The organism is Oceanobacillus sp. FSL W7-1309 (assembly GCF_038002145.1).
Taxonomy (GTDB): domain Bacteria; phylum Bacillota; class Bacilli; order Bacillales; family Amphibacillaceae; genus Oceanobacillus; species Oceanobacillus profundus.
Window position 1 is genome coordinate 806901 of the sequence record NZ_JBBOBX010000001.1, and the last position, 922746, is coordinate 1729646.

849 protein-coding genes, 22 tRNA genes, 9 rRNA genes, 1 other RNA gene, 13 pseudogenes, 8 riboswitches and 3 other annotated features (1 of these 905 cut by a window edge) are annotated in these 922746 nt (G+C 38.8%); of the genes and pseudogenes, 426 read left to right on the top strand and 468 right to left on the bottom strand.

Annotated elements, in window-relative coordinates:
• Window positions 1–380: 380 nt before the first annotated feature.
• The 23 genes from spoIID to NST46_RS03745 all read right to left on the bottom strand — a co-directional run bounded on the left by spoIID (window position 381) and on the right by NST46_RS03745 (window position 24728).
• The gene (spoIID, locus tag NST46_RS03635; protein WP_240033702.1) at window positions 381–1580 is read right to left on the bottom strand and encodes a stage II sporulation protein D; all 1200 of its coding nucleotides are present in this window, start codon (window positions 1578–1580) and stop codon (window positions 381–383) included.
• 181 nt (window positions 1581–1761) lie between these two features.
• The gene (locus NST46_RS03640; protein ID WP_095307855.1) at window positions 1762–2778 is read right to left on the bottom strand and encodes an ABC transporter ATP-binding protein; all 1017 of its coding nucleotides are present in this window, start codon (window positions 2776–2778) and stop codon (window positions 1762–1764) included.
• Between the two features lies 1 nt (window position 2779).
• Window positions 2780–3727 (bottom strand): C40 family peptidase, encoded by a 948-nt coding sequence (locus NST46_RS03645; protein WP_341136795.1) that lies wholly within the window; start codon window positions 3725–3727, stop codon window positions 2780–2782.
• Window positions 3728–3901: 174 nt separating this feature from the next.
• A complete protein-coding gene (locus NST46_RS03650; RefSeq protein ID WP_251660257.1) occupies window positions 3902–5002 on the bottom strand; it encodes a dipeptide epimerase in 1101 nt (366 codons plus the stop codon).
• A gap of 35 nt (window positions 5003–5037) precedes the next feature.
• Window positions 5038–5955, bottom strand: a complete 918-nt coding sequence (locus tag NST46_RS03655) for a S66 peptidase family protein (protein WP_341136796.1) — start codon at window positions 5953–5955, stop codon at window positions 5038–5040.
• A gap of 190 nt (window positions 5956–6145) precedes the next feature.
• Window positions 6146–7810, bottom strand: coding sequence for a peptide ABC transporter substrate-binding protein (locus NST46_RS03660; protein ID WP_303448349.1), 1665 nt, complete (start codon window positions 7808–7810; stop codon window positions 6146–6148).
• 119 nt (window positions 7811–7929) lie between these two features.
• Window positions 7930–8931 carry an ABC transporter ATP-binding protein gene (locus NST46_RS03665; protein WP_118888511.1) on the bottom strand — a complete coding sequence of 334 codons (1002 nt, stop codon included), beginning with the start codon at window positions 8929–8931 and terminating at the stop codon, window positions 7930–7932.
• An 8-nt stretch (window positions 8932–8939) separates the two neighbouring features.
• Window positions 8940–9896, bottom strand: a complete 957-nt coding sequence (locus NST46_RS03670; protein ID WP_095307849.1) for an ABC transporter permease — start codon at window positions 9894–9896, stop codon at window positions 8940–8942.
• A gap of 1 nt (window position 9897) precedes the next feature.
• On the bottom strand, window positions 9898–10830 hold the full coding sequence (locus tag NST46_RS03675; RefSeq protein ID WP_095307848.1) for an ABC transporter permease: 933 nt from the start codon (window positions 10828–10830) through the stop codon (window positions 9898–9900).
• A 93-nt stretch (window positions 10831–10923) separates the two neighbouring features.
• Window positions 10924–11748 (bottom strand): M55 family metallopeptidase, encoded by an 825-nt coding sequence (locus NST46_RS03680; protein ID WP_341136797.1) that lies wholly within the window; start codon window positions 11746–11748, stop codon window positions 10924–10926.
• Between the two features lie 261 nt (window positions 11749–12009).
• On the bottom strand, window positions 12010–13335 hold the full coding sequence (gene murA, locus NST46_RS03685) for a UDP-N-acetylglucosamine 1-carboxyvinyltransferase (RefSeq protein WP_095307846.1): 1326 nt from the start codon (window positions 13333–13335) through the stop codon (window positions 12010–12012).
• Window positions 13336–13370: 35 nt separating this feature from the next.
• A complete protein-coding gene (locus NST46_RS03690) occupies window positions 13371–14084 on the bottom strand; it encodes a YwmB family TATA-box binding protein (protein WP_341136798.1) in 714 nt (237 codons plus the stop codon).
• Between the two features lie 191 nt (window positions 14085–14275).
• The gene (locus tag NST46_RS03695; protein WP_095307844.1) at window positions 14276–14506 is read right to left on the bottom strand and encodes a DUF1146 family protein; all 231 of its coding nucleotides are present in this window, start codon (window positions 14504–14506) and stop codon (window positions 14276–14278) included.
• Window positions 14507–14827: 321 nt separating this feature from the next.
• On the bottom strand, window positions 14828–15223 hold the full coding sequence (locus tag NST46_RS03700; RefSeq protein ID WP_095307843.1) for a F0F1 ATP synthase subunit epsilon: 396 nt from the start codon (window positions 15221–15223) through the stop codon (window positions 14828–14830).
• Between the two features lie 98 nt (window positions 15224–15321).
• Window positions 15322–16713 carry a F0F1 ATP synthase subunit beta gene (gene atpD, locus NST46_RS03705; RefSeq protein ID WP_095307842.1) on the bottom strand — a complete coding sequence of 464 codons (1392 nt, stop codon included), beginning with the start codon at window positions 16711–16713 and terminating at the stop codon, window positions 15322–15324.
• A 40-nt stretch (window positions 16714–16753) separates the two neighbouring features.
• Window positions 16754–17614, bottom strand: coding sequence for an ATP synthase F1 subunit gamma (atpG, locus tag NST46_RS03710; protein WP_095307841.1), 861 nt, complete (start codon window positions 17612–17614; stop codon window positions 16754–16756).
• Window positions 17615–17752: 138 nt separating this feature from the next.
• Entirely contained in the window at window positions 17753–19264 is a 1512-nt protein-coding gene (gene atpA / locus NST46_RS03715) for a F0F1 ATP synthase subunit alpha (RefSeq protein WP_095307840.1), read from the bottom strand.
• A 116-nt stretch (window positions 19265–19380) separates the two neighbouring features.
• Window positions 19381–19923, bottom strand: a complete 543-nt coding sequence (locus NST46_RS03720; protein ID WP_095307839.1) for a F0F1 ATP synthase subunit delta — start codon at window positions 19921–19923, stop codon at window positions 19381–19383.
• Window positions 19920–20447 carry a F0F1 ATP synthase subunit B gene (atpF, locus tag NST46_RS03725; RefSeq protein WP_341136799.1) on the bottom strand — a complete coding sequence of 176 codons (528 nt, stop codon included), beginning with the start codon at window positions 20445–20447 and terminating at the stop codon, window positions 19920–19922. Before atpF ends, NST46_RS03720 begins: the two co-directional genes overlap by 4 nt.
• Before the next feature lie 149 nt (window positions 20448–20596).
• Window positions 20597–20809, bottom strand: coding sequence for a F0F1 ATP synthase subunit C (atpE, locus tag NST46_RS03730; RefSeq protein ID WP_010648360.1), 213 nt, complete (start codon window positions 20807–20809; stop codon window positions 20597–20599).
• A gap of 43 nt (window positions 20810–20852) precedes the next feature.
• Window positions 20853–21575, bottom strand: a complete 723-nt coding sequence (atpB, locus tag NST46_RS03735) for a F0F1 ATP synthase subunit A (protein ID WP_095307836.1) — start codon at window positions 21573–21575, stop codon at window positions 20853–20855.
• Between the two features lie 62 nt (window positions 21576–21637).
• On the bottom strand, window positions 21638–22027 hold the full coding sequence (locus NST46_RS03740; protein ID WP_095307835.1) for an ATP synthase subunit I: 390 nt from the start codon (window positions 22025–22027) through the stop codon (window positions 21638–21640).
• A gap of 538 nt (window positions 22028–22565) precedes the next feature.
• A complete protein-coding gene (locus NST46_RS03745; protein WP_341136800.1) occupies window positions 22566–24728 on the bottom strand; it encodes a S8 family serine peptidase in 2163 nt (720 codons plus the stop codon).
• An 872-nt stretch (window positions 24729–25600) separates the two neighbouring features.
• Between NST46_RS03745 and ribE the strand changes: the two genes are divergently transcribed.
• The 3 genes and pseudogenes from ribE (at window position 25601) to ribH (ending at window position 27371) form a co-directional block, all read left to right on the top strand.
• The gene (gene ribE / locus NST46_RS03750) at window positions 25601–26251 is read left to right on the top strand and encodes a riboflavin synthase (protein ID WP_251660254.1); all 651 of its coding nucleotides are present in this window, start codon (window positions 25601–25603) and stop codon (window positions 26249–26251) included.
• An 11-nt stretch (window positions 26252–26262) separates the two neighbouring features.
• Window positions 26263–26874 (top strand): annotated as a pseudogene (gene ribB, locus NST46_RS03755) (3,4-dihydroxy-2-butanone-4-phosphate synthase); the annotation flags it as partial.
• A gap of 26 nt (window positions 26875–26900) precedes the next feature.
• Window positions 26901–27371, top strand: a complete 471-nt coding sequence (gene ribH, locus NST46_RS03760) for a 6,7-dimethyl-8-ribityllumazine synthase (RefSeq protein ID WP_095307831.1) — start codon at window positions 26901–26903, stop codon at window positions 27369–27371.
• Between the two features lie 71 nt (window positions 27372–27442).
• Here ribH and upp read toward each other — a convergent pair whose 3' ends face one another.
• The 11 genes from upp to prfA all read right to left on the bottom strand — a co-directional run bounded on the left by upp (window position 27443) and on the right by prfA (window position 37574).
• Window positions 27443–28072 carry a uracil phosphoribosyltransferase gene (gene upp / locus NST46_RS03765; RefSeq protein WP_095307830.1) on the bottom strand — a complete coding sequence of 210 codons (630 nt, stop codon included), beginning with the start codon at window positions 28070–28072 and terminating at the stop codon, window positions 27443–27445.
• Between the two features lie 137 nt (window positions 28073–28209).
• Window positions 28210–29454 carry a serine hydroxymethyltransferase gene (glyA, locus tag NST46_RS03770; protein WP_095307829.1) on the bottom strand — a complete coding sequence of 415 codons (1245 nt, stop codon included), beginning with the start codon at window positions 29452–29454 and terminating at the stop codon, window positions 28210–28212.
• Between the two features lie 231 nt (window positions 29455–29685).
• Window positions 29686–30255, bottom strand: a complete 570-nt coding sequence (locus NST46_RS03775) for a TIGR01440 family protein (RefSeq protein ID WP_095307828.1) — start codon at window positions 30253–30255, stop codon at window positions 29686–29688.
• Between the two features lie 126 nt (window positions 30256–30381).
• Window positions 30382–31674, bottom strand: coding sequence for a methyl-accepting chemotaxis protein (locus NST46_RS03780; protein WP_095307827.1), 1293 nt, complete (start codon window positions 31672–31674; stop codon window positions 30382–30384).
• A gap of 18 nt (window positions 31675–31692) precedes the next feature.
• Complete coding sequence (locus tag NST46_RS03785) at window positions 31693–32295, bottom strand: low molecular weight protein arginine phosphatase (RefSeq protein WP_095307826.1); 603 nt, start codon at window positions 32293–32295, stop codon at window positions 31693–31695.
• Window positions 32296–32570: 275 nt separating this feature from the next.
• The gene (locus tag NST46_RS03790) at window positions 32571–33119 is read right to left on the bottom strand and encodes a manganese efflux pump MntP (RefSeq protein WP_095307825.1); all 549 of its coding nucleotides are present in this window, start codon (window positions 33117–33119) and stop codon (window positions 32571–32573) included.
• A gap of 138 nt (window positions 33120–33257) precedes the next feature.
• Window positions 33258–34283 carry an L-threonylcarbamoyladenylate synthase gene (locus NST46_RS03795; RefSeq protein WP_095307824.1) on the bottom strand — a complete coding sequence of 342 codons (1026 nt, stop codon included), beginning with the start codon at window positions 34281–34283 and terminating at the stop codon, window positions 33258–33260.
• A gap of 183 nt (window positions 34284–34466) precedes the next feature.
• On the bottom strand, window positions 34467–34925 hold the full coding sequence (locus NST46_RS03800) for a hypothetical protein (protein WP_303448360.1): 459 nt from the start codon (window positions 34923–34925) through the stop codon (window positions 34467–34469).
• A gap of 21 nt (window positions 34926–34946) precedes the next feature.
• Window positions 34947–35552 (bottom strand): stage II sporulation protein R, encoded by a 606-nt coding sequence (gene spoIIR, locus NST46_RS03805; RefSeq protein ID WP_095307822.1) that lies wholly within the window; start codon window positions 35550–35552, stop codon window positions 34947–34949.
• An 86-nt stretch (window positions 35553–35638) separates the two neighbouring features.
• A complete protein-coding gene (gene prmC / locus NST46_RS03810) occupies window positions 35639–36502 on the bottom strand; it encodes a peptide chain release factor N(5)-glutamine methyltransferase (protein WP_251660276.1) in 864 nt (287 codons plus the stop codon).
• A 1-nt stretch (window position 36503) separates the two neighbouring features.
• Window positions 36504–37574, bottom strand: a complete 1071-nt coding sequence (gene prfA, locus NST46_RS03815) for a peptide chain release factor 1 (RefSeq protein WP_095307820.1) — start codon at window positions 37572–37574, stop codon at window positions 36504–36506.
• A 291-nt stretch (window positions 37575–37865) separates the two neighbouring features.
• On the opposite strand from prfA, the gene NST46_RS03820 reads away from it, so the two are divergent.
• Window positions 37866–38615, top strand: a complete 750-nt coding sequence (locus NST46_RS03820; RefSeq protein WP_341136801.1) for a FixH family protein — start codon at window positions 37866–37868, stop codon at window positions 38613–38615.
• 201 nt (window positions 38616–38816) lie between these two features.
• Here NST46_RS03820 and NST46_RS03825 read toward each other — a convergent pair whose 3' ends face one another.
• From NST46_RS03825 to NST46_RS03920, 20 genes are all read right to left on the bottom strand, one after another.
• Window positions 38817–39437 carry a thymidine kinase gene (locus tag NST46_RS03825; protein ID WP_095307818.1) on the bottom strand — a complete coding sequence of 207 codons (621 nt, stop codon included), beginning with the start codon at window positions 39435–39437 and terminating at the stop codon, window positions 38817–38819.
• Window positions 39438–39920: 483 nt separating this feature from the next.
• Entirely contained in the window at window positions 39921–40166 is a 246-nt protein-coding gene (locus NST46_RS03830) for a type B 50S ribosomal protein L31 (RefSeq protein WP_095307817.1), read from the bottom strand.
• A 220-nt stretch (window positions 40167–40386) separates the two neighbouring features.
• Window positions 40387–41667, bottom strand: coding sequence for a transcription termination factor Rho (gene rho / locus NST46_RS03835; RefSeq protein ID WP_095307816.1), 1281 nt, complete (start codon window positions 41665–41667; stop codon window positions 40387–40389).
• Window positions 41668–42174: 507 nt separating this feature from the next.
• A complete protein-coding gene (gene glpX, locus NST46_RS03840) occupies window positions 42175–43143 on the bottom strand; it encodes a class II fructose-bisphosphatase (RefSeq protein ID WP_303448363.1) in 969 nt (322 codons plus the stop codon).
• A gap of 134 nt (window positions 43144–43277) precedes the next feature.
• Window positions 43278–44564: a UDP-N-acetylglucosamine 1-carboxyvinyltransferase gene (locus tag NST46_RS03845; protein WP_341136802.1), complete on the bottom strand. Its 1287-nt coding sequence runs from the start codon at window positions 44562–44564 to the stop codon at window positions 43278–43280.
• 364 nt (window positions 44565–44928) lie between these two features.
• Window positions 44929–45567 carry a fructose-6-phosphate aldolase gene (gene fsa / locus NST46_RS03850; RefSeq protein ID WP_095307811.1) on the bottom strand — a complete coding sequence of 213 codons (639 nt, stop codon included), beginning with the start codon at window positions 45565–45567 and terminating at the stop codon, window positions 44929–44931.
• Window positions 45568–45659: 92 nt separating this feature from the next.
• Window positions 45660–46514 carry a class II fructose-1,6-bisphosphate aldolase gene (gene fba, locus NST46_RS03855; protein WP_095307807.1) on the bottom strand — a complete coding sequence of 285 codons (855 nt, stop codon included), beginning with the start codon at window positions 46512–46514 and terminating at the stop codon, window positions 45660–45662.
• A 131-nt stretch (window positions 46515–46645) separates the two neighbouring features.
• Window positions 46646–47005, bottom strand: coding sequence for a response regulator (locus tag NST46_RS03860; RefSeq protein WP_095307805.1), 360 nt, complete (start codon window positions 47003–47005; stop codon window positions 46646–46648).
• Between the two features lie 720 nt (window positions 47006–47725).
• On the bottom strand, window positions 47726–49339 hold the full coding sequence (locus NST46_RS03865; RefSeq protein WP_341136803.1) for a CTP synthase: 1614 nt from the start codon (window positions 49337–49339) through the stop codon (window positions 47726–47728).
• A 228-nt stretch (window positions 49340–49567) separates the two neighbouring features.
• Window positions 49568–50047: a DNA-directed RNA polymerase subunit delta gene (gene rpoE, locus NST46_RS03870; protein ID WP_251660242.1), complete on the bottom strand. Its 480-nt coding sequence runs from the start codon at window positions 50045–50047 to the stop codon at window positions 49568–49570.
• Window positions 50048–50482: 435 nt separating this feature from the next.
• On the bottom strand, window positions 50483–53725 hold the full coding sequence (gene icmF, locus NST46_RS03875) for a fused isobutyryl-CoA mutase/GTPase IcmF (protein WP_341136804.1): 3243 nt from the start codon (window positions 53723–53725) through the stop codon (window positions 50483–50485).
• Window positions 53726–53746: 21 nt separating this feature from the next.
• Window positions 53747–54367 (bottom strand): TetR/AcrR family transcriptional regulator, encoded by a 621-nt coding sequence (locus NST46_RS03880; RefSeq protein ID WP_095307797.1) that lies wholly within the window; start codon window positions 54365–54367, stop codon window positions 53747–53749.
• A gap of 81 nt (window positions 54368–54448) precedes the next feature.
• A complete protein-coding gene (locus NST46_RS03885) occupies window positions 54449–55588 on the bottom strand; it encodes an acyl-CoA dehydrogenase (RefSeq protein WP_095307795.1) in 1140 nt (379 codons plus the stop codon).
• Window positions 55589–55601: 13 nt separating this feature from the next.
• The gene (locus NST46_RS03890) at window positions 55602–56738 is read right to left on the bottom strand and encodes an acyl-CoA dehydrogenase (RefSeq protein WP_095307793.1); all 1137 of its coding nucleotides are present in this window, start codon (window positions 56736–56738) and stop codon (window positions 55602–55604) included.
• 31 nt (window positions 56739–56769) lie between these two features.
• The gene (locus NST46_RS03895; RefSeq protein WP_095307791.1) at window positions 56770–57621 is read right to left on the bottom strand and encodes a 3-hydroxybutyryl-CoA dehydrogenase; all 852 of its coding nucleotides are present in this window, start codon (window positions 57619–57621) and stop codon (window positions 56770–56772) included.
• Between the two features lie 21 nt (window positions 57622–57642).
• Window positions 57643–58830, bottom strand: coding sequence for an acetyl-CoA C-acetyltransferase (locus NST46_RS03900; RefSeq protein ID WP_095307790.1), 1188 nt, complete (start codon window positions 58828–58830; stop codon window positions 57643–57645).
• 108 nt (window positions 58831–58938) lie between these two features.
• On the bottom strand, window positions 58939–61041 hold the full coding sequence (locus NST46_RS03905; RefSeq protein WP_118888493.1) for a (Fe-S)-binding protein: 2103 nt from the start codon (window positions 61039–61041) through the stop codon (window positions 58939–58941).
• Window positions 61042–61365: 324 nt separating this feature from the next.
• Entirely contained in the window at window positions 61366–62655 is a 1290-nt protein-coding gene (locus NST46_RS03910) for a GntP family permease (RefSeq protein WP_118888492.1), read from the bottom strand.
• Between the two features lie 274 nt (window positions 62656–62929).
• Window positions 62930–64438 carry a CoA-acylating methylmalonate-semialdehyde dehydrogenase gene (locus NST46_RS03915; RefSeq protein ID WP_118888491.1) on the bottom strand — a complete coding sequence of 503 codons (1509 nt, stop codon included), beginning with the start codon at window positions 64436–64438 and terminating at the stop codon, window positions 62930–62932.
• A 28-nt stretch (window positions 64439–64466) separates the two neighbouring features.
• A complete protein-coding gene (locus NST46_RS03920) occupies window positions 64467–65363 on the bottom strand; it encodes an NAD(P)-dependent oxidoreductase (protein WP_303448369.1) in 897 nt (298 codons plus the stop codon).
• 287 nt (window positions 65364–65650) lie between these two features.
• Here NST46_RS03920 and NST46_RS03925 point away from each other — a divergent pair, with 287 nt between their 5' ends.
• Window positions 65651–66256, top strand: a complete 606-nt coding sequence (locus NST46_RS03925; RefSeq protein WP_340002416.1) for a TetR/AcrR family transcriptional regulator — start codon at window positions 65651–65653, stop codon at window positions 66254–66256.
• A 101-nt stretch (window positions 66257–66357) separates the two neighbouring features.
• Here the strand turns inward: NST46_RS03925 and argS are convergent, their stop codons facing one another.
• Both argS and NST46_RS03935 read right to left on the bottom strand, forming a co-directional pair.
• Window positions 66358–68028, bottom strand: coding sequence for an arginine--tRNA ligase (gene argS, locus NST46_RS03930; protein WP_095307781.1), 1671 nt, complete (start codon window positions 68026–68028; stop codon window positions 66358–66360).
• Complete coding sequence (locus NST46_RS03935) at window positions 68025–68465, bottom strand: DUF1934 domain-containing protein (RefSeq protein WP_095307779.1); 441 nt, start codon at window positions 68463–68465, stop codon at window positions 68025–68027. The genes argS and NST46_RS03935 overlap by 4 nt, the downstream gene beginning before the upstream one ends.
• Window positions 68466–68648: 183 nt before the next feature.
• On the opposite strand from NST46_RS03935, the gene NST46_RS03940 reads away from it, so the two are divergent.
• Entirely contained in the window at window positions 68649–70661 is a 2013-nt protein-coding gene (locus NST46_RS03940; protein WP_340002418.1) for a transglycosylase domain-containing protein, read from the top strand.
• A 289-nt stretch (window positions 70662–70950) separates the two neighbouring features.
• On the opposite strand, the gene NST46_RS03945 is transcribed toward NST46_RS03940, so the two are convergent.
• The 3 genes from NST46_RS03945 to NST46_RS03955 form a co-directional block, all read right to left on the bottom strand.
• A complete protein-coding gene (locus NST46_RS03945; RefSeq protein WP_095307773.1) occupies window positions 70951–71472 on the bottom strand; it encodes a YwhD family protein in 522 nt (173 codons plus the stop codon).
• 62 nt (window positions 71473–71534) lie between these two features.
• The gene (locus tag NST46_RS03950; protein WP_095307771.1) at window positions 71535–72038 is read right to left on the bottom strand and encodes a YwgA family protein; all 504 of its coding nucleotides are present in this window, start codon (window positions 72036–72038) and stop codon (window positions 71535–71537) included.
• Window positions 72028–73347 carry an HD domain-containing protein gene (locus NST46_RS03955; RefSeq protein ID WP_095307769.1) on the bottom strand — a complete coding sequence of 440 codons (1320 nt, stop codon included), beginning with the start codon at window positions 73345–73347 and terminating at the stop codon, window positions 72028–72030. The genes NST46_RS03950 and NST46_RS03955 overlap by 11 nt, the downstream gene beginning before the upstream one ends.
• A gap of 96 nt (window positions 73348–73443) precedes the next feature.
• Here NST46_RS03955 and NST46_RS03960 point away from each other — a divergent pair, with 96 nt between their 5' ends.
• Entirely contained in the window at window positions 73444–74325 is an 882-nt protein-coding gene (locus NST46_RS03960) for a lipoate--protein ligase family protein (protein WP_095307767.1), read from the top strand.
• Between the two features lie 32 nt (window positions 74326–74357).
• Here NST46_RS03960 and pta read toward each other — a convergent pair whose 3' ends face one another.
• Complete coding sequence (gene pta, locus NST46_RS03965) at window positions 74358–75332, bottom strand: phosphate acetyltransferase (protein WP_340002419.1); 975 nt, start codon at window positions 75330–75332, stop codon at window positions 74358–74360.
• A 222-nt stretch (window positions 75333–75554) separates the two neighbouring features.
• On the opposite strand from pta, the gene hemQ reads away from it, so the two are divergent.
• The 4 genes from hemQ (at window position 75555) to NST46_RS03985 (ending at window position 78064) form a co-directional block, all read left to right on the top strand.
• Window positions 75555–76304, top strand: coding sequence for a hydrogen peroxide-dependent heme synthase (hemQ, locus tag NST46_RS03970; RefSeq protein ID WP_095307763.1), 750 nt, complete (start codon window positions 75555–75557; stop codon window positions 76302–76304).
• 253 nt (window positions 76305–76557) lie between these two features.
• Window positions 76558–76983, top strand: coding sequence for a cell wall hydrolase (locus NST46_RS03975; protein ID WP_095307761.1), 426 nt, complete (start codon window positions 76558–76560; stop codon window positions 76981–76983).
• A 156-nt stretch (window positions 76984–77139) separates the two neighbouring features.
• Entirely contained in the window at window positions 77140–77610 is a 471-nt protein-coding gene (gene gerQ / locus NST46_RS03980; RefSeq protein ID WP_095307759.1) for a spore coat protein GerQ, read from the top strand.
• 232 nt (window positions 77611–77842) lie between these two features.
• Window positions 77843–78064 (top strand): hypothetical protein, encoded by a 222-nt coding sequence (locus tag NST46_RS03985; RefSeq protein WP_339316034.1) that lies wholly within the window; start codon window positions 77843–77845, stop codon window positions 78062–78064.
• Here NST46_RS03985 and NST46_RS03990 read toward each other — a convergent pair.
• From NST46_RS03990 to NST46_RS04010, 5 genes are all read right to left on the bottom strand, one after another.
• Window positions 78059–78430, bottom strand: coding sequence for a DUF423 domain-containing protein (locus tag NST46_RS03990; RefSeq protein WP_095307755.1), 372 nt, complete (start codon window positions 78428–78430; stop codon window positions 78059–78061). The two genes, NST46_RS03985 and NST46_RS03990, sit on opposite strands and share 6 nt — an antisense overlap.
• A 22-nt stretch (window positions 78431–78452) precedes the next feature.
• Window positions 78453–78755 (bottom strand): YwdI family protein, encoded by a 303-nt coding sequence (locus NST46_RS03995; protein WP_095307753.1) that lies wholly within the window; start codon window positions 78753–78755, stop codon window positions 78453–78455.
• Window positions 78756–79261: 506 nt separating this feature from the next.
• On the bottom strand, window positions 79262–79432 hold the full coding sequence (locus tag NST46_RS04000) for a hypothetical protein (RefSeq protein WP_168927270.1): 171 nt from the start codon (window positions 79430–79432) through the stop codon (window positions 79262–79264).
• Window positions 79433–79898: 466 nt separating this feature from the next.
• Window positions 79899–80201 (bottom strand): phasin family protein, encoded by a 303-nt coding sequence (locus tag NST46_RS04005; protein ID WP_095307751.1) that lies wholly within the window; start codon window positions 80199–80201, stop codon window positions 79899–79901.
• 112 nt (window positions 80202–80313) lie between these two features.
• Window positions 80314–81975 (bottom strand): ABC1 kinase family protein, encoded by a 1662-nt coding sequence (locus NST46_RS04010; RefSeq protein ID WP_341136805.1) that lies wholly within the window; start codon window positions 81973–81975, stop codon window positions 80314–80316.
• 452 nt (window positions 81976–82427) lie between these two features.
• Here NST46_RS04010 and NST46_RS04015 point away from each other — a divergent pair, with 452 nt between their 5' ends.
• Window positions 82428–83771 carry a YjiH family protein gene (locus NST46_RS04015; RefSeq protein WP_341136806.1) on the top strand — a complete coding sequence of 448 codons (1344 nt, stop codon included), beginning with the start codon at window positions 82428–82430 and terminating at the stop codon, window positions 83769–83771.
• 122 nt (window positions 83772–83893) lie between these two features.
• Here NST46_RS04015 and NST46_RS04020 read toward each other — a convergent pair whose 3' ends face one another.
• Complete coding sequence (locus NST46_RS04020; RefSeq protein ID WP_095307837.1) at window positions 83894–84916, bottom strand: acyltransferase family protein; 1023 nt, start codon at window positions 84914–84916, stop codon at window positions 83894–83896.
• 362 nt (window positions 84917–85278) lie between these two features.
• Window positions 85279–85719, bottom strand: coding sequence for an OsmC family protein (locus NST46_RS04025; protein WP_095307747.1), 441 nt, complete (start codon window positions 85717–85719; stop codon window positions 85279–85281).
• A gap of 190 nt (window positions 85720–85909) precedes the next feature.
• Here NST46_RS04025 and NST46_RS04030 point away from each other — a divergent pair, with 190 nt between their 5' ends.
• Window positions 85910–86893: a DUF4003 family protein gene (locus tag NST46_RS04030; protein ID WP_095307746.1), complete on the top strand. Its 984-nt coding sequence runs from the start codon at window positions 85910–85912 to the stop codon at window positions 86891–86893.
• 472 nt (window positions 86894–87365) lie between these two features.
• Here the strand turns inward: NST46_RS04030 and NST46_RS04035 are convergent, their stop codons facing one another.
• Both NST46_RS04035 and NST46_RS04040 read right to left on the bottom strand, forming a co-directional pair.
• Window positions 87366–88163: a TerC family protein gene (locus tag NST46_RS04035; RefSeq protein ID WP_095307745.1), complete on the bottom strand. Its 798-nt coding sequence runs from the start codon at window positions 88161–88163 to the stop codon at window positions 87366–87368.
• A gap of 435 nt (window positions 88164–88598) precedes the next feature.
• Window positions 88599–90341 carry a phospho-sugar mutase gene (locus tag NST46_RS04040; RefSeq protein ID WP_095307744.1) on the bottom strand — a complete coding sequence of 581 codons (1743 nt, stop codon included), beginning with the start codon at window positions 90339–90341 and terminating at the stop codon, window positions 88599–88601.
• 309 nt (window positions 90342–90650) lie between these two features.
• Between NST46_RS04040 and NST46_RS04045 the strand changes: the two genes are divergently transcribed.
• Complete coding sequence (locus tag NST46_RS04045) at window positions 90651–90833, top strand: SE1832 family protein (RefSeq protein WP_095307743.1); 183 nt, start codon at window positions 90651–90653, stop codon at window positions 90831–90833.
• Between the two features lie 55 nt (window positions 90834–90888).
• Here the strand turns inward: NST46_RS04045 and NST46_RS04050 are convergent, their stop codons facing one another.
• Complete coding sequence (locus tag NST46_RS04050) at window positions 90889–92739, bottom strand: cation:proton antiporter (protein ID WP_095307741.1); 1851 nt, start codon at window positions 92737–92739, stop codon at window positions 90889–90891.
• Window positions 92740–93100: 361 nt separating this feature from the next.
• On the opposite strand from NST46_RS04050, the gene brnQ (NST46_RS04055) reads away from it, so the two are divergent.
• Window positions 93101–94384, top strand: a complete 1284-nt coding sequence (gene brnQ / locus NST46_RS04055; RefSeq protein ID WP_341136807.1) for a branched-chain amino acid transport system II carrier protein — start codon at window positions 93101–93103, stop codon at window positions 94382–94384.
• Window positions 94385–94682: 298 nt separating this feature from the next.
• Window positions 94683–96833: a DNA helicase RecQ gene (recQ, locus tag NST46_RS04060; RefSeq protein ID WP_095307738.1), complete on the top strand. Its 2151-nt coding sequence runs from the start codon at window positions 94683–94685 to the stop codon at window positions 96831–96833.
• A 267-nt stretch (window positions 96834–97100) separates the two neighbouring features.
• On the opposite strand, the gene NST46_RS04065 is transcribed toward recQ, so the two are convergent.
• Complete coding sequence (locus NST46_RS04065) at window positions 97101–98345, bottom strand: aminopeptidase (protein ID WP_095307736.1); 1245 nt, start codon at window positions 98343–98345, stop codon at window positions 97101–97103.
• A gap of 308 nt (window positions 98346–98653) precedes the next feature.
• Here NST46_RS04065 and NST46_RS04070 point away from each other — a divergent pair, with 308 nt between their 5' ends.
• Entirely contained in the window at window positions 98654–98995 is a 342-nt protein-coding gene (locus NST46_RS04070) for a winged helix-turn-helix transcriptional regulator (protein ID WP_095307735.1), read from the top strand.
• Window positions 98996–99052: 57 nt separating this feature from the next.
• Here the strand turns inward: NST46_RS04070 and NST46_RS04075 are convergent, their stop codons facing one another.
• The 3 genes from NST46_RS04075 to megL all read right to left on the bottom strand — a co-directional run bounded on the left by NST46_RS04075 (window position 99053) and on the right by megL (window position 102952).
• Entirely contained in the window at window positions 99053–99565 is a 513-nt protein-coding gene (locus tag NST46_RS04075; RefSeq protein WP_095307733.1) for an acyl-CoA thioesterase, read from the bottom strand.
• A gap of 60 nt (window positions 99566–99625) precedes the next feature.
• Window positions 99626–101065: a cardiolipin synthase gene (cls, locus tag NST46_RS04080; RefSeq protein ID WP_095307732.1), complete on the bottom strand. Its 1440-nt coding sequence runs from the start codon at window positions 101063–101065 to the stop codon at window positions 99626–99628.
• A gap of 696 nt (window positions 101066–101761) precedes the next feature.
• On the bottom strand, window positions 101762–102952 hold the full coding sequence (megL, locus tag NST46_RS04085; protein WP_095307731.1) for a methionine gamma-lyase: 1191 nt from the start codon (window positions 102950–102952) through the stop codon (window positions 101762–101764).
• Between the two features lie 183 nt (window positions 102953–103135).
• On the opposite strand from megL, the gene rarD reads away from it, so the two are divergent.
• The 4 genes from rarD to NST46_RS04105 all read left to right on the top strand — a co-directional run bounded on the left by rarD (window position 103136) and on the right by NST46_RS04105 (window position 108487).
• Window positions 103136–104041, top strand: coding sequence for an EamA family transporter RarD (gene rarD / locus NST46_RS04090; protein WP_095307730.1), 906 nt, complete (start codon window positions 103136–103138; stop codon window positions 104039–104041).
• 131 nt (window positions 104042–104172) lie between these two features.
• A riboswitch (SAM riboswitch) is annotated at window positions 104173–104285 on the top strand.
• Window positions 104286–104693: 408 nt separating this feature from the next.
• Window positions 104694–106391 carry an O-acetylhomoserine aminocarboxypropyltransferase/cysteine synthase family protein gene (locus NST46_RS04095; protein WP_095307725.1) on the top strand — a complete coding sequence of 566 codons (1698 nt, stop codon included), beginning with the start codon at window positions 104694–104696 and terminating at the stop codon, window positions 106389–106391.
• 633 nt (window positions 106392–107024) lie between these two features.
• Entirely contained in the window at window positions 107025–107840 is an 816-nt protein-coding gene (locus NST46_RS04100) for an SGNH/GDSL hydrolase family protein (protein WP_341136808.1), read from the top strand.
• A gap of 11 nt (window positions 107841–107851) precedes the next feature.
• Window positions 107852–108487, top strand: coding sequence for a YpmS family protein (locus tag NST46_RS04105; protein ID WP_095307723.1), 636 nt, complete (start codon window positions 107852–107854; stop codon window positions 108485–108487).
• A gap of 155 nt (window positions 108488–108642) precedes the next feature.
• Here NST46_RS04105 and NST46_RS04110 read toward each other — a convergent pair whose 3' ends face one another.
• Window positions 108643–109263, bottom strand: a complete 621-nt coding sequence (locus NST46_RS04110) for a hypothetical protein (RefSeq protein ID WP_095307722.1) — start codon at window positions 109261–109263, stop codon at window positions 108643–108645.
• Window positions 109264–109752: 489 nt separating this feature from the next.
• On the opposite strand from NST46_RS04110, the gene NST46_RS04115 reads away from it, so the two are divergent.
• Window positions 109753–111372, top strand: coding sequence for an ABC-F family ATP-binding cassette domain-containing protein (locus NST46_RS04115; protein ID WP_095307721.1), 1620 nt, complete (start codon window positions 109753–109755; stop codon window positions 111370–111372).
• Between the two features lie 76 nt (window positions 111373–111448).
• Here NST46_RS04115 and NST46_RS04120 read toward each other — a convergent pair whose 3' ends face one another.
• Both NST46_RS04120 and NST46_RS04125 read right to left on the bottom strand, forming a co-directional pair.
• Window positions 111449–112396 carry an NAD-dependent epimerase/dehydratase family protein gene (locus tag NST46_RS04120; protein WP_095307720.1) on the bottom strand — a complete coding sequence of 316 codons (948 nt, stop codon included), beginning with the start codon at window positions 112394–112396 and terminating at the stop codon, window positions 111449–111451.
• Between the two features lie 27 nt (window positions 112397–112423).
• A complete protein-coding gene (locus NST46_RS04125; protein ID WP_095307718.1) occupies window positions 112424–113614 on the bottom strand; it encodes a glycine C-acetyltransferase in 1191 nt (396 codons plus the stop codon).
• A gap of 200 nt (window positions 113615–113814) precedes the next feature.
• Between NST46_RS04125 and NST46_RS04130 the strand changes: the two genes are divergently transcribed.
• Window positions 113815–113946 carry a hypothetical protein gene (locus tag NST46_RS04130; protein WP_262366376.1) on the top strand — a complete coding sequence of 44 codons (132 nt, stop codon included), beginning with the start codon at window positions 113815–113817 and terminating at the stop codon, window positions 113944–113946.
• Window positions 113947–114085: 139 nt separating this feature from the next.
• On the opposite strand, the gene NST46_RS04135 is transcribed toward NST46_RS04130, so the two are convergent.
• Both NST46_RS04135 and NST46_RS04140 read right to left on the bottom strand, forming a co-directional pair.
• A complete protein-coding gene (locus tag NST46_RS04135) occupies window positions 114086–114889 on the bottom strand; it encodes a LysM peptidoglycan-binding domain-containing protein (protein WP_251660202.1) in 804 nt (267 codons plus the stop codon).
• A gap of 252 nt (window positions 114890–115141) precedes the next feature.
• Window positions 115142–116029: a DUF1002 domain-containing protein gene (locus NST46_RS04140; RefSeq protein WP_095307716.1), complete on the bottom strand. Its 888-nt coding sequence runs from the start codon at window positions 116027–116029 to the stop codon at window positions 115142–115144.
• 342 nt (window positions 116030–116371) lie between these two features.
• Between NST46_RS04140 and NST46_RS04145 the strand changes: the two genes are divergently transcribed.
• A complete protein-coding gene (locus tag NST46_RS04145) occupies window positions 116372–117571 on the top strand; it encodes an MFS transporter (protein WP_095307727.1) in 1200 nt (399 codons plus the stop codon).
• A gap of 122 nt (window positions 117572–117693) precedes the next feature.
• The gene (locus NST46_RS04150) at window positions 117694–117939 is read left to right on the top strand and encodes a DUF1450 domain-containing protein (RefSeq protein ID WP_095307715.1); all 246 of its coding nucleotides are present in this window, start codon (window positions 117694–117696) and stop codon (window positions 117937–117939) included.
• A 57-nt stretch (window positions 117940–117996) separates the two neighbouring features.
• Here the strand turns inward: NST46_RS04150 and NST46_RS04155 are convergent, their stop codons facing one another.
• The 9 genes from NST46_RS04155 to NST46_RS04195 form a co-directional block, all read right to left on the bottom strand.
• Window positions 117997–119172 carry an iron-containing alcohol dehydrogenase gene (locus NST46_RS04155; protein WP_095307714.1) on the bottom strand — a complete coding sequence of 392 codons (1176 nt, stop codon included), beginning with the start codon at window positions 119170–119172 and terminating at the stop codon, window positions 117997–117999.
• A 17-nt stretch (window positions 119173–119189) separates the two neighbouring features.
• The gene (locus NST46_RS04160; protein ID WP_251660199.1) at window positions 119190–119567 is read right to left on the bottom strand and encodes a RidA family protein; all 378 of its coding nucleotides are present in this window, start codon (window positions 119565–119567) and stop codon (window positions 119190–119192) included.
• Window positions 119568–119642: 75 nt separating this feature from the next.
• A complete protein-coding gene (locus NST46_RS04165) occupies window positions 119643–120269 on the bottom strand; it encodes a lysozyme family protein (protein WP_095307711.1) in 627 nt (208 codons plus the stop codon).
• Between the two features lie 3 nt (window positions 120270–120272).
• Window positions 120273–120707 carry a hypothetical protein gene (locus tag NST46_RS04170; RefSeq protein ID WP_118888473.1) on the bottom strand — a complete coding sequence of 145 codons (435 nt, stop codon included), beginning with the start codon at window positions 120705–120707 and terminating at the stop codon, window positions 120273–120275.
• Between the two features lie 14 nt (window positions 120708–120721).
• The gene (locus NST46_RS04175; protein WP_340002439.1) at window positions 120722–122062 is read right to left on the bottom strand and encodes an MATE family efflux transporter; all 1341 of its coding nucleotides are present in this window, start codon (window positions 122060–122062) and stop codon (window positions 120722–120724) included.
• Window positions 122063–122176: 114 nt separating this feature from the next.
• On the bottom strand, window positions 122177–124192 hold the full coding sequence (locus NST46_RS04180; protein WP_095307708.1) for a TRAP transporter permease: 2016 nt from the start codon (window positions 124190–124192) through the stop codon (window positions 122177–122179).
• Window positions 124185–124718, bottom strand: a complete 534-nt coding sequence (locus NST46_RS04185) for a DUF1850 domain-containing protein (protein ID WP_341136809.1) — start codon at window positions 124716–124718, stop codon at window positions 124185–124187. Before NST46_RS04185 ends, NST46_RS04180 begins: the two co-directional genes overlap by 8 nt.
• A gap of 138 nt (window positions 124719–124856) precedes the next feature.
• Window positions 124857–125804 (bottom strand): TAXI family TRAP transporter solute-binding subunit, encoded by a 948-nt coding sequence (locus tag NST46_RS04190; protein ID WP_340002441.1) that lies wholly within the window; start codon window positions 125802–125804, stop codon window positions 124857–124859.
• A gap of 218 nt (window positions 125805–126022) precedes the next feature.
• The gene (locus NST46_RS04195) at window positions 126023–127081 is read right to left on the bottom strand and encodes an NAD(P)H-dependent flavin oxidoreductase (RefSeq protein ID WP_095307705.1); all 1059 of its coding nucleotides are present in this window, start codon (window positions 127079–127081) and stop codon (window positions 126023–126025) included.
• A 465-nt stretch (window positions 127082–127546) separates the two neighbouring features.
• On the opposite strand from NST46_RS04195, the gene nikC reads away from it, so the two are divergent.
• The 4 genes from nikC (at window position 127547) to NST46_RS04215 (ending at window position 131522) form a co-directional block, all read left to right on the top strand.
• Complete coding sequence (gene nikC, locus NST46_RS04200) at window positions 127547–128449, top strand: nickel transporter permease (protein WP_095307703.1); 903 nt, start codon at window positions 127547–127549, stop codon at window positions 128447–128449.
• A gap of 16 nt (window positions 128450–128465) precedes the next feature.
• Complete coding sequence (locus tag NST46_RS04205; protein ID WP_095307702.1) at window positions 128466–129422, top strand: ABC transporter permease; 957 nt, start codon at window positions 128466–128468, stop codon at window positions 129420–129422.
• A 62-nt stretch (window positions 129423–129484) separates the two neighbouring features.
• A complete protein-coding gene (locus tag NST46_RS04210) occupies window positions 129485–130537 on the top strand; it encodes an ABC transporter ATP-binding protein (RefSeq protein ID WP_095307701.1) in 1053 nt (350 codons plus the stop codon).
• On the top strand, window positions 130503–131522 hold the full coding sequence (locus tag NST46_RS04215; protein ID WP_095307700.1) for an ABC transporter ATP-binding protein: 1020 nt from the start codon (window positions 130503–130505) through the stop codon (window positions 131520–131522). Before NST46_RS04210 ends, NST46_RS04215 begins: the two co-directional genes overlap by 35 nt.
• A 179-nt stretch (window positions 131523–131701) precedes the next feature.
• Here NST46_RS04215 and NST46_RS04220 read toward each other — a convergent pair whose 3' ends face one another.
• Entirely contained in the window at window positions 131702–133315 is a 1614-nt protein-coding gene (locus NST46_RS04220; protein WP_095307699.1) for a glutathione ABC transporter substrate-binding protein, read from the bottom strand.
• A 406-nt stretch (window positions 133316–133721) separates the two neighbouring features.
• On the opposite strand from NST46_RS04220, the gene NST46_RS04225 reads away from it, so the two are divergent.
• Window positions 133722–134531 carry a serine hydrolase gene (locus tag NST46_RS04225; RefSeq protein WP_118888470.1) on the top strand — a complete coding sequence of 270 codons (810 nt, stop codon included), beginning with the start codon at window positions 133722–133724 and terminating at the stop codon, window positions 134529–134531.
• Window positions 134532–134548: 17 nt separating this feature from the next.
• The gene (locus NST46_RS04230; RefSeq protein ID WP_095307696.1) at window positions 134549–135829 is read left to right on the top strand and encodes a hypothetical protein; all 1281 of its coding nucleotides are present in this window, start codon (window positions 134549–134551) and stop codon (window positions 135827–135829) included.
• 41 nt (window positions 135830–135870) lie between these two features.
• Here the strand turns inward: NST46_RS04230 and NST46_RS04235 are convergent, their stop codons facing one another.
• The 7 genes from NST46_RS04235 to NST46_RS04265 all read right to left on the bottom strand — a co-directional run bounded on the left by NST46_RS04235 (window position 135871) and on the right by NST46_RS04265 (window position 143594).
• Entirely contained in the window at window positions 135871–136185 is a 315-nt protein-coding gene (locus tag NST46_RS04235) for a hypothetical protein (protein WP_095307695.1), read from the bottom strand.
• Window positions 136186–136320: 135 nt separating this feature from the next.
• Window positions 136321–139500 (bottom strand): DEAD/DEAH box helicase, encoded by a 3180-nt coding sequence (locus NST46_RS04240; RefSeq protein WP_341136810.1) that lies wholly within the window; start codon window positions 139498–139500, stop codon window positions 136321–136323.
• A 191-nt stretch (window positions 139501–139691) separates the two neighbouring features.
• The gene (locus tag NST46_RS04245) at window positions 139692–140879 is read right to left on the bottom strand and encodes an MFS transporter (protein ID WP_095307693.1); all 1188 of its coding nucleotides are present in this window, start codon (window positions 140877–140879) and stop codon (window positions 139692–139694) included.
• A 316-nt stretch (window positions 140880–141195) separates the two neighbouring features.
• Window positions 141196–141510 (bottom strand): DMT family transporter, encoded by a 315-nt coding sequence (locus NST46_RS04250; protein WP_341136811.1) that lies wholly within the window; start codon window positions 141508–141510, stop codon window positions 141196–141198.
• Window positions 141510–141851: a DMT family transporter gene (locus NST46_RS04255; protein WP_095307726.1), complete on the bottom strand. Its 342-nt coding sequence runs from the start codon at window positions 141849–141851 to the stop codon at window positions 141510–141512. The genes NST46_RS04250 and NST46_RS04255 overlap by 1 nt, the downstream gene beginning before the upstream one ends.
• 134 nt (window positions 141852–141985) lie before the next feature.
• Window positions 141986–142083, bottom strand: a riboswitch (guanidine-I (ykkC/yxkD leader).
• Window positions 142084–142137: 54 nt separating this feature from the next.
• Window positions 142138–142752, bottom strand: coding sequence for a superoxide dismutase family protein (locus NST46_RS04260; RefSeq protein WP_095307691.1), 615 nt, complete (start codon window positions 142750–142752; stop codon window positions 142138–142140).
• Window positions 142753–143075: 323 nt separating this feature from the next.
• Window positions 143076–143594 (bottom strand): DoxX family protein, encoded by a 519-nt coding sequence (locus NST46_RS04265; RefSeq protein ID WP_095307690.1) that lies wholly within the window; start codon window positions 143592–143594, stop codon window positions 143076–143078.
• 350 nt (window positions 143595–143944) lie between these two features.
• Between NST46_RS04265 and NST46_RS04270 the strand changes: the two genes are divergently transcribed.
• The 9 genes from NST46_RS04270 (at window position 143945) to NST46_RS04310 (ending at window position 152450) form a co-directional block, all read left to right on the top strand.
• Complete coding sequence (locus NST46_RS04270) at window positions 143945–144664, top strand: hypothetical protein (RefSeq protein WP_341136812.1); 720 nt, start codon at window positions 143945–143947, stop codon at window positions 144662–144664.
• Window positions 144665–144694: 30 nt separating this feature from the next.
• Window positions 144695–145087, top strand: coding sequence for a GntR family transcriptional regulator (locus NST46_RS04275; RefSeq protein WP_095307687.1), 393 nt, complete (start codon window positions 144695–144697; stop codon window positions 145085–145087).
• Between the two features lie 3 nt (window positions 145088–145090).
• Window positions 145091–145948 carry an ATP-binding cassette domain-containing protein gene (locus NST46_RS04280; RefSeq protein WP_095307686.1) on the top strand — a complete coding sequence of 286 codons (858 nt, stop codon included), beginning with the start codon at window positions 145091–145093 and terminating at the stop codon, window positions 145946–145948.
• Between the two features lie 15 nt (window positions 145949–145963).
• A complete protein-coding gene (locus tag NST46_RS04285) occupies window positions 145964–146881 on the top strand; it encodes a M23 family metallopeptidase (RefSeq protein ID WP_341136813.1) in 918 nt (305 codons plus the stop codon).
• A gap of 2 nt (window positions 146882–146883) precedes the next feature.
• Window positions 146884–147816, top strand: coding sequence for an ABC transporter ATP-binding protein (locus tag NST46_RS04290; protein WP_303448392.1), 933 nt, complete (start codon window positions 146884–146886; stop codon window positions 147814–147816).
• Window positions 147809–149056: an ABC transporter permease gene (locus NST46_RS04295; RefSeq protein ID WP_303448393.1), complete on the top strand. Its 1248-nt coding sequence runs from the start codon at window positions 147809–147811 to the stop codon at window positions 149054–149056. Before NST46_RS04290 ends, NST46_RS04295 begins: the two co-directional genes overlap by 8 nt.
• A gap of 134 nt (window positions 149057–149190) precedes the next feature.
• Entirely contained in the window at window positions 149191–150078 is an 888-nt protein-coding gene (locus NST46_RS04300) for a DMT family transporter (protein WP_095307681.1), read from the top strand.
• Between the two features lie 442 nt (window positions 150079–150520).
• A complete protein-coding gene (locus tag NST46_RS04305) occupies window positions 150521–151063 on the top strand; it encodes a flavodoxin family protein (protein WP_095307680.1) in 543 nt (180 codons plus the stop codon).
• Between the two features lie 265 nt (window positions 151064–151328).
• A complete protein-coding gene (locus tag NST46_RS04310) occupies window positions 151329–152450 on the top strand; it encodes an N-acetylmuramoyl-L-alanine amidase (RefSeq protein ID WP_095307679.1) in 1122 nt (373 codons plus the stop codon).
• A 108-nt stretch (window positions 152451–152558) separates the two neighbouring features.
• Here NST46_RS04310 and NST46_RS04315 read toward each other — a convergent pair whose 3' ends face one another.
• The 11 genes from NST46_RS04315 to NST46_RS04365 form a co-directional block, all read right to left on the bottom strand.
• On the bottom strand, window positions 152559–152708 hold the full coding sequence (locus NST46_RS04315) for a hypothetical protein (protein WP_251660192.1): 150 nt from the start codon (window positions 152706–152708) through the stop codon (window positions 152559–152561).
• Window positions 152709–152713: 5 nt separating this feature from the next.
• Window positions 152714–153982, bottom strand: coding sequence for a helix-turn-helix domain-containing protein (locus tag NST46_RS04320; protein WP_340002448.1), 1269 nt, complete (start codon window positions 153980–153982; stop codon window positions 152714–152716).
• A gap of 261 nt (window positions 153983–154243) precedes the next feature.
• Window positions 154244–155152, bottom strand: coding sequence for a PhzF family phenazine biosynthesis isomerase (locus tag NST46_RS04325; protein WP_340002449.1), 909 nt, complete (start codon window positions 155150–155152; stop codon window positions 154244–154246).
• Window positions 155153–155218: 66 nt separating this feature from the next.
• Window positions 155219–157018, bottom strand: a complete 1800-nt coding sequence (locus NST46_RS04330) for a M3 family oligoendopeptidase (RefSeq protein WP_340002450.1) — start codon at window positions 157016–157018, stop codon at window positions 155219–155221.
• 98 nt (window positions 157019–157116) lie between these two features.
• On the bottom strand, window positions 157117–157371 hold the full coding sequence (locus tag NST46_RS04335; protein WP_340002451.1) for a hypothetical protein: 255 nt from the start codon (window positions 157369–157371) through the stop codon (window positions 157117–157119).
• 200 nt (window positions 157372–157571) lie between these two features.
• Window positions 157572–158120: a short-chain dehydrogenase gene (locus NST46_RS04340; RefSeq protein ID WP_340002452.1), complete on the bottom strand. Its 549-nt coding sequence runs from the start codon at window positions 158118–158120 to the stop codon at window positions 157572–157574.
• 27 nt (window positions 158121–158147) lie between these two features.
• Entirely contained in the window at window positions 158148–158651 is a 504-nt protein-coding gene (locus NST46_RS04345) for a GNAT family N-acetyltransferase (RefSeq protein WP_341136814.1), read from the bottom strand.
• 457 nt (window positions 158652–159108) lie between these two features.
• On the bottom strand, window positions 159109–159546 hold the full coding sequence (locus NST46_RS04350; RefSeq protein WP_095307671.1) for a general stress protein: 438 nt from the start codon (window positions 159544–159546) through the stop codon (window positions 159109–159111).
• A gap of 124 nt (window positions 159547–159670) precedes the next feature.
• On the bottom strand, window positions 159671–160729 hold the full coding sequence (locus NST46_RS04355; protein WP_095307670.1) for a MerR family transcriptional regulator: 1059 nt from the start codon (window positions 160727–160729) through the stop codon (window positions 159671–159673).
• Window positions 160730–160991: 262 nt separating this feature from the next.
• Entirely contained in the window at window positions 160992–162452 is a 1461-nt protein-coding gene (locus NST46_RS04360; protein ID WP_340002454.1) for an aldehyde dehydrogenase family protein, read from the bottom strand.
• A 15-nt stretch (window positions 162453–162467) separates the two neighbouring features.
• The gene (locus NST46_RS04365) at window positions 162468–163328 is read right to left on the bottom strand and encodes a methyl-accepting chemotaxis protein (RefSeq protein ID WP_118888459.1); all 861 of its coding nucleotides are present in this window, start codon (window positions 163326–163328) and stop codon (window positions 162468–162470) included.
• Window positions 163329–163613: 285 nt separating this feature from the next.
• On the opposite strand from NST46_RS04365, the gene NST46_RS04370 reads away from it, so the two are divergent.
• Window positions 163614–164879 carry a hypothetical protein gene (locus tag NST46_RS04370; protein WP_341136815.1) on the top strand — a complete coding sequence of 422 codons (1266 nt, stop codon included), beginning with the start codon at window positions 163614–163616 and terminating at the stop codon, window positions 164877–164879.
• 74 nt (window positions 164880–164953) lie between these two features.
• Here the strand turns inward: NST46_RS04370 and NST46_RS04375 are convergent, their stop codons facing one another.
• From NST46_RS04375 to NST46_RS04390, 4 genes are all read right to left on the bottom strand, one after another.
• Window positions 164954–165997, bottom strand: a complete 1044-nt coding sequence (locus tag NST46_RS04375; RefSeq protein WP_341136816.1) for a ribonucleotide-diphosphate reductase subunit beta — start codon at window positions 165995–165997, stop codon at window positions 164954–164956.
• Window positions 165978–166412 (bottom strand): flavodoxin, encoded by a 435-nt coding sequence (locus tag NST46_RS04380; RefSeq protein ID WP_341136817.1) that lies wholly within the window; start codon window positions 166410–166412, stop codon window positions 165978–165980. The genes NST46_RS04375 and NST46_RS04380 overlap by 20 nt, the downstream gene beginning before the upstream one ends.
• On the bottom strand, window positions 166409–168643 hold the full coding sequence (locus NST46_RS04385; RefSeq protein ID WP_095307662.1) for a ribonucleoside-diphosphate reductase subunit alpha: 2235 nt from the start codon (window positions 168641–168643) through the stop codon (window positions 166409–166411). Before NST46_RS04385 ends, NST46_RS04380 begins: the two co-directional genes overlap by 4 nt.
• A 345-nt stretch (window positions 168644–168988) precedes the next feature.
• Window positions 168989–169894, bottom strand: a complete 906-nt coding sequence (locus tag NST46_RS04390; protein WP_340002456.1) for a LysR family transcriptional regulator — start codon at window positions 169892–169894, stop codon at window positions 168989–168991.
• Window positions 169895–170045: 151 nt separating this feature from the next.
• On the opposite strand from NST46_RS04390, the gene gdhA reads away from it, so the two are divergent.
• Window positions 170046–171434, top strand: a complete 1389-nt coding sequence (gdhA, locus tag NST46_RS04395) for an NADP-specific glutamate dehydrogenase (RefSeq protein WP_341136818.1) — start codon at window positions 170046–170048, stop codon at window positions 171432–171434.
• 517 nt (window positions 171435–171951) lie between these two features.
• Here the strand turns inward: gdhA and NST46_RS04400 are convergent.
• From NST46_RS04400 to NST46_RS04435, 8 genes are all read right to left on the bottom strand, one after another.
• A complete protein-coding gene (locus NST46_RS04400) occupies window positions 171952–172746 on the bottom strand; it encodes an ABC transporter ATP-binding protein (protein WP_095307653.1) in 795 nt (264 codons plus the stop codon).
• On the bottom strand, window positions 172739–173719 hold the full coding sequence (locus tag NST46_RS04405; protein WP_303448409.1) for an ABC transporter permease: 981 nt from the start codon (window positions 173717–173719) through the stop codon (window positions 172739–172741). The genes NST46_RS04400 and NST46_RS04405 overlap by 8 nt, the downstream gene beginning before the upstream one ends.
• A 127-nt stretch (window positions 173720–173846) precedes the next feature.
• On the bottom strand, window positions 173847–174836 hold the full coding sequence (locus tag NST46_RS04410; RefSeq protein ID WP_095307649.1) for an ABC transporter substrate-binding protein: 990 nt from the start codon (window positions 174834–174836) through the stop codon (window positions 173847–173849).
• Between the two features lie 575 nt (window positions 174837–175411).
• The gene (locus tag NST46_RS04415; protein ID WP_341136819.1) at window positions 175412–175690 is read right to left on the bottom strand and encodes a hypothetical protein; all 279 of its coding nucleotides are present in this window, start codon (window positions 175688–175690) and stop codon (window positions 175412–175414) included.
• Window positions 175691–175693: 3 nt separating this feature from the next.
• On the bottom strand, window positions 175694–176491 hold the full coding sequence (locus NST46_RS04420; protein ID WP_341136820.1) for a hypothetical protein: 798 nt from the start codon (window positions 176489–176491) through the stop codon (window positions 175694–175696).
• On the bottom strand, window positions 176484–177017 hold the full coding sequence (locus tag NST46_RS04425) for an RNA polymerase sigma factor (RefSeq protein ID WP_118888452.1): 534 nt from the start codon (window positions 177015–177017) through the stop codon (window positions 176484–176486). The genes NST46_RS04420 and NST46_RS04425 overlap by 8 nt, the downstream gene beginning before the upstream one ends.
• Window positions 177018–177147: 130 nt before the next feature.
• Window positions 177148–177669, bottom strand: coding sequence for a hypothetical protein (locus tag NST46_RS04430; protein WP_340002462.1), 522 nt, complete (start codon window positions 177667–177669; stop codon window positions 177148–177150).
• Between the two features lie 13 nt (window positions 177670–177682).
• A complete protein-coding gene (locus tag NST46_RS04435; RefSeq protein ID WP_095307643.1) occupies window positions 177683–178852 on the bottom strand; it encodes a ParM/StbA family protein in 1170 nt (389 codons plus the stop codon).
• 502 nt (window positions 178853–179354) lie between these two features.
• Between NST46_RS04435 and NST46_RS04440 the strand changes: the two genes are divergently transcribed.
• The gene (locus tag NST46_RS04440; RefSeq protein WP_340002463.1) at window positions 179355–180629 is read left to right on the top strand and encodes a GGDEF domain-containing protein; all 1275 of its coding nucleotides are present in this window, start codon (window positions 179355–179357) and stop codon (window positions 180627–180629) included.
• Window positions 180630–180668: 39 nt separating this feature from the next.
• Here the strand turns inward: NST46_RS04440 and rlmN are convergent, their stop codons facing one another.
• From rlmN to gltB, 3 genes are all read right to left on the bottom strand, one after another.
• Window positions 180669–181736, bottom strand: a complete 1068-nt coding sequence (rlmN, locus tag NST46_RS04445; protein ID WP_095314144.1) for a 23S rRNA (adenine(2503)-C(2))-methyltransferase RlmN — start codon at window positions 181734–181736, stop codon at window positions 180669–180671.
• A gap of 260 nt (window positions 181737–181996) precedes the next feature.
• Window positions 181997–183481 carry a glutamate synthase subunit beta gene (locus tag NST46_RS04450; protein ID WP_095314142.1) on the bottom strand — a complete coding sequence of 495 codons (1485 nt, stop codon included), beginning with the start codon at window positions 183479–183481 and terminating at the stop codon, window positions 181997–181999.
• 46 nt (window positions 183482–183527) lie between these two features.
• The gene (gene gltB / locus NST46_RS04455; protein WP_341137317.1) at window positions 183528–188132 is read right to left on the bottom strand and encodes a glutamate synthase large subunit; all 4605 of its coding nucleotides are present in this window, start codon (window positions 188130–188132) and stop codon (window positions 183528–183530) included.
• A 646-nt stretch (window positions 188133–188778) separates the two neighbouring features.
• Here gltB and NST46_RS04460 point away from each other — a divergent pair.
• Together NST46_RS04460 and NST46_RS04465 are read left to right on the top strand one after the other, a co-directional pair.
• On the top strand, window positions 188779–189804 hold the full coding sequence (locus NST46_RS04460) for a YecA family protein (protein WP_341136821.1): 1026 nt from the start codon (window positions 188779–188781) through the stop codon (window positions 189802–189804).
• A gap of 223 nt (window positions 189805–190027) precedes the next feature.
• The gene (locus tag NST46_RS04465) at window positions 190028–191047 is read left to right on the top strand and encodes an LLM class flavin-dependent oxidoreductase (protein WP_285844948.1); all 1020 of its coding nucleotides are present in this window, start codon (window positions 190028–190030) and stop codon (window positions 191045–191047) included.
• A gap of 62 nt (window positions 191048–191109) precedes the next feature.
• Here NST46_RS04465 and NST46_RS04470 read toward each other — a convergent pair whose 3' ends face one another.
• The 9 genes from NST46_RS04470 to NST46_RS04510 all read right to left on the bottom strand — a co-directional run bounded on the left by NST46_RS04470 (window position 191110) and on the right by NST46_RS04510 (window position 198647).
• Window positions 191110–191898, bottom strand: coding sequence for an ion transporter (locus NST46_RS04470; protein ID WP_095314137.1), 789 nt, complete (start codon window positions 191896–191898; stop codon window positions 191110–191112).
• 32 nt (window positions 191899–191930) lie between these two features.
• Entirely contained in the window at window positions 191931–192569 is a 639-nt protein-coding gene (locus tag NST46_RS04475; protein ID WP_095314135.1) for a pentapeptide repeat-containing protein, read from the bottom strand.
• A 266-nt stretch (window positions 192570–192835) separates the two neighbouring features.
• The gene (locus NST46_RS04480; protein WP_095314133.1) at window positions 192836–193219 is read right to left on the bottom strand and encodes a Na+/H+ antiporter subunit G; all 384 of its coding nucleotides are present in this window, start codon (window positions 193217–193219) and stop codon (window positions 192836–192838) included.
• Entirely contained in the window at window positions 193197–193481 is a 285-nt protein-coding gene (locus NST46_RS04485; protein WP_095314131.1) for a Na(+)/H(+) antiporter subunit F1, read from the bottom strand. Before NST46_RS04485 ends, NST46_RS04480 begins: the two co-directional genes overlap by 23 nt.
• Window positions 193481–193963, bottom strand: coding sequence for a Na+/H+ antiporter subunit E (locus NST46_RS04490; RefSeq protein ID WP_095314129.1), 483 nt, complete (start codon window positions 193961–193963; stop codon window positions 193481–193483). Before NST46_RS04490 ends, NST46_RS04485 begins: the two co-directional genes overlap by 1 nt.
• A gap of 47 nt (window positions 193964–194010) precedes the next feature.
• Window positions 194011–195489 (bottom strand): Na+/H+ antiporter subunit D, encoded by a 1479-nt coding sequence (locus NST46_RS04495; RefSeq protein ID WP_095314128.1) that lies wholly within the window; start codon window positions 195487–195489, stop codon window positions 194011–194013.
• Window positions 195482–195823 carry a Na(+)/H(+) antiporter subunit C gene (locus NST46_RS04500; RefSeq protein ID WP_095314126.1) on the bottom strand — a complete coding sequence of 114 codons (342 nt, stop codon included), beginning with the start codon at window positions 195821–195823 and terminating at the stop codon, window positions 195482–195484. The genes NST46_RS04495 and NST46_RS04500 overlap by 8 nt, the downstream gene beginning before the upstream one ends.
• Window positions 195824–195826: 3 nt before the next feature.
• Window positions 195827–196249 carry a Na(+)/H(+) antiporter subunit B gene (locus NST46_RS04505; RefSeq protein WP_095314124.1) on the bottom strand — a complete coding sequence of 141 codons (423 nt, stop codon included), beginning with the start codon at window positions 196247–196249 and terminating at the stop codon, window positions 195827–195829.
• Window positions 196239–198647, bottom strand: coding sequence for a Na+/H+ antiporter subunit A (locus NST46_RS04510; RefSeq protein WP_341136822.1), 2409 nt, complete (start codon window positions 198645–198647; stop codon window positions 196239–196241). The genes NST46_RS04505 and NST46_RS04510 overlap by 11 nt, the downstream gene beginning before the upstream one ends.
• Before the next feature lie 766 nt (window positions 198648–199413).
• On the opposite strand from NST46_RS04510, the gene NST46_RS04515 reads away from it, so the two are divergent.
• On the top strand, window positions 199414–200094 hold the full coding sequence (locus NST46_RS04515) for a histidine kinase (RefSeq protein WP_095314120.1): 681 nt from the start codon (window positions 199414–199416) through the stop codon (window positions 200092–200094).
• Window positions 200095–200253: 159 nt separating this feature from the next.
• Here the strand turns inward: NST46_RS04515 and NST46_RS04520 are convergent, their stop codons facing one another.
• The 5 genes from NST46_RS04520 to NST46_RS04540 form a co-directional block, all read right to left on the bottom strand.
• Window positions 200254–201045 carry a carbon-nitrogen family hydrolase gene (locus tag NST46_RS04520; protein ID WP_095314118.1) on the bottom strand — a complete coding sequence of 264 codons (792 nt, stop codon included), beginning with the start codon at window positions 201043–201045 and terminating at the stop codon, window positions 200254–200256.
• 23 nt (window positions 201046–201068) lie between these two features.
• Window positions 201069–201668, bottom strand: coding sequence for a response regulator transcription factor (locus NST46_RS04525; protein WP_095314116.1), 600 nt, complete (start codon window positions 201666–201668; stop codon window positions 201069–201071).
• Entirely contained in the window at window positions 201665–202801 is a 1137-nt protein-coding gene (locus NST46_RS04530; RefSeq protein ID WP_095314114.1) for a sensor histidine kinase, read from the bottom strand. Before NST46_RS04530 ends, NST46_RS04525 begins: the two co-directional genes overlap by 4 nt.
• A 90-nt stretch (window positions 202802–202891) precedes the next feature.
• Window positions 202892–203941, bottom strand: coding sequence for a fatty acid desaturase (locus tag NST46_RS04535; RefSeq protein ID WP_118888446.1), 1050 nt, complete (start codon window positions 203939–203941; stop codon window positions 202892–202894).
• A 474-nt stretch (window positions 203942–204415) separates the two neighbouring features.
• Window positions 204416–205099 (bottom strand): phosphoribosylaminoimidazolesuccinocarboxamide synthase, encoded by a 684-nt coding sequence (locus NST46_RS04540; RefSeq protein ID WP_095314108.1) that lies wholly within the window; start codon window positions 205097–205099, stop codon window positions 204416–204418.
• Between the two features lie 287 nt (window positions 205100–205386).
• Here NST46_RS04540 and NST46_RS04545 point away from each other — a divergent pair, with 287 nt between their 5' ends.
• Complete coding sequence (locus tag NST46_RS04545) at window positions 205387–206019, top strand: NUDIX hydrolase (RefSeq protein ID WP_303446896.1); 633 nt, start codon at window positions 205387–205389, stop codon at window positions 206017–206019.
• A 76-nt stretch (window positions 206020–206095) separates the two neighbouring features.
• Here NST46_RS04545 and NST46_RS04550 read toward each other — a convergent pair whose 3' ends face one another.
• The 5 genes from NST46_RS04550 to NST46_RS04570 form a co-directional block, all read right to left on the bottom strand.
• Window positions 206096–206668, bottom strand: a complete 573-nt coding sequence (locus NST46_RS04550) for a hypothetical protein (protein ID WP_303446898.1) — start codon at window positions 206666–206668, stop codon at window positions 206096–206098.
• A 41-nt stretch (window positions 206669–206709) separates the two neighbouring features.
• Window positions 206710–207621: a phosphotransferase gene (locus NST46_RS04555; protein WP_303446899.1), complete on the bottom strand. Its 912-nt coding sequence runs from the start codon at window positions 207619–207621 to the stop codon at window positions 206710–206712.
• A 202-nt stretch (window positions 207622–207823) separates the two neighbouring features.
• Window positions 207824–209014, bottom strand: coding sequence for an MFS transporter (locus NST46_RS04560; protein WP_340002466.1), 1191 nt, complete (start codon window positions 209012–209014; stop codon window positions 207824–207826).
• Window positions 209015–209044: 30 nt separating this feature from the next.
• Window positions 209045–210091, bottom strand: coding sequence for an ArsR/SmtB family transcription factor (locus NST46_RS04565; RefSeq protein WP_340002467.1), 1047 nt, complete (start codon window positions 210089–210091; stop codon window positions 209045–209047).
• A gap of 328 nt (window positions 210092–210419) precedes the next feature.
• Window positions 210420–212348 carry an ATP-dependent DNA helicase gene (locus NST46_RS04570; protein ID WP_340002468.1) on the bottom strand — a complete coding sequence of 643 codons (1929 nt, stop codon included), beginning with the start codon at window positions 212346–212348 and terminating at the stop codon, window positions 210420–210422.
• A gap of 263 nt (window positions 212349–212611) precedes the next feature.
• On the opposite strand from NST46_RS04570, the gene NST46_RS04575 reads away from it, so the two are divergent.
• Window positions 212612–213841 (top strand): MFS transporter, encoded by a 1230-nt coding sequence (locus NST46_RS04575; protein ID WP_118888439.1) that lies wholly within the window; start codon window positions 212612–212614, stop codon window positions 213839–213841.
• Window positions 213842–213983: 142 nt separating this feature from the next.
• On the opposite strand, the gene NST46_RS04580 is transcribed toward NST46_RS04575, so the two are convergent.
• The 3 genes from NST46_RS04580 to NST46_RS04590 all read right to left on the bottom strand — a co-directional run bounded on the left by NST46_RS04580 (window position 213984) and on the right by NST46_RS04590 (window position 216775).
• Complete coding sequence (locus NST46_RS04580; RefSeq protein WP_340002469.1) at window positions 213984–215498, bottom strand: acetyl-CoA hydrolase/transferase family protein; 1515 nt, start codon at window positions 215496–215498, stop codon at window positions 213984–213986.
• 131 nt (window positions 215499–215629) lie between these two features.
• The gene (locus NST46_RS04585; protein ID WP_095314091.1) at window positions 215630–216274 is read right to left on the bottom strand and encodes a LytTR family DNA-binding domain-containing protein; all 645 of its coding nucleotides are present in this window, start codon (window positions 216272–216274) and stop codon (window positions 215630–215632) included.
• A 21-nt stretch (window positions 216275–216295) separates the two neighbouring features.
• Window positions 216296–216775 carry a PaaI family thioesterase gene (locus NST46_RS04590; protein WP_118888436.1) on the bottom strand — a complete coding sequence of 160 codons (480 nt, stop codon included), beginning with the start codon at window positions 216773–216775 and terminating at the stop codon, window positions 216296–216298.
• Between the two features lie 164 nt (window positions 216776–216939).
• On the opposite strand from NST46_RS04590, the gene NST46_RS04595 reads away from it, so the two are divergent.
• Window positions 216940–218001 (top strand): NAD(P)/FAD-dependent oxidoreductase, encoded by a 1062-nt coding sequence (locus NST46_RS04595; protein ID WP_303446905.1) that lies wholly within the window; start codon window positions 216940–216942, stop codon window positions 217999–218001.
• A 356-nt stretch (window positions 218002–218357) separates the two neighbouring features.
• Here the strand turns inward: NST46_RS04595 and NST46_RS04600 are convergent, their stop codons facing one another.
• A complete protein-coding gene (locus NST46_RS04600) occupies window positions 218358–219395 on the bottom strand; it encodes a lactonase family protein (RefSeq protein WP_445321720.1) in 1038 nt (345 codons plus the stop codon).
• A gap of 454 nt (window positions 219396–219849) precedes the next feature.
• On the opposite strand from NST46_RS04600, the gene NST46_RS04605 reads away from it, so the two are divergent.
• Both NST46_RS04605 and NST46_RS04610 read left to right on the top strand, forming a co-directional pair.
• Window positions 219850–220101: a hypothetical protein gene (locus tag NST46_RS04605; RefSeq protein ID WP_341136823.1), complete on the top strand. Its 252-nt coding sequence runs from the start codon at window positions 219850–219852 to the stop codon at window positions 220099–220101.
• 102 nt (window positions 220102–220203) lie between these two features.
• Window positions 220204–220680 carry a GNAT family N-acetyltransferase gene (locus tag NST46_RS04610; RefSeq protein WP_341136824.1) on the top strand — a complete coding sequence of 159 codons (477 nt, stop codon included), beginning with the start codon at window positions 220204–220206 and terminating at the stop codon, window positions 220678–220680.
• A gap of 132 nt (window positions 220681–220812) precedes the next feature.
• Here the strand turns inward: NST46_RS04610 and NST46_RS04615 are convergent, their stop codons facing one another.
• The 3 genes from NST46_RS04615 to NST46_RS04625 all read right to left on the bottom strand — a co-directional run bounded on the left by NST46_RS04615 (window position 220813) and on the right by NST46_RS04625 (window position 224870).
• The gene (locus tag NST46_RS04615) at window positions 220813–221679 is read right to left on the bottom strand and encodes a Cof-type HAD-IIB family hydrolase (RefSeq protein WP_340002472.1); all 867 of its coding nucleotides are present in this window, start codon (window positions 221677–221679) and stop codon (window positions 220813–220815) included.
• Window positions 221680–222228: 549 nt separating this feature from the next.
• The gene (gene argH, locus NST46_RS04620; RefSeq protein ID WP_340002473.1) at window positions 222229–223617 is read right to left on the bottom strand and encodes an argininosuccinate lyase; all 1389 of its coding nucleotides are present in this window, start codon (window positions 223615–223617) and stop codon (window positions 222229–222231) included.
• Window positions 223614–224870 (bottom strand): argininosuccinate synthase, encoded by a 1257-nt coding sequence (locus NST46_RS04625; RefSeq protein WP_251660052.1) that lies wholly within the window; start codon window positions 224868–224870, stop codon window positions 223614–223616. Before NST46_RS04625 ends, argH begins: the two co-directional genes overlap by 4 nt.
• 323 nt (window positions 224871–225193) lie before the next feature.
• Between NST46_RS04625 and NST46_RS04630 the strand changes: the two genes are divergently transcribed.
• A complete protein-coding gene (locus NST46_RS04630; protein WP_118888428.1) occupies window positions 225194–225649 on the top strand; it encodes a GNAT family N-acetyltransferase in 456 nt (151 codons plus the stop codon).
• Window positions 225650–225832: 183 nt separating this feature from the next.
• Here NST46_RS04630 and NST46_RS04635 read toward each other — a convergent pair whose 3' ends face one another.
• From NST46_RS04635 to NST46_RS04670, 8 genes are all read right to left on the bottom strand, one after another.
• Complete coding sequence (locus NST46_RS04635; RefSeq protein ID WP_445254487.1) at window positions 225833–228481, bottom strand: cation-translocating P-type ATPase; 2649 nt, start codon at window positions 228479–228481, stop codon at window positions 225833–225835.
• 251 nt (window positions 228482–228732) lie between these two features.
• Window positions 228733–228871, bottom strand: a riboswitch (yybP-ykoY riboswitch).
• Window positions 228872–228927: 56 nt separating this feature from the next.
• Window positions 228928–229581, bottom strand: a complete 654-nt coding sequence (locus tag NST46_RS04640) for an SDR family oxidoreductase (protein ID WP_118888426.1) — start codon at window positions 229579–229581, stop codon at window positions 228928–228930.
• A gap of 85 nt (window positions 229582–229666) precedes the next feature.
• A complete protein-coding gene (locus tag NST46_RS04645; protein ID WP_118888425.1) occupies window positions 229667–230356 on the bottom strand; it encodes an LrgB family protein in 690 nt (229 codons plus the stop codon).
• Window positions 230349–230720: a CidA/LrgA family protein gene (locus NST46_RS04650; RefSeq protein WP_316246649.1), complete on the bottom strand. Its 372-nt coding sequence runs from the start codon at window positions 230718–230720 to the stop codon at window positions 230349–230351. The genes NST46_RS04645 and NST46_RS04650 overlap by 8 nt, the downstream gene beginning before the upstream one ends.
• 247 nt (window positions 230721–230967) lie before the next feature.
• Window positions 230968–232236, bottom strand: a complete 1269-nt coding sequence (locus tag NST46_RS04655) for a cytosine deaminase (RefSeq protein WP_341136825.1) — start codon at window positions 232234–232236, stop codon at window positions 230968–230970.
• Window positions 232226–233503, bottom strand: coding sequence for a cytosine permease (gene codB, locus NST46_RS04660; protein ID WP_251660059.1), 1278 nt, complete (start codon window positions 233501–233503; stop codon window positions 232226–232228). Before codB ends, NST46_RS04655 begins: the two co-directional genes overlap by 11 nt.
• 308 nt (window positions 233504–233811) lie before the next feature.
• Window positions 233812–234258 carry an SgcJ/EcaC family oxidoreductase gene (locus tag NST46_RS04665; RefSeq protein WP_340002479.1) on the bottom strand — a complete coding sequence of 149 codons (447 nt, stop codon included), beginning with the start codon at window positions 234256–234258 and terminating at the stop codon, window positions 233812–233814.
• Window positions 234259–234364: 106 nt separating this feature from the next.
• On the bottom strand, window positions 234365–234922 hold the full coding sequence (locus NST46_RS04670) for a TetR/AcrR family transcriptional regulator (RefSeq protein ID WP_341136826.1): 558 nt from the start codon (window positions 234920–234922) through the stop codon (window positions 234365–234367).
• 169 nt (window positions 234923–235091) lie between these two features.
• Here NST46_RS04670 and NST46_RS04675 point away from each other — a divergent pair, with 169 nt between their 5' ends.
• The 3 genes from NST46_RS04675 (at window position 235092) to NST46_RS04685 (ending at window position 236990) form a co-directional block, all read left to right on the top strand.
• The gene (locus NST46_RS04675; protein ID WP_095314054.1) at window positions 235092–235652 is read left to right on the top strand and encodes an NADPH-dependent FMN reductase; all 561 of its coding nucleotides are present in this window, start codon (window positions 235092–235094) and stop codon (window positions 235650–235652) included.
• A gap of 104 nt (window positions 235653–235756) precedes the next feature.
• Window positions 235757–236668, top strand: coding sequence for a DsbA family protein (locus NST46_RS04680; RefSeq protein WP_187393122.1), 912 nt, complete (start codon window positions 235757–235759; stop codon window positions 236666–236668).
• A gap of 16 nt (window positions 236669–236684) precedes the next feature.
• Window positions 236685–236990, top strand: coding sequence for a monooxygenase (locus NST46_RS04685; protein ID WP_118888419.1), 306 nt, complete (start codon window positions 236685–236687; stop codon window positions 236988–236990).
• Between the two features lie 148 nt (window positions 236991–237138).
• Here NST46_RS04685 and NST46_RS04690 read toward each other — a convergent pair whose 3' ends face one another.
• The 27 genes from NST46_RS04690 to NST46_RS04820 form a co-directional block, all read right to left on the bottom strand.
• The gene (locus tag NST46_RS04690) at window positions 237139–237645 is read right to left on the bottom strand and encodes a LysM peptidoglycan-binding domain-containing protein (RefSeq protein ID WP_251660061.1); all 507 of its coding nucleotides are present in this window, start codon (window positions 237643–237645) and stop codon (window positions 237139–237141) included.
• A 308-nt stretch (window positions 237646–237953) separates the two neighbouring features.
• Complete coding sequence (locus tag NST46_RS04695) at window positions 237954–238430, bottom strand: thioesterase family protein (protein WP_340002481.1); 477 nt, start codon at window positions 238428–238430, stop codon at window positions 237954–237956.
• Between the two features lie 34 nt (window positions 238431–238464).
• Complete coding sequence (locus NST46_RS04700) at window positions 238465–239433, bottom strand: 3-hydroxyacyl-CoA dehydrogenase NAD-binding domain-containing protein (protein WP_118888418.1); 969 nt, start codon at window positions 239431–239433, stop codon at window positions 238465–238467.
• 4 nt (window positions 239434–239437) lie between these two features.
• Entirely contained in the window at window positions 239438–240331 is an 894-nt protein-coding gene (locus NST46_RS04705; RefSeq protein WP_118888417.1) for a BKACE family enzyme, read from the bottom strand.
• A complete protein-coding gene (locus NST46_RS04710) occupies window positions 240328–240879 on the bottom strand; it encodes a GbsR/MarR family transcriptional regulator (RefSeq protein WP_118888416.1) in 552 nt (183 codons plus the stop codon). The genes NST46_RS04705 and NST46_RS04710 overlap by 4 nt, the downstream gene beginning before the upstream one ends.
• Before the next feature lie 138 nt (window positions 240880–241017).
• Window positions 241018–242700, bottom strand: coding sequence for a CocE/NonD family hydrolase (locus NST46_RS04715; RefSeq protein ID WP_240033697.1), 1683 nt, complete (start codon window positions 242698–242700; stop codon window positions 241018–241020).
• Window positions 242701–242751: 51 nt separating this feature from the next.
• Window positions 242752–243414, bottom strand: coding sequence for an ABC transporter permease (locus NST46_RS04720; protein ID WP_095314042.1), 663 nt, complete (start codon window positions 243412–243414; stop codon window positions 242752–242754).
• Window position 243415: 1 nt separating this feature from the next.
• Window positions 243416–244345: an osmoprotectant ABC transporter substrate-binding protein gene (locus NST46_RS04725; RefSeq protein WP_419776291.1), complete on the bottom strand. Its 930-nt coding sequence runs from the start codon at window positions 244343–244345 to the stop codon at window positions 243416–243418.
• Between the two features lie 17 nt (window positions 244346–244362).
• Complete coding sequence (locus NST46_RS04730) at window positions 244363–245007, bottom strand: ABC transporter permease (RefSeq protein WP_303446923.1); 645 nt, start codon at window positions 245005–245007, stop codon at window positions 244363–244365.
• Between the two features lie 13 nt (window positions 245008–245020).
• Window positions 245021–246175, bottom strand: coding sequence for a betaine/proline/choline family ABC transporter ATP-binding protein (locus NST46_RS04735; protein ID WP_118888414.1), 1155 nt, complete (start codon window positions 246173–246175; stop codon window positions 245021–245023).
• Between the two features lie 317 nt (window positions 246176–246492).
• Window positions 246493–247329, bottom strand: coding sequence for a phosphate ABC transporter ATP-binding protein PstB (gene pstB / locus NST46_RS04740; protein WP_341136827.1), 837 nt, complete (start codon window positions 247327–247329; stop codon window positions 246493–246495).
• Between the two features lie 55 nt (window positions 247330–247384).
• Window positions 247385–248269 carry a phosphate ABC transporter permease PstA gene (gene pstA, locus NST46_RS04745; RefSeq protein WP_095314032.1) on the bottom strand — a complete coding sequence of 295 codons (885 nt, stop codon included), beginning with the start codon at window positions 248267–248269 and terminating at the stop codon, window positions 247385–247387.
• A 2-nt stretch (window positions 248270–248271) separates the two neighbouring features.
• Window positions 248272–249228 (bottom strand): phosphate ABC transporter permease subunit PstC, encoded by a 957-nt coding sequence (gene pstC, locus NST46_RS04750; RefSeq protein WP_095314030.1) that lies wholly within the window; start codon window positions 249226–249228, stop codon window positions 248272–248274.
• A 137-nt stretch (window positions 249229–249365) separates the two neighbouring features.
• Window positions 249366–250355: a PstS family phosphate ABC transporter substrate-binding protein gene (locus NST46_RS04755; protein ID WP_095314029.1), complete on the bottom strand. Its 990-nt coding sequence runs from the start codon at window positions 250353–250355 to the stop codon at window positions 249366–249368.
• 285 nt (window positions 250356–250640) lie between these two features.
• Window positions 250641–250787: a hypothetical protein gene (locus NST46_RS04760; RefSeq protein ID WP_168927269.1), complete on the bottom strand. Its 147-nt coding sequence runs from the start codon at window positions 250785–250787 to the stop codon at window positions 250641–250643.
• 163 nt (window positions 250788–250950) lie between these two features.
• Complete coding sequence (locus tag NST46_RS04765; RefSeq protein ID WP_340002487.1) at window positions 250951–251853, bottom strand: fumarylacetoacetate hydrolase family protein; 903 nt, start codon at window positions 251851–251853, stop codon at window positions 250951–250953.
• Between the two features lie 21 nt (window positions 251854–251874).
• Window positions 251875–253080, bottom strand: a complete 1206-nt coding sequence (locus NST46_RS04770; RefSeq protein ID WP_303446928.1) for a hydroxyacid-oxoacid transhydrogenase — start codon at window positions 253078–253080, stop codon at window positions 251875–251877.
• Between the two features lie 18 nt (window positions 253081–253098).
• Window positions 253099–254535 (bottom strand): aldehyde dehydrogenase family protein, encoded by a 1437-nt coding sequence (locus tag NST46_RS04775; RefSeq protein WP_341136828.1) that lies wholly within the window; start codon window positions 254533–254535, stop codon window positions 253099–253101.
• Window positions 254536–254547: 12 nt separating this feature from the next.
• On the bottom strand, window positions 254548–255810 hold the full coding sequence (locus NST46_RS04780; RefSeq protein WP_340002489.1) for a lactate racemase domain-containing protein: 1263 nt from the start codon (window positions 255808–255810) through the stop codon (window positions 254548–254550).
• A 23-nt stretch (window positions 255811–255833) separates the two neighbouring features.
• Entirely contained in the window at window positions 255834–256769 is a 936-nt protein-coding gene (locus tag NST46_RS04785) for a dihydrodipicolinate synthase family protein (protein WP_303446931.1), read from the bottom strand.
• A 26-nt stretch (window positions 256770–256795) separates the two neighbouring features.
• A complete protein-coding gene (locus NST46_RS04790) occupies window positions 256796–258082 on the bottom strand; it encodes a TRAP transporter large permease (protein WP_303446932.1) in 1287 nt (428 codons plus the stop codon).
• Window positions 258079–258576: a TRAP transporter small permease gene (locus NST46_RS04795; protein WP_303446934.1), complete on the bottom strand. Its 498-nt coding sequence runs from the start codon at window positions 258574–258576 to the stop codon at window positions 258079–258081. Before NST46_RS04795 ends, NST46_RS04790 begins: the two co-directional genes overlap by 4 nt.
• A gap of 105 nt (window positions 258577–258681) precedes the next feature.
• On the bottom strand, window positions 258682–259698 hold the full coding sequence (locus NST46_RS04800; protein ID WP_303446935.1) for a TRAP transporter substrate-binding protein: 1017 nt from the start codon (window positions 259696–259698) through the stop codon (window positions 258682–258684).
• Window positions 259699–259743: 45 nt separating this feature from the next.
• Window positions 259744–260718, bottom strand: coding sequence for a C-terminal binding protein (locus NST46_RS04805; protein WP_303446936.1), 975 nt, complete (start codon window positions 260716–260718; stop codon window positions 259744–259746).
• A gap of 52 nt (window positions 260719–260770) precedes the next feature.
• A complete protein-coding gene (gene dmpG / locus NST46_RS04810) occupies window positions 260771–261778 on the bottom strand; it encodes a 4-hydroxy-2-oxovalerate aldolase (RefSeq protein WP_303446937.1) in 1008 nt (335 codons plus the stop codon).
• Window positions 261778–262680, bottom strand: a complete 903-nt coding sequence (locus NST46_RS04815) for an acetaldehyde dehydrogenase (acetylating) (RefSeq protein ID WP_303446938.1) — start codon at window positions 262678–262680, stop codon at window positions 261778–261780. The genes dmpG and NST46_RS04815 overlap by 1 nt, the downstream gene beginning before the upstream one ends.
• Window positions 262677–263345 (bottom strand): GntR family transcriptional regulator, encoded by a 669-nt coding sequence (locus NST46_RS04820; RefSeq protein WP_303446939.1) that lies wholly within the window; start codon window positions 263343–263345, stop codon window positions 262677–262679. The genes NST46_RS04815 and NST46_RS04820 overlap by 4 nt, the downstream gene beginning before the upstream one ends.
• Before the next feature lie 332 nt (window positions 263346–263677).
• Here NST46_RS04820 and NST46_RS04825 point away from each other — a divergent pair, with 332 nt between their 5' ends.
• The 3 genes from NST46_RS04825 to NST46_RS04835 all read left to right on the top strand — a co-directional run bounded on the left by NST46_RS04825 (window position 263678) and on the right by NST46_RS04835 (window position 266709).
• Window positions 263678–264475 carry an N-acetylmuramoyl-L-alanine amidase gene (locus NST46_RS04825; RefSeq protein ID WP_095310616.1) on the top strand — a complete coding sequence of 266 codons (798 nt, stop codon included), beginning with the start codon at window positions 263678–263680 and terminating at the stop codon, window positions 264473–264475.
• Between the two features lie 90 nt (window positions 264476–264565).
• A riboswitch (SAM riboswitch) is annotated at window positions 264566–264685 on the top strand.
• Between the two features lie 85 nt (window positions 264686–264770).
• Window positions 264771–265871, top strand: a complete 1101-nt coding sequence (locus NST46_RS04830) for an iron-containing alcohol dehydrogenase family protein (RefSeq protein WP_303446940.1) — start codon at window positions 264771–264773, stop codon at window positions 265869–265871.
• A gap of 25 nt (window positions 265872–265896) precedes the next feature.
• Window positions 265897–266709, top strand: coding sequence for a MetQ/NlpA family ABC transporter substrate-binding protein (locus NST46_RS04835; protein WP_095310612.1), 813 nt, complete (start codon window positions 265897–265899; stop codon window positions 266707–266709).
• Window positions 266710–266886: 177 nt separating this feature from the next.
• Here the strand turns inward: NST46_RS04835 and NST46_RS04840 are convergent, their stop codons facing one another.
• The 3 genes from NST46_RS04840 to NST46_RS04850 form a co-directional block, all read right to left on the bottom strand.
• Window positions 266887–267309, bottom strand: a complete 423-nt coding sequence (locus NST46_RS04840; protein ID WP_303446941.1) for a pyridoxamine 5'-phosphate oxidase family protein — start codon at window positions 267307–267309, stop codon at window positions 266887–266889.
• A gap of 70 nt (window positions 267310–267379) precedes the next feature.
• Window positions 267380–269656 carry an ATP-dependent DNA helicase gene (locus tag NST46_RS04845; protein ID WP_095310610.1) on the bottom strand — a complete coding sequence of 759 codons (2277 nt, stop codon included), beginning with the start codon at window positions 269654–269656 and terminating at the stop codon, window positions 267380–267382.
• A gap of 149 nt (window positions 269657–269805) precedes the next feature.
• A complete protein-coding gene (locus tag NST46_RS04850) occupies window positions 269806–271299 on the bottom strand; it encodes a peptide MFS transporter (RefSeq protein ID WP_341136829.1) in 1494 nt (497 codons plus the stop codon).
• Window positions 271300–271565: 266 nt separating this feature from the next.
• Between NST46_RS04850 and NST46_RS04855 the strand changes: the two genes are divergently transcribed.
• The 3 genes from NST46_RS04855 to NST46_RS04865 all read left to right on the top strand — a co-directional run bounded on the left by NST46_RS04855 (window position 271566) and on the right by NST46_RS04865 (window position 273789).
• Window positions 271566–272219 (top strand): lysoplasmalogenase, encoded by a 654-nt coding sequence (locus NST46_RS04855; protein ID WP_251660067.1) that lies wholly within the window; start codon window positions 271566–271568, stop codon window positions 272217–272219.
• A gap of 48 nt (window positions 272220–272267) precedes the next feature.
• Window positions 272268–272546 (top strand): hypothetical protein, encoded by a 279-nt coding sequence (locus tag NST46_RS04860; protein ID WP_095310603.1) that lies wholly within the window; start codon window positions 272268–272270, stop codon window positions 272544–272546.
• Between the two features lie 193 nt (window positions 272547–272739).
• On the top strand, window positions 272740–273789 hold the full coding sequence (locus NST46_RS04865) for a 2,3-butanediol dehydrogenase (protein ID WP_095310601.1): 1050 nt from the start codon (window positions 272740–272742) through the stop codon (window positions 273787–273789).
• Between the two features lie 88 nt (window positions 273790–273877).
• Here NST46_RS04865 and NST46_RS04870 read toward each other — a convergent pair whose 3' ends face one another.
• The 9 genes from NST46_RS04870 to NST46_RS04910 all read right to left on the bottom strand — a co-directional run bounded on the left by NST46_RS04870 (window position 273878) and on the right by NST46_RS04910 (window position 280648).
• The gene (locus NST46_RS04870; RefSeq protein ID WP_251660068.1) at window positions 273878–274246 is read right to left on the bottom strand and encodes a hypothetical protein; all 369 of its coding nucleotides are present in this window, start codon (window positions 274244–274246) and stop codon (window positions 273878–273880) included.
• Window positions 274247–274271: 25 nt separating this feature from the next.
• Window positions 274272–274787, bottom strand: a complete 516-nt coding sequence (locus NST46_RS04875) for an acyl-CoA thioesterase (protein ID WP_251660070.1) — start codon at window positions 274785–274787, stop codon at window positions 274272–274274.
• Between the two features lie 194 nt (window positions 274788–274981).
• Window positions 274982–275866, bottom strand: a complete 885-nt coding sequence (locus NST46_RS04880; protein ID WP_168927268.1) for a LysR family transcriptional regulator — start codon at window positions 275864–275866, stop codon at window positions 274982–274984.
• Between the two features lie 361 nt (window positions 275867–276227).
• The gene (locus NST46_RS04885; protein ID WP_095310594.1) at window positions 276228–276851 is read right to left on the bottom strand and encodes an NADPH-dependent FMN reductase; all 624 of its coding nucleotides are present in this window, start codon (window positions 276849–276851) and stop codon (window positions 276228–276230) included.
• A gap of 193 nt (window positions 276852–277044) precedes the next feature.
• Window positions 277045–277605 carry an NADPH-dependent FMN reductase gene (locus NST46_RS04890; RefSeq protein WP_095310592.1) on the bottom strand — a complete coding sequence of 187 codons (561 nt, stop codon included), beginning with the start codon at window positions 277603–277605 and terminating at the stop codon, window positions 277045–277047.
• A 211-nt stretch (window positions 277606–277816) separates the two neighbouring features.
• Entirely contained in the window at window positions 277817–278383 is a 567-nt protein-coding gene (locus NST46_RS04895) for an NADPH-dependent FMN reductase (protein WP_095310590.1), read from the bottom strand.
• A gap of 273 nt (window positions 278384–278656) precedes the next feature.
• On the bottom strand, window positions 278657–279739 hold the full coding sequence (ytvI, locus tag NST46_RS04900) for a sporulation integral membrane protein YtvI (RefSeq protein WP_240033696.1): 1083 nt from the start codon (window positions 279737–279739) through the stop codon (window positions 278657–278659).
• 47 nt (window positions 279740–279786) lie between these two features.
• A complete protein-coding gene (locus NST46_RS04905) occupies window positions 279787–280170 on the bottom strand; it encodes an OsmC family protein (RefSeq protein WP_095310588.1) in 384 nt (127 codons plus the stop codon).
• Between the two features lie 151 nt (window positions 280171–280321).
• Window positions 280322–280648 (bottom strand): MGMT family protein, encoded by a 327-nt coding sequence (locus NST46_RS04910; protein ID WP_341136830.1) that lies wholly within the window; start codon window positions 280646–280648, stop codon window positions 280322–280324.
• 259 nt (window positions 280649–280907) lie between these two features.
• Between NST46_RS04910 and NST46_RS04915 the strand changes: the two genes are divergently transcribed.
• Entirely contained in the window at window positions 280908–281099 is a 192-nt protein-coding gene (locus NST46_RS04915; protein ID WP_095310584.1) for an H-type small acid-soluble spore protein, read from the top strand.
• Window positions 281100–281142: 43 nt separating this feature from the next.
• On the opposite strand, the gene alr is transcribed toward NST46_RS04915, so the two are convergent.
• Window positions 281143–282279 carry an alanine racemase gene (gene alr / locus NST46_RS04920; protein ID WP_340002495.1) on the bottom strand — a complete coding sequence of 379 codons (1137 nt, stop codon included), beginning with the start codon at window positions 282277–282279 and terminating at the stop codon, window positions 281143–281145.
• A 267-nt stretch (window positions 282280–282546) separates the two neighbouring features.
• Here alr and NST46_RS04925 point away from each other — a divergent pair, with 267 nt between their 5' ends.
• Window positions 282547–283614, top strand: coding sequence for a YkvI family membrane protein (locus NST46_RS04925; RefSeq protein WP_095310580.1), 1068 nt, complete (start codon window positions 282547–282549; stop codon window positions 283612–283614).
• Between the two features lie 98 nt (window positions 283615–283712).
• Here the strand turns inward: NST46_RS04925 and NST46_RS04930 are convergent, their stop codons facing one another.
• The 5 genes from NST46_RS04930 to NST46_RS04950 form a co-directional block, all read right to left on the bottom strand.
• Window positions 283713–284621 (bottom strand): sensor histidine kinase, encoded by a 909-nt coding sequence (locus NST46_RS04930; protein ID WP_340003243.1) that lies wholly within the window; start codon window positions 284619–284621, stop codon window positions 283713–283715.
• A gap of 19 nt (window positions 284622–284640) precedes the next feature.
• Window positions 284641–285312, bottom strand: coding sequence for a response regulator transcription factor (locus tag NST46_RS04935; protein ID WP_095310576.1), 672 nt, complete (start codon window positions 285310–285312; stop codon window positions 284641–284643).
• Window positions 285313–285435: 123 nt separating this feature from the next.
• Complete coding sequence (locus NST46_RS04940; protein WP_095310574.1) at window positions 285436–286215, bottom strand: ABC transporter permease; 780 nt, start codon at window positions 286213–286215, stop codon at window positions 285436–285438.
• Window positions 286208–287125: an ATP-binding cassette domain-containing protein gene (locus NST46_RS04945; RefSeq protein ID WP_303446946.1), complete on the bottom strand. Its 918-nt coding sequence runs from the start codon at window positions 287123–287125 to the stop codon at window positions 286208–286210. Before NST46_RS04945 ends, NST46_RS04940 begins: the two co-directional genes overlap by 8 nt.
• A 153-nt stretch (window positions 287126–287278) precedes the next feature.
• A complete protein-coding gene (locus NST46_RS04950; RefSeq protein WP_341136831.1) occupies window positions 287279–288748 on the bottom strand; it encodes a hypothetical protein in 1470 nt (489 codons plus the stop codon).
• Between the two features lie 247 nt (window positions 288749–288995).
• Here NST46_RS04950 and NST46_RS04955 point away from each other — a divergent pair, with 247 nt between their 5' ends.
• Window positions 288996–289406 carry a GNAT family N-acetyltransferase gene (locus NST46_RS04955; RefSeq protein ID WP_341136832.1) on the top strand — a complete coding sequence of 137 codons (411 nt, stop codon included), beginning with the start codon at window positions 288996–288998 and terminating at the stop codon, window positions 289404–289406.
• A gap of 180 nt (window positions 289407–289586) precedes the next feature.
• On the opposite strand, the gene NST46_RS04960 is transcribed toward NST46_RS04955, so the two are convergent.
• From NST46_RS04960 to NST46_RS04970, 3 genes are read right to left on the bottom strand one after another with little or no spacing between them, the layout of a single operon-like run.
• Complete coding sequence (locus NST46_RS04960) at window positions 289587–289874, bottom strand: hypothetical protein (RefSeq protein WP_095310567.1); 288 nt, start codon at window positions 289872–289874, stop codon at window positions 289587–289589.
• A gap of 31 nt (window positions 289875–289905) precedes the next feature.
• A complete protein-coding gene (locus NST46_RS04965) occupies window positions 289906–290316 on the bottom strand; it encodes a Spx/MgsR family RNA polymerase-binding regulatory protein (protein ID WP_095310565.1) in 411 nt (136 codons plus the stop codon).
• Window positions 290317–290375: 59 nt separating this feature from the next.
• Entirely contained in the window at window positions 290376–290990 is a 615-nt protein-coding gene (locus NST46_RS04970) for a TetR/AcrR family transcriptional regulator (RefSeq protein ID WP_095310562.1), read from the bottom strand.
• Between the two features lie 419 nt (window positions 290991–291409).
• On the opposite strand from NST46_RS04970, the gene NST46_RS04975 reads away from it, so the two are divergent.
• Genes NST46_RS04975 through NST46_RS04990 form a run of 4 tightly spaced genes read left to right on the top strand, consistent with a single transcriptional unit; the run spans window position 291410 to window position 295196 of the window.
• The gene (locus NST46_RS04975) at window positions 291410–292519 is read left to right on the top strand and encodes an ABC transporter ATP-binding protein (protein ID WP_095310559.1); all 1110 of its coding nucleotides are present in this window, start codon (window positions 291410–291412) and stop codon (window positions 292517–292519) included.
• Complete coding sequence (locus tag NST46_RS04980; RefSeq protein ID WP_340002498.1) at window positions 292509–293312, top strand: ABC transporter permease; 804 nt, start codon at window positions 292509–292511, stop codon at window positions 293310–293312. Before NST46_RS04975 ends, NST46_RS04980 begins: the two co-directional genes overlap by 11 nt.
• A gap of 1 nt (window position 293313) precedes the next feature.
• Window positions 293314–294123 (top strand): ABC transporter permease, encoded by an 810-nt coding sequence (locus NST46_RS04985; protein WP_095310555.1) that lies wholly within the window; start codon window positions 293314–293316, stop codon window positions 294121–294123.
• Window positions 294120–295196 (top strand): ABC transporter substrate-binding protein, encoded by a 1077-nt coding sequence (locus NST46_RS04990; protein ID WP_095310553.1) that lies wholly within the window; start codon window positions 294120–294122, stop codon window positions 295194–295196. The genes NST46_RS04985 and NST46_RS04990 overlap by 4 nt, the downstream gene beginning before the upstream one ends.
• 447 nt (window positions 295197–295643) lie before the next feature.
• Here NST46_RS04990 and htpG read toward each other — a convergent pair whose 3' ends face one another.
• Window positions 295644–297521, bottom strand: a complete 1878-nt coding sequence (gene htpG / locus NST46_RS04995; protein WP_341136833.1) for a molecular chaperone HtpG — start codon at window positions 297519–297521, stop codon at window positions 295644–295646.
• Window positions 297522–297673: 152 nt separating this feature from the next.
• Here htpG and NST46_RS05000 point away from each other — a divergent pair, with 152 nt between their 5' ends.
• Window positions 297674–298387, top strand: a complete 714-nt coding sequence (locus tag NST46_RS05000; protein WP_341136834.1) for an NAD-dependent protein deacylase — start codon at window positions 297674–297676, stop codon at window positions 298385–298387.
• A 63-nt stretch (window positions 298388–298450) separates the two neighbouring features.
• Here the strand turns inward: NST46_RS05000 and NST46_RS05005 are convergent, their stop codons facing one another.
• On the bottom strand, window positions 298451–299068 hold the full coding sequence (locus NST46_RS05005; protein WP_303446956.1) for a YpjP family protein: 618 nt from the start codon (window positions 299066–299068) through the stop codon (window positions 298451–298453).
• A gap of 194 nt (window positions 299069–299262) precedes the next feature.
• On the opposite strand from NST46_RS05005, the gene NST46_RS05010 reads away from it, so the two are divergent.
• The 5 genes and pseudogenes from NST46_RS05010 (at window position 299263) to NST46_RS05030 (ending at window position 302305) form a co-directional block, all read left to right on the top strand.
• Window positions 299263–299448, top strand: a complete 186-nt coding sequence (locus tag NST46_RS05010; RefSeq protein WP_445321731.1) for a GyrI-like domain-containing protein — start codon at window positions 299263–299265, stop codon at window positions 299446–299448.
• 532 nt (window positions 299449–299980) lie between these two features.
• A pseudogene (locus NST46_RS05015) lies at window positions 299981–300385 on the top strand (VOC family protein); the annotation flags it as partial.
• Between the two features lie 18 nt (window positions 300386–300403).
• Complete coding sequence (locus NST46_RS05020; RefSeq protein WP_251660179.1) at window positions 300404–300766, top strand: VOC family protein; 363 nt, start codon at window positions 300404–300406, stop codon at window positions 300764–300766.
• A 42-nt stretch (window positions 300767–300808) separates the two neighbouring features.
• Window positions 300809–301849 carry a S66 family peptidase gene (locus NST46_RS05025; protein WP_341136835.1) on the top strand — a complete coding sequence of 347 codons (1041 nt, stop codon included), beginning with the start codon at window positions 300809–300811 and terminating at the stop codon, window positions 301847–301849.
• 12 nt (window positions 301850–301861) lie between these two features.
• Entirely contained in the window at window positions 301862–302305 is a 444-nt protein-coding gene (locus NST46_RS05030) for a VOC family protein (RefSeq protein ID WP_095310530.1), read from the top strand.
• Window positions 302306–302386: 81 nt separating this feature from the next.
• On the opposite strand, the gene NST46_RS05035 is transcribed toward NST46_RS05030, so the two are convergent.
• From NST46_RS05035 to NST46_RS05100, 14 genes are all read right to left on the bottom strand, one after another.
• The gene (locus NST46_RS05035) at window positions 302387–302593 is read right to left on the bottom strand and encodes a hypothetical protein (RefSeq protein WP_341136836.1); all 207 of its coding nucleotides are present in this window, start codon (window positions 302591–302593) and stop codon (window positions 302387–302389) included.
• 77 nt (window positions 302594–302670) lie between these two features.
• The gene (locus NST46_RS05040) at window positions 302671–303543 is read right to left on the bottom strand and encodes an ABC transporter permease subunit (protein WP_095310528.1); all 873 of its coding nucleotides are present in this window, start codon (window positions 303541–303543) and stop codon (window positions 302671–302673) included.
• Window positions 303543–304328 carry a PhnE/PtxC family ABC transporter permease gene (locus NST46_RS05045; RefSeq protein ID WP_341136837.1) on the bottom strand — a complete coding sequence of 262 codons (786 nt, stop codon included), beginning with the start codon at window positions 304326–304328 and terminating at the stop codon, window positions 303543–303545. Before NST46_RS05045 ends, NST46_RS05040 begins: the two co-directional genes overlap by 1 nt.
• Window positions 304329–304341: 13 nt before the next feature.
• Window positions 304342–305106 carry a phosphonate ABC transporter ATP-binding protein gene (phnC, locus tag NST46_RS05050; RefSeq protein ID WP_095310525.1) on the bottom strand — a complete coding sequence of 255 codons (765 nt, stop codon included), beginning with the start codon at window positions 305104–305106 and terminating at the stop codon, window positions 304342–304344.
• A gap of 84 nt (window positions 305107–305190) precedes the next feature.
• Window positions 305191–306231 carry a PhnD/SsuA/transferrin family substrate-binding protein gene (locus NST46_RS05055; RefSeq protein ID WP_095310523.1) on the bottom strand — a complete coding sequence of 347 codons (1041 nt, stop codon included), beginning with the start codon at window positions 306229–306231 and terminating at the stop codon, window positions 305191–305193.
• Window positions 306232–306400: 169 nt separating this feature from the next.
• The gene (locus NST46_RS05060; RefSeq protein WP_303446960.1) at window positions 306401–307207 is read right to left on the bottom strand and encodes a PHP domain-containing protein; all 807 of its coding nucleotides are present in this window, start codon (window positions 307205–307207) and stop codon (window positions 306401–306403) included.
• Window positions 307197–307916 (bottom strand): phosphonate C-P lyase system protein PhnL, encoded by a 720-nt coding sequence (phnL, locus tag NST46_RS05065; protein WP_303446961.1) that lies wholly within the window; start codon window positions 307914–307916, stop codon window positions 307197–307199. The genes NST46_RS05060 and phnL overlap by 11 nt, the downstream gene beginning before the upstream one ends.
• 16 nt (window positions 307917–307932) lie before the next feature.
• On the bottom strand, window positions 307933–309117 hold the full coding sequence (phnM, locus tag NST46_RS05070; RefSeq protein WP_095310518.1) for a phosphonate metabolism protein PhnM: 1185 nt from the start codon (window positions 309115–309117) through the stop codon (window positions 307933–307935).
• Window positions 309118–309174: 57 nt separating this feature from the next.
• On the bottom strand, window positions 309175–310011 hold the full coding sequence (locus tag NST46_RS05075; RefSeq protein WP_341136838.1) for an ATP-binding cassette domain-containing protein: 837 nt from the start codon (window positions 310009–310011) through the stop codon (window positions 309175–309177).
• Entirely contained in the window at window positions 310004–310870 is an 867-nt protein-coding gene (locus NST46_RS05080) for an alpha-D-ribose 1-methylphosphonate 5-phosphate C-P-lyase PhnJ (protein WP_095310514.1), read from the bottom strand. The genes NST46_RS05075 and NST46_RS05080 overlap by 8 nt, the downstream gene beginning before the upstream one ends.
• Complete coding sequence (locus tag NST46_RS05085) at window positions 310860–311975, bottom strand: carbon-phosphorus lyase complex subunit PhnI (RefSeq protein ID WP_341136839.1); 1116 nt, start codon at window positions 311973–311975, stop codon at window positions 310860–310862. The genes NST46_RS05080 and NST46_RS05085 overlap by 11 nt, the downstream gene beginning before the upstream one ends.
• A complete protein-coding gene (gene phnH, locus NST46_RS05090; protein ID WP_341136840.1) occupies window positions 311976–312575 on the bottom strand; it encodes a phosphonate C-P lyase system protein PhnH in 600 nt (199 codons plus the stop codon).
• Between the two features lie 339 nt (window positions 312576–312914).
• Window positions 312915–313337 (bottom strand): phosphonate C-P lyase system protein PhnG, encoded by a 423-nt coding sequence (phnG, locus tag NST46_RS05095; protein ID WP_341136841.1) that lies wholly within the window; start codon window positions 313335–313337, stop codon window positions 312915–312917.
• Window positions 313338–313472: 135 nt separating this feature from the next.
• Complete coding sequence (locus tag NST46_RS05100) at window positions 313473–314216, bottom strand: GntR family transcriptional regulator (RefSeq protein ID WP_341136842.1); 744 nt, start codon at window positions 314214–314216, stop codon at window positions 313473–313475.
• A 154-nt stretch (window positions 314217–314370) separates the two neighbouring features.
• Between NST46_RS05100 and NST46_RS05105 the strand changes: the two genes are divergently transcribed.
• Together NST46_RS05105 and NST46_RS05110 are read left to right on the top strand one after the other, a co-directional pair.
• Window positions 314371–314706: a L,D-transpeptidase gene (locus tag NST46_RS05105; protein ID WP_118888370.1), complete on the top strand. Its 336-nt coding sequence runs from the start codon at window positions 314371–314373 to the stop codon at window positions 314704–314706.
• A gap of 305 nt (window positions 314707–315011) precedes the next feature.
• A complete protein-coding gene (locus NST46_RS05110) occupies window positions 315012–315209 on the top strand; it encodes a hypothetical protein (protein ID WP_095310504.1) in 198 nt (65 codons plus the stop codon).
• A 311-nt stretch (window positions 315210–315520) separates the two neighbouring features.
• Here NST46_RS05110 and NST46_RS05115 read toward each other — a convergent pair whose 3' ends face one another.
• Complete coding sequence (locus NST46_RS05115; RefSeq protein ID WP_118888369.1) at window positions 315521–316570, bottom strand: NAD(P)/FAD-dependent oxidoreductase; 1050 nt, start codon at window positions 316568–316570, stop codon at window positions 315521–315523.
• A 243-nt stretch (window positions 316571–316813) separates the two neighbouring features.
• Between NST46_RS05115 and NST46_RS05120 the strand changes: the two genes are divergently transcribed.
• The 6 genes from NST46_RS05120 (at window position 316814) to NST46_RS05145 (ending at window position 322885) form a co-directional block, all read left to right on the top strand.
• Window positions 316814–317614 (top strand): ABC transporter ATP-binding protein, encoded by an 801-nt coding sequence (locus tag NST46_RS05120; RefSeq protein WP_095310500.1) that lies wholly within the window; start codon window positions 316814–316816, stop codon window positions 317612–317614.
• Window positions 317611–318519 carry an iron-hydroxamate ABC transporter substrate-binding protein gene (locus tag NST46_RS05125; RefSeq protein WP_303446968.1) on the top strand — a complete coding sequence of 303 codons (909 nt, stop codon included), beginning with the start codon at window positions 317611–317613 and terminating at the stop codon, window positions 318517–318519. Before NST46_RS05120 ends, NST46_RS05125 begins: the two co-directional genes overlap by 4 nt.
• A 25-nt stretch (window positions 318520–318544) precedes the next feature.
• A complete protein-coding gene (locus NST46_RS05130) occupies window positions 318545–319555 on the top strand; it encodes a FecCD family ABC transporter permease (protein WP_118888367.1) in 1011 nt (336 codons plus the stop codon).
• The gene (locus tag NST46_RS05135) at window positions 319552–320559 is read left to right on the top strand and encodes a FecCD family ABC transporter permease (protein ID WP_118888366.1); all 1008 of its coding nucleotides are present in this window, start codon (window positions 319552–319554) and stop codon (window positions 320557–320559) included. The genes NST46_RS05130 and NST46_RS05135 overlap by 4 nt, the downstream gene beginning before the upstream one ends.
• 237 nt (window positions 320560–320796) lie before the next feature.
• Entirely contained in the window at window positions 320797–321990 is a 1194-nt protein-coding gene (locus NST46_RS05140; RefSeq protein ID WP_095310493.1) for an MFS transporter, read from the top strand.
• Between the two features lie 175 nt (window positions 321991–322165).
• Window positions 322166–322885 (top strand): YebC/PmpR family DNA-binding transcriptional regulator, encoded by a 720-nt coding sequence (locus NST46_RS05145; protein WP_341136843.1) that lies wholly within the window; start codon window positions 322166–322168, stop codon window positions 322883–322885.
• Window positions 322886–322949: 64 nt separating this feature from the next.
• Here the strand turns inward: NST46_RS05145 and NST46_RS05150 are convergent, their stop codons facing one another.
• The 3 genes from NST46_RS05150 to NST46_RS05160 form a co-directional block, all read right to left on the bottom strand.
• Window positions 322950–323237, bottom strand: a complete 288-nt coding sequence (locus tag NST46_RS05150) for an RNA polymerase alpha subunit C-terminal domain-containing protein (RefSeq protein ID WP_095310489.1) — start codon at window positions 323235–323237, stop codon at window positions 322950–322952.
• Between the two features lie 76 nt (window positions 323238–323313).
• Entirely contained in the window at window positions 323314–324030 is a 717-nt protein-coding gene (locus NST46_RS05155; protein ID WP_341136844.1) for an AAA family ATPase, read from the bottom strand.
• A gap of 25 nt (window positions 324031–324055) precedes the next feature.
• A complete protein-coding gene (locus NST46_RS05160) occupies window positions 324056–324535 on the bottom strand; it encodes a GNAT family N-acetyltransferase (RefSeq protein WP_118888362.1) in 480 nt (159 codons plus the stop codon).
• A gap of 199 nt (window positions 324536–324734) precedes the next feature.
• Here NST46_RS05160 and NST46_RS05165 point away from each other — a divergent pair, with 199 nt between their 5' ends.
• The 5 genes from NST46_RS05165 (at window position 324735) to NST46_RS05185 (ending at window position 327911) form a co-directional block, all read left to right on the top strand.
• Entirely contained in the window at window positions 324735–324959 is a 225-nt protein-coding gene (locus NST46_RS05165) for a DUF1659 domain-containing protein (protein WP_118888361.1), read from the top strand.
• A gap of 36 nt (window positions 324960–324995) precedes the next feature.
• Complete coding sequence (locus NST46_RS05170; RefSeq protein WP_118888360.1) at window positions 324996–325214, top strand: DUF2922 domain-containing protein; 219 nt, start codon at window positions 324996–324998, stop codon at window positions 325212–325214.
• A 74-nt stretch (window positions 325215–325288) separates the two neighbouring features.
• Window positions 325289–325453, top strand: a complete 165-nt coding sequence (locus tag NST46_RS05175; RefSeq protein WP_095310480.1) for a YvrJ family protein — start codon at window positions 325289–325291, stop codon at window positions 325451–325453.
• Between the two features lie 212 nt (window positions 325454–325665).
• On the top strand, window positions 325666–327018 hold the full coding sequence (gene brnQ / locus NST46_RS05180) for a branched-chain amino acid transport system II carrier protein (RefSeq protein ID WP_095310478.1): 1353 nt from the start codon (window positions 325666–325668) through the stop codon (window positions 327016–327018).
• 248 nt (window positions 327019–327266) lie between these two features.
• Window positions 327267–327911, top strand: a complete 645-nt coding sequence (locus tag NST46_RS05185) for a hypothetical protein (RefSeq protein WP_341136845.1) — start codon at window positions 327267–327269, stop codon at window positions 327909–327911.
• Window positions 327912–327972: 61 nt separating this feature from the next.
• Here NST46_RS05185 and NST46_RS05190 read toward each other — a convergent pair whose 3' ends face one another.
• Both NST46_RS05190 and ggt (NST46_RS05195) read right to left on the bottom strand, forming a co-directional pair.
• Complete coding sequence (locus NST46_RS05190) at window positions 327973–329583, bottom strand: L-lactate permease (RefSeq protein WP_303446975.1); 1611 nt, start codon at window positions 329581–329583, stop codon at window positions 327973–327975.
• Window positions 329584–329616: 33 nt separating this feature from the next.
• On the bottom strand, window positions 329617–331266 hold the full coding sequence (gene ggt, locus NST46_RS05195; RefSeq protein WP_341136846.1) for a gamma-glutamyltransferase: 1650 nt from the start codon (window positions 331264–331266) through the stop codon (window positions 329617–329619).
• A gap of 520 nt (window positions 331267–331786) precedes the next feature.
• Between ggt (NST46_RS05195) and NST46_RS05200 the strand changes: the two genes are divergently transcribed.
• The 5 genes from NST46_RS05200 to NST46_RS05220 all read left to right on the top strand — a co-directional run bounded on the left by NST46_RS05200 (window position 331787) and on the right by NST46_RS05220 (window position 336773).
• On the top strand, window positions 331787–334147 hold the full coding sequence (locus tag NST46_RS05200; RefSeq protein WP_341136847.1) for a polyprenyl synthetase family protein: 2361 nt from the start codon (window positions 331787–331789) through the stop codon (window positions 334145–334147).
• 105 nt (window positions 334148–334252) lie between these two features.
• Window positions 334253–335104, top strand: a complete 852-nt coding sequence (locus NST46_RS05205) for a GNAT family N-acetyltransferase (RefSeq protein WP_341136848.1) — start codon at window positions 334253–334255, stop codon at window positions 335102–335104.
• A 66-nt stretch (window positions 335105–335170) separates the two neighbouring features.
• Window positions 335171–335770 carry a class I SAM-dependent methyltransferase gene (locus NST46_RS05210; protein WP_341136849.1) on the top strand — a complete coding sequence of 200 codons (600 nt, stop codon included), beginning with the start codon at window positions 335171–335173 and terminating at the stop codon, window positions 335768–335770.
• Window positions 335771–335776: 6 nt separating this feature from the next.
• Window positions 335777–336316 (top strand): helicase, encoded by a 540-nt coding sequence (locus NST46_RS05215; RefSeq protein WP_341136850.1) that lies wholly within the window; start codon window positions 335777–335779, stop codon window positions 336314–336316.
• 244 nt (window positions 336317–336560) lie between these two features.
• Entirely contained in the window at window positions 336561–336773 is a 213-nt protein-coding gene (locus NST46_RS05220) for a hypothetical protein (protein WP_095310462.1), read from the top strand.
• A 178-nt stretch (window positions 336774–336951) separates the two neighbouring features.
• Here NST46_RS05220 and NST46_RS05225 read toward each other — a convergent pair whose 3' ends face one another.
• A complete protein-coding gene (locus NST46_RS05225; RefSeq protein WP_095310460.1) occupies window positions 336952–337686 on the bottom strand; it encodes a YqcI/YcgG family protein in 735 nt (244 codons plus the stop codon).
• A gap of 181 nt (window positions 337687–337867) precedes the next feature.
• On the opposite strand from NST46_RS05225, the gene NST46_RS05230 reads away from it, so the two are divergent.
• The 4 genes from NST46_RS05230 (at window position 337868) to NST46_RS05245 (ending at window position 342364) form a co-directional block, all read left to right on the top strand.
• Window positions 337868–338563, top strand: coding sequence for a response regulator transcription factor (locus tag NST46_RS05230; protein WP_341136851.1), 696 nt, complete (start codon window positions 337868–337870; stop codon window positions 338561–338563).
• Window positions 338556–339560: a sensor histidine kinase gene (locus NST46_RS05235; protein WP_118888353.1), complete on the top strand. Its 1005-nt coding sequence runs from the start codon at window positions 338556–338558 to the stop codon at window positions 339558–339560. Before NST46_RS05230 ends, NST46_RS05235 begins: the two co-directional genes overlap by 8 nt.
• A gap of 100 nt (window positions 339561–339660) precedes the next feature.
• Complete coding sequence (locus tag NST46_RS05240; protein ID WP_095310454.1) at window positions 339661–340422, top strand: ABC transporter ATP-binding protein; 762 nt, start codon at window positions 339661–339663, stop codon at window positions 340420–340422.
• On the top strand, window positions 340412–342364 hold the full coding sequence (locus NST46_RS05245) for an ABC transporter permease (protein WP_341136852.1): 1953 nt from the start codon (window positions 340412–340414) through the stop codon (window positions 342362–342364). The genes NST46_RS05240 and NST46_RS05245 overlap by 11 nt, the downstream gene beginning before the upstream one ends.
• A 337-nt stretch (window positions 342365–342701) precedes the next feature.
• Here the strand turns inward: NST46_RS05245 and NST46_RS05250 are convergent, their stop codons facing one another.
• A complete protein-coding gene (locus NST46_RS05250) occupies window positions 342702–342956 on the bottom strand; it encodes a YesK family protein (RefSeq protein ID WP_095310450.1) in 255 nt (84 codons plus the stop codon).
• 38 nt (window positions 342957–342994) lie between these two features.
• A complete protein-coding gene (locus tag NST46_RS05255; RefSeq protein WP_341137319.1) occupies window positions 342995–343540 on the bottom strand; it encodes a hypothetical protein in 546 nt (181 codons plus the stop codon).
• A gap of 228 nt (window positions 343541–343768) precedes the next feature.
• On the opposite strand from NST46_RS05255, the gene NST46_RS05260 reads away from it, so the two are divergent.
• From NST46_RS05260 to NST46_RS05285, 6 genes are all read left to right on the top strand, one after another.
• The gene (locus tag NST46_RS05260; RefSeq protein ID WP_095310445.1) at window positions 343769–344578 is read left to right on the top strand and encodes a YitT family protein; all 810 of its coding nucleotides are present in this window, start codon (window positions 343769–343771) and stop codon (window positions 344576–344578) included.
• Between the two features lie 420 nt (window positions 344579–344998).
• Entirely contained in the window at window positions 344999–346750 is a 1752-nt protein-coding gene (locus NST46_RS05265) for a sensor histidine kinase (RefSeq protein WP_251660119.1), read from the top strand.
• Entirely contained in the window at window positions 346738–347469 is a 732-nt protein-coding gene (locus NST46_RS05270; RefSeq protein WP_251660121.1) for a LytR/AlgR family response regulator transcription factor, read from the top strand. The genes NST46_RS05265 and NST46_RS05270 overlap by 13 nt, the downstream gene beginning before the upstream one ends.
• A gap of 133 nt (window positions 347470–347602) precedes the next feature.
• Window positions 347603–349054 carry a carbon starvation CstA family protein gene (locus NST46_RS05275; protein ID WP_095310439.1) on the top strand — a complete coding sequence of 484 codons (1452 nt, stop codon included), beginning with the start codon at window positions 347603–347605 and terminating at the stop codon, window positions 349052–349054.
• A gap of 121 nt (window positions 349055–349175) precedes the next feature.
• Window positions 349176–349622 (top strand): hypothetical protein, encoded by a 447-nt coding sequence (locus NST46_RS05280; RefSeq protein WP_095310437.1) that lies wholly within the window; start codon window positions 349176–349178, stop codon window positions 349620–349622.
• Window positions 349610–349897, top strand: a complete 288-nt coding sequence (locus tag NST46_RS05285; protein ID WP_095310420.1) for a YxcD family protein — start codon at window positions 349610–349612, stop codon at window positions 349895–349897. Before NST46_RS05280 ends, NST46_RS05285 begins: the two co-directional genes overlap by 13 nt.
• Window positions 349898–350003: 106 nt before the next feature.
• Here the strand turns inward: NST46_RS05285 and NST46_RS05290 are convergent, their stop codons facing one another.
• Window positions 350004–350711: an N-acetylmuramoyl-L-alanine amidase gene (locus tag NST46_RS05290; protein WP_341136853.1), complete on the bottom strand. Its 708-nt coding sequence runs from the start codon at window positions 350709–350711 to the stop codon at window positions 350004–350006.
• A 317-nt stretch (window positions 350712–351028) separates the two neighbouring features.
• On the opposite strand from NST46_RS05290, the gene NST46_RS05295 reads away from it, so the two are divergent.
• The 3 genes from NST46_RS05295 to NST46_RS05305 all read left to right on the top strand — a co-directional run bounded on the left by NST46_RS05295 (window position 351029) and on the right by NST46_RS05305 (window position 353762).
• Window positions 351029–352429, top strand: a complete 1401-nt coding sequence (locus NST46_RS05295) for a purine-cytosine permease family protein (protein WP_095310418.1) — start codon at window positions 351029–351031, stop codon at window positions 352427–352429.
• Window positions 352430–352710: 281 nt separating this feature from the next.
• On the top strand, window positions 352711–353253 hold the full coding sequence (locus NST46_RS05300; protein WP_341136854.1) for a PadR family transcriptional regulator: 543 nt from the start codon (window positions 352711–352713) through the stop codon (window positions 353251–353253).
• Between the two features lie 14 nt (window positions 353254–353267).
• Complete coding sequence (locus tag NST46_RS05305) at window positions 353268–353762, top strand: DUF4188 domain-containing protein (protein ID WP_303446988.1); 495 nt, start codon at window positions 353268–353270, stop codon at window positions 353760–353762.
• Window positions 353763–353811: 49 nt separating this feature from the next.
• Here the strand turns inward: NST46_RS05305 and dacB are convergent, their stop codons facing one another.
• Window positions 353812–355347 (bottom strand): D-alanyl-D-alanine carboxypeptidase/D-alanyl-D-alanine endopeptidase, encoded by a 1536-nt coding sequence (dacB, locus tag NST46_RS05310; protein WP_341137320.1) that lies wholly within the window; start codon window positions 355345–355347, stop codon window positions 353812–353814.
• 486 nt (window positions 355348–355833) lie between these two features.
• On the opposite strand from dacB, the gene NST46_RS05315 reads away from it, so the two are divergent.
• The gene (locus tag NST46_RS05315) at window positions 355834–356490 is read left to right on the top strand and encodes a TerC family protein (RefSeq protein WP_095310410.1); all 657 of its coding nucleotides are present in this window, start codon (window positions 355834–355836) and stop codon (window positions 356488–356490) included.
• A gap of 74 nt (window positions 356491–356564) precedes the next feature.
• On the opposite strand, the gene hprK is transcribed toward NST46_RS05315, so the two are convergent.
• The 6 genes from hprK to NST46_RS05345 form a co-directional block, all read right to left on the bottom strand.
• Window positions 356565–357488, bottom strand: a complete 924-nt coding sequence (hprK, locus tag NST46_RS05320; protein ID WP_095310407.1) for an HPr(Ser) kinase/phosphatase — start codon at window positions 357486–357488, stop codon at window positions 356565–356567.
• Window positions 357489–357673: 185 nt separating this feature from the next.
• Entirely contained in the window at window positions 357674–357988 is a 315-nt protein-coding gene (locus NST46_RS05325; RefSeq protein ID WP_095310405.1) for a DMT family transporter, read from the bottom strand.
• Entirely contained in the window at window positions 357988–358335 is a 348-nt protein-coding gene (locus NST46_RS05330; protein ID WP_341136855.1) for a DMT family transporter, read from the bottom strand. Before NST46_RS05330 ends, NST46_RS05325 begins: the two co-directional genes overlap by 1 nt.
• A gap of 72 nt (window positions 358336–358407) precedes the next feature.
• Window positions 358408–358986 carry a TetR family transcriptional regulator gene (locus tag NST46_RS05335; RefSeq protein WP_341136856.1) on the bottom strand — a complete coding sequence of 193 codons (579 nt, stop codon included), beginning with the start codon at window positions 358984–358986 and terminating at the stop codon, window positions 358408–358410.
• 587 nt (window positions 358987–359573) lie between these two features.
• Entirely contained in the window at window positions 359574–360794 is a 1221-nt protein-coding gene (locus NST46_RS05340) for a hemolysin family protein (RefSeq protein ID WP_095310399.1), read from the bottom strand.
• A 404-nt stretch (window positions 360795–361198) separates the two neighbouring features.
• The gene (locus tag NST46_RS05345; RefSeq protein ID WP_303446992.1) at window positions 361199–361423 is read right to left on the bottom strand and encodes a dihydrofolate reductase family protein; all 225 of its coding nucleotides are present in this window, start codon (window positions 361421–361423) and stop codon (window positions 361199–361201) included.
• A 279-nt stretch (window positions 361424–361702) separates the two neighbouring features.
• Here NST46_RS05345 and NST46_RS05350 point away from each other — a divergent pair, with 279 nt between their 5' ends.
• Window positions 361703–362473, top strand: a complete 771-nt coding sequence (locus NST46_RS05350) for a hypothetical protein (RefSeq protein WP_341136857.1) — start codon at window positions 361703–361705, stop codon at window positions 362471–362473.
• Between the two features lie 801 nt (window positions 362474–363274).
• Here the strand turns inward: NST46_RS05350 and NST46_RS05355 are convergent.
• Window positions 363275–366484, bottom strand: a complete 3210-nt coding sequence (locus tag NST46_RS05355; RefSeq protein WP_341136858.1) for a DEAD/DEAH box helicase — start codon at window positions 366482–366484, stop codon at window positions 363275–363277.
• 324 nt (window positions 366485–366808) lie between these two features.
• Here NST46_RS05355 and ahpC point away from each other — a divergent pair, with 324 nt between their 5' ends.
• Both ahpC and ahpF read left to right on the top strand, forming a co-directional pair.
• Complete coding sequence (gene ahpC / locus NST46_RS05360) at window positions 366809–367378, top strand: alkyl hydroperoxide reductase subunit C (RefSeq protein WP_095310391.1); 570 nt, start codon at window positions 366809–366811, stop codon at window positions 367376–367378.
• A gap of 86 nt (window positions 367379–367464) precedes the next feature.
• Window positions 367465–368994, top strand: a complete 1530-nt coding sequence (gene ahpF / locus NST46_RS05365) for an alkyl hydroperoxide reductase subunit F (protein WP_303446997.1) — start codon at window positions 367465–367467, stop codon at window positions 368992–368994.
• A gap of 214 nt (window positions 368995–369208) precedes the next feature.
• Here the strand turns inward: ahpF and NST46_RS05370 are convergent, their stop codons facing one another.
• Both NST46_RS05370 and NST46_RS05375 read right to left on the bottom strand, forming a co-directional pair.
• Window positions 369209–370006 (bottom strand): HAD family hydrolase, encoded by a 798-nt coding sequence (locus NST46_RS05370; RefSeq protein ID WP_340002525.1) that lies wholly within the window; start codon window positions 370004–370006, stop codon window positions 369209–369211.
• Window positions 370007–370138: 132 nt separating this feature from the next.
• Window positions 370139–371473: a 6-phospho-beta-glucosidase gene (locus NST46_RS05375; RefSeq protein ID WP_251660138.1), complete on the bottom strand. Its 1335-nt coding sequence runs from the start codon at window positions 371471–371473 to the stop codon at window positions 370139–370141.
• 220 nt (window positions 371474–371693) lie between these two features.
• On the opposite strand from NST46_RS05375, the gene NST46_RS05380 reads away from it, so the two are divergent.
• The gene (locus NST46_RS05380; RefSeq protein WP_340002527.1) at window positions 371694–372419 is read left to right on the top strand and encodes a MurR/RpiR family transcriptional regulator; all 726 of its coding nucleotides are present in this window, start codon (window positions 371694–371696) and stop codon (window positions 372417–372419) included.
• 50 nt (window positions 372420–372469) lie between these two features.
• On the opposite strand, the gene NST46_RS05385 is transcribed toward NST46_RS05380, so the two are convergent.
• The 8 genes from NST46_RS05385 to NST46_RS05420 form a co-directional block, all read right to left on the bottom strand.
• Complete coding sequence (locus NST46_RS05385) at window positions 372470–372694, bottom strand: hexameric tyrosine-coordinated heme protein (RefSeq protein WP_095310383.1); 225 nt, start codon at window positions 372692–372694, stop codon at window positions 372470–372472.
• A gap of 128 nt (window positions 372695–372822) precedes the next feature.
• The gene (locus NST46_RS05390; protein ID WP_445321721.1) at window positions 372823–374250 is read right to left on the bottom strand and encodes a 6-phospho-beta-glucosidase; all 1428 of its coding nucleotides are present in this window, start codon (window positions 374248–374250) and stop codon (window positions 372823–372825) included.
• Window positions 374251–374430: 180 nt separating this feature from the next.
• Window positions 374431–375861, bottom strand: a complete 1431-nt coding sequence (locus NST46_RS05395) for a glycoside hydrolase family 1 protein (protein WP_341136860.1) — start codon at window positions 375859–375861, stop codon at window positions 374431–374433.
• Between the two features lie 99 nt (window positions 375862–375960).
• Complete coding sequence (locus NST46_RS05400; protein ID WP_340003246.1) at window positions 375961–377880, bottom strand: beta-glucoside-specific PTS transporter subunit IIABC; 1920 nt, start codon at window positions 377878–377880, stop codon at window positions 375961–375963.
• Window positions 377881–378105: 225 nt separating this feature from the next.
• The gene (licT, locus tag NST46_RS05405; protein ID WP_341136861.1) at window positions 378106–378963 is read right to left on the bottom strand and encodes a BglG family transcription antiterminator LicT; all 858 of its coding nucleotides are present in this window, start codon (window positions 378961–378963) and stop codon (window positions 378106–378108) included.
• A 357-nt stretch (window positions 378964–379320) separates the two neighbouring features.
• The gene (locus tag NST46_RS05410) at window positions 379321–379476 is read right to left on the bottom strand and encodes a hypothetical protein (RefSeq protein ID WP_168927265.1); all 156 of its coding nucleotides are present in this window, start codon (window positions 379474–379476) and stop codon (window positions 379321–379323) included.
• 121 nt (window positions 379477–379597) lie between these two features.
• Window positions 379598–380353 (bottom strand): hypothetical protein, encoded by a 756-nt coding sequence (locus NST46_RS05415; RefSeq protein WP_303447005.1) that lies wholly within the window; start codon window positions 380351–380353, stop codon window positions 379598–379600.
• Between the two features lie 107 nt (window positions 380354–380460).
• A complete protein-coding gene (locus NST46_RS05420; protein WP_303447006.1) occupies window positions 380461–380967 on the bottom strand; it encodes a type 1 glutamine amidotransferase domain-containing protein in 507 nt (168 codons plus the stop codon).
• Between the two features lie 250 nt (window positions 380968–381217).
• Between NST46_RS05420 and NST46_RS05425 the strand changes: the two genes are divergently transcribed.
• Window positions 381218–381484: a SunI/YnzG family protein gene (locus tag NST46_RS05425; RefSeq protein WP_340002532.1), complete on the top strand. Its 267-nt coding sequence runs from the start codon at window positions 381218–381220 to the stop codon at window positions 381482–381484.
• Window positions 381485–381716: 232 nt separating this feature from the next.
• On the opposite strand, the gene NST46_RS21850 is transcribed toward NST46_RS05425, so the two are convergent.
• The 12 genes from NST46_RS21850 to NST46_RS05480 all read right to left on the bottom strand — a co-directional run bounded on the left by NST46_RS21850 (window position 381717) and on the right by NST46_RS05480 (window position 394621).
• Window positions 381717–381797: a putative holin-like toxin gene (locus tag NST46_RS21850; RefSeq protein WP_392391091.1), complete on the bottom strand. Its 81-nt coding sequence runs from the start codon at window positions 381795–381797 to the stop codon at window positions 381717–381719.
• A 160-nt stretch (window positions 381798–381957) separates the two neighbouring features.
• A complete protein-coding gene (locus NST46_RS05430; protein ID WP_340002533.1) occupies window positions 381958–382998 on the bottom strand; it encodes an ABC transporter ATP-binding protein in 1041 nt (346 codons plus the stop codon).
• Window positions 382995–384677 (bottom strand): ABC transporter permease, encoded by a 1683-nt coding sequence (locus NST46_RS05435; RefSeq protein WP_303447009.1) that lies wholly within the window; start codon window positions 384675–384677, stop codon window positions 382995–382997. The genes NST46_RS05430 and NST46_RS05435 overlap by 4 nt, the downstream gene beginning before the upstream one ends.
• Window positions 384678–384753: 76 nt before the next feature.
• Window positions 384754–385782, bottom strand: coding sequence for an ABC transporter substrate-binding protein (locus tag NST46_RS05440; protein WP_251660185.1), 1029 nt, complete (start codon window positions 385780–385782; stop codon window positions 384754–384756).
• A gap of 2 nt (window positions 385783–385784) precedes the next feature.
• On the bottom strand, window positions 385785–386594 hold the full coding sequence (gene surE, locus NST46_RS05445; protein WP_095310371.1) for a 5'/3'-nucleotidase SurE: 810 nt from the start codon (window positions 386592–386594) through the stop codon (window positions 385785–385787).
• Complete coding sequence (locus NST46_RS05450) at window positions 386567–387358, bottom strand: sugar phosphate isomerase/epimerase family protein (RefSeq protein ID WP_118888327.1); 792 nt, start codon at window positions 387356–387358, stop codon at window positions 386567–386569. The genes surE and NST46_RS05450 overlap by 28 nt, the downstream gene beginning before the upstream one ends.
• Complete coding sequence (locus NST46_RS05455) at window positions 387355–388185, bottom strand: PHP domain-containing protein (protein ID WP_341136862.1); 831 nt, start codon at window positions 388183–388185, stop codon at window positions 387355–387357. The genes NST46_RS05450 and NST46_RS05455 overlap by 4 nt, the downstream gene beginning before the upstream one ends.
• Before the next feature lie 661 nt (window positions 388186–388846).
• Window positions 388847–390028 (bottom strand): GTP-binding protein, encoded by a 1182-nt coding sequence (locus tag NST46_RS05460; protein ID WP_341136863.1) that lies wholly within the window; start codon window positions 390026–390028, stop codon window positions 388847–388849.
• Window positions 390029–390059: 31 nt separating this feature from the next.
• Complete coding sequence (gene dcd / locus NST46_RS05465) at window positions 390060–390608, bottom strand: dCTP deaminase (RefSeq protein WP_341137321.1); 549 nt, start codon at window positions 390606–390608, stop codon at window positions 390060–390062.
• 20 nt (window positions 390609–390628) lie between these two features.
• Entirely contained in the window at window positions 390629–391831 is a 1203-nt protein-coding gene (locus NST46_RS05470) for a GTP-binding protein (protein ID WP_341136864.1), read from the bottom strand.
• 17 nt (window positions 391832–391848) lie between these two features.
• Entirely contained in the window at window positions 391849–393516 is a 1668-nt protein-coding gene (locus NST46_RS05475) for a nucleoside recognition domain-containing protein (RefSeq protein ID WP_341136865.1), read from the bottom strand.
• Window positions 393506–394621, bottom strand: a complete 1116-nt coding sequence (locus NST46_RS05480) for an NAD(P)/FAD-dependent oxidoreductase (RefSeq protein WP_341136866.1) — start codon at window positions 394619–394621, stop codon at window positions 393506–393508. The genes NST46_RS05475 and NST46_RS05480 overlap by 11 nt, the downstream gene beginning before the upstream one ends.
• A gap of 531 nt (window positions 394622–395152) precedes the next feature.
• Between NST46_RS05480 and NST46_RS05485 the strand changes: the two genes are divergently transcribed.
• Genes NST46_RS05485 through NST46_RS05495 form a run of 3 tightly spaced genes read left to right on the top strand, consistent with a single transcriptional unit; the run spans window position 395153 to window position 397786 of the window.
• A complete protein-coding gene (locus NST46_RS05485; protein WP_095310354.1) occupies window positions 395153–396208 on the top strand; it encodes an ABC transporter substrate-binding protein in 1056 nt (351 codons plus the stop codon).
• A gap of 9 nt (window positions 396209–396217) precedes the next feature.
• Window positions 396218–396985, top strand: coding sequence for an ABC transporter ATP-binding protein (locus NST46_RS05490; protein WP_303447014.1), 768 nt, complete (start codon window positions 396218–396220; stop codon window positions 396983–396985).
• A gap of 6 nt (window positions 396986–396991) precedes the next feature.
• Window positions 396992–397786: an ABC transporter permease gene (locus tag NST46_RS05495; RefSeq protein ID WP_095310351.1), complete on the top strand. Its 795-nt coding sequence runs from the start codon at window positions 396992–396994 to the stop codon at window positions 397784–397786.
• A gap of 306 nt (window positions 397787–398092) precedes the next feature.
• On the opposite strand, the gene NST46_RS05500 is transcribed toward NST46_RS05495, so the two are convergent.
• The 3 genes from NST46_RS05500 to NST46_RS05510 all read right to left on the bottom strand — a co-directional run bounded on the left by NST46_RS05500 (window position 398093) and on the right by NST46_RS05510 (window position 400304).
• Window positions 398093–399007 carry a hypothetical protein gene (locus tag NST46_RS05500; RefSeq protein ID WP_341136867.1) on the bottom strand — a complete coding sequence of 305 codons (915 nt, stop codon included), beginning with the start codon at window positions 399005–399007 and terminating at the stop codon, window positions 398093–398095.
• Window positions 399008–399399: 392 nt separating this feature from the next.
• Window positions 399400–399675 carry an acylphosphatase gene (locus NST46_RS05505; RefSeq protein ID WP_095310349.1) on the bottom strand — a complete coding sequence of 92 codons (276 nt, stop codon included), beginning with the start codon at window positions 399673–399675 and terminating at the stop codon, window positions 399400–399402.
• Between the two features lie 59 nt (window positions 399676–399734).
• Window positions 399735–400304: a TetR/AcrR family transcriptional regulator gene (locus tag NST46_RS05510; protein WP_341136868.1), complete on the bottom strand. Its 570-nt coding sequence runs from the start codon at window positions 400302–400304 to the stop codon at window positions 399735–399737.
• Window positions 400305–400451: 147 nt separating this feature from the next.
• On the opposite strand from NST46_RS05510, the gene NST46_RS05515 reads away from it, so the two are divergent.
• From NST46_RS05515 to NST46_RS05525, 3 genes are all read left to right on the top strand, one after another.
• Window positions 400452–402527 carry an efflux RND transporter permease subunit gene (locus NST46_RS05515; RefSeq protein WP_303447016.1) on the top strand — a complete coding sequence of 692 codons (2076 nt, stop codon included), beginning with the start codon at window positions 400452–400454 and terminating at the stop codon, window positions 402525–402527.
• Entirely contained in the window at window positions 402511–404340 is a 1830-nt protein-coding gene (locus tag NST46_RS05520) for a YhgE/Pip domain-containing protein (RefSeq protein WP_341136869.1), read from the top strand. Before NST46_RS05515 ends, NST46_RS05520 begins: the two co-directional genes overlap by 17 nt.
• A 154-nt stretch (window positions 404341–404494) precedes the next feature.
• Complete coding sequence (locus NST46_RS05525; RefSeq protein WP_341136870.1) at window positions 404495–405481, top strand: diaminopimelate dehydrogenase; 987 nt, start codon at window positions 404495–404497, stop codon at window positions 405479–405481.
• A gap of 356 nt (window positions 405482–405837) precedes the next feature.
• On the opposite strand, the gene NST46_RS05530 is transcribed toward NST46_RS05525, so the two are convergent.
• The 15 genes from NST46_RS05530 to NST46_RS05600 form a co-directional block, all read right to left on the bottom strand.
• Window positions 405838–406794, bottom strand: a complete 957-nt coding sequence (locus NST46_RS05530) for a carbohydrate kinase family protein (RefSeq protein WP_341136871.1) — start codon at window positions 406792–406794, stop codon at window positions 405838–405840.
• Between the two features lie 23 nt (window positions 406795–406817).
• On the bottom strand, window positions 406818–407312 hold the full coding sequence (locus NST46_RS05535; protein ID WP_118888315.1) for a PTS sugar transporter subunit IIA: 495 nt from the start codon (window positions 407310–407312) through the stop codon (window positions 406818–406820).
• A 15-nt stretch (window positions 407313–407327) separates the two neighbouring features.
• Window positions 407328–408791 (bottom strand): glycoside hydrolase family 32 protein, encoded by a 1464-nt coding sequence (locus NST46_RS05540; protein ID WP_340002544.1) that lies wholly within the window; start codon window positions 408789–408791, stop codon window positions 407328–407330.
• Window positions 408792–408803: 12 nt separating this feature from the next.
• Window positions 408804–410204, bottom strand: coding sequence for a sucrose-specific PTS transporter subunit IIBC (locus NST46_RS05545; protein WP_340002545.1), 1401 nt, complete (start codon window positions 410202–410204; stop codon window positions 408804–408806).
• A 139-nt stretch (window positions 410205–410343) separates the two neighbouring features.
• Window positions 410344–411327, bottom strand: a complete 984-nt coding sequence (locus NST46_RS05550; RefSeq protein WP_118888312.1) for a LacI family DNA-binding transcriptional regulator — start codon at window positions 411325–411327, stop codon at window positions 410344–410346.
• Window positions 411328–411485: 158 nt separating this feature from the next.
• A complete protein-coding gene (locus tag NST46_RS05555) occupies window positions 411486–412466 on the bottom strand; it encodes a hypothetical protein (protein ID WP_118888311.1) in 981 nt (326 codons plus the stop codon).
• A gap of 127 nt (window positions 412467–412593) precedes the next feature.
• Entirely contained in the window at window positions 412594–413700 is a 1107-nt protein-coding gene (locus tag NST46_RS05560; protein ID WP_147379881.1) for a GntG family PLP-dependent aldolase, read from the bottom strand.
• The gene (locus NST46_RS05565; RefSeq protein ID WP_095310337.1) at window positions 413697–415217 is read right to left on the bottom strand and encodes a tripartite tricarboxylate transporter permease; all 1521 of its coding nucleotides are present in this window, start codon (window positions 415215–415217) and stop codon (window positions 413697–413699) included. The genes NST46_RS05560 and NST46_RS05565 overlap by 4 nt, the downstream gene beginning before the upstream one ends.
• A gap of 15 nt (window positions 415218–415232) precedes the next feature.
• On the bottom strand, window positions 415233–415682 hold the full coding sequence (locus tag NST46_RS05570) for a tripartite tricarboxylate transporter TctB family protein (RefSeq protein WP_118888309.1): 450 nt from the start codon (window positions 415680–415682) through the stop codon (window positions 415233–415235).
• 293 nt (window positions 415683–415975) lie between these two features.
• On the bottom strand, window positions 415976–416968 hold the full coding sequence (locus tag NST46_RS05575; protein WP_118888308.1) for a tripartite tricarboxylate transporter substrate binding protein: 993 nt from the start codon (window positions 416966–416968) through the stop codon (window positions 415976–415978).
• A gap of 461 nt (window positions 416969–417429) precedes the next feature.
• Window positions 417430–418119, bottom strand: coding sequence for a response regulator (locus NST46_RS05580; RefSeq protein WP_118888307.1), 690 nt, complete (start codon window positions 418117–418119; stop codon window positions 417430–417432).
• A 30-nt stretch (window positions 418120–418149) separates the two neighbouring features.
• Window positions 418150–419736, bottom strand: a complete 1587-nt coding sequence (locus NST46_RS05585; protein ID WP_095310329.1) for an ATP-binding protein — start codon at window positions 419734–419736, stop codon at window positions 418150–418152.
• 239 nt (window positions 419737–419975) lie between these two features.
• On the bottom strand, window positions 419976–422699 hold the full coding sequence (gene acnA, locus NST46_RS05590; protein ID WP_445321722.1) for an aconitate hydratase AcnA: 2724 nt from the start codon (window positions 422697–422699) through the stop codon (window positions 419976–419978).
• 25 nt (window positions 422700–422724) lie between these two features.
• Entirely contained in the window at window positions 422725–423864 is a 1140-nt protein-coding gene (locus tag NST46_RS05595; protein WP_341136872.1) for a PrpF domain-containing protein, read from the bottom strand.
• A gap of 165 nt (window positions 423865–424029) precedes the next feature.
• The gene (locus tag NST46_RS05600) at window positions 424030–424923 is read right to left on the bottom strand and encodes a LysR family transcriptional regulator (RefSeq protein WP_095310328.1); all 894 of its coding nucleotides are present in this window, start codon (window positions 424921–424923) and stop codon (window positions 424030–424032) included.
• A gap of 197 nt (window positions 424924–425120) precedes the next feature.
• Here NST46_RS05600 and NST46_RS05605 point away from each other — a divergent pair.
• The 3 genes and pseudogenes from NST46_RS05605 (at window position 425121) to NST46_RS05615 (ending at window position 427731) form a co-directional block, all read left to right on the top strand.
• Window positions 425121–425676 (top strand): annotated as a pseudogene (locus NST46_RS05605) (RraA family protein).
• Between the two features lie 309 nt (window positions 425677–425985).
• Window positions 425986–426717, top strand: coding sequence for a LysM peptidoglycan-binding domain-containing protein (locus NST46_RS05610; RefSeq protein ID WP_339315867.1), 732 nt, complete (start codon window positions 425986–425988; stop codon window positions 426715–426717).
• Window positions 426718–426897: 180 nt separating this feature from the next.
• Entirely contained in the window at window positions 426898–427731 is an 834-nt protein-coding gene (locus tag NST46_RS05615) for a metallophosphoesterase family protein (protein WP_095310325.1), read from the top strand.
• A 122-nt stretch (window positions 427732–427853) separates the two neighbouring features.
• On the opposite strand, the gene NST46_RS05620 is transcribed toward NST46_RS05615, so the two are convergent.
• The 11 genes from NST46_RS05620 to NST46_RS05670 all read right to left on the bottom strand — a co-directional run bounded on the left by NST46_RS05620 (window position 427854) and on the right by NST46_RS05670 (window position 439961).
• A complete protein-coding gene (locus NST46_RS05620) occupies window positions 427854–428687 on the bottom strand; it encodes a carbohydrate ABC transporter permease (protein WP_095310324.1) in 834 nt (277 codons plus the stop codon).
• Between the two features lie 6 nt (window positions 428688–428693).
• Window positions 428694–429563, bottom strand: coding sequence for a carbohydrate ABC transporter permease (locus NST46_RS05625; protein WP_095310323.1), 870 nt, complete (start codon window positions 429561–429563; stop codon window positions 428694–428696).
• A complete protein-coding gene (locus NST46_RS05630) occupies window positions 429560–430651 on the bottom strand; it encodes an ABC transporter ATP-binding protein (RefSeq protein WP_095310322.1) in 1092 nt (363 codons plus the stop codon). The genes NST46_RS05625 and NST46_RS05630 overlap by 4 nt, the downstream gene beginning before the upstream one ends.
• Window positions 430652–430724: 73 nt before the next feature.
• Window positions 430725–432029, bottom strand: a complete 1305-nt coding sequence (locus tag NST46_RS05635) for an ABC transporter substrate-binding protein (RefSeq protein WP_095310321.1) — start codon at window positions 432027–432029, stop codon at window positions 430725–430727.
• 501 nt (window positions 432030–432530) lie between these two features.
• Window positions 432531–433358 carry an HAD-IIA family hydrolase gene (locus NST46_RS05640; protein WP_341136873.1) on the bottom strand — a complete coding sequence of 276 codons (828 nt, stop codon included), beginning with the start codon at window positions 433356–433358 and terminating at the stop codon, window positions 432531–432533.
• Between the two features lie 328 nt (window positions 433359–433686).
• A complete protein-coding gene (locus NST46_RS05645) occupies window positions 433687–434277 on the bottom strand; it encodes a glycerol-3-phosphate responsive antiterminator (protein ID WP_118888300.1) in 591 nt (196 codons plus the stop codon).
• Window positions 434270–436891: a YfhO family protein gene (locus NST46_RS05650; protein ID WP_341136874.1), complete on the bottom strand. Its 2622-nt coding sequence runs from the start codon at window positions 436889–436891 to the stop codon at window positions 434270–434272. Before NST46_RS05650 ends, NST46_RS05645 begins: the two co-directional genes overlap by 8 nt.
• Complete coding sequence (locus NST46_RS05655) at window positions 436891–437253, bottom strand: GtrA family protein (RefSeq protein ID WP_341136875.1); 363 nt, start codon at window positions 437251–437253, stop codon at window positions 436891–436893. The genes NST46_RS05650 and NST46_RS05655 overlap by 1 nt, the downstream gene beginning before the upstream one ends.
• Window positions 437250–438269, bottom strand: a complete 1020-nt coding sequence (locus tag NST46_RS05660; protein ID WP_341136876.1) for a glycosyltransferase family 2 protein — start codon at window positions 438267–438269, stop codon at window positions 437250–437252. Before NST46_RS05660 ends, NST46_RS05655 begins: the two co-directional genes overlap by 4 nt.
• A 295-nt stretch (window positions 438270–438564) precedes the next feature.
• Window positions 438565–439293, bottom strand: coding sequence for a DUF4386 domain-containing protein (locus NST46_RS05665; RefSeq protein WP_095310315.1), 729 nt, complete (start codon window positions 439291–439293; stop codon window positions 438565–438567).
• A gap of 62 nt (window positions 439294–439355) precedes the next feature.
• Window positions 439356–439961: a Crp/Fnr family transcriptional regulator gene (locus tag NST46_RS05670; protein WP_341136877.1), complete on the bottom strand. Its 606-nt coding sequence runs from the start codon at window positions 439959–439961 to the stop codon at window positions 439356–439358.
• A gap of 248 nt (window positions 439962–440209) precedes the next feature.
• On the opposite strand from NST46_RS05670, the gene NST46_RS05675 reads away from it, so the two are divergent.
• The gene (locus NST46_RS05675) at window positions 440210–440704 is read left to right on the top strand and encodes a hypothetical protein (protein WP_341136878.1); all 495 of its coding nucleotides are present in this window, start codon (window positions 440210–440212) and stop codon (window positions 440702–440704) included.
• A 174-nt stretch (window positions 440705–440878) separates the two neighbouring features.
• Here NST46_RS05675 and NST46_RS05680 read toward each other — a convergent pair whose 3' ends face one another.
• The 10 genes from NST46_RS05680 to NST46_RS05725 all read right to left on the bottom strand — a co-directional run bounded on the left by NST46_RS05680 (window position 440879) and on the right by NST46_RS05725 (window position 452097).
• On the bottom strand, window positions 440879–442240 hold the full coding sequence (locus NST46_RS05680) for a cyclic 2,3-diphosphoglycerate synthase (RefSeq protein WP_341136879.1): 1362 nt from the start codon (window positions 442238–442240) through the stop codon (window positions 440879–440881).
• A 354-nt stretch (window positions 442241–442594) separates the two neighbouring features.
• Window positions 442595–444082 (bottom strand): tripartite tricarboxylate transporter permease, encoded by a 1488-nt coding sequence (locus NST46_RS05685; RefSeq protein ID WP_339315853.1) that lies wholly within the window; start codon window positions 444080–444082, stop codon window positions 442595–442597.
• Between the two features lie 14 nt (window positions 444083–444096).
• Window positions 444097–444555, bottom strand: a complete 459-nt coding sequence (locus tag NST46_RS05690) for a tripartite tricarboxylate transporter TctB family protein (RefSeq protein WP_341136880.1) — start codon at window positions 444553–444555, stop codon at window positions 444097–444099.
• A 192-nt stretch (window positions 444556–444747) separates the two neighbouring features.
• On the bottom strand, window positions 444748–445755 hold the full coding sequence (locus NST46_RS05695; RefSeq protein ID WP_341136881.1) for a tripartite tricarboxylate transporter substrate binding protein: 1008 nt from the start codon (window positions 445753–445755) through the stop codon (window positions 444748–444750).
• Window positions 445756–445822: 67 nt separating this feature from the next.
• Entirely contained in the window at window positions 445823–446443 is a 621-nt protein-coding gene (locus NST46_RS05700) for an RraA family protein (protein ID WP_341136882.1), read from the bottom strand.
• Window positions 446440–447312, bottom strand: a complete 873-nt coding sequence (locus NST46_RS05705; RefSeq protein ID WP_341136883.1) for a LysR family transcriptional regulator — start codon at window positions 447310–447312, stop codon at window positions 446440–446442. The genes NST46_RS05700 and NST46_RS05705 overlap by 4 nt, the downstream gene beginning before the upstream one ends.
• 29 nt (window positions 447313–447341) lie before the next feature.
• Window positions 447342–450038, bottom strand: a complete 2697-nt coding sequence (gene acnA, locus NST46_RS05710; RefSeq protein ID WP_251659914.1) for an aconitate hydratase AcnA — start codon at window positions 450036–450038, stop codon at window positions 447342–447344.
• A gap of 157 nt (window positions 450039–450195) precedes the next feature.
• Window positions 450196–451068 (bottom strand): LysR family transcriptional regulator, encoded by an 873-nt coding sequence (locus NST46_RS05715; RefSeq protein ID WP_341136884.1) that lies wholly within the window; start codon window positions 451066–451068, stop codon window positions 450196–450198.
• Between the two features lie 172 nt (window positions 451069–451240).
• Window positions 451241–451384: a DUF1657 domain-containing protein gene (locus tag NST46_RS05720; RefSeq protein ID WP_341136885.1), complete on the bottom strand. Its 144-nt coding sequence runs from the start codon at window positions 451382–451384 to the stop codon at window positions 451241–451243.
• A gap of 14 nt (window positions 451385–451398) precedes the next feature.
• On the bottom strand, window positions 451399–452097 hold the full coding sequence (locus NST46_RS05725) for a DUF421 domain-containing protein (protein WP_341136886.1): 699 nt from the start codon (window positions 452095–452097) through the stop codon (window positions 451399–451401).
• 95 nt (window positions 452098–452192) lie between these two features.
• Between NST46_RS05725 and NST46_RS05730 the strand changes: the two genes are divergently transcribed.
• A complete protein-coding gene (locus NST46_RS05730) occupies window positions 452193–452531 on the top strand; it encodes a DUF4363 family protein (protein ID WP_158586181.1) in 339 nt (112 codons plus the stop codon).
• Window positions 452532–452671: 140 nt separating this feature from the next.
• Here NST46_RS05730 and NST46_RS05735 read toward each other — a convergent pair whose 3' ends face one another.
• On the bottom strand, window positions 452672–453910 hold the full coding sequence (locus NST46_RS05735; RefSeq protein WP_251661683.1) for an IS256 family transposase: 1239 nt from the start codon (window positions 453908–453910) through the stop codon (window positions 452672–452674).
• A gap of 262 nt (window positions 453911–454172) precedes the next feature.
• On the opposite strand from NST46_RS05735, the gene cax reads away from it, so the two are divergent.
• A complete protein-coding gene (gene cax, locus NST46_RS05740) occupies window positions 454173–455270 on the top strand; it encodes a calcium/proton exchanger (RefSeq protein ID WP_118888286.1) in 1098 nt (365 codons plus the stop codon).
• Between the two features lie 108 nt (window positions 455271–455378).
• On the opposite strand, the gene NST46_RS05745 is transcribed toward cax, so the two are convergent.
• From NST46_RS05745 to NST46_RS05755, 3 genes are read right to left on the bottom strand one after another with little or no spacing between them, the layout of a single operon-like run.
• Window positions 455379–455894 carry an RNA polymerase sigma factor gene (locus NST46_RS05745; protein ID WP_095310298.1) on the bottom strand — a complete coding sequence of 172 codons (516 nt, stop codon included), beginning with the start codon at window positions 455892–455894 and terminating at the stop codon, window positions 455379–455381.
• Between the two features lie 25 nt (window positions 455895–455919).
• On the bottom strand, window positions 455920–457686 hold the full coding sequence (locus NST46_RS05750; RefSeq protein WP_303447045.1) for a sensor histidine kinase: 1767 nt from the start codon (window positions 457684–457686) through the stop codon (window positions 455920–455922).
• The gene (locus NST46_RS05755; RefSeq protein WP_251659905.1) at window positions 457683–458402 is read right to left on the bottom strand and encodes a response regulator transcription factor; all 720 of its coding nucleotides are present in this window, start codon (window positions 458400–458402) and stop codon (window positions 457683–457685) included. The genes NST46_RS05750 and NST46_RS05755 overlap by 4 nt, the downstream gene beginning before the upstream one ends.
• A gap of 152 nt (window positions 458403–458554) precedes the next feature.
• On the opposite strand from NST46_RS05755, the gene NST46_RS05760 reads away from it, so the two are divergent.
• From NST46_RS05760 to NST46_RS05780, 5 genes are all read left to right on the top strand, one after another.
• Complete coding sequence (locus NST46_RS05760; RefSeq protein ID WP_303447047.1) at window positions 458555–459733, top strand: DUF418 domain-containing protein; 1179 nt, start codon at window positions 458555–458557, stop codon at window positions 459731–459733.
• Between the two features lie 350 nt (window positions 459734–460083).
• Window positions 460084–461091 carry a TRAP transporter substrate-binding protein gene (locus NST46_RS05765; protein ID WP_095310291.1) on the top strand — a complete coding sequence of 336 codons (1008 nt, stop codon included), beginning with the start codon at window positions 460084–460086 and terminating at the stop codon, window positions 461089–461091.
• On the top strand, window positions 461084–461569 hold the full coding sequence (locus NST46_RS05770; RefSeq protein ID WP_118888282.1) for a TRAP transporter small permease: 486 nt from the start codon (window positions 461084–461086) through the stop codon (window positions 461567–461569). The genes NST46_RS05765 and NST46_RS05770 overlap by 8 nt, the downstream gene beginning before the upstream one ends.
• Entirely contained in the window at window positions 461569–462864 is a 1296-nt protein-coding gene (locus NST46_RS05775) for a TRAP transporter large permease (RefSeq protein WP_118888281.1), read from the top strand. Before NST46_RS05770 ends, NST46_RS05775 begins: the two co-directional genes overlap by 1 nt.
• Before the next feature lie 319 nt (window positions 462865–463183).
• Window positions 463184–463507: a nucleoside triphosphate pyrophosphohydrolase gene (locus tag NST46_RS05780; RefSeq protein ID WP_095310284.1), complete on the top strand. Its 324-nt coding sequence runs from the start codon at window positions 463184–463186 to the stop codon at window positions 463505–463507.
• A gap of 47 nt (window positions 463508–463554) precedes the next feature.
• Here NST46_RS05780 and NST46_RS05785 read toward each other — a convergent pair whose 3' ends face one another.
• The gene (locus NST46_RS05785; protein ID WP_118888280.1) at window positions 463555–464205 is read right to left on the bottom strand and encodes a YdeI/OmpD-associated family protein; all 651 of its coding nucleotides are present in this window, start codon (window positions 464203–464205) and stop codon (window positions 463555–463557) included.
• A 194-nt stretch (window positions 464206–464399) separates the two neighbouring features.
• On the opposite strand from NST46_RS05785, the gene NST46_RS05790 reads away from it, so the two are divergent.
• Window positions 464400–464771 (top strand): VOC family protein, encoded by a 372-nt coding sequence (locus tag NST46_RS05790; protein ID WP_118888279.1) that lies wholly within the window; start codon window positions 464400–464402, stop codon window positions 464769–464771.
• An 82-nt stretch (window positions 464772–464853) separates the two neighbouring features.
• Here the strand turns inward: NST46_RS05790 and NST46_RS05795 are convergent, their stop codons facing one another.
• Window positions 464854–465249, bottom strand: coding sequence for a VOC family protein (locus tag NST46_RS05795; RefSeq protein ID WP_095310280.1), 396 nt, complete (start codon window positions 465247–465249; stop codon window positions 464854–464856).
• A gap of 226 nt (window positions 465250–465475) precedes the next feature.
• Window positions 465476–465862 (bottom strand): PepSY domain-containing protein, encoded by a 387-nt coding sequence (locus NST46_RS05800; RefSeq protein ID WP_118888278.1) that lies wholly within the window; start codon window positions 465860–465862, stop codon window positions 465476–465478.
• Window positions 465863–466371: 509 nt separating this feature from the next.
• On the opposite strand from NST46_RS05800, the gene NST46_RS05805 reads away from it, so the two are divergent.
• Window positions 466372–467022, top strand: a complete 651-nt coding sequence (locus NST46_RS05805; RefSeq protein WP_095310276.1) for a FusB/FusC family EF-G-binding protein — start codon at window positions 466372–466374, stop codon at window positions 467020–467022.
• A gap of 68 nt (window positions 467023–467090) precedes the next feature.
• Here the strand turns inward: NST46_RS05805 and NST46_RS05810 are convergent, their stop codons facing one another.
• Together NST46_RS05810 and NST46_RS05815 are read right to left on the bottom strand one after the other, a co-directional pair.
• Entirely contained in the window at window positions 467091–467633 is a 543-nt protein-coding gene (locus NST46_RS05810) for a GNAT family N-acetyltransferase (protein WP_095310331.1), read from the bottom strand.
• Between the two features lie 118 nt (window positions 467634–467751).
• Window positions 467752–468396, bottom strand: a complete 645-nt coding sequence (locus tag NST46_RS05815) for a DUF421 domain-containing protein (protein WP_341136887.1) — start codon at window positions 468394–468396, stop codon at window positions 467752–467754.
• Between the two features lie 257 nt (window positions 468397–468653).
• Between NST46_RS05815 and NST46_RS05820 the strand changes: the two genes are divergently transcribed.
• The 5 genes from NST46_RS05820 to NST46_RS05840 all read left to right on the top strand — a co-directional run bounded on the left by NST46_RS05820 (window position 468654) and on the right by NST46_RS05840 (window position 473834).
• Window positions 468654–469628, top strand: a complete 975-nt coding sequence (locus NST46_RS05820) for a LacI family DNA-binding transcriptional regulator (RefSeq protein ID WP_095310274.1) — start codon at window positions 468654–468656, stop codon at window positions 469626–469628.
• A 15-nt stretch (window positions 469629–469643) separates the two neighbouring features.
• Window positions 469644–470555, top strand: coding sequence for a ribokinase (gene rbsK / locus NST46_RS05825; RefSeq protein ID WP_095310272.1), 912 nt, complete (start codon window positions 469644–469646; stop codon window positions 470553–470555).
• Entirely contained in the window at window positions 470548–471468 is a 921-nt protein-coding gene (rihC, locus tag NST46_RS05830) for a ribonucleoside hydrolase RihC (protein ID WP_095310270.1), read from the top strand. The genes rbsK and rihC overlap by 8 nt, the downstream gene beginning before the upstream one ends.
• A gap of 32 nt (window positions 471469–471500) precedes the next feature.
• Window positions 471501–472922, top strand: coding sequence for a C4-dicarboxylate transporter DcuC (gene dcuC, locus NST46_RS05835; protein WP_095310268.1), 1422 nt, complete (start codon window positions 471501–471503; stop codon window positions 472920–472922).
• Between the two features lie 345 nt (window positions 472923–473267).
• Entirely contained in the window at window positions 473268–473834 is a 567-nt protein-coding gene (locus tag NST46_RS05840; protein WP_118888276.1) for a CBO0543 family protein, read from the top strand.
• 107 nt (window positions 473835–473941) lie between these two features.
• Here NST46_RS05840 and NST46_RS05845 read toward each other — a convergent pair whose 3' ends face one another.
• Window positions 473942–474583: a response regulator gene (locus NST46_RS05845; protein WP_251659893.1), complete on the bottom strand. Its 642-nt coding sequence runs from the start codon at window positions 474581–474583 to the stop codon at window positions 473942–473944.
• Entirely contained in the window at window positions 474584–475411 is an 828-nt protein-coding gene (locus NST46_RS05850) for a sensor histidine kinase (RefSeq protein ID WP_095310264.1), read from the bottom strand.
• A gap of 193 nt (window positions 475412–475604) precedes the next feature.
• Here NST46_RS05850 and NST46_RS05855 point away from each other — a divergent pair, with 193 nt between their 5' ends.
• The 3 genes from NST46_RS05855 (at window position 475605) to NST46_RS05865 (ending at window position 478198) form a co-directional block, all read left to right on the top strand.
• Window positions 475605–476189, top strand: a complete 585-nt coding sequence (locus NST46_RS05855; protein WP_158586180.1) for a copper resistance protein CopC — start codon at window positions 475605–475607, stop codon at window positions 476187–476189.
• A gap of 3 nt (window positions 476190–476192) precedes the next feature.
• Window positions 476193–477284 (top strand): copper resistance D family protein, encoded by a 1092-nt coding sequence (locus tag NST46_RS05860; RefSeq protein ID WP_095310260.1) that lies wholly within the window; start codon window positions 476193–476195, stop codon window positions 477282–477284.
• 143 nt (window positions 477285–477427) lie between these two features.
• Window positions 477428–478198 carry an SDR family NAD(P)-dependent oxidoreductase gene (locus NST46_RS05865; protein ID WP_303447059.1) on the top strand — a complete coding sequence of 257 codons (771 nt, stop codon included), beginning with the start codon at window positions 477428–477430 and terminating at the stop codon, window positions 478196–478198.
• Window positions 478199–478358: 160 nt separating this feature from the next.
• Here NST46_RS05865 and NST46_RS05870 read toward each other — a convergent pair whose 3' ends face one another.
• Together NST46_RS05870 and NST46_RS05875 are read right to left on the bottom strand one after the other, a co-directional pair.
• Window positions 478359–479492, bottom strand: coding sequence for a zinc-dependent alcohol dehydrogenase (locus tag NST46_RS05870; protein ID WP_341136888.1), 1134 nt, complete (start codon window positions 479490–479492; stop codon window positions 478359–478361).
• A gap of 508 nt (window positions 479493–480000) precedes the next feature.
• Complete coding sequence (locus NST46_RS05875; RefSeq protein ID WP_251659889.1) at window positions 480001–480420, bottom strand: hypothetical protein; 420 nt, start codon at window positions 480418–480420, stop codon at window positions 480001–480003.
• A 220-nt stretch (window positions 480421–480640) separates the two neighbouring features.
• Between NST46_RS05875 and NST46_RS05880 the strand changes: the two genes are divergently transcribed.
• Window positions 480641–481207: a LemA family protein gene (locus tag NST46_RS05880; protein ID WP_095310255.1), complete on the top strand. Its 567-nt coding sequence runs from the start codon at window positions 480641–480643 to the stop codon at window positions 481205–481207.
• A 4-nt stretch (window positions 481208–481211) separates the two neighbouring features.
• Window positions 481212–482222, top strand: a complete 1011-nt coding sequence (locus NST46_RS05885; RefSeq protein ID WP_341136889.1) for a DUF3137 domain-containing protein — start codon at window positions 481212–481214, stop codon at window positions 482220–482222.
• 245 nt (window positions 482223–482467) lie between these two features.
• Here the strand turns inward: NST46_RS05885 and NST46_RS05890 are convergent, their stop codons facing one another.
• From NST46_RS05890 to NST46_RS05925, 8 genes are all read right to left on the bottom strand, one after another.
• Complete coding sequence (locus NST46_RS05890; RefSeq protein WP_118888272.1) at window positions 482468–482983, bottom strand: LysM peptidoglycan-binding domain-containing protein; 516 nt, start codon at window positions 482981–482983, stop codon at window positions 482468–482470.
• A gap of 733 nt (window positions 482984–483716) precedes the next feature.
• The gene (locus tag NST46_RS05895; RefSeq protein WP_341136890.1) at window positions 483717–484250 is read right to left on the bottom strand and encodes a GNAT family N-acetyltransferase; all 534 of its coding nucleotides are present in this window, start codon (window positions 484248–484250) and stop codon (window positions 483717–483719) included.
• Window positions 484251–484256: 6 nt separating this feature from the next.
• The gene (locus tag NST46_RS05900) at window positions 484257–486158 is read right to left on the bottom strand and encodes an endonuclease MutS2 (protein ID WP_341136891.1); all 1902 of its coding nucleotides are present in this window, start codon (window positions 486156–486158) and stop codon (window positions 484257–484259) included.
• A 466-nt stretch (window positions 486159–486624) separates the two neighbouring features.
• Window positions 486625–487356 (bottom strand): ABC transporter permease, encoded by a 732-nt coding sequence (locus NST46_RS05905; RefSeq protein ID WP_341136892.1) that lies wholly within the window; start codon window positions 487354–487356, stop codon window positions 486625–486627.
• Window positions 487356–488288, bottom strand: a complete 933-nt coding sequence (locus NST46_RS05910) for an ABC transporter ATP-binding protein (protein WP_341136893.1) — start codon at window positions 488286–488288, stop codon at window positions 487356–487358. Before NST46_RS05910 ends, NST46_RS05905 begins: the two co-directional genes overlap by 1 nt.
• Window positions 488278–489030, bottom strand: coding sequence for a MerR family transcriptional regulator (locus NST46_RS05915; RefSeq protein WP_341136894.1), 753 nt, complete (start codon window positions 489028–489030; stop codon window positions 488278–488280). Before NST46_RS05915 ends, NST46_RS05910 begins: the two co-directional genes overlap by 11 nt.
• A gap of 200 nt (window positions 489031–489230) precedes the next feature.
• The gene (locus tag NST46_RS05920; RefSeq protein ID WP_341136895.1) at window positions 489231–491354 is read right to left on the bottom strand and encodes a glycoside hydrolase family 3 protein; all 2124 of its coding nucleotides are present in this window, start codon (window positions 491352–491354) and stop codon (window positions 489231–489233) included.
• A gap of 99 nt (window positions 491355–491453) precedes the next feature.
• Window positions 491454–493016 carry a glucose PTS transporter subunit IIA gene (locus tag NST46_RS05925; RefSeq protein ID WP_341136896.1) on the bottom strand — a complete coding sequence of 521 codons (1563 nt, stop codon included), beginning with the start codon at window positions 493014–493016 and terminating at the stop codon, window positions 491454–491456.
• A 250-nt stretch (window positions 493017–493266) separates the two neighbouring features.
• Between NST46_RS05925 and NST46_RS05930 the strand changes: the two genes are divergently transcribed.
• Window positions 493267–494466: an AraC family transcriptional regulator gene (locus NST46_RS05930; RefSeq protein ID WP_341136897.1), complete on the top strand. Its 1200-nt coding sequence runs from the start codon at window positions 493267–493269 to the stop codon at window positions 494464–494466.
• Window positions 494467–494702: 236 nt separating this feature from the next.
• Here the strand turns inward: NST46_RS05930 and NST46_RS05935 are convergent, their stop codons facing one another.
• From NST46_RS05935 to NST46_RS05950, 4 genes are all read right to left on the bottom strand, one after another.
• Window positions 494703–496379: a UvrD-helicase domain-containing protein gene (locus NST46_RS05935; protein ID WP_341136898.1), complete on the bottom strand. Its 1677-nt coding sequence runs from the start codon at window positions 496377–496379 to the stop codon at window positions 494703–494705.
• Window positions 496354–498879, bottom strand: coding sequence for a hypothetical protein (locus NST46_RS05940; RefSeq protein ID WP_341136899.1), 2526 nt, complete (start codon window positions 498877–498879; stop codon window positions 496354–496356). Before NST46_RS05940 ends, NST46_RS05935 begins: the two co-directional genes overlap by 26 nt.
• Window positions 498848–501190, bottom strand: coding sequence for a UvrD-helicase domain-containing protein (locus tag NST46_RS05945; protein WP_341136900.1), 2343 nt, complete (start codon window positions 501188–501190; stop codon window positions 498848–498850). Before NST46_RS05945 ends, NST46_RS05940 begins: the two co-directional genes overlap by 32 nt.
• Window positions 501191–501464: 274 nt before the next feature.
• Window positions 501465–501647, bottom strand: coding sequence for a hypothetical protein (locus NST46_RS05950; RefSeq protein WP_341136901.1), 183 nt, complete (start codon window positions 501645–501647; stop codon window positions 501465–501467).
• 230 nt (window positions 501648–501877) lie between these two features.
• Window positions 501878–501981, bottom strand: a riboswitch (SAM riboswitch).
• A 424-nt stretch (window positions 501982–502405) separates the two neighbouring features.
• On the opposite strand from NST46_RS05950, the gene NST46_RS05955 reads away from it, so the two are divergent.
• Together NST46_RS05955 and NST46_RS05960 are read left to right on the top strand one after the other, a co-directional pair.
• Window positions 502406–505504, top strand: coding sequence for a UvrD-helicase domain-containing protein (locus NST46_RS05955; protein WP_341136902.1), 3099 nt, complete (start codon window positions 502406–502408; stop codon window positions 505502–505504).
• A gap of 11 nt (window positions 505505–505515) precedes the next feature.
• Window positions 505516–508182: a hypothetical protein gene (locus NST46_RS05960; RefSeq protein ID WP_341136903.1), complete on the top strand. Its 2667-nt coding sequence runs from the start codon at window positions 505516–505518 to the stop codon at window positions 508180–508182.
• A gap of 639 nt (window positions 508183–508821) precedes the next feature.
• Here the strand turns inward: NST46_RS05960 and dcm are convergent.
• The gene (dcm, locus tag NST46_RS05965) at window positions 508822–510078 is read right to left on the bottom strand and encodes a DNA (cytosine-5-)-methyltransferase (RefSeq protein WP_341136904.1); all 1257 of its coding nucleotides are present in this window, start codon (window positions 510076–510078) and stop codon (window positions 508822–508824) included.
• 219 nt (window positions 510079–510297) lie between these two features.
• On the bottom strand, window positions 510298–510720 hold the full coding sequence (locus NST46_RS05970; protein WP_341136905.1) for an abortive infection family protein: 423 nt from the start codon (window positions 510718–510720) through the stop codon (window positions 510298–510300).
• 250 nt (window positions 510721–510970) lie between these two features.
• Between NST46_RS05970 and NST46_RS05975 the strand changes: the two genes are divergently transcribed.
• Entirely contained in the window at window positions 510971–512086 is a 1116-nt protein-coding gene (locus NST46_RS05975) for an IS4 family transposase (RefSeq protein ID WP_341136906.1), read from the top strand.
• A 129-nt stretch (window positions 512087–512215) separates the two neighbouring features.
• Here the strand turns inward: NST46_RS05975 and NST46_RS05980 are convergent, their stop codons facing one another.
• Window positions 512216–512518, bottom strand: coding sequence for a hypothetical protein (locus NST46_RS05980; protein ID WP_341136907.1), 303 nt, complete (start codon window positions 512516–512518; stop codon window positions 512216–512218).
• 578 nt (window positions 512519–513096) lie between these two features.
• On the opposite strand from NST46_RS05980, the gene NST46_RS05985 reads away from it, so the two are divergent.
• Both NST46_RS05985 and NST46_RS05990 read left to right on the top strand, forming a co-directional pair.
• A complete protein-coding gene (locus tag NST46_RS05985) occupies window positions 513097–514572 on the top strand; it encodes a MutH/Sau3AI family endonuclease (RefSeq protein WP_341136908.1) in 1476 nt (491 codons plus the stop codon).
• Window positions 514573–515011: 439 nt separating this feature from the next.
• A complete protein-coding gene (locus tag NST46_RS05990) occupies window positions 515012–515251 on the top strand; it encodes a hypothetical protein (protein WP_341136909.1) in 240 nt (79 codons plus the stop codon).
• Window positions 515252–515893: 642 nt separating this feature from the next.
• Here the strand turns inward: NST46_RS05990 and phnX are convergent.
• The 7 genes from phnX to NST46_RS06025 form a co-directional block, all read right to left on the bottom strand.
• Window positions 515894–516688 (bottom strand): phosphonoacetaldehyde hydrolase, encoded by a 795-nt coding sequence (phnX, locus tag NST46_RS05995; protein WP_341136910.1) that lies wholly within the window; start codon window positions 516686–516688, stop codon window positions 515894–515896.
• A complete protein-coding gene (locus tag NST46_RS06000) occupies window positions 516685–517779 on the bottom strand; it encodes a 2-aminoethylphosphonate--pyruvate transaminase (protein ID WP_341136911.1) in 1095 nt (364 codons plus the stop codon). Before NST46_RS06000 ends, phnX begins: the two co-directional genes overlap by 4 nt.
• Before the next feature lie 28 nt (window positions 517780–517807).
• Window positions 517808–518650 (bottom strand): ABC transporter permease subunit, encoded by an 843-nt coding sequence (locus NST46_RS06005; protein WP_303447079.1) that lies wholly within the window; start codon window positions 518648–518650, stop codon window positions 517808–517810.
• A complete protein-coding gene (locus tag NST46_RS06010) occupies window positions 518650–519435 on the bottom strand; it encodes a PhnE/PtxC family ABC transporter permease (protein ID WP_341136912.1) in 786 nt (261 codons plus the stop codon). Before NST46_RS06010 ends, NST46_RS06005 begins: the two co-directional genes overlap by 1 nt.
• Window positions 519436–519447: 12 nt before the next feature.
• Complete coding sequence (phnC, locus tag NST46_RS06015; RefSeq protein WP_341136913.1) at window positions 519448–520212, bottom strand: phosphonate ABC transporter ATP-binding protein; 765 nt, start codon at window positions 520210–520212, stop codon at window positions 519448–519450.
• An 82-nt stretch (window positions 520213–520294) separates the two neighbouring features.
• On the bottom strand, window positions 520295–521326 hold the full coding sequence (locus NST46_RS06020; protein WP_341136914.1) for a PhnD/SsuA/transferrin family substrate-binding protein: 1032 nt from the start codon (window positions 521324–521326) through the stop codon (window positions 520295–520297).
• Between the two features lie 18 nt (window positions 521327–521344).
• Window positions 521345–522478, bottom strand: coding sequence for a phosphonoacetaldehyde reductase (locus NST46_RS06025; RefSeq protein ID WP_341136915.1), 1134 nt, complete (start codon window positions 522476–522478; stop codon window positions 521345–521347).
• 236 nt (window positions 522479–522714) lie between these two features.
• On the opposite strand from NST46_RS06025, the gene NST46_RS06030 reads away from it, so the two are divergent.
• A complete protein-coding gene (locus tag NST46_RS06030) occupies window positions 522715–523488 on the top strand; it encodes a DeoR/GlpR family DNA-binding transcription regulator (RefSeq protein WP_341136916.1) in 774 nt (257 codons plus the stop codon).
• 137 nt (window positions 523489–523625) lie between these two features.
• Here NST46_RS06030 and NST46_RS06035 read toward each other — a convergent pair whose 3' ends face one another.
• From NST46_RS06035 to NST46_RS06130, 20 genes are all read right to left on the bottom strand, one after another.
• Window positions 523626–523952 (bottom strand): hypothetical protein, encoded by a 327-nt coding sequence (locus tag NST46_RS06035; protein WP_341136917.1) that lies wholly within the window; start codon window positions 523950–523952, stop codon window positions 523626–523628.
• A 17-nt stretch (window positions 523953–523969) separates the two neighbouring features.
• Window positions 523970–525568 (bottom strand): FUSC family protein, encoded by a 1599-nt coding sequence (locus NST46_RS06040; RefSeq protein ID WP_341136918.1) that lies wholly within the window; start codon window positions 525566–525568, stop codon window positions 523970–523972.
• Window positions 525569–525883: 315 nt separating this feature from the next.
• The gene (locus NST46_RS06045; RefSeq protein WP_095310194.1) at window positions 525884–527320 is read right to left on the bottom strand and encodes a glycoside hydrolase family 1 protein; all 1437 of its coding nucleotides are present in this window, start codon (window positions 527318–527320) and stop codon (window positions 525884–525886) included.
• A 52-nt stretch (window positions 527321–527372) separates the two neighbouring features.
• Window positions 527373–528305: an ROK family protein gene (locus NST46_RS06050; RefSeq protein WP_251659832.1), complete on the bottom strand. Its 933-nt coding sequence runs from the start codon at window positions 528303–528305 to the stop codon at window positions 527373–527375.
• A gap of 73 nt (window positions 528306–528378) precedes the next feature.
• Window positions 528379–529404 (bottom strand): LacI family DNA-binding transcriptional regulator, encoded by a 1026-nt coding sequence (locus tag NST46_RS06055; RefSeq protein ID WP_341136919.1) that lies wholly within the window; start codon window positions 529402–529404, stop codon window positions 528379–528381.
• Between the two features lie 91 nt (window positions 529405–529495).
• Window positions 529496–530347 carry a carbohydrate ABC transporter permease gene (locus tag NST46_RS06060; RefSeq protein WP_095310187.1) on the bottom strand — a complete coding sequence of 284 codons (852 nt, stop codon included), beginning with the start codon at window positions 530345–530347 and terminating at the stop codon, window positions 529496–529498.
• The gene (locus NST46_RS06065) at window positions 530344–531297 is read right to left on the bottom strand and encodes a carbohydrate ABC transporter permease (protein WP_340002590.1); all 954 of its coding nucleotides are present in this window, start codon (window positions 531295–531297) and stop codon (window positions 530344–530346) included. The genes NST46_RS06060 and NST46_RS06065 overlap by 4 nt, the downstream gene beginning before the upstream one ends.
• A 181-nt stretch (window positions 531298–531478) precedes the next feature.
• Window positions 531479–532774 (bottom strand): ABC transporter substrate-binding protein, encoded by a 1296-nt coding sequence (locus tag NST46_RS06070; protein WP_341136920.1) that lies wholly within the window; start codon window positions 532772–532774, stop codon window positions 531479–531481.
• A gap of 460 nt (window positions 532775–533234) precedes the next feature.
• On the bottom strand, window positions 533235–534203 hold the full coding sequence (locus tag NST46_RS06075; protein WP_341136921.1) for a sugar phosphate isomerase/epimerase family protein: 969 nt from the start codon (window positions 534201–534203) through the stop codon (window positions 533235–533237).
• Window positions 534204–534295: 92 nt separating this feature from the next.
• Complete coding sequence (locus NST46_RS06080; protein WP_341136922.1) at window positions 534296–535336, bottom strand: Gfo/Idh/MocA family protein; 1041 nt, start codon at window positions 535334–535336, stop codon at window positions 534296–534298.
• A gap of 122 nt (window positions 535337–535458) precedes the next feature.
• Complete coding sequence (locus NST46_RS06085; protein WP_341136923.1) at window positions 535459–536175, bottom strand: ThuA domain-containing protein; 717 nt, start codon at window positions 536173–536175, stop codon at window positions 535459–535461.
• 48 nt (window positions 536176–536223) lie between these two features.
• Complete coding sequence (locus NST46_RS06090) at window positions 536224–537306, bottom strand: Gfo/Idh/MocA family protein (protein WP_341136924.1); 1083 nt, start codon at window positions 537304–537306, stop codon at window positions 536224–536226.
• Between the two features lie 26 nt (window positions 537307–537332).
• Entirely contained in the window at window positions 537333–538154 is an 822-nt protein-coding gene (locus NST46_RS06095) for a carbohydrate ABC transporter permease (RefSeq protein ID WP_095310172.1), read from the bottom strand.
• A gap of 12 nt (window positions 538155–538166) precedes the next feature.
• The gene (locus NST46_RS06100) at window positions 538167–539498 is read right to left on the bottom strand and encodes a carbohydrate ABC transporter permease (protein WP_341136925.1); all 1332 of its coding nucleotides are present in this window, start codon (window positions 539496–539498) and stop codon (window positions 538167–538169) included.
• 256 nt (window positions 539499–539754) lie between these two features.
• Window positions 539755–541086, bottom strand: a complete 1332-nt coding sequence (locus tag NST46_RS06105; RefSeq protein ID WP_445321723.1) for an ABC transporter substrate-binding protein — start codon at window positions 541084–541086, stop codon at window positions 539755–539757.
• 152 nt (window positions 541087–541238) lie between these two features.
• The gene (locus NST46_RS06110) at window positions 541239–541991 is read right to left on the bottom strand and encodes an SDR family oxidoreductase (protein ID WP_095310167.1); all 753 of its coding nucleotides are present in this window, start codon (window positions 541989–541991) and stop codon (window positions 541239–541241) included.
• A gap of 15 nt (window positions 541992–542006) precedes the next feature.
• Window positions 542007–542990, bottom strand: a complete 984-nt coding sequence (locus NST46_RS06115) for a LacI family DNA-binding transcriptional regulator (RefSeq protein WP_118889365.1) — start codon at window positions 542988–542990, stop codon at window positions 542007–542009.
• A 323-nt stretch (window positions 542991–543313) separates the two neighbouring features.
• Window positions 543314–544885: a BCCT family transporter gene (locus tag NST46_RS06120; RefSeq protein WP_251659815.1), complete on the bottom strand. Its 1572-nt coding sequence runs from the start codon at window positions 544883–544885 to the stop codon at window positions 543314–543316.
• 122 nt (window positions 544886–545007) lie between these two features.
• Window positions 545008–545505 (bottom strand): LURP-one-related/scramblase family protein, encoded by a 498-nt coding sequence (locus NST46_RS06125; protein WP_095310161.1) that lies wholly within the window; start codon window positions 545503–545505, stop codon window positions 545008–545010.
• Window positions 545506–545622: 117 nt separating this feature from the next.
• Entirely contained in the window at window positions 545623–546954 is a 1332-nt protein-coding gene (locus NST46_RS06130; RefSeq protein WP_341136926.1) for an outer membrane protein assembly factor BamB family protein, read from the bottom strand.
• A 285-nt stretch (window positions 546955–547239) separates the two neighbouring features.
• On the opposite strand from NST46_RS06130, the gene NST46_RS06135 reads away from it, so the two are divergent.
• Window positions 547240–548364, top strand: a complete 1125-nt coding sequence (locus tag NST46_RS06135) for an NADH-dependent flavin oxidoreductase (RefSeq protein ID WP_341136927.1) — start codon at window positions 547240–547242, stop codon at window positions 548362–548364.
• A 107-nt stretch (window positions 548365–548471) separates the two neighbouring features.
• Here the strand turns inward: NST46_RS06135 and NST46_RS06140 are convergent, their stop codons facing one another.
• Genes NST46_RS06140 through NST46_RS06155 form a run of 4 tightly spaced genes read right to left on the bottom strand, consistent with a single transcriptional unit; the run spans window position 548472 to window position 551465 of the window.
• Window positions 548472–549071 (bottom strand): histidine phosphatase family protein, encoded by a 600-nt coding sequence (locus NST46_RS06140; protein ID WP_341136928.1) that lies wholly within the window; start codon window positions 549069–549071, stop codon window positions 548472–548474.
• Window positions 549072–549084: 13 nt separating this feature from the next.
• Window positions 549085–549879 carry a phosphonate ABC transporter, permease protein PhnE gene (gene phnE, locus NST46_RS06145; protein ID WP_095310153.1) on the bottom strand — a complete coding sequence of 265 codons (795 nt, stop codon included), beginning with the start codon at window positions 549877–549879 and terminating at the stop codon, window positions 549085–549087.
• Window positions 549869–550633 carry a phosphonate ABC transporter ATP-binding protein gene (gene phnC / locus NST46_RS06150; RefSeq protein ID WP_095310151.1) on the bottom strand — a complete coding sequence of 255 codons (765 nt, stop codon included), beginning with the start codon at window positions 550631–550633 and terminating at the stop codon, window positions 549869–549871. The genes phnE and phnC (NST46_RS06150) overlap by 11 nt, the downstream gene beginning before the upstream one ends.
• Before the next feature lie 13 nt (window positions 550634–550646).
• The gene (locus NST46_RS06155) at window positions 550647–551465 is read right to left on the bottom strand and encodes a phosphate/phosphite/phosphonate ABC transporter substrate-binding protein (protein WP_341136929.1); all 819 of its coding nucleotides are present in this window, start codon (window positions 551463–551465) and stop codon (window positions 550647–550649) included.
• A gap of 194 nt (window positions 551466–551659) precedes the next feature.
• On the opposite strand from NST46_RS06155, the gene NST46_RS06160 reads away from it, so the two are divergent.
• From NST46_RS06160 to NST46_RS06180, 5 genes and pseudogenes are all read left to right on the top strand, one after another.
• A complete protein-coding gene (locus tag NST46_RS06160) occupies window positions 551660–552571 on the top strand; it encodes a LysR family transcriptional regulator (protein ID WP_095310148.1) in 912 nt (303 codons plus the stop codon).
• A gap of 151 nt (window positions 552572–552722) precedes the next feature.
• Window positions 552723–552986 carry a hypothetical protein gene (locus NST46_RS06165; RefSeq protein ID WP_095310146.1) on the top strand — a complete coding sequence of 88 codons (264 nt, stop codon included), beginning with the start codon at window positions 552723–552725 and terminating at the stop codon, window positions 552984–552986.
• 149 nt (window positions 552987–553135) lie between these two features.
• Window positions 553136–553585 carry a DinB family protein gene (locus NST46_RS06170; protein WP_095310144.1) on the top strand — a complete coding sequence of 150 codons (450 nt, stop codon included), beginning with the start codon at window positions 553136–553138 and terminating at the stop codon, window positions 553583–553585.
• A gap of 115 nt (window positions 553586–553700) precedes the next feature.
• The gene (locus NST46_RS06175) at window positions 553701–553889 is read left to right on the top strand and encodes a hypothetical protein (RefSeq protein ID WP_095310142.1); all 189 of its coding nucleotides are present in this window, start codon (window positions 553701–553703) and stop codon (window positions 553887–553889) included.
• A 120-nt stretch (window positions 553890–554009) separates the two neighbouring features.
• Window positions 554010–554358 (top strand): annotated as a pseudogene (locus NST46_RS06180) (VOC family protein).
• Between the two features lie 171 nt (window positions 554359–554529).
• Here the strand turns inward: NST46_RS06180 and hpaB are convergent.
• Window positions 554530–555972: a 4-hydroxyphenylacetate 3-monooxygenase, oxygenase component gene (gene hpaB, locus NST46_RS06185; protein WP_251659799.1), complete on the bottom strand. Its 1443-nt coding sequence runs from the start codon at window positions 555970–555972 to the stop codon at window positions 554530–554532.
• A 240-nt stretch (window positions 555973–556212) separates the two neighbouring features.
• On the opposite strand from hpaB, the gene NST46_RS06190 reads away from it, so the two are divergent.
• From NST46_RS06190 to NST46_RS06205, 4 genes are all read left to right on the top strand, one after another.
• Complete coding sequence (locus tag NST46_RS06190; RefSeq protein WP_303447158.1) at window positions 556213–556686, top strand: DinB family protein; 474 nt, start codon at window positions 556213–556215, stop codon at window positions 556684–556686.
• Between the two features lie 25 nt (window positions 556687–556711).
• Window positions 556712–557032, top strand: coding sequence for a hypothetical protein (locus NST46_RS06195; protein WP_095310135.1), 321 nt, complete (start codon window positions 556712–556714; stop codon window positions 557030–557032).
• Between the two features lie 113 nt (window positions 557033–557145).
• Window positions 557146–557985: a GNAT family N-acetyltransferase gene (locus NST46_RS06200; RefSeq protein WP_341136930.1), complete on the top strand. Its 840-nt coding sequence runs from the start codon at window positions 557146–557148 to the stop codon at window positions 557983–557985.
• A gap of 12 nt (window positions 557986–557997) precedes the next feature.
• On the top strand, window positions 557998–558675 hold the full coding sequence (locus NST46_RS06205; protein ID WP_341136931.1) for a DNA alkylation repair protein: 678 nt from the start codon (window positions 557998–558000) through the stop codon (window positions 558673–558675).
• A gap of 255 nt (window positions 558676–558930) precedes the next feature.
• On the opposite strand, the gene NST46_RS06210 is transcribed toward NST46_RS06205, so the two are convergent.
• The 3 genes from NST46_RS06210 to NST46_RS06220 form a co-directional block, all read right to left on the bottom strand.
• The gene (locus tag NST46_RS06210) at window positions 558931–559212 is read right to left on the bottom strand and encodes a hypothetical protein (RefSeq protein WP_095310129.1); all 282 of its coding nucleotides are present in this window, start codon (window positions 559210–559212) and stop codon (window positions 558931–558933) included.
• Window positions 559213–559217: 5 nt separating this feature from the next.
• Window positions 559218–559877 carry a hypothetical protein gene (locus tag NST46_RS06215; RefSeq protein ID WP_341136932.1) on the bottom strand — a complete coding sequence of 220 codons (660 nt, stop codon included), beginning with the start codon at window positions 559875–559877 and terminating at the stop codon, window positions 559218–559220.
• Between the two features lie 140 nt (window positions 559878–560017).
• Window positions 560018–560419, bottom strand: coding sequence for a MarR family winged helix-turn-helix transcriptional regulator (locus tag NST46_RS06220; RefSeq protein WP_118889348.1), 402 nt, complete (start codon window positions 560417–560419; stop codon window positions 560018–560020).
• 245 nt (window positions 560420–560664) lie between these two features.
• Between NST46_RS06220 and NST46_RS06225 the strand changes: the two genes are divergently transcribed.
• From NST46_RS06225 to NST46_RS06240, 4 genes are all read left to right on the top strand, one after another.
• Entirely contained in the window at window positions 560665–560940 is a 276-nt protein-coding gene (locus NST46_RS06225; RefSeq protein ID WP_341137324.1) for an ArsR/SmtB family transcription factor, read from the top strand.
• A gap of 177 nt (window positions 560941–561117) precedes the next feature.
• Window positions 561118–561501, top strand: a complete 384-nt coding sequence (locus NST46_RS06230; RefSeq protein WP_341136933.1) for a VOC family protein — start codon at window positions 561118–561120, stop codon at window positions 561499–561501.
• A 203-nt stretch (window positions 561502–561704) separates the two neighbouring features.
• Window positions 561705–561845, top strand: coding sequence for a hypothetical protein (locus NST46_RS06235; RefSeq protein ID WP_341136934.1), 141 nt, complete (start codon window positions 561705–561707; stop codon window positions 561843–561845).
• A gap of 53 nt (window positions 561846–561898) precedes the next feature.
• Entirely contained in the window at window positions 561899–562345 is a 447-nt protein-coding gene (locus NST46_RS06240) for a GNAT family N-acetyltransferase (RefSeq protein ID WP_251659793.1), read from the top strand.
• Window positions 562346–562732: 387 nt separating this feature from the next.
• On the opposite strand, the gene NST46_RS06245 is transcribed toward NST46_RS06240, so the two are convergent.
• Window positions 562733–563581 (bottom strand): MBL fold metallo-hydrolase, encoded by an 849-nt coding sequence (locus tag NST46_RS06245; protein ID WP_251659791.1) that lies wholly within the window; start codon window positions 563579–563581, stop codon window positions 562733–562735.
• 535 nt (window positions 563582–564116) lie between these two features.
• Between NST46_RS06245 and NST46_RS06250 the strand changes: the two genes are divergently transcribed.
• Entirely contained in the window at window positions 564117–564587 is a 471-nt protein-coding gene (locus tag NST46_RS06250; protein WP_251659789.1) for a GNAT family N-acetyltransferase, read from the top strand.
• Window positions 564588–564916: 329 nt separating this feature from the next.
• The gene (locus NST46_RS06255; RefSeq protein WP_341136935.1) at window positions 564917–565777 is read left to right on the top strand and encodes a polysaccharide deacetylase family protein; all 861 of its coding nucleotides are present in this window, start codon (window positions 564917–564919) and stop codon (window positions 565775–565777) included.
• A gap of 48 nt (window positions 565778–565825) precedes the next feature.
• Here the strand turns inward: NST46_RS06255 and NST46_RS06260 are convergent, their stop codons facing one another.
• The 3 genes from NST46_RS06260 to NST46_RS06270 all read right to left on the bottom strand — a co-directional run bounded on the left by NST46_RS06260 (window position 565826) and on the right by NST46_RS06270 (window position 567814).
• Entirely contained in the window at window positions 565826–566245 is a 420-nt protein-coding gene (locus NST46_RS06260; protein WP_118889345.1) for a MarR family winged helix-turn-helix transcriptional regulator, read from the bottom strand.
• A gap of 71 nt (window positions 566246–566316) precedes the next feature.
• On the bottom strand, window positions 566317–567051 hold the full coding sequence (locus tag NST46_RS06265; protein ID WP_095310116.1) for an SDR family NAD(P)-dependent oxidoreductase: 735 nt from the start codon (window positions 567049–567051) through the stop codon (window positions 566317–566319).
• 13 nt (window positions 567052–567064) lie between these two features.
• On the bottom strand, window positions 567065–567814 hold the full coding sequence (locus NST46_RS06270; protein ID WP_095310114.1) for an SDR family NAD(P)-dependent oxidoreductase: 750 nt from the start codon (window positions 567812–567814) through the stop codon (window positions 567065–567067).
• Window positions 567815–568070: 256 nt separating this feature from the next.
• Between NST46_RS06270 and NST46_RS06275 the strand changes: the two genes are divergently transcribed.
• Window positions 568071–569045: an aromatic acid exporter family protein gene (locus tag NST46_RS06275; protein ID WP_095310112.1), complete on the top strand. Its 975-nt coding sequence runs from the start codon at window positions 568071–568073 to the stop codon at window positions 569043–569045.
• A 282-nt stretch (window positions 569046–569327) separates the two neighbouring features.
• On the opposite strand, the gene NST46_RS06280 is transcribed toward NST46_RS06275, so the two are convergent.
• The 5 genes from NST46_RS06280 to NST46_RS06300 all read right to left on the bottom strand — a co-directional run bounded on the left by NST46_RS06280 (window position 569328) and on the right by NST46_RS06300 (window position 576847).
• Window positions 569328–570578 carry a lactate racemase domain-containing protein gene (locus NST46_RS06280; RefSeq protein WP_303447113.1) on the bottom strand — a complete coding sequence of 417 codons (1251 nt, stop codon included), beginning with the start codon at window positions 570576–570578 and terminating at the stop codon, window positions 569328–569330.
• Between the two features lie 140 nt (window positions 570579–570718).
• Window positions 570719–571717: a 4-hydroxythreonine-4-phosphate dehydrogenase PdxA gene (pdxA, locus tag NST46_RS06285; RefSeq protein WP_095310108.1), complete on the bottom strand. Its 999-nt coding sequence runs from the start codon at window positions 571715–571717 to the stop codon at window positions 570719–570721.
• A gap of 85 nt (window positions 571718–571802) precedes the next feature.
• Window positions 571803–573122 carry a four-carbon acid sugar kinase family protein gene (locus NST46_RS06290; protein ID WP_341136936.1) on the bottom strand — a complete coding sequence of 440 codons (1320 nt, stop codon included), beginning with the start codon at window positions 573120–573122 and terminating at the stop codon, window positions 571803–571805.
• A 247-nt stretch (window positions 573123–573369) separates the two neighbouring features.
• Window positions 573370–575142 carry a sigma-54-dependent Fis family transcriptional regulator gene (locus NST46_RS06295; RefSeq protein WP_251659781.1) on the bottom strand — a complete coding sequence of 591 codons (1773 nt, stop codon included), beginning with the start codon at window positions 575140–575142 and terminating at the stop codon, window positions 573370–573372.
• Between the two features lie 358 nt (window positions 575143–575500).
• Entirely contained in the window at window positions 575501–576847 is a 1347-nt protein-coding gene (locus tag NST46_RS06300; RefSeq protein ID WP_095310102.1) for a gluconate:H+ symporter, read from the bottom strand.
• A 625-nt stretch (window positions 576848–577472) separates the two neighbouring features.
• On the opposite strand from NST46_RS06300, the gene NST46_RS06305 reads away from it, so the two are divergent.
• The gene (locus NST46_RS06305) at window positions 577473–577613 is read left to right on the top strand and encodes a hypothetical protein (protein ID WP_251659779.1); all 141 of its coding nucleotides are present in this window, start codon (window positions 577473–577475) and stop codon (window positions 577611–577613) included.
• A gap of 213 nt (window positions 577614–577826) precedes the next feature.
• Here the strand turns inward: NST46_RS06305 and NST46_RS21855 are convergent.
• The 13 genes and pseudogenes from NST46_RS21855 to NST46_RS06380 all read right to left on the bottom strand — a co-directional run bounded on the left by NST46_RS21855 (window position 577827) and on the right by NST46_RS06380 (window position 592849).
• A pseudogene (locus tag NST46_RS21855) lies at window positions 577827–578603 on the bottom strand (SDR family oxidoreductase).
• A gap of 317 nt (window positions 578604–578920) precedes the next feature.
• Complete coding sequence (locus NST46_RS06325; RefSeq protein ID WP_158586240.1) at window positions 578921–579079, bottom strand: hypothetical protein; 159 nt, start codon at window positions 579077–579079, stop codon at window positions 578921–578923.
• Window positions 579080–579181: 102 nt separating this feature from the next.
• Entirely contained in the window at window positions 579182–580627 is a 1446-nt protein-coding gene (locus NST46_RS06330) for a carbon starvation CstA family protein (protein WP_341136939.1), read from the bottom strand.
• A gap of 310 nt (window positions 580628–580937) precedes the next feature.
• Window positions 580938–581822, bottom strand: a complete 885-nt coding sequence (locus NST46_RS06335) for a VOC family protein (protein ID WP_341136940.1) — start codon at window positions 581820–581822, stop codon at window positions 580938–580940.
• A gap of 88 nt (window positions 581823–581910) precedes the next feature.
• A complete protein-coding gene (locus NST46_RS06340; protein ID WP_341136941.1) occupies window positions 581911–582351 on the bottom strand; it encodes an SRPBCC family protein in 441 nt (146 codons plus the stop codon).
• Between the two features lie 204 nt (window positions 582352–582555).
• Window positions 582556–583422 (bottom strand): fructosamine kinase family protein, encoded by an 867-nt coding sequence (locus NST46_RS06345; RefSeq protein ID WP_341136942.1) that lies wholly within the window; start codon window positions 583420–583422, stop codon window positions 582556–582558.
• A 318-nt stretch (window positions 583423–583740) separates the two neighbouring features.
• Entirely contained in the window at window positions 583741–584559 is an 819-nt protein-coding gene (locus NST46_RS06350) for a right-handed parallel beta-helix repeat-containing protein (RefSeq protein WP_445321732.1), read from the bottom strand.
• Window positions 584560–584905: 346 nt separating this feature from the next.
• Window positions 584906–587509, bottom strand: coding sequence for a class III lanthionine synthetase LanKC (lanKC, locus tag NST46_RS06355; RefSeq protein WP_341136944.1), 2604 nt, complete (start codon window positions 587507–587509; stop codon window positions 584906–584908).
• Between the two features lie 49 nt (window positions 587510–587558).
• Window positions 587559–588392 carry a class I SAM-dependent methyltransferase gene (locus NST46_RS06360; RefSeq protein WP_341136945.1) on the bottom strand — a complete coding sequence of 278 codons (834 nt, stop codon included), beginning with the start codon at window positions 588390–588392 and terminating at the stop codon, window positions 587559–587561.
• A 190-nt stretch (window positions 588393–588582) separates the two neighbouring features.
• Window positions 588583–588699: a class III lanthipeptide gene (locus NST46_RS06365; protein ID WP_341136946.1), complete on the bottom strand. Its 117-nt coding sequence runs from the start codon at window positions 588697–588699 to the stop codon at window positions 588583–588585.
• A 379-nt stretch (window positions 588700–589078) separates the two neighbouring features.
• Window positions 589079–589693 carry a response regulator transcription factor gene (locus NST46_RS06370; RefSeq protein ID WP_341136947.1) on the bottom strand — a complete coding sequence of 205 codons (615 nt, stop codon included), beginning with the start codon at window positions 589691–589693 and terminating at the stop codon, window positions 589079–589081.
• 4 nt (window positions 589694–589697) lie between these two features.
• Entirely contained in the window at window positions 589698–591713 is a 2016-nt protein-coding gene (locus NST46_RS06375; protein ID WP_341136948.1) for a sensor histidine kinase, read from the bottom strand.
• Window positions 591714–591943: 230 nt separating this feature from the next.
• Window positions 591944–592849, bottom strand: a complete 906-nt coding sequence (locus tag NST46_RS06380) for a polyprenyl synthetase family protein (protein ID WP_341136949.1) — start codon at window positions 592847–592849, stop codon at window positions 591944–591946.
• 182 nt (window positions 592850–593031) lie between these two features.
• On the opposite strand from NST46_RS06380, the gene NST46_RS06385 reads away from it, so the two are divergent.
• A complete protein-coding gene (locus tag NST46_RS06385) occupies window positions 593032–594765 on the top strand; it encodes an ABC transporter ATP-binding protein (RefSeq protein ID WP_341136950.1) in 1734 nt (577 codons plus the stop codon).
• Between the two features lie 465 nt (window positions 594766–595230).
• Here NST46_RS06385 and NST46_RS06390 read toward each other — a convergent pair whose 3' ends face one another.
• The 4 genes from NST46_RS06390 to NST46_RS06405 all read right to left on the bottom strand — a co-directional run bounded on the left by NST46_RS06390 (window position 595231) and on the right by NST46_RS06405 (window position 597873).
• Complete coding sequence (locus tag NST46_RS06390; RefSeq protein WP_341136951.1) at window positions 595231–596019, bottom strand: helix-turn-helix domain-containing protein; 789 nt, start codon at window positions 596017–596019, stop codon at window positions 595231–595233.
• A 165-nt stretch (window positions 596020–596184) separates the two neighbouring features.
• Window positions 596185–596784 (bottom strand): ABC-2 transporter permease, encoded by a 600-nt coding sequence (locus NST46_RS06395; protein ID WP_341136952.1) that lies wholly within the window; start codon window positions 596782–596784, stop codon window positions 596185–596187.
• Between the two features lie 13 nt (window positions 596785–596797).
• Complete coding sequence (locus tag NST46_RS06400; RefSeq protein ID WP_341136953.1) at window positions 596798–597670, bottom strand: ABC transporter ATP-binding protein; 873 nt, start codon at window positions 597668–597670, stop codon at window positions 596798–596800.
• Between the two features lie 17 nt (window positions 597671–597687).
• A complete protein-coding gene (locus tag NST46_RS06405; RefSeq protein WP_341136954.1) occupies window positions 597688–597873 on the bottom strand; it encodes a hypothetical protein in 186 nt (61 codons plus the stop codon).
• 566 nt (window positions 597874–598439) lie between these two features.
• On the opposite strand from NST46_RS06405, the gene yfmF reads away from it, so the two are divergent.
• Complete coding sequence (yfmF, locus tag NST46_RS06410; protein WP_341136955.1) at window positions 598440–599717, top strand: EF-P 5-aminopentanol modification-associated protein YfmF; 1278 nt, start codon at window positions 598440–598442, stop codon at window positions 599715–599717.
• Window positions 599718–599720: 3 nt separating this feature from the next.
• A complete protein-coding gene (yfmH, locus tag NST46_RS06415) occupies window positions 599721–601004 on the top strand; it encodes an EF-P 5-aminopentanol modification-associated protein YfmH (RefSeq protein WP_341136956.1) in 1284 nt (427 codons plus the stop codon).
• Window positions 601005–601117: 113 nt separating this feature from the next.
• Here yfmH and NST46_RS06420 read toward each other — a convergent pair whose 3' ends face one another.
• Window positions 601118–602707, bottom strand: a complete 1590-nt coding sequence (locus NST46_RS06420; RefSeq protein WP_341136957.1) for an ABC transporter permease — start codon at window positions 602705–602707, stop codon at window positions 601118–601120.
• On the bottom strand, window positions 602694–603626 hold the full coding sequence (locus NST46_RS06425; protein ID WP_341136958.1) for an ABC transporter ATP-binding protein: 933 nt from the start codon (window positions 603624–603626) through the stop codon (window positions 602694–602696). Before NST46_RS06425 ends, NST46_RS06420 begins: the two co-directional genes overlap by 14 nt.
• Before the next feature lie 435 nt (window positions 603627–604061).
• Here NST46_RS06425 and NST46_RS06430 point away from each other — a divergent pair.
• Window positions 604062–605053: pseudogene (locus NST46_RS06430) on the top strand (IS3 family transposase); the annotation flags it as partial.
• A gap of 208 nt (window positions 605054–605261) precedes the next feature.
• On the opposite strand, the gene NST46_RS06435 reads toward NST46_RS06430, so the two are convergent.
• On the bottom strand, window positions 605262–605921 hold the full coding sequence (locus NST46_RS06435) for a hypothetical protein (RefSeq protein WP_341136959.1): 660 nt from the start codon (window positions 605919–605921) through the stop codon (window positions 605262–605264).
• A 446-nt stretch (window positions 605922–606367) separates the two neighbouring features.
• On the opposite strand from NST46_RS06435, the gene NST46_RS06440 reads away from it, so the two are divergent.
• A complete protein-coding gene (locus NST46_RS06440; protein WP_341136960.1) occupies window positions 606368–607231 on the top strand; it encodes an AraC family transcriptional regulator in 864 nt (287 codons plus the stop codon).
• Between the two features lie 52 nt (window positions 607232–607283).
• Complete coding sequence (locus NST46_RS06445) at window positions 607284–607661, top strand: VOC family protein (RefSeq protein ID WP_341136961.1); 378 nt, start codon at window positions 607284–607286, stop codon at window positions 607659–607661.
• Window positions 607662–607768: 107 nt separating this feature from the next.
• On the opposite strand, the gene rlmH is transcribed toward NST46_RS06445, so the two are convergent.
• Complete coding sequence (rlmH, locus tag NST46_RS06450) at window positions 607769–608248, bottom strand: 23S rRNA (pseudouridine(1915)-N(3))-methyltransferase RlmH (RefSeq protein ID WP_341136962.1); 480 nt, start codon at window positions 608246–608248, stop codon at window positions 607769–607771.
• A gap of 235 nt (window positions 608249–608483) precedes the next feature.
• Here rlmH and NST46_RS06455 point away from each other — a divergent pair, with 235 nt between their 5' ends.
• Complete coding sequence (locus NST46_RS06455) at window positions 608484–608636, top strand: aspartyl-phosphate phosphatase Spo0E family protein (protein WP_095314193.1); 153 nt, start codon at window positions 608484–608486, stop codon at window positions 608634–608636.
• Window positions 608637–608692: 56 nt separating this feature from the next.
• Here the strand turns inward: NST46_RS06455 and NST46_RS06460 are convergent, their stop codons facing one another.
• On the bottom strand, window positions 608693–609859 hold the full coding sequence (locus tag NST46_RS06460) for a TraB/GumN family protein (RefSeq protein ID WP_118889333.1): 1167 nt from the start codon (window positions 609857–609859) through the stop codon (window positions 608693–608695).
• 188 nt (window positions 609860–610047) lie between these two features.
• Between NST46_RS06460 and NST46_RS06465 the strand changes: the two genes are divergently transcribed.
• A complete protein-coding gene (locus tag NST46_RS06465; RefSeq protein ID WP_341136963.1) occupies window positions 610048–610605 on the top strand; it encodes a GNAT family N-acetyltransferase in 558 nt (185 codons plus the stop codon).
• A gap of 139 nt (window positions 610606–610744) precedes the next feature.
• On the opposite strand, the gene NST46_RS06470 is transcribed toward NST46_RS06465, so the two are convergent.
• Entirely contained in the window at window positions 610745–611080 is a 336-nt protein-coding gene (locus NST46_RS06470; protein ID WP_095314196.1) for a YqzG/YhdC family protein, read from the bottom strand.
• Between the two features lie 75 nt (window positions 611081–611155).
• Here NST46_RS06470 and NST46_RS06475 point away from each other — a divergent pair, with 75 nt between their 5' ends.
• Together NST46_RS06475 and NST46_RS06480 are read left to right on the top strand one after the other, a co-directional pair.
• Complete coding sequence (locus NST46_RS06475) at window positions 611156–611719, top strand: histidine phosphatase family protein (protein ID WP_341136964.1); 564 nt, start codon at window positions 611156–611158, stop codon at window positions 611717–611719.
• Window positions 611720–611845: 126 nt separating this feature from the next.
• Window positions 611846–612211, top strand: coding sequence for a YybH family protein (locus NST46_RS06480; RefSeq protein WP_095314202.1), 366 nt, complete (start codon window positions 611846–611848; stop codon window positions 612209–612211).
• A gap of 152 nt (window positions 612212–612363) precedes the next feature.
• Here the strand turns inward: NST46_RS06480 and NST46_RS06485 are convergent, their stop codons facing one another.
• From NST46_RS06485 to NST46_RS06540, 13 genes and pseudogenes are all read right to left on the bottom strand, one after another.
• Window positions 612364–612804, bottom strand: coding sequence for a VOC family protein (locus NST46_RS06485; RefSeq protein WP_341136965.1), 441 nt, complete (start codon window positions 612802–612804; stop codon window positions 612364–612366).
• A 246-nt stretch (window positions 612805–613050) separates the two neighbouring features.
• On the bottom strand, window positions 613051–613311 hold the full coding sequence (locus tag NST46_RS21860) for an FIMAH domain-containing protein (protein ID WP_379602085.1): 261 nt from the start codon (window positions 613309–613311) through the stop codon (window positions 613051–613053).
• 3 nt (window positions 613312–613314) lie between these two features.
• Window positions 613315–614574, bottom strand: a pseudogene (locus NST46_RS06490) (exo-beta-N-acetylmuramidase NamZ family protein); the annotation flags it as partial.
• A 173-nt stretch (window positions 614575–614747) separates the two neighbouring features.
• Window positions 614748–617393 carry a gamma-glutamyltransferase gene (gene ggt / locus NST46_RS06495; protein WP_445321733.1) on the bottom strand — a complete coding sequence of 882 codons (2646 nt, stop codon included), beginning with the start codon at window positions 617391–617393 and terminating at the stop codon, window positions 614748–614750.
• Between the two features lie 259 nt (window positions 617394–617652).
• Window positions 617653–619137 (bottom strand): serine hydrolase domain-containing protein, encoded by a 1485-nt coding sequence (locus tag NST46_RS06500; RefSeq protein ID WP_303447134.1) that lies wholly within the window; start codon window positions 619135–619137, stop codon window positions 617653–617655.
• Window positions 619138–619172: 35 nt separating this feature from the next.
• Entirely contained in the window at window positions 619173–619760 is a 588-nt protein-coding gene (locus NST46_RS06505; protein ID WP_095314208.1) for a CalY family protein, read from the bottom strand.
• Between the two features lie 30 nt (window positions 619761–619790).
• Window positions 619791–620354: a signal peptidase I SipW gene (gene sipW, locus NST46_RS06510; RefSeq protein ID WP_303447135.1), complete on the bottom strand. Its 564-nt coding sequence runs from the start codon at window positions 620352–620354 to the stop codon at window positions 619791–619793.
• A 21-nt stretch (window positions 620355–620375) separates the two neighbouring features.
• Complete coding sequence (locus NST46_RS06515; RefSeq protein WP_341136967.1) at window positions 620376–620819, bottom strand: hypothetical protein; 444 nt, start codon at window positions 620817–620819, stop codon at window positions 620376–620378.
• Between the two features lie 37 nt (window positions 620820–620856).
• Complete coding sequence (locus NST46_RS06520) at window positions 620857–622890, bottom strand: glycoside hydrolase family 3 protein (protein WP_251659737.1); 2034 nt, start codon at window positions 622888–622890, stop codon at window positions 620857–620859.
• A gap of 514 nt (window positions 622891–623404) precedes the next feature.
• Window positions 623405–624247, bottom strand: a complete 843-nt coding sequence (locus NST46_RS06525; RefSeq protein WP_095314213.1) for a carbohydrate ABC transporter permease — start codon at window positions 624245–624247, stop codon at window positions 623405–623407.
• A 68-nt stretch (window positions 624248–624315) separates the two neighbouring features.
• A complete protein-coding gene (locus NST46_RS06530) occupies window positions 624316–625209 on the bottom strand; it encodes a carbohydrate ABC transporter permease (protein WP_341136968.1) in 894 nt (297 codons plus the stop codon).
• An 84-nt stretch (window positions 625210–625293) separates the two neighbouring features.
• Window positions 625294–626622, bottom strand: a complete 1329-nt coding sequence (locus NST46_RS06535; RefSeq protein ID WP_445321734.1) for an ABC transporter substrate-binding protein — start codon at window positions 626620–626622, stop codon at window positions 625294–625296.
• 812 nt (window positions 626623–627434) lie between these two features.
• Entirely contained in the window at window positions 627435–627938 is a 504-nt protein-coding gene (locus NST46_RS06540) for a hypothetical protein (RefSeq protein WP_095314215.1), read from the bottom strand.
• A gap of 325 nt (window positions 627939–628263) precedes the next feature.
• On the opposite strand from NST46_RS06540, the gene NST46_RS06545 reads away from it, so the two are divergent.
• Together NST46_RS06545 and NST46_RS06550 are read left to right on the top strand one after the other, a co-directional pair.
• A complete protein-coding gene (locus NST46_RS06545; RefSeq protein ID WP_341136969.1) occupies window positions 628264–628815 on the top strand; it encodes a TetR/AcrR family transcriptional regulator in 552 nt (183 codons plus the stop codon).
• Between the two features lie 2 nt (window positions 628816–628817).
• Window positions 628818–629195, top strand: a complete 378-nt coding sequence (locus tag NST46_RS06550) for a DMT family transporter (protein ID WP_341136970.1) — start codon at window positions 628818–628820, stop codon at window positions 629193–629195.
• Between the two features lie 461 nt (window positions 629196–629656).
• On the opposite strand, the gene NST46_RS06555 is transcribed toward NST46_RS06550, so the two are convergent.
• Both NST46_RS06555 and NST46_RS06560 read right to left on the bottom strand, forming a co-directional pair.
• The gene (locus tag NST46_RS06555) at window positions 629657–630193 is read right to left on the bottom strand and encodes a DUF5412 family protein (protein WP_341136971.1); all 537 of its coding nucleotides are present in this window, start codon (window positions 630191–630193) and stop codon (window positions 629657–629659) included.
• Window positions 630194–630408: 215 nt separating this feature from the next.
• Window positions 630409–632124, bottom strand: a complete 1716-nt coding sequence (locus tag NST46_RS06560; protein WP_251659733.1) for an ABC transporter ATP-binding protein — start codon at window positions 632122–632124, stop codon at window positions 630409–630411.
• Window positions 632125–632493: 369 nt separating this feature from the next.
• On the opposite strand from NST46_RS06560, the gene NST46_RS06565 reads away from it, so the two are divergent.
• Window positions 632494–632853, top strand: a complete 360-nt coding sequence (locus NST46_RS06565; RefSeq protein ID WP_316246655.1) for a DoxX family protein — start codon at window positions 632494–632496, stop codon at window positions 632851–632853.
• Window positions 632854–633261: 408 nt separating this feature from the next.
• Here the strand turns inward: NST46_RS06565 and NST46_RS06570 are convergent, their stop codons facing one another.
• The 8 genes from NST46_RS06570 to NST46_RS06605 all read right to left on the bottom strand — a co-directional run bounded on the left by NST46_RS06570 (window position 633262) and on the right by NST46_RS06605 (window position 643522).
• Entirely contained in the window at window positions 633262–634464 is a 1203-nt protein-coding gene (locus NST46_RS06570) for a S1C family serine protease (RefSeq protein WP_340002636.1), read from the bottom strand.
• A gap of 251 nt (window positions 634465–634715) precedes the next feature.
• Window positions 634716–635501 carry an MBL fold metallo-hydrolase gene (locus NST46_RS06575; RefSeq protein ID WP_095314224.1) on the bottom strand — a complete coding sequence of 262 codons (786 nt, stop codon included), beginning with the start codon at window positions 635499–635501 and terminating at the stop codon, window positions 634716–634718.
• Window positions 635498–636427 (bottom strand): two-component system regulatory protein YycI, encoded by a 930-nt coding sequence (locus NST46_RS06580; RefSeq protein ID WP_095314225.1) that lies wholly within the window; start codon window positions 636425–636427, stop codon window positions 635498–635500. Before NST46_RS06580 ends, NST46_RS06575 begins: the two co-directional genes overlap by 4 nt.
• Window positions 636428–636429: 2 nt before the next feature.
• Window positions 636430–637761: a YycH family regulatory protein gene (locus NST46_RS06585; protein WP_251659728.1), complete on the bottom strand. Its 1332-nt coding sequence runs from the start codon at window positions 637759–637761 to the stop codon at window positions 636430–636432.
• On the bottom strand, window positions 637758–639587 hold the full coding sequence (walK, locus tag NST46_RS06590; RefSeq protein ID WP_095314228.1) for a cell wall metabolism sensor histidine kinase WalK: 1830 nt from the start codon (window positions 639585–639587) through the stop codon (window positions 637758–637760). Before walK ends, NST46_RS06585 begins: the two co-directional genes overlap by 4 nt.
• A gap of 5 nt (window positions 639588–639592) precedes the next feature.
• The gene (gene yycF / locus NST46_RS06595; RefSeq protein WP_095314230.1) at window positions 639593–640294 is read right to left on the bottom strand and encodes a response regulator YycF; all 702 of its coding nucleotides are present in this window, start codon (window positions 640292–640294) and stop codon (window positions 639593–639595) included.
• 141 nt (window positions 640295–640435) lie between these two features.
• Window positions 640436–641932 (bottom strand): M23 family metallopeptidase, encoded by a 1497-nt coding sequence (locus NST46_RS06600; RefSeq protein ID WP_340002637.1) that lies wholly within the window; start codon window positions 641930–641932, stop codon window positions 640436–640438.
• A 300-nt stretch (window positions 641933–642232) separates the two neighbouring features.
• Complete coding sequence (locus NST46_RS06605) at window positions 642233–643522, bottom strand: adenylosuccinate synthase (RefSeq protein WP_118889314.1); 1290 nt, start codon at window positions 643520–643522, stop codon at window positions 642233–642235.
• Between the two features lie 219 nt (window positions 643523–643741).
• Here NST46_RS06605 and cdaS point away from each other — a divergent pair, with 219 nt between their 5' ends.
• Window positions 643742–644365 carry a sporulation-specific diadenylate cyclase CdaS gene (cdaS, locus tag NST46_RS06610; protein ID WP_340002638.1) on the top strand — a complete coding sequence of 208 codons (624 nt, stop codon included), beginning with the start codon at window positions 643742–643744 and terminating at the stop codon, window positions 644363–644365.
• Between the two features lie 169 nt (window positions 644366–644534).
• On the opposite strand, the gene dnaB is transcribed toward cdaS, so the two are convergent.
• From dnaB to NST46_RS06630, 4 genes are all read right to left on the bottom strand, one after another.
• Entirely contained in the window at window positions 644535–645908 is a 1374-nt protein-coding gene (gene dnaB / locus NST46_RS06615; RefSeq protein ID WP_095314238.1) for a replicative DNA helicase, read from the bottom strand.
• Between the two features lie 116 nt (window positions 645909–646024).
• Window positions 646025–646471 carry a 50S ribosomal protein L9 gene (gene rplI / locus NST46_RS06620; protein ID WP_095314239.1) on the bottom strand — a complete coding sequence of 149 codons (447 nt, stop codon included), beginning with the start codon at window positions 646469–646471 and terminating at the stop codon, window positions 646025–646027.
• Complete coding sequence (locus NST46_RS06625) at window positions 646468–648444, bottom strand: DHH family phosphoesterase (RefSeq protein ID WP_340002639.1); 1977 nt, start codon at window positions 648442–648444, stop codon at window positions 646468–646470. Before NST46_RS06625 ends, rplI begins: the two co-directional genes overlap by 4 nt.
• A gap of 31 nt (window positions 648445–648475) precedes the next feature.
• A complete protein-coding gene (locus NST46_RS06630; protein WP_095314242.1) occupies window positions 648476–649420 on the bottom strand; it encodes a YybS family protein in 945 nt (314 codons plus the stop codon).
• 298 nt (window positions 649421–649718) lie between these two features.
• On the opposite strand from NST46_RS06630, the gene NST46_RS06635 reads away from it, so the two are divergent.
• Window positions 649719–650201 (top strand): DUF1189 family protein, encoded by a 483-nt coding sequence (locus tag NST46_RS06635; protein WP_095314244.1) that lies wholly within the window; start codon window positions 649719–649721, stop codon window positions 650199–650201.
• 49 nt (window positions 650202–650250) lie between these two features.
• On the opposite strand, the pseudogene rpsR (NST46_RS06640) reads toward NST46_RS06635, so the two are convergent.
• The 9 genes and pseudogenes from rpsR (NST46_RS06640) to NST46_RS06680 all read right to left on the bottom strand — a co-directional run.
• Window positions 650251–650349: pseudogene (rpsR, locus tag NST46_RS06640) on the bottom strand (30S ribosomal protein S18); the annotation flags it as partial.
• A gap of 375 nt (window positions 650350–650724) precedes the next feature.
• Window positions 650725–651132 carry a hypothetical protein gene (locus tag NST46_RS06645; RefSeq protein ID WP_340002640.1) on the bottom strand — a complete coding sequence of 136 codons (408 nt, stop codon included), beginning with the start codon at window positions 651130–651132 and terminating at the stop codon, window positions 650725–650727.
• A 443-nt stretch (window positions 651133–651575) separates the two neighbouring features.
• Complete coding sequence (rpsR, locus tag NST46_RS06650) at window positions 651576–651806, bottom strand: 30S ribosomal protein S18 (protein ID WP_095314025.1); 231 nt, start codon at window positions 651804–651806, stop codon at window positions 651576–651578.
• Between the two features lie 35 nt (window positions 651807–651841).
• Entirely contained in the window at window positions 651842–652354 is a 513-nt protein-coding gene (gene ssb / locus NST46_RS06655; protein WP_095314023.1) for a single-stranded DNA-binding protein, read from the bottom strand.
• Window positions 652355–652369: 15 nt separating this feature from the next.
• Window positions 652370–652657, bottom strand: coding sequence for a 30S ribosomal protein S6 (gene rpsF, locus NST46_RS06660; protein ID WP_095314021.1), 288 nt, complete (start codon window positions 652655–652657; stop codon window positions 652370–652372).
• Window positions 652658–652839: 182 nt separating this feature from the next.
• Window positions 652840–653940 carry a redox-regulated ATPase YchF gene (gene ychF, locus NST46_RS06665; protein WP_095314020.1) on the bottom strand — a complete coding sequence of 367 codons (1101 nt, stop codon included), beginning with the start codon at window positions 653938–653940 and terminating at the stop codon, window positions 652840–652842.
• Between the two features lie 261 nt (window positions 653941–654201).
• On the bottom strand, window positions 654202–654396 hold the full coding sequence (locus NST46_RS06670; protein WP_095314018.1) for a DUF951 domain-containing protein: 195 nt from the start codon (window positions 654394–654396) through the stop codon (window positions 654202–654204).
• 38 nt (window positions 654397–654434) lie between these two features.
• Complete coding sequence (locus NST46_RS06675; protein ID WP_340002641.1) at window positions 654435–655334, bottom strand: mechanosensitive ion channel family protein; 900 nt, start codon at window positions 655332–655334, stop codon at window positions 654435–654437.
• A gap of 19 nt (window positions 655335–655353) precedes the next feature.
• Window positions 655354–656376, bottom strand: a complete 1023-nt coding sequence (locus NST46_RS06680) for a YkvI family membrane protein (RefSeq protein ID WP_095314014.1) — start codon at window positions 656374–656376, stop codon at window positions 655354–655356.
• A 91-nt stretch (window positions 656377–656467) separates the two neighbouring features.
• On the opposite strand from NST46_RS06680, the gene yyaC reads away from it, so the two are divergent.
• Complete coding sequence (yyaC, locus tag NST46_RS06685; protein WP_095314012.1) at window positions 656468–657091, top strand: spore protease YyaC; 624 nt, start codon at window positions 656468–656470, stop codon at window positions 657089–657091.
• 157 nt (window positions 657092–657248) lie between these two features.
• Here the strand turns inward: yyaC and NST46_RS06690 are convergent, their stop codons facing one another.
• The 13 genes from NST46_RS06690 to rpmH form a co-directional block, all read right to left on the bottom strand.
• A complete protein-coding gene (locus tag NST46_RS06690) occupies window positions 657249–657953 on the bottom strand; it encodes a DUF554 domain-containing protein (RefSeq protein WP_118889309.1) in 705 nt (234 codons plus the stop codon).
• A gap of 238 nt (window positions 657954–658191) precedes the next feature.
• Window positions 658192–659031 carry a ParB/RepB/Spo0J family partition protein gene (locus NST46_RS06695; protein WP_118889308.1) on the bottom strand — a complete coding sequence of 280 codons (840 nt, stop codon included), beginning with the start codon at window positions 659029–659031 and terminating at the stop codon, window positions 658192–658194.
• Window positions 659012–659785, bottom strand: coding sequence for a ParA family protein (locus NST46_RS06700; RefSeq protein ID WP_118889307.1), 774 nt, complete (start codon window positions 659783–659785; stop codon window positions 659012–659014). The genes NST46_RS06695 and NST46_RS06700 overlap by 20 nt, the downstream gene beginning before the upstream one ends.
• Before the next feature lie 186 nt (window positions 659786–659971).
• Window positions 659972–660829, bottom strand: coding sequence for a nucleoid occlusion protein (gene noc, locus NST46_RS06705; RefSeq protein ID WP_118889306.1), 858 nt, complete (start codon window positions 660827–660829; stop codon window positions 659972–659974).
• 707 nt (window positions 660830–661536) lie between these two features.
• Window positions 661537–662253 (bottom strand): 16S rRNA (guanine(527)-N(7))-methyltransferase RsmG, encoded by a 717-nt coding sequence (gene rsmG / locus NST46_RS06710; RefSeq protein ID WP_095314004.1) that lies wholly within the window; start codon window positions 662251–662253, stop codon window positions 661537–661539.
• A gap of 75 nt (window positions 662254–662328) precedes the next feature.
• Entirely contained in the window at window positions 662329–664215 is a 1887-nt protein-coding gene (gene mnmG, locus NST46_RS06715) for a tRNA uridine-5-carboxymethylaminomethyl(34) synthesis enzyme MnmG (protein WP_251659716.1), read from the bottom strand.
• A gap of 46 nt (window positions 664216–664261) precedes the next feature.
• Entirely contained in the window at window positions 664262–665638 is a 1377-nt protein-coding gene (mnmE, locus tag NST46_RS06720) for a tRNA uridine-5-carboxymethylaminomethyl(34) synthesis GTPase MnmE (protein WP_095314000.1), read from the bottom strand.
• 238 nt (window positions 665639–665876) lie between these two features.
• On the bottom strand, window positions 665877–666500 hold the full coding sequence (locus NST46_RS06725; RefSeq protein ID WP_341136972.1) for a hypothetical protein: 624 nt from the start codon (window positions 666498–666500) through the stop codon (window positions 665877–665879).
• A 31-nt stretch (window positions 666501–666531) separates the two neighbouring features.
• Window positions 666532–667401: a DUF7587 domain-containing protein gene (locus NST46_RS06730; RefSeq protein ID WP_095313996.1), complete on the bottom strand. Its 870-nt coding sequence runs from the start codon at window positions 667399–667401 to the stop codon at window positions 666532–666534.
• Window positions 667402–667756: 355 nt separating this feature from the next.
• A complete protein-coding gene (gene jag, locus NST46_RS06735; protein ID WP_095313995.1) occupies window positions 667757–668371 on the bottom strand; it encodes an RNA-binding cell elongation regulator Jag/EloR in 615 nt (204 codons plus the stop codon).
• A 14-nt stretch (window positions 668372–668385) separates the two neighbouring features.
• Window positions 668386–669102, bottom strand: a complete 717-nt coding sequence (gene yidC / locus NST46_RS06740; RefSeq protein WP_379602079.1) for a membrane protein insertase YidC — start codon at window positions 669100–669102, stop codon at window positions 668386–668388.
• Between the two features lie 132 nt (window positions 669103–669234).
• On the bottom strand, window positions 669235–669576 hold the full coding sequence (gene rnpA, locus NST46_RS06745; protein ID WP_095313992.1) for a ribonuclease P protein component: 342 nt from the start codon (window positions 669574–669576) through the stop codon (window positions 669235–669237).
• Window positions 669577–669787: 211 nt separating this feature from the next.
• Window positions 669788–669922, bottom strand: coding sequence for a 50S ribosomal protein L34 (rpmH, locus tag NST46_RS06750; RefSeq protein ID WP_011067894.1), 135 nt, complete (start codon window positions 669920–669922; stop codon window positions 669788–669790).
• Window positions 669923–670865: 943 nt separating this feature from the next.
• Here rpmH and dnaA point away from each other — a divergent pair.
• From dnaA to NST46_RS06790, 8 genes are all read left to right on the top strand, one after another.
• Window positions 670866–672209: a chromosomal replication initiator protein DnaA gene (gene dnaA / locus NST46_RS06755; protein ID WP_095313991.1), complete on the top strand. Its 1344-nt coding sequence runs from the start codon at window positions 670866–670868 to the stop codon at window positions 672207–672209.
• Between the two features lie 290 nt (window positions 672210–672499).
• Window positions 672500–673636 (top strand): DNA polymerase III subunit beta, encoded by a 1137-nt coding sequence (dnaN, locus tag NST46_RS06760; RefSeq protein WP_251659713.1) that lies wholly within the window; start codon window positions 672500–672502, stop codon window positions 673634–673636.
• A 568-nt stretch (window positions 673637–674204) separates the two neighbouring features.
• Window positions 674205–674420 carry a S4 domain-containing protein YaaA gene (yaaA, locus tag NST46_RS06765; RefSeq protein ID WP_095313987.1) on the top strand — a complete coding sequence of 72 codons (216 nt, stop codon included), beginning with the start codon at window positions 674205–674207 and terminating at the stop codon, window positions 674418–674420.
• Between the two features lie 108 nt (window positions 674421–674528).
• Window positions 674529–675641 (top strand): DNA replication/repair protein RecF, encoded by a 1113-nt coding sequence (recF, locus tag NST46_RS06770; RefSeq protein ID WP_095313985.1) that lies wholly within the window; start codon window positions 674529–674531, stop codon window positions 675639–675641.
• A 28-nt stretch (window positions 675642–675669) separates the two neighbouring features.
• Window positions 675670–675951 carry an extracellular matrix regulator RemB gene (remB, locus tag NST46_RS06775; RefSeq protein WP_095313983.1) on the top strand — a complete coding sequence of 94 codons (282 nt, stop codon included), beginning with the start codon at window positions 675670–675672 and terminating at the stop codon, window positions 675949–675951.
• Window positions 675952–676206: 255 nt separating this feature from the next.
• Window positions 676207–678132, top strand: coding sequence for a DNA topoisomerase (ATP-hydrolyzing) subunit B (gyrB, locus tag NST46_RS06780; protein WP_095313981.1), 1926 nt, complete (start codon window positions 676207–676209; stop codon window positions 678130–678132).
• Window positions 678133–678502: 370 nt separating this feature from the next.
• On the top strand, window positions 678503–681016 hold the full coding sequence (gyrA, locus tag NST46_RS06785) for a DNA gyrase subunit A (RefSeq protein WP_340002647.1): 2514 nt from the start codon (window positions 678503–678505) through the stop codon (window positions 681014–681016).
• Window positions 681017–681224: 208 nt separating this feature from the next.
• Window positions 681225–682331, top strand: a complete 1107-nt coding sequence (locus NST46_RS06790) for an HD-GYP domain-containing protein (protein WP_341136973.1) — start codon at window positions 681225–681227, stop codon at window positions 682329–682331.
• 27 nt (window positions 682332–682358) lie between these two features.
• Here NST46_RS06790 and NST46_RS06795 read toward each other — a convergent pair whose 3' ends face one another.
• Entirely contained in the window at window positions 682359–683318 is a 960-nt protein-coding gene (locus NST46_RS06795; protein WP_095313977.1) for a YaaC family protein, read from the bottom strand.
• Between the two features lie 361 nt (window positions 683319–683679).
• Here NST46_RS06795 and guaB point away from each other — a divergent pair, with 361 nt between their 5' ends.
• From guaB to NST46_RS06815, 4 genes are all read left to right on the top strand, one after another.
• Window positions 683680–685152, top strand: coding sequence for an IMP dehydrogenase (gene guaB / locus NST46_RS06800; RefSeq protein ID WP_341136974.1), 1473 nt, complete (start codon window positions 683680–683682; stop codon window positions 685150–685152).
• Between the two features lie 171 nt (window positions 685153–685323).
• Window positions 685324–686658, top strand: coding sequence for a serine hydrolase (locus NST46_RS06805; protein WP_341136975.1), 1335 nt, complete (start codon window positions 685324–685326; stop codon window positions 686656–686658).
• 85 nt (window positions 686659–686743) lie between these two features.
• Window positions 686744–686968: a binding site (T-box leader), on the top strand.
• A gap of 70 nt (window positions 686969–687038) precedes the next feature.
• Window positions 687039–688313, top strand: coding sequence for a serine--tRNA ligase (gene serS, locus NST46_RS06810; protein WP_095313972.1), 1275 nt, complete (start codon window positions 687039–687041; stop codon window positions 688311–688313).
• 252 nt (window positions 688314–688565) lie between these two features.
• A tRNA-Ser gene (locus tag NST46_RS06815) sits at window positions 688566–688658 on the top strand.
• Between the two features lie 65 nt (window positions 688659–688723).
• Here NST46_RS06815 and NST46_RS06820 read toward each other — a convergent pair.
• Window positions 688724–689458 carry a GTP pyrophosphokinase gene (locus tag NST46_RS06820; RefSeq protein ID WP_341136976.1) on the bottom strand — a complete coding sequence of 245 codons (735 nt, stop codon included), beginning with the start codon at window positions 689456–689458 and terminating at the stop codon, window positions 688724–688726.
• A gap of 363 nt (window positions 689459–689821) precedes the next feature.
• On the opposite strand from NST46_RS06820, the gene proC reads away from it, so the two are divergent.
• Window positions 689822–690634, top strand: coding sequence for a pyrroline-5-carboxylate reductase (gene proC, locus NST46_RS06825; protein WP_095313969.1), 813 nt, complete (start codon window positions 689822–689824; stop codon window positions 690632–690634).
• Window positions 690635–690648: 14 nt separating this feature from the next.
• Window positions 690649–690933, top strand: coding sequence for a TIGR04104 family putative zinc finger protein (locus tag NST46_RS06830; protein WP_118889303.1), 285 nt, complete (start codon window positions 690649–690651; stop codon window positions 690931–690933).
• Between the two features lie 33 nt (window positions 690934–690966).
• Here NST46_RS06830 and NST46_RS06835 read toward each other — a convergent pair whose 3' ends face one another.
• Together NST46_RS06835 and NST46_RS06840 are read right to left on the bottom strand one after the other, a co-directional pair.
• A complete protein-coding gene (locus NST46_RS06835) occupies window positions 690967–691650 on the bottom strand; it encodes a deoxynucleoside kinase (RefSeq protein WP_095313965.1) in 684 nt (227 codons plus the stop codon).
• 19 nt (window positions 691651–691669) lie between these two features.
• A complete protein-coding gene (locus NST46_RS06840; protein ID WP_095313963.1) occupies window positions 691670–692305 on the bottom strand; it encodes a deoxynucleoside kinase in 636 nt (211 codons plus the stop codon).
• 141 nt (window positions 692306–692446) lie between these two features.
• Here NST46_RS06840 and NST46_RS06845 point away from each other — a divergent pair.
• The 4 genes from NST46_RS06845 to NST46_RS06860 all read left to right on the top strand — a co-directional run bounded on the left by NST46_RS06845 (window position 692447) and on the right by NST46_RS06860 (window position 696436).
• A tRNA-Arg gene (locus NST46_RS06845) sits at window positions 692447–692522 on the top strand.
• Window positions 692523–692624: 102 nt separating this feature from the next.
• On the top strand, window positions 692625–693851 hold the full coding sequence (locus NST46_RS06850) for a dicarboxylate/amino acid:cation symporter (protein ID WP_341136977.1): 1227 nt from the start codon (window positions 692625–692627) through the stop codon (window positions 693849–693851).
• A gap of 244 nt (window positions 693852–694095) precedes the next feature.
• The gene (gene acsA, locus NST46_RS06855; RefSeq protein ID WP_341136978.1) at window positions 694096–695808 is read left to right on the top strand and encodes an acetate--CoA ligase; all 1713 of its coding nucleotides are present in this window, start codon (window positions 694096–694098) and stop codon (window positions 695806–695808) included.
• Between the two features lie 91 nt (window positions 695809–695899).
• Complete coding sequence (locus tag NST46_RS06860) at window positions 695900–696436, top strand: hypothetical protein (protein ID WP_118889302.1); 537 nt, start codon at window positions 695900–695902, stop codon at window positions 696434–696436.
• Between the two features lie 75 nt (window positions 696437–696511).
• On the opposite strand, the gene hmpA is transcribed toward NST46_RS06860, so the two are convergent.
• Window positions 696512–697741, bottom strand: a complete 1230-nt coding sequence (gene hmpA / locus NST46_RS06865) for an NO-inducible flavohemoprotein (protein WP_341136979.1) — start codon at window positions 697739–697741, stop codon at window positions 696512–696514.
• A gap of 140 nt (window positions 697742–697881) precedes the next feature.
• On the opposite strand from hmpA, the gene NST46_RS06870 reads away from it, so the two are divergent.
• Entirely contained in the window at window positions 697882–698322 is a 441-nt protein-coding gene (locus NST46_RS06870; protein ID WP_341136980.1) for an Rrf2 family transcriptional regulator, read from the top strand.
• Between the two features lie 63 nt (window positions 698323–698385).
• Window positions 698386–698901, top strand: coding sequence for a type 1 glutamine amidotransferase domain-containing protein (locus tag NST46_RS06875; protein ID WP_341136981.1), 516 nt, complete (start codon window positions 698386–698388; stop codon window positions 698899–698901).
• 141 nt (window positions 698902–699042) lie between these two features.
• On the opposite strand, the gene NST46_RS06880 is transcribed toward NST46_RS06875, so the two are convergent.
• Together NST46_RS06880 and NST46_RS06885 are read right to left on the bottom strand one after the other, a co-directional pair.
• Window positions 699043–700329, bottom strand: coding sequence for a glycoside hydrolase family 18 protein (locus NST46_RS06880; RefSeq protein WP_341136982.1), 1287 nt, complete (start codon window positions 700327–700329; stop codon window positions 699043–699045).
• A 64-nt stretch (window positions 700330–700393) separates the two neighbouring features.
• Window positions 700394–700927: an isochorismatase family cysteine hydrolase gene (locus NST46_RS06885; RefSeq protein ID WP_095313949.1), complete on the bottom strand. Its 534-nt coding sequence runs from the start codon at window positions 700925–700927 to the stop codon at window positions 700394–700396.
• A gap of 88 nt (window positions 700928–701015) precedes the next feature.
• On the opposite strand from NST46_RS06885, the gene tadA reads away from it, so the two are divergent.
• The 19 genes from tadA to rsmI all read left to right on the top strand — a co-directional run bounded on the left by tadA (window position 701016) and on the right by rsmI (window position 714904).
• On the top strand, window positions 701016–701474 hold the full coding sequence (gene tadA, locus NST46_RS06890; RefSeq protein WP_303450009.1) for a tRNA adenosine(34) deaminase TadA: 459 nt from the start codon (window positions 701016–701018) through the stop codon (window positions 701472–701474).
• 66 nt (window positions 701475–701540) lie between these two features.
• Window positions 701541–701806, top strand: an RNA gene (gene ffs / locus NST46_RS06895) — signal recognition particle sRNA large type.
• A 185-nt stretch (window positions 701807–701991) separates the two neighbouring features.
• A riboswitch (TPP riboswitch) is annotated at window positions 701992–702094 on the top strand.
• Window positions 702095–702293: 199 nt separating this feature from the next.
• Window positions 702294–702983 carry a thiaminase II gene (gene tenA, locus NST46_RS06900; protein ID WP_341136983.1) on the top strand — a complete coding sequence of 230 codons (690 nt, stop codon included), beginning with the start codon at window positions 702294–702296 and terminating at the stop codon, window positions 702981–702983.
• 202 nt (window positions 702984–703185) lie between these two features.
• The gene (gene dnaX, locus NST46_RS06905) at window positions 703186–704868 is read left to right on the top strand and encodes a DNA polymerase III subunit gamma/tau (RefSeq protein ID WP_118889301.1); all 1683 of its coding nucleotides are present in this window, start codon (window positions 703186–703188) and stop codon (window positions 704866–704868) included.
• 286 nt (window positions 704869–705154) lie between these two features.
• The gene (locus NST46_RS06910) at window positions 705155–705469 is read left to right on the top strand and encodes a YbaB/EbfC family nucleoid-associated protein (RefSeq protein ID WP_095313943.1); all 315 of its coding nucleotides are present in this window, start codon (window positions 705155–705157) and stop codon (window positions 705467–705469) included.
• 98 nt (window positions 705470–705567) lie between these two features.
• The gene (gene recR / locus NST46_RS06915; RefSeq protein ID WP_095313941.1) at window positions 705568–706164 is read left to right on the top strand and encodes a recombination mediator RecR; all 597 of its coding nucleotides are present in this window, start codon (window positions 705568–705570) and stop codon (window positions 706162–706164) included.
• A gap of 16 nt (window positions 706165–706180) precedes the next feature.
• A complete protein-coding gene (locus NST46_RS06920; RefSeq protein WP_095313940.1) occupies window positions 706181–706396 on the top strand; it encodes a YaaL family protein in 216 nt (71 codons plus the stop codon).
• Between the two features lie 376 nt (window positions 706397–706772).
• Window positions 706773–707036: a pro-sigmaK processing inhibitor BofA family protein gene (locus NST46_RS06925; RefSeq protein WP_095313938.1), complete on the top strand. Its 264-nt coding sequence runs from the start codon at window positions 706773–706775 to the stop codon at window positions 707034–707036.
• A 95-nt stretch (window positions 707037–707131) separates the two neighbouring features.
• Window positions 707132–707329: a sigma factor G inhibitor Gin gene (locus NST46_RS06930; protein ID WP_095313936.1), complete on the top strand. Its 198-nt coding sequence runs from the start codon at window positions 707132–707134 to the stop codon at window positions 707327–707329.
• Window positions 707330–707560: 231 nt separating this feature from the next.
• On the top strand, window positions 707561–708985 hold the full coding sequence (locus NST46_RS06935) for an aminotransferase class I/II-fold pyridoxal phosphate-dependent enzyme (RefSeq protein ID WP_341136984.1): 1425 nt from the start codon (window positions 707561–707563) through the stop codon (window positions 708983–708985).
• Between the two features lie 15 nt (window positions 708986–709000).
• Window positions 709001–709627, top strand: a complete 627-nt coding sequence (gene tmk / locus NST46_RS06940; protein WP_341136985.1) for a dTMP kinase — start codon at window positions 709001–709003, stop codon at window positions 709625–709627.
• Between the two features lie 15 nt (window positions 709628–709642).
• Window positions 709643–709972: a cyclic-di-AMP receptor gene (locus NST46_RS06945; RefSeq protein WP_095313931.1), complete on the top strand. Its 330-nt coding sequence runs from the start codon at window positions 709643–709645 to the stop codon at window positions 709970–709972.
• A 38-nt stretch (window positions 709973–710010) separates the two neighbouring features.
• Window positions 710011–710445, top strand: a complete 435-nt coding sequence (locus NST46_RS06950) for a YaaR family protein (RefSeq protein WP_095313930.1) — start codon at window positions 710011–710013, stop codon at window positions 710443–710445.
• A 177-nt stretch (window positions 710446–710622) separates the two neighbouring features.
• Window positions 710623–711612, top strand: coding sequence for a DNA polymerase III subunit delta' (gene holB / locus NST46_RS06955; RefSeq protein WP_095313928.1), 990 nt, complete (start codon window positions 710623–710625; stop codon window positions 711610–711612).
• 6 nt (window positions 711613–711618) lie between these two features.
• Window positions 711619–712443, top strand: a complete 825-nt coding sequence (locus NST46_RS06960; protein WP_095313927.1) for a PSP1 domain-containing protein — start codon at window positions 711619–711621, stop codon at window positions 712441–712443.
• Window positions 712444–712457: 14 nt separating this feature from the next.
• Window positions 712458–712805, top strand: a complete 348-nt coding sequence (gene yabA / locus NST46_RS06965; RefSeq protein ID WP_095313925.1) for a DNA replication initiation control protein YabA — start codon at window positions 712458–712460, stop codon at window positions 712803–712805.
• 222 nt (window positions 712806–713027) lie between these two features.
• On the top strand, window positions 713028–713771 hold the full coding sequence (locus NST46_RS06970; RefSeq protein ID WP_118889295.1) for a tRNA1(Val) (adenine(37)-N6)-methyltransferase: 744 nt from the start codon (window positions 713028–713030) through the stop codon (window positions 713769–713771).
• Window positions 713761–714051 carry a GIY-YIG nuclease family protein gene (locus NST46_RS06975; protein ID WP_095313922.1) on the top strand — a complete coding sequence of 97 codons (291 nt, stop codon included), beginning with the start codon at window positions 713761–713763 and terminating at the stop codon, window positions 714049–714051. Before NST46_RS06970 ends, NST46_RS06975 begins: the two co-directional genes overlap by 11 nt.
• On the top strand, window positions 714029–714904 hold the full coding sequence (gene rsmI / locus NST46_RS06980) for a 16S rRNA (cytidine(1402)-2'-O)-methyltransferase (protein ID WP_341136986.1): 876 nt from the start codon (window positions 714029–714031) through the stop codon (window positions 714902–714904). The genes NST46_RS06975 and rsmI overlap by 23 nt, the downstream gene beginning before the upstream one ends.
• A gap of 157 nt (window positions 714905–715061) precedes the next feature.
• On the opposite strand, the gene NST46_RS06985 is transcribed toward rsmI, so the two are convergent.
• Window positions 715062–715337: an AbrB/MazE/SpoVT family DNA-binding domain-containing protein gene (locus NST46_RS06985; RefSeq protein ID WP_095313918.1), complete on the bottom strand. Its 276-nt coding sequence runs from the start codon at window positions 715335–715337 to the stop codon at window positions 715062–715064.
• A gap of 410 nt (window positions 715338–715747) precedes the next feature.
• Between NST46_RS06985 and metG the strand changes: the two genes are divergently transcribed.
• The 26 genes from metG to NST46_RS07115 all read left to right on the top strand — a co-directional run bounded on the left by metG (window position 715748) and on the right by NST46_RS07115 (window position 740891).
• On the top strand, window positions 715748–717766 hold the full coding sequence (gene metG, locus NST46_RS06990; protein ID WP_341136987.1) for a methionine--tRNA ligase: 2019 nt from the start codon (window positions 715748–715750) through the stop codon (window positions 717764–717766).
• A gap of 216 nt (window positions 717767–717982) precedes the next feature.
• Window positions 717983–718750 (top strand): TatD family hydrolase, encoded by a 768-nt coding sequence (locus tag NST46_RS06995; protein ID WP_118889294.1) that lies wholly within the window; start codon window positions 717983–717985, stop codon window positions 718748–718750.
• 258 nt (window positions 718751–719008) lie between these two features.
• The gene (locus NST46_RS07000; RefSeq protein ID WP_340002658.1) at window positions 719009–720226 is read left to right on the top strand and encodes a ubiquitin-like domain-containing protein; all 1218 of its coding nucleotides are present in this window, start codon (window positions 719009–719011) and stop codon (window positions 720224–720226) included.
• A gap of 219 nt (window positions 720227–720445) precedes the next feature.
• Entirely contained in the window at window positions 720446–721012 is a 567-nt protein-coding gene (gene rnmV, locus NST46_RS07005) for a ribonuclease M5 (RefSeq protein WP_095313912.1), read from the top strand.
• The gene (gene rsmA, locus NST46_RS07010; protein WP_118889292.1) at window positions 721005–721880 is read left to right on the top strand and encodes a 16S rRNA (adenine(1518)-N(6)/adenine(1519)-N(6))-dimethyltransferase RsmA; all 876 of its coding nucleotides are present in this window, start codon (window positions 721005–721007) and stop codon (window positions 721878–721880) included. The genes rnmV and rsmA overlap by 8 nt, the downstream gene beginning before the upstream one ends.
• Before the next feature lie 256 nt (window positions 721881–722136).
• Entirely contained in the window at window positions 722137–723009 is an 873-nt protein-coding gene (gene yabG, locus NST46_RS07015) for a sporulation peptidase YabG (protein WP_118889291.1), read from the top strand.
• Window positions 723010–723382: 373 nt separating this feature from the next.
• Entirely contained in the window at window positions 723383–723649 is a 267-nt protein-coding gene (gene veg / locus NST46_RS07020; RefSeq protein WP_095313908.1) for a biofilm formation stimulator Veg, read from the top strand.
• Between the two features lie 239 nt (window positions 723650–723888).
• Window positions 723889–724068, top strand: a complete 180-nt coding sequence (locus tag NST46_RS07025; protein WP_095314433.1) for a small, acid-soluble spore protein, alpha/beta type — start codon at window positions 723889–723891, stop codon at window positions 724066–724068.
• Window positions 724069–724258: 190 nt separating this feature from the next.
• Window positions 724259–725113 carry a 4-(cytidine 5'-diphospho)-2-C-methyl-D-erythritol kinase gene (gene ispE / locus NST46_RS07030; RefSeq protein ID WP_118889290.1) on the top strand — a complete coding sequence of 285 codons (855 nt, stop codon included), beginning with the start codon at window positions 724259–724261 and terminating at the stop codon, window positions 725111–725113.
• Window positions 725114–725178: 65 nt separating this feature from the next.
• Window positions 725179–726009, top strand: coding sequence for a pur operon repressor (purR, locus tag NST46_RS07035; protein WP_118889289.1), 831 nt, complete (start codon window positions 725179–725181; stop codon window positions 726007–726009).
• 160 nt (window positions 726010–726169) lie between these two features.
• Window positions 726170–726460, top strand: a complete 291-nt coding sequence (gene spoVG / locus NST46_RS07040; RefSeq protein ID WP_010648994.1) for a septation regulator SpoVG — start codon at window positions 726170–726172, stop codon at window positions 726458–726460.
• Window positions 726461–726782: 322 nt separating this feature from the next.
• A complete protein-coding gene (gene glmU, locus NST46_RS07045; RefSeq protein ID WP_118889288.1) occupies window positions 726783–728162 on the top strand; it encodes a bifunctional UDP-N-acetylglucosamine diphosphorylase/glucosamine-1-phosphate N-acetyltransferase GlmU in 1380 nt (459 codons plus the stop codon).
• Window positions 728163–728177: 15 nt separating this feature from the next.
• Window positions 728178–729131 (top strand): ribose-phosphate diphosphokinase, encoded by a 954-nt coding sequence (locus NST46_RS07050; RefSeq protein ID WP_095314427.1) that lies wholly within the window; start codon window positions 728178–728180, stop codon window positions 729129–729131.
• 191 nt (window positions 729132–729322) lie between these two features.
• Window positions 729323–729958 (top strand): 50S ribosomal protein L25/general stress protein Ctc, encoded by a 636-nt coding sequence (locus NST46_RS07055; RefSeq protein WP_095314425.1) that lies wholly within the window; start codon window positions 729323–729325, stop codon window positions 729956–729958.
• A gap of 154 nt (window positions 729959–730112) precedes the next feature.
• Complete coding sequence (pth, locus tag NST46_RS07060) at window positions 730113–730676, top strand: aminoacyl-tRNA hydrolase (RefSeq protein ID WP_095314423.1); 564 nt, start codon at window positions 730113–730115, stop codon at window positions 730674–730676.
• A gap of 172 nt (window positions 730677–730848) precedes the next feature.
• The gene (locus tag NST46_RS07065; RefSeq protein WP_118889286.1) at window positions 730849–731079 is read left to right on the top strand and encodes an anti-sigma-F factor Fin family protein; all 231 of its coding nucleotides are present in this window, start codon (window positions 730849–730851) and stop codon (window positions 731077–731079) included.
• 78 nt (window positions 731080–731157) lie between these two features.
• Window positions 731158–734682, top strand: a complete 3525-nt coding sequence (gene mfd, locus NST46_RS07070) for a transcription-repair coupling factor (RefSeq protein ID WP_251659697.1) — start codon at window positions 731158–731160, stop codon at window positions 734680–734682.
• A gap of 382 nt (window positions 734683–735064) precedes the next feature.
• Complete coding sequence (gene spoVT, locus NST46_RS07075) at window positions 735065–735598, top strand: stage V sporulation protein T (protein ID WP_095314419.1); 534 nt, start codon at window positions 735065–735067, stop codon at window positions 735596–735598.
• Window positions 735599–735640: 42 nt separating this feature from the next.
• Window positions 735641–735763, top strand: coding sequence for a hypothetical protein (locus NST46_RS07080; RefSeq protein WP_341136988.1), 123 nt, complete (start codon window positions 735641–735643; stop codon window positions 735761–735763).
• A 30-nt stretch (window positions 735764–735793) separates the two neighbouring features.
• On the top strand, window positions 735794–737386 hold the full coding sequence (locus NST46_RS07085) for a putative polysaccharide biosynthesis protein (RefSeq protein ID WP_118889284.1): 1593 nt from the start codon (window positions 735794–735796) through the stop codon (window positions 737384–737386).
• A complete protein-coding gene (gene mazG / locus NST46_RS07090) occupies window positions 737379–738827 on the top strand; it encodes a nucleoside triphosphate pyrophosphohydrolase (protein ID WP_341136989.1) in 1449 nt (482 codons plus the stop codon). Before NST46_RS07085 ends, mazG begins: the two co-directional genes overlap by 8 nt.
• A gap of 5 nt (window positions 738828–738832) precedes the next feature.
• Window positions 738833–739087: an RNA-binding S4 domain-containing protein gene (locus tag NST46_RS07095; RefSeq protein WP_095314414.1), complete on the top strand. Its 255-nt coding sequence runs from the start codon at window positions 738833–738835 to the stop codon at window positions 739085–739087.
• 58 nt (window positions 739088–739145) lie between these two features.
• Window positions 739146–739448: a sporulation protein YabP gene (yabP, locus tag NST46_RS07100; RefSeq protein WP_095314412.1), complete on the top strand. Its 303-nt coding sequence runs from the start codon at window positions 739146–739148 to the stop codon at window positions 739446–739448.
• Window positions 739445–740053, top strand: a complete 609-nt coding sequence (gene yabQ, locus NST46_RS07105) for a spore cortex biosynthesis protein YabQ (protein WP_251659692.1) — start codon at window positions 739445–739447, stop codon at window positions 740051–740053. Before yabP ends, yabQ begins: the two co-directional genes overlap by 4 nt.
• Window positions 740054–740057: 4 nt before the next feature.
• Window positions 740058–740438, top strand: coding sequence for an FtsB family cell division protein (locus tag NST46_RS07110; RefSeq protein WP_251659690.1), 381 nt, complete (start codon window positions 740058–740060; stop codon window positions 740436–740438).
• Window positions 740439–740507: 69 nt separating this feature from the next.
• Window positions 740508–740891, top strand: coding sequence for a S1 domain-containing RNA-binding protein (locus tag NST46_RS07115; RefSeq protein ID WP_095314408.1), 384 nt, complete (start codon window positions 740508–740510; stop codon window positions 740889–740891).
• A 589-nt stretch (window positions 740892–741480) separates the two neighbouring features.
• On the opposite strand, the gene NST46_RS07120 is transcribed toward NST46_RS07115, so the two are convergent.
• Window positions 741481–741554, bottom strand: a tRNA-Met gene (locus tag NST46_RS07120).
• A 384-nt stretch (window positions 741555–741938) separates the two neighbouring features.
• On the opposite strand from NST46_RS07120, the gene spoIIE reads away from it, so the two are divergent.
• From spoIIE to NST46_RS07630, 101 genes are all read left to right on the top strand, one after another.
• Window positions 741939–744395: a stage II sporulation protein E gene (spoIIE, locus tag NST46_RS07125; protein ID WP_341136990.1), complete on the top strand. Its 2457-nt coding sequence runs from the start codon at window positions 741939–741941 to the stop codon at window positions 744393–744395.
• A 203-nt stretch (window positions 744396–744598) separates the two neighbouring features.
• Complete coding sequence (locus tag NST46_RS07130) at window positions 744599–745339, top strand: VWA domain-containing protein (protein ID WP_095314404.1); 741 nt, start codon at window positions 744599–744601, stop codon at window positions 745337–745339.
• The gene (locus NST46_RS07135) at window positions 745302–746237 is read left to right on the top strand and encodes a protein kinase domain-containing protein (protein ID WP_095314402.1); all 936 of its coding nucleotides are present in this window, start codon (window positions 745302–745304) and stop codon (window positions 746235–746237) included. The genes NST46_RS07130 and NST46_RS07135 overlap by 38 nt, the downstream gene beginning before the upstream one ends.
• A gap of 112 nt (window positions 746238–746349) precedes the next feature.
• Window positions 746350–747768 (top strand): tRNA lysidine(34) synthetase TilS, encoded by a 1419-nt coding sequence (gene tilS, locus NST46_RS07140; protein ID WP_341136991.1) that lies wholly within the window; start codon window positions 746350–746352, stop codon window positions 747766–747768.
• A 252-nt stretch (window positions 747769–748020) separates the two neighbouring features.
• Complete coding sequence (gene hpt / locus NST46_RS07145) at window positions 748021–748560, top strand: hypoxanthine phosphoribosyltransferase (RefSeq protein ID WP_118889389.1); 540 nt, start codon at window positions 748021–748023, stop codon at window positions 748558–748560.
• Between the two features lie 142 nt (window positions 748561–748702).
• Window positions 748703–750697 (top strand): ATP-dependent zinc metalloprotease FtsH, encoded by a 1995-nt coding sequence (ftsH, locus tag NST46_RS07150; RefSeq protein WP_095314400.1) that lies wholly within the window; start codon window positions 748703–748705, stop codon window positions 750695–750697.
• Between the two features lie 188 nt (window positions 750698–750885).
• Window positions 750886–751662 carry a type III pantothenate kinase gene (locus tag NST46_RS07155; protein ID WP_095314398.1) on the top strand — a complete coding sequence of 259 codons (777 nt, stop codon included), beginning with the start codon at window positions 750886–750888 and terminating at the stop codon, window positions 751660–751662.
• A gap of 32 nt (window positions 751663–751694) precedes the next feature.
• The gene (hslO, locus tag NST46_RS07160; RefSeq protein ID WP_341136992.1) at window positions 751695–752561 is read left to right on the top strand and encodes an Hsp33 family molecular chaperone HslO; all 867 of its coding nucleotides are present in this window, start codon (window positions 751695–751697) and stop codon (window positions 752559–752561) included.
• Between the two features lie 19 nt (window positions 752562–752580).
• Window positions 752581–753489 carry a peptidylprolyl isomerase gene (locus tag NST46_RS07165; RefSeq protein WP_095314396.1) on the top strand — a complete coding sequence of 303 codons (909 nt, stop codon included), beginning with the start codon at window positions 752581–752583 and terminating at the stop codon, window positions 753487–753489.
• Window positions 753490–753632: 143 nt separating this feature from the next.
• Window positions 753633–754562, top strand: a complete 930-nt coding sequence (gene cysK / locus NST46_RS07170; protein ID WP_095314394.1) for a cysteine synthase A — start codon at window positions 753633–753635, stop codon at window positions 754560–754562.
• Window positions 754563–754916: 354 nt separating this feature from the next.
• Complete coding sequence (gene folP, locus NST46_RS07175) at window positions 754917–755747, top strand: dihydropteroate synthase (protein WP_341136993.1); 831 nt, start codon at window positions 754917–754919, stop codon at window positions 755745–755747.
• Window positions 755740–756105 carry a dihydroneopterin aldolase gene (folB, locus tag NST46_RS07180; protein ID WP_251659682.1) on the top strand — a complete coding sequence of 122 codons (366 nt, stop codon included), beginning with the start codon at window positions 755740–755742 and terminating at the stop codon, window positions 756103–756105. Before folP ends, folB begins: the two co-directional genes overlap by 8 nt.
• On the top strand, window positions 756102–756614 hold the full coding sequence (gene folK, locus NST46_RS07185) for a 2-amino-4-hydroxy-6-hydroxymethyldihydropteridine diphosphokinase (RefSeq protein WP_303450105.1): 513 nt from the start codon (window positions 756102–756104) through the stop codon (window positions 756612–756614). Before folB ends, folK begins: the two co-directional genes overlap by 4 nt.
• Window positions 756584–756805 (top strand): helix-turn-helix domain-containing protein, encoded by a 222-nt coding sequence (locus tag NST46_RS07190; protein ID WP_095314387.1) that lies wholly within the window; start codon window positions 756584–756586, stop codon window positions 756803–756805. The genes folK and NST46_RS07190 overlap by 31 nt, the downstream gene beginning before the upstream one ends.
• Window positions 756806–757140: 335 nt before the next feature.
• Entirely contained in the window at window positions 757141–758622 is a 1482-nt protein-coding gene (gene lysS, locus NST46_RS07195) for a lysine--tRNA ligase (RefSeq protein ID WP_095314385.1), read from the top strand.
• A 224-nt stretch (window positions 758623–758846) separates the two neighbouring features.
• Window positions 758847–759080 carry a hypothetical protein gene (locus NST46_RS07200; RefSeq protein WP_341136994.1) on the top strand — a complete coding sequence of 78 codons (234 nt, stop codon included), beginning with the start codon at window positions 758847–758849 and terminating at the stop codon, window positions 759078–759080.
• 44 nt (window positions 759081–759124) lie between these two features.
• Window positions 759125–760686: ribosomal RNA gene (locus NST46_RS07205) — 16S ribosomal RNA — on the top strand.
• A gap of 180 nt (window positions 760687–760866) precedes the next feature.
• A 23S ribosomal RNA gene (locus tag NST46_RS07210) occupies window positions 760867–763785 on the top strand.
• A gap of 118 nt (window positions 763786–763903) precedes the next feature.
• Window positions 763904–764019, top strand: a 5S ribosomal RNA gene (gene rrf / locus NST46_RS07215).
• Window positions 764020–764030: 11 nt separating this feature from the next.
• A tRNA-Val gene (locus tag NST46_RS07220) sits at window positions 764031–764106 on the top strand.
• 3 nt (window positions 764107–764109) lie between these two features.
• Window positions 764110–764185, top strand: a tRNA-Thr gene (locus NST46_RS07225).
• A gap of 49 nt (window positions 764186–764234) precedes the next feature.
• A tRNA-Lys gene (locus NST46_RS07230) sits at window positions 764235–764310 on the top strand.
• Window positions 764311–764313: 3 nt separating this feature from the next.
• A tRNA-Leu gene (locus NST46_RS07235) sits at window positions 764314–764398 on the top strand.
• Window positions 764399–764420: 22 nt separating this feature from the next.
• A tRNA-Gly gene (locus NST46_RS07240) sits at window positions 764421–764495 on the top strand.
• Window positions 764496–764502: 7 nt separating this feature from the next.
• Window positions 764503–764591: transfer RNA gene (locus NST46_RS07245), tRNA-Leu, on the top strand.
• 3 nt (window positions 764592–764594) lie between these two features.
• Window positions 764595–764671, top strand: a tRNA-Arg gene (locus NST46_RS07250).
• 3 nt (window positions 764672–764674) lie between these two features.
• Window positions 764675–764751: transfer RNA gene (locus tag NST46_RS07255), tRNA-Pro, on the top strand.
• Window positions 764752–764763: 12 nt separating this feature from the next.
• Window positions 764764–764839: transfer RNA gene (locus tag NST46_RS07260), tRNA-Ala, on the top strand.
• A 229-nt stretch (window positions 764840–765068) separates the two neighbouring features.
• A 16S ribosomal RNA gene (locus NST46_RS07265) occupies window positions 765069–766630 on the top strand.
• Window positions 766631–766810: 180 nt separating this feature from the next.
• Window positions 766811–769729: ribosomal RNA gene (locus NST46_RS07270) — 23S ribosomal RNA — on the top strand.
• Window positions 769730–769847: 118 nt separating this feature from the next.
• Window positions 769848–769963: ribosomal RNA gene (gene rrf / locus NST46_RS07275) — 5S ribosomal RNA — on the top strand.
• The 16S, 23S and 5S rRNA genes sit together here with 9 tRNA genes alongside, the layout of an rRNA operon.
• A 712-nt stretch (window positions 769964–770675) precedes the next feature.
• Entirely contained in the window at window positions 770676–771377 is a 702-nt protein-coding gene (locus NST46_RS07280) for an MgtC/SapB family protein (RefSeq protein ID WP_240033832.1), read from the top strand.
• 190 nt (window positions 771378–771567) lie between these two features.
• Window positions 771568–772035 (top strand): CtsR family transcriptional regulator, encoded by a 468-nt coding sequence (locus tag NST46_RS07285; protein WP_095313606.1) that lies wholly within the window; start codon window positions 771568–771570, stop codon window positions 772033–772035.
• A gap of 56 nt (window positions 772036–772091) precedes the next feature.
• Window positions 772092–772640 carry a UvrB/UvrC motif-containing protein gene (locus tag NST46_RS07290; protein WP_251661003.1) on the top strand — a complete coding sequence of 183 codons (549 nt, stop codon included), beginning with the start codon at window positions 772092–772094 and terminating at the stop codon, window positions 772638–772640.
• Window positions 772637–773701: a protein arginine kinase gene (locus NST46_RS07295; protein WP_095313602.1), complete on the top strand. Its 1065-nt coding sequence runs from the start codon at window positions 772637–772639 to the stop codon at window positions 773699–773701. The genes NST46_RS07290 and NST46_RS07295 overlap by 4 nt, the downstream gene beginning before the upstream one ends.
• A gap of 13 nt (window positions 773702–773714) precedes the next feature.
• Window positions 773715–776144, top strand: coding sequence for an ATP-dependent protease ATP-binding subunit ClpC (gene clpC / locus NST46_RS07300; protein ID WP_095313600.1), 2430 nt, complete (start codon window positions 773715–773717; stop codon window positions 776142–776144).
• A 348-nt stretch (window positions 776145–776492) separates the two neighbouring features.
• Entirely contained in the window at window positions 776493–777860 is a 1368-nt protein-coding gene (gene radA / locus NST46_RS07305; RefSeq protein WP_118890037.1) for a DNA repair protein RadA, read from the top strand.
• A gap of 131 nt (window positions 777861–777991) precedes the next feature.
• Complete coding sequence (locus NST46_RS07310; RefSeq protein WP_095313611.1) at window positions 777992–779083, top strand: PIN/TRAM domain-containing protein; 1092 nt, start codon at window positions 777992–777994, stop codon at window positions 779081–779083.
• Window positions 779084–779363: 280 nt separating this feature from the next.
• On the top strand, window positions 779364–780833 hold the full coding sequence (gene gltX / locus NST46_RS07315; RefSeq protein ID WP_095313596.1) for a glutamate--tRNA ligase: 1470 nt from the start codon (window positions 779364–779366) through the stop codon (window positions 780831–780833).
• 42 nt (window positions 780834–780875) lie between these two features.
• Window positions 780876–781102 (top strand) — a binding site (T-box leader).
• A 190-nt stretch (window positions 781103–781292) separates the two neighbouring features.
• Window positions 781293–781958: a serine O-acetyltransferase gene (gene cysE / locus NST46_RS07320; RefSeq protein ID WP_095313594.1), complete on the top strand. Its 666-nt coding sequence runs from the start codon at window positions 781293–781295 to the stop codon at window positions 781956–781958.
• On the top strand, window positions 781948–783348 hold the full coding sequence (cysS, locus tag NST46_RS07325) for a cysteine--tRNA ligase (RefSeq protein ID WP_118890038.1): 1401 nt from the start codon (window positions 781948–781950) through the stop codon (window positions 783346–783348). Before cysE ends, cysS begins: the two co-directional genes overlap by 11 nt.
• A 2-nt stretch (window positions 783349–783350) precedes the next feature.
• Window positions 783351–783752 (top strand): Mini-ribonuclease 3, encoded by a 402-nt coding sequence (locus NST46_RS07330; protein ID WP_118890039.1) that lies wholly within the window; start codon window positions 783351–783353, stop codon window positions 783750–783752.
• Window position 783753: 1 nt separating this feature from the next.
• The gene (gene rlmB / locus NST46_RS07335; RefSeq protein ID WP_118890040.1) at window positions 783754–784500 is read left to right on the top strand and encodes a 23S rRNA (guanosine(2251)-2'-O)-methyltransferase RlmB; all 747 of its coding nucleotides are present in this window, start codon (window positions 783754–783756) and stop codon (window positions 784498–784500) included.
• Window positions 784501–785010 carry an NYN domain-containing protein gene (locus NST46_RS07340; RefSeq protein ID WP_095313586.1) on the top strand — a complete coding sequence of 170 codons (510 nt, stop codon included), beginning with the start codon at window positions 784501–784503 and terminating at the stop codon, window positions 785008–785010. It begins immediately after the preceding gene.
• Between the two features lie 233 nt (window positions 785011–785243).
• Window positions 785244–785891 (top strand): RNA polymerase sporulation sigma factor SigH, encoded by a 648-nt coding sequence (sigH, locus tag NST46_RS07345; protein WP_095313584.1) that lies wholly within the window; start codon window positions 785244–785246, stop codon window positions 785889–785891.
• 166 nt (window positions 785892–786057) lie between these two features.
• Complete coding sequence (gene rpmG, locus NST46_RS07350; RefSeq protein ID WP_118890041.1) at window positions 786058–786207, top strand: 50S ribosomal protein L33; 150 nt, start codon at window positions 786058–786060, stop codon at window positions 786205–786207.
• Window positions 786208–786244: 37 nt separating this feature from the next.
• Window positions 786245–786412: a preprotein translocase subunit SecE gene (gene secE / locus NST46_RS07355; RefSeq protein ID WP_095313580.1), complete on the top strand. Its 168-nt coding sequence runs from the start codon at window positions 786245–786247 to the stop codon at window positions 786410–786412.
• 413 nt (window positions 786413–786825) lie between these two features.
• A complete protein-coding gene (nusG, locus tag NST46_RS07360) occupies window positions 786826–787362 on the top strand; it encodes a transcription termination/antitermination protein NusG (protein ID WP_095313578.1) in 537 nt (178 codons plus the stop codon).
• Between the two features lie 172 nt (window positions 787363–787534).
• A complete protein-coding gene (rplK, locus tag NST46_RS07365; RefSeq protein WP_144029223.1) occupies window positions 787535–787960 on the top strand; it encodes a 50S ribosomal protein L11 in 426 nt (141 codons plus the stop codon).
• 242 nt (window positions 787961–788202) lie between these two features.
• Entirely contained in the window at window positions 788203–788895 is a 693-nt protein-coding gene (gene rplA / locus NST46_RS07370; protein ID WP_095313576.1) for a 50S ribosomal protein L1, read from the top strand.
• A gap of 50 nt (window positions 788896–788945) precedes the next feature.
• Window positions 788946–789097 (top strand) — a sequence feature (ribosomal protein L10 leader region).
• 45 nt (window positions 789098–789142) lie between these two features.
• Complete coding sequence (gene rplJ / locus NST46_RS07375) at window positions 789143–789643, top strand: 50S ribosomal protein L10 (RefSeq protein ID WP_095313574.1); 501 nt, start codon at window positions 789143–789145, stop codon at window positions 789641–789643.
• Window positions 789644–789698: 55 nt separating this feature from the next.
• Entirely contained in the window at window positions 789699–790061 is a 363-nt protein-coding gene (rplL, locus tag NST46_RS07380; protein ID WP_118890042.1) for a 50S ribosomal protein L7/L12, read from the top strand.
• 415 nt (window positions 790062–790476) lie between these two features.
• Complete coding sequence (locus tag NST46_RS07385) at window positions 790477–791079, top strand: class I SAM-dependent methyltransferase (protein WP_251661000.1); 603 nt, start codon at window positions 790477–790479, stop codon at window positions 791077–791079.
• A gap of 531 nt (window positions 791080–791610) precedes the next feature.
• On the top strand, window positions 791611–795147 hold the full coding sequence (gene rpoB, locus NST46_RS07390) for a DNA-directed RNA polymerase subunit beta (RefSeq protein WP_118890044.1): 3537 nt from the start codon (window positions 791611–791613) through the stop codon (window positions 795145–795147).
• Window positions 795148–795269: 122 nt separating this feature from the next.
• Window positions 795270–798878: a DNA-directed RNA polymerase subunit beta' gene (gene rpoC, locus NST46_RS07395; RefSeq protein WP_341136995.1), complete on the top strand. Its 3609-nt coding sequence runs from the start codon at window positions 795270–795272 to the stop codon at window positions 798876–798878.
• A 186-nt stretch (window positions 798879–799064) separates the two neighbouring features.
• Window positions 799065–799316, top strand: a complete 252-nt coding sequence (locus NST46_RS07400) for a 50S ribosomal protein L7ae-like protein (protein ID WP_095313566.1) — start codon at window positions 799065–799067, stop codon at window positions 799314–799316.
• Between the two features lie 144 nt (window positions 799317–799460).
• Window positions 799461–799880 carry a 30S ribosomal protein S12 gene (rpsL, locus tag NST46_RS07405; RefSeq protein ID WP_095313564.1) on the top strand — a complete coding sequence of 140 codons (420 nt, stop codon included), beginning with the start codon at window positions 799461–799463 and terminating at the stop codon, window positions 799878–799880.
• A 38-nt stretch (window positions 799881–799918) separates the two neighbouring features.
• Complete coding sequence (gene rpsG / locus NST46_RS07410; protein ID WP_095313562.1) at window positions 799919–800389, top strand: 30S ribosomal protein S7; 471 nt, start codon at window positions 799919–799921, stop codon at window positions 800387–800389.
• Between the two features lie 42 nt (window positions 800390–800431).
• The gene (gene fusA, locus NST46_RS07415) at window positions 800432–802510 is read left to right on the top strand and encodes an elongation factor G (RefSeq protein ID WP_118890045.1); all 2079 of its coding nucleotides are present in this window, start codon (window positions 800432–800434) and stop codon (window positions 802508–802510) included.
• A gap of 129 nt (window positions 802511–802639) precedes the next feature.
• Entirely contained in the window at window positions 802640–803827 is a 1188-nt protein-coding gene (tuf, locus tag NST46_RS07420) for an elongation factor Tu (RefSeq protein ID WP_095313559.1), read from the top strand.
• Window positions 803828–804632: 805 nt separating this feature from the next.
• Window positions 804633–804941 (top strand): 30S ribosomal protein S10, encoded by a 309-nt coding sequence (gene rpsJ / locus NST46_RS07425; RefSeq protein ID WP_095313553.1) that lies wholly within the window; start codon window positions 804633–804635, stop codon window positions 804939–804941.
• A gap of 29 nt (window positions 804942–804970) precedes the next feature.
• Complete coding sequence (gene rplC / locus NST46_RS07430; protein ID WP_095313552.1) at window positions 804971–805603, top strand: 50S ribosomal protein L3; 633 nt, start codon at window positions 804971–804973, stop codon at window positions 805601–805603.
• Window positions 805604–805629: 26 nt separating this feature from the next.
• Window positions 805630–806253, top strand: a complete 624-nt coding sequence (rplD, locus tag NST46_RS07435; RefSeq protein WP_095313550.1) for a 50S ribosomal protein L4 — start codon at window positions 805630–805632, stop codon at window positions 806251–806253.
• A complete protein-coding gene (gene rplW / locus NST46_RS07440; RefSeq protein WP_095313549.1) occupies window positions 806253–806540 on the top strand; it encodes a 50S ribosomal protein L23 in 288 nt (95 codons plus the stop codon). The genes rplD and rplW overlap by 1 nt, the downstream gene beginning before the upstream one ends.
• 29 nt (window positions 806541–806569) lie before the next feature.
• A complete protein-coding gene (rplB, locus tag NST46_RS07445) occupies window positions 806570–807400 on the top strand; it encodes a 50S ribosomal protein L2 (RefSeq protein ID WP_095313547.1) in 831 nt (276 codons plus the stop codon).
• Between the two features lie 57 nt (window positions 807401–807457).
• Entirely contained in the window at window positions 807458–807736 is a 279-nt protein-coding gene (gene rpsS, locus NST46_RS07450; protein ID WP_095313546.1) for a 30S ribosomal protein S19, read from the top strand.
• Window positions 807737–807757: 21 nt separating this feature from the next.
• On the top strand, window positions 807758–808099 hold the full coding sequence (rplV, locus tag NST46_RS07455; protein ID WP_095313544.1) for a 50S ribosomal protein L22: 342 nt from the start codon (window positions 807758–807760) through the stop codon (window positions 808097–808099).
• Between the two features lie 3 nt (window positions 808100–808102).
• Complete coding sequence (gene rpsC / locus NST46_RS07460; RefSeq protein ID WP_095313542.1) at window positions 808103–808741, top strand: 30S ribosomal protein S3; 639 nt, start codon at window positions 808103–808105, stop codon at window positions 808739–808741.
• Between the two features lie 22 nt (window positions 808742–808763).
• Entirely contained in the window at window positions 808764–809198 is a 435-nt protein-coding gene (rplP, locus tag NST46_RS07465) for a 50S ribosomal protein L16 (RefSeq protein ID WP_026680240.1), read from the top strand.
• Window positions 809188–809388, top strand: a complete 201-nt coding sequence (rpmC, locus tag NST46_RS07470) for a 50S ribosomal protein L29 (RefSeq protein ID WP_087975050.1) — start codon at window positions 809188–809190, stop codon at window positions 809386–809388. Before rplP ends, rpmC begins: the two co-directional genes overlap by 11 nt.
• A gap of 25 nt (window positions 809389–809413) precedes the next feature.
• Window positions 809414–809677, top strand: a complete 264-nt coding sequence (gene rpsQ, locus NST46_RS07475; RefSeq protein ID WP_095313540.1) for a 30S ribosomal protein S17 — start codon at window positions 809414–809416, stop codon at window positions 809675–809677.
• A 43-nt stretch (window positions 809678–809720) separates the two neighbouring features.
• Window positions 809721–810089, top strand: a complete 369-nt coding sequence (gene rplN / locus NST46_RS07480; RefSeq protein ID WP_095313539.1) for a 50S ribosomal protein L14 — start codon at window positions 809721–809723, stop codon at window positions 810087–810089.
• A 222-nt stretch (window positions 810090–810311) separates the two neighbouring features.
• Entirely contained in the window at window positions 810312–810623 is a 312-nt protein-coding gene (gene rplX / locus NST46_RS07485) for a 50S ribosomal protein L24 (RefSeq protein ID WP_095313537.1), read from the top strand.
• Between the two features lie 25 nt (window positions 810624–810648).
• Window positions 810649–811188: a 50S ribosomal protein L5 gene (rplE, locus tag NST46_RS07490; protein ID WP_095313535.1), complete on the top strand. Its 540-nt coding sequence runs from the start codon at window positions 810649–810651 to the stop codon at window positions 811186–811188.
• Window positions 811189–811215: 27 nt separating this feature from the next.
• Entirely contained in the window at window positions 811216–811401 is a 186-nt protein-coding gene (gene rpsN, locus NST46_RS07495) for a 30S ribosomal protein S14 (RefSeq protein ID WP_011064535.1), read from the top strand.
• Between the two features lie 29 nt (window positions 811402–811430).
• The gene (gene rpsH, locus NST46_RS07500) at window positions 811431–811829 is read left to right on the top strand and encodes a 30S ribosomal protein S8 (protein WP_095313533.1); all 399 of its coding nucleotides are present in this window, start codon (window positions 811431–811433) and stop codon (window positions 811827–811829) included.
• 30 nt (window positions 811830–811859) lie between these two features.
• Window positions 811860–812396: a 50S ribosomal protein L6 gene (rplF, locus tag NST46_RS07505; RefSeq protein WP_095313531.1), complete on the top strand. Its 537-nt coding sequence runs from the start codon at window positions 811860–811862 to the stop codon at window positions 812394–812396.
• Window positions 812397–812433: 37 nt separating this feature from the next.
• Window positions 812434–812796, top strand: coding sequence for a 50S ribosomal protein L18 (gene rplR / locus NST46_RS07510; RefSeq protein ID WP_095313530.1), 363 nt, complete (start codon window positions 812434–812436; stop codon window positions 812794–812796).
• A 23-nt stretch (window positions 812797–812819) separates the two neighbouring features.
• Window positions 812820–813323 (top strand): 30S ribosomal protein S5, encoded by a 504-nt coding sequence (gene rpsE, locus NST46_RS07515; protein WP_095313528.1) that lies wholly within the window; start codon window positions 812820–812822, stop codon window positions 813321–813323.
• A gap of 13 nt (window positions 813324–813336) precedes the next feature.
• Window positions 813337–813519: a 50S ribosomal protein L30 gene (rpmD, locus tag NST46_RS07520; protein WP_095313526.1), complete on the top strand. Its 183-nt coding sequence runs from the start codon at window positions 813337–813339 to the stop codon at window positions 813517–813519.
• Window positions 813520–813550: 31 nt separating this feature from the next.
• Window positions 813551–813991 (top strand): 50S ribosomal protein L15, encoded by a 441-nt coding sequence (rplO, locus tag NST46_RS07525; RefSeq protein ID WP_095313524.1) that lies wholly within the window; start codon window positions 813551–813553, stop codon window positions 813989–813991.
• A complete protein-coding gene (gene secY / locus NST46_RS07530) occupies window positions 813991–815283 on the top strand; it encodes a preprotein translocase subunit SecY (protein ID WP_095313523.1) in 1293 nt (430 codons plus the stop codon). Before rplO ends, secY begins: the two co-directional genes overlap by 1 nt.
• Before the next feature lie 33 nt (window positions 815284–815316).
• The gene (locus NST46_RS07535; RefSeq protein ID WP_095313521.1) at window positions 815317–815961 is read left to right on the top strand and encodes an adenylate kinase; all 645 of its coding nucleotides are present in this window, start codon (window positions 815317–815319) and stop codon (window positions 815959–815961) included.
• A 216-nt stretch (window positions 815962–816177) separates the two neighbouring features.
• Complete coding sequence (locus NST46_RS07540; RefSeq protein ID WP_379600929.1) at window positions 816178–816468, top strand: RNA-binding protein; 291 nt, start codon at window positions 816178–816180, stop codon at window positions 816466–816468.
• Window positions 816455–816673, top strand: coding sequence for a translation initiation factor IF-1 (gene infA / locus NST46_RS07545; RefSeq protein WP_010095735.1), 219 nt, complete (start codon window positions 816455–816457; stop codon window positions 816671–816673). Before NST46_RS07540 ends, infA begins: the two co-directional genes overlap by 14 nt.
• A 31-nt stretch (window positions 816674–816704) precedes the next feature.
• Window positions 816705–816818: a 50S ribosomal protein L36 gene (rpmJ, locus tag NST46_RS07550; protein ID WP_010095733.1), complete on the top strand. Its 114-nt coding sequence runs from the start codon at window positions 816705–816707 to the stop codon at window positions 816816–816818.
• A gap of 21 nt (window positions 816819–816839) precedes the next feature.
• A complete protein-coding gene (gene rpsM / locus NST46_RS07555; RefSeq protein WP_095313517.1) occupies window positions 816840–817205 on the top strand; it encodes a 30S ribosomal protein S13 in 366 nt (121 codons plus the stop codon).
• A gap of 21 nt (window positions 817206–817226) precedes the next feature.
• Window positions 817227–817616, top strand: a complete 390-nt coding sequence (gene rpsK, locus NST46_RS07560; protein ID WP_095313515.1) for a 30S ribosomal protein S11 — start codon at window positions 817227–817229, stop codon at window positions 817614–817616.
• 201 nt (window positions 817617–817817) lie between these two features.
• Window positions 817818–818762 carry a DNA-directed RNA polymerase subunit alpha gene (locus tag NST46_RS07565; RefSeq protein WP_341136996.1) on the top strand — a complete coding sequence of 315 codons (945 nt, stop codon included), beginning with the start codon at window positions 817818–817820 and terminating at the stop codon, window positions 818760–818762.
• A 45-nt stretch (window positions 818763–818807) separates the two neighbouring features.
• Window positions 818808–819161, top strand: coding sequence for a 50S ribosomal protein L17 (rplQ, locus tag NST46_RS07570; protein WP_095313508.1), 354 nt, complete (start codon window positions 818808–818810; stop codon window positions 819159–819161).
• Window positions 819162–819575: 414 nt separating this feature from the next.
• Window positions 819576–820415 carry an energy-coupling factor ABC transporter ATP-binding protein gene (locus tag NST46_RS07575; protein WP_095313506.1) on the top strand — a complete coding sequence of 280 codons (840 nt, stop codon included), beginning with the start codon at window positions 819576–819578 and terminating at the stop codon, window positions 820413–820415.
• Window positions 820391–821260, top strand: coding sequence for an energy-coupling factor ABC transporter ATP-binding protein (locus NST46_RS07580; protein ID WP_095313505.1), 870 nt, complete (start codon window positions 820391–820393; stop codon window positions 821258–821260). The genes NST46_RS07575 and NST46_RS07580 overlap by 25 nt, the downstream gene beginning before the upstream one ends.
• Window positions 821257–822060, top strand: a complete 804-nt coding sequence (locus tag NST46_RS07585) for an energy-coupling factor transporter transmembrane component T family protein (RefSeq protein ID WP_118890049.1) — start codon at window positions 821257–821259, stop codon at window positions 822058–822060. The genes NST46_RS07580 and NST46_RS07585 overlap by 4 nt, the downstream gene beginning before the upstream one ends.
• Before the next feature lie 17 nt (window positions 822061–822077).
• The gene (gene truA / locus NST46_RS07590) at window positions 822078–822824 is read left to right on the top strand and encodes a tRNA pseudouridine(38-40) synthase TruA (protein ID WP_341136997.1); all 747 of its coding nucleotides are present in this window, start codon (window positions 822078–822080) and stop codon (window positions 822822–822824) included.
• A gap of 195 nt (window positions 822825–823019) precedes the next feature.
• Complete coding sequence (gene rplM, locus NST46_RS07595) at window positions 823020–823457, top strand: 50S ribosomal protein L13 (RefSeq protein WP_095313500.1); 438 nt, start codon at window positions 823020–823022, stop codon at window positions 823455–823457.
• Window positions 823458–823477: 20 nt separating this feature from the next.
• Window positions 823478–823870 (top strand): 30S ribosomal protein S9, encoded by a 393-nt coding sequence (gene rpsI, locus NST46_RS07600; RefSeq protein WP_095313499.1) that lies wholly within the window; start codon window positions 823478–823480, stop codon window positions 823868–823870.
• Window positions 823871–824614: 744 nt separating this feature from the next.
• A complete protein-coding gene (locus tag NST46_RS07610; protein ID WP_341136998.1) occupies window positions 824615–825889 on the top strand; it encodes an IS110 family transposase in 1275 nt (424 codons plus the stop codon).
• Between the two features lie 279 nt (window positions 825890–826168).
• Entirely contained in the window at window positions 826169–826624 is a 456-nt protein-coding gene (locus tag NST46_RS07615) for a hypothetical protein (protein WP_341136999.1), read from the top strand.
• A gap of 9 nt (window positions 826625–826633) precedes the next feature.
• The gene (locus tag NST46_RS07620; RefSeq protein ID WP_341137000.1) at window positions 826634–827098 is read left to right on the top strand and encodes a hypothetical protein; all 465 of its coding nucleotides are present in this window, start codon (window positions 826634–826636) and stop codon (window positions 827096–827098) included.
• A 179-nt stretch (window positions 827099–827277) separates the two neighbouring features.
• Window positions 827278–828378 (top strand): CamS family sex pheromone protein, encoded by a 1101-nt coding sequence (locus NST46_RS07625; protein ID WP_341137001.1) that lies wholly within the window; start codon window positions 827278–827280, stop codon window positions 828376–828378.
• Window positions 828379–828746: 368 nt separating this feature from the next.
• On the top strand, window positions 828747–828968 hold the full coding sequence (locus NST46_RS07630) for a hypothetical protein (RefSeq protein WP_341137002.1): 222 nt from the start codon (window positions 828747–828749) through the stop codon (window positions 828966–828968).
• Window positions 828969–829096: 128 nt separating this feature from the next.
• Here the strand turns inward: NST46_RS07630 and NST46_RS07635 are convergent, their stop codons facing one another.
• On the bottom strand, window positions 829097–829771 hold the full coding sequence (locus tag NST46_RS07635; protein ID WP_095313556.1) for a DUF421 domain-containing protein: 675 nt from the start codon (window positions 829769–829771) through the stop codon (window positions 829097–829099).
• Between the two features lie 176 nt (window positions 829772–829947).
• On the opposite strand from NST46_RS07635, the gene NST46_RS07640 reads away from it, so the two are divergent.
• The 7 genes from NST46_RS07640 to NST46_RS07670 all read left to right on the top strand — a co-directional run bounded on the left by NST46_RS07640 (window position 829948) and on the right by NST46_RS07670 (window position 836092).
• The gene (locus NST46_RS07640) at window positions 829948–830382 is read left to right on the top strand and encodes a helix-turn-helix domain-containing protein (RefSeq protein ID WP_095313492.1); all 435 of its coding nucleotides are present in this window, start codon (window positions 829948–829950) and stop codon (window positions 830380–830382) included.
• On the top strand, window positions 830379–831107 hold the full coding sequence (locus NST46_RS07645; protein WP_251660976.1) for an ABC transporter ATP-binding protein: 729 nt from the start codon (window positions 830379–830381) through the stop codon (window positions 831105–831107). The genes NST46_RS07640 and NST46_RS07645 overlap by 4 nt, the downstream gene beginning before the upstream one ends.
• On the top strand, window positions 831104–831835 hold the full coding sequence (locus NST46_RS07650; RefSeq protein WP_303449575.1) for an ABC transporter permease: 732 nt from the start codon (window positions 831104–831106) through the stop codon (window positions 831833–831835). Before NST46_RS07645 ends, NST46_RS07650 begins: the two co-directional genes overlap by 4 nt.
• 316 nt (window positions 831836–832151) lie before the next feature.
• Window positions 832152–833216, top strand: coding sequence for an iron-siderophore ABC transporter substrate-binding protein (locus NST46_RS07655; protein WP_303449573.1), 1065 nt, complete (start codon window positions 832152–832154; stop codon window positions 833214–833216).
• Entirely contained in the window at window positions 833206–834249 is a 1044-nt protein-coding gene (locus tag NST46_RS07660; protein ID WP_303449571.1) for a FecCD family ABC transporter permease, read from the top strand. The genes NST46_RS07655 and NST46_RS07660 overlap by 11 nt, the downstream gene beginning before the upstream one ends.
• Window positions 834246–835277: a FecCD family ABC transporter permease gene (locus tag NST46_RS07665; RefSeq protein ID WP_303449569.1), complete on the top strand. Its 1032-nt coding sequence runs from the start codon at window positions 834246–834248 to the stop codon at window positions 835275–835277. The genes NST46_RS07660 and NST46_RS07665 overlap by 4 nt, the downstream gene beginning before the upstream one ends.
• Window positions 835277–836092, top strand: a complete 816-nt coding sequence (locus tag NST46_RS07670; protein ID WP_303449567.1) for an ABC transporter ATP-binding protein — start codon at window positions 835277–835279, stop codon at window positions 836090–836092. The genes NST46_RS07665 and NST46_RS07670 overlap by 1 nt, the downstream gene beginning before the upstream one ends.
• A gap of 165 nt (window positions 836093–836257) precedes the next feature.
• On the opposite strand, the gene NST46_RS07675 is transcribed toward NST46_RS07670, so the two are convergent.
• Complete coding sequence (locus NST46_RS07675; protein WP_095313479.1) at window positions 836258–837193, bottom strand: aldo/keto reductase; 936 nt, start codon at window positions 837191–837193, stop codon at window positions 836258–836260.
• Window positions 837194–837475: 282 nt separating this feature from the next.
• On the opposite strand from NST46_RS07675, the gene NST46_RS07680 reads away from it, so the two are divergent.
• From NST46_RS07680 to gndA, 11 genes are all read left to right on the top strand, one after another.
• Entirely contained in the window at window positions 837476–838174 is a 699-nt protein-coding gene (locus tag NST46_RS07680; protein WP_303449564.1) for a response regulator transcription factor, read from the top strand.
• Window positions 838174–839151: a sensor histidine kinase gene (locus NST46_RS07685; RefSeq protein ID WP_303449562.1), complete on the top strand. Its 978-nt coding sequence runs from the start codon at window positions 838174–838176 to the stop codon at window positions 839149–839151. Before NST46_RS07680 ends, NST46_RS07685 begins: the two co-directional genes overlap by 1 nt.
• Before the next feature lie 107 nt (window positions 839152–839258).
• Window positions 839259–840029 carry an ABC transporter ATP-binding protein gene (locus NST46_RS07690; protein ID WP_251660961.1) on the top strand — a complete coding sequence of 257 codons (771 nt, stop codon included), beginning with the start codon at window positions 839259–839261 and terminating at the stop codon, window positions 840027–840029.
• Window positions 839998–841902 (top strand): ABC transporter permease, encoded by a 1905-nt coding sequence (locus NST46_RS07695; RefSeq protein ID WP_340002672.1) that lies wholly within the window; start codon window positions 839998–840000, stop codon window positions 841900–841902. Before NST46_RS07690 ends, NST46_RS07695 begins: the two co-directional genes overlap by 32 nt.
• 518 nt (window positions 841903–842420) lie before the next feature.
• The gene (locus tag NST46_RS07700; RefSeq protein WP_158586290.1) at window positions 842421–843224 is read left to right on the top strand and encodes a helix-turn-helix transcriptional regulator; all 804 of its coding nucleotides are present in this window, start codon (window positions 842421–842423) and stop codon (window positions 843222–843224) included.
• A 39-nt stretch (window positions 843225–843263) separates the two neighbouring features.
• Entirely contained in the window at window positions 843264–844223 is a 960-nt protein-coding gene (locus NST46_RS07705; protein ID WP_341137003.1) for an ABC transporter substrate-binding protein, read from the top strand.
• Between the two features lie 29 nt (window positions 844224–844252).
• Window positions 844253–845260: a FecCD family ABC transporter permease gene (locus tag NST46_RS07710; protein ID WP_095313468.1), complete on the top strand. Its 1008-nt coding sequence runs from the start codon at window positions 844253–844255 to the stop codon at window positions 845258–845260.
• Window positions 845253–846284, top strand: a complete 1032-nt coding sequence (locus NST46_RS07715; RefSeq protein ID WP_303449554.1) for a FecCD family ABC transporter permease — start codon at window positions 845253–845255, stop codon at window positions 846282–846284. Before NST46_RS07710 ends, NST46_RS07715 begins: the two co-directional genes overlap by 8 nt.
• Window positions 846285–846314: 30 nt before the next feature.
• The gene (locus tag NST46_RS07720) at window positions 846315–847076 is read left to right on the top strand and encodes an alpha/beta hydrolase (protein WP_341137004.1); all 762 of its coding nucleotides are present in this window, start codon (window positions 846315–846317) and stop codon (window positions 847074–847076) included.
• A gap of 145 nt (window positions 847077–847221) precedes the next feature.
• A complete protein-coding gene (gene sspO / locus NST46_RS07725) occupies window positions 847222–847374 on the top strand; it encodes a small acid-soluble spore protein O (RefSeq protein WP_095313463.1) in 153 nt (50 codons plus the stop codon).
• A 499-nt stretch (window positions 847375–847873) separates the two neighbouring features.
• Entirely contained in the window at window positions 847874–849283 is a 1410-nt protein-coding gene (gene gndA, locus NST46_RS07730) for an NADP-dependent phosphogluconate dehydrogenase (protein ID WP_095313461.1), read from the top strand.
• A gap of 354 nt (window positions 849284–849637) precedes the next feature.
• On the opposite strand, the gene NST46_RS07735 is transcribed toward gndA, so the two are convergent.
• Window positions 849638–850804: an ROK family transcriptional regulator gene (locus tag NST46_RS07735; RefSeq protein WP_118890058.1), complete on the bottom strand. Its 1167-nt coding sequence runs from the start codon at window positions 850802–850804 to the stop codon at window positions 849638–849640.
• A 193-nt stretch (window positions 850805–850997) separates the two neighbouring features.
• Here NST46_RS07735 and NST46_RS07740 point away from each other — a divergent pair, with 193 nt between their 5' ends.
• The 17 genes from NST46_RS07740 (at window position 850998) to uxaC (ending at window position 869999) form a co-directional block, all read left to right on the top strand.
• Window positions 850998–851900: a LarC family nickel insertion protein gene (locus tag NST46_RS07740; RefSeq protein ID WP_341137005.1), complete on the top strand. Its 903-nt coding sequence runs from the start codon at window positions 850998–851000 to the stop codon at window positions 851898–851900.
• 21 nt (window positions 851901–851921) lie between these two features.
• On the top strand, window positions 851922–852332 hold the full coding sequence (gene mgsA / locus NST46_RS07745; RefSeq protein WP_095313456.1) for a methylglyoxal synthase: 411 nt from the start codon (window positions 851922–851924) through the stop codon (window positions 852330–852332).
• 292 nt (window positions 852333–852624) lie between these two features.
• Window positions 852625–853884 (top strand): lactate racemase domain-containing protein, encoded by a 1260-nt coding sequence (locus NST46_RS07750; RefSeq protein WP_341137006.1) that lies wholly within the window; start codon window positions 852625–852627, stop codon window positions 853882–853884.
• A 23-nt stretch (window positions 853885–853907) separates the two neighbouring features.
• A complete protein-coding gene (locus NST46_RS07755) occupies window positions 853908–854678 on the top strand; it encodes an SDR family oxidoreductase (RefSeq protein WP_095313452.1) in 771 nt (256 codons plus the stop codon).
• Window positions 854679–854745: 67 nt separating this feature from the next.
• Window positions 854746–856224: a gluconokinase gene (locus NST46_RS07760; RefSeq protein ID WP_341137007.1), complete on the top strand. Its 1479-nt coding sequence runs from the start codon at window positions 854746–854748 to the stop codon at window positions 856222–856224.
• 66 nt (window positions 856225–856290) lie between these two features.
• A complete protein-coding gene (gene larB / locus NST46_RS07765) occupies window positions 856291–857037 on the top strand; it encodes a nickel pincer cofactor biosynthesis protein LarB (protein ID WP_341137008.1) in 747 nt (248 codons plus the stop codon).
• 21 nt (window positions 857038–857058) lie between these two features.
• Complete coding sequence (gene larC / locus NST46_RS07770) at window positions 857059–857535, top strand: nickel insertion protein (RefSeq protein WP_095313446.1); 477 nt, start codon at window positions 857059–857061, stop codon at window positions 857533–857535.
• A gap of 337 nt (window positions 857536–857872) precedes the next feature.
• Window positions 857873–858892 carry a zinc-binding alcohol dehydrogenase family protein gene (locus NST46_RS07775; protein WP_341137009.1) on the top strand — a complete coding sequence of 340 codons (1020 nt, stop codon included), beginning with the start codon at window positions 857873–857875 and terminating at the stop codon, window positions 858890–858892.
• Between the two features lie 525 nt (window positions 858893–859417).
• Window positions 859418–860764: a gluconate:H+ symporter gene (locus NST46_RS07780; protein WP_340002680.1), complete on the top strand. Its 1347-nt coding sequence runs from the start codon at window positions 859418–859420 to the stop codon at window positions 860762–860764.
• Between the two features lie 292 nt (window positions 860765–861056).
• Window positions 861057–861869 (top strand): AraC family transcriptional regulator, encoded by an 813-nt coding sequence (locus tag NST46_RS07785; RefSeq protein WP_251660939.1) that lies wholly within the window; start codon window positions 861057–861059, stop codon window positions 861867–861869.
• Between the two features lie 199 nt (window positions 861870–862068).
• Window positions 862069–863232, top strand: coding sequence for a Gfo/Idh/MocA family protein (locus NST46_RS07790; RefSeq protein ID WP_095313435.1), 1164 nt, complete (start codon window positions 862069–862071; stop codon window positions 863230–863232).
• A gap of 9 nt (window positions 863233–863241) precedes the next feature.
• Window positions 863242–864426: a dihydrodipicolinate synthase family protein gene (locus NST46_RS07795; RefSeq protein ID WP_340002681.1), complete on the top strand. Its 1185-nt coding sequence runs from the start codon at window positions 863242–863244 to the stop codon at window positions 864424–864426.
• Window positions 864427–864446: 20 nt separating this feature from the next.
• The gene (locus NST46_RS07800; protein WP_340002682.1) at window positions 864447–865271 is read left to right on the top strand and encodes a sugar phosphate isomerase/epimerase family protein; all 825 of its coding nucleotides are present in this window, start codon (window positions 864447–864449) and stop codon (window positions 865269–865271) included.
• A 181-nt stretch (window positions 865272–865452) separates the two neighbouring features.
• Window positions 865453–866469 (top strand): TRAP transporter substrate-binding protein, encoded by a 1017-nt coding sequence (locus NST46_RS07805; protein ID WP_095313429.1) that lies wholly within the window; start codon window positions 865453–865455, stop codon window positions 866467–866469.
• Between the two features lie 55 nt (window positions 866470–866524).
• Entirely contained in the window at window positions 866525–867046 is a 522-nt protein-coding gene (locus NST46_RS07810) for a TRAP transporter small permease (RefSeq protein WP_251660937.1), read from the top strand.
• Window positions 867043–868299 (top strand): TRAP transporter large permease, encoded by a 1257-nt coding sequence (locus NST46_RS07815; protein WP_340002683.1) that lies wholly within the window; start codon window positions 867043–867045, stop codon window positions 868297–868299. The genes NST46_RS07810 and NST46_RS07815 overlap by 4 nt, the downstream gene beginning before the upstream one ends.
• 299 nt (window positions 868300–868598) lie before the next feature.
• Window positions 868599–869999: a glucuronate isomerase gene (gene uxaC / locus NST46_RS07820; protein WP_341137010.1), complete on the top strand. Its 1401-nt coding sequence runs from the start codon at window positions 868599–868601 to the stop codon at window positions 869997–869999.
• Between the two features lie 182 nt (window positions 870000–870181).
• On the opposite strand, the gene NST46_RS07825 is transcribed toward uxaC, so the two are convergent.
• Window positions 870182–870430: an FIMAH domain-containing protein gene (locus NST46_RS07825; protein WP_340002685.1), complete on the bottom strand. Its 249-nt coding sequence runs from the start codon at window positions 870428–870430 to the stop codon at window positions 870182–870184.
• A gap of 229 nt (window positions 870431–870659) precedes the next feature.
• On the opposite strand from NST46_RS07825, the gene NST46_RS07830 reads away from it, so the two are divergent.
• The 13 genes and pseudogenes from NST46_RS07830 to NST46_RS07890 all read left to right on the top strand — a co-directional run bounded on the left by NST46_RS07830 (window position 870660) and on the right by NST46_RS07890 (window position 886398).
• Entirely contained in the window at window positions 870660–872024 is a 1365-nt protein-coding gene (locus NST46_RS07830) for a hypothetical protein (protein ID WP_251660934.1), read from the top strand.
• A 266-nt stretch (window positions 872025–872290) separates the two neighbouring features.
• A pseudogene (locus NST46_RS07835) lies at window positions 872291–872527 on the top strand (TRAP transporter large permease subunit); the annotation flags it as partial.
• A gap of 265 nt (window positions 872528–872792) precedes the next feature.
• Entirely contained in the window at window positions 872793–873653 is an 861-nt protein-coding gene (locus tag NST46_RS07840; protein ID WP_341137011.1) for a helix-turn-helix transcriptional regulator, read from the top strand.
• Window positions 873653–874813 (top strand): Gfo/Idh/MocA family protein, encoded by a 1161-nt coding sequence (locus NST46_RS07845; RefSeq protein ID WP_187393175.1) that lies wholly within the window; start codon window positions 873653–873655, stop codon window positions 874811–874813. The genes NST46_RS07840 and NST46_RS07845 overlap by 1 nt, the downstream gene beginning before the upstream one ends.
• 86 nt (window positions 874814–874899) lie before the next feature.
• Window positions 874900–875910 (top strand): Gfo/Idh/MocA family protein, encoded by a 1011-nt coding sequence (locus tag NST46_RS07850; RefSeq protein WP_095313414.1) that lies wholly within the window; start codon window positions 874900–874902, stop codon window positions 875908–875910.
• Window positions 875907–876767, top strand: coding sequence for a sugar phosphate isomerase/epimerase family protein (locus NST46_RS07855; protein ID WP_340002687.1), 861 nt, complete (start codon window positions 875907–875909; stop codon window positions 876765–876767). Before NST46_RS07850 ends, NST46_RS07855 begins: the two co-directional genes overlap by 4 nt.
• A 67-nt stretch (window positions 876768–876834) precedes the next feature.
• Window positions 876835–877911 (top strand): Gfo/Idh/MocA family protein, encoded by a 1077-nt coding sequence (locus tag NST46_RS07860; protein WP_340002689.1) that lies wholly within the window; start codon window positions 876835–876837, stop codon window positions 877909–877911.
• A gap of 566 nt (window positions 877912–878477) precedes the next feature.
• Window positions 878478–879956 (top strand): MFS transporter, encoded by a 1479-nt coding sequence (locus tag NST46_RS07865; RefSeq protein WP_341137012.1) that lies wholly within the window; start codon window positions 878478–878480, stop codon window positions 879954–879956.
• A gap of 588 nt (window positions 879957–880544) precedes the next feature.
• On the top strand, window positions 880545–881963 hold the full coding sequence (locus NST46_RS07870) for an MFS transporter (RefSeq protein WP_095313405.1): 1419 nt from the start codon (window positions 880545–880547) through the stop codon (window positions 881961–881963).
• 266 nt (window positions 881964–882229) lie between these two features.
• Window positions 882230–883399: a GNAT family N-acetyltransferase gene (locus NST46_RS07875; protein WP_341137013.1), complete on the top strand. Its 1170-nt coding sequence runs from the start codon at window positions 882230–882232 to the stop codon at window positions 883397–883399.
• Between the two features lie 509 nt (window positions 883400–883908).
• The gene (locus tag NST46_RS07880; protein WP_303449500.1) at window positions 883909–884583 is read left to right on the top strand and encodes a hypothetical protein; all 675 of its coding nucleotides are present in this window, start codon (window positions 883909–883911) and stop codon (window positions 884581–884583) included.
• A complete protein-coding gene (locus tag NST46_RS07885; RefSeq protein ID WP_341137014.1) occupies window positions 884583–885806 on the top strand; it encodes an efflux RND transporter periplasmic adaptor subunit in 1224 nt (407 codons plus the stop codon). Before NST46_RS07880 ends, NST46_RS07885 begins: the two co-directional genes overlap by 1 nt.
• Window positions 885807–885843: 37 nt before the next feature.
• Window positions 885844–886398, top strand: coding sequence for a hypothetical protein (locus NST46_RS07890; RefSeq protein ID WP_303449496.1), 555 nt, complete (start codon window positions 885844–885846; stop codon window positions 886396–886398).
• A 36-nt stretch (window positions 886399–886434) separates the two neighbouring features.
• On the opposite strand, the gene NST46_RS07895 is transcribed toward NST46_RS07890, so the two are convergent.
• The gene (locus tag NST46_RS07895) at window positions 886435–887286 is read right to left on the bottom strand and encodes a YihY/virulence factor BrkB family protein (RefSeq protein ID WP_341137015.1); all 852 of its coding nucleotides are present in this window, start codon (window positions 887284–887286) and stop codon (window positions 886435–886437) included.
• Window positions 887287–887427: 141 nt separating this feature from the next.
• Between NST46_RS07895 and NST46_RS07900 the strand changes: the two genes are divergently transcribed.
• Genes NST46_RS07900 through NST46_RS07910 form a run of 3 tightly spaced genes read left to right on the top strand, consistent with a single transcriptional unit; the run spans window position 887428 to window position 888574 of the window.
• The gene (locus NST46_RS07900; RefSeq protein ID WP_095313392.1) at window positions 887428–887910 is read left to right on the top strand and encodes a DUF948 domain-containing protein; all 483 of its coding nucleotides are present in this window, start codon (window positions 887428–887430) and stop codon (window positions 887908–887910) included.
• On the top strand, window positions 887907–888341 hold the full coding sequence (locus NST46_RS07905) for a DUF948 domain-containing protein (protein ID WP_095313390.1): 435 nt from the start codon (window positions 887907–887909) through the stop codon (window positions 888339–888341). The genes NST46_RS07900 and NST46_RS07905 overlap by 4 nt, the downstream gene beginning before the upstream one ends.
• A 5-nt stretch (window positions 888342–888346) precedes the next feature.
• Entirely contained in the window at window positions 888347–888574 is a 228-nt protein-coding gene (locus NST46_RS07910) for a hypothetical protein (protein WP_095313388.1), read from the top strand.
• An 80-nt stretch (window positions 888575–888654) separates the two neighbouring features.
• Here the strand turns inward: NST46_RS07910 and NST46_RS07915 are convergent, their stop codons facing one another.
• Entirely contained in the window at window positions 888655–889071 is a 417-nt protein-coding gene (locus NST46_RS07915) for a DUF948 domain-containing protein (protein WP_095313386.1), read from the bottom strand.
• A gap of 214 nt (window positions 889072–889285) precedes the next feature.
• On the opposite strand from NST46_RS07915, the gene cwlD reads away from it, so the two are divergent.
• Both cwlD and NST46_RS07925 read left to right on the top strand, forming a co-directional pair.
• Complete coding sequence (cwlD, locus tag NST46_RS07920; RefSeq protein WP_341137016.1) at window positions 889286–890008, top strand: N-acetylmuramoyl-L-alanine amidase CwlD; 723 nt, start codon at window positions 889286–889288, stop codon at window positions 890006–890008.
• Between the two features lie 393 nt (window positions 890009–890401).
• Window positions 890402–891463: an Mrp/NBP35 family ATP-binding protein gene (locus NST46_RS07925; RefSeq protein WP_095313382.1), complete on the top strand. Its 1062-nt coding sequence runs from the start codon at window positions 890402–890404 to the stop codon at window positions 891461–891463.
• A 68-nt stretch (window positions 891464–891531) separates the two neighbouring features.
• Here the strand turns inward: NST46_RS07925 and gerD are convergent, their stop codons facing one another.
• Window positions 891532–892185, bottom strand: coding sequence for a spore germination lipoprotein GerD (gene gerD / locus NST46_RS07930; RefSeq protein WP_095313381.1), 654 nt, complete (start codon window positions 892183–892185; stop codon window positions 891532–891534).
• 179 nt (window positions 892186–892364) lie between these two features.
• On the opposite strand from gerD, the gene NST46_RS07935 reads away from it, so the two are divergent.
• Complete coding sequence (locus tag NST46_RS07935) at window positions 892365–893021, top strand: KinB-signaling pathway activation protein (RefSeq protein WP_095313379.1); 657 nt, start codon at window positions 892365–892367, stop codon at window positions 893019–893021.
• A gap of 47 nt (window positions 893022–893068) precedes the next feature.
• Here NST46_RS07935 and pdaB read toward each other — a convergent pair whose 3' ends face one another.
• Window positions 893069–893827, bottom strand: a complete 759-nt coding sequence (pdaB, locus tag NST46_RS07940; RefSeq protein WP_251660908.1) for a polysaccharide deacetylase family sporulation protein PdaB — start codon at window positions 893825–893827, stop codon at window positions 893069–893071.
• Window positions 893828–893991: 164 nt separating this feature from the next.
• Here pdaB and NST46_RS07945 point away from each other — a divergent pair, with 164 nt between their 5' ends.
• The 10 genes and pseudogenes from NST46_RS07945 to NST46_RS07990 form a co-directional block, all read left to right on the top strand.
• Entirely contained in the window at window positions 893992–894153 is a 162-nt protein-coding gene (locus NST46_RS07945; RefSeq protein ID WP_341137017.1) for a hypothetical protein, read from the top strand.
• A gap of 180 nt (window positions 894154–894333) precedes the next feature.
• Window positions 894334–894555 carry a hypothetical protein gene (locus tag NST46_RS07950; RefSeq protein WP_095313377.1) on the top strand — a complete coding sequence of 74 codons (222 nt, stop codon included), beginning with the start codon at window positions 894334–894336 and terminating at the stop codon, window positions 894553–894555.
• A gap of 429 nt (window positions 894556–894984) precedes the next feature.
• Window positions 894985–896546, top strand: a 16S ribosomal RNA gene (locus NST46_RS07955).
• Window positions 896547–896633: 87 nt separating this feature from the next.
• A tRNA-Ile gene (locus tag NST46_RS07960) sits at window positions 896634–896710 on the top strand.
• 22 nt (window positions 896711–896732) lie between these two features.
• Window positions 896733–896805: transfer RNA gene (locus NST46_RS07965), tRNA-Ala, on the top strand.
• A gap of 140 nt (window positions 896806–896945) precedes the next feature.
• Window positions 896946–899864, top strand: a 23S ribosomal RNA gene (locus NST46_RS07970).
• A 74-nt stretch (window positions 899865–899938) separates the two neighbouring features.
• A 5S ribosomal RNA gene (gene rrf / locus NST46_RS07975) occupies window positions 899939–900054 on the top strand.
• 38 nt (window positions 900055–900092) lie between these two features.
• Window positions 900093–900167, top strand: a tRNA-Asn gene (locus NST46_RS07980).
• 3 nt (window positions 900168–900170) lie between these two features.
• Window positions 900171–900243 (top strand) — tRNA-Thr (locus tag NST46_RS07985).
• Window positions 900244–900313: 70 nt separating this feature from the next.
• A pseudogene (locus NST46_RS07990) lies at window positions 900314–900538 on the top strand (catalase); the annotation flags it as partial.
• On the opposite strand, the pseudogene NST46_RS07995 reads toward NST46_RS07990, so the two are convergent.
• Window positions 900532–900759, bottom strand: a pseudogene (locus NST46_RS07995) (catalase); the annotation flags it as partial. The pseudogenes NST46_RS07990 and NST46_RS07995 sit on opposite strands and share 7 nt — an antisense overlap.
• Before the next feature lie 499 nt (window positions 900760–901258).
• On the opposite strand from NST46_RS07995, the gene NST46_RS08000 reads away from it, so the two are divergent.
• The gene (locus NST46_RS08000) at window positions 901259–901393 is read left to right on the top strand and encodes a hypothetical protein (RefSeq protein WP_341137018.1); all 135 of its coding nucleotides are present in this window, start codon (window positions 901259–901261) and stop codon (window positions 901391–901393) included.
• Window positions 901353–903425, top strand: a complete 2073-nt coding sequence (locus NST46_RS08005) for a methyl-accepting chemotaxis protein (protein ID WP_251661663.1) — start codon at window positions 901353–901355, stop codon at window positions 903423–903425. The genes NST46_RS08000 and NST46_RS08005 overlap by 41 nt, the downstream gene beginning before the upstream one ends.
• Window positions 903426–903610: 185 nt before the next feature.
• On the opposite strand, the gene NST46_RS08010 is transcribed toward NST46_RS08005, so the two are convergent.
• Window positions 903611–904228, bottom strand: coding sequence for a TetR/AcrR family transcriptional regulator (locus NST46_RS08010; RefSeq protein WP_341137326.1), 618 nt, complete (start codon window positions 904226–904228; stop codon window positions 903611–903613).
• Window positions 904229–904364: 136 nt separating this feature from the next.
• Between NST46_RS08010 and NST46_RS08015 the strand changes: the two genes are divergently transcribed.
• The 5 genes and pseudogenes from NST46_RS08015 to NST46_RS08035 all read left to right on the top strand — a co-directional run.
• Window positions 904365–906614: an MMPL family transporter gene (locus NST46_RS08015; RefSeq protein WP_445321724.1), complete on the top strand. Its 2250-nt coding sequence runs from the start codon at window positions 904365–904367 to the stop codon at window positions 906612–906614.
• Window positions 906615–906936: 322 nt separating this feature from the next.
• Window positions 906937–908499, top strand: coding sequence for a glutathione ABC transporter substrate-binding protein (locus NST46_RS08020; RefSeq protein WP_341137020.1), 1563 nt, complete (start codon window positions 906937–906939; stop codon window positions 908497–908499).
• A 76-nt stretch (window positions 908500–908575) separates the two neighbouring features.
• Window positions 908576–908683: riboswitch (SAM riboswitch) on the top strand.
• A 114-nt stretch (window positions 908684–908797) separates the two neighbouring features.
• A complete protein-coding gene (locus NST46_RS08025) occupies window positions 908798–910423 on the top strand; it encodes a sodium:solute symporter family protein (protein WP_251661667.1) in 1626 nt (541 codons plus the stop codon).
• Between the two features lie 456 nt (window positions 910424–910879).
• Window positions 910880–911086, top strand: a pseudogene (locus tag NST46_RS08030) (flagellin N-terminal helical domain-containing protein); the annotation flags it as partial.
• A gap of 282 nt (window positions 911087–911368) precedes the next feature.
• Window positions 911369–912007: pseudogene (locus tag NST46_RS08035) on the top strand (flagellin); the annotation flags it as partial.
• Window positions 912008–912526: 519 nt separating this feature from the next.
• Here NST46_RS08035 and NST46_RS08040 read toward each other — a convergent pair.
• Window positions 912527–915022 (bottom strand): YheC/YheD family protein, encoded by a 2496-nt coding sequence (locus NST46_RS08040; protein WP_341137021.1) that lies wholly within the window; start codon window positions 915020–915022, stop codon window positions 912527–912529.
• Window positions 915023–915354: 332 nt separating this feature from the next.
• Window positions 915355–915455: riboswitch (purine riboswitch) on the top strand.
• Between the two features lie 89 nt (window positions 915456–915544).
• Between NST46_RS08040 and NST46_RS08045 the strand changes: the two genes are divergently transcribed.
• Window positions 915545–916840, top strand: a complete 1296-nt coding sequence (locus NST46_RS08045; protein ID WP_341137022.1) for an NCS2 family permease — start codon at window positions 915545–915547, stop codon at window positions 916838–916840.
• 48 nt (window positions 916841–916888) lie between these two features.
• On the opposite strand, the gene NST46_RS08050 is transcribed toward NST46_RS08045, so the two are convergent.
• From NST46_RS08050 to fabI, 5 genes are all read right to left on the bottom strand, one after another.
• The gene (locus tag NST46_RS08050; protein WP_095312957.1) at window positions 916889–917815 is read right to left on the bottom strand and encodes an EamA family transporter; all 927 of its coding nucleotides are present in this window, start codon (window positions 917813–917815) and stop codon (window positions 916889–916891) included.
• Window positions 917816–918080: 265 nt separating this feature from the next.
• Window positions 918081–918470, bottom strand: a complete 390-nt coding sequence (locus NST46_RS08055) for an RDD family protein (protein ID WP_095312960.1) — start codon at window positions 918468–918470, stop codon at window positions 918081–918083.
• Window positions 918471–918596: 126 nt separating this feature from the next.
• Window positions 918597–919001 (bottom strand): cytidine deaminase, encoded by a 405-nt coding sequence (locus tag NST46_RS08060; RefSeq protein WP_095312962.1) that lies wholly within the window; start codon window positions 918999–919001, stop codon window positions 918597–918599.
• A 287-nt stretch (window positions 919002–919288) separates the two neighbouring features.
• Complete coding sequence (locus NST46_RS08065; protein WP_341137023.1) at window positions 919289–919999, bottom strand: YwaF family protein; 711 nt, start codon at window positions 919997–919999, stop codon at window positions 919289–919291.
• Window positions 920000–920198: 199 nt separating this feature from the next.
• On the bottom strand, window positions 920199–920975 hold the full coding sequence (gene fabI / locus NST46_RS08070) for an enoyl-ACP reductase FabI (protein ID WP_118890154.1): 777 nt from the start codon (window positions 920973–920975) through the stop codon (window positions 920199–920201).
• Window positions 920976–921282: 307 nt separating this feature from the next.
• Here fabI and NST46_RS08075 point away from each other — a divergent pair.
• The 7 genes from NST46_RS08075 to NST46_RS08105 all read left to right on the top strand — a co-directional run.
• Window positions 921283–921357, top strand: a tRNA-Glu gene (locus NST46_RS08075).
• 4 nt (window positions 921358–921361) lie between these two features.
• A tRNA-Val gene (locus tag NST46_RS08080) sits at window positions 921362–921437 on the top strand.
• 3 nt (window positions 921438–921440) lie between these two features.
• Window positions 921441–921516, top strand: a tRNA-Thr gene (locus tag NST46_RS08085).
• Between the two features lie 37 nt (window positions 921517–921553).
• Window positions 921554–921638 (top strand) — tRNA-Tyr (locus tag NST46_RS08090).
• A gap of 10 nt (window positions 921639–921648) precedes the next feature.
• A tRNA-Gln gene (locus NST46_RS08095) sits at window positions 921649–921723 on the top strand.
• 219 nt (window positions 921724–921942) lie between these two features.
• Window positions 921943–922015: transfer RNA gene (locus NST46_RS08100), tRNA-Lys, on the top strand.
• A 276-nt stretch (window positions 922016–922291) separates the two neighbouring features.
• Window positions 922292–922746, top strand: the start of a protein-coding gene (locus NST46_RS08105) for a hydroxymethylglutaryl-CoA reductase, degradative (RefSeq protein WP_341137024.1). The gene runs 835 nt beyond the window's last position; only the first 455 of its 1290 coding nucleotides appear in the window; its start codon is at window positions 922292–922294; its stop codon lies beyond the right edge, outside the window.

Consider the following 922746-nt stretch of genomic DNA (forward strand, 5'->3'; position numbering starts at 1 on the left):
TCATTCGGTAACTCATAGGAGGGATGAGTTACCCAAAAGTGTAAATGCATGCTCATTCGGTAACTCATAAGAAGGATGAGCGACCCAAAAGTGTAAATGCATGTTCATTCGGTAACTCATAAGAAGGATGAGTTACCCAATAATGTAAATGCATGCTCATTCGGTAACTCATAGGAGGGATGAGTTACCCAATAATGTAAATGCATGCTCATTCGGTAACTCATAAGAAGGATGAGCGACCCAAAAGTGTAAATGCATGCTCATTCGATTGTAAGAATATCTGAACCCCAGTATATGTTCAACTGATCAAGGTGAACGCTCATAGAATTTTTTAGATACAGAATCAAACATTTCATTTACCTCACAATAAAAACCCTCGTCTATTTCGAGACGAGGGTTGGTGCTGTTTCATTTATTGTACTAATATCAACATCCTGATAATAATGTTGGACGATTTCTTCATAGGTCTTGCCTTCTTTAGCCATTCCATCTGCCCCGTATTGGCTCATTCCAACACCATGACCAAAGCCTTCTGTTGTAAAAATAAGATGACCGTTGTTTTGCGTTACCGTAAAGTCACTCGATTTAAGGTCAAGTCCTTCTCTAACTTCCCTGCCTGTAAACTTATTATCTTCAATTACAATGTTACTGACCCGCCCACTTTCCGTTCGTTCCATTTCGATATATAAAGGAGCCCCCTCTGGAAGGTCAATTGCAAGTGCTTCTTCCACTTGTGCAATTGTATATGTTTCTCGACCAAGGTATTCTGGTGAATCAAGGTCCCACGGACTCTCAACGCTTCTTAAGTAGGAAACCTCATTTTCCCAATATTCCTCAGAGTTTTCTGTATACCCATTGCTCGTAGAAAAAAAAGCTGCATTGATTGGTGCATCATTATAAGTTAAAATCTGGCCCTCTGTTTCCTGAACCGCTCGTTTTATTTTGTTCATATTATCAGCGTATTTTTTACCCCATAATTGCTTCAGCTCTTGCTCATTTTTAAAAACTTGATGATTCACCGTATCGGTTACGTCATAGTTACCTTCTGCATTACCATGTAATAGATGATTAACTGTAAATGTTCGGGCAGCGAGAGCCTGTGCTTTTAATGCCTCTAATTCAAATGTAGCTGGCATCTCTGAAGCAACAACTCCAGCTACATAATCTTCCAGTGGCAGATCCTCCACTGTATCTTTCGCCTGTCGCATTACTGCTACAGAAATTGGTGATTGATCTAATTCCACCGTTGCTTCTGTTTCTTTCTCCTGTGTCGCAATAGATTCCTGCTTTCCGTCACCAAACATCGCTACGATAACCGCAGGGATAACAAGTATGAATAACAATAGCCCGGATAATACAATCGCAGTAGGGATCTTCCATGTCGATTGGTTCCGATTATCGAAATACCGTGTTTTTCGATTTTTTAAAGGAATAATTTTTTTGAGTGGTGCTGGTTGTGTTTTCGTATACTCCAATTTCCGTTGCTGTTTTTTCATTATTTGCTTTTCCAAGGACGATTTCTTTTTTTTCAAGGATTTTGTTACAGAATTGGAATAATATGTGTGTTTTCTTTTGTTCACAGCTCTCCCCCTTTGCAATTATTAAAGTAGAGTTCTATTCTAGTTGCTCTACTAGTGCTTGTTCTAAAAGGAAAATAAAAGTAATTCCCCTTTTTCTGAGCAGCCTCTACTAATAAATCTATACACTGCAAAGCTAAAATAGACCTTTAATTTTATAATGCTGGAGAAAGCTATGAATGGATTAATGAACAGGTAACGTTTCGGGTTTAACTTTAATGGATTTTTTATGATCGATTGTCTCATCATACAAATGACAGGCTACGAAGTGCTCCTGTTCTATCTCCTGCCATACTGGTTTCACTTGTGAGCATACTTCCATTGCCGCTGGACAGCGCGTTCTGAAGACACACCCACTTGGTGGATTGGTCGGGCTCGGTAGCTCGCCTTCTAAAATGATGCGTTCCCGTTTCTCTTCAATATCAGGGTCTGGAATTGGAATAGCTGACAGCAATGCTTGTGTATATGGATGGAGCGGTTTTTCATAGAGCTGATTGCTTTCTGTCAGCTCTACCATATTTCCTAAATACATAACTCCAATGCGGTCTGAAAACTGCTTTACCATCGACAGGTCATGAGCAATAAATAAAAAGGTAAGCCCCTTTTCCAGCTGAAGCTCCTTTAACAAATTGACTACTTGTGCTTGAACAGATACATCTAAAGCGGAAATCGGTTCATCTGCAATAATAAAATCCGGGTTTAGTGCCAAGGCACGTGCAATTCCGATTCGTTGACGTTGTCCCCCACTAAATTCATGTGGATAGCGGTTGGCATGATCCCGATTCAAACCAACCTCTTCTAATAGCTGGTACACTCGCTCCAATTGCGCTTTTTTGTTTTTGTATAGTCCATGAACCTCCATTGGCTCTGAGATCACTTCCCTTACCGTCGACCTTGGATTTAAAGATGCATAAGGATCCTGAAAAATCATCTGCATTCTCCGGTAAAATTGAAATCGCTCTTTTTCAGATAATGCATGGACATTCTCATTATCAAAAATAACGTCTCCAGCTGTTTTATTATATAGACCAAGGATTGTACGGCCAATTGTCGATTTTCCGCAGCCAGATTCCCCAACTAAGCCAAAGGTTTCTCCTTTATTTACATGAAAGCTCACATCATTTACAGCCTGCAGCATTGTACCTTTACCCATGTCAAAATATTTTTTAAGGTTTTTGACTTCCAATATTTTTTCTTTCATGTTAATTGCTCTCCTTCCAGTAACGTCTTGCCGCACATAGTTCTTTTTCATATTTTGTTCCAGCCAGGGTAATGATTTCAATTCCTTTGCCTGTTTGTGGAGAGTGCAGCATCTTACCATGTCCATAATAGATACCGACATGATGCAGTCTTCCCTTTCCTTCTTCATAAGCAAAAAACAGTAAGTCACCAGCCTGTAATTGATTATATTTAACTGGTACACCCGCATTTGCCTGATCTCCGGCATCACGCGCTATTTGATAGCCATTCGCCTTATAAGCGGTATATGCCAGACCTGAGCAATCATAGCCGAAGGAACTCATCCCTCCCCAGAAATAATCAAGTGTTTGGAACGGTTCGACCGCTTTAACAATATCATCACCATTTCCTTTAGCGATTCCATTGTCTGATGGAAAAATATGTAGTGCTTCTGTAGGCAAAACTAAAATCCCGTGTGGCGTTATCACTTTTGTTCGTACATTATCCATTGATTTAACAGGCAGCATTGTCATATAGCTAAGCTTCATTACTTTTGTTCCAGCGTCTGATTCAAGCCAAGCTTTATCTTGTTTTACAGCTGCCATATGCTCAGTAAGCCACTCATTTTTTGATACTTTTTTCAATTGCCTAAATGGTATCCAGCCTGGGTAGCCACGTTCATCTTTATGTGACGGCTGTGAGGGGATAACCACATGAGCCCACTCTTCTTTAACTGCTGTAATTTGTACAGGCTCTCCGTATAAAGCCTGCGTTTGCACACGGTCTTCATTACAAAGCGCAAGGCTATCCTCATAGGACAGTTGATTGATCCATTCGTCGATATCTGTAGGGTTTGATATACCTGTCTCATCGATATCTCTCGCAGATTGCGGTTCTGTCCAGACAGTAGCTACTTGAACAGCAATAACCCACATTTCATCAGAAAATTGTTCAAACGTTTGATTAACCATAAGTAAACTCCTTTCTTTTTGAAGAATGGCACAAGCGAACAATTGTGGGTGGGTATTCCCTGCGTGGTTGCTCGGCCCTTTTCTCATGCTTCGTTCTCTCTGTCACGAGACGAGGTCACGTTTCTTCCATTTATAATAGCTATCACCATAGTGGATGTTTATCTGCACGCGATATTACACGTTTTCTACAAGAAATTTTTCATCAATCGCTTGGATCCCAAGACCTATTGCATTTCCCAATATGATTTGGTTATTTTTATAGCTGATTCCTCCAATTGCAATGTCACTTACTAACATTAGAGGAGCATCTAAGTCATAGCGTGTTACGTTAGGATGGCTTGCCGCGAAATGTGCTGCTGCTGTAATACCAACTTTTGTTTCAATCATGCTTCCGACCATGCATTCTACTCCATAAGCCTCAGCAAGTGTAGCAATTTTGATGGCTTGATGGATTCCCCCCGACTTCATCAATTTAATATTGATTAAATCTGCTGCCCCCATTTCGAGAACACGTTTTGCGTCATCCACTGAGAATACACTTTCATCCGCCATAATTAACGTATCTGTATTTTCCGTCACATATTTCAATCCTTCTAAATCACGTGCGATAACTGGCTGTTCAATTAAGTCAATTCCTAGCCCGAGTTCCTCCATGTGTCTAATTGCTCGAACAGCTTCTTTTGCTTGCCAGCCTTGGTTTGCATCTAGACGAATTTGGATGCCTGAACCAATTTCATTTCGAATCGTTTGAATTCGCTTAATATCTGTTGCAATTTGATCTTTGCCTACTTTAATTTTTAAAATGGAAAATCCATTTTGACTATATTTTTTTGCATCCCGAGCCATTTCCTCTGGCGTGTTCACGCTCACCGTATAGTCTGTTTCAATCGATTCTTGAACGCCTCCAATAAATTGATAGAGTGGAAGTTTTGCCTGCTTTGCGATACAGTCATAAAGTGCCATATCCATTGCGGCCTTTGCACTCGTATTACGTAACACACTGTTTTCTATTTTCCGAAAAATTATTTCTCGCATTTGAAGGGGGTTGTCGATGAGTAATGGTTTAAAAATAGAATGTATCGCATAATCAATACTTGCTAGACTCTCACCTGTGATAACATGTGTTGGTGGTGCTTCTCCCCAACCGACAATCCCATCTGCACAAGTTACTTTCACAATAATCGTCTCAGCGACTGTTACGGTGCGTAACGCCGTTTTAAAAGGTGTATGTAATGGAATTGCTCCTCGGTATGTTTCGATTGATTTTATTTGCAATTCGCTCGCCTCCACTTCGTTCTGTTAATCGAAGCTTATTTCACTCCTGGTTCGATTCGTAACCGTTTTTCGATTGTTGAAAGTTTAGCCCATACTCCTAGTGGTACAGAAAAATGAGGGAAACAGTGTCCAATCTTAAATCCACTCATTACAGGTCCATGAAAATCTGAAAAATAATCTGTAAATACTTCATCCAGTGTCAGGGACGAGTTAACCTTCGAATTCACCTCCGAAAAATCTCCGAGCACTATACCATGCGCACCACAAAGCTTGCCAGCTAGCCTTAATTGATTCAGCATCCCATCAATACGATATGGCTCTTCGCCAATATCCTCTAATAGCAAAAGCTTGCCTGTTGTCTCCACTTCATACGGGGTACCAAGTGTACTGACGAGTAAAGACAGATTTCCTCCGACCAGCTGCCCAACCGTTTCTCCGGCTGTATAAACCTTAAGCGGCGAAATAACCTCTGAATAATCTAATTGTGTTGGGGTAAATAATTGCCTGAACAGCTGTGCTGAAAATTGATCAAAATCGCTTTTTCCAATATCCGATGCAAGCATTGGACCATGAAAAGTGATGAGCCCTGTTTGTTGATGAATCGCTGTATGTAAATACGTAATATCGCTATACCCCCAGATTATTTTGGGGTTTTGCCTAATCAATTCATAATCAATGCAATCTGCTAGCCTACCAGTTCCGTAGCCACCGCGCGCAAAAATAATTGCCTTTACTTCCGGATCTATAATCATGTCGTGCAAATCGCTAAGTCGTTCTTCATCTGTTCCAGCTAAAAACCCTCGTGTTTGCTTAATATTTCTTCCTAGCTTTACACGAAGACCCATCTCGTTAAAAAATGCAATTGCTCGTTGTAACTTTTCCTGATCTGGAGGTCCTGCAGGTGCAGTAACACCAATTGTATCGCCCTTTTGGAGCCGTATTGGATGAATCATTGAATCCCACCTTTCATTATGTATACGTACTATTTGAAACGAAACATACTATATACTTATATGAAAATGGGAGAGACCCACATACAATGTAAGTGAGTCACCTTCCCCGCATCTAGATTCAGCGCTAAAGCTGCAGTGAGAATTATCTCACCTCCGTACGCCACTAGCCGATCGCTTACGCTATTATTCCTTAATTTTTATCTGCATATTTCAAATCAAAGTATCCTACTGGATGACGAAGGATTCCTTCTACCCCGTCCGCTTGTAATACAACCGTATTGTAATAACGAAGCGGCACTGCAATCATTTCCTCGGCAAGCAGTCTTTCTGCCTCATATAGGTATTCGTAGCGTTTTTCTTCATCTGTTTCTGATTTACCATTCGCAATCAATTCATCATATTCGGCATTAGACCAGCCTGTTCGGTTCATATAGGAGTCCGTAATAAAGCTTTCCAGGAAGTTAACCGGGTCACTGTAATCATTGATAAAGGAACTACGTGAGAATTGCAGCTCCAGGTTTTGCTGTGCTTCGGCAAATACGTTCCACTCTTGGTTTTCTAATGTCACATCAATACCAAGATTATCGCTAAGCATACCTTGAACGGTTTCTGCTACTGCTTTATTCAAATCAGTTGTGTTATACGATAATACAATTGGCGGGAGCTCTTCATAGCCCTCCTCTGCCATACCTTCCTCTAATAACTGTGTTGCTAAATCTGGGTCAAATGTTACAAGATCACCATTTTCTTCACGGAAGTCCCCACCAGAAGGTGTAGTGAATCCTGGTGAAACAAATCCATATGCAGGGTCAACACCAGTTTTCACAACATAGTCAGCAATATCCTGTCTGTTGATCGCATAGGCAATTGCTTGCCTAATTTTCTTGTTTTGGAATGGCTCTTCAGTAATATTAAAACGGAAGAATTCTAGACCCCCATAGTTTCCAATATATACATTGTCCCCATCAATTAATTGATCCGATAGCTCTGGTGGAATGGTCGCAGTATCCAATTCACCCGTTTCAAACATTTGATATTGCGTATTTGTATCATTGACCATTGCAAAATGAACCTTATCTAATTTTACTGCTTCTGCATCCCAATATTCTGGGTTTTTAGCAAATACCATTTCTGTACCGTGTGTCCATGACTCCAGCATGAACGGACCATTCGCTACAAATGTATCTGCTTCTGCATGCCAGCTTGGGTTTTCTTCAGCGACCCGATGATTGATCGGGAAAAACGCTGGGTTTGTTAATAGGTCAAGGAAGAACCCAGTCGGTGCTTCAAGTACAACTTCTAATGTCTTTTCATCAGCTGCAGTTACAGCAACATCGTCTGCACTACCCTCACCTGTGTTAAATGCTTCTCCACCTTTAATAAAGTAACCAAGAAATGCTGCAGATGAAGCATTCTCCGGATCAAGCATATACTTCCACGCATATACAAAGTCTTCGGCTACAACTGGATCACCATTCGACCAGTTCGCATCCTCTCTTAGATGGAACGTATACGTTAGCCCGTCCTCAGAAATATCCCATGATTCTGCAACACCTTCTGCCGCTACAGATTCCTCGTTCAGCCTTGTTAAGCCTTCCATCAGATTGTTTAATGGATCCCATGAAACTGCATCAAAGCCTATAGACGGATCTAATGACGAAGGCTCTACACCATTATTCAAACGAAGAATTTTCTCACCCGGATTCTCTTCTACTGCCTCAGCATCATTTGAATCTGTTTCTGTTTCTCCTGTATCACTCTCTTCTGGTTCTTGTCCTGCATCTTCATTTGCAGTACATGCTGCTAAGACGACAACTGTTGTCAATGCAAGCAAAAATAATAGTAACCTCTTCATGCCTTTTCCCCCTTTTTATAATAGTGATTTGGACTGCATGGACTTTCGTTTCATCCATAACAGCCCCTTCCAGCTCCACAACGCTAAAGCCCTATCGAGTCTTCCGAAGCACTTGCGAGTTAGAGCCTTACTGCAGTTAATAGCTGTTTAGCCCGTTCATCCTGTAGCCAGCAGTTTACATGATGTGATTCTGATAGCTCCTTACTCGCGGGATAAACTTTATCACACACCTCCATCGCAAATGGACACCTGGCAGTGAATGGACACCCTGCAGGAGGTGAGAATAAATCTGGTGGTGTTCCATCGATTGGAGTAAGCTTTTCTCCTTTTAAGTCGAGACGTGGAACAGAATTCAATAAACCTCGTGTATAAGGATGCTGTGGCTTGTAGAAAATTTCCCGCTTCGTTCCCGTTTCAATGATCTTACCGGCATACATTACTGCGATTCGATCTGCAATCTTTGCGACAACACCAAGATCATGTGTTATTAAAATAATCGATACACCTGTTGCAATTTGAATTTTTTCAAAAAGCTCGAGAATTTGTGCTTGAATTGTTACATCAAGTGCGGTAGTTGGTTCATCTGCAATGAGAAGATCCGGCTCGCAAATTAACGCAATTGCAATTACAATTCGCTGGCGCATTCCACCGCTAAATTGATGCGGATACTGCTTTAGGCGTTCTTCTGGATTCGAGATACCTACAAGATCCATCATCTCAATAGCTTTCCTCTTTGCTTCGTTACTCGATACTCCGTGATGCGCAATCACTCCTTCCATTAGCTGTGTGCCAATGGTTAAGGTTGGATTAAGTGCGGTCATAGGATCTTGAAATATCATAGAAATATCCACACCGCGAATAGAACGCATTTGTTTTTCCGAGTATTTAACAAGATTCTTTCCTTTAAATTTAATTGAACCATCTGTAATCTTCCCCGGCGGGTTTGGGATCAAGCGCATGATTGCATTAGATGTAACACTTTTCCCACAGCCTGACTCACCTACAATTGCCAGTGTTTCTCCTTTATTCAAATGAAAATCAACTCCGCGGACGGCTTTTACGGTTCCACCATAAGTAGTAAACGTCACGTGGAGGTTATTAACTTCTAAAATTTTTCCCATGGTGTCCCCTACTTTCTTAATTTCGGATCAAGTGCATCCTGCAATCCATCCCCTAGTACATTAAAGGCAAACATCGTAAAGGATATAAAAAATGCCGGGAAGAACAATGTCCACCAGTTACCAGAAAGAATAGCTCCTAATGAGTCGTTTGCCATTACCCCCCAGCTTGCAAATGGAGACTGAATCCCAAGTCCAATAAAACTTAAAAATGCTTCCGCAAAGATCGCTGAAGGGACTGTTAATGTCATCTGTACGATAATCGGCCCCATCGTATTTGGTAATAAATTTTTCCGAATGATTCTTGAAGACTTCGTACCGAATGATTTGGAAGCGAGAACAAATTCATAATTCTTGATTTGCAGAACCTGCCCTCGCACAATTCGGGCCATCCCGACCCATCCGGTTACCGTAAGTGCAATAATAATTGTCGAGAGACTCGGGCCTAATACGACGAGTAGTAATATGACGACTAATAAATACGGTAATCCATATAAAATTTCAATGATGCGCATCATGACATTATCTGTACGTCCGCCTTTATAGCCAGAAATACCTCCCCAAATAATGCCAATGGTGACATCGATGAGGGCAGCCATTAATCCAACGAACAAGGAGATTCGTGCACCATACCATGTTCTAGTAAAAACGTCTCTTCCAGCATTATCCGTCCCAAACCAGTGCTCTGCAGAAGGTGGCTGATACTGGTTTGGCAGATCTTGTTGATTGACCTCATAAGGTGATAGTATTGGGCCAAATATAGCCATTACTGCCAGCAATATTAAAAATAAAAGTCCCAACATTGCAAGTTTATTCTTCAGTAGTCGTCTCCATGCATCCTTCCAGTAGGATAGCGATGGTCTAGCAACAACCTCCGCGGCACCTTCATCTTTTTCTTTCCACTTAAACCATTCATCCGGGACTTGAGAAGGAGAGTGTGCTGACTTTACTTCATTCACAGACTTCATATTACTCCCCTCCCTTTCGATGGAACTTAATGCGTGGATCTAATATTCCATAAGCGATATCCACAAGGAACAGCATGATGATTAAAAATGCACTATAAAATACAGTTGTCCCCATAATTACGGGATAATCACGTTGGTTAATACTTTCAACGAAATACTTACCCATCCCTGGTATGGCAAAAATCTGTTCAATAACAAAGGTTCCAGTTAAAATTCCTGCCAGCAGAGTTCCCATGATTGTTACAACCGGCATTAACGCATTACGAAGTGCGTGTTTAAATACGATTTTCCAAGGAGACAATCCTTTTGCCTTTGCCATTTTTATGTAATCCTGAGTTAACACTTCCAACATTGTCGAACGGGTAAGTCTAGCAATAATTGCCATCGGCCCCGTTGCAAGTGCAGCAATTGGCAGAATCATATGCGCTGGGCTTGACCAAGTTGCAGTAGGTAACAATTCCCACGTTACAGCTATCTGTTGAATAAGTAACGTTGCTAAAATAAAGTTTGGTATGGATATACCGAGAACAGCAATCCCCATCGCTAAATAATCAATCACACCATTATGTCGTAAAGCAGCAAGGATTCCTAAAATAATCCCAGAGATAACAGCAACAATAATGGTTAAAATTCCAAGCTCAAATGAGATCGGAAACCCTCTAGCCAATAAATCATTAACCGATTGATTTGGCTGTTTTATGGATGGCCCAAAATCAAACGTCACGATCGACTTTAAGTAAAGCAAATATTGAATGGGATAAGGCTCATCTAAATTATAATGTGCTTCTAAATTAGCCCGAATTGTTTCATTTGATGATTGATCACTATTAAATGGTGAGCCTGGTATACTGACCATTAAAATAAAGGTTAATGTAATAATTACCCACAAAGTTACGAGCATTATTAGGAATCGTTTTAATATGTATTTCAGCACGACCTAGCACCCCCGTATGATTCTTTTTTCATGCTGCATCATCTATTCAATTATCGTTTCTTAGTTAACCGAACAAAATACAGCGCTTACATTTTATGAAAACTTTGACTGTAAAGCGAGCTCAATCATGACCAGCATTGCTTGATAGGCTTCCAGAATATCATCTGCTTTGAAACCTACAATTGTTGTACCGGGTTCAATCCATGTTTTGGGCATTAAATTTGCCCATTCAGCCTGTCCGTAGTTATTAAATTCAATACGAAGTAATGGCTTCTCTGGTGGCACTAGGGCTTTTACTTGGTTACGGTTCTTTAGTGCCTCATTTACCTTTACTTTTAAAAGTGCCTCTGCTTTTTTTGGTGTCATGCTTTTGACAGCGGATCTTGAAATGGTTTCTTTAACTGCGACAGTGGTTACATTGGGGTTAAGCTCCTTCGCCTCCTTTACTGCTTGATCATCACCAGATACAAATAAAAGCGGGATACCGTAATAGCCAGCAACATAGGCATTGAGCCCCATTTCTCCAATTGCATGATCATTGATGAAAATATTCCGTACAGCATGAATCATGGAATGGGATAACACACCAAACTGACTAGCGCGAGCATGATAGCCTATAAACATTGCTCCATCATATGTATCATCTAAACCTTGTACCATTGAAAAAGGCTTTGCATCACCCGTAATTAGCGATGCTTCGGGATGAAGCTCATCAATAAGTATATTGTTCATTTTTGAATGACTATCATTGACCAGCACTTCTTTACAACCATATGTAAACGCCGTCTCAACAACTTTATTTACTTCTTTGGTCATTACTTTTCGTGAACGTTCGTAATTATGCTCGCTTGGAGTTAGGAAAGTATAATCAGGTATACCTGTAATCCCTTCCATGTCAACAGATAGGTATAATTTCATATCTTCTTCTCCTTGCTATGAATTTTATTATTTGTTTTTTCTCAATTTTAACACACCGTTAACAAAAAGAGAAGTTTGAATTTTCCGTTCTATAACTTTTATATATACCCGAGAATGAATATTTCAGTTATCGTTCTACTGCGCACGCAAAAAAACAGGCGTATCATTCGATTACACCTGTTTTCCCTTAAATTACTATAAAATTGCTTATTAGTCATTAGACAAACTTCATACATATATAAATATTATTACACGTATCGTTTAAAATTCAGCTGCTATTTTTGCATTTGATAAATCAAGTACAGGTTGTACAGATTCTTTAGTTTCATCAATACGCTCTATATCTGCACCTAATGCTGCCAATTTTCCAACGATATCTACATAGCCTCTATCCAAATGTTTTAGCTCTGTTACACGTGTATGGCCATTTCCAACTAAACCAGCTAAAATTAGAGCTGCTGCTGCACGAAGATCTGTTGCAGCTACCTCTGCACCTTGAAGATCAGACAATCCTTCAATAATTACGCTGCGTCCTTCAATCTTCATATTTGCATTCATCCGTCTAAATTCTTCTACATGCATAAAACGGTTTTCAAAAACGGTCTCCGTAATGACACTTGTGCCTTTTGCACGAAGCATCAATGCCATCATTTGTGACTGCATGTCTGTTGGGAACCCTGGATGTGGCAATGTTTTAATATCTGTAGCTTTTAAATCATCAGATCCAATAACGCGAATCCCTTCATCTTCTTCCATAACTTTTACATTCATTTCTTCCAATTTGGAAATAACGGAACGTAAATGTTCACTTTCTGCATTTTCGATTAAAACATTTCCACCAGTAATTGCAGCTGCAACCATGAATGTACCTGCTTCAATACGATCAGGAATAATGGAATGTTCTACTCCACATAGCTTTTCCACACCATGAATACGAATTGTTTCCGTACCAGCACCAACAATTCGTGCACCCATTTTATTCAAGTAATTTGCCAAATCTACAATTTCTGGCTCTTTTGCACAGTTTTCAAGGACTGTTTTGCCTTCTGCGAGGGCAGCTGCCATCATAATGTTCTCAGTTGCTCCAACACTTGGCATATCTAAATAAATCTTTGCACCTTGAAGACGGCCGTCTACTTTTGCTTCTACAAAGCCATTACCAACATGAATCTCGGCCCCCATAGCTTCAAAGCCCTTTAAATGTAAATCAATTGGTCTTGAACCAATCGCACATCCACCTGGCATTGCAACTTTCGCGTGTCCATAACGGGCCAATAATGGTCCCAAAACAAGTACAGAAGCACGCATTTTTCGTACATATTCAAATGGTGCTTCTGTTTCCAAACGCTTTGAAGCATCCACATATACCGTGTTGCTCTCAGCATCAAAATCAACATCGGCATTCATATTTCTTAAAACTTCATTAATTGTATATACGTCAGCTAAAACGGGGACTTCTTTAATAACGCTTTTTCCTTCACTAGCAATCAGACTTGCTGCTATCACAGGAAGTACTGCATTTTTAGCACCTTCAACGCGAACAGCGCCACTCAGTTTCTGTCCACCTCTTACGATGATTTTCTCCATGTTTATAAATCTCCTTCAGATCCAATTTCACTATATTAATATTCATGTATTAGGATAGGTGTTCCTATCGTATATTTCAGTTCTTCTTTTTCGTTCGTTGCTATAGCTAATTGTAAGTTCAACGGGGCATCATCAATGATGAAATTTTCTTTCCATAAGTCTGTATACCCGTATACAATTTTTTTATGTGTTGAATTTTTTACTGTGTCGAATTGTGTCTTAATATGTCGTAAATCAAAATAACTTATGATTTCCTCTACAAGAACATCAGACTCCATTATACCACTAAAATCTGTAGTCAGACAAGCAAATGTTTTTGACGTTTCTGTTAAATATTTCTCCACTATCTCACGCTTTTTGGAAAGGTAATTTCCCTCAATTTCCCCGTTCCATTTCGTGCCTTCTATTATTACAATGATTTCTGATTTAATCGTAGTGTCCTTGGGAATAACAATTGTATAGGATACTTGCAAAGCATTGTGTTTAGCGTCTTCCCTAAGCAAATATTTTATAGCATTTCCATCTTCGCTTCTAGTGACAAAACTACCATTTTTCATTTTATCTAATTGCCGTTCTGCTTGTTCTGCTGTTACACTCTCTTTCATTGTAACCTGCCAGCTTTCAATTGGAATCCCATTGCTTATTGTAAAGTTTGCTAAATCAATCATTTCGTCAGATTCCATCCCGTGGACTACTGGTTTAGCAGTGATTAATAAAAATAGCACTAATAAAATTGATAGTTTTCTCATAATAAAATCCCCCTGTATTAAACGAATAGCATTAGTTTAGACAGAGAGACTACATCGCATACCTTACAAATAACGACAAGTTTTTGACCAAATATCTTAGTTTGCACACATCTGATAATGGATTAATACCCTTATAAAAAGATTATCATGCAACGAACTTCATACACAATCTTGAAAGAGATATAAACGCATTAGAAAAGATAGATTAGATCGCTAGACCATCTTAAAATATCAAGGAGAAATTGACTTACTCCAGTTCCAATTACAATTGCAAGGAACAGTAGAAAGATTCTTCCTTCCGTTGTTCTTCCCTTCTTAATTATTGGTTCAAAATTCATTGCTAGAATGATTCGCCATGAAATATAAATGAAGAGCAGATGTGAAATGATACTAAATAAAGCCATTTGTCCAATTGAAAACATATTGACCACCTTTGTTTAGTTGCTAATTGTTACATTGCCATGATTAAAAAGAAATGTCAATGCTTTTATACGCTCAATTACTATATCATTTTTTGGAGATAATTCAGTTATTCCGATGCTTTATCCCGCCATTTCCCGGGAAATATCGACAGGAGTGAATGGAAATAATGGAATGGATTTTGTATCGGGCATTAGTAAGTGCAGCGTGACCTGTTTACTTATCTGCGCTGTAAAATAGAGGATTGGATACCGTGTTTCTTTGGAATCGTTCACACGTAAAAAATCTCTTACAACATTTCGTTATAAGAGATTCTCATACATTTAACTGCCTACATTTAGGCGATTGGTTGCGCGTTTGAGTGCTAATTCAGCCCGTATTTTATCGATATTATCGGCTTTTGCTTGAAGACGACGTTCCGCACGTTCTTTCGCTTCCTTTGCGCGTTGTACATCAATTTCTGCAGCTTTTTCAGCAGATTGAGCAAGAATCGTCACTTTATCTGGTTGGACCTCCATAAATCCACCATTTACCGCTAAATGTTTCGTCTCTGATCCTGTCTTGAGACGAACAGCGCTGATTTGTAATGGAGCTACAAGAGGTATGTGTCCAGGTAAGATACCGATTTCTCCAGTTTCTGCCTTACAGACAACCATATCAAAACTACCCTCTAAAACCGGACCACTAGGAGTAACAACACTCACTTCCAGTGTTTTCAATGTAACCCCTCCTAAGACTTGGTAGAAGAAAGCTATGATAATTCATCAGAGTTTCTTCAGAAATATCATTTCTACAGTATTCTCCTACCTATTATCTATTATTCCATGCCTTTTGCTTTTTCAAGTACTTCTTCAATACGTCCCACAAGACGGAATGCATCCTCTGGTAGGTGATCATACTTACCTTCTAAGATCTCACTGAATCCAGCTACAGTTTCTTTAACAGGCACATAAGAACCTTTTTGTCCTGTAAATTGTTCTGCAACGTGGAAGTTTTGAGAAAGGAAGAATTGGATACGACGTGCTCTTGAAACGACTAATTTATCTTCATCGCCAAGCTCATCCATACCTAGAATCGCAATAATATCCTGCAGCTCACGATAACGCTGTAGTGTTTGTTGTACTTCTGTTGCTACGCGATAATGCTCTTCCCCAACAATCTCTGGATCTAGTGCACGTGAAGTAGATGCTAAAGGATCCACAGCAGGGTATATACCTTGTTCAGATAGACCACGGTCTAGGTTTGTCGTTGCATCCAAGTGTGCAAACGTTGTTGCCGGAGCCGGATCCGTGTAGTCATCGGCAGGTACATAGATCGCCTGAATCGATGTTACGGAACCTTTATCTGTTGATGTAATACGTTCTTGCAATTGTCCCATTTCCGTTGCTAGTGTTGGTTGGTAACCAACAGCAGATGGCATACGTCCAAGTAGTGCTGAAACCTCAGATCCTGCCTGTGTGAAACGGAAGATGTTATCAATGAATAGCAATACATCTTGTCCTTGCTCATCACGGAAGTATTCAGCCATCGTAAGACCTGTTAATGCTACACGCATACGTGCACCAGGTGGTTCGTTCATTTGTCCGAATACCATCGCTGTTTTAGCAATAACACCAGAGTCTTTCATTTCATAGTAGAGGTCATTTCCTTCACGAGTACGCTCTCCAACTCCTGCGAATACAGAAATACCACCATGTTCTTGAGCAATGTTATTAATTAATTCCTGGATTAAAACGGTTTTACCTACACCAGCACCACCAAATAGACCAATTTTTCCACCTTTAATATATGGAGCTAATAAGTCTACTACTTTGATACCTGTTTCTAGAATTTCAGTTTCTGTAGACAAGTTTTCAAACTTAGGTGCTTCACGGTGAATTGGGTCTAAGCGTAATCCGTCTGCTAACGGTTCATCCAAGTCAATTTTTTCACCTAAAACATTAAATACACGTCCTAATGTTACATCTCCTACTGGAACGGAAATAGGTCTTCCAAGGTTTTCTACTGTTGCGCCACGTTTAACACCGTCAGTTGATGACATTGCAATTGTGCGAACACTGTTATCTCCTAAATGAAGAGCTACTTCTAATGTAAGATCTGTATTTTCATCTTGGACAACTAAAGCGTTATATATTTCTGGGAGTGTGCCGTCTTCAAATCTAACGTCAACGACCGGTCCCATTACTTGTGTAACGTGTCCTTTACTCATCGCTTTCCCTCCTAACTTACTTAAAGCCTGTTAAAGAAGCTTATTCAAGCGCTGCTACTCCACCACTGATTTCTGTGATTTCCTGTGTAATCGCCGCTTGACGTGCACGGTTATATGTCAATGATAAGTCATCAATAAGGTCACCAGCATTATCTGTTGCACTTCTCATTGCAGTCATACTTGCCGCATGTTCACTTGCTTTTCCATCCAATAAAGCACCGAATATTAAGCTTTCGGCATACTGTGGTAAAAGAACTTCCAGAATTTGTTCTTGATCCGGATCATATTCATAATCATTGTTAATGGCAGAGTGTGCGTCCAAATTCTCGATTGGCAACAATTTTTTTGCAGTCACCTTTTGAGAGATTGCACTAACATAATGATTGTAAATAATGTTAAGTTCATCAATTTCTCCGTCACTATACATTTGCACTGTCTCAGAAGCTAATTCTTTGATGTCTGCGAATGTAGGGTGGTCTGCCATTCCAAGAATACTATTTGACATGGGCAGATCACGTTTCTTACAGAAGTCGTATCCTTTGCGCCCTACAGCAATGACTGTATATTCGTCTTTACTTTCATGACGCTTTTCAATTGTTTGAACCAAGTTTCGCAGTATATTACTGTTATAAGCACCAACCAATCCACGGTCAGAGGTTATAACTAAATAGGCTGTTTTTTTCACTTCACGTTTAATCAACATCGGATGAGATACATCTGTATTGCTATTAGCGATACTAGCTACAACTTCCTGTAGTTTATCTGCGTAAGGAACGAACCCTTTTGCATTCTGCTCTGCTTTACTCATTTTTGAAGCGGATACCATTTGCATTGCACCAGTAATTTTCTTTGTTTTCTTTGTTGAATCTATTCGAGCTTTTAAATCTCTAAGTGATGCCAAGCTTTTTCACCACACTTTCCTGACAGAGGTTGAGCCGGAAAAGGCTGTGTCATGTCAACTCTTTCCGGTCCATTATTCTCTTTTCGAAATCTATTGACAAAGGGAAACACTTTTTCAGGTGTTTGTACCTTCGTTTACTTAATTTGTCGTTGGTAAGAATGTTTTCTTGAATGCTTCAATAGCAGATTTCATATCGCTATCATCTGGCAAGTTACCTGTTTCACGGATGGTAGTCAATAATTCATTGCGATTGCTTTCAAGCCATACATTCATTTCACTTTCGAAACGAAGTACATCTTCTACTGAAATATCATCTAAGAATCCTCTTGTTAGTGCATAAAGAATCATTACTTGTTTCTCAACAACCATTGGCTTATGCAAACCTTGCTTCAGAACTTCTACCGTTCTTTGTCCACGATTTAATTTAGCCTGTGTTGATTTATCCAGATCTGATCCAAATTGTGAGAAGGCTTCTAGCTCACGGAATGACGCAAGATCAAGACGTAATGTACCAGCAACTTTCTTCATTGCTTTAATTTGTGCTGACCCACCAACACGGGATACAGATAAACCGGCGTTAATTGCTGGTCTTACACCCGAGAAGAACAAGTCAGATTGCAAGAAAATTTGTCCATCTGTAATTGAAATTACGTTCGTTGGAATGTATGCAGCGATGTCGCCTGCCTGCGTCTCAACGAATGGTAATGCAGTTAAAGAACCGCCACCACGTGCATCACTTAATTTAGCAGCACGCTCTAGTAAACGTGAATGCAAGTAGAATACATCCCCTGGGAATGCTTCACGACCCGGAGGACGACGAAGCAGCAAGGAAAGCTCACGGTATGCTACTGCTTGTTTTGACAAGTCATCATATACAACAAGTACGTGCTTCCCGTTGTACATAAATTCTTCACCCATTGCTACACCTGCATATGGAGCAAGGTATAATAATGGTGCAGGATCAGAAGCTCCTGCTGTTACAACGATTGTGTAATCTAATGCGCCGTACTTACGGAACGTTTCTACAGTATTTCGAACAGTCGATTCCTTTTGTCCAATTGCAACATAAATACAAATCATATCTTGGTCGCTTTGGTTCAAAATGGTATCAACGGCTACTGTTGTTTTTCCTGTCTGACGGTCACCAATGATAAGCTCACGTTGTCCACGACCGATTGGCACCAATGCATCAATCGCTTTGATTCCCGTTTGCAATGGCTCATCAACTGATTTACGATCCATTACTCCTGGAGCCTGCGCTTCAATTGGACGGGTTTTAGAAGTTTCAAGTGTACCTTTCCCATCAATTGGCTGTCCTAGTGGGTTTACAACACGTCCCAATAATTCTTCTCCAACTGGTACTTGCATGATACGTCCTGTTCGACGAACTTCATCGCCTTCTTTAATCCCTGTGTAAGGCCCTAGAATAACGATACCAACGTTGCTTTCTTCTAAGTTTTGCGCTAGTCCCATAACACCGTTTGAGAATTCAAGCAACTCTCCAGCCATTGCGTTATCAAGTCCGTGTGCACGTGCAATCCCGTCCCCGATTTCAATAACTGTTCCAACGTCACTAACTTCGATATCTGTATCGAAATTTTCAATTTGCTGTTTAATTAGTGTACTGATTTCTTCAGCATTTATGCTCATACCATTTCACCCCTATCATCTTTGTTCATAATAAGCATGTATAAAATTCAATTCCATGTTAGAAGACCATGTCAAGTATGTATGCTTAACTTTGGTCTGTACGTTGCCTGTTCACATTAATTAGTAGAAACAATGCGTTTTGAAATACGATCTAATTTTCCACTAATTGTTCCATCATAGATTGTGTTTCCAACGCGAATTTTAATTCCACCAATAATGGAAGGATCTACAATGTTTTTCAAATTGATTGCAGTTTTACCGATTCGTTTTGCGAATGTTTGCTGCAACTCAGTTTTTTCAACATCTGTTAATTCACGTACAGAATAAACCGTTGCATCCGCGATACCCTTAGCATCATTCACTAATTGAATGAAACTTACGATAATGTTGGAAAGAGCTTTAATGCGTCGGCGTTCAACAAGCAGTTTGATTGTATTGATAATATCTGCTTGTATACCTTGAAACACTTTCGTAATCAGTTGTTTCTTTTCCACATTATCAATTTTGGGATGCATTAAGAAAGTTTCCAATTGTTTATTTTTGTTAAATACTTCTTGAACGACTCTGAATTCCTTCACGAGTTGATCCAGTGTATTCTTTTCAAGTCCGAGTTGGTAAAGAGCGTCTGCATAACGTTTAGCTACAACAACTTCACTCATCGCTCTTCTCCTACCTCTTTAATGTAATCATTGATCAATTTCTCTTGATCTTGTGCACTTATTTCCTTTTCAATCACTTTACTTGCAATAAGTACGGATAAGGATGCAACTTTATCTTGAAGTGCTTGTAATGCTTTTTCCTTCTCATTTTGAATATCAGCTTGAGCTGCTAGGATTAAGCGGTCTGCCTCTTTACGTGCAGCTTCAACAATATCCTGTTCTTGCTTTGCTCCAGCTGCCTTTGCGTCCTCAATTAATTTTTGAGCTTCTTCTCTTACTTGGTTTAGCTGTGCCGCAGCATCCTTTGAAGCTTTTTCAGCCTCAAGACGACTTTTTTCTGCTGCTTCAATTTCTCCAGCTACATACTCCTCACGCTCTTGCATTTTGTTCATGAGGGGTCCCCAAGCGAATTTTTTTAGTAATGCTAGCAATATGATAAAGAAGGCTAATTGTACGAGCATGTCTCCTACCCTTAATCCTCCAACACTAGCTCCAATTGTCATAAAGTCAATGTATGAATGCACTGATTTCACTCCTTTCAATGTGACTTCACATCTATTTACCTATAGTGATTCATTTTATTTTCATATCACCTGAAAGTTACATAAAGGAATGGCGAAGATTCTATGGTAACGAACTTCGCCATTATGTTTTAAATAAAATACAAATACAATTACATGAAGATAGCCATAAATGCGATAACTGCTGCGATGATTGGAATCGCCTCAACAAGTGCTACCCCGATAAACATCGTACCTTGCAATGCACCTCTAAGTTCTGGTTGACGTGCGATTCCCTCTACTGTTTTACTAACGATCATTCCGTTACCAAGACCTGCACCTAGTGCTGCCAGGCCGATTGCGATTGCTGCTGCTAATGCTTCCATTGAAAATTTCCTCCTTTTATTTAAACCTAATATTATTTTTTATTTAATGGTCACTGCTCACTTTGTGAGACATATACACCATTGTTAACATAACAAATACATAAGATTGAATTGCACCTATAAACACACTAAAGCCCATCCATGCCAGCATTGGTATTGCTGCTCCTAATGCTCCCAAGAAGCCTGACATTGCCATACCTACAAGTAAGGTTAATAATACTTCCCCTGCATAAATGTTACCAAATAGACGAAGACCTAATGTTAATGTGTTAGTAAACTCCTCTATAATTTTAAATGGCAGCATTAAAGGTACTGGGCTGACATACCCTTTGAAATATGCTTTTGTTCCTTGTGTTTTAATGCCATAGAAATGGGTTAATACGATAACCATAGCGGATAGTGTTAATGTTAATGTTGCATCTGCGGTTGGTGATTTCCACCATAAGTCATGACCGACCACTCCGACAGTCGCTACACCTACTAGGTTACTAACAAGGATGTAAAAAATCAGCGTTAATCCTAATGGAAGAAACACCTTCCCTGTTTTCCAGTCCATTGTGTCACTAATAATTCCTTTTACAAATTCAACTACCCATTCCATAAAGTTTTGCATCCCGGTTGGCTTCATCTGCAGTTTGCGACTTGCCCACACACAGAAAACAAACACAATTAGCGATACAACTGCAATCATGAGGACATTGGACATGTTAAAGTCGAGCCAGGAAATCCCAAAGACGTCATTAACTATTGGAGCTGTATGATCCAAAATTCTCCCCCCTTTACACTACATACTTATAAATCCGTTCATACTATGCCTGTTAAACTAGTTTACTTAATATGTTTTCTTTGAAAAATGAATCGAAAAGCAACATCAATTCCTATTATGATGTATGAAGATACAAGACCAAAAACTAGGGCAATAATATGAAAGGTTTCATTAAATCGAAGTGCGATCAAAACGGAAAGCATTGTTGCAGCAAGCCTTGAGAATGTTCCCAATCCTCCGCGTACCTTTCCAGTTTCAATAACCGCTTTTCCCAGTGCTTTTGTTTTATGCTGCAGTAACCATAAATTGTAGAAGCTTACAGCGCTTCCTAACAATAAACCGTTAAAAATTCGAGGATACGATGAGAACCCTGCACCAATTACGATAATTGCAAGAAGAAAGAGCATCCATTTACGCTGCCTCGTTACCATCAAATCATATTCAGACATCATGTACTCTACTCTCCTAAACAATCAAACGATATTGTGGATGTTCTCATTACAAAATAAAGGCTGAAAAAACACGTGCATCCGCTTCCAAACATAATTGTTTACTATTAAACGGTTGTTATTTTCAGTCATTATTTTAAAATATTGGTCCTGTTTCACAGCCAAAAACACGGAAATGCTTATGTAACAGAAGTTGCTTTAAGGGAAATTAAGTCTGCCATTTTTCATGTCGAATGATACTAAAAATCGTCGTATCAGCTAACAAGATAGTTGCAGTTTATATAAAAATACACCTTCCCCCACAGTTAGCAAGTTTACAACAGCTTGACCACCATTGTCAATTAGGACACTAAGATAAATTGCAATTTTTAAACCATCGATAAAATACTGTCGTTGAAACAATATGTGACATTTTCTTATCTATAAATTTACAATTAAGTGACCCAACTTTCATTATAAATGAAAGTTGGGTCGTGTAATGTGACATCTTTGTGAACTCACTTGATTTATTTGAGTTTTTTTGTCTCTTGTGAACAATGAATTATTCTATATATACAATAGATGGACTGCTTTCATATGTTCCGTCCTTGAGAAATACAGTTACTACCGCTAAATAATAACCTGTATCACCAGCATCTTTTTTACTTATTTCACCTTGATGTTCTCCTGTTTTTACATTTTCCATTTCTAATAGTCGTCTCTTGAATACAAGACTTTCAGGATCGTATAGGTCAACTTCTACCCGTCTCGCAGGTTCTGTTAGATATATCCGATATTCATATGCTTCTTCAGAGAGAGTTTTCATCGCAAACTCAAATCCTGCTGTTTTGGGTTGATTCGCAGCTTGGTTCACAAAAATATATGGTAAGTTGTATTGGTTATCTTGAGATCTCAGTGTGATCCAGCCTTGATGTACACCTTGATCCATTCGAGCTGCTGTTATACTAAGTTCAATTGGGATTGTCTTTTTCTGATTGGCTTCGATCCTAAATGACATTGGCAGCTTCCAATTAACACCATTCTGTTGCTTTGGATAATCAAAGGTAAATGTCTGTGCAACATCTGCCATGTTCTCAATTGTTAATGAAAATTCACTTGTTTCTCTATACCCATTTATTTGTCCAAAGTTGAGTTGTGGATTGTGAATGATTGTTGTCGATTCAATTGCTTTTTCCGGTTGGATTTCTCCCGTTCCTTGAATCGTGGGAGCTAAAACATTACCTTCACCGATTACATGCGCGGTTGTTTTAAGTGCTCCGAAGATTTGCTGGGTCGACCAATCTGGGTGCGCCTCTTTGATTAATGCAATAGCACCAGTAACATGCGGTGCAGCCATACTAGTGCCATCAAGTGGCTCATAACCTCCTGGAACAGTGCTCATAATATTCGTCCCTGGTGCAACTACGTCTGGCTTGATATTCCAATTAACTGTAACTGGTCCTCTTGAGCTAAATGGAGCTATTGTTCGTTCTTCATATTCGTATGCAGTTTCCAAATAAATACTTTCCCCTTCATTCTGCTCTTTCAGCCATACACCATCTTCCATGGCTATCGATACGACTGGTATATTTATTGGATCTTCTTTATTTTGAACAGAACCTCGAAACATTCCTTTCTCTTTATTATAGATTACAACAGCTACTGCCCCTTTTTCTTCAGCACGTTTTGCCATTTCATAGAACGGTGTTTCTCCACGTTTTATAAATGCGATACGCCCATTCAACTTTCCATTCTCTTCTGCCATATCAGCAATTGGATAGTCTTTTGTCAAATTCCACGGAGAAGAACCTACCATTTCAGTAAGCGGGATTGTACGATCAGCCATCGGTTCATAGAGTAGAGGGGTTTCTGTTGGTGCAGTTGATGCACCGACTGATAAAGCTTTGTCTGCAGTTGCTGGTGATCCTACAGTCCAATCTTGTGGACCGCTATTACCATTTGCTATAACTACCGCTACACCTAGTTCTGTAGCTCTGTTAACTGCTACACTCGTTGGAAAGTCAGGAACATTAACGTTATTCCCAAGCGATAAATTGATAATATCTACCCCATCTTCAATCGCCTTCTCCATTGCAGCTATTACTTGCACAGATGTTCCTGCCCCCCCAGGACCAAGCGCTCGATATGCGTAAATTTCTGCATCTGGAGCGACTCCTTTCAATTCTCCGTCGGCCGCAATAATCCCTGCAACATGAGTACCGTGTGATGTCGGTATACCTTGTTCTGGAATTGTCTCCATTGGGTCTTCATCAAGGTCAACAAGGTCATATCCCCCACTATAATTTTTTTGCAAATCTGGATGGCTGTGGTCAATCCCAGTATCTATAACCCCAACCTTTACACCTACACCGGTAAATGAAGTCGTATTTAGATCAGATGGGATTACCCCATTACCCTTTTCACGATTTCCATCCCAAGGAAGTGCTTTATATTGCTGTACCGAGTGAATACGTTGAACAAAAGGCAGCGATTCTATCTTCTGCAGATTTGCAGGAGCTCCCTGGATTGCAATGCCATTAAACAATTGGTGATAAACTGCAATAACCTCGATAAATGGATGATATGTTTCCAAATACTCTTTATGTATCTCTGGATCCCCTTCTACTTCGATGATGATCGATTCCATTTCTTTTTCCGCATGAAGTTCTTGAGGGTATGGAATAAATAGAAGTAGAAGCAATAAAAAGGTGCTAAAAATTCTCATAGGCGCCCACTCCCTTTTTTTTAGCAATAGCTTTTGAAATAAATTACGTTCTTATACATTCGTTTCGATTACACCGGATTTTTCTACCTTGCTTTTTCAGAAGAACTAATGGTATACTATTTTTTAGAAAACTTGGAATTCACCATGCCTTTGGATGAATACCTTGGTTGCACTTATGCAGCTAGGGAAGTTTTCCATCAAAATTCAATACGCATATTCCTTCGGGGTCGGGTGAAATTCCCAACCGACGGTGATGAAGCATAGCTTCTAAGTCCGTGACCCGTGCGGTTTTTATAAGATTATAAGATAGTTGATCAAAAAAGAGGATAAAAAGGACCGAGAATTTCCAGGCGGCGTAGCCCCCGTACCCTCACGTATGCAATTAATACGTGAGGAACGGGCTTGCACAACATGTGATGACTTCGACGTTCGACACAGGACGTGTTGGTAGTTAGTTGAAGGCCCCCTGTTCTCAAAATGTCATTTTTACCGGAAATTTTTGAACTACCTTTAACCTATAAACCGAGCGGTGGATCTGGTGCAAAACCAGAACCGACAGTTAAAGTCTGGATGGGAGAAGGAATTTTAGGTAGGCACGCTATTTGTAATGCTTTAGGCGAGTGCTGTTATTTGTATACTTTTTGTACAATTAACAGGATGCGATTTTGTTGTATTACATTATTTTTTCCATCGCTTACTATTAAAATTCTAATCACAAGCCTCTGAGGAAACTCAGGGGCTTTTTTCATTTCCTGCAGCTCCAGCGGCAAAGGACTGGCGAAACTTGCTAGCCTCCATACATCGCTGACCGAGCGCTGCCCCTTTTGTTGTTTACAAAGGATGCGATCTCTTTATGAAAGGAAGTGAGTTATATGTTTACAGGTTTAATCGAGGAAAAAGGTGTTGTAAAGAAAATGCTGAAGATTTCCAATCAGGCTGTCCAAATGACTATAGGATCCAGCAAGGTAATTGAGGACGTTTCTATTGGTGACAGTATTGCTGTTAATGGCATTTGCCTTACAGTGACAAGTTATAGTTCCAATAGCTTCCAAGTGGATGCTATGCCAGAAACGATAAAATCCACCTCTTTGCAAGCTTTAAAAACTGGTTCTGAGGTAAATCTAGAACGAGCAATGGCAGCAAATGGAAGGTTTGGCGGGCACTTTGTATCTGGCCATGTTGATGGTACAGGTCAAATTGTCCAGGTGTACCGAAAAGAAAATGCTATTTATTACGACATCGAAATATCTGAATCTCTTATTCCATTTTTAATGCATAAAGGTTCCATTACAGTTGATGGAATCAGTTTGACGCTTTTCCAAGTAAATCAGAATCGATTCACTATTTCCCTTATTCCCCACACCGCCTCCGAAACAATTCTTGGCGAAAAAGGCAAAGGGGATATCGTGAATATCGAGTGTGACATGCTAGCGAAGTATGTACGAAATATGCTCGATAATCAATATAAGAAGCACGGTGAAGAAATCAACCAAGATTTTCTTGAACAAAACGGATTCATATAGGAGGAATATTCATAATGCATACTATTGAAGAGGCAATTGCTGATTTGAAACTTGGAAAACCAATTATTGTTGTTGATGACGAAGATCGGGAAAATGAAGGTGACCTTGTTGCTTTATCTGAAAAAGCGACACCTGAATTGATTAATTTTATGATTACACATGGGAAAGGTCTCGTATGTGTTTCTCTTCCAGCAGAGCACGTGGAGAATATCGGACTATCACCGATGGTCAATCAGAATACGGATCCATATGGTACTGCTTTTACAGTATCTGTTGACCACAAAGATACTACTACTGGAATTAGTGCAGCAGAAAGAGCGAACACCATTCTGGCTTTAACAGATCCTCACGCACATATTCGTGATTTCAAACAGCCAGGTCATATGTTTCCGCTTATCGCAAAGGAAGGCGGCGTGTTAACTCGCCCTGGTCATACAGAAGCAGCTGTTGATTTAGCACTTCTAAGTGGTGCCTTCCCATCAGGTGTCATCTGTGAAATCATTAAAGATGACGGTACAATGGCACGACTAGCAGACCTTGAAATTATGGCTGGGAAATTTGACTTAAAAGTCATCTCAATAGCAGATTTAATTACCTATCGTAAAACAAATAATACAATGATTATTCATTCATAAAGGAGACAGAAAAAATGGGAAAAACATATGAAGGAAATGTAGTTGGTACAGATTTAAAAATCGGGATTGTAGTTGCCCGATTTAACGAATTTATTACGTCTAAATTATTGGATGGTGCACGTGATGCTCTGAAAAGACATGGTGTTGCTGAAGATAACATTGATATTGCATGGGTCCCAGGTGCGTTTGAGATTCCCTTAATTGCTCAGAAAATGGCAGCTCTTAATAAATATGATGCTATTATCACGTTAGGAACGGTAATTCGCGGCTCTACTCCACATTTTGATTATGTGTGTAATGAAGTAGCGAAAGGTGTTGCGAATGTATCGTTTCAAACGAGCAAGCCAATTATATTTGGCGTCCTGACAACTGAATCAATTGAACAGGCAATTGAACGTGCTGGGACAAAGGCTGGAAATAAAGGTGCTGAATCAGCTATTTCCGCTATTGAAATGGCGAATATGGTAAAACTGCTAGAAAATTAATTCAAAAACGGAGAGTGCAAGTTAAAGTTGCATTCTCCGTTTGTTGTCTATTTATTACACTGTAGCAGTACTTATTTTGTACCGAATAAACGGTCCCCAGCATCTCCAAGTCCAGGGACAATGTAGCCATGGTCGTCCAATTTCTCATCCATAGCCGCTAAATAAATGTCAACGTCTGGGTGATCTCTCTTAATGACCTCAACGCCCTCTGGTGCAGCAATTATACACATGAGACGAATGTTTTTTGCACCACGCTTCTTCAATGAATGGATGGCATCATTTGCTGATCCACCAGTTGCCAGCATCGGGTCAATTACAATCAGCTCACGCTCATTAATATCCGAAGGTAATTTAATATAGTATTCAACAGGCTTTAATGTTTCTGGATCACGGTATAGACCAACATGTCCAACTTTTGCTGCCGGAATAAGCTTACGTACGCCATCAACCATCCCGATTCCAGCACGAAGAATTGGAACAAGTCCTATTTTCTTTCCTGCCAATGTTTTCGATTTGGCAATAGTTACGGGTGTCTCCACTTCTACTTCCTGTAACGGCAGGTCTCTTGTAATTTCAAAAGCCATTAGCATCGCAACTTCATCAACAAGTTCGCGGAATTCTTTTGTTCCTGTGTTCTTATCTCTTATGTACGTTAATTTATGTTGAATTAACGGATGATCAAATACAAAAACATTTCCCATTGTAGATCACTCCTTCAGAATTAGTTATATCCCTAAAATTGTACTGAAAAACAAGCGAGCTTTCAAGTTTAGTTTTATTCTTGTTATAAAAACGTAACAAAGGATACTCCGAAAACCGGAATATCCTCGTCTACTACTTATGCATATTGTGTATATAATGGAAATTTCTCTGTTAAAGCAGCCACTCGTTTTGCAGCCTCTTCTAATACTGCTTCATCTTCATAATTTTTTAATGTCAATGAAATAATGGCAGCAATTTCTTTCATCTCTTCTTCACCAAAACCTCTCGATGTGACAGCAGCGGTACCAATACGGACTCCGCTTGTTACAAATGGACTCTCCGTATCAAATGGAATTGTATTTTTATTTGTTGTAATGCCAATATCATCTAGAGCCTTTTCAGCAACTTTTCCAGTCAGGTTAAGTGGTGTTACATCCAATAAGAGCAAATGATTATCTGTTCCGCCTGAAACGATGCGAATTCCTTCTTCAGTCAATGCTTCACCAAGAACTTTTGCATTGTTAATAATGTTATTCGCATATTCTTTAAATTCATCGGATAATGCTTCCTTAAAGGATACCGCTTTTGCTGCGATAATATGCATCAATGGTCCACCTTGGATACCCGGGAAGATAGATTTATCGATTTGCTTCGCATATTCTTCTTTACATAAAATCATTCCACCACGCGGTCCACGCAATGTTTTATGTGTTGTAGTCGTAACAAAGTCAGCATATGGAACAGGATTTTGATGAAGTCCAGCAGCTACAAGGCCCGCAATATGTGCCATATCCACCATTAGATAAGCATCTACCTCGTCAGCGATTTCACGGAATTTCGCAAAATCAATATGACGTGAATATGCACTTGCACCAGCTACAATTAACTTCGGCTTTACTTCTTTTGCTTTTGCTAAAACAGCATCATAATCTATTTTTTCGGTTTCTTTATCGACACCATAGTCAACGAAATTGTAAAGCTTTCCACTGAAGTTTACAGGACTTCCATGTGTCAAATGTCCACCATGATTCAAATTCATTCCAAGTACTGTATCACCAGGCTCTAAAATAGAGAAATACACACCCATATTCGCCTGTGCACCAGAATGAGGCTGAACATTAACATGATCCGCACCGAAAAGCTCTTTTGCACGGTCACGAGCTAAATCTTCTGCAACGTCAACATACTCACAACCACCATAATATCGTTTATTTGGATACCCTTCCGCATATTTATTCGTTAACACAGAGCCCATTGCTTCCATTACAGCTTCAGACACGAAGTTTTCAGATGCGATCAGTTCGATCTTATCCTGCTGACGCTTTTTCTCCGCTTGAATTGCTTCATATATTTCTACATCTGCTTGTTTAACATGTTCCATAAGTAAAGCCTCCTATGTATAAGAATATTTTAAAGCTATATAAAAGTTGTTCAAAAAGTCCGGTAAAAATGACACGTTGAGAGCAGGGGACCTTCAACTAACTACCGACACGTCCTGTGTCGAACGTCGAAGTCACCACATTCTGTGGAAGCTCGTTGGCTTGAACTTCTTGGTCCTTTTTATCCTCCTTTTAAACTATATTATAAGGAGATAGATTCTCCCATTAATAACTTATTTGCAGCTATCATTCAATCTTGTATTCTCATAATTTGCTCGGTGACCACCAATTAGTTTTGGACGAGTTCTTGCGGCAGTAATACGCGCATTCCCAATGAATTTCTCGTTAAATCGAAGTGGAACAGCTACATGCTTTAAATGCATCCCAATCATCGTTTCTCCAATATCTATTCCCGCATGCGCGTGTACTGTTTCAACCACAACTGGATCTTCCATATGCTTATATGCATATGAAGCCATCGATCCACCAGCTGCAGGAATTGGGATAACGGAAACTTCTTCCAACTGATAGGCAGTGGCAGCTTCTCTTTCAACTACAAGTGCTCGATTCAAATGCTCACAGCATTGAAATACAAGACGAATGCCAGTCTGTTGCTGTAATACTTGTAACGCTTTAAAAATAACTGCTGCAATCTGTTCGCTTCCAGATGTTCCAATATGCTTACCGGCAACTTCACTTGTAGAGCATCCAACTACAAATAATTCATCACGTCGCAAATAACCCGTTTTCATCCATTGCACAACAATTGAGGTCATATCTTGCTGTATATTTTCATATGCCATTTATTCTTCACCTTCCATTGATTTATGTCAAGCATCAAAGGACCCAAGTTTACGTCCTAAAAATGTACACCTAATTCTAATTGTACAAAGAATAGCACCGTATGACCATTGTTAAGCGAATAGATGTTAGAAAACCTTAAATTGGTTAATTTGCTTGTTTAAACTTTGAGCTTGCTCTTCCATCTTTTGAGCTAGCTGGTCTACTTGTTCCATCGTGGAAACTTGCTCCTGAATAGCGGCATTCACTTCCTCTGTTCCTGCAGATGTTTCCTCAGCGATCGCAGCAACCTCTTGTGACTGCCTTACCGTATCCTGAATCGATTCTAATTGCTTATCGACAAGACTTGTAATCATATCAATTTCCGATGCCACATCATTTACCGAACCAGACATTTGCTCAATTGTTCTGTTCGTGCCTTCTCCATTTTCTGCTTCTTTTTTTGCGTACATAACATTATCGTTTATTTTTCTTACTACTAAATTCACATCTTCTTGAATCGCTTCTATCAAACTAGAAATGCGCTGTACTGCTTGAGCACTTTGATCAGCTAACTTGCGGATTTCCTCGGCAACAACAGCAAATCCCCTTCCATGCTCCCCGGCACGTGCTGCTTCAATGGATGCATTCAATGCTAACAGATTCGTTTGTTCTGCGATTTCACCAACCATTGTGATAATCGATTCAACTTGTATCGCATTTTGCTTTAAGTGATCAACGTCTTTTAAAGAAAGTTCTTGATCTTGTGCTAATTTTTGAATACCTTTTACGAGCTGGTTCACGACAATTTTACTTTCATTGAGTGTCTCAAGCATTGCACTTGATTTAACTTTCGATTGTTCTGCTTTTTCCTGCACTTTTTTGGCTAGCTCAGTAGCAACTTCTACAGCCTCTGCCGTATTCTGGATTGCTTCTGAGGAATTTTCCGCACCTTTGGAAATTTCATAGACCGAAGTACCTATAGCAGCGGAATGCTGTGCCGCTGAATGAGATGCTTCTTTCATCTGAATAACAGTCTCATTCGTACTTTCAAAATGCTTATCAATGTTATGTACCATTGCGTTTAGGTTATTTAGCATAGTATCGACAGCTATGGAAAGATCACGAATTTCATCATGTGACTTCGGAATATGTACTTCTTGATTTAAGTTTCCTTTCGCCGCTTCGGACGCAACCTTCTCTAAACTTTCCATCGGCTTTGTAATTACTCGCGCTGCAAAGAATGCCAGAATACCAGACCAAATAACTCCAAGCAGCAAAATAATAATCGTATACCACTCGATTGTAATAGACCAATAGGCTTGTACATAATCATATAATACATAAATGAATAGCGCACTAAATGTATATGTTATAATGGCCAATATGGTCGTAAAGATTACGAGTTTCAAACGCAAACTAAACTTATAGCTTTTCTCCATGCCGTTCTCCTCCGACTACTACTGTATTTTTTTAATCAGCAGGTCAATATATTTTTCTAGTTCTTTCAACGTCTCCCGATAAATTTCCAAGCTTCCACCAAATGGGTCAGAAATATCATACGTGATCAAATTCGCTTCAAGCCCCCGAATCATTGCCAATTCATGCCTTAGATACTCCTGAAGTTGTTGCTGAAGCTCTATTCTGTCCATTTCACCCTTATTTTGTTGGATAAATAGGGCACGTTTTACTTCTAGATCTGCATACGCCTTTTGCAATTCCTGCCATACTTGTTTATCGGCTTCTGAAACATATTCTTTTAGCGTATAAAAATTATTCTGATAATCGGGAAAGTCAATAATCAAAGATTGTTTGTGCCCGGTAGTCATTGTTAACACAACGTCCGCCCAAGCAAGTAATTCTTTCGTCACTGGTTGTGATTTGTGTTCGCACTGGATTCCACGTTCTTGCAAGGATTGAATCGCAAACCCATTGGCATGTAGATTGTTGCTCGCAAAAACCCCAGCGGATTGCGTGCTTGCTTCGGGCATTTTTTCCTTTAATAAAGCTTCCGCCATTGGACTTCTGCACGTATTTCCAGTACAGACAAATAATATATTCATGAAACGCCCTCCATCTTGGAACTCTACGACAAATATACCATATTTCCAATTAACTTGTTAGATAAAATAATTTACTTTTCCTTTCGAATTAAAGCTCTTCATTAGAATACTGGGTATTCGTTAAAAGGATTCTTACCAAAGCGTTCTTACCCTACTTAAGAGCCCTTAACTATTAACTTTAGAGCACAAGCTTCCTGAGTGAATGGCTTAGTTGTACTTATCCAAGTAAGATTGTTTGTCAAAAAAAGACTCCAGCACCCAGCCGGAATCTCCTATTAGCTAAATAACATATATAATCCAAAACAACATAAGATACTGCCACCAAGTAGTTCGCTGTATACACCAAGATAGCTCTGTACTTTTCTGCCAAGCAGCATTCCGAGACACGCAAGAAAAGCACTACTAATGCCAAATAGGATTAAAGTTAGAATTACATGAACACCTGATAACCCAAGACCCAGTCCTACAGTAAAGCTATCTAAACTAACCGTAAATGCGATTAAAAGCAGACTTAGCCCAATTGGACGCATTCTCTTCTGCACCTCATGGCTAAATGCGGAGAAAAACATTTGCGCACCTATACCAAACAATAAAGCACCACTTGCTAGAGTTGTTAAATTTCCAATTTGTTCTGAAATCACTTTTCCAAGCATTATTCCGAAAAACGGCATGATGATATGGAAAACACCGATGGTCATGCTAACAAGAGCGATTCGTTTTAAACGTAATTTTACGAGACCTATCCCAAGGCTAATCGAAAATGCATCCATACCAAGCGCAATGGAAACAACGAGTAATGATGCGATTTCACCAGAAAAAAACATTCACAAATCCCCCTTGGACATGCTTGTTAACTATATGCATGTCCAACAGAAGATATGAATGTCTTTCACTAAAATTCCTGTTCTATATGAAGGTTTATTAGGTTAGAACTATGGTTACCAACGAGCTTTAGACTACATCTAACGTATGATTTCACTAGCTGCTTTCTTCAGGCGATTCATAACCGCTTGGCCGATTCCTTCTTCGGAAAATGCCTCACAAATAATAACATCTGCATCCCCTTGTTTAAAAGCTCGCAGACCATCATACAAGTTAGATGCAATCTCATGTAAATTTGCTCCCAGGTTGCGAATTTCTACGCGGTGCAGTTGCCTTGCTATTTGCTCACTAGCTAATACTCCAACCCGATTCCCTTTTATTTGCTGCTCATCAATCGTTGCTTGCATTCGTGCTGCCGTACCAGCTACAAGCAATAAAGGTACCTCTGGTGAATAATGCTTGTATTTCATCCCTGGCGATTTCGGCTTTTCCTTTTCATTTGCAAGACCAGGATCGATCATAACAGTCCCCACAACCGCTTCGAGCTGCTGTTTCGTCACTCCGCCAGGACGTAAAATAATGGGAATATCCTGTGTGCAATCAATTACTGTCGATTCCAAACCCACACCGGTTGGTCCACCATCTATTAACCCAGCAATTTTCCCTTGAAGATCTTCCCACACGTGTTCAGCGTTTGTCGGACTTGGCTTACCAGAGAGATTGGCACTTGGTGCTGCCACTGGTATGTCAGCTAACTGTAAAAGCTGCTGTGCTACTGGGTGATCAGGTATCCGAACTCCGACTGTAGATAACCCCGCAGTAACATTTTCCGCACATGCTCCATTACTCGGAAGAACAAATGTAAGTGGACCAGGAGTAAATGCATCGATTAGTTTTTCAGCGTAAGTCGGTAAGTTATCCACAAGTCGTCTCAATTGTTCCACAGTTGCGACATGTGCAATTAATGGATTATCTTGCGGACGTCCTTTCGCCTTGAAAATTTCCGCAACAGCTGCTTCATTGGTTGCATCAGCCCCTAATCCATAAACTGTTTCTGTAGGAAACGCAACGGTATTACCTTCTTTTATTAGTGTAGCAGCTTCAGCAATAGACTGCTTATTATAGCTTTCATCATTTTGTATATTCCAGCGTTTTGTTTCTATCATTTTGCTACCTCATTTCTTAATTCTATTCTAGAGGATTGAGGCACATAACGCAAAATGTGGATAACGTAAATTTGGAAGTGACACTTATGCACATCCAAATGAATGTTACCCACAAATACACATACTTATAAACATTTTCCCAACACATTATTCACAAGAGACTGTGGATAATGTGTATAATCATTAAGAAACATTATATGCCCACCAACTTCCACCTTTTACAGGATATTTTTCCTCTGATAGACTTTGAGTTTGCGGATAAAACTGCAGGGCCTCTAACAGCAAGTCTACTACAGGCTGATGGCTATGAACATAAACACTTTTTGCATTACGATCCTTTGCAAGTACTAAGATGGCCTCCAATAAAAACGGGAGCTTTCCAGCTTCTGATTGCGTAATATACAGCTGCTTCAGCCAGTAAATGCCTTCTTCTACTTGGTCTAGAATAAAACATCCTTCAATTGCATTATTCAATTCAACCACATAACCATTTTCAAATACCCTATTTTTATTCACATCTGGATTCTTGTTAAAAAATGCTTCCAATTGTTCATAGGACACGTCTCTCGCAAGAATGAGTTTCAATAGTCTCACCTCTACAAATAAATTTTTAATAGAATTATGATTTACCTTTTCTTCCATTCTATGCATTTACTAGAGAGACTATGACCAGCCAAACCATTCAAATAAGAAAAATTTAATTTCCGTTTCTTCTTCTTCAACCTCTTCCTCTACTACGGTATCTGCGTCTGCTGCCTCCGCTACCGTTGTGCCTCCTGAAAAGTCGAGAAAGCAGAGAGGCGGGAATAATACACACCACCAGTTTGAGCCGTTTCCTTCTCCTAACGTTATTAAAATTGCTTCGTATTCACCAGCTGGATATAAAAAGGAACCGTAAAGCTTCGCTGGAAATGTTATATTTTTTCCATATTCGACACTGTAATCATTCTCTGTTCCTTGTTCATCAATTGTGCTTTTCACTATTTGTTCCAATTCAGGAATACGAGATTCAATTAATGCACGCGCTTCATCGATATCCGTAATGTGCTGTACCCATTCTGTGACCACTTCATTAACACGGTCGCGGACTTCAAGTTTTAGCGCTTGGTCTTGCTCATTATCACTATTTGCAAGTATTCGCAAACGAATTGCTTCATCTGGAATTACTTGATAATCTTCTTCATTCTTTAGTTCCTTGCTTACTCCATTTAATGGCAACGAAAAATATAATACAAAACATATAAGTACAAAAAATACTAGCTTTTTCATTTCGTAATTCTCCTCTCCAACTCCTTAATTGCAAGTATGGACAGGTCAAAATGATTTTAAACTAGTATTCTAGCAAATTCTTATATTTATTTTATCTTTGCTGAGACAATCCGATTCTTGCCATTAATATCCTGAATTGTATTAATGGTGCTTTCTGAAAAGGTTTCTTGAATAAGTGCATAAACTGCTTCACTTTGTTCATACCCAATTTCAAACGCTAATTGTGCTGGTCTTTTTGTAGCCTGTGGTGCCTGAGCAATTATTTTTTGATAAGCGGCTAGTCCATCGGCATCAGCAAACAGCGCTAGTTCCGGGTCAAAATTTTTCACTGTATCCGATAGCTCAGGAGCTTCTGATTTTGCAATATACGGTGGATTGGACACTAAGATGTCTACCTGGATGTCTTTTTCAATTGCAGGCTGTAAAAAATCCCCTTGCAGAAAATGAACATCTGCTCCTAGCTGCTTGGCATTTTGTTCAGCAACTTCTAACGCGTTTTTTGAAATATCTGTAGCGTACACAATCGAATTCGGTATTTCTAATGCTAGTGTAATTGCGATAATGCCACTTCCTGTACCAATATCAATAATCGTCAGTGGGTCTCCCCCCGATGTGTCAGTAGATTGAATAATATGCTGAACGAGCTCTTCTGTCTCTGGTCTTGGAATTAGTACATGTTCATTCACGATAAATTCTCTGCCATAGAATATTTCATGGCCTATTAAATGCTGGACAGGGATACCAGTTTTTGCATGTTTTTCAACAGCTGCTTTGAATTTATCCACAATCTCAATTGGAACAGGATCTCGCATCAGCATGTAAAATTGCTGCCGATCTACTCCTAAATAATATTGTAAAAGTATCTCTGCAACTCTAGATTCACGGTGATGTTTTTCTAAAAAAAGAGAAGCCCAGCGCAGGACTTCGAATTGTTTTTGTTCGTGTGTCATCTTATTCACCAATTTGTTCTAGTTTTTTAGTTTGTTCTTCCATTACAAGTGCATCGATGAATTCGTCTAACTTTCCTTGCATGATTTGATCAAGTTTTTGGATCGTCAAACCGATACGGTGGTCTGTTACACGGTTTTGCGGGAAATTGTACGTACGAATACGCTCAGAACGATCTCCTGTTCCAACTGCGGATTTTCTGTTTTCATCATATTCTGCTTGTGCTTCTTGTTGGAATTTATCATAAACACGGGCGCGAAGCACTTTCATCGCTTTTTCTTTATTCTTAATTTGCGATTTTTCATCTTGAATGGAAACAACAATACCTGTCGGCTCATGCGTCAATCGAACAGCAGACATTGTTGTGTTTACACTTTGTCCACCAGGTCCACTGGATGCAAATGTATCAACACGAATATCTTTTTCATGAATCTCAACCTCTACTTCTTCAGCCTCTGGAAGTACAGCAACAGTCGCGGTAGATGTATGAATTCGACCTCCAGATTCCGTCTCTGGTACCCGCTGCACCCGATGTGCTCCATTTTCATATTTCAGCTTGGAATAAACATCGTTCCCATTTATCATAAAGATTATTTCTTTATAACCACCGACACCAGTAGAGCTCGCTTCCATTACTTCAATTTTCCAGCCTTGGCTCTCTGCATAACGAGAATACATCCGATATAAATCTCCAGCAAATAACGCAGCTTCATCCCCGCCTGCTGCACCTCGAATTTCCATAAATACGTTTTTATCATCGTTTGGATCTTTTGGCAGGAGGAGGATTTTCATTTTACCCTCTAAATCTGCTTTTGATTCACTTAGCTCATCAATTTCCATTTTTACCATTTCATACATTTCTTCATCCAATTTATCATCAAGCATTACCTTGGCATCTTGGAGTTGGGACGTCACATCTTTATATTCACGATAAGCTTGAACAACATCTTCTAGACCTGATTGTTCCTTGGAATACTCACGCAACTTATTTGTATCACTAATAATATCCGGATCACTTAGCATCTCATTCAATTTATTATAACGATCTTCTAATGTTTGTAAACGATCTAACATTCACGTACACCTCTTTCTGATTAACAGTCTAATTATATTATAACCATGGAACATGGTCAATTAGTGGCGGGTGGTTTTCAGACGTGATAGAGGTACTCGGGCATTGGGTGGTGTCTTATTTGCGGGAATGGTGTCTTAAGCGGCAGGCATGGCGTCTTATTTGCGGGAATGGTGTCGTGTATTCTTAATTTGTTCACAGTTTTGTTTGTTGACGCTGCAGTTAAACCTTGGTAGATTGTTGTTAGAAGTTGAATTTTTTATAAAACTAATAAAAATGGGGCTGGATAATTAATGATTCCAAAGTATTTAAAAGTAGGCTTTTGGCTTGTTTGTATTTTTACATTAATAGCTTGTGGATCAAATAATCAAGTGGATGAAGGTGACGGAGAACTACTATCATTAGATGTTGAATTTGAATTGCCAGAGCAGGCAGAAGTTGGAGAAACAGTTGAATTAAAAGCTACTGTTACATATGGTAATGAAATGGTTACCGACGCTGATGAAGTCGTATTTGAACATTGGTTAACAGGAAATGAAGATGACAGTACAATGTTGGAGTCAACCAATCATGAGGACGGTACATATACAGCAAAAGTAACATTTGAAGAAGATGGTGTTTATGAAATCTATGCCCATACAACAGCACGAGATTTGCACACGATGCCGAAGAAGTCCATTACTGTAGGTGATGGACAAGCAGAATCAAACAATGTTTCTGAACATGAACACAATCATCATGCAGAAGGTTTTGTCATCCATTTAATGGAGCTAAATGAAGTTAAGCTTGCCGAGGAAGTGGATTTTGTTGTCCATTTACAAATGGATGAAGTACCCTTCGAGAATGCTACTGTTCGCTATGAAATATGGAACACGGAAAATGAAGACGAAAGAAAGTGGATTGACGCATCTGAAACGAAGGCAGGGGAATACACAGGTGCACATACGTTTGATGAAGCCGGAGCATATACAATTAACATTCATGTCAAAGATGATGAGAATTTGCATGAGCATCAAGACTTTACTTTTGAAGTAGTTAAATAACAAAAGATTATGATTGAGAGCTGACCGTAATACGATCAGCTCTTTTTTTATGTTCCTTATGGGTAACATGATGTTATTTTTAGCAGCCCTTGCACTCTGGAGCAACAAGCCTTTAGGTGAATGACTTAGATGCACTTATGCAGTTAGAAACGTTTTAATCTATCTGCCCAAACAAAAAGCACCCATTTGGGCGCTCTCGTTTTACTTTATTGCATTTTCTAGGTTCCGATTAAAATTTCTTTTGGGCTTCTTTGGAACCTCATGGTGATGGCGGCATCTTGGCTCATACGATTCAGATGCACCAACAAGAATAATTGGATCATCGTAGGATGCAGGACTGCCGTCAATCAAACGTTGAGTACGGCTTGCTGGTGAGCCACACACAGGACAAATGGCGTTTAGCTTTGTTACAGATTCACTTAATGCCATGAGCTTGGGAACTGGACCGAATGGTTCACCACGGAAATCTGTATCCAGACCCGCAGTAATCACCCGAATTCCACGGTTTGCAAGCTCTTCGACTATTTCTATAACATTTGAATCGAAAAATTGTACTTCATCAATCCCAACAATGTCAACATGGTCATCAATATGTTCTAGAATCTCTACAGAATTATGGATCGGACGAGCAATGGTTGAAGAGCCGTTATGGGAAACGACAGCTGTATCATCGTAGCGATTGTCTATTGCTGGTTTGAATACACGGACGGTTAGATTGGCATATGTCGCTCTGCGAACACGACGGATTAATTCCTCTGATTTACCAGAGAACATACTGCCACATATGACTTCAACCCAACCACTTTGCTTCATTACATACATGCAGGAGAACTCCTCTCATAACGTTGGCTAATCTTTATGTACAGTGTATAGTTTACCACTATATTCGATAAGACTAACCCTTTTTTCGGATAATATTAGAAAGTTTGGCATTTGTTAAAGGGATGCTTACGAAAGCGCTCTTTGCTTTTTTTGAAGACCTTATACTTTGAAGCGCAAGCCATTGGACAGATGCCTTCGTTGCACTTATACATAAAGGACCGTTCGATGCGTTCCCTTCTGCAAAGTAAAAAAACAGGCAAAATAGAGACATTTTGCCTGTCCTTTTAAAAGCTAAAACAAATTACTTCAGCCCTTTTACGTCTAACTTAAAGTCGCATTAAGCATGCTACGACTTTTATTTCAATCCAGCTTCAAGCGCTAGCGACTCGAGACATAACCCATAAACACTCCGAGCACCAAAATTCAGGAGCTCTAAAGTTTCTGACCTATGCTTTTCGTCGCTGAACAAGCTCTTTCAGCTTTTTACTTCATATTATATTTCTTCTTGAATCGATCTACACGTCCGCCTACTTTATCAGCTTTTTGCTTACCTGTGTAGAATGGATGTGAATCTGAGCTGATCTCAACTTTGATTAATGGGTATGTGTTACCATCTTCCCACTCGATTGTCTCGTTAGATTCTTTTGTTGAACCACTCAAGAATTTGTAATCTGAACTTGTATCAAGAAAGACTACTTTTTTGTATTCTGGATGAATATCCTTTTTCATGTCTTCCACTCCTTTTTGCCCTGAGACCTGAGGAAACAGAGTTATTGTAAGAGCCGTCATAGGCATAATGCCTTTTCTAAACTCACATAGAAAGATTATAACAGTATGAAGGAATGATTGCAATAGAGGTTATTCAAAAAATCCGGTAAAATGACACATCGAATTTCTCCCTTAGCCCTTCAAACTTTCTTCCTGAATACATACTAAACGGATAACGTATTTATTTCGTCATGCCTTTTCTTTTCATTTCCTCATCCATTAATTGCAGAAATTCTTCGTTGCTCTTTGATGCTTTTAAGCGTTTTAGGAAGCGTTCAAGGAAGTCATGTGAATCTTGCATTGTTTTGCGGATTGCCCACATTTTATCAAGATGCCCTTTGTTAACAAGCAACTCTTCTTTACGCGTACCAGAACGTAAAATATCAATTGCAGGGAAAATTCTGCGTTCTGCTAATTGTCGATCAAGATGCAGTTCCATATTACCTGTCCCTTTAAACTCTTCATAAATAACATCATCCATACGAGAACCTGTATCAACTAAAGCTGTTGCTAAAATGGTGAAGCTACCGCCCTCTTCAATGTTACGTGCGGCACCAAAGAACCGTTTCGGACGATGGAAAGCAGCCGGATCTATACCACCTGAAAGTGTACGTCCACTAGGTGGGATAACAAGGTTATATGCTCGCGCCAGTCTCGTAATACTATCCATCAAAACGATAACATCACGCTTATGCTCAACAAGTCGCATTGCACGTTCTAATACTAGTTCAGATACTTTAATATGACTTTCTGGAACTTCATCAAATGTGGAGCTAACAACATCTACATCTGGATCTACAGAGCGTTCGATATCGGTAACCTCTTCTGGTCGCTCATCCACCAATAAAATAATAAGTTTTGCTTCTGGATGATTCTTCGAAATACTATTTGCGATTTCTTTGATCAGCATCGTTTTCCCAGCTTTTGGCGGTGCAACAATTAATCCACGCTGTCCAAAACCTACTGGAGTCATGAGATCCATAATTCTCGTTGATAGTTTGTTCGTTATCGTTTCCAGCTTGATTACACGATTCGGATAAAGTGCTGTCAATGCTGGAAAATGCACTCGCTCCTTCGATGAATCTGGATCTTCACCATTAACTGCATCTACATGCAATAAGCCATAATAACGTTCATTTTCCTTCGGAGGACGTACCTTACCAGAAACTTTATCACCATTTCTCAGATCAAAACGGCGAATTTGTGATGCGGATATATAAATATCTTCTGCACTCGGGGAATAATTGATCGGTCGTAAAAACCCAAATCCTTCTGAAGGAATAATCTCCAAAACACCATCCATAAACAGAAATCCATCTTTTTCTGCCTGTGCTTTCAAAATAGCAAAAATAAGTTCTTTTTTGGTTAATTTCGCATAATAAGATACTTTAAATTCTTTTGCTAAAGCATAAATTTCTTTTAATGTCATCGTTTCTAAATTAGAAATTGTTAATGCTTCCATTCAATCACCACGCCTATTCCTATACATCTTCTCTTAGAGAGATTTATTTTACTACGTTTACACTAATGTTGCGAAAAAGCTCTTCTACAACAGTAATGAACTAATATAAATTCGTAATTTCAATGATTCCACTTTTTATTGGTAGGATCGTCCTTGAAGAAATGCAGAGTTTAACAGAAGCTTTAGTAGAAGTCTATCGATTAAGTTTCTCCGTTGGTAATCTTATCTGGTATAAGTTAACGTATAAATAGATTAGCCAAGTTATGCCTGTATTAAACATATATTATATTACTCTTTTAATCACTAATATTCAATATCATTTTTAAGAAAATAGACATAATCAAGTACATCTTTTGTTTCCCTTGTAAAACTTTCCTTTTTCATAGCTTTATATAGTGGTAGAAAAGGAAGCCAAATCTGGCTTCCTTTTTTCATTTTGCTTTAGCTGGAGGTGGGCTTTCATTCAAAATCGAGTTAAAAAATCAAAACTACTTGCTGAAAATTAATTCAAGAATTAATTACCATGTTCGGTTTCTTTTGCAGACTATGCTCACCATCAATAAAACGCACAGTGCCACTTTTGGCTCGCATAACCAGAGATTGTGTGGTAGCTTTAGATCCTTTAAATTGGACACCTTTTAGTAGTTCTCCATCTGTAACCCCTGTAGCTGCAAAAATAGCATCATCGCCACTACAGAAATCATTCATGCAAAATACTCTATTTAAGTCGCTTATCCCCATTTCTACACAACGCTCAATCTCATCATCATTTGAAGGTACAAGTTTTCCTTGCAACTCCCCTCCTAAACATTTAAGTGCTACTGCTGCTAATACGCCCTCTGGTGCTCCACCCGATCCGAGCAGAATATCAACACCGGTATTCTCAAATGCCGTATTAATCGCAGCAGCAACATCTCCAGCAGGTATGAGTTTAATTCTTGCACCGGATTCACGAATTTCCTGAATTAATTTTGCATGACGCGGGCGGTCAAGCACGGTTGCAACAACGTCTTCTATATCTTTATTTTTTGCTCTTGCAACTGCTTGTAGATTATCCATCGTTGGTGCATTGATATCAATCATGCCTATTGCTTCGGGACCAACCGCAATTTTATTCATGTACATATCTGGTGCATGCAACAATGTTCCTTTATCAGCTATCGCAATAACAGAGAGTGCGTTCCAGGAGCCTTGTGCAACAATATCCGTTCCTTCAAGGGGATCAACAGCAACATCGACTCCAGGCCCATCACCGGTTCCCAGCTTTTCACCAATATACAGCATCGGAGCCTCGTCCATTTCTCCTTCGCCAATTACTACTGTTCCTTGCATTGGAATTGTATCAAACACAGTACGCATTGCCATTGTTGCTGCATCATCAGCTTCAGCTTTAACGCCTCTCCCCATCCAACGTGCTGACTTTAATGCCGCAGCTTCTGTGACGCGAACTAACTCCATCGATAAACTTCTTTCCATGATTTCCATCTCCTTTTAGAGGTGCATTTTTTACATATACTCATCCCAAAAGCATATCTATAAAATGTGGAAATCGTTTTCGTTCCTGTGTGAGTTTACGTATCACATTAATTAACCAGTTTTAGCACAGTCCATTAGGAATTCTGAAAGGAAGCAATTTCTTTTTGCGTCATGTCTTTTCTCCAGATGTTAGCTCCAAGGCTTGTTAATTTATCTGTTATTTTTTCATAACCTCTATCAATGTGGTCGACACCTGTAATTTCTGTAATTCCATTAGCTGCCAAACCAGCAATGATCAGGGCAGCACCAGCCCGCAAATCGGATGCCTTTACTTTTGCTCCCTGTAGCTGTGTAGGTCCAGAGACGATTACAGATCCACCTTCTACTTTAATAAGAGCATTCATCCGTCTTAATTCGTCAATATGCTTTAAACGCGCAGAATAAATCGTATCAGTAATAACACCCGTACCTGTTACTTGAGTTAATAGCGATGTAAATGGCTGTTGAAGATCTGTCGGGAAGCCAGGATACACGAGTGTTTTGATATCAACGCTTTTCAGTGGCTTTCGATTAGCGATATACAGCTGTTCATCGCTCTCCTCAACCGTTACACCCATTTCGCGTAATTTTGCGATAAGCGATTCTATATGCTGGGAAATGACATTATCGATAACCACTTCTTTCCCTTGTGCTGCAGCTGCAATCGCATACGTCCCAGCTTCAATTCTGTCTGGAATGATTGTATGTTTACAGCCGTGAAGTGATGGTACACCTTCAATCCGAATAACATCAGTTCCTACACCTTTGATTTTCGCTCCCATATTCGTTAACAAGGTTGCAACATCAATGATTTCCGGCTCTTTTGCTGCATTCTCAATAATTGTTTTTCCTTTTGCTTTAACAGCAGCTAACATAATATTAATCGTTGCGCCGACACTTACCACATCCAAATAAATTCTGGCACCTCTCAACTCTTTGGCGCGCAGGTAAATTGCGCCTTGTTCATTGGTAACTTCGGCTCCAAGCGCTTCAAAGCCTTTAATATGTTGATCGATAGGACGTGGACCTAGATAGCAGCCACCAGGAAGCCCAATAACAGCTTTATTGAATTTCCCTAGCATCGCTCCCATAAAATAATAAGAAGCACGTAACTTCTTTACTTTGCCATTCGGTAAGGGCATTGCAATCATCTTTTCAGGTTGAATCGTTACATCCTGACCTTTCCAAGAAACACTTCCTCCGATTTCCTCCAAAAGGTCTCCAAGTGTATAGACATCAGAGATTTCCGGAAGGCCTTCAAGTGTCACAGTGGAATCTGCTAGAATGGATGCAGGCAGTAGTGCAACTGCACTGTTCTTTGCCCCACTAATTCGAACTTTGCCATTTAGTTCATGGCCACCTTCAATTAACAATTTTTGCATTTGAATACCTCGTTCCTGAGAGGTTGTCCAAAAAGTATTTGAACACACTTCATTTCGATTAATTATTGTTACACAAAATCAGGAATTTCCTGTTCTATGTATTTCCGCTTGCACGAAATATCTATAGATTATATCGTAAATTCCGAGCGAAACGAATTTATCGTTCTATTGAATGCATATCAATATTATCATTTTCATTTTTTCCAATTTCATGCAATTATTTTTATTTATTTTGGAATTATAATGTTTAAACACTGTGGATAACTTAGTTGCCGAAACAGCCGCGTCCACGAAGCGCTAAAGCTGTAGCGCAGACTTCGCCCCAGAGGCGCAGTCCGCACATCGCTAACAAGATGCTTCTGTTTTAGTTCTTATTCCAATCAGCTAAGAATTTCTCAATTCCTTGATCTGTTAGTGGATGCTTTACAAGACTAGACAATACATTATAGGGAATTGTTGCAATATGCGCTCCATGTATTGCGGCATCTGTTACATGTAATGGATGGCGAATAGATGCAGCGATAATTTCGGTACTGATATTGTGGCGTTCGAAGATTTCAGCAATGCTTGCAATTAAGGTCATTCCATCATGACCGATGTCATCCAAACGACCAAGGAATGGGGAAACGTATGTTGCACCAGCACGTGCGGCAAGCAATGCTTGATTTGCATTGAAAATTAACGTAACATTGGTCTTAATGTTTAAATCGCTAAACGTTTTAACCGCTTTCAGCCCCTCTAAAGTCATTGGAACTTTTACCGTTATATTTGGTGCAATTGCAGCAAGCTCTTTCCCTTCCTCAATCATACCTTCAGCATCTTCAGAAATGACTTCTGCACTTACAGATCCCGACACCTCAGCTGTAATCTCACGCAAGCGTTCATGAAAGGAGACTCCTTCTTTTGCAACAAGGCTTGGGTTCGTTGTAACACCAGCTAAAATTCCAAGTTCATTCGCATTACGAATTTCTTCAATGTTTGCTGTATCGATAAAAAACTTCATCTATTCCACACTCCCCATTATCTTCTATAGACTGGTAGGCTGAACCCGAAGGAACAGCCTGTCCAATTTAATGTATAGCTTAGATTGCTTTATTACGCTTGTTGTGATGAACCAAATTCACGCATTTTACCTTTAACCGTTTCTTTAATTGCTTCTGTACCTGGTCCAAGATATTTACGTGGGTCATATAATTCAGGCTTAGCGTTTAACACATTGCGAACAGCTTCTGCTTGAGCCATTTGGTTCTCTGTATTTACATTAATTTTTGCTGTTCCAAGTGAGATAGCCTTTTGAATGTCTTTTGTAGGGATACCAGTTCCACCATGTAATACCAATGGTACTTGAACAAGGTTTAGGATTTCTTCCATTTCAGTAAAGCCAAGATTTGGCTCTCCTTGATATGGACCATGAACAGAACCTAATGCTGGTGCTAAGCAATCTACTCCAGCTTCAGAAACGAGTTGTTTACACTCATCTTTGTCCGCATATTGAATTCCGCCGATAACACCATCTTCTTCTCCACCAACTGTACCAACCTCAGCTTCAACAGATACACCGTGAATATGAGCAAGCTCTACAACTTGTTTTGTAATGGCAACATTTTCTTCAATTGGTGAATGAGAAGCATCAATCATGACAGAAGTAAATCCAGCATGAATCGCTTCAGCACATTTTTGGAAGCTTGAACCATGGTCTAAATGGATTGCAACAGGCACAGTAGTACCATAGGATTCCATTAATGATTTAACCATTGCAACAACAACATTAAATCCTCCCATATATTTTCCAGCACCTTCAGAAACACCAAGTATCACTGGTGACTTTTCTTCTTCTGCTGCTTGTAGGATTGCTTGGATGTACTCCAAGTTGTTGATATTAAACTGACCTACTGCATAACCATTTTTTTTACCCTTTTCAAGCATTTCCTTCATAGATACTAATGGCATTAAAATATCCTCCTTAAATTATATTACCTAAACAACATTATTTACTTTCGTACATTATAAGAATACCAACTACCGTCTTCTCACGCAACAAGTAATACTTGTAGGCAAGTGTATAACTCTAATTAATCCGCTTACATAATTATTTCCCTTACATTGGCACATAAATCCATTACATTAAAAGGTTTTGCAATCGTATACCTTACTATTCTCCTTGTTTCCATTTCCCCAATAATACTCTCTGCCATTCCACTCATAACAATTACGGGAGTTTTTATTTCTTCATTTTCTAATTGGTTCAATACTTCACTCCCGTCGATGATTGGTAACTTGTAATCCAAAATAATTAAATCAAATGACGCTTGGTGGATTTTATCCAATGCTTCTTTCCCTGTAGAAGCTAAAGTCACCCGATGACCTTCACTCGTTAAAATATCAGTTAAGAGCAAACGGATACCTGGCTGATCATCAACTACTAATATCTCCTTTGGCATCTCCTCTAATCCCCCTAATAACAAATATCTCTACTATAATATGAATTCTATACAATCGCTCTTTCCCCTTTTGTCCTCTCTACATATTCAGTTTGTTTATAACAATTAACTACATGCAATATTTAATAATTTACCTATAAGAAAAAATTAGCTATACATTGTTTTCATTTACAATTTCAAGAATTATTTATTGTGATAAATGAGGTTTAAGAATAATAGAAGTACAAGCACGAATGCAATTGGATTTTTAGCTATCACCGAATTTTCTACGACTAGTCAAAAGATGAATCAAAACAGCACGTATGGCTAATCGGGGTGGAGGATAAGGAAATTCAAAAAATGGGTTACGAAATTGGAAATGCGCATGAATGCGCATTTTTCAGATACTCTCCTATAAATGATAAGAAGATAGCAATATTGACACGTCCCCGCTATCAAAATAGCAGTCTTCACATTGTCTATTTAGTTGTCTGGTTTAAACATACAAGTTAACTTTATCCGTGCTGTTTTTCATATTTTTTATCGTTAAAATATCCAATGATAGTTTATCATTTCCAATTTACTCTATAAAAAGTACTCATAATCTCAATTCAACAAAAGATGGTTAAATCCTCTTTTTTTAGAAAAAAACAATCAAATCTGTTAACAAAGATTTCTAAACGTAAGAAAAACCCCAAAAGTTAACTTTTGGGGTGAAACAGCATTAAGTTGAAAAGGGGTTTAATTTTTTCTATTGCTCTGTTCCACAGAAGCTCCAATAAAGCCTTTAAATAAGCCTTGTGCTCTCGTTGGACGAGAAGTAAACTCTGGATGGAATTGGCATGCAACAAACCATGGATGATTGTCAATCTCAATTGTTTCCACTAATCTTCCATCAGGACTTGTACCAGAGAAGATAAAGCCATGCTCTTCCATTTGCTCGCGATAATCATTATTAAACTCATAACGATGACGATGACGTTCTTCAATCATATCGGCACCATCATACGCTGCTTTTGTTTTCGTACCATCTTTAAGCTTACAAGGGTAAGATCCAAGACGTAATGTTCCACCTAAATCAGAAACGTTCTTCTGCTCAGGAAGCAAGTCAATGATTGGATAGGCTGTATTTGGATCAATTTCTGCTGAGTGTGCCCCTTCTAGACCAACAACATTTCGAGCGAATTCTACAGAAGCTAATTGCATTCCTAAACAAATACCAAAGAAAGGAATATTATTTTCACGCGCATAACGAATTGCTTCAATTTTTCCATCGATACCACGATCGCCAAATCCACCTGGCACAATAATACCATCTACATGGGAAAGTTCTGAGTGAATCGCAGCTCTATCCAGCTCTTCGGAATTAATCCAATGTACTTTAATATCTGCATCAAAGTCATAACCTGCATGTTTCAATGACTCAACTACAGAAATATATGCATCTGGAAGTTCTACATATTTACCTACAAGTCCAATATCAATTTTTTTCGAAAGGTTTCTAACTTTGGATACCAACTTTTTCCACTCTTTCATGTCAGCTACTCCACAATCAAGACCAAAATGATCACACGTTAACTGATCCAGATTCTGTTCTTGAAGTGCAATTGGTACTTGATAAAGTGTATCTGCATCACGCATTTCAATTACAGCTTTTTCGTTGATATCACAGAATAACGCAATTTTCTTTTTCATTTCAACGCTGATTGGTAATTCTGTACGCAAGACAATCGCGTCTGGCTGTATACCTAAAGAACGTAATTCTTTGACACTATGCTGGGTAGGTTTTGTCTTCATTTCTCCAGCAGCTTTAATGTATGGCACAAGGGTACAGTGGATATACATTACGCTGTTTCGTCCTACATCGCTTTTAATTTGGCGAATCGCCTCAAGAAATGGCAGTGACTCGATATCACCAACAGTTCCGCCAATTTCTGTAATAACAACATCAGCTTCTGTCGCTTCACCTGCTCGATATACCTGATCTTTAATTTCGTTTGTAATGTGAGGTATAACTTGAACCGTACCACCAAGATAATCACCGCGACGTTCTTTGCGAATAACACTAGAATATACCTTACCAGTAGTAATGTTGCTGAATTTATTTAGGTTAATGTCTGTAAAACGCTCATAGTGCCCAAGGTCAAGATCTGTTTCCGCTCCATCATTCGTTACAAAAACCTCACCATGCTGATATGGACTCATTGTACCTGGGTCCACGTTTATATATGGATCAAACTTTTGGATAGTCACCTTTAATCCACGATTTTTAAGCAAACGACCAAGTGAAGCAGCTGTAATTCCCTTCCCTAGCGAGGATACAACTCCACCAGTTACAAAAATATATTTAGTCACGATTCATCCTTCTTTCCTTTTCTTGTTCTGTAATTAGTATTCCTAAAAATAATGTAAAAAACTTGGCATTCAACAAACTTCCTGAGTAAATGCCTTTAATTTCTTATCTGCAAAAATAAGAAAGGCGTTTCCCCAATTGTATCTAGGGAAACGCCTTGATTATTAGATTCAAAGAGCCCAATTAAGATTGTACTCATAGTCCTAAAAAAAGTCAAGGAACCTTTTTAACTATTTTTCTTCGTCCAATTCGTCTTCATCAACAATAAGTTCCTCGTCGTCAATTTCCTCATCAAAATCTTCTTCAAAGTCATCATCGTCCTCAAAGTCATCAACTATTTCCTCAATATCTGCATCTGTGATATCAAGTTCTTCGTCAATCTCTTCTACTTCTTCATCAGTCTTCTTCTTCACACGTTTCTTTTTCGGTACTTCCGTTAGCTCTTCTTGCGCCTGTTCCACTGGGTACCATCTTTTTAATCCCCACATACTGGAACCAAGTGTTAAGAAACGGCCATCAACGTTCATGTCCGTATAGAATTGAGCAATATTATTCTCCTTCTCGCTAGCAGAGAAACCTTTCATTTCAGCAATTTTATCAAAAATATCTCTGAAATTGAGGGCTTTCTTTTCATCAAATAGAATTTTACTTGCTAATTCAATCATTGACATTTCTTGTAATTCTTCGTGGCTATACTTGTCTAAGCTCACGGCAATGCACTCCCTTTGCTAAAAATATTGAAGGCTATGAGCCTAATTTATAATCATCATTTTATTGTACTAATATACCATTTTTCTTTCACAATAAACATACATTACATTATAAACAATTTTATATAGAATATGCTAGAACGAAAGCATAAAAAGTTGAGAAAATATATTATTCCCTCAACTTTTTATGTTTTTTCATGCCGTTTCTATAGGATTTGGTGTTATATGAGAATAGATATAGAGTGCGAACTAACTTCTCGGCTGTCTTTACAAGTATGTGCACTAATAGCCGTCCGGGAGGCTTCGGGCCGATACTTTCCGCAGTCATGGCACTCTGATCACCTGGAATGGTTAGAGCATCGCTTATAACAATTATGCTGGAAAATAGTATAAGAATGCTTATTAGATGTCCTAATCATTCAAGCGTTTTTATTATTACATGTTCCTGCGATATTGTCCGCCAACCTCATAAAGAGCGGTGGTAATTTGTCCGAGGCTTGCTGCTTTTACTGTCTCCAGAAGCTCTGCAAATATATTCCCGCCAGATGCAGCTACTTGCTTTAAGCTCGTTAGTGCTTCTTCTACTTCGGCTTTATGAACTTCCTGAAATTTCCTTAATTCCGTAATTTGATGCTCCTTTTCTTCTTTGGAAGCACGCGCTAATTCCATGGAATCGATTTGTTCATCGGTTGGTGGGTTCGGATTGATATATGTGTTTACACCAATAATCGGCAGTTCTCCAGAATGCTTTTTCCCTTCATAATAGAGTGACTCTTCTTGAATCTTACCACGCTGATATTGGCGCTCCATTGCACCAAGCACCCCACCGCGATCATTCATTTTTTCAAATTCCTGCAGTACAGCCTCCTCTACTAGATCCGTTAACTCATCCACAATAAACGAACCTTGTAAGGAATTTTCATTTTTTGTAAGACCGAATTCCTTATTGATAATCATTTGAATGGCCATCGCCCGCCTTACGGATTCCTCTGTTGGTGTCGTAATTGCCTCATCGTATGCATTCGTGTGAAGTGAATTCGTATTATCCTGAATCGCAAGTAATGCCTGTAATGTTGTACGAATATCATTAAAATCAATTTCTTGCGCGTGAAGGGAACGTCCAGATGTTTGCACATGGTATTTCAGCTTTTGGCTGCGTTCATTGGCACCGTATTTGTCGCGCATTGTAATTGCCCAAATTCGGCGGGCTACTCGGCCAATTACCGTGTATTCTGGATCAAGACCATTTGAGAAAAAGAACGACAGATTTTGTGCAAACTTATTAACATCCATTCCTCTGCTCAAATAATATTCTACATACGTAAACCCATTAGCAAGCGTAAAGGCTAGCTGTGTAATCGGATTGGCACCAGCCTCTGCAATATGATAGCCGGAAATGGAAACAGAGTAATAATTGCGTACATTGTTTTCAATAAAATATTCCTGAATATCTCCCATCATGCGTAATGCAAACTCCGTTGAAAATATACATGTGTTTTGTCCTTGATCTTCTTTTAAAATATCTGCTTGAACAGTTCCGCGAATGACAGAGATTGTATCTGATTTGAGCTTCTTGTATTCTTTCTCTGTAGGCTTTCGTCCATTATTCTCGGTAAATTTTTCTACCTGCTGATCAATCGCTGTATTAAAATACATCGCTAGAATAATTGGAGCCGGGCCATTTATTGTCATGGAAACGGACGTAAGCGGGTCTGTTAAGTCAAAGCCAGCGTATAGCTTTTTCATATCTTCTAACGTGCAAATATTAACACCGCTTTCTCCGACCTTCCCATAGATATCTGGTCTTTCCGCAGGGTCTTCTCCATATAATGTGACCGAGTCGAAGGCGGTGGAAAGCCTTTTTGCTTCATCATTTTTTGATAAATAATGAAAGCGTCGATTCGTTCTTTCTGGAGTTCCTTCGCCAGCAAATTGACGAGTCGGATCTTCCCCTGTTCGTTTAAATGGAAACACACCAGCAGTAAACGGGAATGAACCAGGTACGTTTTCCTTTCGCAGCCAGGTGAGCCGCTCTCCCCAATCCTCATATTTTGGAAACGCAACTTTAGGTATTTTAAGACCGGATAGTGATTCGGTTGTGATGTCCATTTTAATTTCTTTATCCCGAACTTTAAAGGTCATTGTATCGCCCTGGTAGCTTTCCTTTAGTGCTTCCCAACTCTCAAGCATTTTCTTCAGCTGAGGATCGAGTTGTTCTTTATATTGATCAATCGTTTGATCAATGGCTTCCTTAACAGGTGCATCTTCCATAACTTCCTTCGTTCCTTCAAGCTGATAAAGCTTCCTGGCAATGTCACTATGTTTTTTTGTATGCTGGTGGTAATTGCGTATATAGGTTGCAATTTCGAGCAGGTAATATCTGCGGTCATTGGAAATAATGCGATTTTGTTTCTCAGAAATAACGTTTCGGTCAAAATCAATTTTTTCATCCCAATGGTATTTATCACTTAGTGTATCAATTAGTGCAGCAAATAACGCATTTGTTCCTGCATCATTAAACTGACTTGCAATCGTTCCAAAAACTGGAAATGCTGTTTTATCCTGATGGAAGAGCATTCGGCTTCGTTCATATTGCTTTCTCACTTGATTGAGTGCGTCTTCGGAACCCTTTTGTTCAAATTTATTAATTACAATGAAATCTGCATAATCAATCATGTCTATTTTTTCAAGCTGTGTTGGTGCACCAAATTCTGCTGTCATCACATACATCGACAGGTCGGTAATATCAGTAATTGCTGCATCACCTTGGCCAATACCACTTGTTTCTACAATAATGAAATCAAATCCAGATCTTCGTACGACATCAATCACATCCTGAATTGCTTTTGACAGCTCCGTTCTTGAATCACGCGTTGCCAATGAACGCATATAGACGCGGTCATTAGAAATTGCATTCATGCGGATTCGGTCACCAAGTAGTGCTCCGCCCGTTTTTTTCTTCGTTGGATCGATAGAAATAATCGCTATTTTTTTATCTGGAATTTCATTCATAAAACGGCGTATCAATTCATCTGTTAAGGAACTTTTCCCTGCTCCACCTGTTCCAGTGATTCCGAGTACAGGTATGGTGCTGTCTCCCTTTTCTTTCAGCTCTTCGAGAACCTTTTGCTTTTCATCCGGGTTCGTGTCATTGCTTTCCACATACGTAATAAATTTTCCAATCGCATTTCGGTTGCCCTGCGCGAGCTTTTTTAAATCTTCTTGAATATCCACGGGTGGCAAGGTATCACATTGCTTAAGCATCCGATTAATCATTCCTTGCAGACCATACTTACGCCCATCTTCAGGTGAGAAGATCCAGGCAACACCATAATCATGCAGCTCTTTAATTTCACGCGGGATAATCGTCCCTCCCCCACCACCAAACACCTTTATATGGACAGCATCCAGCTCCTTTAAAAGGTCAATCATATATTTGAAATACTCTACGTGCCCACCTTGATAGGATGACAAAGCTATTCCTTGCACATCCTCTTGAATCGCTGCGTGTACAACCTCCTCGACAGAACGATTATGTCCGAGATGAATTACCTCGGCCCCGCTTGCCTGAAGAATTCGGCGCATAATATTGATGGATGCATCATGTCCATCAAATAAACTTGAGGCTGTTACGAATCGAATTGGATGTTTCGGCTCGTAAACTTCAACCTGCTCCATCTTGCTCCCCCCTCGTATAATTTATGAAATCTGCTTGTTAATTGCATGTTCGATTAATTTTAATTGTGCATTCGTGTATTCTTCCAGTGTGAATTGCTTTTGCATAATCCATCTTCTGAATCCCCACATATGTCCCTGTACCACAATATTATTGCCAAGCAGACTAACCTCTTTTGTGGATAGCTTTCCTTCTGTGCAAGTGCTAATAACATTTTCTATAATTCCTACCATATCGCGTTCTCTTTCTAAAACATGTTTTCTTGATTCCTTGTTTAGCGATTTTACTTCTTGATAAAGAATGACGATTTCATCTTGCATTTCATCCATTAAGTAAAAAAAGGACCGTAACGCCTGCATCATACTTGGAATGGAAGGTGATTTTAAATCAATCGCCTGAGCAATTCGCTCGCGAACTTGTTCATGGATCGAATCACAGACAAGAAATAAAACATCTTCTTTTGTGCGAATATACTCATACAATGTTCCAATGCTAAAACCAGATTCACTTGCGATTTCTCTTGTCGTTGTTTTATGGAAGCCTTTTTCTTTAAAAAGCTTAATCGCACCCTTAATAATTTGTTCTCTCCGTACTTTTATGAGCTGCTGATCTTTTACAGAAGAAAGTATCTTCTCCCCCTTCATCATGAATCCCTCCAATCTGTTTCATAGATATGTTCGTGCAATCACTCGGGACATCATCTGTTTCATGCGTCATCACTCTATTTATTTTGTTAGCATTCTGCCAATAACAAGTCGTTGGATTTCGTTTGTGCCTTCATAGATTTGGGTGATTTTTGCATCGCGCATGTAGCGTTCGACTGGATAATCTTTTGTGTATCCATAACCGCCAAATATTTGGACAGCTTCCACTGTTGTGCGCATCGCCACATCACCTGCAAATAATTTGGACATAGCGGATGCTTTCCCATATGGAAGTCCTTTGGATTCCAGCCATGCTGCTTGATAGGTTAATAGACGAGCCGCTTCAATTTCGGTTGCCATGTCTGCAAGCTTAAATGATATTCCTTGGTTCACTGCGATTGGTTTTCCAAATTGTTCACGTTCTTTTGCATAGGCTACTGCTGCATCTAAAGCACCTTGGGCGATCCCAAGCGCTTGCGCTGCGATTCCATTTCTTCCACCATCAAGTGTTGTCATCGCAATGGTAAAGCCTTCCCCTTCAACCCCAAGCAAATTTTCTTTTGGAATCCGACAGTTTTCAAAGATTAACTCCGTTGTTGGAGAAGAACGAATGCCGAGTTTCTTTTCTTTTTTACCGAAAGCAAATCCATCTGTTCCCTTCTCCACGATGAATGCACTAATTCCCTTATGTTTAGCATCCGCATCTGTTTTTGCAAAAACAATGTAAATATCTGCAACACCGCCATTTGTAATCCAAACTTTACTCCCGTTTAATACGTAGTGATCTCCATCTTCCTTTGCAGTTGTTTTCATCGAAACGACATCGCTACCCGCCCCAGGCTCGGATAACGCATAGGCGCCGAGTGCTTCTCCTGTCGCCAAGCGTGTAAGAAAATTTTTCTTCTGCTCTTCATTCCCAAATTTATAAATTGGCCAGCTTGCTAATGACAGGTGAGCAGATAACGTTACACCAGTGGAAGCACAAACACGTGACAATTCCTCTACAGCTATACAATAACTTACATAGTCAGCTTCAATGCCACCATAGCTTTCCGGCCATGGGATTCCTGTTAAACCAAGCTCTGCCATTTTGTCAAAAATCCCACGATCAAAGCGCTCCTCTTCATCACGCTCGGCCGCTGTTGGTTCTACATCTCTTTCCGCAAAGTCACGAACCATTTTACGCAACATTTCTTGTTCTTCCGTTAATTGAAAGTCCATCTTCTTCTCCTCCTTAGTCTTTCAATAAATGATTGGCAATCACAATATGTTGAATCTCATTTGTGCCTTCATAAATTTCCGTTACTTTTGCATCTCGGAATAGGCGCTCGACAGGATACTCCTCTGTGTAGCCGTAACCGCCAAATATTTGGATTGCTTCAATTGCGTTGTTCATCGCTGTTCTGGTTGCTGCAAGTTTTGCCATTGACGTTTCTTTCGCGCATGGGACTCCTTGCTCGATCAATGTTGCAGCGTGATAGGTTAATAATTTTGCAGACTCGGTCGCCGTTGCCATATCTGCTAGTTTGAATGATATCCCTTGATTTGAAGCAATCGATTTCCCAAATTGCTTTCGTTCTTTGGCATAGTTCACTGCGTATTCAAGAGCCGCTTCCGCTATACCAAGACCTTGAGCTGCAATGCCAATCCTTCCAATATTCAAATTAGCCATCGCGATATTGAAACCGCTTCCTTTTTCACCTAACAAATTTCCTTTTGGAATAACACATTGATCAAATGTTAATTGAACTGTATTTGATCCATGAAGGCCCATCTTTTTTTCTTTCTTACCGATAATCAATCCAGGAGAATCCTTTTCTACAATAAATGCGCTAATATCCTTGGAATTGTCACCAGTCCGAGCAAATGTAATATACGTATCTGCCACACCGCCATTTGTAATAAAAACCTTGGACCCATTTAAAATATAAGAAACATCTGTTTCCTTAGCAGTCGTTTTTAAACTACCAGCATCAGAACCAGCTCCTGGCTCTGTAAGTGCGAATGCACCAAGGTACTCTCCGCTTGCAAGCCTTGGCAAGAAACGCCTTTTTTGCTCTTCATTTCCAAAGTATAAAATTGGATTCGTTCCAACAGATGTGTGTACGGATAAAATAACACCGACGGTCGCACTTACTTTTGATAGCTCATGAATCGTTTGAATGTAGGATGTGAAATCCATCCCACTTCCACCATATTTTTCCGGAATAGGAATGCCCATTAATCCAAGCTCTCCCATCTTCTTCACAATTTCAATCGGGAAACGATCTTCCTTTTCCATTCGCTCTATTACAGGTGCTACTTCCTTTCTGGCAAAATCTCGAACTACCTTAAGAAGCATTTCCTGTTCTTCTGTAACCTTTAACATCATACCGTTTGCACCTCTCTTGGGTGTTATTTAACTAGCTATATTCATAAAAGCCTTTACCGGATTTCTTTCCAAGCCATCCTGCTTTTACATATTGACGCAGTAATGGACATGGACGATATTTACTATCCCCAAATCCTTCATGAAGCACTTCCATAATATACAAACATGTATCCAGACCAATAAAATCTGCCAGCGTTAGCGGTCCCATCGGATGATTCATTCCAAGCTTCATCACCTGGTCAACATCCTTTGGCGTGGCGACACCTTCATAAACCGTATAAATCGCTTCATTAATCATTGGCATTAGAATCCGATTGGATACAAACCCAGGAAAATCTTTTACTTCTACTGGAGTTTTTGATAACTGGACAGTCATCATTTGAATTGTTTCATACGTTTCATCACTTGTTTGTAATCCGCGTATAATTTCAACAAGTTTCATAACTGGCACAGGATTCATAAAATGCATGCCAATTACCTGATCCGGTCGTTTTGTTTCAGCCGCGATTTCGGTAATCGGTAAGGAGGATGTATTCGAGGCAAGGATTGCATGCTTTGGTGCGTGTGTATCCACCTCTTTGAAAACTGCTGATTTTACATCCATATTTTCCACAACAGCTTCAATAATCAAATCACAGGTTGCTGCATCCTCTAATGTATGGGAAGGAGTTAGGCGACCTAGGGTTGTCGCCTTCTCTTCTTTTGTTAATCTCTTCTTTTCCACGTTACGTGCAAGCAATTTTTCGATGCCATTTATTCCTGCTTGTAATGCATTCTTATCCCGGTCGTGTAGTAGTACGTTAAATCCTGATTGCGCACAGACCTGAGCAATGCCAGCTCCCATTTGCCCTGCACCAATGACCATCACATTATTTATTGCCATCTTTTTGTTTCCTCCTTTGCGTTAACCCTTAGGAACTTCGATCAGTACTGCATCCCCTTGACCACTGCCACTGCAAATAGCTGCAATGCCAAGCCCGCCACCGCGGCGCTTTAATTCATGAATTAAGGTTAAAATGATTCTGGCGCCACTTGCTCCAATTGGATGACCTAATGCAACAGCACCACCATTAACATTTATCTTTTCAGTGTCAATGTCAGCGATTTTTCCACTTGCAAGCGACACAGCAGCAAAGGCTTCATTTATTTCAAACAGATCAATGTCTTCCTTGGAATATCCTGTCTTTTCTAGCAATTTATTAATAACAAGTCCTGGTGTTTGCGGGAAATTCTTTGCTTCTACAGCAACTTCTGTGTGCCCAAGAATCGTTGCCATCGGTTTTTTCCCAAGCTCGTTTGCCTTGTCATCTCCCATCACAACAAAAGCACATGCACCATCATTGACACCAGGAGCATTACCGGCTGTAATTGTTCCATTTTTATCAAATGCTGGACGCAGACCCGCTAGTTTTTCAACTGTTGTATCCTTTCGGGGTGCTTCATCGGTATCTACGACAATCGGTTCACCTTTACGTACCGGCACTTCCACTGCAACGATTTCTTCAGCAAATTTGCCTGTTTCAATCGCCTCGATTGCTCGTTTGTGACTGCGATAGGACCACTCGTCCTGTGCTTCTCTTGTTAATTCGAATTCTTCTGCAGTTGAATTCCCATAATTCCCCATATGAACCCCTGTGAACGTACATGTCAGTCCATCGTGTACCATCATATCAACTACTTTTTTATCGCCCATCCGGCTTCCCCATCTCGTTTCCGGAAGAAAGTACGGTGCATTGCTCATGCTTTCCATTCCACCTGCAACAATCACATTCTCATCCCCAAGACGAATCAATTGATCAGCAAGTGTAATACTACGCAGTCCAGATGCACACACTTTATTAATTGTTTCGGATTTTACTTCCCATGGGATTCCAGCCTCGCGAGCCGCTTGCCGGGAAGGAATCTGACCTTGGCCACCTTGCAGGACGGTACCCATAATTACTTCATCGATTTCTGAGCCTTCAATTCCAGCTCGATTTAACGCTTCTTTAATTGCCTTTCCTCCTAGCTGCCATGCTGCAAAAGGCTTCAAGCCTCCACCAAATTTTCCGAAAGGGGTTCTTGCACCTGAAACAATTACTGTTTTTCTCATTGATTTCCATCCTTTCTTTTTGTTTATCTAACTATCTTGATTGAACGCTCACTCATTTAATTCGTTTAACTGAAAAGGGGAATCTCCCCCCTATCAGTCTATCATCAATTAAGAGGCTGTTCTTGATTGATCGTCAAAGTGAATAGATAATGCTAAAATTTCAGCAACATCCATTGTACTAATGTCCTCATCGACCTCTTTTGCCTTTGTCCCATCGCTTAGCATTGTTAAGCAATACGGACAAGCACTGGAAATCATAGATGGCTGGACAGCAAGTGCCTGTTCTGTACGTGCTACATTAATTCGGTTTCCAGTCGTTTCCTCTGTCCACATTAAGCCACCACCTGCACCACAGCACATTCCATTTTCCCGTGAACGATTCATTTCAACAAGCTCAAGTCCTGGGATAGATGTTAAAATTTCCCTCGGCGGGTCATACACACCATTGTATCTCCCTAAGTAGCATGAATCATGATAGGTTAGCTTTTCATTGATTGGACGTTCTGGCTTTATTTTCCCTGATTTCACCAAATCATAGAGCATTTGCGTATGGTGATACACTTCTGCTGTATAGCCGAAATCTGGGTACTCATTTTTGAAAATATTATAGGCATGCGGGTCAATCGTAACGATTTTGGTGACACCGTTTTTCTCAAATGTTTTAATGTTTTTCTCGGCAATCTCCTGGAATAAAAACTCATTCCCGATTCTGCGTGCTGTATCACCCGAGTTCGTTTCCGTATTTCCTAGAATCGCAAAGCTAACACCTGCCTGATTCATTAGTTTAGCAAAAGCAATCGCGATTTTTTGGCTGCGGCTATCAAAAGCTCCCATCGAACTCACCCAGAAAAGGTATTCAAATTCTTTTCCTTCCTTTTTCAGCTCTTTCACAGTAGGGATGTATGCAGTTTCATCTTCATCACGCCATTTGATGCGGTCTTTTTTTGAAAGTCCCCATGGATTTCCTTGGCGTTCAATGTTCATAACCGCTCGTTGAATATCCGAATCCATCTTTCCTTCTGTCATAACAAGATAGCGGCGCATATCAATAATCGTTCCAACATGCTCATTGTTTACAGGACAAGCATCCTCACAATTTCGGCATGTGGTACATCCAGAAAGCTCTTCTTCTGTAATAACATCACCAATTAGACTTGCGCTTTGAACAGTCGCTGCAGCTTCTTTTTGCGCGCTTGCCTGATTCCCTGCCGTATTGTTAAATGCGTAAGCTGGAACCCATGCGGACTTTCCTGTTATCGCTGCCCCCTTTTCGGTTAAATGGTCACGAACCTTAATCATAATGTCCATCGGCGACAGCATTTTACCAGTTCCCGCAGCAGGACACACGTCTGTACAGCGGCCACATTCCACACAAGCATAGAAATCAAGCATCTGATGCTGTTCAAAATCTTCTACTTTCCCTGCCCCGAATGAGATTTCTTCCTCACTATCTTCATCGATATCAAAATCTATTTTTTTCAATTTACCTGGGACTTGCTTGCTTAAAAACACATTAATTGGTGCTGCAATCAGATGTGCATGCTTGGATTGCGGTACATAAACAAGGAATGAAAGCAGTGTAATCGTATGTACCCACCAAGCAATATAGAACAATACTGTTGCAGCGTCTTGTGAAATCCATCCCAGTACTAGTGCAATCATACTTGCAACTGGTTCTGTCCATGTTACTTCATGGCCATGCCAAAGAAGCGCCATCCCATTTCCAAATAACACAGAAAGCATTAATGTGCCAATAAAAATAAGAACAAGACCAGCTTTAAAGCCACGTTTTAGCCGCACGAGCTTCTCCATATAGCGACGATAAAATGCCCATACAACCGCCACAAGAATCATTAACGTTACGAGTTCCTGAAAGAAGACAAACCCTGGATACAGCACACCAAATGGTAAATGGTTACCTGGTGAAAGTCCTTTCACAAACATGTCAATTGCACCAAATTGAACGAGAATAAATCCATAAAACATCATGACATGAATGATACCGGATTTCTTATCCTTCAATAACTTTGATTGGCCAAATACAATCGTCCACACCCTTTGTAACCGCAACTTAATTTCGCCATCAAACTCGGATTTTTTACCAAGCCCTATATAAGCAATCCGTGTTGAGACGACCCTGACGAATAAATACAATGCATAAAACGTGATGATTAAAAACGCAATCCAATTAACTAGCATAAATGTATCCACTGGCGGCTCCTCCTTTTTGTTACAGTTAAATGATAGCGATTACATTTGATTGAAAAATTCCGCTTACAGAAATCTATATCTATACTTTATACGTGAATGAGCATTCAGTCAACAGATTTTTGGTAAAAGATATTAAATTCATAATTTATTATATAATAAAAAAGATAGCCTGTCACATTTTGATTATTTATGAAATAGTAATCTTGAAATTGGTAATGACCGCAACGCAAACATCACAAAATATTCAAGTCATGGTAGGCTTTAAATATTTTGTGATGTACAATACAGTTTCCATATCTTGCTTACTTTTTTAACGGACATACATTAATACACACCGATACTCGCAAGTAAAATAGCTGGAATCAGTGATAAAATCGGAAAGACTATTGCTACTACCGCAATATCTCGGTAAGACTCTTTATGTGTTAAACCGGTCACAATCAGTATGGTTATAACCGCACCATTATGTGGTAGTGCGTCCAAGCCCCCTGAGGCAATAGATGCGATACGGTGAAATGCTTCGGGTGCTATTCCGGTTGATGCGGCAATTTCATTATATTTGTGACCTAGAGCTTCCATCGTGATGCCTAATCCTCCAGATGCTGAACCTGTTGCTCCGGATAATACATTTGAAGCAATCGACATGGAGATAAGTGGATTTGCATCGATACCCAGAATATAATCGCTTAATTTTTGGAATCCCGGAACAACGCGTACTACGGTTCCAAATCCAACCGCTGCAGAAGTATTTATCATCGCCATTACAGAATCGGAAGCTCCTTGATTTAGCGATGGTATCAAACTTTTAATGTTGTTTAATGAAAATATGATGATCAATAAAACAGCTATTAATAAACAAACGACAATATTCCAGTTAAAAATGTTAAGCGTAACAATTACAGATATTAAAGGCAGTATAGATATATATAGATTTGGCAGCTTTCCCTTTATCTTTTCTTTTTCTTCCAGATCTTTTTCCAACGCTTTAAATCCATGTCCGGTTTTTTTTAGCTTCTTCTCTCTCCACTTCAAATAAAGGATAGACCCCCCACCCATTACGAATGAGGCTGCAAGTCCCATAATAGGGGCTGCAGTCGCTGTGGTGTTAAAATAATCAGTAGGAATCAAGTTCTGAATCTGTGGAGTCCCGGGAAGAGCTGTCATTGCGAATGTCATCATTCCTGCTGTAATAGTAGCTGGCATCAATTTTCTTGGAATATCCGCTTGTCTAAACATATTTACCGCGATTGGATAGACAGCGAATACAACAACGAACACACTAATACCGCCATATGCTAAAACAGATGAAGCCATAATAACACCAATAATTGCTTGGTTTTCACCAAATAGTTTAATTATACCTTGAGCTACGGACTGTGCCATTCCGCTGTATTCCATTAATTTGCCAAAGATAGCCCCTAACATAAATACAGGGAACCAGCTTTTCGTAAAGTCGACAAATCCTTGCATATAAGTGTTTGTATATGCATCAAGTAAGTCAAGCCCACCAAATATTGCTACAACGCCAGCACAAATCGGTGCAATCCAGATAATTGACCATCCACGGTAGGCTAAGATGATTAGCAAAACTAACCCTAATGCAATCCCTAGCATTTGATCACCTCATATTCTCATAAATTCCTTATGTAATCGTCAGTATAAGGTTGAAGTCTTTGAAATCTACCAATCATCAAACCGATAGAGAAAGTTTAAAAAGTCCGGCAAAGATGACACACCGAGAGCATTTGACCTTCGACGCTCAGGTCGTGCTAGTATCGGCGTCTGCAAAAAGGCCGTTGACTCTTAGCCGACCTCGGCCCTTTTTATCCCCTTTTTTTGAACACACTACATAGAAAAAAATGGGGGCCTTCTAATGGCCCCTTCCTCATTAACTGCTAGGAAAATCAAAGTTAATTTCATCTGTGCTTGATTGGTCAAACCACCTTTCCGAGACCGTCTTTGTTTTTGTAAAGAAACGAGCGGTATCCGGTCCGAACATTTGTCCTTCACCCAATCGTGAACCTTTCCAGCCTCCAAAGTTATGATAGCCCACAGGTATTGGAATAGGTACATTTACTCCAACCATACCGACTTCTATTTCTTGCGTGAATTTGCGAGCATCGCGGCCGCTATTGGTGAATATAGCAACCCCATTTCCATATTGATGATTATTGATTAGCTGTATTGCTTCATCAATTGAATCTACTGAAACGATTGTACGTGCTGGACCAAACACTTCTTCTTTGTATACATTCATATCAGGAGTAACATTATCTAATAGCGTAGCCCCCAGGTAAAAACCTTCCTTAAACTCAACATCAGGGTTTCTGCCATCGACCACAACATTAGCTCCATCCCTTACTGCTTCATCAATCGAATGTAAGATGCTTTGTTTTGCTTCTGCACTTATAACGGCCCCAAAGTCAGCTGATTCATCGTCATAGGAACCGGGTCTAAGATTTTCAACCTTTTCTTTTAATTTTGCCGTGAATACATCTGCTGTCTTTTGCCCGACTGGCATTGCTACGGAAACAGCCATACAACGCTGTGATGCTGAACCATATGCAGAGCCTAAGAAGGAGTCAACTGCTTTATCAATATCCGCATCTGGCATAATAACCAGGTGGTTTTTTCCTCCACCAAAGGCATTTACTCGTTTATGATGCTTCGTTCCTACCTCATAAATAATTTCCGCTACTTTCGTAGAGCCCACAAAGCTTACCGCTTGTATGTCGCTGTGTGTAATGATGGCATTAACCGTATCCTTATCACCGTTCAATACGTTCCAAACTCCAGCAGGCAAACCAGCCTTCTCCCAAAGTTCTGAGATTAATTGAGCAGAATATGGAACTTTTTCAGATGGTTTCAATATCATTGCATTCCCAACAGCCACTGCCATAACACTCATTGCAAGCGGTACCATAACAGGGAAATTAAATGGTGATATACATGTTACAACGCCAAGCGGCTGTTTCATTGAATAAGCGTTTATATCCCCACCAACATTTACAGAATGTTCTCCTTTGAGTATTTGCGGTGCCCCTATTGCTAAATCCACTGATTCTATTCCTCTGCTTATCTCCCCTTTTGCATCAGAGATCGTTTTCCCATTTTCCTTCCCAATTAGCTGTGCCAATTCATCTGTATTCTCTACTAATAATTGGCGGAATTTAAAAAGAACTTCAACTCTTTTTCCCACAGAGGTTTTTGCCCATTTTGCAGCAGCTTTTTTCGCTAACTGTACGGTCTCATCCACTTCTTCAGCAGAAGCATAAGGAACAGCAGCTATTCGCTTGCCCGTGGATGGGCTGTATACAAAACCATATTTATCGTTATTCCCTTTTACTTTTTCCCCATTAATATAGTGGGTTACTGTATCTAACTTTAATGTCGTCATCTAAACAAACCTCCCATTTTGGATATATCTATTTACCTAATTTCACCTTTTCTTCTGTTAGCATAAGATAGGCTGAAGAAATGTCCTTATCTGCATACTCCTCAATATTTGATTCAAGGTAATTTACTAGTTCTTCACCCAATGGCAATTTACCCTCAAATGAATTCGAAACATGGTTCGCAAGTTTTAAGTCTTTTAATAGTAGTGCTGTAGTAAAAGCCCCTTCATAATATTCATCCTGAGCAATAAAATTTTTGTAGTTTCTAGTAAAAATGCCGCTTTGACCTGTACTGACATTTACAATTCTATAAACAATTTCATGGTCCAAACCTGCTGCATCTGCGATAGATAGTGCTTCTGCGACAGCCTGTGTATGAATTCCAGCCATTAGATTATTAATTAATTTAACAATAGTTCCTAATCCGTGATCTTCTCCAACATGAAATATATTTTTTCCGATTGTTTCAAGGTACGGTAATGCGAAGCCATATGTTGTTTTATCTCCTCCAACCATCACACTCAGCGTTGCTGCCTCTGCTCCAGCTACACTTCCACTAACCGGAGCTCCCAAGTACTGAATCCCCTTTTCCAATGCTGCTTTTGCTACTTTTTTATTTAGTTCTGGTGAGATTGTGCTTAAGTCAATTAAAGTTAAGGGTGGTTTTCCGTTTTCCACAAGACCCTCGATTCCTAAATAAACATCCTCTACGACCTTTGGTGTTGGTAAACTAGTAAAAATGATATTTACTTCACTTGCTAATGTTGCTGAAGTGAACCCAACCATCCCGCCTATTTCAGCAAATCTTTTTTCATTTTCTTTGTTTACATCTACTCCGTATACGGTATAACCTGCTTTCATTAAATTGCTTGCCATTGGAAAACCCATATTCCCTAATCCAAGAAAACCTACTTTCTTTGTTTCCATCCAGACCCTCCTAAAATATTCATAAGCATTTAGAAAGCGCTATCATTTTTGAAATCTAGTAATTAAGTTTTTCCTTGAAAAATTACATATATAGCCTACCAATTAGAATTTACTCATAATAATTAGTCTCCTTTCTTTACCTTTTTCACATACCAAAGTCAAATACTGTGGTCACTTAAATTATTAATTAAAATAATAAACGTAAAATTTACAATAGTCAAGACTATTCTGTTGAATTCTATATTTCCAAAGCATTATGCTATTCTTAAGTAAAAGGGGGATTATTTATGCCGCGTATGACAACAAGAAAATTAAAAGCCTTAGAGACAAAGAAAATGCTTTTAGAAACTGGACTGGAACTGTTTCATAAAAAGGGGTTTGATAATGTAACAGTGGATGAAATAGCAAAAAAATGTAATGTATCTAAAGGGGCATTTTATGTACATTTCAATACCAAATATGACATTTTCAATGAAAAGTTTAAGGATATTGATAATTTTTATTCCACATTCCAACAAGGTATCCCCAAGAACATTAGTGCAAGCGAGAAGATTCTTATGTTTTACAAAGCTCAAATGATCTATTTACGTGATGAATTAGGGAAGGACTTAATTAGAAATGTATACATGAATGCTATGTCACTAACAATTAACAAAAATCATTATTTAGCCGATCCAGATAGAAATCTTTATAAAGTAATTAATTCTTTCGTTCAGGAAGGAATTGAGAATAATGAGTTTAAGGAGGAATTAACTACTGAAGAAGCGTCCGTATTAATTACTAGGTGTATGAGGGGAACTATCTACGATTGGATTATCTTTGGAGAAGAATTTGATGTTGTCCAAGAAATGACAAAGTTCACATCTACAATTTTGAATGGGTTAAAAAAGTAAGGGAATTTGTTAGTTAACATCTTCGGCCTGCGACCACATCATAAAGTTAATTCTAAAATAGTAAAACCACTGAAAAAATTTCAGTGGTTCACATTTAGTTATTACATTTTCTCTGGTGCAGATACGCCAATCAGTGTCATGGCATTCGCAAGTGTAATGCGAACAGCTTTCATTAAAGCAATTCGTGCTTGTGTTCTTTCTTTATGATCTGCATCCAACACTTTCTCTGCATTGTAAAAGCTATGCAATGCGGAGGCTAAGTCAAAAACATACTGTGTTACTTTATGTGGCGTATGCTTCTCGGCAGCGTCTGCAACGACTTGTGGAAGCTGACCTAATTTCTTCATTAGATCTACTTCCTTTTCTGCAGTTAATAATGCAGCATTAAAATCTCCCCCGACTGTAAATCCTTTACTTTTCGCCTGTTCGAGCATTGTACAGATACGGGCATGCGCATATTGAACGTAGAAAATTGGATTATCATTGGACTGGGAGCGGGCTAAATCCATATCAAAGTCAAGCTGTGAATCATTTGAACGAGTAACGAAATAATAACGAACCGCGTCAACGCCGACCTCTTCCATTAGCTCTCTTAATGAAACAGCTTTTCCTGTTCGCTTACTCATTTTCACTTTTTCGCCGCCTTCAAATAGGTTTACCATTTGAATAATTTTCACATCGAACCTTTCAACCGGGTAGCCAAGCGCTTGAATTGCTGCGCGCATTCTTGGAATATATCCATGATGGTCAGCTCCCCATACATTAATAATAGAATCAAATCCACGGTCGAGCTTGTCCTTATGATAAGCGATGTCTGGTGTTAAATAGGTATAACTTCCGTCTTGCTTAATGAGCACACGGTCTTTATCATCACCAAAATCAGTTGTGCGGAACCACATCGCGCCATCTTTTTCATACGTGTAATTCCCTTCCTCTAGCTTATCTAGTGCAACAGGAATTTTATTTTCCTGATAAAGGGAACGCTCTGAAAACCAATTATCAAATTCAACACGGAACGCTTTTAAGTCTTTTTCAATATTTTCAAGGGATGCTTTCAATCCATATTCTTTAAAGAACGCGAGTCGCTCTGCTTGATCTTTGGAAGCAAATTCATTGCCGTATTCTGCAACAAGCTTCTTCGCAATCTCAATAATAGCTTGTCCATGGTAGCCATCCTCTGGCATATCAAATTCTTCACCGAGTTCTTGGAAATAGCGAGCTTCTACAGATAAACCGAGGTTATCAATTTGATTTCCTGCATCATTAATATAGTATTCGCGCTCTACGTTATATCCCGAAGCGGAAAGCACATTACAAAGCACATCTCCAAAAGCGGCATTACGGGCATGTCCCAAATGCAAGTCTCCAGTTGGATTTACAGAAACGAATTCAACCTGTACACGTTCGCCATTTCCAGTATTTGTTTTTCCGTAATCTTCTCCAGCCTGTAAAATAGTTGGGATGATTTCTCCAAGAAAATCATTTTTCATAAAGAAATTAATGAATCCAGGTCCAGCAATTTCGACCTTCTCGATCGACGCCTTTGATTGATCTAAATTTGCTACAATAGCTTCAGCAATTTGACGCGGTGCCTTTTTAGCGATTCGTGCCAATTGCATCGCAATATTTGAGGCAAAGTCACCATGTGCCTTATCCTTTGGTTTTTCTAATATAATTGCAGGAAGCTCTTCTTCTGTCGCTAGCTTTGCTTGGATAACAGCAACAGCGATTTCCTGCTTCAATGTATTTTCCGTTTGTTCCAAAACGTTCATTGCGTTTCCTCCTCTTGATATGCCAATTTCAATGTATGTTTTCGTTTATCCTGCCCGTTTAACTTCACCGTATAATGAATCGCTAATGTGCCCTCTGTTCCATTGCTTGCTTTCTTATATTCAATGGTCTCTGTATATGTTTCCATATGTATTTTACCATGGGGATGGTGATATATATTCTCCGTTATCTGGTCAGCTTGAAACTTTTGATTCATTTTCACTGCACCAGAACGATTAATACTAACCTTATGCGGATAGATTGTGAGCAAGTTTTTAATGGTGGAACCATCTTCTAATGTTTCTTCAAAAATCAATACGTCCATATTGTTTTTTTGAAAAAGAACTCCGTGGTAGCTCTGTTCGTTGCTCTCCAGTTGTCCATCATCATCAATAGTTGTCTTGAGTATAATGTTTATCTTTTTTTGCGGTGCATCCATACTATCGCCTCTTGAATCTATAATATCCCTATTATAGCGATAAAACACGGTGAGTAGCAATAAAAAGATGCAATTCTCCCTCTGCCTACTAGCAAAAATCGGGATTTTTGCTGCCTTAAGTTTATTTCCATGCCGCTTTTCCCATAATGATAAAAACAAGACTTTACATTGGAGATTACGAGCATGCAACTTTTCCCGAAGAAGTTTTTCAAAAAGATTATACTTACACTTATTGCTATAGGTGTGTTTACAATAGCTGCAATTTATTTAGTGGCCTTCGTTTTAGGTCCTCCTAAATTGGCAAATGACCAAGTAACTATCATTTATGATCGTGAAGAAGAAATAATAAGCGAGCAGCGTGGTAGCCTTACAAAGCACTGGGTTAGCTTAGATGACATATCTCCTGCGGTTATTGAAGCTACATTACAAACGGAGGATCAGCATTTTTATGAACATCAAGGGTTTGATTTGAAGCGAATTGCTGGTGCAGTTATTAAAAATTTACGTAATAGTTCGTTAAAAGAAGGTGCGAGCACCATTTCCCAGCAATATGCGCGCAACCTTTATTTATCCCCTAAAAAAACATGGACACGAAAGCTAACAGAAGCATTCTATACTATACGACTGGAAATGTTTTATTCCAAGGAGGAGATTCTAGAAGGCTATTTAAATACAATTTATTATGGGCATGGAGCATATGGAATTGAGGCGGCAAGCCATTATTTCTTCGATAAACAAGCAAGTGGGTTATCCTTAGCCGAGGCTACGATGCTCGTCGGAATACCAAAGGGGCCAACCTATTACTCCCCATTAAACAATGAAGAGAATGCAAATCGGCGCCAACAGCAAATTTTAAAGCATCTATTGGATGACAAGTATATTTCTGAAGCAGCGTATGTTGGGGCTATCGAAGAGCAGCTGGATTATTCGATTACACCTGAGCCTGCGGATACTGCCCCCTATTTTCAGGATGTTGTTTTACAAGAGGCTGCTAAATTCTTAGATTTAAGTCCGGATGAAATTCGTGCTGGCGGGTTTCATATTTATACAACATTAAATCGTGCATACCAGCAAAAACTGGAAGAACAAGTACGTGCAACAATTGATTCTTCCAGTGGAGTAGAAACTGCTGCTATTGCAATGGATCCTGATGACGGTGCAATTCTCTCCATGATTGGCGGAAAGGATTATGCAGAAAGCACTTATAATCGAGCAATGAATTCCAAGCGAATGTCAGGGTCAACTTTTAAACCTTTTTTATATTACGCTGCACTGCAATATGGCTATACACCAAGCACGAAATTAATGAGCAAACCAACTACTTTTGCGTTAGGTGATGGCAATAGCTATCAACCGAGTAATTTTAACGGGTATTATGCAAATAAGCCGATAACACTGGCCCAAGCACTTGCCATGTCCGATAACGTGTATGCTGTCAAAACAAATATGTACCTAGGACCTGAAAAACTGATAGAAACCGCTGAAACCTTCGGACTGAGAGGGGATTTTCAAGCTGTACCAGCATTGGCTTTAGGTACTGCCTCTGTCTCTGTAAACGACATGACGAGTGCCTACGGAATACTGGCTAATGGGGGGAGGTCAATTTCCGGATATACGGTAGAAAAAATTACGGATCGGAATGGCAAAGTAGTTTACGAGCATGAGGATACATCAGAACAATTGCTTGATCCGAAAAAAGCATTTATTTTAACACACCTGATGACTGGGATGTTTGATGTCGAGATGAATGGCTATACCTCTGTAACTGGTGCAACAATTTCGAAGGAGCTTAGTCGCCTATATGCCGGGAAGTCTGGAACAACTGATTCGGACAGCTGGATGATTGGTTATAGCCCTTCCCTTGTTACAGGCATTTGGGTCGGTTACGATGATAACCGGAACATGGAACTTGTTGCTGAATCAGCCTACGCAAAAGAGATGTGGGCTGGCTTTATGGAAGGGGCTCACAAAGGGATGGCGCAGGATGTTTTTGCTATGCCATCTGGAGTAATTGGCATCCCGATAGATCCCGAGACCGGCGCACGTGCAACACCTAGCTGTGGTGCAAGCAGAATTATGTACTTTGAAAAAGGAACGGAGCCGAGAAACTATTGCTCCGAACATCCAGTTGAAGAAGAAGATGTGGTAGAGGAAGAAAAAGGTATCTTCGAACGTTGGTTTGATTTGTTTAATTAATGTTTTATAAGTGTTAGGAGCTGGGAACGGTGCGCTAATTTTGGATATGGTGTCTTAGTGGCGTGGGATGGTGCGCTATTTTTGGATATGGTGTCTTAGTGGCGTGGGATGGTGCGCTAACAGAAGGCAATAAAACAGCCAGCTTTTCAGGTTGAGTCCTGAAGGCTGGCTGTTTTATTGTCCTAGTAAACATGAGTTAGTCCATGTACCAATAGTTTACAAATTATTGGTACAAAGTACAACGATTTAACAAATGATTCACGATTCGGACACAAAATTGTCATATTCTCTATTGCAGTGGAAGCGCCTCTTTTAATTCGTCCGTACTGTTATCCCACATATCTTTGTTAAAATCTATCAGGAAATCTCTTAACAGATTTTTCGATTGCTCATCCATGTGGTCAACGATAATTTTCCCTTTGAGCGATTTTTCCATATGCGTCACATGCTGGCCCATTGATTTATAGGCACGCCTTATTTCACGATCCACTCGGATTTCACAGCCTGTGACACCGGAATAGTAAGGACCATTGTCTCCGCGTTCCACATTCACCCAAACGATCCAATATAGCTTGCCGTTTGGTACTTCATTTCGATCCGGTAACCATTTCACGCGACGTTCGACTTCACTTCGTGCATGCATCGCTCCCATATCTACGTATGCTTTATTTTCATTCGGATCGACAATTACGGATGACATGTTTTCTAAACTGATTGCTCCAACACCATAGCCTCCATGGCCATCTGTTGAATCATCCTTAATGATCGTAAAGGAATTCTTCTTTTTATTTGAAGATTGATCTGAGCTCATAAATGCCCCTCCTCCATTGTTACTAGTTGCTATTGTAGCACAAGGCTATCCTGCATGAGACGTTATTTGCCTTCTTGTTTCAATTCTTCCATAAAACGAATTGCATCCTCAATTTCTTCATCGCTATACTTTTGCTTTGGTTTGACCATGTGGATTTTTTCAATATTCTCCTGAAGCGGTAAATCATCAAAATAAAACATGGTGGAGACAAGCTCCAGAAAACGCGAGCTCTTTTCCTTCAGCATCGCCACCTTTGTTGTCATGTCCGGCATTTCCATTGAAAATTGATTCAGAAACTCTGTTCCAGCAGGTGTTATATTATAATTGTATTGATAATAGTTGCTTTTATCCTCTTTTTCTTCCTGTAAAAATCCAAGATTACAAAGCTCTTCTACACGTAATGTTAACTCCTCTGAGTACGGTCCATAAAAATGGAATTGATATTTCTCTTCAAAAGGGATATCGCATTTCTGTAAAATATAGATCATTTTTTGCAATTTTTTCCGCCCTGTTATGCCATTTGCTTCTGAAAAGAAACGGATTAATTTGGCATGATTATTCAACATCAACTTTCGCTCCTTGCCCGTAAAGAATTTCCATAATGCGCGTTCTTAACCTCTGATCCTTCAATTCATTCAACCGATCTTTTGGAAAATATAATTTATGGTCTGTCCGTTTTTTACCTGAAATGGATTCAACGATATCCGAATGCCTGGAAAGCTCCTTCAAGCTTCCATCAGGCATTAATAAATGGATTGGCAGCCGCTCTTCCTCTTCACCAGGTCGATAAAAATCGTATGGTAAATCTGAAGAAGAATCAACAACAAGGTAATATTCTGGATCAATTTCCGCTTCTTGAAACAGCTTATACAGCTCCATCCACTCATTCATTTGAAGATTGGGATTAAATTCAACATATTTAAATAAGCGTCGATTCATAAATCGCTCACATAAATCTCTTAAGATTTCGTCATCCTCTTCCTGCCAAAGCTGAAAATAATAATGGACAACCATCTCATCCAGCTTTAAATAATCTGCTAGATCCACTTTACCTTTAAAAAAGGAAACAAAATGGGTCGGTTGTAATTTAAAGGTAAAGTCCTTTGTTTCATATAAATATTTCGCTCTATGAAGGATTTTTGTCAAGATTACTTCTGCACTTCTTGTAACTGGGTGAAAATATACTTGCCAATACATTTGGTAACGACTCATAATATAATCCTCGACCGCATGCATCCCAGTTGATTTAATGACTACTTGATCTTCAATCGGGCGCATTACTCGTAAAATACGCTCCATATCAAAATGACCATAACTTACTCCCGTAAAGTAAGCATCACGTTGCAAATAATCCATGCGATCAGCATCAATTTGACTGGAAATTAAGCTGACCACCAATTTATCCTCATAGGTTTTTGCAATAACATCGGCAACCTTCTGCGCAAAGCCTACACTAACACGCTCTAGAATTTCATTTACTTTTGTATCACCCAAAATGATTTGCTGGGTAAAATACTCATGATCCAATTTAAACACTTTTTCAAAGGAATGTGAAAAAGGCCCATGACCAAGATCATGCAATAGAGCTGCACAAAGGCATAAGAGTCGCTCGTCTTTATTCCAATGAGGTCTGTCCTGAAAGTTATTAATGATTCGACGGACAATTTCGTACACGCCAAGTGAATGGTTAAATCGACTATGTTCCGCCCCATGGAATGTCAAATTTGTTGTCCCGAGTTGTTTTATTCGACGCAACCGTTGGAATTCCGGAGCAGCAATCAGATCCCAGATAACACGATCCCGCACATGGACGTACCGGTGAACAGGATCTTTAAATACTTTTTCCTCCGACAATTGTTCGTCTTTATACGCCATTTATTCCCCATCCGTTCTTTTCTGCAATTTTAATACTTCCTTATTTAGTTTATTATATAATAAGTATGGAAAGCTTAAAAGGGTAAGGAGATAAAAATGAAAAACTGGAAAGAAATTGTCGGTCAATCGACATTACGATATTTTGATCATTCCCATGAAACAATTTTTCAACAAAAAAAATACACAGCACTTACATCTTTTGCTGTTGATGATGCACTAGCTGTATCTGTAAGCAATCGAACGTCACCATCTGCTATACGACTTTGGGTACACGACAAAACCATTGTGCTCGGCATTCCAGACGCGAGGCTTCCCTTTCTAGATGAAGGCGTTCAGTTCTTAGCCGAGCAAGGCTACCATGTTGTCGTTCGAAATTCTGGCGGGCTTGCAGTTGCACTCGATAGTGGTGTATTAAATATATCCCTTGTCATACCAGGTGTCGCAGAGCTTTCGATTCATGACTGCTATGAAGCAATGGTTCGTTTGGTCGAATATATGCTGCGCGATTTAACAACCGCTATTAAAGCATATGAAATTGTCGGGTCCTATTGTCCTGGTGACTTTGATTTAAGCATTAACGGGAAAAAATTTGCAGGCATTTCACAGCGGCGAGTAAAGGACGGTGCTGCAGTGCAAATTTATCTTGATGTAGAAGGAAACAGTAAGGAAAGAGCTTCTCTTATTCGAGATTTCTATGCGATTGCAAAAAAGGAAACGGAAACAAAATTTATTTACCCGAGTGTAGAACCAGATGTAATGGGGTCACTATCTGATTTGCTTGGAGTGCCTTTAACCGTCGAGGATATGAAAAAAAGACTCTACATTGCGTTACAGGATATATGCGAAGAAATTGTGACGACGCCTTTTTCAAATACAGAACTCAATACATTTGAAAAAAGGTATATCCAAATGATCAAACGTAATGAGACTGTTGCTAACGTGCAGCGATTAGAAAAAAATAACGCCGCGGAGAAATGAATCCGCGGTCGTTGTTTTTTTCTGTATACTACTTATTCCGTTGCTTGTGCTGCTGTAATAATCGCTAGCTTATAAACATCATCAGCACTGCAGCCGCGAGAAAGATCATTTACAGGTCGATTTAATCCTTGAAGCACTGGACCAACTGCTTCAAATCCACCAAGTCGCTGTGCAATTTTATATCCAATGTTTCCTGCTTCCAAGCTTGGGAAAACAAATACATTTGCATCCCCTTTTAGAACAGAATCTGGAGCTTTTTTCGCGGCAACACTCGGTACAAAGGCTGCATCAAATTGAAATTCTCCATCAATAACGAGTGATGAATCTTTTTCTTTTGCAATTTCGAGCGCTTCGACAACTCTTTCTGTTTCCGGTGACTTGGCAGAACCTTTTGTTGAGAAGCTAAGCATTGCTACACGCGGGTCGACATCAAATAGTCGAGCCGTCTGTGCACTTTCCACTGCAATTTCTGCTAAATCCTGGCTGTCCGGAGTAATATTGATGGCGCAATCTGCAAAAACATACTTTTCATCATCACGTACCATAATAAATACGCCCGATGTTTTTTTAATGCCTTCTTTTGTTTTAATAATCTGCAATGCTGGGCGTACCGTATCAGCAGTTGAATGTGCCGCTCCACTTACAAGCCCATCTGCATTATTCATATAAACGAGCATCGTGCCGAAATAGTTTTCATCAAGAAGAATTTTACGCGCATCCTCCTCTGTTGCCTTTCCTTTACGACGCTCTACGAAAGCTTCGACCATTCCATCGAATTCCGCATATTCCTGCGGATCGATGATCGTACAAGAAGCAATGTCAATGTTGTTTGCTGCCGCCTTTTTTTCGATGCTTTCCTGATTGCCAATCAAAATTGGCGTTACAACCCCTGCAGCACTTAATTGGCTTGCAGCAGTCAGAATTCGTTCATCAAGACCTTCTGGAAAAACAATCTTTTTGTTTGAGTTCGATACTTTTGCTGTGAGCTGATCAAATAATGATCCCATAAAAAAACCTCCATCACAATAATATGTGTGTCTTTTAACAATGATAGCTAATTTTCCTGTATTTTTAAAGGAAATAACCTATTTTTTCAACAATCTATGACAAAGAAATGACAATATGGAAAAACAATCGACTTCATTACCCTTTCATATGATTAGAATACCCTTAATGTGCTATAGTAAAAACATAGGAGAACATTTTTTCTTTTTAAGGAGTGAATGAGCATGGCAGAAGCAGTAGTAACCATGGATGGATGGTCCGTTGTTCATGATACCCGCACATTTGACTGGGCTTCATGGAAACTGACATCAGAAGAAGTAAGAAACACAGCAATCAAGGAGTTTAAAGAATTAATGAAAAAGTGGGAAGCTGTTGAAGAAGAAAAGCTAGGCAGCCAATCTCTTTATAAAGTTGTCGGAAACAAAGCCGACTTCATGTTTATCTTCCTTCGTCCTACAATGGATGAATTAGAAGAAATTAAACGTGAAATCAACAAGTCGAAGCTTGGAGATTATCTCATTCCAGATTATTCTTATGTTTCTATTGTTGAGATGACGATGCATAATCCAATGAATGAAGGAAAAGATCGTAAATTATCTCCACAGGTTGAAGCTCGCTTATACCCAATTCTTCCAAAATGGGAGCATGCATGCTTCTATCCAATGGCACGTCGTCGCTGGGAAGAGGCGAACTGGTTTGCCATTGAAAAGGAAGAGCGTACAAGATTGCTTTATGAACATGGCATGACTGGGCGTAAATATGCAGGTAAAGTAAAAGAAATCATTACTGGTTCCATTGGTTTGGATAACTGGGAATGGGGAGTTACATTATTCGCGCATGATGCCCTAGAATTCAAAAAAATTGTTTATGAAATGCGCTTTGATGAAGTGACGACAAAATACGCTGAGTTTGGCGATTTCATTGTCGGTAATTATTTACCAGCAGAAGATGTGGACGCCTATTTTGCATTGTAATTAAAACGAAATTAAATTTTAAAGCTAAAGCATGCAAATGTACATTGCGTGCTTTAGCTTTTTTATTTCATCATCATGGATAACAACCATACTACAACCTGGCATTCGTTTCAGAAACACGTCACGAAGGGAAACCCTCTCGTGACGTGTTTAAAGCGAGTGCCTATTTTTATTGTCATGTTCCTATATCGTTTTGCATAGATATATGTAGTGAGTTCAGCATCAAGATTAGACAAAAGTGAGGTATAAACCAATGGCTCTTGTTGCACATACAGAAAATGATATAGCACTGCTTGCCAGATTAATGCGTGCAGAAGCTGAGGGGGATGGCGAACTGGGAATGCTAATGGTTGGAAATACCGGAATTAATCGAGTCATTTCCAATTGTCTTGATTTTACCCAGTTACGAAATATTAATGACATGGTATATCAAAGCCCAGGTGGCTTTGAAGCAACACAGAAAGGATATTTCTACCAACGAGCGAGAGAATCCGATAAGCGACTAGCACGCCGCATTATCCAAGGTGAACGGCAGCATCCTGCAACGAATTCTTTATGGTTTTTTATGCCGGCAGGAGATTGTCCAGCACAATGGTACGATCAATGGAACGTCGGCAGATTCAAATCACATTGTTTTTATGCTCCAACACAGGAAGATTGTCCACGGGTCTACAGATAATAGTGGCTGGAACTAAATCAAGCACATCGATCATTTGTTAAAATTGTGATTGGTTTAGTAAAACAAAATCTGAGATCAATTGCATCCATCTCTTTTCCTGTAATACGAGAAGGCCAAAAGAAACAGAAAAGTATTTCATTAACAGGAGGTTTTTTTATGAGCGAAAAGGAGAACAGCGGCCAACCACAATACCAGGTGCAGGGCTATCCATACTATTATTACCCACCTACTTCCCCAGCATATTATCCAGTTTACAACACGAGGCAATTCCAGCAAACACAGCAGCCAAGCCCACAGCAAACCCAACAAACACAGCAAACTGGAACCGATATACCCGGCATGCTACCTTTACAACAATCTTATATCGAAAATATTTTGCGTTTGAACAGAGGAAAGCTAGCAAACTTCTACATGACATTTGAAAATAATTCAGAATGGAATGCAAAAATATTTACTGGCATTATCGAAGCCGCAGGAAGAGACCATATTATTATAAGTGATCCTAATACAGGAGAACGGTACCTTTTACTTATGATTTATTTAGATTATGTAACCTTTGAAGAGGAAATTAATTATAATTATCCATATGGTGGAGGGCAGCAGTTTGCCAACTATCCGCCACGCTAATCTTTTGTTATAAATCGTTGGGACAGAAACTGAAAAATCACTTACTGAAATAAAAAGACAGTTTGAACGTTTTCAGGATTGGGTGAGGATTAACCATAGCAAGCAGAAAAAGGATGACTCCACCTCCATCGGGTCATCCTTTATTCCATTTGCTTAACGAGATTGTTCACTCGCATTTTAATGAAGTGAGGCGATGATTCTAATGAGACATCCATATCGAAAATTCATTCAGATGGAATTAATTACATTGTTTCTTGCTTTAATATTTGGACTTGCAGCACTTGTTCTCGGTTATCTTATTATCTTGTTTCTAGCATTCTACTTTATCGTACTGAGTATTATCTGTGATGCGATGATTCTACTACAAACAAGGCACACAGCTGAAGCAGGAAAACAGGTACTTCGCGGAATCATACTATTTCTTTTTACTACCTATCTACTATTCCATTTATAAATTTCGCATCACTGCAATTCCTATTAATACCCACCCAATTAAAAATGCAACCCCACCAATCGGTGTTATCATTGCGAATGTCTTAACCGATGTTAAGGAATAAATGTACAAGCTTCCAGAAAATAAAATAATCCCAATTAAAAATAGCCATCCCGCTGCGGCAAGGGAGCTAACATTTGGGAATTTTGCTAAAAGCAGACCAGTAACAAACAATGCCATCGTATGGAACATCTGATAATCAACTGCTTTCTCCCATGTCGCAATCGCCTTTTCCGACAACTTCCCTTCTAATCCATGGGCACCAAAGGCACCTAACGCAACTGCTAAAAATCCATTAATTGCGCCTAGCAGTAAAAATAATTTCATTTTCAAGTTCCTCCTTCAATCATTAAAAATCAAAAATCGAGTTGCCATTCGCACCCTCGTCATCTAATTTTGTACTTTTGGGGTTATTTACCTGTAAGGAGTCATTGCCCACCTTTTGTTCACCAAGCATGACCTTAATTTCTGCATCGGTAAAACCAGTCTTCTCCTGTTTCACAACAGGCTGTTCCCCCTCTAAAAAGAGGTCACATAATAAACGCACATTTGCGATATGCGCCACCATCTGATCCTGTTCATGCTGGTTCTCTTTAGCAAGGTATAATTCATTTAACATCTTTTTTATAATGGTATTGTTCGCTACTGCCATTGCTATCACTCCTTATTACCGTTGTCCTACTCAGATGTTCTCATTATAGCATGATTATTTATATGATAATAGAAATCCACGATGACAAGAGCAACAGCCTAAGCACTCGGATAGCGACGTACGGACTGCGCTCCGAACTTTAGGGTGGCTCGACCTGTCGAACATTCCGACGCAGGAGATTCACTCCAAATTATAAGATGATCTATGACTTTTGCTCCTACGGGCAAAAGTTCATCTAAAAGGAAACATAGCCCTGCCGATGTTGAGCGTAGCCTGGTTTTAATCAGCCATCCTTACTTGGAGGCCATTCCCGATTTCACCACAAGGAATAAGTGCGACTAAGCCTCCTGTCTTGGCAGCCGGCAAGTCTGCTTTTTTTGTGTCATGAGGTGAGGGAAGTCACGCTACAGCTTTAGCGCTTCGTGGACGTGCTGTTTCGATGGCTAAGTTATCTACAGCATGCAAACAACAAAAAAAGCCTCGGTAATCCCAAGACCTTTTGTTAGCTATGAATTTAATGTAATCAGAGCTTCTTCTGTTGTATGTTCTATTTCAGTTTCCAGTTGTTCCTCGGTATAGCGTTCATACATCCATTGCAAAAATTTCAATTCTTCGTCCTGCAACTTCCTGCCAAGCTTCTTAGTCATAACATTACTTATCGTAAAAAAGCTTTCCATACCGCAACACTCCTTTTATACATACTGTACTACTGAAGTTTACACGTTCATTATAACGGATTTGATTACAGGAATCAATACAAAAATTTAAGATTAGACAGAATTTACTGATTAATGGACTATCCATTGTGTCGATTAATCGTATATAGGAATAATCTGTCTATCTTTCGCTAAGATGAACCTCCCGCCACTTAAAACGTCCGTTTTTGAAGTGAGGGTTTCCTACTAAATAAATGGAAACGCAAAGAAAATGGGTGACACTCTCTTTTTACGACACATCGTAGGAGTCATTTTCATCAACTACAGCAGGCAACAGCTTATCCCAGGATAAGCTGGGTCGGAACTGACCATCTACTACTTCTTGCCATTAGGCAATCCGTAGATACTTTGTAGGTTTTAGCTAAACTCAAGCGTTCTCGCCGTTAAATTGAAAGTGAACCGGCTAATAGCCGGTTCACCGTATGCATTAATTCAATTGATCCAATTTATCTTCTAACTCCGTGATGCGTGCTCTCAATTCGTTAATATCTTCTTTTGTTGCAATCCCATATTCGTCAGCCATGTTTTTCGTTTTCTCAAACTGTTTAGTATTCCATTCATCTTTTTTCATTTCACCTTTTTCGATGAAATTTTTCATCACAGTTTTGGCTTGTTCCTGAGTTAGCTCATTTTTGTCTACAAGCTCTTTTAATTTTTGATCTAATTTCTCTTTACCGCTAATAGCAGCACCAAGACCTAATAAAAACCCTTTTTTTAAGTAATCACTCATTTTCAACAACTCCCTTACTTTTTAGCTTTTTGTGTGGATAAATTAATCCGGGGGCTAGCCCAGTCTAGCAAGATATTATATACTGATTTATCTTGCGTTTTAAGCCAATCCTTTACGAATCAATTACTTGAGCCTTTGCCCTTCTAATCATCCTCAAATGGCTTACGAAAATTATGTTCAAGAAAATGATAAAGATACCTAACACGATAAGACCAATGACAGCCATCGGTTTCATGCTTCCAACAAATCCCCAAATGGATATGCCAATCGCTATTACTACCATCATAAAGGAAAGAACCTCTAATAGTAAATAAAATTGATGCTTTAATTGAACATGATGTTTTACTTTATCCCATTTCCTATCCTTTTCCCCACTTTCTAAAAAACTAAGCAATGCACGAGGATACGATAAAATTGGTTCGGTCAGATTTTTTGCATATTGCTTGGAAACAGATTCTAATAAACTTTTTCTACCGAACCATGTTTTAATCTTAGGCACAGCCCATTTTTTTATATCCATTTCAGGATAGATAGCAAATAATATTCCAATGACAATCGAAACAGCTCTTAACAAATAAGCATAATTTGCCGGCAATTGGATTGGTTGGTCTTGCATGATGACACTAATGTCTTCGCTCAGCTGGCTCATTACCTTTGAATCAATATTTTTCATCGATCCGTCTGAGTACATGTCAACAGTTTCTTTAATGACCCGTTTCAGCTTTCTTTTGTCCGCATTAGGCAAAATAAAGTTCATTTTGTCTAAAGATGAAAGAACGATGTCATAATTATCGATGATAAATCCTTGTACAAGCAGCTTAAATTGCTTCGTATCCTCTACTTTGATTTCACCAACCATCCCAAAGTCAAGAATCGCGATTGTACCGTCCTTCTGAATGCGGATGTTTCCCGCATGTGGGTCAGCATGAAATTTCCCAGGATTAAGAAACTGGTCAATATAATGATCGAATAACGTTTTCGTTGTTCTCTCTCGATCAATGCGATGTCTTCTCATAAATTCGACATCTGTTATTTTTGCCCCCTCTATCCATTCCATTACGAGTACTTTTTCAGTACACAGCTCATTTTCGTATCTGGGGATTCGTATGCTGCCATCATCTTTATACCGTTTATAAAAGTATTCCCCAAATTCCAGTTCTTGCTCATAATCAAGCTCACGATTCATAACAAGTACAAGTTCTTTGTATAATGCATTTAAATCTGCCTTTTTACCAAATGTCGTAAACACCTTTAAGATCCAAAAGACCATTCGCAGGGCTACAAAATCCTTGTGGAAAATTTCCTCAATGCGTTTACGCCGTATCTTAATTGCCACCGCTGATCCGTCTTTTAGCATGGCACGATACACGTCACCAATCGATGCAGATGCAACTGCTTTTTTTTCAAACGCCATCAGATGCGTTGCCATTTCTGTTCCCCATTCCTCCTCTATGGTAGCTATTGCATCTTCATATGGCATTGGTGGTACACGATCCACTAAATCATCCAATTCTTTGATAAAGATATCTGGCATAAAGTCGGTTCTCGTACTAAGAAATTGACCGAGCTTGATCAGAATACCACCTAGCTTTTCAGCCTTGACACGGTACTCCCTTGCCATATCGGATAGCATTATATCCCATCGTGCTACAGTCTTCTTATCCCATATTTTATTTCGAAAATAAAAGAAATATATCTTAATTATAAATTTTACTGCCATCCATACGATTACAGTACACCGATAAATCGAATTGTATTTGAATGTCTTAGCCACATATAACACCTCATCATTCTTTTACCCCGAACAACATCATCTTATTACTTTTAACGATATCGAATTATGATTCGTTTGTACAGAATGAGCAGGTAGGTTAAGATTTTTGTTATATGTGGGAATATTAGGAACAGACATTGTTGATAGGCAATCCATTTTGAAGGGGGTGATTAGATATATTAGTTAGTGAATCGTGCGAAATTGAGTTCTTTGGGTGAGGACTGCCGTTGAGGTCAAAGGCTGAGAAACTGAGCGATGAGCCCATTTAAATGGTTTATAATCCATAATGGTATGATTGTGCGCAGATTGTTACAATGAAGGTATAATGGGGGAATAAAGCGCATCTTTCGATCACCTTAAAACTGGGATTGAATATTTTTCCGTTAAGTTGTATAATCATACAGTTGGATTTAGCCATATTAAATTAGGGTATGAGTTTTTTGGAGGTTATTATGAGAAATTATCGATTGATCGATCATTTTAAATTTATTATCCCTTCGCTGATTGGAGTATTTATCTTTATCATTCCAATTAAAACAGCGGATGGAGTTACAATACCAATAGCAATTTTAGCAAATTGGGTACAAACATTGCTTGAAAATCAGCTTTCTGCCATCATGATGGTTATTATTGTCATAACAGCTGTGATGACGTTGATCGCGAAAATAGCTGGGAAAGAAGCATTTGAAAAAACACCTTTTTTTCAGCAATTATTTTATACAAGTATCTTTTGGACAATAACAAGAGTACTTGCAGCAGTTTTTGCGATTATGGTCTTTTTTCAGCTCGGTCCTGAAGCAATTCACGGGGAAGCTACGGGGCAAACTCTATTAGACAGCTTACTCCATGTATTATTTGCAGTTTTTCTATTTGCTGGGTTGTTCCTGCCTTTATTAACGAACTTCGGTTTATTGGAACTTTTTGGAACGTTAATGACCAAAATAATGCGCCCGTTGTTTAAGCTTCCTGGCCGTTCTTCTGTGGATGCACTTGCTTCCTGGGTTGGCGATGGGACAATCGGTGTTTTGCTTACTAGTAAACAATATGAAGCTGGACTTTATACAAAACGCGAGGCAGCAGTAGTTGGTACAACATTCTCCATCGTATCCATCACGTTTTCCTTAGTCGTTTTAACAGAAGTAAACCTTGAACATATGTTTATTCCATTTTATATTACAATTGTTATAGCTGGTGGAGTAGCCGCTTTAATTATGCCGCGAATCCCTCCGTTATCAAGAAAGCCGGATACGTATATGAATGAATCAGCTGAGCCAATAGAAGAAGCAATCCCTGCCGGCGAAAGCATTTTGACATATAGCTATAAAAATGCATTAAATCGCGCGAAAAAAGAAACGAGCTTCACAAACTTTATTAAAGAAGGCGTACAGAACATTTTTGATATGTGGATGGGTGTTGCCCCAGTTGTAATGGCATTTGGCCTGGTTGCTCTTATAATCGCTGAATATACACCATTCTTCCAATGGATTGGTGCACCATTTATTCCATTGCTAGAACTCATGCAAATTCCACATGCACAGGAAGCATCACAAACCATCCTGATTGGGTTTGCCGACATGTTCCTGCCAGCAATTATTGGTTCGTCAATTGAAGCCGAAATTACTCGCTTCATCATTGCTGCATTATCAGTAACGCAATTGATTTACATGTCTGAGGTCGGTGGATTAATACTTGGAACAAAGATTCCTGTAACCTTTATAGACCTTGTTATTATTTTCTTACTGCGTACGATTATTACACTCCCAGTTATAACGCTGATTGCACATTTTATCTTTTAGAAAACAAGATACAAACAAAAGAAGCAGACAATCATTCTCGATTGCCTGCTTCTTTTTATGTTATTAAAAAGGGGGTAGTTACTCATACGATCCATGGTCGTTTTAGTTTCAATTATTTTCATTTAACTTTCTGTTTGTGTCGTGCTTCTATTTCTTTCACCTTTTATTGTCTGTTTCAATAAAGTAACTTTCCCTTCAATGAACGGCTGCCACAAGCGCAGAACCGGCTTACTGGAGAGCACAATGACAATTAAGGCTGAAATAGCTGCAAGCCCGAGAACATCAATAACCCCATTTACCTCAAAGTAATTATTTTGGCGGAAAAATTGAACAATAAACCCATGAAGGAGATATACATATAATGTACGTGTTCCAAGCTTCGTAACCCATCCTAGATTTATATGCGGTATCCAAGCAAGTATACTAATTGTCATCACTGCAGCAACAATATAAAATAGGAACCTTGCAATTCCTCCATACTGTTCCATTCCTAAATCTCCATAAGAACTGGACGCGAGCAACCATCCTGTATTAATGTCAGGCAAGTAGTAAATTGCTACCGCTAATAATGTCATAACGATAACCGATGAAATTTTCACCAGCCTATGTTTCACCCACATTACTTGCTTTTCCGTTAGCCAGAAACCGATGAGGAAGAAAGGAAAGAAAGCAAATGTACGAGAAAGACTAAAGGTATGCCCAATTTCACCAAAATATCCCACAATAATTCCAACAAGCACTGCTAGAGAAATACTTAGTAGAGCCGGTAATTTTTTATACCAGGAGAGCAGAATATGCCAACAGAACAAACTAAACAAGAACCACAGTGACCAATGCGGATAGAAAATCCCTGCTTGCCAGCCTTCTTTTCCAATAAAGAAGTAATAAATGGTGTATAGGATTTGAAAGATTAAGTATGGAACTAATAACCGTTTTGCTAGTTTTAAAATATAATCTTTGTTTCCAGAACCCTTCGCAAAGAATCCAGACAATAAAATAAATGCCGGCATATGAAACGTGTAAATCCACATATACAGTGTGTTCATTCCTTTTGAATCACTAATAAATGGCTGTATAATATGTCCAAAAACAACTAGAAAAATCAATAATACCTTTGCATTGTCAAAAAACGAATTTCGTTTCATCATTTCTCATCCCTCTTAATTATGTCGGTTTACATTGTAGTAAACACTTTACCCTTTTTTTATGAAAAAATCATAAAAAATGAAGTGATTTCATCAATTTGTTAATAGTTTGTAAGCATCGTGAAAAATTGATGCAGCTTTGTAATCAGCTTGGCGAATGATGGAAAGAATACCAATGAAAAATTTGCCTATGACAAACAGCAGCCATTTTAACTTATATATCAGTTTTCTATTTGTGAAGATCACTATTTATATCAGTCTTTCATCTAGCAAGCAACAGTATTCCTATTATGATCTCAACTTGGCATTTAAACATAAAAGAACGCACCATCTTAGATTGGTGCGATTGTTTCATTCAGAAATCACATTAAGTTTTCCTCTAATTCAATCTCAACATTACCTTTTATTGCCCGAGAAATCATACAGCTTTTTTCTGCTTTCTCCACAAGCTTACTTAGTTTTCTACGTTGTTCATCAGTAGCGCTAGCTTGTAAAGAAACGGTTGGTCGATGGATTATTTTTTTATAGGTGAATACACCCTTCGTTACATCAACAACCCCTTCTGATTCCAGCGACATATGGTCAAGTGGTAAGTCTGCACGCTCTATCATTGCTGCTAATGTAATGATATAGCATGTTGCTGCAGCACCTAGCAGCATTTCATCTGGATTGGTCCCAATATCAGGTCCATCCATCTCTTTCGGAATCGAAATCTTCGTTTGTAAATTTCCTGCTTCGATATATCCGTGGCTATTTCGTCCACCAGGCCAGCTTGCGTTTAAATGAAAATGATGCTCCGCCATTCCAATCACCTCTTTTTTTCCATTTTAACCTAAGCTCTTAGTGAAACAAAAACAAATGCAACTTTCGCTTCGTCAACCCCTCATCAAGAACCTTACTTACTAGGGCCAGGATTCACATAAATTTACTGAAACTTTTACAGTTGTAAATCGTATTACTACTATACCCCTTAAAAGAAAGGCGGGATGATCGATGGATTCAGAAAAAATTAACCAATACAAAACAGTTTATAACGAACTATACGCTGCAATGAAATGGAAGGTATCCGATAGCCGGACTTTAATGGCGATTGCTTCTATCTATGTGATGAGCAAGAAAGAATTCCACTTTGATGCATTTCTGCAGCTTGCTGATCGTATAAAAGCGAGAGCTGGCTTTTTCTCACCAATGAAGTCTACTTCACGATTTACTACTGCAGCAACACTCGATATAAAATTTGACCGTCCTGAAAATCAAATTAATAACCTTTTCATTTTATATGATAAATTAAGAAAAGCTAAATTCAGTAGTGGTGTCTACACGTATTTGGCTGCATCCACATTGCTGACTCATATCGATTACAGAAATAACGAGGAGCAAATGATTGCCCGAGCAAAGGAAATCTATGATGGCATGAAACAAGAGCATCCTTTCCTCACAAGTGCAAGTGATTACCCACTTGCTGTATTGCTCGCATATGAAAACCACAATGACATTATTGAACAAATGGAAAGATACTATGAATCATTAAGTAAAAACGGTTTTCGAAAAGGGAATGACCTGCAGTTTCTAAGTCATATTCTTTCATTGGATACAAACACGTCTGCTGATCGTTTAGTTAGCCGGACTACGACAATAATGGATAGCTTTAGAGATGCTGGTATCAGACCAAAACCAATGTATTATCCTATTATTGGCATGTTAAGTCTACTGCCAGAAGAACAATTTCAGATGCATGGGATTTCACAGATGTTTGATCAATTAAATAATGAAAAAAGCTTTCGATGGCAAAAGGATATGAATCTGATTACAGCGGTTTCCTTCTACGTAAATGAAAAAATTGACAATAAGAGCCTAGCAGCAACAACTCTTCAAACGACATTAGAATCCATCCTGCAGGCACAACAGGCAGTTATGATCGCTACAATCGCTTCAACTACTGCATCCACCAATGCAGCGAATAATAGCACGAATTAATTAATTCGAGAGAAAAACACTCCACTTCCCAAAAAAGAAGTGGAGTGTTTATTCATTATCTAGGAAATTACAAAATTTGAATGTTGTGGATAAATTAGTTACCGAAACAGCCACATCCAGCTCCGGCTCCCAGTGACTAGCGAGACTCCCCTCGCCTCCGTACGATAAAGAAGACTTGCCGACTGGCTAAGACATGAGGCCTAGTCGCACTTATACCCTTGTGGTGAAATCAACATTGACTCTAGGTAAAAGGATGGCCGACTAAAACCAGGCTACACCTAACATCGGCATACCCCTAAAGGGGCATGTTTCCTTTTAGATGAACTTGACTTTTCGCCCATAACGGCGAAAGTCATAGTTCATCTTATACTTTGGAGTGAATCTCCTCCGTAGGAATGTTCGACTCGTCGAACCACCCCAGAGTTCGGGGCGCAGTCCGTACGTCGCTAACCGGGCGCTTGCGCTTTTGTTCTTAAGCTTCTTGTTCTTTTTCTTTTTTCGGACTAGAAGCAAACCAACCAACAACCGCAATTAAAACAAGTATAATATAGAAAGATGTTTTCCATATTGTGGAATGCGGGAATTCGTATGGAATCCATGCAATATCAGGATGTGCCATTACCAAGACCGCTAGCTTCACACCAACCCAACCTACAATTACAAATGCTGCCGTTTCCAGAGCTGGTCGTTTATGGAGTAAGCCAACAAAAATGTTAGCCGCAAAGCGCATGATGATTAGACCAATCACACCACCAGCGAATATGACAGCGAATTGTCCGGCATCAAGACTCCCAATTGTACCTAGTCCAGTTGCTGGAAGTGCTACCGCTAGTGCAACTGCTGCTAGAATCGAATCGACTGCGAATGCTAAGTCAGCAAACTCTACTTTAAGAACAGTAAGCCAAAATTCCTTTGGAGAAGCCTCTCCTTTTTCATTAAGCTCAATAACCTTTTTCCCTTTTTCACTATCATCTTCGGATTTCGATCTAAATTTACCATATAGATTCCGAAAGGCGATAATCAACAGGTAAGCAGCACCTAATGCTTGAACTTGCCAAAACTCCACAAGAAACGAGATAACAAACAATGATCCAAAACGTAAAACAAATGCCCCGGCCAATCCGTAAAACAAAGCTCGCTTGCGTTGTTTTTCCGGAAGATGCTTTACCATAATAGCCAATACTAATGCATTATCGGCAGCTAAAAGCCCCTCCAAACCAATCAAAACAACTAAAACCCATAAATATTCCAAAATCAATTCTGTTCCCATGTGTTCTCTCCTTAAAATGTAGTCTTATCAACAGGAAAAGCACACAAAAAGAGACCTTTACCTGTCGATGGGTAAAGGTCTCGCTAACAACGTTCATTGCCAATTAAGCCGGAGATATTATCTCGTAATGACGACTTAAATTGTACAGCTACTCCCCTTTAGGAAATATTAAGTTACTAATATTAAACCCTAATTATCGCAAAATGTCAAATTTCGCTTTGGAGATTGTTCAACTAGCAGTCGTAAGCGCTTCTCAGCTTTATACCAACGACTTTTGACCTTTACAGCATTGACCAATGTTTATGAATATCACTAAAATTATAATTCCCAGTAAAGTGAAAGTTAATCAGTATTATCCTTGAACAGAGGTCACATGCCATATTTATCTGTTTATAAACAATCTCACTTTTAGAAAGCTTATCCAATCTAGCTTTATTATTCGTTACCTTCCAATATATCGGAAATAATCTGATCCATTGTTTCTTTTAATGAAGTTAGCTTTGCTTCACTATCTTCTTTATCCTTACCACATACACCGTAATAGCATTTGATTTTCGGCTCTGTACCAGATGGACGTAAGCAAACCCATGCATTTTGCTCCAAAATAAATTTCATCATATTTTCCTGGGGCAAATCAATTGTTTCTTTTCTTGCTTCTGCCATTAGCATACGTTCGCTCGTTAAATAGTTTTCTACTTGTTCAACTTTTATTCCGGCAATCTCTTTTAGTGGGTTGGAGCGGATTGCATCCATAATGTTAGCGATTTGTTCCGACCCTTCCTTCCCTTTTAAGGTTAAGGAAGACATTCCTTCCAAGAAATAACCGTGCCTCTCAAATAAAACATCCAATGCCTCAAATAATGTTTTTCCTTGTTCCTTCCAATAATAAGCCATTTCAGTTGCCATCATTGCAGCTTGAACTGCGTCTTTATCTCGTGCAAAGCTGCTAATCAAGTAACCGTAGCTTTCCTCAAATCCAAATATAAATGTCTCACCAGTTGCGTCAAATTGATTAATTTTCTCACCAATAAATTTAAATCCTGTCAACGTATCAAGCGTTTTTACATCATATGATTCTGCGATCGCTCTTCCAAGCTCTGTTGAAACAACTGTCTTAATCATACGTGGGTTTTGGTAGACCTGTGGATTTGTATGAGATAAAATGTAATCAAGCAACAATGCCCCAAGCTGATTTCCTGTTAATACTTGGTATTCACCAGCACTATTTTTAACTGCTACCCCTAAACGATCTGCATCAGGGTCCGTACCGAGTAGAATATCTGCATCCGTCTCTTTACCAAGTTCAATTGCCAGCGAAAATGCCTGATGCTCTTCCGGGTTCGGCGATGCAACAGTAGAGAACATTGCATCTGGCTCTGCCTGCTCTTTCACAATTGCTACTTTCGGAAAATTAAGTTGCTCAAGCCCTTTCGTTACAAGGTTATAAGCCGTTCCATGCAATGGGGTGAAGACAATCTGCAAGTTTTTTTCTTTTTGATGGACATCCTCGCTCATTTTCGTCATATGATACAAACGTTCCAAATAGGCATTATCAATTTCATAACCCAGCCAATTTAGAAGACCTTTTTCTTCTAGTTCTTCCTTTTCTAAAAATGGCACTGTCAGCTCATCTTTCGTCTTTTGAATTGACTCAATGATTAGATTTGCCTCTTCTGGAACAATTTGAGCACCAGTTTCATTGTATACTTTAAATCCGTTATACTCAGGAGGATTATGACTTGCAGTAATCATGATTCCTGCAACAGTTCGCAAATAGCGAACAGCAAAAGAAAGAAGTGGTGTTGGGCGTAACGATTCAAAAATATGTGTTTTAATTCCATAGGAACCAAGTACCTTCGCCGATTCGACTGCAAATTCTTTTGACATATTTCTGGAATCATAGGCAATAACAACACCTCTATCACGGACATTAACTTGGTTTGCTAATAAATAGTTCGCAAGCCCATTAACAGCTTTTCTAACCGTGTAGATGTTCATTCGATTAACACCGGCACCAAGGACACCTCGCATACCACCGGTACCAAATGTTAATTCTTTATAAAATGCGTCTTCTAGTGCATGCTTATTATCTTTAATTGTATGTAATTCTGTTTTTAAATCCTTATCGAGACCTTCAAATGAGTCCCATTTTTGAAAGATTGCTTCCCAATTACTCACATCATTACCCCCATACCATTATATATATGTCAAAATTTTAGCATACTTTTCTGCTTTATACTATAACTCTTTATCATAATATCTGGAAGTCATTTTTTGAAGAAAGCTTGTACAGGTAATTCTCCCAAAAATCATTAGATTAATAGCTTTTGCACATACTTCCCAATGATTAGCAGAGGAAATCTTTTTCAATACGCTATACCATTCTACGCAAAGGGATTATAAACTATTCATTTTTATTAACGAAATAAAAAATACAGTCGCTGTTTTTGCTATAATAAACACATCAGATCAAAGGGGGGATGATTCATGACAAAGCTACAGCTGCTAGCAAAACTGGATGAATTAAAATCCGATTATGTTCGGATTCAGAGTGACATGGACAAGTTGGAATATGTCAAAGGCAGAGTATCCTCTGCTGAAGAACAGTTAATCCGGCTGGAGGGTGAAATCGCTGAGGTGAACCGCCAGCTAGACGAAATAGATGAGTAAGCAAGAGGCGAACGTAATAGGGAGGAGAGCACATTACGCTCTCCTCCCTCCCTTTTTACTCGTTTAACGTTCGATTACTTTCCAATTTTGCTTGAATTTTTGCTTGCTCCTTTGTTGGTGGAGTTAAGCTAACGATTTTGTCACCTATTGCAGGAACAGTACGCATTTCCTCAGAGAAAAACTTCAATTGTCCTGAAGGCTTGATTAAATATAAGAAAATAGTTGAAGGATCCTTTTCTGCTTTGTACGCTTCAAAGTTGAATTGCTCTGTCAATGTTGTTTGACGGAATACATAACCACTCTCAATTTTTCCAATCAAGATTTCGAGCGGAAATTTCTTATCGAATAAGATTCTTCCACCTACCTTGGAAACGACTCCTTTTGCATAGCCATTGTCAAGCTGGTTGTAAGGACTCGCCTTAAACACATTTGTCCTGCCATATTCTGGTAGAAATGTCGTACAGATTAAAGAGTTAAATGCTCGGTCATCAGTCGCGGCAAGCAGGTATTCATACGGAATCGTGTCTAAATGATGTTCCGTTTGTTCAGAGAGCATATTTCCATAATAAAAGGGTACGCCCGACTTTCTTGCTATACTTAAATGTTCCCAGGATGAATCAATAATCATTGCTGGTACATTTACCTTCGCTAAGGATTTGGATAATTCAATTGTAAATGGATTACTGCCAACAAGCAGCACACCAGGATTGCCTGTCATCGATAAATCTAATTTCTTCGCCAGCCAGCCAATGGAAAATCCATGGGCCAAAACTGTAAAGATAACAAGTGCAAACGTCAATGTTGTTAAAATGGAAGCATCCTCATATCCCGCGTCAGCTAGAACAGTTGCAAAATAGCCTGATACCGTCAATGCAACAATCCCACGCGGAGCAATCCAACCAACAAGTGCCCGTTCATTAAAAGATAGTCCTGTACCAATTGTAGCTATAAAAATGGACAATGGACGAACAGCAAACATCATTAATAGAACATACCCAATAATATTTGGACTGAATATATGCAGAATCGTGTCCATTTCCAAGGAAGCTGTAAGCATAATAAAAATTGTTGATATGAGCAGCACAGAGATATTTTCTTTAAAATGGCGCATATCAGAGATTGAACTAATCCCCATATTAGCTAGTGTTATTCCCATTGCTGTCACAGATAAAAGCCCTGTTTCATGCATGACTTCATCTGCAGCTGTAAAACAAAAGATAACAACGACAACCACTGCCGGTGATTTTAGGAATTCAGGAATATGTCCTGTTTCAAACATCCATCCAAGACCACGTCCCAGCGCCCAACCAAGAATAATCGCAAATAAGGAAGCTGCGAAAAACATAAGAAGCTGTGTACCATCAGGGTCAATTGCCGTAATAAATGTGATGATTTCAAAAGCAAAGACTGCAAGTAACGCACCAATTGGATCAACGATAATTCCTTCCCATTTCAGAACTTTAGCAGGTCTTGCTTTTAATTTTGACTGTCTGAGCAACGGCATAATGACAGTTGGACCAGTTACAATAAACAATCCACCAATAACAAAAGCTACCGCCCAAGAAAGACCTGCAACATAGTGAGCAGTTAAAGACCCAAGGATCCAGGCAATAAATGCGCCGACTGTTGATATTCGGAAAATCGATTTCCCTACACCACGCAGCTCGCTAAAGCTTAGGTTCAAGCTCCCTTCAAAGAGAATAATTGCAACCGCCGCCGAAATAATCGGACTGTACATCGGACCAAAACTCTCCTCAGGGTTTATAAATCCAAAAATTGGACCAACTAATAATCCCGTAATGGCCATTACAACAATCGCAGGTAATCGATAACGCCACGCTACCCATTGTGATCCAATTCCAAGTAAACCAATGATCATGATTTCAAATAACAATGAAGGAACCATCTCAACCCCCCTAAGCAAATTTTATAAACGTTATTTTATAGATGTATCCATGAAATGTAAATGATTTGAGCGTTTTTAGTAAATAATGGGAAATATATGCTGGTTATAAAATGTTGCATCGTCTATGCAAGTTATATGTTAGATGTATAAAACGTTTTACAAAATCTTTTCTAAACTGGTCCTCTACAACAATTAACATCGAACATTGACAAGTACTAACAGTCTTGTTACGATGATTCTCGTTGCAAAATTTGCAAAAACATTTATTTAAATCATCTGATAACGAGACGAATTTTCAAAATACAACGACAAAATCAGGAAGATTAATTAATTTACTCATATATCTCGGAGGCTTTATGTTATGAATAAAGATACATTCACGATTGGTTTTATGCTCTTTGCCTTATTCTTTGGAGCGGGCAATTTAATATACCCACCAACATTAGGGATTGACGCAGGAACTGCTTACTGGACTGCAATAATTGGCTTTATTATTACTGGAGTTGGACTACCCATTCTTGCAGTAACTGCTATTTCTTTTGTTAAAAATGATGCAAGGGAATTATCGGATCATGTTCACCCATTGTTCGGTTTGATCTTTACTTCTATTATCTATCTGGCAATTGCCCCGTTTTTTGGAATACCCCGGGCAGCTACAGTTGCATACGAAATGAGTATTGAACCATTTACAAATGAGAGCTCACCAATTCCATTATTTATTTTTACAGTTATTTTCTTTGTACTTGTTTTTTTATTTAGCATCAATCCATCGAAAATGGTGGATCAAATCGGTCAGTATCTTACTCCAATTCTATTAATTGCTATTATTGGATTAAGTGTTGGCAGTTTTCTCACCTTAGACACTGCCTTAACTACTCCGACTGAAAAATATCAAAACGGACCCTTTTTTACAGGTTTTATGGAAGGGTATTTGACGATGGACGCGATTGCAGCTCTTGCATTTGGCATACTCGTTGTAAATGCGTTTAAAGAGAGAGGCATAACAACTCGAAACGCCTTAGTAAAATCTACTTTGAAAGCTGGCGCAATTGCAGGTATCAGCTTAATCGTTGTTTATAGCTCACTTGGCTGGATCGGAAGTAAGATGGCTATTAATGGGGAATTTACAAATGGCGGAGAAATTTTATCCCGTGCAGCGAGCATTATTTTTGGTAATTTCGGAACATTATTACTTGGATGTATCGTTATATTAGCATGCTTCACCACATCCATTGGGCTTGTCGTAGCTTCTGGAGAATTTTTCTCAAAAACGACAAAGATCCCATATAAATGGGTTATTTTAACTGTCACAATTTTGAGCTTTCTAATTGCAAACCAAGGACTGAATACAATTATTAACTACTCTGTTCCAGTGCTCGTATTTATTTATCCAATAACGATTGTCCTCATTCTTCTTACATTTTTAGATAGGTTATTCGGTGGCGCAAAAGCCGTTTATCGCGGCGCAGTTCTCCTAACAGCTGTCTTTAGTCTATATGATGGACTAACCGCATTTGGATTCAAGCTGCAAGCGGTGACTAAATATATGGAGGTTCTCCCTTTCTTCTCCTTAGGACTAGGGTGGGTTGTTCCAGCAATTGTCGGAGGCCTGATTGGACTATTCGTTGACAAATGGAGGAGTTGATCTGTTAAGCTCAGCTTTTTTAAGGGGCGATGGGATGACTATGGATACGGGTACGAGTGCCTTTGATAAGGCATGTAATCTCCACCTCTACTACTGACAGTCCAATCGAAAATATGTTAGGATAAGAATAAATCTGTCACAGATTAACGGGCTGTAAGAGTGAAAAAGATAGAAACGAGAGGGAGGACCTTGTGTCATCCCCTTTTTGTAAAGACAGCCCGTAAATTTTTGATTCTGTTCAACGGCCTTTAGGCCATACCTTTGCAGCACTTACATTTTATGAAAAGGAGGCTCCCTAATGACGCTAGTAAAAGAAGAGAAAATTCTACAAACTTATTTTGGCTACGAAACATTTCGTCCAGGGCAAGGACAAACAATAAATCATATTTTACAACTACATAATACCCTTGCTGTGATGCCAACCGGTGGTGGTAAATCACTGTGCTACCAAATCCCTGGTATGTCGATGGACGGGACCGCTATTATCATTTCCCCATTAATCTCTCTTATGAAAGACCAAGTGGATGCTCTACAAGCTTTAGGTATCCCTGCCACCTACATTAACAGCTCCCTTTCTACCGGAGAACAACAAGCCCGATTACGTGATGTTGCAAACCGTCGTTATAAGTTTGTTTATGTGGCACCAGAACGCTTTGAATCTATGACATTTGTGAATGTGATTAAACGTATCCCATTAGCACTTGTAGCATTTGATGAAGCCCACTGTATATCACAATGGGGACATGACTTTAGACCAAGCTATCGTTCAATCGTTCCTAATTTGAAAAAGCTATCAAACATTCCTGTATTCGTTGCATTAACTGCAACAGCTACAGAAGAGGTCATTCATGACATTCAAGAATTGCTGTATATAGCGGATGATCATGTAGTGAATACCGGATTTGAACGAGAAAACCTCTCCTTTCATCTCGTAAAAGGAAAGGACAAGCAATCTTACATTCGGTCGTTTTTAGAAGAGCACCGGGAGGAATCCGGCATTATTTATACTGCCACACGAAAGCAAGCAGATGCATTATATGATCAACTGACGAAGCGCGGGATTTCTGTTTCTAAATATCACGCAGGTTTAACGGAACAAGAAAGAAAGGAAGCACAAGCTGCATTTATCCATGATGAGAAATCGATTATGATTGCCACGAATGCTTTTGGTATGGGGATCGACAAATCGAATGTTCGCTACGTCATTCACTATGCAATGCCAATGAACATTGAATCGTATTATCAGGAAGCAGGTCGTGCAGGCCGTGATGGAGAACCAAGTGATTGTATTCTCCTCTTCTCTCCACAGGATGTGCAGCTGCAGAAGTTTTTAATTGAGCAGTCCCAAATGGATGAAGCTTCGAAACAGAACGAATACCGGAAATTGCAAGCAATGATTAACTACTGTCATACCCATGGCTGTCTGACGTCATTTATACTCGATTATTTTGATAAAAAGGTAATAAAAGGATCCTGCAATCGTTGTAGTAACTGTGTCGAACGCCAGGAAAAAATGGACATTACCGAAGAAGCACAAATGATTCTTTCCTGTGTGAAGCGAATGGGTGAGCGCTTTGGTGTCGGAATGACAGCAAAGGTTCTAAAGGGATCCAAAGATAAAAAGCTGCGCGATTTTCGCCTTGATCAAATTACAACCTATGGGATACTTTCTGCGTATACAGAGAAGGAATTAACGGAACGGATACACTTCATGATTGCAGAACAGCTACTTGCAACCGAGGAGGGGCAATACCCAACATTACGGTTGAACCAAAATTCAGTGGATGTTTTAAAAGGAAAACGTCCTGTTGAAATGTTCACTGCACCAATTCCAACGAACGAGGATGCGGATTACCAAGAAGATCTATTTGCAAGATTACGTGCATTACGAAAACAAATCGCCGACGAGAAAAATGTGCCGCCATATGTCCTTTTCTCCGATGTTACATTAAAGGAGCTAAGCCGTTATTTCCCTACTGATAGAGAGGATATGCTTGAAATCAAAGGAATTGGTGAAAAGAAATACGAACAGTATGGCGAGGAATTTTTAGCAATTATTCAAGATTGGCGTGCAGAACATCCAGATGTCAAACAGAAAATTAGAATTGGAGATACTAGCTCAGCGAAATCGAAGGAAAAGAAAACTGCAGATGACCGACCTAGTCACTTAATCAGCTACCAGATGTTCCAATCGGGGAAATCATTGAAAGATATCGCAACTATTCGAGGTTATTCTAAAATGACGATTGAGAATCATATTTTTAAAGCTGTCCAAGATGGCTATCCACTAGCATGGGGGATATTTTTTAATAATCAAGAAGAAGAAGTTGTACTTGCAGCTCATGAAAAGCTTGAGGAACCAAAGCTAAAGCCGTTGAAAGAATTGCTGCCAGAGGAATATGATTATACGAAAATTAAAGCTGTGTTGGTTAAGAATGAGTTGATGTAGGTCAGTGTGTGGTAACGTGAATTGTTGGTGCTTTATTTGGCAGGACGGTGTCATAGAATGGATAGATGGTGCTTTATTTGGAAGATTGGTGTCATAGAATGGATAGGTGGTGCTTTATTTGGCAGATTGGTGTCATAGAATGGATAGATGGTGCTTTATTTGGTAGGACGGTGTCATAGATAGATGGCAGGTTCGAGCGATAGCATTGGGATACTTTCCTGGACAAGTGAAAATCCAGCGCTTATGCGAGCGCTGGATTTTTATTATTTATTCACCTTTTACATTTAAAGCCCATGTTCCATTGCGGAATACTGCTTCTGTTGTTCCATCTGCTTTTACACCGTCAATATTCATGTCCGCAGAACCAATCATAAAGTCAACGTGGATTAAGCTATCATTGACACCATGTTTATCAAGTTCTTCTGCACTCATTTTAGAACCGCCTTCCAAGTTCGTTGGATATGCTTTTCCTAAAGCGATATGACAAGATGCATTTTCATCAAATAATGTGTTGTAGAAAACTAATCCTGATTGGGATATTGGAGATTCATCTGGAACTAATGCAATCTCTCCTAATCTGCGCGCTCCTTCATCCGAGTCAAGCAGATGCTTTAGTACTTCTTCCCCTTTTTCCGCCTTAAAATCAACAACTTTACCATCTTTAAAAGTCAGGCTGAAATTATCGATTAAGCTACCACCGTAGTTAAGAGGTTTGGTGCTCGCTACTGTTCCATTGACACCATATTTATGCGGCATAGAGAAAACTTCTTCTGTTGGGATATTTGGATTAAATGTAACACCTGTTTCTGCTTCAGCAGATCCGCCTTTCCAAATATGTCCTTGTGGAAGCTCCATTTCCAGATCCGTTCCAGGTGCGTTGAAAATCAGTTTTTGGTAGTTTTTCCCATTCAAAACCTGACGTGCTGTTTTTAATGTTGCATTATGCTTATCCCATGCGGCAATTGGATCTTCCTGATCTACACGCACAATGTTTACAATAGCTTCCCAAAGGCTTTCCACTGCATCCTCTTTTGACTTATCAGGGAAAATTTTCTGTGCCCAATCACCTGATGGAATTGAAATGATGGACCAAGGGATCTTGTCGTTCATTGTATAGTTACGGAAATTAATCATTGCTTCTGCTGCAGCTTTGTTTGCTTTAGCAACACGTGATGGATCAATATTTTGTAATAAATCAGGGTTTGTTGAACGAATGTGTAATATCGCCGCTCCATCTTCTGCAAATGTATCATGAAGCTTCACTCGCCATTCCGGGAAATGTTCAATAACTTCATCTGGAGCGTTTTCATACTTTAATAAAGTCAATTCGTCATCGACCCAGTTAATATGAACATCTTTCGCACCTAATTCGTAAGCCTTATGAGCAACGATTTTTGTAAAATCTGCTCCTTCAAGTGGTGCGTTAATCATTAATGCTTGCCCTTTTTGTAAATTAACACCTGTGCGTAATGCTAATTCTGCATATTTCTCTTGTGTTTTTTGATTAACCATAATTCAAACCTCCAAGATTATTTCAGATAATGGCTTCACCTAAAAGTCATTACTTTTTAAATAGTATGTCTTTTATTACTGGGATGAATGTACCATATAGTCATTATTCCATAATCAACCGAAAATTGCCAAAATAACCTTCTTCATTTTCAAATTCCTATCTACCGGTAACAGTACGCGAGGTCAGTTCTATTTACGGTATTAGCAGTTTATGATATTATAATAGTATAGAAGTTACTTTTTGTAATCACTGTAATGTTTTAATATAAAGCAAATTGAAATGATCGTATAGGAATGAGGTGATCATAATGGAGAAATTATGTCCACGTTTTGAAAAGGCGATGGGGCTCCTTAGTACACGCTGGGTTGGTTTAATTTTATTTGAATTATTAAAGGGAACAAAACGCTTCTCCGAGATGGAAGCTGATTTGCCAATTAGCGGCAGGCTGCTGTCCGATCGACTAAAACTACTTGAAAAAGAAGGAATTGTGGAGCGGAATATTTATTCTGAATTCCCTGTTCGAATTGAATATTCTCTTTCTCAAAAAGGGAAAGACTTAGAACCAGTAATTAAGGAAATTCAATCTTGGGCTGATGACCATGTTAGCCCTGATGAGGTTGAAGAAGATACTGAAAAGCTAAAAGACTAATGAAAAAAGGCTGTCGCGCTTGCAACAGCCTTTTTTCATTATGCCTGACTCAATTTTTTATTCCATTGCGTATTTTGTACCAAAGGTTTTGGCGAGATCTTGAGAATGTCGTCTTCTTTCTCCCCTGCGCTTAGCACGTAATGCTGCATTTTCATGGAGCATTTTTTCTAAGTCTGTTTCTGGATAAACAGATGGTACAGGGACAGGTTTTCCATTTTCATCAATAGCTACAAATGTCATAAACGCGGTCGCGCTGACCTTTCTTTCTCCTGTTACTAAATCTTCTGTTACTGCTTTCGCAAAAACTTCCATCGATGTATGATGTGTCCATGTAACAAATGCCTCGATTGAAATCGAATAGCCAACTTTTACAGGTGCCAGGAAATCAACCGAGTCCGTTGATGCAGTTACAACAGGATTCCTTGCATGCTTCACGGCAGCTATTGCTGCTATATCATCGATATGCGCCATTAACTTTCCACCAAATAATGTACCAAAAGCATTTGTATCTGGCGGAAGTACGTGTGTTGTTTTAATTGCTAATGAGTTTGAGCATGGTTTTGCTTCCATATTCTTGTCCTCCCGATGACTTGCCATTTACTATAAGTTACTGCTTCTTTTGGGAACGTACTATAGCACTGGCGAAATTAGTCTAGAAATTGATTCCTTAAATCGGATGCCGATTGTTCTTTGATCATACAGCTTCTTCGTCATTTGTGTCGATAATTTAATATCATTGTTAAATTTTTGAACTAGCCGATCAGCTATTTCGGTATCATATAAAAATGCATTTACTTCAAAATTGAGACGGAAGCTGCGAACATCAATGTTTGCAGTCCCTACTGATGCAATTTTCCCGTCGACGACAATTGTTTTCGCATGGAGAAAACCGTTTTGATAAATAAATACCTCTGCACCAGCCGTTAATAGTTCTCCACTACTGGACAACGTTGCCCAGTACACAAATGGATGATCTGGTTTATTCGGAATCATAATTTTCACATCTACACCGGATAATGCAGCAATTCGCAATGCATCTTTCACACTTTCATCTGGTATAAAATAAGGTGTTTGAATGTAAATATATTCCTTTGCCGCCATAATCATTTTAATATAGCCATTTTTTATTTGTTCCCATTCTGTATCCGGACCGCTTGAAACAATCTGAACGCCTACGTCTCCACTTGTACTCGTGTTATAGTAGCGATCATCATATAGAATATCATTTTTGGATGCTTGATTCCAATCGAGAATAAAGCGAGTCTGTAAGCTTTGAACAGCTTCCCCCATTACACGTAGATGCGTGTCACGCCAGTATCCGAATTTCCTGCTTTTTCCGAGGTATTCATCACCAACATTGAAACCACCAATATAGCCAATCTTCCCATCTATAATCGTTAGCTTACGATGATTTCGATAGTTTATTTTAAAGTTGATGATGAGCTTAGAAGGAAAAAACGCCTCTACCATAACACCAGCGTTCTTTAATCGCTTTACATAGCTTCTTTTTAAAGAACGTGATCCCATGTCATCATAGAGCACTCGTACATCAACACCCTCATTCGCTTTTTTTATGAGAACCTCTGCTAAACGCTGACCGAGCTCGTCACTTCTCATAATATAGTATTGCATATGAATATGGTCTTTTGCCTTTTGCAAATCCTGAATCAACGCTTCAAATTTTTCTTCTCCATCGGTATAAATTTCTACCGCATTATCTTGTGAAAAAATAGCATCGTCATTTCTTAATAGTAGATACACCAGATCGCTATACTCCTGCATTGCTTCATCATTAAAATGGAGATCCTCATCCTCCAAGGAACGCAGCTGCGATTGAACAGTCGTTTTCACACCCAGCCTGCTTTTCTTATCCCAGGTGAAAATTCGTCTGTTGCTTATTGGTTTACCAAAAATTAAATAAAGGATAAAGCCAGCAATGGGAATAAATAGTAATACCATTAACCATGCCCATGAAGACGTTGGATCTTTCCTTTCCAAAAATACAATAGAAATACCCAATGCAATATTTAAAACGATTATAAGTCCGAGTAAAAACGACAGTATTCCCATCGTATCAATCTCCCTCTAAACGTATATTTCCACTATCTAATATAGCACAGAAATTTAATCCAGGTTAGTGATGCGCTGCTTTTCCGATGTTTCATGCATACTATTTAGCCTATCCAACAAAAGTTAAAACATAGTAGGGAAATTTTCTTTTTATCATATTTGAAAGAAACTGCGAACTAACTTCTCGGCTGTTTTCTTCAAGTATGTGCAATAATCGCCGTCTGGGATCGCTTCGGGCGGATGCTTTCCGTGGGCACGGCTTCAGCCTCTCCGGAAGAAACCCACTTCCGGTGAGTCTTCAGACACGTGCTATTCCCACTGGAGTCACCGCCCTGCACTCACCTGGACTGGTAGCGCATCGATATCGTTTTTATTAATTCCACAAGTAATAACTGGTGAGCATATACTAGCGGAGGAAATATACGTAGACTCCTGTGGGAAGAAGAGCATCGGTGAGACTGCGCAGTGCGACAGCACAAGGAGGCTCAACAGCTCCCCTTTGGATGCGCGAATTATATTTCCGGAGCGGGTAGACGCACAATCCATTTAAATACACTAATCCACAGTTTATATAAACTTCAAGTTAAAATATCCCTCCTACCTATCCAATTCTATTATTAAAGTACAAATAAAATACACGTCCATGCTAGAAAATAATTAGCATTAGACGTGCATGTAAAATGAGTGCTGCTTTTCTTATAATTGATCTAAAGCCTGCTCTAAATCAGACCAAATATCTTCCCACGCTTCCAGTCCGACTGAAAGTCGAATGAGCTGGTCTGTGATACCCATTTGTTGCCGAACTTCATATGGTATGCTTGCATGTGTCATTGTAGCAGGATGCTCAATTAACGTTTCGGCATCGCCTAAACTTACTGCAATTTTTAAGAAACCCAATTGATTCAACAACTGCTGCGCCTGCTGTTTATTCCCTTTCACATCAAAGGAAATGACTCCCCCTCCACGTTTCATTTGTCCTTCCATTATCGCAAGATCCGGATTGTCGTCATCTTCTGGATAATATACGTTAGCGACTTGCCGGTGCATCTTCAGCTGTGCCACAATTTTTCGGGCATTGTCACAGTGACGGTCCAAACGAACCGCCAATGTTTTTAAACCACGCAGTAAAAGCCATGCATCAAATGGAGATATAACCCCGCCGATATCTTTTTGTGTTGTATTGGAAAGCATATCAATAAAGGATTTTTTGCCAACGACTAAACCTGCAATTACATCTCCATGTCCGCCGATATATTTCGTTGCACTATGAAGGACAATGTCGCACCCTAATTCCAATGGTTGCTGTAAATAAGGAGAAGAAAATGTATTGTCCACTACAACCGGAATACCGTATTCCTTTGCAACCTCTGCCACCTGCTGTAAATCGATTAAGCGCATCGTTGGATTAATCGGTGTCTCTACATAAATGACGGTCGTTTCTGGCCGAATAAGACTGCGAAGCTCTTCCTTTGATTTCATCTCCGAAAAATCAGTAGTTATATTATACTTTTCTCGCATCATCGTTAGAAATCCAAACGTACATCCATATAAACCCGATGAACATATAATGTGATCATTTGCTTTGGTGAGTGCAATGAGAACAGCTGACACTGCCGCCATTCCCGATCCAAATGCAAGACCAGCTTCTCCCTTTTCTAAAGTCGCAATACGCTCTTCAAGCACACGGACGGTTGGGTTCCCCAGGCGAGAATAAATATAGCCCGACTCCTCACCGGCAAAGCGACGTTCCCCCTGCTCCGCAGTTTCAAATGTATAGGTAGATGTTTGAAAAATGGGTGTGGAAAGACTCCCAAGCATTTCTTTAGTATCATAGCCTTCATGGATGACAGCCGTTTCAATACGTTTTTGATTTTGTTTTTGTGTCATCGTCAAACCCCCTCTTAATAGATGTCTCTTACGCTCACATCTATCATATCGAATAAAACTTGATTATGAAAGCGTTTTCTAAAACTTAAGCTAAGCTACGTGATTGCTAAATTGGTAAATTCCATCTACTATTATAGAAATGTTAAAGGTTGTTCAAAAAATCCGCTTAGGAGGGAAAATATAATGGATAATCGGCATACGAAAACCGGCATCATCTATACATTCAGTGCCTACCTCTTATGGGGGATTATTACAATGTACTGGAAACAAATTGATTATGTTCCAGCCGGGGAAATTCTAGCACATCGAATAGCATGGTCAGCAGTATTTATGCTGCTTCTTGTCATTTTTCTTGGTAAATGGAATAACTTCATACAGGAATGCCGACAAATTATGAAAAAGAAAAAGCAATTACTTGGGATCACAGCTGCCGCGATTGTGATTACATTAAACTGGTTTCTATTTATTTGGGCAGTTGTTCAAGGACATATCCTGCAAGCAAGTCTTGGATACTATATCAACCCGCTTATTAGTATTTTACTAGGAATTATCATTTTGAAAGAACCTGTAACGAAAGGTCAATTACTTTCCTTTATTTTAGCAGCAATTGGTGTGCTTTACTTAACATTCAATTACGGTGTATTTCCATGGATTTCACTGCTGCTAGCAACCACATTTGCATTATACGGGTTACTGAAAAAAACAGTGAATGTCAGCGCAATCTCCGGGCTGACAATTGAAACATTGCTTATTACACCAGTCGCACTTATTTACTTATGGATTATTCCAAGCGGTTCATTTACTTTTACACCATTTATAACAGTTACGAACCTATTTTTAATTGGAGCGGGTATTGCTACCGCTGTTCCACTATTGTTATTTTCCAGTGGTGCAAAGCAGATTCCTCTAGCCATGGTAGGTTTCCTGCAATATATCACACCTACCATGATGCTTGTAATTGGTGTGTTTTTCTATAAAGAGCCCTTCTCACAAGCACATCTAGTTACGTTTGCTTTTATTTGGACTGCTTTATTTATATATATGGCGTCTATTTATAAAAATTCGCAGCGTCGTTTGAGAACACATTAAAATGAATCTCTGGCTTTAGGTAAATCCTGCAACATGCAATTACATTCAACCTAATTTAAACTTTTCAGAAAACATCATTGACAGATAATAGAATTCATTGTATACTCACACTAACTTAAATAATGCAACATCTCTTATCAAGAGCGGCGGAGGGAATAGGCCCTATGAAGCCCGGCAACCTTAAAGCATTAACCTGCTTGTAACGGTGCTAAATCCTACAGGGTAAAAACCTGGAAGATGAGAGGAGGAACGGTTCGTACATACGCCCTCTTCTTAGGAAGAGGGCTTTTTCATTTTCCCTCTTCAAACACAAAAGCGTAAGCGCCCGGTTAGCGACGTACGGACTGAGCCGCAGGAGATAAAGGAAACATGCCCCTTTAGGGGTATGCCGATGTTAGGCGTAGCCTGGTTTTAGTCGGCCATCCTTTTACCTAGAGTCAATGTTGACTTTCACCACAAGGGTATAAGTGCGACTAGGTCTCATGTCTTAGCCAGTCGGCAAGTCTTCTTTATCGTACGGAGGCGAGGGAAGTCTCGCTACAGCTTTAGCGCTGGAGCTGGACGTGGCTGTTTCGGTAGCCAAGTGATCCACGGTATTAAAGTTTATAGTTTTCTAGTAAAAAAACATAACATTTCAAGGAGGAATTTTATTATGTCACAATTTCAGCCAGAAACGGTATTACTTCATGGTGGTCAACAGCCGGACCCAACTTCAGGTGCGCGTGCTGTTCCAATCTATCAAACAACTTCTTATGTTTTCCGTGATACAGAACATGCACAAAACTTATTTGGTTTAGCAGAATCAGGTAATATATATTCTCGTATTATGAATCCAACGGTTGATGCATTTGAACAGCGTGTTGCTCAGCTGGAGGATGGGGTTGGTGCTGTTGCAACATCATCCGGAATGGCTGCTATTACGCTAGCAATTTTGAATATCGCGGAAGCTGGGGATGAAATTATTGCGGACAGCAACCTATATGGCGGTACGTACAATCTCTTTGCAGCGACCCTTCCACGCTATGGGATTACAGTAAAATTTGTTGATGGTACAAAACCGGAGGAATTTGAAGCTGCGATTACCGATAAAACAAAAGCTATATTTGGTGAAATCATCACAAATCCAAGTCTTTACGTATTTGATGTAGAAGCTGTTGCTGATATTGCACATGCTCATGATATTCCATTAATTATTGATAATACTTTTGCCCCTTATATCGCAAAACCGCTCACTTGGGGCGCAGATATTGTTATTCATTCCGCAACAAAATGGATCGGCGGTCACGGAACGACAATTGGCGGGGTCGTTGTTGATGGTGGAAGATTTGACTGGAATAACGATCGATTCCCTGGCTTCACCGAGCCTGACGAAACATATCACGGCTTAAAATATAAAGATCTTGGTCCAACAGCATTTATTACAAAACTTCGTGTTCAATTATTACGTGATATCGGTGCATGCTTAAGCCCCCAAAGTGCATTTTTATTTTTACAAGGTCTAGAAACGCTACATTTACGAATTGAAAGACACGCACAGAACGCAGAAAAAGTTGCTGCCTATTTACAAAAACATGAAGCAGTAGAATGGGTCAGCTTCCCTGGTTTAAAGGAACATCCATCACATGGGCTTGCTAAGAAATATTTCAAGAGCGGCTATGGATCGATTATTACATTCGGTATCAAAGGGGGACGCGATGCAGGTAGAAAGCTAATCGACAATGTGAAGCTATGGTCACATGTAGCAAATGTTGGAGACGCTAAATCCTTAATCATCCATCCTGCTTCAACGACACATCAGCAGCTAAATGCTGAAGATTTGAAGAAAAGCGGTGTAACTGAAGAGCTTGTCCGCTTGTCGATTGGACTAGAAGCTGTAGAAGATATTCTGGCAGACTTAGAGCAAGCAATTGATCAAGCAACTGGAGTTAATCAAGCTGCACAACAATCGAATGACGCTGTAATTAAAAGCTTGCTTTCCTCTCCATTTAATCGTCAGGAAGGTATTCGCAAAAAAGTTATTGCTAGCATCGGGATTGATCAAAGCGAAACGAAATCCTTAGAAAAACTTGGTTTTGAAATCATTTCTGTAGAAGATGATCCAGCTAATGAATTATCTGTAATTTCATCTCCTATTGATGCATTATGGGTTAAGGATAAAGAACTTCCAGCTGCAGTTATTGAACAATTGGTAAATAAAGAAATAAAATTTATTTTTGCCGAAGGAGCAGCAAGCACAAATCAAACATTGCAGCATGCAAATGCGACGGGAATTATTGTTACAGAGGTAAATCCAGCTGCATTAGCACTTCAGCTTCGAAGCAATAATACGCAAGCAACTGTTACAGTTTAAACACTATATATAATCAGGTTTACATCTCCATCAAACCGGGAATATCCCCAAAGAGTGGACCTAAAATTTAAATCGCCTTCTTTAACAGAGGGCGATTTTTTAATTAAGCATTATATTTTGTTATGTTCGTATTTAAAGGAAAGTGTGAACTCATGTGTAAATAAGGATTGTGCGTATACGGACTTCCTATTATTAGTAGAATCTGCTGGAACAATTTTTGCTCCTGTCCCAGTAGTTCACCGCTATATTTATGATGCAACAAACAATCGATATTTAAGATCAACTTCAAGTTTAACTTTTTATATTATTGATTAAACTTATAATGGATGTTCTGAATAAACGATTAAGATATAGACACTACGGATCTTCCTTGAAATAATGGATAACAAGCAATACATATATAGCCAAACACCATGATTTCTTTAAGCATAATTTTACAGGAGTGCTTGAAAGGGTATATAATTTATAAATCCATTTCGAATAGTTATAAAGCGGACAAATTAGCCTTTTTTCCATATTATATTAAGAGATAACTGCATAGGTGTGATTAACTTGAAAAAGTATGTTTATATAACCTTTTCCCTTCTGATTATCGGAGCTTTCATTATTTTTTTTATGCAACCGTCAAATGAAATGAGTAAGGAGCCAGCCACTCAGCCCGAGCAAGATATGCAACAAGAATTTGAAGATCATGAAGTGAATGATGAGTCAGATACAAGTAAAGAAAACCAAAAACAAGAAGAAGATACTGATCAAACGGGATTTCCACCAAATATATCTGGTGCACTACAGAATACAATTAGTTTCTTCAGTAATCAAGAAACCAAGATTGTGGCAATCGGTGATTCACTTACCCAAGGTGTTGGTGATGAAACGGATCAAGGTGGTTATATTGGAATATTAGACCGAACAATCAATGATGGATTGCAATCTGTAGAGATTGTTAACTTTGGGAAGCGCGGGAATCGTACAGATCAATTGCTCAAGCGTCTGGGACAGGAAAAGATCGCCAGAGAAATAGCGGATTCCGATTTAGTACTGATTACAATTGGTGCAAATGATATTATGAAAATCGCCAGGGAAAACATTATGCACCTTGTTATCGATGACTTTGTTGCCGAAATGGATGGCTATGAATCCCGAATTCGGCAAATATTTGAGACCATTATTGCATTAAATCCAGACACTCATATATATCTTGTCGGCTTTTATAACCCTTTCCAACAATATTTTAAGGATATTAAAGAGCTCGATTTAATTGTTGGAGCCTGGAACACTGCAAGCAGCAACATTGCTAGTGAATACGAAAATATTACATTTATACCAACCGAAGATTTATTTACAGTGAAAGCCACGAACTTATTTGCTGAAGATAATTTCCACCCAAATTATGAGGGGTATTATCTAATAGCTGAACGAGTACTTGACTATATTACAAATAGAAGATAAGGATGAACGCTATGTCAGATAGAAAACAGCGTTTGAAACGTAACAAATGGAAAAAAGCTTTCTATAGCTTGCTAATCTTTAATGGCATTGTTTTTGTTGTGCTTTTCGCACTCTTATTTGGACCTGTTCCGGAAAATAAAGCTCCAGTCCGCCATGAACGAGGCGATCAAGAAAGCTCTGAGTTTATTATACGAACATCAAAACAGAATTTGAATAATCTCGTCAATGCATACATTGAACAATTACTTGGAGATTCAGATCATTACTATCGTATATCACTTGATGAAGATGTCCATTTAATTGGAGAGCTGCCTGTGTTCTCAACAACGGTCCCACTTTCTGTTCATTTCGAACCATTAGTGCAGGATAATGGCGACCTTATTTTAAAACAAAAGTCCATATCGGTTGGCTTATTAGAACTCCCAAACAAAAAAATCATGGAATATATGGCTGACTTACTTCCAATGCCAGAATGGGTTACGGTCAATCCGCAAGAACAGGAAATTTATGTGGCAGTTACAGATATGGATATTCGCAGTAATTTTCATGTTGCAGTGGAAACGATAGACCTCGAGGCAAACAATCTAGCCTTTCGGTTAAAGATTCCATATGAAACACTAGGTCTGGAGATGTTAGGCCCATGGTAACCGGCCGGGAACACGGCATTCCTTTTTATCATCGGTTTGAGCTTTAGCGCTGCATGGACGTGGCTGTATTGATAGCTAAGTATCCATAGCATTCCATATTTAAAGCTTCCTGACCATAAAAAAAGAACCATTTACAATGTAGATGGTTCTTTTGCTTATTTTAAACCCAAGCGTTTAAATCGAGAAGATAATAGAAAAATAAATGATTGCTTTGGTATGGCTTGGTCTTGTATTCTTTCTTCAAGTGGTTTCTGCTTCTGATAATCTCCAAGAATTCCCTTATATATCAGCTGCATCCCTGGGTAACTACGAATATCTGCGGGTGTAATAAAGCTAATCGGTTTGCCAAATTGAAACCTCTTCATATCTCGCAGTACTGTTGCAACAAACTCGGAGCAAAATAGGGCATATTTTCGATTAATCTCTATTTCCATCATTACACCGAATAAACCAATAAAATTATATTTATAAAGCTGTTTTTTTGCTTCAATTTCTTTTATATTATGAACGATACCTTCATATTCTTCTTCCGTAACTGTAAAACTGTATAGCTCACAGGTTGAACGCTTTAAAAATTCACTTTGAATATCTTCCCTAATAAATCCACCGATAAATGGATTTCTCGGCTGCTTTCTTCCAAAGCTGTACAGTTCGTTTAATTGCGGATCAAAACCGATAGAGACATGATTTAATGACTTTTTCGTGTAGTAATTTATTGCTTTCGATAAATAACTGCCTGTATCGGTAAAAAGGAAATAAATGATCCTTTCACCCATGCCCTTCCCCCCTTTCCGTTATGGGCAATAAAACAATTGATTCTATAAAGCAGGAAAGCATATAGCTTTCCTAATTGCATAAGTGTATCTAAGACAGGTACCTATAAGCTTGGCATTTCTAATAGCCTTTTGTACTACTATTACAAAAAATAGGCAAATATACAAGTTATTTTTTGTGCTTACACTTTTCACTGATTAAACAGACATATATTTCATGAACAAATAAGAGCTTCCATCGACTAAGATTATTAGAATCAAGACGAGTAGACTATTAAAATGTTTTATAATTATGTCTAGATCTATAAAGTAAATAGCCGATAAATAATAATTACTTCCTATTTAATATAACATATTACAATACAGCGAAATAGGAAACCTATAAAACATTACCAATTTTGTAAAACATGCTATGGGGTTCTTGCAAAGTTGCGTCAAATAACGTAAGCTTACCATGATTACTATTTATTTTATTGGAGGAAAAGACCCAGAATGATAACTGTTACTAATGTTAGTTTACGATATGGTGATAAAAAGCTGTTTGAGGACGTAAATCTTAAGTTTACTCCTGGAAACTGCTATGGCGTTATTGGTGCAAATGGTGCAGGAAAATCAACTTTCCTGAAAGTATTGTCTGGTGAAGTTGAGGCACAGTCGGGAAATGTTTCCATGTCTCCTGGTGAACGACTTGCTGTCTTAAAGCAAGACCACTTCGCTTATGAGGAAAACGAAGTAATTGATACGGTTTTAATGGGACACGAAAAGCTGTATAAAGTAAAGCAAGAAAAAGATGCAATTTATATGAAAGCTGATTTTTCAGAAGAAGATGGTATGCGTGCTGCAGAGCTAGAAGGCGAATTTGCTGAGATGAACGGTTGGGAAGCTGAATCGGATGCAGCTGTATTGCTAAAAGGTCTTGGTATCGAAGAATCGCTTCATACGATGAAGATGGCTGAGCTTACTGCCGACCAAAAAGTAAAAGTTTTGCTTGCTCAAGCCCTTTTCGGCAGCCCAGATATTCTATTACTCGATGAGCCAACTAACGGACTTGATATTCAAGCAATCCAGTGGCTGGAAGAATTCTTAATTAACTTTGAAAACACGGTTATCGTAGTTTCTCACGACAGACACTTCTTAAATAAAGTATGTACACATATTGCAGATGTTGACTACGGGAAAATCCAAATTTATATTGGAAACTATGATTTCTGGTATGAATCCAGTCAGCTCGCTACGCAAATGGCACAGGATGCGAACAAAAAGAAAGAAGAAAAGATTAAAGAGCTACAAGCCTTTATCGCTCGATTTAGTGCAAATGCGTCGAAATCGAAGCAGGCAACATCTCGTAAGAAAATGCTCGATAATATTACATTAGATGATATTAGACCTTCTTCCCGTAAGTATCCATACATTGCTTTTACTCCTGAACGCGAAATCGGAAACGATTTATTACGCGTCGAAGGGCTAAGTAAAACAATCGAAGGCGTAAAAATCTTAGATAATGTTAGCTTTACGATGAATAAGGATGATAAAGTTGCTCTTGTTGGAAAGAACGATATTGCCAAAACGACTTTATTAAAAATCTTAGCAGGTGAAATGGAACCTGATGAAGGAACATATCATTGGGGTGTCACAACATCTCAATCATACTTCCCTAAAGATAACGCGAAATTCTTTGAAAACGGGAATTTAACACTAGTTGACTGGCTTCGTCAATATTCTCCAGAAGATGAGACAGAAACGTTTTTACGCGGATTTTTAGGAAGAATGCTGTTTTCTGGTGAGGAAGCATTGAAAAAGGCGAATGTGCTATCTGGTGGTGAAAAAGTACGTTGTATGCTGTCAAAAATGATGCTTTCACATGCAAACGTACTAATGCTTGATGAACCGACAAATCATCTAGATTTAGAATCTATTCAATCATTGAACAATGGGTTAATTAAATTTAAAGGATCCATTCTGTTTACATCACATGACCACCAATTCATTAACAGTATCGCAAATCGTTTAATCGAAATTACACCAAAAGGTATTATCGATAAAGAGATGAGCTATGATGAATACGTACAAGATCGCAAGCTGCAAAAACAAATTGCAGAAATGTATGCATAAAAACACGAAGTGAAGGCGCCTTTATTAGGCACCTTCACTTATTTTTTCACGAATGCCGAATGCATCCCCTATTTTATTAAACTGCTACTTTCTTTCTAATTTTATCAAGCATATCAACCGTCATACGATCGAGATCATATTCAGCCTTAAATCCCCATTCCTCCATTGCTGCTTGAGAACTGATTGAATTCGGCCAGCTATCAGCGATTTGTTGTCTAACCGGATCTACTTTATATGAAAGCTTAAAATCTGGCAGCTGTTTTTGAATCGATTTGGCAAAATCTTCTGGTTGTGCAGACATTGCCGAAATATTAAAGGCATTGCGATGAATTAACTTTTCCGGATTTGCTTCCATTAAGTGAACAATCGCATTTAATGCATCTGGCATATACATCATGTCCATATAGGTGTCTGCAGCAATATACGATTCATATGCGTTGTGTTTCACCGCTTCATAATAGATTTCAACTGCATAATCTGTTGTTCCACCACCTGGGGGAGCAACATACGAAATTAAGCCTGGAAAACGAACACCCCTTGTATCCACCCCATAGCGCTGGTAATAATAATCACATAAAAGCTCACCAGCAACCTTATTGATGCCATACATCGTGGTTGGACGTTGTAATGTATTTTGCGGCGTATTATCCCTTGGTGTCGTTGGACCAAATGCACCAATTGAGCTTGGTGTAAAAATTTGCAAATGGAATTCCTTTGCAACCTCTAATGTATTGAGCAAACCACCCATATTTATATCCCAAGCAACCTTCGGAAATGCCTCCGCTTTTGCTGATAAAAGTGCTGCAAGATGCATAACCGTATCTACTTCATGCTTTTTAACAACATGCAAGACTTGTTCTATATCTGTAACATCCATCACTTCAAATGGCCCTTGTTCTTCAATCCCATCAATCTTCCGTATATCGGTCCCAATAACTTGATCGGTTCCATAAATACCCCGCAACTTGCCTGTAAGTTCGGATCCAATTTGTCCGAGAGCACCCGTAACTAGAATTTTTTTCATCTCCAAAACCCCTCTATGAAATCGAAATTAAATTAAGCCCATTTCTTTCCCTACTTTTTCATACACAGCAATCGATTTATCTAGCATTTCCTTTGTATGAGCAGCTGTCGGCATATTACGGACACGCCCCGTTCCACGTGGGACAGTTGGAAACACAATTGATTTCGCATAAATCCCTTCTTCAACCAAACGCTTGCTAAACTGCTGCGCTACCTTCTCATCTCCAATAATGCATGGCGTTATCGGCGTCTCACTAGCACCTATTGTAAAACCTAATGCTTTCAAGCCCTGTTTTAAATAGTCTCCGTTTTCCCAGAGTTTTTCATTTAATTCCGTGCTTTCCATAAGTAATTCAATTGCCTTTGTACTAGCAATCGCATCTGCCGGTGAAACAGCTGTAGAAAATAGGAATGGACGTGATCGCACCTTCAGCCAGTCAATCAGGTTGGACTTGCCCGCTACGTAACCACCAACTACTCCAATAGCCTTCGAAAGCGTTCCCATTTGAAAATCTATTCTATCCTGTAAACCAAAATGTTTAACTGTACCGGCGCCTTTTCCAGTAACTCCCGAGCCATGTGCATCATCAACATACGTAATTAAATCATATGCTTCTGCAATTTCAACAATTTCTGGAAGCTTTGCAATATCCCCGTCCATTGAGAAGACACCATCAGTGATAACCATTATTTTATTAAAATTGCCAGTTGATCTTGCTTCCTCAGCCTTCCGACGTAAATCATCCATATCCGAATGCTCAAATCGAATTATCTTTGCTTTTGAAAGCCTACAGCCATCAATGATTGACGCATGATTGAGAGAGTCTGACAAAATCGCATCATTTTTATCCATAACCGCTGATATCGCAGCCATATTACAATTGAAGCCAGATTGATAGGAAATTGCCGCCTCCGTTCCTTTAAAGGCTGCAATTCTCTCCTCTAACGCAATATGGAGATCAGAAGTACCATTAATTGTACGTACTGCTCCTGACCCAACACCATACGAATCTATTGCTTCACTTGCTGCTTGTTTCAAACGTTCATCTGTTGCAAGTCCAAGATAATTATTAGATGAAAGGTTAATTAACTCTTTTCCCTGAATCCGTATAACTGGACCATTCGCTCCCTCTACTGTATCAATTTCATTGAATAGCCCACGTTGTTTTAAATCTAAAATACTACCATTTAAAAAATTGTCTAATGTCTTACTAGTCATACGGTAAAACTCCTCCTTAAACACAGAAATACTTCCATATTTAAGTTTAACATAAAACGCTTACATTTAATTTTTGTATATACAATTTGATTAAAAAATTTCGTTAATAATTTTTAAGTTTACTGTATTTTCCTATAGTAGTTTTACTCTATTTCTACTATACTAGTTTATAGACATTTTACATCTTGGAGGAAGCATGCATGAGAAGGATATTATTGGGATTATTCGTTATTATTATTCTTACGATTGGAATAGTTGGGTATACAGAATTAAACAATAAGCCAAATGAAGTCATTGAAGAATCGAATCACTCCACAGAGATACAATTATAATTGTTTATAAGCGGGTGCAAGATTTTATTATATTGGAAGACATATGCAGATAGAGAAATTCCATGTTTTTTTAGCCGCAAAAAAAGGAAAGCACATTATAACAGTGCTTTCCTTTTTGTTAATGCTTCGGGCTAAAAAATTATTTAATAACCGTTACGTTAACTTGCTGAGCGCCCCAATTTACTGCTTCTTCTTTCGTTGGGACATGAAGGTCGATTTTATTACCTTTAATCGCACCACCAACATCCGCTGCTGTTGCGTAACCATAACCTTCAACGTAGACCTCTGAACCTAAAGGTATTACATTCGGGTCTACAGCAATTACTTTTGCATTGGGATTAGCGTTTAAATCTACCCCTGTAGATGTTACTCCAGAACAGCCATCACATTTAGCTGTATAGGCAGTTGCCGTTACAGTGATTGTTTCCCCTTCAGGGCTCTGTTCTGAACTGTCTTCTGAACTGTCTTCTGAACTCTCTTCTACTTTCTCTGTTTTAACGGAAGCTTTCTTTTCATCAGCTTGTTTTTCCGTTTCATTTTCTTGTTTTGGCGCTTCTTCGATCTCAGCTGGCTCTGAATCTTCTTGACTAACATTTACACCATTTATTTTTAGATCTTGTCCGATAACAATGATATCGTTTTTAAGATCATTCCATTCCTTCAATTCATCTACTGTTATGTCATATTCTTTTCCAATACTGATCAATGTATCCCCTTGCTTTACTGAATACATGTTGTTAATAAACAGTAATTGCTTTGGGTGAATGACAGTAGATTTTAAATCATTTATTTCAGTTAAATCCTCAACGGTTGTATCGTATTTATCTGCAATCTCCCAGAGACTTTCTCCCTTTTGTACTTCGTGTTCTTCAGCTGAAACTGTTGTTGTAGCCGCGCCAGCAATAAAAATACCTGCAGCGAGTGCTGCTACTAGTTTTTTCATCTGATGTACCTCCTTGAATTTCTGACAATGATTATCGTACCACAGGAAAACTGCAAATACAGTTACAAGACGTTTAAGAGTCTATTACAAGGATTACTATTTTCATATTTTTGTTACATTGCGTAATATTTTTGATACAAAAGACTCAATTTATCATTTTTTCCTATTGCAAAACAGGAAATTAGACACAAAAAAGAGAAGTAGCTTCTTTTCCACAAAACTACTTCTCTTCTCTATTAAAACGTATCTACTTTAATTAAATAAACCGCCTAGGAAATCGCCAATTGATTTAAATAGCTCGCTGAAGAAATTAGCAACCTTTTCCCAGAAACTTGCATCAAGACCTAATTCATCTGCTTTATCTGCAATTGAATTAGCAATATCCTCGAGCTGATTTTTCACTGCTCCAAAATCAATGTTTAGATCTCGCATTTTATCAAAAAGATTTACAAGCATTTGCCGATCTTCATCACTTAAACGAATCTCTAATTTATCCAATTGCTCGCTGACAATTCGTTCTACATCTTCTTTTGTTGCCGGATTTTGCTCCGCAATCATCTGTTTAATTTCGGTAAGCAATGTACTTACTTCATCTTGCGTAATATCTTCATTTTCAGCAAGATCTGTAGCTACATTCAGCTCTTCATTGGCTAATTCCATCCGTTCTTTGTCTAGTTCTTCGCCTTCTACGTCGTATGCCTTATAAATACCCGTTAATGCTGAATGTCCACTAACTTTGATTGGTGATACAACGTCCACTGTTGCATTTTCTGCACCAGCAGTAAGTAACGCATTTTCATACATCGATGCTGTAACTTGTGTTATATTTTCCGGAGTAACAATATTAACTGTTATCCCTTCTCCTTCATTTTCCAGAAGAATTCTTGCTGAAGAGTACATATTGGCATTTGGATTTCCATTAATAAAATTTGCATAATCCTGTCCACTGACGTCGTGTGCTTCAAATGTATCCGTATCTTCAATATTTAACGCTTCTCGAACTTGGGCTCGCTGTGAATCATTTAACTTCTCTCCATAAATTAGTATCGTATTGGACGCCGCTGATACCGGCATAGCAAACGCGATAAATAACGCTAGAACCAACAGTGACAATCGAATAATCTTTCCATTAAATTTCATGTTATATGTCTCCTTTTTATTCTCACTAAAAAATCAAATTTAACCTCCGAATTAACGTAATAGCATTAATTGCTGTTTCTCTTCAAGCGTTTTAAAGCCATACTCTTGAAGGACTAACATTCAGCGGGGAAAGCCCCTAATGAATGTAGTTTTACTTTTATCTATTATAACGCTTGGATATAATTTTGAACATCTTTTTCACGAATCAATTCCGTATGATGAGCAGATAACTTTCAATTTATTTCGTATTGGTGTATATTTAGAGTACCGAAATAAATTGAAAGAAAGAAGGTTTTTGGAATCATAGATACTGACCAAGCGGCTAAACGTAATTTGGCTATTATGTGGTTCGCCAATTTTTTTGTTAGTGGTAGTATGACAATGGTAATTCCATTTATCTCCTTATATATTAATTCAATGGGGAATTTCTCCGACTCCTATGTACAAACCTGGTCGGGGTTAACGTTTGCAGTAACATTCATTGCTGCATTTATCTTTTCTCCAATATGGGGAAGAATAGGAGATAAATATGGCAGAAAGAATATTTTAATTATCTCTGCATTTGGGATTGGACTATCTGTATTTTTAATGGGGTTTGCCACATCAGTATGGCAGCTTTTTTTATTGCGATTGTTTATGGGAATCGTAACCGGATTTATCCCAATGTCACAAGCATTTATATCTGTACAAACACCGAAAGAAGTCGCAGGGAAAGTACTCGGGACGCTGCAAACCGGGAGCATAACTGGAGCGCTAATGGGACCAATGCTCGGTGGTGCATTAGCAGATATATTTGGGTATTCAAGCACATTTAAATGGGTTTCCATTACAATATTCATTTCAGGATTCCTTGTCATGTTTGGAATCAAGGAGCTGCAAATCAATATATCTAATGATAAAAATGATTTTAAATCGTATAGCAGTAAAGAAGTATTGCAGCATATTCTGAGTAGACCAGTATTACTTGTCGTGATGTTGCTCTCAACATTGGTACAGATTGCACATTTTAGCATTCAGCCAATACTTTCTTTATTTGTAGCTGAAATTCACGGCCCCGTTAATATTGCATTCTTTGCCGGGCTAGCTTTTTCAGCAGCCGGGTTAGGGAATCTTCTCATGTCCCGAAGATGGGGCAAGATTGGAGACCGTATTGGTTATATAAAGATATTAATCATCCTCTTATTTATGGCCGGTATTGTCTATTTCCCTGGAGCATTTGTAACGAACATTTGGCAGCTCGTCGTACTGAGATTCCTACTTGGTGTTTCAATTGGCGGTATTGTTCCACTACGGATTGCATATATTCGTCAGGAAGCACCGTTATCAATGCAAGGTGAAGTGCTTGGCTATAACACAAGCCTGCGCTTCCTGGGAAATATTATCGGCCCAGCACTTGGCGGTATAATTGCTGCTACTTGGGGATTCTCTTCTGTATTCCTTATCACAAGTTTATTGCTTATTGCTAGTGGTGTAATTATGCTTGTAGCTTGGTATAAAAGCGAGAATTCACCAAAGCAAGCTCATTCCTTTTCATCAAGATAGCAGGCTTAAAACGGGTGGATGTTTTGCTTACGTGGCTAGACCGAAACAGAATGATTGATTTCTAGACCCAAATATGCTAAAACTAACTAAGTCTTAATTATTAAGGAAAGAAAGTGATAGCAATGGGTATAGTCGTTGTTGAAGTTTGTGACGGTAATGCAATCACTACTTTAAATATAGAAGAAATTATCGAAGCAGAATTTCCGGAAGTAGCCGTGCTAATGAATGAATGTTTATCATTTTGCGGATTATGTCGAGTACGACCGTATGCACTTGTAAACAACAAACGCGTTTTCGGTAAGACTCCGGAAGAATGTTTGGAAAAAATACGTGAGGAAATAAAAAAAGAACTGGCTATCTATCAATGATATGCCAGTTCTTTTTCTACTTTATTTGACAAAATATTTCCTGGGAAATAGTCGAAATTATTCGGTTAAGCTCGCTGTGAAAATTGCAATCGAATCCTGTTTGTTTAACCGCTTGAAGTTACCATATTCCGGGCTAGCACTAACCGTTTTTTCACCCATTAATTCAACCGTGCTTTCATCGATAGCATAGTCGGCTAATGTCGCTGGAGCTCCAATAGAATTCCAAAACACTCGGAGTTTATCAATTCCTTCATAGGCAATTTCCTGATCTGATTTACCTGTCGTACTTACACCAAATACACGAACTGCTAATTGTTTGAAGCGTGGTGCATTATTTTCATCCAAAACATGCTTCATCCAATTCGGAAAAAGAATTGCTAATCCTCCGCCATGTGGAATATCATGCACTGCTGATACGGCATGCTCTAAGTTATGGGTCGCCCAATCTCCACGATAACCCATGTTCAGCATATTATTTAATGCTAACGTACCACTAAGCATGATTGTTGCCCGGTGATCATAATTCTCAGGGTCATCAAGCAATTTCGGTGCAGTTTCCATTACAGTTAATAATATCGATTCACAAAAACGATCTTGCACCAATGTGTTTGGCGTTTCGTGGAAATAATGCTCAAGCACATGGGACATAATATCGACAATACCGTATACTGTCTGGGCGCGTGGTACTGTGAATGTATGTGCTGGATCTAAAATAGAAAATGCAGGATACGTATACGGCGTTCCCCAGCCATGCTTCTCATTTTTCTCCCAGTTTGTGATTACCGATCCACTATTCATTTCTGAGCCTGTTGCAGCCAAAGTTAGAACAGTTCCAAATGGTAACGCTCCGTTTGCACGCTCTTTCTTTGTCACAATATCCCACATATCCACATCTGTTTTTGCACCGACAGCAATTGCCTTCGTACAATCAATAGTACTTCCGCCACCAACTGCAAGCAGGAAATCAATTTGCTGCTCTTTACAGATGGCTACGCCTTTACGGACAGTTGAAATACGTGGATTAGGCTCTACGCCAGGCAATTCAAACACATCTGCTCCAAGCCTATCGAGCTCTCTCTTCACATCATCATAAATGCCATTCTGTTTAATGCTTCCCCCACCATAGACAACTAAAACACGATTGCCATACGGTCTTATTTCATCAGCGAGCTTCTCCAGCTGCCCTTTACCGAAAATTAATTTCGTCGGATTCTGATACGTAAAATTTTCCAAATTAGATTCCTCCAATATTATTTGGTATATGCTACGACATCCATTTCAACTAAAACATCCTTGGGTAGTCGGCTTACCTCAACAGTTGCTCTAGCCGGATATGGCTCTGTTAGAAAGCTGCCATAAATTTCATTTACCTCAGCAAAATGATCCATTGAAGATAAATAAATCGTAAATTTAACAACTTGAGAAAAATCGCTTTCCGCTTCTGCCAAAATTGCTTTTAAATTTTCAAGTACTTGTTTGGTTTGATTTGCAATACCATCAACAATTTCACCTGATGCTGGAGCTATCGGAATCTGTCCTGACACATAGACAAAATCTCCTGCCTGAATTGCTTGTGAATACGGTCCAATTGCTGCTGGTGCTTTTTCTGTTTGAATTACTTTCACCATTTGAATTCCTCCCATTGTATTTGTTTTGTCTAAATTCTTTCTTTTCTATAATCATACCAGTTTCTTCGCTGTTCTTCATTCAGGAGCTAATACATCTTTATACTGCATAACAGATCTGACATAGTATATATCTCCGTAGCAGGCGTCGTATTGCTTTGCTTCTTCCCGCAGACATGTATAGATGGTTGGATCAGAAGCGTTCTCATACATTTCTTTAGAAAATGCAATTGCAATATCCTGTGAGTAGCGTCCAGTTTCTGCATGAACATAATCAATAAATCCTCTGCCGAAATTATACGATTGGATGGCAAGTTCTAGGTCATCATCTGCATCCGCCAATGTTTTCGAAAAATAATAGACCCCTTGTTTAATAGAAAGCTCAGGATCCTTAATACACCCAATTTCTCCACAATAGCTTTCCGACGATTGCATCGGATCATTGCCTCTCCCACCTGATTCCTGCATCATCATTGCTTGCAGAACATCGACATAATCTTCAACACCATATTCCTTCGCGTAGGTTTCAATTAAAGGCTTATAGCTCCGAACTTCTTCACTGATTAAGGGAGATGATCTTTCAGGACGGAATTCCTCTTGTTTTTCAAAAGTCAAAAACGACACTAGTAAAAATACACCAATTAAAATAAACACTACACTGAAGGTTTGCTTTGTTATCTTTTGTATCTTCCGTTTTAGCTTCATATACTATCTTTCCTTTTCCCTCAACAATAACTGTATCAACAGCCAGACAACAACCCCATAGATGAGATGTCCAACAGCCCAAAACAAAAATGCAGTCCTATCCATCAAATCTGGAGTGCGCTCTGATAATTGCGTTGTAAAATAGAGGATACATCCAATCAGAACATTTACGATTATGTATGGCAGCATTTGATTTTGAAGCTTCCACCTTTCAAGCAAAAAGTAGATACATAGTACAAGTATAATAGAAACAATCAAATGCAAGCCAAATTCAATAGCCTCATGCATGTTCCATTCTTTTATAATAGGAATATAATCTACATTTAATAACAGAACATAAACCGCTTTCCCTGTAAAAAGTTCCACCATCTTCAAAAATATACCCAGTACTAAACCGGAAATGATGCCACTACTTATAAGATTACATAATCGTTTCATTAAATTGCTCCAATTTATTTACTTTTTTTAAACAATTCTTTCTCTCGCCATTTACCGAATCGATAGTATCCAATAGCAATCACACTGCTAATCACAAAGCTTGCTCCCATTCCGATTGCTATTCCAATCTCACCAAATAACATCGCAAATAAGGCTGTTAGCGGATACCGCAATACCCAAAATGAAATAATATTAAGTACAAGCACTTGATACATTGCACCTGCCGCACGAACGATTCCATTTAAAATAAAATTAATTCCTAAAAACGGATAGCACAAAGCAATAATTTGTAAGTACGTCTTACCAAACTCCACTGCCGATTCATCCCGGATAAACAGTTTGACACCATATTCAGCCAAAAATACAACAACAATACCGATTGCTAGCATAATAGAGAAGTTGTAGAGCACCCCATACTTCGCGATCCCTTTTACACGAGACCAATTTTTTACGCCAATGTTCTGTCCTGCCATACTACTAACAGCAGTACTAAGTGCATGTGCAGGCAGCATTAGTAAACTATCCAAACGCTGAGCTGCACTAAATCCAGCAACAACGCCACCACCAAATCCTGTAACAACACTCATAATTGCTGCTGATCCTGCTGAAATAACAGACATTTGTAAACCTGAAGGAATCCCAAGGTTCAAAATCAATCCAACTTCAGCTTTAGCTGGTAATGTTGGCATACTAAACGGAGCAAGCTTTTTAGATAAAATATAAATCAAACCATATAGAAAAGCGACTCCTTGCGATAATACAGTTGCATATGCCGCACCTTCTACTCCCCAATTAAACACACTTATAAATATTGGATCGAGCACCGTATTAAGCGCCACAGCAATCATAACAAAGCGTACCGGCGTTTTACTATCACCCAAAGCCCGAAGAACCGTGCTAATAAAATTATAACCAAACAGGAATAAAATCCCAATAAAGTTAATTTGTAAATAAGCATTTGCTTGTTCCATCATAACTTCCGGTGTACCAAGCATACTTAGAAACTGTTCTGAAAAAAAGTATCCTATGGCACCTAACACAATCGCTATCGTTGTTAGAATTACGACAAATGCATTTAAGTATCGTTTTAATCCTGTTTCATTATCCTTTCCTTTTTGCTGTGACAGAATGGTAAGTGCTGCATTATTCAAACCAATTATAAATGAAAGTACCGTAAACAAAATGGTTCCCGATACTGCTACTGCTCCCAATGCAGTGGCACCAAGCAAGTTTCCGACCCACAAACTATCGATCAGCTGGTAGGACGTTTGCAATAAATTTGTAAACATAATTGGCCAAGAAAACCGAATTAGCTGCTTGAATATATTCCCTTCTGTAAAATCATATTGCTTCATGATGTTAATCCTCTTTCTTCTATTATATAAATCTTATGTTTAAGCATAGCGCATTAACATAAGAAATCAAAGAAAGGTGATCAGATAAGATCCTGATCACCTTCATATTAAATTTTATCCTGCAGACCCTGCTTTTTCCAGATTCCCACGCTGATTATTTTGGCCTTTATCTTTTGTCATAAACTGAATAGCCACTAATATAACAAAAGCAATAAAGCCAATTGTATCGGAATAGCCTTCTGGATACATTAACAGCAATCCAGTAACTACTGAAATAATCCTTTCAAACCAGTTAATTTTCCGATACCAAAATCCAATGAGACCTGCACCAACCGCAACCATTCCAATCATGGCCGTAATGAGTGACCAGCCAATATCGAGAAAGTTTCCTTCTATCATCAATAGTGTCGGGTTAAGAACAAACATATACGGTATGATAAAAGCAGCAATCGCTAGCTTCGATGCATTTAGTCCCGTACGGATCGGATCTCCTCCAGATATTCCACTCGCTGCAAAAGCCGCGAGTGCCACTGGCGGTGTAATATCCGCAACAATACCAAAGTAGAACACAAACATATGTGCAGCTAAAACAGGAATTGCTACATCCAGTTCTCCATTTAATGCAATGATTGCCGGTAAAGCAATAGTCGATGTAATAATGTAATTTGCTGTTGTCGGAGATCCCATTCCAATAATGATCGACGTAATCATTGTGAAGAACAAGGTTAACATCAACTGAATTTCTGGTGAACCTGCAATGGTTCCTGCAATGCTAACAAGACCATTTCCTAATTTTAGCCCTAAACCTGTTTTTGTAACGACCCCTACAATAATTCCGGCACAGGCCGTGGCTGCTGCAACCCCTAACGCTGTTCGCGCACCTGACTCCAATGCAACAATAAACTTACTCGGTGTAATTCGTGTATCCTTTCGAAACAAACTTACAATAATGGTGGCTATAATCCCATAGATTGCTGCACGTTCAACACTTATACCAATAAATAAAAAGTAAACAATTGCCAGTATTGGCAGTAATAAATGGATTTTCTTCAGTACAGATATTTTACTTGGGATTTCTTCCTTCGGTAATCCAAGAAGGCCCATTCGCTTCGCTTCAAAATGCGTCATAATCCAAATACCGGAGAAATACAGAATAGCTGGGATTGTTGCTGCTTTCGCTATATTCCAATAGCTTTCTCCCGCAAACTCAATCATTAGAAATGCTGCCGCTCCCATAATTGGCGGCATAATTTGCCCGCCGGTGGATGCTGCCGCTTCTACCGCCCCCGCAAAATCTTTCTTATATCCAAGCTTTTTCATCATTGGAATCGTATACGCACCCGTTGTAACCGTATTCGCTACAGAGCTTCCAGAAATTGTTCCGTTCAGCGCACTAGAAAATATCGCAACTTTTGCGGGTCCTCCAATCCGGCGACCAGCAATCGAAATCGCCAAGTCATTAAAATAGTTTCCAACTCCTGTTTGAACTAAAAAAGCGCCAAATAATAAGAATAAGAAAATATACGTAGATGATACTTGTAATGGAGTACCAAGGATACCCTCTGTTGTAAAAAACATAGATTGAATTAATTGCTGGAAGCTTAACCCCCGATGTGCAAGCATTCCTGGCATAAACGGACCAAAAATAGCATACACAAGAAATAATCCAGCAATTATTGTTATTGGCATGCCAACGGCTCTTCTGGCAGCTTCTAAAACTAATAGTACTGCAACCCCACCTATGATTACTTGCGTGCCATCAATGCCCCCTACTTGTTGAACTAAGGACTCATAGAATACCGGCCAATATCCACAGACAACAATGGATAATGATGCAAGAGCATAGTCATACCAAGGTATTGTCTGCCTTTTTGTTTTTCTTCGGGCAGGAAATAATAGAAAGATAAGTGTCAATGCAAAGCCTAAATGGACTGTTCGTTGAATGTAAGCTGTTTGTTGACCGAATACTCCTGTATAAATTTGGAAAAGAGAGAAAGCAATTAATACAAAAAAGATTACTTTAGCAATAAAGCCACCAACATTTCGTGTATTTGATTCAGCATCATATTTTTGCATAAGTTCCTGTTGCTCTTCGAATGTTAATTGCTTTGTTTCTTTGTTTTTACTCATGGATCTCTACTCCTCTCACATATTTCCATAATGTGATTTTTTCTACCTTCACTGTAAACCAATCACCAGGATCAAAATAATCATTAAACCAGACCATATGCTCCTGTCCCGAATTTGACTCCCATAAGAGTCGATTTTCTGAAACAGTTTTTCCGTTGCGAATTTTCATCGAAGCAAAGTAATTTTCTAAGTCTTTCACATGATATTTTCCATCCTCATAGACAAATGTTTCTCCTTCTCCCGCATTAGCAGGCATGCCAATACCAAATTCCTCATAGACAATTTCGTATTGCTGTATATCAAGGTTTTCCGTAACGATATATTTTTCTGCAACATCTGTTAAATGAATGGAATGTGTAAAGATGATCTGAAATTTGTCACCTATTTCTATTGGTTTAAACGCTGCCAGTTCATTTGTGTTTTTTTCATAGAAAACAAGAGCAGTACCGACTGGAGCAAATAGAAAAATGCCTAATAAACTTGCTATGATAAAAATAATAATGATAATCTTTTTTTTATGTAACATAACGTTTCACCTAGATCATGCTTTCATTATTCAATGATTAGTCATATAACTGCCTATCTATTTGGCAAAAATAGCCGACAGCCATTTCCTTATAAAAGGACGGACAGCCGGCTATAGCAACCTATAAATAGAAACAGTCTATTCTACACTTATACCTTCTTCCTCATAATACTTTTGCGCTCCTGGATGTACATCAATTCCGATACCATCTAACGCAGTTTCCAACTTAATAAATTGAGCCTTATCATGCGCCATGCTATCTGCATTTTCGTAAATAGCTTTCGTGATGTCATAAACTGTATCTTCTGAAACGCTATCTACGACCGCAAGCATTGCTAACACCGCAACCGTGTTTACGTCTTCATCTAAACCATATGTTCCTGCTGAAATCGTGTCAGCAGCATAATACGGATATTGTTCAATCATTTCATCAATTTTATCCTGAGCAATTGGAACGACCGAAACGTCTACTGTAGCAGACAGCCCTTCAACAGCACCTGTTGGCGTACCTGCTGTAATAAAAGCAGCATCGATAGTACCGTCTTGGATTCCTCCAGTAGATTCACCGAAGTCAAGGTTTTGCGGGTCGATATCATCCATAGTCATTCCATGAATTTCAAGAATTTGCTCTGCATTCACATATGTTCCCGATCCTGGTGCACCAACTGAAACAGATTTCCCTGCCAAATCTTCTACAGATGCAATACCAGATTCTGCAGTTGTAACAATTTGAATTGTTTCTGGATAAAGTGCTCCAATTGCAAGTACATTATCAATCGGATTACCTTCGAAAGAGTTTATTCCATCAATCGCATTTGACATAACATCCGTTTGTACAAACGCTAACTCAGCATCTCCCTCACTTAAAGCGATTACATTATCAGCCGAAGCATTCGATGAAACTGCATCTGTCTGAATACCTGTAGCTTCTGTTATATTAGTAGCCATTTCACCACCAAGCGGGTAATAAGTACCACTAGTTCCCCCTGTTAGCATTTGGAGAAATTCATCCTCACTACATGCTGCTAGAAATAATACAAACCCCATCAATAATACTGTCGATAAAAACAATTTTATCTTTCTCATTAAAACACCCCTTTTGTTTTACTATTCTAATAAATAATATAGTAACGGAACGATAATTTGATGTCAAATAATTCTAAAGCATCATTTTTTTGGTTATTTAATCATAATTCCTCATTTACTGTAATTTATTGTTATATTCATTCTATTAAACAAGCGAATAAAGACAGCCAAGAAATTAAGTTAATCTAGGTTCTTGGCTGTTTATTAATATGATCAGGTTATATCGTTTTAACTTCTGTGTTCCCCACAAAAAATCCGATAATATCTTTCACGCTTTCTTCTTTATGTAATGCCCCTACTCCTTGACCAGCCCAAAGTGATTGTAAATCAGCAATGGCAAATTCAGCTCCAGCTGCTCTTAGATCTTTCGTTAGTTCATTTTGAATTGGAAAAGGTAAAATATCTAGCCCACTTGATTCTACTTCATCGATGAAACTGTTTTTAATTGCTCTTGCGGGTCTACCTGAGAACACTTTTGTTATCACCGTATCTTCATAACTGGCTTTCATTAATGCTCTCCGATAAGTTTTATTTGTTCCAGCCTCTTTAGCCAGTAAGAATCTTGTCCCCATCTGTACACCACTTGCTCCCATTAATAGCAGCGCATCCAGTTGTTTCTTCGTATAAATCCCTCCTGCAGCAGCAACTGGTAAAGAGGTATTTTCTAAAATTGACTGGATTAGTGTAATCAAACCAATATTACTCCCACTCGGGTACTTTTCAATATCAAACGTGCCACGATGACCACCAGCTTCAACACCTTGGGCAACGACCATGTCATACCCCATATCTTCTAGGTGCTTTGCCTCACCAACATTTGTTGCCATTCCAATAAGGATTATGTGATTCTCTTTTAACCGTTTTATTAATACAGAAGAAAGTGCACCAAAAGCTGTACTGACAATAGGAACCTTTTCTTTTATAAGCAGATACACTTTCTCTTGTAAATAGTCCTTCACTTTTACTAGATTCTCCTTAGTATCTATACCTACTTCATCTCTTTGTTTGTTCAATAGTGCTTGCATCTCATCTACATCCGTTGAGAAGGCTTCGAGATTTGCAGCAAACAGGTTTACCGCAAAAGGTTTGTCAGTTAATTGTTTCACACGGTGAATCGTATCTTTTAATGTATGTGTACTCATGTAGCCTGCACCAATTGTTCCAAGCGCACCAGCATTCGACACAGCGGCTACAAGTTCAGGCGTCGTGATCCCACCAGCCATACCAGCTTGAATGATCGGAATTGTAATTTTTAATCTTTCTAATATGTCTGCCATCCTTTCTCACTCCTTTTTAAAAGCATTTTTGTAAAGTGGGTTTACTGTCTAGATGAGCCACTTAATTGCTATATGTGTATGCTCGTTCTGTTATTAGCATACCATAGACGAAATAATTAGACGACTTAATTACTGAAAAATACCAATTTACATATTTTTATTGCGAATTGTTGATTTACCAGTATGTTTCTTTTTTCGACAATAGTCCCACTTTTTAATCAAATTGTAAATTCAATTTTTCGTGTTATAATCGAAAAATGGTGGGTAAAAATATGCAATTTAGGTGCGTGTTCAAAAAGCAGATGAAAAATACATAGTAGTTTTGGACGATGGTTATATGATTAAGCTCACACCTCTGTCCTGCAGAAAGCGTTGAGCATTGTCAACCTCTCGTCTAAATGTGTCCTTTTCACCGGGCTTTTTGAACTACCTTTTAATCTACTTATGAAAGGAAGTTAGCAATCTATGAGTCAGTCGACAGAACATATCGAAAACACTAGAACCGCGATCAAACCTCCTAACCCGCGATTCAAAAATTGGAGATTAGTATATCGAAAGCTAAAAAAGAATAAATCAGCTATGGTTGGCGGTTTTCTAATTTTATTCCTTATAATTGTCGCAATAATCGGTCCATACTTCACACCATATCAACCCGATACACAAGATATGCTGAATAAGCTCCAACCCCCATCAGGAGATAATTGGCTGGGAACGGATAACTTTGGTCGTGATATTTTTAGCCGTATTATTCACGGAACAAACCTAACATTAATTGTCGGATTTTTCTCTGTTCTACTCGGTGGTGCAGTCGGAGTCCTTATTGGAATTTTCGCTGGATATTATGGTGGAAGAACGGACAGCATCCTTATGAGATTAATGGACATCTTACTTGCTTTTCCTAGTATTTTACTTGCACTTGCAATCGTAACCGTGCTTGGAGGAAGCCTGCAAAATGTTATTATCGCGGTTGCTATCTCATCTGTACCTGTATTCGCCAGGATTGTTCGTGGTTCTACTTTATCTGTTAAGAAGCTCGAATATATTGATGCGATGAGAGCTTTAGGAGCTAGTGATGCTCGGATTATTTTTAAACACATTTTTCCAAATATTACTTCACCAATTATCGTGCAAGCTACTCTTAATATAGCTACTGCTATTTTATCTGCTAGTGGATTGTCTTTCTTGGGACTTGGTGCTCAGCCACCTACACCTGAATGGGGAGCTATGCTAAGTGACGGGCGTAACTATTTATACAATGCTCCACATGTTGCTCTTTTCCCTGGGCTTGCCATTGTGCTTGTAGTTCTGGCATTCAATATGCTTGGTGATGGTTTAAGAGACGCATTCGATCCGAAGACAAAAGAGTAGAAAGAGGTGAAAGATCTTGTTTAAGTTTATTATCCGAAGAATTATTCAAACTATTCCCGTTTTAATCGGGGTTTCAATTCTAGTATTTAGTATGATGCACTTAGTACCAGGGGATCCTGCTCAAATTATGGCAGGTGAAAGCGCACCAAAGGAACAGGTTGAAAATATTAGAGAAAGATTGGGTCTAAATGATCCATTACCGGTTCAGTATTTTAATTATGTAAAGGATGCTGTTCAAGGTGATCTTGGAAACTCCATGCGTAGTGGACGAGATGTAACAGCTGAAATTGGAGCACGATTTTGGGTTACGGTAGAACTTGCGATTTACAGTACAGTTGTTGCCGTATTTATCGGGCTTATCGTCGGTGTCATATCAGCTACGAAGCGATACTCTCTAGCTGATACATCTCTTATGATTCTTGCACTTTTTGGACTATCCATGCCGAACTTCTGGCTCGGACTTATGCTTATCCAATGGTTTGCCATCGGTATTGATCTTCCTAGCTGGGTTCCATTCTTTAGTGACACTAGTTGGTTTAAGCCATCTGGTTGGGGAAGCTTCGCACAGGTCGTACTACCAGTTCTAACTCTGGGTACGGGTAGCGCAGCCATTATTGCAAGAATGACACGTTCGAGTATGCTCGATGTAATTGACCAAGACTATATTCGTACTGCAAGAGCAAAAGGTGTTAAGGAACGAGTTGTTATTTATCGCCATGCACTTAAAAATGCATTGATACCTGTTGTTACCGTAGTTGGTCTTCAATTCGGAGGTCTGTTAGGTGGAGCTGTACTTACAGAGAGTGTATTTGCCGTAAACGGTATGGGAAAACTAATCATCGATTCTATTCGAGCACGTGACTTCCCAGTAGTCCAAGGAACCATCTTAGTCGTTGCTCTATTATTCATCTTCGTTAACTTAGCAGTTGACATTACGTATCGATATTTAAATAAACGAATTGATCTAGACTGATTGCTATCATTTGTTCAAATAGAACATTTTGAACATTCTATTGTCAGAAAGGAGCTTCTTATATGACAAGTGCACCAAATTCCTATGAGAATATATTGGAAATCAAAGATTTACAGACTTCCTTCTTCACTAAAGATTTAGAGGTTAAAGCAGTTGACGGTGTTTCTTTTGCAATCCCAAAAGGGAAGATTCTCGGTGTCGTTGGGGAGTCAGGATCAGGTAAAAGTATCACCTCCCTTTCCATTCTTCGCCTGCTTAAAGAGCCTGGAAAAATAGTTGGTGGTGAAATCAAGTTTAAAGGAGAAAACTTACTTGATAAAAGCGAAGCTAATATGCGCAAAATACGCGGTAATGAAATATCAATGATATTCCAGGAGCCAATGACTTCGTTAAATCCAACGTTTACAGTTGGCCAACAGATTAGTGAAGCTTATAAAATCCATCAAGGTTTAAATAAAAAACAAGCAAAACAGCGTTCCGTTGAAATGCTGAAATTAGTTGGAATTCCTTCCCCGGAAAAGCGTGTCAATCAGTATCCACACGAGCTTTCAGGGGGAATGAGACAGCGTGTTATGATTGCAATGGCGCTTGCCTGTAATCCAGAACTACTCATCGCTGATGAACCAACAACAGCACTTGATGTAACGATCCAAGCGCAAATTCTTGATTTAATTAAAGACTTGCAAGAACGACTCGGTATGGGTGTACTATTAATTACACATGACCTTGGTGTCGTAGCAGAAACATGTGATTATGTTGCTGTTATGTATTGCGGAAAGGTTGTTGAGTATACCGATACAAAAACATTATTCAAGGCTCCTAAGCATCCGTATACAGTTGGCTTAATGAAATCTATTCCACAGCATGACCAAGATATTGAAGGTGATTTAGCTGTAATAAGAGGATCTGTACCTAGCCCTGCGGAGATGCCTAAAGGCTGCCGTTTTGCTCCACGCTGTCCATTCGCGACAGAAATGTGCAGAGAAAAATTACCTGACCTCGTCACAGATGAGGAAGGGAACCAAATTCGTTGCTGGATCTATTCAGATGAATGGGATGGCGATCCGGAGGTGAATGTTCATGCAGAAACAGAAAGAACTACTGAAAGTTACTGATTTAAAACAATATTTCCCAATTAAAGGCGGGATTTTAGGACGTACCGTAAATCATGTAAAAGCTGTAGACGGTGTATCCTTTACAGTTTATGAAGGAGAAACATTAAGTATCGTAGGAGAATCAGGCTGCGGGAAATCTACAACAGGAAGAGCCATTTTACGCCTTGATGAACCAACATCTGGTGAAGTTGAATTCGATGGGAAAAATCTGCTTGCATACAACAAACGAGAAATGAATAAAAATCGTAAAAATATGCAGATCATTTTCCAAGATCCATACGCATCGATTAACCCGCGTCATACGGTACGCCAAATTCTGACAGAAGCGATGGAGATTCAAAACTCCGTACCAAAAAACGAACGGAATGATCGTGTAATTGAATTGATGGAAACGGTTGGTCTAGGACCACACCAAGCAGATAGACTCCCTCATGAATTCAGTGGTGGTCAACGTCAGCGGATCGGAATTGCTCGGGCTCTCTCCGTTAATCCACAGCTAATCATCGCAGATGAAGCTGTATCAGCGTTAGATGTTTCTATCCAAGCACAGGTTATTAATCTATTGAAAAAGCTGCAACGTGAATTCAAATTAACGTATCTATTTATCTCACATGATTTAGGGGTTGTACGACATATCTCAGATCGAATTATCGTAATGTACCTAGGGAAAATCGTTGAGATTGCTGATAAAAAATCACTATTTGATAATACAATGCATCCATATACTACGGCTTTGCTCTCTGCAATCCCTAGTACAGATATGGATAAGAAAAAAGAACGGATCATCTTAAAAGGTGATGTACCTTCACCAATTGATCCACCAAAAGGTTGCAGATTCCATACTCGTTGTCCATTTGCAACTGACCTATGTCGAACCGAAACACCAGAGCTTCGTAAAGCAGACGGAATGTTAGACGGACATATGGCAGCATGTCACTATATGGAAGACATTAAATCCGGGAAGCACCAACCTACTACAGTTTAATCAGTATCAAAAAAAGCGCTCATTATTGTAATGAGCGCTTTTTTTGATACCACTGTAACAGGTCACAGCTTCCAAATCCCTATCCTCTTCTAAGCCAAAGCGAAAAGCCCCTAAGATACTTAGCGGGCTTTTCGAATCGCTTATCAAACTCGGATAACTCCGTGAATGCAAAGCGTTTATTATTCTTGAATAGATACCTCATGTAATTGCAAGATTCCAGTTGGTAACTGTGTTAATCCTTGAACCTTATCACTAACACCTAACAAGAATTCTTGGTGATGAATATAAAGCATTGGTGCAAGATCAGTTAACTTTGTTTGAATTTCACTGTATAACTCAAGACGAGCGTCAGGCTCTGCCTCTTGACGAGCTTCTTCTAACAATGCATCTAACTCATCATCTTTTAAGAATGTACGGTTTCCAGGTTCTCCAACATTGTCAGAGTGGAACAATGGATATAATCCATAGTCTGCATCCCCTGTTACTGTTGACCAGCCAAGGATGAACATATCATGCTCGCCTTGTGCAGTCTGCTCAAGATATGCGCCCCACTCAAGGACTTCAATTTCTACTTTAATACCAAAATCAGCAAGCTGTGCTTGTAGGTTTGTTGCTGTATCCATACGTTCTGGACTATCATTTGTCCAAAGTGTTGTAGAGAATCCATCTTCATAGCCTGCTTCAGCTAAGAGTTCTCTAGCGCGATCTGGGTCATATTCAAGTCCTGGAGCATTTTCATCATATCCAAGTACTCCTGGTGCTAATGGCCCAACTGCTGGTACACCATTTCCATCATAAATACCTGTAATGATTTGCTCTTTATCAACAGCCAAGTTGATTGCTTGACGAACTAACGGATCATTAAATGGCTCTTTTTCCATATTAAATCCAATGTAAGATAAGCTCACACTTGCTTGTTTTGCTGGACTTGCACCGTCCATCCCTTCAATCTGAGCAACATCGTTCGGACTGATTGGGTCAGCAATATGTGATGTACCTGTTTCTAATTCAGCAACACGAGTTAAGCCTTCTCCAACAACTTTAAATGTTACAGAGTCAAGCAAAGCTTGCTCTCCCCAATAATCATCATTCTTAACGAGTGTAATTTGTGTTCCTGGTTGCCATTCTTCAAATTTAAAGAATCCTGTACCATATGGTTTTTCGTTAATAACACTTCCTGGATCCTCTCCAGCTTCTATAGCAGCGTAGTCTTCTTCAATGACAGCTGGTGAAATGATACCTCCACCGTTATGTGCTAAGTGAGCTGGCAGTGGTGAGAATGGGTATTCTGTTGTAAAGCGAATTGTATAGTCATCTACTACTTCAATATCTGTAATCATTTCATATAGAAATAGACGTGGCGATGCAACTTCTGGATCTAATATACGTTCAATACTTGCCTTAACTGCTTCTGCGTTAAAGTCTGTACCATCGTGGAATTTTACACCTTCACGTAATTTAAATTCCCATACTGTATCTTCAACTTGTTCCCAGCTTTCAGCTAGGCTTGGTTGTACTTCCATATTTTCGTCCTGTTTTGTTAATGATTCAAAGATATTCGCTTGAACGTTACTTGAAGGAGTATCGTTTGAACCAGCTGGATCTAAGGATACAGCATCCGATAGAGTTGCAATCATTAGATCTTGTTCTCCTGCAGGAGCAGCATCTTCTGTACCTTCATCTGTTCCTTCATTAGCGGAATCATTTTCATCTGGCTCACTTGCACATGCTACTAGAACACTAAGCAGCAGTCCAAAAACCAACAATAATAATGACTTTTTAGACAATTTCATGTATTTAACCCCCTGTTTCTTTGTAATAGCTTTGTAAATATATGTAAATATATTTTAACATAAAGCTATCTTCCAATATATTACCCTATTATTCTAAAATTTACAATGATATATGAAAAAATTTCATTATAATTTGATAATTTTTATAGTTATTACGTTCTAGTTACATATACACGTTAAGTTTTATACATCTATCAATTGTTAACGTTTTCAGTAGGACGTTAGTATAGTTTTCGTCCAGAATACATGTTTAAAAAATATGGAGAAAACAGACGAACAATTAAAGCTCTTGTCAAATATCTTGTCTTCTTGCAAATTAACGAGTCTTCTTGACAATATTATGAAAATTCAATATGATATAACTTAAACTAATACTGCTGTAATTATAGTAAGGTGGAAGAAAGTAATGAATTTATTCGAATTAAAAAAAGCTTTACTTTCTATATCTCCTATCAACCTTGATAAAATATCAATTGTTGTTCACAGCACAGAAGGTACTATTCAATTTAATGCAAATACGCCAAGAAAAGCTGCGAGTGTTGTTAAGCTATTTATTCTTGCTGAGGTATTGCAGCAGATTGAAGCTGGTCGCATCCAAAGGGAACAACTCATTTCTATTAAACCTGAGGCGATGGTAGAAGGTGCAGGTGTCATTAACTATTTAACAAAACACAACACGTATAGTTACCAGAATCTATTGGAGCTTATGATTATCGTTTCCGATAACACTGCTTCCAACATATTACTTGATATGATCGGTATCGACCGTATCAATCATTCTATTAAAAAGCTCGGCTGTCAGGATACAATAATTAAACGTAAATTTATGGATCAAGAAGCACAAGCAAGCGGCAACGAGAATATTACTACTGCAGCAGATATCGTTCACTTACTTAAGCTTTTTTCCAGCGATAACGGTCCCTATAGCAAAAATTTGCGGCAAGAAGTTCGAAGGTTACTTAAAAATCAGCAATTCAACAATAAATTAGCAGCATATCAAATGAATAATTGTAAGCTGAATATTTATCATAAAACCGGAGAATTGCCTGGAGTAGAGCATGATGTAGCGATTATGGAATCAACTGGAAGGAAGTTAGAGGTTGCTGTATTAACAGAGGGATGGGAAAATAATGGTATAGCACAACATTTCATAGCAGAAGTCGGTAGGTATTTAATGAACTATGTAACGAATGGGTCATTATCTAAAAAACAGTAAGGAACGGAGTGTACGACATGAAAGTTAAAATTGCAGTTTTTGGAATTGAAGAAACGATAAAGCGTGTACATACACTAGCAAAACATGATGAAAATTTGGATATCCTTCCGTTTATATACACACATTCAAGTGAAACCCCCGAATTAATTGAAAGGGCTTTCATGTGTGATATTTATTTATTTACGGAAGCAACATCCTATTTGTATGCCAGAGAAAAAATAAAAAAGAAACGATTGCCAGCTGTACAGGTTGCTTTTGATGAGTATATGATACTCACCTCTTTCTATCGTTTAAGAAACGATTACAATCAAGAACTCGATCGTATTTCCATCGATGTACTTAACGGACAGCATGTTGAGGAGGTCGCAAAAGAACTTAGCTTTGATAATAAACAGATTTATCATTATAGCTATGGGGCAGATGAATCCACTGATATTCAACAAATTACAAGATTTCATCAAAAACTCTGGGATGAAGGTAAAATTGATTATGTACTTACATCAAGCAAAGAAGTAGAGGTACAACTAAGAGAAGCTGATATTCCAGGCAGTTGCATGATTATACCAGAGATAAATTTATTACATGCCATTCAATCTGCAAAATCCCTTACCGAACTGAACCAACACAAGAGTGCTCTTCTCGTAGCTGGATATATCCGCATGAAAAATCAAGATCAACATGAGGAACAAGAATTGAAAGCGTTAACTACCAAAATGCAAAGTCTTTTGGTTCGATTTGCTGAACGAACCGATTCACTGCTCACGATAAAAGACGATCATCAATTTGTGGTAGTAGGAACCAAAAAGTTGATTGATCATTTACAAAATCATTATCGAGATTTCCCTCTTCTTCGTGAGTTTGAAGCAGAGTTGAATATCCCAATCGACATTGGATTTGGTCTCGGTCTATCAGCAAGTGAAGCTGAAGCGCATGCACGTTTAGCATTAGAAAAATGTAAAAATGAAAATCATAGCCTCTGTTATATTGTCAATGAAAGAAAGGATACAATTGGTCCGATTGGCATTCGCAGAGATATCGATACATCTCAATTATTTCATGCCTTGATTCATAAAGCTCGATTGAACAATGAACTTTCCTATAATTTCATTGATTTTATAACGGATAGAAATAATGAACCTTTCTCTTCAAACGACATTGCTGCGTATTATAAAGTTACAAAACGCAGTGCTGAAAGAACTGTCAATAAGCTGCTATCTGGTAATGTCATAAAAGTATCTGGAGAAGAACGTCCTTATTTAAAAGGAAGGCCACGAAAATTATTTTCACTTAATAATTAATGATTGCAGCAGGGTTAGCATTGTTAAGCTCTGCTGCAGCTTTATCCCTCTATTTCGTACCCATTATTATCCATTAGATATTGCATTGCCTTTTCGAAATCCTCCTCTTCTACTTGGGCCTCAAGTAAATGTGTTACTTGCCCTTCATTCTCTTCACTATTATGATTTTTTAAGCCAATTGTGCCAATCGCTCCCTGAGATTGTCCTGTCGGAGTAAATGGTATATAAGTTACTTTTTCATCCGTATCTGGAAGCTTATCCACGATAACATGACGAACTTTCAGCGTTTGGAGGGTTGCTTTTGCCGATTCTGCATCATTCTCTGAGTCGAAATATGCGAGAATTTTTCGTGACATAGACTTGTACATCCTTTCGTAAGTTTATCTATATCGTTCCCTGATTTACAACAAAGCAAACATATTCCGAGACCTCGCCCAAACAAAATAAGGCAGTAGGGAAAGTTATGTGATTTCCCCACTGCCACCAATCACCTATAAGCTTAACAACTGGCGAATATCATCCTCACTCAAGCTAGAAAGCATTGTTTCTCCAGGCTGAATAACTTGGTCAATCAGCTCACGCTTTTTCTGCTGCAAATCATAAATTTTTTCCTCGATCGTTCCTTCTGTTACAAGACGAATGACTTGCACGACATTTTTTTGACCAAATCGGTGTGCACGTCCGGTTGCTTGATCCTCTACAGCAGGATTCCACCATAAGTCGTATAAAATGACCGTATCAGCTCCAGTCAAGTTTAACCCTGTCCCACCAGCTTTCAGAGAAATAAGGAAAATACTATTCTCGCCATTATTAAATCGTTCACTCATCTCAACGCGATCTTTTGCAGGGGTTTGCCCATGAAGATAAAAATAGCCAAACCCTTCTTTTTCTAGTCGTTCTTTAATAATCTCATGCATGCTTGTAAATTGGGAAAAAATCAGCATACGTTTTCCACTTTCAATCGCTGTTTTCACGGTATCCATCAATTGTTCCAGCTTCCCAGAGTAGCCTTCATAATTTTCAATGAATAACGAAGGGTGACAGCAAAGCTGACGAAGACGGGTTAATCCAGCAAGAATTTTCATCCTGTTTTGTTGGAAAGCACTTTCCTTCATTGATTGTGCTGCTTCCTGCTGTACCTGTCTTAGATAACCGACATATAAATCCTTTTGTTCCTTTGTCAGCTCCGAGACATGAACAGATTCAATCTTATCTGGCAGCTCTTTCAGCACATCCTTTTTCAGTCTTCGCAATATAAATGGCCGTGTAATCATTGCAATTTTTTCGTTCGATAACTGCTTAAAACTCCGTTGATTTGGCATAAGTCCTGGCAAAACAACTTGGAAAATAGCCCATAGCTCATCGATTGAATTCTCAATCGGTGTTCCACTTAACGCAAATCGACGTGCAGCTTTTATTTCCCGAATGGCTTGTGAGGTTTTCGTTGCATAGTTTTTAATATATTGCGCTTCATCCAAGATCATGGATTGAAATGAAAATTCCCGATAAATTTCAATGTCTTGCCTTAACGTTGCATAGGAAGTAATCCAAACATCGGTACCTGTTGAAGCCTCAATCAATTGTTGTCGTTCCTCAGGGCTTCCTGTAAGTACAACGACAGACAAATGTGGAGCAAATTTCTCAAATTCATTCTTCCAGTTATAAACGACCGAGGAAGGAGCTATAATCAGATTTGGTTCAACACCTTTCTGCTCTTTCTCTGACGCGATATACGCAATGCTTTGTAAGGTTTTTCCAAGTCCCATATCGTCTGCTAAGATTCCACCGAGGTGATAGTTGCTCAAGGACTTAAACCACCTGAAACCAGTCATCTGATAATTTCTTAAAGACGCTTGCAGCTGTTCTGGCAGCTCGTATACTTGTTCTTCTGGAGACTTCAACTGATGCAGCAAATGTCGAAAGGATGGATCGTAGTTCTTTTTCGTATCGATTAGCTCATCTAGCTGTGTTCCTCGGTATACCGGCATCTGGACGTGCCCATTCAGCAAGTCATTTTTATGAATTTGCATCTCGTCAAATAAACGTTTTATAGAAGTAAATTCTTCTCCTTCTAGTGACAGTAATTCACCACTTCCTAAACGATAATAGCGTTTTTTCTCGATTACTGCATTTAAAATTTGGTTGATTTCGGAATCATTAACCCCATTAATATCAAAGCCAATTTCTAATAGGTTCGATGTACCTTCTAGACGTACACTCGTACTCGGACTGAGTTCGTTTTCAATAATCATTCCTCGAATTTCTGATGTAAAAAACAGTTCCACTTCTTTATCTAATCGTGGCAGGATATAATACAGAAAGTCATACAGCTCTTCCTCATCCGCTTCAATATAGAGCTCTTTCCCATTATAATGGAAGTTAGCTTGCTCAATCAGCTGCATAATTTGCTGTTCCTTTTCCACCTCACGAATAATAAGTCGATCATTATCCTTTCGCCCATTAAATGGATCAATCAACTGATCACCATAATGGTATTCCAACTTTCCAATAATCCAATCGCCTTTTACTTCCAAATACAATTTTGCACGTAAAGGTACTTGAATTATCTCTTCTGTGATTGACTCTGATACCTCTACCCCACCAATCTTTTTTAATGATGGAAGTACTTCTGATAAAAAGACGTCAGCTTGTTCCTTTGGAATCGGTAATTGTAATTCGTCCATGCCGAACTTTGTAACTTCTTCAAGAACCTGTACCTGGTCTTTCGTTGGATAATAAAAGACCCCTTCATGGAATATCATTTCATAATAAGGAAAATACATTGCATCTGTTGCGTCTGACATCTTCATTAGCAGGTCATTTTGATTACTTTTCGTTAGTGAAAAGCGAAACGGCAGCGTATCCTTCTCCACTCCGATATGCTGAAAGCTTTTCTGCTGTGTTTCTACTGTGAAATCTCTTTCCGAAAGCTTTTCAAGCAGCTCCTTTGCTGTAAGTGGGGGAATTGCAATATAGCGTTTATCACCACTATTACCTTCGTAATGAAATCTGCTATATCCCTGATACATTTCCTCATTCCGTTTAATCGCAAAGAGCATTTCAAATAGCTCCAAATCCTTTTGCAGAAAATAATGCGTATCAGGATGGAAGATGAATTTTTTTGTAAAGTAGTATTCGTTTCCTTGTAATATGTTAACGAGAAATTGGTAAGCATCTTTAACAACATAGCAATGTTTCTCGCCTGTTCGTAATTCGATTTGTAATTGTTGGTCGAATCCCCAGCTGCAATGGTATTCTACATGCATCGGTAGTTTATTTGGTAAAATCTCTGGCTGTGCATTTTGCTGTGGCAGCGTACGTAATGCCTGTATAAACTTATTTGTCAGCTGATAGTTTGGCTTGGATGGAGCATTTGGAATAGCCTGCTCCTTATTCGCAATTTGCATTAAGGTAGCTGCAATATGTTTACACGTGCCAAAGGTTTCAAAAGCAGGACAATCGCAATACGTATCAATCGATCCATTTGTATAATCCTTCATATTGATTTCTACAAAGTAATCCTCTGAACCATGAACTGTGGCCGTCCAAACTTGGTAATTGATATCATATAAAAGATCGCTCACTTTATTTTGTTTATAATAATCTTTTCCGCGCTTATAAATGGTTGACGGAAATAATTTTTGGATATTAATATCACTTATTTTTTTCAAAATATGAGTAACCTACCTTCTATAGGATGTTCAAAAAATCCAGTATAAAATTTCTTTAGGTTTATTGTAAACGAGGGAGCTGTAATTGTGAAATTATCCTAATCAATCTACGCAGAACCTGGCATTCAACAGACCTCAAAGTAAATATTACGCATAGAAGTACTCTATGGCGTACAATCGGGCGTGTTTTCTTAAACCCGTCTTTTTGCTTTCATATATAAGTAAATGTATAACAGCATGGACAGCAGTACCGATACAGCTGAAGCGATGTAAATGGATCCATAACCTAAGAAATATGCAAACTGACCAAAGGCAATGGCTCCAATCCCGATTCCTAAATCAAAAAAAGAATAGAAGGTTGCATTCGCCATTCCTTTTCGGTGATTAGGTGCCTTTTCAACTGACCAGGCTTGCAATGCTGGCTGCACGCTGCCAAATCCTAGACCATATAATCCAGCAGCAATCAGTAAAGCGGTCGTACTAGGGAGCCATGCTAACAAGAGCATTGCTATAAATATAAGTATTGTCCCTGGTAAAAATACATATAGATGCCCTTTTCGATCATAGATTTGTCCTGAAAACGTCCGAGATATCATTAAAAAGATAGCATAGACAAGAAAATAAAGTTGAATTCCCTCTACGTTTTGTTCAATCGCATAAATTGGAAGAAATGTCGCGATTCCCCCAAATGTCGCGGTAATAAAAAATAATAAGACGGATGGCTGTAGTGCTGTTTTTTCAAAAATATCAAACGCAACTGTAGCGGTTTTATGCTCAGATTGGTCAACTTTTTTATAATGTATACGGGAAGCAATAATAAACGCGATGAATCCAAGTGCAGCGCAAATAAGAAAAAGCTCTGAAAAGGAGATAATCCCTACTAACGTTAATCCGAGAGCTGGACCGAATGCAAGTGCCAGGTTACCGGATAATCCAAAATAACCCATCCCTTCCCCTCGACGATCAGGTGGGATTATATCGGTCGCAATCGTTCCTCCGGCCGTTGTTGATAGTCCCCAGCCAATTCCTTGTACGACTCGGATGACAAACAACAGCACAATACTGGCAATAAAAGCATAAGCACCAACAGATAGAACGAAGATTGCTAATCCAATCATGTAGACAAATCCTCTTCCTTTTGATTCGAGGGCATGACCTGCATACGGGCGAAAAATCAATGCAGAAAATGTAAAAATCCCTACAACTATTCCGACTAACTGATCACTGCCACCTAACTCTTTTACAAATAACGGGAGCGTTGGAAGTGTCATTTGAAAGCCTAAAAACACAAAAAAGTTCGCTGCACAAATAAACACAAAATCACGTGTCCATATTCTCTCACGAGTTTCTGCTGATTTTATATTAAATTTCGGACGCATAAACGCCTTCCTTTCTTCTTTGCTAACATTCTATTATACAGGAGTCCATATAAAATTAACATGTAAACAATTCGAGTTACGAAGTTTTTCATGAGACAAGATCCTTGTGCTTGCTAGCTAAAAGACTTTAATGGCCTGCATTCATATAAAACCAGGGAAATAGCTGTTTATATATGGATGTTGAAATAAAACCAGAGTAAGCTAAAAAGTAAAATGGCCCCAGCCATCAACTGCAGATGATTGGAACCATTTTTTTTACTTATCATGGTCAGTTACAACCCGACCTCTTTCATTTCTAATATCTATCCCTAACGCATTAAGAGACTAATTTCAAGCCAACTGCTGCTCCTAGAACCATTGCTATAAATAATATTCGTCTCCAGTCTTTTGACTCCCCGTACAAGATCATGCTAAGTATTGCACCGCCCGAAGCACCGATTCCTGTCCATACGGCATAGGCAGTCCCCATCGGCAATGTTTCCATTGCATAAGAAAGGAATATAAAACTTGCCCCAAATCCGCCAAATAATAAGGCAAGGGCTTGCCAACTTCGGTCTTGATGTAATTTATTAATCATTGCGACCCCAAACATTTCAAATAATCCTGCTAAAACTAAAGCTCCCCATGCCATTAAGAAGCCTCCCCTTCCTGAACCTTTTCATCCGTGACTAATTTCAAGCCAATCACACCTGCTAATAAGAGTAAAATTAGAAGTATTTTGCTCCATTCAAACGGTTCTCCAAAGAATAGTATTTCAGAGAACACGGTACCGGCCGTCCCGAGTCCAACAAATACGGCATAAACCGTTCCAACGGGCAACTTTCGTCCAGCCATTATCATTAAATAAAAACTAACAAAAATAGCAATTGCTGTACCGACCCATGTCCAAAAATCATATGCATGCTTCAACCCAATCACCCAAAACACTTCAAAGAAAGCTGCAATAAAAACCTTCACCCAGTTCGAATTCATTAAAACAGCACCTCCACCTTTATTTTTGCTAAGAAAACCGCCCTTCATCAAAAATGGCAACTACTGTGGTTAACATGTACGCTTATTCTGTCCAAAAAAAACAAAAGAAGCCTAAGAGCGACTGTTAATACAGTTTCTCCCAGGCTTTTATCCTTCCGTGACACAGTTTACTACTGTGGGTTTTCTCTCGGACCAGACTAGCGGTTGCTACGGAACCCTAGAAAACCTTTTTCCTATGCAATTACTTTCGATTATACACAAAATCGGACCAAATTCAAGGGTTTACTTACTCTCCAATCACGCCACATGCGATACGATCTCCCGCATCACCAGCAGGTTGGGACGTGTAGTCATCTGCTTCAGAGTGAATGACCAATGCTGTTCCTTCCTCTGTGTATAATGTATTTTCACCATCTTTGTCCAATGTAAGCATATCAGCCGTTACTTCAGCTGTTACTGTACCATCATCAGCCACTTCAATATTTTCTAAATCACCTGCATGCGGACCATCTGTATGGTCAAATCCATGCTCAGCATCTGCCGGATTATAATGGGAACCTGCAGATTCGAAATCCGGGGGCTCACATTGTCCAACCTCATGAATATGGAAGCCCTTTGTTCCGGGTGGTAAGTTTTCCCCTTCTAATTTGATGTCTACTCCCGTATCCGCAGGAGTTAGCGTTGCTGTTCCAACTACCTCACCTTCTGCGTTTTTTAAGGAAACCAAGACCTCTTCCTCCGCCGTTGCATTTGGATCTTCTGCACCATTTTCATTGGTCGCATCGTCCTCAGCAGGTGCATCATTTTCATTTCCTGTATCTGTCTCATCCTCCGTATTTCCACAAGCCGTTAGTACTGCAGCTAAGATTAATGCGAAAGCGATTATTGCCCAACGTTTCATTATGTCCTCTCCTTTTTTAAGGTTATATTACTAATGTTTCACAATCTGAGAGGTAGTTAAACATATTTGGGCAAGAATCCTATATTTGTACTAGCTAAGTTTAGATACGAAAATCGAAAGTCCTATTGTTGAGATTGGTATGAGTTTCGTAAAGGGATTCTATTTTGAAATAGCGATTGTTTGTTAGTGGAAGTGGATTGGGTTTGGCCTGATGGTTCAAGTTCAATATGATGGTTATTTTCTGAGATGGCTGGATTTATTTCAATTAAAAAAAATAAAACGCCTTACAAGGGTGGCTCCCTTGTAAGGCGTTTTTTTCACTTTTAAGATGCAACAGCAACTTCTTTGTCTACTTTATGCTTTTTGCTTTGGATTGTTTGTTTCAAGTATGGTAGAATCCATCTATCTAAACCATATCTGCCTGCATTATAACCAGCAGCCAGAAGGAATACAGTGATTACTACCATTTGTGCATTGGTGCTTACTGTTCCACTGAAAAGGAACGCAAAGTTCATTGTAATTCCCATTAAAGCTGCAAAGTTTGTAAAAATTCCTAGGATAAGTGCGATACCTACTAACAGCTCTCCCCACATAACCGCGTACGTAAACAATTCAGCCTGTGGCAATGCGACAGCTTCAAGAAATGTTCCCCACCACGCTTGAACAGTTGCTCCTTCACCAGTAGAGTTTGCAATTGCTCCTTGAATAAATCCACTTGCATCAAACTGTCCACCAGTAATTTTTCCATAACCTGCTGTCATCCATTGGTAACCAATATAAATTCTTAAGAAAGTCCAAATACCTGCAGCTACTTTACTGTTACGAATAAAATTCATAATCATTCCATCCATCTCCTTTTATATTCTTATTTTGATTTGTTTGCTTGTTCATCATTTCACAATATATTGTAAAGGTGTTTCCTTACTACACTTATATCATAACAGAATTTTTCAAGATGAAAACAAGTTTGTGAATGTGTTCACAATTCAGAAACAAAGTTGTGACTAAATTGTGAACGAGGTTGGTTTCTATAGCTATTCAGATTGAAGAAATCCAGATATCCCCATACTAATGCTTTAGCCAGGCTATTCCCACCTTCTCTTTTAACTAGAATTATTATTGACAGAAATGTTTCTAGGTCATATACTGTTCATATAGATATACACAGTATAACAGTTAGGAGGTATTTGTTATGAAAGAATGGAAACAAGCTTTCTGGTTAGCTGGGATTGAATGGAAGAATTTTGTACGTCATGCTGTTATTTCCTACACACTTTATTTCCTATATATCGTAATTATATTTGCTTTCCTTCCCATCTTAGAGGGGGGTACAACAGTTGTAGGGGATATTTTGTTCATTATATTCTTTCTTCTTTTCCCAGTTTGGATGAAACCAAAAGAAACCAATATACAAAAAATCAGCGGAGAGATCTGGGCATCTCCTTCCTTTATTATGCTTCAACAGCTGCCAATCAGAAAAAATGTCATTGTGAAGAGCCGATTTATCTTTCACTCTTTTTATTCTTTTCCGTTTCAGCTCACCTTACTACTATGCTTGTACATACTGACACCGGAAGTCCGAAACATGGGGTTTAGTGCCTATCTTGCTTTCGTTATTATATGGCTAGCAATTAGTATATATATTGGATTCGTCTTACCTACAAGTGATGGAGGAGATATTATCAATTGGAAAACATTATTAGGATCTAGTCTCTTTTTTATACTTCTTGGAGCAGCAATCTTAACGCTCTTTCACGCAGTGTTAGATGTAGGTTTTGTGGAATGGACGATTCGAATTGCGCAAGAACTTCCGCTCCTATCAGCTATTGTATCCATCCTCCTTGCTGCATGTGGTTTCTTTTATTGGCCACGTTCATTGAAAAAAACGATGGAAAAGCTTGATTATCTTTAAGCTAATGTTTTTTAGAAAGGGGTGTGTGCTTTGCAGCTGCCGATTCATCTTTCCAACGAATCACGTGAACCTATATACCATCAGATCGAACATCAGTTAAAGGCATTAATCGCTAGTGGGCATATTCAAGCAGGTACAGCACTTCCATCTATTCGGGGACTTGCAAAGGATCTTGAAATAAGTGTGATTACGATTCGACGTGCCTATCAAAATTTAGAATATCAAGGATTTATTGAAACGAAGCAAGGAAAAGGGACATTTGTATGTGACATTGAGGACGCCTTGAAACAGCAAGTCAAGATAAACTCTGTCTATGAAACAATTGAAAGATCTATAGAAACAGCAATGAGTTATAACTATACGATTGAGCAGATTGAAGAAATCTTCCATAACATTCTCATGAGCTATAAGAAGGGAGAGTAAACGTTGAAACCTTTTGTAGAGATAACCCAGGTAAAAAAGAAAATAGATAATTTTCATCTTGGACCAATCAATTTAACAATTGAACCCGGAACAATTACCTCACTTGTTGGCAATAATGGCTCTGGAAAAAGTACATTAATGAAGCTGATGATGAATCTAGCAAACACTGACAGTGGCAGTATTAATTTATTTAATCAAAATGTTTCTGGTGATGAAGAGCAATGGAAATCATTTGTTTCCTACCAATCACAAAAAATGATCGGATGGGACGCTTTTACTGGAGAGAATTTAAAATGTTTTATTGCCCCACTTTACGAACATTGGGATGAACAGCTTTTCCAAAGAATTGTTGAACATTTTGCTATTCCTTTGAATCAACGCTTTTCCAAACTTTCTCAAGGGTCACAGCAGAAACTCACACTTGCACTGACCATCCCAAGGAATACTCCTTTATTACTTTTGGATGAACCGACGGCATACCTTGATATTCCAGCGAAAACTCACCTTATGGACATTTTAGTAGAATGGATGGACCAAGGTGAACGCTCCATTATAATTGCAAGTCATCAAATTGAAGATATTAAGAAACTTTCTGACTATCTATTCGTATTACGTAATGGGGAGATGATAGGGAACTTTGAAAAAGAAGCACTTACAGAGCGCTACAAGCGTTATTGGTTACGCAGCGAACTAACTGAATCATCTATTCCTGGTGAAGTTTTTCGGGACCGTGTTCAAGTGGTATCCAATCATCCAAAAGAAACGGAACACTATTTACAAGAAAAAGGTTTACAATGGACGAACCAATCTTCACTTGATTTGGAAGAGATTATTACGTTGCTACTGTCACCCACTAGATAAAGGAAGGTGTAATCGATGACTTTAGCTATTATCCAAGTATTTGTCATACAGGTTATCCTACCCGTCGCTTTTATTTTATCTTTATGGAAAACAAAATATCCAACCCGCCTTGATTGGATCATCCAGTTACTATTTACCGTTGTATTTATTACATGGCTATTTCTTTCAGGGCGATGGGATTGGGTAGGAATATACCTGAAGTTTGTATGGGTGCTTTTATTAATTCCTGCTATTTATCTGTCTTGGAAAAATACCAAATCACTTCCGTTTCGTACGAAGCTTAACAGGAGCCAAAAATTTTCAAGAGGATTTAATATCGTATTATTACTTATTTTTGGTCTATATACGACTTCTAGTGTGAGTGGTTATTCCACAGAGGATGAACCCATCGAGCTTGCTTTTCCATTAAAGGACGGGTCTTATTATATTGCACATGGTGGCAGCGCGACACAGATAAACTATCACAATGCCTATGAGCCCCAACAGTATGCGCTTGATATTGTGAAGTTAAATCAATTTCGTACAAGAGCAAACGGAATCTATCCTAAAGAACTTGATAAATACGAAATTTTCGGTGATATAGTTTACAGTGCTTGCAGTGGAAGCGTAGTAGAAACGAGAAATAATTCACCAGATTTAATACCACCAGAATCAAACCCTGATCAACCAGAAGGAAATTATGTTGCCATTGCATGTGATGGGACTGATGCTATATTGTATATCGTCCATCTACTTGAAGGCAGTATCACAGTGGAAGCAGGTGAACAACTTACAGTAGGTAATCCAATCGGGCAAATTGGTAATTCCGGCAATACATCTGAACCTCATCTCCACATCCATGCCGAAAAAGATGGGATAGGTGTTCCACTTAAATTTGACGAGGAGTTTTTAGTCCGAAATGATGTAGTTAAAAAAGAAAGGGTGAATAAATAACAATGGAAACAATGTTATCAGTAAAGAACTTAGGAAAGGCTTTTAAAGACAAGCAAATTATTAAAGATATTAGTTTCGATGTTCGTAAAGGTGAAATCATGGCAATTCTTGGACCAAACGGAGCTGGGAAGTCAACTACAATCCGCAATATTATGGGGATTATGTATCCAGATGCTGGGACGATTGACTTTCAGAATAGCAATGGGAAAGATATTCCTCGCAATAAAATCGGCTATTTACCAGAGGAACGCGGGCTTTATAAAAATGTCAACGTGATGGATATTCTGCTTTATTTAGCTGAGCTAAAAGACTACCCATTAGACAAGGCAAAAGAGCGCGCACTGAGCTATTTGAAAAAATTTGACCTAGAAGGTAAGGATAAGGTTTCTGTTGAAGAACTTTCCAAAGGGATGGGGCAAAAGGTGCAGTTTATCGCATCTGTTATTCATGAACCAGAGCTGCTCATATTGGATGAACCATTTTCCGGACTCGATCCTGTAAGTCAAGAGCTGTTCAAGCAGGAAATTCGCAGCCTGGCGGAAAAAGGAACTGCAATCTTACTATCATCCCATCAAATGAATCTTGTAGAAGAAATGGCGGATCGTCTCTTTATGATTCACCGAGGACAGAAGGTGATTTATGGAACAATGGATGACGTAAAAACCCAATATGCCAATTTTAAATGTACCATTCACGGGAAAAATGCTTACGATGACTTAATCCGTATACTTGGTGTGCAGCGTGTTGAGCAAGAGGATGACAAATCAATTCTCTATTTAGCAAGTGACATCCACCCTGCCAGCTGGCTGAAGCAGTTACCAGAACAGCTCGTCATACAAGAACTAACAATCGACCGGATATCGCTTCATGAAATATTTATTGATATCGCAACAGATAAGAATCTATTACAGGAAGCAGGTGAACTTCATGCGTAATACGATGAAAGTAGCGAAGTGGGAAATTAAACGAAATATGAAAAATAAGACCTTTCTAATCGGGCTATTCTTAACGCCAATCCTGATTCTTGCCTTTGGATTTATCGGCAGCTTGTTTGGTGGATCAGATGATGCGGAACCTAGTTCTACAACGGTATATGTTCATGACCAAACAGGTATTTATCCAGCATTAGAGGAAACGATCAATCAAAGTGACTTGAATTGGGAAATGGAGCAAACAGATATTGATGAAGCAGATGTGGAATCAATCTTAGAAGCTAGCGAAAATACAGCATTCCTATTTATTAATGATCAAGCAATCGAGACGGGTGTCGTTCCTGTTTATACAAGTGATGAGATTGACCAGTTCTTTATCAATCAAGTACAAGTATTAACAACACCGCTGCAAGCATTAAAAATTGAACAGTTTGGTTTAACAGAAGAAGAAACAGCAAGTCTGCTGCAAGGAATCACTTTTGAAGAAATAACAATGGAAGATGCAGCGGCAAGTGAAGAGGATGCAGAAGAAGCAGAAGCTGGACTTGGCGCTGATCCGATGGAGCGTATGGTGCCTGGTATATTTGCTGGAATTATTATGTTTTCTGTTATTATGACGGGTATGGCAACCTTCCAAAGTGCATCACAGGAGAAGAAGGATAAAATTGCTGAAATCATTCTATCTTCTCTAACGCCATCTGATCTAATGCAAGGGAAAATCGTCGGCTATTTTGTTTTGGGCATCATTCAAGTAGTAGTTTTCTTCGTTGTTCTATTGCCATTCGCAGTTTGGAAATTAGATATTCCAATTATCGAATATTTACTCGTTCCGGAAACCCTTCTACTTGTTTTCATTGCTATTTTAAGCTATTTGATGTTTGCATCCATCTTTGTTGGAATCGGTGCGACGATGTCTGATATTTCAACTGCCGGGAACTTCCAGGGCTTCGTAATGATGCTGCCATTCGCACCACTTGTTATTATGGGACCTGTTCTGAGTGATCCAAGTGGTATCGTTGCGCAAGTTGGTACGTACATTCCGTTTACTGCACCAGGCGTGCTGGTTATGCGTCTATCTACACTTGAACAATGGCCATGGATTGAGATTATTATCTCCCTCATTGTCATTATGGCAAGTGTCTGGATCTTTATGAAGCTTGCTGGAAAAATCTTTAAAGTAGGTATTTTAATGTATGGAAAAAATGCTACGCCAGGTGAGATTTTGAAATGGCTTCGTGCTTAATTTTCTTGGAGGCAGCCATGCAAGTGGCTGCCTCTTCCAATACTTCCCGATTAATATGCTAAAGCTAAAACATTCCTCCCATGTTATAATAGTAAAGCATTTATAACGTTTTAACGAAGGAGTGCGAGTAAGAATTGCAAGAAGAAGTAAAATCAAATAAAAAAATCGGTATACCATTAGTCGTATCGATTATAGCCATATCCTTTTCTGCCATTTTTGTAAAATGGTCTGATGCACCCGCTACGATTTCAAGTATGTATCGTATGTGGTTTGCATCTATTTTATTGCTTCCATTTGTATGGAAAAGAAGAAAAGAGTTTCTGCTTATTTCCAAACGAGACATTTTTCTATTAATGTTTTCAGGACTGTTTTTAGCATTACATTTTGCTCTATGGTTTGGATCGTTACAGCTTACCACTGTGGCAAGCTCTACTATTATCCTTACCTTGCAGCCGATTGTTGCTTTGATTGGTGGATTCCTTATTTACAAAGAACGAACCTCCATCCCCGCATTACTAACAGTAGGAATTGCTGTGATTGGTGCAGTCATGGTTGGCTGGGGTGATTTTGGCTTAAGCAGGGAAGCAGTGCTTGGAGATATCCTGTCATTCTTAAGTGTCATTGCTGTGGTTGGTTATCTATTAATCGGGCAAAATGTAGTTAGAAAGCTTTCACATTGGATTTATAGTTTTTGTGTATTCCTTTTTGCTTCGATTACACTGACAATCTATAATCTCATTGCTGGAATTTCGCTTAGTGGGTATGAGTCACGTGAATGGGGGATTTTTCTATTGCTAGCTGTTATCCCAACTATTTCACATGTTATCAACAACTGGCTGCTAAACTTTGTTAATACAACAACCATTTCCATGAGTATTCTAGGTGAACCTGTTGGAGCCACTGCATTAGCTGTCCTGTTATTGGGCGAACGTGTTAACGGCATGCAAGTTGCTGGAGGCGCAGTTGTATTAATCGGTGTATTTTTCTTTTTAATCCAACAGAAAAAACGTATTCCTGTATAAAACAGCCCCTCTCTTCCTATCGTTCAGAAATATGTCGTTCTTTTTAAATGTAAAATATACTATAATAGACTTAACAGAATGTAGTATTTTTCTTATGAATAAAGGGGGCATTATTCATGTTAATCGCAATTATCGCTTTTTGTGTAAGTCTTTCCGTAAGCCTTATTATCGCAAGTGAGGTTTGGGACTGATTATTATATCAAGTCAGATGAATGTTTTTTTGCTTAAAAGTTATGTAGCGGGCTTCGTGGTGAAGCTCGCTTTTTTCATTGCCAAGATGTTTCCAGATATCTTCTGTAAAACTAACATCTTATTAACAGTTGACTCATATACTTTGAATGACGTTAGAAAACTCGGCATTCACTTAAGGGTTCATTGAAATCCTTATCCATTGGAATGTTGCACTTATGCAGATAGCTTTTACCTTCAAGGAGGATGTGTAATGGAGATAATCGTCTTTCACGGTTCAACCCGTGTTCATGGAAATACAGAATTCTTGGCATACCAAGCTGTCCCAAAGGAAAAAGGAACCCATATTTATTTACGTGATTATACAGTCAATTCTATTATCGATCAACGCCATGATGCCAAAGGCTTTGACCCAAACGCGGATAATCATCAGTGGCTCATTGACCAGATGCTAGCTCATGAAATTATCGTGTTCGCTACCCCAATATACTGGTATAGTATGTCCGGGCCGATGAAAACGTTTATTGACCGCTGGTCGCAAATATTAAGAGATCCTGCATACCCACATTTTCGAGAAGCGTTATCAAAGAAAAAGGTTTACCTTATTGCGGTTGGCGGCGACACACCGACAATAAAAGGACTTCCACTTGTCCAGCAATTTAATTACATTTGTCAGTTTTATAAAATGTCATTTGAAGGTTATGTAATCGGAAAGGCAAGTAAGCCCGGAGAAATTCTCCAGGATAAACCCGCATTAAAGGCAGCATCATTACTTATAAAAGAGGAAGCACGTTGAACAGTTTCAACGTGCTTTTTTATTTGGCAATACGTATATTTTCTAGTAATTATGGTCAGGCTAATTATTAATTCTACGTACCTAGTAATCAATTAAAGATTAGGTAGTTACTCTCCCTTTACACAAAATCTAGTAAGATATATTTTCGAATTCTAGTTATTTAGCATGGTTTTTGCTGAAAAATGTTTAAATTTCCCTTGTTAAGGAAAGTATTAACTATTATTATTAATCTATGGAAAATTATTTTCGACAAAAGGAGGAGCAAATGAAGTATTTACGACAATTATTCATCGGCATTGGCTTTCTGTTATTGGGATCACTTCTTGTCCCCAGTTTAACACATGCTAATGAAGGTCAATCCTATGAGGTTTACTCTTCGGTATTAAATGTTCGAGGTGAACCTACTTCTGATGGCGAAATCATTGGCGTGTTAAGTAAAGGGAATAAAGTAATGGCGTTTCAGGAGAAATACGGTTGGGTACAAACCTATTACGGTGGACATGTAGCTTGGGTTGCAAAGCACCATCTTATTCCAGTTTCCAATACTAGCCAAAGCAGTTCAGCTAATACACAATCGGTAACAACGACGGATTCGATCACTGTAACAGCAAATAGTGTTCGTTTACGTTCAGGTCCTGGTACGGATTACAATGTTATAGGCTCGTCATCAGCAGGAGATACATACAACATAGTTGAAACAAACGGCGATTGGCATCAAATTAAATTTTCAAATGGTTCCACAGGATGGATTGCCGCATGGTTAACGAACACTTCGTCAACTAGCGAACAATCATCCGAACCGATCAATACAAGCAATAACACGAATAATAACACACCTCAATCAGATTCATTAGAAGGCTATACTATCGTACTGGATCCTGGTCACGGTGGAAAAGATCCTGGAGCAATTGCGCTTAATGGGATTTATGAAAAGGATCTTGTTTCCGATACAGCAGTTAGAGTAGCAGATGAACTCCGTAATGCTGGGGCAACTGTTATTGTTACTCGTAATGGTGATTACTTCGTTTCACTCGATAATCGTGCAAGTATTAGTAATTCCTATCAAACAGATGCGTTTGTCAGCCTACATTATGATTCTTTCCCTACAATTGGGGTAAATGGGGTAACTACGTATTTTGGCAATGGTTCTGACCGGGGCTTGGCGCAAAATATCCAATCTTCGCTAGCGTCTACTGTAAGCTTAGATAATCGCGGTATCATGCAACGTGATTTCAGTGTACTTCGTGGTACAACAGCTCCATCTGTTTTAATTGAGCTTGGATTCATTTCAAATCCAAATGATCTAGCAATCGTTCAAACAGCAGCTTACCAGAATCAAGTTGCCACAGCGATTACAGATGGTTTAGTAGATTATTTCCATAGATAATGTATCCGTGCAAACTATTTTTTTAAACGATGGGAGCTGTTCTAGCAATAGGACAGCTCCCTTATGTAACAGATAGAACATTTAAATACGATATATTCGCTTTATGTATTATTCACCACTCTTTGGTTTAGGCTCTTTATCGTTTAACGGAGGTACTCCCTCTTCAATTGCCATCTCGATTGATGCAGGTTGTTGCCATAGGTCTGAAGCAAAAGAAAAAATTAATGCTAAGGAAAGCAATAAAAATACTTTCTTCAACATCATCACCCCCTTTCTTTGTAAACTCCACTCAGTACACTGTTAGCATAATTATAATAGCTTGCAGCCAATTTATATTTTCGATTATCAAAATAGTAATCTGCTAAAACCTTTAAATACTTATATTTCTCATAAGGTATCTCATCAAAGAAAGGAAGTACTTTTTTTGTAATCAAATTTACAAATTCTTTATCTTCGATTCCATGAATCAAGTGCCTGTACACTTTAAATTCATAAACATAAATGGAATCTATCGGTGTTAAGCTCTCCGATAAACGAAGCCCTTCTTGCAACCATCTTTCAGCGTTTGCACGTTCTCCTTTTTGGTAGTATTCCTTCATCAAGCTCGATACAGGAACAATTTGATCACTTATGGATTCAACAGCATGTAGTTCATAGCTTTTCAAATAGTATTCAATTGCTTCCTCCGATTTGTTTAACAGAGAATATACCTTTCCTAAATTTTGATTACAAAGTGCAAATAAAGAATGTTCCTGAGCAAGCTCCGCAATCGTAGCTGCTAATTGATAGCTTTCCTTTGCCTTATCCAGTTCAGATGTCCTGCGATAAGAAATACCTAAAAGAATATGACATTCCGCACATCTTTTTAGATTATAAATCTTTTGATAATAGTCTAACGCTTTAGTGGCATAGGAAAATGTATGATGTGTCTGTCGCAGTTTACTAGCCGACAATGCAATTAAATAGTACAGATCATTCTCTTCATCCTTCAATGAATAAATCGGATATTTCAAATAATCTTCTGTATGCTGATAAAAGGATAATGCTTTTTTATAGGATAGTAAGGAAAAATGGTAATCACCTGAAAATTTATACCAATAATAGGTTTCTAGTTCTGTGAAGCTATGCGATATAGTTTGTAAGTATTTATACTGTTTTTCTTTTCCAGCTTTATTGTTAATAAGTATGTAATAGCTTAATTTATGGAGATTGATTAAATTTCGATAGGAGGTATCCGAAATATCTAAATTCTCTTTCATGTATTGATACCCTTTGACTGCTTCCGCACGGTTTCCAACCAATAAATGACGAAACCAGGCTTTATAAAATTCAACCCCATTATGTTCATCGGTTTCTATTTCCATTTTTAGCTTTTTTGATAACAAGCTGACAACTTCCTGACGAGGCTCTACTTCTCCATTTTCTATTTTTGATAAGTAGGAAACGGAAATAACTCCATTTGACAATTCTGTTTGTGTCATCCTCGACTTTAGTCGATGATATTTGATTCGATGCCCAATCTTCTTATTCATATGTCCTCACCTCTATCATAATTATACAATAGAACAGGCACTTACTACTGCTCAGATTAGACTATTCAAGCAGAAAACTTGTGCTTAGAAAATTTTTACTGTAATAGTCGTTATACTCTATAAAAAATGGTGATAATGTGTTTGATTGGAAGGGAAGGAGAAAAAATGCATGTTGATTCGCATACAAATAACGCCCAAGCTAAACTGCAGAGCGAAATGGAGAATTGATTTTTAATTATAGTTCCTTCCAATACTTATTATTCACTTTTTCACACTCTTTATTTCGATATCGAAATCCTTCACGTATACTGCATTTCCAGTAATTTTAATAGTATAGGGCTGACTATTCCTATCCACCTGTACTTCTACTCGGCCATCTTTATCTATTTCATGCCCCTGTTCAACTACAAGCCTCAGCGACTCTTTAAAATATCTGTTTATGTATTCAGCATAATATGCACCCATTACCCCAGAAGCAGTACCTGTTACCGCGTCTTCAATCGTACCTGAGTATGGGGAAGAAAAGTGTCTGGCATGCATGTCAGCGTCAGCATGATTCGTTTCTGTACAAAAGGGGTGAACAGATGACTTAGGCATCTCCTTTAGAATGGTAGGAAAAGCAACATTTTTCGGTTTCATTTTCTTAAAAGCACGTAAACTTTTTATTGGGATTAATAATGTCCATGCACCTGTACTGCCATATACAATTGGTAACTTATCATCGATATCGTTGATTTCCAATCCGATCGATTTGGCTAAAGCTTCTTTTGATCCTTTGAAACTTTTGAATTTTGGTGGTGCCTGGTTCATTGTTATCACAATTTCCTTCTTAGCAGTCGATTCAATCATAACAGGTAAAATTCCTGCCTTTGTTTCAATGGTTAGTTCCGTTTTTCCACCTAGTAATCCTTTCGCCTTTAATGCATAGACTGTTGCCATGGTTGCATGACCGCACAAAGTCATTTCATGTCCCGGTGTAAAAAAACGTATCTTAAAATCCGCTACCTCTGATTGAACGGGAAATGCGGTTTCATTAAATCCCACTTTAAAAGCAATCTCTTGCATTTCTGCATCTGTTAATACATCTCCATTTAATACCACACCCGCGGGATTCCCCTTATTCGGCTCTTCACAAAACGCATCATAATGATAAACCTTCACAGACTTCACAACACATTCCTCCCATTGTAAACAACAGTTATTAACTTTCAATCCTAAAGAACTGACTTGAAAAGATCATCTTTTAATCTTTTCCGTTAATCGAATAAATTCCCTCACATCTTCTATACATAATGCAAGCCCCTTTTCCCAGAAGACCTCTGATTTAATGTCTTCCTCAAGATGCTTCATCACCAAATCCTCCGTGGACATTCTCCCAGAATCACGTAGTAATGCAAGATATTCCTGTTCAAATGTTTTCCCCTTCTCCTTTGCCTTTGCAAAGATACTTAGGGCAAATAAATATCCAAAGGTGTAAGGGAAGTTATAAAAGAGAGATTTCGTAATATAGTAATGTGGTGTCCAGATCCATGAATGTACCGATGCATTCTCAAGGGAACTATGATATGCCTCTTCCATAGCTTCCTTCATTAAAGCATTTAAACGGGATGGTGAAACAAACCCTTGTTTTCTTTCCTCATTCAAATTTTTCTCGAACAAAAACCTGGAATGCATATTCATAAAGTTCATTACACTGCGTTTTAACTTCTCATCCACTAAAAAAAGCTTCTCTTGATCAGATGTTGTCTCTTTTATTGCTGCCTCTAATACAATCATTTCTGAGAAGGTTGAAGCTGTTTCTGCTAAACTTAATGGATATTTTTTGCTCAAACCATCCACAGATTTCATCGCATAATTGTGGAATGCATGTCCCAGCTCATGAGCAAGCGCTAATACATCTTTTATCGTTCCACCAAATGTCATGAAAACTCTAGACTCTCCAGTTAGCGGGAAGCCTGCACAAAATGCAGCAACTGATTTAGCTGAACGGTTTTCCGATTCAACCCACCCCTGTTCAAACGCATTCAGCGTAAAGGCTTCTAATTCAGGTCCAAATTGGCCACAGTGCTTCGTTATAAAATCAACAGCTTCTTTATACTCCAGCTGTTGCGTGCTTTCTGTAATAGGAGCCCAAAAATTATACGCATTCAATTTTGGTTCTCCAAGAAGTTCGGCTTTTTTATTGAGATAATCGACAAATGGCTTTTTCTGTTTATTAACAGCTCTCCACATTGCATTCAATGTATCTTCTTCTATTCGATTATCAATTAAAGGTTCTTCTAATACATTTTCAATTCCTCTTTTTTTATACACCTGTTGCCGAAAACCAACAATATGATTCAAAATTCTAGCAAACAAATCTTCTTTCTCTATCCATGTATTTTCTAATACTTCATGTGATTTTCTCCGTACTTTTTCATCAGTGTGCGATCTTAGATTGATTGCCTGACCTACCGATAATTCATTTCTATTACCGTTGATCGAAATGTTAACCTTTATATCACTTATCAGCGCATGATAAAATTGCCCCCAAGCATGATATCCATCAATCATTAATTCAGACACGAATTCATTGTCATTTAGCTGCCGTGCTCCTTTTGTTCGCAATTCATTTAGTATGAATGCATGGTTTTGCAATAAACTTGTATCTAACATACTTTGCCATAAATTTTCCTCTATACCTTGGAGAATTTTTTGCGTTTTTTGAACAGATGAATCAAAACTCGCACGAATATCACCGATTTTACTCTGAAGTGATGTAGCTGTTTGATCCTTTGGATTCTGTGCTAATAAGCATGTAATAAAGGAATTAGCTTGTGATACATGAATTTGAATGGTACTCATGTGTTCCAATAACGCTGCAATCTTTATCGAATCAGCAACTTCCTGTGATGGCTGAAAATAACTTACATGGTTTGCAAATGTATAAACTTTACCTTCTAATTCCTTTATATGTTTTAGTAATTGACTGGATTCACTACCACCCGGGAATAAGGAATCTAATTCCCATACTTCTCGATACTTCGTGGTTTCCATTTTTTCTCCTCCACATTTGGTTCATTGTATTTACGTTACTCTCTTCATTTTGTTTCCCTAACATGAATTTAAGAATCTGTTTGAATAACAATCACATCCTACTTTGCATCTGCCTTCCTAAATTTATTGGCGAAAAAATATGCAATTGATGCAGCAAGTAAGGCAATCACGAGCGATATTAAAAATGATGATGAACTCCTTCCAATAATCGTTTCCTGGGCTAGCGTACCACTCTCATTCCAAGCTCCTGTAATGTTTGGCGTATAGGTGAATATGAGCAGCATTCCAGACAAAATTTGCAGCAATGTATACGCACAGAGAAAACTAACAGCAAAAATAATATACTTTTTCACAATTTACACCTCCTCGTTTTTTGGCACGGATTCACCTTTTTCTCCCTCCTTGACGTCATCATCCTTCTGGCTCTCTTAATCTCGAATACTACTTATACGAAATTTTCCAATAAAAGGTTCCATTTTAGTTAGCGTTGATTTAGAAAGCTGCAAACACTTTTTATGTCTCTTCGCAGGACATAAGATTTTGTTCTACCATTTTATGGTCGTTTTTCCCAAGGCTCAATTATACCAATTGTTCGTATTGAGTCTTTTTGCTTTAAGGCGTCAATTACGCCACTTGAAATTTCTTTGTTTGTCAGCCATCTAGAATACTCGTCTTTCAGTACAAATCCCAGACGGATTTGATAATAAAAACAGCCTTGGGGGACACTCACTTCTCGCTTGATCTTATCTACGTCCGTGCTGCTTCCTAACACATGGAATAATTGCCAATCAACTGTATGCGTTGAAATTTCCCTCGTGATGATTTTAAGTGCAGCTGGAGCATTCAAATGTATCCAAGCTATAACCAGCTCGATATCACCATTTTGTTCAATTGCTGTATGTACTTTGCTCTGTAATTCATGATCACTTCTATAATCAACAATAATTGGTGTGATTTTTTCTTTAAAGTCTGCTCGTTCCATAAGCTGCTGCATACGTCCGGAATTTCTCGCAATAACCGATACATGATACCCTTGGTCCATCAGCCAAAGAGACACGTCTGCTAACATACCAGTTCCACCGACTACTAATGCGTGCTTCATTTATTATTTCCCCTTGCGATGTCATTTTTAGATTCCACGTACATATCTTAATGAAAGGTAATCTTCATCCCCCGTATTCGAATATGCCAGCTGTTCGGATACTTTACAAAACCCTCTTCTCTCGTAAAATGGAATACCTTTCCTATTTCCTTTTTGTACAGAAACCCATTGCTTCTTAGCACCTTTCTCACGCTGAATATTTGTTAAAAAATCTAAAAGCTTTGTCCCTATCCCTTCCCCACGTCTATTCGGGTCCAAATACAATACATACACTTCACTTTCTTCATTATGTAGCATTCCTCCACCAATTGCTCCGACAACTGCGTTATGGTCAAGAGCGACAATATAGCCATCCCAGCCAGGGCTTTCACCTATTTCCTTCGATATACGTTCATGATTATAAAAACGTTGATTATTTCTTTCTATGTTTGCAATACTTCTAATGCCCTTGTATGTCTCGATACATCCCTCACAACAAACACGGGCTATTCCATCAACATGTACCATTTCTGCTTGTTTAATCGTGATCATTTTTGTTGGGCTCCTTTCCAGATTTATATCTTTATTATTAAGAATGGGGTAATCCGTAATTCCCTTCGAATAAGTCTAATGGTGTCTTATTTTTGATTTTCGTGCGTTAGCGGACAGGAATGGTGTCTTATTTTGACAATATATGTTTTACCACTTCTCGAAAATCTGTACCTTAATAATATGTTTCTGTGCAGATTTTAATAAAGTCGACCGTTGCTCCTAGGATTAAGATTTTCCTCACAGATTTTAATAGTTTTTCCAACACAACCGCCACTTTTAGTCTACCACAGAACACGCTATCTACTCAGAATATTTTTATCAAATCAAATTGTTCATTATTTTTAAATACTAAACTTTAAAACAGCTTTTATTTTGTTCTATCCACGAAAAAGAGGTATGTTATCAACTTGATACATACCTCTTTTTCACACTATGATTGTCCTTTAAGTGTCGATAATCACGCTTTAGGATGTAAAAACACAAGTATTTTCCCGTCTTTCACATCATTCGAATAGTGCTCTGCTTCATCATTCGAAACACCTAATTCCATTAAAGCATGTTTCAATCCACCTGCTCCAGAGGCGGCACCAGCAGCCGCACCTCCGAGTGTTGTTATAATCGGACCTGCAGCGATGACTGGGCCGATTCCGGGAATTGCGAGTGCGCTTAATCCGATAAAAAAACCAGTTATCCCGATGGCACCGCCGGCTGCTGCACCGGCAACGGCTCCATCCGTAGTGGAAGGATCGACTTCTTCAGCTGTTTCTTTCAGCTTTTTTGTATTTTTGGCCATCATCGATATTTCATCAATTGAGTAGCCTTTGCTTTTTAATTGTTCAACAGCTTTCACTGCTTGTTCTTCTGTATCGTATATTCCAACAATATGATTATTCATTAATATGCCCCCTTAAAAGAGTAAACTACTTATTCTTTACCCTTTCTAAATAATAATAGTCATAACCTATTGAATTGGGTTTAATTGGGATCATATTAATGGTGCATTATCACATTGAAATTACTTACGAACCAGCTTTATCAACTTTTTTTGCATAAATCATACTTAAAATATCGTTAAACATAACGGTTTCCACTTTATATTGATTTTCTTCTAACCATTTCACTAGTAACGATCGATCTGCATAATATTCATCCTCAATCGCTTCAATTGCCTCAGTATTCCCTTCCATACGAAGCGCATCCATGACCTCAGCTTGATGTGTCTCATCCAGAAACATTAAGTCCGCTATGCAAATTTGACCATTTGGCTTTAGCACACGTGTCATTTCTGATAAAGCTAACAGCTTTTCTGAATCAGGTAAGTGGTGTAGGGCGTAGCTTGAAACCACAGTATCGACTTGACTATCCAATAGAGGCAACGCTAGAAAATGTCCATGACGCACTTCAATCTCTGGATGCTTTTTATTACAAATTTCTAGCATTTTTTTCGATTGATCAATCCCAATGACATTGATTCCTTTTGCCAAAAATTTCGCTCCAAGGTTTCCAGTGCCAACCCCAATATCAGCACAGACCGCATGTTCATCCAGGTGAACTGTCCCTGCAATCCTCTCAAGTGCCTCATCATAGCCTTGATGCACATTGAATCCATGTCCCTCTTGTTTGATATGGTTGTCAAAGTCCTCCGCCCAGCTATCAAAACCCCATTTATCCTCCCAGCCCTTTCGAAGATGCTTCAACTTCTTCAAATGCTGTGCCAGTTCATAGAAATCACGATCAGTACATTCCACCATTCTATCAATTGTATCGATCATATCTTTAATTTCCAGCCATTGCTCAACAAGCGCCGAACGCTGAACATGCAAATATCCCTTGATCGTCATGTCTGGATCTTCCAGTACTTTTTTTATCCCCTTTACAGGTAGACCAATCTCTCGCAATGCTAAAATTGTACTTAATCGCGACACATCTGTATCAGAAAAATAACGATACTCATTTTCTGCATCTTTTTTTGGTGCAATTAACCCCTTTTCTTCATAGAAACGTATTGCCCGAGGGGTGGTGTTCAACTGTTTTGCCACTTCTTTAATTTGCATGAAGCTCTCTCCCTTCTTCATCATAGTAAACCCTCCCGTAACGGAAAGGTAAAGGGGAATTTCTAATTTCTTTTGTTAGTGGAAAGAAATATACGGCTAGTCACTGGACACGGGAGCTGAACATGACTATCCGTGTAGCCAAGGTACTATCCAAAGCATTCAAACTCGATAATTTTCTGCATTGAAAAAAATTAGCCTGACAAGAAGATCAGGCTAATTCGAAAACGGTTCAATCCGTTCCAAGGCCATTTTATAAGCCTTTATTTTGTATTTTTTTAGTAATTGATTAACTATATGGGTATGAGCGTTTTTCATGCTGGATGGAAATCCATTTGAAAGTTGTAAATGCGTCGAGGCTCCATTCGCCATTCAGACGGCCAACTCCGGAGTTTTTCACACCACCAAAAGCTACGTTTGGTTCATCATTTATCGTGCCATCGTTAATGTGAATCATTCCTGTATCCATCAATTTAGCAAGTTCTGCACCGCGTTCAATGTCTTCTGTATGGATAGCGCCGCTTAAGCCATATGGACTTTGATTTGCATACTCGATAACTTCTTCATCACTTGAAACCCTTAGGATCGAAACTACCGGAGCAAAGAACTCTTCATTTGCAATCGCCATATCTGGTGTAACATTTGTAAATACAACCGGTTCTACGATATTTCCATTTACATTTCCTTTTATAACCGGTGTCGCACCTTCAGCGATCCCTTTTTGGATAAGATCAACTGTATTTTTTACTTGTCGTTCATTTATTAATGGTCCAATGATTGTACTTGGATCTTTAGGATCCCCACAAGTTAATGTTTTAACTTTAGCAATATACTTTTCTACAAATTCATCATAGCAGGATTCATGTACAATAAGTCTATTTGCTGACATACAAATTTGCCCTTGATGCGTGAATCGACTAAACACTGCAGCACTGACTGCCAGGTCAATGTCGGCGTCATCCAGAACAACAAGTGCACTGTTACCACCGAGTTCCAGATGCACTTCTTTCAGATTTCTTCCAGCAACTTCCCCAATATGCTTACCAGTAGCTGTAGAACCCGTGAAGGAAATAGCACGTGGCACCGGATGTTCAACAAAATTATCGCCGATTTCAGAGATTTCTGTAGTGACGACGTTCAATAACCCTTTAGGAAGGCCAGCTTCTTCAAACATTTTGGCAATCATGGTTCCCCCAGTAATCGGAGTGTGCTCATGCGGTTTTAATACTACACCGTTTCCAGTAGCGAGTGCTGGAGCAACGGATTTCATCGATAGAAAGAATGGGAAATTAAACGGGCTAATTACGCCAACAACACCAACTGGCACACGGTAAACTCGATTTTCTTTTCCATCAATAGGAGAAGGTAAAATCGAACCATTCATTCTCATCGGGAATGTGGACGCTTCTTTAAGCATGTTTTTAACCAGCCCAATTTCAAATTCAGCTTTTAATCTGGTTCCTCCAATTTCATCGATAATTACATCAACGAATGCTTCATGATTTGCTTCTAAATAAGCAACAGCCTTGTCAAAAACGTCCCGCTGAGAAACAGGATTTGTTTTTGCCCACTCTTTCTGAACTTGCTGTGCAGCTGCGTAAGCATGATTCAGGTCATCGTTGCTTCCAGCTTTATATGTAGCAAGGATCTCCCCATTAAAAGGATTCTTATTTTCAATCTGGAGATTGCTGCTTCCTTCTCTCCATTCACCATTTATGTATTGACTTTTCAGTGATTTTAAATCAATCATTCTATTCAACTCCTATCAATATTTTAGCTGTAAATTCTCTTTGGCCAATTGAGCCAAGTCAGAGACATTTCTGTTGATTTCTTCCATCGTTGCCGTGAGTTCTTCGATTGCGGCTGATTGTGAATCAGATTCAAGATTTGTCTTCTGAATGTCCTCATCCAGACTGGAAATGATCTGTTCAATTTTTGTAGTGATGGTGTGAATCTCTTCTACCTGATTTTTGGATCCTGCTGCCATTTTTCTAATTTCGTCGGCAACTACAGAGAAACCTCTACCGTGTTCCCCTGCTCTAGCAGATTCTATAGCTGCATTTAACCCAAGCAGATTGCTTTGATCTGCAATTCCTTTTACTACATTTGATACGTCTTCAATAAGTTTGATACTGTCATTTACCTTATTAGATTTTTCTGAAATAACTCCCATATTTTCAGAAAGCTGGGATATGGATACTGCCATTTCTGTAATCGTGCTTGTTACATCTTCGACGACTGTAGAGAGACCATTTGCAACCTCAGACAGTTTATTGGCTTTTTCAGTGTTTTGACCAACACCGACTCCTCCAACAACTTGCCCATTTTCATCACGAAGCGGAACTGCCATTGAAACAAGGTTTACCCCCAAGATATGTGCCGGTACAATCATTGCTTGATTTTTGTTTTCTCGAATGGCCTTCGTTATAATATCCCCTTCCAACAATGGATCTCCAGGCGATACATTCAACGCAAATGTAGTAGCGGGGAAATTAACAATCAGTTTTTCAGTGTCATAAACACCTATTGTGATATCATCATTAATCAGTTGCTGAAAGTATGGGGCTGTACTAATAATTGCCTGCAATAAAGGATGTAGATTCTCATTTACATTTGTTTGCTTCATTAACCATTTCTCCTCTTCACATAATGGATAACATAGATCGGACAATATAATTCCGATTACTCTCAATAATTTATATCGGTAAGATTTTCCAGTTTTCAAGTGAAATGATAAAAAAATAAAATCAATCTATACACGTACCATTTTTTATTGTTACTGATTTATAACGCCTCTCGCTATTTTCATATCAGATTATTTAATCAAAATGCACAACAAACAAAGCTTGCATGATATAATAACTCCCGGAATGTTATACTATAGGCAAACACAAAAAGTGAGGTTTTACATGTGGACGTACGAATTCAAGAAATTGTTGATTTCACAGCAGATAAATTTAAGCTTGAAGCTTTTCATTTAAAAAGACATGCGATCTACCGCGAGAAGATCGACCAAAATGGCGAATCTTTTGTTTTAAATATGGAATGGTTTCCAAATGACGCCATTATTTCAGATGATGACTTAAATCCAGCTGGAACGATTAGCATCGATATCGATATTCACTCGAAATTAATACGCCGGCTGATTTTCGTTGAGGGTGAGAACAAGCTAGAAACTGATTTACCGAAAGCTGGTAATACAGAACTTGCGATTGAATGGATCGAGCAAGAAACTGGATTGGAGTTTGGCAGACAGTTTAAATTAGTGCAGGAAGAAAATAAAGAACTATTTTTCCAAGCAGCTGTGGATAATATTTCAGTATTTCCATCTGGATCGATTCAAGTAAGATTTAATGAGGGGCATAAGCTAACATTATTCTCAATTGACGGTCATTTCCCAAATGAGGATCAATTAAATTGGGAGCCGTTTGCATTAACACCGGAAAAAATTGAGCCTATTGCCAAAGCACAGACAAAGCTGTTAGAGATTCCATTAGAAGACGAAGAAAAGTGGAAGGCAGTATATGGAATAACAACCGTATTCGTAACAAATGATGGGGATAAAACGATTTCCTATGAACAAGTGGAAAGTTCTGAGTCCTATACACAGCATGATCTTGTCTTACAATGGGAGAAAACAATCGAAGAGCCCTTAGCAAGAAAAGATATTGATCTTTCACAAGAAGTTACAGTAGAAGAGGCATTTGCTAGTAAAGATGCGCTAGTGGATATACCGCTGAATGATGACGAGCAAAAACAAGTAATCAAAACGGTACAAAACTTTATGCAACGCGAATATCCACAGGCCAGCGGTGATTGGAAGCTTGCTGCATTATGGCGTGAGAAAGCGTATATCATCGCAGAGTTACGACCAACCAAGCCAGATGCACGCGTCATTGACCGGAAAATCAAGCTTTTAATGGATGGTGCAGATTACGAAGCGCTCAACTATGTGGATAATCAAGCACTTGTGGATATGTTTAAACATTTCGAGCATGCAGACGAGCCTAAGTTTTCTGAAGAAGAGGCATTTGAAAAGCTTGCTAAGCACATTGATATCACGCCTGTCTACGTTTTTGATAAGACACAAAACCGCTACATTTTATGTGGTAAAGTAGACTGTGGATATGGTGTGGATAGTTTTAGTGGAGAAATAATTTTATTGGACGAGTTATAGACAGCAAAAATCCCCTTTAGTTTATAAAAGGGGATTTTTGTTTACTCAGAAAGCCTATGATAGCGCCTTCTTCCTTATAGATCATCAAATCCATTCAGATCACTTGTCTTCGTATATTGTCTTGATTTCTGTTCAAAGAAATCTGTTTTCGTCCCATCAAAGTTATCCACATATGCACGGATCCACTTCATTGGGTTATCAACATGTTGTGGATATATTTCACTTAATCCCATCAAACGCAGCATTTTGTTTGCACGATATTTAATATATCCTGCCATTTCCTCTAAATCAATACCTTCTACTTCTGCCAATACATAGTTTGACCATTCGATTTCTAAATCAACCGATTCACGGAAATGATCATAAACCCAGTCCGTAAATTCTGCCGTATTGTATTCAGGATTCTCTGCCAATGTCGCACGGAATAGTTCACCAATAAAACGGCCATGCTCCAGTTCATCACGATTAATGTAGCTAATCATCGTTGATGTACCCACCATTTTATTTTGACGTGCCAGATTGTAAAAGAATGCAAAACCAGAATAGAAGAACATGCCTTCTAATAAGGATGTGTAGACTAAAGTTTTTAAGATATTTTCCACAGTTGGTTCTTCCACAAATTCATTGTACTGCTTCGTTAAGTTTTCATTTCGTTTAAGCAGAACTTCATCCACTCGTCCAAGCTGGAATGCTTTGTTTTGTTCATCTAATGAGACTACAGATGATAACACGTACGAATAGCTCTCATTATGCACTGCTTCCTGCTGTGCAATCACAGCCATGATAGATTGCACAGAAGGGTCTGTTGCATACAACGAAATTAAGAGTGCTGTTCTTGTTTGTGGTGCATCCAATGTGGATAACAATCCGATTATTTTTAAATAGGCGTCGCGCTCTTCCTCTGTTAATGTTGGGAATTGCTTCACATCACTGGACATATTCACTTCGTCCGCTTGCCAGTAATTACCCACAAGTCGCTTGTACATTTTGTACCAATGTGGATAAGCAATATCGTTCCAGTTTAAAATCCCACTTGATTTTCCACCGAATAATCCGTTCGATTTATTTGGATGCAATGGTTCCAATGTTTTAGCCTTTTCAAGCATAGCTCTTGGCATGATGCAACACTCCTTCCAACCATAATTCCACTTTTTCTTCTTGACTTCCCCTAGGGGACTGCTCAATTTTCAGAGCCGTCCATTTACTATCATAAAATCTCACTAACTTATCCACAGCTTTACAGAATAAGTCATCCCCGCCAAATTGGGTATCACCTGTTCCAAAAACTGCAATATTATTTGGTTTATAGCCGATCTCAAGTATAAGGTCTTTCACTTCGTCTGGTGTACTCCCCATTTCCCAAGTAAACGTTCCAAGGAAAACAAAGTCATAGCTTTCCGGGTCAAATGGTGCATCGATTCCGATTCGATGCATGTCCACAGAAATACCTTCTCGCTTTAATTTGCTTTCCATCAATTCCGCTACTTCTTCTGTGTTTCCACTGTACGATAAATATGCGATGATAGTCCTCAACTTTGACACCACTCACATTCTTCGACATCATTCGACGTTGAACGAACATAATAAGTTGTTTTAAGTCCTTCACGCCATGCTTGTAAATGAAGATCTAATAAAATCGATGCACGGATGGTATTTGGCACATAGAAGTTAAATGAAATACTTTGATCAATATGCTTCTGTCTAACTGCATTTTGTTTAACAGACCAGCGCTGATCAACGATATATGCAGACCTGCGATAAATATTGTACGTGTTATGATCGAGTTCCGGTGCAGTGACAGGAATCTTAAAGTCTTTCTTCTCTTCGCTGTAGAACACATTGAAAATTGGATCGATACTTGCTGTAGAGCCTGCAATCATTGCCGTAGTCGAGTTAGGTGCTACTGCCATTAAATAACCATTACGCATGCCGTGCTCCCCAACTTCTTCCTGTAATGCTGTCCATTCGTCTGTCACATAGCCTTTCTGTTTAAAGTAAGCTCCAGTGCTCCACGTACTTCCTTCAAAGGCTGGGTAACTTCCTTTTTCCTTACTAAGCTCCATACTATTTTTAATTGTTAAGTAGGCAATTTTCTCATACAATTCATCTGCATAGCTTACAGCCTGATCAGATTCCCATGCAATATCTTCTTTTGCCAATAGATGATGCCATCCAAATGTACCTAACCCAATTGCACGATACTTTTTATTGGTAATTTCCGCTTGCATAATTGGTAATGTATTAATATCAATAACGTTATCCAGCATACGAACTTGGATTTTAATCAAACGCTCTAAAACATTATCCGGTACAGCTTTTCCTAAGTTAATCGAGCTTAAGTTACAAACAACATAATCACCAGGCTGGTATTTCTTTACGATCGTGTTTTCTTTTTCCAGGTATTCTTCCACAAACTGTGTTGGTGACTGGTTTTGCGTAATTTCTGTACATAAGTTAGAGCAGTAAATCATTCCTTGATGGTTATTGGCATTTTGACGATTTACTTCATCACGGTAAAACATAAATGGTGTACCCGTCTCAAGCTGGGATACCATCACACGTTTCATAATATCAATAGCATTTACTGTTTTACGTGATAAGCTTTCATTTGCCACACACTCTAGATATTTTTCTCTCCATGTTCCATTCCCTTTTTCTTCATCATAAAAATCTTCTAAAGAATAGCCCATCACTTGGCGTACTTCATGTGGATCGAATAGATGCCACTCACCGCGCTGTTCAACCTGCTCCATGAAATAATCCGGCAAGCAAACTCCCGTGAAAATGTCATGGGCACGCATGCGGTCATCCCCATTATTCAGTTTCAAGTCAAGGAAAGACTCAATATCTTGATGCCAGACATCCAGATAAATAGCAATCGCGCCTTTTCTTGTTCCGAGCTGGTCAACACTTACCGCCGTATTATTCAGCTGCTTAATCCATGGCACAACACCACTGGACATTCCTTTAAATCCTTTAATAGAGCTTCCTCTTGCACGGATTTTTCCCATATAAACACCAATTCCGCCGCCGTTTTTAGAAAGCTTCGCAATATCTGTGTTACTGTCATAAATCGACTGCAGGCTATCATCAACCGTATCAATAAAGCAGCTTGATAATTGGCCATGCGTTTTTCCAGCATTCGTTAAAGTTGGAGTCGCTACAGTCATATAAAGATTACTTAATGCCCAGTACGCTTCTTCTACAAGCTTCGTTCTGTGAGACGGATCTTCGTCCTGCATCAAATACATTGCGATAACCATCCAGCGTTCCTGCGGCAGCTCGTAAATGTTTTTATCATGATCGGTAGCCAAGTAACGTGTAGCGACCGTATATATGCCAAGATAGTTAAACAGGAAATCTCTATTGGGATCAATCATATTGCCGAAATGATCGATTTCAGCTTTCGTATATTTCGAAATAATATTCGGCGCATATGCTCCTTCGTCTGTTAACACCTGAATTAATTCGTAAAGAGATCCATAGCGTGCTTCTCTGTCATACTTACGATTTTCTCCAGCTTTACGGTAAAGTTCCTGTAAATAGATGCGTGCTGCAACATAAGTCCATTCTGGATTTGCCTCGTCTATATTTTCTAATGCAATTTTAATTAATCGGTCTGAAATTTTCTCAATTTCCATTTCTGGCTTTATTGTGCGTAATGCTTTCTCCATAAATTGATCAATTTCGACAGAGATCCCCTTTGTTGCTACCTGAACAATTTCTTCGATTGTGCTAGGAACTTGTTTCGTTTCTGTTACCATGTTAACTGCCTCCCTATATATAAAACTATGTAAATATCAATTATATCTCGCTCTCTTACTGGATGAGCAATGATGAATACACTAAAAAAACGAATCCACCCAAAAAATGAGGGCAGATTTTCTGATCTTATTTCCTTTACAAACTATCCTTCTATCGTTATGCTATATTAGTTGATAAAAAATCAACCACTCTTCCGATAGCCTCAGATTGTAATAGACTCCTTTTACAAGATCACGATTACCTTACCCATTATACAATATATAGTATTAAACATCATTTTCACTATCCATATCTTGTATTCAACGATAGCATATAACAAAAATTTAAGCAACTTAATTCTACGTTTAAATTTGAAATTTCTCCAATCGCATATAGAAACTCTTTAAAAACTCATAGAATCGTTTTTCAGTAGGAAGCAACGAACGTTCTGCTGAAATCATGACTCCAACCGTACGAGAAACATTCGGATTTATAATTGGGACTTTTACCGTTCCATGTGGTAAATGGTCGATTAATGTAATTTCTGGAATAAGCGTTACACCCAGCCCAGCAGATACAAGCCCTTTTATTGCTTCGATATCCTCTCCTTCAAAGGACACTCGAGGCTGGAAGCCAAGCTGGTTACAAGCTTCAACAACAACATTTCTTAGTATAAATCCTTCACGAAACAAAACAAAGGAATCTTTACGTAATTGATTTAGCTTTATGCCAGGTTCGTTTGCAAGCGGATGGCGCACTGGCAATAAGGCAACCATGTTTTCAGAAAACAAAATGGTCCCCTTTAATTTCGGCTCATTTTGTGGAATTGGACCTAATAGCGCCATATTGATTTCACTTTTCTTAACCGCTTCAACCAATTCATAATAAGTACCCTGCTTCAATTTAAATTTCACATTCGGATGCTGGTCTCGAAAAGCGGAAATGGATGTTGGTAGCATATTGCTAGCTAAGCTGCTTGGAAAACCGATATGGACTGTCCCTCTTTCTGGATCCGTATATTCTTTAATAACCTGTTCTGCTTCATCAATCACATGGACTGCCTTTTCCATATGCTCCATAAATATTTTTCCTATTGGTGTTAGCCGTACATTTCGACCTTCTCGAATAAACAAATTGACTCCGAGTTCTTCCTCGAGTTTGAACAGCTGGCGACTAACAGCAGACTGTGCAATATGTAATGCATCTGCGGCTTCCGTAACATGTTCCCTTTTTGCGACTTCGATAAAATACTTAATTTGTTTTAGCTCCAAATTTACCGCCTCCCCCGTTATTATCTCACACTGGCATTGATTATATCTATTTTTTATATTGTTTCGATTAATTAATTTTTGTAAAATATATAGTATATTGTATTTTTTGTTGGCGTGCGAAGGAAAGAAATGAAGGAGGGCATGATGCCATATGACAAATTCTTATATACTAAACAAAAAAAATAACATTGATGAACAGGTACAACATTATTTAGATGAGGTATATGAAACTGTTGTTTCGCGCAACCCAAATGAGACGGAGTTTCATCAGGCTGTAGCTTTAATCTTCAAATCCCTTTCCCCTATCCTTGAAAAATATCCACATTATATGGAAAAAGGAATTCTCGAGCAACTGGTTGAACCAGAACGTGTTATTACATTCCGTGTACCCTGGATTGATGACAACGGAAAGGTAAATGTAAACCGTGGATTCCGCGTCCAATTCAATAGTGCGCTCGGACCTTATAAAGGCGGCTTACGTTTTCATCCATCTGTAAATGTAAGTATTGTTAAATTCTTAGGACTTGAGCAAATCATTAAAAATGCACTGACTGGACAGCCAATCGGCGGCGGTAAAGGTGGTGCTGACTTTGATCCAAAAGGAAAATCAGATAATGAAATCATGCGTTTTTGCCAAAGTTACATGAGCGAGCTTGCTAGACATATTGGTCCAGACACAGATATTCCTGCTGGAGATATCGGAGTAGGAGCAACCGAAATTGGCTATATGTTTGGTCAATACAAGAAAATCCGTGGTAATTTTGAAGCAGGTGTCCTGACCGGAAAAGGTTTAGGCTATGGTGGAAGCCTAGCCCGTAAAGAAGCAACTGGATACGGTGCAATCTATTTTGTTGAGGAAATGCTAAGAAGCAAGGGCTTGAGTATTCTTGGTAGTACAACCGTTGTATCCGGATCTGGTAATGTTGCAATTTATGCAATGGAAAAAGCAATTTCTCTCGGGGCAAAGGTTGTCGCTTGCAGTGATTCGGATGGATTTATTTACGATGAAAATGGAATCGATTTAGATACGATAAAAGAAATTAAAGAAGTGAAGAAGGCCAGAATTGAAACCTATCTTATTAAGCACCCATCTGCAGCTTATTTTTCTGGTTGTAATGGAATATGGGGGATCCCTTGCGATGTTGCTCTACCATGCGCGACACAAAATGAGCTTGATTCAGAGTCTGCAAAAAAACTAATCTCCCATGGAGTAAAAGCAGTTGCTGAAGGGGCAAACATGCCTTGTACACCTGAAGCAATTGATATGTTTTTAGAGAATGACGTTTTATTCGGTCCCGCTAAAGCGGCCAATGCTGGTGGTGTAGCAGTATCCGCTTTAGAAATGGCACAGAATAGTATGCGTATGTCATGGACATTTGAAGAAGTGGATGAAAAGCTGCAACAAATTATGAAAGGTACGTATGAAAGTTGTTTAGCAGCTTCTATAGAGTTTGAAGCAGAAGGCAACCTAGAAATCGGATCAAATATTGCAGGATTTAAACGTGTGGCCGATGCAATGGTCGCACAGGGCGTAATTTAAACTTAAAAAGCATGCAGCACTCTTTTTGAGAGTTGCATGCTTTTTTAGTTTATTTAGATTTAGTAAACTTTAGGGTAATGAGGATGACAAGAATTATTTTTCTGGTTTCAGCCCGGTTATCCAATTAATAAGAGTCTCAGTCGGCGGTCACTCTATCGATGGGTATGGGTGACCGAATGGCGAGAATCCCTCTTCTTTCGGGCTTTCATGCTGATAATGAGTGACCTTAAAGCGAGGATCCTACTTTTTTCGGGCTCTCATACCTTTAATGAGTGACCTTAAAGCGAGGATCCCACTCTTTTCGGGCTTTCACACCTTTAATGAGTGACCCTAAAGCAGGGATTCTCTTCTTTTCGGGCTTTCATATCACCAATAGCGACCTAATCAACTGATGTGTAAATCTTGGTAACGATAATTCAAATTTTTTGAAACCATATCCTGTCACAGAAATAAAAATACACACGACGTACTCCCATTGGAATTGTTCGTGTGTATTCATCAATGCTTTAAACATTATTCAGCCTAAAACAGCACGGTCATCTTCAAATTGTTCACCGCGGATCCGCTGGAATTCCTGTAATAGATCTTTAACAGTCAATCTTTCTTTCTCTTCACCATTTGCTTCAAATATGATTTGCCCTTTATCCATCATAATAAGCCTATTCCCAAGATCTAATGCCTGCTGCATGTTATGGGTAACCATTAAGGTCGTTAATCCCGACTCCCTTACTACTTTTTCGGTAAGTGAGGTGATTAGTTCTGCTCGAGATGGATCGAGTGCTGCTGTGTGCTCATCAAGAAGCAGGATATTTGGATTTGTAAAAGTCGCCATCAATAAAGAAAGTGCCTGCCTCTCCCCACCTGACAGTAAACCAACCTTAGCAGATAGGCGATCCTCCAAGCCTAAATTTAATGTTTTCAAATAATCACGGAACATATCCTTCCGTTTCTTCGTTACACCAAACTTCAATCTTCTTTTCTTATCGCGAGAATAGGCCATTGCAAGGTTTTCCTCTATTGTCATGGATGGTGCAGTGCCTGCCATTGGATCCTGGAAAACCCGGCCAATAAAGGCAGACCGCTTATATTCTGGCAGATGGACAACTTGTTTTCCACCAATAATGACATCCCCTGCATCAGGAAGGATATTACCTGAAACGACATTCATTAATGTCGATTTCCCCGCTCCATTACTGCCGATAACCGTTACAAAGTCTCCAGCAGCCATTTCGAGTTCAATGCCATTCAATGCTTTCTTTTCATCTAATGTTCCTTCATTAAAAGTAACAGATATATTCGTGACATTAAGCATGCGAATCTCCTCCTAGCTGCTTGCGTTTTTGAATGCGCCGTTTCTTTTCTCTCTGCACCTGGAGAACTTTTGGTGCTACTAATGCAATAATAACGATCGCGGCCGTAATGAACTTCATATCCCCTGTTTCGAGGAAATCAACGCGTAGTGCCAGCGTTACAATAATCCGGTAAATAATTGCGCCACCAATCACAGCGAGTGTCGCACGCGCAATTGTTTTTGTGCCAAATAGTGCTTCCCCGATAATAACAGATGCAAGCCCTATAACAATCATTCCAATTCCCATATTCACATCTGCAAAGCCACCAAGCTGCCCTATCAGAGCACCCGATAATGCAACAAGACCATTCGACAACCCAACACCAACAATAGTCAGATTGTCTGTATTTGCTGAAAGACTGCGAATCATTCGCTTATTGTCTCCAATGGCACGTAGCGCTAACCCTACTTCTGTTTTTAAGTAGAAGTCTGTAACCAGCTTAATAATAACCGTCACAACTGCCATTACGATTAAGATTGCCCATGTAGAAGGAAGTCGATCTAACCCAAAGACACCAAGGAGGCTATTCAACGCATTATCGATTCCTGTCACAGACCAGAACGAGCCAAGCTGCTTGAAGATGGTTGTTTCATGAAGCATGGATAAAGTAGGTTGACCTAAAATACGTAGATTGATAGAATATAAAGCCGTCATCATGAGAATTCCGGAAAGCAACGCATTTACCTTTCCTTTTGTATGCAGTAAGCCTGTAATACATCCTGCTAGAAAACCAGCAAGCAACGCGAATAAGGTTGCCAGAATAGGAGGAACTCCATTTACAATTGAGAGCGCTGCTACCGATGCACCCGTTACAAAGCTGCCATCTACTGTTAAATCTGGGAAATCCAATACACGGAAGGTTAAATAAACACCTAATGCCATAATGGCATAAATAACACCTGATTCAACAGCTCCAAACATGGATATAAACATAATTCTTTTCCTCCCGCTACTTTTGTGCCTGTTCATCCCCTGTACAAAATTTTAAATATGGGGCTTTCAATGATGAAGGGAGCCAGACAATAATCTGGCTCCAAAAAAGGTTACCTTTTGATTAGAATTATTCTATGAATTGCGCGGTATCATCCCAGTCACTATTCCACTCGACACCTTGCTCTTCAGCGCCTTGCTTATTAATAAACAATTGAATTTCAGGAGGATACTCCGCCGGAATATCACTCGGTGACTTCTCCCCAGTCAAAATTTCCGCAGCCATTTCTCCTGTACGATATCCGATTGTATGGTAATCAATTCCAAATGTAGCAAACCCACCTTTTGCTAAAGAATCAGGCTCGCCTACAATCAGCGGAATATCTTGGTCGTTCGCCACTCCTATAACACTCTCTAAAGCTGAAACGACTGTGTTATCCGTAATAATATAAAAAATGTCCGCTTCTCCTACAAGCGTATTTGCTGCTTGCTGTACTTCAGAAGAGTTCGCAACTGTTCGCTCAATAATTTCAAGTCCTGTACCTTCAGCCGCTTCTTTAACGGTTTCAACCTGTTTAACTGAATTTTGCTCCCCAGCATTGTAAAGCATCCCTATCTTTGCGCCGTCGAAATAGGTGCTAATAAATTCAACCGTTGCATCAATTTGATCAGGATGCAAGTCAACAACGCCTGTAATATTTTCACCTGCTTCATCCATAGATGGCACGAGTCCAGCATCAACCGCATCCGTAACTGATGTAAAGAGAATTGGAATATCACTTGTTGCTTGTAGCGCTCCAAGTGCACTAGGTGTTGAATTAGCGAAGATCAAATCAACTCCATCTGCTACAAAACCATCTGAAATCGGTTTGACATTATTTTGGTCACTTTGCGCACTTTGAAAATCATACTCTACCTCAAGCCCAGCATCTTTCAAAGCTTCCTGAAACCCTTCATACGCTGCATCAAGCGATGGATGCTCGACGATTTGTGTCGCACCAATTGTATATGTATCTCCACCTTCAGAAGCCGTGTCATCTGAACCAGATGTATCGTCAGATCCACAAGCTGCTAATATAACCAACCCAATAATTGCAAGTAGCATCATTACCTTTTTCACGTTCGTTTCCCCCATTTGCCTTTATTATTTTCTAAATATTTAAACGTGATTATAGCACACTATTAACTAATTTGCGATAACTTTTTAAAACTTCTTAAAAGCCTTTCTTATCAGCTTTTAGTGGTAGATCTACAAAACTTAATTACCAGTGCTTTATGACCTTTTATTACTAAATACTTCCAATAAGTATGATTTTCTTATCAAATATTTAAATAACTTGCAGTTTGACCCTTTGTTCTTATTTCTTTTATACTACAGGACTATTTTCTGTTTAGAGCACATGAAAATTGAGCCAGCTGTATCAAGTGTTTATCTTTATTTTCCCTTATAACCCTTTCTAATCTTCCCAATAATTAATACTTAAATTAAATTCCGCAGTGGTCTATTGAATATCATTAAGTATATAGCAAGCTCTTTGATTACATTAGGACTGCCAATTAGTACCTTTCCCTAGCCTCTTCATTGCTTTTTATATGATAATAACCTTTAACAGGTTGAAAAATTCTGTACCCTCTTCCATAAACAAATGAGCGACAACTCCAGTATCAGAGTCAGTATGAATATGATGTCCTTTTTCAACCAACTCCTTCCTCAACTGCACATTTATAGATTTCCCCATTAAACACCATCCGGTACCTGTCATCTCCAAAAAGAAAGGGCTGCTGGCCTCTCTCTAGATCAATAATGCTTAACCTGTGAAACACAAGTGCAATATGATCAACACGATAAAAACCAGCTTCATCCGGGCCACGGTGATTAATTAATTGATTTGCTTGTTGACAACCTACTAAAAGCTCTTCAGAATATGGAACCTTCTCATTTAGCAATACACCTACAAATCCACCACCTCCCACCAATTATTCAACTACTTTAAAGCTTTCCAGCATGTAATGAAATCTTGCTCCATGCCCTTCCGCTGCTTCTAGGAAGTATACTTGCTTAATCACAAACACTTGCCCTTCATCTTCATCTGTAACATAATACCGGTGGATTGGCGTATCCCATTGATGTCCTGTTTTGCCTGCATCGTTTGTATACTCAAGCCCCATCCCTTGAACCATTTCTGCTTCGATTGGCTCTGTTACACGCTCTTCTTTTTGCAATTCCATCTCTTCGTCATTTTCAATCTCGGCTTTAATCGAAGCTACAACTTCTTCCGTTGACGTTCCATCAAAACGCATTATTTCCATATAAACATCTGGATATCTATCTTCTAATGGTTCTATCAATTCAATACGATCACTTTCTTCTCCCTCAACCATCTTATAACGCTCTTCATCAACGTAAATGATATAGCGTAATTCCTCATTGGTTTCAAGCTGGACATTTGTCTTTTCTTTTTGCCCTTCAAGTTCAATTTCTTCCTGCTTTTCCTCAACAAACAGTTCCTTTAAGTTTTGGAACATTGCTTGCCCATGATCTGTCAGTGCTCCGAATAACAGTAGCATTATTACTGCTGCTGTACTCAAGCCCACAATAACTAATCCTCTCCATTTCTTTTCAGGGTTGCTTCTTGCCCTGCGGCCGGATGCGGATGAGTTCTGAAATAACTCGTCACTGATTTTATTCCATGTTTCCTCTTTTAAATGGGTGGCGTCATTTGTCTGTTGTTGTAATAATAATTTAATTTTTTTGTTTAAGTTGTCTCTACTCATCTTGGGCACCCCCTATAACTGCCTTTAATTTTTGTCTAGCTTTGTACAGTCTAGACTTAACGGTGTTAATGTTTAATTGCAGCATGTCGGCTAATTCCTTCTCTGAGAAGCCATTGATATACTTTAAAACTAAAATCGTTCGATGGTGCTCATCCAGCTGCTCCATCGCAATTTCCAGCTGTTTATCATCCTCTAGTTCCGTTTTATCTTGATTCAAATGGTCTAATAATTGTTCCGAATCAATACTGATTGCTTCCTGCGATTTCTTTTTCATATATCTTCTTGATTCATTGACTAAAATTTGATAAAACCATGGCTTAAATGGCTTTTTACTATCATAGGAATCAATGTTTCGGAATACCTTGATAAACGTTTCCTGGACGATGTCTGACGCGTCACTCGCATTATTTGTTATGGCGTAGGCTGTTCGCAATGAATAATCAGCATAGATGTCATAGAGCTTCTTAAAGGCTTGTTGATTTCCCTTTTTTATTTTCTTGATGAGTCTTGCTTCCTGATCCCCCAACAGCGTAACCCCCTTCTTCAATCTGTCTTTACTATATATACCTTTTCTATAAACAAAAAGTTTTCAGGTATAAAAAAATATCGAATAAGATTTTCATCCTATCCGATATCATAATTACTGTTTTTTTCCATTATTTGTTCATACTCGCAAAGAAATCACCTAATGGGTCTTCATCCTCTTTCTCTTCCGGAATTACTTCTTCATGTATATCCAGACCGTCGAGATTCAGGTCATCCAAATCGATTTCCGCTTCAATGCTTCGCTTTGGCTTTTCAGTAGGGGCCTCTTGAACGAATGATGCTTCATCTAAGTTCGCAGCATTATGATTCAGTCCAGCTAACAATGTCGTTGCACGGAGTGGATCACTTAATAATTGATGAAGCAAACTGCCGATGAGCGCCTCTGAATGCTCGTGCTTGAGCCAACTTCTCTGCTCTTTTGTTAGTTGCTTCGGCAGGGGAATCGTGATTGTTTCCCTTTCCCTTTTAAAGGTTTCACCTACCCCCTCAAGCACAAAACCCGCAATCGTACTGGAAAAGTTTCTGCGCTCTTTTTCTTTCAAATGCTGTAATTGTTTTAATAGATAATCAGGTGTATCAGAGGGAACTCGAAATGTGATCGATTGTCCACGCTCTATACTATTTTTCGACATGATCTCACCCTATTTATTTTGCCTTTTCGGTCGTTTTTTCTTCCTTTGTATCCTTTTCTGCTTTACGACTAAAATCGGTGATTAACTTATAATACGCATTTGCCATCATCCAGATGCTTTCATTCTCATCCTCAAAGAATTCGATATTATAGCCATCTAGTTTATTATTTAATGCTTTAATGTAATCTTTCAATACGGCAGAACCGCCACCTACAAAATAGCAAATTTCAGATTGTGAATTTTTCGCCCAGACATTTCTTAAGAAGCGATATTCTTTTTTCGCCAAATCAAGCAGGATGTGATCGGTAATATCATGGACATTCGTTCTGCTACCTCTAACCATGATGTGGTGGCGATCATTCTTTCGAGTTATAATATCAACCACATCGCGACGGCTGTCCAATTCCACCCCATGCCGTGATCTGATTTCTTCACGAATTGCTTCTAGTGATTCAGATACACCGAGATTAAATCCTTGTGCCTTATCATCATCCACATTTCGATTTCGGATGACAGCAATATCTGTTGATAAGCCACCAATATCCTGAATTAAAATTTGCTTATCAATTAGTTCCTTGTTAATAACTTTTAAGTCATTGTCCATAATTAAATTGACATATGCCGCAAATCCTTCTGGATAGACTTTTACTTCCTCAAATTTAATGTTTACTTTTTTGCCTTGGTGCTTCGGTGTAACTAGAAATTCTACTTGGTGTACAGAGCCTAATAATTGGGAACGGTAGCCGACATCTTTCCCCTCTTTTACTTCTCTTAATGGAAGGCCTGTCCCTAATGTATACGTAGCATCAATTACATCATTTTTTTCTTTAAAGTCATTTGTAGACACTGCATCTAATGCCAATGCAGCAAAAAGCATGATCAACGTTTGATCTTCTTCCGATTTGCTGCTGCCTGGATCGAGCTCTTGAGAATTGTTCGTTTTCGTTGCAAGGTTCCCTACACGATATACAATATTATTTTCATCTAAAGCAGGGGAGTGTACACGGATATGGATATTATCCAATACCTCTTTCTCATCTAATTCTTCAATCCCAATTACAGGACGATCTTCTAGATCAGGTGCAATCACATTCGGAATGTATAATTCATTTTCTAATTTACCAAAGTTCCCTTTCAGTGCATCGTTTCCAACATCCACTGCTGCAATTCTTGATTTCACCATTTTTGTAAAACCCCTCTCTTATTTCCATACAGTTATAGAATACTCTTTTTTCATACTATAAACAACAAGACTATTTATGCATACTTTTTTGTATACTTGTTTACATTTTGCATTCGTTAATACATCAACGTGTAAACGTGTTTGCAAACATGTATACTTAATTGTAAACAAGTTTACTTTTAAAGTATACATGTTTACACTTTTGTAATCAAGGGGTGATTTTACATATTTAGGTATTACTATGATATTTTGGAATTTAAATTTAGACCCCTTCCCTCCCCCTAAACTTGTTTTTACAATGTAAATTTCCCTTTAATGTATTGTTTGATTCTGAAGTGAATAATTAACATTACAACTATTGGAAAAAATAACTAAAAAACCTAAGTTTTTTCACAATATTTTGCTAGCTTATGGTATGATAGTTTTAGTAGGATTATATACCTATTACTATTTTATCAGTTGTAAACATCTATGTTTCTTTCGTTGGAGGGTAGTACTACTAATGAACAGACTTAAAGGTTATATCATTACTATATTTATGATTTCGTTAGCTGTTTCTATTATATCTGGTCCAATCAACATAGATTTATCACGATATACCAAAATATTTCTCGTATATCTACTTTTCACCACTCTATATTCCCATTTAAAAACCGTTATTCGAACAGGAAATGTCAATGTTGATTACAGTATTTCTTACAGTTTCTCCTTTGTTTTAATAACCGGACCTTTAGGATTGTTTCTATTTGAAATTATGAATCGCTTTTATATTTATTTTTACCGAAAGCGAACAGGGACAGCGGATGAAGATGAATTCTTACATACCTTCTATAACATCGGAGGACCCGCCCTCCTTCACACGATTGGGTATTACTTATTCTACGAACTTTATCCATTTGTTGGGGGAATACCATTCGGCTTTTGGGGGTTATTTATTGCAATTGTAGCATTCACGGATTTTTTATCCTCCCTTTTATTGCTGTCTGTATTTAAGTTAACAGGGAATATAGGAACAAGACAGAATGCGATTAATTTTATCAAAGGAAGAAGTATTTTTGATACGCTAAAAATGGCTTTATCCAATGGATTATTGTTTATTTTCCTTGCAGAGCAACATTGGGAAGCAGTCATTGCTTTGTTTGTCCTCAACTATCTTGTTAGCCGATCGGCTGCAATTAAAAATCAAAGCATACAGCATAAAATTGAGCGAGATCGCTTTGAACAGATGGCTTATACTGACTTCTTGACAAAAACACATAACCGTAGCTACATGAATAAGATTATGAATGAATTGAACAAAACAGATGAAAATATTGCACTTATTGTCTCAGATATTGATACGTTTAAAAATATTAATGATACCTTTAATCACGCTGTCGGAGATTCTGTTATCCAACACTTCGCAAAAACATTAAAAAACAATCTTGATGAAGCAGATTATTTGTTCCGAAGCGGTGGTGAGGAATTTACGATTATCCTGAAAAATCGAGATTTTCCTTCTTGTGTTGCACTTTTAAAGCAGATAAATCATGAAGTGGAGACAAATCCAGTACATGCTGAATACAAAGGTGAGGATACAACAATCTATTATACAGCTTCATTTGGTATGTATTATTTCAAAACAAATGACAAGCTAAATATAAAGCAAGCATACATTCATGCTGATGATCTGCTGCTCGAATCCAAAAGACTAGGAAGAAACCAAGTCACGGTGATGGAGGATAAAGGAGTTTCTGCTGAACGAACTACTGAAGCTATGAAAGGTTATAAAATATAAACAGCGCCAAGCTAAACTGGCGCTGTTTATTTATATTATTTACATTGCTTTTGATTTTTTTATTTGTTTACTTCTTAATTGTCCACAAGCTGCATCAATGTCGGCACCATTTTCCCAACGGACACCACAATGGATCCCTCTTGCTTTCAGTGTTTCAAAAAATTGCTGGATTGAACTAGACTCACTTCGCTGGTATTCACTATGCTCGTCAACCGTATTGTACGGTATCAGATTTACATATGCTAGGTGTCGATGGTCTTTAATTAGGTTAGCAAGCTGAATTGCTTCTTCTTTATGGTCATTGATGTCTTTAAGCATGATATATTCGTACGTGATTCTTCGATTTTTCTTTTCTAAATAATAGTCAACAGCCTTCATAAGCTTTTCAATCGGGAATGCCTTATTGATTTTCATTATTCGGGAACGAAGCTCGTTGTTTGGTGCATGTAAAGATAAGGCAAGGTTTACTTGGATGTCTGTATCTGCAAACTCATACATTTTGTGAGCAAGCCCACTAGTTGATACCGTAATATGTCTTGCTCCAATGTTCAGACCAGCATCATCATTAACAACATACAGGAAGTCCATCAAGTTCTTATAGTTATCGAGTGGCTCACCAATTCCCATTACAACGATATGACTCACACGATCCCCTTCACCTTTCGTGTCCAAATGCTTTTGCACGTTCATAATTTGTTCCACGATTTCTCCACTCGTTAAGTCACGACTTTTTGGAAGCAGTCCACTTGCACAGAATGTACAACCGATATTACAGCCTACTTGCGTCGTTACACAAACAGATAAACCATATGGGAAACGCATGAGAACCGTTTCGATTAAATTACCATCAGCTAGTTTAAACAAAAATTTGATGGTACCGTCCTTCGATTCTTGTCTGATTTCCTCACCAAGTGTATGCAGGACAAAGTTCTCTTCCAGCAATTCAATGGTGTCTTTGTTTACATTTCGCATCTCACTGAAGTTTGAAACGCGCTTTTTATACAACCAATTCCAAACTTGATCAGCGCGGAAACGTTTCTCGCCACGCTCAACAAGCCATTCCGTAAGTTGCTTATATGTTAGTCCATAAATGGATGTTTTACTCATTGTATACCCTCATTTCGCTTCATTGCTACTACTATAGTACATATTACTCTATCTCTCCTTTCGTAGCAAATGGTTTTTGTTGAAGGCACCTCTTGTTATTGCTCCATAGGCGCGTGTGCAAAAGGAGAATAAAAGGACTGCGAACAACAGGCGTAGCTCCCCGCAGCGGAACATATCGATTTAAAGGTTCCAATGCGTAACATCTAAGCTCGAAAACGATTTAAGCACACGTTTCGTTCCAATTCACAGCACAATGCCAATTATGGCAGTATCGTTTCACCCATTAGGTATCGGTCGCATTCTCTTGCGGATGCTCTTCCTTCATTAATTGCCCATACAATAAGACTCTGACCACGTCGCATGTCACCGGCTGCAAATATACCTTCCACATTCGTTGTAAACTTGCCGTAGGTCGCTTTTACAGTCGTGCTTTTTGTTGTTTCTATCTTTAGCTGCTTAATTAAATCTTGATCAGGTCCTTTGAATCCGATGGCAATTAATACAAGGTCTGCTGGCCATACTTTTTCGGTCCCCGGAATTGCCTCGCGAATCTTTTTACCGCGTTCGTAGCGTGTTTTTACGTTTATCGTGTGCACTTCTTTTACGTGACCATTTTCATCACCAACAAATCTCGTTGTTTGCACAGCATATGCCCTTGGGTCCTCACCTTGAAACGCTTCTGCTTCTGTATGTCCATACTCGACACGGTGAATTTTTGGGTATTGCGGCCATGGATTGGTCTCTTCCTCACGCAGCAAATTTTTCTTTTCGTAAATATCAAACTGTGTAAGGCTCCTGCAATTATGTCTGACAGAGGTTGCTAAGCAATCGGTTCCTGTATCTCCCCCACCAATCACAATAACATCCTTATCCGCTGCAGAAATATAATTACCATTTTCTAGATTGGAATCAAGCAAGCTTTCCACATTGGCATGTAAAAAGTCCATTGCAGGGTAAATCCCCTTTAAATCACTGCCTTCAACTGGCATATCACGATGCAGAGTAGCACCGCCGCACAAGATGGTTGCATCAAAATCAGCACTTAAATCATCAATTGTTACATCTTTTCCTACTTCTGTATTCGTAATAAATTCGATGCCCTCTTGCTCCAAAATTACCACACGTCTCATTACAATCTCATATGCAAGCTTCATTTCTGGAATTCCATAGGTTAGGAGCCCGCCAACACGCTTATCACGCTCAAATACGGTTACGGAATGTCCCGCTTTATTTAATTGATCTGCAGCTGCAAGCCCTGCTGGTCCAGAGCCAATAACGGCAACACGTTTTCCCGTCCGGGTTTTGGGAGGTTTAGGAACGACCCACCCCTCAGCAAATCCCTTTTCAATGATAGAACGTTCCACGCTTCGAATTGCCACAGCAGGTTCATTAATTCCAAGGACACACGCCCCCTCACATGGTGCCGGACATGCAATCCCTGTAAATTCGGGAAAATTATTCATCTGATGCTCACGGTCAAGCGCTTCTTTCCATTTCCCTTCGTAAACAAGCTGATTCCATTCTGGGATAAGGTGGTAAACTGGACAACCTGATGTTACCCCGTTAATTTCCATCCCAGAATGGCAGGTAGGCACACCACAATCCATGCAACGCGCCCCCTGTTGCTGTACCACTTTGTCCGTCATCGGTATTGTATAATCATCCCAGTCCTGTATTCGCTCTCTGGGATTTCTTACCGAACGAGTTTCCCGTTCATATTCCATAAATCCGGTTACTTTCCCCATTTAATGCCCCCTCCTTTTTGAACACACACTTTATAAACATTTTCATCTAGATGATTTCTAGTTTACGATTCTTCTTTTCTGCAACGTTACCTTTGCTTTCCTTAAAAGCTGTCATTTCTGCTTCAAATTTATCTAAGCCACTATCCAACAAGTAATTAATTCGTTCCCTCATTTTCACATAAGCTTTCGGAATGATTCTGACAAATTGCTTCGAGTAATTTTCCCAATAAGCAAGTATTCTTGTAGCGTGAGCGCTGTCTGTGTAGCTAATATGCTTTTCGATTTGTTGATAAATAGCATCCAATTCCTCAGGATCATCAACCCTGCCGACATTTACCATGGCAGGATTCATCCGATCACGGAATGCATTATCTTCATCAAAGACATAAGCGACGCCACCAGACATTCCTGCCGCAAAGTTTCTTCCGGTTCCACCAAGGATAATAACTTTTCCACCTGTCATATATTCACAGCCATGATCACCAATACCTTCTACCACTATCGTTGCACCGCTGTTCCTTACCGCAAAACGCTCTCCGGCAATTCCACGGATATAAGCTTCTCCGCTTGATGCGCCGTAAAATGCAACATTTCCAATTATCGTATTTTTCTCTGGTCGGAAGGTTACAGACGGAGCTGTTTTGACAACTATCTTACCTCCCGATAAACCTTTACCAACAAAATCATTCGCATCACCAATAAGGTTAAGCGTCATTCCTTTCGGGATAAATGCACCAAAGCTTTGACCAGCGGACCCATTGAAATTCAATTTAATTGTATCCTCGGGCAAGCCCATTTCACCGTACCGTTTTGTTATTTCACTACCGAGGAGTGTTCCCGTAACCCGATTGATATTACGGATAGCAACGGTAAATTCAATTGGGTTCCCTTCCTCAATTGCTGTTTCGCAAATCGGAATAAGCTCTTGATAATCCAACGTCTTCTCAATACCATGATCCTGACTTTTGGTTGCATAATGGTCAATTTCAAATGGCAGCTCTGGACGATAAAGTAATGCCGATAAGTCTAAGTCCTTTGCTTTCCAATGATCTAGTTTGTTTGCCTCGAGCACATCCGATCTTCCAACCATTTCATTTATAGTGCGAAAGCCAAGCTCTGCCATTAATTCTCTTGTTTCTTCAGCAATGAATCGCATAAAGTTTACAACATGTTCTGGGTCACCATTAAATTTCTTTCTTAATTCCGGATTTTGCGTTGCAATTCCTACCGGACATGTATCTAAATGACAGACTCGCATCATGACACAGCCTAATGCAACGAGTGGTGCTGTTGAAAATCCATATTCTTCTGCGCCTAATAAGGAAGCAACGACTACATCCCTGCCCGTCATCATTTTCCCGTCTGTCTCCACTGTAATCCGGTCACGCAATCCATTTAAAAGCAGCGTTTGATGTGTTTCAGCTAGACCAATTTCCCACGGCAGTCCGGTATGCTTTAAGCTTGTGCGCGGCGCGGCGCCAGTCCCACCATCATAACCACTGATTACAACATGATCCGCACGGCCTTTTGCAACACCTGCTGCAATTGTTCCGACACCAACTGCTGCAACGAGTTTTACACTAATACGAGCATTTGGATTAGCATTTTTCAAATTGAAAATCAGCTCAGCAAGGTCTTCAATCGAATAAATATCATGGTGTGGCGGAGGTGAGATTAGTTCAACACCCGGAGTGGAACCACGAACCTCTGCTACCCAAGGGTATACCTTCTCTCCAGGCAGCTGACCACCTTCACCTGGCTTTGCCCCTTGAGCAACTTTAATTTGAATCTCATCGGCATTGACTAAATAATTGCTCGTTACCCCAAAACGTCCGGAGGCAACTTGTTTTATTGCACTTCTCCTTAAATCTCCATTCTCATCAGGCAGAAAACGATTCGAATCTTCTCCACCTTCTCCGGTATTACTTCTGCCTCCAAGCCGGTTCATTGCGATTGCTAAGGCTTCATGCGACTCTTTACTAATTGAACCAAAGGACATCGCCCCTGTTTTAAAACGCTTCACAATCGCTTCAATTGGTTCCACTTCTTCGATTGGTACAGGTGTACGTTTTTTAAAACGTACCAAACCACGAAGGGATTGCAGATTATTCGAATCATCCGTGATCATGCTTGAATATGTTTTAAATAGCTCATAGTTATTGCTGCGGACAGCATGCTGCAATGTTTGTATCGTCCTCGGATTATATTGGTGGTCTTCACCATTCTCACGGTACTGGAATTCATCTCCCGCTGGCAGGTTGTTATTTCCCCCACGGTTCGTTTGAAAAGCAATATCATGTCTTATTAGCGTTTCTTTTTCAATTATCTCTAGGCCAATCCCGCCAAGTCGAGAAGCAGTTCCTGTAAAAAACCTGTCAATTACATCATCACGAATACCGACCGCTTCAAATATTTGTGCACCCCGATAGCTTTGAATTGTTGAAATACCCATTTTCGATAAGATTTTAATTATCCCGTCTGTAACGGATGATACATATCTTTTATGTGCTTGTTTTTCCGTAACAGCTTCCAACTCACCTTTTTCGATTAATTCAGTAAAGGTGTTCAATGCTAGATACGGATTAATCCCTTCCGCCCCATATCCGATTAGCGCAGCAAAATGGTGCACTTCTCGGGGTTCACCAGACTCTACAAGCAGGCTTACTTGTGTACGAACTCCTTTACGAATTAAATGATGATGCAAACCGGATACAGCTAGTAATGCAGGAATCGCTGCTTTATCTTTTGAAACTCCCCGATCAGAGAGGATGAGTATTGTAACTCCTGCATCGATAGCCGCATCCGCTTTGTCAAATAACGCTTCTAGGGCTGTTTCCATATTACCTTGGCCTTCTGCTGCATCAAAAAGACAGGACAATGTTATGGTCCGAAATGCCTTCAACTGCTGCTGTCGTATCTTCTCAAGCTCCTCATTTCGTAAAATAGGTGTGGTCAATCGAATATGCCGGCAATTTTCTGCTGTTGGCTGTACGAGATTCCCTTCCGCTCCAATCGTTGTTTCTGCCATCGTGATAATTTTTTCCCGAATCGCATCCAGTGGTGGATTCGTAACTTGTGCAAAGAGCTGTTTAAAATAGTTATACAGAAGCTGTGGTTTTCTAGATAAGACAGCTAACGGAGAGTCATACCCCATAGAACCAATCGGATCTTTTCCTTCTGATACGAGAGGCTTCATTATTTTAGTTAGTTCTTCACGTGTATAGCCAAACGCCAATTGCTGCTTGAGTATTTCCTCCCCATGATACAGCGGAGCTTTCTGATGCCCATCTGGCAAATCCTCCAGTTTGATTTTGTTTTCTAACCAGTTCTTATATGGCTGTTCGGATGCGATTTGCATTTTAATCGTTTCATCAGGAATAATGACACCCTTTTCCAAGTCAACGAGCAGCATTTTTCCAGGTGTCAATCGATCTTTGTACAAAATATCGTCTGCAAAGATATCCAATGCCCCTACTTCAGAACCAAGGACAATCATGCCGTCCTTTGTTACATAGTACCTTGCAGGTCGGAGCCCATTACGATCGAGACATGCTCCGATTTGATTGCCATCTGTGAATACAAGTGCTGCTGGCCCATCCCAGGGTTCCATTAAGGTACTATGGTATTCATAGAAATCACGCTTTTCTTCGCGAATCATCGCATCATTCGACCATGGTTCTGGTACCATCATCATGGCGCTGTGTGCGAGTGATCTTCCTGATAGATGCAGAAACTCAAAAGTATTGTCAAAAATGGATGAATCACTGCCATCAACATCGAGTACCGGCAAGATTTTCTCTAGCTCTTCTTCGGTGAAATATTCAGACTGACAAAGCTTTTCACGAGCCTGCATCCAATTTACATTTCCGCGTAACGTATTAAATTCTCCATTGTGTATGGTGTATCGATTCGGGTGAGACCTTTTCCAGCTTGGAAAAGTGTTTGTACTAAAGCGTGAATGCACGAGTGCTAAAGCAGATTTAAACTCCGGATGATTCAAGTCAATATAAAAGGCATCCAATTGTTCTGGAATAAGCATTCCTTTATACACAATCGTACGTGTCGATAAACTGCAAACATAAACATCTTCGTATTTCGGCTCTTCTGCAACGACTTTCTCGATATATTTCCGGATAACATACAGTTTACGTTCGAAGGCCATTTGATCTTTTATAGCATCCGACTTTTGGATGAAAAATTGACGGACTGTGGGCATACTTTTCGCCGCGACAATACCGATGAAGGATTCATTTGTAGGAACAGGACGCCACCCTAAAAAGGTTTGCCCTTCTTCTTGCACAATACGTTCAATTATCTTTCTGCATATCATACGAAGTTGCCGGTCACGGGGTAAAAATACCATCCCTACCCCATAATCTCCTTCACGAGGAAGGTCGATGTTTTCCTTCGCGCACTGCTTTTGAAAAAAACGGTCAGGTATTTGTGTCATTATTCCTGCGCCATCTCCAGTACTTGTATCTGCAGACTGTCCTCCACGATGTTCTAAATTGCATAGAATATTAATCGCGTTTTGGACAATATTGTGGGTTTTCTTGCCATTAATATTCGCAATCATGCCTATACCACATGCCTCATGTTCGAAATCAGGTCGATATAGGCCCTGTTGTTTTGGGAATCCATTCCTTGTCATCACAACAGCTCTCCTCCCTCTTATTTGTCATACATCATAAAGAAACTGGCACTATAAACAGGTTCTTCATCTGTGTTCGATATTATATCACAAAAAATCTGTTAACATAAAATTCAGATTACATTTTTTGTTAATGTAAACGATTACATTTTGGTTTTTTGTAATTTTTTTTTGGTAAAAACCCATTCGTACCAAGGGTTTTGGAATTCAATCACTTTTTTTACATTTTTTTAGATAATTAATGCCATTTTGTTATGAATCATATTTTCTAAAGAGATTAATTAGGAATATATTCCTTTTTCTCGCGCTCGAAATACACCTATATTAACGTTAGAAAATTTTATCTTTTAATACGTTAACGTCATCAACAGCAATTGATGGTATAATAGCCTTGTTAGCGTTCCAGAATGTATCTGTTTGTTGATTCTGCATCAAAAGCAATACTATACACCGAATTCAAAGCAAGAAGAAAATATAAATTGCATCAAGATGAATAGGTTATTCTTCATTCTTGCAGATAGAAAAGTTTAAGCTTTTCTATCTGCTTTCGCTTTTTATTAAATATCATTGATTAGTCTTTCGATGGAATTAAATTATAATAAGTGTGCGTACCTAAAAGAGATTACTATAAGAAGGGGTTGTTACTTTGAACAAGCCAAAAAGAAATGATCCATGTACATGTGGCAGTGGCAAAAAATACAAAAAATGCTGCGGATCTTCAAATGTTACTACAATAAGTCCTGAAGTTTACAATTCGGAATTAGAGAATTTCCATATAAAACTAATTTCCTTCGCCATGCAACAATACGAATCAGAACTAGAGGAGCTAACTCTACGATATCCTCAGCCATTCATTGGAGAAAATGAGGAACTATCCAAGATTTACATGGCAGGTCTAACGTTTTGGGCGATACCGAATCTTCCATTTTTGAAGAATGACCAAACGATTTTTGCAACATTTTATCAAAAACAGGAATCAAAAATGAGATACACAAATACAAAAAATACATTCGCAGCCTGGGCAAACACGGTTCCAAGTATATTCGACATTCTTACCATTGATAAAGAAGCACAGCAGGCTCATTTGCGTGATGTCTTAACAGATGAAAACTATATCATTCCGTTTACGGAAGAGGATGACTTTAAAGCAGGAAATCTAGCTATTGGCGTTACCGTTCCATATGTCGGTTATCACAACTTCCTGTTTACAATGGTGGAATTATTTGATAAAGACAGGGAGAAAATTATAGCGATGACCAAATCTTACACTCGTATGGAAGGCGGTCTAGCAGAAAACTTCCCAGCCCTTTTAGCTGATATCCTAGTATATGAAGACCCTAAATTTGAGTGGCCAAATCCAGCACAGGAAAAGGTTGCAGAACTATTCGAAAAGCAGATGCAGGAAAAAGGAATGGATGAACAAATTATCTCAATTGGTGTTAAGCTCTGGAACATTTACTGCTCCAAGGAGAATCCAACATTTAAAAAACTCGGTTCCTACGCTGCGGCACTCGACTACTTTGTACAGGATAAGTTTCAGGAAGAGCCCGCTACCCAAAGTCGGCTCGCCAAGGAGTATGAGACAACTGCTACAACCGTTTCTTCCAATTATCGAAAGCTTACAAAAGTGTTGGATAGCGAATGGAAGCAGCTAATGAACAAAAGTGAATGACGAATCAACAATGGTGTACATAGCATGCAACTGCTAATACAAGATGAACCGCAGGATTGATTTAAGAACAAAACAGATATTTTACGATTCCCAACATCTGTTTTGTTCTTTTTGTTTTTAAACCGCATTCGATAAATTATCCATAACAAGCTAATTATTGGACTATCCTCCTAAAAACACTTATCATTTCTTACTAATAACCATATATCTAGGAGGGAAAATTTTGACTGCGCATCCTACAAATACGTTTAATAATATTCCTTTGTCTGTACTTGATTTAGCACCAATAACAGAAGGAAGTGATGCTACTGCGTCCTTTAAAGAGAGTGTCAAACTTGCTCAGCATGTGGAAAAGTGGGGATTTAACCGCTTCTGGCTAGCAGAGCACCATAATATGCCTGGCATTGCTAGCTCAGCAACGTCCGTGCTCATCGGCCATATCGCTGGAAATACAAAGCATATTCGCGTAGGTGCAGGTGGTGTCATGCTTCCGAACCATGCAACCCTCGTCATCGCGGAGCAATTCGGCACGCTAGAATCTTTATTCCCCGGGCGAATCGATCTTGGACTAGGTCGTGCACCCGGAAGCGATCAAGCAACAGCCTACGCATTGCGCCGGACCTTGAATATGGGACCAGAGGACTTCCCAATGCAAGTGAATGAGCTGCAGGATTATTTTTCAGAAGAACCAGTATCACGTGTTCGAGCGGTTCCTGGACAAGGGCTCTCGATTCCAATTTGGTTGCTTGGTTCCAGTGATTTTAGTGCACGACTTGCTGCCCAAAAGGGATTGCCCTTCTCTTTTGCCAGTCATTTTGCACCAGCATATACCATCCCAGCTTTACAGCTGTATCGTGATCGTTTCCAACCTTCGGATGTGATGCAAAGGCCGTATGCAATGGTTGGTGTAAATGTCATTGCAGCTGAAACAGATGAAAAGGCTCAGTATCTAGCTAGTTCACATCGTATGCAGTTTCTAAACCTGAGACGTGGTGAGCAAAAGAAACTGCAGCCGCCAATTGATAATATCGATGAAATTTGGTCACCAATGGAAAAAGCAGCGGTAGAAGAATCACTCGATCCTCGTACAACAATTGTCGGTAGTCCCGACACAGTAAAGAAAGGATTAATTGCCTTCCAAGAAGCAACTGGAGCTGATGAAATGATTATCAGCTCACAGATTTACCATCTAGAAGATCGCCTGCGCTCTTATGAAATTGTCGCTGAGCTAATGGATAAATAAACAACAAGCCTGCATCCTTTTTATAGGATCAGGCTTGCTTTACATTGTAAGACCACAACCACTTACCCAGACTTCTTTTCCAGTAGCTTTTTAATATCCTGCAGCTCCTTTTGCATCTCGGCTAGCTTTTCATCAGTCGGTGAAGGTGTCTCCTCCCGGTTTGCCTCCTCAACGTTATTAACAACCACTCCAACGAAGAGGTTAATGATTACAAACGCACCAATGATAACAAAGGAAAAAAAGTATACCCACGCAAACGGCTCTGCTGTTAATAGCGGTCGCATGACACCACTTGACCAGGAATCAAGTGTTAACAGCTGAAAAAGCGTTAGCAACGTGTCATGCAGGGTTCCAAAATATTCTGGAGCAGTCGTTTGAAATAGCATTGTGCCAATAACAGCATAAATATAAAAGAAAATACCAAGCAATAGCAAAATCGTCCCCATTGATGGGATCGTAAGGAGCAGCGCATTTACCATCTTTCGAAGAGATGGAATAACCGAAATGGCTCTCAAAACACGCAATACGCGTAAAATCCTTAATACCGTAACATAATGTGCCCCAATTAATACATGTCCCCCTAGAATAATGACAAAATCAAATAGATTCCATGGCTCTCGAAAAAATGATCGAATGGAATTACTCCCAGTTAATCGAATGAGAATTTCTACCGTAAAAACCCAAAGCAATACTTGATCAGCTATGTATAAGATTGTTGCATAGTTTACTATAAAGTATGGATATGTCTCAAGACCAACTAATATCGCATTCAAAATAATTAATCCGATAATGCTATTTCGAAATAATCGATGCTTCGCAATAACTGCACATCGCTTTCTCACTTGATTCATGAAGGTTGTGTCCACCCTTCTTTTCCTTAATGTTATACCTTTATTTCTAGTCCAATCACACGCGCAAAGGCTAATGCTTGTTCTTCTGTAACGATACATCCAGGCAAGCTATCCCATGTCACTTGAAGCCCTTCAAAGGTGCATGTACTTAGGTCAACTCCCTTTAACGATGTATTCGCAAAGTTTACTTCATCCAAATTACATTCCGTAAATGCCACACGCTGAAAATTGCATTCATAAAAATCAGCACTGTTTAACGAACTGCTTTGAAACGCTACCTGTTTCAAATTCGCAAAACCAAATGTACTCAGTTTTGTTAGACAAGAGACAAACAATACATTTTCCAACGAAGCGTCAGCAAAGTTACTCCCTATTAGCTTAGAATCCTTGAATTCTACTCGATGAATACTTCCTTCACTGAAGTCAGCGTTCGCTAAATCACAATGGTCAAAAACACAGTCTAGTAAATCTGCTTTACGAAAAGACAGCGCATCAAAGGTAACATTTTTAAAAATAACTTCGTCACATCGAATGCTTTCAATCCCTTCTCCATCAATGTGACAATCTTTAATGATACACCGGTTATAATATATTTCTTCATCATACTGAAATACCTTTTCCTGTAATGCTCCCGATAGCTTTGGACGTTGAATTTTGAAACGTTCACCCATACAAATCATTCTCCAATCTGTTTCTCTTCTTATGGACTAGTATACTATAATCACTATTCTTTTTTTACCAAATAGTGATTCACAAATGTTTTTTCAAGGTGCTGAATCAAAGGCTCTAACCAAATAAACCTCTAGATTATCCTAGAACGTGTTTTAAGCCACTTTATAGCCTATTTTCTAATAAAACAAAGAAAAGGCACCCGAAGCACACACAAGTGCATCAGACGCCTTATTTTAAATGATTTATGCATAAAGGTCTCGAACAGTTAACGCAAATGGGACTGATCCTTCTCTTCTTCTTTTTGCGAAATAACTTCCTTCAACTCATCTTCTATCGTAATGTCTGCCATTTCAACATGCGCTCGGTAAGCAGCTCTAATGATTAAGTGACCCGCTACCGGGGCTGTCAGGAATACAAAAAGAATCCCCAATAAAAGCCTGACACTTACAAACGCTTCAGCTATCGCAAAGTATAGAAATGCACCGAGTAATGTTAATAGCACAGCTAACGTTGAACTTTTCGTCCCAGCATGTGAACGTGTATAGACGTCAGGAAAGCGAATAATTCCAACAGCACTTATGACAGCCATTATGGATCCCGCCAGCATTAATACAGCAGCAATAAATTCACTTATCTCGTTTACGTTCAATGATAACACCCCTCTCGATATATTTGGAGAAGGCAATCGTACTAATAAACGCTAAAATCGCTAAAATAAGAATTACCTCTAAAAAAGCCGTGGTCCCTAGCAATACGGATATAACCGCGATACTGGATACGAGCATTACTCCAATCATATCCAGAGCAACAACACGATCTGGCAGACTTGGACCGATGACGATTCGATAAGCACTTATCGCAATTGCGATTCCGTAAAGTGATAAAGCCGTGATAAGCATCACTTCTATCATTACCTCGTCACCTCCATAATCGCTTTCTCAAATTTACCTAAGGATGTAATCAGCATATCTTTTGATTCTTCCACATCCATTCCATGAATATAAAAAGTATCTCCTTCCGGGTTCACTTCCATTACGACCGACCCTGGTGTTAATGTCAATAGTAGGGCGAGAGCAGTTACTTCCCATTCCCCTTTTAAGACTGTTTCGTATTTGAATATCCCGGGCTTAATTTTAATTTTTGGACTTAGAATATGTCTAATAACAAGTATTGTTGAATGGAATAATTCACGATTAAAAATTAGGATTAGCTTAACCAATGCAAAAAACCGAGTGAGGTAGAAGCGTTGTCCAAAGAAACGGTGCATCAGAAAAACGATAACAATCCCAACCAAATACCCTGTCACTAACGTTGTAAATTTCAATTCTGTTTCATCACTAATTAATGTCCAAAGCACTGCGATAAACACGTTTAATAAAAATTGGGCGGGCATTCTAAATCCACCTCCTCTTGTAGTATGAACGACTTCTTAGTAATTGGTTAATCATTTAAAACCGCATCAATATAAATTTGGGGATTCATCAATGTATTCGCTGCATCTTGCACATAAATTGCAAGTGGTTCAGCGGCCAATCCTAAAATAACGGTTCCCGCAGTCAGCAGAACACATGGGATAAGCCAGCCTTTTTTCATTGGAATTTCATCTTCCTCACTAATAATCGTCTCTCCCCAAAAGCAGTTTAAGAAGACGCGCAGCAAGGAATAGAGAACAAAAATACTGGATATAAACGCTAAAGCAAGCAAAATATACGATCCACTATTAACCGCACCTTGTCCTACTAGCACTTTTCCGATAAATCCACTTAACGGAGGAACTCCAGCAAGAGAAAGCATAACAATAAAGAAAATCCAACCGAATAGTGGATAATTGCGAATTAGACCACTCATATAATCAATTCGCGTTTCACCAGTTACAATAATCATCGTTCCTGCAAGCAAGAACAATAATGCTTTAACAATCATGTCATGCATTAAATAATAAATCGATCCTTCTAACGCCTCTGGAGTCGCTACTGCAAGTCCGACCAGAATAAAACCAACCGCAATGATAACGTTATATGCAACAATTTGCCGAATATCTTTATACGCTATCGCTCCAATACTACCACCAATCAAGGTTAATCCTGCCAAGATGCCAATTAACAAATGGGTAATTTGTTGTTCATGATAAAACAATAAGGTAAACGTCCGAATCATGACATAAATACCTACTTTTGTAAGCAATGCTCCGAACAATGCCGAAACAGCAGTCGCCGGCACACTATATGATCCAGGTAGCCAGAAATAAAGCAAGAGCCCTGATTTCAAAGCAAATACCGTTAAAAAGACAATACTGATTACGGTTAAGAGAGGCGTTTGCCCACTCTCAGCAATTCTTTCGGACAAATGCGCCATATTGAGCGTTCCAAGCGTACCGTATAAATAAGCAATCGCAATTAAGAAGAACCAGGAAGATAGAATATTAATCACAAGGTATTTCATCGATTCTCTCAATTGTACCTTTCTACCTCCAAGGGCAATCAGCACATATGAAGCTAAAAGCATAACCTCGAAGCAGACATATAAGTTAAACAAATCGCCTGTTAAGAATGAACCGTTCACACCCGCAACTAAAAAGTTTACAAACGAATAGAAAAACATATTTTCATAAGACTTTTCCACTGACGAAAAAGCATATAGTAAGCAGATGGCTGTGACGATACTTGTGGTTAATACTAAGATAACGGAAAACGAATCAGCAACAAACAAAATTCCAAACGGTGGCTGCCAGCCTCCAAAATCAAGTCGCTGTACGCCATCTGTCTGAATCCAATTTAACAAATAAATAGATATCCCGATATTCGCAATCATGACAAAGAAACTAATCCACCGCTGCGCCTTTACATAAGGCCTTAGGAAGATCAAAAGAATACCCGCCAGGACAGGGATAGCCATTGGCATGACAAGCAAATTATTCATGTTTTATCCCTCGCATTTCATTCAATTTATCTGTCCCTGTCGCCTGGTAAGTACGGTAAGCTAAAACAAGTGACATTGCAGTTACTGCAAAGCTAATAACAATAGACGTTAGAATAAGCGCCTGTGGGAGCGCGTCAACATAGGCTTCACCATCTTCTCCTCCTAGGATTGGCACACCTCCGGTTTTTAAACCACCCATTGTCATAATCAATAAATGAGCTGCATGGGAAAGAACAGCAGTACCCAAAACAACCCGTATTAAACTTCTAGATAAAATCAAATAGGTAGCAACTGATACTAACACACCTGTTAGGATGGTTATTAATGTCTCCATAGATTACACATCCTCACTAATACTTAGAATAATCGTTACAACTACCCCTACTACGACAAGTGCTACCCCAGCCTCAAAAATAGTTACAGTTGTAAGTTCTGTTTCCCCAAAGAAAGGGAGATTAAAATAGGCAAAAGACTGTGATAAAAATGGCACGTCAAAAATCAAAGCACCAAACCCAGTTCCTACGGAAAGAAAGGCACCAAAAGCTGCAACCTTCTTAAAGTCAACAGGAATTGCTTTCTGAACCGTTTCGATATCGTACACAATAAAAAGCAATACGAGCGCCGAGGCGAGGACAAGTCCGCCGATAAATCCCCCACCAGGACTATTATGACCTGCTAAAAACAGGTACGTTGCCAATGTAAGGATAATGAAAACAACAATTTTAGCCACTGTTCGTAAAATGACATTATTAATCTTCAAAGTGTTCATCCTCCTTTTTGGCTTTTAATTTGATGAATGTGTATACACCAATCCCAGCTATGAGGAGAACAACAACTTCAAGCATTGTATCAAACGCGCGGAAATCACCAAGGATTGCATTTACAATGTTTTTCCCACCTGCTAATTCATAGGAGTTTTCAAAATAACCTGAGATTGTTTCAAATAATCTTCCATTTTGTACCGCAAGCGCGATAACGGTAAAGACAACACCAACTAAAATCGAAATCACGATATTTACATTTCTTGACCTGCGCGGCACATCCTCTTTCTGCCATTCAGGCAGGAAATAATAAGCAACAAGGAAAAGCACCGTCGTTACAGTCTCCACGATAAGCTGCGTTAATGCCAGATCTGGAGCCCGGAAAAGGACGAAGAAAGCAGCTACCCCAAAACCAAGAATACTATTGATCAAAATCGCAGTCAGTCTCGATTTAGCAAATAAAATCGAAATAGCAGCTATCATCATGACGATAGCGATAATTGCTTCAAATGTCGTAATCGGCGCATTACCAGAAATATCAAAGCTATACGCGCCAGTGTAAAGGATTGTTCCCCCAATTGCGACAATAAAGAAAAGGTAAATATATACTAGATAATCACGAAGATATCCAGTCATGTAGTTGTTTGTAATAGCTGTCGATCGTTCCTCCATCCAATCAAGGATAAAGCTATAGAACACGTTAAACGACCATTTTTCCGGAAACAGGCGATATACACCAGTCCAATACTTGCGGTAGATATAAAGCAATGCTCCGATGATAACTACCCCAACTGTCATCCATAACTCTGGACTCTCCCAGCCATGCCATGCGTATATAGGCACACCTAATTCTTCACCAGAAAGCGTCGGGAAGATACTAGCCATCGCTGGGCGCAGCAAATAATCTCCAAGCAGATTTGGAATAAAGAATAGCCCAACTACAAGCAGTGCCAAGATCCCAGGCGCAACCAGCATACCAATTGGAGGTTCATGTGCAGGATGTTCCAGCTTCTCTTCCTGGTACGGCCCAAGGAATGTTTGAAAAACGATAATCATCGAATAGACAAAAGTAAAGATACTCGCTACCCATGCAATTATCGGTATTAAAACACCCCATGTATCTAGTGAGAAAAACCCAGCTTCACTTATATTTAAAGCAGCAGTAAAAAACATTTCTTTACTTAGGAAGCCATTGAAAAGCGGTAACCCAGCCATCGAGAAACTTCCAATTGTAGCAAAAGTAAATGTAATCGGCATTAAGGTGATTAACCCACCAAGCCTACGGATATCACGTGTTCCCACTTCATGGTCGACAATCCCTACGACCATGAATAGCGCCCCTTTAAATGTTGAGTGATTCACTAAGTGAAACAGCGCTGCGAAAGTTGCTTGTGTATAGAAAGTCGATTCCACAGTATAGCCAAAATGCAGCGCTGCAGAACCCATCCCAAACATACTCATAATCATACCAAGCTGACTAATTGTTGAATATGCAAGCAATGCCTTAAGATCTGTTTGGCGAACCGCATTAAAGGAACCCCAAAACAGTGTGAAGATACCGACACCTGTTACAAGCCAGAACCAGCTCACCTCTCCACCAAATATCGGAGTAAAGCGTGCAACTAAATAAATCCCCGCCTTAACCATTGTCGCTGAGTGCAAATAAGCACTGACTGGCGTTGGAGCTTCCATTGCATCTGGAAGCCAAATATGGAATGGAAACTGCGCCGACTTTGTAAATGCTCCTAATAATACCAAAATCATTGCTGGAATAAACAAAGCGTGGTTGGAAAACTCACTTACAAGCCCAATCACCTCACGAATACTCCATGTGCCTGTCATTGAATAAATCATAATAAATCCTACAAGCATCGCAAATCCACCCGCGACGGTAATGAGCAAGGATTTTCTCGCACCATCCCTCGACCGCTTGCGTTGATACCAGAATGCAATGAGTAAGAAAGAAGAAATACTGGTCAGTTCCCAGAAAACATATAAAACCATCATATTATCGGAAAGCACAACCCCAAGCATCGCTCCCATGAAAAGCATAAGATACGTATAGAAATGTCCAAGAGACTCTTTGGACGATAAATAGAAGATGGAATACAATATCACAAGTGACCCTACACCTGTAATTAACAGAGCTAGAATCAAGCTTAGCCCATCTAAATACGCAGTAAAGTTAATACCATATGCAGGAATCCAATGAACAGTATTCTCAATTACGTTTCCATTGGCAATGGAAGGAATGTAACGGGCAAGATAAATAAATAAGACCACTGATACGATAATAGCAAACCAACCAATATGGAATTTGGGGATTTTTTTGTAAATTAAAGGAATTAGTGCAGCTGCAATAAAAGGAATAATTATTGCGATGTTCAACGTCAACAAATGATAACCTCCATTCAAAATTGTTCCGGTCCCCACTCCTTAAAAAAGTGAAATTTCATTCATTGGCGATTCCCTTTCCGCCGATGAATTAGGGATTTACGGGGTGTTTATCCCCTACCTCCACGTTTTGCTTTTTTATCACGTTAATGCGTGAAAAGTTTTGGGCATAGTGAACTGGAGTTTACAAATAACATACGTTATATTCTACATCTTCAATTAAATTAATACAGAATATTTAAATACAATGATAAGAGCTCCTATCCTTAGATGGATGAAAGCAATCGTGAATTGAATTTTCGCAAACTCGCTTAAATTTCAGTGGAATGATAAGAGTGAATAAACTAAAAAAATATATAATGCGTAGAATACTACAGAAAATTGTAGTAATAATATAAACGGGATTTAAAAGGGAACTGTGATTTCCTCTGTTTATTATACAGGAAAATAATATGCTACGCACTTTTTAAAGTTTATAGAGTGAACAAATTACCAGTTAACTCTGGAATTAATAATCCAAATCACGTATGCTATAAGTGATTCATACAATTTTTATATTTTTAGGGCTTCACGAATTGATTATTCCATGTTAGAATGATACAGTTTCAAAAATAAATACACGATAATTAGTGAGTTTTTCCACTTAAAATAATTTCAACGGTAATCCGGGTCTAGCCCTTAGAAATCCAGGATCTGCTAAGACTTATCTTGGTATAGTCAGAACGGGATTATTCGTTAAATGAATAGGTCAAGAGGTGAAGGTACCGTTATGAAAAAAATAAGAGGTCGGATGGATGAAAGCATTTTAGTTTGTGTTTATTATGGTCCTAATGGAGAAAGGTTAATTAAGCGGGGCCATAAGTTGGCTCAGATTATGGATTGCCCATTATATGTTTTGACTGTGGATGCATTGCCATATGACGAATTTGATGCCGATAAATCAGGTTACGTAGAACGATGGAAGGAACTTTGCGATGAGTTAGACGTAGAAGAATTCATGATTCGCGATGATGAAAGACGTCCATTCGTGAAAGTTATTGCAGAGGTCGCACACAATCAAAATATTACACAAATCATTATTGGGCAAAGCCCGCAAAATCGCTGGGAAGAAATCACAAAAGGTTCCATCATAAACGCATTACTTCGAGAAATGACCTTTATTGATATTCATATTGTCTCCATTGATCGTACGCTTAAAAGCATCGAAGACACTACCTATGAAAAAGGAGTGCGCGCATTCTTGCAAAAAGATGAAAATGAAACGTACAGATTAAGTTTTGCCAGGTCTAAATATAATTTATACGAAGGTATCTTCTACAAAGAAATTGGAACAGACTTTAATAATGGCGTTTTTAAATTTGTGAATAGCAAAGGAAAAACGTGTCAGGTTCACGTAACAGAGGATATTATTACAGGAGCAATGAAAGAACCACCAAATGTGAAGAAATAATAAACCGCATCTTTATCGGTTGCAAAAGATGAAGTATTCCTTTTGCAGAGGATACTTCATTCATTTATGCAATAAGGTGATTCAAATGCTTACCTATTATGAAAAGCTACGACATTTCAGCTTGAATGGCGTAGCTTTTTTGTAATGTTTTCTCGATGTCTAGAGTTCGTACATTTCCGGAACTCTACTTGTGAAAATAGGTACATCGCTACGAAAGCTATTTACATTTTCTAAGGCAATTGATTCTACAATCGTCTCTTCTTTCTGTTCACTACCGAGTTTTAATGTATTACCCCAAGGATCGACTACCATCGAGTTACCTGAGAATTCCACACCATCATGTGTACCTACACAATTACATGAAACAACATAAAACTGATTTTCAATCGCTCGAGCAATCTGAAGCGCCTTCCAATGCTCTCCTCTGGCTTTTGGCCATTCTGCTACAACATAGAGAACTTCTGCTCCTTTAAGCGCAAGACTCCTTGCTAATTCCGGGAAGCGGAGATCATAGCAGATAATCAGCCCCATTTTCACTCCATCAAGCTCAAATAATTGAACCTTCTCTGTTCCCCCCGTTAAGTATGCTGGCTCATTCAGCATCGGTACAAGATGGATTTTATCGTATTGATAGACAAGCTCCCCTGCTTTATTCACAACAAAGCTAGTATTATAGATGTCTCCGTTTTTCATATTCGGAATCGAACCGCCAATGATATGTACATCATTTGCTTTTGCTACATCTTTTAAAAAGGAAAGGCTCGGCTCCCCATCATGGTCTGATAATGTTTCTAGCTCATCTAAGGTATAAGATGTAGTCCACATTTCCGGTAGGACAATGATGTCTGGTTTTTCCGTTCGCACGGTCTCTTCTGCCCATTGCTTAATTTTTCTTCGATTTCCCTCTGGATCACCTGGAATAATTTTCATTTGATAGATTGCATGTTTCATTATCTTTGTCACTCCTCAAATTTTTATTTAAACCAGCCTTTTTCTTTTAATCTGGAAATGGCTTCAATACGATTGCTGACATTCAGTTTATCCATAATGGATGATACATAATTACGAACGGTACCATTTGTCAGATAAAGCTGACTCGCAATTTCCTTTGTCGTCTTCCCATCTGCAATGAGTTTCATTACTTGCTCCTCACGCTCTGTCAATGGATTTCCTTCGTCATAGGCCATGTCAATCAATTCCGGCGCATAAACCTTGCGCCCGGCCATAATCGCACGAATTGAATTTGCTAATTCCTCACTTGGGCTGTCTTTTAGCAAATAGCCACTAACATTTGCTTTACGGGCTCGTGCAAAATATCCAGAACGAGCAAAAGTAGTCAGAACAATTACCTTACAGGTATCATCTTTTAAAGATTCAGCGGCATCCAAGCCGGTCTTAACAGGCATTTCTATGTCCATTATACAAACATCTGGATTTAGTTTCTCTACTAATTCCAATACCTCTTCACCGTTTTTCACCTGTCCGACCACTTCCATATCTTCCTCCATATCAAGTAGAGCACCCAATGCTCCAAGTAACAATTGTTGATCTTCAGCAATCACGATTCGAATCACGACGATTCCCCCTGTTCCGTCTGTTGAATTACACGCGGGACCTGAATGATAAGGCTTGTTTCATTTTCTGAGTCAAACGTTAAGCCCCCATTAACAAATTCTAGTCGCTCCCTCATTCCGAGAATCCCATTCCCCTTAAACGTATATACCTCGTCTTGGATACCTACCCCATTATCCATAACACAGATGGACCATTTATCCGGTGTTTGCTTCAGAACTATTGTACACTTCGTTGCCTCACTATGTTTTACCACATTTGTTATAGCCTCTTTCAAACACATACTTAATACATTTTCGACAAGTAATGGAGCATCTATTACATCTGGATCCCCCACTACGTCACAGCTTATTTGGGCAGCGTCAAGAAGTTGACGTACACGAAGCATTTCATCTTTTAATTTGGTCCCCTTCATCCCGGAAACTAATTCACGAACTTCTTTCAAAGCTGTTCTTGCCGTTTGGTGAATATCCGTAAGCTCTCTTTTTGCTGATTCTGGGTTTACCCCGATTAGTTTTCCAGCGAGTTCACTCTTTAAACCGATTAGCGAAAGCTTTTGCCCTAATGTATCGTGCAAGTCTCGGCCAATGCGCTCTCGTTCTTCAAGTACAATTAATTGGGCAATTTTTTGGTTTGCATCCTCTAGCTGGTTTTCTAATTTTTCACGCTTATTTCGATTATACATATTAAAAGGAAGTAAAATAACTCCAATGACACAAATAATAATAAACGGCAATTGCGTAAAGAAAGTTTCGGTCTGTATGGAGAACCCAATACTTACAGCTACAATTGTCGTTACAAGGTGAACAATATACAACGAAATAAAACCAGCTTTATTTTGGATATTCCCAATAAAGAAGGCAAGAAATAATGAAAAATAGACATATCCGAAATATAGTGTGACTCCAACACTAATTATTATTTCAATACCTACTGATACATATACAGTCCAGCCTCGCTTTATAAACGCCAGCCGATATGTAACAAAAAATAATACAATCATCACAATACCAATAGCGATCTCAGCTGGCGAAGAGGAACGAAGAATAAAGTAAAACGGAAGCAGACAAAATGCAATCCATGCAAAAAGACTAAGACCAGTATTTTTCGGAAAAATATGATACCAATGCTGCATTTCAACCGCTCCTTTGTTCATTGCCTGTTTTGTCTTAGTATACCAAAAACCCTTCACATGTGATATATGAAGGGTTTTATACATGTTCTATTATTTCTGCAAGCTTGTTCTTCTAGCTTCCAATCGAAGTGACAATTTTGCATCGCGCTCAAGTTTCTTAAATTCTCTAAAAGAAACAAACGATCTGCTTCTCTGATCATAAAGTCGAAAGCGAAGCGATTGTAAGCTTGTAGCTAACGTAATCGTTGTTGCTTGGTGTAATGGTGGTGTTGATTCATGGGCCTTTTCCAAGTGGTAGTTTGGAACTCTTGGACTTAAATGATGCACATGATGATAACCAATACTTCCCGTCATCCATTCGATTACCTTTGGAAGTTTATAATAAGAGCTTCCATCAACCGCAGCTTTTACATAATCCCATTCGTCCTCATTTTCAAAATAAGAGTCCTCAAACTGATGCTGTACATAGAACAACCAGATTCCTGCAGCTCCAGCAATAAACAAAATTGGTAATTGCACAAGCAAAAATGCCTGCCAGCCAACAGCCCAAATTAGTAATGCGTAAATAATCGCAATGGAGACGTTAATCAAATACGTATTCCATCGTTCTTTACGCTTTGCACCTTTTCGATTAAAACGGTTTGAAATTAAGAAAAGATATACCGGTCCTAGCCCAAACATAATAATTGGATTACGGTAAAGCCTGTACGCTAATTTCCCCCAAAACGAAGCTTCAGCATACTCGGCCACTGTCATTACCCATACATCACCAGTTCCTCGTTTATCTAGATTACCACTTGTCGCATGGTGAATGGAGTGATCCCGTTTCCACTTTTCAAAAGCAAAATGGGTGATGATGCCTGTAATTGTACCAACAACCCGATTCGCTTTTCCGTTTTTGAAAAAGGACATATGTGTACAGTCATGGAAAATAATAAAGATTCGAACGACAAATCCTGCTGCAATAATCGAGATTGGCAAGGACAACCAAAACGATATGGATAGGCTCTGGTATGCCAGAAACCATAACAGGAAGAATGGAAGTATTGAATTAATTAGTTGAATGATGCTCGCTCTTGTATCTGACTTAGCAAAGATAGAAACGCTTTTTCGTAATTGTGCTTGTTTTTGTTTACTCATTTTTTTCCTCCTTAGAAAAGGATGTGTCTTTATACTATTTTAATGTGCATCTAGATCTTTCATAAGTCATAAACGTCATGGATTGGGATGACATTTGTCATGTTCAGGAACTTATTTTGATAGTTGAGGACTGTAGGAGAGCGGGTTAATTTGGCGCTAGATGAGCGCGGGATGGTGTTTGTTTTGGTGTCATAGGAGCGCGGAATGGTGCTTTATTTTTCTTTTTGGTGTCATAGGAGAGCTATATGGTGCTTTATTTTTGTTTTTGGTGTCATACGAGCGCGGGATGGTGCTTTATTTTTCTTTTTGGTGTCATACGAGCGCGGGATGGTGCTTTATTTTTCTTTTTGGTGTCATACGAGCGCGGAATGGTGCTTTATTTTTGTTTTTGGTGCGTTCTATTCTATGTAATGCTAAAAATCCTGCTCGTTTTCAGATAAAAAAAGAGCAGGATTTTTTTGACTATACATGTGATTAGTTGTTTAGCATCATTTTTTCTAAGGCTAGTGGTTCAATGTATTCTCCGTTTTTGTAAGCTCTCATGTTTCCACCGGAAATTTCGTCGATAAGTAAGATTTGATTATTAGCGTCTCTACCGAACTCCAGTTTTATATCATATAACTCAATAGCTTTCTTCGCTAATTCGTCTTTCACGACTTGAGAGATTTCCCGGGTCAATTCTTTCAATGTTTCATATTCTTCATTTGTTAAAATTCCAAGCATAGCCAGTCCATCCTTGGAAATTGGAGGATCCTGGCGCTCATCGTCCTTTAACGTCACTTCAACAAAACCATTCAGAGCTTGAGCTTCGTCTGCATATTTTCCATAACGGCGTAAAAAGCTGCCTACCGCACGATATCGGCAAATCACTTCAAGTCCTTCTCCGAATACCGTTGCCGGCACAACTGTCATCGTTGTGTTTTCCACATCTGCTGAAATATAATGTGTTGGAATGCCTTTTTCCTTTAATTTTTCAAAAAATAATTGTGTAAGTTTTAGTCCTGCCTTCCCAGCACCTTCAATTGATAGCCCTACTGTATTTGCTCCAGGGTCAAAAATGCCATCTTCACCTGTTACATCGTCTTTGAATTTTAGTAAGTAATTACCATTTTCTAGCTCGAATACATCCTTTGTTTTACCTGCGTATAACTGCTTCACTGCTGGGCACCTCACTCGATCATTTTTAGAAAACTTGGTATTCGCGGAGTCATTAAGCGAATTCCTTAATTGCACTTTTGCAAGTAGGGAATTTTTATACAATCCTACCTGGTAAATTGACTTTACATTCGTTATTTTATCATAAAATTAGGAATGTAACCTCTGAATCTTTAGAACAGATAGCTATACTTTTCTCTAAGGTTCTTCATATAATAGGGATATAGTTATTTTTAATTGACTATAGTAGACTTTGCTAATAGAGCTTTTGCCTTTATGGAGGTGATATTTTGGATTCAGCAACCGTCATAGCTAAATTAAAAGGAAGAACACCGAGCATTCTTGGTCATCATCAACTTCGCAAATCTGCCGTTTTACTTCCGCTTGTAGAGGTAGAAGGTGAGACTCATATTTTATTTGAAGTACGATCCATGCATATGCGCAGTCAGCCTGGAGATATTTGCTTTCCAGGTGGCAGAATCGATAAAACAGATTCAGATCCAAGACACTGTGCGATTCGAGAAACTACAGAGGAGCTCGGAATATCTGATGCATGTATTGATGACGTTATTCCACTTGATTATATTGTGAATGATTTGAGCAGAATTATTTATCCTTTTGTTGGGAGAATTTCAAATTTAGAACAGATTACCCCAAACCCTTCCGAGGTTGGCGAGGTTTTCACGGTTCCGCTCGCTTTCTTTTTGGAAAGCGAACCGAAGTGCTATAAAGTAAATCTGCAAGTCTCACCCGAGACAGATTTCCCGTATCATTTAATTGTTGGGGGCGAAGATTATAACTGGAGAGTCCGCCAAATTGACGAGCTTTTCTATGAATATAATGGAAAGGTCATTTGGGGACTTACAGCAAGAATACTCACGCACTTTATTCAATTAGTAAAAACTGAAGAAAAACCATCCTGATAGTCGGGATGGTAATCAGCTACGAAAGATATAAGCAAATTAGGGAGCAAATGCATGTTCCATTTGCTCCCCTCTGTTATTTATTATTATGAATTATCTCTTTGGCAAACGCGATTGCGTCCTCCTCCGTTTCGTCCTCTAGCAGAAAATATTGAATCGTATAACCATAGCCATTGAAATCCATTCCCATAATAACGACATCCAGTTCTTCATTTACTACCTGATACTGAACCTCATGTCCGTCAACCTCAATACTTTCAGCACCTGCAAGTTCTCCGACTCTGCCTTTAGATATTGTCATCTGTATGGCTGTATTATCTAAATACATGTCACCGTAAATTAATTGTTTCCGATCGTCTCCCCATGCTTTCTTCATTTCTTCATCCAATGGTTCATCCTTTGAAAAATAATAGATGACCTCCGCTTGCATCGGGTCACCTGTTTTAACTTCTCCTTCCTCCGTTTCCATTTCATAGCCAATTAGTAAAGAGCCAAACGGGAAGTCGGTTTGCGGAATATATGGATTTATCCCTAATACATCATTTATTTTTTCTTGTACAACATCTGTTTCAGAATCACTTGTCCCCTGGCTGCAGCTAATAAGCAGCACAAACAGAGACAAAGCAACAATGACACGGTATTTTTTCATACATAACCTCCTGTCCTGGGCAATTTCAACGTCCTTTACCCTTAACCAAGCCTATAAGCAGATTTATCTTCAAGCAATGCTAGCAAACTTGCAAACAGCTTTCGTTGTGAGTCTTTTTCCCAGTCCTCTTCTACTTCTGCCATCAGCCACATAACCTCATCTAAAAATACATGTTCTATTGCTCTTTCCCAATATCTTACCTCCAACGCTGACAGGCTTACATATTCTTTATATCCTTTCAGAAAAAGTTCCCATTGTTTTGGTGTAAACACTTGATCTGGTGCTGTTTCCATCTCATTATGAAAAAGCAGCAATGCCAAGGCTAAATCAAAAATCCTTGGAATGCACACAGCATTATCCGGGTCAATTAAATATGGATCTGGCGTATAAATTAAGTTATTGGCTTTATAATCGTGCGGTGTCATAACCATCGGAAGACTAGCACGCTGTAATTCCTCTTGTCGAGAAACGATGTGTGTGAGCCTTTCCTGCAGCAATTCAGCGTTCAGCTCAAAGTTGTTTTGCTTTGCATGTTTCTCGATATTTTCAACACTTTCAACAACTTCATCAATTGTAAAGTCATACACATCGTACTCTCCTAATTGAAATACGTTTTCTTCTGGAGATAGATGATGTATTTTTCCTAATAGCTTTCCAGCCTCGTAGACTTCATGATCTTTTCCAGCATAGACTGTTCCAGTGATGAAGGGATAAACGACAAATGTTTCATTTCCGATGGTTTGCGGGTTATCCATTTCCAACTGTACAGGTATGACAACGTTTATGCCTTCTTTATATAAATACGTTGTATAGCCCACTAAAGGTTGCGGTCGTTTTTGAGTTCGTTTCACAACAACATCGTCTATTCGGTACACTGGTGAAAATGGATAAATGCTTACTGGCTCGTTTTCCATGTAAATTCCAAACTTCTTTAAAATTTCTTTTCCTGTCATCATAAACGCCCCTTATGTTTTATTACGAAACTAGTTTCCTATCTTCAACTTTTTTATCAATAAAGTGAAACTTCACTCAGTAGGGGGTTCCCTCCCCCACTGAATGTTAGTTAAACAGAATCAAAAATTTACGGGTTGTTTATCCCCCGCTTTCACAAGTTTTTGGTTCCCTCATGCTTATAGGCGGGGGTATTACAGTCCGTTAATGCGTGATAAATCTGAAATACGGCAGTAATAGACCAAACAGAGAAATCGCGCATATGAGAGAACCAATCCCTAGATACAGCGATCTAATCCCCCAAATCTCGCTGAAAACGCCTCCTATTAATACGCCAATCGGCATCATCCCTCTAATGATTAACAGACGAACAGAGAAGACCTTTCCCATAAGATGATTTGGAATAATTTGCTGGCATATCGTGAGGTTATGTACATTAAAAATTGCCATCGCTATACCTGCAACGATTTCTGTTGTGATTGCCAAATAAATCGATGTTGTTATTCCTAAATTAATATAGGTCATACCCCCAATAACGAGTGCTCCCAGCATTAGGAAACGACGGTCACGAAACTTAATTTTCCCTACGAGCAGTGTACCGATAACATAACCAAGTGGAAAACCAGCCATAAAATATCCATACACTGCATAGCTTTCGTTTAATTCCCCGGTTATATAAGGAAGCGCAATGACCAGGGTTACCCCAACACCAAACTGGACAACTGCAAGGAAAACGCCTAGCCAAACAATAATTTTTTGCCTGAAAAAATATCCGACTCCTTCAGTAAATTGTTCCAGCCAGGTTTGTCTTGTCGTCTGTGGGCGACTCCCTTCACGAATACCTAGCAGCATACTTCCGCTTGCAGCTAGTAAAAGACAGACAAGCAGTAAGGTAATATGAATTCCGATGTACTCGATGACAATTCCAGCTAATACAGGAGCGAGTAACATCATTAAACGAACCATGCCATCAACATACGCATTTGCTGTTGACAGCTGCTCCTTGGCAACAAGAGTCGGAAGTATTGCTTGATTTGCCGGAACATACAAAGGTGTAATTAAACCAACGGCGAGCTGAACGGCGTATATATGCCAAGGTGCTAATGTACCTGTCATATAGCCTATGAGCGGGATTAGGAAAATAGCTGCCCTACTCCATAACGCAATAATCATGATCCATTTTCGGCTCCAGCGATCAATATAGGGACCGATAAATAATTGGAGTAGGAGGGATGGTAAAAAATAGAGCAGCCACATGCTTCCTAAAGCCATAGGGGACCCTGTCAATTCAAAGACGAGTAAAGAATTACAAAATGTTCCGAATGCGCCGCCTAATTCAGAGGATGCATTTCCTGCCCAAATACGTGTAAAGGATTTGTTTTTATATAAGTTCATAACTCACCAGTTTCTTTTAGAATTATCGGTCTATTCTTGGTGAAGGTATAGTGCTAATTCCTTTGTTAACGAATCAATTGCTTTTGTTTTGAGCGCATACTTGGTGTCCTTCATTTCAACTAATTGTGCTGCACGCAATATTTTAAGATGGTGATGTATGGTGGATTTGCCCATTCCCATTCTTTCTGTAATTTCTTGAAGTGTACGATTTCTTTCGAACAATAATTTAATTATCCGCAGTCTTGCTTCATCTCCAAGTGCTTTGTACTTTAGCAATAAAAAGTCATTTGGCAAATACCTGTCATCGGGTGAAATGCTTTCGTTTGCGACTGGATAGTAAAACACCTTCGTGTCTTCCAAATCGGCAACAATATTCCATGGCCGATACGTAACATGTGGAATTAAAAGCACATGGTGGACGCTCGGCTCTGGAAGATATGTGATTCCAGCAGTTGCCCATTCAACAAATTCCTCTGGATCCATTTTTACTTCCATTTTCTTTTTGGCTGCTACATCTGCTTGCAGGATTTTTTCCAGTTGCTCGGGGTCATTTTCAATAACTTGTTTATACCAGTCTGTCATAACCTCAACCAGATGCTTTTTCAATTGCATTTGTTCCATGTTACTAATAAAAGCAATGTATTCCGGAAAAAATGGATTTGCAGCAGTAAGTGACTGTAACGCTTCTATAGCTTCTTTCTCTCGACATGCAGCACGTTCTCTTAGCTCTTGATACGCATCTCCAACAAATGGCAGGCAAATAAATTTTAATCTCTTTTCTGAAAGCATTTCGATATAGGAGGTAAACTCTTGAAGTGTTGTGAAATCTTTTTGATGTAATAGCTGAAGTAATGCCTTCCATGTGTTATTTTTTTCAACATATTCGAGATGCTCACGTAACCGATGTGATAAAGATTCCCGCATTTCCTTCCAGTAGCTAATCGACTTTTCCAACGAATCAATAAGGGCTGTATTTGTAATAGCCGCTATGCCCAATGCACATTCCCAAAGTGACGAATATTTAATGTGAACGCTGTACGTTTCTCGTTTTTTCACAGTTGCACTAATAACGTCCATGCAATTCCTCCTTTTTAGACTTTTCTTTATTCTATACTTATAGAACTAATAATTCAACTATTTTAGAACAGAAATCGGTTTTAAGGTATGGAGGAATTGATGGCGGAACATGATGGTGCTTTATTTTTGCTTTTGGTGTCATAGTGCGGCGGGGTGGGTGCTTTATTTTTGTTTTTGGTGTCATGGCGCGGTGGGTGGGTGCTTTATTTTTGTTTTTGGTGTCATAGTGCGGCAGATAGGTGCTTTATTTTTGCTTTTGGTGTCATGGCACGATGGGAAAGCTAAAAAGAGAAGAGGCAGTTATCAATAACTGCCTCTTCTATATATCTTACCAATTCATCTCAACCGGTAAAATGTCATCTATTTTTTTCTGATATAATATTTTATCTTCTTCTGTCATCCATAATTGAATAACGCCGTGGTCGTCTGTTGTTCGTATCAAGCGGCCAATCCCTTGACGGAGACGAAGCAGCATATAAGGCAGATCAACCTCAATGATTGGGTCGCTGACATGCTTGCGTTTTGCTTGGAATACGGGATCCTTCGGCGGAAATGGCAAGGACGAAATAATCACTTGTGTTAATGCTTCTCCAGGGACATCGAGTCCTTCCCATAAATTATGGGTGCATAGGACCGCAGACGCTTCCTTTTGAAATTTCCTTACTGTCGCACTAATCTCATACTCTCCTTCATAGAGCATCCTAAAATCCCACTCTTGCGTGTCTGCCCACTTCCGAAATTGATTCATTTCTTTCTCAGAAGAAAACAGGACAAGTGTATGGCCATGGTTACCTTTTAACTGGGCTCCGATTTGTTCCCACTTCATCGTCTGTTCTTGTTCTATATGACCGTTTAGCTTCATATTTTCTTCATAATCAAATGGAGAAGCTACCGTAAACGAGTCAAAGTCACTAATTCCTAAGCTCTCTGCTAAATAGGTGAAATCTCCACCTTGTGAAAGTGTTGCCGACGAGAAGACGAATGGGATATTTTGTGAAAATACTTCCTTCTCCAAAACATCTTCTACTAAGCGCGGCATAACAACTAGACTTGTTGTCGTATCATTTTCTTCCAGCCAATAGATGCCTTGGTCGTCCTTCAATAAGTTCATTAAACCATAACTGAAGAACTCCAAGTATTCCTCAATAATCTTCGTATGGTATTCATCCATGGAAAATAATTCTGCATCAAAGACCAACTGTTCCAGTAATTGCTGAACCATTCCATTCAACCTCTTAGCCATGTCCACCATGGTGTCCGTTCGAGGAATGTCCTGACGGTTCGATCCTTCTACAGGTACAGCTGTCTCACCTAATAATTCAAACCATTCGTCATTTAATGCTAAAATATCTTCTACTAAAAGCAATGATTCTTCACGAACATCCTGACCCATATAACCTGTCAACACATTGGTCAAGTTTTCAAAGTTAAATCGATAGGTCAGCCCTTTTTGTGCGGCAACTTCTAAAAGATGCCCCTCATCGAATACAACAGAACTTGCTTCTGGGAGCAATGGTAATTGTCCTTCCCGCTTACGAGATTCCTTTGTCCACACATGCTCCATATAAAAATCATGCGAACAAATAATAATATCTTTGGCATGGCGGTAGTATTCTCGATTCAGTGTTTGGCCACTGCGGTGTCTCCAGTCACAGGTAGCACATTGCTGGAGCGGGTCCCAAGCGATCTTCTCCCATTTCTCATCAGAAACCCACGGGTATTCTTTACGATCACCATAGCGTTCAAACGATTTCATTACTGCACTCGTGTCAAAAACAAATTCCGGAATCTCGTCATGCACACTTAAGATATCCTCATCGTCTGTTATTTCAGCAAGCGGGTTTAACTTTTTAATACACACATAGTTTTCTCTCGCCTTTGCTAGTCGTACATCAACCTCAAGTCCGAGCGATTTTTCTAGCTTTTCAATATCTCCGCCCTTTTTCACGAGCTGTTCAATCAATGTTTCGTCTGCGCACGTTATAATCGCAGGCTTTCCTTTATAACGTGCATAGCAAATCGCATACAATAAATAGACAAGCGTTTTCCCTGTACCTACACCTGCTTCAGCAAATATCGTATGTTTATTTTTAAATGCCTGCTCAAGCTGGAAGGCCATATAAATTTGTTCATCACGTAATTCAAATCCTTGTTCTGGCAAAATATCATAAAATACATCACCAATATAATCTCCTAATCGATCAAAGAAATTATCATCTTTCGAAACCGTAAATGGAATGGAAGTATTTCTTGTCATCGTAAACCCCTCTACTAATTGTCATAAGTTTATATGATACCATATATCTATTAAAATTTCTGCAATTTTACAGGCATATTAGAGCTCATTCTGCTGTGAATCATTTGAATCTGTTTAAAGTACAGGATGTCTGTCAGGCAGTATGAACCTCTTTAACTATTTTTATTCAGGGCAAAAACCATTGCTATTTTTAGCATCAGTTGTACAATAGCAATAAGGTTAATCACATTGTTCGTTTTTCTATTATGAGAAAGAAGGGAAATATGTTGGAAAAGGCACTAAAGAAGAAGGTAAGCTCCACATTTAGTAACAAGCCAGTCTATTCGATTTTATTTATCATTGGAACATGTCATCTATTAAATGACTCGCTTCAGGCTGTTATCCCAGCGATGTTCCCTATTTTAGAACAATCATTAGGTCTGACATTTACACAGCTTGGACTCATTGCGTTTACATTAAATATGGTTTCGTCCGTGATGCAACCATTGGTCGGTATGTACACGGATAAGCATCCAATCCCATACGCTTTACCAATCGGGCTAACGAGTAGCATGTTTGGGATGCTGGGTTTAGCTTTGGCTCCTAACTTCTGGATGATCCTCATAAGCGTTGTCTTTATTGGTTTAGGGTCTGCCGTTTTCCATCCAGAAGGTTCACGTGTTGCCTATCTTGCTGCCGGGACAAAGCGAGGGCTCGCTCAATCAATTTATCAAGTAGGCGGAAATTCCGGGCAAGCATTGGCACCCGTCATTACAGCATTAGTGCTCGTTCCGTTAGGACAATTTGGAGCCATTTGGTTTACATTAATCGCTGCGCTCGCTGTCTTTTTTCTTATGCATATCGCAAAATGGTATGCTGCCAGGGTTAAAGAATTTTCCCGGTCGAAGGGAGCTCAAAAAGCAGTAAAACCGAATAAAAATATGTCCCGGGCAATTAAAAGTGCACTTATCGTGTTAATTTTTCTTGTTTTTTCCCGCTCGTGGTATCAGGCTGCTATTTCGAACTTCTATGCATTTTACGCAATTGACAACTACGACCTTACAATTGCTAAATCTCAAGTCTATATCTTTACGTTTCTAGCGATGGGGGCTGTTGGAACATTTTTAGGCGGACCACTGGCAGACCGATTTGGAAAGCGAACCGTCATCCTATTTTCACTAATCGCTTCTGCACCACTTGCATTATTGCTGCCACATGTTGGTCCAGTTCTTGCAATTATTTTACTTGCTGTCATTGGAGTTATTTTAATGTCCAGCTTCTCCGTTACCGTCGTCTATGCACAAGAGCTTGTTCCAGGGAAAATCGGCACGATGTCTGGTTTAATTGTTGGATTAGCATTTGGGATGGGGGCAATTGGCTCGGTTGCTCTCGGAACGCTAATTGACTTTATCGGGCTGACACCGACCATGATTATGATTTCCCTTCTTCCTTTATTAGGATTTCTAACATACTTGCTGCCAACAGATGAAAAGATTCGAGAATGGTATGCTTAAGTGAAAAATTGTTATGCGAATGAAATCAGGAAATGCAGCATATGTCGTATGCTGCATTTCGCTTTCCGCTAAAAAACACATGAGAAGTCTGCCCTCTTCCCATGTGTTTTTCTATACTATATTTAACCCCAATTGTTTCATCTTACTTTTGTTCAACTAGCTTTCGCATCGTACCTGATTCTTTAAAACTAGCATGCCATGAGAATGCTTTTTCCAGCACATGAGGGGTCTGCCCTCCACGCTCAAGTGCTTCCTTGTAGTAATCCCATAGCTGCTCGCGGTACATTGGATGTGCACAGTTTTCGATAATAAGTGGTACACGCTCCCTTGGAGCTAATCCACGTAAATCCGCATAACCTTGCTCCGTAACCACCACATCAACATCATGTTCGGTATGATCGACATGTGACACGAATGGAACAATGCTCGAAATGTCTCCGTCTTTTGCAATTGACTTTGTAACGAAAATCCCAAGCCGTGCATTTCGTGCAAAATCTCCAGAGCCGCCAATTCCATTCATCATTTTCGTACCACTAACGTGCGTTGAGTTCACATTACCGTAAATATCAAACTCTAATGCAGTATTAATTGAAATTAGCCCAAGTCTGCGAATAATCTCTGGCTGGTTGGAAATTTCCTGTGGTCGCAAAATTAATTTATCTCGGTATTTGTAAAACTCACCAAAAACCTGCTGCATCTTTTCCTCTGACAAGGTTAGGGAACATGCCGAAGCAAATGTGACTTTACCAGCATCGATTAAATCAAATACCGCATCCTGCAATACTTCCGAATAGACTACCAGATTTTCAAACTCTGAATCAAGCATACCATGTAATACCGCATTTGCAACCGAGCCAATTCCCGATTGAAGCGGCATAAGTGATTCCGTTAAGCGACCTGCTTGAATCTCGGATCGTAAAAATCCTAGGAGATGCTTTGCCATCATTTTTGTTTCCTCATCAGGCGGAACGATTGTTGATGGGGAATCTTCTTGATGGGTGAATACAATCCCCTTCACTTTATCGAAATCAAGTGGTATCCCAAGCGTCCCAATCCGCCCGTCGACCTTTGTTAATGGAATCGGATCCCGTTCACCTTGCTTGTTCGGGCTATAAATATCATGCAATCCCACTAACGCTTCTGGTTGTGCTGTATTCAGTTCAATTATGATGTTTTCCGCTGTCTCAGCAAACGAAAGTGAATTCCCAACAGAAGTAGTTGGAATGAGCATTCCATCTTCCGTAATCGAAATCCCTTCCAAGATAGCGTAATCTACACGATCAATAACATCCGCACGCAGCATTTCAGACGTATGTGATAAATGCTGGTCTACAAATAGATGCTCCCCTGTATTAATCGCCTTTCGCATCAAAGGTTCTGCTTGGAATGGCAATCTTTTTGCAACAATTCCTGCTTCTGCAAACATTTTATCAATGTTCGAACCGAGTGAAGCCCCTGTATACACATTTACTTTGAAAGCTTCACCTTTTTTCGCACGTTCCACCAATGCTGTCGGAACCGCTTTCGCATCACCAGCACGAGTAAACCCACTTAGCCCCAATGTCATTCCATCGTTTATCCATGATGCCGCTTCTTCTGCGGACACTAGCCGCTCGTGAAGCACTCGGGGATGTATGCGCTTTAATTTTCCTCCCATAAAAGCATCCCTCTTTTATTCAATGATTATATTTATTTTAACGTAATAATCAAACGTTTCGGAAAAACAAGAGGGAGATAGTTATTTTTTGATTAAAGTACTTAAATATGCGGATAAAACAGCAATAACTGTTAAAATCCTAACAACTTTCGAAAGTAGCTTGCATAGGATTGGCTTACAGGAATCTTTACATCATTGGTCATCGCCAGCAAGAATGTGGAATGCGTGTCAGGAAAAATTTCTTTGATATGATGAACATTCACAATGTATGACCTGTGACAGCGAATAAATGACTCAACGGGGAGCATATATTCAAATTGCTGCAAAGTATTGGAATGTATCCCAGAGTAGTGATCCGAAAAAACATGCGTTTTCCGGTCTTTTGCCTCTAAATAAATCACATCGGAAAACGATATCGGCTTCCATCCATCATCGTTTTTCACCGTAACAACCGATTTCCCTTCCGTCCACGCTGGATAGATTGCCAGTACACACCCCTCTAGTCTTTCTTCAAAATGAAATGGGACAGCCATTCCATGGTAAGGGACACCATAAACATTTCGGTTAATAAACTTAGAGACCTTTTGCTCCGAGATAATTGCTTTATGTGCAAGCGTCCCCTCTTTAATCGGGTCACCTGGTTGAATCTTTAAATCAATCCGTTTACTCGGAAGATAGTAAATATATTCCGTCGTGGTTGTAACTGCAATTGAAATTTCATCGGAGAAAAGCTCTCCAACAACGTCTAGGAGCGAATGTATGTTTAGCTTCTGCATAGTTGTCCTCCTATTTTTCTTTTAAGCTGTAGTGAATGATTTCGGCATCACTGCTGCTACGACAACTGCTTTTACACAAAGTGTTTCACCAGCAAATACCTCTGTATGTATCTTCCATTTCTTCGGGTGTACTTCTTCAATTGTACCAACTGCTTTTAACGGAACATCCTGAGGAGTCGGCTTTAGAAAATCTAGATTTAACGATGCTGTTACAAATCTTGGTGGTTCGACACCATCACCCGGCTCATATCCATTTTTACGATGCATTGCTAAAGAAGCAGACCCAGTCCCGTGACAATCAACAAGTGATGCAAGTAAACCTCCATACACAAATCCAGGAATCGCTGTATGCTCCTTTTTCGGCGTATAAATCGTAACGGTTTGATCGCCTTGCCAACCTGTTCTTAAACGCAGACCCTCTTGGTTCAGCCGCCCACAGCCATAGCACCAAGCATAGTCTTGACCATATTCATCTTGAACTGCATATTGAATCTGTTCCATTCCGATTACCTCCCATTATTCTATTTACTCCCATTTTAGCGTATTTTCAGCATATATACACGAAAAATTATTCATTCGATTCAGATGATGACAGTTCACCTTAACTTTGGTAATCTATTAGGTGGACCGGCAGAAAGCGTTTCATTACTTAGGGGGTTATTCAAGTGAAAAGGTTAGTTATTTTAGGCGGCGGATATGGTGGTATTAAAATCCTCACTGGTTTATTGGATCAGTATTTACCGGAGGATTTGCAGATTACCGTTGTTGATCGGAACCCATTTCGCTCACTAAAAACAGAATTCTATACGATTGCAGCAGGAACAGTTGCAGATCAAGATGTTCGAGTTGAATTTCCAGATGACAAACGCGTTCACTACGTTTTTAATGAAGCCACAAAAATTGATACAGAAAATGAGCAGATTCTATTTGAGGATCCAGAAGATACAATCTCCTATGATTATTTAGTGATTGGGCTAGGCTGTGAAGATAATTACCATGGTATCCCAGGTGCCGAAGAGTTCACCAAAAGTGTTCAAACGTTTGCTAAAGCTCGTGAGACTGGGGTTGCAATTGGGAATTTAGGTGCTTATGGTAAGGTTACAATCGTTGGTGCGGGACTAAGTGGGATTGAAGTTGCTTCCGAAATCCGTGAAAGCAGACCTGATTTGAATATCCGTATCTTAGATCGCGGTTCAACGGTTTTAAAAGCGTTCGATTCCAAAATTCAACAATATGTGGAATCATGGTTTGTTTCAAATGATGTGGATGTCATACATAATTCAAATGTAGAGTATGTTGAGAAAGATGGGGTTTGTAACAATGGCGTATGTTTCTTAAACGACGTGACCATCTGGACCGCTGGTGTAAGACCAAATTATTTGGTACGTGAATTACCTTTTGAAAAAGATATTCAGGAAAAAATTATCGTTAATGACTTTTATCAAGTTCCGGCACAGCAGAATGTATATGTATTAGGTGACTGTGCAGCTTCTAATTTCTCTCCAAGTGCCCAGTTAGCCGGTCAGCAAGGTGAGCAGATCGCAGACATTCTCTTAGCTGTCTTGCGTGACAAAGCACCAAAGAAACCGAAGGAAATTAAGTTGAAAGGCACGCTCGGATCCCTAGGCAAATCCGATGGCTTCGGTAATATGATGCAGTTACCATTTACCGGATTCCTGCCACGCCTTGCGAAATCTGGTGTCCTTTGGTTAAGTAAACGTCATTAATCATTAATTGGAATCGGCATATACAGCTGGTTCCTTTTTTCATTTTAAAAATTTACATAAACTTCACTGCAGCTTCACAAGTATTTCATTATTCTATAGTATGATTTACCTATAGATACATAATGAATGATGGAGGTGCACCATGCGATTTCTTGCTAAGGTAAGTATCAGTCTCGTCGTTGTGCTGTTTTATTTCTTTTAAATGTATCTTGCCCCATAATCACCAGCATTTCCTGTCCTCGTATGTCTATAACTTTCCACGCAGGAATAAAACTGCGATTACTTGCCTCCAATAAAGCTTCATTTTTAAAAAGGTCAGTCACATTTCTGCTGTGTCTGACCTTTTGTTGTATTTATTAACCTAAAAACTTCACACATACTACTTCCGGGACATCTACAACGGAATCGAGCTGGGTCAACTTACCTGTCTTCTGATCACGAGCAAATAATACAAGGTTGCCTGACTTCTGGTTCGATGCAACGATGAATGACTCACTAGGATCAAGTACAAAATCACGTGGCCAATTCCCGCCAGTTGATGTGATTTCAATTAGTGTGAGCTCTTTTGTTTCTTCATCAACCTGAAATACAGCGATACTATTATGACCACGATTTCCAGTATAAACAAATTTTCCGTCTGATGTAATATGAATGGCACTTGCATCATTTGTTTCGTTAAAATCTGATGGAATAGCTTTTATTTTTTGTTTTTCAGTAAAGCTTCCCTGGTCTGCATCGTAATCAAGCACAATAACTTCAGAGCTGAGCTCTGTCATTAAGTATGCTGTCTTGCCATCTGGATGAAATGCAAGGTGACGCGGACCACTGCCTGACTCTACATGAAGCGTCGCTACTTTTACAAGTGCTTGACCTTCTATTTTGTATGTCACAAGTTCATCCGTCCCAAGATCTGCGACAATGACATACCTTCCATCAGGTGTTTGTGCTGTATAGTGGACATGTGGTTTTTCCTGGCGTTCGTGCGGACCATTCCCTTCATGCTGAACAGTACCTTTTAGCGCAAGCGCACTTGGACGATGTGCTTGGAATAAATCGACCGTTCCTTTATGATAGTTCCCAGTCACTAGCACACCATTCTGAATATCAAGGTGACACGGCGGCGCTCCCTCTTCCAGCTTCTCATTAACGTAATGCAATTCACCTGAGTCAGATACGATTTCATAAGCATGTACACCACCAAGCCCATCCTGTTGTGCAACAGAATAAAGCTGACGTTTATCTTCACTAATCGCCAAATAAGTCGGACTGCCGACGTTTGCCGCTACCTCCGCAGCTTCTAATTTGCCTGCCTCAGCATCTAGAACAAAACGATAAATCCCTTCACTGCTTTCACGCGTATATGTGCCAGCGAATCCGATATATTTTTGAGCCATATGTATCCATCCTTTCTAGTATTGGTGGTTCTATTATAGCATTAATGGGCTATGAGTTCTTTCTTGAGAAGCCGCAAAAGATGAGATAGTTCTCCATAAGTAAATGGTAAAATTTCGTTGTTAGCAGACCTTTGCGCTTGTACAATGCCCCCATCTTATATGGTGCACAAAATTTCTAATCACCACTAGAATTGGAAGGTGTATTCTGAAAGGTTATGATAGAATATACATAAAGAAAACGGCGGGATGTCATTGTTAATGAATTATCTTTAAACCCTTTTAGACAAATCTTCTATATTGGCAAAGTAAAAACAACCCTAGGGGATTCCACATGACCGCAATAATAACCGTTGCATCAGAGCATATTATAGAAAATCGACTGCTGACAATACAGCTAAAACGATTGAATCTATATAATTAATTATTTCGCTAATCGGTCAGGATATTTCAACTGGTGGTTTGTACTAAAACAAATGAAAAAGGTGAAAAAGTGTTAGATAAAATCAAATCATTTCCTGAAAAGTCGGCATTTGTAATTGGTCTTTCTTTAATATTATTTAGTCCAATCTTGTTATTTTTGCTTTCATTATTAGCCTCAGTTGGAAAATGGATTGTGATTATACAAGCAATTATTTTGGGAATTGCTATCTTACTTATACTAAGTGCGGCCGATAAAAGATATGCACGTAAAGGCAATTCAAAGTGAAGGGTGATTTGTTTATCCTTATAAATATAACAAATGCATTTCGTAGTTTAATCTTAACACGCAATTTGTATCTGATGAATAATTCATATGAGGAGAAATAAAATGGATATAACTAATTTCATAGAGCTAAAACACCTTTCAAATGAACACGTAAATCTACTGCATTCTTTTGAACTGCCTAAAGAGCAAAGTCAGTTTACTTCATTACCAATAAATTTCGCAAATGTATCAGAAGGTCAGTTTCGTATTGTTATCCTTTATCATACTGAACCGGTTGGCTTCTTTTTATTGCATGCAACTGAGCGAGTGAAGGATTATACAAATAATCAGCAGGCCATGCTGTTAACCTCCTTTTCAATAAACCACTCCCAGCAAGGAAAAGGCTACGCAAAACAAGCGATGAATCTACTCAAGAAATTCGTATCCGATGAATTTCCGAATTGTAATGAACTCGTTTTAGCTGTTAACCATAAAAATATAGCTGCCAAGCAATTATATAAAAAGGTGGGGTTTCAAGATACAGGTAAGAGAAAAGTCGGACCTATTGGTGAACAGTTTATAATGAATTTATTGCTGTAATACATATTATGAAACACATTTGCGTAAAGTCTTGTGAAGGTATTTCCAAATTAAATGGGGCTCACTATAAGCACTAGGAAGCTGGGCCCAATTCTCGCTCTAGATTCGGCCCGCCTCCTTTTCAATACCAATTTAGGCATTTATTGTCCGCAACATTTCCTCAATAGCAAAAGCGACCCCATGATCATAATTTGCCTTTGTTGTATAGGAACAAAGTGCTTTAATTTCGTCTGATGCATTCCCCATCGCAACACCTCGGCCTGCAGTTCGGAGCATACTTTCGTCATTCCAGTTATCTCCCATCGCCATCACATCAACCATGTCAATTCCCATACTTTCTGCTAAATGCTTTAAGGCAATTCCTTTTTGGGCATCTTGATGGTTAAATTCCAAGTTAATATCACCAGAAGATGTGATTGCCATTCCTGCTACTCCGCTAAGCTGTGCGCGTGCAGATGCGAGCTTTTCTTTATCAAGCGAAAAAGCAAGAATCTTATAGATTTCTAAGTTTTCTATAGCAAATATTTCATCGTAATCAGCGATGAATTGGACTGGTTCAGCCTGAAAGCGCAGTTCTGCTTTTTCCCGAATTTCTGTCTCTGATGCATTGGGATTCGCTGATTTCATAATATCGACAAGCACTTCTAAGAAGTATTTCTTGCTTACCGAATAGATTCCATTGGTCGTGAAAAATTCCAAGTACATATCAGCTTCTCGACAAACTTCCAAAACCTGCTTTGCAACCGATTTATCCATCGGAACTGTTCGAATTAATTGTTTATCCTCTGTATAAGCGACTGCGCCATTTAAGCTAATAATGGGACACGTAATCCCAGCTTGCTTTAGTGGTGTATTGGCTGCATCATATGATCTTCCAGTTGCTACTACAAATCGAATACCATGGGCAACTGCTTTTTGAATTGCCGCTATATTTTCTTCACTTACAACGCCCTCTTCATCTAATAATGTACCATCTAAATCTGATGCAATAAGTTTCATTATGTATGCTCCTAAAGTATTTGTTCAGTTTATATTTATTCTTCCCCCTTATTATACACATCTAATCGATATTTTTCAGACAGAACAAAAGTGCAAGCGCCCGGTAAGCGACGTACGGACTGCGCCCCGAACTTTGGGGTGGTTCGACGAGTCGAACATTCCTACGTAGGAGATTCACTCCAAAGTATAAGATGAACTATGACTTTCGCCGTTATGGGCGAAAAGTCAAGTTCATCTAAAAGGAAACATGCCCCTTTAGGGGTATGCCGATGTTAGGCGTAGCCTGGTTTTAGTCGGCCATCCTTTTACCTAGAGTCGATGTTGACTTTCACCGCCAGGGTATAAGTGCGACTAAGCCTCTGGCACAGCCAATCGGCAAGTCTTCTTTATCGTGTCATGAGGTGAGCGAAGTCTCGCTAGTCGTTGGGCGCTGGAGCTGGACGTGGCTCATCCTGTATCCAAGTTATCCACAGCATTCAAATTTTCTAGTTTCCTATACAACTAGAAAAAGCACTTGAACAAATGGCTCAAGTGCTTTTTCAAAGATAACTATTCCTGCAGTGCCAGTTCCTCAATAACTGCTAGTGCCTGCTCAATTTGTACTTCTACACGTTTTCTAGCCGTACCGCCTGCAACATCACGTGCATTAACGACCGTTTCTGGCCTTAACACATCGAAAATATCCACATCTATTAACTCTGAGAACGATTTGAACTCATCAAGTGTTAAATCAAGTAAATACTTTCCGTTTTGAATGCAATTTAGCACCACCTGGCCAACAACCGCATGCGACTCTCTGAATGGCATTCCTTTTTCAACAAGATAATCCGCAAGGTCAGTTGCATTGGAAAAATCGTTCGTCACGGCTTGATACATATTTTCCTGCTTCACCTGCATTGTCTCAATCATTGGCGCAAATAGTGCGAGTGCGCCTTTTAATGTTTCAAATGTGTCGAACATGCCCTCTTTATCTTCTTGCATATCTTTGTTATAGGCTAATGGAAGGCCTTTAAGCGTTGTCAGCATGCCCATTAAATGACCGTACACACGCCCTGTTTTTCCTCGAACAAGCTCTGCGACATCGGGATTCTTTTTCTGTGGCATCATGCTGCTTCCTGTTGTAAACGAATCATCCAGCTCGATGAAGTTGAACTCGGCACTCGACCATTGCACAAATTCTTCACATAAACGAGAAAGATGCATCGCAATTAACGAAGCGTTTGATAAGAATTCGACGACGAAATCCCGATCACTAACTGCGTCAAGACTGTTTTCACAAATACCATCAAAGCCAAGTCTTTCGGCGACGAATTGCCGGTCAATCGGAAAGGTTGTCCCTGCCAAGGCACCAGCTCCAAGCGGGGATTTGTTTACCCGCTTTAAGCTATCGGTTAGACGTTCCACATCACGCTGAAACATGAAAACATATGCCATCATATGATGTCCGAATAAGACGGGCTGCGCTCGCTGCAAGTGGGTATAGCCTGGCATAACGGTGTCTAAATTGGCTTTTGCCTGGCTAATTAAAGCCCTCTCGACATCAATAAGCAGCTGAATAATGGTTCCAATTGCATCGCGCAAGTACAAGCGCATATCTAATGCAACTTGATCATTTCTGCTTCTGCCAGTATGCAGCTTTCCACCTACTGTACCGACCTCTTCAATTAGGAGCTTTTCCACATTCATATGGATATCCTCATGCTCCTCAGTAAGCTCAGCTACTCCAGATTCAATTTTTTTCAGAACGATTTGCAACCCTTCTGCAATTTTATCAGCATCTCCTGCTGGGATAATCTTACAAGCCTTGAGCATCTCAACATGCGCAAGGCTTCCTTCAATATCATAGGCTGCTAGTTTTTGATCAAATCGGATGGATGCTGTATATTCATCCATTAATTGATTCGTTGGTTTGGTAAAACGTCCTCCCCATAATTTCACGATTTAACAGCTTCCTTTACTTCAAGTTTCACTTTTTCAATTGACTTCTTTTTCTTCGCTGTGCCATTAACAGAAGCATGCACCTGTGTTGGCAAGCCCCATAACTTAATAAATCCAAGAGCAGCATCATGGTCGAATGCGTCAGCTTTATTGTAGGTTGCCAGGTCAAAGTCATAGAGCGAATTGGCAGATTCACGTCCGACAACTTGCGCATGCCCTTTATACAGCTTCACTTTAACAGTACCTGATACATGCTCTTGCGTTTTTTCCACAAATGATTGAAGTGCTTCTGTTAGTGGTGAATACCACAAACCATAGTAGACCGTTTGTGCCAGCTTTTGTTCTATCATCGGCTTGAATTCAGCAACCTCTCTTGGTAAGGTTAGTGCTTCCAGCTCTTGATGGGCCGCAATTAATGTCATTGCTGCCGGCGCTTCATAAATTTCTCTTGATTTAATACCAACTAAACGATTCTCCACATGGTCAATTCGTCCAACACCGTGCTTTCCAGCAACTTCATTCAGTTTTAAAATCAGCTGATCGAGTGAAAGTTCTTCTCCGTTCAATGCTATTGGCTTACCTTGCTGAAATGTAAGTTGGATAACCTCTGGCGTATCTGGTGCATCAACTGGGTCGGCTGTTAGATCAAACGCATCCTTTGGCGCCTCTTGCCATGGATCCTCTAAAATCCCACATTCATTACTACGTCCCCATAAGTTTTGATCAATACTATACGGACTATCTAAATTGATTGGAATCGGAATTCCATGTGCCTGAGCATACTCAATCTCTTCTTCTCTGGACATTGCCCATTCACGAACAGGTGCAACAATTTTAAGATTTGGGTTTAAAGCCGTAAAGGCAACATCGAAACGGACTTGATCATTTCCTTTTCCTGTACATCCATGCGCTACCGCTACAGCTCCTTCATCTTCTGCAATGTCAACAAGAATTTTAGCGATTAATGGACGCGATAGTGCAGAAATAAGTGGGTATTTCCCTTCATATAATAGATTTGCCTGCAATGCTGGTAATACATATTCATTCGCATAGAGCTCTTTTGCATCAATTACATACGATTTGATCGCACCAACGTCCAGCGCCTTCTTTTTAACAAACTCTAAATCTTTACCTTCACCAACATCGAGCGCCACCGCAATCACATCATAATTATATTTATCCTGTAACCATTTCACTGCAACGGAAGTATCAAGACCTCCGGAATATGCCAAGACGATTTTTTCCTTTGCCATTTTTGTTTCTCCTCTCGTTTGTGCTATTAATGAATTATTATGCATCATTTTGTATAATAATTCAATAGTTTTTTAATATTTTTTTGGTAAATATAATATTTCCCGGATCCGAAATAAAGTTTAACCCGTTGTAAAAAGGTTGCACTGTTTTACTACATTTGGATTTGCGTTGTCCAAAGGGATCTTTTATCGTTACAATAAAATTAAGTATTATTCCATTATCAAGCCAATTGAAACAGCAAAGAGGGGGCTATTCGTAAATACTCGAAGTATGTAGTTTAGAATATAGACTGTCACTAATCTTATACAAGGAGAGGATTTTTATGGATCTTAGAATTGATGATTTAACTGGATCTGAAGTGGCTGAATTGCTAAGCGAGCACATTCAGAGCATGAGAATACATTCCCCGCCAGAAAGTAAACATGCACTTGATCTTGAAGGATTGCGAAAACCAGAAATTACTTTCTGGAGTGCTTGGGAAGGAAATGAATTAGTTGGCTGCGGAGCACTTCAAGAACTTAATCGCCATCATGGAGAGATCAAGTCAATGCGAACATCTTCATCCCATCTAAGAAAAGGTGTAGCGAAGCGAATTCTTCAACGAATTATTGACGAAGCCAAGCAACGTGGTTATCGACGGTTAAGTCTGGAAACGGGATCAATGGATGCATTTGAACCAGCTAGGAGAATGTATGCAAACTTCGGGTTTCGATATTGCAAGCCATTTTCGTATTATATTGAGGACCCAAATAGCGTATTTATGACAAAGGAATTATAAGTTTGTTTCAAAGGATGCATTCGTTAAAAAATAAAGCATTAATCATAAATCTTTCACAAAAGCGCAAATTGTGGAAGATCATAGATAGAAAATGATCAAACTTAATTTTAAAGCTACATATTTTCCTCCGCCGGATACAAACGACTAAAGCCATGCACCCCTAACAGGCACATGGCTATTTGATTACTTATCTTTTGAGAAACGATGAAATGAAATTTTTACGATTTCCATGAGCACAGCGGCTGCAAGAGCAAGAGCTGCCGCTACAAGTGCTTCATTCCAGCCAAAGCTTTGTGGTATGTTAAATACATCTCGGGCAAATGGAAGAGTTGTTATGCCATATAGAATAAACCCAAGGAAGACAGCCCCTATGACATATTTATTTTTAAAGAACCCTGCTCCAAATGCTGTTTGTGTATTCGATCTAGCTGCGAATGTCTGCAATGTACGTGATAAAATGAGTGTCGTAAACGCCATTGCGACTCCCATTTCATTTGAATGGCTTAATCCAATATAGAAGGAAATGATAACAGCGATACCAATCAACAGTCCTCTTGTTAGAACAGCTTGCAACGTATCCCGAGTAAAAATTCCCTCGTCTGTCCGACGTGGTTTTCTTTCCATCACGTCAGGTTCTGACTTTTCCATTCCTAATGCAATTGCTGGAAGCGAATCATTTACTAAATTAATATACAGAAGCTGCAACGCCGTAAATGGATTTGGCAGATTGAAAATAACGGCATAGAGAATGGCGATAATTGCGCCTAAATTACCAGCAAACAAGTATCCAATTGCCTTTTTAATATTATCAAACACGGTACGGCCAACACCAACTGCATTAACAATCGAGACAAAGTTATCATCCGTTAAAATCATCGCAGAAGAGTCCTTCGCTACATCCGTACCACTTCCCATTGCAATACCAATATCCGCCTGTTTTAGTGCCGGTGCATCGTTAACACCATCACCTGTCATGGCTGCGACTTTATCCTTCTTCTGCCATGCACGAACAATTCGAATTTTGTTTTCTGGGGAAACACGTGCATAGACTGCGATTTGCTCAAGCTTCCTATCTAACTCTTCATCCGATAAGGCATCCAACTCCTTACCAGTTAAAGCAATATCATCGTCCCCCATAAGTCCAATATCACGACCAATCGCTTGTGCAGTTGTTTTATGATCACCTGTAATCATAACTGTACGAATCCCTGCTTTTTTCGATTCTTCAATCGAACCATAGACAGCCTCTCTCGGCGGATCAATCATCGCAGTAAGGCCTATAAGCACAAGATCCTTCTCATCTTCCTCTGTAATATCTGTTTGTCCATCAGCTAGGCGTTTATAGCCGTATGCCAGCACACGCAATGCCTGATCTGAAAAACTTTCATTGGCCTGCTCAAATAATGCCAGTAATTCATCTGTTACCGGTTCTTCCTTTCCCTTGTATAGTACATGGCTGGCACGGTCAAACATGACATCCGGGCCGCCTTTTGTCAGCATTGTTGTTTCACCATCCATGCGATGTACTGTGGACATCAATTTACGATCCGAATCAAACGGCAATTCTGCTTCGCGCTTAAATTTTTCCCGAACTGCTTCATAGTCATTATTATTTTTATTGGAAAAATTAATAAGGGCAACCTCTGTCGGATCTCCAATCTCCCCGCCATCACTATTAATAAAGGAATCATTACAGAGCACTGCTGTATTCACAAGCATCCGCTCCGACTCATTCCAGTTTTCCGGATCCTCCGCGAGCTCGCTTCCCGACTCACCTGGAATAAAATAATCCGTTACGGTCATTTTATTTTGTGTCAATGTTCCAGTTTTGTCAGTACAGATGACACTAGTTGAACCGAGCGTTTCTACAGCAGGAAGTTTTCGGATAATCGCATGCTGTCTAGCCATTTTATTTGTTCCAACAGATAGTACAATCGTAACGATCGACGATAACGCTTCTGGGATGGCTGCTACTGCAATTGCTACGGAGAACATAAGCGCATTTAAAATTGCAGTACTTGTATCAACATCTGCCCCACCAAACCAAATTCTAAGGGCTTGTACAGCGAAAATTAAGATGGAAAGCAACAATATCCCAATACCGAGCTTTTTACTAAACGATTCAAGCTTCCGTTGTAATGGTGTTTGCTTTTCTTCAGCGGTAGAAATCATCTCCGCAATTTTTCCGATTTCCGTCTGCTCTCCTGTCCCAGTCACAACAAAGGTGCCACGACCATAGGCAACAAGCGAACTGCTGAACACCATATTGACTCGATCTCCAAGCGTCACCTCTTCCGTAATCGTATCGGTACTCTTTTCAACTGCTTCCGATTCACCCGTTAGCATCCCTTCATTTACCTTTAGTGAACCACTGGCAATAATTCGACCATCAGCAGGAACATAATCACCAGCTTCAAGTGTCACGATGTCTCCTTGAACAAGTTCCCTTGCTGGTATCGTTTGTGACTGACCATTACGGATTACCTTTGCCTCTGGGGCCGACATATCGCGTAAGGCATCTAGAGAGCTTTCCGCCTTCTTTGTCTGCACGACACTAATAACGGAATTAATAAGTAGAACGAGAAAAATAATCAGTGATTCTGCAATTTCTCCCAATACAACTTGAATTCCAGCGGCTACCAGGAGGACAATAACCATTGGATCTTTAAACGTTTCTAGAAAAAGCTTCCAAGTCGAAACCTTCTCCCTGTCTTTTAATTCATTGTAGCCATCTTGCTCGAGTTTTGCTTTTACAGCATCAGAAGTTAATCCATTTTCCGATGACTGTACAGCTTTTAAAACAGATTCGGTATCTTTACGGTAAAATTCCAACATGAACGAACTCCTTTTTGATGTTCAATTCGCTACGAATAGATTGTCTTCTGAAGCAAGACATTATTCATGAACATGATTTTTGTTAATTTTTTTATCTGATCTTTCTTTGAAACCTACAATTACCTAGTCCTTAGCAGGTGTACAAGCTCAGGGCGATTATACCTCTTCTGTTTCGTCAACCACCGGGATTAGAAACTCTTTTTATGATACAGGTAGATAGGTTATACATTCCCCTGTTTACCCAAAAAAAGCGAGACCTAACCCACGATTGGGCAAAGGTCTCGCTTAGCATGTTCTGCCAATAAAGCCGATGATGGAATCCATCATGTAATGACGACTTTATTTTGGAATCACTTGATTCCACCGCTACTCCCCTTTGACAGATGTCAAAGAAATATTCTATATTCATTTTAGCATACGCCTGCTAAAAATTTCAAATCATATTATAGTTGTTTAATCGCATCCGCAATTTCTGATTCCCCCGAAACTAAATCAAAGCTTTTCCGATACGTAGCTTCTTCCGTTAACGCAGCAATCAATACTTTGGCTACATCCTCTCTTGGGATACCGCCTCTTTCTAAGTTTTCCGCTACTGAAACCTTATCGACTGCAGGTTCATTTAATAAGTTGCCAGGTCTTACGATTGTATAGTTTAGAGAACTAGCCTCCAGCTCTTTGTCTGCATAATGCTTCGCAACCATATAAGGTTTAATTGGACTATCTGCCCAGCTCTCGCGATTATGCGCCTGGATGGCACTGACAAGAACAAACCGACTGACGCCTGCTCTTTCTGCTGCTTCCATCGATTTAACCGCTCCATCTAAGTCAATAAGCAATGTCTTATCCGGTCCAGTACTTCCTCCTGATCCTGCTGAGAAAATGATAGCCTCAGCACCTGATTCGATTACTGCTTGGGTCAGTGTATCTACACTATCTTCCAGATTAGCCAAAATAGCATCCACACCAGATGCTTCCAGTTCCTTTGCCTGCTCTTCTTTTCGAACCAACGCTGTTAACGTATGCTCTTCACTTTCTTGGAGTAAACGTACGAGATGTTTACCAATCTGACCATTTGCTCCAATTACTAAAACCTTCATTTGTACATCCCCTTTGACGATAGATTTTGGAAACCCACTTCATTATTTCAAAGCAAATCCAATTTATCAAAGATTCTGTTTGTGTTTATATCATCCACTCAACTAAAATCGGCGCAATAATCGATACAATTATGGCACTTAACACCATTGCAACCGTACTGGCAGATCCTCCTAATGGTCCGTCTTCCATCGCCCGAGCTGTACCAATTGCATGGGATGCACTCCCAATTCCTACTCCTCGTCCGATGACATGATCAATTTTAAAAGCCTTAAATATAAATGGGGCTATCAGCACACCACACATTCCAGCAAGCATAACAAAAACTGCCGCAAGAGGCATCGCACCTCCCAGGGAGTCGGCAATCACAATCGAAACAGGTGTAGTCACGGATTTGGACACTAATGAATAAATAATGAATTCTTCAACTCCAAGCCATTTCGCGAGCAAAACACCAGACATAATTCCAACAACAGCACCAACAAAGGTACCCATCAGGATTGGAAAAAATAGCCGTTTAAGAAGATCACGCTGCTGATACAGCGGATAAGCTAATGCAACTACTGCCGGGCCCAGCAGCTGATTAATCCATTCGCCCCCAATCATATACGTATCATAGTCAATATGAAAAATAAGTAATATCAAAACAATAACAATAGATCCTAGAAAAATCGGCAATGTAACTGGAAGCAAAATTCTGCGATGAAGCTTCCACATAAAAAGATATACGATTAATGTTCCTATAATAGCTAACAAGCCTATTACAATATTATTCATGATGCATTTCCTTCTTTCTAACAAACCACTGGCTTACAACACCAGATATTCCCATAACAAGTGCCGTGCTTATAAGTACAATGATGATTAATAAAATTCCTTCACCTGTAAAAAGCTGCAAATAGTTCACGATACCGACTGTTGCAGGGATGAAAAACAATGTTAAATGGCTAACAAATAATCGTGTGCCATCTTCAATCCAACTCACTTTTATACTCTTTGTGTAAAGCAATATAAATAACAGAATCATTCCAATCACACTGCCAGGGATTATCAAATGAAACGTTAATTGAATCCAGTTTCCGATTAAAAAGATTCCATATAATACAGCTATATGTGTGATAATTTTTCCTAATTTCAACAATCTCAGACACTCCTATATTTAAACAATGCATCCATTATAGCAAATTTATCGAGTAATTAGTGTAGAGTTTAACTGGACGAAGTATTCTGTCAAGATCGACGGAAGCACAGACCCCATTTGTGAACTTCAGTATTTTTTCTTTAATCTTCATCGTTTACCTTGTAAACTTCAGTATTTCCATACAGCTAATCCATTATCAACGCTCAATCTGGACAACCAACAAGCCAAAAGGCATAACCGCAAACGGTTATGCCTTATTAAAGTCTACGTATTCCGTTTTATCCAAAGTGACAGTCGTCTCACTTGGTTTTGTTTCAGCAATAATGGCTCCATTCCGAATAGAATATCTCACTTTCGCTTGCTTCCGAATTGCTTCATATTCATTTTCAGCATCAAGTACGATAAAGTTAGCTGGTTTTCCGGCTTCAATGCCATACCGATCCTCAATGTGTAATGTTTTCGCACTGTTTGTTGTAATCATGTCGATCGAATTAACAATTTGTTCATATCCCATCAATTGAGCGACGTGAATCCCCATATGCAATACTTGCAGCATATTTCCGGTTCCTAGTGGATACCACGGATCAAAAATATCATCATGACCAAAGCTCACATTCATGCCAGCTTCCTGTAATTCTTTTACTCTTGTCAGCCCTCTGCGTTTCGGATACGTATCAAAGCGACCTTGTAAATGAATGTTTACAAGAGGGTTCGATACAAAGTTAATCCCCGACATTTTTAAAATACGAAATAACTTGGATGCATAAGCATCATTATAAGATCCCATTGCCGTTGTATGGCTTGCCGTTACACGCGATCCAAGTCCTCGTTCATATGCTTCGGTTGCAACAACCTCTACAAAGCGTGACTGTTCATCATCAATTTCGTCGCAATGAATATCGACAAGCAGGTTATATTTTTCCGCAAGGTCAAAGGCAGTTTTCATGGAAGATACACCATATTCCCGGGTAAATTCATAATGCGGGATACCACCGACAACATCTGCTCCCATCTTTAATGCTTCCTCAAGCAATTCAACTCCCTTTGGAAACGACTGAATTCCTTCCTGTGGAAAAGCAACAAGCTGCAAATCTACATATGGCGCGACTTCTTCCTTCACTTCTAGCATTGCTTGTAAAGCTGTCAGGTCTGGATCAGTGACATCAACATGTGTGCGTACATGCTGAATCCCTTGTGCAATTTGCCATTTTAATGCCGTTTTTGATCTCAATTTTACATCCTCAATTGTTAATGTTTCCTTCCGCTCGGACCAGCGCTGTATCCCCTCAAATAACGTCCCACTTTGATTCCATGCTGGCTCACCAGCAGTGAGCGTTGTATCCAAGTGAATATGCGGTTCAATAAATGGAGGAAGCACAAGCGCCCCATTTACATCCAAAGCGTTTGGGTCATCTCCACCTTCTATACCAGGAGAAACTTGATTAATTTTCCCATCCACGACTTCAATATCCCATAAACCTTCTTTTCCTCTTAGCTTTGCATTTTTAATGTTCACGAATTAATTCTCCTTTTCTTCCTTGTTCTAACCCAGATTTTGCAGCTGCTTTTTCAGCAATAACCATTCCGATTAAATAGAGCACTCCCGTTCCAATAATGCCGTTAACCGGCGGAATACCGGGAAGCAAATTAGCAATCGCAACCCCGCCAATCCACGATACGATTGCGATCCAATTGACTGCTTTGAATTTCATTGTTTCAAATGCCTGATACTTTCCTTTTCTTAGGATGAAAAAATCAAACAAAATGATTGCACCAATCGATGGCAAGGTTGAACCTAATATCGTTAAAAAGCCAACAAAGTTATTAAACAACCACATTGCAGCTGCTGTACCAAGCACACCATTAACAATAACAAGCTTCCCTTTAGCAATCTTTGTGATATTCGAAAATCCCAATCCAGATGCATATAACGCATTATCATTCGTTGTCCAGATGTTCAGCCCGAGCACGATAATAGCCGGAAGCATCAGCCCTTGCATAAACATTACTTCCGAAATATCAGCTAAACCAAACGCAAACATCCCAATTGCTCCAAACAAAAACATAAACGAGTTACCGATAAAGAATGCAACAACGGTAGTCGATACCGCTGTACGCTTTGTTTTGGAGAAACGGGCGAAATCTGGTGTAAGTGTTCCTGCACTAACGAAGGAACCGATACATATCGTCAATGCAGTCGCTAATCCCATCGCCTCTGCCGGTTGATAGCCCATTAGCGCCTCAATTCCCCCCGCAGCATTTGTTGCATTTAGCGCAGAATACCCACCAAGAAGTGCGATAGAAGGTACAGCGATAAAGCTTAAAACGGTTAAAGCTTTAATTCCAATGAAGGCTGTTGCCGTCATTAATAGACCTGAAACAACAATCAATACATACATGTTAATCCCAGTAGCTGCATGAACTGGCACAGCAAACATCGCAACACCGACACCGAACCAACCCACTTGTGTGATTCCCAACAAAAAGGATGATAAGTAGGAACCCTTTTCACCAAAAGCATATCTCGCAAGCAAATGTGTAGATAAACCTGTTTTCGCCGCAATAAAAGCAAGTGCCCCCGTATAGATTCCAAGCAATAAATTACCAGCTAAAACAATCCAAATAAACTCCGTGAATGTTAGCCCTGTTCCTAGTTGTCCACCTGAAAGCATACTTGCTGAGAAAAATGTTAACCCCATCATAAGCATGAACATTTTCCAGAAACCATTCCGATTTGCCTGTGGTACAGGCTGTAATGAAAACTCTTTATCTACCTTTTGCATGTTAATTCCTCCTCGAATTTTTCCTGGTACCGAGGAAGGTGCTTGAGAACACACACGAGTTGGAAAAAAGAAAGGCCTCCTGCCATTTCTGACAAGAAGCCTTTTTCATAAGTATAGCAAGAGGGTATACACGTACACCTCTTCCTCTATGCTTATTTTCCGCTATCCTTGTCAGCCTCTCTGGACTGAATTAAAGGTACCAGTATTTAGTTGGATTTATTATTACAGAAAAGCGGGGTTTTGTCAACAATCCTTTCGGGGTCTTTCACCCCCAGTTGGCCGACACTCCCTTTTCAATTTATCAAAAACTAAAGTAACTCCCTTAGCTCCTCCGTCATTTGGTCAACTAATTCAGGTCTTCCATGAAACACGGCAGGAGTATTTTGAAACAGTTCAATTCGCCAGTTACTATTCGTTTTCACTGCAACAAGCGTCTGATGGGCATTTACATCAGGTTCAATATCTGTTTTCCCCGGTGGGATCATCCCTGCAATCGCGTGTAGTATTGCTGCATCTTTTCCTAAAGGTCGGATGGATTTAATTTTTGTTACAAAAGGGGCAGTAGGATGATCTTCAAATATTGGTTTAACATGGGATAAGATTTCTGCTTTTCCAACTACCTTACTACCGTCAAACCCAATTTGTACTCCCTGTTCAGCAAACAGCCCAGCCATCTCCTCGGCGTCACGGTTATTCCACGCATCAATTAATTTTTGATAAATTTCTTGTATTTCATCATGAAATGAATCGTTCATATCCATATCTCCTTACTGTGCGCTTTTTTCATTAAACAGTTAACCAATAACCTTAACCCTTTATAAAAAGGAACGCAAAGCTCTAAATGCTTATAATTTGTCAGAACTAAAAATTAGCACCAGAAATAATAAAAGGAATTGCTAATTTAATAAATTCCTCTGGAGTCATACCTTTATCATCTCTTCTCCATTCTACAGAAGCTCCGTATATTCCCCTGCTTAATATAACAGCGGTAATTCTTAAAGCATCGTCCGCTTCTTTGTTGCGTTGATTTAACAGCATTTTGTAAAAAACAACTTCAAGCTGCTCCCTGATAATTCGAGCAATGGTGTCCTCGTAACCTCTATGACAACGATTGGATAATGACTTCTGGAAATTCGTAATCGCTAAGAAAATCTTAACAAGCGACTCTTCATTTAGCTCGTTATCTTGAAAGTAATCACAATCCAAATTCACTAACAATACTTCTGATAACACCTTTTCCAGTAAATCGTATATATCTTCAAAATGATAATAGAATGTGGCGCGATTTATCATCGCTTCAGCTGTAATATCCTTCACAGTGATGTCTTTAAATTCCTTCTTACCTGAAAGTTCCATAAAAGCATCCATTATTAATTTACGGGTACGTAAAATTCGGGGATCCGTTTTTGTATTCGTCATATTGATCTCCCTTCCACTTTTTAAACAAATTGTTCAATGTGTCGGATATCCAACACATACACCAAACTATTGGTGTTGCTAATTTTTATTATGGCTTAAAATTCAATTATAAAGCAACTATAATGCGTCGTTAAAAGGCGTTTCATAAAGATTTCTAGGAGGAGTTAACATGCTTAAAATTGGAATTATTACTGGAAGTACAAGAGATTCACGAGTAAATTTGCAGGTTGCAGAATGGGTGAAATCCATCGCAGACATGCGAACAGATGCAACATTTGAGATGGTTGATATTAAAGATTACAACCTGCCACAATTTAATGAGCCGATTCCGGCTATTATGTCACAGGATTACCAAGCACCAGAAGCGAAAGCATGGTCTGAGAAAATTAATGAGCTTGACGGATTTGTTTTTGTCACTCCTGAATACAACAAAGCGATTACTTCTGGATTAAAGGATGCTATCGATTATTTATATGTGGAGTGGAACAATAAAGCCGCTGGAATCGTAAGCTATGGTTCAACACTTGGAGTTACAGCAGCAAACAATCTAAGACTAATTTTAACAGTACCAAAAGTGGCAACGGTAGGAACACAGCCAGCATTAAGTCTTTTCACGGATTTTGAAGAAATGAGAACCTTTAAACCAGCACCGTTTCATGAAGAAACCGTTCAAACTATGTTGAATGAGGTCGTGGCTTGGTCTACTGGATTGAAAACAATTAGAAACTAATTTTTAAAAATGATGAAGAGTGCGGGAAAAGAGCATAGCTTCTTTTTCCTCGCTTATCCTACATGAATAGAAATGAGGGAAATAAATTGAATAACAATAAAAATATGATTTGTGACTTGGAAACAGGTGTATGTGGAGTAGCTGAAGATGAGGAAATGGAAGTTATTGATTTTAATAAGCCGAAAAAGTCAATTAACCTTTATTATGTAACAGATCCCATTTGCTCGCACTGCTGGGCAATTGAACCGGTTCTCCGTCGTTTTATCGAGCAATATGGTGATTATTTTAACGTTCATACGGTTATGGGTGGCTTACTGGAAAAATGGCATGATGGGCCAATCGATCCTGCAAACGGAATTTTTAAACCAGCCGATGTTGCAGGTCACTGGAGAGAAGTTGGTGAACATTCCAGAATGCCAATTGATGGGAGTCTAATGATTGATAATCCAGTTCAGTCCTCTTTCCCACCTTCACGAGTATTTAAGGTGATTCAAAAAAATCATAATGCGGAACTCGCATTTGAATATTTACGCCGTGCCCGAGAAGCACTTTTCGCATTCAACCAAAATATTTCAGATAAATCCGTTATGATTGAAACCGTAAATAAACTTGGTCTTGATGGGGAATACATTGTAAAGGAAGCTGAACAACCAATCGGACAACAATTATTGGATGAAGACTTCGATCTGACGAGAAGTTTAGGCGCTCGAGGGTTCCCTACAATTATCATGATCAATGAAGAAAACAAAGGTGTGAAAATTGTTGGAGGACGTCCATTTGAATACTATATTGATGGCTTAAAACAGATTCTAAATACAGAAGAACTGCAACCAAAACAACAACCATCGCTTTCTAGCTTGCTTGAAAAAGAAAAGCTTTTATTCTCCAAAGAAATTGAAGTCATGTACGATGTGGAGCAATCTGACCTTAACGCTTTTATTGAAAAAGAGCTTACGCCTGATCAATATCAAAAGCAGGAAATTCTAGGAGAGTACTACTTTACAACAACAAAGTAAACAAAGGAGAATAACCATGGCATATGTATTGCAAGTCGATTTTAACATGAATGGACCATTTGGGGAAGAAATGGCAGAAGCATTTTCAGATTTAGCAAAAAGCATCAATGAAGAAGCTGGCTTCCTATGGAAAATCTGGACAGAGCGACCCGAAGCAAATGAAGCAGGCGGAATTTATGTTTTTGAAACAAAGGAAACAGCTGAAAGCTATCTGAATATGCATACAAAACGTTTAGCCAGCTTTGGCATCACAAATGTTAATGCCAAAACTTTTGCAATCAATTCCAAGCTTACTGCGATTACGAAGGGGCCGGTAAGCTAAACCATAGACCTGAATAAAAATTCTTTCAAATCAATACACCACATGAAAAATCTCTAAGTTGAATTTCATGTGGTGTATTTTTTATAGTTTTTAAATTAAATTGTACAGCAAAGTATGCTTTCCGATAAAATATGATATTCGCGGTATTTTAATATGGCCACACTTTGACCTGCAGCTGCTGCACCCCAAATTCTAATGCCTCATCTAAGTCTTCTATATAAACATCTAGCTTACCATTCGTTATTGCACTGCCACGGTCCTGACATACATACGTTTCATCCAATTCTGGAATATGTATTTTTGTTCCAAACGGAAGAGCCTGAGGGCACGCAATTGTATTTCCCTCTTCAACCATTGCCCCAGATGCTGTTATACCATAAGCTGGGTCATCTGGTTCTTTTCCAGTAGACTCATAGCCAGCCGTGTAAGCTGTAACGGTAAAAGGAAGCCCATTCTCATCTGGTATGTTAATCGCTTGCCCTGGCTGAACATGTTCAGGGTCCGTGATAGCAGCGTTTGCAGCAACTAACGTATCAAAATCTACTTGATAGTTTTGGGCAATCCGATACAAATTATCCCCTGACTTTACTTTGTAAACTTTCTCGGCAGAAGCTGCTTGCGAAAATAATCCAACTCCAATCATAAAAACTAGCATCGATATAATATATTTGATGATAAAACACCTCCATTAATATATATACTAGCTACCCTATTTTTGAATTTCAAAACCTAAAATACAAATAAAACTTAAAAATAAATTAGATTCTGACAAATATCCCTGCACTGTTTTAGAGTAACTTCAAATCTACTTTTCTAGTTTTTATTACGCCAATACGCTTCAAAAGAATAATTTAATTTTTACAAGAGGACTGCTTTATAACAACTATAAACGTGCCATGTTTACTTTCTAATGAATTAAAAATGGCTCCCCACCCAAATAGGAAGCCATTTTTTTTAATACGTTCATTTCTTTTTTCTAATTCCAATAACACGCCCAACTTCTTTTGGGTTTTCTGCAGGTTTATGTTTAGTTGCAAGTTCTTCTATATGGTTAAAAATTTCTTCCGGAAACGGTGATGCTTTCCCCTCTTCCTGGTTAATTCCCATTAGCAATTGTTCACTCGTTGCAGCCCGTTTTCCATTTTCACCATACAGTTCAAAGAAAAGATGGATTCGTTTGATATCATAATCAATCACATTTATAAAGACTTCAAACGATTCACCAAGCTTCATTTCATCTAGATAGCAAACGTGATTTTCCATTGTATAAATCGTATATTTGCTCTTCGCTAAGAAATCCCCGGTCATCCCAATAACGTTCATAAATTGATCGACACCCCGGCTGAATGCTCGAACATACTCCGCATCATTCATATGTCCATTATAGTCAATCCACGCCTCGGGTACTTTATCCTGTATCAATAATTTCGCTTTATTCAAGCGTCCTTACCTCCTTTAATCGTTCGAATGCCACCTACAATTTTCCAGATAACATTGATCCTGGCCAGTATTTTTCCAATAGCTGCTGGAGTTCAATTAAAAATTGATCTCTGCGATCTTCCAATTTATCCATTTCAACACCAGCCGTTTGTGTTTCACACCCTGTAATGACTTTGTCAGCTAATTCCTCTGTTAATTCTGGTGCTTCTAATTTCGTCCATGGTAATTTCAATGCCGGTCCGAATTGCTCCAATAAGTGACGCATTCCTTCTTTTCCACCGCCCATATGCAGTGTCATGAATGGTCCCATTAATGCCCACCTAAGTCCTGGTCCATATATAATGGAGGCGTCTACTTCATCTGTACTCGCTACCCCATCATTCACAATGTGAAGGGACTCGCGCCAGATTGCTTCCATTAAACGGTCCGCAATGTGTCCTTCAATTTCCTTACGAACAACAAGAGGCTTCATCTTTAAGGAATCATAGAAACTTCTTGCCTTCTCAATTGTATTTACATCCGTTTTTTCTCCGCCAACAAGTTCAACAAGTGGCATTAGGTAAACCGGGTTAAAGGGATGAGCGACAATGACACGCTCTGGATGGTTGTGACAATCCGCCTGTAAAATGCTTGGTAATATTCCAGATGTGCTGGAGGCGATGATTGCTTCCTTCTTCGCATACGTATCAATATCAGCAATGACTTTTCGTTTTAAATCCTCACGCTCTGGAACATTTTCCTGTACAAAGTCCGCATCTTTTAGTGCCTCTTCTAAATTCGAATGAAAGCTCAGCTTATCCGTTGAAGCATCTTTATGCAGTCCCATTTTCTCCATCCACGGCCATGCCCGCTCAACGGCAGCACGTGTTTTTTCTTCCGTCTTCGGATCTGGATCAAAAGCAGTTACATGGTAACCATTTGCTAAAAAGCGCGTAATCCACCCATTGCCAATTACGCCTGTACCAACAACCGTGATGTTTTGGATTGATCTATCATTTGTCATACAGCTAGGCTTCCTTTCCATATGGGTTCAGTAAATTGAGATGTTTTCGTGCTTCAGCTGGAGTCATCACATCGGAACCAAAGGACTGGACTATCTCAACAGCTTTATCAACAAGCTGTTCATTTGTTGCAAGCTGACCTTTCTTCAAATACAGGTTGTCTTCCAGACCTACACGAATATTCCCGCCTTGACGGATAGACTCTTCAACAATCGGCATTTGCATTCGGCCAATTCCAAAAGCTGCCCATTTCGCATTTTCTGGAATTCGACTTTTCATATATGCCATGGTTTCCGCATCTGCTGCCGCCCCCCACGGAATACCGAGACAGAACTGGAATATTGGATCCCCTTCAACTAAGCCTTCTTCAATTAATTGATTGGCAAAACGAACATGTCCTGTATCAAAACATTCTAATTCGGCTTTGACACCACTTTCTTTGACGAGTTTCGCCTGTTTCCTTAACCAGTCAGTTGGACTGATGTATAACATATCACCAAAGTTAATACTGCCACAGTCAAGGGTACACATTTCCGGCAAGAGTCTTCCTATCGGCTCATGACGTTCTTCAGGGGTTTGAATATCCGTTCCTTCTCCGCCTCTTGTAGGGTCTTCATCACTTGGGATCCAATCTCCACCTCCACCTGAGGTAAGGTTAATAATGACATCTGTCTCTGATGCACGAATTCGTTCGACAACTTCCTGAAATAGATTGACATCATGACTTAATTTTCCTGTTTTCGGATCACGCACATGTATATGCGCAATGGTAGCTCCTGCTTTCGCCGCTTTAATTGCCGAATCTGCAATCTCTTTTGGCGTTACTGGTACATAGGCACTTTTTGTAGTCGTATCTCCTGCACCTGTTACCGCACACGATAATATTACTTTTTTATTCACGCTTCATTCCCCCGTTCTTTTTTTGGCACATGTTTAAAGATTTCTCCGCTTTCAAAGAACTCCGTTACACGGTGGATCCAATCATAGTAATCCATCCATTCCTTCATTTCTTTTAGAAGTTCATTCAGGGCCAGTTCATCTTCTTCCGTCAATCCTGAAGTTGCTTGTAATTGATTCATTTGTTTCATCATTCTTTGTTCAAAAGAACTGCTGCGTTGAATAGCCTTTTTCCATGTAGAGGTAAACAGAAGAATGAATGTTTGATAATAATCCTCTTCCACCCGAAATAAATCTTTCCGAACTCCTTTTTTAAAGACGCGTTCCGCAATATTTAAATCAATCATTTCCCGGACTACCTGACTCATCCGTGTTTTACTCATCCCTGTTTCTTCTGATAGCTCATCAAGTGTCATTGGTTCCCTGTTCATGTATATAATTCCAAGCACACGTCCAATACTTGTGGAAACACCGAATGCATTCATATTGTCCGTTATTTTTTCAATGAATTGTGTTTTTACATCATCAATCCGTTCGTCATCATTCCTCAATGTCCTCACCCTTTTATGGCTTATTTCCATTTTAAAAATTGAAAACCTGGCATTCGCTTCGTCTTTGATAGAATGTCATCGTTGCATTTATGCTTAGGTAAGTTTTATACTTTCTTAACTGCCAAGAAAAGGATTTTATTACCTTGTCATTGGCAAGACCAATTTTGATGCTTTGTCTCCACCTTGATAAATATATTCCACTGCAGATTTCCCTTCAGTGTGTGTCTTTGTTGTTGTTCCGTTATTTAAGTTAATATCATATAGTGGCGCATTGCTTGCTGCTATATCCAGACGTATGCGATGGCCTTTTTTCAAGGTATATGCGGTGGAACCTATTTCAACTTCCAAACAAACTGGATGATTCTCTTTTTCTACCCTTTTTCTATGAAATGAATCGATGATATTATACGAACGTCCTTGGCTATCAACTTCTGACAGCCTTAGGGATATATCCAAAAGCTCAGATGGAGAAGATGCCCAAATACTCGCTTTAATTGAACCTAGCAATGGAAGATCTTCCTCAAGCTCCATACTCGTATAGACAAGAACATCTTCTCGATCTTGTATATCGCTCATATCAAACATCCCGGAAGCGTGTCCCGCAATAAGCGTCCCCCCACCACGAGTAGGAACTGGGTGATTCGGGTCTAGTTTTAAAGCACTTTTGGTTTCCGTAGTGTCAGGTTGATACGTTAGCTTTCCATCTCCATTTCGGCTTTGTGACATCCCTTGACTCTGGAGGTATACTTCCCTTGACTTTACACCAGTTTGAATCGGCCATTCCTCAAAGGTTTCCCAACGATCCTGCCCCATCAAATAAAGGTGGACAGGTTTCTCGAAAGGCATTGGCATTGGCTTCTCCTTCAACCATTTATCAAACCATTTAATATGGATTTCTGTAGGATCTAATGATTTGTCAACGCCTATACTAGATGCTGCATGGTTAAAAAAACGCTCCCCACATCGACCTGTCATTTCTTCATGCGTCCACGGACCAATCCAGAGCATTTTTTTCCCTTTATAAGTTTGATAGGCTTCTAATGTTGGTGCCAATAATCCGTCAAACCAGCCGCCAATGAATAATGCTGGAATATCCACTTCACTTAGTTTTCCCTTTAGATTTACATGATCTTTAAATGTTTTGGCTAGTCTCCCCTGCATAAAATCAAAATAATACGAGCCCGGATCAAGGTCTTTGATTGGCTTCCATTCATCAGCAGGAGCATCAACTAACCACTCTGCCATATTCTCAAAATAATAATGAAATTTCCTCTTGTCAAAGTTCCCTTCCCTTTTCAGCTGATCCTCTAACATAGATCCTAAAACCCATGTTTCCAGTTTAGCTACTGGATGAGGTTCTCCTTCGCTTCCCAGAAAGCTTCCCATAAGATCTGCTCCCGTCATCACTGGAGCAATCGCCTTTAAGGAAGGTGGCCTTTCTACTGCTGCTGCAAACTGGGTATAGCCATGATAAGACATACCAAACAGTCCAACTTTTCCGTTTGAATATGGAAGCTTTGCCGCCCATTCTACTGCCTCATATCCATCACGTCTCTCATGTATGAATGGAAAAAAATCGCCTTCTGAGGCAAATCTCCCTCTTACGTCCTGAAGGATAACTACATAGCCTGCTTGCACCATCCGAGGCACTTCCAAATATTCGTCATAGTAACGTGGTGTTTCTTTATCATATGGCAACCGAATCATTAACACCGGATAGCTTTCTTCATCATCCGGATGATACACATCAGACCGAAGAACTGTTCCATCAGCTAATGAACACGGAACATTTTTTTCAACTCTAATTCCGATTTCTCCCAAGACAATCACCTCTAATGATAGATTAAGAAGCAAACTCTATTTTTTTACCTTTTATGCTGCGCTCGATTTTGAAGACTTTATTGGTTGAAGTTTCCGTTCAATCCAACCCATAATTAAATCAGCGATAATGGCCATCAATGCTGTAGGAATTGCACCAGCTAGAATAATAGCTGTTCCATCCGTTGCATTCGTTCCCGTGAGGATGATGGACCCTAAGCCTCCTGCTCCGACAAATGCACCAATTGCAGCAATTCCAATCCCAATAACAAGCGCTGTCCGTAACCCTGCCATAATGACACTAATTGCAAGAGGAAGCTCGACCATTCGTAATAGTTGAAACCGAGTCATCCCAGAAGCAAAGCCTGCTTCAATAACCGTTTTATCAACATCCTTCATCCCGACATAGGTGTTTTGCACAATCGGCAGTATTGAATACAGCATTAATGTAACAATTACCGTATTGGTGCCAAGTCCCATGACAATCATAATGACAGCCATCGCTCCTAAGGCAGGAATCGTTTGAATAATACTTCCAAGTGCCAGTACCCAGCTACTCAATTTCCCGTACTTTGCAATAAGGATACCTAAAGGAATCGAAATAATTGCGGCAAATAGAACACCATACGCTGCCATTAGAAAATGTCTGTAAAACTGCACCCATATATACCCACCATTTTGGGTCACATATTGCACCAATTGTTCCAATGTATTCATATTACTTCTCCCCTTTCTCCATATCCTCAAAGAAGTTATTGGCTTCTAGAAATTCCATGGCAACTTTTTGCGGACTCATTAGTTGAACATCCGCTTTATAATTTAATTCCTGCATCGTTTCTGTAGAAATTTGTCCATGCAAACGTTCTGTAATTGCTGCAATCTCTGGGTAATTCTCCAAAATCTCATTATCAATTACGGCAGAAGCATCATATGGCGGGAAGAATCGCAGATCATCCTCAAGAACTTTTAAATCAAATTCCTTAATTCTCCCGTCTGAAGAATAAGCCAGCACAACATCCATATGACCAGTAGCTGCCGCCTGATACACAAGACCAATATTCATTGGGAAAACATGACCAAACGAAAAATAGGTTTCCTGAAACCCATCATATCCATCCCCTTTGCGATTGACCCATGCATTATCTACGCCAAAACGCAGGTCATCCGCGAAAGGTTCGAGATCAGAAATGGTTTCAATGTTATGTTCCTCGGCAAATTCTGTTGTCACAGCAACAGAATAGCTGTTTTCAAAACCATAAGGCGCTGCCCATGTTTCATTAAATTGGTCCTGAAATTCCTTTGTTACAATGTCCAGCGCTTTCTCTGGATCGGTAATCGGGTCCATGCCAAGTGCGCCAGATAGGTCTGTTCCCGTATAACGTGTACTTGTTATATCAAGGTCGCCTCTTAACATCCCTTGGTGTTGAACAATCGATGATCCAAGATGTGTCACAAGTTCGGTACTGGCATCTGTTTCCCGTTCAATCATAATCGATAACAGTTCAGCTAAAATTTGTGATTCAGATGTACCTAGGGCACCTATTTTTATCGTCTCTTTTGTCGTACTTGCAAGGCCTGGCAAGGAACAGCCTGCAAGCACCACAAGCAAAAGCAAAACCATACTTCCTTTAAGTAATGTTTTTTTCAACATGTTCACCTCCATGCTTATACTGTTTCATACGAATCCTTCAGCCCCTCTGGCGTCATTCGATTTTCTAAATAGGCCAACAAGCGATCTGCAATTAAAGCAAGAATAGTCGCTGGTACTGTACCTGCAATAATTAAGGAAGGCTGATAAAGGTTTAAGCCATCAAAGATAAAGTCGCCAAGACCGCCACCACCGATAAATGCTGCCAATGTTGCCCAACCGATCAAATAAACCGTTGATAGACGAACACCAGCCATAATTACTGGAAGTGCCATTGGAAATTCTACTTTTATAATCGATTGCAAAGCACTCATTCCCATGCCCTTCCCAGCTTCAACAACCCCAGGATTAACATCCCGAATACCGATGTACGTATTACGTAAAATTGGTAGTAACGAATAGAAAAACAATGCAATAATGGCAGGTAGTTTTCCAACACCTAAAATCGGTATAAAAAATGCAAGGATTGCAAGACTTGGAATGGTTTGCAGAATACCAACAAACGAAATAAATCGATCAGCGAAGTTTGGTGCTCTAGAAAGCAGGATCCCAAGGGGTATCGCAACTAACACTCCTAGTAAGATGGCTGCAACAGAAATATACAAATGTTCCCATGTTTTAATTATTAGTTCATTCCCATGTGTAGCAAAAAAATCCATCATCTACTCCAACCTCCTACTCTGCATGTGCTACGATTTCTTCAAATTCTGTTCCATCGCCCCAAATCGTGTCATAAACGAGGGTTGCAAGTGTTGCGCGTGTGACAATTCCCACTAAACGGTGACCTTCGTCCACAATAGGAACATACTGTGCTCCTCGTCTGAGTATCTTGTGAATTGCATCACGTAATAGACTGTCCTGAGATACAGAATAAATGTCCGTTTCCATTACTTCCTCCACAGTACTTGCCTTTTTGTAATTGTTGTTAATGGATTCAATATCTAAAAATCCTCTTAAAACATTATCTGAATCCGTAATAAGGAGGGAATCAACTCGTTCATCTCGCATTTTCGTAATGGCGGCTTTTAAAGTGGTACCGATTTTTACGGTAATTGGAGTACTGTTCATAATTTGCCCGACCGTCGTAACATCTGGCCGACCTTGAATTAAACGATCTTTTCCAAGGAATTCTTCCACAAATTCATTTGCTGGATTTCTGAGAATCTCCTCTGGTGTATCAACCTGAACAATCTCTCCATCTTTCATAATGACAATCCGATCGCCAAGCTTTAATGCCTCATCCATATCATGTGTGACAAAAACAATGGTTTTATTTAATTCTCTTTGCAACTTTTTAAATTCTTCTTGTAAGGCATCCCTTGTAATCGGATCAAGCGCTCCAAACGGCTCATCCATTAATATCAATGGGGGATTCGCAGCAAGCGCACGTAATACACCAATTCGCTGTTGTTGCCCTCCACTTAATTCATGTGGATATTTATCAAGATATTCTTCAGGTAAATTTACTAGCTTGATTAGCTCACGTGCACGTTCATCTTTTTTCTCTTTTCTCCATTTGAGTAAAGTACCTACAAGCACAATATTTTCTCTAATTGTCATATGTGGCATCAATCCAATTTGCTGAATCACATACCCTATGGACCTACGCAGTTCGACAGGGTCTTGCTCCTTTATATTTTTACCATCAACCAAAATGGCCCCTTCCGTTACGTCAATTAAACGGTTTACCATTTTCATTGTTGTGGTTTTACCACAGCCGCTTGGACCGATAAAACAAACAAATTCGCCCTTTTCAATTGTTAAATTCAAATTGTTAACTGCTGGCTTACCATTACCATATCGCTTTGTAACATCATGAAACTCTAACATTTTTTAAAGCACCTCCGTGTTGAATACTATATAAGTATAGGGAAATAAAGAAATAATAGAAAACAGCATATAAGTCCATACAGAACGAAAAATCTATACAATTTTTATTTTACAAAGTTTATAAAGCGACTATCTTAATAATTCTCCGTATTTCTAGCTATTGCGTTTGTTTACTATTTTTTAAATATTTTGTTATCTTTAAATATAGCAGGATACAATCGAATTAAAGTAAAAAAAGCCTCCTATTGATGTTCAAATATACCTCGAACAATCAGGAGACTTTTCTATATTTAAAAAATAATTCAATCAAAAACAGCTTATCCAAATCTTCCAGATATATAGTCTTCCGTTCTGCTATCTGCCGGATTTGTGAAAATCGTATTTGTTTCGTCGAATTCAATAACCTCTCCATTAAGGAAGAATGCCGTTTTATCCGAAATACGTGCTGCTTGCTGCATATTATGGGTAACAATAATAATTGAGTATTCTTTTTTAAGCTCTTGTACCAATTCTTCAATTCGTAACGTTGACTTTGGATCAAGTGCTGACGTAGGCTCGTCCATTAAAATAACTTCTGGTTCGATTGCTAAACAACGCGCGATACATAAACGTTGCTGCTGACCACCTGATAGACCGTATGCATTTTCATTGAGACGATCCTTTACTTCGTCCCAAATATACGCTCCGCGTAGACTGCGCTCAACAATTTCATCCAACACTTTTTTATTACGAATCCCGTGAATTTTAGGTCCATAAACGATGTTTTCATAAATTGATTTCGGGAAAGGATTTGGCTTTTGGAATACCATTCCTACCTTTGTTCTCAAATCCTCTACTTTAAACGAACGTTCAAGGATTTTTTTCCCTTTATACGTTATCTCTCCTGTCGTCCGTACACCTGGAACAAGCTCAACCATCCGGTTTAACGTTTTAATGTAGGTTGATTTCCCACAACCAGATGGTCCAATAATCGCTGTTACTTCCTTTTCACGGAAAGATAAATTAACATCTTTTAATGCGTGTGTATCGGTATACCAAAGGTTTAATTCCTTTGTATCATAAACCACTTTACCTTCGGACTCAGGCTCTTTAGAAGCAACTGCTTCTGGATTAATTTTAACCGGTCTTTTACTTTTCACTGATGATGGACTCATCATTTTCAACTCCTTTAAATCTAGGTTAAGCGTGTCATATCAAATAAAATAACCGTTAATATCGTTGTTGGAACTTATTTCGAATGAAAATAGCTACCGAATTTAATATGAACAATAATACCAATAGAACGATAATAGTTGCTGCAGCTAAATAGGCATATTCCTTAACCAATGAAGAATCAAGCGTCCAATAATAAATTTGCATTGGTAATGCTGTAAATGTATCAAACACACCTTCTGGGAATGGGAGAAGAAATGCCGGAATTCCTAATACAGTTAATGGTGCTGTTTCTCCAATTGCACGGGATAGTGACAAAATAGCACCAGTAAGGATACTTGGTATAGAAGCAGGCAATATGACATTTTTAATGGTTTGCCACTTTGTTGCTCCCATTCCATAAGATGCTTCTGCTAAATACTTCGGTACTGCACGAATTGCCTCCTGTGAAGAAACAATCAAAATTGGTAAAACCAGTAGGGATAACGTGAGACCACCAGCTAACACTGCATTTCCTAAGCCCATAGCTCTTGAAAAAATCGTTAATCCCAGTAGACCATACACAATAGACGGTACCCCAGCTAAGTTTGAAATATTCGTCTGAATAAAGGATTGAATCCTTCCTTTTTTTGCATAGAGCTCTAGATAAATTGCAGAGCCAACACCGATGATTAATGTAACTGGTATGACGACAATCATTAGCCATACTGTCCCAAGAATGGCACCCATAATTCCTGCACGATCAGCACTTGTTGATAGTCTTCCTGTGATAAAATCCCAATCCAACCAGGCTGCACCTTGTGTAATGACTCGTACGAGTAAAATAGCTAATACAGCAAGACCGAATAATGTCGCTAGTAAAAAGACTATTTTTAAAAGATTATTCTTCTGAATACGTGCATGCATTCTTTTTTCCATTTTCTTTGTATTTACTTGGTTCATTTTTAATATTCCTCCCTAAACTTACGAGAGACATATCTTGCAAGTAGATTCATGATAAGCGTAAAAACAAACAGCGTTAATGCAACAGCGTATAAGCTGTAATATATAGTCGTTCCAGCAGCCGCTTCACCACCAGAAACTTCAACAATATATGCAGTCATCGTCTGCATAGATTGAGTAATGTCAAAAGTAAAGTTTTTGGAGCTACCACTCGCAATGGTTACGATCATCGTTTCACCAATTGCACGTGATATTCCAAGCACAAAGGATGCAATAATTCCAGAAAATGCAGCCGGAATTACTACTTTAAATGTTGTTTCAAGTTTTGTAGCCCCCATGGCTAAAGAACCTTCACGCATCGCATTAGGGACAGAAGTCATTGCATCTTCTGATAAGGATGCAATCATTGGTATAATCATAATCCCCATCACAATTCCTGGACTAAGGATATTTGTTGCTCCTACTTCGGGAAAAATCGAACGAATGATTGGTGTTACAAAGGTAAACGCAAAAAAACCGTACACAATAGTTGGAATACCAGCAAGAACTTCTAGTAAAGGTTTTAATATTCTACGTACTTTATCTGATGCATACTCACTTAAATAAACAGCTGACATAATACCAATTGGACCAGCTACAAGCATCGCAATTAGTGATGAAATAATCGTCCCATTTATAAGTGGCAGCACACCGAATTCAGGATTTTGACTAAGTGGCTTGAGTACAGTTCCAGTGAAAAATTCCCAGATTGGAACAATTTTAAAAAACTCAATTGCCTCGGATAATAGAGTATAAATAATTCCAATAGTAGTTAGAATTGAAATGCTAGCTATAATAAATAAAATCGTTGGAATTAATTTTTCTGTTATATTAGAGATACTTCTCGAACTTCTTTTTTCTTCAATCATTTCTCTAACATTCACAGCGTTCTGTTTATGATTACCGCTGTTTGTCGGCATTACCTCGTGCACTCCTTCCAGCGCTTACGCTTATAGCTCACAATAAGATGAGAGCTTGATTCTGCCCTCATCTTATTTAGAGTCATATGTCAAATTTTGATATAGGTGTTTTGCTTAAAATAGTGCCTCTATCGCGTTTATTGTAGCGCTTCTAAAGCTTCTAATTGTGATTGGATCTCATCTTCTGGAAGTGGAGCGAATCCTGTTTCACCAGCAAAATCATTTGTGCTTTCCAATACATAACGTGCATAATCTGCTACTTGTGGTTTTTCTGCTGCCATGTTCGGATTTAAATATGTGAATACCGGACGTGTGTAATCAGCATATGGACCACTCTCACCGATTGTGTCAAGAGATGGTGTTACTGCACCTTCGCCAAAGTCGATTCCAACTGCTTGTAAGCTATCTTGGTTGCTAGCATAGTATCCAAATCCAAAGAATCCAATTGCATTTGTATCTTCAGAAACTAATGTAACTAGTGTTGAATAATCTTGTTGAAGATCAATGTCACCTACTAGATCTTGTTCCTCAAGAATGCTTTCATAAAAGAATTCATATGTTCCATGGTTTTCATTTGGTCCATACGTGTTAATTTTCTCATCTGGCCAATCTGAATTAATATCAGACCAGTTTGTATATTCTCCAAGGAAAATACCTTGTACTTCCTCAGCAGTTAATTCAGTTGCAAAATCATTATCTGGGTGTACAACAATTGTTAATCCGTCTAATGCAAGTTTCATTTCGAATGGTTCAAAACCAAGCTCTTCTGCTTTCGCTTGCTCTTCTTCTTTAATTAGACGGGAAGCATCGTTGAAATCTGTTCCGTTTTCTGCTAAAAATCTATCAAATCCAGCACCTGTACCGGCACGACTAACTTCAACAGATACGCCTTGCTGTTCATTTACCATATATTCTTCAGCAATTCTTTGCATTAATGGATAAACTGTTCCAGAACCATCAATTACTACACTGCCTTCTAATTCAGCTGCATCATCAGATCCTTCTGTTTCTCCTGAAGAGTTATCTGTTTCTTCTGTGTTACCTTCATCTGTTTCTCCTCCACAAGCTACAAGCACAACTGCTAATGCTGCAACAAGTAGAAACATTAGGTACTTTTTGAACTTCATAGTAAAATTGTCCTCCCCTGAATGAATGCTTTATTTTTGTGAGGCTTTTTGCCCTCAGTTGCTAGTATAAGGTGTGAATGTTAAGGAAGTATGAGCCAAATGTAAAGGTTATGTAAATTTAAAGATATTGTCGTAAAGCATATTTGGAATAGACATAAGTTGAGCTCTAGCTTTGATAACCTACAGAATTCGATTATAGGTACTATTCCAATTGTAAATATCTTAATTATCATCTACATACTTGGTAAGCAAATGCGGATCCGATATAACTGATCCGCATTTGCTTTATTCTTTATCCGTCACATATTCATTTGGAGCTCCTCCACCTTTGGAGTTACTATTCTTATATGGGCTCTTACGTCCGTTACGATGCTCACCGGAATTTTCATTTTCCTTGAATTGATTGTTGTGTTTCTTTCCGTGATTACTCATGACCCCACCTCCTCTTACCAAACTTTCTATAGTTTTTGCTAGAATAGAGGATTTATGCGCTTCTCCCATAAAGAATTATTTCCTACTTAGAGCTTGTTATTAAGATAGAAAAAAGAATTGCTAAATGGTTGATCAACCATTTAGCAATTCTTTTTCTGCTTTCTTATATTAATTCATTTGAGAGTCTGCCTATTTTTTCAATCTCAATTACGATTTCATCACCTGTTTTTAACCATTCTCTTTCACTTTCTTCATACCCCATAATGACACCATCCGGAGTACCAGTTAAAATAACATCCCCTGGATAAAGTGTCATATGCTTTGAGAGATAGCTAATAATTTCATCACAAGGGAATATCATTTGTGCCGTATTTCCATCTTGTCTTCGTTCCTTATTCACGTATGTTCTAACAGATAGATCGTTTACATCAGCAACTTCATCTGCAGTTACCAGGTATGGGCCAATTGGACAGAATTGATCACCCGTTTTACCTAATAACCATTGGGGACTTTGAAATTGAAGATCGCGTGCCGAAAAGTCATTCGCAATTGTATAACCGTAGATATAAGGCAAAGCATCTTCTTTTGGGATATCCTTAGCCTCTTTAGCAATTACGATGGCTAACTCCCCTTCATAATCAAACTCTTTTGCATTTTTAGGAAGATTAATCTTAGCACGATGCCCGCAAAGCGCATTGTTAAATTTACTAAAAACAATAGGTTTTTCCGGTAATGCCATGTTTGATTCCTCTGCATGCATTTTATAGTTCAAACCAATACAAAGGATCTTTTGTGGGTCTGTAACACATGGGCCATATTCTAAATCACTATCCTCATCCAAAAACAAGTCGGAACGATCAGAGGAAAGAGCAACTGCAACAACTTGTTCCACATCGAAACGGGCTTTTACTCCACCCTCGATTAGTGCTCTTATTGATAAAGGGAATGTTGAATGCTCCAGTTGATCAGAGAGCACCTCTACCGCATATGCAATATCGAGTATACCCTTATCTGTAACAACGCCTAATTTCTGTTGAGAATCTTTTATGAACGTAATTGTTTTCATTCTATTTACCTCCACATTTTATCAATAAGCTTCTTTAAGCAATTCCATTAAACTGTCTTTTCGTGGTACTCTCGGACTATTACGTATTAACCGCTCAATTGGTAATGATTTTTCAGCTATTTCTTCTAAATTAGCTTCTTTAATTCCTATTTGAGAAAGTTTCGTAGGTAGTCCAATTTCTCCAGTTAGCTTTAGAACTGCATCCGCAGCAGCATAAGCAAGTTCTGTAGTTGTTTTATCATCATGAACTAAATTAAATATTTTTGCAATTTTCACCATTTTATCCTTTGATGTTGCTACATTGTATCGCATAACATAAGGCATCAGTAAACCCGTTACTTCTCCATGAGGTGAGTTAACTAAGCCACCGATCGGATAAGCAACTGCATGTGCTAGAGCATTTCCTGCATTCGAAAAAGCAAGCCCAGCTAGTAAACTACCAAGCATCATATTGCCCCTGGCTTCTAAATTACTTCCCTGTTGCACAGCAATTGTTAAGTTATTTACAATGAGCTCAATCGCCTTTTCTGCGAGTGCATCTGTGATAGGAAATGCCCCTTGGAATAAAATAGTTCCCTCTGCCTCAATATACTTAAAATCCTTTGCTGTATACGATTCAATAGCATGTGATAATGCATCAATTCCGGAACAAGCTGTTACATAAGGTGGCAAACCTACAGTCAATTCAGGATCCAGTAAAGCTACTGCTGGTCGCAAATAATTATCCGAAATCCCAACTTTTATATTATTTTCTGTATCATTGACTACTGCAACGGAGGTTACTTCCGACCCCGTACCAGCAGTAGTAGGAATTGCTATTAATGGTGCAACTGGTCCTGGGACATTTCCCTCTTCAAAATAATCCCTTGGATGTCCCCCATGTTCCATTAGTAAAGCAACAACTTTAGCTAAATCAATACTACTCCCACCACCAAGTCCGATAATGACATCTGTCTTAATTTGCGACTTTGCGAACTCAAAAGCTTCCATTACACTTGAAATCGGTGGTTCTGGTACAGCCTGATCATATACAACCACTTCATAGTTATGTAATGCAAGTTGTTCCTTAACTTTCTTGAGAATTCCAGCTTGAACAATTCCTTGATCTGTAATCAAAAAGACATTCTTTGCACGGAATCGCTTTAACAGTTTATCTAGATTGTGAATAGAGCCATTCCCAAAAACAATATTTTGGGTTGAAAAGTATTCCCAAACATTCCTAGTCATTTTACAACATCCTTTCTGTTACAAATGCATTGTAATTACTTTTTCCTCTGTCATCTCTTCAACTGCATAACGTGGGCCCTCTTTACCAACTCCACTGTCTTTAACTCCCCCATATGGTAGAATGTCTGCTCGGAATGTCGAAACATCGTTAATGTTTACGCCACCAAACTCTAGTTCTTGAGCAGCTCTCATCGCCAAGTGAAGATTTGAAGTAAAGATACCTGCCTGTAATCCAAATTTTGATGCATTTACGCTTGCAAACAATTCATCCAGATCCTCATAAGTGACAATGCTAATAATCGGTGCAAATACTTCCTCACACATCACTTTCATATCTTCTTTAACATTCGTTAAGATAGTAGGCTTAAATAATGCATCTTCTCTTGTTCCACCAGTAACTATAATTGCTCCAGCATTCACAGCCTCTTGAACCCATTTTTCTGCCCGTTCAGCTTCCTCGATACTAATCATCGGTCCAATATTAGTCGTCTCTTCTTCTGGATTTCCTACGATAAATGATTCTGCTATTACTTTTGCCTGTTCTAGCACTTCTTCATAAATTGCTCGGTGAACATACACGCGTTGTACGGAAATACATGCTTGCCCTGAGTTTGAATAACCTCTTGATACACAAAGATCAACCGCACGTTGTAGATCAGCGACATCATGGTGAATGATGTTTGGTGAATTATTCCCTAACTCAAGGGTTACTTTACGAATACCAGATTCACGCTTGATCACTCGGCCCACAGAGGGACTACCAGTAAATGTGTACATTGCAATGCGCTCGTCCTTTAGAAGGACTGGCCCTGTTTCATGACCAAATCCATTGACTACATTCAAAAAGCCTTTCGGTAATCCCGCCTCAAGTAGTACTTCAGCCATTTTAATTGCAGAAACTGGCGTCTTTTCAGCCGGTTTCAAAACTACCGTATTCCCAGCAGCAATGGCAGGACCAATCTTGTGCGCAGTCAAATTAAATGGGAAATTGAAAGGAGTTATCGCACATATTACACCTACAGGTACACGTATCGAAAATGCCATTTTCGCCTCATTTCCTGGCTGCCCTTGGATTGGCAATCCTTGACCGGATAGTCGTTTTGCCTCCTCAGCAGAAGCAATAAATGTTTGGATGCCACGTTCAACCTCTGCTCTGGCATCGGTAATTGTTTTGCCAGCTTCGCTACATATGACGCGTGCAATTTCCTCTTTCCTTTCTTCAAATATCTGTGTAGCTCGCATTAAAATATCGTAACGATCCGTTGCCGATAGCTTCACTTCTTTAAAGGTCTCATATGCGTTTGTGATTGCGTTTTCAATTACTTTTTGACTCGATTTTGCTACCTTAGCATAGACTTCGTGTGTGTATTTGTTTTCTACAATAAATGTATCTTCCGATTGAAGCCATTCACCATTAATTAAATTACCGTAAATATTTTCTGTTTGTGTAGTCAATTAAACTCCTCCTCATTTTGATTCATTAAGTTCCTGAAAGTATCCGAATTCATTAAACTCCATAGGCGATGGTGTTCCGATAATCTCAATCGTAGCCATTCTCTCGAGTTCTGGAACAAGCGCTTCTGAAACATACAATTCCTCCAAATGTAATGTATTCGGAATCCGCATAAACCGAACCTTCTCTGGCTGTACATCCCAACCACATTTTATCGCTGTCTCAATAGCATCGCGATCACTGGGCAATACCATTGGAATACTTGCCCGCTTCAAAAAGCGACTTGTAATAACATTTTCGTTCATTTTTTGCAGGTCGATCTTATTAAATAATCGTGTAGTTGTTAAATCAGCCAAACCGATTCCAGTTGAATTTCCATGGGATTCTTCACTTAAATCGGAAACAATAATTTGCTGATAGGATGGTAATGCAGGCTCTTGCTCGCCATCAATTCGTACTCTACCAATTACATTCGTGTCCATTCCAGATCCACTGTAATTTTTCCCCATTTTATCAATAAATAAAATATCTAACCGATCGATTGGTAGTCTTGGAAATAGCTTCTTGGATAGTACGAGTAATTGAGACTCTCGTTCTGCAATTTTCTCTACCGGGATAACCTCAATTTCAGCTGTTTCTTCAAAAGCATTCTCTACAAGTCCAATTCCCATAAGAACCTTTCCACTTTTAAATATCTCTGCAGCAACATACGGCATATGCTCCCTCAAACCAATGACACCCCGTTCATGAATCGCTAAAGCCTGTTTATGATTCCCGAGACCGATCGAAGCCATCTTCATTAGTCCACTTTCAACCTTTGACGAAAAGTCTGTATGTGCTTTAATACGATTTATCAAAATGACACCATCAGAATGAAAAGCAATTTTATCCATATAAACCGGGACCCCGGCAGTAGTTTCCGCTAGCTTAACTACATCCATTGTCGCTCGAATCGGCGCATCACAATAGGATTCGGTTACACCAAGGCTCTTCAGCACCTCGATTTGCCCTTCTGCTTTCGCACCACCATGGCTACCCATCGCTGGCACAATAAAGGGCATTGCTCCCCGTTTTTTTACTTCCATTACTGTTGCCCGAATAATTCGAGCTATATTAGCTATCCCACGACTTCCCGCAGTGATAGCAATTTCCATTCCAGGTCGTATTTTCATATCGATTGTCCGCTTACTGAACTCTGCTGCTATCTTTTTTTCAATATTTGATACAGATGGACCGGTAAAATGCTGCTTTACTTTTACAATATTCGGTAGTTTCATTCAATCATCTCCATACAAATCTTTTACTCCACCTCGTTCGTAACCTGTAAAAAATCAGATAGATACGTAGTTGCTAGACGTTCTAATTCCTGCTTCTTCTCTTCATTTAATGGACGTAAAGGTGCTAAGACCTCTGTTGATATATCAATTCCACGCAATTTAATTGTTTCCTTGGCAACGTTCACAAATGGAGAATCCAATTTGTATAATGATAATAATGGCGTAAGCTTACGATGTAACTGAATCGCCTTCTCATAATTACCTGCTTTAAATGCCTGATAAATACCAACGGATAGCTCTGGTGCAAAGGATGCTGTTAAAGGAATAGATCCATCTCCTCCAGTACAAAGCGTATTTAATAACTGGTCATCATATCCCGAAAAAACGGCAAAATCAGGTCTTTCACTTTTCACCTTCAATATGATTTCTCTTGTGTGACCAATATCTTCCACAGTTTCCTTAATTCCAACAATATGTGGATATTCTTTTGCCAGATTGTAAACCAATTCCGGAGTTAAATCCTGACCCGTTAATGTTGGGAAGTTATACAATAGAATTGGTAAGTCAACAGCATCTGCAATTTGACAATAATGCTGATACAAACTTTCCTCACTTAATTTCCAATAATACGGATTTACAATCACTACACCGTCTGCACCAATCTCTTTAGCATGTAGACTTAGCGCTATTGTTTCTTCGGTACTCGCTGATCCAGTCCCGATTAAAACAGGTATCCGTCCATTTACATAGTTCACACCAAATCTTGCCATCTGCCTCCTTAGATTGATCGACATCTGACTAAACTCCCCACCAGAACCATTAAAGAAAAGACCATCCACTTTAGATTCAATTAGAAAATCGATCAAATTCCTCATTCCAGTTTCATCTATTTTCCCATTTTCATATAAAACAGATGGAATCGGTGGGATAATACCATGAAATTTTGTTTTCGCATGCATTGAAATCGCTCCCATTCATTTAATAGTTAAAGAAAAAATAAGCTTATTTGTGGAATAAATGTGATTAGTAACAAAGCAACTAAAAATGCAACAATAAAAGGTATTGCCCTTCTGCCAATTTCCATTATAGATAGATTGGTTAGACCACTTGCTACGAACAGATTCATACCAACTGGAGGAGTTACAAATCCAATTGCTAGTGCAACAATCATAATTACTCCAAAGTGTATCGGATCAAATCCAACTGCTGTGACCACAGGCAGAAAGATTGGCGTTAGAATTAAAATAGCTGCTAAGGTTTCCATAAACATACCGACAATTAACAATATAAGTATAATGATCAGTATAATTAGAGCTGATTTTTCCGTTAAGGATACCATGAATTCAGAAACAGATTGTGGCAAGCGCGCTAAAGTTAGCACTCTACCAAATACTGTCGCAGCCGATACAACAAATAATGCTGGGACGGTTACCTTCACCGACTCTATAATAATCGGTATGAAATTTTGCCGATGAATTGTCTTATAGATAAATATACTAACAATAAGTCCATATATAACAGCGACAACCGCTGCCTCTGTCGGCGTTACAATCCCACTATAAATACCACCTAAAATAATGACGGGAGTTAATAGAGCAAAGAATCCTCTAGAGAAAATTTTCAAAATACCATCTTTCGTAATTTCATTGTATACTTCATTAATTTTTTCCTTATCTTCACCTTTTCCACGGCAATAAAAATACGTATAGCCAATTAAACAAAGCGCGATAAGAATACCAGGAAGAATACCAGCGATAAATAAGTCACCAACAGATTGACCAGCAGACATTCCAAATACAATAAATGGTATACTCGGTGGGATGATAACACCAAGCCCACCCGCTGTAGCAATCATTGCTGTACTAAAGCCTTTATCATAACCAAGCTTGATTAAAATCGGTATAACCATTGCTCCGACTGCCGCCACAGTAGCTGGACCAGACCCTGAAATTGCCCCAAAAAACAAACAGGTTAAAATTGCCGCTGCGGGTACACCACCCGTTCTTTTTCCAACAAAGAAAATAAAGACGTTAAATAATCGCTCCGACATTCCGCCCTTTGCCATAATTGTTCCGGCAAATATAAACAGTGGAATTGCTAGTAACGGATAACTATCTAAAGCGGTTGCCATACTACGCACGATGTACTCAACGTTAATTGGAACATCTGTAAAAAAGGCAGTAAATACAGATGTAAGACCTAAAGAAACTCCAATTGGTATAGCAATTGCTAAAAATATTATTAGTACGATGAAGATTACACCTGCACTCATAATGTCGTTTCCTCCCTTTCCACTTCAATCCCTTTGAATCGCTTTATATTATTCTGGATTAATCGAACCATCGTGAAAGCAAAGCCTACTGGTACAGATAAATACACAATAGCTAAAGGAATGGAAAGACTTGGACTAGTTTGCATTGTGCCCAGGAAAGTATTAAATACATTGATCCCAGCAATTAGCACGACTATACTAAATGCAAAGAAGAATATATCACCGATTAATTCAAAAAAACGAGCCAACTTTTTCGGTAGATAGTTCAAAATAATATCTACCCTTAAATGCGAATTATTTTTCACCGCGTAGCTCACACCAATAAAGGTAAACCATATGAAAATGTAACGACTGAGCTCTTCTGGCCATGCTAGTGAATTGTTCATTACATATCTCATAAAAACTTGAAGACCCATAATAAATACAAAACTTAGCATCGACAGCCCTAATAAAAGCTCTTCCATATGTTTATTAAGCCAAGATATGTACCTCATTATTATTCACCTCTCCTAATGAATCGTTACCCAAGGCAACACTCTTCATGAAAATAGCAGATTGATGAGCGTTACCTTAAGTAACATCCTTTCTAATATGTTTCTCTATTGCTGTACAGATTCAAGCAATGTATTTAACAATTCTTCATCAACTTCTTGACTTATCTGATCTAGCACGTTCGATACAGATTCTTGAAAAGTTGCTAATTGATCTGGTGTAATTTCAACAAATTCAACACCAGCATCTGTCATAATTTCTTTATATTCAGCTTCCTTCTCATCAATAAATTCATTTCCTACAACAACCGCCTCAGCTATTACCTCTTCAACAAGAATTTGCAGATCTTCTGGCAAATCATCAAAATACTGTTGATTCATAATGATTTGAATCGCTTGCAGGATATGATTCGTTTCTGTTAAGTAATCCTGCTGCTCATAGAACCGTTGGGAAATAATCAATTCAAACGGATTTTCCTGACCATCCACTGTCCCTTGCTGTAATGCTGTATATACTTCATTAAATGGAAGTGGCGTAGGATTTGCACCTAACGTTTGCCATGTTGCCATATGGTATGGGTTCTCCATTGTTCGTAAACGTACACCATCTAGATCATTAGGCGATTCTACTTTTACACTCTTTGTTGTTAGTTGACGAAATCCTTGATCATGTAGTCCTAACAATTTAAATCCTTTTTCTTCTTGGCTTTGTGCGAGCAGTTCAAAGAAGGGACTATCTACGTGCATCGCAGCTCTAGCAGTTTCTTTATCTGGAAAGAGAAACGGAATATCGAACACCGCAACATCATCTACAAAATTTACTGCAGGAGCTGTTGAATGAAGTGACATGGTTACATCACCAAGTTGAACTCCTTCAATTAATTCACGATCCGCCCCCAGCTGTGCACTTGGGTATATTTCAACTTTAATTCTACCTTCACTTCTTTCTTCGATTTCCGATTTGAAATATTTAAATATCTCATTAAATGATGTTGTTTCTGCTGTAGAATGTGCAGCAATAATTGTATACGTTTCCTTTTCATTCGTTGTAGCGCTCGTACTTGAGCATCCAAGTAATACGAGTGCTAAGAAAACAACGAACAACACATATCGTATTTTCTTCATTCGCTATACCCCTTTTGATTTAGGATCTTAAATAAATACTATTTTTTAAGATAGTACTGCTGATTCATTAACAATATTTTGCGGTATGCCACCAGTTAAAATTTCGTAAGCGGTTTCACAAACACGCATATGGAGCCGTTCCTTTGCTTCTACACTATTAAATGCTGCGTGCGGTGTAATTACTACATTATCAAGCTTTAAAATCTCATCCTCTAATTTTACTGGTTCTTTTTCAAGTACATCCAGACAAGCTCCTCTTATAGAACCATTTTTTATCGCCTCTACCAATGCATCTTGATCAACAATAGGTCCTCTTGCTGTATTTAAAATAACAGCAGTGTTTTTCATTCTTTCCAACCTTTCCTGATTGATCAAATGGAATGTGCCATCGTTCAGTGGAACATGGATCGATACATAGTCAGCCTGCTCAATAAGTCCATCTAATTCAATTTTTTCGATGCCGAATTTCTTAACTACGTCATCTGGAATAAATGGATCATACGTGACAATATTCATACCAAAAGCTTTAGCAAATTTAGCTGTCTCCTGAGCAATATTCCCAAAACCGACTAAGCCAAGGGTTAATGATGAGAGGCGCTTCGAATTAAATCCTTCATTCGGATTCCATTTTCCTTCTCGAACTGATCTATCTAATAAACCAATTCTTCTTTCAAAATGTAAAAGCATCGCGATTGTATGTGTTGCAACTTCTGGAATAGAATAATCCGGAATGTTGCAAACAGGAATACCTTTATTAGAAGCGGCTTTGACATCGATGTTATCAAAACCAATTCCATATCTAACAAGTACTTTACAGTTTGTTAACTCATTAATAACCCTTTCTGTTATTGGAGCATAAACGCTTAATACGGCGTCTGCATCCTTGCATTTTTCAATAACACTTTCTTCTGTCAAGCAATCTTCAATTCGGAACTCAACGTCTCTTTCTTTAAAAAACTGCTCTTCAATTCGATAATGATCTCCCTCCAGGGAGTTTCCATCCGCTAAAATAACTAACATGATACCACCTAACCTTCCTAATTTTACGTATCTACTAGATTTTCATTTCCTACTATTTCGCCTTTGCTAATTCCTGTGCTACTCCAATAATCCAATCTTCCTGTCCACCAACTGCTTCCATTTCAGCAAGTTTGGTTAAAATATCACGCGCATCTACGCCATACTCTTTTCCAGCTCTTTCTGCAAATAAGAGAAAGCTAGAATAGACACCTGTATACCCAAGGGTTAAGCTTAATCGATCAATTTGAACTGGTCTCTTCATCATGGGTTTCATTACATTTTCAGCTGCATCCATTGCCTTATATAAATCTACATGGTGCGGAATATCTAACTTATTCATAACGGCTACAAGCTGCTCTAGAGAAGCATTACCGGCTCCAGCCCCCATTCCTGCTAAACTAGCATCAATGCGGTCTGCACCTTCCTCTATCGCAACAATAGAATTGGCTACGCCCAAAGAAAGATTGTTATGTGCATGAAATCCAACTTGTGTATTAAGGTTTTCTTTGAACAAGGCCACCCTTCTTCTCGTATCATCCATTGTTAAAGCCCCAGCAGAATCCACAACGTAAACGGTGCTTGCCCCATAGGACTCCATCTTTTTAGCTTCTTCTAATAACAATTCTGGAGCTGCACGATGAGACATCATCAAAAAACCTACCGTATCCATTCCTAAATCAATTCCTGCTTTTATATGCTGCTCAGAAACATCAGCTTCGGTACAATGTGTAGCAACGCGGACAACGGATGCCCCCCATTCACGTGCATGCTTTAAATGTTCAATAGTCCCTATGCCAGGAATAAGCAAAACACCAACTTTTGCATTTTTAGCGTACTTTACTGCTGTTGTAATAATGTCTTTTTCCGTTTCTTTCGAGAAGCCATACTGGATCGAACTTCCCCCGAGCCCATCACCATGTGTTGCCTCAATAATATCCACACCAGAATCATCTATTAATTTTGTTAACTCAGCAATTTGTTCTACCGAATATTGATGCGAAATCGCATGCATACCATCACGTAATGTAACATCATTGAATCGAATTGTTTTTTTGCTCATCACTGTGCCACTCCTTTCGAAACCATTGCAGCTGCAATGACCTCAGCCGTTTTAACAGCTGCGGAAGTAATAATATCTAAATTACCAGCGTATTTCGGAAGGTAGTCACCATTTCCCTCTACCTCAACAGAAACAGTTACAATATTATCCTTAATTACCGGATCTGCTTTAAAACGATATCCTTCCACATAGCTTTGCACGACTTTCAACATGTCATCTAATTTTTGTAAAATATTTTGATGTATCTCATCAGAGTATTCCGATATTTTTACGTGAATTGTATTCCGCATTAGAATTGGTGGTTCTGCAGGGTTCAAAATAATAAGTGCTTTCCCTTCTTTGGCACCACCAACTTCCTGTAGAGCCTTTGCAGTTGTTACTGTAAATTCATCAATATTTTGACGTGTTCCTGGTCCAGCACTTTTGCTAGAGATGGAAGCAACAATTTCTGCATACTCCACGTCGACCACGTCTGAAATTGCTTTGACCATTGGTACAGTTGCTTGTCCCCCACACGTAACCATATTAACGTTATCTAACGCTTCCACACTTTGCTCATCCAAGCTTACAGCAGGTACAATAAACGGTCCCACAGCAGCGGGGGTTAGATCAATTGCCTTTTTCCCTAATTTCTTTAATATCGGTGCATTATGTGTATGGGCCTTAGCAGAGGTTGCCTCAAATACAATATCTGCTAAGTCTGCTTGCTCCACAAAGCCATCAATCCCATTATAAATCGGAACAAGTCCATGCTCTTTCGCAAGTGCTAACCCTTTTGAATTCGGGTCAATTCCAATCATTGTTGTAGGTTCAAGCTTGTCACTGCGTAATAATTTATACATAAGATCTGTTCCTATATTTCCTGAGCCAATAATTGCACATTTGAGTTTTTGTTGAGTCATCCTATCTTTCCTCCTAAATTCAATTCCATAACTGCTTGACAATAATGATCCGAAGCGCTCTTCAAATGCCGGGCTAACAGTTCTTGAGCTTTCTCTACTTCCCCTATGGTTAGCGCATCAACCACGACAAGATGCTCTTCAATAATTTCCTGCTGTCTTGACTCAAGAATTGTAGACGTAACCTCGATTAACGTTTGTATCATGCCATTTAAGGAATGCCATAATTGAATAAGTGACTGATTACTTGTCATACCTACTAGTAACGCATGAAACTCCATGTCTGCATCAACATTCCTAATTTGACTATCGAAAGAATCCTGCATTTGCTGGATGTAGAGATAAAGTAGATGTTTATCTTTTTCTAGAGCTTCTGGAGATATTTGTGTTAGGGCATGCTTTTCTAATAAAATACGACTATCATATAAATTCCTAATATCCTCAATATCAAACTTCCCTACTACTGTCCTACCATTTGAAAGTCTCTTAACCAACCGCTCAGCTTCTAATTTTGAAAGAGCTTCACGTATAGGTCCCCTGCTCACATTTAATTCGCTTGATAATTGGGATTCCTTTAAGTGTTCACCTTCCTTATATCGATTTAACATAATTTCTTTACGCAAATAAGCAAGTACTTGTTCACTTACATGCATTTTCCCTATATTCATTACTACATGCAGGCCTCCTAACAAATAAATAAATTGAATATTCTGTAATGTAGACAGTTTACAATTATTAATTCATATTGTATTCGCTTACTTTTATTATGTCAATAATTATTTGAATATATTTTTTATTCTGCTCATTAGTTTATCCAATAAATTAAATCAAATATTACCTCCCCAAATCTACATTCACATCGATTGTAGTTTTGAAAAGAAGTACCATAAGCAAACGAGAAAAAGACGGAGGTGACAAAAATGGATTTTAACTAAGACAGTGTTGTTTGTCCAATTCGATTTTTCTTATCAACCATACGTTATATTAGGAGGAGATTTTAATGAAACTTTATTTAGACCCAGGTCATGGCGGAACAGATTCCGGTGCTACTGGAAATGGAATACAAGAAAAAGATGTTGTTCTTGATATCGCGTTGCGAATACGCGATCTGCTAATTGGAAACTACAGTAATGTTAGTGTTCAAATGAGTCGTACTGGAAACACAACAAAAAGTCTCGCCCAACGAACAAATGAAGCAAATGCATGGGGTGCTGATTATTTTCTATCTATTCATTGTAATGCATTTAACGGCTCTGCTGATGGCTATGAGGATTTCATTCATAGCAGCCTTTCAGATAGTTCACAGACTGCTAGATATCGAGACATTCTACATGCAGAAATAATTAAAGTTAACGGATTACGAAATCGTGGTAAAAAGAAAGCTAATTTCCATGTATTACGTGAGTCGTCCATGCCAGCAATGCTAACGGAAAATGGTTTTATCGACCATAGTGGAAATGCAGCTTTAATGAAACAGAACGCATGGAAGCAGCGAGTAGCAGAAGGGCATGTCAACGGACTAGCGAGAGCATTTAACCTGCAAGAAAAAAACGGAGGTCCTGGTACCGGCCAACTGTATAAGGTTATTGCTGGTTCCTTTAAATCAAAAGCAAATGCAGATGATCGTGTATCTTTCCTAAATTCTAAAGGCATTCAAGCTTTTGTAGAACAGGTTACGATTTCAGGTGAAACTTGGTATCGCGTTCAGGCTGGTGCATTTACAAACAGGACAAATGCAGAGAATCATTTACAGGTTGTCCGTAACACTGGAATCGATGCATTTATTATCATCCAGTAAATATATAACAGATTTAGTATGAATAAATGAAATCAATTGACTTTTCAACCAATAGATTATAAGATATATGAAATAACAAATTCATAAACACTCTTATGAAGAGCGGCGGAGGGACTGGCCCGATGAAGCCCGGCAACCATTCCAGTTAAATTCAACTGAGAATAGGTGCTAATTCCTGCAAAATACAATATGTATTTTGGAAAATAAGAGGATGGTTACTTGTCAAGTATATCCATGCCTCTCTTTTTTAGAGAGGCATTTTTATTTTCCCGAAATACGATAAGGAGACGCTCAGATGACAACAGCAATTGTGAAAGGCGCACCAGGACATTATCGAATCGGAGAAGGCATTTTAAAAGAGTTACGTGTACTTCTTTCAGAGTTAGGCGTGAAGAAAATACATATTCTTAGCGGCAGGAAGGCATGGAATGCTGCCTCTCCTTATATACCAGAGGAGCTTGATCGTTCAAACATCACGTTTGTGGAAGGACATTGTACGCTTGAGGCTGTCGAACAATTCGCAACTTCATTTCAACATGATGGGGTTGATGCAGTAATCGGTATTGGCGGGGGGACAGCACTCGATCTCACTAAAGCCTCAGCTGTAAAAGCCGGGATTAAATCCGTACTTATCCCAACAATCGCAGCTACCTGTGCAGCTTGGACACCATTAAGTGTATTTTATCAAGCTGATGGTACCCATTCACACTATACCGAGTTCCCAGTAGCAAATACACTCGTGCTGATTGAGCCAGCTATTATTGCTGGTGCGCCACCTGAATACTTGAAGGCCGGTATTGGTGACACACTCGCTAAATATTATGAAGCAGATGCTTTAGTTCGATCCTTTTACAAGGATAAGGATTTACCTGTTTGGCTTCAGATTTCTCAATTCTCCGCAGCTTTGTGCAGAGATATCTTACTAAAGGATGGAAAAGAAGCACTAGAATCGGTATCCAATAAAAAGGTATCGGATGCACTCATACGCGTTATTGAAACAATTATTATGACTGGTGGCATGGTCGGCGGATTCGGGGAAAAGGCCGGAAGAATTGCTGGTGCACATTCCGTCCATAATGGATTAACAGAGGCTAAAAGCATCAAGCAATTTTTACATGGAGAAATCGTGTCCTATGGTATCTTAGTTCAATTGGCTCTAGAAGAAAAGGATGAAGAGCTAAAAAGACTATTAGCAGTATATGATGATTGGGGGCTTCCAGCATCATTAAATCATTTATCCATTGACGCTCGAGACGAGGAACTATTGCAACGTATTATTAAGAAAACATTACTGCCTCAAGAATCGATTCATTTAATGGCGGAAGAAATTACAGAAGATACATTAATAAATGCCATTCTCAAAGTAGAGAGGCTAGCAGTTCCAACAACTAATTAATCAACTTTAGAAAGAGGGATACATAATGAAAAAATTACTATTCACAGGATTACTTGCATGCATGTTGGCAGTACTTGCCGCATGTGGTGGCGGCTCAGATGAAGCAGAAGGATTATTGGAAGACGGTAAATTAAAAGTCGGTGTAACATCAGGACCACATGAACAAATCTTAGAAAAGGTTGCAGAGCTTGCTGAAGAGGATGGCCTAACAATTGAATTAGTTTCTTTCAGCGATTATGTCATGCCAAATGTTAGTTTATCTGAAGGCGAGCTTGATTTAAACAGCTTCCAAACCGAGCCATTTTTTGACCATATGAATGAAGAACGCGGATTAGATTTAATTAAAGTTGCAGATACGGTTACATTCCCGATGGGGATTTACTCAGAAGGTGTAACAGATGTAGCAGATCTCGAGGACGGCGCCCGTATCGGTCTTCCAAGTGACCCGACAAACAGTGGACGTGCATTACTATTGTTTGAACAAGCAGGTTTAATTAAAATAGAAGAAGGTCTTGGCGTAAATGCAACGGTAAATGACATTGCTGAGAACCCAAACAATTATGAATTCATCGAGCTTGATCCAGCGCAAATCCCGCGCCAGTTAGGTGAAGTTGATGCAGCTGCCATTAATTCAAACTTTGCCATGGATGCAGGTCTCGTACCTGGTGAAGACTCAATCTTTATTGAACAGGATTCTACATTTGTAAACTTAATCGCGGTTCGTGAAGAAAACAAGGATGACGAAGCTGTACAACAGTTTATCGATATTTACCAATCCGATGAAGTAAAACAATTTGTTGAGGAAACCTTCCAAGGCTCAGTTGTTCCTGGATGGTAGGAGGAACAAAACGGAAGTGCCCAGTTAGCGACGTACAGAGGTGAGAGAAGTCCAGCTACAGCTTTAGCGCTGGAGCTGGACGTGACTGTTCGTGCAGCTAAGTTATTACCCATAGTATTAACATTTAAAAGTTACCAGGCTAACTAAAAAGGCTGACAATAATGTTGTCAGCCTTTTTTATATGTCCAGCTCTTTAGGAGATTCTCCCTTTTTATTCATTAACCGAATTCCAATCGGATCGATTTCCAAAATGGTATAGTTAGGATCATCCGGTCCTTCAAAATATAGTTTCATATCATCATTCCAAAATTTCTTTTTCAGGTCATCCGTATCGTTTAAGGATACCTTCCCTTGATATTCTACATATTCATCTCCAAATCCATCGCCTTCATAACCAATTAAAATATGTGTAAATGGATTTTTCTCAATTTCTTCTGTTTTATCGGCATCTTTATGCGTCGGTGTGTAAAGCTTCAAACCATCATGAAAAAATGTCATATACCTAGAGTGCGGTTTATCGTTCTTCACCGTTGCCATCGTGCCTGTATGACTTTCATTAAGGATTTTTTCTACATCTGCTTTAATCTCTGATTGACTCACAAGTATACACTCCTTTTTATCGTCTGCTATAAGTAGTGTTCCTTTTCTGGCCAATATTAAACATCCTGCATTACCGTTCAATTCTAAAATGTTGCCATTCAAATGGAAAGAGGGCTTGATACTTCCTTTGTAGAAATCGATCATCGATTAAAGCGATTGTTCCTTGGTCTGATTCAGATCGGATTAATCTGCCCCCCGCCTGAAGCACTTTATTCATTCCAGGAAAGACATAGGCATAATCATAGCCATTTCGGCCAATCGAGTTGAAATAGTCCTTGATAATATCTCTTTCCAATCCAATTTGCGGCAGTCCAACACCAACAATAATGACACCTTGAAGCCGTTCTCCCTTTAAATCTACCCCCTCAGAGAAAATGCCGCCCAGTACCGCAAAGCCAATAAGCTTTTCTTCCGTATCCGGCATAAAAGCTGCCAAAAATTCCTCCCTATCCGTTTCAGACATGCCTACCGTTTGGACAATCGTCTTTACATGTGGTGCAAACTGTTGAAATGCATCATGTACAGCTTCCATGTAATGATAAGATGGAAAGAAAACAAGGAAATTTCCAGACTGCTTCGTAATAAGATTCTCCACAAACTGAACAATTGGTGTCATTGTACGCTCGCGATCGCGATACCTTGTCGACATTGGCAGAATAATTACCTCAGCTTTTTCACGATCAAATGGAGACGGAATTGCTGTTACGTAATCTTTTTCAGTTCCTCCCAACAGGGTTTTATAATAATCCGCAGGTGTTAGCGTAGCTGAAAAGAAAATCTTTGAACGGTAGCCTTTTCCCATCTTGTTAATGAGATAAGATGGGTCGAGGCAGAATAGCTTCAATCGGACATCGCTTTTCAGAATCTCCATATAGGTTACAAATCGCTCATCATAAAGCTTCGCTATTTTAACAAAGGATTGTGTCGCGAAATAAGTATCCAGCAAAAGTGAATCTGTATCCATATGCTGCACTAATTCAGTCTCTGCATGCATGGAAAAGGTTTCAGTAAGCGCAACAAGCTCGTCATCTAGATCTTTGCTGATTAAATTCTCTTGCTTCTTTAAGGATAATAGATAATTATTAATTGCTTTAGCTGATTTCGCTAAGCTTTCATTACGGTTTTTAAATGTACGACTGAGTTGCAGAAATGCTGATTTATACAAGTCAGCAGAATACATTTCTCTCGCTCGATCAACTAAATTATGTGCTTCATCAACCAATAAGACGGTCTCTTTCTTCTGCTCCTCAAAAAGACGTTTCAATGACACTTTGGGATCAAAGATATAATTGTAATCGCAAATAACAGCATCCGCTATATATGCAAGCTCTAATGAAAATTCAAAAGGACAAACACGATGTTTTCTTGCATAGGTTTCAATTACTTGGCGACTCATCAATGTTTCATTCGCGTATATGTCTAAAACCGCTTCATTAATTCGATCGTAAAACCCCTCCGCAAAAATACAATGCTCCTTCGAGCACTTTACTTCCTCCTGAAAACAAATTTTATCCTTCGCAGTAATGGTTACAACCTTTAGGTCCGACCCCTTTTCCTCCAGCAAACGAAATGCTTCCTCTGCAGCAGTTCTCGTAATTGTTTTTGCAGTAAGATAAAACATCCGCTGCAGGTGCCCTTCCCCAATCGCTTTCACAGCAGGGAATATTGTTGAGACCGTTTTGCCAATACCTGTTGATGCTGAAGCAAATATATCTTTCTTATCGAAAATTGTTTTATAGACAGAAGCCGCGAGCTTACGCTGTCCATCTCGATAACTTTCAAATGGAAACAAAAGCTCCCTTGCATAAACATCGCGTCGTTCTACATGCTGAAGCTTCATCTTGGCGTATACTGCATACTGACCGACAATGTTGTTTACATACGCTTTCAGCTCCTGAAAATTCATTTCCCGCTTGAATTTAACCTGTTGCTCCGTATTTACATGAACATATGTTAACTGAATCGTTATTTCTGCTAAATCGTGGTCTTTGGCATAGATATAAGCATAAAAGATCGCCTGTGCCCAATGTACTGGATATGTATCTTCTGAAATCCACTCCACCGGATTTCGTGTTGACTTAATTTCATCAACCGTAACCTGTCCATTCTCATTAAAAAGCAAACCATCACAACGTCCATCCACTACAAAAGTTAATTCTTCATATGGAATCTCCGTTATGACATACACTTCCTTTTGATCTGTTTCTTTATACGTCTTTTGGATTTTCTGATGTGCCTTTGTTCCGTCTGTCAGCGTCGTAGCCGTTCGAAACCCAGATTCAATACTGCCACTTCGCAACACATACTCCACAAGCGTTCTTACTGAAATTTTGAACCTATCCGTCATGTAATCACCTTTTACAATTCATTAACTCTATTCTATCAATTAATCGAGTCAAGCGGAAACTGAAATTAACTCTGCACATAAAAAAGAAGCTGAATCAAACATGCTTTTTAGCGCTTGATTCAGCTTCCCATTTATCTTAATCATTAAAATTAGTTAATTCCTCGCATGAACCGTTTCAGCTTCGGTGCTATTAATAGCAATACGATACCAAGTAATATCGCAATTCCTCCGATTACACCAAAGTAGATAACTTCCGTATCTACGGAATAAAAACGAACGACCTGGGCGTTAATAGCCTGTGCCGAAGCGTTGGATAGATTCCATAAACTCATCATTTGGGCAGCAAATGCCGCTGGCGCCAATTTCGTTGACGCTGATAAACCAACTGGTGATAAACAGAGTTCACCTAGCACAACTAGGAAGAAGCTAAGAACGAGCCAAAGCGGGCTAACTAAGCTTTCTGTTCCGTTAAATACCGCAGGGAAAATCATGACGATAAATGAAAGCCCAGCAAAAATTAATCCAAAGGAGAACTTTTGCGGTGTACTTGGTTGACGATCCCCAAGCTTTACCCAAAGCCAAGCAAACACTGGTGCAAGCATTACAATGAATAATGGATTTAGAGATTGGAACCAAGAGGATTGTATTTCAATGCCAGCAAACGACAACTGTGTCCGTTCGTTTGCATAAGTCGCTAAAATATTCGATCCCTGTTCTTGAATCGCCCAAAACATCATTGCTGCCACAAATAACGGAATATATGCTAGTAAACGCGAGCGTTCGTCCGCTGTAGTTTTCGGACTACGATACATCGTAATAAAATACACTGTAGGGATAATCACCCCAAGAATACTAATCGAGAAAATAACCCGCTCAATCGTTAACCAACCACCTGTTACACCAGCCCATCCGATTATAGCTAATACAATAACAGCGAGAGTGATAATTTTCGTAGTCTTTCTTTTCTCTTCACCGCTAAGTGGATTTGGAACTTGAAGTCCAGCAAGACCAAAGTATTTTTTCCGTGATAATAGGTAAACAACCAAGCCAGCAAACATCCCAACGGCCGCTATTGCAAAGCCAAAATGGAAGTTATATGTTTGTCCAATTGTTCCGACAATAAACGGTGCAATAAAACCACCCATGTTAATACCCATGTAATAGATACTGAAACCAGAGTCACGTCGTGGATCTTGTTTGCTGTAAAGTTCGCCAACCATACCACCAACGTTCGGCTTTAGCAATCCTGTACCAATAACGATAAACAGCATGGACACAAGTAATGCTGTAAAGCCACCTGGTAAAGCAAGGATAATATGACCAAGCATAATTAGAACACCACCGTAAAATACGGTACGGTTCATCCCAAGAATCCGGTCAGCAATCCATCCACCGATTATACCAGACATATATACGAGCGAGCCGTAAATCGCCATTATCGAGTTGGCAGTAGTTTGATCTATTCCTAATCCGCCGTCTGTAACCTCATAGTACATATAAAATAAGAGTATGGCACGCATTCCATAATAAGAAAAACGTTCCCAGAACTCCGTGAAAAATAATGTCGATAAACCTTTCGGATGTCCAAAGAAACCTTTTTGTGGAACGGTTTTTAGTATGGCATCCTTATCTCTTGAATCCATCGTATGTTAATCCTCCTCTAAGTTGAAAAATGAATTCTGTTATAAAACATACCCGACAATTTTAAGGCAAATTCAACATACTGTAAAGGTCAAGTTTGCTTTTTCCATAAATTTGTAAGCGAATTACCGCCAATCACCCAACAATTGATAGCGCTATCTAATTATTTTTCCAATTGTAATGTAATTTATGTAAATTAGAAGAATAAAAAGGATTTCTCCCTTGTTCATCGAATCTCTTAGTAAGACACATCCAAGGAGTGAACAGAATGATTCTATACCAATTACCATTACTAATACTCACAATGAGTCTTGTTTATCTATTTATCGCTCCGACAGGACCATTATTATTTAGCTTGTTTTTTAAACTGGTTCCAATGTTTATGATTTTGATTTATGCTCTTCAGCTTTTACCTCGAAAAAAAACTCGAACACATCTACTGCTTATTACCGGCCTTGCTTTTTGTATCATAGGCGATGCGACACTGCACTGGTTTCTATTTGGATTGACCGCATTTTTCATTGGGCATCTATTTTATATGGCTGGTTTCTTTACGCAATGGAAATATTCAAAGATGCGTTTGACTATGATTATCCCAATTGCCGGATTTGCATGTTTTATCGGATTCCGGTTAGTTGAGGCATTAAGTCAAGAAGGGAATGCAGGATTAATTTTTCCTGTGATTGCTTATATTTTCATTATTTCACTAATGACTTTTTCCGCCGTGATGACGGGTAATGGATGGGCAATCGCTGGTAGTTTGCTGTTCGTTATTTCTGACTCTATCCTTGCATGGAATATGTTTATTGCACCAGTCCCTTCTAGTAATATACTGGTAATGTTGCCTTATTATGGCGGTCAATTTTTAATTGCACATAGCATAAGCAGCATAGTTGCAGGCGGGAATCGAATTGTTTGGTAAATAGGGATAAATTCTACAAGCTAGCATAGCAGAAAAGGAGCGATAGGATTGGAATTTCCTTTCATTAGCATCATATTGATTATTTTCATTTATTTGACTGCTAAAATAAATAAGCTTGAACAAAATATGAAACAGTTGAAAACTTCGTTAGAACAGGTTATGAAAGAGGTCGAAATCCCAGAACATCCGATAAATGGTAGACTATATGAATTAATTCAGGATGGAAAAGAGATTAAAGCCATTAAAGAAGCGAGAGCATCTTTAGGACTTTCACTAATAGAAGGAAAAGAGTATATCGAGAATCTAAAGAATAACATGAATGGTTAACATTACCTATATTCAGTTTCAAGAAATAGTATATGACATCCCCATGCACCAAGCATATTAATAGTTTCCCAAAACTCCGAGTGATATAATTGACTTATGTAAAAAGTTTTATTTATCAACTAGTTTTTGGGTTCAAACGAAGTACTAGGTATTTTGATTTACAGAAAACTTTTATCATCAGGAGGTAATAACAGTGAAAGCAGCAGTATGGCATGGAGAAAAGGATATCCGAATTGAAGAGGTGGAAGTAAAACCTTTAGAAGACACTCAAGTAAAGGTTCGAGTAGCTTGGGCTGGTATTTGTGGTAGTGATTTACATGAATATGAAGAAGGTCCAGTATTTGTACCAGTAAACGAAAAGGACCCTTTAACAGGTGAAATTGCTCCATTAACAATGGGACATGAATTCGCTGGAGTGATAGAAGAAGTAGGAACAAACGTAACAAAATTTAAAGTGGGCGACAAAGTAGCAATTAACCCAACGATAACATATGGAAATAAACCTGAAGATATGGATGCATATGATGGATTCAGCTTTATCGGCTTGCATGGTGATGGTGGATTTACGAAATACGCGAATGTTCCAGAATCGAATGTTTATCTTCTGCCAAACACATTAACTTTACAGGACGGCGCATTGGTAGAACCTACCGCTGTTGCTGTACAAGCTGTAAAAGAAGGTGGACTGCAATTCGGAGATACAGTTGCTATATTCGGAGCAGGTCCAATTGGACTTTTAACAGCCATTGCAGCTAAAGCAGCAGGAGCAAGCAAGATTATTGTTCTAGATTTATCCCAAACAAGACTTGAAAAAGCAATGGAACTAGGTGCAACCCATATCATTAATTCTGGTGAACAAGATGCTGTTCAAGCGATTCGAGAATTAGTTCCAGATGGTGTTGATGTATCCTTTGAAGTTGCGGGAGTTGCCCCGACATTCAAACAGGCGATCGACGCTACACGGGCACGAGGAACAATGGTAATCGTATCTATTTTCGCTAGACCAATTGAGTGGAATCCAATTCACCTTACGAACACAGGTGTAAAAATTACGTCATCTATTGCTTATACACCGACTTCTTTCCAACAGACAGTGGATTTGATGGGAACTGGTCAATTGAAACCTCAAGGCATTGTTACCGATCAAATACAGTTGGATGATATTGTTGAAAAAGGATTTGAAGCATTATCAAACGATAAATCACAAGCCAAAATATTAGTAGAACTAAGTGGAGAGAAATAAACCCAACTGGTTTAATAGCGATATTAACAGTTCAGGTTTAATAACCCGAAAATCCCTAAGCTGGTTGCTTAGGGATTTTTATAACCTCTTATACTACTTGTGGCCCTACTAAAAATCGAGGGTTTTCACCGATTACCAGCTTACATAAATTTGCATAGCCAATTCGCTTATTGGAAGCTAGTAAATACTGCAATTCGATGATTGTAGTATCTGCTTTAAGTTTTTCTATTTCCTGTTCAAACACACTAAATGCATAGGTATTATGAATGCTTGGTTTACATTCATCTGGATTTTCATCCATAATTAAACAACCCAAATATTGATAATTAAACTGTAATTGGCGCGTAAGCTGGATCACATTTAAGAACCGTTGGAATAATTCTGGCTTTGTATGTCCCAATTCGTCAATTGCCTCTTTTGCTGAAATCAATTCTTTTAAATTCGTTGTTATTAACACCCTATCCGCTCCTTTCTATTATCGCTTAATTCCAAGGCTTATTGATCGATAAATGAGCAACGATATCTTTATTTTGCTGCCTCTTTAACTTTCGAATCTTTGCACGTTCCTCACCAGTGCTGTAGAGGAACTTTTCTTCTTCTGTTTCCGCGACAATTGCAGGAACTTCAATCGGTTTTTTATTCTCATCCAACGCAACAAATGTCAAAAAAGCCGTGGTAGCAATTCTTCGTTCACCAGTTAGCATATCTTCAGCAATTACTTTGCAAAATATTTCCATCGAGCTTTTCCCTGTATACGTTACGAATGACTCAATACAAACTTTATCACTTTGACGTATTGGTTCTATAAAATTCACCGAATCGGTTGAGGCCGTAACACATTCCTTAACTCTTGCATGGCTACAAGCTGAAAGTGTTGCACAGGCATCAAGCTTTTTCATAAGAACTCCACCGAATAATGTATGATAATTATTTAAATCATTAATTAGAACCTGGTCATTCTGAATAATGCGTGTTTCTCCCATTTTTCTTGCTTTCATAAACTAATCACCTTACTACTTTTTATTGCTACAGCAAACTGTTTATCTGATGTAGATACATTGTTATGTACAGGTTCTATTGTATAACGCCCCGATAACCAAAGTACAATGCCGAAATCCGATGCTATTCATAACAAAAGTGTTTGTAAACGCTTTAGATAAACAAATAAAAAAGACTCACCTAAAAGGAGGTCTTATGTATTGTTCAGATTCACTTTTGCAAATCGGATAAATTCAAGTTTGACAGGTGATAATGCTTGATTCTTTTTCCAAATCATTGCTAAGTGCCACTTAATTGTCGGATGGGACAGTTTTATTTCTTTTACGTCACGTTTTAAGCCTTTAATCGTACTTTCTGGTAATAAGGTTATTCCAAGATTTGAAGCTACCATTTCCTCTATAAAGTCCATCTGTGAGGTCTCCGAAATAATTCTCGGTTCAAAGCCAGACTTTCTGCAAGCCGAATATATATGATCATGCAGTGCAAAATCTTTATTAAACATAATAAAATCTTCTTCTTTTAATTCAGCAATTGCGACCTCTTGCCGATTTACAAGCTCATGGTCGGCGGGTACGATGAGCTTTAAATCTTCCTCTCCCAACGAATAGCAATCAAAAAAGTTGTGGCGGGTAGGCAGGAAGACAACGCCAAAATCCAAGTGATCATTCATCACTTTTTCTTCTATTCGCTTTGATCCATCCTCTATTAATTGAAACGTAATATCTGGATATTCTTTATGAAAAGATGCGATTAATTTAGAGAAGAAAACGGAATCGATAATCGAGGGCAAGCCAATACGAATATGGCCTTTTTTTAGGAACGAAAGGCTTTCCAACTCAAGTCGTAACGCTTGGAACTGCTTTTCCATCACTTGAGCGTGCTCATAGAGAATTTTTCCAGCATCTGTTAGAGATAGTTTTTTTCGTGAACGAATGAAAAGCGAGGCTTCCAGTTCATCTTCTAACGATTTTATAATTCTGCTAATTGCAGGCTGTGTCATATATAATTTTTCTGCGGCATGCGTAAAACTGCCAGCACGCGTGACTTCAATAAAATACTGTAAATGTTTCATTTCCACTTTTCTTTCCCACCCCTCTTCTGCCTTCTTATTCTACTATGCCATACTACACATCTCAACTGAACAGCATTACATTTTGCATAACGAAATGTGAAGCCTTCTATTATTGTTCGAAAGAACAAAAGCGCAAGCGCCCGGTTAGCGACGTACGGACTGGACTGAGCCGTAGGAGATAAAGGAAACACGGCGACCGCAGGGAGTCGATGTTGACTTATCGTACGGAGGTGAGGGAAGTCTCGCTAGTCGCTGGGCGCTGGAGCTGGACGTAGCCGTTTAGGTAACTAAGTTATCCACAGCATTCAAATTTTATAGTTTCCTGTGCAAAGAAAAAGGCTGCCATAAATGACAACCCTCCTTTCAATTATCTAATTTTCTTAAATGCCTTGCTCCAAGCGATTACTTGGTCAAGCATCGCGTTTGCATTGTCTGCATGGTAATCCGCAGGTTTGAATTCGCTCATGTTTTCAAAGTCAGTCATTAGCGAGAATGTTACTGCAGTACGTACGTCTGCAACTTGCAGCTCACCAAGGATTAGACGAAGGTTTTCATGTGCACGCGCCCCACCTAAGCTACCGTATCCAACGAAACCTGCTACTTTATTGTTTACTTCTGGGTTTAAATAATCTAATGCATTTTTCAATGCCCCACCAATTGCATGGTTGTATTCTGGTGCTACGAAAATGTAACCATCAAATGCAGCGATTTTTTCAGACCAAGCTTTAACCGCAGCTTCTGCTTCTGCCTGTCTTTCTGCTGGAAGTTCTTCACCAAGGAATGGCAATTTATATGCTCCTAAGTCTACAATTTCATATGTGACATCGTCGGCATTTCGTTTTGTTGCAAAGTCGTACATCCAGTTAGCAACTGATTCCCCATTACGGCCTTGGCGCACACTGCCTTGCACAATAGCGATTTTCAATTTCTCTTTTGGTACTGGTGCTGCTGCTTGCTTTGATCTACCGAATAATTTATCAAAAAATCCCATTGTATGTTCACAACCTTTCCTGTCCGTTATCTAAGTTTAAATTGACCCTTTAAAAAGAAGAGGCAGTAACCCAAGCCTAGCACTATGTAAACATAGTTATTCAGGGGTAGCTGCCCATTATTAGTCCAATGATACCCAATACCTTTTCTCTATTTATAAGGTATCTTTTTTACTTCTTAAAATTTACTTTTTATTAATTGCGAACTGTTTTTAAAGCACTGCTCCAAGCGATTACTTGATCAAGCATTCCGTTTGCATTATCTGCATGGAAGTCAGCAGGTTTGAATACGCTCATGTTTTCAAAGTCAGTCATTAGTGAGAACGTTACTGCAGTACGCACATCTGCAACTTGTAGTTCACCAAGGATTAGACGAAGGTTTTCGTGTGCACGTGTACCGCCTAAGCTACCATATCCAACGAAACCAGCTGCTTTGTTGTTCACTTCTGGGTTTAAGAAATCCAATGCATTTTTCAATGCGCCACCAATTGCATGGTTGTACTCTGGAGTTACAAAAATATAACCATCGAATGAAGCAATTTTTTCGGACCATGCTTTAATTGCAGTTTCTGCTTCTGCCTGTCTTTCTGCTGGAAGTTCTTCACCAAGGAATGGCAATTTATATTCAGCTAAGTCTACGATTTCATAAGTTACATCGTCATTACGTTTTGTTGCAAAATCATGCATCCACTTTGCAACTGCATCTCCGTTACGTCCTTGACGTACACTACCTTGAATAATACCTATTTTTAACATTCTATTTCCCCCTAAATGTTTTACATTCTTCAATTAATTTTAATTCAACATACTTGAATTACTTATACTATACCATCGTTTTTTACTTATTGCAACACATTTAATTCTTTTTTATTATATAGTTATAAAAAGTAACCGTAAAATTATTTGCTTACCTTATTTATAAAAAGAAAAAACAGGCACTGCAGCTTTGCAGGAACCTGTTTGATTATTAGAATGGGTATGCGGATTCTTCAGATGCTTTCATTTGCACTGCTGTCCGAAGAAAAAAGACAACATCATCTGCCAATCGGTTAAGCCTAAAAACAATTTCATCATCTATAATTGCTTGTTTATGATAATGCTTTTCTTCAATAAATACATATTTCGGGATAACCATTGCTTGCATATAATTCAAGATTGGCTTCAACTGCTGTTCAGCCACTAAATAATGTTTTGCTGATCCAGCTGTCGATACGAGACCGACAACTTTTTCCCGAAATGCATCCATTGGAAGCAAATCAAACAGGTTTTTTAATGTACCTGGAATAGATGCTTGGAATGTTGGTGTCCCGATAATATAGCCATCCGCTTCCATTATTTTTTCTAATACTAACTTTGTATCCCCTGTATAATCACGATAATCCCTTCCATCGCTAAATACGAGGTTATATTGCTTCAAATCAATAAGTTCAATTTCGATATCCTCATACTGTTCGTTTATCCGGTTTAATATATTTTCAACAGCAATTCGCGTTTTGGAGCCAACGATTGACCCAGAAATCCCCAAAACCTTCATTGTGATCCCCCTTTCCCAAAAATCATCTATATCACATATAATCAGACTATCCCTTCATCATGAAGCGATCAGCTGTTTTTAGTTCTCGTATGTTATGAATACAACTCACGTCCTATTATACCGACTTGCTTTTTCGAAATACAATTTGATGCTTAGGAAATAAACATTCGCATGTTCCTTCATTCTTATTATAATGTAATTATTTACTTCTGTGCCGCTTCTCCACCATTTGCATATAAAAAGGCTGTTACTTAATCGTAACAGCCTTGCCAATCAAATTATTTCTTCATCTTTTTTGCTTAAGCCTAAATCAAACAAGCCTGATTCTTTTGCAGAAAGAATCGCTATATAAACGAACGGCCCGAGGATTAGCCCCATCACACCGAAAAACACAAAACCAAAATACATAGAAAGCACAGTCGGGAGTGCCGCAAGTCCTATAGAATCACCTAATACTTTCGGCTCGATGATACGCCTTAAAATGGTTATGATAAGAGCAAGCAATATAAGTTGGATTCCTGCTCCAACATTTCCGAGCATCATGGCCAAAAGTCCCCATGGAATCAGCACAAGCGCTGGTCCAACATATAATGGAATAATATCGACTAGCCAAATGATGACAGACATTATTAATGCGGCACCGGGTGAAATAAACAAAAGACTTGCATACGTAATGACGAAAACACCAATACTTAGGATAAATTGGGCTTTCCAGTAACCAAGGAAAACCTTTCCTAGTCGTTGGTTAACGAAACGCAGCTTTTCCGATGTATCTCGATTGAATAAATTGTAAAATAACCGTTTTAATCGAGGCAAGTCCAAGCTGAATAAGAATAGCGTCATCAAATAAATCAATGACACAAAGATAAGATTTGGGACAGATTGAATCCACGAGCCGAGAATTGTTAATAAATAGGATGTAACATCCAAAGCTGTTTCCACTACACTATTGGATTGGTTCTCAAGCTCCCGAATAACAACATGAGCGATTGGTATATCTTCAATTAGCTCATTAAAACGGATAATGACATCATTGATAAACCGCTGTACCTGAAATGCATAGGTAGGAATTTGCAATGTAAAATTATAAATTGTTTCCACCACACGGGTTAATGTGATATAGACCAGCAAACTGGAGATAGCAATAAACAGGGTAAAGGTAATGGTAACTGGGAGAACCCTTTTCCTTACTTTCATCTTCAGCTTCAGCCATCTTACAAAAGGCTCAAACATGAGTGCAGTCAATAATGCTAATAATACTGGTAAAAATGCTGAGAAATATATGTAAACGAAAATGATGACCGCAATGACAGCGGCCAGCTTTAGAATCTTTTTAACAAGGGATTTCGTTATCAATAAAAAACTGCCTCCTTCTTTCCCTCCAGACTTAATCGAACAATTAGTTATTCCTTTATTTCAAAGGTCTCGATAACGTTAATACTCCCTTTTACGGATTGAACCATCGAACAGTTTTTTGAACTTAGCTCTAACGCTTTTTCCACCTTTTTTTCAGGAAGATCCTTACCGAAAATGGTAAAGTGCAATTTAATTTCTTCGACACGATTTGCTATATCTGGATTTCGTTTCACATCCGCAGTAATGGCAATATTATCAAAAGCAATGCGCATTTTCGTAAGCACTTGCTTCAAAACCCCGCCACTGCAACCAGCTATGGAGGATACTAGTAATGCGTATGGTCTAAACCCAAACTCATCCTTGCCCGATATTGTTAATTTTCCAAAATCAAATTCAGATTCGAAACCATTTTCATGCATGCTAAACTCCATCTCGACCATCCTTTTCCTAAAATTTATTGTAATACGTTTAGATCACTTATCTATCATGATAATATTAGTACCTATCTTTTAGTAACAGTAAGACTTATCTATAGTATAACTTTAATTTTTAAAATTGAATATGTATTTGTTCCCGAATTTTCTATAACATATCTATCTCGGTACTCACATGAAATTGATATCGTTCCAAATCCACCTCTCCCTTACGGCTGACCTCAACACCTTCTACTTCCAGCTGCGATTTCTGCTCCAATGCTCCAAATTTATCTTGAATAGCGATTTGCCCCTTCGCGTTGATGACACGATGCCAAGGAAGGCGATGCTTTCTACTCATTGAATGTAAAATTCGCACAACCTGACGGGCAGCCCGTGGACTTCCTGCTGCTTTAGCAATCTGTCCGTAAGTCATGACCCTTCCTTCTGGTATTTGGTTGATAATTGCAATTACGTTTGCAGTAAATGGTTTCATCTTACACCTTTCCTAAGTCAAAAGTTTATGGGAAACAAGCATTCCAGCATCTTTTCTTTTCTAAATAGTAACAACTTTAGATTGGAATGTCTATAACAGTTCTGTCATGCACCAGGTCTAAAAATTGCCTCGTATAACCATCTCAAAACCAACAGAAAATAACACTGTTAGAAGCTGGTTCTTCTTAAGCTTTTAGGCAAAGGCCTTAGCAATTAGGAAAGATATAAACTTTGCAACTTGCCAAGCAAAGGAGGATATCATGAATAGACAACGTGCATTGGAAATTTTGGAGTCGATTGAAATGGTCAACGTGAACTTCCGAGGTATTCCGGTATATATTCAATCATTGGATGCTAATCAGGAGACAGCCACTGTTTTTCCGCTCGATAATATGAATCATGAACAATCCGTAGAATTGGCAGGCCTTGATGAGATACAATTAGGTAAATGACCTTTATCACTACGAAGGATGCCTTCTGGAGCATCCTTCGTAATTAATTGGCAGCACCTTTTACATATACCCTTGGAACACGCTTTCCGATTAAGCAAACCGTTTCGTAATGAATCGTTTGCATATGCTCTGCTACTTCATCGAGTGAAATATAACCATCCTCAGGATCGCCAAAAATCGTAACAGTATCTGCTTTGCTAATCTGTTCAACAGCAGTGACATCAATCATCGTTTGATCCATACATATTCTACCAACAATCGGTACTCGCAATTCTTTAACCATCATTTCCCCCTTATTTGAAAGTTGCCTGGAAAGTCCATCCGCATAGCCGATTGGTAATGTCGCAATTACAGATGTAGCATCTGGTGTGTAGGTGCATCCATAGCTAATCGAATGACCGGATTGTACCTCTTTTATCATGGCAGGCTTTGTTTTTAAGCTCATCGCCTGCTTTAAATGAATTGTTGCTCGCAAATGCCCACTCGGATAAAGTCCATACAAGCTAATACCGACACGTACCATATCCAAATGCATCTCAGGATACGCAATCGTTGCAGCACTATTACAACAATGCTTTAACGGAATTTCGATTTGATGTTGGTTCAGGTAGTCAACCAATGATGTAAAATTTTTATATTGCTGATACGTATAAGCAGAATCTGGGTTATCAGCGTCGGCAAAGTGTGTAAATATCCCCTCTAGTATAACTTTAGAGTCGTTAAAAGACTTACAAATTTGAAGCGCCTCGTTTTGATCACGAACCCCAATGCGATTCATGCCACTATCTATTTTCAAATGCACCTTCGCTTGTTTATTCCATACATTTGCAGCGCGTTCCATTTCCTTGATTGATTCATCCGAGAAAACGGTAAGGGTAATGTCGTGCTTCACCGCCTCTTCTACTGCGTGTGGAGCAGTATAACCCAGCACAAGAATCGGGACATCAATTCCCGCTTCCCGCAAGTGGAGCGCTTCATCTAAAAGCGCAACGCCTAAGTAGTCGGCACCAGCTTCCGTCGCAGCTGTCGCAACCTGCACCGCTCCATGTCCATAACCGTCCGCCTTAACGACTGCCATAAACTTGCTAGTTCCAATATGTCTTCTGAAGGATTGTACATTCGCCTCAATCGCGTCCAAAGATATTTCTGTCCATGTATCACGATAACTTTTATGTATCATAAAGATACCTTCTTTCTCATTTTCATCTATAAATTACATTGCATGTGACAATAGATTCATTTTACCATTGAAAAAGGTGAATTCACAAAAAATTATGCTATACTAATTATATTTCTCCCTGAAACTTATAGAAAGAAGATCACTAAAAGCTATGTCATAGAGATTTCACGTATCACAGTTAGACTGATCTGGATTTCTAAGTACTTCTTCTATTTTGAAAAGGGATACAAGGACAACATGGATAGGAAATAGATGGGAGAGAATAGTATGAAGAAAATTTTGCAGCTCGGCAGTGCTTTCATAGGCGTCATTGTTGGTGCTGGCTTTGCTTCTGGGCAGGAGATTTTACAGTACTTCACGAGCTTTGGTCTCCTTGGTATTATTGGGGCCGTGATTGCAAGTGCGTTATTCGCCTACCTGGGCATGGTTTTAATGCAAATTGGCAGCCGAATGCAGACGACCTCTCATCGGGATGCTATTTACAAAATTAGCGGACGTTATCTTGGAGTTGTCATTGACTACATCATTATATTCACACTGTTCGGTGTAGGAGTCGTTATGATTGCAGGTGCTGGTTCAAATTTAAATCAGCAATTTGAATTCCCATATTTTGTCGGGACAAGCCTGATGACTATTCTCGTGCTTATTGCAGGAATGGCAAAGGTAAATCGATTCGTAGCGATTATTGGCAGTATTACACCGTTTCTAATTCTAATCGTCATTATCCTGTCGATCTATAGTGTACTATCAATGGATAATACATTTACCAATCTTAATTCGATTGCAATGGAGCAACCGACGACACTACCAAACTGGTTTATCTCCGCAATTAACTACGTTTCGTTTAATATCGCGGTTGGCGCTTCGATGTCGCTTGTAATGGGCGGGGCCCAGCGTAATGAAAAAACGGCAGCTCTTGGAGGACTTGTTGGCGGATTAGGAATCGGGGTTCTTATTATTTTAAGCCACCTTGCGATTTTCTCAAAAATTGACCTTGTACAAGGTTATGAAATGCCAATGCTGCAGCTTGCTAATCAAGTATCTCCAGCATTAGGCTTTTTCATGGCAATTGTTTTGTTCGGTATGATCTTTAATACAGCAGCAAGCATGTTCTTCTCATTCGGCGCACGGTTTGTCGAAATAGGAACGCCGAAATTTAAAGCTTTCCTTGTTGTCACTCTAGTAATTGCCTATTTATTAAGCTTTTTTGGATTTACAGATCTTGTCAGCTACTTCTATCCACTTATCGGCTATCTTGGCTTATTTCTAATAGGAGCACTGATTATTGCGTCTGTTCGGATTCATAAGCTCGAAAAGGAAACCGAAAGACAATAACAAACATAAAAAGGTGAGGCAATTTAATCAAAGCTGTCTCGCCTTTTTTACTAGCCTTTTCTAATTTAGCTCCCATTGCAGCATGTTAACTAAAAACATCAAAGCTGACTTCTATTCATAGGCAGTCTAATATTAATGATGAACCACTCTCCATGCAACGCCGCATCCATTTTTCCATCCATTTTTTCAACCAGATTTTTAGAGAGGTATAGCCCTAATCCACTGGCTTCCGCATTCGTTCTGCTTGCAACTTCTGTATAAAAACGCATAAATACTTTTTCTACCGCCACTTTACTATCTGGTTTAATATCATTTTTAATGCTGAACATGATATCGCCCCCTTGTTTCTCGTAGCTGATTACTGCTTTGCTTTTGGCATAACGAATTATATTTTGAACGACATTTTGGATAACTCGTACTAACATGAACTCGTCGGCAATAATTTGGTAGTTGTGCTGTTGTGCCGAAAAATCGATTTCTATTTGTTTTTGCTCCAATTGTTCATAAAAGGATAAGACAACTTCCTCCACCAAATTAGATAATGTTATGGAAGAAAACACTATTTCCTTTTGATTGGTTTCAATACGGGCCAAGTCATAGAAATGATCAGTCATTTCCATTAAACGCTCAACAGACTGTTTAATAATTGATATATAATGCAGCCGCTTCGCTTCATCCGTCGTCTCTTGCAATAACTGGACATAGCCGTTAATCGATGTTAGCGGAGTCCTGAGGTCATGGGAAAGCCCAGCGATGGTCAGCTTGACACTCTCTTCCATTTGCTTTGCTTGTTGATTTTTTTTCTCAAAAGCATCGATCATCTGATTCAGCGCCTCAATCAAGTCAAGCAATACCTCATCACGAAAATCAATTGAAAGCCTTCCGCCAAAACTTGAACGATTCGGAAGCTCTTTAACCTCCCGCTTCAACTTTCGAAGTTCTCGCTTTAAAAAGTAAACATAAAGAAGGAGCACAAATGCAAAGAAGGCAAAAACCCATCCCCACATCACATTCACGCTCCTTTCGTTAATCAAATTTGAAGCCAATACCCCATACTGTTTGAATATAGTTTGTATCAGCTTGGTTTAATTTATTTCGTAAATTACTTATATGCATATTAATCGTTTTATCACTATTAAAAAACGGTTCATTCCAAATACTTTCATATATATTGGCACGACTGAATACTTTTTTCGGATTCTCCAGGAATAAGAGCAGAATCGCGTATTCGCGTCCCGTTAAATGGACCAGCTGATCATTGACTTTCACTTCGCGAGTATCTAAATTCACTCGAATATCCTGATACAGGATTTCTTTCATTTCGTTGGATACAGCCTTTGCAGCATGGCGTAATTGAATATGAATACGTAGGAGCAGCTCCTTCACATCAAAAGGTTTTGTAATGTAATCATCCGCACCATTCGTCAAAATATCCAATTTCGAAGCTTGGTCATTCTTAGCCGAAATCACAATCACCGGTATCATGCTATCCTTCCGAAGATCCTGCAGAAAAACTTCTCCATCCATCCCAGGCAGCATTAAATCTAACAAGATAACATCTAGTTGACTTTGTTCCAGTAATAATTTCCCTTCTGTGCCTGAATATGCACTTAAGGTTTTAAAGCCTTGCAGTGTCAATGCCTCTTTAATCAGCGAATGAATTGCATGATCATCCTCAATAATTAATATTGTTGCCATCCTATCGACCTACTTTATTATGCATTACGGGCTCTGACACGCCACTTCTAAGCACAAGCAAGAAAAAAACGTGGAGGACGAATAACAGCCCTTAGCCTCCTGGTTCTATCTCGTGATATAGTTTCACTTTATGTCAGTTCGTTTAAACAGAAGGATTCCTAATCCTGATGATAACACAATGGTAATAATACTCACTACAATCATCCTTGGGATCTCGGCGATATCTGCCGGGCTCACAAAATAAAAGTAGAATAAAAATGTCTCTGTAAACCAGAATGTGACATGACCAAAGTTTTCTGTGTGCTGAAAAATTTCTGGGAGAAATCCAGTGGCAATCGTGTAAAGAAAACTCCACACAATCGAGATGCTACTATTTTTTGTTAGAAAGCTGATCAGGACATAAATCGATACATTCGCCAAAATTAATAGATAAAGCACACTAAAGGATTGAATGGCATAACGAATATAATTCGTAATTCCATCAACCTCACCAAAGCCAAATACAACTGTATAGCTAGCTATTCCAAGCATTGTCATTCCAAGTACACCAACAAAGGCAAAAATTGCTGCTGCGAGGAATTTTGATACATAATAATGTACGCGACTTCGTCCTAAGGACAGTGTATTACGAATCGTTCCATTCTGAAATTCTTCCCCGATAAATAAGCTAATAAACACAATTAGCACCAATAAAATCGTAAATCCATTCTTTTTCATCATTAGGATTCCTGTCGCTCCATTAATGACTGTATCAATCACCTGAACGAGCTCTGTCCCATGGTGAACGGTTAGCTGGCTATTTATTACTTGTATAATAGGAAGAATAAATAAGATAGCTAAGGCGATCCATAATTTTTTGCTCCGACGCATTTTTATTTTTTCAGCTGTTAAAAGATTAAACATTCTTTGTTCCTCCAGTTAATTGCAAGAAATAATCTTCTAGTTTTTGTCTTGTTGTTCCAATTCTGGAAACTCTTACATTCTCTAAAACCAATGCACGATTGATTGCAGCAGCCTCGTCCAAGCGCTCATAAATATGAATTTCGATTCCATTGATCACTTCATAGTCTTGGATTCCCATTTCATCAAGTACAACGACTGCTTTTTCCACTTCTGTTGTTTCTACTTCAATGTATTGCCGTGCAACCCGTGCTAGATCTTCCTTGGATAGTTCATTTATAATTTTCCCCTCATGTAAAATACCGTAATGTGTAGCAATTTGGGAAAGCTCATCCAGCAAATGACTCGAAAGCAATACTGTAATTCCACGTTCTGTCACCAATCGTTGAATCATATCTCGCATTTCGACAATACCAGATGGGTCTAAGCCATTTGTCGGTTCGTCCAAGATTAAGAATTCGGGATTAGTTATTAATGTCGACGCAATTGCTAAACGTTGCCTCATCCCTAGCGAAAAGTGCTTTGTTTTCTTTTTCCCTGTATGCTCCAAGTTCATTAGACGAAGTAAATCAGCAATCTCTCGTTCACCGACGCCACCATTTGCCGCTTGCACCTGCAGATTCTCTCGAGCTGACAAATCAGGGTATAGTGCTGGCATTTCAATCGATTGCCCCATCTTCCTTCTCGCATGCTGTAATCCTTTCGTACTCGTTTCACCAAACAGCTCGATGTCTCCACCGTCAATCGCAATTAATCCCATCACAGCACGCATGAAAGTGGATTTCCCTGCACCATTTTCACCGATTAATCCATAGATCATTCCACGTTTGATTTTAATCGATACATTATCAAGGACCTTGTGTTTACCATATATTTTTGAGATATTTGCCGCTTTAAGAATAATTTCTGCCACACATAATCTTCCTTTCCATGTTGATACATTTAGAATAAGCTGCAAGTATAAAGAATAAGTCCAGAAAAGTATAAAGAAAGTGTAAAGAATAATTTTCTAAAGGTTTACAAAAACAGGGGCTGTATATGCAATGGCATATACCAGCCCCTGTTTCTATTTGCTCTTCTCTTTCTGCTTCTGGCTTTCGTACAGCAAAAAGTTCGAGTGGATTTGGTCACAATCCGTTAGCTGACTAAGAATATAGCTATACGTCTCCTCTATTTTCTCCGATAAATAATTAGTACGTTCGAATAAAACACTCCGAAAATCGCCCATTTGCCTGACAACCTTTTCCGTTAATGCCTCCTGACTTTCCATCCGTTTCTCTATTTGCTTCGTCGACTCGCCTTGCGCAGATAGCTGCTCTGACAGCTGTTCTTGATAGTCGGTTTGTTTATCCACTTTCAATGCCAGCTTCCCATTTGCCTTCGCAATTTTTTTCACCAAATCTTCCTGACTTTCCATGCGCTCCTCTATCTTTTTATTCGACTCATCTTGAGCAGATAATTGTTCTGACAACTGCTGTTGAAAATCAGTTTGCTTATCTACTTTTAAGGTTAGCTGCCCATTTGCCTTTGCAAGCTTTTTAGTCAATGCTTCCTGATTTCCCATTAGCTCCTCTACCTTTTTGTTCGACTCGACTTGAGCGGATAGTTGTTCTGCCAATTGTTCTTGGATATCGGTTTGTTTATCTACTTTTAAGGTTAGCTGTTCATTTGACTCCGCAACCTTTTCGGTCATTGTTTTCTGATTTTCCAGTTGCTTCTCTATTTGCTTCATTGACGTTCCATGAGCAGATAATTGTTTGGACAGCTGATCTTGGTAATTGGATTGTTTATCTGCTTTCAATGATAGCTCTTCATTTGCCTTTTTCGTCCACGCCTCTTGATTTACGATGCGCTTCTCTATCTGCTTTGTCAACTCGCCTTGAGCAGATAGTTGTTCAGTTAATTGATTTTGAAAATTGGATTGTTTATCAATTTTCGATGATAGTTGTTCATTTGCCCTGGCAATTTTTTCGGACAATGCTTGCTGTTTTTTCAAACCGCTATCCATCCTCTTAGTCGACTCATCTTGAACAGATAGCTGCTTTGACAATTGATCTTGGAAATCAGCTTGATTATCGATTTTCGATGATAGTTGTTCATTTGCCTTGGCAACCGTTTCAAGCTGATTAGCAATTTCTTCATAGGAGGAATTAATCTGGTTCCATTGTTCTCTTACTTCTTGTTCGGATAATTGATCTGCTTCGATTAGTTCGCGTAGTTTCATATTGTCTTTTTCCAACTGCTTCAAATAGCTTACAACCTGTTTTTCCATCTGTTCATGATGCGCATTAAAATGCCGTAACTCCTGTAGTTGCGCTTCTATTTGCGTCCATTTATTTTCACTCTCATCATACTGCTGTTCATACATTGTTTTAATTCCAAGAAGTGTACGAGCAAGCTTCCCGTTGATTCGTTGCTGCTCCTTTACCATTTCCGATACATGATTTTGTACGAAAAGTGTTTGGTTTTGTCCTTGGAGTTTGTCACGGCCTTTATACATGTTCTTATGGTTTCTATCATTAATGTATAGTCCCATTCATTTACACCCCTTATTTATTCCTGTATTAGTCTATGCACAAATGCCCTGTTAGGAACTAGTAAGTTAAAAGCGTAGTGATGAGCCGATCAAACCAACAACTAGTGGTGCAGGGAATAGGAAACGGAACAATTTCATCCTTCGATGATTGCTAATCGCCCGCTAAAAGAGATAAAATCAAGTTATAAGGAACGACAGTACTTCTTGCCATACCACTAATATTCTCATTACGACTTTGGAGGTTATCATGAAAATCTACATTACAAAAATAGAGAAGGAAAAGGCATGGGAGATAAGACATAAAGTCATGTGGCCAGATAAGCCCTTTGACTTCATTCAATTAGATAATGATGATACAGGTATCCATTTAGGTCTTTTTAAGAACAACAAACTTACTTCTGTGATTTCACTTTTTATAAAAAATAGAGAATGCCAATTTCGTAAATTTGCTACAATTCAACGGGAACAAGGTAATGGACACGGAAGTGCATTGTTATCCTACGTTCTCGAGGAGGCAAAGCATTTCGGAATTAAGAAGATTTGGTGTAATGCAAGAAAGGATAAGGTAGCTTTTTATAAAAAATTTGGATTACAAGAAACGGAAAAACATTTCTTAAAAGAAGGTAAAGCTTACGTAATAATGGAAGAATATGTTTAAGTAAAAAAACAACTATTCATCTTTTAGAACAGCTGTTTTTTTGTGTATTAGATTTTTAAAGGTAGGTATTTATTGAGTTGCTTGTAATTATGGAAGCAGGTAGATGTATACTTCTACTTACCAAGAACGCTTGCGGTTAACTTACTTAAAATGAGGTGATGTTCAAAGGTGGTATATGTATTATAATGTTTTTCGAAATTCCTTGAATGCTTCGACAAAAGCTTTCGGAGAGGATTTGACGATATAAGGATATACTCCATTAATGGTATGCAAATAGAGCAACCCTCCATCATCGCCTATAAATCGATAGGAAATATCCAGCACATCATGTATCTTAAATTCCCTGTACTGTGTGACAACCCTGTCATCATACAAATACATCGTGCGTGTTTGTTCCGTATCTTTTTGTTCTAAACTATTCACTTCACGTATTACCTTACAATAGGTCTGTTTTGCAATCAAACTCACAAAAGCCACCCCTGCCCTTCATATGGAAATGTTACCCTTTTGCTAACTGAAGATGATCCATTCTCCATTGCAACCACTGGTATTCACGGGTTTTTCTTGGTAGAAACTGACGTATATCATCCTCATGGTAGCCAACCTGTAATCGCTTATCATCCACCATGATCGGACTTCTTAATAATCGAGGGTGCTTCTGAATAAGCTCTAATAGTTCTTGTAATGGTAAAGATTCAATATCCAGATTTAAATCCTTATAAACCTTTGATCGTGTGGAAATAATTTCATCCGTGCCTTCAACTGTCATCCGTAAAATGCTTTGCAATTCATGAACAGTGAGCGGATCCTTTATCACATTTCTTTCCTTGTAATGAATCCCTTGCCTTGAAAACCATTGCTTTGCTTTCCTTGTCGACGAACATGCAGCTCCATAAATTGTAACTGTCATTTATCATACCCCATTTTCTGTAGTTTTCAGTACATGTATTCCTCGTTGTGTACGGTAAATTACTTGTATAAACCCTTTTTAAGCAAATTCATTTCAATAATGAAGTTCTCCAGGGCTTCTTCCTTGGACATATTCCGCGAATACTTTTCCACTAAATTGCGGAATGTGACCGACGTAATGATCTGAATAATATGATAGAACTCATCTTCACCAGATATATTCAAACATTCTTTATTGATGAGTGGCGTTATTTCCTTCAATCTGTTGGTATCGATTTGCTTTTCATCAAAAATCCTTGTGAATACATCCTCAATTTCATGTGTCACATTCAGTAGAGCATTCTTTAAAAAATTGTAGCCATCCTCTGTCTTCTTTTCCTCAAGCATGAGCTGGAATAGCTCTTTGAATGCTTCAAAAATATCCCCATTATACTTATTCAACGAAGCAATAAATTTATCCTGCCTTTTATTCCACTGCTCCTCCAATAAAAAATAATATGCATCCTCTTTATTCTCGAAGTATTGATAAAAACTTCCCCGCGGAATCTCTGCAGCTTTTACAATGTTTGAAATGGAGGCTTGAGACAATGGAACTCTTGAAAACTCTGCTTCGGCTGCTCTGATTAATTTGTTCCGCTTCATCTCCGGTAGATTAAAAAATGTAAGTTTAGGCATTTCCTTCCTCCATACTTCTCCCTTGTGACATCATGTCATGTTGTTCAATTTTTATTTTAAATGACACAATGTCATATGTCAATAATTTTCATGACAACGTGTCACTTTTATTTATAAATTTGTCCATTTTATGACGTTGGATTCTATCACTTAACATCCTCGTGATAGAGACGTTTTATTCAATGAAAAAAAGTAATTTCTTTTTTTTACTTTTCATGTATAATTATCTCGAATCTGAGAAAAAGTGAACAAAAACGTAAAGGCAGAAGCGCCGTTGAACCTACTGGATTCACGATAAGGCAATAAACCTTTAGACTTCTATACCCTGTTCACCTAAACGCTAATCTTGTCGATTAACAAACGTTTCAAATTCCATCAAATCAACTGCATCATGTCATTTTTATATAAAGGAGATTGCTATGACGAATTCTGCTATTATTCAATTTCATAATGTTACAAAGCAATATGACCAGGATCCCCCTGTATTGGATCGAGTAAGCTTTGAGATAGAAAGAGGGAAATTTTATACATTGCTTGGTCCCTCTGGCTGCGGTAAAACAACAATACTTCGCTTGATTGCTGGTTTTACAGAAGCAACTTCAGGTGATATTTATTTTAACGGGAAAAAGATTAACCATATTCCAGCTAACAAACGTCAAGTAAATACCGTGTTTCAGGATTACGCCCTTTTTCCTCATTTAAATGTTTTTGAAAATGTCGCTTTTGGACTGCGTATTAAAAAAATGAAAAAATCGGAAATTGCAGCCAAAGTAAAAGAAGCTTTAAGCTTCGTGAACCTTTCCGGTTATGAGGACCGGGAAATTAAAGAGATGTCTGGCGGTCAGCGCCAACGTGTTGCAATCGCCCGGGCTATTGTCAATGAACCAGAGGTTATTCTGCTTGATGAGCCGTTGTCTGCACTCGACTTAAAGCTTCGTTATCAAATGCAGTACGAATTGCGTGAGCTGCAGCGCCGCCTTGGGATTACGTTTATTTTTGTCACACATGACCAGGAAGAAGCGCTTGCCATGTCTGATGAAATCTTTGTTATTAATAAAGGTAGAATTCAGCAAAGTGGCACACCTAACGATATTTATGATGAACCAATCAATCGATTTGTTGCCGACTTTATTGGAGAGTCCAATATCGTAAAAGCAACCATGATTGAAGACTTCCTTGTCTCATTCGGTGGCGGGAATTTCGAATGTGTTGACCAAGGAATGAACCCTAATGAGCCGGTTGAAGTCGTGATTCGTCCAGAGGATTTACAGATTACATCGTTTGAAGATGGCATGCTGCAAATCGAGGTACACTCACAACTTTTCCGCGGGGTGCATTATGAAATCACCGGACTTGACCAAGAAGGCAATGAATGGCTTGTCCAATCAACGAAAAAGGCAACAGTTGGGGATAAAATCGGGCTTCAATTTGAGCCAGAGGCTATTCACGTCATGCGCTTTAACGAAACGGAAGAAGACTTTGACCGCCGTTTAGATTCGTATTCGGAGGGGGAAGCTGATGGAAAATAAAGGCACGCGCAATTTGTATATGATCCCGTATGCACTCTGGATCATTTTGTTTGTTATTGCACCAATTTTTCTTGTTTTGTATTATTCCTTTTTTGATATTGAAGGTAATTTTTCACTAGTGAATTATAAAAATTTCTTTACCCCTGTTTATTTACAGATGACGTTAAGCTCGTTTTGGTATGCGTTTCTTATTACGGCTATCTCCTTATTGGTAGCTTATCCGACAGCATATTTACTTACGCGAACAAAGCATAAACAGCTTTGGTTATTATTAATCATAGTCCCGTCATGGATTAACCTATTGTTAAAAGCCTATGCATTTATTGGGATATTCGGAGCCTATGGTGCAGCCAATAATTTTCTGGAATGGGTTGGTATTGGCTCAAGACAGCTATTGTTTACCGATTTCAGTTTTGTATTTGTTTCAGTATATATTTTCATTCCATTTATGATTTTGCCGATTTTTAATGCATTGGATAACTTAAATCCGAGTTTGCTATATGCAGCAAAGGATTTAGGGGCTTCTGGATGGACAACATTCCGTAGAGTAATCTTCCCGTTAACGATTGACGGGGTGAAGTCAGGCATCCAAGTTGTATTCATTCCGGCTCTATCCCTATTTATGCTGACACGATTGATTGCAGGAAACCGTGTGATCACTCTAGGCACAGCAATCGAACAGCACTTTCTGGTTACACAGGATTGGGGAATGGGTTCAACCATTGCCGTATTTTTAATCCTCATTATGTTCCTTTTTATGGGCTTAACAGGATTTAGAAAGCGAGGTGTGTAATATGGAGAGAAAATCATCCTTTGCCTCGAATATCTTTTTGGTTATTATCTTTTTCATCCTATATGCACCGATCTTCTATTTGATTTTTTATTCGTTCAATAGTGGCGGTACAATGAGTGGGTTTGAAGGCTTTACATTGGATTGGTATAAAGAATTGCTTCATGATACGAGGCTGCTTATTATTGTTTTAAATACATTAGTAATCGCATTATTATCTGCATTGATTTCCACTGTGATTGGGGTTTTGGGAGCAATTGGCATTCACGCATATAAAAGACGACAAACGAAAAATACGTTGCTTGCATTGAATAATATTTTGGTTGTCAGCCCTGATGTTATTATCGGTGCTTCCTTCCTTATTTTATTTACGATGGCAGGAATTCAGCTAGGCTTTTACTCCGTGCTGCTGTCCCATATTGCATTCAGCATTCCGATTGTTGTACTGCTCGTTCTGCCTAAACTTATGGAAATGAGTCCAACACTAATTGATGCTGCACGTGATCTCGGGGCAAGTCAATGGAATGTGTTAACGAAGGTGATTCTGCCGTATATTGCACCGGGCATCTTTGCCGGATTCTTTATGGCATTAACGTATTCATTGGATGACTTTGCAGTTACATTTTTCGTAACAGGAAATGGGTTCACAACGCTTTCTGTTGAGATTTACTCGTTAGCACGAAGAGGGATTTCCTTGAACATCAATGCGCTTTCAACGATTTTATTTGTTGTAACCATTGTGCTTGTTGTTGTGTATTACTACTTAACACAACGTAGTGGCAGTGGTGCGAAAGGAGTTGACTTTAGAAGATGAAAAATCTTTTCAGAGCATTCCTTGTTATTGTAATTGTTTCTATCGTCCTGATCGTGATGATTAATCGTTTAAATGCTTCCCAAGGATTTTCTGGTGGCAATACGTTGACTGTGTACAACTGGGGTGATTATATTGATGAAGAATTGATTAGTCGCTTTCAGGAGGAAACAGGAATCACGATTATTTATGAAACATTTGATTCCAATGAAGCGATGATGACGAAAATCCAGCAAGGCGGAACATCCTATGATGTTGCTGTCCCTTCGGAATATATGGTTGAAAAAATGGTCGAGGAAGATCTGCTGCTCGAGCTTGATCATTCGCTGTTGCCGAACATGCAGCATTTAGATGAACGATTTTTGGATTTAGCATTTGACCCTGGAAATCGTTATTCTCTCCCTTACTTCTGGGGAACAGTTGGAATTGTTTTTAATCCAACATTACTACCAGCAGGAACAGAGATCACCAGCTGGAATGATTTATGGAATCCGGAATTCGAAAATCAAATTTTGCTGATTGATGGCGCCAGGGAAATCATGGGTATGGGGCTAAACAGCCTAGGCTATTCATTGAACGATACCGAACCTGCGCATTTGCAGGAAGCATTAGACAAACTAAAAGAGCTTACGCCAAATGTAAAAGCAATTGTTGGTGATGAAAACAAGCTACTCATGCAAAACGAGGAGGCAGCTATTGCTGTCGGCTGGTCTGGTGATGCAGCTGATATTATGTGGGAAAACGAGGATATTGATTACGTCGTTCCCGAGGAAGGCTCGAACCTCTGGTTTGATAATTTCGTAATTCCGAAGACAGCCCGTAACGTCGAAGCAGCGCATCAATTTATTAACTTTATGATGGACCCGGAAGTAGCGGCGCAAAACACAGAATATGTCAGCTACTCTACGCCGAATAAAGAGGCATTGAATTACATGCCGGAAGATATGGTGGAGGATGAACGATTCTATCCAGCACCAGATTTAACAGAACGTCTCGAGGTTTATGAGAATCTAGGACAGCAGAATCTAGCTTATTATAATGAATTGTTTTTGCAGTTTAAAATGTATCGGAAGTAGATTTAATTAGATGACGCCAGGGGATAGTCCTTGGCGTTTTTTTGCTTGGTGCGATAGCGGCGCGGGGGGTGTCTTAGTTTGAGTTTTGGTGTGTTAGCGGTGCGGGATGGTGTCTTAGTTTCGGGTTTGGTGCGTTAGCGGTGCGGGATGGTGTCTTAATTTTGGGTTTGGTGCTTTAGTGGTGCGGGATGGTGTCTTAATTTGGCGGTTGGTGCTTTAACGGAGCGGGATGGTGTCTTAGTTTTGAATTTGGTGCTTTAGAGGCGCGGGATGGTGTCTTAATTTGGCGGTTGATGCTTTAACGGAGCGGGATGGTGTCTTAATTTGGCGGTTTGGTGCTTTAGAGGCGCGGGATGGTGTCTTAGCTTCGAGTTTCGTGCGGACGATTTTCATTTCTTAGCAAATATACAAACAAGGCCCCTGCATCATGCAGGGGCCTTGTTTGTATCACACCATTACTTTACAAATATCATTCGTAAATTCAACTGGGTCGTTAATTGGCAGTCCTTCGATGAGGAGTGCTTGATTGTAAAGGAGGTTTGTATATAAATTCAATTTTTCTTTATCTTGGTCCTGTGCTTTTTTCAGCGCTTGGAAAATTTCATGATTTACATTGATCTCTAGCACTTTTTCAGCCTTGATGTTTTGGTCATCTGGCATTGCATTAATTATTTTTTCCATTTCAATCGAGATTTCCCCATCTGCTGTTAATACGACAGGATGTGATTTTAATCGTTTTGATGCGCGCACTTCTTTTACTTTGCCCGATAAAATTTCCTTCATCGATGCGAACAGACCTTTATTTTCTTCCTGCGCTTCTTCAGTTGCATCCTTTTGATCATCCTCAATACCTAAATCACCACTAGATACAGACTTGAATTCTTTCTCTTTATAGTTCATTAGCATGCGGATGGCAAATTCATCGATTTCATCGGTAAAGAATAATATTTCATAGCCTTTATCTGCCACAAGTTCAGTTTGTGGAAGCTTTTCAATCCGCTCATTGGATTCGCCAGTTGCATAGTAAATATATTTTTGTTCCTCTGGCATGCGTGAAACGTACTCATCTAATGTGACGAGCTTCTTCTCTTTTGAAGAATAGAACAATAATAGATCCTGTAACAAGTCTTTATTCTGACCAAAGTCACTATATACACCATATTTCAGCTGTTGACCGAATGATTTATAGAATTTCTCATATTTCTCGCGATCATCTCGTAAAATACTTTGTAATTGTGTTTTGATTTTTTTATTCATGTTTTTCGCGATCAGCTTAAGCTGGCGATCATGCTGGAGCATCTCTCTGGAAATGTTCAATGATAGATCTTCGGAGTCTACCATTCCCTTCACAAAGCTAAAATAGTCTGGGAGCAGATCAGCGCATTTATCCATGATCAATACGCCATTGGAATAGAGCTCAAGTCCTTTTTCAAATTCCCTCGTATAATAGTTATGTGGTGCGTTTTCTGGAATGTACAGAATCGCATTATAACGAATCGTTCCATCGACATTAATGTGAATATGCTTTAATGGTTTGTCATAGCCGTAATGCTTTTCATTGTAAAAATTCTCATAGTCTTCGTCAGTGAGTTCACTTTTGTTCTTTTTCCAAATTGGAACCATCGTATTGATTGTTTGTTCGTGGGTTACATCTTCATACTCGTCCTCTGATCCTTCTTTTAACTTACTTTCTGTGATATCCATTTTGATTGGATAGCGGATAAAGTCGGAGTACTTTTTGATGATTTGTTTCAAGCGATATTCTTCTAGAAACTCATCATAGTTCTCTTCTTCTTCATTCTCTTTAATTTCTAAAATGATTTCGGTACCAACCTGTGCTTTTTCTGCAGGGGTAATGGTGTAGCCATCAGGACCTGTTGATTCCCATTTAAATGCTTCATCACTTTCAAGGGACTTACTAATCACCGTTACTTTATCAGCTACCATAAATGCCGCATAGAAACCAACACCAAACTGACCGATAATATCATGGCCATCTTTGATTTCATTTTCTGTTTTAAATGTATGGGAACCACTTTTTGCAATGACACCAAGGTTGTCCTCTAGCTCTTCCTTCGTCATCCCAATCCCTGTATCTGTAATTTTTAATGTACGTGTATCTTTATTTGGATCTACTTTTATGTAGTAGCTATCTTTATTAAACGAAAGAGAATCATCTGTCAGTGCTTTGTAATAGATTTTGTCAATGGCGTCACTCGCATTGGAAATAAGTTCTCTTAAGAAGACCTCACGCTGTGAATAAATGGAGTTGATAACCATATCTAATAGTTTCTTCGATTCTGCTTTAAATGCTACCTTGCTCATACTATTCATCTCCTTTTTTCAGTCAGTTTTTTAGCACTCTATGACATGGAGTGCTAATCCCTAATCATTTAATAACACATCCCTTTTTTGATGTCAATTATAATAGCTGTTGTATAATGGAACTATCTAGAATGAATCGAAGGGGGAATTTCATGTTGAAAGAATGGTTGCGTGATGCAAGCTATTCTGTTGTCTTCACGGGTGCCGGGATGTCAACAGAAAGCGGACTGCCAGACTTCCGCTCAGCAAACCAAGGACTTTGGAAGAAAAAGGATCCTAGTAAAATTGCTAGTACGGATGCGTTAAATAATAATGTACATGAATTTATTGCATTTTATCGTGAACGCGTACTTGGTGTGAAGGAGTATCATCCACATAAAGGTCATCTGATTCTAGCGGATTGGGAAAAGCGCGGCGTTATCCAATCGATTATCACCCAAAATGTCGATGGTTTTCATCAACTTGCAGGCAGTAAACGGGTTGCCGAGCTTCACGGCACATTGCAAAAACTGCACTGCCAATCCTGCGGGAAAGTATACGACAGTAAAGAATATATTAAAAAGGAATATCACTGTTCCTGTGGCGGAATTCTTCGCCCTTCTATCGTTTTGTTTGGTGAAACATTACCATCAGATGCTTTTCAAATGGCTTTAGAAGAAGCGGAACGGGCAGATCTATTTATTGTGCTAGGTTCCTCGTTAAGCGTTACACCCGCGAACCAATTTCCCCTTATCGCAAAGGAAAGCGGAGCTAAATTGGTGATTGTGAATCAGGAGAGGACCGAGCTTGATTATGTTGCAGATGAGGTTATTCGTGATTGGAAGATTGGGGAGTTGTTAGTGGAGTTCGATGGGGGAGCTCGATAAAAAAATATAAGCTGCTTTTTCATTGTTAGATTGTCTCTAACAATGAGAAAGCAGCTCACGAATCTATGCCATCCACCTCGGTGGTGTATTTTTATCCCAATAGATTTCGCCAATATCGTGATGCTCCTTAAATCCATCGCTGCTGACATGATAATGGAAATTGAAATAATGTCCTTCTAGCGGACGGTTATCCCGGCGCACATGGAACTTTGCAATATCTTGCCCTCTTTTTTCATCATATACATTAAAAATTCGTTCTCCATAGCCTTCAGCGGGGTTTTCTGTAATTGCAAAATAGGCGTAATTATCTGCTCCAGATTCGTCTAAAATAGAAGCTAAAACTGCTTCTATGTTTGGTAAAATGATGTCTGTGAACTCCGTCTCTACCTGGCTTGCAATTCTAGAGCCGAATTTGATAAGCGCTTGTTCCTTGGCCTGCTCAGTTAACTCTTTCACGGCTTGTTCTTTCGGATTCGCCTCTACTATAGGCAAGGGTAACGTATAATCAATTTCTTCTCGTAATTCCGTTACAGGACCAGAATGGTTGTTTATATCTGCTCCAGAGGCAAATGCGTCTTCATTTTCATCCGCATCAATCTCTAAAAGAGCTGTCGGACTGTACATTCCTAATGTGAAGATGGTTACGAAGACAACTGCTAATTTTCTCATCCAAAATTTCATCGATTTTCACCTTCTTATGTAACTTCCTATGTTAATTTTAACACGTTATTTGGACAAGTCTATCGTATTTTTTATTTTTACTAAAATTTTACACAATTACTTTTACATTTATGTACCTGCTACTATTAGAATGGAAGTACCCTGCCAAATCGGGCACATAATGCCGGGTAGATCTATACACTACTTGCTATTCTATCCTTAAAGGAATTGGTCCCTCCCCTGACACGTTACAAAATGTCTGGGGGCGAATCTATTCCGAATGGTTCCCTTCTGCAAATTATGAACAAGCGGAAGATCCTAGAATTTTATGGAATGAACATAATGATGTCTCGTCGCCGAATTTTAAAAGCGAGATATGGATACCCATTTCACCAAAATAATTGGGATAGGAGAAAGCTGAATGTATGTTCAGCCTTTTTTATGTATAGAGCCCTTCAACTTAGCTGCTACTAATCCGAGCCGGGTGCGAAGAGCAGCACCCTCTAATAGTGAACTTCAGCTTTTCTCTCTTAAACATCAGCAAATTTAACTCGAATATCAGCATTCCCCTTACCAACTTCAGCATTATTAACCATACCATACAATCCCATCATGATAGGAAGGCAATATTATGATATCAATTATCTTTTTTAAAAAATAAGACACACTAATCAGCAAAGGAGGGATTCAGATGTCTGGAAGGCCAAAATCAAAAAATAAAAGCAAGGAAGAGTTAAATGCATTAAAAAAAGAGAATAAGACTGGTGTTAAATTGCATGGACCGAATCGTCCGTCACCATAATAGATGGTCAAGAGGAGCTGCTGCACGCAGCTTCTTTTACTTTTTTCGGTTCCTATTAAAGGTTTCTACCACCTGAATAGCGAATATCTTATGAAAGAGTTTCAACGGAACCAACTAAAGGGGGGGTCAACTTGAATAGCAGTCTAATAAGGGTAGGAACTATCTATATTCCTGTTATGAATATAGAGCATGCATCAAAATGGTATGTGGACAAGCTTGATGCACAAGTTCGTTTTCAAGATGCAGAAAAGGCAATTATCGATCTTGCTAACCAAAGTTTTTTCTTGGTAAAGTCTGCAGAAGGCCAACGTGCCAATTTTATTAACACAGCCAATACAGAACACTTTTCCCTTACATTTGAAGTGGATGGAATTGATGCACTGATGGAATTACATAAAATACTTCGAGAACGTGACGTTTATGCTGAGGAAGTGGAAGATCGAGGGCATATGGGCAGAAACTTCGTATTTCATGACTTAGACGGAAATAAATTTGACGTCTGGAGTGAGCTGAGTCCGGTATTTAAAGAAAAATACGGAATTCAACAAGAGAACGTGCCCTTGCGTTTGATTGAACGTATCGACACGATTTGCTTGCCTGTCAGCAATGTAGCCAAAGCAAGCACATGGTATCAAGATGTCCTTGGATTCCGGGAAGTTTTTAGCGACAACAGCTATCGCATTTTAAAAATTGGAGATAGTAATGTTCCATTAACCATCGAGGAAAATAGAACGAGTAAAGCAGTACAGGCAAATCAAGTATACCCTATCTTTTACACGCAACATATCAAACAGGTATTTGATCATTTAACAGACAAAAATGTAAACGTAACTGCTATCCAAGATGATGGAGTGAATCAATTTTTTAACCTATATGACCCTGATGGCAATCTATTACAGATGTGTTATTGGGAATAACAAAATTACGTTATCTTTAATCTGATGGAGGGGAAGGATGAGATGAGAACATTATTGAAAAAACCAAATAAATTACAGCCCGGAGACAAAGTTGCAACGGTCAGTCCTTCTTGGGGAGGTGCTGGTGATGAACCAATACGATGGCGCTATGAGCAAGGTGTCCAACGATTAAAGGATGTATTTGATCTAGAAGTTGTCGCTATGCCAAACAGCTTGAAAGGGTCGGACTATCTCTACGCACATCCAGAGGCTCGAGCCGAGGATTTGATGACAGCATTTGCCGATAAAAGCATTAAAGGAATTATCGCTAACATTGGTGGCGAAGAAAGTATCCGATTGCTACCCTATATCGATTTCGAGACCATCCGTGAAAACCCGAAGATATTTATGGGTTATTCAGATGTTACGATAGCTCATTTATTTTGTCATAAAGCAGGACTTTCCTCATTTTACGGTCCAGCTATCTTAACCGATTTCGCTGAAAATATCGAGATGCACCCTTACACCGTAAAAAGCATTCAGCAAACGCTTTTCTCGAATGAAAAAATTGGAGAAATTAAACCTGCTATGGAATGGACAAGTGAATTTTTAGAGTGGGATATCGCAAACAAAGACACTCAGAGGAAGATGCAGCCAAATTCGGCTTATGAAGTGCTGCAGGGAACTGGTGTCGTACAAGGCAGGTTGATTGGCGGTTGTATGGATGTTCTTGAATTTGCAAAAAGTACAGCGCTCTGGCCAGAGGAAAGCTATTGGGATGACAGTATTCTTTTCTTTGAAACCTCAGAGGAAAAACCAAAGCCAGATCTGATGAAATATTGGCTGCGAAATTACGCTGCACAAGGTATTTTACAAAAAACAAATGGTATCCTTTTTGCCAAGCCTTATGATGAAATGTATTACACTGAATACAAAGAAGCGATACGCACAGTTATGCAGGAATATGGATTAGCGGACTTGCCAATTCTTTATAACATGAACTTCGGCCACACCGAACCAAAGTTTATTCTTCCATATGGGGCTCAGACTGAAATAGATTGCGATGAGGCTAACTTCTCGATTATTGAAAAAGCTGTAGAATAAGGAGATGATTGAATGAATCGTTTAAATTTAATCACATTAGGTGTAAAGGACATGGTAGAATCGTTAGCGTTTTATCGGGATGGACTTGGATTTGACGTTGTTGTCTATGGCGAGGAATCCGATCCAGATGTTATTTTTTTCAATAATGGCGGAACAAAAATATCCTTGTTCCAGATTGATCGGTTAGCAAAAGATATTGATGAAGAGAATCCACCGCAAGTTAGTATCGGTTTTGGCGGAATTACGCTGGCATATAACGGGAAATCGAAAGAAGAAGTCGATGAGGTTTTTGCAGTTGCTGAAAAAGCTGGCGCTAAAATTGTAAAAGCACCTGAGATTGTGTTCTGGGGCGGATATAGCGGCTATTTCCAAGATCCGAATGGATTTTATTGGGAAGTTGCTTATGGCGAGAGCTGGCAATTTGATGAGAATGATATGTTGATTGTGAAGGAATAACAGTATTTACTTGAACGAAAGAAAAGCACCGCAAATGTGGCGCTTTTCTTTTTGAAGTAAATCATTTCCACTTTGTCCAACTTAAAGAAAAATCGTTACCGCAGAATAAACCAGCAATAAACTCATCGCTGCTCGAAAGATCTTGTCATGCTTTATAAAAACTTTTTTGAAGTTCGAACCAAACCCCGACCACAAAAGCAGTGTGCCCCACCCTAGAACGATGGCCACAGTTAAATAAAATGCGATCGGTTTAATAGAATCACGAAATGGCAGAATAAAAGCACTCATCACGGTTAAAAGGAACAAAATACTTTTTATATTAATAATCTGACATATGCTGATTAAAAAGGGGGTTCATACAAAACTCAATTCTTTGCGGCCGCTGGGAAATAACGATTTTTCAATTGTGTTGAAACTATTTCTAAAATAATTGCGATAATGAGGATTGCGTACGTGATAAATCCAACCTCGCGCAAGTCAAAATAGAAACCCGATGCCATAAAGAGCTCAAATCCAATACCGCCAGCTCCTGCCGCGGCGCCCATTGCGACAGCGACACCGAAATTAATTTCGAATCGTAAAAATGTCCAGGATAGTAAATACGTAAAGGTAGACGGGAGCACGCCATGTGTTACCATATGCCACCAATTAGAGCCGGTTGCTCGCATTGCTTCTAAAATACCCCGATCGACCTCTTCAAATGATTCGGAGAAAGCCTTCACCAAATAAGCGATTGAGTGAAATAGCATACCAAGTACAGCAGCTTCACTGCCAAGACCCGCGGCAATTGCAAAAATGAGAACCCATAATACAGTTGGAACGGCACGAATAAATGCTACAACAACACGTACCGATTTTGAAATCCATGGCTTGGATAGGTTTTCAGCTGCTAAAAAGGCTAGAAACAAAGCAATAATTGCTCCAATTACCGTTGCTAAAACACCCAACCCAACCGTAATGCCAATTTGATGGAAAGCCTCTCCCCAGCTGAAATGACTTAAAGTTGGCTCTAAGAACATCGTCTTTAAATTATATGCTGTTTCGGTAATAGCGCGTTCTAACTGCAACCCTGTGTAGTCAAAGAAAAAGAAAGCCATAATCGTTAAGACAGCTAACATTGCAATGGTCCACTTTGTTACGAGCTCAACCTTATTTCCAGCTTTAATATTAATTCGACCAGTCCGTGTCCGTTTTATGTAGGTTTGCTTTGGCTGCGCTCCTCCTCTTAGCATTTCCATTATAAGATCACCTTCCGTATCCGGTTTGAAATCAGTTCTATAATGATGACGGCAATGACAATTGTAAAAGTTACAAGTGCTACAGCGTTATAGTTTAGCGACTTGTAATATAAATCAAACGTATACCCGATTCCTGTACCTGTTAAAATCCCGACTAATGTAGCGCTTCGGATATTCGTTTCAATCATAAATAAAATCCAGCTTAGCATTTGTGGTAAGCTTTGTGGAATAACCGCCTTATTTACAATATGTGCATACGTCGCTCCCGTAGCCTGCAATGCTTCTACAGCACTTTGGCTAGCTTCATCAATTGATTCAATAAATGCCCTTGTTAAAAATCCAAGCGTACCAACAAATAAAGCCAAAAACCCAGTCAAGGAATTTTGTCCAAATGAAATTAGTAAAATGAGTGACCATGCAACAACCGGTATATTCCGTGAAAAAGAGGCAATCAACCGAGCAAGCACACTGAAGACATTGTTTACTTTTGTTGTTTTTGATCCCATTAAACCTAGGAACAACGAAATAATTGCCGCAAGTGTTGTTGCTGCTATCGACATAAAAATCGTTTCATTGAGCTTACCTAAGATCGCAGGCAGTCTTTCCCATGTTTCTTGTGTGATCCAGAGATTTGCGAAGATCCAGCTTAACGCTTTTGGTAATGTTGCAATGCTGTCGATAAAGTTGAATTCTGTAATAACTGCTGATAAATAGGTTATACCAATAATGATAATTAAGGATACTGTTGTGATCCATCTGCTTTTTCGCATCGCTTTTTCATTCACGCTTAATTGCTCCTTATACCGTAATTAATTCTCGTCGTTCCGTACCGTAGATATGATTAATTTGTTCCTCACGCAGAAGAGCACTTTTTCCATCAAACACAATTTCGCCTTTTCTCAGCCCAATAATTCGATCCGAATAGTCTTGGGCAACCTCTACTTGGTGTAGATTTACTAGACAGGTGATGCCTAAGTCATTTGTGATTGACTTTAAGTGATCCATAATAACCTTGGAGGAATTGGGGTCCAAAGAGGCAATTGGCTCATCGCAGAGAATAAGCTTTGGATCTTGGATCAGTGCACGGCAAATGCCAACGCGCTGCTGCTGCCCACCACTTAATTGGTCACAGCGCTTATACGCATGCTCTTCAATTCCAAGCTTCTGAAGCAAGAAAAAGGCCTGTTCCTTCTCCTCTTCACTAAATCGTCCTAACACGCCTTGTAAGGTTGTTTTGTAGCCAAACCTACCATGAAGGACATTCTCAATTACGGTTAAACGTGGCACTAGATTATAGTGCTGAAATACCATCCCGATGTCAGTACGCAATTTCCGCAAGTCTTTTTTCTTTAGTGATCCGACATCTAGGTTATTGAAAATTACCTTCCCCTCATTGATTTCAACCATCCGATTGATGCAACGTAATAGTGTAGATTTCCCCGCACCAGATGGACCAATAACCGAAACAAACTCACCAGTTTCCACAGTAAAATTAACATTTTTTAATACTTTTGTTTCTAAGTTATACGATTTCCCAAGTCCTTCTACTTGTAGTAATGACATGTTTTTCCGCTCCTTTGTCACCTATTTAGTAAAATAGAGTATGCATTCAACCTTATGCACACTCTATCTCCATGTGTAATCTACTTATTCTGAAAGCTCACGAATTGGGTCAAACCAGGAATCTTCAACAGGAATAAATCGTTCCTCACCTGATTTAAAGAATAATCCAGACTCACCAGAATCTTCCGGTACAAAGATTTGTTCGTTATTTGCAATTTCATCTGAAGAAAATAGTTCTTGCAATGTATCAAAATCCTCTTGTCCTAATACATCCATATTTGCGGCAAATGGTGCATTCAATACTGGTGTTACGCTCATTAAAACAAATTCTTTACCAGCAACTGTATTGAATGGTTCTGCAGCATCGTCTTTCACACGATAAACAGCTCCAGGTGTGTTTGCTTCCCCTTCAACAAGCTCTACATAGTTTTCTACGCATGTATCACAGAACGCTGCTACTTCAGCAGAGTTATTTAAAAGATTAACTGCCGAACCTTGGTGCGACCCACCAAATAATACTTGAGAGAATAATGGACCACCTTCCATTAGATCCTCCCCAGTTAAATCTGCATATTCTTCTTGCTCACTGAAATGTTCAATGATTCCAGAGGATGGTACGACAAACCCGGAAGTTGAACTGTTTGACACAAAAGAGAAAGGTTTATCAGCAATTGTATCTAGTGAAAACTCACCGTCTACTTTAAAATTATCTTGCTCATCCACGTTTACTGCTAACCAGCTATAGTAAATCGCATCGTCTAATGTACCAGATTCACCAGATGGAACGACTAAAGGTTCTACCGCATCATTTCCATTTTTAGCCTCAATGTATCCAACTGCACCCATAAACGCAACATCTGCATTATTGTTAACAAGTGTTTCAATTGCAATCGCATAATCGGTTGTTAGATGGTGTTCTACTTCCTTATCTGTTGCTTCTTCGATCACTCGTCCAATTTCATCACGCGAAGATTTCATATCATTACCAGATTCATTCGGATACCAAACAATATCAATGACATCATCTACTTCTCCATCCTCACCTGAAGCTGTTCCGCCAGAACAAGCCGCAAGCATTACAAGTACTAAAGCGAGCATTCCTACTAAATACCAGTTCTTCTTCATGAATGAGTTCTCCTTCACCTTTTAAATTTAGATGTGCAGCATAACATTCACGCATAAGGATTGTTAATGTCTCATTCAACCCCTACCTGCACAGCTACTATTAAAACATAATTTTTTCAAAAAAATAGGCTATTTACATTGTTTTAACAGTATCTTAAGATAATTCAAACTAACTAAATAATAGGTTTATCGGGCTCGTTATATTTCCTATCTGAACACTCTTTCCAAATGAACCATGATAGTCTGTTCCACCAGTCATTATCAGCTGATATTGATTCGCTAATGATTCAACTTTTAACACGTCCTGTTCATCGTGATCTATATGATTACGTTCAATGCCACCTAATCCAACCTCTATAAGTTCTGGTATCAGTTCATAGGAATCCAATTGCCCTGGATGTGCTACAACCGCAATCCCGCCATCCGCGACCACTGCACGAACAGCATCAAAAGCGTCGACATATTCGATATCGCCTGCTGCTGGCCCGTCTCCTTTAAAAAGCCTCTTGTAGAGAGATTGATAGGCATCGGATGAATAAGAAGCACTTGTTAGCTGCTGCATCACATGCTGCTTATAGATTGTTTCACTTGGCTTTGCGGCTTTGCTTATCGTCTCTAAATCGAGTCTAAACCCGACCTTCTTGATCTGCTCGATTTGCCAAAGCGTGTGTGCATGACGACGTTTTAAAAGCGAATCACAGAGCTGTTTAATATGACTTGCTTCTGGCTGATAGTTATATCCCAGAATATGCACTTTAAGATCTCGCTTAAAGTCGTAAGCTGAAATCTCGATGCCAGGAATAACCTCAATTCCATAATGCTCTCCTAAGCGTTGTGCTTCAAGCAATCCCGCTGTCGTATCATGATCCACAAAGCTAAGATGTGTTACACCATTCAACTGTGCTTCACGCATCACCATTTCAATCGAATCGGATCCATCGGAATATGTGCTATGGACATGTAAATCAGCCTTCATTCGTAACACCAGCTCCGGCAAGAAGCTTACCTGCCCGCATATCGTAGACCTTATCGCAGAGTCCCTCCATAAATTCAATATCATGGAATATCCCTACGAGCGTCGTGCCATTTGCTTTTAATTTTTCAATAATTTCGCGTACCTTTAGCTTCGATTGCTGATCCAAGCTTGCAGTCGGCTCATCGAGCAATAAAAGTCGTGGTTTTTTCACCGTTGCCATTGCTATATTTAATCGCAGTTTTTCTCCGCCTGAAAAGGTGTTCGGGTACGTATCCCAAAGTTTTGGGTCCAATTCAAAATGGGTTAGCGCCTTTTCCGCTTCAATCTGTGCAACTGATTCCGTTTCTCCCATCTCAAGGAGCGCCTTTTCCACAAGCTGTCTTGATGTCGTTCGTGGCATCACATTTAAAAATTGCGACACATAGCCGATCTCATATTTCCTTAAATAAAGCATTTGTCGTTCTGTCGCTTGGCATAAATCAATCCTTCCAAACCGTGCAGAATCATACATCATTTCGCCTGCATCTGGTAAATAGGAACGATAAATGCTTTTTAAAATAGTCGATTTTCCGCTGCCACTTTTACCAACAATCCCAATAAATTCACCTTTCTCTATAGAAAAATTAACCTGTTCTACTGCTTGCATTGTTTTATTTAAATGATGAATTGTGAACCTCTTGCCAAAATCATTCACGTCAAGCATTGTCATGTTAGCTACCCTCCTTTTAGTTCAATCGGTAGTTCGTCGTCGTGATAACTGCTCCGTTTACCATTGTCATGGTCAGCATCGGATAACCATCATCCATTCGCTCAATAATTAAGAGATCCGCTTTTTTACCAGGTTTAATGGAGCCAAGCTCATCATCCATCCGTACCGCTCTAGCTGGATTAATCGTGACCATCCGGAACATTTCATGTAAATCATAATGATGCTTTTCGTGTAATTCGAAGATTGCATGGAGTAATGCAGCTGGATAATAATCACTGCAAAGAATGTCAATACAGCCATGCTTGATTGCTTCTGCTGCTGATAAATTTCCAGAATGCGAGCCGCCTAACAGCACATTTGGAGCCCCAGCAACAGTCTGCAATCCCATTTCCTTAGCCTTTTTAGCGACCTCCAATGTAATCGGAAATTCACTAATCGTCGTTCCAAAGGATTTTACTAAATCAATCTTAGCAACATCATCATCGTCGTGGGAGGCAACGGCAATACCTTTCGCTAAAGCTATCTCCGCAACTTCTTTTATTTTTTCAATCGTCATAAAAGTACTGTTTTGGCGTTCTGCGATGATGGTTTGCACATCGGAATCAGAGATATCGCGATAGCCTTTTAACGTTTCCCTGTACACTTCTAAATCTCTGTACTGTCCTTGACCTGGCGTATGATCCATAAACGATAATAAATGCACCTTGTCATTTTCAATATTTTCAACAAGACGATCCACTTCATCAATATTATCGATTTCAAAGCGTGCGTGCAGACGGTGGCGAATCAAGCGCAATTCATTATGTGTCGCATCAATCGCATCGACTAGACGCTGAACATTTTTCGGGTAGCGCATCGGTTTATGGGTAAAAACATCCTCGCGATAAAAGGATAGCGAATGAAACATCGTTGTAATTCCATGGCTAATTAGGATTTTCTCTGCTTCACGCAAGCTAATATTGACATCCATCATGCTTGTTGGTCTTGGTGAGACAATTCCTTCAATATAATCGGAATGGATGTCGATAAAGCCCGGGGAAATGTAGCCTCCGTTTGCATCAATCCACTTGGCATTCGGATATTCAGATAGCTTTTCTTCTGGGGTAATTTCCTGAATGATTTCACCGCTCACAACCACTGCATATCCTTCTAAAATTTCATTTTCTGTTACAATTTTTCCATTATGAATGATAAGAACCATCAACGTTCCTCCCTATAAATAAGAGTTCAAAAGGATACCGGACTTTTTGAACAGCTTTTAAAGTAATGAGTAAACCAATTGCTGAGTATATGCATGCTGCGGATCCTCTAAGATTTGATCTGTCAGACCTTCCTCAATAATGGAACCATTCAGCATCACAATCGTACGATCCGCCAGCATGCGGATAACCGCTAAATCATGGGAAACAACGATCATGCTAATTCCAAGCTCACGCTGAATTTTCTTAATAAGATCGAGCACATTTGCTTGCACAGATAGATCAAGACCAGTGGTTACTTCATCTAAAAATAAAATTGGCGGGTTATTTGACAGCGCCTTGGCAATTTGCACGCGCTGCTGCATGCCACCCGAGAAATTCCTCGGCTCTTCCTTCATTCGAAACAGCGGAATATGTACATTTTGCAGTAAGCTTTTACTAGTTTCCTCCATCTCGGATACATTCCGTTTCCCAGCTGCAATGAGTTTTTCCGCTATATTTCCAACCGAGGAAAAATTCATTTTTAATCCATGCACGGGATTTTGATAAACCATGCCATACTGATGATTGCGAATGTAACGCTTCTGCTGGGACGACATTTCAAATACATTCCGTTCGGCTGAACCTGGTCCACCATCAATGTATGCTGCTCCAGATGTGACCTCCGCATCAAAATACAAGCACTGCATCATCGTCGATTTGCCACTGCCGCTTTCCCCGACAATTCCAAGGATTTCCCCGGCAAATAAATCAAATGAAATATCATGACAAGCATAGACAGTCCCGCAATTTGGACAGTAATTTTTTTCTAAGTTCTGTCTTTCCTTACATCTGCTGCATCCATCGCCAAACTGCTTTTGTAAATTTCTCACCTTCAATAGAGGCTCTTCATGCATGGCTTGTCTCCACCTCGACTTCCTCTTTCTTATTTAACCGTTCAATGCAATAGCTCGTATCATTGCATTGATAGATCGTTTCGTTTGTAGCCGGATCAACCAACTCATCTAAAAAGACATCCTCCGCACCGCATAAATGACAGCTCTTTCCGGTAAAGGTTTCTACTGCAAATGGATAGTCATCAAAAGCAAGCGACTCCACATCCGTATAAGGTGGGATTGCATAAATTTTCTTCTCTCTCCCTGCACCAAGTAAAATCAATGCTTCCGACTGATGCATTTTCGGATTATCGTATCTTGGAATCGGACTCGGCGCCATCACATAGCGGTTATTCACGTACACAGGATGGTCTGCACCTGTAGCCGTTCTCCCGTACTTCATAATTTGTTCAAATAGCATAAGCCATGCACCACTATAATCATTTTCCGAATGGAGGATTTTTGTTTTGTATGCACTTTTTTCGACACGCCTCAATGGTTCTGGTTCTGGAACCTGCAAGACCAGAATTTGCTCAGGAGTGAGCGGCACTTCCGGAATCCGGTGTCGGGACTGAATTATACTTGCCTCCTGCGTTCTTTCCACAAGCTCCACTCCAGTCGTCGATTGCACTAACTTCTTGATGCTGACAGCATTCACGGATTCATCTGCACCTTGGTCAATCACTTTTAATACGTCATTTTTTCCAATAATTGATAAGGTGATTTGCAGTCCTCCAGTTCCCCAGCCACGTGCAATCGGCATTTCTCTCGAAGCAAATGGCACTTGATACCCTGGTATCGCAATAGCCTTTAAAATCGATCGGCGAATTTCCTTTTTCGAGCCTTCATCAAAAAATGCAAAATGGGATTTAGTTTTCATCTGTATGTCCCCCTTTCTTGACGTTACGGATACTATCCAATTTCGATTGGAATGTAACATAATGCGGCAATTTTAAATGCGATATAAATCCTGTCGCTTCCACCGAATCAATATGTAATAAAACAAATTCTTCATCGTGTGTCGGAAAACTGGATTCTGGATGCTCCAGGCATTGATCTAAAATACTCATCGCTATTGCCTTTGTTTCATTTTGGCCGTAGCAAATACCGTAGCCTATTTCAAATTCCAGTTCCTGCTCATTCGCGTCGTTCTTTTTTGTAACCGGAACAAACGACTCGACCTCGGTTACTTGGATTTCACCGATGTAGAATGCATCCTCTTCATTCTGCTCACCTTCATTTGGATGTGCAACATAGATCGGCAAGCTGCCAACACGCACTTCTCCAACAGTTGGATGGACTTGCCCATATCCTCGCAGCGAAGCATAGCCCAATGCTGTCACTGCACCTGTCTGTCCTCTCGTTAACACTTGCAAACGAGCACTTCGTGAAGCCGGAAACGATATGCTTTGCTTCGTAATATCGACTGGATCTGTATTATCTCTTTCGTAGTTTTCAAATAAGCCCTCTTCCCGCAAGTAATCTACTACTTTCGGAAAAAATTCTAACTCATCGGATGCTTTTACTGCTTCTGATGCTTTTTGATAGTTGGATAGCCACGCTTCATTTTCTGCAGGGTCTTCCTCCAGTAGCTCAAAGTCTAGTAAACGATGCGTGTAATCCTTTGTCGCGCCAAGGATCTGCCCACCAGGAATATCTTTAAAACTAGCAGAAATCCGTCGTTCCACAAGCATTGTTTCGGATTCAACTGCTTGACTGTAATAGAGTCTAGGTAATGTCGAGCGATGTGCTCGCATTAAAAAGACAGCTTCTTCCATGCTTCCCTCTGCTTGTTTAATAGCAAGTGCTGCCAAATACGGGGAATACAAACTGCTCTCTGACATAATTTGGTCAATCAGACTTTTCATTGTAGCCATGATTGTCTCAATTTCGATGATTTCCTGATTCTTCAACCGTTCAAATGTTAGACGCTCGATGGAAGCATCAATCGCCTTCGTTCCACCCTTTACTGCAACATAACCCATCTATTCCACCTCCATCATGTCGACCTTCGTTGTCCGAGGTATGCAAACAACCTGTAAATCTTCATCTGTCAACATCAAATCAATTCCTAATGGATATTCCGCCACACAGACATTTCTCGCCTGCCACACAGCTGGTGTGAGCGCTGTTTGCAGCTTCGTTTGATCTTTTATTCCAGGGCCTGTTAACATAAGCTCGCCTTCATGTACGTCGCTAAATGCGCTTTCGATGATCCAAGTAGCCGATGCATGTGGATCAATTAAGCTCCCTTTCTTACATTGCGCCATCGCATTGGTAATTGCTGTCTCTGGTGTTCCTTTTAGAACGATGACAAAGTCTGCTTTATCGATTGTTGTATGGGTTGCTAATGTATATTCCGAAATTTTTTCGGGTAAGTTTTGTCCGTTGTCCATAAGTACATGAAATGTCACCTCTCGATCGAGAAGGGTCATCATTGTAAGTAACGTTGCATCAAGCATTTGCAGATTGTAATCATTGCGGCCTGCCAACGTTTGAAGCGATGCAATTTTTCCTGGACGTGACATATTATCCAATATTTTTTTGTAGACAAACTGCAAATCGTGCACGTGATCAATAGCCATCGTATCTCTCCTGTCTGACTTTAATGAAAAGGAAATAAAAGCTTTGATAATTGTATTTAAGTAATTGGATATCTCTAGTATTCAAATTTGTGAGTGACCAAATTTATTCGATTTTCTCCCGTTTGGACGGTCATCAACTTTATGAGTGACCTAAACGATTTGATCTTCTCCCGTTCGGGCGATCATACGCTTCATGAGTGACCAAACCCATTCAATTTTCTCCCGTTCGGACGCTCATACGCTTTATAAGTGATCGAATCTTTTTGATTTCTCCCCATTCAGGCTCTCAGTATCCTCATGATTGATGTTTAAGCTCTAAAAATATGTATAGACATTCTCTTAAACATCCATCGTCTGGAAGTCTACCTTTGTTTCAAATAGCTTCGCCTGGTCTTTTGCTCGTTTTTGAATAATCTGCCTTTCCGCTTCTGCCAGCTCTGCTTCCCATGCAACTGTTTCTGGGAGGTTCGCTTTGTATGCCGCGTCAATTATCGCTAGGTTTCTAGCAAGCTCGTTTTTCATCCCAACAACTATACCAATCCCAATGCAGTTTTCGATTTCTGCTTTTGATTCGGTTACTAGGACCTCTCCCATATAAAACAGGGAATTCTTTGCTGATTCTCGCATTTTAACCATTGTCAGCCCTTGCTGTGGAGCAATAATTTCACGATAGTCATAAATAGCTATAATAGATTCTGCAAGTTTTTTTGCTAATCCAGGATCTCCTTGAATAAGAATTTCTGTTCTTCTCCGTCTTTTCATATTCGGTACGACCTCCTTCACAAATCAAGCTTAACTTGTCGCCAAGTTGTTGTGTATTAAGAGAATGTATTGTTTTTGTAAATATTTTTAACATAAAAAACAGGTAAGGAATCCATTATTAGATTCATTACCTGTTTAATCCATTGTTATATCATACTGAAATTTATCACTTCGATATAAAATCTTTGTATATTCTAATACTTTTTCAGATTTTCCATCGATACAATTGCTTTCGACGACAATGAGTGGAACCATGCTTTTGCAGGCTAGCAATTCTTGCTCAAAGACAGTCGGAAAAGTTGTGCTAAGCAATGTTTTATTACTTGAGAACTCCTCGTATCCAAGCTGTCGATAATAAGCAAACATGGATTCAATTGCCGGTCCATCTTTCCCGATAACTGGGAAGTTCGTTTCACTGACAAAGGAGTTATGTATCGCAACTGGTTCGCCGTTTATATAACGTAATCTACCAATTTTAAAAATCGTATCTCCCTCCACCGCCTGTAAAATCCGATAGATTTTTGCATCAAAGGGGATTTCTTCGCAATAAACATTCTTGGTTGTTAGATCATAGCCTAGTTGCTTCATTTTATCCGTAAAGCTGATTTTACCTGTCAAATGCAAATCAATATGCTTTGATTCTTCTTTTAAATAGCGCCCTTTCCCTTGCTTAGAATAGACAATTCCTTGCTCTTCTAATTTCATCAATGCATTTCGTACTGTCATTCTTGGAACTCGGTACTTTTCTACAAGCACATATTCCGAAGGCAGCTTGGTCCCAGGTTTTAATGTCTGATTGGCGATCTGCCGCATGATATCATCTACGATTACGTTTTCTTTCTCGGTTGAAATAGTTTCATCCCCTTCCATTTTCCACATTACATATTCACGTTTTTTATATAAATTTGTAGCTTCATTATATCATTTAGAAGTCCTTAAGATTCATAAAAATCCATGGAAAGATAACGTTTATGAACACAAGTAGGCTTAATCCCATATACTTAAAGTAAATTAAAAGCAGGAGTTGATATTGTTGGTAAAATGGATTGATATATCGGTGGATAACCGGCAACTCAAGTTGTACGATGCTAGTATGTTGTTGAAGACATATCCAATTGCGGTTGGCAAAATTTTAACACCGACACCGACTGGAAATTACATCATCGTTAATAAAGAAGTTAACCCAGGTGGACCCTTCGGTGTATTATGGATGGGTTTATCCAAGCCGCATTATGGAATCCACGGTACAAATGACCCTTCTTCTATAGGAAAAGCTGTATCACATGGTTGTGTTCGAATGTATAACGAGGATGTGACAGAGCTTTCATCCATGGTGTCCATCGGAACAAATGTATATATCCATCCATAATCCAACAACACAGTATTTCACCGTTATAAAATACATCTCTTGTGATATTGAAAGAATGAACAAGAAGAAATTGATAACCCTACCTAATTTACAGTGTATACTTCTGCAAATAAATCACTTTAAGTCTTTTTACTCATATAATCTGTTCACCTCCCCAACAAAGGAATGACCATTTATATAAATGTAGTTAATAAGCATTACCAATAGTTTGATTTATTTAAATATTTTAACACTGGATTAATAATACATAAATATTTTTCATCTATACTGTAGTAGAATCAAATTTTTCTGAAGAGGTGATGACGTTGAAATTGAAAAAATTAACTTTCGTAACGATGTCAGCGATGCTTTCCACAGCTTTATTATTTGGATGTGCATCAGAGGATGAGGAAAATCCTGAAGAACCTGCAAGTGGAGAGCCTACAACTGAAGAGCCAGCTGAGCAAGATGATTCAGGTGAGCCAGATGCAGAAGAGGGAGAAGAAGAAGAAGGACAAGAATAAAACGTATCGACTGTTTGATATTGTCGATATAAACTGTAGACGAATTATACATCTCTGAAGTTTCTAGACGTTAGGATTTGAATGCGAAGAGCCGTTACTACTGTAACGGCTCTTATATGTGTTCAACTGTCTTCTATATCCTATTTGGTGTCCGTAGATCTGTCTCGCTCTACAGCTGACTTCTATGGACAAAACATATAAAACCGATTCTTCAAATGGAAAGAATCGGTTTTATATTGCACATTACGTTAGACATTTGTATATTTACAAACACTGATATTAATGAAATATAAAGGATTGCTCATTTTCTATCAATGCACCATGCTCTGAATAATTTCACGATTACGCTGTTTGAAAAGCTCATTGTGTGAAGAAACCATACCAAACTTTTCTGCACCTGGCTGAATATATTGCTTAGCCTTATTAACAGCATTTGCAGCATCCTGGAATGCACCTGCAATGAGATGTAATTTCCCTTCATGATGCAAAATATCTCCAGCAGCATAGAGTCCTGGAATGGAGCTTTCACTGCTCGCATTTCCAGCAATGTAGTAACCTTCTGCTATTTCAATATCAATTGGACTGTTCTCAAGAAGAGATGTGTCTCGCTCATAACCATGATTTATAATGACTTCATCTATTGGCAATGAAACAATTTCTTTCGTTTCATGGTTTGTTAGCTCAACATGCTCAATTAAATCCTTATTCGCACGTGCGATTAGCTTTGTAATCGAACAATTAAAGTAGCAAACTGCTGAACCATTTAATAACCTGCTTGCCTGTGCCTCGTGACCAGAAAGGACATCCTTTCGATACGTAAGAAACACATTCTTCGCAATGCTTTGCAGCTCATTGGCCCAATCAATTGCTGTATTTCCTCCACCAGAAATAATTACCGTTTTATCTTTGAAGCGTTGAAGTGATTTCACCGTGTAATTCAGATTCGAAACCTCGAATCGCTCGGCGCCTTCAATATCGAGTCGCTGCGGATTCAAGATTCCACCACCGACAGCTACGATTACCGTTTTCGAATAATGTATTTGCCCAGAAGCTGCTTGTAAGACGAACATGCCTTCATCATTTTTATTGATGGATTCAATCTTCTCATTCATTACTACGGTTGGATGAAAGGTTAAACCTTGCTCAATGATTTGATCAATAAATTTTGCTGCAGGGGTCGGTGTTAACCCGCCAATATCCCAAATCATTTTCTCAGGATATACATGAACTTTCCCGCCAAGAACTGGCTGATATTCAATAATCTTAGTCTTCATTTCCCTTAAACCACTATAAAAAGCTGAATATAGCCCAGCTGGCCCTCCCCCAATTACCGTCACATCAAATAATTCATCCTGTTTCACTTTCTTTCACTCCTTAAAAAAGCTTCCACTGATTATCATTCTCAATTGAAAACGCATTTTTGTCAAGAGCAAATCGATAAAACTTCTTATTAAATGTAAAAAAACACATCTGAATCTCCTTCATGAATGATTGTAAAAATAATGTATTGACAAAAGAAACGATGCAAATTATAGTTTAGGAGACTAGCTCGATAATGAGAATCATTATCACTATCCGAAGCTACCTGAAAAGAGGGACCTAACATGTTTCGTCTACAGACTGAAAATATAAATATTGGTTATGGAGAACACTTAATTGTGAAGGATCTTAGTGTTGAAATTCCAGATAAAAAAATCACAACCATCATCGGATCGAATGGCTGTGGAAAGTCTACATTGTTAAAAGCGATTACACGAATTATTGCACACGAATCTGGAACCGTCATTTTGGATGGTGAAGATATTTCGAAACAAGATACAAAAAAACTAGCAAAAAAAATGGCCATCCTCCCACAAACTCCTGAAAGCACAAACGGCTTAACGGTTGGAGAGCTTGTTTCCTATGGACGCTTCCCCTATCAAAGTGGGTTTGGGCGCTTAAAGAAACGCGACTATGAAGTGATTGAATGGGCACTCGAAGTTACGGGAACGTTAGAGTACCGCTTTCGTCCGGTAGACGCGTTATCTGGTGGACAGAGACAACGCGTCTGGATTGCGATGGCGCTTGCTCAGGAAACAGAGATTATTTTTTTGGATGAACCAACAACTTACTTGGATATGGCACATCAGCTTGAAGTGTTAGAGCTTCTGCAAAGCCTTAACCAGGAGCAAGAAAGAACAATCGTAATGGTACTTCACGACCTGAACCAGGCTGCTCGCTTTGCTGATTATATTATCGCATTAAAGGACGGACAAATCGTACAATCTGGCAATTGTGAAACGGTTATTACACATGATGTATTGAAAAAAGTATTCCAAATTGATGCGGAAATTGGCAAAGACCCTCGCACAGGAAAACCGATGTGCATCACATACAACTTAATGAAAGAGGAGAAACAACGATGAAAAAGTTAATTATTCCATTCGCATTCCTGCTTGTACTACTGATGGCATGTAGTAATGAAGGGGCAGAAACAGATAATACTACAGATAACAATTCAGATACAATCACCTATGAATCAGAAAATGGACCAGTTGAAGTTCCAGCTGACCCACAGCGTGTCGTCGTTCTTTCATCCTTCGCGGGAAATGTCATGGCTTTGGATGTAAACCTTGTTGGGGTTGATGCTTGGGCTAAAATGAACCCTCAGTGGGAAGAAGATTTAGCTGAAGTAGAAGAGGTTAGTGATGAGAGCCTGGAAACGATCCTTGAGTTGGAACCTGACTTAATCATTGGTCTTACTGGAATCAACAATGTCGATAAGTTAAACGAAATTGCTCCAACCGTATTGTTCACATATGGAGCTGTTGATTACTTAACACAGCATTTGGAAATTGGTAAACTGTTAAATAAAGAAGAGGAAGCTAAAAATTGGATTAATGATTTCAAACAACGTGCTGAGGAAGCAGGCGAAGAAATCCGCGCAGAAATTGGCGAAGATGCAACAGTTTCTGTTATTGAAAACTTCGATAAACAGCTTTATGTCTACGGCGACAACTGGGGCCGCGGAACAGAAATTCTTTATCAGGAAATGGATTTGAAAATGCCTGAAAAAGTTGCCGAAGAAGCACAGGAGGCCGGCTATTATGCGATGTCTTTAGAAGTACTTCCTGAATATGCTGGTGACTATATGATTTTCAGCCGATTTGATGAAACAGACAATTCCTTTATGGAATCAGACATTTATCAAAACATCCCTGCAGTAGCCAATGACAATGTTTTTGAAGTAAATGGACATGAATTTTATTTCAATGACCCATTAACATTAGAATTGCAGCTTGCTTTTTTCAAAGAAGCTTTCCTTAACTAACTATACAGAGAAAAGATGAGTATTTATGAAAAAGGAAACGAAAACGTCGATACCCTTTTATTACAAAATGATAGTAGTCCTGCTGCTCTTTGTTGGGACATTTATTGTATCCATTGTTTATGGAGCTGCCGATATTCAAGTAAAAGATGTGTGGCTGTCACTTGCTTCCAATGCGGAGGGAAGTGACATTTCCATTATCCGGGAAATTCGCTTGCCACGGGAAGTTGCCGCTGTTTTTGTCGGTGCAGCCCTATCCATAGCTGGAGCAATTATGCAGGGCATGACGCGAAATCCACTAGCTGACCCTGGCTTGCTTGGATTAACAGCAGGTGCAAACGCTGCACTTGCTGTTGCAATTGTACTGCTGCCATCTCTCAATTATTACGGAATTATGTTTACATGCTTCCTCGGAGCTGCAATCGGCGCTGCAATGGTGTTTGGAATAAGCGCTATTAAGCGTGGAGGATTTTCTCCTTTCAAAATTATTCTTGCTGGAGCAGCAGTATCTGCTTTTCTTCAAGCTGTATCGGAAGGAATTGGGATCTATTTTAACGTATCCAAAGAGGTATCCATGTGGACTGCTGGAGGGCTTATCGGCACAACATGGGGACAGCTGCAAATCATTATCCCATTTCTTATTGTAAGCATGCTTATTGCATTCGGGTTTTCTAGACAATTAACCATTCTAAGTCTCAATGAGGAAGTTGCTGTCGGTCTTGGACAAAAGACAACGCAAATTAAGGCCGTTCTGTTTGTCATCATTATTCTGCTAGTAGGTGCAGCAGTCGCATTAGTTGGAAATATGGCATTCGTCGGTTTAATGGTTCCACATATCGTCCGAGCAATTGTTGGTACAGATTATCGCTACATCTTACCAATGTCAGCTTTTGTTGGGGCAATTCTAATGCTCCTTGCTGACACACTCGCTCGTACTGTCAATGCTCCGTGGGAAACACCGATTGTCGCTATTATTTCGGTTTTGGGTCTCCCCTTCTTCCTGCTCATTATCCGTAAAGGGGGGAGAGCATTCACATGATACATCCAAAGTTAATCAAAAAACAACGAATCGTTCTAGGGTTATTAGTATTTTTTACCCTACTCACGATTATCATCAGCATGGGAATTGGAGATGCTGCATTATCCTATGATCGAATTATTCCAACCTTGTTTGGTGCTGGTTCATTTAAGGAGTCCTTTGTTTTATTTTCTATTCGCTTGCCGCGGATTATTGTTACAATTCTTGCCGGGATGGCGCTTGCTCTCTCTGGTGCAATTCTCCAAGGGCTAACGCGTAATGACTTAGCTGATCCAGGAATTATCGGCATCAACTCTGGCGCCGGAGTAGCAGTAGCGATTTTCTTTTTATTTTATCCAGTTCAATCTGGCACATTTGTTTACATGCTTCCGGTCGTTGCCTTTATTGGGGCGTTTCTTACTGCTCTGCTTATTTATGTTTTTTCTTATGAGAAAAAACGACCGCTCGACCCGACACGCATGATTATTATTGGTGTTGGTTTTTCACTGGCGTTATCCGGTATCATGATTGTTCTCATCTCATCCCAGGAACGTGCAAAGGTTAGTTTTATCGCGAAATGGCTCGCAGGGAATATTTGGGGAACGGACTGGCCATTCATTTTAGCAATATTACCATGGCTAATCATCTTCATCCCCTATGCCCTGTATAAGGCAAATCGCTTAAACATTCTTGCACTGAACGAACCGGTCGCAATTGGTGTTGGTGTTGCCGTAAAAAAAGAACGCATCCTTTTACTTTTCACTGCAGTAGCACTGGCAGCTTCAGCCGTCTCCGTTTCAGGTGGAATTGCATTTGTCGGGCTAATGGCACCCCATATTGCAAAATCGCTAGTCGGACCGCGCAATCAGCTATTTATTCCGGTAGCGATATTATTAGGAGGCTGGTTGCTGTTAATTGCAGATACCATCGGAAGAAACCTTGTCTCCCCTGATGGCATTCCAGCAGGTATTGTTGTTGCGCTTATTGGTGCACCATATTTTATGTATTTATTATTACGCAAATAGCAAGTTTTGCTGACAGTCTTTGTTTTAAGACTGTCAGTTTTTTTGTTTGGCTTGGGAGGTCGAGATTTCGCGGATAAGAGCTTATTTGGAGTGCAATTATAGAGAAGCCGCTCAATACTAATTACAGCTATCCAGGAATTTCTTCCCCTATACGTATCATCCAATTTATGATATATTATTTAGTTATTCTAGATAACTATTTTTATGTACGGTGATATGATGAAAGGAGAAACAACATTGAAACAATCTAGACCAAAACTATGGACGAAGGACTTTACAATCACTTCTGTCGTTAACTTTTTCTTAACGCTTGTCTTTTATTTACTCGTCGTAACGATCGGTATTTATGCCGTAGATGCGTATCATGCTTCGACAAGCACGGCTGGGCTTATTACGGGCATGTTTATTATCGGCTCCTTAATTGGAAGATTATTTACTGGACGCTATATTGACTCTATTGGGAGTAAACGGACATTGATGATCGGACTTATCTTATGTATTGTCGCCACGTCCTTTTATTTCTTGAATTTGGGTATTAGCTTTCTATTAATTACGCGCCTTATACATGGAATTGTGGCAGGGATGGCTAGTACGGCAGCTGGAACTATAATTGCGGAAACCATCCCAACATCACGAAAAGCAGAAGGTATCGGCTATTTTAGTATGAGTGCAACATTGGCTACTGCCATTGGCCCGTTTATTGGCTTGCTCATGGTTCAACAAACAACCTTTCCAATCATTTTTGCTTTCTGTCTTGTACTAGGTATCATCAATATAGTTATTGCCTTATTCGTGCGGGTAAATGAAGCACAAGAGGTGCACACACCAAGGGAAACAAAAGGCTTTAAAATCTCAAGCTTTGTTGCACCAAAGGCATTGCCAATTGCTTGCATCACGCTCTTGATTGCTTTTTGCTATTCCAGTGTGCTCTCGTATATTAACTTTTACGCTATTGATATCAATCTTGTGGAAGCAGCTAGCTTCTTCTTTCTCGTTTATTCAATTGCTGTTTTAATATCACGCCCAATAACAGGGCGTTTAATGGATTTAAAAGGCGCAAATATTGTTATGTATCCTGCCCTTATCATTTTTGCTGGCGGGATGCTGCTTTTAAGTGTCGCTGCAAGCGGATTTACTCTATTGGTGGCAGGTGCACTAATTGGTCTTGGCTTTGGTAATTTGCAATCTGGTTCGCAGGCGATTGCCGTTAAATTAACTCCGCCACATCATATGGGGCTTGCAACATCAACCTTTTTTATTTTTCTGGACGCAGGACTTGGATTTGGTCCGTACTTGCTTGGTTTCATCATTCCATATACCGGCTACAGATCGCTGTATATCATCCTTGGCATCGTGATTCTTGCTATCATGGTTCTATATTATTTTCTGCATGGAAAAAAGGACCGATTAACCATGGAGAGCCACGCATAACTTTTATGCAAATACTTTTTTGTTAGACAACACTGTTAGTCACCGATCTCTTAGATAGCTGTCAATATTGCACTTATGCAGTTAAAAAACTTTTCTTATCTTGCAAAAAAAGCTGGAAATCTAGCTTCTAAAGTTTTATAGTTTTATTTAGAGGTATAGAAAGTGAGTGGTCCAAATGGGACGTAAATGGAACAATATTAAGGAAAAGAAAGCATCAAAGGATAAGAATACAAGCCGAATCTATGCAAAATTCGGCAGGGAAATCTATGTTGCAGCCAAGCAGGGCGAACCAGATCCTGAATCCAATCAAGCTTTAAAAGTAGTGCTCGAGCGAGCAAAAACATATAGCGTACCAAGGCATATTATCGATCGCGCCATTGAAAAGGCAAAAGGCGGTTCGGAAGAGAACTATGACGAAAATCGTTATGAAGGCTTCGGGCCGAACGGATCAATGGTCATCGTTGATACGCTAACCAACAATGTTAACCGCACCGCGTCCGAAGTACGTGCTGCGTTTGGTAAAAATGGCGGAAATATGGGTGTAAGCGGATCTGTTGCTTATATGTTTGATCATGTAGCTGTCTTCGGTGTGGAAGGAAAAACAGAGGATGACGTGCTTGAACTATTGATGGAAGCAGATGTTGACGTCCGTGATATCGCTGAAGAAGATGGATCTGTGATTGTTTACACGGAGCCAGATCAGTTCCATGCAGCACAGGAAGCATTTAAATCTATTGGCATTACCGAATTCACGATTGCAGAGCTAACGATGCTCGCTCAAAATGATGTAGAGCTTTCTGCAGCAGATTTTGAGCAATTTGAGCAGATGATTGATGCGTTAGAGGATTTAGAGGACGTGCAAAACGTTTTTCATAATGTGGATTTAGGTGAATAAATTGTAAGAGGCGAGCCTATTTATAGGATTGCCTCTTTTTTTCCCTCATTATGGACTAATATCATTACTTACTTTTAAATGATAAACCTTCCATTTCCAAAGCCGCTCTCAACTTTGGCAAGGAAGCTGGCCCCATCCCATGAAGCTTTAAAATCTCTTTCTCCGTAAAATTTGATAGCTGTTGTACGGTTGTTATTCCTTCATGTTCTAATGCGCGTCGTGCAGGCGATGAAAGCAATGATAAAAATCCTGCTTTTGGCTTTCGTTCCTGTTCACAAACCGGGCATGTTGGGCAGTCACTGCTTTTATAATATGTATGCCCATTTGGACAAGTTCTCTCTGTAGTTGCCATTTCCGTTTTCTCCTCCTCTCTAATTTCCTTCTTCATTATACTGATTAATCTCATCAAGCATTTATTCCTATATCAATCAGGAATCACGAAAAATCTCCTGCAAAAACTTTTTTCGATGTTGTAAAAAATAGCTTGTTATTTGGTAATGTTCGGTCATCTCATAATCAATCTCTTGAATTTTCTCATCATCAAAACTTAAGATAACAGCATTTGGATACCCTAAAAGAATCGGAGAATGTGTAGCAATAATAAACTGGCTATCACCAGCCACTTCTAAATCATGGAGAATTCGTAAAAGTGAGAGCTGGCGCTGAGGTGATAAAGCAGCCTCTGGCTCATCCAATAAATAGATAGCATTCCCCTTAAACCGATTTAGAAAAAGCGAAAAAAACGACTCTCCATGCGATTGATGATGCAAGGATCGCCCGCCATATGCACCTTGGGCACCTACAGAATCAATATGTGTAGCAAAATTATAAAAAGACTCAGACCGCAAAAAGAAGCCGTTTGTGGCTTTCGGCATCCAAGAAAGGCGAATATAGTCCCCTAGTGCCGATTCAGAAGCAGGTACATCATAATAATTATTCCTGCCACCACCCGCTGTATTAAAGCCGGCCTTATCAGCAATCGCCTCTAGCAATGTGGATTTCCCTGTCCCATTCTCTCCAACAAAAAAGGTTACCTTGTTCGTTAAATCCAATTGACCGAAATTTTTAATAGCTGGAATCGAAAACGGATAGGTATGAAAAGGTGGGATACGATCACCTTGAAGTTCAATTCGTTTTAAAAACATGTTATCACCTGTAACCTTATTATTTTTACGATAATTCCTTTATATACCAAACTTCCATTGCATTATGTTCCGAGCCTTCCAGTGCTTTTTCAAGCTTCTGAAAGCCTAATTTGCTGTATAGGGCATTAGCTGCTTCAAGTTCCTTCAATGTTTCTAAGTAACAGTATGTATAGTGCTCTTTTGCGTAGTCGATTGCTACCCTCATTAGCTCCTTCGACAGACCCCTCCCTTGAGCAATAGGAGCGATGTACAGCTTTTGCAACTCGCAAATCTCCTTTTTCTGTCCAAATGGTGCAATACCCACACCGCCTATGACTTCATCCAGTTCATTCACCGCAACCCAATACTTAGCATGTGCTTGTTCTTTGTAAAATTGCGCCAGACTGCTCAGCTGGGGGTCAAAATAGGCTGTTCCTGGGATATCTAAGTTAAATGACTCCAATGAACGTTTAATAATTTGCTCCATTTTCTGATTATCCTTTTCTTCCATTTCACGAATCCGCATAGTTTTTTATTCTCCCTATTTTTTATCTCTTAGTGTAAACACGAGGATTTTTAATTCATTTTAACACAGAAGCTTCCACGTTATTACCCATTCTCTTTTTGAAAGCAGTAATCCCTCTTTTATACTTTTATAAAAAAATAAAAGCTCACCCCCTAATCTCATTTTCCTTCGATTGTAGTTGTGAATGGAGGTGAGAAACATGGCAATTGCAAATCTAACAAAGTCTTCCCTGCAGCTTGTGCTTCAAGATGGGATTGATTCTGAGTCCGGATCACCTATCTTTAAGAACAAAAGCTTTAACAATGTCAAAACAAGTGCAACAGCAGAGCAATTACTTACTGTTGCAACAGCTTTTGTAAGCTTGCAGGAGCGCCCATTGTACACGATTAACCGTCGTGATACAACAGACATTCGTGAAGGGTAAGTTGTGAAAAAATCTATTCAGAAAGGAGTGTAGATCATGCGCCGATTAGAGCTGAAATTTACCAATCAGGACGGGAAAATTGTTACGTACACATTGGATAAGCCAGTTGAACCAGTTGATCCTGCTGCTATTAATGCAGCAATGGATACAATCATCGAACAAAATGCCTTCACATCGAGCGGCGGCGATTTAGTTGCTAAGCATAGTGCACGTATTTCAGAAAGCACGGTCGAAGAAATCGACTTAGGGCAATAATCTTGTGAATATGACCAGTGGCAAATCACTGGTCATATTCCTATTTCAAAAGCTCATAAAAGGAGGAAATAATTATGGACGCGTGGATAGCTTTTCTGACCGAAGTTGGATTCCCGGTTGCCGTTACGTTTTATTTACTGCACCGAATCGAGGGAAAGCTGAATCAGCTCATAGCATCGATTCATGCACTGCCAGAAAAAATGGACGAACGAAAAGCCTATTACAAAGATCGAGCATAATAGACGTACTCTCAGCGTACCTTGTTCAATTTAAAAGGCACGCTGAGAACTATTTGTGGATGCGGAAAGGCGATTGGCAGCATAGCAATAAAAGCAGATAACTAAAGGAAACGATCTTAAAACGTGTGAACATTCCGTTCCTTTTATTGCTATAGCGAATCAATAAAAATGGTGTTAAAATAAATGTTATTCATCTAGAAGGGACATCAAGTATGCAACAAAAAATATCATTTTCTACCTATTCTATCATCGGCACGATGCTGTTTGGAATGTTCTTTGGTGCAGGGAATTTAATTTTCCCAATCCAGATGGGCCAGCTTGCTGGCACGAATTTCTGGCCGGCATTAATTGGATTTCTTATAACCGCAATCGGTCTTCCATTTATAGGGATTTTAGCATTTGGTTTATCCGGGAGCAACGGATTACGACAGTTAACCAGTCGAGTCCATCCACTATTTGGTGTTGTCTTCTCCGTGGCACTTTACTTAACCATCGGGCCATTTTTTGCTATTCCAAGAACAGCGACGGTACCTTTTGTGGTTGGTTTTGAGCCATATATCAATCCAGCACATGGCAGTTTATATCTAGGGCTCTTTAGCTTTTTATTTTTTGCGATTGTCTATTATTTCTCGTTGAATCCAGCAAAAATTATCGACTATATCGGGAAATATTTAACTCCTGCATTTTTAGTGTTTTTATTCATCTTAATCTCCATTGCTATCGTCAAACCAATGGGACCATTCGCTATGCCAATTGGCGACTATAGCGGTTTAGCTTTTATAACAGGATTTAAAGAGGGCTATAACACGATGGATGCTCTTGCATCACTTGCGTTTGGTATTGTTGTCATTCACGCAATTAAGGGACGAGGTATCACCAATCCAAAGGAAATTGCAAAGGTCACATGGAAATCAGGTCTTTTTGCCATGGCATTAATGATGCTGATTTATGGACTTATTACCTATATGGGGGCTTCGAGCGTATCGGCCATCGGTACATATGATAATGGCGGTTTAATCTTTGCCGCAGTGGCTCAGCATTATTTCGGATCATTCGGGACCATTCTATTGGCTATTATTATCGTACTAGCTTGTTTAAAAACGAGCATTGGACTTATTACTGCCTGCAGCGAGTTTTTTAATCAACTATATCCAAAAATCAGTTATAAATTATTCGTTCTGGTACTATGTCTAATGTCATTTTTCATTGCCAACTTTGGTCTAACGAATATTATTCAATATGCGGTGCCAGTATTAATGCTGCTGTATCCTTTAGCGATTGTTCTGATTATCTTAACCCTTTGTTCTTCACTATTCGGCCATAAGCAACGTGTTTACGCAACTGCATTGTTCCTTACTTTTTGCGTTAGTCTTTTGGACGGCTACAGCACGTTAGTCGATAGTTTGCCAAGCGCGTCTTTCAATTTGTTCGAATCCATTAAAATGTTCTATATGGATTATTTACCACTTTACGATATTGGTCTTGGCTGGATTTTACCAGCTATAGTTGGTGCCCTTATTGGGCTTCTATGGCCAACAAACTCTAAAGAAACTGCTGTTCATTAATGCTAATTGGATACCAGCTTAGAAGACTACTAAGCTGATATCCACCTCCTATTCTAAGGAAAAAACTCATTTACATATAACTTAGCCTATAATACTGTTGTGAACTGATCTACCGTTTTAAAAAATCAGAAATTCGTCCTTCACTATCTGGCTATTTTCTTCCATACATTTTATAAATCAAATTGATTTTTTCCTGCAAATCGTATTTACTTAAATTAACGATATCGAATGGAGGAATGTTTTCAATTATGGGGTTACTACTCAACTATCAATGGGAAATCTTTATTGCATTAGAAATTATATCCGTGTTATCGCTTCTCATCTTTGGTGTTGTCCGCTATTTTTTCAACAAACAAAAACGTAGCCTGCTCTTTCTCCTACTGTTTATCATTCTATTAATTTTAGAAGCTCTCTTAGGTTTGATGATATACCAAGAAACTGGAGAGATTTCTACCTTTTTAATTATCATTACTGTGTTTGTTCTCTATGCATGTACATTTGGAATCTTTGATTTTATGAAGCTTGATCGCTGGATGCGACAAAAAATTGGCAATTGGCGAGGGGTACAGCTGCTCACAGAAAAAGATATTCGTATCATGAACAGACAAAAGGACCCGAAATATATTGCTAAAAAATATCGGAGGAGTTCTACTGTTCACTTAATCATATTTGCCAGTCTTCAAGCAGCATTTTGGATTTATGGAACAGGGGGAACTAGTGAATTACTAGACTATCTGAAAGACTTATCTTGGATTGGAACAGAGAATGTTGCCGAGACACCGTATGCAAATGATACGATTTATAGGATTTCGATGATTTGGGGACTTATTTTTATTATCGATTTTATTTGGTCATGGTCGTATACCATTTTTCCAGCTAGCAAGAAGAATTGAGATCTCTTTAAAACTTAAAATCATCGATGAAGCCTCCCTGCTTCACCGATGATTTCTCTGTTTATCCTCCTAGAAAATGCAAGAATACACTCACAGCAGATACGCCGACACCTGCAAACAGTGCGAAGATAAGCGTAATCTTATATACTTCAGATTCTCTTCCTTGCGCGTTCGCAGTACTTGTTCCTAATACAATATTGGCTGGTGCAATGACATTACCAATTGCTCCACCTGTTGACTGACCAGCGATAACGAGTGGCAGGGATAACCCTTCCATCGAATTTACAACAGATCCATGTAATGGCGAGAACAGCACATTGGATGACGTATTCGATGATGTCATAAATGCACCAATTATCCCAATGACATTTGCTAATCCTGCATAAACAGCTGGTGGTGATATATCCGCAATTCCAAGGGCAAGTACGTTAGTCTGTCCTGAATTTTCCATAATCATGGTCATCGTTAAAAATCCAGTTATTGCTAGTGATGCCCCCAGAGCGTTATCCTTTAAGCCAGAAAATACATTCTTAGTTGTGTTTTTATGATGTAATCCTAAATGCTTGTACCAGAAGTAGGCAAAGATAACCGACACAAGTAAATAGAATCCTGGATGTGTAAGTGGAGCGATAGGAGAATACGCTTCTTCAGCCTCCATTTCAAAGCCATAGCCGGTTTCGACCGCCGGGAAAGGCGGTCCAAATTGAAATTGATCGAAAAAGCTTTGAATTGGTCCGATTCCAAGAAACACAATACTAACTACTGACAGTACATAATATGGCATAAATGCTTGGTGTAATGAGATATCCGGCTTCTCTTCCGATTTTGAATCCGTTTCTTCAAGAATGTCTGTTAACTCTTCCGTCTCTGATTTTTCTCTGTATTTCTTTCGTTTGGAAAGCATGAATAAAGCACCAAACGCTAAAATTGCTGGGATAAACGTACTCAGCTCCGCGTTAAAGATTAACATAGCAAGTTGTCCTCCACCATGAATAAGTGAAATAATTACGACAGCTAGAAAACCTTCTTTTACGCCTTTCCATTTAGCGAATAACCAACAAATCATGAATCCACCGATTATATTCGGTATCCATAATAGGATTCCGGAATATAGAAGTGTTAATGTCGTATCTTCAATCTGTACGGCATTAATTGTGGCAATCCAGCCTACACCGAGTGTTCCAAACATATTCGCCCATGAGTGTCCAATTAACGGGATGACAATAGCGGCAACAGGTTTAACACCTAACCCTACTAAAAGCGGTGCTACAACTGCTATCGGGACACCGAACCCCGCTACACCTTGAAGAAATGAAGCAAACACCCAACCAAACGCTAATACAAGAAACAAGTAATTTTGACTATGGTTTTGTACCTCTTCCCGAATGACTTTAAACGAGCCGGATTCATCCGTAACATGGTAGAGCAATAAAGCAAACCATACAACGAGAAGGATAAAGAATGCTTCCCAAAGCCCTTTGCCAAATCCAACTGCTAAATTATCCAATGGTGCTTCAAACATAAAGTAGCCTAGTAATGTCGCTACACCCATTGCGACCCACCCAGAGGTGCCGCCTGACCACTTAAAGACAACTAACATTAGCAAAAGCAGAACTAATGGTGTGATAGCTAATAGCCAATGCATTAAATCAACTGGTAAATTATTTTCCATCATTTATTCCTCCAACACAATTGTTTATCAAGCTTACCAGCACAGGGCAATTCCATCCCCACGCGGGTCCGCTCCAGCACTATATACTCCTCTTTCATGATCTATAATAATTCCTTGTGCATGGCCCATTGTCTGGGAATAATCCTCTACGATTTCAACTGTATGCCCACGTCTACGTAAGTCATTAATGATTTCATCTGGAACTCTTCCTTCCAGCTTGAGCGTGGAACTATCTTCACCCCATGTTCTGCCATACAACCAGCGTGGTGCTTCAATTGCCTGCTGCATGTTATACCCAAAATCGATAACTTTTGTAAGCATGGCACATTGGGTTTGGGGCTGCCCTTCTCCCCCCATCGCTCCAAATAGCATAAATGGCTTGCCGTCCTTCAATGCCATCCCGGGAATGATCGTATGGAACGTACGCTTATTCGGCTCTAACGTATTGGGATGATTTTCATCCAAACTGAAATGGGATCCCCGATTCTGTAAAAAGAAGCCACACCCTTCTGGCATAAATCCGGAGCCAAATTCGTGGAAAATGCTTTGGATAAGAGAAATACTGTTTCCTTCTTTATCAACGACGCTAAGATAAGCTGTATCACGTCCGTCGTCAACCTCTGGAAGCTCTTCTAATTCTTCTTCTCGATATACGTCATCCCACGAAAAATGGTCATAAACCTCTGATGAAAAAGATTTAGATAGGAGCTCATCATAAGGAAGATCAATCGTTTCCAGATCCGTAACCCATTTATCCCGAAAACGAAATTTTAGCTTAGCGGTTTCAGCTAGAAGGTGATAATATTCTGGAGTACCATCTTGAATCGAGGTCATATCGTTTTTCTCTAACATATTTAACATCATTAATACAGCAATACCCTGTGTATTCGGTTTTACTTGATAGATTTCATATCCTCTATAACTTGTCGATAATGGACGTTCCCATTCGAGGCTATGCTCTTTGAAATCTTCTTTTACTAGAAGGCCACCATGTTTCTCCATTGAAGCAATTATCTTATCGGTAATTTCTCCATTATAAAAGGCATCTCTTCCCGATTGAGCAATTTGGTTGAAGGACCAAGCTAAATCAGGCTGAACAAGCAGTTCTCCTGCTAGAATAGGACGATCATTTTTAAAAAATACCTGTTTTGTAGTAGCATGGTCGCTTAATAATTCAGCTTTTTCCTGAATAAAGTTACTTACTTTATCCGTGATTGGAAAGCCGCTTTCAGCATAATGAACCGCATCCTCAAACAAAACTTCCCACTTTAGCCTTCCATATTGCTGATGTAGCTCCCACCAAGCATCAACAGTTCCTGGAATGGTGTTCGCAGCTAAGGGGCCGCGCTCTGGAATCTCCCGGAGCTCTTTTTGTTTGTAAGCCTCTCGATTTACATAGCTGCCGGATTTACCGCTGCCGTGCATGGACTTTACTTCTTTTTCATCCTGATCCCAGATTAGTGCGAATAAATCGCCTCCTAAGCCTGCCATATGCGGAATAACGACACAAAGTACAGCATTAACAGCAATTGCTGCCTCTACAGCATGACCACCTTGATCTAGGATTCTTTTCCCAGTTTGTGTAGCTAGATAGTGGGGTGATGTTACGGCTCCGTTCATCCCCTCAGCTACTGGCCTTCCAGTCTCCAAAAACGAGTAATTTTTCCCTTTCTGAAGTCCCAAAAAAATACCTCCCGTATAATTAATTTGCTTTCCCTGTACCTTTTCCCCCAATCGCTTTACCTAAAAACGTTAAATTTAAGGACTTTAGTTTTATTTAGCAGTTATTTGGGAGTACTTTAGTGGAGGCGGGATCGCTTCCCTAGAGAGTGTGATCGTGTTATATTGACGATACCTAAATTAAAAACTCTCCATACAAGGATGAATCTTTTTTCACAACTAGCACGTATTTAAACCGTGTTATCGTTAAGAGCACATGACAAACCACTTCAGATTGTCAAAAATTGCAATCCCAAAACAAAAAGTCAATGGTTATATGATTAGCGTTTCAATTTATATTAGCTCTATTTTGTTATTATTAATTAGGATTCACTACCAAATAGAGTGCATCTTTCTAATATAGGGAGCTGTTGATTTTTCCAATATAGGAATTTCATCATAGGGATCGTAAACCAGCGTAGAATAATTTAGTATGGATTAAATTTTATATAGAAAAAATCAGGAATTCGAGGTAAGTAAACATATGAATGAAAAAACAATCATCAACGCGGACAACGCTTATCATAAAGCAGAGCAAAGAGCCGAAGCGTACTTTAAATCCTTATCTGGACAGCATGCTGACCAATCGTATGTCCAGGCATTAATAAAGGACTTGGAATTATGGAAACCACAGCATGTTCAACGTCGCTCTTTCATTTCAACTTTAACAAATAAAAAACAGCAAGATGATTACAAATTTATCCAATCATTGAAGTTGACTGGTAAATTGGATCCGTATTTGAAACGAAGCATTTCCTATATCTTCATGCGGGACATGGGGCATGCACTAGATTCTCCAGCTACACAAAGACGGATCGGCCGTATTGTCGGGCGTTTAAAAGAGCAGCTTACTAGGAAGCAAGCAGGTCAAGAAGACATGTTTAGTATGGCAAGATTGTACCGCATGGCTGAGAAAAATGGGATTGAGTCAACATTTATTTGGGTAACGGAAAAGCTAAACATGGTTACTGAAAATATACCAGCGGGCATGGATGCCGAAGAAGCACAGCGTAAATTAATTAAGATAATTGCTGGATTAGTAATGCAGGCAATAGAGGAAATGGGAGAAGACATTGATCCCGAAGAAAAGTCCGCCAAGCTCGAGCAAGCAATTCGACTAGGTTATGCCTACGGTCTCACCTATCCATTTATTGATGATTTACTCGATTCCAATGTATTGTCTGCTGAAGAGAAAAATCGCTATTCGGAGATGATCCGAATCACGCTCGTTACAGGGGTTGTCCCCCCGTTAGGTAAATGGACTGGAGAAAACGGGAAGCATATGCGTTTTATACATTCTGAACTGAAAGCCGCGTTTGAGTTGATTCACGAAAGCCTGCCTGCCGAGGACTGGGAGGCTTTTCTCGAACAGGCATATGTTTTTTATCAATCACAGGAGGTAGAACGTGTAAAGGATTTAAGAAATGAAACGTATACAAATGAAGAACTATACATTCCCGTTATTTTAAAGTCGTCGGCATCACGGCTCATCGTTCGTTCGATTATTGATGCTTCTGAGGATGAGGGGATTGATCAGCGGACATTTTACTATGGGATATACAACCAGCTTGCAGATGATTTTACTGATATGGCAGATGACCGGCAAGGCGGGAGAGTAACACCGTACACCTATTACCTTGAGCATTATGAGAAGCGCAAGGATCTGATTAATCCGTTTGAGCTTTATTGGACTGTTATCGCCAACTTCATTCACAACGTGTACGATTCCGATCCGCAGGCGCGTGAAGTAATCCTATCCCGGGCAATCAATAGTTTGAAGCGATTTAAAGCGAAAAAAGGAGAGCAAAAATATGAGCAAGTGATGGGGCTCCTTTTCTCCGGAATTCCCGCGTTACAAGAAACCGTCGATGATCTCGTGCAGCACGCAACAGACGTGGATTTTTTTGATAAATTAATTCGTGATCGTATGATTCGCAACCTAAGACAGGATCGGGAGGAAAGGGACGTTTTTGTCACTCAGGCAAAAAAGGTAAGAGAGGATTTAAATGCAACCCTGCCGATTTCTCAGTCAGAAGAAAATGTTCTCCTTGACGAGTCAATCATGGAAGCAGCAAATTATAGCCTAGGCAGCACCGGAAAACGGCTTCGCCCGATTATTACGTGGTTCATGGGCGTGGAGGAATATGGCTTGGATAAGAAAGCAATCCAACCACTGCTGAAATCACTGGAATATATGCATACAGCCTCCTTGATTTATGATGATCTGCCAGCTCAAGATAACGCAGATTTTCGTAGAGGAAACCCGACCTTACACCGAACATATACAACAGCTACCGCAGAGTTATCTGGTCTTTATTTAACACAACAAGCAGTGGCAGAGCAGGCATCTCTTCAAAGTTTTGATGCCAAATCCGTCCTCCAGCTCATTCACTATTCGGCAAATGTGACGGCTGACATGTGCCGGGGACAGGCGATGGATTTGCAGACAAAGGGAGAGCATTTAACACTCGAGCAATTGAATGAGATGTGCTTTTATAAAACCGGGCTAGGATTTGAGGCTGCTCTTATGATGCCTGCAATTCTAGCAGGTGCAAATGAATCTGAAAAGCATGCATTGAAACAATTCGCACGTCATGCAGGAATTGCCTTCCAGATTAAGGACGACTTGCTCGATGTGGAGGGCGATCCATCCGAACTTGGTAAATCACCATTTAGAGATGAAAAAAATAACAATTCCACGTTCGTCTCCGTTCTCGGGATAGAGGCAGCGAAAAAAGAAATGTGGGAGCATTATTGTTTAGCAATGGAGACCTTGCAAATATTAAAGCATAATAATCCGTTTTTAAAGCATGTGTTGAATTATTTTGTGCACCGTGGGTATTGAAAGCACGAAATAGATTCTGTTACCTAGCGCGAACGTTGAAAATGACTAGCAAATTCAAGGAGGTTTGTTAGTCATTTTTTTAACCAAATAACTCGGAGGTGCCAAATGAATTATAAAAGATGTTCAGAAGTAGATAAACCATTGATTCATCAAGCATTTTTAAGTGGTTACGCAGACTATGCCATTCCAATGAATATAACACTTGAACCGTTCTTTGAAAGATTCTTTGGATCTGAGGGAAATACGTTAGAAGACTCCTTTATTGCCTTTCAAAATAATGAACCTGTTGGATTAATACTTGGCGGTATCAGAACTTTTGATAGGTTCAAAAACTTACGTTGTGGTACCCTATGTGTAACACCAGAATACCGTGGAGAAGGTGTGAGTCAAGCATTATTCCACTTGTTTGTTCAGAATGGAATCAATCAGCAATGTGACCGATTAAGTTTAGAAGTACTATCAGATAACGACCGTGCTATCCGCTTTTATGAGAAACAAGGATATAAAAAGTACCATACAATCAGCTATTTCAGTAAATCAGTGGATGATAATCAATTGAAACATACGATAGTGGAACATATAACGATTAAAGAGGTTGATCTATCCGTAGCAGAAGGGGTGAGAAAGGCTATTTTATCGACCCATATCAACTGGCAGAATGAACTGGAGTATTTTATGCAGGATCATACTGCTCACTGTTTTGCTGCTTATCTCGATAAACAGATTGTAGGTGCTTTGGTCATTACAGATGCGGGTAAAATATACTTTTTATATGTAAGTGAAGATGAAAGGGAAAAAGGAATTGCCCGTAATCTTTTAGCACATGCAATAAACGAACGAAACCTGAAAAAGCTGACGATCAGTATGCCTAACAATATTGATATGGCTGAATTTCTTAGAAAGCTAGGGTTTATGAAGGCAAATATAGAGCAGTATGAAATGTATAAGATGGTTTAAATTAATTTATACCGTTTCTATAATAATGAATACTAATATTAATTTTTAATAATAAGGGAGCAGTCTATGGAAAATAACGTTTTTGAACAGCTGGCAAAAAAATATGATACAGAAGAAAGAATGGAATTAGCTAACGTGATCGTGAAGGAAGTAAAAGCCGAAATACAAAATAGCAAATCAAAATCTTTACTCGACTATGGAAGCGGGACTGGCCTAATCGGCTTAGAATTATCGGATTTAGTAGATTCTGTTTTGTTAGTGGATTCATCTGAGCAAATGCTGAAGGTTGCACAGGCTAAAATCACACACAGAGGAATTACCAATGCCAACGTACTTTACTCCGATTTCACAAAAGAAATTCCTGAACTGAAGGCAGATATTATTTTAATGTCATTGGTACTTCTTCATATTCCAGATACGAAGAAAATTTTACAAGCATTGTTCCATATTTTAAATGATGGTGGAAAGTTAGTTATTATTGATTTTGATAAAAATGATAAAATCAGTCACCCGAAAGTTCATAATGGTTTTTCACATGCGGAGCTAAAGGAGATATTAGCTGAAGTTGGATTTAAATCAAGTGATGTGAAAACCTTCTATCACGGAAAGCAGATTTTTATGAAGCAAGATGCTTCCATGTTTATTTCGAGTAGTATAAAGGAGTGAACGCAAATGCAAATATACCCCGACTGCACCGTCATTACTAGGACAATAGAGGTTGGCGGGCTAACGAAATCACAGCTTATTCAAAAGTTGCAACAACATTCTATCATGATGAATGAGTATGGAGAAAAACTATTATTGAATAATAAGGTCACTACATCAGAAACAAAATACTGCTTAAAGATCGTTGAACTAACGGTTAGGGACCTTGGCTTTCCCGATGGGGCTACAATGCCTCAGATTTTTAAACGAGCAGGCGAACTTGGCTTGGAGTTATGTCCTCTTGAACTGGGACCTCACCTAAGACTAAAGCATCTGGATCAAACTGAAGGTAATTCAGAAAATTTCTCACCCCAGCATCAAGCTCCTTCTGGCTCCATCACAATAGCATCCGAAGTAATAAGTGAAGACGATGATTTTCCTAAAGGCTTTTACCTCAGAAAAATTAACGGCGTGTTGTGGCTACGCGGGTATATTGCGGATCAACTGCACGTTTGGAATCCGGATGTTCACTTTGTCTTTTGCCAAACACAAAAAGCTGACACTTAAATTTAACTGGTCTTTAATTCTGTTTCAAGAAAAGCCTCCTTATGGGGAATAAAGCACCTTTTGAAAGCTAGATGAAACATTTATGCTAATTGAATTAAACGAAAATACTTAGTGTCAAATTTCAGGGGGTATGGAATATTCAAAAACATTTTTTTGAGTAGGTGGCTTAAAAAGTGCTTCAACTAGTACAAGAGTTTAAACTGCTAGAACAAATTGATTTTATTTATCAAAATGGGGTGATGTAGTGGGATTTTATTATTTTATCATTCTTTCTATAGGCGTTTGCCTTATTTCAGGAGCTGCTTTACAAGCATTTAAGCATCTTTCACTCTCAAATAAATGGGTGATATTTTTAGGCTCTACTGGTGTTCTATTAATTGGTTTATCAGTCTTTTTATTTACACCAGGCAGCTCTGATATTATTGCTGATATCCTGAGATTGACTAACTATCCGTGATGAGGATAGTTGAGGTTGAAACAGAAATGATACTTAAACAAAATATATTATTTATATAAGGAGATGATTCCTTGGTTAGTGCATTGGAAGCAATGCTTTCAGCCCTTCAAAAAAGGGTCGAAAGCATTTTTTGTTCATAGCAATTTATTTATACGCGCTGAAATCTCATGAGATCATTTTAGGCTTGTGATTTATGATGGAATGGACATTTTCCTTGGATTGGTTCTATATCATCTCCAATAAAAAACTGCTTCCATTCGTTATGAGTCAGGTCGCCAAAGTGCCCGATATCAGGGTGTTTAGGCAGATCATCCCAAGCTTCTACACGTTCACGAACTTTTTCACGAGACATCATACCGGCTTTTTCGGTTCCTTCCAATCCTTCAAAAATTTTGCGAGGCTGAAATCCAAGCACCATTGCGTTTCCGAGATCTCGTGTTTTCCTCTTCTTATATGCTGGCGCATTTCCAAATGCAAAAATGGGCTCACCATTAAAATGAAAATCCCATAAATGATGGTCTGGATCACGAGGAGCCTGTGCTGGCCATTCCACTTCATCTGCTTCATGCAAATATTGCAGAATCTCCCAAAATTGCTTGCGGTAATCCTCTAGATTGCCCTCTTGCTCAAAAGGCTCAACAAATACAAAAAGTCCGTGCCTTTTATAGTTCGGTGATTGAAACAGCTGTAGAAAGTTTTCAATTGCAGACGGTAAATTACTCCAGTCGTTTTGGCTTATAAAAGCATAGCGGAGCTCGCCCTTCAATTCGGCTCTCATCCCAAAAAAACAAGGAAATGTTTTATCTGTGACCGTGTTATGAAAAGTTACATATTCTTGATGGAGCCAACTCGGCAGGTCTGTTCTGTTATAAAAATCCTCTTTTGTTAATAACACTTTTTCCTTTGTAGTCATTGTTCGCCTCCACTGATATATTCATATTTCCCTTATACCCCTTTTACCCTTCTTGTCTTTTCTAAAAACGATTTTCGCCAAATACTAGTTCTTGAAAACATATATTCCAAAACCCTAGCAGCCCCCTCCTTTTTTAAGGTACAATTATAATAGAATGCAATATAGAAATGTGGTGGCTTCCTTGTTTAAAATTATGCTTGTTGAAGACGATGCTTCCTTATTTAATGAAATAAAAGAACGCTTATCCCAATGGTCGTATGGTGTGTACGGTGTTCAAGATTTCAATCGTGTGATTCAGGAATTCACAGAAGTGAAGCCTGATCTAGTCATTATTGATATCCAATTGCCGAAATTCGATGGGTTTCATTGGTGTCGCATGATTCGCTCACATTCCAATGTCCCGATTATCTTCCTGTCCTCACGTGACCATCCGACAGACATGGTGATGTCCATGCAGCTTGGTGCAGATGACTTTGTTCAAAAGCCGTTTCATTTCGATGTGCTCATCGCTAAGATTCAAGCAATTCTTCGGCGTGTGTACAATTACAATAATGAACAAACGGAATTGCGAACATGGTGCGGCGCAACAGTTGATTATACGAAAAATACCGTCAGCAACCATCTAGGAAGCCTTGAATTAACGAAAAATGAAATGTATATTTTGAACGTTTTAATCGAGCAAAAAAATCAAATTGTTAGCCGCGAAGAACTCATTAAACGATTATGGGATGATGAGCGTTTTGTCAGTGATAACACATTAACCGTTAATGTGAATCGGCTACGTAAACGCTTGGGAGAACTAGGGTTGGGGAGTTTTATTGAAACAAAGGTTGGACAGGGCTATATCGCGATAGAAGAGGCGTATCTGCATGATTAGAAAATATATGATTGAAAGACGCAGCTGGATCATCCTCTTTCTAGCCTTGCAAGCCCTCTTCCTGCTAATTGCTTACCTTGACGCATCCATCCCCTTTCAATCGATTTTGTACATTGTTTTTTTGAGCTGCATTATTTTCATTCTCTTTTTGATGGTTCGTTTTCAAAAAGAGACAACCTTTTATAAGGAATTAGAAGCGTTGGGCGATGACTTTGATTTAATAAGTTTAAAAGATGCGAGAACACCGTTTGAAAAAATAACAAATACACAACTAACCGATCAAGCCCAGTACTACAAAAAATCGTTATCGGATCTTCTTATCAGTGTGGAGCAGGAAAAAGATGATCTCTTAGGCTGGATTCATGAAGTGAAAACGCCCTTAACGACCATGCAATTAATGATGGATCGCATGGAAGATGAACGGTTAAAGGCACAATTAAATAATGAATGGTTACGAATCCATCTTTTGCTCGATCAGCAGCTCCATCAGCGACGCATCCCTTTTATTAAAAACGATCTATATATCGAGGTCACTGCCTTGGAGGCGCTCCTTTACAAAGAAATAAAGGATTTAAAATCATGGTGTATGCAAAAAGGAATCGGGTTTGATATTTCTTTACAGAATCCAGAGGTTCTAACCGATGCAAAATGGCTTTCGTTTATGGTCAGACAGCTGTTAACGAATGCTGTCAAGTACAGCGAGAACTCGGACATCCTCATTTCAAGCTACCTAGAAGCAGGCCAAATTAAGTTAGTGATTCAAGATGCAGGACGGGGAATCGACCCGAGAGACCTCCCGCGTATTTTTGACAAAGGCTTTACATCAACGACAAGTCACCAGGACAATGCTGCAACTGGTATGGGACTTTATTTGACCAAAAAGGCAGCTGCATCTTTAGCAATCGAGATTGATGTACAATCAACTCTTGGAGAAGGAACGACCTTCACCTTAACCTTTCCAAAAAAGAATACATTTGTACAACTCACAAGCATGTGACAAAATTGTCATATGCTTCTTCTTTTTGTTCGGTAAATCGAAGGAAAAGGCTATAGGAATCGATTAAGCTAATACTAACGAATAAATCGGGAGTGAGAACATGCATATATTACAAGCAACTAAAATCCATAAAAGCTATGGAAATAAGTTTAATAAACAAGAAGTGTTAAAAGGCATCGATATGACCGTGGAAAAGGGTGAATTCGTTAGTATTATGGGGGCATCCGGTTCGGGAAAAACGACCTTGCTCAATGTATTATCTTCCATCGACGAAGTCAGTCAAGGGTCGATTAAAATAGAGAACACTGATTTTACACGCATGCGTGAAAAACAATTAGCCGAATTTCGGAAGCAGCATTTAGGGTTTATTTTTCAGGAGTATAATTTACTCGATACGTTGACCGTTAAGGAAAATATTCTATTGCCATTATCTATTAAGAAGACACCTAAAAAAGAGGCAGATCAAAAATTCCGTGCACTCGCTGCAGAACTTGGGATTGCCGATTTAAAAGATAAGTATCCAAATGAAATCTCTGGTGGACAAAAACAGCGTACATCCGCAGCTCGTGCATTCATTCATGAGCCGAGCATCATATTCGCAGATGAACCAACAGGAGCTCTCGATTCCAAAGCAGCTTCTGATTTATTAAATAAATTAAGTGACTTGAACGAAAAGCTGCGATCAACGATTATTATGGTAACGCATGATCCGGTTGCTGCAAGCTATTCTTCCAGAGTGATTTTTATCAAGGATGGTCAAATTTATACCCAATTAAATAAGGGAGAGGAAACAAGACAAACCTTTTTCAAAGATATTATGAAAACACAAGGCGTATTAGGCGGGGTTCATCATGAGCATTAATCATCTCATCTACCGTAACCTGAAAAAGAATTTGAAGAATTATTATCTCTACGTCTTTGCCTTAATCTTTAGTGTCGCGCTTTATTTCGCATTTGTTACCTTGCAGTTTGACCCGGCAATGGATGCAGCAGAAGGGTCGATAAAAGGAGCTGCCGGAATTCGAACAGCATCCATCGTTCTTGTTGGTATTGTTACGATCTTTTTGTTATATGCAAATACAATCTTTATTAAACGGCGCAGCAAAGAAATTGGATTATTTCAATTGATTGGGATGACAAAAGGTAAAATCTTTCAAATACTTACACTTGAAAATCTCATCTTATACTTCGGGTCACTTGTCATCGGAACTTTTATCGGTTTTGCAGCTTCGAAATTTATTATGATGATTTTGTTGAACGTTATTGGTATCGAACAGGTAGCCACCTTACGTTTTTCGACGGAGGCCATGATCCAAACATTACTTGTTTTTACAGCGATTTATTTTTGCATTATGATTATGAACTTACTATTTATTAAAAGACAGAGCATCCTATCCTTATTCCGTGTTCGCTCATCGACTGAAGCAAGGGCTAAGAAAATGTCCATCCTTCAAATGATTATCGGCGTTATCGGAATTGGACTTATTATTACCGGCTACTTTGTCTCAACAAAACTATTTGGTGGCGACTTTGTCACATTTCCCCAATTAGTTATAGCAATGGTGAGCATTCTGGCTTCTGTCATTATTGGGACGTATTTATTTTATAAAGGGAGCGTTAGCTTTATCTTTCATCTCATTCGAAAAAGCAAGGGCGGCTATTTAAATCTGAATGATGTCTTATCCCTTTCATCGATTATGTTCCGTATGAAGTCGAATGCATTGCTATTAACCATCATCACCACTGTATCAGCGCTTGCGATTGGATTATTATGTCTCAGTTATATTTCCTATTATTCAGCAGAAAAATTAGCGGAACAAAATGTACCGGCGCATTTTTCGATTGCAACTACAGAAGAGGCAGAGACATTTAAAGCTTTACTAAACAAGGAAGATATTGCGTATGAAGAAACAAATATAGATGTTGTTCAAGTTGATTTGGATGTTTCACAAATCATGGAGACGGATTTCAGTGAGTCAGAAATGGTAGCCGATCCAGATAAAATGCTATTACCTGTAGTAAGTGAAGAGGCGGTAGAAGGTATAGATGTGTCTTCCCAAGAGCTCATCCTTACTGGATATAGCGGAGTTCTCGAACAGTTTATTTCATTGAAAGAATCTGGTGATGTAGCGTTCGTCACCCCAAACGGAGAGATTAAGCAAAACTTTCTAGGCTTACGTGAAGGGACCATCCTTCCCTATAATTTCACTGGTGGCGGATTACCAACCGCTATTGTTGACAGCACCATATTCGAAAAGTTAGTGCAGGACATGGATCCAGAGATTCAAAATCAGCCGCCAATCTATATTGGAATCGATATCGAAGACCAATCAGATTTAGCACAGGCAGATGAAATCTTCCAATCACTCGAATTACAGGATGAGGGTTCGAATCTTTCCCAGCTTGCGTCATTACAAAATCAAAAAAGTACAATGGGGCTCGTTATGTTTATCGTTGGATTTCTAGGCTTAGCCTTTCTTATTACGTCTGGCTGTATTTTATACTTCAAACAGATGGATGAGAGTGAAGAAGAAAAGGCTAATTATACAATTTTAAGGAAACTAGGATTTACACAAGGTGATTTATTACGTGGTATATGGCGAAAACAGCTTTTTAACTTTGGTATCCCATTAGTAATTGGATTGTGCCATAGCTATTTCGCAGTCAAATCTGGTTGGTTCCTTTTCGGTACAGAATTGTGGACACCAATGATTATCGTCATGATCATTTATACAGCATTGTATTCTATTTTTGGCATATTGTCCGTGCTGTATTATAAAAGAGTCATTAGAGAATCACTCTAGAGAGACAGCATTGCTACCCTCGTTCCTTTTCCCTACTAGGGCACTAAAAAATATATAAAAGTGGGTGTACTATGGAAGAATTCTTTTTCATCGTTGCAATGCTCTCATTTGCTGGTGCTATAATCATACTCATCACAAGCATTTTAAATAATGGTATAAAGGGTATTTTTAGTACAGGTCGAAAATCATCTAAATGGATGACCATCCTATTTAGTCTGTATATGATATGTTTTATTACTTACCTCTCTATTTCTAAATAATACGAATGGCAGTGAACCTCTTTACAGGCTTCACTGCTTTTCAATTACAAATTGTACGATGATTAATAATACGACCATTATTTGCTTAGAAGATATCGAAACCCGATCATTAGGAAAACAATAATCGAAGCTAAATAAAGAGACACACTGATAAAGCCTAGCCCCATCCCTTCCCATCCTCCAAACATCAAGCTGATCACAACGAGTACGACACTTAAAATATTGATTATAATCGGAACTAGCAGTTTTTTCGCTTTAAAAAGGAATGCAATGACCAAAATGACAATTATGAAAACAAGTGTCAATATAATGAAACCACGAAAACCTTCCATCTCTTCCCCCTCCTATGCGGACAAAAGCAACACACGACTTACTTCCATACCTTTGCATACTTCCTCTGATACTTTACATCATCCTCTTGATTAATTAGCTCAAGCGCCTTCTCTTTTATCATCTCATCCTGTACGTGTTCATACAACTTCCGCATCGCCTGAATAATATCGAAGCGAACTAATGTATAGTTTTTCTCCCCCTCACACATCGTAAACCGCTCCATAAAGTGATTCATGACGAGCGCTTTCTGTTCTTCGCCAGCTAAGCCTACTTTCCAGATTGCTTGCAAACTGTGTCGTGCTGTAACTGTTTTTGGGTCCTTCGTCACCTGCCATAGCTTCGAAAAATCGGTTAATATCCGCTTTTCTGGATCACTTATAGCAAGCCCTGCTAAAAGCTGCGCATATCTCGAACGTGTATGATTATCGGATGAAGTTAGTCCTGCTACCAGTTCATCCCACACTTCATAAGCCCAATCTACCTCAACCTCTGTAGCAGCAAGAAGTTGCATAAATGCTTCATATTGAACTTGCTTATCTTCATTATTTAAATTGGCAAAATACGTTTGAATCGTGCTGTGCATTTGAATCCTCCATTTCAAAAACAATCTCCTTAACTCAAATCTTACCACACTCCAAGAGTGCCTTCTAGAATCGGTTAAAAGAATAAATTCATGATTTCGTAACAAAAAGCGAAAACTAAGTTAAAAAAGTGCTGACAACGGGTGTGTTTTCAGATAAGATGTTGTGGTGGTTTAAAACGGTCGTCCATCATCAAGAATTCACATCATATATTTAGGAGGTTCCAATAAATGAAGAAAAATATAATGGTAATCGCTGGGTCCCTGCTTGTGGCAATAGCCTTTAACTTTTTCCTAGTTCCATTTGAAATTTTGAGCAGCGGCGTTAGTGGAATTGCTATTTTACTTGGATTGCTCACCCCATTTGATACAGGAGTATTTAATCTTGTTTTGAATATCCCAATTCTTATTCTTGGCTACTATAAGCTCGGTAAGGAAATTACAATAAATACGCTCGTTTGTGTTGTAACACTATCCATCTTCTTATATGTATTACCCGTCATAAGTCTGACAGACAATATTTTACTATCTGCCATTTTCGGAGGTGTGCTTGGCGGTATTGGGATTGGTGTCGTTATGAAATTCTCCGCAACGTCCGGAGGATTCGATATTATCGCAATGATTATTTCACGCACCAGTAATTTCAGTGTAGGATTACTGCTTACTGGAATGAATGGCGTTATTGTGCTTTTTTCTGGCATGATTTTCAATTGGAACATTGCATTATATACACTGCTTTCGATTTATTTAACCGGTAGAATGATTGATAAAATTCACACGAGTCATATTAAATTAACAATGCAGATTGTCACAACAAAGGGCGAGGCGATACGCAAGGAATTACTGAAATCCATTTACCGAGGCATTACGATTACGGATGGGTATGGTGGCTACACCAATGAATCAAAGCAAATTTTGATGATGGTTGTTACCCGCTATGAAACATTAAAAATTAAAGAGATTGTTCGATCTCATGATGAAAAGGCCTTTATTAATGTGTTTGAAACTGTTGAGATTGATGGTGAGTTTGCGAGGAATTGATCAGGTCTTTGGAGATGCAAGGTTAAACAAATCGCCCACTGAGTGAGACGAACCGTTGTACTAGCATCATCATATCGCATAAAATAACGAAATGCTCATCCGAAAGCAAAGGGTTCAGTTTTATAAGGCGGTTTCTTTCCTGATTTCTTCCGGAGCCTTCATGCACTGCTGACAGTAGATTAGAAATCTTGGCATTCACCATGCTTTTAGGTGAATGCCTTTTTATGTTGCCTTCCCGATTCCCTTAAAATTATAGGCTTTTAACCATATGGGAAGTGAGAGCATGCGCACCTAAGAAAAATTGGAATGCAACCCCAAAATGTATCTTATTCCCCAATTTTCAAACATATCCGAACCTGTTATACTTATTGAAAACCCTTACCTATTCACTTGATTTCAATTGTAAAAAGGAGGCTTTCGATGTTCGAATTATTGGTGACATTGGTAGAACGCGTGGGAATTATTGTAACAATCGCCTTTATTTTAACGAGATTTCACTTTTTCCGGAACATGTTTTATCAAGATCAGCTTAATCGGAAGCAGCAGCTTACCGCCATTATTTTCTTTGGATCCTTTGGGATTATTGGTACATATACAGGATTGAGCTTAAGCACAGAAAGCCTCCAATTTAACCGCTGGGCAACCGATTTGACGACCGAAGAAGCACTTGCCAACTCAAGAGTGATCGGCATTGTGATTGCCGGCCTGCTCGGTGGTCCTAAGGTCGGTATTGGCGCAGGGCTTATTGCTGGTCTGCATCGATTTACATTAGGTGGTTTCACAGCCATTGCTTGTGGAATAGCTACCATCATTGCAGGCATTCTAGCAAGTCTGTTTCATAAGAAAAACAAGCGTATAAAGCTGCGTAGTGCCTTCTTAATTGGGGCATTAGCAGAGACAATCCAAATGCTTATCATTGTCCTCGTCGCACGTCCTGTGGAGCAAGCGTGGGCTTTAGTAAATATCATCGGTGTTCCGATGATTGTAGCGAATGGAATGGGCACGGTCCTTGTTCTTTTAGTAATCAAAAGTGTCCTCCGTGAAGAAGAAAAGGCAAGCGCCATGCAAGCCCAAAAAACATTACGAATTGCCGATATGACGCTTGCACATCTGCAAAGCGGGCTCCATATTAATTCCGCGGATGCAGTGTGCCGTATTATTCATAACGAACTAAAAACAAGTGCCGTTTCCATAACGAATAAAACCGAAATACTTGCACATGTTGGTCTTGGACATGATCATCATCAAAAAGAAAAGCCAATCCAGACGCAGATTACACTCGATGCCATTAAGCGCGGTGAAATTCTTATTGCCAACCCAGATTCGATTCATTGCTCGGTAGAAGGCTGTCCTCTTGGAGCAGCCGTTATCGCACCCTTAAAGCAGCGCGGTGAAACAATTGGCACATTAAAATTTTACTTCCAGTCTGAAAATGATCTGACGAATGTGAATATCGAACTTATCAAAGGCCTGAGTTCGATGATGAGTCACCAGCTTGAAGTGGCACACGCAGACAGGGCATATCAGCTAGCAAAAGATGCCGAAATAAAAGCGTTGCAAGCACAAATCAGCCCGCATTTTCTATTCAATACATTAAACACGATTGTTTCATTGATTCGCCTTAACCCAGCTAAAGCACGGAAAATGCTTGTTTCGTTATCGCATTTCCTCCGGCAAAATTTATCCGCTACAACACAGGAAGTAACTACACTGGAGCAAGAATTGAAGCACGTGAAAGCCTATTTAGCATTAAATAAAGAGCGGTTTTACGATAAATTAAACGTGAACTATACGATCGAAAAGGATATCCTTTCGCACCATATTCCACCGCTCACGCTTCAGCCAATCGTTGAGAATGCGATCACCCATGGATTTAAAGATAAGGAAAGTAATTGTAACCTGGAAATCGTGATGAAGAAGCAACGAGAAGTTATTTATATTAGCATCGAGGATAATGGAAAAGGAATGAGTAAAGCGGCAGCAGCCAAGATACATCAAGCACCAATTGATTCTGAAACTGGAAGCGGCCTAGCACTTTATAATGTTAATCGAAGGCTGAGTATGATGTTTGGACAGCATGCATCACTTCATGTAACAAGCAGTATCGAGAGCGGTACGAAAATTCATTTCACTCTACCGTATGAGGAGGTTAGGAAACAGTGGATCAGTTAATCCGAGCACTCGTCGTTGATGATGAGCCTCACAACCGAAAGGAATTAAAGCATTTATTAGGTAACTTTCCCCACCTTCAAGTTATCGAAGAAGCGGAATCAGGGGAAACAGCTATTATGAAGACGATTCAGCATCAGCCAGATGTCGTCTTTCTTGATGTGGAAATGCCAAAAATGAGTGGAATGGAAACAGCAAAAGCAATCAAGGAACTTAAAAAAGCACCATTGGTTGTCTTTGCTACCGCATATCCACAGTTTGCTGCCGAGGCGTTTCGCTATAATGCGGTGGATTATTTGCTTAAGCCTTATGATGAAGAGCAATTACAGGAGACAATCGAACGGATTGAAAAAAAACTCGGAGCAACAATTGAAGCAGATACAGGAAAACAGGCCGGAAAACTTGCTGTAGAAGCAGACGGAGATATCTTTTATGTTGAACCCGAGGATATTTTATATATGTCGAGAAGCGATAAACGAACCAAGCTCGTTACCAAGAGCGGCGAATTTGAAACAAAGATTGCCCTTAAAGACTTAGAAACTAGACTTCTAACGTATGGTTTCTTTCGAATTCATAAAAGCTTCTTAGTCAATTTAGAGTATATCACACGACTTACCCCATGGTTTAACGGTGCATACCACTTACAATTAGAAGGAAGTGACGATACGTTATCTGTAAGTAGAAATTATGTAAAAGCATTACGTAGTCGACTGGAAATCTAACAACTTGCATCTTAATCCAGTCAGCTGACATGATAATTCGAAATGATTACCTTTTACGCCCAATTCTCCCCTACTGTCCTTTGATTCTTTTATACTATTATGAAACCGGATTCAAAAAAGGAGGAGACGCAGGTTGTATACATTTCTTGCAGGTATTGCACTATTAATTATTGGTTATTTTACGTATGGGAAATTTATTGAAAAGCTCTTCGGTGTTAAAGATGAGCGTCCAACACCTGCCTATGTAAACAGTGATGGTGTGGACTATATTCCGATGAGCACACCAAAGAATTCACTCATACAGCTACTGAATATCGCTGGGACAGGCCCCGTATTTGGTCCAATTATGGGTGCACTTTATGGACCAGCAGCATTTATTTGGATTGTTGTCGGGTGTATTTTTGCAGGGGCAGTTCATGATTATTTGACAGGAATGATTTCTATCCGAAATCGTGGCGCTCATTTGCCAGAGCTTGCCAGTAAGTTTCTTGGAAAGGTTATGAAGCATGTCGTAAATGGCTTTGCTGTTCTGCTTTTATTATTAGTTGGTACGGTATTTGTTTCCACACCAGCCAGCTTGCTTCACCTGCTCACAGATGGAAGTGTGGCATTATGGATCTTTATCGTAGCTATTTTTGCTTATTATATTATCGCTACACTACTTCCGGTAGATAAAGTAATTGGACGCTTATACCCGTATTTTGGTGCCTTGCTGTTAATTAGTGCACTTGGTGTAGGGATAGGTTTAGTTGCTACAAATGCACCAATTCCAGAGCTTTCCTTCCAGAATTTCCATCCTGAAGGGGCAGCTATTTTCCCACTGCTATTTTTCACTATTTCTTGTGGTGCGCTGTCTGGATTCCATGCGACACAAACACCAATTATTTCCCGTACAACCAAAAGGGAAAAAGAAGGCCGCAAAATTTTCTATGGCATGATGATTGCAGAAGGAATCATCGCAATGATTTGGGCTGCTGCGGCAATGAGTATGTTCAATGGCTATAACGGATTGAATGAAATCTTAGCAGCTGGTGGCCCCGGAGCAATTGTTAGTGAGTCATCAACTATTCTTCTAGGTGCAATCGGTGGAACGCTTGCTGTACTTGGTGTCGTTGTTCTACCAATCACTTCCGGAGATACTGCATTCCGAAGTGCACGGATGATTATCGCAGATTACTTAAACATCGCACAGAAAAAGTTTTCAAGTCGCCTGTGGATTGCCGTACCACTTTTCGTCGTTTCCGCTGTCTTAACACAGATTGACTTTAACTTATTGTGGCGATATTTCAACTGGGCAAACCAATCAACAGCCGTCATTGCACTTTTTGTAGGAGCGATGTATCTATATATAGCACGGAAAAACTACTTTGTGGCATTAATCCCCGGAACATTCATGCTCGTGATGGTAATTACCTATATTTTATCACAGCCAATAGGATTTAATTTACCAATGAACATTTCATGGGCTGGCGGATTTACCGGAGCAGCAATCATTGTCCTATTGTTCTTTATGGCCGCTAAGAAAGCAAGAGCAAGTAATATCCCACTGGAAATTGATGTTTCGGACTGGAAGCGAGCTTCTTAGGAAGAAGCCTACACCTGATAAAGGCGTTCAGATAACTTATCTGGATGCCTTTTAAAATCGTGCAATACAATAAATTATAGTATAATAGACTATGATACAATTTATGAAGGAGATTAAAGAAATGAAGAAGATTTTAACAGCTTTGATTACCGCAACACTTCTATTTTCACCAATTGGAAATATTATTTTTCAAGATCACACCATTACGGTTGAAGCAAAATCCTATAAATCTGGAAAGAAAGGCTTCAATTTCAATTCAAACAAAAGCAACACAAACAACAATAACTCTCTTTTTCAAAACAATAAGAACAACAATAGTAAATCAACAACGAATACAAATAAAAGCGGTGGATTGATGTCAGGCGGTCTTATGAAAGGGCTCATGCTAGGAGGTCTTGCTGGGCTGCTATTTGGTGGTTTATTAGGAAACTTAGGCATGCTCGGTTCTTTAGTAGGACTAGCTGTAAACATTCTAGCAATTGTTATTCTCTTTGCGATTGTCCGTAAAATTTTCACCTTCTTCACGAAGAAGAAAAAGGATGAGGATGCAAATCCATGGAGAAGCTAATTCTTTCAGAGCAGGATATTATTAATGCCATTTGTGTGTATACCGCTCGCAAAAAGCAAGTTGAGCCAGATGAAGTGGAAGTAGAGCTGATGTATGACGATGATACTGGCTTCTCTGCTGAAGCATTCGCCGGCGGTCGTAAGCAAGTTTTGGTTACAGGAAATATTATCGAAGCGTTACGACTATGGCTTGATGAATTTTTAAATGAGGACCCATTTGCTGGCATTAAGCTCGAATTAGATGATGAAGCTGGGATTATTGCAAGAATTCGATAGAATGAAAGACGATGGAGTAATATCCATCGTCTTTTTCGATTGGTAGAACATCTACCTCGGAGCTTGGTAGTATTATTAAACTTGCTGACCGAACCTGATCCAAATCCTAATATCCTATTCTACCCCAATCAAATAGTGAACCAGGATCATTTTTTCGATCTGGAGCATATTCATCGTGACCGATAACATGCTCCCTATCCCTTTTGACCTCTGGGTATCGTTCATGAATGATATGTAGTAAGCTTTTTAGCGACTCATATTGTGCATCTGTATATCCGATAAAAGAATTGTCAAGCGCATCGTATGTATCTTCTGTAATAAAGGTGGACATTTCTTCCTTCGTTCCAATAGCCAGCAGCTCAATTCCAATCGAATAGGCATTCAATTTATTTTCATACGCTGGAAAATGCGACAAGCTCCCTGAACCTGCATGATAAGCAATACGATCCTCTTGTACAAACTTGTAAATTACTCCTTCCCGATCTATCACATAATGCGCGGAAACACCATAATCCATAAAAATCTTATGGATATCCTCTACCTGATATGGAGTGTGCGGCTTTTCTGTAACGTTACTACTAAAATGAAGCATCACATGGCTAATTGGTGTTGAACGCGTTTCCGAGTTTTCTAGCGGAAGCAGGTAATCTTTTATTTCTAATTCACCATAAGATATATCCGCCATGCCAGCATCCATTTCCTCGTCTTTCGCTACAGCCTTCTCCCTTTTTTCCCACAGGTAAAAAACAGATAAGATGAGAAGCAAGATTGCCCCAGTGACTACGACAATAACTTTTAAATTTGTATGAATCATCTCCGTCTAGCGCTCCCCTTTAGTAGTTATTTAAACTCAGAAAATAATTATGAATAGTCTCTTTTTCCCATATACTAATATAGCACATTTTAACTAATTTCCGTTTATCGACACATTCCTTTTGAATAAGCAAGTTTTTTTATATAAAAGAACGTATTTTAATGTGATTTTTCTGTTCCAACCCATGATACGTTCGGAAATTTTGCTTTTCCACTCAAAAAATGTTATAATTTTATTTAGGTGCTTTTTTGTAAATGGCCTTCATTCTACGAATACACATTGTGAATAAATTCACAAAAAGATAGGAGATGATATGTATGAGATCTGTTAACACTACAGATCACAAAGTCGAGGATAATAATAGTGATGACTACTCATTAGACCGGGTACCTCGTGAGAAAAGAAATATGGGATGGTTAAGTATTACGAATATTACATTTGGAATTGCAACCGCAATCTTCTACTTCCAAATGGGAAGTGTCATGGCACTGCAATTTGGTGCAGTTAACGCAATTATATCAGCAATTTACGCAATCATTGTCGCTGGAATTTTGGGAACGTTTATCGCTTATTTATCTGCTAAATCAGGAATGAACGTGAATTTATTATCCAGAGGTGGTGGGTTTGGCTATATTGGCGCCTCTTTGACCTCATTTATTTACGCCACTAATTTTATTATGTACTGCGCGCTAGAAGGCATGATTTTAGTCGCTGCAGTCCACTATTTTATGCCTGCTGTCCCAGAGTGGGTATTAATCGTAGTCTTTGGTTCCATTGTTATCCCCTTAAACTGGTTTGGAATCAAGCAATTAGATAAGCTACAAAAATGGTCACTGCCAATCTTCTTTATTTTTCTTGCAGCAGCAATTGTAATGGCTACACGTACACCTTCCTTGTACGAAGGAACCTTCTGGTCTTATATGCCTGAGGGCGTTCAAGTTGGTGGAACAGCATTATTACTATGTATCGGTATGCAACACGGTATTATGGGACTAACCCCATTACTAGCGTCCGACTATGCACGTTTCTTAAAACCAAAAGATATGAAACTCGGAATATTTGCCATCGGATTTATCCCTCAGATTTTCTGTTTTGGAGTAATGGGCGGACTTGGAATCTGGTTTGGTGTTCGTCTAGGTGAACCTAACCCAGGTGTTTATATCGTATTGCTACTCGGAATTTGGGGTGCTTTATTCACGATTCTTACACAAGTACGAATTAACATTACGAACATATATAGTGGATCCTTGTCGCTTTCGAATTTCTTCGAAAACATTTTCAAATTTACGCCAGGTCGCCGTTTCTGGGTTGTTGTAACCGGGGTTGCTTCTATGGTATTAATGCTTGTAGGCATTGTGAATCACTTAGAAGTAGTAATGACCTTCCAAGGGGTATTCCTCTTAACTTGGGCTGCTATTTTAGTTACAGATGCCGTTGTTGTGAAGCGCATCTTGAAAATTGGACCAGGCTATTACGAGGCAAGACAAGAGAACTTGCATAAATGGAATCCAGTAGGTGTGTGGTCATTAGTCATTGCTAGTGGATTAGGAACAATTGCTGCCTTAGGATTCTTAGGTACATTCCTGCAAAGCACTGCTGCATTCTTTGCTGCAATTCTTGCCGCCATCCTTACTGTAGTAATTGCAATTGCTACAAAAGGGCGCTACTACATTAAACAAGAGAATACTAATGTCGATCGACAAGATTATATCGCGTAACTTATTAAACCCTTCATTGCATACGCAGTGAAGGGTTTTTTATGACTTTGTTGCCTATCACATTTTTCGTAGCAGTGTCCAAATAGTCCTTGTCGTACCATTGTCGAAGTCCAGCACTTTTGATATAAACTTCAGCATTTAAATCCAACCGGGCAGATAGCACACATGGTATGAGGGGCCCTTCTTCACAAGTTAATTTTCAGAAAATTAACTTGTGCTTTTCTTCCGTTTATTATATCATATATCTAAAAGATATATATCACTTAGATAGGATGAACCCATTGAAAAAATACAATCACACAACGTACACCATTCTTGGCATACTAACAACCGAGTGTAGATCCGGCTATTCCATCAAACAGTTCATTGATCGAAGCCTGCATCATTTCTGGAAAATCAGTTATGGACAGATTTACCCAACATTAAAAGTCATTGTCGAGGAGGGGTTAGCAACCGTTCAAACCACTACACAGGAGGGTAAACCCGATCGATACGAATATTTCCTAACCGAGAAAGGGAAACATGTCTTAACCGATTGGCTGGAAAAGCCAATCGAAGAGGTCCCCGTGGAACGAAATGAAGTCTTGCTGAAGTTATTTTTTGGACGCCATCAATTGAAGGAACATACATTACATCTGCTGGAAAATTACCAGAATCAATTAGAAGAACGTTATCTGCTTTATAAAAGTATTGAAGAAAACATTTCTACTACTGGTCAAGGACACCAGGATGCACAGTATTGGTTGTTCACCTTAGACTACGGAAAACGAATCACACGTGCTTCAATTGACTGGTGTGAATCTACTATTAACAAAATTTCATAGAGGGAGGTTTTATGATGGCTCAACATATTTACGAAGGTAGTTATACAACAGAAAATAGTGATACCATTGTTGTTTTCTTAATCGGTATGCGAATTAATAAGCGGCTCGCTGTAAAAAAGTGGCTTCCCGTATTTAATGCTATGCCAGGAATGATAAAGGAGCTCTATACAAACAAAGAGAAACTTGGTTTTTTATCAATGGAAAGCTACTTCGGTCTCCGAACGACAGTGATGATTCAATACTGGCGTTCAACTGAAGATTTACTTGCGTATGCAAAAGGAGAAAAACACCTGAAGGCATGGAGAAATTTCAACAAGAAGGTTAGAAACAACGAAGCGGTCGGGATTTATCATGAAACCTATGAAGTAAAAGTAGCGAATTATGAATCCATTTACCGAAACATGCCAGTCTATGGACTTGGCAAGGCCATGAAGCATATTCCGATTACCCCGGAACACCTTTCTGCCAAGCAACGGTTGAACAGAGATCTAAAAGCAACTAATGGATAAAAGTAGGAAGGCTGTTCCGCTCATGATGAGTGGAACAGCCTTTTATAAGTTATTCCTGAAATTCATGTCCAGCAAGCATTGTTGCAATCTCATTTTCGATCGCTTGTATATTTCCACTTGAACCTAAATAGTTGTTTATAAGGATGGAGAAAATCAGTTTCTCACCGTCCAGACTTGTGACATAACCAGATAAGGTAGAAACACCCGTTATTGAGCCAGTTTTTGCAGTAACGTTTCCTTTCGCAGGTTCTGTCGTCATTCGATTGCGCAATGTCCCGCCAACGAGCCTTTCCGTCACCCCAGCAACTGGAAGGGATTGCTGAAATGCCGGGAACCAGTCTTTATTCTGTGCCTCGAACAGAAGCTGTGTTAAATCATTGGATGGGATGAGATTTTTATGCGACATTCCGGAACCATCACGGAGTAGGATTGTATCTTGATTCACGCCAAGCTCCATTACAACATCCTCTATCACCTCAAGTCCCTTATCCCAGCTGCCCTCACTATGAACAACTTTGCCCATTTCCTTCGTTAAAACTTCGCCATGACCATTGTTACTTAATTTCATAAATGGAATGAGCAATTCAGAAAGCGGCATGGAATCCTTGGAGACAAGAACCTGTGCATGCTCAGGAGCCGATTCGAATGCTTCCTCAGATCTACCTACAAATTTGATTCCTTGTTCTTCTAACGCTTTTCGGAACACGGATAAAGCATACCCCGCCGGCTCCCATACCGATGCCCATGAACGTGATAACGTTCCACCTACAGGCATGTCCCCTTCCACAATAATTCGATTTGATCCATGTTCACGTTCAATCGAAATTTTCTTTGTTTCTCCTGCTGGAACCATCTTTGTCCGATTCACGATCTTTACATAATCTGTTTCTGGACTAACATTCACGAGTGCCTTCCCTTCCGCTTTCTTGGCAGGAGTAACTTCGACAATCACTGTACCCGCATCGTAATCTTCATTCGGGGAAAGTGTTAAAGCAGAGACTTGTGCGCCCGTGTAAAAAGGTTCATCCGACCAATTTAGGTCTTGTGAAAGCCGAACATCATCATACCACGTGTCATCAGCAATTAGTCTCCCCTTAATATTACGAATCCCCTGTGCTTTTAGATCCTTAGCAAATTGATCAAGATCAGCTTTTAATAGCGTCGGGTCTCCTTTCCCTTTCAAATACAGATTCCCAAGTAGAACTTCTCCCCGTTGCCTGCCATCGGTTAGCACTTCGGTCCGGAATCGATAATCTGCTCCAAGCGTTTCCAATGCCGCTGCTGCAGTAAGTAGCTTCATGTTGGATGCCGGATGGAGGCGGATATTTCCATTCTCGGCAAATAAGATTTCCCCAGTCGCAGCATGTCTCACCGTGACTCCCGTAATCCCCCCATCCAGACGTTCATTCGCTAGAATTACTTCCATCTTTTCTGCTATAGACATATCTTCTGAAAATGCCATTTCTGTTCGCTCATCGGATGCTTGTATAAACAGAGGCTCGTCCTGATTTACCAATGGAATAATAGCAACAATAGCAATCAAAAGGAAAAGCAATGATCTTTTTACAAAGGTTTTTGACTTCATCAATTCACCCACACCCTTTATTTTAGAATATTTTAATTATACAGTAAAAAGATCTATAGAATAGCTTTCTTTTACAAAAAGGCGACTTAATCCCTGGAAAAGTAATAAAACAGGTCTACAAGCCTAGTCCGCCTTATAACTAGTATCTCTTAGAATAGCATTATAAATAACAGTTCTTTAAGTGCTTTTTTTCTCATAAAGATAATGATGAGGTGGTGTGAGCATGCCGGTCGGAGAGTTTCTTTGGATTTTGATGAATTAGCTGCGGTGGGCGGCTTATTTTGAGCTTTGGTGCGTTAGCGGCGCGGGAGGATGGCTTATTTTAGATTTTGGTGCGTTAACGGTGCGGGAGGGTGTTTTATTTTGGACTTTGGTGCGTTAACGGCGTGGGATGGTGGCTTATTTTGGATTTTAGTGCGTTAGCGGCACGGGATGGCGTGCTATTTCTAAGCTTCTGGACAAGCCGACGCAGAGGGGGAATCATATTTGGAGCTACTGGAACCAATGTTAAAAATTTTGATCATTAATATTTTACTGAGCGGTGATAATGCGATCGTTATTGCGATGGCAAGCAGGAATCTGCCAGAGCATTTACAAAAAAGAGCTATTAGATGGGGGACATTCGGTGCAATTGCATTACGTATATTATTTGTCTTTTTAATGATCAACCTACTGCAATTACCCTTTATTCAGTTAATTGGCGGCATTATGCTTTTAATCGTGGCCTACAAATTATTAGTAGACAAGCATGAAAACGATAATGTAAAAAGTGGTGAATCATTAAGAGAGGCTGTAACAATCATAATCTTTGCAGACGTTATTATGAGCTTGGATAATGTACTAGCTGTTGCTGCGGTTGCCGATAGTGACTTAATCCTTGTTATAGCAGGTATTATCCTCAGTATCCCGATAATTCTAACCGCAAGTGAATTTATCCTAAAGCTGATACAAAAATATCCGGTTATCATTTATCTGGGTGCCGCACTCTTAGCCTGGACAGCAGGCGAAATGATGTTAAAGGAAGAACGTGTTATCCATTTCTTTGAACTGCATGGTCTGTCAGAACTTCTCCTCTTAATCGCGATTACGATACTCACACTGATAATCGGTGGACTTAGGCGAAAACAGAATTTAATCACGTAGATAAAAAACACAGGAACCAATCCATGGATCCTGTGTTTTTGCACTGCTCAAAGCTTTCAATAATATAATATTTCTTAACGATTATTCCCATTATCGTTTTCAATCCGGTTCATAAAATCCTCTGCAGCACTGTAGCCTTGCTGCTTTAAATACCAATTATTTGCCGCTGCTTCGATTAATCCAGCGACATCACGTCCTGGCTGCAGCTGAATTTGAATATGCGGAATTGGCACACCCATATAATCGGTAAATCTTGTTTCCAATTCGAGCTCATTATTTAGCGCATTTTCTTTCCATCTCGTTAGCTCGATATCTAAAGCAATCCTTGTTTCTTCTTGAAAAGATTTTCTTCCGTACACACGAACAACATTTAATAAACCTACACTTCTTAACGCCAGGAATTCTTTGTTATTCTCATCATGCGTACCCAGGATTGTCTTATGGCTTAGCTTTTTCAAAACAACAATATCATCTGCAACCAGGCGATGACCTCTACCAATAAGTGTATGTGCTGTTTCGCTTTTTCCAACACCGGATTCCCCGCGGAGTAAAATTCCAATCCCAAATACATTTAGGCAAACACCATGCAAGGCCATTTCTGGAGCCAAGGACTTGGTCAAGTATGCATCCATTTTGGCAATGAAATCTGTCGTAGATTCCTTTGTCCGCAATAATGGAATCTTTTCTTTCGTGCAATACTGTTTTAAATAAGTAAGCCCACCCTGTCCAGCAGTAACAATAAAACATGGAGGATGGTAGTTAACCACATTCCCGATCCGCAATTGCCGCTCTGAATCACTTAGCTGGTGTAAATATGTAATCTCCTTCTGGCCGAGGATTTGAACACGTTCCATTGGAAAAAAATCGAAATAACCGATAAATTCCAGACCTGGACGGTGGGTCCGTAACCTTGTAATTGACCGATTCAATTCATTTTCTCCAGCCAGTACCTCCAATGAAAACTCACGCACTAATTGCTCAACCATAATTGATTTCATTCGCTTACACCTCCATCTTCAAAAGTATTCTTTCTTAATTATACTGTAAAATGGAAATAGCTGCGAAAGAATATACTTCATTAAATGTGTATTTATGAAATTGATTTGATGGAGCAGCTTTTGAAGCAGGTGATGGCCCCCCTTAATGAATAAAGAGAGGCACATAGCTAGTAGTTTCATTCCGATTATGACAAAGCTTTTAAGCCGGTAACACCAATTACAATAGCAAGTAAGCTTATAATTCGTGGTATGCTTTTCGACTCTCCAAAAAACAGCATATTTAATAAAACAGCTCCAGCAGTTCCAATTCCTATAAAAACAGAGTAGGCAACACTCACAAGTAAATACTCAAAAGATGCATATAACAGGATAAAGCTCATTCCTAATCCACCTAAATAAATAAAGCCATTTCGGAACCGCTTCTTTTCACTATATAATCGCAAGCCCAACACACCAATCATCTCAAATACAGATGCTCCAGCTATCAATAACCAGCCCATTAGTTAACTTCCCCTCTCTCTTCTGTAGTTGACGGGTTATCAAACAATTTCAATCCAATAACACCCACAACAAGTAATGTCATAAAAGCAATTTTTCCGATGCTGAGACTTCCACCAAATAAATAAACATCCATCAGCGCAGTTCCTACTGTTCCAGCAGCAGCGAAAATCGCATATACAGTTCCGGTTGGAAGTCCTTCACACGCTTTGGATAAGAAGTGCAAATCTAATAAAATAGCTGAGATTATAAGCATCCAATGCCACCATTCTGAAGCTGTATTAAAGCCATAAATCCAAATTAATTCAAACAAGCTTGTTAGCACGACATAAATCCATGCTTTATTCATCGTAAAACCCCCAACATATAATGAATGACTGTCAGTCATTATCAGCCGTAAAGACCTCTGAATTTGAGGTCTTCATAGTTTTTTGTACAGTGCATGCTTCATAAATTCTAATACTTCTCGTTTCTTCTTAACAGCTTCTTCTTTACTTAGCTGATCATATAAATAAACTTGCTCTGCTGCAGATTCTATTAAACCAATTACTAGCTTTACACTTGGCTCAATAGATAAATCCTCTCGCAGGAATTTTTTTGCCTTTGCCTGTTTAAAAAAAGCACCCATCCACTCGTAGTATGGTTGATAAATCTTTTCCCACTGCTGTAAATACTCACTAGAAGCGAGACCCGCATATACCATGGCGAATATGGAACGATAGGACTTCGTAATATCAAAAACAACATCAACAACCTGTTCAAGCTGTTTATCAAATGGATGTGTTTCATTTACACGCTCCTTCATTTCCTCCATCATTTTTTCTACCATAACTTCCGCTATTGCAGGCATAACCGAAAGCTTTGAGGAAAAGTATAAATAAAACGTCCCTTGCGCAATTCCCGCACCTTTTACAATATCGGATACTTTTGTTTTCTCAATCCCCTTTTCCTGAAAGACATCAATTGCAGCATGTATAATCTTTTCTTTTTTATTATCCACGTAAAAACCTCCTTACATGAAATACTACAAAAAATAAAATGACTGACTATCAGTCATTTTATCGCATATACATATATTTGTCAAAGCTGCAGAAATTAAAGGCTTTCCACAGTTCAATTTCAATTCATACTGTTGTTTGATTTACTGCATTTAGAATAGCTGTTTAAGATGGTAAAGTTAGGAACTAAAGCGCAAGTGCCCGGTTAGTGACGTGCAGACTGCGCCCCGAACTGTGGGGGGAGGCGACTTGTCGGACATTCCTACGAAAGACATAAAGGAAACGCGCCCCTTCAAGGGCGACGTTAGGCTTTAGCTAAGGTTTAGTCGGCTATCCTTTACCTATAGCCGATACCCGATTTCACCTGCGACTAAGCCTCATGAAAATTCTTGACGCACCCCTTTAAAATACACATCTAGCTGTTCGGGACAGTCTTGCATTGCTATTGGAATTTCATCCTGTATCACGCTCTTTATTCTATCTCGTTCGACAAACAAGATAGAATAACCCCCTTCATCTGACCTAATCTAACTGATAGCATCCCGTCACCCCACCAACAAACTTACATAAAGCTACCTATACAAATTCATTATTTAATAATTTGAACATACTTAATCGCTCTGTTTTCAATTTCCAAAATTTTAAACGTAAGATTTTCTCTTTCAATTACGTCGCCTTCAATCGGAAAATCGTTGAATTCCTTCAGTAAATAGCCGGCAAGTACATCCTCTTCCTCCGGTATGTCTGTTTCAAAAATGACATTTAATCGATACAATGGAATTTTACCATCACAGATAATTTCTGTTTCCGTTAATTTTTCTACAAGTGCATTGTTTTCCAAATCCATTTCATCTTCAATTTCCAAACCGATCATTGCTTCAATAATATCCTCGTGTGTTAAAATCCCTTCGGTACCACCGTATTCATCCAGCACAATTGCGATATGCTTTTTTTCCTTTGTCATTTTGCGAAAAACCCACTCAATCGAGTGGAATTCATAAACAACCAGTGGCTCTAAATCACTATAATGCTGCAAGGACATCTCAGGTTCTGTCGACCATGATAACAGGTATTTCGAATGAAAAACACCAACTATCGTATCAATATCCCCTTCATAAACAGGATACCTTGTATAGGGGTTCTCGATTGCAACATCTCTTACCTCGTCATAGGTTGCCGTATTCGGTAATGCCACAATTTCCATTCTTGGTGTACTCAGTACATCTTTTACATTTAAATTATAAAAATCAAGAACCCCTTTTATTCGGTGGGATTCGTCCCGCTGAAACATTCCCTCAGAGTCGGCAATATCAACCATTGCTCGTAATTCCTCTTTTGAGAAGGAGGCATCATTGACTTCTCCTTTTGATAGTACCCTCGTAATAAATCCTGTCATTGCATTAAGTACAATTGTTACTGGCTTTAAGACGAATATAACAACCTGAATGATTGGAAACACCATGCTGGAGATACGATCTGGAAAGGCTGCAGCAATGGACTTTGGAAGCACCTCTGAAAATATAATAATGGTAACCGTCAATATTGCTGTAGCAATTGCCACATCGAAGCCATATTGAATAGCAAGCGTCGTTACCAGCGTTGGCAAAACGATATTCGCAATATTATTTCCAATTAAAATCGATGTAATAAACTCACTCGGCTTAGAAACCAAATGTAAAAGCTTCTCTGCCTTTGTATCCCCGTTTGCCGCCCTTGTTTGCAGCTTCATTTTATTGGTTGCTGTAAGCGCTGTTTCACTTCCCGAAAAGAAAAATGAGACAAATAATAAAAAGATGATCGCAATGATCACTAGTTAATTCCTCCTTGTATCAGTCGAATGCCATTTTGCATAAGCCTTTAATAAATAATAGGTAATTTTATCGTATCCGATTTACAACAAAATATAAAGGATAATGATGTTGGGCTGGATTACTTCCTCTTGTTTAGGAAAACTATTTGAACAGGTATGTATTATAACCTTTAAAATTATTTCTCAAATCTATCGTAAAATTAAAAAACGATAAAAAAGAGCTGATCACTTAACGAAACCACCAAATTCGTTTCATACATCCCCTCCACTCTCTTTTGCTGATAATTCCCATCTGATTCATGTGATTCTATCCCCAAGCACAAAACGGAAGACACGCTAGTATAAGAGATTATACTTCAGATGGATACATCAAAACCTTCAATCACTTGCTTGATCCTCAAGTATTATTTGCTCTGTTCCAATCCGATCAAATAAACGAATGCTCTGCCAAGTAAAACAGGAGCTACATGAAGGTGCAGTTCATCAAGTAGCTTCGCTTTCATACCATGTTGCGCAATATTAGCGGTTCCAACACTAACATTTTTCCCTATTGCAGCTTTTTTGGCTTGCTGTACAGCTGCGATAAAACCATCTAATGACATCGAAATATCAAGATTTACTTTTCTCATCAAATAAGCACCTTTCCTCATAATTCAGTCTTTCTTAAATGCTTTTTGTAATTATCCACTTCCTTCGCTCGAAACTTCAATATATATATGCTGTTACTGCTTGAATTTTGTTTCTATTGAACGATTTGTAGCCACTCTTCTCATGGGCTCAAACAATACGTGAAACAATTTTCTCATAATTTTTAAAAATAATTGTTGTAATTCCCTACTTTATATATACAATTAAATTATAGCATGACAAAATCTTCCAACGGAATTATAAAAAGAGGGAAAATACCGGTGAATCAGAAATTATTAAAACCTTTTGTTATTCTTATTTGTCTTTGCGTAGCAATACCTCCTTTCAGCTTAGCAAGTGCTGAGTCTCGAAATGAAGAACTTAATGAAGACGAGGAAATCGCAATTGACGACGAATTATCTGAAGATGAAGAAATCGAACTAGATGAAGGGCTGTATGATGGTGAGGAAGTAGTTCTTGACGAATTTATTGACCCAATTGTATTGTATTACGAGGATTTTGAAAGTGAAGAAGAATTAGATGCAAAAGTAACGGAACTTCTTAATGATGAGTCAGTATCAGGAGTTCAGGTTATATCTAAAGCAGAAGACAGTATGATAGGCCCACGAGCTGTTCGATTACCAGGAAAATGGTATACACACGGTGCAGGAAGAATAAAATACTATAAATTGAGTGATTCATATGGGCCTATAATCAATAGCGTTGCTAGTGATCCAGGAGTAACGATGAAACTTAGTTATAATAAGAAGCATTCGGCTACTTATTCTGGTGACTTCAGCTTAAATTCAACGATTGTTTCTTTGACCGTTGGCTTTAACGTTACATCTTCTTATTCTGTTTCTTACTCTGGGTCTTATCAAGTACCTACTAATGCTAACAATAGAACAGTAAAAAGAGCTACAGTTAGTCCGAAATTGATATATCAAAGACGTTCCTATACCGTTGTAAGTCCAAAGTATCCAAAAGGAAAAACGGGAACAGCTAAAAAGCCTATCGGCATCTATTACCAAAAGAAATTAACTTATAAATAATAATTTAAAGACTGCCTGTATGGCAGTTTTTATTTTGGATAAAAATAAAGGTGTTCTCTCCCCTACTCTATTTTATTTTCTAATTGTCCGCAATATTACTTAGGATATTTATAATTAAGAGTTATTTGTCTAATTTAGAGTCTATTGATTTTTGAATTTCGGATTTTTGTTCTTCTGATAATCATCGAAATGATTTGATTAGTTCTGATTCTTGATTGTCTTTAGGCATATAACTACCTTCACTAATTAAACTTGATTCTACTAAAAGCATTCCAAGTCCATAAATTGCTATCGTTACTACGATTGAAGTAAATCCTATTGCCCCTACCCTTTCAACCTCACTGTATACTTCTCTTTTCCCAAGTAAAATTATTATTGTTGCAAATAAAGAAAATAATTTTGAACTGTCTGCTATAAATATTACATGCTTACTTAGTTTTTTATTTTTATGTTGAACAGTCTAATTAGTGTTTCGTATATTGTACTGCAAATCGATCCGCATTGATTATTATTGCTTAAATAGACTTGAATTAGTGATGATATTGCCAGCTTTTGATTATTTATACTAAAATGGATAGTAAGGATAAAACCTTTAATATCAAGGGTTTTAGCTGCTTTCACTCTATTTGTTTCCTATCAAATCTTCTCAAAAGGAACGTATGATATCCACTTGACCGGACAAGGCGACAATGTTCAGTCACCATATCCTACCCAATTATCTTGAAAAACCAATTACTTTTAAGACAAAATTACTTGTCTTTATTAAATAGTACTTAAGCAAAGCACTGAACACATCCAAACTCACAACATCAAAATCTCCCGAATATCTTCCTCTGTAAGAGATGTCACAGACTTATTTTGTGGATCAATCATTTCTTCAATGAGACTCCTTTTTTGCTCCTGCAGCTCATTCATTTTTTCCTCAACCGTACCTTTTGCGACGAGCTTGATAACCTGCACCTCATGCTCCTGTCCAATCCGATGTGCACGGTCTGCAGCTTGCTCTTCCACAGCTGGATTCCACCATAAATCGTAGAGGATAACGGTATCTGCACCTGTTAGATTAAGCCCTGTCCCACCTGCTTTTAAGGAAATCAGGAATAGATTACGTTCTCCTTGGTTAAATCGATTCACACGTTCTATTCGTTCTGCAGATGGTGTCTGACCATCAAGGTAAAAGTAGTCTACACCCTGTTTCGTAAGCTCTCGTCCGATAAGCGCAAGCATTTTCGTAAACTGGGAAAAAATAAGTACCCTTCTGCCTGCAAGCCTGGACTCCTCTAACAACTGTTTTAGCTTTTCAAATTTAGCTGATTTCCCTTCATAACCTTCAACAAATAAATCGGGGTGGCAGCAAATCTGGCGCAGTCGCGTTAAGCCCGCTAAAATACGAATCCGGTTCTTTCGTATCGTGTCTTTATCCAAATGCTTCAATGTTTCGTGACGCAGTTTTGCTAGATAAGCACCATATAGCTTCTTCTGCTCCGGCAACAATTCTACTGTTTCGATCCATTCCACTTTCTCCGGCAGCTCTGTGAGCACATCCTCTTTTACCCGACGGAGGAGAAACGGACGTATTCGGCGGGCAATTTGTTTTCGATTCAGGTTGCTGTATTCCTTTAGACTACGGAATAATTCTGGAAAAACAACATGGAAAATTGACCACAGTTCTTCTAATGCATTTTCGATTGGTGTACCAGTTAGTGCAAAACGATAATCCGCCTGCAGCTTCTTCACCGCTCTAGCAGTTTGGGTCATCGGGTTCTTAAATGCTTGAGCCTCATCGAAAAACACCGTATGAAAGGTTTGACTCTTAAACCACTGGACCTCACTCCGTAATAGCGGGTAAGAAGCAATGACAACATCACTATCCATCACCCAATTTTTTATTTTCTGACGTTCTTCCTTCGTTCCATCAAGAATTGTCGCTTGGATGTTTGGCGTAAATTTTTCTATTTCATTCAGCCAGTTATACGTTAACGATGCAGGACACAAAATTAAAACAGGGACATTCTTCTTCCGAATAACAGCAAGCTCTGACTGAATAAACGTAATGCTTTGCAATGTTTTCCCAAGTCCCATATCATCTGCAAGAATCCCGCCAAATCCGAAGCTTGCCAATGTCTTCATCCATTGAAAACCGATTCGTTGATAATCTCGTAGCACATGCTGCACATTTTCCGGTACCGGAAATTTATCTAAAACCGGATTTTCAATCTGCTGTAAAAATGTTCGGAATGACGCTTCAAGTGAAAACACAGTATCTGCTGTAGTATCAAGCAAGCGGAGTCCTTGGATAATCGGAAATTGGATACCTTTTTCCAAATCTTCCTCTTCTTGTATTGGTACAGCATGTAAGAAACGCTGAATCTCTTTAAACTCTCTCGTTTCAAGCGATAAAAGCGCCCCATCTCGCAAGCGATAATATTTTCGCTTTTCTTCCAAAGCAACTAAAATCTCCCTAATATCCTTCTCAGGAAATCCTTCCATCTCAAACTTAAATTCCAGCCAGTTGACCCGGTCCTTTTTAGCCTTCACTTTTATCCTTGGGGGAACCGGTGCCTTCATCACTCGAAGTCGAATAGCCGTTGTGGCGTACACGTTTACAAGCTTTTGCAGCTTTGGAAGAATATAATGTAAAAATTCATATTCTAGCTCTTCGTTATGGAGGAAGTAACCACCGTCTGTCGTAGCAAACTGACCTGCTTCCATCAGCTCCAAAATCTCATTTTCCTTTTCTACATCCCGAACAACAAACGAGCCGTCACGGAGTCCATCTTTATCTAATGGATTGAGCACATTATTTTCATACTGGAACTCGAGACTAGCAAGCAAACGATTTTTCAATCTGTCTAAATATAACTTTGCCGTTAATGGTGTTTTTACTAAGTGATTGCTAATATCTCCAGACAAATGGACCGTTCCGATTTTCTTCAATCCTGGTGCTACCTTTTCGACAATAAAACCTGCTTGATGCTCTGGGATAGGGATTTGATTTGTTCCAGCTGTATCCAGCATACGCTTTAAGTTTGTGAGTGATTGATAAGCATCTCTTCCTAACGGTGTCAATTTGCCAGATACAAATACATTCCGATAGGCGTGGAGCAATGTTAAACGTTCCATTCCTTTCACGGTTAATGTATAGTCTTGCTGGTCTGCTGGTGCAAAATCAAACTGCAATGGCAGCATAGCTTTTGAAAGATGGATTCCCTTAAAGCTTTTTCCTTGAACCATAATCGTCACATCTGATATATCTTGCAGCAACGTTACTAACCGTTCCCATGCAGAAGGCGGAAGAGGTAAGACATCCTTACCAATCGGCTTATTCTCATAATTCCAGGTTGTATCTGACTCTTCCTTTTCATCACGAATCACTTGGTAAAGCTCCTGCAAAACGGCGTCCATGTCAGGCATAAAGCAATGCATTTCCGGGTCAAACGTGAACATTTGCGATAGAGTAAACGGCTGTCCTTTTCTTATCCGCTGCAAAAAAGCTCGAATATCACGTACCGTTGATGAGCCAACCCGAACTTCCATGCCAAACAGCTGCTGATCTTCATTCAAGTTGATAAGCTTGCACGTGAAATGGAGCGGAAGGACTTCCCGATTTTCAAAATGCCGTTGGTGTGCGCTTGAACGGATGGAATGGTTATCAAAAATTTTCACAAGGTCATCTGCCAGCGCTTGATTTTCTCGACTTTCGAATGCCTTTCCTGGCGCAGTTCCTTTTCGCTGTTCATGTTGAATAGCAAGCAAAACAGCTGCAACATGCTGACAATCCTTCGTATACGATGCTAAAGACGGACAGCTGCATGTGGCTTTCAATGTTTGATGATCCGCTTGTTCAACCGTCACATAAAAATCTTCTGCCCCCGTAACAATTGCTTCGCACCTCTCATGCGTATAGGTTTTCAACGTAACTTTATTCGATCGATAAAAAGAGTCTCCCTTTTTATAGGAGACCATTCCGCACATATCTTCAATTATTTGGTTGGTTACTTTCTTATTCACCCGTCTCGCCCGTTTCTATTCATTGTTATTTTGATTGTAACACAAGTACACAGTAGGAATGTAATAAAGTAATAAAAATGAAGTTATTACAACAGCTCTTTTTATAGCAAACTCACATAATGATCTATGCTATAATTACAGTACTTCTTTGCATTTGTGAATAATTTCGCAAATAACTTGGATAACGATTGACAAAGTGTTTTTTCTATACAATAATAAGTGCTGCATAAGAATTATTATAGTTATCCGACAACACCAATATTTATCGTTATAAAATGGAGCTATGTGATTCTAAGTATTTTTAAAAACAGGAGGAACATATACATGTCTCTAATCGGAAAAGAAATACAGCCATTTAAAGCATCAGCATACAATAGCGGTAACGGAGAATTTATCGAAATTACCGATGAAAATATGAAAGGCGGGTGGAGTGTTGTTTGCTTCTATCCAGCGGACTTTACTTTCGTTTGCCCAACAGAGCTTGAAGACCTGCAAAACCACTACGCAGAATTGAAAAAATTAGGTGTTGAAGTATATTCTGTATCAACTGACACACATTTCACACATAAAGCATGGCACGATCATTCAGATGCAATCAGCAAACTTGAATACATTATGATCGGTGACCCTTCACAAAAAATCTCCCGCGGCTTTGATGTACTAGATGAAGAAGCAGGTCTTGCACAACGTGGTACATTCATCATTGATCCAGATGGTGTTGTACAAGCAGCAGAAATTAACGCTGACGGTATCGGCCGTGACGCCAGCACACTTGTTGGAAAAATTAAAGCAGCACAATACGTACGTAACAATCCTGGTGAAGTTTGCCCAGCTAAATGGGAAGAGGGTTCTGAAACACTTAAACCAAGCCTTGATCTTGTAGGAAAAATATAATAGGTAGTTTAAAAATCTGGTGAAAAGGACAGTCTTTCGGTCCTTTTCATCCTCTTTTTGAACATTTAATATAAGGAGTAGAGTCAATGTTACTAGATGCGGATATTAAAGCACAATTAGCGCAGTACCTTCAAATGATGGAGGGCGACGTACTTCTCAAAGTTAGCACTGGATCGGATGATATCTCCCGTGACATGCTGACGTTGGTAGAAGAGTTAGCTGCAATGTCATCGAAAATTAAAATTGAACACACCTTGTTAGAAAGAACACCGAGCTTTAGTGTCAACCGTATTGGTGAAGATACCGGTATCACGTTTGCTGGTATCCCGCTCGGACATGAGTTCACTTCCTTAGTGCTCGCACTACTTCAAGTAAGTGGAAGAGCTCCAAAAATTGATGAAAAAGCGATCGAACAAATCAAAAATATAAATAATGATTATCACTTTGAATCTTACATTAGCCTGACCTGTCAAAATTGTCCAGAAGTTGTCCAAGCATTGAACGTGATGAGTGTATTAAACCCACGCATCTCCCATACAATGATTGATGGTGCAGCTAATAAAGAAGAAGTTGAAGCGAAAAACATCATGGCAGTACCTACTGTGTACTTAAACGGGGAAGAATTTGGCGGTGGCCGGATGACTGTGGAAGAAATCCTTGCTAAGCTAGGAAGCGGTCCAGACGCATCAGAATTCGCTGATAAAGACCCATATGATGTACTTGTTGTCGGTGGTGGACCAGGTGGAGCAAGTGCAGCAATTTATGCAGCACGTAAAGGTATCCGAACGGGTATTGTTGCAGAGCGCTTCGGTGGCCAGATTTTGGACACAGCAAGCATCGAAAACTTCATCAGTGTAAACCGTACTGAAGGGCCTAGACTCGCTGCAAACCTGGAAGAGCATGTTAAAGATTACAATATCGATGTCATGAACTTACAGCGTGCAGCACGTTTAGAAAAGAAAGACATGATTGAAATCGAGCTGGCAAACGGCGCTGTTCTGAAGAGTAAATCCGTTATCCTTGCAACAGGAGCTCGCTGGCGTAATATTGGCGTTCCTGGCGAAGCTGAATTCAAGAATAAAGGGGTAGCATACTGCCCGCACTGTGATGGTCCACTATTTGAAGGAAAAGATGTAGCTGTTATCGGTGGCGGTAACTCCGGTGTGGAAGCAGCCATTGACCTTGCTGGAATCGTGAATCACGTGACAGTGCTTGAATATGCATCAGAACTAAAAGCTGATTCAGTGCTTCAAGATCGCCTCCATAGCCTGCCAAATGTCACGGTGGTTAAAAATGCGCAAACAAAAGAAATTACTGGAACAGACAACGTAAACGGTATTACATATGTTGAACGTGAGACAGGTGAAGAAAGGCATATTGAACTATCCGGTGTATTCGTTCAAATCGGGCTTGTACCTAACACAGACTGGTTGGGCGACGCCGTTGAACGTAATAAATTTGGTGAAATCGTAATTGATGCTCGCGGCGCTACAAACGTCCCAGGCGTATTTGCTGCTGGTGATTGTACAACAGAACCATTTAAGCAAATTATTATTTCCATGGGATCAGCTGCAACAGCATCGTTAAGTGCTTTTGATTATCTTGTTAGAAATTAATTTGGATTTGTGTTTGTATGCTGGAACGCACGCATCCTAACCAAATAACTACCTAATAAAAGTCACTTTGCTACTTGATAGCAAAGTGACTTTTTCTTATAAGATCACTCAAAACTTACATCAGGTCAACACCATATTTCATTTGATCATTAAGAAACGTTCCACCCATATCTACAGCTATTAGCTTGATCGCCATATCCGTTAACGCACTCCCTTATTGTAAAGCTAACAGTTGAATGATTGTTTTCATGACAGCGTCTTCTTCATTCGAGCGAGTTATAAAATTAGAACCGTCTTTTAATTCCTGGACTGCGTTTCGAACAGCAAAACTAAACGTTGCGCGTTTCATAAGCTCTAAATCATTGTAACCATCGCCGAAAGCCATTGTTTCATCTGGATCTACACCAAGTATTTGCTGTAAATGCTCTACGGTAGTCCCTTTATGAACATTAGCATTCGCAATATCGATCCAGGCTGCTTCAGAAGCAACAATATATGCCGATTCAAAAAACGGAGAAAGTTTCTCCCTCGTCTCAAAACAATTCAGCGCTGGATCATGAATCGTTATTTTAACAAAGTCATCCTTTATTTCAGTAAAATCAGCAACCTGCCTAACCTGAGCATACGAACCTCTGACAATTGCAGCTTCTTCCAGTGGGATGTTCTGCTTGACTACTGCACCGTCTCTTGTACATGCAATAACTGTATGTTCTAGGCTTATTTCCTCAAGCAAGCGAATAATTTCCAGACCCAATTTATTGCTTAGCAGTGATTCATAGACAAATTCTCCGTTATGCTTGATTCGAGTTGCACTATCCCCTAGAATCCATAAATCCTTTGCATCATCACCAAATAATTCTTCTACACGTTCACATTGTTTACCAGTAACGGGAGCGAAAACAACACCTTTTTCTTGCATCATTTTTCTTACATCCTGATATAGCTCCCTGTTAAAATCGCCGCTATTATTCAAGAACGTCCCATCCATATCTGTTAATACTAATTTAATCATATGACTTCCCTCCTTGACTATTAATCCGAATAGATAACAGTTTAACGTGACAAAGCAATACAGATTTCAGCTGAAATCTGTATTGCTAGAACCCTTGTCAATGCTGGCACTTACTCAGGTGCCAACACCAGCTTATTGTACTACTCTCTCTTTTTGAAAAAATTGAGGAAGGTGTTCTTTATGCGCCTCCATCATTTCGTCTACAATTTGTTTCGCAATTGCGTCACTTGGTGTTAATGGGTTAATCGCTAAAGCAAGTACTGCTTTATTATAATCGCCTTCTACAGCTGCTTCTGCTGCGATACGTTCAAATGACTTAATTTGCTGGACAAGACCTCGGGCAGCAATGGGTAGATCTCCTATCGCTAATGGAATTGGACCATCCTTTGTAATAACACAGCTGATTTCAACTGCTGATTCATCTGGAATACTAGCAATTGCACCACGATTCATCGTATTTACTGGTTGAATGTCACGCTTGTCGTTATAAATAGATGTAATCAAGCGAACGGCTGCATCCGAATAATACGCTCCACCACGTTCTTCTAATTGAGGTGGTTTGATATTAAGGTTTTCATCTTTATACAGCTCGAACAATTCTTGCTCCAACTGTTGAACAACCTCAGCACGAGTACCCTCTTCCCTAGAGCTTTCCATCGCTTTATCGAGCATCTCCTTCGATTTGTAGTAGTACATATGGTATGGACATGTCAACGCATCCAACGATTGAATAAACTCAGGCTCCCATCCCATTCCATCTATATTCTTAACGAAGCTGCTATTTTCTGGATCAGACAATTTTTTGATAACTTCTTCCTTTACACTTTCTCCATCCACATAGACATCTAACCCATAAACCATGTGATTTAGCCCGGCAAAGTCAATTCGGATTCGCGAATGATCGACATCTAATAATTTGGCAACGCCCATTTCCATTCCGATCGGCACATTACACAATCCAACAACCTTTTTGATGTTCGAGTAGCGCAACACGGCTTCTGTTACCATACCTGCAGGATTCGTAAAGTTGATTAACCATGCATCTGGACATAACACTTCCATATCCTTACAAATATCCAGAATAACAGGGATCGTACGTAACCCTTTAAACAAACCACCAGGTCCATTCGTCTCCTGTCCAAGCACACCATATTTCAATGGAATGCTTTCATCTTTTGCACGAGCATCTAGTAATCCTACACGAAATTGCGTTGTTACAAAATCAGCATCCTTTAACGCTGCTCTTCGATCTAGTGTTAGATGAACATCAATTGGAAGACCTGCTTTTTCAATCATCCTTTTCGCTAAGTTTCCTACGATTTCTAACTTTTCCTTTCCTGCTTCAATATCAACTAACCATAACTCTTTAACCGGGAATTCATCATATCGTTTGATAAATCCTTCTACTAATTCTGGGGTATAACTCGATCCCCCACCAATCGTTGCAATTTTAATACCTTTTGTCATACACTTTGCACCTCCAGGTAATGTAGCAATCCAATATAAGTACTTATATATCAATTGTAGCTACATTTCCTAGAGCCGTATATAAACTCTGAGCATCTAGTTCGGATTGACGTCAGAAGTCATTTGTTTCATAAATGTAACGACATGTAACTTATTACATGTTAAGATGAAAGTGTATAGTCTTTAACAAATTATCTCTTAAAAAGGAGAATCCCCTCAAATGTTTACACAGGACATAATTGCTTCATTTAATGAGTTAGAAACTTCTTTATACAATTATATTAGTCAAAACGCTGATAAGGTCGCATATATGCGAATCCGCGAGCTGGCAGACGAGACCCATGTATCCACAGCTACGATTTTACGTTTTTGCAGAAAGATAAATTGTGAGGGTTTCTCAGAATTTAAAGTAAAGCTTAAAATGCATTTAGAAGGAAATAAAAAGACAGTACTAAAAGGCTCCCAGCATTCTGTTATGGAGTTTTTTGAGCGAACGTTAAAAGGGGATATAGAGGAGAATATAAGGGAAGCTGCAAATCTAGTTGTCCAAGCAGATAGTGTTATTTTCATTGGAATTGGAAGCTCCGGTATTCTTGCTGAGTATGGAGCAAGATATTTCTCAAGCCTAGGCAAATTTTCAATGTATATTAAAGATCCTCACTTTCCCATTCACTCCAAGTTACGTTATAACAGTGTAACAATTGCATTATCTGTCTCAGGAGAAAATAGTTTCACTGTTACACATTTGAACCAGCTTAAACAAGAAGATAGCAAGATTATTAGTATTACAAATCATAAGCACTCAACCATTGCAAAAATATCAGATATAAATATCCCCTACTATGTAACCGAGGAATGGTATGAAGGTGCCAACATAACGACGCAAGTGCCTGTAATTTATATTCTAGAATCAATGGCCCGTGAAATGTATAAATTAAATAGATAAGGACTCTGCCAACACGAAATTTGCTGGCAGAATCCCGCTATTCTTTTTGTTTACTTCCAATAGTTATTTGCAGCTGCCACCGTTTGAAAATGAATCGCAATAACCTCCGACACCATGATGAGGCTATCCGCATCCCTCGCATACTTTTTCCGCAACTTTTTTCTAACTTCTGCTGAAGGCTGTGTATACACAACACCCTCCCTCGCTAATTTTATCGCCAACTCATATCCTTTTTGCGGTGTTGGCGTTTTTAAGCTTTTTAGCCAGTCACTCATTCGTAATCCTCCCTTAGGTTTATACCATAATCTATAAAAGGGAGGGCGGATATATTCGAGAAATTGGCGGGTTTTTTAAACAAAATGAAAAAAGGACAGGTTTCCCCATCCCTTGTCTTACAAATCACTTATAATGCTTCACCATTTGATGCAATCACACTTTTATACCAATCAAAGCTTTTCTTTTTCGTACGCTTTAATGTTCCATTTCCTCCATTGTCTCGGTCAACATAAATATAGCCGTAACGCTTTTTCATTTCCCCAGTGGATGCACTAACGATATCAATTGGACCCCAGCTTGTATAGCCAATGATGTCGACTCCATCCTCTATTGCTTGACCCATTTCAGCAATATGCTGTTTCAAATAATCAATTCGGTAGTCATCGTTGATTATACCGTCAGCATTTATTTCATCATTTGCACCGAGACCATTTTCTACAACGAATAGTGGCTTTTGATAACGATCATATAATTGGTTTGCTGTAATGCGGAACCCTTTTGGATCAATTGTCCAGCCCCATTCGGATGTTTCTAAATATGGGTTTGTAACAGAGCCAAATACGTTTCCACTTGTTTTATCCTTTAAAATCTCCGGATCGGTACTAGTCGTTCTGCTGGCATAATAACTGAATCCAATATAGTCAACTGTATGATTCTTCAACAGTTCTGCGTCTTCGTCTTCCATTTCTATTGTTAGATTGTTGTCTTTAAAGAAGCGTTTCGCATAGCCTGGATATTCTCCTCGTGACTGAACATCAATGAAGAAGAATGATTCACGGTCCTTTTCCATCGCCTTGTAAATATCATCCGGATTACATGTATACGGATACGTCTGTCCAGCAGCTAGCATACAGCCAATTTTTGCATCTGGGATAATCTCATGGCATGCTTTTACAGCACGTGCACTTGCAATGAGCTGATGGTGTGCTGCCTGATATTTAATTTGTGTTTCATTTTCCCCTTCTTTAAAGACAAGTCCAGCACCAACAAACGGCATATGCAACAGCATATTAATCTCATTGAATGTCATCCAGTATTTTACTTTGTCCTTATATCTCGTGAAGATTGTTTTTGCATATGTTTCAAAAAAGCCTACAAGCTCTCTGCTTTTCCAGCTGCCATATGCTTCAACTAAGTGAACTGGCACATCAAAGTGGGCCATTGTAACGACCGGTTCAATTTTATGTTTTAATAACTCATCGAATAAATCATCATAAAATTGCAATCCAGCCTCATTTGGTGTTTCATCATTACCGTTCGGAAAAATACGTGCCCAGGAAATGGATACACGCAATGCTTTAAAGCCCATTTCGGCAAATAATGCAATATCCTCTTTATAATGATGGTAGAAGTCAATAGCCTTATGTGATGGATAAAATTCATTTTCATCTGGTGTGAATGAATCTATCTTTCCAATTGCAATCTGCCAGCGTTTTTCTCCGGTTGGCATTAAATCTACTGTCGTTAGACCTTTCCCGCCTTCTAAATACGCACCCTCTACTTGATTGGCAGCTAAAGCGCCACCCCATAAGAATCCTTCTGGAAATATTGACATGTTAAGTCTCCTTTTCATATCTATTATTTTAGAAAACTTGGCATTCGCAAGCCTTTGGGCGAATGACTTAGTTGCACTTATGCAGACAAGAAAGTTTTATACTTTCTTATCTGCCAAAAGGAAAGGCATCCGAAGATACGCTTTCCCTTTTAAATTTAGTTCAATTAACTTCGCGTAAACCTATAGATTCTCACCATTTGAATCAATAACATCTTTATACCAGTAAAATGATTTTTTACGTTTACGTTCTAATGTTCCAGTGCCATCATCATGCTTGTCTACATAGATAAATCCGTAACGCTTGGACATTTCACCGGTTGAAGCACTGACTAAATCAATGCATCCCCAGCTGGTGTAACCCATTAGCTCTACACCATCTTCAATTGCTTCGCCCATTTGTTTCATATGTTCACGAAGGTATTCGATTCGGTAATCGTCCTGAATGGATCCATCTTCTTCCACTTTGTCATAAGCTCCTAATCCATTTTCTACAATAAATAGAGGCACTTCATATCTGCCATACAGCTTATTTAAGGAAATACGCAAACCTACTGGGTCAATCTCCCAGCCCCAGTCACTCGCTTGCAGGAATGGGTTTTTAACTCCTTGCATAATATTTCCTTGAATGCCCTCTTCATTCGATTTATCTTTCTTCTCTGTGCGAGACATATAGTAGCTAAAGCCGATATAGTCTACCGTACCTTCTTTCAGAATATCTAGGTCGCCATCTTCCATTTCTAATTCAATGTTATGCTCTTTGAAATATCGGTTGATAAATGCTGGATATTCTCCTCTTACTTGAACATCTGCACAGAAGTAGTTAAATAATTCCTCTTCCTCTAGAGCATGCATTACATTTTCAGGTTTGCTATCGAAAGCATATACCGGAGCATAAATAATCATGCAGCCAATTTGTGCCTCTGGCATTATTTCACGACATAATTTGACCGCCTTTGCACTTGCAACAAATTGGTGATGGAATGCTTGGAATGTAGGTTGATATTTATCCGCTTCTTTTTGGATTGCGAAACCAAGCCCCATTATCGGCATCATTAAACCGCTATTAATCTCGTTAAATGTCATCCAGTATTTTACTTTTCCTTTATAACGGTTGAAAATCGCTTCTGCATATCTTTCAAAAAATGTAATAACTTCACGATTTCTCCAGCCACCATATTCTTTTACTAAGTGTACAGGCATTTCATAATGTGAAATCGTTACGACCGGTTCAATCCCATGTTTAATTAATTCATCAAATACACGGTCATAAAACGCCAATCCTTCCTCATTTGGCTCAAGCTCGTCCCCATTCGGGAAAATTCTTGTCCACGCAATGGACGTACGGAAAACTTTAAAGCCCATTTCGGCAAATAGTGCAATGTCCTCTTTATAACGATTATAGAAGTCAATTGCGTCATGGTTTGGATAATATTTATTCGGGTCAATTTCAAAATCAAATCCTGGATTACCTAAAATCTCTAAACGCTCTTTTCCACCTGGAAGTACGTCCGCTATATTTAACCCTTTATTCCCTTTATGGAAACCACCTTCAAATTGATTGGCAGCTGTTGCGCCACCCCATAAAAATCCTTCCGGAAATTGTTTTGCCATTCTTTATTCCTCCTATTAACCATTAGTTGTTAAGCAGTAATTGATCTTTATATAAAGGGATAGGCTTCACTTATCATGAAACGCCTCCTATTGCATGGATTATTTTACTTTCAGCTCGATTAATATATCCTGAGCTTTCACTTCTTGTTCGTTAATCGTTGATATCTCAAATTGATCTTGGTTTGTAACAACCACTGGTGTCGTCAATGGATATCCCGCTTCTTTAATTGCTTGTCCATCAAATTCAATTAATAATTGTCCTTTTTCGACGTGGCTGCCTTGCTCCGTATGGGCTGTAAAATGTTTTCCATCTAATTGGACCGTATCCATCCCAACATGAATTAAAATCTCTGCCCCATCATCCGATGTAATACCAATTGCATGGTTTGTAGGAAATAGTACAGAAATCGTACCAGATACTGGCGCAACTACTTTACCTTCAGCAGGCTCTATTGCGACACCTTGTCCTAATGCTCCTGAAGCAAAAGCTGTATCATCAATATCTGCTAATTTTTTAACTGTTCCGTTGAAAGGACTACCAATTACTTGATCTTTTCCGTTTTGAGCACCCTTCACTGCTACTGGTTGAGTAGATCCTGCTCCAGTATCCTCATTTTTGTTAATACCGCCAAAGAAATAAGTTAAAACAAAGGCCAAAACAGATCCGACCACTAAAGCAATAATAGCGCCGAAAAATGCCCCATTTAATCCTTCTTCAGGATGAATAAAACTTGGAACCTGGAATACACCAAGACCAGCCATTACATACCCTTTCGTTCCAAAAATCCCTAGTAAGGCACCACCAATTGCTGAGGAAATTAATGTGAAAATAAATGGTCTTTTTAGCGGTAAAGTGATCCCATACATACCAGGCTCTGTTACACCGAATAATGCTGAAATTAAAGCTGGTGCACTAAGTGATTTTGTTTTTTCGTTTTTTGTTTTTATCCAAATAGCAAGAATAGCAGCAGCTAATGCAAAGGAATGAACAAATATTAAAGCTAAGATTGGATCTATACCTCCAACCGCAAAGTTATTGATAGCAATTGGAACAAGTCCCCAATGAAGTCCAAACATAACAAACACTAACCACAATCCACCAAGGAATGCCCCTGCAATAACTGGACTTAAATCATAAACCCAAATTGTTGCTTGACCTAATAACTGGCTCGCCCAAGTTGCAATCGGACCGACAACAATAAAGGTTAAGGGAGTAATAATTAACATCGTCAGCATTGGAACAACAAATGTTTTTATTACATCTGGAATAATTTTAGTTAAGCTTCTTTCTAACTTTGCTGCAAAAAACGCTGCAACAATGATTGGAATAACGGACATCGAATATGTCATCAGAATAACCGGAATCCCTAAGAACTCAATATAAACAGGTGATTCAAACATCGTTCCCGCAAATAAGGTGTACAGCGGTTCATTTGCTCCAGGTATTCCCTCAAGTGCAGGATATACCAAAGCCATGGCTATTACGGCTCCTAAGAACGGTGTTCCACCAAACTTCTTCATAGCCGTGTAACCTAAGAGAATTGGCAGGAAGTAGAACAGACCGTCGCCAATGGCGTTTAGGATTTGATAGGTTCCACCTTCTATATCAAGCCAGCCAATTGCAACAAATAAAGCAGTAAAACCTTTCGTCATACCCGCTGCGACTAATACACTGAGTATTGGAGTAAAGATCCCGGAAATCATATCAATAAAACGGTTGAATAAACTCCCTTTTTCTTCTCCACCTTCAGCATCAACTGGCTGTGCAGCTTGGAAGCCACCTTCCGACACTACTGCTTTATATACATCTGGAACATGATTCCCAATTACTACCTGGTATTGACCACCACTTTTTCTCGTGGTAACAACACCCTCCATATTATTTAATACCTCTGTATTCGCTTTACTTTCATCTTTCAATTTAAAACGAAGACGTGTAATACAATGAACAACACTATTAACGTTTTCTGCCCCACCGACATTTTCGATAATGTCTTTTGCCAATTGTTCATACTTCATCATGGTTCACCTTCCCTTTACGTAATTCATTTAGTGAAATAAAAAACCTGAACCAATTTGAATAGCACACATCATATGTGTTCTTCAAATCAGTCCAGGTTATGCCCAAAATAGGTAACATTCCTAAATTTATATATTGTTTTTATTGTTAATTAATTAACGCTTTTAATTTAACACGACTTTAATACTAAGTCAATAGTTTTAAAAAGCGTTTTCATAAGAAGATTAGTTTTCTTCTGATTTTGTATGACGATAGGTTACCCGATGGATATGAATGGTTAAATAGACCTTCTCATCATTGGAAATTTCCCAATTATAATGATTCGCAATGTATGCTGCTATTCTTTCTGTACATCCAAATGCTTTTGCATACTTTTGTTGTACCTGTTCATATAGAAAATTGTCATACATTTCATCTTGTTTTTCTTTTCGAATAAAGCGAATCGCAAAGAAACGGAGATGGGTTAAGAATCGGTCATAATTAATCGATTCTTCATCTAATTCAATTTTGAAGTAGTATTTTACGATTGTTAAAATCGTATTAACCATTTCTGTAACTTGAACTGCAGCCCCCATGCTTTCACCAGAAAGCTGACTATTAACAAGATGGAGTGCGATAGACGCAGCTTCATCCTCCTCAAGCCTCACACCTGTTTCCTCTTCGACAATTTCAAGTGCTTTTAAAGCAATCTGAAACTCTTGCTTATAGTATCTGCGAATTTCCCAGAGTAGGGGATTTTTCAAATCAATCCCATTTTTATGCCTAGTAATCGCAAAGCTCAAGTGATCGGTTAGTGCTATATACAAATAGTCGTCCAATTTATACGTTAGGTGGGATTTGGCTAATTCGAGAATTTTATAAGAAAGATCCAAATAAACTTCGGAAACATCTTCCATTAATTCAGCTAATTTATTAGCAACTCCTGCGTCCTCCAGAATAAAGGTTTTTTCAATTTTAGCAGCATCAACAGCATCTCCTGGCTTTTTCTTAAAAGCAAGACCTCTGCCCATTACAACTACCTCTTGTTCTGCTTCATCTGTAGCTAATAAAACATTATTGTTTAAAATCTGTTTAATTTCCATTTGCCTTCCCACCTGAATAAAGTATTTATGAAAAATATCAGGAAATAAAAAACCTGAATTAGTTAAAATTGCAGCGTAATTCCCCCACAAATTTAATTAATTCAGGTTTTGCCTGCCGAACAGTAACAATCCTTATTTAATTCTATTATATATGATTGCGGTTTCAATTGCAACATACCCACTTGAAAAGTTTGTGACTAATTACTTAATAAGTTAAATTCAATAGGCTTTTTATGCTATTTCATGGTGAAAACAAATAATAGAATCGCGCTTAACTAAATCTAAATACATATTTTCTTGTCGACGTTCTCACAATATAAACACCCCTCTTTCATAGAAAGGAATAACATACTCCCACTACTTTATAATCTGAGCAAGAAAGGATTGCACCGATTCAGGCAATAGACGAAAGAATAATCCTCGGTATTTAATATCCGCTAGACCAGCAACAGCAATCATGCATGCTGCAAGTAGAATTAAAGGTGATTTTCTCTTTTTAGAAGTGTTGTTCATTGCTTCTCCTCCGTTAGTACATTTGTTTCTAGTTTACTATAAAAAGATGTATGATGAGCGTTAGATTTTTACCCAAAAATATCTGAGAATCTTCTTTTAAATCATTCCAGAAAGGCTCTCATCAATCGAAAAAGAACTGTATCCCAATATATACCGACAGCGGCTCTTTCCTGCCATTCGTATGCCACTCTTGATACGCTTTAAAAACTTGTTTCACATCATGATTAGCTTGTTCTTCCACTAAATACTTTACAGCCAAAAAACTGCGCCAATAATCAAACATAATACTCGTCAAACTACCTTGATAGCTAGCCTCTCCAAACGCATCAATAGAGTGATGTCCATATGTATCCTTAAACATCTCTACCAGTTCTGACTCTACATTTGTTATCTCGTTGAACGCTTCTTCATCTAAAATTAACTTCTTTGATAAATATTCGCACATGCCTTCTTCAAACCAAATGCTATCTTCCCAATCATCATCATCATCGAACTCGCCTACAAATAAATCGGAGTGATGCATTAATTCGTGTCCAACTATCGCAAAAATATGTTCTTCAGAAAGATTCTCGTAGAATGCCTTGATACGCGGATGTTCACGCCCTTCTAACTGTTGAACAAATAAATTCCTCCAATATCTTACATCTGGAGAAATATAAATGATATCCTTATTCGTAAAAGCAGGAATCGGAATTTCTGAGAAAGTGGTTGTTGCTAATTCACCCGTTGTCCATACAATCGCCTTTGGTAAATCGTTTAATGCGTAGTTTTGCTCCAACTCCTGCTGGTACGTGACCAATTTGTTTTGGAACCTTTCGATGGTATCCTGGTATTTTTCATAATCTCTTTTCGACTCAAAGGCGTAGATTTGTTTCATTTTGGTCTCTCCCTAACCTAAAAAATTCATATATCACATAGTACTTTCGCTTCTGCCCGTATAAAAGGATCCCTCCCAATACTAGAAGAGATCCCCTCGAAACAATCTTATAATTTATTTAAAATTTCTTTAATAAATGCCGGTTCATCCTTAGGTGTACGAGAAGTGATAATATTTCCATCAACCACTACCTCTTGATCTAAAAAGTTAGCTCCAGCATTTTTCACATCATCACGGACGCCAATGTAAGAAGTTGAATTTACTCCATTCAGGATATCCGCGCTAATCATTACTTGGGGACCATGACAAATACCAGCAATCACTTTTCCCTGTTCATGTGCTTGTTTAACAAATTCCACCACTTCGTCACTCACACGAAGCGCTTCTGGAGCTGATCCACCAGGAATAATAACCGCATCATAATCGTCAGCCTTCACTTCACTTATGGAAAGCTCGGAAGTATACGCTGCCGTACCTTTCTTCCCTTTAAGCTCCGTACCCTTTTCAAGTCCTACAACAACCGTTTTGTGACCCGCTTCATTCATTGCATCATACGGATTCTTCATTTCTGAATCTTCATAACCATCCGCAAGTAGAAAACATACATTTGCCATCTTTTATCCACTCCTCCGCAATTAAATTCAAGCTAATACTATATGATTTAGTAAGAAAATTCAATCAAAATGATACAATGACTTCTTTTATGATAAGAAATAAATCCGAATTTGGTCTTAGATTACCCACATAATTGATTGGAAAGTCGATTACTCGGCTATATACGTAAAACCTTGTATACTAGTAGTTAGGAATATAACAATAATTCAGAATCCGTATACACCCCTAAAAGGAAAGGTGAAGAGTATCATGTTTGACGTAAAGGTTACAAAAGAAGAAGACAAAATCGTAATTAAATGGCAGCTACAAAAGATTAAAATTCCTATTTCAGAGATTATGGATGTAACGAATGATGAATCTTATGCTGGTGAAGACAAAACAGCTAATAGGATTGGATATCCATACGGAACAACAGATCGAATCCACATTAAGACAATTAAGTCCAATTACATCATTTATACAAGTATTGGTTCCGTGAAGGAAAAGATATTAGCTTTTATAGAAAAACAACACTAGAATTTACTACCTCAGAAACAGTAAATTCTTCTTAGATAAAAGCCAGGAAACCAACATTGCTAATATAACGGAATATGGTTATAATATTGTATATACAACATATATTAAAACAACTGTAAGTGCTGGAACACCTACGGTTGAATATACAAATAGCTGCTACTCAAAAGAGGAACTGGCTCAGATGAGTAGAAAAAAATAGACCATCCCCCAAGGTTGGAGACTCAAGGGAGGTCTATTTTTCTCTGTCTATTGTCAGCAGTGCAATTAAGGCACCAAAGGAAATCATCAAAGAAATCGCCTCGTAAACTGACATAAGCTTCACCCCCTTTCAATAAAAATGAGGGTGAGCCGAACTGTTGTACAAGTTAGCTTATAGCACATAAATTTTATAATGTTAGAACAAATCACAAAAGGAGAGTTCTAAATTTCCCTCTCCTTTAAATGCATAAGAGAAACCGTGCTTCCATACCCCTTTACATCCTTGGAACAATCCCTACCCCCTCCCCAATTTCAAACTGCTCATGAAGTGGCAAGTCAACAACAATCTCTTGTCCACTGACATCAACTACATATTGATACTCCTTTCCTTGGAACTGCTTCGTAACAACTGTCCCTCTAATCTGGCTTTCATCCGATGTAGAAAGACGAATTTGTTCCGGACGCAGTGCATATAGGTTCTGCTCCTTTAGATATTCTGAAATACCGTAATCCTCCCATGTTACAGAGACATTCTTATGCATAAATGTCGAGCCATCCCAAGTTCCTTCGAACAGATTAGCTTTCCCAACAAATTTAGCTACAAATGGGGTTTTCGGTTGATTATAGATTTGTTCTGGTGTACCAATTTGCTCAATCTTACCAGCGTTCATCACTACAATTCGATCCGCCATCGCAAGCGCTTCTCCTTGATCATGTGTCACATAAAGTATCGAAGCTTTCGTTAGTCGATGCAGCTTTTGAATCTCATGACGCATCTCAATCCGTAATTCCGCATCAAGGTTGCTGAGTGGTTCATCCATCAACAACAGCTGTGGCTCCGGTGCAATCGCTCGCGCAAGTGATACACGCTGTTTTTGTCCACCGGAAAGTTCACCAGGCATTCGGCTGCCGAACTGCTCTAAGCCAACAATTTTCAACACTTCATCAATTCGCTCTTCCGCCTTTTTCTTTTCCTTAAATGCAGGTCCAACAAAACGGTGGTATTTCATGGCAAACTGTACATGCTCTCGAACATTCAAATGGGGCCAAAGAGCAAATGACTGAAAAACCATGCTGACATTTCTGCGCTCTGGCGGGATAACCTTCTTAGCTGTGGCTGCCTTCTTGTTATCGATTTGAATTGTACCATCTGTTGGAGATTCAAATCCCGCGAGCAGTCGGAGCAAGGTTGTTTTCCCACATCCAGATGGTCCTAAAATAGCAAGAAACTCGCCATCCTTTACGGTTAAATTTACATCTTTGAGCGCTTGAAAGCTGCCGAATTTTTTATTAATATGAATGATTGACGTAGTCATTTCCCTTTTTCCACCTTTCTTTTCCGAAGTGCCCCACTAGCAAATAACAGAAAATAACCGACGATGATTAAGCCGACAATTAAGCTCGAAAAGGCTGTTGAATATAGTGTATACCCCGACTGCTGGAAGCTTAAGATCGCAACACCAATTGTCTCTGCATTTGAGGAATACAATAAGGAAGATACGGTAAGCTCTGTTAACGCACTTAAAAATACGAGCATTGCACCACTTAAGACGCCTGGTGCGATTAATGGAATCATAATTCGCTTCCACTTTCCAAATCCATTCGTACCATTAATCCGCGCTGCCTCTTCAACCTCCTTATCAACCTGCTGAAAAGCGGTAATACCACTGCGCACCTGTAAAATTAAAAATCGTGTTACATAGGCGATATATAAAATGGCAGTCGATCCATAAATACCGGGATTCCAACCAGGAATGGGCTCCATCCATGCAAAAATCATTGCCAACGCAAGCACCATTCCAGGCAAAGCATACGGAATCGTAATTGCATATTCCTGAAGCCTCATCGTTACGTTTGGTTTCCGAACACGGTAATAGCTAAAGATCGTACCGACAATAATCCCAATCACGGTCGTTACACCAGCCAGTTTAAGGCTCGTGAAAATTGATTCGACCGTAGAGTTCCTGGATAAAATATAAGCGTAATTTTTCAAAGAGAAGTTTTCCGGTACAAAATCAAGTCCATAGGCATTCAAAAATGATGTCATAACCATTGAGATGAAAGGAAAAATACTGGTCATAGCAAAAAACAGCCAAATCAAAATCTCCGCTATTAGCTTTTTCTTTCCTAAATGATAGCGTGGGCTATAATCCAGTTTAGTTGTCTCAATCGGTTTTGACTTCCGCAACAATAGCCATTGGAGACTGATTCCAATAATCGCAATCACTCCAAGAATGACAGACAGTACAGCGGCTTCGTTAAAGGCAGAAGGTCCAAAGCCAATGACTTTCTGATAAATGTATGTCGAAAGCACTGAAATATTTGCTGGTGTTCCTAAAAAGGCAGGGATTCCGAAGTTATCTAACCCTCCGAGAAATGCGATAAACGACCCACCAACAACCCCTGGCAATGCCATTGGAAAGACAATTTTGGAAAAAGCTGTCCATCTTGATGCACCAGAGATACGTGCTGCCAGTTCCATTTCACGTGGAATTTTTCGAAAGACGTTAACCGTGAATAAATAGACGAGCGGAAAATGGCTAATCCCCATAACAAAGATAATGCCAGACATACTATAGAGATTCCACGATGGAAGCTGATCCAGCATTTTCGTCAATAACCCAGCAGGGCCGAAAAATTGCACCCATGCCAGGGAAGTTATGTAAGATGGGATAATAAATGGCAAAAAGATAAACAGCTGTACAATCCCTTTCATGCGTATATCGGTATAGGCTACCATCCAGGCAAAAGCTGTACCTAAGATGAGTGAAATAATCGTTGATCCGACCACCACAATTAACGTGTTTTGTAATACCTGCCACGTCCGACCATCTGTTAAAATCGCATGATAATAATCGAAGTTAATTCCTTCATCACTCAGAAAGCTCATAATGATGAGTCGGATAATCGGGATAATAAAAAAGATGATGATTAACCCAATTGCCAATACTTTATAAAGCTTTCTATTGAAAAAGCCAGAGGAAATAGCGCTCATGCGCTTTCCCTCCTGATTGAATCCATTCTTTTTTTGACTGTTCACTGTAATCACCCTATAGCCCTTGCGTTAGATTCTAGTTTGAAAATAATTCGTCAAATTTCCCTTTATCAGCTTCACGGTTCTGATATAGTTCATCTGTTGGTGCGCTAAGTGTTTTAATTTCATCCAAGGATTTTAAGCCATCCGGTGCTTCTACTCCCTCACGGATTGGTGTATATCCAATCTCAGCCTGCAATGCTTGTCCATCCTCAGAAAGTACGAAGTCAACAAACGCTTTTGCTAGTTCTGCTTCTTCTGTATCTGCCGTAATACCAATTGGCTCCGTGATTACAGGTACACCTTCTTCAGGGTAAATCAACTCTACTGGTGAACCATCACTTGCAGCACGAGCTACTAAATAATCCACAATCATGCCGTAATTCTTTTGACCGGATGCTACGTTTTCAATAACAGCGCCATTTCCTTCTGTAATCATTGGATTATTTGCTTTTATTCCTTCATAAAAATCCCAGCCAAAGCCGTCACTACGGGTAAAAATCCCAAGATTGTACGCTGCAGCTCCTGAGTACAATGGGCTTGGCATGACAACTTGATCACTACCCTCATCTGAAACAAGTGCATCCCATGATGTTGGTGCTTCTGTCACTTCATCCGTATTGATGACAATACCAGTTGCCATCATCTTTGTTCCTGTATACGTTCCGTCAGCATCCACGAACTCTTCTGGAATTGCTTCTGCTTCAGGAGAATTATATTCCATTAACATATCTGCTTCCTTTAATCCTTCAAATGTTACCGAATCTGCAAGCAAAAGGACATCTGCTACAACAGATCCTGCTTGGCTTTCCGCATTCAATTTACTGATAACCTCTTCTGTACCAGAGCGGAAAATATTGACTTCGACATCTGGATATTTTTCATTAAACGCATCTACTAGCTGCTCCGCATCAACATCAGGCTGTGATGTGTAAAACTCCAGCTCACCACTTAACTCACTTTCACCTTCTTCACTTGAAGCATCTGCTTCCTCATCGGAACTGTTACCACAAGCTGCCAAAATACATAAAAGTCCAGCACACAATAAGAATAATAGTTTTTTCATCATTAGTTCTCCTCCTGAACATAATTAAAGTTGGTAAACCAGCGACTGATTTGATCGATTTTTCTTTTCTGTGTATGCTTGAGGTCAATGGGAGAGACAGTTATATACCCTTCCTTCAGCAACTGATAATCCGTTCCCTCATTCACCTTCAAATTTTGATAGTTGTCCTTTAACCAGTAAAAATCCTGACCTTGAGGATCGTTCAAGGCTGTATAGTGATAACGCGAAATGGTTAGATCCATTGGGACAACGGCAACTCCTTTGCAAAGCTCCTTCGACGTATACGGCAAATTAACGTTCAGCATGACATTTTTTGCGATTTTATTTTGCAGAATCACCTCCACAACGCGATATAGCATCTGTTTTACAATTCCAAACTTAATGTTTTCCTTTTTAAATGTATCTAAGGAAACCGCAACAGACGGGACTTGGTATAGCATCGCCTCTTGTGCTGCAGCAATCGTTCCCGAGTAATACATATCCCTTCCAACATTGGGACCAAGGTTAATTCCCGTAAAGACGATATCAGGCTTTTCCTTTAACAGCACTTCCATCGCAAGCTTTACACAATCCGCCGGTGAACCATTAACCGCATAAGCTTCGGCAGTAGGTGCAAAATCAATTTTCTTTAATTTCAATGGTTGTCCTAGTGTAATTTTATGACTGTAGGCACTTTTTTCCGTGTCTGGGCAGACAATGACTACCTCGCCAAAGTGAGAGAGGACATCAGCCAACGCTTCAACTCCCGGCTCAAAAATACCGTCGTCATTCGTAATCATAATTTTCAAATGCTTATCTTCCTTTCCTTCCATTCTTTATGTAAAAAGTTCAGATGCTTCTTTAAAAAAGATAAGGAGCGATCTGTATCCATTCCTTCGAGTACGATAGGTAAGTCTTTCTCGCCTAGGCATGATAGAATCTCCTCTAGATTAATCTCACCTTCTCCTAGCGGAACGTGGTATCGATCCCTTTTGGAGTCACTTACATGAATACTGTTTACACGCTGCAGCTCTTCTAAATAAACCTCGTTGTTTTCTTCAAGCGGCGTATGCGCGATATCTAAGGTCACCTGAAGACCCGGCCCAACCTGCTCTAAGAAATGATTCATTGCCTTTGGCTCTGTTAAAATCTCCTTCGCGATAGGTTCCATCATTTCCTGCGATAACACGACTTCTCTTACTGCCGCATATTCTAAAAGCCGCTTTGTGTTGGTGACAAGTGCGCGCATATGCTCCTCAACTAAGTAATTTTTAACCGTTAACCTTCCAGGATGAAAAGTCATATGCAATGCGCCTAGTGCTGCTGCCAAATCAATCGATTTCTTTAATTCAACAATGGACTGTTCCTGAATTCCTTTATTAATCGAACAAATATTTAAATCCCAGCTCGATGCATGCAACGTTAATTCGATATTTTCCATTTCAGCATGAATTCGAATTTCAGCAGGATTTGCTTGATGATAATAAATATGCTCTGCCCACAGTTCTACTCCATATAAGCCATATTCCTTTGCGATCGTAATAACTTCATTCGGATGATAGTCCCAGCATAATGATGAAGCGATAAATAGTTTCATCGTTTTGCACCAACCTTTTCCAGCCAATGCTTTTGGGAATGCTCATCTAGCTGCACACTACCAATTGCGTACGCATTTCTCGTATGCTTCCGCCCATGACTGTCAGACCCGCCAGAAATCAGCAGCTGATTTTTAAGTGCAAATTCCTTCCAATAGGAAACATCTGCCTTACGATGCTTGGAATGATAGACCTCAATTCCATCAATCCCATACGATAAAACCTTTTCTTCATCTATAGGAAACCGGTAGGCACCTGGATGCGCAAGGTAAGCTTCTCCGCCACAGGCTTGAATTAATTCAATTGCATCTTTTGCAGTAAACGCCCCCCGCTCAACGAATGCCGGCTTCCCTTTCACTAATAGGCCGTGATAGGCCTCGTGGGTCGTAGTAAAGTAATCTTTCTCACAAAGCGCACTGGCAATATGCGTGCGTACAATAATATCTTGTGGTGCATACCTTTCTACATCTTGAAACGTAATGCTATAGCCTAATTCGTTCAAACGAGCAACGATTTCCTTTGCCCAGTTTTTCCGCTCTGCTTTACGCCAGCTAATATGCTGGAGCATTTCCGGATGCTCTGGATCAAATAAATATCCAAGAATATGTAATTCACCTGCTTCTCCATCCGTGTTCAGCTCAATTCCAGGAATCAATTCAATTCTAGCTGCCTCTGCTAATGGCAGGGCTTCCTTATACGCTCCGATTTCATCATGGTCGGTAATGGAAAGTACTTGAATGTTTGCCTCTTTCGCTAGATGCACAATCTCTTCCGGTGTTTGGACACCATCTGAAAATGTCGAGTGAACATGCAATTCCGTTTTACGCATCAAATCCTCCTCTTTTGAACCTAGCTTCATTATAAGGAACGAATATTAAGGAAGATTAAAGGTGAAATGAAGAAATGGTGTGACTTGTGTAAATTCACTTTACAATGGAGGTTTTTGGTAGGGTTTAACAATTTTTTTGATAAATAAGTTGTGGCAAGGGATACAACAATAGACAGAATAATTCACTCAATAAATTGTAAATTATACGTTAAGATTTTACATTTTCTTAATAACAGCAGGAGATTTCACTGAGATCATGCTCGTCATTTAGAAGTCATTATGAATGTATTATAATCAGCTTTTATATTGAGTTAGTGCCTTCCTAGAAAGTGAGGTGTATATAAATTAAGTTGAGGCTGGGACATAACTAAAGTACTTAATGTTAAAGACGAATGATGTACAAACTTAGCGTAGGAAATATACGTAGACTCCTGCGGGAGGAAAGGCATAGGTGAGACACCGAAGTGCGATAGCACAGGGAGGCTCACCATCCGCCACTGGATGCGCGAATTATATTTCCCGATCGAGTTATTTGCATCAATCATGTTCGGTTTTCACTTCATAAAAATACTTTTGTCCCAGCCTCAACAGGGGAAGTGTAGTCTTCTAAGAAATGTTATTTCGGGTATTTGCTAACACACCATCTTCTTGGTGAATTTAATTAATAGCTGCTAAATGATGGTAACGGATCATAAAACATATTCCAATCCAAATTCATTTCGACATCTGACAGTAAACATTGATCTAGACTTTTGATTATTCCTTCTTTATCCATCTCTTTCCCTATAAATACTAGTTCAGTCATTCTGTCTCCATAGTTGTCGTCCCAGTACTTAGCTAAATCTGGATCTTCCTCTAAAATACCCGATTGTTCTTGCTTTGGATACGTAGCTATCCACTTTCCTGCTTCTTGAATTGCAATGGATGGCCCAGCCTGTGATAATAAACCAGAAACATCATTTCTTGACGCCAACCAAAAGAAACCTTTCGATCGAACAACTCCAGTTGGCCAATTTTCTAACCATGTACCCCAACGCTCAGGATGAAACGGTTTTTTTCTTCGATAGACAAAGGAGCTAATCCCATATTCCTCCGTCTCAGGGATATGCTCTTCATTTAGTTCCTTTATCCACCCTGCACCCTGACTTGCTTTTTCGAAGTCAAATAATCGTGTATTCAGTACAGTCTCTAAGGCAACTTTTCCGTATTCAGTAGCAATAATTTGAGCATCTGGATTCAATTGTTTTAAAACAGCTTTTAATTCTTCTCTGCTTTCCTCATCCACTAAGTCGACCTTATTTAATAGGATTATGTTAGCAAATTCAATTTGATCAATTAATAGATCAATAACGTCCCGCTCGTCGTTCTCATCTGCCTCTTGATTACGATCAAGTAAGCTTTCTCCAGATCGATAATCCTCCCAAAAATAACTTGCATCCACTACGGTAACCATCGTATCTAATTCACAACGTTCCGCAAGATTTATCCCTAGGTCTTCGTCTTCATAGGTGAAGCTTTGCGCGACTGGTATTGGCTCTGATATTCCGGATGATTCGATAACTATATAGTCGATGTCCAGTTTGGCCAGTTTATCTACCTCTTTCACTAAATCTTCCCGAAGCGTGCAGCAAATACATCCATTCTGCAATTCTACTAATTTTTCTTCTGTACGACTAAATCCTCCTTTTTTGACCATGTCGGCATCAATGTTCACTTCACTCATATCGTTTACAATAACGGCTATTTTCCTACCTTCTTTATTGTGTAATAAATAATTTAGCAGTGTTGTTTTTCCTGATCCTAAGTAGCCACTTAACACTGTAACTTGTACTTTCTTTGACAATGCTTTCCCTCCTGAATTCCTTAATCTACAATTAATTGGAGCAGTTCTCCTCATCCATATAAATACAGCTGGCAGTTGTACTAGATTGTTTTGTATATTTGCCCTGATACGGTTTTGTTGGTTGATCCGTTTCTGCAAAAACCAATTGACATATTCTTCTTCCTTCTATTAATTCAATCGGAAAACGATTCGAGTTAAATAGCTCAAGCGTTATCCGCCCTTCGAATCCAGGATCTACCCACCCGGCATTTTGTACAAAAAGTCCCATTCTCCCAACAGAACTCCTCCCTTCTACAAAGCCAGTAACATGATTTGATAATTTAATCCACTCTTTTGTCGTTGCAAGCATAAAGGTGTGAGGAGGAATGATTATCGTTTCCTGGTCTCCTATATAAATATCACGGTAGGAAGCTCTCTCACCCATGGATAATTTACCTGTGCTATATTCATTTAATGTCATAAAATGGCTGCCAAGCGATAGATCGACGGACGCCGGCTGAAGGTTAGCCTGATTAAAAGGTTTGACAGCTAGCTCATCTTTCTCTAGCTTTTTGAGAATGGTTTGACTCGATAAAATCATTTCTATTCCCCCGTTTTTATTTAATTGTGATTTCTCAACTCCCAAATAAATGGATCTCCCATCTCAGACCATTCCATATCCATCTCTTCTGGTGTAAGCAGACATTTGTCAAGCTCCCGAATAATCGTTCCTTTTTCCAAATCAACGCCAATAAATACAAGATTTGTCTTTCGATCTCCAAATTCCGAATCCCAATCGTTTAGTATGTTAGGATTTTGCATAATTGTGTGTTCTTTTTGTGCATCTGGAAGTGAAGCTACCCAATAGGAGACTGGTTCAATAGCGACCGAAGGACCAGCTTGGGAGAGAAGGAGTGCCAAATCATTCCTTGTCGCACACCACGCAATTCCTTTCGCACGGACAATTGACATCGGCATTTGCCTAATCCAATCATAAAAACGCTTCGAGTTAAATGGAATTCTTCGACTATACACAAAGGAGTTAATTCCATATTCCTCTGTTTCTGGCGTATGCTCTTCCGGGCCTGCCATTAATTCTTTTAGCCATCCAGCTGATTGACTAGCCGTTTCAAAATTAAACCGACGGGTGTTTAAAATTTCTGTTGGATTAACCTTGCCAAATGTTGTATGAATAATTTTGGCATCGGGTTGCAAAGTTTGAATAACTTTCGTCAATGAACGAAGTTGTTTTTCCGTCACCATATCGCATTTATTCAATAGAAGAACATCGCAAAATTCAATTTGGTCGATTAGTAAATCTGCAAGATTACGATCATCTGCTTCTCCAACTGCTTGCTTTCTATCAAGCAGCCGATCACCAGATTCATAATCATGCCAAAAACGATATGCATCAACGACAGTAACCATTGTATCAAGACGGCAAAACTGGGTAAGATCGATACCTAGTTCCTCATCAATATAGGAAAATGTCTGAGCAACTGGTACAGGTTCACTTATTCCAGTAGATTCGATGATGATATAATCGATATTGCCTGCCTTCGCGATTTTTTCAACCTCTATCAGCAGATCCTCCCTTAACGTGCAGCAAATACACCCGTTAGACATCTCAACTAAGTTCTCTTCCGTCCTTGAAAAATGAGCCCCCTTTTCTACTAAATCGGCATCGATATTAATTTCACTCATATCGTTTACAATCACAGCCACTTTCAGTCCATTACGATTATTTAATAGATGGTTTAGCAGTGTTGTTTTTCCCGACCCTAAATAGCCACTCAAAACGGTAACAGGTATTTTCTTTTCCATACGCTTCTCCTCCACATTTAATTAAAATAAGTATATAAAACGATAGCTAATAGCAACGTACTTATGATGGACGTAATCATTTGTTTTCCCAGCAGTTCTACAGCGTGTCTCCCCCCTAATTCTTTGTAAATCGTGAACAGAGTTACTAAACAGGAAGATAAGGTTGAAGCTAAATATACGGTTATAAATAGCTGCCATGTCTCCAAACTCTGAAGCAGGGAACCTTGTCCCTCGTTCAATACCATCATCCCATCTTTTCTAAAAACAGAAAAAATCACACCAGGAGCAACATCCGCTGGTAAGGAAAACAACCCTAATATAGGCGTAATCAAAGCAGATAAGCCCTTCATTACATGCAAATAATCAAAAATAGAAGCGACTAAACAAATTAAGATAAAAATCGGCATCGCTTGTGTAAAGAATTGTTTTAGCATTCCTTTTAAACGAAAAACAGTTCCCCTCCATGTTATAGACTGCAAGTAGGGCAAAGAAGATACTGTAGTTAGCGGTAAAGAGTTCTTATTCCATACCCTTGTATGAATGGCACCTACAATAAACAAAATCAGTATATAAGGGAAAAATAATATTGGTTTTCCTGCAGAACCGAACAAGGATAAAGTTGCCCCAATTTGATAACTGCAAGCAGAGCCAAACGAAATCATGGAGATGCATGAAGCCCTCGTACAGCTACTGCAGCTTCTGCTTTGCATAACAGCTACAACATTACAGCCATAGCCAGTTAAAACTGGTATCAAGTCTCTTCCAGTTAGCCCGATTTTCCTCAGCCATGGATCTAATGCATGTGTTATATGTTCCTGTATACCTGTTTCTTCTGTAACTGCAACACTAAGACCGATGAAAAGGACTACTGGAAATGCCCATAAGAAGGAATACCATCCAAGGGTTAATGCGCCATAGTCTCCAATTAATAAAACTTGGAAAAAAGCAGGAAAATGAACGGCGTATTCCTTTAATGGAACTATCATCACCCTTTCTGAAAAGGGTTCTACGTAACTTGAGAACAGGTATGCAAGAAATACCGGAGAAGCAAACATACTTATGATTAGAAGCAGAGCAAATAAAGGTCCAATCACCTTTTGACGCAGTACTGTTTCCAGCCAATTTTTATTTTCTGCTTCATGATCTGAAGGCAGAAAATGGAGTAAACTGCTGTTTAGCTTCCATGTTGAAGCATCTTGTATAGCCTCCCATAATTCATCTTGTTCTGTTTCTTTCATAGAACGGCTATTACACCAGATAACCGGTACATTCAACAAATCCTTTACAAAATGCTTTTCTTCATCACTCGGTTCATAAATATCCTTGTGAGTAGCTATAACTGTAACTTTTTTCCCTCTCAGATGGAGCTGTTCTTCTAATAACAGAAGATCATTCTTTAAATGAGGAGATTTCACAACTATAATAACCTCTTCCAAAAACTTAATTTCCTCCAAGGTCAATTTCGTAGTCATGCTATCATCTTTAAAACGAATCCCCGGTGTATCAACTAGCTCTACTTCAACATTTCGTTTTAACCCTCTGCGCGTAAGAACGACAGTTGACCCTTTTACATTGGTTTCAATTCCTGTTTGATGACCAGTCATATGTCTGAATAATGCAGACTTTCCTACAGATTCAAGACCTACTAAGGCGATCAATTTATCCGTTTTATTTTTAACACTCACAGCGCTCTCCACAACCTGAAAGATCGTCCAGATAAAAATTTTCCTTCTGATATAATTCAAGAATATCCATATTAAGGTTTAGTCGAGAACCGATTGCTTCAGCAAGTACTGCATATCGTTGTCGAAACTTATATATATAACAAAACACATGACTGCCATGTCGCAATTCAGGTCCACAAAGAAATAATCCTTGGCAGTAAGTCGATTCATCCTGTTCATTAACTAACGGCTTTCCATGTTCCCCAAACTCAAAAAGCTGTGAGATCATGGACGTACTACCTTTATAGCCCGTTGCTAGTACAGGAGGCGTACATGTGGTAAATTGTTCGCCTTCTCGTGTTTCCACATAATAAGAATTACCTTCCTTTCTCACAGAGCTAACAGTCAGGTTCTCATACATCTCGATTCTGTCATCAGCAAGCGCTTCTTTCATCCGACCGTATGTATATGGGGATATAACAATACTCGGGTCACTGCTATCGATTTCCCATGTGGCAGTTTCAGCCAAAAGTCGAGTTTTTTTGTTAAGTCTATTCAGTTGATACAATGCATCAATTCCACTTTCATACCCGCCTATCACAAGATAATCATCTGCTTTCATCTCCTCCCAAGAATGAATTTGACTACTATGAATACAGTTTTCTGCTCCCGGGAAAACGTCAAAATCGGGGTATTGATACTCCCCGGCTGCCCACACAATAAATTTACTGCATAATTTCCCTTTAGAAGTTACTACCTCAAACAATTGGTTGTTGTGCTTCCTTATTTCTTTTACTTCCACTTTAGTTCGTAACGGTAATTGGTAATGATCTGCCAGCACTTCTAGGTATTCTGCATATTCTTCACCAGTAGGGTGTTCTTCATCTAGCGTATAAGCAGGTGAGGTCTTAGGAGCTACAGCGTTAAGGTCTGTCTGGCCAAATCCTTGAGATGGAAAAGAAGGAGTTATAAACCTCATTTCTTTTGGCCACCTGCGAAATGTTTCTCCTATATCCCCCTTGTCTATCACGCAAAAATTTTCACAACCCATCTGCTTTAGCACTATTCCTACACCAATTCCAGAAGCCCCAGCACCAACTATAAGAACATCAACATGCTTATTCATGGAGTTCTCCTCCCCAAATCGAAATGATTACGATTAAGATTCAAAAATTTTTTGATTCCTGCATATTTACGGAACAGATTAGTAAGTCTCTCTTTCTCTTTACGAAAGTTCTTCCTTTAGAAACGAAACTAACTATCATTATGATTTACAGATTAAAAGAGCTTACTTCTATTAAATGATTAAAGCGATTTACCACTATCCCCTACCTAAATGAATTCACTCTTCCTCTCCTCAATAATTTTTCTATAACACTTAAATCGTAATGATTACGTATTATATCACTTTAGGCAAAAGATGCAACCATAAACCTCTTACTCCTTAAATTTCGGTACACATCGACACGTAATCTCCAAATAATCGAATAAACCAACAAAATTTCTATTTTTTCAATAATTATATGGAATGATTGATTTATTTGTGCTATCCTTATAAAAATCTAATTAAACTAGCACGGTGATTAAGTCGGCATTCGCCTGTGCTTTTTTAATTTTCTTTTTATTAAGACATTTACAAACTAAAGGGGGAATAGAATTGAGAAAAAGAACTGTTATTGCACTTATTTCTGCATTATTTTTAGCATGTTTACTAGCTGCATGTGGACAAGAGGAAGCAAACAATTCTTCTGAGGGAGCAGCTGACTCAAATGGCGACCATGCTTCCATTGAAATCGGTATGTTGAAGCTGACGAGCTCCGCACCGTTATTTATCGCACTTGAGAAAGGCTACTTTGAAGAGGAAGGTATTGATGCACAGGCTAGCTGGTTTGAAGCAGCACAGCCAATTGCCGTAGCAACAGCCGGCGGTGACGTTGATGTCGGCGCAACTGGAATTACAGCAAGTCTTTACAATATGGTTGCTGGCGGTGAAGAACTTGTCATTGTTGCGGACAAAGGAAGAGAACAGGAAGGCTATTCCTCGACGGCATTATTAGTACATAGCGACTCAGATATCGAAACAATTGAAGATTTAAAAGATAAGAAGGTTGGTATTACACAAACGGGATCAACCTTCCATTATATGGCTGGTCGATTATTGGAGGAACACGGTCTAACGTCAGCTGACGTAGAGCTTGTTCCTGTTAACAGTATTCCTGGTCTAATGGAAACATTGCAAAGCAAGCAAGTGGATGCTGTTTTATTAAACGAACCAAATATCACAATGGTGTTAGATGAGGGGTATGGCAAGGTGATTAAACAAGTAGGCGATGTGATCGACTATCAAACCTCCGGAATATTCTTCTCAAAATCGTTTGCTGGCGATACAGAAACAGCGACTAAATTTCTTAAAGCATATGCAAAAGCAACACAATACTATTATGACGCTGTCCTGACAAAGGAAAACGGCGAGATTGTATCAGGAGAAAACTATGATGAAGTAATTCAAATTATCGCTGAATACACGGATCAGGAACCAGCTGTTATCGAGCGTGGTCTGCCATACATGGATCGTGATGGTAAGCTTCTCGCATCCGATATCCAAACCCAAATCGATTGGTATGCAAAGGAAGAGCTTATCGGAGCACCGGTTGATGCAGACAAAATCGTGAATACAAACCTTCTCGACCAAGCTTTAAAAGAATTGGAGTAGTGAACAACTATGAGCATTGTCATCGAGAATGTAGAAAAAACCTTTATAGATTCCAAAAAGAATGAAGTAACAGCACTAAAAAATATTAATTTTACGATTCACGAAGAGGAATTTGTTGTCCTTGTTGGTCCAAGTGGATGCGGGAAATCAACGCTGCTTAATATCGTTGGTGGGTTATTGTCCCCTACAAGTGGCAGTGTTTATTTCGATGGAATTAAAGAGAACCCAACCTTAGGAATTGTTTTTCAGGAAATTGCTCTTTTCCCATGGCGTACTGTTTTTGAAAATGTCGTTTATGGTTTGCAAGAAAGAGGCGCCTCCAAAAAGCAACAGCAGGAAATCGGCAATCACTATATTGATATGGTCGGATTAACTGACTTTAAGGACGCATACCCTAAGCAATTATCAGGTGGAATGAAGCAGCGTGCTGGCATTGCAAGAGCATTAGCAGTGGAACCAGATCTATTATTAATGGACGAACCTTTTTCTGCACTGGATGCCCAGACCCGAACCCTCATGCAGGAGGAACTGCTTACCATTTGGAATCGGACGAGATTAAGCACGCTTTATGTGACACATAACATTGAAGAAGCAGTTTATTTGGCTGATCGCGTCATCGTATTATCGAGACATCCAGGTCAAATTAAACAGATCATTAACATTGATTTACCGAAAACGGGCAGAAACGATGAAAAATACCGTGAACAATCAAGCAAGTATGCAGATGAAATTTGGCAGCTTATTCGGCATGATGCCGAAGCGGCACTGAAGGAGTGATCGTAAATGGAAAAACAAAAACAAGTCATTACGAATCGTGTTGCCTTTCTTGATAAAAAAGTTCCATTCTACACTTCCTTTCTAGGTATCGCCGGTATCTTAATCCTGTGGGAAATCGTCTCTCGAATTGGAATTGTTTCTCCATTATTTCTACCGGCACCATCTAACATTGTAATAACAGGTTGGGAGATGCTTGTAAGTGGGGAAATCTACGGGAATCTGACTGCCAGTCTCTACCGAATTGTCCTAGGGTATGCCATTGGTGCGGCCTTCGGTATTTTAATTGGTCTGATTCTGGGATTCTTCCGAGTCGCAGATGCGATCGGAACACCTATTGTTTATTCGATTTATCCAATACCGAAAATTGCTTTACTGCCTTTATTTATTTTATGGTTAGGGATTGGTGAATTATCAAAGGTAACGATTATCGCATTAGGGGTTTTCTTCCCTGTTGTTATTAATACTTTTTCCGGTGTGAAAAGTGTTGATCCGATGCTTGTGAAAGCTGCCGTCACATTTGGGTCTAATCGAATCAATGTGATTCGCAAGGTAATTTTACCTGGGGCTCTCCCGATGATATTTGCCGGGCTGAAGCTCGCAGCTGGAACATCCCTCCTGTTACTCGTATCGGCAGAAATGATCGCTGCCCAGGAAGGAATAGGTTCCATGGTGCTCCATTACGGGAATTTAATGATTACGTCGAAGCTCATGGTCGGGGTACTTATTCTGTCTCTCCTTGGCTTAATCTTTAATCGAGCTTTAAGGTGGTTGGAGAATAAACTGATTCCGTGGAAAGAATAAACAATTGAAAAAGGATTAGCTGATGTTTATACAAAATAGCTAATCCTTTTGTCGTTGAACAGTGTATAAAACTCTTTTAATTCATCGACATACCTCTCGCAATGTCGGTTTGAAATAAAGTCACGATGTTCATAAAAAAGATGCGATGTTTTGAATAAAGTTGCGACGTTATAGAAAAAGATGAACTGACATGACTTATCTCTGCAGAGAAGAAGTTTTTTGTTTTTCGACCAGAATAAACCCGAACAATTTGGTAAAAGTCCTCGGGATTCAAATTGTATTTAGATTTATATTCCCATATCAAGTTTAATGGGTAGTAATCTTCAACAATTTATTTCGAAAGTCATGTTCCACAGCTGCTAATTGTTGAAGAGGTTCAATGAGTTTCTTCCATCTTTCATGAGTAGCTAAAACATGGCACCATCCTAACAATTTTGCCTGAGCGATTTTGAAATCGAACAACTCAGGATGATTTTCCCTAAAAAAGTACGCAAAATCACTTGCCCGCTTTGCACCTAATTGAAATAGGAAGTGTGTAACGTGAGCAATAATCTCATTGGAAATAGCTTCATTTTTAAAAGTCTCGGAAAATTGTAGGATTGCCTCACTACCATTAGGATGGGTCTTTTTTTCTGTGTTTTCATATTGGATTTGAAAACCTTCTATTGCTTTTTGATAAATATATTCTTCACTAGGTTGATATTGACGTTTAGCAGAATGCCAAAAACGGAAATATCCTCGACGGTATTGGATATTTTCAGCTCTCCACGCCTTTTGAAATTGATCCAACGACAGTGACACATAAGGGTAACCTGCTGGATCATGAAAGTATACGTTCTGATTGTCTATGGCATAGACAAGAACATAATGATCGGCACCATGCAGGTATTCATGATTTGTCCAATGGGTGAAATAGCCTAAATCAACTGGCCCCACAATAACGGCTGATTCTTTTAAAATATCCTTTAACCGATAAAAAGGAGCACGATGTGGTGATTTTTCAACACATTCCTCACAAGTAAAGCCAAGTGTGTTTAGAGCCTTGTTGATACCTATATCAGGAAGAGTACTGTCAAGAAATAGATAGTCACCTTCAAATACTGCACCTAATCCCATTCCAGTCAATACTTCAATTTTTTCCGGGGGTATATATTCCCCAACTGATTTTAAAAGCATTGATGCTGAGTTAGCATAACAGTACTTACCATTTCCAATATACAATTGTTTCACCTCCAGTGTTTGTTCAACTATATTATTTTGAAAATTCAATATCAAGCTTTTTTTATATCTGATAATCATCTTATTCCATTCCACTTTGCTGACAAGACGGTAATATTGATTGACGTTATTATGTAGTAACAGAAAAAACAGCTCGAATATATAAATGTTCAACAAGATGCATCTTAAAATGATTAAAATCAACTTTTGAAGTTGTAGCCCAATACATAAGAAGCGGGAAAGAATATAAATCTTAAATATGAGACACCCCATTGGCTTAATCTTTAATCGAGCTTTAAGGTGGTTGGAGAATAAACTGATTCCGTGGAAAGAATAAACAATTGAAAAAGGATTAGCTATGTGTGTATTACACACATAGCTAATCCTTTATAAATCTAATATTTAATTTTAAAAGCTTTAAATTTCGGACCCTCATCTAAGGTTATGACATCCATATCACGGACGTTAGCGAATCGAGAAGGCCCTTTTTTTATCAGCTCTAAAAACCGGGACATATCTTCTTCGTTGCCTTGGGCTTCTATATGCACACTACCGTCGTCTTCGTTTTTCACCCAGCCCGTAATATTACACTCCACTGCTCTGTGCTGCGTAAAAGAACGAAATCCGACACCTTGTACACGACCATGCACATTGACACTTACGTATTTCATTCATTTCACCTCTTGAGCCTATGTTAACATACAGCTGATAAATTCTCCTACCGTTCTACTTATGTATAGTGTAGCATCCCGTGATTACTGATTTCCGTAATAATTTTTGTCATTTCTTCCGCGGATTCCTGCATGCCACTACTTAGCCACTTTTCAATGATATGGATACTGCCGCTAATAACAAACAACGTAATATAGTTTAAATGATTTTCCCCGATCTGCTGACGCCCCTGTTCCAAGTTTGACCGGATATGAGCTTGAGCCGATTCCATAACACGGTGCTGGAACCCCTTGCTCCCATGATCACCAAAGAGAATGCGCAAATGCTCGCTTCTGCTCACGACGTAATCTAGTAAGTATTTTGTCATTGCAAGCATTTCTTTTTCCTTTTTATAGTCATATTGAAGCAGTGTTTGATCCAACTCTTGAATAATTTCATCCTCGATTTTATTCAATAAATCATACTGATCCGTATAATGACTATAAAAAGTCGAACGATTGATATCTGCAAGCGCACATAGTTCCTTTATTGTTATGGATGAAATTGGTTTATCGTTTAATAGCTCCAATAAGCTTTCCTTTAAAACCATTCGTGTATATTTTTTTCGGCGGTCTAATTTTCCTTCCATTGTAAAACCCTTTCATTACCCGTTTTCCAACAAATTTTCAATATATGTTGCGCAAATAACACGATTTACGCAACTGTTTGTTGTGTAACTAACATGATGTATATATAATAATAAAGTAAAAGCACTAAATCATCAAGATATGGGGAAATGACATTGACAAATATAATCATACGTTTCAAAAAGTCCGTCGTTATTCTTTTTCTAACATTAACGGTACTGTCGGGAATTGCTTTCTTTTTTGTAGATGTAAATTATAACATGCAAGATTATCTACCTGAGAAAGCAGAATCAACAGTTGCCTTAAATATGATGGAGCAGGAATTCTCCAGCGGTGTTCCGAATACACGAGTCATGATTGAGGATGTTACCATTCAAGAGGCAATAACCTATAAGCATGAGCTGGAAGCAATTGATGGTGTTACAGAGGTTCAATGGCTGGATGATGTAGTAGATCTGAGAACTCCTATCGAGTTTGCGGATGAAGCAACCGTTGAAAATTATTTTCAGGATGAAAAGGCACTTTATTCTGTAACAATAGAAAGCGGAAAAGAGGTCGAAGCGACCAATCAGATTTACGCTCTGATCGGAGACGAAAACGCAATTACTGGTGAAGCAGTAAATACAGCTACACAGCAAGAGATGACCGGTCAGGAGACGATGTATGCTGCGGCATTACTAGTCCCGATTATTATTATCATCCTAGTATTATCAACGAATTCATGGGTAGAACCAGTGTTATTCTTGACCGCAATTGGGGTTTCTGTTCTTATTAACCTTGGAACAAATATCTTCATTGGAGAGGTTTCTTTTATTACGCAATCCGTAGCGCCAATTCTCCAGCTGGCCGTCTCGCTGGATTATGCGATCTTCCTGCTTCATAGTTTTCAAGACTACCGAAATAAGGAATACAAGCCCGGAGAAGCTATGAAACTAGCGATAAAAGAATCACTACCAGTAATAAGCTCCAGTGCACTAACTACATTCTTTGGATTTACTGCACTAATGTTTATGGATTTTGAGATTGGTTCGGATTTAGGACTAAATCTAGTTAAAGGGATTGTATTCAGCTTTATTAGTGTTGTTGTATTTTTACCAGCACTGACATTAGTATGCTACAGCTGGATTGACAAAACAAAGCACAAAACACTTATCCCACCAGTATTTAAAGGTGTTGGTGCGAAGCTATTGAAGTTAAAGATACCTGCGATTGCAATTGTACTTCTCTTAACAGTACCGAGCTTTTTGGCACAAAATAGCACCTCCTTTACATATGGTATGGGCGAGCAGCCAGAGGACACTCGATTAGGCATGGATATTAAGCAAATTGAGGAAACGTTTGGTGAGACAACAGCAATCGTATTATTGGTTCCGAATGATGATATAGGAAAAGAGCTGGAAATGACCCAAGAAATAGAAAATATGGATCATGTCTCTTCTGTCATTGGCTATGCTAATATGGTTGGAAGTACGATTCCACAGGATTTCTTAGAAAAAAATGTTACGGAAGAATTCTTGTCGGAAAACTATAGTCGGATTATTATCAATACCGATGCTGGAACAGAAGGAGATATTCCGTTCCAGCTCGTAGACAATATACGTGAACTATCAGCCTCTTATTATGGAGAGGACGCACTGACCCTTGGGGAAAGTGTTGCATTATTTGACATGAGAGAAACCGTGACACAGGATAATCAAATAGTAAACATTCTTACAGTAGCAACGATTGGGCTGGTATTACTGTTTACCTTTCGATCTATTTCTATCCCAGTCATTTTACTGCTTACGATTCAATCAGCGGTTTGGATTAACTTAGCGGTTCCTTACTTTACGGATACATCCTTAGTCTTTGTTGGCTATTTAATAGTTAGTACCGTTCAGCTAGCCGCAACGGTCGACTATGCCATTTTGCTAACCGAAACGTATAAACACCACCGACAGAAAATGACTAAATTACCTGCAATTAAAAAGACAATTGATGAAAAGCTGTTTTCAATTGCAGTATCGGCATCCATTCTTTCAAGTGTTGGGTTTATTCTGTGGCTGACCTCATCGAATCCAATTGTCGGTTCGATCGGATTACTGCTGGGAAGAGGTGCGCTGCTTGCGTTTATACTCGTTATCACCTTCCTGCCAGCTATGCTTGTCACATTAGATAGAATCATTGAGAAGACTTCGTTTCGGATGAAATTTTACAAGGAGGATCACCATGAAGAAGGCAATTAAATGGATATGGTTAACACTAGCAATCTTTTTCTTTCCTGTACTCACAACGTACGCCTCTCCAAATACATCAGAGGAGCGAGCAGATGAAGAGCAGAAAATTGGAGAAATTGCTAGTAAGAATGAAGTTATTTACGCAAATTTGCAATCCGGCGGTAATCTTAAGGGGGTCTACGTTGTCAACTCCTTTGAACTAACCAAGCCGGGCATCATCGATGACTACGGTGATTATACAGAAATTAAAAACTTAACCGATACATCTGCGATTGAACAGGATAACAACAACGTACGAATCAACGCAGAGACCGATAATTTCTTTTATCAAGGTAATCTTGAAGAAAAAAAGGAGTTACCTTGGCAATTTACAATTGACTATTACATCGATGGCAAAGAGGTTAATCCAGATGATATCCCTGGCATGACAGGAGATGTCGAAATAACCATCGATGTGAAGCAAAATAAAGACGTTGCCGCAACCTTCTTTGAAAATTATATGCTGCAAATTTCGGTTCCTTTAAATACCGATTATTTTCAAGATATCAAAGCAGAAGATGCGACGATTGCAAATGCTGGGAAGAACAAACAAATCTCCTTTACGATGATGCCAGATGAAGAAAAGAAATTTTCCATTGAAGCAACAACTGATCAATTTGAAATTGACGGTATCGAAATAGCTGCTTTACCACCTTCCATGGCTGTGGATGCACCAGATACCGATGAATTAACAGAGGAATTCCAGTCATTGACAGATGCAATTGGTGAAATTGATAATGGTGTCGGTGAATTACGTGACGGAATGGACGGGTTAGCTTCCGGACTTCATCAGCTGGAAGATGGCTCTGCTCAATATAAAAATGGAATGGACGAATTGAACGGGTCCAGCAGTCAATTGACAGATGCCTCTTCACAGATTAATGATGCACTTGCAACTGTACAAGAAGAGGTTGAAAAGGCAAGTGGCATAACAGCTCTAGAAGAACTAGAAGACTTAGATCTAGCAGTCTCTGAAATGATATCCGGCTTGGAAGAGCTTGCTGATGGAATGGATCAATTTGGTTCAAACTATGAAAAAGCAAACCAAGCATTGCAGGATGCAATGAAGCAAATCCCTGAGCCAAGCATTACGGAAACAGATATTGCGGCATTGTACGAAAGTGATGCAGATCAAGAAGTAATCGAAGAATTAGTAGCTACTTATCAAGCTGCCCAAACGGTTAAAGGTGCATACGATGCTGCATCAGAAGCATTCGGATCAGTTGGACCAAGCCTCCATACCTTTAGTGAGTCGACTCGAGAAGCAGCCAATTATTTACGAGCACTCACAGCTGGTCTTGAAGAGTCCATCAGCCAAATCGATGTGGATGAAAGTGTCAATCAATTAATCACCGGCGTTGAAGAGATGGCCACCAACTACAATCAATTCCACGAAGGATTGATTGCTTATACAAATGGAGTCAATGAATTAGCTACTTCCTATCAAGGGATCCATGATGGAATCGGAGAGTCTGCAGATGGTGCAGACCGACTGACAGATGGAGCTGGTGAGCTTCGTAACGGAACAACACAGCTGCATGATGCTACCTCTAACATTCCAGAAGAAATGCAGGAGGAAATCGATTCCATGCTTTCTCAATACGATAAATCAGACTTCGAGCCTATTTCCTTTGTATCGGAAAAAAATAATGAGCTAACCGATTCGGTACAGTTTGTCATTCGTACCGATAGCTTAAAGCAAGAGCAAGAGACAGAAACAGCAGATGATGCACCTGAAGAAAAAGAAGGATTTTTTGAAAAGCTGAAAAATCTATTTCGTTAAATAACTGCAAGGAAAAGGGGCTACTTCAGTATGAAGTGCCCCTCTTTTCCTGCCCAACTCCCTTTTCGAAATAGTTCAATAAAGTTGTATAGAATAATCAAAAAGGGTAGTATAAAGGGAATAGAAAAACAGTGAAATCATTGGAGTGTGACAAATGGAGAATACGATAAAAATTGGCATTGTAGGCTATGGAAATCTAGGTAGAGGCGCTGAAGCTTCCATTATGCAACAACCAGATATGGAGCTCGTTGCCGTATTTACTAGAAGAAATCCAGAAAGCGTACAGGTCTTAAACAGTAATGTGAAAGTATTACATATTGATGAAGCACCAAATTATAAAGAGGATATCGATGTCATGCTAATTTGTGGTGGCTCTGCAACAGACTTACCAGAGCAGGTCCCATATTTTGCTCAACTTTTTAATACAGTGGATAGCTTTGACACCCATGCAAAAATCCCTGAATTCTTTGCATCCGTTGACAAGCCTGCCAAAGAAAGCGGGAAAACAAGTATTATTTCTGTAGGCTGGGACCCAGGCATGTTTTCCATTAATCGCGTGCTCTCAGAAGCACTATTGCCACAAGGTGAAACATACACATTCTGGGGCAAAGGCTTAAGCCAAGGCCACTCCGATGCTGTTCGCAGAGTCGATGGTGTCAAAAATGGAGTTCAGTATACGATCCCTTCTGAAAAGGTAATCGAACAAGTGCGAAATGGGGAAAATCCAGACGTATCCAAAAACGACCGTCATGTACGCGAATGCTATATTGTCGTCGAGGAAGGCGCAGACAAGCAGAAGATTGAACATGAAATCAAAACAATGCCAAATTACTTTGCAGATTACGATACTACCGTTCATTTTATTTCAGAAGAAGAATTGAAACGCGAGCATTCTGCAATGCCACATGGAGGATTTGTTATTCGCAGTGGTGAAACTGGAGAAGGCAATAAGCAAATCATTGAGTACAGCTTGAAATTGGAAAGTAACCCTGAGTTTACCGCAAGTGTACTAACTGCTTATGCACGTGCTGCACACCGCTTAAATAAAGAAGGACAAACCGGTGCAAAAACAGTTTATGATGTGGCCCCAGGCTATATTTCACCGAAAACGGCTGAAGAATTGCGCAGAGATTATTTATAAAATCCAAAAATGACTTTTCTCGAAATAGTCCACTTAGGAGTAGCAACCAGAGTGGACTACTTTTTGATACAAAGTTCCAACATATTGATTCTAAAATGAATAGCATGAGAACTGAACTAGAATTGAAAATGGTTAACATGAGAACTGATTTAGAAGCCAGAATGGACAGAGGTTTTAATCATTTAGGCAAAAAGATCGATGGAATTTGAGTACATTTAACAGAAACCAAGATACTACTTATCCCAATATATTAAAAGTCCCTCGCTGCACTACTACTGTAATGAACGAGGGACTTTATTATGAATCTATTATCTTTTGAGACATGAATTAACAACCAATCGCAACACTATCATTCACTACTCCATCAACGTTTTAATTTCTTCTATACCAGGTAACGCACTAATCGCGCCTTGCTTTGTCGTAACTAAAGCTGCAGCTGCGTTAGCAAACCGGCCAATTTCAGCCAAATCCCCTATGGTAAGGTCGATAACATCTTTTTCCATTGTAGCGAAATGATATAAAAAAGCACCAATAAAGGAATCCCCTGCACCAGTCGTATCAACGGCTTTCACTTTGAACCCTTCCACAGACACGTCATCCGTATTCGTATAAAAGCTTACGCCATCCTTACCTCGAGTAACGATCACCAATGAAGCAGATCCAGCTAAAAGTGAGCGAATCGCTTTCGTTTCTTCTTCCTCGCCTGTGATAAACGCTAGTTCATCCACACTCACCTTTAGAATATCTGCATAAGGGATAAACTGCTGGATCGTCTTTTGATAAGCATCCAGGTCGTCCCACAAATTTTTCCGGACATTTGGATCGAAACAAACCGTTCCCCCTACATCCTTGATGTTACGAATGACTTCTACATGTGCATACTTCACATCAGCTTCAATTAAATCGACCGAGCAAAAATGCAAAATATCATCTGCAGAAAACCCAACTTCCTGCACATCAGCTCTATTTAACAGCATATCAGCACTCGGTTTTCGGTAAAAGACGAATTCCCTTTCTCCCTCTTCCTTCAGTGCGACAAATGCGAGTGCGGTATTGGCTTTATTTGTATGAAGCACATGACTTACATCCACACCATTTTTAGATAAAATATCCTTTAAATAGTATCCAAAATGGTCCTCACCGACCTGACCAATGAAACTACTGCGACCACCAAGCTTGGCAACGGTTGCAGCAACATTAGCAGGAGCTCCCCCTGGCATCTTCTTAAAACTTGCAACCTCTTCAATAGGGACTCCTATTTCATGTGGAATAAAGTCAATTAACGCTTCCCCAATCGTATAGACCTTTTTCATGTTTTTCAACATCCATTTCTATATTATTTCGTCACTTGTAGAATTTCATCTTGTCCAGCAATTACTTCTTTTATCGTCTTAGCTTCAATATTGCTCATATCATCCGTATTCGTAATGATAATCGGTGTTACAGTACTTTTTGCTTTCTCACGTATAATATCCATATCAAAGTGAATCAGTTTATCCCCTTGCTTCACCTGATCGCCTTCTCCAACATATGAAGTGAATCCTTCTCCATCAAGGCTAACCGTTTCAAGACCAATATGAATTAAAATTTCCGCTCCATTTTCAGCGCGAATTCCAACCGCATGTTTTGTTGGAAACACTTGAATGATTTCCCCGATTACGGGAGAAACAACCTCCCCATTTGTCGGTTTAATCGCGACCCCATCTCCCATCATTTTTTCGGAAAACACGGGATCCGGAACCTCCTCTAATGCTACAACTTCACCGCTAACCGGTGCATTTATAGAAACATCGGTTACTTCTTCTTTTTTCTTAAATAGTTTTCCAAACATAATCAAACCTCCAACTTAATATTCGGTAACTCTCTTGATATTCCATTTCTTTACGTCGATTTTAACATGTCCAGCTTTAGCAATGAAACGGATTTCGTCAACGTCTGGGTTATCAAACACTCTCGAAGTAAAAACTTCTTCTCCATTATTGATAAAAATCTCAATGGAAGAGGTATCTTTAAATATCTGGATATTTTGCAAGCTTTCCAATACGCAGTGCCTACCTTCTACACCATTCTTTGAAAATTCCCCTCGTTGAAACGTACAAATTTGTGTTTTAGCATCATAACGGAAGCTGCTCTTCTCACCTATTTCCACGGAAAATTCCGCAGCAGCTAAATCCTTGATAGCTATTTCCAACTCGAACACCTGACCATTTACACGAGGAAGGTCCACAGCCTCCTCCCAAACGACCACGTCAGTATGATGAACGCCATCTTCACGTAACAATTGAAGTTCTTCTACGGGATGTTGATGCAGTTTTCCATCCTTCCATTGAAGTTCTCTCGGTAATGTCAGTGCATGAATCCACTCATGTTTTATAGTTGGGTGGATGGAGTCTCCCTCGTCTGCATTTCCCATCCATCCAACTAAAATTCTTCTTCCTGAGGGGTCCGCTGTCGTTTGTGGGGCATAAAAATCAAATCCCCTATCCAATTCTACAAAATTACCATGGTCAAATAAAATTTTCTCATAATCTACCTTCCCGGCAAAATAGCCTGATTGGAAAATGTTATTATACGCAAAGCCTTTTGGCGACAGTCCTTGTGGACATACAGCCAAAATATCCTGCCCATCCAGTTCAAATAAATCTGGGCATTCCCACATATAACCGAAATCCGAAAGACCATTATGCCCACTTCCTGCTAAGACACCTTGGAAACTCCAATTTGCCAGATTAGCAGACGTATAGATCACGGCCTCGCCCTGCTCATCCTCTGTTTGTGCGCCTAACACCATGTACCACTTACCGTCTTTCTCAAACACTTTGGGATCACGGAAATGCATGGTATAGCCCTGGGGCACATGAATAATTGGCCCTTTTTTTTCAAAATGAATGCCATCTTCCGAAACCGCTAGACATTGATAGGATTCTCTTTTCCCATGTTCATTTTTCACATTGCCTGTATAAAAAACATATAATTTTTCCTGAAAAACGACCGCACTCCCGGAATAACAACCGTTCTTGTCGTACCACTGATCTGGTGCTAATGCTATCGGGGCTTCCTCCCAATGGACCAAATCATCAGATACAGCATGTCCCCAAAATTTAGCTCCATGCTCTGTCTGAAACGGATTCCACTGATAAAACATATGGTACTGTCCTTTGTAAAAGACGAAGCCATTCGGATCATTTAATAACCCAACTAGTGGCATGATATGAAAGTGCAGCCGGTAAGGGTCACGAGCGACAGTCTTTTTCCTATCATCTATGTTTTTGTATGCACGCTGCTTTAATTCACTAAATGATTGTTTCATAAACATCTCCTATTATGCATGTTCCTTTTGTGTGTCTTTATCTGCGTAACCAAACATCCATGTTAAAACGAAAGCAACCGCAATTGCTACAAGATTAACTAAAATATAAAGCAAAAGCTGTCCATCCAAGTATAAGAGCGCACCAGGTATTACAGTAATTGCCATACCAGACCCTGCAAGCTTCAGAATCGCCGCAAGGAAACCACCAGCAGCTCCACCAATTAGCCCCATTAAGAATGGCTTTCCATAGCGCAAGTTGACGCCGAAAATTGCTGGTTCCGTTATTCCTAAGAATGCCGATAAAGATGAAGGCATCGCTAACGCTTTTAGTTTCTTATGCTTTGTTTTTAAACCAACTGCCAGCGCTGCTCCACCTTGTGCTGCAACAGCCGAAGTAATAATAGCGTTATACGGATTATTCCCGAGATTTTCCAGTAACTGAATTTCCAACATGTTAAAAATATGATGCACACCAGTAATAACAATAATTTGATTAAAGAAACCTAGCAGAATTCCAGCTAAACCAAACGGTAATCCCAATACAAACAATGCAGCATCAAGAATATACGTTTCAACAATATGAAAGATTGGTCCGATGATGAATAAGGAAGCAATACTCATGAGTAATAACGTAAGAAAAGGTGTAACAATTAAATCAAACGTCTCCGGTACACGCTTACGTATTGCCTTTTCTAATTTTGCACCTATGATACCGGCGATAAATGCAGGTAGTACTGCACCTTGATATCCGACAACCGGAATAAATCCAAAGAACATCAGTGGCTCTGCACCTGTCGCAACACCCCACGCATTCGGTAATGCAGGGCTAACAAGCATCAGTCCAAGTACAACACCAATAATCGGTGTCCCACCAAACACACGGAAGGTCGACCAAGCTATTAAAGCTGGTAAAAAAATAAACGCCGTATCCGTTAAGATTTCCGTATACAATAGGAAGTTAGCGGATATATCATCTGTGGTCAATCCAAAAAGAGCCAGGATTTCTTCCTGCATGATGAGTCCACGAAGCCCCATAAATAGTCCTGTTGCAACAAGAACCGGAATAATTGGAACAAACACATCTCCAAACGTACGAATAGCTCGTTGTAGCTTGTTGCCTTTCTTACCAGCCTCTTTCGATTGCTCAGACTTTGTAGACGTTTTCAAATCAAATTTAGCTATTTCCTCATATATCCGATTCACCGTACCTGTTCCAAAAATAACTTGGTATTGTCCAGAGTTGAAAAAAGCACCTTTTACCTTGTCAATTTCCTCTACGCCTTCTTTATCAACTTTTTCTTCATCTCGAATAATGAATCGCATTCTCGTCGCACAATGGGTAACGGATTCAATATTTTCAGGACCCCCAACAGACTTAATTAGATCTTCTGCTATTCTTTTATTTTCAGACATAAACTATTCACTCTCCTTTTTCAATTGTGGAATCGATCCCACATTGTTCATAAAAATAGAAACCATATAAAAACGCATTAAGAAAAAGTATATGGAATCGATTCCACACTAATCAGCGTGAAATCGGTTTCCAAATTAATTATACACTTCCCCGAATAATTAGTCTATAGTCCATCACTAATTTTTCCTGAAACGGTCTGGATTCAATGCTGGCTAAAATTTGCTTAGCCCCTTCCTCACCGGCTTTTTCATTTTGATAATCAACTGTTGTTAAAGGCGGTTCCATATACTGCGACATTTCCGATGCACCAATTCCCGCGATTGCCATGTCTGTTGGAATTTCCAATCCTTGCTCCTTTAAATAGCTCATCGCTCCAATTGCTAAACGATCTGTAACAGCAATAGTTGCAGTCGGCTTGTTCGCATATTTTAGGATTTCCCCCATCGCTTCATGACCAGAGGCAATATCAAAAATCGCTTTTTGAACCCATGTTTTTTCGACAGACAACCCCTGCGCTGCCATTTCATCTAAAAAACCCTTCTTCCGATAATATCCGACTGCCCGATCCGATTCATCTACACCAATAAAGGCAATTTTCTCATGTCCTTTTTGGATGAAAAGCCTTGTCAACTCTCGTACTGCACGATAATCATCATAGGTAACATGTATGACATCCTCTGCTTCCTGTCCAATCACGACTATCGGAATATTGATTTCTTTTATCTTTTTCATCAGCTTCGCATCGGCATTTGTAGCAATCAAGACTATCCCATCTACTTGTCTCACTTTCAACAAATCCAAATACTCCAGTTCCTTTTCTTTATCATGGTCGGTATTTGCCAAAAGAATTTGATAGCCGTGCTTTGAAAGCTCTCGCCCTAAACCAGTCACGATTCTACTCGGCGTTTCCGTTTGAATCGTTGGCAAAATCACCCCAATGACCTTCGTTTTCTTCGTTCTTAGCGACTTCGCATATTCACTCGGTGCATAGCCAGTCTCTTTAACCACACTCTCTACGCGCTTCCTTGCATCCTCACTGACATAACCAGAGTCATTCAGCACTCTGGAAACCGTGGACCGGGAAACATTCGCCATCTCTGCAATATCTTTAATCGTTATCAAATCAAATCCTCCTAAGAGAGATAGACAGATCCTTATCTATCGTTCTTTAGCTCTTCCATTTCGTTAAGGTACATCAAAGCAATCCCTAGATTTCCCATTATACCACGATATATAGATGAGAAATAGGGATGGTTCGTTGAAGTGAAAGCCAATATAAATTATGGAGGAAAGGAGTCCAATGGAGGAGATTTCTTCCTCACTGGCCAATAGCTTCCCGTCTTCTTCTTTCTTCTCATCAAGAAAGCGGCGTAAATTAATAGCAGCGTGAGTACAATTGTAAGTATGTATAAGATCAACGCATTGAAATAGAAAAAGCTATCACTCACCTTAATGCCATCCATATAAACCCGATATGGGTTCTCTTCTGGATAATTGATTTTAACCGAAAAATCGTTATTGTTAAAAATGCTTGGAGGCACAGCTTTTGTCAGATGGATCATACTGCCCTCCTGATCTTCAAAGGCAAGTGCAAGATAATAATAACTGCGCCAATAACCTTTATAGCTGTAGCTGTGATCTTCGTATCTATCCGTAATCAATGCAGTTGTCTCCTGCTGGTTACCATGATGAGCCTGAACAGTACTGACGATGTCCTTTGTCATCGAAACATAGGAAAATAAAAGCCCAATACAAAGACCCGCGATAAATATCCCGGAAAATAACCGACTTAACCATTTATCATGGCTGTTTGTCCATCTATTCACTGATGGAATATGAATCAACTGATAGATAATAAAAAAGGTTGGATAGATAAGAGCGATAGCCATCAGTAGAAGATGTTCATAAATTTGGGAACGTATATCCTCCTTGCTAAACGCTGCACCGGTTAAGGTGCCCTTTAGCGTATCACCAATTTCAAGTGCATCAAATTCACTCTTTGGGATCTCTGCATAGTCCCTAGCCTCACTATTATAGATCACATTTTCCTCAGCCCCATCGGTTAACACGGCATAATAGGTTAGTTTTCCAAACAGACCGTTATGTACAGCTTTACCTTGTACAGTTTCTTCCAGCTGTTCATCGCTTTGCTGCTGAATCAATTGATAAAGTTCTTTTGATTCATCAATAAACCCATTCACAAACGCAACGAACACAACGATACCAACCATATACAGACTGATCCGCTTAAGTAATTCCATAACTTTCCCTCATTCACAGAGACAATTTTGATATAAAATAATTATACCATTCAATCAAATATTTCCACTTGACTTTTTCCGTCTCTTCTAGCTAAAGGCTGGTTATAAGAACCAGCCCTTACTTACTCTATTCTATGTCAGAATCAACTTCCTTTAAATTATGGCAGTACTGATTGAAAATAACCGCTGCTTTTTCTACATTCTCCGTACTTATGCCATGGTATGTTGTCATTCTAATATGGTTATTTGACACGGCTTTCACATATAACCCACGCTCTGCAAGTTCCATTTCAAATTTCGCAGCTGAATAACCACTGTTCGAAACATCTATGATGACAATATTCGTTTGCACATTTTCGAGATTTACCTTTATCTTTGTGTTTCCGACAATCTTGCTAGCAAGTAAATAAGCGTGTTCATGATCTTCTTTTAACCTCTGTGATTGAATTTCTATACCAATAATACCCGCAGCAGCAATAATACCCACTTGCCGCATGCCACCGCCTAGTAGTTTTCTCGTTGATCTTGCCTGCTTTATAAATGCTTTACTTCCACAAAGCAGTGATCCAATTGGTGCACCTAAACCTTTTGATACGGAGAACATAACGGAATCAACTGGAGCCACTAGATCGCTTACTGGCAGATCATAATATGCTGCGACATTGAATATTCTCGCCCCATCTAAATGGACTGGAACGCTATATTCGTTTGCAAGTTCACAAATTGCTTTCGTCTCTTTAGCCGATATACATGCACCGCCGAAAAAGTTATTGGAATTCTCCAGGCATAATAGGTTCGTATTTCTTTTTCTAAAATGAGATGCTAGGCTATCCACCCTTGGAACGCCTCGATTATCTGCCTCATACAGAACCGGATCGAGGCCAAAGTAAGATTCCATAAAGGGAGATTTTTCGCTTTTGTATAAATGGCTGTTTGCTCCTACAGCTACAAGGTCCCCTCTCGTACAATGCGTCATTAAAGCAATTATATTTCCGATTGTACCGCTGTTACAAAACATCGCATCTTCTTTTCCCGTTACTTTTGCAGCCAGATCTTCAAGCCGATTGACGGTAGGATCCTCACCTTTTCCATCCCGACTAGTTCTTCCGTCATCTCCAACTACCGCATCAAACATGGCTTGCCTCATTGAATCGATAGGTTTTGTCAGCGTATCACTCCGTAAATCAATTAGCATTGCTCTCCTACTTTCATCATTCACAATTTGCCGTGTCACATCGAATTATATTTTTGGTCTACTGAATCTTCATCAATTTTTTTCCTGTTTCTATTCCTTAAGATAGGAACAATGAATGACAGAAATGCGATGACAATTAATGTCAAAGCGATTGGTTTTTCCACAAAAATAAACAGGCTGCCGTTCGATATGGTTAAGGACTGACGCAACGATTGTTCCATCATCCCACCTAAAATAAAAGCTAGCAGCATGGGAGCGGCAGGAAATTTGAACCGTGCCATAAAGAAACCAACAATACCAAATAACACCAACAAATATAAATCGAACGTGTTATAACTTACTCCGAAAACACCGATGATACAGAAGACGATGACGAGTGATATAAGTAATGGACGAGGTACTTTAAGTATTTTTGATATATATGGTATTAATGGTAGGTTCAGAACGAGCAAAATAACATTTCCTATATACATACTTGCAATCACTCCCCAGAATATATCCGGGTGCTCAGTCATCAGTAATGGTCCGGGCTGGACACCTAATACAATCAAAGCACCTAACATCACCGCAGTTGTTCCGGATCCCGGGATTCCTAAACTTAATAATGGAACAAAAGAACCACTGGAAGCACTGTTATTTGCTGCTTCTGGTGCAGCAAGTCCAGCAATCGATCCTTTACCGAACTCCTCGGGTTTTTTGGATAACTTCTTCTCCGAAATATATGCTAAGAAAGAAGCGATGGTACCACCTGCGCCAGGAAGAATACCGATTAAAAAACCAATTAGGGATTGTCTCCCCGTTGGGCCTGCCATTTCTTTGACTTCATTTTTTGACAACTGCAAGCTTCCTAATTTTTTCCCGAAGACGCTCTTTTCTTTTCGCTCAAAAATTAATGAACTAACCTCGGCCAAAGCAAATAAACCAAGGGCGATAACAAGGAAGTCAACTCCTTCAAGTAAATTGGCATTACCAAAGGTATATCTCGTCGTCCCTGTTTGTCCATCAATACCAACGGTTGCAATCATAAATCCAATTGTAGCTGATATTAAAGCTTTTACCGTGGACCCATCAGCGAAACTCGACACTGCGAGCAACCCGAACAACATCAAGGCAAAATATTCAGCAGGACCAAAAGATACCGCGACACTTGCAAGCACGGGTGCAAAAAGTGTTAGAAGAATGACACTTATGGTACCTCCCACAAACGAAGCTATGGCTGAAATCGCTAGAGCTTTACCAGCTTTCCCTTGTTTTGCCATTGGGTATCCATCGAAGGTAGTCGGAACAGACATCGATTCACCTGGTGCGTTCAGCAGGATGGAGGAAGCCGCTCCACCATATGCTGCTCCGTAATAAACCCCAGCCATTAACAATAGCGCCATAGCAGGATCCATTCCATACGTGATTGGGATCATAACAGCAATAGCAGTGATGGGTCCTAATCCCGGAATCATTCCAATTAACGTCCCAGTTACCGCACCAATAAATACAATTAATAGCCCTTGGAAACTTAATGCTACCTGAAATCCAGTTATTATTCCGTCAAAAATATCCACATTATTCCCTCCCCTCTAAAATGGTAATATTCCACTAGGTAATGAGATTTGCAAAAACGAATCGAATAAAAAATAAATACTAAGCGGTAAAGCTAAAGATACAATGACATTGGGAAGCCATTTTTTAAATCCAAGGAATAATGAATTAAAAAATATAAATAATGCGGTTGTTAATACAAAACCTATTATTTCAAAAAAGAAAACATACAGAATTACGAAACCTAATACAGATAAAATCACCTGCGTTTCGCCCTTTGGCAGTCTTCTTTCCTCTTTTTTACTCTCATCCTTACTGAAATATAGAAAGATTGATAAGAGCAAAAGAATGAATCCAAGTGTAATTGGCACGGCATCAGAATCTACTGGAACGTACGGATAATCCGGCAAACGAAAACTGAATAGTAAGTAGCAAGCAGCAAGGATTGCTAATAAAAGAGCTAATTTTTTATTTAGTGTATTTAACATATCTGCACCACCTTTGGGAAAGAGCCAGTGAATCGTTATTCTGCCGGCTCTTTGTCCATATTTAATTGTTTAAGAGGATGTTCAAAAAGTCCGGTGAAAATGACACATCGAAAGCAGAAGATCTTCGACTAAGTACCGACACGTCCTGTGTCGAACGTCGAAGTCACCACATCCTGTAGAAGCTCGTTGGCTTGCTTTTCCGTTCCTCACGTATTAGTTGCATACTTTCCGGTACGGGGAGCTACGCCGCCTCGAACTTCTCGGTCCTTTTCATCCTCCTTTTGAACAGTATTTTAATTACCTAATCCTAATTCATCTAATAATGCCTTCATTTCTTTCTCTTGTTCTGTCAAGAAATCCACGTACTCTTCATGATCCATATACATTTCAGACCAACCATATTGTTCGCGAACTCCTGCCCAGCCTTCCGAATCATTTAACTCCTTAAACTTCTGCTCGTAATAATCCAGTGCTGCCTGGTCCATATCTGCTGGTCCAAAAAAGCCCCTCCAGTTAATGAATGAAGCATCGATTCCTTGCTCTATTGCTGTTGGGAAGTCTTCTAATACTTCACCAGTTAATCTCTCTTCCGATGTGATACCCAGAACCTTTATGTTTCCAGCTCTTACTTGTTCAACCGTTTCCGCTACACCTGTAGAAAATACTTCTACACTGCCATTAAGAAGCTGTGTCAGCGCTCCTCCATCTTGATCTGAAACATATTTAATCTTTGTAATATCAACCCCAGCAGCTTTGGCTACATGAACGAATTGAATGTGGTCCATGCTCCCTGGTGATGACGCTCCAACAACGGCAATACTTTCCGGGTCCTTTTTCATGTCTTCAAACAACTCATTTAAATTATCCCATTCCGCATCTGCACTCACAGCAATCGCTGCATAATCAGCAATAAGGTTAGAAATAGGTGTAAAATCATTAAATGTATACTCAGATTGTCCATTAAGCGGGACTAATAGCAATGGTGGTGAGTTTACGAATAAATTATACGGGCTATCTTTACCGTGAATGTATGCCCAAGCAACTGCCCCGCCGCCACCTGGTTTGTTCACGACACCTAAGCCTTGATCGATAATTTCTTCCTCTTCAAAGATTTTAGCAGCCATACGTGCTGTTGTATCCCAACCACCGCCTGGACCTGCTGGTGCAACGATCTCAATCGTCTTCTCAGGTTCCCACGTGTCATCCCCCGATGCAGTAGAATCATTTGAGCATGCCGCGACAAATAATAAAATAAATACAGACATAACTGATAAAAACTTCTTCAATACGTTTCCCCCCTAGTTTTCGTTTATGAAAGAATATTAATTCTTTTCTGAATGAAATTATAACGCGCTCACAATAATAATGTAACCGTTTTCAAAATAATAAAATTAAAATATATTAAATTTATTCTGTTCATAAAGTTCACGGTGATTTATAAAAGACTTTTCGATGAGACGAGTAAGCACAGTCCCAAAGGTGTTGTTAATTTTACTGACCTCTTCCTTTTCATCCACCCTTTAGAATACGAACTTAAAATTCAGCTGTAGGTAAATGCTCCAAGTGAAATAAAGTTACTGCAATCCTAATTTTATCCCGTCTTAGTAAAATAAAAAGCCCCTTTTCCAAGAGGCGATTATTTTAAAAATTTGTATTCACTTATCTCTAGCGAATGTGTTAGCTTTTCTTATCCTTCGAACTTTGACTTTAGATTTTAATTGCGACGGATTCACGTCTTGCTAAAATTTTATACCTTCTTTACCTGCAAGATATTATATTTTCTTTCTGGTCTCCCAACAATTCCATACTCATGCTCTGCCGTTCCTTCCCCAGTAGAAATAATATATTCCAAATACCTTCTCGCAGTCGTTCGTGATGCTCCCATTCTCTCTCCCATTTCTTCAGCAGATATTCCACCTTCGATTGATTGCATGATTTTTTTTACCCGTTTTAATGTTAGTGGGTCAATTCCTTTAGGTATAACTTCACGTTGTTTCGTAGCTGACTTGGTAAAACCAATTAGCTGGTCAACTTCCTTCTGACTAATGTCTGTTTTATTATCTAATATCTGTCGTCGTTTTTTATATTCCTCTATTGTTGCTGTAAATCGTTCTAATGATACAGGTTTAATAATATAATCAATAACTCCATTTCTTATCGATATTTCGACAAGCTCCTTATCTGTTGCCGCAGTAATCATAATCACATCAACACGAGGGAAATATTTTCTTATTTCCTGCAAAAGATCGGTGCCAAGTTGATCCTGCATGTAAATATCAAGTAACAATAAATCAACAGGCTTGTCCTTTAATAATTGAAGTGTCTCTTTCCCATTTAACGCTTTACCAACAATTTCTATTTCTTCTATTCTTAAAAGAAATTTCTCATGAATGGATGCGACCCTAAAATCATCCTCCGCAATGGCAACTCGAATCATCTTTATGCCCCCTTAAGATTGAACAACCTCTTAAACAACATTTTTTACTTCCTTTGGAATAAAGATAGTAAAGGCAACCCCACCACTATTCTGAATTTGCAATTCGATTGTCCCATTTAATTCATCAACAATCTGTTTAACAATGGCCAATCCAAATCCTCTATTTTGTTCACCTTTTGTCGAGACTCCTCTTTTAAAAATATCCTTTCGAACCTCATCATTCATCCCAATTCCCGTATCAGCAACTTCAAATACAATATCATTTCCAATATCTGTTGCAAAGAAAGTGACTTCCTTACGCTCACTTTCAGACACTGCTTCAAAAGCATTGTCAAGAATATTACCTAATATGGTGATTAGTTTTGAAATATCAATACGCTTTGGCAGCGCTCTCAAATAACTGCTACGATCAATCGAAAATGTGATTCTCATTTCAGATGCTTTTCCTAATTTCCCAAGTAAAATAGCTTGAACTTTATGGTCATGAATCTGTTCGAACAATATTCGATTTTGATTACGATTGATGGCTGATTCCGCATGAATTAATTTAATCGCTTCGTCGTATTCCTTTAGCTGCAGCAATCCAGAAATCGCATAAAGCTTATTCGTATACTCATGTGTTTGTGCACGCAAATCCTCTGAGTACTTTCTAACCTCTGATAGTGTGTTAACCATTTCTGTCATCTCTGTTTTATCACGAAAACTTGAAACAACACCAACGATTTTTCCCTTTTCCATTATTGGCGTTCGATTAACGATGATGATTCTATCCTTTAATAAGAGCTCTTGATCATTTTCAATGATTCCGGATTCTAATACCTTGTACATTTGTGAATTTGGTATAACTGTTTCTATTGGTTGATGCTTGGATTCATCGGTAATTCCAAGAATTTTTTGTGCAGTGGTATTCATCATTGTGATTCTTCCATCTTCATCAATCGCGATTACGCCTTCTTTAATCGAATCGAGAATCGCATTTCGTTCTCGATATAGAGAACCAATTTCATGTGGTTCTAACCCTAAAGTATCCTTCCGAATGTTTCTGGCAAGGAATACACCACCAACGATTCCCAGTAGTAAAACGAATAATGCAGCTTGACTGTATTTAATTAAATTTTCAATTGTTGCTTCTCTAATATCTTCCAGCATAAAACCGACAGAGACAATCCCGATAATATTGCCATCATTATCAAAAATCGGTGCTTTCCCACGAAGAGATGGACCTAAAGATCCTACTGCTTCAGAAATGTAATACTCTCCGTCAATTAATGCCTGGTCATTGTCTCCGCCCACCATTTTTTGACCAATTTTCCATTCCTGGGGGTGTGAAAAGCGGATACTCTCCTTGTTTCCTACAATGATAAACTCCGCCCCCATTTCTTTCCGTATTTGTTCTACAATTGGCTGAATAACTTGTGAGGGATTCTCATCATCAAATGCTTCTACTACCATTGGCATAAAAGAGACGGTTGTTGCAACTTGTAAGGCAAGCTGTCCCATATGTTCCTCTGTTTGCTCCGCTTCAAAATAGGAATAGATTCCTGTTAATGAAATGAAAATAAATAATAGCAGCGAAATAATAAGGGTAAGTAGTTTTGTTTGTAATGAGACTCTTATTTTCCGCTCAACTCCCTTCTACTATATAGCCAAAATTAATCGTTACTGTATTCCCATTTTACGCAGACACAGTAAAGAAAATCAAGCAAATTTCTGACTATTCAAAAGTGGATAAACAAATAAAAAATGCACTGTTCCCCTGGGGGATTAGTGCATTTTGATAGACGAACCACAGATTTATGACGCCCGAAGGCTTATTCTATATTCCTTATAAGCGAGGAATGAAAAATAACAACGGATTAAAGATTCACTTTATCACGCAAAACCATTGGAAGTACGCCACCATGCTGATAATACTTCATTTCCATGTCACTATCCAAACGAACAATAACTTGAAATTCTTTTTTATACCCATCCATACCTGTTGCCGTGACATAAATATGCTGACCTGGCTTTACATCGTCTCTTATATCAATATCGTATAGCTCATTGCCTGTTAATCCTAGTGTTTCGGCATTTTCATTTGGTTTAAATTGAAGCGGCAGCACCCCCATTAACGCAAGATTGCTTCGATGAATGCGTTCAAAGCCCTCCACTAATACTGCTTTTATACCAAGAAGCTGGGTTGCCTTTGCAGCCCAATCACGTGAGCTTCCCATTCCGTAGTCAATTCCCGCAATAACGAATAAGCCAATTCCATCTTGCTTATAGTTCATGGCAGCATCATACGCTGGCATTACATCACCAGTAGGAAAGTATGTCGTATAGCCGCCTTCCTTCCCTGGGGCTAGCTGGTTTCTAAGTCGAATGTTGGAAAAGCCGCCACGAATCATTACTTCATGATTACCTCTCCTTGCTCCATATGAGCTAAAGTGATGGCGATCAACATTTTTGCCCAATAAGTATTTTCCAGCTATACTTTGTATCGGAATCCGACCTCCCGCAGGAGAAATGTGATCGGTGGTAATGGAATCACCAAGCTTAAGTAAAACGCGAAGACCTTGAAGTGGACGAATCCCGTTTGGTTCTCTTGATATATTTTCAAAGAATGGTGGATTTCTTAAGTATGTGGAGTCTTCGTCCCAGTTATAGAGCAGCCCTTCGCTTGTTTCCAGCTTATTCCACGCATCACTTCCAGTAAATATGTTCTTATGTTGGTTCTCAAATAAATCAGGTGTAATCGTCTCCCTAATCTTTTGCTCGATTTCGAAATCGGTTGGCCAGATATCTTCCAAAAAAACATCATTGCCCAACTTGTCTTTGCCAAGTGAATCCGTAGTTAAATTTATATCCATTGTACCCGCTAATGCATAGGCAACAACGAGCGGCGGCGATGCAAGAAAGTTCGCTTTTATTAGTGGATGAATGCGTCCCTCGAAGTTCCGATTTCCCGATAGAACCCCAGCTACAATTAAATCCTTGTCTTCTATTACTTCTTCAACTTCTTCCGGCAGTGGACCAGAATTGCCTACACAAGTTGTGCAACCAAAACCGACAAGATAAAAACCTAGTTTCTCTAGGGAGTCTAATAAACCTGCTTTACGTAAATAATCAGGAACAACCTGTGATCCCGGTGCCAGACTTGTTTTGACGTAAGGTGGAACGATAAGCCCTTTTTCAACTGCCTTTTTTGCAAGTAATCCAGCTGCCATCATCACATGCGGATTCGATGTGTTCGTACAGCTTGTAATCGCTGCAAGGACAATTGCTCCTGTTTTTAAGATAGATGTTTGCCCTTCTTTATGATTGATCTTTGCCTCTCTATGAATCTCTGTTTCATTTAGCCCATACCCGTGATTACCAACCTCATGGACGAGCGCCTTTCTAAATGAATCTTTTACTTCTGATAATCGGTTTAAATCTTGAGGACGTTTTGGACCAGCTACATATGTCTCTATGCTTGACAGGCCAAGCTCAATAACCTCTGTATAACTAGGGGAATTGGCATCATTCGTATAAAAAAGCCCGTTCGCTTTACAGTATGCCTCCACAAGTTCCACTTGTTCCTCGGTTCTGCCAGACAATCGCAAATAATCAAGCGTTTTATTATCTACTGGAAAATAGGTAATGGTCGCCCCATTTTCCGGTGACATATTGGCAACCGTTGCCCTATCCGCTACGGACAAACTGTTAAGCCCTTCCCCAAAAAATTCAACAAATTTGCCAACTACATTTTTTTCCCGAAGCAGATTTGTAATATAAAGCGCTAAATCCGTTCCCGTCGTCCCAGGTGATAACTTACCTTTTAAACGAATACCGATTACTTCTGGCAATGGGAAAAAGGATGGCTGACCTAACATCGCTGCTTCCGCTTCAATTCCGCCAACACCCCAGCCAACAACACCAATACCGTTAATCATCGGTGTATGGGAATCTGTACCTAAACACGTGTCTGGATATGCAAGATGCCCATCCCCTTCTTCTAAAGAATGGACAACCGATGCAAGGTGCTCCAGATTTGCCTGATGAATAATTGCTGTTGATGGTGGGATAGCACGAAAGTTGTTTATCGCGTGTGTGGCCCACTTAAAAAATTTATAACGCTCCAAATTTAATTCAAACCCACGGCGCACATTGTATTGCAGTGACCCCCTTGTACCAAACCTATCCACTTGCTCCGCATGGTCAATGACAAGGTCGACTGGTATTTCAGGATTTATCTTTTCCGGATCTCCTCCCATCTCTTTCACCGCTTTTCTCAACGAAGCGAGATCAACAATGACCGGAACGCCGGTGAAATCCTGCAATACGATTCTCGATGGCATAAAAGGGACAACGGCATTTCTCTGACTGTCCCTTTCTCCCCAATTGGCTAGATTTTCAATATGTTCTTGTTGAATAACCTTCCCATCATATTTCCGTAAAACAGACTCCAGTAAAATTTTAATTGCATAAGGCAGTTTGGAAATATTGCCAATACCAGCCTCTTCCAGTGCTTGCAAACGATAATAATGATAGTTCTTTCCATTAGCAGTAAAGGACGATTTTGCCTTGTAAATATCATTGTCTTTCAGCTCCAGCATGCTGTTACCTCCACTTCTTTCTTCATTATTCAGGAATGTACAAATCCCCTTTAATAATTCTCCTCGCGGTTCGTTCTAGTCCAACATAAGCGATATCCAGTTTATCTTTATACCTGGCAACTTTTACGTTGGCGACTCCCTCGGGGTGTCCAATACGAATAATTCGTTCATGATTATTGTCTGGCTCCCTCGTAAAACGATTGACAATGGTTCCTGGCAACATAGCTGCAGCAGCGATACAATAAAGTCCACTTCCTGCAAACGTACGATGAAAAGCACCCATGGAAAGCATTTTTGCAACTAGGTCAACATCATCTGCCTTGATAAGCTCCCCCTCCTGTGTCACATAATCCTGTGGCTCTGTTACGATAGCTATTTTCGGTACAGATGGGGCTTGTTTTGCAATAGCAATAGTCGCTGCCATTCCAGATACTACTGCCATTTTGGAGCGAATGGTCTCTATTTCATCTAACAACGCTTTGTTACTCGCCAATTCACGATTCGGCTCTACTCCGGTTATTCCTAGATCCTTCGCTTGTACAAATACAAATGGATTGACTGCATCAACAAAGGTTACATCGTAGCTTTTCTCCTCTGTTTTTAATGCGTATACTGATCCAAGTGGCAATGTTCTTCCTGTCTTTCCTCCACCAGGGTCAAGGATGCTTATTACGAATTTTGCTCCTGGCTGGCTTAATCCAGGAACCATGTAATCTCCAGCTACCTTTGCCTTTCCATTTATTACAGGAACATTTATAGTGAGTACGCGCTTAATATTTGTGTTAAATACCTTCACATCTATCTGATTAGCATGAGGCTCCACATCAACTAAACCTTCATCAACAGCATAGGCACCGACAGCAGCCATCAGGTTCCCACATGTCCCTTTGTCATCTACAAGCTCTTCACCAATCCCAATCTGGTAAAAAGTATAATCTACATCAATCTCATTATGATTTGACTTGGAAATAACACATACTTTGCTTGAATGCGATGTCCCACTTCCTAGCCCATTAATCTGCGAAGGATTATAGGCATCAATTCCAGACATAAATATTTTATATTGAAGCTTTCTTTCCTCTGGTAAATCCTCCTTGTTAAAAAATATCCCCCGACTTGTTCCACCACGATAAACCGCACAAGATACCCGAAACTGAGAAATCATGACCACTCCTATCAATGTTTGATAATTCAATCTATGTTTATATTAATTTAAACTCAGTAATAATTAAAATACTGATATTTTATGGATAGCTATTTGTTTTTTGGATAGCTGTTACAAATGCTTTCCTAAAAAAAATGAACCAAACTCGTCCACTATAAGTCTGGTTCATCTTTCTTCATATATTTTTCCATTCATATCTTGGGTATCAAGATCTTCTATAAATGCAACAAATGCTTTGATCACATTTAATTCTAGTGATTCATCATGGTAAAGCATCCATGTTTTCCTTAATAAAGCTTCTCCTTCTTTATCTGTTAAGCTAATCTTATAGATATCTTCCATTCCGTTCAGTATCATGCTAGGCATGATGGCATACCCTAGGCCATTTGCTACCATTTCCTTACACGTATCAACTTGGTCAACCTCCATCGTAATGAATGGCGGTTTTAAATATGTTTTTGTCCACCATTCTTCAATCAAAGACTTGAGCAAGCTATCTGTTTTATAATCAATTCTTGGTAGATTAGGTAGATCAGCAATATCTAATTCCTTCGCTGAAGCAATACATAACTGTTCTTCAAATAATAGCTGTTTCCGACCAAGCCACGGATAATCGCCTCTTACAAACGCAATATGTACATCCTTGTTATATAACGCATGAAACATGTCCCGACTCCACCCTGTCGTTACTTGAAAATCAACGTTTGGGTACCTGTCTTTAAAAAGTTTCAGCAGCCTTGGAAGCTTGTACTTTGTAAAAAAATTGGATACACCGAATTTAATGGTGCCCACTACCTCACGATCCATGTTTGCTATATTTTCCTTTATCTCCTGTATCTTCAGCAACATTTCTTCTGCGCTCTTTGCTAAATACTCTCCTTGAGGGGTAAAATTCACGCCCCTTCTTTCTCTAGTTACAATTTTGATGCCAAATTCCTTTTCGAGCTGTTTTAACCGACTAGAAAATGCCGGCTGTGAAATATATAAACGCTGTGCCGCTTTGGTAATATTTTTCGTTGCATAAAGATGCCTTAAAATTAACCAATCTTGACTCCGCATATCGCAACTCCTCCACCTTTTTTGCTATTCATTTTTATTATGGTTGATAATACGATTTTAGTATTTTACGAACTATTGCTAGTATACTATATTTTAAGAAAGTGATTAATTTCAAGTCTGCATTATCAGGAGGTAATCGGGTGGAGAGTATTCTTGAACAATTTAGCCGTATTCCAACAACTTGTATATCTGACGCAATGAATGGACTTAATAATCTACATTCATCAATTAAACCGTTAAAAACAAATGATAAATTAATTGGCAGAGCATACACTGTGAAGATGCCTGTCGGTGATAATGTTGCCGTTTTAAAAGCAATTAGAACAGCAAAAGCTGGAAATGTCCTCGTAGTCGATGCCAAGGGTGACACGTACCGCGGAATTGCTGGTGACTTTGTAATCGGTATGGCAAAAACCCTTAGCCTTGGTGGATTAGTGGCTGATGGGGTTATTCGCGATTTAAGGCAGTAAAAACATGGAGTTTCCTGTCTTCTGTAAAGGAACGACCGTTGCAGCATGCGGTAAAGCAGGCGGAGGGACAATTAATGTACCCATCTCGTGTGGTGGAACAGCCATTAATCCTGGTGATATTATCGCAGGTGATGCTGATGGTGTCGTTGTTATTCCGAGACCAATAGAACAAGACGTATTAAAAGAGGCGTTAAAAAAGCTGGAGTTAGATAATGAACGTGCTAAGAATATTTTAGGAAATCCAGAAGCTGTAAAAAAATATTTAAATGACGTATTATCTTAGAGTACATGGAGGCAGGTGAACTGCACCCAATTGGGGTCACTGTTAGAAGCCCTTTAAAAGCATCCTATATACAGATAAGTATTATTTATTGTCCTATTCAAGAATTGATTGAATTTTATTATTGACCCTAAACTTGGTGCTATACAATTAGCACCAAGTTTTTTCATCACCATAAGTGAGCGACCATAAAATTCCCCATCATTTTTCCTCGCATCTCCAAGCACCCACCCACACAATTTGAATAAACTATAATCACACCCAATTCAATTTTATTACAGTTGAATATAAACAAAGGAGTGAACGTGTAAGATGAATAATCTTTTTTACCATACCGTTCAACCAGGCGATAATTACTGGTTATTGGCATATCGATATCAAACAACTGCAGAAGAAATTTTTGCTGTTAATCCTGGAATAAACCCCAACTATCTGCATATCGGACAAAAAATTTCGATACCAGTCGCACACTCGCCCAACCAGCAAGTACGACCAGATCATTGTATAAGCCAGGCAGAGGTTGATTATCGAAATGATATGCGAAGTCTTTGGGAGGAACATGTCGCATGGACGAGAATGGCCATTATTAGTCTTACATTTAATTTGCCAGATATCGATTTTGTCCTCACACGTCTGCTGAGAAATGCGACAGACATGGGTAATATGATTCGCCGCCTATACGGGGATGTTGTTGCGGAAACGTATGGCAACTTAATTAAAGAGCATCTTCTAATTGCGGCAGACCTTGTCAAGGCAGCAATAGCCGGTGATGAGCAAGCAGCAATGACAGCAGAACAAAAATGGTACGCAAACGCAGATGAAATTGCTGTATTCCTAAACAGCATTAATCCTTATTTAACAGAAGAGGCAGTCCGCGAAATGTTTTATCACCATTTAGACTTAACAAAACAAGAAGCGGTAGCGATGATTAACAAAGACTATCAAAAGGATATCGAAGTATATGATGAAATTGAGAAACAAGCAAGACATATGGCGGATACAATCTCCGATGCGATGGTGAAAGCTTATCCAAGTGTGTTTTAGATGTTTACAAACCATCTTAGATAGAGTAAGCAGATAATATAATCCTCTTACTCTATTATGGATGATACTGTTTCAGAACAATGCTTTGCGATTTATTTTAAGCAATCTTAACAGTCTCTCCAATCTCCGTTAATATTTCACTGGCATAATGGAGTTATTAACAATAAGGAGAGGATACATTTGAGAATTGCTTTTATTGGAGATTTACATTATCCATCTATGATTGGTAAAAATGAGAAAGTAAAAGAAGCTAGGGATGCATTCTATGCTAAATTTCTTCATACTTTTTTTGAAATAGAAGCTGACTACTATGTTTCCATTGGTGATTTAACCAACTTTGGCAGAGAAGATGAACTGCGCGAAGTCTATGAAATCATTCGTAAATACGATAAACCTTTTATTCACACATTTGGCAACCATGACCTATACGGCGTCTCAAGAGATGAAGTTCTAAACATTTCTAACAGCGAACAAAATATTTCAATTGCAACAGATGAAGTAATCATTATCTCCTTGGAAACTGCCCGGGACCATGATCACGAAGATTATAGTGGTTACGTAAACGATAAGCAATTACAATGGCTGGAAGCCGAAATTGCAGAGAGTGAGGATAAGCTTGTGATAATCTTTGCTCACCATCCGGTTTACGATACAACAGCAAATTCTAATTTCCCTTACTTATCCATTCAACCTGAAGTACCAATTCTTGACGTTTTGCGTAAGAAGAAAGGAAACGGTATTTACATAAACGGCCATAATCACAAAGATTCCATTGAAACAATAGATAACTGGACATTTGTTCAAGCAAATGCTGTACTCGATGATCAAAGTATCCGCATATTAGAAATAAATGATAACGAAATTTCGATTCAATCGCCTCATGTCGCAAGTCCAGAATTAAGAGGTATGGCACAACTAATTGGTTCCAATATTAATCATTTCCAATTGAATCCACTAGGTATGGGTACTACACCTAACCGTGAAAAGTTGATTAAAAGAAATTTATATGTTTAAGAATACGAAACAAGGGCCTTTACTGGAGGGTCCTTTTTTTCTGGAATGGAGACTTATATTTAGCACCTCCTTTCTTCTTCTCCCCAAACGAAAAAAGAATGAGCCACAAGCCCATCCTCCATTCATTTAACTCCCGTATACGTAAATGCTCTAATAATATGGCGCTGTGCAAAGAAGAAGATTATTAAAATCGGGATGACGAGAATAACGTTACCCGCCATTAAAATATTCCACGCAACACCGCCATCCACCTGCCGCAGTTGTGCAATTCCAACAGGAAGGGTACGTGCACTCTCTGTAGTTGTCATAACAAGCGGCCAGAAATAATCGTTCCAATGCGTAATGAAATTGAATAAGCCCAATGTAATCAACGTTGGTTTTGCCATTGGCACCATAATCTTCATCATAATCTTGAAATCAGTTGAATTGTCCAAACGTGCAGCCTCTAATAATTCTTCTGGGACTTGTTTAAACGTTTGCCGCAGCATGAAAATCCCGAACGCGCTTGTAGCAAATGGCAGAATCAAGCCCCATAAGGTATCAAGAAGACCCCAGTCACTTAAATTTAAAAACACTGGCAAGAAAATAAGCTGGGCCGGAATCATCATGGTCACCATGACTAAGCTAAACAGCACATTTTTGAAGCGAAATTCATACCTTGCAAATGCATATGCTGCAGGAATAACGGTAATAAACTGAAAGATTAAAATTCCAACCGATACAAGGACACTATTCATAAAGTATTGTAAAAATGGTCCAGAATTCCATGCTGATACAAAGTTCTCCCAAATGAGTTCATCTGGAATCCACTTTGGTGGGAACACCATTGTTTCTCCCAATGTTTTTAAACTCGTGGAAATCATCCAAATAAAAGGCATAGCGAAGATTGCAACCATTATAATTAAACCAATCACATTTAGTATTTTTAAAGGCAAGGATGTTTTCAAAGTACGCATTCCCTTCTATTGATAGTGAACTCTTTTACTTAGAACTTTAAAATAAAGCAACGTTAAAATACTTAAAATGACTAATAAAATAACACCGGCTGCTGATGCATAGCCAATTTTAAAGAATATAAAGCCGTTTTCATATATGTAGTATACAAGCGTGTTTGTCGAATTAAGCGGTCCACCCTTTGTAATAATGCTGATCGTTTCAAAAACCTTAATGGAGTCCAAAATCCCTATAATCGTTAAGAAAAATAAGCTAGGCGATAACATTGGAAAAGTGATCTTTGCAAATCGCCGCCAGGGTGGTGTACGATCTAAGGCAGCTGCTTCATATAAATGCTTTGGAATACTTTGCAGGCCAGCTATAATGATTAACGTAAAATAACCGATGTTTTTCCACACTGCTATAATAATTAGCGAAGACAAGGCCGTGTTGGGATCTGTCAGCCACGGAACCTTTTCTAATCCGACTAAACTTAAAACCCAATTTAATAAACCATAGTCAGCATCCATTATCCACATCCATAGCATCGCAATGGATACAAGCGAAATAATATGCGGACTGAATACAGCCCCTTGGACAAAGCTGTACATCCAGCCTTGCTTATTCAACCAAATAGACATTAGCAACGCAAGGCTAATTGAAAATAAAACGGTAAAAAATGTATACATCAGCGTATTGCGAATTACCTCTAAAAACATAGGGTCGGACAGCAAATCTTTAAAATTCCCGAGACCAACAAATGTTTTATCGGGGCTAATAAAGTTCCAATCATGAAAACTTAAGTAAATCATATAAAAAATTGGTTGAATGAAGAATACTAGAAAAACAATAATGGCGGGCGCAACAAAAAAATATGGGCGCCACTTCGCTGATCTCATACGAGCACCTCTCCTCTTACCTCTCGGGCAGGAGTCTGAAAAGGAATATCCTCTACAAAAACCCGATTACCTTGCGTATCAAAGTAATACAATTTATCCATTGGAATGGTGATATCAACTTTTTTCGTTTCTACTAATGGGGCTTGGAAGCTTTTCACTTGAAACTGCCCTGCATCACTATTCACCAAATATAGTGTTTCCGAACCCAGTGTTTCCATTGTAATTATTTCACATGAGAGATTTATTCCAGAAGCAGCTAGCTTCTCCACTTGCATAGCTGCATGCTCTGGGCGAAAACCTACATAGGAAATACGCTCATCTGTAATCGTTCCAGTTTTTTCTTCTACCATTGACTTTGACAGAATGTTCATCGATGGTGTACCGATAAAATTCGCTACAAATTGATTCGCCGGGTTATGATATACTTCCATCGGTGCTGCCTGCTGCATAATATGACCTTTATCTAAAATGACAATTTCATCTCCCATCGACATTGCTTCTACCTGATCATGGGTTACATAGATAAAAGTTGTTCCCAAGCGTTTATGTAACTGGATTAATTCCGTTCGCATTTGCCCGCGTAATTTCGCATCTAAATTGGATAATGGTTCATCAAATATAAAAACATCTGGTTTTTTTACCATTGCTCGTGCTAACGCTACACGTTGACGCTGCCCACCAGATAAGTTTTGCGGCTTCTTATCCAAGTATTCGGTAAGGTCCACAATCTCAGCTATTTCCTCTACCATCTTTTTTCGTTCCGCTTTTGGTATTTTCATATTTTCCAAGCCAAATTCAATATTGCCTCTTACAGACATCGTTGGATACAACGCATAGTTTTGGAAGACCATAGAAATGCCTCTTTTTCCAGGTGCCACATCATTAACTAATTGATCTCCAATCCATATTTCCCCTGCTGAAACGTCTTCTAGACCGGCGATAATTCGGAGTGTCGTCGATTTACCACATCCAGAAGGACCAACCAAAACCGTAAATGAGCCATCCTGGATATCCAAATTCATATCCTCAATCACCTTTTTATTATTACCATACGCTTTCGATACATTTTTCAATTGAATTTTAGCCATGATATAACTCCTTAAAGTTAAAATTAATTCATAGGAACGTGACAGGAAACACCACGTTCCTATGTAAAAACACTTATTTAATCACATTTGCTGAACGTTCTGCAGCTTGATCTAACACATCCCCAGCTTCCAAACTTGGATCAAGCATTAAACGTTGAATTTCTTCGATAAGAATTTTTACTACCTCAGGATATCCTTCAATCATTGGACGAGCATTTCCATATTGCAATTGATCTACCGCAACCTTAAATTGTGGCTTTTCTTCATAAAGCTCTTGCATCGTGTCTGACTCCACTGCAGAAAGTCGACTTGGCAAATATCCAGTATACTCACTTGCATAAGCAGTTTGTTCTGGAGCAGTCATAAATTTAATGAACTCCCATGCAGCTTGTTGTTTTTCTTCATCTAATCCAGTAGTCATTACTAAATTCGCCCCACCAGTTGGAACACTGCGTTGTTCATTTTCAGGGAACATAATTGTTTCCAATTCATAACCATTTTCCTCCGCTAACTGCAACATTAATGTTAAGTCAGCTGTAGAAGAGAAATACATTCCCGCACGACCAGTAGCAAAATCTTGTCTCGCCATATCTGCTGCTTGCAGTGGTTCTCCACCTGGAACACGCATTGTTCCAGCTTCAACCATTTCCTTCCAAAGGTTAAGAGCTTCCACTCCACCTTCTCCGTTAAATGCAATTTCGCCATTCTCATTAACCATTTCTCCACCAGCTTGAGCAACAAATGCTTCATAGAACCAAATATCTACCGGCATTGAAATTCCAACATGCTCGTCATCTGTTAAGTTTTCAGCTGCTGATTGAAAATCTTCCCACGTTTGGATAGATGCTGGATCAATCCCTTTTTCTTCAAACATTGTCTTATTAATATATACAATTGGTGTACTTCTTAAGTAAGGTAGGCCATAAAGCTTGTCATCAACATAGGAGTTCCCCATTAAACCAGGATTAAAGTCATCCATATCAACTTCATCTGCATCTTCTTCAACAAAGGCTGTTAAATCTTGGGTCATACCAGATTTTGCAAATGTTTCAATCGAAGCAATTTCATTTTGTGTTACTTCCGGAGCGTTACCAGCTGCAAATGCTGCTTGCGTCTTTGAATGCAGCTCATCATAGCTACCTTGGAATTCAGCAGTAACGTGTATTTCGTCCTGCATTTCATTAAATTGCTCTACTAGATTTTCATTGTTTTCTCCAATCTTATCTCCCCATGCATACCAATACGTAATTTCAATTGGACCATTACCTTCAGATTCTGACCCTGAGTCCCCACTCGAACCCGTGGCCTCACTATTACCACAAGCTGCAAGTACAAGTATCATTACAGTAAACATTAATAAATAAGATAGCTTCTTCATTTTTCATTCCTCCATGTTTTAAATTAGAATTCTATTTACCTATTAGAGGTTGTTCAAAAAGTCCGGTAAAAATGACACATCGAAAGCAGAAGATCTTCGACTAAGTACCGACACGTCCTGTGTCGAACGTCGAAGTCACCACATCCTGTAGAAGCTCGTTGGCTTGCTTTTCCGTTCCTCGCAAAAGAAAAACACTTTTCCTGCGTGCAAGAACGTCTGCTCACGTATTAAACCCATACGTTCCGCTACTCAAAGCTACGCCGCCTCGAACTTCTCGGTCCTTTTCATCCTCCTTTTTGTACACGCACTATTAGTGATACTTATTTCTTCCATGACCCCCTCCACTTCTTATACTAAAAAAGACCCCAAAATGGATATATATGCATACCCACATATATCCTATTTTGAGGTCTCTCTAATCGCACCATGAATGTATTCACTTTACAATTTCAACTATATCAAACTACTATTAATTAGATTTGAAGCGAATGTTAACTTTTATTAAAGATGTTGTTCAAAAAGATGGCTTTTTTCTAAAGGTAATTCGAATGCAAACAGCTCAGATAGGTTCTCTATCACATAATCAGGTTTGATTCTCGATTTAGGAATATCCTGTTTACTTACTACCCCGGTTAGCACAAGACATGTCGCAAACCCGTGAGCTTGTCCAAGCATAATATCTGTCTCCAACCTATCTCCAACAATCAAAATCCGATTGGGGTCTGTCTCACTTATCTCCAGCAATCTGTCTGCATAATAATGAGTTGGCTTTCCAATAATTTGGTCGATCGCTCTACCGCTAGCAACCTCAATTGCCTTTGCAAAGGTCATCGTATCCGGTATATATCCATTCGGGACGGGGCAAATCGGATCGGGATTTATCACAATAAGCTTAGCTCCTTGATAAATTGCATTCATTGCATGTTGAATTCTATCATAGGAAAAAGCTCGGTCATGTCCAACTAAAACATGGGTTGCTTTAGCTGGGTCATCGATTGTTTCAATACATTGACGATGCAACTCCGTCTTCACCTGATCATCGCCAACAACGTAAACCCTCGCTGCTGGATACTGTTCCTTAAAATATAGACCCGCTAAATAAAGAGCAGTTACTACTTCCTCCAGCTGAATGGTGAGGCCGAGTCTTTCTAAACGCTCCTTACATTCCTCTCTTGATAGGTTCGAGGAATTTGTAATAAAGCGAACCTTCTTTCCGTTGCTTCGTATGTATTCGAGTGTTTCCACAGCTCCCGGCAATAGCCTATCTCCAACGTAAATCGTACCGTCTAAATCAAAACTATACACATCATAATCTTCAATTTTAATCACATGTTCTCTCCTTTTTTGGCAAGTAGGAAAGTATATAACTTTTCTGCTTGCATAAGTGCAACTAAGGCAATCGCCTAAGAGCTTGGTGTCTGCCAAGTTTTCTAAGATTTTGAATGAAGAAATTTTGTTTCCCAACACCTCCATAAAAAAGAGACCACAAATAATATAAATGCCATAGACAGCATTCAATATTTGTGGTCTCTCTTCATTTGCACCAATAAACTATTCACTTCACACCCAATTGTAACGTATAAATACTAAATCATTGTGAAGAAGAAGTTAATTTTGCGTATAGTTTGGAGTGAACAGCCTTTTCTTTGGCTCAATTTTATAATTGGTTCAAGTCCAACTTCCACATTTCCGGGTTAGACGTTGATACAGCAGCAGCTCCATGATCAAATGCACTTTTGGCATGTTCCGGTAAGGACAGAAGCCCTCCAGTAATGATAGGAACAGGTGATATTTTAGATAGTTTTTCAATAAAGTCCGGTGCCCTGCTCGGCATTAATTCAATTATATCAGCTTGAATATTACGAGGGTCCTGAACAAGGTGGAGGTAGACATCAGTATCGATTAGAAATACACGCTGAACAACGAATAACCCTGCCTTTTTGGCTCGTTTAATAATTCCCTGATTCGTTGAAACAATTGCAGTTGGCTTTACATATTTTTTCACAAAGTCGATCCCATCCTTGTCCATTTCAAGACCACCTATTCGTTCTACATGTAAAATAACAGGGAGTCCGTTTTTTTGAAGAAAATCGACATAGCGCTTCACGGTTAAAATCGTACCTGTCATTAATAATGCCGCGCCTAAATTATGTTTGTATTTTACTACTTTTTCTATATACTTTGGCTCTTTTAAGGCAGCAACCATTTTTTTCTTTTGTAAGTTCTCGAGTAAGATAGTTTCATTCATGTGTGTCGATTTCTCCTTTATCATTGTTGCTGTAATCTACCGGTTCCCTTTTCTCCCTATAAAAGAGAAAGCCAAGCACTCCAACCCCTAAAACAGTCATTCCGACTGTCCAGCCAAAATACGGAGGATAGTAGGTCATCTCAATCTCATTACCTCCAACTTCTAATGGAATGCCGATAAACGCATAGTTAACTTTTTCGATTGGCACTTTGTCACCATTTATTTTCAAGCTCCAACCCTTCTCATATGGAATAGGAGTTACAATCATTTCAGCTTTCTCTTCGCTAGTAACTTCCCCCTTCACAAGGCCATTTTCCCATTTTAAAGGTAAGGCTTCCTCCTCGTCGTATCGTTCATGAACTTCACGCAACACCATATAATCCTCATGGAAAATCTGCAAATTCTTTAAGCTGTAATTCCCCTTTGGAAGCTTTAATTTAACGGTGTCATCCGCTTCAACTCGAATCGTAAGGTCATTGATATTCGTCTGATAAATGGAATCAGACTCTTTCCTTAACGCTTGGTAGTCATTCACCTCTAATAGAAACTCATCTTGTTTTCGAATCCCGTCAATATAAAAGGACACATATAGATCTCCATTTTTTATTGGATGATCGAGGGAAATATCGAGCCCACCACCATCTTCCACTACACGAAGCTTCTCTTCATCATAAGTTGCATTTACTGCTTGAATCGAGTAATCATCAATCTCGGTAGCCTCTAATTGTTCGGCTGAATTATTATTGCCCTCTTCCACAATTACTCCTGAGAGCATCGCGTGTTCCCGTTTTAACACAGGCTCCTCCAGCAATTCATTTGCATCATACCTTACATTGGTTTTCCGAAAAGATGGAAGCAGTAATTGATTTTCGTAAGCTGCGTAATGCTCACTATCCAACAATGGCATGAATCCATATGGCACAGTCTTTGTTTCTTTTCCTCTCATATAAAACTGTCCATCAAATAGACTCATAAGGTTAGCTCTATCTCCAAGTGTTGCATATCTGCTCACACTTTCCCGGTCCATACTAATCTCAGCATAGTGATAATAGAAAAAAAGAAGATTATCATTTAATATACTCGAATATACGCTCATCCCATCATAGTCTTGGACAATTGGTGTATTGTTTCGCATCGGTACCATCCAATCAATTCGACTATGCTCGGTATCTTTATTTTTCTTCATTTCTTCAATGAGCTGTCGTTGTTCTGAAGAATTGTAGATGTCCGAGTTTAACAAAACCGATTCACTAGCCAATTCCCCATCTTTGGGAGGAGTCATTAATCTTACTGCTTGAAACAAATTTGCTGAAATGACCATAATCAAGATAATACTAATAGAAATCGCCGTTTTATTCCTTCGTAAAAAGAAGATAATAACGAAACAAACAGATGCAATCGGGATTATCCAATCAAACGTTTGATCAAATGAATACGTATCATATTCGATAAAGGCAATAGCCAAAAGGGTATAAGCAACAACACCAATCGCAACATCTTTTGCTTTTACTTCCTTGATATGTTGCAAAACAAACGCTGCTACTCCTCCAAAAGCGAGGCAAACGATATATTCCCAGCGATTCTGTGGTGCCGAAAAACCGTTAAACATACTTCCAACATAAGGAACAAAGTGGAGAAACGTTCCCATTATTGATATAGCAGCAAAAAAGCGAAAAATAGGGTATTTATAAAAACGAATAAAACAAACCATCATGACAATAAAAACTGGCAAAAAAAGCACTCGGCTGTCAAATAAAATATTATCGGTAAAATCCAATAACGGAATTATATCCGTATATTCCGGACGATAATTTCCCAAATATGCAGCGATACTCGGAATAAATGCGAACCCACTAATTAGAAATCCAATCAACCCTAAATAACAATATTGCGTAATTTGCTTTACTGGACTCTTTTCATTTTTATGAAACTTGATTACAAATCGAAGCAAAATATAAAAGAATGCTAAAAGGAAGTTTACATAAGCAAAATAGAAATTGGTAATGAGATTTGCTGCTACACCAACTACAAAAACTCCCTTGGATTCTTTCTGTATTATTTTCTCCACACCGATTAGTAATAAAATCAACCAAAACATCGCGTCAGTAAAGAAATCCCAATACATTGCATGCCTGAAATACAGAACATTTGTCGCGTAAACAATCGCGCCTAACAATGCAGGTGCAAGTCGAAAATTTATTTTTTTTAAATAGATAGTAGTAATAACGATGATTGCTGCAAGTTTGGCAATACTCATTGGTAAAATTGCCGAGGCCCAAAATGCTAAATCTGGGGGAGCAATAATATGTAACGTTTCCAATATAAAAATAAAAGCAATATGAAAAATGAAAAAAATATTAGTCGTGTAATAATAGCTGAGTTGGGAATAAAATCCACCCCCAAGACCAAACGAATCCGAATAAAAGAAATTACCGCTCGTATATTCATCATAAATAAATTTTTTGAATGGAAGCATCTGGGAAAGCCCATCATTATAGCCTGTCATAAGAATGCCTTCTTCTTTTTGAACGATAAAAAACAGATGGCATACTATTGAAATAATTAAAGCAGCGACGACAATAATCATCCATTGCTTCCTATTTTGCTTTTGCATTAATGTAAAATTCTCCTCGTAACGAAAAATGTAACTGGTACTGTGAAAACGACCGCAAAAATTGGCGCAAATGTATTTGGGATATTCCAAAGCTCAACTAAAATAAGGAGTAATAACGCTTGTACACCGATGTTAACAACTTGAGTAAGCGGGAACATCAAAAATGATTTTAATGACGGCTTCACTTTATATGTAAAATAAACGTTCAAGAAATAAGAAATGTACATACTGATGATCGTTGCTGCAATATGACTTGATAAATAATGCACTCCCAAAATCTGTATAAAAAATAAATAGATAACATAATAATGGATTGTATTCATTATCCCTACAAAGACAAAACGGACAAATTCTTTATTCATGAACTCACTTTCTCTTTTTCCTGTTTTTCTGATAATCCCCATGTTCGTGTTGATGGCATAATAGCTCTTACTTCTAAATCGGATCTCCATGCATTACTTTCATCAATAATATAGTGTGGGCGTTTTTTTGTTTCATTGTAAATCCGACCAATATATTCCCCAATAATTCCCAAGCAGAATAATTGAACACCGCCGAGAAAAAGAATTGCAGAAATCGTTGTAAAATATCCTGGCACATCCACACCATTCCATACAATAGAAACGAACGTTATAAGAATATATATAAATGAGATTAAAATCGTAAAGAGTCCTAAATAACAACACAATCTTAATGGTTTCGTGTTAAATGAAAGCATTCCATCCAATGCATATGTAATGAGTGAAGACAGCTTCCACTTGCTTTCCCCTTTTTTGCGGATTACATTTTCATACGTCACAGTGGTTTGGGATAAGCCTATCCAAGAATAGAGACCTTTCGAAAAACGATTCCCTTCACTCAACTTCAGAAGCGCGTCTACCGCTTTCCTGCTTAACAAACGGAAATCCCCTTCCCCATCTTGGAGATTGACTGCACTCCATTTATTCATCATCTGGTAGAAGCTTCCCGTGAGGAATTGGCTAAACTTTGATTCGCCTTTTCGATTGCGCTTCGCAATTACCTGGTGGTAGCCTGCCTCGTGCCCTTTTATTAAAGATGAGATCAAATGGGGTGGGTGTTGTAAATCAGTATCCATAATAATGACAGCTTCCCCCCTCGCATGCTCTAACCCAGCATACATTGCCGCCTCTTTACCAAAGTTCCGAGAGAAAGAAACATATCGTACATTATCAGCGCAATATGTAAGATGTTTGATTTTTTCTAACGTGTCATCCGTACTGCCATCATCAATAAATAAAAACTCAAAGGAGTAACATAAATTCTTCGTTTCTGAGGTCAACTGGTCATACAACTCATGAATATTTTCCCCCTCATTATACGCAGGGAGTAAAAATGTAACTAACGGCTTTCCCTTCACTTTACAAATCCCCTTTAGAATTGGATCCTCACAAGAATCATCCAACATACTTTATCTTCAAATTGTACAGGTTAAATATTGAGGAAATATATAGTTAGTTTAAATTATTTGTAAATGACTTCAAGCGAACAGCGTCAGGGGCATCTTGCTATCCTATTACGATCATTAGTTTGATAGATCTTCTTAGATCCGTGCAGTAAATTCATATTTTGTTCCACCTTTCCCTCATAAGAAAGAACCGAGCAAAATCCCCTCGGTTCTTTTTATAACTAGTAAATTCCTCTTCCATCAATTACTACATAACATCCTTATCCCGAACGTCTGAACTTTTACCACCTTTCATAAGCAGCCAAATCCCTAACCCCAATTCACCAAAAACCATTGGAATTGTTAACACCGCCTCCAAAACAGATGTGAAAGCATTCCAGTGGGGGAGAAAGAAATAAAAAGCATGTATCAGCATATATGCCAAGGCCGCTATCCATAACAAGATACTAACCAGTTTTGGAATGAAGTCCGATTGAAAGGCTAAATAACCGACAATTAATAAATGCGCTCCAAAAATAATTAAACCAATCCACCAGGTCATCTCAAACGCTATAAGAAATACATTTGCCATTACAGGAAAACTATCTGTCGTCAAAAAAGAAGCCCTGTTGTTTATAAGGATCGTCACAATAATTAGATTAAGAATTGCTATCCCCAAGATCCCAGCATATGCAAAACGGAGCAACATAGCGAGCAATGATAGATTTTTATGAAGTGGTTGAAGAACAATATAAAGACTCCAAGCTACGACAATATCACATAGAAGAATCACGAGCCATCCTGCGATTCCAGCAATAAATAGCCCTTCGGAAGAAAGCAGGTTTTGAAATGTAGCATCGGTATCACCTTGAATTGCAATCTGCTCCAAAACAAAGCCATAGGAAAATCCTGCAGCAAGCGCCATGATAATAATAGCTATCCCACCTGCTATAGCCACAGTCCGTTGATTAGAACGCTCTTTTTCTAAATTGGTCATACAAAAGCTCCTTTTTTTACCTTTAGTTTAGGAGCTAATGGAGAACCTGTCATTGACTTAAGTTAAGATTCCAGATCTTTTACCAATTCATTGTTCATTCGTCTTTTAATTCTACTTAATGACTCCGGCGTCATACCGAGATAGCTTGCAAGTTGATGTTGAGGAACTCGATTAACGAGGTGAGGGCGTTTCTGTACCATGATTTTATAGCGTTCTTCAGGTTTAGAGTGAATAAAGACGGCGCGTTCTTCTTGGGCTTCACTTAGATAAATTTCCATCATCTTTCTAGTCATTGTCTCTAATTGAGTATACTTGTGGAACATCTTTTCTTCACTATCCAGATCACCAACAACAAGTACACAATCCTCCATGCAAATTAACGAGAAGTCGGACGTATGGTCGTCTTTTGCTAACGTATTAAATCCCAAAATCGCCTGTTCCTCGGTGTAAAAATTGGATGTTACCTCTTTCCCTGCCTCATCTACATAAAACTGTCTTACACACCCTTGCAATGTAAAATAACATTTAGACGTAGGCTTATCCCCTTGTTTCATAAGATAAGATCCCTTCGGATACTCTTCTAAAACAATCGTGTCGACAATTTCCTGTTGCTCCCTTTCGCTTAGTGAGGTAAATGTATCCATATACTTTAAAAGTAACTCCTTCATTGAAATTCATCCTCCTACTAGAACATCGGATTAAGTTATATCAATATTAGCAATCTCACATTCTAAGTTTACTATATTTTCGGTTAATAATACCCATTAATTAAGGTTCCAATCCATATAGACCACACCGTATAGCAATGTTGTTTTATTGTTTGAAACTACAAAAGATTAACACAGATAAAATTGTTTTCGTGTTATCATAAATTGGAACTTCATCCTAACCATCAATACGAAGGGAAGTCAGCATCTTGAAGAGAGAAATTCGTGTTCAGGAAAAGTTTTTAATTGCTGGATACGGTTTGATTTTACTGTTTATGTTTGCAGAATTGGGTACTTTGGGTCCATTAAATGACATTCAAGCAATCGCCCAAGAGAACTCTACTAGGGAATTGATTGTTGTCACGTTGATTGGTGTGGTGCAAATTGTCATTTTAATGGTTCTCATCCTATGTTTTATTGGGAAAAGATACCCGATTTGGGCAAAGGTTTGGCTCATTATTCATTCTTCATGTATTTTTGCAGGGGTACTAATGGCTTGGTGGATACCATATTTCTTTGGGTTTGGCGCGGAGGAAAAGGCGGAAAGATACCAGACGATGTTCGGAAACACACATTCCTTTTTACCTGTAATGCATGGAATTGTTCCGAACACACTTCATACGATATTCCATGTGACACTCTTTCTTTGTATTCTGCTGACGATTTATATCAGTTTTAGAGACCGTAAACGTACTCGTAGTTAAGTTTCTATTTAGCCCTGAGACTGGTCTGCAGCATTTCCCTAACATTAGAAAGCTTGGTATTTGCCAAGCCTTTAGGCAAATGCATTGGTTGCACTTATGCAGATAGAAATTTTATACTTTCTTATCTACCAATAAAAGACTAGCAACATTTGTCGCTAGTCTTTACCCATCTGTCTAATACGCCGATTGTTTATCATTCACTAGTTTATGTTCTTCAATAAAATCTTCTAATACATCATTCAAATTCGGCCCTTCCACTTCGTCTAAATCGTAATATACACGGGTAGACGGCTTGTTAATGGAAATAACACGTGTTAAATCGATTGGGGTTCCGATAATTACTGCATCACAGTCAGCATTATTAATCGTTTTTTCCAGATCCTTTAATTGCTGGTCACCATACCCCATCGCCGGAAGTACGTTTTCAACATGCTGATATTTCTTAAATGTGTCTTGCAGTGTACCAACAGCAAATGGACGTGGATCAATGATTTCAGCAGCACCTAAACGCTCTGCTGCAACTGTTCCTGCACCAAGCTTCATTTCCCCATGCGTAAGTGTTGGGCCATCTTCCACGACCAACACACGTTTTCCAGCAATAAGTTCTGGTTTATCAACCGTAATTGTCGATTCAGCTTTAATAATCGTGCTGTTTGGACTTGCAGCTTTGATATTATTTTCTACAATTTCAATAGCTTCTTCTGATGCACTATCCACTTTGTTAATGATGGACACATCAGTTGTTCGCAGACACACTTCACCTGGATAATACTTCAGCTCATGTCCCGGGCGATGTGGGTCCAAGACTGTAACAGCTAAATCAGGCTCAAAAAAGGAAAAGTCATTATTTCCCCCATCCCATAAAATCACATCACAGCCATCAGGGTCATTTTCTGCCGCTGCCAATATTTCTGCATAATCAACGCCGGCATACACGATGTTTCCACGTGAAACATGTGGCTCATATTCTTCCATTTCTTCAATTGTACAATGATGTTTCTTCAAGTCTTCAACAGACGCAAAGCGTTGCACACGCTGTGCATTTAAATCACCGTAAGGCATTGGATGTCTCACCGCAATAACTTTTAAGCCCTGTTCTAATAATGTTTCAATAATTTTTCTGGACGTTTGACTTTTTCCTGTTCCTGTTCGTACAGCACAAACCGAAATGACCGGCTTTTTACTTTTTAACATCGTGTTATTCGGACCGAGCAATTTGAAATCAGCACCTGCTGCATTCACAATCGCCCCGATGCCCATCACTTCTTCGTAACTAATATCACTAAACGCAAAAATACATTCGTTTACCTGTAACTCTTTAATCAACGCTGATAATTGATCCTGTGAATAAATCGGAATTCCATTCGGATAGAGTTCTCCCGCTAATTCACTCGGATACTTTCGTCCATCAATGTCTGGAATCTGCGCTGCTGTAAAAGCAACAACGTTATATGCTTCATTATCACGATAATACGTATTAAAATTATGAAAATCTCTTCCGGCCGCACCTATAATAATTATATTCTTAGTTTCCATGCAATCTCTCCTATAATTACATCAAGTTGTTATAATTATAACTAATAATGAATATTTATACAATGGTGTTTATAAAAATTGTTAGATAATTGTTTTCTATAATTAATATCCCCCTATAGAAAGGTGGTTTCTATAGGGGGATATTATATGATTTGTAGGAATACTAACTATTTCAATCAAAGTCTCTTTAAACTACGTGTCAAAACTAGGCTTTGAGATTCCTTCACTGACTATATCTAATAACTCGGATCAAACTCCCACTGAACAGCATTCCCTTATCATGTTTTTTTACTGATTTATAGTAAATTTATTCTACCATCTGATAACGAAAACCGTTATACCTTACTCTTATATTTACCCCCTACGCTTACGCAATTGACGTACAATCGGAAAGACAAATGTAAGGCCAGCTATAATTAACAAGGTCAAAGCAATTGGGTCATATACAAATACCATTAAACTACCATTTGAACTTGTTAATGACTGCCTAAATGAATCCTCCATCATCCCACCTAGAATAAACGCTAAGATTAATGGTGCGGCTGGGAAAGCAAACAACCGCATCAGAAACCCGATTATTCCAAATAGCAATAACATGTATAAATCAAATGTATTAAAGCTTATCGCATACACACCAACTGTACTAAACATGATTACTAAGGAAATCAAGAGTGGACGTGGTATCAATAATATCTTTGCCAAATATGGAATTAAAGGTAGATTTAATAATAGAAGAAAAACATTTCCTATATACATACTTGCAATAATACCCCAGAAAATTTCTGGACGATCTGTCATCAGTAATGGACCAGGCTGTACGCCCAAAACAATAAAGGCACCCAGCATAACAGCAGTCGTTCCCGAACCAGGAATACCAAGGCTTAATAGCGGTACAAAAGCACCACTAGTTGCAGCGTTGTTAGCTGTTTCCGGTGCCGCGAGGCCTCTTATGGATCCCTTTCCGAACTCATCCGGTTTTTTGGAGAGTTTTTTCTCTGAAATATAAGCAATAAACGAGGAAATCGTTGCTCCTGCTCCAGGTAAAACACCAATAATAAATCCTAAAAAGGATTGCCTTGTCATCGGGCCCTTCATTTCATTAATATCGTCCTTTGATAGACGTAAGCTGCCAATTTTATGCGCATCATTCATGTTTAAATCTTTTCGATTAATAATTAATGTACACACTTCAGCTAAAGCAAATAAGCCTAGTGCAATAACTAGAAAGTCAATCCCCTCAAGTAAATTAATATTTCCAAACGTAAACCGCTGTGTACCTGTTTGTGCGTCTATCCCAATCGTGACAATCATAAATCCAATAACAGCAGAAAGCAGTGCTTTTATTGTAGAGCCTTCCGATAAACTGGATATTGCAGTTAGCCCCATTAACATCAGTGCAAAGTATGCCGGTGGTCCAAAAGCCACCGCTACACTGGAGAGTGCAGGAGCCAAAAGCATCAATAAGATTACACTAACCGTCCCGCCAACAAATGATGCGATTGCTGAAATTGCTAATGCTTTTCCAGCTTTTCCTTGTTGCGCCATCGGGTAGCCATCAAAGGCTGCTGCAACGGTTCCAGCCACTCCTGGTGCATTTAATAATATAGACGAAGTTGACCCACCATACATCGCTCCATAATATACCCCAGCCATCATGATCAGCGCGGCGGCAGGGTCCATTCCAAATGTAATTGGAATCATGACAGCAATGGCAGTTATAGGGCCTAATCCAGGAATCATACCAATAAATGTACCTACCACAACACCAATTGCGACGAACATGATTGCTTCTAGACTTAATGCCGTTTGAAATCCAGTTAAAATTCCTTCTATCGATCCCATTCGTTATGGCCTCCTTAAAGCGGTAAAATCCCTTGCGGCAAACTAATTTTCAAAAATTCTGTAAACATAAGGTATATAATTACTGGAAATACAATGGAAACGATAACATTGGTAATATGCTTTTTATAGCCTAAAAACCAAGAACAAAAAAAGATAAATAATGCCGTCATTATAACGAAACCTAATATTTCCAGAAACAGAACATACACAAATAAAAAGGCAAAAACGATCACTATAGCGAGAAGATCCTTCTTTGGTATATTCCTCCTCTGTTTCTGCTCATCTGTTTCAGAATCCTTTGCGAAAAATAAAACAATTGATAATCCAACCAAAATCCAGCCTAACACCGTCGGGATAATATCTGCGTCAATTTCTGTATAAGGGTAGGATGGAAGCTGGTAAGTCAAAATAAGATATAGGATACCGATAATAAACAAGGTTACACTAATACGCTGATTTAAAGTCTTCAGCATTTCACCACCACCAATCATTAGAAAACTTGGCATTCGCTAAACTTTGCGAATGCATTAATTACACTTATCGAGAAAGAAATGTGGACACACTTTTTTTACCTCTAAACTTTGGAGTTCAAGTAATTCATAGTTATCCAGGCCAGGCAAATCACCATGAACTGGACAACCAGATTAAATTAGAATTTTTTCCATTTACTTTGCGAGTCCTAATTCTTCTAAAATCACCTTAAATTCTGCATGTTGTTCATCCAAGTACTGTTTCGTTTCCTCACTATCCATATACATTTCTCCCCAACCAAATCGGTTTCGAATATCGGCAAATGCATCCGATTCGCTCAATTCCTTAAATTTCTCTTCATAATATTCCTGTGCTTCCTTTGGCATGTTTGGTGGTCCAAAGAAACCACGCCAGTTAATAATTGACGCATCGATATCTTGCTCAGCTACTGTAGGGAAATCCTCTAACGTCTCCCCTTCAAGCCTCTCTTCAGATGTCACGCCTAATACTTTCAGATTCCCAGCTTTCACCTGTTCCACCGTTTCTGCAACACCTGTTGAAAAAACATCCGCACTTCCATTTAAGACCTGTGTTAAACCAGCATTATCTTGAGCAGAAACGTATTTTATCTTTGTTATATCAACACCTGCAGCTTTTGCGACCATTGCAAATGCGATATGATCCATGCTCCCAGGTGATGAGGTTCCTACTACCGTAACACTTGATGGATCCGCTTTCATATCGTCGAATAATTCATTCAAATTATCCCATTTCGCATCAGCAGCTACTGCAAAGGCGGGATAATCTGCAATGATATTGGCGATTGGTGTAAATTCCTCATAACCATATTGAGATTGACCATTTAAAGGCACTAATAAAAATGGCGGAGAAGTAACAAACATATGGTATGGACTGCAATCTTGATCTGCCACATAAGCCCAGCCTACAGCACCACCGCCGCCCACTTTATTCACAACTCCCATGCTTTGTTCGATAATCCCTTCTTCAGCAAAAGCTTGTACTGCCATTCTTGCCGTTGTGTCATAACCTCCGCCAGCCCCAGCTGGAGCGACAATTTCAATAACTTCTTGTGGCTCCCACTCACCATTTTCTGCACCGATCACTTCCTGATCACTATTTCCACACGCTGCCATGAACAACAATAATGATACCCCGACAAGTAACCACACATAATTTTTCATGATACATTCCTCCCTTGTTTTCGAAAAATACGTTTCTCCTACACTGTTAATAACAGGAAAATTCAGTCTAATTTCCCAAAATCCCATCAATGTGCTTATAAATAGCCTCTATATCGCCTGCCACTCTCGATTCTCTTTCCTCATCCTTTCTCAGCTTCTTTTGTGCTTGTTCCAATACTTCGTTCTCCCTTTCCTTTGGCACGACAACAACACCGTCACGATCACCTACGATAATATCCCCTTGTCTGACAACTACACCGCCACAACTGATTGCTATGTTGGAATACCCTGCATCCGACTTACTGCCAGCGACGGTTGTTGTCCCCCGGCAGAACACAGGAAAATCCAACTCCAGAATTCCTTCCACATCCCGAACCACCCCATTGGTAACCACTCCTTTAATACCTAATGTTTTGGCCATTCCTAATATAAAATCCCCTGCAATTGCTTTTGACGTGTCGTCCTCAGCATCAACGACAAGTACATCCCCAGCATTCGCTTCTCTTATTGCTTTTAGGAATTCCTTGTTCTGTCCTTTTGGGATTTTTACCGTATGTGCTCTACCCGCAATCTTATATTGTTGAGCTAATGGTTTTATCGCAAAATCCATCGCATTTTGTCCTGCTAACCCATCCGAAACACAGGTGGATGGAAGCTTAGCAAACTCCTCTACATAATTCACTGTCATCTTACTACCCCTCTCGTTTTATTGTTATGTTTTTTTACGAAATCAACAAACTCCGAAACAATCTTTGTATCTAACAATGCTTCTGAATAATACATCCATGTATGAATATCCACCTGAGTTTGATGCCTATCAAAAAGATCAACGCGAAAGATATCCGTGTTCCCTTCCAGCATCGACGCAGGTAAAAGCGCATACCCCAAGCCTTTAATAACCATTTCTTTACATGCTTCCACACTGTCCACTACCATGCCAATGGTTGGGGCTATTTCATAATGGTCACTCCACCACGATTCAATCAGCGAATTGACAACTGTACCTGTTTGATAATCAATTCTAGGGTAATCAGGAAGTGCATGTAGATCAATCTCATTTCTTGAAAATAAACACATTGGATCTTTAAATAATAAATATTTACTTCCTGCCCATTCATAATCTCCTCGAATAAATCCAATATGAATGTTCTCCGTGTTGATGAGATGTGAGATCTCCTTCCCCCAGCCACTTCGAATATTAAATTCCACTTCCGGATAAGCCGATTGGAAGTCGCGCAAAATGGATGGGAGGTGATATTTAGCAAAATGATTTGTGACACCAATATTTAATTTGCCTTTCATATGTGCATTCATCTTTTCGGTATTCTCTTTAATCCGATTTAATCTGGCATCTATCTCTATTGCCTTTTGCGCCAAATACTCCCCCTCTTTTGTAAATACGATTCCTCTGCTTTTTCTTTTATAAATCGTAATAGTAAACTCCTTCTCGATCTTCTTAATTTTCTTTGTTAATGAAGGCTGGGATATAAAAAATTCCTCAGCTGTTCGTGTGATATTTTTATGTCGATATAACCCTTTAATGATTTTCCAATCCATATCATCCAAGGTAAATCCCTCACTTTCATTCAGATCGTTAATTTATCCGAATACGTCTGAACAATGCTTGGTAATATCCCACCATTATTGTAGTAGTCAACTTCTACGCGGTTATCTAAGCGAGCGGTGGTGTCGAAATAAAACAACTCACCAGTTTCACGCACTGCCTTTACTTGAATGGTTTTACCTGGGTATAAATCTTCCAGCTGGTTACCGAAATAAAAGGTTTCCGTGCCTATTAGCTGTAATGTTTCTTTATTGGTTCCTTCCATAAATTGCAATGGCAGAACACCCATTCCAAGTAGGTTACTCCGATGAATCCGCTCAAAGCTTTCTGCAATTACCGTTTTCACCCCTAATAGCAATGTCCCCTTTGCAGCCCAGTCTCTGGAACTTCCTGTTCCATATTCTTTTCCTGCAACGACTGTAAGCGGCGTACCGTCTTGTTCATAACGTTTTGCAGCTTCATAAACCGTCATAACCTCATTTGTAGGAAAATACGTTGTATACCCACCTTCCATATCGGGTAAAAGCTGGTTGCGTATTCTTACATTGGCAAAGGCTCCTCTCTGCATTACTTCATAATTGCCGCGCCTTGATGGATAGGAATTAAATTTTCTAGGAGTCACCCCATGCTCCATTAAGTATGTTGCGGCTGGACCATCCGTTTTAATCCTGCCTGCAGGAGAGATGTGATCCGTTGTTATGGAATCACCAAGCATTAATAGAATTCTCGTTCTATCCAGGTTTGACTTCTGAATGACCGCCTGATTAAGAAATGGAGGTTTTCTAATATAAGTCGATTCTGGATCCCATTGGTAGATTTGCCCACTCGGTATCTCCAATTCATTCCAATCCTCGTTACGCGTGAAAATTTGATCGTAATTTTTCTTAAACATACTGGATTCTAATGACGCCTTACGAACTGCTTCAATCTCTTTTGATGTTGGCCAGATATCCTTTAAATACACGGGGCTATTGTTTGTATCATAGCCTAGTGGCTCGCCGTCAAATTCAATATCGACCGTTCCTGCTAATGCATATGCAACAACTAATGGCGGCGATGCAAGATAATTTGCCTTTACCTTCGGATGGATTCTTCCTTCAAAATTCCGGTTGCCAGACAATACGGATGCGACCGTTAAATTATTGTTGCTAACCACTTCATCAACGGCATCGAATAATTCCCCAGAGTTACCAATACATGTCGCGCATCCATAGCCTGCAATGTTAAACCCTAGTTGCTCTAGATAGGCAAGCAATCCAGACTTTTCCAAATATTCGGTAACAACCTTTGAGCCAGGTGTTAAGGATGCTTTCACATAGCTTGGTTTCACCAGATTTCTTTCAATAGCCTTTTTGGCAACTAATCCAGCTCCAATCATCACATTCGGATTCGATGTATTCGTACAGCTTGTGATTGCCGCAATAACAACACTCCCTGCCTTCACTACCTCGTCCTCTATCGCAGCTTCCTTTGCTACTTCATCCTCTGTGAGCCCATATCCACCGGCAGTGACTGGTTTTCGTAAACTGTCTCGAAATCGTTGTTTTAATTCGGATAAATCAACTCGGTCCTGTGGTCGCTTCGGTCCAGCTAGAGATGTAACGACCAAGGAAAGGTCAAGTTCAATCGTATCGGAATAAGCAGGATAAGCTTCATGCTCCTCACGAAAAAGCCGCTGTTTTTGATAATACGTCTGAATGAGGTGTATATCTTCCTCACTGCGCCCTAGCATTCGTAAATAGTCTAATGTTTCATAATCAACCGGGAAGTAGGACATTGTTGCACCAGATTCAGGCGCCATATTGGAAATCGTTGAACGATCAAAAACCGTCAGTGATTTCACACCGTCACCATAAAACTCTACAATTTTTCCAATTACATTTTTCTCCCGCAGCATATTCGTTACAGTAAGAGCAAGATCTGTCGCTGTTGTTCCCTCTGATAATGAGCCGGTTAGCTTAAAACCAATAACTTCCGGACTAATAAAGTACAGGGGATCACCGAGCATCGCTGCTTCCGCCTCGATTCCCCCAACCCCGTAGCCAACAATACCAAGACCGTTAATCATCGTTGTATGGGAATCTGCACCAACAAGTGAATCTGGAAAAATATGAATCTCGTTACCTATCTCTTCCACAACCGCAACTTTAGTCAAATACTCCATGTTGATCTGATGCATAATTCCTGACGAAGGCGGAAACACACGGAATTTATCAAAATTGGACTGGGCCCATTTGAGAAACTGAAATCTTTCTCTATTTCTTTCAAACTCACGCCTCTCATTCATACTTCTCGCATTCTCAGACCCTGCAAAATCAACCATAACAGAATGGTCTACAACTAAATCTACTGGAATCTTCGGGTTAACCTTGCTTACATCTTCCCCTAATTCAGCAACAGCATCTCTTAATAAAGCAAGATCCACAATCACAGGAATACCTGTAGTGTCGTGCAATAACACACGATACGGTTTGAATGGCATTTCCTTTTTTGAACTTTTGTCGCTAGCCCAGTTTGCTAAATGGTACACATGATCTTCCGTTATTTTCTTACCATCCATATTTCGCAGGGCTGCTTCCAAGAAAACTTTAATCGTATAAGGCAATTGGGAAAAATCCTGGCCGATTTCCTTTTCCAGCTTATGTAATGCATAGTAATAATAGCTAGTTCCATTCAACGTAAAGCTATCCTTTGTATTGGAAAGCTGCTGATTATTCATCGAACATACCCCTTTATGATTTCTTTCATTTGATTATCATCAGTTTAATGTAAACGTAATCATAAATGAAGTATCGATTTTTTATAAATATGCATAAAGAAAAGGCATAACACGAATACTATAAATACAATGCAGCAGATTCGATCCAAAAAGAGATTTAAATCGATTCCTGAAAATCTACTTCATTGATAAACTCCACAAACGCCCTTACGATATTCAATTCAAACGACTCCTCTTTGTAAAGCATCCAAGAAGAGCGACCAATCGGGGCATCATTTTTATCAATCAAGTCTACTTTATAAAGATCAGGAATATCCTGCACTACCAGCTTTGGCAAAATAGCGTATCCTAACCCTTGCTTCAGCATTTCTCTGCATATATCGGTTTGTCCAACAACCATATGAATATGGGCTCCTGCCGTATAATTTTCCATCCACCACGTATTAATCAATTCTTTTAGCTTATAATCGGTTTTATATTCAATCCGAGGCAGGTTTGGGAGATCTTCTAAACGAATTTCATCCATCGATGCGATACATACTGGTTCCTCAAATAGTAAATGCTTGATCCCCTTCCACGCATAATCCCCTCTGACAAAACTAATATGGACATCTCCTTCCTGCATCATTTTGAAGACATCGCGACTAAACCCACTCGTGACATTAAATTGGACAAGTGGATGCTTTTCCTTGAATTGCTGTAAGAGTTCTGGAAGCTTATACCTTGTCATAAAATTTGCAACACCAAGCTTTAACGTACCAACAATTGGTTCCCGCATACTCGATAAAACGTTCTTCACTTCTTCTACTTGTTTCAAGTATTCGATTCCTTGCTCTGCTAGATACTCTCCCTGCGGTGTTAACTGCGCCCCGCGATTCATTCGGTAGATAATATTGACGTTTAATTCCTTTTCCATTTTTTTAATTCTTACTGTTACTGCTGGCTGAGTCATAAATAATTTCTTTGCGGCGTTTGAAATATTCCCCTCCGTTTTGATCATCGATAGAATATTCCAGTCTTTTTGATTCAAGTAGTTTCCCTCCCCTTTTGCCTTTTAGATTATTTTACCGTATTCTGACATTATTAAAAACACCCTAGAATTTATCACACCTAAAGACTTATACGCCAACAGTATATAGAACGGAGAAACCAGTACTAGTCCCGCTATGTATCGTGCACCTGCCTTCTATAAACAGTCCCTCCTACTTCAAATAAGGCAAAATCGTATCCAAGGTTTTTTTTAGCTCTGATGCCTGTTGAGCGTATAGCTTCTTCGCTTCAGGATTATCTGTTTCCAGAGAAAAACTCTCCAAATCTGCCTGGATCTTTTTGAGCGTTGCAGCCACAAGCGGCCTCTCTTCTACAACAGGTCTTCTATATTGATCCTCAAATCCACATACATATTGCCCCGCGAATCTATTTGAGCTAAAAAGACATCCTTAATACTTTTGGCTCCTTGCTTCTGTACTTCTCCTTCTAACCATTCCTTTGAATAGCCAAGATTCTCCAAGCTCTTTTTTAATATCTTTCCATCCATTATCAAGATGGTGGGACCATGCTCCTTTTCCAGTGGAATTCCTAGTATTTGGGGTGTAACTGGCTGTTGGTTTGTTTTCAACAATACACTTAGCTGACCATTTGTTTCAAAAACTGCCATCTCTACATCTGATACTTTAAAAGTGCCTTTTTCTCTTAATAGCAATAATAATTCATTGACTGTTAGCAAATTCTTTTTTAAATTCTTATGCAATATCTCCCCGTTCTGTATTAAGATAGTTGCTTTACCGTCTGTAATATTAGAAAAGATTATTGATTTCATACCAACATAGGCTAAAATAATTGGAAATAACCCCCAAATCGTTAAGGACACTAGTCCGTTCACAATTTTAACGTTTTGATCAATTGACAGGGTTGCAGCTATTGAACCAATCGTTATTCCAACACAATAATCAAAAAAAGTAAGCTGTGAAATTTGCTTCTTTCCCATAACCCTAGTCATTAGTAATAATAAAAAGAAAGCAACTATTGACCGAATAAGAATCAAGACGACCTCAGGCATGATCCAATCTCCCGCCTTTCTAAAATTCAAATATATATTCGTATTATGGGCAATCTATGTATAACCATTCATCAAATACGGAGGGGCAATTAGGTATGAAAAAGATAAAAATCCTATTAGCATTTTTAGCTATTCTGCTAGCTGGCTGCACCAATCAAGTCGGAGGAGATTATTTCTTTAACCACATTGATCAGATTGAACAGGAAATAGACCAATCAAATTGGGACAAGATTGCGGTCCAAACAGATGAGTTAAAAAAGATGTACAAAAAAAATAGATGGAAAATACAGCTGCTAGGTGATGAAGGTGAGTATGAGGAACTGCATATAAGCATCAACATTCTAATCGCTGCAGTTCTGGAAGAAGATTCAACAAGCGCTAGACTTGAGCTCGCTACAGTCAGATCAATTCTAGAGGATATTTATTCTTTGTAGATAGTGCCAGTATTTTACCAAGAAAGCCCGATGGTTGATATTGTAAAAGCTGTAATATATCAGATTCCCTATAGCGTAAAAACAGGTCAAACACTGTCACTAGTCCTGGGTTTGTCAAATAAAGTGTGTAAGTTCTAAACTTACTCAAGATATTTTAAAGCCCTCTCTTTTAGATTTCCATGGAGAAGTAGTTGGTTCATAACCATTGCCCAGTTTTGGATATGGCCACCTTCCCATTTGGTTTCGAGTTCTTTGACTCGTAAAAATAATACTTTTAGTAGAGCGTTCTCGTTAGGGAATGCTCCTTTTTTGGTTACTTTTCTGAAGCTGGAATGGATGCTTTCAACTGCGTTGGTGGTGTACATAACTTTACGAATGGCACTTCCATAATCATAAAGCTGCTCGACATGGTGGAAGTTTCTTGTCCAAACATCAATTGCCCCTGGATAAGCAGCCCATTGCTGTTGAAAGGATTCAAAGGCACTTAGGCAAGCCTTGTGGCTTGGCGCACCATAAACTTTCTTTAAGGCTTTGGTGAATGTTTTATAATCCTTGCTGGGAACATATTTGACGGAGTTACGAATCAAATGAACCATGCATCGTTGAACGATTACGTCAGGGAAAATCGCACGTGCTCCTTCTTCCAAACCACTCACACCATCCATGGATATAAAGAAAATGTCTTCGACACCTCTCGCCTTGATTTCATCGAAAATCTGCATCCATTTGTGTTTGCTTTCCGTTTCATTTAACCATAAGCCAAGGATTTCTTTATTCCCTTCCATTGTGTAACCCAGAATCGTATAGACAGCATATTTCTTCGCCTCATATTGATTGCGGATGGTTGTATACATGCAATCTACGAAAACAAATGCATAACAGTCACTTAACGGTCTGGTTTGCCAATCCTCCAGTTCAGGAAGCACTTGATCCGTAATATCGGATATCATTTCATGAGATACTGAAAAACCATAAATATCTTCAATCGTTGATGAAATATCACGCTGCGACATCCCACGTGCATACATGGAGATCACTTTACCCTCAATGGCAGAAACATCCTTCTTACGCTTCGGTATCAGTTCAGAATTAAAGGAACCGTCACGGTCACGGGGCATATTAATATCTACTTCTCCTGAAGCTGTTTTGATCGTTTTCTTTCCATACCCATTGCGTCTGTTTTCGGTTTCTTTTTCTCCTTTATCATTCGAATCGTATCCTAAGTGGTTATTCATCTCGCCCTTTAACATTGTTTCAAACATAGGACCAAATATATCTTTGAGTGCATTTTGCATATCTTCAACTGACTCTGGTTGATAGTCTTCAATAATTTTATTTGCCAACTTAACTGATTTCGGGTCTCGCTTTGACTTCGTCATTACATAACCTCCTATCAATTTAATTCCATTCTATCAAAATTAAAAAAATGTGTAAGCAAGAACCGTACGCATTCTTACTTACACAGTTAATATTACACTCCCCTAGTCCTAAGCTAAGGTATTAAAATCCATTTGGGTTCTCTCTTCTTCTTGCTATAAATATCATCCTCCTTATCCCCCTTATTCATTATCATTCAAAGCCATACACTATCTCCGTTTTCCCTAAAACCTTTTCAGAAATAAATTCCAATAAATACGGGTAATCTATAATTATCTAAATAAAGAAACGGAGGTCTTCAACATAAATAAATTATTTGCGATTTTCGTTGTCCTTGGAATACCACTTTCTATCATTGGCTCGATCTTTCATTGGTCTGCCATCATGATGTTTATCATTTATTGTTTGACAATTGTTGCCTTAGCTGGCTTTATCGGCCGTGCCACCGAGAGCCTGGCAATTGTTTTAGGGCCAAGAGCTGGTGGTCTGCTAAATGCAACCTTTGGAAATGCAGTTGAACTTATTATTTCTATTTTCGCATTAAAAGCCGGGCTTATTGGAATTGTGCTCGCTTCGTTAACAGGCTCTGTATTAGGTAACTTACTGCTTGTCGGTGGGCTATCTTTCTTTGTTGGTGGTCTGAAATATAAACGGCAATCCTTTAATATCTACGAAGCACGTCATAATGCAGGGCTGTTAATCTTTGCAGTCATTGTCGCCTTTGTAATTCCTGAGGTGTTTACACATACGATGAATGAGAAAGACACAATGGTTTTAAGTGTTGGGATTTCCATTATTTTAATCGTCCTCTATTTGGCGGCATTGTTATTTAAATTTGTCACCCACCGCGGGGTTTACCAAGCAGATGAAACACAAAGTGAAGTCGTTCATGAGGAAGAACCAGAATGGGGGAAAACAAAAGCAATCGTAATTCTGGCACTTGCAACAGTTGCCGTTGCTTATGTTTCGGAACATTTAGTGTCCACATTTGATATCGTCGGAGCGACATTTGGCTGGTCCGAATTATTTATTGGGATTATTATTGTTGCGATTGTTGGAAATGCTGCAGAGCATGCCTCAGCAATTATCATGGCGTATAAAAATAAAATGGATGTTGCGGTCGAAATTGCCGTTGGCTCCACCCTCCAAGTCGCCATGTTTGTTTTGCCGATTCTTGTTTTGCTATCCCTGTTCTTTCCCACGCCCATGCCACTCGTTTTCACATGGCCGGAATTAATCAGTATGGTGACAGCTGTGTTATTAATGATTACGTTATCCAATGACGGGGATTCCAATTGGTTTGATGGACTTGCCTTACTTGCAGCGTATGTGATTATGGGATTTGGGTTTTACTTTATTTAAGGAATTCAATTTATTTAACAGGCAAAACGTACAAAAGGCCGTAACCTTCATCTAGCTAGGGTTACGAGCCTTTTTCTCGGAAACTTCATACTTTAACTTCAACAATCTCTACCCAATACGAAATAATACGTTCTCTTTTTCAGTAGAATCCATACTCTTTAATGCTTCGCTCAGCTTCTCTCTCGCCTGATAAATAGAGGTACGCACTTCGGATTTAGTAGTATGGAGAACTTCACTAATCTCCTGGTCAGATAAGTGATACCAAGTCTCTAGAATGACAGCCACCCGTTTGTTAAAAGGAACGTGCTGCAGCAAGGGGAGAATACCTTTAGCAGAATTCACTTCGCCCGTACTAAAGCCTTCCATAAATTGTTCTTGTGTTAGACAAACCATTGATTGATATAACCATATTGAAAATTTTTTATCCTCAGTAAAATAATCATCCATGTGAGCATAAACGTACAGAAATGTCTCATTGGCAATCTCTTCAGCTTTCTCCTCGTTGCCCATCAACAAGATACAGAGATTATAAACCGATTGCTGGTAGTGCTGAACAAGCTTTTCAAACGCTTTAACATTTCCTTTCCTTACCCGCTTTATGATATGTTTTCCAATCTCCTTCAATCTTCTCCCCTCGCTTTCTTTTTCACTATGAAACTGCCCTCTTGTCTGGTACTTCTACCTGGGAAAATACCACCGTTACAATAGTTCCTGTATTTTCTTCAGATTCCACAAGAATTGAACCTTGATGCAGCTTTGCAATTTGCAATGCAATGCTCATACCAAGACCAGTACCTTCCATACTCTCTTCTGTATTCGTTCCACGATAGTACCGACTAAATAAATTCTCCTTCGTCTCCTCATCCATACCTAGACCATTATCAATCACCCTAATTTTAAGCTCTTGATTATTTGCTGTTTCATCTACGCGAATTACGACGGAGGTTCCTGGCGGGTTATGCTTCATCGCATTATAAATTAAGTTATCGATCATTCGCTCAAACAATCGTTCATTCATTTGTACAACTCGATTCGATTTCAATGGCTTAAACGAAATGGAATATTCCTGGAACGTGATGTCATTGGTAAATTTTCTTATTACCTTCTCCAAAAACGAATTAATCTCCACCGTTTGGAGTGAAACAAGTGCAGCATTATTCTTCAGTTGGAAGCTAAGGGTAAAGTCTTCAATCAGCTTTACCATATAATCACTTTTTTCATAGATTGTTTTTCCAATATCCTTTAGCTCTTGCTGGGACCACTCGTATTCTCCACTTTCTAATAATCTCCCATATCCTTCCATTGTCGTAAGTGGGGTACGCAGGTCATGGGAAATGCCTGCCATCCATTCCTCTCTCGTCTTTTCCAATTGCTCGCGTTCTTTTTTCGAAGCATCAAGCTTTTGTGCCATATCATAAAAGGCATAGAAGACTTCTCGATACAACCTGTAACGCCACTTGATCTTTCCATTTTTCCTAAAAATGTGCTTCTTCTCACGCTCTGTTAAAACCTCATCATATTGGCCATTTCCCATTCTGCCTAGCCAGTTTGCAAAAACCAATAATGGATTCCCATATCTGAAACCATTCCAAATGGAAATTACAATTGTAATAAGCAGTACAATTGCTGCCGTAATAAGCAGACCGATTAATGTTGCTTGATACGTTTTTAGATTGATTTCTCCTTTATGCACATTTGGTGTATACAGAACCCATAAATCACCTGTCTCGGCATCACGATATGTCTGCTGCTTGGTCGAATACATATCTGGAGATATACCTCGTTTAAAAGCATCTAACGGTAATTCCTCTTCACGTTCTGCTTCCCCAAGCGATATTCTCTGTTCCCCATTACTCCCATAAATCTCAAGGGTTCCTTCGACCTCTAATAACTTTTCATTTACTGCAGCAGTGTCCTGCTTGGCGATCGTCCCATTATCGTTATATGTCTCAACAAGTTCATCCAGTGAGATGCCTGATTCCGGTTCATGCCCCAAAACAAATAAATAATCCGTCTCATAAAACGTCTCCAAATAAAAGGTTAGCTCATACCCCTTATAGGATTCGTTTTCTTTCATGAGCAGTAAATCATGCATACTATAATGATCCGGGAAATCATTCGGTACATTTCCAGCATCAATTACGTCACCTTGTTTATTAATGATCTGCACCCAAATATCTTCATCAAGCCCTTCACTCCACCCCTCACGCATTTCCAAGTCTCGAAATGATTCACCAGCATCCAGCATGGAAATTTCTTCAAGCATTGTATAATAATAATTATGTCCAGCTTGATCCTCTGTCATCAATCCAATGGTAAGTACTAATGTAATTGCAACAACAATTACCATTAAAATGGCAATCGAAATAAATTGAATGGAAAAATGCATAAACAGACGTCTTCTAAGCTTTTTCATCTAACATGTTCCTTCACTAGCTTGTATCCTAATCCTCGAACCGTTGTTAAATAGGTTGGCTTACTTGGATTTTCTTCAATTCTCTCTCTGATTCTTCTAATATGTACAGACACTGTATTTTCATCGACATAGTGGTCGAACCCCCATACTGCATCGAGTAGTGCTGACTTTGAAAAAACTCGATTCGGATGTTTACAAAGGTAAAGTAATAGCAAATATACCTGTGTCGGGCAGGACACAACTTTTTCATTCACGATTAGCTCCCCTGCTTGTTCATCCAGTACAAAGCGACCAAAATCATACCGCTTGGTTGGCATTGTATTTTTTTCTGCCTTTGGATGAGATTCAGTTCTTCTAAGATGCGCCTTGATTCTTGCTGCTACCTCCAATGGATTAAATGGCTTTGTTACATAGTCGTCTCCACCCGTTGCAAAACCGGTAAGGACATCCAAGTCAGAAACTCGTGCCGTCAGAAAGAGAATATACGCGCTCGTTAGCTCTCTCATTTTTGGACTGAGATCAAATCCACTGCCATCTGGAAGCATCACGTCCAAAATAATAATGTCAATAGGATGCTCCGCAACAAAGGATAATGCTTCCTTTCCTGTAAAAGCGGTATATATATGTTCAAATCCTTCTTTTCTTAACATTAACTCCAACATTTTTACGATGGCTTTTTCATCATCCACAATTAAAATATGTGTCTCATTTCCCATATTTTCCACCTCAACGACATTCTACCACGGAAAGTTTACGATTAGTTGAACAATATTAAGGAATACGTTATAAATTGTTAAGATTCTGTTCAATTACGGGATATTTAAGACTGATACCTTAAATGTATAACGAACAGAGAGGAAGTACGTGCATGAAACGAAGAATAAGTACAATTGATGGATTAAGAGGTTTTAGTTTACTCGGAATTCTGATCGCGAATATGCTGATTTTCCAATATGGGATATTTGGCAAGGATAGTCCTGAGCATTTTCAACTATCTTCACCCGATACGGTAGCCTATGTGTGGACAAAGATTTTTATAGAAGGAAGCTTCCTGCCTATTTTCATGTTTTTATTTGGCTATTCCTTGATTAAGCTAAAAGAAAAGCTAGAAAGAAATCAGTTAAAAGTAAAAAGACATCTCGTACGACGGTTTCTCCTATTCTTTGCGTTTGGGCTGTTCCATTCCATTTTCATTTGGGAAGGAGATATCCTGCTGGCGTATAGTTTGATCGGCTTTTTAATGCTACTTTTTATAAATCGGAAAAAGAAAACCTTGCTCGTTTGGGCGATTGTGCTATTCGTCTTAACCTCTCTCATGGGATTCGGTGAGATTGAACAAACGGAAAAAGACATACAACTCATGGAATCTTATATCCTGGAGGAAACGGAGGTTTATTCAAGCGATCGTTATGCCGATGCACTCGCATTTCGACAAAGCGGAGAATTGCCTTTTGATTTACCGGAATTCTTTTATGTGCTAATGCTTGTTCTCACTCCCCTTTTAATTGCGCCACTTACGTTACTTGGAATGTACGCCGCAAAGCGCAATTGGTTTACGAATCCAAAACAGGAGAGAAAATGGTATATTCGAGGTGCAATGGGGTTTGGAATAACAGGTTTATTGCTCAAGAGCTCCCATTATATTATCCATGATCCTAGTTGGACGGAAGGTGCTTACAGTATCGGGGCAATCTTCTTAGCGCTTGGTTATATTTTCGGCTTTGCGATTCTTTATACAAAGGAAGCAGGGAAATTCCTGTCCTCCTTTGAAAAAGTCGGGCAATTATCTCTTACAAATTACCTAACACAAAGTATTATCTGTACAGCTATTTTTTATGGATATGGACTAGGGCTCTTTGCGAAGATGGGAGTTTTCCTGGGCATTCTGTTAGCCTTCGTTATTTTCGTTTTGCAAATTGTTTTCAGCCAGCTTTACATGAAATGCTTTAGAACGGGACCGTTTGAGAAGATCATGCGGATTGGCAGTTATTTTTCTTTGAAGGGGCAGGTGAAGCAAAAGAGTAAGAGGAAAGAAAGCGCAGCCTAAGAAAATTAGATTGAATAATTAAAGACTTGGAATATCCAAGTCTTTTTTTGTCTAACCAATCCATTAAAAAGACGCACGCAGATATCTCCTGTTGGGAATAAATTTTCATTATTATCTCCTGAGGAGACATGGTTGAATTATTTCGAATATACAAGTATCATGGTTGTATAGTTTGTTTGGTTGTCAAACTATTAGCGAACATCACGACAGGGGTAATTTAACCTACTAGATGTAAGCGCTAAACTATAAATGTTATCGCTTTCGTAATCTCAACCAATAAAAGCGTGAGAAAAGCGTGAGAAAACCGTTCATTAGAACACAAACAACACGAAAAAATCCAGGGAGGGTATATGGTGAAGAAATCTGTCATTACGTTATTTACAGTATTACTATTGTTTATACTTGCAGGATGTCAAGGTGATTCTGATCAAACTAAAGCTATTGAACTGAAACTAGCGCATAACTTACCGCTTGAACACCCCGTCCATTTATCGCTAGCAGAATTTGCGAGACTTGTAGAAGAAAAATCCAGCGAGGAAATAAAGGTAAAAATTTACCCAAATGCGCAATTAGGCAGTGAACGAGAAGTAATTGAATTAACACAAACCGGTGCGGTTGATTTAGCGAAAGTGAGCGCAAGTCAATTAGAAGGGTTTGAATCCGATTATTCGATTTTTAGCCTTCCATATATCTTTGAAGATTACGAGACCTATGAAAAAGTCATGAATAATGAAAAAGTAACAGATAAATTGTATAACCAAACAGAAGATATAGGCTTTATCGCGTTAACTTATTATAATGCAGGACAAAGACACCTTTATACGAAAGATAGAGAAGTACATGATGTGAACGACATGAGAGGTCTGAAAGTGCGGGTACAACCCAGTCAAACGAGCGTTCAAATGATTAATGCTTTTGGCGGGATCCCAACAGCAATGGATTATGGTGAAGTGTATACCGCTATACAATCTGGTGTTATCGATGCAGCTGAAAATAATGAAACCGCATTAGTAGGAAACAACCATGGTGAGGTTGCAAAATACTTTATGTATACTGGCCATCAAATTGTACCTGACATGTTTATCATGAATGCAACTAAATTTAATCAATTATCCGATGACCATCAACAGGTTATTAAAGAAGCTGCTCAGGAATCCACGCTATATCATGAAGATGTATGGGCAAAAACCATTGAAGAACAAACAGAGATAGCAAAGGATGAAATGGGTGTTAATTTTATTGAAGTGGATAAAACCCCATTTATCGATGCTGTGCAACCGCTTCACGAACAGTTTGCTAAGGACGAAAAGACAAAGGAAATTTACCAATTAATACAGGAGGCGAAACAAGATGAATAAAGCAAAAAAATGGGTCGACAAGCTCTTACTAAGCCTCTCCTCTCTGTTAATCATTGCCATGGTTGTGCTTTCGATTTGGCAAGTGGTAGCAAGGTATGTACTCAGCATTCCTTCCCCAGCTACCGAGGAAATAACGAGATTTATGCTTATCTGGTTTGGACTATTAGCTGCTTCCTATGTATTTGGAGCTAAAAAACATATTGCTATTCTCTTCTTTAGAGAAAAATTTGCTGCTAAAACGCAAATCTCTATCGAAAGAATAACGGACACACTAGTTATATTGGTTGCATCTATCCTTATGGTTTATGGTGGAATTAAAGTCGTCATGCTTACTATTGCCCAAACTGCTCCGGCAACGGGGATTTCAATGGCATTTGTTTACATGTCGTTACCATTAAGTGGCTTATTTATCATCTTTTACACGATCCATGGTATGTTAACCAATAAAATCAAGGAGAATCAGGAGGTGGGAGTATAATGATGGCGATTGCAGGTACGATTCTTTTTATAAGTTTTATTCTTTTATTATTAGTTGGAGCTCCCATCGCAATTGCGATTATATTAAGTTCTGTCATCACTTTTTTCACTGTGCTGCCTTTTGACGTCGCATTAATGACATCTGCCCAACGAATGATTACTGGAATTGATAACTTTACAATGCTGGCAATCCCTCTATTTGTATTAGCTGGGATTATTATGAATAACGGTGGGATTGCATTTCGTCTCGTGAACTTTGCTAAAGTATTAGTAGGTAAGTTGCCTGGATCTTTAGCACATACGAATGCTGTTGGGAATATGCTATTCGGCTCCATCGCTGGTTCTAGTGTGGCAGCCGCAGCGGCAATGGGACGGATTATGGGTCCAATGCAAGAAAAGCAAGGATACAAGAAGACATACTCAGCAGCTGTTAATATCGCATCCGCTCCAACAGGGTTGATTATTCCACCAAGCTCTGTCGTAATTGTTTATTCACTCGTCAGTGGCGGAACTTCAGTTGCTGCATTATTTATGGCTGGGTACATCCCAGGTATTCTATGGGGTATAGCAGTTATGATTGTTGCCTATTTCATGGCAAAAAAAGAAAATTACCCTGTTTCTACATTACCTAGCATTAAAGATATTTTATATATAATTGGTAGCGCTATCCCTAGTCTCTTTTTAATTGTCATTGTAATTGGTGGTATAGTTGCCGGAATATTCACCGCTACAGAAGGCGCAGCAGTTGCCGTTCTCTATTCCACGATACTAGCAATTATTTATAAGGGGCTGAAATGGAGGGATATCCCAGCTATACTAAAGGAAACCATTGAAATAACGGGGATGATTCTTTTCCTTATTACGTCATCTGCTTTATTCTCACTTGTCATGTCGTATTTAGGCTTACCAGAGGCTATTAGTAACGCATTATTATCCATAACAGAAAATCAAATTGGGATTCTCTTAATTATGATTCTAATTCTGCTTTTAGTAGGGACCTTTATGGATATTACGCCAGCAGTACTGATCTTTACTCCTATCTTTTTGCCGGTTGCAGAAACGTTCGGAATGGATCCTGTTCATTTTGGAATGATTCTATGCTTCGCCCTTTGTATTGGTAATATGACACCACCTGTTGGCAGTGCCTTATTTGTTGGAGCATCTGTAGCGAACGTAAGAATTGAACAAGTTATTGGAACATTAATTCCATACTTTGTGGCTGTCATTATCGTATTGTTACTTGTAACCTTTATTCCGCAGCTTTCCCTGTTCTTACCAAATCTATTTAATTTATAGCAGAGTCAGTTGGGTATAGATTGTTCCAAGCTGTAATATATGAAGGGGGCAGGGTCCGTTTACCTGTCCCCATTTCTTGTTCATGGACACCCTCCCTCTAGTTATCCCCTTTCCATACTGGCAAACTTCTATAATTATCTTAAATTCACCCTAAAGTTTTGTAATTAAAATGAAAGGGAATGCAATAATTAATGAATCTAGCAGTGATTTACAATTCCTCAAAACGTACAGTTGAAATTGATCAATTTCCAGTATGCAGAGCGACGTGTTAAGGGAAAGTCCCCAGGTAAAAATATTAAACTAACAAAGGAGTGCTCACATGCCAACATACAACAAACTAGTTCGAGACCGAATCCCTGAAATCTTAAAAAACGCTGGCAAGGACCTAAAAACAGAAACACTAAATCATGATCGTTATATTCTTGAACTCAAGAAAAAATTAAGTGAGGAAGTAGGAGAATATCAGAGTGCTTCAACGAAGGAAGAAGAGTTGGAAGAACTGGCGGATATTTTGGAATTAGTCCATTCCCTTCTAGGTATACACGGAGCTTCTTTTGATGAATTAGAACAAATCCGGGCTGATAAAGCAGCTAAACGTGGAGGCTTTGATGAAAAAACCTTTCTAATTGAGGCTGATGATTAGAATAATGGCTAAATGGACAGCGGGGACAGATCCACTGTCCCCTATTCCTAATTCTTTTTCAATCGAAATAAATCAATCGACTTATACCCTTGAGATAAGATATCAACCATTTGCGCTTGGCGTTTATCCCGTGTTTTCTGTTGCTTCGTAGAAAAGATATAGCGAGCCCAATCTTTTTGATAACCCGGGGTTAACCCCTTGTAAAACTGGAGTTCATTTGGATAATCTCCTAAAATTCTTTCTATGTCTTTCACATTATCCTTATAATCTGCTACACACTGACTTGCAGCAGAAGTCTTTTTAGTGCTCTTTTTGTCTCGTTTTAACCCTACAACAGTAAACACATCATCCATACTTACCATCCGAGAAAATTTCAAATCGCTGTTTTCCGCATATCCATCTTCGTCCACTTTCAAAGCAGGAAAGATTTCATCCCGATGCACAAAGCTTTCATAGCGCTTATTTCCCTTTTTCGGATACGCAAAAAACAAGTAGCCTTTTTCGAGTAATTGCTCTTCTTTAATGATACATCGTGTATGCTCTACCATCTCGTCAATTGTTTCTACAAAGACAAAAATCGCATCATGTTCTCCAGCCAATGTCGTTTTGTATCCATCAAAAATAGCATAATCGTCCGGCTCGCCAAGAACAGCCATGTTTACGTATTTATTTAAATTTAACTTGTTGATAATTGTCATCAAGATACCCACTCTTTCATTTAAGAATCAGCTATTAGAAGTATAACACGTCCATATAAAGATTTTAAGGATCCCCCCTGGTACGTTTTCTCTCGTAATTTGGTAAATCTTGTTTGTTTCAAATCAATCACTTATACTAAAATTATCAAAAGGTTTCGTCTATGTATTTAAGGAACAAAAGAGGAGGAAAAAGTATGAAGCTAGGCGCATTTTCTGTAAGTTTAACGGTTAAAGACATTCAAGTATCAAAATCCTTTTACGAGAATCTTGGATTTAAAACACTCGGTGGGGATATTACACAAAATTGGCTTATTATGAAAAATGGAGATTGCGTAATCGGACTTTTTCAGGGCATGTTTGAGAAGAATATTTTAACCTTTAATCCTGGTTGGGATCAAAATGCAAAAAATCTCGATTCATTTACAGACGTCCGAGAGCTTCAGAAGCAGCTTAAGGAAAAAGGGATAAAATTGACAACCGAAGCCGACGAGGCAAGTGAAGGGCCTGCACATTTCACCATTGAAGATCCAGACGGAAATCAGATCCTTGTAGATCAACATCGATAGAAATACAGTAAATAAAAAAGCCTTTTGCCCAGTATCATTACATACAAAGCAAAAGGCTTACTAGGGTTATTACGAATAGATGCTACTTGGCATTCTCATCTGGTTGATGGATTCCAAATATATTTCCCTCCGTATCATGATAGTAGCCTTGCCATGCCATACCGGGAAGGGCATGCTTTGGCCTTGCTACCTTGCCTCCATTATTAATAATTTTCGTATCCGTTGAATCATAATCTTCAACACCCATTGTACAAGCATAAGCATTCAAAGCCTGGTTGATTTCTGGCGAAGCACTTTGACGCTGCATCAAAGCTCCATTAATACCAAGTTCATTATCATCGCCAGTCACTGCTCCGAAGTAAGGCATCCCAGCATAGTCACTCCAATCTTCAAATGTCCATCCGAATACCTCACCATAAAACTTCTTCGCTCTTTCCATATCATCCACATGAATTTCGAAATGAATTAATCTCCCCATAGCAGCCTCCATTTTTCGTATTTGGTTTTCTTCTATCAAACTGTACGCACTAGAATTGGTGCCTCTCATTATTATTATAATGAACGCAGGAGATTATTCAACCAATATAAAAGATTATGAATATTATTTTCTTGTAAATTTTAAATTTAATGTATGTATTGGCACATCAAGAAGCCCTCTACCACATAGAGGACTTCTGAAAAGCTTTAATTTTTAGCGCTGCAACTTAATCATCATCATGTTCATTATCGTCATCTTCTTCGTCGTCTCCATCGCCGTTGTCATCATCGTCACGATCATCTTCGTCTTCACTCTCAACAGCAATTACATCTCCTGTTTCTGCATCAATTAAGATCTCATATTCATTTCCATCTCTTGCATCTACTTCCACTTCATAGAAAAGGTAGCCATCCTCATCTTCCAATTCAACTTCTTCTACCGTTCCAGGTACTCTTGTTAATGCAATCTCTTTACTTTCCTCTACCGTTATATTGACTTCCTGCAATTCCTCATAGCGATCATCCGAATCAGCCGACACAGTCATACCAGTTGCTGCAGTTCCAATCATTACAACAGCGATTGATGGAATAGCATGCTTCTTCCACTTTTTCATTTTGAATACCTCCTCGTTTTATTTTGTTACACTCCTATCCTAATCTATGAATGTAAAGAGAGTTTGAATTATCGATGTTAATCCAATTAAAAGTTATTACAGTTGTTTTAATCATTGAATTACTAGTGTGAGTGGACTTATTTTCTATTAATACAGCTGTATATAGGCTTAAGGCAGGAATTCAGACTGAAGAAGTATTTCAATATGATAACGGGTTATAAATCGAGTAATATATTTCCTTGTCTTGCGCTCAATTTGTAAATGTCAGCTATATATCATATTACAAATGAAGTTAAGCTTTCTTCTTATTCAACAAATTTCGAAAAGATGCTATACTAATAATAGTTTTCTTTCCAAGGAGGCATCAAAATGGACGCATTCTTTTGTAATGCTTACTCTAGACCACAACCTTTACAGGTCAAAGAGGTCTAGGAAACGATGATAAATAATGAATGATCTCTTTAGGCCTATACCTATATATAAAGCCTACTACAATGGAGTGATTTCAAATGGAAAAACAAACAATTCAGCCGTTTTTAACAGTCGCAAACTATCATTTTATCGAGCAGCAAATGCATAAAATTCTACAAGCACTTGCAACAACGAAAGATAAAGATGTCATCTCTGCTGTTCGTGATATTGTTGATGGTGATATTACAGCAACATTAATGCTTTCTGAGGCAGAAGAACAGCTAATCAGGCAGGTTTCCAATGTGACTAGTCGTGAACAAGGTGAAGCTTATTTAGAGCAATTAAAACCTTACGTCGTCCCTTTTAAAGCTGTCACTGCAAATGCAGTGAAAAGCCTATTTAAAAAGGAAAAAAAGCTAAAGTTGCCAAAGCTTGAAGAAATAGATTTCCAGCAGGTTTGTTACTTGGCTTGGAATGATCTGGGGACTCACCGAAGATATGTCATTATTGAACAAGATGATCAACTTAAAGCGATTAAGGGGACTTTCTCTACCAATACAATTAAAGGGGTATGTTCCATTTGTAACCGTCTATCCGATGTTAATCTATTTACTACATCTGTAAAAGGACGAGTCGCTGGTACGTTCAAAAATCATAGTAATTATATTTGTGCGGATAGCCAAGAATGTAATCAGCATGTAACGGATGTGGAAAAAATGCAAGCATTTTTTGAGCGTATGACGCAATAAAATAAATACCCGCTTATTAATAAGCGCAAAAAAGTGGATTTGAAGATGTCAAATCCACTTTTCCATAATTATTCGTAAGATAAATCTGTTTTTAACAGTGAATATATATTGATATCAACAAAGTTTCCTTTTGATTTTTCGTATTGTCTTAATGTCCCCTCAAATGTGAAGTTCAATTTTTGCAGTACGTGTATGGAATTTATATTTGCTGGTTCTACCTTTGCTTCTATTCTATTGAGCTGTAAATTTCCAAAAGCAAGGTTTATTAATGCCCGAATTCCTTCCGGTGCATAGCCCAACCCCCAATGGATTTTAGCAATATCATACCCTATTTCTGCTCGGGCGTTCTCGAAATCAATAGAATTAAAACCACACGTTCCAATAATTTCATAGGTTTTTAAATCGATCATAATGTAGCGGATCGCTTGGTTTGTCTGAGATAATTCATCGAGTAATTCAATCATTTCTTTTGCCTGTGTTTCATTTGTAAAACGAGAAATGTTCATGAATTTTGTAACATCTGCGTCAGTCCAGATGTTAAATAAGGCTGCTGAATCGGACACTTTTATTTTACGTAAATGCAACCTCTTCGTGAATAGTTCTTTTTTCAATACTTTTACCTCCAATAATTTTAAATCAGTTGGATGAAAAAATATTGCCATCTGCGCATAATTCAGTCCCTTCAACATTAGATAGCCTTATTATAGTGGTTGCTTTGAAAGACATCAACTATCGTAAATGTTCAGGTAGGGTATTTTTATGTGACTTCTTTTGTAATTCAGCAAAAATAGTTTCTTGCTGTTCGGGTGATAGTTGTTCCCTATTTAATTGTCTTGGTTGTTCATTGTACTGTATTTGTTGATGCAGCTGATTTTGTAGGTCCTCAATCAAGCCTGTTAATTGCTTAAATTCCTTCTTTGTCACTGGCTGGACATCTTCTTTCAAGACTAATCCAACCTGCCCATTCGGTTCTAATGTCGCCCATTGAACATCATCCAATCGTTGAACACCTTGTTGGCGCAATTCCATTTCTAGCTGATCAACTGTCACCCTTAACTTTTTTAAATTCTGTTCTTGTAAGATACCATTATTAATTAATACTTTCGATTTACCTGTAATAATTTTTTCGAATACATCCCCTTTGATTTGAAGAAACTCCATTACAACCAATGTCAAAACAAGGATTAGCCCAACGAGTAACGTACTCCATATATCTTCACCTGCTATTGGCTGTATAAGTAATGAACCAATTCCAATCATGATTACAGTTTGTGTGAGCGTCATTTGGGAGATTGATTTTCTACCTGCAATTCGTAATAAAAATGTTCCGCCAACGATAATGATTATGGCCTTCCATAACATAATAAATGCCATTTCAATCTGAGGTTCCCCTTCCTTTTCTTTTTAGTTTTGGTTGCAAAACCTTTTTTATACTGTTTAATCTCGCATTTTGATTACATCTAATATAGAAAATCATTGTTATAGCAATTAAATGATGAAATTATCTTTTATTTCCTATTGACTTTATAATGAAATCGCTTTATTATTTATGTAACGGGTTACACATTCCGTTTTTTATTTTTATCCGGCATGTAACCCGTTACATATATTACTTAAAAAGGAGTATGCTTATGGCAACTATTAGAGATGTTGCTAAATTAGCAAATGTTTCAGTAGCAACAGTATCTCGAGTGATAAATAAAAATGGTTATGTTAATGAAAGCACCATGCAAAGAGTTCGACAGGCGATTGAGCAATTGAACTATCGTCCAAATGATGTTGCCCGCAGTCTTTTCAAAGGTAAATCAAAGATGATTGCTTTGTTTGTTCCTGACATTATGAACCCCTTCTTCCCTGAATTAGCTCGAGCTGTGGAAGACATTTCCAATAAGCATGGCTACACATTTATTTTATGTAATACAGATAATCAGAATGATAAAGAAATAGCTTACCTTAATGCTCTTTTGCAAAAATCTATTGATGGCATCATTCTAGTTTCAAGTACGATGACAACAAATCAAGTTAAAGATATGAAAGTCCCAGTGATAGCACTTGACCGAAAGATCAATCCCGATTTAATTTCTGTTACCGTAAATAACTATGAAGGAGCCAGACAGGCAGTTCAATATTTAAAAAATCAAGGCTGCAAACGAATCGCTCACGTTTCTGGCCCTGAGAATATAAGTAATGCCAGAGAACGATTTAAAGGTTATTTAGACGAAGTTAGGGATGAAGAATGGTTCCATAGTGACTTCATATGTGTAGGAAATTATGCTGTGAATGAAGCTTTTGAAGCAACAAAGAATTTGTTAAAGAGGAATCCTGAAATAGACGGAATTTTTGTAGCAAATGATTTAATGGGTGTTGGTGTGTTAAAGGCTGCTGAATCGTTAAAGATTAAGATACCAAATGAGTTATCCGTTATTGGATTTGACGGGATAGAGCTGGGAAACATCACATCTCCTTCTCTAACTACTATGGCACAACCGATTTATAGTATTGGGAAAAGAGCAGCTGAGATACTTATTCAAAAGATTGAACATCCTAATACAGTTATTAAATCAGAAGAGCACAAGGTTAAATTAACTACTAGAGAATCAACATGAAAAGGAGCTAAGATGATGAACAGTCATCCCCGCGTTTGCGTTATAGGAAGCATTAATATGGATTTAGTGACTACAACTAAAAAAATACCTAAGAAAGGTGAAACTGTATTAGGAGAGAGATTTGAAACTTTTCCCGGTGGAAAAGGGGCGAATCAGGCAGTAACATCCGCTAGACTAGGGGCAGATGTATCGATGATTGGTGCAGTTGGAAACGATACCTTTGGGAAAGCCCTTCTAGAACATTTCAAATCAGAAGGTATTAGCCAAAAAGGGATTAGTATTGTACCAGACATTTCTACGGGAGTTGCAGCAATAACAGTCTCGGAAAATGACAACCGAATTATTGTTTCTCCAGGTGCTAATTCAAAAGTGAATCCCAAAATACTTGATGAAGCTCAAGACGTAATTATAGCTAGTGACATTATTCTATTACAACTTGAAATACCAATGGAAACTGTGCAATATACTGTTGAATTTGCTTATAAACATAAAATACCTGTTATTCTCAATCCTGCACCGTTTCAATTTATACCAGAAGACATATTAGAAAAAGTAACGTATCTAACACCAAATGAAGTTGAATCTGTATCACTGTCTGAAATGCCATTAACAGAATCAATTAAAGAAAAAATGATTATAACCAAAGGAGAGCATGGAGTTGAATTCATATCAAAGTCTGGAGAACCGAAAACTATACCTGGATTTAAGGTAAATGTCAAAGACACAACTGGGGCTGGAGATACTTTTAACGGTGCTCTGGCAACAGAGTTAGCTAGAACAGGAGATTTAGATCAATCAATTCTGTTTGCTAATGCAGCAGCAGCTTTATCTGTAGAACGATTTGGTGCCCAAGGTGGTATTCCCGATAGGAAGGAAATTATAACCTTTATTGAAAAAGCAAAAACGAGGAGGAACGAATATGAATAAAAAACCTATAATTATTGATACAGATCCAGGAATTGATGATGCGGTGGCATTAGCAATAGCATTATTTAGCGAGGAACTGGATGTCCGCTTAATTACAACTGTTAATGGAAATGTGAGTCTTGAAAAAGTAACCTATAATATGTTACGACTTCTAAAGTTTTTTGATAAAGAAATCCCTGTTGCCAAAGGTGCCTCCACGCCATTAATCGTAGATCCAGTTGATGCAAGTGATATTCACGGTGAAACAGGGATGGATGGCTACAACTTTGAAGAACCTGATGAAAGTTTATTATTGGACGAGCACGCCGTAAATGCTATGTATAAAGAAATTATGAGTAGTAAGGAGAAAATCACGCTCCTTCCAATCGGCCCTTTAACAAATATTGCTCTGCTTTTTAAACTTTATCCTGAAGTTAAAGAAAACATAGCTGAAATTATCTTAATGGGTGGTTCGACAGGTCGCGGAAACGCTTCTGTTATGGCAGAGTTTAACATCTATGCTGATCCCGAAGCAGCGAAAATCGTATTTTCAAGCGGCTTACCAATCGTGATGGCTGGACTCGATGTCGGTATGAAAGCCTTGGTTTATCCAGAAGATAGTGAAGTACTGAAAGGAATGAATGATACTGGTAATATGATTTATCATTTATTCAAAAAATATAGAGGCGGTAGCTTTAATAGCGGACTAAAAATGTATGATAGTTGTGCAGTAGCCTATCTATTAAAACCAGATTTATTTACAACTGTAGATACCTACGTAGACGTTGAATTGAACGGCGGATTGACAAAAGGAGCTACAATAGTAGATTTAAAAGGTTATATGAAGCAAGAAAGCAATGTAAAAGTTTGTGTAGATATTAATGCACCTGCGTTTAAAAAGTGGTTAATGGAAAATTTAAGAAAATGTAAGTAAGCATTTATCCATTTTTCAGGGAGGAATCATCGATGTTGGACAACCTTATCATGTATAGCTCAGCTTTGTTAGCGGTTGCAGTAATTGTTTATATGCTTATTAAGAAAATGGACATTAAAATCCCCTTATTTCTTATGGGTATCATTTTACTATTAATTAGTATCGTAATGGGTAACGAGATTGTATTTAGTGACTTTACCCCGACCGGATCTGCACTCTTAGACCCTTTGCAAGTTGTTGTGCAGCAATTCAAGTCAACATTGTCCTCAGCAGGGCTAATTATTTTAATACTAGGTGGATATACAGCCTATATGTCATCAATCGGAGCTAACGATTTAACCGTTCAAATGTTAACAAAACCAGTTAGCAAAATAAAATCTGTCTATCTGCTAGTTCCTATTATATTTTTATTAGGTAACGTTTTATCCTTGGTTATACCGAGTGCTTCTACACTAGCTATCTTATTATTAGCCACACTTTATCCGGTAATGAAAAATGCAGGCATGTCTACTCTTAGTATAGCAGCAGTTATAGCTACTTCTGCAACAATCATTCCTACTCCACTTGGAAGTGATAATGTGGCAATTGCAGAGGAGTTAGCGAAATATGCAGCATTTAGTGATTTAACGGTTACACAATATGTTTTTAGCTACCATGCCATTGTTTCATTGCCAACCATATTATTCATGGCGATCGTTCACTACTTCTGGCAAAAGAGAATGGATAAAAAAGCTGAGATTACAGAATCTGCTAAAGAGGTTAAATTAGAAGATTTCAAGGAAATAGAAGGCAGTATATTATTTAAAACCGTCTATGCTATCTTGCCAGTTTTTCCAATTATTATTTTATTGGTATCATTTATATTAGACCTCACAACCCAGATATCTGTTTCAATTAGTGTTGAAATTGCAGTATTAATCTCATTTATCTTAGCAATCATTTGTGAGCTTATTCGTAATAAAAATAGTAAAGATGTGTTATCCAATACGGAAAAATTCTTTACAGGTATGGGCAGTATGATTTCAGTTGTGGTTCTCTTAGTAGCTGCTTCAGTATTTGTTGCAGGTTTGCAGTCTATTGGGCTGATTGACACACTGCAAGCATCAATGGAAAACATCCAAGGACAAGGCTTTGATTATGTATTACCATTGGTTCTGGTCGGATTTACCGCATTAATTGTAATACTAAGTGGAAGTGGCATTGCTTTATTCTTTGCAATGATACCACTGATGGTTCCTTTAGCCGAAGCCGCTGGAATTAATCCAATCGCAGTTAGTATTCCTATGGGACTAGCCGGAAACTTGTTTCGATCGGTTTCTCCAGTCGCTGCTGTAGTATTAATTATTGCAGCAACCCTGAAAGTCGATCCAATTAATATTATTAAGAGAACCTCCGTTCCAATCCTATCCGGTGTAATATTTATGTTTATATTGTCTATGATAATGTTTTTATAGTAGCACAAAACCCATGTACAGATTGCTGCATGGGTTTTTAATTTAGGGCTAGATCTCTTTTTCTCCTTTTCTACTTCACTTTCGCCAACTAATTTCACATATAACTCTGTGTCTGGCCAACCTTCGCGAGTAATCTTCTCTCCACGGTAAAAATTCTTCAAATGTCACGTTTTCACCCTTTATTTGTTGATATGGAAAGTATAAAAGGATCGTTTGAAATTACAATCAATCAGCGTAAGTATAGAAACCGTTATAAATCTTTATACACATAAAACGTAAATAAATTACAAAAGATACTCATAAAGCACATCAATAATGTTCGGTATAAATGGAGGCGGTTCATGAATGACATTTAAAGAAGGTATAAAACAAGTTGAGAGGATCAATGAACAGCTAATAGATGCGGATAGATTGATGTCCGAAACAGTGATTAACGCCTTTATGTTTACATGGCAATGGTGGTTTGGGATTGGACTATTTATTATTCCTTGGTTTATATGGGTTTTATTTAGAAACAGGCAAAGTACAGGCAGACTTCTTATGGGGGGATTTATCACCATCATTTTATCCTTAATGATTGACCTTATTGCCTTATCGAGCGGGCTTTGGTCTTACCCAATGATATTCTCACCTATAGGCCCATTGTTATTTCTCCCCTACCATTTTTCTTTAGCTCCTGTTGCCATTATGTTTACACTGCAAATTAAGCCAAAAGCTAATCCCCTTTTAAAAGGAGCTATATTTAGTGCTCTTGGAGCTTTCATAGGCATGAACTTTTTTGAAATGATTGATTTTTATAACCCAAAAGGATGGTCAACTATTTATGACTTTTTTATTTATCTATTCCTTTTCCTGATAGCGTATTGGTCCAGCAGCATGGATGGTTTTAAAAAAATATCAGATGGCTATTGAAATCCTTTGTCTTGTTCAAGAATCGAGCACAAATCCAGAATAAGGACATTGTGCTCGTTCTTGCTTATTAGTCCAGTCATTGCCAGACCCACAGAAGGAATCTCCCATTAATCCATCAGCCCTTTCTGAAACGCATAACTCGTCAGCTGCACCCGATTATCTAAATGCAGCTTACTCAAAATGTTTTTCAGATGACTTTTCACCGTATGCTCTGAAATAAACAGGGTATCTGAAATTTCCCGATTGGACATCCCTTTCGCGACCAATTGCAGCACTTCTAACTCCCTTGTAGATAAAGGCGTATTCTCCTTTGTAACTGCTTTACTTTGTGGAAATTCCTTAAGAATTTGAAAGGCTATTTCTTTAGACATTGGGACTTCATCTACGGCAAAGGCTCTTAAATGATCGACCCATGCTTCCGACTGGATATTTTTTAATAAATAGCCCTGTGCTCCTTGTTTTAATGCATCAAACAAATCGGTGATATCATCCGAAACGGTAATCATCACAATCTTGACGTAAGGGAATTGAAGCTTGATACGTTTCGTCGCCTCTAGCCCATCCATCACCGGCATTTGAATGTCCATCAGAATAATGTCAGGCATTAATTCTTCCGTAAGCTTTATCGCTTCCTCGCCATTCTTCCCTTCTCCTACAATAAGAAGATCTTCGTGCTCCTCTAAAATTTCCCGGATGGCTTCTCTTGCATGCGCGTGATCATCCACGATTACGATTCGAAAAGGTTGCATTTAGTTTCCCTCCTTTTTTATTTCCAGGATCGTTTCATTCTCAATTTTATTAATCGAAAATTCCCATTCCATATCTATCGTTCTATCTTGAATAATCTGAAGTCCATAGCCTGTACTATCTTGAATCGTATCGTTTGTGAATCCTATTCCCCGATCCTTAATTTGGCATATCCATCCATTTTCTATTTCCTTTGCTACAATCCATACCTCATTTGTTTTTGCGTGTTTAATAACATTCATCACAGCTTCTTTTACACAGGCGAACAGCTCTACCTTCTCTTTCGATGACAATGCATCTTCTGGAATTCCCCATTCCAGCTGAACATCCATAAAATGCTGTTGTTTCAGCTCCGTTACATACTGGTAGATCGTTTCTGTCCAGCTAAACGTATCCTCATTTGGTACATATTTCAGGTTTGTAATCGCCTGACGTGTATCCTCGTGGACATGCTGTAAGGTTTGCTTTATTTTTTGAAAATCAGCATCCTGCTCCAGATCATTCTTTCTGCCAAACTTATTCATTTTAACGGACAATAGAAATAGTGATTGGGCAATGCCGTCATGTAGCTCCCTTGCGAGCTTCTCCCTCTCGATAAGCGCTGCTTTCTTAGCCCTTGCCGCTCTTAACTCTTCTTGCATTTTTTCTAAAATGGAAAATAAATGCCGCAAAAAGACAAGCGTGACAATAAAGACTAATATAGGAGAAAGAAAGTTCCCCATGTCCATGGAAATGTATGAAAGGAGAAATTCATGCCGAACATACTCCCAAAGGGCGATTGTAATCGTTGGCAAAAATAAAATAAGCCATTTAATTTGGTTATACTTCATATCTTCACCGCATTTCTAAATATAAAATGTGTCTATATTTTATCATTTAATCACCCTTTTATAGCAAATTTCCGTTAAAATCACTCCTTCGAGGTATTATGCAAGATTTAGCATTGGATTTATAATATACACAGGTAACTCGCATCCTATTTTAGAAGTAGTTACTGAGACATGTAAGGGAGGAATTATGTTAATGAAACGAATATTTAGCGCGGCAATAGTAGTCATACTCGTAACGTGCTTTTCTACTAGCGCGTTTGCTCACTCACATATTCAAGGATCGAATCCAGCAGATGGCGATGTTGTAACAGAGCCATTGGAAGAAATTGTGCTTGAATTTGATGGTGGAATTGAACAAGGCAGTTTTATAGAGGTAACAACGACAGCAGGTGAAGCTGTGGAAGTACAAGATATCGAGATCGGTGAAGGTACATTAACAGGTACGGTTGCTGAGCCGCTTGCAAATGATGAATATCAAGTAAATTGGAGTATTATTAGTGCAGATGGTCACCCACTAGAAGGTGAATTCACATTTACCGTTGATGCCGAGGTTCCTGAAGCTGTGGAAGAGGAAGAACAGGCTGAAACAGAAACAGTTGAAGATGAAGAACCCGAAGAACAAGCGGAAACAGAAACGACCCAAGATGATTCAGCAACAGAATCCGCTGAACAAATAGATGAAGGCGAAGAATCATCTTCCACCATGATTATGGTCATTGTTGGTTTAGCTATTCTTGCAATCGTTGGCTACATCTTATTTATGAAAAGAAAGAGATAGTAAATGGACATACTCGTAATGATTAGTCAGGTGCTATTATATGTATGCTTTGCGGTTTTAGCAGGAGGTTTTCTGCTTTTGCTTATTCCAAGCACCTATCGTCCGGACATAAAAATCGCACCGTATTACTTTTTGATCAGCTCCATCATGGTACCGATTTTTGCTTTCATTCCGGTTCTTGATACTACCTTATTTATCGCCCCACGGCTAGGGTTTGGTGAAGCATTAAAAGTCGTTTTACTAACCTATACGGTTGGAAACGCGTGGAACTTTACCCTTATTGGTTCTATTTTATTAGTACTCATAATTGTATTAATGCGGTCTATGGGAAATCGTATTTCTACTTCTATCGTATTGGCATTAACATTCGGACTCATGTTAACCATTGCTTGGTCAAGCCATGCAGGCGCTATGGAGCCATTCAAGGGAATTACCGGCCACTTTGTCCATCTAGCTGCGATCAGCATTTGGGTTGGTGTTGTACTTGTTGTCGGCTGGTTTGCAACCAACCATGATAATTGGCTTACATTTTTAAGCTGGTTTTCCAAGGTCGCTATCGGCTGTTTAGTTGCTACAGGACTTAGCGGGATCCTACTGATGGATGTCATGGTCGATGGGTATACAGATTCATGGATGGTTTCGTATGGACAAGGATTATTAATCAAACACCTATTCTTGATTCCACTCGTTTTCTATGCCTTATTAAACGGCTTGGTTGTGAAATATTTCCTGTCAAAAGATGCTGCGTTTAATCCAATTCCTTGGATTCGTTTAGAGGGTATTGTTTTATTTGTCATTTTTGCGATGACAGCTTTTTTCACCCAGCAATCCCCTCCTCACGGAAATTATTTAACGGATGATGCAATATCACCTTTATTCCAGTTATTTCATGGCGGCATCATTGATTCCAGCAGCACCGTCGGCTTGACGATCAACCTAGATATCGTTTATTTCTTTTTCCTAGCTCTATTATTAGTAGGATTAATATTATTATCGATTTACAAAAAGGCATCGATAGTGGTAACTTTTCTGATAAGCTGCTTGTTCGTGGTGAATGTATATATTATGGTGATGATATCTATTGTTGTTCGGTAATAGGAATAGAGTAAGATCATATTTTGAACAGCCTTGTCAAAATATGATCTTTTTTACTCCTATGTCAAGGCTCTAATTTGTTTTACCTAGTCAAAGTGATACAATTATTGTAAGCGTTTAAACCTTTTTAGGAGGAAAGAACCATGACAAAAACAGAGAGTAAAGTAGCAATTGTAACAGGTGGAGCATCCGGTATTGGCTTAGCAATAGTACAACGATTAGTAGAAAAAGGCGTTAAGGTAGCAATTGCAGATTTAAATCAAGAAAAACTAACAGAGTTAGAAGAGTCCCATAAAGGTAATGTAATCGGTTGTGTAACCAATGTGACAAAAGAGGGCGATATTGAAGCATTAGTGAAGAAGACGGTTGAAGCATTTGGTGGGTTAGATTACGCGTTTAATGTGGCAGGCGCATCCAAAGCCGGTGCAATTGTTGACCAAAGCGAAGAAGACTGGAACTTCACTGTAGATTTATGCTTAAAAGGTGTATTTTTATCTTTAAAACATCAAGCTAAATACATGAAAGAGCATGGTGGAGGTGCAATTGTAAATGTAGCCTCTTTAAATGCACATGTACCAATGTTCTATGGTGCAGCATATTCATCCGCTAAGGCTGGGGTTGAAATGTTAACGAAGAATGCAGCATTAGAATTAGCACAGCATAACATACGAGTCAACGCAATTCTCCCAGGGCTAGTGTCAACTCCATTAACAAGTGGCTTAACGGATGTTGCGGCGATCAATGAGGCGTATATGGAGCGCATACCTATGAGGCGTGCTGCTGACCCAGATGAAATGGCAGGCCCTGCATTATTCTTAGTAAGCGATGACGCCTCATACGTTAATGGTGCAAGCCTGATTGTTGATGGCGCATGGGCTGTTAGTGGTTATCCTGATTTAAGCAAGTTCATGTGAATGTTTCAATAAAAATAACATTAAAATCCTTAAGTCGGACGATTGCAGATTAATCTTTTAGAGTATTGTTTTGTTACACTTAATAAAATAAGTCCACGGGGCGGGGTATCGCCACCGTGGACTTATTTGAACTTGCTCTTGTAGAAGTTTTACCAATTTTCTACGGCTTGAAAATCACCTTAATGGATTCATCCTCTTTCTTATCAAAAATATCATAAGCTATTGCAGCATCATCCAAATTAACGCGATGTGTAATAATATCTGTTGGATCAAACTCTTTATTCTCAATCATGTCATACAGTTTTGGCATAATGTTAATCACAGGAGCTTGTCCCATTTTCAATGAAACATTTCGAGTGAAAAAGTCGCCTAGTGGGAAGCCATTTGCCTCTGTACCATAAACACCGGTTATTTGGACCGTTCCGAACTTCCGTACAGCTTGCGATGCGGTAATGATTGGACTGATGGTTCCGAATTGATTATCGCCTTTTGATCCGAATTCTGTGTTTGGCGGGACTGTACCATCCATCCCAACACAATCAATCACAACGTCTGCTCCACCTTTTGTTTCTTCATGCAAAAGTTCGCCGATGTTTTCGTTTTCTTTAAAGTTATACGTTTCCACATTATTCGTTTTCTTCGCATGGTCTAGTCGGTGCTCTACCTGGTCGACGGTAATAACACGCTTTGCGCCTTTCAGCCAAGCGAATTTTTGAGCCATGAGCCCGATTGGACCACTCCCTAAAATTATTACCGTGTCCCCTTCTTTGACGCCCCCATGCTCCACGCTCCAATACGCAGTCGGGATGACGTCCGATAAGAATAATACCTGTTCATCATCCAATTCACTTTTTTTCGGAACCTTAAATGACGTAAAATCCGCATACGGAACACGTAAATACTCTGCCTGACCACCAGGGTGATTACCGAAATCTTCAGCGAATCCGAATAAACCACCAGGCTCACCATGTGGATTGGAATTATCGCATTGACTCTCCATCTGATTATTACAGAAGAAGCATTCTCCACACCCAATATTAAAAGGAATTACGACACGGTCACCTTTTTTGAGGTTTTTCACATCTGAACCAACTTCCTCAACAATACCCATCGGCTCATGACCAACGACGTAATCCTCTTTCGGGACAATTCCGCCATGATATAAGTGAAGATCTGATCCGCAGATGCCGCTCGCGGTAATTCGTACGATCATATCACTGTTTTCCTGAATTTTCGGGTCATCAACATTTTTTGTTTCCATCGCTTTTTCACCTTGAAATGTTACGGCCTTCATTTGGTTCACATCCTTCTATCAGCATTTATAAGTTGTGTCCCCTGAATCAGACAGGAATAAACGGGATATTCTCAACCTTTCCTTCATAGACCTATCAAAGTATTCACCGTTGCAGATTAATCGGAGGAGCTTATAATTCAGGGTACTCCTTGGAGACTATTTTGATTATGAAAAAGCAACGGATGAAGTAAAGGACCATGTTAAGGCTTTATTAAACAGTAATGAATACCTTTTGAAATAAAAAAATAAGTATGCTGTATAGCACACTTATTTTTTCATTCAATTCCGTGACGTTTAGTCTCTGTCTCTTTTTTTTTATAATTTTGGCAAGTGAACCAACACCCTAATAAGATAAAGAAAATCATAACAAGATTATCTACTAGAGGTGAGAACCCTAACGTAATTCTAAAAGTTACTGCTATTGCGACAAAAAACAAAAGTATGATAATTTGTTTTAGTTTAAATTTAAATTTTGATTCCATCTAATCCACTTCCCTTCTATATTATCTTACTCAACTGTAACACTTTTATTTTTAATTTTATAAACAGATTGAGAAGTGTTTCCGTTCCAATATTCATATTTTGTTCTAACTCCTTTACCTTGTGCTTCAGCATCTTGGAAAGTTTTTATCATATTAGCAGATGAAATGCTCTCAGCCAAAAGCATAAAACCTACAACTGGATGGGCACTTGCAATATATCTCATAACTTGGTTTGCTGTGTTATCCCTGTCTTCATAATTTTGAACGATTTCTTTAGTTTTACTTGGTGTGAAATAATAATTGATTTCATATACATCGTAGGTGACCATTCCTTCTTTTTCTTGCCTATCCGGATCTCCTGTCGCAGCTTCTACACTATTTGTAAAACTGATGTTTACACCTAGAAGTAGAGTACAGGCTAGTAAACCTACAACAAACTTTCTCATTATATTACACATCGGAATCAGCGACACATCCCTTACTACCTTTGCCTATTTTCTCTTTCACATCAAGAACTTTGACAGGATTTGCTACTCTCCCTTTGTCAATCATCATACTGTGCAATGAGATACTTATCTTGTGTTAGATATGAATCAAAAGTAACTGGATAGTACAAAACGATAACTATATAATAGTTGTAAATAGTAAAAAAGGAGCTGAAATTTCTTGAACATTGAACCGTGGATGATAGGCACAGCTATTGCCGTTCTTGTTTTATTATGGGCACTATTTACCTATAACCGTTTTATTTCCTTAAAAAACAGTATAGAAGAATCCTTTAAACATATTGATATTACGTTAGCACAGCGTTTTGACTCCCTCACAAGAATAGCAGAGACGATTGCCGCTTATACGAAACATGAAAAAGAAGTCCATACGGAAGTAACGAAGCTCCGCAGTCAATTTGACAACCAAAATGAGAATGAAAAAGTAAAAACGTCAAATGAACTATCAAGACTTGTAAGTGGTTTACAAGTTCAAGTCGAAAATTATCCGGAATTAAAGGCAAATGAAAATTATCTGCACTTACAGAAAAGTATTAATGAACTGGAAGAAAGGCTGGCTGCATCGAGAAGAACCTTTAACGCAAGGGTTGCGAAATTCAATACCATGTTGCAGCAGTTTCCTACAAATCTATTTAAATTCTTCATGAAACTAGAAAAAAGAGAGCTATTGCACATTGATAACAGCAAAAAGCAAGATGTTGATATAGCCAAAATTCTAAGGGGTTAACCACATGTTTTCTAGCTATGATGAAATCTCTTATCTATTAAAAGATGATATAAATGAAATGAATAAAATCAGATTCAAAACGTTACTAAAGTACATATTTGGCTGGATTTTCCTTTTTGCTAGTATTATCATCCCTGCTATTTTTGGCCTCTCTATTCCTAACGCAGGTATCCAATGGCTGGCTGCTTTTATTTTTTTCTTCGGAACGATAACAAGTATTGTTAGTTTCTTTAAAACACTAGGAACGTTTCGTACGGCCTTTAAACGCAAAGTAGTAAGGAATCTGTTAAAAGCGTTATTTGAAACTGCTAACCTGCCAGAGGATAACCATAATTATGAGATGAAATGGGGATACTTCAGCCAAGGTAAAATTAATAATCTCTTAATTGGTGAATCTGGCTTATTCTATTTAAATCGGATTGATCGCGTATCTGGTGAAGATTTAATAAAGGGTAAAATAGGCTCTACTGATTTCTATTTCTCTGAACTAAAGCTCTTCAAACAAGTAAGGGACTATAGAGGAAGATCAAATACGAAGTTAAAAACAAGATATCAAGGCGTCCTGTATCTTGCAGACTTCCATAAACATTTTAAAGGGCATACCATCTTACGTGATAGAAAGCTTTTTAGTTTCCAGCATCTAAAGCGTTATTTCAGGCACCATTTCCACCGTATGCTGAGCGGAAAGAAATTAATTACGATTAAAATGGAAAATGATGAATTCAATAAGTACTTTAAAGTACGAACGACAAGTGAATTCGAAGCACGCTACATTCTTTCACCCAACTTAATGGAAGATTTAGTTGCATTTCGAAAAAGAAATCGAAACCCAATTGATATAGCTTTTAAAAAACGATTTATCAGTTTATTTTTATACAATAAAAAAGACTATTTCGAACCGAGTATTTTTGACTCAATGGAAAAGCAGTCTAAACTTGTTTATGATGATTTGATATTATTCTTCCGTATCATTAATGACTTGAATCTCAACACACGGATATGGAGCAAGGATTAAAAAGGGTATGGGCAGCACTGGTTCAATTGGATAGCTGTAAACATTCGTTCATCAAGCATTTCCAACAGATTCTGATGCCAGCTCAGGCAATTGTTGTCATTCCCCTGCCCTTTTTAACATAAAAAAGTTGACGAGGCTTATGAAGCCAAGTCAGCTTAATTCCAACTCCTAAATGATGCATTTTTTAAATTAAGAAATGTTCACCATCACTAAATGGAAAAGTCTACTTCTCCCCAACTGTTAATCTAATAGTGTACTTGTAAATCTTTAACGCCAAACTCTAATGCTTCATCTAAATCTTCCATATATACATCCAATCGACCTTCTGTAACAGCACTTCCTCTATCTTCACATGTAAATGTTTTATCAAAATAAGGAATATACAACTTGGTTCCGAATGATAATGAATCTGGACAGGCGATTGTTTGACCCTCCTGCACTTCCGTACCGGATGCTGTAATACCATATCCTGGATCTCCATGTTCTTTTCCAGTAGATTCATAGCCTGCTGTATAAGCAGTTACTGTAAACGTCTCTCCCTTTGCATCTGGAATGGTAAGCGTCTGACCCGCATAAATGATATCTGGGTCTGAAAGAAAAGTGTTAAATTCAAGCAATGAATCCACACTTACATTATGATTCCTTGAAATCTCGGATAAAACATCTCCTGATTGCACCGTATACTGACTGCTTGCATGTACTTCGTTCGTAAATAAGATTAATCCTAAAGTTACTAGTGTGATTAGTGTTAAGTATTTCATTGTAATGCCTCCTATGTGTAATTAATATAGAATACGCATAGCAGGGTATTTCTTCTGTAGGCTTTAATAGAATTGAAATATAGATGTAAAGGTAGGAGCTGATTTTGAGAGTGGTGTCTTTGCAGCGGGGGATGGTGCGTTAATTTTGGGAATGGTGTCTTAGCGACGGGGAATGGTGCGTTAATTTTGGGGATGGTGTCTTAGTAGCGGGAGATGGTGCGTTAATTTTGGGAATGGTGTCTTAGTAGCGGGAGATGGTGCGTTAATTTTGGGGATGGTGTCTTAGTAGCGGGAGATGGTGCGTTAGTTTTGGGTATGGTGTCCTAGCGACGGGGGATGGTGCGTTAATTTTGGGTATGGTGTCTTAGCGACGGGGGATAGTGCGTTAATTTTGGGGATTGGTGTCTTAGTAGCGGGAGATGGTGCGTTAATTTCGAGAATGGTGTCTTAGCGGCGGGGGGGGGCATATTGTTCTGTTGAAAAAGAAATTTGATAGATACATAGTTGAAATACAAATAACTCAATAAAAAGGAAAATCCGTATCTATATCGAATGACAGCTTCTGATTCTCCAATTCTTTCCTTTTCAATTCTTGGTTGAACTGTTAACCAAGAATCTTAACAAGTCTAATCAATCCTATTGGGACGAGGATATTAATGTCGATTGATTGTCAATCCTTGTTTAAAGCCAGATTCTAAACTATTGTAGATTTAGAATCTGACTCTATGATCATTTACTCAGAAAATGCTTTCGGATAATGAACGACACCTTGAACCGTTTCAAGAGAATCTTCCGTTAGTTCTAAAGCCATAAATGCTTCTTCAGGTACTTCGAATGGCGCTTTTATATTCCATAATTGTGCTTGTTTAAATCCAAACTTTGGATAGTAGTCTTTATGACCTAATACAATAACTGAATGATAACCAAGCGCTTTTGCTTTCTTTAACGCTTCCTGAATTAATTGGCTTCCGATTCCTTTTTTCTGATACTGAGGTACCACAGACATGGGAGCAAGTGCTAAAGATTCCACCGATTGATCATTATATACAATAGAAATTTTTGATAACAGAATGTGACCAATCATCTCCTTGTCTTCATCTATTGCGACTAATGAAAGCTCAGGAATAAATGCCTTTGATTTTCTAATTCGATTTACAAGTTGATGTTCTTTCCCGTCACTATATTGTTCATTTAAAAATGCTTGTTTTACAACTTCTTCTGTCGTTCTATAATCTTTTGGAAGTTCTTGTCTAATCATACGATTCATTTTAAATTACTCCCTGTTCTGTCGTATTTCTTTTTGGATTTTGCGAAGTGCCTTTTTCGAACCACGCTCTATATCATGCTGCATTTTTCGCGTATTGTAATCGATAAACAATGTTTCTAAATCATATCCTACTGGATATAATTCCTGCGCCTGCAGCTCTAAGGAGAGGCGCTTCACATTTACTTTCATAAATTCCCCTTTGTAGAACACGACAACATTATAGAAATTGTCTATCCCTTCATATACAATTCCAAAGTCATCATGGTCCAATAAATTTACACGATCCCCTTTTTTATATTCATACTTCTCTGTGGTTGTCTCTTTATCAATCTTTGGCTTCCTTTTCTTACTTTCAACTACACTTTCTAAACGATAGTCTTTATTTTCCATATAGTCTTTCGCTCTTTGCAGGACACTTTCTCGTATATTCATTTTTTTAGAAATCCAAAGGGCATTACTTTCCCCTGATTTACCTATCATTAACTTATACTTTGGTTCCAATGTTTCACTATTAAATTGCATTGCTGCATTCATAAAGTCATGATGCATTTCCGAAAAGCGTTTAATTTCTCCATAGTGTGTTGTCGCAACCGTGATACAACCCATATGATAAAACTCTTCTAAAATAGAAATTGCAAGTGCCGCTCCTTCATTCGGTTCCGTACCACTTCCGATTTCATCAAATAGTAAAAGTGTATGATTATTGGATCCCATCATTATTTCCGATAGGTTTTTCATATGAGATGAAAATGTACTTAGTGCATTTTCTATACTTTGGTTGTCACCAATATCTACGAAGATGTTTTCAAAAACCGAAATTTCCGTTTGCTTATCTGCGTTAATGTGAAAGCCTGACATCGTCGCCAAAGTTAATAATCCTATTGTTTTGAGGACAATCGTTTTCCCGCCAGCATTTGGTCCGGTAACAATTAAGCTACGATAATTTTCTCCGATTTCAAAATCAAGCGGTACAACTTCTCCTGATAAAAGTGGGTGTTTGCAATGAACTAATTTGATATACCCATAATCATTTAATCTGGGCTCTACTCCACCAATATGTTTGCTGAATTTTGCTTTTGCAAATACCATATCATATTGGCTGATAAGTTCGAGATTAATCTTGATCTCATACATGTTCTCTAAGATCATTCCTGATAAAGCAGCTAATATTTGATATTCCTCGATTGCTTCTTCAGCTTGCAGGCTTGCGAGTTCTCCGTTTAATTTTGTCACTGTGTTCGGTTCTATAAAGACCGTTGATCCTTTAGAAGAAACTTCAATAATTGTCCCTGGTACTTGATTTTTATAGGAAGCTTTAATTGGTATTGTATATCGATCGCCTTTCTTACTAATAAAGGTTTCTTGAATATACTTTTTATTGGTACTGCTATTTAAAAACTTATTTAAGCGCTCTTTAATTTTCTCTTCGACTGATTCAATACTTCTTCGTATTCGTCTTAATTCTTTACTTGCAGCGGAATCTACACGATTTCCTTTGATTGAATAATCAACCTCTTCTTCCACATTTTTGAACTCGGACATTGAATTCGCATACGACGCGATTACTGGTGCAAAAAATGCTTTATCCAGCATAAACTTTTTAATTTTCCTGCAGCCTTTTAAGAAATCCGATACACTAACCAATTCGCTCGGATCAAGAATCATGCCCTTTTCGAGATTTTGAAGGATATGCTCAATATTCGAAACCCCGAAAAATGGCACATGGTCTACTGCATCTAATATTGCCCGTGCCTCAGTCGTTTCATTTAAACGATTTTTAACTACTTTCATATCTGAGCTTGGTCTCAACTTATCTAACATTTTCTTCCCTAATCCACTTACACAATAAGATTTAATTATATCTTTTAACTCGTTATATTGCAGTTTTTCAAAAGTCACCTTATTCACTTTCCATGCTCCTCACTATGACTTATTTTTATCATACATGAAGATACCTACCCATTAGATTTCAATGAAGCTTTACATAATAAAAAATAAACACAAAAAAGCTGCGGAGATACCGCAGCTTTCTTTACATTTACAAGGCATGTGTAATATGCAAATACATGGAAATAAGCTATCTAAAAAAGTATAGCTAGCTCCTACTATTACACGCTTTATAAAGTATGGTAGGTATCTTCATAGGTATTGAAATAAATCCATGACTAAACGAAGGGTGTGATTTCTAAAAAAATCCCCTTTAGTCCACAAACTTATTTCATTTAATTTTTCCTATTTAGAACCTACCGCACTCACAAAAAGCACCTCGAATTTATCGTTTTATTCATTGAAATCTAATTAACAGTTATCATTATACAATACTCTAATAAAAATGTGAAGGTGACGTATTTTCGGGATTTAATGATGGTAAATTTCACTTCCTATTCAAAATAAATATAGCTCCACCATACCCCAGCACACACCAAATCAATAAGTTAATATAATTCCCGGCAGTCGCCTCAAAGGTAGACGCAGCGAGCGACGCCCGCATTACTTCTGCCATCGAATAAATCGGAAGTACCTGATGAAGGGCTTGAAGCCATTCTGGCAGCCGCTCCAAGGGGAAATTTACCGGTGAAAACATGAGTGCTCCAAAAACAATGACTTGTGAAAGAGCAAGGGAAGCTGTTGGTGACAAGAGATAGGAAAATCCGTATCCAACACCAATAGATGTTAATGCAATCATGAGTAAGGCTGGAATTACCGTCCAAGAGATGTCATACCCTGGACTAAACATGAGGTGTGCCACAATGGATGAAATGATAATTCCTGGCAGCGTGATGATTAGCCAAATAGTTGTATCTGCTCCAAGAATGACACCGCGATTAACTGGCCATGTACGCATAAATTCCATATAGCCATCTGATTTGGCAGTACCAACCTGCTGCGGCAAAATCACTAAGCCCGTAAAAATTAGAATGATCGTTGGAGCTCCTGTAGCTAGAAAAAGAATCGAATTTGTATCTGGGGCTGGGAGAAGATAGGTAAAGCCGATCACAATGCCGATGGATATCAAGATTTGAATAAGAATCATAAACACTAAAAAACCTGCGTTTCTAAGAAATTGCATCTGAAAGACGTACTTGTAATGGCTTAGTAAATTCATTATAATCCCACCGCCCTTTTAGAAGTCAACTCGATATAAGCATCCTCAATTGTCGCAGGAGACAAGGAATAGTCCATAATGAGCCCTAAATCAACTTGCCGCTTTGCCCATTCTATCGTTGCTGTTACTTCTTGAGGATCTATAGCAAAAAATAGTCGAGAGCCATTCTTATGAGAGGAAAGCGCCCAGCTAGGAATCTCGATATCTAACTCACTAGCTAAACTTAGTTCGATACGCATTTGGTTACTTACTGAACTTTTCACTTCAGAAGGTGTCCCTTGCGTGAGAATTCTCCCCTTATTGATGATTGCCACGCGATCAACCGCTTTTTCAGCTTCCAGCACATTATGCGTGACTAAAATAACCGAAGTGCCATCATTGGTTAGATTACGTATCACCTGCCAAAGGTAACGCCGGCGAACTGGGTCTACATCGTTTGTAGGTTCATCCAGAATCACTAATTTGCCAGGAGCAATGACTGCCATACAAAAGGCGGTTAGTCTTTTTGCACCACCCGATAATTTCTCGCCTTCCTTATTTGCCCACTCCCCCATATCCAATGCCTCAAAAAGTGTATCTAACCGCTTTGTGTCAAACTTTTTCCCTGCACGCATTTTTCCAATCAGTGTAACTGCCTGCTTCGGGGTAAGAAAACCGAGTGGTACTTGGGATTGTGGCTGGACAGAGCAAATGGATCGTGCCCTTGCTGGTGACTGAAGTACCGATTTCCCCAACAGCTGAATATCACCAGAATCAGGGGTGATTAGCCCTAAAATTTGATTCACTAACGTCGTTTTCCCCGCTCCATTCTGGCCGAGAAGCCCATATATTTCACCTTCATCAATATGAAGGGAGATATTATCATTAGCGATCATCTTGTTTTTCCGACGACCTGTATATCCTTTTGTTACAGCCTCTACATTAAGAATCATTCGTTGACTCCCCCTTTACAATAGCGACACGTTTAATAAAATCAATCACATCTTTGTCCATTGGATAAAATGCGATACCCTCCTGTAGGTTTTGCAGCGCTTCCCACATGCTTCCAAGCAATTCTTCATCCTGCCCAAACATTTTATCTGCTTGGTTTGCCCAGCATAGGACGAGCTGCTCCGCCTCTTCTGAGTTTGGATCAAGATGAAGGTTATTTCGGATATCACCAATAACCTTTAACCATTCCTTGATGTCTTCCTCACTCATGTTTGCAGCATTCATGTCGATAATCTTCTTCATTTCATCTTCGTTTAGGTATGCTTTATATTGCTCTAGGACATCTCCGGGATCGTGTTGATACAACTGGATAATGCTGAAAATGACTGGCCAATTGATTTCCCCTTCAAATTCAATGGAATACGATACGCCAAGAAGGGCTTGTTCTAACATTTTTAAACGTTCCTGTTCTCGTTTAACCAGTTCTAATTGGTGTTGGATTGAGTCCTGCCAATTCGATGTTGAATTCTCCAATATATCTTTAATCTGTTCCAGTGAAAATCCCATATATTTCAATGCTAAAACACGTTCTAACTTCATCACATCATCTTCACTGTATAAACGATGCCCTCCATCCGTTTTAGATGAAGGTTTGATCAAACCAATTTCATCATAATAATCCAGTGTTCTGACGGTTACCCCTGTGTTCTTGGACAACTTCCCAATCGTGTATATTTTCCTCACCCCTTCTTCATTATCTTAAGTATAAAACAATACGTTACGTTTGGTTCAATAGGCAAATGTGAAAATGTTTGTTTTTTTACAATAATTTATTACCAAAAAAGAGTAAACCGTATTCTATACAATACGATTTACTCTTGCTTAATCTGCAGCTATTTAAACTCGTGGAGGGGAACTGAACCGGTCAGCCCCTCTCACTATCTTCATCCATTATACTGTAAACCATGTCCTAGTTTATACACATTTCCGTCGCTGTCTTTGTAGGCATAGCTGATTCCCTCTGGCATATATTTATCCTTGTCATAGCCAGGTACATCATTTCTTGATGTACAATTACCATCTTCATCGACGGCAATGACTTCTTCACTTGCTGGTAATGTTAACGGCAGGGCACCTGTTGGCTGATGGTTTCCAGCCATTACTTCAAGCTGTGCTTTGAAGAATGTATCATAACCGGCAACCAGGGCATCTGCCAATGGTTCTACATTTCCAAGAATCCATGGCAAGATCACATTGACACTGATAATAACTTTGCCGCCGCGGCTGCGGATGTTCTCTGCTACTTTATTCAAATGCTCGATTTCACTTAACGTCGTTTCTGTATACGGAGCACCATCCAACGCTTTTAAGGATTTATTTTCACATAAACCGAGCTCCAGCAATCCTGGTGTAGCATTAAAATAGGTGCCCGATTTCGGCTGTAGGAACAAGATAGCGATATCTGCTTCTTCATATGCATCGGTTAACTCAAATTGACCTAATTCCTTCGCATCGGCTAATGCCTGCTCCGTATACGTCGCTGCTTGTTCTGTGTCCTTATGGTAGGCTTTCATAAACACTTTTTTACCTTCCAGCTTGTCCGCTGTTAATGGCAGCGTTCCTTCCGAGTTTTTCAGCACCGTAACTGATTTTTTATGTGCTTCATACGCTGCATCCCAGTGTGCAGGTGTATTTACTACTTCATCGGCATTTTCCGGTGTATTGTACGTACGGTCATCAAACAGACCTAATGCAAACATTTCTGTAAGCAGCCTTTCATTTGCTTCATTGATCCGCTTTTCATTGATCCAGCCATTATCTACTGCTTCTTTCAGGTTTTCAATATCATTTGTATCTGCAATGATATCTGTTCCTGCATTAACCGCTTTAGCAAAACGCTCTGCGATACTTAAATCTTCAACGCCCCAGCTCATATTGTTAACAATACCGCTGTCACTGTTAACATAGCCTTTGAAGCCCAGCTTTCCGCGCAGAATATTTTCAAGAAAATAATGATTAAATGCAAATCCAACCTCTTCGAATGGAATATCTTCACCTTCAAATTCCTGATACACACTCTTCTTGATGCTTGGAATCGAGTAATATGGCATGATGGAAGATGTTCCATGTTCGACAGCCGCTCTAAACGGTGGAAGATGATACTTTTCTAAACTTCCCGGAGTTGGGTAAAGATTCCATTTTCCCTCTTTATAATGCGGGTCAAACCCATTTTCCCTTGGCCCTCCACCAGGGAAATGTTTGGTTGTCATCGCAATGCTGTCTTTGCCTAACGTTTTTCCTTGGAATGCTTCAATAATCCGGCCAATGGCGTCGGCGATAAATTCTGGATCTTCACCAAATGTACCATATGTCCGCTGCCATCTTGGATCTGTGACAACATCAGCCATATACATATACCCTTTCCTTAAACCGGTAGCATTCCATTCCTTATGGGCGATTTTGGCAAATTCACTGATGAGGGAAGCATCCTCGCCCTTTTTAATATCACCCATCGCTGCCGCTGCAAGCCCCAATGTACCTGGCCATGTAGAGAAAATACCAATTGCATCATTCATTCCAAAGATAGATTCACCATTTTCGTTTCTTGAGTTGGAAGTAACGATAACTGGAATGCCTAAGCGTGTTTCCTCTGCAACTTCATTCATCGTATTAATCCATTCTGCTGTTTCTGCTGGGCTAAAATTATCTCGTAAAATGAAATGACGTAAATGTCTATCCTCGATTGTATGGGTCGTTCCATATACTTTACTGGTGGCAAAGATACTTTCTCCCTTTTCCACAATAGCTTCATCTAACACACCATCATGGCTTGTTTTACTTTTATCCTCTTGATAAAGACCCATCCTGCGCGTGTTAATTAGCATCATCCCAATTTTTTCATCGATATTCATTAAAGAAACTAGATTTTTCGCCCGCTCTTCAGGGCTTAATCGCCAATCCTCATAAGGGTCAAGCTTTCCATTGTTATTTAAATCTTTGAATGTTAAACCGCTTTCTTCAATAAGCTGCTTGTTTCTCACTTCTAGTTTTGGTTGTTTTTGTGCCATTTGAATTTCCTCCTCTATTTTTTAATTCTGATTTGAATACGATTCAGTTAAAATAAACAGTTTCATCGTCTAATCACAGAAGCCCCGTTCAACATCTTGTTATAGATCCAGCTTCATTAAACTGCTTTCCGATGATACGGACGCTTCTTTGGTAACATCGATATTGGTATATTCCTCTGTATTTGTAATGACAACAGGTGTGGTGATGTCATATCCAGCTTTTTCAATATTTTTTATATCAAACTCTAATAATAGATTACCCTTTTCCACCTGATCCCCTTGCTTGACGTGTACCTTGAAATATTGCCCATTCAGCTTCACGGTATCTATACCGACGTAAATTAAAATTTCCGCGCCATTGTTCGACGTGATTCCAATCGCATGCTGTGTAGGGAATAAAGTCGTAACTTCGCCATCCGCAGGAGCGTATACTTTTCCTTCGATCGGTTGGATTGCAGCTCCTTCTCCGACTGTGTTTGTAGCAAAGAGTTGCTCATTTACTTCCGTTAAAGGGATAACATTCCCTTTTAATGGACTAGTAATTGTTTCTGGCTTGATCACTTTCAGATGAGCAGTAACATCATTTTTCCCTTGATAGCCCAGTATAAATGGGAAGATTAATCCTAACACAAAGGCTACTCCGATTCCGACTAAATGCTGACTGATAGGCGAGAATGCAGGTATGGACAGAACACTTGGAAGAACAAAGTCATTCATCACGACACCAAATGCTCCATTAATTGCTCCTCCAACTGCACCGGCAATAACGACATAAATAATCGTTTTTCTGAAGCGCAAGAGAATACCGTAGTAAATTGCCTCTGTCGTACCAGCAAGTGAACCTGGCAGAATCCCGCTTGCAGCAAGTGACTTCAGTTTATTGTCCTTCGTTTTGATAAAGATGGCGATTGCGACCGCGATTTGAGCAAATACAGCTGGTGCTGCCATGCCGATGATCGGATCAGGGCCATTCGCCAGGTTGGCAATTGCAAGTGGAATGATTGTCCAGTGCAATCCTGCAATTGTAAGGAATGTCCATGTACCACCGAGAACCGCTCCTGCCAACAGTCCACTTTTATCACTAAGGAAAGTTATAATGCTACCAAGACCTTCTCCAACTAGATTACCAAAAGGACCAAAGATAAGCATCGTTAATGGAACCAGGATAACTAAAGAGATAAGCGGGTTGATAAACATTTGGATATCTTTATATATAATTCTTTTCAAAAATTTCTCTAATGCTGCATAAACAAACATGGCAATAAAAATCGGAAATACAGTTGATGAATAGTCTGCCAAGTTGACTGGCAGACCTAAAAAGTTAACGGTTTCAACACCGGCATCGACAAGGTTAATAATTTCAGGAGTTAAAAGAGCTGCTCCAATTGCTCCGCCGACATAGCCATTTCCGCCTAGCTTTATTGCAATGGTAATACCAAGAAAAACGGGAAGGAAATAAAATATAGAATTCCCGGCAGCCGATAAGACTATATAGGTACCGCTTTCACTTGAAAGCCAACCAAGCTGACTTAAGACGGATAAGGCTGCTTTTAACAGACCTGCACCCGCAAGTACACCAATAATTGGCGCAAAACTTCCGGAGATCACTTCAAGAACTTTAGATAACTTCGATTCCTTTTTTTCGACTTCATTCTGACTCATCGTGTTGCTCCTTTCTTTCCTACTTGAATGGAGAAGCAAGGATATTTAACATGCTATTTTCTCAACTCAAATAATGCGCTTACAAATCAAAAAGTAGTACTTTTTATGAAATACAATTAATATGGATTAAAATTGTATTCTGAAATTATCTCTATTTTAAATCTACTTTTTGTTTAATCATAGGATATACTTAACATTAGACGGATAAAAATCACACATTTGATGTATTTTTCATGAGAGAGGAAAAATAATGATGTACTCAAAAATCGTTTCTACCGCAATAAAGATCTCACATCTTACACAATTAAATACATATGTAATCGATAAGAATGGAGATCTCGTCTATCATGATGAAAAAGTCTCCATACCTGCGTACATGCCGGGCGCTAAGCAAAAGGATGTCCTGGAGCTTTCTCGTAAAATAAAAGAAACCAATCAAGTCTATACCTATATTAATCCTTGGAGATTATCCTATTTAGGTTATTCTTTTTTGGAAGAAGGCGACTTTTACGCTATCATCATTGGCCCCTATTTTGAAGTCATTCCGGATGTATACGGTTTAGTACTGCAATACAATCTAACCATTCAGGAAAGCGCTGATTTGAGAAGTATTCTTGAAAAGGTAAACGTTGTCACCACTGAGCAATTAAGCAGTTATGAGGCAGTGCTTCAACAGTTTGAAGCGATGAAAGAAGCAGAAACAAACCCTTTGGTGATTTACTCCAATGAAAAGAAAGGAAGAAACAAAGATAGAGATGCTATAGTGGATGATGAGGCTGATCTGGTGACACGGAGGTACCGTATTGAAAAAGATTTTATGCATGCAGTTGAAAAGGGGAATAAAGAAGAGGCATTAAAACTAATCAGTTCAGACAATACGCTATTCTCTTTTTCCGAGCGATTTCCCAATCAGCCCCTACGCCGGGTAAAAAATTTAAACATTGTTTTGAATACTTTATTGCGCAGTGCCGCCAGAAACAGTCATGTTCCAGCGATATTAATCCATCGTATCTCTGAACGATTTTCCTTTGACATTGAAAATGGCGAAAATATCGCCGTGTTACGTAGCATTCAGGATGATATGATTCGAGAATACTGTGACTTAGTAAAGTCAAACTCGCTACAACATTATTCCCAGATGATACAACAGGTACTTGAGCATGTAATGAGCTATTATGATCAGGAAATTGATAAAGCTGAGTTAGCTGCATTGTTTCACACGCACCCTGGGAATTTATCAAGAAGATTTAAAAAGGAAACGGGGATGACGATTACGGAATATCAGCAAGACTTTCGAATCAACCAGGCGAAGCATTTGTTAAAGACTGAAAATCTGCCAGTTGATGAAGTTGCTTGGATTGTTGGGTATAAGGATCCTTCTTATTTTGGGAGGGTGTTTAAGAAAGCTACGGGGTATTCCCCTTCTGGGTATAGGGAGAATGGTTTTTGATCATATGTAGATTTTGCGATTAGACACGAATCCTTGGAAGTTTAGAGAGAGGAGCATTCTGGGTTTGGAATGCTCCTCTGCTATAGGGCTTTTGCTGATTGACTCCTGCCAGTTTGATATGGAATTTTCTAAGATGTCTGTTCTAGTGAGAGTCCAATATAAATTTATGCTAAAACACGTTCTAGCCTCATTACCTCATCTTCACTTCCCACTCTTGTGCAGAGCAATGTTTATCATTACTTCTGATACTTCTTTTTATTAAAATTGCTTTCATAATCTCTAGTATTAAATTCTCTTATAAAAGGGGAAACGAATGTATCCTTATTACCCGAGAAATATATTTTTAATTCTTGCTTAGCTCTTGAACAAGCAACATATAATACCTTCTTTTCATCATTTAATATTTCATCATAATCTTTCTCATAGTTATCTTCACCCATCTTATCTCCACCATATTTTACATTTAAATCTTCAATTCTTTGTTCAGATGGATAGTGGTCCCTATCAAAATGAATAACAAATACATGGTCAAATTCCAATCCTTTAATTTCAAATGGGTTCGTAAAAAATATTGGCTTCTTCACCTTATTGTAATCAAATCTATAACCATACTTATCAATACCTATGACATCAAACTCCCTATCCAACACATCTTTCAGATTTCCATATTGATGCAATTCTTCTTGGGAATATCGATGTATTACTGCGATCGATTTATCAGGATTGCTTTTGTGGATACTTTTTATATTCCGGATAATTTCATTAGCCATACGTTGCATTGAAGTAAAATGCTTAATTACTGGTTTTTCACCTTCTCTGAAAAATTCCTGATTATCTTCCCGAACATTTTCAATATCTGTAAATTCAATGCCACCCGCCAAATTCATTATTTGTTTCGTTGATCTAAAGTTTTTGGATAATTTTTGATTCATTCGCGGTGTTACTTTCAAGTTTATGTCTTTATAGGATACTGGTGTTCTTTTGTAAATACGCTGCTTATCATCTCCAACAAGTGTAATAGTACTTTTCGTTAAAGCAACCAAACTTTTTATTTGCATCGGCTGTAAATCCTGAAACTCATCAACAAGAATATGATCATATTTAAAAGATGCCCTTGGATTTATTCTTAGTTCATTTAGTAAATAAAGAGCATAATCCTCCATATCCAATTGCGGAACATTAAAATTAGTTCTCATAAGACTATTATATTTTTCAAACAGATAAAAGATGGTAGGCCTTTGTTTTTTTGCAACATTTGGACTATGGCCTCTCCCAGTCCTTTCTCTTTCAAAATATTTCTCTTTTGTAATCAAGCCATTTGCTTTCATCCAGAAGAATTCTTCCATCAAAAATTTAGCTGAATGTGTTTTAAACAGTTTTTCATGTTCTTTAAACTCACCGGATTCATTGAATCTTGTAAGGATTACTTTTATTTTAGCCTCTATAAAAGCCTCATGCTCTGCAATTGCAGCACGATTTAGTTTCAGTTTATTAATACTATTATAACCGCATTCTTTCACTAAAATCTCACGAACTAAATCATGATATGTGTACAATCTTACTTGATGGTTATCAGCTAATTTATTATACGTTTCAGATAATCTCAATCTTTTAATCGTATCCTGTATCAATGTCTGATTAAAAGTCACATACAAGATTTTTTGACTCGTGTCAGCCTGCTCCATTATCTTGATTAATCTGTAAGCAAGCATAAGGCTCTTACCACTTCCAGCCGATCCTCTGATAATCAATTGCTTTTCACTAGATTGAACCACATGTTTCTGTTCGGTCGTAGGTTCAATACCAGGAATCAATCCATCAATCGAAAAATAGTTCTTCCATTTGCGGGCAAAACGTTTACTAAAGTGTTCCAATTGCTCTGTACGACTAGTGACTGATGTTATCAATTGCATACATTCCTTCCGTACAACTACTTAAATGAGGGCACATTTTACAATGGTTTCCTGGTTCAGCTTTTACAGTGTACTTATTCAGGTTCTCTTTAAATTGATCTATTAAATCTTTATCTTTAAAGTCTTTATCTTTACGATATTGATTTCTTGCTTTTGTTCGGCGGTTTTCTCTATAAACACTTCGTAGGATTTGCAAGCTTTTCATTTCTTTCGGATAAGAAATGTTTTCAAAAGACTTATATTTTCTTAAATCTGTTTTGTACTCCATATCAATCAAGTTATCTTTTTTCGTATAAGTCCAGTGAGGAAATAATGGATAAATAAGTTCCCTAAATTCCTCCCTTTCCGTATTAGAATATGAAAAGAGCTTTCCAATCTTACTAAAGAGAAATGAATGATGGAAATCTGTGTCATATATTGGTTGCTGTTCGATAATAGATGTAAGTAAAAATTTCTTAGAACAAAAATCGTGATCTAGCCAAAATATATCCGGAATCTTTCCTTTAAGGTTTTTCAAACCTATAATAGATTTTGTATCAGAAACTACTTCAACTCTGCTAATCGGCCGTTTATTCTCCTCAACTGTGTATGACGTAATCTCTCCATCAGAATACAGATCAGCAATTATATCCAGAAACACATTTTTAAATCCATCTTTTTTTAAATGATTAATCCAACTAAAAATAATCTTTCCTTCGTAATTCGCAATTACATTATATAATTGATAAACTCCAAGTTTTTCGAAATTTGTACTTACAGTATAATCTACTAGAAGTGAGTGAATAAAACCTTTTTGTCTTGTTTCCAAAGAACTGATGCATTCTTTTAAATCCGTATATGTAAAAAACTCCGAAAAAACGGATTTATGACTTTCTGGAAAATTCATTTGCGTTAAATTGGTTAAATGCAATGTACTAAATTGATTCGATTGCACAACCTGCTGTTGGATTGCAGGTAGTGATTGTATTTTATTTTCTAATTCAAACTTAGATCCTGCACTCAAGTAGATTAACTGTAGTAATTCATGAATCGCAAATTCCCATTCTATGGGATATTTCTCATTAAAAACATTTCTCCAGAAAACTTTACTGTTTGATTCCTCTACCTCTTTCTCCAAGAGTGATATCCATTTATTAAAGTAATCATTGACAACAACAGCCTCAGTCTCATCGGGTATTAGATACCCACACACTTTCTCTACATGGTTTACTAGTTCAATCAGTTGATTAATTGTTACCTGATATCTATCTTGGTTGACAAATGAAAACGCCTTAAATGGATTCAACATGTATCGCTTTAATCGATTTCTACCGGTATCTTCAGCATTTTCTCTATCAAAGCTTTTAGATATAAAATCCAGTTCAGATACGTGAGTTAATCTTTCTTTAATATCTTCTATGGTCTCTGTACCATTCATATATTCCTGAAGATCGATTAAAAGGGATAGGGCCTTTGTTCCCTCTGTATTTTTCGTTTTTATCCAGCCACTTGAGATTAATTCTACCAATGTTTCATAAGATAAAATTAGCTTTCCATCCTTTACCCTACAAAACTGAATATAGTAAATAAATTTACCAATCTCATTTTCATATATTGGCGCCTTTTCATTCCGTATAATAGGTAGTACTTCATTCCTATCAACTGAAACTACCGTATCGTTATTTGCTTCATAATAACTAGCAAAATCATGCGGTGTTCCAAATTCAATAACACTCACATCTTCCCTCTCTTTCCGTGGTAAGTTATTATTTTGCATGAACGAGCCAAATCGATTGTCGCTAACACTTTCTTTTTCTTTATCAGAGAATGATATATCTGGAAGGTTAGTAATCACTTTATAAACTTCATTCCAAAAATTGAATACATTCGGAAATTCCTGATTGTAAGGAATTCTAAATTCAACTCCGAATCCTTTTGATTTCAACCAGTAGATAAAATTCATCCGCCCGAAATTCATATATTCAATTTCATAGAAGATAAGTTTATGTACATTTAGATGATTTACTACTTGTCTGGAAATATCCGATTTTGTATAATGCTCTTTGCTTTCGAAAAATTCTTCGGTTTTCGGGTTCTTCAATAAAATATTTATAATGGCCATTACATCTTTTTTTCTGGAATCACTAAGAGAATAATTTAATTCTTTCATTCCTAGATCAGCAAATAAATAATAATTTTTTACAATTGAGTCCAATCGATTTAATAGATAATTCTTATTTTGGAAATTCTCCTTACTAATTATTTTCCTGCACTCAGCTTGCAAATAAATTTCTGTCTTAGCGGTACGAAAACTGGGAAAGAGGCGATGAAATAAGTCATCAATACCAATAGATGAAATGTTAAATTCTTTTGATACATTTTTAGCTAAGCCGTTCGTACCAAATACATGTACTGCATCCTGATTCACATCTACTGTTTTCAAAAACGTTTGAAGTGATGTATACGTCTTAATCGGAAAATACGGTTTCTTAGTTAAATTTTTCTGCAAACCCTCTTGCAATTAAATCACCCCAATTCCTAACTATATGATTATTTGTCTCCGTAGGTGCTTCAACAAATATTCTTTCCTTTGCACGTGTCAAAGCAACATATAATAACCTTGTTTCTTCTCCAATTGTTTCAATCCGTTCTTCTTTATTTAATTTCTTATAAATATCATTAACATATGATTTTCCTTTATTAATATACGCTTTATAGCCAAGAGAGTTCTGATTTACAATAACATCTGTCTGTAACGAATTGATAAATAGCTTCTTTGTATTAGGTAGGAATATTTGATTAAACTCTAGTCCCTTCGCTTTATGTACTGTCATAATAGTCAACCTTTTTACATCTGGATTATCTTGATAGATTGTAGACATCATTTTATCAGTCTGCATTTTCATTGCTAATATTCTCTCTACTTTGTACAGAGTCGGTACCGTATTTTCCAATTCTTTTTTTAACTGATACATAAGTTGGTCTAGATTCATCTGGTATTCCAGCCTCAGTGTTTCCGCTTGTTCATCATGATTACGATTTAAATTACCTTTATTCGAAATAAATCTCTGTGCATAGACACTTGCCGGGTTTACATTATCTATAATTTCTTGAAAAACCTTAAACGGAGATTTTTCTCTAAAATGCATTTCCATTTTGTTATATTTTGTATCTACTTCCATTAATAAGGTATGTGAAGTTCTGTCTGGTGAAAATTCCCCAAGCAGCTTCTCTATTTCTATATTCCGTTCACCGTAGGATGATAAATGCAATGCATATCTATTTTTCCAGTTATTAGGATGAGTAAATCTCTTTACAAGCTGATAAAACTCTCTCACCGGCACGGAACGATAAAAACTTCCGTCCTGTTCTGAACTATAAAAGATATTATTTTCTTCACAAAAAGCTGACATATCGTTTACTTCCTTATTTGTACGAAGTAAAACGGCAGTATCGGTGTTTTCGATTTCTCTTAGAAAGTTTGCTCGACCTACACTCGTTTGAAATCTTTTATTAACAAAAGTTGCCTTATTTGAATCATCCGGTTCAAAACCGTTTATTAAATAGTCTTTTTTATTAAATTCAAATGTATCTACATACCTTGGCCAAACCTCAAAGATTTGGTTTAACTCATCTAGAAGTTTTTTATCTGTTCGATAGTTTTTCTGTAAATAATAATTTTGATGGATTAATGTTTCACTAGCAAGTTGCTTAAAAGCCGTGTAATCTGCTCCTCTAAAGCGATAAATACTTTGTTTTATATCTCCAACAATAAAAAGGTACATAGGAAAATGATTTGCAAGATAACCAAAGAACCTTGTTTGTATTCGATCTGTATCTTGAAATTCATCAATAAAAAGATATCTATAAGGAATTATATATTGCTCATCTATATCCATTATTTTATCGAAAGAAATGATGAGATCATTTACATCCATTGTATTCGAATCTTCCTTGTAATCTCTCAAAAGCCTACACGATTTCTTTACAACATAGTCATATAATTTATGGGAATCATCATCCGCTTCTCCAAAATCCATTTCAAGAATCTTTTCTACCGATATAGAGAAATTGGTTATTTGATCAATCATCGATTCGACTGTTTGAATAATTTTATACTGCTCAATATATTTAAATTTCTTGTAAAGGTCGGGATGATTTAAGTTAAAATTGTCAATTACCTCTTCGATTATTTTTCTTCTTTTATATCTAAACTGGCTGATCCTTACCTCTTTATACTCAAATAAAGTTTCTTTGTTTAAACGAAGAATTCTCTCAGCAAAAGAATGGATGGTACCAATGGTCATATTCTTTAATTCTTGCAACCAATTTAGGTATTTCAAATCCTTTGTAAAGTCAAAATAGACTTTCACCTTTCTAATTAGCTTTTCCCTCATGTTTAAGCTGGCTTTATTAGTAAAAGTTACAAGACCAATTTCTGAGAATAATAGTTTCGGATTTTTATGTTTTAAATAAAGAATTCGATTTATCATGACAGTTGTTTTACCAGTACCCGCCCCAGCGAAAACATTAATATTCTCATGAATTGGAGCATGTTCAATCAAAAATTGTTCTTTATTAAAGTAAATAGCATTTTGACTAAGAAGTTCTAATTGAGTATCCGTTATCTCCCCATCATAATATCTAATATCCTTATTAAGTTCTTCCGTATATTTTACTTCATAAAGAAAAAGCATTTGTTCTTTCTCAGCCTTTTTTAGGAAATCCCTTTCCCTTATTGAATCAATTGGATCATAGGTGAAAAAGTATATTTTTGTACCTTGCTGAAGCATATTTTCTAATTGCTCAGGTGTGTCTTTGTTAATCTCCATTTGAAAAAGGAGTATGGAATAGTATGACATAACGTAACCTTCTTCCTATTGGGTGGTAAATAAAGTAAAAACCATTATACTTACATAGTCTAATTTTACCACACTGCAATATTTATCCAATCAAAAGTACCTAACGTATAACCCAAATATATTCTTCTTATACAAATAACATGATTAATAGGTCGCCGATTCCTTATATATCATTTTTGAGGTCAGATTCTAAATTACTCCAAATTAGAATCTGGCAACAATACTTACACTATGGTTTACATCACTATACCCACGTAATTCCCACTTCAAAAACAACCAACCCTTGTTTCTTCAACTCCAGCCATATTTCCCAATCAAGAGCATATGGATTATGATTTTTCAGTGATTCAATCTCATACTCAGAAAGATTCATTTCATAGTATCTAATCCCGTTTTTTACCATAAATACATAGTTTTTAAACTTCATAATATTAACTTCATAACCTTCATCCCATTCTTATAATTGTCGTTCAATAGTTGTTCAAACATGTAATAAAAATTCTTCCTCACTATAACTCTTAGACATATAATCCCTTATCCATCCACTGCTGTTCATCATTAATCAATTCCTCTCAATTTTATTTTTTCTCAACCAAAACATATAGATAACAAAAAAGCCCTTCATCGCAATTGATTGCAACAAAGAGACTTTAGCCGTTGTTATCATTCAAAGCAATGCTTTGCTGGTGGGAGCACCTTACCACTTGGGCAGGTTGCTGTGAAGTCATTGAGCCAGTACTCTCGTTCACTCTTGATAACCATATATAGTTACTTATTATTTTACACGGAAAGATGCTGAACTTTTCAACGGTAAAACAAGGTATTTCCTCCCATATAATCATTCATAAAATCTATACAAGGATTAACACTTGGAAATACCGTGTCTTGACCACATTCTTGTATTATTGTTTCCACTAGCTGTATAATTCCAACCAGTCATGGCGGTACAGGGGATTAGGAGTGTTGTCCTAGAATAGGTACTTGACGTAATATACAAAGAACCAAGTTTAAGGAAAGTACACCCAATCCCCATGACTCCCCCATCGTATTGAAATGAAACAAAACAGCACCTGTTCCATTTATTGGGTTTTAATTCTGTTCTGAAAATAGTACAATTGAATTATGATTTTTATTTTTATGATTGAATGAAACAATTTTTGGAAAAATATTTAAGGTGGCAATCTTATGGTTTTTACATTTCAGGACGTTATTACATATATACAATCAGCCAAGAAAATTGAACATGTACTTGCTCATTCCTATCGACAAGTTGAATACCCATTTAATAGGCGGGGCTTATACATGCGTAATCTACCTCTTTTCAATAAAGAACTATACGATTTAATTGTCAAACTTAAACGTTTGCCGACTGTCGAGGAATTTGAAAAACACTACGCAAAAAAATATCTAACAAGACCTACCAACAAAGTTACTCTACAATATCATGCGAACACAGCATATAAAGGATTGGTTTCTGAACTGCACTTTTACTTTATATTGGTTGAATCCAGCTTATTTGAAGATGTTAGAATGGACTATCTATATGATTTAGAAGCTAAAACAGATTTATTAATACGTAAAAATGGAAAAATGCTCGGAATTCAATTGTTTAGTGGGGATGAGAATTACCGTTTAACCAAAGAAGAATCTATTAAAAAGTTACAATTAGGCTATGAGCTAAAATTATATAATTTACGTGACCATCCAGAACGTAAAAAAGTCATTACAGGAGTCGATAATTCAAAAATTACCTTATATGGAAAGCTTGATGCACAATTTTTTGCAGATTATTTAAGCGATTCACCAAACATAACTCCTGAGGATTTGATGACAGATGAACCAACTGACTTGTTTACATTATTACCTGACGTTGCAATACAAAATGACAATATAATTGATGATGAGCATGTGCAATATTCATATATTTATATTGGCTTGCCCTCTCAGAATATTAAACAATATCTTAAGAAACTACAAAATAAGGGTAAGAAGGTATTCCAACTCTTTCGAAAAAAATCTGGCGATACATTTACTGCAACCGATGGACAATTCTTTACATTAAATGGTCGTCAATTAAATAGAGCGGATGGCTTGCTTTATTTGGAAAAACATAGTAAATACTTTAAACGCCAATCCTTTAACTTTTACCAGTACAAAATTGAACATGCCAACCCAAACTTCAATATTGCCGTAAATGCAGGAGCGGGTAGTGGGAAAACAACAACGCTTGTATCGCGCATTTTATTTTTACTTTTCACTAAGCGTATTAACAACTTGAATGAAATTGTAATGATTACTTTTACAAATGAAGCAGCAAGCAATATGAAAGAAGCTTTAGAAGAACGGTTGGAAGATTTATATAGACAAACTGGCAGTGACGTTCATTATGAATACATACGGCAAATAAGCTTTATGAAAATCGTAACTATTCCAACGTTTGCAAAAGATATTTTAAAACAATTCTCTCATTATATTGGTTTATCAAGCAATATTGATATCACAGAAAGAGTTGTAAATCGGCGGGGGATTTTAGAGCATTGTCTAGACAAGACGCTTTCAGAGTATTTCTCTAATCCATTTGGTCGTTTAGATTATCACAAAATCATTGACTTTCTTGAAAACGTCTGGGATAAATTCAATCAGAAGGGTATCGTCGAACAAGAGCTTATAGATTACCTCGAGCTAAACCCAGATGACGATACCTTAAAACTTGTTGTAACGAACACATTAAAAGATGCTGAAGTACAATTTACAAAATTGAAATTCGATGAAGATTTCCTAACTGTCGCAGATTTAACCCGCTTTTTAAAGCTACTTACTGATCAACAAGTACCATTACATGAACTAAATAGGAATTATAAATATTTACTAGTGGATGAATTTCAGGACACTGACATTGCACAAATTCAATTTATTGCAATGATTGCAGCAAAGGCAAAATTACACTTAACTGTTGTTGGTGATACAAAGCAGAGTGTATATCGCTTTCGCGGAGCTGACTCTACTGCATTTACAGTTTTAAATGAATATTTAAAAGAACTTCAGTACAAGAAACTTAGCACCTCTTTCTTGGTAGAAAACTTCCGTTCATCCAAAGAATTAATTGAAGAAATGGAAGAGATTTTTAGATATTGGCGCGAGAGGGAATTATTGCCAGTTGATGAGCAACCTATGTATTCTCGTCAAAAGAACTATATGGACAAAGACCAGATTTTCATGTTATACGAAAAGGAATTTACAGTTGACCATTTACTTGAAGACTTTGCACTTATGCCAGAAAAAAAAGACAAACCACACGTCTTAGCTGTATTGGTACGTAATAATCATGAAGCAATAACAATTGGTAAAATGCTCAGTCAATTAAAAAACGGTCCACAATATGAAGTACGCACAGAAGGAACGCTTTATGTTTCTAAAGCAGCACGTGATTTGAGCATTTTACTGCATTCATGGATTTATGCAAAAAGTGACGATATCTCAAGAGACCAAGCATTACTTTCACTCAGCGAAACATCCTTCTGTAGGAAAGAAGAACCAATTCACTTTACAACAAAAAAACGCTATCAAAATCATCGTCAAAGCAACCCAACTATGATTAGCGCTAATGACTTTTCATTTAAAGTACCTGAATCATGGCAAATAGCGCTGAAATTAATGAAGGAAAAGCCTATTCTGCCAATTGTGCAAGAATTTTTAGACCAAAGTGATTATAAAATTAACTTAGAAGCTCTTGGTTATGATGAAATTAAAGCTCTAAAATACGAATTAAACCTCGAAAAAATCTTAACCGAGATTTATGCGCAGTTTAATAATAATGCAACATTAATTCAGATTTATGATTGGTTGAAGTTACAGATTTTAACAAACCGAGAGAGTGATGAAGCTGAAATCGAAGAAACATCTTTCGAGGATAATTTTGTAAGAGTAATGACTGTTCATAAATCAAAGGGGCTTCAATTTCACACGGTGCTAATCCCCTATCCAAAAAATGCCTTCATTCGAAACGATAATGCTATGGTAAAAGATATAATTGTCCATATTGGGGAGCAAGATGAATTGAAATTCGGTTGGAAATATCACGACAAGCCGAGTGAGTTTGAAAATATATCATCTAACTATCGTGCGTTACGTAACTTGGAAAACGAGGAACAACGTCGCGAAGAAGCACGGATTTTGTATGTAGCAATGACACGCGCAGAGCAATCATTAAAAATTTATGGCCTAAAAGACGTGCAAACGGGTACCGACCAACCAAATAATTGGGGGGAACTATTATTAATGTAAGGAGTATACGTATGTCTGGATATAAAAATTTAGTTTATACAAATGCTGAAGAACTTTTTCACCAAGATAGCACCTTTGCTACTTATAAGGATGCTATTCATATTACAGCAACTACCTCCCTTAAAACAGGAATGATAAAAAGTAATACTGGTCTAAATCGTTGGTTTACAGGTCCTATTATTTCATTTGCTGAGTTATTGAAATACATTGGAGGTGACTGGTCTAAAGCAAAAACGAGATTAAAACAATATACATTACTCTCAAAGGAACTACGCCAATTTAATGAGCAAAACCCTTCTTTAAATACTAACTTATTTTCAGCAGTTGATAAAAACCAAGAACTTTTATTGAAAACAATCCGACTATTAATTGAGAGTGGTTACACAAGTTCATTAGTTCGTGGCATATTACAAAATTTAACTGAACAGGAACGAATCCTTTTAGAATTATGGCAAGCAGTGGAACACAACCCTGCTTACCATAATATTCATAATTGGTTTGAGAAATTAAAGAATTCTCCCAAAAATGTATTCCATACCACATTAATAAAATTATTTCAAGACGTTCTAGAAGACAATCAAAAACGCATAAGTGCTAATATTCCTTATGACCACTCTATTCAAGACATTATCCATAAACGCATTAAACGAGGAAAAAAATGTCAACTAGTTTTGCATGGTTTTTACTTCCTTGTACCAATTCAGAAGCGTTTATTCGATTTACTAAGTAAAGAATTCGATATTATTCATGTTGTGAACTATCAACCAAATTATAAGTATGGTTTCCAAACAATTGAACACTTCTTACACATTCAGCAACTGGGTTTCGAACGCGCTATGCCATATCCATACACCATTAACTATCATGCTAAAGAGTTTCTATTCGCCATTAATGGATCATTCACAGCACCAAAAATGTTAACTGATGAAGATAATATAAAAAAAGTAAACTTTTTCGAATTTCATACACTTCAGCAATTTAAACGTTATACACAAACCAATGATGAGCGCTATGTTTCACCACGTACTATGGAGGTTCGTGAATTTTTAGCACCTATTGAACAAGCCGCTTATAACAAGTTATCCGAGCATCCATTAGGCGCCTTTTTAGTTAATATTCACCATATTAATAAACGCAAATTTAATGTCACAACGGCACAATACGATGACATCGAAAGCATCACACATACATTGTTGAGGGAAATATTCAACTCGGGTTATTTATTCGTAGAGGGTATTAATGCCCAAAACGCAATGCGAACGTTAGACTTTCTACAAGAAATCACGAAAAGTTTTACTACCTTTAACGAATGGATAACATGCATAGATTCCCTCATTACGACAAAGCAACAAGCTGAGGGCAGATTTGCGAACAAAAACTCGTATCACAATAATGAACATCGCTTGTATTCATTTTATCATGAGGTAATTGGCTACTTTTATAGCAGTGAAGAGGACTTACTTTTTGTAAAAGAATCTATACGCAAAATTCAGCAACTTTTCAACTCGCTCTTCAAAGGCACAGAAATTAACATTTCTCAATACGTTGAAATTTTAGAGGACCATGTGGAAATCAATATTATACCGTCCTTATCGGAAAGCCTTGATAAGGAGATAGCAAAAAATATTCTATCCGCTTTAGATGAATTAAAAGACGACACCCTCGACTATTTAGATCGCAAAGACTTAATGCAGGGGTTGCGTTACTTTTTAGCGCAAGGTGCAGACTTTGAAGATGAATATGAAGCAGAATTATACGGTTATGAAGATTCTGGTATGACTGAAACCATTAATTCATTATTAAATAGTGATGGTTTGCAATTTGAGGATAATCGAGTTATTCATTTTAGCTTAATGGATAATGAAGCATTTCCGACATCACAATCACTAAACATTTGGCCACTTTCAATCGATTCCTTTGATTTGCTTTGCCAAAACAATTTGTATTTACATCAGTTAAAAATACGAAAAGAGCTTGAAGTAGAGATTGCATGTTATCAATTTTATCTTATTATGACAAATGCAGTTAAAATAAACTTCTCAATCGTTCGACGGCTTAATAAACAGAGAGATTTGAAGCGATGCTTCTATCTTAACTTCTTAACACTTATTAAAGGCTCTCATCAACAAGTAAATCAGCTTCTACAAAAAGAAAAAACACCAACTTATGTAGAAAAGAAGATTGAATTTAACGAGCGCCAATATGAGTTATTACCAGGACAGTTATTTAACCGATGTCCAAAACGCTTTGTATATTCATTATTAATCGACCGCCGTCCAATTTTTTATGATAGCTTTCATGAATCATTTTTATTCCAGCAGCTTATTTCATACGATCAAGCCAATTTAAAGAAAGAAAAACGTCAAGATATGTTTGAACATTATCGAAACTGGTTCCCACATTGGTCGGAAACCAAAAAAAATGTCTATCAAACAGCTGCCATTGAATACGCAACGAATAATCGTGAAAAAATTAAACGACAGTACACATGGATTAACGGATGGCAATATCATGATATCCGTATGTGGCTAAATTTATTTGGTTCCCCTTCTAAAGGAGAATCAATGAATCAACGAGAATATAATGTAAATGATGTTCCATTAGCGCGCCCTGGTGATAATTGTAAATATTGTCCGTTCCAATTTATATGTGAAGAATCGCAACTATATATACCATAAGAAAAGCAGAATAGAGATTCGGTCACGGATTTAGAATCCGTGTTACTATTCAAACCTTGTTAGCCGCCATTTTATTTACTTTTGATTTTAAAGTGGATTTTTGTAGGTCAGGGCTTATTCATCGTAAGCCCTGTGGCTCTTCTTCAAATAAATACTAACACAGCTAAGCATTCCTATTTGGGGTCTTCTCCTCCTGGTGAATACTTAAATATGATTATTAATATATAGTATTCTATGATTTATTATCTCTCACCCGGACCGGGAAATTAAAGTAATCCTAACATTTTTTATGTAAGATTGAATGTGTACAATCTAAAATAACTAAATCCTTTTTTAAAACTATTTCCTGACATTCTGCACAATGTAACATAGTATTATTCCTTTCCTTTAATGATTGCTTTTAATGTTATAACCTATAGATATATAATACGACAAAAACTATCTATATCCTTTTAACTAATCAAATATTCAATAAGAGTTTAAAGCTCAAACGTTTATTAAATAGAAAAAATAAACAATTTAAAAAGGGAATGGACAAAATTATGGATTATTTAGTTTAAATTTAAAAAAACCGTATGAAATCAATATTTTTAATTGAATTTCATACGGTCGATTCATTTTGAGAGGTTATGTTCGAGCCTAAAATAACTCTAACTGAACGATTTCAGTCTCATTTAATGTTTCAATTTCTTCTATACGTTTCCCCATTGTCTCTATAAGATCTACGACCAATGCATTACCCATACAGAAATACCTCATTCTATCAGTCATTCCCACAGTCCAATTATCATTAAATCCATTTAATCTTTCACATTCAATTGGTGTCAAGAATCTCTTTCTACCATTAACCTCAACTATATGAGTACTTCTATTTTTAGAACCTTCACTTGTGAGCATCGTCCGCCCAGGTAAATCTAAAGAATCCGTAGGGGACATTCCACCCTCTGAGAAAAAGTATTTGTGCCCATCTGCTGTTGTTCTTTCAACTTTCTTAGCACCACGTAAATACTCAAACTTCTTTTCTGTATCTTCAGTTAGATAATATTTTTCATCTATTTCTTCTTCGTCTAATAGAATATCTCTTAACGGGGTAGGCTCCATATACACAGGGTTGGTATGTGCCGTAAGAAATTTTCCATCTCTCATAATCCCAGAAGTATGAAAACCGAATGAATAGTTATCTGAAATATCAACTCTATCAGTTGGCAATTCTTCAATGTCACTTATTCTTCCTAAATAAGGGTCTTCCTTCACAGGAAATGCCTTTGCAAAAAAACCTTCCTTAAAGACAATTTCTTTTTTATCGAAATTATGTTGCTCTCTATCGAATAAAATATCTCTCTTATATGCAAATATAAATACCCTACGTCTTCTTTGGGCATGGCCATAATCTGCAGCATTAATTACACGCCATTCCAGGTTATAATTTAACTTATGAAAAGTAGCAAGCATCACCGCAAAATCACGCCCTCTTTGTTTAGAAGGGGATTTTAATAATCTATCGACATTCTCAAGAAGTACATACTTGGGGTGGGAGTTTTTAAGTATTCGTTCAATCTCCCAGAATAATACTCCTTTTATCCCTTGTATGCCTTTTTCTCCTGATAATGATCTAGCTACTGAATAATCTTGACATGGAAACCCACCTACGACTAAATCAGGAACAAGCTTTTGAAATACATTATCGGAAACTTTACTGATATCTTCATTACTGTGTATCCCATCTTTGAAATTCCGTGTATAGCATTCAAACGCATCTTGGGCTTTTCGTGATGGTTCCCACTGATTTGCCCAACTAATATCAAATAAAGCTTTGTTAGCTTTTTCTAAACCAAGCCGAAAGCCACCTACACCAGCAAACAATTCCACTACACGAAGCTTTTTTTGGTGTCCCATTTACGAACATCCTTTCGCTTTTCTTGCATTATAACTTATTTTATTAAAAAGATCAAGATCTTTGATTATAAATAATAAAAGGTTTTTCTATTCAAATCTTAGTGTATAAACTTATAATCATAACAGTTAATTTTAACATAGATATTATTAGTTTTCTATAATACTATTCCAGTAAAAAATATTAGATAAAAAATATTGTTGTCATTATATCGTATTTTATTATTCTTTGGCTACAACCTTTCCCATACTTCTTTGGTATTCATAAGTATGAAATAAAAAATTCACAACAGTTTTAGCTGAATTAACTACAAGTAAAGCATGGTGTAAATTAGGGGTAACTTTTCTTGTATGCATATCTCCACCTAAATTCCTCACTTCATTGAGTCCATGAACTACTTTTATTAAACCACTTAAAACTTCCTTCAAAGGTTTTTGTAGTATTTGATTACTAGGATCAAGATTCAAATGAGTTCGAACATCTTTGAAAAGTTCAGGCAATAAAGGATTATCTTCAACCTCTCTTCCTTCAAAATTAAATATAAGCTCTTTACATACTCCTTCAATTAAAGACCTTGCTGAAGTCAAAGCGCCCGAATAATCACCTGTATTAATTCTGTGTTCACACTTAGCGATGTCCTCCAATATATGGTCGTACCTTAACTCTTTAGGAACATCACATTCAATATGGACTATTTGAAGTTCAATATTTTGTATTTCTACGTAATCAATAAATGGGTTAAATAGTGAAGATCACTAGCGTTGCATTAATTAAAAGTAAATATTATGAATACCCAAAATGTTCACTAATTTACTGTTGTGCAAAGAAAAAGTCCTTTATAATGGATATAGTCAGGTGGTAACCCGTCCAAATCCAAAAATAAAGGACCAACTCATGGACAAGATTACACCAAAAACATCATTTGGACAATGGTTTTCATCCATAAATCTCAAAAAATTTGAAGATAATGTGAAAACCATGAAATTAGATTACTATACGAAAAAGTTAATGACAGAATCATTCTTAAAGTTATTACTTTACGCACAGCTGGAAGAAGTGGAGAGCCTACATGAATTAAATGCTCGCCTTTTCAATAACGACCTTCAAAAGAAAGTCGGTCTTGACTCGATTAGCGTCTCCCAGTTATCTCGTCGACTAAGCGGGTTGAATCCGGATATATTCCAGGGATTATTCCTTGATTTAGTATCTCAAATTCATGCAAAAACACACTATTCACAGCTGCACATGCCTTTAAAAATAATTGACTCGACCACCTTACCCTTGAATTTAACCAATCATCGTTGGGCTGAATTTCGGAAAACAAAAGCTGGTGTAAAAGTACATCTCAAGCTTGTGTTTATGGAAAAAGGGACATCCTATCCAGAGCAAACTGTGTTGACCAACGCGAAAGAACATGATCGTAGTCAGCTTGAGGTCTTGGTAGACGATAAAGAGTGCATGTACGTGTTTGACCGTGGATACCTGGATTATGAACGTTTAGACCGCATGACAGATGATGGCTACTTTTTCCTGACAAGACTTCGAAAAAATGCGTTTGTACGAGTAGTTTACAACTTTAAACTTCCTGAAGACTCAACTGTTTTATCAGATCAAATGGTTTTGATCGGGACATCGCAAAACCGTGCAGAAAACTATTTTCGGTTACTCAAAGTAGAAGATACAAAAGGAAATATCCTTCAACTTATTACCAATCGCTTTGATTTAAGCCCCGAAGAGGTTTCAGAAATGTACAAATCACGCTGGGCGATTGAATTGTTTTTCAAATGGATGAAACAGCATGTGAACATTAAAAAGTTCTATGGCCATAGCGAATCAGCCGTTTACAATCAGGTGTTTATTGCACTTATCGTATTTTGTTTGAATGTACTCATTCAACTCAAGACGAACAGCAAGCGAAGTTTATTACAAATCAGTCGTTATTTAAGAGCAGCCTTATGGAAGCCAGGTTATCTTTGGCTTCGTAAAATAGAAGGAAAAGGTGCATCTTAATAATAGAATGTCGCTGTCGCTATCGTTTAATTGTAAATATATTCCAAATGGATGGAGCCACCTTAAGTTGGGTATTTACTTTTTTGGCTTTCTTGGGAAAAATATTAAAACTGAAAATTCAGTTACTATTTATGCAACGCTAGTGAGTGAAGATATATATCCCATACTATCACCGAAATTACTGTTATAGTCGTATGCTATATATTGAATAAATTCCTCAACAGTTCTACAATCCTTTAATATCAATGGAAATTCAATTTCTTGTTCATCACTAAGCTTTGAAATTGTCAATCTTGCTTGCCTATAATCTTCATCAGTCAAAATCATATTAAAATCATCTATATCATATCGATTATTTTCTATAAATATTTCGTAAGTATGCCTTAAATCAATTTTACATTTTTCTAATAGAGAAACCGTAGAATTTTTCAATTATATCCCCCTATATTTATGATTAGTAACAGTTCACATCATTGATAAAACAAAATCTAAATTAAAAGAAACGATATAAAATCAAAGAATGTATATTGTATTTGACAATTTTATGCTGACATCATTTATACTTTGTTCTTAACTACGCTGGACAGAATATTAATTTTTTTTTTATTATTCCTCAAACAAATACTCCCCTTGTTCAAAGAAACCATTTAATTTTCACATTAGAATAGGATTAGAAATGGAAATCTATTATTTCTAATTTTCCTTACCATTACAGATTTTATATACAGCAACACTTTATATTTAATATGTGAACAAAACAGAATAAAACAACATAGTCACCTTATATAGTTCTATATTATCTAAACTAAAATTAGCCCTTCGACTACTATAAATCATCTATAAAATCATAATAATGAACACCCTTTCTATTACCTTATAATATAATTACTATTATAATGGTTGATAGAGAAAAGATCAAGATCTTTTAATCACTCTTTTCTAATCGGTTAACGAAAAGAGAATAAATACCATATCGTTTAAAAACTACACTAAAAAGGAGTCCTCTCATCATGGCCTTACATAAATTCTCACGAAAAGAATTGGATGAAATTTTAAGTAATGTTGTTGGAAAAACACTCGGTGAAGCTGATGTTAATAATGTTTTTGCCCGTACTATTAAACACCCCAAGATTACCGGAATCGCAGGTGATGTCGTAGAGCGCTCTATTTTAGGTTATCCATCTGATCAAGATAAGAATCCAGATTTAATTGTTGATGGTGTTGAAACAGAGTTAAAAACAACAGGAATTCGAAAGCCTAAAAGGAATAATGGCTATGATTTTGAAGCGAAAGAACCCATGACAATTACTGCTGTTTCTCCCAACTCTATTACTGAAGAGGAAGAGTATGATAAATCTAGCTTTTGGCATAAGTTAGAGCATTTGTTATTAGTTTATTATCATTATGATTCTTCTGAAACTGTTTCGGCTGCTGAATATGCAAACTTCTTCATCAAAGGATATCACTTTCATCAATTTTCTGATGAAGATAAGGAAATTCTAAAGAATGACTGGCTTATTGTGCGAGATTTTATTCAATTTTTGAAAGATACGTATGAAAAACCACAAGATGAGTATCCACGTATTTCAAGCGATCTTAAGAAAAAGCTAATGCTCATCGATACTTCTCCTAAATGGCCAAACCGACCACGTTTTAGATTAAAAAGAACAACCGTTTCAACAATTGTACAGAAACATTTTGGAGCTAAATTTGAAAAGCTAGATGAAACATATTCATCATTTAAAGAACTTGACGATGAATTACATCACCTTACAAAACAATATAATAATAAAACTGTTCGAGAATTAATGAATATATTAGATATTCCAATTAAGGTTAATAAAAAGGGTAATGTTTCCAAAAGCGTTACTGAGCAAATTATCGTCAAAATGTTTGGGGGGAAAGCAAAAAAACTAAGTAAAATCGAATTATTTAGTAAAATTGGTATTATTCCTAAAACAATCGTTCAAACAGATAAAGGATTACGTACAGAAGATATGAAACTGTTTCAGATTGACTTTAAAGAATGGACAAATCAAGATACACACTTTGATGAATCATTTGTATATAGCTATTTTAATGGTCAACAATTTCTTTGCATCGTTTTTGAGGAACCTTCAACAGATGCAAAGTTATTAGATAATAAATTCATCGGCTTTAAGCGCTTAGCAATAGACGAAAGTGTTTTAGAAAATGATATTAAGAATGTATGGGGAAAGATACGAGATTTAATTAATAATAATAAACTTATAGATGAGCCAGTTCTTGATAAAAATGGAAACCATCGTATTACTCCCAAAACAAAAATACCAATGACAGCACCTAATTTTCCAAAATCACAAGAGTATAACTTTTTTGTACGTGGGTCTGGTGAAGATGCATCAAAAAAAACATTAGTACTCAATGGAATCAGAATGTACCCTCAATATTTCTGGATAAAAGGCGGTGTTGTTATATCCATGCTGAAGGACATTGATTTCATTTAAGTCAGCACTGCCTTTTATAATAAAATTATACTTATTAGTGTTTGGACACCATTGTTCGATGGGAAAAAGGGCTAACCCCTTAAATATTATGATTAGAAAAAGAAATGCGAAAAAAACGTTAAATAATCGACATGTAAATTTATTGGCACTTCTTATATAAACAATTACAAATAAACCAAACGAATTATTTTGATATAATGATTGATTCCTATAATAACAGTGGAAAAATAAGCGACTCTCAATCATGAAGTATCTATTCACTTTCCTAACACTTTTTTATAAACGCCGAAGTGCCTTTTAAATCTGGATCTCTATGCTTCGACCCGTTCCTTTATAAGTAATCTGTGACTTATCGTCTTTTTAGGCTAACATTAAATGGATGAATATATTATTTTAAAAATTATTGTTATAATTGATTTAAAACGGAAAGGGAGCTTTTATGGAATGGCAGATACCTCCACATGGAGGAATGTACAAGCTTGTTGCAACAAGGAAACATAAAGGTGACATTGGTTTAATCGTGCTCTATAATGGGCAACGGAGAGAATACAGTTGGAGAAATGTTCCCAATCTGAAGGATAAAGAATTAAAGAGTTACTTATTATCCATGAGTGAAGGGATAAAGAGAGGGATTTATGATGTTGCTCTTTTGGATGAAGAATTGGGCCCCCTATTTTAACGGGGCTTTTTTGTATGTTGGCTATAGTTTCCTTAACCTTCTTTTTCATTCTTTATTCTTTATTCTTTTCCCTTCTTGTTTGTCTCGCTCTGTTGTCAAAAATTCTTGATATTTACCCAAATCAACTAATTATATTTTGCTATATTTGTAAACAGTTTTGATGTCAGTAATTCTCCACAAGCCTAAGCAACAGAACCACTCCCACTAACCTGCATCGCCGCCTGCAAATCCCAATCTCCTTCTGAACCTGCGGAATACGACTTATCTTCGGCGGCTCCATTTGTTTCGCTGATTTCGCCATCATTTTAAAAAAAGCATCAGTAGTGCTAAATCATCATCTTTAATAATTGATAGCTCCTGCTTACTTGATGCAAGTTCCAACAAATAGACTAACTGTTCAATCGAAAAAAACGTAAATCATGGATTTGGAATGTATTTTCTGCCATGAATATTGCATTTGGTGTAATGAAACTTACAGCAATCGCATATTCAACAATTTATCGAGCTTCATGAGAATTCCCTTAAACGAAAAGGCATTCGATAAAAGATAAAAAGAACCCTTTTAAAAACCACCAAACAAAACAAGGCCAGTCCCCACCGTTCTACAAAAACGATGAGGACTGACCCTAAATCCAACTTCACTTACTCTAAAATAAGCTGATTAATTTGCTCAATTACCCCAGGCAACTCGCCCATTGACTTGATTGTAAAATCTGCGCCATGTTGTTTAAAATTTTGTTCTACTTTACCGATAATCTCTTCTTGCTCCACTTCAGACAGCACATCAAATTCAGCTTCACTTAGTCCCATTTCAGAGCTGCCGATAATAACACCTACTGCCCAAACTCCTGCACTGTTCGCCTCTGCAAAATCTGGGATGGTATCCCCTACTTTTACAACGTTCCGAGCCGCTGATAATTTTAATGCTTCCATGTTTCGGTATATCATATAAGGGTACGGTCTTCCTAATGAATTTGTTCCATCAGGTGTGATATAAAAATCTGGGCTATAGCCTTTTTTCGCTGCTTCTGGCACAACAACATCCATCATCTTTTGCGTGTAGCCGGAAGTGGAACCAATTTTCAGCCCTTGGCTTTTTAAGCTTTCCACCGTCTCAAGAACCTCTGGCTTCGGGTCGGTATACGTTGCTAATGTTTCCAATAAAGATGATTCAAACGCATTAAATAGATCCTCTACATCTTGCTCATTAAATGCTCTTCCATATTTCGTTTCCCATAAACCGGAAATTCTCGGCATCTCGAGCATCGCACGAATATGGTCAATTTTTAGCAGTCCCATTGGTTCTCTTGCCTCTTCTATTGTCACGTCTATTCCTGCATTTTTAAAAACATTAACAAATGCATTTACCGGTGCAAAACATCCAAAATCAACTGTTGTTCCTGCCCAATCAAATATTACGCCTTCAATTTTTTTCATTTTACCACCACTCCCATATATTCTTCGATTACACTGCATAATGTTTCGATATCTTCCTCATAAATTTCTCCAATGTTCCCAATTCGGAATGTATTGACTTCTGTCAGCTTTCCTGGATAAAGTACAAATCCTCTCTCTTTCACATAGAAATAAAAGTCCTCAAACTGAAAGCTGTCATGTGGGAAAAGAAACGTTGTAATGATTGGTGATTGCTTTTCCTCCGTTATATACGTCTGGAATCCAACCTTCGCTAATTTCTCCCGTAATAGTTGATTATTATGCTGATAACGTTGAAATCTTGCTGGAATCCCTCCTTCTGCTATTAATTCATCAATTGCTTTGGAAAATGCTGCTACAACATGGGTTGGTGATGTGTAACGCCATTTTCCATCCTTGTCCATTTCCTTCCATTGGTCATACAAATCTAGTGATAAGCTACGAGCATTCCCTTCGCATGCTTTCAGCTTATCCAGCTTAGCAATGACAAAGCCAAACCCGGGAACACCTTGGATACATTTGTTGGCACTGCTAATTAAATAATCAATACCGAGAGCACGGACATCCATTTCCACTCCAGCAAAACTGCTCATCGCATCGATAATCAGTGTTTTATCATATGCTTTAGCAAGATCGGAGACCATCTCAATTGGATTTAGTATTCCTGTTGTTGTTTCACAATGAACCATGACAATATGTGTGATCTGCTGGTCCTCTTCTAAAATACGTCTTAACTCAGCTTCATCTGGATATGCATTGTATGCAACACTATATTGCTCGTATTGCAGACCAATAGAATCAGCTATTTTGACAATACGCTCTCCATAAGCTCCATTCGTTATGATTAATGCTTTATCCTGCTTTTTCAATGAAGTTGTCATCACCGATTCAACTGTGAATGTACCACTTCCTTGCATTAATACCGTTGTATATTCATCAGCTGTCACCCCTGCAAGGTCAAGGAGCTGCGTTCTTATTTTTTGGGTAATGTCCTTATAATCTTGATCCCATGTACAGCGATCAAACAGCATTTCCTCTTTCACTGTAGCTGTTGTTGTTAATGGGCCTGGCGTTAAAAGCTTGTAAGAATTCATGTTTTCTATATCCTCCTTCATCTATCATTTAATCAGAAGTTGCTGGAAAGAAACGTTTTTTCAAACGAGTTGAAACTACTTCTAATAGAATGGCAACAATGAGAATGGCGTAGGTAATAAAGCCAACCTCCCGCATATCAAAGTAGAAGCTGGAAGCCATAAATAAATCAAATCCAATTCCGCCTGCTCCAGCAGCCGCTCCCATTGCCACTGCCACACCAAAGTTGATTTCAAACCGCAGGAAAACCCACGATAATAAATAGGTAAATGTAGATGGTAAGACACCACTTTTTACGACGTGCCACCAGTTCCCACCAGTTGATCGCACTGCTTCCAAGATTCCCTTATCGACTTCTTCAAATGCTTCCGAAAATGCTTTAACTAAATATGCAATCGAATGAAATAACATACCGAGAACCGCCGCTTCACTTCCAAGCCCTGCGGCAATCGCAAAGATCAACACCCATAATACGGTTGGAACAGCCCGAATAAATGCAACAAATACGCGAATAATTCTAGTTAGCCAGACAGGTGCTAGATTTGTTGCAGCCATTAAAGAAAGGAAAAAGGCAATAATGGCGCCAATAATCGTAGCTAAGAATGCTAGACTAAGCGTAATCCCAACTTGATAGATGGCTTCTCTTAAACTGAAATGACTTAATGCCGGCTCAAGAAACATCACTTTCAAGTTATACGCTGTTTCCGAAATCGCTGTGCCTAATTCCAGTCCTGCATAGTTAAAGAATAGAAAGGAAACAACTGTCAAAAGGGTTAGAACAACTACGGTCCATCGTAGAACTCGCTCACCTTTATTACCCGATTTTATATGAATACGACCGTCTTTCTTTCGCTTTATATAGGTTGCTTCCATTATAGAATCACCTTCCGTACGTAATTTGAAATAAGGTCGACCATAATAACGATAATGACAATACATAATGTCACAAGCGCTACGGCATTATAATTTAACATCTTATAATACATATCAAAGGTATATCCAATTCCTGTCCCCGTTAAGATTCCTACCAATGTAGCATTTCGAATGTTGGTTTCCACCATAAACAACACCCAGCTGATCATCTGCGGCAAACTTTGCGGAATAACAGCCTTCCCTACAATTTGGAAATAGGTAGACCCTGTTGCAGTCAATGCTTCAACAGAACTTTGGCTCGCTTCATCAATCGACTCAATAAATGCCCTCGTTAAAAACCCTACCGTCCCAACAAAGAGGGCGAGAAAGCCTGTTACGGAATTTTGCCCAAAGGAAATGAGCAAAACCAATGCCCATGCAACAACTGGGATATTTCTTGATATGGATGCAATAAAACGGGCAAATACACTTAAAAAATTATTTACTTTTGTCACTTTTGAACCGAATACCCCTAAGAAGATTGAAACAACAGCTGCTATCGTTGTTGCCGCTATCGACATAAAGGTAGTTTCAGCTAGTTTTTCCAGGATGGTTGGCAATTTATCGAGCGTTTCCTGTGTCACAATGAGATTAGAAAACATCCAGCCGATAGCTTTCGGGATTGTCGCTAACCCATCTACAAAGTTAAATGATGTAATAGCTGCTGATAAATAGGTTAGAACGATGATGATGAGAAGAAAGATTACTGTCTGCCATCTGTTTTTTCGCATCTTTTTTTCATTCACAGTCATCTCTCCTTACGCTGTTATTAAATCTTCCGTTTTGGACCCGTAAATTTTATTAATTTGTTCATCATAAAGTTCATGACTTGTTCCAGTAAATACAATTTCACCTTTATTTAAACCAATGATACGGTCTGAATAATGTTGCGCCACATCCACTTGATGTAAATTCACCAAACACGTAATGCCCATTTCCGTACTGATTGATTTTAAAAGATCCATGATAATCTTAGAGGAATTCGGATCCAGTGAAGCAATCGGTTCATCACATAAGATAAGTTTTGGTTCTTGAATAAGCGCTCTGCATATCCCTACACGTTGCTGCTGACCACCACTTAATTGGTCACATCGCTTATATGCATGTTCATGAATTCCCAACTTCTCCAGCAGGTGAAAGGCACGTTCTTTTTCTTCTTCTGTGTATTTTCCTAACAGTCCCTGCAGTGTTGTTTTATAACCAAATCGACCATGAAGAACATTCTCAATCACTGTCAAACGAGGCACGAGATTATAGTGCTGAAACACCATCCCAATATTCGCTCGTAAATTTCGTAATTCTTTTTTATTTAAATTTCCAACATCATGTTTGTTAAACATAATCTTTCCTTCATTAAATTCAACCATTCGATTAATGCAACGCAGCAAGGTAGATTTACCAGCACCAGAGGGACCAATGACAGAAACTAGCTCTCCTGCGTTTATTTCAAAATGAATATTCTTTAATATTTGTTTGGCGGCTGTATATGATTTTCCTTGTCCTTCTACTTTTAACAATGACATGTGTATTGACTCCTTTTTAGAGCATATTGAGTAAGATTACGCATCGTAAGTACACGCTTCCTGGTTTCATTTCCCTCTAATGTTATTTGGAAATTTCGCGAATTGGATCATACCATTCATCTTCCACTGGCAATAGTCTTTCTTTGTCACTTTTGGAGAATAAAGCGCTCTGTTCTGAATCTTCAGGGGCAAAGATTTTTTCATTAGTTGCTACTTCATCCGAGGTTAATAGTTCTTGAATTTTATCAAAATCCGCTTGTCCTAAGACATCCATATTCACAACAAATGGTTCATTTAATACTGGGTTGGAGCTCATTAATGTAAATTCTTTGCCTGTAACTGCATTGAAAGGTTCGGCTGCATTTTCTTTCACGCGATAAACCGCACCAGCTGTATTTTCTTCCCCTTCAGCAAGCTCCACATATTCTTCCACACATGTATCACAGAATGCTGCAACATCTGCATTTCCCGATAACAAATTGACTGCGGAACCTTGGTGAGAGTTGCCAAATAATACTTGGGAAAACAACGGCCCGCTTCCCATTAAATCCTCTTCCGTTAAATCTGCATATGCTTCTTGTTGCGAGAAATGTTCAATAATACTGGATGATGGAACTTTAAACCCTGATGTTGAACTGTTTGATACGAATGAAAATCTTGTATCTGCAATCGTATCAAGAGAGAATTCCCCATTTTGTTTAAACTTGTCTTGCTCGTCCACATTCACCGCTAACCAGCTATAGTATTTAGCATCATCCAATGTTCCGGATTCACCAGATTTTACGGCTAGCGTTTGAACTGCATCATTTCTGTTATTTGCTTCTACATATCCTTGTGAACCCATGAATGCAAGGTCCGCATTGTTGTTGACTAACGTTTCAATCGCAATCGAGTAATCCGTCGTTAATTGATGTTCTACCTCTTTACCTGTAGCCTCTGAAATAAGTCTTCCAATTTCATCACGAGATGATTTCAAATCATTACCAGACTCGTTCGGATACCAAACAATTTTAATCACATCATCTGCTGTTGCACTACCACTATTACCGCCACCACATGCCGTTAACAAAGCAATAAATACGAGAAGCATTATCAATAAAAGTTTCGTTTTCATATTTTACACTCCTTATCCTTAATAAATAGATAGTAGAATCTGTTTGACATCTTCCTGTGTTAAAGCAACTGGGTTATTATCCATTCGGCCCTTTGTAAAGGCGTTTGCGGCAACTTTCTCGATTATTTCTTCATTCGCATTGTAATCCCTGAGCTTGCTTGAAGAACCTGCAAGCTGATGAAAATGCTCGATAAGGCCTTGAACTTCACTGCAGCTGCTTACGCCAAATGCTTGGAGCAGCTTATCGTTTTCCATAATCGAGTCAAAATTGATTTTCATTACGTTGGCCAATGTAATGCTTGCTGCTATTCCATGGACCATTCCAAGTTCCAGTGTCAGAGGATAGGACATGGAGTGGCATGCTGTTGTTCTTGTATTGCTAAAGGCAAGACCTGCGTACAAGCTGCCCAAAGCCATTTCATTTCTATATGTAAATTCATCGGGCTGATTTATTACCTTTTCAAAGTTGTCAACAATACGTTTGATCGCTTCTAATGCATAGATTCTTGAAATTTCATTGGAGCTTTTTGACCAATAAGCTTCCGTTGCATGACATAATGCATCTAAAGCTGTTGAAGCCGTTAATTCTTTTGGTAATGAGACTGTAAGCGTCGGATCAATGATGGCTGCATATGCATATAAGCGTTCACTATCAATCGACATTTTCACTCCGTTAGCGCAATCCCAAATCGTTGCCCAGCAAGTAACCTCAGAACCCGTACCTGATGTTGTAGGAATGCCAATCCATGATACGATGTTTTGATTTTCTGCATATTGCTTTTGTTCAATCATGGTACGTAATGCAGAGACAGACTCTATTTTCATATCCTTTAAAGCAGCCAATGATTTCGAAAGATCCAGAACACTGCCTCCTCCAATCCCTACGATGCATTGATAATCAACGTTTTCAATTTGCTTATAGTTATGAAACAAGTCTTCCACATCCGGATTGGATATGTTCACTTCTATTTGCTTTACTTCATAATTCTCAAGGTATTTATAGAGATTACGTCCAGCGGCAGATTCTGAAAAGTCGCCTCCTCGATGTAAAAGGACAATCTTGCTGAGTTGAGGTTTGATTGTATTTAGTACCTCTTCCATGACATCTATGGTATCTATTTTAATGTTGACAGGATTGTAATAGTTTCCCATTATGCTATTTCCTCTCTTTGTTCGTATTTTCTTTTGCGGTACAGTGCAAGATTAATCGGTATTTTGCTGTTTTTCAAGGGGTTTTACAGTTTATTTACATAACATTAACGCTTTTTACAAAGAATACGCGCAATTTTTACTTTACAAAATGCTTTTTTTTGCATTATTTTGCTTTTTTATATTGTGTGTTATGATTTACATACATGAAATATAGAGGCAGATGGGAGAGCTGGATGATGTTACAGGAGCAAAGACATCAAATGATTGAATCCTTTTTAAAGCAGCAAAAAGCTGTAAAAGCTTCAGAGCTTGCTACTTTATTAGATATCTCTATTGATACTGTACGGAGGGATTTAGAGGTTCTTGAGAAAAAAGGAGTCGTAAAACGAGTACATGGAGGGGCTGTTTTAACTCAAAAAAGTGATAATGCATTAAACAGACTTTTTAATGAAAGAGAAGTCAAAAATCGAGAAAAAAAACAAGAAGCTGCTTTCGTAGCGATTGAATTGATTGAAGAAGGACAGGCAATTGCTCTAAACGGCGGGACAACGACGATCGAAATTGCGAAGGTACTTGTTAACAAATTTAAGCGCTTAACAATTATTACAAACGATCTTCGGATTTTATCTATTCTTGGGGAAAATAAAAACTTCAACGTTATCCTCACCGGTGGCTTTTTTAATCCAGAGGAATACACGTTATATGGGAAACAATGCGAAGAAATCCTTTCTAATTTTAATATTGATATTGCTTTTATTACGGTAAACGGATTATCACTTGAACATGGTTTAACAGATTTCAGAATGCACGAAGTAGGCGTTATTCAATCCATTATCTCACGCTCAAAGCATAAAGTAGTCGTTGCGGATGCGTCAAAGTTTGAGACATCTTCTTACATCAATGTATGTCCACTAAAGGATATTGATTTAATTGTTACGGATAGCTCACTTCCATCTGAAATCGTGGAGGAATACAGTAAACAGGATATTCGGATTCTTTCGCCACACTAATCAGAAATAATGGTAAATTCACTGTCACTGTTTCATTATCTATTCCTGAACAGCAAGGTACGCGACAATTTCTGATATAAACGGTTTAGAGTCAAAGGCAGAATTTGTCGCGTTCGACTAATTAAATAGAGTATCCTCTACGCCAAACCACTTCCAACCTGCATGGCCACCTGCAAATCCCCAATCTCCTTCTGAATCTGCGGGAAACCCGGAATCTCTGGAACACGCCGAGTCTCTGGAGACTCCATTTGTTTCGCTGATTTCGCCATCATTTCGAAAACAAGCATCAATTGTGCTAAATCATCATCTTTAAGAATGGGTAGATCTTGCTTTCTTGATGCAACTTCTAATAAAAAGCCTAACTGCTCAATCGAGAAAATAACAGACCATAATTGCTCTAAAGCTTTTTGATTACGTGGGATTTCTCCTAAAGCTGTACGATAAACAAGACTTAAATTCTTCAAGTTGGTGTGCATTTTCTTTATTTCACTACTGCCCGTAATATCCACATCGTCCCTCGTTCAGAAAACATGAAAGCCATCAATTGCATCTGGCTGCGGATTGTTTTAGCAATTAGATGCGGAAGACGGCTGGATGCCGATTTTCTGCCGATAAAGAATATGCCAATAAGTCCAATCGCACAACCGATTAGAATATCTGTAATCCTTGCTGTCGCAAAGAAACGCAAATCATAGATCTGGGACGTATTTTCTGCCATGAATATTGCATTTGGTGTAATGAAACTTACGGCAATCGCATAATTCCTTGGGATAAATAGCTCCGTCAAGAAAGTGAGCAACCAAATAATCAAAATGATATAGATGCCATCTGGATGGGTGGAAAGAACGAGAGCCGCAATCAGGACACCGACAATGGTTCCAAATGACCTTTGGATGGCACGATGAAACGTTGTGATAATAGTTGAACCTAACATAACAGCGCCACATGATAATACAATCCAATAAGAACGGTCAAATTCAAATGAAAAAGCTATGAGGGCTGCAATAAACAGGATAAAGCCATAACGAATCGCAGAAATAAAGACGAAGGAATTTTTATGAAAGCTTCCTGCTAGGGTCTCTTTCAGCGAACACCTGGGAACACGGATTTCTTCCTCTAATCGTAATCGCTCATCGTCTCCATTTAAAATAAGCACTGCTTCATTTACCATCTTTTCTAAACGAAGATTGATTCCCGTATCCGTTTCATTTATGAACGGCATTGGTTCACCCGAATGTTTGTCCATTTTATTCGCTAACGTGCGAAGCATTTGGGCAATTGCGGATAGTTGCTTTTTATCAGGTATTGCATAGAATTCGATAATCTCCGCATAAATTAGATTTGCTTGCTCATATAAATAGTGAAGTTTTCTAAATTCAGCCGAATTCTGCCAGGAAATATACGCTCTGGATAACGTATCTCCAGTATCTTTTAACGTTTGCAGGGCTCTTTGTCTTTCTTTACTAAACTCAGCTGTCCCTATCACATCGATTAAAGACCCCAGCTCCATATACACACGCTTGATGGCATTTCTCTCTGGACCATGGGGATTGATAAACCAGCCGCTCATTGCAAGAACCCACGCGAAAGCACCACCTATTAAAGTAAGCCCTGCTCGCATTGGTGCTAGGGAAGGGTCAATCGGCATTGCTGATGTGATGGTGAAGACTAACACAAAGAATATTGCCGCAGGTCCTGGAATTTTCAAGGCCCCAAATAAAAAAGTAAACAGAAAACCAAGTACACCAGTCATCAATGAGAATATAAAGGGGTAAGGTGCGAGCAGCATTCCTAGACCGATTGATAGCGAGAGACCAATCATGACAAAAAATAACTTCTTCGCCCGCTCTGCATACGGTTCATTAAACATATACAGGTATGTAAAACCGCCAATTCCAGCTGCAAGACCGGATTGCAAGTCGTCAAGCATTAGTCCTATCCATGCGGGAAACGCGGCACTGACACCAGCAAGAATTGCTTTATTCCATGGCAAGGGATTTCTTTTAATTTCAAATGCTTGGATTAATGTTTTTAGGAATGGTGAATCTGTGAAAGTTGTATGTTTGTTTCTTTTCCCCATCCCAGACACTCTCCTTTGAATTACCGTCAATCTATGTTAATCATTACACAATTGAATGTAAGGTATGATTCTAGTATAGGATAAATACAACAGATTTATAAAATAAAACTTTTCGGCGTTCAAAGTTGAATATGTTCAATAGGAATAAGATTTGAAAATTTATGCTAACTTTTATCGTCCACATAAAATAAAAACACAACATAATTAAAAATATGTTGTGTTTAAATGATAACAATAGAAAGCAGAAGGACAGCCACCTGCTCCCCCTAGTTTAAAGGGTTGCAATAGGCCAGCCCCCGTATTTATTAGATTCAATTACAGTTTGCTTCCATTCGTCTCAATGACTTCTTTATACCAATCATAACTTTTCTTTTTGATGCGGCGCAGATCATGGTTACCTTCTTCATGTTGATTAACATAGACAAACCCGTAGCGTTTTTGGAAGCCATTCAGCCAGCTTAACAGGTCTGTGAACGACCATGTACAGTAGCCGAGTATGTCTGCTCCATCGCTAATAGCTTCTTGTATCGCTTTTACATGTACGTGAAGATAATGAATACGATAGTCATCGTTAATGACATCGCCCTCCTCGAGCTTATCATATTCTCCTAAGCCATTTTCACTGATTAAAATTGGTAATTGATATCGATTTGTGATGCGGCGCAGGGCGATTCGCAGTCCAGTTGGATCGATATTCCAATCCCAGTTTGTTCTTTCGAGATTTTCATTTTGAACGGTTTTATAAAGACCTGGTACACCTGTATCTTGTGTCGTGCCTTTCTTTCCGGATGTATTCATTTTCCCTTCAGATACACCGTCTAATGGATTCTTCTCAAAAGTAGTGGTTTGGTAATAGTTCAATCCCATAAAATCGGGTTTACCTTCTTGTAATAATGCAGCGTCACCACTTTCGAGTGTTGGAGCCAATCCTTTTCTTTCTAAGTATTTCCAAGCTGCCTGAGGGTACGCCCCCCAAGCATAGACGTCCATCCACCAATGCGCATTTAACTCTTCTGCATTTTCCGCGGAAAGGATATCCTCCGGTTTTGAGGATGCTGCATAAGAAGGAGAATACGCAAAGCTTGGACCTATCTTTCCATCCGGTACATATTTACGGAACTCTTTGATTGCACTTGCATTTGCGAGATTGGCATGATGGTTAACTTGATAGAAGAGCTTCTCATCCTTTACTCCCGGAGGATGAAGGGCCGTTCTGTATCCGAAACTAGTAAAAATATTTTGCTCATTCAAGCTTACCCAATATTTAACACGATCGCCAAAATGCTTGAATAAAGTAACCGAATAATTGGTAAAGTCCTCGACAATCTCACGGGATTCCCAACCACCGTATTCATCTTGAAGCGCCTGTGGCAAATCCCAATGATAGATGGTTAAAATCGGTTCAATTTTGTTTTTAATCAGTTCATCAATTAAATCACTATAGAATTGGATACCCTTTTCGTTTACTTCACCTTTCCCTTCAGGAAAAATACGGGACCATGCAACAGAAAATCGATACGCTTCCAAGCCCATTTCGGCCATAAGGCGAACATCTTCTTTATAACGATGGTAATGATCGACTGCTGTATCACCTGTTGTCCCTTTAAAGGTTTTACCCGGAATCCGAACAAATTGGTCCCAGTTGGAAGGTCCCTTTCCATCCTTGTCCCATGCACCTTCTACTTGATAGGCAGCAGAAGCAGATCCCCACATGAATTTACTTGGAAAAGGTTCTAATTTTTTGTGTATCATCTTATTCCCTCCTATGTATCTATTTTGCTCGCTTCATGTTAACGTTTACTTATCAACTTAAAGCTTCACGCTGTTCGATGGATTGAAGATTTTGATTTCTTTGTAAGAAATGATACAGTGCTCCAATTAAATTGGAGTCATTGCCAAACTGGCATAGGTGTACTTGAATATCTAAACATGCATCACTCGGTTTCATAACCTTAAGCTTTTCATTAATTTGATCAATAAACCCTTCACGTTTACTAATTGCGCCACCAATTAATATTTTTTCAGGGTCAATAATATACTGCAGGTTATAAATCCCTACTGCTAAACGTTTAATGAATTTTTCAATTTCATCCTGTACTTCTAGGTCGCCCCCATCCGCCATCTTAAACACCGTTAGGCCATCAAGCGTATCTGGGTCCATGTTTTTTCGCCCTGCAACCTGCATAACCAAGCCCCGAGTTGCAGCCAGCGAGCTCCAGCTCTCCCCAATTGGCTGGTTCAGATAATCCTCGAGAATCATATAACCGAATTCACCGCTGAAAAGACTGTTGCCATGACGAACCTTACTATCTAATACTACTGCCCCACCAATTCCAGTTCCGATAACAATACAAATGTAGTCATTAATTCCTTTGGCAGCACCAATCCAGCCTTCTGCTAATCCCGCACAATTCGCATCATTTTCGAGTTCAACCGGAAGTTCTGTTCGTTCCTGGATCAGTTCCTTCATATTTGGTCCATGAATATAGGAAATAGCCGTTAATCCTTTAATATATCCAGATTCCACATCTACCGCTCCAGGCATACTTAAGGCGATGCCACTTAGTATGTGACTTTTTTGAAATTCCTTCACCACTGAATCAATTGTATTTACAAAAGATTCAATGCCGTCTTTCGGTGTTGGAATAGAAGATTTTTCTAAAAAATGGCCTGCCCCATCCATAAGAGAATATTTTATTGCGGAACCACCAACATCAAAAACTGCATAATAGTTCACCAAGAACCCTCCTAACATCCTATACATATCCTGTTGTTATTTTTTTAAAAATCAAGCATGAACCAAGGTGAATTTACCAGAAGGTTTTGTTTGTTCCACACGACTCTCTGACAATGAGTTCTGAGTCCGTAAACACAGGCTTTAATTTCGATTTCCCCTCAATTAAATCATTTAACATATAGGCCGATAATTTACCGATTTTCTCCTTATCCTGTTTAACTGTGGTCAGTTTAGGGTTACTGTAACGACAAGCAGCAATGTCATCACATCCCACAACCCGGATATCGCCTGGAACATGTAATCCAGCTTCTTTAATAGCCCTTAGTGCACCTAATGCCATTAAATCTGAGGCAGCGAAAACAGCTTCTGGATAATTCTTCAATTCAAGCATCCGCTTCATGGAGATATAACCGCTTTCTTCTTGATAGTCACCGTATTGAATCCATTCATCTCTTACATCAAGATCAAACTGACTCATCGCATCTTTGAATCCTCTTAACCTGAAATTAGAAATGACCGAATCACGCATCCCACCAATATATCCGATCTTCCGAAGGGAACTCAGATAAAAATATTCGACTACTTTTCTTGATAAATTCACATTATCCGTCATGACATAGCTTGCTCTAGGGCCCTTTAACTCAATATCAATCCCAATACAAGGGAAACCACTTTCCGCAAGTTCAAACGTAGCATCCTCTACTTCCTCACCAGCAATAATCAAACAGCCATCTACGTTAAAATGCTTGCATCTGGCTAAATAACTTCCTTTATCTTGCAAAAAATGTTCATTGGAAAACATTAAAATATCATAGCCTAGTAATCCAATATTCTTCTTAAAGGTTGAAATAACTTCATTGAAATATGGATGCGTCATGTCAACATTGATCTTACCAGCATAAATAAGACCGATGAGGTTTGATTTTTTAGTTGCCAGTGAGCGAGCGGAAAAATTAGGTGCGTAACCCATTTCGTTAATAACTGTCATGACTTTGTTCTTTGTTTCCTCACTAATTCCCTTATAATTATTTATTACTTTTGATACAGTCGCTTGTGAAACCCCTGTCATTTGTGCAATGTCCTTTATCGTTAAGCCCATCGTATTATCTCCTCTAATCCTTGCTAAATGTCTTTCCTACTGTTAGATTACTAAGATTTATAGAGTGAAACAATAGCCAGGCAGGAAAAACTCATGATTTTACAGATCCCTCTGTAATACTAGAAATAAATAAGCGATTAAATAATAAGAAAATGATTAATAACGGAACGGTAGCCCAGAATACTCCAGATAAAATCATGCCGAAATCGATATTATTCGTATTGCTCAACTGTGCCAATGCAACTTGAATTGTATAGCTATCCGGATCTCTTAGAACCGTAAACTGCCATAGGAATTCTCCCCATACCGCAGTAAAGACAATGATTCCAAGTGTCGCGAATGCCGGTAAGATGATTGGTAAAACAATTCTCCAGTAGATTCGGAAGTTTGAACACCCATCTAATTTCGCTGCTTCTATTAATTCATCTGGAACCGCTCCCGAAATATATTGTCGCATCAAAAATATCCCTAAAGGATTTAAAAAGGATAAAATCATGACTCCCGCTAAAGTGTCTAGAAGTCCTGCTTTCGAAATTAAAAAGTATTGTGGAATTAACCCTAACTGTGGCGGGATAATCATCGTTACTAGAATTGCAACAAAAAGGATGTTTTTTCCTGGGAATTTAAACTTCGCAAAAGCAAAGCCTGCTAATGAACTAATGAACAGAACGACAATCGTAACGACCACACACAGTACAAACGAATTCCACATCCCACCAAAGAAATCAATTTGATTTAATACCTTATTAAAATTTTCAACCAGCATATTTCCTGGTGTAAGTGTTGGTGGTATTGTATTATAGGCAGCACTTGGCCGTGTCGCCATTACAAACATCCAATAAAAAGGAAAAAGAGAAAGGATTGAAGCAATGCATAAAAACGAGTAAACGACTATGCTGCCAATGGATAATTTTTTTCGATGCTTTTGGATTTGATTACTCATTTCTGAACACCTCTCTTTTTCCTTCCAAAGCCTTGAACTAATCGTAAATTAATCACAGCAAATAACGTAATGATGACCAACAGAATAATTGCTGTTGCGGAAGCTGTTCCAAACGACTGTAATCTAAAGGCATCCCGGTACAGGTACATGACAATCGTCATCGCTTCGTCCCTTGTAAAGGCATCAGCCCCTAAGAATACAGTTGGCTCAGAGAATAACTGCATCGCCCCAACTGTTGATGTAAATACGGTCAGGATGATAAATGGCTTCATCATCGGAATCGTAATATACCATAGCTGTTGAAACTTATTGGCACCATCGACTGTCGCTGCTTCATATAAATCATTAGGAATACTTTGGATTCCTGCTAAATATATAATCGTGTTGTACCCGACCCATCTCCAGAATACCATCATCGAAATCGCAATTTTTGTCCCCCATTCAGATGCAGCCCAGGAAATTGGGTCAAGTCCAAATAAATGGGTTAATACATAATTGGCAAGCGAAGATTCATGATTACTGAATAACACACTAAAAATCAGGGCTACGGCAACCATTGAGGTTAAATAAGGCATAAATATCGTAACCCGGAAGAAACTTTTAAACTTGAGAAAAGCCATATTCAGTAAGTAGGCTAAAATAAGACCGACAATTAATTGGGGAGCAGTGCCCATAACCCCCATAATAATGGTGTTGTATACGGACTTCCAAAACAATGGATCCGTTAACACGAGTTGGAAATTACCAAAACCATTAAAGGTCATTGGACTTAAGCCGTTCCATTTCTGGAAAGCTAAGTAAAAACTAAAAAGTGCGGGATATAAGCCTATAAGTGTAAAAATTATGAAGAAAGGCGCTATATATAAATATCCTGAAATCATGTCTTTTTTTTCTTCAGACCTAAATCTCTTCTTTTTAAATATAGGTTCTTTCTTACGAATAGAATTCATTTTCACGCCTCTTTTCCATTTCAAAGTAGTACGGTGCCCTTAGGCGCTCATATCTTATGTTATTCACCGTTCACAAGGTTACAAAAAACGCGTTAAGAAAGGTAGTCGGCTTACCTTTTTGGGGCTAAAAATCCAAATGTTAAGCCGACCATATAGATTACTTGCTTACAAGTTTTGCAGATTAGCGTTTCATTAGATCCTCAGCACGCTTCACAGCTGCATCCCACTCTTTTTCTGGGTCTGCACCTTTGTTTTGGACATTTTTCAGGGCATTCAATATCTCGTTATGGACTGGAAAGTATTTTTCACCTTTGTATCCAATACCAGTAATGTCTTGGGCCGCTTCAGCGAATACTGGAGCTGTTGCTTGACCACCGAAGAATTCATCTTCATTTGTCTTAAATGCTTCCTCCTCATAAACAGATTGTGCAGAAGGGAATAATCCATGGCTTTGGAATGATTTTAATTGATTTTCGGATGATACGAGCCATTCAATAAAATCATAAGCCTCTTGTGCATGTTCTGTTTCACTTGGAACCGCGATGTATGAACCACCCCAGTTAGCTGCAAACTCAGTTGGTAATGTTGCCACGTTCCATTTGCCAACAGCTTCTGGAGCATTTCCTTCCATCCAGCCTTTTAACCAGCCTGCACCTAGTTCTGCTGCAAACTCGCCCTTATTAACGGCATTAGCCCACTCTGGACTCCACATTTCATATTTACCTACTAATCCTAGATCATTTAGATGAACAGCATAGTCATATGCCTTTTTCACTTCGCTGTCTCCTCCAAGATTTAATTCATTTTCGGGAGTCAAATAAGCAGTTTCTGCAGCATCCAAATAAGCTCTAAATGCCATTTCGATACTATCTACAAAGGGCATTCCAGTTTCTTCTGTCACTTGTAAACCAACTTCTTCAAATGCTTCTGGTGAATCAATTAAAGCAGCCACCTCTTCCGGATCCGTTGGGAGTCCAGCTTGTTCAAACAAGTCTGTGCGGTAGTACAATGCTTTAGGGCCGATATCTGTTGGAAGCCCGAACAAGAAATCTCCATCCACATTTTCTCCACTTTGCCATTTCCATTCCAAATACTGATCCTTCACATCATTCGCACCTAGATCATATAAATTCTCGAAACGATCCTGAGCTACCTTAAAACGGTCAAATTGATCAATCTCAAGCATTGCGATATCCGGTGCGCCGCTTCCAGCCGATAAGGAAGTAAAGAGTGCATCATGGTGGTCCGCTGTTTCAGACGACTTTACTTTAATTTTTATATTTGGATTTTCCTTCTCGTATTCTTTTACCAACTCTTCATATCCAGTTGCACCAAATGTCCAAAAATCCAACGTGATTTCTCCCTTTTCTCCACTAGCATCATTTGTGCCTCCGTCATCACTTCCACTGCAAGCTGCTAGAAGAAATGCAAGCAATGTCGCTAATCCAAGAACAGCAATTTTTCTAATTCCTTTCATGCGTACAACCCCCAATAATAATTATTTTGATTTTTTTCAAACGTACTCAGTTCATTCTAGAAATGAAAACCTCCTTAAAATGGATTTCAATTTACGAAATCGGTTTCCTCCAACTTTAAAAAAATAATAAGTAAACGCTTACAAAAATCATTATAGTACCTAAAAATATATAAATCAATATATTTTTAGAAAATTTTTAACAAAATTACCAAGATTTCAGATTTCAGTTAAGCTATTTTTAATAAAAGATAAGAATTCTGTGCTATTAAACACAAATTATTTACTGCATTATAGAAACCGCTTTCGTAAGAGAGGATTTGAATTTGATTGCCCACAACTATTCATGAACATCTATGTTATTCAAGTGTGCTTTTATAACTCTCCGCGCTTTTCTTCACTAACCCTAAAAATAAGCAAATAAAGAGCCAGGTACCATAACAAGTACCTAGCTCTCCCAACCTCAAGCCCACCACATATCAACAGGCCTCTCTCGAATCAATACATCTTTCAAATTTCCTACAGCAGCTTGAAATCCCTCGTCCACAGACATCAGCGGGTCCTCATGTTCAATACTCACCACATAATCATAACCATATGTCCTTAAAGCACTGATAATATTGGACCATTCCTGCGCGCTGTGTCCATACCCGACACTGCGGAATGTCCAAGCGCGTGTCTGCACATTGGAATACGGCTGCATGTCAGTCAGACCATACATGTTTACATTATCCCAATCAATATAGGTGTCTTTTGCATGGAAATGATGGATCGCATTTTCTTTTCCAAGGATCTTGATTGCTGCAACTGGATCAATCCCCTGCCACCATAAATGGCTCGGGTCCAGGTTTGCCCCAATGGCATCATTTGTCGCTTCTCTTAGTTTAAGCATCGTGTATGGCGTATGCACAAGAAAGCCTGCGTGCAGCTCCAGTCCCACTTTTACACCATGATCCTTCGCAAACTGCCCTTGCTTTTTCCAATATGGAATTAATTTTTTCTCCCATTGCCATTCCAGAATATCCGAATATGCTGTTGGCCAAGGTGTTACTGGCCAGTTTGGATAGGTGGAATCCTCATTGGAACCCGGCGTTCCGGAAAATGTATTCACAACTGGAACATCCATCAACTCTGCCAAACGAACCGTTTTGATAAAAATTTCATGTGAGTCCTGTGCATGCTTTTTGTCTGGTGACACAGGGTTGTCATGGCAGCTGAATGCACTGATTGTTAACCCACGAGAATGAATCTTATCCAAGTATTCCTTGCGCTTATCTTCACTGTTTAAAAGTACATCAATATCACAATGTGCATTACCTGGGTTCCCGCCAGTGCCAATTTCCACTGCATCTACACCAGCTTGCTTTACATAATCCAGCATTTCTTCTAATGGTTTATCCTGAAATAATACGGTGAATACGCCAAGCTTCATATTCTCTCCGCCCCTCCGCAAGATTGTTTATTTAATTTCACGCCCACGGCAGTCGACGGATAGCCCCCCCCGATACCGCCTTCTAACATGTCTCATCTAAAATTAACACTTGATCTCGTCTCACTGCTTCTATAAATCGCTTCAATAATTTTGGAAACCTTCATCGCTTCTTCAGGTTTCACAACTAATTCCGCTTCACCAAGACAGCTTTCAACAAAATTTTTAGCCTGGGCAAGTCCTGCAGCAGTTTCATCATGCTTCGCTTCGGCAGTGCTTTCCATCATCTTGCCAAGCTTCGGCTGGTATAGTTCAAATGGGTACACATTCAAACCACCGTCCGATCCAGATAGGCTGAGATGAATTTTATCTTCTTTTATATTCGCAGCCCATGAGCATTCGAATTGAAGAGAAATGCCATTTTCAAACGTAATATAGGCCGAAACATGATCATCCACTTCAAATGTTTGATGATCAAAAATTCCCCAGTCGTTAATCTGGTTCGGGGATTTGCTTAATCGGTTATATGTTGTTCCCATCAATTCCACAGGTTCCTGTTCACCAAGCAGCCAGATCGCTAAATCAAGCATGTGACAGCCAAAATCGATTAAGCTTCCACCGCCCTGCAGGTCTTTGTTTGTAAAAACTCCCCAGCCGGGAACCTTTCGTCTTCTTAATGCCTGAACCCTTACCACAAGCGGATCGCCTATTTCATTATTCATCACTGCTCTTTTGGCTAGCTGGCCAGCCTCTGTATAACGATAGTGATAGCCAATTAAAAGGAGTTTCCCTGATTTTTTAGAGGCTTCGACCATCCTTTCACATTCCGCAGTCGTAATTGCCATCGGCTTTTCACATAGCACATGCACGCCTGCTTCCAGTGCCGCTACCGAAATATCAGAGTGGAATTTATTTGGTGTACAAATCGCTACTGCATCTACTTCTTTGAATAAATCATAGTAATTCTCGAACACATATGGAATGTCATATTTTTCGGCCACCTCACTGGCACGCTGCTGGTTCATATCATGGACTGCTGTCAGTTCAACCTTATCCTGTAATTCTAGGAAGGCAGGGATGTGCCTTCCTTGGGCAATCCCCCCAGCACCGATGATTCCCATTCGTAATTTTTTCATCGTATCACTCCTTCAAATTGCTGATTTTTCGAATTGCACCTCATTAATTTTTTATCGCTTTTCTTTGCTGCCTTAATCATACTCTCTGCTTCTTCTTTTGCTGCTGCCATCTGCTGTCACCCCTATTTCGATAATTTCTCAAGTGGCTGTCTGTTGCCATATACATGCTTTGGTGTATTGGTATTTGCAGCCCATTTCACGCCATTTTGGATTACTTTCTGGATTTCCTTGTTATGGTAGGTTGGATAGGTTTCATGTCCCGGACGGAAATAAAAGATCTTGCCACGACCACGTTTAAAGGTTGCCCCGCTCCGGAACACCTCTCCCCCCTCAAACCAGCTGATGAAAATCAATTCATCAGGGGTTGGGATATCAAAATGTTCCCCATACATTTCTTCTTTTTCAAGCTCGATGTATTCCCCAAGTCCCTCTGTTATTGGATGTGTCGGATCCACAGCCCAGAGCCGTTCTTTCTCACCCGCCTCGCGCCATTTCAAATCACAACCAGTGCCCATCAGCTTTTTGAACACCTTGGAAAAATGCGCCGAGTGGAGTACAACGAGACCCATACCATCCAGCACACGTTGCTTCACTCTCTCTGCAACTTCCTCGCTTACTTCTTCATGGGCCTTATGCCCCCACCATACGAGCACATCTGTTTCGGCCAGCACTTCTTCTGTCAAGCCATGCTCCGGCTCATCGAGTACAGCTGTTTTTGTTTCATGACCAGCTTCTTTTATAAAAGCTGCAATTGTTTCGTGGATGCCATGCGGATAAACCGCTGCAACTGCTGTGTCTTCCTGCTCATGTCGATATTCATTCCATACGGTTACTTTCATTTTGTTCACTCCAATTTTTATCGTATTTATCCAGTTTCAAGGGCTATCTTAATCAAAATATACTGCCTTGCCAGTTCTCGCAGATTCATAGATTGCCTCTAAAATCTGTGTAACCACCATTGCTTCCTCCGGCTTCACAACCGGCTCTGTATCATGCAAAATACATTCAATCCACAAACGCATCTCGAGATCTGCTTCACTTTCTGTTTCTCCTTCAAAAAAAGCGACACCACCAGGATCCAGTTCGACATTTGTCGTGTATAATTTACCGAGGTCTTCGCCATGTATCCGAAGACCATTCTTCATATCAGCGCCTCCCTTGGTTCCGCTTAAGGAGCATTTTGCCTCATCCACATCGAGTGAATTCAATGCCCAGCTTGACTCTAAAACAATGGTCGCGCCATTTTGCATTTTTATAAAACCAAACGCAGAATCCTCTACCTTGAATTCATCTGGATCCCAAGGGCCAAACGCATTTGCAGCGTCTTTTTGTTTTCCAAGCTTATGAAAGACAGAGCCCATCACCGATTGTGGTTGATAATTATCCATCATCCATAACGTCAGATCGAGGGCATGTGTTCCGATATCGATAAGCGGACCGCCTCCCTGCTTTTCTTCATCCAAAAACACACCCCATGTAGGAACAGCTCTTCTTCGGATTGCGTGTGCTTTTGCATAATAAATCTCGCCCAGGTCACCCCGTGATACGGCTTGATGCAAGTACTGGCTGTCCGAGCGGAAGCGGTTGTTATAGCCGATTGACAGCTTTTTTCCGCTTCTTTTAGCAGCTGCAAGCATTTGCTTTGCTTCCTCTGACGTCTTTGCCATCGGTTTTTCACACATCACATGCTTCCCAGCTTCAAGCGCAGCTATTGTAATTTCCGGATGGGACACATTCGGTGTGCAAACGTGAACAACATCAAGGCTTTCATCCATTAGTAGTTCCCTGTAATCCGAATAGACTTTTGCATCTGCTGTTCCGAATTCTTTTGCGACTGACTTTGCTTTTTCAATATTTCGATTGCAAAAGGCTGCAACCTCAACCTGGCTGATTTTTTGGAGACTCTTGAGGTGCTTTTCCACCGCAATTGCCCCACAGCCGATTATTCCAACTTTCAACTTTTCTCTCATATCAAATCAACCTCATTTTCTATGAATTATTCTTTAACCGATCCAGATGTCAAACCAGAAACAATTCGTTTTTGGAAAAACAATACCAAAATAACGATTGGAATCGTCACAATAACCGTTGCTGCCGAAATATCCCCCCATGGGATGGAATATTGACTTTGGTACATCGAAATCCCAACAGGAACGGTTCTCCATGCATCATCACTGTTAATAGTCAATGCGAATAAATATTCATTCCAAGCTGCGATAAACACTAGGATTCCGGTTGTAAAAATTCCAGGTGCTGCTAATGGCAGGATAATCTTCCGGAATGTCTGGAATGGACTTGCTCCATCCAGCTTGGCAGACTCCTCCAGCTCATATGGAATCTTTTTGAAAAAGGTTGCCAGAATCCAGATTGCCAATGGAAGACTGATCGTAATATAAGGGATAACGAGTCCCATATAGCTATTGCGCAAACCAAGATCTGTTACCAGATTGAACATTGGTGAAATGATGGCGATTTGCGGGAACATCGATGCAGCAAGCACCAATCCCAGGATCAAGCCTTTTCCTTTAATCGGCAATCTCGTAACTGCATATGCCGTAAACGATGCAAACACCAGTGATAAAATGGTTGTTAAAGCAGATACCGCAAAGCTGTTAATCATATATCGCACCAGTGGTCGATTTGTCAGCGCTGCTTCATAGGAGTCCAATGAAGGATTGCTTGTAAACCAGCTGAAAGATGAGAATATCTCTCTTGGCGGCTTAATGGATGTTAAAAATACCCAGATGAAGGGAAACATCACAAGAAAAACAAAGATGATCAGAAACAGATAAAATCCTATTCCACCGCGTTTATTCATTTATACCCCTCCTCATTTCGTACGACCATCAAATAGATCAGAACCGATTAATTTCACATACAATAAACTAATGATGGCTACACTGATAAATACAATGACAGAAAGGACAGACCCTTCCCCGAAATTCTGCTGGGCGAATAATGTTTTGTAGGCATAAACGGAAATTGACTCCGTTGCGTTTGCAGGACCTCCGCCTGTCAATACATAAATCAAGTCAAATACTCGGAATGCATCCAGCGTTCTGAATAATAATGCAACTAAGATCGATGATTTCAGAAGTGGCAATGTGATACTCCAGAATTGCTGAAATCTGTTGGCTCCATCTACACTTGATGCTTCATACAAGGATTGCGGGATTGTCTGCAGACCTGCGAGCAGTAATAGTGCCATGTATGGTGTTGTTTTCCAGACATCTGCAAGGATGATGGAAAACATGCCGCCATCCGATGTGGTCAATAGCCAAGATGATCCAGTAATCAGATTAAGCGCTTCCAAATAGTGTGCGATAATCCCCGACTGTCCGTCATACAGAAATCCCCACATCATCGCTGCCACCGCAGTCGGAATAGCCCACGGAATTAATACCGTTGCACGGATGATTCCTCTTCCTTTAAATGCTCGGTTGATAAGGAGAGCAATTGCCAGACCAAGCACCAATTCAAATGCCACGGAAATGACTGTGAAAAATGCGGTATTTCCCATCGCTTTCCACATTCGCTGATCCTTCATGTACTTCCCATAGTTATCCAATCCGATAAAGTTTGAGTTTAATATATTGCCTGCTGTTGATGCGAGCAACTCAGAGGCTTGCTGGAACTGCTGTCCTGACGTATCGTCACTGCTTGAAGCTGCTATATCAGCAAGTGCTGCAGCATGAGATTCCAGCGCACCCTGATACGCTTCGGCAAACGCATTATCTACCTTAGAATATTTTAACTCAGAATCTCTTACTGGCGTAAAACTCGCTAATAACTCATCGATCTCTTCTACCTTTGTCTTAATCGTTTCATCACTGATTAGCTCAGCGTGATAGTTTTCAACATCCTGTTGAATTCCCTTTACCGTTTCAGCATCCGCTTCATTTTCAGCACTTTCTAATAAACTATCAAGCTGACTCCCTATGTAAAATTGATTATCCACGTATCGTTCCAGATCAATCGTTGCACTAAGCATGAGCTGGGAACGAGAGGGATCATTCAGCCTATAGTCAAATAAGCTATTGTAAAAGGACTGTGCAACCGGCCATAGTACGACAACCATTACTAGAACAAGGGACGGGATGACCATAGCATACCCTAGCTGTTTCTCACTTAGTTGAAAGCTGCGCCTTTTCTTGTTTTTCATGTTTAACCTCCTCGTTATTAAGCTGGCTTTCTGACCCTATTAGAGGTTGTTCAAAAAGTCCGGTGAAAATGACGCTTCGAATTTCTTCGTTAGCTTGCTTTTCCGTTCCTCACGTATTAATTGCATACGCTCCGGTACTCAAAGCTACGCCGCCTCGAACTTCTCGGTCCTTTTCATCCTCCTTTTTGCACACGCACTATTATAAGAATAGCAAGATGAGTATATGCCCATCCTGCTATTTTGACTAACTTAGAATCTATTCAGCCATCGCCGCTTCAATCTTTTCCTGCATATTCTTTGCAGCTTCTTCGGAGGTCTGGTCACCTGTCAATACTTTTGAAATTTCAATTTGCATAATATCGGAAACTTCCGGGTAAATAGGTGATACCGGTCTAGGAACTGCAGACTGTAATACTTCCCTGAACTCAGGGTTTGCGAATAATGAACTGACACCCTGTACTTCTGGATCGTCATACAATGCGCTTAATGTTGGAGCACGTCCACCCTCAAGGGCACTAATTTTTTGTCCTTCTGGTCCCGAAATGAATTTCACAAACTCCCATGCCGCTTCTGGATGCTCCGAATATCGATTGATCATTGTCATCCATCCGCCAAGTGATGCTGCAGTACCTTCATCACCTGCTGGAAGTCTGGACATTTCGACATTATCAACGATTTCAGATCTCTCTTCATCATTAGAAGAAGCCATCATATACGGCCAGTTTCTAGCAAAAACAGCATTCCCTTCAATCCAAGCATTCTCTGTTTCAATTTCCATGAAGTTCACGATATTCTCTGGTACAAAATCAGATGTTACAATCTCCTTCATCTTATCGAGTGCTTTGATTGTTTCCGGGCTGTCAACGACAACATTATTATTTTCATCCACTACTTCACCGCCATAAGAAGCGATAAATTCAATGGCATTTGTAATCAAGCCTTCATATTGTGCGGCCTGCATGAGGTAGCCATATTCTGTGCCGTTTTCCCCTTTCAGCTCGCTTGCCATTTCGATCAATTCATCCCATGTTGCTGGGGGCTGGTCCACAATATCTGTACGGTAGTAAAAAACACCGGCATCTGTGTACTGTGGCATTGCCCATTGCTTTCCATTAAAGTTCGCTGCTGCAACTGTCCCCGGGAAGTAATCATCCATGTTGATTCCATCCTTTTCGATAAAGCGATCCAGCTCCAGCACGTAGTTAGCCTGAGCAAATTCTGCCGGCCAGATTACATCAGCGTTGAAAACATCAATCTCCGAACTTTGAGAGCTTAAAAGTGTCACATATTGGTCATGGGATTGGCCTGTATCTGCAGGCATTTCACGCTGCTCCACTTTTATGTGCGGAAACTTTTCCTCGAATGCTTTGATTACTGCTTCTGTACCCGGTGTTGTATCTACCCCTCGCGCATACACAATGGTAACCGGTTCTTCTTCACTGCCTTCTGATGCTTGTTCACCATTCGCGCCTGATGTATCGGATTCATCGTTATTGTCTTGTTCCGATGAATCTGAATTACAAGCTACTAAAAAGAAAACCAGAGCGATTAACAACATACTGCTAAGTGCTAACTTTGAAAACTTCAATGTAATGCCCCCTTTTTTTAATGCCGATTTCAATCCAAGATATATTTAAGGAATATTCTTGAAAATGAAATCGATTACATTTGGTTATATTATACGATAATTATTTTTGATGTCAATCCTATTTATAGAATTATTTTTTCGAAACATCCGTATTATTGTCTCAAGAATCCGCCTTCGGAATTGATAACCTGTCCCGTAATCCACGCAGCTTCCTTACTTGCCAAAAACGCAATAAGCCTTGCAGCGTCCTTCGCTTCTCCAATGCGCCCCAGTATAAATTTCGGCAATAGTGCTTGCTTCAATTCCTCTGACATCCAGCCTGTATTGGTCGGTCCGGGATTGACGGCATTAACTGTAATACCAAGCGATCCCAGCTCTGCAGATAAGGAAAGCGTAAAAGCAGAAATAGCTCCTTTTGTGGCTACATAGGCAAGTTCTTCGACCATCGGACCTTGCGCCTGTCCAGAAGTCAAATTAATGATGCTTCCTGCATGATATCCTGCTTTCTTAAAACTCTTTGCAAACGCTGCAGAAAGCATCATTGCAGCTCTGATGTTTACCGCATAATGCGCATCCATCTCTGCTACTTGAAGTTTTTCATATCCGTCTCTAGTGGAATAAGCGGCATTATTAACTAATATCGAAGGTACTCCCAGCGCATTTTCGGCACCTTGAATAACCTGGAGGTATGCTTCAGGTTCGGATAAATCAATTTCAGCATGGGCGCACTTCACCCCCAGCTCTTGAATCTCCCTTTGGAATGTTTCAGGCCATCCACTGTCTGATTGCCAATAGGTAAAAAATAGATCCACCCCTGCTTTTGCAAGCTCCAGACACGTGGCCGCACCAATCCCGTGCTTATGACTTACGCCTGTGACAATAGCAATTTGATTAGGCATATTCATACACCTCACTTTTCATTATGTAGACTCTCTAATAATCAATTCATGATCCAATATTAGGCTTTCCACATCTTTTCCTCTAATTTTATTGATAATCATATTCGCAGAAATGCTGCCCATTTTGTACATCGGCTGGGCAATTGTTGTGAGTGTCGGGTTCGTCATGTTGGAAAAGCTGATCTTGTCAAATCCAATCACAGCAATATCATCCGGTACCTTCAAGCCCTGCAGCTGAATTTCTTTCATTGCACCAATCGCAAGCACATCAGATACCGAAAAAACAGCATTTGGCTTATCCGCTTCATTCAATAAAGAACGCATCGCCTGCTGCCCGCCTTCAAATCCAAGCTGCTCCGTTTCTCGCATCCATTTAGACTCAATTGGCAAACCAAACTCATGTAAGGCTTTTTCATAGCCCCTTCTGCGTTCACGGGCATACAAGTACTTCTCATCTGTATTAATTAAAGCAACTCTTCTATTCCCTAATTTAATCAAGTGTTTAACCGCCTGATAAGCAGCAAGCTCATTATCAATGGTTACGTAGGAAATCTCCCCCTCTTCATCAAATTCACTGCATTGCACAATTGGATGCCTGCTTGCAAGGTCATACAGATTCTTTCGATTGACAGTCGGGTCCATTAGAATAATCCCGTCTGCAAGTCGGTTCCGCACCATATTAAAATAAATTGCTTCTCTTGCTGGATTAGAATCTGTTTCACAAAGCAGAATGTTATATCCCTTGCTAATCGCTGTATCCTCAATCCCATTAATGATTTCCGTGTAAAATGGATTCGAAATACTGGGAATCAAAACAAGAAGCAGCCTGCTTTCAGAGTTCCTGAGATTGCGACCAAGCGCACTCGGCTCATAATTTAATTCTTGGATAGCTTGCTCCACTCGTACTCTCGTCTTTTCTCTAACCGTTTCCCTGTTATTGAGTACCCTTGAAACAGTAGCGGTAGAAACACCTGCCTTTTTCGCCACTTCCTGTATGGTTACCATATAATCACCTGTCTTTTATGTAATCGATTACATTTTTATGTTATATTTTGTGGTCTGTTTTGTCAAGATTATAAAAACTCATCTAACTAGTCCATGCTGAAAAGAATAGCACGATCCCATTTTTTCATATTGACTTATCCCATCATGAAAAGCAGGAGCTTGCTTCATATATAATATGACTTGTGACTCTAAAGTTCATTTTAAAACCGCAAACACAAGACATAACCCCGTTTTATTTAAAACGGGGTTAAAAATATGGCTGTTTAATTTGATTTTTGAGGAATTAATTGTACTTAAAAACAGAATGCAACAGTCACGCTTTTTTATCTCAGTTCTCTATTGGATTTTGCTTTATCACTATATTCCTTCATTCTTTTTTTATCCGGTTTAAGTGTCAAACCTAAGTATTTCCTTTCCTGATTGGCATCTTTATAGAATGCTACAGCCATCAAAATCACCACTACACTAAATGGCAAGGCCGAAATTATGGATGCAGATTGTAATGCATTTAAACCGGTTTCTCCCCCTGATAACAGCAGTACATATGCGATTGCTGATAGCGCTAATCCCCACACAATTTTTACAAAACCAGCAGGACTTAACGTTCCAAAACTAGTTTGCATACCTAAAACAAATGTTGCGGAATCTGCTGAGGTAATAAAAAATGATGCTATAAGTATCAAAGCAACAACAGATAAAATGACACTTAAAGGAAGTTCATTGAGAATCCCAAACAACTGCGTTTCAGGTGGCATTTCAAATATTGCTGGTACATTTAGACCTACTTCCACCCCTGTTAGACCAAATGCGCTAAACCAAAATATACTCACGATAGTGGGAACAAATAATACCGCAAGGACAAATTCCCGGATTGATCGCCCTCGTGAAATCCTTGCAATAAATATACCTACAAATGGACTCCAACTCATCCACCATCCCCAATAATATATCGTCCAAGACTGCATCCACTCATGTTTTTGCTCGTTTAATGGTGCTACATCCAAGCTATTGTATAATAATGTGTTTAAGTAATCACCAGTGGCACTTGTCATCATATTGAAAATAAGTAAAGTTGGACCCAAAATTAAAACAGCAACAAACAATAATCCTGCTAACAGCATATTTAAATTACTTAAATATTGAATTCCCTTACTTAATCCACTCCAAGCACTATATAAGAACAACACAGTAACAATGGCAATAATAATACCTTGGACTAGCTGATTGTTTGGGATACCAAAGAGGTAGTTCAATCCCCCATTAATTTGCATTGCTCCTATCCCTAATGAAACTGCTACACCAATAATTGTGGCGAATACCGATAACACATCGACAACATTTCCGATTGGACCATCTACTTTATCTCCTAAAACAGGTCGTAATGTTTTCGAGATTAAACCAAGCTCACCCTTTCTAAACTGGGAATAAGCCAATGCAAGTGCTACAATACCGTATACTGCCCACGGGTGGAATCCATAATGAAAAAAAGTTGATCGCATTGCTTCAGCTAAAGCAGCTTTCGTTTCAGCATCAGCAGTTGGTGGTGCCAGGTAATGTGAGATGGGTTCGGCTGAACCATAAAAAACTAAGCCAATTCCCATACCAGCACTAAACAACATGGTTAACCATGATATCGTTTTAAACTCAGGTTTATCGTGTGGTTTACCCAATTTGAGTTTACCAATTGGGCTAAATCCCAAAAATATAAAAAAGAGTAAAATTAAGGTGAAGACTGTCATATAATACCAGCCAAAAGTCTCCGTAATCCATGCACCAACACCACTGGAGACTTTACCGAACTGGTTTGGAAAAACTGCTCCAAATAGTACTAGCACTCCGACAATTATGGAAGCATACGTAAATACACTGGAAAATTTCTTCTTATTTTGCTTCATGAAAAAGTTCATCCTCTTTGCATTATTTATTACAGATGTTTTCCATTTTAACATATCAAAATGTCTATTCAACCTTAGCCTTTGGATTACTATAAATAATATTATATGACATTTAATGAATATTAATTCGACACAACCGAGGAAGCGGCTGCTTGATCTGCCTTCACACAATCAATTGCAATAACAAGCGCAAGAATGATTGTCTCCATCTCTTCGTTCCATACTTGTACCTTATAGCTATCGCCCCAAGTGAACCATTCCTTGCTCACTTTCCCTGCGACTTCACCATGCTGGTACACCTCAAAGTTCATGTCCCACCAGTTGCCATTTACTTCAATACCAGCCGCATCAATCGTATAGCGTGCCTTAAAGAAGGAAAACTCCTTCTTAATCGTTAACACCTCTCGACCATCTACCTCAACCATAAACTTTGGCAAAAAGCTGAACACTTTTTTCGTAATGAGTGCAACTTCACTCCCTGTATTGTTATGGATGGAGAAGGTCTTTGGAACCTTCATAAAACTGCCCTCAACGAAATAAACATCATTTCCCTGCTGATCTTTCACCGTAAACTTGCCGCTTAGACTGAATACCTTCTGTTTTATATAAAGTTCTTTCATATCAAGTCCCCTTTATAGATTGCTATTATGCCGTATAAGATTTAAAAGTTCTAATTACGAATACTATAAAATAAAGAAAGCTATTACCCAATTTAGCTAATAGCCTCTTTTTCCACCTTATTCAATCGGCAAAATAAACCCTTGTGCCCCTTCATCATTAAAGTATTGCAGATATACCATAACATTCCCATTTTCTTCATCAATTATTGGACCGGCACCAATTGCCTTTCCAAAGGAATACTGATTTTTTACCTCACCGGTTTTGGAATCAATTACCGTAAGAAAGTTGTCACGATCATTTGCAACATTTGATTTCTCTGTAAATGCATATACATGATTACCTGTAATACCTGCAGAGAACCAATAGTTATAATCATCACCTGTTTCAGAACGATCCTTTAAATCTCCAACAGAAACCGACCATAGCTGCTCATGGCTATTGATATCATACGTTAATATTCCATTTTCAACTGTGATATAAAGAAGATCATCAACTAAATCTAATTTTATCTCTCCAATTTCGTATGGTTCTTCCACTTCTGGGGCTTCAATTATTGTTTCCTTTTTTCCTTCTTGGTCATCGAATTCCACTACCTTGTAAAGCGAGTCTGAAAATGCATCAGCTTCATCTGCCAAAGCATAGAAGGTACTTCCATCGACAGCAACGTCCCGGAATACTCCTTCTTCTTCAAATAATTTTGTTCCATCTTTTATATCGAACGCTGTTAGTCCGTATTGATCTTCATAAATAAGCGCATGATCTGTTGCATGAAGTTCAGCATATCCTGTACTAAGCTCAACTTCTCCTGTTGTTTCCCAAATTGTTTCTTTTGTACTTGTATCAAGCGCGGACAACTTATCAGCGCTGATAATATAAAGAATGTCATCTTTTTTCACCATATCTGATGGACCATCTGCGTCTGCTAAATCTTCAATTTCTCCAGTCGAAAGATCAACTTGAATGATTTTATTTGTGCCAACATCATTACCCTGAAGATAATAGTAATTACCGAATAAAAATGGCCATGTATAACTATCCGTATTTACAATGGATGACTCTGCTCTTCCTTTCAGGCGTTCAACATCGGTTTCTAAGCTTAATCTTTCTCCAGTCCGATAATCAAAAAATATACTATGATTTTCTCCGCCCATGGCTAATGCTCCACTTGATGCATATTGGTAATAATAATCATTTGGCGATGGATCCGATTCAAAGTCCACCACTTCAAATAATGACTCATCAAAGGGGGTTCCTTCTACTGTAAGTAAATCGGTATGATGACCAGATGCTCCATTTTCTTCTTTATCTGTTTTCTCAGCGTTATTTTCCTCAGCGGAAGTTTCATTACTTTCTCCACTATTCTCTTCGTTTCCATTCGAGTTATTACAACCTGCTGCGATTAAAATTGATACGAGTAAAAGTATAGGTAGGTAAAATCGCTTATACAATCGAATCGCTCCTTTATTATTTTGGTAATTTTCATACGATTATCGGTTATAATAGGTTTCAATTCGTGAGGAAAATAGTTCCAAATGACTAAAAATTGATTGCATGAGAGTAAAGAGAAAGGTCCAAAAAAATTATGTGGAGTCTGTCAGAATAAGCGTTGGCCATTTTTCAGCAAAAAAAAGCCAGCTCCATGAGTAAAGTTAATACTCCAAGCACATTAATATACAAAACGAAATAGAACTACTATCATAACCATAAAGTAATCCTTGAAGGAGGAAGAAACGATGAATCCAAGCAATCAAAAATTTTTTTCACCATATACATTTAACAATGGAGTTGAATTGAAGAATCGAATCATAATGGCACCAATGACTAACTTTTCATCCAATCCAGATGGAACAGTTTCAGAGGAAGAGCTGGCCTATTACGCACGACGTTCCAAAGATGTAAGCATGGTTATTACTGCTTGTACATATGTAACCCCGAACGGAAAAGGTTTCCATAATGAATTCGCTGGTGACCGCGATGAAATGATTCCAAGTCTGAGCCAATTAGCTAAGACCATCCAAAGTCAAGGCGCTAAAGCTATTTTGCAGATTTTCCATGGTGGAAGAACGTGTCCGCCAGAACTGGTTCCTCATGGTGACATCGTAAGTGCCAGTGCTGTTCCGGCGGAGGTGGCAGGAGCTAAAACACCTAGAGCATTAACAGAAACAGAGGTTGAGGAGATTGTCGATGCTTTTGGTGAGACGGCACGCCGGGCGATTGAAGCAGGCTATGATGGAGTGGAAATCCACGGGGCGAACGGATACTTAATCCAGCAATTCTTCTCTCCGCATTCCAATCAACGTGAGGATCGATTTGGCGGAAGTGTCGAAAAACGGATGACCTTCCCACTAGCCATCGTAGATAAAATAAAGAGCGTAGTGAAGGAGCATGCCGACGATTCCTTTATCGTAGGATACCGCTTCTCACCGGAAGAAGCCGAAACACCAGGAATCACTATGGCAGACACCATTAAACTAGTGGATACATTAGCAGAAAAAGACTTGGATTATCTCCATGTATCCTTACAGCATTTTCTTTCCAAAGCAAGAAGAGGCGTGGAAGATGTAAACAAAACACGTATTGATTACCTGCTTGAAACGATCGATAATCGCGTTCCTTTAATTGGTGTAGGTTCTATTTACAGTGCAGAAGATGCCCGCAAAGCTTTTGAGACAGGGGTTCCACTGCTCGCGCTTGGTCGAGAGCTTATTATTGATCCGGACTGGGTACAAAAAGTAGCCGAAGGACGAGAAGACGAAATTGTAACAGAAATTAATAAGGATAAACAGGAAGAATTAGTTGTACCAGGCCCATTGTGGAATGTCATTATGAATACGCCTGGATGGTTTCCGGGAGTGTAAGTGAAAGACAGTGGGCCCTTACAGGATTGTAGGGGCCCTTCTCTTTGTCGTTTGTTTTTATTCCATCTACTTATCTACATGAAATCCTTTTTAGTGCTTTCCCTTTCTCATGTTACTTTTACACGTGATGTCTCATTGTACACTTGCACATGAAAAGTTTGATTACTCCATTGCAATCGCGTGAAAGAGGTATTTGCCAACTTTCCTTTTCCAGTTCCCATCTCCCCTTTTGTAATATAGTGAAGGAGTGCATTAATCGATCCCCCATGCGAAACAATTAATGTTGGAGAACCTTCTGTTACTTTAGCAATAGACGTTAGAATGGAAACCATTCGTTTTTGCATGTCTTCTAACGATTCAATTCCATATTGCATCTTTACACCAAAATTTTTATCGTAATCTGGCATAAGTTTCACAATATCATCAATATATTCACCTTCAAGCTCCCCATAAAAACGTTCTCGTAGATTGGGTTCGATAGTAAATTTACTAATTGACATCCCTTTTGTGATTAATTGGGCAGTTTGGTGGGCTCGTAATAAATCACTTGTGTATACATGTTCAAAAACAATATGTTGATTTTGAAAGTGTAATCCTAATTCCCGCGCTTGATTAACTCCTACCTCACTTAATGGAATGTCTTGCTGTCCTTGTAATCTCTTATGTAAGTTCCATTCCGTTTCTCCATGACGCACTAAAAAAAGCAACCTATTTCCTCCTTTAAATTAACTTTTTGCGAATGATAGCTGAAAGCTGTTCAACCGATACCACAACAATAAAGATAATAATAATGATCATGAAAGCTTCATCGTATTTCATTAATGACATGGAAGTGGATAACTCAATACCTATTCCTCCTGCGCCAACCAGTCCAAGCACAACCGCTGATCGAATTGCCTTTTCGACGGAAAATAAGCTAGTGGCAACAAATGATGGAAATCCAATCGGCAGGATAGAAGCAACGTATACACCTAAACGATTACTACCCGTCGACTTGATCGCCTCAACTGGTCCTTTGTCTATTTCCTCTATTCTCTCCGAAAAGAAGCGCGCGCAAAATGCAATCGTATCCACCATAATGGTTAAAATACCTGCGAAAGATCCTAACCCGACAGAAATAACAAATAAAAGTGCCCATACTAAATCTGGTATTGTCCGCATCACAGATACGATAAAACGAAGAACACCGCTTACCACTGCATGCGGCGTCGTATTTTTGGAAATTAATAGAGCGATCGGCAGGCTAATCACCACTCCGAGTACCGTGCCCACTAGTGCTATTTCGAACGTTTCTAACATAGCCAAGAAAATACTTTGCCAACGACTCATATCTGGCGGAAATGCTCGCGAAATAAATGCTCCAATATTGCCGATTCCTTCCCATGTTCTTCTTAATGAGATATCAGCATTCATTACACCAGAGATAAAGAATCCTGCAAACCCAACGATGACAATCCAGCTCCATACAGGCGGCATGGAAAAACGCGGGGGTGTGCTTTTTGCACTATGTGACATTCTGTAGCAACTCCTTCTGTTTACCATACAACCACGCGAATGAATCGACCGTATGTTTAGCTTTTTGCTCATCTAACACAAGTTCTCCATTTTTTAATCCGACAAAACGACTTCCATAAGATACAGCTAAGTCAAGCTGGTGAAGTGTACAAATCAAAGTCATTTTATTTTCCATTGCCACTCCAACCAACAGATCCATCACCTCTATACCAGCCTTTGGATCAAGCGACGCAATCGGTTCATCAGCCAATATAACCGAGGGTTCCTGCATTAACATCCGCGCAATCGCCACTCGTTGTTGCTGTCCACCTGATAGCTGATCCGCCCGTCGTACAGCTAAATCAGCAAGACCTACACGTTCTAGACAAACCATCGTTTTTTCACGAAGTTCCTTTTTCGCAAAAGGGTGCAATGTAGTTACAACAAGTGGGTTACGACCAAGTGCGCCAAATAAAACATTCTGAAAAACAGATAATGTTGGTATTAAATTAAACTTCTGAAATACATGTCCCATTTTTTCACGTAACTTCCTCATTTCCCTTTGCCTGGCATAAGAAAGGGATCGACCATCAAGTAAAATCTCTCCAGAAGTAATTGTTTCTAAACCGCCAATCATTCTAAGAAGCGTCGATTTGCCAGAGCCATTATGCCCAAGCAAAATAACTTGTTCTCCCTTTTCTATCGTTAAGTCGATGGAATCGAGCGCCTTCGTTTCATCTTGAAATTTTTTAGTTACCTGGTTAAGCAGCAGCATTTGTTTCCTCCAACTATTCGACTTCAATTCCTAATTCTTCATATATTTTCCGAAGGTCATCGTATTGTTTATCATCTACAGTGACAAATTCACTTTCTGTATAATGATCATGTTCGCCCGTGACAAGCATGCTCTCTAGCAGCTTACCTTGATTATCCATCATTTGCTGCCTGAGCTCTTCCACTTGTTCCTCTGACAAATCCTCGCTTGCAACGAACAAATCATTTGGAAGGTCTTCACTTTCAGCTAGCACGCGAACATTGTCTTCTCCCCATTCCTCTACTAACTCATTGTATCGAGAAAACGAGAAAGCAACTGCATCTGTTTCCCCTGCTTTAAATGCCTCTACAAATGTTTCTCCTAGCATTAATGTCTCGACATCATTATTCGGATCAATGCCTGCATCTATTAACATTCCAGCCGTTGCGACATGTCCTGAAGTTGATCCGACATCTTTCATTGCGATGGTTTTTCCTTTCAAATCCTCCATCGATTGAATATCACTATCAGCAGGAACAGCAATAACACTCCGATACCCTGGCCTTGTAATCCCTACAACCCCTTTTACATCGATCGCACTTTTCATCGTTACATACTCACCTGGTCCTGTAAGAACGAGATCCACTTGCCCAAACTCCATTGCCGTCGTGGCAGCTGTCCGGTTTGAAATAGAGAAGAATTCTATCTCTTTTCCAGTTGCTTCTGCTAAGGCATCTTTAAACGGACCAAATTCCCGTGACAACTCTTCCATTCCTTCTGCTCCTGTATCTACAAACCGAATGGTTTCTAACCTTCTCCCTCGTTCGCTTCTGTCTCGTTGTTTGACCCACAAGCAGCAAGAATAAACACCAACCCAAGTACCAGTACCAACAACTTATTCACCTTCATAAAACCCCTCCTATTGGATGATAAGTTAAGTATACAAAGGGAGCATTAACTAAAAATTAACCCCTCGTTAAACTACTATTAATATTTCTTTTATAAAATATTAGAAATGGATAGATTTTATCTATAGGAGGTTTATACATGTTCACACTTCAGCAATATGAAATCTTACACGCCATTCATCAGGAGGGCCAATTAACAAAAGTAGCAGAGCAGCTTCAATTAAGCCAACCTACTATTACGTTTCACATAAAAAAAATGGAAGAACGAAGTAATCTTGCCCTTGTTGAATACAAAGGAAGACGTACTATGCTTACTTCTACAGGAAAAACACTTCTCCCTTATATGGAAAAAATACTGCAAATCCATAAACAAGCACAGCAAACCATGTTAGACATCCAACATGTAAGACAAGGCTCTGTTCTTATTGGAGTAAGTAACACAGTCGCTAGCTCCATTATCCCTTCCACGTTGCCAACTATTTTTGAACAAATACCAGAATCCGATTTAAAAATACGGGTCCATAACACAAGAATCATTCGGAAATTACTCGATGACTATAGCATTGACATTGGGCTCGTTGTTGCTTATCAGGAGGATGTATCCGATTTTGTTGCTATTCCAATCCAAGAAGATCCTATTGGTATCGCAATACATGTAAATCACCGACTTGCTTCGTATTCTTTAGACGAGCCAAGATTTTTCAGGTTGGAGAGAGTTCTACTCAGAGAAGAAGATTCTACATCAACCAAAATCTTCAGAAGCTGGTGCCAAAAAGAAAACATTCAGTTTCCACATGAACTAGAAATCCAAAGTGCAGAAGCAATTAAAAAGGCGATCCTTTCTAATTTAGGAATTGCAGTTGTTTCGAAGCTTTCTGTTGAACATGAGGTAAAAAAAGGAACTTTATTATTCAAAGAATTCAATTCAAGAAAAAGACGATCCATTTACTTAATTTATCACCCAAACCGTAAGCTATCCCCTATGCAAAAACGTATTATTGAGCTCATACAGGTTTTGTGGAGTAAAGGTGATAAGATAAAATCGATTTAGAGGATTTTCTATGTGTAAACAGTTTTTATTAAGAAGAATTAGTGTTTTTACTAGCTATATCTGCCCTTTTCCTCTCCGAGGTTTGTAATTAGGATGTGATCTTTTAGGATAAACTAACAAAAACTAACCTTATGGCTTAGGAGGGACTCCCATGTTGCTAACAGGTAACATTATTTCAGGTGAATTTGATGAACTCGTGAACGAATTTTCAATACAAAAAGTAAAGCATTTCACTACAGAATCCAGTATTAGAGAAAACCAGTTAAAAAGTCTTTATGATTATTTGAAAAAACACCAAAATGACACAGATGGTCAAATCATTACATTGTATGATCAAATGCCGATACGGTTGAGTCAGGAAGAAGTGAACCTCTTTATTAGGGATCTTGAAAAGATTCAGTCGATGTATCGCTAACACCTGCTACCGATAACAAATTAACCATCGGGCGCAATAGTTAAATAATGTAAGGTAAAATAACTTTGTGAAATGACTTCTATTATTTCTACGTGTATAATTTTAATCAATACATAATATTCTAACTTATCGGAAGAGGTGGAAACGGTATGAAGAAAATATTAAAGCAATTTGAAGATACACTAGATCCCATTCAGAAATTAAAAGATGTACAAGAATCAAAGCTAAAAGAACCGATTAGCGAAGGAAAATGGTCGATTAGAGAAATTGTAGGACACTTATATTATTGGGATAAGTATAATCTTGAAATAATGGTTCCAGTAATGGTTAACGGAGCTAACTTGCCACAGTTTCCAAACCATGACCAACATAATAAGAAAGCAATATCATATCTAAGAGACCATTCCGCAGAATCTATTATAGATGCTTTCATAGAAACACGAAAAGAACTTATTGAAAGAATCTCAAAAATAGGGGAAGATGTTAGATTTACAATAGGAAAAGGCAAACGACAGTTCTCAGTTGAAAGTTTTATAAAAATCTTTATAAAACATGATATTCATCATTTTAAACAAATTAATGGAAAACTAAATAATTAGACTACTTCTTGTTTTAATATTATGGAGCAAACGGTACTTTACTAGATTAATAGTGTTTGTCCACTTTACTTTCCATTTATGGTTTGTTACTTGTACCAAAAAAGGGTGAGATAATGTGAAGAATTTACTAACATCTATTGGAATTTCAATGACAATAATTTTTGGTGGAGGATTCCTTATCCGTTTTGTAAAAGACTCGGATTTTTATATTGCTGAATTTGTAGGAGGTATTATAGGTATTGCCATTTTAATTATTGGAAAATTTAGCAAGTCTGCTATGAAAATCGATGATAATTCTTATTGAAGTAACAAGTGCTTTAATGTGACGGTGAAAGCTTCACAATTGCGTTTTTTCACTAAAGAAGCAGGATTTTATTCTGTATATACAGAATATTTAATAAACATATTTAATGGAAGTGTTTTTATGGAGAATCCTATTTTAAAACAAATCGGAACAGTATTTATCCCAGTAAGCAACATAGAGAAAGCAAGAGATTGGTACTGTGATATTTTAGGACTGAAAACAGACGGTGAAATTCAGTTTGGTCATCTTTACGTAATACCTATGGAAGGTACAGGGATTGAGTTAGACAGCAAGATTTATTCAGAGGATAGAGTATTTAAAATCTATTCCACTTCAATACAAAAAACATTGAAGAAGCATTCATTTTATGAGTAATAAGGACGTTGATTTGATTACACAAATCGAACATAATCATTATTTTAATTTTAAAGATCCTGATGGAAATATTTTAATGATATGCAAATGTTAATGTGAAGCTAGCTGATGCGTTACGATACTAAAAGCGCACTATCCTTTAGAAATAGACTAAAAGGAGAACAATTTTTCTGCTCTCCTAACCACATACCATTCGTTTGATGAGTTGAATGATGGTAACTGCTCAAATGATATGGTTATGCCAATCGGCCAGATTCAAATAACTTCAATCCATCCCTAACAAAGTCTTTACCCGTTTTACATACGGTTCCTTATCATATGAAAAATACAACCCACTAGACAACCGGATTGGATCACCAAAGAAAAACCGTTCATATTGGGTTTCACGTGTACCAAATGCACTCATTGTCATTTCCCAAGCTAAACGAAAAATCTTGACACGTGATTCAGCATCATCAGCTTTCGATTGCAAATATTGATCCAAGTCTTTTCTTAGTGATGATTGAAATGCCTGTTCTGTTGGGATGGACATCAACCCACTGGCTCCTAGCTGCTGAATAATTTCACCAAATCTTGCATAGGCGCGCGGGAATACATTACAGGCTACCTGCAGTGTTTTTTGATTTGGCCTCATGAACCCCCATTCATCCAATTCAGCTTCAACTTCAGATTTAATAATCAATGCTTTCATCGTTTCCAGAGCAACGATAATTTCAGATACCTTTTCCTGAACATGTTGGTACTCACTAATATTGATTGTATCAATGATTGACTGAGCTACACCTAAGACAAATTCAGTTTTAACGATTTGTCTGGATACAGCCTGATGTAAAGTAAACGGCAGAAATGAACTAGCATCCATGAAAGTATTCGAGACTTGTAGGTTATTGTAATAAAACACGCGTTCCCACGGAATAAGTACATTATCAAAAACGACAATCGTATCCATTTCTTCATAGCGTGAACTCAATGGATAGTTAAATGCGGAAGCGCCGCCAACAAATGATTCCCGGCAGATAAATTTTAAACCTTTTGTATTACTAGGGATGGAAAATGCAAAACCATTCGCCTTATCCTGGATTCCTCCTGCCGATAAGACAACGATTTCATCTGTTATCCCACCCTGTGTTGCCAATAGCCTGGCCCCTTTAACAATAATACCTTCATTTGTTTTGTCTACAACTTTAGTGGCTATTGGTTCATCATCCGGATCTTCAAAATAAAATTGCTCACGATTGACTTGCGGGTTTATAAATGTATGTGTCATGGAAATGTCGTTTTCACGGGCATATTCATAAAAGGATAATAAATGTTCAGGGAAACAGTTTTCCTTTCCCTTTAAAAGGTCTACAGATGATGCAAGTGCCATCAGCACCGTATTCATATAGTCCGGACTTCTTCCCATCATGCCATTCGTTGACAGTGCCCATTGTTGAATCATCTTCCTTCTTTTCACAAGATCCTGTTTCGTCTTTGGCTGCAAATAGGACATCCCAACTGGCTCACTAGTTGATGGCGAGGAATAAGTCATGATAGCTTGTAATGATTCATCGTGTTGTAAATCATATAATGCTGCTTGACTCCTCATAACTCCCTTAAATGCCGGGTGCTCAGAGACTTTGCCTATGACCGGATGCCCATCTACCCATATATCCATTTCCAGAAGATCGATTCGATCAATATATTCGCTTCCCGTAATGATTGACATAAATTCACCCCTTGTGGTTTCTGCAGAGTATGATCAAACGCCTATGCCATTTTATTCGGATTGCATTCGGATGTTACAGCTTTTGAATTCAGTCAATGTTCATTGTTGAACGACCAGCTACTCTTTCAGAAGATTATGTTATTATTTAAGTAGAGACACTAATTAAAATTAGTTTTTTAACAAGAAGAACCTTAAACACTTACAATTAGTTTCAGCAATTGAATGAAAGAGGTGTTCACATTGATTACGTTTTTTGAGTATAACTGGCAGGTAAGAGATGAATGGTTTGACTGGTGTAAACAGCTAACACCTGAAGAGCTGTTAAATGATCACAAAGGTGGTGTAAGAAATATTTTATACACCCTTTTTCACATTATTGACGTGGAATATAGCTGGATACGCGGTATTCAGGGTAAAGAAGATATCGTATTTTCATTTGCAGATTATAATACCCTTGAAATGGTTAAATCTCTGTCCGATACACTCCGAGATGAGATTTTGGTTTATTTAAAAACAAATTTAAATGAGTCCAAAGATGAACACATACATGTGCCTTGGGATGAAGATAAATACACGAAGGATGAAATACTTCATCATATTATTGCTCACGAGATTCATCATATTGGCCAGCTTTCTGTCTGGGCAAGAGAATTAGACCGAAGCCCTGTTTCTGCTAATTTTATTGGCAGGAAATTAAACTATATTAAGAAATGACTTATGAAATGTCAGGAGTGAAAAGATGTTTGTAAAAGTTTATACGTATCATATTAAGAAAGACAAAATAGAAACCTTTTTAAACATTCAAGAAAAAACAAGGGAAATTTATAGTAAGTATATAGATTCACATGTAATTTATATTCAGAGTAACGAGGAGCAAACAAAGTGGATGGAGATTTCTCAATATAAAGATGAAGTAGAATATAATAAGAGTATAGAAATTATTAACCGAGATAAAAAAATTCAAGAACTTTTTAAATCATTTCAAGAGATTCTTATAGAAAAAAGCGAAATCCGTGAAGAAAATTTTACTCAGATTAGAGAAACAGATGGTTTTAAGTAGTTTCTCCATAAATTGGTGCAAGATCAAACAAGAACATTTGGGGGCAGCATAATTAAAGAAGATTATTGATTTTCATGTTAGCAGAAAAGAAATAAGGTTAGGACGGGACAAATATGATCTCTGAGCTAAAAAAGGATAAATTCTATAAATGTAAATACTTATTATCTGATCAAGGACTGTTAGAAGCAAGAGCAGTGATTGAAGGGGTTAATCCTGGTCGTGTCTTTGTAGATGATATGGATACTCCTGCTTCTGGACTTGTATGGTTAGGAAATAACGATGGGTTTATCTTTATTGGAAATGAAAAGAATGAGCGCTTCAATAAAGATCTAAATCATTTTATTGATACAATCATTATGCCTGAAGCGACTGAAGTTGAGCTGAAATGGTTTGAAGGTATTGGTGAGCATAGAAAATGGGATGCCACGATTAAGGAAGTGTTTAAAAAACGCAAATTAGGAAGCTGGAACCAAAGGGTTTATACGCTACATAAGGACGACTATAGCTATAACGATGAGTTTAGTATAACGCAAGGATACAAACTTATGAAAGTTTGTAAAGATATCTTTGAAAACAAAGGCAATTCAATAAAGAATATAGCATTTCTAAGGTCAAAAATTTTAGAGTCTTGGTCTTCATCTGAAACGTTCTTTCATAATGGTATGGGATATTGTATGATTTACAAGAATGAAATTGTAAGTCTTTGTTTTTCAGGATTTGTCGCGGGAAATGTTCATGCTGTAACCATTGAAACGATAGAAGAACATCGAGGGAAAAAGTTAGCGCAAAACATAGCGAAAGCTTTCGTAAATGATTGTCTAGATAATAATAGGATTCCATATTGGGATTGTATGGAGTCAAACAAATCTTCTATTGCAGTTGCAGAAAATATAGGATTCAGAAATATATTTAACTATATAGGATATGAATTCTCGTTTAATAACAAATTGTAAGGTGGCCATATAATGACGGATGCAACAAACTCATATGTTCAAGAGCTTATTAATCTATATTCCAAACACAAGGATGCTGAATTTGCCAGGTGGTCAAACAACTATTTCAGAAACCAATTCGACTTTTTGGGTATTCGAACTCCTATTCGTCGAAAATTAACGAAACAATTTATCAAAGAAATCGGATTGCCTCCAAAAGAAGATCTGAAAGATGTCATTTTTATGCTATGGGATCTTCCAGAACGTGAATATCAAAAAGCTGCCCTTGATATAATTGAAAAAGCAAAGAAGGACTTAACCAAGGAGGACGTATCTTGGTTAGCTAGTTTGATAGTGAAAAAGTCATGGTGGGATACGGTAGATGTACTTTCTCCTCATATCGTGGGCTATATGTTTTCTAAGCACGGGGAACTTATTCCATCATTTGCTGATCAGTGGATTGAAGATGAGAATATTTGGTTCCAGCGATCTGCAATATTGTATCAGCTAAAATACAAAGACAAAACAGATGGGGAGCGTCTATTTCGATATATTTTAAGACGAGCAGACAGCGATGAATTTTTTGTACAAAAAGCAATTGGATGGGTACTGCGTGAGTATGCCAAAACTCGCCCTGAAAGCGTAAGATCCTTTATCGCTAATCATAGCTTAAAACCCCTTAGTAAACGAGAAGCTTTGAAACATCTTTAAGGCTTAATCAGTTCTTTCGCTTGAAAATGAAACATTTATTGGATATACCACGTATGAAGATCAAGGTAAATCAAATACGTTCTGGGAGCTGTCTAAAATTCAATGGTCTTTGAAAGAGGAAGCCCCCATCTTCAAGTATTCTGAATGGTAAGAACCCGACTTTATGAAAGCATAATGAATCCAATTCGAATAACGATTATACTTTTAGGTAAGATATTTAAGTTATAAACAAATCAGCACAACAATACACACTAATTAAATTCTAATCCTCACTATACAATATCGAATCGACCTTCTCACATAGAGCGAGCAAATTACGAGTAGGATTGAGACTGCGAGTGATATAGGAATGCTTAATACTGCAGGCAGTTCAATTCCTTGCCAAATGCTCATTTGGATTTGTTCAATACCGAATGTTCGTAGTATGCCAGCTAATAGGATCAGTAATGCGCATAGCATTAATCCAACATAAAGAACATATAAGACAGGGATTGTTAGCAATAGCAGAAAACGAATGGTTAATTGCAATATCACCACGAGCTTTACCTCCTAATAATATGCTGAACTTCTGCATGCGGAGAAATGGAATAGCTTTCTGTATAATACAGTGTATGAATTTTACAATGTTTACCGATTACAACAATATCCCCCTCTACTCTATCCGCTTCCGTATAAGATAATTGTATGTTCTTTCCTTTGATATCCTGACAGACGAGTATCTTCTTTAATAAAGGAAACGAAATTTTATCCTTCTCCACGCTTACCTCTTCTGCGATTAGCCGTACTATTTTACTTTCACCCGATAATTTTAACTGAAACTGTTTTGCCTGAATCTCTTCAGCACGAATGATTCCGACTGAATCAAATTCCTCTGTCATAAAGGTTCGTTCAATTGCCAGTCTCCCGGAACTCGTAACCTTTGATACTTCACCACAATACATTTTTAGGTTACCTGCATTGACAATATCCATAGCTTCACAGCTGGATTTCATGATGCATGACCCGGAGTTTTGGAAATGATCCACCTTAACTTTGGAGTGAAATGTACTATATCCGTGAGATGTGATTTTTTTTAATTGAACTTCTTGATGTATAGAGACAGATCCACGTATTTTTACTACTTCATACTCTGGTGCTAGGTCTTTAATTGATCCACTCGTAAACGTTATACTTCGCAACTTCTGGCTTTGTACATTTGTCATTAAACACACCACCATCATTTAATTAATATATATTTCAATTATTAAAATATATACTAATTAAATTATATTGGTTGTAGTTTTGTCAAGTGCAATTTTAAAAATTTCCATATAATAAAAAAGGACTTCAATAACTGAAATCCTTAAAACACCGTACTCATTAATTTATTTACTTCCAATAATACCTGCTCAATTTCCTTTAACTTTTCTTGTGGGAACTTCAGAAATAGTTCATGAACCTTAGCTTCCCCGGTCTCTGTTAAAATCATTTTTACAACACGGCGATCTTCACTTTCTCTTACTCGTTGTATAAGCCCAAGCTTTTCTAGTTTATCGCACATTGATGTTACGGCCCCAGGAGTAACGCCGAAAAAATCAGCAATCTGAGTTGCTTTCATTCCATTATTAATTTTCATTTCAATGAGGAGAACGAGCTGATTTTGAGATAGTGACTCCCCTTCACATAATAGGTCTGCAAATCTTCGCGACCGTTTTTGTATTTCAAGCATTTCTCGCATAATTACTTCGATATTGTTTTCTGGCATTTCATCCCAACCTATATTGTTTAATTATTAAAATATATGATAAGTATATAATTAATTTTGACAGGTGCCAACTAAACTAATCCAAGTTTGTTCCTAATGATTTCGCTCGGGAGGATAATAAAAGTGTAACCTTTGCGGTACAAAATACAGGGTCGAGTTTTTCTTCCGAGTAACAATTTGCTCAGATACAACTATTCAGTTGCTCTTCATTGACAGGCAACCAATTAGTTGCTTATAATGAAAACATGTGGAATAAAGACGCTATTTTCAAGGCACTTGCCGACTCGAATCGTCGGCTCATATTAGATGAACTATCCGAACGTAACGAGATGACCTTGTATGAACTCACAGGACGACTTATTATGAAGCACAATCTTTCCATTTCGCGACAAGGTATAGCCAAACATCTCTCAGTATTGGAAGAAGCAGGACTCGTAACATCAAAACGAAAAGGTAAGTATCGAGTACTACTGTTCAATAACGAGCCACTTCAAAACTTGCTGAAAGGATGGATAGATTAATTTTACGATACGCAAGATACATTATATCTGTAGAAATAAGGAAGAAAAAAGTGGATGAAGGCGCCGCGTGCGTTTCGAATAGTTCGATATAGAAATGGTAAAACAAATTTCTGCCGAACGGGGTGGTTTTTGCTTTAGAACAGAACACACATCACAACAACCAGGAGGTAAAACAATATGAAAATCATTGTTACGAGTATATTCGTAGAAGATCAGGACAAGGCATTACAGTTTTATTCAGAGACACTTGGCTTTGTAAAAAAGCACGACGTCCCTGCCGGAGAATTTAGATGGATTACGCTTGTTTCTCCAGAAGATCAAGAAGGTACTGAAATTGTACTCGAACCGAATAACAATCCAATTGCCAAAGATTATCAGAAGAGGCTATTTGAAGAAGGCATTCCAGTAACCATGTTTGGTGTTGAGGATATTCACAAAGAGTATGAACGGTTATTGCAGCTAGGCGTGAAGTTTACAATGAAGCCGACAAAGATGGGCGACATCACCATCGCTGTATTTGATGATACGTGTGGCAACCTTATTCAGATAATACAGCAGTAGCCTAACACAAATGGCAAAATGTTTGTATAACCCTGTCCTAGTTTTTGGATGGGGTTTTATATTTAATAAACGAAAGTCCTATCTCTTGTATTAACGTTGCTGTAAAGTTTAAAATTATTAAATAAATAACTTTACTGGAGGCGAGGAAAATAAATAGATATCAGAAAAGAGCAGTTGTATTTATTTTAATAAGTACCACTTTTTTGGCAGGTGGGTTTGCATTAAAAGGATTTAATGTATATGCACCCCTTATTGGATGGGTACTGGCTCTTGTCTGCCAAGTGACGGCACTAGTATCATCCATTAAATGGAAACATGATACGAAAGGAAGTAATCGATCCTGATTGATTATGAAACAAAGGAAATACAAAACTAAATAGGCAGGGGAGAAATAGATATGGAAATTTACCAAGCCACAATTGAAGATTTAGAAGATGTTTCCAATTTATTTAATTTGTATCGGATGTTCTATCAGCAAACATCGGATATAGAAGGGACTAAAGCTTACATAAAAGCACGGATAGAAAACCAAGAATCCGTAATCTTTGTTGCTAAAGAAAAACAAAAATACGTCGGATTTACGCAACTTTACCCTGCATTTTCTTCCATAGCGATGAAAAGAGCTTGGATATTAAACGATCTATATGTTGATGAAAAAGCCAGAAAACAAGGAGTAGGAGAAATGCTCTTACAAAAAGCTAAAGAATTTGCTATAGAGACAGGAGCTAATAGCATTAGCCTAAGTACAGCCCCAGATAATGATGCTGCCCAAAGACTTTATGACAGAAATGGATACATTCAGGATTCACAATTTTATCATTATGAATTAAACTTAACATCATAATTTCCTATAGGATCTGGGATGTACTTGAAACGATATTTGGTTACAGTCACTGGATGTGTTTATATAAAAAGTATTTCCTTTCCTTAAAATGAGGGATTATTAGTACTTTGCTGCTTGTTGTATCGTAACTCGGATTGATATGGAAGACTTTTTAGCAATCAGGCAAACTGTTTAAGAATGTGTGTGGAGAGTATGCGCAAAATCAAGGAAAATTTGTGAATAAATATGCTTAAGCTAACGGGAAGTTCTAAAGCGCATTTAACACATAAAAAGAAACAGGAACAATTTAATATACTGAAAAACGTTCAAAACACTTTCTAATTAAAAGCCACCTCAATTTATAATGAGATGGCTAATTTTTATAGTTGATTGATATATTCTATAGAATTATGATGATTGAATAATATGGTCATTAACAAATGCTTTTATGAAAAACAATTCATTATCATTAGGATTTTTTTTATTTTCTGCCTTAAAGTACTTTAAAGCATTTTCTAGTGACGTGGATCTCACAACTCGACTTGCTGTTGTTAACTCCTCCCAATATATATCCATTTCAGTTGAATCGCAGATTGATTCATGACCTAGCAGAAACATTTCAGCATCGTACTTTGAAATGTCTTTGATCATCGGCAATAACATTGATTGTTTATAATGAAATAAAGAATTTGTAGTTGTGCCATATGCACAATCACCTAAAAAAACAACTTTTTCATCAGGAATATAAATGATTGTAGAGTCATCTGTATGAGTACTTTTGACTCTTTCAAGTATGCAAACTTTATTCCCTAAATCAATAGTTAATGTATTTTCAAAGATTATATTCGGAGATTTCAACTTAAAACTATCCCTGTTTGGCATATCAGTTTGTATAACCTTCATACACATCGCACTCATCTGATTCGTATTCACATACTTTTGGAGTGAAATATCATCAAAGGAATAATGTTCCCATTCTTTTATCATTTCGTTTGTTTGACTATTAACTATAACAGTTGCATCAAATTCATTCATTCCTAGGAAATGGTCCCAATGTCCATGAGTAATAACTACATATTTAACTGGGGGTACATTTAGCTTCTCGATTTCTATTAAAAAGTCTTTAGCATGTTGAGTAGAATTACCAGAATCTATTATTAGACTATATTGGTCACCATATATCAATCCTAATGTCGGTCGTTCTTTATCATCTTGATTAGATAAATAATAAATAGTATCACTTAATTTATTTAACATGTTACGCCTCCTCTATTCTCGATATTAATTCTATGAAAGAGAAAATCTACATGTTTATTCTAAAATAAAAAAATTTAAGATTTTCTCATTTTATTTTTTTACCATTGGACTTGTACCTCCCTTTTCACTAAGGAGAAGTATAACACAATTTAAATTACCAGTTGGGAAAATTCGCAATGTTATTTGTTCTCATTTCAATTATTTATAGTTTATAGTTCGAACATAATTTATATAAGAAAAGTAGGTGCTTATCCAACTAACTGGGCATTAATCCAGGGAGGATTGAAGCTATTTTATGCAGAAGATATTTTAATAAATAGCTTTTAGTTGAATAGAGTTGTTTTAACCTGAGTCAACAATCGATGCAAATTATTGAATAAGAGAAGATGTTTCACTAAAGAAGACGACCTAAGGCTGTTTAGGGATTTTCTTCAACAGCCTTTTATTCCAATGAGACAACGGACATGCTATAATTTACATTAATATACATATTAAAGGTTTTTAAGTCGTATTAATCAGAAAGCGAGCTGGAAACATGCCTCTTCACATTCGTGAAGTAACAACAGAAAATTGGCGTTCTGTCGCTGCTTTATCTGTGTCAGAACAACAAAATCAATTTATTGAAAGCAATGCTTTTTCTTTAGCGGAATCGCAGTTTGAGAAAAACGGTATTTCTTTTGGATTATATGATGTGGAAACTCTTGTTGGATATGCAATGTATGGCTGGTATTCGTATTCAACAGAAAGTGCCTGGTTAGATCGTTTTATGATTGATTACCGTTTTCAAGGTAATGGATACGCAAAACGTTTTCTCCCCTTATTAATTCAGCATATTATATCTCGATATGGTTGTAGGAAAATTTATTTAAGTCTTCATCCTGACAACAAACCAGCACAAAATTTATATGAATCCTTTGGTTTTTGCTTGAATGGAGAAATAGATGATTCTGGACCTGTATTTGGAGTTGTAATGCAATTAGATATGGATAAATTTAATTTAAAATGATTAAACAAGGTGATCGAGTTATGGTCGCCTTTTTTATTGGTCAAAATTAGAATGAAACTATGGAAATCTTTTTACCTTTAGTAACAAAATACTTGAATAAGGAAATCGTCCATTTTGCTAAGCGTTTACAATTATAGTAGCAATAGAAAACCTCCACCGAGAACGATACAAATTCAGTTTCCAATATGACTGCTGCCAGATGGGTTTTCATCTTTCACAAAAGATATCAGCCTATTTCCCTTTTTCCTGCATAAATCATCCTCTTTCACCTAAAAATAACAGTGTGTTTTGAAAAACATGCTCTCATAACCGTAAAAGGGGATGAATAGATGAAAAAACAAATCGTTAAGTGGCTTTTGACTATTGAGGTTTTATTTTGCTTTTATCTAACAAATGACTTTACTGTAAACGCGAATGCGGTACCTTTAGAAGATTCTTCGCAGCAAGTAGATGTGAAAGATAAACCAGCAGAAGATCTCACCGACCTTCGAGGAGGTCCTGAAAATTCCGAGCGAGAACGTCAGACTCCTGTTGATCTAAGGATCTTGCAGCAACGATATCCCGATGTATTTTTCTTGCAGGGCGCTTCAGATCAAAACCAAGTAGCTCTAACGTTTGATGATGGGCCAGACCCGCGTTTTACAAATGAAGTATTAGATGTATTAAACCAATACGATGTGCCGGCAACATTCTTCTTATTAGGTTCAAGAGCTGCTGCTTATCCTGAAATCGTCAAGCGGATTCAAAATGAGGGACATGTAATTGGAAACCATACATATTTCCATCCTAATCTTGTTGATGAAGCTGATCTCGGAACACTGGAGCAGGAAGTAATTAGAACGGAAGATGGACTTTATGACATGATCGGTTACCGAACACATTTATTCAGACCGCCATATGGTTTCTTATACGATGAATTAGTCGAACAGCTTGCGAGAATGAACTATTCCGTAATTGGCTGGACGGTGGATTCTTTGGATTGGCAGGAAGACCCGCCAGAGGTTATCGCCTCCAATGTATTAGACATCATGCATCCAGGTGCAATTATTCTCATGCATGATGGGGCAGAGCGGGACGGGGATCGAACGAATACAATCGAATCGCTTCACCAAATTATCCCAACACTGCAACAGCAGGGCTATGAATTTGTTACCGTACCAGAGTTATTGAATATTCCATTTGAGAAATAGAAGATATCTCTTCTATTTCTTTTTATTCCTACCGTTTTACAGAAGAATTTATACGAATCGATTCAACTTCTCATAAATAACCAATAATTGCTGTACTTCCTGCTCGGTTAGCCTGTCAAATAGACTTCCGCGAAGTGCTTTCCCTTCGTCATGCGCTTTTTTAACCATCTCGATTCCATCGTCGGTAATGGCTAAATAAATAATTCGGCGATCATTCTCATCCACAAGCCGAACAGCCAATTTTCGTTGGACAAGCTTTTCAGATAAGTGTGTTAGAGATGGAGGAGTTAGACCTAAGGCCTTCGCAATATCGGATGGCCTGCTTTTGCCATTTCGCTTCAAATGGCCGAGAACAAGAATATGCGAAATCCCAAGGTTTTCTTTAAATTGTTTATTCCACTGAATGATTAAATTGTTCGTAACCTGATCCATGGAATGAATCAGTTCAAAAATCGTTTGTTCTTTCATGTTGTATAACCTGCTTTCTATAAGCGAAGTGCCCCCTAAGAAATAGAGGGCACTTCCTATATATTTCTATACTACTGTGCAGAAAATCCACCGTCAATAACTAATTCAGAACCAGTGATATAAGAGGATTCATCAGATGCTAAGAATAGCGCTGCATTTGCGATATCCTCCGGTTTTCCTAATCGCTGCAGTGGTGTTGCCTGCATTAAACGGCCAAGCAGCTCTTTTGACGTGCTCAGCGCTTCTGTCATTGGTGTTTCAATAATACCAGGGAAAAGTGTATTCACACGTACCCCCTGACGGCCAAATGTTGTTGCAGCCGCTTTGGATAGCGCACGAACCGCTCCTTTTGATGCAGAATAATGATTAAAGCCTTGTCCAATTTGAGCTGTATAGGATGAAATATTAATGATGGACCCTTTGTTTTGTGCTGCCATATATGGTGCAACATGTTTGATACCAGCAAATGGTCCAAAGCCATTAATGGATAGCATCTTTTGCCAATCGTCCAAGTCAATCTCCTCGTATGGCTTTTCAGATGATATACCAGCGTTATTTACGAGAATATCAATTTTCCCAAAGCGATCGTTCACTTCTTTAGCAAAGGATTTCCAGTCTTCATCAGAGGCAACATTTAATTTCATGCCAACTACATTTTCTTTTTCGCTTACCTTTTTCAGTGCTGTCTCATTAATATCAGCCGCAATAACAGTAGCCCCCTCTTGACTGAATAGTTCTACCATCCCTTCACCAATACCTGATGCTCCGCCAGTAATAATCGCAACCTTGTTATCTAATCGTCCCATTATTTTTTCCTCCTTAACGTAATTTAATTGAACCACCATCGACCATGATCGTTTGGCCCGTAATATAATCCGAATCAGTACTTGCTAGGAAGACAGCAGTTCTGCCAATATCCTGCTCTGGGTCACCTAATCGACGAAGCGGTAATTTATTAATCATTGCATCGTATAATTCAGGTGCATTGTCACGCCATTGTTCAACTCCAGGCGTGAGGGCAATTGGTGATATTAAATTCACATTAATTCCATCTGGTCCCCACTCATTTGCTGCAACTCGAGAAATTGCACGAATTGCCTCTTTTGCTGCAGCATAGGATGTTTGTGTCACTTGCCCATCAATTCCCGCACCAGATGCAAAGTTAATGACCTTGCCATGCGTCTTCTTTAGCTCCGGATAAGATGCCTGCATAAAATGGAATGTAGGATAAAACCCTGTTCCAAACGATAAATCAAAGTGTTCAAGTGTTGTTTCCATAAAAGGAGCCTGTCTGGATACATGTGCATTATTAACTAGGATATCCAATTTACCAAACTTCTTCACAACTTCGGTAACAATCTCCTCGATATTTTCTTTTATCGAGATATCTTTTATAAAAAGTAAGCCTTCTGCATATTGATTTATTTCCGCAAAGGTTGTTTTTCCCTTTTCTTCATTTACATCAACAATGGCAACATGCGCCCCTTCTTTTGCCATTGCAAGAGCAATCCCTCTACCAATACCAGAAGCACTGCCTGTAACAATTGCTACTTTATCTTGTAATCTCATTCCAATTACCTCTTTCGTATATATTTAGACATCTAAATATTTAACATCTAAATAATAACATGTATTTTTGTTAAATGCAATTTCAGCAGAGGGAAATTGTCGTAATCGAGCAGACAAGTAGCAGCATATACGTTAAAAGGGCAGACATACAATTACATGGAACAAGCTACCCTCCGACTGTATACGGTGCTAACCCTAAGATTCATTCTGATACCCATTATGGGTTATAATGGAGTAATTACTGAACAATTACAGGATGGTGTTTCGTATGGTTGGAATGGGCTATCGGACAATAAAAACCGCTATAGGTGCAGGGTTAGCAATATGGATTGCGAGTTTAATCGAGCTGGAATTTGCAACGTTTGCAGCGATTATCGTCATTATGTGTATTGAGACAACAAAGAAAAGAACATTAAATACAATTAAAGAAAAGTTCTTCGCATCTCTTTTATCCATCATTATTGGTATGTTATTTTTTGAATTATTAGGGTATAACCCAATCTCCTTTGCTCTATTTATCCTCTTATTCGTCCCAATCCTTTTGAGAGCTCGTATTCAGAATGGTTTTATCACAAGCATGGTAGTCGTTCTGCATATTTATACGGTGCAGGAAGCGAGCCTGGAGACGTTTTTAAATGAGCTTTATATTATTTTAATCGGGATGGGAATTGCTATCCTTGTTAACAGCATCATGCCAAGTTTTAAAAAAAATATTAACAAGAATATGTTTGAAATCGGAGAACGGTTTAGTGTCATTCTTTATGAACTAGCAGCTTACTTAAGAGATAATGAAAGGCAATGGGATGGGAAGGAAATTATTGAAGCAGAAGAAATCATTCATAAATCTAAAAGCATTGTCATTCAAGATGTAGAGAATCATCTTTTCAGGGCAGAAAACAAAGATTATCACTATCTGCAAATGCGTGGGGACCAGCTGGAAATCCTCAAAAAAATGGTAACAATCGTTCATATTATATCTTCATCAGATCTGCATGTTAAACAAAGGGGAATGCTTGCTGACTTTTTTGAGTACGTAAGTCAAAATGTGCACTCAGGAGATACAATACATAGTGCACTTGAAAGGCTAGAAAATTATGAAGCGTCTATTCGCGAAACAGAATTACCTAAAACAAGAGAGGAATTTGAGGTTAGAGCAAACTTATTTTATTTAAACTTTGAGATTAAAAATTATTTAACGATTAAAAAGAAAGTTTTCGAAGTGATAGATTGATGCAATCGAAAAAAAAGAAAAGCAACAGGGGGAAACCATGTTATGGTAAAAAGGGTAAAATATATATTTATAATACTATTTTTAATTCTTCTAGTTATTCATTTAACCACTGAACTTAAATATGCTTTCGAAATACTTATGGCATTAGTAGCGGTTCAAATTATAGCCTACTCGATAGCCGAAAAAATTGATAATAAAAGACGAAATTAGCGAATAACAATAAATAGGCAAGCTAAGGTATATCCTAAGCTTGCCTATTTATTGTTCGTTAATATGATGTTATTACATAGACGGAAAATAACCATCCGCATCAAATTTCATTTCATGTAAGCCTTCTAATACCTCAATATTTTCCTTATCCTTCAGTTCATTGAAAATTACTTCTGATACAAACAGTTCGCCAATATGAAGGGTGTTTGGAATTCGTACAATTCTTGCGTCCTGTGCTGGCACACCCCAAGTAGCGCGTAGAGCAGCCTTCAACGCTTCACGATCGCTATCAAGGACAATTGGAATTTTAGCTCTATCTAAAAATGTACTTGTTACAACGTTTTCGTTCATTGTTTTTAAATCAATTTTGTCAAATAGCCGTTTCGTTGTTAAATCTGATAGGCCAATTCCTAATGCATTCCCATGGCTTGCCTCACTTAAATTCGAAGCGATAACATATTTTACACTAGGCTTTTCTGGCTCTTCAACACCTAATACACGGATTCGACCAATAATATTTGTGTCCATGCCGGTTCCGCTATAATTTTTACCGATTTCATCAACGACTAATATATCCATTTCGTCAACTGGAAGGCTTGGCATCAAAGCAAATGCACGTTTCAATAATTCTCTTTCGCGATTTTCAATTTCATCTGGATGGATCGCTTCAATGATTGCCGTTTCTTCATGGGCGTTTTCTACAATTGCTATCCCAAATAATGTATTTGAATTACCAATGGCTACTTTACCAACCTCAGGCATCATATCACGAATTCCTCTAATACCATATGTGTGAAGGGCTAATGCTTGCTTATGTTTCCCCATGCCAATCGATGCCATTTTTAAAATGCCACTTTCAATATCCTTTTTAAAATCAGTATGTGGCTTCACACGGCCCATTACAATAATACCATCGGCATGATATGCATGCTTATCAACATAAACGGGAATGCCTGCTGATGTTTTGCCAACCTCTACAACTTCCATGGACGAACGAATTTCGCATCCAGTAGATTCCTCTGTTACGCCAAGACCGTCCAGTACTTCAATTTGCCCTGCGGCAGTTGCTCCACCATGACTTCCCATTGCAGGAATGATAAATGGTGTTGCACCTCTTTTTTTAATTTCATCTGCTACACTTTTGACGATTAGTGGAATGTTAGCAATTCCCCGGCTTCCTACGGTAATCGCAATTTCCATGTCAGGCCCTATTTTTTCGTCTGCTTTTACATGGTTGAATTGTTCTGAAATGGTTCCAGTTATATCGTTCAGGCTTTCTACTTGGAATTTTTGTCTTATTTTTGCGAACTTCGGTAAAGACATTGACGTCACTCCTTCCATATTACTTTTATCCAGTTTTTAAGAAATATCCCTTGTAGTGGGTAGTGCATCTATTCTTCAACAAAATCTTTATGCAAGGAAAGCAAGAGGTCGATGTCAACCTCCTGCTTGATCATTTAGTATTAATTTTCGGGGGCTAGTTCAACCGCCATACGAAGCGCTTCTTTTAGGGATAGCTCGTCCGCAATATTTTTACCAGCGATATCAAAAGCTGTTCCATGGTCTACACTTGTACGGATTGTTGGAAGTCCAACTGTAATATTTACACCAGCTTCTAGACCTAGCACTTTAATTGGACCATGTCCCTGATCATGATATTGTGCAACAACGATGTCAAAGTCACCACGTTTTGCTCTAAAGAATAGTGTATCTGCTGGAAGGGGCCCTTGTACATTAATCCCTTCTGCTTGTGCTTTTTCAACAGCTGGAATAATTTTTTCTTCCTCTTCGCCATTTCCGAAAAGTCCATTTTCTCCAGCATGCGGGTTAATTCCACAAACAGCGATGCGTGGGGATTCAATTCCTGCTTTTTGCAACGTTTCATGCGCAAGCTTAATCACTGTATATTGACGATCAACATTATTGTTTTTGATAGCATCGATTAGACCAACATGTGTTGTTGCATGAATTACGCGTAACCCTGGAGCAGATAGCATCATTGCGAAATCTTTCGTGTTCGTTAGTTCTGCTAAAATTTCTGTATGCCCAGGGTAGATGTGACCTGCTTTATGAAGCGCTTCTTTATTTAAAGGCGCTGTACAGATCCCTTGGATTTTCCCTTCATTTGCATAAGCAATTGCCTTTTCCAAATAACGGAATGCAGCGTTTCCAGCCTCTGGTGAAACTTCACCCCATGGTAAATCGGCAGAAACTAAATCTAAATCAATAATGTCGATTGTGCCATATTCGTACGTTGCTTCCTCTGGTTGTGTAATGCTATTTATTTGAAGTTCTACATTGGTTACATCAAGTGCTCTTTTCAATATTTTTGCATCGCCAACTACAAATGGACGACATGTTTCATAGATATTTTTATCATTTAAGGATTTGACGATAATCTCAGGTCCTACCCCTGAAGGATCGCCCATTGTTATTGCAATACTTGGTTTTTTAGTGGCCATCATTATTTCCTCCTATTATCCTTTTCTTTTTCGCCAAGCCTATTGTAAAAGGCAATCATAAGCTTGACGTTATACGTTGTAAAAATCATTCATTACAGCTTATCGCATGTCCATGCACTTCCGTAACGGTTTGAAGCGCTTTTGAAAGTGCCTGTTCGGTACCAAATGCACCCGCCTTTGTTACAATCGGAATGCCGTCATACAATCCACCGAATAGCTTACCATATGGGATACCTGCTTCTACTTCACCAATGACTCGAATTCCTTCACCCTTTAATGCTTTACAGGCTGCACCTGCAATATCTCCACCAGTTAAAACAGCACCACAAATGTCCTTCGATTCAATTAACTGACCGGCAATGATTCCCATTGATTCGGCAATCGTATGCCCTACCTCAAAGTTTGATAAACTTAGTTCTCGTTTCAGTTCCTTCACTCGATTCATCGCCTCTTGCCCACGATCAGTCGTTATTACTAGATCACCTTTTTCCAGTAATTCTTGACCTGCTTGAACAACACGATCAATCTCGCGCTTTCGTTCCTCTTCATAAAAGAATGCTTCAGGGGAAATGACAATTTCTTCTACAGTATTCCCTTTTCGTAAATCCCTAATTTGTTGATGGGTAATTGTGTTCACACTGCCTGCTACCACCAATACTGGCGGTCGTTCATCTATTTGCTTGTTAAGTACTACCTCGTCATAGTTGCCTTTGCTTGAAAGGTGAGAGGCAACTCCTGCCGAACCAACCCAAAGGAAATTCTCTTCAAGCATTTCCGCGGCTTCCACAATTGACTTTAATTCTTCATCTGTTGTAGCATCTATAACGATAATTTTGGAGGGAGTATCCGCAGTTATCGCTATCATTTTTTCCAATAAGTGGTGTTTTCCTTTTTGAACATCCGAAATGGAGATCAATTCAATGTCCCGCTTGCTTTGCTCCTGCAATAATTTTGGAAGGTAGCTTTCTTTCACAGGACAGGAGGGGTCGTTTGCAATTTCCGATTCTGCTAATAGTACCCCATGCACATAGTGCTTACCATCCACGGTTGTTCGCTTGCTTTTTGGGAAAGCTGGTACGACAAATGACGTCTTAAATTGAAATACATCCATTACTGCATCAATTTCCTGACCGACATTCCCTCTCATCGTTGAATCGATTTTCTTAAACACTTTTGTTACGCCTAATTTGTTTAATTCTGTTGATAGATTGAAAACAATATCATAAGCTTTTTGAAAATCGAGGGCACGACTATCTGAATTTAAAACGATGACATCTTCACTTAAATGCACCGGCTGTAAGTGTGTATCTGAAAAAAGCACCGTTGTGCTTAACCCTTTTTTCGCAAACTGAACGCCTGTATCATTTGCACCTGTTAAATCATCTGCTATCACTGCCAGTTTCATTCTGTTTACCTCCCCTCTTAACAATCTCAGCATTTGCTTTTTTGCGTTTTCGCTTTATTTCTACTTATTGTCTATCGTATATCGCATTATATTTATTTCTATTATTTATTCTAATAACGCTTTCAATAACAATCATAAACCAAAACGTTGCATTTAGCAATGATTTGGTTTATTTATTTTTTAATTTCTATAAAATGTTGTATTTTGCATCACACAGAGCATTTTTTGCATAGAAAAACGCAAGCTATTATTTAAGCTTGCGCCATAAGGTCGATCGATTAATTCCTAAACGTTTAGCCGCTCTGGATTGATTCATTCCTTCATCTTCAAGGACTTTTGCAATCACTTCTTTTTCGATTTCTTCTAATGTACCACTAATATCAATATACGATAATGCATCATTCCACTTTGCTTGATGTTCCAATCTCTTAAACACAATGCCCACTTCTGCTTTCTCAATATAATAGGATTGTGCCTCCAAAAATAATTGCTCCATTACATGCTTCAGCTGTGCCACATTTCCAGGCCAATCATAGTGGACAAGCTGCTCCAGTGCATCATCCCGAATCCCGACGACTTCATTGCCATACTTCGGATGCAAATCGGAAATAAATACGTGTACTAAATCCTCAATATCTTCTCTCCGTTCACGAAGCGGCGGTATTTGAATCTGTGATCGCGCTAACAATTGGTATAACGCACGATGAAAATCTCCATTTTTAATCTTTTTATCCATATTATCGGTTGAAGATACAAGCCATTGTGGTTTCTGTTCATTTTCATCCTGAAGGACACTTAATAATTCCTTTTGCATATAAGCATTCAGGTTGTCGATATGCTTTAAGAAAATCACTCCATTGGCGTACTTTTGAAAAAATCCCTCCTTCATGAGCTCCTTCAATTGCTCTGCACTTATCATATCGCAATGCAATGTAATCAACAGCTCATCCGAAGCTTTCCTTTTTAAATAAATGGAATGGGCAACTAATTCCTTTCCATTCCCTTGCTCCCCGGAAATCCAGACAGGCTCATCACGTTTTCCGTATCGATTGATTTGATCCAATACCTTCTGGGTTGCCTGACTTTTTCCTGAAATTGGAGTCCGAGAGGGAGGCGTATGCAATTCAATTGCATTTTGCTTTCCATGCTCACTTTGCACAGTCGTTTGATTTGAATGTGCTTTTTCAAAAAATAATGCCGCTTCACCGTTGATCGGGCATGTTGTTATTTTCCATAATTCATTATTAATATAAAGGGTTTTTACTTGCTTTTTGTTTGTTAAGATTGTTTCCTGCATAAGTTTTTTTACATCGGTAGCATCGTCTAATTGCAACCAATGAAAATCGCTATGAAATCGCGCATTACCATACGTCATTTCCGCTGCTTGATTGAAAACCCCGATAGCCTGTTCATTACTATCAAGAATCGTTTGCATTAACGCAATATCCTGCTGTAGTCTTGAAAATAAACGATAGGATCTTCTTGTTTCTTCTAACGCATCCATAATCGCTTCTTTACCAGATGTAATCAGAACTCCTGTCATACCTAATTGTTTTGCAGCCTGCATCGTTATGACGTCTCCAATTACTACCCCATAGCCTTGCTTTTTTAAGGCCGTTAATTTTTCTTTTACTTCATTGTCCCTTGTAATCGTTAATGTCTTAACATCTAAATCCAGCAGCTTACATATTGTAGCTGCACCTTGTGTGATATTCGAAAATCCAACAATAGCAGCTTTGCCAGAAAATCCTTTTACAAGTGTTAAAATGCGTAATACATCGTAGCCAGAAACTTGAATATCGATTACCGGGATAGATACCGCCTCTTGTATCATTGAAGCCGTACCGCCACGACTGATAACAACATGGTAGCCTTCATTTTCAGCATTCTTTGCAATTGCGACACCTTCATATAAGTTACCTAATTCAATGTGTAATTCAATATCTTCTATTTCTTGACTGATATCTTTCATCATTTCAAGCAGTCCCTCATAAGGGACGATTACCAACGCTTTTATCATTTTACTTCACCTTCTGTCACTAAAATCAAGTTATGTATTTCTTTTATCTTTTAATTACAATGAGTTCTTAACCTAAACCTATTGTAGATTTGCCATTAAAAGTTGTAATCTTGTAATCTGTAAAGGAAGTTGAATACATTGTTTCCTATTCCGTTTCATTTTACTTACTTTAATAGTTGATAGTATGCAATTTGCAACACTATTAATTATAAGCCATATTCCCTCAAAGTAAAAGTAATTGATAAAGCGATTTCAATACTAATTGGAATACTAGCGTTCAAACGAAAGCCGGAAGAACTGCAAGTAAAAAAACAACCATTTTATAGAACAGAATCTATAACATGGTTGTTTTGTTTTTTTAAATTATGATATCTAATAATAAAGTACATACTAGACCAGATACAGCAACGATTGTGGACAGTACGGTATATGTTCCAAATGCTTCTTTTAATGTCATACCCAGAGATTCTTTAACCATCCAGAAGCCGGCATCGTTAACATGTGATGCAATAGCACTACCCGCTCCTGTCGCAAGAGCAACTAGCTCTAGATTAACGTCGGGAATTCCAGCAAGTGAAGGTATAACCAATCCTGCTGTTGTTAGCGTTGCAACCGTTCCAGACCCTAAGCAAATACGTAATATTGCTGCGACCATCCAAGCAAAGAAGACCGGAGACATTGCAGATCCTGCAAAGATATCAGCAACATAATCACCAACACCACCATCAATAAGCACTTGTTTTAAAGCACCGCCACCACCGATGATTAGCAGCAGCATACCTAAGGCATTGATTGCGGAAGAACAAGAATCCATTAATGTCTTAATTGGAATATTTCTTCTCAATCCCATTGTATAAACTGCCAGTAATAAAGAAAGCAACATAGCAGTTGAAGAATTACCAATGAAACGAATCAAACTCACTAACATGTTATCGGAAAAGCCGAAGACCGGCTGAACCATATCAACGATAGCACCTAAAGCCATTAGAATAACAGGAAATAGTGCTGTAAATAAACTAATACCAAAACCAGGCATTTCTTCTAATTTAAATGTCTTTTGGACACCAAACGATGCACTGCCTTCTCTCGTAAATGCAGTTGGCACAATCTTTTTTGCAAGCTTCGGATACAAGATACCCGCAAAAATAACTGTTGGGATAGCGACTATAATTCCGTAAATTAGGACCAAGCCAATATTTGCACCATATTCCGCAGCTACTACGGTTGGGCCTGGATGCGGAGGTAAAAATGCATGCGTTGCCAATGCAGCAGTAACCATTGGTAGTCCTAGTTTAACAATAGAAACTTTTAATTCCTTTGCGATTGAGAATATAATCGGAACAAGTAATACAATTGCTACTTCAAGGAATAATGCGATACCAACTATAAATGAAGCAAATAATACAGCCCATTGAATTCTTTTTTCACCAAATTTGTCAATTAGCGTTATTGCAATGCGGTTCGCTCCACCTGCATCTGCAATTAATCTACCAAGCATGGCACCCATACCAAAGATTAAGGCAATGTGACCAAGTGTTCCACCTAAACCGCTTTCAATCGACCCAACAACTTCCCCCATAGGCATTCCTAGCGCTAGGGCTACAATAAACGAAACAATAATTAATGAAACAAATGTGTTTAATTTAAATTTCATGATAAAAATAAGTAGTAACAGTACCCCTATTGCAACAATTAATAATGGCATATATTAGCCCCCCAATGTAATTTTTAGCAGTTCTGTTTGCTTTATATAAAGATATTGTAATTTGTTCCTTATAGATAGCAGCATCTCAGTGCGCTCCCACTATATACACTCTCAATAAATGACCAAACTCATTCATCTCAAACTCAATTGGCAGTGCTTACAAAATGAATTTAAAATAGAGAATCAGACTGCCTGCTTTTGTTCTCTGTTCGCCATTAGCGACGTACATAATCGCTATATGTGCTAAATCGCAACATTTCCCTAAGATACCAAGATAAAATTCACAACACTTCCTCTATTCACTGCCTGAAATAGTTCAGAAAGCATTAAACTGTTGTTTTTCGCATCAAAGTCATTTTATACTGTGTTTATATTCTTGTCAAGAGAATAAATAGAGTTGTTTGTGTTTGTTTTTTCAACAGTTTTATTGAATTAATTGGTAGAGAGGTATTTGTGTAGTGTTTATTCTGTACGGTATAAAATGGGCAGAATTATATTTCATAGCACCCGTTCGATAACAGCGTATAATAGGGTTAACGGAATTTTTCTTATTTACTCTTATATATGTACAATTTGTAATTTAGAAGGAGAGATTCAATTGAGGTGCGGCGAAAAGTGCTTTCTTGTGGAAGCTGAAATAGATGGAAAAAAACTGCTTAAAACGATAAATGCCAGAACACATGCAGAGGCAAGAAAAACCATCCGGAAAGAACATGGTGCAACAACACCTATCGTCACTGTGCGAGAAAAGAGAAGTAGTCGCTAAATTGCAGAGTAAGTTTATTTACAGAAGGTATTCTTCATTCTAGTCGGCTTAACAGTTATGCATTGAATTGTTGTAAGCCCAACCTGAAGCTTTTTGAGTTCAAATGTGTGCGGAATACTGAAGAAGCAGGGAATCTGTTTCTGATCCCCTGCTTCTCCATATCTAGAACTGTTTAATTCATTTATCCGCGTTTAAATAATATCTAATTGAAACTTAATATTTATAAGACTGTCCACCATCAATTGGCACAACAGCGGCATTAACAAATCCTGCATGGTCAGATAAAAGGAAGGCAGTTAAGTAGCCTACTTCTTCCGGTTTACCGAAACGTTTCATTGGGTTTGGCTCGACAAATGCTTTTCCAACTTCTTCCCAGCCATCTTCGCCACCCATTTGTTTTAATGATCCTTCAACCATTGGGGTCATAATTGCCCCTGGAGCAATTGCATTAATTGTAATACCGTATTGGCCATACTCAATTGCAGAGTTATGTGTTAATCCAACTACACCATGCTTACTAGCGGCATAGCCTGATTGGTTGCCAACACCACGAATGCCACCTACTGAAGCAGTATTTACTACGTGCCCGCTGCCATTTTCCTTCATCACTTTCAGAACATATTTTAAGCCATAGAATAGATAAAACAGTAGAAGCATTTGGCACGATTGATGGATTCTTTAATAATGCTGGAATTGAAGGAAAACAAAACCTAACAGAAGATTTCGGTTCAGATGAATTCCAAAAAGTTGTTGATATTAACCTGAATAATTTTTTACTTCATCCTCATTAGCAACGTTCGCCGTTACTAGAAGAACTTCTGCACTAGGTGCTACCTCAAGTACTTCCGTTTTTGTTTCTTCTAATCCCTTTTCATTTAAATCAACTAAAGATAATTTTGCCCCTTCTTTAGCTACTTGTAATGCTACAGCACGACCTAGACCAGATCCTGCCCCAGTGATAAGTACTGCTTTCCCTTCGAACCTTTCCATATATGTCATCCCTCTCTGCTGTTTTTATATTCTAATACTTTTAATTTAATTATATTTAATTAAGGTATTTTGAATATAGTATAAATGTATCGTAATCATTTTATTTTGTCAATTTAAAGGTCCTGAGATTGACCCTTTATACTTTCTCCGTTTTAGTCAGGCGTATTCATTTTTGCACTATTTCTCTTAACGTTTTCGACCCGAGCAACGCCTATCAATGCTTGGATGGTTCTATTCAACTTACTTATGGGACAGTTTTGCATATGGAAAAACCCTGCCACTTCTATATAAAGTGACAGGGTAATTGATGATATTTATCATATTGACTTTAGATTGACGGCTTTTTTACCAATAACCATATAACTTCCGAATACAATGGTGAAAATACCAGCTAGAAACATGATAATTCCAAAAATATTTGTCGCAATTCCTTCAAACAGAAAGAACCTGACAAACTCTCCTATATCTTTATCCATCCCCGTAATCTCCTTTTTGGGAACGTAGGGTCAGGCTCATCGCTCCAAAACAAAAGGTAATTTGGGACAACGAACTGAAGAGAACCTTTGTCCCTTCACCCGCTACCCTGCTTTCACATCCGAATCCTCATAGTTGCCGGCTGCTTTATGTTTAATAAGTTGTCTTACAAACCAAGCAAGTACAGCCAACCAAATAACCATTCCTAAAATCAGTGAAATACCATAGCCCAGATTAAATCCCTCTGGTGCGTAAAACCAATACGTACTTACTACCGCTGTCATGAACAATGCAGGAATACTGCAGATCCAATGAAACTTGTTATTTTTTAGAAGATACATGGCTGCCGTCCATAACATTACCGCAGCAACAATCTGATTCGATCCACCCACATAGCGCCAGAGGAAGCTATAATCAATCGTAGAAAGATATAGTGCTGGTCCTGCTATAGGAATAATAAGTAATGCTAGCTTCCCTTTTCCTTTAAAGTCTTTTTTAGTTATTTGAGTCAATAATTCCGCAAGCATCATTCTTGAAGAACGTAATGCCGTATCACCGGTCGTAATTGGAAGGACGACAATACCCAATATCGCAAGAATCCCGCCAAATGTCCCCAGTGTTGTTAGACTGATTTCATTAACAACTCCAGCAGGTCCTCCTGCGTTCAGTGCTGTCTGCAATGCACCAGTACTGCCAAAGAAGGTCATTCCTGCTGCTGCCCAAATCATGGCAATAACCCCTTCACCAATCATTGCTCCATAAAACACTTTTCTGCCTTCACTCTCTTTTTTCAAGGTTCGAGCTAGTATTGGACTTTGTGTACTATGAAACCCAGAGATTGCACCACAAGATATGGTTACCATTAATAATGGCCAAATTGGCATCTCTCCAGGATGTAAATTACTTAATGTTAAATTTGGAATCGAGTAATCAAAAAAGAACAAACCAATTCCAATCGACACAGCCATAAAAATTAAAATCGCTCCAAAAATCGGATAAACCCTTCCAATTACTTTATTAATTGGCAGAACTGCTGCAAGTACTAAATAAACGAATATAATAAGAAGCCATGTCGTAAAATTTAGTGGTGTTATTTGCGTCAGTAATTGAGCAGGTGCTGCAGTGAAAGCCGCCGCTACCAAAACCATTAGAAATATCGAAACGATTGTCGTGATATATTTTAAATTTTCTCCCAAATATTTACCGACAATTGTCGGAAATTGCGCTCCATTATGCCTAAGTGATACCATTCCGGAAAAGTAATCATGTACCGCTCCAGCAAAAATACAACCAACAACAATCCAGATAAATGCTACTGGACCATAAAGCGCACCCATTATTGCGCCAAAAATCGGACCGGTTCCAGCGATATTTAAAAGCTGAATTAAACTCGCTTTCCACCAACTCATTGGCATATAATCAAGACCATCATTGTTTGTATAGGCAGGCGTTGGGTTTTGGTCATTAATGCCAAAAATTCGTTCAACCACCTTCCCATAAACGATATAACCAACAATTAACAACACAATAGATGCTATAAAAGTAACCACCGCTGAACCCCCCTTTTTCTAAAAATTTAAATATAATAATATAATGGATAGTATGAAAAATCAATGACTTTTGACATTTTTCTACAAATTTCTACTATTTCAAGTAAGTATTTGCCATATAACCAATTATCCAGTTATATAATCAAATATATTTCTTAATATCCAGTAAAAAGAGGTCAGCTTATAGAGCAGATGAGTTATTACACCTTAAAACGAATGGAGTGTAACAAAATTCACCCCTATCTCTAAATACAAAACATGGCCTTAACTCTATACTACCCAAGAGTTAAGGCCATGTTTTGATATTACTTTATTTTGCCAAACGAGCTCTTTCCAATGCGCTAATGTCAATTTTCTTCATTTTCAGTAGTGCTTCAGAAGCTCTGCGTGCCTCATCCTTTGGCCCATTAAACAAAACTTCATCAATGTTATCCGGAACAATCTGCCAGGAAACACCGAATTTATCTTTGACCCAACCGCATTGTTCCGATTCTGGTACGGCAGAAAGCTTGTCCCAGTAATAATCAATCTCTTCCTGGTCTTTACAATTAATAATGAAAGAAAATGCTTCATTAAAAGTAAAATCAACGTTCATTCCATTATCCATTGCTGCTATATTCATTCCAAAAAGATTGAAATCAGCATATTTCACGCTTGCCTCTGCTGATTGTGATTCACCAGGTTCATACTTGCTGATTATCCCTGTTTTAGCATGTTCAACTATTTCGGTGTAGAAGTTTACTGCTTCTTCAGCCCTTCCACATGCATCCCCAGAGAAAAGCATGTTTGGCGTAATTTTCTGTGAAACCTGCTCTTCGTCTACAAGCATCAACTGCCAGGACAACCCATAGCGATCCTGCACCCAGCCATACAGCTTGCTAAACGGATATTCCCCAAGTGGCATTAATTCCGTGCCCCCGTCTGCTAATGCCTCCCATTTGGTGTTAACTTCTTCTTCGGTCACGCAAGCAACCATTAACGAAACAGTTGGGTTCAATTTGAAATATGGGCCCGCACTTATTGCTTGAAATTCCTGACCAGCCAGTTCAAAGCTTACTATTTCCGAGTCACCAGATGGCGTGTCTCCAATAACAGCCACATGTAGTAATTTGGACTGATCAAATAAACCGATATAAAACGAAGCTGCTTCTTTTGCTTCCTTGTCATACCACAAATGCGGAACTATTTTTCGCATAAAATCCCACCAATATTTAGTGTTTTTTACTCTGTATTCTAGTATTTCAAAAATGTCGTTGTTTCCCCACCATTATGAAAAACAGCTTTTAAATTTCTTTGGTAGAGATAGCTTCACTATATTTTTTAAAATTATCAAGTATCGCCTGCCACCCTGCTTTCTGCATCTCAATGGAATTGGTATTTTCAGCTTGGAATGTCTCCACTACCTTTGTGCCATTTTCCTGACCAATAAACGTAATTTCAACTTTTCTACCGTCCTCCAGCGTGTAAGAAATTAACTCATACTGCTTAACTTCATCATAAACGCCTGTGAAATCAAATCCGAAGCTGCCGTCTTTCGCTTCCATTCGTGTTAGGAAGTTACCTCCCGCTCTTAAATCGTTCTCTGCTTTTGGTGCATGCCAGTCATCAGAAGCATTGGACCATTGTGTGATGTGCTTTGGATTCGTCCAGCATTCCCACACTTTTTCAACTGGTTTTTGAACTGTTGTATCAACTGTTATGATTTCTTTCTTACTCGATTCCATTCTTAACACCCCGCTATTGTAGAATTAAGTTAATCATATATGTAAACGCTTTAATATTCAACTAGGATTCTAGATGAATTTCATTACATAAAATCATTTCCCCTAAATTCCTACATATCAAATTTAATCACAATAATTTCTAAGCTGATGGAAACTTCAAGAAGCTGTTCATCCTCATTCACAATGGTATGCAAATAATCCTTTCTATCCAACATACTTCCTAACAATTCGGTCGACTGATCCTCCATACGATTCACCAAACATGTTTAAGTGAGCTAGTAGATAATATAGTTGATAAAGTTCTTTTCGTGTTTCATATTCCGGTGATAATGGAAACACAGAATGGTACGCATCATAAAAACGTTGTGAAAAACCTCCAAATAACTTTGTAAAAGCCATTTCAAACTCATGGTCTCCATACAAAATGGATGGGTCGATTAAATAGGGTACTCCACCCTTACCAGTCATCCAGTTTCCTCCCCAGAGATCTCCATGTAATGTACTAGATTTAGGATTATTCGGAATCCACGTATCAAGTTTTTCTAGTAATCTCATTAGTTGTTTGTTTCGCTCTCCAGATATGCTTTTTTGTGATTGTCCTATTTTTATTTGCTCCAATAGGCGAGCATCACGATAATAAGTAAGCCAGCTATTGTGAAGATGATTGTCATGCATTAGCTTCCCGATATAACTTTTACCTTCCCATCCAAATCCAGGACCCTCACTTAAATGCAATGCTGCTAGACGCTCACCTAAGATCTCATCCGTATTATTTTCTTTTTTCCCTTCAATCCATTCCATAAATAGCATTGGTATTTGTGTTTCCTTATCCTTCTGCACACCATAAACAGCAGGAACATTTATCGCTCCTGTTTGACGAATGGCAGAAAGTCCTTCTGCTTCAAATTCGAAAAAGGAAACATCCATTTCTTTATTTAACTTAACAAAGTATTCTTGGTGTTTTGTTCGAACATAATATGCTTCATTAATATCCCCGCCAGTGACAGCATGAATTTCTTGAATTTGTTCTTCTTGGATTTGTTTTAACCCTTTTTGGATGATAGGTTTCATGGTATCGCTCCTTGCTTAAAGAAATGAGCTGCTTCAATGATGTACATCGTTTTCCCCTATACTTTAATATAAAACGCCTAATTTGGAAAAATCCGCTCTTACTGATTGTACAAATGAGGAGAGCAATTTTCCCTTGAAGTTTTTACGCTTCTTATGAGGCTTACAGAGATGCTTTCAATACTAAACAATTTGTCGATTAGAAACAATCCATTGTTGAAGCAAATATGGAATAAGTAGTATGTGAATATATTAAATATGGTTTAAAGATAAATGAAATTAATTAGATGGATCCCAGCCCAACTTTTTATGAGGGCTGGGTTAATTATAGAAGTTAACATAAGGATTACTTGTCCCCCGCTTTCGCATCCTTGGAAACCTAACCCAAGTCTTTATCCACCCGGCATGATGGGGCTGGAAAGCAAGAAGATGTCCGAGCTTTTGGGCAAAGTCAGCTGCCCTTAGCTCGTCCCCGGAGATGCCATCCAAGGTATTATCATCCATGCTGAGGTTTTTCCCCGCATCAATCCTAATTCCGTTGGCGGTTTGTCGAATGACGTTGCCCTCAATTTTAATGCCTGAGGGAATTCCTCTGCCTCTTCCGTCAGTTCCGTGGTCTTCACTGAGGTGAATAGCCCAGAACTCGTCACTACCTCGAGTGATGTGGTTACCGGGCAACTCCGTATCCGGTGCATTGCGGACTTCGATGCCAGTATTTGAATCCTCCCTCGCATTGATTCTGTTGTTCTCGATGAGAGTATTAGGAGTTCCCAGGATTACGAGTATTCCCTGACTGTTTCCAATCAGGTTCTTGGAGTGCACCCAGTTTCCAGATCCTGAGGCGTCATGCTTGTTCTTGGACCCGCCAGAATTGCCCAGTGCAATACCCGCTCGTTGACCATTTATGACCATATTTTCCCGGATCTCATTCAGGTATTCACCTTCGCCGTGTAGGTCGATGGCATCGAGGTGGCTGCCGATAATAGTATTTTTCGCAACGAGATTATTGTGCGTGGGGAATTGCAGCAGAATGGCGTGACGCAAGTGCTCTCCATCAAAAGTATTGCCGATTATGATATTGCGCCTGGAATCGTTGGCGGCATTCGGATCATGCTGGTCCGCTGATCCCTCGATAGCAATGCCGTAGCCCTGTCCGCCCGGACCAACGGAGTTGCCTCACTGATGTAGTTTCCAGAGAGGGTCACTTCATTGGCATAGCTGGAGAGGTTTCAAATATTCCTGGATGCCTTGCATGATATACTTCTCCTTTAAGTTACCAATGGGAATTATTGTAATTTCCATCGTATCTTTCTTCAGTTAGTATTTGTTTCCAGCTAGTCTACTATAGTATTTAAAATGTTGTTTATTTTATGCCGTACAACGAAACATATATTTGTTACTCAACTAAATAAAATGAATAAATCGCATGAAATTAGTTTTAAAAACATTGATTCCATGCAATTTATTCATACTTTACTAATCTCATTTAATTCAAAGTATATGTCTCTTGGAGGAAACCTGTCCGGTTATAAAAACTAACAATATTTATTAAAGGTAATGTATAAAGTGGATTATCCTCGAGAATCCCTTCAAGTGCTAATATAATTCCAGAACTGCCTGTCTGGAAGTCATCAGACAATCTATAGCAAAGATTTCCAGGAATTAAAATATGATCTTCCTTATAAATTAAGAATAAATTTATTAAATTTATTACATTTTCCTTTGTGTCCACATATTTAGAGTTATTTTCTCCTAGCATTGGGGGAATTAATAAAAAACTTCCAGCCCCATCATATAGACCAGCGCTAAGTGTACATTTAACACCATTCAAATTAGCAATCAAACTTAACTCTTCTTGAAAAAGTTTTTTCCCACTTACATGATTCAAGTATACTATTGCTGTCCCTATTCCTATTGAACCACCTGAAAGATATGGTAATAAACGATTGGTATTATCTAAAGTTTGTAGCGTTTCTTTTGATTCCTGCGTTTTTTCTAAATCCTTATTAATTAAATCAAATGCTCTATTTAAATAATTTTCATCTTTTGTTATCGCATATAAAGCTGAATAAAACAGTGATACACCTGACCATCCATCAATTAGTCCAATTGGGATACCTGACCAATCTTGTGATTTTAATTCGTTATTCTCTGAGATAAAAGTGTCTATTAAATTAGATATAAATTTTATTTTTGTAAGATATTGTTCATCTTTTTCTTCTATATATAAACTAACTAGAGTGAGACCAATACCCGAAAGACCTGATCTTAATGTAATATCCGATGCATCTAAGTTCTTGTCAATTTCTGAAAGGATGTTTATTGCTTCTTTCTTATAGCCAATTTCATAAAGTAGTGATCCAATACCCGCTTTACCTGTATATAGACCGTTTTGTGAAAGGGTGTCAGAGTTTCTGATTAAGTAGTTATCAATCCAATGAGTGATATCATCAGTTAAATTTCCCGTTCTCCAAAGTGCTAAAATTGCTCCTGCAGCACCATTTTGTATATTTAATTTCCCTTCATTATCTATATATTGTCTTATATCACCATGAATTAACTTATCGCTAAATACTAAGTTTTTATCAATCCCATTACTTATTCCCTCTATGATTGAAAGTATATTGTTGTTATTTATCATAACTTGATTATCAGCGTAATTATCTTCTTCTATTGTTGAAAGATGTTTATTGCATTTATTTATTATATCTTGTAGAAACTTTAGCACATCTTCACCAAAAGTTTTTCCAATCCATTGATATTGGTATTCTTGCTTCTTGGGATCTATGTCTTCTATATTTCCAATTGGCATAAAACAATACCTTAAAATTTTCTTTATGGCATACCAGTCTCTCTCTCCGTTATTTTTATTTTCTGGATGGGAATATGCATAAGTTCTCATTGGTGATTTACCTTCAAAATCTTTTGGGCGAGCTGTTTCAAAATCAATGAGAGTTACCTTTAAATCTTGAGATATTATTATATTTGCTGGTTGTAGATCTCCCATACCGATACCTTCTTTATGCATGCTCTCCACAATATCTACTAAATTAGAAAGAATCTCTATTACATTATCATTATAAATGTGAATATCGCTGTTTGCTGTATAAGGGTAATTTGCAGAAGTCCAGTGTTGCAAACTTATACCATCAACATACTCCTCTATAAGATAACTATGTTCCCAATAAGTAAAGTAGTCTAGAACATTAACTACACCGTCTACTTTAGATAGTTTTGTTAAAGCGTCAAATTCAACTTTTTGCCTTTCTAAAGCATCAAATTTATGACCGTCCAGCCCCGCTTTTGGTCTCGCCTCTTTTACAATTACCTTTCTTTTATCCTTTTTCCTCTCTGCCTCATATATTCCCCCACCATTAGTAAATCGAATTGCACTTTTAAATTCATACTCAGCAAACTTATTACTTTTAGTATTGTCTTCTATGGTATATTTATTATTTACAGAGTCTATATATTGATCAAATTCTTTAGCAAAATCAGGGACTTGGTAATAAGGGACTCTTTCATCTACAATCAAATTCTCTTTTTCATCCTTTATACACATTTCACCATCTTCGTTGAATATTGCGATAAAACCACCGTATCTATAATAAATATTACTATTCCTCCAACGTTTATCGCTAAATATATAAGGTCCCTTTTCATAGGTTTGTAGTGTATTATACAATAAACTCAATAAATTTAAGAAAGCTTCATTACTAGGTGGATAAATTGTAATAAATTTTCCTGAACTTGCTCTATTTGCAGTTTTTGAGTTTGTGTTTATGAATTCATATTCACTTTTAAGATGTTTAAAAGGTATTTTACGTGCTACTAATAGATCACTGACCTTACTTAATATCTGTTTTGCATTATTAATAGTTGCACTAATATGGATTTTCCACCCTTGCTCTATTAAAATACCTTCCTTAAAATTATAAACTTTCCATACTGACTTTTCATCATTACTAATGATACAATCATCTGGTAAATTCATTACCAAGTATTTTTCACTAGAGGGCGTTAGATTATTGGGAACAAAGTAATTCGAGTCTTCATTTAAATAGTCATAATAAGCTAAATTTTTATCCATTAAAATATTCCCCTTTCCTCTCTTTTGTCTATCAACAATCTTTTTTAGATTACTTTTCTACTACAAGAGCTATGCTATTGCCATCCTCACTATATTCATCACCTGAAACATTAGAATAGATTCCTTTTGTTTTAAATCCTGCGTCACTAGTTTCTTTCTCAATTGTATTTTTGGTATAATATTGATTCCAATAACTATATGTTTTTGGAGAAGCATCCTCTAATAAAACTGTTGTTTTTGTTAAGGTGACTAAATCTGAGTATTTTAGCTTTTGAATGAATCCAATGTGCGGCTCTGTCGATAACAAGCTCTGTTTCTTGTTAAAGCTCCAAATTTGTTCTTCTTTAAAATCGTTATAAACATTTGCAGAAAAACCATCAATGATTAATACCCCACCCTTATTCAAACTATTATATATATTCTCCAATATTCCTCCTCTTTCTTTTTCATTTAAGGAGCTATAGGTATAGTAAATTAATAATGCTATATCATACTTATTCGTCCCTTCATATTCCAGGATATCTTCAACTCTATATTCGATATCTAAATTTTCCTTTTCCGCTTGTTTTTCAGCATAACGTATTGAACTTTCCGAAAAATCCACCCCCGTAACTTGATATCCTTTTTTTGCCAATTTTTCACAGTAAAGTCCGGGGCCACAACCTAGATCAATAACTTTCTCATACTCGTTAGGTGGAGAAATATCTGCTATAAAGTTTACACACTTCTCTATAAAAGAATTATTCGCACTGCCTCCAGGAGTATTAGGATTTAGATGTTCTTGCATTACTAAATTTGACATTAAAGGATCTGTCCATATATCATCAGGACTAGGTTCAAATACATCCGGCTTTTTTAGATGCTCAAAAAGAAGATTATTCATTACAATTCACTCTCCCAAATATATATTCGATATATTATTAGCTCTATGAATAAACATAATAATTATAAAACTCATAACCATGATAATACGGTGTTATGTAAGTGAAGGCCTAGTTGAGAAATAAATTCAACTAGGCCTTCCGTTGATGTATCTTCTGTTTTGTTCTGATGTATGTCTGTTTTGTTCGTTATTAACAGTTTGAGCTCTGTGTTGACCAAAGTGTAGTCAAGGTAATCGGAGTCCAAGCAACAGCTACGTCTCCTGCCTCATTTTGAGGAAGTTTTTGTAAATTTAAAACTTGTTCCATGTCGTTTCCACCTCCTAAGACTTTGTATTTGTAGATTAATAGTTTGATTATTAACCTTAGCTTCATACTAGCATAAAAATTGACTGTATATTCCCTAAATATACCCTATTTTTATTATTCGGAACACCCTAGGTTTTATTGCTCCGGCTTTACGGCATTCCCATAGTTTTAATACTTAACACTGCTTAGAGTTTTTGGAAGAACAACAAATAAGGTTTTATGCTCAAATGTTCTTAAGGTTTGATCTAATGCTTGAAATAATTTTTATGTTCAGAAATAAATATAAAATATAATTGCCATACTCAGTGAATAATGCAAAGGAAACTTTCATTATCTACAATAGGATGAGAACTTTTTATAACTAACAAATTGAGATTTGCTACTGTTCTAAGTACTCATTACTTAAAGCCATATTTAATGCTTCGATTCTAGATTTAACACCTAATTTTCTATATATTTTGGTCAAACGATATTCGATGGTTCGATCGGAAAGAAATAACTTATCAGCAATTTCTCTGTTACTTAACCCTTTTGAAATTTCCTTTAATACTACCAGTTCTCTTTCTGTCAATCCATGCTTCTTACTGTCGGATTTTATCATATTTCTACTTTTAAAAATACTGATAGGCACAATAGTTTGACCCATTGCAACTGTTTGAATTAAATTAAGTAGTTCAGATATTGTCGCTGTTTTACTTATAATTCCACTAATACCTATATCAGTGAACAATTTCAAGCTTTCCTGTTCCGCAAAACCAGTATACAAAATAATTTTTCTACTCGTATTCATTCTTAGTAATTCTCTTGATAATTCAATTCCAGTCATCTCCGGCATATGAATATCTACAATATAAATATCAAATTCCTCTTGCATAGCTAAAGCTTCTGCTCCTGAAGATACATAATGGGCTGATATTTCTCCACCTTTTGTTAGGATGGTTTTCGTTCCTTCCCCTACTAGATAATGATCGTCTACAATTAATACTTTTAGCATATTCTCACCTCGGTATCGTTATATATATATGCACTTTCTTTGGATTATCCGTAGCAAACTCAATAGCTCCATTAATATTATTAATTCGTCTTACTAAACTATTCAGTCCAATTCGACCCTGGTGGAGTGCTTCTTTATATTCAAAACCTTTACCATCATCCAGATAATCAATGTTTATCTGATCTTCCGTATCCCAAATAATCATTGATACTCGTCCTGCATCAGAATGCTTTATAGCATTATTAACTAATTCTTCTATTACTCGATAAATCAATAACGGTTTTTCGTAGTGGTCAAAGTCATCTGTAGTTAACTCTACTTCATAATTTAACTGAAACTGTGATTTTTCTTTAAATTGATAAAGTAATTCGTTTAGTGAATAGGCCAAACCTTTAATCGATAATGTATTGGGAATCATTTCTGTAGATGTTCGTCTTGTTTTATCTATAATTTCTTTAAAACTTTCTTTCAGATTTATAAATTCAGGTTGGTTATTTATAGTGGTAAGCATATCTAATTCTCTATAAATATATATTTGATCTTGTAAAATCGTATCATGAATATCTTCAGCAAGTCTTCTTCTTTCTGTTTCAGCAAAATGGAATAGAAAACGTGATATTGCAGTAGATGTAATCTTTTCTCCCTCAATTAGCTGATTTACAGAGTCTTCATTCATTCTTATTATTTCATAGGTAAGTCGTAGGTACGAAATAAAAAGAATAAACCAAGACTTATCATGGATACTAATGCGCGTATGTTCTTTATGGTCACCGATCCACAGGTAGTGTACACTATCAGAATGCCTTGATAAACAGACTCCAAAATTATTTTCATAGTCGATGATTTGACCATTAATATCAATAATCTGCTCAAGAGGAATATTTTCAAAGTTATTTTCCCCTATTAAATACTCTTTTTCTATTAGTTTTGTAACCGTATTGTATTTTATGATTGTTGCATCAACCATATTAAAATTCTTTTTAATCTCTTTTATTGCAATTTGGTTTACGTCCTGTCGTGTTAAACAATTCTCTAATTCTAGTATTAGCCGTTCAATAAATTGAATAATATTATTTTTATCTTGAAAAAGAGAATTACGTAACAAATAATCAATTTGTTCTTTTGCGAGTAAAAACATTGTATTTAATAATAGTATAATAAAAAACGCTTGTACCAAATCAATAATATTAAGTTTAGGATAAAGTAAAAATAAAACCAGTATTATAAAAGATGAGATTATCAACGCTAAAGCACTATAATAAATAGTCCGGTTAAAAATAAATTGAAGATCTAAGAGCTTTCTGGTTAGCATTAGGTAGGTATAGCCAATTGGAATTACAAAAAAAGTCCATGCAGTTATGTAAGCATTAACTCCTTCCCCAAAGATTAGAAGAGGCAAAGCGTGTAAAAATATAAATGGGGCAAATGCCACCAGTGGAATAACTAACATCCAAATTAGAAATGGTCTTTCTCTCTGTCCCTTATGTACTAACAAGTAGTAAACTATCTTGAACAAAGGTAATGAAATATTAACGGAAAAGTAAATAACAAATATAATCTTACTAATACTTAGCATTCCTTCAAAGATAATCGCAAAGCAGTCAATGCAAATTACAGCTAGTAAAAGGTAAGTATTTAGTCTTTCGGCTTTATTTTGTCTTCTTCTAATGATTCTTCTATTAAATAATATTTCCGTAGTAAATTTATTAAAATAATAACTACTTAACGGAAAGGAAGCACTGAATACAATGATAGCTACATAATTTTCTATTGATTGTACAAGTGAGGTGAAATAAGATAAAGAACCTGCTAGTAAAAAATATATAAGGTATTGACTGGATTTTTTATCACTATGTGTGTATATAATATAAGTTAAGATGGAAGTAATTGCTGAAAAAAACACTGGTAAAAATAATATATTCCAAGCATTATTATATTCTCGAACTATTAATATGAGTAAAAAAATATGTAGTAAATAAAATGTTGTCTTTACTAGTTTATATTTATTTATTTTTAGCATTTATCTTCTACTCCTATTTTTTCCTTATCTTGAAAGGAGGTGTGAAACAATGATAATGCAACTTGTTCAGCAACAATTAAAAAAAGATTCAAAGAACATTCGATCAAGGTTTTGTAGCAATGATAGTCACCTAGATATAAATCTTCAGCTTACATCAGAAGAAGTACTTTTTATTAACAATTATTCCAAAAGCAATAGTAACAATACCGTTTTTTCTCTTCCAGTGCCTACTAACTGGAGATAATACTTAATAATAAACCTTTTTGTTCTTTTGCTAAGTTTAATTCACTGATTATTCGCTCATATTTACCGATAAATACTTTTTCGACAACTGAACAATATAATAGTGCATCTCCTCTCATCAAATCTTGGTGAACCTTTACAACATCAAGATTTGATGATTTCCTTAAATAATAGTCTTGAATCGCTGTGTACTCCTCATCCACTGTGTTTAAATAGTATAAAATAGGCAGTGTTCTTTTCTTATTTAATAGATCCTTTTTTTCAAAACCATTTTCCATATCGTAAACATCATTTCTAATTTGAAAAATTACTCCCAAATAGTTGGCGTAATCAATTATTTTTTTATGTATTTGTTTATGTATGTTCCCTGCCCCTAATAAGCATGCTAAAGCAATTAAAGACCCTGATTTCATGTGACACATATACAAATAATCCGATTCACTAATTAATTCATTTTTTAAATCTATCTGTTGGCCAGAAATTGATTGCAATATTAACTGTTGAGTATGTTGTTTTATCCAATCTGTGTCTTCTTTTTTTCCTATACCATCTATCTCTTTTAAACAAATAAGTAATATCCCAACAACAATATTAAAATTGAATGCGTCATTCAATTTACTCCAAGGTGCGTCTTTATGCGCATCTTTATCTTGCATATCATCCATTATATCTGAGGCAAGAATGATTAATTCTATGATTGTCATTGCTTTCATCTTGTATTTCGTAACCTTATTCTCACTAAAGACCTCAAAATGGATTCCGGTTATTTTTGCAAATTCAATTGACTGATTAAATTTGTATTCGATGTAACGGTTTGTATCTTTTTTAATACTTTCTTCCATAAATCCTTTATCTACAAACAATCTCGCCATATCTATTAATTTCGCTTCCAACATTTTTCCCCCTCCAAATTAACCATACCACATATTTATAAATTCTTTCAATTCTTAATTAATTGTATTAAATCTATAATCAAACTAGTCTAATAAATATGGTGGCTATTTTGTGAAAAAGTGTTATTATTCTAATAGGAAATAATATATAGAAATATCACATTTTGGAGGGGCTAATACATATGGTACAAAAACAAAATGGTCTGAGACCATTTTTAAATCTGATTCTATCAATCAAAATACCTAAAGTGGCACTTATATTTGGGTTATTATCAAGCATTATTACAACACTAACTGGACTTGTTATTCCTCTGTTAACAAAAAATCTGGTCGATGGTTTTTCTGTCCAATCGCTGAGTATTCCTCTTATCATCATGATGGGAGCTGCCTTTATTATTCAGGCTATTATAAGCGGGTTATCTTTATACTTACTCACGGCTGTAGGTCAAAAGATAGTTGCTAGTCTTAGAGAGCGTATGTGGTTTAAACTTATTCGTTTACCTGTTAGTTATTTTGATCAAACATCAAGTGGTGAAACTGTTAGCCGCGTCATAAATGATACTAGTATTGTGAAAGAATTAATTTCTAATCATTTACCTCAATTCATAACTGGAATTATTTCTATTATTGGTGCTGTAATATTGCTGCTCTTGATGGACTGGAAAATGACGCTGATGATGTTGATTGCTGTTCCTGTAACATTGGCTATTATTATGCCCGTTGGCCGTCAGATGATGAAAATATCACGCGGCTTACAAGATGAAACAGCTCAATTTACTGGGAACATACAACAAACACTTAGTGAAATTCGCTTAATGAAAGCATCCACAGCTGAAAAAAACGAGGAAATAAAAGGTTTATCAGGAATTCAAAAATTACTAGAATATGGACTAAAGGAAGGTAGAATTTTTGCCTTAATTTCCCCTTTAATGCAATTTACAATTATGATTGTCATTGTCATTATTATTAGCTATGGAGGTATGAGAGTGGCAGGTGGAACAATGTCTACCGGGACACTCGTTGCATTTTTATTATACCTCTTCCAAATCATTATGCCATTTACAACTTTCGCAATCTTCTTTACCCAGTTACAAAAAGCAAAGGGAGCCACTGAACGCATCATTGAAATTATGAATCTCTCGTTGGAAGAAGGGCAAGAAGGGTTAAATATTGATATTAGTAACCAGCCAATCAAAGTGTCTGATATCTCTTTTTCATATGTTGAGAACGAACCCATCCTACAAAATGTTTCATTTCATGCAGATCCTGGTCAATTAATCGCATTAGCTGGTCCAAGTGGAGGAGGAAAATCAACGATATTTGGACTAATTGAACGCTATTATGAACCAGATTCAGGAGAAATTTACATCGGTCAAACACCTATTAAAGACATATCAATTGATTCTTGGCGTCGTCAAATAGGCTATGTTTCTCAGGATAGCCCCATGATGGCCGGTACTATTCGTGAAAACCTATGCTATGGTTTAGATAACTGGAAGGAAATCTCAGACGAGCATCTTTGGAGGGTAGCTGATATGGCCTATGCTAAAGATTTTATTGAGGAATTTTCAGAAGGTCTTGATACGGAGGTTGGGGAAAGAGGGGTATTGCTTTCTGGTGGACAAAGACAGAGAATTGCAATAGCAAGAGCCTTTTTACGTGACCCAAAACTGTTAATGATGGATGAGGCAACAGCAAGCCTTGATAGTCAATCAGAAAGTGTTGTTCAACAAGCACTTGCACGTTTAATGGAAGGCAGAACCACCTTTGTAATAGCTCATCGTTTATCAACAATTGTTCATGCTAATCAAATCCTTTTTATCGAAGACGGTCGAATTACAGGATGTGGCACTCACAAGGAATTAGCGGAAAAACACTCATTATATCAAGAATTTGCCAAACAACAACTGACCTAATTAGTTTATTCATTAATTAGGTCAGTTGTTTTGTTCAGAAATACTTATTCATGGAGTGAGGATAATATTATATCTATAATTTGATTCCAACTCATAAATGAAATTTTATAATGGTTAGAATTTTATCTAAAGTCATTTCGTTCAGTAGATTGCCAGCTTATACGGGTAAAACGTTGTAATAAATATGGATGAATAATTTAAGAGAGGATAGGAAATGATTTGGTAAGTATGTAGGAGTTTTAACACTAATTAAGAATCCATTTAGATTCAAAAAAGATTTATCACTATTTATTTATCAGTAAGAGGAGTGAGGATATTGTTCCACTTAGTATTTGTTCATCCACACACTCCTACATATCAATTTTCTTAAGTGCTAATAGATCGAATATATCACTAACGTTAGATAATACGGTATATTTGAAGGTAGCAAAGTAAATATATTTAGAACTTGATTAAATCCAGGGATTAAAAATCATCAACTTTTTTTCTTGCTTTCCTTCGTAGTTTATAGCCAAAACTACCGGTATACTCCTCATTTTTTGCCAATAGTTTATATGCGTCAAGTACGACTGAAGTTCGTGTTATAATATACAGGCCAACTGCTATCACTCCTATACAGATTGGGTAATAAGGTACTAAAAATTCGGAATCAATGTACTTTCTATCTATTCCAAAGGCCAAAATTCCAGAAATAAATAATAGCATGCCGACTAAATTTATAAAACCATACTTTTTCTTCATTTTCTCGTATCTTCTGTTCAACTCATTAAGATATTTCTCATCAAAAATCAAGGTCTCTTTCTTTAGAATTTTATATTGATTTTCATCAAAAGACGATACAGAAACAAACATTACTATTCCGAATGTAGCTAAAATGATGGTTGGCATGATAAAGATTGCTGGTTCTTGTTTAAAAATAAAATAGGGGATTATAGATAAGGCAATTAGAAAAAATCCTAATGCCATATTCTTAGAAACTTTATGTGTAAATAATAAATACCCCTCTCCCATTTCTTTACTTACGTAATACCCTGCATCCCCGTCATTGTTAGGCTCAGTAGAATCCTTTAGCAAATAGTCCATAGAAACCTCAAATATATTTCCAATCATAAGTAGCTTTTCAGTTTCAGGATACCCTTGTCCATTTTCCCATTTGCTTACGGCCTGTCTTGATGTGTTCAGTTTTTCCGCAAGAGCCTCTTGGGAAAGCCCTTTTTCTTTTCTCAATTTGAATAGCTTTTCACCAAATGCCACTTACTTTTCACTCCTTCCATTTCCCGGATTAACTAGCTGTAAGTCCCCTATTTCAAAGCAAAGAAATATAAATGGTGGCAGGCAACCAGTTAAGGCCCGGTTTATTCAAATAACAGAGAGGTAGAAAAAAATCCACCTGATTGATTTTCTACTTTATTACATCTTCTAAAACTCCTTGTTTTTGTATATTTTTATAGAAACCACATAAGAAATAAGTAAAAATATGTTCGATACAATGAAGAAAATAGAGGAGAACTTTTCATCAAAACCTTCAACACCTATCATCTCAAGTATAAAGGTTATAACAAAAAACATACCTAAGGAAAAGCCTACACTCCCCATCATAATCGAATCAGACTTTTCCGTGCCGAGTTTATAAGTTAATGGGTAGATTAAAGCAGCTATACATATGATTAATCCCATTCCACGCAGCAAATAATTGAAAAATACGGCATGGATAGTTGGAAACATAAGAATATGAACTGAAAAAGCAATACTAAAAACTAAAAAAACACTTAAAATAACCAGCAAGATGAAGGTCAAATATTTACTTTTAACAATTCTTTTTCTTGTTACAGGAAGTACAATCTCATATTTATTCCACCCCGACATAGCGTCATACTTTAATACTTCAAATGCATGAACGGGTATAAGTACAAACGGTAAAAATGCTGCTAATTTCAATGTGGCTGATTGATTCATTAGAAGCAAAATAATTACTGCAACAATAGTTAACAAGGTGGAGGATTTTACGCTTTTTTCCACTGAATATAGATTGTTAAGTATGAGCCCTTTCATTTAGATCCCCTTCCATCAAAAGTAATGTAATCCCATCAAGCGAATTATCTTTTATTGGAAACGAAGCGGGTAATATATGTTTATCTGAAACAAGCACTTCTAGCATATTCGATTTATTTCTACATGAAACGGTAATCCCAGAATCTAATTGATCCAATTCAGTTGGCTTGCATTCGACAATCGCGTAATTATCCAATAACTCTTTCTTACTTATTTGCAAAATAATCTTTCCCTTTTTAATAAAGATAAGATTATCTGCAATTTTTTCAATATCACTTGTAATATGTGAAGATAATAGGATCGAGCGGTTCTTATCTTTTACAAAATTTAAAAAGACACCCAACATTTCATTTCTACCCTTGAGGTCTAAACCACCTGTTGCTTCATCTAAAATTAGTAGTTTTGTATTGTGAGATAGTGCAACTGCGATTGATAATTTCATCGACATTCCACGTGAGAATTTCCCAATCTTTACTTTCTTTGGTAAAGAGAAGACTTCTATATAATAAAAGTACTTCTCCTTATCCCATTGTTGATAAATGTAACTTAACATATTTGAAAGTTGAATCACGTTTACATTTTTTGAAAAATTCATCTGATCGAAAACAACGCCAATCTGTTCTTTCAATTCTATATTTGAATAATCCATTTCTTGATTAAAAATTTTTATGGAGCCACTATTCCTTTTCAACGCACCTAATATCACATTCATTGTTGACGTTTTGCCAGCACCATTTTCACCAATAAATCCCACAATTGAGCCATACGGTATTGAAAATGTGATGTCTTTTAGCTCAAATGTTGAATCTGGGTAAATTTTATTCACATTTTCAACTTCTAAGATATTCTCCATCATTTATCTCAATTCCTTTATTTCTTTTTATTATTTTTTTTCATTGTTGATATACCATATAAAACACCAAAGATGACAACTCCAGAGAAGACGAGTAGATTTGTTATTGGCTCATTTATTCGCGGAATGGAATCCTGAAAAACCTTTAGAAAAACTAATATTCCTACAGTAAAAATAACTCCAATAATCGAAACTTGTTTCATTACTATTTCCTCCTCTTTTTTAAACCTTCATAAAAAACCATTATTATATTTTGTTTAAACATGCTCCTCCTTTCTTATGACTATCTATAGCTTAAAGAAACATTGTCTTTGGTTCTACCATGCATGGGTTGCACTTTGTCAACTTACGGTTGCAATCATGTTACCCTGTGTTTTTTGCTAATAAATTACTCTGGCTTTTACAAATTTGCGATAGTCAGGAATTTCATATTTATAAGTTTCTGCATAATTGGGAGAAGTAGTTTTTATAATATATTGACATTTTTGATACGTTTAAATTATGATGATAATTGGGTTGTAAAAAGATGGATTCCTAACCTCCATTAATAAGCAAGCGATTAAATGGGGTTCTGTAAAATAAAAAGGATTAAACATAATTTCATAAGTAATCCCAGATTATTGAATCAAACGAAGAGTAATCTGGATCGCTTACATCAAACCCTCCCCAAACATCATGTTTTAGCCACAAGTACTGTATTCCATGGAACTAAAAATTGTTGAAGAATAAATATCAACCAAACTAAATCTAAAGGAGAGGATGTTAGGAGATGGAAGAAATACGCGTAATTTCCAGTAATCAGAATGGCTTAAAACTGCATTTATGTAATACAGATAAATTTAAAACAATTAATATCATGTTAACCATGAAGACCCCTCTTAATAAGAAGTTTACTACTGCGAGAGCATTAATTCCCTATATTTTAATTGGTGGTTCAATAAATTACCCCAATCGTAAGCTAATAAAACAAAAACTTGATGAAATGTATGGAGCAACGATTTCCCCAGATGTATATAAAAAAGGAGAAAATCATATTATTTCTTTTAGAATGGAGATTCCAGCAGACCAATTTTTGAATATCTCTAATTCATTACTTGAAAAATCTCTTGGCTTACTACATGAAATCGTTTTTAAACCAGCTCTTAGAAATGGAGTGTTTCAATCATCTATTGTCGAACAGGAAAAACGCTCCTTAAAACAACGAATCAATTCCCTTTATAATGAAAAAATGCATTACTCCAATAATCGTTTAATAGAAGAAATGTTTAAAGGTGAACCATACGAGCTTCCTGCAATTGGTAGTGAAAAGGATATCATTTCTCTTAATGCAACATCTGTTTATCAAATATACAAAGAATTACTTCAAGTCGCTGGCGTCGATTTATTCATAGTTGGCGCCTTCAATGAGGAAGATGTTAAATTAATGGTACAGAATACTTTTTGTGAACAATTTAACAATATATCTAGCATCACAATTTCTAAAGATAGAAAAGATATAAAAGAAGTTAAGGTAATTCAAGATAAAATGGATGTAAAGCAAGGGAATCTTCTTTTGGGTTATAGAACTTTTACAACTATACAAGATGATGATTTTGAAGCTGTAAGGGTAGCAAATGCGATTTTTGGCAGATTTCCATTTTCTAAATTATTTACTCATTTACGTGAAAAAGAAAGACTTGCTTATTTTGCTCTTTCACAAATAGAAAGTAATAAAGGGTTATTAATAACAATGGCTGGAATTGATTTTGATAACTATGAACGTGCTGTTGAATTAATAAGAAAACAAGAGTATGGAATGAAAGAGGGTGACTTTACCGAAGCTGAAGTTGAACAAGGTAAAGCAATGTTAATTAATTTATTCTTAGAAGCATATGATTCACCTTCAGGAATTATGGATTTAACAATCCAAGCAGTTGACAGTGGGTTATCTAATTACATAAATGATCAGATTCAAAGAATTAGCAGGGTATCAAAAAGGGATGTAATTCGTGCAGCTAATAAGTGGGAACTAGATACAATCTATTTCTTAGATAGAAAGGAGTATTAAAAAATGAAGGCAATCAATTATAAAAAACTAGGAGAGACTTTATTTTACGAAAAGATTTCGAATGGTCTTGAAGTTTTCATACTTCCTAAGAAAGGGTTTCGTAAAACAGTTGCCACATTTACAGCAAAATTTGGTTCAGTAGATACCAAGTTTCTACTACCAGGAAAAAAAGTTCCGATTCAAGTTCCAGACGGAACAGCACATTTCTTAGAACACAAAATGTTTGATAGTAAAAAAGGTGATGTTCTCCATTCTTTTGCAGAACAGGGAGCTTCGGTTAATGCTTTTACAAATTTTACTCGTACGGCCTATACATTATCAGCTACATCTAACATAAACAAAAATATAATAGCTCTTATAGATTTTGTTCAAGAAGGATATTTTACAGATGAAATGGTAGAAAAGGAAAAAAGGATTATTGAACAGGAGATTAGAATGTACGATAATAATCCAGATTGGCGTGCACGATTTGGTATTTTAGAAAATATGTATAAGACTCATCCAGTTAAGAATGATATAGCAGGAACTATAAAGTCCATTAATCAAATCACAAAAGAGGATTTATATGCTTGCTATAACACTTTTTATCACCCTAGTAATATGTTGCTTTTTGTTATTGGGTCTGTTGTTCCTGATAAATTATTAAAGGAAATTAGAAAAAATCAAGAAGAAAAAACATTTAGGGAAACTGGAGAGATTTACCGTATATCCGCTGCTGAAGATGTAAACGTGAATAAAAAATCAAACGTTATGGATATATCAGTTCCAATACCCAAAGTTTTTATTGGTCATAAAGAGCCCAACGCAATAAGACAAGACCGAAAGTTATTAAATTACGAGTTATCTCTAAATGTTCTATTTGAAATAATGTTTGGTGAGAGCTCTGAGGCATACGAGAAAATGTATAATAATGGGTTTCTAAGTATTCCGTTTACTTACGATCGGACAAATGAAAGAGATTTTGGTTTTTCAATAATTGGTGGAGAAAGTCAAGAACCTGAAGCAATTATTCAGATTATAGATGACACAATTTCTAGGTTCCAGAAAGAATCCATAAATAAAGAACATGCACAACGAGTGATTAATAAAGAGATTGGGAGTTTCTTAAAGTCCATTAACTCACCTCAGTTTATCGCTAACCAATTTACCCGTTATCATTTTAATGAAACGAATTTGTTTGATACTTTACCAACACTTGAAAATTTATCTGTAAAAGACCTTGAAGAAGCATTGCATTTTCATTTTTCTCCCGGATCACAAACCACACTTGTTGTAAAAGAGACTTAATGATAAAGCTACTCATAAATTTGTTTATAGGATTGGAAATGTATTCATGATAGCCTCACGTAAAATAATGAGGTTGGGGGTAGGGTAGTCCCCCTCCCCCTTTTTTACTTTAACTAATTTATTAAATCACGTTTTCGATAACCAAAAAAGCTGATTATAATTAACATTAATGCAATAAAACTTAGTAAGAAGAGTGGTTTAAATGTCGCTTCCTCAACAGGCAATTGTGGAATATGATAAAAAGGAGAAAGTTCCCTTGTCCAATTTGGCAATTGAACTATGTCTCCAAAGTAGCTAACAAAAAGTGAATAAACTAGAAAAAACCAAATCAAAGATGTCAATTTAGGTAAAAAACCATTTAGTAAAGCAGCAATACCTATCATCACAAGAGTTGCAGGGTAAAATACCAAAGCTGCATTGTAAATCAACCCCAACTCAATGCCACCCTCTATCACCAATGTCGCAGTCGACCACAGCCCAAAAGCACTAAAGGATATCATTACGAAGCTATTCACAACAGCTAGAATTAAGTATGACCCAATGAGTTTTGCTCTTGAATCCACGTTACCTATTAAATGCTCTATATGTCCCCCTTTCTCTTCTGCACGGAGTTTATTCATAGTCATAATAGGCGGAATGGTCGCTATTAGTGCAAATATTATCATTAAAGTTGAAATAAACTGTTCAGTTATAGAAGTAGCATCCATATGTTGAAGCAATGCACTATCTCCTATAAATGATTCCAAATCACCAAAAATAGATCCATAAGAAGCACCAAGTACATATAAGCCAATTGTCCATAGGATAAACCCTGTACGCTGTAATCGAAAGGCGAGACCAATTGGTTCTTGTAAAAATCGTGAAGCAGATCTTTTTCCTGGTTTGGATGCTATGAATCCTTGCTCCAAATCACGAATACTATTTAGATAGTTGGCGATTAAATATAGTAATAAGGAAATACCTAACATTAAAATGATTGGACTCCAATTATTAGTTGAATATACTTCGGCTTTCGATACCCATCCTAAAGGGGAAAACCACGTTAATAATCCATAACTAATATCTGTGATCGCTCTGAAAAGGTAGGCTAGAAGCAATATTGAAACTGAAAGACTAATTGTACCTTTAGAGCTTTTTGAAAGTTGAGCAGAGATCGCTGCTACGCCAGTGAAAATAAACCCTGTACCACCTAAAACAGCACCATACAATAATGAGCCTTCCATATTCATACTCTCGATTTCGAGCATATTTAATCCAAAACCTACACATAATGCTAAAACAATAAATGTTCCACTTGCTACGATCAATGAGGCGTTTAAATAGGAAAGGCTTCCTGATGGTAAAGAACGAATTATTTCTAAACGACCTTTTTCTTCATCTGTTCTTGTATGACGTGTCACAAGTATAATTGCCATTAAACCGACTATTGTAGCAGTAATTAATAGCATTTGATGGGCTGTCATTACACCAGTTGTATAATTATCTAAATCCCCAGTTCCTAACATCGCAGTCATTACGGGATTTTCCATCGTTTCACCAATAGCATCTCTATCCTGCTGAGTTTCATATAAATTATTGAACGAAAGTGGCATACTTATTGTAAATAATACTAATCCAATTATCCAGAATACGATTCTTATTCTATTTTGGCGCAAAATAAATCTGACTAGTTTACCAGTGTTAGCAAATCTATTTTGAAGCACTTAGTACACCTCCAGTTTCGTTCACTTCTTCCAAAACCTTGTTTTCATAATGACGCATAAATATATCTTCAAGGGTTGGTGGTTTACTTTCTAACTTTAGAATTCCAAATTGACTAATATAACTGATAGCGTCAGCAAGAGCTTCAGTATCAATTTGAAAGCTCAGACCTTGATTAGTTTCTTTTATTTCATGTATCCCATGGATTTCATTTAACGATGATATGGATTTTTTAGTCTTAATAAGAATATGTGTACGAGTTAAGTGACGCAGCTCGTCTAAAGAGCCCGTTTCAATTATTTTTCCCTGCCGAATGATTCCCACTTTATCACATAATTTTTCTACTTCAGAAAGAATGTGACTAGAAAGTAGTATACTCTTTCCTTTATTTTTAAGCTCCATTACACACTCTTGAAATACTTGTTCCATCAGAGGATCAAGTCCAGATGTTGGTTCATCTAAAATATATAAATCTGCATTAGATGAGAAAGCAGCAATTAGAGCAACCTTTTGCCGGTTTCCTTTTGAATAAGTTCGACATTTCTTTGTAGTATCTAAACCGAATTTTCTTATCAAATCCTTCCTTTTACTTCTATCATCTTTTGGCCCCCTCAATTTCATAAATAAATCAATTACTTCCCCTCCTGTTAAATTTGGCCATAAATTTACATCTCCTGGGACATAAGCTATTCTTTTGTGTATTTCAACAGCTTCTTTCCAAGCATCCTTTCCGAATAATTTAACATCTCCCTTTGTTGCCTTTAAAATTCCAAGCAGCACTCTAATTGTCGTTGATTTACCAGCTCCATTTGGTCCAATAAATCCAAATACTTCTCCCTGATTAACTTTAAAATTCACACCATCTAAAGCGTTAAACTTTCCAAACTTTTTCCTTAAATCGCTAACTTCTACTATACTCATTTTTATCCTCCTCGTATTTTAAAACTAACAATCACCTAAGTAATTGTTAGTTTTATCTTATTAAATTTTTGCATTTTTCCTATCATGTATGGGTTGCACTTTGTCAACGTACAGTTGCAACCTTGTTTTCACAACGTATTCTGCATAGAGTTCTTTACAGATTAATAACAATCGGACTTTGCCTCGTAGTTATAATTATTATTGTCCAAAATATGGAGTTTGAGGTAGTTGGTACTGGTTTTAAGACTAATAGCAATAAAATAATAACTATAACCCAGCAGTGAACTTGTTCTTAAAATCTTTAAATGCTTCAATATTCCAATGCAGGTACAGTGAATTGAAAAGTAAATACTAAATAGAAAACCGAACGAGCACAATGCTGAACTGCACCCCAATTGTTGGATACAATCTAACAATTCGAGGTGCAGTTTTTCTATGGTTAAATTTAATGAAGATGAAAAGTTAAATGTAATTCAACGTTACTTAGACGGTAGGGATAGTAGTTATCATACGATTGCGAAGTCCATTGGTACATCAAGCAGTGTTGTATGAAACTCGGTGAAGCAATATGAACATCATGGTGTAAAAGGATTATGAGAAAATCCTAAACAAATTGTTCAACTGAGTTCAAACTAAACGTACTCAATTATAAGAATAATAATGGGGCGTCCCCTAATGAAACAGCTGTGATTTTTGATGTATCCTCCCCTGCTTTAATTTGAAAATGGAGAAGACAATTTGAAACACTAGGAATTGATGCCCTGAATTCAAAGAAAAAGGTGCGCCCATCCATGAAGAAGGACCAAAGTAACGAAAAGAAAAAACAGGAACCTATTGAAGGATTCTTTGAAGCTTTACAAGCTGAAGCCGAGCACCTTCGGATGGAGAATACCTACTTAAAAAAATGAATGCCTTATTTCAATACAAGAAGAAATCACCAAAGAAGACAAAGCGCAAGTAGTCTATGAATTAAGGCAAGAATTTCCGGTAAAGTCACTAATTAAACTGGCAGATATCCCCGTAGCACATATTATTACTGATAAAACAATTTTATCGGCCAGACAAAAATGCAGAGTTAAAGACATTGATTCAATCAATATATCATGAACATAAAGGACGTTATGGATACCGTCGTATTAAAGATGAATTAGAAATCAGGGGCATAAGGTGAATCATAAAAAAGTTCTGCGATTTAATGAGAGAGTTATGTCCTCGTCTGGCTGAATAAATACCGCTTATATAAGGGAAAAGTTGGTAAAGCGGCACCAAACATATTGGACCTTAATTTCAAGACGGAGAAACCAAATGAAAAATGGGTAACAGACATTATAGAATTTAAATTGTTTGGAGAGAAACTCTATCTAACTCCTATTCTAGATTTATTTAACGGTGAAATTATTACATACACTATTGGTTCCAGACCAACCTAGTCACTTGTCTCAGGAATGTTAGAGTATTTGAGCGAATATTAGAAAATGATAAGTTAATTACACTCAGATTAGGGATGGCATTACATCTTAAAGCTCACGTTAACAAATACAAAATATATTTTTACTTTAGCTTCTAAATAAAACAGGTGGAGAAAATAATTGTATTTTCTCCACCTGTTTAGATTCTCAATTTTATTTTTAAATATTAATGAAGATCAAAAATTATAAAGGGGGCACCAGCATCTAAAGTATGATCATAGGTATACAGATGGTCTTTATTATTTTCACACTTTCCAAGCTTCCTTTTAAATTTTTCATCATAATAAATGAAAACCCGCCCCTCACATATTGGGCAAATACCAAATTTCTTAATTTTATATACCTTCCCGTCCTCTTCTACTGTAAGTATAGGTTTTTTGCCCCTATACACTATCCCATGATCCTTTAATTTCTTATTCTTTTCTTTTGAATCAAGAGCATAAGCCAATAATCCAAGAGTAGTCATAAGTAAAAGAAGCGTAAAATTTGATTTTGTCAGCAAATAATCAAATATTGTTACTAAAGCTGATATAACTGATAAAATACCGCAAACTTCAAACTTACGTTTAAAACCATCCATACCACCGTAAACTACTTTTTCTAAACGATCAACATACTCAACAATGGGTTCGTTATTCCTTTCTGGAGCATTAAATTGCTCAATATAAATTTCTTGCGTGCTATTATTTCCTAAACCAATATTTATATTGTTACTTCCTGCATCAATTATCTCTGTTTTACTATTAGATCTTTGCAATTTCTCAGAACAATACGGACAATAAATATAATTCTGCTCTACGTTATTATTACAACTTTCACACATCATAGTCTCCACCCACATTCTCTTACAAAGTTATCAAAAATTAACTTTTCCATTCTATATTATTAGAATAATTATACAATAAGGACCACTGAATTTTACAGGAATTTGTAAGATAGTAGCTTATTTATTTTACTTTGTTTCAAGCATTATTAAATTTGTTAAAGGTAATTACCCTAGGGAAGGACGTGGGTATAAATTCAGAAAGATCCTAAAACACTGATTAAGGTGAAGTCCAAACATTCACAGTTTAATATAAACATCTACATCATTAATTACTCTAAAAATATCTTAATCTATAGGAGCAATAAGCACATTGATAAAGTTTACCGTTACTTATGGTAAGGTTCATCCAAAGTCGTTGGTAATATATATGTACACACTTAAATTTTTCGATTATTATGTATAATAACACTATGGGAAAGAAGTTATCTATTTTTGGAGTTGTTATTATGACAAAAGAAGAATCTGCCAACTTCATATTACATGCAAAAAGTAAACAGTTTTACTGGGAGGGAAATGGTCAACTGTCCATTAAAACATTCTTTAATGGTAAAGCCCATTACAAGACGAACAAAGGCTTTTTTGCTGTTGAAGAGAGTAGATACCTACTCCTCAATGAAGGTGCATACACAATTTTAATTGATGAACCTAAAGTTGTAGAATCCTTTTGTCTTTTCTTTAAAGAAGGCTTTGCAGAAGAGGTCTTTCGTTCCTTAATAGACACAAATGATCATCTTCTAAGCGATCCGTTTAAGGATACGAGTTCTATTGGTTTTTTTGAAAAAACCTATCATAAAAATAATACGCTATCTTCTCAAATGGAAAATTTCAGGCAGACATTACCTAGTCTTGATATTCATTCGATTGGTTATGAGGAACATTTCCACAAGATAATGTATTCTATTTTAAATGAACACGTAAATACATATAAAGAAATAGAAAACTTACATGCTATTAGACATTCTACACGTGAAGAATTATTTAGAAGGGTAAGTATTGCACATGATTATATTAGATCTTATTTTGATAAACCTATAAAACTAGATGAAATTGCGAGGGTCGCTTGTTTATCACCTAACCATTTATTAAGAACTTACTATCAAATATACGGTAGAACTCCTCATCAGCATATTTCAGAGTTTAGAATACAAAAAGCAAAGCAATTATTATCAAATACAGATAAGAACATGACTGATATAACCTTTATACTTGGATTTCAAAACCCGGTATCCTTTAGTAAAATGTTTAAACAACATGTTGGTATACCTCCTATAGAATATCGAAAAAAGGTGATATTGGATAAGAAATATTAGAGAAAATTATTTATGCTTATATTGAATAAATATTTGAAAGGAGAAATGTATTATGGAAACGGCAATGATTCAAAAGGTTGGACAGATTGGTGTACCTGTTAAAGACTTGAATAGAGCATTAGATTTTTATAAAGAAAAACTAGGTCTTTCTCTTTTATTTAACACGGATAGTATGGCTTTCTTTGAATGTAATGGGTTGCGCCTAATGTTATCACTGCCTGAAAAGGAAGAATTTGCCCACTCAAGTTCAGTTATTTATTTTCAAGTCACTAATATTAAAGAAACTTATGAGCGTTTAGTAGATAAAGATGTTATCTTTATCGATGAACCACATGTTGTAGCGAAATTGGGACAAACAGAAACATGGATGGTATTTTTTAAAGATACAGAAGATAATACTAATGCATTGATGAGTGAAGTAAAAGTTTAAGAAAGTTAATAGGAGACCGTTTAAAATACATGAACGGTCTCCTGCAATTTAAATTAGCATTTTCAGTACTTCTTTATCTAGAATTACTTCTACTCTCTGCTTTACCACTATTTGTGGTACGGTTCCCCCCGATTAATCCGAAACCCCCGATAAACCTGCTCTAACAAAATCAACCGCATCAACTGATGAGGAAACGTCATCTTTGAAAACGACAACGCTAAGTCACTTCGCTTTTGCACATCATTACTGATCCCTAGTGATCCACCAATAACAAACACAATTTTGCTTTTTCCATATGTCGCGAGCTCATCCATTTTCGCAGCTAGCTGCTCGGAGCTTAGCATTTTTCCGTTGATTTCTAGCGTAATGACATACGTGTCTGGGGCAATTTGTGAAAGGATCCGTTCGCCTTCTTTTCGTTTGACCTCTAACATTTCCGCTTCGCTCATGTTTTCCGGGGCTTTTTCATCGGCAACTTCGATGACATCTACCTTTGCATACGCACCTAATCGTTTCAAATACTCCTGTATTCCTTGCTTTAAATATTTTTCTTTTAACTTTCCGACAGAAACAATCGATATCTTCATAAAGCACATTCCTTTTCGTTCTATTTTTTTCAAGTATATCAAAGGTTTATTAATTATCCTATTTGTAGTAGAATTTACCTATATACAGTCATATGACAAATGATTCTGAATTGACACGAGAAGGATAAGAGCTACCTTTCACATATTTTCCTAAAGGGGGAAGTCCTTTCTAGATAAGGTTTCAACAAGGTTTTCTCGGGAAATATACCTACTAAAAGAAAGCGGGTGTTCTTATTTGGAAAACCGAAAGCAACTAGAATTACGGATTGAGCAGTTGAGAGTTAAAATGTATCATGCTTCTAAAGATAATTTAAATGATAACAAGGTCATTGAAATTTCACAGGAACTAGATGCGTTACTTAACGAACTGGACAAGCTCGAAAAATGAAAATGGACATACATGAAAAAACACTTCCACATTTGAAAGTGTTTTTTCTATATGGATTATAAATTTTCGATAAATACCCGGATGACGTCAGCTCCACCTAAAAGCGTTCCGAGTGAGCTTCCGAGATTTGCGAATACAACAACAAGTAATATCCGCGTTACTTTGTTATTCCAGAATCCTTTTACACTATGGACATCGTCCGATAATCGTTCAAAATCAGCTACATTTGGCCGCTTTATATACGCTTGAACGAAGCCTGCAAACCAACCAGCTGCAAGGAGTGGGTTCAATGACGTAAAGGGTGCTGCAATAAATGCCGTCAGCACGGCTAATGGGTGCCCCAATGCGACAATCGTTCCAATTGCAGATAGCGAGCCATTCCACAGGAACCAGCTAATTGCCTGCTGCAATCCGGCAGACGGGTTCATGAAAAAGGTGTATGCGATGACTGCAAGTACGAAAATCGGAATAGCCCAGCCAATAATTTTTGGTGTCTTGGATTTCGGTGGACGCTCACTTAACTTCTTCAAATCATGCTCTTTCTCGATTTCCTTCGTAATCCCAGGAACATGAGCAGCTCCAAGCACTGCTACAACCTTTTCTCCAGGAGCATCTTTAATTTTTTGGGATAAGTATTGATCTCGTTCATCAATGAGCGGCTTTTTTAATTTTGGAAAATGATCTGTGAACTCTTGAAGCATCGCATTGATTGTATCCTGCTGCTTCATCTTCTCCAGATCTTCTTCGGAAATTTTTTCATTGCTAAAAATACTGCCGACGACTTGCGTTAACAGCAATGCCTTCCCTTTCATTCCGATATTTCCCCAGACACGGGCAAAGGTAATTTGAATGTCGCGATCTGCTAGGACTAATTCAGCACCTGTTTCTTTTGCGGATTCAATTCCTTGAATCATTTCCTGTCCAGGATTAATGCCAAACTGCTTTGCCATCCGCTTTTGAAAGGATGAAATCGCTAAGTTCATTAATAATAGGGTCGCCTTTTTATCTTTTATCACTTGGAAGATATCGGTATCCTTCCACTTGTTTCCCTCTGTTATTGACTGGTAGCGCTGCTCGTCCAGTTCGATACAAACAGCATCTGGTTTTTCGGCTTCAATTACTTCCTTCACTTGTTCAGCACTTTGCTTCGATACATGTGCCGTTCCTATCAGGATGTATTCTTTATTGTTTATATGTAATCGAGTTATATTTTCTTCGGTCATGTATAAACCTTCCTTCACTGCGGGTACTATCCATGCTTCCATTCTAATACAAATATATACTAATCATAAACTAGAAAGTACTTGGTGAGAACTATTATTTTATTTAGCTGATAGAAGAGGATATATATTCCGTTTTTTCTGACTAAATTTATGCTATGATTACGAATAGAATAAGGGGGAGATTGTAGATGTTTGTATACGAGGTTGATGAACATATCACATTGCGACAGCTTAATTTACAGGATGCGAATCAATTATTTGCGCTAATCGATAGCAACCGAAGCTATCTTCGGGAATGGCTTCCTTGGCTGGATACGAATGTAAACCCAGATGATTCCATTGCTTTCATTGAACATATCTTGCAATCCTATGAAGCAAAAAAGGGATTAACCGCTGGAATCTTCTATCAAGATAGGCTCGTGGGGATTGCTGGATTTAATTCGTTTGATTGGACGAACCGGATTGGCTATATTGGCTACTGGATTGGACAGGATTATCAAGGATACGGCATTATTACCAGCGTGGTACGTGCGTTGACGGATTATGCATTTACAGAAGCACAGCTGAATCGCGTCGATATCCGTGCTGCTTTTACAAATAAAAAGAGTCGGGCAATTCCAGAACGGTTAGGGTTTAAGGAAGAAGGCATACTCAGGCAATCAGAGTGGCTTTACGACCATTATGTGGACCATGTTGTTTATGGGATGTTAGCGAGTGATTGGGTTGAAAATAAAAGAGACCAATAAATTCAAACATACATACATAAATGAGTACCAGTTGACACTTTAGAGGCCGTGGAGCTTTATCCAGCTTTTTCACGAAACGCTTTAAAGTAATTGTCACATTATCCATTGCATATTGTTGCGAGACAGACCGATTAAAAATTCATCGATCTGTCTCTTCAAACGTTATTTGGACGACCTCATTTGTCTGTGGGTTAAATTCAATATTGACAAAAACACCGAATTCTTTCGTTTCACCTTTTAGCCATAGCTTAAATTTTTCAACCGTGGATCCGTTGGTTGTTTCCTTGCCAATGTGGAGATAGTCAATAATCTTAGCAGAAGGGTATTTTTCCTTTGTCTCCTGGACGGCAAGCTTCCCCCATTTTGCATAGGATGGTACGCCTTCATCCTGAACAGCATTTACTGCCTGTAGTGGAAGGGAATAACTAGAAATAAGTACAAATGCAATACCGAGAGCTAAACATAATTTTCGCATAGGTGCTTCCTCCTTTTGTTTTTAGGATGTGTCAATGCTTTGTTTTTATAATACGAAATTAAGGAGAGGGTAATTTTGACAAGAATATGCTTCATTCGTCATGGCGAAACAGATTGGAATTTAGCAAAACGAATACAAGGGAGTACAGATATCCCATTAAATGAGACTGGCAGAAAGCAGGCAGAGCAATGTGCAGCCTATTTAAATGCTGCTGATTACGATGTACTCATACATAGTCCATTGAAAAGAGCAAAGGAAACAGCGGAAATAATTAATGCCAAATTACAATTACCAATGGTCGAGATGACTGATTTTCAGGAGCGTTCCTTTGGAGATGGCGAAGGTAAGACATATGCAGAAAGAGAGAAACATCCTGATGGTTTTCCAAACCAAGAGGAGCGGGCGGATTTTAATAAACGGGTCATCACAGCGGTTGAGCACGTTCAGCAAAACTATACCGATAAACGCGTCTTGCTTGTAGCACACGGAGCTGTCATCAATGCGATCCTGTCTGTCTTTTCCGACGGGGAAATTGGCTCAGGAAAAACAACCTTGCTAAACGCCTGCATTAGCAATCTTCATTTCCAAGAGGATATATGGAAGATAGAAGATTTTAATCAGGTTGGGCATTTGTCTTAAAAATTCCCTTCGGCTTTGAAATTTTGCATGTGTATGGTGATTGCAAGGAAGGTCCTTTAACGAATGAAAGCATGGAAATGATTTATGTTTGTAGGAAGAAGAAGTAAACGAATAGGGGGAGAGATTATGTCACATCAAGAAGCTTTACAGCAATATATTAATGCAACAAATACACATGATTTTTCAAATGTGAAGGATATACTGCATGAAGAAGCCGTTTATTGGTTTACGGACAAAACATGCGCTTCTATTGTAGATATTCAAGCGTACTTTGAGCACGCTTGGGATATGATTAAAGAAGAGGTTTATACCGCAACAAACGTCCAATGGATAAGCGTTGATCAGCAGTCAGCAACTTGTATTTATAACTTTATGTACGAAGGCTATCATCAGGGTAAATTTATTTCTGGCAGTGGTAGAGCAACGAATGTGTTTAAGCTGAATAAAAATGGGCAATGGAAGCTCGTTCATGAGCATTTGAGCAGCCTCTAATATTGGAAGAAGGAGGAGCGTGATGCGCTCCCCTTTCTACTTTCTGGCATTCGAATTATCGCAGGGAATGTTTTCTTTTATATGCAAATCGATAACTGATGTACCACTTCATACTGGCCATTCAGCGAGTCAACCACTTTTGTCATTTTTTCCTATCCTTCTTTTGTATCCGGTTGATATAAATCAAATGCATTGCCATACAAGTCTTCGAAACCTACACCTTTCCCACCCGGAACCGGTTGCGGTTCCCCCTGAAAGATCACGCCGCGTGCCTTCATTTCACGATAATCCTTTTCTATATCATCACTTAAAAACATAATCAACACTTGGTTTGCAGCTTGTCTGCCAATAATCTCTTCTTGCTCCGGTGTATCGGCTTTGACTAATTCTAGCCTCGTTTCATTTGCAGAACCTGGTGAAACGGTGATGTACTTCCATCCCGGCGAAAACTCTATTTCGTCTCGAACGATGAACCCTAATTTTTTGGTATAATATTGTTTTGCTTCTTCAAGATCCTTAACTAAAATAGAAATTTGGGCTGCTTGTGTAATCATATCAATATGTCTTCCTTCCTCAATCACGTTACCATCCATTTTGACTACTAAATCTTACCACATAAAAGATGACTTAATTTCTTTTAGATTGCTACCATCTCCTGAGCCTAACATTAACAATTGCTTATTGTGTATTTTCAGCTACAAGGGAATTTTGTTTAAAAAAGAGTTGCTGTCACATAACGACGATACTATGGTTACTAACTATCCTGCTTCGTTTGTTTAGTTATACAGTTTTTTCAAGATTTCCACACGATTTTCCAAATACCGCTATTCTTTAGCTCTCTAATCCCACTGCGCAATCATATCCGTCGTGTCACTACTCAGTTGTTTATAAGCATTATCCGATAGGCTCGTTGCATCTTTTTGCTGGTCTAAAAGCAACTGGAATCCTTGCATATGCTTTGCGACTTTATCTGCGGCCTTTTTCCCTTCAAATTGCTCAACCGCGGTGAGGTGAAGGAGTAATTTACGCTCCGCATCCTTTTCAATATCACCCGATTGTTGAAGGGCCCCGATGTTTTGCTTCAATTGCTCCGTGTTCATCGTGTAAAGAAGATATTCTCTTCGAACTTCTTTAAATGCTTGAAGATCCTCGTGCCAATTTGATGCCATTTCTTCTACGGAATCCCCATTTTCAATCGCATCACGAATCCAACCATTTCCGATTAGATTATCAAAGAAGGAAATACCTGCGCTGTTCTCTGCTCGGAATTCAAAGTTTTCCGGGTACATATCATGCAGGGTTTTTACAATATGCAGTCCTGTAATTACAGGCTCATATGCTCGTTTATCTGTCACATGAATCTGTACGCCGTGACTTAATGTGCCACTATGTTTGGAGAAAGTTGGTGTAAACGACGCTGCTCGAAATGTGACACCAGGTAATTCCAATTGATTCAATGCCGAGGCGTACTCGGTACTATTCACAAATGGAGCACCAATGAATTCAAACGGCTTTGTCGTTCCCCGGCCTTCCGAAACATTCGTCCCCTCAATCAGTGCTGCACCTGGATAGACAAGCGCCGTATCTAACGTTGGCATATTCGGTGATGGCAGCACAAACTCTAAATCGGCATCATCATAGTACATTCCGCGCTTCCAGCCATCCATTTCTACAACGGTTAAATCTGCACCAATTTCGAATTCTTCATTAAACAAATATGCCAGCTCACCAACTGTCATGCCATGTTTGAGTGGAATCGGGTAATTACCGACAAAAGAAGCATATTCCGGATCAAGCACCGGTCCCTCTACATGATTGCCACCTAGCGGATTGGGACGATCGAGTACGACAAATTCAATATCATTTTCAGCTGCAGCCTCCATTGCATAGGCCATTGTATAGATATACGTGTAGAATCTTGCACCTACATCCTGAATATCAAATAGTAAAATATCAATATCCTCGAGCATTTCTGGCGTCGGTTTTCTTGTTTCACCATACAAACTATACACCGGTAAGCCTGTCTGCTCATCGATATAGTATTCGACATAATCACCTGCTTGGGCATCTCCACGAACGCCATGCTCTGGACCATACAAAGCGGTTAACTCGACATCCGGATCATGGAATAACCGATCAACAATGCTATTTAGTTCTTGATCGACACCTGTTGGGTTCGTGATTAATCCGACGCGCTTTCCTTCAATAAGATCCTTTTGTTGCTCTAGTAAAACCTCTACCCCAAGCTTGAGCGGCTTTTCACTGTCATTACTCGCATCAGCGTTAAGCCGATTGGTTGCAATTGCAGTTAACGAGCCTATCACAACTAACAGCGTAGTTATTATCAAGAACAGCTTTTTCATCAGTTTTTCCTCCCTTTTGGATCTCTCATTTTTAAATTTGCGATGCATGTGAAGAAAGAGCACGGACTTATACCCCATCTGCAAATTTGGCTTCAGCAATTTTGCTATAGACTACAGTAAATTACTGCAGAACTTTAGCATTTTCCCGCTCTGATAAAGCACAAGGGGGAGAGCTACTGCCACATATCAAGCAAGTCCTCTGCACCGCTCAACAGCGTATCGTGAGCTTGCTCGGAAATGGAATCTGCAGCTTTTAGCTGATCTAACAACTGCTTAAACCCTTCTAGATGCTTGATAGCTTTATCCATCTTTTCATTTTCCTTGTAATGTCCTACCGTCGTTAGGTGGGTAAGAAGCAATCGCGCAACATGTTCTTCGTAAATTTCATCATCCGCTTGTAATTGCTCCACACGGGATTTTAGACCATCGATGCTAATGAAATCCTCTGCTGATAAACCGATTGCAGTACCTTCTCTCGTTGAGTCTGCTGCCCCAATGAACATCCCTTCATCTAGAACAATGCTATTCACATTTCCGATCTCTGTTGGATTTGCTTCCCAAGCGTGTCCCATCTCTTCAAGCAGTTGCCGGACATTATCCGAAATGCCATACTCCCAGCGTATGGTTGGGTAACTATTGCTATAAATACGCGGCTCCTCAATTGCATCCTTTATCGGCATTCCATAGCCGATGACATTGGCAATTGTCTGCGTGACAGACGTTATAATCGTCGCTCCTCCCGGGGAACCAACCGTCATAAATGGCTCGCCATCGTTTAACACAATTGTTGGGGTCATGCTGCTTAGCGGCCGTTTATTTGGCTGCACCTCATTTGCGCCGCCTGGTACAGCGTCAAAGTCGGTTAATTCATTATTCAGTACAATTCCATATTCCGGTACCATAATGCCCGATCCGAATAGCTGCTCAATTGTCGTTGTATTGGAAACTAGATTCCCCCATTGATCTGCTACTGTATAGTGGGTTGTTTGTCCTTCTTGTTTATCATCCACCTGCTGGACAATAGTTGGAGCACTTCCGTCCTGATACTCCCACGGATCCCCTGGCTGTACATTGTCATTAGCATGATCAGGTGAGATGGTTTCAACCCGCTCTGCTATATAATCCGGATGAAGCAGCCCATCTCTTGGCACTTCAACATACTCCGGATCGCCCATATATGCTCCTCGATCCGCATAAGCAAGATGCATCGCTTCAGCCATGAAATGATATTTTTCCGGTGATTTGATATCATGCCCTGTCAGTTCAAGCTGTTCAAACATTTTTAGGAGCTGAAGCATCGTTAATCCTCCTGAGCTTGGTGGCGGCATGGAAGCAATGTCATAGCCCTGATAGTCTCCCCAGACTGCTTCATCTTCGGTCACATCGTAATTCCTTAAATCCTCTTTTACCATGCTCCCATCAAATTCTTGAACAGTTTCGGCTAATGCTTCACCAATTTCCCCATTGTAAAAAACATCTGTTCCTTGATCGCGTATCAGTTTAAATGTTTTCGCTAAATCTTCTTGTACTAAAATCTCTCCTTCTTCTAATGGTTCACCTTCTGGGAGAAACACATCCTTTGCTGCTGTACGCTCTAATTTACTTTGATTACTTGCAATAGCATTTGCTAAAACCCAATTTACCTCGACCCCTTGCTCTGCCATATCTATCGAAGGCTGTATTAATTCATCAAGCTCCATCGTTCCCCATTTATCTAATGCTTCTTCCAATCCTTTTAATGTGCCTGGAACCCCAACAGAGGTACCACTTTGTACCCTTTCTGAAAATGGAATTACCGAACCAGCAAAGGTTTCGATATCCCAATCCTCTGGTTCCTCGGCTCCATCCTCCCATAAACGCACTTTTAATTCATCGCCCTCAACACGGAAACGCAATGACTGCCAATCATTCGTTCCTTCATACGGCAACGTAGCAAGTGTTGAGCTCGTTGAATCCTTTGATTGAATTAATCTTATTTCATTTGTCTTCGTATTGATTTCAACACCGTAGCCATTTTTGACATACGTTGTTCCCGTAGAACGATATTCATCCGATCGCAGCCACAAACGCAACCGTCGGTCATCACCGGAATCATCGGCCCGGTAGCGAATGAAAAGTTCGCTATCCTCAACCTCATCCATCACAGCTGTTGTTTGACCATAAGAAGATGAATTACTGCCAGTTGGAGGCCCAAAGTTAATTAATCCACCATCTTCATCCAGCTGGAATGTTGTTCCACGTTCAAACAAGGAAAACTTATTAGGATCCCACGGCTCCCCAGTTTCACCAGTAAAATCATAGTCAAAAATTGTCGCTTCCTCATCCGATGCGTCAAGGTCGGTAACATTTACTTCACCAATATGAAATTGCTTATCCTCGCCCTCTGGATTCATATCAATTGCACCTAGATGAAATTTTCCTGGATCTGTTACTACATTTTCTTTATCTAAAAACATATCTGGCGTTGCCCCTTGAGGAGCCCGCTCTCTGCTGTTAATAATTGAGACATCCTCGCTTTGGGCATCATAATACATGAAAAAACCGCCGCCACCAATTCCAGACATCATTGGTTCCGCAACATTTAATGCGAACTGAATAGCTACTGCAGCATCCACTGCATTACCACCTCGCCTCAGAACATCTGCTCCAACCTCTGAAGCTAGAGGATGTGCCGTAACCACCATCCCCATGTCACCCTCATCTGTCTGTTCATCTAAAATACCAGGGTTTTCTGGTTCGTATCCTGTATTATCATCTGGATCAACCGCATCGGCTAAAGAAACAGGAATACTTACACCAAAGAATAGTAATAAGACCATGAAAATAGATACTAATTTTTGCTTGCTGTTCTTCAATTTTATTCCTCCTTAAAACTCCCCTTTTATACCCACGTACTACTAATTGTGAACATCAGCCTTTATCTTATGGACATCAGCTAGTTTCCTATAAATATCAGTCTTTTTATCACAAATATCAGCTTTTCTTCTCAGCTCATCTACATCCGCACCATTTTCAAATCTATCCGATCAGAAAAAATGCATGCAGCAAGAAAGCTGCTTCCTTGCTGCACCGTAAAAATTACTGCCATTTTTCTATTAAATAGTCTGTTGTGCGTTGTAAATCATCATGTGTCGCGTCGTCAATTCCTTCTTGTATGAAAAGATAGTCAACTAATTGTTGAAACCCTTCTAAATGCTTTACGACCTTTGCTTGGTCTCCTTTATTTTCATATTGCTCAATCGCTGTTAAATGCAGTTGGAGAGCACGCGCATCAGACCCCAACTCAAACGCACCCCTCGTATCAAGCCGTTCCACCATCATTCGCATGCCCGCTGCATTCCACGCATGAATGGAATCTGCCGTTTTTTCAGCCGCTTTTCTGCGAATCGTATTTGTTGAGACGGTATTACGTGTTGGATGGACCCGATTCGTTAGCAGGATTGTAACCGATTCCTTATTTGGGCTAACAACGATTGACGTTCCGGTATAACCGGTATGTCCCATCGTATTAAATTCTGCTAGATCATCCATATACCATTCTTGATTAAGCTCCCATCCGATACCTTGATCCTGTCCTGGAAATGCCTCATTCCAATTCGTATTGATTTGCTCGAAAGCTTCCTCGGTAAGAATTTGCGTCCCTTCATAGTTTCCTTTATTCAGCATCATCTCGGCGAAGACAGCTAGATCTGATGCACTGCTGAATACCCCAGCATGTCCAGCTACTCCATCAAGCGCCCAAGCTTTTTCATCATGAACACTTCCCCAAACAATTCCGCGATTTGTCCACGGCTGATATTCCGTAGCCGCAATACGATGCTGTAAATCAGCTGATGGATCATACATCGTATCCGACATGTTTAAAGGTTCTGTAATAAATTCTCGTACAAAGTCATCCTGCCGCTCGCCACTAACTCGTTCAATTAATACACCCAGCGTAATATAGTCGACATCGCTATACACATAAGCTGTCCCAGGCGGATTTTGTAAAGGCTCGTTTAATACAAAATCTAATAGCTCCTCACGTGTTCCTTCCATTTCGTGAATCGGTTCTGTCGTGCTCGGTCTAAACCCAGACGTATGTGTCAAGAGATGGCGGATCGTTACATCCTCTTTGCCTTGTGCGGCAAATTCAGGAATATACCAATAGACCGGGTCATCCAATTCGAATGCTCCTTGATCCCATAATTGCATAATTGCTGTTGCTGTAAATAGTTTCGATATAGAGGCCACATCAAAAATTGTGTCTTCCTGCATCGAAACAGGCTCATCCATCTCCGTAAATTGGTCGTCCGTATAACGTGCTGCATATCCATATGCCTGATGCTTAACGATTTCTCCATCTCTAGCAATCAGCACAACTGCACCAGGCATTACCCTATCCGCTAAAGCTTCTTCTATTTCATCATCCAAATCATCCAATGGTTGCTGGAGCATCTGGACGCGGTCTGCTTCAACTACTATTGATTCTGCAATGGATGCATTGCTTATTCCACCAGCATGGGGAAATAATAAGATAATCGTCATTATAATGGTTGTTACTGTTAGTAACCGCTTCTTCATTTCATCTCGTCTCCCTTATTAGAGATCGTCGTTTACTATTTATCTTCACCAGCTGTTTGCGTTGCGGTAAATGTCCATTCCAAATTCAAGGAATCACCTTGAAATTGATTTTGGTCTTCTCCATTATCGATAAAATTAAATTTAACGACTAAGTCATCAATGGAATCAACCTCCAAACCTTTTTCACCAAACAACGGATAAAAGACATTCTCATTTACAGCTTCTGGTGTCAGCGATTTTAGTTCTGCAAGCGTCGTTTCATAAATTACCTCATCCAATTTGTCTGCATTATAAAGGAATTCTACTTGGATATGCTCACCGAAATCCTCTGTATTATCACCAGCTGCATCGTTTACCGTATAGTTCGTATCTAACAGCACCTTATCGATATCTAACGTTCCATTGTTTTGTAGTTCAAAGTCTCGAATCATGGAATCTCCTGGTTTGATATTATCTACCTCAATAATTTGTGTTGGATTCACTGCTAAATCTAATGTCCCCGCTGCAAATGTATTGTTTGTTGTTTCCGTATCACTAAAATAGGCAAACGTTCCTCCACCAACGAGCGTTAAACCAAGCACTGCTGAAATAATACCTGCCCCTAATTTCTTTTTAATATTCATCCTGAATTCCTCCTCTAATTTTTGTTCTGATTATGCTCGGATTTCTTTTTCATTCATGAGCTGTTTCACTTCTTTTAACGTGCTTCTTATCGTTATCAAGGAATAACCTATTAATAGTATCCCTGGAAAAATGAATAGCAGTGCTGCCCCTTCACGTGAGCTGGTAAAATTCATAACATATCCTGCATAGGGTATCGTGAACCCGGTGTATTGCCCGACAATGTTCTCTGCCAGCACCGGATTGCGGTCTGCACCATTATTCGCATCGCCTTTTGTCACATATTGCTGTCCGCCATTCTTTACTTCCACAATACGGTGGGTTACCAGCACATCTTCTTCTGATTGAAATGTAATCACATCATTTTCCTGAAATCGCTCCCCGGCTCCTCCCGTTTCAATCGCGATAAGCGATCCTGTTTGAATATCAGGCTCCATGGAACCCGACAGGACAGACTTTACTTGATACCCAAACAGATTCACCTCATTCCCTGCTGCCTTAGAAGCAACGGAGAGAAAAAGGACAGACAATAAGACGATAAATAAAATAGTTGATAGAAAGCTAGTACATTTCTTTAATATACTTTTTATACGCATTTGTTCTATTCACTCCCTTGCTCAGCTGGGCTCACTGGTTTCTCCCATTTCCTCTTCATTCACATCTTCCTGCTCTGTTTCTTCTTCAACTTCGGATCCTTCTTCTATTTCCTCATCGTTCGTTTCTTGGACTTCCTCTGTTTCTGTTGATTCAGCCGCTCCGGTTGATGCCCCCTCATTTCCCCCATGCCCGTTCTCCGTATCAGCTTTTTCTTCTTCTAAATCATCTGCTTCTGCTGCCTCTTCTTCGTTCACTATTTCTTCACCTGCTTCAGACTGCTCCTCCTCCGTTTCTTCATTCGTTTCTATCTCTTCCACTTGATAGCTGCCAACTGTTATATTTCCAACAACTATTGTGGTATCGGTAAACAAAGCCGTTGTCGGGGTATGCACCTGATATAGGATGATAAAAATCAAATAGAGCAGTGCAGATAGCCGCACTCCGATTCGTAAAAAATACCTCAAGCTGCATCCCTCCCCGGCTTGTTCCTGCGATTACGGTTTAGTTTTCTAACCAATGCTCAATTAACCGCAGTCCCTCTGTATCTAAATAACTATGAGCTTTCTTTGAAATTGCCTCATTAACCTGTTGTTGATCAAGCAGTTTTCGAAAGCCCTCCAAATGCTTAATCACCTTATCAGGCAGCCTTCGATCCTCATATTGGGCTACTGCAGTTAAATGGAGATTGAGCGCACGACTTGCTTCTTCATTCGATATTTCTCCAGCTTCATCCAATTGATCGACAAGCTGTTTCATTCCTGCAGCACTACGTGGTATATCAACATAGTCCAGACCCTCCCCAATTTCATATTGTTCCGGGATTGTGACAGGTAAACTCCCAAACGGGTTAATCTCACCTGCCAGTACACCAGCAACCGCCTCCATGGATACATCTAAATAGCTGTAGCTCGCCACATAGCTGTCTACATCTGGAAAGGCCATCACATCATATGGATTCCGGTGAGCGGAAACAACTATTGGCTTCCCAGTAGCCTGTAATGCTTCAACCAATGCTTGCTGCTGACTATTTGTGTTTGCTGTGTAGGTCGTGATAATCACTTTGTCCACAGTATCAGCAAGCTCTACAGCTTGATCAATTTGCCCTGCTGTCGGACTTGTTGCCGTCGCAAAACTATCTGATTTTATTCCTTTGTCATCCAATAAATCTGCTATCAAACCAGGCTTCGCAACCGATGGTCCAGTTACAAGCACCGTTTCTGCGTCGGATACAGGCAGAACATCCTGTTCATTTTTAACAAGCGTGATGCTTTTTTCAGCGATTTCCTTCGCCGTTTGCAAATTGGCTTCTGTTCCGATATTTTCTAGATTCGCTGGATCTGCATAAGGATCTTCAAATAAACCTTTTTCTGCTTTTGATTGTAAGATCCGGTAAACGGATTCATTTAAGCGATCCTCACTGATTTCACCAGACTGTACCGCTTTAAGCACACTCGTATAAGCTTCTTCCACATTTGCAGGATTTAATAGAATATCCGCTCCTGCTTTAAATGCCTCCACAGGAACCTCTTCCGGTGGCAAAACATCGGCACCAGACATATCAAGGCTATCCGTAATAATTAAACCATCAAACCCCATTTCCTCACGCAATAAATCAGTAAGGATCGGCTTCGATAATGTAGCCGGTAGACCAGAGTCATCCAATGCTGGAACAACAATATGTCCTGTCATAATGGCATCTACACCTGCATCGATTGCATCCTTAAAAGGCTTCAAATCGACTGCATGCAACGTTTCCAAATCATGATCTATAATCGGTAGTCCATAATGTGAATCAACATCTGTATCTCCATGTCCCGGGAAATGCTTTGCCGTCGCAATCACATTTTCTCCCTGTAGTGCCTCGATTTGCTCAACTCCAAGACGGGACACACGATCAGGATCCTCACCAAAAGAGCGAACACCAATTACCGGATTTTCTGGGTTCAGATTGACATCCACTGTTGGAGCAAAGTTCATATTAACGCCCAGTGCTTCCAGCTCTTTTCCAAGAATGCTTCCGGTTTGTGCTGCGTAATTATCCAATCTCGCAGCCCCAAGTGCCATATTCCCTGGAAAAACAGTAGCAGGTCTCGTTGCCCGCTGAACAATCCCACCTTCCTGGTCCGTTGAAATAAACAGCGGAATCTCCTGGTCTTGCTCTAACGCAATATCCTGTAATCCATTTGATAACGCATTAACTTGCTCCACATCAAGTGGTGTCCCAATATTGTCTGTCCAGTTAAAATAAATCACACCACCAATATGATAATTTTCAATGACCTCTTGAAAGTCTTTGCCCCCACGATTATTCGCAATATTAATCAATTCGTAAGCTGGATCTGTCGGTGTTTTACCATATACATGGACAATAAAAAGCTGGCCAACTTTCTCTTCTAACGTCATTTCCTCCATGATTTCTCGAATCATTGCGTCATGGTTTCCTGCTTCACCTGTCTGATTTGCCAAGCTAGAAAGTGGAATACTGACGATAAGTAGTGTCAGTGACAAAATGGTTAACACGTATTTTAACTTCACTTATATTCCTCCTTTGCTCCGTCTAATTGCAACATTAAATCCGTAGAGAGGATCTTTCACCCCCATACGTCCTAACCAGGTGCTTGCCAATTCTTTTAAAAAAAACGAAACAATAATAGCTTGTCCTACTTATATAACCTGCCACTCCTCCCATGATTGATTCAGTGGTGTCAAAACCGTGCAGTAATTTAGATTAACTAGACAATAGCAAACCTCATTTAAAAATGTTGTTTTATTATGTAAAAAATGAATTATTTAATAAAAATGAATATTTATTCCTAGAATAACAATATTACATCCCTCATAGCATAGGAAATTAGTTGTGTTCAGTGGAAGGAAGTAAGCCTTAATACGTTCAAAATTAAGCCCGTATTCACACACTTTCAGCATAATGACGTTTATTAGTTACATAGTGATGACGAATAAGGAAGCCGTTTTTCTACACAAAAAAACAACAATCCGTAATGGATTGTCGTATCCTGTTTATTTTTTGCTATAGGTTACGGTTACAATGTTATCCTTTAATCGCACCTTCCGTTAAGCCCTTCGCAATTCTCCTTTGGAAAATCGCATAAAGAACAATAACTGGAATGATTGCAATCACCAGGCTTGCAAACAATGTCCCCCATGCATTCGTATATTGTGCTTCACTGCTAATAAAGTCAATTGCCAGTGCCAGGGTATAGTTATCACTTGTATTCAAAAAGATTAATGCCATAAAATATTCATTCCAGAATTGTATTGCATTCATAATTGTAACGGTAATGATCCCCGACATACTTAATGGCGTAATGATTTTCCATAAAACCATATACGGTGACATTCCGTCCATTGCAGCTGATTCTTCCAATGATTTCGGAATCGTGCTAATAAAGCTCGTTAACACAAAAATCGTAAATGGAAGCTGGCTTACCGCATAGACGATTGCTAATCCATAAATATTATCCAATAGATTAAGCTCCGCTAAGAGAAAGAATAATGGTATCCAGCCTAGTACCATTGGAATCATCATCGCTGAAATATATAATAGAAACAACGCTTGGCTTCCACGAAATTGAATGCGTTCAATCGCATACGCGGTTGGGATTGCGAGTACTAACGTAAGAGCAGTTCCAATAACCGTAACAATTAAGCTATTAAAAACACTTGTATCAATATTATAGTTTGTCCACGCTGTAACAAAATTATCGAGACTAAATGACTCCGGAAAGCCCCATGGGTTCCGATAGATTTCAGCATTTGATTTAAACGAACCTAGAAACATCCAGAAAATCGGATACAATACAGCGATTGTCCATAGAATTAACGGGATGCGAATCCCCGCTCTCCCTAGAATTTGTCCGACACTCCGCTTCACAAGCTATTCCTCCTCTCTCTTATATAGAAGTTATTCAAAAATCCGGTTTATCCTTTCTTTAAAAGCAATTAGTATTCGATTTTATCGCGACGCATAAAGAACTGGAGAACAAGCACCGTCAATAGGGATAGAATCAAAATCATAACGCCAATCGTTGCCCCGTAACCAAAATTATATTGGACAAACGCTTGCTGATAGAGATATGATCCCATCACATGTGTTGCATTATTTGGACCACCACCAGTCATTACCTGAACAATAATAAACGATCCATTTAACGTTGTAATGACGATATAAAGAATTGAAATTTTAATTTGCGGCCAGATCAATGGTAACGTAACTTTCCAAAATTGCTGCCACTCATTCGCCCCATCAATTTCTGCTGCCTCATAGTAGCTTTTGGAGATATTGGAAATCCCGCCAATAAGCATGAGCATAAATAATCCAATTCCTGCCCAAATGGAAGGGAGGACAAGACTTGGTAATGCCCAGGTTTCATCACCGAGCCATGGCTTTGCCAAGCTCTCCAAGCCGAGAAATTCCAGACCAGAATTAACCAATCCGAGACTCGGGTTATAAATAAATGTCCATAAAATCCCAATGACTACAACGGACATAATATTAGGAAAGAAAAATACAATTCGGTAGAAAGGAGCTTCCTTAATTTTTAATTGGGTTAAAGCAACTGCAAAAAATAGTGCTAAAATCATAATTCCGATTACTTTCGTTACAACTAAAAAGTAATCATGCATAATTGTATTTGGGATGATTGCATCCTTCACTAATTTTATGTAGTTTGCAAACCCAATAAATTCCTTATTTTGTGAAGAGCCCGACCAATCAAAGAAGGAGTAATACAACCCACTAAATAATGGATAAAGCGTAAAAACAGCAAATAATATAAAGGTCGGGATTAAACAAAAAGCTAGGAACAAATTCTTTTGTTTTTTAGACTGTACCATCTGATCCCACCTCCTGCCTTTTTAATAGAATCCAATTAAATGATCAGCAGGAGATTCGAAAAACCCCTGCTGATAGATTACTATTTAATTACTGCCACGATATTCAACTGCAGCCTTTTCTGCCTCTTGGACAAATTCCTCTGCTGTCATATTTCCAAGCATGAGCGACATGAGGGCATTCCCAACAGGAACCTCTAAATCGGCACTCATTGGATGTGGTTTATTATAAATCGTCACTTGGTCTGGATCGTTAATCATGGCGTTTGCTTCAGTTAAATATGCAGGAACATTTTCGTTTTGCGTTAAATCCACTTCCGTAATATTCATCATGGCACCCGTATGCTCGGAGAATGACATCGCATATTCACGTGTAAATGCAAATTCAACAAAGGCCTTTGCCGCTTCCGGATTCTCCGCCTCCTCTGCAATTGCTAGTGGACGCAGGTCTGGTACAATCGCATAACTCTCATCCTCATCCTGCATTGGGGAAGGAATAAAGCCAAAATCAAAGCCCTCTGGGATATCATTTGCCATTTCATTTGGCAGCCAGAACCCTACTGGAATAAAGGCATTTTCATGCAGTAAGAAATTCATTTGTGACTGGGTATGGTTTAATGCACCAAGTCCGGAATCAAACATTCCTTCCTGCTGCATTCTTTCTACACGCTTCATGATCTCTAAAACCGGATCACTTGTCCATGCACCTTCTGCACCTGTAATTAAATCAGCCAGCAATTCCTCCCCACCAGCTGCACCAAATGCCGGATAAAGTGCACCACGCAGGAAGTAATATGGATGCTGCCCACTCGTTACATAAGGATCGATTCCTTCTGCTTCTTTAATCTCTGTCATTGAACGCATTAAGCTTTCAAAATCTGTTGGCACCTCGTACCCCTTTTCTTCAAATAACGCTCTGTCATACCATGTACCCCATGTATCAAATACTAGCGGCAAGGAATATATATCACCGTCAAATGTTCCAGGTTCAACAATGAAACTATCCATTAACTTGTCGCCACCCTCTAGCTCAATACCTTCTACCCATTCGGTTAAATTCATCAACTGACCATCTTCTACCATTTGTGTTTCACTGGATCCCGCACCATCAATGTATACGACATCTGGTGGATCGTTGGACACCCAACGGCTCCGCATTTCCTCATTAATATTTGGACCAGCATGCTCAATTATATTGACATCTGGATATGTCTCTTTAAAGTCTGCAATAACTTCCTTCCACCAAGCGTCACCATAACCACCAACAAAATACTGGATTTCTAAGTCACCTGAAATGCCACCATCTGCATTGTCACCGGAAGGACTTTCTGAATCTGTCTGCTCTTCTGGTTCTTCATTTGTATCATCTTGATCATCATTCGATGAACAAGCAGCAGCAAAAGCAACCATCAGCATCATGACAAATAACACCATCATTCTGCCAGTTAATAATTTTTTCAACTTTATTTCCCCCTTTTATCTTTACAATAAATAAAGCATCGAAACAGCTCTCTACCTGCTATCTCTTTTTCATAAAAGAAAGGCCTCCTTTCCATCATTCATTCTTTCTATGAAAAAAAGATTTCTAGCCATAATGGAAGCTGTTTCCTATTAAGTGATGGATGCATCTTGTCCGATAGTGCAGAGGAACTACATCACCTTCTAAATTATATTGACCATATTCTTAATTATGCTTGGAATTTTTCAACTGCCCACAAGGGGAGGAATACGAGTCTTGCTGGAAGTCCATTTTTCATTTCCTGAATTATTTCCCGGGGAATATCGACAAATTTTGATAAGGAGAGACCACCTCTTGCTGTTTTGCATAAGGGCTTTTCGGTAATTATAGAGGTAGGATTATATTAATACATATATGCGATATAATGATTACGAATTGTTAATTTTGAGTAAATTTTCTAACATATTAACAGGTTATCCAGAGTTTGTGGATAACTGTAGCTAGGGGCGACTATCTACCTTTTTAGGTTCACTATTTTATTCTTATAGCAAATGTTAACTCCTAAAGATTTGTAGCTCGTTTCATATTTGTTTTTGTTTTTTCGCTTCCGTATAGTTAGATTAAAAATAATGTTTGGTCCGAATATCAAGTAAGCTCTTATGCTAAGTGAGACAAATAACAAAAACCCATTTCGAGTGCCGAAATGGGTTCCAAGTTTGTATAGTTAAACTATTTTCTTCTGTTTTTGTGGTTAACACAAGTCTATCGACTAAGCACTTAAACCTTCTGATTTCCGTGCCTGTGATGCATGTATTTTTTTCATTATAAATCGTGCTATCGGCTGTGCGATTAAAACTTCAACCCAAAATGCGATGAAAAAGTTACGTGGCCAATTATAAAAGAAAGTTTGAATAGGTTCCAAGCTAATTTCTCTCATGCCAATCCAAGAACCGATTACTGTAAGTAAAATGGACAGAATGGTTACGCTAAATAATATCGTGAATAATATTCTTGCATTAAAACCGTCATTTGGTTCAATAAATTTTTGTACAAGTTTATTAACGATGGGGTTTGCAACAAGTGTTACCAATAAAATGACGCAAATCCATATAAATGGAATTACTTGCAGGGTATCAAAATAGACCTTTTTACTGAAACCAAATTCAAATCCCATAATAAGAGGTGCGATAATATTGACTGAAAGTATCGATATAATCGCTAAAAATAATGCGAATTCTTTTCCGTTTTGTGGTAATCGTGTTTCGCCGTGCATATTGAACATCTCCATTTAAAAAGTTTTTCAGATGGTAGACGTATCATGAGACATATATTTTTGGTCCATAAAAAGACCAATATCTCTACACACTGATTTTATCAGTATAGCACTTTTTAGGGATAAATGTCCTGTCTTCTATATCAAATTTATTAACTATCTCCTTGCTGTATTTAGGGAGATTTAGCTAGCAAGAACCTGTTCAACTGACCCAGTCTTATCAAATTATTTTATTAAATAATAATACTACACGGGAAATCAATTCTATTGACAAAAATACCGTCTAGACGGTATAGTTACAAATATAAAAATTTCGGAGGTTACTATGCCTACTTCAAAAACAACGAATACGAAAAAAAGCTTGCTGATTGCTGCAGCTGAAATTGTAAAAGAAGAAGGAGTTGTTAAACTCACATTAGAGGCTGTCGCCCAAAGAGCGGGCGTGAGTAAAGGAGGATTACTATACCATTATCCCAGTAAGGAAGCGTTAATTAAGGGAATGGTGGAAGATTGGAAAAATAATTATTTTGAAAGCATTATAGCGTTAGCTAAAGACGATACAAAAGAGCCAGGAAAATGGAGCAGGGCTTATGTTCAATCTACCTATTCTAATTTAGAGAACGATAAGCTACTGAGTTCTGCAATAATGGCCGCAATGTTTATTAATCCAGAGTTACTAGATGAATACCGTCAACAATATGATCGTTTGCTTACAAAGTTAGAAAATGATGGGATTGATCCAATCAAAACAACAATTGCCAGATTATCTATAGATGGTTTGTGGTTTTCCGAAATATTTGGAATGCAGCCATTAAATAAAGAACTGCAAACAAACGTTTTTAATGAGTTAATCAACATGATTGAGGAGGAAGATTAACAATGGCTTATCTATATCTTGCACTCGCAATCATTGGGGAACTTATTGGCTCTTCTTTATTAAAAGCATCTGAGGGGTTTTCAAAGCTTTACCCTACACTAGGTTTAATTGTAGCTTTCGTTAGTTGCTTTTTCTTCTTATCATTATCACTGAAAACCATTCCTTTAAATGCTGCGTATGCAATCTGGTCAGGTCTTGGACTTGTTGCTACTGCAATTATTTCAGTTTTAATTTGGAAAGAAAAAATTAACATGGCTAGTATTGCAGGAATAACACTGATACTTGCCGGAGTACTAATCTTGAATTTATTTGGACCAGGACACGATGAATCTAGCCATGAAGCAGGTGAAACGCTTACAGTCGATGGAAAAACGGAATGAAGCTGGGACATAACAAACGTGTTTGAATGTTAAAGAAGAACGATGCATAAGCTTAGCATCGGAAATATACGTAGAGGCATAGGTGAGCCCCCTTGTGCTATCGCACTATGGTGTCTCACCTATGCCTCTGGATGCGCGAAGTATATTTCCGGAGCGAGTTATTTGCACTAATTATGTTCTGTTTTTATTTCATTCGTTTCTTTTTTAGCATTTTTTAACTTTTTGAGATACTCTTCCTTCAGACCCGAAGTATTGTTATCTTCTTCGTCTACATTGTTTGATGTTCATTTGCATCATTATTTTCTGTGTCAATACTTGAAATATTTTCTGCTGAACCTACATTATTTGATGTACCTTCTTTTTCATGAAATATTACTCTTCTTTCCTTTTTATTTCACTATTTAACCATAACATAAGACATTCATTTAAGATTAATTTCCACCTTTTCCCATTAGGGGAACCTAATATCCGTATGAATCTCCTTCTTTTAAATTTAAGATATGCTTGTTAATCGATACCGTACTGTTATTCTTCCAATCCACTTCAACTTGATCTATTGAGTCTTGATAATAAATACGTTTTTTAAACCATAGCGGCCCATTTAATTCTCCCCTTACTCCAAATGAACCTGCTGCCCCTGCGTCGTAACGATAAAAATCAATTGTATAATTATCATCGGGGGAATTGACTGTCTTTAAATGTTCACTTGCTCCTAATAACGATAATAACAGGGTAAGTGATACTCCTAAAAAAAGTCCGACAGATAGTAAGGATGACAAAATAATCGTTATCCAGCTTCTAGTTTTCGTTCGCCAGTTTCGTTTATCTTTAAAACCAAAAACTCCTAAGTAAAAGGCTAATAGACTCATTATAAGTAACATATAATTTGGTGGTGCAATTAGCCAAGCATGAGTAAAATTAGAATACAATGAATAGGCTGCTAATCCTAAGCAAACAAGTATTAAATAAAAAGACCAGAAGTTATACCTTCTTTCCATAAGACTCCACCTTGTTTTCTTTCTTCTGCATGATAAGTAGTTTTCTCACAAAATTCCATATACTGTTTTCTCTAAATTCAGTTTACACTAAACTAACTATTTATTAAAACCCCTTGAAGGACTTCGTTAATGCTCTTTTTCAAAAAAAAAAGCAGAGTGATTGCGATTCACTCTGCTTTTTAAGTTCCTTTTCCTATTCAAAACACTTCATCGTTCTAGTTCATCTGTACATTATGCAACTGTGCAAATAAACCATTTTGTTTCAATAACTCTTCATGACTTCCTTCTTCTTCAATACCTTTTTTCGTTACAACCATGATACGGTCTGCATTTTTAATTGTTGCGAGTCTGTGCGCAATCACAAGGGTTGTCCGGTTTTTCGCTAGGTCATTCAATGCTCTCTGGATAATCATTTCCGTCTCTGTATCTAAGGCTGAAGTCGCTTCATCGAGAATTAAAATTGCTGGATTTTTTAAGAACATCCTGGCAATTGCAATCCGTTGCTTCTGTCCCCCGGATAGCTTCAAGCCACGCTCTCCGACTTGGGTTTCATAACCATCTGGTAGTTCCTTAATGAATTCTTCCATGTGGGCATTCCTTGCTGCGGTTTCAATTTCTTCATCAGTTGCATCAAGCTTCCCATATGCTATATTTTCCCGAAGTGTCCCGGTAAAGAGGAATACATCCTGTTGCACAACGCCGATCTGTTGACGAAGGGATTCCTTTGTCATATCTCGAATGTCCATCCCATCAATCATTATACTCCCAGCATTTACGTCATAGAAACGTGGAATTAGAGATGATATCGTCGTTTTACCGGCACCTGAAGGTCCAACAAATGCTATCGTCTCCCCAGCCTGAATGTTAAAGCTCATATTGTTTAAGACAGGAGCATGAGCTTTCTCATAGCTAAATGATACATCTTGAAATGCAATGTTTCCTTTTAGCTCATTCACATGTACAGCATTCGGGCGATCTTGAACATCCGGTTCAACATCTAACATTTGTGCGAAGCGTTTGAATCCAGCCATTCCTTTTGGATACAGCTCTAACAACGCACTGATTTTTTGAATTGGACTAAATAATACGTTCATCATTAATACAAAGAATACTAGTTCTCCGGCACTTAGTTGTCCATTAAACGTCATCCACGCGCCGACAACTAAGACGAGCAATGTAATTAAACGCATCATCATGTAAATGTTCGAATGCACGAATCCCATTACTTTATAGGCTGCGATTTTTGCCTTTAAAAAGCTATTGTTATTTACTGCAAAACGCTTGATTTCATGTTTTTCATTTGTAAAAGCTTGAACAACACGAACTCCAGATACAGCATCTTCAACTTGTGCATTGACACCTGCAATGTCCTCATACATCTTCTTCCATGCTCTGCTCATGCGAATATTACTGAACGAAATAAGAAACACAAGGATTGGCACAGCAATTAAAATGATCAGGGATAACTGCACATTGGTTGAGAACATAATGATAAAAGCACCGATAAAGGTCATAATTGCGATGAAAAAGTCCTCTGGTCCATGGTGTGCAAGCTCTCCAATATCAAATAAATCATTGGAGATTCTACTCATAATATGTCCTGTTTTTGTGTTATCGAAGAATTTGAATGACTGTTTCTGTACATGATGAAACAGGTCACGCCTCATATCTGTCTCGATATATATCCCGAGCTTATGACCTAAATAGGTCACGATATATTGCAGATAGGTACTTAATAAATATACGAATAATAAGAGTACACTTACCGTGACAATTAGATTCCAGTCATTGCCTGGAAGTAATGTATCAATAAACCATTGTACCGCCACCGGAAACGCAAGCTCGAGAATGGCAACGATAACTGCTGATGTAAAGTCAACAATAAATAACCGCTTATGCGGCTTGTAATACGAGAAAAATCGACGAATCATTCACTGCACTTCCTTTTTTTAATCTACCCTTGATTATAATGAGAATCATTCGCAATTGCAATTCCTAGGTCCAGTTAGAAATAGCCCAGACTGAACCATATTCAATGAAATAACACCACCTGCAAACTATCTTTATCTGATATAGCACCATCTCTATGCAATATAGCACTACCCTTATGAAAACTTGACATTTGACATTTACCAACCTGAGCGAATTGCCTTCGTTGCGCTCATAAGCAAAGAAAAGTTAAAACTTTCCTATCTGCCATAATCCCCCATGTTTTTTATCTGATGAAGGAAAGTTTGTCCATGCAGCTGCATAGTTATGTAGCAATAGATACTTTTATTAAAATGAAAGGGATGCATACGATGAAATGGATTTGTTATGCGACAGGTTATGTTTTTATTATTTCTGGCATGATGAAATTAATCAATCCAGATTTCAGAGAAATTTTTGCGGGTGTTGGATTGCCTTTTCCAGAGGTTATGTTATTGCTGGTTGCTCTTGTCGAGCTAGGTTGTGGAATGTTAATTGTTGGTAGGATGTATATGAATATTGCCGTAGCTCCTCTAATATTCATTATGCTTGGAGCACTTTATTTTACAAAGATTCCTTTAATCGGAACATCTGGCTTCCTTAACTTTAGCTTTCAAGCTAGATTAGATATCGTCTTAATTATTTTGCTGCTACTCATCTGGCAACATGCTCGTGGACAAAAAGCCATCTGAATTTCCAGGCAATCAACAAAAGGAAAGATTTATTTGTGGATAACTCGTGTATAACGACAATCCTGTCTGTATAACTTTGAGTTATCCACAGTTTTATACACATATGCACAAGTGTTCGTAGCTATTTTGTTATAAACGCTCATTTTTTACACCATATATTGATTCATCATTAATAATTATCCACCATTTGTGCATAACTTTCGTTTTTTGTGGATTACTTTTTCAAAAATTATAGATTATACACATAATGGATAACGAAGCAAAAGTGTTTCCCATAATAGTATAGAGAGAATATAGCATTTAATCATCGATAAGCATGTCTCTAAGTTTATACACAGTCTTCAAATTTTCTTTTATCACAGCGAAAGCTACCTTCTGCTACATTTTTAGAAGATAGCTTTATATCTTTTACTGGCTTCCAAGCTCTATGTCTGTTTCGATCCGCTCGCCATTTCGATAATATGTCACTTGAATCTTATCGCCAATTTCCTTTTCTTGATACAGTACTTTACGTAAATCAATCATATTCATAATTGGATTCCCGTCCAGCTCCGTGATGACATCCAAACGTTCTAATCCTGCCTGATCCGCTGGAGACAATGGCTCTACATTCCAAACGTAAACACCGCCATCTACTTCAGAAGGTAAATTTAACGTATCTCTCCACTCGGTTTGTGGTACTTCATCAAGCGAATAAATTTCAACACCTAGATATGGCCGTGTTACTTCTCCTGTGGTCTCCAATTCTTCAATAATTGGTAAGGCATGGTCAATAGGAATTGCAAAACCAATTCCTTCTACAGCAGCCTGGTTAATCTTCATCGAATTGATTCCAATAAGCTGACCATAAATATTAATCAATGCACCACCACTATTTCCAGGGTTAATCGCGGCATCCGTCTGAATAACCTCCGCTTGCCAATCTGCACGACCATCTTGGTTAAAATCTTGGGGGATTGTGCGCTCTGTTCCACTGATTACTCCTTGGGTAACTGTGCTTGAAAGATAAAGACCCAATGGATTACCAATTGCAATTGCTGGCTCACCAACTTTGATACTTTCTGATGTGCCAATTTCAATCACTTTATCTACAGCCGCCCCATCCATGCGCAGCACTGCTAAATCCGAAAAGAGGTCACTCCCAACAATTTCTGCCTCAATGTGAGTATCTTCGTAGAGAACTACTTCCACGGTGTCTGCACCTTCAATTACATGATGATTTGTTACGACAAAAGCAGTTCCATCATTATTCTTATAAATAACGCCAGATCCTGTACCAGCTTCTATCCCTTCTTGCTGCTCAAAGAAATCAGAACGCTGTTGAATATTCGTAATCCCGACAACTGTTGGTGTCACTTCCTCAACAACCTCTGTTATCTGAGTCGTCACATCAACGGTTACAGATGTATTAAGGGTTTGATTACCATTTTGTTCATTTGTCTCAATCGTCACTTGGTCACGAGCGTCGTCTCCACCATTCGTTGAATTCATAAATTCAGGCATAACAAGTCCAATAAATAGGACACCAATCACAATTCCTATTATAAGCGGGGCAAGCCATCTTCCCTTTCGTTTCCGATATGTCCGGTAATTCTGATCATAATATCCCATCTCGTAGTCCCCTTATTGATATGATATATGGTAAAGAGATTGTTCAAAAAACCTGCTAATAATCAAGAACTGAGGACATTCGACTAACTGTCTTCACATCTTGCTGCCATAAAAGCTACATTATGCGCGTAAGCCCGAAAAACAATCGAAATTCTCGGTTCCTTTTTCCTCTTTTTGAACACATACTATAGTATTACCTTAAACCGGAAATTATTAAACAATTATATCTAGGGGAACCAATAAAATAATGACTATACAACCTCATACAAAGGAGTTGGCTCCTTTGGATCCGTATCGTGCAGATCGATATGAATACCTCTTTCCTGGAGAACACCTTGTACAGACATTCGAGCTAGGTCCTTCATATTATTATCCAAACTCAAATGGGCAAGATAGATTCGTTTCGTACGGTTACTGATTATATCTGCAAGTGCTAATCCGCAATCTTCGTTTGAAACGTGACCAGAATCACCTAATATACGGCGCTTAACGCTCCACGGATAACGACCCATCCGCAGCATTTCTACATCATGATTGGACTCGAAAATATATGCATCCGCGTCTTCTACTGTTTTTTTGATTCGCTCCGAAACATAACCAAGATCTGTTACGAGCGCTACTTTCTTCCCATCATGCCGAAAAGTATAAAACATTGGCTCTGCCGCATCATGCGATACACCAAATGATTCAATATCCAGATCATCAAACGTCTTCACTTCATTCATCCCGAACAAAAACTTCTGATCTGTTGTAAGCTTTCCAAGCGAATTCTCCATTGCTTTCCATGTCTTTTCATTCGCATAGATTGGGAGATTATATTTCCTTGCCATAATCCCTAATCCCTTAATATGATCGCTATGCTCATGCGTTACCAAAATTCCTGAAAGGGCTGCAGGATCAACCTGTACCTTGCTAAATAACTGGTCCATTTGCTTCCCGCTTAGCCCAGCATCTACAAGAAATCGCTGTTTGTCTGTTTCGACATAAAATGCGTTCCCCGTACTTCCAGATGCCAAAACACTAAAACGTAATGTCATTCTATTTCACTCCGATTTCCTACCTCAAGACTTTGCTCTAAAGCATGTAGAGCTGCTTCTTTTATCTCACTTTCTTCTGGTAAACTTCCAATTCTTGTTATATTATCGTTGATTGTATTATTGAGAAATTCCTTATCCGTACCTGCATAAACAAGCCCCTCAATCGCATTTACAAAGTAATTCCTACTTTCATTTACCGTTACTTTCCATGTCGGTGCAAACACATGCGTACCTTCTGTCGGTATTCGCGACAGAAATCCTAATCTCACCTCGGTAACCGCATCATCCTGTATAAGGTTATTCCGCTCAAACAACGTGCCAATGGCCTGGATAGGCGGATTTATTGTTTGATCCGACCCTTGCTTGCTCGACTCCCCTAGCATCATTTGGGTGTAGTGAGTTACCTCGTTATCTTGGTTTAAATATGCAAGGATAATCGCACTCCCATTCAAATATATTGTCCGGCCTTCCTTTGACTGTGAGAAAATCAGTACTCTATAATCTTCATTCCAACCCCAGAAGTTATATTCATCGGCATAAGCCAAATAAGGTGCCAGCAATTCTGTAACTCGACTGTCACTTGCATTAATAGGGATTGGGATTGGCTCATTCAGCTGCGCCACGACAAACTCATCATCAATCACTGCCGCCGTTATATTATTGATGCTATTTAACATGCTTTTTTCTTCTTCGGTAAACTTCTTTTGCGAAACGCTAATATAATTGGACTCAGCAACATCCGATTCTATCTCTGTTTGAATCTTAATATTCTCCGATTCCAGTTGTTCTTCCAAACTCGTTTCTTTACTTTCATCCAATGCCGGACGTTCTGAATCCTGCTGTCTATCTACATATTGAATTAATAAGTAGATGTTCAAAATAAGGAAACTGAGAATAAATAGTGTTTTAATGTGGCCCCACTGCATTCTCAATCTCCCCCTTCTGGTTTTGCTGGTTCATTAAACGCATGCTGAATCCAGCGACCATTATATTTGATATACCATACCGGTTCCAGTTCAACATTTTCATTGTATGAAAAATCGGTATCGATATTTAGCCGATAGCCAAGTGTAACAGCCTGTATATTTTCTATACTATAGTCTGAATGATCAGGATTAAGGATATTGTTTTTAATAACTTCCCCAGATGCTAGCTCTACAGGTGTTTCATTAATAACAGACGGTGCAAATAAAATCAGTGGTCTATTATATTTAGTCAATTGCTGACTGTTCAATTGTTGCTCAATCATAGACATATTGTCATTGTTAAAGACAGGATATCCTTCAAAATACATCCGATAATTTATTAGACCTTGCATCGTGTTCAATTCTGCTAATCGATAATCACTTGTCCAACCCTTATGATTATTAATTTGCAAAATACTTCTATCCAATAATGTTGTTGGAGAAAGCAATGGATCCGTATTATTATCCTCTGTTAAAATATTTATATATTCCATCCCAATACCGTTTTCATCCACTCGCAGTTGACGACTATCTGTAAAATAACTTTCACCTATTTCTGGAGTTCTGGACTCACTTACTACAGATGGGGTATCAAATAATACGTCGCGCATGTCAGGCGGATTGATTCGTTGAAAGGACATTATTTTTTTCGGTAACACAATTTCACCGGTAGGCAAGTAAATATCTTTACCACCTTCATCCATTAACGTGTACAACCGAAATGTATCCAAATCAAATCCATCCATATAAGACCAGAGATGGTTAAAATCATTGGTATCCGTTATCTTGCCCGTTACAAGCCCGCCATCATCCGTAACTAACTCAACTAGTAATGTGTCTGTGTTTTCATCAAATTTAATATAAATACGTTCAAATAATGCATTTTCGGGTAAATGGACATCTTCATCAGCTAATTTGAAAATACTACTCCCTAATAATTCTACCGGGAATTTTTCCGGGAAAATGATCTCTACCTCATAATCGCTCGGCGTTCGATTTGCAACCGATTGAATCGTAACATCAGATAAACTCCAGGAATTCATCCGATTATATAGGATCTCTCGCTCTGTCGGATCTTTAAAGCCATAATAACTGCCATTCGCATGTAAAATGATGTCCATCGGCTCAATAATGCTTCGTCTATTTTCTTCTGTTCCACCAATGTCAACCTCATCAATTGTCTCGTTATTTAATGCCGTTTGACTTGACTTGATGCTTCCTGTCCCAAGGGTAAGGAGTAAGCTTGTTCCAATTAAAACGATTAATATCAACGTTTTTGCTGTTTCTAATTTCATCGGAATCCCCTCCGCTTCTTATTCATAAGCGGTAATGTGAAGAGAATCGTTGTCCCTTCGCCTTCTTTACTTTTCGCCCAAATGGTCCCGTGATGTGCTTCCACTAATTCTTTCGTAATTGCCAATCCTAAACCTGTTCCACCAAACTTCCTTGCTCTTGCTTTATCTGCTCGGTAAAATCGTTCGAAGATTTTTTCCAGCTTATCATAGGCAATCCCCATTCCTTGATCCTTGATGCTAACAAGCAGATAATGACGCTTTACTTCAAGTTTTAAACGTATTAATCCACCTTCTGGAGAATATTTAATCGCATTTGAAATAATATTATCTAGAATTTGCGTCATTTTGTCTTTATCCATCCAGACATAGCTTTGTACATTTGGAATTTCGCGAACGAGTTTTATCTTTTCAGGAGAATTCATTTCAAACCGATCAATCACATGATGGAAAAAGCTCGCAAATTCTGAGCGCTCTTTATGCATCGGCAGCTCATCCGAATCCATTTTCGAAAGCTGAAGCAGATCGTTTACCATACGAATCATCCGATCCGTCTCACCTTGCGCAACACTGAGAAACTTCGGAGCAATATCTTTATCCTCCCAAGCCCCATCGGTTAATGCTTCTAGATAGCTCTTCATTGTTGTTAACGGCGTCCGCAACTCATGTGATACATTGGATACGAAATCACGACGCTCTTGTTCTACCTTCTCCTGTTCCGTTACATCACTAATTACCGTAATGAATCCTGTTATTTCCTCTTCGTCGTCCAATACAGTTGAAAAGTTTGCTCGTATTAGGAAAGGATTATCATCATCACTAAAATCAATAATCATTGATCCACTATCTTGCAGATCGGTTATATCAATAATCTTACCTTCGAGCTGCAGAACGTCCAGCAAAAAGTCACCGATAACCTCTTCTGGATTATTACCGATCAGCCTTCCTGCCGCCTCATTCATTAACGTAATCGATCCACTATTATCCGTAGCAATAACACCATCGGACATATTGGAAAGGACAGAGCTCAGCTTTCTTCTCTCTTCCTCAATCGTTGCATACGAGTGCTTCAATCGACTATTCAAATCATTAAAGGTCTCAGCTAGTTGTCCGATTTCGTCCTTCCCATATATATTAACCGTTTGTGTAAAATCTCCATTTGCCATGATCTGAGCTTGCTCTCTCATTTCCTTAATCGGCTTTGTAATGGTGCGAGCAACAAGAATTCCCAGTATTGCCGAAATACTGATTGCAAGAATAGACCCTTGGAAAAAGATTCGATTAATGCCTTCTACTTGATCATATACACCTTCCAATGAGGATTGAAAATATATAACACCAACAGCTAAGCCCTCTGAATCAAAAATTGGCTCTACCTGAACATATACACTTTCCCCATTATCGTTAAATTCACTTTTTCGCTGGGAATCAAAAAATAATGCTTGCTGAACTAAATTCTGCGTTGATTTTTTTCCAATCTCGTCCATTTCGTTAATTCGATTCGTCCCCAACACAACCCGCTGAGTATCAATTACTTGTACGGTCGTAGCTGCATTATCGGTACTTATATCTTCTACAATTTGCTGTACCTCTTGCTGTAAGGATATGTCACCATCCTCTTCATTTCGCTCTCTTTCAAAGGCTTGTTCGAGGTTGTAGTTTAAAAGTTCCACCCGCTCATTAATGGAGGTTTTAAAGCTTTCAAATAGATCATCCTCCAGCCTGATGGTAAAGAATGACCCAATCACTTGAACAGCAAGCAGCAATAACAAGATATAAATAATAATAAACTTTAATTGTATCGAACGAAAAAAACCAACTTTATTCATCACAACTACTCCTGCTCAGGATTACGTAAATAATATCCTACACCCCGTCTTGTCACGATCCACATCGGGTTACTCGGATTCTCCTCAATTTTCTCACGAAGCCTGCGTACAGTAACATCAACAGTACGAACATCTCCGAAATAATCATAGCCCCAAACAGTTTCAAGCAAATGCTCTCTCGTCATTACTTGTCCAATATGGCGAGCTAAATAATGCAATAATTCAAACTCACGATGCGTTAACTCGATTTGTTCCCCTTTTCTTGAAACAACGTATGCATCCGGGTGAACAATGAGATCCCCAATAACAATATCCTTTGTTGCCTTCACCGTATCATCAGGGACCTGCTGTCTGCGCAAATTAGCTTTTACCCGTGCAATCAACTCACGATTGCTGAACGGCTTTGTCACATAATCATCTGCGCCAAGCTCCAGTCCAAGTACTTTATCAATTTCTGAATCCTTAGCCGTCAACATGATAACCGGCATCGTCTTTGTCTTTCTCACTTCACGAAGTACTTCATTTCCATCTTTATTTGGTAACATGATATCTAATAAAATTAAATCAGGATTCTCACTTTCAGCAAGCTCAATAGCAGTATCACCATCATTTGCTATAATTACTTGATAGCCCTCTTTTTCTAAATTAAATTTTAATATATCTGCAATTGGTTGCTCATCGTCTACAACTAATATTTTTTGTGCCATCTCATTTCACTTCCTTTTTATCCATTCCTTCATTCTATTCTATCGTACTTTTGCTCATCTGTCTTTACCTAGGAAACGTCTAACCTGCTACTAAATTTTTCGAAAGGAAGAAGGCCGGCTCAGATAGAGCCGGCCTTCTTATTATTCACTTACATATTCTGTTGGATTCTTAAGGCTGCCATTTTTATATACTTCAAAATGAAGGTGAATTCCTGTCGAGTTTCCTGTAGAACCCATCACACCAATTTTACTACCTTTTTCGACAACCTGACCTACTTCCACATCAATAGAGGATAGGTGTGCGTAGATTGTTTTCATCCCATTATTGTGATTCATCACAATCTTATTGCCATAGCCACCGTCGTTATAATCAGCAGATTCAATAACGCCATTATCAGCAGCTAAAATATTACGATTGCTTGGGCGTGCAATGTCAATTCCTTTATGCATCCTTCCCCAACGCTCACCTAAATGGCTGGAAATATATCCACCAACTGCTGGCCAAACCATGTCTCCAGTTCCTCGTGAGGAAATTACCTTTGTGCCTTTGATAACAACCTTATTTATAGGTTCTTCTGTAACGGCTTCATCTAGGGATTCTTTTGCCGTTTGCTTGCCATTTTGCTTCTTTATTTCATATAAAACTTCTTTTTTTCCGTCTTTACCTTCTTGTTTTACTTTTTCCTCGCCTTTATACATGTCCTCTGATTCAATAACTTCTGTTTTAAAAGGAATTGATTCCTCAACCGCCTGCTTTTCAGTCACGACCACTTGTGCAAACGCATCATATTCTGTTACGTTTATTTCCTGGTCAATTTTCAGTACAGTTTCATCTGTTAAATCGGGATTTAGTTCTAGCAGTTCTTCTGTCGTTAAATCGTATTTTCCAGCAATTTCCCCTAAAACTTCTCCTTCTTTAACGGCATGTATCTTGTCTTGCAGCGTTCCTTTTTCAAGCATTTGGATACCTTGTTTTTCCGTTAAAATTTCATCCGGATCTGCGGTTTCCTCGGAGATAACAGCTTCCTTTGAAAATGCAATATCTGTGACAATTGTTTCTCCGACATCAGGAACCCCTTTATCTTGCTTTTGTTTTTCTTTTGTTCCCTTATCAGCTGCAGATTTCTGCTTTATAGCTTCAATTTTTTCCCACTCGTTTTCATCTACATATTTTGTCGTATAGGCTTTTAGAACTGCTTCAGCTGTCTCCTCATCTTTAAAATAACCAACGGTTTCATTTGCAATATTCAATTCCACTGCATCTGCCATTACGGTCATTTGCTCATCCAGCTTTTTTGTTACTTTTTCATTATTGTATTTCGGATTAAAAACCATTTCAGGGATGAAAGTGATGTCTTCACCAATGGTTAATTCAATGGCGTCATAGTTATTCTGATGCTTGGCCAGTTTATCATCGATCACTTGCTGGATAACATCCTGATCGTCAACCTTTCCAAGGTGCTCACCATCTATGTACACATGATATATTGTTTCCAATGTATCTTCTGCCTGTACAGGATGTAAAGTTACCCCAATCCCTAGACATGTCATTATTGCTGTCTTTTTGAATAAACTCCATTTCCGTTTATTCCTTGTCATAGCTTCCGGCTTCTTTTCTGTACTGGTACGATAAAACATTCCCTTGTTCTCCTTTTAATCTAAGTAATTCTATATTAATCTCATAGAGTATGTATAAAACTCATTCTACCAATCTACCATAGCTCAACAGGTTAAAAAATGGATTGTCGAATAATGTAAAGAAATTGTATTATTGCAACCAAAAATTTACTTTAATTAATAATAAATACGATAAACAATCATTCAATTAAAAACAGGACCTGTGAGGAAACTCCCCACAAGCCCTGTAACTCAAGAAAGAAATAGCTAGTAATAATCCGTTCATAGCATGCACATTATTGGTAAGCCAACCAAGTAATTTTACGGACGATATACACTACGTACAACATTTGTCTGAGAACGATCTGGCCCAACAGAGAAAATTGATAATGGTATCTCTGTTAATTGGGATATTCGCTCAAGATAATGGCGTGCATTATCAGGAAGCTCGTCTAAGCTTCTCACACCTGTAATATCCTCTGTCCAGCCTGGCATTTCTTCATAGACCGGCTCACATTGTGCCAGTACACTTAAACTGGCAGGGAATTCCTTCATGATTTCCCCATTATATCGATATGCTGTACAAACTTTCAGTGTCTCAATACCTGTCAGTACATCTATAGAATTTAAGGAAAGGTCCGTAATTCCACTTACACGCCGTGCATGTCTGACAACAACACTATCAAACCAGCCCACACGACGTGCTCTTCCTGTTGTTGTTCCATATTCGCGCCCTATTTCCCGAATCTGATTACCAATCTCATCCTGAAGCTCTGTTGGGAATGGTCCATCTCCTACACGTGTCGTATATGCCTTCGAAACACCAACAACATGGTTAATTTTTGTAGGACCTACACCCGAGCCAATTGTTACTCCACCAGCAATTGGGTTCGATGATGTAACAAATGGATACGTACCTTGATCAATATCAAGCATCACACCTTGTGCCCCTTCAAAAAGGACACGACGCCCATCATCAATTGCATCATTTAAAACAACCGATGTGTCGACAACATATGGCATCATTTGTTGACCATATTCATAATACGCTTCTAAAATCGGTTCTATCTTCAGTGGTTCCACTTCATAAACCTTTTCAAATAAACGATTTTTCTCTTTTAAATTTTGCTCTAATTTCTCACGAAAGGCTGCTTTGTCCAATAGATCTGCAATCCGGATTCCAGTTCGTGCTGCTTTATCCATATACGCAGGTCCAATTCCTTTTTTCGTTGTACCGATTTTATTTTCACCCTTCTCTTCCTCTTGAAGAATATCCAATTCCAGGTGATAAGGTAAAATAACATGTGCACGGTTGCTGATACGAAGATTGTCAGTAGAAACCCCATGCTCATGCAAATAAGCAATTTCTTCTATAAATGCCTTCGGGTCAATGACCATGCCATTACCTAATACACAGATTTTATCTTTAAAAAAGATTCCGGATGGGATTAAGTGCAATTTATATGTCATATTATCAAATTTAATCGTATGACCTGCATTGTTACCACCTTGATAACGAGCTACTACTTCTGCATTTTGCGATAAAAAGTCGGTAATTTTCCCTTTCCCTTCATCGCCCCACTGTGTTCCAACTACTACTACTGAGGACATAAGCACACCTCCATAATTTTAACTTCATTGTATGACTTTTTTATTGACAACTGTAATTTTATCAATAGAAAATACACTAGTCAATCTAAAACACACACATTTAATTTAATTAATCAATTAATGTACGGATATAAACAAAAACTGTATTTATTTTTTACGCATAAAACAATAACTTCTGTGAAAAAATAAAAGAGATTTTAGAAGAACAGGGGTGGAATCATGGGGTTAATTAAACCAGCTCTATCGTTTTCATTGATCAATCAATTAAAAAAAGACCTCGGAGATTTATCGCTTCGAATTGATCGTTTAATGCATGCAATGGATAGTCCAAATTCAAGCTTACTCAATGAATTTGAGGAAATCCATAATGTATTTCATGATATTCAAGTTAGCACAGCATCCCATTATTTAAATTCTTACTTGGCACCTTTTACAAATCAATTTGAGGTGCTCTCAAAAGCAATCCAACATCTCTCAGACCGAAACCATGGAGCCCTAATTGTAATTCAACGAAACGATGCTTTAGATCCGTACATCCATTCTGGGATTGCAATTAATGCTGATTTATCGTTTCCTTTATTAGAATCGATTTTCCACACTGGTAGTCCATTACATGATGGTGCCGTTCTAGTCTGTGATTCAACAATTGTTTCAGCTGCTAATGTCCTTCCAGTTTCCAAGCAAAAAGTAGTCGAGAAAAAACTAGGAACAAGACATCGTGCTGCACTCGGACTTTCCGAACTATCCGATGCATTAATCCTCATCGTTTCCGAGGAAACAGGGAGAGCAACATTCGCGTTTGCTGGTGAATTGTATCCAATCCGTACAAATGGTGTCACCTAATTTTTATTTTGAAGAGTTATGTTAAGCGAGTGAGCTTTCGTCCTGGGATTTTGAGTATTTTCAATGCAAAATTCGGCCTTTTTCTTGAACGTGACCATCAGATTCTCCCTTTTAATCAAGACCCAGCTTCCCTTAACACAAAAAAACAGCCTCATATAAGGCTGTTTAGCTACGCTTGCATCATCGCTGGGGGAATATCTCCTTCTTGGTAGCGATGATCCAAGTCTACGAACTTATTATATTCCTTCACAAATGCTAGCTCTACTGTACCCGTCGGACCATTACGCTGCTTAGCAATAATGATCTCGATGATATTCTGGTTTTCTGTTTCTTTATCATAATAATCATCACGATAGAGGAATCCGACAATATCAGCATCCTGCTCGATACTTCCCGACTCACGAATATCCGACATCATTGGACGTTTGTCCTGACGTGATTCCACACCACGGGATAGCTGTGACAAGGCGATCAAAGGCACCTTCAGCTCTCGAGCTAACGCTTTTAAGGCACGAGAAATTTCAGATACTTCCTGCTGACGATTATCCTTTGAATTCCCGCTTCCTTGAATCAATTGAAGATAATCAATTAAAATCATCCCAAGGCCATGCTCTTGTTTTAAACGTCTACACTTCGAACGAATTTCACTTACTCGAACTCCTGGAGAATCATCAATATAAATTCCAGCATTCGATAAAGATCCCATCGCCATCGTTAGTTTACTCCAGTCATCTGCTTGCAGCTGCCCATTACGTAATCGCTGTGCATCGATATTACCCTCGGCACAGAGCATACGCTGAACTAGCTGATCTGCACCCATCTCAAGACTGAATATCGCCACATTCTGATCTGTTTTTACAGCGACATTTTGAGCAACATTCAATGCAAATGCCGTCTTACCCACAGACGGACGGGCTGCGATAATAATTAAATCATTCGGCTGGAAACCAGAGGTAATCTTATCTAAATCATGGAAGCCTGTTGGTACTCCCGTAACATCACCTGTTTGCTGATGAAGCTGCTCAATATTATCGTAAACATCAATAAGAACATCTTTTATATTTTTAAAGGCTCCGGAATTTTTCCTTCCAGATACCTCCAGAATGTTTTTCTCTGCATCGTTTAAGACACCTTCTACTTCATCTTCATGTTCAAAAGTAGACGTAACAATATCCGTTGCTGTGCGGATTAATCGTCTTAGGATCGACTTTTCCTCAACGATTTTACTATAGTATTCGATATTCGCTGCAGTTGGAACACTCTCAGCAACCTGTGTTAAATACGATACACCGCCAGCCTCTTCCAGCTGCCTCTTGTCATTTAAATAGGTCGTAACCGTGACGACGTCAATTGGTTCGCCTCGTTCGGAAAGGTCCATCATCGCTTGGAAAATTCGTTGATGACTTGCTCGATAAAAATCATCTGGAAGTAATAATTCAGAAGCAGTCGAAAATGCTTCAGGCTCCAGAAAGACAGCACCAATCACCGATTGTTCTGCTTCTATATTGTGTGGCGGTGTACGATCATTTAACGTCTGATTCATTCGATGCTCCCCCTTTTCTAAGAAGTAAAACCAAGCTCTTTTTTATCTTTATACAGAAGAAATCGGCCCAGTCGCCGATTTCCCTTCATTTTCATTATCCATCTTGCAATTTATTATTATTGTTCGCTCACGTGAACTTTAACTGAACCAGAAACTTCTGGATGAAGTTTTACTGGAATTGTTGTGTACCCTAATGAACGGATTGGCTGGTCAAGCTCAATTTTCCGTTTATCCAATTTATGTCCATGTTGCTTCTGTAATGCTTCGGCAATTTGCTTACTTGTAATGGAACCGAATAGACGTCCATTATCTCCCGATTTCGCCTTAATTTCAATGGTTAGTTCTGCCAATGAATCTTTAAGATTCATTGCTTCTTCTTTTTCCTGTTGTTCTAATTGTGCATTTTTACGTTTTTTTGCATCTAGGGCCTTCATATTTCCAGAGGTTGCTTCCTCTGCCAATTTATTTTTTAACAGATAGTTTCGGGCATAGCCATCCGGTACGTTCTTTACCTCACCTTTTTTTGCTTTACCCTTTACATCTTTAAGAAAAATTACTTTCATTCCGATTCTCTCCCTTCATAATACTCGTTTAAAATATCGATTAGGAATGCTTCTGAATCATCGATAGTTGTATCTTCTATTTGAGTAGCCGCATTTGTCAAATGCCCGCCACCATTCATTTTTTCCATGATCACTTGTACATTTACTTTTCCAAGTGACCTGGCACTAATTCCAATTTTACCATCTGCTCTTTCAGAAATCACAAAAGAAGCACTTATTCCGGTCATCGTTAACAAGGTATCGGCTGCCTGAGCAATCATCACAGGGCTATAGGATGTTCCCGATTCAGCTTTGGCAATCGCAATATGATCGCGGAATATTTTTGCACGTTCAATAATTTTACTTCGTATTATATACAGGTCTAAATCCTCTTTTAGGAATTGTTGTACTAAAACGGTATCAGCTCCAACCGAACGTAAGTATGATGCTGCGTCAAACGTCCGTGATCCAGTACGTAACGTAAAGCTTTTCGTGTCGACAATAATTCCTGCTAGCAATGCTGTAGCTTCCAGCATTTTTAACTTCGTACCTTTTGGTTGATATTCCAATAACTCCGTCACTAGTTCTGCAGTCGAAGAAGCATATGGTTCCATATATACTAACGTAGGATTATCAATAAAGTCCTCACCTCTCCGATGGTGATCGATTACGACTCGATATTCTGTTTTATGAAGCAGGCTTTCATCGGCTACCATTGATGGTTTATTGGTATCAACGATAACAAGCAAGCTACGATTTGTAATAATCTCCTCCGCACGATCCGGATCAATAAAATATTTCCATAATTCGTCATCCGCCTTGATCGCATCAACTAGACGATATACACCAGTATCAACATCATCTGGATCGAAGACAATATGCCCTTCGACATTGTTTGTTTTCGCGATATTCAAGACGCCAATAGCTGCACCAAGGGAATCCATATCTGGTGATTTATGGCCCATAATGATGACATTGTCACTTGCCTTCACAAGCTCTTTTAACGCATGTGAGATAACACGTGCCCTTACACGGGTTCGTTTCTCCATTGGATTCGTTTTACCACCGTAAAACCTTACTTTACCTTGATCTTCTTTAATCGCAACCTGGTCCCCGCCACGTCCCAATGCAAGATCAAGGCTGGATTGTGCAAGCTCACCTAACTCTGGTAGAGATATATTTCCGACGCCAACCCCGATACTAAGTGTAACGGGGTTATTTTCAACGCCGTTCATTTCACGGACCTCATCCAAAATATCGAATTTAATTTTCTCCAGCTGCCCTAGAATTTCCTTCGTTCCAACAGCCAAAAATCGCTCTTGAGATGTGCGTTTTAAATAAAGGCCATAACGATTCGACCAATTATTCAAAACGGTTGTTACCTCTGAGTTTAATTGGCTCTTAGCTGTATCATCCATATTCTGTGTAATTTCTTCATAATTGTCTAAGAAGATAATGGAAAGCACGGTTTGATCATTATGGTATAGCTTTCTTAATTGCTGCTGATCCGTTCGATCAAGCAGGTATAGTAAACGTTCTTCTTTTTTTATGATGGTGTTAAATTTATAACCATCCAATTCAAGCCAAAGGCTCTCTTTGTTTTCCTTAACCATCGGAATAATATCTTCCGAAAGCTTATTCAACGACTCACCTATTAGCGAATCATCTTCATCACTAAATTGATTCATGTATGGATTTGCCCATTCTATCTGATAATCTTCATTATACAAAATAATACCTAAAGGCATCTCTAATAATGCTTCTTCTCCAACCTTCTTGATCCGATGTGACATGGTTGATATATATTTCTCTGTCTCATTAAGAAGTGTTCTTTCCGTCCTGACACTATAATAAAAGGAAGCGGCTAATAAAACAGTCAAAATGAACCCCAGTATCCACTGGAAATACCAAACGACACCAAGCAGAAGGAAGGATAATAAATATATCACCCATACATGCCTGCTCAATATTGGCTTATTTTGTAAATTCGGCATTGCGTTCAGCTCCTATTACTCGGGTGCAACCTTATTTTTTGCTTGTCAGTCGTTCCCTTAACCTAAATCCTATATCAATTATACCTAAGATTCTTACGAAATAAAGTAGAAACGTTGGAAAAAGTAACGTAATCACAACAATAAAAATTGGCACAGCTTTTGTTATTTTCTTATGGTACGTATAAAGGAAGATAAATGAAAATCCTTGTAATGCCATTAAAAGCCCTGTTAATGCCAATAAATTATGTACAGCTGTATAGTATATACCTGCTGGATTCAAATCAAAAAACGAAATGAATAATGCAAAGAAATAAATCCACAGTATAGATGTCGGAAATCTTAAGTTACGGAAAGGCGGGAATCGTAGTTGCTTCTTCTCTAGCCGGTTGATAAATTTATAGCTAATCCACTGGCTGAGAAACGCTAATACAATTGCAGTTAATGCAAGTCCCACTGGCAATAATTCAATAAGCATGTTGACTTGTTGTAAAAGCAACTCTTCCATCTGTTCAGTTTGTCCACTAGCACCAAATTGCTCCATGATGGATGCACTCATGTCCATCGAATCTGTTATGATTACTTTCAGCTCATTTACCAAATTAACTGAAAAGACAACTTGACTAAAAGCAAAGATAAACAATAGGCCAATAATAAAACCTAATGTACCCCTGGCCAATGTTTCATAAGCGGATACTTCTTTATGAATAGCAGCGCCAATTGCAATTCCTCCAATTCCAGCTAAAACCGTAAACGGCAGGAAGGCAATAGTAGCAATAAGTGCCGTAATAAGCAAGGAGGCTACAAACATTAAAAATGAAGGCTTTAATCCATGCCTAGCTGCATATAGAATAAAAGGTATTGGTAATAAAAACATCCCGAATATCGTTACTATCGGAACAAATATGGTAATCAACAGAAGCACTATATATATAGCTAATAGTAATGCTCCATCTGTTAATTTTTTTGATTGATTCATTTATTGCACCTCATCTAATCTAGATTGACTATTCTACTATCATAACATGATTCGTACCAAAATAGTTGTCTGATCATGTCGAAGCATTTATTCCCCGGGAGATATAAAAAACGTCCTTCGAGCTATTCTTAGCAGTATTTATATACGATTTACAAATGTCATTCTTTCTTCAACACTATAGGCGCATTTCCCACTAATTTCTACTATAATATTATAGAAGGATGAATTTGCTATAAAAAACGGCATGCTTATTTTATAGCAGTCACTTCCTAAGCATACATAGTTAAGGGTGGAAAGCATGACCTTTTTGAACGTCTTTTTGAATAGTATAAAACTACCAAAGAAAAAAGCAATGTTTCAGCTTAATCGAGTTGGTATGGATATTGCTGTTATTTATATGTTTATCCTACTTGGTCTCGTATCAATTCCTTCATTAATCGAACAGCTGACAGCATCAAGTGGACTCGCAGCTGATTTAAATGTAATTTTCAAGTTGATTTACTTTTTTATGTTTTATTATTTGCCATTAACAATTCTTGTATTTATCGCGATATCATTTGTGGCTTATATTGGAAGAGGGATTACACATTTTATGCAGCGTAAACTGCGCTACTCTCTCCTATGGAAAATGGTTGCATTTACAACAACAATCCCATTTATCTTATACATTATCATCGCATTTATTATCCCAGTTCGTGATGCTTATCTATTGCTTACATTTATTTTTTCGATTGGTTTATTATTGAAGATGATTTCAATTTATCCAAAAAGAAGAAAATAAAAGAACCTCAAAATCGGAATTACATCCAGGTTTTGAGGTTCTTGGTTATTTACTCAGCTACATATGGTAATAAAGCCATTGTACGAGCACGTTTGATTGCAATTGTAAGTTTACGTTGGTATTTTGCAGAAGTTCCAGTTACACGACGAGCTGCCATTGGACGTTAATATGGACACACTAATCCCAGTGTTCATATCAGTCCAAACACCGCATTCATTTTTGTAAGAAACCAACCAACCTAAAAAGATTAGCAAAAAAGGAAAAACAAAATTTATATAATTATACTTTATCATATTTATTAAAAAAGAAAATGGTGTCCAATCTCTTCTTTCACTATAATTTGAGATCAACTTTACAACAGTTAGTTACAAGAATCCATTTTAATCAAAATGGATTCGAAAGTATGAGTATCTTTAGAAATTTATATTGTATAGTTTGATTATTTATATAATAGTATTGCGTTCTTATAAACTCTAGTTAAAAGTGAGGAAATGGTATCATAGTTATTAACTTTGATTTAATGTTAAAAAAATGTCGGGACCTTTTTAATGGTAATTAAGTGACCTTCAGAAAGAAGTAACTGTTTTGGGTTTGTAATTTCGTGAAGTAACAATTTAGATTTTTCTTTCACTTTGAATTTTATTTTATTCGAATTTATCAATTTCGCTATTTGAACACTACAAACTTTATATGAGGCTGTCTGCTCTTGAATATAATAAAGAAGCTTTTGTAATTCTTCTTCTTGTTCAACACCATTAAAAATCTCGATTTGAATAGGGTAATCGAATCCTTTTATATGCTCATCACTTTTTTCTAAGGTTAAAATTTCATCATGTGAAGTGGAATTATTAAAATTCAAGTGGAATCCTTCATCATAATAATACCCTTTTTGTAATGGGATATCTGAAGCTAAATAATAATAATAAGTCAAATTATCACCCTTCGAATTTTTGTTTACAAGTAAACAACGACAGTTATATATCCATAATACGAAAATGAATTTATAAAACAAGGAATAAGAAAGTTATTTTAGATCACCAATTAAACTCTGTAGAGCAAAAGCAATCATTTATGAAAGGCTTTTAGAGCTTGATCAAGTAATAGTTAAGATAAAGAATTAAATTATGCTCAAGTTGATTTATGATTTGAATGCATAGTTAAACAATTAAAAAATGCGATCCCCTTAGACTCTATTATGACACATTTATCCTAGTGTTATCATATCAGTCCAAAGATCGCATTAGTTTAAATAGCCGATTATCCAAAAAGGTTGCAAAAAAATAAAAAAACATACATCAATATAATAATTTAATCAAAATAAAATACCTCAAAATTAAACGAGAGGTAACTCGAAATAATTTTGAGGTATTATTATTACTCAGCTACATATGGTAATAAAGCCATTGTACGAGCACGTTTGATTGCAATTGTAAGTTTACGTTGGTATTTTGCAGAAGTTCCAGTTACACGACGAGGAAGAATTTTTCCACGTTCAGAAATGAAACGTCTAAGCAAGTCTACATCTTTGTAATCGATGTGTGTGATTCCGTTCGCTGTGAAATAACACACTTTACGACGCTTTGCGCGTCCACGACGAGCTGCCATTGATACCCCTCCTTTTTAAATTCACTTTACCCGTTCTAAAACGGTAAATCATCGTCTGATATATCGATAGGCTCTCCATTATTCTTAAATGGATCGTCTTGTGGTTGGTTATTATTTGGTTGAAACTGATTTTGGTTTTGATTCGGTTGGTATTGATTCTGATTTTGAAATTGGTTCTGATTTCTATTTTGCTGGTAACCTTGCGAATCCTGTCCGCCAGAAGAAGAACCTTTTGATTCCAAAAATTGTACACTATCTGCAACAATTTCAGTCACATATACGGTTTTTCCATCTTGTCCTTCAAATGAACGTGTTTGAACTCGACCATCTACACCGATCATACTACCTTTTTTCATGAAGTTTGCCAGGTTTTCTGCTGGTCTACGCCAAACGACACAGTTAATAAAATCTGCTTCTCTATTTCCTTGTTGGTTAGAAAAGGGACGATTAACAGCAATCGTAAAGTTGGCTACTGCCACGCCATTTGGTGTATAACGTAAATCAGGATCCCTCGTTAACCTGCCTACTAGTACGACACGATTTAACATCAGAACCACTCCTTATTATTTTTCATCTCGAATTGCAATATGACGAATAATATCATCAGAGAACTTAGCAAGACGGTCAAACTCGTTAACAGCTTCTTCGCCACTGCTGAAGTTAATAAGAACATAATATCCATCACGGTAGTCTTGGATTTCATAAGCAAGACGCTTCTTGCCTTTTTCTTCCACTTTTGCGATCTCCGCGCCATTATCTGTTAAGATCTTGTTGAAACGCTCAACTAAAGCTGTTTGAGCATCCTCTTCAATGTCTGGGCGGATGATGTACATGATTTCGTATTTTCTCATCCGTTACACCTCCTTTTGGTCTTAGCGGCCCCTATCTATCTTAAAACAGTTGTTCAACATAATAGGAGCAAGGAATAATCATAATCTAATTACTCACAATAACGTATTATACCAAATCCTGTTTTGTTTGACAAGTATTCGAGAGATACCTAATTGTACGTTTTTAAATTTTATATTCCTGCTTATACATTAAAGCGGAAGTGAATAACATCGCCATCTTGAACGATATATTCTTTTCCTTCTAATCGAACCTTTCCTTTTTCTCGTGCATGTCCCATCGAACCAGCTTCCACAAGGTCTGTATAGGAAACTGTTTCAGCACGAATAAAACCTCTTTCAAAGTCTGTATGAATAATACCTGCTGCTTGTGGTGCCTTAATCCCTTTGCGGAATGTCCAGGCTCGGACTTCTTGCTCTCCAGCAGTAAAGTAAGTTGCTAATCCTAATAAGCTATAAGAAGCTTTAATCAGCTTGTCTAAACCAGATTCTTCAATTCCTAAATCTTCAAGGAACATACCTTTTTCGTCTTGGTCAAGCTCGGAGATTTCCTCTTCAATTTTTGCACAAATGACAATTACTTCTGCATTTTCGTTTGCAGCATAATCTCTTACCTTTTGTACATTTTCATTTGAATCTGGATCTGCAACCTCATCTTCACTTACATTCGCTACATAGAGGATTGGCTTGCTTGTTAACAAATGCAGCCCTTTTACAATTTTCCATTGTTCATCTGTAAATTCCAATGCTCTTACAGGTCTTTCTGCTTCCAGACCCTCTTTTAGGGTTACAAGGATGTCATGCTCAATAACAGCTTCCTTATCCTTCTGTCTAGCCAGCTTCTCGACACGCTGGAAACGTTTATTTACCGTTTCTAAATCAGCAAGAATTAATTCAAGATTGATGATTTCAATATCATCAATTGGATCTACCTTTCCAGATACGTGTGTAATATTCTCATCAACAAAGCAACGGACGACTTGACAAATTGCATCCACCTGGCGAATGTGAGAGAGAAACTGGTTCCCTAACCCTTCCCCTTTACTCGCACCTTTTACAATCCCGGCAATATCCGTAAACTCAAAGGCAGTTGGGACAGTTTTCTTCGGTTTTACTAATTCTGTTAATTTATTTAAACGTTCGTCAGGTACTTCTACAATTCCCACATTTGGATCGATCGTTGCAAACGGGTAGTTCGCTGCTTCAGCTCCAGCTTGTGTGATTGCATTGAAAAGCGTGGACTTTCCCACGTTCGGAAGACCTACGATTCCTGCTGTTAAAGACATTAAACTTTCACTCCTTAAGGATTCCATTCATAAAACGCGTTTGTACTCCAATTATAGAATAGTGGCTACTAAAAAGACAAGTAAGTAAAAAACAAAAATAGGTACACTAAGTATACCTATTTTTGCACATTTACCCTATTACTTTTGGTTTTTCGTATCTCTTTATAAGAATATAATACTATTTTTAGTAGTGTGTAGTCAATTTTAACTAATTTCAAAAATTAGCTATTTTAGTTATACAATCCCTACTCCATCAAACCCCTAACTCTCCGCTTTTTCCAGTACTCTTTTCAGCTTTTTAACGAATTCCCTTCGCGGAATCATCACACTATGATCGCAGCCAAGGCATTTAATCCGGATGTCCATTCCCATACGAATAATTTTCCAACGGTTTTCTCCACATGGATGGGGCTTTTTCATCTCTACAACATCATTCAAATTAAATTCTTTCTCCATTTTTGGATCTCCTTTTTTACATACATTATATCCAAATTTTAATGGCTCTGCCCTCTATTTTCACGTTTTAAGTCTTCTCTCTCTTCCTTTGAGTATAAAACAACACGTGGTGATGGGAGTTCAATGCCAGATTTATATAATTTATCTTGGAGCTCCTTCCGAATATTTCGCTCACCAGCCCATTGGAAACCTGGTAATGTATCAGCAATAACTCGAATTACAAAATGGGAGACGTCTAAATTTTGTACCCCGATTATTTCTGGTGTTCCGACTAAAAAATCATACTTTTCCGGTAACGTTACAGCAACTTCCTGAATAATCCTTTCCACATCAGCAACATCACTCTCGTATGGAATATTTATATCTACAATCGATAACCCATTATGAACCGAATAATTGGTCACCTGTGTTAAATTTCCGTTCGGGATGATATTCATCTCCCCTGTCCAGCTCAGTACCTTCGTTGTACGAAGACCGATTTCTTCTACCGTGCCTTCTATACCTGCAACGGCTACATAGTCACCGACAGAAAACTGATCTTCAAAGATAATGAAGAACCCTGAAATAATATCTCGCACGAGGTTCTGTGCACCGAAACCAATTGCTAAACCAAGGACACCAGCACCGGCAAGTAGTGGACCAATATCAAACTCAAACACGCCTAAAATCATTACGATGGCCATAAAGTATACTACATATGCTACCACATTTTTAATTAGCTTTTTCAGTGTGTTTTCTCGTCGTTCCGAAATACGGATTGGACCTGTAGTTCGATTGACAAATAACTTATCAACCAGCTTTCTCGTTACCTTAACGATAATCAATGCTAGACAAATAATGATGATAATCTGTAAAGCTGAAGACAACAATATTCTCCATAGTTCTGGACCTGTTATATAATCCCATACATTTGTTACTTGATCGTTAATTTCATCCATAGTAAAACCTCCAAACATTCTATCTAACCTTCTCCATACGTTTCCAAATTGGATATAATAATAGTCTTGTCAATATATACAAATTGAGAATCCCATATAGTGGATAAATCACACGTATTAATGTAGAGAAACCAAAGGTAGTTAGGGGAATCATAATGATTAATGTAAGCATTACAATTAGGAATAACGGTTTTTGGAAATACTGCTGCAGTCGTGTCGCGATTCCAAGCATACCAGCAGCAGCTGTCGTAAAGATCGCAAACCATAGCATAACTGACATAAATACCAGTATCTCCATCGGATAATGCTTTAATATCGCAAATAATGGAATCTCATACAGTAAAATCTCTTCTGCAATTTGAATTAGACTATTATTATAAATAAAGGAAATTACACCTAATATCAAGCCACTGCCTACGCACGCAAAAATAATCTCATTTCTAGACCGCACTTTATTTCCAATTGCTCCAAGCACGGCTACAAGCGGAAGAATATTCAGGGCGGTAAATGGAAAAGCAGCCATCCAATTTCGTTGTTCATGCCAGTGTGAGAATAGCGCTAATTCCTGATCAACCGTAAACATAATCAGAATAGCAAGCATGCCCACAAGCATAATCGGTAAAATAAACTGATTCACTTGCAGCAGCCCATTCACGCCTTTTAAAAATAATAACATGAGTGCAACTACAATAATACCTATACCCCACCAATAGGAGTAATTAAACGCCTGTCCAGTTGCACCACTGCCAGCAATCATAACAATCGTTGTTGTAAATAAGTATAATAAAATCATAACATCAAATACACCCGTTAACCTAGCACCAACTATTTCCTCTAATACAGGCAAATAATGCGATGATTTTAATCGATAGCTAATTTCCATAATCACCATACAGCAAATCGAAAAGAAAACACTAAACAAAACAATCGCCAAACTGCTTTCATGGCCAAAAAACTGCCATAACTCCGCCCCAGATGCATATCCAGCACCAATTGTCGTTCCAATGATTAGAAACATCCATTTCAACCCAGCAAAAATCATCTACTATTCCTCCAATATTTTAAGGCATTTGTATGTATAGAACGGCAAAATAATCCGTATACTATACCAATATGTTTGTGGAGGATAAGCTATGTATTTAAAGAATCGATTTGAGCAGCCAATAGAGACTTTCCGTATGCCTTATACGGATTCCGAGCTTTCCCATTTAATGTGCGAAAAAATACTATCCTGGTTCCCAGATGCCCCGCGGGAATATATCATCTTATGTATTGGAACAGATCGATCGACCGGAGATGCACTTGGTCCATTAACCGGTACATTTCTTAAAGAAACAAAACCAAAGCATTTGCATGTTTATGGGACGGTTCATGATCCTGTGCATGCTGTAAATATGCAAGAAGCGATTACCATTGTAAAAGAGAATCATCGCAACCCTTTTATTATCGCAATAGATGCTTGTCTCGGAAGGAATTCCTCGATTGGTCATATCATTACGGAAAAAGCCCCTTTAAAGCCAGGAGCGGCTTTAAATAAAGCTTTACCTACTATTGGAGATATGAACATTACAGGAGTAGTCAATATTAGTGGATTTATGGAGCATTCTATTTTACAAAACACGAGATTATCCGTTGTTATGGATATGGCAAAAAAAATAACCGGGATTTTAAGCAACATCGATCAGCAGCTTACTTATAATTATTCGCCTACCGTGGTTATTTCAAAGAAACACCCGGTCAAGAAGTGGACCGTATAATTTTCTGCTTATTATTTATGTGCTATATTCACTAGAAAAGTAATAAATCCTACCATGCCCCTTTCAAAACGAAAGGTTACCAAAAAAATACTGGCAAAGGAAGTATGTATGGACACTTCCTTTGCCAGTATTAAATGGATCGATGTATCAATTTATTTTATAAAAGCGAATAGATATAATAAATAATTCCTACCGTCACAATCGCAGGCAATAAATTACCGATGCGAATTTTTGTGATTTTTAATAGATTTAAACCAATTGCTACGATTAATAAACCACCAACAGCTGTAACTTCTACAATCAATCCATTTAAAAATTCTTCAGGTAACAATCTCTCAATTTGTGTTGCAACCAGCGCAATTATACCTTGGTAGAGAACAACCGGTATTACCGATAATATTACACCAAATCCTAATGTTGTTGTTAATACAAGTGCAGTAAAACCATCAATTACCCCTTTTGTAATAAGCACTTCGTGATCGCCTCGTATCCCACTATCCAATGCACCAATAATAGCCATTGCGCCAATACAAAATATCAATGTTGCTGTAATAAAGCCTTGGGCGATGCTTGTATCACTATCTCTATTCGTGAATTTACTGCCTACCCAATAGCCAAGACGATTTAGCCCCTCTTCCAAATGAGTAAATTCACCAATTATTGCCCCAGTAAGAAGACTTAATAGGACAATTATAATTTGGTCGCCTACCAATGCCATTTGCAAACCTATCAATACAACAGCAAGTCCAATACCGTGCATAACCGTTTCTTTGTATCTTTCAGGTATCTTCGTGAAAAACAATCCAAAAATACAACCTATAAGTATGAGTGCTCCATTTACTAATGTACCAAATAAAATCATTTCTATCTCTCCACCATTTTTTTCGTTATATGTAATTTAAGGGCGGTGTATCTTCGAAAATCTAATGCAATATCAACCGGGTATTCCTTATCCGGTTGAAAATAGTACAGGAAAAGGTCTGAGACCGTGGCCCTGGCAAGTATCTCACCGTGAATGTTTCACGTGGAACATCTTCCATTAACCTTCTTTAAATAAAATGAAAGACTGATAGTAGAAACGATCAGTCTTTCTAAATACCCTATTTATTTAAATATTCGATAAGACGATTTAAATCATCATCCGTGTAAAATTCAATTTCGATTTTTCCTTTACGTTTACCTTTTTGGATATTAACCGCCGTACCTAATCGCTCTCTCAATACCGTCTCTTGTTCTTCCAGAAAAACGTCTTTTTTCGGTTTTTCCTTTTTTGCTGGCTGTTTTTCATTCAACTGGATAATTAATTTCTCAACCTGACGGACATTTAGTTTTTCATGACGAATTTTATTTACCAGCGGGAATAACTTATCCTTGTCTTTTAAACCTAAGAGGGCGCGTCCATGCCCCATTGATAACTCTCCGTTATTAATATAGGCAACAACCTGATCTGGCAATGAAAGCAAACGAACCATATTCGCAATATGTGGACGACTCTTTCCTAATCTCCTTGACAGCTCTTCTTGTGTAATTTTTAACTCCGTCATCAAGTTTGCATAGGCATGAGCTTCTTCAATTGGTGTAAGGTCTTCACGCTGTAAGTTTTCTAACAGAGCAATCTCCATCATTTTTTCATCCGTTAGCTCTTTGACAATGACTGGGATTGTTTTTAAACCAGCTTCTTTAGCAGCCCGAAAACGTCTTTCACCTACAACAATTTCATACCCTTTAATACTTTTGCGCGCAACCAAAGGTTGAATAATGCCATACTCTAAGATAGACTCTTTCATTTCCTCGATTGCATCTGCATGAAATGTTTTTCTCGGTTGATAAGGATTTGGCCTACATTCTGTGATAGCAATTTCTTCTATTGAACCAGCTTCTTCTTGCTCGTTTTCATTCAGAAACAAAGCATTAAGTCCTTTACCCAACCCTTTCGCCATTTGCCATCACTTCCCTCGCTAATTCAAGATAAACCTCTGCACCTCGGGATTTTGGATCATAACTGATAATTGGCATTCCATGACTTGGAGCCTCTCCTAATCTTACATTCCTCGGTATAATTGTTTTATAGACTTTATCTTGAAAGTATTTTTTAACCTCTTCAATCACTTGAATACCTAGATTTGTTCTTGCATCAAGCATTGTTAGTAATACACCTTCAATCATCAATTGTTTGTTCAAATGTTTTTGAACAAGACGAATGGTGTTAAGCAATTGACTAAGTCCTTCCAACGCATAATATTCACACTGGACTGGAATCATGACAGAATCAGAGGCAGTCAGTGCATTAATGGTTAATAACCCCAAAGAAGGCGGGCAATCTATAATGATATAATCATAGTTTTCTTTTAAACTTTCAAGTGCCCTTTTTAAACGAATTTCCCTTGAGATAATAGGAACTAATTCAATTTCTGCACCAGCCAATTGAATGGTTGCAGGTATAATATCTAAATTGTCTATATTTGTCGAAACAATTACCTCTTCTGCAGGTAAATCTTCAACAAGCACATTATAAACACAGTTACTAGCGTCTGCTTTATTAACTCCTACCCCACTTGTTGCATTTCCTTGTGGATCTGTATCAACAAGTAATACTTTATTCCCTAAAGAAGCAAGACAAGCACTAAGGTTTACGGACGAAGTTGTCTTTCCAACGCCACCTTTTTGATTTGCGATGGCCAATATTTTTCCCATGTTGACACCTACCTAACTATATACATACTATATTATCACTAAATGAATAGAAGCGACTATCTTTTTTTCTTTTTTTGTGAAATTGTAATGATAAAATGGCAATTTATCAACTAAAAAACGAACTGGTTATGCAAAATACCCACCTTTTCGACAAAGATGGGCTAATGTTAAATAGTATGATAAGTATTATTTCTTTTTAGGTATTTTAATCGTAATTTGATAGTAATCGTCTAACTCTTTTTCATCCGATTCCACTTCTACTCCGGTATCTGACACCATGTTTAAGGATTGTCGAATGGTATTCATTGCTATCCGAATATCCTTATTGACACCTTTTAATTTTGGACGTTTCTTTGTTTGCTCTTTCGGCTCATTCATTTTAGCAATTCGTTCTTCTGTTTGTTTCACATTCAAATCGTTATCCATAATGACCTGCAAAACGTGCAATTGCTGTTCCGGTTCCTTAAGCTTGATTAAAGCTCGTGCATGTCTTTCTGTTATCGTTTTATTTAATAAAGCTGTTTGCACTTCCTCTGGAAGCTTTAAAAGTCTTAGCTTATTTGCAATCGTTGATTGATTTTTACCTAACCGCTGCGCCAATGCCTCTTGAGTCAATGAATGTAGCTCTAATAGCTTCGCATATGCTAATGCTTCTTCTATAACGGTTAATTCCTCCCGTTGTAAGTTTTCAATTAGTGCCACAGAAGCTGTCTCTGCATCAGACATATCCCGAATGATGACAGATACCTTCTCCCAACCTAGGGATTGAACAGCTCTCCACCTTCGTTCACCAGCAATCAGCTCAAATTTTTCTTCATCTAGCTTTCTTACTACAATTGGCTGGATCATTCCATGAGTATGAATGGTTTGAGCCAATTCCTTTATCTTTTCTTCATTAAAAATAGTTCTTGGTTGGAAACGGTTCGCTTGAATTCGATCTACTGGAAGCTGAATCACTTCATCTGGATTAAATTCCTCCGTCTCCTCTAATTCAGGGGTTCCTTTATCCCCTAAACCAAATATCCGATTAAAAGGATGTACCACTTACCTGACACCACCTTCATAATTTAACAAAATAAAATCATCTATGTATAAAAATTGTTTCACGTGAAACAATTGAATGTCTAATTTAAATCAAGTATAGCATAAAGTAAAACTTCATTCAGTGGGGTTCCATACGTCTCCCATTTTCACATTTTTTATCTTTCTCAAGCTGAGAGGGGTTATTATAAACCGTTAATGCGTGATAAAAAGGAATTTACAAGAAAAAACGCGCCAGCATTCTGCTGCTGTGCGAAATATACTTACCTTATATTACATTTATTTTACCACATTTGTCCTCAAAAAAGTAATGAATCTTTCGTGAAAAACGATTTGTTCATTTAAAGAACAAAAGCGCAAGCGCCCGTTTAGCGACGTACGGACTGCGCCCCGAACTTTGGGGTGGTTCGACCTGTCGAACATTCCTACGTAGGAGATAAAGGAAACACGGCGACCGCAGGGAGTCGATGTTGACTTTCACCACAAGGGTATAAGTGCGACTAAGCCTCTGGCACAGCCAGTCGGCAAGTCTTCTTTATCGTACGGAGGTGAGGGAAGTCTCGCTAGTCGCTGGGCGCTGGATCTGGACGTAGCCGTTTAGGTAACTAAGTTATCCACAGCATTCAAATTTTATAGTTTCCTGCAATAAAAAAGGAAATTCGTATAGCAGGTGGTGTCTTTTCTATACGAATTTCAAAATAATAATGCTATTATTCAATTGGTTCTTTGTTTGGAAGACCAGCTTTTCTTGGATATTTTTTTGGTGTCTTTCGTTTTTTGCGAATAACAACAATAGAGCGTTCACTTTCCTCTTGTGGTAGTGCAAAGGTATGAATCGCTTCTACTTCTCCGCCAAGTAGCTCAATAGCTTTCTCTCCTATTTGTAGCTCTTCTTTCGCTTGCGCACCCTTCATCGCAATAAAAGCCCCCGTTTTTTTCACTAATGGCAAACATAACTCACTAAGTACAGACATTCTTGCAACCGCTCTTGCAGTTACGATATCAAAAGATTCTCGAAACGAACTGTTTTTGCCGAAAGTCTCCGCTCGATCATGATAAAAAGCTACATTCGTTAAATTTAACGCTGCTGCCAAATGATTCAAAAATCCAATTCGCTTTTGTAATGAGTCAACTATCGTAACCTTTAAGTGTGGAAAACAGATTTTCAGTGGAATACTTGGAAATCCAGCACCGGCTCCAACATCACAAATATGTAATTCTTCTCTTAAATCATAATGAAATGCAGCTGTAATACAGTCATAGAAATGCTTTAAATAGACACCCTCTTCGTCTGTAATCGCTGTTAAATTTATTTTTTCATTCCATTCTACTAATATTCGAAAGTAAGTTGAAAATTGCTCACGTTGTGCATCTGTTAACTCAATTCCCTGTTCACCTAGTGCAGCTACAAATTGTTCTGGATTCATTAATCAACTAGTCCCTTCTATGTAATGGAAGAATAGCGACGTACCTTATTCATACGTCGCTATCTCCACCTCATTTTAATTTGCAATTCGTGCAATATTTCCCTGTTGAATATATACAAGCAAGATGGATATATCGGCAGGGTTAACACCAGAGATTCGAGACGCTTGACCTACAGAGAGTGGACGAACTTTTTTCAGCTTCTCTACCGCTTCTGTTGCCAATCCATGGATAGCATCATAGTCAATATCATCTGGAATCTTCTTGTCTTCCATTTTTAACATTCGCTCTACTTGCTCATTTGCTTTTTTAATATAGCCTTCATACTTCACTTGAATTGCTACCTGTTCGCGCATTTCAGGACTCAATTCCGTATTCGCTTCTATCATTTGTTCAATATGATCATAGCTTAGCTCTGGACGCTTCAGCAAATCATAAGCTTTTACTGGTTCCTTTAATGGAGTAGCTCCCGCACTTTCCATAATCGCATTTACTGCCTCCGTTGGCTTAATTGTAAGTTTTTTAAGTCGTTTTTTCTCCAGTTCTACGAAACTTTTCTTCTGTTGGAATTTAGCGTAACGTTCTTCAGAGATTAACCCTAGCTCATATCCCATATCTGTCAAACGTAAATCAGCATTATCATGACGGAGCAATAAACGATATTCCGCACGTGACGTTAATAAGCGATACGGCTCATTTGTGCCTTTGGTAACTAAGTCATCAATTAGAACACCGATATATGCTTGAGAACGATCTAAAATAACTGGCTCTTTACCAAGTACTTTCGCTGCCGCGTTAATACCAGCCATAATCCCCTGCCCTGCAGCTTCTTCATAGCCAGAGGTACCATTAATTTGTCCTGCTGTATACAATCCTGGAATTTTCTTTGTTTCTAATGTTGGCCAAAGCTGGGTAGGTACGACCGCATCGTATTCAATCGCATAGCCAGCACGCATAATAACGGCATTTTCAAGACCTGGTACTGTTTTTAACATCTCTTCCTGAACAGATTCAGGTAATGAAGTAGATAAACCTTGCACATAAACCTCTTCCGTATCTCTGCCTTCTGGCTCTAAGAAGATTTGATGACGCGGTTTATCATTAAAACGAACAATTTTATCCTCAATTGACGGGCAGTAACGTGCACCTGTTCCACGTTTTGCACCGGAATACATCGCGGAGAAACCTAAATTGTCGTTAATTACTTGGTGCGTAAATTCATTGGTATAGGTTAACCAGCATGGAAGCTGATCCGTAATTTGTTCCGTTGTTTCATAGGAGAATGACTGTGGATTGTCATCTCCTGGCTGGATTTCCGTTTTGGAGTAATCAACCGTGTGACTATTAACACGTGGCGGTGTACCTGTTTTAAATCGTGTTAATTCAAAACCAAGCTCCTCTAAGTTCTCAGAAAGCTTCACAGAAACACGTTGGTTATTTGGACCACTTTCATATTCCAAATGCCCCATCAATACTTTACCACGCATAAATGTTCCTGTCGTAACAATGACAGCTTCTGCAGTATACGTTGCCTTTGATTCTGTGACAACGCCTTTACATACACCATCCTCAACAATTAAAGAATCTACCATTCCTTGACGAACAGTCAAATTCTTTTCATTTTCAATAAGCTTTTTCATTTCGCGCATATATATTGGCTTATCAGCTTGTGCACGTAAAGCTTGCACAGCTGGACCTTTTCCGGTATTTAACATCCGCATTTGGATGTAGCTTTTATCAATCACTTTCCCCATGATTCCACCGAGGGCATCAATTTCTCGAACAACAATCCCTTTAGCAGGTCCACCAATTGATGGATTACATGGCATAAAAGCGATCATATCGATATTCAATGTTAGCATTAACGTTTTGGCACCCATTCTTGCTGCAGCAAAGCCAGCTTCGACCCCTGCATGCCCAGCGCCAATAACAATAACATCATAATGACCAGCATTGTATGTCATCACATTCATCCTTTCTAATTTTTAAATTCCGTATACCTATTCCAATCTATTTTCCTAAACAGAACTGCGAGAATAACTGATCAATTAAACTGTCACTCGCAGTATCTCCAATAATTTCACCTAAAAACTCCCATGTCCGGGTAACATCAATTTGCACGATATCCATTGGCATTCCGAGATCAATACCTTCCATCGCATCTTCTAACGCAAGGCTTGCTTGCTGCAGTAATTGGATATGCCTTGCATTCGAAACATAGGTTAGATCGCCTGTCTCAATTTCTCCTGCAAAGAATGTATCAGCAATAGCTTGTTCCAATTCGTCTACCCCTTCTTCTTCAATTAGAGAAGTCGTAACTAGCGGTCTATCTCCTACAAGCTCTTTTACACGGTCCATATCCAGCTTCTGTTCCAGATCTGTTTTATTTATAATGACGATATATTCAAGCCCACTTACTGCTTCAAAGAGCTTGAAATCCTCATCTGTTAAGACATCATTGTTATTTAGTACAAATAAAATTAAATCGGACTCTTTTAATACTTGCCTTGAACGCTCGACACCAATTCGTTCCACAATATCCTCTGTTTCACGAATTCCAGCTGTATCGACCAATCGAAGCGGAACACCACGTACATTGACGTATTCCTCAATTATATCACGAGTTGTACCTGGAACATCTGTAACAATTGCTTTATTTTCCTGTACAAGTGTATTCATTAACGAAGATTTTCCGACATTTGGCCTGCCAATAATTGCTGTAGCAAGACCTTCACGTAAAATCTTCCCTTGTTTTGCGACACTTAATAATTCATCAATCTTCTTATGAACTTCCTTTGTTTTCGTACGCATCATTTCGTGGGACATTTCTTCCACATCATCGTATTCTGGATAATCAATATTTACTTCGACATGTGCAACTGTTTCAATCAATTCCTGACGCAGCTTTCCAATTAACCCGGATAAGCGACCGTCCATCTGCTTTAATGCCACAGACATTGCTCGGTCTGTTTTTGCTCGAATGAGGTCCATAACAGCCTCTGCCTGCGAAAGGTCAATTCTCCCATTCAAAAATGCACGTTTTGTAAACTCTCCTGGCTCTGCCAAGCGTGCACCAATGCTTAAGATAAGCTCTAGCACCCGGTTTACGGCTACCATACCACCATGACAGTTGATTTCAACGACATCTTCACGAGTAAATGTTTTCGGTGCGCGCATCACAGAAACCATTACTTCCTCAGCAATCTCACTTGTCTTTGGGTCGATAAGCTTCCCATAATGAATCGTATGAGAATCTACCTGGTTTAAATTTTTCCCTTTAAAAATACGTGCTGTCATTGAAACTGCCTCAGGACCGCTCAATCTTACAATCGCTATTGCCCCCTCACCAATCGGGGTTGATATCGCAGTAATTGTATCTGTCTCCATCACGATCACCTCCAACATTTTTTAAAAGCTTTTATCTATATCAATGGACAATAATTTAAATTTACGTCACTAACAAAATAGAATAACATAATTTCATTAAAAAATAAACTTATCCACAATTATTTTTTTCAGTAAGCTTCCAATAAAAAAGGCGAGAGGTTATCCACATGTGAATAACCTCTCGTCTTTTTATTTTATCAAACTACGCTAGCTGTTGATGATATTGATTTTTTATTCTTTATCCAGCTATCAATTCAAATACTCTTTCATAAGCATCATAAATTTTATCTGCCTCTTCTTCTTGATGGAACTCATTCTGATATACATAAACAAACAAATCCATTTCATAAAAGTTAATCAGAATTGCTACAAATGCTTTTGGTAATGCATCCCAGGAGTGAACCTCCTTTAGGCTCGATTCCAGCTCTTGATATATTTTTTCAAATTGTTGCTCATCCAATCCCTTACCACTACGCAATTTTTCAAAAAAATAACCATCTTCATTTATATACCTGACTAATTTTGTAAAAGTCTGGTTCTCTTGAAGTTCTGCTTCTCCTGTTTCTTCCAAGCATTTTTCGATTACTATTTTTATGTTTTTAGCTGCCTTCAGGATCTGTTCTGATTCTTCACCAGCATAATTAAGCGAAAAGTTATAGAGTTCACCATAAAGCTCAACCATCGTTGTAGCTACCTCTTTTGGTATACTACTTACTCCTTTGTATTCCATTTTAAATAAAGTAAGCATTTCAACAACCTTTTCATACGCCTTTTCGTTAAAACCGTCCCCCATTCGAAGATCAACAAGTAAATTTAACGCTGATTCCTCAAAATTATGGATATGCTTATTTATATCACGCACACTTGTCACACTCCTATAAAAGAATCCATCCTTATTCTAGTAATTCAGATGGTCGACCTAACAGCTCAATGGCTGCAGCTGGAATTTCATATTCCACTAATAATTCTTGTGATGCATTGGCATATCTTCTAACCTTCTCCCAAGGTTCACCTTTCGAATTTACGAGATACTTGTCCTGAACTTTTGGATCTGTTAAATCATAATACATATTTGTTACCTTGCTTAAATCAATTTTTACGATTCGAAGATCATGAGCGCTGCCTTTATCCATAATGTTTGATGTTGCGTTTTTTAGTGCTATATCAAAACTTTTCGTTGTTGAAATATATTTTGACCCTTTGAAGTTTTTCTTCCCGCCATTATTAACATGTCCAGCAATGGTTATATGCTCGCGTTCTGGAGCCTTTGCAAAAATGCCTTTCGTCGGATCCTCGTCTTCTCGTAATACGCGATAAACGATATTACCATTTGAATCTTCATCAATATTTATATCGTCGATTGTATCTTTTGCTTGATCAATTGTACCATTGACGTCATCTATTGCATCCGTCGCATCATCGTTTCCAGTGAACTCGCCGACAGCATTGTCAACTGTTGTAATTAATTCACTAATATAGCTAACAATGTTATCAAAAACTTCTTTAATATTCTCTAAAGCTGTATCAATCGTTTCTCCTACACCATCAAACCAGTCCGTAACCGTATCCCAATAAGTCTCCTCTATATCTGTTCCGGTCGTTGTGACAGAACTTCCTATGTAGCTATTCTCTAAATTTCCATCCGAATTAATAGGAAAACTAAATTCCTCTGCCTTTATAGAGGAGGGCTGAAAAAAATGAAAAGAACATATCGATATAAATATTAAAAGTGCAATAATCCCCGGCAAATGGTATTTTTTCACCTTTTGGTTCCTCCTTAATTCTCTTTTCTTATCCAATAAAAAAATGGCTATGTCATTAGCAACTATTTCTTTATGCCATCTGCTCTTTAATCATGGAGAAATTGTTTTCGCTGTAGTTATACGTTATTTTTTGAATAAACTTACTATTTATCTCGTAGATGTTACATCAAATAAGCTGCTAACTTGATGAAAACCTTTAAATAATATGATAACAAAATTACTTTATATACTTTTCCACATACTAAAAATACCACAGTGTCCGACACTGTGGTATAGCCGAAAAGAGCTAGTTTAAGTTAATGTTTTAGTAATATTTATGCAGAACCCCGCTAAAGAATGTCTTTAGCGGGGTTCTTTATGGTTTAATGACGATATGCCGATGTGGTTCTACTCCATCTGAATAAGTCGAAACGTCATTAATACCTTGTAATGCACTATGAATGATTTTTCGCTCAAAAGCCGGCATTGGCTCAAGTGCTACTTTTTTATTGAGACGCTTTGCTTTATCCGCCATTTTATGTGCCAAGGACTCGAGCGTTTCTTTTCTTCTGCCGCGATATCCTTCTGCGTCTAATACAACGGTGTAGTAAGCTTTTTTATCCTTATTAATTGCGAGATGCAATAAGTATTGCAATGCGTTTAAGGTTTGTCCACGTTTCCCAATTAAAATTGCAATGTTTGCACCATCCAATTCATAGGTCACCTGGTTGCTCTCAACAGTAGTCTTCACTTCAACCGAAAGATTCATATTGCCTGCTATTTCTTTAATTAATTTCTCAGTTTCTTTTATTGGGTTTTTAGCAATTGTAACTTTGACAACGGCACGTTTCGATCCAAAAATGCCGAGTACACCCTTTTTTCCTTCATCGATTATATCAATCTCTACTTGGTCCTTCGTGGTGTTTAACTGCTCTAATGCCGATTGGACCGCTTCTTCGACTGTTTGTCCACTAGCAGTTATTTCTCTCACTATTTTCTCCTCCATTACTTATTCGTCATCATCGGTTTGTTAATGAGAAGTGTTTGAACAACCATAAAGATGTTACCTGTTACCCAGTATAATGCTAACGCTGCCGGGAAGAAGAATGCCATAACACCAATCATAATTGGCATTACGTAAAGCATAACCTGCATTTGCATTGCCATTTGCGGATTTTGCTTGGATGCAGAATTTGTTGACATCATTAGTTTTTGTTGCAAGAACGTAAATGCCCCCGTTAAAATCGGCAAAATATAATCTGGTGAACCAAGTTCAAACCATAGGAAGTTATGGGTACTAATTTCGGCAGTACGCATAATCGCATGATACATCGCAATCAGGATAGGCATTTGTACAAAAATCGGCAAACAACCAGCAAGTGGATTTACACCGTTTTTCTGGAATAACTGCATCGTTTCTTGCTGCAGCTTTTGCTGTGTAGTCGCATCTTTCGAACTATATTTCTTTTGGAGCTCTTGAAGCTTTGGCTGAATTTCTTGCATTGCTTTAGAGCTTTTTAATTGTTTAATACTTAGTGGTAAAATCAATAAACGAATTAAAATTGTTACAATAACAATCGATAATCCGTAACCTTCATTAAAAATTTCAGCTATTTTAATAATTACCCATGATAATGGATAAACAAAAATCGTATTCCAAATTCCTTCACTTTCGGCCGTAACCGGTTCGTTAATCTCCGTACAGCCAGAAAGGATTGCCATTAAACCTACAAAGGTTATCAGCAAAAAAATCTTTTTACGCAATTTATTTCCTCCTTCATATGACCCTCATCACGCTCTACCTGTTATTTTATCCTAATTACACGTAAGATTCTATCTTTAAATAGATTTTTCCTATTTATTTAAAAGCCTCTCCTTATACAGTAAATGTGTCAGGCTTTTTTTTACTTCCTCAAGGCCCATATCCTTGGTTGGATTTCTAGCAATAATAACGATATCATAGGAGTTTTCGATATTATCCTCTAGATCCTGGAAGGCTTGTCTTAAGAAGCGTTTAATTCTATTTCGCGTAACCGCGTTCCCGATTTTTTTACCAACAGAAAGACCAATACGAAAATGCTCCTGATCTATCTTCTTTACATAATAGATAACAAGCTGTCGGTTAGCAAAGGATTTCCCATGTTTAAAGAGGTACTGAAATTCTTCATTTTTTTTTATACGAAACGCTTTCTTCATCTTTATCACCTTTATTTATACTCAAACACCATCGCCCGCAATAAATTATGTATAAAAAAAGCAGCTTGAATCACTGCTTTTCCGATCATTCTTCCGCTTCAGTTTACGTTCAAAAAGGAGGATAAAAAGGACCAAGAAGTTCGATGCGTCATTTTTATCGGACTTTTGAACATCCTTTAAAGCAGAAAAAGACCACTGACTTTTCAGTGGCCTATGCAGATAATACTTTTCTTCCTTTACGGCGACGACGAGCTAAAACATTACGTCCATTTTTAGTACTCATACGCGCACGAAAGCCATGTACTTTTTTGCGTTTACGGTTATTTGGTTGAAACGTTCTTTTCATTTATTCTGCACCTCCCCAAGGGATCCCTTTTCAATATCTAAATTAAAAATAATAACTTATCAATAGACAGTCCTTGACATTATACGAAAAACAACCATCATCTGTCAACTTAGATTTAAAAAATCTTTATCCACAGAGCCCGTTTATAATTATTTTAGGTTTTTTTTCTATCCACAACACCTATTTACAAGTTAAGCACAAAATATAGTAGTGTGGATAGTTATTATGCACAAGGTCTTGAATATGTGGATAACTATCCAAAAACCATTGCTTTATTCACTTTTATTTGATATTATATTTATGTTTTAACCTGTGGAAATCAAAAACAGCAATAAAACTTATTCACAATCTGTGGATAATATGTGGATAGTTGTTCACAGGGCATCGAATAACCTTTTCCACATACATGTGGATAACGTTTATAAGCAACTTTCTTCTTTATTATTCATATGGTTTACTATCCACAAGTCTCTCTATCGTAGTTATGCAAAAAAGGAAACTTTTTATTTTCCTGTCTGCCAAAATAGATTTCATATAACTAAATATTTTCTATTCGTATATGTCAAGATATGTTTTAAACATATATATGATATGCCTTTCCATCTTATTCAAGATTGAGAGAGGCTTTTTCTGTCATTTGCAAAAGCGTAAGCACGTGGTTAGCGGCGTACGGACTGCACCCCAACTTTTGGGTGGTTCGACCTGTCGAACATTCGTACAGAGACAATGTTAACTTTCACCACAAGGGTATAAGTGCGACTAATTCTCATGTATTAACAGTCGGCAAGTCTTCTTTAGCGTGTCATGAGGTGATGGAAGTCTCGCTAGTCGCTGGATGCTGGAGCTGGAGGTGGCTGTTTAGGGAACTAAGCTACTTACAAGATTTGAATTTTGTTTCCTAAAATAACATGTGTAAACCAATTTGAAAGGAGTGAGATTGATTTTGGAAAACATCGAAGAATTGTGGGTTGCTACGTTAGAGAAAATTGAAGAAAAAATTAGCAAACCCAGCTTTGATACGTGGTTAAAAAATACAAAGGCTGAAGCTATTGAAAAAAATACATTGATTATATCTGCACCAAATGAATTTGCTAGAGATTGGCTTGAAACACAGTATACAGAACTCATATCCGATATTCTTGGTGAAGTCACTGGTACAAAATTAAATACAAAGTTTATTATTCCTACTTCAAATATGGAAGTAGAAGATACAAAACAAGTGACAAACCAAAAAGCCGAATCCATTACAAATGATATGCCTAAATCTATGTTAAATTCCAAATATACTTTTGATACATTCGTAATCGGTGCGGGAAATCGATTTGCTCATGCTGCTTCTTTAGCTGTAGCAGAAGCGCCAGCCAAAGCTTATAACCCACTCTTTATTTATGGTGGTGTTGGTCTTGGTAAGACACATCTTATGCATGCAATTGGACACTATGTTCGTGAGCATAATCCAAAAGCAAAGGTTGTTTATTTAACATCTGAAAAATTTACGAATGAATTCATCAATGCCATTATGGACAACAAATCCAATAGCTTCCGTAATAAATATCGAAATATCGATGTTCTATTAATTGATGATATTCAATTTATTGCTGGAAAAGAATCGACACAGGAAGAATTTTTCCATACATTTAATGCTTTACATGAAGAAAGTAAACAAATTATTATCTCGAGTGATCGTCCACCGAAAGAAATTCCAACATTGGAAGATCGCTTACGATCACGCTTTGAATGGGGACTAATTACCGATATTACACCACCAGATTTGGAAACGAGAATTGCAATTTTAACAAAAAAAGCAAAGGCTGAGGGACTTGATATACCAAATGAGGTCATGCTTTATATTGCAAATCAAATCAATACGAATATCCGCGAATTAGAAGGAGCGCTTATCCGCGTTGTTGCCTACTCCTCACTCGTTAATCAAGATATTGATGCCTCGCTTGCAGCAGATGCATTAAAGGATATTATTCCAAGCAGTAAGCCTAAAGTAATAACCATTGAAGGAATACAGGAAATTATAGCGGAAAGATACAATATTCGTATTGAAGATTTTGCAGCAAAGAAACGTACAAAATCGATTGCCTTTCCTAGACAAATTGCAATGTATCTTTCCAGAGAGCTTACCGATTTCTCTTTACCAAAGATAGGAGAGGAATTTGGTGGACGAGACCATACGACGGTCATTCACGCACACGAAAAAATTTCGAAATTACTCGAAGAAGATTCCGATCTAAATCGTGATATTGAAGATATAAAAGAAACATTAAAAACGATATAAGTCTCTTTTTTTGTTTTTCGACTTAGCTGTCCACATGTGAATAATGTTTATAAGTGTGCAAGCATATAAACAGGTTATACACATGTGGAAAACTTTACTGGTTTTGATGGAAATGCACTTATCCACATAATCACAGCGCCTATTACTATTATTACTGTTTTTTATAAAAATAAATATATATATAAATACATGTTCAAAAAGGAATAAGAAGAGTTAGAAAGTAAATCCGACATTTTTACCTAACTTTTGAACAATCTATAAAAGAACTTCCAAATTAGGAGGATATTTTCATGAAATTTATTATCAAACGTGATCGATTAATTGCAGGTATACAGGATGTCATGAAAGCAATCTCATCGAGGACCGTTATTCCAATTCTTACTGGAATGAAAATTGAAGCAAAACAACACGGAATTACACTAACAGGAAGTGATTCCGATATTTCCATTGAATCTTACATACCAGCAGAAGAAGATGATATGGTATATGTAGAGCAAATTGAGGAAGGATCTATTGTTTTACAAGCAAAATATTTCCCAGATATTATTCGCAAACTACCAGAGAATACAGTTGAAATTGAAGTTGATTCCAATCTGAAAGTTACCATTCGGTCTGGAAAAGCTGAATTTAATCTAAATGGTCAAGATGCAGAGGAATATCCACTATTACCTAAGCTACAAACGGATGATAGCTTTGAAATGCCAATTGATCTGTTGAAAAGTATGATTAAACAAACTGTATTCGCAGTATCCACAATGGAAACTCGACCAATTTTGACAGGCGTTAATTTGAAATTAGTTGACAAAGTTCTATCTTTTACAGCAACAGACAGTCATCGTTTGGCAAAAAGAGAAATCCCTGTAGCAGATGCTAACATTGCATTTCAGCAAGTTGTTGTACCAGGGAAAAGCTTAAACGAATTATATAAAATACTTGATGATACGGAAGAAACGGTTGAAATAAGTGTTACAAACAATCAAATTCTTTTCCGTACAAAGCATTTAAATTTCTTATCTCGTTTGCTTGATGGGAATTATCCAGAAACCTCTCGACTAATTCCAGAGCAAAGTAAAACGAAGATTCAAGTAAAAACAAAAGAATTACTCAATACAATTGATCGTGCATCACTTCTTGCAAAAGAAGAACGTAATAATGTCGTCAGGCTTTTTACACCAAATGATTCTGTCATTGAAATTTCTAGTAACTCACCAGAAGTTGGTAATGTCGTAGAGGAAATCGGCATCCAAGCAATGGAGGGGGAAGAGTTGAAGATATCATTCAGCTCGAAATATATGATTGATGCATTAAAAGCAATTGAATACGATGAGGTGATCATCGAATTCACAGGTGCTATGCGGCCATTTGTTATTCATCCACTGAACGAGGATTCAATATTACAATTAATTTTACCTGTTCGTACCTTCTAAAAAACTTAACACAAAAGCGAAGTGCCCTTCCAGACTACCCATCGCAACGTCTTATCGTAGCAGTCTCGCTGGTCATTGGCACTTTGTGAACGTGTCTGTTTCGGCAACTAAGTTATACACAGCACTCAAATTTTAATTGCCTGACTGCGAAAAAAGCTCTAATAAGGGCTTTTTTTCGTTCATAGCAAAATATAAGCCCTTTTGCGCGTTTTTATGACAATTAGAGGTCTTACCTTCCCTTTCACCCAAAACTTTAGTAAAATAGGTATATAAGACAAATAAAAGGATGTTTACAGATGTGGAATCGAAATTTAATTTGTTTCTTTTCTAACATCGTATTTTTATCTCGTATTAAAAAACTGTAATATCCCGCCTCTTAGTCTAAGAACCAAAACCTGTAAAATGAGGATTAACAGTCCGTAACTTCTGATTCTGTTCAAAGGCCTGACTGTCTCCCGATGCATTTCATGGGGGCAAAAGAAAACCTCTGCGGAATGAAGTTTCGCATTATCACATCATCTAAAAAGATGTGCTTGTTTTAAAAAATCATAAGAATTTGGTGATGAACATGCAAGAAGAAATTAAAATAAATACAGAATACATCACTTTGGGCCAATTTATTAAGCTGACTAATATTTTGGAGTCCGGTGGAATGGTGAAAGCCTTTCTAGCAGATGTAGGTGTATTAGTAAATGGAGAAATAGAACATCGACGTGGGAGAAAGCTCTATCCAAAAGATGTAGTCGAAATAGAAGATGTTGGCTCGTATATTGTCGTAAGCTGATTGCATCCAACGCTACCCTGTTGATTAGAATTTAATTTTATTGGTCATTCATGCACGTGCAATGTGAATTTTTACCAATAAAACGAAGGAAAAAGAGGATTAATTTGCATGCACATTGAACAGCTTCAATTAACAAATTACCGTAATTACGAAAAATTGGATATCTCTTTTGATGATAAAGTGAACGTCATTATTGGTGAAAATGCACAAGGAAAAACGAACTTGATGGAAGCAATCTATGTAATGGCCTTTACTAAATCACATCGAACCCCACGTGAGAAAGAGCTTATCGGGTGGGATAAAGAATATGCTAAAATAGAAGGTAGAATAACAAAGCGTAATCATTCCATTCCCCTTGAAATCATTATTTCTTCCAAAGGAAAAAAAGCTAAATTAAATCGGCTCGAGCAAAAACGCTTAAGTGATTACATTGGGGCAATGAATGTTGTGATGTTTGCCCCAGAGGATCTAACGCTTGTTAAGGGGCCGCCCCAAACACGCAGACGTTTTATCGATATGGAGCTTGGTCAAATACAGCCGAGATATATTTATCATTTGGGACAGTATCAAAAAATACTGAAACAGCGCAATCATTTATTAAAACAAATGCAGAAAAAACGTACGACTGATTTTACAATGTTAGAGGTATTATCAGAGCAGCTGATTGAACATGCCTCCACATTATTAGAACGACGTTTTGTTTTCATGGATTTATTACGTAAGTGGGCTAAGCCAATCCATCATGGAATAAGCCGAGAGCTGGAAAACCTTGAAATTCGCTACAGTGCTACAATAGAAGTATCAGAAGATGCAAACATGGAAAAAATAGGTACTATCTATCGAGATAAATTTAAAGAAGTACAAGAAAAAGAAGTTGAACGCGGTACAACATTAATTGGACCACATCGAGATGATTTGATTTTTTATGTAAATGGAAAGGATGTTCAGACTTATGGTTCCCAAGGGCAGCAACGGACAACTGCACTATCCATTAAATTAGCTGAAATTGAACTCATTTACGGTGAAATCGGAGAATATCCAATTCTGCTTTTGGATGATGTTTTAAGTGAATTAGATGATTACAGACAATCGCATTTATTAAATACCATTCAAGGGCGTGTTCAAACCTTCGTTTCAACAACAAGTGTGGATGGAATTCATCATGATACATTAAAACAAGCAGAGCTGTTTCGTGTAATAGACGGAAGTGTGGACAACTAATCTGAAATCAGAGGTGGAGTGTGGTACCGTGTTTATTCATATTGGGGATAGCAATGTAATTCAATCGGAAGATATTGTTGCTATTATTGATTATAATTTGGTGTCATCATCTACGATTATGGATGAGATGATGGCTACAGCACATCAGAAGAAACAGATAATTGGTCCGAAAAAGAACGCTAAATCAGTCATGATTACGAAGAATACAATTTATTACAGTTCTTTATCGGTTTCTACGTTAAAGAAAAGATCGAGCATGATTCGGGCGATAAATAAATTAGACGATTATTCGGATGAAATTGTTCCATAGGCAAAAAAGAAGAACCCCCTGTTTTACAATGTATAGAGCAGATGCATATTTTCACTATAAGTATAAATATGCATGTGATTAAGCCTCTTGTGAAGCATGTATCGCTAGTCGCTGCTTCGGTACTTTATTTATCCGCAGCATTCAAATTGTACAGTTTCCTAATAGTAACAACCAACAGTGTATCTAAATTCACTGCTAATTATAGATGATTTTTTACCGTATTACGTGTACTTCAATAGAAATGAGTGTGAGAAAATGTCAATGGAAGACAAAATAACAGATAACCAAGCATATGATGCTGACCAAATACAGGTATTAGAAGGTCTGGAGGCCGTACGCAAACGACCTGGAATGTACATCGGATCTACGAGTGAGAAAGGTTTGCACCATCTTGTATGGGAGATTGTTGATAATAGTATTGATGAAGCACTGGCTGGATATTGTGATCATATTCAGGTCATCGTTGAAAAGGATAATAGTATTACAGTAAAAGATAACGGGCGTGGGATTCCAGTTGATATCCAGAAAAAAACAGGAAGACCAGCATTAGAAGTTATTATGACCGTTTTGCATGCCGGTGGTAAATTTGGTGGCGGAGGCTATAAAGTTTCCGGTGGATTACATGGTGTAGGTGCTTCTGTTGTGAACGCTCTATCTAAAGGTTTAGAGGTGCATGTTCATCGCGATAATAAAATCCACTTTTTAGGCTTTGAAAAAGGTGTCCCAATTGGGGAAATTGAAGTAGTTGGCGAAACCGATATTACTGGTACAATTACGCATTTTACGCCAGATCCGGAAATTTTTACTGAAACGACTGAATATAACCTGGAAACATTAGAACAACGTCTCCGCGAGTTGGCATTTTTAAATAAAGGGTTAACGATAACTGTTGAAGACAAGCGAACAGATAGCGAGCCGAAATCGTACTTTTACGAAGGCGGAATCAGCTCTTACGTTGAATTTATTAATAAAAATAAAGAGGTACTTCACGAACCTTTCTATGCTGAAGGAGAAGAAGAAGGAATTGCTATCGAGGTTTCCATTCAGTACAACGATGGGTTTGCGAGCAATTTATATTCCTTTGCGAATAATATTCATACGTATGAAGGCGGGACGCATGAAGTTGGGTTCCGTAGTGGTTTGACTCGTGTGATTAATGATTACGCAAGAAAAAGTAACCTGATCAAAGAAAATGACACAAACCTTTCTGGAGATGATGTCCGTGAAGGGATGACAGCCATTGTTTCTGTAAAACATCCAGACCCTCAATTTGAAGGGCAGACGAAGACAAAGCTAGGAAATAGTGAAGTACGTGCTATTACAGATTCTATATTCAGTGAGTCATTCTCAAAATTCTTATATGAAAACCCGACAATTGCCAAAATAATTGTCGATAAAGGATTAATGGCTTCACGTGCACGTTTAGCAGCAAAAAAGGCGCGTGAATTGACACGAAGAAAAGGTGCTTTGGACGTTTCCAGTTTACCTGGAAAACTAGCAGATTGTTCGTCTAGGGATGCATCAATTAGTGAGCTTTATATTGTTGAGGGAGACTCTGCCGGTGGTTCAGCGAAATCCGGTAGGGATCGTCATTTTCAAGCTATTCTTCCATTGCGTGGTAAGATTTTGAATGTCGAGAAAGCTCGACTTGACCGTATTTTATCCAATAATGAAGTACGTGCTATGATTACTGCCCTTGGTACTGGTATCTCCGAAGATTTCGATATTACGAAAGCAAGGTACCATAAAGTAGTCATTATGACAGATGCAGATGTTGACGGAGCACATATACGAACATTATTATTAACGTTTTTCTATCGTTATATGCGTCCATTAATTGAACATGGATATATTTATATTGCACAGCCTCCATTATATCAAGTGAAACAAGGGAAAACACAATACTATGCTTACAATGATAAAGAATTAGACCGTATCTTAGAAGAAATACCAAAGGCACCAAAACCAGGTATTCAGCGGTATAAAGGTCTTGGTGAGATGAATGCAGAGCAACTATGGGATACAACAATGGATCCGGAAAAACGTACACTGCTTCAAGTTGAATTATCCGATGCAATCGACGCAGACCAAGTTTTTGACATGCTTATGGGAGATAAAGTTGAACCAAGAAGGGTCTTTATCGAAGAAAATGCCCAATACGTTAAAAACCTGGATATCTAAACGGAAAGCGAAAGCGACTGTTTAGAAATGAAAGGCTAGCAAGGCCCGAAAAGCACATGGTTTTAGTGCTTGAAGTGTGAATTGCTTATGACCGTAGTTTCCAGGAGCCATAGCTAGACAGCGAAAAGTGAAGCGGGCTTGCCCAGCGACGTAAGGCAGTGACATGGGACCGTAGAGCGCATGGTTTTAGCGCTCGAAGTGTCCATTGACAATGACTGTAGTCGCTAGCCCACGTGCAGCTAGACAGCGAAAAGTGAAGCGGGCTTTCCCAGATAATGACAAGCAACGGAACTGGATAAATAAAGTAGAGTAGTTATTTTTCGAAGGTAATCACTATTGATGTTAAATAGTGATAGGAGGTAAAGAAGGAATGGCAGAGGAAAAACGTCCAAATGTTCAAGAGATTAATATTAGTAAGGAAATGCGTACATCTTTTCTTGACTACGCAATGAGTGTTATCGTGTCGCGTGCATTACCAGATGTACGTGATGGAATGAAACCAGTTCATCGGAGAATTTTGTATGCGATGAATGATTTAGGGATGCATTCTGATAAGGCGCATAAGAAATCAGCACGTATTGTTGGTGAAGTTATCGGTAAGTATCATCCACACGGAGACTCAGCAGTTTATGAGACAATGGTTCGGATGGCACAAGATTTCAGCTATCGTTATATGCTTGTAGATGGTCATGGAAACTTTGGATCGGTTGATGGAGACTCAGCAGCTGCAATGCGTTATACTGAAGCGAGAATGTCAAAAATCTCGATGGAGTTATTGCGTGATATCAATAAAGATACAATTGATTATCAGGATAACTACGATGGATCTGAACGGGAGCCTGTTGTATTCCCAGCACGTTTCCCTAATCTACTCGTCAATGGTACATCAGGGATTGCGGTTGGAATGGCAACCAATATTCCGCCACATAACTTGGGAGAAACAATTGATGCTGTACTTGCAGTGAGTAAAGATCCGGATATCACGGTAGATGAATTGATGGAAGACTATATCCATGGTCCAGACTTTCCTACTGCCGGCCAAATATTAGGTCGCAGCGGAATCCGAAAAGCATATGAAACTGGAAAAGGTTCGGTTACAATTCGTGCGAAAGTGAATATCGAAGAAAGTTCAAATGGAAAAGAAACAATTATTGTAACAGAATTACCTTATCAGGTTAATAAAGCAAGACTGATTGAGAAAATTGCAGAACTCGTTCGGGATAAGCGGATTGAAGGAATTACAGATTTACGTGACGAGTCTGACCGAAATGGTATGCGCATTGTGATGGAGCTTCGCCGTGATGCGAATGGCAATGTTGTTTTAAATAATTTGTATAAACATACGTCACTACAGACAACATTTGGAATTAATATGCTTGCATTAGTAGATGGCCAGCCGAAAGTATTAACTATTAAACAGTGCCTAGAGCATTATTTAGAGCATCAAAAAGTAATTATTACACGTCGTACTGCTTTTGAATTAAGAAAAGCAGAAGCGCGTGCACATATTTTAGAAGGTTTACGCATCGCATTAGACCATTTAGACGAAGTAATTTCCTTAATCCGTAACTCTAAAACTGCAGACATTGCAAGAGTTGGTTTAATGGAACGTTTCAAGCTTTCAGAAAAGCAAGCTCAAGCTATTCTTGATATGCGCCTGCAGCGTTTAACAGGTTTAGAGCGTGAGAAGATTGAAGAAGAATACAGTGAATTGCAAAAACTGATTAATGAGTTAAAAGCAATTTTAGCGGATGAAGAAAAAGTACTTGAAATAATTCGCGAAGAGCTTACTGAAATTAAGGAACGTTTTAATGATGATCGTCGTACGGATATTGTAGCTGGTGGAGCTGGATTCTTCGAGGACGAAGACTTAATTCCAGTAGAAAACATTGTTATAACCCTTACACATCAAGGGTATATCAAGCGTTTACCTGCATCTACCTACCGAACACAAAGACGCGGTGGTCGAGGAATTCAAGGAATGGGAACGAATGAGGATGATTTTGTAGAACATCTTGTATCGACATCCACACATGATACGGTGCTTTTCTTTACCAATAAAGGAAAGGTATATCGTGCAAAAGGGTATGAGATTCCAGAGTTCAATCGGACAGCAAAAGGAATTCCAATCATCAATCTGCTTCAGGTTGAAAAAGGGGAATGGGTCAATGCAGTTATCTCTGTAAATAGCTATGAAGAGGATGCGTTCCTATTCTTTACAACGAAACATGGAATTGCTAAACGTACTTCCCTGGCCAAATTTGCAAATATCCGTAAAGGTGGCTTAATTGCAGTTGGACTTCGTGAAGAAGACGAGCTAATCTCCGTTCGATTAACCGATGGCAATAAGGATATGATGATTGCAACGAAAAATGGTTATCTGATCCGATTCGAAGAGACACAAATTCGAGAAATGGGACGAACTGCAGCAGGTGTTAAAGGTATTTCGTTACGAGAAGATGATGAAGTCGTATCCATGGAGATCATTGAGCCTGATTCAAAAATTCTCCATGTCACAAGTAAAGGTTTTGGTAAACAAACACCAGAAGCGGAATATCGTCAAATTAACCGCGGGGGTAAAGGTGTTTTCACATGTAAACTCGATGAGAAGACTGGTCATGTTGTAGCTGTAAAAGATGTGACAGGTGAAGAGGATCTCATGTTGATTACCATAGCAGGCGTATTAATTCGAATTCCAGTAGCAGAGATTTCAACAACTGGACGAAGTACAAAAGGTGTCCATTTAATTCGATTACAGGATGGAGAAGAAGTAGCAACGGTTGCTAAGGTAGATAGGGAAGAAGAGGAAACAGCAGAAGAAGAAGTTGTACAAGATACAACTTCAGAAAAAGAAAGCACAGAGACAGATACGAACGAAGAATAATTGGAATCTATCTATAGATGACTCAGAAAGTAGTGTACATCCTGAGTCATCTTCTTTATACATATGATACGAACTGGAATCCCCTCTATGCTGGGGAAATAAAAAAACTGATTCTTTTAACCTTGTGCTGCTAACAGTCTATGCGAAGGAAGAGAATCTTAATGGAATGAAGTATTACCTTCTATCTGAGAAAATGGGGGAAACCGATATGCGAGTAAAACCTTCAAGTCTAATTCCAGGATGTGTATTACTTAAGGAAGTAAGAGGCAAGACAAATCGTCCAATCATCCTAAAAAACACCATATTAAAAGAAGAACATATTACAATTCTTGAAAAATTCCTTGTTGAGTCGGTAGATGTATCATCTACCTTGTCTAACGGTGATTCCTTTTTAGGAAAACCTGTTCAGCCAAAGGAAAAACAGCATATGAAGAAGCAAAATTCAATTGATAACGAAAAAAGTCTTCCATTTGCTGAGAGTTATCTAAATGTGGTGGCTGCATATAAACAACAGTTTCAAAAATGGCAAAATGGGATGCCAATTGATATCTCAGTTGTTCGTAAATTGATCATACCACTATTGGAATGTACAGAAACAATAGAGGCCGAAAAAATATATAGGCTTCATACATATAGTACCCAGGAGGATTATATGTATTTCCATAGTGTTGCAGTTTCCCTTCTTTCAGCATTTATCGGTAGGAAAATGGGGCTTTCGAAAGGTGAATGGCTTCAAAGTGGAATAGCAGGATTACTTAGTAATTGTGGATTGGTAAAAGTGGATGATTCTATCCTGAACAAAAAGGGAACGTTAACAGAAGATGAATGGAAAGCTATTAAAAATCACCCTACGTATTCGTATCGAATGATTGAGCATTTACCAATAATCACAGCGGCGGTAAAATTAGGTGTACTCCAGCATCATGAACGTCTAGATGGAAGTGGTTATCCGCTTGGTATTACGAATGAAAAAATCCATGTATTTGCTAAAATTATCGCAGTAAGTGATACATATTTCGCGATAATAAGTAATCGTATCTATGCAAAGGCACAAAGCTTATTTCATGCAATAAAAACAATCGAAAAGGATAGATATATGAAATTCGATGCGCAGGTAGTAAACGTATTCATCGACAATTTCGTTCATTTTTTGATTGGAAAGAAGATAATCCTCTCGAATGGAAAACATGGGGAAATTGTTTTTATAGAAACGACAAAACCGACAAAGCCAATGATTCGTATCGAACCAGATGAACCGATTATCTCATTGGATCAAATGCCCGAACTTTATATTGAAGAAATAATAGGGAGCTAGCTATAGCTCCCTATTCTTATATGTAGGCTATGTTAGGCTGTCAAACGTCGTTTTCATTGCTAGCATCTCACTACCAATTTGCCTTGGGATTTTTTGTGCAGTAACTTGTAGAAAATGGTGGATTAAAGGGTAATCCATATCCGCCTTGGATACAAATAAGTCACCCCACCATTCTGACTCGTAGCGACAGAGCATACTAAGATTAAAAAGCAACAAATAATGAATCATTACTTCTGAAATAGGAAGAAAGGAATCCCGGTTTGCTGGAAAATAAAGCTGATTATTATCCATATGCTTGAAAAAAGGACCATTCGAAAAATCAACGTAATCTTCAAGTTCTATATCAAGCATTAATTTTCCAGATTTAATCTCCTTAATAGCTGGAAGATAGTTTTGTATGCGTGCTATAAATGCCTTTTCTGTTAAATGATAGTTATCAAATAATTTGGTTGGGAATTGTAGATGAACCGAGTTTGCTGAGCCAATGACAGTTAGTTTCTCCTGCTTCTGTAAAGCGAAAAAATTACTCATTTCAGGTAGTAAGCTAAAAAGCGTTTCCATGCGAATTTTTTCAAAAGGGATTCTTTTAGTGGCGTACAAATGCTCCGAGAAATAAGGGAACATGCCATGCTGTTGTACTTTTACTTCATCATCTGTAAATGTATAGAACTTTTTCTTTCGTTTCCTTGCAGTTACGCCATGAGCGAGCAGCGAGGTTGATTCTGGGTAGTCCGGACGTTTCGTTAGAAGATATGCTTTTAATAAATGCACCATACCGTAAAAATATAAAACAGGCTGAACAAGTTCATCGGATTTTTTACCATTTTCATAAAAACGCTGGCTATGATCGAGCAAATACATGAAAGTGCTGTAATTTTGATAGCTTTTTGCTTCTGCATCCTCCATTCCTAAATAGCATTGATATAAAAAGCTTTGGGCATGTTGTTGTGCGTTTAAATACGTATAAAATTCATCGACTGTTATCATAATTATGACCTCTTAACTATTATAAAATTTTGAATCTATTTATTTTTTGTTTCTAATCGAACTTTGTTGAAAAACCAAGCGTATTAGAGTAATGTATATAAAAATAGATATTCGTATATATAAATGTGTGCTCAGAAGGAGGATAAAAAGGACCGAGGTCGGCTAAAGTTGCAACGTCCTGGGCCTGCGATTACTCGCCCCGCCGAAAAACCTTGTCGCAACACCGACATTAGAACGCCCTGGGCGTCGAAGTTCTATCACTCTCGATGTGTCATTTTTACCGGACTTTTGGGACATCCTCTATATAGTTTGAACGATAGATAGATACACCATACATAAACTTCATAAGGAGGAATTAAAAATGAGAGAAGATAAGTTTGCAAAAGAAGGTTTAACATTTGATGATGTATTATTAATACCAGGAAAATCAGAGGTTTTGCCTAATACCGTTAATCTTAGTACACAGCTTACATCCAATTTGAAGTTAAAATCTCCATTTATTAGTGCTGGTATGGATACTGTTACAGAAGCAGAAATGGCAATTGCAATGGCACGCCAAGGAGGATTCGGTGTCATTCATAAAAATATGTCGATGGAGGAACAAGCTGAGCAGGTAGACCGTGTTAAACGTTCTGAAAGTGGAGTTATTACGAACCCATTCTTCCTTACACCTGACCATCAAGTATATGATGCAGAGCACTTAATGGGCAAATACCGCATTTCTGGTGTACCAATTGTGAACAATATTGAAGAACAGAAGCTTGTAGGCATTTTAACAAATCGTGATTTGCGCTTCATTCAGGATTATTCTATTGCTATTTCGGAAGTGATGACAAGTGAAAACCTTGTTACAGCTTCAGTTGGGACAACATTAGAGGAAGCTGAAAAACTTCTCCAAAAATATAAAATTGAAAAGCTCCCACTTGTGGATGAAAACAACATTTTAAAAGGTTTAATCACAATTAAAGATATTGAGAAGGTTATTGAGTTCCCGAATTCAGCTAAAGATGAGCAAGGTCGCTTACTTGTAGCAGCTGCAGTTGGTGTAACGGGAGATGCGATGCTTCGAATTGAAAAGCTTGTCGAAGCAGGTGTCGATGCGATTGTGATTGATACTGCTCATGGACATTCAAAAGGCGTGCTCGATCAACTACAAGCAGTAAGAGCGGCATTTCCTGATTTAGACATTATTGCAGGTAACGTTGCTACTGCTGAAGGAACAAAAGCGTTGATTGAAGCAGGTGCATCTGTTGTAAAAGTTGGAATTGGACCTGGATCAATTTGTACAACTCGAGTTGTAGCTGGTGTCGGAGTACCACAGATTACAGCAGTACATGATTGTGCTGTAGCAGCCGCAGAATACGGTGTTCCAGTCATTGCCGATGGTGGAATTAAATATTCTGGAGATATTGTGAAAGCATTGGCTGCTGGAGCACATGCAGTCATGATTGGCAGTATGTTTGCAGGGACAACGGAAAGCCCTGGAGAAACAGAAATCTATCAAGGCAGAAAATATAAAGTATACCGCGGAATGGGTTCTGTTGGCGCAATGAAAGCAGGCTCGAAGGATCGTTATTTCCAGAGTGATTCAGACAATAAAAAGCTTGTTCCAGAAGGTATTGAAGGAAGAGTTGCTTATAAAGGTGCACTTGCAGATACGTTCCACCAGTTAATAGGCGGATTACGATCTGGTATGGGATATTGTGGAACAGGAACAATTGATGCATTGCGCAATGATGCACAGTTTATACGTATAACAGGTGCTGGATTACGTGAGAGCCATCCGCATGATGTACAAATTACAAAAGAAGCACCAAATTATTCAGTCAATTAAGGCTCTATAATTTGAACTGCCTTTTATAATAGCAATGAATAAAAAATAGATGCTTGGTATCTCTAGCATCTATTTTTTTATATTTTTATGTGGTAAAATAACAGATAGCTTATTCAAAAGAGAGAATGGCAAAATTAAAAAGGTTATACCGCAGGTTGGAGGTACAGAAAGTTGAAACACAGCATGAAGAAGATTTTTCCATTAGTACTTGCGATGCTTGTACTAATACAATTGTTTATAACAGAGCCACTTACTGCAAACGCTGCAGAGTCATTGGATATAGGTGCTGAATCGGCAATTCTAGTCGATGCAGAAACAGGAAAGGTTTTATACGCAAAAAACCCTGATGTTGCGCTTCCACCGGCAAGTATGACGAAAATGATGACGGAATATCTCGTATGGGAAGCTGTCGAAAATGGTCAAATCTCGTGGGATACAACTACGCAGATTAGTGATTATGCTTACAGTATTTCTGCCAATACGGTGTTTTCGGGTGTTGGATTGAAACAACAACAGGATTATACAGTTGAAGAATTATATGAAGCAATGGCGATTAATTCAGATAATGCCACAACGATTGCTTTAGCGGAATTAATTTCTGGTTCAGAGGGCGAATTTGTTAAGTTAATGAATCAAAAAGCGGAAGAGTTAGGGCTATCTGAAGCTGAATTTGTAAATTCAACAGGATTGGACAATGAAGACCTAGATGGTAATCACCCAGAAGGAACAGACCCAAATGGGACGAACCTATTGTCAGCACGATCTGCTGCACAGCTTGGTTATCACCTTGTGAATGATTATCCAGGTGCACTCGATGTTGCTAAAATTCCAGTGACTGAATTTGATGGACAAACCATCCGCAACTGGAATTATATGCTTCCACATGAAGGTGAAAATTTAGGACAGTTTTTCTATAAAGGTGTAGATGGCTTAAAAACAGGCTTTACAAATTTGGCAGGCCACAGCTTCACAGGTACTGCAATTCGAGACGGTAATCGATTAATTACGGTTGTTATGAGAACGAGTAGTGATACAGAGCGCTTCGTAGAAACAGCTCAATTACTGGATCATGGCTATTCGAAATTCCAATCTGAGGAGCTTTTCCCTGCTGGTTACCAGTCTGAGGATCAAGGCACAGTTCCTGTAGCAAAAGGAAAACAAGATGAAGTTAACGTTTCATTAAGTGAAGCAGTACGTATTCCAATTCAAGCAGATGAAGCAGAATTGTACAGTATTGAATATCATATTGATGAGGATAAATTAAATGAAGACGGTGAATTAGTAGCACCAATTGAAAAAGGCGAAGTAGTCGGAACAGCAGAGCTTGTTTATGATGGTGATGTTGATTATGGTTATATTTTTGATGATTCAACTAGCCAAATTGACCTTGTAACAGATGAAGCAGTAGAAAAATCAAACTGGTTCATGCTTACACTCGGATCTATCGGTGATTTCTTTGCAAATATATTTACAGCTGCCGTTGATTGGATTAAAGGACTTTTTTAGTTAACAACAAAATCAATTTTTCCAGAAAAACTTGCATTTTGAATTAAAATTGCATATGATAGCAATAATTATAATGACAATCAATTAAAATGTATTGATAGGAAGTAGTAATAGCATGTCTTTCTTAAGAGAGCCGATGGCTGGTGAGAATCGGTGTTAGATTGCTGTGAATCCATCCTTGAACAGGTTTACGGAAAGGATTTAGAATCCAAAGTAAGTAAACCCGGTGAAGAGCCGTTATGAACGATGAGCCGGAAGATAGTATCTTCAACAAGGGTGGCAACGCGGGAAACTTACTCTCGTCCCTATATTTAGGGACGGGAGTTTTTTGATTTTTAAAGGATTTAACAATTTATATAATGCTTAAAGGAGGAATCATTATGTTAGACATGAAGTATTTAAGAAATAACTTTGAAGAGGTACAAAAAAGGCTTGCCCATCGTGGAGAGGATTTATCTGATTTAGATAAGTTCGGTTCTTTAGACGAAAAACGTCGCGGATTAATTGCAGAAACAGAGGCTTTAAAGGCAAAGCGCAATGAAGCAACGAAAGAAATATCTGCTTTGAAAAGAGAAAAGAAGGATGCAGATCCTGCGATTAAAGAAATGCGTGAGCTAGGTGATCAAATTGCTTTACTCGATAAAGACTTGAAGGGTATCGAGGAAGAGCTACAGCATATTATGCTATCCATTCCGAATATCCCGCATGAATCTGTTCCAGTTGGAGAAGATGAAGACGATAATGTGGAAGTTCGCGATTGGGGTACTGTTCCGGCATTTGACTTTGAAGTGCAGGCTCATTGGGACATTGCAACGAATCTTGATATTATCGATTTTGAACGCGCAGCTAAAGTAACAGGGAGCCGTTTTGTTTTCTATAAAGGCCTTGGTGCGAGATTAGAACGTGCATTATTAAACTTCATGATGGATCTCCATGCAGATGAGCATGGTTATATAGAGATGCTACCTCCACAAATTGTAAATCGCGCTAGCATGACAGGGACTGGTCAGCTTCCAAAATTTGAAGAGGATGCATTTAAACTGGAGGATTGGGATTATTTCATGATTCCTACTGCAGAAGTGCCCGTAACAAATTACCATCGTGATGAGATTTTATCAGCAGATAATCTACCGAAAAAATATGTTGCATTTAGCACGAATTTCCGTTCTGAAGCAGGATCTGCTGGGCGAGACACACGTGGATTAATTCGTCAGCATCAATTTAACAAAGTTGAGCTTGTTAATTTTGTGAAGCCGGAAGATTCCTATGAAGCATTGGAAACATTAACAGGTAATGCAGAAAAAGTATTGCAGCTATTAAACTTACCATATCGCGTAATGAGCATGTGTACAGCTGATCTAGGGTTTACCGCAGCTAAAAAATATGATATTGAAGTATGGATTCCAAGCCAGGAAACATACCGTGAGATTTCTTCTTGCTCTAACTTCGAAGACTTCCAAGCACGTCGGGCTGGTATACGTTTCCGCAGGGAGGCGAACGGGAAACCAGAATATGTGCATACGTTAAATGGTTCTGGACTTGCAATCGGACGTACGGTAGCAGCTATTTTGGAAAACTACCAGCAAGCAGATGGATCTGTTGTTATCCCAGAGGTATTACGACCGTATATGGGTGGAAAAGAAGTAATGAAGTAATGGGACTTGTGCGGAGGTTATTCATACCTCCGTGTTCTCTTATCTAGCATGGAATGGCCAAAAATTTGACATTCATTTTTGAGCATGATATATTATTTCTTGGCAAATAAGCAAGTATAGAACTTTTTTATTTGTATAAACAACAAAAGCATTCACTTAAAAGCTTGCATTCCAGAGTATAAGTTTTTCTTAGAAAGCAAAGAACGCCTTCTAAGGATCCCTTTAAAGAATGCTCAGTTTTCTAATCGTTATGGAGGTATACCCAAGTCTGGCTGAAGGGATCGGTCTTGAAAACCGACAGGCGGGTCAAACCGCGCGGGGGTTCGAATCCCTCTACCTCCTCCATTTGAAATCAAAAGTATAATAATTGGAGATAAAGAAAACCGCTGTTTTTCAGCGGTTTTTTCATATTACTTTTCCCTATCAAGGAAGGATTGTAAGAAATTTAATGGGAGATGAACCTTATCCTCCTCATTTAATTGTAAAAAATGAATATCTTCATTCTCTGCTGCTTTGCTTTTGATATTGTTCACTTCATTATTTAGTTTCTCCATTTTAGAATCCAGTTTATTTGCTACATTTGCTGCTTCCGTTAATTCCATGATTAACTGCTGGGGAACTTCCCCATTATATTTATAGTAGATTTTATGCTCTAAGCTTGCCCAGAAATCCATGGCAACCGAGCGGATTTGAACTTCGATATAAACCTGTTCGGTTCGATCTGACATAAATACTGGAATCGATAAAATAAGATGGAGGCTTTTATATCCATTCGATTTAGGATGTTTTATATAGTCTTTTACTTCTACAACTGTAATATCCTGTTGGTTTTGAATCATTTCACTTACCTTATAAATATCGGAAATAAAGGAACATACGATACGAATTCCCACAATATCTTTAATATTTTCACGAATTGCATCCATCGATATATCTAAATTTTTACGATACACTTTTTTGAGAATGCTTTCTGGAGATTTTATTCGTGATTTGATATGTTCAATAGGATTATAAGAATGTATATGTTGAAACTCCTCTTTTAGTATATTCAATTTTGTATTCATTTCATCTAGACCAAATTTATAAGTTATCATGAAGCGTGTAAGTTCATTACGGACCTGTTTTAATTGCTGTAATTGATTCATGCTTTGATTCCTTTCACCTTTATTGATAAACTTATTATATCAAATACGGTGTCATTCAGATAATTTCTTGACAAAATAAAGATAAGAGCTTATAGTCATAGCAATTAAATGATTTGAGACGGAGAATAGGCCAGTAATACAATGACTATCGGAAAGAGAAAGGGATTTATAAGCTGGAAGATCCCTGCGAAATAGCGTGTATGAACCTACCTAGGAGTCGTTAGCGATAAACTAACCGCAGGAAACTGTGTTATCAATTTAGAGATGGGCATGATTGCCAAATTAGGTGGTACCGCGGAAACTGATTCCGTCCTTTGTTAAGGATGCAGAATCAGTTTTTTTAATTTCTTAGGAGGTTGTCACATGGATAAAAGAATTGCATTTTTAGGAGCTGGATCCCTCGCAGAGGCGATCCTATCTGGTATTATTAAATCCGAAGTTGTAGCAAAAGAAAATATATATGTAACCAATAAAAGTAATCGAGAACGACTAATATACATTGAAAATTGCTATCACGTTCAATGCTCTTCAGATAAAGAAAAAGTCTTCAGGAATGCTGATATTATTATTTTGGCTAGTAAACCAAAGGATGCAGTGGAATCGATTGCGTCGATAAAACCTTATTTGAATGAAAAGCAATTAATTATTTCGACCATTGCTGGGTTATCGACTGAAAAAATGGAGCAACTTCTGGACATACAAATTCCAGTTGTACGTACAATGCCAAACACATCCGCTCTCATTGGACATTCTGCGACAGCACTTTCGGCAGGGAAATATGTCGAAACGGAGCATCTCTTACAAACGGATCAATTATTTCAAACTGTAGGTATGACGAAGCTTGTCGATGAAAAGGATATGCATGCGATTACAGCTGTTTCTGGCAGTGGTCCAGCCTTTATTTATTATTTTGTAGAAGCGATGGAAAAAGCTGCAATGGAATTTGGCCTCGACAGGCAAACTGCTAAGGATCTCATTACCCAAACGGTCATTGGTGCTGGAAACATGCTAAAGCAATCTGGTGAAACACCAGCAGTGCTGCGGAAAAACATTACAAGTCCAGGAGGAACAACAGAGGCTGGTATTGCCGATTTAGATCGTCATAACTTTGAAGAAATGATTTTTTCGTGTATCCGACAAGCACGTGATCGGTCAATTCAATTAGGTGAAAAGTAAAGGAAGTGAAATAGATGGAGACACCAGCATGTGCATATTGTAAGAAACAATGGAGTTATTTAACAACATTAAGGAATCTGTTTCGAATTAAAATGAGTTGTCCACATTGTGGAAAAGAAAATTATTATGATTCAGGCGCAAGTAATAGTTTCCTAGCCTTGATGATTGCGCCAGCATTAATTATTATCGGGGCATTTCTAAACCTCCCTTTGGGATGGCTAATCGGAATCTCGCTTATTCTCATTCTGATTCATTTTTTGCTTTACCCTTTCCGGACGAATGTAAGAAAAGCAGATTAAAAAAGGATGCACCGTTATGGTCATCCTTTTTTATCATCTCGCTAATTCTCTTCGTGTATATCGTCTGGAATGCTGAAGTGAGCGTCCAACCTTTTCTAAAATTTGTTCGATTGGGGTTTCTTCCTGCATTAAGTCATAGTCCGAAATGTTAATACGCAAAATTGGACATGCATTAAAGTTATCAATCCAATTCGTATAGCGATTATACATTTCCTCCCAGTAGCTAATTGGCGTACTCTTTTCCATATCCCGACCGCGTTCTTGGATCCTGCTTATAATCTCGTCAAAGGAGCCTTCCAAGTATATGAGTAGGTCTGGATGCGGGAAATATGGTGTCATTACCATTGCATCAAATAAATTGGTATAGGTTTCATAATCAGTTGGTGACATAGTACCTTTATCAAAATGCATTTTGGCAAAAATTCCAGTATCCTCATAAATGGAACGGTCCTGGACAAAGCCGCCGCCATATTCGAAAATTTTCTTTTGCTCTTTAAAGCGTTCTGCCAGGAAGTAGACCTGCAGATGGAAGCTCCATCGTTCGAAGTCATCATAAAATTTTTCTAGATACGGATTTGTGTCCACCTTTTCAAAAGATGTTTTAAATTCTAAAGCCTGTGCTAAGGCTCTTGTCATGGTTGATTTACCAACTCCAACCGTACCTGCAATTGTAATCACACTGTCGTTTGGAATATGGTATTTTTCTCTTAAGTTCATTATTGGTTCCCCTTCATTTTCATTCCACCCGCAAATGCAAATGGTTCGTTACTTTTTCAATAATGCAATCTAAATCCTTTTGATACTGAACAAAATCGGTCGTATCGCCATTTATTCGGATGACGGGAATGTCAGGATGTAATTGTTCAAAAGCATTCATATAGTCCTCGTAATCGTTTCTTAGCTGTGCAAGATAAGAAGCTTTTATATTTTGCTCAATATTTCTGCCGCGCCTTCTGATTCGATCCAAAATTGTATCGAGACTAGCATTTAAATAGATGAGCATATTTGGAGTGGGCATATCGGTTGTTAGGATTTGGTATATTTTTTCATATTTCTCCAATTTATCCTCTTGCAATGTACGTTTTGCAAAAATCATGTTTTTTGATATATGATAATCAGCTATTACAGCTTTGTTTGCTCTAAGATATTTCTTATCGATATCTTCCAATTGCTTGAATCGATTGCATAAAAAAAACATCTCGGTTTGAAAACTCCACTCATCGATATCATCGTAAAATTTGCCAAGAAAAGGATTTTCCTCCACAATTTCTTTTAACAAGTGATAATTAAAGTGATTGGATAGTTTTTTAGCGAGCGATGTTTTACCAATGCCAATCGGTCCTTCAATTGCAATGAAAGGCACTTCAGCCATTATTATTTCCTCCATTCATTGCTTTCATAGACAGAATTTATTTTACCATAGAATATGGCTATCTTCCATGTGAAAATAATGCCGCTTTCCAATTCGACAAAAATTTTGTATAATGTATTTTATCTTGTCCTAAAAATTTTAGGCTCCGTAGCTCAGGGGATAGAGCATCGGTTTCCTAAACCGTGTGTCGCAGGTTCGAATCCTGCCGGGGCCGCCACTGCCAAATATTGCATCTCAAAGTAATTTCTCTTCCGCATTCTGTTCAAACGTCCAGCATACAGTCAAAATAAAAAAATCTAATAACAGAGAGGACATTTATATGAGCTTAACAAAAAAAATTATGATTGCCCTCATATTAGGGGTAATTGTCGGTATCGGTTTAACCTTTGTTCCTGATAAGGCGTTTTCAATGCTAGATACTTATTTATTAGCCCCCGTTGGTCAAATTTTTATTAATTTAATTATGATGCTTGTTGTTCCACTTGTATTTGTTTCTATTACGCTAGGAACAGTTGGGTTAGGTGATCCAGCAAAGTTAGGAAAAATCGGTACGTATACGGTTAGTTTTTTCCTAATTACAACAGCAATGGCCATTTCTATTGGTCTTGGACTTGGATATATCCTCCAACCCGGAAAAGAAGGTGTATTCAATACAGATCAATCATATGAATCAGCTGAAGCACCACCAATTATGGAAACGATTATTAATATCATTCCAGAAAATCCAATCGCATCAATGGCTACTGGTGATATGCTGCAAATCATAGCATTTGCTATTTTCATAGGAGTTGCGTTAGCTTTTCTTGGTGAAAAAACAGCAGGAATTCATCGTTTATTTGAGCAAGCAAATGAAATATTGAATTGGTTAGTTATGTTGGTTATGAAAGCTGCGCCATATGGAGCATTTGCACTAATTGCCTCTGCGATTGGTGATGCAGGGATAGATGCAATTGGTTCCATGGCAATGTATATGATTACGGTTGTGCTTGGTTTGTTCATTCATGGAGCGGTTGTCTACAGTCTAGCCATTTGGTGGCTTGGAAGAGCGAATCCGCTTAAATTCTATAAAGGATTCTTCCCAGCGATGTCCGTTGCATTTAGTACATCCAGCTCGAATGCAACATTACCAATTTCAATGAAAGCTGCGCAAGAAAATCTTGGTGTGAAAAAAGAGATTAGTAGTTTTGTTCAACCATTAGGTGCGACAATCAATATGGATGGAACAGCGATTATGCAAGCTGTAGCTACCGTGTTCATTTCCCAAGTATATGCACTTCCGTTAAGTCCAACAGATTTGCTTCTAGTTGTCCTAACAGCAACATTAGCAAGTATTGGGACAGCAGGTGTACCTGGTGTCGGTATGATTATGCTGGCGATGGTATTAGGTCAAGTAGGTTTACCTGTGGAAGGTATTGCATTGATTATCGGTATTGACCGTATCCTTGATATGTTACGTACGTCTTTAAATATTACAGGGGATGCAGCATGTGCTTTTATTATTTCTGAAAAGGAAAGACGTAAGGAAGAAAAGGCTGCAAAAGCTTAAATTAAAATAAGAATGTTAATGATCACGTTGGATTGCTATTAGTTGCAAACAACGTGATTTTCTTTGGGCTTAAAGATATATCCAAATTTAAGTAATATTTCGAATAATAGTAATTGGGATGAATTACTTTAAAATCGTCACAAAATGTTCTAAACTATATATTAGTTACCGAATGTTTCAATTATTTTCAATTAATTATTTAAGAAATAATGAAATCGATTACAAAGAAGGATGAGGTGATTGGATGGATATGCAAGTAATACCAGCAAGAAGTGAGAACTATAATTTAAAAGATTATCAAAAAGTAAGAGAAAACTTCAAATGGGATGATGTAAACAAGCATTTTGCCTGGAACGAGACTGGAAAGGTAAATATCGCATATGAAGCATTGGATCGCCATGCAGAGAATCCTGCTAAAAAAGATAAGGTAGCTTTATTATATTCTGCTCCAGACCGTGAGGAGCAGCTTACGTTTTCAGATTTAAGTAAACAGAGTAATAAGTTTGCAAATGTACTAAAGAAGCATCAAGTAAACAAAGGGGACCGTGTATTTCTCTTTATGCCACGAAGTCCAGAATTTTATGCAGCATTCTTTGGGATATTAAAAACTGGCGCGATTGCTGGACCCTTATTCGAGGCATTTATGGAGCAAGCTGTCCGAGATCGCCTGCAGGATAGTGAAGCAAGTGTACTGATTACGACCCCAGAGCTAATTGAGAGAGTTCCACAAGATGAATTACCACAATTAGAAACAGTAATTCTTGTTGGGGAAGCAGGGGTAGCTCATACGTATATTGATTATCATAGTGAAATGGCCGGGGCCTCTGAAGCATTTGATATCGAATGGGTTGATTTAGAAGATGGTATGCTGCTCCACTATACATCGGGATCTACTGGAAAGCCTAAGGGCGTTTATCATGTGCACAATGCTATGATTCAGCATTACGCTACAGGTGAATGGGTACTCGATCTGAAAGAAGATGATGTATATTGGTGTACTGCGGACCCAGGTTGGGTAACAGGAACAAGCTACGGTATCTTTGCACCTTGGTTGCATGGTGTGACAAACGTGATTCGTGGTGGACGTTTTACGCCAGATGACTGGTATGAAACCCTGGAGAAAAATAAGGTAACGGTATGGTATACCGCTCCAACAGCATTGCGGATGCTTGTCAGTCACGGTGAAGAGGCATTAAAGAAATATGATCTTTCAGAATTACGTCATATCATGAGTGTTGGGGAGCCATTGAACCCAGAGGTTGTTACATGGGGATTAAAAGCATTTAATCTACGCATCCATGATACATGGTGGATGACCGAAACAGGTGCACAGCTCATTGTAAATCTACCTGCATTGGAAATTCGCCCAGGTTCGATGGGGAAACCAATTCCTGGTATTGTAGCATCGATTGTTGATAATGAAGGAAATGAACTACCTCCAAATCAGATGGGGAATTTAGCAATTAAAGAGGGTTGGCCGTCGATGATGCGGCAAATTTGGAATAATCCTGGTAAATATGAAAGCTATTTTATTAATGGCTGGTATGTCTCTGGTGATAGTGCATATCGTGATGAGGATGGTTATTTCTGGTTCCAAGGACGCCTGGATGATGTCATTAATACATCTGGTGAGCGGGTCGGCCCATTTGAGGTTGAGAGCAAATTAATTGAACACCCAGCTGTTGCTGAAGCGGGAGTCATTGGAAAACCGCATCCAGAACGGGGAGAAATTATTAAAGCATTTATTTCCTTGAATGAAGGATATGAAAAATCGGATGAATTATTAGAAGAAATTCGTCAATTTGTTAAAACAGGTCTTAGTGCACATGCTGCACCAAGAGAAATCGAAATTCGCGATAGCATTCCTAAAACGCGAAGCGGTAAAATTATGCGTCGTCTGTTGAAATCTTGGGAGCTGGGCCTTCCAACAGGAGATACATCGACATTAGAGGAGTAAAATCAAAAAGCTTTGGTTGTCGCTTTAGTGGCGAGGACCAAAGTTTTTCTTTATGCTATACGTTATAGAGAATAGGATAGGGGCGTTTATGATGAGTGATAAGTATGTATCCGACGATCCAGTTCATCTTTATCCCGAAACATCAATCCATATGCTCCCAGGAGATGTGCTTTATTCACATAAGACAGCATTATCTTCCATTGTCGTCGGACATGCTGGGATTATTGGCGAGGATTTTCGAATTTATCATGTAAACAGATGGCCGAGCTATGGGCATGGAGATAGTATGCCTATTTATTTAAGCAGGCATAAAAAGGGCGAGAAGCTGACGATATTACGACATCCGAATAAGGAGGAAGCTAGAAATGCTGCAAGGTGGGCAAAGCAGCATAAAGAACAGGTAAATGCTTATCAGTATACGAGGAATCTTCGAAATCTCCAACAAAACTATTGCTCTAAATTTGTCTGGCAAGCTTTTTACTTTGGAAATGACGGGAAGGTCGATCTTGCAACAACGAAGATAAAGCAATCCACAAATCTTAATCCTAGACGGTATATCATGCCAGCGCAAATTTATCGAGGGCTGCAACGAATTGGAGCATTCGCTAATGTGCTCTATCGTGCGTAGTTTTTTGTGAAAAGGTGCTGCCAAACAAGCGTAGAAAAAAAGACAGCCTGGAACGGCTGTCCTTATAAATGCTATTTACCTGGTGATATCCTCGGACGGTCCAAAGATTTCAAAATGAATATCTGTGTCATTCACTTGATATGCTTTCAAGTGTTGATACATCGCACGCATAAATCCCTTCGGTCCACAGAAATAAAATGCGGCATCGTTTGTTGGAAGTATGGATGATAACCAATCATAATCAATTCTACCTGCTTTATCAAAAGAATCTCCTTCACTAGGGCTGTCATACACGGTATAACTTTTCACATGGTTATTTTGCCCAGCGATTTCTTTGACACGCTCTTTCATTGCATGGAATTTACTTGATTTTGCAGCGTGAATATAAATAACCTCACGTTCAGGCTGCTCCTTAATTGCTGTTTCAAGCATGCTAATCATAGGTGTTAATCCCACTCCGCCACTCATTAGGACGAGTGGTCTAGTGTCTTCTGCATCTAAAAAGAAATCCCCAGCTGGTGCACTGATTGGTAGGATGTCTCCTTCATTAATATGTTCATGTAGGAAATTTGATACAACTCCCTTGGGCTGGTCTTCGAAAGCATCCTCACGCTTTACACTAATTCGGTAAAATTCCCCTCCAGGAGCACAGGATAAGCTATATTGACGTAAATGGTTATAGTTTTCTCCGTCAATGACAGCCTTTACGGTAATATACTGACCGGGTTGATAGGAAGGGAATGCTTCTCCATCTTCTGGCTGCAGATAGAACGATGTAATAACATCACTTTCGACTTCTTTTTTGATTACTTTAAAGTTACGATAGTCTATCCATCCACCAGTTGTTGCTTTTACTTCAGTATACATTTCGGCTTCAACAGAAATAAATACATCTGCAATCACACCATATGCTTTTGCCCAAGCATCGATAATTTCGTCTGTTGCTGCATCTCCTAACACGTCTTTAATTGCTAGTAATAAATTCTCTCCAACAATTGGATAATGCTCTGGCTTAATATTTAAGCTGCGGTGTTTTTGGGCAATTTGCTTTACAACGGGTAAGATAGCTTCTAAATTGTCGATATGGACAGCAGCTGCATAAACCGTATTCGCAAGCGCTTTAGGTTGGTCACCTTTTCGTTGATTTGTTTGGTTAAAAATATTCTTTAATTCTGGGTGGTTTTCAAACATCATTTGATAAAATCGTTTTGTTATTGCAGTCCCGTGTTCCTCTAAAACTGGTACAGTAGCTTTTATTATGTCTCTTGTTTTTTGATCTAATCCAGTAGCTGTTTCTGTTGTCATTTCAAAGCACTCCCTACAGTTTTTTAAAAGATGTATTTCTAATACATGTTTAATTATAGATGTTTTATTTGCACTGTATCAATAGTGAAAACGGGTTTTGTGTTACAATATTGTGAAGAAGTAAACGAGGTGATTCATTCATGCAATTAAAGAAGTATACGGATTACGCATTGCGCGTTTTAATTTATACAGGTACAAAACCGAATGATGAGCTTGCTAGTATTAAGGAAATCTCAGAGGTTTTTAACATCTCGCAGCATCATTTAGGAAAAATTGTCTTTGAATTGAACAAAATGGGCTTACTCGAAACAATTAGAGGGAGAAATGGTGGCATCCGACTGGCAAAGCCTGCATCGGAAATCAACGTAGGTTTACTTGTTCGGAGCCTCGAAAGTGATTTTAATTTACTTGAATGCTTTGATAAGGGAACAAATCATTGTGTGATTACCCCAGCATGTACCTTGAAACACGCATTAAATAAAGCCTTGTATGCTTTTTTTAAGGTGCTTGATGAATATACGGTTCAAGATCTAATTTCGAATGAAGAGGAATTGCGAGCATTAATGGGCATGGATCGGTGATGTTTTATTTTCCTTACAAAGGGAAGACTCTTTATGAATCAAATCATAAGGAGCGGATGAGCAATGGGTAAAAAAATAGCAACCGTCATTACCGATATGTTTGAGGATGTGGAATATACAGAACCAGCAGAGGCTTTTAAAGAAGCTGGGCATGAAGTAATCACGATTGAAAAAGAAAAGGGCAATAAAGTAACAGGGAAAAACAAGGAAACTACGTTAACGATTGACCATGGTATCGAGGATGTAAATGTCGATGATTTTGATGCATTATTCATCCCTGGTGGCTTTTCACCAGATATTTTACGGGCGGATGATCGTTTTGTTAAGTTTGCTAAAGGTTTCATGGATGCGAAAAAACCTGTATTTGCAATTTGTCATGGACCACAGCTGTTAATTACAGCGAAAGCGTTAGAGGGCCGAGATGCAACAGGCTACAAATCGATTCAAGTTGATATGGAGTATGCAGGAGCCAAGGTTGTCGATAAAGAAGTAGTCGTTTGTCAGGATCAGCTTGTGACAAGTCGTCAGCCAGATGATATTCCAGCTTTTAATCGTGAAGCTTTGAAGCTGCTCAAGTAAGAATTAAAAGTGGGAGTCTATTGTTAGATAACGGAAAAGGAAACCACAATTAACAATATGTAAAAATAGGAAGACCGTCTCTAATCAAATGGAGACGGTCTTTTCGATCTTCTTGGCGATGTTAATCTAGTACATATTCTATTATAGTTTGGTTATCGTAAATTGATCGTCTAGTAAAAGCCAATTTTGTGGAAAGGCTAGACCTAGCTTCCAATATGCAATACCTAGTAGGTCGAGTTCTCGAATCATATCGAATTTTGCCTGAATTGATCTGGCATCTTCAAACCATACCTCGTGTTCATTCCCCTCTGCATCTGTATACGTGAAAAATGGCGCCTGTGCGCTCGTGTCATATTGAATGACAGCATTATTTTCCCTGGCAATTGCAATCGCTTGCTGTGGACTTACGGCACGAGCAGCTTCTCCACCTTCAACAAAGGGTAACGTCCAATCGTATCCATATAAATTTTGGCCTAATAATATTTTATCTACGGGAATAACTGTTAAGGCGTAATCAACAACATTACGAACTTGATCAATTGGCGAAACAGCCATCGGAGGACCGTAGCTATAGCCCCATTCATAAGTCATTAATACAACAAAATCTGCTATTTCCCCATGAGCAGCGTAATCGTGAGCTTCATACCACTGCCCTGTTTGAGTGGCGCTTGTTTTTGGCGCGAGTGCAGTAGATAAGAGTAAGCCTTCCTGAGAAAATCGCTCCTTTGCTTTACGCAGAAATGCGTTGTATGCTTCCCGATCATCAGATGGCAGAAATTCAAAGTCAAAGTGGATATCGGTAAATCCTTGTGTCTGCGCTGTATTCACAATGTTATCCAATAGCGTATTTTGAACCGCTTGTACGGTTAAAATGATATGACCAAGCTCATCACTAAACCCAGGTCCTTCCAAATTTGTCACAACCATTGCCATTGCTGTATCTGTGTTTGCGGCAATCTCCTGTAGATTCCCGATGGGTGGTGAAGTCAATGAACCATCGCGATTGACTCGATAGCTAAATAATGCAAGGAAAGTTAGATAAGGAGAATTTTTAGCAGCAGCATTTTCCAAGGTTTCAGAAACCGTATCACCAAAGGGTTCAATATAAGCATACGATGTAATCGCTCGCTTAGCACGAGGCGGAATGTAAATCCGCAAGCCAATAGGAAGTGTCATCTCTGGTGAAATATTATTAATCGTTGCTAGTTCCTGATAGGTCATCCCAAATCGGTTGGCAATGGAATAAAGGCTATCACCTTGTTGAACAAAGTAAAACTGACCAAAAATGGGGATGACCAGTGCTTGCCCGATGACGAGATCATTTGGAGCATCTAGTTCATTGGCATTCGTAATGGCGACAGCAGTTGTATTATATGTATTAGCGATTGAAGTTAATGTTTCCCCTTCTGTAACAACATGAATTTGCAAGAGAACTTCCTCCTTCAAAACAGTTTCTCATTTCAACTTATGTGAAGGAGGTCAGCTATATGACTTAAAGTGGGTCGATATTTGCCTTCATAACAGAACGGATTAAATATAATGCATAATCATTGTTCTCCTTTGCTTCGGACGCCATGCAATTTGCAGGAACGTGCATTCCAAATTGGTACATATACGCATCCTTGGCAGTAAAAAGAATGCAAATGTCTCCGGCAATACCAGCCATTAGGAGATGGCTTCGTTTTAAATCTGTAAGCAAAGATTGCAATGGCGTCTGGAAAAAGGCAGAATGCTGTGGTTTAATAAGAAAGTAATCATCTTCCTCTGGTGCGAGTGCCTCAATAATTTCCTTGCTTCTATCATTTTTACAGTTTTCAATAATTTTATGAAAGTCTGCTTGCCATAATCCGTAATGGTCATTAACATAAATTGTAGGTAGATTTTTTTCTTTGGCGAATTTCTTCAGCTTAATGAGGTTCGGGAGGATTGCTTTCGTATTTCGATATAAATCATCACCGCCATCAAAGTCAAAATCGTTGATAATATCGACAAATAGTACAGCAGTGTTATTTAATGATGTATCCATTTATGAGTCTCCTTTATTCGGTATGACTACTTAACAGTATTTCCTCTTTTGGATTGATTCAAACTTTAAAACAAAGTGTTGTGATAATATGAGTGATGTAAAATTTATGGAAGCGGCAATTGAAGAAGCCCAAAAAGCTTTAACATTAAATGAGGTTCCAATTGGTGCGGTTATCGTATATAACGATGAAATCATTGCAAGGGGCTATAACTTGCGAGAATCCTCGCAAACGACGCTTTCCCATGCTGAGCTTGTTGCCATTCAAGAAGCAAATGAAAAGATTGGAAGCTGGCGACTAGAGGATTGTACGCTCTACGTTACATTGGAGCCATGTCCGATGTGTGCAGGTGCTATTGTCCAATCGCGAATTAAACGTGTTGTATATGGAGCAACTGATCCGAAGGCAGGATGTGCGGGCACATTAATGAATTTATTGAATGAACCTCGCTTTAATCATCAGGTTGAATTAACGGCAGGTGTTTTACAAACAGAGTGTGCTGCATTACTAACGGATTTCTTTCGAGCACTTCGAAAAAGAAAAAAATAGTCGTAAACCGGGCGTATCCGCTTTTGATGTTGCATTTTGTCGATAATTTCGCTATAATGGTAAATACCGTGCTAGGTGGGGAGGTAGCGGTGCCCTGTACTCGCAATCCGCTATAGCGAGGCTGAATTCCCACTCTAGGTGTGGCGATTTTATGGTCTGCCTTAAGGGAGTGGTGTTGACGCCCGGGTCCTACGCAACAGGAACCCATGAACCCTGTCAGGTCCGGAAGGAAGCAGCAGTAAGTGGAATTTTCTGTGTGCCGTGGGGAAGCCTAGGCCGAGCCATGAACTTAAGTAACGCATAGGGTCGTCACATCGAAAGTGGGTGCACGGCTACATAATGCAATCAAACACTCTTTTAAACGCTATAAAGCATTTGAAAGAGTGTTTTTAAATTCACCTAGAAAAAATCTTTCTAAGCTGCATGCCATATGGATAAGAGTTGGATGTTGGGATTTTTTTCGTACGAATTATTTTACTTTTATGAAAAAATGGAATAAGATAGAAATAGAATATAAAAAATCCACTAGGGGTGCCATTTGGCTGAGATAAGATTCATTTCTTGATCCCTTTGAACCTGAACTGGCTAGTACCAGCGTAGGGAAGTGGAGCTGGTGACGTATACATAATTCTGTAACTGTATATAAAACCACTCCATTTCGGGGTGGTTTTTTTGTTCTTCATTCTAAATTTATAGAAAGGAGATGTTTTGATGGATATTATTGCAAAAATAAGAGAAGACTAGCCGTTTATTTTTAATATTACCAATGAAGTTGTAGTAGAAGTAGGCTATTAAACAAAATTAGGGGAGGAATTTTCTATGCGTTTTTCAGAGTTATTGCGAGAGGCTACGAAAGAGAGTTGGAAATTAAGTCTAGATCATCCGTTTGTACAGGGTATTGTAAGTGGTGATTTGCCACTGGAAACATTCAAAAATTATATTCTGCAGGATATCTATTATTTGAAGCATTACGGCAAGGTGCATGCTTTTGCGGCTGCACATTCAGATGATTTTCATGTTGCTGCTAAGCTGGCAGAAAAAGCAAAGAAAACAGCAGAAGCAGAGCTAACAGTGCATAAGGAGCATGCAGGGATTTTAAAGATTACCAATGCAGAAATTGAGAATTTTAAACCTGCACCAACTGCCTATGCTTATACATCGCATTTGTACCGTGCATCGTTGTCCGGAAGTTTAGCTCAAATTGTAGCTGCAATGCTACCATGTTACTGGTTATATGCTGATATTGGTTTGACTTACAAGGACGCAAAACCGAAAGAAGAAATTTACCAAAATTGGCTGAACACGTATGGTAGTGAGTGGTTCCAAGAGTCCACACAGGAAATGATTGACCTGCTCGATGGATTAGCGGAAAAGGCAAGTGAAACAGAAAAAGAGAAAATCAAAGAGCAGTTTATTCTTGCGAAAGAATATGAGCTCGCATTTTGGGAGATGTCCTATACGTTTGAAACATGGCTTTCGGAAAAAGCAACGAATCCGGCATCTGTTTAAAATTATAAAAACCAGGGTGGCTGATGATATGCCATCCTGGTTTCTTAGTCCCATAGAACAAACAAATCCTCTCCACCTATAACGAAATGTGACAGTAACTCCAGATGAAGGTTACAAAAAATATATTTAACCCTGTTTTGGTTCACATTCACCCCTAAAATCGGGTATAATTAGAAATAGATCATAGAGGGGAATCTGTATTATGAGCTATCAAGCTTTATATCGCGTTTGGCGTCCAAGAACTTTTGAGGATGTCGTAGGACAAACACATATTACGAGAACACTGCAGAATGCGATTGTACAAGATAAATTTTCGCATGCTTATTTATTCTCTGGGCCAAGAGGAACAGGGAAAACAAGTGCTGCCAAGATTTTTGCCCAAACAATTAACTGTGAGCATGCACCAGTCAAAGAACCATGTAATGAATGTGATGCATGTCGTGGCATTTTGGATGGCTCGATTTCAGATGTTATTGAAATTGATGCTGCATCCAATACGAGTGTCGATGATATTCGTGAAATCCGAGACAAGGTAAAGTATGCTTCAAGCGCAGTACCATATAAAGTGTACATCATTGATGAGGTACACATGATTTCAATTAATGCATTCAACGCATTACTAAAAACGTTAGAAGAACCACCAAAGCATGTCGTCTTTATTTTGGCAACGACCGAGCCACATAAAATTCCATTAACGATCATTTCTAGGTGTCAGCGATTCGATTTTAAACCGATATCCAATCAGGCAATTGTAGATCGTATGCAAACGATTATGGAAGCAGAGAATATTTCTGTTTCGAAAGAGGCATTGGATACTGTTGCATTAGCAGCAGAAGGTGGAATGCGTGATGCGTTAAGTATTCTTGATCAAGCAATTTCCTATAGTGAGGACCAGGTAGAACTCGATGATGTGTTGGCTGTTACTGGTGGTGTTTCCCAGAAAGTGCTCACCGATATCGTAAAGGCCATGCATGAAAAAGATGTGGAACAGGCGTTACAGCTATTGGATGATTTGATCCAACGGGGGAAAGATCCTGGACGATTTGTATATGATCTGATTTATTTTATGCGTGATCTATTGCTTTTCAAAAGTGCTCCATCGCTAGAAGGATTGTTGGAAAGAGCAAGAGTGGATGATAACTTCCTTGCACTTTCTGATTCTGTATCAACCTCATGGATTCAGGATGCAATTATCCAACTGAATCAGTGCCAACAAGAGATCAAGTGGACGAATAGTCCAAAGGTATTTATCGAAATAGCGATACTCACGATTACCAATCGTTATCATGCCGGGGAGCAGGCGACAGCTGATGTTGATTCAGAAGCAGTAACAAAACTGATGAGCAAAATGTCACAATTGGAAAAAGAGCTTACCAATCTGAAGCAGCAGCCTGCACAGCCTGTCCAAGCACCAGCTGCATCTGAGAAGAGAAGGCAACCTGCGAGAGGATCGAAAAATAGCTATAAAATCCCGTTTGAGCGAATTCGTGATGTGCTTGGAAAAGCAGAAAAGCCTGCATTAAAGCAAGTACAATCACAGTGGGCCAACTTTTTAAGTAAGCTAAAGCAAGTGAATGCACCTGCACATGCAACGATACAGGATAGTAAACCTGCAGCTGCATCCGCAGATTCACTCGTTGTCGCATTTAAATATGAAATCCACTGCTCCTTATTTTTGGATAATCGGGAGACAGTTGAATCCGTACTTACGAGTGTGATGGATAAGCAATTAACGATTATCCCAATTCCAGATAATGATTGGACACAGCTCCGTACGGAATATATAAGCAAACAAGATAAGCCTAAAGATGAAGAACAAGGAGACCCACTAGTGGATGAAGCTAGGAAGCTCTTTGGAGATGAATTACTGGAAATACATGATTAGGAAACAAAAGCGCAAGCGCCCGGTTAGCGACGTACGGACTGATCCGTAGGAGATAAAGGAAACATGCCCCTTTAGGGGTATGCCGATGTTAGGCGTAGCCTGGTTTTAGTCGGCCATCCTTTTACCTAGAGTCGATGTTGACTTTCACCACAAGGGTATAAGTGCGACTAAGCCTCTGGCGCAGCCAATCGGCAAGTCTTGCTAGTCGTTGGGCGCTGGAGCTGGACTTGGCTGTTCCAGTATAAGGAAAAAAATAATAATGAATAGTCTAAAGGAGGTATTTTCCATGAAGGGAAATATGAACAATATGATGAAGCAAATGCAAAAAATGCAAAAGAAAATGATGCAGGCACAGGACGAATTGCATGAAATGTCTTTTGAAGCATCAGCTGGTGGTGGAATGGTTACCATTACAGCAAATGGGAAAAAGGAAATTACAGATATTGCAATTAAAGAAGAAGTTGTAGATCCAGATGATATCGAAATGCTACAAGATCTTATCATTGCTGCAACAAATGATGTATTGAAGCAAATTGATGATAAAACGAACCAACAAATGGGACAGTTCACAAAAGGCTTAAACATGCCTGGTATGTTTTAATTAAAGGAAAAAATGGCAGGGGATTACGATCCCCTATGCCAAGTATAAGCACCCGGTTTAAAGCGGGTGCTTATGTTTTCGTGTAGGAGGCAGGCTTGATGTATTATCCAGAACCAATATCGAAGTTAATTGACAGTTTTACAAAATTGCCTGGCATTGGACCGAAAACAGCTGTCCGTCTGGCATTTTTTGTTTTGAATATGAAAGATGATGATGTGCTTAATTTTGCCAATGCATTAGTGAATGCCAAAAGAGAGCTCTCCCATTGCAGTATTTGTGGACACATCACCGATCAGGATCCATGCGCGATATGTTCCGATACGTCACGAGATAATTCGATTATTTGCGTCGTGCAAGATCCAAAAGATGTCATTGCAATGGAAAAGATGAAAGAATTCCACGGAAAATACCATGTTCTTCATGGCGCAATTTCACCAATGGATGGAATTGGACCAGAAGATATTAATGTCCCTGATCTAATCAATCGTCTGAAGGATGAGGAAGTAAAAGAAATCATCCTAGCAACTAACCCAAACATCGAAGGGGAAGCAACCGCAATGTATATTTCGCGCCTTGTTAAACCATCAGGTATCCGCACGACTCGAATTGCACATGGCTTACCTGTTGGCGGCGATTTGGAATATGCAGATGAAGTAACATTATCAAAAGCTTTAGAGGGTAGAAGAGATTTGTAGAAGTTAGGTGAAGTGCATGGGGAAAAAACGAAAGACAAAAGATGTCAATCATGAGCTGCTTGATACAATCATTCAAGCAGAACAAGAGTGGAAACAAATTAGGTCTATTGTAGAACAAAGTATGGAGCCTTCAATCAATGGAATGCAGCAAGAAGCAATTGCTCGGGCTAAATATTTATTTCTTCTGCGTGAGGCAAGACTGCGTAATATTAGTGCAGTGCGAGTATACTAGAATTATAGATTAAGGGAGACAAGGTTTGTGAGTATAGATGGCCTTGTCTTTTTTTATTGAGAAACCACAGTTTGAAAAATGTGTAGAAAAAATAAATGAAGAATTGAAGGAGAAACAGGAAATGTTGACGGTTCAGTTTTAGAATGGGAAAAAGGGGCCGTTCTTTTTACTGAACGTTTGACAACATCTCCTAACGACTTTTAATAAAAGGCTGTTAAATCAAGCTTTATATAAAATCACCTACTTTCTTACAAAGATTCATGATCATGTTTTTTCACAGAGAGATTCTTTTCTTTCCCCGCTTCCTTGGTTCTTTTTTACGAAATACAAGCATAAATTTACTAAAAAAGAGGTTGAGGAAGAGGGTTGATTTCAGTTGAGTTCTGCAATTGTTATTTCGGTCATTGTTGGACTAATTATTATTTTATTATTCGTTGGTGCCCCTGTTAAGCCAATGAAATTCATTGGACAGGCTACAGTAAAGCTTGGAATTGGTATTCTGTTTTTATTTTTCTTTAATGTATTCGGTGGGATGTTTGGGCTGCACATTCCAATTAATTTATTTACAGCTGTCGTATCTGGTTTTTTAGGGTTATTTGGATTGGCATCCTTGGTGGCGATTCATCTGTTTATTATTTAGCTAGACCATTTTATTCCAAACTTAAAAGTTTCAAAGTTTCCCCGTATAGTTTTCCTTAGATTGGGAGATACTAGTTTCTAACGGAGGTGGGGAAGGTGGAACAAGCTAATTCATTAGGACTTTCACAATGCGGCATCTGTGAGGAACAAAAGGAGAAGGGAATTCATTTATATACGATGTTCATTTGTACGGAATGCGAGTATAATATGATTCATACGGAGCCAAGAGAAGAAAAGTATAACTATTACTTACGAAAATTAAAGAATATCAATCAACCGAAATTATATTCATAGCTATCCAGGGAGTCTTTGCTTGCAAAGGCTTCTTTTGTTGGTCTGAGAATGATAAAATTGCCATGAAATGCAAAAGCGAGGTAGGATAAACCTTCTACCATTCACATCCATGCTATATCTAAGAAAATCTCACGTGGCAATGATACGATGCTCGTAAGGGAAGCATCGTCATTACGTCGTTCGTTAATTTGCGATTATTATAATCGAAAGAAACTAAAGGAGGGACCAATGATGAATCAGAATCACAATCGAATGCCGATCTTTGAAAGATTGCAGCAATTTACATACAAAGACCCGATATCCTTTCATGTCCCAGGTCATAAAAATGGTGAAATATTCCCGAAACATGCAAGGTCTTATTTTGATTCCATCTTAAAGTTAGATATGACAGAGCTACATGGATTAGACGATCTTCATGCGCCAACGGAAATGATTGCAGAAGCAGAAGGGTTAGCTGCGGATTTTTTTGGCTCAGACCATACGTTTTTTCTTGTTGGCGGGAGTACGGCAGGGAATTTAGCAATGGTGTTAGCAGCCTGTTCACCAGGTGAAAAAATTATTGTTCAACGTAATTGCCATAAATCCGTTATGAATGGCTTGGAACTTAGTGGTGCAAAGCCAGTATTTATCGCCCCCAATTATGATGAAGCAGTCAATCGCTATACGAGTCCAAGTTTGTCTACATTAGAAGAAGCGTTACAAAAGCACTCAGACGCAAAAGCGATTGTACTCACCTATCCTGATTATTTTGGAAGAACGTATCCAATTAAAGCCATGATAGATTTGGCACATTCGTATAACATTCCAGTTCTCGTCGATGAAGCACATGGAGTTCACTTTGCTTTAGGGAAACCTTTTCCAGCATCTGCTTTAAGGTTGGGAGCAGATGCTGTTGTGCAATCAGCTCATAAAATGGCCCCGGCAATGACAATGGCTTCTTATCTACATATAAAATCCAAACTTATTTCCAAAGAGCGAATTGCCCACTATTTACAAATCATTCAATCGAGCAGTCCATCCTATCCATTAATGGCTTCATTAGATATTGCACGTTTCTTTTTAGCAAAATTGGAAAGCAATGATATAGAACGTATTTTACAAAGTGTGAACGAAGTGCGGACGATACTTGATAAGTGCGAGGCATGGAATGTCCTGCCAATTGAAGTACAGGATGATCCACTTAAAATAACGTTACACGTGAAACAATCGTATTCAGTTCAAGATGTGGCACGGCTTTTTGAAGAAGAAAATTTATATCCAGAGCTTACAACACATAATCAGCTATTGCTTATTCATGGGCTTGAGCCGTTTAATAAGCAGACCCAGCTTCAAAAAATAGTAAAAAGAGTAGGGGAACAATTAAAAATTGAACTAAATCATGATACAATAGAAATAGCAAAGTTATTTCCAGAAGCCATTCAGGAATTGGCTTTGTCGTATCAAGAAATGCAGGCAAGATCTTACAGACGTGTACCTTTTGGTGAAGGTATCGAACATATAGCAGCAGAGGCAGTCATAGCCTATCCGCCGGGAATTCCGATCATTCTTAAGGGTGAACGTATTACAACAGCACACCTTGCTACCACCCGACAGCTTCGTAATCAAGGTGTTCGAATTCAGCAACGGGAATCAGGCATCAAGATCTACAGGAAATGATGAAGGAGATATAACATGAGGGCTTTTTTTATAACATTTGAAGGTGGCGAAGGTGCTGGAAAAACAACCATCCTTCAAGCGATCGCATCAAGGCTAACGGATTTGGGGTATGACGTGATAACGACCCGTGAACCAGGCGGTATCAACATTTCTGAGAAAATCCGTGACATTATTCATGACCCGGATCATACAGAAATGGAAGAACGTACGGAAGCACTTCTCTATGCAGCAGCACGCAGGCAGCACCTTGTAGAAAAAGTACTTCCAGCACTGGAACAAGGGAAGGTTGTTCTCTGTGATCGTTTTATTGACAGTAGTTTAGCATATCAAGGGTATGCCCGTGGATTAGGAATTGATGAGGTCTTTTCCATCAATCAATTTGTCATTGGGGATTGTATGCCAGATTTAACTTTATTTTTTGATATTACGCCAAAAAAGGGATTAGAGCGTATTGCAGCGAATAAAGATAGAGAGAGGAATCGACTTGATCTTGAAAACCTTAAGTTTCATGAAATGGTTTATGAAGGTTATCAGATTCTTAAAGACAAATTCCCCAACCGAATTCAAACGATTGATGCAGATCAATCCATAGACATAGTTGAACAGGCTGTGCTCGACCGTATTATCAATTTTATAAAATAAAGGGGGCTTATGCACATGAAACTAATCATGGCAGTTATCCAAGACAAGGATTCCAATCGTTTAGTAAATGCTTTGGGAGAAAAGGATTTTAAGACAACAAAGCTTGCTTCAACTGGTGGTTTTCTGAAGGAGGGTAATACCACCCTGATGATTGGATGTGAAGACCAAGAAGTAGATAATGCCTTAGACATTATTAAGGATAATTGTTCGCATCGTGAACAGATGGTCGCACCAATCTCCCCAATGGGAGGAAATGCAGATTCCTATATTCCGAAGCCAGTTAAAGTTGAGGTTGGTGGAGCAACGGTATTTGTACTTCCAGTCGAATCATTTTTACAGTTTTAATAAATAAGTGTATTACCTCTAAGAAAGGGGCTGGACCAATGAAAATTACAAACGAAATACAAGCTAATTTAGAGCCGAAATATGCGCGTAAAGCAAGTGCAGATAAACAGGCTTTCAGTCAAATGGTTCAGTCCCAAACACAAAGTTTAAAACATCAAGAATTACAACAGCTTGTTAGTAATATTTCGAAGCAAGGAAATAAGCTTGCTCGTTATCGGTCATTTCGTGAACTGGCCGCATTTAAACGAATGGTGAAAGGGTTTCTGCAGAGGACAGTTTATGCTGGATATGCCTTGGATAAATCACATCATTTCGGTTTAGATGGACAAACTCGGAAGTTAGCAATCGTTAAGCAAGTCGATGAAAAGCTAATCAAACTTACAGAGGAAATTATGAACCAGGAAAAGAAGACAGTAGATATCCTAGCACTTATCGGAGAAATTAAAGGATTACTGATTAATATATATACGTAAGGGAAAAAGCGGAGGCGCCCGGTTAGTGACGTACGGACTGTACTTATCGTGTCATGATGTGGGGAAGTCTCGCTAGTCGTTGGGTGCTGGAGCTGGGCGCGGCTGTTCCAGTACAAGGAATTATGGAGTCAAATCATTATATCTAAGTAAGAAGTTAAAGCTTAAGGACGGATACATATGAAAACATGGTCTCAGGTGGCCGAAGTGCAACCACTAGCAACACGTATTATAACAAATAGCATTAAAAAAGATCGGATTTCTCATGCGTATTTGCTCCAAGGCGAAAGAGGAACAGGTAAAGGAGCAATTGCTTTACTCATTGCCAAAGGCCTGTTCTGTCCAAACAAATCAAGCGTAGAGCCGTGCAATGAATGCAATAACTGCAAACGAATTGATTCACATAATCACCCTGATGTACATTGGATTGAGCCTGATGGACAATCGATTAAGATTGAACAAGTGCGTAATTTGCAGAAAGAATTTACGTACTCAGGTCTTGAATCAAATCAAAAGGTATATGTGATTAAGGATGCAGACACATTGACTGTAAATGCCGCAAACCGGATTCTGAAGTTTTTAGAGGAGCCAAGTAAAGAAACGACAGCAATTATGCTGACAGAGAATAGTCAATCGATTATTCCAACCATCCGTTCACGCTGCCAAGTTATTGATCTAAAGCCACTCCACGCTGCTTCTTTCCAAAACCAACTAATCGAGCAAGGGATGGAAAAAAATCAAGCCGTGCTCATCAGCGCCCTCACGAATAATTTAGATGAGGCCTTTAGATGGAGCGGAGATGCGTGGTTTGCAGAAGCTAGAAAACTAATGGTACAATTAATAGAAATGTTTACCACAAAGCCTGAAGACGTTTATCTCTTTATTCACAGTCGCTGGGTAGCCCACTTTAAGGAGCGACAAGAGCAGGAGCAGGGATTGGATTTATTACTTCTGGCTTTTAAAGATATTCTCTATTTCCATATTGGAAATGAGGATATGATGGTATTTTTCACCTCCAAGGATCCGCTCGTTGAAAAGGCAGCAATGTCTTTTTCCCAGGAAAATCTTGTGAATAGCTTGAATTTCGTTCTACAGGCAAAGAGGAAATTGAAGCAAAATGTTCAACCCACCTTGGTGATTGAACAACTAGCGCTTCAAATACAGAGGTGAAATGTAATGATTGAAGTTATTGGTGTCCGTTTTAAAAAAGCGGGTAAAATATATTATTTTGATCCAGGAACAGATACGATTTCCTTGGATAGTTATGTTATAGTAGAGACAATACGAGGGATTGAATTTGGGAAGGTAGTTATTACGAATAAACATGTTGATGAAGAAGATGTTGTCCTCCCATTGAAAAAAGTAATCCGTATTGCTGACGAGAAAGATAAGCTATCCGTTTTAGAAAATCAAGAGCAAGCGGATAAAGCATTTCATATATGTTCAGATAAGATTGAGCAGCATAAGCTTGATATGAATCTGGTTGAAGTAGAGTACACATTTGATCGCAATAAAATTATTTTTTATTTTACAGCAGATGGCAGGGTCGACTTCCGGAACTTAGTGAAGGATTTGGCCTCCATGTTTAAAACGAGAATTGAACTACGCCAAATTGGTGTGCGCGATGAAGCGAAAATGCTTGGTGGTATTGGACCTTGTGGCAGAATGCTTTGTTGTTCAACGTTTTTAGGGGATTTCGAGCCAGTATCAATAAAAATGGCGAAGGATCAAAATCTTTCCCTTAATCCTGCTAAAATATCTGGGTTATGCGGCAGACTCATGTGCTGTTTAAAATATGAAAATGATACGTATGAAACTGCAAAGCGTGATTTGCCGGATATTGGCGAAGCAATTGTAACGCCATATGGAAAAGGAAAAGTAGTTGGTCTCAATATACTTGAGCGGCTCATCCAAATCGAAATTCCGGAAAAAGAACGCGTTGTTGAATATACTTTAGATGAATTAATAGATGAAGGAATTTTAGCGCAAGCCACAGAATGATGAGGTGAGTGGGCGTGAGGAACAGAGAAATTTTTGACCAGGTTTCGGATATGGAAAAGCAAATTGGTGAACTGTATGAACAGCTTGGTGATTTAAAGGGGCGATTAAGTGAGTTGCTCGAGGAAAATCATCGATTAGCTGTAGAAAATCACAATTTGCGTAATCATCTCGATCATCAAAAGGAAGCTGCGGATGAAGCGTCAGATAAGAAAACTTCCAAAGGTAGCTTCCCTGGTGAAGGGTATGATAATCTTGCTAGATTATATGAAGAAGGTTTTCATATATGTAATCTGGAATTTGGAAGCCCAAGGAGAGATGAAGACTGTATTTTCTGCCTTGACTTTTTTGAGAAAACAAAATAAAAGCTTTTTTGCATACGTGCAACGAAGGTATTCGCTTAGGGAGACACGAACTCCAACTTAGAAGGGATCCTTAGAAAGCAAAGAACGACCATCTAAGGATCTCTTTAACGGATGCCACGTTTTTTAAATGAAGGCTATTACTGCTGTCTCGATATATGTCCGAGGCAGCTTTCTTTTCATTAGACAGTTTTATGAACAACGTTAAATAGTAAGGAGTTAACCATGGTACAATTATTTAATGACGAACGTATGGATTATTTGTTAAATGATGAGCAGATGCAAATTATCCAAAGCCCAACAGCTTTTGCCTTTTCCCTGGATGCAGTATTACTTGCTCATTTTGCCTATGTGCCCGTAAAGCGAGGGAAAATATTGGATTTATGCACCGGCAATGGTGTCATTCCCCTGCTCCTATCAAAAAGAACAAACGCTGAAATAACAGGTGTAGAAATTCAAGAGCGGATTTTTCATATGGCAGAAAGGAATGTGGAGTTAAATAAACTTTCCAATCAGTTAATGATGCTACAAGGCGATTTAAAGGAAATGCAGCCGATACTCGGACAAAGCAGTTTTGATGTCGTTACGTGTAATCCTCCATATTTTAAAACACCTTCCCGTACAGAACATAATCATAATGAATTTTTGACGATTGCTCGGCATGAAGTATTTTGTACGTTAGAAGATGTTGTAAAAGCCTGTAAATTACATGTTCGACCAGGCGGGAAAGTCGCGATGGTCCATCGACCAGGGAGACTCGTTGATATAATAGAGCTTTTTAGAAAGTATAAATTAGAACCAAAGCGTATGCAGCTTGTATATCCGAAGCGGGAAAGGGAAGCAAATATGCTTTTAATTGAAGGTGTCCGGGATGGGAAAGCAGACTTGAAAATCCTGCCGCCATTATATATCTATGAAGAGGACGGTACGTATACCAAGGAAGCAGAGGAAATTATTTATGGTATGTGAACATGTTGTCTACATTCTTCGATGCAAGGATGGTTCACTTTATACAGGATATACAAATAATTTAGAGCGTCGCTTAAACATGCATGAAACTGGTAAAGGTGCGAAATATACACGTGGAAGAGGGCCATTTCAGGTTGTATTTGTGGAACGTTTTTTGACGAAGGAAGCAGCGATGCAACAGGAATATCGGATTAAACAGCTTTCACGAAATGAAAAAAAGCTGCTGATTCAGGAAAAGCAGAAGGAGACGTTGCAATATGAACATTCAAAAGAGCTTTGACGATGAAAAAGCAGGCGTTTTATACGTTGTTCCAACACCGATTGGTAACCTTGAGGATATTACCTATCGCGCGCTGAAAATTCTAGAATCTGTTAGTTTAATTGCAGCCGAAGATACAAGAAATACAAAAAAGCTTCTAAATCATTTTGAGCTTACAACGCCTTTGATTAGTTATCATGAACATAATAAAGTAGCTAGGGAAGAGCAGCTATTGGAAAAAATCAAGCGTGGCGAATCAATCGCTATTGTAAGTGATGCCGGAATGCCGACGATTTCGGATCCTGGGGTTGAAATTGTTCAAGCTGTAATTGAAGAAAATCAAAACGTCGTCGTCCTGCCAGGTGCAAATGCTGCATTATGCGGCTTAATTGGTTCTGGTTTAAAAACAGATGAATTTTATTTTTATGGATTTTTACCAAGAAAGAAGAAGGATAAAGCGTCTGAGTTGGATCGTTTAAAACGGTTGAAAGCAACATTGCTCTTTTATGAGTCTCCATATCGAATAAAGGATACGTTAAAGATAATTCATGAACAGCTTGGAAATCGGAATATCGCAATTGCCCGTGAATTGACGAAACGATTTGAAGAATTTGTTCGGGGAACTGTGGAGGAATTAATTGAGTGGGCTGAAAGTCAGGAAATGCGCGGTGAATTTGTGCTCGTCGTCGAAGGGTCAACCCTTGCTGCAGAGGAAGAAGCCGATAACTTATGGTGGGAATCATTATCTGTTGTTGCGCATGTTAATCATTATATTGAAGAAAAAGGATTTTCGAGTAAGGATGCAATCAAGCAAGTGGCGGTTGATCGAAATATTCCAAAACGCGATGTTTACCAGATGTATCATATTGGATGAGCAAGTTGAAAGGTGAAAGGATATTTCAAGATTATAAATAAAATTAATGAATTTTTACTTCATCCACTAAAAAAGAGAGTTGACGTGCTATCAACAAGCGTCAGCTCTCTTTGTGATTGTAGTTTTAGTTTATTCCTGGTTTGGAGACTTGCGCCAACTATTTTAAGCGCGATTGAATTTCTTCTAAAAGTGCGTGTGCGCCTTCTGGGCTAACGACAAGCTTTCCATGAGCTAGAGACAGATTATCGTCCGAAATTTCGCCTGTAATTTGGCAAGTCATATTTGGCTTATATTTCTTAAGGACAATTTTATCATTGTCTACGTAAATTTCCATTGTATCTTTTTCATGGATATCTAGTGTGCGTCGAAGTTCAATAGGTATGACTATTCGCCCTAGTTCATCAACTTTACGTACAATACCAGTAGATTTCATTATTTTCCTCCCCCAAGGTTTGGGAAAAAACACGAAAAAATTCTTCTCAGAAAGAAGATATTTGTGCTTTTTGCCTTAATTTTTTTCTTTGGAACAAAAAAACGCCATATTTCGACACCTATATTAGCATTAGGATATCAACTATTGATTATTCTGTCAACAAATTTTAGTATTAGTGGGAAAATTTATTTATCTAAATAATCGGTTTAATATGTTGGTTAACTATAATAATAAATACATACGAAGTTGCTTTTTTTAACTAGCTTAAGCGCCCGAGGCTTAGCGAGACTATCTTCAACTTATGAGACGTTATATACTTTTGTTCTATTACACAGCATTTGGCAAATTGCGTTATAATAGCTACAATAGATTTTATAAAATAATTTGGTTTGGACCTAGGAGGTAAATGCATGTCACAGGATAGAAAGACTTTTTATATAACGACCCCAATTTATTACCCGAGCGGAAAGTTACATATTGGGAATGCCTACTCAACGATTGCTTGCGATGTGATGGCACGTTATAAGAGAATGACAGGGTTTGACGTTTTCTACCTAACAGGTAGTGATGAACATGGGCAAAAAATTGAAAACAAAGCGAATGAGTTAGGCATTACGCCACAGGAATATGTTGATGGTATGGCTGAGAGCATGCAGGAGTTATGGAAACTGCTTGATATAAGCAATGATAAATTTATCCGCACAACGGATCAGACACATAAACAGGTAGTTGCCGATATTTTTGAACGCTTTTTAGAACAAGGAGATATTTATTTAGATGAATATGAAGGCTGGTATTCGATTCCAGACGAAACGTTCTATACGGAAACACAATTAGTCGATGTAGAGCGTGATGATGCCGGAAATGTTATTGCTGGAAAATCACCAGATAGCGGGCATCCGGTGGAATTGATTAAAGAGGAATCGTATTTCTTTAGAATGAGTAAGTATGCGGATCGCCTGCTGGATTATTACAATACACATGCAGACTTTATTCAACCGGAATCTCGTAAAAATGAGATGATTAACAACTTTATTAAACCAGGATTAGAGGATTTAGCGGTATCGCGTACCGTTTTCTCTTGGGGAGTGAAAGTACCGAGCAATCCGAAGCATGTTGTCTATGTATGGATTGATGCCTTATCTAACTATATAACGGCATTAGGCTACGGAACAGATAATCAAAGCCTATTTAATAAATATTGGCCAGCAGATGTGCATATGGTTGGAAAAGAAATCGTTCGTTTCCACACAATTTATTGGCCAATTATGTTAATGGCACTTGACTTACCATTACCAAAGAAAATCTTTGGCCATGGCTGGTTACTAATGAAAGACGGCAAAATGTCGAAATCAAAAGGAAATGTTGTTTATCCAGAAATGCTTGTGGAGCGCTATGGTTTAGATGCTCTGCGCTATTACCTAATGCGTGAAGTGGCATTTGGAAGTGATGGCATCTTTACACCAGAGGATTTTGTTTCGCGAGTTAATTATGATTTAGCGAATGACTTAGGGAACCTATTAAACCGTACGGTAGCGATGATTAACAAATATTTTGACGGCGAAGTCCCTGCACTCAATGGAAATGTCACAACTTTTGATGAAGATTTGAAGGCTACAGCAGGAAAAACAATTGCTGATTATCAAAAAGAAATGGAGAACATGCAATTTAGTAGTGCCCTAAGCCATGTTTGGACATTGATTTCCCGTGCGAACAAGTATATCGATGAAACAGAGCCTTGGAAGCTCGCTAAGGAAGCAGATAAGCAGTCAGAACTTTCTAGTGTTATGGCTCATTTAGCTGAAAGCTTACGTGTTTCTGCAATTCTTTTACAGCCATTCCTGACGCATGCGCCGAAGGAAATATTTGCGCAACTAGGTATCCATGATGATGCTGCAGGTGATTTTGCAACAGTTCATTTCGGTCATTTCCCAGGAAATACGAAAGTTATAGCGAAAGGGACACCAATCTTCCCGCGTTTGGATATCGATGAGGAAGCTGGTTATATTCGTGAACAAATGGCTGGTGGAACTAAGCTGGAAGAGGAAGAAGCTAGTGATTGGGACCCAACGGAAACAGAACTTGTTTCAACGAAGGATAAGCAAATTAAATACGATGATTTTGATAAAGTCGAATTAAAGGTAGCTGAGGTGATTGATTGCAGCAAAGTGGAAGGTGCTGATAAGCTGCTAAAATTCCGTCTCGATGCTGGCGACAAGGCACATCGCCAAATTTTATCAGGGATCGCTGAATTCTATCCAAACCCAGAAGATTTGATTGGGAAGAAGGTAGTTATTGTAGCGAACCTAAAACCACGAAAAATGCGCGGAGAAATTAGTCAAGGTATGATTCTTTCTGCTGAGCATGATGGTCAATTACAAGTGATTGAAGCACCAGTTAATGCTCCAAATGGATCTGAAATTGCATAACGATTAATAAATACCCTGCTGATTTCTTAGCAGGGTATTTGCAATTAGATGATCAAATTGGAGCACTTTTTTAGGGGATTGCTGATGATTAAAGGAAAAATGCTGAAGTTTACATTATAATTATTGAAGTTCACAATAGTAGCCAGGAGGAGTGACAGTCCGAGCCAGCGCACTAACTCTAAGCTTAACAATTTACAAATGAAAAGGATGAAAAATATGCTATTTGATACACATGTCCACTTAAATGCAAGACAATTTGCAGAAGACCTGCCAGAAACAATCAGTCGGGCGTTAGATGCAGGTGTTACGCGAATGGTTGTTGTTGGATTTGACCGAGAAACGATTCCACTTGCAATCAAAATTGCAGAACAGAATGAAAATATTTATGCAGCTGTTGGCTGGCATCCAGTCGATGCGATTGATATGACAGAGGGAGATCTTGCTTGGATTGAGGAATTATCGGCCCATCCAAAGGTTGTAGCCATTGGTGAAATGGGGCTGGATTATCATTGGGATAAATCCCCGAAGGACGTACAAAAGGAAGTATTCCGAAAGCAAATCCATTTAGCTAAAAAGGTAAAGATGCCAATTATTATCCATAACCGTGAGGCAACAGAAGATATTATCGAGATTTTACAAGAAGAAGATGCGAAGGAAGTTGGAGGAATCATGCATTGCTATAATGATTCCATAGATTATGTCCAAGCATGTCTGGACATGAATTTCTATATTTCACTTGGCGGGCCTGTTACGTTTAAAAATGCACCATTACCGAAAGAGGTTGCAAAGCAGGTACCACTAGACAGATTATTAATTGAGACAGATGCACCTTATCTTGCACCACACCCAAATCGCGGGAAGCGTAATGAGCCGGCGTATGTAAAATTAGTAGCGGAAAAAATTGCTGAATTAAGAGGAATGAGCATTGAAGAAATTGGTGAAGCTACAACCCGAAATGCATGTAATTTATTTGATGTGAAGTAAAATAACAGTAATTTTATGTAACAATACGCCCTAAATATGGAAGGAAAAAGGAGACTGATAACGCTAGCAGTCTCCCTTTTATTTCAATTATGTAACATAGAATAACATTGATTTATCAAGGTTAAGTTTGTTTTTGTAGACTCAATTCCATAGAAAATAAAAAATGCGTAATATAACTGTAAATGAATCGTAACCCCAGTGGCTTTGACTTTGCCACTCTCTGTTTATATAATCAATTGGGAATAAGGGGGCAGGCACATGGAATTAGTTCATAAGCTTTTGCCGGCATCGAAAAAGAAGCTGGTTATTTCAAGTATTGGTGTTTTAGCACTTGTTTTATTTTCAGTGTTTGTACTAGTGGAAGCAACGAAAGCTGAAGTAGTAATGACAGACAACGGAGAAATACAAACAATCAGCACAAACTCAAATACAGTTGGAGACTTGCTTCAAGAACTAGGAATAACTGTTGGAACGTACGATTTCTTATCTCATGGTGAGGCAGAATCCATTGAAGATGGAATGGAAATAACGTATAAGACTGCAAAGCAAATTACAGTAAGTATTGATGGTAAAGAACAGGTTTATTATACAACTGCAGATACAATTGAAGATTTCCTAAGTGAACAAGATTTATCTTTCCAAGAACGTGATGAAATATCTCATCAGCCAGCAGAGGTAACGGAAGATGGCTTACATATCGAGGTTGAGAAGGCATATCAGGTAACTATCAATGACGGCGGCGAAAAGAAAAAGGTCTGGACAACAGGTGGAACAGTAAACGATCTGCTAAAGGAAGCTGATATAGACTATGAAAAAGACTCGGATGATCGAATCACCCCAGCGCTTGATGAAGAAGTAACCAAAGGGAAAACGATTGCCATTGTACGTGTAGCTATCGAAGATGAAGAAGTTACAGAAACCATCGCATTTGACATAGAAGAACGTCAAGATAGCTCGCTTTTAAAAGGGGAAGAGAAGGTTATTTCAGAAGGTGAAGAAGGCACGGTTACAAAGCGTTTTAAAGTAACCAAGGAAAACGGTGAGGAAGTAAGCCGTGAATTAGTTAGTGAAGATGTAAAAGAAGAAAGTGTTACGCGTGTGGTAGCAGTTGGTACAAAGGAAGAAGTCCAGGAGTCAAATCTTGTTACACTTGCTAATGAAACACCAAAGGACAGTAGTCAAGACGGGGAAACAATAACAGTGACAGCAAGTGCATTTACGTCAGAATGTGGTGGATGTTCAGGTGTAACAGCTACAGGAATTAATTTGGGAGCTAATCCGAATATGAAAGTAATTGCTGTGGACCCGAATGTAATTCCACTTGGATCGAAGGTATGGGTTGAAGGCTATGGAGAAGCAATTGCAGGTGATACAGGCGGGAATATAAAAGGAAATCGCATCGATGTCCATGTACCATCCAAATCTGATGCTTATTCATGGGGAGTGAAAACCGTTCAAGTTAAGGTGTTGAATTAATAAGATACGTTTTTATCATACTATGAAGGTTTGTTGTAATCTCTACTGTGAAGTTTCACTTTATAAACGATAGAATAAAATGCTCTTATCATGCTAAAATGGTAAGAGCATTATTTTATTATAGAAGGTGCTTAAAAAGTCCAGTATTTTTGCTTAAAAATACTCCGGTCATCTAACATTTGTAGAACCGTATAAAGATAAAGCAGTGGAGGAAATCGATTGAAAATAAAAGAAATTATTGTTGTTGAAGGAAGAGACGACACAACGAAAGTTCAACAAGCAGTTGACGCAGATACAATAGAAACGAATGGATCAGCTATTAATAAAGAGACGTTAGCTCGAATAAGACATGCGAAAGAAAAGCGCGGTGTCATTATTTTTACAGATCCAGATTATCCTGGTGAGCGTATTCGCCATATTGTCGATCAAGCTGTTCCAGGATGTAAGCATGCTTTTCTTACGAGAGATCAAGCAAGGGCCAAGCATCCGAAAAATAAAAGTCTCGGTATTGAACATGCTAGTATCGAAACGATTCGGCATGCACTAAAAAAGGTATATGAATTAGCAGATATACGCGAAAGTGAGATTGAAAAAGCAGATTTAATTGAACATGGTTTGATTGGTGGACGGGAAGCAAGCATACGACGGGAGAAACTTGGTGAATTCTTGCAAATCGGGCATACGAATGGAAAGCAGCTGCTGAAACGACTAACACAATTCCAAATAACAAAAGCACAATTTGAGCAAGCTATAAAAGTGATCCAACAGGAGGAAAAGGATGTCTAAAAAATATATAGCAACTCCTTCAAGAACGAAAGAGATTTTAAATAAATACAAGTTCTCTTTTAAAAAGAGTCTTGGACAAAACTTCTTGGTAGATGTCAATGTATTAGAGAATATTATTAAACATGCTGGGATTGATGAAGCAGCTGGTGCAATTGAGATTGGACCAGGGATGGGGGCGTTAACGGAACAGCTGGCAATTCATTCAGACAAGGTTGTAGCTTTCGAAATTGATCAGCGGCTCTTGCCAATCTTGAAGGATACGCTTCACGATTATTCCAACGTAGAAGTTATTCATCAGGATATTTTAGAAGCGGATGTGGAAACTGTCATTCGTACACATTTCAAACCAGATCAGCCAATTCATGTTGTTGCAAATCTGCCTTATTATATTACGACACCGATTTTAATGAAGCTTGTTCGTGATAGATTACCGGTAACAAGCTTGACTGTTATGATTCAAAAAGAGGTTGCAGAACGAATGGCTGCAAAGCCGAATAGTAAGAGCTATGGATCACTGACCATTGCCGTTCAGTATTACACAGAGGCGAAAGTTGTTATGACCGTACCGAAAAGCGTGTTTATGCCACAGCCAAATGTGGATTCGAGTATTTTGCAGCTTGTAATAAGGGAAAAGCCTCCGGTTGAAGTAGTAGATGAAGATTTCTTTTTTGAGCTTGTGCAAGCATGCTTTGCGCAAAGAAGAAAGACATTGCGCAATAACCTAACTAGCTTTTTTAAAGAGCAATTTACAAAAGAAGAAATTACATCGATTTTAGATACCACTGGAATCGATGGTTCCAGACGGGGTGAATCACTTAATATGGAAGAGTTTGCCTTACTTTCGAATACATTTTATAAAAATAAATAATGCAAAAAAGCTATTGTTGTATTGCTGTGACAATAGCTTTTTTGACAAATAAAAAAATTTAAATCTTCTCTATCATTTATCTTTGTTTTCTAACGTCCACGAGCTCCCCAGATTTCCTCAGGTCCTTACGAAGTGTATTTATGTAGGGATTCTTCCTTTTTAAATTTTCATGAACGCCCATGCCTGATATTTCTAAGCACAGGCTTCTAGGCCATCACATAGTCTATAGAATAACCGAAGGCTAAGAGGTGGATATATGGGCATAACTATTGGAGAACTTGTTACACGTAGTTCCTATCAGCATGACCTGCTATTCCGTGTAGCCGCAATAAATAAAAACACAGCAATTCTACATGGTGCAGAAATGCGACTTGAGGTAGATGCTCCACTTCATGATCTTGTTGTAGCAAAGCGTCAGGATGTAGAAAGGCGGCAACAGAAGGAAAAGGAGAAAGAAGAATTTTCCTATCGATTATTTCGTCAGGATTATCAGTTGATGAAGGAAAAAAGAATGTACCATTCAACGGATGGTTATTTGAATAATGCCAAATTTTTTCAGCTCCCTGCGAAGGTCCTCCATTTAGATGGAGACCCGATGTACTTAAGAAAATGTATTTCCCTGTACCAGCGCATTGGGTTACAGGTGCATGGAGTTCATTTAAATGAGAAAGAAATGCCGGATGAAATTGGCGGCTTAGTAGAAAGAATAGGACCGGATATTATCGTTATTACAGGGCATGATGCTTATTCAAAAAATAAAGGATTTAAAAATGACTTACGAGCCTATCGTCATTCTAAATATTTTGCCGAAACTGTACGAGAGGCAAGGAGGAAAAGCTCTAATTTAGACCAGCTTGTTATCTTTGCAGGTGCTTGCCAATCACATTTTGAATCACTTATACGTGCTGGAGCCAATTATGCCAGCTCTCCATTAAGGGTAAATATTCATGCATTAGACCCTGTTTATATTGCGGCTAAAATAGCCTATACCCCATTTATGGAGAGTGTTAGCGTATGGGATGCATTACGCAACACGATGACGGGGGAAAAAGGAATGGGTGGAGTGGAGACGAGAGGTCTACTTCGTACAGGTTTGCCTTATTTAGAAAATGGTGAGGATGAGGAATAAAAGAATATTGCTGTCCTTTCTAAACAAAGATAACTAAAAAAATACTGAAATGCCATCCGCGTCCAAGAAGCGTTCAATCTGCAGGGGACTTCTCTCACCTCGGTACATCGCTAACTGGGCGCTTCTGCTTTTATAGTAAGGGGTGAGTATTCAAAAGGAATTTAGCACCGCGAAATGGTGTATTTAAATTTATGCTAAAGTTCGATAAAAATTTTCGGCAAAATTATACATAAATTGTTAACATATGCAAATAATATAAGAAATAGACAAAAATTATTGTTGACAGGTAAAAAGACTTACTGATATAATATTAAGTTTTGTTTGACTGTCGGACAAGTTTATGTTACACTATTAACTAGTGAGGTGGAGTGTAGTGGCTAAAACATTAATCGAAATTAAGCAAGGTCTTGAATGCCATGTTGGAAAGCGGTTGAAATTAAAAGCCAATGGAGGGAGAAGGAAAACGGTGATACGATCGGGAGTACTTGCAGAGACGTATCCTTCAGTCTTCATTGTTGAGCTTGACCAAGACGAAAATGCATTCGAACGTGTTTCATACAGCTATGCAGACATATTGACAGAGACGGTAGAATTAAAATTTTTAGATGAACGGAATAAAGCGTTATTAATGGAACAGTAGACAGTTGTCTGCTGTTTTTTATTGGAAAAAAGTGTGAAATTTAATCGGTGTTTTTAGTTGCCAAAATTCCAAAGTGCGGGCTAGTCCGTACACCACTAATTAGGCACTTCTGCTTTTGTCCTAAAAGGTGTAACTTTCCATTGTTTCATACTTCTTACTCGTTTTGATTTAGCATATAGACATAAACTAAGCATGTCGTAAGGGTAAACTAACTTAAAATGGAAAGGGGCTGTTCTTTCGTGGGAAGACGTAGAGGAATGATGTCAGACCAGTTGAAAGAAGAAATTGCTAAGGAGTTAGGGTTTTACGACACTGTCCAACAAGAGGGCTGGGGTGGCATTAAAGCGCGTGATGCAGGTAATATGGTGAAACGCGCAATTGAAATAGCCGAGCAGCAAATGCAAAGGGGCAAATCCTAAGGGGTTTGCTTCTTTTCATATTTAGTTAAAAAGTCGACCGTTTTTTAGGAAGTGAAAACCATTTGCACTCAATCTTCACCCTTTCACATGCCTTTCAAAACTTGACCTAACTTCAATCTGGTCGCCTATGCTTTTTTAATATGGTACAATTATTTATATTTTTTAGTACGTGGCAAGGTAGGTGACGTTAATGACAATAATATTGGAAAAAGCTCCTGCAAAAATTAATTTATCCCTTGATGTATTAAGAAAACGAACGGATGGGTATCATGATGTAGAAATGATTATGACGACGATTGATTTAGCTGATCGCATTGAATTGTATGCTTTGGAAGAGGATAAAATTGTGATAGCTCTTGAAAGCAGGTATGTACCAAATGATGAACGGAACTTGGCATATAAGGCCGCACGTGCTTTTAAAGATACCTATGGAATTAAGACAGGTGTCCATATTAATATGGAAAAACATATACCAGTGTCAGCAGGTCTTGGCGGGGGGAGTACAGATGCGGCAGCAGTACTCAGAGGGCTCAATCGATTATGGTCATTAGACATCTCACTCGATGAGTTGGCAAAGCTTGGCTCTACAATTGGTGCGGATGTGGCGTTTTGTATCTATGGTAACACCGCAATTGCGCGAGGTTATGGAGAAAAAATCGAAAAGCTACCTTCTCCACCCCCTTGTTGGGTAGTATTAGCAAAGCCGGATATTGGTGTATCGACGAAGACAATTTTTGGCCAAGTGAACGTGGACAAACTTACCCATCCTAATACAAATCAAATCCTGCATGCAATCGAAAAGCAGGATTTCAATAACCTTTGCAGGCATATTGGCAACTCCTTAGAATCTGTTACGTTTAAGCTCCATCCAGAGGTGGAACGTATTAAAGAAACAATGATTCAAGCAGGTGCTGCTGGTGTTTTAATGAGCGGGAGTGGACCTACGATTTACGGATTGGTTGAGCACCAAAGTAAAGCAAAGCGAATCTATAACGGAATGCGCGGATTTTGCGACGAGGTTTACCTTGTTCGATTATTAGGGTAAATATTGCCAAAAAACGTATGAAAATGGTATATTATTAATTAAATATACGGTTTTGAGGTGTGAAAATGAAAAGAAGTAACCGGTTAGTTGTTTTGACTGATTTCTTTCTGGAGAACCCACGGAAACATATACAATTACCTTATTTTGTAAGGTTATGTGATACAACGAAGTCTTCTATTAGTGAAGATTTAGATATAATACATGCTGTTTTTCAAAGTCAAGGCATGGGATATCTGCAACGATCCACTGGTGCTGGTGGAGGGGTGAAGTATATCCCTGAATATTCGCAGGAAAATAATATGCAATTTATTGAGGAGTTACGAAAAAAATTAGAAGACCCGAGCAGAATATTACCAGGGGGATACCTTTACATGAGCGATTTACTTGGTGACCCACAGACCGTCAGAGAAATCGGTCGTGTATTTGCTTCGAAGTTTTCCAAAATGGATATTGATGTGATTGTAACAGTAGCAACGAAAGGGATTCCTTTGGCATATGCTGTTGCATCTTTCTTGAATGTACCAGTAGTCATTGCAAGAAGGGACCCCAAGGTGACAGAAGGATCATCGGTTAGTATTAACTATGTATCTGGTTCGTCTAGGAAAATACAAACAATGGTCTTACCAAAACGCAGTCTGGAAGAAGGGGCAAATGTTTGCATCATCGATGACTTCATGAAAGCTGGCGGAACAATTACAGGTATGATTAATCTGTTATCTGAGTTTGATGCCCATGTTCAAGCGATTGGTGTACTTGCAGAAGCAGACGACGAAGAAGAAGAACGAATTGTCGATCATTACACATCACTTGTTAAAATATCAAATGTAGATATGCGACATCATACGATTGAAATTCAAGCAGGGAATTTTGTGGAAGATCTCACCAATTTTGAATGATCCCGATTGAAAGATGGCAATTTATGAATGAATCCACCTTTTTCTAAAAAAACATCCTATATTTAAAATATTTAACTTTTTTTATATTTTAAGCAGGATTTTAAATTCTTTTGTTGAACTAGTTACAGTAAGTTCAAATGGGAAAAGGTGGTGAAACATCATGGAAGTAACAGACGTTAGATTACGCCGCGTTAATACAGAGGGCAGAATGCGAGCAATTGCATCTATCACGTTAGATCAGGAATTTGTTGTTCACGATATCCGTGTCATTGATGGAAATAACGGGTTGTTTGTGGCAATGCCATCTAAAAGAACTCCTGATGGGGAATTTCGCGATATTGCACACCCGATAAACTCTGGTACTCGTTCTAAAATTCAAGATGCGGTGCTGGAAGAATATCGCCGGGCAGGAGAAAGTGAAGTTAAATACGAAGAGGCGGGAGCTTCCTAAATCGTCATGACTATATTAAAAAGGGGTCTAATCTGTTCTAGGTTAGCCTTTTTTCTTTGTGGTAAGCTAACTGGTAATATATTCCGAAATATACCTGTCATATTTTTTATTACAATTGGCAGAAGGACTGAATACGCCTTATATAAAAAAGCTCTCCGTATATAAAAAATATCTCCCCTGATTCAAAACAAATCCAATTAGTGAAATCAACATAGGTTGAATAGCTCCGTTTCATATGATTTCCTCCCCCTAACCTGTTGAAATCAAACGTTTTTTACGATATATTTTAAAATGGATAATTAGAAAACCTGGAGGTTACCTTATGAATAATCGTTATGCTGTTATTCTGGCGGCAGGGCAAGGAACGAGAATGAAATCAAAGCTTTATAAAGTATTGCACCCTGTCGCTGGACGTCCGATGGTAAAGCATGTAATAGATCAGTTAAATACCGTACATTTAGATAAAATGATAACTATTGTTGGCTTTGGCGCTGAACAGGTAAAAGAGCAAATTGGGAACGTCAGTGAATTTGTTATACAAGAAGAGCAGTTAGGTACAGGCCATGCGGTGTTGCAAGCGGAGGATTTGCTTAAAACAAAACAAGGTACAACTATTGTTGCTTGTGGTGACACGCCTTTAATCACGGGAGAGACCTACCAAGCATTATTCGCCTATCATGAACAGCAAGGTGCCAGCGCAACAATTTTGACAGCTAAGACAGAAAATCCGGCAGGTTATGGCAGGGTTATTCGCAATGAATCAAGCGAAGTAGAACGAATTGTCGAGCACAAGGACGCAACTGAATCAGAGCTTCTTGTTAACGAAATCAATACTGGAACCTACTGTTTTGATAATGAGGCGCTTTTTGCTGCGTTACAAGAGGTTTCCAATGATAATGCACAAGGTGAGTATTATTTGCCGGATGTCATCGAAATTCTGCGAAATAAAGGCCAGAAAATTAGCGCTTATTTAACGCCAGATTTTGATGAAACATTAGGGATTAATGATCGAGTTGCACTTGCACAAGCAGAAAAGACAATGAAAAAGCGTATTAATGAAATGCATATGCGAAATGGTGTCGCGATTATCGACCCAGATAATACATACATTGAGCCAGATGTTGTGATTGAATCTGACGCTATCATTCACCCCGGAACAGTTTTAAAAGGAACGACGACGATTAAAGCAAATGCAGAAATTGGACCAAATAGTGAGGTTAACAATTGTTATATTGGAGAAAGTACGGTTGTTAAACACAGTGTAGCAAACGAAAGCAGAATTGGAGATCGTGTTAACATTGGCCCATTCGCACATATAAGGCCAGACTCAACTATCGGAAACGATGCAAAACTAGGTAACTTCGTAGAAATAAAAAAGACATCACTTGGTGATAATAGCAAGGTTTCGCACCTAAGTTATATTGGTGATGCAAATGTAGGAAGCAATGTGAACGTTGGTTGTGGTACAATAACAGTAAACTATGATGGAACAAACAAGTTCTTGACGACAATTGAGGATGACGCATTTATTGGTTGTAACTCCAACCTTATCGCACCTGTAACGATAGGAAAAGGATCTTATGTTGCCGCAGGATCTACAATCACAGATGACGTCCCAGAAGATGCCTTATCTATCGCAAGAGCAAGACAAACGAATAAAGACGGTTACGTAGCAAATTTAAAAAATAGAAAAAAAGATTAACGGAGGTTATATTTCATGGCATCTAGCTATAAGGATTCATCGTTGAAAGTATTGTCGCTGAACTCCAACCCTAAATTAGCGCAGGATATTGCTGCCCATATTGGAACGACATTAGGAAAATGTACCGTATCCAAATTCAGCGATGGTGAAGTGCAAATCAATATCGAAGAAAGTGTTCGTGGGTGTGACGTATATGTCATCCAATCCACTTGCGCTCCCGTTAATCAGCACATTATGGAACTGTTAATCATGATTGATGCGCTAAAGCGTGCTTCAGCAAAATCAATCAATATCGTTATGCCTTATTATGGGTATGCAAGGCAGGACCGTAAAGCACGGTCACGTGAACCAATTGCAGCTAAATTGGTTGCAGACTTAATTGAAACAGCAGGTGCAAATCGTGTTATTACGCTTGACTTACATGCACCGCAAATTCAAGGTTTCTTTGATATTCCAATTGATCATTTACAAGGTGTTCCAATTTTATCAGATTACTTTGAAGCGAAAGAACTAGAAGATGTGATTATTGTTTCCCCGGATCATGGCGGAGTTACACGTGCACGTAAAATGGCAGATCGTCTAAAAGCTCCAATTGGAATTATTGATAAAAGACGTCCACGTCCAAATGTTGCTGAGATCATGAATATTATCGGGAACATTGAAGGAAAAACAGCTATTTTAATTGATGATATTATTGATACTGCAGGAACAATTACACTTGCTGCGAACGCTTTAATAGAAAATGGAGCGAAAGAAGTGTATGCTTGTTGTACACACCCTGTATTATCTGGACCTGCAATAGAGCGTATTAATAATTCACAGATCAAAGAGCTTGTCATTACGAATAGTATTCCACTTCCGGAAGAAAAGCATAGTGACAAAATTACCGCTTTATCTGTCGCACCGTTAATTGGAGAAGCAATCGTACGTGTGCATGAATTGCAATCTGTAAGTATCTTATTTGATTAATGGTTTAGATTGACCGAATTTCGGGAATTAATTGTACTAACAGTTTTTTAACTCCGTGATTTACACATATTTTGTTTAGAAATAGAGTATGAACGAAGGTGGAGGCGACCGGGTAGCGACCTATTGAGGTGAGAGAAGTCTCGCTAGTCGCTGGGAGCTGGAGCTGGATTAAAAATTGGAGGATGATGAACATGGCAGTAAAATTAAAAGCAGCGAAACGGGAAAGTCTTAAAAAATCAGCAAATAAAGAAATTAGACTAAGCGGACAAGTTCCAGCAGTAGTCTACGGGAAAAATAAAGAATCAAAGAATGTAGCAGTGGATAGTATCGAGTTATTGAAAACTGTTCGTGATGAAGGTAGAAACGCAATTATTTCCCTTGATATCGAAAATGATAGCTCGGTCGATGTCATGCTACACGAATATCAAATGGATCCAATTAATGATCAGTTAATTCACGTCGATTTCTACGTTGTAAATATGGCGGAGGAAATGGACGTGGCTGTAGCTATTCGATTAGAAGGAGAAGCGCAAGGCTCAAAAGACGGAGGCGTATTACAGCAACCGTTATATGAAGCACAGGTACGTGCAAAGCCTAGTGATATTCCGGAAGAAATCACGGTTGATGTTTCCTCTCTTGGTTTAGGAGAAGGATTAACAGTAGGTGATTTAAAAGTTACAGGAAGCTTTGAGATTTTGGAAGATCCTGAAACAACAGTTGTTACAATTGTAGCACCTGATACGATGGAAGATATTGAACAGGCTCCGGATGAATCTGCTGAACCAGAATTAGTTGGAAAAGAGCAGAATAATTCAGAAGAAGCATAACAACGATATGGAATAACAACATGTACCCTCCTTTAAGAATCTGGTAGTATATTCTTAGTAGGAGGGGTTGTTGTATTGAATCCCTCTTTAGGAGGAAGTTCAAAAAGTCCTTTTTATCCTCCTTTTGAACATACACTTTTAGGAGGATGTTAAGATGAAATGTATTGTAGGATTGGGTAATCCTGGTAAAAAATATGAAAAAACGCGTCATAATATTGGTTTTATGGTGATTGATGAATTATTGGATCGTCATCACTGGAAATTGGATAAAACGAAATTTAAAGGCGATTATGCACTGGAGAATTATTCTGGTGAAAAGCTTATACTCCTTCAACCGCAGACATATATGAATCTTTCTGGAGAATCTATTCGTCCACTAATGGATTATTATGATGTTGATTTAGAAGATGTTCTTGTAATTTATGATGACCTTGACCTTCCTTCAGGGAAGATTCGCCTTCGTCAAAAAGGAGGACATGGTGGTCATAATGGTGTAAGATCAACAATAGCTCACTTAGGAACAAAGGAATTTAAACGTATTCGTCTTGGAGTTGGCAGACCTGTATCGCCTGTTCCAGTAGTGGATTACGTGCTAGGCTCCTTTCCAAAGGAAGAGAAGGAAGATGTTGAGCGTAGCATCGGGCATGCGGCAGATGCTTGTGAGTCATGGCTGGGAGGAAAAGCGTTTGTTGAAGTAATGAATGATTATAATAATTGATACATAAGCTTATAGTAATTAGCTTCCTATAGCACATGTATAAAATAAGACCAACAGGATAAACTTTTAAGAGGTTGTTCAAAAAGTCCGGTGAAAATGACACTTCGCATTACTTCATTCCTTTTTGAATACGGACTTTAGGCATTTTAATGTTTATTCGAGGTGGTAACTTATGACAATTATATATCGGTGCAGACATTGTGGGCAAACCGTTGGAAGGCTAGAGCAGAAGGTTGTCGACACAACAATGTTGGGTTTTGATCAATTAAACAAGAAAGAGCTAGAAGAAATGATCCGTTATGATGGGAATGGAAATATGCAAATACAAACGATTTGTGAAAACTGTGAGCATGCTCTAGGACAGCATCCAAATTATCATGAATTGGATTATTTTATACAATAACATACGCAGCAAAAGCTTTGGTTATGTAGACCAAGGCATTTTTGCGCTTATATATACATGTTTAAGAGGAGTTTGACAATGAAGGGTATTAATTATTATTTACAATCAAAAGAAGATATCCAGTCGATTATTAATGGAATTGACAGTGGAATGCGTGAGCAATTAATTGCGGGTCTCTCGGGATCTGCAAGAAGCATGCTTGTATCCGTAATCGATCAATCGATTAACAGGCCTGTGCTTTTGGTAACACACCAACTAGTACAGGCCCAACAGCTATATGATGACCTATCCGAGTTTATGGGCGAAGATGATGTACACTTATATCCGGTCAATGAATTGATAGCTTCTGAGATATCGATATCCAGTCCGGAATTGAGAAGTCAGCGTATTGAAGCGCTGACAGCATGGTCCCGTAAGAAATCAGGCATTCTTATTACCCCAGTAGCGGCATTAAAACGGATTTTGCCACCTAAAAGTTATTGGAGTAAGTATCAACTCCGATTTGTAACTGGGGAAGATATTGCAATTGATTCGTATTTGTCCTCACTTATCGATATGGGGTATGAACGAACCTCTATGGTTGCTACACCTGGTGAATTCAGTCGGCGCGGTGGAATTATTGATATTTATCCAATTACCGAACAACACCCGATTCGCATTGAATTATTTGATGAGGAAATTGATTCTATTCGTTATTTTGATGCAGAGACACAACGATCGCTTGATCGGGTAGAGAACGTTACAATTGGTCCTGCCACAGAACTATTGCTAACAGATGAAGATGTGCTGGCATCAGCGAATAAACTCGAGGAAGCATATGCGGCAACGCTTAAAAAAATGAAAGCATCAAGTGCAAAAGAAAAGCTCATCGAAGTCATTGAACAGGATATAAGCCGGTTAAAGAATTTAGAGCGCTTTCAGGAAATGTATAAATATATCGGTTTTCTATATGAAAACCCTGCTAGTTTATTAGATTATCTCGATTCTGATGGTCTAATCGTATTAGATGAAATGAGCAGGATTCAAGAAACAGCTACACATCTGGATATGGAAGAAGCCGAATGGTACAGCAGCTTGCTTGAGTCAGGCCAAATGGTGCGAAACAGCAGGTTTTCTCTAGATTGGGATACAGTTTTAGAGATGATGAAGCAGCAACGAATCTATATGTCTGTATTTTTACGTCATATACCAAATACACAGCCACAAAATATTATTAACTTATCGTCGCGGGCAATGCAGGAATTTCATGGCCAAATGCACTTATTTAAAACAGAGCTGCAACGATGGGAAAAGAGTGATTTCTCGGTTGTGATTCTTGCTCCGAATGAAGAGCGAGCAGAAAAAATCCATTCAATTTTAGCAGATTATGATATTGAAGCGGGCATTGCATCTGAATTAAGGTTGCCAGTAGATCAGCCAACGATAGCGATTGGAAATATTACGAGCGGGATTGAACTCCCGATGCATAAGCTATCTATTATCACGGAAAATGAGTTATTTAAAAAACGCGTTAAGCGTACACGCAAGCAGCAAAAAATTTCCAATGCGGAACGAATTAAAAGCTATCAGGAACTTAAGGTCGGTGACTATGTCGTTCATGCTAATCATGGGGTAGGGAAATACCTTGGGATTGAGACACTTGAGGTAAATAATCTGCATAAAGATTATATGCTGCTCAAGTATTCTGGAGATGACAAGCTATTTGTTCCAATTGAACAAATCGATCTTGTACAGAAATTTGTAGGCTCAGAAGGTAAAGAACCGAAAGTGTATAAACTTGGCGGAACCGAATGGACAAAGGTGAAGCGGAAAGTCCAATCATCCGTTGAAGATATTGCAGATGATTTAATCAAGCTGTATGCAGAACGAGAAGCGAAAAAGGGATTTGCCTTTTCCGAGGATACCGAAATGCAGCGGGAATTTGAGGCCTCATTTCCGTATCAAGAAACAGATGACCAGCTTCGTTGTATCGAGGAGATTAAACAGGATATGGAAAGGCAGCAGCCAATGGATCGCCTCCTCTGTGGAGATGTTGGTTACGGAAAAACAGAAGTAGCAATCCGGGCGGCGTTTAAAGCAGTAGCTGATGGGAAGCAAGTAGCGTTACTTGTTCCAACGACAATTTTAGCACAGCAACACTTTGAAACGATTCGCGAGAGGTTTCAGGATTATCCAATCAATATTGGACTTTTAAGCAGATTCCGTACGAGAAAACAACAAACAGAGACGTTAAAAGGAGTACGCCAAGGGACTATCGACGTAGTAATTGGTACACATCGCCTTCTATCCAAGGATGTTGAATATCGTGATTTAGGTTTACTGATTGTCGATGAGGAACAGCGTTTTGGTGTAAAGCATAAAGAGAAAATTAAGCAATTGAAAACGAATGTTGATGTATTAACTTTAACAGCAACCCCAATTCCAAGAACATTGCATATGTCGATGCTCGGTGTTCGAGATTTATCTGTTATTGAAACACCACCGGAAAACCGTTTCCCAATACAAACCTATGTGATGGAGCACAATCCGCTTTTTGTTCGAGAGGCGATTGAACGCGAGATGGCACGTGGTGGGCAAGTGTTTTATCTCTATAACCGTGTTGAAAACATTGACAAGGTTGCTCGTGACATTGGGATGCTTGTCGATGATGCCCGAATTGCAGTTGCACATGGTCAGATGAATGAAACAGAGCTTGAAAATGTTATTTTTGGTTTCTTAGAAGGTGAATATGATGTGCTTGTCAGTACAACGATTATTGAGACGGGTGTAGACATTCCGAATGTTAATACACTAATTGTCAGTAATGCTGACCGAATGGGGCTCAGTCAGTTGTATCAATTAAGAGGACGTGTTGGGCGTTCGAATCGTGTTGCGTATGCATACTTTACGTATCAAAAGGATAAAGTTCTGACAGAAGTTGCCGAAAAGCGCCTGCAGGCAATCAAGGAGTTTACAGAACTTGGTTCGGGATTCAAGATTGCAATGCGTGACCTTTCTATTCGTGGAGCAGGTAACCTGCTTGGTGCACAGCAGCATGGATTCATTGATTCTGTTGGGTTTGATATGTATTCACAAATGCTTAAGGATGCTATTGATGCACGGAAGGCTGGGAAGGAAATAGAGGATATTACACCGTTTGAGCCTGAGTTAGCACTTCAGATTGATGCCTATATTCCAGATGGGTATATTAAAGATGAGAAACAGAAAATTAATATTTATAAGCAATTCCAAGCGATGGATTCTGCTGAAGATGTTTCGGAGCTTAAGGATGAATTAATTGACCGTTTTGGCGATTACCCAGTAGAGGTAAGCAACCTTTTCACAGTGTCTTCTCTAAAAATGTATGCCAAAAGAGAACGTGTCGAGTCCATTACAGAACGGAACAAAAAAATTGTCATCCTTGTCGATGATGCGCGTAGTCAGCAAATTGACGGTTCAAAGGTATTTGAAGTGGCGAATACGTTTGGGCGTAATGTCGGCTTAGGGACAGAAAGCAATAAATTGAAAATTGCCTTTAAGTGGACGAGTGAAACAGAACATAGCAGATACGATTTAGTTGAGGAATTTATCAAAAAACTAAACAGCGTTAATCGGGATAAATAAAAATACGCTTCTTCTAAAATATATTTTCCATGGAATGTATAGTTATTTTTGGATGATTTATACTAAAACCACACCTGGTGATTTTTACACGTTAAATGAGTGTTCAAAAGGAGGATAAAAAGGACCGCGGTCGGCTAAGGTCGCAACGTCCTTTGTGACGCCGACACTAGCACGTCCTGTGCCTCGAAGTTCGAGGCGGCGGAGCTCCACGTACCGGGCTTCCACAGGATGTGGTGACTTTGACGTTCGACACAGGACGTGTCGGTACTAGTCGAAGGTCTACTGCTCTTGGAGTGTCATTTTTACCGGACTTTTTTGAACTTCCTCGTTAAGCAAACAACAAAACATGAGTAATCATCATTAGAAAGTGAGGCTGCTTAGAATGAAAGCAACAGGAATTGTACGTAGAATTGATGATTTAGGCAGAGTGGTTGTGCCAAAGGAAATTAGAAGAACGTTACGAATCCGTGAAGGAGATCCGCTCGAAATTTTCGTTGACCGAGAAGGAGAAGTTATTTTAAAGAAATATTCTCCTATTAATGAATTAGGGCACTTTGCCAAAGAATACGCAGAAGCTTTATTTAACTCGCTTCACTCACCAGTACTGATTAGTGATCGAGATGAAGTCATTGCGATTGCTGGGGAGTCGAAAAAGGATTATTTAAATAAAAGTATTGGCGATCCATTAACACAAACAATTGATAAAAGGTCGCAAGTATTTGAAGTTGATCCCACAAAATTAGAGGTTATAGAAGGGCAAGAGCAGGATCTGCAATCTTACTGTATCAGTCCTATTATTGCAAACGGAGATCCCATTGGGTGTGTAATGATATTTTCCAAAGAGGAAAAGCTTAGTAAAGTAGAGCAGAAAGCTGCCGAAACGGCTGCCGTATTCTTGGCCAAACAAATGGAATAGTACTTAATTTCATACATGCTGTCTCAGAGAGGATTTTATCCTTTGGAGACAGCTTTTTTAAATGTCACAAAGAAAACAGAAACAACAGATAATAGTGCGGATGATTTAAATACGTATCGGGTATTTCTTCTTTCGTTATTTGGTCCCAAACCTATGGTATACTAATAGCAAATTTAAGTTAAAGGGCGCTTACGAATGAATGAGAATGAAACAAATAAGCTGGTGAAAGGTGCATTGCTGCTCATGCTAGCAGGACTCATCAGTAAGGTATTAAGTGCGGGCTATCGAGTGCCGTTACAGAATCTAACAGGAGATATAGGATTTTATATTTACCAGCAAGTCTATCCAATTCTTGGGATCGCCATGATGCTTGCGTTGTATGGCTTTCCATCTGCTGTTTCCAAAATGACCGTGGAGTTAAAAGCAGCTGGCAAAAGCTTATCTCTTCACAGTTTTTATATTCCAGTTTTTTTGCTATTACTAGCATTGAATGGAGCAATATTTCTTTTTCTTTTTTGGAATGCAGATTCAATTGCCGGCTTGGTTGGTGATGTACAATTAACATATACATATCGGTTAGCTGCATTTGCTTTTCTGCTTGTTCCTTTTTCTGCTTTGTTACGAGGGGTTTATCAAGGAACTTACGAAATGAAGCCGAGCGCTTACTCACAAGTGATTGAGCAGCTTGTTCGAGTATGTATCATTATCGCAGCAGCAATATATGTTGCTTTTGGAAATCATTCCTTGTATGTGATTGGTCAAGCAGCTGCAATTGCATCCATTTGCGGGTCTTGTGCTGCTATTGTTATCTTGGGTATTTACGTTGCGAAGCGTCGTCCATGTTCGAGAGAGCGTTATGAAATCCCTTGGAAATATTATGTCCGCACGTTGCTGATTCTTGGGCTTGTTGCTGCATTAAACCATATGGTACTGCTCGTTATTCAGTTTGCGGATGCATTCACATTAATTCCAGGACTTAGGGAGTATGGGCTGTCCAAAATAGAAGCAATGGAAGCCAAAGGGATATTTGACCGCGGCCAACCATTGATTCAGCTTGGTACTGTGCTTGGCTCATCCTTTGCATTAGCATTACTCCCATCGATCTCCAAGCAGAAGTTAAAAGGCGACCCATCCACATTTTATCCGTATATCCGTGGTGCAATGCTATTTAGTTTTTATCTAGCTATTGGTGCGACCATTGGATTGATTGCTATTTTTCCAGAGGCGAATCGATTATTATTCCAAGATGAAAGTGGAACACAGGCATTGCAATTACTTGTACTTGCCATCTTTCTTTGCTCGGTAGCAATTACAGCGGCATCCATTCTTCAAGGCTTAGGACATATAAAACGAACTGCAGGCTTTATTCTCGTTGCCTTTTTTGTGAAATGGATCGGAAATCAGTTATTAGTACCATTATGGGGAATAGCCGGAAGTGCAATGGCTACGGTAGTTAGCTTACTTATTTTCTTTACGCTCGTCATGTATGAGCTAAGGAGAAAGTTGCCCGAGCTCCGATTGTTAAAACGCGTTCGTTTTCGAGCTCTTATTCTAGGAAGTGTTTCGATGCTTGTTTTTATAGCTCTTATGGATTGGTTATTCTCGGCACAAGCTTCTGCTTCTCGCATTGCCTTGCTCATATATATTGTATTTATTGCAGTCATTGGCGGAGTTATTTTTATCATTTGTTTGCTGCGTTTTCGAGCCTTTACGAAGGAAGAATTACGCATGTTACCGAAATCAGAACTATTTATACGTTTTTATAAAGGGAGGAATTATGATGAGTAAAATTGAAATTATCGGTCTCGGTGCCGGTGATGTGAATCAGCTGCCATTTGGTATCTATAAAAAATTAGTACATGCAGAGATGGTTGTCTATTCCCGAACATTGGACCATCCAGTTATTGAATCATTACAAGATGAAGGGGTGCGATTTGAAGCCTTTGACCATATGTATGAGGAAGAAGAGCAGTTCGGTGCGGTATATGAGCGGATAACGAATGCTCTATTGGAGCAAGCAAAAGCAGTAGAAACACTTATTTATACTGTTCCCGGTCATCCAATGCTTGCAGAAAAAACGGTCCAGCTTTTATTAGAGCAGACAGAAATTGAGGTCGAGGTTATGGGAGGGCAAAGCTATTTGGACGATTTATTCACCTCGTTAAAAATTGATCCTATTGAAGGCTTCCAATTTGTAGACGGTACGTCCTTTACTCGAAGTCAACTGGATTACCGACATCATATTATTTTTTGCCAAGTATATGATCGCTTTGTTGCTTCGGAAGTAAAGCTTTCACTTCTTGAGGATCTGCCGCCAGATTATGAAGTGATTATTGTTGAGGCTGCAGGTAGTAAACAGGAAAGCATAACGAAAGTTTCTTTGGAAGAGCTTGATCACACGATGGAGATCAGCAATTTAACGAGTGTTTATATTCCACCAGCTCCCGACAACTTATTACACCACACGTTCGATCACTTACGAGAGGTAATGGCAACATTGCGATCTCCAGATGGTTGTCCGTGGGATAGGAAGCAAACACATGAATCACTAAGAGAATATAGTATTGAAGAAGTATATGAGCTTGTTGATGCGATTGATGCTGGGGACGATAACAATATCATTGAGGAATTAGGAGATATACTAATGCACGTGATTCTCCATAGTCAAATTGGTGAGGATGATGGCTATTTTACGATAGATGATGTAATCCGCTCCGTTACAGATAAGATGATCTATCGCCACCCGCATGTATTTTCAAATACGAAGGTCGATTCTGTCGAGGATGTAAATCGAAACTGGGAAGAATTGAAGAAGGCGGAAAAGGGAGAGGAAAGGGAATCCGTGCTAGATGGTATTCCAAAACACCTTCCATCGCTTGCAAAGGCTTTTAAACTGCAAAAGAAGGCTGCAAAGGTCGGTTTTGAATGGGAAGATGTATCAGGTGTTTGGGAGAAGCTTGATGAGGAACTAAAAGAAGTCCAAGAAGCGATTGAAGAAAACACACTATTGGAAATGGAAGATGAATTTGGCGATGTATTGTTTGTGCTAGCAAATCTAGCGAGGTATTATAAAATTAACCCAGAACTAGCTTTAAACCGAGCGAATAATAAATTCCGTTCCCGCTTTACGTATATTGAAGAACAGCTTACGAAAAAGGGTATAGATATGAAGCAAGCGAGTCTTGAGGAAATGGATGCTTATTGGGATGAAGCAAAAGAAAGAGAGTGATGACCATGCGATTAGATAAGTTTTTGAAAATATCTCGAATCATTAAGCGAAGAACGTTAGCAAAGGAAGTTGCCGATCAAGGACGAATCACGGTAAACGGTAATCAAGCAAAGGCTTCAACAGTCCTTTCCAAAGGGGACGAGCTTATTATTCGATTTGGCCAGAAACTTGTAACTGTAAAAGTGAACGACTTAAGAGAAACGGTGAAAAAGGATGAAGCAGAAACGCTCTACACTATTGTGAAAGAAGAAAATGCCTGAATAAAGTTCTATACTTGTCCCTCCTATCATAAATTAATAGTGATAAGGAGGGCTTTCTATGAACTATTATGATAACAAGGAAACGGTAAATCGCGTACAAACAGAGCATATGGTAAAACTGAATAATCGAAAGAACTTGGAAATATCAGGTGTAAAAGAAGTGGATAGTTTCGATAATGAAGAATTTTTACTGGAGACAACAATGGGCTATCTAATTATACGAGGGCAAAATTTGCAGCTGAAAAACTTAGATGTGACTGAAGGAGTTGTAACGATAAAAGGTAAAATCTATGAGCTTTCCTATGTGGACGAACAGCAGCAGGAGAAAGCTAAAGGATTCTTTAGCAAGCTGTTCCGATGAGCCTGAGTATCCAGTTTCTTACGATGATTACGATGGTTTTAAGTGGCTTTTATTTGGGTATTGTACAAGAAACCTTTCGTCGGCTGACATATTATTGGAAACGAAGGGTTTTTTTAACCTATTTTTTAGAAATCAGCTTCTGGCTAACGCAAACTGCAATTATATTGTATGTATTATTTCGTGTGAATGCTGGGGAAATTAGGGTCTATGTCGTTTTAGCTTGTATTCTTGGGTTTTCCATGTACCAGGTTTTTGCGAAAAAGACGTATAAGCAGTTACTAGAATGGATAATTCGTATTGTAGCTGCAGTGTACCGCTTTTTCAATAATTTAATTCACACACTGATTATTGCCCCGATTTCATGGGTTATACGTACTCTTTTTCGTCTTGTTATTTGGGTGGTCACGGTAATTTTCACTATTATTCTCTTTATTTCGAAAATTGTTATAACCCCGTTTATATGGATTGGAAAGGGTATTTACCAATTAATTCCCGACGGTTTCAAAAAAAATTTACACAAATTAGCAGGATTTTATAGTACAATGAAGAATATATGTTATAAAGGATACAAAAAGTTGGAGAAGCTATTGTTTAAAAGGGGGTAGTGGCTTGTCATCAAGGAAAAAAACAGTAACAAGATTAGACTCGAATTATATGCAGCAGTACGACGCATACATAGAACGACAGAAACGAAAAAAGCAGCGGTTAATTCGTCGTCTTGTGTTATTTTCTATCGTAGCAGCGATTGTTATTGGGGGCTTGTCTTCATACCATATTAAACAGCGTGTAGTTCAAGCAGAGAAATTGGAGCAGTACGAACAGTTACAGGACGAGCTGAAAGCTATGAAAGTAGAGGAAGCCAATTTAACAGAAGAAATTGAACTGTTGAATGATGAGGAATATGTGCTGGACATTGCTCGTACGAATTATTTCTTCTCGAAGAAAGGGGAATTAATCTTTAAAATCCCGAATGAAGACCCCTCTTATTGACACTTTTTCAGTTGATGAATATACTATATGAGAACTACATTTAATCTTTTAAGGAGGAGCATTTTTTTTATGTCAATCGAAGTAGGCAGCAAGCTGCAAGGGAAAGTAACCGGAATAACTAATTTTGGAGCATTTGTAGAGCTAGAAGCAGGAAAAACTGGATTGGTCCATATTAGTGAGGTTGCTGACAACTATGTGAAAGACATTAATGAGCACTTAACTGTTGGCGATGAAGTTAAGGTTAAGGTCATTAATGTTGAGAAAGATGGTAAAATTGGTTTATCTATTAAAAAAGCGAAAGATCGACCAGTACGCCAAAAAAATCCAAGAGAACGCACTGAGAATTTTGAAGCAAAAATGAATCGTTTTCTTAAAGATTCAGAGGATCGTTTAGCCTCTTTGAAGAAGCACACGGAATCCAAACGCGGGGGTCGAGGTGCTAGAAGAGGATAGCAGTTGCTGTCTATAGACAATGCTCTAATATAAATGAAACAGGCGCTGATCATATGATTGAGCCTGTTTTTTGTTTGCCAAAAAGGTTTGGGATGGGATTATACTTCTGTTTAAGAATCTTTTATACAGAGAAATATAAACTTCGAACCAATGTGTATTAAGAGATTGTGCGTATACCGCTCCGGAAACACACTACGCGCACCTTAGGGTGACCCGTGAGCCTTCTTGAACTACGTTCTGCGAAGTCTCACTCTGGCCACGTATCCCGCAGGAGTCTTCGTGTGTTTCCTCCGCTAGTGCTGGTTCACTGGCTATACTAACATGGTTTATCAAAATAAAAATGTTGTTCTAACCAGTCCGGGTGAGCGTAGGACGGTGACTCCTGTGGGAACAGCACGTGTCTGAAGACTCGCAGGAAGTGGTTTTCTTCCGCAGAGGCTGAAGCCGTGCCCACGGAAAGCATCCGACCGGAGCGATCCCGGACGGCGATTGTTCCACAGATTAAGCAAATAATCACTAGTTCGGATTTTCTTTCAAATACGAAAAAAACCAATCGGCATGAAATATACCGATTGGTTTTTATTTTTGATAGCGGCGGAGGGGATCGAACCCACGACCTCACGGGTATGAACCGTACGCTCTCGCCAGCTGAGCTACGCCGCCAAAATAAGCCAACAAAAAATATATTACAGCAGGATTTCATTTGTGTCAATAGGATTTGTAAAATACTTTAACGAAAAGTCACTTTTCGTATCTATATTCAAAGAAATTCTGGATTTGTTCCTCATTTTCCTTCACAACCTCAGCCAATTCGGCAAAATAATCGCTTTCTATTTCATTTCTCAGCAAGTTATTCTTCTACTTGTTGCGCTATCAACAGAAGGAAAGTTAACTCCCACACGTAAAAAATGAAGATTTGCTCGTCTGCTTGTTGATGCCAAGATTACTAAAAAGCAGTCGAACGATTTTTGGAATAAGCTCTGCCTTTTTGACAAAAAAAGAACGCATAATATGGTTTACTATTCTGAAAGATAGGAGTGGTAATCGATGATGGAATCAATCCCAAGGGTGGAATCACGAGGATTTGGAGTAGAGAAAAAGGGACAAAAGGGTAAATGGCGGAAAGGAATCTATTTCAAACTGAAAAGCATTCTTCTTGAACAAGGCTGGCTTTTCTATTTCGGAGGTTTTTTACTTGGACGGGCTGTTATTTTATCTGCAGTATCACCATTTGCAATCGCATTTGTTGCTTCCATGTGGTTTGTCTACAGGGAAAAGAGTTTTAAATCGATGCTTGCTGTCCTTGCGGGTGCACTTACTTACTCAATGACACATGCGATTTTTATTGGAGTTGCTATGCTTGTATTTATTTTCCTTGCCGCACTAGGGAAGCAGATGAAAAATCAACAAGTTGTCTTACCACTGGCGGTATTTGCTTCAACAACACTTTCGAGGATGTTTTTGTACTCCTTACGTGACACAATTACTTCCTACGAATGGTTGTTACTTGTAGTCGAAGGTGTCTTAGGAGCCGTTCTTGTATTGATATTTATGCAAAGCATTCCGCTTTTATCACCAAAAAGATATAAACCTGTACTTAAAAATGAAGAAATCGTCTGTATGATTATTTTAATTGCCTCTGTACTAACAGGGATGATCGGCTGGCAAATATATGGAGCGTCTGCAGAACAGATTTTTTCCAGATACTTCGTGTTAATATTTGCATACATTGGTGGCGCTGCCATTGGTTCAACGGTTGGTGTAGTTGCTGGGTTAATTTTATCGCTCGCGAATGTGGCAAACCTTTATCAAATGAGTCTGCTTGCCTTTTCAGGGTTGCTTGGCGGTTTACTGAAGGAAGGCAAAAAGATTGGGACAAGCATCGGCTTACTCGTTGGTACTGGCTTGATTAGTATCTACGGTGATGCTGTGACATTGATCCCCTCTCTTCTTGAGTCATCTATTGCGATTTTGTTGTTTTTCTTAACACCAGCATCCTGGTTCAGTAGAATATCCAGGTATATACCTGGAACAGAAGAATACACCCATGAACAAGAGCAGTATTTACAGAAGGTACGAAATGTGACAGCAAGAAGGGTAGGGCAGTTTTCCGAGGTGTTTCATGCGCTAGCCAAAAGCTTCTCGGTGTCGCAAGCAGCAACGACTGATGAACAGGAGGCAAAACGTGAGACGGATTATTTTCTGAGTCAGGTGACAGAGAAAACATGCCAAAGCTGTTTTATGAAGGATAGGTGCTGGCAGAAGGAATTTGATCAAACGTATACGTACATGGAGGAGATGAAAGAAGACATCACGAGTGGCCAAGAACCAAATCGGAAAGTGATGCGAGAATTTGAAAACCATTGTGTGAAATCAAGGAAAGTAGTAGAAGCCATGAAGGAGGAAATGACCTTTTATGAAGCAAATCGCAGGCTGCGGCAACAAGTGTTGGAGAGTAAACGGCTCGTTGCTGATCAGCTGCAAGGTGTTTCTGAAGTAATGGACGACTTCGCAAAAGAAATATTAAAGGAGCGTCAGCATCATGACTTACAAGAAACACAAATTATCCATGCGTTAAAACATATAGGAATTGAGCTTGAAAAGGTGGATATTTATCAATTGGAAAAGGGTAATGTAGATATAGAAATTACCGCATCCTTCTACGAATATAGAGGGGAAGGTGCTAAATTAATTGCACCTGTATTATCAGATATTTTAAATGAAATGATTATTGTAAAAGAAGAAGAGATTTCCCCCTTCCCGAATGGATATAGCCATTTGGCATTCGGTTCAGCAAAAGAATATACAATCCAAACAGGGGCAGCAAATGCAGCAAAGGGAGGAGGGCTGGTTTCAGGAGACAGCTTTACAACGATTGAGCTTGGAGCAGGGAAGTTTGCGATGGCAATTAGTGATGGTATGGGTAATGGAAATCGGGCAAGAGAGGAAAGTATGGAAACTTTACGCTTATTACAACAAATCCTGCAGACAGGAATTCCAGAGAAGGTTGCAATAAAATCGATTAATTCGATTCTCTCCTTACGTACAACAGATGAAATGTTTGCAACGCTGGATTTAGCTATGATGGATTTACATGATGCTTCAGTTCGTTTTTTGAAAATTGGCTCGACGCCAAGCTTTATTAAACGCGGCGAAAAAATGATAAAAATAGAGGCAAGCAATTTGCCAATGGGAATTATCCAAGAGTTTGATGTCGATATTGTAAGTGAACAGATGAATGCAGAGGACTTACTTATTATGATGAGTGACGGTATTTTTGAAGGTCCAAGGCATGTAGAAAATATTGATTTGTGGCTTAAACGAAAAATTAGAGAAATGGCAACGGATGATCCGCAGGAAGTTGCAGATCTTCTTCTAGAGGAGGTTATTCGGACAAGGTCGGGGGAAATTAAAGATGATATGACTGTCCTAGTTGCTAAAATTGCAAAGAATCAACCGGAGTGGGCAGCAGTCCCGGTCTATCGAAAAAAAGCTCTGTCATAATCTGATGAAATATCCTTTTTAGAGGATGTTCAAAAAGTCGGGTACTTAAAACTGCGCGGCATCGAACTTCTCGGACCTTTTTATCCTCCTTTAGAACAGTTGTTTTTGGCTTGTAGAATGATTGGGATCTACTCTACCTTTCTATGTATATTCTCTTTCCATTGTGGTGATGATGGTAGTGAAATAAATAGGAGGTTAGGGCTTTGAAAAATGGATCGTTAAAACAAATTTTACTACTGACAGATGGGTGTTCAAACAAGGGAGAAGATCCTTCTGCAACTGCTGCGCTTGCTTACCAGCAAGGGATAACGGTAAATGTTATTGGGATATTGGAAGATGATCAGACGGAAAGCCCGGACGGATTACAAGAAGTAGAGGATATAGCTCTGTCAGGTGGTGGGGTCAGTCAGATTGTTTACAGTGAATCTTTATCCCAGACTGTTCAAATGGTTACGAAACAGGCAATGAACCAAACATTACAAGGATTTGTGAATAAGGAGTTAAGACAAATTCTCGGTTCCGACCAAGGAATAGAAGATTTGGAACCTGAGAAGCGCGGAGAAATTATGGAGGTTGTAGAAGACTTAGGAGAGACGAGTGATTTAGAGGTACTTGTACTCGTTGATACGAGCGCAAGTATGCATAATAAGCTTCCAACAGTGAAGGAAGCGCTTGTTGATCTATCAATTAGCTTAAACTCACGGATTGGTAGAAACAAGTTTTGTATTTATAGCTTTCCGGGAAAGCGTAAGGATATTCAACTGGTGTTTGACTGGTCACCGAAGCTTGATACAATTTCAACCGTATTTCCCAAACTAACTAGTGGGGGAATTACGCCAACTGGTCCTGCAATTCGTGAAGCAATGTATCAATTCGGTAAAAAAAGTTTATTAAGGAGCTTCAGACATGAAGATGAATCAGGTATGGAAGAAACAGGGTATTGATCTAAGACCAGGTTCCCAGATTAAAGGAAAGTGGCACCATAAAACCTATACCATTCAGAGAAAACTTGGAGCGGGAGCAATTGGAACGGTTTACTTATGCAACCATGGCGACCGACCCGCTGCACTGAAAATCAGTGACAAGGGTACATCGATGACGGTGGAAGTAAATGTGTTAAAGTCGCTGGAGAAGGTCCAAGGAAGTCGCCTTGGGCCTTCTTTGCTTGATGTAGATGATTGGGTTTCGCCAACAGGGAATACGTATTCCTTTTACGTGATGGAATATTTACAAGGGGAGACGATGGTTGGTTTTATTCGAAAGCATGGGAAAGATTGGATTGGCGTTTTTATGCTGCAGCTTTTGGAAGATTTGGAGAAACTGCATCAAACAGGGTGGATCTTTGGTGATTTAAAGACGGAAAATCTCTTAGTCGTGTCATCACCACCGACAGTGAGGTGGGTGGATGTTGGTGGAACAACGAAACAAGGCAGGGCAATTAAAGAGTATACAGAGTTTTATGACCGTGGTTACTGGGGACTGGGGTCAAGAAAAGCGGAACCAAGCTACGACCTTTTTGCTTTTGTTATGGTTTTTTTAACAATTTACTATCCAAACCGATTTGAGAAAGAACATGAAGCAACTGAAAAATTGTTATTTAAAAAGATTGACCATGTTAACGATTTAATCCCATACAGAAGCGTGTTAAAAAAAGCTTTAAAAAGTGGGTATGCATCCAGCGCGGAAATGAAGCGGGATTTAATTCATGTTTTAAATGCTGCCAAAAAGCGCGAGTTTTATCATAAGCAAAAACCGAAAACATCATGGAAGCGACTATTTATGGAGTCAGGTGGAATAGGTGTTCTTGCATTAATGTATTATCTTTTCTCTCTACTTTTTTGATAACTAAACGTATAATAGGGTATAGATAATGAGGCGGATGTTTATCGTCAGCTCTCTTCGAACATTTAAGCTGCATGAGTGAACGAAAATAGTCGCTTAAGGATGGCAATTTATGAGACAGGAAATTCTTACATTTATAAAAAAGCATCATTTACTGAAAGAAGGTACAACCGTAATTGCTGGAGTGTCTGGAGGCCCGGACTCGATGGCGTTACTTCATTTTTTAAACACGATCAAGCAAGAGTGGGAGTTAACCGTAATTGCGGCTTCTGTGGATCACCAGCTAAGGGGAGAGGAGTCGTTAAGCGACTTACAATATGTGAAACGTATTTGTGAGGCATGGGGAATAGAGTTTGTAGGTGCCTCATTGGATGTACCAGCATATCAAGTAAAGCATAAGTTGGGTACAGAGGTGGCTGCCAGAGAGGTTCGGTATCGGTTTTTTGCCGAACAAATGGAACGTTATCATGCAGATTATTTAGCACTTGGTCATCACGGCGATGACCAGATAGAAACGATGCTTATGAAGCTTGCACGCACTGCATCTTCTAGTGCACTAACAGGTATTCCGGTTCAACGTGCGTTTTCTACAGGAATGATTATTCGCCCTTTTCTCTGCGTAAACAAGTCTATGCTGGAGACTTATTGCAAAAAAAATCAAATTGAGGTGCGATTGGACCCAACAAATGAAGAAACCGACTACACTAGGAATTATTATCGAAACAAAATTGTTCCATTAATTAAAGAACGAAATGATAATATACATCGTACTGCTCAACATTTAAGTGAAACACTAGCTGAGGATGAAAAATACCTACGTGAGGCTGCCAGGGAAATGGTTAATGAGCTCATTGCTTTTCATGCTGAAAACAAGACAGCCTCCTTCGATGGGAATTTGTTTAAAAACCGCGCCCATGCTTTACAAAGGCGTGCATTTCATCTAATATTAAACTATCTATACAATGACTTACCAAAGGACCTATCCTATACACATGAGGAACAGTTTTTTGCCTTGTTGCAACGTGATGAAGGGAATACCCAAATTGACTTTCCAAATGGTCTAAAATTGGAAAACACCTATGGAAAAATTATATTTTATTTCTCCAATCACAGTAAGGCCCCAAACAGCCAACCTTATTCTTTTCTTTTGGATATTCCAGGTAAACTTGAGTTACCAGGTGGTTCTACTATTACAGCAAACTTCGTTGAAAAACACATCGCACAAGACCAATTTTCCCATACCTTTTTTACGGATCAGGTTGTGTTACCTTTACATATCAGAACTAGATTGCCGGGCGATAGAATGAGTTGGGATGGACTTAATGGAAGTAAGAAACTGAAGGATATATTTATTGACGCTAAAATACCTATTGGTGAAAGAGACGGCTGGCCGATCGTAACCGATGCGAATGGCACGATTTTATGGCTTATCGGTTTAAAGAAAAGTCAGCTAAATTCACAGCAGGAAAATGGCTCAATAATTCAATTAAACTTTGAAAAAGGGGATTATTCACGCAATAATGCGCTGTAATACCCCGCCTCTAAGAAGCAAAATCATGCTAGAGAGGGAGGGATTGTGATAAAGCAGCTCGCAAATCAATCCCTGATTGTATTTTGCCTACGGGAAGTAGGTTACAAAGCCATTGAGATAAATGTTTTCGGTGGGACGAGTAACGACGTCCAAACTAAGCATTTATTCTTATGATCAGTGGGACAAAAAAGGAAGCCCCACTGAAATGAAGTTTCATTTTATAGGAGGATTTTTTATATGCTTCAAGATAACATGCATGGTGAGATTGACCATATTTTAATTACAGAAGAACAAATCAAACTGAAGTGCCAAGAAATTGGAAAACAGCTATCAGAAGAATATGATGGTAAATTTCCACTTGCAATCGGCGTGTTAAAAGGTGCAATGCCTTTTCTATCAGATGTGATTCGCCATACAGACATCCATTTGGAAATGGATTTTATGGATGTATCAAGCTATGGTGATGGTACGCGTTCTACTGGAGAAGTAAAAATTGTGAAAGATTTAAACACAAAGGTCGAAGGGCGAGATCTAATTATTGTTGAAGACATCATTGATAGTGGTCTAACGCTCAGCTACCTAGTGGATTTATTTAAATATCGGAAAGCGAGATCAATTAAAATTGTAACGCTATTGGATAAGCCATCTGGCAGATCAGCAGCAATCCAAGCTGACATTATAGGATTCGAAGTTCCAGATGAATTTGTTGTCGGTTATGGATTGGATTATGCGGAAAGGTATCGTAATTTACCTTATATCGGTGTTCTGAAACCAGAAATTTACAGCGAATAATAAATGTATTTTATTTTATTAGTGGTACGCTATATTAAAAAGAAAAAATAAATCCCAGTTTTAAAGTTATTTCAGTTGTATTTAAACTTTTTCATATGATACGATGAACTATAGTTTTTCCCCGTTTGGGAGGAGGTTGGCAATGAGTCAGATATTTCGTAATGTCCTGTTTTGGATGCTGATTTTCTTCGTCATTATTGGCGTAATTGGCGTATTTAACGGACAAGGTGAAGATAGTGAAGAATATAATGTACAGCAATTTGTAGATGCTTTAAATAATGGTGAGATTGAAGAGTTAACATTCCAGCCATCACATGGAATTATTCGTTTTACTGGAACATTGACAGATGGCGAGACTACATTTATCGCCCAGGTTCCTGATAACACGGAGATTATTTCTTCGATAACGGATGCTGCAACACAACAGAGTATATTAAAAGTTGCCGAAGAGGAGCAGCCAAGTCCATGGCTAACCTTCTTGACTGGAATCGTTCCGTTCCTATTAATTGGACTCTTCTTCTTATTTATCCTTAGTCAAGCGCAAGGCGGAGGCGGCGGTGGCCGTGTCATGAACTTTGGTAAGAGTAAAGCGAAGATGTACACAGAAGATAAGAAAAAAGTTCGTTTTAAAGATGTTGCAGGTGCTGATGAAGAGAAACAGGAATTGGTCGAGGTTGTTGAATTCCTAAAGGATCCACGTAAATTCTCAGCAGTTGGTGCACGTATTCCGAAAGGGGTTCTGCTTGTAGGACCTCCAGGTACTGGTAAGACATTACTTGCTCGTGCTGTTGCTGGTGAAGCTGGTACACCATTCTTCTCCATCAGTGGTTCGGATTTCGTTGAGATGTTCGTCGGTGTAGGTGCTTCCCGAGTACGTGATTTATTTGAAAATGCAAAGAAAAATGCACCATGTATTATCTTTATTGATGAGATTGATGCAGTAGGTCGTCAACGTGGAGCTGGTCTTGGTGGTGGTCACGATGAGCGTGAGCAAACATTGAACCAATTGCTAGTTGAGATGGATGGTTTTGGTGCAAACGAAGGAATTATTATCATTGCTGCAACAAACCGTGCAGATATTCTAGACCCAGCATTATTACGTCCAGGCCGTTTCGATAGACAAATTATGGTAGATCGTCCAGATGTTAAAGGGCGTGAGGCAGTATTGCATGTCCATGCAAGAAATAAACCGTTAGACGATACGGTTGATTTGAAGACAATCGCAATGCGAACTCCAGGGTTCTCTGGAGCTGATTTGGAAAACTTGCTAAATGAAGCAGCACTTATTGCTGCAAGAGATGACCGTAAATCAGTCAACCAATTAGATATTGATGAAGCAATTGACCGTGTTATTGCAGGACCTGCAAAGAAAAGCAGAGTTATTTCCAAGAAGGAAAGAGACATTGTTGCATACCATGAAAGTGGACACACAATTATTGGTATGGTGTTAGATGATGCAGATGTGGTGCATAAAGTAACCATTGTACCTCGTGGTCAAGCTGGTGGCTACGCCGTTATGCTACCAAGAGAAGACCGTTATTTTATGACAAAACCAGAGTTGTTTGATAAAATAACTGGATTATTAGGTGGACGTGTTGCCGAGGAGATTATCTTCGGTGAAGTAAGTACAGGTGCATCAAATGACTTCCAGCGTGCAACAAATATTGCTCATAAGATGATAACGGAATATGGTATGAGTGATAAAATCGGACCAATTCAATTTAGTAGTGGTGGAGGCGGTAATGTATTCCTTGGCCGCGATATCCAAAATGAACAAACGTATAGTGATGCGATTGCTCATGATATTGATAAAGAAATGCAAAACTTCATCAACTATTGTTATGATCGTGCGAAGAAGATCCTTACCGAAAACCGCGATAAGCTGGAGCTTGTAGCTCAAACATTGCTTGAAGTAGAAACACTGGACGCGAAACAAATCAAATCCTTGTTTGAAGATGGCAAGCTACCTGAACCAGATGCAGAGGATGTTAAAGTAAACATTCAGTCAAAAGATGATGAAGAGAACTTATCTTATGAAGAAGCAAAGGAAAAAGCAGAGACAGAAGATAAGAGTTATATTAACGATCCGATCATGGGCGATAGGAATTCGGATGAAGATCAAACAGATAAAAAATAATTAATTTAACTATAAAAGCAGCCAACTTAACGAATGGCTGCTTTTATTGTGCAAGGAAAAAACAAATAGCTACCCTACAACCATGGCATAAGTTCGTACCTTGCACTCCCGGGTGCTTGCGCTTTTGTTCTGGTTTCTGAAGTATGTTATATTTAAAAAATAGAAATGATAGGAAGGTTTGGTGACACATGCTATTTGTTCTTGACGTTGGAAATACAAATACAGTCCTTGGTGTATTTGAGAAAGATCAGTTGAAACATGAATGGCGGATAAAAACTGATCGCTATAAGACAGCAGATGAATTTGGAATGTTAATAAAATCGTTATTTGACTATAAAGGCATAGCTTTTTCAGATATCAATGGTGTCATCATATCTTCTGTAGTACCGCAAATTATGTTTGCATTAGAGGAAATGAGCAGAGAGTATTTCCATATGGATCCAGTTGTTATTGGGAAGGAAGAAACCCAAACATATTTAAAGATGAATTATCCTAATCCAAAAGAACTCGGTGCAGATCGTATTGTCAATGCAGTAGGAGCTATTGAAGAATATGGCGCACCATTAATTATCATTGATTTTGGGACTGCGACAACCTACTGCTATATTAATGAGCAGGAGGAATATAGCGGTGGGATTATTACTCCAGGAATTAAAATTTCGATGGAAGCATTGTATGATAAAGCCTCCAAGCTACCTAAAATCGAAATTCAAGCTCCAGATCAAGTTGTCGGAACATCTACCGTAGAAGCGATGACAGCCGGCGTTTTCTATGGTTATGTTGGAGAGGTAGACGGTCTTGTTAACCGAATAAAGCAAGAGAAAAATGTAGAACCAAAGGTTATTGCTACTGGCGGATTAGCTAAGCTAATTGCTAACGGTGCGACTACAATCGACAAAGTTGATTCACAGTTAACATTAAAAGGTTTGTATCTGATCTATCAAAGATTAAATCTTAAAGGGTAAGTAACCTCTAATGAAAAGGAGAATAAAATTTCATGAAAGACTATCTAGTAAAAGCAATTGCATTTGATGCTAAAGTTCGCGCATTTGCAATTCGATCGACAGAAACAGTTGAAGAAGTAAGAAGAAGGCAGGACAGTTGGGCAACTGCTTCCGCAGCGCTTGGTCGCACAATTACAATTACTGCGATGATGGGTGCGATGTTAAAAGGAGAAGACTCAAACACGATAAAAGTACAGGGAAATGGACCAATCGGTGCAATTATAGCTGATGCAAATGCGAAAGGGCACGTCCGTGGATATGTAAGTAACCCACATGTTGACTTTGAGTTAAATGATAAAGGGAAGCTAGATGTTGCTCGAGCAGTTGGAACAGAAGGCAGTTTGAGTGTTATTAAGGATTTAGGCTTAAAGGATTATTTTACAGGCGAAGTCCCAATTGTCTCTGGTGAGATCAGTGAAGATTTCACATATTACTTTGCTACATCTGAACAAGTGCCTTCTGCTGTTGGTGCTGGAGTGCTGGTTAACCCAGATCATACGATTCTTTCTGCTGGTGGTTTTATTGTACAAGTGATGCCAGGAGCAGATGAGACTGTTATTACAAGGTTAGAAGAACAAATCGGGTCCCTTCCACCAATATCTAAACTGATAGAGGAAGGTAATACACCAGAACAAATCTTACAACGTTTATTTGACAACGAAGTAAAAATCCTTGAGACCATGCCAATTGAATTTCGTTGTAAATGTTCGAAGGAACGATTAGCGAATGCGATTATTGGATTGGGAAGTGAAGAAATACAAAACATGATTGATGAAGATCATGGAGCTGAAGCAAGCTGTCACTTCTGTAATGAAACCTATTATTTTACAGAGGCGGAATTAGAAGAATTGAAACAGTAAGAAGGGAAATAAAATTGACATGTCTAAAAAGCTGTTATTAGGTGTTGTTGTTGTACTACTAATTACAAATGTTGCTTCCTTGTTAATTTTAAACAACAATGAAGACTCGGTTGTTATGAACGATAATGATGAGCGAACAATATCAAGCAAAGAGGCCGTTGCATCTATTGGCGATGAAGAAATTAGCTACCAGCAATGGATAGAAGCGTTACGATCGGCTTATGGTGAAAAGCAATTAAAGCAAATGGTTGATCGAGCTGTTGTGAACCAATTGGCAGAGTCAGAAGGAATTAAAATAGATGAGAAACTGATTAATCGAGATGTTGCCTTTTTAATAACAATGCAAGGTGTTATGACAGAAGAGCAGGCTGCGAAAGAAGAAGAGCGTTTGCGCGATGAGGTCAATTACCGTTATCAGCTACAACAACTCCTTGCTGCAGATGCATCTACTATACCAGAAGAAGAACTTAAGAGCTTTTATGATAGCTATGGAAGTCAATACAACTTTACCGCATCACTACAGCTATCTCATATTCTCGTAGAAAATATGGAAACGGCAGAAAAGGTTTACGATGAACTAGAGCAAGGAGCATCATTTGAATTACTTGCCGAGGAGTATTCTCAAGATGATGAAACGAAAGATGATGGTGGCTATTTAGGCTATATCTATACTTCTAGTCAATTTCTCCCAGGCAGTTATGATGATGTAACTTCGGAAATGGACGAGCACTCCTATAGTGAGCCGTTTATAGCAGATAATGGTGTGGCTATCCTCTACTTACACCGAAAGCTTCCGGCTATCGAATTCACGTATGATGAAATTAAGCCTTATATGGAAAGTGAATTAGCATTACAGGAAATGGATCAATCATTGATTGCAGATCCTTTATGGGAGCAACTGGATATAGATTGGATTTATAGCGAGTAGCGCAGGAATGATTATTCTAGGCAGATAGGAAAAAGTTCCTTATCTGCCTTCGTTTTTAAAGAGATATTAGTTGACTTTTCTTTGAAATAGACATACATTTATATTAATTCATATAAAATCACTTGGGATTAGGAGGGGTTGTCATGAAAGTAGCTGAGAACATTACGGGTTTAATTGGTGGAACACCGATTGTAAAATTGAATAATTTAACGGATGCTGAAAGTGCAGATGTATATGTTAAGCTGGAATTTATGAATCCTGGGAGCTCTGTAAAGGATCGTATCGCAATTGCTATGGTGGAAGCGGCCGAAAAAGAAGGTTTGCTTCAAGCTGGTGCTACTATTATTGAGCCAACAAGTGGTAATACGGGTATTGGGCTTGCGATGGTTGCAGCTGCAAAAGGCTATCGAGCAGTATTAGTGATGCCAGATACAATGAGTCAAGAACGACGAAACTTATTACGTGCTTATGGTGCAGAACTGGTATTGACTCCAGGAGCTGATGGGATGAAAGGCGCTATCGCAAAGGCAGAGGAGTTAAAAAATGAGCATGGCTATTTTATGCCACAGCAATTTAGTAATCCTGCTAACCCAGACATTCACGAGCTAACGACAGGTAAAGAAATTGTAGAACAAATGAAGGATGGTCTTGATGGCTTCGTATCCGGAATTGGTACTGGTGGAACAATAACAGGAGCAGGGAGAGTATTAAGGAAACATTTTGATGATATCAAATTGTACGCAGTTGAACCAGCTGCTTCACCTGTTTTGTCAGGAGGGTCACCGGCACCTCACAAAATTCAAGGAATTGGTGCAGGCTTTGTACCTGAAGTTTTAGATACAGATATTTATGAAAAAGTACTAACAATCGAGAATGAAGAAGCATATGAAGCTGCTCGCAAAGTAGCGACAACAAATGGTATCCTAGGTGGCGTCTCATCTGGTGCTGCAGTTGCAGCTGCACTAAAAGTCGCGAAAGAATTAGGAAAAGGGAAAAAGGTTCTTGCTATATTGCCGGATAATGGAGAAAGATATTTGTCCACACCTTTATATCGATTCGAAGAGAATGAATAAGAAAATATAAAATAAAAGGATTGGCATCATTGTGCCAGTCCTTTTTTTGAGCGTAAAAGAGGAAGCCTGTGGTTGGCGACGTGCAGTCTGAATCCCGAACTTTGGGGTGGTTCGACGAGTCGGCATCCTTTTACCTGGAGACGATGCCCGATTTCACGGCAACGGTATACGTGTAACTATGCCTCATGTCTTAGCCGGTCGGCAAGTCTCGCTAGACGTTGGGGCTGAAGCTGAACGAGGCAGTTTTGGTACGCTAGTTATTGGAAGCACCAAAAAATTTAAAGGTTTCCTCAGCATTGAAAAATTGATACGATAGAAAATATAAAGAAATTATGAAGGCGGTCAAAGATAAAAATGATTTTACAAACTTCAAACCGGACATTTGATTTATCAGAACGTACACATATTATGGGGATTTTAAATGTCACACCAGATTCATTTTCTGATGGCGGCAAGTATACAACGATCGAGAAGGCTGTTGAGCAAGCCGTGCTGATGGAGCAACATGGGGCAGATATGATAGATGTCGGTGGTGAATCCACCCGTCCAGGTCATATACCTGTAACTGCTGAGGAAGAAATTAAACGTGTGGTACCAGTTATCAAGGCACTGAAGAAAAATGCCGCAGCTGCAATTTCCGTTGATACCTTTAAAGCGGAAGTAGCAAGAAAGGCTGTTGAAGCAGGAGCAGATATTATCAATGATATTTGGGGAGCGAAACATGATCCGGAGATTGCAAAAGTTGCAGCTGAATATGGCGTTCCAATTATATTAATGCATAACCGTAAGAATGAGAATTATCAATCGATTATGGATGATATGAAAAAAGATCTTGAAGAAAGTATTCAAATAGCACTAGATGCAGGAGTTACAAAAGAGAAAATCATTTTAGACCCAGGAATCGGCTTTGCGAAATCAACCAAGGATAACTTTGTTGTGATGAATAATCTTGAGCAGCTAACAAAAATGGGATACCCTCTGTTATTAGCAACATCACGGAAACGATTCATTGGCAGTGTTCTCGATATACCTGCCGAAGAACGTGATAACGGAACAGTTGCGACGACATGTCTTGGAATTACGAAAGGAGCACAAATGGTTCGTGTCCATAATGTAAGACGGAATCGAGAGGCTGCGCAAATGATGGATGCGATGCTTGCTGAGGGAGGCCACTTTGTTGGATAAAATTATACTCAATCAAATGCAATTTTATGGTTATCATGGGCTTTTCCCAGAAGAAAACAAGCTAGGGCAGCGATTTAATGTTGATCTGGAGCTCTATCTAGACTTAAAAAAGCCAGGCGAATCCGATAACATGTATGATTCAATTCATTATGGTCATGTCTATGAACTTGTTCAGGAATTGGTTGAAGGTGATGTGAAAAATTTGATTGAAGCTGTTGCTGAAGGAATTGCAGAAAGACTATTAGCAATGTTTGGTCTTTTACAGGCTTGTAAAGTGACCGTAACCAAGCCGGATCCGCCGATTCCAGGGCACTATGCCTCTGTGGCAGTAGAAATCTATCGGGAGCGATCCATATGAATCAAGCATATTTGGCATTAGGTACCAATATTGAACCGAGAGAAGCATATCTTAAAGAGGCTTTGGAATTACTAGAAACTATGGGAGAAGTTACACTTATCCGACGATCATCTATTTACGAAACCGCCCCTGTCGGATATTTGGATCAAGCGGATTTTCTAAATATGGTCATTGAAATAAAGACTGCTTTATCTTCTCTGGAGCTTCTAGAATACTGTCAGTCTGTGGAACAGCACCTTGGACGCAAACGTGGTATACGTTTTGGACCACGAACAATAGACCTTGACATTTTGACATTTAATCAAGAAAATAGTACAGTAGAACGATTAATAATCCCGCACCCTAGAATGCACGAGCGCGCGTTTGTACTCATTCCTTTACAGGAAATTGCACCAAAGCTAATCTTGCCTGATTGGAATAAGCCTATTGAGGAAATGATTCTTGATCTTCCTGAAACAGACATAAAGGATGTAAGGAAATGGACGCAAAAAGGGTCGGTAAAAGAATAAAAGCTTTCCGTAAGCTAAAAGGATATACACAAATCGATTTTGCAAAGGAACTGGATGTTTCGATTGCACAAATAGGTAACATAGAACGAGGTACAAAACTTGCAACAGATGACTTTTTAGAGATGATTGCCAAGAAGTTGTCTGTATCAAAGGATGAGATTACAATGGAATCACTTAATAGTGAGAAATAAGCTAGGACATAAGATGTTTCAAATAGGAGACATTCCTGTTCTCAACCAAGTTGTGACTTCATGTTACTCAGACCTAGAAAATAATGGCACTGTGCGATAAAAGCATTATTAGGGCAGAGATTCGCACGGAATAGAAGTTAAGTCTTTACATTTGTAGATCAGCTTTAGGCAGTGAATAAAGTGTCAAATCTGTTTGAATTGTTGTAGGAAGTCTGTCGGTCTGCTGCCGGCAGTTTTTTCTGCATGAACACCCTATTGCAAAGTTTAGAGACTGTACGTGAAAGAAGTTGGATTTTTAGATATACTAACTAATATAAATGAGTGGAGTGATCACAATGTCTGAAGAAATGAATGAACAAATGCGTGTACGACGCGACAAATTAAATGATTACCGAGAACAAGGTCTGGATCCATTTGGAGAGAAGTTTCCAAGAACCCATTTAGCAACAGAACTTATCGAGAAATATGACCGCTATTCCAAAGAGGAGTTAGAGGAAATTACGGATACAGTGACGATTGCTGGCCGTCTTATGACGAAGCGGGGAAAAGGAAAAGCTGGTTTTGCACATATGCAGGATTTAAGTGGACAAATACAGTTGTACGTACGTAAGGATGCAATTGGTGAGGAAGCCTATGAGGTTTTCAAAACAACAGACTTAGGAGATATTGTTGGCGTAACTGGTGTAATGTTCAAAACAAACGTAGGAGAACTATCTGTCAAAGCTACAGAATTCCATTTACTAACGAAATCATTACGACCATTGCCGGAAAAATACCATGGCTTAAAAGATATCGAGCAACGCTATCGTCAGCGTTATTTAGATCTTATTACAAACATGGATAGCAGAGAAACATTTGTACAACGAAGCAAAATTATCCAATCGATGCGTGAATACTTGAATGGTCAAGGTTTCCTTGAAGTAGAAACTCCAATGATGCATAGTATTCCGGGTGGAGCGGCAGCACGTCCGTTTATTACACACCATAATGCCTTAGATATTGAGTTATACATGCGTATTGCGATCGAGCTGCATTTAAAACGGCTTATTGTTGGTGGTTTAGAAAAAGTGTATGAAATTGGACGCGTATTCCGTAATGAAGGAGTTTCTACAAGACATAACCCTGAATTTACTATGATTGAGCTTTATGAAGCCTATGCGGATTATAATGATATTATGGAACTAACTGAGAACGTGATAGCGCATATTGCAAAAGATGTTCTTGGCTCAACGAAAGTGATTTATGGAAACCATGAAGTTGACTTAGAGCCGAAATGGACAAGGTTGCATATGGTAGACGCAGTTAAAGAGGCAACCGGTGTAGACTTCTGGAAGCATATAACAGATGAAGAGGCACGGACGTTAGCCAAAGAGCATGGTGTTGAAATAAGAGACACGATGACATTTGGTCATGTTGTAAATGAATTCTTTGAACAAAAAGTAGAAGAAACATTAATACAACCAACGTTTATTTATGGACACCCAGTAGAGATTTCTCCGTTAGCAAAGAAGAATACAGAAGATGCGCGTTTTACCGACCGTTTTGAATTATTTATTGTTGGCAGAGAACATGCAAATGCATTTAGTGAATTAAATGACCCAATTGATCAGCGAGAACGTTTTGAAGCACAAGTAAAAGAAAGAGCTGAAGGAAATGACGAAGCACATCTAATGGATGAAGACTTTTTAGAAGCTCTAGAATATGGTATGCCGCCAACAGGTGGACTGGGAATTGGAATAGATCGTCTTGTTATGCTGTTGACAAATTCTCCATCTATACGAGATGTACTGTTGTTCCCGCAAATGCGTCATAAATAAGTGATACGAAAAAACCTTCTTGTTTCAATTTGAACTGGAAGGTTTTTTGTTTGCCGACATAATTATCTAAAGACGGTTTTATCACTTATTGATTAGGGTATTATAAATATAATAGATATCCTCGAAAACGGTGTTGTTATCTAAGTAAATAAGTTAAATGGAGAAGCGTGAATTGAATAAATAATAGAACTTTAAATTCAATGCTATAATTTTGCGTTTTGCTATTGATTTCATTTTCAAATCGTGGTAAATTAATTAACGTTGCGCTGGAGAAACAGTCCAGGCAAGAGGTCGAAGCTAACCTCAAAAAAATAATTAAAAAAAGTGTTGACATCAAAAACTCAACATGTTATATTAGTAAAGTCGCTGCTAAACAAGGCGGCCAACAAATTTGCTCTTTGAAAACTGAACAAAACAACCAGTATGTCAAGAAAAAGAAAACTCGTTTTTCTTTTTAAAACAAGTAGAAGTCAGCTTCTACAAAAGCTAAGTATTACAAACTTTTATGGAGAGTTTGATCTTGGCTCAGGACGAACGCTGGCGGCGTGCCTAATACATGCAAGTCGAGCGCAGGAAATAAACAGAACCCTTCGGGGTAATGTTTATGGAATGAGCGGCGGACGGGTGAGTAACACGTGGGCAACCTGCCTGTAAGATCGGGATAACTCGCGGAAACGTGAGCTAATACCGGATAACACTTTTCATCTCATGGTGAGAAGATAAAAGACGGTTTCGGCTGTCACTTACAGATGGGCCCGCGGCGCATTAGCTAGTTGGTGAGGTAACGGCTCACCAAGGCGACGATGCGTAGCCGACCTGAGAGGGTGATCGGCCACACTGGGACTGAGACACGGCCCAGACTCCTACGGGAGGCAGCAGTAGGGAATCTTCCGCAATGGACGAAAGTCTGACGGAGCAACGCCGCGTGAGTGATGAAGGTTTTCGGATCGTAAAACTCTGTTGTTAGGGAAGAACAAGTTGGGTAGTAACTGACCCAACCTTGACGGTACCTAACCAGAAAGCCACGGCTAACTACGTGCCAGCAGCCGCGGTAATACGTAGGTGGCAAGCGTTGTCCGGAATTATTGGGCGTAAAGCGCTCGCAGGCGGTCTTTTAAGTCTGATGTGAAAGCCCACGGCTTAACCGTGGAGGGTCATTGGAAACTGGAGGACTTGAGTACAGAAGAGGAGAGTGGAATTCCACGTGTAGCGGTGAAATGCGTAGAGATGTGGAGGAACACCAGTGGCGAAGGCGACTCTCTGGTCTGTAACTGACGCTGAGGAGCGAAAGCGTGGGTAGCGAACAGGATTAGATACCCTGGTAGTCCACGCCGTAAACGATGAGTGCTAGGTGTTAGGGGGTTTCCGCCCCTTAGTGCTGAAGTTAACGCATTAAGCACTCCGCCTGGGGAGTACGGCCGCAAGGCTGAAACTCAAAAGAATTGACGGGGGCCCGCACAAGCGGTGGAGCATGTGGTTTAATTCGAAGCAACGCGAAGAACCTTACCAGGTCTTGACATCCTCTGATACCTCTAGAGATAGAGTTTTCCCTTCGGGGACAGAGTGACAGGTGGTGCATGGTTGTCGTCAGCTCGTGTCGTGAGATGTTGGGTTAAGTCCCGCAACGAGCGCAACCCTTGATCTTAGTTGCCAGCATTCAGTTGGGCACTCTAAGGTGACTGCCGGTGACAAACCGGAGGAAGGTGGGGATGACGTCAAATCATCATGCCCCTTATGACCTGGGCTACACACGTGCTACAATGGATGGAACAAAGGGAAGCGAACCCGCGAGGTCAAGCCAATCCCATAAAACCATTCTCAGTTCGGATTGTAGGCTGCAACTCGCCTACATGAAGCCGGAATCGCTAGTAATCGCGGATCAGCATGCCGCGGTGAATACGTTCCCGGGCCTTGTACACACCGCCCGTCACACCACGAGAGTTGGTAACACCCGAAGTCGGTGAGGTAACCTTTTGGAGCCAGCCGCCGAAGGTGGGACTAATGATTGGGGTGAAGTCGTAACAAGGTAGCCGTATCGGAAGGTGCGGCTGGATCACCTCCTTTCTAAGGATTATTACGGAACCCTACCTTCGGGTAGGAAGGACATACTGTGTTGTTTGGTTCAGTTTTGAGAGAGTAAATCTCTCTATTTGTACCTTGAAAACTAAATAAGAGTAACAACGACATCAATATTTTTAAATAAAAGCAAGGCTAATAAATTAGTACGCTTATTTACTGTAACTTAGTTAAGTGAATAAGGGCGCACGGTGGATGCCTTGGCACTAGAAGCCGATGAAGGACGGGACTAACACCGATATGCCTCGGGGAGTTGTAAGTAAACTTTGATCCGGGGATTTCCGAATGGGGGAACCCACTGTTCGTAATGGAACAGTACATGCATCTGAATACATAGGGTGCATGAGGTAGACCCGGGGAACTGAAACATCTCAGTACCCGGAGGAAGAGAAAGAAAAATCGATTTCCTGAGTAGCGGCGAGCGAAACGGAAAGAGCCCAAACCAGAAAGCTTGCTTTCTGGGGTTGTAGGACACTCCACTCGGAGTTACCAAGGAATTCTTTAAATGAATCGACCTGGAAAGGTCAGCCACAGAAGGTAACAGCCCTGTAGTTGAAAAAGAATTCCCTCCGGAGTGTATCCTGAGTACGGCGGAACACGTGGAATTCCGTCGGAATCCGGGAGGACCATCTCCCAAGGCTAAATACTCTCTAGTGACCGATAGTGAACCAGTACCGTGAGGGAAAGGTGAAAAGCACCCCGGAAGGGGAGTGAAATAGAACCTGAAACCGTGTGCCTACAAGTAGTCGAAGCCCGTTAATGGGTAACGGCGTACCTTTTGTAGAATGGACCGGCGAGTTACGATCGTATGCAAGGTTAAGTGGAAGACACGGAGCCGCAGCGAAAGCGAGTCTGAATAGGGCGAATGAGTATGCGGTCGTAGACCCGAAACCGTGTGATCTACCCATGTCCAGGGTGAAGGTCAGGTAACACTGACTGGAGGCCCGAACCCACGTATGTTGAAAAATGCGGGGATGAGGTGTGGGTAGGGGTGAAATGCCAATCGAACACGGAGATAGCTGGTTCTCTCCGAAATAGCTTTAGGGCTAGCCTCAAGAAATAGAGTACTGGAGGTAGAGCACTGATTGGACTAGGGGCCCTCACCGGGTTACCGAATTCAGTCAAACTCCGAATGCCAGTTACTTTTACTTGGGAGTCAGACTATGGGTGATAAGGTTCATAGTCGAAAGGGAAACAGCCCAGACCGCCAGCTAAGGTCCCAAAGTATACGTTAAGTGGAAAAGGATGTGGAGTTGCCCAGACAACCAGGATGTTGGCTTAGAAGCAGCCATCATTTAAAGAGTGCGTAATAGCTCACTGGTCGAGTGACTCTGCGCCGAAAATGTACCGGGGCTAAACGTATCACCGAAGCTGCGGATTGTTCTTACGAACAATGGTAGGAGAGCGTTCTAAGTGCTGTGAAGTCAGACCGTGAGGACTGGTGGAGCGCTTAGAAGTGAGAATGCCGGTATGAGTAGCGAAAAAAGAGTGAGAATCTCTTTCACCGAATGCCTAAGGTTTCCTGAGGAAGGCTCGTCCTCTCAGGGTTAGTCGGGACCTAAGCCGAGGCCGAAAGGCGTAGGCGATGGACAACAGGTAGATATTCCTGTACCACCTCATGATTGTTTGAGCGATGGGGGGACGCAGTAGGATAAGGAATGCGCACTGATGGATATGTGCGCCCAAGCAGTGAGAAAGTCAGATAGGCAAATCCGTCTGGCAATTTCAAGCTGTGATGGGGAGGGAAATTTAGTACCGAAGTTCCGGATTTCACACTGCCAAGAAAAGCCTCTAGTTAGATCATAGGTGCCCGTACCGCAAACCGACACAGGTAGGCGAGGAGAGAATCCTAAGGTGAGCGGGAGAACTCTCGTTAAGGAACTCGGCAAAATGACCCCGTAACTTCGGGAGAAGGGGTGCTTCATTTACATGGAGCCGCAGTGAATAGGCCCAAGCGACTGTTTAGCAAAAACACAGGTCTCTGCGAAGCCGAAAGGCGAAGTATAGGGGCTGACACCTGCCCGGTGCTGGAAGGTTAAGGGGAAATGTTAGCCGCAAGGCGAAGCTTTGAACCGAAGCCCCAGTAAACGGCGGCCGTAACTATAACGGTCCTAAGGTAGCGAAATTCCTTGTCGGGTAAGTTCCGACCCGCACGAAAGGTGCAACGACTTGGGCACTGTCTCAACGAGAGACCCGGTGAAATTATACTATGCGTGAAGATGCGCATTACCCGCGACAGGACGGAAAGACCCCGTGGAGCTTTACTGTAGCCTGATATTGAATGTCTGTGCAGCTTGTACAGGATAGGTGGGAGCCTTGGAAACCGGAGCGCTAGCTTCGGTGGAGGCATCCGTGGGATACCACCCTGGCTGTATGGACATTCTAACCCAGGACCGTGATCCGGTTCGGAGACAGTGTCAGGCGGGCAGTTTGACTGGGGCGGTCGCCTCCCAAAAGGTAACGGAGGCGCCCAAAGGTTCCCTCAGAATGGTTGGAAATCATTCGTAGAGTGTAAAGGCACAAGGGAGCTTGACTGCGAGACCTACAAGTCGAGCAGGGACGAAAGTCGGGCTTAGTGATCCGGTGGTTCCGCATGGAAGGGCCATCGCTCAACGGATAAAAGCTACCCCGGGGATAACAGGCTTATCTCCCCCAAGAGTTCACATCGACGGGGAGGTTTGGCACCTCGATGTCGGCTCATCGCATCCTGGGGCTGTAGTCGGTCCCAAGGGTTGGGCTGTTCGCCCATTAAAGCGGTACGCGAGCTGGGTTCAGAACGTCGTGAGACAGTTCGGTCCCTATCCGTCGTGGGCGTTGGAAGTTTGAGAGGAGCTGTCCTTAGTACGAGAGGACCGGGATGGACACACCGCTGGTGTACCAGTTGTTCCGCCAGGAGCATCGCTGGGTAGCTACGTGTGGAAAGGATAAGTGCTGAAAGCATCTAAGCATGAAGCCCCCCTCAAGATGAGACTTCCCATCACTTCGAGTGAGTAAGATCCCTCAGAGACGATGAGGTTGATAGGTTCGGTGTGGAAGCGTGGTGACACGTGGAGCTTACGGATACTAATCGATCGAGGACTTAACTAAATTCTTTATTTGATGTTTTGTTTACTCTTATTTAGTTTTTAAGGTATAAATTCAAAAAAACCTTGCATTTTTATTCGGAAATGCATATAATAAAACTTGTCCTTGTTTTTGAGGATTGTCTGGTAGCAATAGCGAAGAGGCCACACCTGTTCCCATGCCGAACACAGAAGTTAAGCTCTTCAGCGCCGATGGTAGTTGGGGCTTTGCCCCTGCAAGAGTAGGACGCCGCCAGGCAGATATAAATCGGAGGATTAGCTCAGCTGGGAGAGCACCTGCCTTACAAGCAGGGGGTCGCAGGTTCGAGCCCTGCATCCTCCACCATTTGCCGGCCTAGCTCAATTGGTAGAGCAACTGACTTGTAATCAGTAGGTTGGGGGTTCAAGTCCTCTGGCCGGCACCACTTTTCACAAGTGAATAATAATTATCAATAGTATGTAATATATATTTTTGAGCCATTAGCTCAGTCGGTAGAGCATTTGACTTTTAATCAAAGGGTCGAAGGTTCGAATCCTTCATGGCTCACCATTTGCGGGTGTGGCGGAATTGGCAGACGCGCTAGACTTAGGATCTAGTGTCTTCGGACGTGGGGGTTCAAGTCCCTTCACCCGCACCATTTAATTTAAACATTGCCAAGCGCGGAAGTAGTTCAGTGGTAGAACACCACCTTGCCAAGGTGGGGGTCGCGGGTTCGAATCCCGTCTTCCGCTCCAAACCCTTGCCGGGGTGGCGGAACTGGCAGACGCACAGGACTTAAAATCCTGCGGTAGGTGACTACCGTACCGGTTCGATTCCGGTCCTCGGCACCATATGCGCCCGTAGCTCAATTGGATAGAGCGTTTGACTACGGATCAAGAGGTTAGGGGTTCGACTCCTCTCGGGCGCGCCATAACGGGAAGTAGCTCAGCTTGGTAGAGCACTTGGTTTGGGACCAAGGGGTCGCAGGTTCGAATCCTGTCTTCCCGACCATTTTATTTATACGGGGCCTTAGCTCAGCTGGGAGAGCGCCTGCCTTGCACGCAGGAGGTCAGCGGTTCGATCCCGCTAGGCTCCACCAATTTAAAAGTTTGATTCTTACTACAAAATAGTCTTTTAAAAACTTTTAAAAGATTGTTGACAATATAGTGATGTATATGATATATTAGTAAAGTCGCTTTTAAAAAAAGACAACAAATTTGCTCTTTGAAAACTGAACAAAACAACCAGTATGTCAAGAAAAAGAAAACTCGTTTTTCTTTTTAAAACAAGTAGAAGTCAGCTTCTACAAAAGCTAAGTATTACAAACTTTTATGGAGAGTTTGATCTTGGCTCAGGACGAACGCTGGCGGCGTGCCTAATACATGCAAGTCGAGCGCAGGAAATAAACAGAACCCTTCGGGGTAATGTTTATGGAATGAGCGGCGGACGGGTGAGTAACACGTGGGCAACCTGCCTGTAAGATCGGGATAACTCGCGGAAACGTGAGCTAATACCGGATAACACTTTTCATCTCATGGTGAGAAGATAAAAGACGGTTTCGGCTGTCACTTACAGATGGGCCCGCGGCGCATTAGCTAGTTGGTGAGGTAACGGCTCACCAAGGCGACGATGCGTAGCCGACCTGAGAGGGTGATCGGCCACACTGGGACTGAGACACGGCCCAGACTCCTACGGGAGGCAGCAGTAGGGAATCTTCCGCAATGGACGAAAGTCTGACGGAGCAACGCCGCGTGAGTGATGAAGGTTTTCGGATCGTAAAACTCTGTTGTTAGGGAAGAACAAGTTGGGTAGTAACTGACCCAACCTTGACGGTACCTAACCAGAAAGCCACGGCTAACTACGTGCCAGCAGCCGCGGTAATACGTAGGTGGCAAGCGTTGTCCGGAATTATTGGGCGTAAAGCGCTCGCAGGCGGTCTTTTAAGTCTGATGTGAAAGCCCACGGCTTAACCGTGGAGGGTCATTGGAAACTGGAGGACTTGAGTACAGAAGAGGAGAGTGGAATTCCACGTGTAGCGGTGAAATGCGTAGAGATGTGGAGGAACACCAGTGGCGAAGGCGACTCTCTGGTCTGTAACTGACGCTGAGGAGCGAAAGCGTGGGTAGCGAACAGGATTAGATACCCTGGTAGTCCACGCCGTAAACGATGAGTGCTAGGTGTTAGGGGGTTTCCGCCCCTTAGTGCTGAAGTTAACGCATTAAGCACTCCGCCTGGGGAGTACGGCCGCAAGGCTGAAACTCAAAAGAATTGACGGGGGCCCGCACAAGCGGTGGAGCATGTGGTTTAATTCGAAGCAACGCGAAGAACCTTACCAGGTCTTGACATCCTCTGATACCTCTAGAGATAGAGTTTTCCCTTCGGGGACAGAGTGACAGGTGGTGCATGGTTGTCGTCAGCTCGTGTCGTGAGATGTTGGGTTAAGTCCCGCAACGAGCGCAACCCTTGATCTTAGTTGCCAGCATTCAGTTGGGCACTCTAAGGTGACTGCCGGTGACAAACCGGAGGAAGGTGGGGATGACGTCAAATCATCATGCCCCTTATGACCTGGGCTACACACGTGCTACAATGGATGGAACAAAGGGAAGCGAACCCGCGAGGTCAAGCCAATCCCATAAAACCATTCTCAGTTCGGATTGTAGGCTGCAACTCGCCTACATGAAGCCGGAATCGCTAGTAATCGCGGATCAGCATGCCGCGGTGAATACGTTCCCGGGCCTTGTACACACCGCCCGTCACACCACGAGAGTTGGTAACACCCGAAGTCGGTGAGGTAACCTTTTGGAGCCAGCCGCCGAAGGTGGGACTAATGATTGGGGTGAAGTCGTAACAAGGTAGCCGTATCGGAAGGTGCGGCTGGATCACCTCCTTTCTAAGGATTATTACGGAACCCTACCTTCGGGTAGGAAGGACATACTGTGTTGTTTGGTTCAGTTTTGAGAGAGTAAATCTCTCTATTTGTACCTTGAAAACTAAATAAGAGTAACAACGACATCAATATTTTTAAATAAAAGCAAGGCTAATAAATTAGTACGCTTATTTACTGTAACTTAGTTAAGTGAATAAGGGCGCACGGTGGATGCCTTGGCACTAGAAGCCGATGAAGGACGGGACTAACACCGATATGCCTCGGGGAGTTGTAAGTAAACTTTGATCCGGGGATTTCCGAATGGGGGAACCCACTGTTCGTAATGGAACAGTACATGCATCTGAATACATAGGGTGCATGAGGTAGACCCGGGGAACTGAAACATCTCAGTACCCGGAGGAAGAGAAAGAAAAATCGATTTCCTGAGTAGCGGCGAGCGAAACGGAAAGAGCCCAAACCAGAAAGCTTGCTTTCTGGGGTTGTAGGACACTCCACTCGGAGTTACCAAGGAATTCTTTAAATGAATCGACCTGGAAAGGTCAGCCACAGAAGGTAACAGCCCTGTAGTTGAAAAAGAATTCCCTCCGGAGTGTATCCTGAGTACGGCGGAACACGTGGAATTCCGTCGGAATCCGGGAGGACCATCTCCCAAGGCTAAATACTCTCTAGTGACCGATAGTGAACCAGTACCGTGAGGGAAAGGTGAAAAGCACCCCGGAAGGGGAGTGAAATAGAACCTGAAACCGTGTGCCTACAAGTAGTCGAAGCCCGTTAATGGGTAACGGCGTACCTTTTGTAGAATGGACCGGCGAGTTACGATCGTATGCAAGGTTAAGTGGAAGACACGGAGCCGCAGCGAAAGCGAGTCTGAATAGGGCGAATGAGTATGCGGTCGTAGACCCGAAACCGTGTGATCTACCCATGTCCAGGGTGAAGGTCAGGTAACACTGACTGGAGGCCCGAACCCACGTATGTTGAAAAATGCGGGGATGAGGTGTGGGTAGGGGTGAAATGCCAATCGAACACGGAGATAGCTGGTTCTCTCCGAAATAGCTTTAGGGCTAGCCTCAAGAAATAGAGTACTGGAGGTAGAGCACTGATTGGACTAGGGGCCCTCACCGGGTTACCGAATTCAGTCAAACTCCGAATGCCAGTTACTTTTACTTGGGAGTCAGACTATGGGTGATAAGGTTCATAGTCGAAAGGGAAACAGCCCAGACCGCCAGCTAAGGTCCCAAAGTATACGTTAAGTGGAAAAGGATGTGGAGTTGCCCAGACAACCAGGATGTTGGCTTAGAAGCAGCCATCATTTAAAGAGTGCGTAATAGCTCACTGGTCGAGTGACTCTGCGCCGAAAATGTACCGGGGCTAAACGTATCACCGAAGCTGCGGATTGTTCTTACGAACAATGGTAGGAGAGCGTTCTAAGTGCTGTGAAGTCAGACCGTGAGGACTGGTGGAGCGCTTAGAAGTGAGAATGCCGGTATGAGTAGCGAAAAAAGAGTGAGAATCTCTTTCACCGAATGCCTAAGGTTTCCTGAGGAAGGCTCGTCCTCTCAGGGTTAGTCGGGACCTAAGCCGAGGCCGAAAGGCGTAGGCGATGGACAACAGGTAGATATTCCTGTACCACCTCATGATTGTTTGAGCGATGGGGGGACGCAGTAGGATAAGGAATGCGCACTGATGGATATGTGCGCCCAAGCAGTGAGAAAGTCAGATAGGCAAATCCGTCTGGCAATTTCAAGCTGTGATGGGGAGGGAAATTTAGTACCGAAGTTCCGGATTTCACACTGCCAAGAAAAGCCTCTAGTTAGATCATAGGTGCCCGTACCGCAAACCGACACAGGTAGGCGAGGAGAGAATCCTAAGGTGAGCGGGAGAACTCTCGTTAAGGAACTCGGCAAAATGACCCCGTAACTTCGGGAGAAGGGGTGCTTCATTTACATGGAGCCGCAGTGAATAGGCCCAAGCGACTGTTTAGCAAAAACACAGGTCTCTGCGAAGCCGAAAGGCGAAGTATAGGGGCTGACACCTGCCCGGTGCTGGAAGGTTAAGGGGAAATGTTAGCCGCAAGGCGAAGCTTTGAACCGAAGCCCCAGTAAACGGCGGCCGTAACTATAACGGTCCTAAGGTAGCGAAATTCCTTGTCGGGTAAGTTCCGACCCGCACGAAAGGTGCAACGACTTGGGCACTGTCTCAACGAGAGACCCGGTGAAATTATACTATGCGTGAAGATGCGCATTACCCGCGACAGGACGGAAAGACCCCGTGGAGCTTTACTGTAGCCTGATATTGAATGTCTGTGCAGCTTGTACAGGATAGGTGGGAGCCTTGGAAACCGGAGCGCTAGCTTCGGTGGAGGCATCCGTGGGATACCACCCTGGCTGTATGGACATTCTAACCCAGGACCGTGATCCGGTTCGGAGACAGTGTCAGGCGGGCAGTTTGACTGGGGCGGTCGCCTCCCAAAAGGTAACGGAGGCGCCCAAAGGTTCCCTCAGAATGGTTGGAAATCATTCGTAGAGTGTAAAGGCACAAGGGAGCTTGACTGCGAGACCTACAAGTCGAGCAGGGACGAAAGTCGGGCTTAGTGATCCGGTGGTTCCGCATGGAAGGGCCATCGCTCAACGGATAAAAGCTACCCCGGGGATAACAGGCTTATCTCCCCCAAGAGTTCACATCGACGGGGAGGTTTGGCACCTCGATGTCGGCTCATCGCATCCTGGGGCTGTAGTCGGTCCCAAGGGTTGGGCTGTTCGCCCATTAAAGCGGTACGCGAGCTGGGTTCAGAACGTCGTGAGACAGTTCGGTCCCTATCCGTCGTGGGCGTTGGAAGTTTGAGAGGAGCTGTCCTTAGTACGAGAGGACCGGGATGGACACACCGCTGGTGTACCAGTTGTTCCGCCAGGAGCATCGCTGGGTAGCTACGTGTGGAAAGGATAAGTGCTGAAAGCATCTAAGCATGAAGCCCCCCTCAAGATGAGACTTCCCATCACTTCGAGTGAGTAAGATCCCTCAGAGACGATGAGGTTGATAGGTTCGGTGTGGAAGCGTGGTGACACGTGGAGCTTACGGATACTAATCGATCGAGGACTTAACTAAATTCTTTATTTGATGTTTTGTTTACTCTTATTTAGTTTTTAAGGTATAAATTCAAAAAAACCTTGCATTTTTATTCGGAAATGCATATAATAAAACTTGTCCTTGTTTTTGAGGATTGTCTGGTAGCAATAGCGAAGAGGCCACACCTGTTCCCATGCCGAACACAGAAGTTAAGCTCTTCAGCGCCGATGGTAGTTGGGGCTTTGCCCCTGCAAGAGTAGGACGTCGCCAGGCAGATGAAAAAGAGTTAAAATACAGATAATGTATTTTAACTCTTTTTGTATATCTTAAATTATGGCTTGCTAGCTTTTTCAATAATAAGGTAAGGATGTATATAGATAACGATGATATTGAAATGAATAAGTGCAATATCATCGTTTATTTTTATCTTCTATAGATATCAATAGAAGCAACTCACAAAGTAGGAACTTGATGGATACTATAAGGCGGTTTCTTGAATCCGGAATAATGGATTTAGAAACCTATAAAATAATTCGATTTTATTGTAAGAGATCATTGTAGTTACGGTGAATATATTGAAGACCTGGTGGCTAGAGATAATACTGGAGTTCTGCGTGTAGAAATATATAGGATGCTGTAGAAATACCATTTAAAATCTCTTATTTAGTTTTTTTCGACATAAAACAACTTATTTTATCTTTGCTAAGTTAAAATCCGGTAAAGTTTGAGCTTTTCAAGGAGCGTGTCAAATCTTATACAAGTTTGGAAAAAGCAAGTCGTTTTACTGTTTTAATTTTATCCAGAAAATCTCTTTCATCATTATGAATTGTTTTCATATAGTTAATAAAAGGTTTAACAATCTTTTTAACAAGGAATAAACTCGAGAAGGGTATTTCCATAAAAAATTCTTATATAAGATTAGAAAGTCGTGATGAAACGATTTATATATAGAAACAGATAGTAATTCTTAAAGGGGGGATAAACTTTGCAATCATGGGCAGATCAGCTATTAGGGGAAGACTTTTTATTAATTATTACAAGATTGCTTGTTGCATTAGTATTATCTGGTTTAATTGGTTTTGAACGGGAGATTAATAATCACTCTGCTGGGTTCCGCACGCATATTCTTGTTGGTGTAGGTGCTTGTTTAATGATGATTTTGTCCCTATTTGGGTTTAGTACATTTAATGAAGTAAATGATAATATTCGATTTGATCCTGCGCGTATCCCCTCTTATGTTATTAGTGGAATTGGATTCCTTGGAGCAGGAACGATTATTGTTTATGGTGGAACAGTCCGTGGGCTGACAACAGCAGCTTCTATCTGGGCTGTAGCTGGAATTGGCCTTGTTGTAGGATCAGGTATGTATAGTGTTGCTATTTTCACAACGCTTATTATATTAATCAGTCTGATTTTCCTCAATCATATTGAAAGAATATTTCCTAGGTCAAGGACTACCACGTTTATTGAATTGGTTGTTGATGAAACGATTCAAATCAATCAAGTAGTAGAGGTAATCGAAAAACAGCAATTTTCTATAACAAATATCGAGATTATAAGGCAAGAAAGCAGCTTAAGGAAATTCTATATAAAAATGGGTCGGAAAGATAAACAGAGTCTGATTACCATTTTTGAAGAGATCTCCCGATTTCAGGGAGTAAAAAACATCTCCGAATTAACGAAATAATGCCATTTCAAAAACCTTCCACAGATAATTTGTGGAAGGTTTTTGGTTTCGTTTTTGTTAATTTTGTCTAAGATATATACATAAGTTGTTTGCATCTCCTTCATTTTGGCGTATAATGAAACTATAGTCAAAGATAGTCAAAGTCAAAAGACAACGTGCTGGATAATTCATACAGAAAGGTGTAGGGCAGATGAGCAATATTTCGGATGTAATTGAACAGTATCTGAAAAAGGTTCTACAGGCGAAGGGGCAGAATGCAATTGAAATTAAGCGAAGTGAAATTGCAGATCAATTTCAGTGTGTTCCCTCGCAAATAAATTATGTAATTAATACGCGTTTTACTGTAGAAAAAGGGTATATAGTAGAAAGTAAGCGGGGTGGTGGAGGTTATATTCGTATCATGCGAATTAAGCATCAGGATAAGTCGGAACTTATTGATGAAATTATCCAGATGATTGATGGCTCTATTTCCCAGCGATCGTCTATTGATGTTTTAGAACGTTTATTAGAAGAAGCCATCATTACAAAGCGCGAGGCAAAGATTATGCTTAGTGCAATGGATCGTACGACATTAGCTTTTAAACTTCCATTACGAGATGAATTACGTGCTCGTATACTATCAAAAATGCTTTTAACCTTAAAGTATGCAGGTGAGTAAAGCAGTATTTTACAGATGATTTTGTAAAGAGGTTGTATGTAAAGGGGGAATAGATATTGGAATGTCAGGAATGTCATGAACGGCCAGCTACACTTCATGTAAAACAGGTAATTAATGGACAAGAAACTAAAGTAAGTATGTGTGAGACATGTGCTAAGAAAAAGGGGTATATCACTTATCCAGAGGAAGGCTATTCCCTTCATGATTTACTAACTGGTTTATTTAATTTTGACACGATAAAGATGACGAGCATGAGTGATAATCAATTAAACCAGGTAAAAGAATTGCAATGCTCGAAATGTGGAATGACATTTTCAAAGTTTAAGCAAGTTGGTAAGTTTGGCTGTGCCCATTGCTATGAGTCTTTTGCTTCCAAGCTAGAGCCAATTTTTCGTAGAGTACATTCCGGCAATACGAAGCATTTTGGCAAAATACCAAAACGTGCTGGAAGTGGCTTACAATTAAAAAAACAACTGAAAAGCTATCGAGAAGAGTTGCAACAATTAATTGAAGCAGAAGCTTTTGAAGAAGCTGCAAAAGTTCGGGATAAAATAAAAGCATTGGAAAAAGGGGATAAAGAGCCGGAAGCAGGTGATGAATCTTGAGCTTAGAGCATTTTATCAAAGAAGCACTTAGCCCCTGGATGCACGAACAAGGGCCTGATAATGATATTGTGATGAGTAGTAGAATTCGCTTAGCACGGAACTTTGCAAATGTTACGTATCCAATCCTTGCTGAACAGGAGAAATTGGATGATATTCGTAGTTTTTTTAAGAAGGAATATGAACATCAAACCTTCCAAAACTATAAGAATTTAGAATTTGTCTCAATTAAAGATTTGACACCTGTAGAAAAAAGCGTGCTTGTTGAAAAGCATTTAATTAGTCCTCATTTAGTAAAGCACGATGAGCATGCTGCTGTTATGATTTCACAAAATGAGCAAGTTTCAGTCATGATAAATGAAGAGGATCATATTCGTATTCAGCTTTATTTTCCTGGTTTACAGTTAAAAAAGGCATTGGAAGAAGCTTTTGATTTCGATGATTGGATTGAAGAGAAGGTAAATTATGCATACGATGAAACAAAAGGTTATTTAACTAGCTGTCCAACAAATGTAGGAACAGGAATGCGAGCGTCTGTTATGATGCATCTTCCCGCCTTATCGATGACAAAGCAAATTAATCGAATGATCCCAGCGATTAGTCAGCTTGGCCTTGTTGTTAGAGGGATTTATGGAGAGGGCAGTGAAGCGCTTGGTAACATTTTCCAAATATCCAACCAAATTACGCTTGGAAAGTCTGAGGAAGATATTGTAGAGGACTTAGAGAGTGTTGTGAATCAGTTAATCGATCATGAACGAGTCGCACGAAATTATATTATGAAGCGATCAGGTATAGAACTCGAGGATCGTATCTTTCGTTCCTACGGTGTACTGCAGTATAGCCGGAAAATTGAATCAAAAGAAGCTGCAAAATGTATTTCTAACGTGCGATTGGGCATAGACTTAGGTATTATAGAAAATACATCAGGAAATATACTAAATGAATTGATGGTTCTTACACAACCGGGTTTTCTTCAACAATATGCGAATAGAACTTTAAATGCAGGTGAACGTGATGTATTGCGTGCATCGCTCATACGCGAACGATTAAAATTGGAAAACTAGGAGGGAAATCCAGATGATGTTTGGACGATTTACAGAAAGAGCACAAAAAGTATTAGCATTATCACAAGAAGAAGCAGTACGACTTGGTCATAAGAATATTGGCACAGAACATATTTTATTAGGACTTGTCCGTGAAGGTGAAGGAATTGCGGCAAAAGCACTGCAGTCCCTAGGCCTTGAAGTCTCGAAAATTCAAGAAGAGGTAGAAAAATTAATCGGTGTCGATAAGCAGCCGATGCAATCGATTCACTATACCCCACGTGCAAAGAAGGTCGTTGAGTTATCACAGGATGAGGCAAGAAAGCTAGGCCACTCTTACGTAGGTACAGAGCATATTTTACTTGGGCTTATCCGCGAAGGTGAAGGTGTTGCTGCACGCGTATTGAATAACCTCGGTGTGAGCTTAAATAAAGCAAGACAGCAAGTGTTACAGCTATTAGGAAGCAATGAATCACAGGCGGGAAGACAAGGGCGTTCTGGACAACAATCGAGTGCAAGTACACCTACATTAGATTCGTTGGCACGAGACTTAACCGTTAGCGCAAAAGAGGGTAAAATTGACCCTGTAATCGGGCGTGCGAAGGAAATCGAACGGGTTATTCAAGTGTTGAGCCGTCGTACGAAAAATAATCCGGTATTAATTGGTGAGCCAGGTGTCGGTAAAACGGCTGTAGCAGAAGGTTTGGCACAGCAAATTATTGATAACGAGGTTCCAGAAACCCTTCGTGATAAGCGCGTGATGACATTAGATATGGGTACAGTTGTTGCGGGTACGAAATATCGTGGTGAATTTGAGGATCGTTTGAAAAAGGTGATGGAGGAAATCCGCCAAGCTGGAAATATCATTTTATTTATTGATGAACTTCATACATTAATTGGCGCTGGTGGAGCAGAAGGTGCAATTGATGCATCAAACATTTTAAAGCCATCCCTAGCTCGAGGTGAATTACAGTGTATCGGTGCAACAACACTTGATGAATATCGTAAATACATTGAAAAAGATGCTGCATTAGAACGAAGATTCCAACCGATTCAAGTCGATGAACCAACATTGGATGAAACCATTCAGATTCTGCACGGATTACGCGATCGCTATGAAGCACATCACCGTGTAACGATAACGGATGAAGCAATTGAAGCAGCAGCAACACTTTCTGATCGTTATATTACGGATCGGTTCCTTCCAGATAAGGCAATTGATTTAATTGACGAAGCAGGCTCTAAAGTACGCCTGAGCTCTTATACTGTTCCACCGAACTTGAAAGAACTTGAGCAGAAGCTTGAAGAAGTACGAAAAGAAAAAGACGCTGCTGTACAAAGCCAAGAATTTGAAAAGGCAGCATCTTTACGTGATTCAGAACAACGTTATCGTGAACAACTCGAAAAAACGAAAAATGAATGGAAAGAAAAGCAAGGACAAACCGATTCAGAGGTTACTGTTGAAGATATTGCAAGTGTTGTATCGATCTGGACGGGAGTACCTGTAGCGAAGCTAACGAAGGATGAGAGTGAGCGTCTCTTAAACATGGAAGAGATCTTGCATAATCGTGTGATTGGCCAAGGAGAGGCAGTAAATGCGATTTCGAAGGCTATTCGCCGAGCGCGTGCGGGCTTAAAAGATCCGAAGCGACCAATTGGCTCCTTTATTTTCCTAGGACCTACAGGTGTTGGTAAAACAGAACTTGCTCGAGCTTTAGCGGAAGTGATGTTTGCAGATGAAGATGCGATGATTCGTATAGACATGTCTGAATACATGGAAAGGCATGCGACGTCTCGTCTAGTTGGATCCCCTCCAGGATATGTTGGTTATGAGGAAGGTGGTCAGCTAACAGAAAAGGTGCGACGTAAGCCATACTCTGTCGTGCTTTTAGATGAAGTTGAAAAAGCACACCCTGAAGTATTTAATATTTTATTACAAGTGCTTGAGGATGGTCGTTTAACAGATTCAAAAGGAAGACTTGTTGACTTCCGTAATACGGTAATTATTATGACATCCAACGTTGGAGCAAGTGAGCTAAAACGGAATAAATATGTTGGCTTTAATATTGCTGATGAAGGAAAAGAATATAGCGATATGAAGTCAAAAGTAATGGAAGAATTGAAAAAAGCATTTCGTCCTGAATTTTTAAACCGAATTGATGAGACGATTGTATTCCATTCATTAGAGAAGAAGCATATGAAGGATATTGTGACACTTATGCTCGAACAATTGCAACGTCGCCTGAAGGATCAAGATATTCATTTATCATTGACTGATAAAGCGGTAGAAAAGGTTGCAAATGAAGGGTTCGATCCGGAATACGGTGCCCGTCCATTGCGCAGATCGATTCAGAAAAATATCGAAGACCTTCTATCTGAAGAGTTGCTGAAAGAAACAATTGATAAAGGGCAAGAGGTAAAAATCGGTTTAAATAATAAAGGAGATTTCATCGTCCTCTCGTAATGAGGAAAGCATAAAAGCGCGAATGCCGGTTAGTGAGGTAAAAACTGCGCACCGTAATATGGACCTGTTTACGTTGTTATGGTAACTAAAGGTATCCAGGTAATTCAATTTTTATAAATTCAAGAGAAAGTAAAAAGCTAGAAGAGCAGTATCTTCTAGCTTTTCCTTCCATATTGAGGGGTGTTCTAAACCCTCTTTACCCTACTTTAAACACCCAATTCTAGTGGAAAGGGTACTAAACGACCCAGTTGTGGCATAAATAAGGAAATATGTTTCATAAATTGATAGGAAGCTGTAACCTATTTGAGCCAAAAATGTTTTACAATAGTAAGAGAAGGGGATAGTGATTTGGCTAAGCGAAAAACGAAGTATGTTTGTCAAGATTGTGGATATGAATCTGCGAAATGGATGGGCAAATGTCCTGGGTGTAATAATTGGAATACGATGGTGGAAGAAGTTGAAGCAACCACTGTCAGAGGAAAACAAGTAAGTGGTACACATGTCGTTAGTAAGCCAGAAAGGATTACTTCGATCGAGTCACAGAAAGAACCGCGTATCACCACAACGATGAAGGAATTCAATCGTGTGCTTGGTGGCGGTATTGTTCTCGGATCGCTTGTTTTAATTGGTGGTGATCCTGGGATTGGCAAATCTACCTTGTTATTACAAATCTCTTCACAGCTTGCAGGGAAGCAATTGCCAGTTCTGTACGTTTCTGGTGAGGAATCGATCCGCCAAACAAAGCTGCGTGCTGATCGACTAGGAGTAAAAGAGGATCTGCTATATGTCCTTTCTGAAACGAATTTGTTTGATATTCAAAAACAAATTGAGGAGATTCGCCCCTCATTTGTCGTAATTGACTCCATTCAAACGATTTTTAAGGAAGATGTAACGAGTGCTCCTGGTAGTGTTTCACAAGTACGAGAATGTACTGTTGATTTAATGAAGGTCGCAAAATCAAACGGCATTCCGATATTTATAGTTGGTCACGTGACGAAAGAAGGGGCGATAGCTGGTCCAAGACTGCTCGAGCATATGGTTGATGCCGTATTGTATTTTGAAGGAGAAAGGCATCATACGTATCGAATATTACGAGGTGTGAAGAATCGCTTTGGAAGTACGAATGAAATGGGTATTTTTGAGATGAAAGAAGAAGGCCTTCGAGAAGTAATGAACCCTTCGGAGATTTTTCTAGAAGAGCGTTCAGAAGGATCAGCAGGCTCTACTGTCGTTGCATCGATGGAAGGGACAAGACCTGTACTCGTTGAAATTCAAGCATTGATTTCTCCAACTAGCTTCGGTAATCCACGCCGCATGGCCACAGGAATTGATCATAACCGTGTTCCTTTATTGATGGCAGTTCTCGAAAAGCGTGTCGGCCTTATGCTGCAAAACCAGGATGCCTACATTAAGGTAGCTGGTGGTGTGAAGCTTGATGAACCTGCAATTGATCTAGCGCTAGCTGTAAGCATTGCTTCAAGCTTTCGGGATAAGCCGACGAATCCAGATGATATATTTATTGGAGAAGTTGGGCTTACTGGGGAGATCAGACGTGTGTCGCGTATCGAACAGCGTGTTCAAGAAGCAGCTAAGCTTGGCTTTAAACGTGTCATTTGTCCGGAAAACAATCTGGATGGCTGGACATACCCGAAAGGAATTCAAGTACATGGGGTTCGTACCGTACAACAAGCATTAGATATAGCGATGGCCCAGTGATTCTTAGCGATTTTTATCATAAAAATGACATATTTATACTGTTATTTGTGAAATACAATGCTTTTTTCGCCCATTTATGAGGGTTAAATTATAAATTTCTAGGCAATACTAAACATTAGGAGGTGACGATGTTGCTCAAAAAAATAGTGCATTTATTTTTTATTGTTCTAGGCGGTACTATAGGTTATCTATATGTACCAGAAATAATTCGGTTATTGAACATTACAAATTTGGATTGGGCAAGATCCCCATATTTAGGCATGATCATCGGTGCAATTATATTCTTTATTCTTTCTTATTGGCTGGCAGATTATATTGTTGACTTTTTGAGGTGGGTAGAAGACGCACTGATAAAGCTCCCAGCAGTTGATTTATTCTTTGGTAGTATCGGTTTAATTGTCGGATTGGTTATTGCTTACTTTGTTAACATGCCCTTACAAGATATTAATATTGAGGTTGTATCACAGGTTCTGCCACTCTTTATTATGATTGTTCTTGGTTACCTTGGTTTCCAAGTGGGTTTCAGGCGGAGAGATGAATTTGTCAATCTAATGAAAACAAATAAAAAGGACAAACGCCGACCTATTGAAGGTGACGATGTAGATGCAATCGTACCAAAGGCAAAAATTCTGGATACAAGTGTTATTATTGATGGTAGAATCGCAGATATTTGCCAAACGAACTTTTTAGAAGGAACCGTTATAATACCGCAATTTGTTCTCGGGGAACTGCAGCATATTGCCGATTCCTCAGATACACTCAAACGTAATAGAGGCCGCCGTGGACTAGATGTATTGAATCGCATCCAAAAGGAATTGCCAGTGAAAGTCGAGATTTATGAAGGAGACTTTGAAGAAATTCCAGAGGTTGATAGTAAGCTAATTAAACTTGCGAAGGTAATTGATGGTATTGTTGTAACAAATGATTTTAATTTGAATAAAGTTTGTGATTTACAGGGTGTTAACGTGTTGAATATTAACGATCTTGCCAATGCTGTGAAGCCGGTTGTACTTCCAGGTGAAGAGCTAATTGTACAAGTAATTAAAGATGGGAAAGAGCATAATCAAGGGGTTGCCTATCTTGATGATGGTACAATGATAGTTGTGGAAGAAGGTCGGGATTATATCGGAAAAACGATCGAAGTAATTATTACAAGTGTACTGCAAACATCAGCTGGCCGGATGATCTTTGCAAAACCAAAATTACTTGAAAAAGCACTGTAAAAGAGGTATAACTGATTAAGGTGAAGTAAAGTGATAACATGAATGATATGTTATCACTTTTTCATATAGAGTGCGTGTTCAAAAGGGAGGATGAAAAGGACCGAGAAGTTTGAGACGGCGTAGCTTTGAGCAGCGGAACGTATGGGTTTAATACGTGAGCAGTGGAAAAGCAAGCCAACGAAGAAATTCGATGTGTCATTTTTACCGGACTTTTTGAACAACCTTATAGACGTAAATTTATACTTATATCGGAATCCATAATTAAGAGAGGAGCAACACCATGAGTAAGGAAGTTCGTGTGCGTTATGCGCCAAGTCCGACAGGCCATCTGCATATTGGGAATGCACGTACAGCTTTATTTAACTATTTATATGCAAAACATTTTAACGGAAAGTTTATTATTCGTACAGAGGATACGGATGAAAAACGGAATGTAGCGGGTGGAGAAGAGAGCCAGTTGAAGTTTTTAAAATGGCTTGGATTAGAATGGGATGAAGGTGCTGATATTGGTGGTGACTATGGTCCATACCGTCAAACAGAGCGCTTAGATTTATATAATAAATATGTTAATGAACTACTGGAAAGAAACCTTGCCTATAAATGCTATATGTCAGAGGAAGAGCTTGAGGCTGAACGTGAGGAGCAACGTGAAAAAGGACAAGTACCTAAGTATTCTGGAGCCCACCGTAATTTAACGGAAGAGCAAATCGCGGCTTTCGAGGCGGAAGGTCGTAAGCCGAGTATCCGTGTTCGTGTTCCAGAGAACAAAACGTACATGTTCCAAGATATTGTTCGCGGCGAAATTACGTTTGAATCGAGTGATTTCGGTGACTGGGTTATTGTGAAGAAAAATGGTATCCCGACGTATAACTTTGCTGTAGCCATTGATGACCATCTGATGGAAATCACACATGTATTGCGTGGTGAGGAGCATATTTCCAACACACCGAAGCAAATGATGGTCTATGAAGCATTTGGCTGGGAAGCGCCAAAATATGGCCATATGACCCTGATTTTGAATGAGGAGCGTAAAAAGCTAAGCAAGCGTGATGAGCATATCCTTCAATTTATTGAGCAATATCGCAATCTAGGATATTTACCTGAAGCAATGTTTAATTTTATAAGCTTATTAGGCTGGTCTCCAGTTGGAGAGGAAGAGATCTTTTCTCAAGAAAAGCTAATTGAAATTTTTGATCCGGAACGTCTATCTACATCTGCAGCGATTTTTGACCAACAAAAACTGAAGTGGATGAACAACGAATACATCAAAGCGGCTGACATAGAAACGGTGATTGATCTAGCGATGCCGCATTTGATTGAATCTGGTAAATTACCGGAGGATATGGATGCAGATAAAAGAACGTGGGCAGAAAATGTGATTAGCTTATATCGTGAACAATTACGTTATGGTGCGGAGATTGTGGAACTAACGGAACTATTCTTTAATGATGAGATTTCCTATGATGACGAAGCGATGGAGGTCTTAAAAGGGGAACAAGTACCAGAAGTATTGCAAGTTTTTACAGATAAGCTGATCCATTTAGATGAGTTTAATAAAGATACAATTAAGGCACAATTTAAAGCAACACAGAAGGAAACTGGTCACCGTGGAAAGAAACTATTTATGCCAATCCGGATTGCGACAACTGGACAAATGCACGGTCCAGAGCTACCGTTTGCGATTGAGCTTTTAGGAAAGTCTGTTATTATCGCAAGGCTTGATAAAGTATTGAAGCAATTAGGAGCGTAATGGTTCACATTTCGCCGATTGTATAATATAGTATTACTAAATAAGTGAACGTTGAAAAGGGAAAGTAAGAATCGATCTGCTTATTCAGAGAGAATCACCAAGGGCTGTGAGTGATTTTAAGCATCGTTTCTGAAGTGCCCCTTGGAGTCTGTTATGGAAAATGAGTAGTCTTTAGTACATGACAGCGATACTCTCCCGTTACGAGAGCCAAAGTTGGAAGGATACGTCCTTCAAACAGAGTGGAACCGCGCTAATCTAGCGTCTCTGTGTATAAACTACACAGGGACGCTTTTTATTTTGGCAAAAAGTAAGGTATAAACGTTCCTTTCTGCGTAAGGCGGGATAAGGCATTCACTCTGGAATTAGCCAAAATAAAAAAGATTCTATGAAAGTAGAGAGCCCCATCTAAAAATCCCTTTTACGAAAGCCAATTTTACTAACTATAAAGGAGGAAGGCACATGGGAATTTTCAAAACAATGAAGGAAGATATGGATGTTGTGTTTGAACAGGATCCTGCTGCACGTACGTATATCGAAGTGATGCTAACGTATTCGGGTCTTCATGCCGTATGGGCACATCGAATTGCGCATCGTTTTTTCAAAAGAAGGCTTTTCTTTATTGCACGCGTCATTTCTCAGGCTAGCCGCTTCTTTACAGGAATTGAGATTCACCCAGGAGCAAAGATTGGGCGACGTCTTTTTATCGACCATGGTATGGGAGTAGTTATTGGAGAGACGTGTGAGATTGGGGATAATGTTACCATTTTTCAAGGAGTAACGCTTGGCGGTACTGGTAAAGAAAGAGGGAAACGACATCCAACAGTGAAAGATAATGCACTCATTTCTACAGGGGCAAAAGTGCTTGGGGCAATAACAATCGGTGAAAGCTCGAAGGTCGGAGGCGGTTCTGTTGTGTTAAAGGATGTGCCTGATCATTCAACGGTAGTTGGTGTTCCTGGGAGAGTTGTAATCCAGAATGGGGAAAGAGTAAGAAGGGACCTTGATCATCATAAGATTCCTGATCCTGTAGCTGATCGTTGTGAACATATGCAGGTGCAGATTGATGAACTGAAGGCTGAAATTGCAAAATTGAAACAAGGGAGTGTAAAACAATATGTCGATTAAGTTATATAATACATTATCGCGCAAGAAGGAAGATTTCACACCATTAGAAGAAGGAAAGGTTCGTATGTATGTATGCGGACCGACTGTATATAACTATATTCATATCGGTAATGCACGTCCGGCTATTGTTTTTGATACAGTAAGAAGGTATTTCGAATACAAAGGCTTTCAAGTTGACTATGTATTAAACTTTACCGATGTCGATGATAAAATAATTAAAACAGCAAATGAATTAGGGGAAGATGTTCCTGAGATAGCAAATAAATTTATACAGGCTTATCTAGAGGATGTTGGAGCTTTAGGTGTGAAAGAGGCAACACATAATCCACGTGTTATGGAAACGATGGAGGATATCATTCGTTTTATTGATGTGCTCGTTCAGAAAGGGTATGCCTATGCAGCAGAAGGAGACGTCTATTTTAAACCGAGAGCGTTTGAAGGATACGGCAAATTATCCCATCAGTCAATTGATGAGCTTCGCTCTGGTGCGCGAATCCAAGTTGGAGAGAAAAAGAATGATCCGCTTGATTTTGCATTATGGAAAGAAGCAAAGTCTGGAGAAATTGCTTGGGATTCACCGTGGGGGAAAGGCCGACCAGGCTGGCATATCGAATGCTCTGCAATGGCTAAGAAATACCTTGGAGATACGATTGACATTCATGCTGGTGGGCAGGATTTAACATTCCCGCATCACGAAAATGAAATTGCTCAGTCTGAAGCCATGACAGGTCATACATTTGCGAATTATTGGATGCATAATGGGTATATAAATATTAATAATGAAAAAATGTCGAAATCACTCGGAAATTTTGTTTTAACAAGAGATTTAATTGCAAAGCATAATCCGGAAGTGCTACGTTTCTTCATGCTAAGTGTGCATTATCGTAATCCGATTAATTTTACAGAGGAGCTTCTGGAAAGTGCTAAAAATAGCTATGACCGAATTAAAACGGCATACGAAAACTTAGAGCATCGCAAACCGACGAGTATGAACCTTGTTGATAATACAGAGGAATGGTTAACGAAAATAGCGGAAATGAAACATCGCTTTGAGCTGGAAATGGATGATGATTTCAATACAGCGAATGCAATTTCTGTCCTGTTTGATTTAGCAAAAGAAGCAAATGTCTATTTACAATCCAACCAAACATCAACAGAGGTAATTGATACATTTCAGGAAGTGCTCAAGACTTTACTAAATGTACTTGGGATTACTCTTGATACAGCAGATGAACTGTTAGACGAAGCGATTGAAGCGTTAATTGAAGAACGGAATGAAGCAAGGAAAAACCGTGATTTCGCTCGAGCAGATGAGATAAGAGATTTGTTAAAAGACAAAAATATCATATTGGAAGACACACCTCAAGGGGTTCGCTGGAAAAGAGGCTAATCATGAAGTTGGATCCAAAGCAATTGAAAAGCCTAGCACTCGCGTATATGGGAGATGCTATATATGAAACCCACGTCAGGGAGCATTTGCTTCAAAAAGGAACCGTAAAGCCGAACCAGCTACATCAAGAAGCGATTACTTTTGTTTCTGGAAAATCCCAAGCGGCTGTCATTCTTAACTGGGCAGCCAAAGCGGATTTTTTAAATGAGGAAGAACGGGCTGTTGTAGGGAGAGGGAGAAATGCTAAGTCTGGTTCTATTCCGAAAAACACAAGTGTACAAACCTATCGTTATAGTACGGCATTTGAAGCATTAATCGGCTATCACTATTTATCTGGAAACGAAACACGTCTTAAGGAACTGTTAGAAAGTGCGATTGAATTTGTAGAAGAGAGGAGTGGATAACATGGATCAAGAGTTAATAATTGGAAAAAATCCAGTAATGGAAGCATTAAAATCCGGCCGTTCTGTTAATAAAGTGGTTATATCGGAGCAATTGAATCCGAATGTGCAAAAGAAATTGCAACAAATGGCGAGAGAAGCTGGAACGATTGTACAAAAAGTGCCGAAATCAAAGCTTGAACAACTTGATTCCGGTAATCACCAAGGTGTGATTGCTTATGTTGCGTCCTATCAATATGCAACACTTGAAGATTTATTTCAGCGGGCAGAAGAAAGAAATGAAGACCCCTTCTTCATCATTTTGGATGAATTGGAGGATCCACATAATCTAGGATCTATCTTGCGGACTGCGGATGCAACAGGGGCGCATGGAGTCATCATTCCGAAGCGGCGCTCGGTAGGTTTAACCGCAACTGTTGCGAAAACAGCTGCAGGAGCGATGGAGCATATTCCAGTAGCGCGGGTGACGAATATCGCCAATACAATTGATGAATTAAAAGAAAGACAGGTATGGGTTGTCGGTACAGAAGCAGAAGCAACGGAGGACTATCGCAAGTTGGACGGGGCATTGCCAATCGCTCTCGTAATTGGCAATGAAGGAAAGGGTATTAGTCGTCTTGTTCGGAAGAAGTGTGATTGGACAGTAAGCTTACCAATGAAGGGAGCAGTATCTTCCTTGAACGCCTCAGTTGCCTGTAGTTTGCTTCTCTATGAGGTATATCGTAAAAGATACCCATTGGGTGATGTATAGATGGTCGTTCTTATTGTAGATGGCTATAATATTATTGGAGCATGGGAAGAGCTGCAACAACTAAAGGAAAAAGAAATTGGACAAGCTCGTGACCGTCTGGTTGAATGGATGGCTGAATACCAAGCGTATTCCGGCCATCGTGTCATTATCGTATTCGATGCGTACTATGTTAAAGGGATTTCAAGTAAATTAAAGCAATATAAAGTTGAAGTAATTTATACAAAGGAAAAGGAAACAGCTGATGAATGTATCGAAAAGCTTGTGAAAGAAGTAAAAAATGTGAAGACACAAGTATATGTAGCTACATCTGATTATGCAGAGCAGCGTACGATTTTCGGACAAGGAGCTCTTCGTAAGTCTGCTCGTGAACTATTTATTGAAATGCAGGACATTGAAAAGGAAATTGAAGTTAGCATTGAACTGCATAAAAAAATGCAACCACAATCTAAAATTAAGTTGGACGAAGAAATCCTTCAGAAATTTGAAAAGATGAGAAGGGGAGAAATATAGCATAAAAATAGTGTTCAAAAAGGGGGATGAAAAGACATGTCGGAAATTAGTCGAATGCCCTATTTCTCGGGGTGTTATTTTCGCCGGACTTTTTGAACAACTAAAAAGTTTGATTTTTGCGCTATTTCGACATATTTTGCATGTAAACGCTTCTTATTCATGTTGACGGTTCTGAAACGAGTACTGTATACTATGTCCTAAGTGACAACCGAGATAGTCAGGGGGCAATCTTAATGAGCGTCGAGCAAATAGTAAAAGACAATCGAAGTATTAGTAAGCTTGAAGATGACGATTTGCTGCAACTTGTTCGTCGAGGCGACAGTCGAGCGCTGGACATATTAATTAACAGGTACATTAATTTTGTCCGAGCAAAAGCACGAACGTATTTTTTAATTGGCGCAGATAAAGAGGACATCATTCAAGAAGGAATGATCGGATTATATAAAGCAATTCGCGATTATAATGGGGACAAGCTATCTTCATTTAAAGCATTTGCTGAGCTCTGTGTGACGCGTCAGATTATCACTGCAATTAAAACAGCGACAAGACAGAAGCATATTCCACTTAACTCCTATGTTTCCCTCGATAAGCCAATCTATGATGAAGAATCAGATCGCACATTGTTGGATGTAATTGCAGGATCGAAAGAGATTGATCCTCAAGAGCTTCTCATTAACCGAGAAAATTTCGGAGATATGGAAATGAAATTATCCGAATTATTAAGCGAGTTGGAAAGACAAGTGCTCCATTTGTATTTGGACGGAAGGTCCTACCAGGAAATATCGATTGAATTGAAACGACATGTCAAATCGATTGATAATGCTTTGCAACGTGTAAAACGAAAGCTCGAACAACTGATGGATGTGACTGAAACACCATAAATAATCAAGATTTAGATTGGGAGAATAACAGAAAGCTAACCTTCACCGTTTTTGTTTAAAACATTTGATATTATTTGGCTCGCGGGTTGTTGAGACGTTGACACGTTATGGCAAAACGTGCTAAATTAGAACAAAAGGAAAATACCCTATGTGTGGGGTGAAATAGATGAGTAATAAAATCACGTTAGCGTGTGCAATTTGTTCAAGCAGAAATTATTCAACGAATAAGAATGTATCCACAAAGGCTACGAGATTAGAAGTACGCAAATATTGCAAAACATGTGGGCAACATACATTGCATCGTGAAACAAAGTAAGTGCGCATTTTAAGCGGAGTTTTTGGGGGGTACAAGCATGTTCAGATTCTTTAAAGATGTATCTAGAGAAATGAAAAAAGTTAGCTGGCCAAAAGGTAAAGAGCTGACCAATTATACCATTATCGTTATTTCAACCGTAGTATTTGTAGCACTATTCTTTTTTATTGTTGATTTAGGTATTTCTCAAGTTTTAAACTTATTTTGAATAAATGTGTTTAATTATGCTATAATGAAAAATAATATACCCTTTTAAAAACCCGGTCAAAGCGGGTTTTTTAAATTGGAGAAAATGGTAGACGATTCGTGATTGAATGATAAATCAAGCTGCTATAAAGTGTGTGTTCAAAAGAGGATAAAAAGGACCGAGAAGTTCGAGGTGGTGTAGCTCCTGATAGCGGAACGTATGGGTTTAATACGTGAGCAGACGTTCTTGCACGCGGGAAAAGTGTTTTTCTTTTGCAAGGAATGGAAAACCAAGCCAACGAGCTTCCGCAGGATGTGGTGACTTCGATGTTCGACACAGGACGTGTCGGTATTTAATCGAAGGTCTACTGTTCTCGATGTGTCATTTTTACCGGACTTTTTGAACAGCCTTATAAGGGAGGGAGCCCTGTATAAATGGAGAAAAATTGGTATGTTGTTCATACGTATTCCGGTTATGAAAATAAAGTAAAGATGAACTTGGAGAAACGTGTAGAAACAATGGGAATGGAAGATAAAATCTTCCGTGTAATCGTTCCAGAAGACGAGGAAACAGAAATTAAAAACGGTAAAAAGAAAGTCATGAAAAAGAAATCATTCCCTGGTTATGTATTAACAGAAATGATTATGACAGACGATTCCTGGTATGTTGTAAGAAACACGCCTGGCGTAACTGGTTTTGTTGGATCTAGCGGGCACGGTGCAAAACCGACACCATTACTTCCAGATGAAATTGATGTTGTTTTAAAGCGTATGGGTGTATCAGAACCGACCGTACAGGTTGATTTTGAAATCAAAGAAAATGTACGAGTTGCTGACGGCCCATTCACTGATTTCACAGGATCAATTGAGCACATTGATATGGACAAGCAAAAATTAAAAGTTCATGTTAATATGTTTGGTAGAGAAACCCCTGTTGAATTGGATTTCTCGCAGGTTGAAAAGCTGTCTTAAAATGAACTTCTAAAAAAAGAGACAACAAAACCTTGCATTATTTAGCATTTCATGCTAAAATTTTTTTGTTATTTATGCCCTGGATAGGGCGTTGATAAATGGAGTGGGAGGGTATACCAATACAATCATAGGACCCTATTACCACATCACGGACTTTAAGGAGGTGTGTCTCGTGGCTAAAAAAGTAATCAAGTTAGTGAAATTGCAAATCCCAGCTGGTAAAGCAAACCCAGCACCGCCAGTAGGACCGGCACTAGGTCAAGCAGGTGTTAATATCATGGGATTCTGTAAAGAATTCAATGCTCGTACACAAGATCAAGCGGGTTTAATTATTCCTGTTGAAATTACGGTATTTGAAGACCGTTCATTTACATTTATTACAAAGACTCCACCAGCAGCTGTTCTTTTGAAAAAAGCAGCAGGTCTTGAATCTGGTTCTGGTGAGCCTAACAAGAACAAGGTCGCTACATTGAAACGCGATCAAGTAAAAGAAATTGCGGAATCTAAAATGCCTGATTTAAACGCAGCTGATGTTGAAGCGGCAATGCGTATGGTTGAAGGTACTGCACGAAGCATGGGAATTGTTATCGAAGATTAATTTTTGCAAATAGGAAAGTGTAAAACTTTGCTATTTGTACAAGTGCAACTAAGGCATTTGCCTAACGCTTGGCGATTGCTGAGTTTTCTAATACGGTATAGGTTGCGGTTGGCTGACCATTCGCAACCTTTTTCGTGGGTGTGATGGACCTAGTTTTAGGTTCGTTACACGCTTTATAAAAGCTGTTTGCTTTTATAAGTGGGAGGTATTACCGTTATAACCACAATAGAGGAGGAAATAAAATGGCAAAAACAGGTAAGAAATATCAAGAAAATGCAAAGCTTGTTGACCGTACAAATTTGTATGAAATTAAAGAAGCTGTTGCATTAGCGAAACAAACTGCTAAAGCAAACTTTGACGAAACAGTTGAAGCTGCATTCCGTCTTGGAGTAGATCCGAAGAAAGCAGATCAACAAATCCGTGGAGCAATGGTATTGCCACATGGAACTGGTAAAACACAACGCGTGCTTGTGTTCGCTAAAGGTGAAAAAGCAAAAGAAGCAGAAGCTGCAGGAGCAGATTATGTAGGAGAGACAGAATTCATTGAGAAAATCAACAAAGGTTGGTTTGAATTTGATGTTATTGTAGCGACTCCTGATATGATGGCTGAAGTAGGTAAGCTTGGACGTGTGTTAGGACCAAAAGGTCTAATGCCAAACCCTAAAACTGGAACAGTTACTTTTGAAGTAGAAAAAGCTGTTAAAGATATTAAAGCTGGTAAAGTAGAATACCGTGTAGATAAGTCTGCAAATATCCATGTTCCAATTGGAAAAATCTCATTTGAAGATGAGAAATTGGTTGAAAACTTCGTAGCACTTACAGAACAACTTGTGAAAGTAAAACCGCAAGCTGCTAAAGGTACGTACATGAAGAATGTTTCAATCGCTTCTACAATGGGACCTGGAATCAAAGTTGACGTATCTGATTTTCGTTAATTAGGTGTTGACTTTGTCGCAGTGTTCCGTTATACTAAATTGCGTCATAATAAAATGAATATGTTATACCGTAGACAGTAGGTGCGGATTTCCGCTTAATATCCTGCCGAGGTTTGTTTATATACAGATGAGTTAATCTATGTTAATGTCCATTTGTTATATTAAGCTCCCATGTCTACGTGGGAGCTTTTCTTATATATCCCAGCGGTGTAATGATATGAAAGAAATGATAATAGGAGGTGGAACAATGTCTGCAGTAATTGAACAAAAGAAACAATTAGTTGAAGAAATCACAGAAAAATTCCGTGCTAGTCAAACTTCAATAGTGGTTGACTACCGTGGTCTTGATGTGGCAGAAGTTACAGCATTACGTAAAGAACTACGCGATGCGGGAATCGACTTTAAAGTTTACAAAAATACAATGACTCGCCGTGCTGTAGAAGCAGCTGAACTTTCAGGCTTGAACGATGTGTTGGTAGGACCAACAGCTATCGCTTTCAGTAACGATGATGTAGTAGCACCAGCAAGAATTCTTAATAACTTCATGAAAGAACATGAGGCATTAGAAATCAAAGGTGGCGTTATCGAAGGTCAAGTAGCTAGCCTTGAACAAATTCAAGAGCTTGCTGAGCTTCCAAACTACGAAGGTATGGTGTCTATGCTGCTTAGCGTGCTTCAAGCACCTATCCGTAACTTTGCTTACGTTACGAAAGCAGTTGCAGAACAAAAAGAAGAACAAGGCGCTTAATAATCGCCTGACGATATTACTAAATTAAACTAAAATATTAGGAGGAAAATATATCATGACTAAAGAAGAAATGATTGGCGCAATCAAAGAAATGTCCGTTTTAGAATTAAACGATCTTGTTAAAGCAATCGAAGAAGAATTTGGAGTAACTGCTGCTGCACCTGTAGCTGCTGCTGGTGCTGCTGGTGGAGCTGCTGTTGAAGAGCAAACTGAGTTTGATGTAGTACTTACAAGTGCTGGAGCATCAAAAATCAAAGTTGTTAAAGCTGTTCGTGAAATCACTGGTCTTGGTCTTAAAGATGCAAAAGACTTAGTAGATAACGCGCCAAAAGCAATTAAAGAAGGCGTAGCTAAAGAAGAAGCTGAAGAAGTTAAAGGTAAACTTGAAGAAGCTGGCGCTGAAGTAGAAGTTAAATAATTTTGCTAATAGAAAATGATAGAGCTCGTCGAATTTCGGCGGGCTTTTTATCACGCGTTAATGGAGTGAAGAACCCCAACCTCTAATTGCGAGGGGGATCTTGTGGTATGAACAGCCATAATCTCCTGATTCTGTTTAACTAACATCCAGAAGGCTGACTGCCTGAATAAAGTTTCACTTTATTATTGATGCGGTATTTTATTGCCAGATCAAAATAATTAAGAGTAATTCATGTCGATTGTATAAAAGAGAAGATCTTGATCTAACTACTTTCGGCATTTTCTTTTTTGTGCCTGTCGATGTATATGGTGCAAGAGAGGTATCTTCGATTGAATTAAGTTTTATATATTATCTGGAGGTAGTTTGCTTTCAGGTATCTTCTAATTTTAAATATAACTAAGAAGTAGGTGCCCAAATGTCTGAGCATTACTTTTCTAATAAACCTCAATCTAAAACTTTACCAAAAACATGGACGTACCAACTAAGAGGAAAAAAATATACGTTTACAAGTGATGTTGGCGTGTTTTCAAAAAACGAAGTCGATTTTGGTTCGAGACTTTTAATAGAGCAATTTCAGGAGCCAAGTGTTCCTGGCGATCTATTGGACCTTGGTTGTGGTTATGGTCCAATTGGAATCGCGCTTGCGAATGATTTTGTTAATCGCCAAGTTGTGATGGTGGATGTAAATGAGCGTGCGCTTGCGCTTGCTGAGAAAAATGCGACTATCAATAATCAAATAAACACTGAGGTTATCCAAAGTGATCGTTTGTCAGGTTTGCCTGGACGGAAGTTCGCGGCCATCCTCACGAACCCGCCGATTCGAGCGGGAAAGCAAGTGGTTCATCAAATGTTTGAGGATTCGAAAAAAGCTTTGCTTCCGGATGGTCAATTATGGGTGGTTATTCAGAAGAAGCAAGGAGCACCTTCGGCGATGGATAAGATCGAGGACTTGTTTGGAAATGTAGATGTTGTTATCAAAAGTAAAGGATACTATATATTAAGAGCTTTAAATGTTTGACCACATAGAATTAGTGTGGTAAGATTGGAAGATGGTAACATGGGGATTCTTTTGTCAAGGGAATCTTTATAAAATATGGGACGTATATTTGATTGCTGAACGGCAACACTGGTAGAATCGGAAAAAATGCAGGGTTTTATAATAAAGCCTTTTTTCTAGTTTACCAAAATAAATGCTATGTGTACAACTAGTATTTGTTGTATTGCTTTCAAATGCTGGTGAAGGGTAAGAGATGTGAAACACTTCAACGGCACGCTGGCAAGCATGTTCCATGAATTTCAATGCTTTAAAATTTGTTCGGCATATTGCTGAGCGAAAAGTTTAGCTAGGTAGATAGGATAGTGAAAAGCTTACTATTTACATCAATGCAACGAAGGTATTTACTTAAATAATTTGTGAATGCCTAAGTTTTGAAAAGTTAGGTTCGAAAAACAAAACTGAGAATCACTTTTTCTCGTATTGTTTTTTTCTAAATATGATTCTCTTTTTGTCAGACAGCGACAAAAAGACACGATTTAAGGGGTGAAGCAGTTGACAGGTCAACTAGTTCAGTATGGACGGCACCGCCAGCGCAGGAGCTATGCACGTATCAGTGAAGTTTTAGAATTACCGAATCTAATCGAGATTCAAACCGCTTCATATGAATGGTTCCTCGAAGAAGGCTTAAGAGAGATGTTCCAGGATATTTCTCCAATTGAAGATTTTACAGGAAACCTATCACTTGAGTTTGTAGATTACAGTTTAGGTGAGCCGAAGTATCCTGTAGATGAATCAAAGGAAAGAGATGTTACGTACAATGCTCCGCTTCGCGTGAAGGTTCGTTTAATTAATAATGAAACCGGTGAAGTGAAAGAACAGGAAGTATTTATGGGAGATTTCCCACTTATGACAGATACAGGTACATTTATTATTAATGGAGCTGAACGAGTTATCGTTTCACAGCTCGTACGTTCACCTAGTGTCTACTTTAATGAAAAAATCGATAAAAATGGTAAGCGTGGTATTGCTGCTACCGTTATTCCGAATCGTGGTGCATGGCTTGAGTTCGAAACGGATGCGAAAGACATTGCATATGTCCGCATTGATCGTACACGTAAATTACCAATTACAGTATTGTTACGTGCATTAGGCTTTGGCACAGATCAGGAAATCGTCGATCTATTAGGCGAGAATGAATACTTACGAAATACACTTGAAAAAGATAATACAGAGACCACAGAAAAGGCATTATTGGAAATCTATGAGCGTTTACGCCCGGGTGAGCCACCTACAGTGGAGAATGCGAAAAGCTTACTAATTTCCCGTTTCTTTGATCCGAAGCGTTATGACCTTGCACATGTTGGTCGTTACAAGATGAATAAAAAGCTTCATATTAAAAACCGTCTGTTCAATCAGATTTTGGCTGAGTCTATTGTTGATCCTGAAACAGGAGAGGTTTTAGCTGAAAAAGGTGAACGATTAGAACGGAAACTATTAGATAAAATTCTTCCGTATTTAGAAAGGGAAGAAGATCGTTTCGGCGAGCGAATTCTTGAACCGAACGATGGTATTTTAGAAGATGAAATCAATATTCAGTCCGTTAAAATTATGGATCCAACTGATCCGAGCGGTGAGCGTGAATTAACTGTAATCGGAAATGGCGGCGTAACAAAAGAAGTTAAAAATATAACGCCAGCAGATATTTTAGCTTCTATTAGCTATTTCTTTAATCTGCTTTACAAGGTTGGGGACACAGATGATATTGACCATCTTGGAAACCGCAGACTTCGTTCGGTTGGTGAGTTGTTGCAAAATCAATTCCGTATCGGATTATCTCGTATGGAGCGAGTTGTACGTGAAAGAATGTCAATTCAGGACACGTCAAGCGTAACTCCACAACAGTTAATTAATATTCGTCCAGTAATTGCTTCAATTAAAGAGTTCTTCGGTAGCTCTCAGCTTTCGCAATTTATGGATCAGACAAACCCATTAGGCGAATTGACGCATAAGCGTCGTCTATCAGCGCTAGGGCCAGGTGGTTTGACGCGTGAACGCGCTGGTTTCGAAGTTCGTGACGTTCACTATTCTCACTATGGTCGTATGTGTCCGATTGAAACGCCGGAGGGGCCAAACATTGGATTGATTAACTCTCTGTCAAGCTATGCAAAGGTAAATAAATTTGGTTTTATTGAATCGCCATACCGTCGTGTAGATCCGGAAACCGGTGAAGTAACGATGAAAATTGATTACCTAACAGCAGATGAACAAGATAACTATATCGTGGCACAAGCAAACGCGAAACTTGATGAGAACAATAAATTTGTTGATGCTGAAGTGATCGCTCGTTTCCGTGAAGACAATATCATTGTTTCCCGTGATAAGATTGATTACATGGATGTATCGCCGAAACAGGTAGTTTCTGCTGCGACAGCTTGTATCCCGTTCTTGGAAAACGATGACTCTAACCGCGCATTGATGGGTGCGAACATGCAACGTCAGGCGGTTCCGTTAATGAAGCCTGAAGCACCAATTGTGGGCACTGGTATGGAGTATGTAAACGGGAAAGACTCTGGAGCTGCGGTAATTAGCCGTGGTGAGGGTGTTGTGGAACGTGTAGAAGCGAAGGAAATTGTTATCCGTCACATTTCGGAAGTTGACGGTAAAGAAGTTCAAGGTGACGTTGTTCACTATAAGCTGCAAAAATACAAACGTTCGAACCAAGGAACTTGTTATAATCAACGCCCTATCGTTAGTGAGGGTGACCGCGTAACAAAGGGTGAGGTACTTGCTGACGGGCCTTCAATGGAAGATGGAGAGCTTGCTTTAGGTCGTAACGTTCTTGTTGGATTTATGACTTGGGAAGGTTATAACTATGAGGATGCGATCATCATGAGTGAAAGACTCGTGAAAGACGATGTATATACATCCATCCACATTGAGGAATTTGAGTCCGAAGCCCGTGATACAAAGCTTGGACCGGAAGAAATAACAAGAGATATCCCGAACGTTGGGGAAGACGCACTGAAGAACCTGGATGAGTATGGAATTATCCGTGTCGGTGCAGAAGTAACGGATGGAGATATTCTAGTTGGTAAAGTAACACCTAAAGGGGTTACGGAATTATCTGCAGAGGAAAGACTATTGCATGCTATCTTTGGCGAGAAAGCTCGTGAAGTGCGTGATACGTCCTTACGTGTTCCACATGGTGGAGGCGGTATTGTACTGGATGTTAAAATCTTCAATCGTGAAGATGGAGACGAACTGCCACCAGGTGTTAACCAGTTGGTTCGTGCGTATATTGTACAAAAACGTAAAATCCATGAAGGGGATAAAATGGCCGGTCGTCACGGTAACAAAGGGGTTATCTCCAAAATTTTACCGGAAGAAGATATGCCGTTTTTACCAGATGGTACACCAATCGACATTATGCTTAACCCACTTGGCGTTCCGTCACGTATGAACATCGGACAAGTGTTTGAGTTACATTTAGGAATGGCTGCTAGACAGCTTGGTATCCATGTTGCAAGTCCTGTATTTGATGGAGCAACAGAAGAAGATGTATGGGAAACACTTGAAGAAGCTGGTATGCCAAGAGATGCGAAAACAATTCTTTATGACGGCAGAACTGGAGAAGCGTTTGATAACCGTGTGTCTGTAGGGGTCATGTACATGATCAAACTTGCGCACATGGTTGATGATAAGCTTCACGCACGTTCAACTGGACCTTACTCACTTGTAACACAGCAGCCACTTGGTGGTAAAGCACAATTTGGTGGACAGCGTTTTGGTGAGATGGAGGTTTGGGCATTAGAGGCTTACGGTGCGGCGTACACACTACAGGAAATTCTTACTGTGAAATCGGATGATACAGTAGGACGTGTGAAAACATACGAAGCAATTGTGAAAGGTGATAATGTTCCAGAACCAGGAGTACCAGAATCTTTCAAGGTACTAATCAAGGAATTACAAAGTCTTGGTATGGATGTTAAAATGCTTTCGAGCGATGAACAAGAAATCGATATGCGTGAACTAGAAGAGGAAGAAGTTCAGGCGGCAACAAAGCTTAATATCGATGTAGAAGAGAATTAATGACACAATCCAGAATTGGTTCCAGGGTCTTTTCAAGGGCCCTCTGAACCGTTCTGTTGTATATAATTATTTTTACATGAATCCAGAGGTAAAATTGCACATTAAAAAGGGAGGATTGCCCCTTGTTAGATGTAAATAATTTTGAGTATATGAAAATAGGTCTTGCTTCACCAGAAAAAATCCGTTCTTGGTCTTACGGTGAAGTGAAAAAACCAGAAACAATTAACTATCGTACGTTAAAGCCAGAAAAGGATGGCTTGTTCTGTGAGCGTATTTTTGGACCACAGAAGGACTGGGAATGTCATTGCGGGAAGTACAAACGCGTGCGCTATAAAGGCGTAGTTTGTGATCGTTGTGGTGTTGAAGTGACGAAGGCGAAAGTTCGCCGTGAACGCATGGGTCATATTGAACTTGCTGCACCTGTTTCCCATATCTGGTATTTTAAAGGAATTCCAAGTCGAATGGGCCTTGTGTTAGATATGTCTCCGCGTGCGTTGGAAGAGGTTATTTATTTCGCTGCGTATATCGTTACAGATCCAGGCGGCACTCCTTTGGAGAAAAAACAGTTATTATCGGAAAAAGAATACCGTGCTTATTATGATAAGTATGGCAATACATTTAAAGCACAAATGGGTGCAGAAGCGATTCGTAAGCTTCTTCAGGATATTGACCTTGAAAAAGAAGTAGATGCATTGAGAGAAGAACTAAAATCAGCACAAGGGCAACGAAGAACACGAGCAATCAAACGTTTAGAAGTGATGGAAGCATTCCGTCATTCTGGTAATGATACGAGTTGGATGGTATTAGATGTTCTTCCGGTTATACCACCAGAAATTCGTCCGATGGTACAATTGGATGGTGGACGTTTCGCAACTTCCGACTTGAACGACTTGTATCGCCGTGTAATTAATCGTAACAATCGTTTGAAACGCTTATTAGATCTTGGAGCACCAAGCATTATTGTGCAAAACGAAAAACGTATGCTTCAAGAAGCGGTTGATGCATTGATCGATAATGGTCGTCGCGGCCGTCCGGTTACAGGACCAGGTAATCGTCCATTGAAATCCTTATCTCACATGTTAAAAGGGAAGCAAGGACGTTTCCGTCAAAACTTACTTGGAAAACGTGTGGATTATTCCGGACGTTCCGTAATCGTTGTAGGTCCAAACCTAAAAATGTACCAATGCGGACTGCCTAGAGAGATGGCATTAGAGCTTTTCAAACCATTTATCATGAAAGAGCTCGTAGAACGAGGTCTTGCGCATAACATTAAATCAGCTAAGCGTAAAATTGAACGTGTACATCCTGATGTATGGGATGTATTGGAAGATGTGATTAAGGAGCACCCTGTTCTCCTTAACCGGGCACCAACCTTGCACCGATTAGGTATCCAAGCATTTGAACCGACATTGGTAGATGGTCGTGCAATTCGTCTGCATCCACTAGTATGTACTGCTTATAACGCTGACTTTGATGGTGACCAAATGGCTGTTCACGTACCTTTATCAGCAGAAGCGCAAGCAGAAGCTCGTATTCTAATGCTTGCTGCTCAAAATATCTTAAACCCGAAAGACGGGAAACCGGTTGTAACACCGTCACAGGATATGGTATTAGGAAACTATTACTTGACGCTTGAGCGTGAAGATGCTGTCGGTGAAGGAAGTATCTTTAAAGATGCTAACGAAGCGTTTATTGCATATCAAAACGGTTATGTTCACTTGCATACGCGTGTGGGTGTAGATGCCTCTAGTCTTCATAACAAGACATTTACAGAGGAGCAAAACAGCCAAATAATGCTAACGACGGTTGGTAAGTTAATTTTCAATGAAATCTTACCAGAGTCATTCCCGTATATTAATGAACCGTCCAAAACAAATCTTGAGGAAAAAACTCCAGAGCATTATTTTGTAGAACGCGGCGCTAATATTAAAGAGGAAATTAAAAAACGCGAAATAATCAAACCGTTTAAGAAAGGCTTCTTAGGCGATATTATCGCAGAAGTATTTAAACGATATAAAATCACGGAAACGTCTAAAATGCTTGACCGAATGAAGGATCTTGGATTTAGCTATTCAACAAAAGCTGGTATGACAGTTGGTATTTCGGATATCGTTGTATTGGCTGAAAAAGAAAAGATCTTAGATGAAGCACAAATAAAAGTAGACAAAGTACTAAAGCAATTCCGTCGTGGGTTGATTACCGAGGAAGAGCGCTATGATCGAGTTATTTCGATTTGGTCTCAAGCGAAAGATGTCATTCAAGATAAATTGATGGGTTCATTAAGTAATCGAAACCCAATCTTTATGATGAGTGATTCTGGAGCGAGGGGTAACGCTTCTAACTTTACACAGCTTGCAGGTATGCGTGGACTTATGGCCGACCCGGGTGGACGTATCATTGAGATCCCGATTAAATCAAGTTTCCGTGAAGGTTTAACAGTACTTGAGTACTTTATTTCAACACACGGTGCACGTAAGGGACTTGCGGATACAGCACTAAAAACTGCTGACTCTGGTTACTTAACAAGACGACTTGTTGATGTAGCGCAGGATGTTATTATCCGTGAAGCAGATTGTGGAACTGATCGTGGCTTGTCCGTGTCTGCATTAGTCGATGGTTCGGAAGTCATTGAACCACTACTCGACCGTTTGATTGGCCGAACTGCTTTCATGAATGTAAAACATCCAGAAACAGGAGAGCTGATTGTCGGAAAGAACGATCTGATTACAGAAGACCAAGCGAAAGTAATTGTGGAAGCAGGTATTGAAGAGGTAACGATTCGAACTGCGTTTACATGTAATACGAAACATGGTGTTTGTCAGAAATGTTATGGCCGCAACCTAGCAACAGGTGCTGATGTGGAAGTAGGAGAAGCTGTAGGTATTATTGCAGCTCAATCGATCGGTGAGCCAGGTACACAGCTTACAATGCGTACGTTCCATACCGGTGGGGTTGCCGGAGACGATATTACACAAGGTTTACCGCGTATTCAAGAATTATTTGAAGCACGTAATCCAAAAGGGCAAGCAGTAATTACTGAAATTGATGGTACTGTTCTAGAATTTAAAGAGGTCAAGGATAAGCAAGAGGTTGTTATCCAAGGCGCTGTTGAGCAACGCTCGTATGCAGTTCCATACAACGCTCGCATGAAGGTTACAATCGGAGATACAGTTGTAGCCGGACAAGAGCTCACTGAAGGTTCTGTTGATCCAAAAGAACTCCTTCGTATAAAAGGTGTAGACGGTGTTCAAGATTACTTGCTTCGTGAAGTGCAACGCGTTTACCGTATGCAAGGGGTAGAAATTGGTGATAAGCACGTAGAAGTAATGGTTCGTCAAATGCTTCGTAAAGTTCGTGTTAATTCTGCTGGTGATACTGACGTTTTACCAGGTTCCTTACTTGAATTACACCAATTCAAAGATGCCAACCATACCGTGCTAAACACTGGCGGAGACCCGGCAACAGGTCGACCGGTATTACTTGGTATTACAAAAGCATCTCTTGAAACAGACTCATTCCTTTCTGCCGCATCATTCCAAGAAACAACTCGTGTTCTTACGGATGCAGCAATTAAAGGAAAACGCGATGAATTACTCGGCTTAAAAGAAAATGTTATTATCGGTAAACTGGTTCCAGCAGGTACTGGAATGCAACAATACCGAAGCATTAAAGCAGATATGGATCGTCCAGAGGAAGTGCAAGTTGAAGAAGAAACAGAAACAGTTCAATAATAACGGCTGTTTAAGTTAACGTGATGATTCTAGTCCGTTCCTGATTAAAGAATTGATAGAAGCTAAACAAGTAAAAAAATCGGGATCACCAAAAAATATAGCCATTTATATGTTGACATTAAAAAACGAGAATGGTACTATATTCAAGGTGCTCCCGTTATACTTGTTACTTTGGAGGATAGCAAAATGTCTTATGAAAAAGTGACAAAGCTCAAGTCAAGTATAATCGTTGGGAAGAAGCAAACACTGAAAGCCATGAAAAATGGTGAGGTAAGTGAAGTGTATATTGCTGAAGATGCTGACAAGCAATTAACACAAGAAGTAGTCAGTCTGGCAATTGAACAAGGTATACCATATCAGCGTGTGGATTCCATGAAAAAGCTTGGTGCCGCTTGTGGCATTAAGGTAGGTGCAGCAACAGTAGCGCTTAGGAAATAACTATTTTAGTGTGTCAAATCACTAAAATCTTATTTTTTACCTAAATATGAACCACCTGGATGTGTGGTATTACAATCGGTGTTCAGGAAGATCTGATTGCTGATTTTAATTTAATAATTTAATTTGGAAGGGAGGACATCAATAATGCCTACTATTAATCAGTTAGTCCGCAAAGGACGTGTTAGTAAAGTAAAGAAATCCGATTCACCAGCACTTAACAAAGGGTACAACAGTTTCAAAAAGAGACTTACGGACCAAAGCTCTCCACAAAAACGTGGTGTTTGTACACGTGTTGGTACACTAACTCCAAAGAAACCGAACTCTGCACTTCGTAAATATGCGCGTGTTCGTTTATCAAATAACATGGAAGTAACTGCATATATCCCAGGTATCGGACACAACTTACAAGAACATAGTGTTGTACTAATTCGTGGTGGTCGTGTAAAAGACTTACCAGGGGTACGTTACCACATCGTTCGTGGTGCACTTGATACTGCAGGAGTAGAAGGACGTATGCAAGGACGTTCTAAATACGGTACGAAAAGACCAAAAGAGAAAAAATAAGCTTTAAAATATAATAGATAGGAAAGGAGGATACTAGTATGCCTCGTAAAGGACCAGTGCCAAAACGTGATGTATTGCCAGATCCGCTTTATAATTCAAAATTAGTAACTCGTTTGATCAATCAAATTATGATTGATGGTAAACGTGGGAAAGCACAAAAAATTCTTTATAATGCGTTTGAACTAGTTGCTGAAAGAAGCGGTCAAAACGCAATGGAAGTTTTTGAGCAAGCTATGAAAAACGTAATGCCTGTACTTGAAGTTCGTGCCCGCCGTGTTGGTGGTTCTAACTACCAAGTACCAGTTGAGGTTCGCCCTGAGCGTCGTCAAGCATTAGGATTACGTTACATCGTTAACTATTCACGTCTGCGTGGAGAGAAAACAATGGAAGAGCGTCTTGCTAATGAAATCTTGGATGCTTCTAACAACACAGGAGCTGCTGTTAAGAGACGTGAAGAAATGCATAAAATGGCAGAAGCGAACAAAGCATTCGCTCACTACCGTTGGTAATATAAATCTAACAAAAGCTTTTAAGAGGAAGGAGAAGAATACATGGCTAGAGAGTTCTCCTTGGAAAAGACGCGTAATATTGGGATTATGGCGCATATTGATGCAGGTAAAACCACTACTACTGAGCGTATTCTTTTCTATACAGGACGTATTCACAAGATTGGTGAAACACATGAAGGTGCTTCACAAATGGACTGGATGGAGCAGGAGCAGGAGCGTGGAATTACAATTACTTCCGCTGCAACAACTGCTGCTTGGAAAGAACACCGCATCAACATCATTGATACACCTGGACACGTAGATTTCACAGTTGAAGTTGAGCGTTCATTGCGTGTACTTGATGGAGCTGTTACAGTTCTTGATGCACAATCAGGTGTAGAACCACAAACAGAAACGGTATGGCGCCAAGCTACAACGTACGGTGTACCACGTATCGTTTTCATTAACAAAATGGATAAAACAGGTGCAGACTTCTTGTATTCTACTGGAACATTGAAAGATCGCTTGGGTGCAAACGCACATCCGGTTCAGATGCCAATCGGTGCTGAAGATCAATTCAGCGGCATTATCGATTTAATCACGATGGAAGCTTATTCTTATAAAGATGATTTGGGTACACTTTCTGAGTCAAGTGAGATCCCGGCAGAATTGGTAGAACAAGCTGAAGAATTACGTGGTAACTTAATCGAAGCTGTCTCTGAAACTGATGAAGAGCTGATGATGAAATACCTTGAAGGAGAAGAAATCTCTAACGAGGAATTAAAAGCAGCGATTCGTCAAGCAACACTAAATGTTGAATTCTACCCAGTATTCTGTGGTTCAGCATTTAAAAACAAAGGTGTTCAATTGATGCTTGATGGTGTTATTGACTATCTTCCAGCTCCAACAGATGTACCTCCAATCGAAGGTATCGTGCCTGGAACTGAAGAAGCTGTATCTCGTCCATCATCTGATGACGCACCATTCTCTGCTTTAGCATTTAAAGTTATGACAGATCCATTTGTTGGAAAGTTAACTTTCTTCCGCGTATACTCTGGAACGTTAGATTCAGGCTCTTACGTGAAGAACTCCGTTAAGGATAAGCGTGAACGTGTAGGACGTATCCTTCAAATGCACGCAAACTCCCGTGAAGAGATTTCTACTGCATATGCAGGTGAAATTGCTGCTGCGGTTGGATTAAAGGATACATCTACCGGGGATACACTATGTGATGAAAAAAATCTTGTTATTTTAGAGTCCATGGAATTCCCAGAACCAGTTATCTCGGTTGCTATTGAGCCAAAAACAAAAGCTGACCAAGATAAAATGGGTACTGCTTTAGCTAAATTAGCTGAAGAGGATCCAACATTCAGAACTGAAACAAATCCAGAAACTGGTCAAACAATTATCTCTGGTATGGGTGAGCTTCACCTTGATATTATTGTTGACCGTTTGAAGCGCGAATTTAAAGTAGAAGCAAACGTAGGTGCACCTCAGGTTGCATACCGTGAAACGTTCCGTCAAGCTGCTGAAGTTGAAGGTAAATTCGTACGTCAGTCTGGTGGACGCGGACAATTCGGTCACGTTTGGATCAAATTCGAGCCTAACGAAACAGGTGCTGGATTTGAATTTGAAAACAAAATCGTTGGTGGTGTAGTACCACGTGAATACATTCCTGCAGTTGAGCAAGGTGTATCAGAAGCGATGGATAACGGTGTATTAGCTGGATTCCCACTAATCGACGTAAAAGCAACATTATTCGATGGAAGCTATCATGATGTTGACTCCAACGAGATGGCATTTAAAGTAGCTGCATCAATGGCATTAAAAGCTGCTAAAAACAAATGTAATCCTGTCCTTCTAGAACCAATGATGCGAGTAGAAATCGTAATTCCGGAAGAGTACATGGGAGACATCATGGGTGATGTAACATCACGTCGTGGACGTATTGAAGGTATGGAAGCACGCGGAAACGCACAGCTTGTTAAAGGTTTTGTACCATTAGCAGAAATGTTTGGTTACGCAACTGCCCTACGTTCAAATACACAAGGTCGTGGAACATACACAATGACATTCGACCATTATGAAGAAGTGCCGAAAAGCATTTCTGAGGAAATTATCGAGAAAAACACAGGTAAATAATTGATTTTTTCCTTAATCTAACGTATAACAATTAGTATAAAGGCTAAGGGATAACTTGAAGTTGTTACTTCTTAGTTGATTATATAATTTTAAAAAAACACTTTTATTTATTTAAAGGAGGAACTATAAATGGCTAAAGAAAAATTCGATCGCTCCAAAAGCCACGTTAACGTTGGTACTTTAGGACACGTTGACCATGGTAAAACTACATTAACAGCTGCTATCACAACTGTACTTGCAAAACACGGTGGTGGGGAAGCTCGTGGCTATGACCAAATTGATGGTGCACCAGAAGAAAGAGAACGTGGTATCACAATCTCAACTTCTCACGTAGAATACGAAACTGAAACTCGTCACTATGCACACGTTGACTGCCCTGGTCACGCTGACTATGTTAAAAACATGATCACTGGTGCTGCACAAATGGACGGAGCTATCCTAGTAGTATCTGCTGCTGATGGCCCAATGCCACAAACTCGTGAGCACATCCTTTTATCTCGTAACGTTGGGGTACCAGCTTTCGTAGTATTCCTTAACAAAACAGATATGGTAGATGATGAAGAGCTTCTTGAATTAGTAGAAATGGAAGTTCGCGATCTATTAACTGAGTACGATTTCCCTGGTGATGATGTACCAGTAATTAAAGGTTCTGCACTTAAAGCTCTAGAAGGCGATGCAGAATACGAAGAAAAAATTCTTGAGTTAATGGCTGCAGTTGATGAGTATATCCCAACTCCAGAACGTGACAAAGAAAAACCTTTCATGATGCCTGTTGAGGATGTATTCTCAATCACTGGTCGTGGAACAGTTGCAACTGGTCGTGTTGAGCGTGGAGAAGTTAAAGTTGGAGATGAAGTTGAAATCATCGGTCTTGCTGAAGAAGCAAGCAAAACAACTGTAACAGGTGTTGAAATGTTCCGTAAGCTTCTTGACTATGCTGAAGCTGGTGACAACATTGGTGCACTACTACGTGGTGTGTCTCGTGATGACATCAACCGTGGTCAAGTACTAGCTAAGCCTGGTACAATTACACCACACACAAACTTCAAATCTGAAGTTTATGTATTATCAAAAGAAGAAGGCGGACGTCATACTCCATTCTTCTCAAACTATCGTCCGCAGTTCTATTTCCGTACAACTGACGTAACTGGAGTTATCCAACTTCCGGAAGGCGTTGAAATGGTAATGCCTGGCGATAACATTGAAATGACAGTTGAACTAATTTCACCAATCGCTATCGAAGAAGGAACTCGTTTCTCTATTCGTGAAGGTGGACGTACAGTAGGTTCAGGTGTTGTATCTACAATCGAAAAATAATAAGTTTTTCTATGAAAACAGGTGACGTGACGACGTTACCTGTTTTTTTGCATTTTGCACGCTTGCTTACCTTGCTATCGGAACATTGTACGCAAAATATATAAACTTCGAACTAATGTGTATTAAGAGATTGTGCGTATACCGCTCCGGAAACACACTACGCTTTCCGCGGGTGACCCGTGAGCCTTCTTGAACTACGTTCTGCGAAGTCTCACTCTGGCCACGTATCCCGCAGGAGTCTTCGTGTGTTTCCTCCGCTAGTGCTGGTTCACTGGCTATACTGACATGATTTATCAAAATAAAAATGTTGTTCTAACCAGTCCGGGTGAGCGTAGGGCGGTGACTCCTGTGGGAACAGCACGTGTCTGAAGACTCGCAGGAAGTGGTTTTCTTCCGCAGAGGCTGAAGCCGTGCCCACGGAAAGCATCCGCCCGGAGCGATCCCGGACGGCGATTGTTCCACAGATTAAGCAAATAATCACTAGTTCGGATTTTCTTTCAAATACCAATCAAGTTCATCCAATATGCTATCTGTCAAAGAAACGCAAAAAACTTCTGTATATCTAAAAAACTTTCTAGAATAACTTGCAATCATTAGGGCACATATGTATAATATAGAAATGCGCAAACGACTATGTGAAAATAGTGGTTGCAAAGACTAGACATTTTTAGTATACTAATAATGTTGGTCATAAGGCGATGATGTGAAAGGTTGTTGGCACACCCGGCCCCTTTGCCATGGCGGGGTGCTAAGAAATTTTCGCGGAGAATGTCTATAATAATATGGGCGAGAAGGAGGGAAAATAATGGCAAAAGAGAAAATCAGAATTCGTTTGAAAGCATATGATCACCGTATTTTAGATCAATCTGCTGAAAAAATCGTAGATACTGCGAAACGTTCAGGTGCTAAAGTGTCTGGTCCGATTCCATTACCTACAGAGAAATCAATCTATACTGTACTTCGTGCGGTGCACAAGTATAAAGATTCTCGTGAACAATTCGAAATGCGTACACATAAACGCTTAATCGATATTGTTGAGCCAACACCAAAAACAGTTGATGCATTAATGCGTCTTGACTTACCATCTGGTGTGGACATTGAAATCAAATTATAAAATCGTGTTTAATATAGGAGGTGTAACGGATGACGAAAGGAATCTTAGGTCGTAAAATCGGCATGACTCAGCTTTTTTCTGAAAATGGAGAGTTAGTTCCAGTAACAGTAATACAGGCTGAGCCCAATGTAGTTTTGCAAAAAAGAACATTAGAAAATGATGGTTATGAAGCAATACAAATCGGTTTTGCTGATAAAAAGGAATCACGTACGAATAAAGCGGAAAAAGGTCATGCTGAAAAAGCAAGCACAGCCCCTAAGCGCTACGTTCGTGAAATCCGTAACGCAAATCTTGACGAGTATGAAGTAGGTCAAGAGATTAGTGTAGAAGCTTTCCAAGCTGGAGACAAAATTGATGTAACTGGAACTTCCAAAGGTAAAGGATTCCAAGGATCAATCAAACGTCACGGACAGAGTCGCGGACCAATGGGTCACGGATCTCATTTCCACAGATCTTCAGGTTCTATGGGTGCAGCAGCTTATCCAGCTCGTGTATTCAAAGGTAAAAAATTACCAGGACAAATGGGTTCTGAGCAAATCACAATCCAAAACCTTGAAGTAGTAAGTGTAGATGCAGAACGTAATCTACTATTAATTAAAGGTAATGTACCTGGTGCAAAGAAATCATATGTGAAAATCACAAGTGCATTAAAAGGTAACTAATCACACATACGAAGGGAGGATATGTCATGCCTAAAGTAGCACTTTTAAAACAAGATGGAAGTAATGCTGGAGAATTCGAATTAAACGATTCCGTTTTCGGTATTGAGCCAAATACACATGTATTACATGAAGCAGTAGTGATGCAACGCGCATCTATGCGTCAGGGTACTCACGCGGTAAAAAACCGCTCTGAAGTTCGCGGCGGTGGTCGTAAACCATGGCGTCAAAAAGGAACTGGTCGTGCTCGTCAAGGATCTATTCGCTCACCACAATGGGTTGGCGGTGGAACTGTGTTCGGACCAACTCCACGCAGCTACAGCTATAAACTACCAAAGAAAGTACGTCGTTTAGCACTTAAATCTGCATTGTCTTCTAAAGTAAAAGAAGATAGCTTAGTTGTTTTAGATAGCATTGCAATTGATGCTCCGAAAACAAAAGAAGTTATTAAAATGTTAGACGCGCTAAGCGTTAATGCAAAAGCATTGATCGTGACTGCTGAAACAGACGAAACAGTAATTCGTTCTGCTAACAACCTTCAATCTGTAAAGGTATTGACTGTTGATGAAATCAATGTACTCGACTTGCTTGCGCATGACAAGCTGATCATTACAAAAGATGCAGCTGAAAAAGCAGGGGAGGTGCTTGCATAATGAAAGACGCACGCGATATAATTAAACGCCCTGTCATTACAGAGAATTCCGCTGATTTAATGGCAGAGAAAAAATATACGTTTGAAGTATCCCCGAAAGCAAACAAAACTGAAATCAAAGATGCTGTGGAAGTTATCTTTGGTGTCAAAGTAGAAAAAGTTAACACAATGAATGTTAAAGGTAAGTTCAAGCGGATGGGTCGTTACGGCGGGTATCGCTCAGATCGCAAGAAAGCTATCGTACAGCTTACAGAAGACAGCAAAGAACTGGACTTCTTTGAAGCATAATCTAAAAAATTCGTGAAGGAGGGAAAAAGATGGCGATTAAAAAATTTAAACCAACCTCAAACGGTAGACGTAACATGTCTGTGCTAGATTTTGCAGAGATTACTACGGATACTCCGGAAAAATCCTTGTTGGCACCTTTAAGTAAACGTGGTGGTCGTAATAACCAAGGTAGATTAACTGTTCGTCATCAAGGTGGCGGTCATAAGCGTCAATATCGTATCATCGATTTCAAACGTGATAAAGATGGTATACCAGGACGCGTTGCTACAATTGAATATGATCCAAACCGTACAGCTAATATTGCTCTAATCCATTACGCAGATGGAGAAAAGCGTTATATCTTAGCTCCAAAAGGACTTAAAGTAGATCAAGTAATTGAATCAGGTGTAGATGCAGATATCAAAGTTGGTAATGCACTTCCACTTGTAAACATCCCAGTAGGTACAATCATTCACAACATTGAATTGAAGCCAGGACGCGGTGGACAAATCGCTCGTTCAGCTGGAGCAGAAGCTCAAATTCTTGGACGTGAAGAAAAATACACGCTTGTACGTCTAGCATCAGGCGAAGTTCGCATGATCCTTTCTACTTGCCGTGCATCCATTGGCCAAGTTGGTAACACGGAACATGAACTAGTTCGTGTAGGTAAAGCAGGTCGTTCACGCTGGAAAGGTATCCGCCCAACAGTTCGTGGATCTGTAATGAACCCTAACGATCACCCGCACGGTGGTGGTGAAGGACGCGCACCTATCGGACGTAAGTCACCAATGTCACCATGGGGTAAACCGACACTTGGTTACAAAACGCGTAAACGTAACAAACCATCTGATAAGTATATTGTTCGTAAACGTAAAAAATAAACGTAAAGTAAGGACGGGAACTAATGCCCGTCTGCAACTCTGGAAGGAGGTTTATTCATGGGTCGTAGCTTGAAAAAAGGACCTTTTGCAGATGACCATCTAATGAAGAAGATTGACAGCCTAAACGAAGGTGAAAAGAAACAAGTTATTAAGACTTGGTCACGTCGATCTACAATTTTCCCAACATTCATCGGTCACACAATTGCTGTTTATGACGGACGTAAACATGTACCAGTTTATATTACAGAAGATATGGTCGGACATAAATTAGGTGAATTCGCGCCAACTCGTACGTACAGAGGGCACGCTGCCGACGATAAGAAAACAAGACGCTAATAAGAGAGGAGGTACTAAGGCATGCAAGCTAAAGCCGTTGCGAAATCAGTTCGTATTGCTCCTCGTAAGGTTCGTTTAGTAGTTGATCTAATTCGAGGAAAAAATGTTGGCGAAGCAATTGCGATTCTACGCCACACACAACGCGGTGCTTCTCCAGTAGTAGAGAAAGTTCTAAAGTCTGCTGTAGCAAACGCAGAACATAACTATGAAATGGATGCAGATAATCTAGTGATTTCTGAAGCATTCGTAAATGAAGGTGCTACATTGAAACGTTTCCGTCCACGTGCACAAGGACGCGCAAGTAAAATTAACAAACGCACAAGCCACATTACAGTTGTGGTAACTGAAAAGAAGGAGGGATAGTCAGTGGGTCAAAAAGTGAATCCAACAGGTCTTCGCGTAGGTATCATTAAAGACTGGGAGTCAAAATGGTATGCTGGTAAAGACTATGCAGACTTACTACATGAAGATATTAAAATCAGAGAATATCTTGAAAACCGCTTAAGCACAGCTGCTGTTTCTTCTATCGAAATCGAACGTGCAGCTAACCGTGTTAATATTACAATTCATACTGGTAAGCCAGGAATGGTAATTGGTAAAGGCGGTTCAGAAGTTGAAGCTTTACGTAAATCATTAAATAGCTTGACAGGTAAAAGAGTTCACATCAATATCGTTGAAATCAAGAAAGTTGATCTAAACGCTAAATTGGTAGCTGACAACATTGCTCGTCAATTAGAAAACCGTATTTCTTTCCGTCGTGCTCAAAAGCAAGCAATTCAACGTGCAATGCGCGGAGGAGCTAAAGGAATTAAAACACAAGTATCCGGACGTCTTGGTGGAGCAGATATCGCTCGTGCGGAACATTATAACGAAGGAACAGTACCACTACACACTTTGCGTGCTGATATTGATTATGGTACAGCAGAAGCTGATACAACTTATGGTAAATTAGGTGTTAAAGTGTGGATCTATCGTGGAGAAGTCCTTCCAACTAAAAACAAATAAATAAGGGAGGGTGCTCATTACTATGTTAATGCCTAAACGTGTTAAATATCGTAGACAACATCGTGGTAAAATGAGAGGCCAAGCAAAAGGCGGTACAACAGTTGCTTTTGGTGAGTTTGGTTTACAAGCAACAGAGGCTTCTTGGATTACAAGCCGTCAAATTGAGGCAGCTCGTATTGCAATGACTCGTTACATGAAACGTGGTGGTAAAGTTTGGATCAAAATTTTCCCAGACAAACCATACACTGCTAAACCGCTCGAAGTTCGAATGGGTTCCGGGAAAGGTGCTCCTGAAGGATGGGTAGCAGTAGTTAAACCAGGAAAAATTATGTTTGAAATCGCAGGTGTATCCGAAGAGGTTGCTCGTGAAGCATTAAGACTTGCTTCTCACAAACTGCCGATTAAAACTAAATTTGTAAAACGTGAAGAAATTGGTGGTGAAAGCAATGAAGGCTAATGAAATAAGAGATCTAACCACTGCCGAAATTGAACAAAAAGTTAAATCATTAAAAGAAGAACTATTTAATTTGCGTTTCCAACTTGCTACAGGTCAGTTGGAAAACACTGCACGTATCCGTGAGGTACGTAAAGCAATCGCACGTATGAAAACTGTAGTACGTCAACGTGAATTAAGCGTAAATAACTGATTCTACAGAGAGGAGGTTAGCCTCAATGACTGAGCGTAATAATCGTAAAGTTTACACAGGACGTGTTGTTTCCGACAAAATGGATAAAACAATCACTGTTCTAGTTGAAACATATAAATTCCATAAATTATATGGAAAACGTGTTAAGTATTCGAAGAAATTCAAGGCGCATGATGAAAACAACCTTGCAAAAACAGGAGATGTTGTTCGTATCATGGAAACTCGACCACTATCAGCTACGAAGCGTTTTCGTCTAGTTGAAGTAACAGAAGAAGCCGTTATTATATAATTAAAGTTCGCTCGGAAGGTATCCGAAGGGAGGTCACAGTGTTATGATTCAACAAGAAACTCGTTTAAAAGTTGCAGATAACTCTGGTGCTCGTGAAGTATTAACCATCAAAGTATTGGGTGGATCAGGACGTAAAACTGCTAATATTGGTGATGTAATTGTTTGTACTGTAAAACAAGCAACACCAGGCGGCGTTGTCAAAAAAGGCGAAGTTGTAAAAGCGGTAGTTGTACGTAGTAAATCTGGTGCACGTCGTAAAGATGGATCTTATATCCGTTTTGATGAAAATGCTGCCGTAATTATCCGTGATGATAAAAGTCCAAGAGGAACACGTATTTTTGGACCAGTTGCGCGTGAATTACGTGATGCTAAATTCATGAAAATCGTATCTCTAGCTCCAGAAGTTCTATAATTGTTGTTCATATGAAGGGAAAAGACCACGAAGTTCGACGCAGATAAGCTCTGTATTCGGGATGGCAGTTACAATGATAACCCGTTAACTGTGATATTCAGGAAACGTAATGTTTTGAAGAACAATAAAGCATATCGCCAGAATTTCGATGTGTCATTTTTACCAACAGTTTCGAACAACATCGATAAGTAAGAATTACCTTGTCAAGGAGGTGCGTTAAGCATGCATGTAAAAAAAGGTGATAAAGTTAAAGTATTATCCGGTAAAGACCGCGGTAAAACAGGTACTATTTTAGAAGCATTTCCGAAGAAAGAGCGTGTGCTTGTAGAGGGTGTTAACATGATTCAAAAACACGCAAAGCCTTCTCAAGACAATCCGCAAGGCGGAATTCTTAACATAGAAGCTCCTATTCATGTTTCTAATGTAATGCCGATTGATCCAAAATCCGGTGAACCAACTCGTGTTGGACACGAAGTGCGAGACGGTAAGAAAGTCCGCATTGCGAAAAAATCCGGTGAAGCATTAGATAAATAATTTGTGCTGAAAGGAGGGCGCCACTATGAACGAATTAAAACAAAAATATCAAGATGAAATTTCACCATCTTTAATGAAAAAGTTTGAATATAAATCCGTAATGCAAGTACCAAAAATTGAAAAGATCGTGGTTAATATGGGTGTTGGTGATGCAGTTCAAAACTCAAAAGCATTAGATAGTGCAGTTGAAGAACTTGCATTACTATCAGGTCAAAAACCATTAATCACGCGTGCGAAAAAATCTATCGCTGGATTCCGTCTACGTGAAGGAATGCCAATCGGTGCGAAAGTAACCCTTCGCGGTGAGCGCATGTACGAATTCCTTCAAAAGTTAATTGCGGTATCACTTCCACGTGTACGTGACTTCCGTGGTGTTTCTAAAAAAGCTTTTGATGGTCGTGGGAATTACACTTTAGGTGTGAAAGAACAATTGATTTTCCCTGAAATCAATTACGATAAGGTAAGCAAAGTTCGTGGTATGGATATTGTTATTGTTACAACATCTAATACTGACGAAGAAGCTCGTGAACTACTAACTCAGCTAGGCATGCCTTTCCAAAAATAAGCTTACAGCTAACAAGGAGGGAAATTTGTGGCTAAAAAATCGATGATTGCGAAGCAAAAACGCCCGCAAAAATTCAAAGTACAAGAATACACACGCTGTGAACGTTGTGGTCGTCCGCATTCTGTAATTCGTAAATTTAAACTTTGCCGTATTTGTTTCCGTGAACTTGCCTATAAAGGTCAAATTCCTGGTGTCAAAAAAGCAAGCTGGTAAACCCCGATTCGGGAAGGAGGTAATTAGTAATGGTTATGACAGATCCAATCGCAGATATGCTTACTCGTATTAGAAATGCAAACATGGTTAAACATGAAAAATTAGAGCTTCCTGCTTCTAAAATGAAAAAAGAGATCGCTGATATCCTGAAACGTGAAGGTTTTGTTAAAGATTATGAATTCGTTGAAGATAACAAGCAAGGTGTTCTACGTATTTTCTTGAAATACGGTGTAAATGAAGAACGAGTAATCACAGGTATCAAACGTATCAGTAAACCAGGTCTACGTGTATATGCTAAATCTACAGAAGTACCACGCGTGCTTAACGGTTTAGGTATTGCTATCGTTTCAACATCTAAAGGTGTGTTATCTGACAAAGAAGCACGTTCACAAGCTGTTGGTGGCGAAGTTCTAGCATACGTCTGGTAATTATTATTTTTTAATGAGGAGGTGCATGGAATGTCTCGTATAGGACTTAAACCGATTGAAATTCCACAAGGTGTAGAAGTTAAACTTGACGGTGTTACAGTTACTGTTAAAGGACCTAAAGGTGAATTAACAAGAGATCTACACCAAGATATGAAAGTTAACATTGAAGAGAATGTAATTACAGTTGAACGTCCAAGTGACCATAAGGATCATCGTGCCTTGCACGGAACTACTCGTAGCTTGATCGCAAACATGGTTGATGGCGTAAGCAAAGGTTTCGAAAAATCACTTGAAATCATTGGTGTCGGATATCGTGCTCAAAAGCAAGGAGACAAACTTGTAATTAACGCTGGATATTCACATCCAATCGAGATCGATCCAATTGAGGGAATCGAAATTGATGTTCCTAAAAACACAGAACTTACTGTAAAAGGTATTGATAAAGAATTAGTTGGTGCAGTTGCAGCTAACATCAGAGCAATCCGCTCACCAGAACCTTACAAAGGCAAAGGTATTCGCTATGCTGGTGAATATGTACGCCGTAAAGAGGGTAAAACTGCTAAGTAAGAATAGTTAATAGTTAGGCGAGAAAGGAGTGACCTAGATGATCACAAAACCTGCCAAAAATGTTGTACGTAAAAAAAGACATGGTCGCGTTCGTAAAAACCTTTTCGGAACTGCTGAGCGTCCTCGTCTAAACGTATATCGTTCAAATAAAAATATTTATGCACAATTAATAGATGATATTACTGGTGTAACGGTTGCGAGTGCTTCAACAGCTGATAAAGAGCTTAACATTGGAGCTGGATCGAACGTTGACACTGCTAAGAAAGTCGGAGAAGCAATTGCTAAGCGTGCTCAGGATAAAGGTTACAAATCAGTCGTTTTTGACCGTGGAGGATACCTGTATCATGGACGTGTAAAGGCATTAGCTGATGCTGCTAGAGAAGCAGGACTTGAATTTTAGTTGATAAGGAGGGGACCATTGGAATGAGAATTAACATTGATCCGAACAAATTAGATCTTGAAGAACGCGTTGTGACGGTCAACCGTGTTGCTAAAGTTGTTAAAGGTGGACGTCGTTTCCGCTTTGCAGCACTTGTCGTTGTTGGTGACAAGAATGGCCATGTTGGTTTTGGTACTGGTAAAGCACAAGAAGTACCTGAAGCTATCAAAAAAGCTGTTGATGATGCAAAGAAAAACTTAATTAAAGTACCAATCGTTGGAACAACAATTCCTCATGAAATTCATGGAAGATTTGGTTCTGGTAACGTACTAATGAAGCCAGCTACAGAAGGTACTGGAGTTATCTCTGGTGGACCGGTTCGTGCTGTCTTAGAATTAGCTGGTGTCGGTGATATTTTAACTAAATCACTTGGTGCAAATACACCAATTAATATGATTCGTGCAACATTAAATGGCTTAACAAACTTAAAAACAGCTGAGGACGTAGCAAAATTACGTGGAAAGTCTGTAGAAGAACTGTTAGGATAAGGAGGGAATCACTATGTCTAAAAAATTAGAAATCACCCTCACACGCAGTGTCATTGGTGGAACTGCTGTACAAAGAAATACTGTTCAAGCATTGGGCTTGAAAAAGATTCGTCAATCCGTTGTACTTGAAGATACTCCAGCCGTACGTGGTATGGTAAACCGAGTGTCCCACTTGTTGACAGTGAAAGAAATTTAATTTTACATTAGCGTAAAGAGGAGGTGCTCGCATGAAACTTCATGAATTGAAGGCGGCAGAAGGAACTCGCAAAGAGAGAAACCGTGTTGGTCGTGGAACGGCTTCTGGAAACGGAAAAACATCAGGTCGTGGACACAAAGGTCAAAAAGCTCGTTCAGGCGGCGGTGTACGTCCAGGATTCGAAGGTGGACAAATGCCTTTGTTCCAACGTCTACCAAAACGTGGATTCACAAATATCAACCGTAAAGATTACTCAATCGTAAACTTAGATACATTAAATCGTTTTGAAGAAGGCACTGAAATCACACCAGAGCTATTACTTGAAGAAGGTGTCGTAAGTAAGCTGAATGCTGGTATTAAAATACTAGCAAGTGGCACTATCGAAAAGAAACTGACAGTAAAAGCTCACAAGTTCTCAGCTTCAGCTAAAGAAGCAATCGAGGCAGCGGGCGGTCAAACTGAGGTGATCTAATGTTTCGTACAATCTCCAATTTTATGCGCGTAGCTGATATTAGACGGAAAATAATTTTCACATTATTAATGTTGATTGTCTTCCGTCTAGGCACTTTTATACCTGTTCCATTTACGGATAGAGCAGCTATTGATTTTATGAACCAACAAAATGTATTTGGGTTTCTAAACACCTTTGGTGGTGGAGCCCTTCAAAATTTCTCCATTTTTGCAATGGGAATTATGCCATACATTACAGCATCCATCATCATGCAATTATTGCAAATGGATGTTGTGCCTAAGTTCACCGAGTGGAAAAAACAAGGTGAAATGGGACGTAAAAAGATCGCACAGGTTACTCGCTATGGAACGATTGTGCTTGCATTTATTCAAGCAATTGCAATGTCAGTTGGATTTAATGCGATGGCTGGTGGTTTACTAATTGTAGACCCTAACTTTATGAAGTTTCTTGTCATTGCAATCACACTGACTGGTGGAACAGCATTCTTAATGTGGGTTGGTGAGCAAATTACCGCAAATGGCGTCGGTAACGGGATTTCGATCCTAATCTTCGCCGGAATCGTAGCAGCAGTACCAAATGGTGTAGGTCAACTATTCAGTCAGTATTTTGTTAATCCTGGCGATGAGTTGTTTATCAATATCATTATTGTACTATTAATTGCTTTGGTTGTTGTTGCAGTTACCGTTGGGGTTATATTTGTAAACCAAGCATTACGGAAAATACCAATCCAATATGCAAAAAAACTTGTTAATCGTTCTCCTGTTGGAGGGCAATCAACGCATTTGCCAATTAAAGTAAATGCTTCAGGGGTTATTCCTGTTATCTTTGCAATTGCATTTATGATGGCTCCAACAACGATTGCTGGTTTCTTTGAAGGCAATCAAGTAGCATCAACTATTATGTATCTATTTGATTATACGCAGCCAGTTGGTATGGTAGTATACGTAGCATTAATTATTGCTTTCACTTATTTCTATACCTTTGTTCAAGTAAACCCTGAACAGATGGCTGAAAACCTACAAAAACAAGGTGGGTATATCCCGGGGATTCGTCCGGGGAAAAATACAGAAACCTATCTAACACGTGTTTTGTATCGCTTAACATTTGTTGGAGCTATTTTCTTAGCAGCTGTTTCTGTGCTGCCTATTCTATTAGGTAGTCTTGCAAATCTGCCTACCGCAGTACAAATCGGTGGCACAAGCTTACTAATCGTTGTAGGGGTTGCATTACAGACAATGAAGCAATTAGAAAGCCAGCTAGTGAAGCGTCACTACAAAGGATTTATTAAGTAATTTCCTGCTGCCAATGAGAGCGAGGGGAAAATGTTGAATTTAATTTTAATGGGATTACCTGGTGCTGGTAAAGGTACACAGGCAGAGAAAATAAAAGAGAAATATAACATCCCTCATATTTCAACTGGGGATATGTTCCGTTTAGCAATCAAAGAAGGTACTGACCTTGGTTTGAAAGCTAAAGGATTTATGGATCAAGGTGAACTTGTTCCAGATGAAGTAACCATTGGAATTGTAAAAGAACGTTTAAGTAAAGCTGATTGTGAAAATGGTTTTCTTTTGGATGGATTTCCAAGAACAATTGCACAAGCAGAAGCTTTACAAGAACTTCTAACAGAGCTAAACCGAAAAATTAACTACGTATTACATGTAGATGTACCAGAAGAAAAATTGGTAGAGCGTTTAACAGGACGGAGAATTTGTCCTACATGTGGAACAACGTATCATGTTGTATACAACCCACCTAAAGTGGAAGGTGTATGTGACAAAGATGGTTCTACATTAATTCAACGGGAAGACGACCAACCAGAGACAGTTAAGAAACGTTTATCCGTTAATATAAAGCAAACAAAACCGTTACTTGATTTTTATCAAGATAAAGGATATCTTGTGACAGTAGATGGAGATCGAGATATCGATGAGGTCTTCCAAGATATTCAAGCAATTCTTGAGAAATAAGTTATTTATGTAACTTTTAACACAGAATAGATGCAATTCTATTCTTGAAAAGTTATAATATATGACGTAAGTAAACAGGGAATATACATGTATTACTTTATATAAACTGGCACAGGATGATAATAGTTATGCCCTGTCCTGTGGAACTTTTAAACTAAAGCCTAAGTGATGGTGATCGCTGTTGTGCAAAAAAATTCGGGTTCTCTGCTCGGTCAGATGGTTCGTATTAAGCAAGGACGTGAAGCAGGCCAATACGCAATAATCATTGGAGTTTTAGATGATCAGTTTGTCCTGTTAGCTGATGGGGAGAAGCGTAAAACGAATAGACCAAAGAAGAAGAATCTGCATCACGTTGAGATGGTGGATTATATTTCCCCAGAAGTCCAAAACAGCCTTCTAGAAACTGGTCGCGTCACAAATGGGAAATTGCGATTTGCCATAACCACATTTATAGGTAAAGTTGTGACTGATTTAAAGAAGGGAGATCTACACGATGGCGAAAGATGATGTAATTGAAGTAGAAGGTACTGTAACGGAAACATTGCCAAACGCAATGTTTAATGTTGAGCTTGAAAATGGCCATACGGTCTTAGCGCATGTATCTGGTAAAATCCGTATGCACTTCATCCGTATCTTACCGGGTGATAAGGTAACGGTTGAACTTTCTCCGTATGATTTAACCAGAGGACGAATTACGTACCGTTATAAATAAACGAGCTCCGATATAAAAGGAGGTAAAGATGATGAAAGTAAGAGCATCTGTAAAACCAATTTGTGAAAAATGCAAAGTCATCAAACGCAAAGGCAAAGTAATGGTGATTTGCGAAAATCCGAAGCATAAACAAAAACAAGGCTAACAGTAGGAGGTGCAAGTATAGATGGCACGTATTGCAGGTATTGATATTCCACGTGATAAACGTGTAGTAATTTCATTAACGTACATTTATGGAATTGGAAAAGTTACCGCACAGAAAGTCCTCAAAGAAGCAGGCGTTTCTGAAGACACTCGTGTACGTGATTTAACAGAAGACGAGTTAGGAAGAATCCGTCAAACGATTGATGCATACACAACTGAAGGTGACCTTCGTCGTGAAGTTTCCCTTAACATCAAACGTCTAATCGAAATCGGCTCTTATAGAGGTTTACGTCACCGTCGTGGATTACCAGTTCGTGGACAGAAAACGAAAAACAACTCACGCACACGTAAAGGCCCACGTAAGACAATGGCTAACAAGAAAAAGTAATGTAAGGAGGTAAGCTAATCAATGGCACGTAATACTAATACACGTAAACGTCGTGTGAAAAAAAATATTGAAACAGGTATAGCACATATCCGTTCTACATTTAACAATACGATCGTTACCATTACAGACACACGAGGCAATGCTGTTGGCTGGAGCTCTGCAGGTGCATTAGGCTTTAAAGGTTCTAAAAAGTCAACACCATTCGCAGCACAAATGGCTGCTGAAACTGCAGCTAAATCAGCAGTCGAAAACGGCATGAAAACTTTGGAAGTAACAGTAAAAGGACCAGGCGCTGGACGTGAAGCAGCTATTCGTTCACTTCAAGCAGCAGGTCTAGAAGTTACAGCAATCGTGGATGTAACTCCTGTTCCTCACAATGGTTGCCGCCCACCAAAACGTCGTCGTGTTTAATTATACCGTATAGAATTTGTCACCCTGTCTATAATGGGTTATGATAGCTTAAAAATAAAGCAATAATCTAACAGCATCCGAGACAGAATCGTACGAAAGAAATACAGGTAGCGCAGAAACGCCAACTGCCTTAATTGAGGAATTTCGGTTAGACAATCAGTCTAGCCGGGGTTTCGACGTTTTAAAGGAGGGTTTTATTGAATGATCGAAATTGAAAAGCCGAAGATTGAAACGCTTGAAATTAGCGAGGATGCTACATTTGGGAAATTTGTAGTGGAGCCGCTTGAACGTGGATATGGTGCCACTCTTGGAAACTCCTTGCGTCGTATCTTATTATCCTCACTACCAGGTGCTGCTGTTACATCTGTTCAAATCGATGGAGCACTGCATGAGTTTTCAACGATTGATGGTGTTGTTGAGGATGTAACAACAATAATTTTGAATCTAAAAAAACTCGCTCTAAAAATCTATTCTGATGAGGCGAAGACATTGGAAATTGATGTTCAAGGTGAGGGGAAAGTTACAGCTGCTGATCTAACTTATGATAGTGATGTAGAAGTAATGAACCCTGATTTGCATATTGCTACGCTAAACAGCAAAGGCAGCTTGCATATGAAGCTAACTGCTGAGCGTGGACGTGGTTATCGCCAAGCTGATGATAATAAAAATGATGAGCAACCAATCGGGGTAATTCCGATTGATTCCATTTTTACACCAGTTTCACGTGTTACGTATCAAGTTGAAAACACACGTGTCGGCCAAGTAGCAAACTATGATAAATTAACATTGGATGTTTCGACTGATGGAAGCATTCGTCCTGAAGAAGCTGTTTCTTTAGGCGCTAAAATTATTTCAGAACACCTTAATATCTTTGTAGGTTTAACAGATGAAGCGCAAAACGCTGAAATTATGGTGGAAAAAGAAGAAGATCAAAAAGAGAAAGTCATGGAAATGACAATCGAAGAACTTGATCTGTCTGTTAGATCTTACAATTGCCTAAAACGTGCTGGTATTAATACTGTTCAGGAGCTTGCTAACAAGTCTGAAGAGGATATGATGAAAGTGCGTAATTTGGGCCGTAAATCTTTGGAAGAAGTAAAAGTTAAATTAGCGGACCTAGGTTTAGGTTTACGCAATGATGACTGATTTATACAGTCACCTTTAGAGTTTCAGAAAAGGGAGGGATAGTCCGTGGCTAGAAAGTTAGGACGTACAACAGACAATCGTATGGCGCTACTTCGTAACCTTGCATCTGATTTAATTATTCATGAGCGGATTGAAACAACAGAAGCAAAAGCGAAAGAGCTTAAATCGATCGTAGATAAAATGATTACACTTGGGAAACGCGGTGATCTTCACGCACGTCGTCAGGCTGCAGCGTTCTTATATAACAAAGAAGCTAATGAAGAAAACAGTGTTCTTCAAAAACTTTTTGATGATGTTGCTGCTCGTTATGAAGACAGACAAGGTGGATACACACGTGTTCTTAAACTGGGTGAACGCCAAGGTGATGGAGCTAAAATGGCAATCATTGAATTGGTTTAATCAAGCAAAATGCGGCAAGGGCAGGACTCAATCTCTCTCGAGGTTAATCCAAGCCCTTTTTTTGTAGAATGAAAGGCGGAGGCGACTGTTCAGAAACGCACGCATAAGCAAGGCACCGAAAAGCGCATGGTTTTGGCGCTTGAAGTGTGAATTGCTTATGACGGGAGTTTCTAGGAGCCATAGCTGGATCTAGAAAGAAAAGTAAAGCGGGCTTGTTCAGAGACGCAGGACATAAGCAGGAGACCGCAGAGCGCATGGTTTTGGCGCTCGGAGTGTCTAATGCTTATGCTCCGTAGTCTCTAGCCCACGCGATACTAGACAGAGAATGCGCCAGGATACTGCACATTTTAAAGTAGACAATACATAATTCAATACATAAAACCAGGGCTATAGCAAGGTAGAGGGGGATTTTAGATGAGAAAAAAGATAATTGAGTTTAGAAATGTATCGTTTAGATATGGAGATGAGGGGCCCTGGGTGTTAAAAAACTGCTCTTTTGAAATCTATGAAAATGAGTGGGTAGCAATTATCGGACACAATGGATCAGGGAAATCGACAATAGCTAAGTTGTTAAACGGTTTGCTGTTTCCTCAAGAAGGAGAAATTATTATTGATGGCGAGGTAGTGAATGAGGAGTCCATCTGGAATATTCGTAAAGAAGTAGGAATGGTTTTTCAGAACCCAGACAACCAATTTGTTGGAGCGACCGTACAGGATGATGTTGCATTTGGAATGGAAAATCGCGGGGTTCCTCGTGAAGAAATGAAAAAGCGGATCATAGACACATTAGCAGCCGTTGGTATGCAGGACTATCGTTTAACAGAACCACATCGTCTGTCTGGTGGTCAGAAACAGCGGGTAGCGATTGCAAGTGTATTAGCAATTGCTCCAAAGGTTCTAATTCTAGATGAAGCAACCGCAATGCTTGACCCAAGCGGTCGTCAGGAGATCATGCAAACTGTAGCAAGTATTCAAGGCCGGGAAAAGTTATCATTAATAACCATAACACATGACCTGCAAGAGGTTGCCCAGGCTGATCGAGTTATTGTTATGAATAGTGGTGAAATTTGGAAAGAGCAGACACCTAGAGAGGTATTTTCACAAAAAGAAGCTCTAAGAGAAATTGGACTGGATGTTCCGTTTGTCGCTATTCTAGCAGGTGAATTGAAACAAGCAGGAGTAGCTATTTCTACCGAGCCGTTAAATCATAAAGAACTGTTGGAGGACCTATGGACATTACATTCGAGAACGTAACCTATATCTATCAACAAAACACACCCTTTGCACATAAAGCGATTGATGATCTGTCTTTTCAAATAAAATCGGGCTCATATGTTGCTATCATCGGTCACACTGGTTCTGGGAAATCAACATTAATTCAGCATCTCAACGGGCTTGCAATTCCAACAGAGGGTAAAGTATCCATTGGCAGCTATCACTTATCAAAGGAAGAGAAGCCAAAGGATATGAAAGAATTGCGCAGTAAGGTCGGCGTTGTATTCCAATATCCGGAGCATCAATTATTTGAAGAAACCGTTGCAAAAGATATTGCATTTGGCCCACAAAATTTTGGTGTATCAGAAGCAGAGATTCAAAATCGGATTAACGAAATTACCCCTGCAGTTGGACTTGATGAATCACTTCTAGAACGATCTCCCTTTGACCTCAGCGGTGGCCAAATGCGCCGCGTTGCGATTGCTGGAGTGCTCGCCGTGAAGCCTGATGTCCTTGTGCTTGATGAACCAACAGCAGGGCTTGATCCAAGAGGTCAAAAAGAAATTATGGATATGTTTTATAAACTCCATCAGGATCAAGGCTTAACCACTATACTTGTGACGCACAGTATGGAGGATGCTTTAAAATATGCTGACCATGTACTGATTTTAAATAAAGGAACAAAGTATATGGAAGGTTCTCCTGAGGAAGTTTTCAGCCAAAAGGAAGCACTTCAGCGTGTACAACTCGATGTCCCGGAAATAGTTCAATTCTTGGATGAATTCCAAGAGAGGTTTGGTACGTCAATTCCATTTAAAAAGCAATCGGTAAAAGAACTTGCAGAAGCGATTCAGCAGCAAATCAAGGGGGCTGAATCAACATGAATAACACCTTAATTATTGGACAATATGTGCCAGGGGATTCAATCGTACACAGACTTGATCCGAGAACAAAGATAACCATCATTTTCTTTTTTGTCTTTATCGTATTTTTTGCAAATAATGTAGCGGGATATAGCTTGCTAACCGTCTTTGCCCTAACGTGTATGCTTACCTCAAAGGTGCCAATACGGTTTATTATAAAAGGCCTAACACCGGTTTGGTTTTTAATCGTGTTTACCTTTATTTTGCACTTATTTGTTACGAAGGAAGGAACAGTCATACTCGATTTCTGGATTTTTGAATTTTATTCTGGTGGCGTGGTTCAAGGGTTTGCGATTTCAATTCGGTTCTTCTTGCTTATTCTTGTTACATCGTTATTAACACTCACAACGACACCGATTGAAATAACCGACGCTATTGAGGATATGCTGCACCCATTGAAACGATTTAAGTTTCCTGTTCATGAATTAGCATTAATGATGTCTATTTCCTTACGATTTATTCCAACGTTGATGCAAGAGACAGACAAGATTTCCAAGGCACAGGCATCTCGTGGCGTTGATTTCCGCACAGGGCCGATTAGAGAACGAATTAAAGCGATTGTCCCACTCCTTGTGCCGCTTTTTGTTAGTGCATTTAAGCGAGCAGAAGAGCTGGCAATGGCTATGGAAGCTCGTGGATATCAAGGTGGGGAAGGTCGAAGCAAGCTTCGGGAACTAAAAATTGAAAAACGTGATATTTTTGTTCTTATTTTATTTATTCTCGTAGTGGCGGGTTTAATCCTCGCACGTATGTATGGGTAAGGAAAGGCTGGAAGGCGATGCCAAGGTTAAAATGTAAGATTAAATATGATGGATCCCGATTTTCAGGGTTTCAGAGACAACCCCAAAATCGGACCATACAGGGGTCTATTGAGGGCGTTTTGAAAAAGATGCATAAAGGGTTGGAAATCCATCTGCAAGCGTCAGGACGCACTGATATGGGTGTACATGCCATTGGTCAGGTAATTCACTTTGATTCACCATACACCATACCAGAGGAAAACTGGAAACGAGCAATGAATACACTGCTCCCCGATGATATATACATCGATGAGGTGGAAGAGGTCTCTGAAGACTTTCACGCAAGGTATAGTGCAAAGGAGAAGGAGTATCACTACTTCGTTTGGAATGCAGAAGAACCGAATGTTTTTAAACGAAATTATTCCTACAATTTCCCGTATGCATTAGACATGGAAAAAATGCAGGAAGGCTGTACCTACTTAATGGGCACGCATGATTTCACAACCTTCTCATCAGCAAAATCGACAGCAAAGGGCAGTAAAATTCGTACACTTTACCAGGCTTCATGTCAAAAAAATGGTGATGAGATCGAGTTTGTTTTCAAAGGGAGCGGTTTCCTGTATAACATGGTACGCATTATGGTTAGTGTGTTATTAGATATTGGACAAGGAAAGCGAGAACCTAGCGATATTATTGTTTTACTAGAGAAAAAGAACCGTCAGCTAGTAGGAAAGACAATATCCCCACAAGGGCTCTATTTGTGGAATGTAACCTATGAAAAATAATATGTTGATTATCGTTTCTTTTTGCAAAAAAAATTGCAAGTTAACTTGACAAATCTGTGTGATTTGGTATATTATGATTTATGGCATTTTATTTCTAAACCATGATTAGCCCCGGAATCTAATTATGTTAAGAATATAAAAATCGAATTAAAATTAAATCAAATAAAATGATTAAATATATGGAGGGAACTTATCATGCGCACAACTTTCATGGCGAATGAATCTAATATTGAACGCAAATGGCTCGTTGTGGATGCGGAAGGCCAACGTCTTGGTCGTCTGTCAAGTGAAGTTGCTGCAATCCTTCGCGGAAAGCATAAACCAACTTACACACCACATGCAGATACTGGTGACAATGTTATCATTATCAATGCAGAGAAAATCGAATTAACTGGAAACAAAATTAATGACAAAATGTACTACCGTCACTCAAACCACCCAGGTGGATTAAAAGAGCGCAACGCTGACGAAATGCGTACAAAATACCCTGAGCAAATGCTAGAGCTTGCTATCAAAGGGATGTTACCAAAAGGGCCATTAGGTCGTAAAATGGCTAAAAAATTGCACGTATTCAAAGGTGCAGAGCATAATCATCAAGCACAAAAACCAGAAGTTTATGAGCTTCGTGGGTAATTAAAAGGGAGGTAAAACAATTGGCACAAGTACAATACTATGGAACAGGTCGTCGTAAAAAATCAACTGCCCGTGTACGTTTAGTACCAGGTACAGGTAATGTTACAATCAATGGTCGTGATGCAAAAGACTATTTCCCATATGAAACACAACTTTTGATTCTTAACCAGCCATTGGCTGCAACAGAAACTCAAGGAACATATGACGTTTTAGTAAACGTTCATGGTGGAGGATTCACTGGTCAAGCTGGTGCTATCCGTCATGGTATCGCTCGCGCACTATTAGAAGCAGATCCAGAATACCGTTCAACTCTAAAACGCGAAGGTTACCTAACTCGTGACGCTCGTATGAAAGAACGTAAAAAATACGGTCTTAAAGGCGCACGTCGTGCACCTCAGTTCTCAAAACGTTAATAAACCTTATATACCAAGGGTTTTCCCTCTTTGCTTTTATGAAGCAGAGAGGGTTTTTTTATATTCTAATTTAGAATTGAATACCCCTTAAATACCCTGAGCTTAAAACGTCATGTACTCCTGGAACATCTCTGCTGTTTTCTCCTTCGCTTCATCGGTAACATGCGTGTGTAAATATCCATCGTGGTTTTAATATCGGTATGACTGAGCCGGAATTGGACATCTTTGATAGAAGCACCGGCTGCAAACAACAAACTGGCTTTAAAACGAATCAAAATAAAGAAAACCGGCACGAAATGTACGGTGCGAGTGAGGTTATCCTACAAGGAGAAAAGGAAATAATAAATGTTTCAGATGAACCCCCTAAATCAAAAAAGAAATGTTGGATGCATTAGGGCTCCGGTGGTAAATAGTATGAACCTTCAAATAGGAGGTTTATTTTTTTTAACACTTCTTAACAGTTCAGTTCGAGTAATGAAACCAATATAAATAGTTATTTAGATGCTTTCATCTACATTAGAATTCTTTCAAAGTGTAATGCAAGGCCAAATTAAGTATTTTTAAAATTTCTAATATGAGGTAAAATAATAATCATAATGTAGGAAGGTAAAGAGGACAGGAAATACCTTTTAGGGGGAATTAGCATTCCTGTAGAACGTTAAATTTCAGGTTTGAAAAAAATAGAGCTCCTCGATAAGATAAATTTACACACACAAGCAAATCAATCTTAGGAGGAAGCTCTATATGAAGTATAAAATGCAAGATAAACAAAATCAACTGATAGAAAGAATATCAGATCAACATCTAGTCATTGGAGTCGATATTGCACAACAATTCCATGTAGCTCGTGCTGTAAATTATAGAGGTATAGTGATTGGTGACCCCCTCACTTTTGAAAATGATGAAATAGGCTTTGCTAGATTTAGAGAATGGATGGACGAATTAAAGGATTCAAAAGGATATCATACGGAAATAGTTGGTATGGAACCTACCGGTCATTACTGGTTAAACCTATCTAAGTGGCTCTATGATCATGAAATTGATGTTGTGACCGTCAATCCACACCTTGTCAAAAAGAATAAAGAAAATCGGGATAACACACAATCGAAGAGTGATAAAAAAGATGCACTCGTCATCGCTGACATGGTGAAGAACGGATACTATTCATTTATTCGCCCAACATCAGAGGCATTAGAAACACTAAGAGTTCTAATGTCCAACCGTGATGTAATCGTAAAACGACTTGTCAGTTCCATTAACCAAATAAACCGTTGGGTAGATGTAGTATTTCCTGAACTGAGAGAAGTGTTTAAAGATGTAAAAGGGAAAGGTTCAATCGCAACGCTTCGCTTATTCCCTACACCAATCGAACTTCGTTCGATGGAAGCCCAGGATATTATTGCTGGGTGGAAAACATTGATGAAACGACAACCCGGGTTAAAGAAAGCACAAAAGTTAATTCAACTAGCCAAGAGAACTGTAGGTACTGCCCAATCTCTTGATGCCTATAAACTCCACCTAGAACAATTACTTGAAGAATTTGACCTCGCAACAAGCCAACTTGAAAAGGTTGATGAGGAAGCAAGGAATGCACTTAAAAAGATTACATTCGCCAATAAAATACTTGGTATTAAAGGGATTACCGAAATTACACTCGGGGGCATCGTAGGTGAAGCTGGAGATTTAAGTAAATTTGCACATGGAAATTCTCTATTAAGACATGCAGGTTTAAATTTAGCAGAGGCTAGTTCAGGTAAGTGGAAAGGACAAATTGTCATTTCTAAACGTGGAAGATCTCGGCTAAGACGTTACTTATTCTTGGCAACCATGAGTCTCGTCGCAAACAACCCTGAGTTTAAAGAATTACATGCATACAATGTCCAAGTGAAAAAGATGAAAAAAATGAAATCTATCATGAAATTGATTGGCAAATTCGCAAGAATTTTAGTAGGTATTGCCCGAAGTAATGAACCATATTGCCCTGAAAAAGTATACCCCATAACAGTAGAAGCAGCATAACTAACCATTTAAGAAATACTAATAGTACAGTGAATGTTGGCTTATTCGTAGGATTTCAAAGAAAGCACGGAGTACTGGAAGTATTCAACAAAAGGGCACTGACCCATTAGTTTAGCAAAACCGGCCTCCACCCCTTGGATAGGCATAACGAAGGAATGAGAGGGCATTAGACCCGTTGAGACATGGGAGGGACAGCCTCTAGGGGCGATGTGGAGAATGCGTGCAGTATACTTTTTAGAATATTTGGAGTTCGTGACTCCTTTATTCCTGTATGCCTTCATGAAGCCTTTATTATCAACACCCATTCCATTTATCCGTTATTGTACTAAAAAGTGGCTTGAAATCCTGCGAATAAGCGAGCATTTACAAGTAAATCGAATCTATCTGAGGGAGTTGAATAGGGACAACGAAATAGCAAAGCCGGATAATGAACCTGCTGCAAAAGCAAAGAGAAAAGGCATTATCATCAGTTTATTTATGATATTAATTGTAGGGTGGGCATTGCGATATATGTATCTCGAATATGAGATTTATATAGCAAAGGAAAAGGTGGATAATTTATTTGAGATGGTTGACGAAGATGAGGAAAAACCCAGCAAGATAAAAGCCTCAACAAATCAGGCGCTAATTAATGATGCACAGAAAGCGGTCAATAACATTAATACAAATGGCGAAGAAGTGGGTAGAAACGATGGGGTTGTTTTTGCACTACAAACCGCTTTGGTAGTTGCCTAGGCGCAACTAATGAAGCGAGAAGGTGAGATTGAGTCAACGACGTTCCCTGCCCCAGACCCCGAAGATCCGCAACAATTGGTAGATTATCAACCGAATGAAGATGATGTTGTATCAACTTATGACGGTGTGGAAAACAGGGATATACTTGAAGAGTTTATCGAAATCGCTGGAGAAAACGGAAAAAATGATGAAAGCGAAATCAGAATAGTAAAAAATGAAGGGAAAGACGGGGTGATTATTTACGATCTAAAATCAAGATATGATAAAAATGCCGACCAAGGATGGATTGATGTTACTCCAGATTTGAGTCACTATAATCCCCCGGAAGATTACGTACAAGAGATTTTCAATAATGCGTCTCAACAATGTGGATATATGTCAAAAGATGAAACGCAGGGGTTTTATAAATTGTATGAATGCAGAACTCATTGGGAATATCATCTTCTTCCTATTGATAAGAGCAAACTACCTTAGCGATTCTTTAGGGAATAATGATTCTTCCTAACTATAAATCTCCTTTGAATTCGGGTATAATAGATTATGTTGATTTATCCCACTAATTGGCAAATTAGGTAAATTATAAAAATAAACACATTAACAAAATCTAATGAACACCATCTAAAGAAAGTTTTAGAAAACCAGGGAGTGTTACGATGAAAAGAACAATGATATGGTTTTTAGGCACACTACTGATCTTAGCGAGCTGTGCGCCAAATATGGAGGAAGAAACATCACAAAAAACGGATAACGAACAGGAAGTATCAGTTCTAAGTAGTCAATCATCTAAAGAAACATACAGAATGATTGCTCCATATAAAACGAATGTGGCAAGGGGATTAATTACAAACCAGATCTCGAATCGTGTAGATATAGACGAAATAGAGGAAGGGCTGAAACATCACTCACAAGATGTATTTGATCCAAGTGAACTGTACTTTCAAGAGGGGCAATATTTAACGGAAGATATTATACTAAGTTGGATCACTGATTTAAATCCGGCCAGGGAAGATGACTGGGATGTAGAAACACATAGAAAAAACCCCCGTATTTTTTCACATGTTTTAGAACATAATTATTTAAGACAAGTTGGTGACAAAGAGGTTGAGTTGGCGGGAATCTCTATTGGGATTGCATTAAAGTCTGTCTATCATTTTCGAGTTCCTGTGAATGGTGATCCCTATAGTGAAGAGATTGAAATGAACGCCATGCTAGAAAAAGGGTATGAAGTAGCTCAAGTAGTCTTGGAGAACATGAGGGAAACGGAAGGACTTTCTGACATCCCCTTTATGTTTACCCTATATCGTGAGGAAGACCCATACTCTCCCGTACCTGGAAACTTTGTAGCCAAAACGAGCGTACCTGGTGGTAGTAATTCAATTGAGGATTGGGAAACCATTAATGAAGAACATATCCTTTTTCCTTCTTCTGAAGGGGAAAAAAAATATCCGGAAGAACATGAGATTTTGAAGCATTTCGGGAATGAAATCGCACAATATTTTCCGAATTATGTAGGAATAGTTGGGGATGGTTTCTATGTTGATGAAGAATTACAATCGTTAAAAATTGAGATTCCAATTGAAACCAGTGGGAAAACGGAGCTAATTGGTTTTATGCAGTATGCATATGGTCTAGTACAGGACGTGTATGAAAATTATTACGAACTGGAAATTAATATAACTTCAGGTGGTAAGGTAGTGGGTTTGATTTATCGAGAAGCTGGTGGAGACTCTCCTGAAGTACACGTTATTCATTAGACCATAACTTATCTTTTTTTATAAATTCAACAAATAATGTTGCTTATCTGGTAACACTCCTCTTTTGAATAATAAGGGAAGCGAAGAAGAAATGTACGGTATATTTATAGCAATTGCAGGGCAGTTTTAGTTTGTCTAAATTCATAGATGGTAATTTACTCAGGAACCTTAAAAAAATAACAGTTGTTGCACAAACCTATTGAGTTAATTCAACAAAAGTATCATTTTACTAAAACGCTATCCTTTACGATAGTGGGTGTCATCAAAGTGCATACTTATCTTAAATTCTACTTTCTATATAATGAGGGTATCCCAGGAAATCGGGACACTTGGTACAGGCATGTGGAACCGGATTGGTTCCTATTATATTGGATGAGGATAAAATATTTTTTACACTACCCGAAGCTCAAATAACATCAATTGATCATCATGAAGATATAAAAGAACTTGCAGATGCTCTAGGTGTATCTTCAGATAACGTACAGAACCAAAGCTTCCTCAAAACCATCAAATCAAGTATATCCTTATTTTTATATCAAGCAATACAAAACAATATTAACGTTGTGCACCTAAGTTCTCAAAATGAATAATTACAACAGTTATATATCAACATTTACAGGCTATCTCATTTATGAGGAGACAGCCTGTTTTTTAAAACAGAGTGTATGAATAAAACTTTGGGAGAGCCACTATCCAGGTTATTTTGGGACAGTTCCGTCTAATAAGTTTGCACAAAAATTCCGTCGTCTTCTAGCCATTCAGCTATAAAAACACTTTTATAATCTGCCACATTTTTCGATAAGAGCTGTGACTTTAACCAGTCTTCATCAAACCCGAGATCATTAACTTCATCCCATAATACTTTACTATCGCGAATGAGCGTAACAGGAGCATAAACAGGTTTAACGGGTAAATTGAAATCCTCTACTGTTGTTTTCTGGTATGGTGTTTTCTTTAAAATGCTTATTGATCCGTTCGCCTCCAAGTAACAAAAGGCAACTTCCCGAATAGAAAATGTTTCGCTTTGGCGAAGTAAGCTTTGCAGTTGATTGATATTCATTCGATGTTTTTTCAGTGCCTCTCTGTCGACAATACCATTTTTTATAAGAGCAGCAGGTTTTCCCTCAAAAAGACCACGGAAAAATAAAAGCTTCTGACCCAAAAATTCAACAATAATTAATAAAAATCCCCATAAGCACATGGAATAGAAAATATAAAAAGCTCCAATTTTATCTTCATATACAGCGTTTCCAAGTAATTCTCCCAAAATGATAGAGGCAATAAAAGTAAACGGTGATATTTGATTAATGATTTTTCTTCCAACAATCTTAACGATAATAAACAACAAGAAAAACCCGAGGATAAGTTCGAATGTTAGCTTAATAATCATTATAATTCCCCAATCTATTCCCATTCTAGTAAATCATTTTATTTATTGCCACTTAGCATAAAATTATTACATATCCTCAAGAATGATTTACAGGTAACAATTCATAACATTAATGTTACACCATGTTGATAGACGGTCAATTCAATACATAGCATACTAAGGGAGGAGGTGTGAAATGTATGATAAATATGAATTTGAAACGACTCAGGCAACAGTATCAATATACACAGGAAGATTTAGCAGAAAAGTTAGGCGTCTCCCGCCAAGTAGTTGCCAAATGGGAAAAGGGGGAGTCGACACCTGATTTGTATTTCTGTATCAAACTAGCGGAACTATACGATGTTACGATTGATAATTTGGTGAACTATGATGAAGAGAAATCCGGTGTATCTGTACCGCCGAAAGGGAAGCATTACTTTGGTGCAACGACAGTTGGAGAACGTGGGCAAATTGTTATCCCGAAAAAAGCGCGAGAACTTTTTCATATTGAAGCAGGTAATACTCTTCTTATTGTTGGTGATGAAGAACGAGGACTTGCGATTGTCCCACAAAATTATATGCAAGGATTTTTCCCGCAAAATGTCCTCCTTAATAAAAAGGAGGAATATGAATGATTGCAATTGAAACAAGAAATATAACGAAACAATATGGTAATAAAAAGTCTATAAATGACGTGTCACTGACAATTAAAAAAGGCGAATTATTTTCACTGCTTGGTGTCAATGGCGCTGGAAAATCAACACTTATCAAAATGCTATCTTGTCTTGTTAAGCCAACTGGCGGCAAAGCCTCTATTTTCGGGTATGATGTGACGAAAGAGCCAGAACAAGTGAAAAATGTTATTTCTGTCTCCCCGCAAGAAACAGCGATTGCACCAAATTTAACGGTATATGAAAATTTAGAGCTAATGACAGGAATACATGGTTTTTCAAAAAAGGACCGTGAACAAAGAGTGAGAGAAATAATGGATACCTTTTCGCTTATGCCCTTCCAAAGGCAACGAAGCAAGACATTATCAGGAGGATGGAAGCGTCGTTTAAGTATCGCGATGGCTTTAATTACTGAGCCAGATATTTTATTTCTAGACGAACCAACTCTTGGGCTTGATATTTTAGCAAGGCGTGAACTCTGGAAAGTTATTAAAGGGTTAAAAGGCAATGTTACAATTATATTAACGACACACTATTTAGAGGAAGCGGAAAGTTTATCAGATCGTATTTGTATTTTAAAGCAAGGTGAAGTGAAAGCGCTTGGTACAGCAGAGGAATTAATCGTCCAAACATCCACGCTATCTTTTGAGGATGCCTTTGTTGCTTTAGTAGAAGGGGTGTCGATATGAAAATGATGATGTTTGGCTTCCGCACAACGAAAGAAATCATACGTGATCCTTTATCCGTGTTCTTTGGCTTAGCGTTTCCGATTATTCTATTATTATTACTAACATTCATTAACCAGAATATCCCGAACGATTTGTTCCATATTAGCAGTTTGGCGCCTGGTATAGTAGTCTTTGGCTTGTCGTTTATGACTTTATTTTCAGCACAAATGATTGCAAAAGACCGAGTTAGTGAATTATTAGCACGTTTGTTTACGACTCCAATGAAAGCATATGATTTTATACTCGGCTATACGCTGCCCCTAATTCCGATGTCGTTGGTGCAGGCAATGATTTGTTATGGCGTGTCAATCATGTTAGGAATGGATTTTACATTAAATGTTTTATTAGCGATTATTACTGTTTTACCAGTAGCGATTCTATTTATAGGGATAGGACTTTTATGTGGCAGTATTTTCAATGAAAAGGCGGTAGCAGGTATTTGCGGGGCATTGCTAACGAATTTAACAGCTTGGCTCTCTGGGATATGGTTTAGTTTAGAATTAGTTGGCGGTTGGTTTGAAAAAATCGCGTATGCTCTTCCATTTGTGCATGCTGTTGATATGGGGAAAGCAGTGTTTAGTGGAGATTATGCAAACATCTTTCCTCATATATGGTGGGTAGTAGGTTATGGTTTAGTGATTACCGTGTTAGCAATTTATATCTTTCAATGGAAAATGAAAAACAGATAAAGTGATGCAAAAGGTAAACATTTAGCATCAAAACGTTTCAAAGGCTCTTTTCATTTATGTAAAAAAGGGTCTTTTTTGTGTTTTTAACGGAGAAAATCATAATTAGACAACGACATGATTTTCTATTGTTGAATAAATCGCTATAGGAAAAATGGAGCTATATCTATATTATAAACTCGTGGCTTTTCTAAGCTTACCTGCCAACAAATAAAGTATAGGAAATGAATCTAGAATTAAAAAAATTCTTGACAATCTATTAAAGTTAGCATAAATTTGATAATGATAATCATTATCAACATAATGGGGGGTATGTCAAATGAATACATATCGAAAAAGTTTAATTAGCGCATTACTATTTTTAATAGTGTTTATGATTGCTTTAGTTGGCTGTTCACAAAAATCAGATACAGCACCTGCACCGGCTGATGATAATGACGCATCAGAATCCGCGTCTGCAGAATCTGAATATCCAATTGTTATCGAGCATGCTTTCGGCGAAACGGAAGTAACTAGCAAGCCTGAACGTGTAGTTACGGTTCAATGGGGCAATCATGATGTTGCACTTGCTTTGGGTGTTGTACCTGTAGGCTTCTCTGCAGCAAATTTTGGCGTTCAGGATGATAGTGGTCTTTTGCCTTGGACAGCTGAAAAGCTTGATGAGCTTGGTACAGAAGATCCAAATGTCTTCCAAGATACAGACGGTCTTGACTTTGAGGCCATTTCAGATGCAGACCCAGACGTCATTTTGGCAGCATACTCTGGTATAACACAGGAGGATTACGACCTTCTCAGTCAAATTGCTCCAGTCGTAGCATTTCCGACAGCTGCTTGGGCAACTACATGGCGTGAGCAAGTTAGTTTAAATGCAGCGGGAATGGGCATGAAGGAAGAAGGCGAACAGCTTATTAAAGACATCGAAGACATGGTAAACGAGAAATTGACGGAATATCCGCAGATTGAAGGCAAGAAGGTTGTTTGGGTTAACTTCTCGGCTGACGATATGTCTAAATTGCATATTTACACTCCGATAGACTCTCGAGTCTCTTTCCTGCATGAGCTTGGGATGGATTATCCTGATAGTATTACGGAACAAATTACGGACCCTAACAGCTACTCGCTGAATTTAAGTGCTGAGAATGCTGCGGATCTTTACGATGCTGATCTAATTATTGGTTATGGTAATGATGAATTACTACAAACTCTTCAAGCAGATCCATTGCTTGGAAAAATCCCTGCAATCGAGAGAGGTTCTGTTGCGTTCATTGAAAGTGATACACCTTTAGTAGCTGCTGGAACTCCGAATCCACTTTCGATTACGTACACGATTGATGAATACCTGGAATTAATAGGAGGAGCTATTGACAAGATAGATGAAAAGTAGTTCAGCAGTTTCAAAGATGCATGAAGTCAATTCACATATACCGAAAAATTTCATGGTAGTTTTAGTAATTGGTTTTGTCTTGCTCGGGTTGAGTGTGTTTCTCTCCTTATCACTAGGCTCTCGAATGGTAGGCTTACAGGAAGTACTGGACGGCTTATTCCGTCAAGATATAGACTCTTATGAAGCAAATGTTGTCCGTAAAAGGATATCACGTACCGTTTTCAGTTTGTTTTGCGGAGCGGCACTCGGAGTTTCGGGAGCGCTTATGCAAGCGGTCACTCGCAACCCGATTGCCGACCCAAGTATATTGGGAGTGAACACAGGAGCATCCCTATTTGTTGTTTTTGGAATAGCATTTTTGAATATAAGCAGTGCACATCAATATATATGGCTAGCGTTGGCTGGTGCTGCAATTACTTCGGTTTTCGTATTCGGAATCGGTTCTCTTGGGCGTAGTGGGGCCACGCCGATCAAACTTGTTCTTGCGGGGGCTGCCACAACTGCAGCCCTTTCCTCTTTGGTTGTCGCAATCATGATTCCACGTTCTCATGTTATGGATCAGTTTAGATTTTGGCAGGTTGGAAGCGTCGGTTCGGCAACTTGGGATGGTATTGCTACCTTCATTCCCTTTTTGCTAATCGGAACACTGATAGCTATTCTGTCTGCACCAGCACTAAACGCATTGGCATTAGGGGACGCTATTGCGACTGGACTAGGTGTCCGGATCGGAATATTAAGGCTTGTTGCAGCTCTTGGGGCTGTTCTTTTATGTGGTGCAGCTACAGCGTTGGCGGGTCCAATTGGCTTTGTGGGACTTTTATCTACTCATGTTATGCGCCTTGTACTTGGCCCCGATCTGCGTTTTGTTATTCCGATGTCGGCAATTTCAGGTGCAGTCATATTGACGATTTCTGATGTGAGCGGCAGGGTAATCGGGAGTCCTGGCGAGCTTGAAGTCGGCGTGGTTACAGCATTTATTGGGGCTCCATTACTAATTATATTAGCTATGAGATCGAAAGTGAGTTCGTTATGAAAAATGAATCTATTGCGTTTATTATGGCGGGAAGGCGTCAAAGGCACCGCCGATGGATACTGGTTACCAGCTTTCTAGTTGTTCTTGCATGCATTCTTTGCGGTGCGATGCTTCTATTAGGAAATACGATTCACCCAGTGAAAGATGTAATCCGAGCACTTTTGGGAGAGCAGGTTCAAGGTGTCTCATTTGCAGTTAATACGATACGTCTGCCGAGAATGCTAGCAGGTGTTTTTGCTGGTTTTGCATTCGGTGTTGCGGGTGACATTTTCCAAACGATGTTGCGTAATCCACTTGCAAATCCGAATGTAATTGGTATTACCACAGGATCCAGTGCAGCGGCTGTTTTTTGTATTGTTATTTTGCATGCAAGTGGTGCTGTCGTTTCAATTGCTTCCGTGATTGCCGGTCTTGCTACAGTAACATTCATCTATATTTTATCCAGAGGAAAGTCCTTTTCCATCGGACGATTAATCCTGATTGGAATAGGCGTCCAGGCAATGCTTAATGCGCTGATATCCTATCTTTTGCTAGTTGGTGCGGAGCAAGATATACCAGCGGCGCTCAGATGGCTCAGTGGTAGTCTGAATGGCTCTCAAATGCATGAACTGCCACCGCTTATCCTATCGGTTTTTATCTTTGCGCCTATCGTTATCATGCTAGCGAAGCAGCTTAGTATATTAGAACTCGGAGAACAGTCGGCAACTTCTCTTGGGGTAAATACCGACAGGACAAGAATGTTGCTGATTTTGAGTTCCGTCTGTATGATTTCCCTTGCGACTTCTACTACTGGACCAATAGCCTTTGTATCTTTTCTTTCAGGTCCAATCGCAAAGAGGCTGGTCGGTGTTGGGTTCTCAAATGTAATTCCAGCAGGCCTTGTTGGTATTAATTTGGTTTTGGCAGCAGATCTAATCGGGCAGTTTGCTTTTGTGGTCAGATATCCTGTAGGCATCATAACGGGAATAATCGGAGCACCGTATTTGATTTACTTGCTAATCCGAATGAATCGAAAGGGGGAATTATAATGAAACAGACAAATCTTTTCGAAGCTGAGCAATTAGTAGCAGGCTATGATAATAAAACGGTTATCCAAGAGGTAAGCCTTACGATTCCCAGTAATAAAATAAGCGTTATTATTGGAGCGAATGCTTCTGGAAAATCAACACTTCTTAAAACATTAGCACGGCTTATAAAACCGATATCTGGAAAAATCAATCTGGATGGGAAATCAATTACCAAAATACCGTCAAAACAGTTGGCGCGGGTTTTAGGGCTGCTGCCACAATCGCCCATTGTGCCAGAGGGAATTTCTGTCGCAGATTTAGTAGGAAGGGGAAGATTCCCGCATCAATCCATGCTTAGCGGATGGACAAAGAAAGACTATGAGGCAGTTGCTGAAGCGATGAGAATTATGGATATAACAAAGCTTGCCAATCATAATATTGACGAGCTGTCAGGTGGCCAAAGACAGCGTGTCTGGATTGCAATGGCGCTAGCGCAACAGACAGATATTCTATTTCTCGATGAACCGACAACCTTTTTAGATATTACATACCAGGTTGAAATTCTTGATATGCTTACAGACCTTAATCAAAAGATGGGAACTACAATTGTAATGGTTCTGCATGATATCAACTTGTCTGCCCGTTATGCGGACAATATATTTGCTATTCATAATGGAAAACTTGTTGCTGAGGGGGAGCCATCAAATGTCATTACAAGCTCTTTAGTGAAGGACGTCTTTGGTCTTGATTGCATTGTGGTAGAGGATCCGATTTCAGGATCCCCTTCTGTGGTGCCGATAGGACGACATCATGTTAACAATGAGTATACGCCTTGAAGACATGTATAAAGCAGTGGATATCTTTTTATATCCACTGCTTTATATTAGCTACTTAAATAGCTATCCTGTTTTCCATCATTAAAAGTTTATTTTTTGTAATTCTTTCGGTTTCAATACACCGATATCTTTAATCAAGATGTGTAGCATAACTAAATTTGACCACTACGATTTAAAAATCCGATCAATCGTTTCAATTTCCTCATTTGTTAATGTAACATCAAGTGTTTTTAAATTGCTTTGCACCTGATCAGGGTTTTTTGCCCCAGGAATAATGACATCAATGGCACCTCTTGTTAAATACCAAGCAAGCACAATATTTGCAACATCTGTATCTTTTCCATTTGCAATGTTTCGAATCTGTTCTACCTTTTCAAGATTGTTTTTAAATGTCTCTCCCTGGAAATATGGAAGTCCTGCGCGTAAATCATCAAATTTCGAGTCTTTATTGTATTTCCCCGCTAATAAGCCAGCTACAAGCGGGAAAAACTGCACAAAGGAGATGTTTTGTTCCAACGCGTAAGGCAATAATTCTTTTTCTGCCTCACGATTTAGCAAACTGTATTCTCCCTGGTATACATCGACATAGCCATCTTTATTGGCCTCTTTTAATTGATCCATTGAAAAATTCGATAGGCCAATTGCTCTTATTTTCCCTTCATCCTTCAATGCTTTTAATGCGCCAACTGCTTCATCTTTAGGTGTATTCTCATCTGGATAGTGAATATATAATAAATCAATATAATCGGTTTTCAATCGTTTTAGGCTTTTTTCAACCTCTTCTTTTAAGAAAGCAGGAGAATTATCATGGCTCATTTCATTTCCATTGAAAATTGGAGAAACCTTTGTTGCAATGACTAGGTCAGAGCGCTTTCCTGTTTCTTGCACGACTTCACCGATCAATTCTTCTGAGTAACCGGGACCATATAGATAGGCGGTATCAATAAAGTCTACTCCATTGTTAATTGCAAAACGAACCGTATCCTTACCCTGTTCATTATTCAAATTAGGGAAAAGGTTATGTCCACCAATCTTATTTGTCCCAATACCAACCGGATTTACATATAAATCTGTCTTGCCAATTTGCACTTTCTCTGTCATAGGGAGCACTCCTTTTACAGTTTTATATATTTTAAATAACCTCCTATTGGAGATTAAATAATTAATGCCGTGTTGAAATGGTAAATTCTAAATTACGCATAAATTTAAAAATCTTCTTCTCTAAGGAAGTATATATCAGCTGTGTTTCTTGGGCAATAAATCTGCTTTTTTATTTCATCGTAAAATAATAAGTGTTAGTTCCTTAAAAAAGGCATGGTATATAGGTTATACTGAAAGCAATTAGATAAGAAATAACAGTAAAACTTAAAAGGACGGTTTCCGATGGCGAAGATTTTAATTATAGAAGATGACCCAAAGATCGCATTACTTCTGCAAAATCACCTTGAAAAGTATGGATATAAAGCGGTTATAACGGAACAGTTTGATGCGGTAACCGAAGTGTTTAAACTGGTGCTGCCAGATCTTGTTTTATTAGATATTAATTTGCCGAGCTTTGATGGGTTCTATTGGTGTCGCCAGATTAGACAAATTTCAACTTGTCCGATTTTATTTATTTCGGCACGATCTGGAGAAATGGATCAGGTAATGGCATTAGAGAATGGCGGCGATGATTTTATCACGAAGCCATTTGCTTATGAAGTGGTCACGGCAAAAATTCGCAGCAGTCTGCGCCGGGCATATGGAGCGTATGCCCCCAAGGTAAAGGAACGAGTAGTTGAATTGAATGGTTTGACACTTTATGTGGAACGAATGGAACTAGGCAAGGATAAAGGACTTGTTTCGCTTACAAAGAAAGAGGCTGTTCTGCTTGAGGTGCTAATGAAGCGTTCGCCGCGGGTGGTTGCAAGAGAAGTGCTATTGGAAAAATTGTGGGATGATCAATCATTTGTCGATGAAAATACACTTAATGTTAATGTAACGAGAGTTCGTAAAAAGCTGCAGGATTTGAGTATAGAAGATGCTATTGAAACAATTCGAGGTGCAGGCTATCGACTCGTGCCGAATTGGGAGACTTCCTAATGGTAAGGTTATTTTTACGTGACCAGTTCCCTCTTATTCTAATCAATTTTATTCAGCTGCTGCTCGTTCTGTTTGTTGTTTGGATGAGTGGCTTCCAGCAATTTTCCTTGTTGATCTATGCCTTATTTCTCGGAATTTTTCTTTTGACCATTTATTTAGTTTTCCGTTATATAACCCACCGCAGGTTTTACCACCGATTAACAAGGCAAATTAGCAGTCTGGATGAGGTTTTTGAATCATTGGATACTGCTCCTGTTTCAGCAGCTCTCAGTGATTTGCTCAAAGCGCAGCATCGACTCTACGTAAATGATATGCAGCAACAAGAGAAAAAGCGAAAAGACCATTTAACCTTTATTAATCAGTGGGTCCACCAAATGAAGACGCCATTGTCTGTCGTGGAATTGATCATTCAGGATTGTGATGATGAGCAAATGATGAGTATCCAAGAGGAAACGGATAAATTAGAAAAGGGACTTGAGATGGTTTTATATGTCGCGAGATTGGACGCTTTTGAACAAGATTTCCATGTACAGCCCGTATCACTGAAAGCTGCAGTTGACGAAGCGATCCAGGATAATAAACGTCTTTTCATTAAGAATCAGGTTTATCCGGATGTACAAGTTTCTCCCGCAATGGTTGAATCGGACGAAAAATGGCTGGAATTTATCTTTAATCAGGTTATAACCAATGGTATTAAATACTCTAGTGGAATTGGGAAGAAGATATCGATATACGACCAAAAAACGGAAAACGGAATAGATTTAGTGATTCAAGACATGGGTGTTGGAATTCCGATGACTGATTTAAAGCGTGTATTTGACCCATTTTTTACAGGTGAAAATGGTCGCGTTTATCGGGAGTCTACAGGTATGGGGCTATATCTTGTAAAAGAAGTTTGTGAAAAGCTGGGACATGAGGTTCATATAGAATCCGCGCAGGGAGAAGGCACACTGGTTAAGATAAGTTTCATTTCTTAAATCAAAAAACAAAACCTTACATGAATGTAAGGAAAATGAAAGTTAGAGCGATGTTTAAATTCCCCATTTTCTTTTACACTGTATATAAGAGGAAAGGGGATTTTGAATTGGATATATTAAAAATTAAAAACTTAAGCAAGGTATACGACGGAAAAGTAGCCCATAAGGCATTAACAAATATAGATTTAACAATTGAAGAAGGAGAATTCGTAGGAATCATGGGGCCTTCTGGGAGCGGGAAATCAACCTTGCTCAATCTGGTAGCAACAATTGATCAGCCAACCTCGGGGAGCATTATGGTGAATGACAAGGATCCGTTACGAATGAAGCATAATGAGCTAGCGATATTTCGGCGCAGGGAGTTAGGCTTCATTTTTCAGGATTTTAACTTGCTGCCTACATTAACGGTAGAAGAGAACATTGTTCTCCCGCTCACGCTTGAGGGTGTTCGCGTGAAGGAGATGGAGGAAAGGGTAGTGGCTGTTGCAGAAAAGCTTGGGATTACGCCAATCTTGAAAAAACGGATTTACGAAATATCAGGTGGACAGGCGCAGCGAACTGCCATTGCCAGGGCAATTATTCACCGTCCTAAGATGGTTTTAGCGGATGAACCGACAGGTAATTTGGATTCGAAATCTTCCCGGGCTGCAATGGATATGATGGAGAAAATCAACAAGCAGGATAAGACAACGATGATGATGGTAACACATGACCCCGTAGCAGCAAGCTATACAGAGCGAGTTGTTTTTATTAAAGACGGAAAGCTGTTTAACGAAATTCATCGCGGGGATAATCGCCAAGCTTTCTTCCAAAAAATTATTGACGTGTTATCGCTGTTGGGAGGGGATGCAAGTGACCTTTCGTCAATTCGCGTTTAATAACGTTTTACGAAATAAGCGTATCTATGCAGCATATTTCCTAAGTAGTCTTTTTTCGGTACTCGTCTTTTTTGTGTATGCAATCTTTGCTTTCCATCCAGGATTATCAGCGGTACACCCAGCTGTGTCCAAGGGTCTTCACTTTGCCGAAGGGATTATTTACGTGTTTTCCTTTATCTTTGTCCTTGTATCGATGAGTGCCTTTTTACACTCGCGAAAAAAGGAATTCGGTCTAATGGTGATGCTCGGCATGACAAATCAGCAATTACGCCGAATGGTCTTTTTAGAGAATATACTAATTGGCTTTTTAGCAACGGCTTCAGGAGTAGGGCTAGGGCTCGTATTTGCTAAACTGTTCTTGATGACAGCAGAAACAGTCCTGGATTTAAAGGAAATGCTGGATTTTTATATCCCGTGGCAAGCTGTTGTTTTAACATGTGTTGCTTTCTTGTTCTTATTTATTGTCATTTCCTTCTTTACAGTCATGATATTAAAAGGAAATAAATTAATCGACTTGATTAAAGGAAGCTCAGCACCTAAGAAAGAGCCTAAAGCTTCTGCTGTCCTTTCGATATTGTCATTCCTTTTATTAGCAGCTGGCTATGCAATTGCATTGGCAGTAAGCGGAGCGATGGTCGTTGCTGCAATGATACCTGTTACGATTATTGTTATTATCGGCACGTATTTTCTTTTTACCCAGTTAAGTGTATTTATGATTCATCAGCTAAAGAAACGCAAACTCTTGTTTTGGAAAAAGACAAATCTTGTCCTGTTTTCTGACCTGGCCTATCGAATGAAGGATAATGCTCGTGCCTTTTTCTTTGTAGCGATTGTTTCAACTGTTGCTTTTACTGCAATTGGCAGCCTTGTAGGTTTTCGCTATATGTCTACGACTTCAATGGTAGAAAATACACCATTTGCAATGGATTATGTCTCAAAATACGATAATGACGATGAAGAAGAGCATATTAAGCTAATCGAATCAAATTTAGCTGATTTCCCTTATACAAAGGTGGCTGTTCATATCAAAAAGGTGTCCATACCTAGCTTGGCTAGTGAGTATGTTCCTCTTACAGGGATTATATCGGAGTCTGAATACAATGAGCTCGCTAAGGAAGCTGGTCAACAAGACCAACAGCTTGAACTGACAGATAATCAGACAATCTTCCTTTACTATCAAAATTCTACCTCTGAAGCAACAGAGCATGTGGAGAGTATGGATCTAGAAGTTGATGGTAAAGAACTGAATCAGATTTCAAATCAGGGTTCAAATCTGATTCGAACGTATGATGACTACCTTGTAGTAGATGATCAATTCTATAATGATATAGAAGCAACCGAATCAGAGAGTTATTATGGGTTTCAAGTGAAAGATTGGAAGGCTACCGGAGAGGTTGGTGAGCAGCTTCTCCAGGAAATGGATGTAGCTGAAACAAGCGGATATGGAGAGGATTTTCGCTATGCTAGTCTTGGCTATGATTGGATGGAGCTAAACCAGGCATTAGGTGCCACGTTATTCATTGGATTATTTATCGGTGCAGTATTTTTTGTTGCTGCGGGAAGCTTTTTATACTTCCGTTTATATGCTGATTTAGAAAATGAGAAACAGAAATTTGCTGCGATTAGCAAAATAGGTCTTACGGATAAAGAATTATCCAAGATATTAACGACTCAATTAGCTTTGTTATTCTTTGTTCCAATTGCTGTGGCAGTCATTCATGGGGCAGTAGCTTTAACTGCACTGCAAAATATGTTTGATTTCAGCTTGTTTAAGAGCTCAGCTCTCGTTTTAGGAAGCTTTAGTCTTATTCAAATTGTTTACTTTATAGTTATTAGACATAATTATATCCGAAAAATAAAAAGTTATTTATAAAGTGAAACTTCATTCAGTGGGGGTTTCCCTTCCTCCCCACTGAATGTTAGTTGAACAGAATCAGGAATTTACGGGCTGTTTATCCCCCGCCTTTACATGTTTTTGGTTACCTTATGCATAGAGGCGGAGGTGTTACAGCTCGTTAATGCGTGATAAAAAGGAACACGGGAGAAGTGCTTATCTTCTCTTGTGTTCTTTTTTACTAGATAAAAAGATACGGGATAACGCAGCAAAAATCTATTTTTACCAGGACAAACAAAGGCAAATGGATTTTTTACATACAATGGATAAAAAAACACAAAAAAACTTCGCAAAACTCCATGTACAAATAACGAAAATTTGCTATTATTTTAATTGAGGATGATTATCATTATCATCATGTTGCTAGTGTTTAAGAAAAGGTTACATATGGCTGGGTTAATTTAAAAGAGTTTTCCGCATATTAATTGCACATTGTGTATCCCATAGGATTATTTCCCTGCATCTGAAGGAAGGAGTGGGTAGGAGATATGACAAATATGGAGCAAATAAAAGAATTATATACAACAGCTCCACTATCCTTTGTTGATATTATTACGCAAAAGGTTACATATACAAATTCAGTCCGAACCATTTTTACGAATGAAAAATTAAGTGGGTTGGTATTCCCTTTAAGAGGAAAGGCACAATTTTCAATTGATGGGTTGACCTATGAAATTGAACAAGGATCCATTTTACATGTAGGGCCTAACATGGAGATGAAGCGCACGGCTGAGAATGACGAAGTTTTTGAATATGCAGTGATTCACTTTGAACTTTCGAGTGAATCAGCAAATCGATTTCCGATTTTTAGGGAGCACTTTATGCTTCGGATTGGCGATAGTATGAAATTAAATAATCGTGTTCAGCAGCTTATGCAAAACTTCCTAATTCCTGGTGGTTTGGCATTTTTACAATCGAAGCGGTTATTTTTAACGATTTTGGCAGAGATGATTGTGGCAAGTGAGAAGACGGATTTAGAAAAAGCAGAAAATATGGATGTCATTATTCAGTATATGCATCAATTTTTTCCGAAGGGGATAACCGTTCTACACGTTGCAAAGCATTTTCAGATAGACCGCAGGAGACTATCGTCTTTATTTGAAAGACAAATGGGTGTTAGCCCAAATATGTATTTAACCGACTTGCGGATTCAGAAGGCGAAGTTATTGCTTCGCACATCTAATCTATCAATTGCTCATATTGCTGAAAGCATTGGTTACAGAGATCATTTTTATTTTAGCAGAGTTTTTAAAAAGGAAACTGGATTATCCCCCACTCTTTACCGGAGGCATTTGGGATAATAATTCACTACAAAATGAATCTAAAGGGAGCGTTACGATATGAAGCTAAAATCACGGTTATGTATTCTATTATTTATTAGTCTGCTTGCATTAGGCGGATGCAATACAGGGGATGCGTCGAAGGAATCGGAAGCATCCGTGAACGGGGGAGAAAAGAGTGAATCGGACACACGGGAGATTACCTATTTAGGAGAAACGTATACGGTTGCTGACGATGTGGAGCGCATTGTCATTACTGGTGCAATGGAAGCAATGGAAGATGCTACGGCATTGGATGTTGAGCCTGTAGGGGCTATTACGCTTGGCGGAGAGTTCCCAGAGGTATTTAAGGAATCGATGGGGCAAGCAGAATCAATTGGGGAGAAGCAAGAGCCTAATTTTGAGAAAATATTACAGTTGAAGCCCGATGTTATTTTGGGAACAACTAAATTTCCGGAAGAGGTTGTAAGTAAGCTGGAACAAATTGCTCCAACCATTTTAGTTTCCCATATTTCAACAGATTGGGAGGATAATCTGCTGTTAATGGGAGCGCTAAACGGAAAAGAGAAGGAAGCTGAAACATTATTGAGTGATTACGGTCAGCTTGTTGATACGGCTAAGGCAGATCTAGCAGAGGATTTCGAGGATAAAACTGTTGTTGCAATTCGCGTTCGGGCGGGTAAAATGTTTATTTATCCGGAAGACGTCTTCTTCAATCCAATTTTGTATAGTGAGCTGGAATTAAATGCTCCAGAAGCAGTAAAGAACGCTAAAGCACAAGAGGAAATATCGATCGAACAGCTTGCCGAAATGAATCCTGACTATATTTTCATGCAGGTACAGCAGACAGGAACGCAGGAGAATGAACAAGCTTTTGAGCAATTAAAACAAAATTCGATTATCCAAAATGTCGATGCATTTAAAGAGGAACAAGTCTATGTAAACATCGTTGACTCCTTATTAGAAGGGGGATCCGCATTCAGTAAAAGTGAATTTGTGAAAGCATTAGAGAGTAATTGAGATTACAGGAAGAAATAGGAGTAACGTGCATGTCTAGTATCCGAAATAAAACGATTCTATTACTGATTAGCATACCAATTGGTCTCGTGATTACAATATTTTGTTCGGTTATGTATGGTGCGAACACCTATAACATATCGACCGTTTTTGAGGCTATCTTCCATGCTGATCTTTCTAATATGGATCATCTGATTATTCGCACGTCCCGTATTCCGCGTGTTATCGGGGCTCTGTTAGTCGGACTGTTTATAGCCATTTCAGGTGCATTAATGCAGGGGATGACGAGGAATTATCTCGCATCCCCTAGTATTATGGGAGTTTCAGATGGATCCATTTTTGTTATTACGCTGAGCATGATATTTTTACCGAACACAACACCATTGACATTAATTATTTTTTCGTTTATTGGGTCTGTTCTAGGTCTATTATTTGTGTTTGGAGTTGCTCGTTTAATACCCAATGGATTGTCTCCCATTTCTTTGGCCATCATTGGGACGATTCTTGGTATGTTCCTGAATGGCGTTTCCCAGGCGCTTGCTACATATTATCAGGTTTCACAGAATATTAGTTTTTGGTATAACACAAGGCTGCATCAAATTGACCCGCTTGTTATTAAATGGTCAATTCCTATTGCAATCATTGGGCTCCTTCTGGCATTGGCGGTTAGCAAAGCAATTACAGCAATTTCTTTAGGAGATGAAGTCGCCCAAGGATTGGGAATTAAACTGATGAAGATGAAATTACTAACAATATTAAGCGTAGCAATTCTAACCGGTATTTCGGTAGCGATGGTTGGGAAAATAACATTTATTGGGTTAGTTATCCCGCATATCGCCCGCTTTATTGTAGGAGAAGATTATAAACGGATCATTTTTTTTGCTGGCATACTAGGGGCGTTTTTCTTAGCTTGGGCAGATATTATCAGCAGGGCAATCAATCCGCCATTCGAAACTCCAATTGGCGTCGTAACTGCCTTAGTCGGTGTCCCGTTCTTCCTTTATTTAATTCGAGTAAAGGGAGGAAAACAACATGCATAAACGTAGGGGAAATCGGCGTTTTATTCGAATATTTTTGTTGGGAATCGTGTTCACCATTTTCATCATGTATATGAGTTTAGCAACTGGCATATTTGATCTAACGCATTTGGAAATCATCCAGACTCTCCTGGGACTTGATGCCCTCTGGGAAAATCATCTTGTTATCTATGAATTTAGACTGCCCCGTATTGTGATTGGTGCATTTGTCGGATGTGCTTTAGGAATGGTAGGTTCTGTTTTACAAGGTGTAACAAAAAATTACTTAGCAGATCCAGGCATTTTAGGAATACAAGCCGCAGTTGGGTTTTCTGTAGTTTGTTATATGCTTATCGTTCAAAGTAATGTAACTGGGATGAGCGAGCTTTCTATCATTAGTATGTCCCTGTTTGGTTGGATTGGGGGCATACTGGCTGCTATCTTTCTCTTTTTGTTTTCAATGAAGCGAGGGGAAATCGATCCAAGACGGCTGATCTTAGTCGGGATTGCGCTGAATGCCGGATTCGGTGCACTTACCCTTTTTGTATCATTAAAGATGAACCCGCAAGATTTTGAAATGGCAACGGTTTGGCTATCTGGAAGTATTTACAGTGCCTCTTGGGAACAAATTTATTCGATGATTCCATGGTTTATCCTGGTAGTCCCGCTCTTTTTGTCGAAGGCTCGTATATTGAACCTTTTACAGCTTAATGAGATGACTATCATTGGTTTAGGAATACGGGCTAACCGAATCCGTTTCTTGCTTCTTTTAGGAGCGGTAGGATTAATCAGTTCCTCTGTGATTGTCTCTGGGAGTATTGGTTTTGTTGGCCTGATTGCTCCGCATATAGCAAGACGCTTGGTAGGAATCCACTATCCATACATATTGCCAATTAGTGGTCTGACTGGCATGCTATTGGTTGTGGTGGGAGATTGGATTGGCAGAACCATCTTTGCACCTGCTGAATTGGCTGTAGGAATAGTCATATCCATAATTGGTGTTCCATATTTTATATATTTATTAATGCGTTCAGCGCGCAACGTTTAACATTATGAAAAAAGAGGGGGCAGGTAGACTATGCAACACGAATTAATACAGACATTTCGACATCCGATATCTGATATATCTTATCAAGTAAGCATATCGATTCCTACTGATCGTGCTCCTAAGGAAGGTTTCCCGGTTTTATATGTTTTGGATGGAAATGCATATGGAACGTTATGTAGAGAGATTGTAAAGATACAGTCCAGGCGCGCTGAGAAGACGGGAGTATCTCCGATGATTATCGTTAGTATAGGATACGCTGTAAATGATATTTTCCCTTCTTTAAGAGTATATGATTTTACACCTGCATCAGCTGCTGCGTCCCTTCCGCCCAAGCCAGATGGTGCATCATGGCCAACGCATGGTGGGGCAAAAGAATTTCTCGATTTTTTAGAGACGATTGTTCAGCCATTTGTATATCAGTCAGCTCCTGTTAATCCACATAATCAAATACTGTTTGGCCATTCATTAGGTGGGTTATTTGTTTTAAATACGTTGTTTGAACGTCCCAATTTATTTCGGAATTATATTTGCTTTAGTCCATCCATTTGGTGGAATGACAAGGAGATTTTAAATAAGGAACGAGCGGATTTTCTCATGCATGATCGAAATCTGTTTATAGCTGCGGAAAGAACGGAGAAAATGGATATGCACGAAAATGCCTTCCTCCTTTTTCAAAGGCTGCAAGTAAATAATCCAAGAGCTGTTGTTTTTCGTTCTCCCACGGGAGAAAACCATATGTCGATTGTTCCTACTGTTTTAAGTGAGGCGCTTCGTTACTTATTTAGCCGTTAGCAAAAGCTCCAAACGTCGCTAGCTGCTTAAATGAAACGAAAGTAATGCTTCAGGAAGGTTGAAATCTCTGAATGCCTAGAAGAAATTCTAATCATACATACTATCATCCAGATGTGGCACCATAGAAGCATGGAGGTGCTTATCTGTGAGCAAAGCAGGAAACAATAAACGTGAAGTCGTAAGTGACAAGCATGCAGTAAGAGAAAAGCTATCGACTGAATTTGACCATGAATTTGCTAATGAACCATTAACAGCAGAAGAAAGACATAATAATAAAAAAACGAAGAAACGACAATAGTAAAAACGACACTTCTTAGGGAAATCCCGGGAAGTGTCGTTTCTTAATGAATTTTGGAAAGATATGTACACAAAAAAAGGTAGCTATCCCTTGAATATTAAACCGGTTACATATATTATAAACATATAGCAATCAAATAATTTGTTGAACAAACAAACTATTTGATTTTTTAAAAAATTTTTTTTATATGCTTTTGCTGTTTCTATTTATAATAGTCTTCATGCATCGTTTACATCAATTTCCCAATGTTGGGGATTGCTATAGAAACAAAAGCAGTATTCTCTAATAGGTTTAGTTTCATCAGGGCAAATGATATAATATACAACGAAAAGGATAAATTTGAGTTGCTATATTGAACAAATCGTTCTAAATGAGTGAGTAGCTCGATTTTAACATCTAGTGTTAGAGGTATAGTCTTGACTAAGACTAGGTGTTAGGAAAAGTTTATAGCATATTGTGTAATGGTTTTTAAAATAAAGGTATAAAGGAAGGTAATAAGATGTCACAACAACAAATTGGTGTTATCGGTTTAGCGGTAATGGGGAAAAACTTAGCTTTAAATATTGAAAGCAGAGGATATTCTGTAGCAGTATTCAATCGTTCTTATGAGAAAACAGAGGACTTTCTTCAGAACGAAGCACAAGGAAAAAACTTTGTTGGAGCCAAAACCATTGAAGAGTTTGTGAATTCACTAGAAACGCCTCGTAAAATTCTATTGATGGTTAAAGCAGGAGCGGCAACGGATGCAACAATTGAATCTTTACAACCTTACCTAGAAAAAGGCGATATTCTAATCGATGGTGGAAACACGTTGTTTGAGGATACGATGCGCCGTAATAAAATGCTTGATGAAACAGGTATCCACTTTATTGGAACAGGGGTTTCTGGTGGAGAAGAGGGGGCTCTAAACGGCCCATCTATGATGCCTGGAGGACAAAAAGAAGCTTATAAGCTTGTTGCACCTATCTTTGAAGCTATTTCTGCGAAAGTGGATGGCGATCCATGTGTCACATACATTGGACCAAATGGTGCTGGGCACTTCGTGAAAATGGTACATAATGGAATTGAATACGGTGATATGCAATTAATCGCAGAGGCGTATGATATTTTAAAAAATGTACTTGGCATGGATGCTGGGGAGCTGCATGAGGTATTTACAGAGTGGAACAAGGGTGAGCTTGACAGTTACCTAATTGAGATTACTGCAGATATCTTTACGAAAACAGATGACGAAACAGGAAAGCCTCTAGTAGATGTCATCATGGATAAAGCGGGACAAAAAGGAACTGGAAAATGGACAAGTAAAAATGCGTTGGATCTAGGTGTTCCACTACCACTTATTACGGAATCTGTATTTGCACGATTCATTTCTTCCTTGAAGGATGAGCGTGTAAAAGCTAGTGGTGAACTATCTGGTCCAAGCGTACAAAAACACGAAGGTAATCGCAAAGAGCTAATCGAAGCGGTTCGTAAAGCATTATATATGAGTAAGATTGTTTCCTATGCACAAGGATTTGCACAAATGCGTGCAGCATCTGAAGAGAATGGCTGGGACCTTCAATATGGTGATATTGCGATGATCTGGCGTGGAGGCTGTATTATCCGTGCAAACTTCCTGCAAAAGATTAAAGATGCATACGATCGTGAACCACAACTAGCTAACTTGATGCTAGACCCATATTTTAAAGAAGTTGTGGAGAACTATCAATCTGCCTTACGTGAAGTTGTTGCTTTAGCAGTACAAAACGGAATTGCTGTACCAACATTCTCTAGTGCAGTTGCTTACTACGATAGCTATCGTACAGCTGATCTACCAGCAAACTTAATTCAAGCGCAACGTGACTACTTTGGTGCACATACGTATGAACGCAAAGACAAAGAAGGTACGTTCCATACAAATTGGTTTTAATAATTCTGTACATCTTATAATTTAAATACCTAAGTCCTTCATACTCTGTGTGAAGGGCTTTTTCACGGTTGAAAGTTGGATCATTGTGTTACGAACAGACCGAGAGTATATCTCACAGCTGGAACTCGAAACATTTCGCTCCAATACGAGACCGTGATAGACAATATTTCAGCCGCGTATCCCTTCTTTTTTAAACAACCGAGAAAATAAATTCGGGAATGCGTGCAAGAGCAAGATTGAGGGATGGAAACTTATCATTATATAAAAAATAGAGTGTAAAAACCTCGAAAGATTTCCACACTCTTGACTAGCTCCTAACAATTAAACGCTAATAAACCAGATTTATTGCCAAAGTTAGTTTTCGCCGTTCTTAAAACTAACTTCCTGTACATCGAGAAAGTTTTGAATTGCAAGTGCACATGCGCCTTGAACGATTGCGTTTCTACCTAAATCAGACAGTACAATTTTACGATAAACACTCACAGAAGATTGGAGGTTATTTTCGATTTCTTCAATAGCATTCGGATATAAATGTAATAGTTCACTGTTTAAAACTAATGTCTCTGGATTATAGGAATTAATCATATTATTGAGTCCGATAGAAACATAGCTGATAAATGTCTTCATCTCTTCACATGTCGTCGGATCGTTTTCTGCTATTAACCGTTTCAGGTCTTGGTGTGTTAAGTTTGGACGATCAAGCTTTTCAGCAAGACTTGAAAACACAGCAGGTTCGGCTGCATAAAGCTCCCAGCAGCCATGATTTCCACATCTGCAAGCTTTTCCAAAAGGAGAAATAATCATATGCCCAATTTCACCAGCATAACCATCATGGCCTTTAACCAAATTGCCGTTGTGCATGATTCCAGCTCCAATACCAGAACTAAGGACAATGGCTAATAAATTGTTGCTATGATGATGCTTGTATACTCTTTCAGCATAGACGGAAAGGTTGGCAGTATTTTCAACAGAGACATCGACATCTATTTCCCGTTCTAAATCTGACTTTAAGTCTTTGTTTCGCCATTGATATCTAGGAACAAAAAGGATGGATTGATCATTATTTACAGTACCATGAACGCCGATTATGGTTTGGACCAAACCATAATAACAGTCAGCATATTTTTGCTTGTATTTTTTAATCTGTTTGATTAGAATGTTTACGACTTCTTCATAAACTTCGGTGTCAAGCTTTGTAGTATTAGTTTCAATTTTATTCCCTTGAAGGTCGGATATTCGGTATTGAATTTCTTTGTAGTCAAGGTCAATTCCAAGTACATATCCAGCTTCTCCATTAATGGAAAGCATGATTGGCCGTCTTCCAACAGCATTATGTTCCTGCTGTGTTTCACATACGAGCTTTTCTTCAAGTAAATCAACAACCTGAACAGAAATGGTTGCCTTATTTAATCCAGTAATCTTGGAAAGCTCGGCCCTGGATATAAAACCGTGTTCAATTATTTTTTGTAAAATGATACTTCTGTTTATCTTTTTGATGTAAGCTCCATCGCCTGTAACCATGATGTTTCTCCCCCTTTGTCATAACGAAATGAGAATTATGTATAAAAACATGTTATTATTTGTTTAGTAAACAAATAATAAATCATTGCAAAAAAAATAGATAGCTGCCATACTATTGTGTTCGGTTGAAAAGGCTTTCAAAATGTTGTGCGCTAATAGTAATTCTATTATAACAAAAAAAGGAGATTTTGGAATGAAAATTCTATATTTTGATTGTTTTTCTGGTATAAGTGGAGATATGACGATTTCATCATTAGTTGATGCCGGTGGGGATCCGATTCATTTAGAGAGTGAATTGAAAAAGCTGGGCATGGAAGATGAATATCAATTAAAATGGAATAAGGTTGTTAAAAATGGTATCACAAGCACGAAGTTTGATGTTGTACTTTTAAACGAAGAAGGACATCACCACCATCATAGTCATGGACATAATGAGGAAGGACATCACCACCATCATGATCATGGACATAATGAAGAAGGACATCACCACCATCATGATCATGGACATAACGAAGAAGAGCATCACCACCACGCAGACGACCATGGCCACCACCACAGCCATGAACATCATCATGCGCATGACCATCGCTCCTATAAAGATATTGTAAACCTGATTAAAGGAGCGGAGTTTTCGGAACCAGTAGAGGAAACTGCATTAAAGATTTTTAGAAAAATTGGTGAGGCAGAAGGGCGTATTCATGGGATGCCACTAGAAGATGTCCATTTTCATGAAGTGGGTGCAGTAGATTCTATTATAGATATTGTTGGGACAGCTATACTACTCCATCAGATGGAAATCGATTTGGTTATATCAGCTCCAGTTCCAGTGGGAAGTGGGAAAATACGTATTGACCATGGGATATATCCAGTACCAGCACCAGCAACTTTAGAGATTTTGCGTGGTGTACCAATTGCTGCCAGTGAGCTGAGAGCAGAATTGACAACACCAACTGGAGCGGCAATTATTGCAGTTTTAGCGGAGGAGTTTGGTAATATGCCGACGTTGAAAGTTGATGCAATTGGATATGGTGCAGGAACCAAAACATTCCCAGAACATCCGAATGTATTGCGTACCATTGTAGGTGAGAGGTATTAACATAAGAAATGAGGGATAACGATGAAAATAGCATTGATTGCTCATGACAAAAAGAAGACAGATATGGTTCGATTTACACAAGCTTATAAACACAGTCTCCAAAAGCACGAGCTGTATGCAACTGGTACGACGGGAATGAAAATAGCTGAAAATACTGGGCTAACTGTCCATCGTTTTCAGTCCGGGCCACTTGGTGGAGATCAGCAAATCGGCGCAATGATTGCAGAAAACAAAATGGATATGGTTATATTCTTTCGCGATCCACTTACTGCTCAACCACATGAACCAGATGTTTCAGCATTAATGCGTCTTTGTGACGTATACGCTGTCCCGCTGGCTACCAATATGGGTAGTGCTGAAGTATTCATTCACGGCTTAGAGCGGGGCGATTTACAATGGCGTGAAATTATTGAGGACAATCAGGGCGAGTAATAGCTAAATGAAGGTTTATATCAGTTAATCAGTTGACTGTAAAAAACCTTCATGTTATGCTTTTTATATAATTAGTTTGGCGGACAAATTAATTAAAGTGCTTTTTGAAAGGGATTACAAAAATAGCTTGCAGTTAGTAAAGCAAGAGTGGAACGAGAAATCAATCTCATGTTTTACCAAAGAGGAGCTTTCACATAGCATACCAAAAGGGTAATCCTTTGCTTGCTAGGGAATTATAGTATGTAGTTATTTGTTATAGATAATTTTACAGTGAAATGGAGTGAATCGCTTTATGGGTATTTTGCAGGAGCTGCTACAGGATATTCCTGTACCGAAATTGGCAAAAGTAAAGCAAACGTTTGACAGCACAAAAGAAGATGTTGCTGGAACATTACAGGCACAGTTAGAACAGGTCAAGGATACCGTCAAACCGGGCATGGAAATTGCTATTGCAGTTGGTAGCCGAGGGGTGGATCGACTTGTTGATTTAACTGCAGTAACCGTTAAGTTTCTGCAAGATTTGGGAGCGAAGCCTTTTATCGTTCCATCTATGGGTAGTCATGGGGGAGCGACAGCAGAAGGGCAAAAAGCCGTACTGGAGCATTTAGGTGTTACAGAAGAAGCAGTAAATGCAGAAATTCGTTCTTCCATGGAAGTAGTAAAAATCGGGGAGCTTTCGAACGGCTTACCAGTATACATTGATAAACTTGCGTCACAAGCTGATGGTATCGTTGTCATTAATCGGGTCAAACCACATACTGCATTTCGAGGTCCAGTAGAAAGTGGCATCATGAAAATGATCAGTATTGGTCTTGGGAAACAAAAAGGTGCAGAGGCTTGTCACCAGTTAGGCTTTAAGCATATGGCTGAGCATGTTCCTGCAATGGCTAAAATGACAATGGAAAAAATGCCAATTATATTCGCTGTAGCGACAGTTGAAAATGCCTTCGATAAAGTGGCAAAAGTGGAAGTACTTCGCCCAGAAAACATTGAATCAAGAGAAACAGAGCTTCAAAAGCTTTCGAAGCAGCTGCTGCCGAAGCTTTTCTTTGATGAAATTGATGTACTCATTATTGATGAGATTGGTAAGAATATCAGTGGAGACGGGATGGACCCGAATATTACAGGTAGATATCCGACACCATACGCACATGGCGGACCAGATGTATCCAAAATGGTCGTTTTAGATGTAACACCACAGTCAGAAGGAAATGCTAATGGGGTTGGTACAGCAGATTTTACAACTGAGCGACTAGTGAACAAGATGGATAAGCATGGAACATATGCAAATGGTTTAACTTCTACGGTTGTTGGACCGACACATATCTCAACAACGTTGCCAAATGATAAGATGGCGATTCAGTCTGCGATTAAAACATGTAATATTCTTGATTTTACTAAGGTGAAATTAGTTAGAATCAAAAATACGTTAGAAATAAGTGAAATTGAAGTATCCGAAGCATTTCTTGAACATGTGCAGGAGCATGAGAATTTAGAACAAGCTTCAGAGCTATATGAATTTGATTTTAATAAAGAAGGTAACTTATTTTAATACATTAGTAGGGGGAATTTAGAGTGAGTAATCTATTTGATTTAACAGGGAAAATTGCAGTTGCGATCGGTGGAAATAGTACATTAGGCGCTTCTATGGCAAAAGGGCTTGCTGCGCACGGGGCAACGGTAGCAATTGTTGGTCGTAATTTAGAAAAAGCTGAAGCAGTTGTAAAAGATATTGAAGCAGACGGTGGATCGGCAAAAGCTTTTCAAGCAGATGTAAGTGATTTGGAATCCGTAGAGAAAGCTGCAAAAGATATTGAAGCATGGTCTGGTGGCTGGGACATCGTTTTAAACGCTCCTGGTAAAAATAGCTCTACGCCGTTTCTTGAGCTTGAAACAGATGAGTGGGATGACATTATGGATGTAAACTTACGTGGCCTTGTATTCGCTACGCAGATTTTTGCAAAGCGTATGATTGAGCAAGAGCGCAAAGGGAGCATTATCAATATTTCATCTGTATCATCAACAACACCATTGTCTCGTGTGTTTACGTATTCAGCATCTAAAGCTGGTGTTAACAGTGTAACACAATATTTGGCGAAGGAATTTGCACCTTATAGTATTCGAGTAAATGCGATTATTCCAGGTTTCTTCCCAGCAGAACAAAATCGTAAAATTCTTGATGAATCACGTATTAATTCGATTATGAATCATACACCAATGGAGCGATTCGGTGAACCGGAAGAACTGCAAGGTGCAGCAATTTACCTTGCATCCGATAAAGCATCTGGCTTTGTAACGGGATCTTTACTTCGCGTTGACGGTGGTTACGGGAGCATGACAATATAAAGAGATAGAGGCTCCTTGTGAATTAGGAGCCTTTGGTTAATATAGGTCTGTAAAGGGTGAGATTACTTTGAAAAGGAAATTAGTTATTGGACTGGACATAGGGACGACAAGCGCAAAAGCTGTCGTCTTTGATATGAAAGGGAAGTTAATTGCAGAAGCAGAAGAAATGATTGAAACATATTATCCACAGGCAGATTGGGTAGAACAGAACCCCATAGAAGTAGAGGCTGCTTGTTTAGTAGCGATGAAACAGGTTGTGAATAAAGCGAATGCTAATCAGGATGAATTTCTCGCCACGGGAATTTCCTGTGCCATGCACTCGCTCATTTGCATGGACGAGCAGTTCGAGCCACTATCCAACATGCTGATTTGGTCAGATGGCAGAAGCAGCAAACAAGCAGAAGCGCTTATGCAGTCAGAGCAAGGGAAAGAAATCTATGCTCGCACTGGAACACCGATTCATCCAATGACACCATTGATGAAGCTGATATGGATGCGCGAGAACAATTATGAACCTTATGAAAAGGCAGCCCATTTTATGACAATGAAGGAGTATTTATTGCAAAAATGGTTTGGCAAACGCGCTATTGATTATGCAATGGCATCTTCTACTGGTTTAATGAATGTAAAGGAGTTAGATTGGGAAAGCACTGCTCTTGCTGCAGCAGGTGTTGAAAGGGAACAGCTTTCTGCGATCGTGGCGCCAACAGAGACCTTCACAACAATTGATACTCAAATTGCAGCGGAAATCGGAATTGCTCATGACCATCCATTTGTGATGGGAGCGGCTGATGGCCAATTAGCGAATCTTGGAAGCGGTGCTACTGCGCCAGGGGAAGTTAATATTTCAGTTGGGACGAGTGGAGCAATAAGACAGTTTGTTCAAGGTGCCCCAGTTAATGAGGTAATGGAAACATTTACGTATGCCTTTTCAGAAGAGCGTTCGATTATTGGCGGACCAACGAATAATGGCGGAATTGCCCTGCAATGGTTCAAAGACATCATTGAATTTAATGGTACGCATGATGAATTGCTTGCGGGTGCAAAGGACGTAGAACCAGGAGCAGATGGGATTATTTTTCTCCCTTATGTAAATGGAGAGCGTGCGCCACTTTGGAATCAAAAGGCAAAAGGGAATTTCTTCGGACTTTGCATTGGGCATAAAAAAGAACATATGACGCGTGCTGTATTAGAAGGAATCGCATTCAATATTTACCAAATCAGCCAATCATTAGAGAAGATGGCAGGAGAATCGAAAAAAATCAGTGTTAACGGTGGACTTTCCAAATCCGAGCTTTGGGTACAAATTCTTGCCGATATTTTCGGCAGTGACATCCATATATCTGATACACATCATAACGCCGCATGGGGGGCAGCTTGGACAGCTTTGGTAGCTATTGGTGAAGCAGAAAGCTTTGACGATATTAAGGAGAATATGCCTGCTGAGAAAGTAATCCATGCAAACAATGATAATCATGAAATTTACTTAAAAATCTTTGAAAAGTATGAGAGAATGGTTAGTGACTTAATGGTGTATTTTACTTAAAGAGGTTATTTAATAAAGGTGTTCAATATGTCCTATCAGTAAATAGGAGTTGCAAGGTGAGGAAACGTGATGGATGAAATTTTAAAACAACTGCAAGATGGAAGAATCAGTATCGAACAAGCAAAGGGACAATTGGCTCCATACGAGAACCTAGGCTTTGCTAAGGTTGATCATCATCGCCCGAAAAGGCAAGGATTTCCAGAAGTAATTTATGGTGAAGGAAAGACTGTAGAGCAAATTCAAGCAATTATCCATGCAATAAAAACAAAGGGTAATAATGTACTTGTTACGAGAGTTGCAAAAGAAAAGGCGAGTGCTATTTTAGAAGAGCATCCAGAATTGCACTATGATGAAACTGCAGCGTTAATTTATTGGAAACGTGAAGTATCACCAGCCAATCGAGATCAAGGATACATTGCTGTCGTCTGTGCTGGAACATCAGACTTAAAGGTGGCAGAAGAAGCAGCAATAACAGCTGAGGTTATGGGTAGCAATGTCAGACGTATTTATGATGTCGGAGTTGCAGGACTCCATCGCTTACTAGATAATTTAGAAGCGATTCAACGAGCAACTGTAACCATTGTAGTGGCAGGGATGGAGGGTGCACTTCCAAGTGTTGTCGGAGGACTTGTCGCTAATCCATTAATTGCTGTTCCAACGAGTGTGGGATATGGAACCAATTTCCAAGGGCTCTCTGCACTGCTTTCCATGTTAAACAGTTGCTCATCTGGTGTAAGTGTTGTCAATATTGATAATGGCTTTGGTGGAGCGTATAATGCAGTGTTAATTGATCGTTTAGCGAATAAAGTGTAATGGTAAAGAAGGTGTATTGATCTGAATTCTTATCGACCTCCAAATGAAGAGCATATTGATAATCACATGATTAAAATGGAAGTTAATTTAGATGATATTTCTGGTGAGTGGCTAGGGTATGTGATGGACATGCTTTTTAATGCTGGTGCAAATGATGTGTTTTACACACCTATTTACATGAAAAAAAATCGGCCAGGCGTGTTACTACAGCTGCTTTGCCGCGAAGAAGCCATTGAAGAGATGAAGGAAATATTACTGCGGGAAACAACCACACTCGGTATTCGTTATTACCCATTAACCGTCCATCGAATGGAACGGGTCTTTACGAAAGTAGATACGAAATGGGGACCTGTAACGGTGAAACAGGGAGTTCGGAATGGAGAAGTATTTCAAAGTTCTCCAGAATACGAAGAATGTAGAAAGATTGCAGAAACTCACGATATTCCATTGAAGCGTGTTTATGAGGAAGTTTGGAGTCAACTGAAAAAAGGGGATTAATCATTATAACTCTGAAGCATTGTCAGTTTAGCTTTTGATAAATCGTTTAAAAAGACCTTAAAGATGGGCTGATGCGGCATCTTTAAGGTCTTTTTTTCTGTAAATAGATGCTGAAGGTATACGATAATTCTAAGATTAATCTTTAGATAAGCGAGCAATAATTATTGTTTATTTCCAAAAAAGGAATCTTATAAAACACTTGTTATTCTAAACGCTTACAACTATAATAGGTAATGTTGTAAATTTGTTGAGTATACAAATTAAAAATTCATGCTAATGTGATAATATATAATTTTTTGATTGTTGCATTTAAATAAGTGATTTCAGAGGTGAAATAATGAAAGCGATTAGAATACCTGAAGCGCATATTATTGAGGTTTTGGATATTCCAGTACCAGAGCTTGAAAAGGAAAACGAAGTGAAAGTAAAAATTAAGCGAGTAGGAATTTGTGGCTCGGACATGCATATTTACCACGGTACAAATCCACTTGCAACGTACCCAAGAATTGTTGGACATGAAGTGACAGGGGAAATAGTCGAAGTTGGTTCTGGGGTTTCTAAAGTATCGATTGGAGAACATGTTGTTATTGAACCAATTACCTACTGTGGGGAATGCTATGCATGTAAAAACGGTAGACCAAATGTCTGTAAAGAAGTTTCTGTATTTGGTGTCCATGAAGATGGTGGAATGAGAGAATTTGTAGTTCTAGAAGACAAACAAGTTCATAAAGTAGATTCCGAGATTGAATGGGATGAAGCTGTAATGGCTGAGCCTTATACAATTGGTGCCCAAGCTACATGGAGAGGAAACGTAGGGGAAGGTCAAACTGTATTTATTCAAGGAGCAGGACCTATTGGAATAACGGTTCTAAAATTGGCCAAGCTTCGTGGGGCAACCGTTATTATTTCAGATTTTACAAACGAACGCTTAGTGTTTGCGAAAGAAAATGGAGCAGATTATACGATTAACCCATCTGAGGTTGATGTAAGCGGTCAAATAAATGAAATTACAAATGGTGAAGGTGCCAATGTTGTCATTGATGCAGTAGGTGTGCCGCAAACATTCGAATTAGCTGTTGAAGTAGCATCTCCTGCAGGTAATGTTGTTACGTTAGGTTTCAATGCAACTCCTTCATCAATTGCAATGATGCACATCACGAAAAAGGAACTGACAATCACTGGTTCAAGGCTACAAACAAATCAGTTTGGGAAAGTGGTAGAGCTGATTAATTCTAAGAAGTTAACGCATAATGGTCTTGTGACACATCGTTTCCATGTGGATCAAGTAAAAGAGGCATTTGAATTTGTTGAGAAAAACCCAGACAAAGTGAGAAAAGCAGTTATTGAGTTTGAATGACTAGATAAATAAGAACAAAAGCGCAAGCGCCCGGTTAGCGACGTACGGACTGCGCCCCGAACTTTGGGGTGGTTCGACCTGTCGAACATTCCTACGTAGGAGATTCACTCCAAAGTATAAGATGAACTATGACTTTCGCCGTTATGGGCGAAAAGTCAAGTTCATCTAAAAGGAAACATGCCCCTTTAGGGGTATGCCGATGTTAGGCGTAGCCTGGTTTTAGTCGGCCATCCTTTTACCTGGAGTCGATGTTGACTTTCACCGCCAGGGTATAAGTGCGACTAAGCCTCTGGCGCAGCCAATCGGCAAGTCTTCTTTATCGTGTCATGAGGTGAGGGAAGTCTCGCTAGTCGTTGGGCGCTTCGTGGACTTGGCTGCTCCGGCATCTAAGTTATACACAGCATTCAAATTTTATAGTTTCCAAGGCTATAACAAAGGATTTAGATGTTTGCTAAATCCTCATACAGCCTTGAATGAAAACGGTTCATTACACATCTAAGTAAAGACATAAGGGGAGAGAAAGTTATGCCATTACTAATTGTTGCATTAGGTATTGTTGTATTACTCATTTTAATTATGAAGTTTAATTTGAATACATTTATTTCATTAGTTGTTGTGTCCTTCTTAATTGCATTGGCACTAGGTATGCCAGTTGATCAAATCGTTAAAACGATTGAAGCTGGAATGGGAGGTACACTGGGTGGTATTGCATTAGTATTCGGTCTCGGAGCAATCCTTGGAAAATTGATTGCAGATGCAGGCGGTGCCCAGCGTATCGCAATGACATTAATTGATAAATTTGGAGAAAAACGAATTCAATGGGCTGTTGTAGCAGCTGGATTTATTCTTGGTATTGCACTGTTTTTCGAAGTAGGCCTAGTATTATTAATTCCAATTGTTTATCAGATATCCAAACAAATTAATAAATCATTCCTTTGGTTAGGATTGCCAATGACGACGGCTTTATCTGTTACACATGCGTTCCTGCCGCCGCATCCAGGCCCGACGGTCATTGCCCAAGAATATGGTGCAAACGTAGGGATGGTATTGGTTTATGGATTTATCATTGCTATCCCGACGGTTATTATTGCGGGTCCGCTATTTACAAAAATCGCAAGAAAATACGCACCATCAGCATTTGAGAAAACGCCTACAGGCAGTATGGCTTCAATTGGTGATGCCAAACACTTTAAATTAGAAGATACACCAAGCTTTGGAATTAGTGCTTTCACAGCATTATTCCCTGTTATTCTGATGGCAATTTCAACCATTGTTTCGTTATTAAGGGAGCCAGAAACAGATAATGCTTTCTTTGATTTTGTTGCAATGGTAGGTGCGCCTACTACAGTTATGCTGATCTCTGTTTTGCTTGCTGTGTACACAATGGGTGTAGCAAGAAAGATTCCAATGAAAGACTTAATGAAGTCTGCCGAGAGCTCAATTGCAGCTATTGGTATGATGCTATTAATCCTTGGTGCTGGAGGCTCATTAAAGCAAGTATTAATTGATGGTGGTGTTGGCGATTATGTCGCACAGATCTTTGAAGGAAGTACAATTTCACCATTAATTCTAGCTTGGCTGATTGCTGCTTTAATTAGACTTGCACAAGGTTCTGCAACTGTTGCCGCATTAACAACCGCTGGTCTTGTTCTGCCGATGATGGTAGGCACAGATGTTAATGTAGAGTTAATGGTACTTGCAACTGGTGCAGGTAGTATTATTGCCTCTCACGTAAACGATACTGGATTCTGGATTGTAAAAGAATCCTTTGGTTTAACAATGAAAGAAACATTTGCAACGTGGACGGTGCTCGAGACACTGATTTCTGTTTGTGGTTTAGTGTTTGTACTGGCGCTGAGTTTGTTTGTATAAGAAGTTTTGGAAAGGCTTTGGGTTTATATCCCAAAGCCTTTTTTGTATTCGAAACAAATTGTTTTTAAAGGGATTTAATATCGAGTTTTTGTACCAGCGAAGGTTAGAGAGCTGAAATTAAATTAGTATTATGGAAGGTATATTTCACCACTATTATCAAAATGAAACATTTAAAAATTGTTTGGAGATGAAGTTAGGGGTAATATGTTACATATTGATACTGTGATTGTTCATGTATGTGGAAACAATTGATTCTTTGGAATGAAGTAATAGACGGGCTGGGGGTGTTATGTTGGGAAATCAAAATATATTGAAAAACAGTATTAGGATTAGAGAAAATAAACATAAAGATAGAAATTTAGTTCAGAAACACTATCACCAGATACATCAAATTCTATACGTATTGGAAAATAGCGGAGAGATTATATTGAATGAGCAAGTTCATTCATTTACACAAGACAGTTTAGCATTTATTACTCCGTATTCTCCTCATTCCATTACTTCTGATACAAAAATGACGGTGCTTGTTCTTGAGTTTGAAATGGACGAGTTTGGAAACGACATGAAAATGCTGCTTCATCAACATTGTTTTGATGAAACAAGGTTAATCAACATGAATCTATTCACGTCAGGAAATGTTAGGCAGCTATTAAGAAGAATGCTTTACGAGCAATCACAGGGGAAAGTGATTAATCAAATGTCTATGAAGATTTGTTTATCTGAGTTATTACTTATTCTTCTTAGAAACAGAAAAGAACCAAGTATAACGAATGCAAATACTTTTCGCGCGGAGCGCTTGCGTAAATATATGGATACACATTATTTTGAAGTTACAAATGCTACAGAGTTATCTCAGAAAATCGGAATCAGTACCCGCCATGTCAATACTATTTTTAAAGAACAATATAACACTACTCCAATGAAATATTTGAATGAAGTACGTATGGAAGTGGCTAAAAAGTTACTGGTGGAGACAGATAATGATATTCCTTCCATTTGCTTTGAAATAGGTTTTGAATCACTTGCTACTTTCTATAGGAGATTTAAAGAATTCACTGAAGTCTCGCCAAAAAAATTTCGCTTAGAAAATAAGTACTCCGGTTAAAAGGGATTTTTTGAGAAACTATCAACCGAATAAATTGAATTTATGTAAGCACGTTTATCATATGAACTGATTTAATCGCATTTCATAACGTGCTTATTTTTTATTTCCGAAAATGAGAATTAAATTCTTTGAATAATAAGACTTATCATAAAAATGATTGTATGATAGCGCTAAGAAATAAATATTCAGGAGGATAAATATGACTGTACATCAAATTGGGATAATTATGAACGGAGTAACAGGACGTATGGGTACAAATCAGCATTTAATTCGCTCAATTGTTGCGATACGTGAACAAGGGGGAATTGAGTTATCTAGTGGTGATAAGATTATGCCTGATCCGATTTTAGTTGGAAGACGTGCAAATCGTTTAGAAGAATTAGCAAAAATCCATCAATTATCACGTTGGACAACAAATTTCGATGAGGCATTATCTGATGATTATAATCAGATCTATTTTGATGCACAAACAACGGTAAGAAGGTCTGAAGCAATCCGCAAAGCAATTGCAGCAGGAAAACATATTTATTGTGAGAAACCAACTGCAACAAATTTTGAGGATGCGATTGAACTTGCTCAATTAGCAAGTGAAGCTGGAGTAAAAAATGGGGTTGTTCAAGATAAATTATATCTTCCAGGACTATTAAAATTAAAACGCCTAATTGATTCGGGATTCTTTGGGAAAATTCTTAGTGTTCGGATGGATTTTGGTTATTGGGTTTTTGAAGGGGACTGGCAAGAAGGTCAACGCCCATCTTGGAATTATCGAAAAGAAGATGGTGGTGGAATGATTGTCGATATGTATCCACATTGGAGTTATGTCATACAAGATCTTTTCGGGAAAATTGATTCCGTTTCCTGTCTTGGAGCTACTCATATTCCGGAACGCGTTGATGAAGGCGGTAACATATATACTGCAACAGCAGATGATGCAGCGTATGGGATGTTTGAACTGGAAAATGGTGTGATTGTTCAAGCGAATTCTTCCTGGGCAGTCCGTGTAAATCGTGACGATTTGTTTACGGTACAAGTGGATGGTATCGAAGGGAGCGCTGTGGCAGGTTTAAGAGATTGTAAAGTCCAGCATCGTGTTAACTCGCCAAAGCCAGTCTGGAATCCAGACATTCCAAATCCATTTGATTTCCAATCGCACTGGCAAGAGGTACCAGACAACAAAGTATTTGATAATGCCTTTAAAATTCAGTGGGAAATGTTTTTAAAACATGTTGTTGCAGATGAAACCTATACATTGGATTTATATAAAGGAGCAGAAGGGATTCAGCTTGCAGAAGCTGCACTGCAATCATGGAATGAACGTCGATGGGTTGCAGTACCGGGGGTTAAAAATAAGGTGAATGTGTAGGAGGTAGTGTTGGTGAATTCTATAAAATTGCCGAACAAAAACGGAGAGTTATATACGTATACACCACAAGATCCTGTTTCTGTTCATATACCAGAGGTCCCATTTAAAAGCCGTATTGTTTATTCGGCAGCGCATGTGGTTGCCAATCCGCTTGCAGATACAGACCCAATTCAAAACAGTAAAATTGATTGGGAAACAACTCTAAAATACCGCCACTATTTATGGTCTTTAGGTTTAGGCGTAGCCGAAGCAATGGATACTGCCCAACGCGGGATGGGGTTGTACTGGGAACATGCAAAAGAGTTAATAAGACAATCTGTAAAGGAAGCGAATTCTGTAAACGGATGGATCGCTTGTGGAGCTGGAACAGATCATTTGCTTCCACATCCAAGTTTAAAGCTAGAAGAAGTCGAAAGAGCCTACGCGGAGCAATGTGAATTTGTTGAGAAACAAGGTGGTCGTATTATCATGATGGCAAGCCGCGCCTTAGCTGCGTGTGCGAAGACTCCAGAAGATTATGAGCGCGTCTACCGAAATGTATTGAATGAGGTTTCCGAACCAGTCATCTTACATTGGCTTGGTGATATGTTTGATCCAGCATTAAAAGGTTATTGGGGTCATGAGGATGTCGATCAAGCGATGGATGTTTGTCTACAAGTGATTAAAGAGAACGAGAGTAAGATTGATGGAATTAAAATATCCCTACTGGATGATAAAAAGGAAATATTGATGAGGCGTCTCCTTCCTGATAGCGTCAAAATGTATACAGGGGATGACTTTAACTATCCTGACCTGATTAAAGGCGATGAACAAGGTTATTCTCACGCCCTACTAGGAATCTTTGATGCAATTGCGCCTGCAGCAGCAAATGCAATGCACGCACTGGATGCGAATAATATCGAACAGTATGATGCAATTTTAGAAAAAACCGTTCCATTATCGCGCCATATTTTCCAAAAACCGACGTATGCCTATAAAACTGGTGTTGTGTTTATGGCATATTTGAATGGCCATCAATCCCATTTTCGTATGATTGGTGGAGCAGAAGGGCAACGTTCCATCATTCATTTGTCTGACTTATTCGTGATGGCTGATGATGCAGGATTATTAAAGGATCCAGAGCTAGCTGCGGAAAGAATGAAAATTGTCCTGGCTCAAGCGGGTATCATGCAACCATCCAAGCAATTTATGTAACATAGTAGGAGGCGTAAGTAATGACAGAAGACACATCCTTGTTAAAATACCTTAGTTTGAATCAAATTACAACGGAACAGTGGAACCTAAAGGAAGCAGCTATCGGCTGTGCACAAGCTGAAGTTCCATGGATATCAATATGGCGCCACAAATTAGAAGCACTCGGGATTGCAGAAAGTAAACGAATCATAAAGGGTACAGGTCTGAAGGTTTCAAGTCTATGCCGTGGTGGGATGTTTCCAGCAGCGACAGAGGAACAACGTCGGAAAAACCTAGATGATAATAAACGAGCAGTGGAAGAAGCTGCTGAACTTGGTACGGATGTGCTTGTACTGGTCTGTGGACCAGCACCTGATCGTAATATCGATTTATCTCGTCAGTGGGTAGAAGAAGGAATTGAACAACTTGTTCCATTTGCTGAATCCTGTGGTGTGAGACTGGGAATCGAGCCACTTCATCCGATGTATGCAGCTGATCGTTCCGTAATCGTGACACTTGGTCAAGCAAATAAAATAGCACAAGAATATTCACCCGATCAAGTTGGGGTTGTTGTCGATGTCTTTCATGTATGGTGGGACCCAGAACTATATAAACAGATTGCTCGTGCAAAGGAAAGGATTCTCGGTTTTCATGTATCGGATTGGAATGTGCCAATTACGGATACTTTTAAGGCCCGCCGAATGATGGGGGATGGGGTAATAGAAATTCGTCGTATAAGAAAAGCAGTTGAAGAAGCGGGCTATCATGGACCAATTGAGGTTGAAATCATGAATCAAGAACTATGGGATATGCCTGGGGAGGACGTACTTAAGCTTATGAAGAACAGTTTTGTAAAACATGTGTAAGGAAGGATGGAGAATAGTTTGATTCGCTATTCTCTTTCCTGCGTCCTTAAAGAATAATAGTGTTGACGTCGTATTAAAGGGCCTATTCATTTAAAAGTAAAGTAGTAGATTTGGTTTATTCGAAATGAATAAGACATTCCATTATTTGTAAGCGTTAACATTAGGACTGAGGAGGAGTTATATGAATGGTAAGAGAAAAGACATTATCGCTGGGGGTGCATTTTTAATATTGTTATTGATTGCTGTTGGTTTTGGTCATGATAATAAAGCTTTAAGTGAAGGTCATGGGAATTATACGATTAAGTTTGCACATGTTGTGACTCCCTCTGTAGCAAAAGGGAAAGCCGCAGAAAAATTTGCGGAAATGATTGAGGAAAGAACGGATGGTCAAATCAAAGTTGAAGTATATCCGGATTCACAACTAGGTAGTGATAGAGAAATAATCGAACATATACAAACAGGGACAGTACAAATGAATGCACCATTTACTGGTGTGCTGCCAACTTTTGTAAAAGAGTTTGAGATATTTGATTTACCTTTCTTATTTGAAAGTAGGGAAGAAGCTTATCAAGCTACTAATGGAGAATTAGGTGAAATATTAGGTGAAAAGCTAAAGTTGCAAGGTTTGCATTTACTTAATTTTTGGGATGGTGGTTTTAAACATCTTACAAATTCTGTACGGCCAATCGAAACACCGAAAGATATAAGCGGTTTAAAGATGAGAATATCACAAAGTCCTCTCCTAATAGCGCAATTCCAAGAAGTTAATGCTGGCGGTGTTTCTATAGATTTTTCCGAGTTATATACTGCCCTACAAACAAAAACGGTTGATGGACAAGAGAATCCGCTATCAAATGTTGTAAGTAAAAAGTTTTACGAGGTGCAAGATTACCTTACGTTAAGTGGACATGGATATATGGCATATCCTCTAGTAATTAGTAGCGATTTTTATAATAAACTCCCAGAAGATCTGCAAGTCGCTATAGATGAAGTCGCTCAAGAAGTTACCGATTGGCAATGGGAAGAAGCTTTAAAAGACGAGGAAGAGTACATGAAAGTGTTAAATGAGTCCAATATTCAAATAAATGAACTATCTTCAGAACAAAAGAAAGCATTCAGAGAGGCGATGTCTGGAGCCTATGATCAATTTAGTGAGATGGAAGGAAGTAACATATTGCTGAATATAATTGATAATTAATGATTTCACAACCTCAGCATGGTACTTTATTTTGTTTATAGAAGGTGGGATTTCTTTGGATAGAGTAAATAAAATTTTAAACCATATGGAAGAGTATTTTGCGGTGATTTCTCTTCTTATAGCTTCTTTACTTGTATTTATTCAAGTTGTTTTAAGATATGCTTTTAATAATTCTTTAGTGTGGTCTGAGGAAATTGCAAGGTATTTAATTATTTGGTTAGTTCTTATCGGTAGCAGTATTGCTGTGAGAGAGAAAGCACATGCAACTGTTGATGCAGTTGTAGCATTTTTACCACCATTACCAAAAAGGATTTTTTCCATTATTGCTAATCTGATGGGGATAGCCTTTTGTTTTATTCTTGTAAGATCTGGTACGATAACAGTTTCAAATGTAGTTGAATTCGGCAATGTTACTCCAGCCGTAGGAATTCCAATGGCAATCCCTTACTTATCACTTCCAATAGGCGGAGCCCTTATGCTTTACAGATTTATACAATTACTATTTGAGGATGTCGCAAGCCTAAATCAAATCAGAAAAGTGAAATCCTCGTCAGTAGAGGAGCGTGCAGAAAAATGATCATACTAATTTTTGCTATCTTGTTAATAATTGGCGCTCCTATAGCAATAGCAATTGGTTTATCTAGCTTTATTGCAATGATTCAAGAGGGAATGTCAATAGATGTATTTGCTAGAAATATCTTTTCGGGAATAGATTCTTTTACTTTAATGGCGATTCCATTTTTTATTTTTGCAGGAGATTTAATGTTAGTGGGCGGAACATCAAGGAGATTGGTTGACCTTGCAAAAAAACTAGTTGGATGGGTCACTGGAGGTTTGCCAATTGCTGGGGTTATATCTTCGATGTTCTTTGCATCGCTTTCTGGTTCAAGTCCAGCTACAGTTGCAGCAATTGGTGGTGTAATGATTCCCTCGTTGGGAGAATCAGGATATTCTCGTAAATTTGCCATCGGGTTAATGACTGCTGCTGGAACTCTAGGTATAATCATTCCGCCAAGTATAACTTTACTGGTATATGGTTCTTCTGCTGAAGTATCCATTAGTGATTTATTTATTGCAGGAATTATACCTGGTATATTTATTGGATTTGTTTTAGTTATTGTAAGTTTCATAATTGCAAAGAGAGAAGGTCATAAGCCAGAAGGTAAAGCTAGCTTACAAGAGTTATGGAGCTCTTTTAAATCAGCGATATGGGGTATCTTACTACCTGTAATTGTTTTAGGTGGTATCTATGTAGGTGTTTTTACACCTACGGAAGCAGCAGCCGTTGCGATTGTATATAGTTTGATAATTGGTTTCTTTGTCTATAAAGAAATGGACGTCAAAAAATTATTTGAAAGTACTAGAAAGTCTGTAGTCATTTCTTCAATGATTATGCTTGTAATTGCAGCGTCTAATGTATTTAGTTGGTACTTAACCTATGAGCAAATCCCTACAAAACTCGCATCTATTTTTCTTGAATATGCAAATACTCAAGTGATTTTTATACTAATGGTCATAATAATTCTGCTAATTGTAGGGATGTTTATGGACACAAGTGCAGCGGTTCTAATCTTTGTTCCTCTATTTCTACCGTTGGTTTACGAACTAGGAATAGATCCCATACATTTTGGTATCATTATGATCGTTACATTATCAATAGGAATGATTACCCCTCCGTTTGGATTAAACCTATTTGTGGCACAAGGGATAACTGGAGAGTCGCTTACACAGGTCATAAAAGGAGCGTTCCCATTTATCATTGTTTTAATTCTAACGGCAGTTGTAATTGCATTTATTCCACAGATATCATTACTTTTAGTTAATCTGTGAATCATTTTTAAATTAGTATAAATAACCGACCCCTCTTTGCAATGAATATTGCTCAACAAATGAGAAATATTCATTGTGAAGGGGGCTTTTGATTGCGCAGAAGCAAATCGAAACAAATTGGATATAGTGTCCATAGGGAAATCAAGGTTTTATTTTACTTTACACTTGAAAAATAAAGCGGTTACATATAGTATTATAATATAGTCATGTTTGTTTGTTTATCAAACAAATTATAAAACGGAAACAGATCGAAGGTTCATGTTTTAACTAATATATAAAGAATGAGAGGTTGATTGAAAATGAAAACGTTTATAACAGATGATTTTTTACTTTATAATGAGACAGCACGTGAGCTCTTCCATAATACTGCAAAGCATTTACCAATTATTGACTATCATAATCACTTGAACCAGCATGAAATTCTGCAGGATAAAAACTATTCGAATTTAGCTCAAGTGTGGTTAGGCGGTGACCATTATAAATGGCGTGGTATGCGTGCTAATGGGATTGCTGAAGATTATATTACTGGAAATAAAAGTGACTATGAGAAATTTCTTGCATGGTCAAAAACAGTGCCTAACACATTAGGGAATCCTTTATACCACTGGACACATTTAGAACTGCTACGCTACTTTGACATTGATGTGCTGCTTAATGAAGATTCTGCGCCAGCAATATGGGAAGAAGCGAATGCCAATCTTCAGGCGCCAGAGCTATCAACTAGATCTTTATTAAGGAACAAAAATGTTGAATTTGTAGGAACAACAGATGATCCAACAGACGATTTAGAAGCACATAAAGCACTTGCTAAAGAGGATTTCTCTGTAACTGTATCACCATCATTCCGTCCAGATAAGGGCTTAACTATTGAAAATGATGACTTTTTACCTTGGGTGGAAAAGCTAGAAAAAGCTGCAAATATGTCGATTGATAACTATGGTGCCTTTTTGGATGCGCTTGCGAATCGTGTCGATTACTTTGACGAGCAAGGCTGCCGTAGTTCAGATCATGGAATTAATGTGCTTTTTTATGAAAAGGCGACGAGGGATGATGTTGCATCCATTTTTGCAAAACGTTTAAAGGGTGAAACGTTGTCTGCGAAGGAAGTCGAGCAGTTTAAAACATACACACTAGTTGTTCTTGGCGAATTATATGCAGATAAGGGATGGGTCATGCAGCTGCATATCAATCCATTACGTAATAACAGCACAAGAATGTTTAAGCATGTAGGGCCCGATAGTGGGTTTGATTCAATCGGTGACAACCTTCTTGCTGATAAATTATCTAATTTGCTGGATGCAATGGATATTCAGAATAAGCTTCCAAAGACAGTATTATATAGCTTAAATTCACGTGATAATAATATTCTTGCTGCAATGGCAGGGAATTTCCAAACGGATGAGGTTCCTGGAAAGGTTCAATTTGGAACAGCATGGTGGTTTAATGACACAATCGATGGAATGGAAGATCAGATGAAGACATTAGCCAATATGGGATTGATTAGTAACTTTATCGGGATGTTGACAGACTCAAGAAGTTTTCTTTCCTTCCCTAGACATGAATATTTCCGCAGGATTTTATGTAACCTGTTAGGAACGTGGGTAGAAGAAGGAAAGGCTCCCAAAGATATGGTGTTGCTTGAAACGTATGTTAGAAATATTTGCTATGAGAATGCGAAACGATTTTTTAGGGTTGGATAGTCTATCTCTTAAGTATATATAAATTTATTAGAAGAAAAGTTTAAAAATTATCCTTTACGATTGAAGTAGCTATCTGTACTTCTATTGTAAAGGATTTTTTGTTATTTAATGGAATAAACAAAACTCGAATGGCATAAAGCACACTCGAGCTTAAATTGAACGTTAACGGTTTCCTTTATTCTCTATTTCCAGATTTCCAGCAATTCAGCAGCACAGGCATAAAGCTTTTCATACCCCTCTTTAGAGATAAAATCTTTATCGTAGTGCTGATGCAATTTTTTATTAAACTTTTTAACGTGCTGAACAACCTTTTTGGCATTTCCTTGATTTTCGAATTTTACTACCGGGTTTAATTGTGCCTGGAGGGAACGAGCAGCCCCATGATTCGCAAATTCTCCAGCTTCTGCTAGACGGTTAATTTCTTCGATCAATAGTGAAGCGCTTACATACGATAGACCAAATCCTAAAGCGTAGTCATCACCAACCTATAAAATAGAATTAATTGAGTATCTTCAATTCTAATTGATTGTATTTTTAATGAATAATCTTGAAATTGCTTGCGCTTACATATATGATAGATTTGTTTGATGTATAAACAAATAAATTGTTACTCAATTGAATTGACAATTGCTCAGAGGTGAGTAACGAAGGGAGGACATAATGAAACACCATCCAGTCTTTAGCTATTTATATATCTTCTATTCCAGTGTATTTATCATACATATCGTTAATGTGTTTATCGAAAGTGATTCCCTTAATTACATCATCGGAATATTCGCTTTAATGATGGTAGCAATATCATTCATCGGTGCATCTAATCTATTTAGAATACTTGGAGCGGCATTTATTTTAGTTGGGGGTATTGCTTTTTTAACATCAAATCACTCACTGCTAGAGATTCCTAGCTTGCTTACATCGAACATGTCACTTCTAACTCTCTTAGCAATGCTGCCATGGATGAACAGTGTTGTAAGAAGTGGCCGGTTTGATCGAAGTTTGAACAATCTACTAAACGTAAATGTTTCGGATTTGGGTAAGCTCTATCCACGTGGATCAATTACAACCCTCACCTTAGCAGCTTTCTTAAATTTATCAGCCGCAAATATTTCGCAAGATGTGTTAAAAGATAACTTACGCTCCTTGAATAAAAAGGTAAGAAATTCATTTGTTGGCACCGCGACACTTAGAGGTTATACATTAGCACTATTATGGAGTCCGCTAGAGATCTTATTAGCTGTATCGATTTTCACCACGGGTGCTGATTATGTTTCGTTATTGCCTTGGCTTCTGTTGATTGCAGGTATTACATTTCTACTTGATTCATTTTGGGGACGTTATCATTATAAGAAGTATTCCTATGATAATCCTGCGTCAGAAACGATAAGTATGAAAGAGATAGCAAAAAAAATTATTCATTTAATGTTTGCTCTTGTTGTATTTCTAACGCTTGTGATTACGTTAGGAAATCTATTTAATATAGATTTTATTTTTACAGTGACAATTATTATTTTTCCTTTTGCGTTTATATGGGCTCAACTTATGAAAAGAGGACGCAGTTTTTGGATAATTGGTTGGAATACATGGAAGCAGAAGACAAATGCAATGCAAAATTTTGTTGTTTTATTTATTACCTTGGCGTTCTTTGCGAATAGTATTAGTGGCACATCGTTTTTAGAGTTTATTCAGCAGCCGGTTTTAGCTATTATCGATTATCCATTTCTTATTTTTATTGTAATTCAGCTCATTTTTATTTTTATGAGTATGTTTGGGGTACATCCAATTGCGACGATTGGAATATTAAGTGGAGTGATTGCTACTTTGCTTGAAACAATGAATCCTACCAGTCTTGCGATTGTTTTAACAACAAGCGCAGTTTCTACATTAACGGTCGGCTCTTATGGACTTGTTGTTCAGTTAACCTCGATGAACATTGGACAGAATCCGTACCGAATTACATTAAATAATATGCCATATGCGCTTATGTTTGGCGGGATAGGGTCAATAGTTGCATACCTGCTTTTGTAGTAAATGAAGCAGATAGTACAGGATAAATGTACTATCTGCTTTCTACTACCTAATAATCATAAAACTTAAACGGGAAACTGAAATATCACATTATTTTGTGTATAAAAAACCTTGAAAATAAAAACGCTTCATTTATAATGAGATTAACATTTAGTTTGTTTGGCTAACAAATAATATTTAGGTGGGAATTAAATGAAAAAGAAAGCGTTGACATTAATCTCGGTTTTGTTGTTTGTAGCTATGTATTAGCGGCATGTGGAGGAGCGAGCGCTGGAATGGATCCCGTTCATTTTGGTGTTGTATTAATATTAGCCTTAGGTATTGGACTAGTTACACCACCAGTTGGTTCGGTGCTTTTCGTTGGTTCTGCTATTGGTCGAATATCGATAGAGAAGTCAGCAAAGGCCATGTTACCTTTCTATGGTGTTATGATTCTCGTGTTATTATTAGTTGCGTATATACCAGAGTTTTCGTTGTTCTTGCCAAATTTATTTGGACAATAAGAAGTCTAGCTTAGACACCACAAATCATCGTTTACACGGATGGTTTGTGGTGTTTTTTGGTAAGTCTTTTTCAATCTTTAAGTTCTGACATGAAAAATAGATATTATTGGCTACTTACAGACCCTTTTTGTTACGCTATTATCTAAGATAATTTTTAAAAAAGCACTCTCAGTCAATTTTTGATAAATAACAGACAGTTTAGGCTAATGCTATTATTATATCATTCATATAAAATTAATTTAGACCTCTGAAAGGAGTGGTCTGTTTGAATCAATCAATGATAGCGTTTTATCGAATGCGAGGTACGAATGAGCCATTTGACTACCACGCCCACGAAGAATATGAAATCTACTTCTTTCACGCTGGTACATGCCGTTATCTGATTCATAACCAAATATATGACTTGGAACCGGGGGATATTCTAATCATGGATGGGATGACATTGCATAAACCAAATGTCCACCCAAATAGTGAGTATATTCGTAGTGCTGTTCATTTTTCACCAAAATGGGTGAAGTCTGTACTTGAGGAATTAGGAGCGATATATTTATTAGAAGCATTTCAACGGCTGCACCACTGCTTAATTCGAACGAAGGAAAATGAAGAATCAAAGGCATTAGAGAAGCTTATTCAACAGCTCTCTGAATTAAGCCAGGTAACGAATCGCCAGGAGCTTCATCTAGAAACGGAGCTGAAAGTACTCTTACTCCAAGTGCTAATCAGTGTATATAATTTAGGCCAAAAGGATTCCAAGAAGCTAATCGACAAAAAGTCGGAAAAAGCGGAGCATGTTGAAAACATTTTGAAATATATTCAAGCGCATTATATGGAAAAATTAACAGTTGGCTCGATTGCTGAGGCATTGAATTTAAGTAAGTCCTATGTTTCTCATTTATTCAGAGAAATGACGGGGTTTACAGTAATGGAGTATGTGATGGCATCCCGATTGACACAGGTGAAGTATTTACTGGAGATGGAACCAAAAAAGAGTATAAAGGAAATTGCGATTGAAAGTGGTTTTGAAAGCGCTTCGCATTTTAGTCGTTATTTTCGTGAACATGTAGGCATGACAGCGGGCGAATTTCGTCGCAAACGTCTAAAAATATATAGTGAGGAGAATGGATAATGGAAAAAGTAAGATTAGGTATTATTGGCTTAGGTGCACAAGGTGGGGCTTATGCAGGGTTTATTACTGAAGGAAGAGTACCGAATATGGTAGTTGGGGCAATTTGTGACATAGATCCTGATAAAAAAGCGTTGGCACAAGAGAAGTATCCAGATGTTCCTTTTTACGATAATTACATTGATATGTTGGAGAGTGGAGATGTAGACGCAGTTGTTACGTGTGTTCCACATTACCTCCATCCAGAAATGGGGATTGAATCACTAAAAAGAGACGTTCATGCATTGGTTGAAAAGCCAGCAGGTGTTTATACAAAGCAAGTTAAGGAACTAAATGACTTTGCTGCAACAAAGCCAGAGCTTACATTTGGCATCATGTTTAATCAACGAACTAATAAATTGTATCAAAAGGTTAAAGAAGTTATAGATAATGGGGAAATTGGAAATATCCGACGTACGAATTGGATTATTACGACTTGGTGGCGTCCACAAGGATATTATGATCAAAGCGCATGGAGAGCAACATGGGAAGGTGAAGGTGGAGGAGTTCTTGTGAACCAAGCACCACATCAATTGGACTTGCTTCAGTGGATTGCTGGTATGCCAAAGAAAGTTTACTCCAATGTAAAATATGGCTACCAAAGAGATATTGCTGTAGAAGATGAGGTAACAGCTTTACTTGACTATGGAAATGGTGCTACAGGTACATTTATCACATGTACACATGACATTATGGGTACAGACCGTTTTGAAATCCATGGCGATAAAGGGAAAATTGTTGTTGACGATAGTGAAACCGTTACAATTAAACGCTTGAAAACTCCTGAGTCGGAGATGAGTGCAACAATGGATATGCAGGACGTAATGCGAATTTTCATGGGTGCTGGTCCTGGAGAGATTTATGATGAAGAAGTAATAAAGTTTGAAAGTGTATGGGGAGAACAGCATACTTCAGTAATGGAGAACTTCGCAGCCAACATCCTTGAAGGAACACCATTACTTGCTCCTGGTAGCGATGGAATCAATGGTGTTGCACTAGCAAATGCGATTCACTTATCTAGCTGGTTAGGAAAAGAAGTAGAGTTACCAGTTGACGAAGACGAATACTTTGCTGCGTTAACGAAGAAAATCGAAGAAGAAAAGAAGAGCCCTATCCCAAAATAAGGAGATAGGGTCGCTTATAGATAGAAAAATAAGGGCTCCCGCAGCCCTGTTTTTCTAATAAGCTTTAGTGAAGGGAGTACCAAATAATGCTGAAGGTAGCAGTAATTGGTTTAGGTGATATTTCCAAAATCCATATACCAGCTATAAAGGAGAATTCAAACGTAGCTTTAGTTGCAGTATGTGATACAAATACAAACTTAAAGGAATCGTTCCCAGATGTTCATTTTTATCATGACTATCATGAAATGCTAGAAAAAGAGGAATTAGACTGTGTCCATGTTTGTTTGCCACATCACCTGCACTACCCGGCTACAAAAGCATGTGTCGAAAAAGGGGTGCACGTTCTTTTAGAAAAGCCTCTTGCAAGAAATGCAGAAGAAGGTATGTTTTTAGCTGAATTAGAAGAACAGCATAAGGACGTTAAGATTTGCGTCGCTTTCCAAAATCGTTTGAATGAGTCATTTGAAATGCTTCAAGAACTAATTCAGAGTGGAAAATACGGCAAAGTAACAGGAATAAAAGGGTTAGTAACGTGGTTCAGGCCAAAAGAATATTACGATGTAAAGCCATGGCGAGGAACGTTTAAGCTAGCGGGCGGTGGCGTCATGATTAATCAAGCTATCCATACGTTAGATCAAATGCAATTAGTTGGCGGGAAAATCGAAACGATACGAGGTTCGATCGATAACCTAGTTGACTATGGCTATGATGTCGAAGATACTGCGACAGCGAATATTCAATTTGCAAACGGGGCAACAGGATTGTTTTTTGCAACCGTCACAAATGCAACGAACTCATCGGTTGAATTTCAGGTAATTCTAGAAAAAGGAAAGTTAACAATTAAAGATAGTATCCTTACAAAAACAAATGAAGATGGAATAAAAGAAAGCGTAATAGAGGACAGTAAGCTTCCTGGATCGAAATTCTATTACGGTGCAAGCCATTCTAAATTGATAAATCACTTTTATACCTGTATTGAAAATGATACAGACAATTACATTCATGTCAAAGATGCACAGAAGTCCATGGAAATGATTAGTGCAATTCGCAGATCATCTGAAATTAAGAAAACGATAAAAATGGAGGTATACCAATGACAAAAGGCAAAATTGGCGTACAAATGATGATGCTCAAAGGTAAAGTCGAAGAGATCGGTGCATACGAGACAATGAAACGACTGCATGAACTTGGCTTTCGTGCTGTTGAGGTTTCGCAAATTCCGATGACAGTAGAAAATGTGCAGGCGTTAAAACAAGCAAGTGAAGAATTTAATATTGAAATTGCTGCACTTTCTGCTGGATTAGAGCCGATGCTGCCAGGTGCTCCAGGGGAAACATTAAGCAAGGACTTCGAAAAAATTGTGGAGGATTGTAAGACACTTAACTGTAACTATATACGTATTGGGATGCTTCCATTAAATGTAATGGGTGATAAAGATCAAATTCTTGCATTTATTGAACGTGCCGAAGCAATGGCTGAGAGATTAGCAGCGCATGGAATCGAATTATACTATCATACACACCATATTGAATTCCAAAAGTATGATGGCGAATACCTACTTGATATGATGAAAAACAATACATCAAAGCTTGGCTTTGAGCTCGATGTTCACTGGATTCAGCGTGCGGGAGTAAACCCGGTAACATTTATTCAAGAATACAAAGATCGAATTGCCTTATTACATTTGAAGGACTATCGAATTGGAAAGCTAGATGTGAACGAAGATGATTTAAAAGATATGGCTGCGTTTTTCCACAAGTTTACCAATCTCATAGAATTTGCTGAAGTAGGTGAAGGAAATTTGGATATTCCGGCAGTAATTGCAGCTGGTCTGGAAAGCGGAGCAAAATACTTCCTAATTGAACAAGATGATACGTATGGCAGAGATCCATTTGATTGTCTGCAAACATCAGCTGAAAATTTGAGAAAGCTTGGATACGCAGATTGGTTTTAACTGGGGGACTATAAGCTGATTATTACTTACGAGAGATCTATATTTGACTTAAAGGAGCTGGTGAGATATGGGAAACGGAGATGGAATGAATTATGCGCCAAAAGGAAAGCCAAATCCTGTCGTTAAAGCAGGAGAGTTTCCAATTGCTGCTGCCGCATTAGACCATGGTCATATTAACGGGATGTGTAACGGTTTAATAGAGGCAGGGGCAACATTAAAATGGGTGTATGATCCAGATCCTGAAAAGGTGCAGAAGTTTGTTGAACAATTTCCTGAAGTAGAGGTGGCATCGTCACTCGAAACTATTTTACATGATGAATCGATTAAATTAGTAGCGGCAGCAGCCATTCCTTCTGAAAGAAGTGCTTTAGGAAACAAGGTTATAAAGGCTGGCAAGGATTATTTTACGGATAAAACGCCATTCACAACGATGGAGCAGCTTGAAGAAACGAAGCGTATCGTGGAGAAAACAGGACAAAAGTATATGGTTTATTTTAGCGAACGTCTTCATGTAGAAAGTGCTGTATTTGCTGGTCAGTTAATTAACGATGGGGCTATCGGCCGCGTTATCCAAGTGACAGGCTTTGGTCCTCATCGTCTAAACGCGGATAGTCGTCCCGATTGGTTCTTTAATAAAGAGCAATATGGAGGAATTTTATGCGATATTGGCAGCCATCAAATTGAACAATTCTTACACTTTACTGGAAATGAAAATGCGCGTATCTTGCATAGTAAAGTTGGAAACTATAACAATCCGAACTATCCTGAGTTAGAGGATTATGGAGATGCTACACTCGTAGGAGACAATGGAGCAACGTTTTACTTCAAGGTCGATTGGTTTACACCAGATGGTCTGTCCACATGGGGAGATGGCCGTACATTTATTACAGGAACAGAGGGTACGATTGAGATTCGTAAATACGTTGATGTAGCAAGAGAAGAAACAGGGGATCATCTTTACCTTGTTAACAAAGATGGCGAGAAGCACTATGCGCTGTCCGGTGAAGTTGGCTTCCCATTCTTTGGTGAGTTGATCAAGGACTGTATTCATCGTACTGAAAATGCAATGACCCAAGATCATGCCTTTAAAGCAGCAGAATTATGCTTAAGAACACAAGAGGAAGCTGTAGTAATTACTAAATAGAGCTGGCCGTCCTGAATATTATAGTTCGGGACGGTTTTTTGCTGTTTAGTGAGCGTAATTCCAAGCGCTTTCGCTTTTACTCAAATTTTGTTGCTCTTTGCGTTAATAGAGACGGGGGTTTTGTAGAAAATATTCCTCTTAAAATACTTGCTTAAATAGCTAAAAAAAATGCTTGTTATTTAAAGCGCTTTCAATTATAATCAAGAAAAGCTTTTAGTTTTAGTTTGTTTGATGAACAAATAATATTGTATCGAAGGAGGGCAGATTTGTTTATTGAATTAACTAATTTTTAAAATAATTATAAATGTTTAAAGTGAAAGAAAGTATTAACAGGTGTACTACAAAGACTTTTGTTTTTTCTCACATAAGATTGGAATCTAATGAAATACCAACAAAGCCCCATAATTTCTGCATTATAAGACGTCTTCATTAGCTGAATATCGTTTAGTTAGTTTGCATGCCAAACAAACAAATAAATTTAAATTAGACTTTCTCTGTAATACCTGTAATTTCATTAAAAAATCGACAATTTGAAAGCGCTTAATCATAGCTGAGGGGGAAATGAAATGTCGGATACAATAGTGGATAATGGAAAAGTTTACAACAGAGCGAAGATATGGCAAATTGGCCTTTTTGCATTAAACAATACGGCGACAAACCTTTATATGTTTATTCTCATGTTTGTTACCTATTATGCTACGGGAATAGCTGGTTTAGCAGTTGTAGCAGTAAGTACAGTTTTAACAGCTATGCGGATTTTCGATGGTATTACAGACCCTATAGTAGGTTTCATTGTTGATAAGTTGGAGTCTAGATTTGGGAAGTTTCGTCCGTTAATGATTTTGGGGAATATTATCTTAGCAACATCTGTTTTGCTAATGTATAATGTGACACATATATTGCCAGAGTCCATGCAATTTATATTCTTCGTGCTGATTTATGCACTATATGTAATTGGCTATACCTTCCAGACAACAATTACAAAAGCTGCTCAAACCGTATTAACGAATGATCCAAAACAGCGACCGCTCTATGCAGTTTTCGATGGGGTATATAATACAGTTCTGTTTACAGGTGGTCAGGTTTATGTTGCATCTTATTTGGTTGCAAAATATGGCGGCTTTACGATGGGGCTATTCACAGAATTAAATGCACTTGCATTAATTGCTTCTGCCATCTTTACAATTTTAGCAGCTATTGCAATCTCAGGAAAAGATCGTAAAGAATTTTATGGTTTAGCAGAAGACACAACAAATACAAGATTTCGTGATTACTGGAAAATCCTTAAAGGAAACCGACCATTACAATTGTTAAGTATTGCAACAACGTCAGACAAGCTGGCATTCTCCCTATTGAGATATTCTGTAGTTATGGTTATGTTGTTCGGAATATTATTGGGTGACTATGGGATGAGTGGCACGGTTTCCATGATTACAGTTATTCCGGTGTTATTAATAACATTTCTAGCTGTCGGGATCGCTAGAAAATCTGGAATGAGGAAATCCTTTATTCTATCATCCTGGATAACATTCCTTTCTTTTGTTGGTCTTATTGCATTATTCTTATTAATAGACGATCCAACCTCGATGTCACTTTCAAATATTGGTATAGGGATGATTCTATTCATTGTTTTATATACACTTGCACTTGGATTCGGCGGCGTTCCGTCAGCACTTGTAAATCCGATGATAGCCGATGTTTCTGATTATGAAACATCCAAATCTGGCCGCTATATACCTGGAATGCTAGGAACACTGTTTTCATTTATTGATAAGCTAGTGACTTCTTTAGCACCTGCAATTGTGGGGGGCGCTGTTGCAATGATTGGTTTTAAAAACGAATTTCCAACGATAGATGATCCATTAACAACACCACTGTTTACAATGACCATCTTATTAGCATTCGGAATTCCAGCCTTATTATTAGGAATATCTATTACAATGATGAAATTCTATAAACTGGATGATAAGAAAATGGAGGAAATTCAGGCTACAATTGCAGAAATGAAGGATAAGCCTAAAAACATTGAAGACCCAGCAATATAATACACTTTGTTAATATAGATGAATGCTGTTCACTACTTGTGATCAGCATTTTTTGCATGAGCTATTAATAAATTTGAATCATGTGTCGATACATTGTGGGCAATAACTTTTATTCATTAATAGTGGTAAGTAAATAATCCTGGGTAGTTTTTCGATTCTATAAAATTCAGACGTAACCATTTAGTCACAAAAAACAGAAAAAAAGCACTTGATTTTACAAGCGCTTACATGTAAAATAATATTTAGTTAGTTTAGTAGACAAATTAATCAGAAGACAAATATCAATGAAATTAATTTTAAAATTGCATATATTGAAAGCGATTTAGTTATTGGTTTGTTAAATAGAGGCATAGAGTTAATAAATAACCTCCCGTATGGCTTGCTTAACCAGAACCAAATCATTCTTCCTTTTTAGTTTGTTTATAAAACAAAATAATTATTTACATATAGAACATGTAACTATTCATAGTATTCGGGTATGGAATATTCGCTATTATGAAAGCGGTTTTATGTTGTGGATATGATACTTAGGTAGGTTGAGAAGTTAAAGATAATCTTCAATGAATCAAATTCTTAGGAGGAATTAAAATGAGTCAAGCTGCATTAAAAACACCTGAACAATCACCAAACGAGCTAAAACCATCCGTACGCCCATTTGGGATGAGAGACAAGATAGGTTATTTATTCGGTGATTTTGGAAACGATTTCTCATTTATTCTTGTAAGTACATTCTTAATGGTATACTATACCGATGTCTTCGGTATCAGTGCTGCAGCAGTAGGTACACTTTTCTTAATTGCCCGATTGTGGGATGCGGTTACAGATGTTCTTTGGGGACGTTTTATCGACTCGAGGAAGACAACACCAAAAGGGAAATTTAAGCCTTGGATCTTTCGAATGTCATTCCCGCTCGCGATAACTACGGTGTTACTTTTTGTTCATATTCCTGGTATGGGCGATGGCTTTTATTTAGCTTATGCGTATGTTACCTATATGGCGTGGGCGGCACTATACGGAACGGTAAACATTCCATATGGTTCTATGGCTTCCGTTATGTCTAGCGATTCCACTGATCGTGCATCACTATCTGGATGGAGAACAACGGGTGCGATGGCTGCGAACCTTATAATTAGTGCAGGTGCACCACTCATCGTATTTGTGAATAATGAAGTTTCTCCAAGTCGCTTATTCACGGTGGCTGTCATATTTGCCGTTTTAGCTATTGCATGTTATATGGCTTGTGTAAATTTATCAACAGAACGTATCCAGCAACCAGAGAAAAAAGCTGGTGAAAAACTCAGTTTTGCGACAACGGCTAAAGGTCTTTTGAAAAATAAGCCATTAATTACGCTCTTGATTGCTTCCTTATTATTTATGTTGACCATGATGCTTGTTGGTTCCATTAACGTATTTTTATTCAAAGACTACTTTGAAAATGCAGCCCTTTTAAGTATATTTAGTTTACTTCAAAGTGGTGCCGTATTTCTTGCAATGCCAGCCCTGGCACCGCTCGTAAAGCGTTTTGGTAAAAAAGAGCTTGGTGCAGCTGGGATGTTAATAGCGGGTATTGCTTATTTAATACTATATTTAATTCCAAATATATCTTTACCACTATTTTTCACAATCAATGCTATTGGGCTTTTCGGATTTGCGTTTTTACAATTAATTATCTGGGCCTTTGTTTCAGATGCAATTGACTATCAGGAGTATTTAACTGGTTCTCGTGAAGATGGTACGGTCTATGCGGTGTATTCCTTCGCACGAAAAGTGGGACAGGCATTTGCAGGAGGACTAGCAGGATTTGCACTTACATTTGTCGGCTATAATAATGCAGCTACCGTGCAAGCACAAGAGGTGAAGGATGGAATTTATACAGTGGCAACACTGACACCAGCTATTACGTACTTTGTAGTATTCCTTATTCTCGTATTCTTCTATCCATTAAATAAAAAACGTACGAAACAACTCGAACTTGATTTAGCGGAGAAGCGAGAAACAATACAGTAAGGCGATTTAATAGTGGTCCTCACTTAGGTGGGGACTTTTGTTTTAGGTTGTTTTTTAGAATGCAACAGTATAACAATAGGCTAATGCGCAAAAATCTAAATTTAGAAGTAGTTATCCACATAAACCAAGTAAGTTTGAATTTAATTATCCTCCTCTATATACCCGATTACTTTTCAAACATCTCCACCTCCAATTAAATGATTAGCCACCCCTTACATTTTCCTAGTATGATAGAGTAAGACATCGTGTATAAGGAGGATGTACATATGAATCCAATTAAAGAGTTATCTCCAGCTGATTATAACAAGATTTTTGAGTTATCTCAGTTTGCTTTTCAATATAAATTATCAGAAGCCGATTTATTAAAGAAGAAGGAAGAGGCTGATCGACATACCATTTGGGGATGGATGGAGGAAGAGGAGATTGCTGCTAAGCTCCATTTAATACCACTTTCTGTATATATAAATGGTAAGACCTTTGATATTGGTGGTATTAGCTCTGTGGCAACATGGCCAGAATACCGCAGAAATGGAATGGTAAAGGATCTGCTTGCTCATGCCTTAAAATATATGAAGGAAAATGGGCAAACCTTGTCATATTTACATCCATTTTCGGTTCCATTTTATCGGAGATTTGGCTGGGAAGTTGCATTTGATGAAAAACACTATACCATTCCAATGGAAGCATTAAAACAGAAATGGGATACAGCTGGCTGCGTCCGAAGAACTCCCGTGAATATCGAACTTTTTCACACTATTTATACTGATTTCGCCAAGCAATTCAATGGAGCACTCACTCGTGATGAAAAATGGTGGAAACAGCGTGTTTTAGCAAAGGGTACGATGATGGCAGTTTGTTACGATGATAGTAATCAAGCAGAAGGATACATATTCTACAATGTAAAAGATAAACAATTTGAAGTAAAAGAATTTGTATATCTGTCATTAAACGGTTGGAAGCTGCTTCTGAATTTTATTGCTAATCATGACTCCATGGCAAATGAGGTCAAGATGGTGGTTCCTGAAAATGATAAATTACCATTATTGATCGATGAGCCACGCTTTAAGCAAACAATTGAACCATACTTTATGGCGCGTATTGTTGACGTGCCAGAATTTTTGTCAATCTATCCCTTTGAGGAATTACCAGACGTTTCCATGCAGCTACATGTAGAAGACAGTTTTGTACCAGAGAATAGTGGGACTTATGAAATAAGTGGAACAGACGGTAATGTAACGATTTCCAATTTGAACACGAATCTAAGTGGAAGTGAAGGAATGCATTGTACGGTCCAACAGCTCACCTCCATGTTGCTCGGTTATAAACGTCCACAAGAGCTAGCAGAATTGGAGCTAATTTACGGAGATAGGCATACGATTGAAAAAATAGAAAAACTTATCCCGATGAAACAGACGTTTTTTGCGGATTATTTCTAAGGATGTAGAAACACTTGTGAAAACCGGTATGTCTACTGATATAGCGGTTTTCATTAATCAGTTACTGTAAATATCCGAAAATAAGACACCTCCCCATCCGGTTATAGCGCAAAACGCAAAAATAAGACACCTCCCCATCCGGTTATAGCGCAAAACGCAAAAATAAGACACCTCCCCGTCCGGTTATAGCGCAAAACGCGAAAATAAGACACCTCCCCATCCGGTTATAGCGCAAAACGCGAAAATAAGACACCTCCCCGTCCGGTTATAGCGCAAAACGTGAAAATAAGACACCTCCCTGATCTGCTATAGCACGAAACGTAAAAATAAGACACCTTCCCGCCCACTACCGCCCGAAACCTAAACTACCGCACCGCATCAGCCCTTCCAGCCACCCAGCATAGGGACTAATGTCCTGTTATGAGTCAGAAAAGACAAAATTCATAGAATTTCTTCAAATTGTAAGTTAAAATAAAGTCATTACGGCAAGAAGAAAAGGAATGGGGTTTATGACATATCGTGTTCATTTATTTAGGCTCCTCTTTTCGATGGAGGACGATTTATTTCGCATAAAAAAAGCAGAACGCATAGAGCAGTTGTGGAAGGTGAACGTTGTCCTTGTTGTTGCTGCAATCGCAATTTATCTTTGGATGGCATTCCTTGGATTAGGAACAGAACGTATTTCAGGTATTGCGGTAACACTAAGTGATACGGCTTATGAAACAAGTAAGCTATGGTTCATACTAGGCAGAGCACTCTATGCGATTTTGTTTGCAGCATTTATCTTATTTTTTCCGAGCCTTTTGTTCTACCTGCTCACTGGAATACCATATCAAAAGCTAGTTATTATGCAGCAGGTTGTCTTGGTTGTCATGTTAATGGAACGACTGCTTTGGATTCCACTTGTTATTTTTGTTGGGTTAAACTGGCAGGTGTCACCATTATCATTAGGAATTATCGCCTCTTACATAACGGAAATACCTTGGGTGATTCTCTTTTTTGGAGCCATTACATTATTCCAATTATGGATTATTTGGTTTCAAGTAAAATATATCTCTGCTTTTTCGGAGATGAAACAGTACGTCATCGCTATAAACGTTATTTTATTGCATTTTCTTGGCTGGTGTCTTACAGCACTTATTGCCATGGGTGATTCTTACATATTAGGCGGGTGGTTTGGGTGATGCGTAAGAGACTGATTCTCATAATGATGATTCTTTTCATCGCTGTAAACTTTCTGCTGGTATTCCTGGACGATGAAGGAAAAGTGGAACGGACATCGTATGTGAATGAATGGACGAAGAGTTTTGAAAAAGATATGAGGGAGAAGATTTTTAAGCCTGGTGTGCTTCGCGCTGTTGGGGAAGAGCATGTTTACTTCGACAAACAGCTTGGAAGCTTTCAGGAATTTCTTGTCGAAGAAGGAGAGCAGGTAAATGCCGGTGATGCATTATATACATACCTCGTTCATGATTATTACGAAATGGAAACTAATTTGATGAATCAAGCCGATCAAATTCAGGGAGAGATTTCGGCAATTGAACAAGCGATTTCGCAAATGGAAATGTATCAGATCCCGTCTGATGAGATTGGTTCGCCACATGCCGTCAGCATTACGGAGGAGTTAATTGAAGTCGAGTACCCGCAAACGTCGATTGAAGCTGATTTGCTGAAGGAGCAATTTCTTGTCGAACAAGAGTTGGAGCTGTCACAAAAAAATGCTCAGCTTCAGACGATTAATAATCAATTAGCCGAGCTGCGGACAACAGGGGATACTCTAACAGTAGAAAGTCCTTATGAAGGGATAATTAGTCAGCTGCATGTAAATCTGGATGATCCCGTAATTACGATTCAAAATAATGATGTGCTTGCAGTCGGTGAATTGACAGAGCAAGAGCGGGCCCAGATGGAGGAAGGGCGGGCCGCTGAAGTAGCTGTTCATGAAATAGGTACTCGCTTAGATGGAGTTGTCGAGGAAGTTAGTAAATCACCAAATGAGATCGAAATCGAAAAAGAAAGTATCTATCCTTTCAAGGTTGCTTTTGAAACAGGAGATGATGCAGAGGAATTGCTTCCAGGCTATCACGTAGATATTAACATTACAATGGATGAGTCACTAGGTGCAACGGTGCTTTTTGAGAAAGCAATTTTTGCGGATGCTGTTTGGAAAATGACGGAAGGAGGAAGAATCGAAAAAGAAAGCATTGAAAGAGGTCTGCATGTAGAAGATGTTGTAGAGGTAGTTGATGGAGTAGAGCGAGGGGAATTCGTTGCTCTTAAACCGTCAAACTCTTTTCAGCACGGTGCTCAATTCATTACCCCACTACAAACGAAGCAATTAACAAAAGAATCGTTTAAGGATGCGAAGTGGCTGGAGTCTTTTATAACAGGCTTATTGTCTAGGTAGCGGTATAGAAATGTAAAATCGGAAATGAGGTTACCTTATGAAGATCCATCATTCTTTAATTAAAATAGGGGAACAATTAGATGAGAAGAATCTAGAATGGGCACTTGGCGGCTCTCTATTATTGAATCACTACCGAATAGCTGATTCACCAAATGATATCGATTTATTGATTGCAGAAAAGGATATCGATCCTATCAGGTATGCGATGAGTCGGGTTGGGAAAGAGAAAACAGCTTCTAGAAAGGATCCATTTCGCACAACCTACTTTTATCAATACGAGGTAGATGGTGTTGGGGTTGATGTAATGGGGAACTTCGCTATCGAACATGATCAAGGGATTTATCAATTGGTCTTTGATGCAAATCACATTGTTGGAAGAAAAAATATTCAAGGCGTTTCGATTCCTTTGGCAGCATTGGAGGATTGGTTTGTTTTATATCAGTTAATTCCAAATAAGCAAGAAAAGGCAAAACGAATCGAGAAATATCTTCAATCAAATCCTGTTACACGTCCTGATTTATTGCATAAAGCAATGGAACAACCTTTGCCTTTTAAGGTGCGAGAAAGTATTAATGCTATTCTCCGTCGGTAAATGAAGGCTTGGAGATATGCTCCAAGCCCATTCGTACTATATATTTGCAGCCTTATGAATTTCTTTATTCTCCCTCGTTGCCTTTTGGTGGTACATCACACTAAGGAGAGCACCAACGAGGAGAATGATAGCCGTTAAGAAAAACCAAATCATTAAGACGATGATTCCTCCAAGACTTCCATATGTGGCAGAGTAGTTTCCGAAATTACCTACGTAGATTGAAAAACCAAATGAGATAACCTGCCACAGAATGCTTGCTCCTATTGCACCAGGGAGTATATGCTTAAATGGGATTCTTTTATTTGGTGCGAATCGATAGAGACACATGAGCAATACAGTAATAATAATGAGACTAATTGCATATCGTAACACTTGCAAGAGCCATGTCATTTCGGCGTTTATGCCAAGCAATGAAATAGTGAACTCTAAAAGAACATCACCGAACACAGGTAGTAAAATAGCGGTAACCACTGCTAAAATTAAGCTTAGAGTTAACCCAAAAGCAATGAGACGAACAACGATAAAGGATCGGGTTTCTTCGACATCATATGCTTCGTTCGATGCTTTAATAAACGCATTAATTCCATTTGACGCAGACCAGAGCGCACCAATAATACCGACGGTTAACAGACCTCCGCGTGGTGTTGCTACGAGACTGATGATGTTTTCTTCAAAGACAGAAACGAGCTCACCAGGGATGATAGAGCCAATAAATTCCATCGCATCATCAGGACTGATTTGAAAATAGGGAATAATAGCGAATGCTACGATTAACAGCGGAAAAATAGCTAAAAGAAAATAGTATGCTAAAGATGCGGCAAGTAACGTAACATTTTGTTCGTTGAATTTCTTCATAAATTCTTGTGAAAATTGTTTAACAGTAGCCATTGGGAATCCTCCAATTCGTTCGTTACTTTCTCTATACCCATGATTTGCTCTTATCAATCTTCTGGATCTGCGCGTAAACGTTTTATTTATTAGGTCGCGTGGTATAATATAGTAGTGTTAAATAAGGAGGGACCATTACATATGGAAATCTTTTACGTCAGTATTTTGTTCGTTTCGATCGCCTTTGCAATTGTTGCCATTTATCTATCCTTTGTATTAAAACGTGTTGCAAATATGGTGAAAACGCTCGGAACATCGCTAGGAGAACTTGAGAGAGAATTAGAATACATGACCCCACATCTTACGAAAACATTAAATGAATCAAGTAAACTGGTTGATGACATACGGGAAAAGATAAATGCTACAGATAGTGTTTTTGACTCTGCAGAAAATGTCGGAAAATCAGTCATATCATTGAATGAAGTCTATGATGAAAAAAGCAAACAGCTATCAGAGCAAAAATTAGAACAAAAAATGAAGCCTTTTGTCGCAGGAATGACATGGAGTGAGGTTGCCATACAGTTGTTTTCAAAATGGCAAAAGGGAACAAAGGAAAAAAATGAATTGATGGTACAGCATACGGAAGTTGTTCCGGTAAATACAGGAAAAGAGGGATCAAGATGACGTTAGTTGGGATTGGTGTACTACTTATTGGAGTGGCGTTTCTTGTTTTAGCGTTCTTCATTGGACATGCTTTGAATAACCTTGCAGGTGTCCTGGGTGGAATAGATAAGACTGTAAAAGAGCTGCCAAAGCAATTGGATGATGTATTTAAAGAAACAGGTAATATGATTAATGAAAGTAATCAAACGTTAGTAGATGTAAATGACAAACTAAAGCATTTAAGCCCGCTATTTTATGTGATTGGTGATGTCGGAAATGTTACGCGTAAATTCTCTTCTTCACTAGTAGATGTAACCGACTCAATTAAGACGAAAACAGAAGGCGGTAAGGAAGTTGCAGAAAGCAATAAGCTTGGGGGCGTCTATGGCACCTTTGCCTTAGGATACTACTGGCTTAAAAAGCGTCAGGAACTGAAAAAAGCAAAAGGGTGAACAATATGAGAGAAGGCAAAAGGAATTTCGCCATGCTTGCAAGCGCTGTTGCAGGAGTTTCTCTTGGCTGGCTGGCGGTCGATTACTTATCGAAAAGGCAAGAGCAAGGAGAAAATAAGTCGGTTTTTGAGCGCGTGAAAAATTTTGAAAAGAAACTCTATGCGGATGGAGCAATGCGGGCGAATGATATCGAGCACATTAAGCAAGAAGTAAACGATAAGATTGTTAAATAATCCCTCTAGAGAAATAATAAGAGACGAGTCGTTAAAAAACGACTCGTCTCTTATTTAATTTCAAGTTCTTGTATTTAGAGTTACTTCCTCGCTTTTTGAAAAAGAAAAAAACCAAGCGTTAATGCTCCGTATAGTCCCTCAAGGTTTTTTCTTGTTGCAAAATCATTGGCTTGCTGTGTATTTTGCTTCATATCTTCAACTGCATCCACCATTTTTGATGACAGCTGGTTAGCAGCATGTCCAGCGTCCCCAACGATTTGGAAGATGGGGCTTAAATGTTTAACCTGACTATTTACCTGATGAAGTGTATCAATTCCTGTTCCGATTGCTTCTGTTGTTTGGGAAGTTACATCATCCACTGTTTTTGGAAGCTTATCCGTTGTCTTCTGTAAGCTATTTAAAACACTTGCAAGCTTGTTCAATGGTTTAATAAGGAAAACAACCAATCCAATAAATGCAACTCCTATAATGATTAAACCAATACCAATCCAAATCATACCGTTTTCCCTCCTGTTCATTTGTCTATTTGTAATTAATAGCCTTTTTCAGTTTTCAGTAAACATTTTCTCATCTTTAGCATACCACAAATCGGTAGTCATAAACCCGTAACTTGTCCCATAAATTTAAGAATAGAATAGTTAAAATACGTGTTCAGAAGAAGTGGGATATTTTGGCCGGACTTCTTGAACAATCTCTAGAGGAGCGGGTAAGATGGTGCGTAGGACGAAGGTAATGTATTGGGTGCTTGGGGTATTTGTGTTAGTGTTTTTAATTCAAATTCCAATTACTCAAAGTGATTTTGAAGCGAGTGGTCCATGGTCGCCACCACTTTCCGGAAAAACGATTGTGATTGATCCGGGACATGGTGGTCCAGATGGTGGAGCTGTTGGGTCAGATGAAACAGAGGAAAAGGATATTTCGCTAGCTGTTTCGAAAATGCTGCAAAGCTATCTCCAGCAAAATGGTGCGCTCGTTTATTTGACGAGAGAAGAAGATACGGACCTTGCTGATGAGAGTACGAAAGGGTTAGCAAGAAGAAAAGCTGAGGATATTCGAAACCGACTGGAGTTTATCCATGAAAAAGAACCGGATTTTTTCTTGACTGTTCATTTAAATGCTGTTCCTTCCAGCCGCTGGAAAGGTGCGCAAACTTTCTATTACCCTTCATTTGATGAAAATGGGCATTTAGCAAAAATGATTCAAGAAGAGATTATTCGTAATCTAGAGAATACAAATCGCTCACCATTAGTTATTAATGGGGTCTATTTATTGAAGCACGCAAAGGTGCCCGGGGCACTCGTAGAGATTGGTTTTTTGTCGAACCCGGAGGAGCAGGCGTTATTGACACAAGAGGATTACCAACGGAAAATGGCAGTGAGTATTTATGAAGGGGTTCTGAGATATTTTACAGAGGATATGCAAGAGGAAGAGTGAAACCGTAACCATAGTGCAAATCACTTAGATTTAGCTCGAATTATGTTATACTAACAGTACGTGTTCAAAAGGAGGATAAAAAGGATCGAAGTCGGCTAATTTCGCAACGACCTTTTACGGGCGCTGACACTAGCACGTTCTGTGCGTCGGAGTTCGAGGTGCGGAGTTATGAGTAGAGGGCATCCACAGGATGGTGACTTCTGTGTTGTCCACAGGACGTGGATGGTTTTAACAGAAGTTCATTGAATCTTTTAATATGTAAGCAGACGTTTTTGCAGGAAAAGCTAGCATTCGTGCGAAATTCGATATCATCTTTACCGGACTTTTTGAACGACCTATAACAGATGCAGTACTTCATTTGTTAGTACATAAGATAAGGGGTGGTGACTTACGATGATAACGCAAGAAGAAGTAAAAGAACTACTAAATCCTATAAAGGATCCTTTTTTACATAGAACACTGGAAGAAACCGGTGGAATTATCAGTGTAACGATTAAGGAGGACAAGAAGCACGTCAGTGTCAAAATTGGTATCTCGAAAACAAATACCGCTGAACAAATGCAAATGCAGCAGGAAATCGTCGGCATTTTGAAAAGAAGTGGCGCAAACACTGTTGGACTACGATTTGAACAGCTGCCGGATGAGGTTATTCAAAAATATCAGCCTGCAGCAGACGAAGCGAAGGAAGCTTCACTAATGGGTGGAAACAACAATACGAAGTTTATTGCAATTGCCAGTGGTAAAGGTGGCGTAGGAAAGTCTACTGTTACGGTTAACCTCGCTGTTTCTCTTATGAGACTTGGTAAAAAGGTAGGTATTATTGATGCTGACATTTACGGTTTCAGTGTTCCTGACATGATGGGTGTGGAAGAACGCCCTGTTGTTCGTGGCAAAAAGATTCTTCCTGTTGAACGATTTGGTGTAAAAGTAATCTCAATGGGCTTCTTTGTAGAAGATAATTCACCGATTATTTGGCGCGGACCAATGCTTGGAAAAATGATTAACAGCTTCTTTTCAGAAGTGGAATGGGGCGATTTGGACTACCTTCTCCTTGATTTACCACCAGGAACAGGAGATATTGCAATGGATGTCCATGAGCTTCTGCCAACGTGTAAAGAAATTATCGTAACAACTCCGCACCCGACAGCGGCATTTGTAGCAGCAAGGGCAGGGCAAATGGCTCTGAAGACGGATCATGAAATTTTAGGTGTTGTCGAAAACATGGCCTATTTTGAAAGCAAGAAAACTGGCGAGATTGAATATGTGTTTGGTGAAGGCGGCGGTAAAAAGCTTGCGGAGGTCCTAAAAACAAAAGTATTAGGACAATTACCAATTCAACAGCCATATGAGGAAGAAGATGTATTTGCTCCTTCCGTGTACCAAGAAGACCATCCGAATGGCAAACAGTTCCATAAAATTGCAGCGAAGGTCATTGCCAAGCTGGAAGATGAATAAAAGAGGGGATTTTTTCCCCTCTTTGTTGTATTTTCCAGACATATGAAGTAGATAAGCAAGTGATGTTGCTAATTGCCGCCGCCACCACCGCCACCACTACCGCCGCCAGGTTCTTCTTCTCCGCCGTTGCCTTGACCGCCACCCTGTTGCTGAGAACCGCCTTCACCTTGTTGCTTAGCTTGTTCTTCAGCTGCTTTAAGCAAGATTTCTTGCATTTTTGCTTGAAATAATGGGGTTTCAAGTGTCTGTGTGATGGATTCCTCTAAGTGTGCTTTAAATTGCTGGCTTTTTAAGAGACTTAGCATTTGATTGGTAACTTCAGGATTTTGTAATAATTCCAGCATTTGCTTCTGATATTCTGCATCACTCATTAAGTCTTTCATCAATTTCTTATGCTCTTCTGACATGGACTTGGCATAGCCCTCGACAAACTTCGGGTCTTCGAATAATGTCGACCACATTTCTTTCCCCTTGTCAGATACAAGAGTCTCATTAATTGACTTTTTTACCACATCAGACTGAATGACAAGCTCTTGCTTCAGTTTCTCATCGGACATTATTTCTGCTAACGCCTTTTTTCCATCTTCTGTTTGTAATATATCAACAACCATTTTCTTTGTTGCTTCATAATCTCCCTCTTTTGGGGAGCCACCTTCACCATTACATGCAACTAATAACATGAAGGATATTGCAAGGAGTGTTAAACATACTTTGCGTAACATGTGATATTGTTCCTCCTTCCTATATCCTTAATATGAGTGACAAATTTATAAAATATTCACTTGGGGTGGGAAAAATAAAGCGCTTCATGTTAGAATATGTACGTAAAGGATGTACTATTAGAGTCACTATTATGATCATGAAAGTTGTTCATTGCCACAGATTGTAGGAGGATTTTATATTGAATAGTCGTAACTTGGTAAATTTTTTATGGAAAACATTTATTATTGGGGGAATTGCGGGTCTTGTTGTTAGCTTCTTTGTAAAGCCACAAGATTATGCAACGTATTTAAGTCCGTTTGATTTCATAGAAGTAGTTGGACTCATTTTGTTTTTTGTTGGACTAGGTCTGACATTTAGCGTTGTCAGTATGACTGGTTTTTTTGCCTATCTATTTATTCACCGAATGGGATTGAATATGTTTCGTTCCTTTTGGCCAACTGTTCAAGTACTCGTCATTGCATTTGTTCTATTTGATTTAGTTTACTTCCCATATCGAGCAGCTGATGGAACGGTAGCTATTTATTGGTATATCTTAGGTGCAGCTGGCTTATTAGCATTTGGTTGGGTTGTGGCGAAGAGAAAAGCAAAGGAAACAAACCCTAAGGCGTTTGTACCAGCACTATTTTTTATGGTTGTTATCACAACGGTTGAGTGGGTTCCTGGATTGCAAGTGCAAGGCAGTGATTATGCTTGGTTAATGATTGTTCCATTACTTGCATGTAATACATATCAATTGCTTACCTTGCACCGAATAACGAAAAAAGCAGAGAGGAAACAAACAGAAGGAAAGAAAATGAGCAAGTTAAGTAAAAATGCGAAGGCTAGTAAAGCATAAATAAAGGACCTCTGACTAAAATTCGGTCAGAGGTTTTTGAGCTTTTTTTATTCAACTGGATTGGTTTCAGCATGTGCTTGGTTGATTAATTCAGAAATTGTTACAGGTTGGAATCCTTTATTTTTTAACCCAGGCAAAATCGTTTTTAGAGCATCTGCTGTTTGTTTAGCGGCATCAGAAGCATGGAATAAGATAATATCCCCGTTGCTTGTATCTTTCATCACCTTATCAACAATTACAGAAGTTCCTGGGTTTTCCCAATCATTCGGGTTAATGTTCCAATGAATCACATCAAAATCCAAACTTTCTGCCAGCTCCATGACTTCTTCATTGAAATGCCCGCTAGGTGTTCGTAATAGGTTAACATCCTCATATCCAAGCTTGTTGAAAATATCACGAGCATAAAGCAAATCCTTTCTTACTTGTTCAATTTCCTGATCCAGGTAGCTTTTATATCGATAACCCATCATTCCTAACTCATGCTCACCTTCTGAAATTTGTTCCAGTATTTTCGGATGACGTTCTGCCCATTCACCACTGACAAAAAATGTTGCTTGTACATTTTCATTTTTAAGCTGATCCAAAATGTCCAATACTCTTTCTTCGCCCCAACTAATGTTAAATGTTAATGCGATAGCGGGTTCATCTTCGTTTCCCTTTGAAAGAGCAGTTGGTTTCTCATTAGAAAAAACAGAAATAACAGCATCCCTTTGTGTCCATATAAATAATGATGTAAAAAGTGCAAGCGCAATAATAATAATTAGGCTTTTCCGCCGTCTTAAGCCGATAGCATAAAAATGATCCATAATTTCTCCTCCATTTTCTCCATTGACTCTTACTATTATGTTTATGAGCAGTGATGAGAAATATGAACAAGCCTTAGGATTTCTTATGCATTAACGAACTGTACTACAACTCCATTAAGCATAAGAGAGATAAAACGTGAATGTTTGTAAGGGGCTTATGTTCAGTGAAGGAGGAAGTGAACCCCATAACTGAATGTATTTTCACTCTAAGAAAATTGATAGTTGAAGAATTTAGCAAAAAAGGGGATGAAAATAGTGGAAATAGGGGAATAGTAAGTTTAACAAAAGATACCGTGCTTGATGATGTTCGAGAAATACCGACTTGATACGGGTGAAGATAACAACAACCGACAAAATTCACTCTGAGCGACGAATGGTTGTAATGTACCTTTTCTGAAAATAAGTTATGTTTTTGGCAAAGGGATTTAGTGATGAATGGTAGTAATTGAACGATGACACAGCTGTAAAGCTGTCTAGATAGTAGAGAAGGTTATGAGGTGAATGAGATGTTGGGCTTATTGATTAATGAAATGGAACAAAAAGAGATTGAGTACTTATTAAAAAGAGAGCTTGAAGAGTTACTATTAGATATGGGAGACAGTAGAATTGATCATATGGTTAAACGGGCGATGAGAGAAAGATACCGTAACCTTTTTCAATTACTTCGTCGTGTAGCCAGTGAACAGGAATGTGTGAAATACATGCCAAAGCGACAAGAAAATCAGTAATTGTAAAGCTCCTCACATTGAACTCGTCGTTAAGTATGTGAGGAGTATTCATTTATAAGGTTGACGCTGGGTGCAAGTCATGCTGAATAAATATTTATTGTGGCAATAATGTAAACTAAAAATAAAAACTAATCATAATTATTGTTTTTTTGTTTTACCTATTGCTCAACTGTTTTTATTATGCTATATTAAATTCTGTTGTCGCTTAATAAAACAATTTCTGGAAAACAGAAAAAAGTTTTTTGCAAAAACATGTTGACAACAATTTGATACCATGTTATATTATATCTCGTCGCTAAAAAACGACATTATAACAAATTGATCTTTGAAAACTGAACAAAACAACCAGTATGTCAAGAAAAAGGAAACTCGTTTTTCTTTTTAAAACAAGTAGAAGTCAGCTTCTACAAAAGCTAAGTATTACAAACTTTTATGGAGAGTTTGATCTTGGCTCAGGACGAACGCTGGCGGCGTGCCTAATACATGCAAGTCGAGCGCAGGAAATAAACAGAACCCTTCGGGGTAATGTTTATGGAATGAGCGGCGGACGGGTGAGTAACACGTGGGCAACCTGCCTGTAAGATCGGGATAACTCGCGGAAACGTGAGCTAATACCGGATAACACTTTTCATCTCATGGTGAGAAGATAAAAGACGGTTTCGGCTGTCACTTACAGATGGGCCCGCGGCGCATTAGCTAGTTGGTGAGGTAACGGCTCACCAAGGCGACGATGCGTAGCCGACCTGAGAGGGTGATCGGCCACACTGGGACTGAGACACGGCCCAGACTCCTACGGGAGGCAGCAGTAGGGAATCTTCCGCAATGGACGAAAGTCTGACGGAGCAACGCCGCGTGAGTGATGAAGGTTTTCGGATCGTAAAACTCTGTTGTTAGGGAAGAACAAGTTGGGTAGTAACTGACCCAACCTTGACGGTACCTAACCAGAAAGCCACGGCTAACTACGTGCCAGCAGCCGCGGTAATACGTAGGTGGCAAGCGTTGTCCGGAATTATTGGGCGTAAAGCGCTCGCAGGCGGTCTTTTAAGTCTGATGTGAAAGCCCACGGCTTAACCGTGGAGGGTCATTGGAAACTGGAGGACTTGAGTACAGAAGAGGAGAGTGGAATTCCACGTGTAGCGGTGAAATGCGTAGAGATGTGGAGGAACACCAGTGGCGAAGGCGACTCTCTGGTCTGTAACTGACGCTGAGGAGCGAAAGCGTGGGTAGCGAACAGGATTAGATACCCTGGTAGTCCACGCCGTAAACGATGAGTGCTAGGTGTTAGGGGGTTTCCGCCCCTTAGTGCTGAAGTTAACGCATTAAGCACTCCGCCTGGGGAGTACGGCCGCAAGGCTGAAACTCAAAAGAATTGACGGGGGCCCGCACAAGCGGTGGAGCATGTGGTTTAATTCGAAGCAACGCGAAGAACCTTACCAGGTCTTGACATCCTCTGATACCTCTAGAGATAGAGTTTTCCCTTCGGGGACAGAGTGACAGGTGGTGCATGGTTGTCGTCAGCTCGTGTCGTGAGATGTTGGGTTAAGTCCCGCAACGAGCGCAACCCTTGATCTTAGTTGCCAGCATTCAGTTGGGCACTCTAAGGTGACTGCCGGTGACAAACCGGAGGAAGGTGGGGATGACGTCAAATCATCATGCCCCTTATGACCTGGGCTACACACGTGCTACAATGGATGGAACAAAGGGAAGCGAACCCGCGAGGTCAAGCCAATCCCATAAAACCATTCTCAGTTCGGATTGTAGGCTGCAACTCGCCTACATGAAGCCGGAATCGCTAGTAATCGCGGATCAGCATGCCGCGGTGAATACGTTCCCGGGCCTTGTACACACCGCCCGTCACACCACGAGAGTTGGTAACACCCGAAGTCGGTGAGGTAACCTTTTGGAGCCAGCCGCCGAAGGTGGGACTAATGATTGGGGTGAAGTCGTAACAAGGTAGCCGTATCGGAAGGTGCGGCTGGATCACCTCCTTTCTAAGGATTATTACGGAAACATACTTGGTTGTTTGGTTCAGTTTTGAGAGATTAATTTCTTTCATGAACATGATACTTATAATAGATGGGCCTGTAGCTCAGCTGGTTAGAGCGCACGCCTGATAAGCGTGAGGTCGGTGGTTCGAGTCCACTCAGGCCCACCATCTATTTTGAATTTTATATCGTGGGGCCTTAGCTCAGCTGGGAGAGCGCCTGCCTTGCACGCAGGAGGTCAGCGGTTCGATCCCGCTAGGCTCCATTTTTGTACCTTGAAAACTAAATAAGAGTAACAACGACATCAATATTAATGCAAAAGGCTGAAGCGACTGTTCTCAGGAGCTGAAGCTGGATTAAATAAAAGCAAGGCTAATAAATTAGTACGCTTATTTACTGTAACTTAGTTAAGTGAATAAGGGCGCACGGTGGATGCCTTGGCACTAGAAGCCGATGAAGGACGGGACTAACACCGATATGCCTCGGGGAGTTGTAAGTAAACTTTGATCCGGGGATTTCCGAATGGGGGAACCCACTGTTCGTAATGGAACAGTACATGCATCTGAATACATAGGGTGCATGAGGTAGACCCGGGGAACTGAAACATCTCAGTACCCGGAGGAAGAGAAAGAAAAATCGATTTCCTGAGTAGCGGCGAGCGAAACGGAAAGAGCCCAAACCAGAAAGCTTGCTTTCTGGGGTTGTAGGACACTCCACTCGGAGTTACCAAGGAATTCTTTAAATGAATCGACCTGGAAAGGTCAGCCACAGAAGGTAACAGCCCTGTAGTTGAAAAAGAATTCCCTCCGGAGTGTATCCTGAGTACGGCGGAACACGTGGAATTCCGTCGGAATCCGGGAGGACCATCTCCCAAGGCTAAATACTCTCTAGTGACCGATAGTGAACCAGTACCGTGAGGGAAAGGTGAAAAGCACCCCGGAAGGGGAGTGAAATAGAACCTGAAACCGTGTGCCTACAAGTAGTCGAAGCCCGTTAATGGGTAACGGCGTACCTTTTGTAGAATGGACCGGCGAGTTACGATCGTATGCAAGGTTAAGTGGAAGACACGGAGCCGCAGCGAAAGCGAGTCTGAATAGGGCGAATGAGTATGCGGTCGTAGACCCGAAACCGTGTGATCTACCCATGTCCAGGGTGAAGGTCAGGTAACACTGACTGGAGGCCCGAACCCACGTATGTTGAAAAATGCGGGGATGAGGTGTGGGTAGGGGTGAAATGCCAATCGAACACGGAGATAGCTGGTTCTCTCCGAAATAGCTTTAGGGCTAGCCTCAAGAAATAGAGTACTGGAGGTAGAGCACTGATTGGACTAGGGGCCCTCACCGGGTTACCGAATTCAGTCAAACTCCGAATGCCAGTTACTTTTACTTGGGAGTCAGACTATGGGTGATAAGGTTCATAGTCGAAAGGGAAACAGCCCAGACCGCCAGCTAAGGTCCCAAAGTATACGTTAAGTGGAAAAGGATGTGGAGTTGCCCAGACAACCAGGATGTTGGCTTAGAAGCAGCCATCATTTAAAGAGTGCGTAATAGCTCACTGGTCGAGTGACTCTGCGCCGAAAATGTACCGGGGCTAAACGTATCACCGAAGCTGCGGATTGTTCTTACGAACAATGGTAGGAGAGCGTTCTAAGTGCTGTGAAGTCAGACCGTGAGGACTGGTGGAGCGCTTAGAAGTGAGAATGCCGGTATGAGTAGCGAAAAAAGAGTGAGAATCTCTTTCACCGAATGCCTAAGGTTTCCTGAGGAAGGCTCGTCCTCTCAGGGTTAGTCGGGACCTAAGCCGAGGCCGAAAGGCGTAGGCGATGGACAACAGGTAGATATTCCTGTACCACCTCATGATTGTTTGAGCGATGGGGGGACGCAGTAGGATAAGGAATGCGCACTGATGGATATGTGCGCCCAAGCAGTGAGAAAGTCAGATAGGCAAATCCGTCTGGCAATTTCAAGCTGTGATGGGGAGGGAAATTTAGTACCGAAGTTCCGGATTTCACACTGCCAAGAAAAGCCTCTAGTTAGATCATAGGTGCCCGTACCGCAAACCGACACAGGTAGGCGAGGAGAGAATCCTAAGGTGAGCGGGAGAACTCTCGTTAAGGAACTCGGCAAAATGACCCCGTAACTTCGGGAGAAGGGGTGCTTCATTTACATGGAGCCGCAGTGAATAGGCCCAAGCGACTGTTTAGCAAAAACACAGGTCTCTGCGAAGCCGAAAGGCGAAGTATAGGGGCTGACACCTGCCCGGTGCTGGAAGGTTAAGGGGAAATGTTAGCCGCAAGGCGAAGCTTTGAACCGAAGCCCCAGTAAACGGCGGCCGTAACTATAACGGTCCTAAGGTAGCGAAATTCCTTGTCGGGTAAGTTCCGACCCGCACGAAAGGTGCAACGACTTGGGCACTGTCTCAACGAGAGACCCGGTGAAATTATACTATGCGTGAAGATGCGCATTACCCGCGACAGGACGGAAAGACCCCGTGGAGCTTTACTGTAGCCTGATATTGAATGTCTGTGCAGCTTGTACAGGATAGGTGGGAGCCTTGGAAACCGGAGCGCTAGCTTCGGTGGAGGCATCCGTGGGATACCACCCTGGCTGTATGGACATTCTAACCCAGGACCGTGATCCGGTTCGGAGACAGTGTCAGGCGGGCAGTTTGACTGGGGCGGTCGCCTCCCAAAAGGTAACGGAGGCGCCCAAAGGTTCCCTCAGAATGGTTGGAAATCATTCGTAGAGTGTAAAGGCACAAGGGAGCTTGACTGCGAGACCTACAAGTCGAGCAGGGACGAAAGTCGGGCTTAGTGATCCGGTGGTTCCGCATGGAAGGGCCATCGCTCAACGGATAAAAGCTACCCCGGGGATAACAGGCTTATCTCCCCCAAGAGTTCACATCGACGGGGAGGTTTGGCACCTCGATGTCGGCTCATCGCATCCTGGGGCTGTAGTCGGTCCCAAGGGTTGGGCTGTTCGCCCATTAAAGCGGTACGCGAGCTGGGTTCAGAACGTCGTGAGACAGTTCGGTCCCTATCCGTCGTGGGCGTTGGAAGTTTGAGAGGAGCTGTCCTTAGTACGAGAGGACCGGGATGGACACACCGCTGGTGTACCAGTTGTTCCGCCAGGAGCATCGCTGGGTAGCTACGTGTGGAAAGGATAAGTGCTGAAAGCATCTAAGCATGAAGCCCCCCTCAAGATGAGACTTCCCATCACTTCGAGTGAGTAAGATCCCTCAGAGACGATGAGGTTGATAGGTTCGGTGTGGAAGCGTGGTGACACGTGGAGCTTACGGATACTAATCGATCGAGGACTTAACTAAATTCTTTATTTGATGTCTTGTTTACTCTTATTTAGTTTTTAAGGTATAAATCAATATTTTACCTTATAAAGTTGTCTGGTAGCAATAGCGAAGAGGCTACACCTGTTCCCATGCCGAACACAGAAGTTAAGCTCTTCAGCGCCGATGGTAGTTGGGGCTTTGCCCCTGCAAGAGTAGGACGCCGCCAGGCTGCTTTTTTCGTATTCTGGATTTTTTACATAAGACTATTCCACAGTAGCTCAGTGGTAGAGCAATCGGCTGTTAACCGATCGGTCGTAGGTTCGAATCCTACCTGTGGAGCCAATTGCTTCCATAGCTCAGCAGGTAGAGCACTTCCATGGTAAGGAAGGGGTCGTCGGTTCAAATCCGGCTGGAAGCTTATATGTAAAACGCTTGTCTCATTCGAGATGAAGCGTTTTTTTTTGAATAAAAATTTAACTAGTATCCGTTCTACAGTCGCAGGTTCCCGCGGATCTGGAGATTTAGCACGTGATGTTCGTGGGTTTGCGACAAAATTTTATACAGAAGAAGGGAATTATGACCTGGTTGGAAATAATATGCCTGTATTCTTTATTCAGGATGGTATTAAATTTCCAGATTTTATTCATGCTGTGAAACCAGAACCACATAACGAAATTCCACAGGCCCAATCTGCGCACGACACATTTTGGGAGATTGCCTGGCGTCCATAACCATCACGCTGGTTGTTATGTACCTCGGGAACCGATTTATTAATCGGAAGTTCATGGAAGTTCGGTCCGCCTAAACGAATCAGCTGTGTATCTGTGTATGAGAATAGCCTCGTTTGTAAGAGCGGATCATTACTAAAGTCGATTCCAGGGACCACATGTCCGGGATGGAAAGCTACCTGCTCCGTTTCAGCAAAGTAATTATCGAAAGTATGTACTCCAAACCCTTCCATCATCCGGAAGCTTCTTGGGATAGGAAAGCGTTATTTGATAGATAAAGATGAGGGAGGCAGCTAGCAGACATAAAACGGCCCCATATACGATTTTAATATCATATTTGGGGCGTTGACGTTCCTATCCATCCGTATAGTATATATTAATTTCTACTCTTCATTGTTAATCCATTCAATGAAGAGAAAAAATTGCATTACCCTCTAGAAAATAGGACTGCATATGAAAATAATTAGCGAAAATAAATTGACAATATAAAAAACTAGTACTTAAGTACCTAATAAAGTAAACTAATGGTATAATTGGATTAGCTATTCTTTAATGGGAAACTAATGTAATGATACATAAATTAACCATTTAATATGCTGATATGGTAGGAAACAATTGAATATCTAAAAAAACTTTGCTTCTAGTTAGTGAATATTATGTGAGAAGCAGAGTTTCTTTTATGTTGCAAATCAATAAAGGCTTTTGATGTTTAATCTAAATTATGTGAACCACATAAACTATTACCGGATCATATCACAACGAGTAGCATCATCAAAATACAAGAAAGAAGGAATTTATGGTGGCGGCAAAAGAAAAGAAAAAGAAGTCGGTACGATTTAATTGGATTCGCAAAAGTATATCAACAAAAGTAGCTGCAGCACTTTTTATAGCTATATTTATTGTGTTTTCTGCAACAGGATTCTTTATACATATGTATACAAAGGCATTATTAGTTGAAAATGTTGAAACTGACTTATCAACTAAAAGTGATGCAATCGCTGCACAGGTTAATAGCATGTTTAAAGAAGAAGCGACCATTGTGCGGCAAATGGTAACGAATCAAGAGTTTGGCAAGTTCTTAAATACAACTGACTCTCGAGATGAAGTTTTAGAAAATGATTATTATGATGGTGTATTACAGTCGCTTGATGAGATTGTTGAAACAGATGATTCAATCGCAATGGCATGGGTTGCGAGTAATAAATCAAACTTTTTAATTGGAAGCAATAATGTTTTATCAGACCCTAGCTTTGACATAACGAGTAGACCTTGGTATGAGGCAGCTATAGCGGAAGAGGATGTTTATTTTACCGAACCATACATGGATGAAGTATTTGGAAAAATTATTTTGAGTGCAATGAAGCCAATTAAAGTGAATGGGGATACAGTCGGTATTGTTGCAATTGATATCTTTCTAGACCAGTTACCAGAGCTTATGCAATCTTATAAAATGGGTGAGAGCGGATATTCTTTCTTAATCTCCAGTGATGGAACGGTTTTATATCATCCAGATGAAACATTAATCCTTGAAGAACAGCTGCAGTCTATGTCTGGTGAACTAGGGAATATAGGTAATAAAATGATTGCAGGTGAAACAGGTCTTCAATTAGCGCAAATAGGTGACAGTTTAGAATATATTGGGTATTCACCAGTTCATACAACCGGCTGGTCCATTGGTACAGCGTTACCAGAAGAAGAAGCTTTAAGTGAACTTGGGACGTTTACGATGATGATGGTCTTGTTTTTTAGCATTGCCTGTTTAATTCTTGTTGTAGTAGTGGTTGTTTTATTAAAACGTATGTTAAAAGATCTTCCTCAAATTATGAAAGTGATGAAGGATTTAGAATTAGGTAATTTAAGGGAAACAAATTTGCAAGCTAAATCGGATGATGAAATAGGTCAATTGGTAAGCTCTACAAATACGATGAATGAAACACTGCGAGAACTCGTAATGAAAATCAAAAATGTATCCGAGACGGTTACCAGTAAAAGTGAAGAATTAACGCAGTCAGCAAATGATGTGAAGATAGGATCTGAACAAGTGGCGACTACGATGCAGGAATTAGCGTTTGGCTCAGAGTCACAAGCAAATACAACAAGTGACCTTTCTTCCTTAATGGCTACATTCAGATCAGATACCGATCAAGCATATACGAACAGCAATCAGGTATATGAATCTTCTAATCAAGTATTGAGCCATACAAATGAAGGCAGAAACTTAATGGAAAAATCGACAGAACAAATGGAAACAATTGACAGCATTATTTATGATTCTGTACAGAAAGTAGAAAACTTAGATTCACAATCTCAAAAAATCTCTGATTTAGTATCTGTTATTAAAGATATCGCTGATCAAACGAATTTATTAGCTTTAAATGCTGCGATTGAGGCAGCTCGGGCTGGAGAAAGTGGAAAGGGATTTGCAGTTGTTGCCGATGAGGTTAGAAAGCTTGCAGAACAGGTTGGGTCATCGGTAAGTGGCATCACAGATATTGTTGGAAATATTCAAAGCGAAACAAGTCAGGTAACGAAGTCTTTACGAGATGGATATAAAGAAGTTCAACAAGGAACAAGTCAATTAAAAGTAACAAGAGATACGTTCCAAACAATAAGTACTTCAGTCACGCAAATGGTAAATGATATTAAAACAATTTCTGATAAACTATCTACCATTTCTGATACCAGTGACAATATGAATACTTCCATTCAGGAGATTGCAGCAATCTCGGAGGAATCTGCAGCGGGTGTTGAACAAACCTCTGCATCTTCACAGCAGATTAGCAGCTCAATGGAAGAAGTTGCACTAAGTTCAGACGAGCTCGCTAAATTAGCGGAAGAATTAAATGAATTGATACAGCATTTTAGGAGTTAAAAAGATTATAAGATGAGCCCAAATAAATGGCTTTATACGAAAACAACGCTATCTTTCATAGAGTAGCGTTGTTTTTTTGTAATTTAAAAATTGCTATCAATTTGTTGTATAGGTGAATAGCAATTTCCTATATCTGCTATCTTTGTATTCGGCTTGTTATCCCACCCTCAATGACACAGCTAGCTTTAGTTTGCCAATCCATCCCAATAAAAGTCTACAATCTGCGTTACTAAATCATCCAGTGATCGGAATGAATTTTTAAAATTAGTATCCATATTGTTTCCGGTTGTTACCAAAGATACAAATAGAAGCGCTCCTAAGCGTGGGTTGCTTCTGGAGATTTCTCCATTATCCATTGCCTTTTTTAATGCATGCTCTAATTCTTCATACATTTTTTCTTCTGCTTGCTGCATCAATTGCAGTTGCTCCTGTGAAAGAGATGTCTTTGCTTCCTTCATAAATGAATGGATATCAATATCCACAGTCGCTTGTAAATGGCCTTTGGCAAACTGAAACAGCTGCTTTTTCAATGGCTCATTGGTTGAGAGAATCGCCACAATTCTTTCATGAATTCGATTCATTAACTGGACCATTGCATCCGTAAAAAGGTCTGCCTTTGTTTTGTAATAGTAATACACCGTTGCTTTTGTGACATCACATTGTTGGGCAACATCGTCCATGGATACTAACGGATATCCTTTTTCCAAAAACATTTCTGTAGCGATGTGTAAGATAGTATCTTTCGTTGAGATTCCATCCTGTTCTTTACGAGGTCTCCCTAATGTTCGATGTTTGCGTTGCATCATGAATTCCACTCCAAATTATTTAAACTAGACTTATTATACCATAATTTGAAAAAAACTTGATTAATTAACCTACTAGTATATATAATTACAAGATACATGGTTAAGTGCATTGATAAAATTTGCGCTAGAAAGGATGAGATTTGTGAAAGGTCTATTGAAAAATTGGGGAGGTATTGTTGCGAATACCAAAACCCGTTGGGCGACCTTGTTTATTTGGGTTTTATTGATTGGAATATTTTCATATATTTGGCCACAAGTTAATGATCGAGAGACGTCGGATACACAATTATTACCAGAAGATATGATGTCTGTCGAAGCAGGTAAAATTACGAACGAAGAATTCTCTAATGATGCTGGTACACCATTGCTTTTAGTGTGGCATCGTGATGGAGGGTTAAATAATTCGGATTATGAGATGATTCAATCTCTTTATCAGAATCTAAATGATGAGCCGGTTAATCATCAAACATTTATTCCACCATTTCAGGATGCTCCTGTTGAAGCTTTAAGAGGAAGTGCTTCTGAAGATGGAAAAGCACTGACAACACCGGTATTTTTTGATGACACTGCAGCAACAAAGGAATTACAAGCGGCACTCGACCAACTAGAAGTTAAAATAAATGATGCATTTGGCAGTGAGGTGCTGAAAAGTGATATAGACGAGTCTGGCTTACATGTGCGTTTTTCTGGACCTATTGGAATTCAGACTGATACCGTTTCCTTGTTCAGCAATGCAGACTTTACCTTGTTAATTGCAACTGTATTGATTGTATTTATTTTACTTATTTTATTGTATCGCTCACCAATTTTGGCACTTGTCCCGCTTGTTGCGGTTGGGATCGCCTATGGAATTATTAGTCCACTGCTTGGGTTTTTTGCGGATCAGGGCTGGATTGTTGTGGATGGGCAAGCGATATCGATTATGACGGTTCTTTTGTTCGGAGCCGGAACAGATTATTGCTTATTTTTAATTTCACGGTACAGAGATGAGCTGCGAATTGAAAAAGATAAACATGTTGCATTAAAACGTGCGATTAGCGGTACTGGCGGGGCCATCATGATGAGTTCCCTTACTACTGTTTTAGGATTGCTTTCACTCGGGCTAGCCTATTACGAATCCTATGATCGTTTTGCTGTACCTTTTAGCTTATCGATATTTATTATGGGACTCGCAGCATTAACCGTGCTTCCTGCGATTCTGGCCTTACTTGGCCGCTTTGCTTTTATCCCATTTATCCCACGACCTGAAGAAATGATTCAGGAAATTGAGAAGAAAAAAGGGAAAAAGCTGCGTCGTCCGAAACCAAGTCATCGATTTGGGAAGAAGATTGGAAAAGTGGTTACAGAAAAACCATGGACCATTATTCTTGTTAGTATAGTTATTCTTGGTGGCCTGGCTGCTTTCGTACCAAAAATGCAATATACCTATGCTTTATTAGATTCTTTCCCAGAGGATATGCCATCACGAGAAGGATTTACATTAATTGCAGACCATTATCCTCCAGGTGAAATTGCTCCTGTCAGTGTGATCGTCGATACAAATGGAGCGGATGTTTCGTTACAGAACGAATTGGCAGAGCATCCTTACGTTGAGATTGTTGATGATCCTGTGGAAGGATCGGAAAATAAGGATATCCAGGAATGGAAAGTGACACTTTCGATTGATCCGTACTCCACGGAAGCGGTAGAAAGCGTTCCAGAGCTCCAGGCTATTGCAACGAGTGCACTAAGCGATGCTGGTGTAGTCAATGCAGATGACTATGTATGGCTTGGCGGTGAAACGGCGACATTATACGATACAGATCAGGTAACCAATCGAGATCAGGGGTTAATTATACCTGCCCTTCTGCTCATTATAGCGGTATTACTTATCGTTTTCCTAAGGTCCATTGTGGCAATGGTCTATTTATTGTCAACCGTTATCATTTCGTATTTATCTGCGCTTGGTTTAGGGTGGATTGTGCTCCATCATATATTTGGAGTTACAGAAATTCAAGGATTAATTCCGCTCTATGTATTCGTCTTTTCGGTTGCCCTAGGTATTGACTACAACATATTCCTTGTTTCTAGTCTATGGAGCAATCGAAAGGAAATGCCGCTCAAACAGGCTATTTCTAAAAGTGTTGCAGAAACGGGAAGTGTAATTAGTTCAGCAGGGCTTATTCTAGCTGGTACGTTTTCGGTTCTAGCTGTAATGCCTTTGCAGGTGCTTGTTCATTTCGGTACGATTACTGCGATCGGAATCTTGCTGGATACTTTTATCGTCAGACCATTGCTTGTTCCAGCAATTACAACAGTACTTGGGCGTTTTGCGTTCTGGCCTGGTAAGCTATGGAAGCTTCGGGATGATGAGAGTTTGAAAGAACGTGTGAGTGAAGAATGATTTTTGAGTTCGGCTGCTGGCAGAGGTGTCAGCAGCTTTTTATATACTATTACTTTCAAGTGCGAAATTCCAAAATGCCTTATTTGTTGCTATACAGGCTAATTAATTTGTCATAAAGAACGTGGAGTGGTATGATATTATATGCTTAATTCGCAGTTAATTAATAGGAATTATAGAGTTAAGGGGGATTGTTTTAAAAGAAAAATTGAAATTTATAATATGGTGGGGAGTATGTGAATAAATTAGGATTGATGAAGTTGTGTAAATAGTAGAATAAGATCTACCTTATACTCAAAATATCAACACGTGGAGTGTGGTTAAATTGAAAAAAGCATTATTATTAATTTTACTTATATCGGGTTTATTGGTTATTTCTGCATGTGCTGGTGACGGAGCAGATGAATCAGAGAATGCAGAGGAACAAAAGGATCTGACAGTTGGATTAGCTGCAGAGCCAGTATCGCTGGATCCGCACGCTGCAAATGATGGTAACTCCTTATATGTGATGAATGCCATCTATGATACGTTGGTTGAACAAAACACAGATTTGGAGATTCAACCAGCTTTAGCTGAGAGCCTTGAACAAATTGAAGATACTGTCTGGGAAGCAAAGCTTAGAGAAGATGTTACGTTCCATGATGACAGTGCATTTAACGCGGAAGTAGTAAAAGCGAACCTGGATCGCGTTCTTGATCCTGATATGGGCTCACCGCTAGCCTTTTTATTCGATATGATTGATTCCGTGGAAGTAGTAGACGAATATACGGTACAGATTCATACAAAATATCCTTTTTCAGCATTGCCATCTCATTTGGCACATCCGGGCGGGCATATGATCAGTCTTGAGGCGATTGAAAAGGATAATGAAGCAATAGCTAATGGTGGAGAACCGTTTGCAACAGTTAATGAGAACCCAATCGGTACAGGATATTTCAAATATGATGACCGAACAAGTGGAGAACAAATAAAAGTTGTAAAAAATGAAGACTATTGGGGAGATAAGGCCGGTGTAAATTCGGTAACCTTTAAATTTGTCCCAGAGGATTTAACACGAATTGCAGAGCTGCAAACGGGTGATTCGGATATCATTTATCCAGTAAATACAAGCAATATTGACGAAGTGGATACGAATGAAGGTACACACGTTAAACAATCGGATAGCGCAAGTATGTCTTATCTTGGCTTCAATGTAGAAAAAGAACCATTTACAGATCCTAGGGTAAGACAGGCGATTGCAAAAGCAATTAATAAAGAAGAAATTATCGAAGGGGTACTAAATGGTGTGGCCTTACCAGCAAAAGGACCGCTCGCGCCTACCGTGTTTGGGTATGATGAGGATGTAGAGCCTATCGATTATAACATTGAGGAAGCAAAGGAACTATTAAAGGAAGCGGGCTATGAGGATGGTTTCAATGCGACAATCATGGCCTACGATACAAATACATCGGATATCGCGCAGGTTATCCAAGCAGAACTAAAAGAAATTGGTATCACTATTGACATTGAGATGACCGAAGTAGGAACTTATTTAGAAGTGACTGGTAATGGCGGTGTTGATATGTTTATCGGAAGCTGGGGGACTGTAACATTGGATGCGGATTACGGACTGTACCCGATGTTTCATTCAGCAAATGCCGGAAATCCAGGAAACAGGTCTTTTTATGCGAATGATGAGGTAGATGAGTTGCTGGAGGAGGCAAGACAAGAGGGAGCGGAAGAAGAAAGACTGCAACTATATAGTGAAGCACAACAAATAATTGTAGATGAAGCTCCAATCGTTCCACTTTACCATTCTGTATTGCTAGCTGGTTTAAGGGATGAAGTGAGTGGATTTTATCAGTATCCAAGTAGTTTCCCATTTTTGCGTGATGTAACGATTGATTGACAGATAAATTGAATTTTAAAATAACATTGACTTTTTCATCGTGAAGGTGTAATTTTAATACAATTGAATATTGAACTTCTTATCAAGAGAGGTGGAGGGATATGGCCCTTTGATACCTCGGCAGCGGGCTCAATTTATTGAGTACTGTGCCAATTCCATCAGACACTGGTCTGAAAGATAAGAAGAGGTGCCCTGAATTTATCTACCCTCTTCTTATGGAAGGGGGTTTTTGCTTTGTCTTTGTAATTGAATATTCGTTTGGAATAAGGTGATGTAAATATTAAGGGAGTGACTAGTTGTGACAGAATATGGTGTATGGACAATTATACTGGCATTAGGATATACATTTGCGCTCATATCGGCAGGGCAAATTGCCAAAAGACGTGTGACAAAGAAAGATAGTTATTTTGTTGGAAATCGGAATTTCAATAAATGGATTGTTGCGTTTTGTATAACTGGATTATTCTCGGGATCCACATTTATCTCTATTTTGGAGTTATCTTATTTAACCGGTATCTCCGCAATCTGGTATGGGGTGGCGGAAATGGTTCAAATATTTATTATTGCTTTGTTGATTATCCGTTCTTTCCGGAAAAAGATGCTTGTAACGGTTTCTGGTTTGATAGGAGATACGTATGGTAGAACGGCAAAAGGCTTATCAGGAGCAATTACTGCATTTGCCTTTCCCATGTGGTCCGTTGCCACGGCAATCGCATTTGCTTCTGCATTTCATGTGTTTACAGGTATTTCATTGAGTTTATCCGTTGCGTTTACTGCTATTTTACTTTTTATCTATTTACAAGCTGGTGGCATGTGGTCCATTGCCTTTACACAAACGATGAATATGTTTGCATTCGGATTAATGATCGTAATTGGAGTTGTTGCCTTTTTCATCAATCCCGGAATATCAGGTTTAGCTGCATTGAACATGGAGCGTCCAGAAATGTTTAACTTTGGAAGTGTCGGACTGCAAGTAATTGTCGTCTGGTTTGGGACGTTCCTCGTTAACGTCATTCTGGCTCAGGCTGCTTTCCAAATGGCATTATCCTCCCGCTCGCCAGAAGAGGGTCAAAAAGGACTTGTCATGGCTGGATTCATGGCGATTCCATTTATAGTCGGTGGCGTTATCTTCGGAATATCAGCTGCCACCGTTGTGCCGAATGCATCCACTGGACTTATCGCGATTCCCCAGTACTTGATGGAAGTCTTGCCTGCCCCATTAGTAGGTTTGTTTTTCCTTGGTGTATGGGGTTGTGCACTCGGATGGGGTGGACCTTGTCAGTTCTCAGGTGCCACAAGTCTCGGACGTGATGTGGGAAGTGCGATTAATCCAAATGCCACAGGGGACCAGCTTATTAAATATACGAAAATCTCGCTGCTGCTTTTAACCGGCCTGATGATTGCGTTTGGCTTATTGCGAACAGAGCAATCGGCATGGTGGAATGTATTTGCTTGGACGATACGAAACAGTGCCACGTTTGCACCGGTAGTAGCCGCATTATTCTGGCCGGTGGTAACGAAGCGAGCTGTAGTTGCTTCCTTGTTCACTGGATTTACTAGTGGACTGTTATGGTATTACCTGGGCGGCTGGCATCCACAGGAATTTTATCTAAACATACACCCGGTTTGGATTGGAAGCTCGGTTAATATCCTGACAATTACGTTGGTGACGTTGGCTAATAGAAGAACGAGTTTAAGATTGCGAAAAACAGATCGCTTTGGTTACTTGGGATTAATTGGAGGAGTAATTTTTACACTGGTTAATATTTTATACTTTGAACAGGCGTATAATAGTGGATTGTTTGGGTTGTTTATGTTTGTAGCTATATTGAGTTACTTTATAGCAGCAATTCGGTTTGTGAGGTTAGATGAGCGGGGAGCGATAGTTGTAGAAGAACAGGAATACATTGCGTCCAACAGTTAAGAACATAACACCATTCAATTTCTAAATAGATAGAAAGTTTATCTACCGGTTAATAGGGGTATAGATGATTTATCGCAATGAAAAGTAATGAGTAAAAGTGTTAATAGGGAATGGAGGTAGAATAAGTATGGATTTAATTATCACTGCTTTCGTTGCCTTGATTGGTGTCTTTGTATTAACCATTAGGGCGTTTACAGCGGTTTATAAAAATAGATTGAAGGATTCTAATTAGGAGAGAGATTTCTATTAAATAATGCATAAGGGCATCCTTCTTTAGGAGGAGGTCCTTTTTTGGGTGACCAAGTAGTACTGTGGTCTATTTATGTTTAATCTACTGACATAATAAAAAGTTTAATAAAATTGCTAAAACATTCCTAAACCATGCCGATATAAATAATGAAGCGAGACACAAGGATGTGACTTGCTAAAAATTAAAAACATGGAGGTAGATTGATCATGATTATCAATCACAATATTTCTGCTCTTAACGCACATCGTCAATTAGGAGCAAACCAAGGTGCAACACAAAATTCATTGGAGAAACTTTCTTCAGGTCTTCGTATCAACAAAGCTGGAGATGACGCTGCTGGACTAGCAATCTCTGAAAAAATGCGTGGACAAATTCGTGGATTGGAAATGGCTACTAAGAACGCTCAAGACGGTAAACTAGATATGCCGCTCTAAGTAGTAATACTTAGATGAAAACTCCGTGAATTCGGTGGAACCCCAAACCAAACTAGCAGTTGTGGATGGTGGGCAATACCGAGCCAAGCCTAGTGAATTGTAAAAAACCTGTAGCTAGGAAGGTGTAACGATCAGGTAGTGAGGATACAGACCAATAAACTACCCACGAGCGCGGGGCATCCTTAGGGATGAAGATATGATCTGAACTTTATGGAAACATAAAGAAGTAGTGGATTAAATGCCATTGCGGTAACAAATTTGATTTCTCTTATCCAAACTGCTGAAGGTGCTTTGAATGAAACTCATTCAATTCTTCAAAGAATGCGTGAGCTAGCGGTTCAGTCTTCAAATGATACAAACAATGATACTGACCGTCAAGAGCTTCAAAAAGAAATGAACCAATTACTTGAAGAGGTAGATAGAATCTCAGGTGATACGGAATTTAATACGAAATCACTTCTTGATGGCAATTTCTCTGGTAAATTCCACATTGGTGCCAACGAGAATCAAAGTATTGAATTAGAAATTGGTGATATGAGTACTGAAGGTTTAGAAGTAAGTGAACTAACTGTTGCGGATCCTACAGCTGAAGGAGCAACTGGTGGGATATTGACTCAAGAAAGTGCTGATGAAGCTATTACTACTATTAACGATGCAATTGAAAAAGTATCTGCTGAACGTTCAAAACTTGGTGCATACCAAAACCGTCTAGATCACACAATTAACAACTTAGGTACATCAGCAGAAAACCTAACTGCTGCAGAATCACGTATTCGTGACGTTGATATGGCGAAAGAAATGATGGAGTTCACTAAGAACAATATCCTTTCACAAGCGGCACAATCAATGTTAGCTCAATCCCAGCAAATGCCTCAAGGAGTGTTACAACTCTTACAGTAATTTGGTGGGAAGGGCGTCTAATCTGGTAACGGGTTAGAAGATAACTGGGTGAATTGCTGGAACTTCCTAAAGTGTTTTGTACCACAACGTAGCTGGAAACGGCAGACGTGAAGGTTTGAAAAACAAAGCAATGAAACAATGGATAATCAGCAGCCAAGCGCCTGTGGTGAAAACCTGGCGAAGGTTCAACGACTAGAATGCACTGCCTAACAGTTAAACTTAAGGCAATGAGATTCGTAGGGTGGATCATTTCCATTCGAAGTGCCCAGCCCCTTAAGAATAAGGGTGAAGATATAGTCTATTCTATGATCGAAAGACATAGCGGCAAAGCAAGCCAACCAACAACCACAAGGTGTTTTACAATTACTTCAATAAGAAAAATAGTTAAAGGAACTCTAGTTATACTAGGGTTCCTTTTGAATTAGTTAAAGTTATTAAAAATTTTGATGAACCTCATATCAAGCAAGCTAAAAGCTGCCAAGTGCTTTCTTGACAGCTTACAACTTATAACCACAACCCTTATATCTTAACAAAGCTATCATTGCTCTTAGTCAAAAGGCCTAGATAACTAGCATATGAAATAACATTTTCTGCGTATGTTGCAGTATCATAGATCGTGTTAGGGCTATTTGGGTTTACCTCTATTAGGCTTAGATGCTGATTATCATCTATTCCTAACTCGATAGTTACTTCAGTTACTACGTTACCATAAATTTTTTGAAGACTAACACCAACTGTTTTAGCTAATTCTTTAATCTTACTTTCCAGCTCGGTCGCTTCTTTTTCTCCATAATTATCCCGAAGAAATTCAGTAAGTTCTTCCGTAAGGTTTTTCGAAGTATTGTCAGCAGGATTGGCTTTCAAGTCTGCAAAAAGGCTAATAAATTTCCATTTATCTACTTTATCTTGTATTAGTTGCATAGAAAAGGAAGTTGGTTGTCCATTTTTATTCAGAGATCTAGCATCTTTCTGAACGATAAAGTTGTCTTCTTTTATCAATTCTTTTAACTTGTTTAGTAACGGAAACTCACTATATTCTGTTACCGATGTCCCTTTTGTAACAAAATATTTACCATTTGATAGCTTTTCAATGTACTGAGTTCCTGAAATATTTCCACTTTCTAACTTTAAAATAACTTTACCGTACTTCTCAATAAAGCTGAAGATATCTCGTGTTTTTGAAACTTTTTGATAGGGTGCAAGAATATCGTTAATTTCTTCACTAGCCTGGAGCTTCTTATATATTCCAGATTTTTTATATTTCCTGCCCGTCCATTTATTGGTAAATGCAATATCTTCTAGTTCTTCATAAATCCATTGAGCATCTTCATCACCTCGAAGCTGTAAACGATCAATTATGGCATCAGGATATTCAACAATTTTGGGTATCCATTTGTTATCTTCGTAAAAATGCCCTTTTATAAGCATTTCGTCGTAATCAACATCTTTCGGTGTAAAAGTATAAAGATGAATATTTTTCCTTTCAGCTGTCTCTGCTAGAGTAGTGGCAAGTGAATCGTTAACAATTTTACCTTGAAGTACGCCTACTGTGGTACGGTTATCTAATTCTGCTAAGGCAATGTTTGCTGTCCTAGCTTGAAACATTCCACTCCAAGACTTTCTTAAACTTTCAGTATAGAAAATCCCGTTCTTTGCAATATATTTTGCATATGCAATCGTGTTTACTGCTCTTTTTTCTTCATGGTATGCTGTTTGAGGACCATTGTTAGCCTCATGCATCCAATACCTACCATTTTCATCAATGGCAAGATCAATTCCCAGCTCATCAAGAGCAAGCCCGTAAAGTTTATCTAAGTGAAGGGCAATTTCTATGGAAAGTCGTAAAATATCAGATTCGTATTTTTCCGCTTTTCCCCCGTATTCTCTTACAAGGAAATCATGGAAATTATCAACTCTGCCATCAGTAGCAACGTTACTCAGGTTACTTTTTCTATTACCGAGCCGTGGATAAATATGGGTTAATCCCCATTTACCTTCCCCGTTTTTTTGTACATGCGCCCGGAAATGGTAAGGCTCATCCTCTTTTGTACGCGTATGAATATATCGCTGAACGATAAAACTTCCTTTTTCCTGTAAAATAACTGTTTGAAGCCACTCTTCAAAAGCTTCCTGACTTAATATTCGTTCATTCTTATGTTCCTGTACTGCATAGCGTGTTCCTTTTTTGGTAACAAAATAGATGTTTTCCCCTCGGTTACTTTGAAGATATTTGAATACGACTTTGTTATTATCCTTTAGAAATTCATGAATTTCTACTTCATTACGACATAAGCGAAATGGAACGAGTAATTCAACATATTTTTTATATTTGGCCATTCGCATTGGTAATGAAAGTTTATTACCGACATGAAAGCTAGTAAATGGGATGACTCTGCGAAGTTTTCTCTCAATGTGCGAACGTTTCCCTGCACCAACATTGTTGATAACGTCTGGAAAATGTGTAGTAATGCGTTCCCATTTCCCATCTGTATAAACATCTGCTGTAATTACTTCTTTTTCAAAATTAACATCTGTTGAAGTGAAGAAAAGAAGCTGGGTGTTCTGCCTTTCACTTTCTTGGACTAATGCATTTACTCTTGCTTCAGGATAAAAGGCTCGAGGGTTATGAAAGGAAGCAAATACGCCAATCTTATATTTTTTACTTTTTTGATCATCCATACTTTTTGAGATATCTTTAGTAATTTTGTTTAGAAGTGGCAGATAGGAGAATTGTAGAATCTCACTTATCTTGATAAAGTTACCCTTTTCTAGTAGTTGTGCAATATCAAGCAAGTGTTTCTCTGCTTTATTTTTTCGAATGTTCCACTCTTCTATTTTTGATACTGCGTCAATCCTTGATAATGCTTGAAACCCATCAACAATAGAACTGAAAATAAAAATGCTTTGATTTAATTCCTTTTCTTTAATGAGCTTATGAAAATGGTCTGATGCTTCACTTAACGTTTGAAATATATTATAAACTTGTTGAAGTTGTTTGTCTGTTGGTTTTGACATATATGACACTCCTAATTTTAAACTTGATATCTGTATGTGGATATATAACTATTATCGGTAGATGAGTTCATTGATTGAAGGTAAAAGACGTAAAACATAATATGTAAATTGTTATTACGGTATATAGGATTTGTAAAACTGATTTTTGGGGAATAATCGTTTGATAAATTGAATCCACCGTTTAACCGTTTAGCTTTACTCAAAGATTAATGTAATAATTGTGCCTTATAAAACATAAACTTTGACACATCAATCGAGGAAACTGAAAAAGACTATTACTCCCATTCCCCTTGACCCACCACCCGCCAACCTGCTATCATTTCCCTATTATCTAAAAACAAATAGCTACATCTTGTATAAGTCCAAGAATATGGCTTGGACGTTTCTACCAGCTACCATAAATAGCTTGTCTACAAGGGATGGGAATGTATTTTTCTATACCTTTTACTGTTACTTTGGCTGCTGGAAAGAAGTCAAGGTTTTTTTATATACAAAAGTAGCAAATGGGAGATACTGCACATCATGAAAAACTTTTTTGGTTTTACAGAAAGAAATACATCCTATAAACAGGAAGTTTTCGCAGGGCTGACAACGTTTCTTTCCGTATCGTATATTTTAGTCGTAAACCCGCTTATACTTAGTCAAGCAGGGATGGATCGGGGAGCTGTGTTTACAGCTACTGCACTTACTGCAATCATTGGTACATTACTTATTGGGCTGCTTGCAAATTATCCAATTGCTATTGCGCCTAGTATGGGGCTAAATTCATTCTTTACCTTTTCGGTTGTTATCGGGATGGGGATTGAATGGCAAGTAGCTTTGACTGGTGTCTTTATTGCGGGAATTATCTTTATGATTTTAAGCTTGATGAAAATCAGGGAAAAGATTATTAATGCGATTCCGGAGGGTTTAAAACATGCGATTGCTGCTGGAATTGGTTTTTTCATTGCGTTTATTGGGTTTAAAAATGCAGGAATTATTGTTGCTAATCCAGATACGATTGTTTCGATTGGTGATTTAACTTTACCTGGAACAGCATTAGCTATCGTTGGCCTCATCATCACAATTATTATGCTCGTTCGTGGTGTGAATGGGGCAATTTTTTATGGGATGGCGATTACAACGATTATTGGAATGCTTGTTGGATTAATTAAAATTCCATCCTCGATTATCGGTACGATTCCGAGTCTTGAACCAACATTTGGTGCTGTGTTTATGAATTTGGATGCAATATTTACACCTGATGTATTAGCAGTAATTTTTACCTTTTTATTTGTTGCCTTTTTTGATACAGCTGGTGCGTTAATTGCACTTACGAGTCAAGCGGGAATCATGAAAAACAATAAGATTCCGAAGATAGGAAAAGCATTGCTTGCGGATTCTTCAGCTGCGTCAATCGGAGCAATATTGGGGACATCTACACCTGCAACAAGTGTTGAATCCTCATCAGGAATTGCGGTGGGAGGAAGGACTGGATTTACATCGATCATCATTGCACTTTGCTTTGCGATTGCATTATTCTTTTCACCAATTCTAGCTGTTATAACGACAGAAGTTACTGCTCCTGCCTTAATTATTGTTGGGGCATTAATGGCGATGGATATTCGGAATATTAACTGGGGTAAAATCGAAATTGTTATTCCAGCATTTTTGACGATCATTATGATGCCATTAACTTCCAGTGTGGCTATGGGTCTTGCATTTGGATTTATCCTTTATCCATTATCGCTCCTTGCGCAAAAGCGTTATAAAGAAATACATCCGATTATGTATGTGCTTTGCTTGTTATTTATTTTATATTTTATCTTTATTGCATAGCGAATTAAAATAAACCTCAGGGTTCGGACACCCTGAGGTTTAATGTATTTAGTGCACATACCGTTTCCGTTTCAATACTACCTGCCAAAGTCCTCGCATTTCACCAATCGCGATTGCTGCTAGAATCAGCAAAACCCCAAACCATCTAGATGGAGCAACATATTCTGCTAATCCAATGTATGCAACGACTACTGATACAGGAAGCTCAATTGCACCAAGGATAGTAGCTAAGCTTGCTGGTAGATGTGGCGTCGACATGGCAAACATGAGTGGTGTTAAAATCAGTCCGCATAGCGCAAGTGCTCCTGCATAGATCCAGATGCTTCCACTGCTTAAGACATTGGCATTTAATGTCATGTGCGGAGGAAATAGAATAAAGATTAATAGAGCTGCACCTGTTACCATAATTGGGGAACGAATCGTTGCTGGAACATCAACTGCTACACGTCCACTGACAATAATAAAAGCGGAATAGGTAAATGCAGAGCCGATTCCAAGCAGGAAGCCAATAAGTGTTATCTCGCTTAATCCGCCATTAAAGACATCTGCTGCGAATAATACACCAACTAATGTTAGTGCAACAGTGAGCAATGTCTTGCCACTTGGTTTTCGACGATAAATGATCCATTCAAACAATACCCCAACCCATACGAATTGGAATAATAAAACAACAGCTAGTGATGCTGGCAGATATTGCATGGAGCCATAATAAAGGACACTTGTTAAACCGGTGAAGCTTCCTGCTGCCATGAGTGAGAGTACGGTTTTGAAAGAAAGCTTTTTAACTGCTTGTGGGTTTCGTTTGATGGCAAATAACCCTATTATCCAGAGGACTGTAAAAGCGATGATTGCTTGTATAACATTGATTTCATTGAGGCTCCAGCCGGCAGCAAAACCTAATTTTATAAATAACGGGTTTAATCCAAAGAAAAAAGCTCCTAAAGAGAAAATAATAATCGCATGGTGTCTTTTCATATAATTTCCCCTCCGTTACGATTAAAAATAATATAATATGAATTGTATTTAAAGAAGACCATCTTATCTATTATAGCATAGCTTCGTGGGTATTTGGATACTACTCACTGTTAAGAATTGCTGGTAAGAGGAGGGGATAATATCAATAGTTAATTGGAGTTTTTTCTAAATTGGAGGGGTACGTTTCATTTGTAAAACGAAAACGAGGATAAGGCATAGCCTCTTCCTCGTTTAGAAGTTTAATAAGGTGCTTTACTCAACTCCGCTAAACCTCTCGAACGACCGTCCCGGCAACCTCGTCATGCGGTAATACGGAACCATCTTCACCTTCAAATGCTTTTCGGTCCTTCATGTATTTAAACGTACTTAATGAATCACGGTAAGCCATGCGTTTAATGATTTGACCAGATGTTAGCTCAGAGCCGTTCTCATTTTCAAGGGCTAGTCCCATTGTTTTATACCCAAGCGTTTGACCGCAAGTTTTTAGTTGTGCATATTCCAAAGACCACATCACAAGAGTTGGAGTAACGAGCGCATGGAAAGCTTCATTTTTAATTTTCTTCTTTAATAAATATTCGACACCGACTGACGCGACACCTGAAATAACACTGTCGATTAAAACTGCTTTTGTACGTTTTTTTGTAATTGCCTTCACAGAAATTCCCCCTGTAAATTTAGTTGTTTCTATTATGTACGAGTACTGCAAGGAAAGGTTTCGCTTTATCGTGAGAAATTTGTTGTTTAATGTTTTTTATCGTGGGATGAAGCTCCTGAACGATCATCAATCCTCACAATATGCCTTATACCAATGGAAAGGCTGAATTTCAGCAAGTGCTTTAAAAGTGATATCTCCACTTGTTGTAGTGATTGCGGCTTTTGTCGTTGGTCCCCAATAAAATAGTCTTTCCTGGCATACCCCACAAGGAGTTAATATTTTAAATGAGCTATTTTCATCATCCCTTACGACACAGATGCTGTGGGTGATTTTTGTATTTAGCTTGTGTGCCTCTAAAATCGCGCCGGTTTCAATACATAACTCAGTGGAAGCGTTGATAACGTCAGGTGCAACACTGGTAAGGATTTCTCCATCATCTGTATACATCGCCGCAGCACCACCCCAGCCAGTGGGGTATCTCTTGACAATTAATTCGGTGGCTGCTTGGTAAAGTGTCCGTTCTAAATTCAATTGTTTCCCTCCTCTCCTTATATAATTAAAGCATAAATGTTGCGCTTCGTTAGGAAAGAAAGTGCTGTAATTGCCAAATTCAAATTTTGATGAGGAGGCAAGCTTGGTTTCGAACAATGGAAGAAGTATGAAACAATTGGAGTTGCAAAGGGGCTGATATCCAAAGAAATATATATAAGCAACGTTGCGAAAATAACAGCTTTGAACAGAAAAGGTAGAGCGCCTTGAAAAAACGAGAATTAATATAGAAGAAATCCAAGATCAATTAAAAAGCTCTCATAACACTGCTAAGAAAGCCCCTTCCGACAGATTCGGTAAAAATAATAAAGCCCGATAAACACAACAAGACCCAGTAAAGTTAACTGAAGATAATAGTTCGCCCCGCTACCAAGTAAATCAAGCGGGCTGCTTGTGCTTGGAGGATTTGCAAGATATAAATAGTTGGATTTTATATTAGGATTAACAAAAAAACCAATGATACCTGCGTAAACTAATAAATAACCATACGCTTCAAACGTGGATTTTAACGTTAATTGGACATCATTTATGAGAACTAGTGCAACGAAAGAAATCGTAATATGATGGATGAAAAAAATAAAGAAACGAAAATTTGGGAAATCGTATGGAAGCTCTGGTGTGAGCAGTGCTAGAAAAGGTGGAATAAATCCAATAAAAAATGTAATCGTAATTAACTTTTTATGTTGTGTTATAAGTGCAATTGCTCCTACTATGCTGGCGATACTGCATAGATGAAGTGGTAGTTGCTCCTTCATACTCCAGATGCCATTGGTTGCTGCCCATACTTGATAGGAGAGTTCCGCTAATATTAATATGCTAAATAAAACCCACCGTAAAGTGTGGTACTGTTTTTTATTGATTTTTTTGTACGTGAAAATGAGCGTAAGCATTACAATAAAATAGATGAGAATTATCGTAATATGACTTGTTCCGAACGCCGTAAAGGGCTCGCCATCTAAGGTTCCAAACCATTCCTTCATCCATATCCATCCTTTCTAAAAGTTAAAAAGACGCTTTGAATCATGGGCTGATAGCAAAGCGTCTTATTACATTTAATTAAGAAAGCATAAAAATTATGCGACTTTATTTATCACGAAGGATAGTTACGACTATGAAACGCTATAAATAGAATGATGCTTATACCTCTAGAAGCTATATGCTTGCAATTCATTCTCCGTTTTAGCCACCAATAATATGGAATCCAGAATCAACATGAAGTACTTCACCTGTCACACCACGTGAAAGATCACTAATAAAGAATAAAGTTGCGTCACCAACTTGATCTTGATCGACATTGCGACGAAGTGGTGCTTTTTCTACAATAACATTTGCTTTTTCGTTAAAGCCGGATACACCTTTAGCTGATAATGTACGAATTGGACCAGCAGAAATAGCGTTAACGCGGATGTCATATTTACCTACATCTTCTGCTAGGTAGCGGACGCTTGCCTCTAAGGAAGCTTTTGCAACACCCATGACATTGTAGTTTGGAATAACACGTTCAGACCCTAGATACGATTGTGTTACGATACTTCCGCCTTCGGTCATCAACTCTTTTGCTGCCTTCGTAACGGCAACAAGTGAGTAAGCACTGATTTCCTGTGCTATTAAGAAGCCATCTCGGGAAGTGTCCGCATATTCTCCTTTTAATTCTTCGCGTTTTGCGAATGCAACTGAATGAACGAGACCATGAATAACGCCTACTTTTTCTTTAATCTCTTGGAATGCTTCTTGAATACTTTCATCACTAGCAACATCACAGGAAACGACAAGCTTTGGCTCGATATCGTTTTGTTCCAATAATTTAACCAACTTTTGGTGTGAACGTTCCTGTCTATTTGTAAAAATTAAGTTTGCTCCAGCATTATGAAGTGATTTTGTAATTCCCCAAGCAATACTTCTTTCATTGGCAACACCCATTATAACAACGTTTTTTCCTTGCAGTAGATTTGACATAATAAACCTCCATCAAAATATCTTTTTTCTATTATAACCTATTAGGACCTGGTGATGAAACTAAAATAAAAATCCGAGTAACTTCTTACAATATCTAGCATAATCTAGCATAAATTCCGTTTGTAATATTCTTTTTATTGTCTTGGAAACCTTAATATATAAGGGGTGTTGCGACTTTTTATAAAAAAACGTAAAAAAAATCAAATTTACCCTTTACAAACATTTCATTCCTGGTTATAATAAAATTCGTCAGTCTGCGACAGGGTGTTTCAAAGTTGTCGTTATAGCTGACTTGAAACCAAAGTATGGCCCGTTGGTCAAGCGGTTAAGACACCGCCCTTTCACGGCGGTAACACGGGTTCGAATCCCGTACGGGTCACCAATATGGAGGATTAGCTCAGCTGGGAGAGCACCTGCCTTACAAGCAGGGGGTCGCAGGTTCGAGCCCTGCATCCTCCACCATTTGCCGGCCTAGCTCAATTGGTAGAGCAACTGACTTGTAATCAGTAGGTTGGGGGTTCAAGTCCTCTGGCCGGCACCATTTTTCGGTATAAGATTAAAGAAATGGTTCATAATATGGAGGGGTAGCGAAGTGGCTAAACGCGGCGGACTGTAAATCCGCTCCCTCAGGGTTCGGCAGTTCGAATCTGCCCCCCTCCACCATTTGTATTGTTGGGCTGTAGCCAAGCGGTAAGGCATCGGGTTTTGATCCCGTGTACCCTAGGTTCGAATCCTAGTAGCCCAGCCATTTTTAATTTTTTTAGGATTGTTCAAATAGTCCGGTAAAAATGACACGTCGAATTTCTTCGTTGGTTTGCTTTTCCGCTACTCACGTATTAATTGCATACGTTCCGTTGCTCAAAGCTGCACCGCCTCGAAATTCTTGGTCCTTTTCAACCTCCATTTGAACTTACATTTTAGGGTTATTTACAAGCTAGCTCTAACGAACACATTTCGTTTTCTACATGAGCCATTAGCTCAGTCGGTAGAGCATTTGACTTTTAATCAAAGGGTCGAAGGTTCGAATCCTTCATGGCTCATCATTTTAACATTATCCAATATTGGATTATATACAGCAGAGATAAAATAAACAAGGTCGTTGTGATAGATGCATACTACCTTGTTTATTTGCATTTTATGTGAATTTTTAACATAATAGATACAGTGAATTTAATTTTAGCGTAGCATTTTTTGGCAATGGGAGCAGGTAGCTTCTAATGAAAAAAACTACGATATCGTGTTATAATTTATTCAATGAAAAATGTAACGATTGAAGTATTGTTTTTTATATAATCAATATTAAAGGATGATCCAGGATGAAATCTTCCAGAATCCCCGGTTTCTATAATATGTCTGTTGAACAACGACGAGAGCTTTTAAAAGATAATTACCATTTTTCTCCGGAAGAATGGAATAATCTATATAGGAAAGAACCTCTATCTACAGAAACTGCAGATAAGATGATAGAGAACGTGATTGGAACATTTCAACTTCCGTTGGGGTTGGGGTTGAATTTTCTTATAAACGGGAAAGAATATATAGTGCCGATGGCTGTTGAGGAAGCTTCTATTATTGCATCTGCCAGCCATATCGCTAAAATTGTCAGAAGTGCCGGTGGATTCCAAACGGAGGCAACGGAACGCGTGATGATTGGTCAAATTCAAGTAGTTGGCTGCTCTGATTTTCAAGCTGCAAAGCAAGCAGTGCTTCATGCAAAGAAAACACTAATCCAAGCAGCAAACGCAGCTTACCCAAGTATTGTTGCTCGTGG

Bases quoted from the DNA above. Each gene is read 5' to 3' on its own strand.
- pstB (WP_341136827.1), bottom strand. From the start codon at position 247,329: ATGAGTCCATCATCAGTGAAAAGTAAAAGACCGGTTAAAATTAATCCA.
- NST46_RS05705 (WP_341136883.1), bottom strand. From the start codon at position 447,312: ATGGATTGGAAAATCATTAAAGGGTTATATCGACATAAAAATATCACA.
- tadA (WP_303450009.1), top strand. From the start codon at position 701,016: ATGAGTGATGTAAAATTTATGGAAGCGGCAATTGAAGAAGCCCAAAAA.
- NST46_RS06070 (WP_341136920.1), bottom strand. From the start codon at position 532,774: ATGAAAGGAATTAGAAAAATTGCTGTTCTTGGATTAGCGACATTGCTT.
- sipW (WP_303447135.1), bottom strand. From the start codon at position 620,354: ATGCGTATAAAAAGTATATTAAAGAAATGTACTAGCTTTCTATCAACT.
- NST46_RS06045 (WP_095310194.1), bottom strand. From the start codon at position 527,320: ATGATACACAAAAAATTAGAACCTTTTCCAAGTAAATTCATGTGGGGA.
- NST46_RS03990 (WP_095307755.1), bottom strand. From the start codon at position 78,430: ATGAAATTATTTTTACTGCTAGGCGCAATTAATGGATTTTTAGCAGTT.
- NST46_RS06820 (WP_341136976.1), bottom strand. From the start codon at position 689,458: ATGAATCAATTACAGCAATTAAAACAGGTCCGTAATGAACTTACACGC.
- NST46_RS05530 (WP_341136871.1), bottom strand. From the start codon at position 406,794: ATGAAAAAGGTCTATACGATTGGGGAAGCGTTAATTGACTTTATTCCA.
- NST46_RS04885 (WP_095310594.1), bottom strand. From the start codon at position 276,851: ATGGGATTTTTTGATAAATTATTCGGTAGATCAAAGCAAGCAGCAGCA.
- NST46_RS05200 (WP_341136847.1), top strand. From the start codon at position 331,787: ATGAATGAAAAAACAATCATCAACGCGGACAACGCTTATCATAAAGCA.
- NST46_RS04780 (WP_340002489.1), bottom strand. From the start codon at position 255,810: ATGAAACTACCGAATATTGTAAAAGTAAAGCAGCATTTTACCGGTCCA.
- NST46_RS06295 (WP_251659781.1), bottom strand. From the start codon at position 575,142: ATGATAAAAGCGTTGGTAATCGTCCCTTATGAGGGACTGCTTGAAATG.
- phnH (WP_341136840.1), bottom strand. From the start codon at position 312,575: ATGGCTATTGATCACGTGCACGATTTGCAGTTTGTCTACAAAAAAATA.
- NST46_RS05985 (WP_341136908.1), top strand. From the start codon at position 513,097: ATGGCCTTACATAAATTCTCACGAAAAGAATTGGATGAAATTTTAAGT.
- NST46_RS08015 (WP_445321724.1), top strand. From the start codon at position 904,365: ATGAGATTTGTGAAAGGTCTATTGAAAAATTGGGGAGGTATTGTTGCG.
- rplL (WP_118890042.1), top strand. From the start codon at position 789,699: ATGACTAAAGAAGAAATGATTGGCGCAATCAAAGAAATGTCCGTTTTA.
- fba (WP_095307807.1), bottom strand. From the start codon at position 46,514: ATGCCATTAGTATCTATGAAGGAAATGCTTGAAAAGGGTAAAAAAAAT.
- NST46_RS05765 (WP_095310291.1), top strand. From the start codon at position 460,084: ATGGTGAAGAAATCTGTCATTACGTTATTTACAGTATTACTATTGTTT.
- NST46_RS04045 (WP_095307743.1), top strand. From the start codon at position 90,651: ATGACAAAGCTACAGCTGCTAGCAAAACTGGATGAATTAAAATCCGAT.
- NST46_RS06555 (WP_341136971.1), bottom strand. From the start codon at position 630,193: ATGGAAAGAAGGTATAACTTCTGGTCTTTTTATTTAATACTTGTTTGC.
- NST46_RS05865 (WP_303447059.1), top strand. From the start codon at position 477,428: ATGACAAAAACAGAGAGTAAAGTAGCAATTGTAACAGGTGGAGCATCC.
- NST46_RS05420 (WP_303447006.1), bottom strand. From the start codon at position 380,967: ATGGCAAATGTATGTTTTCTACTTGCGGATGGTTATGAAGATTCAGAA.
- gdhA (WP_341136818.1), top strand. From the start codon at position 170,046: ATGACAAATTCTTATATACTAAACAAAAAAAATAACATTGATGAACAG.
- rsmG (WP_095314004.1), bottom strand. From the start codon at position 662,253: ATGAATCCAGAACAATTTGTAGCTGCACTAGGTGAACAGGGAATTGAG.
- NST46_RS07780 (WP_340002680.1), top strand. From the start codon at position 859,418: ATGCCATTACTAATTGTTGCATTAGGTATTGTTGTATTACTCATTTTA.
- dnaB (WP_095314238.1), bottom strand. From the start codon at position 645,908: ATGAATCAGACGTTAAATGATCGTACACCGCCACACAATATAGAAGCA.
- NST46_RS05160 (WP_118888362.1), bottom strand. From the start codon at position 324,535: ATGCGGATTCGTGAAATGGAAGAAAAGGATAATCAGAAAATGGAGCAA.
- NST46_RS03950 (WP_095307771.1), bottom strand. From the start codon at position 72,038: ATGTTGAATAATCATGCCAAATTAATCCGTTTCTTTTCAGAAGCAAAT.
- NST46_RS07705 (WP_341137003.1), top strand. From the start codon at position 843,264: ATGAAGCTAAAATCACGGTTATGTATTCTATTATTTATTAGTCTGCTT.
- NST46_RS05725 (WP_341136886.1), bottom strand. From the start codon at position 452,097: ATGCCTGAGGTCGTCTTGATTCTTATTCGGTCAATAGTTGCTTTCTTT.
- truA (WP_341136997.1), top strand. From the start codon at position 822,078: ATGCCAAGGTTAAAATGTAAGATTAAATATGATGGATCCCGATTTTCA.
- rpmC (WP_087975050.1), top strand. From the start codon at position 809,188: ATGAAGGCTAATGAAATAAGAGATCTAACCACTGCCGAAATTGAACAA.
- NST46_RS04855 (WP_251660067.1), top strand. From the start codon at position 271,566: ATGATTCTATACCAATTACCATTACTAATACTCACAATGAGTCTTGTT.
- NST46_RS04095 (WP_095307725.1), top strand. From the start codon at position 104,694: ATGTCACAATTTCAGCCAGAAACGGTATTACTTCATGGTGGTCAACAG.
- rihC (WP_095310270.1), top strand. From the start codon at position 470,548: ATGAATAAAAAACCTATAATTATTGATACAGATCCAGGAATTGATGAT.
- NST46_RS07815 (WP_340002683.1), top strand. From the start codon at position 867,043: ATGATCATACTAATTTTTGCTATCTTGTTAATAATTGGCGCTCCTATA.
- NST46_RS07695 (WP_340002672.1), top strand. From the start codon at position 839,998: ATGCAAGTGACCTTTCGTCAATTCGCGTTTAATAACGTTTTACGAAAT.
- ribH (WP_095307831.1), top strand. From the start codon at position 26,901: ATGGGAAAAACATATGAAGGAAATGTAGTTGGTACAGATTTAAAAATC.
- NST46_RS06120 (WP_251659815.1), bottom strand. From the start codon at position 544,885: ATGAAGCAAAATAAGAAGAAATTTTCCAGTGTATTTACGTATGCTTCC.
- NST46_RS07050 (WP_095314427.1), top strand. From the start codon at position 728,178: ATGGCATCTAGCTATAAGGATTCATCGTTGAAAGTATTGTCGCTGAAC.
- guaB (WP_341136974.1), top strand. From the start codon at position 683,680: ATGAGAGAAGATAAGTTTGCAAAAGAAGGTTTAACATTTGATGATGTA.
- NST46_RS04405 (WP_303448409.1), bottom strand. From the start codon at position 173,719: ATGTTTATATCCATGTTTGGAGCTGTTGAATCAGGTGTTATTTATGCC.
- NST46_RS03825 (WP_095307818.1), bottom strand. From the start codon at position 39,437: ATGTATGTAATGAAGCAAAGTGGTTGGGTTGAAGTCATATGTGGCAGT.
- NST46_RS05280 (WP_095310437.1), top strand. From the start codon at position 349,176: ATGAAGAAGATTTTAACAGCTTTGATTACCGCAACACTTCTATTTTCA.
- rpsK (WP_095313515.1), top strand. From the start codon at position 817,227: ATGGCACGTAATACTAATACACGTAAACGTCGTGTGAAAAAAAATATT.
- NST46_RS07385 (WP_251661000.1), top strand. From the start codon at position 790,477: ATGTCTGAGCATTACTTTTCTAATAAACCTCAATCTAAAACTTTACCA.
- NST46_RS05945 (WP_341136900.1), bottom strand. From the start codon at position 501,190: ATGGAGATTAACAAAGACACACCTGAGCAATTAGAAAATATGCTTCAG.
- NST46_RS07710 (WP_095313468.1), top strand. From the start codon at position 844,253: ATGTCTAGTATCCGAAATAAAACGATTCTATTACTGATTAGCATACCA.
- NST46_RS07855 (WP_340002687.1), top strand. From the start codon at position 875,907: ATGACAAAAGGCAAAATTGGCGTACAAATGATGATGCTCAAAGGTAAA.
- NST46_RS07715 (WP_303449554.1), top strand. From the start codon at position 845,253: ATGCATAAACGTAGGGGAAATCGGCGTTTTATTCGAATATTTTTGTTG.
- uxaC (WP_341137010.1), top strand. From the start codon at position 868,599: ATGAAAACGTTTATAACAGATGATTTTTTACTTTATAATGAGACAGCA.
- NST46_RS06135 (WP_341136927.1), top strand. From the start codon at position 547,240: ATGAATCCAAGCAATCAAAAATTTTTTTCACCATATACATTTAACAAT.
- rpmD (WP_095313526.1), top strand. From the start codon at position 813,337: ATGTCTAAAAAATTAGAAATCACCCTCACACGCAGTGTCATTGGTGGA.
- NST46_RS06020 (WP_341136914.1), bottom strand. From the start codon at position 521,326: ATGAAAACGAAACTTTTATTGATAATGCTTCTCGTATTTATTGCTTTG.
- NST46_RS04790 (WP_303446932.1), bottom strand. From the start codon at position 258,082: ATGAGTGCAGGTGTAATCTTCATCGTACTAATAATATTTTTAGCAATT.
- NST46_RS03880 (WP_095307797.1), bottom strand. From the start codon at position 54,367: ATGAAGGGGGAGAAGATACTTTCTTCTGTAAAAGATCAGCAGCTCATA.
- hpt (WP_118889389.1), top strand. From the start codon at position 748,021: ATGCATGGTGAGATTGACCATATTTTAATTACAGAAGAACAAATCAAA.
- NST46_RS07790 (WP_095313435.1), top strand. From the start codon at position 862,069: ATGACTGTACATCAAATTGGGATAATTATGAACGGAGTAACAGGACGT.
- serS (WP_095313972.1), top strand. From the start codon at position 687,039: ATGTTAGACATGAAGTATTTAAGAAATAACTTTGAAGAGGTACAAAAA.
- NST46_RS06055 (WP_341136919.1), bottom strand. From the start codon at position 529,404: ATGGGCTTAACGATAAAGGACATTGCACAAATGACAGGGGTTTCACAA.
- NST46_RS05410 (WP_168927265.1), bottom strand. From the start codon at position 379,476: ATGAACAACACTTCTAAAAAGAGAAAATCACCTTTAATTCTACTTGCA.
- NST46_RS08000 (WP_341137018.1), top strand. From the start codon at position 901,259: ATGTTTAATCTAAATTATGTGAACCACATAAACTATTACCGGATCATA.
- NST46_RS07655 (WP_303449573.1), top strand. From the start codon at position 832,152: ATGAATACATATCGAAAAAGTTTAATTAGCGCATTACTATTTTTAATA.
- NST46_RS04875 (WP_251660070.1), bottom strand. From the start codon at position 274,787: ATGAAAGCAAGAAAAATGGGAGAAACACGCATTATTCAGAATGACCAG.
- NST46_RS04990 (WP_095310553.1), top strand. From the start codon at position 294,120: ATGAAAAATCTTTTCAGAGCATTCCTTGTTATTGTAATTGTTTCTATC.
- NST46_RS06485 (WP_341136965.1), bottom strand. From the start codon at position 612,804: ATGGATGGTAACGTGATTGAGGAAGGAAGACATATTGATATGATTACA.
- NST46_RS07915 (WP_095313386.1), bottom strand. From the start codon at position 889,071: ATGATTTGGATTGGTATTGGTTTAATCATTATAGGAGTTGCATTTATT.
- NST46_RS07285 (WP_095313606.1), top strand. From the start codon at position 771,568: ATGAGCAATATTTCGGATGTAATTGAACAGTATCTGAAAAAGGTTCTA.
- cysE (WP_095313594.1), top strand. From the start codon at position 781,293: ATGGGAATTTTCAAAACAATGAAGGAAGATATGGATGTTGTGTTTGAA.
- yidC (WP_379602079.1), bottom strand. From the start codon at position 669,102: ATGGCAATCCTTTCTGGCTGTACGGAGATTAACGAACCGGTTACGGCC.
- NST46_RS07115 (WP_095314408.1), top strand. From the start codon at position 740,508: ATGTCAATCGAAGTAGGCAGCAAGCTGCAAGGGAAAGTAACCGGAATA.
- yfmH (WP_341136956.1), top strand. From the start codon at position 599,721: ATGAAGGCAATCAATTATAAAAAACTAGGAGAGACTTTATTTTACGAA.
- NST46_RS06460 (WP_118889333.1), bottom strand. From the start codon at position 609,859: ATGACCGAAGAAAATATAACTCGATTACATATAAACAATAAAGAATAC.
- NST46_RS05145 (WP_341136843.1), top strand. From the start codon at position 322,166: ATGGGACGTAAATGGAACAATATTAAGGAAAAGAAAGCATCAAAGGAT.
- NST46_RS06385 (WP_341136950.1), top strand. From the start codon at position 593,032: ATGGTACAAAAACAAAATGGTCTGAGACCATTTTTAAATCTGATTCTA.
- NST46_RS05125 (WP_303446968.1), top strand. From the start codon at position 317,611: ATGAAAAAGTTAATTATTCCATTCGCATTCCTGCTTGTACTACTGATG.
- NST46_RS06080 (WP_341136922.1), bottom strand. From the start codon at position 535,336: ATGAAAAAATTACGAATGGGAATCATCGGTGCTGGGGGGATTGCCCAA.
- rpsR (WP_095314025.1), bottom strand. From the start codon at position 651,806: ATGGCAGCTCGTCGTGGACGCGCAAAGCGTCGTAAAGTGTGTTATTTC.
- NST46_RS03800 (WP_303448360.1), bottom strand. From the start codon at position 34,925: ATGGAAGAAAAGGTAAATCATAATTCTATTAAAAATTTATTTGTAGAG.
- NST46_RS08010 (WP_341137326.1), bottom strand. From the start codon at position 904,228: ATGCAACGCAAACATCGAACATTAGGGAGACCTCGTAAAGAACAGGAT.
- NST46_RS07670 (WP_303449567.1), top strand. From the start codon at position 835,277: ATGAAACAGACAAATCTTTTCGAAGCTGAGCAATTAGTAGCAGGCTAT.
- NST46_RS07650 (WP_303449575.1), top strand. From the start codon at position 831,104: ATGAAAATGATGATGTTTGGCTTCCGCACAACGAAAGAAATCATACGT.
- mnmG (WP_251659716.1), bottom strand. From the start codon at position 664,215: ATGACATACAATGCTGGTCATTATGATGTTATTGTTATTGGCGCTGGG.
- NST46_RS04820 (WP_303446939.1), bottom strand. From the start codon at position 263,345: ATGAATATAGGGAAAATGCATGTAAGTGAACAAGTACTTGCTTATTTG.
- NST46_RS03885 (WP_095307795.1), bottom strand. From the start codon at position 55,588: ATGGACTTTCAATTAACGGAAGAACAAGAAATGTTGCGTAAAATGGTT.
- hprK (WP_095310407.1), bottom strand. From the start codon at position 357,488: ATGAAATCAATTATGGTTGAGCAATTAGTGCGTGAGTTTTCATTGGAG.
- NST46_RS06945 (WP_095313931.1), top strand. From the start codon at position 709,643: ATGAAACTAATCATGGCAGTTATCCAAGACAAGGATTCCAATCGTTTA.
- NST46_RS07165 (WP_095314396.1), top strand. From the start codon at position 752,581: ATGTCTAAAAAGCTGTTATTAGGTGTTGTTGTTGTACTACTAATTACA.
- secY (WP_095313523.1), top strand. From the start codon at position 813,991: ATGTTTCGTACAATCTCCAATTTTATGCGCGTAGCTGATATTAGACGG.
- NST46_RS04175 (WP_340002439.1), bottom strand. From the start codon at position 122,062: ATGAAGCAATATGATTTTACAGAAGGGAATATATTCAAGCAGCTAATT.
- NST46_RS03695 (WP_095307844.1), bottom strand. From the start codon at position 14,506: ATGTTTTCAATTGGACAAATGGCTTTATTTAGTATCATTTCACATCTG.
- NST46_RS05030 (WP_095310530.1), top strand. From the start codon at position 301,862: ATGAATCGTTTAAATTTAATCACATTAGGTGTAAAGGACATGGTAGAA.
- rlmH (WP_341136962.1), bottom strand. From the start codon at position 608,248: ATGAAGATATCGATTGTTTCTGTCGGAAAGTTAAAAGAAAAATATTTA.
- NST46_RS04555 (WP_303446899.1), bottom strand. From the start codon at position 207,621: ATGACAGGAAAAGAAATTTTAAAGAAGTTTGGAATTTACATGGAAAAC.
- gltX (WP_095313596.1), top strand. From the start codon at position 779,364: ATGAGTAAGGAAGTTCGTGTGCGTTATGCGCCAAGTCCGACAGGCCAT.
- NST46_RS04930 (WP_340003243.1), bottom strand. From the start codon at position 284,621: ATGTGGGGATGGGTTTTTGCCTTCTTTGCATTTGTGCTCCTTCTTTAT.
- NST46_RS04690 (WP_251660061.1), bottom strand. From the start codon at position 237,645: ATGCTAGTTTTTATGATTGGAGTTGGATTATTTTCGCAAGCAGCTTCT.
- NST46_RS04685 (WP_118888419.1), top strand. From the start codon at position 236,685: ATGGCATATGTATTGCAAGTCGATTTTAACATGAATGGACCATTTGGG.
- NST46_RS05635 (WP_095310321.1), bottom strand. From the start codon at position 432,029: ATGAAGAAGCTATCTTATTTATTAATGTTTACTGTAATGATACTTGTA.
- NST46_RS05680 (WP_341136879.1), bottom strand. From the start codon at position 442,240: ATGGAAACTAAGAATATAATTATTATAGGTGCGGCCGGAAGAGATTTT.
- NST46_RS04815 (WP_303446938.1), bottom strand. From the start codon at position 262,680: ATGACTCAACAAAAACTCAAATGTGCAATTATTGGCTCAGGAAATATA.
- NST46_RS05135 (WP_118888366.1), top strand. From the start codon at position 319,552: ATGATACATCCAAAGTTAATCAAAAAACAACGAATCGTTCTAGGGTTA.
- gerD (WP_095313381.1), bottom strand. From the start codon at position 892,185: ATGTTACGCAAAGTATGTTTAACACTCCTTGCAATATCCTTCATGTTA.
- NST46_RS04255 (WP_095307726.1), bottom strand. From the start codon at position 141,851: ATGAATTCGAACTGGGTGAAGGTTTTTATTGCAGCTTTCTTTGAAGTG.
- rplO (WP_095313524.1), top strand. From the start codon at position 813,551: ATGAAACTTCATGAATTGAAGGCGGCAGAAGGAACTCGCAAAGAGAGA.
- NST46_RS05610 (WP_339315867.1), top strand. From the start codon at position 425,986: ATGAATAATCTTTTTTACCATACCGTTCAACCAGGCGATAATTACTGG.
- NST46_RS04735 (WP_118888414.1), bottom strand. From the start codon at position 246,175: ATGTTAGAGTTTCATGATGTTACAAAGCGATATGGTAATGGTAAGCCA.
- holB (WP_095313928.1), top strand. From the start codon at position 710,623: ATGAAAACATGGTCTCAGGTGGCCGAAGTGCAACCACTAGCAACACGT.
- NST46_RS03975 (WP_095307761.1), top strand. From the start codon at position 76,558: ATGGCTCTTGTTGCACATACAGAAAATGATATAGCACTGCTTGCCAGA.
- rplD (WP_095313550.1), top strand. From the start codon at position 805,630: ATGCCTAAAGTAGCACTTTTAAAACAAGATGGAAGTAATGCTGGAGAA.
- NST46_RS04030 (WP_095307746.1), top strand. From the start codon at position 85,910: ATGGATTCAGAAAAAATTAACCAATACAAAACAGTTTATAACGAACTA.
- cysK (WP_095314394.1), top strand. From the start codon at position 753,633: ATGAAAGTAGCTGAGAACATTACGGGTTTAATTGGTGGAACACCGATT.
- NST46_RS05750 (WP_303447045.1), bottom strand. From the start codon at position 457,686: ATGAAAAAGCTTAGAAGACGTCTGTTTATGCATTTTTCCATTCAATTT.
- tmk (WP_341136985.1), top strand. From the start codon at position 709,001: ATGAGGGCTTTTTTTATAACATTTGAAGGTGGCGAAGGTGCTGGAAAA.
- NST46_RS21860 (WP_379602085.1), bottom strand. From the start codon at position 613,311: ATGAACACGGAGCAATTGAAGCAAAACATCGGGGCCCTTCAACAATCG.
- NST46_RS07905 (WP_095313390.1), top strand. From the start codon at position 887,907: ATGACGTTAGTTGGGATTGGTGTACTACTTATTGGAGTGGCGTTTCTT.
- pta (WP_340002419.1), bottom strand. From the start codon at position 75,332: ATGGGATCATTATTTGATCAGCTCACAGCAAAAGTATCGAACTCAAAC.
- acsA (WP_341136978.1), top strand. From the start codon at position 694,096: ATGGATATGCAAGTAATACCAGCAAGAAGTGAGAACTATAATTTAAAA.
- NST46_RS04400 (WP_095307653.1), bottom strand. From the start codon at position 172,746: ATGCTTAATGTCACGAATATATCTGTTACTTTTAATGAAGGAACATTA.
- gndA (WP_095313461.1), top strand. From the start codon at position 847,874: ATGTCACAACAACAAATTGGTGTTATCGGTTTAGCGGTAATGGGGAAA.
- NST46_RS05025 (WP_341136835.1), top strand. From the start codon at position 300,809: ATGAGAACATTATTGAAAAAACCAAATAAATTACAGCCCGGAGACAAA.
- NST46_RS04770 (WP_303446928.1), bottom strand. From the start codon at position 253,080: ATGACTAGGAATGTTTGGGAATACTTTTCAACCCAAAATATTGTTTTT.
- walK (WP_095314228.1), bottom strand. From the start codon at position 639,587: ATGAATAAAGTTGGTTTTTTTCGTTCGATACAATTAAAGTTTATTATT.
- NST46_RS04020 (WP_095307837.1), bottom strand. From the start codon at position 84,916: ATGAAACGAAATTCGTTTTTTGACAATGCAAAGGTATTATTGATTTTT.
- dmpG (WP_303446937.1), bottom strand. From the start codon at position 261,778: ATGAGCAAAAAAACAATTCGATTCAATGATGTTACATTACGTGATGGT.
- NST46_RS04940 (WP_095310574.1), bottom strand. From the start codon at position 286,215: ATGTTTAATCTTTTAACAGCTGAAAAAATAAAAATGCGTCGGAGCAAA.
- NST46_RS05860 (WP_095310260.1), top strand. From the start codon at position 476,193: ATGGACATACTCGTAATGATTAGTCAGGTGCTATTATATGTATGCTTT.
- NST46_RS04640 (WP_118888426.1), bottom strand. From the start codon at position 229,581: ATGAAGGTTTTAGTAATTGGAGCAAATGGTCAGATTGGTAAACATCTC.
- NST46_RS05955 (WP_341136902.1), top strand. From the start codon at position 502,406: ATGGTTTTTACATTTCAGGACGTTATTACATATATACAATCAGCCAAG.
- NST46_RS07830 (WP_251660934.1), top strand. From the start codon at position 870,660: ATGAAACACCATCCAGTCTTTAGCTATTTATATATCTTCTATTCCAGT.
- NST46_RS04965 (WP_095310565.1), bottom strand. From the start codon at position 290,316: ATGACAGTTACAATTTATGGAGCTGCATGTTCGTCGACAAGGAAAGCA.
- NST46_RS05555 (WP_118888311.1), bottom strand. From the start codon at position 412,466: ATGGAATTACTTAAGCGGATCAGTCTGTATATGGTTGGTATCGTTGTG.
- NST46_RS06995 (WP_118889294.1), top strand. From the start codon at position 717,983: ATGCTATTTGATACACATGTCCACTTAAATGCAAGACAATTTGCAGAA.
- NST46_RS04450 (WP_095314142.1), bottom strand. From the start codon at position 183,481: ATGGGGAAAGTAACCGGATTTATGGAATATGAACGGGAAACTCGTTCG.
- NST46_RS04845 (WP_095310610.1), bottom strand. From the start codon at position 269,656: ATGACGGATAGGTTCAAAATTTCAGTAAGAACGCTTGTGGAGTATGTG.
- NST46_RS07860 (WP_340002689.1), top strand. From the start codon at position 876,835: ATGGGAAACGGAGATGGAATGAATTATGCGCCAAAAGGAAAGCCAAAT.
- cdaS (WP_340002638.1), top strand. From the start codon at position 643,742: ATGGGGTTAATTAAACCAGCTCTATCGTTTTCATTGATCAATCAATTA.
- rlmB (WP_118890040.1), top strand. From the start codon at position 783,754: ATGGATCAAGAGTTAATAATTGGAAAAAATCCAGTAATGGAAGCATTA.
- NST46_RS06060 (WP_095310187.1), bottom strand. From the start codon at position 530,347: ATGAGTAATCAAATCCAAAAGCATCGAAAAAAATTATCCATTGGCAGC.
- NST46_RS06535 (WP_445321734.1), bottom strand. From the start codon at position 626,622: ATGCTGATGGTTGCTTTTGCTGCTGCTTGTTCATCGAATGATGATCAA.
- NST46_RS04935 (WP_095310576.1), bottom strand. From the start codon at position 285,312: ATGGCAACAATATTAATTATTGAGGATGATCATGCAATTCATTCGCTG.
- NST46_RS07085 (WP_118889284.1), top strand. From the start codon at position 735,794: ATGAATGAGAATGAAACAAATAAGCTGGTGAAAGGTGCATTGCTGCTC.
- NST46_RS06920 (WP_095313940.1), top strand. From the start codon at position 706,181: ATGGGGAAAAAACGAAAGACAAAAGATGTCAATCATGAGCTGCTTGAT.
- NST46_RS03890 (WP_095307793.1), bottom strand. From the start codon at position 56,738: ATGATGTTAAAGGTTACAGAAGAACAGGAAATGCTTCTTAAGGTAGTT.
- NST46_RS05150 (WP_095310489.1), bottom strand. From the start codon at position 323,237: ATGGCAACTACAGAGAGAACTTGTCCAAATGGGCATACATATTATAAA.
- NST46_RS05155 (WP_341136844.1), bottom strand. From the start codon at position 324,030: ATGTTTTTAAAACGAATTGAACTTCAAGGTGATCGTATCCCACCTTTT.
- NST46_RS07625 (WP_341137001.1), top strand. From the start codon at position 827,278: ATGAAAAGAACAATGATATGGTTTTTAGGCACACTACTGATCTTAGCG.
- NST46_RS06370 (WP_341136947.1), bottom strand. From the start codon at position 589,693: ATGCTAAAAGTATTAATTGTAGACGATCATTATCTAGTAGGGGAAGGA.
- NST46_RS05625 (WP_095310323.1), bottom strand. From the start codon at position 429,563: ATGAGATCAGCGAAGTGGCGCCCATATTTTTTTGTTGCGCCCGCCATT.
- NST46_RS03960 (WP_095307767.1), top strand. From the start codon at position 73,444: ATGAAAAACTGGAAAGAAATTGTCGGTCAATCGACATTACGATATTTT.
- NST46_RS07340 (WP_095313586.1), top strand. From the start codon at position 784,501: ATGGTCGTTCTTATTGTAGATGGCTATAATATTATTGGAGCATGGGAA.
- NST46_RS05290 (WP_341136853.1), bottom strand. From the start codon at position 350,711: ATGATTCATACAAATTTAAAAGTTATTGTCGTAGTCACTGGGGCAATC.
- NST46_RS04575 (WP_118888439.1), top strand. From the start codon at position 212,612: ATGTTGGAAAAGGCACTAAAGAAGAAGGTAAGCTCCACATTTAGTAAC.
- NST46_RS06005 (WP_303447079.1), bottom strand. From the start codon at position 518,650: ATGGAAGCAACCTATATAAAGCGAAAGAAAGACGGTCGTATTCATATA.
- NST46_RS05510 (WP_341136868.1), bottom strand. From the start codon at position 400,304: ATGGAAGGAAAATTAGACCGCCGAAAAAAATATACACGAATGGTTTTA.
- acnA (WP_251659914.1), bottom strand. From the start codon at position 450,038: ATGAATAATCAGCAGCTTTCCAATACAAAGGATAGCTTTACGTTGAAT.
- NST46_RS03900 (WP_095307790.1), bottom strand. From the start codon at position 58,830: ATGAGAAAAACAGTAATTGTTTCAGGTGCAAGAACCCCTTTCGGAAAA.
- NST46_RS06560 (WP_251659733.1), bottom strand. From the start codon at position 632,124: ATGATTCGTCGATTTTTCTCGTATTACAAGCCGCATAAGCGGTTATTT.
- NST46_RS06095 (WP_095310172.1), bottom strand. From the start codon at position 538,154: ATGAATAAACGCGGTGGAATAGGATTTTATCTGTTTCTGATCATCTTT.
- NST46_RS04190 (WP_340002441.1), bottom strand. From the start codon at position 125,804: ATGAGAAAGATAAAATTGTTTTTATCGACAGTATTATTGATGGGGTTT.
- NST46_RS05075 (WP_341136838.1), bottom strand. From the start codon at position 310,011: ATGCATGAAGAGCCTCTATTGAAGGTGAGAAATTTACAAAAGCAGTTT.
- ftsH (WP_095314400.1), top strand. From the start codon at position 748,703: ATGAGTCAGATATTTCGTAATGTCCTGTTTTGGATGCTGATTTTCTTC.
- NST46_RS06695 (WP_118889308.1), bottom strand. From the start codon at position 659,031: ATGGCGAAAGGGTTGGGTAAAGGACTTAATGCTTTGTTTCTGAATGAA.
- NST46_RS08040 (WP_341137021.1), bottom strand. From the start codon at position 915,022: ATGTCAAAACCAACAGACAAACAACTTCAACAAGTTTATAATATATTT.
- NST46_RS04985 (WP_095310555.1), top strand. From the start codon at position 293,314: ATGGAGAGAAAATCATCCTTTGCCTCGAATATCTTTTTGGTTATTATC.
- NST46_RS07750 (WP_341137006.1), top strand. From the start codon at position 852,625: ATGGGTATTTTGCAGGAGCTGCTACAGGATATTCCTGTACCGAAATTG.
- NST46_RS05870 (WP_341136888.1), bottom strand. From the start codon at position 479,492: ATGAAGGCCGTAACATTTCAAGGTGAAAAAGCGATGGAAACAAAAAAT.
- NST46_RS05060 (WP_303446960.1), bottom strand. From the start codon at position 307,207: ATGAAGGCTGATTTACATGTCCATAGCACATATTCCGATGGATCCGAT.
- NST46_RS06835 (WP_095313965.1), bottom strand. From the start codon at position 691,650: ATGAACTTAAGAGAAAAATACCATATTCCAAACGACAGTGTGATTACA.
- NST46_RS05205 (WP_341136848.1), top strand. From the start codon at position 334,253: ATGAATTATAAAAGATGTTCAGAAGTAGATAAACCATTGATTCATCAA.
- NST46_RS07845 (WP_187393175.1), top strand. From the start codon at position 873,653: ATGGAAAAAGTAAGATTAGGTATTATTGGCTTAGGTGCACAAGGTGGG.
- rplN (WP_095313539.1), top strand. From the start codon at position 809,721: ATGATTCAACAAGAAACTCGTTTAAAAGTTGCAGATAACTCTGGTGCT.
- NST46_RS06405 (WP_341136954.1), bottom strand. From the start codon at position 597,873: ATGAAACAAGTTTCGATTATTGGAGTTATTTTTACTGTAGGAATATTA.
- NST46_RS04500 (WP_095314126.1), bottom strand. From the start codon at position 195,823: ATGGAGACATTAATAACCATCCTAACAGGTGTGTTAGTATCAGTTGCT.
- NST46_RS04110 (WP_095307722.1), bottom strand. From the start codon at position 109,263: ATGGGTGAAAGGATCATTTATTTCCTTTTTACCGATACAGGCAGTTAT.
- NST46_RS03910 (WP_118888492.1), bottom strand. From the start codon at position 62,655: ATGCTAGGGATTGCATTAGGGTTAGTTTTGCTAATCATCTTAGCCTAC.
- NST46_RS04065 (WP_095307736.1), bottom strand. From the start codon at position 98,345: ATGGTTAATCAAAAAACACAAGAGAAATATGCAGAATTAGCATTACGC.
- NST46_RS06435 (WP_341136959.1), bottom strand. From the start codon at position 605,921: ATGATGTGTGAAAGTTGTAATAATAACGTAGAGCAGAATTATATTTAT.
- NST46_RS04215 (WP_095307700.1), top strand. From the start codon at position 130,503: ATGCAGAAACAGAAAGAACTACTGAAAGTTACTGATTTAAAACAATAT.
- NST46_RS04535 (WP_118888446.1), bottom strand. From the start codon at position 203,941: ATGAGTAAACAAAAACAAGCACAATTACGAAAAAGCGTTTCTATCTTT.
- NST46_RS03935 (WP_095307779.1), bottom strand. From the start codon at position 68,465: ATGGATGCACCGCAAAAAAAGATAAACATTATACTCAAGACAACTATT.
- NST46_RS05005 (WP_303446956.1), bottom strand. From the start codon at position 299,068: ATGAAATTTTGGATGAGAAAATTAGCAGTTGTCTTCGTAACCATCTTC.
- rplJ (WP_095313574.1), top strand. From the start codon at position 789,143: ATGTCTGCAGTAATTGAACAAAAGAAACAATTAGTTGAAGAAATCACA.
- dcuC (WP_095310268.1), top strand. From the start codon at position 471,501: ATGTTGGACAACCTTATCATGTATAGCTCAGCTTTGTTAGCGGTTGCA.
- NST46_RS04420 (WP_341136820.1), bottom strand. From the start codon at position 176,491: ATGAGTAGAGACAACTTAAACAAAAAAATTAAATTATTATTACAACAA.
- mfd (WP_251659697.1), top strand. From the start codon at position 731,158: ATGAAGGGTATTAATTATTATTTACAATCAAAAGAAGATATCCAGTCG.
- NST46_RS05085 (WP_341136839.1), bottom strand. From the start codon at position 311,975: ATGGGTTATGTTGCAGTAAAGGGTGGAACGAAGGCGATTGATGCTTCC.
- NST46_RS06530 (WP_341136968.1), bottom strand. From the start codon at position 625,209: ATGGTACAGTCTAAAAAACAAAAGAATTTGTTCCTAGCTTTTTGTTTA.
- NST46_RS03940 (WP_340002418.1), top strand. From the start codon at position 68,649: ATGCAACTTTTCCCGAAGAAGTTTTTCAAAAAGATTATACTTACACTT.
- NST46_RS04475 (WP_095314135.1), bottom strand. From the start codon at position 192,569: ATGGGTGAACGTTTCAAAATTCAACGTCCAAAGCTATCGGGAGCATTA.
- NST46_RS07610 (WP_341136998.1), top strand. From the start codon at position 824,615: ATGAAGTATAAAATGCAAGATAAACAAAATCAACTGATAGAAAGAATA.
- NST46_RS05645 (WP_118888300.1), bottom strand. From the start codon at position 434,277: ATGAATGAAACTATCTTACTCGAGAACTTACAAAAGAAAAAAATGGTT.
- phnG (WP_341136841.1), bottom strand. From the start codon at position 313,337: ATGAAAAGACGGAGAAGAACAGAAATTCTTATTCAAGGAGATCCTGGA.
- NST46_RS05165 (WP_118888361.1), top strand. From the start codon at position 324,735: ATGGCAATTGCAAATCTAACAAAGTCTTCCCTGCAGCTTGTGCTTCAA.
- purR (WP_118889289.1), top strand. From the start codon at position 725,179: ATGAAAAGAAGTAACCGGTTAGTTGTTTTGACTGATTTCTTTCTGGAG.
- gyrA (WP_340002647.1), top strand. From the start codon at position 678,503: ATGGCAGAGGAAAAACGTCCAAATGTTCAAGAGATTAATATTAGTAAG.
- phnC (WP_095310525.1), bottom strand. From the start codon at position 305,106: ATGTCATTACTACAAGTAGAAGGACTTGGGAAATCGTATAACTTAGAA.
- atpA (WP_095307840.1), bottom strand. From the start codon at position 19,264: ATGAGCATAAATGCTGAAGAAATCAGTACACTAATTAAACAGCAAATT.
- hslO (WP_341136992.1), top strand. From the start codon at position 751,695: ATGAAAGACTATCTAGTAAAAGCAATTGCATTTGATGCTAAAGTTCGC.
- NST46_RS05390 (WP_445321721.1), bottom strand. From the start codon at position 374,250: ATGTCAATATTTCCAGAAGGATTCTTATGGGGTGGCGCTTTAGCTGCC.
- NST46_RS04210 (WP_095307701.1), top strand. From the start codon at position 129,485: ATGACAAGTGCACCAAATTCCTATGAGAATATATTGGAAATCAAAGAT.
- NST46_RS05570 (WP_118888309.1), bottom strand. From the start codon at position 415,682: ATGTTAAATACACTAAATAAAAAATTAGCTCTTTTATTAGCAATCCTT.
- NST46_RS07950 (WP_095313377.1), top strand. From the start codon at position 894,334: ATGTTGGGCTTATTGATTAATGAAATGGAACAAAAAGAGATTGAGTAC.
- NST46_RS05535 (WP_118888315.1), bottom strand. From the start codon at position 407,312: ATGTTTGGAAAACTATTTAAGAAAAAAGAAGAAGTAACCGATGTTTCT.
- NST46_RS06000 (WP_341136911.1), bottom strand. From the start codon at position 517,779: ATGAATTCTTACAAGCTTTTAACGCCAGGCCCATTAACAACAACAGCT.
- NST46_RS04730 (WP_303446923.1), bottom strand. From the start codon at position 245,007: ATGATGGATTTTTTTGCTACACATGGGAATGAACTAATAATTAAAACA.
- NST46_RS06465 (WP_341136963.1), top strand. From the start codon at position 610,048: ATGTTTGTATACGAGGTTGATGAACATATCACATTGCGACAGCTTAAT.
- NST46_RS06075 (WP_341136921.1), bottom strand. From the start codon at position 534,203: ATGAAGCTTGGCGTATTCACCGTATTATTTCAGGATAAACCATTAGAA.
- NST46_RS05925 (WP_341136896.1), bottom strand. From the start codon at position 493,016: ATGAGTCAGAATGAAGTCGAAAAAAAGGAATCGAAGTTATCTAAAGTT.
- rplB (WP_095313547.1), top strand. From the start codon at position 806,570: ATGGCGATTAAAAAATTTAAACCAACCTCAAACGGTAGACGTAACATG.
- NST46_RS06875 (WP_341136981.1), top strand. From the start codon at position 698,386: ATGGGTAAAAAAATAGCAACCGTCATTACCGATATGTTTGAGGATGTG.
- NST46_RS05490 (WP_303447014.1), top strand. From the start codon at position 396,218: ATGAGCATTGTCATCGAGAATGTAGAAAAAACCTTTATAGATTCCAAA.
- surE (WP_095310371.1), bottom strand. From the start codon at position 386,594: ATGGAAGGAAAGGAAGATAAGCATTTGAAAATTATGATTACGAATGAC.
- clpC (WP_095313600.1), top strand. From the start codon at position 773,715: ATGATGTTTGGACGATTTACAGAAAGAGCACAAAAAGTATTAGCATTA.
- NST46_RS05330 (WP_341136855.1), bottom strand. From the start codon at position 358,335: ATGAATAAAGCATGGATTTATGTCGTGCTAACAAGCTTGTTTGAATTA.
- NST46_RS06165 (WP_095310146.1), top strand. From the start codon at position 552,723: ATGTTGCTAACAGGTAACATTATTTCAGGTGAATTTGATGAACTCGTG.
- ssb (WP_095314023.1), bottom strand. From the start codon at position 652,354: ATGTTAAATCGTGTCGTACTAGTAGGCAGGTTAACGAGGGATCCTGAT.
- NST46_RS05815 (WP_341136887.1), bottom strand. From the start codon at position 468,396: ATGGCATTTATTATGTTATGGAAGGCCATAATCATTATCGTTGGCGGA.
- NST46_RS04005 (WP_095307751.1), bottom strand. From the start codon at position 80,201: ATGAGTGATTACTTAAAAAAAGGGTTTTTATTAGGTCTTGGTGCTGCT.
- NST46_RS05890 (WP_118888272.1), bottom strand. From the start codon at position 482,983: ATGAAATACTTAACACTAATCACACTAGTAACTTTAGGATTAATCTTA.
- NST46_RS06600 (WP_340002637.1), bottom strand. From the start codon at position 641,932: ATGTTTTATCGTACCAGTACAGAAAAGAAGCCGGAAGCTATGACAAGG.
- NST46_RS04070 (WP_095307735.1), top strand. From the start codon at position 98,654: ATGGAGAAATTATGTCCACGTTTTGAAAAGGCGATGGGGCTCCTTAGT.
- NST46_RS04980 (WP_340002498.1), top strand. From the start codon at position 292,509: ATGGAAAATAAAGGCACGCGCAATTTGTATATGATCCCGTATGCACTC.
- NST46_RS07895 (WP_341137015.1), bottom strand. From the start codon at position 887,286: ATGGCTACTGTTAAACAATTTTCACAAGAATTTATGAAGAAATTCAAC.
- NST46_RS05975 (WP_341136906.1), top strand. From the start codon at position 510,971: ATGGACAAGATTACACCAAAAACATCATTTGGACAATGGTTTTCATCC.
- rarD (WP_095307730.1), top strand. From the start codon at position 103,136: ATGGATAATCGGCATACGAAAACCGGCATCATCTATACATTCAGTGCC.
- NST46_RS07890 (WP_303449496.1), top strand. From the start codon at position 885,844: ATGAAGATCCATCATTCTTTAATTAAAATAGGGGAACAATTAGATGAG.
- NST46_RS04130 (WP_262366376.1), top strand. From the start codon at position 113,815: ATGAGAAGGATATTATTGGGATTATTCGTTATTATTATTCTTACGATT.
- NST46_RS05850 (WP_095310264.1), bottom strand. From the start codon at position 475,411: ATGAAGTATAACCAAATTAAATGGCTTATTTTATTTTTGCCAACGATT.
- NST46_RS05120 (WP_095310500.1), top strand. From the start codon at position 316,814: ATGTTTCGTCTACAGACTGAAAATATAAATATTGGTTATGGAGAACAC.
- NST46_RS06375 (WP_341136948.1), bottom strand. From the start codon at position 591,713: ATGCTAAAAATAAATAAATATAAACTAGTAAAGACAACATTTTATTTA.
- NST46_RS05910 (WP_341136893.1), bottom strand. From the start codon at position 488,288: ATGATTCTTAATGTAGAGGCTGTAACAAAAGGATATACAGGTCGTCGG.
- NST46_RS04910 (WP_341136830.1), bottom strand. From the start codon at position 280,648: ATGAAACCATTTACTGCAAACGTAATTGCAATTATCAACCAAATACCA.
- glpX (WP_303448363.1), bottom strand. From the start codon at position 43,143: ATGGAAAGAAGTTTATCGATGGAGTTAGTTCGCGTCACAGAAGCTGCG.
- pstA (WP_095314032.1), bottom strand. From the start codon at position 248,269: ATGAACCAAGTAAATACAAAGAAAATGGAAAAAAGAATGCATGCACGT.
- NST46_RS04925 (WP_095310580.1), top strand. From the start codon at position 282,547: ATGAAGAAAATTTTGCAGCTCGGCAGTGCTTTCATAGGCGTCATTGTT.
- NST46_RS04485 (WP_095314131.1), bottom strand. From the start codon at position 193,481: ATGATAGAAGTGATGCTTATCACGGCTTTATCACTTTACGGAATCGCA.
- NST46_RS04435 (WP_095307643.1), bottom strand. From the start codon at position 178,852: ATGGTGAAATCAAGAATTGCAGCAGTGGATGTTGGAAACGATGCACTG.
- NST46_RS06630 (WP_095314242.1), bottom strand. From the start codon at position 649,420: ATGAATCAATCAAAAAAATTAACAGATGGAGCATTACTATTAGCTATA.
- spoIIE (WP_341136990.1), top strand. From the start codon at position 741,939: ATGATGGAATCAATCCCAAGGGTGGAATCACGAGGATTTGGAGTAGAG.
- hmpA (WP_341136979.1), bottom strand. From the start codon at position 697,741: ATGACAACAGAAACAGCTACTGGATTAGATCAAAAAACAAGAGACATA.
- NST46_RS06840 (WP_095313963.1), bottom strand. From the start codon at position 692,305: ATGGCTGAAGTGCCTTTCATTGCAATTGAAGGACCGATTGGCATTGGT.
- NST46_RS03830 (WP_095307817.1), bottom strand. From the start codon at position 40,166: ATGAAAAAGGATATTCATCCAGAATACAAAAAAGTAGTCTTTCTTGAT.
- NST46_RS07675 (WP_095313479.1), bottom strand. From the start codon at position 837,193: ATGACAGAGAAAGTGCAAATTGGCAAGACAGATTTATATGTAAATCCG.
- NST46_RS06245 (WP_251659791.1), bottom strand. From the start codon at position 563,581: ATGTTAAATAAATTAAGTGATACTATTTATTATTTATCTAATCAAGAT.
- NST46_RS06280 (WP_303447113.1), bottom strand. From the start codon at position 570,578: ATGTCTTTACCGAAGTTCGCAAAAATAAGACAAAAATTCCAAGTAGAA.
- NST46_RS03645 (WP_341136795.1), bottom strand. From the start codon at position 3,727: ATGGTTAATCAAACGTTTGAACAATTTTCTGATGAAATGTGGGTTATT.
- NST46_RS03655 (WP_341136796.1), bottom strand. From the start codon at position 5,955: ATGATTCATCCAATACGGCTCCAAAAGGGCGATACAATTGGTGTTACT.
- NST46_RS05175 (WP_095310480.1), top strand. From the start codon at position 325,289: ATGGACGCGTGGATAGCTTTTCTGACCGAAGTTGGATTCCCGGTTGCC.
- NST46_RS06445 (WP_341136961.1), top strand. From the start codon at position 607,284: ATGGAAACGGCAATGATTCAAAAGGTTGGACAGATTGGTGTACCTGTT.
- NST46_RS05430 (WP_340002533.1), bottom strand. From the start codon at position 382,998: ATGACTACGTCAATCATTCATATTAATAAAAAATTCGGCAGCTTTCAA.
- ahpF (WP_303446997.1), top strand. From the start codon at position 367,465: ATGTTACTAGATGCGGATATTAAAGCACAATTAGCGCAGTACCTTCAA.
- NST46_RS04955 (WP_341136832.1), top strand. From the start codon at position 288,996: ATGAAAATCTACATTACAAAAATAGAGAAGGAAAAGGCATGGGAGATA.
- rpmH (WP_011067894.1), bottom strand. From the start codon at position 669,922: ATGAAAAGAACGTTTCAACCAAATAACCGTAAACGCAAAAAAGTACAT.
- NST46_RS21850 (WP_392391091.1), bottom strand. From the start codon at position 381,797: ATGTCAGTTTACGAGGCGATTTCTTTGATGATTTCCTTTGGTGCCTTA.
- rbsK (WP_095310272.1), top strand. From the start codon at position 469,644: ATGAACAGTCATCCCCGCGTTTGCGTTATAGGAAGCATTAATATGGAT.
- NST46_RS05450 (WP_118888327.1), bottom strand. From the start codon at position 387,358: ATGAAACTATTTATCGCTTCATCATTATGCTGGGACTATCATCCGAAT.
- NST46_RS05685 (WP_339315853.1), bottom strand. From the start codon at position 444,082: ATGGGATCGATAGAAGGAATTTTAACTGGATTTCAAACGGCATTAAGT.
- lanKC (WP_341136944.1), bottom strand. From the start codon at position 587,509: ATGGATAAAAATTTAGCTTATTATGACTATTTAAATGAAGACTCGAAT.
- NST46_RS05960 (WP_341136903.1), top strand. From the start codon at position 505,516: ATGTCTGGATATAAAAATTTAGTTTATACAAATGCTGAAGAACTTTTT.
- NST46_RS03690 (WP_341136798.1), bottom strand. From the start codon at position 14,084: ATGAGAAAACTATCAATTTTATTAGTGCTATTTTTATTAATCACTGCT.
- NST46_RS04825 (WP_095310616.1), top strand. From the start codon at position 263,678: ATGAAACTTTATTTAGACCCAGGTCATGGCGGAACAGATTCCGGTGCT.
- NST46_RS06570 (WP_340002636.1), bottom strand. From the start codon at position 634,464: ATGGGATATTATGATCAGAATTACCGGACATATCGGAAACGAAAGGGA.
- argS (WP_095307781.1), bottom strand. From the start codon at position 68,028: ATGAACGTTTTGGAACAAACGGAAAATACATTGAAGCAGGAAATCGCT.
- NST46_RS05400 (WP_340003246.1), bottom strand. From the start codon at position 377,880: ATGAAGTATGAACAATTGGCAAAAGACATTATCGAAAATGTCGGTGGG.
- NST46_RS06795 (WP_095313977.1), bottom strand. From the start codon at position 683,318: ATGATAACAGTCGATGAATTTTATACGTATTTAAACGCACAACAACAT.
- NST46_RS05795 (WP_095310280.1), bottom strand. From the start codon at position 465,249: ATGGGGAGATTAATTCATTTCGAAATTCATGTGGATGATATGGAAAGA.
- phnL (WP_303446961.1), bottom strand. From the start codon at position 307,916: ATGACAATGCTTGACGTGAATGATTTTGGCAAGAGGTTCACAATTCAT.
- NST46_RS05670 (WP_341136877.1), bottom strand. From the start codon at position 439,961: ATGAAGGAGTTACTTTTAAAGTATATGGATACATTTACCTCACTAAGC.
- NST46_RS04160 (WP_251660199.1), bottom strand. From the start codon at position 119,567: ATGGTGAAAGTAATTCAAACAGAAAAAGCACCAGCAGCAATTGGACCG.
- nikC (WP_095307703.1), top strand. From the start codon at position 127,547: ATGAGTCAGTCGACAGAACATATCGAAAACACTAGAACCGCGATCAAA.
- NST46_RS04000 (WP_168927270.1), bottom strand. From the start codon at position 79,432: ATGGAAAGCTTTTTTACGATAAGTAATGTTATGACTAAGAAGCTTGGC.
- NST46_RS06850 (WP_341136977.1), top strand. From the start codon at position 692,625: ATGAGCTTAACAAAAAAAATTATGATTGCCCTCATATTAGGGGTAATT.
- NST46_RS04560 (WP_340002466.1), bottom strand. From the start codon at position 209,014: ATGAACTTATATAAAAACAAATCCTTTACACGTATTTGGGCAGGAAAT.
- NST46_RS05950 (WP_341136901.1), bottom strand. From the start codon at position 501,647: ATGAAGTTTAAAAACTATGTATTTATGGTAAAAAACGGGATTAGATAC.
- NST46_RS04800 (WP_303446935.1), bottom strand. From the start codon at position 259,698: ATGAAGAAAATACGATATGTGTTGTTCGTTGTTTTCTTAGCACTCGTA.
- NST46_RS07720 (WP_341137004.1), top strand. From the start codon at position 846,315: ATGCAACACGAATTAATACAGACATTTCGACATCCGATATCTGATATA.
- fabI (WP_118890154.1), bottom strand. From the start codon at position 920,975: ATGTCAAATCTACTGCAAGGAAAAAACGTTGTTATAATGGGTGTTGCC.
- NST46_RS04195 (WP_095307705.1), bottom strand. From the start codon at position 127,081: ATGGCAGACATATTAGAAAGATTAAAAATTACAATTCCGATCATTCAA.
- rpsG (WP_095313562.1), top strand. From the start codon at position 799,919: ATGCCTCGTAAAGGACCAGTGCCAAAACGTGATGTATTGCCAGATCCG.
- NST46_RS07400 (WP_095313566.1), top strand. From the start codon at position 799,065: ATGTCTTATGAAAAAGTGACAAAGCTCAAGTCAAGTATAATCGTTGGG.
- NST46_RS05580 (WP_118888307.1), bottom strand. From the start codon at position 418,119: ATGATTCGAGTTGCCATTGCGGAGGATGATTTTAGGGTCGCATCCATT.
- yycF (WP_095314230.1), bottom strand. From the start codon at position 640,294: ATGGCACAAAAAATATTAGTTGTAGACGATGAGCAACCAATTGCAGAT.
- NST46_RS05525 (WP_341136870.1), top strand. From the start codon at position 404,495: ATGGAGAATACGATAAAAATTGGCATTGTAGGCTATGGAAATCTAGGT.
- NST46_RS05240 (WP_095310454.1), top strand. From the start codon at position 339,661: ATGCATATATTACAAGCAACTAAAATCCATAAAAGCTATGGAAATAAG.
- NST46_RS06975 (WP_095313922.1), top strand. From the start codon at position 713,761: ATGGTATGTGAACATGTTGTCTACATTCTTCGATGCAAGGATGGTTCA.
- NST46_RS04270 (WP_341136812.1), top strand. From the start codon at position 143,945: ATGAAAGAATGGAAACAAGCTTTCTGGTTAGCTGGGATTGAATGGAAG.
- NST46_RS05800 (WP_118888278.1), bottom strand. From the start codon at position 465,862: ATGAAAAAGTGGAAGAAGCATGCTATTCCATCAATCGCTGTTGTAATG.
- NST46_RS05755 (WP_251659905.1), bottom strand. From the start codon at position 458,402: ATGGGAAATGAGACACATATTTTAATTGTGGATGATGAAAAAGCCATC.
- rpmJ (WP_010095733.1), top strand. From the start codon at position 816,705: ATGAAAGTAAGAGCATCTGTAAAACCAATTTGTGAAAAATGCAAAGTC.
- NST46_RS06605 (WP_118889314.1), bottom strand. From the start codon at position 643,522: ATGTCCTCAGTAGTAGTAGTTGGAACACAGTGGGGCGATGAAGGGAAA.
- NST46_RS06960 (WP_095313927.1), top strand. From the start codon at position 711,619: ATGATTGAAGTTATTGGTGTCCGTTTTAAAAAAGCGGGTAAAATATAT.
- tilS (WP_341136991.1), top strand. From the start codon at position 746,350: ATGAGACAGGAAATTCTTACATTTATAAAAAAGCATCATTTACTGAAA.
- NST46_RS05770 (WP_118888282.1), top strand. From the start codon at position 461,084: ATGAATAAAGCAAAAAAATGGGTCGACAAGCTCTTACTAAGCCTCTCC.
- rlmN (WP_095314144.1), bottom strand. From the start codon at position 181,736: ATGAGTAAAACATCCATTTATGGACTAACATATAAGCAACTTACGGAA.
- NST46_RS07615 (WP_341136999.1), top strand. From the start codon at position 826,169: ATGAAGCCTTTATTATCAACACCCATTCCATTTATCCGTTATTGTACT.
- NST46_RS03915 (WP_118888491.1), bottom strand. From the start codon at position 64,438: ATGACGACATTAAAGTTAGATACAGTAACCCACTATATTAATGGGGAA.
- NST46_RS05040 (WP_095310528.1), bottom strand. From the start codon at position 303,543: ATGGAAATGCTAAGAGGAGGAGCGCAGCCAAAGCAAACCTACATAAAA.
- gerQ (WP_095307759.1), top strand. From the start codon at position 77,140: ATGAGCGAAAAGGAGAACAGCGGCCAACCACAATACCAGGTGCAGGGC.
- NST46_RS05515 (WP_303447016.1), top strand. From the start codon at position 400,452: ATGACATTGACAAATATAATCATACGTTTCAAAAAGTCCGTCGTTATT.
- NST46_RS04360 (WP_340002454.1), bottom strand. From the start codon at position 162,452: ATGATTGATTTAAAATCACTGAAAAGTCAATACATAAATGGTGAATGG.
- NST46_RS04795 (WP_303446934.1), bottom strand. From the start codon at position 258,576: ATGAGGTACATATCTTGGCTTAATAAACATATGGAAGAGCTTTTATTA.
- NST46_RS04905 (WP_095310588.1), bottom strand. From the start codon at position 280,170: ATGGAGTTTAGCATGCATGAAAATGGTTTCGAATCTGAATTTGATTTT.
- brnQ (WP_341136807.1), top strand. From the start codon at position 93,101: ATGAATAAAGATACATTCACGATTGGTTTTATGCTCTTTGCCTTATTC.
- NST46_RS07685 (WP_303449562.1), top strand. From the start codon at position 838,174: ATGGTAAGGTTATTTTTACGTGACCAGTTCCCTCTTATTCTAATCAAT.
- NST46_RS04230 (WP_095307696.1), top strand. From the start codon at position 134,549: ATGAAAGTTAAAATTGCAGTTTTTGGAATTGAAGAAACGATAAAGCGT.
- NST46_RS03845 (WP_341136802.1), bottom strand. From the start codon at position 44,564: ATGCAAAAATTGTTAATTGAAGGTGGCCATGAACTAAATGGCAAAGTT.
- NST46_RS06545 (WP_341136969.1), top strand. From the start codon at position 628,264: ATGCCTACTTCAAAAACAACGAATACGAAAAAAAGCTTGCTGATTGCT.
- folP (WP_341136993.1), top strand. From the start codon at position 754,917: ATGATTTTACAAACTTCAAACCGGACATTTGATTTATCAGAACGTACA.
- NST46_RS06335 (WP_341136940.1), bottom strand. From the start codon at position 581,822: ATGCGAAAAATAGTTCCGCATTTGTGGTATGACAAGGAAGCAAAAGAA.
- NST46_RS06030 (WP_341136916.1), top strand. From the start codon at position 522,715: ATGTTACAGGAGCAAAGACATCAAATGATTGAATCCTTTTTAAAGCAG.
- sigH (WP_095313584.1), top strand. From the start codon at position 785,244: ATGAGCGTCGAGCAAATAGTAAAAGACAATCGAAGTATTAGTAAGCTT.
- NST46_RS06935 (WP_341136984.1), top strand. From the start codon at position 707,561: ATGAATCAGAATCACAATCGAATGCCGATCTTTGAAAGATTGCAGCAA.
- NST46_RS05780 (WP_095310284.1), top strand. From the start codon at position 463,184: ATGCCAACATACAACAAACTAGTTCGAGACCGAATCCCTGAAATCTTA.
- NST46_RS04530 (WP_095314114.1), bottom strand. From the start codon at position 202,801: ATGCAGCATTGGTATCATATTTTTCCGAAAAATACTGGTCTTAGTCTT.
- NST46_RS05790 (WP_118888279.1), top strand. From the start codon at position 464,400: ATGAAGCTAGGCGCATTTTCTGTAAGTTTAACGGTTAAAGACATTCAA.
- NST46_RS05775 (WP_118888281.1), top strand. From the start codon at position 461,569: ATGATGGCGATTGCAGGTACGATTCTTTTTATAAGTTTTATTCTTTTA.
- NST46_RS06230 (WP_341136933.1), top strand. From the start codon at position 561,118: ATGAAAATCATTGTTACGAGTATATTCGTAGAAGATCAGGACAAGGCA.
- NST46_RS04625 (WP_251660052.1), bottom strand. From the start codon at position 224,870: ATGGCAAAGGAAAAAATCGTCTTGGCATATTCCGGAGGTCTTGATACT.
- NST46_RS05100 (WP_341136842.1), bottom strand. From the start codon at position 314,216: ATGTGGAAAATGGAAGGGGATGAAACTATTTCAACCGAGAAAGAAAAC.
- NST46_RS07330 (WP_118890039.1), top strand. From the start codon at position 783,351: ATGAAGTTGGATCCAAAGCAATTGAAAAGCCTAGCACTCGCGTATATG.
- prmC (WP_251660276.1), bottom strand. From the start codon at position 36,502: ATGACACACGAACAAAAACAATTCGAAGTCCTGCGCTGGGCTTCTCTT.
- NST46_RS06690 (WP_118889309.1), bottom strand. From the start codon at position 657,953: ATGATTTTATTTGGTACATTAGTAAATGGAGCACTCATACTTATAGGT.
- NST46_RS07190 (WP_095314387.1), top strand. From the start codon at position 756,584: ATGGACGCAAAAAGGGTCGGTAAAAGAATAAAAGCTTTCCGTAAGCTA.
- alr (WP_340002495.1), bottom strand. From the start codon at position 282,279: ATGATACATAAAAGTTATCGTGATACATGGACAGAAATATCTTTGGAC.
- NST46_RS06100 (WP_341136925.1), bottom strand. From the start codon at position 539,498: ATGAAAAACAAGAAAAGGCGCAGCTTTCAACTAAGTGAGAAACAGCTA.
- NST46_RS04260 (WP_095307691.1), bottom strand. From the start codon at position 142,752: ATGAAACGTTGGGCAATAATCGCTTTCGCATTAATCTTAGCTGCAGTA.
- NST46_RS05455 (WP_341136862.1), bottom strand. From the start codon at position 388,185: ATGCGTAAAACGGAATTGCATGTTCACTCGACATTTTCAGATGGTGTC.
- NST46_RS03955 (WP_095307769.1), bottom strand. From the start codon at position 73,347: ATGGCGTATAAAGACGAACAATTGTCGGAGGAAAAAGTATTTAAAGAT.
- NST46_RS04225 (WP_118888470.1), top strand. From the start codon at position 133,722: ATGAATTTATTCGAATTAAAAAAAGCTTTACTTTCTATATCTCCTATC.
- phnC (WP_341136913.1), bottom strand. From the start codon at position 520,212: ATGTCATTGTTAAAAGTAGAAGGACAAGGAAAATCATATACAGCCGCC.
- NST46_RS04630 (WP_118888428.1), top strand. From the start codon at position 225,194: ATGGATCTTAGAATTGATGATTTAACTGGATCTGAAGTGGCTGAATTG.
- NST46_RS04355 (WP_095307670.1), bottom strand. From the start codon at position 160,729: ATGATGAAGAAGGGAGAGAGCTTCATGCAAATTAAAGAAGTGGCAAAA.
- NST46_RS04580 (WP_340002469.1), bottom strand. From the start codon at position 215,498: ATGGGAGGAAAATTAAAGCGCATACATCCCCGAGTGCTTCACGAGCGG.
- NST46_RS06340 (WP_341136941.1), bottom strand. From the start codon at position 582,351: ATGGAATCGAGTAAGAAAGAAATCATAACAGTTGATACAACAGTTCAA.
- NST46_RS03720 (WP_095307839.1), bottom strand. From the start codon at position 19,923: ATGAGTGAAGTTGTTGTAGCTAAACGTTATGCAGACGCTCTTTACCAA.
- tenA (WP_341136983.1), top strand. From the start codon at position 702,294: ATGCGTTTTTCAGAGTTATTGCGAGAGGCTACGAAAGAGAGTTGGAAA.
- NST46_RS04180 (WP_095307708.1), bottom strand. From the start codon at position 124,192: ATGAGTAAAAACAAAGAAACAAAGCAATTAACATTCGAAGAGCAACAG.
- NST46_RS05285 (WP_095310420.1), top strand. From the start codon at position 349,610: ATGGAGAAGCTAATTCTTTCAGAGCAGGATATTATTAATGCCATTTGT.
- NST46_RS04125 (WP_095307718.1), bottom strand. From the start codon at position 113,614: ATGACTAGTAAGACATTAGACAATTTTTTAAATGGTAGTATTTTAGAT.
- NST46_RS04785 (WP_303446931.1), bottom strand. From the start codon at position 256,769: ATGCATGCGAAAACAAAATTTCATGGTATTATCCCACCGATTCCATCT.
- NST46_RS05415 (WP_303447005.1), bottom strand. From the start codon at position 380,353: ATGAAACAAATCTACGCCTTTGAGTCGAAAAGAGATTATGAAAAATAC.
- NST46_RS05440 (WP_251660185.1), bottom strand. From the start codon at position 385,782: ATGAAAAAACTATTATTCTTATTGTGTGCTGGACTTTTATGTATTTTG.
- NST46_RS04610 (WP_341136824.1), top strand. From the start codon at position 220,204: ATGGATATAACTAATTTCATAGAGCTAAAACACCTTTCAAATGAACAC.
- nusG (WP_095313578.1), top strand. From the start codon at position 786,826: ATGGAGAAAAATTGGTATGTTGTTCATACGTATTCCGGTTATGAAAAT.
- NST46_RS07095 (WP_095314414.1), top strand. From the start codon at position 738,833: ATGCGATTAGATAAGTTTTTGAAAATATCTCGAATCATTAAGCGAAGA.
- NST46_RS04975 (WP_095310559.1), top strand. From the start codon at position 291,410: ATGACGAATTCTGCTATTATTCAATTTCATAATGTTACAAAGCAATAT.
- NST46_RS05785 (WP_118888280.1), bottom strand. From the start codon at position 464,205: ATGACAATTATCAACAAGTTAAATTTAAATAAATACGTAAACATGGCT.
- NST46_RS05170 (WP_118888360.1), top strand. From the start codon at position 324,996: ATGCGCCGATTAGAGCTGAAATTTACCAATCAGGACGGGAAAATTGTT.
- NST46_RS04490 (WP_095314129.1), bottom strand. From the start codon at position 193,963: ATGCCCGCCCAATTTTTATTAAACGTGTTTATCGCAGTGCTTTGGACA.
- phnM (WP_095310518.1), bottom strand. From the start codon at position 309,117: ATGGTTCTTATCATTCATAATGGAAAAATTGTAACAGAAAATGAAATT.
- rpmG (WP_118890041.1), top strand. From the start codon at position 786,058: ATGAGTAATAAAATCACGTTAGCGTGTGCAATTTGTTCAAGCAGAAAT.
- NST46_RS07740 (WP_341137005.1), top strand. From the start codon at position 850,998: ATGAAAATTCTATATTTTGATTGTTTTTCTGGTATAAGTGGAGATATG.
- NST46_RS04340 (WP_340002452.1), bottom strand. From the start codon at position 158,120: ATGAAGCACGCATTAGTAGTCGGTGGAACTGGTATGTTAGCAGACGTG.
- NST46_RS07620 (WP_341137000.1), top strand. From the start codon at position 826,634: ATGAAGCGAGAAGGTGAGATTGAGTCAACGACGTTCCCTGCCCCAGAC.
- rpsQ (WP_095313540.1), top strand. From the start codon at position 809,414: ATGACTGAGCGTAATAATCGTAAAGTTTACACAGGACGTGTTGTTTCC.
- NST46_RS04140 (WP_095307716.1), bottom strand. From the start codon at position 116,029: ATGAAATTTAATGGAAAGATTATTCGATTGTCACTGTTGGTTCTAGCG.
- NST46_RS05935 (WP_341136898.1), bottom strand. From the start codon at position 496,379: ATGCAATTGATAACATCAGTCACTAGTCGTACAGAGCAATTGGAACAC.
- NST46_RS04295 (WP_303448393.1), top strand. From the start codon at position 147,809: ATGCGTAATACGATGAAAGTAGCGAAGTGGGAAATTAAACGAAATATG.
- NST46_RS07055 (WP_095314425.1), top strand. From the start codon at position 729,323: ATGGCAGTAAAATTAAAAGCAGCGAAACGGGAAAGTCTTAAAAAATCA.
- NST46_RS04320 (WP_340002448.1), bottom strand. From the start codon at position 153,982: ATGAATAAGAAGATTGGGCATCGAATCAAATATCATCGACTAAAGTCG.
- rplA (WP_095313576.1), top strand. From the start codon at position 788,203: ATGGCAAAAACAGGTAAGAAATATCAAGAAAATGCAAAGCTTGTTGAC.
- rplF (WP_095313531.1), top strand. From the start codon at position 811,860: ATGTCTCGTATAGGACTTAAACCGATTGAAATTCCACAAGGTGTAGAA.
- NST46_RS07680 (WP_303449564.1), top strand. From the start codon at position 837,476: ATGGCGAAGATTTTAATTATAGAAGATGACCCAAAGATCGCATTACTT.
- rpsJ (WP_095313553.1), top strand. From the start codon at position 804,633: ATGGCAAAAGAGAAAATCAGAATTCGTTTGAAAGCATATGATCACCGT.
- NST46_RS05080 (WP_095310514.1), bottom strand. From the start codon at position 310,870: ATGAAAACTAAATCCCATTTTGCATTTTTTGATGAAGGCTCGAAAAAG.
- NST46_RS06345 (WP_341136942.1), bottom strand. From the start codon at position 583,422: ATGAAACCTATCATCCAAAAAGGGTTAAAACAAATCCAAGAAGAACAA.
- NST46_RS08050 (WP_095312957.1), bottom strand. From the start codon at position 917,815: ATGAAAAGACACCATGCGATTATTATTTTCTCTTTAGGAGCTTTTTTC.
- NST46_RS07645 (WP_251660976.1), top strand. From the start codon at position 830,379: ATGATTGCAATTGAAACAAGAAATATAACGAAACAATATGGTAATAAA.
- NST46_RS06160 (WP_095310148.1), top strand. From the start codon at position 551,660: ATGTTCACACTTCAGCAATATGAAATCTTACACGCCATTCATCAGGAG.
- NST46_RS08045 (WP_341137022.1), top strand. From the start codon at position 915,545: ATGAAAAACTTTTTTGGTTTTACAGAAAGAAATACATCCTATAAACAG.
- NST46_RS05735 (WP_251661683.1), bottom strand. From the start codon at position 453,910: ATGACGAAGTCAAAGCGAGACCCGAAATCAGTTAAGTTGGCAAATAAA.
- NST46_RS04310 (WP_095307679.1), top strand. From the start codon at position 151,329: ATGAAGTATTTACGACAATTATTCATCGGCATTGGCTTTCTGTTATTG.
- prfA (WP_095307820.1), bottom strand. From the start codon at position 37,574: ATGTTAGATCGTTTACAAACATTAGAAGATCGTTATAATAAATTGAAT.
- NST46_RS04440 (WP_340002463.1), top strand. From the start codon at position 179,355: ATGAACAGACTTAAAGGTTATATCATTACTATATTTATGATTTCGTTA.
- NST46_RS06565 (WP_316246655.1), top strand. From the start codon at position 632,494: ATGAAATGGATTTGTTATGCGACAGGTTATGTTTTTATTATTTCTGGC.
- NST46_RS05210 (WP_341136849.1), top strand. From the start codon at position 335,171: ATGGAAAATAACGTTTTTGAACAGCTGGCAAAAAAATATGATACAGAA.
- NST46_RS04590 (WP_118888436.1), bottom strand. From the start codon at position 216,775: ATGGAACAGATTCAATATGCAGTTCAAGATGAATATGGTCAAGACTAT.
- rnpA (WP_095313992.1), bottom strand. From the start codon at position 669,576: ATGAAGAAAGCGTTTCGTATAAAAAAAAATGAAGAATTTCAGTACCTC.
- NST46_RS04895 (WP_095310590.1), bottom strand. From the start codon at position 278,383: ATGAAGGTTTTGGGGATTTCTGGGTCAATCGTTGGCTCCAAAACGCGA.
- NST46_RS07660 (WP_303449571.1), top strand. From the start codon at position 833,206: ATGAAAAGTAGTTCAGCAGTTTCAAAGATGCATGAAGTCAATTCACAT.
- NST46_RS04135 (WP_251660202.1), bottom strand. From the start codon at position 114,889: ATGAAAAAACTAGTAGCAGCACTCGCTGCAGGTATTTTTATTGCTGGC.
- NST46_RS07925 (WP_095313382.1), top strand. From the start codon at position 890,402: ATGATAACGCAAGAAGAAGTAAAAGAACTACTAAATCCTATAAAGGAT.
- hemQ (WP_095307763.1), top strand. From the start codon at position 75,555: ATGGCAGAAGCAGTAGTAACCATGGATGGATGGTCCGTTGTTCATGAT.
- NST46_RS04950 (WP_341136831.1), bottom strand. From the start codon at position 288,748: ATGGGACTATACATTAATGATAGAAACCATAAGAACATGTATAAAGGC.
- NST46_RS03795 (WP_095307824.1), bottom strand. From the start codon at position 34,283: ATGATAGAAACAAAACGCTGGAATATACAAAATGATGAAAGCTATAAT.
- NST46_RS05000 (WP_341136834.1), top strand. From the start codon at position 297,674: ATGTTGAAAGAATGGTTGCGTGATGCAAGCTATTCTGTTGTCTTCACG.
- NST46_RS04830 (WP_303446940.1), top strand. From the start codon at position 264,771: ATGACAACAGCAATTGTGAAAGGCGCACCAGGACATTATCGAATCGGA.
- htpG (WP_341136833.1), bottom strand. From the start codon at position 297,521: ATGAGCAAGGTAGCATTTAAAGCAGAATCGAAGAAACTATTAGATATG.
- NST46_RS05185 (WP_341136845.1), top strand. From the start codon at position 327,267: ATGGGGTTACTACTCAACTATCAATGGGAAATCTTTATTGCATTAGAA.
- NST46_RS07800 (WP_340002682.1), top strand. From the start codon at position 864,447: ATGACAGAAGACACATCCTTGTTAAAATACCTTAGTTTGAATCAAATT.
- NST46_RS04115 (WP_095307721.1), top strand. From the start codon at position 109,753: ATGATAACTGTTACTAATGTTAGTTTACGATATGGTGATAAAAAGCTG.
- NST46_RS05225 (WP_095310460.1), bottom strand. From the start codon at position 337,686: ATGACTACAAAGGAAAAAGTGTTATTAACAAAAGAGGATTTTTATAAC.
- NST46_RS04515 (WP_095314120.1), top strand. From the start codon at position 199,414: ATGAAAAAAATAAGAGGTCGGATGGATGAAAGCATTTTAGTTTGTGTT.
- rpsL (WP_095313564.1), top strand. From the start codon at position 799,461: ATGCCTACTATTAATCAGTTAGTCCGCAAAGGACGTGTTAGTAAAGTA.
- NST46_RS04670 (WP_341136826.1), bottom strand. From the start codon at position 234,922: ATGACGAATACAAAAACGGATCCCCGAATTTTACGTACCCGTAAATTA.
- NST46_RS04035 (WP_095307745.1), bottom strand. From the start codon at position 88,163: ATGGGAACAGAATTGATTTTGGAATATTTATGGGTTTTAGTTGTTTTG.
- NST46_RS07735 (WP_118890058.1), bottom strand. From the start codon at position 850,804: ATGGTTACAGGCGATGGAGCTTACATCAAAAAGATAAACAGAAGTATC.
- NST46_RS05730 (WP_158586181.1), top strand. From the start codon at position 452,193: ATGAAAAAGATAAAAATCCTATTAGCATTTTTAGCTATTCTGCTAGCT.
- NST46_RS05620 (WP_095310324.1), bottom strand. From the start codon at position 428,687: ATGCGTACTTTGAAAACATCCTTGCCTTTAAAAATACTAAATGTGATT.
- NST46_RS04915 (WP_095310584.1), top strand. From the start codon at position 280,908: ATGAATAGACAACGTGCATTGGAAATTTTGGAGTCGATTGAAATGGTC.
- NST46_RS04565 (WP_340002467.1), bottom strand. From the start codon at position 210,091: ATGGACGTTATTAGTGCAACTGTGAAAAAACGAGAAACGTACAGCGTT.
- rplV (WP_095313544.1), top strand. From the start codon at position 807,758: ATGCAAGCTAAAGCCGTTGCGAAATCAGTTCGTATTGCTCCTCGTAAG.
- dcm (WP_341136904.1), bottom strand. From the start codon at position 510,078: ATGGGACACCAAAAAAAGCTTCGTGTAGTGGAATTGTTTGCTGGTGTA.
- NST46_RS05505 (WP_095310349.1), bottom strand. From the start codon at position 399,675: ATGAAATACGTAAGTGTCAATGTGCATGGTCGTGTACAAGGTGTCGGA.
- NST46_RS04350 (WP_095307671.1), bottom strand. From the start codon at position 159,546: ATGAATAATCATATTGTTGGAATATACGATACAGAAGAACAAGCAGTG.
- pdaB (WP_251660908.1), bottom strand. From the start codon at position 893,827: ATGGATCATTTTTATGCTATCGGCTTAAGACGGCGGAAAAGCCTAATT.
- NST46_RS05840 (WP_118888276.1), top strand. From the start codon at position 473,268: ATGACATTTAAAGAAGGTATAAAACAAGTTGAGAGGATCAATGAACAG.
- NST46_RS03995 (WP_095307753.1), bottom strand. From the start codon at position 78,755: ATGGCAGTAGCGAACAATACCATTATAAAAAAGATGTTAAATGAATTA.
- NST46_RS04430 (WP_340002462.1), bottom strand. From the start codon at position 177,669: ATGTCGAAAAATAGTATAGAGCGTGGACAATCGATCACATTTCGAGTT.
- NST46_RS06205 (WP_341136931.1), top strand. From the start codon at position 557,998: ATGACGGATGCAACAAACTCATATGTTCAAGAGCTTATTAATCTATAT.
- NST46_RS05035 (WP_341136836.1), bottom strand. From the start codon at position 302,593: ATGAGTGCTTTTATTCTGCCATTTCGTGATTCTATTAAACCGATCGCA.
- NST46_RS05295 (WP_095310418.1), top strand. From the start codon at position 351,029: ATGAGATCTGTTAACACTACAGATCACAAAGTCGAGGATAATAATAGT.
- NST46_RS06860 (WP_118889302.1), top strand. From the start codon at position 695,900: ATGAGTGATAAGTATGTATCCGACGATCCAGTTCATCTTTATCCCGAA.
- rplC (WP_095313552.1), top strand. From the start codon at position 804,971: ATGACGAAAGGAATCTTAGGTCGTAAAATCGGCATGACTCAGCTTTTT.
- NST46_RS05470 (WP_341136864.1), bottom strand. From the start codon at position 391,831: ATGGAAAAGAAAATACCTGTTACCGTTTTGAGTGGCTATTTAGGGTCG.
- NST46_RS06480 (WP_095314202.1), top strand. From the start codon at position 611,846: ATGTCACATCAAGAAGCTTTACAGCAATATATTAATGCAACAAATACA.
- rpsE (WP_095313528.1), top strand. From the start codon at position 812,820: ATGAGAATTAACATTGATCCGAACAAATTAGATCTTGAAGAACGCGTT.
- NST46_RS05325 (WP_095310405.1), bottom strand. From the start codon at position 357,988: ATGGGCTGGTTATTGATAGCTGGAGCATCTGTATTTGAGATGATTGGT.
- NST46_RS05805 (WP_095310276.1), top strand. From the start codon at position 466,372: ATGGAAAAACAAACAATTCAGCCGTTTTTAACAGTCGCAAACTATCAT.
- NST46_RS06195 (WP_095310135.1), top strand. From the start codon at position 556,712: ATGTTTGTAAAAGTTTATACGTATCATATTAAGAAAGACAAAATAGAA.
- NST46_RS06505 (WP_095314208.1), bottom strand. From the start codon at position 619,760: ATGAATATTAAAAAGAAATTAGGGGCAGGTATTATTTCAGCAGTGCTT.
- NST46_RS04185 (WP_341136809.1), bottom strand. From the start codon at position 124,718: ATGTTACATAAAAAAAAGATTATCATTATTATTTTTATCATAGCAAGT.
- NST46_RS06065 (WP_340002590.1), bottom strand. From the start codon at position 531,297: ATGAATTCTATTCGTAAGAAAGAACCTATATTTAAAAAGAAGAGATTT.
- NST46_RS04570 (WP_340002468.1), bottom strand. From the start codon at position 212,348: ATGACAAGAAATACTTCCATTCCATTTACGGTTTCGAAAGATGATAAT.
- ahpC (WP_095310391.1), top strand. From the start codon at position 366,809: ATGTCTCTAATCGGAAAAGAAATACAGCCATTTAAAGCATCAGCATAC.
- NST46_RS06670 (WP_095314018.1), bottom strand. From the start codon at position 654,396: ATGGAGAAAGAATTTAATTTGAATGATGTTGTAGAGATGAAAAAGCCC.
- NST46_RS04100 (WP_341136808.1), top strand. From the start codon at position 107,025: ATGAGTAAGGAGCCAGCCACTCAGCCCGAGCAAGATATGCAACAAGAA.
- NST46_RS05305 (WP_303446988.1), top strand. From the start codon at position 353,268: ATGGCTCAACATATTTACGAAGGTAGTTATACAACAGAAAATAGTGAT.
- NST46_RS04375 (WP_341136816.1), bottom strand. From the start codon at position 165,997: ATGCCAAGAGCTATGCTTGAAAAGGCTAAAACATTGGAACCATTGCAT.
- NST46_RS05665 (WP_095310315.1), bottom strand. From the start codon at position 439,293: ATGACCAATTTAGAAAAAGAGCGTTCTAATCAACGGACTGTGGCTATA.
- NST46_RS05875 (WP_251659889.1), bottom strand. From the start codon at position 480,420: ATGAGAAAGTTTGTTGTAGGTTTACTAGCCTGTACTCTACTTCTAGGT.
- gltB (WP_341137317.1), bottom strand. From the start codon at position 188,132: ATGACAAGGAATGGATTCCCAAAACAACAGGGCCTATATCGACCTGAT.
- NST46_RS03640 (WP_095307855.1), bottom strand. From the start codon at position 2,778: ATGAAAGAAAAAATATTGGAAGTCAAAAACCTTAAAAAATATTTTGAC.
- NST46_RS05245 (WP_341136852.1), top strand. From the start codon at position 340,412: ATGAGCATTAATCATCTCATCTACCGTAACCTGAAAAAGAATTTGAAG.
- NST46_RS05655 (WP_341136875.1), bottom strand. From the start codon at position 437,253: ATGAATAAAGAATTTGTCCGTTTTGTCTTTGTAGGGATAATGAATACA.
- NST46_RS06575 (WP_095314224.1), bottom strand. From the start codon at position 635,501: ATGACATTACGTTTTAGTGTTTTGGCATCTGGAAGTACGGGGAACGCA.
- NST46_RS05235 (WP_118888353.1), top strand. From the start codon at position 338,556: ATGATTAGAAAATATATGATTGAAAGACGCAGCTGGATCATCCTCTTT.
- rplI (WP_095314239.1), bottom strand. From the start codon at position 646,471: ATGAAAGTAATTTTTCTTAAAGATGTAAAGGGTAAAGCAAAAAAAGGT.
- NST46_RS06170 (WP_095310144.1), top strand. From the start codon at position 553,136: ATGAAGAAAATATTAAAGCAATTTGAAGATACACTAGATCCCATTCAG.
- NST46_RS06585 (WP_251659728.1), bottom strand. From the start codon at position 637,761: ATGAAATTAGAAACAGCAAAAACGTTGATATTAATCGTTTTAATTGGA.
- NST46_RS05920 (WP_341136895.1), bottom strand. From the start codon at position 491,354: ATGGCACAAAAACAACCAAAACTAGAAGTGAGAAACAAGCAGCTTATT.
- NST46_RS06090 (WP_341136924.1), bottom strand. From the start codon at position 537,306: ATGAGAGAAAAGTTGAAAGTTGGAATAATCGGCTGTGGGGCAATTGCG.
- NST46_RS07640 (WP_095313492.1), top strand. From the start codon at position 829,948: ATGATAAATATGAATTTGAAACGACTCAGGCAACAGTATCAATATACA.
- NST46_RS06985 (WP_095313918.1), bottom strand. From the start codon at position 715,337: ATGAAATCTACTGGTATTGTACGTAAAGTTGATGAACTAGGGCGAATA.
- NST46_RS03925 (WP_340002416.1), top strand. From the start codon at position 65,651: ATGCCGCGTATGACAACAAGAAAATTAAAAGCCTTAGAGACAAAGAAA.
- NST46_RS05855 (WP_158586180.1), top strand. From the start codon at position 475,605: ATGAAACGAATATTTAGCGCGGCAATAGTAGTCATACTCGTAACGTGC.
- NST46_RS07805 (WP_095313429.1), top strand. From the start codon at position 865,453: ATGAATGGTAAGAGAAAAGACATTATCGCTGGGGGTGCATTTTTAATA.
- yabP (WP_095314412.1), top strand. From the start codon at position 739,146: ATGAACTATTATGATAACAAGGAAACGGTAAATCGCGTACAAACAGAG.
- spoIIR (WP_095307822.1), bottom strand. From the start codon at position 35,552: ATGAAAAAGCTAGTATTTTTTGTACTTATATGTTTTGTATTATATTTT.
- NST46_RS05700 (WP_341136882.1), bottom strand. From the start codon at position 446,443: ATGACAGTGAATTATGTAGAGGAGTTTGCTAAGCTTCCATCCACCTGT.
- NST46_RS06440 (WP_341136960.1), top strand. From the start codon at position 606,368: ATGACAAAAGAAGAATCTGCCAACTTCATATTACATGCAAAAAGTAAA.
- NST46_RS05690 (WP_341136880.1), bottom strand. From the start codon at position 444,555: ATGCTGAAGACTTTAAATCAGCGTATTAGTGTAACCTTGTTTATTATC.
- fsa (WP_095307811.1), bottom strand. From the start codon at position 45,567: ATGAAGTTTTTTATCGATACAGCAAACATTGAAGAAATTCGTAATGCG.
- NST46_RS03785 (WP_095307826.1), bottom strand. From the start codon at position 32,295: ATGAATATATTATTTGTCTGTACTGGAAATACGTGCAGAAGTCCAATG.
- NST46_RS04345 (WP_341136814.1), bottom strand. From the start codon at position 158,651: ATGATCACGATTAAACAAGCAGAAATGGTACATGTTGATGGAATAGCC.
- pth (WP_095314423.1), top strand. From the start codon at position 730,113: ATGAAATGTATTGTAGGATTGGGTAATCCTGGTAAAAAATATGAAAAA.
- NST46_RS03670 (WP_095307849.1), bottom strand. From the start codon at position 9,896: ATGAAGTCTGTGAATGAAGTAAAGTCAGCACACTCTCCTTCTCAAGTC.
- NST46_RS06275 (WP_095310112.1), top strand. From the start codon at position 568,071: ATGGTGTTTCGTATGGTTGGAATGGGCTATCGGACAATAAAAACCGCT.
- dacB (WP_341137320.1), bottom strand. From the start codon at position 355,347: ATGAAGTCAAAAACCTTTGTAAAAAGATCATTGCTTTTCCTTTTGATT.
- ychF (WP_095314020.1), bottom strand. From the start codon at position 653,940: ATGTCTTTAACAGCAGGAATCGTAGGTCTTCCGAACGTGGGAAAGTCC.
- NST46_RS07585 (WP_118890049.1), top strand. From the start codon at position 821,257: ATGAATAACACCTTAATTATTGGACAATATGTGCCAGGGGATTCAATC.
- NST46_RS04220 (WP_095307699.1), bottom strand. From the start codon at position 133,315: ATGAAATTGTCTAAAAAGTCATTATTATTGTTGGTTTTTGGACTGCTG.
- NST46_RS04760 (WP_168927269.1), bottom strand. From the start codon at position 250,787: ATGAGTAATCACGGAAAGAAACACAACAATCAATTCAAGGAAAATGAA.
- NST46_RS07575 (WP_095313506.1), top strand. From the start codon at position 819,576: ATGAGAAAAAAGATAATTGAGTTTAGAAATGTATCGTTTAGATATGGA.
- NST46_RS06250 (WP_251659789.1), top strand. From the start codon at position 564,117: ATGCCTCTTCACATTCGTGAAGTAACAACAGAAAATTGGCGTTCTGTC.
- NST46_RS05595 (WP_341136872.1), bottom strand. From the start codon at position 423,864: ATGATTTCTCAGTTTCGGGTATCTTGTGCGGTTTATCGTGGTGGAACA.
- NST46_RS04755 (WP_095314029.1), bottom strand. From the start codon at position 250,355: ATGAAGTTCAAAAAGTACCTAATGTTTCTACTTGTTGCAGCATTAGCA.
- rplR (WP_095313530.1), top strand. From the start codon at position 812,434: ATGATCACAAAACCTGCCAAAAATGTTGTACGTAAAAAAAGACATGGT.
- ggt (WP_445321733.1), bottom strand. From the start codon at position 617,393: ATGGTCTTATTACTATTCTTTGGTGTAAGTATTCCTGTTTCTTTAGCC.
- NST46_RS05820 (WP_095310274.1), top strand. From the start codon at position 468,654: ATGGCAACTATTAGAGATGTTGCTAAATTAGCAAATGTTTCAGTAGCA.
- rpsS (WP_095313546.1), top strand. From the start codon at position 807,458: ATGGGTCGTAGCTTGAAAAAAGGACCTTTTGCAGATGACCATCTAATG.
- NST46_RS05520 (WP_341136869.1), top strand. From the start codon at position 402,511: ATGAAGAAGGCAATTAAATGGATATGGTTAACACTAGCAATCTTTTTC.
- rsmI (WP_341136986.1), top strand. From the start codon at position 714,029: ATGAACATTCAAAAGAGCTTTGACGATGAAAAAGCAGGCGTTTTATAC.
- NST46_RS05255 (WP_341137319.1), bottom strand. From the start codon at position 343,540: ATGCACAGCACGATTCAAACGTATTTTGCCAATTTAAATAATGAAGAT.
- NST46_RS05895 (WP_341136890.1), bottom strand. From the start codon at position 484,250: ATGAATCGTATGATTAGACAAGAACTTCCAAAAGATTATAGAACGACA.
- NST46_RS06675 (WP_340002641.1), bottom strand. From the start codon at position 655,334: ATGGATGAAATTAACGATCAAGTAACAAATGTATGGGATTATATAACA.
- NST46_RS04250 (WP_341136811.1), bottom strand. From the start codon at position 141,510: ATGGCATGGGGAGCTTTAGTTTTAGCAGGATTATTTGAAATGTTTGGG.
- NST46_RS04075 (WP_095307733.1), bottom strand. From the start codon at position 99,565: ATGGAAGCAAAACCATGCTCAAACTCATTAGCAATTAAAACAACACAC.
- NST46_RS05990 (WP_341136909.1), top strand. From the start codon at position 515,012: ATGGAATGGCAGATACCTCCACATGGAGGAATGTACAAGCTTGTTGCA.
- metG (WP_341136987.1), top strand. From the start codon at position 715,748: ATGTCACAGGATAGAAAGACTTTTTATATAACGACCCCAATTTATTAC.
- NST46_RS06540 (WP_095314215.1), bottom strand. From the start codon at position 627,938: ATGCACGGCGAAACACGATTACCACAAAACGGAAAAGAATTCGCATTA.
- rpsM (WP_095313517.1), top strand. From the start codon at position 816,840: ATGGCACGTATTGCAGGTATTGATATTCCACGTGATAAACGTGTAGTA.
- dcd (WP_341137321.1), bottom strand. From the start codon at position 390,608: ATGATTTTATCGAGTCAAACCATTCTCAAAAAGCTAGAGAAAGATGAG.
- glyA (WP_095307829.1), bottom strand. From the start codon at position 29,454: ATGGAACATGTTAAACAAGCAGATGTAGAAATATATGAAGCAATTCAA.
- NST46_RS06260 (WP_118889345.1), bottom strand. From the start codon at position 566,245: ATGAAAGAACAAACGATTTTTGAACTGATTCATTCCATGGATCAGGTT.
- mgsA (WP_095313456.1), top strand. From the start codon at position 851,922: ATGAAAATAGCATTGATTGCTCATGACAAAAAGAAGACAGATATGGTT.
- NST46_RS05600 (WP_095310328.1), bottom strand. From the start codon at position 424,923: ATGCGGAGTCAAGATTGGTTAATTTTAAGGCATCTTTATGCAACGAAA.
- NST46_RS06220 (WP_118889348.1), bottom strand. From the start codon at position 560,419: ATGCCAGAAAACAATATCGAAGTAATTATGCGAGAAATGCTTGAAATA.
- NST46_RS07135 (WP_095314402.1), top strand. From the start codon at position 745,302: ATGAAGATGAATCAGGTATGGAAGAAACAGGGTATTGATCTAAGACCA.
- NST46_RS04170 (WP_118888473.1), bottom strand. From the start codon at position 120,707: ATGAAACGATTATGTAATCTTATAAGTAGTGGCATCATTTCCGGTTTA.
- NST46_RS05495 (WP_095310351.1), top strand. From the start codon at position 396,992: ATGGAAAAACAAAAACAAGTCATTACGAATCGTGTTGCCTTTCTTGAT.
- NST46_RS07580 (WP_095313505.1), top strand. From the start codon at position 820,391: ATGGACATTACATTCGAGAACGTAACCTATATCTATCAACAAAACACA.
- NST46_RS06680 (WP_095314014.1), bottom strand. From the start codon at position 656,376: ATGATTTTTGCTGGGTTGAAATGGATGTTTCTAATCATTGGAACGACA.
- NST46_RS03790 (WP_095307825.1), bottom strand. From the start codon at position 33,119: ATGTTTTTTTCTGGTGAAATCGCATCATTACTCGTTGTTTCCATTGCG.
- phnE (WP_095310153.1), bottom strand. From the start codon at position 549,879: ATGTCACATAGTGCAAAAAGCACACCCCCGCGTTTTTCCATGCCGCCT.
- codB (WP_251660059.1), bottom strand. From the start codon at position 233,503: ATGCAAAAGGTAGATAAAGAGTTTTCATTACAGCCTGTACCACAGGCA.
- NST46_RS05650 (WP_341136874.1), bottom strand. From the start codon at position 436,891: ATGCAAAAGCAAAATAGGAAGCAATGGATGATTATTGTCGTCGCTGCT.
- cwlD (WP_341137016.1), top strand. From the start codon at position 889,286: ATGGTGCGTAGGACGAAGGTAATGTATTGGGTGCTTGGGGTATTTGTG.
- NST46_RS04290 (WP_303448392.1), top strand. From the start codon at position 146,884: ATGGAAACAATGTTATCAGTAAAGAACTTAGGAAAGGCTTTTAAAGAC.
- NST46_RS05480 (WP_341136866.1), bottom strand. From the start codon at position 394,621: ATGAATAAGCATGTTGATGTTCTTATAGTTGGTGCTGGGGCTTCTGGA.
- yaaA (WP_095313987.1), top strand. From the start codon at position 674,205: ATGCAAGAAGAAATTAAAATAAATACAGAATACATCACTTTGGGCCAA.
- NST46_RS04365 (WP_118888459.1), bottom strand. From the start codon at position 163,328: ATGAAGCAAACAAATGTAAATGAGAATCTACATCCTTTATTGCAGGCA.
- brnQ (WP_095310478.1), top strand. From the start codon at position 325,666: ATGCAACAAAAAATATCATTTTCTACCTATTCTATCATCGGCACGATG.
- NST46_RS04330 (WP_340002450.1), bottom strand. From the start codon at position 157,018: ATGGAAACCACGAAGTATCGAGAAGTATGGGAATTAGATTCCTTATTC.
- NST46_RS07000 (WP_340002658.1), top strand. From the start codon at position 719,009: ATGGAATTAGTTCATAAGCTTTTGCCGGCATCGAAAAAGAAGCTGGTT.
- NST46_RS05435 (WP_303447009.1), bottom strand. From the start codon at position 384,677: ATGAGCGCTATTTCCTCTGGCTTTTTCAATAGAAAGCTTTATAAAGTA.
- mazG (WP_341136989.1), top strand. From the start codon at position 737,379: ATGAGTAAAATTGAAATTATCGGTCTCGGTGCCGGTGATGTGAATCAG.
- cls (WP_095307732.1), bottom strand. From the start codon at position 101,065: ATGGGAATACTGTCGTTTTTACTCGGACTTATAATCGTTTTAAATATT.
- NST46_RS06425 (WP_341136958.1), bottom strand. From the start codon at position 603,626: ATGAGTATAGTAGAAGTTAGCGATTTAAGGAAAAAGTTTGGAAAGTTT.
- NST46_RS05695 (WP_341136881.1), bottom strand. From the start codon at position 445,755: ATGAAAAATTATGTGTGGTTACTTGTCGGGGTATCATTATTGTTGTTC.
- folK (WP_303450105.1), top strand. From the start codon at position 756,102: ATGAATCAAGCATATTTGGCATTAGGTACCAATATTGAACCGAGAGAA.
- mnmE (WP_095314000.1), bottom strand. From the start codon at position 665,638: ATGGAGACAGATACAATTACTGCGATATCAACCCCGATTGGTGAGGGG.
- NST46_RS04890 (WP_095310592.1), bottom strand. From the start codon at position 277,605: ATGTTAAAAATAGGTATTATTCAAGGTAGTGTACGTCAAGGACGTAAC.
- rho (WP_095307816.1), bottom strand. From the start codon at position 41,667: ATGGAAGCATTAACAATTTCTAATTTAGAAACGATGACATTAAAAGAA.
- NST46_RS03665 (WP_118888511.1), bottom strand. From the start codon at position 8,931: ATGGGAAAAATTTTAGAAGTTAATAACCTCCACGTGACGTTTACTACT.
- NST46_RS07065 (WP_118889286.1), top strand. From the start codon at position 730,849: ATGACAATTATATATCGGTGCAGACATTGTGGGCAAACCGTTGGAAGG.
- secE (WP_095313580.1), top strand. From the start codon at position 786,245: ATGTTCAGATTCTTTAAAGATGTATCTAGAGAAATGAAAAAAGTTAGC.
- NST46_RS04675 (WP_095314054.1), top strand. From the start codon at position 235,092: ATGCTTAAAATTGGAATTATTACTGGAAGTACAAGAGATTCACGAGTA.
- NST46_RS04665 (WP_340002479.1), bottom strand. From the start codon at position 234,258: ATGAACGATTCATTTCATGATGAAATACAAGAAATTTATCAAAAATTA.
- NST46_RS04495 (WP_095314128.1), bottom strand. From the start codon at position 195,489: ATGAATAATTTGCTTGTCATGCCAATGGCTATCCCTGTCCTGGCGGGT.
- NST46_RS06870 (WP_341136980.1), top strand. From the start codon at position 697,882: ATGCAATTAAAGAAGTATACGGATTACGCATTGCGCGTTTTAATTTAT.
- lysS (WP_095314385.1), top strand. From the start codon at position 757,141: ATGTCTGAAGAAATGAATGAACAAATGCGTGTACGACGCGACAAATTA.
- NST46_RS07850 (WP_095313414.1), top strand. From the start codon at position 874,900: ATGCTGAAGGTAGCAGTAATTGGTTTAGGTGATATTTCCAAAATCCAT.
- NST46_RS04265 (WP_095307690.1), bottom strand. From the start codon at position 143,594: ATGATTATGAATTTTATTCGTAACAGTAAAGTAGCTGCAGGTATTTGG.
- NST46_RS05055 (WP_095310523.1), bottom strand. From the start codon at position 306,231: ATGAAGAAGAACTGGTATTTAGTAGGAATGCTCGCTTTAGTACTTGTA.
- NST46_RS04245 (WP_095307693.1), bottom strand. From the start codon at position 140,879: ATGCGTCCGAAATTTAATATAAAATCAGCAGAAACTCGTGAGAGAATA.
- dnaX (WP_118889301.1), top strand. From the start codon at position 703,186: ATGAGCTATCAAGCTTTATATCGCGTTTGGCGTCCAAGAACTTTTGAG.
- NST46_RS06300 (WP_095310102.1), bottom strand. From the start codon at position 576,847: ATGCCATTATTAATTGTTGCAATAGGGGTACTGTTACTACTTATTTTT.
- glmU (WP_118889288.1), top strand. From the start codon at position 726,783: ATGAATAATCGTTATGCTGTTATTCTGGCGGCAGGGCAAGGAACGAGA.
- NST46_RS04835 (WP_095310612.1), top strand. From the start codon at position 265,897: ATGAAAAAATTACTATTCACAGGATTACTTGCATGCATGTTGGCAGTA.
- NST46_RS03945 (WP_095307773.1), bottom strand. From the start codon at position 71,472: ATGAGCTCAGATCAATCTTCAAATAAAAAGAAGAATTCCTTTACGATC.
- NST46_RS06325 (WP_158586240.1), bottom strand. From the start codon at position 579,079: ATGGATAAAGATATAGGAGAGTTTGTCAGGTTCTTTCTGTTTGAAGGA.
- NST46_RS04235 (WP_095307695.1), bottom strand. From the start codon at position 136,185: ATGTCACGAAAAATTCTCGCATATTTCGACTCAGAGAATGATGCAGAA.
- phnX (WP_341136910.1), bottom strand. From the start codon at position 516,688: ATGAAAAAAATTGAAGGCGTAATATTTGATTGGGCAGGAACAACAGTT.
- NST46_RS06470 (WP_095314196.1), bottom strand. From the start codon at position 611,080: ATGCGAAAATTATGTTTAGCTCTCGGTATTGCATTTGTACTTATTTCT.
- ispE (WP_118889290.1), top strand. From the start codon at position 724,259: ATGACAATAATATTGGAAAAAGCTCCTGCAAAAATTAATTTATCCCTT.
- NST46_RS06270 (WP_095310114.1), bottom strand. From the start codon at position 567,814: ATGAGATTACAAGATAAAGTAGCAATTGTTACAGGCAGTGCTTCTGGT.
- gyrB (WP_095313981.1), top strand. From the start codon at position 676,207: ATGTCAATGGAAGACAAAATAACAGATAACCAAGCATATGATGCTGAC.
- NST46_RS05260 (WP_095310445.1), top strand. From the start codon at position 343,769: ATGAAGAAAAATATAATGGTAATCGCTGGGTCCCTGCTTGTGGCAATA.
- NST46_RS04970 (WP_095310562.1), bottom strand. From the start codon at position 290,990: ATGCCTAAACTTACATTTTTTAATCTACCGGAGATGAAGCGGAACAAA.
- NST46_RS06970 (WP_118889295.1), top strand. From the start codon at position 713,028: ATGGTACAATTATTTAATGACGAACGTATGGATTATTTGTTAAATGAT.
- NST46_RS03680 (WP_341136797.1), bottom strand. From the start codon at position 11,748: ATGAAATTATACCTATCTGTTGACATGGAAGGGATTACAGGTATACCT.
- NST46_RS06025 (WP_341136915.1), bottom strand. From the start codon at position 522,478: ATGGGAAACTATTACAATCCTGTCAACATTAAAATAGATACCATAGAT.
- NST46_RS06790 (WP_341136973.1), top strand. From the start codon at position 681,225: ATGCGAGTAAAACCTTCAAGTCTAATTCCAGGATGTGTATTACTTAAG.
- NST46_RS06365 (WP_341136946.1), bottom strand. From the start codon at position 588,699: ATGGAACAAGTTTTAAATTTACAAAAACTTCCTCAAAATGAGGCAGGA.
- NST46_RS03820 (WP_341136801.1), top strand. From the start codon at position 37,866: ATGATTCCAAAGTATTTAAAAGTAGGCTTTTGGCTTGTTTGTATTTTT.
- rplM (WP_095313500.1), top strand. From the start codon at position 823,020: ATGCGCACAACTTTCATGGCGAATGAATCTAATATTGAACGCAAATGG.
- NST46_RS06085 (WP_341136923.1), bottom strand. From the start codon at position 536,175: ATGAAAGTAACCGTATGGAATGAATATCGACATGAGCAGGAAGACACA.
- NST46_RS06040 (WP_341136918.1), bottom strand. From the start codon at position 525,568: ATGGGGAAAAGAAACAAACATACAACTTTCACAGATTCACCATTCCTA.
- recR (WP_095313941.1), top strand. From the start codon at position 705,568: ATGTATTATCCAGAACCAATATCGAAGTTAATTGACAGTTTTACAAAA.
- NST46_RS06625 (WP_340002639.1), bottom strand. From the start codon at position 648,444: ATGCCGAATTTACAAAATAAGCCAATATTGAGCAGGCATGTATGGGTG.
- NST46_RS04015 (WP_341136806.1), top strand. From the start codon at position 82,428: ATGAGAAATTATCGATTGATCGATCATTTTAAATTTATTATCCCTTCG.
- NST46_RS06265 (WP_095310116.1), bottom strand. From the start codon at position 567,051: ATGGGACGATTAGATAACAAGGTTGCGATTATTACTGGCGGAGCATCA.
- NST46_RS08065 (WP_341137023.1), bottom strand. From the start codon at position 919,999: ATGAAGGAATGGTTTGGAACCTTAGATGGCGAGCCCTTTACGGCGTTC.
- NST46_RS06200 (WP_341136930.1), top strand. From the start codon at position 557,146: ATGATCTCTGAGCTAAAAAAGGATAAATTCTATAAATGTAAATACTTA.
- NST46_RS07870 (WP_095313405.1), top strand. From the start codon at position 880,545: ATGAGTCAAGCTGCATTAAAAACACCTGAACAATCACCAAACGAGCTA.
- NST46_RS06400 (WP_341136953.1), bottom strand. From the start codon at position 597,670: ATGGAGAATATCTTAGAAGTTGAAAATGTGAATAAAATTTACCCAGAT.
- NST46_RS06830 (WP_118889303.1), top strand. From the start codon at position 690,649: ATGGAGACACCAGCATGTGCATATTGTAAGAAACAATGGAGTTATTTA.
- NST46_RS06240 (WP_251659793.1), top strand. From the start codon at position 561,899: ATGGAAATTTACCAAGCCACAATTGAAGATTTAGAAGATGTTTCCAAT.
- tuf (WP_095313559.1), top strand. From the start codon at position 802,640: ATGGCTAAAGAAAAATTCGATCGCTCCAAAAGCCACGTTAACGTTGGT.
- NST46_RS04765 (WP_340002487.1), bottom strand. From the start codon at position 251,853: ATGAAAACAATTACGTTCATAAAAGATTCTCAACAGAAATTAGGCGTT.
- NST46_RS06360 (WP_341136945.1), bottom strand. From the start codon at position 588,392: ATGAATAATCTTCTTTTTGAGCATCTAAAAAAGCCGGATGTATTTGAA.
- NST46_RS03660 (WP_303448349.1), bottom strand. From the start codon at position 7,810: ATGAAGAGGTTACTATTATTTTTGCTTGCATTGACAACAGTTGTCGTC.
- NST46_RS05130 (WP_118888367.1), top strand. From the start codon at position 318,545: ATGAAAAAGGAAACGAAAACGTCGATACCCTTTTATTACAAAATGATA.
- NST46_RS06950 (WP_095313930.1), top strand. From the start codon at position 710,011: ATGAAAATTACAAACGAAATACAAGCTAATTTAGAGCCGAAATATGCG.
- NST46_RS07865 (WP_341137012.1), top strand. From the start codon at position 878,478: ATGTCGGATACAATAGTGGATAATGGAAAAGTTTACAACAGAGCGAAG.
- NST46_RS06110 (WP_095310167.1), bottom strand. From the start codon at position 541,991: ATGAATATGCCTAATCAAATTGCTATTGTCACAGGCGTAAGTCATAAG.
- NST46_RS05215 (WP_341136850.1), top strand. From the start codon at position 335,777: ATGCAAATATACCCCGACTGCACCGTCATTACTAGGACAATAGAGGTT.
- hpaB (WP_251659799.1), bottom strand. From the start codon at position 555,972: ATGTCAATCATTACGGGAAGCGAATATATTGATCGAATCGATCTTCTG.
- NST46_RS07540 (WP_379600929.1), top strand. From the start codon at position 816,178: ATGGTTCGTATTAAGCAAGGACGTGAAGCAGGCCAATACGCAATAATC.
- NST46_RS06700 (WP_118889307.1), bottom strand. From the start codon at position 659,785: ATGGGAAAAATATTGGCCATCGCAAATCAAAAAGGTGGCGTTGGAAAG.
- NST46_RS05545 (WP_340002545.1), bottom strand. From the start codon at position 410,204: ATGTCTGAAAATAAAAGAATAGCAGAAGATCTAATTAAGTCTGTTGGG.
- NST46_RS04520 (WP_095314118.1), bottom strand. From the start codon at position 201,045: ATGAAACATGCAATCTATCAAATGAAAATTATTCCAGGTGATCCAGAG.
- NST46_RS05930 (WP_341136897.1), top strand. From the start codon at position 493,267: ATGATGTACTCAAAAATCGTTTCTACCGCAATAAAGATCTCACATCTT.
- NST46_RS04550 (WP_303446898.1), bottom strand. From the start codon at position 206,668: ATGAAAAAATACCGTGTCATTGTTGCTTTGTCTCTGTTTGTGCTGCTT.
- NST46_RS05885 (WP_341136889.1), top strand. From the start codon at position 481,212: ATGTTTTCTAGCTATGATGAAATCTCTTATCTATTAAAAGATGATATA.
- NST46_RS03895 (WP_095307791.1), bottom strand. From the start codon at position 57,621: ATGGCAATAAATAATGTGATGGTCATTGGTGCAGGGCAAATGGGAGCT.
- NST46_RS07910 (WP_095313388.1), top strand. From the start codon at position 888,347: ATGAGAGAAGGCAAAAGGAATTTCGCCATGCTTGCAAGCGCTGTTGCA.
- NST46_RS06215 (WP_341136932.1), bottom strand. From the start codon at position 559,877: ATGACAAATGTACAAAGCCAGAAGTTGCGAAGTATAACGTTTACGAGT.
- NST46_RS04025 (WP_095307747.1), bottom strand. From the start codon at position 85,719: ATGGCGGAGCATCATTTTCATTTAAACGCAAGCTGGCCTGGTGGACGA.
- NST46_RS04120 (WP_095307720.1), bottom strand. From the start codon at position 112,396: ATGAAAAAAATTCTAGTTACGGGTGCTCTCGGACAAATTGGATCCGAA.
- NST46_RS07885 (WP_341137014.1), top strand. From the start codon at position 884,583: ATGCGTAAGAGACTGATTCTCATAATGATGATTCTTTTCATCGCTGTA.
- fusA (WP_118890045.1), top strand. From the start codon at position 800,432: ATGGCTAGAGAGTTCTCCTTGGAAAAGACGCGTAATATTGGGATTATG.
- NST46_RS05265 (WP_251660119.1), top strand. From the start codon at position 344,999: ATGTTCGAATTATTGGTGACATTGGTAGAACGCGTGGGAATTATTGTA.
- NST46_RS05370 (WP_340002525.1), bottom strand. From the start codon at position 370,006: ATGATTAAATTAGTATTAACAGATATGGATGGGACGTTCTTGAATAAT.
- upp (WP_095307830.1), bottom strand. From the start codon at position 28,072: ATGGGAAATGTTTTTGTATTTGATCATCCGTTAATTCAACATAAATTA.
- NST46_RS06500 (WP_303447134.1), bottom strand. From the start codon at position 619,137: ATGAAGAAGCGGTTACTAACAGTAACAACCATTATAATGACGATTATC.
- pstC (WP_095314030.1), bottom strand. From the start codon at position 249,228: ATGCCGACAAACAGCGGTAATCATAAACAGAACGCTGTGAATGTTAGA.
- NST46_RS07665 (WP_303449569.1), top strand. From the start codon at position 834,246: ATGAAAAATGAATCTATTGCGTTTATTATGGCGGGAAGGCGTCAAAGG.
- NST46_RS05380 (WP_340002527.1), top strand. From the start codon at position 371,694: ATGTTTACACAGGACATAATTGCTTCATTTAATGAGTTAGAAACTTCT.
- atpD (WP_095307842.1), bottom strand. From the start codon at position 16,713: ATGAGTAAAGGACACGTTACACAAGTAATGGGACCGGTCGTTGACGTT.
- NST46_RS06115 (WP_118889365.1), bottom strand. From the start codon at position 542,990: ATGGTAACCATACAGGAAGTGGCGAAAAAGGCAGGTGTTTCTACCGCT.
- infA (WP_010095735.1), top strand. From the start codon at position 816,455: ATGGCGAAAGATGATGTAATTGAAGTAGAAGGTACTGTAACGGAAACA.
- NST46_RS03740 (WP_095307835.1), bottom strand. From the start codon at position 22,027: ATGATGTCTGAATATGATTTGATGGTAACGAGGCAGCGTAAATGGATG.
- NST46_RS04470 (WP_095314137.1), bottom strand. From the start codon at position 191,898: ATGAATCAAGTGAGAAAGCGATGTGCAGTTATTGCGAAGCATCGATTA.
- rplW (WP_095313549.1), top strand. From the start codon at position 806,253: ATGAAAGACGCACGCGATATAATTAAACGCCCTGTCATTACAGAGAAT.
- yabG (WP_118889291.1), top strand. From the start codon at position 722,137: ATGGGCATAACTATTGGAGAACTTGTTACACGTAGTTCCTATCAGCAT.
- acnA (WP_445321722.1), bottom strand. From the start codon at position 422,699: ATGCTGGAGCTGAAAGACAATGATATTTACAAGGCAAAATCGTCCTTT.
- NST46_RS07155 (WP_095314398.1), top strand. From the start codon at position 750,886: ATGCTATTTGTTCTTGACGTTGGAAATACAAATACAGTCCTTGGTGTA.
- NST46_RS03780 (WP_095307827.1), bottom strand. From the start codon at position 31,674: ATGGAGAAAAGCTATAAGTTTAGTTTGCGTTTGAAACTCGTAATCTTT.
- NST46_RS05395 (WP_341136860.1), bottom strand. From the start codon at position 375,861: ATGGCAAAACAATTTCCGGAAGGATTTTTATGGGGTGGCGCAACAGCT.
- NST46_RS04165 (WP_095307711.1), bottom strand. From the start codon at position 120,269: ATGAAGCTAAAACGGAAGATACAAAAGATAACAAAGCAAACCTTCAGT.
- ribE (WP_251660254.1), top strand. From the start codon at position 25,601: ATGTTTACAGGTTTAATCGAGGAAAAAGGTGTTGTAAAGAAAATGCTG.
- recQ (WP_095307738.1), top strand. From the start codon at position 94,683: ATGACGCTAGTAAAAGAAGAGAAAATTCTACAAACTTATTTTGGCTAC.
- licT (WP_341136861.1), bottom strand. From the start codon at position 378,963: ATGGAAATTAAACAGATTTTAAACAATAATGTTTTATTAGCTACAGAT.
- proC (WP_095313969.1), top strand. From the start codon at position 689,822: ATGGATAAAAGAATTGCATTTTTAGGAGCTGGATCCCTCGCAGAGGCG.
- NST46_RS05250 (WP_095310450.1), bottom strand. From the start codon at position 342,956: ATGGAAGGTTTTCGTGGTTTCATTATATTGACACTTGTTTTCATAATT.
- NST46_RS04805 (WP_303446936.1), bottom strand. From the start codon at position 260,718: ATGTTAGTTATTTTAGCGGATGGAAACTCCCTGGAGGGAGATCATTAT.
- NST46_RS04615 (WP_340002472.1), bottom strand. From the start codon at position 221,679: ATGAAACTTATTGCATCAGATTTAGATGGTACATTATTAGATGAAGAG.
- NST46_RS04850 (WP_341136829.1), bottom strand. From the start codon at position 271,299: ATGGATTCAAGAGATAAGGATGCCATACTAAAAACCGTTCCACAAAAA.
- NST46_RS04285 (WP_341136813.1), top strand. From the start codon at position 145,964: ATGACTTTAGCTATTATCCAAGTATTTGTCATACAGGTTATCCTACCC.
- spoVT (WP_095314419.1), top strand. From the start codon at position 735,065: ATGAAAGCAACAGGAATTGTACGTAGAATTGATGATTTAGGCAGAGTG.
- NST46_RS03985 (WP_339316034.1), top strand. From the start codon at position 77,843: ATGGAATTAATTACATTGTTTCTTGCTTTAATATTTGGACTTGCAGCA.
- yyaC (WP_095314012.1), top strand. From the start codon at position 656,468: ATGTATTTAAAGAATCGATTTGAGCAGCCAATAGAGACTTTCCGTATG.
- cysS (WP_118890038.1), top strand. From the start codon at position 781,948: ATGTCGATTAAGTTATATAATACATTATCGCGCAAGAAGGAAGATTTC.
- NST46_RS07880 (WP_303449500.1), top strand. From the start codon at position 883,909: ATGACATATCGTGTTCATTTATTTAGGCTCCTCTTTTCGATGGAGGAC.
- NST46_RS05425 (WP_340002532.1), top strand. From the start codon at position 381,218: ATGTTTGACGTAAAGGTTACAAAAGAAGAAGACAAAATCGTAATTAAA.
- NST46_RS03775 (WP_095307828.1), bottom strand. From the start codon at position 30,255: ATGGCATATGAAAATATACAGCAAGATATGACCTCAATTGTTGTGCAA.
- NST46_RS04680 (WP_187393122.1), top strand. From the start codon at position 235,757: ATGATTTGTGACTTGGAAACAGGTGTATGTGGAGTAGCTGAAGATGAG.
- atpE (WP_010648360.1), bottom strand. From the start codon at position 20,809: ATGGAAGCATTAGCAGCAGCAATCGCAATCGGCCTGGCAGCACTAGGT.
- phnC (WP_095310151.1), bottom strand. From the start codon at position 550,633: ATGCTGCTGCTTAACCAGGTAACTAAAAAATTTCAAGATGAAACGAAG.
- NST46_RS06910 (WP_095313943.1), top strand. From the start codon at position 705,155: ATGAAGGGAAATATGAACAATATGATGAAGCAAATGCAAAAAATGCAA.
- NST46_RS04385 (WP_095307662.1), bottom strand. From the start codon at position 168,643: ATGGTAACAGAAACGAAACAAGTTCCTAGCACAATCGAAGAAATTGTT.
- NST46_RS04145 (WP_095307727.1), top strand. From the start codon at position 116,372: ATGTGGTTCGCCAATTTTTTTGTTAGTGGTAGTATGACAATGGTAATT.
- NST46_RS05345 (WP_303446992.1), bottom strand. From the start codon at position 361,423: ATGAGAAAAGTAAATCTTGATATTTCGATGTCATTAGATGGTTTTATC.
- NST46_RS05190 (WP_303446975.1), bottom strand. From the start codon at position 329,583: ATGGAAAATAATTTACCAGTTGATTTAATGCATTGGCTATTAGCTATC.
- NST46_RS04645 (WP_118888425.1), bottom strand. From the start codon at position 230,356: ATGAATAATATTGTAATAGGCTTGTTAGCTATTATAGGAACATTAATC.
- NST46_RS03745 (WP_341136800.1), bottom strand. From the start codon at position 24,728: ATGAGAATTTTTAGCACCTTTTTATTGCTTCTACTTCTATTTATTCCA.
- NST46_RS05385 (WP_095310383.1), bottom strand. From the start codon at position 372,694: ATGAGTGACTGGCTAAAAAGCTTAAAAACGCCAACACCGCAAAAAGGA.
- NST46_RS06550 (WP_341136970.1), top strand. From the start codon at position 628,818: ATGGCTTATCTATATCTTGCACTCGCAATCATTGGGGAACTTATTGGC.
- rplE (WP_095313535.1), top strand. From the start codon at position 810,649: ATGAACGAATTAAAACAAAAATATCAAGATGAAATTTCACCATCTTTA.
- NST46_RS05760 (WP_303447047.1), top strand. From the start codon at position 458,555: ATGAAACGAAGAATAAGTACAATTGATGGATTAAGAGGTTTTAGTTTA.
- NST46_RS06290 (WP_341136936.1), bottom strand. From the start codon at position 573,122: ATGAAACTGGCAGTGATAGCAGATGATTTAACAGGTGCAAATGATACA.
- NST46_RS04720 (WP_095314042.1), bottom strand. From the start codon at position 243,414: ATGAATACATTGGAACAATTGGTGCAATATGTGACCCAAAATGGTGGG.
- NST46_RS06125 (WP_095310161.1), bottom strand. From the start codon at position 545,505: ATGAAAGAACTTTATATAAAACAGAAGGTATTCAGTCTAAGCGGCAAG.
- NST46_RS04700 (WP_118888418.1), bottom strand. From the start codon at position 239,433: ATGACAAATGATAGATCAATCCAAAACATCACGGTTGTTGGTACAGGC.
- NST46_RS07700 (WP_158586290.1), top strand. From the start codon at position 842,421: ATGGAGCAAATAAAAGAATTATATACAACAGCTCCACTATCCTTTGTT.
- NST46_RS04150 (WP_095307715.1), top strand. From the start codon at position 117,694: ATGGGTATAGTCGTTGTTGAAGTTTGTGACGGTAATGCAATCACTACT.
- NST46_RS03920 (WP_303448369.1), bottom strand. From the start codon at position 65,363: ATGGAAACAAAGAAAGTAGGTTTTCTTGGATTAGGGAATATGGGTTTT.
- NST46_RS06635 (WP_095314244.1), top strand. From the start codon at position 649,719: ATGACCTTTTTGAACGTCTTTTTGAATAGTATAAAACTACCAAAGAAA.
- NST46_RS05375 (WP_251660138.1), bottom strand. From the start codon at position 371,473: ATGACAAAAGGTATTAAAATTGCAACGATTGGTGGGGGATCGAGTTAT.
- recF (WP_095313985.1), top strand. From the start codon at position 674,529: ATGCACATTGAACAGCTTCAATTAACAAATTACCGTAATTACGAAAAA.
- rpsF (WP_095314021.1), bottom strand. From the start codon at position 652,657: ATGAGAAAATACGAAATCATGTACATCATCCGCCCAGACATTGAAGAG.
- NST46_RS06580 (WP_095314225.1), bottom strand. From the start codon at position 636,427: ATGCAGTGGGGCCACATTAAAACACTATTTATTCTCAGTTTCCTTATT.
- NST46_RS07875 (WP_341137013.1), top strand. From the start codon at position 882,230: ATGAATCCAATTAAAGAGTTATCTCCAGCTGATTATAACAAGATTTTT.
- NST46_RS07900 (WP_095313392.1), top strand. From the start codon at position 887,428: ATGGAAATCTTTTACGTCAGTATTTTGTTCGTTTCGATCGCCTTTGCA.
- NST46_RS06225 (WP_341137324.1), top strand. From the start codon at position 560,665: ATGTGGAATAAAGACGCTATTTTCAAGGCACTTGCCGACTCGAATCGT.
- yabQ (WP_251659692.1), top strand. From the start codon at position 739,445: ATGAGCCTGAGTATCCAGTTTCTTACGATGATTACGATGGTTTTAAGT.
- rsmA (WP_118889292.1), top strand. From the start codon at position 721,005: ATGTCTAAAAAATATATAGCAACTCCTTCAAGAACGAAAGAGATTTTA.
- NST46_RS06885 (WP_095313949.1), bottom strand. From the start codon at position 700,927: ATGGATACATCATTAAATAACACTGCTGTACTATTTGTCGATATTATC.
- NST46_RS04600 (WP_445321720.1), bottom strand. From the start codon at position 219,395: ATGGCTCAAAAATATATCGGATTCGCTGGCACATATACGCGTGAAAGC.
- megL (WP_095307731.1), bottom strand. From the start codon at position 102,952: ATGACACAAAAACAAAATCAAAAACGTATTGAAACGGCTGTCATCCAT.
- NST46_RS04585 (WP_095314091.1), bottom strand. From the start codon at position 216,274: ATGCAGAAGCTAAACATACATTCGCTCCTAGACGTTGTTGGAGAGCTT.
- rplX (WP_095313537.1), top strand. From the start codon at position 810,312: ATGCATGTAAAAAAAGGTGATAAAGTTAAAGTATTATCCGGTAAAGAC.
- dnaN (WP_251659713.1), top strand. From the start codon at position 672,500: ATGAAATTTATTATCAAACGTGATCGATTAATTGCAGGTATACAGGAT.
- NST46_RS07565 (WP_341136996.1), top strand. From the start codon at position 817,818: ATGATCGAAATTGAAAAGCCGAAGATTGAAACGCTTGAAATTAGCGAG.
- spoVG (WP_010648994.1), top strand. From the start codon at position 726,170: ATGGAAGTAACAGACGTTAGATTACGCCGCGTTAATACAGAGGGCAGA.
- NST46_RS07775 (WP_341137009.1), top strand. From the start codon at position 857,873: ATGAAAGCGATTAGAATACCTGAAGCGCATATTATTGAGGTTTTGGAT.
- NST46_RS04105 (WP_095307723.1), top strand. From the start codon at position 107,852: ATGTCAGATAGAAAACAGCGTTTGAAACGTAACAAATGGAAAAAAGCT.
- rplP (WP_026680240.1), top strand. From the start codon at position 808,764: ATGTTAATGCCTAAACGTGTTAAATATCGTAGACAACATCGTGGTAAA.
- NST46_RS05540 (WP_340002544.1), bottom strand. From the start codon at position 408,791: ATGAAACAATCATTTAGTGAATTAAAGCAGCGTGCATACAAAAACATA.
- pdxA (WP_095310108.1), bottom strand. From the start codon at position 571,717: ATGGCCACTAAAAAACCAAGTATTGCAATAACAATGGGCGATCCTTCA.
- yfmF (WP_341136955.1), top strand. From the start codon at position 598,440: ATGGAAGAAATACGCGTAATTTCCAGTAATCAGAATGGCTTAAAACTG.
- NST46_RS05630 (WP_095310322.1), bottom strand. From the start codon at position 430,651: ATGGCTAAAATTCAATTGAAAAATGTATCGAAAGCGTATGGTAATAAT.
- icmF (WP_341136804.1), bottom strand. From the start codon at position 53,725: ATGGAGCAGGTTGAAGTTTACGAGCCGAAACATCCAATTCGATTCGTA.
- NST46_RS03860 (WP_095307805.1), bottom strand. From the start codon at position 47,005: ATGCCAAAGGAGATATTAGTAGTTGATGATCAGCCAGGTATCCGTTTG.
- NST46_RS06255 (WP_341136935.1), top strand. From the start codon at position 564,917: ATGAAAAAACAAATCGTTAAGTGGCTTTTGACTATTGAGGTTTTATTT.
- NST46_RS05905 (WP_341136892.1), bottom strand. From the start codon at position 487,356: ATGAATTTACTAAGCCATTACAAGTACGTCTTTCAGATGCAATTTCTT.
- NST46_RS04050 (WP_095307741.1), bottom strand. From the start codon at position 92,739: ATGGTTCCTTCATTGTTATTTGAAATCATGATCATTGGTTTACTTGGA.
- rpsH (WP_095313533.1), top strand. From the start codon at position 811,431: ATGGTTATGACAGATCCAATCGCAGATATGCTTACTCGTATTAGAAAT.
- NST46_RS04305 (WP_095307680.1), top strand. From the start codon at position 150,521: ATGGAGATAATCGTCTTTCACGGTTCAACCCGTGTTCATGGAAATACA.
- murA (WP_095307846.1), bottom strand. From the start codon at position 13,335: ATGGAGAAAATCATCGTAAGAGGTGGACAGAAACTGAGTGGCGCTGTT.
- NST46_RS05845 (WP_251659893.1), bottom strand. From the start codon at position 474,583: ATGCAACCTTTTCGAATCGTAATCGTGGATGATCACGCGCATGCAAGA.